This window comes from Mucilaginibacter sp. P19, from assembly GCF_050632265.1.
Taxonomy (GTDB): Bacteria; Bacteroidota; Bacteroidia; order Sphingobacteriales; family Sphingobacteriaceae; genus Mucilaginibacter; species Mucilaginibacter gossypii.
Window position 1 is genome coordinate 5,822,185 of the sequence record NZ_CP192586.1, and the last position, 922,746, is coordinate 6,744,930.

General features: G+C 43.1%; 881 protein-coding genes, 11 tRNA genes, 54 pseudogenes and 2 riboswitches (2 of these 948 cut by a window edge). Of the genes and pseudogenes, 500 read left to right on the forward strand and 446 right to left on the reverse strand.

All coding sequences use genetic code 11. The annotated features are described in order from the left end of the window. On the reverse strand, positions 1-512 hold the 5' portion of the coding sequence (locus ACQ86K_RS28565; RefSeq protein ID WP_091171634.1) for a thiamine phosphate synthase. The gene continues 115 nt to the left of window position 1, outside the view; only the first 512 of its 627 coding nucleotides appear in the window; the start codon lies at positions 510-512; the stop codon falls past the left edge of the window. A 119-nt stretch (positions 513-631) separates the two neighbouring features. After that, positions 632-2,260, reverse strand: a complete 1,629-nt coding sequence (pafA, locus tag ACQ86K_RS28570) for an alkaline phosphatase PafA (RefSeq protein WP_431200955.1) — start codon at positions 2,258-2,260, stop codon at positions 632-634. A gap of 278 nt (positions 2,261-2,538) precedes the next feature. Here pafA and ACQ86K_RS28575 point away from each other — a divergent pair. The 4 genes and pseudogenes from ACQ86K_RS28575 (at position 2,539) to ACQ86K_RS28590 (ending at position 6,795) form a co-directional block, all read left to right on the forward strand. Further along, positions 2,539-4,073: pseudogene (locus ACQ86K_RS28575) on the forward strand (carboxylesterase/lipase family protein). A gap of 170 nt (positions 4,074-4,243) precedes the next feature. Beyond that, positions 4,244-5,518, forward strand: a complete 1,275-nt coding sequence (locus tag ACQ86K_RS28580) for a hypothetical protein (protein WP_091171626.1) — start codon at positions 4,244-4,246, stop codon at positions 5,516-5,518. 281 nt (positions 5,519-5,799) lie between these two features. Further along, complete coding sequence (greA, locus tag ACQ86K_RS28585) at positions 5,800-6,273, forward strand: transcription elongation factor GreA (protein ID WP_090530524.1); 474 nt, start codon at positions 5,800-5,802, stop codon at positions 6,271-6,273. Positions 6,274-6,399: 126 nt separating this feature from the next. Next, entirely contained in the window at positions 6,400-6,795 is a 396-nt protein-coding gene (locus tag ACQ86K_RS28590; RefSeq protein ID WP_091171991.1) for an HIT family protein, read from the forward strand. Between the two features lie 114 nt (positions 6,796-6,909). Here the strand turns inward: ACQ86K_RS28590 and ACQ86K_RS28595 are convergent. From ACQ86K_RS28595 to ACQ86K_RS28615, 5 genes and pseudogenes are all read right to left on the reverse strand, one after another. Beyond that, positions 6,910-8,217 (reverse strand): annotated as a pseudogene (locus ACQ86K_RS28595) (carbohydrate porin). A gap of 36 nt (positions 8,218-8,253) precedes the next feature. Further along, positions 8,254-8,904 (reverse strand): HD domain-containing protein, encoded by a 651-nt coding sequence (locus tag ACQ86K_RS28600; RefSeq protein ID WP_091171622.1) that lies wholly within the window; start codon positions 8,902-8,904, stop codon positions 8,254-8,256. A gap of 53 nt (positions 8,905-8,957) precedes the next feature. Then, the gene (locus tag ACQ86K_RS28605; RefSeq protein WP_091171621.1) at positions 8,958-9,197 is read right to left on the reverse strand and encodes a helix-turn-helix domain-containing protein; all 240 of its coding nucleotides are present in this window, start codon (positions 9,195-9,197) and stop codon (positions 8,958-8,960) included. A 248-nt stretch (positions 9,198-9,445) separates the two neighbouring features. Continuing rightward, a complete protein-coding gene (locus ACQ86K_RS28610) occupies positions 9,446-9,943 on the reverse strand; it encodes a hypothetical protein (RefSeq protein WP_091171619.1) in 498 nt (165 codons plus the stop codon). Beyond that, positions 9,944-11,119, reverse strand: a complete 1,176-nt coding sequence (locus tag ACQ86K_RS28615) for a THUMP domain-containing class I SAM-dependent RNA methyltransferase (RefSeq protein WP_091171618.1) — start codon at positions 11,117-11,119, stop codon at positions 9,944-9,946. A gap of 88 nt (positions 11,120-11,207) precedes the next feature. Between ACQ86K_RS28615 and ACQ86K_RS28620 the strand changes: the two genes are divergently transcribed. From ACQ86K_RS28620 to ACQ86K_RS28635, 4 genes and pseudogenes are all read left to right on the forward strand, one after another. Next, the gene (locus ACQ86K_RS28620) at positions 11,208-11,576 is read left to right on the forward strand and encodes a DUF3127 domain-containing protein (protein ID WP_091171616.1); all 369 of its coding nucleotides are present in this window, start codon (positions 11,208-11,210) and stop codon (positions 11,574-11,576) included. Positions 11,577-11,797: 221 nt separating this feature from the next. Beyond that, complete coding sequence (locus ACQ86K_RS28625; protein WP_431199194.1) at positions 11,798-12,493, forward strand: hypothetical protein; 696 nt, start codon at positions 11,798-11,800, stop codon at positions 12,491-12,493. Further along, the gene (locus ACQ86K_RS28630; RefSeq protein WP_431199195.1) at positions 12,454-13,608 is read left to right on the forward strand and encodes a sensor histidine kinase; all 1,155 of its coding nucleotides are present in this window, start codon (positions 12,454-12,456) and stop codon (positions 13,606-13,608) included. Before ACQ86K_RS28625 ends, ACQ86K_RS28630 begins: the two co-directional genes overlap by 40 nt. Positions 13,609-13,736: 128 nt before the next feature. After that, positions 13,737-14,428, forward strand: a pseudogene (locus ACQ86K_RS28635) (response regulator transcription factor). 136 nt (positions 14,429-14,564) lie between these two features. On the opposite strand, the gene ACQ86K_RS28640 reads toward ACQ86K_RS28635, so the two are convergent. The 4 genes from ACQ86K_RS28640 to ACQ86K_RS28655 form a co-directional block, all read right to left on the reverse strand. After that, entirely contained in the window at positions 14,565-15,032 is a 468-nt protein-coding gene (locus ACQ86K_RS28640; RefSeq protein ID WP_091171610.1) for a phosphatidylglycerophosphatase A family protein, read from the reverse strand. Between the two features lie 167 nt (positions 15,033-15,199). Continuing rightward, positions 15,200-16,021 carry a TerC family protein gene (locus ACQ86K_RS28645; protein WP_091171608.1) on the reverse strand — a complete coding sequence of 274 codons (822 nt, stop codon included), beginning with the start codon at positions 16,019-16,021 and terminating at the stop codon, positions 15,200-15,202. A gap of 3 nt (positions 16,022-16,024) precedes the next feature. Further along, complete coding sequence (locus ACQ86K_RS28650) at positions 16,025-16,486, reverse strand: hypothetical protein (protein WP_431199196.1); 462 nt, start codon at positions 16,484-16,486, stop codon at positions 16,025-16,027. 23 nt (positions 16,487-16,509) lie between these two features. Beyond that, a complete protein-coding gene (locus ACQ86K_RS28655) occupies positions 16,510-16,986 on the reverse strand; it encodes a hypothetical protein (protein ID WP_431199197.1) in 477 nt (158 codons plus the stop codon). Positions 16,987-17,050: 64 nt separating this feature from the next. Here ACQ86K_RS28655 and ACQ86K_RS28660 point away from each other — a divergent pair, with 64 nt between their 5' ends. The 4 genes from ACQ86K_RS28660 to ACQ86K_RS28675 all read left to right on the forward strand — a co-directional run bounded on the left by ACQ86K_RS28660 (position 17,051) and on the right by ACQ86K_RS28675 (position 19,114). Further along, positions 17,051-17,209 (forward strand): hypothetical protein, encoded by a 159-nt coding sequence (locus ACQ86K_RS28660; protein ID WP_176844522.1) that lies wholly within the window; start codon positions 17,051-17,053, stop codon positions 17,207-17,209. 329 nt (positions 17,210-17,538) lie between these two features. Beyond that, the gene (locus ACQ86K_RS28665; protein WP_091171604.1) at positions 17,539-18,120 is read left to right on the forward strand and encodes an RNA polymerase sigma factor; all 582 of its coding nucleotides are present in this window, start codon (positions 17,539-17,541) and stop codon (positions 18,118-18,120) included. Continuing rightward, entirely contained in the window at positions 18,117-18,668 is a 552-nt protein-coding gene (locus tag ACQ86K_RS28670) for a hypothetical protein (RefSeq protein WP_431199198.1), read from the forward strand. The genes ACQ86K_RS28665 and ACQ86K_RS28670 overlap by 4 nt, the downstream gene beginning before the upstream one ends. Positions 18,669-18,931: 263 nt before the next feature. Next, a complete protein-coding gene (locus ACQ86K_RS28675; RefSeq protein WP_091171600.1) occupies positions 18,932-19,114 on the forward strand; it encodes a LytTR family DNA-binding domain-containing protein in 183 nt (60 codons plus the stop codon). 158 nt (positions 19,115-19,272) lie between these two features. Here the strand turns inward: ACQ86K_RS28675 and ACQ86K_RS28680 are convergent, their stop codons facing one another. The 5 genes from ACQ86K_RS28680 to ACQ86K_RS28700 form a co-directional block, all read right to left on the reverse strand. Continuing rightward, positions 19,273-20,169 carry an SDR family oxidoreductase gene (locus tag ACQ86K_RS28680; RefSeq protein WP_091171599.1) on the reverse strand — a complete coding sequence of 299 codons (897 nt, stop codon included), beginning with the start codon at positions 20,167-20,169 and terminating at the stop codon, positions 19,273-19,275. Between the two features lie 75 nt (positions 20,170-20,244). Continuing rightward, on the reverse strand, positions 20,245-20,742 hold the full coding sequence (locus tag ACQ86K_RS28685) for a Crp/Fnr family transcriptional regulator (protein WP_431199199.1): 498 nt from the start codon (positions 20,740-20,742) through the stop codon (positions 20,245-20,247). 213 nt (positions 20,743-20,955) lie between these two features. Next, complete coding sequence (locus ACQ86K_RS28690) at positions 20,956-22,212, reverse strand: IS4 family transposase (protein ID WP_431199200.1); 1,257 nt, start codon at positions 22,210-22,212, stop codon at positions 20,956-20,958. 143 nt (positions 22,213-22,355) lie between these two features. Next, the gene (locus tag ACQ86K_RS28695) at positions 22,356-23,177 is read right to left on the reverse strand and encodes an alpha/beta fold hydrolase (protein WP_091167627.1); all 822 of its coding nucleotides are present in this window, start codon (positions 23,175-23,177) and stop codon (positions 22,356-22,358) included. 330 nt (positions 23,178-23,507) lie between these two features. Next, complete coding sequence (locus ACQ86K_RS28700; RefSeq protein ID WP_256337411.1) at positions 23,508-24,383, reverse strand: winged helix-turn-helix domain-containing protein; 876 nt, start codon at positions 24,381-24,383, stop codon at positions 23,508-23,510. A gap of 124 nt (positions 24,384-24,507) precedes the next feature. Here ACQ86K_RS28700 and ACQ86K_RS28705 point away from each other — a divergent pair, with 124 nt between their 5' ends. Continuing rightward, positions 24,508-25,113: a YceI family protein gene (locus tag ACQ86K_RS28705; protein WP_091167621.1), complete on the forward strand. Its 606-nt coding sequence runs from the start codon at positions 24,508-24,510 to the stop codon at positions 25,111-25,113. Positions 25,114-25,202: 89 nt separating this feature from the next. On the opposite strand, the gene ACQ86K_RS28710 is transcribed toward ACQ86K_RS28705, so the two are convergent. The 5 genes and pseudogenes from ACQ86K_RS28710 to ACQ86K_RS28730 form a co-directional block, all read right to left on the reverse strand. Beyond that, positions 25,203-25,703, reverse strand: coding sequence for an RICIN domain-containing protein (locus ACQ86K_RS28710; protein ID WP_091167619.1), 501 nt, complete (start codon positions 25,701-25,703; stop codon positions 25,203-25,205). 332 nt (positions 25,704-26,035) lie between these two features. Further along, on the reverse strand, positions 26,036-26,230 hold the full coding sequence (locus tag ACQ86K_RS28715; protein ID WP_091167617.1) for a hypothetical protein: 195 nt from the start codon (positions 26,228-26,230) through the stop codon (positions 26,036-26,038). Positions 26,231-26,317: 87 nt separating this feature from the next. Then, the gene (locus ACQ86K_RS28720) at positions 26,318-27,412 is read right to left on the reverse strand and encodes a DUF1501 domain-containing protein (RefSeq protein WP_431199201.1); all 1,095 of its coding nucleotides are present in this window, start codon (positions 27,410-27,412) and stop codon (positions 26,318-26,320) included. After that, on the reverse strand, positions 27,412-27,588 hold the full coding sequence (locus ACQ86K_RS28725; RefSeq protein WP_431199202.1) for a hypothetical protein: 177 nt from the start codon (positions 27,586-27,588) through the stop codon (positions 27,412-27,414). The genes ACQ86K_RS28720 and ACQ86K_RS28725 overlap by 1 nt, the downstream gene beginning before the upstream one ends. An 18-nt stretch (positions 27,589-27,606) precedes the next feature. Further along, positions 27,607-29,549, reverse strand: a pseudogene (locus ACQ86K_RS28730) (DUF1800 domain-containing protein). Between the two features lie 163 nt (positions 29,550-29,712). On the opposite strand from ACQ86K_RS28730, the gene ACQ86K_RS28735 reads away from it, so the two are divergent. The 6 genes from ACQ86K_RS28735 (at position 29,713) to ACQ86K_RS28760 (ending at position 33,801) form a co-directional block, all read left to right on the forward strand. Beyond that, positions 29,713-29,913, forward strand: a complete 201-nt coding sequence (locus tag ACQ86K_RS28735; protein WP_431199203.1) for a hypothetical protein — start codon at positions 29,713-29,715, stop codon at positions 29,911-29,913. 311 nt (positions 29,914-30,224) lie between these two features. Next, positions 30,225-30,692 carry a response regulator transcription factor gene (locus ACQ86K_RS28740; protein WP_091167606.1) on the forward strand — a complete coding sequence of 156 codons (468 nt, stop codon included), beginning with the start codon at positions 30,225-30,227 and terminating at the stop codon, positions 30,690-30,692. A gap of 110 nt (positions 30,693-30,802) precedes the next feature. Further along, complete coding sequence (locus ACQ86K_RS28745; protein ID WP_091167603.1) at positions 30,803-31,342, forward strand: DUF4199 domain-containing protein; 540 nt, start codon at positions 30,803-30,805, stop codon at positions 31,340-31,342. 151 nt (positions 31,343-31,493) lie between these two features. Further along, entirely contained in the window at positions 31,494-32,393 is a 900-nt protein-coding gene (locus tag ACQ86K_RS28750; RefSeq protein ID WP_218117180.1) for a LysR substrate-binding domain-containing protein, read from the forward strand. A gap of 77 nt (positions 32,394-32,470) precedes the next feature. Next, positions 32,471-33,481, forward strand: coding sequence for an NAD(P)/FAD-dependent oxidoreductase (locus ACQ86K_RS28755; protein ID WP_431199204.1), 1,011 nt, complete (start codon positions 32,471-32,473; stop codon positions 33,479-33,481). A 2-nt stretch (positions 33,482-33,483) separates the two neighbouring features. Beyond that, complete coding sequence (locus ACQ86K_RS28760; RefSeq protein WP_431199205.1) at positions 33,484-33,801, forward strand: 2Fe-2S iron-sulfur cluster-binding protein; 318 nt, start codon at positions 33,484-33,486, stop codon at positions 33,799-33,801. A gap of 389 nt (positions 33,802-34,190) precedes the next feature. Here ACQ86K_RS28760 and ACQ86K_RS28765 read toward each other — a convergent pair whose 3' ends face one another. From ACQ86K_RS28765 to pdeM, 4 genes are all read right to left on the reverse strand, one after another. Beyond that, on the reverse strand, positions 34,191-34,976 hold the full coding sequence (locus tag ACQ86K_RS28765; protein WP_091167597.1) for a succinate dehydrogenase/fumarate reductase iron-sulfur subunit: 786 nt from the start codon (positions 34,974-34,976) through the stop codon (positions 34,191-34,193). A 102-nt stretch (positions 34,977-35,078) separates the two neighbouring features. Continuing rightward, on the reverse strand, positions 35,079-37,013 hold the full coding sequence (locus ACQ86K_RS28770) for a fumarate reductase/succinate dehydrogenase flavoprotein subunit (protein WP_091167595.1): 1,935 nt from the start codon (positions 37,011-37,013) through the stop codon (positions 35,079-35,081). A gap of 41 nt (positions 37,014-37,054) precedes the next feature. Further along, a complete protein-coding gene (locus tag ACQ86K_RS28775) occupies positions 37,055-37,846 on the reverse strand; it encodes a succinate dehydrogenase cytochrome b subunit (RefSeq protein WP_091167592.1) in 792 nt (263 codons plus the stop codon). Positions 37,847-38,028: 182 nt separating this feature from the next. After that, positions 38,029-38,688, reverse strand: a complete 660-nt coding sequence (gene pdeM, locus ACQ86K_RS28780) for a ligase-associated DNA damage response endonuclease PdeM (RefSeq protein ID WP_431200956.1) — start codon at positions 38,686-38,688, stop codon at positions 38,029-38,031. 170 nt (positions 38,689-38,858) lie between these two features. Here pdeM and ACQ86K_RS28785 point away from each other — a divergent pair, with 170 nt between their 5' ends. Next, a complete protein-coding gene (locus tag ACQ86K_RS28785; protein WP_091167589.1) occupies positions 38,859-39,233 on the forward strand; it encodes a DUF6249 domain-containing protein in 375 nt (124 codons plus the stop codon). A gap of 117 nt (positions 39,234-39,350) precedes the next feature. Here ACQ86K_RS28785 and ACQ86K_RS28790 read toward each other — a convergent pair whose 3' ends face one another. From ACQ86K_RS28790 to ACQ86K_RS28800, 3 genes are read right to left on the reverse strand one after another with little or no spacing between them, the layout of a single operon-like run. After that, on the reverse strand, positions 39,351-39,866 hold the full coding sequence (locus ACQ86K_RS28790) for a DinB family protein (protein ID WP_431199206.1): 516 nt from the start codon (positions 39,864-39,866) through the stop codon (positions 39,351-39,353). Next, entirely contained in the window at positions 39,841-40,428 is a 588-nt protein-coding gene (locus tag ACQ86K_RS28795; RefSeq protein ID WP_431199207.1) for a sensor histidine kinase, read from the reverse strand. The genes ACQ86K_RS28790 and ACQ86K_RS28795 overlap by 26 nt, the downstream gene beginning before the upstream one ends. 4 nt (positions 40,429-40,432) lie before the next feature. Further along, positions 40,433-41,059, reverse strand: a complete 627-nt coding sequence (locus tag ACQ86K_RS28800; RefSeq protein ID WP_431199208.1) for a hypothetical protein — start codon at positions 41,057-41,059, stop codon at positions 40,433-40,435. Positions 41,060-41,273: 214 nt separating this feature from the next. Here ACQ86K_RS28800 and gltX point away from each other — a divergent pair, with 214 nt between their 5' ends. Continuing rightward, positions 41,274-42,881 carry a glutamate--tRNA ligase gene (gene gltX, locus ACQ86K_RS28805; RefSeq protein WP_431199209.1) on the forward strand — a complete coding sequence of 536 codons (1,608 nt, stop codon included), beginning with the start codon at positions 41,274-41,276 and terminating at the stop codon, positions 42,879-42,881. A gap of 90 nt (positions 42,882-42,971) precedes the next feature. Here gltX and ACQ86K_RS28810 read toward each other — a convergent pair. The 7 genes and pseudogenes from ACQ86K_RS28810 to ACQ86K_RS28840 form a co-directional block, all read right to left on the reverse strand. Further along, positions 42,972-43,636: pseudogene (locus tag ACQ86K_RS28810) on the reverse strand (2-phosphosulfolactate phosphatase). 64 nt (positions 43,637-43,700) lie between these two features. Beyond that, complete coding sequence (gcvT, locus tag ACQ86K_RS28815; protein ID WP_431199210.1) at positions 43,701-44,861, reverse strand: glycine cleavage system aminomethyltransferase GcvT; 1,161 nt, start codon at positions 44,859-44,861, stop codon at positions 43,701-43,703. 541 nt (positions 44,862-45,402) lie between these two features. Then, positions 45,403-45,735: a hypothetical protein gene (locus ACQ86K_RS28820; protein WP_431199211.1), complete on the reverse strand. Its 333-nt coding sequence runs from the start codon at positions 45,733-45,735 to the stop codon at positions 45,403-45,405. Then, on the reverse strand, positions 45,735-45,890 hold the full coding sequence (locus ACQ86K_RS28825; RefSeq protein WP_431199212.1) for a hypothetical protein: 156 nt from the start codon (positions 45,888-45,890) through the stop codon (positions 45,735-45,737). Before ACQ86K_RS28825 ends, ACQ86K_RS28820 begins: the two co-directional genes overlap by 1 nt. A gap of 39 nt (positions 45,891-45,929) precedes the next feature. Continuing rightward, positions 45,930-46,829, reverse strand: a complete 900-nt coding sequence (locus ACQ86K_RS28830) for a Gfo/Idh/MocA family protein (protein ID WP_431199213.1) — start codon at positions 46,827-46,829, stop codon at positions 45,930-45,932. Then, positions 46,786-46,944, reverse strand: coding sequence for a hypothetical protein (locus ACQ86K_RS28835; RefSeq protein ID WP_431199214.1), 159 nt, complete (start codon positions 46,942-46,944; stop codon positions 46,786-46,788). The genes ACQ86K_RS28830 and ACQ86K_RS28835 overlap by 44 nt, the downstream gene beginning before the upstream one ends. 121 nt (positions 46,945-47,065) lie before the next feature. Further along, a complete protein-coding gene (locus tag ACQ86K_RS28840) occupies positions 47,066-47,674 on the reverse strand; it encodes a DUF4142 domain-containing protein (RefSeq protein ID WP_090530637.1) in 609 nt (202 codons plus the stop codon). A 197-nt stretch (positions 47,675-47,871) separates the two neighbouring features. On the opposite strand from ACQ86K_RS28840, the gene ACQ86K_RS28845 reads away from it, so the two are divergent. The 6 genes and pseudogenes from ACQ86K_RS28845 (at position 47,872) to ACQ86K_RS28870 (ending at position 52,894) form a co-directional block, all read left to right on the forward strand. Continuing rightward, a complete protein-coding gene (locus ACQ86K_RS28845) occupies positions 47,872-48,360 on the forward strand; it encodes a hypothetical protein (protein WP_431199215.1) in 489 nt (162 codons plus the stop codon). A gap of 154 nt (positions 48,361-48,514) precedes the next feature. Beyond that, entirely contained in the window at positions 48,515-49,174 is a 660-nt protein-coding gene (locus ACQ86K_RS28850; RefSeq protein WP_091167565.1) for a DUF6624 domain-containing protein, read from the forward strand. 369 nt (positions 49,175-49,543) lie between these two features. Then, positions 49,544-50,940, forward strand: a pseudogene (fumC, locus tag ACQ86K_RS28855) (class II fumarate hydratase). 193 nt (positions 50,941-51,133) lie between these two features. Beyond that, the gene (locus tag ACQ86K_RS28860) at positions 51,134-51,574 is read left to right on the forward strand and encodes a hypothetical protein (RefSeq protein ID WP_091167560.1); all 441 of its coding nucleotides are present in this window, start codon (positions 51,134-51,136) and stop codon (positions 51,572-51,574) included. Next, a complete protein-coding gene (locus ACQ86K_RS28865; RefSeq protein WP_091167557.1) occupies positions 51,574-52,368 on the forward strand; it encodes a S1/P1 nuclease in 795 nt (264 codons plus the stop codon). The genes ACQ86K_RS28860 and ACQ86K_RS28865 overlap by 1 nt, the downstream gene beginning before the upstream one ends. A gap of 85 nt (positions 52,369-52,453) precedes the next feature. Next, complete coding sequence (locus ACQ86K_RS28870) at positions 52,454-52,894, forward strand: low molecular weight protein-tyrosine-phosphatase (RefSeq protein ID WP_091167554.1); 441 nt, start codon at positions 52,454-52,456, stop codon at positions 52,892-52,894. A gap of 37 nt (positions 52,895-52,931) precedes the next feature. Here the strand turns inward: ACQ86K_RS28870 and ACQ86K_RS28875 are convergent, their stop codons facing one another. Then, complete coding sequence (locus ACQ86K_RS28875; RefSeq protein ID WP_091167552.1) at positions 52,932-53,462, reverse strand: GNAT family N-acetyltransferase; 531 nt, start codon at positions 53,460-53,462, stop codon at positions 52,932-52,934. Between the two features lie 163 nt (positions 53,463-53,625). On the opposite strand from ACQ86K_RS28875, the gene ACQ86K_RS28880 reads away from it, so the two are divergent. The 4 genes from ACQ86K_RS28880 to ACQ86K_RS28895 all read left to right on the forward strand — a co-directional run bounded on the left by ACQ86K_RS28880 (position 53,626) and on the right by ACQ86K_RS28895 (position 57,970). Continuing rightward, positions 53,626-54,855, forward strand: coding sequence for a DEAD/DEAH box helicase (locus ACQ86K_RS28880; protein WP_176844447.1), 1,230 nt, complete (start codon positions 53,626-53,628; stop codon positions 54,853-54,855). A 185-nt stretch (positions 54,856-55,040) separates the two neighbouring features. Next, positions 55,041-56,036, forward strand: coding sequence for a glycoside hydrolase family 43 protein (locus tag ACQ86K_RS28885; RefSeq protein ID WP_091167549.1), 996 nt, complete (start codon positions 55,041-55,043; stop codon positions 56,034-56,036). A 318-nt stretch (positions 56,037-56,354) separates the two neighbouring features. Beyond that, complete coding sequence (locus ACQ86K_RS28890) at positions 56,355-56,900, forward strand: aminopeptidase P N-terminal domain-containing protein (RefSeq protein ID WP_431199216.1); 546 nt, start codon at positions 56,355-56,357, stop codon at positions 56,898-56,900. A 50-nt stretch (positions 56,901-56,950) separates the two neighbouring features. Beyond that, on the forward strand, positions 56,951-57,970 hold the full coding sequence (locus ACQ86K_RS28895) for a M24B family metallopeptidase (RefSeq protein ID WP_091167669.1): 1,020 nt from the start codon (positions 56,951-56,953) through the stop codon (positions 57,968-57,970). 308 nt (positions 57,971-58,278) lie between these two features. Here the strand turns inward: ACQ86K_RS28895 and ACQ86K_RS28900 are convergent, their stop codons facing one another. The 7 genes from ACQ86K_RS28900 to ACQ86K_RS28930 form a co-directional block, all read right to left on the reverse strand. Beyond that, positions 58,279-59,568: a beta-N-acetylhexosaminidase gene (locus tag ACQ86K_RS28900; protein ID WP_431199217.1), complete on the reverse strand. Its 1,290-nt coding sequence runs from the start codon at positions 59,566-59,568 to the stop codon at positions 58,279-58,281. Beyond that, a complete protein-coding gene (locus ACQ86K_RS28905; RefSeq protein WP_431199218.1) occupies positions 59,502-60,185 on the reverse strand; it encodes a family 20 glycosylhydrolase in 684 nt (227 codons plus the stop codon). The genes ACQ86K_RS28900 and ACQ86K_RS28905 overlap by 67 nt, the downstream gene beginning before the upstream one ends. A gap of 281 nt (positions 60,186-60,466) precedes the next feature. Beyond that, positions 60,467-61,471 carry an acyltransferase family protein gene (locus tag ACQ86K_RS28910; protein WP_431199219.1) on the reverse strand — a complete coding sequence of 335 codons (1,005 nt, stop codon included), beginning with the start codon at positions 61,469-61,471 and terminating at the stop codon, positions 60,467-60,469. 312 nt (positions 61,472-61,783) lie between these two features. Beyond that, positions 61,784-63,565 (reverse strand): RagB/SusD family nutrient uptake outer membrane protein, encoded by a 1,782-nt coding sequence (locus ACQ86K_RS28915; protein WP_091167540.1) that lies wholly within the window; start codon positions 63,563-63,565, stop codon positions 61,784-61,786. Positions 63,566-63,588: 23 nt separating this feature from the next. Further along, entirely contained in the window at positions 63,589-67,089 is a 3,501-nt protein-coding gene (locus tag ACQ86K_RS28920) for a TonB-dependent receptor (protein ID WP_218134407.1), read from the reverse strand. A 221-nt stretch (positions 67,090-67,310) separates the two neighbouring features. Beyond that, positions 67,311-67,709 (reverse strand): FecR family protein, encoded by a 399-nt coding sequence (locus ACQ86K_RS28925; RefSeq protein WP_431199220.1) that lies wholly within the window; start codon positions 67,707-67,709, stop codon positions 67,311-67,313. A 137-nt stretch (positions 67,710-67,846) separates the two neighbouring features. Beyond that, entirely contained in the window at positions 67,847-68,374 is a 528-nt protein-coding gene (locus ACQ86K_RS28930) for a FecR domain-containing protein (RefSeq protein WP_431199221.1), read from the reverse strand. 241 nt (positions 68,375-68,615) lie between these two features. Between ACQ86K_RS28930 and ACQ86K_RS28935 the strand changes: the two genes are divergently transcribed. Continuing rightward, positions 68,616-69,176, forward strand: coding sequence for an RNA polymerase sigma-70 factor (locus tag ACQ86K_RS28935; protein WP_091167536.1), 561 nt, complete (start codon positions 68,616-68,618; stop codon positions 69,174-69,176). 262 nt (positions 69,177-69,438) lie between these two features. Here the strand turns inward: ACQ86K_RS28935 and ACQ86K_RS28940 are convergent, their stop codons facing one another. Together ACQ86K_RS28940 and ACQ86K_RS28945 are read right to left on the reverse strand one after the other, a co-directional pair. Then, on the reverse strand, positions 69,439-70,776 hold the full coding sequence (locus tag ACQ86K_RS28940) for an efflux RND transporter periplasmic adaptor subunit (RefSeq protein WP_090530676.1): 1,338 nt from the start codon (positions 70,774-70,776) through the stop codon (positions 69,439-69,441). Between the two features lie 36 nt (positions 70,777-70,812). Further along, positions 70,813-72,258: a TolC family protein gene (locus tag ACQ86K_RS28945; RefSeq protein WP_091167531.1), complete on the reverse strand. Its 1,446-nt coding sequence runs from the start codon at positions 72,256-72,258 to the stop codon at positions 70,813-70,815. 101 nt (positions 72,259-72,359) lie between these two features. On the opposite strand from ACQ86K_RS28945, the gene ACQ86K_RS28950 reads away from it, so the two are divergent. Next, positions 72,360-72,983, forward strand: coding sequence for a polysaccharide deacetylase family protein (locus ACQ86K_RS28950; RefSeq protein ID WP_091167529.1), 624 nt, complete (start codon positions 72,360-72,362; stop codon positions 72,981-72,983). Between the two features lie 83 nt (positions 72,984-73,066). Here the strand turns inward: ACQ86K_RS28950 and ACQ86K_RS28955 are convergent, their stop codons facing one another. The 4 genes from ACQ86K_RS28955 to ACQ86K_RS28970 all read right to left on the reverse strand — a co-directional run bounded on the left by ACQ86K_RS28955 (position 73,067) and on the right by ACQ86K_RS28970 (position 76,429). After that, positions 73,067-73,861 carry an alpha/beta hydrolase gene (locus ACQ86K_RS28955; RefSeq protein WP_091167525.1) on the reverse strand — a complete coding sequence of 265 codons (795 nt, stop codon included), beginning with the start codon at positions 73,859-73,861 and terminating at the stop codon, positions 73,067-73,069. 305 nt (positions 73,862-74,166) lie between these two features. Next, a complete protein-coding gene (locus ACQ86K_RS28960) occupies positions 74,167-75,024 on the reverse strand; it encodes a helix-turn-helix domain-containing protein (RefSeq protein ID WP_091167521.1) in 858 nt (285 codons plus the stop codon). Positions 75,025-75,128: 104 nt separating this feature from the next. Further along, complete coding sequence (locus tag ACQ86K_RS28965; RefSeq protein WP_431199222.1) at positions 75,129-75,824, reverse strand: alpha/beta hydrolase; 696 nt, start codon at positions 75,822-75,824, stop codon at positions 75,129-75,131. Positions 75,825-75,919: 95 nt separating this feature from the next. After that, positions 75,920-76,429: a helix-turn-helix domain-containing protein gene (locus tag ACQ86K_RS28970; protein WP_091167514.1), complete on the reverse strand. Its 510-nt coding sequence runs from the start codon at positions 76,427-76,429 to the stop codon at positions 75,920-75,922. Positions 76,430-76,705: 276 nt separating this feature from the next. Here ACQ86K_RS28970 and ACQ86K_RS28975 point away from each other — a divergent pair, with 276 nt between their 5' ends. Continuing rightward, the gene (locus tag ACQ86K_RS28975) at positions 76,706-77,461 is read left to right on the forward strand and encodes an IS110 family transposase (protein ID WP_256337409.1); all 756 of its coding nucleotides are present in this window, start codon (positions 76,706-76,708) and stop codon (positions 77,459-77,461) included. Positions 77,462-77,722: 261 nt separating this feature from the next. On the opposite strand, the gene ACQ86K_RS28980 is transcribed toward ACQ86K_RS28975, so the two are convergent. From ACQ86K_RS28980 to ACQ86K_RS28990, 3 genes are all read right to left on the reverse strand, one after another. Beyond that, positions 77,723-78,694: a S41 family peptidase gene (locus ACQ86K_RS28980; protein WP_091167512.1), complete on the reverse strand. Its 972-nt coding sequence runs from the start codon at positions 78,692-78,694 to the stop codon at positions 77,723-77,725. Position 78,695: 1 nt separating this feature from the next. Next, a complete protein-coding gene (locus ACQ86K_RS28985; protein WP_091167509.1) occupies positions 78,696-79,127 on the reverse strand; it encodes a MarR family winged helix-turn-helix transcriptional regulator in 432 nt (143 codons plus the stop codon). Between the two features lie 62 nt (positions 79,128-79,189). Further along, a complete protein-coding gene (locus tag ACQ86K_RS28990; protein ID WP_091167507.1) occupies positions 79,190-79,564 on the reverse strand; it encodes a hypothetical protein in 375 nt (124 codons plus the stop codon). Between the two features lie 194 nt (positions 79,565-79,758). Between ACQ86K_RS28990 and ACQ86K_RS28995 the strand changes: the two genes are divergently transcribed. Then, positions 79,759-80,505, forward strand: coding sequence for a class I SAM-dependent methyltransferase (locus ACQ86K_RS28995; protein ID WP_091167504.1), 747 nt, complete (start codon positions 79,759-79,761; stop codon positions 80,503-80,505). A 3-nt stretch (positions 80,506-80,508) separates the two neighbouring features. On the opposite strand, the gene ACQ86K_RS29000 is transcribed toward ACQ86K_RS28995, so the two are convergent. From ACQ86K_RS29000 to bshA, 3 genes are all read right to left on the reverse strand, one after another. Beyond that, positions 80,509-81,897, reverse strand: a complete 1,389-nt coding sequence (locus ACQ86K_RS29000; RefSeq protein WP_091167501.1) for a voltage-gated chloride channel family protein — start codon at positions 81,895-81,897, stop codon at positions 80,509-80,511. A 58-nt stretch (positions 81,898-81,955) separates the two neighbouring features. Continuing rightward, positions 81,956-82,020: riboswitch (Fluoride riboswitch) on the reverse strand. 425 nt (positions 82,021-82,445) lie between these two features. Next, positions 82,446-82,637 carry a hypothetical protein gene (locus ACQ86K_RS29005; protein ID WP_090530691.1) on the reverse strand — a complete coding sequence of 64 codons (192 nt, stop codon included), beginning with the start codon at positions 82,635-82,637 and terminating at the stop codon, positions 82,446-82,448. A 94-nt stretch (positions 82,638-82,731) separates the two neighbouring features. Further along, positions 82,732-83,886, reverse strand: coding sequence for an N-acetyl-alpha-D-glucosaminyl L-malate synthase BshA (gene bshA / locus ACQ86K_RS29010; protein ID WP_090530693.1), 1,155 nt, complete (start codon positions 83,884-83,886; stop codon positions 82,732-82,734). A gap of 177 nt (positions 83,887-84,063) precedes the next feature. Between bshA and ACQ86K_RS29015 the strand changes: the two genes are divergently transcribed. The 11 genes from ACQ86K_RS29015 to ACQ86K_RS29065 all read left to right on the forward strand — a co-directional run bounded on the left by ACQ86K_RS29015 (position 84,064) and on the right by ACQ86K_RS29065 (position 95,533). Further along, positions 84,064-84,486, forward strand: coding sequence for a VOC family protein (locus ACQ86K_RS29015; RefSeq protein WP_091167496.1), 423 nt, complete (start codon positions 84,064-84,066; stop codon positions 84,484-84,486). A 198-nt stretch (positions 84,487-84,684) separates the two neighbouring features. After that, entirely contained in the window at positions 84,685-85,359 is a 675-nt protein-coding gene (locus tag ACQ86K_RS29020; RefSeq protein WP_091167493.1) for an energy transducer TonB, read from the forward strand. A gap of 47 nt (positions 85,360-85,406) precedes the next feature. After that, positions 85,407-85,910: a hypothetical protein gene (locus tag ACQ86K_RS29025; RefSeq protein WP_091167490.1), complete on the forward strand. Its 504-nt coding sequence runs from the start codon at positions 85,407-85,409 to the stop codon at positions 85,908-85,910. A gap of 235 nt (positions 85,911-86,145) precedes the next feature. Further along, on the forward strand, positions 86,146-88,464 hold the full coding sequence (locus ACQ86K_RS29030; protein WP_091167488.1) for a PSD1 and planctomycete cytochrome C domain-containing protein: 2,319 nt from the start codon (positions 86,146-86,148) through the stop codon (positions 88,462-88,464). Positions 88,465-88,533: 69 nt separating this feature from the next. Further along, the gene (locus tag ACQ86K_RS29035) at positions 88,534-89,925 is read left to right on the forward strand and encodes a DUF1501 domain-containing protein (RefSeq protein WP_431199223.1); all 1,392 of its coding nucleotides are present in this window, start codon (positions 88,534-88,536) and stop codon (positions 89,923-89,925) included. 204 nt (positions 89,926-90,129) lie between these two features. Further along, positions 90,130-91,155 carry a 6-bladed beta-propeller gene (locus ACQ86K_RS29040; protein ID WP_091167483.1) on the forward strand — a complete coding sequence of 342 codons (1,026 nt, stop codon included), beginning with the start codon at positions 90,130-90,132 and terminating at the stop codon, positions 91,153-91,155. A gap of 25 nt (positions 91,156-91,180) precedes the next feature. Continuing rightward, the gene (locus ACQ86K_RS29045) at positions 91,181-93,193 is read left to right on the forward strand and encodes a DUF2231 domain-containing protein (protein ID WP_431199224.1); all 2,013 of its coding nucleotides are present in this window, start codon (positions 91,181-91,183) and stop codon (positions 93,191-93,193) included. 5 nt (positions 93,194-93,198) lie between these two features. Next, positions 93,199-93,336 carry a hypothetical protein gene (locus tag ACQ86K_RS29050; RefSeq protein WP_431199225.1) on the forward strand — a complete coding sequence of 46 codons (138 nt, stop codon included), beginning with the start codon at positions 93,199-93,201 and terminating at the stop codon, positions 93,334-93,336. 545 nt (positions 93,337-93,881) lie between these two features. After that, entirely contained in the window at positions 93,882-94,823 is a 942-nt protein-coding gene (locus ACQ86K_RS29055) for an NAD(P)H-dependent glycerol-3-phosphate dehydrogenase (RefSeq protein ID WP_431199226.1), read from the forward strand. Positions 94,824-94,853: 30 nt separating this feature from the next. Further along, complete coding sequence (locus ACQ86K_RS29060; RefSeq protein WP_188834325.1) at positions 94,854-95,165, forward strand: hypothetical protein; 312 nt, start codon at positions 94,854-94,856, stop codon at positions 95,163-95,165. Between the two features lie 47 nt (positions 95,166-95,212). Then, positions 95,213-95,533: a hypothetical protein gene (locus tag ACQ86K_RS29065; RefSeq protein WP_090530718.1), complete on the forward strand. Its 321-nt coding sequence runs from the start codon at positions 95,213-95,215 to the stop codon at positions 95,531-95,533. Between the two features lie 236 nt (positions 95,534-95,769). Here ACQ86K_RS29065 and ACQ86K_RS29070 read toward each other — a convergent pair. Next, positions 95,770-97,631 (reverse strand): annotated as a pseudogene (locus tag ACQ86K_RS29070) (DEAD/DEAH box helicase). Positions 97,632-98,003: 372 nt separating this feature from the next. After that, positions 98,004-98,471 carry a DUF4293 domain-containing protein gene (locus ACQ86K_RS29075; protein WP_091167471.1) on the reverse strand — a complete coding sequence of 156 codons (468 nt, stop codon included), beginning with the start codon at positions 98,469-98,471 and terminating at the stop codon, positions 98,004-98,006. 130 nt (positions 98,472-98,601) lie between these two features. Between ACQ86K_RS29075 and ACQ86K_RS29080 the strand changes: the two genes are divergently transcribed. The 3 genes from ACQ86K_RS29080 (at position 98,602) to ACQ86K_RS29090 (ending at position 101,953) form a co-directional block, all read left to right on the forward strand. Further along, positions 98,602-99,123 (forward strand): DUF892 family protein, encoded by a 522-nt coding sequence (locus ACQ86K_RS29080; RefSeq protein WP_176844446.1) that lies wholly within the window; start codon positions 98,602-98,604, stop codon positions 99,121-99,123. A 55-nt stretch (positions 99,124-99,178) separates the two neighbouring features. Further along, positions 99,179-99,997 (forward strand): tRNA pseudouridine(38-40) synthase TruA, encoded by an 819-nt coding sequence (gene truA / locus ACQ86K_RS29085; protein ID WP_431199227.1) that lies wholly within the window; start codon positions 99,179-99,181, stop codon positions 99,995-99,997. Between the two features lie 207 nt (positions 99,998-100,204). Then, positions 100,205-101,953, forward strand: coding sequence for an ABC transporter ATP-binding protein (locus tag ACQ86K_RS29090; RefSeq protein ID WP_091167662.1), 1,749 nt, complete (start codon positions 100,205-100,207; stop codon positions 101,951-101,953). A 78-nt stretch (positions 101,954-102,031) separates the two neighbouring features. On the opposite strand, the gene ACQ86K_RS29095 is transcribed toward ACQ86K_RS29090, so the two are convergent. Next, positions 102,032-102,232, reverse strand: a complete 201-nt coding sequence (locus ACQ86K_RS29095) for a hypothetical protein (protein WP_091167464.1) — start codon at positions 102,230-102,232, stop codon at positions 102,032-102,034. A 343-nt stretch (positions 102,233-102,575) separates the two neighbouring features. On the opposite strand from ACQ86K_RS29095, the gene ACQ86K_RS29100 reads away from it, so the two are divergent. From ACQ86K_RS29100 to ribF, 5 genes and pseudogenes are all read left to right on the forward strand, one after another. Then, the gene (locus tag ACQ86K_RS29100; protein WP_091167461.1) at positions 102,576-103,454 is read left to right on the forward strand and encodes a cell division protein FtsX; all 879 of its coding nucleotides are present in this window, start codon (positions 102,576-102,578) and stop codon (positions 103,452-103,454) included. Between the two features lie 85 nt (positions 103,455-103,539). Next, a complete protein-coding gene (locus ACQ86K_RS29105) occupies positions 103,540-103,824 on the forward strand; it encodes a DUF3098 domain-containing protein (RefSeq protein WP_090530735.1) in 285 nt (94 codons plus the stop codon). 95 nt (positions 103,825-103,919) lie between these two features. Next, a complete protein-coding gene (locus ACQ86K_RS29110) occupies positions 103,920-104,714 on the forward strand; it encodes an undecaprenyl-diphosphate phosphatase (protein WP_091167458.1) in 795 nt (264 codons plus the stop codon). Between the two features lie 147 nt (positions 104,715-104,861). Beyond that, entirely contained in the window at positions 104,862-105,593 is a 732-nt protein-coding gene (truB, locus tag ACQ86K_RS29115; RefSeq protein ID WP_375339189.1) for a tRNA pseudouridine(55) synthase TruB, read from the forward strand. Positions 105,594-105,762: 169 nt separating this feature from the next. Next, positions 105,763-106,594 (forward strand): annotated as a pseudogene (gene ribF / locus ACQ86K_RS29120) (riboflavin biosynthesis protein RibF); the annotation flags it as partial. A gap of 84 nt (positions 106,595-106,678) precedes the next feature. Here the strand turns inward: ribF and ACQ86K_RS29125 are convergent. Further along, positions 106,679-107,302: a LysE family transporter gene (locus ACQ86K_RS29125; protein ID WP_091167448.1), complete on the reverse strand. Its 624-nt coding sequence runs from the start codon at positions 107,300-107,302 to the stop codon at positions 106,679-106,681. A gap of 166 nt (positions 107,303-107,468) precedes the next feature. Between ACQ86K_RS29125 and ACQ86K_RS29130 the strand changes: the two genes are divergently transcribed. The 3 genes from ACQ86K_RS29130 (at position 107,469) to ACQ86K_RS29140 (ending at position 111,082) form a co-directional block, all read left to right on the forward strand. Next, positions 107,469-108,395 (forward strand): cobalamin-binding protein, encoded by a 927-nt coding sequence (locus ACQ86K_RS29130; protein WP_091167446.1) that lies wholly within the window; start codon positions 107,469-107,471, stop codon positions 108,393-108,395. A gap of 132 nt (positions 108,396-108,527) precedes the next feature. Then, positions 108,528-109,301, forward strand: coding sequence for a carbohydate-binding domain-containing protein (locus tag ACQ86K_RS29135; RefSeq protein ID WP_431199228.1), 774 nt, complete (start codon positions 108,528-108,530; stop codon positions 109,299-109,301). After that, a complete protein-coding gene (locus ACQ86K_RS29140) occupies positions 109,277-111,082 on the forward strand; it encodes a family 20 glycosylhydrolase (RefSeq protein ID WP_431199229.1) in 1,806 nt (601 codons plus the stop codon). Before ACQ86K_RS29135 ends, ACQ86K_RS29140 begins: the two co-directional genes overlap by 25 nt. Before the next feature lie 249 nt (positions 111,083-111,331). Here ACQ86K_RS29140 and ACQ86K_RS29145 read toward each other — a convergent pair whose 3' ends face one another. The 5 genes from ACQ86K_RS29145 to ACQ86K_RS29165 all read right to left on the reverse strand — a co-directional run bounded on the left by ACQ86K_RS29145 (position 111,332) and on the right by ACQ86K_RS29165 (position 117,532). Continuing rightward, entirely contained in the window at positions 111,332-113,410 is a 2,079-nt protein-coding gene (locus tag ACQ86K_RS29145) for a TonB-dependent receptor (protein WP_091167440.1), read from the reverse strand. Positions 113,411-113,872: 462 nt separating this feature from the next. Next, complete coding sequence (locus ACQ86K_RS29150) at positions 113,873-114,385, reverse strand: peroxiredoxin family protein (RefSeq protein WP_431199230.1); 513 nt, start codon at positions 114,383-114,385, stop codon at positions 113,873-113,875. Positions 114,386-114,480: 95 nt separating this feature from the next. Further along, on the reverse strand, positions 114,481-115,002 hold the full coding sequence (locus ACQ86K_RS29155; protein WP_431199231.1) for a DUF4369 domain-containing protein: 522 nt from the start codon (positions 115,000-115,002) through the stop codon (positions 114,481-114,483). A gap of 102 nt (positions 115,003-115,104) precedes the next feature. Further along, on the reverse strand, positions 115,105-116,292 hold the full coding sequence (locus ACQ86K_RS29160) for a TlpA disulfide reductase family protein (RefSeq protein WP_176625469.1): 1,188 nt from the start codon (positions 116,290-116,292) through the stop codon (positions 115,105-115,107). Between the two features lie 58 nt (positions 116,293-116,350). Then, positions 116,351-117,532 (reverse strand): formimidoylglutamase, encoded by a 1,182-nt coding sequence (locus ACQ86K_RS29165; protein ID WP_431199232.1) that lies wholly within the window; start codon positions 117,530-117,532, stop codon positions 116,351-116,353. Positions 117,533-117,698: 166 nt separating this feature from the next. Here ACQ86K_RS29165 and ACQ86K_RS29170 point away from each other — a divergent pair, with 166 nt between their 5' ends. Continuing rightward, positions 117,699-118,667, forward strand: coding sequence for an NAD-dependent epimerase/dehydratase family protein (locus ACQ86K_RS29170; protein ID WP_431199233.1), 969 nt, complete (start codon positions 117,699-117,701; stop codon positions 118,665-118,667). Positions 118,668-118,674: 7 nt separating this feature from the next. Here the strand turns inward: ACQ86K_RS29170 and ACQ86K_RS29175 are convergent, their stop codons facing one another. Further along, positions 118,675-118,968, reverse strand: a complete 294-nt coding sequence (locus ACQ86K_RS29175) for a HigA family addiction module antitoxin (RefSeq protein WP_188834316.1) — start codon at positions 118,966-118,968, stop codon at positions 118,675-118,677. Positions 118,969-118,998: 30 nt separating this feature from the next. After that, positions 118,999-119,313 (reverse strand): type II toxin-antitoxin system RelE/ParE family toxin, encoded by a 315-nt coding sequence (locus ACQ86K_RS29180; RefSeq protein WP_431199234.1) that lies wholly within the window; start codon positions 119,311-119,313, stop codon positions 118,999-119,001. 185 nt (positions 119,314-119,498) lie between these two features. Between ACQ86K_RS29180 and ACQ86K_RS29185 the strand changes: the two genes are divergently transcribed. Continuing rightward, positions 119,499-120,788: an HAD-IB family phosphatase gene (locus ACQ86K_RS29185; RefSeq protein WP_431199235.1), complete on the forward strand. Its 1,290-nt coding sequence runs from the start codon at positions 119,499-119,501 to the stop codon at positions 120,786-120,788. Here ACQ86K_RS29185 and ACQ86K_RS29190 read toward each other — a convergent pair. Further along, positions 120,785-121,267 carry a universal stress protein gene (locus ACQ86K_RS29190; protein WP_176844445.1) on the reverse strand — a complete coding sequence of 161 codons (483 nt, stop codon included), beginning with the start codon at positions 121,265-121,267 and terminating at the stop codon, positions 120,785-120,787. The genes ACQ86K_RS29185 and ACQ86K_RS29190 overlap by 4 nt on opposite strands. 84 nt (positions 121,268-121,351) lie before the next feature. Between ACQ86K_RS29190 and ACQ86K_RS29195 the strand changes: the two are divergent. Further along, positions 121,352-122,304 (forward strand): annotated as a pseudogene (locus ACQ86K_RS29195) (tryptophan 2,3-dioxygenase family protein). A gap of 129 nt (positions 122,305-122,433) precedes the next feature. Beyond that, positions 122,434-123,504 (forward strand): branched-chain amino acid aminotransferase, encoded by a 1,071-nt coding sequence (locus tag ACQ86K_RS29200; protein ID WP_431199236.1) that lies wholly within the window; start codon positions 122,434-122,436, stop codon positions 123,502-123,504. 170 nt (positions 123,505-123,674) lie between these two features. Here ACQ86K_RS29200 and ACQ86K_RS29205 read toward each other — a convergent pair whose 3' ends face one another. Then, a complete protein-coding gene (locus ACQ86K_RS29205) occupies positions 123,675-124,034 on the reverse strand; it encodes a hypothetical protein (RefSeq protein ID WP_431199237.1) in 360 nt (119 codons plus the stop codon). A gap of 209 nt (positions 124,035-124,243) precedes the next feature. Beyond that, positions 124,244-124,525 carry an ATP-dependent Clp protease adaptor ClpS gene (locus ACQ86K_RS29210; protein ID WP_090530789.1) on the reverse strand — a complete coding sequence of 94 codons (282 nt, stop codon included), beginning with the start codon at positions 124,523-124,525 and terminating at the stop codon, positions 124,244-124,246. Between the two features lie 99 nt (positions 124,526-124,624). Here ACQ86K_RS29210 and ACQ86K_RS29215 point away from each other — a divergent pair, with 99 nt between their 5' ends. Continuing rightward, on the forward strand, positions 124,625-125,494 hold the full coding sequence (locus tag ACQ86K_RS29215; protein WP_431199238.1) for a hypothetical protein: 870 nt from the start codon (positions 124,625-124,627) through the stop codon (positions 125,492-125,494). 84 nt (positions 125,495-125,578) lie between these two features. On the opposite strand, the gene ACQ86K_RS29220 is transcribed toward ACQ86K_RS29215, so the two are convergent. The 3 genes from ACQ86K_RS29220 to dcd form a co-directional block, all read right to left on the reverse strand. Continuing rightward, on the reverse strand, positions 125,579-128,269 hold the full coding sequence (locus ACQ86K_RS29220; RefSeq protein WP_431199239.1) for a hypothetical protein: 2,691 nt from the start codon (positions 128,267-128,269) through the stop codon (positions 125,579-125,581). Between the two features lie 238 nt (positions 128,270-128,507). Then, on the reverse strand, positions 128,508-131,225 hold the full coding sequence (locus ACQ86K_RS29225; RefSeq protein WP_091167413.1) for a TonB-dependent receptor plug domain-containing protein: 2,718 nt from the start codon (positions 131,223-131,225) through the stop codon (positions 128,508-128,510). Positions 131,226-131,385: 160 nt separating this feature from the next. Further along, positions 131,386-131,922: a dCTP deaminase gene (dcd, locus tag ACQ86K_RS29230; RefSeq protein ID WP_090530796.1), complete on the reverse strand. Its 537-nt coding sequence runs from the start codon at positions 131,920-131,922 to the stop codon at positions 131,386-131,388. A 210-nt stretch (positions 131,923-132,132) separates the two neighbouring features. Here dcd and ACQ86K_RS29235 point away from each other — a divergent pair, with 210 nt between their 5' ends. From ACQ86K_RS29235 to ACQ86K_RS29255, 5 genes and pseudogenes are all read left to right on the forward strand, one after another. After that, entirely contained in the window at positions 132,133-132,678 is a 546-nt protein-coding gene (locus ACQ86K_RS29235; protein WP_431199240.1) for a 4'-phosphopantetheinyl transferase family protein, read from the forward strand. A 94-nt stretch (positions 132,679-132,772) separates the two neighbouring features. Then, positions 132,773-133,606, forward strand: a complete 834-nt coding sequence (gene lipB / locus ACQ86K_RS29240; RefSeq protein WP_431200957.1) for a lipoyl(octanoyl) transferase LipB — start codon at positions 132,773-132,775, stop codon at positions 133,604-133,606. 28 nt (positions 133,607-133,634) lie between these two features. Further along, positions 133,635-134,246, forward strand: coding sequence for an SGNH/GDSL hydrolase family protein (locus ACQ86K_RS29245; RefSeq protein WP_431199241.1), 612 nt, complete (start codon positions 133,635-133,637; stop codon positions 134,244-134,246). A 56-nt stretch (positions 134,247-134,302) separates the two neighbouring features. Further along, entirely contained in the window at positions 134,303-134,710 is a 408-nt protein-coding gene (gene parS, locus ACQ86K_RS29250) for a type II RES/Xre toxin-antitoxin system antitoxin (RefSeq protein ID WP_129567972.1), read from the forward strand. Between the two features lie 106 nt (positions 134,711-134,816). Next, positions 134,817-135,167, forward strand: a pseudogene (locus tag ACQ86K_RS29255) (RES family NAD+ phosphorylase); the annotation flags it as partial. A 4-nt stretch (positions 135,168-135,171) separates the two neighbouring features. Here the strand turns inward: ACQ86K_RS29255 and ACQ86K_RS29260 are convergent. Next, on the reverse strand, positions 135,172-136,599 hold the full coding sequence (locus ACQ86K_RS29260) for an L-serine ammonia-lyase (RefSeq protein WP_431199242.1): 1,428 nt from the start codon (positions 136,597-136,599) through the stop codon (positions 135,172-135,174). Positions 136,600-136,728: 129 nt separating this feature from the next. Between ACQ86K_RS29260 and ACQ86K_RS29265 the strand changes: the two genes are divergently transcribed. Continuing rightward, positions 136,729-137,166, forward strand: a complete 438-nt coding sequence (locus tag ACQ86K_RS29265; RefSeq protein WP_112657120.1) for a DUF5684 domain-containing protein — start codon at positions 136,729-136,731, stop codon at positions 137,164-137,166. Between the two features lie 35 nt (positions 137,167-137,201). Beyond that, positions 137,202-137,444 (forward strand): DUF2752 domain-containing protein, encoded by a 243-nt coding sequence (locus ACQ86K_RS29270; protein ID WP_431199243.1) that lies wholly within the window; start codon positions 137,202-137,204, stop codon positions 137,442-137,444. Between the two features lie 64 nt (positions 137,445-137,508). On the opposite strand, the gene ACQ86K_RS29275 is transcribed toward ACQ86K_RS29270, so the two are convergent. The 3 genes from ACQ86K_RS29275 to ACQ86K_RS29285 all read right to left on the reverse strand — a co-directional run bounded on the left by ACQ86K_RS29275 (position 137,509) and on the right by ACQ86K_RS29285 (position 138,265). Next, a complete protein-coding gene (locus ACQ86K_RS29275) occupies positions 137,509-137,688 on the reverse strand; it encodes a hypothetical protein (RefSeq protein WP_431199244.1) in 180 nt (59 codons plus the stop codon). 128 nt (positions 137,689-137,816) lie between these two features. Continuing rightward, complete coding sequence (locus tag ACQ86K_RS29280) at positions 137,817-138,143, reverse strand: RDD family protein (protein WP_431199245.1); 327 nt, start codon at positions 138,141-138,143, stop codon at positions 137,817-137,819. After that, the gene (locus ACQ86K_RS29285; RefSeq protein ID WP_431199246.1) at positions 138,113-138,265 is read right to left on the reverse strand and encodes a hypothetical protein; all 153 of its coding nucleotides are present in this window, start codon (positions 138,263-138,265) and stop codon (positions 138,113-138,115) included. Before ACQ86K_RS29285 ends, ACQ86K_RS29280 begins: the two co-directional genes overlap by 31 nt. An 87-nt stretch (positions 138,266-138,352) precedes the next feature. Between ACQ86K_RS29285 and ACQ86K_RS29290 the strand changes: the two genes are divergently transcribed. The 9 genes from ACQ86K_RS29290 (at position 138,353) to ACQ86K_RS29330 (ending at position 147,004) form a co-directional block, all read left to right on the forward strand. Beyond that, the gene (locus ACQ86K_RS29290; protein WP_431199247.1) at positions 138,353-138,664 is read left to right on the forward strand and encodes a hypothetical protein; all 312 of its coding nucleotides are present in this window, start codon (positions 138,353-138,355) and stop codon (positions 138,662-138,664) included. Between the two features lie 46 nt (positions 138,665-138,710). Next, positions 138,711-139,325, forward strand: a complete 615-nt coding sequence (locus tag ACQ86K_RS29295) for a stage II sporulation protein M (RefSeq protein WP_431200958.1) — start codon at positions 138,711-138,713, stop codon at positions 139,323-139,325. Further along, entirely contained in the window at positions 139,309-140,154 is an 846-nt protein-coding gene (locus tag ACQ86K_RS29300; RefSeq protein WP_431199248.1) for a hypothetical protein, read from the forward strand. Before ACQ86K_RS29295 ends, ACQ86K_RS29300 begins: the two co-directional genes overlap by 17 nt. A gap of 7 nt (positions 140,155-140,161) precedes the next feature. After that, positions 140,162-140,935, forward strand: a complete 774-nt coding sequence (locus ACQ86K_RS29305; protein WP_431199249.1) for a DUF4129 domain-containing protein — start codon at positions 140,162-140,164, stop codon at positions 140,933-140,935. Next, entirely contained in the window at positions 140,932-141,756 is an 825-nt protein-coding gene (locus tag ACQ86K_RS29310) for a DUF4350 domain-containing protein (RefSeq protein ID WP_431199250.1), read from the forward strand. The genes ACQ86K_RS29305 and ACQ86K_RS29310 overlap by 4 nt, the downstream gene beginning before the upstream one ends. Continuing rightward, positions 141,734-142,108: a hypothetical protein gene (locus tag ACQ86K_RS29315; protein WP_431199251.1), complete on the forward strand. Its 375-nt coding sequence runs from the start codon at positions 141,734-141,736 to the stop codon at positions 142,106-142,108. The genes ACQ86K_RS29310 and ACQ86K_RS29315 overlap by 23 nt, the downstream gene beginning before the upstream one ends. A gap of 3 nt (positions 142,109-142,111) precedes the next feature. Beyond that, entirely contained in the window at positions 142,112-143,089 is a 978-nt protein-coding gene (locus tag ACQ86K_RS29320) for an AAA family ATPase (protein WP_112657134.1), read from the forward strand. A gap of 243 nt (positions 143,090-143,332) precedes the next feature. Further along, positions 143,333-144,445, forward strand: a complete 1,113-nt coding sequence (locus ACQ86K_RS29325) for a DUF58 domain-containing protein (protein ID WP_431199252.1) — start codon at positions 143,333-143,335, stop codon at positions 144,443-144,445. 285 nt (positions 144,446-144,730) lie between these two features. Continuing rightward, a complete protein-coding gene (locus ACQ86K_RS29330; RefSeq protein WP_431199253.1) occupies positions 144,731-147,004 on the forward strand; it encodes a Tex family protein in 2,274 nt (757 codons plus the stop codon). A gap of 231 nt (positions 147,005-147,235) precedes the next feature. On the opposite strand, the gene prfA is transcribed toward ACQ86K_RS29330, so the two are convergent. Both prfA and ACQ86K_RS29340 read right to left on the reverse strand, forming a co-directional pair. Further along, positions 147,236-148,309: a peptide chain release factor 1 gene (gene prfA / locus ACQ86K_RS29335; protein ID WP_091167385.1), complete on the reverse strand. Its 1,074-nt coding sequence runs from the start codon at positions 148,307-148,309 to the stop codon at positions 147,236-147,238. 329 nt (positions 148,310-148,638) lie between these two features. Next, positions 148,639-149,385, reverse strand: coding sequence for a UDP-2,3-diacylglucosamine diphosphatase (locus ACQ86K_RS29340; protein ID WP_091167651.1), 747 nt, complete (start codon positions 149,383-149,385; stop codon positions 148,639-148,641). Between the two features lie 114 nt (positions 149,386-149,499). Here ACQ86K_RS29340 and ACQ86K_RS29345 point away from each other — a divergent pair, with 114 nt between their 5' ends. Both ACQ86K_RS29345 and ACQ86K_RS29350 read left to right on the forward strand, forming a co-directional pair. Then, positions 149,500-149,742 (forward strand): hypothetical protein, encoded by a 243-nt coding sequence (locus ACQ86K_RS29345; protein WP_091167382.1) that lies wholly within the window; start codon positions 149,500-149,502, stop codon positions 149,740-149,742. An 11-nt stretch (positions 149,743-149,753) separates the two neighbouring features. Then, positions 149,754-150,101 carry a hypothetical protein gene (locus tag ACQ86K_RS29350; protein ID WP_091167380.1) on the forward strand — a complete coding sequence of 116 codons (348 nt, stop codon included), beginning with the start codon at positions 149,754-149,756 and terminating at the stop codon, positions 150,099-150,101. 123 nt (positions 150,102-150,224) lie between these two features. Here the strand turns inward: ACQ86K_RS29350 and ACQ86K_RS29355 are convergent, their stop codons facing one another. Next, entirely contained in the window at positions 150,225-150,980 is a 756-nt protein-coding gene (locus ACQ86K_RS29355; RefSeq protein ID WP_112652635.1) for an outer membrane beta-barrel protein, read from the reverse strand. Positions 150,981-151,322: 342 nt separating this feature from the next. On the opposite strand from ACQ86K_RS29355, the pseudogene ACQ86K_RS29360 reads away from it, so the two are divergent. The 4 genes and pseudogenes from ACQ86K_RS29360 to ACQ86K_RS29375 all read left to right on the forward strand — a co-directional run bounded on the left by ACQ86K_RS29360 (position 151,323) and on the right by ACQ86K_RS29375 (position 155,124). Then, positions 151,323-153,439: pseudogene (locus ACQ86K_RS29360) on the forward strand (prolyl oligopeptidase family serine peptidase). Positions 153,440-153,470: 31 nt separating this feature from the next. Beyond that, positions 153,471-154,244: a GDSL-type esterase/lipase family protein gene (locus ACQ86K_RS29365; protein ID WP_431199254.1), complete on the forward strand. Its 774-nt coding sequence runs from the start codon at positions 153,471-153,473 to the stop codon at positions 154,242-154,244. An 11-nt stretch (positions 154,245-154,255) separates the two neighbouring features. Continuing rightward, positions 154,256-154,603 (forward strand): hypothetical protein, encoded by a 348-nt coding sequence (locus ACQ86K_RS29370; protein WP_431199255.1) that lies wholly within the window; start codon positions 154,256-154,258, stop codon positions 154,601-154,603. A 2-nt stretch (positions 154,604-154,605) separates the two neighbouring features. Next, positions 154,606-155,124, forward strand: coding sequence for a hypothetical protein (locus ACQ86K_RS29375; RefSeq protein ID WP_431199256.1), 519 nt, complete (start codon positions 154,606-154,608; stop codon positions 155,122-155,124). 22 nt (positions 155,125-155,146) lie between these two features. Here the strand turns inward: ACQ86K_RS29375 and ACQ86K_RS29380 are convergent, their stop codons facing one another. The 8 genes from ACQ86K_RS29380 to pdhA all read right to left on the reverse strand — a co-directional run bounded on the left by ACQ86K_RS29380 (position 155,147) and on the right by pdhA (position 167,923). Then, positions 155,147-157,786, reverse strand: coding sequence for a PKD-like domain-containing protein (locus ACQ86K_RS29380; protein WP_431199257.1), 2,640 nt, complete (start codon positions 157,784-157,786; stop codon positions 155,147-155,149). A gap of 325 nt (positions 157,787-158,111) precedes the next feature. After that, positions 158,112-160,529, reverse strand: coding sequence for an immunoglobulin domain-containing protein (locus ACQ86K_RS29385; RefSeq protein ID WP_431199258.1), 2,418 nt, complete (start codon positions 160,527-160,529; stop codon positions 158,112-158,114). A 346-nt stretch (positions 160,530-160,875) separates the two neighbouring features. After that, positions 160,876-161,634, reverse strand: a complete 759-nt coding sequence (gene trpC, locus ACQ86K_RS29390) for an indole-3-glycerol phosphate synthase TrpC (RefSeq protein WP_431199259.1) — start codon at positions 161,632-161,634, stop codon at positions 160,876-160,878. 485 nt (positions 161,635-162,119) lie between these two features. Continuing rightward, positions 162,120-162,683: an anthranilate synthase component II gene (locus ACQ86K_RS29395; RefSeq protein ID WP_431200959.1), complete on the reverse strand. Its 564-nt coding sequence runs from the start codon at positions 162,681-162,683 to the stop codon at positions 162,120-162,122. A 122-nt stretch (positions 162,684-162,805) separates the two neighbouring features. After that, a complete protein-coding gene (locus ACQ86K_RS29400) occupies positions 162,806-164,215 on the reverse strand; it encodes an anthranilate synthase component I family protein (RefSeq protein ID WP_091167365.1) in 1,410 nt (469 codons plus the stop codon). Positions 164,216-164,463: 248 nt separating this feature from the next. Further along, positions 164,464-164,889 (reverse strand): cytochrome B, encoded by a 426-nt coding sequence (locus ACQ86K_RS29405; protein ID WP_091167362.1) that lies wholly within the window; start codon positions 164,887-164,889, stop codon positions 164,464-164,466. A gap of 245 nt (positions 164,890-165,134) precedes the next feature. Continuing rightward, on the reverse strand, positions 165,135-166,790 hold the full coding sequence (locus ACQ86K_RS29410) for a 2-oxo acid dehydrogenase subunit E2 (protein WP_431199260.1): 1,656 nt from the start codon (positions 166,788-166,790) through the stop codon (positions 165,135-165,137). A gap of 137 nt (positions 166,791-166,927) precedes the next feature. Beyond that, positions 166,928-167,923 carry a pyruvate dehydrogenase (acetyl-transferring) E1 component subunit alpha gene (pdhA, locus tag ACQ86K_RS29415; RefSeq protein WP_090534807.1) on the reverse strand — a complete coding sequence of 332 codons (996 nt, stop codon included), beginning with the start codon at positions 167,921-167,923 and terminating at the stop codon, positions 166,928-166,930. 467 nt (positions 167,924-168,390) lie between these two features. Here pdhA and ACQ86K_RS29420 point away from each other — a divergent pair, with 467 nt between their 5' ends. Both ACQ86K_RS29420 and ACQ86K_RS29425 read left to right on the forward strand, forming a co-directional pair. Further along, a complete protein-coding gene (locus ACQ86K_RS29420) occupies positions 168,391-168,996 on the forward strand; it encodes a C40 family peptidase (RefSeq protein WP_112658808.1) in 606 nt (201 codons plus the stop codon). A gap of 61 nt (positions 168,997-169,057) precedes the next feature. Beyond that, positions 169,058-170,185: a CapA family protein gene (locus tag ACQ86K_RS29425; protein WP_129567952.1), complete on the forward strand. Its 1,128-nt coding sequence runs from the start codon at positions 169,058-169,060 to the stop codon at positions 170,183-170,185. Between the two features lie 206 nt (positions 170,186-170,391). Here ACQ86K_RS29425 and ACQ86K_RS29430 read toward each other — a convergent pair whose 3' ends face one another. Continuing rightward, a complete protein-coding gene (locus tag ACQ86K_RS29430; protein ID WP_090534854.1) occupies positions 170,392-170,580 on the reverse strand; it encodes a hypothetical protein in 189 nt (62 codons plus the stop codon). A gap of 94 nt (positions 170,581-170,674) precedes the next feature. Between ACQ86K_RS29430 and ACQ86K_RS29435 the strand changes: the two genes are divergently transcribed. The 3 genes and pseudogenes from ACQ86K_RS29435 to dinB all read left to right on the forward strand — a co-directional run bounded on the left by ACQ86K_RS29435 (position 170,675) and on the right by dinB (position 173,847). Beyond that, positions 170,675-171,622: an SPFH domain-containing protein gene (locus ACQ86K_RS29435; RefSeq protein WP_091167351.1), complete on the forward strand. Its 948-nt coding sequence runs from the start codon at positions 170,675-170,677 to the stop codon at positions 171,620-171,622. Between the two features lie 25 nt (positions 171,623-171,647). Next, entirely contained in the window at positions 171,648-172,205 is a 558-nt protein-coding gene (locus ACQ86K_RS29440) for a DUF922 domain-containing protein (protein WP_431199261.1), read from the forward strand. A 524-nt stretch (positions 172,206-172,729) separates the two neighbouring features. Continuing rightward, positions 172,730-173,847: pseudogene (dinB, locus tag ACQ86K_RS29445) on the forward strand (DNA polymerase IV). Between the two features lie 151 nt (positions 173,848-173,998). Here the strand turns inward: dinB and ACQ86K_RS29450 are convergent. Together ACQ86K_RS29450 and ACQ86K_RS29455 are read right to left on the reverse strand one after the other, a co-directional pair. Beyond that, a complete protein-coding gene (locus ACQ86K_RS29450; protein ID WP_431200960.1) occupies positions 173,999-175,471 on the reverse strand; it encodes an FAD-dependent oxidoreductase in 1,473 nt (490 codons plus the stop codon). Beyond that, entirely contained in the window at positions 175,468-175,842 is a 375-nt protein-coding gene (locus ACQ86K_RS29455) for an FAD-dependent oxidoreductase (RefSeq protein ID WP_431200961.1), read from the reverse strand. The genes ACQ86K_RS29450 and ACQ86K_RS29455 overlap by 4 nt, the downstream gene beginning before the upstream one ends. A 73-nt stretch (positions 175,843-175,915) precedes the next feature. Between ACQ86K_RS29455 and ACQ86K_RS29460 the strand changes: the two genes are divergently transcribed. Next, positions 175,916-176,452 carry a YfiT family bacillithiol transferase gene (locus ACQ86K_RS29460; RefSeq protein WP_090532080.1) on the forward strand — a complete coding sequence of 179 codons (537 nt, stop codon included), beginning with the start codon at positions 175,916-175,918 and terminating at the stop codon, positions 176,450-176,452. A 326-nt stretch (positions 176,453-176,778) separates the two neighbouring features. On the opposite strand, the gene ACQ86K_RS29465 is transcribed toward ACQ86K_RS29460, so the two are convergent. The 3 genes from ACQ86K_RS29465 to ACQ86K_RS29475 form a co-directional block, all read right to left on the reverse strand. Continuing rightward, positions 176,779-177,870, reverse strand: a complete 1,092-nt coding sequence (locus ACQ86K_RS29465) for an acyl-CoA dehydrogenase (RefSeq protein ID WP_431199262.1) — start codon at positions 177,868-177,870, stop codon at positions 176,779-176,781. A 323-nt stretch (positions 177,871-178,193) separates the two neighbouring features. Next, positions 178,194-178,826, reverse strand: a complete 633-nt coding sequence (gene pnuC / locus ACQ86K_RS29470; RefSeq protein ID WP_431199263.1) for a nicotinamide riboside transporter PnuC — start codon at positions 178,824-178,826, stop codon at positions 178,194-178,196. 69 nt (positions 178,827-178,895) lie between these two features. Beyond that, positions 178,896-181,349, reverse strand: coding sequence for a TonB-dependent receptor (locus ACQ86K_RS29475; RefSeq protein ID WP_369596626.1), 2,454 nt, complete (start codon positions 181,347-181,349; stop codon positions 178,896-178,898). A gap of 397 nt (positions 181,350-181,746) precedes the next feature. On the opposite strand from ACQ86K_RS29475, the gene ACQ86K_RS29480 reads away from it, so the two are divergent. The 10 genes and pseudogenes from ACQ86K_RS29480 (at position 181,747) to ACQ86K_RS29525 (ending at position 190,162) form a co-directional block, all read left to right on the forward strand. Next, positions 181,747-182,196: a hypothetical protein gene (locus ACQ86K_RS29480; protein ID WP_091167339.1), complete on the forward strand. Its 450-nt coding sequence runs from the start codon at positions 181,747-181,749 to the stop codon at positions 182,194-182,196. A 90-nt stretch (positions 182,197-182,286) separates the two neighbouring features. Next, a pseudogene (gene aspS, locus ACQ86K_RS29485) lies at positions 182,287-184,033 on the forward strand (aspartate--tRNA ligase). A 62-nt stretch (positions 184,034-184,095) separates the two neighbouring features. Continuing rightward, positions 184,096-184,560 (forward strand): FKBP-type peptidyl-prolyl cis-trans isomerase, encoded by a 465-nt coding sequence (locus ACQ86K_RS29490; RefSeq protein ID WP_091167334.1) that lies wholly within the window; start codon positions 184,096-184,098, stop codon positions 184,558-184,560. An 85-nt stretch (positions 184,561-184,645) separates the two neighbouring features. Next, positions 184,646-185,101, forward strand: coding sequence for an FKBP-type peptidyl-prolyl cis-trans isomerase (locus tag ACQ86K_RS29495; protein ID WP_091167332.1), 456 nt, complete (start codon positions 184,646-184,648; stop codon positions 185,099-185,101). Between the two features lie 207 nt (positions 185,102-185,308). Beyond that, complete coding sequence (locus tag ACQ86K_RS29500; RefSeq protein WP_218134403.1) at positions 185,309-185,908, forward strand: tRNA-(ms[2]io[6]A)-hydroxylase; 600 nt, start codon at positions 185,309-185,311, stop codon at positions 185,906-185,908. A 376-nt stretch (positions 185,909-186,284) separates the two neighbouring features. After that, positions 186,285-186,674 (forward strand): LytR/AlgR family response regulator transcription factor, encoded by a 390-nt coding sequence (locus ACQ86K_RS29505; RefSeq protein ID WP_431199264.1) that lies wholly within the window; start codon positions 186,285-186,287, stop codon positions 186,672-186,674. A gap of 31 nt (positions 186,675-186,705) precedes the next feature. Next, on the forward strand, positions 186,706-186,987 hold the full coding sequence (locus ACQ86K_RS29510; protein ID WP_431199265.1) for a LytR/AlgR family response regulator transcription factor: 282 nt from the start codon (positions 186,706-186,708) through the stop codon (positions 186,985-186,987). Positions 186,988-187,068: 81 nt separating this feature from the next. Next, complete coding sequence (locus ACQ86K_RS29515; protein WP_431199266.1) at positions 187,069-187,860, forward strand: acyltransferase family protein; 792 nt, start codon at positions 187,069-187,071, stop codon at positions 187,858-187,860. An 11-nt stretch (positions 187,861-187,871) separates the two neighbouring features. Then, positions 187,872-188,009 carry a hypothetical protein gene (locus tag ACQ86K_RS29520; RefSeq protein WP_431199267.1) on the forward strand — a complete coding sequence of 46 codons (138 nt, stop codon included), beginning with the start codon at positions 187,872-187,874 and terminating at the stop codon, positions 188,007-188,009. 326 nt (positions 188,010-188,335) lie between these two features. Continuing rightward, positions 188,336-190,162 carry a gliding motility-associated C-terminal domain-containing protein gene (locus ACQ86K_RS29525; RefSeq protein WP_431199268.1) on the forward strand — a complete coding sequence of 609 codons (1,827 nt, stop codon included), beginning with the start codon at positions 188,336-188,338 and terminating at the stop codon, positions 190,160-190,162. 69 nt (positions 190,163-190,231) lie between these two features. Here ACQ86K_RS29525 and ACQ86K_RS29530 read toward each other — a convergent pair whose 3' ends face one another. The 3 genes from ACQ86K_RS29530 to ACQ86K_RS29540 all read right to left on the reverse strand — a co-directional run bounded on the left by ACQ86K_RS29530 (position 190,232) and on the right by ACQ86K_RS29540 (position 192,556). Beyond that, positions 190,232-190,462, reverse strand: a complete 231-nt coding sequence (locus ACQ86K_RS29530) for a hypothetical protein (protein WP_431199269.1) — start codon at positions 190,460-190,462, stop codon at positions 190,232-190,234. Positions 190,463-190,637: 175 nt separating this feature from the next. Then, positions 190,638-191,843: an FAD-dependent oxidoreductase gene (locus ACQ86K_RS29535; protein ID WP_431199270.1), complete on the reverse strand. Its 1,206-nt coding sequence runs from the start codon at positions 191,841-191,843 to the stop codon at positions 190,638-190,640. Beyond that, positions 191,840-192,556 carry an SAM-dependent methyltransferase gene (locus ACQ86K_RS29540; protein ID WP_091167319.1) on the reverse strand — a complete coding sequence of 239 codons (717 nt, stop codon included), beginning with the start codon at positions 192,554-192,556 and terminating at the stop codon, positions 191,840-191,842. The genes ACQ86K_RS29535 and ACQ86K_RS29540 overlap by 4 nt, the downstream gene beginning before the upstream one ends. Before the next feature lie 54 nt (positions 192,557-192,610). Between ACQ86K_RS29540 and ACQ86K_RS29545 the strand changes: the two genes are divergently transcribed. From ACQ86K_RS29545 to ACQ86K_RS29575, 7 genes are all read left to right on the forward strand, one after another. Then, on the forward strand, positions 192,611-193,327 hold the full coding sequence (locus ACQ86K_RS29545) for a hypothetical protein (protein WP_091167317.1): 717 nt from the start codon (positions 192,611-192,613) through the stop codon (positions 193,325-193,327). Between the two features lie 437 nt (positions 193,328-193,764). Further along, entirely contained in the window at positions 193,765-195,471 is a 1,707-nt protein-coding gene (locus tag ACQ86K_RS29550; RefSeq protein ID WP_431199271.1) for a glycoside hydrolase family 97 catalytic domain-containing protein, read from the forward strand. Beyond that, entirely contained in the window at positions 195,389-195,670 is a 282-nt protein-coding gene (locus ACQ86K_RS29555) for a glycoside hydrolase family 97 C-terminal domain-containing protein (protein ID WP_431199272.1), read from the forward strand. The genes ACQ86K_RS29550 and ACQ86K_RS29555 overlap by 83 nt, the downstream gene beginning before the upstream one ends. Positions 195,671-195,779: 109 nt before the next feature. Beyond that, a complete protein-coding gene (locus tag ACQ86K_RS29560; protein WP_431199273.1) occupies positions 195,780-196,613 on the forward strand; it encodes an ROK family protein in 834 nt (277 codons plus the stop codon). 13 nt (positions 196,614-196,626) lie between these two features. Continuing rightward, positions 196,627-196,845, forward strand: coding sequence for a hypothetical protein (locus ACQ86K_RS29565; protein WP_431199274.1), 219 nt, complete (start codon positions 196,627-196,629; stop codon positions 196,843-196,845). 35 nt (positions 196,846-196,880) lie between these two features. Continuing rightward, positions 196,881-197,858: an MFS transporter gene (locus ACQ86K_RS29570; protein ID WP_431199275.1), complete on the forward strand. Its 978-nt coding sequence runs from the start codon at positions 196,881-196,883 to the stop codon at positions 197,856-197,858. Between the two features lie 209 nt (positions 197,859-198,067). Further along, a complete protein-coding gene (locus ACQ86K_RS29575; protein ID WP_431199276.1) occupies positions 198,068-199,678 on the forward strand; it encodes a hypothetical protein in 1,611 nt (536 codons plus the stop codon). A gap of 219 nt (positions 199,679-199,897) precedes the next feature. Here the strand turns inward: ACQ86K_RS29575 and ACQ86K_RS29580 are convergent, their stop codons facing one another. Then, positions 199,898-201,877, reverse strand: a complete 1,980-nt coding sequence (locus ACQ86K_RS29580; protein ID WP_091167307.1) for an alpha-ketoacid dehydrogenase subunit alpha/beta — start codon at positions 201,875-201,877, stop codon at positions 199,898-199,900. 59 nt (positions 201,878-201,936) lie between these two features. On the opposite strand from ACQ86K_RS29580, the gene ACQ86K_RS29585 reads away from it, so the two are divergent. Continuing rightward, positions 201,937-202,788 (forward strand): DUF4198 domain-containing protein, encoded by an 852-nt coding sequence (locus tag ACQ86K_RS29585; protein WP_090532114.1) that lies wholly within the window; start codon positions 201,937-201,939, stop codon positions 202,786-202,788. Positions 202,789-202,894: 106 nt separating this feature from the next. On the opposite strand, the pseudogene rsmA reads toward ACQ86K_RS29585, so the two are convergent. Continuing rightward, positions 202,895-203,672: pseudogene (gene rsmA / locus ACQ86K_RS29590) on the reverse strand (16S rRNA (adenine(1518)-N(6)/adenine(1519)-N(6))-dimethyltransferase RsmA). Between the two features lie 271 nt (positions 203,673-203,943). Here rsmA and pdxA point away from each other — a divergent pair. Continuing rightward, the gene (gene pdxA, locus ACQ86K_RS29595) at positions 203,944-204,999 is read left to right on the forward strand and encodes a 4-hydroxythreonine-4-phosphate dehydrogenase PdxA (RefSeq protein ID WP_091167301.1); all 1,056 of its coding nucleotides are present in this window, start codon (positions 203,944-203,946) and stop codon (positions 204,997-204,999) included. An 82-nt stretch (positions 205,000-205,081) separates the two neighbouring features. Continuing rightward, the gene (locus tag ACQ86K_RS29600; protein ID WP_091167298.1) at positions 205,082-206,269 is read left to right on the forward strand and encodes a DUF5009 domain-containing protein; all 1,188 of its coding nucleotides are present in this window, start codon (positions 205,082-205,084) and stop codon (positions 206,267-206,269) included. Positions 206,270-206,275: 6 nt separating this feature from the next. Here ACQ86K_RS29600 and ACQ86K_RS29605 read toward each other — a convergent pair whose 3' ends face one another. Then, on the reverse strand, positions 206,276-206,725 hold the full coding sequence (locus ACQ86K_RS29605) for a hypothetical protein (protein WP_431199277.1): 450 nt from the start codon (positions 206,723-206,725) through the stop codon (positions 206,276-206,278). A 46-nt stretch (positions 206,726-206,771) separates the two neighbouring features. Between ACQ86K_RS29605 and ACQ86K_RS29610 the strand changes: the two are divergent. Beyond that, positions 206,772-207,756: pseudogene (locus ACQ86K_RS29610) on the forward strand (pyruvate dehydrogenase complex E1 component subunit beta). 166 nt (positions 207,757-207,922) lie between these two features. Next, a complete protein-coding gene (locus tag ACQ86K_RS29615; RefSeq protein ID WP_091167292.1) occupies positions 207,923-208,423 on the forward strand; it encodes a hypothetical protein in 501 nt (166 codons plus the stop codon). Positions 208,424-208,536: 113 nt separating this feature from the next. Here the strand turns inward: ACQ86K_RS29615 and ACQ86K_RS29620 are convergent, their stop codons facing one another. After that, positions 208,537-209,193: a metal-dependent transcriptional regulator gene (locus ACQ86K_RS29620; RefSeq protein WP_091167289.1), complete on the reverse strand. Its 657-nt coding sequence runs from the start codon at positions 209,191-209,193 to the stop codon at positions 208,537-208,539. 137 nt (positions 209,194-209,330) lie between these two features. Here ACQ86K_RS29620 and ACQ86K_RS29625 point away from each other — a divergent pair, with 137 nt between their 5' ends. Then, the gene (locus ACQ86K_RS29625; protein WP_091167286.1) at positions 209,331-209,768 is read left to right on the forward strand and encodes a DUF5990 family protein; all 438 of its coding nucleotides are present in this window, start codon (positions 209,331-209,333) and stop codon (positions 209,766-209,768) included. An 87-nt stretch (positions 209,769-209,855) separates the two neighbouring features. On the opposite strand, the gene ACQ86K_RS29630 is transcribed toward ACQ86K_RS29625, so the two are convergent. The 6 genes from ACQ86K_RS29630 to ACQ86K_RS29655 form a co-directional block, all read right to left on the reverse strand. Beyond that, positions 209,856-210,398: a hypothetical protein gene (locus ACQ86K_RS29630; protein ID WP_091167284.1), complete on the reverse strand. Its 543-nt coding sequence runs from the start codon at positions 210,396-210,398 to the stop codon at positions 209,856-209,858. A gap of 376 nt (positions 210,399-210,774) precedes the next feature. Beyond that, entirely contained in the window at positions 210,775-211,650 is an 876-nt protein-coding gene (locus tag ACQ86K_RS29635; protein WP_091167282.1) for an OmpA/MotB family protein, read from the reverse strand. 251 nt (positions 211,651-211,901) lie between these two features. Then, a complete protein-coding gene (locus tag ACQ86K_RS29640; protein ID WP_091167280.1) occupies positions 211,902-212,408 on the reverse strand; it encodes a hypothetical protein in 507 nt (168 codons plus the stop codon). Positions 212,409-212,537: 129 nt separating this feature from the next. Continuing rightward, a complete protein-coding gene (locus tag ACQ86K_RS29645; protein WP_431199278.1) occupies positions 212,538-213,962 on the reverse strand; it encodes a S41 family peptidase in 1,425 nt (474 codons plus the stop codon). Next, positions 213,875-214,288: a hypothetical protein gene (locus tag ACQ86K_RS29650; RefSeq protein ID WP_431199279.1), complete on the reverse strand. Its 414-nt coding sequence runs from the start codon at positions 214,286-214,288 to the stop codon at positions 213,875-213,877. The genes ACQ86K_RS29645 and ACQ86K_RS29650 overlap by 88 nt, the downstream gene beginning before the upstream one ends. A 63-nt stretch (positions 214,289-214,351) precedes the next feature. Then, positions 214,352-214,567: a hypothetical protein gene (locus tag ACQ86K_RS29655; RefSeq protein WP_090532134.1), complete on the reverse strand. Its 216-nt coding sequence runs from the start codon at positions 214,565-214,567 to the stop codon at positions 214,352-214,354. Between the two features lie 192 nt (positions 214,568-214,759). Between ACQ86K_RS29655 and ACQ86K_RS29660 the strand changes: the two genes are divergently transcribed. Continuing rightward, positions 214,760-215,332: a porin family protein gene (locus ACQ86K_RS29660; RefSeq protein WP_091167635.1), complete on the forward strand. Its 573-nt coding sequence runs from the start codon at positions 214,760-214,762 to the stop codon at positions 215,330-215,332. 130 nt (positions 215,333-215,462) lie between these two features. Here the strand turns inward: ACQ86K_RS29660 and ACQ86K_RS29665 are convergent, their stop codons facing one another. Beyond that, positions 215,463-218,885: a ThuA domain-containing protein gene (locus tag ACQ86K_RS29665; protein ID WP_091167274.1), complete on the reverse strand. Its 3,423-nt coding sequence runs from the start codon at positions 218,883-218,885 to the stop codon at positions 215,463-215,465. Between the two features lie 584 nt (positions 218,886-219,469). Continuing rightward, a tRNA-Asp gene (locus ACQ86K_RS29670) sits at positions 219,470-219,581 on the reverse strand. A 151-nt stretch (positions 219,582-219,732) separates the two neighbouring features. Between ACQ86K_RS29670 and ACQ86K_RS29675 the strand changes: the two genes are divergently transcribed. Beyond that, complete coding sequence (locus tag ACQ86K_RS29675; RefSeq protein ID WP_090532141.1) at positions 219,733-220,209, forward strand: Lrp/AsnC ligand binding domain-containing protein; 477 nt, start codon at positions 219,733-219,735, stop codon at positions 220,207-220,209. 132 nt (positions 220,210-220,341) lie between these two features. On the opposite strand, the gene ACQ86K_RS29680 is transcribed toward ACQ86K_RS29675, so the two are convergent. Continuing rightward, positions 220,342-221,787: a glycoside hydrolase gene (locus ACQ86K_RS29680; RefSeq protein ID WP_431199280.1), complete on the reverse strand. Its 1,446-nt coding sequence runs from the start codon at positions 221,785-221,787 to the stop codon at positions 220,342-220,344. Between the two features lie 411 nt (positions 221,788-222,198). Between ACQ86K_RS29680 and ACQ86K_RS29685 the strand changes: the two genes are divergently transcribed. The 10 genes and pseudogenes from ACQ86K_RS29685 (at position 222,199) to ACQ86K_RS29730 (ending at position 229,484) form a co-directional block, all read left to right on the forward strand. Then, positions 222,199-223,137 carry an FAD:protein FMN transferase gene (locus tag ACQ86K_RS29685; RefSeq protein ID WP_091167267.1) on the forward strand — a complete coding sequence of 313 codons (939 nt, stop codon included), beginning with the start codon at positions 222,199-222,201 and terminating at the stop codon, positions 223,135-223,137. 186 nt (positions 223,138-223,323) lie between these two features. Then, positions 223,324-223,530, forward strand: a complete 207-nt coding sequence (locus ACQ86K_RS29690) for a hypothetical protein (RefSeq protein ID WP_431199281.1) — start codon at positions 223,324-223,326, stop codon at positions 223,528-223,530. A 170-nt stretch (positions 223,531-223,700) separates the two neighbouring features. Continuing rightward, positions 223,701-224,561 carry a hypothetical protein gene (locus tag ACQ86K_RS29695; RefSeq protein WP_431199282.1) on the forward strand — a complete coding sequence of 287 codons (861 nt, stop codon included), beginning with the start codon at positions 223,701-223,703 and terminating at the stop codon, positions 224,559-224,561. A gap of 9 nt (positions 224,562-224,570) precedes the next feature. After that, positions 224,571-224,845 (forward strand): annotated as a pseudogene (locus ACQ86K_RS29700) (response regulator transcription factor); the annotation flags it as partial. A 57-nt stretch (positions 224,846-224,902) separates the two neighbouring features. After that, positions 224,903-225,253 (forward strand): winged helix-turn-helix domain-containing protein, encoded by a 351-nt coding sequence (locus ACQ86K_RS29705; protein WP_431200962.1) that lies wholly within the window; start codon positions 224,903-224,905, stop codon positions 225,251-225,253. Between the two features lie 4 nt (positions 225,254-225,257). Beyond that, the gene (locus ACQ86K_RS29710; protein WP_431199283.1) at positions 225,258-226,592 is read left to right on the forward strand and encodes a sensor histidine kinase; all 1,335 of its coding nucleotides are present in this window, start codon (positions 225,258-225,260) and stop codon (positions 226,590-226,592) included. Between the two features lie 256 nt (positions 226,593-226,848). Then, the gene (locus tag ACQ86K_RS29715) at positions 226,849-227,529 is read left to right on the forward strand and encodes an OmpA family protein (RefSeq protein WP_112656120.1); all 681 of its coding nucleotides are present in this window, start codon (positions 226,849-226,851) and stop codon (positions 227,527-227,529) included. A 170-nt stretch (positions 227,530-227,699) separates the two neighbouring features. Further along, the gene (locus ACQ86K_RS29720) at positions 227,700-228,089 is read left to right on the forward strand and encodes an HYC_CC_PP family protein (protein WP_091167255.1); all 390 of its coding nucleotides are present in this window, start codon (positions 227,700-227,702) and stop codon (positions 228,087-228,089) included. A gap of 69 nt (positions 228,090-228,158) precedes the next feature. Further along, positions 228,159-228,659, forward strand: coding sequence for a heavy-metal-associated domain-containing protein (locus tag ACQ86K_RS29725; RefSeq protein WP_112656116.1), 501 nt, complete (start codon positions 228,159-228,161; stop codon positions 228,657-228,659). Between the two features lie 24 nt (positions 228,660-228,683). Then, complete coding sequence (locus ACQ86K_RS29730; RefSeq protein WP_129567916.1) at positions 228,684-229,484, forward strand: hypothetical protein; 801 nt, start codon at positions 228,684-228,686, stop codon at positions 229,482-229,484. Between the two features lie 309 nt (positions 229,485-229,793). On the opposite strand, the gene ACQ86K_RS29735 is transcribed toward ACQ86K_RS29730, so the two are convergent. After that, a complete protein-coding gene (locus tag ACQ86K_RS29735; RefSeq protein WP_129567915.1) occupies positions 229,794-230,711 on the reverse strand; it encodes a hypothetical protein in 918 nt (305 codons plus the stop codon). A 483-nt stretch (positions 230,712-231,194) separates the two neighbouring features. On the opposite strand from ACQ86K_RS29735, the gene ACQ86K_RS29740 reads away from it, so the two are divergent. Then, complete coding sequence (locus ACQ86K_RS29740) at positions 231,195-232,610, forward strand: glycoside hydrolase family 10 protein (protein WP_431199284.1); 1,416 nt, start codon at positions 231,195-231,197, stop codon at positions 232,608-232,610. Between the two features lie 156 nt (positions 232,611-232,766). Here the strand turns inward: ACQ86K_RS29740 and ACQ86K_RS29745 are convergent, their stop codons facing one another. From ACQ86K_RS29745 to ACQ86K_RS29755, 3 genes are all read right to left on the reverse strand, one after another. Further along, a complete protein-coding gene (locus tag ACQ86K_RS29745) occupies positions 232,767-233,555 on the reverse strand; it encodes a DUF1835 domain-containing protein (RefSeq protein WP_143020745.1) in 789 nt (262 codons plus the stop codon). 110 nt (positions 233,556-233,665) lie between these two features. Beyond that, positions 233,666-234,172 (reverse strand): DUF4440 domain-containing protein, encoded by a 507-nt coding sequence (locus tag ACQ86K_RS29750; protein WP_112656106.1) that lies wholly within the window; start codon positions 234,170-234,172, stop codon positions 233,666-233,668. A gap of 123 nt (positions 234,173-234,295) precedes the next feature. Continuing rightward, positions 234,296-235,630 carry an amidohydrolase gene (locus ACQ86K_RS29755; RefSeq protein WP_431199285.1) on the reverse strand — a complete coding sequence of 445 codons (1,335 nt, stop codon included), beginning with the start codon at positions 235,628-235,630 and terminating at the stop codon, positions 234,296-234,298. 427 nt (positions 235,631-236,057) lie between these two features. On the opposite strand from ACQ86K_RS29755, the gene ACQ86K_RS29760 reads away from it, so the two are divergent. Beyond that, the gene (locus ACQ86K_RS29760) at positions 236,058-236,465 is read left to right on the forward strand and encodes a DoxX family protein (protein ID WP_091167236.1); all 408 of its coding nucleotides are present in this window, start codon (positions 236,058-236,060) and stop codon (positions 236,463-236,465) included. A 192-nt stretch (positions 236,466-236,657) separates the two neighbouring features. Here the strand turns inward: ACQ86K_RS29760 and ACQ86K_RS29765 are convergent, their stop codons facing one another. Genes ACQ86K_RS29765 through ACQ86K_RS29780 form a run of 4 tightly spaced genes read right to left on the reverse strand, consistent with a single transcriptional unit; the run spans position 236,658 to position 242,201 of the window. Continuing rightward, the gene (locus ACQ86K_RS29765; RefSeq protein WP_091167233.1) at positions 236,658-237,563 is read right to left on the reverse strand and encodes a DUF1735 domain-containing protein; all 906 of its coding nucleotides are present in this window, start codon (positions 237,561-237,563) and stop codon (positions 236,658-236,660) included. 17 nt (positions 237,564-237,580) lie between these two features. Continuing rightward, on the reverse strand, positions 237,581-239,038 hold the full coding sequence (locus tag ACQ86K_RS29770; protein WP_091167231.1) for a SusD/RagB family nutrient-binding outer membrane lipoprotein: 1,458 nt from the start codon (positions 239,036-239,038) through the stop codon (positions 237,581-237,583). Between the two features lie 20 nt (positions 239,039-239,058). Next, positions 239,059-241,164, reverse strand: coding sequence for a hypothetical protein (locus ACQ86K_RS29775; protein WP_431199286.1), 2,106 nt, complete (start codon positions 241,162-241,164; stop codon positions 239,059-239,061). After that, positions 241,164-242,201 (reverse strand): carboxypeptidase-like regulatory domain-containing protein, encoded by a 1,038-nt coding sequence (locus tag ACQ86K_RS29780; RefSeq protein ID WP_431199287.1) that lies wholly within the window; start codon positions 242,199-242,201, stop codon positions 241,164-241,166. The genes ACQ86K_RS29775 and ACQ86K_RS29780 overlap by 1 nt, the downstream gene beginning before the upstream one ends. A gap of 226 nt (positions 242,202-242,427) precedes the next feature. Between ACQ86K_RS29780 and ACQ86K_RS29785 the strand changes: the two genes are divergently transcribed. The 3 genes from ACQ86K_RS29785 (at position 242,428) to ACQ86K_RS29795 (ending at position 247,447) form a co-directional block, all read left to right on the forward strand. Continuing rightward, the gene (locus ACQ86K_RS29785) at positions 242,428-242,760 is read left to right on the forward strand and encodes a PadR family transcriptional regulator (protein WP_090532189.1); all 333 of its coding nucleotides are present in this window, start codon (positions 242,428-242,430) and stop codon (positions 242,758-242,760) included. Between the two features lie 25 nt (positions 242,761-242,785). Continuing rightward, entirely contained in the window at positions 242,786-244,462 is a 1,677-nt protein-coding gene (locus tag ACQ86K_RS29790) for a PspC domain-containing protein (RefSeq protein ID WP_091167226.1), read from the forward strand. Positions 244,463-244,999: 537 nt separating this feature from the next. After that, positions 245,000-247,447, forward strand: coding sequence for an outer membrane beta-barrel family protein (locus ACQ86K_RS29795; RefSeq protein WP_091167221.1), 2,448 nt, complete (start codon positions 245,000-245,002; stop codon positions 247,445-247,447). 136 nt (positions 247,448-247,583) lie between these two features. Here ACQ86K_RS29795 and ACQ86K_RS29800 read toward each other — a convergent pair whose 3' ends face one another. Continuing rightward, the gene (locus tag ACQ86K_RS29800; RefSeq protein WP_431199288.1) at positions 247,584-250,151 is read right to left on the reverse strand and encodes a M14 metallopeptidase family protein; all 2,568 of its coding nucleotides are present in this window, start codon (positions 250,149-250,151) and stop codon (positions 247,584-247,586) included. 182 nt (positions 250,152-250,333) lie between these two features. Between ACQ86K_RS29800 and recQ the strand changes: the two genes are divergently transcribed. The 3 genes from recQ to ACQ86K_RS29815 all read left to right on the forward strand — a co-directional run bounded on the left by recQ (position 250,334) and on the right by ACQ86K_RS29815 (position 254,033). Further along, positions 250,334-252,511, forward strand: a complete 2,178-nt coding sequence (recQ, locus tag ACQ86K_RS29805) for a DNA helicase RecQ (protein WP_431199289.1) — start codon at positions 250,334-250,336, stop codon at positions 252,509-252,511. Between the two features lie 167 nt (positions 252,512-252,678). Further along, positions 252,679-253,305: a UDP-N-acetylmuramoyl-tripeptide--D-alanyl-D-alanine ligase gene (locus ACQ86K_RS29810; protein ID WP_431199290.1), complete on the forward strand. Its 627-nt coding sequence runs from the start codon at positions 252,679-252,681 to the stop codon at positions 253,303-253,305. A 53-nt stretch (positions 253,306-253,358) separates the two neighbouring features. Beyond that, positions 253,359-254,033, forward strand: a complete 675-nt coding sequence (locus ACQ86K_RS29815; RefSeq protein ID WP_431199291.1) for a glutamate ligase domain-containing protein — start codon at positions 253,359-253,361, stop codon at positions 254,031-254,033. Between the two features lie 116 nt (positions 254,034-254,149). Here ACQ86K_RS29815 and ACQ86K_RS29820 read toward each other — a convergent pair whose 3' ends face one another. The 5 genes from ACQ86K_RS29820 to ACQ86K_RS29840 form a co-directional block, all read right to left on the reverse strand. Next, complete coding sequence (locus ACQ86K_RS29820) at positions 254,150-256,510, reverse strand: ABC transporter permease (RefSeq protein ID WP_091167210.1); 2,361 nt, start codon at positions 256,508-256,510, stop codon at positions 254,150-254,152. Positions 256,511-256,652: 142 nt separating this feature from the next. Beyond that, complete coding sequence (locus ACQ86K_RS29825) at positions 256,653-259,019, reverse strand: ABC transporter permease (protein ID WP_091167207.1); 2,367 nt, start codon at positions 259,017-259,019, stop codon at positions 256,653-256,655. A 334-nt stretch (positions 259,020-259,353) separates the two neighbouring features. Continuing rightward, the gene (locus tag ACQ86K_RS29830) at positions 259,354-259,629 is read right to left on the reverse strand and encodes a hypothetical protein (RefSeq protein WP_091167204.1); all 276 of its coding nucleotides are present in this window, start codon (positions 259,627-259,629) and stop codon (positions 259,354-259,356) included. A gap of 99 nt (positions 259,630-259,728) precedes the next feature. After that, positions 259,729-260,424 carry an SDR family NAD(P)-dependent oxidoreductase gene (locus ACQ86K_RS29835; protein WP_431199292.1) on the reverse strand — a complete coding sequence of 232 codons (696 nt, stop codon included), beginning with the start codon at positions 260,422-260,424 and terminating at the stop codon, positions 259,729-259,731. Between the two features lie 111 nt (positions 260,425-260,535). Next, positions 260,536-261,408, reverse strand: coding sequence for an NAD-dependent epimerase/dehydratase family protein (locus tag ACQ86K_RS29840; protein WP_431199293.1), 873 nt, complete (start codon positions 261,406-261,408; stop codon positions 260,536-260,538). A gap of 137 nt (positions 261,409-261,545) precedes the next feature. Between ACQ86K_RS29840 and ACQ86K_RS29845 the strand changes: the two genes are divergently transcribed. The 4 genes and pseudogenes from ACQ86K_RS29845 to ACQ86K_RS29860 all read left to right on the forward strand — a co-directional run bounded on the left by ACQ86K_RS29845 (position 261,546) and on the right by ACQ86K_RS29860 (position 264,228). After that, on the forward strand, positions 261,546-261,902 hold the full coding sequence (locus ACQ86K_RS29845) for a TM2 domain-containing protein (protein ID WP_223266146.1): 357 nt from the start codon (positions 261,546-261,548) through the stop codon (positions 261,900-261,902). A 32-nt stretch (positions 261,903-261,934) separates the two neighbouring features. Beyond that, positions 261,935-263,031, forward strand: a pseudogene (locus ACQ86K_RS29850) (Nif3-like dinuclear metal center hexameric protein). Beyond that, on the forward strand, positions 263,031-263,774 hold the full coding sequence (locus ACQ86K_RS29855) for a zinc ribbon domain-containing protein (protein WP_090532210.1): 744 nt from the start codon (positions 263,031-263,033) through the stop codon (positions 263,772-263,774). Before ACQ86K_RS29850 ends, ACQ86K_RS29855 begins: the two are co-directional and overlap by 1 nt. A gap of 82 nt (positions 263,775-263,856) precedes the next feature. Next, positions 263,857-264,228, forward strand: a complete 372-nt coding sequence (locus ACQ86K_RS29860; protein WP_091167189.1) for a DUF2809 domain-containing protein — start codon at positions 263,857-263,859, stop codon at positions 264,226-264,228. A gap of 99 nt (positions 264,229-264,327) precedes the next feature. Here ACQ86K_RS29860 and ACQ86K_RS29865 read toward each other — a convergent pair whose 3' ends face one another. The 5 genes from ACQ86K_RS29865 to ACQ86K_RS29885 are packed head-to-tail and all read right to left on the reverse strand — an operon-like array spanning position 264,328 to position 266,701. Further along, positions 264,328-265,011, reverse strand: a complete 684-nt coding sequence (locus ACQ86K_RS29865; protein ID WP_431199294.1) for a radical SAM protein — start codon at positions 265,009-265,011, stop codon at positions 264,328-264,330. Next, positions 264,957-265,397 (reverse strand): hypothetical protein, encoded by a 441-nt coding sequence (locus ACQ86K_RS29870; protein WP_431199295.1) that lies wholly within the window; start codon positions 265,395-265,397, stop codon positions 264,957-264,959. Before ACQ86K_RS29870 ends, ACQ86K_RS29865 begins: the two co-directional genes overlap by 55 nt. Positions 265,398-265,426: 29 nt before the next feature. Beyond that, entirely contained in the window at positions 265,427-266,068 is a 642-nt protein-coding gene (locus ACQ86K_RS29875) for a response regulator transcription factor (protein WP_091167184.1), read from the reverse strand. Further along, positions 266,034-266,513 (reverse strand): sensor histidine kinase, encoded by a 480-nt coding sequence (locus tag ACQ86K_RS29880; protein ID WP_431199296.1) that lies wholly within the window; start codon positions 266,511-266,513, stop codon positions 266,034-266,036. Before ACQ86K_RS29880 ends, ACQ86K_RS29875 begins: the two co-directional genes overlap by 35 nt. 38 nt (positions 266,514-266,551) lie before the next feature. After that, positions 266,552-266,701: a histidine kinase gene (locus tag ACQ86K_RS29885; protein ID WP_431199297.1), complete on the reverse strand. Its 150-nt coding sequence runs from the start codon at positions 266,699-266,701 to the stop codon at positions 266,552-266,554. A 59-nt stretch (positions 266,702-266,760) separates the two neighbouring features. On the opposite strand from ACQ86K_RS29885, the gene ACQ86K_RS29890 reads away from it, so the two are divergent. Continuing rightward, the gene (locus tag ACQ86K_RS29890; RefSeq protein ID WP_431199298.1) at positions 266,761-266,934 is read left to right on the forward strand and encodes a hypothetical protein; all 174 of its coding nucleotides are present in this window, start codon (positions 266,761-266,763) and stop codon (positions 266,932-266,934) included. A gap of 174 nt (positions 266,935-267,108) precedes the next feature. Here ACQ86K_RS29890 and ACQ86K_RS29895 read toward each other — a convergent pair whose 3' ends face one another. Continuing rightward, positions 267,109-267,483: a hypothetical protein gene (locus ACQ86K_RS29895; protein ID WP_431199299.1), complete on the reverse strand. Its 375-nt coding sequence runs from the start codon at positions 267,481-267,483 to the stop codon at positions 267,109-267,111. A gap of 53 nt (positions 267,484-267,536) precedes the next feature. Continuing rightward, positions 267,537-267,908: a hypothetical protein gene (locus tag ACQ86K_RS29900; RefSeq protein WP_091167176.1), complete on the reverse strand. Its 372-nt coding sequence runs from the start codon at positions 267,906-267,908 to the stop codon at positions 267,537-267,539. Between the two features lie 150 nt (positions 267,909-268,058). Here ACQ86K_RS29900 and ACQ86K_RS29905 point away from each other — a divergent pair, with 150 nt between their 5' ends. Then, positions 268,059-269,144 carry a metallophosphoesterase gene (locus tag ACQ86K_RS29905; protein ID WP_091167174.1) on the forward strand — a complete coding sequence of 362 codons (1,086 nt, stop codon included), beginning with the start codon at positions 268,059-268,061 and terminating at the stop codon, positions 269,142-269,144. Between the two features lie 122 nt (positions 269,145-269,266). Here the strand turns inward: ACQ86K_RS29905 and ACQ86K_RS29910 are convergent, their stop codons facing one another. From ACQ86K_RS29910 to rsfS, 3 genes and pseudogenes are all read right to left on the reverse strand, one after another. After that, positions 269,267-269,911, reverse strand: a complete 645-nt coding sequence (locus ACQ86K_RS29910) for a LutC/YkgG family protein (protein ID WP_431199300.1) — start codon at positions 269,909-269,911, stop codon at positions 269,267-269,269. Between the two features lie 56 nt (positions 269,912-269,967). Further along, the gene (gene ftsH, locus ACQ86K_RS29915) at positions 269,968-272,079 is read right to left on the reverse strand and encodes an ATP-dependent zinc metalloprotease FtsH (protein WP_091167169.1); all 2,112 of its coding nucleotides are present in this window, start codon (positions 272,077-272,079) and stop codon (positions 269,968-269,970) included. 90 nt (positions 272,080-272,169) lie between these two features. Then, positions 272,170-272,543: pseudogene (gene rsfS, locus ACQ86K_RS29920) on the reverse strand (ribosome silencing factor). Positions 272,544-272,590: 47 nt separating this feature from the next. Between rsfS and ACQ86K_RS29925 the strand changes: the two are divergent. From ACQ86K_RS29925 to pfkA, 4 genes are all read left to right on the forward strand, one after another. Continuing rightward, on the forward strand, positions 272,591-273,364 hold the full coding sequence (locus ACQ86K_RS29925; protein ID WP_091167164.1) for a biotin--[acetyl-CoA-carboxylase] ligase: 774 nt from the start codon (positions 272,591-272,593) through the stop codon (positions 273,362-273,364). Between the two features lie 16 nt (positions 273,365-273,380). Next, positions 273,381-273,833, forward strand: a complete 453-nt coding sequence (locus ACQ86K_RS29930) for a protein-disulfide reductase DsbD domain-containing protein (protein WP_091167161.1) — start codon at positions 273,381-273,383, stop codon at positions 273,831-273,833. A gap of 148 nt (positions 273,834-273,981) precedes the next feature. Then, a complete protein-coding gene (locus ACQ86K_RS29935) occupies positions 273,982-275,613 on the forward strand; it encodes a protein-disulfide reductase DsbD family protein (RefSeq protein WP_431199301.1) in 1,632 nt (543 codons plus the stop codon). 146 nt (positions 275,614-275,759) lie between these two features. Next, positions 275,760-276,737, forward strand: coding sequence for a 6-phosphofructokinase (pfkA, locus tag ACQ86K_RS29940; RefSeq protein ID WP_090532241.1), 978 nt, complete (start codon positions 275,760-275,762; stop codon positions 276,735-276,737). 55 nt (positions 276,738-276,792) lie between these two features. Here the strand turns inward: pfkA and ACQ86K_RS29945 are convergent, their stop codons facing one another. Both ACQ86K_RS29945 and ACQ86K_RS29950 read right to left on the reverse strand, forming a co-directional pair. Then, a complete protein-coding gene (locus ACQ86K_RS29945) occupies positions 276,793-278,145 on the reverse strand; it encodes a PAS domain S-box protein (RefSeq protein ID WP_143020744.1) in 1,353 nt (450 codons plus the stop codon). 54 nt (positions 278,146-278,199) lie between these two features. Continuing rightward, positions 278,200-278,736: a 5' nucleotidase, NT5C type gene (locus ACQ86K_RS29950; RefSeq protein WP_091167152.1), complete on the reverse strand. Its 537-nt coding sequence runs from the start codon at positions 278,734-278,736 to the stop codon at positions 278,200-278,202. A 231-nt stretch (positions 278,737-278,967) separates the two neighbouring features. Between ACQ86K_RS29950 and ACQ86K_RS29955 the strand changes: the two genes are divergently transcribed. The 8 genes and pseudogenes from ACQ86K_RS29955 to trmD all read left to right on the forward strand — a co-directional run bounded on the left by ACQ86K_RS29955 (position 278,968) and on the right by trmD (position 283,152). Next, a complete protein-coding gene (locus tag ACQ86K_RS29955; protein WP_091167150.1) occupies positions 278,968-279,489 on the forward strand; it encodes a 30S ribosomal protein S16 in 522 nt (173 codons plus the stop codon). A 122-nt stretch (positions 279,490-279,611) separates the two neighbouring features. After that, a complete protein-coding gene (gene rimM, locus ACQ86K_RS29960; RefSeq protein WP_091167147.1) occupies positions 279,612-280,139 on the forward strand; it encodes a ribosome maturation factor RimM in 528 nt (175 codons plus the stop codon). A gap of 158 nt (positions 280,140-280,297) precedes the next feature. Next, positions 280,298-280,732 carry a hypothetical protein gene (locus tag ACQ86K_RS29965; protein ID WP_091167138.1) on the forward strand — a complete coding sequence of 145 codons (435 nt, stop codon included), beginning with the start codon at positions 280,298-280,300 and terminating at the stop codon, positions 280,730-280,732. A gap of 68 nt (positions 280,733-280,800) precedes the next feature. Beyond that, positions 280,801-281,238, forward strand: a complete 438-nt coding sequence (locus ACQ86K_RS29970; RefSeq protein WP_112653360.1) for a hypothetical protein — start codon at positions 280,801-280,803, stop codon at positions 281,236-281,238. Continuing rightward, a complete protein-coding gene (locus ACQ86K_RS29975) occupies positions 281,235-281,435 on the forward strand; it encodes a helix-turn-helix transcriptional regulator (RefSeq protein WP_176625861.1) in 201 nt (66 codons plus the stop codon). Before ACQ86K_RS29970 ends, ACQ86K_RS29975 begins: the two co-directional genes overlap by 4 nt. Positions 281,436-281,451: 16 nt before the next feature. Continuing rightward, positions 281,452-281,841: a VOC family protein gene (locus ACQ86K_RS29980; protein WP_431199302.1), complete on the forward strand. Its 390-nt coding sequence runs from the start codon at positions 281,452-281,454 to the stop codon at positions 281,839-281,841. Positions 281,842-281,994: 153 nt separating this feature from the next. Continuing rightward, a complete protein-coding gene (locus ACQ86K_RS29985; protein ID WP_413323181.1) occupies positions 281,995-282,366 on the forward strand; it encodes a VOC family protein in 372 nt (123 codons plus the stop codon). 106 nt (positions 282,367-282,472) lie between these two features. Beyond that, a pseudogene (gene trmD, locus ACQ86K_RS29990) lies at positions 282,473-283,152 on the forward strand (tRNA (guanosine(37)-N1)-methyltransferase TrmD). Here trmD and ACQ86K_RS29995 read toward each other — a convergent pair. Then, positions 283,149-284,222 (reverse strand): hypothetical protein, encoded by a 1,074-nt coding sequence (locus ACQ86K_RS29995; RefSeq protein ID WP_431199303.1) that lies wholly within the window; start codon positions 284,220-284,222, stop codon positions 283,149-283,151. The pseudogene trmD and the gene ACQ86K_RS29995 overlap by 4 nt on opposite strands. A gap of 1,133 nt (positions 284,223-285,355) precedes the next feature. On the opposite strand from ACQ86K_RS29995, the pseudogene rplS reads away from it, so the two are divergent. Next, positions 285,356-285,702, forward strand: a pseudogene (rplS, locus tag ACQ86K_RS30000) (50S ribosomal protein L19). An 826-nt stretch (positions 285,703-286,528) separates the two neighbouring features. On the opposite strand, the pseudogene ACQ86K_RS30005 reads toward rplS, so the two are convergent. The 4 genes and pseudogenes from ACQ86K_RS30005 to ACQ86K_RS30020 form a co-directional block, all read right to left on the reverse strand. Continuing rightward, positions 286,529-287,182, reverse strand: a pseudogene (locus ACQ86K_RS30005) (phosphatidylserine decarboxylase family protein); the annotation flags it as partial. Positions 287,183-287,208: 26 nt separating this feature from the next. Continuing rightward, the gene (locus ACQ86K_RS30010) at positions 287,209-288,015 is read right to left on the reverse strand and encodes a phosphatidate cytidylyltransferase (RefSeq protein WP_431199304.1); all 807 of its coding nucleotides are present in this window, start codon (positions 288,013-288,015) and stop codon (positions 287,209-287,211) included. After that, positions 288,012-288,224 (reverse strand): DUF2007 domain-containing protein, encoded by a 213-nt coding sequence (locus tag ACQ86K_RS30015; RefSeq protein ID WP_091167115.1) that lies wholly within the window; start codon positions 288,222-288,224, stop codon positions 288,012-288,014. Before ACQ86K_RS30015 ends, ACQ86K_RS30010 begins: the two co-directional genes overlap by 4 nt. Next, the gene (locus ACQ86K_RS30020; protein ID WP_431199305.1) at positions 288,225-289,169 is read right to left on the reverse strand and encodes a lysostaphin resistance A-like protein; all 945 of its coding nucleotides are present in this window, start codon (positions 289,167-289,169) and stop codon (positions 288,225-288,227) included. It abuts the gene before it with no gap. A gap of 39 nt (positions 289,170-289,208) precedes the next feature. Here ACQ86K_RS30020 and dusB point away from each other — a divergent pair. Then, positions 289,209-290,200 (forward strand): annotated as a pseudogene (gene dusB, locus ACQ86K_RS30025) (tRNA dihydrouridine synthase DusB). 45 nt (positions 290,201-290,245) lie between these two features. Next, on the forward strand, positions 290,246-290,632 hold the full coding sequence (apaG, locus tag ACQ86K_RS30030; RefSeq protein ID WP_090532292.1) for a Co2+/Mg2+ efflux protein ApaG: 387 nt from the start codon (positions 290,246-290,248) through the stop codon (positions 290,630-290,632). Between the two features lie 204 nt (positions 290,633-290,836). Here the strand turns inward: apaG and ACQ86K_RS30035 are convergent, their stop codons facing one another. Further along, positions 290,837-291,544: a zinc metallopeptidase gene (locus ACQ86K_RS30035; RefSeq protein WP_256337406.1), complete on the reverse strand. Its 708-nt coding sequence runs from the start codon at positions 291,542-291,544 to the stop codon at positions 290,837-290,839. A 171-nt stretch (positions 291,545-291,715) separates the two neighbouring features. Between ACQ86K_RS30035 and ACQ86K_RS30040 the strand changes: the two genes are divergently transcribed. The 7 genes and pseudogenes from ACQ86K_RS30040 to bshC all read left to right on the forward strand — a co-directional run bounded on the left by ACQ86K_RS30040 (position 291,716) and on the right by bshC (position 298,358). Next, positions 291,716-292,858, forward strand: coding sequence for an NAD(P)/FAD-dependent oxidoreductase (locus ACQ86K_RS30040; RefSeq protein WP_431199306.1), 1,143 nt, complete (start codon positions 291,716-291,718; stop codon positions 292,856-292,858). 416 nt (positions 292,859-293,274) lie between these two features. After that, positions 293,275-293,508, forward strand: a complete 234-nt coding sequence (gene rpmB / locus ACQ86K_RS30045) for a 50S ribosomal protein L28 (protein ID WP_022830076.1) — start codon at positions 293,275-293,277, stop codon at positions 293,506-293,508. A gap of 82 nt (positions 293,509-293,590) precedes the next feature. After that, positions 293,591-293,772, forward strand: a pseudogene (gene rpmG / locus ACQ86K_RS30050) (50S ribosomal protein L33). An 84-nt stretch (positions 293,773-293,856) separates the two neighbouring features. Then, on the forward strand, positions 293,857-294,021 hold the full coding sequence (locus ACQ86K_RS30055) for a DUF4295 domain-containing protein (RefSeq protein ID WP_090532298.1): 165 nt from the start codon (positions 293,857-293,859) through the stop codon (positions 294,019-294,021). Positions 294,022-294,206: 185 nt separating this feature from the next. Beyond that, positions 294,207-295,171: pseudogene (ftsY, locus tag ACQ86K_RS30060) on the forward strand (signal recognition particle-docking protein FtsY). Between the two features lie 101 nt (positions 295,172-295,272). Continuing rightward, positions 295,273-296,610: a 30S ribosomal protein S12 methylthiotransferase RimO gene (rimO, locus tag ACQ86K_RS30065; protein WP_431199307.1), complete on the forward strand. Its 1,338-nt coding sequence runs from the start codon at positions 295,273-295,275 to the stop codon at positions 296,608-296,610. 194 nt (positions 296,611-296,804) lie between these two features. Then, the gene (bshC, locus tag ACQ86K_RS30070; RefSeq protein WP_431200963.1) at positions 296,805-298,358 is read left to right on the forward strand and encodes a bacillithiol biosynthesis cysteine-adding enzyme BshC; all 1,554 of its coding nucleotides are present in this window, start codon (positions 296,805-296,807) and stop codon (positions 298,356-298,358) included. A 157-nt stretch (positions 298,359-298,515) separates the two neighbouring features. On the opposite strand, the gene ACQ86K_RS30075 is transcribed toward bshC, so the two are convergent. The 9 genes from ACQ86K_RS30075 to ACQ86K_RS30115 form a co-directional block, all read right to left on the reverse strand. Further along, positions 298,516-299,223, reverse strand: coding sequence for a peptidoglycan DD-metalloendopeptidase family protein (locus ACQ86K_RS30075; protein WP_091167094.1), 708 nt, complete (start codon positions 299,221-299,223; stop codon positions 298,516-298,518). 6 nt (positions 299,224-299,229) lie between these two features. Then, the gene (gene rbfA / locus ACQ86K_RS30080) at positions 299,230-299,610 is read right to left on the reverse strand and encodes a 30S ribosome-binding factor RbfA (RefSeq protein WP_112653375.1); all 381 of its coding nucleotides are present in this window, start codon (positions 299,608-299,610) and stop codon (positions 299,230-299,232) included. Positions 299,611-299,709: 99 nt separating this feature from the next. Next, on the reverse strand, positions 299,710-300,075 hold the full coding sequence (locus ACQ86K_RS30085) for a hypothetical protein (RefSeq protein ID WP_431199308.1): 366 nt from the start codon (positions 300,073-300,075) through the stop codon (positions 299,710-299,712). 15 nt (positions 300,076-300,090) lie between these two features. Next, positions 300,091-300,339 (reverse strand): hypothetical protein, encoded by a 249-nt coding sequence (locus tag ACQ86K_RS30090; protein ID WP_431199309.1) that lies wholly within the window; start codon positions 300,337-300,339, stop codon positions 300,091-300,093. Then, positions 300,336-301,316 (reverse strand): ABC transporter permease, encoded by a 981-nt coding sequence (locus tag ACQ86K_RS30095; protein WP_431199310.1) that lies wholly within the window; start codon positions 301,314-301,316, stop codon positions 300,336-300,338. The genes ACQ86K_RS30090 and ACQ86K_RS30095 overlap by 4 nt, the downstream gene beginning before the upstream one ends. Positions 301,317-301,377: 61 nt before the next feature. Next, the gene (locus ACQ86K_RS30100) at positions 301,378-302,016 is read right to left on the reverse strand and encodes an MBL fold metallo-hydrolase (RefSeq protein ID WP_431199311.1); all 639 of its coding nucleotides are present in this window, start codon (positions 302,014-302,016) and stop codon (positions 301,378-301,380) included. Between the two features lie 308 nt (positions 302,017-302,324). After that, positions 302,325-302,954 (reverse strand): SprT-like domain-containing protein, encoded by a 630-nt coding sequence (locus ACQ86K_RS30105; RefSeq protein ID WP_090532317.1) that lies wholly within the window; start codon positions 302,952-302,954, stop codon positions 302,325-302,327. 166 nt (positions 302,955-303,120) lie between these two features. Next, positions 303,121-304,215 carry a hypothetical protein gene (locus ACQ86K_RS30110; protein WP_431199312.1) on the reverse strand — a complete coding sequence of 365 codons (1,095 nt, stop codon included), beginning with the start codon at positions 304,213-304,215 and terminating at the stop codon, positions 303,121-303,123. Next, complete coding sequence (locus ACQ86K_RS30115) at positions 304,209-306,746, reverse strand: DUF2339 domain-containing protein (protein WP_431199313.1); 2,538 nt, start codon at positions 306,744-306,746, stop codon at positions 304,209-304,211. Before ACQ86K_RS30115 ends, ACQ86K_RS30110 begins: the two co-directional genes overlap by 7 nt. 123 nt (positions 306,747-306,869) lie before the next feature. Between ACQ86K_RS30115 and ACQ86K_RS30120 the strand changes: the two genes are divergently transcribed. The 18 genes and pseudogenes from ACQ86K_RS30120 (at position 306,870) to ACQ86K_RS30205 (ending at position 325,388) form a co-directional block, all read left to right on the forward strand. Next, positions 306,870-309,284, forward strand: a complete 2,415-nt coding sequence (locus ACQ86K_RS30120) for an alpha-rhamnosidase (RefSeq protein WP_431199314.1) — start codon at positions 306,870-306,872, stop codon at positions 309,282-309,284. 244 nt (positions 309,285-309,528) lie between these two features. Continuing rightward, complete coding sequence (locus ACQ86K_RS30125; protein ID WP_090532325.1) at positions 309,529-310,284, forward strand: ROK family protein; 756 nt, start codon at positions 309,529-309,531, stop codon at positions 310,282-310,284. A 38-nt stretch (positions 310,285-310,322) separates the two neighbouring features. Continuing rightward, a complete protein-coding gene (gene tkt / locus ACQ86K_RS30130; protein ID WP_112653383.1) occupies positions 310,323-312,326 on the forward strand; it encodes a transketolase in 2,004 nt (667 codons plus the stop codon). 81 nt (positions 312,327-312,407) lie between these two features. Continuing rightward, positions 312,408-313,115, forward strand: coding sequence for a ribose 5-phosphate isomerase A (gene rpiA / locus ACQ86K_RS30135; protein WP_091167076.1), 708 nt, complete (start codon positions 312,408-312,410; stop codon positions 313,113-313,115). A gap of 269 nt (positions 313,116-313,384) precedes the next feature. Next, positions 313,385-314,473 (forward strand): transaldolase, encoded by a 1,089-nt coding sequence (tal, locus tag ACQ86K_RS30140; RefSeq protein ID WP_091167073.1) that lies wholly within the window; start codon positions 313,385-313,387, stop codon positions 314,471-314,473. Positions 314,474-314,609: 136 nt separating this feature from the next. Further along, a complete protein-coding gene (locus tag ACQ86K_RS30145; RefSeq protein WP_431199315.1) occupies positions 314,610-315,200 on the forward strand; it encodes an HAD family hydrolase in 591 nt (196 codons plus the stop codon). Beyond that, on the forward strand, positions 315,197-316,621 hold the full coding sequence (gndA, locus tag ACQ86K_RS30150) for an NADP-dependent phosphogluconate dehydrogenase (RefSeq protein ID WP_091167067.1): 1,425 nt from the start codon (positions 315,197-315,199) through the stop codon (positions 316,619-316,621). The genes ACQ86K_RS30145 and gndA overlap by 4 nt, the downstream gene beginning before the upstream one ends. A gap of 26 nt (positions 316,622-316,647) precedes the next feature. Continuing rightward, positions 316,648-318,162 carry a glucose-6-phosphate dehydrogenase gene (gene zwf, locus ACQ86K_RS30155; RefSeq protein ID WP_090532336.1) on the forward strand — a complete coding sequence of 505 codons (1,515 nt, stop codon included), beginning with the start codon at positions 316,648-316,650 and terminating at the stop codon, positions 318,160-318,162. Positions 318,163-318,168: 6 nt separating this feature from the next. After that, positions 318,169-318,900, forward strand: coding sequence for a 6-phosphogluconolactonase (gene pgl / locus ACQ86K_RS30160; protein WP_091167064.1), 732 nt, complete (start codon positions 318,169-318,171; stop codon positions 318,898-318,900). Positions 318,901-319,290: 390 nt separating this feature from the next. Then, positions 319,291-319,893 carry an outer membrane beta-barrel protein gene (locus ACQ86K_RS30165; RefSeq protein ID WP_091167061.1) on the forward strand — a complete coding sequence of 201 codons (603 nt, stop codon included), beginning with the start codon at positions 319,291-319,293 and terminating at the stop codon, positions 319,891-319,893. Positions 319,894-320,065: 172 nt separating this feature from the next. Then, positions 320,066-321,512, forward strand: a pseudogene (locus ACQ86K_RS30170) (sigma-54-dependent transcriptional regulator). 1 nt (position 321,513) lies between these two features. Continuing rightward, entirely contained in the window at positions 321,514-321,717 is a 204-nt protein-coding gene (locus ACQ86K_RS30175) for a hypothetical protein (protein WP_091167056.1), read from the forward strand. Between the two features lie 77 nt (positions 321,718-321,794). Next, positions 321,795-322,828: pseudogene (locus ACQ86K_RS30180) on the forward strand (AI-2E family transporter). A 163-nt stretch (positions 322,829-322,991) separates the two neighbouring features. Beyond that, entirely contained in the window at positions 322,992-323,258 is a 267-nt protein-coding gene (locus tag ACQ86K_RS30185; RefSeq protein ID WP_090532345.1) for a YtxH domain-containing protein, read from the forward strand. Positions 323,259-323,319: 61 nt separating this feature from the next. Beyond that, positions 323,320-323,670, forward strand: a complete 351-nt coding sequence (locus tag ACQ86K_RS30190) for a phage holin family protein (RefSeq protein ID WP_167516304.1) — start codon at positions 323,320-323,322, stop codon at positions 323,668-323,670. A gap of 3 nt (positions 323,671-323,673) precedes the next feature. After that, positions 323,674-324,120, forward strand: a complete 447-nt coding sequence (locus ACQ86K_RS30195; protein WP_091167049.1) for a hypothetical protein — start codon at positions 323,674-323,676, stop codon at positions 324,118-324,120. A 276-nt stretch (positions 324,121-324,396) separates the two neighbouring features. Continuing rightward, entirely contained in the window at positions 324,397-325,056 is a 660-nt protein-coding gene (trmB, locus tag ACQ86K_RS30200; RefSeq protein WP_091167047.1) for a tRNA (guanosine(46)-N7)-methyltransferase TrmB, read from the forward strand. After that, complete coding sequence (locus tag ACQ86K_RS30205; RefSeq protein ID WP_091167044.1) at positions 325,056-325,388, forward strand: MGMT family protein; 333 nt, start codon at positions 325,056-325,058, stop codon at positions 325,386-325,388. Before trmB ends, ACQ86K_RS30205 begins: the two co-directional genes overlap by 1 nt. Before the next feature lie 218 nt (positions 325,389-325,606). On the opposite strand, the gene ACQ86K_RS30210 is transcribed toward ACQ86K_RS30205, so the two are convergent. Together ACQ86K_RS30210 and ACQ86K_RS30215 are read right to left on the reverse strand one after the other, a co-directional pair. Next, entirely contained in the window at positions 325,607-325,966 is a 360-nt protein-coding gene (locus ACQ86K_RS30210) for a VOC family protein (protein WP_091167042.1), read from the reverse strand. 67 nt (positions 325,967-326,033) lie between these two features. Beyond that, positions 326,034-326,411: a VOC family protein gene (locus tag ACQ86K_RS30215; RefSeq protein WP_091167039.1), complete on the reverse strand. Its 378-nt coding sequence runs from the start codon at positions 326,409-326,411 to the stop codon at positions 326,034-326,036. Between the two features lie 112 nt (positions 326,412-326,523). Between ACQ86K_RS30215 and ACQ86K_RS30220 the strand changes: the two genes are divergently transcribed. The 8 genes from ACQ86K_RS30220 (at position 326,524) to ACQ86K_RS30255 (ending at position 336,332) form a co-directional block, all read left to right on the forward strand. Beyond that, the gene (locus tag ACQ86K_RS30220; RefSeq protein ID WP_091167037.1) at positions 326,524-326,868 is read left to right on the forward strand and encodes a carboxymuconolactone decarboxylase family protein; all 345 of its coding nucleotides are present in this window, start codon (positions 326,524-326,526) and stop codon (positions 326,866-326,868) included. Positions 326,869-326,994: 126 nt separating this feature from the next. Next, positions 326,995-327,564 carry a DNA-3-methyladenine glycosylase I gene (locus ACQ86K_RS30225; protein ID WP_091167035.1) on the forward strand — a complete coding sequence of 190 codons (570 nt, stop codon included), beginning with the start codon at positions 326,995-326,997 and terminating at the stop codon, positions 327,562-327,564. A 158-nt stretch (positions 327,565-327,722) separates the two neighbouring features. Then, positions 327,723-330,530, forward strand: a complete 2,808-nt coding sequence (gene polA, locus ACQ86K_RS30230; protein ID WP_091167032.1) for a DNA polymerase I — start codon at positions 327,723-327,725, stop codon at positions 330,528-330,530. Between the two features lie 138 nt (positions 330,531-330,668). After that, entirely contained in the window at positions 330,669-331,232 is a 564-nt protein-coding gene (locus ACQ86K_RS30235) for a carboxypeptidase regulatory-like domain-containing protein (RefSeq protein ID WP_431199316.1), read from the forward strand. A 74-nt stretch (positions 331,233-331,306) separates the two neighbouring features. Beyond that, positions 331,307-333,052 carry a TonB-dependent receptor plug domain-containing protein gene (locus tag ACQ86K_RS30240; RefSeq protein ID WP_431199317.1) on the forward strand — a complete coding sequence of 582 codons (1,746 nt, stop codon included), beginning with the start codon at positions 331,307-331,309 and terminating at the stop codon, positions 333,050-333,052. A 340-nt stretch (positions 333,053-333,392) separates the two neighbouring features. Continuing rightward, on the forward strand, positions 333,393-334,817 hold the full coding sequence (locus ACQ86K_RS30245) for a glycogen synthase (protein ID WP_091167026.1): 1,425 nt from the start codon (positions 333,393-333,395) through the stop codon (positions 334,815-334,817). Further along, the gene (locus ACQ86K_RS30250) at positions 334,814-336,076 is read left to right on the forward strand and encodes a glucose-1-phosphate adenylyltransferase (RefSeq protein ID WP_090532368.1); all 1,263 of its coding nucleotides are present in this window, start codon (positions 334,814-334,816) and stop codon (positions 336,074-336,076) included. Before ACQ86K_RS30245 ends, ACQ86K_RS30250 begins: the two co-directional genes overlap by 4 nt. Positions 336,077-336,146: 70 nt before the next feature. Continuing rightward, positions 336,147-336,332 (forward strand): hypothetical protein, encoded by a 186-nt coding sequence (locus ACQ86K_RS30255; protein WP_091167020.1) that lies wholly within the window; start codon positions 336,147-336,149, stop codon positions 336,330-336,332. A gap of 201 nt (positions 336,333-336,533) precedes the next feature. Here the strand turns inward: ACQ86K_RS30255 and ACQ86K_RS30260 are convergent, their stop codons facing one another. The 3 genes from ACQ86K_RS30260 to ACQ86K_RS30270 all read right to left on the reverse strand — a co-directional run bounded on the left by ACQ86K_RS30260 (position 336,534) and on the right by ACQ86K_RS30270 (position 339,155). Continuing rightward, positions 336,534-337,211: a metal-dependent hydrolase gene (locus ACQ86K_RS30260; RefSeq protein ID WP_091167018.1), complete on the reverse strand. Its 678-nt coding sequence runs from the start codon at positions 337,209-337,211 to the stop codon at positions 336,534-336,536. A 294-nt stretch (positions 337,212-337,505) separates the two neighbouring features. Next, complete coding sequence (locus ACQ86K_RS30265; RefSeq protein ID WP_091167015.1) at positions 337,506-337,820, reverse strand: YbaB/EbfC family nucleoid-associated protein; 315 nt, start codon at positions 337,818-337,820, stop codon at positions 337,506-337,508. Positions 337,821-337,943: 123 nt separating this feature from the next. Continuing rightward, complete coding sequence (locus tag ACQ86K_RS30270) at positions 337,944-339,155, reverse strand: serine hydrolase domain-containing protein (protein ID WP_091167012.1); 1,212 nt, start codon at positions 339,153-339,155, stop codon at positions 337,944-337,946. A gap of 139 nt (positions 339,156-339,294) precedes the next feature. Between ACQ86K_RS30270 and ACQ86K_RS30275 the strand changes: the two genes are divergently transcribed. The 7 genes from ACQ86K_RS30275 to feoB all read left to right on the forward strand — a co-directional run bounded on the left by ACQ86K_RS30275 (position 339,295) and on the right by feoB (position 344,066). After that, positions 339,295-340,134: a tetratricopeptide repeat protein gene (locus tag ACQ86K_RS30275; RefSeq protein ID WP_431199318.1), complete on the forward strand. Its 840-nt coding sequence runs from the start codon at positions 339,295-339,297 to the stop codon at positions 340,132-340,134. A gap of 230 nt (positions 340,135-340,364) precedes the next feature. Beyond that, positions 340,365-340,745, forward strand: coding sequence for a glycine cleavage system protein GcvH (gene gcvH / locus ACQ86K_RS30280; RefSeq protein ID WP_091167007.1), 381 nt, complete (start codon positions 340,365-340,367; stop codon positions 340,743-340,745). 1 nt (position 340,746) lies between these two features. Then, positions 340,747-341,136 (forward strand): VanZ family protein, encoded by a 390-nt coding sequence (locus tag ACQ86K_RS30285; RefSeq protein ID WP_091167004.1) that lies wholly within the window; start codon positions 340,747-340,749, stop codon positions 341,134-341,136. 587 nt (positions 341,137-341,723) lie between these two features. Next, positions 341,724-341,939 (forward strand): FeoA family protein, encoded by a 216-nt coding sequence (locus tag ACQ86K_RS30290; protein ID WP_091167002.1) that lies wholly within the window; start codon positions 341,724-341,726, stop codon positions 341,937-341,939. 10 nt (positions 341,940-341,949) lie between these two features. Further along, entirely contained in the window at positions 341,950-342,195 is a 246-nt protein-coding gene (locus ACQ86K_RS30295; protein ID WP_431199319.1) for a FeoB small GTPase domain-containing protein, read from the forward strand. Next, complete coding sequence (locus tag ACQ86K_RS30300) at positions 342,119-342,775, forward strand: FeoB small GTPase domain-containing protein (RefSeq protein ID WP_431199320.1); 657 nt, start codon at positions 342,119-342,121, stop codon at positions 342,773-342,775. Before ACQ86K_RS30295 ends, ACQ86K_RS30300 begins: the two co-directional genes overlap by 77 nt. After that, on the forward strand, positions 342,732-344,066 hold the full coding sequence (gene feoB / locus ACQ86K_RS30305; protein ID WP_431200964.1) for a ferrous iron transport protein B: 1,335 nt from the start codon (positions 342,732-342,734) through the stop codon (positions 344,064-344,066). Before ACQ86K_RS30300 ends, feoB begins: the two co-directional genes overlap by 44 nt. A gap of 11 nt (positions 344,067-344,077) precedes the next feature. Here feoB and ACQ86K_RS30310 read toward each other — a convergent pair whose 3' ends face one another. The 3 genes from ACQ86K_RS30310 to ACQ86K_RS30320 all read right to left on the reverse strand — a co-directional run bounded on the left by ACQ86K_RS30310 (position 344,078) and on the right by ACQ86K_RS30320 (position 347,242). Continuing rightward, a complete protein-coding gene (locus ACQ86K_RS30310) occupies positions 344,078-344,932 on the reverse strand; it encodes a DUF3800 domain-containing protein (RefSeq protein WP_431199321.1) in 855 nt (284 codons plus the stop codon). 559 nt (positions 344,933-345,491) lie between these two features. After that, positions 345,492-346,421: a TIGR01777 family oxidoreductase gene (locus ACQ86K_RS30315; protein ID WP_091166995.1), complete on the reverse strand. Its 930-nt coding sequence runs from the start codon at positions 346,419-346,421 to the stop codon at positions 345,492-345,494. Positions 346,422-346,423: 2 nt separating this feature from the next. Further along, positions 346,424-347,242, reverse strand: a complete 819-nt coding sequence (locus ACQ86K_RS30320) for a DCC1-like thiol-disulfide oxidoreductase family protein (protein WP_091166992.1) — start codon at positions 347,240-347,242, stop codon at positions 346,424-346,426. A gap of 315 nt (positions 347,243-347,557) precedes the next feature. On the opposite strand from ACQ86K_RS30320, the gene ACQ86K_RS30325 reads away from it, so the two are divergent. The 10 genes from ACQ86K_RS30325 to ACQ86K_RS30370 all read left to right on the forward strand — a co-directional run bounded on the left by ACQ86K_RS30325 (position 347,558) and on the right by ACQ86K_RS30370 (position 355,572). Continuing rightward, a complete protein-coding gene (locus ACQ86K_RS30325) occupies positions 347,558-347,911 on the forward strand; it encodes a hypothetical protein (RefSeq protein ID WP_431199322.1) in 354 nt (117 codons plus the stop codon). Then, the gene (locus tag ACQ86K_RS30330; protein ID WP_431199323.1) at positions 347,893-348,150 is read left to right on the forward strand and encodes a hypothetical protein; all 258 of its coding nucleotides are present in this window, start codon (positions 347,893-347,895) and stop codon (positions 348,148-348,150) included. The genes ACQ86K_RS30325 and ACQ86K_RS30330 overlap by 19 nt, the downstream gene beginning before the upstream one ends. A 19-nt stretch (positions 348,151-348,169) precedes the next feature. Next, positions 348,170-348,472 carry a winged helix-turn-helix domain-containing protein gene (locus tag ACQ86K_RS30335; protein WP_091166986.1) on the forward strand — a complete coding sequence of 101 codons (303 nt, stop codon included), beginning with the start codon at positions 348,170-348,172 and terminating at the stop codon, positions 348,470-348,472. Positions 348,473-348,523: 51 nt separating this feature from the next. Next, positions 348,524-351,031, forward strand: a complete 2,508-nt coding sequence (locus ACQ86K_RS30340) for an XrtN system VIT domain-containing protein (protein WP_091166983.1) — start codon at positions 348,524-348,526, stop codon at positions 351,029-351,031. Continuing rightward, on the forward strand, positions 351,012-351,740 hold the full coding sequence (locus ACQ86K_RS30345; protein ID WP_431199324.1) for an archaeosortase/exosortase family protein: 729 nt from the start codon (positions 351,012-351,014) through the stop codon (positions 351,738-351,740). Before ACQ86K_RS30340 ends, ACQ86K_RS30345 begins: the two co-directional genes overlap by 20 nt. Continuing rightward, positions 351,728-352,366 (forward strand): hypothetical protein, encoded by a 639-nt coding sequence (locus ACQ86K_RS30350; RefSeq protein WP_431199325.1) that lies wholly within the window; start codon positions 351,728-351,730, stop codon positions 352,364-352,366. Before ACQ86K_RS30345 ends, ACQ86K_RS30350 begins: the two co-directional genes overlap by 13 nt. Positions 352,367-353,010: 644 nt before the next feature. Next, complete coding sequence (locus ACQ86K_RS30355) at positions 353,011-353,388, forward strand: cobalamin B12-binding domain-containing protein (protein WP_431199326.1); 378 nt, start codon at positions 353,011-353,013, stop codon at positions 353,386-353,388. Between the two features lie 46 nt (positions 353,389-353,434). Further along, positions 353,435-354,217: an enoyl-CoA hydratase/isomerase family protein gene (locus ACQ86K_RS30360; RefSeq protein ID WP_091166976.1), complete on the forward strand. Its 783-nt coding sequence runs from the start codon at positions 353,435-353,437 to the stop codon at positions 354,215-354,217. A 156-nt stretch (positions 354,218-354,373) separates the two neighbouring features. Then, on the forward strand, positions 354,374-354,682 hold the full coding sequence (locus ACQ86K_RS30365) for a transposase (RefSeq protein ID WP_143020740.1): 309 nt from the start codon (positions 354,374-354,376) through the stop codon (positions 354,680-354,682). Positions 354,683-354,687: 5 nt separating this feature from the next. Continuing rightward, positions 354,688-355,572 (forward strand): IS3 family transposase, encoded by an 885-nt coding sequence (locus tag ACQ86K_RS30370; RefSeq protein WP_431199327.1) that lies wholly within the window; start codon positions 354,688-354,690, stop codon positions 355,570-355,572. A gap of 244 nt (positions 355,573-355,816) precedes the next feature. Here the strand turns inward: ACQ86K_RS30370 and ACQ86K_RS30375 are convergent, their stop codons facing one another. Then, a complete protein-coding gene (locus ACQ86K_RS30375) occupies positions 355,817-357,475 on the reverse strand; it encodes a glutamine--tRNA ligase/YqeY domain fusion protein (protein WP_090532401.1) in 1,659 nt (552 codons plus the stop codon). Between the two features lie 496 nt (positions 357,476-357,971). Here ACQ86K_RS30375 and acs point away from each other — a divergent pair, with 496 nt between their 5' ends. Continuing rightward, positions 357,972-359,873 carry an acetate--CoA ligase gene (gene acs, locus ACQ86K_RS30380; protein ID WP_090532845.1) on the forward strand — a complete coding sequence of 634 codons (1,902 nt, stop codon included), beginning with the start codon at positions 357,972-357,974 and terminating at the stop codon, positions 359,871-359,873. Between the two features lie 13 nt (positions 359,874-359,886). On the opposite strand, the gene ACQ86K_RS30385 is transcribed toward acs, so the two are convergent. Further along, on the reverse strand, positions 359,887-361,203 hold the full coding sequence (locus tag ACQ86K_RS30385; protein ID WP_091169691.1) for an amino acid permease: 1,317 nt from the start codon (positions 361,201-361,203) through the stop codon (positions 359,887-359,889). 194 nt (positions 361,204-361,397) lie between these two features. Here ACQ86K_RS30385 and ACQ86K_RS30390 point away from each other — a divergent pair, with 194 nt between their 5' ends. The 5 genes from ACQ86K_RS30390 (at position 361,398) to ACQ86K_RS30410 (ending at position 368,121) form a co-directional block, all read left to right on the forward strand. Further along, positions 361,398-362,300, forward strand: coding sequence for a PQQ-dependent sugar dehydrogenase (locus tag ACQ86K_RS30390; protein WP_431199328.1), 903 nt, complete (start codon positions 361,398-361,400; stop codon positions 362,298-362,300). Positions 362,301-362,362: 62 nt separating this feature from the next. After that, positions 362,363-363,151 (forward strand): c-type cytochrome, encoded by a 789-nt coding sequence (locus ACQ86K_RS30395; protein ID WP_431199329.1) that lies wholly within the window; start codon positions 362,363-362,365, stop codon positions 363,149-363,151. A gap of 60 nt (positions 363,152-363,211) precedes the next feature. Further along, the gene (locus tag ACQ86K_RS30400; protein WP_091169688.1) at positions 363,212-364,885 is read left to right on the forward strand and encodes a tetratricopeptide repeat protein; all 1,674 of its coding nucleotides are present in this window, start codon (positions 363,212-363,214) and stop codon (positions 364,883-364,885) included. Positions 364,886-365,001: 116 nt separating this feature from the next. Beyond that, positions 365,002-366,546, forward strand: coding sequence for a S8 family peptidase (locus tag ACQ86K_RS30405; protein ID WP_431199330.1), 1,545 nt, complete (start codon positions 365,002-365,004; stop codon positions 366,544-366,546). Positions 366,547-366,612: 66 nt separating this feature from the next. After that, the gene (locus tag ACQ86K_RS30410) at positions 366,613-368,121 is read left to right on the forward strand and encodes a carboxylesterase/lipase family protein (RefSeq protein ID WP_176844489.1); all 1,509 of its coding nucleotides are present in this window, start codon (positions 366,613-366,615) and stop codon (positions 368,119-368,121) included. A 118-nt stretch (positions 368,122-368,239) separates the two neighbouring features. Here the strand turns inward: ACQ86K_RS30410 and ACQ86K_RS30415 are convergent, their stop codons facing one another. The 3 genes from ACQ86K_RS30415 to ACQ86K_RS30425 all read right to left on the reverse strand — a co-directional run bounded on the left by ACQ86K_RS30415 (position 368,240) and on the right by ACQ86K_RS30425 (position 370,864). After that, on the reverse strand, positions 368,240-368,470 hold the full coding sequence (locus tag ACQ86K_RS30415; RefSeq protein WP_218134438.1) for a hypothetical protein: 231 nt from the start codon (positions 368,468-368,470) through the stop codon (positions 368,240-368,242). Between the two features lie 55 nt (positions 368,471-368,525). Continuing rightward, on the reverse strand, positions 368,526-369,461 hold the full coding sequence (locus tag ACQ86K_RS30420; protein ID WP_091169681.1) for a DUF6268 family outer membrane beta-barrel protein: 936 nt from the start codon (positions 369,459-369,461) through the stop codon (positions 368,526-368,528). A gap of 236 nt (positions 369,462-369,697) precedes the next feature. Next, entirely contained in the window at positions 369,698-370,864 is a 1,167-nt protein-coding gene (locus ACQ86K_RS30425) for an aminotransferase class V-fold PLP-dependent enzyme (RefSeq protein WP_091169678.1), read from the reverse strand. Positions 370,865-370,935: 71 nt separating this feature from the next. Between ACQ86K_RS30425 and ACQ86K_RS30430 the strand changes: the two genes are divergently transcribed. The 6 genes from ACQ86K_RS30430 to ACQ86K_RS30455 are packed head-to-tail and all read left to right on the forward strand — an operon-like array spanning position 370,936 to position 376,828. Next, positions 370,936-372,690 carry an FAD-binding protein gene (locus ACQ86K_RS30430; RefSeq protein ID WP_091169674.1) on the forward strand — a complete coding sequence of 585 codons (1,755 nt, stop codon included), beginning with the start codon at positions 370,936-370,938 and terminating at the stop codon, positions 372,688-372,690. Next, positions 372,683-372,970 carry a hypothetical protein gene (locus ACQ86K_RS30435; RefSeq protein WP_431199331.1) on the forward strand — a complete coding sequence of 96 codons (288 nt, stop codon included), beginning with the start codon at positions 372,683-372,685 and terminating at the stop codon, positions 372,968-372,970. The genes ACQ86K_RS30430 and ACQ86K_RS30435 overlap by 8 nt, the downstream gene beginning before the upstream one ends. Continuing rightward, the gene (locus ACQ86K_RS30440) at positions 372,957-373,538 is read left to right on the forward strand and encodes a class I SAM-dependent methyltransferase (RefSeq protein ID WP_431199332.1); all 582 of its coding nucleotides are present in this window, start codon (positions 372,957-372,959) and stop codon (positions 373,536-373,538) included. The genes ACQ86K_RS30435 and ACQ86K_RS30440 overlap by 14 nt, the downstream gene beginning before the upstream one ends. A gap of 2 nt (positions 373,539-373,540) precedes the next feature. After that, the gene (locus tag ACQ86K_RS30445; protein ID WP_091169667.1) at positions 373,541-374,638 is read left to right on the forward strand and encodes a hypothetical protein; all 1,098 of its coding nucleotides are present in this window, start codon (positions 373,541-373,543) and stop codon (positions 374,636-374,638) included. A 19-nt stretch (positions 374,639-374,657) separates the two neighbouring features. After that, the gene (locus ACQ86K_RS30450; protein ID WP_091169664.1) at positions 374,658-375,428 is read left to right on the forward strand and encodes a hypothetical protein; all 771 of its coding nucleotides are present in this window, start codon (positions 374,658-374,660) and stop codon (positions 375,426-375,428) included. Positions 375,429-375,454: 26 nt separating this feature from the next. Then, positions 375,455-376,828 (forward strand): leucine-rich repeat domain-containing protein, encoded by a 1,374-nt coding sequence (locus ACQ86K_RS30455; protein WP_139160028.1) that lies wholly within the window; start codon positions 375,455-375,457, stop codon positions 376,826-376,828. Positions 376,829-377,219: 391 nt separating this feature from the next. Here the strand turns inward: ACQ86K_RS30455 and prfH are convergent, their stop codons facing one another. The 5 genes from prfH to ACQ86K_RS30480 all read right to left on the reverse strand — a co-directional run bounded on the left by prfH (position 377,220) and on the right by ACQ86K_RS30480 (position 384,507). Then, on the reverse strand, positions 377,220-377,825 hold the full coding sequence (gene prfH, locus ACQ86K_RS30460; RefSeq protein WP_256337459.1) for a peptide chain release factor H: 606 nt from the start codon (positions 377,823-377,825) through the stop codon (positions 377,220-377,222). An 11-nt stretch (positions 377,826-377,836) separates the two neighbouring features. After that, positions 377,837-379,237: an RtcB family protein gene (locus ACQ86K_RS30465; protein ID WP_091169656.1), complete on the reverse strand. Its 1,401-nt coding sequence runs from the start codon at positions 379,235-379,237 to the stop codon at positions 377,837-377,839. A 5-nt stretch (positions 379,238-379,242) separates the two neighbouring features. Further along, positions 379,243-379,974: a hypothetical protein gene (locus ACQ86K_RS30470; RefSeq protein WP_091169652.1), complete on the reverse strand. Its 732-nt coding sequence runs from the start codon at positions 379,972-379,974 to the stop codon at positions 379,243-379,245. A gap of 586 nt (positions 379,975-380,560) precedes the next feature. Continuing rightward, the gene (locus ACQ86K_RS30475) at positions 380,561-382,174 is read right to left on the reverse strand and encodes a glycoside hydrolase family 43 protein (RefSeq protein ID WP_091169649.1); all 1,614 of its coding nucleotides are present in this window, start codon (positions 382,172-382,174) and stop codon (positions 380,561-380,563) included. A 326-nt stretch (positions 382,175-382,500) separates the two neighbouring features. Then, positions 382,501-384,507: an alginate lyase family protein gene (locus ACQ86K_RS30480; protein ID WP_091169647.1), complete on the reverse strand. Its 2,007-nt coding sequence runs from the start codon at positions 384,505-384,507 to the stop codon at positions 382,501-382,503. A 720-nt stretch (positions 384,508-385,227) separates the two neighbouring features. Here ACQ86K_RS30480 and ACQ86K_RS30485 point away from each other — a divergent pair. Beyond that, the gene (locus ACQ86K_RS30485; RefSeq protein ID WP_431199333.1) at positions 385,228-387,024 is read left to right on the forward strand and encodes a family 43 glycosylhydrolase; all 1,797 of its coding nucleotides are present in this window, start codon (positions 385,228-385,230) and stop codon (positions 387,022-387,024) included. A gap of 134 nt (positions 387,025-387,158) precedes the next feature. On the opposite strand, the gene ACQ86K_RS30490 is transcribed toward ACQ86K_RS30485, so the two are convergent. The 13 genes and pseudogenes from ACQ86K_RS30490 to ACQ86K_RS30550 form a co-directional block, all read right to left on the reverse strand. Further along, the gene (locus ACQ86K_RS30490) at positions 387,159-388,229 is read right to left on the reverse strand and encodes a glycoside hydrolase family 43 protein (RefSeq protein WP_091169641.1); all 1,071 of its coding nucleotides are present in this window, start codon (positions 388,227-388,229) and stop codon (positions 387,159-387,161) included. A 254-nt stretch (positions 388,230-388,483) separates the two neighbouring features. After that, on the reverse strand, positions 388,484-390,109 hold the full coding sequence (locus ACQ86K_RS30495) for a glycosyl hydrolase family 95 catalytic domain-containing protein (protein ID WP_431200965.1): 1,626 nt from the start codon (positions 390,107-390,109) through the stop codon (positions 388,484-388,486). Next, positions 390,110-390,900: pseudogene (locus tag ACQ86K_RS30500) on the reverse strand (glycoside hydrolase family 95 protein); the annotation flags it as partial. A 357-nt stretch (positions 390,901-391,257) separates the two neighbouring features. Continuing rightward, positions 391,258-391,907 (reverse strand): annotated as a pseudogene (locus ACQ86K_RS30505) (RagB/SusD family nutrient uptake outer membrane protein). Beyond that, positions 391,823-393,175, reverse strand: coding sequence for a RagB/SusD family nutrient uptake outer membrane protein (locus ACQ86K_RS30510; protein ID WP_431199334.1), 1,353 nt, complete (start codon positions 393,173-393,175; stop codon positions 391,823-391,825). The pseudogene ACQ86K_RS30505 and the gene ACQ86K_RS30510 overlap by 85 nt, the downstream one beginning before the upstream one ends. Positions 393,176-393,185: 10 nt before the next feature. Then, positions 393,186-396,248 (reverse strand): SusC/RagA family TonB-linked outer membrane protein, encoded by a 3,063-nt coding sequence (locus ACQ86K_RS30515; protein ID WP_431199335.1) that lies wholly within the window; start codon positions 396,246-396,248, stop codon positions 393,186-393,188. Positions 396,249-396,722: 474 nt separating this feature from the next. Then, positions 396,723-399,044, reverse strand: a complete 2,322-nt coding sequence (locus ACQ86K_RS30520; protein WP_431199336.1) for an ATP-binding protein — start codon at positions 399,042-399,044, stop codon at positions 396,723-396,725. 8 nt (positions 399,045-399,052) lie between these two features. Then, the gene (locus tag ACQ86K_RS30525; protein ID WP_431199337.1) at positions 399,053-399,187 is read right to left on the reverse strand and encodes a hypothetical protein; all 135 of its coding nucleotides are present in this window, start codon (positions 399,185-399,187) and stop codon (positions 399,053-399,055) included. Further along, positions 399,178-400,566: a ligand-binding sensor domain-containing protein gene (locus tag ACQ86K_RS30530; RefSeq protein WP_431199338.1), complete on the reverse strand. Its 1,389-nt coding sequence runs from the start codon at positions 400,564-400,566 to the stop codon at positions 399,178-399,180. The genes ACQ86K_RS30525 and ACQ86K_RS30530 overlap by 10 nt, the downstream gene beginning before the upstream one ends. Before the next feature lie 14 nt (positions 400,567-400,580). Continuing rightward, positions 400,581-400,862: pseudogene (locus ACQ86K_RS30535) on the reverse strand (two-component regulator propeller domain-containing protein); the annotation flags it as partial. A gap of 497 nt (positions 400,863-401,359) precedes the next feature. Further along, positions 401,360-402,046 carry an SDR family NAD(P)-dependent oxidoreductase gene (locus ACQ86K_RS30540; RefSeq protein ID WP_091169630.1) on the reverse strand — a complete coding sequence of 229 codons (687 nt, stop codon included), beginning with the start codon at positions 402,044-402,046 and terminating at the stop codon, positions 401,360-401,362. Between the two features lie 30 nt (positions 402,047-402,076). Next, on the reverse strand, positions 402,077-402,790 hold the full coding sequence (locus ACQ86K_RS30545; RefSeq protein ID WP_091169625.1) for a DsbA family oxidoreductase: 714 nt from the start codon (positions 402,788-402,790) through the stop codon (positions 402,077-402,079). 3 nt (positions 402,791-402,793) lie between these two features. After that, positions 402,794-403,168: a DoxX family protein gene (locus ACQ86K_RS30550; RefSeq protein WP_091169623.1), complete on the reverse strand. Its 375-nt coding sequence runs from the start codon at positions 403,166-403,168 to the stop codon at positions 402,794-402,796. Between the two features lie 131 nt (positions 403,169-403,299). Here ACQ86K_RS30550 and ACQ86K_RS30555 point away from each other — a divergent pair, with 131 nt between their 5' ends. Next, positions 403,300-403,659, forward strand: a complete 360-nt coding sequence (locus ACQ86K_RS30555) for a winged helix-turn-helix transcriptional regulator (protein ID WP_091169620.1) — start codon at positions 403,300-403,302, stop codon at positions 403,657-403,659. Between the two features lie 132 nt (positions 403,660-403,791). Beyond that, the gene (locus tag ACQ86K_RS30560) at positions 403,792-403,965 is read left to right on the forward strand and encodes a hypothetical protein (protein WP_176844487.1); all 174 of its coding nucleotides are present in this window, start codon (positions 403,792-403,794) and stop codon (positions 403,963-403,965) included. Between the two features lie 367 nt (positions 403,966-404,332). Here ACQ86K_RS30560 and ACQ86K_RS30565 read toward each other — a convergent pair whose 3' ends face one another. Next, complete coding sequence (locus ACQ86K_RS30565; RefSeq protein WP_431199339.1) at positions 404,333-405,430, reverse strand: ATP-binding protein; 1,098 nt, start codon at positions 405,428-405,430, stop codon at positions 404,333-404,335. A gap of 247 nt (positions 405,431-405,677) precedes the next feature. Here ACQ86K_RS30565 and ACQ86K_RS30570 point away from each other — a divergent pair. The 3 genes and pseudogenes from ACQ86K_RS30570 to ACQ86K_RS30580 form a co-directional block, all read left to right on the forward strand. Then, positions 405,678-407,133 (forward strand): annotated as a pseudogene (locus ACQ86K_RS30570) (TOTE conflict system archaeo-eukaryotic primase domain-containing protein); the annotation flags it as partial. A gap of 30 nt (positions 407,134-407,163) precedes the next feature. After that, positions 407,164-408,366, forward strand: coding sequence for a DEAD/DEAH box helicase (locus ACQ86K_RS30575; protein WP_431200966.1), 1,203 nt, complete (start codon positions 407,164-407,166; stop codon positions 408,364-408,366). Positions 408,367-408,431: 65 nt separating this feature from the next. After that, on the forward strand, positions 408,432-408,674 hold the full coding sequence (locus tag ACQ86K_RS30580; RefSeq protein WP_431199340.1) for a hypothetical protein: 243 nt from the start codon (positions 408,432-408,434) through the stop codon (positions 408,672-408,674). A 162-nt stretch (positions 408,675-408,836) separates the two neighbouring features. On the opposite strand, the gene ACQ86K_RS30585 is transcribed toward ACQ86K_RS30580, so the two are convergent. Further along, positions 408,837-408,910: transfer RNA gene (locus ACQ86K_RS30585), tRNA-Ala, on the reverse strand. A 772-nt stretch (positions 408,911-409,682) separates the two neighbouring features. On the opposite strand from ACQ86K_RS30585, the gene ACQ86K_RS30590 reads away from it, so the two are divergent. The 5 genes from ACQ86K_RS30590 to ACQ86K_RS30610 all read left to right on the forward strand — a co-directional run bounded on the left by ACQ86K_RS30590 (position 409,683) and on the right by ACQ86K_RS30610 (position 412,161). Continuing rightward, on the forward strand, positions 409,683-410,894 hold the full coding sequence (locus ACQ86K_RS30590) for an MFS transporter (RefSeq protein WP_218134436.1): 1,212 nt from the start codon (positions 409,683-409,685) through the stop codon (positions 410,892-410,894). 199 nt (positions 410,895-411,093) lie between these two features. Continuing rightward, on the forward strand, positions 411,094-411,291 hold the full coding sequence (locus ACQ86K_RS30595) for a hypothetical protein (RefSeq protein WP_431199341.1): 198 nt from the start codon (positions 411,094-411,096) through the stop codon (positions 411,289-411,291). A gap of 32 nt (positions 411,292-411,323) precedes the next feature. After that, a complete protein-coding gene (locus ACQ86K_RS30600; RefSeq protein ID WP_255485329.1) occupies positions 411,324-411,452 on the forward strand; it encodes a hypothetical protein in 129 nt (42 codons plus the stop codon). A 38-nt stretch (positions 411,453-411,490) separates the two neighbouring features. Further along, positions 411,491-411,655: a hypothetical protein gene (locus ACQ86K_RS30605; RefSeq protein WP_158604167.1), complete on the forward strand. Its 165-nt coding sequence runs from the start codon at positions 411,491-411,493 to the stop codon at positions 411,653-411,655. A gap of 377 nt (positions 411,656-412,032) precedes the next feature. Further along, positions 412,033-412,161 carry a hypothetical protein gene (locus ACQ86K_RS30610; protein ID WP_413321523.1) on the forward strand — a complete coding sequence of 43 codons (129 nt, stop codon included), beginning with the start codon at positions 412,033-412,035 and terminating at the stop codon, positions 412,159-412,161. Positions 412,162-412,291: 130 nt separating this feature from the next. On the opposite strand, the gene lpxB is transcribed toward ACQ86K_RS30610, so the two are convergent. Genes lpxB through ACQ86K_RS30630 form a run of 4 tightly spaced genes read right to left on the reverse strand, consistent with a single transcriptional unit; the run spans position 412,292 to position 415,853 of the window. Next, positions 412,292-413,416: a lipid-A-disaccharide synthase gene (lpxB, locus tag ACQ86K_RS30615; protein WP_091169324.1), complete on the reverse strand. Its 1,125-nt coding sequence runs from the start codon at positions 413,414-413,416 to the stop codon at positions 412,292-412,294. Beyond that, positions 413,416-413,682, reverse strand: a complete 267-nt coding sequence (locus ACQ86K_RS30620) for a hypothetical protein (protein WP_091169321.1) — start codon at positions 413,680-413,682, stop codon at positions 413,416-413,418. Before ACQ86K_RS30620 ends, lpxB begins: the two co-directional genes overlap by 1 nt. A gap of 2 nt (positions 413,683-413,684) precedes the next feature. Continuing rightward, entirely contained in the window at positions 413,685-414,458 is a 774-nt protein-coding gene (surE, locus tag ACQ86K_RS30625; protein WP_091169318.1) for a 5'/3'-nucleotidase SurE, read from the reverse strand. 42 nt (positions 414,459-414,500) lie between these two features. Then, positions 414,501-415,853 (reverse strand): hypothetical protein, encoded by a 1,353-nt coding sequence (locus tag ACQ86K_RS30630; protein ID WP_091169314.1) that lies wholly within the window; start codon positions 415,851-415,853, stop codon positions 414,501-414,503. Between the two features lie 131 nt (positions 415,854-415,984). Here ACQ86K_RS30630 and ACQ86K_RS30635 point away from each other — a divergent pair, with 131 nt between their 5' ends. Then, the gene (locus ACQ86K_RS30635) at positions 415,985-416,536 is read left to right on the forward strand and encodes a Uma2 family endonuclease (protein WP_091169312.1); all 552 of its coding nucleotides are present in this window, start codon (positions 415,985-415,987) and stop codon (positions 416,534-416,536) included. Positions 416,537-416,568: 32 nt separating this feature from the next. Here the strand turns inward: ACQ86K_RS30635 and ACQ86K_RS30640 are convergent. Further along, positions 416,569-416,753, reverse strand: a pseudogene (locus ACQ86K_RS30640) (CsbD family protein). A gap of 114 nt (positions 416,754-416,867) precedes the next feature. Next, positions 416,868-417,881 (reverse strand): dipeptide epimerase, encoded by a 1,014-nt coding sequence (locus ACQ86K_RS30645; protein WP_091169719.1) that lies wholly within the window; start codon positions 417,879-417,881, stop codon positions 416,868-416,870. Positions 417,882-417,917: 36 nt separating this feature from the next. On the opposite strand from ACQ86K_RS30645, the gene ACQ86K_RS30650 reads away from it, so the two are divergent. Continuing rightward, positions 417,918-418,925: a hypothetical protein gene (locus tag ACQ86K_RS30650; protein ID WP_431199342.1), complete on the forward strand. Its 1,008-nt coding sequence runs from the start codon at positions 417,918-417,920 to the stop codon at positions 418,923-418,925. Here the strand turns inward: ACQ86K_RS30650 and ACQ86K_RS30655 are convergent. From ACQ86K_RS30655 to ACQ86K_RS30680, 6 genes are all read right to left on the reverse strand, one after another. Further along, entirely contained in the window at positions 418,894-419,523 is a 630-nt protein-coding gene (locus ACQ86K_RS30655) for a rhomboid family intramembrane serine protease (RefSeq protein WP_091169304.1), read from the reverse strand. The genes ACQ86K_RS30650 and ACQ86K_RS30655 overlap by 32 nt on opposite strands. Beyond that, a complete protein-coding gene (locus ACQ86K_RS30660; RefSeq protein WP_431199343.1) occupies positions 419,524-420,480 on the reverse strand; it encodes a hypothetical protein in 957 nt (318 codons plus the stop codon). Then, positions 420,402-421,268, reverse strand: a complete 867-nt coding sequence (locus ACQ86K_RS30665; protein ID WP_431199344.1) for a M14 family zinc carboxypeptidase — start codon at positions 421,266-421,268, stop codon at positions 420,402-420,404. Before ACQ86K_RS30665 ends, ACQ86K_RS30660 begins: the two co-directional genes overlap by 79 nt. Before the next feature lie 63 nt (positions 421,269-421,331). Then, a complete protein-coding gene (locus ACQ86K_RS30670) occupies positions 421,332-421,733 on the reverse strand; it encodes a ribonuclease E inhibitor RraB (RefSeq protein WP_091169299.1) in 402 nt (133 codons plus the stop codon). 16 nt (positions 421,734-421,749) lie between these two features. Next, entirely contained in the window at positions 421,750-422,115 is a 366-nt protein-coding gene (locus ACQ86K_RS30675; RefSeq protein WP_091169296.1) for an MmcQ/YjbR family DNA-binding protein, read from the reverse strand. Continuing rightward, entirely contained in the window at positions 422,115-422,849 is a 735-nt protein-coding gene (locus ACQ86K_RS30680) for a hypothetical protein (protein ID WP_431199345.1), read from the reverse strand. Before ACQ86K_RS30680 ends, ACQ86K_RS30675 begins: the two co-directional genes overlap by 1 nt. 78 nt (positions 422,850-422,927) lie before the next feature. Here ACQ86K_RS30680 and pepT point away from each other — a divergent pair, with 78 nt between their 5' ends. Beyond that, complete coding sequence (pepT, locus tag ACQ86K_RS30685; protein WP_091169289.1) at positions 422,928-424,178, forward strand: peptidase T; 1,251 nt, start codon at positions 422,928-422,930, stop codon at positions 424,176-424,178. 41 nt (positions 424,179-424,219) lie between these two features. Then, on the forward strand, positions 424,220-424,714 hold the full coding sequence (locus ACQ86K_RS30690; RefSeq protein WP_091169285.1) for a GNAT family N-acetyltransferase: 495 nt from the start codon (positions 424,220-424,222) through the stop codon (positions 424,712-424,714). A 7-nt stretch (positions 424,715-424,721) separates the two neighbouring features. Here ACQ86K_RS30690 and ACQ86K_RS30695 read toward each other — a convergent pair whose 3' ends face one another. Genes ACQ86K_RS30695 through ACQ86K_RS30705 form a run of 3 tightly spaced genes read right to left on the reverse strand, consistent with a single transcriptional unit; the run spans position 424,722 to position 426,013 of the window. Further along, on the reverse strand, positions 424,722-424,913 hold the full coding sequence (locus tag ACQ86K_RS30695; protein ID WP_091169281.1) for a hypothetical protein: 192 nt from the start codon (positions 424,911-424,913) through the stop codon (positions 424,722-424,724). Continuing rightward, a complete protein-coding gene (locus ACQ86K_RS30700; protein ID WP_091169278.1) occupies positions 424,903-425,481 on the reverse strand; it encodes a zeta toxin family protein in 579 nt (192 codons plus the stop codon). The genes ACQ86K_RS30695 and ACQ86K_RS30700 overlap by 11 nt, the downstream gene beginning before the upstream one ends. After that, positions 425,474-426,013, reverse strand: a complete 540-nt coding sequence (locus ACQ86K_RS30705; protein ID WP_091169716.1) for a GNAT family N-acetyltransferase — start codon at positions 426,011-426,013, stop codon at positions 425,474-425,476. The genes ACQ86K_RS30700 and ACQ86K_RS30705 overlap by 8 nt, the downstream gene beginning before the upstream one ends. Before the next feature lie 71 nt (positions 426,014-426,084). Here ACQ86K_RS30705 and ACQ86K_RS30710 point away from each other — a divergent pair, with 71 nt between their 5' ends. Both ACQ86K_RS30710 and ACQ86K_RS30715 read left to right on the forward strand, forming a co-directional pair. Then, a complete protein-coding gene (locus ACQ86K_RS30710; RefSeq protein ID WP_431199346.1) occupies positions 426,085-428,445 on the forward strand; it encodes a prolyl oligopeptidase family serine peptidase in 2,361 nt (786 codons plus the stop codon). Positions 428,446-428,645: 200 nt separating this feature from the next. Next, positions 428,646-429,155 (forward strand): hypothetical protein, encoded by a 510-nt coding sequence (locus ACQ86K_RS30715; RefSeq protein WP_431199347.1) that lies wholly within the window; start codon positions 428,646-428,648, stop codon positions 429,153-429,155. A 26-nt stretch (positions 429,156-429,181) separates the two neighbouring features. Here ACQ86K_RS30715 and ACQ86K_RS30720 read toward each other — a convergent pair whose 3' ends face one another. Next, the gene (locus tag ACQ86K_RS30720; RefSeq protein ID WP_091169267.1) at positions 429,182-429,781 is read right to left on the reverse strand and encodes a murein L,D-transpeptidase catalytic domain-containing protein; all 600 of its coding nucleotides are present in this window, start codon (positions 429,779-429,781) and stop codon (positions 429,182-429,184) included. 66 nt (positions 429,782-429,847) lie between these two features. On the opposite strand from ACQ86K_RS30720, the gene ACQ86K_RS30725 reads away from it, so the two are divergent. The 8 genes and pseudogenes from ACQ86K_RS30725 to ACQ86K_RS30760 all read left to right on the forward strand — a co-directional run bounded on the left by ACQ86K_RS30725 (position 429,848) and on the right by ACQ86K_RS30760 (position 440,093). After that, the gene (locus ACQ86K_RS30725) at positions 429,848-430,273 is read left to right on the forward strand and encodes a hypothetical protein (protein WP_091169264.1); all 426 of its coding nucleotides are present in this window, start codon (positions 429,848-429,850) and stop codon (positions 430,271-430,273) included. Between the two features lie 126 nt (positions 430,274-430,399). Then, the gene (rimP, locus tag ACQ86K_RS30730; RefSeq protein ID WP_091169262.1) at positions 430,400-430,864 is read left to right on the forward strand and encodes a ribosome assembly cofactor RimP; all 465 of its coding nucleotides are present in this window, start codon (positions 430,400-430,402) and stop codon (positions 430,862-430,864) included. A 3-nt stretch (positions 430,865-430,867) separates the two neighbouring features. Beyond that, positions 430,868-432,104, forward strand: a pseudogene (gene nusA, locus ACQ86K_RS30735) (transcription termination factor NusA). Positions 432,105-432,164: 60 nt separating this feature from the next. Continuing rightward, entirely contained in the window at positions 432,165-435,281 is a 3,117-nt protein-coding gene (infB, locus tag ACQ86K_RS30740; protein ID WP_091169256.1) for a translation initiation factor IF-2, read from the forward strand. A gap of 340 nt (positions 435,282-435,621) precedes the next feature. Then, positions 435,622-435,981: a hypothetical protein gene (locus ACQ86K_RS30745; protein ID WP_431199348.1), complete on the forward strand. Its 360-nt coding sequence runs from the start codon at positions 435,622-435,624 to the stop codon at positions 435,979-435,981. A gap of 364 nt (positions 435,982-436,345) precedes the next feature. Next, a complete protein-coding gene (locus tag ACQ86K_RS30750; RefSeq protein ID WP_091169251.1) occupies positions 436,346-437,911 on the forward strand; it encodes a M28 family metallopeptidase in 1,566 nt (521 codons plus the stop codon). Between the two features lie 228 nt (positions 437,912-438,139). Next, on the forward strand, positions 438,140-438,709 hold the full coding sequence (locus ACQ86K_RS30755; RefSeq protein WP_091169249.1) for an RNA polymerase sigma factor: 570 nt from the start codon (positions 438,140-438,142) through the stop codon (positions 438,707-438,709). A gap of 16 nt (positions 438,710-438,725) precedes the next feature. Further along, complete coding sequence (locus ACQ86K_RS30760; RefSeq protein ID WP_143020785.1) at positions 438,726-440,093, forward strand: carboxypeptidase-like regulatory domain-containing protein; 1,368 nt, start codon at positions 438,726-438,728, stop codon at positions 440,091-440,093. Between the two features lie 71 nt (positions 440,094-440,164). Here the strand turns inward: ACQ86K_RS30760 and ACQ86K_RS30765 are convergent, their stop codons facing one another. From ACQ86K_RS30765 to ACQ86K_RS30805, 9 genes are read right to left on the reverse strand one after another with little or no spacing between them, the layout of a single operon-like run. Then, complete coding sequence (locus tag ACQ86K_RS30765; protein WP_091169712.1) at positions 440,165-440,902, reverse strand: DUF4197 domain-containing protein; 738 nt, start codon at positions 440,900-440,902, stop codon at positions 440,165-440,167. 34 nt (positions 440,903-440,936) lie between these two features. Continuing rightward, positions 440,937-441,947, reverse strand: a complete 1,011-nt coding sequence (locus tag ACQ86K_RS30770) for an inorganic phosphate transporter (RefSeq protein ID WP_090532528.1) — start codon at positions 441,945-441,947, stop codon at positions 440,937-440,939. Positions 441,948-441,968: 21 nt separating this feature from the next. Further along, positions 441,969-442,619 (reverse strand): DUF47 domain-containing protein, encoded by a 651-nt coding sequence (locus tag ACQ86K_RS30775; RefSeq protein WP_091169240.1) that lies wholly within the window; start codon positions 442,617-442,619, stop codon positions 441,969-441,971. Positions 442,620-442,667: 48 nt separating this feature from the next. Next, the gene (locus tag ACQ86K_RS30780) at positions 442,668-443,732 is read right to left on the reverse strand and encodes a sensor histidine kinase (RefSeq protein ID WP_091169237.1); all 1,065 of its coding nucleotides are present in this window, start codon (positions 443,730-443,732) and stop codon (positions 442,668-442,670) included. 9 nt (positions 443,733-443,741) lie between these two features. Further along, complete coding sequence (locus ACQ86K_RS30785; RefSeq protein WP_091169233.1) at positions 443,742-444,440, reverse strand: methyltransferase domain-containing protein; 699 nt, start codon at positions 444,438-444,440, stop codon at positions 443,742-443,744. An 18-nt stretch (positions 444,441-444,458) separates the two neighbouring features. After that, the gene (locus ACQ86K_RS30790; protein WP_431199349.1) at positions 444,459-445,475 is read right to left on the reverse strand and encodes an NAD(P)/FAD-dependent oxidoreductase; all 1,017 of its coding nucleotides are present in this window, start codon (positions 445,473-445,475) and stop codon (positions 444,459-444,461) included. Further along, positions 445,436-445,582, reverse strand: coding sequence for an FAD-dependent oxidoreductase (locus ACQ86K_RS30795; RefSeq protein WP_431199350.1), 147 nt, complete (start codon positions 445,580-445,582; stop codon positions 445,436-445,438). Before ACQ86K_RS30795 ends, ACQ86K_RS30790 begins: the two co-directional genes overlap by 40 nt. Positions 445,583-445,588: 6 nt before the next feature. Next, the gene (locus tag ACQ86K_RS30800; protein WP_090532538.1) at positions 445,589-446,698 is read right to left on the reverse strand and encodes a type III polyketide synthase; all 1,110 of its coding nucleotides are present in this window, start codon (positions 446,696-446,698) and stop codon (positions 445,589-445,591) included. An 18-nt stretch (positions 446,699-446,716) separates the two neighbouring features. Further along, positions 446,717-447,244 carry a YceI family protein gene (locus ACQ86K_RS30805; protein WP_090532541.1) on the reverse strand — a complete coding sequence of 176 codons (528 nt, stop codon included), beginning with the start codon at positions 447,242-447,244 and terminating at the stop codon, positions 446,717-446,719. 130 nt (positions 447,245-447,374) lie between these two features. Here ACQ86K_RS30805 and ACQ86K_RS30810 point away from each other — a divergent pair, with 130 nt between their 5' ends. Further along, a complete protein-coding gene (locus ACQ86K_RS30810) occupies positions 447,375-448,259 on the forward strand; it encodes a UbiA family prenyltransferase (protein WP_090532542.1) in 885 nt (294 codons plus the stop codon). 209 nt (positions 448,260-448,468) lie between these two features. On the opposite strand, the gene ACQ86K_RS30815 is transcribed toward ACQ86K_RS30810, so the two are convergent. From ACQ86K_RS30815 to ACQ86K_RS30840, 6 genes are all read right to left on the reverse strand, one after another. Continuing rightward, positions 448,469-449,509 (reverse strand): IS110 family transposase, encoded by a 1,041-nt coding sequence (locus tag ACQ86K_RS30815; protein ID WP_091169225.1) that lies wholly within the window; start codon positions 449,507-449,509, stop codon positions 448,469-448,471. A gap of 477 nt (positions 449,510-449,986) precedes the next feature. Next, positions 449,987-451,774, reverse strand: coding sequence for a DUF885 domain-containing protein (locus ACQ86K_RS30820; RefSeq protein WP_091169222.1), 1,788 nt, complete (start codon positions 451,772-451,774; stop codon positions 449,987-449,989). Between the two features lie 45 nt (positions 451,775-451,819). Beyond that, positions 451,820-452,074, reverse strand: a complete 255-nt coding sequence (locus ACQ86K_RS30825; RefSeq protein ID WP_090532546.1) for a Txe/YoeB family addiction module toxin — start codon at positions 452,072-452,074, stop codon at positions 451,820-451,822. Then, on the reverse strand, positions 452,071-452,325 hold the full coding sequence (locus ACQ86K_RS30830) for a type II toxin-antitoxin system Phd/YefM family antitoxin (RefSeq protein ID WP_090532548.1): 255 nt from the start codon (positions 452,323-452,325) through the stop codon (positions 452,071-452,073). The genes ACQ86K_RS30825 and ACQ86K_RS30830 overlap by 4 nt, the downstream gene beginning before the upstream one ends. Before the next feature lie 109 nt (positions 452,326-452,434). Further along, positions 452,435-455,281 (reverse strand): excinuclease ABC subunit UvrA, encoded by a 2,847-nt coding sequence (gene uvrA / locus ACQ86K_RS30835; RefSeq protein ID WP_091169218.1) that lies wholly within the window; start codon positions 455,279-455,281, stop codon positions 452,435-452,437. 215 nt (positions 455,282-455,496) lie between these two features. Continuing rightward, entirely contained in the window at positions 455,497-456,267 is a 771-nt protein-coding gene (locus ACQ86K_RS30840; protein WP_091169708.1) for a lytic transglycosylase domain-containing protein, read from the reverse strand. A 246-nt stretch (positions 456,268-456,513) separates the two neighbouring features. On the opposite strand from ACQ86K_RS30840, the gene ACQ86K_RS30845 reads away from it, so the two are divergent. The 3 genes from ACQ86K_RS30845 (at position 456,514) to ACQ86K_RS30855 (ending at position 459,229) form a co-directional block, all read left to right on the forward strand. Then, positions 456,514-457,224, forward strand: coding sequence for a hypothetical protein (locus ACQ86K_RS30845; protein WP_431199351.1), 711 nt, complete (start codon positions 456,514-456,516; stop codon positions 457,222-457,224). Then, on the forward strand, positions 457,173-457,934 hold the full coding sequence (locus tag ACQ86K_RS30850) for a pseudouridine synthase (RefSeq protein WP_431199352.1): 762 nt from the start codon (positions 457,173-457,175) through the stop codon (positions 457,932-457,934). The genes ACQ86K_RS30845 and ACQ86K_RS30850 overlap by 52 nt, the downstream gene beginning before the upstream one ends. A gap of 161 nt (positions 457,935-458,095) precedes the next feature. Next, complete coding sequence (locus ACQ86K_RS30855) at positions 458,096-459,229, forward strand: lactonase family protein (RefSeq protein ID WP_091169211.1); 1,134 nt, start codon at positions 458,096-458,098, stop codon at positions 459,227-459,229. Between the two features lie 151 nt (positions 459,230-459,380). Here ACQ86K_RS30855 and ACQ86K_RS30860 read toward each other — a convergent pair whose 3' ends face one another. From ACQ86K_RS30860 to ACQ86K_RS30875, 4 genes and pseudogenes are all read right to left on the reverse strand, one after another. Then, positions 459,381-459,863, reverse strand: coding sequence for a hypothetical protein (locus ACQ86K_RS30860; protein WP_091169207.1), 483 nt, complete (start codon positions 459,861-459,863; stop codon positions 459,381-459,383). Positions 459,864-459,913: 50 nt separating this feature from the next. Next, entirely contained in the window at positions 459,914-460,081 is a 168-nt protein-coding gene (locus tag ACQ86K_RS30865) for a hypothetical protein (RefSeq protein WP_167516291.1), read from the reverse strand. 177 nt (positions 460,082-460,258) lie between these two features. After that, positions 460,259-460,842, reverse strand: a pseudogene (locus ACQ86K_RS30870) (non-canonical purine NTP diphosphatase). Between the two features lie 22 nt (positions 460,843-460,864). Then, positions 460,865-461,458 carry a hypothetical protein gene (locus tag ACQ86K_RS30875; RefSeq protein ID WP_143020784.1) on the reverse strand — a complete coding sequence of 198 codons (594 nt, stop codon included), beginning with the start codon at positions 461,456-461,458 and terminating at the stop codon, positions 460,865-460,867. Positions 461,459-461,636: 178 nt separating this feature from the next. Here ACQ86K_RS30875 and ACQ86K_RS30880 point away from each other — a divergent pair, with 178 nt between their 5' ends. The 3 genes from ACQ86K_RS30880 to ACQ86K_RS30890 are packed head-to-tail and all read left to right on the forward strand — an operon-like array spanning position 461,637 to position 464,072. Then, on the forward strand, positions 461,637-462,413 hold the full coding sequence (locus tag ACQ86K_RS30880; protein ID WP_431199353.1) for a hypothetical protein: 777 nt from the start codon (positions 461,637-461,639) through the stop codon (positions 462,411-462,413). Continuing rightward, on the forward strand, positions 462,332-463,105 hold the full coding sequence (locus tag ACQ86K_RS30885; RefSeq protein ID WP_431200967.1) for a peptidylprolyl isomerase: 774 nt from the start codon (positions 462,332-462,334) through the stop codon (positions 463,103-463,105). The genes ACQ86K_RS30880 and ACQ86K_RS30885 overlap by 82 nt, the downstream gene beginning before the upstream one ends. Positions 463,106-463,109: 4 nt before the next feature. Further along, the gene (locus tag ACQ86K_RS30890; protein WP_091169195.1) at positions 463,110-464,072 is read left to right on the forward strand and encodes an AAA family ATPase; all 963 of its coding nucleotides are present in this window, start codon (positions 463,110-463,112) and stop codon (positions 464,070-464,072) included. A gap of 130 nt (positions 464,073-464,202) precedes the next feature. Here the strand turns inward: ACQ86K_RS30890 and ACQ86K_RS30895 are convergent, their stop codons facing one another. After that, positions 464,203-465,066, reverse strand: a complete 864-nt coding sequence (locus ACQ86K_RS30895) for a hypothetical protein (RefSeq protein WP_091169192.1) — start codon at positions 465,064-465,066, stop codon at positions 464,203-464,205. Between the two features lie 277 nt (positions 465,067-465,343). On the opposite strand from ACQ86K_RS30895, the gene ACQ86K_RS30900 reads away from it, so the two are divergent. Continuing rightward, entirely contained in the window at positions 465,344-465,814 is a 471-nt protein-coding gene (locus ACQ86K_RS30900) for a hypothetical protein (RefSeq protein ID WP_431199354.1), read from the forward strand. A 14-nt stretch (positions 465,815-465,828) separates the two neighbouring features. Then, a complete protein-coding gene (locus ACQ86K_RS30905; RefSeq protein WP_431199355.1) occupies positions 465,829-466,017 on the forward strand; it encodes a hypothetical protein in 189 nt (62 codons plus the stop codon). 15 nt (positions 466,018-466,032) lie between these two features. On the opposite strand, the gene cysS is transcribed toward ACQ86K_RS30905, so the two are convergent. From cysS to mutL, 5 genes and pseudogenes are all read right to left on the reverse strand, one after another. Then, the gene (cysS, locus tag ACQ86K_RS30910; RefSeq protein WP_091169185.1) at positions 466,033-467,499 is read right to left on the reverse strand and encodes a cysteine--tRNA ligase; all 1,467 of its coding nucleotides are present in this window, start codon (positions 467,497-467,499) and stop codon (positions 466,033-466,035) included. A 92-nt stretch (positions 467,500-467,591) separates the two neighbouring features. After that, positions 467,592-468,524: an endonuclease/exonuclease/phosphatase family protein gene (locus ACQ86K_RS30915; protein WP_431199356.1), complete on the reverse strand. Its 933-nt coding sequence runs from the start codon at positions 468,522-468,524 to the stop codon at positions 467,592-467,594. A gap of 169 nt (positions 468,525-468,693) precedes the next feature. Next, the gene (locus ACQ86K_RS30920) at positions 468,694-469,566 is read right to left on the reverse strand and encodes a rhomboid family protein (protein WP_091169178.1); all 873 of its coding nucleotides are present in this window, start codon (positions 469,564-469,566) and stop codon (positions 468,694-468,696) included. A 33-nt stretch (positions 469,567-469,599) separates the two neighbouring features. After that, a pseudogene (locus ACQ86K_RS30925) lies at positions 469,600-470,153 on the reverse strand (rhomboid family intramembrane serine protease). A 188-nt stretch (positions 470,154-470,341) separates the two neighbouring features. Further along, positions 470,342-472,200: pseudogene (mutL, locus tag ACQ86K_RS30930) on the reverse strand (DNA mismatch repair endonuclease MutL). Between the two features lie 126 nt (positions 472,201-472,326). Between mutL and ACQ86K_RS30935 the strand changes: the two are divergent. The 10 genes from ACQ86K_RS30935 to ACQ86K_RS30980 all read left to right on the forward strand — a co-directional run bounded on the left by ACQ86K_RS30935 (position 472,327) and on the right by ACQ86K_RS30980 (position 479,347). Beyond that, on the forward strand, positions 472,327-473,958 hold the full coding sequence (locus ACQ86K_RS30935; protein ID WP_091169169.1) for an amidohydrolase: 1,632 nt from the start codon (positions 472,327-472,329) through the stop codon (positions 473,956-473,958). Then, positions 473,945-475,762: a serine hydrolase domain-containing protein gene (locus ACQ86K_RS30940; protein WP_091169167.1), complete on the forward strand. Its 1,818-nt coding sequence runs from the start codon at positions 473,945-473,947 to the stop codon at positions 475,760-475,762. Before ACQ86K_RS30935 ends, ACQ86K_RS30940 begins: the two co-directional genes overlap by 14 nt. A 117-nt stretch (positions 475,763-475,879) precedes the next feature. Further along, positions 475,880-476,101 (forward strand): DUF2683 family protein, encoded by a 222-nt coding sequence (locus ACQ86K_RS30945; protein WP_090532581.1) that lies wholly within the window; start codon positions 475,880-475,882, stop codon positions 476,099-476,101. Further along, a complete protein-coding gene (locus tag ACQ86K_RS30950) occupies positions 476,089-476,355 on the forward strand; it encodes a Txe/YoeB family addiction module toxin (RefSeq protein ID WP_091169163.1) in 267 nt (88 codons plus the stop codon). Before ACQ86K_RS30945 ends, ACQ86K_RS30950 begins: the two co-directional genes overlap by 13 nt. Positions 476,356-476,393: 38 nt before the next feature. Then, positions 476,394-476,696, forward strand: coding sequence for a hypothetical protein (locus ACQ86K_RS30955; RefSeq protein WP_091169160.1), 303 nt, complete (start codon positions 476,394-476,396; stop codon positions 476,694-476,696). Positions 476,697-476,823: 127 nt separating this feature from the next. Then, complete coding sequence (locus ACQ86K_RS30960; protein ID WP_431199357.1) at positions 476,824-477,630, forward strand: helix-turn-helix domain-containing protein; 807 nt, start codon at positions 476,824-476,826, stop codon at positions 477,628-477,630. Positions 477,631-477,690: 60 nt separating this feature from the next. After that, complete coding sequence (locus ACQ86K_RS30965) at positions 477,691-477,966, forward strand: hypothetical protein (RefSeq protein ID WP_431199358.1); 276 nt, start codon at positions 477,691-477,693, stop codon at positions 477,964-477,966. A gap of 19 nt (positions 477,967-477,985) precedes the next feature. After that, positions 477,986-478,072 carry a hypothetical protein gene (locus tag ACQ86K_RS30970; RefSeq protein WP_431200968.1) on the forward strand — a complete coding sequence of 29 codons (87 nt, stop codon included), beginning with the start codon at positions 477,986-477,988 and terminating at the stop codon, positions 478,070-478,072. A gap of 60 nt (positions 478,073-478,132) precedes the next feature. Further along, on the forward strand, positions 478,133-478,831 hold the full coding sequence (locus ACQ86K_RS30975) for a hypothetical protein (protein WP_091169150.1): 699 nt from the start codon (positions 478,133-478,135) through the stop codon (positions 478,829-478,831). 51 nt (positions 478,832-478,882) lie between these two features. After that, the gene (locus ACQ86K_RS30980) at positions 478,883-479,347 is read left to right on the forward strand and encodes a hypothetical protein (RefSeq protein WP_091169149.1); all 465 of its coding nucleotides are present in this window, start codon (positions 478,883-478,885) and stop codon (positions 479,345-479,347) included. Positions 479,348-479,397: 50 nt separating this feature from the next. Here ACQ86K_RS30980 and ACQ86K_RS30985 read toward each other — a convergent pair whose 3' ends face one another. Together ACQ86K_RS30985 and ACQ86K_RS30990 are read right to left on the reverse strand one after the other, a co-directional pair. Further along, positions 479,398-480,201, reverse strand: coding sequence for a zinc-dependent alcohol dehydrogenase family protein (locus ACQ86K_RS30985; protein WP_431199359.1), 804 nt, complete (start codon positions 480,199-480,201; stop codon positions 479,398-479,400). A gap of 2 nt (positions 480,202-480,203) precedes the next feature. After that, positions 480,204-480,404: a hypothetical protein gene (locus ACQ86K_RS30990; RefSeq protein ID WP_431199360.1), complete on the reverse strand. Its 201-nt coding sequence runs from the start codon at positions 480,402-480,404 to the stop codon at positions 480,204-480,206. Positions 480,405-480,493: 89 nt separating this feature from the next. On the opposite strand from ACQ86K_RS30990, the gene ACQ86K_RS30995 reads away from it, so the two are divergent. From ACQ86K_RS30995 to ACQ86K_RS31015, 5 genes are all read left to right on the forward strand, one after another. Further along, on the forward strand, positions 480,494-480,952 hold the full coding sequence (locus tag ACQ86K_RS30995; RefSeq protein ID WP_431199361.1) for an AraC family ligand binding domain-containing protein: 459 nt from the start codon (positions 480,494-480,496) through the stop codon (positions 480,950-480,952). Between the two features lie 23 nt (positions 480,953-480,975). After that, positions 480,976-481,350 (forward strand): helix-turn-helix domain-containing protein, encoded by a 375-nt coding sequence (locus ACQ86K_RS31000; RefSeq protein WP_431199362.1) that lies wholly within the window; start codon positions 480,976-480,978, stop codon positions 481,348-481,350. 241 nt (positions 481,351-481,591) lie between these two features. Beyond that, on the forward strand, positions 481,592-482,998 hold the full coding sequence (locus ACQ86K_RS31005) for a circularly permuted type 2 ATP-grasp protein (protein ID WP_431199363.1): 1,407 nt from the start codon (positions 481,592-481,594) through the stop codon (positions 482,996-482,998). Between the two features lie 95 nt (positions 482,999-483,093). Next, a complete protein-coding gene (locus tag ACQ86K_RS31010) occupies positions 483,094-484,029 on the forward strand; it encodes an alpha-E domain-containing protein (protein WP_090532596.1) in 936 nt (311 codons plus the stop codon). A 96-nt stretch (positions 484,030-484,125) separates the two neighbouring features. Then, positions 484,126-485,097 carry a transglutaminase family protein gene (locus ACQ86K_RS31015; protein WP_091169143.1) on the forward strand — a complete coding sequence of 324 codons (972 nt, stop codon included), beginning with the start codon at positions 484,126-484,128 and terminating at the stop codon, positions 485,095-485,097. Between the two features lie 80 nt (positions 485,098-485,177). Here the strand turns inward: ACQ86K_RS31015 and ACQ86K_RS31020 are convergent, their stop codons facing one another. The 10 genes from ACQ86K_RS31020 to ACQ86K_RS31065 form a co-directional block, all read right to left on the reverse strand. Beyond that, positions 485,178-485,684 (reverse strand): glycosyltransferase family 4 protein, encoded by a 507-nt coding sequence (locus tag ACQ86K_RS31020; RefSeq protein ID WP_431200969.1) that lies wholly within the window; start codon positions 485,682-485,684, stop codon positions 485,178-485,180. Between the two features lie 14 nt (positions 485,685-485,698). Further along, positions 485,699-486,079, reverse strand: coding sequence for a hypothetical protein (locus ACQ86K_RS31025; protein ID WP_431199364.1), 381 nt, complete (start codon positions 486,077-486,079; stop codon positions 485,699-485,701). Then, a complete protein-coding gene (locus ACQ86K_RS31030; RefSeq protein ID WP_431199365.1) occupies positions 486,031-486,390 on the reverse strand; it encodes a hypothetical protein in 360 nt (119 codons plus the stop codon). The genes ACQ86K_RS31025 and ACQ86K_RS31030 overlap by 49 nt, the downstream gene beginning before the upstream one ends. Before the next feature lie 57 nt (positions 486,391-486,447). After that, positions 486,448-487,044, reverse strand: coding sequence for a ribonuclease HII (locus tag ACQ86K_RS31035; RefSeq protein ID WP_090532602.1), 597 nt, complete (start codon positions 487,042-487,044; stop codon positions 486,448-486,450). 86 nt (positions 487,045-487,130) lie between these two features. Further along, positions 487,131-488,234: a PP2C family protein-serine/threonine phosphatase gene (locus tag ACQ86K_RS31040; protein ID WP_431199366.1), complete on the reverse strand. Its 1,104-nt coding sequence runs from the start codon at positions 488,232-488,234 to the stop codon at positions 487,131-487,133. Further along, the gene (locus tag ACQ86K_RS31045) at positions 488,194-488,370 is read right to left on the reverse strand and encodes a hypothetical protein (RefSeq protein WP_431199367.1); all 177 of its coding nucleotides are present in this window, start codon (positions 488,368-488,370) and stop codon (positions 488,194-488,196) included. The genes ACQ86K_RS31040 and ACQ86K_RS31045 overlap by 41 nt, the downstream gene beginning before the upstream one ends. 40 nt (positions 488,371-488,410) lie before the next feature. Beyond that, positions 488,411-489,619: an ABC transporter permease gene (locus tag ACQ86K_RS31050; protein WP_091169135.1), complete on the reverse strand. Its 1,209-nt coding sequence runs from the start codon at positions 489,617-489,619 to the stop codon at positions 488,411-488,413. Positions 489,620-489,840: 221 nt separating this feature from the next. After that, entirely contained in the window at positions 489,841-490,971 is a 1,131-nt protein-coding gene (locus tag ACQ86K_RS31055) for a glycosyltransferase family 2 protein (RefSeq protein WP_091169132.1), read from the reverse strand. Next, entirely contained in the window at positions 490,968-491,930 is a 963-nt protein-coding gene (locus ACQ86K_RS31060; RefSeq protein ID WP_091169130.1) for a lysylphosphatidylglycerol synthase domain-containing protein, read from the reverse strand. Before ACQ86K_RS31060 ends, ACQ86K_RS31055 begins: the two co-directional genes overlap by 4 nt. An 81-nt stretch (positions 491,931-492,011) precedes the next feature. After that, a complete protein-coding gene (locus tag ACQ86K_RS31065) occupies positions 492,012-492,857 on the reverse strand; it encodes a dienelactone hydrolase family protein (RefSeq protein ID WP_091169127.1) in 846 nt (281 codons plus the stop codon). Between the two features lie 244 nt (positions 492,858-493,101). Between ACQ86K_RS31065 and ACQ86K_RS31070 the strand changes: the two genes are divergently transcribed. Further along, entirely contained in the window at positions 493,102-494,280 is a 1,179-nt protein-coding gene (locus tag ACQ86K_RS31070) for a sensor histidine kinase (protein ID WP_208102381.1), read from the forward strand. Positions 494,281-494,433: 153 nt separating this feature from the next. Here ACQ86K_RS31070 and ACQ86K_RS31075 read toward each other — a convergent pair whose 3' ends face one another. After that, positions 494,434-494,811 carry an RNA recognition motif domain-containing protein gene (locus ACQ86K_RS31075; protein WP_091169120.1) on the reverse strand — a complete coding sequence of 126 codons (378 nt, stop codon included), beginning with the start codon at positions 494,809-494,811 and terminating at the stop codon, positions 494,434-494,436. A 310-nt stretch (positions 494,812-495,121) separates the two neighbouring features. Then, a complete protein-coding gene (locus tag ACQ86K_RS31080; RefSeq protein ID WP_091169118.1) occupies positions 495,122-495,574 on the reverse strand; it encodes a 3-oxoacyl-ACP synthase in 453 nt (150 codons plus the stop codon). A 93-nt stretch (positions 495,575-495,667) separates the two neighbouring features. On the opposite strand from ACQ86K_RS31080, the gene ACQ86K_RS31085 reads away from it, so the two are divergent. After that, the gene (locus tag ACQ86K_RS31085; RefSeq protein WP_091169114.1) at positions 495,668-496,564 is read left to right on the forward strand and encodes a hypothetical protein; all 897 of its coding nucleotides are present in this window, start codon (positions 495,668-495,670) and stop codon (positions 496,562-496,564) included. Between the two features lie 193 nt (positions 496,565-496,757). Here ACQ86K_RS31085 and ACQ86K_RS31090 read toward each other — a convergent pair whose 3' ends face one another. The 6 genes from ACQ86K_RS31090 to ACQ86K_RS31115 form a co-directional block, all read right to left on the reverse strand. Beyond that, positions 496,758-497,555 carry an alpha/beta hydrolase gene (locus ACQ86K_RS31090; RefSeq protein ID WP_091169111.1) on the reverse strand — a complete coding sequence of 266 codons (798 nt, stop codon included), beginning with the start codon at positions 497,553-497,555 and terminating at the stop codon, positions 496,758-496,760. A gap of 8 nt (positions 497,556-497,563) precedes the next feature. Continuing rightward, entirely contained in the window at positions 497,564-498,682 is a 1,119-nt protein-coding gene (locus tag ACQ86K_RS31095) for a Zn-dependent alcohol dehydrogenase (protein WP_091169108.1), read from the reverse strand. Positions 498,683-499,287: 605 nt separating this feature from the next. After that, complete coding sequence (locus ACQ86K_RS31100) at positions 499,288-499,935, reverse strand: gluconate 2-dehydrogenase subunit 3 family protein (protein WP_091169104.1); 648 nt, start codon at positions 499,933-499,935, stop codon at positions 499,288-499,290. Positions 499,936-499,963: 28 nt separating this feature from the next. Continuing rightward, positions 499,964-501,691 (reverse strand): GMC oxidoreductase, encoded by a 1,728-nt coding sequence (locus ACQ86K_RS31105; RefSeq protein WP_431199368.1) that lies wholly within the window; start codon positions 501,689-501,691, stop codon positions 499,964-499,966. A gap of 130 nt (positions 501,692-501,821) precedes the next feature. Continuing rightward, entirely contained in the window at positions 501,822-502,334 is a 513-nt protein-coding gene (locus ACQ86K_RS31110) for a 3-keto-disaccharide hydrolase (protein WP_431199369.1), read from the reverse strand. Between the two features lie 23 nt (positions 502,335-502,357). Next, entirely contained in the window at positions 502,358-502,483 is a 126-nt protein-coding gene (locus ACQ86K_RS31115) for a hypothetical protein (protein ID WP_431199370.1), read from the reverse strand. Between the two features lie 959 nt (positions 502,484-503,442). On the opposite strand from ACQ86K_RS31115, the gene ACQ86K_RS31120 reads away from it, so the two are divergent. From ACQ86K_RS31120 to ACQ86K_RS31130, 3 genes are all read left to right on the forward strand, one after another. Then, positions 503,443-504,492, forward strand: a complete 1,050-nt coding sequence (locus ACQ86K_RS31120; protein WP_091169096.1) for a hypothetical protein — start codon at positions 503,443-503,445, stop codon at positions 504,490-504,492. A 268-nt stretch (positions 504,493-504,760) separates the two neighbouring features. After that, on the forward strand, positions 504,761-506,137 hold the full coding sequence (hisS, locus tag ACQ86K_RS31125; protein ID WP_431199371.1) for a histidine--tRNA ligase: 1,377 nt from the start codon (positions 504,761-504,763) through the stop codon (positions 506,135-506,137). A gap of 371 nt (positions 506,138-506,508) precedes the next feature. Further along, on the forward strand, positions 506,509-507,765 hold the full coding sequence (locus ACQ86K_RS31130) for an IS4 family transposase (RefSeq protein ID WP_431199200.1): 1,257 nt from the start codon (positions 506,509-506,511) through the stop codon (positions 507,763-507,765). 104 nt (positions 507,766-507,869) lie between these two features. On the opposite strand, the gene ACQ86K_RS31135 is transcribed toward ACQ86K_RS31130, so the two are convergent. The 7 genes from ACQ86K_RS31135 to ACQ86K_RS31165 form a co-directional block, all read right to left on the reverse strand. Beyond that, positions 507,870-508,868 (reverse strand): YihY/virulence factor BrkB family protein, encoded by a 999-nt coding sequence (locus tag ACQ86K_RS31135; protein ID WP_091176607.1) that lies wholly within the window; start codon positions 508,866-508,868, stop codon positions 507,870-507,872. A 109-nt stretch (positions 508,869-508,977) separates the two neighbouring features. Beyond that, on the reverse strand, positions 508,978-509,661 hold the full coding sequence (locus tag ACQ86K_RS31140) for a M15 family metallopeptidase (protein ID WP_091176609.1): 684 nt from the start codon (positions 509,659-509,661) through the stop codon (positions 508,978-508,980). Positions 509,662-509,670: 9 nt separating this feature from the next. Next, positions 509,671-510,897, reverse strand: a complete 1,227-nt coding sequence (locus ACQ86K_RS31145; protein ID WP_091176613.1) for an alanine dehydrogenase — start codon at positions 510,895-510,897, stop codon at positions 509,671-509,673. Positions 510,898-510,949: 52 nt separating this feature from the next. Next, positions 510,950-511,366 carry a tRNA (adenosine(37)-N6)-threonylcarbamoyltransferase complex ATPase subunit type 1 TsaE gene (gene tsaE, locus ACQ86K_RS31150; RefSeq protein WP_090532637.1) on the reverse strand — a complete coding sequence of 139 codons (417 nt, stop codon included), beginning with the start codon at positions 511,364-511,366 and terminating at the stop codon, positions 510,950-510,952. 471 nt (positions 511,367-511,837) lie between these two features. Further along, the gene (locus ACQ86K_RS31155; RefSeq protein WP_431199372.1) at positions 511,838-512,656 is read right to left on the reverse strand and encodes a TonB-dependent receptor; all 819 of its coding nucleotides are present in this window, start codon (positions 512,654-512,656) and stop codon (positions 511,838-511,840) included. 8 nt (positions 512,657-512,664) lie between these two features. Beyond that, the gene (locus ACQ86K_RS31160; protein WP_431199373.1) at positions 512,665-514,158 is read right to left on the reverse strand and encodes a TonB-dependent receptor; all 1,494 of its coding nucleotides are present in this window, start codon (positions 514,156-514,158) and stop codon (positions 512,665-512,667) included. Between the two features lie 73 nt (positions 514,159-514,231). Further along, positions 514,232-514,486, reverse strand: a complete 255-nt coding sequence (locus ACQ86K_RS31165) for a hypothetical protein (protein ID WP_431199374.1) — start codon at positions 514,484-514,486, stop codon at positions 514,232-514,234. Positions 514,487-514,845: 359 nt separating this feature from the next. On the opposite strand from ACQ86K_RS31165, the gene ACQ86K_RS31170 reads away from it, so the two are divergent. The 5 genes and pseudogenes from ACQ86K_RS31170 to ACQ86K_RS31190 all read left to right on the forward strand — a co-directional run bounded on the left by ACQ86K_RS31170 (position 514,846) and on the right by ACQ86K_RS31190 (position 518,098). Next, positions 514,846-515,196, forward strand: a complete 351-nt coding sequence (locus tag ACQ86K_RS31170) for a hypothetical protein (RefSeq protein WP_091176622.1) — start codon at positions 514,846-514,848, stop codon at positions 515,194-515,196. 184 nt (positions 515,197-515,380) lie between these two features. Beyond that, complete coding sequence (locus ACQ86K_RS31175) at positions 515,381-516,271, forward strand: IS1595 family transposase (protein ID WP_189549506.1); 891 nt, start codon at positions 515,381-515,383, stop codon at positions 516,269-516,271. 161 nt (positions 516,272-516,432) lie between these two features. Further along, positions 516,433-516,744 (forward strand): annotated as a pseudogene (locus tag ACQ86K_RS31180) (peptidylprolyl isomerase); the annotation flags it as partial. A gap of 95 nt (positions 516,745-516,839) precedes the next feature. Continuing rightward, a complete protein-coding gene (locus ACQ86K_RS31185) occupies positions 516,840-517,142 on the forward strand; it encodes a peptidylprolyl isomerase (protein WP_431199375.1) in 303 nt (100 codons plus the stop codon). Between the two features lie 188 nt (positions 517,143-517,330). Then, the gene (locus ACQ86K_RS31190) at positions 517,331-518,098 is read left to right on the forward strand and encodes an exodeoxyribonuclease III (RefSeq protein ID WP_091174730.1); all 768 of its coding nucleotides are present in this window, start codon (positions 517,331-517,333) and stop codon (positions 518,096-518,098) included. Positions 518,099-518,244: 146 nt separating this feature from the next. On the opposite strand, the gene ACQ86K_RS31195 is transcribed toward ACQ86K_RS31190, so the two are convergent. Then, positions 518,245-519,798 carry a bifunctional response regulator/alkaline phosphatase family protein gene (locus tag ACQ86K_RS31195; protein ID WP_091174733.1) on the reverse strand — a complete coding sequence of 518 codons (1,554 nt, stop codon included), beginning with the start codon at positions 519,796-519,798 and terminating at the stop codon, positions 518,245-518,247. 262 nt (positions 519,799-520,060) lie between these two features. Between ACQ86K_RS31195 and ACQ86K_RS31200 the strand changes: the two genes are divergently transcribed. The 6 genes from ACQ86K_RS31200 to efp all read left to right on the forward strand — a co-directional run bounded on the left by ACQ86K_RS31200 (position 520,061) and on the right by efp (position 526,538). Continuing rightward, positions 520,061-521,293, forward strand: a complete 1,233-nt coding sequence (locus tag ACQ86K_RS31200) for an HD domain-containing protein (protein ID WP_091174736.1) — start codon at positions 520,061-520,063, stop codon at positions 521,291-521,293. A 445-nt stretch (positions 521,294-521,738) separates the two neighbouring features. Continuing rightward, entirely contained in the window at positions 521,739-522,752 is a 1,014-nt protein-coding gene (gene lpxD, locus ACQ86K_RS31205) for a UDP-3-O-(3-hydroxymyristoyl)glucosamine N-acyltransferase (protein ID WP_431199376.1), read from the forward strand. A 56-nt stretch (positions 522,753-522,808) separates the two neighbouring features. After that, on the forward strand, positions 522,809-524,215 hold the full coding sequence (locus ACQ86K_RS31210; protein WP_091174740.1) for a bifunctional UDP-3-O-[3-hydroxymyristoyl] N-acetylglucosamine deacetylase/3-hydroxyacyl-ACP dehydratase: 1,407 nt from the start codon (positions 522,809-522,811) through the stop codon (positions 524,213-524,215). Next, a complete protein-coding gene (gene lpxA / locus ACQ86K_RS31215; protein ID WP_090532656.1) occupies positions 524,212-524,997 on the forward strand; it encodes an acyl-ACP--UDP-N-acetylglucosamine O-acyltransferase in 786 nt (261 codons plus the stop codon). The genes ACQ86K_RS31210 and lpxA overlap by 4 nt, the downstream gene beginning before the upstream one ends. Before the next feature lie 136 nt (positions 524,998-525,133). Then, the gene (locus ACQ86K_RS31220; RefSeq protein ID WP_091174743.1) at positions 525,134-525,754 is read left to right on the forward strand and encodes an ABC transporter ATP-binding protein; all 621 of its coding nucleotides are present in this window, start codon (positions 525,134-525,136) and stop codon (positions 525,752-525,754) included. Between the two features lie 220 nt (positions 525,755-525,974). Further along, positions 525,975-526,538, forward strand: a complete 564-nt coding sequence (gene efp, locus ACQ86K_RS31225; RefSeq protein ID WP_090532660.1) for an elongation factor P — start codon at positions 525,975-525,977, stop codon at positions 526,536-526,538. A gap of 122 nt (positions 526,539-526,660) precedes the next feature. On the opposite strand, the gene ACQ86K_RS31230 is transcribed toward efp, so the two are convergent. After that, positions 526,661-527,986: a D-alanyl-D-alanine carboxypeptidase/D-alanyl-D-alanine-endopeptidase gene (locus ACQ86K_RS31230; protein ID WP_091174747.1), complete on the reverse strand. Its 1,326-nt coding sequence runs from the start codon at positions 527,984-527,986 to the stop codon at positions 526,661-526,663. A 184-nt stretch (positions 527,987-528,170) separates the two neighbouring features. Between ACQ86K_RS31230 and ACQ86K_RS31235 the strand changes: the two genes are divergently transcribed. The 4 genes from ACQ86K_RS31235 (at position 528,171) to ACQ86K_RS31250 (ending at position 532,031) form a co-directional block, all read left to right on the forward strand. Further along, positions 528,171-528,527 (forward strand): aspartyl protease family protein, encoded by a 357-nt coding sequence (locus ACQ86K_RS31235; protein WP_431199377.1) that lies wholly within the window; start codon positions 528,171-528,173, stop codon positions 528,525-528,527. Further along, positions 528,476-529,294, forward strand: coding sequence for a PDZ domain-containing protein (locus ACQ86K_RS31240; RefSeq protein WP_431199378.1), 819 nt, complete (start codon positions 528,476-528,478; stop codon positions 529,292-529,294). The genes ACQ86K_RS31235 and ACQ86K_RS31240 overlap by 52 nt, the downstream gene beginning before the upstream one ends. Before the next feature lie 95 nt (positions 529,295-529,389). After that, complete coding sequence (locus tag ACQ86K_RS31245) at positions 529,390-530,280, forward strand: DUF5117 domain-containing protein (RefSeq protein WP_431199379.1); 891 nt, start codon at positions 529,390-529,392, stop codon at positions 530,278-530,280. Between the two features lie 89 nt (positions 530,281-530,369). Next, a complete protein-coding gene (locus ACQ86K_RS31250) occupies positions 530,370-532,031 on the forward strand; it encodes a zinc-dependent metalloprotease (protein ID WP_431199380.1) in 1,662 nt (553 codons plus the stop codon). A gap of 135 nt (positions 532,032-532,166) precedes the next feature. Here the strand turns inward: ACQ86K_RS31250 and ACQ86K_RS31255 are convergent, their stop codons facing one another. After that, positions 532,167-532,439 carry a hypothetical protein gene (locus tag ACQ86K_RS31255; protein WP_091174755.1) on the reverse strand — a complete coding sequence of 91 codons (273 nt, stop codon included), beginning with the start codon at positions 532,437-532,439 and terminating at the stop codon, positions 532,167-532,169. A gap of 437 nt (positions 532,440-532,876) precedes the next feature. Here ACQ86K_RS31255 and ACQ86K_RS31260 point away from each other — a divergent pair, with 437 nt between their 5' ends. From ACQ86K_RS31260 to ACQ86K_RS31270, 3 genes are all read left to right on the forward strand, one after another. Continuing rightward, a complete protein-coding gene (locus ACQ86K_RS31260; protein WP_431199381.1) occupies positions 532,877-533,482 on the forward strand; it encodes a carboxypeptidase-like regulatory domain-containing protein in 606 nt (201 codons plus the stop codon). Beyond that, on the forward strand, positions 533,461-534,000 hold the full coding sequence (locus ACQ86K_RS31265; protein ID WP_431199382.1) for a hypothetical protein: 540 nt from the start codon (positions 533,461-533,463) through the stop codon (positions 533,998-534,000). Before ACQ86K_RS31260 ends, ACQ86K_RS31265 begins: the two co-directional genes overlap by 22 nt. A 233-nt stretch (positions 534,001-534,233) precedes the next feature. Further along, positions 534,234-535,829, forward strand: a complete 1,596-nt coding sequence (locus ACQ86K_RS31270) for an outer membrane beta-barrel protein (protein ID WP_431200970.1) — start codon at positions 534,234-534,236, stop codon at positions 535,827-535,829. Between the two features lie 154 nt (positions 535,830-535,983). Here ACQ86K_RS31270 and ACQ86K_RS31275 read toward each other — a convergent pair whose 3' ends face one another. Together ACQ86K_RS31275 and ACQ86K_RS31280 are read right to left on the reverse strand one after the other, a co-directional pair. Next, positions 535,984-537,498, reverse strand: coding sequence for a PA14 domain-containing protein (locus tag ACQ86K_RS31275; RefSeq protein ID WP_091174761.1), 1,515 nt, complete (start codon positions 537,496-537,498; stop codon positions 535,984-535,986). A gap of 331 nt (positions 537,499-537,829) precedes the next feature. Then, complete coding sequence (locus ACQ86K_RS31280; protein WP_431199383.1) at positions 537,830-540,379, reverse strand: outer membrane beta-barrel protein; 2,550 nt, start codon at positions 540,377-540,379, stop codon at positions 537,830-537,832. Positions 540,380-540,887: 508 nt separating this feature from the next. Here ACQ86K_RS31280 and ACQ86K_RS31285 point away from each other — a divergent pair. The 5 genes from ACQ86K_RS31285 (at position 540,888) to ACQ86K_RS31305 (ending at position 544,771) form a co-directional block, all read left to right on the forward strand. Further along, a complete protein-coding gene (locus tag ACQ86K_RS31285; RefSeq protein ID WP_091174765.1) occupies positions 540,888-541,295 on the forward strand; it encodes a hypothetical protein in 408 nt (135 codons plus the stop codon). 121 nt (positions 541,296-541,416) lie between these two features. Then, entirely contained in the window at positions 541,417-542,955 is a 1,539-nt protein-coding gene (locus tag ACQ86K_RS31290) for a YifB family Mg chelatase-like AAA ATPase (protein WP_090532677.1), read from the forward strand. Positions 542,956-543,078: 123 nt separating this feature from the next. After that, positions 543,079-543,333: a hypothetical protein gene (locus ACQ86K_RS31295; RefSeq protein ID WP_143020881.1), complete on the forward strand. Its 255-nt coding sequence runs from the start codon at positions 543,079-543,081 to the stop codon at positions 543,331-543,333. A 512-nt stretch (positions 543,334-543,845) separates the two neighbouring features. Then, positions 543,846-544,151, forward strand: a complete 306-nt coding sequence (locus ACQ86K_RS31300; RefSeq protein WP_091174770.1) for a transposase — start codon at positions 543,846-543,848, stop codon at positions 544,149-544,151. 179 nt (positions 544,152-544,330) lie between these two features. Then, on the forward strand, positions 544,331-544,771 hold the full coding sequence (locus ACQ86K_RS31305) for a hypothetical protein (RefSeq protein WP_091174772.1): 441 nt from the start codon (positions 544,331-544,333) through the stop codon (positions 544,769-544,771). Positions 544,772-545,396: 625 nt separating this feature from the next. Here ACQ86K_RS31305 and ACQ86K_RS31310 read toward each other — a convergent pair. Both ACQ86K_RS31310 and ACQ86K_RS31315 read right to left on the reverse strand, forming a co-directional pair. Further along, complete coding sequence (locus tag ACQ86K_RS31310; RefSeq protein ID WP_256337541.1) at positions 545,397-547,157, reverse strand: cellulase family glycosylhydrolase; 1,761 nt, start codon at positions 547,155-547,157, stop codon at positions 545,397-545,399. 66 nt (positions 547,158-547,223) lie between these two features. Further along, on the reverse strand, positions 547,224-548,627 hold the full coding sequence (locus ACQ86K_RS31315; RefSeq protein ID WP_091174776.1) for a glycoside hydrolase family 30 protein: 1,404 nt from the start codon (positions 548,625-548,627) through the stop codon (positions 547,224-547,226). A 274-nt stretch (positions 548,628-548,901) separates the two neighbouring features. On the opposite strand from ACQ86K_RS31315, the gene ACQ86K_RS31320 reads away from it, so the two are divergent. Next, positions 548,902-549,273: a response regulator gene (locus ACQ86K_RS31320; protein WP_090532688.1), complete on the forward strand. Its 372-nt coding sequence runs from the start codon at positions 548,902-548,904 to the stop codon at positions 549,271-549,273. Positions 549,274-549,582: 309 nt separating this feature from the next. Here ACQ86K_RS31320 and ACQ86K_RS31325 read toward each other — a convergent pair whose 3' ends face one another. From ACQ86K_RS31325 to ACQ86K_RS31375, 11 genes are all read right to left on the reverse strand, one after another. Further along, positions 549,583-549,888, reverse strand: a complete 306-nt coding sequence (locus ACQ86K_RS31325) for a hypothetical protein (RefSeq protein ID WP_431199384.1) — start codon at positions 549,886-549,888, stop codon at positions 549,583-549,585. 59 nt (positions 549,889-549,947) lie between these two features. Then, positions 549,948-550,772 (reverse strand): M1 family aminopeptidase, encoded by an 825-nt coding sequence (locus ACQ86K_RS31330; protein WP_431200971.1) that lies wholly within the window; start codon positions 550,770-550,772, stop codon positions 549,948-549,950. Next, entirely contained in the window at positions 550,667-551,161 is a 495-nt protein-coding gene (locus ACQ86K_RS31335) for a hypothetical protein (protein WP_431199385.1), read from the reverse strand. Before ACQ86K_RS31335 ends, ACQ86K_RS31330 begins: the two co-directional genes overlap by 106 nt. A 465-nt stretch (positions 551,162-551,626) precedes the next feature. Continuing rightward, positions 551,627-552,181 (reverse strand): hypothetical protein, encoded by a 555-nt coding sequence (locus tag ACQ86K_RS31340; RefSeq protein WP_431199386.1) that lies wholly within the window; start codon positions 552,179-552,181, stop codon positions 551,627-551,629. A gap of 78 nt (positions 552,182-552,259) precedes the next feature. Beyond that, the gene (locus ACQ86K_RS31345) at positions 552,260-553,003 is read right to left on the reverse strand and encodes a hypothetical protein (RefSeq protein WP_091174786.1); all 744 of its coding nucleotides are present in this window, start codon (positions 553,001-553,003) and stop codon (positions 552,260-552,262) included. A gap of 242 nt (positions 553,004-553,245) precedes the next feature. Then, on the reverse strand, positions 553,246-554,574 hold the full coding sequence (ffh, locus tag ACQ86K_RS31350) for a signal recognition particle protein (protein ID WP_090532696.1): 1,329 nt from the start codon (positions 554,572-554,574) through the stop codon (positions 553,246-553,248). Positions 554,575-554,724: 150 nt separating this feature from the next. Further along, entirely contained in the window at positions 554,725-555,747 is a 1,023-nt protein-coding gene (locus tag ACQ86K_RS31355; protein ID WP_091174944.1) for a DUF3078 domain-containing protein, read from the reverse strand. A 146-nt stretch (positions 555,748-555,893) separates the two neighbouring features. After that, entirely contained in the window at positions 555,894-556,664 is a 771-nt protein-coding gene (locus ACQ86K_RS31360) for a hypothetical protein (protein WP_091174788.1), read from the reverse strand. 158 nt (positions 556,665-556,822) lie between these two features. Beyond that, positions 556,823-557,659, reverse strand: a complete 837-nt coding sequence (locus ACQ86K_RS31365) for a glucosaminidase domain-containing protein (RefSeq protein ID WP_091174790.1) — start codon at positions 557,657-557,659, stop codon at positions 556,823-556,825. A 61-nt stretch (positions 557,660-557,720) separates the two neighbouring features. After that, positions 557,721-558,263, reverse strand: a complete 543-nt coding sequence (locus tag ACQ86K_RS31370) for a glycoside hydrolase family 73 protein (protein WP_091174792.1) — start codon at positions 558,261-558,263, stop codon at positions 557,721-557,723. Continuing rightward, entirely contained in the window at positions 558,260-558,904 is a 645-nt protein-coding gene (locus ACQ86K_RS31375) for an O-methyltransferase (RefSeq protein WP_431199387.1), read from the reverse strand. Before ACQ86K_RS31375 ends, ACQ86K_RS31370 begins: the two co-directional genes overlap by 4 nt. Before the next feature lie 210 nt (positions 558,905-559,114). On the opposite strand from ACQ86K_RS31375, the gene ACQ86K_RS31380 reads away from it, so the two are divergent. Next, complete coding sequence (locus ACQ86K_RS31380) at positions 559,115-559,534, forward strand: GxxExxY protein (protein ID WP_091174798.1); 420 nt, start codon at positions 559,115-559,117, stop codon at positions 559,532-559,534. A gap of 139 nt (positions 559,535-559,673) precedes the next feature. Here ACQ86K_RS31380 and ruvX read toward each other — a convergent pair. After that, positions 559,674-560,011 (reverse strand): annotated as a pseudogene (gene ruvX, locus ACQ86K_RS31385) (Holliday junction resolvase RuvX); the annotation flags it as partial. Between the two features lie 172 nt (positions 560,012-560,183). On the opposite strand from ruvX, the gene ACQ86K_RS31390 reads away from it, so the two are divergent. The 4 genes from ACQ86K_RS31390 to ACQ86K_RS31405 are packed head-to-tail and all read left to right on the forward strand — an operon-like array spanning position 560,184 to position 563,306. Beyond that, positions 560,184-561,329 carry an ATP-binding protein gene (locus ACQ86K_RS31390; protein WP_091174803.1) on the forward strand — a complete coding sequence of 382 codons (1,146 nt, stop codon included), beginning with the start codon at positions 560,184-560,186 and terminating at the stop codon, positions 561,327-561,329. A 2-nt stretch (positions 561,330-561,331) separates the two neighbouring features. Further along, positions 561,332-562,225, forward strand: coding sequence for a PSP1 domain-containing protein (locus ACQ86K_RS31395; protein WP_431199388.1), 894 nt, complete (start codon positions 561,332-561,334; stop codon positions 562,223-562,225). Next, on the forward strand, positions 562,225-562,827 hold the full coding sequence (locus ACQ86K_RS31400) for a hypothetical protein (protein WP_431199389.1): 603 nt from the start codon (positions 562,225-562,227) through the stop codon (positions 562,825-562,827). Before ACQ86K_RS31395 ends, ACQ86K_RS31400 begins: the two co-directional genes overlap by 1 nt. Beyond that, positions 562,824-563,306, forward strand: coding sequence for a gliding motility lipoprotein GldH (locus ACQ86K_RS31405; RefSeq protein WP_431199390.1), 483 nt, complete (start codon positions 562,824-562,826; stop codon positions 563,304-563,306). Before ACQ86K_RS31400 ends, ACQ86K_RS31405 begins: the two co-directional genes overlap by 4 nt. 6 nt (positions 563,307-563,312) lie before the next feature. Here ACQ86K_RS31405 and ACQ86K_RS31410 read toward each other — a convergent pair whose 3' ends face one another. Beyond that, the gene (locus ACQ86K_RS31410; RefSeq protein WP_129571772.1) at positions 563,313-563,693 is read right to left on the reverse strand and encodes a hypothetical protein; all 381 of its coding nucleotides are present in this window, start codon (positions 563,691-563,693) and stop codon (positions 563,313-563,315) included. 99 nt (positions 563,694-563,792) lie between these two features. Here ACQ86K_RS31410 and ACQ86K_RS31415 point away from each other — a divergent pair, with 99 nt between their 5' ends. The 3 genes from ACQ86K_RS31415 to rmuC all read left to right on the forward strand — a co-directional run bounded on the left by ACQ86K_RS31415 (position 563,793) and on the right by rmuC (position 567,004). Beyond that, the gene (locus ACQ86K_RS31415) at positions 563,793-564,023 is read left to right on the forward strand and encodes a hypothetical protein (protein ID WP_091174812.1); all 231 of its coding nucleotides are present in this window, start codon (positions 563,793-563,795) and stop codon (positions 564,021-564,023) included. A gap of 104 nt (positions 564,024-564,127) precedes the next feature. Then, positions 564,128-565,555 carry a DUF4932 domain-containing protein gene (locus ACQ86K_RS31420; RefSeq protein ID WP_091174814.1) on the forward strand — a complete coding sequence of 476 codons (1,428 nt, stop codon included), beginning with the start codon at positions 564,128-564,130 and terminating at the stop codon, positions 565,553-565,555. 78 nt (positions 565,556-565,633) lie between these two features. Continuing rightward, on the forward strand, positions 565,634-567,004 hold the full coding sequence (gene rmuC / locus ACQ86K_RS31425) for a DNA recombination protein RmuC (protein WP_091174816.1): 1,371 nt from the start codon (positions 565,634-565,636) through the stop codon (positions 567,002-567,004). On the opposite strand, the gene ACQ86K_RS31430 is transcribed toward rmuC, so the two are convergent. Further along, positions 567,005-567,865: a DUF6263 family protein gene (locus ACQ86K_RS31430; RefSeq protein ID WP_091174818.1), complete on the reverse strand. Its 861-nt coding sequence runs from the start codon at positions 567,863-567,865 to the stop codon at positions 567,005-567,007. A gap of 169 nt (positions 567,866-568,034) precedes the next feature. Here ACQ86K_RS31430 and ACQ86K_RS31435 point away from each other — a divergent pair, with 169 nt between their 5' ends. Next, positions 568,035-568,268, forward strand: coding sequence for a hypothetical protein (locus tag ACQ86K_RS31435; protein ID WP_431199391.1), 234 nt, complete (start codon positions 568,035-568,037; stop codon positions 568,266-568,268). An 80-nt stretch (positions 568,269-568,348) separates the two neighbouring features. Here the strand turns inward: ACQ86K_RS31435 and thiL are convergent. Together thiL and nadA are read right to left on the reverse strand one after the other, a co-directional pair. Then, a pseudogene (gene thiL / locus ACQ86K_RS31440) lies at positions 568,349-569,394 on the reverse strand (thiamine-phosphate kinase). A 450-nt stretch (positions 569,395-569,844) separates the two neighbouring features. Then, positions 569,845-570,837 carry a quinolinate synthase NadA gene (nadA, locus tag ACQ86K_RS31445; protein WP_090532733.1) on the reverse strand — a complete coding sequence of 331 codons (993 nt, stop codon included), beginning with the start codon at positions 570,835-570,837 and terminating at the stop codon, positions 569,845-569,847. A 407-nt stretch (positions 570,838-571,244) separates the two neighbouring features. On the opposite strand from nadA, the pseudogene nadB reads away from it, so the two are divergent. Then, positions 571,245-572,836 (forward strand): annotated as a pseudogene (gene nadB, locus ACQ86K_RS31450) (L-aspartate oxidase). Between the two features lie 124 nt (positions 572,837-572,960). On the opposite strand, the gene ACQ86K_RS31455 reads toward nadB, so the two are convergent. Further along, positions 572,961-573,033, reverse strand: a tRNA-Gly gene (locus ACQ86K_RS31455). Positions 573,034-573,108: 75 nt separating this feature from the next. Between ACQ86K_RS31455 and ACQ86K_RS31460 the strand changes: the two are divergent. After that, positions 573,109-573,620, forward strand: a pseudogene (locus tag ACQ86K_RS31460) (gamma carbonic anhydrase family protein). On the opposite strand, the gene ACQ86K_RS31465 reads toward ACQ86K_RS31460, so the two are convergent. The 7 genes from ACQ86K_RS31465 to ACQ86K_RS31495 form a co-directional block, all read right to left on the reverse strand. Further along, complete coding sequence (locus ACQ86K_RS31465) at positions 573,610-575,250, reverse strand: Ig-like domain-containing protein (protein ID WP_091174828.1); 1,641 nt, start codon at positions 575,248-575,250, stop codon at positions 573,610-573,612. The pseudogene ACQ86K_RS31460 and the gene ACQ86K_RS31465 overlap by 11 nt on opposite strands. A 115-nt stretch (positions 575,251-575,365) precedes the next feature. Then, complete coding sequence (mnmG, locus tag ACQ86K_RS31470; protein ID WP_091174830.1) at positions 575,366-577,228, reverse strand: tRNA uridine-5-carboxymethylaminomethyl(34) synthesis enzyme MnmG; 1,863 nt, start codon at positions 577,226-577,228, stop codon at positions 575,366-575,368. 185 nt (positions 577,229-577,413) lie between these two features. Continuing rightward, complete coding sequence (locus ACQ86K_RS31475) at positions 577,414-577,659, reverse strand: CBU_0592 family membrane protein (RefSeq protein ID WP_208057695.1); 246 nt, start codon at positions 577,657-577,659, stop codon at positions 577,414-577,416. Beyond that, entirely contained in the window at positions 577,659-577,871 is a 213-nt protein-coding gene (locus ACQ86K_RS31480; protein ID WP_431200972.1) for an ABC transporter C-terminal domain-containing protein, read from the reverse strand. The genes ACQ86K_RS31475 and ACQ86K_RS31480 overlap by 1 nt, the downstream gene beginning before the upstream one ends. Further along, a complete protein-coding gene (locus tag ACQ86K_RS31485) occupies positions 577,868-579,523 on the reverse strand; it encodes an ABC-F family ATP-binding cassette domain-containing protein (protein WP_431199392.1) in 1,656 nt (551 codons plus the stop codon). The genes ACQ86K_RS31480 and ACQ86K_RS31485 overlap by 4 nt, the downstream gene beginning before the upstream one ends. Further along, the gene (locus ACQ86K_RS31490; RefSeq protein ID WP_431199393.1) at positions 579,520-579,975 is read right to left on the reverse strand and encodes a hypothetical protein; all 456 of its coding nucleotides are present in this window, start codon (positions 579,973-579,975) and stop codon (positions 579,520-579,522) included. Before ACQ86K_RS31490 ends, ACQ86K_RS31485 begins: the two co-directional genes overlap by 4 nt. A gap of 62 nt (positions 579,976-580,037) precedes the next feature. Beyond that, complete coding sequence (locus ACQ86K_RS31495) at positions 580,038-580,175, reverse strand: hypothetical protein (RefSeq protein WP_431199394.1); 138 nt, start codon at positions 580,173-580,175, stop codon at positions 580,038-580,040. 83 nt (positions 580,176-580,258) lie between these two features. Between ACQ86K_RS31495 and ACQ86K_RS31500 the strand changes: the two genes are divergently transcribed. From ACQ86K_RS31500 to ACQ86K_RS31515, 4 genes are all read left to right on the forward strand, one after another. Beyond that, positions 580,259-580,969 carry a pirin family protein gene (locus ACQ86K_RS31500; protein ID WP_091174836.1) on the forward strand — a complete coding sequence of 237 codons (711 nt, stop codon included), beginning with the start codon at positions 580,259-580,261 and terminating at the stop codon, positions 580,967-580,969. A gap of 98 nt (positions 580,970-581,067) precedes the next feature. Beyond that, on the forward strand, positions 581,068-581,847 hold the full coding sequence (locus ACQ86K_RS31505) for an MlaE family ABC transporter permease (protein WP_091174839.1): 780 nt from the start codon (positions 581,068-581,070) through the stop codon (positions 581,845-581,847). Between the two features lie 63 nt (positions 581,848-581,910). Continuing rightward, positions 581,911-582,639, forward strand: coding sequence for an ABC transporter ATP-binding protein (locus ACQ86K_RS31510; RefSeq protein WP_431199395.1), 729 nt, complete (start codon positions 581,911-581,913; stop codon positions 582,637-582,639). After that, on the forward strand, positions 582,636-583,466 hold the full coding sequence (locus ACQ86K_RS31515; protein ID WP_431199396.1) for an MlaD family protein: 831 nt from the start codon (positions 582,636-582,638) through the stop codon (positions 583,464-583,466). The genes ACQ86K_RS31510 and ACQ86K_RS31515 overlap by 4 nt, the downstream gene beginning before the upstream one ends. A gap of 306 nt (positions 583,467-583,772) precedes the next feature. On the opposite strand, the gene ACQ86K_RS31520 is transcribed toward ACQ86K_RS31515, so the two are convergent. The 4 genes from ACQ86K_RS31520 to ACQ86K_RS31535 all read right to left on the reverse strand — a co-directional run bounded on the left by ACQ86K_RS31520 (position 583,773) and on the right by ACQ86K_RS31535 (position 590,991). Further along, positions 583,773-584,666, reverse strand: coding sequence for a hypothetical protein (locus ACQ86K_RS31520; protein WP_091174847.1), 894 nt, complete (start codon positions 584,664-584,666; stop codon positions 583,773-583,775). A 65-nt stretch (positions 584,667-584,731) separates the two neighbouring features. After that, on the reverse strand, positions 584,732-585,961 hold the full coding sequence (locus ACQ86K_RS31525) for a family 16 glycosylhydrolase (RefSeq protein WP_218134513.1): 1,230 nt from the start codon (positions 585,959-585,961) through the stop codon (positions 584,732-584,734). 41 nt (positions 585,962-586,002) lie between these two features. Further along, on the reverse strand, positions 586,003-587,880 hold the full coding sequence (locus tag ACQ86K_RS31530) for a glycoside hydrolase family 30 beta sandwich domain-containing protein (protein ID WP_091174850.1): 1,878 nt from the start codon (positions 587,878-587,880) through the stop codon (positions 586,003-586,005). An 858-nt stretch (positions 587,881-588,738) separates the two neighbouring features. After that, the gene (locus ACQ86K_RS31535) at positions 588,739-590,991 is read right to left on the reverse strand and encodes a transglycosylase domain-containing protein (RefSeq protein WP_091174852.1); all 2,253 of its coding nucleotides are present in this window, start codon (positions 590,989-590,991) and stop codon (positions 588,739-588,741) included. 115 nt (positions 590,992-591,106) lie between these two features. Between ACQ86K_RS31535 and ACQ86K_RS31540 the strand changes: the two genes are divergently transcribed. The 3 genes from ACQ86K_RS31540 (at position 591,107) to ACQ86K_RS31550 (ending at position 593,255) form a co-directional block, all read left to right on the forward strand. Beyond that, positions 591,107-592,195 carry an Mrp/NBP35 family ATP-binding protein gene (locus ACQ86K_RS31540; RefSeq protein ID WP_090532765.1) on the forward strand — a complete coding sequence of 363 codons (1,089 nt, stop codon included), beginning with the start codon at positions 591,107-591,109 and terminating at the stop codon, positions 592,193-592,195. A gap of 31 nt (positions 592,196-592,226) precedes the next feature. After that, positions 592,227-592,505, forward strand: coding sequence for a NifU family protein (locus ACQ86K_RS31545; protein WP_090532767.1), 279 nt, complete (start codon positions 592,227-592,229; stop codon positions 592,503-592,505). Positions 592,506-592,625: 120 nt separating this feature from the next. Continuing rightward, entirely contained in the window at positions 592,626-593,255 is a 630-nt protein-coding gene (locus ACQ86K_RS31550; RefSeq protein WP_091174856.1) for a hypothetical protein, read from the forward strand. 78 nt (positions 593,256-593,333) lie between these two features. Here ACQ86K_RS31550 and ACQ86K_RS31555 read toward each other — a convergent pair whose 3' ends face one another. From ACQ86K_RS31555 to modA (ACQ86K_RS31580), 6 genes are all read right to left on the reverse strand, one after another. Further along, on the reverse strand, positions 593,334-593,708 hold the full coding sequence (locus ACQ86K_RS31555; RefSeq protein ID WP_431199397.1) for a hypothetical protein: 375 nt from the start codon (positions 593,706-593,708) through the stop codon (positions 593,334-593,336). 256 nt (positions 593,709-593,964) lie between these two features. Then, complete coding sequence (locus ACQ86K_RS31560) at positions 593,965-594,309, reverse strand: ATP-binding cassette domain-containing protein (protein ID WP_431199398.1); 345 nt, start codon at positions 594,307-594,309, stop codon at positions 593,965-593,967. After that, on the reverse strand, positions 594,306-594,590 hold the full coding sequence (locus ACQ86K_RS31565) for an ATP-binding cassette domain-containing protein (protein ID WP_431199399.1): 285 nt from the start codon (positions 594,588-594,590) through the stop codon (positions 594,306-594,308). Before ACQ86K_RS31565 ends, ACQ86K_RS31560 begins: the two co-directional genes overlap by 4 nt. Beyond that, positions 594,587-595,258 (reverse strand): molybdate ABC transporter permease subunit, encoded by a 672-nt coding sequence (modB, locus tag ACQ86K_RS31570; RefSeq protein WP_091174864.1) that lies wholly within the window; start codon positions 595,256-595,258, stop codon positions 594,587-594,589. Before modB ends, ACQ86K_RS31565 begins: the two co-directional genes overlap by 4 nt. 15 nt (positions 595,259-595,273) lie before the next feature. Next, positions 595,274-595,678, reverse strand: a complete 405-nt coding sequence (gene modA / locus ACQ86K_RS31575) for a molybdate ABC transporter substrate-binding protein (protein ID WP_431200973.1) — start codon at positions 595,676-595,678, stop codon at positions 595,274-595,276. Beyond that, complete coding sequence (gene modA / locus ACQ86K_RS31580; RefSeq protein WP_431199400.1) at positions 595,633-595,947, reverse strand: molybdate ABC transporter substrate-binding protein; 315 nt, start codon at positions 595,945-595,947, stop codon at positions 595,633-595,635. Before modA (ACQ86K_RS31580) ends, modA (ACQ86K_RS31575) begins: the two co-directional genes overlap by 46 nt. Before the next feature lie 623 nt (positions 595,948-596,570). On the opposite strand from modA (ACQ86K_RS31580), the gene ACQ86K_RS31585 reads away from it, so the two are divergent. Then, the gene (locus tag ACQ86K_RS31585; RefSeq protein WP_091174867.1) at positions 596,571-598,472 is read left to right on the forward strand and encodes a 7TM diverse intracellular signaling domain-containing protein; all 1,902 of its coding nucleotides are present in this window, start codon (positions 596,571-596,573) and stop codon (positions 598,470-598,472) included. A 63-nt stretch (positions 598,473-598,535) separates the two neighbouring features. Here the strand turns inward: ACQ86K_RS31585 and ACQ86K_RS31590 are convergent, their stop codons facing one another. Genes ACQ86K_RS31590 through ACQ86K_RS31600 form a run of 3 tightly spaced genes read right to left on the reverse strand, consistent with a single transcriptional unit; the run spans position 598,536 to position 599,542 of the window. Further along, on the reverse strand, positions 598,536-598,655 hold the full coding sequence (locus tag ACQ86K_RS31590) for a hypothetical protein (RefSeq protein WP_431199401.1): 120 nt from the start codon (positions 598,653-598,655) through the stop codon (positions 598,536-598,538). Between the two features lie 17 nt (positions 598,656-598,672). Then, positions 598,673-599,188: a substrate-binding domain-containing protein gene (locus ACQ86K_RS31595; RefSeq protein WP_431199402.1), complete on the reverse strand. Its 516-nt coding sequence runs from the start codon at positions 599,186-599,188 to the stop codon at positions 598,673-598,675. Between the two features lie 24 nt (positions 599,189-599,212). Continuing rightward, complete coding sequence (locus ACQ86K_RS31600) at positions 599,213-599,542, reverse strand: LacI family DNA-binding transcriptional regulator (RefSeq protein WP_431199403.1); 330 nt, start codon at positions 599,540-599,542, stop codon at positions 599,213-599,215. A gap of 208 nt (positions 599,543-599,750) precedes the next feature. Between ACQ86K_RS31600 and ACQ86K_RS31605 the strand changes: the two genes are divergently transcribed. Next, entirely contained in the window at positions 599,751-600,116 is a 366-nt protein-coding gene (locus ACQ86K_RS31605) for a response regulator (protein WP_091174872.1), read from the forward strand. Positions 600,117-600,236: 120 nt separating this feature from the next. After that, complete coding sequence (locus ACQ86K_RS31610) at positions 600,237-600,467, forward strand: hypothetical protein (protein ID WP_090532876.1); 231 nt, start codon at positions 600,237-600,239, stop codon at positions 600,465-600,467. A gap of 192 nt (positions 600,468-600,659) precedes the next feature. On the opposite strand, the gene ACQ86K_RS31615 is transcribed toward ACQ86K_RS31610, so the two are convergent. The 9 genes and pseudogenes from ACQ86K_RS31615 to ACQ86K_RS31655 form a co-directional block, all read right to left on the reverse strand. Continuing rightward, a complete protein-coding gene (locus ACQ86K_RS31615; protein WP_091174874.1) occupies positions 600,660-601,394 on the reverse strand; it encodes a heavy metal translocating P-type ATPase in 735 nt (244 codons plus the stop codon). A 725-nt stretch (positions 601,395-602,119) separates the two neighbouring features. Next, the gene (locus ACQ86K_RS31620) at positions 602,120-602,680 is read right to left on the reverse strand and encodes a helix-turn-helix domain-containing protein (protein ID WP_091174877.1); all 561 of its coding nucleotides are present in this window, start codon (positions 602,678-602,680) and stop codon (positions 602,120-602,122) included. Between the two features lie 13 nt (positions 602,681-602,693). After that, positions 602,694-603,763: pseudogene (locus ACQ86K_RS31625) on the reverse strand (serine hydrolase domain-containing protein). 55 nt (positions 603,764-603,818) lie between these two features. After that, positions 603,819-604,205 (reverse strand): hypothetical protein, encoded by a 387-nt coding sequence (locus ACQ86K_RS31630; protein ID WP_143020883.1) that lies wholly within the window; start codon positions 604,203-604,205, stop codon positions 603,819-603,821. A gap of 5 nt (positions 604,206-604,210) precedes the next feature. Beyond that, positions 604,211-604,945, reverse strand: a complete 735-nt coding sequence (locus ACQ86K_RS31635; RefSeq protein WP_091174885.1) for a hypothetical protein — start codon at positions 604,943-604,945, stop codon at positions 604,211-604,213. Positions 604,946-604,989: 44 nt separating this feature from the next. Continuing rightward, positions 604,990-605,190 carry a hypothetical protein gene (locus ACQ86K_RS31640; RefSeq protein ID WP_091174887.1) on the reverse strand — a complete coding sequence of 67 codons (201 nt, stop codon included), beginning with the start codon at positions 605,188-605,190 and terminating at the stop codon, positions 604,990-604,992. A gap of 59 nt (positions 605,191-605,249) precedes the next feature. Beyond that, positions 605,250-606,065 carry a sterol desaturase family protein gene (locus ACQ86K_RS31645; RefSeq protein WP_091174889.1) on the reverse strand — a complete coding sequence of 272 codons (816 nt, stop codon included), beginning with the start codon at positions 606,063-606,065 and terminating at the stop codon, positions 605,250-605,252. Between the two features lie 163 nt (positions 606,066-606,228). Next, the gene (locus ACQ86K_RS31650; protein ID WP_091174892.1) at positions 606,229-607,008 is read right to left on the reverse strand and encodes a LytR/AlgR family response regulator transcription factor; all 780 of its coding nucleotides are present in this window, start codon (positions 607,006-607,008) and stop codon (positions 606,229-606,231) included. After that, positions 607,005-608,027, reverse strand: coding sequence for a sensor histidine kinase (locus ACQ86K_RS31655; RefSeq protein WP_091174895.1), 1,023 nt, complete (start codon positions 608,025-608,027; stop codon positions 607,005-607,007). The genes ACQ86K_RS31650 and ACQ86K_RS31655 overlap by 4 nt, the downstream gene beginning before the upstream one ends. 203 nt (positions 608,028-608,230) lie before the next feature. Between ACQ86K_RS31655 and ACQ86K_RS31660 the strand changes: the two genes are divergently transcribed. Genes ACQ86K_RS31660 through ACQ86K_RS31670 form a run of 3 tightly spaced genes read left to right on the forward strand, consistent with a single transcriptional unit; the run spans position 608,231 to position 609,673 of the window. Then, complete coding sequence (locus ACQ86K_RS31660) at positions 608,231-608,566, forward strand: heme-binding domain-containing protein (protein ID WP_431199404.1); 336 nt, start codon at positions 608,231-608,233, stop codon at positions 608,564-608,566. Further along, positions 608,467-609,192, forward strand: a complete 726-nt coding sequence (locus ACQ86K_RS31665; RefSeq protein WP_431199405.1) for a cytochrome P460 family protein — start codon at positions 608,467-608,469, stop codon at positions 609,190-609,192. Before ACQ86K_RS31660 ends, ACQ86K_RS31665 begins: the two co-directional genes overlap by 100 nt. Positions 609,193-609,196: 4 nt before the next feature. Beyond that, the gene (locus ACQ86K_RS31670) at positions 609,197-609,673 is read left to right on the forward strand and encodes a hypothetical protein (protein WP_091174897.1); all 477 of its coding nucleotides are present in this window, start codon (positions 609,197-609,199) and stop codon (positions 609,671-609,673) included. A 112-nt stretch (positions 609,674-609,785) separates the two neighbouring features. On the opposite strand, the gene ACQ86K_RS31675 is transcribed toward ACQ86K_RS31670, so the two are convergent. Together ACQ86K_RS31675 and ACQ86K_RS31680 are read right to left on the reverse strand one after the other, a co-directional pair. After that, positions 609,786-610,898, reverse strand: coding sequence for a TonB-dependent receptor (locus ACQ86K_RS31675; RefSeq protein ID WP_431199406.1), 1,113 nt, complete (start codon positions 610,896-610,898; stop codon positions 609,786-609,788). After that, positions 610,847-611,278, reverse strand: coding sequence for a hypothetical protein (locus tag ACQ86K_RS31680; RefSeq protein WP_431199407.1), 432 nt, complete (start codon positions 611,276-611,278; stop codon positions 610,847-610,849). Before ACQ86K_RS31680 ends, ACQ86K_RS31675 begins: the two co-directional genes overlap by 52 nt. A gap of 274 nt (positions 611,279-611,552) precedes the next feature. On the opposite strand from ACQ86K_RS31680, the gene ACQ86K_RS31685 reads away from it, so the two are divergent. From ACQ86K_RS31685 to ACQ86K_RS31710, 6 genes are all read left to right on the forward strand, one after another. Then, positions 611,553-611,873 carry an ArsR/SmtB family transcription factor gene (locus ACQ86K_RS31685; protein ID WP_090532792.1) on the forward strand — a complete coding sequence of 107 codons (321 nt, stop codon included), beginning with the start codon at positions 611,553-611,555 and terminating at the stop codon, positions 611,871-611,873. 1 nt (position 611,874) lies between these two features. After that, a complete protein-coding gene (locus ACQ86K_RS31690) occupies positions 611,875-612,201 on the forward strand; it encodes an SRPBCC family protein (protein WP_256337543.1) in 327 nt (108 codons plus the stop codon). After that, complete coding sequence (locus ACQ86K_RS31695) at positions 612,147-612,341, forward strand: hypothetical protein (protein ID WP_256337544.1); 195 nt, start codon at positions 612,147-612,149, stop codon at positions 612,339-612,341. Before ACQ86K_RS31690 ends, ACQ86K_RS31695 begins: the two co-directional genes overlap by 55 nt. An 8-nt stretch (positions 612,342-612,349) precedes the next feature. Next, positions 612,350-612,739, forward strand: coding sequence for a DoxX family protein (locus ACQ86K_RS31700; protein WP_256337545.1), 390 nt, complete (start codon positions 612,350-612,352; stop codon positions 612,737-612,739). A 9-nt stretch (positions 612,740-612,748) separates the two neighbouring features. Continuing rightward, entirely contained in the window at positions 612,749-613,330 is a 582-nt protein-coding gene (locus ACQ86K_RS31705; protein WP_176844573.1) for a YdeI/OmpD-associated family protein, read from the forward strand. Positions 613,331-613,522: 192 nt separating this feature from the next. Next, positions 613,523-614,074 (forward strand): DUF4256 domain-containing protein, encoded by a 552-nt coding sequence (locus tag ACQ86K_RS31710; RefSeq protein ID WP_091174907.1) that lies wholly within the window; start codon positions 613,523-613,525, stop codon positions 614,072-614,074. Positions 614,075-614,130: 56 nt separating this feature from the next. Here the strand turns inward: ACQ86K_RS31710 and ACQ86K_RS31715 are convergent, their stop codons facing one another. The 3 genes from ACQ86K_RS31715 to ACQ86K_RS31725 form a co-directional block, all read right to left on the reverse strand. After that, positions 614,131-614,640: a DUF695 domain-containing protein gene (locus ACQ86K_RS31715; RefSeq protein ID WP_091174909.1), complete on the reverse strand. Its 510-nt coding sequence runs from the start codon at positions 614,638-614,640 to the stop codon at positions 614,131-614,133. A gap of 293 nt (positions 614,641-614,933) precedes the next feature. Beyond that, positions 614,934-615,377 carry a hypothetical protein gene (locus tag ACQ86K_RS31720; protein ID WP_091174911.1) on the reverse strand — a complete coding sequence of 148 codons (444 nt, stop codon included), beginning with the start codon at positions 615,375-615,377 and terminating at the stop codon, positions 614,934-614,936. Positions 615,378-616,193: 816 nt separating this feature from the next. Continuing rightward, on the reverse strand, positions 616,194-618,617 hold the full coding sequence (locus ACQ86K_RS31725; RefSeq protein ID WP_091174913.1) for a TonB-dependent receptor: 2,424 nt from the start codon (positions 618,615-618,617) through the stop codon (positions 616,194-616,196). Between the two features lie 1,201 nt (positions 618,618-619,818). Here ACQ86K_RS31725 and ACQ86K_RS31730 point away from each other — a divergent pair. Both ACQ86K_RS31730 and ACQ86K_RS31735 read left to right on the forward strand, forming a co-directional pair. Continuing rightward, positions 619,819-620,334 (forward strand): polysaccharide deacetylase family protein, encoded by a 516-nt coding sequence (locus tag ACQ86K_RS31730; protein WP_431199408.1) that lies wholly within the window; start codon positions 619,819-619,821, stop codon positions 620,332-620,334. Beyond that, on the forward strand, positions 620,322-620,552 hold the full coding sequence (locus ACQ86K_RS31735; protein WP_431199409.1) for a hypothetical protein: 231 nt from the start codon (positions 620,322-620,324) through the stop codon (positions 620,550-620,552). Before ACQ86K_RS31730 ends, ACQ86K_RS31735 begins: the two co-directional genes overlap by 13 nt. Positions 620,553-620,928: 376 nt before the next feature. Here ACQ86K_RS31735 and ACQ86K_RS31740 read toward each other — a convergent pair. Then, positions 620,929-621,002 (reverse strand) — tRNA-Pro (locus ACQ86K_RS31740). A gap of 374 nt (positions 621,003-621,376) precedes the next feature. On the opposite strand from ACQ86K_RS31740, the gene ACQ86K_RS31745 reads away from it, so the two are divergent. From ACQ86K_RS31745 to ACQ86K_RS31755, 3 genes are all read left to right on the forward strand, one after another. Next, on the forward strand, positions 621,377-622,264 hold the full coding sequence (locus tag ACQ86K_RS31745) for a hypothetical protein (protein WP_431199410.1): 888 nt from the start codon (positions 621,377-621,379) through the stop codon (positions 622,262-622,264). Positions 622,265-622,385: 121 nt separating this feature from the next. Then, complete coding sequence (locus ACQ86K_RS31750; RefSeq protein WP_431199411.1) at positions 622,386-623,108, forward strand: SprT-like domain-containing protein; 723 nt, start codon at positions 622,386-622,388, stop codon at positions 623,106-623,108. A gap of 7 nt (positions 623,109-623,115) precedes the next feature. Then, positions 623,116-623,595 (forward strand): hypothetical protein, encoded by a 480-nt coding sequence (locus tag ACQ86K_RS31755; RefSeq protein ID WP_091174922.1) that lies wholly within the window; start codon positions 623,116-623,118, stop codon positions 623,593-623,595. A 408-nt stretch (positions 623,596-624,003) separates the two neighbouring features. Here ACQ86K_RS31755 and ACQ86K_RS31760 read toward each other — a convergent pair whose 3' ends face one another. Next, positions 624,004-624,717 (reverse strand): hypothetical protein, encoded by a 714-nt coding sequence (locus ACQ86K_RS31760; protein WP_091174927.1) that lies wholly within the window; start codon positions 624,715-624,717, stop codon positions 624,004-624,006. 488 nt (positions 624,718-625,205) lie between these two features. Here ACQ86K_RS31760 and ACQ86K_RS31765 point away from each other — a divergent pair, with 488 nt between their 5' ends. The 6 genes from ACQ86K_RS31765 to ACQ86K_RS31790 all read left to right on the forward strand — a co-directional run bounded on the left by ACQ86K_RS31765 (position 625,206) and on the right by ACQ86K_RS31790 (position 630,579). Continuing rightward, the gene (locus ACQ86K_RS31765) at positions 625,206-625,538 is read left to right on the forward strand and encodes a hypothetical protein (protein WP_431199412.1); all 333 of its coding nucleotides are present in this window, start codon (positions 625,206-625,208) and stop codon (positions 625,536-625,538) included. Between the two features lie 305 nt (positions 625,539-625,843). Then, positions 625,844-626,767, forward strand: a complete 924-nt coding sequence (locus ACQ86K_RS31770; protein WP_431199413.1) for a hypothetical protein — start codon at positions 625,844-625,846, stop codon at positions 626,765-626,767. Between the two features lie 11 nt (positions 626,768-626,778). After that, positions 626,779-629,172, forward strand: a complete 2,394-nt coding sequence (locus tag ACQ86K_RS31775) for a DUF4175 family protein (protein WP_431199414.1) — start codon at positions 626,779-626,781, stop codon at positions 629,170-629,172. Between the two features lies 1 nt (position 629,173). Next, entirely contained in the window at positions 629,174-629,596 is a 423-nt protein-coding gene (locus ACQ86K_RS31780) for an ATP-binding protein (RefSeq protein ID WP_091174936.1), read from the forward strand. Next, a complete protein-coding gene (gene ybeY / locus ACQ86K_RS31785; RefSeq protein ID WP_091174938.1) occupies positions 629,596-630,021 on the forward strand; it encodes an rRNA maturation RNase YbeY in 426 nt (141 codons plus the stop codon). The genes ACQ86K_RS31780 and ybeY overlap by 1 nt, the downstream gene beginning before the upstream one ends. A gap of 42 nt (positions 630,022-630,063) precedes the next feature. Continuing rightward, complete coding sequence (locus tag ACQ86K_RS31790; protein ID WP_091174940.1) at positions 630,064-630,579, forward strand: glutathione peroxidase; 516 nt, start codon at positions 630,064-630,066, stop codon at positions 630,577-630,579. A 394-nt stretch (positions 630,580-630,973) separates the two neighbouring features. Here ACQ86K_RS31790 and ACQ86K_RS31795 read toward each other — a convergent pair whose 3' ends face one another. From ACQ86K_RS31795 to ACQ86K_RS31810, 4 genes are all read right to left on the reverse strand, one after another. After that, the gene (locus tag ACQ86K_RS31795) at positions 630,974-631,771 is read right to left on the reverse strand and encodes a sensor histidine kinase (RefSeq protein ID WP_431199415.1); all 798 of its coding nucleotides are present in this window, start codon (positions 631,769-631,771) and stop codon (positions 630,974-630,976) included. 5 nt (positions 631,772-631,776) lie between these two features. Continuing rightward, positions 631,777-633,087: a two-component regulator propeller domain-containing protein gene (locus tag ACQ86K_RS31800; protein ID WP_431199416.1), complete on the reverse strand. Its 1,311-nt coding sequence runs from the start codon at positions 633,085-633,087 to the stop codon at positions 631,777-631,779. Positions 633,088-633,092: 5 nt separating this feature from the next. Beyond that, on the reverse strand, positions 633,093-633,341 hold the full coding sequence (locus ACQ86K_RS31805) for a hypothetical protein (RefSeq protein WP_431199417.1): 249 nt from the start codon (positions 633,339-633,341) through the stop codon (positions 633,093-633,095). Between the two features lie 187 nt (positions 633,342-633,528). After that, positions 633,529-633,804 (reverse strand): two-component regulator propeller domain-containing protein, encoded by a 276-nt coding sequence (locus tag ACQ86K_RS31810; protein WP_431200974.1) that lies wholly within the window; start codon positions 633,802-633,804, stop codon positions 633,529-633,531. An 850-nt stretch (positions 633,805-634,654) separates the two neighbouring features. Here ACQ86K_RS31810 and ACQ86K_RS31815 point away from each other — a divergent pair. After that, positions 634,655-635,320, forward strand: a complete 666-nt coding sequence (locus ACQ86K_RS31815; protein WP_431199418.1) for a DMT family transporter — start codon at positions 634,655-634,657, stop codon at positions 635,318-635,320. 62 nt (positions 635,321-635,382) lie between these two features. On the opposite strand, the gene ACQ86K_RS31820 is transcribed toward ACQ86K_RS31815, so the two are convergent. Then, on the reverse strand, positions 635,383-635,823 hold the full coding sequence (locus ACQ86K_RS31820; RefSeq protein WP_129569528.1) for a nuclear transport factor 2 family protein: 441 nt from the start codon (positions 635,821-635,823) through the stop codon (positions 635,383-635,385). A gap of 125 nt (positions 635,824-635,948) precedes the next feature. Between ACQ86K_RS31820 and ACQ86K_RS31825 the strand changes: the two genes are divergently transcribed. From ACQ86K_RS31825 to ACQ86K_RS31835, 3 genes are all read left to right on the forward strand, one after another. Further along, positions 635,949-636,740 carry a serine O-acetyltransferase gene (locus ACQ86K_RS31825; protein ID WP_431199419.1) on the forward strand — a complete coding sequence of 264 codons (792 nt, stop codon included), beginning with the start codon at positions 635,949-635,951 and terminating at the stop codon, positions 636,738-636,740. A gap of 62 nt (positions 636,741-636,802) precedes the next feature. Continuing rightward, entirely contained in the window at positions 636,803-637,675 is an 873-nt protein-coding gene (cysM, locus tag ACQ86K_RS31830; protein ID WP_431199420.1) for a cysteine synthase CysM, read from the forward strand. Between the two features lie 6 nt (positions 637,676-637,681). Beyond that, entirely contained in the window at positions 637,682-637,879 is a 198-nt protein-coding gene (locus tag ACQ86K_RS31835) for a DUF5808 domain-containing protein (protein ID WP_091176142.1), read from the forward strand. 149 nt (positions 637,880-638,028) lie between these two features. Here the strand turns inward: ACQ86K_RS31835 and ACQ86K_RS31840 are convergent, their stop codons facing one another. From ACQ86K_RS31840 to thrA, 5 genes are all read right to left on the reverse strand, one after another. Then, positions 638,029-638,634 carry an HAD family hydrolase gene (locus tag ACQ86K_RS31840; protein WP_431199421.1) on the reverse strand — a complete coding sequence of 202 codons (606 nt, stop codon included), beginning with the start codon at positions 638,632-638,634 and terminating at the stop codon, positions 638,029-638,031. Beyond that, positions 638,631-638,987, reverse strand: coding sequence for a hypothetical protein (locus tag ACQ86K_RS31845; RefSeq protein ID WP_431199422.1), 357 nt, complete (start codon positions 638,985-638,987; stop codon positions 638,631-638,633). Before ACQ86K_RS31845 ends, ACQ86K_RS31840 begins: the two co-directional genes overlap by 4 nt. Before the next feature lie 211 nt (positions 638,988-639,198). Continuing rightward, positions 639,199-640,509, reverse strand: coding sequence for a threonine synthase (gene thrC, locus ACQ86K_RS31850; protein WP_431199423.1), 1,311 nt, complete (start codon positions 640,507-640,509; stop codon positions 639,199-639,201). A 177-nt stretch (positions 640,510-640,686) separates the two neighbouring features. After that, on the reverse strand, positions 640,687-641,610 hold the full coding sequence (locus ACQ86K_RS31855) for a homoserine kinase (protein WP_431200975.1): 924 nt from the start codon (positions 641,608-641,610) through the stop codon (positions 640,687-640,689). Positions 641,611-641,749: 139 nt separating this feature from the next. Then, positions 641,750-644,200, reverse strand: a complete 2,451-nt coding sequence (gene thrA / locus ACQ86K_RS31860; RefSeq protein ID WP_112656387.1) for a bifunctional aspartate kinase/homoserine dehydrogenase I — start codon at positions 644,198-644,200, stop codon at positions 641,750-641,752. A gap of 667 nt (positions 644,201-644,867) precedes the next feature. Between thrA and rsgA the strand changes: the two genes are divergently transcribed. Further along, positions 644,868-645,788 (forward strand): ribosome small subunit-dependent GTPase A, encoded by a 921-nt coding sequence (rsgA, locus tag ACQ86K_RS31865; RefSeq protein ID WP_129569524.1) that lies wholly within the window; start codon positions 644,868-644,870, stop codon positions 645,786-645,788. A gap of 193 nt (positions 645,789-645,981) precedes the next feature. Here rsgA and ACQ86K_RS31870 read toward each other — a convergent pair whose 3' ends face one another. Further along, entirely contained in the window at positions 645,982-647,175 is a 1,194-nt protein-coding gene (locus ACQ86K_RS31870) for a serine hydrolase domain-containing protein (protein ID WP_431199424.1), read from the reverse strand. Between the two features lie 133 nt (positions 647,176-647,308). Beyond that, positions 647,309-648,547 carry a cystathionine gamma-synthase family protein gene (locus ACQ86K_RS31875; RefSeq protein WP_091176119.1) on the reverse strand — a complete coding sequence of 413 codons (1,239 nt, stop codon included), beginning with the start codon at positions 648,545-648,547 and terminating at the stop codon, positions 647,309-647,311. 230 nt (positions 648,548-648,777) lie between these two features. Here ACQ86K_RS31875 and dtd point away from each other — a divergent pair, with 230 nt between their 5' ends. Together dtd and ACQ86K_RS31885 are read left to right on the forward strand one after the other, a co-directional pair. Then, positions 648,778-649,233, forward strand: coding sequence for a D-aminoacyl-tRNA deacylase (gene dtd / locus ACQ86K_RS31880; protein ID WP_091176117.1), 456 nt, complete (start codon positions 648,778-648,780; stop codon positions 649,231-649,233). Positions 649,234-649,423: 190 nt separating this feature from the next. Next, positions 649,424-649,798 (forward strand): GxxExxY protein, encoded by a 375-nt coding sequence (locus ACQ86K_RS31885; protein WP_091176114.1) that lies wholly within the window; start codon positions 649,424-649,426, stop codon positions 649,796-649,798. A gap of 147 nt (positions 649,799-649,945) precedes the next feature. Here the strand turns inward: ACQ86K_RS31885 and ACQ86K_RS31890 are convergent, their stop codons facing one another. The 3 genes from ACQ86K_RS31890 to ACQ86K_RS31900 form a co-directional block, all read right to left on the reverse strand. Beyond that, positions 649,946-650,122: a hypothetical protein gene (locus tag ACQ86K_RS31890; RefSeq protein ID WP_431199425.1), complete on the reverse strand. Its 177-nt coding sequence runs from the start codon at positions 650,120-650,122 to the stop codon at positions 649,946-649,948. Between the two features lie 98 nt (positions 650,123-650,220). After that, positions 650,221-650,649 (reverse strand): sigma-70 family RNA polymerase sigma factor, encoded by a 429-nt coding sequence (locus ACQ86K_RS31895; RefSeq protein ID WP_431200976.1) that lies wholly within the window; start codon positions 650,647-650,649, stop codon positions 650,221-650,223. Next, entirely contained in the window at positions 650,544-650,795 is a 252-nt protein-coding gene (locus ACQ86K_RS31900) for a hypothetical protein (protein ID WP_431200988.1), read from the reverse strand. Before ACQ86K_RS31900 ends, ACQ86K_RS31895 begins: the two co-directional genes overlap by 106 nt. Positions 650,796-651,037: 242 nt before the next feature. Between ACQ86K_RS31900 and ACQ86K_RS31905 the strand changes: the two genes are divergently transcribed. Genes ACQ86K_RS31905 through ACQ86K_RS31930 form a run of 6 tightly spaced genes read left to right on the forward strand, consistent with a single transcriptional unit; the run spans position 651,038 to position 654,812 of the window. Further along, positions 651,038-651,871, forward strand: coding sequence for a DUF1223 domain-containing protein (locus ACQ86K_RS31905; protein ID WP_091176165.1), 834 nt, complete (start codon positions 651,038-651,040; stop codon positions 651,869-651,871). A 29-nt stretch (positions 651,872-651,900) separates the two neighbouring features. After that, positions 651,901-652,608, forward strand: coding sequence for a cytochrome b/b6 domain-containing protein (locus ACQ86K_RS31910; RefSeq protein ID WP_176844595.1), 708 nt, complete (start codon positions 651,901-651,903; stop codon positions 652,606-652,608). Next, on the forward strand, positions 652,583-653,392 hold the full coding sequence (locus ACQ86K_RS31915) for a molybdopterin-dependent oxidoreductase (protein ID WP_091176107.1): 810 nt from the start codon (positions 652,583-652,585) through the stop codon (positions 653,390-653,392). Before ACQ86K_RS31910 ends, ACQ86K_RS31915 begins: the two co-directional genes overlap by 26 nt. A 54-nt stretch (positions 653,393-653,446) precedes the next feature. Further along, a complete protein-coding gene (locus ACQ86K_RS31920; RefSeq protein WP_431200989.1) occupies positions 653,447-653,689 on the forward strand; it encodes a hypothetical protein in 243 nt (80 codons plus the stop codon). A gap of 32 nt (positions 653,690-653,721) precedes the next feature. Beyond that, complete coding sequence (locus ACQ86K_RS31925; RefSeq protein ID WP_431200977.1) at positions 653,722-654,267, forward strand: MFS transporter; 546 nt, start codon at positions 653,722-653,724, stop codon at positions 654,265-654,267. 26 nt (positions 654,268-654,293) lie between these two features. Further along, positions 654,294-654,812, forward strand: coding sequence for an MFS transporter (locus tag ACQ86K_RS31930; RefSeq protein ID WP_431199426.1), 519 nt, complete (start codon positions 654,294-654,296; stop codon positions 654,810-654,812). Between the two features lie 258 nt (positions 654,813-655,070). On the opposite strand, the gene ACQ86K_RS31935 is transcribed toward ACQ86K_RS31930, so the two are convergent. From ACQ86K_RS31935 to ACQ86K_RS31950, 4 genes are all read right to left on the reverse strand, one after another. After that, a complete protein-coding gene (locus tag ACQ86K_RS31935) occupies positions 655,071-655,955 on the reverse strand; it encodes a sugar phosphate isomerase/epimerase family protein (RefSeq protein WP_090533817.1) in 885 nt (294 codons plus the stop codon). 194 nt (positions 655,956-656,149) lie between these two features. Then, positions 656,150-656,722, reverse strand: coding sequence for a peptide deformylase (gene def / locus ACQ86K_RS31940; protein WP_091176101.1), 573 nt, complete (start codon positions 656,720-656,722; stop codon positions 656,150-656,152). 17 nt (positions 656,723-656,739) lie between these two features. Continuing rightward, the gene (locus ACQ86K_RS31945) at positions 656,740-657,291 is read right to left on the reverse strand and encodes a M16 family metallopeptidase (RefSeq protein ID WP_431200978.1); all 552 of its coding nucleotides are present in this window, start codon (positions 657,289-657,291) and stop codon (positions 656,740-656,742) included. A 23-nt stretch (positions 657,292-657,314) separates the two neighbouring features. Next, positions 657,315-657,971: a M16 family metallopeptidase gene (locus ACQ86K_RS31950; protein WP_431199427.1), complete on the reverse strand. Its 657-nt coding sequence runs from the start codon at positions 657,969-657,971 to the stop codon at positions 657,315-657,317. A 149-nt stretch (positions 657,972-658,120) separates the two neighbouring features. On the opposite strand from ACQ86K_RS31950, the gene hpt reads away from it, so the two are divergent. Further along, complete coding sequence (gene hpt / locus ACQ86K_RS31955) at positions 658,121-658,660, forward strand: hypoxanthine phosphoribosyltransferase (protein ID WP_091176095.1); 540 nt, start codon at positions 658,121-658,123, stop codon at positions 658,658-658,660. A gap of 115 nt (positions 658,661-658,775) precedes the next feature. Continuing rightward, entirely contained in the window at positions 658,776-659,276 is a 501-nt protein-coding gene (locus ACQ86K_RS31960) for a hypothetical protein (RefSeq protein ID WP_090533461.1), read from the forward strand. A gap of 106 nt (positions 659,277-659,382) precedes the next feature. Here the strand turns inward: ACQ86K_RS31960 and mfd are convergent. Then, positions 659,383-662,726 (reverse strand): annotated as a pseudogene (mfd, locus tag ACQ86K_RS31965) (transcription-repair coupling factor). Between the two features lie 156 nt (positions 662,727-662,882). On the opposite strand from mfd, the gene ACQ86K_RS31970 reads away from it, so the two are divergent. From ACQ86K_RS31970 to ACQ86K_RS31980, 3 genes are all read left to right on the forward strand, one after another. Beyond that, positions 662,883-663,293 carry a DUF4199 domain-containing protein gene (locus ACQ86K_RS31970; protein ID WP_091176089.1) on the forward strand — a complete coding sequence of 137 codons (411 nt, stop codon included), beginning with the start codon at positions 662,883-662,885 and terminating at the stop codon, positions 663,291-663,293. Next, a complete protein-coding gene (locus ACQ86K_RS31975) occupies positions 663,286-663,594 on the forward strand; it encodes a DUF2752 domain-containing protein (protein ID WP_243770653.1) in 309 nt (102 codons plus the stop codon). Before ACQ86K_RS31970 ends, ACQ86K_RS31975 begins: the two co-directional genes overlap by 8 nt. A 510-nt stretch (positions 663,595-664,104) precedes the next feature. Further along, positions 664,105-664,467 carry a TM2 domain-containing protein gene (locus ACQ86K_RS31980; protein ID WP_090533469.1) on the forward strand — a complete coding sequence of 121 codons (363 nt, stop codon included), beginning with the start codon at positions 664,105-664,107 and terminating at the stop codon, positions 664,465-664,467. 112 nt (positions 664,468-664,579) lie between these two features. Here the strand turns inward: ACQ86K_RS31980 and ACQ86K_RS31985 are convergent, their stop codons facing one another. The 3 genes and pseudogenes from ACQ86K_RS31985 to ACQ86K_RS31995 form a co-directional block, all read right to left on the reverse strand. After that, positions 664,580-666,226 (reverse strand): M28 family metallopeptidase, encoded by a 1,647-nt coding sequence (locus ACQ86K_RS31985; protein WP_091176085.1) that lies wholly within the window; start codon positions 666,224-666,226, stop codon positions 664,580-664,582. 184 nt (positions 666,227-666,410) lie between these two features. Next, positions 666,411-667,661, reverse strand: a pseudogene (locus tag ACQ86K_RS31990) (APC family permease); the annotation flags it as partial. A gap of 213 nt (positions 667,662-667,874) precedes the next feature. Next, positions 667,875-669,629: a M61 family metallopeptidase gene (locus tag ACQ86K_RS31995; RefSeq protein WP_091176080.1), complete on the reverse strand. Its 1,755-nt coding sequence runs from the start codon at positions 669,627-669,629 to the stop codon at positions 667,875-667,877. A 183-nt stretch (positions 669,630-669,812) separates the two neighbouring features. On the opposite strand from ACQ86K_RS31995, the gene ACQ86K_RS32000 reads away from it, so the two are divergent. From ACQ86K_RS32000 to ACQ86K_RS32050, 11 genes and pseudogenes are all read left to right on the forward strand, one after another. Continuing rightward, the gene (locus tag ACQ86K_RS32000; protein WP_090533476.1) at positions 669,813-670,280 is read left to right on the forward strand and encodes a MarR family winged helix-turn-helix transcriptional regulator; all 468 of its coding nucleotides are present in this window, start codon (positions 669,813-669,815) and stop codon (positions 670,278-670,280) included. A gap of 7 nt (positions 670,281-670,287) precedes the next feature. Then, positions 670,288-671,370 (forward strand): efflux RND transporter periplasmic adaptor subunit, encoded by a 1,083-nt coding sequence (locus tag ACQ86K_RS32005; protein WP_091176077.1) that lies wholly within the window; start codon positions 670,288-670,290, stop codon positions 671,368-671,370. 6 nt (positions 671,371-671,376) lie between these two features. Continuing rightward, the gene (locus tag ACQ86K_RS32010) at positions 671,377-674,535 is read left to right on the forward strand and encodes an efflux RND transporter permease subunit (protein ID WP_091176074.1); all 3,159 of its coding nucleotides are present in this window, start codon (positions 671,377-671,379) and stop codon (positions 674,533-674,535) included. 60 nt (positions 674,536-674,595) lie between these two features. Beyond that, positions 674,596-675,863: pseudogene (locus ACQ86K_RS32015) on the forward strand (TolC family protein). Positions 675,864-675,904: 41 nt separating this feature from the next. After that, entirely contained in the window at positions 675,905-676,081 is a 177-nt protein-coding gene (locus tag ACQ86K_RS32020; RefSeq protein ID WP_431199428.1) for a hypothetical protein, read from the forward strand. Between the two features lie 8 nt (positions 676,082-676,089). Further along, positions 676,090-676,284 (forward strand): hypothetical protein, encoded by a 195-nt coding sequence (locus ACQ86K_RS32025; RefSeq protein WP_431199429.1) that lies wholly within the window; start codon positions 676,090-676,092, stop codon positions 676,282-676,284. Next, on the forward strand, positions 676,281-676,526 hold the full coding sequence (locus tag ACQ86K_RS32030; protein WP_431199430.1) for a hypothetical protein: 246 nt from the start codon (positions 676,281-676,283) through the stop codon (positions 676,524-676,526). The genes ACQ86K_RS32025 and ACQ86K_RS32030 overlap by 4 nt, the downstream gene beginning before the upstream one ends. A gap of 169 nt (positions 676,527-676,695) precedes the next feature. Beyond that, complete coding sequence (locus ACQ86K_RS32035) at positions 676,696-677,145, forward strand: hypothetical protein (RefSeq protein ID WP_431199431.1); 450 nt, start codon at positions 676,696-676,698, stop codon at positions 677,143-677,145. Between the two features lie 261 nt (positions 677,146-677,406). After that, on the forward strand, positions 677,407-678,705 hold the full coding sequence (locus ACQ86K_RS32040) for an IS110 family transposase (protein WP_431199432.1): 1,299 nt from the start codon (positions 677,407-677,409) through the stop codon (positions 678,703-678,705). Positions 678,706-679,022: 317 nt separating this feature from the next. Continuing rightward, positions 679,023-679,772, forward strand: coding sequence for a glucose 1-dehydrogenase (locus tag ACQ86K_RS32045; RefSeq protein WP_091173618.1), 750 nt, complete (start codon positions 679,023-679,025; stop codon positions 679,770-679,772). 100 nt (positions 679,773-679,872) lie between these two features. Beyond that, positions 679,873-680,454, forward strand: a complete 582-nt coding sequence (locus ACQ86K_RS32050) for a TetR/AcrR family transcriptional regulator (RefSeq protein WP_091173150.1) — start codon at positions 679,873-679,875, stop codon at positions 680,452-680,454. Between the two features lie 19 nt (positions 680,455-680,473). Here ACQ86K_RS32050 and lnt read toward each other — a convergent pair whose 3' ends face one another. Continuing rightward, complete coding sequence (gene lnt / locus ACQ86K_RS32055; RefSeq protein ID WP_431199433.1) at positions 680,474-682,072, reverse strand: apolipoprotein N-acyltransferase; 1,599 nt, start codon at positions 682,070-682,072, stop codon at positions 680,474-680,476. Positions 682,073-682,259: 187 nt separating this feature from the next. Next, positions 682,260-682,988, reverse strand: a complete 729-nt coding sequence (gene rsmI, locus ACQ86K_RS32060) for a 16S rRNA (cytidine(1402)-2'-O)-methyltransferase (RefSeq protein ID WP_112656423.1) — start codon at positions 682,986-682,988, stop codon at positions 682,260-682,262. A gap of 139 nt (positions 682,989-683,127) precedes the next feature. Between rsmI and serS the strand changes: the two genes are divergently transcribed. Further along, positions 683,128-684,399, forward strand: coding sequence for a serine--tRNA ligase (gene serS / locus ACQ86K_RS32065; RefSeq protein WP_091173159.1), 1,272 nt, complete (start codon positions 683,128-683,130; stop codon positions 684,397-684,399). 205 nt (positions 684,400-684,604) lie between these two features. On the opposite strand, the gene ACQ86K_RS32070 is transcribed toward serS, so the two are convergent. The 6 genes from ACQ86K_RS32070 to ACQ86K_RS32095 all read right to left on the reverse strand — a co-directional run bounded on the left by ACQ86K_RS32070 (position 684,605) and on the right by ACQ86K_RS32095 (position 688,677). Next, positions 684,605-685,546, reverse strand: coding sequence for a nitrilase family protein (locus ACQ86K_RS32070; protein ID WP_091173621.1), 942 nt, complete (start codon positions 685,544-685,546; stop codon positions 684,605-684,607). Between the two features lie 71 nt (positions 685,547-685,617). Continuing rightward, positions 685,618-686,490: a helix-turn-helix domain-containing protein gene (locus tag ACQ86K_RS32075; RefSeq protein WP_091173161.1), complete on the reverse strand. Its 873-nt coding sequence runs from the start codon at positions 686,488-686,490 to the stop codon at positions 685,618-685,620. A gap of 70 nt (positions 686,491-686,560) precedes the next feature. Continuing rightward, the gene (locus ACQ86K_RS32080) at positions 686,561-687,034 is read right to left on the reverse strand and encodes an HAD domain-containing protein (protein ID WP_091173164.1); all 474 of its coding nucleotides are present in this window, start codon (positions 687,032-687,034) and stop codon (positions 686,561-686,563) included. 16 nt (positions 687,035-687,050) lie between these two features. Continuing rightward, the gene (locus ACQ86K_RS32085; RefSeq protein ID WP_431199434.1) at positions 687,051-687,242 is read right to left on the reverse strand and encodes a hypothetical protein; all 192 of its coding nucleotides are present in this window, start codon (positions 687,240-687,242) and stop codon (positions 687,051-687,053) included. 271 nt (positions 687,243-687,513) lie between these two features. Next, positions 687,514-688,341, reverse strand: a complete 828-nt coding sequence (locus ACQ86K_RS32090) for an N-acetylmuramoyl-L-alanine amidase (protein ID WP_256337522.1) — start codon at positions 688,339-688,341, stop codon at positions 687,514-687,516. A 180-nt stretch (positions 688,342-688,521) separates the two neighbouring features. Next, a complete protein-coding gene (locus ACQ86K_RS32095) occupies positions 688,522-688,677 on the reverse strand; it encodes a lmo0937 family membrane protein (protein ID WP_112656449.1) in 156 nt (51 codons plus the stop codon). Between the two features lie 165 nt (positions 688,678-688,842). Here ACQ86K_RS32095 and ACQ86K_RS32100 point away from each other — a divergent pair, with 165 nt between their 5' ends. Then, positions 688,843-689,934: a hypothetical protein gene (locus ACQ86K_RS32100; RefSeq protein ID WP_091173172.1), complete on the forward strand. Its 1,092-nt coding sequence runs from the start codon at positions 688,843-688,845 to the stop codon at positions 689,932-689,934. A gap of 83 nt (positions 689,935-690,017) precedes the next feature. On the opposite strand, the gene ACQ86K_RS32105 is transcribed toward ACQ86K_RS32100, so the two are convergent. The 3 genes from ACQ86K_RS32105 to ACQ86K_RS32115 form a co-directional block, all read right to left on the reverse strand. Then, the gene (locus ACQ86K_RS32105) at positions 690,018-691,412 is read right to left on the reverse strand and encodes a hypothetical protein (RefSeq protein WP_143020850.1); all 1,395 of its coding nucleotides are present in this window, start codon (positions 691,410-691,412) and stop codon (positions 690,018-690,020) included. 233 nt (positions 691,413-691,645) lie between these two features. Further along, the gene (locus tag ACQ86K_RS32110) at positions 691,646-692,191 is read right to left on the reverse strand and encodes a ferritin-like domain-containing protein (protein ID WP_091173178.1); all 546 of its coding nucleotides are present in this window, start codon (positions 692,189-692,191) and stop codon (positions 691,646-691,648) included. A gap of 243 nt (positions 692,192-692,434) precedes the next feature. Further along, positions 692,435-693,205: a Ku protein gene (locus tag ACQ86K_RS32115; RefSeq protein ID WP_091173182.1), complete on the reverse strand. Its 771-nt coding sequence runs from the start codon at positions 693,203-693,205 to the stop codon at positions 692,435-692,437. Between the two features lie 421 nt (positions 693,206-693,626). On the opposite strand from ACQ86K_RS32115, the gene ACQ86K_RS32120 reads away from it, so the two are divergent. Further along, on the forward strand, positions 693,627-694,325 hold the full coding sequence (locus tag ACQ86K_RS32120; protein WP_321556125.1) for an SIMPL domain-containing protein: 699 nt from the start codon (positions 693,627-693,629) through the stop codon (positions 694,323-694,325). A 114-nt stretch (positions 694,326-694,439) separates the two neighbouring features. Next, a complete protein-coding gene (gene ypfJ, locus ACQ86K_RS32125; protein WP_091173189.1) occupies positions 694,440-695,291 on the forward strand; it encodes a KPN_02809 family neutral zinc metallopeptidase in 852 nt (283 codons plus the stop codon). 714 nt (positions 695,292-696,005) lie between these two features. Here ypfJ and ACQ86K_RS32130 read toward each other — a convergent pair. Then, positions 696,006-696,950: an NADP-dependent oxidoreductase gene (locus ACQ86K_RS32130; protein WP_431199435.1), complete on the reverse strand. Its 945-nt coding sequence runs from the start codon at positions 696,948-696,950 to the stop codon at positions 696,006-696,008. A 464-nt stretch (positions 696,951-697,414) separates the two neighbouring features. On the opposite strand from ACQ86K_RS32130, the gene ACQ86K_RS32135 reads away from it, so the two are divergent. The 8 genes and pseudogenes from ACQ86K_RS32135 to ACQ86K_RS32170 all read left to right on the forward strand — a co-directional run bounded on the left by ACQ86K_RS32135 (position 697,415) and on the right by ACQ86K_RS32170 (position 705,757). After that, positions 697,415-697,798, forward strand: a complete 384-nt coding sequence (locus tag ACQ86K_RS32135; protein WP_431199436.1) for a (deoxy)nucleoside triphosphate pyrophosphohydrolase — start codon at positions 697,415-697,417, stop codon at positions 697,796-697,798. Continuing rightward, a complete protein-coding gene (locus ACQ86K_RS32140) occupies positions 697,799-698,758 on the forward strand; it encodes a phospholipase D-like domain-containing protein (protein WP_431199437.1) in 960 nt (319 codons plus the stop codon). 23 nt (positions 698,759-698,781) lie between these two features. Continuing rightward, positions 698,782-700,581 (forward strand): DEAD/DEAH box helicase, encoded by a 1,800-nt coding sequence (locus ACQ86K_RS32145; RefSeq protein WP_431200979.1) that lies wholly within the window; start codon positions 698,782-698,784, stop codon positions 700,579-700,581. 44 nt (positions 700,582-700,625) lie between these two features. After that, positions 700,626-700,952, forward strand: a pseudogene (locus ACQ86K_RS32150) (DUF3427 domain-containing protein); the annotation flags it as partial. 535 nt (positions 700,953-701,487) lie between these two features. Beyond that, positions 701,488-702,171 (forward strand): DUF6134 family protein, encoded by a 684-nt coding sequence (locus ACQ86K_RS32155; protein ID WP_431199438.1) that lies wholly within the window; start codon positions 701,488-701,490, stop codon positions 702,169-702,171. A gap of 24 nt (positions 702,172-702,195) precedes the next feature. Continuing rightward, a complete protein-coding gene (locus ACQ86K_RS32160) occupies positions 702,196-702,834 on the forward strand; it encodes an RNA polymerase sigma-70 factor (protein WP_431199439.1) in 639 nt (212 codons plus the stop codon). Continuing rightward, positions 702,831-703,823, forward strand: a complete 993-nt coding sequence (locus tag ACQ86K_RS32165) for a FecR domain-containing protein (RefSeq protein ID WP_091173222.1) — start codon at positions 702,831-702,833, stop codon at positions 703,821-703,823. The genes ACQ86K_RS32160 and ACQ86K_RS32165 overlap by 4 nt, the downstream gene beginning before the upstream one ends. 179 nt (positions 703,824-704,002) lie before the next feature. Then, the gene (locus ACQ86K_RS32170; protein WP_431199440.1) at positions 704,003-705,757 is read left to right on the forward strand and encodes a carboxypeptidase-like regulatory domain-containing protein; all 1,755 of its coding nucleotides are present in this window, start codon (positions 704,003-704,005) and stop codon (positions 705,755-705,757) included. A 112-nt stretch (positions 705,758-705,869) separates the two neighbouring features. Here ACQ86K_RS32170 and ACQ86K_RS32175 read toward each other — a convergent pair whose 3' ends face one another. Then, positions 705,870-707,399 carry a Do family serine endopeptidase gene (locus tag ACQ86K_RS32175; RefSeq protein ID WP_091173229.1) on the reverse strand — a complete coding sequence of 510 codons (1,530 nt, stop codon included), beginning with the start codon at positions 707,397-707,399 and terminating at the stop codon, positions 705,870-705,872. A gap of 191 nt (positions 707,400-707,590) precedes the next feature. On the opposite strand from ACQ86K_RS32175, the gene dapF reads away from it, so the two are divergent. Continuing rightward, positions 707,591-708,376, forward strand: coding sequence for a diaminopimelate epimerase (gene dapF / locus ACQ86K_RS32180; RefSeq protein ID WP_189549216.1), 786 nt, complete (start codon positions 707,591-707,593; stop codon positions 708,374-708,376). Between the two features lie 101 nt (positions 708,377-708,477). Here the strand turns inward: dapF and ACQ86K_RS32185 are convergent, their stop codons facing one another. The 3 genes and pseudogenes from ACQ86K_RS32185 to ACQ86K_RS32195 all read right to left on the reverse strand — a co-directional run bounded on the left by ACQ86K_RS32185 (position 708,478) and on the right by ACQ86K_RS32195 (position 710,389). Further along, positions 708,478-708,891: a hypothetical protein gene (locus tag ACQ86K_RS32185; RefSeq protein WP_112656491.1), complete on the reverse strand. Its 414-nt coding sequence runs from the start codon at positions 708,889-708,891 to the stop codon at positions 708,478-708,480. Positions 708,892-709,060: 169 nt separating this feature from the next. Next, the gene (locus ACQ86K_RS32190) at positions 709,061-709,945 is read right to left on the reverse strand and encodes a DUF4349 domain-containing protein (RefSeq protein WP_091173236.1); all 885 of its coding nucleotides are present in this window, start codon (positions 709,943-709,945) and stop codon (positions 709,061-709,063) included. 116 nt (positions 709,946-710,061) lie between these two features. Next, a pseudogene (locus ACQ86K_RS32195) lies at positions 710,062-710,389 on the reverse strand (nucleotide pyrophosphohydrolase). A 140-nt stretch (positions 710,390-710,529) separates the two neighbouring features. Between ACQ86K_RS32195 and ACQ86K_RS32200 the strand changes: the two are divergent. Then, entirely contained in the window at positions 710,530-710,898 is a 369-nt protein-coding gene (locus tag ACQ86K_RS32200) for a hypothetical protein (RefSeq protein WP_091173243.1), read from the forward strand. A 57-nt stretch (positions 710,899-710,955) separates the two neighbouring features. Here the strand turns inward: ACQ86K_RS32200 and ACQ86K_RS32205 are convergent, their stop codons facing one another. Then, positions 710,956-713,379, reverse strand: coding sequence for an outer membrane beta-barrel protein (locus ACQ86K_RS32205; protein WP_091173245.1), 2,424 nt, complete (start codon positions 713,377-713,379; stop codon positions 710,956-710,958). Between the two features lie 453 nt (positions 713,380-713,832). Between ACQ86K_RS32205 and ACQ86K_RS32210 the strand changes: the two genes are divergently transcribed. The 6 genes from ACQ86K_RS32210 (at position 713,833) to ACQ86K_RS32235 (ending at position 718,950) form a co-directional block, all read left to right on the forward strand. Next, complete coding sequence (locus ACQ86K_RS32210) at positions 713,833-714,276, forward strand: hypothetical protein (protein WP_431199441.1); 444 nt, start codon at positions 713,833-713,835, stop codon at positions 714,274-714,276. Continuing rightward, positions 714,273-714,803 carry a hypothetical protein gene (locus ACQ86K_RS32215; RefSeq protein WP_091173252.1) on the forward strand — a complete coding sequence of 177 codons (531 nt, stop codon included), beginning with the start codon at positions 714,273-714,275 and terminating at the stop codon, positions 714,801-714,803. The genes ACQ86K_RS32210 and ACQ86K_RS32215 overlap by 4 nt, the downstream gene beginning before the upstream one ends. Before the next feature lie 213 nt (positions 714,804-715,016). Next, positions 715,017-715,790: a glycosyltransferase family 2 protein gene (locus tag ACQ86K_RS32220; protein WP_431199442.1), complete on the forward strand. Its 774-nt coding sequence runs from the start codon at positions 715,017-715,019 to the stop codon at positions 715,788-715,790. Positions 715,791-715,794: 4 nt separating this feature from the next. Next, positions 715,795-716,211 carry a DUF2062 domain-containing protein gene (locus ACQ86K_RS32225; protein WP_431199443.1) on the forward strand — a complete coding sequence of 139 codons (417 nt, stop codon included), beginning with the start codon at positions 715,795-715,797 and terminating at the stop codon, positions 716,209-716,211. 64 nt (positions 716,212-716,275) lie between these two features. Continuing rightward, on the forward strand, positions 716,276-717,700 hold the full coding sequence (locus ACQ86K_RS32230) for an MMPL family transporter (protein ID WP_091173258.1): 1,425 nt from the start codon (positions 716,276-716,278) through the stop codon (positions 717,698-717,700). After that, positions 717,670-718,950, forward strand: coding sequence for a cation:proton antiporter (locus tag ACQ86K_RS32235; RefSeq protein ID WP_091173261.1), 1,281 nt, complete (start codon positions 717,670-717,672; stop codon positions 718,948-718,950). Before ACQ86K_RS32230 ends, ACQ86K_RS32235 begins: the two co-directional genes overlap by 31 nt. Here ACQ86K_RS32235 and ACQ86K_RS32240 read toward each other — a convergent pair. The 7 genes from ACQ86K_RS32240 to ACQ86K_RS32270 form a co-directional block, all read right to left on the reverse strand. Then, positions 718,945-719,694, reverse strand: a complete 750-nt coding sequence (locus ACQ86K_RS32240) for an MBL fold metallo-hydrolase (protein WP_091173266.1) — start codon at positions 719,692-719,694, stop codon at positions 718,945-718,947. The two genes, ACQ86K_RS32235 and ACQ86K_RS32240, sit on opposite strands and share 6 nt — an antisense overlap. After that, positions 719,691-720,767 carry an NAD(P)H-dependent flavin oxidoreductase gene (locus ACQ86K_RS32245; protein ID WP_091173269.1) on the reverse strand — a complete coding sequence of 359 codons (1,077 nt, stop codon included), beginning with the start codon at positions 720,765-720,767 and terminating at the stop codon, positions 719,691-719,693. The genes ACQ86K_RS32240 and ACQ86K_RS32245 overlap by 4 nt, the downstream gene beginning before the upstream one ends. Positions 720,768-720,887: 120 nt before the next feature. Further along, positions 720,888-721,265: a nuclear transport factor 2 family protein gene (locus ACQ86K_RS32250; protein ID WP_218134502.1), complete on the reverse strand. Its 378-nt coding sequence runs from the start codon at positions 721,263-721,265 to the stop codon at positions 720,888-720,890. A 72-nt stretch (positions 721,266-721,337) separates the two neighbouring features. Beyond that, positions 721,338-722,072, reverse strand: coding sequence for an SDR family NAD(P)-dependent oxidoreductase (locus tag ACQ86K_RS32255; RefSeq protein WP_091173276.1), 735 nt, complete (start codon positions 722,070-722,072; stop codon positions 721,338-721,340). 4 nt (positions 722,073-722,076) lie between these two features. Beyond that, on the reverse strand, positions 722,077-722,295 hold the full coding sequence (locus tag ACQ86K_RS32260) for a tautomerase family protein (protein WP_091173280.1): 219 nt from the start codon (positions 722,293-722,295) through the stop codon (positions 722,077-722,079). A gap of 26 nt (positions 722,296-722,321) precedes the next feature. Continuing rightward, complete coding sequence (locus tag ACQ86K_RS32265) at positions 722,322-722,855, reverse strand: YceI family protein (RefSeq protein ID WP_091173282.1); 534 nt, start codon at positions 722,853-722,855, stop codon at positions 722,322-722,324. Positions 722,856-722,964: 109 nt separating this feature from the next. Then, positions 722,965-723,537, reverse strand: a complete 573-nt coding sequence (locus ACQ86K_RS32270; protein WP_091173285.1) for a Crp/Fnr family transcriptional regulator — start codon at positions 723,535-723,537, stop codon at positions 722,965-722,967. A 191-nt stretch (positions 723,538-723,728) separates the two neighbouring features. Here ACQ86K_RS32270 and ACQ86K_RS32275 point away from each other — a divergent pair, with 191 nt between their 5' ends. The 3 genes from ACQ86K_RS32275 to ACQ86K_RS32285 all read left to right on the forward strand — a co-directional run bounded on the left by ACQ86K_RS32275 (position 723,729) and on the right by ACQ86K_RS32285 (position 725,777). Further along, entirely contained in the window at positions 723,729-724,181 is a 453-nt protein-coding gene (locus ACQ86K_RS32275; RefSeq protein WP_431199444.1) for a peptide deformylase, read from the forward strand. Positions 724,182-724,500: 319 nt separating this feature from the next. After that, a complete protein-coding gene (locus ACQ86K_RS32280; RefSeq protein WP_431199445.1) occupies positions 724,501-724,608 on the forward strand; it encodes a hypothetical protein in 108 nt (35 codons plus the stop codon). 128 nt (positions 724,609-724,736) lie between these two features. Beyond that, positions 724,737-725,777, forward strand: a complete 1,041-nt coding sequence (locus ACQ86K_RS32285) for a DUF4097 family beta strand repeat-containing protein (protein ID WP_091173293.1) — start codon at positions 724,737-724,739, stop codon at positions 725,775-725,777. Between the two features lie 63 nt (positions 725,778-725,840). On the opposite strand, the gene ACQ86K_RS32290 is transcribed toward ACQ86K_RS32285, so the two are convergent. Next, complete coding sequence (locus tag ACQ86K_RS32290) at positions 725,841-727,013, reverse strand: MFS transporter (protein WP_091173295.1); 1,173 nt, start codon at positions 727,011-727,013, stop codon at positions 725,841-725,843. Between the two features lie 186 nt (positions 727,014-727,199). Here ACQ86K_RS32290 and ACQ86K_RS32295 point away from each other — a divergent pair, with 186 nt between their 5' ends. From ACQ86K_RS32295 to ACQ86K_RS32315, 5 genes are all read left to right on the forward strand, one after another. Further along, complete coding sequence (locus ACQ86K_RS32295) at positions 727,200-727,820, forward strand: hypothetical protein (RefSeq protein WP_091173298.1); 621 nt, start codon at positions 727,200-727,202, stop codon at positions 727,818-727,820. 333 nt (positions 727,821-728,153) lie between these two features. Beyond that, positions 728,154-731,147 (forward strand): SusC/RagA family TonB-linked outer membrane protein, encoded by a 2,994-nt coding sequence (locus ACQ86K_RS32300; RefSeq protein WP_091173302.1) that lies wholly within the window; start codon positions 728,154-728,156, stop codon positions 731,145-731,147. 62 nt (positions 731,148-731,209) lie between these two features. Then, a complete protein-coding gene (locus ACQ86K_RS32305) occupies positions 731,210-731,479 on the forward strand; it encodes a hypothetical protein (RefSeq protein ID WP_431199446.1) in 270 nt (89 codons plus the stop codon). After that, on the forward strand, positions 731,437-732,783 hold the full coding sequence (locus ACQ86K_RS32310) for a RagB/SusD family nutrient uptake outer membrane protein (protein ID WP_431199447.1): 1,347 nt from the start codon (positions 731,437-731,439) through the stop codon (positions 732,781-732,783). Before ACQ86K_RS32305 ends, ACQ86K_RS32310 begins: the two co-directional genes overlap by 43 nt. Positions 732,784-732,861: 78 nt before the next feature. Then, positions 732,862-733,956: a phosphatidylinositol-specific phospholipase C1-like protein gene (locus tag ACQ86K_RS32315; RefSeq protein ID WP_091173307.1), complete on the forward strand. Its 1,095-nt coding sequence runs from the start codon at positions 732,862-732,864 to the stop codon at positions 733,954-733,956. A 74-nt stretch (positions 733,957-734,030) separates the two neighbouring features. Here the strand turns inward: ACQ86K_RS32315 and ACQ86K_RS32320 are convergent, their stop codons facing one another. Beyond that, positions 734,031-734,312, reverse strand: coding sequence for a DUF4242 domain-containing protein (locus ACQ86K_RS32320; RefSeq protein ID WP_091173310.1), 282 nt, complete (start codon positions 734,310-734,312; stop codon positions 734,031-734,033). 255 nt (positions 734,313-734,567) lie between these two features. Next, on the reverse strand, positions 734,568-736,424 hold the full coding sequence (locus ACQ86K_RS32325; protein WP_091173314.1) for a chloride channel protein: 1,857 nt from the start codon (positions 736,422-736,424) through the stop codon (positions 734,568-734,570). Between the two features lie 167 nt (positions 736,425-736,591). On the opposite strand from ACQ86K_RS32325, the gene ACQ86K_RS32330 reads away from it, so the two are divergent. Both ACQ86K_RS32330 and ACQ86K_RS32335 read left to right on the forward strand, forming a co-directional pair. Further along, complete coding sequence (locus tag ACQ86K_RS32330; RefSeq protein WP_090533632.1) at positions 736,592-736,825, forward strand: hypothetical protein; 234 nt, start codon at positions 736,592-736,594, stop codon at positions 736,823-736,825. 49 nt (positions 736,826-736,874) lie between these two features. Then, positions 736,875-737,576: a Crp/Fnr family transcriptional regulator gene (locus ACQ86K_RS32335; protein ID WP_091173321.1), complete on the forward strand. Its 702-nt coding sequence runs from the start codon at positions 736,875-736,877 to the stop codon at positions 737,574-737,576. Between the two features lie 25 nt (positions 737,577-737,601). Here the strand turns inward: ACQ86K_RS32335 and ACQ86K_RS32340 are convergent, their stop codons facing one another. Genes ACQ86K_RS32340 through ACQ86K_RS32350 form a run of 3 tightly spaced genes read right to left on the reverse strand, consistent with a single transcriptional unit; the run spans position 737,602 to position 741,199 of the window. Further along, on the reverse strand, positions 737,602-738,573 hold the full coding sequence (locus ACQ86K_RS32340; protein ID WP_431199448.1) for a hypothetical protein: 972 nt from the start codon (positions 738,571-738,573) through the stop codon (positions 737,602-737,604). After that, positions 738,570-740,276 carry a carboxypeptidase regulatory-like domain-containing protein gene (locus tag ACQ86K_RS32345; protein ID WP_431199449.1) on the reverse strand — a complete coding sequence of 569 codons (1,707 nt, stop codon included), beginning with the start codon at positions 740,274-740,276 and terminating at the stop codon, positions 738,570-738,572. Before ACQ86K_RS32345 ends, ACQ86K_RS32340 begins: the two co-directional genes overlap by 4 nt. Then, the gene (locus ACQ86K_RS32350; protein WP_091173628.1) at positions 740,273-741,199 is read right to left on the reverse strand and encodes a GLPGLI family protein; all 927 of its coding nucleotides are present in this window, start codon (positions 741,197-741,199) and stop codon (positions 740,273-740,275) included. Before ACQ86K_RS32350 ends, ACQ86K_RS32345 begins: the two co-directional genes overlap by 4 nt. 232 nt (positions 741,200-741,431) lie before the next feature. Between ACQ86K_RS32350 and ACQ86K_RS32355 the strand changes: the two genes are divergently transcribed. Continuing rightward, complete coding sequence (locus tag ACQ86K_RS32355) at positions 741,432-742,580, forward strand: sensor histidine kinase (protein ID WP_431199450.1); 1,149 nt, start codon at positions 741,432-741,434, stop codon at positions 742,578-742,580. Continuing rightward, the gene (locus ACQ86K_RS32360) at positions 742,577-743,269 is read left to right on the forward strand and encodes a LytR/AlgR family response regulator transcription factor (protein ID WP_091173333.1); all 693 of its coding nucleotides are present in this window, start codon (positions 742,577-742,579) and stop codon (positions 743,267-743,269) included. Before ACQ86K_RS32355 ends, ACQ86K_RS32360 begins: the two co-directional genes overlap by 4 nt. A 148-nt stretch (positions 743,270-743,417) precedes the next feature. Here ACQ86K_RS32360 and ACQ86K_RS32365 read toward each other — a convergent pair whose 3' ends face one another. The 8 genes from ACQ86K_RS32365 to ACQ86K_RS32400 form a co-directional block, all read right to left on the reverse strand. Further along, complete coding sequence (locus ACQ86K_RS32365) at positions 743,418-744,128, reverse strand: FtsX-like permease family protein (protein WP_431199451.1); 711 nt, start codon at positions 744,126-744,128, stop codon at positions 743,418-743,420. Positions 744,129-744,202: 74 nt separating this feature from the next. Next, a complete protein-coding gene (locus ACQ86K_RS32370) occupies positions 744,203-745,867 on the reverse strand; it encodes an ABC transporter permease (RefSeq protein ID WP_431199452.1) in 1,665 nt (554 codons plus the stop codon). Positions 745,868-746,049: 182 nt separating this feature from the next. Continuing rightward, positions 746,050-748,494 carry an ABC transporter permease gene (locus ACQ86K_RS32375; protein WP_431199453.1) on the reverse strand — a complete coding sequence of 815 codons (2,445 nt, stop codon included), beginning with the start codon at positions 748,492-748,494 and terminating at the stop codon, positions 746,050-746,052. Between the two features lie 83 nt (positions 748,495-748,577). Further along, entirely contained in the window at positions 748,578-749,720 is a 1,143-nt protein-coding gene (locus ACQ86K_RS32380; RefSeq protein ID WP_431199454.1) for a helix-turn-helix domain-containing protein, read from the reverse strand. 232 nt (positions 749,721-749,952) lie between these two features. Continuing rightward, entirely contained in the window at positions 749,953-750,603 is a 651-nt protein-coding gene (gene map / locus ACQ86K_RS32385) for a type I methionyl aminopeptidase (RefSeq protein ID WP_431199455.1), read from the reverse strand. Positions 750,604-750,892: 289 nt separating this feature from the next. Beyond that, complete coding sequence (locus ACQ86K_RS32390; RefSeq protein WP_091173348.1) at positions 750,893-751,462, reverse strand: dihydrofolate reductase family protein; 570 nt, start codon at positions 751,460-751,462, stop codon at positions 750,893-750,895. Positions 751,463-751,566: 104 nt separating this feature from the next. After that, on the reverse strand, positions 751,567-752,442 hold the full coding sequence (locus ACQ86K_RS32395; RefSeq protein ID WP_208102392.1) for an alpha/beta fold hydrolase: 876 nt from the start codon (positions 752,440-752,442) through the stop codon (positions 751,567-751,569). A 204-nt stretch (positions 752,443-752,646) separates the two neighbouring features. Continuing rightward, the gene (locus ACQ86K_RS32400; protein WP_091173352.1) at positions 752,647-753,246 is read right to left on the reverse strand and encodes a hypothetical protein; all 600 of its coding nucleotides are present in this window, start codon (positions 753,244-753,246) and stop codon (positions 752,647-752,649) included. 178 nt (positions 753,247-753,424) lie between these two features. Between ACQ86K_RS32400 and ACQ86K_RS32405 the strand changes: the two genes are divergently transcribed. The 5 genes from ACQ86K_RS32405 (at position 753,425) to ACQ86K_RS32425 (ending at position 757,292) form a co-directional block, all read left to right on the forward strand. Further along, positions 753,425-755,392, forward strand: coding sequence for a hypothetical protein (locus ACQ86K_RS32405; protein ID WP_431199456.1), 1,968 nt, complete (start codon positions 753,425-753,427; stop codon positions 755,390-755,392). Continuing rightward, positions 755,389-755,763: a hypothetical protein gene (locus ACQ86K_RS32410; RefSeq protein ID WP_431199457.1), complete on the forward strand. Its 375-nt coding sequence runs from the start codon at positions 755,389-755,391 to the stop codon at positions 755,761-755,763. The genes ACQ86K_RS32405 and ACQ86K_RS32410 overlap by 4 nt, the downstream gene beginning before the upstream one ends. A gap of 211 nt (positions 755,764-755,974) precedes the next feature. After that, on the forward strand, positions 755,975-756,295 hold the full coding sequence (locus ACQ86K_RS32415) for an ArsR/SmtB family transcription factor (protein WP_091173358.1): 321 nt from the start codon (positions 755,975-755,977) through the stop codon (positions 756,293-756,295). Further along, the gene (locus ACQ86K_RS32420) at positions 756,292-756,792 is read left to right on the forward strand and encodes an SRPBCC family protein (protein ID WP_091173362.1); all 501 of its coding nucleotides are present in this window, start codon (positions 756,292-756,294) and stop codon (positions 756,790-756,792) included. Before ACQ86K_RS32415 ends, ACQ86K_RS32420 begins: the two co-directional genes overlap by 4 nt. Positions 756,793-756,857: 65 nt before the next feature. Continuing rightward, the gene (locus tag ACQ86K_RS32425; protein ID WP_091173365.1) at positions 756,858-757,292 is read left to right on the forward strand and encodes a VOC family protein; all 435 of its coding nucleotides are present in this window, start codon (positions 756,858-756,860) and stop codon (positions 757,290-757,292) included. A gap of 327 nt (positions 757,293-757,619) precedes the next feature. On the opposite strand, the gene ACQ86K_RS32430 is transcribed toward ACQ86K_RS32425, so the two are convergent. The 3 genes from ACQ86K_RS32430 to ACQ86K_RS32440 form a co-directional block, all read right to left on the reverse strand. After that, the gene (locus ACQ86K_RS32430; RefSeq protein ID WP_091173367.1) at positions 757,620-758,108 is read right to left on the reverse strand and encodes a hypothetical protein; all 489 of its coding nucleotides are present in this window, start codon (positions 758,106-758,108) and stop codon (positions 757,620-757,622) included. 69 nt (positions 758,109-758,177) lie between these two features. After that, positions 758,178-758,249, reverse strand: a tRNA-Glu gene (locus ACQ86K_RS32435). A gap of 106 nt (positions 758,250-758,355) precedes the next feature. Then, a tRNA-Glu gene (locus ACQ86K_RS32440) sits at positions 758,356-758,431 on the reverse strand. Between the two features lie 193 nt (positions 758,432-758,624). On the opposite strand from ACQ86K_RS32440, the gene ACQ86K_RS32445 reads away from it, so the two are divergent. The 6 genes from ACQ86K_RS32445 to ACQ86K_RS32470 are packed head-to-tail and all read left to right on the forward strand — an operon-like array spanning position 758,625 to position 765,005. Continuing rightward, the gene (locus tag ACQ86K_RS32445) at positions 758,625-758,906 is read left to right on the forward strand and encodes a DUF427 domain-containing protein (RefSeq protein ID WP_091173371.1); all 282 of its coding nucleotides are present in this window, start codon (positions 758,625-758,627) and stop codon (positions 758,904-758,906) included. A 4-nt stretch (positions 758,907-758,910) separates the two neighbouring features. Then, on the forward strand, positions 758,911-760,296 hold the full coding sequence (locus ACQ86K_RS32450; protein WP_091173375.1) for a mercuric reductase: 1,386 nt from the start codon (positions 758,911-758,913) through the stop codon (positions 760,294-760,296). 10 nt (positions 760,297-760,306) lie between these two features. Beyond that, positions 760,307-761,269 (forward strand): ABC transporter ATP-binding protein, encoded by a 963-nt coding sequence (locus ACQ86K_RS32455; RefSeq protein WP_091173379.1) that lies wholly within the window; start codon positions 760,307-760,309, stop codon positions 761,267-761,269. Continuing rightward, positions 761,262-762,833, forward strand: a complete 1,572-nt coding sequence (locus tag ACQ86K_RS32460) for an ABC transporter permease/substrate-binding protein (RefSeq protein WP_091173383.1) — start codon at positions 761,262-761,264, stop codon at positions 762,831-762,833. The genes ACQ86K_RS32455 and ACQ86K_RS32460 overlap by 8 nt, the downstream gene beginning before the upstream one ends. A 5-nt stretch (positions 762,834-762,838) precedes the next feature. Further along, positions 762,839-763,990, forward strand: coding sequence for an ergothioneine biosynthesis protein EgtB (gene egtB, locus ACQ86K_RS32465; RefSeq protein ID WP_091173387.1), 1,152 nt, complete (start codon positions 762,839-762,841; stop codon positions 763,988-763,990). A gap of 25 nt (positions 763,991-764,015) precedes the next feature. Next, complete coding sequence (locus tag ACQ86K_RS32470; RefSeq protein ID WP_091173391.1) at positions 764,016-765,005, forward strand: L-histidine N(alpha)-methyltransferase; 990 nt, start codon at positions 764,016-764,018, stop codon at positions 765,003-765,005. A 92-nt stretch (positions 765,006-765,097) separates the two neighbouring features. On the opposite strand, the gene ACQ86K_RS32475 is transcribed toward ACQ86K_RS32470, so the two are convergent. Together ACQ86K_RS32475 and ACQ86K_RS32480 are read right to left on the reverse strand one after the other, a co-directional pair. Then, entirely contained in the window at positions 765,098-765,403 is a 306-nt protein-coding gene (locus ACQ86K_RS32475) for a hypothetical protein (protein WP_431199458.1), read from the reverse strand. After that, positions 765,369-765,920 (reverse strand): phytanoyl-CoA dioxygenase family protein, encoded by a 552-nt coding sequence (locus ACQ86K_RS32480; RefSeq protein WP_431199459.1) that lies wholly within the window; start codon positions 765,918-765,920, stop codon positions 765,369-765,371. Before ACQ86K_RS32480 ends, ACQ86K_RS32475 begins: the two co-directional genes overlap by 35 nt. Before the next feature lie 123 nt (positions 765,921-766,043). On the opposite strand from ACQ86K_RS32480, the gene ACQ86K_RS32485 reads away from it, so the two are divergent. Next, on the forward strand, positions 766,044-766,937 hold the full coding sequence (locus ACQ86K_RS32485) for an AraC family transcriptional regulator (RefSeq protein ID WP_090533677.1): 894 nt from the start codon (positions 766,044-766,046) through the stop codon (positions 766,935-766,937). Positions 766,938-766,999: 62 nt separating this feature from the next. Here ACQ86K_RS32485 and ACQ86K_RS32490 read toward each other — a convergent pair whose 3' ends face one another. Genes ACQ86K_RS32490 through ACQ86K_RS32505 form a run of 4 tightly spaced genes read right to left on the reverse strand, consistent with a single transcriptional unit; the run spans position 767,000 to position 769,683 of the window. Next, positions 767,000-767,656 (reverse strand): response regulator transcription factor, encoded by a 657-nt coding sequence (locus tag ACQ86K_RS32490; protein WP_091173398.1) that lies wholly within the window; start codon positions 767,654-767,656, stop codon positions 767,000-767,002. A 51-nt stretch (positions 767,657-767,707) separates the two neighbouring features. After that, positions 767,708-768,553: a sensor histidine kinase gene (locus ACQ86K_RS32495; protein WP_143020853.1), complete on the reverse strand. Its 846-nt coding sequence runs from the start codon at positions 768,551-768,553 to the stop codon at positions 767,708-767,710. Continuing rightward, positions 768,529-769,176 (reverse strand): hypothetical protein, encoded by a 648-nt coding sequence (locus ACQ86K_RS32500; protein ID WP_091173405.1) that lies wholly within the window; start codon positions 769,174-769,176, stop codon positions 768,529-768,531. Before ACQ86K_RS32500 ends, ACQ86K_RS32495 begins: the two co-directional genes overlap by 25 nt. Positions 769,177-769,194: 18 nt before the next feature. Then, positions 769,195-769,683: a hypothetical protein gene (locus ACQ86K_RS32505; protein WP_091173409.1), complete on the reverse strand. Its 489-nt coding sequence runs from the start codon at positions 769,681-769,683 to the stop codon at positions 769,195-769,197. Positions 769,684-770,038: 355 nt separating this feature from the next. On the opposite strand from ACQ86K_RS32505, the gene ACQ86K_RS32510 reads away from it, so the two are divergent. The 3 genes from ACQ86K_RS32510 to ACQ86K_RS32520 all read left to right on the forward strand — a co-directional run bounded on the left by ACQ86K_RS32510 (position 770,039) and on the right by ACQ86K_RS32520 (position 773,094). Beyond that, on the forward strand, positions 770,039-770,974 hold the full coding sequence (locus ACQ86K_RS32510; RefSeq protein WP_091173412.1) for a hypothetical protein: 936 nt from the start codon (positions 770,039-770,041) through the stop codon (positions 770,972-770,974). Positions 770,975-771,256: 282 nt separating this feature from the next. After that, on the forward strand, positions 771,257-772,285 hold the full coding sequence (locus ACQ86K_RS32515) for a hypothetical protein (RefSeq protein ID WP_431199460.1): 1,029 nt from the start codon (positions 771,257-771,259) through the stop codon (positions 772,283-772,285). After that, entirely contained in the window at positions 772,282-773,094 is an 813-nt protein-coding gene (locus tag ACQ86K_RS32520) for a hypothetical protein (protein WP_431199461.1), read from the forward strand. The genes ACQ86K_RS32515 and ACQ86K_RS32520 overlap by 4 nt, the downstream gene beginning before the upstream one ends. A gap of 102 nt (positions 773,095-773,196) precedes the next feature. Here ACQ86K_RS32520 and ACQ86K_RS32525 read toward each other — a convergent pair whose 3' ends face one another. The 5 genes and pseudogenes from ACQ86K_RS32525 to murQ all read right to left on the reverse strand — a co-directional run bounded on the left by ACQ86K_RS32525 (position 773,197) and on the right by murQ (position 780,888). Beyond that, positions 773,197-774,153, reverse strand: a complete 957-nt coding sequence (locus ACQ86K_RS32525) for a methylenetetrahydrofolate reductase (RefSeq protein ID WP_091173421.1) — start codon at positions 774,151-774,153, stop codon at positions 773,197-773,199. A 227-nt stretch (positions 774,154-774,380) separates the two neighbouring features. Beyond that, a pseudogene (gene metH / locus ACQ86K_RS32530) lies at positions 774,381-778,084 on the reverse strand (methionine synthase). A gap of 204 nt (positions 778,085-778,288) precedes the next feature. After that, a riboswitch (SAM riboswitch) is annotated at positions 778,289-778,398 on the reverse strand. A gap of 132 nt (positions 778,399-778,530) precedes the next feature. Then, positions 778,531-779,262 carry a Bax inhibitor-1/YccA family protein gene (locus ACQ86K_RS32535; RefSeq protein ID WP_091173427.1) on the reverse strand — a complete coding sequence of 244 codons (732 nt, stop codon included), beginning with the start codon at positions 779,260-779,262 and terminating at the stop codon, positions 778,531-778,533. Between the two features lie 147 nt (positions 779,263-779,409). Continuing rightward, the gene (locus tag ACQ86K_RS32540; protein ID WP_091173431.1) at positions 779,410-779,976 is read right to left on the reverse strand and encodes a hypothetical protein; all 567 of its coding nucleotides are present in this window, start codon (positions 779,974-779,976) and stop codon (positions 779,410-779,412) included. A 102-nt stretch (positions 779,977-780,078) separates the two neighbouring features. Next, complete coding sequence (gene murQ / locus ACQ86K_RS32545; RefSeq protein WP_091173434.1) at positions 780,079-780,888, reverse strand: N-acetylmuramic acid 6-phosphate etherase; 810 nt, start codon at positions 780,886-780,888, stop codon at positions 780,079-780,081. 108 nt (positions 780,889-780,996) lie between these two features. Between murQ and ACQ86K_RS32550 the strand changes: the two genes are divergently transcribed. Beyond that, positions 780,997-782,283, forward strand: coding sequence for a S41 family peptidase (locus tag ACQ86K_RS32550; protein WP_431199462.1), 1,287 nt, complete (start codon positions 780,997-780,999; stop codon positions 782,281-782,283). Then, positions 782,223-782,582 (forward strand): hypothetical protein, encoded by a 360-nt coding sequence (locus ACQ86K_RS32555; RefSeq protein ID WP_431199463.1) that lies wholly within the window; start codon positions 782,223-782,225, stop codon positions 782,580-782,582. The genes ACQ86K_RS32550 and ACQ86K_RS32555 overlap by 61 nt, the downstream gene beginning before the upstream one ends. Before the next feature lie 184 nt (positions 782,583-782,766). Here the strand turns inward: ACQ86K_RS32555 and ACQ86K_RS32560 are convergent, their stop codons facing one another. The 4 genes and pseudogenes from ACQ86K_RS32560 to era all read right to left on the reverse strand — a co-directional run bounded on the left by ACQ86K_RS32560 (position 782,767) and on the right by era (position 787,053). Then, entirely contained in the window at positions 782,767-783,681 is a 915-nt protein-coding gene (locus ACQ86K_RS32560) for an NAD(P)/FAD-dependent oxidoreductase (protein WP_091173442.1), read from the reverse strand. 132 nt (positions 783,682-783,813) lie between these two features. Beyond that, positions 783,814-784,485 (reverse strand): hypothetical protein, encoded by a 672-nt coding sequence (locus ACQ86K_RS32565; RefSeq protein WP_091173445.1) that lies wholly within the window; start codon positions 784,483-784,485, stop codon positions 783,814-783,816. A gap of 231 nt (positions 784,486-784,716) precedes the next feature. Then, positions 784,717-786,018 (reverse strand): ribosome biogenesis GTPase Der, encoded by a 1,302-nt coding sequence (gene der, locus ACQ86K_RS32570; RefSeq protein WP_091173447.1) that lies wholly within the window; start codon positions 786,016-786,018, stop codon positions 784,717-784,719. A 161-nt stretch (positions 786,019-786,179) separates the two neighbouring features. Continuing rightward, positions 786,180-787,053, reverse strand: a pseudogene (gene era, locus ACQ86K_RS32575) (GTPase Era). 148 nt (positions 787,054-787,201) lie between these two features. Here era and ACQ86K_RS32580 point away from each other — a divergent pair. The 3 genes from ACQ86K_RS32580 (at position 787,202) to darG (ending at position 789,044) form a co-directional block, all read left to right on the forward strand. Then, a tRNA-Met gene (locus ACQ86K_RS32580) sits at positions 787,202-787,274 on the forward strand. A gap of 129 nt (positions 787,275-787,403) precedes the next feature. Continuing rightward, positions 787,404-788,006: a type II toxin-antitoxin system toxin DNA ADP-ribosyl transferase DarT gene (gene darT / locus ACQ86K_RS32585; protein WP_091173454.1), complete on the forward strand. Its 603-nt coding sequence runs from the start codon at positions 787,404-787,406 to the stop codon at positions 788,004-788,006. Positions 788,007-788,009: 3 nt separating this feature from the next. Continuing rightward, complete coding sequence (darG, locus tag ACQ86K_RS32590; RefSeq protein WP_091173456.1) at positions 788,010-789,044, forward strand: type II toxin-antitoxin system antitoxin DNA ADP-ribosyl glycohydrolase DarG; 1,035 nt, start codon at positions 788,010-788,012, stop codon at positions 789,042-789,044. Between the two features lie 15 nt (positions 789,045-789,059). On the opposite strand, the gene ACQ86K_RS32595 is transcribed toward darG, so the two are convergent. After that, the gene (locus ACQ86K_RS32595; RefSeq protein WP_091173460.1) at positions 789,060-789,254 is read right to left on the reverse strand and encodes a DUF4986 domain-containing protein; all 195 of its coding nucleotides are present in this window, start codon (positions 789,252-789,254) and stop codon (positions 789,060-789,062) included. Positions 789,255-789,479: 225 nt separating this feature from the next. Between ACQ86K_RS32595 and ACQ86K_RS32600 the strand changes: the two genes are divergently transcribed. Next, entirely contained in the window at positions 789,480-790,070 is a 591-nt protein-coding gene (locus ACQ86K_RS32600; protein ID WP_176844548.1) for a C40 family peptidase, read from the forward strand. Positions 790,071-790,268: 198 nt separating this feature from the next. Here the strand turns inward: ACQ86K_RS32600 and ACQ86K_RS32605 are convergent, their stop codons facing one another. From ACQ86K_RS32605 to ACQ86K_RS32615, 3 genes are all read right to left on the reverse strand, one after another. Continuing rightward, complete coding sequence (locus ACQ86K_RS32605; protein WP_431199464.1) at positions 790,269-790,670, reverse strand: hypothetical protein; 402 nt, start codon at positions 790,668-790,670, stop codon at positions 790,269-790,271. Positions 790,671-790,679: 9 nt separating this feature from the next. Then, on the reverse strand, positions 790,680-790,868 hold the full coding sequence (locus ACQ86K_RS32610) for an RNA polymerase sigma factor (protein ID WP_431200980.1): 189 nt from the start codon (positions 790,866-790,868) through the stop codon (positions 790,680-790,682). A 76-nt stretch (positions 790,869-790,944) separates the two neighbouring features. Continuing rightward, positions 790,945-791,235, reverse strand: a complete 291-nt coding sequence (locus ACQ86K_RS32615) for an RNA polymerase sigma factor (RefSeq protein WP_431199465.1) — start codon at positions 791,233-791,235, stop codon at positions 790,945-790,947. Between the two features lie 125 nt (positions 791,236-791,360). Between ACQ86K_RS32615 and ACQ86K_RS32620 the strand changes: the two genes are divergently transcribed. Then, positions 791,361-791,693 carry a DUF6249 domain-containing protein gene (locus ACQ86K_RS32620; protein ID WP_091173474.1) on the forward strand — a complete coding sequence of 111 codons (333 nt, stop codon included), beginning with the start codon at positions 791,361-791,363 and terminating at the stop codon, positions 791,691-791,693. A gap of 11 nt (positions 791,694-791,704) precedes the next feature. Further along, the gene (locus ACQ86K_RS32625; protein WP_091173476.1) at positions 791,705-794,083 is read left to right on the forward strand and encodes a TonB-dependent receptor domain-containing protein; all 2,379 of its coding nucleotides are present in this window, start codon (positions 791,705-791,707) and stop codon (positions 794,081-794,083) included. A gap of 168 nt (positions 794,084-794,251) precedes the next feature. Here ACQ86K_RS32625 and ACQ86K_RS32630 read toward each other — a convergent pair whose 3' ends face one another. Further along, entirely contained in the window at positions 794,252-794,665 is a 414-nt protein-coding gene (locus ACQ86K_RS32630; protein WP_091173479.1) for a nuclear transport factor 2 family protein, read from the reverse strand. Between the two features lie 220 nt (positions 794,666-794,885). Here ACQ86K_RS32630 and ACQ86K_RS32635 point away from each other — a divergent pair. The 6 genes from ACQ86K_RS32635 (at position 794,886) to ACQ86K_RS32660 (ending at position 797,970) form a co-directional block, all read left to right on the forward strand. Beyond that, positions 794,886-794,961 (forward strand) — tRNA-Met (locus tag ACQ86K_RS32635). A gap of 160 nt (positions 794,962-795,121) precedes the next feature. Next, complete coding sequence (locus ACQ86K_RS32640; RefSeq protein ID WP_218134504.1) at positions 795,122-795,556, forward strand: EthD family reductase; 435 nt, start codon at positions 795,122-795,124, stop codon at positions 795,554-795,556. Positions 795,557-795,872: 316 nt separating this feature from the next. Next, positions 795,873-796,151: a hypothetical protein gene (locus tag ACQ86K_RS32645; protein WP_091173485.1), complete on the forward strand. Its 279-nt coding sequence runs from the start codon at positions 795,873-795,875 to the stop codon at positions 796,149-796,151. A 166-nt stretch (positions 796,152-796,317) separates the two neighbouring features. Beyond that, positions 796,318-796,587 carry a heparan-alpha-glucosaminide N-acetyltransferase domain-containing protein gene (locus ACQ86K_RS32650; protein WP_431199466.1) on the forward strand — a complete coding sequence of 90 codons (270 nt, stop codon included), beginning with the start codon at positions 796,318-796,320 and terminating at the stop codon, positions 796,585-796,587. Positions 796,588-796,595: 8 nt separating this feature from the next. Beyond that, a complete protein-coding gene (locus tag ACQ86K_RS32655) occupies positions 796,596-797,501 on the forward strand; it encodes a DUF1624 domain-containing protein (protein ID WP_431199467.1) in 906 nt (301 codons plus the stop codon). A gap of 10 nt (positions 797,502-797,511) precedes the next feature. Then, positions 797,512-797,970, forward strand: a complete 459-nt coding sequence (locus ACQ86K_RS32660) for a putative quinol monooxygenase (protein WP_176844549.1) — start codon at positions 797,512-797,514, stop codon at positions 797,968-797,970. A 32-nt stretch (positions 797,971-798,002) separates the two neighbouring features. Here ACQ86K_RS32660 and ACQ86K_RS32665 read toward each other — a convergent pair whose 3' ends face one another. Further along, on the reverse strand, positions 798,003-799,532 hold the full coding sequence (locus tag ACQ86K_RS32665; RefSeq protein WP_091173491.1) for a TlpA disulfide reductase family protein: 1,530 nt from the start codon (positions 799,530-799,532) through the stop codon (positions 798,003-798,005). A gap of 217 nt (positions 799,533-799,749) precedes the next feature. On the opposite strand from ACQ86K_RS32665, the gene ACQ86K_RS32670 reads away from it, so the two are divergent. The 4 genes from ACQ86K_RS32670 to ACQ86K_RS32685 all read left to right on the forward strand — a co-directional run bounded on the left by ACQ86K_RS32670 (position 799,750) and on the right by ACQ86K_RS32685 (position 804,819). Beyond that, positions 799,750-800,880 (forward strand): acyltransferase family protein, encoded by a 1,131-nt coding sequence (locus tag ACQ86K_RS32670; protein WP_091173494.1) that lies wholly within the window; start codon positions 799,750-799,752, stop codon positions 800,878-800,880. Between the two features lie 532 nt (positions 800,881-801,412). Then, on the forward strand, positions 801,413-801,961 hold the full coding sequence (locus ACQ86K_RS32675) for a hypothetical protein (RefSeq protein ID WP_091173497.1): 549 nt from the start codon (positions 801,413-801,415) through the stop codon (positions 801,959-801,961). A gap of 174 nt (positions 801,962-802,135) precedes the next feature. After that, a complete protein-coding gene (locus tag ACQ86K_RS32680) occupies positions 802,136-804,349 on the forward strand; it encodes an FG-GAP-like repeat-containing protein (protein WP_431199468.1) in 2,214 nt (737 codons plus the stop codon). An 89-nt stretch (positions 804,350-804,438) separates the two neighbouring features. Beyond that, positions 804,439-804,819 (forward strand): hypothetical protein, encoded by a 381-nt coding sequence (locus ACQ86K_RS32685; protein WP_129570436.1) that lies wholly within the window; start codon positions 804,439-804,441, stop codon positions 804,817-804,819. 113 nt (positions 804,820-804,932) lie between these two features. Here the strand turns inward: ACQ86K_RS32685 and ACQ86K_RS32690 are convergent, their stop codons facing one another. Then, the gene (locus ACQ86K_RS32690; RefSeq protein ID WP_091173508.1) at positions 804,933-805,739 is read right to left on the reverse strand and encodes a hypothetical protein; all 807 of its coding nucleotides are present in this window, start codon (positions 805,737-805,739) and stop codon (positions 804,933-804,935) included. A gap of 27 nt (positions 805,740-805,766) precedes the next feature. After that, positions 805,767-806,513: a hypothetical protein gene (locus ACQ86K_RS32695; protein ID WP_091173510.1), complete on the reverse strand. Its 747-nt coding sequence runs from the start codon at positions 806,511-806,513 to the stop codon at positions 805,767-805,769. 261 nt (positions 806,514-806,774) lie between these two features. Here ACQ86K_RS32695 and ACQ86K_RS32700 point away from each other — a divergent pair, with 261 nt between their 5' ends. After that, positions 806,775-807,398, forward strand: a complete 624-nt coding sequence (locus tag ACQ86K_RS32700) for a hypothetical protein (RefSeq protein WP_143020854.1) — start codon at positions 806,775-806,777, stop codon at positions 807,396-807,398. Positions 807,399-807,461: 63 nt separating this feature from the next. On the opposite strand, the gene ACQ86K_RS32705 is transcribed toward ACQ86K_RS32700, so the two are convergent. Beyond that, complete coding sequence (locus ACQ86K_RS32705) at positions 807,462-808,808, reverse strand: BamA/TamA family outer membrane protein (RefSeq protein WP_256337523.1); 1,347 nt, start codon at positions 808,806-808,808, stop codon at positions 807,462-807,464. Between the two features lie 239 nt (positions 808,809-809,047). On the opposite strand from ACQ86K_RS32705, the gene ACQ86K_RS32710 reads away from it, so the two are divergent. Then, positions 809,048-809,860, forward strand: coding sequence for an alpha-amylase family glycosyl hydrolase (locus ACQ86K_RS32710; protein ID WP_431199469.1), 813 nt, complete (start codon positions 809,048-809,050; stop codon positions 809,858-809,860). Then, positions 809,857-810,780, forward strand: coding sequence for an alpha-amylase family glycosyl hydrolase (locus ACQ86K_RS32715; protein WP_431199470.1), 924 nt, complete (start codon positions 809,857-809,859; stop codon positions 810,778-810,780). The genes ACQ86K_RS32710 and ACQ86K_RS32715 overlap by 4 nt, the downstream gene beginning before the upstream one ends. A gap of 122 nt (positions 810,781-810,902) precedes the next feature. Here the strand turns inward: ACQ86K_RS32715 and ACQ86K_RS32720 are convergent, their stop codons facing one another. The 3 genes from ACQ86K_RS32720 to ACQ86K_RS32730 form a co-directional block, all read right to left on the reverse strand. Beyond that, positions 810,903-812,519: a DUF5597 domain-containing protein gene (locus ACQ86K_RS32720; protein ID WP_431199471.1), complete on the reverse strand. Its 1,617-nt coding sequence runs from the start codon at positions 812,517-812,519 to the stop codon at positions 810,903-810,905. Between the two features lie 112 nt (positions 812,520-812,631). Next, the gene (locus ACQ86K_RS32725) at positions 812,632-813,651 is read right to left on the reverse strand and encodes a nucleoside hydrolase (RefSeq protein WP_091173517.1); all 1,020 of its coding nucleotides are present in this window, start codon (positions 813,649-813,651) and stop codon (positions 812,632-812,634) included. 63 nt (positions 813,652-813,714) lie between these two features. Then, a complete protein-coding gene (locus ACQ86K_RS32730; protein ID WP_091173520.1) occupies positions 813,715-814,413 on the reverse strand; it encodes an SMUG2 DNA glycosylase family protein in 699 nt (232 codons plus the stop codon). 121 nt (positions 814,414-814,534) lie between these two features. Between ACQ86K_RS32730 and ACQ86K_RS32735 the strand changes: the two genes are divergently transcribed. From ACQ86K_RS32735 to ACQ86K_RS32770, 8 genes and pseudogenes are all read left to right on the forward strand, one after another. Then, a complete protein-coding gene (locus tag ACQ86K_RS32735) occupies positions 814,535-815,881 on the forward strand; it encodes a hypothetical protein (RefSeq protein ID WP_091173524.1) in 1,347 nt (448 codons plus the stop codon). A gap of 149 nt (positions 815,882-816,030) precedes the next feature. Then, positions 816,031-816,786 (forward strand): annotated as a pseudogene (locus ACQ86K_RS32740) (SDR family oxidoreductase); the annotation flags it as partial. Positions 816,787-816,859: 73 nt separating this feature from the next. Then, entirely contained in the window at positions 816,860-817,747 is an 888-nt protein-coding gene (locus tag ACQ86K_RS32745; RefSeq protein WP_176844550.1) for a glutamate--tRNA ligase family protein, read from the forward strand. A gap of 199 nt (positions 817,748-817,946) precedes the next feature. After that, positions 817,947-818,213, forward strand: a complete 267-nt coding sequence (locus tag ACQ86K_RS32750) for a hypothetical protein (protein ID WP_431199472.1) — start codon at positions 817,947-817,949, stop codon at positions 818,211-818,213. 5 nt (positions 818,214-818,218) lie between these two features. After that, positions 818,219-818,794, forward strand: coding sequence for a hypothetical protein (locus ACQ86K_RS32755; RefSeq protein WP_431199473.1), 576 nt, complete (start codon positions 818,219-818,221; stop codon positions 818,792-818,794). A 22-nt stretch (positions 818,795-818,816) separates the two neighbouring features. After that, complete coding sequence (locus ACQ86K_RS32760; RefSeq protein ID WP_431199474.1) at positions 818,817-819,545, forward strand: glycosyltransferase; 729 nt, start codon at positions 818,817-818,819, stop codon at positions 819,543-819,545. Continuing rightward, positions 819,512-819,979 (forward strand): glycosyltransferase, encoded by a 468-nt coding sequence (locus ACQ86K_RS32765; protein ID WP_431199475.1) that lies wholly within the window; start codon positions 819,512-819,514, stop codon positions 819,977-819,979. The genes ACQ86K_RS32760 and ACQ86K_RS32765 overlap by 34 nt, the downstream gene beginning before the upstream one ends. 132 nt (positions 819,980-820,111) lie before the next feature. Continuing rightward, on the forward strand, positions 820,112-820,999 hold the full coding sequence (locus ACQ86K_RS32770) for a PfkB family carbohydrate kinase (RefSeq protein ID WP_091173540.1): 888 nt from the start codon (positions 820,112-820,114) through the stop codon (positions 820,997-820,999). A 249-nt stretch (positions 821,000-821,248) separates the two neighbouring features. On the opposite strand, the gene ACQ86K_RS32775 is transcribed toward ACQ86K_RS32770, so the two are convergent. The 8 genes from ACQ86K_RS32775 to ACQ86K_RS32810 form a co-directional block, all read right to left on the reverse strand. Further along, entirely contained in the window at positions 821,249-822,010 is a 762-nt protein-coding gene (locus tag ACQ86K_RS32775) for a tetratricopeptide repeat protein (protein WP_256337524.1), read from the reverse strand. Position 822,011: 1 nt separating this feature from the next. Beyond that, positions 822,012-823,829, reverse strand: a complete 1,818-nt coding sequence (locus tag ACQ86K_RS32780) for a BatD family protein (RefSeq protein ID WP_091173544.1) — start codon at positions 823,827-823,829, stop codon at positions 822,012-822,014. Positions 823,830-823,852: 23 nt separating this feature from the next. Next, a complete protein-coding gene (locus ACQ86K_RS32785; RefSeq protein ID WP_431199476.1) occupies positions 823,853-824,464 on the reverse strand; it encodes a tetratricopeptide repeat protein in 612 nt (203 codons plus the stop codon). A gap of 138 nt (positions 824,465-824,602) precedes the next feature. Beyond that, on the reverse strand, positions 824,603-825,643 hold the full coding sequence (locus ACQ86K_RS32790; protein WP_091173551.1) for a vWA domain-containing protein: 1,041 nt from the start codon (positions 825,641-825,643) through the stop codon (positions 824,603-824,605). 4 nt (positions 825,644-825,647) lie between these two features. Then, positions 825,648-826,652, reverse strand: a complete 1,005-nt coding sequence (locus tag ACQ86K_RS32795) for a vWA domain-containing protein (protein ID WP_218134506.1) — start codon at positions 826,650-826,652, stop codon at positions 825,648-825,650. Further along, entirely contained in the window at positions 826,649-827,605 is a 957-nt protein-coding gene (locus ACQ86K_RS32800) for a hypothetical protein (protein WP_431199477.1), read from the reverse strand. The genes ACQ86K_RS32795 and ACQ86K_RS32800 overlap by 4 nt, the downstream gene beginning before the upstream one ends. 17 nt (positions 827,606-827,622) lie before the next feature. Then, positions 827,623-828,504, reverse strand: coding sequence for a DUF58 domain-containing protein (locus tag ACQ86K_RS32805; RefSeq protein WP_091173557.1), 882 nt, complete (start codon positions 828,502-828,504; stop codon positions 827,623-827,625). Between the two features lie 101 nt (positions 828,505-828,605). Continuing rightward, positions 828,606-829,661: an AAA family ATPase gene (locus ACQ86K_RS32810; protein WP_091173559.1), complete on the reverse strand. Its 1,056-nt coding sequence runs from the start codon at positions 829,659-829,661 to the stop codon at positions 828,606-828,608. A gap of 293 nt (positions 829,662-829,954) precedes the next feature. On the opposite strand from ACQ86K_RS32810, the gene ACQ86K_RS32815 reads away from it, so the two are divergent. Beyond that, positions 829,955-830,986, forward strand: a complete 1,032-nt coding sequence (locus ACQ86K_RS32815; RefSeq protein WP_431199478.1) for a hypothetical protein — start codon at positions 829,955-829,957, stop codon at positions 830,984-830,986. A 265-nt stretch (positions 830,987-831,251) separates the two neighbouring features. Here the strand turns inward: ACQ86K_RS32815 and ACQ86K_RS32820 are convergent, their stop codons facing one another. The 4 genes and pseudogenes from ACQ86K_RS32820 to ileS all read right to left on the reverse strand — a co-directional run bounded on the left by ACQ86K_RS32820 (position 831,252) and on the right by ileS (position 836,018). Beyond that, complete coding sequence (locus ACQ86K_RS32820; protein ID WP_431199479.1) at positions 831,252-831,383, reverse strand: hypothetical protein; 132 nt, start codon at positions 831,381-831,383, stop codon at positions 831,252-831,254. 262 nt (positions 831,384-831,645) lie between these two features. Beyond that, a complete protein-coding gene (locus ACQ86K_RS32825; RefSeq protein ID WP_090533800.1) occupies positions 831,646-832,251 on the reverse strand; it encodes a lipoprotein signal peptidase in 606 nt (201 codons plus the stop codon). Continuing rightward, positions 832,252-832,634: pseudogene (locus ACQ86K_RS32830) on the reverse strand (TraR/DksA family transcriptional regulator). It abuts the gene before it with no gap. Then, a pseudogene (gene ileS, locus ACQ86K_RS32835) lies at positions 832,634-836,018 on the reverse strand (isoleucine--tRNA ligase). The pseudogenes ACQ86K_RS32830 and ileS overlap by 1 nt, the downstream one beginning before the upstream one ends. Before the next feature lie 72 nt (positions 836,019-836,090). On the opposite strand from ileS, the gene ACQ86K_RS32840 reads away from it, so the two are divergent. Further along, positions 836,091-836,285 carry a hypothetical protein gene (locus tag ACQ86K_RS32840; RefSeq protein ID WP_091173572.1) on the forward strand — a complete coding sequence of 65 codons (195 nt, stop codon included), beginning with the start codon at positions 836,091-836,093 and terminating at the stop codon, positions 836,283-836,285. 606 nt (positions 836,286-836,891) lie between these two features. Here the strand turns inward: ACQ86K_RS32840 and ACQ86K_RS32845 are convergent. Further along, the gene (locus ACQ86K_RS32845; RefSeq protein WP_091173577.1) at positions 836,892-838,193 is read right to left on the reverse strand and encodes a leucine-rich repeat-containing protein kinase family protein; all 1,302 of its coding nucleotides are present in this window, start codon (positions 838,191-838,193) and stop codon (positions 836,892-836,894) included. A 201-nt stretch (positions 838,194-838,394) separates the two neighbouring features. On the opposite strand from ACQ86K_RS32845, the gene ACQ86K_RS32850 reads away from it, so the two are divergent. Further along, positions 838,395-839,168 carry a M17 family peptidase N-terminal domain-containing protein gene (locus tag ACQ86K_RS32850; RefSeq protein WP_256337525.1) on the forward strand — a complete coding sequence of 258 codons (774 nt, stop codon included), beginning with the start codon at positions 838,395-838,397 and terminating at the stop codon, positions 839,166-839,168. A 92-nt stretch (positions 839,169-839,260) separates the two neighbouring features. On the opposite strand, the gene ACQ86K_RS32855 is transcribed toward ACQ86K_RS32850, so the two are convergent. From ACQ86K_RS32855 to ACQ86K_RS32865, 3 genes are all read right to left on the reverse strand, one after another. Next, a tRNA-Val gene (locus ACQ86K_RS32855) sits at positions 839,261-839,335 on the reverse strand. A gap of 141 nt (positions 839,336-839,476) precedes the next feature. Beyond that, a tRNA-Val gene (locus tag ACQ86K_RS32860) sits at positions 839,477-839,551 on the reverse strand. Positions 839,552-839,653: 102 nt separating this feature from the next. After that, the gene (locus tag ACQ86K_RS32865; RefSeq protein WP_090535036.1) at positions 839,654-839,971 is read right to left on the reverse strand and encodes a hypothetical protein; all 318 of its coding nucleotides are present in this window, start codon (positions 839,969-839,971) and stop codon (positions 839,654-839,656) included. A 1,297-nt stretch (positions 839,972-841,268) separates the two neighbouring features. Here ACQ86K_RS32865 and ACQ86K_RS32870 point away from each other — a divergent pair. Further along, the gene (locus ACQ86K_RS32870) at positions 841,269-841,961 is read left to right on the forward strand and encodes a ferritin-like domain-containing protein (protein WP_091173583.1); all 693 of its coding nucleotides are present in this window, start codon (positions 841,269-841,271) and stop codon (positions 841,959-841,961) included. A 12-nt stretch (positions 841,962-841,973) separates the two neighbouring features. Further along, complete coding sequence (locus ACQ86K_RS32875; protein ID WP_091173587.1) at positions 841,974-842,819, forward strand: ferritin-like domain-containing protein; 846 nt, start codon at positions 841,974-841,976, stop codon at positions 842,817-842,819. Between the two features lie 72 nt (positions 842,820-842,891). On the opposite strand, the gene ACQ86K_RS32880 is transcribed toward ACQ86K_RS32875, so the two are convergent. Both ACQ86K_RS32880 and ACQ86K_RS32885 read right to left on the reverse strand, forming a co-directional pair. Beyond that, the gene (locus tag ACQ86K_RS32880) at positions 842,892-843,338 is read right to left on the reverse strand and encodes a thioredoxin family protein (RefSeq protein ID WP_091173590.1); all 447 of its coding nucleotides are present in this window, start codon (positions 843,336-843,338) and stop codon (positions 842,892-842,894) included. A gap of 84 nt (positions 843,339-843,422) precedes the next feature. Next, the gene (locus tag ACQ86K_RS32885) at positions 843,423-845,144 is read right to left on the reverse strand and encodes a DUF6600 domain-containing protein (protein WP_431199480.1); all 1,722 of its coding nucleotides are present in this window, start codon (positions 845,142-845,144) and stop codon (positions 843,423-843,425) included. Positions 845,145-845,348: 204 nt separating this feature from the next. Between ACQ86K_RS32885 and ACQ86K_RS32890 the strand changes: the two genes are divergently transcribed. Then, positions 845,349-846,311 carry an isopenicillin N synthase family dioxygenase gene (locus tag ACQ86K_RS32890; RefSeq protein WP_091173603.1) on the forward strand — a complete coding sequence of 321 codons (963 nt, stop codon included), beginning with the start codon at positions 845,349-845,351 and terminating at the stop codon, positions 846,309-846,311. 104 nt (positions 846,312-846,415) lie between these two features. On the opposite strand, the gene ACQ86K_RS32895 is transcribed toward ACQ86K_RS32890, so the two are convergent. Further along, entirely contained in the window at positions 846,416-847,654 is a 1,239-nt protein-coding gene (locus tag ACQ86K_RS32895) for an MFS transporter (protein WP_176844552.1), read from the reverse strand. Positions 847,655-847,797: 143 nt separating this feature from the next. Between ACQ86K_RS32895 and ACQ86K_RS32900 the strand changes: the two genes are divergently transcribed. The 4 genes from ACQ86K_RS32900 (at position 847,798) to ACQ86K_RS32915 (ending at position 850,061) form a co-directional block, all read left to right on the forward strand. Beyond that, positions 847,798-848,223, forward strand: a complete 426-nt coding sequence (locus tag ACQ86K_RS32900; protein WP_431199481.1) for a LysR family transcriptional regulator — start codon at positions 847,798-847,800, stop codon at positions 848,221-848,223. Next, complete coding sequence (locus tag ACQ86K_RS32905) at positions 848,220-848,678, forward strand: LysR family transcriptional regulator substrate-binding protein (protein WP_431199482.1); 459 nt, start codon at positions 848,220-848,222, stop codon at positions 848,676-848,678. Before ACQ86K_RS32900 ends, ACQ86K_RS32905 begins: the two co-directional genes overlap by 4 nt. A gap of 91 nt (positions 848,679-848,769) precedes the next feature. Further along, positions 848,770-849,354, forward strand: a complete 585-nt coding sequence (locus tag ACQ86K_RS32910; RefSeq protein ID WP_431199483.1) for a hypothetical protein — start codon at positions 848,770-848,772, stop codon at positions 849,352-849,354. Between the two features lie 56 nt (positions 849,355-849,410). Further along, positions 849,411-850,061 (forward strand): TlpA disulfide reductase family protein, encoded by a 651-nt coding sequence (locus ACQ86K_RS32915; RefSeq protein WP_431199484.1) that lies wholly within the window; start codon positions 849,411-849,413, stop codon positions 850,059-850,061. 258 nt (positions 850,062-850,319) lie between these two features. Here ACQ86K_RS32915 and ACQ86K_RS32920 read toward each other — a convergent pair whose 3' ends face one another. Genes ACQ86K_RS32920 through tilS (ACQ86K_RS32930) form a run of 3 tightly spaced genes read right to left on the reverse strand, consistent with a single transcriptional unit; the run spans position 850,320 to position 852,135 of the window. Beyond that, complete coding sequence (locus ACQ86K_RS32920; protein ID WP_091173610.1) at positions 850,320-850,802, reverse strand: hypothetical protein; 483 nt, start codon at positions 850,800-850,802, stop codon at positions 850,320-850,322. After that, positions 850,799-850,993 (reverse strand): tRNA lysidine(34) synthetase TilS, encoded by a 195-nt coding sequence (gene tilS, locus ACQ86K_RS32925; RefSeq protein ID WP_431199485.1) that lies wholly within the window; start codon positions 850,991-850,993, stop codon positions 850,799-850,801. The genes ACQ86K_RS32920 and tilS (ACQ86K_RS32925) overlap by 4 nt, the downstream gene beginning before the upstream one ends. Further along, positions 850,990-852,135, reverse strand: a complete 1,146-nt coding sequence (gene tilS / locus ACQ86K_RS32930) for a tRNA lysidine(34) synthetase TilS (RefSeq protein WP_431199486.1) — start codon at positions 852,133-852,135, stop codon at positions 850,990-850,992. Before tilS (ACQ86K_RS32930) ends, tilS (ACQ86K_RS32925) begins: the two co-directional genes overlap by 4 nt. A gap of 68 nt (positions 852,136-852,203) precedes the next feature. Here tilS (ACQ86K_RS32930) and ACQ86K_RS32935 point away from each other — a divergent pair, with 68 nt between their 5' ends. The 8 genes from ACQ86K_RS32935 to ACQ86K_RS32970 all read left to right on the forward strand — a co-directional run bounded on the left by ACQ86K_RS32935 (position 852,204) and on the right by ACQ86K_RS32970 (position 860,090). Beyond that, positions 852,204-853,328, forward strand: coding sequence for an OstA-like protein (locus tag ACQ86K_RS32935; protein ID WP_431199487.1), 1,125 nt, complete (start codon positions 852,204-852,206; stop codon positions 853,326-853,328). Then, positions 853,271-853,720: a hypothetical protein gene (locus tag ACQ86K_RS32940; RefSeq protein ID WP_431199488.1), complete on the forward strand. Its 450-nt coding sequence runs from the start codon at positions 853,271-853,273 to the stop codon at positions 853,718-853,720. Before ACQ86K_RS32935 ends, ACQ86K_RS32940 begins: the two co-directional genes overlap by 58 nt. A 56-nt stretch (positions 853,721-853,776) precedes the next feature. Continuing rightward, on the forward strand, positions 853,777-854,754 hold the full coding sequence (locus tag ACQ86K_RS32945) for a hypothetical protein (protein ID WP_431199489.1): 978 nt from the start codon (positions 853,777-853,779) through the stop codon (positions 854,752-854,754). Between the two features lie 269 nt (positions 854,755-855,023). Continuing rightward, on the forward strand, positions 855,024-855,269 hold the full coding sequence (locus ACQ86K_RS32950; RefSeq protein WP_091216455.1) for a hypothetical protein: 246 nt from the start codon (positions 855,024-855,026) through the stop codon (positions 855,267-855,269). A gap of 391 nt (positions 855,270-855,660) precedes the next feature. After that, positions 855,661-856,746 carry a Gfo/Idh/MocA family protein gene (locus ACQ86K_RS32955; protein WP_431199490.1) on the forward strand — a complete coding sequence of 362 codons (1,086 nt, stop codon included), beginning with the start codon at positions 855,661-855,663 and terminating at the stop codon, positions 856,744-856,746. A gap of 3 nt (positions 856,747-856,749) precedes the next feature. Next, on the forward strand, positions 856,750-857,478 hold the full coding sequence (locus ACQ86K_RS32960) for a glucosamine-6-phosphate deaminase (protein WP_129569549.1): 729 nt from the start codon (positions 856,750-856,752) through the stop codon (positions 857,476-857,478). A gap of 112 nt (positions 857,479-857,590) precedes the next feature. Continuing rightward, positions 857,591-859,306, forward strand: coding sequence for a GMC oxidoreductase (locus ACQ86K_RS32965; protein WP_431199491.1), 1,716 nt, complete (start codon positions 857,591-857,593; stop codon positions 859,304-859,306). A gap of 25 nt (positions 859,307-859,331) precedes the next feature. Continuing rightward, complete coding sequence (locus ACQ86K_RS32970) at positions 859,332-860,090, forward strand: 3-keto-disaccharide hydrolase (RefSeq protein WP_431199492.1); 759 nt, start codon at positions 859,332-859,334, stop codon at positions 860,088-860,090. A 153-nt stretch (positions 860,091-860,243) separates the two neighbouring features. Here the strand turns inward: ACQ86K_RS32970 and ACQ86K_RS32975 are convergent, their stop codons facing one another. The 5 genes and pseudogenes from ACQ86K_RS32975 to ACQ86K_RS32995 all read right to left on the reverse strand — a co-directional run bounded on the left by ACQ86K_RS32975 (position 860,244) and on the right by ACQ86K_RS32995 (position 864,391). Further along, a complete protein-coding gene (locus ACQ86K_RS32975; RefSeq protein WP_431200981.1) occupies positions 860,244-861,125 on the reverse strand; it encodes a CocE/NonD family hydrolase C-terminal non-catalytic domain-containing protein in 882 nt (293 codons plus the stop codon). Then, a pseudogene (locus ACQ86K_RS32980) lies at positions 861,108-861,946 on the reverse strand (CocE/NonD family hydrolase); the annotation flags it as partial. The gene ACQ86K_RS32975 and the pseudogene ACQ86K_RS32980, both read right to left, overlap by 18 nt. Before the next feature lie 30 nt (positions 861,947-861,976). Beyond that, complete coding sequence (locus tag ACQ86K_RS32985) at positions 861,977-862,675, reverse strand: LytR/AlgR family response regulator transcription factor (RefSeq protein WP_431199493.1); 699 nt, start codon at positions 862,673-862,675, stop codon at positions 861,977-861,979. Beyond that, entirely contained in the window at positions 862,672-863,730 is a 1,059-nt protein-coding gene (locus ACQ86K_RS32990; RefSeq protein ID WP_091175885.1) for a sensor histidine kinase, read from the reverse strand. The genes ACQ86K_RS32985 and ACQ86K_RS32990 overlap by 4 nt, the downstream gene beginning before the upstream one ends. 175 nt (positions 863,731-863,905) lie before the next feature. Next, complete coding sequence (locus ACQ86K_RS32995) at positions 863,906-864,391, reverse strand: hypothetical protein (RefSeq protein ID WP_091175887.1); 486 nt, start codon at positions 864,389-864,391, stop codon at positions 863,906-863,908. Between the two features lie 81 nt (positions 864,392-864,472). On the opposite strand from ACQ86K_RS32995, the gene ACQ86K_RS33000 reads away from it, so the two are divergent. Further along, the gene (locus ACQ86K_RS33000) at positions 864,473-867,391 is read left to right on the forward strand and encodes a hypothetical protein (protein WP_091175889.1); all 2,919 of its coding nucleotides are present in this window, start codon (positions 864,473-864,475) and stop codon (positions 867,389-867,391) included. Positions 867,392-867,401: 10 nt separating this feature from the next. Here the strand turns inward: ACQ86K_RS33000 and ACQ86K_RS33005 are convergent, their stop codons facing one another. Continuing rightward, the gene (locus ACQ86K_RS33005; RefSeq protein ID WP_431199494.1) at positions 867,402-868,043 is read right to left on the reverse strand and encodes an MMPL family transporter; all 642 of its coding nucleotides are present in this window, start codon (positions 868,041-868,043) and stop codon (positions 867,402-867,404) included. Then, positions 868,040-869,740: an efflux RND transporter permease subunit gene (locus ACQ86K_RS33010; protein WP_431199495.1), complete on the reverse strand. Its 1,701-nt coding sequence runs from the start codon at positions 869,738-869,740 to the stop codon at positions 868,040-868,042. The genes ACQ86K_RS33005 and ACQ86K_RS33010 overlap by 4 nt, the downstream gene beginning before the upstream one ends. 415 nt (positions 869,741-870,155) lie before the next feature. Between ACQ86K_RS33010 and ACQ86K_RS33015 the strand changes: the two genes are divergently transcribed. Together ACQ86K_RS33015 and recO are read left to right on the forward strand one after the other, a co-directional pair. Then, the gene (locus tag ACQ86K_RS33015; protein WP_091175957.1) at positions 870,156-870,524 is read left to right on the forward strand and encodes a diacylglycerol kinase family protein; all 369 of its coding nucleotides are present in this window, start codon (positions 870,156-870,158) and stop codon (positions 870,522-870,524) included. Next, positions 870,514-871,239: a DNA repair protein RecO gene (recO, locus tag ACQ86K_RS33020; protein WP_091175895.1), complete on the forward strand. Its 726-nt coding sequence runs from the start codon at positions 870,514-870,516 to the stop codon at positions 871,237-871,239. Before ACQ86K_RS33015 ends, recO begins: the two co-directional genes overlap by 11 nt. A gap of 84 nt (positions 871,240-871,323) precedes the next feature. On the opposite strand, the gene ACQ86K_RS33025 is transcribed toward recO, so the two are convergent. Continuing rightward, positions 871,324-871,881, reverse strand: a complete 558-nt coding sequence (locus ACQ86K_RS33025; protein ID WP_091175897.1) for a DUF2441 domain-containing protein — start codon at positions 871,879-871,881, stop codon at positions 871,324-871,326. Between the two features lie 301 nt (positions 871,882-872,182). Between ACQ86K_RS33025 and ACQ86K_RS33030 the strand changes: the two genes are divergently transcribed. Beyond that, complete coding sequence (locus tag ACQ86K_RS33030; protein ID WP_431199496.1) at positions 872,183-874,567, forward strand: glycoside hydrolase family 3 C-terminal domain-containing protein; 2,385 nt, start codon at positions 872,183-872,185, stop codon at positions 874,565-874,567. 66 nt (positions 874,568-874,633) lie between these two features. Continuing rightward, entirely contained in the window at positions 874,634-876,973 is a 2,340-nt protein-coding gene (locus tag ACQ86K_RS33035) for a glycoside hydrolase family 3 N-terminal domain-containing protein (RefSeq protein WP_431199497.1), read from the forward strand. Between the two features lie 231 nt (positions 876,974-877,204). Here ACQ86K_RS33035 and ruvC read toward each other — a convergent pair whose 3' ends face one another. Genes ruvC through ACQ86K_RS33065 form a run of 6 tightly spaced genes read right to left on the reverse strand, consistent with a single transcriptional unit; the run spans position 877,205 to position 882,384 of the window. Further along, the gene (gene ruvC / locus ACQ86K_RS33040; protein WP_431199498.1) at positions 877,205-877,795 is read right to left on the reverse strand and encodes a crossover junction endodeoxyribonuclease RuvC; all 591 of its coding nucleotides are present in this window, start codon (positions 877,793-877,795) and stop codon (positions 877,205-877,207) included. A gap of 19 nt (positions 877,796-877,814) precedes the next feature. Beyond that, complete coding sequence (aat, locus tag ACQ86K_RS33045) at positions 877,815-878,453, reverse strand: leucyl/phenylalanyl-tRNA--protein transferase (RefSeq protein ID WP_431199499.1); 639 nt, start codon at positions 878,451-878,453, stop codon at positions 877,815-877,817. A gap of 11 nt (positions 878,454-878,464) precedes the next feature. Then, the gene (locus ACQ86K_RS33050) at positions 878,465-879,541 is read right to left on the reverse strand and encodes a transglutaminase domain-containing protein (RefSeq protein WP_431199500.1); all 1,077 of its coding nucleotides are present in this window, start codon (positions 879,539-879,541) and stop codon (positions 878,465-878,467) included. Continuing rightward, a complete protein-coding gene (locus ACQ86K_RS33055; RefSeq protein ID WP_431199501.1) occupies positions 879,538-880,398 on the reverse strand; it encodes a DUF3857 domain-containing protein in 861 nt (286 codons plus the stop codon). Before ACQ86K_RS33055 ends, ACQ86K_RS33050 begins: the two co-directional genes overlap by 4 nt. Positions 880,399-880,406: 8 nt before the next feature. Then, on the reverse strand, positions 880,407-880,910 hold the full coding sequence (locus tag ACQ86K_RS33060; RefSeq protein WP_431199502.1) for a hypothetical protein: 504 nt from the start codon (positions 880,908-880,910) through the stop codon (positions 880,407-880,409). Then, positions 880,867-882,384, reverse strand: coding sequence for a DUF3857 domain-containing protein (locus ACQ86K_RS33065; RefSeq protein ID WP_431199503.1), 1,518 nt, complete (start codon positions 882,382-882,384; stop codon positions 880,867-880,869). Before ACQ86K_RS33065 ends, ACQ86K_RS33060 begins: the two co-directional genes overlap by 44 nt. Positions 882,385-882,589: 205 nt before the next feature. On the opposite strand from ACQ86K_RS33065, the gene hflX reads away from it, so the two are divergent. Next, positions 882,590-883,774 carry a GTPase HflX gene (gene hflX / locus ACQ86K_RS33070; protein ID WP_112657043.1) on the forward strand — a complete coding sequence of 395 codons (1,185 nt, stop codon included), beginning with the start codon at positions 882,590-882,592 and terminating at the stop codon, positions 883,772-883,774. An 84-nt stretch (positions 883,775-883,858) separates the two neighbouring features. On the opposite strand, the gene ACQ86K_RS33075 is transcribed toward hflX, so the two are convergent. Genes ACQ86K_RS33075 through ACQ86K_RS33085 form a run of 3 tightly spaced genes read right to left on the reverse strand, consistent with a single transcriptional unit; the run spans position 883,859 to position 885,334 of the window. Next, positions 883,859-884,761, reverse strand: coding sequence for a menaquinone biosynthesis family protein (locus ACQ86K_RS33075; RefSeq protein ID WP_091175913.1), 903 nt, complete (start codon positions 884,759-884,761; stop codon positions 883,859-883,861). A 10-nt stretch (positions 884,762-884,771) separates the two neighbouring features. Next, the gene (locus ACQ86K_RS33080; protein WP_431199504.1) at positions 884,772-884,912 is read right to left on the reverse strand and encodes a hypothetical protein; all 141 of its coding nucleotides are present in this window, start codon (positions 884,910-884,912) and stop codon (positions 884,772-884,774) included. Then, positions 884,909-885,334, reverse strand: a complete 426-nt coding sequence (locus ACQ86K_RS33085) for a hypothetical protein (protein WP_431199505.1) — start codon at positions 885,332-885,334, stop codon at positions 884,909-884,911. The genes ACQ86K_RS33080 and ACQ86K_RS33085 overlap by 4 nt, the downstream gene beginning before the upstream one ends. Positions 885,335-885,466: 132 nt before the next feature. On the opposite strand from ACQ86K_RS33085, the gene ACQ86K_RS33090 reads away from it, so the two are divergent. From ACQ86K_RS33090 to ACQ86K_RS33120, 7 genes and pseudogenes are all read left to right on the forward strand, one after another. Then, the gene (locus ACQ86K_RS33090; protein ID WP_090534603.1) at positions 885,467-885,883 is read left to right on the forward strand and encodes a 6-pyruvoyl trahydropterin synthase family protein; all 417 of its coding nucleotides are present in this window, start codon (positions 885,467-885,469) and stop codon (positions 885,881-885,883) included. Positions 885,884-885,892: 9 nt separating this feature from the next. Next, positions 885,893-886,533: pseudogene (gene folE / locus ACQ86K_RS33095) on the forward strand (GTP cyclohydrolase I FolE). Between the two features lie 119 nt (positions 886,534-886,652). After that, positions 886,653-887,540, forward strand: coding sequence for an ACP S-malonyltransferase (gene fabD, locus ACQ86K_RS33100; protein WP_091175920.1), 888 nt, complete (start codon positions 886,653-886,655; stop codon positions 887,538-887,540). Between the two features lie 83 nt (positions 887,541-887,623). Further along, the gene (locus ACQ86K_RS33105) at positions 887,624-891,358 is read left to right on the forward strand and encodes an ATP-binding protein (RefSeq protein ID WP_091175922.1); all 3,735 of its coding nucleotides are present in this window, start codon (positions 887,624-887,626) and stop codon (positions 891,356-891,358) included. A 70-nt stretch (positions 891,359-891,428) separates the two neighbouring features. Beyond that, positions 891,429-892,097, forward strand: a complete 669-nt coding sequence (locus tag ACQ86K_RS33110; RefSeq protein WP_431199506.1) for a DUF6597 domain-containing transcriptional factor — start codon at positions 891,429-891,431, stop codon at positions 892,095-892,097. Between the two features lie 116 nt (positions 892,098-892,213). Next, positions 892,214-893,371, forward strand: coding sequence for an FAD-dependent oxidoreductase (locus ACQ86K_RS33115; protein WP_091175926.1), 1,158 nt, complete (start codon positions 892,214-892,216; stop codon positions 893,369-893,371). A gap of 286 nt (positions 893,372-893,657) precedes the next feature. Beyond that, a complete protein-coding gene (locus tag ACQ86K_RS33120; RefSeq protein WP_431199507.1) occupies positions 893,658-894,203 on the forward strand; it encodes a hypothetical protein in 546 nt (181 codons plus the stop codon). A gap of 416 nt (positions 894,204-894,619) precedes the next feature. Here the strand turns inward: ACQ86K_RS33120 and ACQ86K_RS33125 are convergent, their stop codons facing one another. Continuing rightward, positions 894,620-895,108, reverse strand: coding sequence for an NmrA family NAD(P)-binding protein (locus tag ACQ86K_RS33125; protein WP_431199508.1), 489 nt, complete (start codon positions 895,106-895,108; stop codon positions 894,620-894,622). Further along, on the reverse strand, positions 895,035-895,400 hold the full coding sequence (locus ACQ86K_RS33130; protein WP_431199509.1) for an NAD-dependent epimerase/dehydratase family protein: 366 nt from the start codon (positions 895,398-895,400) through the stop codon (positions 895,035-895,037). The genes ACQ86K_RS33125 and ACQ86K_RS33130 overlap by 74 nt, the downstream gene beginning before the upstream one ends. 174 nt (positions 895,401-895,574) lie before the next feature. Between ACQ86K_RS33130 and ACQ86K_RS33135 the strand changes: the two genes are divergently transcribed. The 3 genes from ACQ86K_RS33135 to ACQ86K_RS33145 all read left to right on the forward strand — a co-directional run bounded on the left by ACQ86K_RS33135 (position 895,575) and on the right by ACQ86K_RS33145 (position 899,089). Then, positions 895,575-896,048: an SgcJ/EcaC family oxidoreductase gene (locus ACQ86K_RS33135; RefSeq protein ID WP_176844589.1), complete on the forward strand. Its 474-nt coding sequence runs from the start codon at positions 895,575-895,577 to the stop codon at positions 896,046-896,048. Positions 896,049-896,166: 118 nt separating this feature from the next. Further along, complete coding sequence (locus tag ACQ86K_RS33140) at positions 896,167-898,590, forward strand: ATP-binding protein (protein ID WP_431199510.1); 2,424 nt, start codon at positions 896,167-896,169, stop codon at positions 898,588-898,590. After that, entirely contained in the window at positions 898,571-899,089 is a 519-nt protein-coding gene (locus tag ACQ86K_RS33145) for a helix-turn-helix domain-containing protein (RefSeq protein ID WP_431199511.1), read from the forward strand. The genes ACQ86K_RS33140 and ACQ86K_RS33145 overlap by 20 nt, the downstream gene beginning before the upstream one ends. A gap of 86 nt (positions 899,090-899,175) precedes the next feature. Here the strand turns inward: ACQ86K_RS33145 and ACQ86K_RS33150 are convergent. Further along, positions 899,176-899,249: transfer RNA gene (locus tag ACQ86K_RS33150), tRNA-Met, on the reverse strand. A 163-nt stretch (positions 899,250-899,412) separates the two neighbouring features. On the opposite strand from ACQ86K_RS33150, the gene ACQ86K_RS33155 reads away from it, so the two are divergent. The 5 genes and pseudogenes from ACQ86K_RS33155 (at position 899,413) to ACQ86K_RS33175 (ending at position 902,694) form a co-directional block, all read left to right on the forward strand. Beyond that, on the forward strand, positions 899,413-899,793 hold the full coding sequence (locus ACQ86K_RS33155; RefSeq protein WP_090534561.1) for an START-like domain-containing protein: 381 nt from the start codon (positions 899,413-899,415) through the stop codon (positions 899,791-899,793). A 176-nt stretch (positions 899,794-899,969) separates the two neighbouring features. Beyond that, positions 899,970-900,751 (forward strand): annotated as a pseudogene (locus ACQ86K_RS33160) (LptF/LptG family permease). Positions 900,752-900,758: 7 nt separating this feature from the next. After that, on the forward strand, positions 900,759-901,031 hold the full coding sequence (locus tag ACQ86K_RS33165; RefSeq protein ID WP_431199512.1) for a hypothetical protein: 273 nt from the start codon (positions 900,759-900,761) through the stop codon (positions 901,029-901,031). Positions 901,032-901,036: 5 nt separating this feature from the next. After that, positions 901,037-901,354: an LptF/LptG family permease gene (locus ACQ86K_RS33170; RefSeq protein WP_431199513.1), complete on the forward strand. Its 318-nt coding sequence runs from the start codon at positions 901,037-901,039 to the stop codon at positions 901,352-901,354. Between the two features lie 134 nt (positions 901,355-901,488). After that, positions 901,489-902,694: a bifunctional 3,4-dihydroxy-2-butanone-4-phosphate synthase/GTP cyclohydrolase II gene (locus ACQ86K_RS33175; protein WP_091175949.1), complete on the forward strand. Its 1,206-nt coding sequence runs from the start codon at positions 901,489-901,491 to the stop codon at positions 902,692-902,694. Between the two features lie 101 nt (positions 902,695-902,795). Here ACQ86K_RS33175 and ACQ86K_RS33180 read toward each other — a convergent pair whose 3' ends face one another. Further along, positions 902,796-907,226, reverse strand: coding sequence for a translocation/assembly module TamB domain-containing protein (locus ACQ86K_RS33180; protein ID WP_431199514.1), 4,431 nt, complete (start codon positions 907,224-907,226; stop codon positions 902,796-902,798). 201 nt (positions 907,227-907,427) lie between these two features. On the opposite strand from ACQ86K_RS33180, the gene tsaD reads away from it, so the two are divergent. The 3 genes from tsaD (at position 907,428) to ACQ86K_RS33195 (ending at position 909,677) form a co-directional block, all read left to right on the forward strand. Next, on the forward strand, positions 907,428-908,429 hold the full coding sequence (gene tsaD, locus ACQ86K_RS33185) for a tRNA (adenosine(37)-N6)-threonylcarbamoyltransferase complex transferase subunit TsaD (protein ID WP_091175954.1): 1,002 nt from the start codon (positions 907,428-907,430) through the stop codon (positions 908,427-908,429). A gap of 63 nt (positions 908,430-908,492) precedes the next feature. After that, entirely contained in the window at positions 908,493-909,383 is an 891-nt protein-coding gene (locus ACQ86K_RS33190) for an IS1595 family transposase (protein ID WP_189549506.1), read from the forward strand. A gap of 108 nt (positions 909,384-909,491) precedes the next feature. After that, a complete protein-coding gene (locus ACQ86K_RS33195; protein ID WP_091176516.1) occupies positions 909,492-909,677 on the forward strand; it encodes a hypothetical protein in 186 nt (61 codons plus the stop codon). 17 nt (positions 909,678-909,694) lie between these two features. On the opposite strand, the gene ACQ86K_RS33200 is transcribed toward ACQ86K_RS33195, so the two are convergent. Continuing rightward, the gene (locus ACQ86K_RS33200; protein WP_176844614.1) at positions 909,695-910,021 is read right to left on the reverse strand and encodes an MmcQ/YjbR family DNA-binding protein; all 327 of its coding nucleotides are present in this window, start codon (positions 910,019-910,021) and stop codon (positions 909,695-909,697) included. Between the two features lie 84 nt (positions 910,022-910,105). Between ACQ86K_RS33200 and ACQ86K_RS33205 the strand changes: the two genes are divergently transcribed. From ACQ86K_RS33205 to ACQ86K_RS33290, 18 genes are all read left to right on the forward strand, one after another. Continuing rightward, positions 910,106-910,291 carry a hypothetical protein gene (locus ACQ86K_RS33205; protein ID WP_256337589.1) on the forward strand — a complete coding sequence of 62 codons (186 nt, stop codon included), beginning with the start codon at positions 910,106-910,108 and terminating at the stop codon, positions 910,289-910,291. Further along, positions 910,284-910,736 carry a class I SAM-dependent methyltransferase gene (locus ACQ86K_RS33210; protein ID WP_256337590.1) on the forward strand — a complete coding sequence of 151 codons (453 nt, stop codon included), beginning with the start codon at positions 910,284-910,286 and terminating at the stop codon, positions 910,734-910,736. Before ACQ86K_RS33205 ends, ACQ86K_RS33210 begins: the two co-directional genes overlap by 8 nt. 175 nt (positions 910,737-910,911) lie before the next feature. Then, entirely contained in the window at positions 910,912-911,475 is a 564-nt protein-coding gene (locus ACQ86K_RS33215) for an adenylyl-sulfate kinase (RefSeq protein WP_091176522.1), read from the forward strand. A gap of 7 nt (positions 911,476-911,482) precedes the next feature. After that, the gene (locus ACQ86K_RS33220; RefSeq protein ID WP_431199515.1) at positions 911,483-912,010 is read left to right on the forward strand and encodes a hypothetical protein; all 528 of its coding nucleotides are present in this window, start codon (positions 911,483-911,485) and stop codon (positions 912,008-912,010) included. Beyond that, positions 912,007-912,360 carry a hypothetical protein gene (locus ACQ86K_RS33225; RefSeq protein ID WP_431199516.1) on the forward strand — a complete coding sequence of 118 codons (354 nt, stop codon included), beginning with the start codon at positions 912,007-912,009 and terminating at the stop codon, positions 912,358-912,360. The genes ACQ86K_RS33220 and ACQ86K_RS33225 overlap by 4 nt, the downstream gene beginning before the upstream one ends. Before the next feature lie 62 nt (positions 912,361-912,422). Beyond that, positions 912,423-913,064 (forward strand): DUF4291 domain-containing protein, encoded by a 642-nt coding sequence (locus tag ACQ86K_RS33230; protein WP_091176527.1) that lies wholly within the window; start codon positions 912,423-912,425, stop codon positions 913,062-913,064. Positions 913,065-913,398: 334 nt separating this feature from the next. Then, positions 913,399-915,837 (forward strand): TonB-dependent receptor, encoded by a 2,439-nt coding sequence (locus tag ACQ86K_RS33235; protein WP_091176530.1) that lies wholly within the window; start codon positions 913,399-913,401, stop codon positions 915,835-915,837. Between the two features lie 135 nt (positions 915,838-915,972). Beyond that, positions 915,973-916,218 carry a hypothetical protein gene (locus ACQ86K_RS33240; protein WP_431199517.1) on the forward strand — a complete coding sequence of 82 codons (246 nt, stop codon included), beginning with the start codon at positions 915,973-915,975 and terminating at the stop codon, positions 916,216-916,218. After that, positions 916,188-916,652 carry an outer membrane beta-barrel protein gene (locus tag ACQ86K_RS33245; protein ID WP_431199518.1) on the forward strand — a complete coding sequence of 155 codons (465 nt, stop codon included), beginning with the start codon at positions 916,188-916,190 and terminating at the stop codon, positions 916,650-916,652. The genes ACQ86K_RS33240 and ACQ86K_RS33245 overlap by 31 nt, the downstream gene beginning before the upstream one ends. 121 nt (positions 916,653-916,773) lie before the next feature. Then, on the forward strand, positions 916,774-917,724 hold the full coding sequence (locus ACQ86K_RS33250; RefSeq protein WP_431199519.1) for a zinc-dependent alcohol dehydrogenase family protein: 951 nt from the start codon (positions 916,774-916,776) through the stop codon (positions 917,722-917,724). A gap of 93 nt (positions 917,725-917,817) precedes the next feature. Then, entirely contained in the window at positions 917,818-918,651 is an 834-nt protein-coding gene (locus tag ACQ86K_RS33255) for a universal stress protein (RefSeq protein ID WP_091176536.1), read from the forward strand. 74 nt (positions 918,652-918,725) lie between these two features. Beyond that, positions 918,726-918,872, forward strand: coding sequence for an NADPH-dependent FMN reductase (locus ACQ86K_RS33260; protein ID WP_431199520.1), 147 nt, complete (start codon positions 918,726-918,728; stop codon positions 918,870-918,872). Continuing rightward, positions 918,872-919,303, forward strand: a complete 432-nt coding sequence (locus tag ACQ86K_RS33265; protein WP_431199521.1) for an NADPH-dependent FMN reductase — start codon at positions 918,872-918,874, stop codon at positions 919,301-919,303. Before ACQ86K_RS33260 ends, ACQ86K_RS33265 begins: the two co-directional genes overlap by 1 nt. A gap of 190 nt (positions 919,304-919,493) precedes the next feature. Beyond that, complete coding sequence (locus tag ACQ86K_RS33270) at positions 919,494-919,754, forward strand: hypothetical protein (RefSeq protein WP_431199522.1); 261 nt, start codon at positions 919,494-919,496, stop codon at positions 919,752-919,754. Beyond that, positions 919,673-920,980, forward strand: coding sequence for an alpha-amylase (locus ACQ86K_RS33275; RefSeq protein ID WP_431200982.1), 1,308 nt, complete (start codon positions 919,673-919,675; stop codon positions 920,978-920,980). The genes ACQ86K_RS33270 and ACQ86K_RS33275 overlap by 82 nt, the downstream gene beginning before the upstream one ends. A 185-nt stretch (positions 920,981-921,165) precedes the next feature. Next, entirely contained in the window at positions 921,166-921,336 is a 171-nt protein-coding gene (locus ACQ86K_RS33280; protein ID WP_431199523.1) for a GNAT family N-acetyltransferase, read from the forward strand. Positions 921,337-921,339: 3 nt separating this feature from the next. Next, positions 921,340-922,191 carry an NAD-dependent epimerase/dehydratase family protein gene (locus ACQ86K_RS33285; protein WP_091176548.1) on the forward strand — a complete coding sequence of 284 codons (852 nt, stop codon included), beginning with the start codon at positions 921,340-921,342 and terminating at the stop codon, positions 922,189-922,191. 131 nt (positions 922,192-922,322) lie between these two features. Further along, positions 922,323-922,746, forward strand: partial view of a hypothetical protein gene (locus tag ACQ86K_RS33290; protein WP_091176552.1) — the start only. Its footprint extends 467 nt past the window's final position; 424 of the gene's 891 nt are visible here — the first part of the coding sequence; the start codon lies at positions 922,323-922,325; the stop codon falls past the right edge of the window.

The following is a 922,746-nucleotide window of genomic DNA, read 5'->3' on the forward strand; positions in this document are numbered from 1 at the left end:
TCTGGTTGGATGCCGCCTGCTGCTATCACCGGGATATGGATGCCCAGTTTCTCCAGTTCACGATACCCATTAAAACCAAGCACCTTATGTACGCTGGACACATCATTTAATGCGGATGCAAATGGCCCGTAAACATAATAATCAACCACTCCGGTACTTTGTAATTTCAATAATTCATCAGCACCTGCCGCCGATACGCCAAGAGTTTTATCCGGGCCGATAATCTTGCGGATACTGGCCAGATCGGCATCACTATCATCTATGTGCACACCCTGCGCATCAACCCGGTCAAGCAAGCCGTAATGATTAGCGATAATGAGCGTTGCACCCCAGTCGTCGCAAATTTCGGCTATTTGGTTTATCTCATCAATCAGCTCATCTTCGGGTTTGGTAAGGCAACGGTGTTGTACCCAGTTTGCGCCCGCACCGCAAGCCATCTGCACCTGTTGTACGTGGCTAAAACCGGGCAGATCATTTATAAGATAATGAAATTTAGAAATGTATTTTTTCATTTTATTAAGTCCGAATTTGGTCAAACCCGAAAGTCGGAAAGTTTTTAATTATTAACCGAAAAGTCCGAAAGTTTTGTGTTGTAAACTTTCGGACTTTTCCGGCTTTCCTGACTTCAGACTTAGTTTTTCAGCACTTCGCTGATCGTTTTACCTACACAGCCATCAGGAGCCTGGATATGAAGTAGCGATGCTACAGTAGCCGAAATATCGGTCATATGTGTTTGGCGGGTAAGGCTGCCATGCTTAATGCCCCAGCCCATAAATACCAATGGGATATGCGAATCATAAGGATTCCAGGTGCCGTGTGTAGTACCGGTTGGCCCGCGGTCGTTTGTGCCGTGGCCGGTATACCATGCAGGTTTCAGGATGATCTGGATAGCACCGCTATGCTCGGCATTATAACCGTTAATGATCATACTGCGCAGCTCATCGGGAATATTGGCTTCCTGTATTTTTTGCAGGTCGATTGCATAGGCAATGCCTGGTTGTTTCTTCAGGTATGCGATGCAATCTAACTTTAGCGCATCTTCGCTAACGCCTGCTTTTGCAAGGGCCGCGTTATTAAAATTAACCTGGTAATTATCCATACTGATGATCAGGTTATCCACTTTGTATTTATCGCTGATCATCGTGTTCATTTCTTTTGCAGCTTTTCCCTCGTCCCAAACACCTGCCGGGATGTTATGATCTTTCAAGAAGTTAGGGTTGTGGGCAGCGCCGTGGTCGGCACTCAGGAAAACCGAATAATTGCCTTTACCTACAGTTGCATCTAAATAATTGAAAAACGCGGCCAGGTCCTGGTCAAGCCTTAAATAAGTGTCTTCAACCTCAACAGAGTTAGGGCCAAACTGGTGACCAACATAATCTGTTGATGAAAGGCTAACGGCTAAAAAGTCGGTTACTATGTTTTTGCCCAGTTTTTCGCCCTCAATAGCAGCTTTAGCCAGGTCGAGCGTCATGGTGTTGCCGAACGGAGTAGAACGGATCATGCCAATATGGCCCTTATAAAGTTCGGATGTTTTGACCGGTAAGGTTGGTGTAGCGGCACCGGCAAATTTACCTTCATAACGATCGCTGTTATCGGGTGCGCTTTGTACATACGTCTTAATAGGATATAACGGGTTCCAGTCCTGCTTCAGGTATTTTTCAGCAATTTTTTGATTGTTGAAGGTTTTAACCCAGGCGGGCAGGTCATTCATGTAATAAGTACTGGTGATCCAGTTACCGCTGGCATCATCAAACCAGTAAGCAGCATTGGCCGAGTGACCGGCAGGCAGGATGCCGCCGCGATCTTTTAATGCTATGCCGATAACCTTTGAGCGAAAGTTAGTAGCCAGCCTCAATTCATCGGTAACTGTGCTAACCAGCAAGTTGCGGGGCGACATTTGTCCTGCTTTTGAAGTGCTGCCAACGGCTACAACCGTGCTGTCGTCGGTACAATACATGGATTTACCCGTAGCCTGGATAATGAAATCGTTACCCACTATGCCATGTATGGCGGGGATGGATCCGGTATAGATACAGGTATGGCCGGCAGCTGTTACCGTTGGGATATAGTCGATATTGGTATTTTCGCAGGTGAAGCCCTCATTAAGCATGCGCTTAAAGCCACCGGCTTGGTAACGGTCATAATAGCGATACAGGTAATCCCAACGCATTTGGTCAACCACCAAACCCACAACTAATTTTGGGCGTGGAATTGATGCAGATGCCGGGGCAGCCGTTGTAGTTTTCTTTTTTGGGCCGATACCGAAACGGTAGCGAAGGACAGGGAAATAAGCAGCAGATGTTTAAACTTCATCGCGAAAAAAGATTTTTGATTTCGCCAAATATCAGCAAAGCATTTAAAATGCAATGTGATGCTTTTGTTAAATATAGAGGATTGTTACAGAAACCCCCACCCAAACCCTCCCCGGAAGGGGAGACTTTAAAGCCCTCTCTTCCGGGGAGGGTTTGGGTGGGGCCGTGTTTACAAAATGCCCAAATCTTTGTAAGTTTAGCAAACCAATCATTAAACCTATAATCAATGAAACGCATCCTTTTATTGCCGCTTTTGCTGCTGGCTTGCTCTGTCGTCGCTCAAAATAAAAACCCTGATGTTGTTACTACTGATGCAGGTAAAGTATCAGGCTTAACCAATCAGGCGGGCGATGTGCATATTTATAAAGGTATTCCCTTTGCAGCGCCACCGGTTGGTGATTTACGCTGGAAGGAACCACAGCCGGTAAAGCCCTGGGACGACGTTAAAAAATGCACTGATTTTGCGGCCAGCCCAATGCGGGGTAAACCAGACCCCTTTGGTGTTTACACGCGCGAATTCCTGATCCCCTATGAGCCCATCAGCGAAGACTGCCTGTATCTTAATGTATGGACTGCCGCAAAAACACCGTCAGAAAAACGCCCTGTGCTGGTTTATATTTATGGCGGTGGATTTGTAAGTGGTGGAGCTGGCGTACCTATTTATGATGGCGAGGCGATGGCTAAAAAAGGGATCATATTTGTGGTTATTAATTACCGCGTCGGGATTTTTGGTTTCTTCGCCCATCCCGAATTAACCAGGGAATCGCCGCATAATGCATCAGGGAATTATGGTTTGATGGATCAGCTGGCTGCATTAACATGGGTAAAAAGAATATCGCGGCTTTCGGTGGAGACCCGGATAAGGTTACCATAGCGGGGCAGTCGGCAGGTTCCATGAGTGTAAATTGTTTGGTGGCATCGCCATTAGGTAAAGGGTTGTTCGGTGGTGCAATTGCCGAAAGCGGGGCCAGTTTTATCAGTCAGCAAGGATCAGGCGGGTTGCGGGAAGCAGAGGCAGCCGGTGTAAAAACAGCGACTACCTTGGGTGCAAGCACCATTGCCGAACTAAGGAGTAAACCCGCTGCCGAACTGGTTGGCAAAGGCCAAAGCCGCCCGGTTATTGACGGCTATGTTTTACCCGCAACCATCGCTGATATTTTTAATGAGCATAAACAAAACGATGTGCCTGTACTTACCGGCTGGAACGAAGACGACGCTTTTGTCGGTCCGCCAAAAACTGCTGAAGAGTATAAAAAGATGATAAAAAGCCAATATGGTGCCGATGCTGATGCATTTTTAAAACTATATCCGGCGGGTTCGGACCAGGAAGCCGCGACCTCCCAAACACGGATAAACCGCGATCAGATCTTCGGGATGCAGAATTATACCTGGGCCAATGTGCAAAGTAAAAAGGCGAAGTCGAAAATCTATGTTTACCGTTTTATCCGCCGCCTGCCTGCCACTGCCGATTTTGTAAAATACGGCGCTTTCCATACTGGCGAGGTTGCTTATGCCTATGATAACCTCAAATTCCTGAACCGGCCATGGGGACCTGTCGATCAGCAACTGGCCAATACAATGAGCACTTACTGGGTTAATTTCGTTAAAACCGGTAACCCGAACGGGAAAGGCGTACCTGCATGGCCGGCTTATACAACAAGTGATCATAAAATAATGATATTGGGTGAGAAGCCGGGCGCAAAACCTTTGCCGGATAAAGCCGCTTTGGATTTTATGGTGAAGAAGGCCAACGGAAAGTAATACATAGATAAAGACCCAGATAATAAACGCTGCCAGATACATTTAGGTAGGGAAGTCTTAAACACCCCGCTTAAGAAACTGATGAGACAGCCAGGCTTGAAATGTTAGCGGATACCATAAAACAAAAGGATACGAAACTCCAGATTAATTAAAGTGCTACCTATATTTTAATGAAAGAAACCCACCTTATCAAACAAAAATTTAAAAGCGCCATCCGACGGGGAACCGGCGAAGCGTATTTACTACTGCAACGCTATCCCGGTATTGATTTTTCGGGAGAGATCATCAAAGCCTGTGTCAAAAACTTCTCGTACGATGGACAATGCGAAGGCAGCAGAGGGGAATATCTTTTTGAACTTATTGGCCTTTCGGGGAAAAAAGACAAAATAAAGAAAGCAGTATTAAAAGCCCTGCTAAAACCTCAGAAAGATACCTGGACACTGACACAGCTTTTCAGCCTGGCTAAAATGTTTGCCCGACAAGATGATGCAGAAGCCCGGAAAACCATTTACGATGCCTTTGTTCACAATCCTATTTGGCGATCGGATTGGGCCGGTACCTCAGACATTATACAACTTGATGGTATTGAAGGCTTGAAATTTATTGCTGAAGAATTTGGCAAACGCCTTGAAGCAGATCCGGGAGACTGGCAGGACGAGGACCTCATTAATCAATTTCAAAAAGAAAACCCGGAAACCGACACCTGGGTGCAACTGGATATCAGTGCCAAACAAAATCGCTTTATAAAGATCTACATCGATTCGGTGAGGGAAAACATGGCACAGCGTGCCACAAAGGTAAAACCACCGGAACCCGTTTATAAAAATATAGTTGAGGAAACGCTGTTGAGACAAAGCCAACTTTGGTTTTACAATAGGAAACTAAAAAGCACCGAACTTAAATCAATCGGTCAGCAACTTATAATTGAACGAAAGAAAAGTAACCGGGAAAAATTACTTAAAGTTTTTACAAAGCATCCATTTCCTCTTGACAAAGAATTTCTTTTTGATTGGGCTTGTAAACATCCGGCAAAGAACAGAAGAGTTGTGACATTCGCTATTCAAGCGCTTAGTCTTTTTAAAAATAAAAGCATCAGGGAGTTCGCTTTAAAACAAATTGCTATTGGTAAACAGCCAACACTATTTGTTGAGCTTTTAAAAGAAAATTATAAAAAGGGAGATCATAAACTGTTGACAACCCTCATAGCAAACAGCAATAAAGGCATTGAATTAGAGGGTTTGATAATTGACATTACTAATATCTATTATGCCAATAAAACTCCGGAATGCCGGGAGCCATTGGAGGCACTTTATGATAAACACAACTGCGGTATGTGCCGGAAACATGTTGTTGAAATATTAAAGAACAATAATGTGCTAAGTGAGCGAATAAAAAATGAGATCAGGTTTGATTGCAATGAGGATACGCGGAAACTGTATAATTGACCATATTATTCCGATAATCCTGTTTGTGTATACTTAGCTCCAACTTTACCAATGAATAACAAGGCATTGTGTAATAACGTAACAAAAAAATTCCCTTCTTAAAAATTTGGATAATAAAACTTAAATCACTTATCTTCGTTAATTACCAAAACGCAAGACTATGTAAGCAGAGGGCTTACATAGTCTTGTTTGCTTTTATAAGCATTGCGTCCTTTCTTAAAACAGGGAAGGGCGGTTTTTTTGGTTGATTAACAGTAATAATATTAATTAATTTTTGCGTTATGGCAGAGGTATCATACTATACCAAAGATGGTTTAGAGAAATTAAAAGAAGAACTACAGAGATTAAAAACAACCGGCCGTGCCGATATATCAAAAGCTATTGCTGAGGCACGCGACAAAGGCGATCTGTCGGAAAATGCCGAATACGATGCGGCTAAAGAAGCTCAGGGCTTACATGAGGCCAAAATAGCCCAGATGCAGGAAACATTGGCCAATGCGCGCCTGCTTGATGAATCAAAACTTGACGTTTCGAAGGTACTTGCATTGTCGATAGTAAAGATCAAGAACCTGAAAAACGGAGCTACCATGAGTTATCAGCTGGTATCAGAGAGTGAAGCCGATCTTAAAACCGGTAAAATCTCGGTAGCGTCGCCGATAGCTAAAGGCCTGCTTGGCAAAAAGGTTGGTGAAAAAACCGAGATCACCGTACCTGCAGGTAAAATTGAATTCGAGATCCTGGAAATAAGCAGATAATTTAATTAGGTGAGTGGTTTATTATGTTGATTGGGTTTTATCCAGCTGTCATAATTAACTGCTTACCTGAATAATTTGCGCTATAAAAGAAACACTCATCCAATCAACATAATCAACCACTCACCAATAATGACCATCTTTTCAAAAATAGTTGCAGGCGAGATCCCCGCTTATAAAGTGGCCGAGAACGATGAATTTCTGGCTTTTTTGGATATTTTTCCGCTTACGGAAGGTCACCTGCTGGTGATCCCAAAGAAGGAGGTTGATTATCTTTTTGATTTGGACGATGATACTTATATAGGCTTACAGGTATTTGCCAAAAAAGTAGCCCTCGGTTTAAAAAAGGCTGTTCCCTGCCCACGGGTTGGAGTAGCAGTTATGGGCCTTGATGTGCCCCATGCGCATATCCATCTTATACCGATGAATGATATGAGCAGCATTAACTTTTCGCTCCCTAAACAAAAATTCACCCCCGAACAATTTAACACTACCGCCGAGAAGATCAGACAGGCAATCAGTTAACAATTGGGATAACATTAATCAAGCTATTAGCTATTAGTTTTGCTCATGCTGCTTTTAGCTTATATATAAACAAAAAGGCCTCATCATAATATAAGTGACGAGGCCTTTTTATGTTTAAAACTCCACATGTGCCCTTAGCGAAAAGACATTTACCGGTCCCCTGTCCTTATTATAGGCCGGGTTGAGTAAAAACTGGTAACCGGGTGTAAGCCAGAACTTTTTTGATATGCGTTTATTTTATAATCAAGTTCGGCAATAAATTCGGTGCCGTAATTAAGCTTGCCATCGCCTATAATAAAACCGTAGCCGCCGGCTGCAAGATAATCACGATGGGCGTTTGAGATGCCGTTGGCTACAAAAGCCAGGCCCAGTCTCGTCATCGCCGCGGTTCCATGAACTTCCTTTAAGTACGCCGCCAAAACTCAATGACCGGTCAATCTCGGTAAAATACCATGTTTGGGTTTTACCATCATTATAACTCACTTTGGCAAATACCCCAAAATCTTTGGTCAGATATTGGTCGGCGCTGATGCCGAAACCATATTTGTGCCTGCCATAAGCTTGTGTGGTATCAACATTGGGGGCAACAGGGCTTTGCGCGAGTGCCAGGCGATAATCTCCCATTTTGCCATTATTATGGAAACCTAAGATCCTGAAGGTACCTTTTTGGCCGTTAAGTGTATAGCGTTTTTCATATTCTAAGGTCTGGGTGTTTGCTTTACCAATTTTTTGATCCCAAATGGCGCCGTTGGCGGTAGTGGTTGACATGGTAAAGGCAAAACGCAAAGTCCAGTTAGGTTGCCCTAATTCGGTATGGATCCCCATAACATATCCGCGGGTATTGGCGGGATAATCCCATGCGCCGTTATCCATTAAGCTCCAGTTCATGAACTGCGTACGCGGATCATGGCTAAATTCATTGCCGTCATAAAAATCGGCCATACCAAATTTACCTACGGTAACCGAAAAGTAACGCTTGCTTTTTAAACCGGCTAACTGGTTGGCATCATCGCTAATGGTGTCTTTATCCTTGCCCCATTCAAAGTTTTGGGTAAAATATAAGCGGGCGATGTAGATTTTCGGCTCTGCGCCGCCTACACGAAAAGTTTCGCCATTAGGGAAACCTGCCGCACCCAGCGTTTTGCTCAGGCCCGATCCGCCCGAAAGTTCGGGATTAAAATAAGCTTCGGCGCCTTTCCAGAGCCTTGCACCGCCAAAAAGCGTAGTGGTAATTGAGCTTTGTGTTTCTTCTTTGGTAAGTAAACTATTGTCGCCGTTATAATCGGCATGAAACGATGGTTTGTATTGGGTAATTACTGTTTGCTGGAAATGGAAGTTGAACCGCTGACGTTTAGCTGTATCCTGCCCCAAAGCGACGGCGGTAATTAATACGGGTATTATAGTAAGTATAAGTTTTTTCATGGGCTGTCAATTTTGGCGCAAAAGTAAGCTTTCACGTTAACTTGAACCACATTCGTCAAAAAACTGTTTTAAATAATGCTCCATAAATGTGTGCCTTTGTTCGGCAAGTGCCTTACCGGCAGGCGTATTCATTTTATTTTTAAGTAGTAATAGCTTTTCGTAAAAGTGATTAATAGTTGGTGCGGTAGTGTTTTTATATTCTTCCCTGGTCATGTTAAGGTTTGGCGGGATCTCGGGATTGTACAATTCGCGGCCTTTAAAGCCTCCATAGGTAAAGGCACGGGCAATACCGATGGCGCCAATAGCATCCAGCCTGTCGGCATCCTGTACTACAGCCAGTTCGGGCGAATGAAAGGAGGGTTTATCAAAGCTGGCCTTGAACGACATATGCCTGATGATCTGTTGCACATGTTCGGTAACACCAGTATCAACATTCATGCTTTGCAGGTAATTGCCGGCAGTACGCGGGCCAATCTCTTCATCGCCGTTATGAAACTTACTATCGGCAATGTCATGTAGCAGGGCAGCAAGTTCAACTACCAACTGATCGGTTTTTTCTGTTTGATTGATGAGCTTCGCGTTTGTCCAAACACGGTGAATATGCCACCAGTCGTGACCACCTTCGGCGTCACTGAGCGTATTGCGCACAAAATTTGCAGTGGCTTCAATGATTTTATTATGTTCCATCTTTTGCAAAGATACTAAGCAAAAGACAGAACAATGGGGTTGTGTATAAAACGTTAAGCAGCGGCTATTTTTTCTGTATCGATAAGTTCGGCAACTTCAATCTCCAAAATAGCGGAAATCTGAAAAAGCCTTTCCACTGTTATTTTTGTATAACCTAACTCAATTTTGCTATACGCGTTTTGTGATATACCCAGCTTGGCTGCAAGGTATTCCTGGGTGTAATTTAATCCCTCCCTGGTATGCCTTATGTTAGCAGCTATAGCCTTGATCTTTAAATTTAGCATATCTTTCATCCATTTACTTATTAGTTCGATTATAAATAACGAAAATAATGGGGTTATGGATTTCAAAATTTTCAATTTTTTTAATGGCTAACCAATTGAAAAGCTGATATTTTATACTTTTTTATTAAAAATTAACAGCCCTTTATAAGAGCCGGTATAAATACATAGGTTTTAACAACCATATTAATTAATAATAAAGACAAAAAAAGCGACAGGCCGCAAAGTCTGTCGCTTCCAAATTCCTTTTTATTAAAAAACTACTCGCTTAAATTGTAACTAACAATTACCGTGGGCAATAAAGTAGCCGTTTCAAGCGGTACCTGGTTATAAGATATGATTGGCTTGCGTTTGCTGTAATAATCAAATGCCGCCTTTATAGTAGCATTGCTTGTATTTGTCGGCGCATTAAAGTTAATGGAAAACGGCAAAATAAAATCATGCAGTTTTTCATGATCGGGGATGATCCATTTATGATTTGATTTTTTTAGCGCCTCAATGATGGGTACTACCAGTATGGCATCATCGGCATAGTAAACAATTATTTTTTTAATCAAACCTTTTTCATCAGCGGTAAATTTAAACACCGCTGTTCCGCTTGCTTTCTTTTTAATGATTTCGGGCGATACAACAAGACTGTCTTTAAAAAAGCGGTTCATAATAGGACTACCGCCCTGAAACGGAAATGCCAATTGCGCTTGTGCTTTAACCAGTACTGATGATAAAATAAGTGTTATAAATAACAGGATCTTTTTCATTTAATTTTCTTCTTTCGGTTCGCGTTTGCTGCCCTGGTATAATTCATACTCAAACAAGCGGCAATCAAGCTTACCATTATAAAATTCAATTTTTCGGGCTGCCTTCAGGCCTATCTTTTTGGCCAGGTCGGGATTACCCGTAAAAACGTAACCATTATACCCGAGGCATTTCTTTTTCATAAAATCACCCATACGCTTATAGGTGATCTCCAGCTTAGTGTGTACGCCTAAGCGCTCACCGTATTCGGGGTTAAACATTACTACACCAGTTTCTGCCGGAACCTCAGTATCTTCAAAATCACAAACGGCAAAATCGATCAAATGTTCTACGCCGGCTGTTCTGGCATTTTTACGGGCGATGTCAACTGCGTCTTCAGAGATATCAGTGGCAATGATTTTAAAGCCGGTTTCCTTTTTTGCTTTATCTTTTAAATTGCGGCGTTCGGCAAAAAATACGGTTTCATCGTAACCCAGTATGTGCATAAAACCATAATTCATCCTGAACAAACCCGGAGATTTATCAGTAGCCAGCAATGCTGCTTCAATAGCCAGGGTACCCGAACCGCACATAGGGTTAATGAATGTGCTTTTCATATCCCATTTAGTAGCCATAATGGTTGATGCGGCCAAAGCCTCAAGCATTGGTGCCTTGCCGGGTATCTTACGGTAGCTGTGCTTGGCCAGGGTTTCGCCCGATGTATCCAGGAAAATTTCGGCACGGTCATCCTGCCAGTAAAGATGTACCAGGGTTTTATTAACCTCCGGGCCCGAATCGGGCCTGATACCTTTAATGGATTTGATCCTGTCGGCAATGGCATCCTTTACTTTTACATTGGCAAACAGCGGGGTAAGGATGTGCTCGTTATTTACATTTGATGATACCGAGAAATAGCCGGTAAAATCAATCAGCTTTTCCCACTCAATGGTTACCAGCTCATCGTAAAGCTCTTTCGGGTCGCGGGCGGTAAAAGTTTTTAACGAATACAGGATCTGGCTTGCGCAGCGCAAGTTCAAATTAAGCGGAATAGTATCTGTAACGGTCCCTTTTAGTTCAACCCCGGTAGGGAAAACGCGGACCGGCTCATAGCCTAAAGCTTCAACCTCCCTTTGCAGGTAAGGCGAAAGCCTTTTGTTACATGTAATTATGATTTTACTTTCGGTGTGGAAAACTTGCATATTAATTCGGTAAAATTAAGAATTAAAAAGCCCCTATTTTAATTTCTTACTATTAACTTTACATTTTTAAATTATTTGAAGACTAATTATGGAAGTTAAAGGTAAGGTACATGAAGTATCGGCTACCCAGCAAGTAACCGATTCACTTAAAAAACGCGAACTTATACTTGAATATATTGAGAACCCTCAATACCCTGAATATTTAAAGTTTGAGGCTATACAGGATCGTTGCAATTTACTGGATAACGTAAAAGTTGGGGACGATGTAGAGGTTTCTTTTAACCTTAAAGGCCGCCCGTGGACAGATAAAATGGGTAAAAAAACCTATTTTAACTCATTGCAGTTATGGAGGGTTACCCCGCTGGCTGCTGCTAACAACGCGCCTGCTGCACCGCAATATGCAGCTCCGTCAGCTGATATCAGCTCATCGGCCGATGATGATGATCTGCCATTCTAATAAATAAAGAAAAGCATAAGTAAAATATTTCAAGAGGCCCTGTTAATGGGCCTTTTGTTGTTTATACGCTGCCCGTTATAACCCATAGCCTTAAACAGACATCTTAATAATTGATACAATAAAATATTAAGCAGCAGAGTTTTAAATTGAATGTACATTTGTTAAATTTTGTTAAATGCAATTTTTGTGTGCGGATTTAGGATAATTTTGTTTGTTAATAAATGAAGAAAAGGAGCATAGGTTTAATTATTGGCTTAATGAGCTTTGCGTTGCTGGGCGTAATGGCTATGCAATTTTATTTTCTGAGGCAATCATACCAGATGCAGTCTGATTCGTTCGATCGCCAGGTAAGGGAGGCTATGAACAATGTGGTAGATAAGGTTACCCGCCAGGATGCGAATAACTTTTTGAAAACCAAAACCCAGCAAGCTACCATTAGCACCGATAATGAAGAACAGGACATAAGCACGATAAAAGTAGCGGGAATACCAAAAACAAAAAAACATTCATCTGCCCGCGAAAAACGGATTGCTTTACTGCGCGATAGTTTGCAGCGCATGATCCAGCGCAGAAAAATGGATGATGAGCTTAACGGCTTACTACAAACAGAAGGTACGGTTGATTTTAAAGTACGTGTAGAAGAATATACAGACGAGTTTGGCGTAGTACATGAGCAACTTACACCCGAGATAGTGCATACGCGTATTACCCGCAGGGTAGGTCATCCTAAAAAACTTCATAAGTATGATACCTTGAGGTATGTCTACGTCGACCCCCAGTTTGGCAAACAAATGATCTCGGTACCGCGTATCAATCCGTTATGGGTACAGGAACAAACCCGTAAGCAAAAGGAACGGCAGGTTCAACAAATAAAAAAATGCTGGAGACCGATTCGCTTGAAAAGGCTAACAGTTTGAGCAATAAGCCCACAGTTATTGAAAACCTGGCCGAAGAATACCGTAAATCGGGCGAACCGTTGAATAAACGGATCAACCCTTTCTGGATAGATTCGTTACTGCGTTTTGAGCTGCATAATAAAGGCATTTTTCTGCCTTTCAGCTACGAAGTAACAACCGCCAACAGCGACTCGCTCATATTTTCAAATGCCAGCGACAGCCAGGGCGAAAAGCTGCCTGTGTTTGTAGCGGCAAATACTTACCAAACACCCATTTTTACCAAAGAGGTGATCAACGACCCCGGAAAGATCAGGCTTTCGTTTCCGCAAAAAAACTCATTGATCTTAAGCAATATGACTGCTACCATGGCTACAACCGGCGGCCTTACCATGGTGCTGATCCTTTGCTTCGGTTATACTATATTTTCGATATTGAGGCAGAAAAAGATCTCCGAAATGAAGATCGATTTCATTAACAACATGACCCACGAGTTTAAAACCCCGGTGTCAACCATCATGATTGCCAGTGAAGCTTTAAGGGATAATGAAATTGCCGAAGATAAAAACCGGGTAGCCCGTTTAGCGAACATCATTTTTGAAGAGAACGCCCGCTTGGGCAGCCATATAGAGCGTGTATTAAACATTGCCCGCATTGAGCGTAACGATTTTAAACTGGATAAAAAACCGGTTGATGTAAATGAAATGGTTACCATAGTGCTTGACAGTATGGCGCTCAAACTGCAAAAATGCAATGCTAAAACCACACTGCACCTTGATGCCGAAAAAGCCTATATCATTGCTGATGAGCTGCATTTTTCGAACGTATTATACAACCTGGTTGATAACGCCATTAAATACAGCAACGAAGCGCCTGATATAACTATAAGTACTTTTGTTAAAAACGGGCAAATTGTTATTAAAGTAGCTGATAAAGGTATAGGCATGAGCCGCGACCAGCAATCAAAAATATTTGAACAATTTTATCGCATCCCTACCGGCAACGTGCACAACGTTAAAGGTTTTGGGTTGGGCTTAAGCTATGTTAATACCATAGTAAAACGCCTGAACGGTACCATAAGCGTGAGATCAGAAAAAGAAAAGGGCTCGGAGTTTGAGCTGAAGTTTGCAGTGGCGTAATTGTTAAGTCGGAAAGTCGGGATGTCCGAAAGTCCGTAAGATAAGCTCAGCCACTTAATAAATAAAGACTTACGGACTTTCCGACCTCGGACTTCCGGACTAAAAAATCTTCCTGACTTGGAAAATATATGAAGAAAATACTACTGGTTGAGGATGATGCCAATTTAGGCCTGTTACTGCAAGACTACCTGCAATTGAAAGGTAAGTTTGATGTGGTTTTATGTAAAGATGGCGAAGAAGGCCTACGCGCCTTTACCAAACAAACATATGACTTGCTGATACTGGATGTTATGATGCCTAAAAAGGACGGTTTTACGCTTGGTAAGGATATCCGTAAGATAAATGCCCAGGTGCCTATTATTTTTGCGACTGCCAAAGGCATGATTGAAGATAAAACCCAGGCCTTCAATTTGGGGGAGATGATTATATCACCAAGCCTTTCCGCATTGAGGAATTACTGCTTCGTATAAATGCGCTGTTAAAACGTACAGATAATATCGGCAAAAAGGAAGAGGAGAAACAAACCTCCTTTAAAATTGGGAAATATACGTTTGATTATACAACCCAGATGATCATGACAACAGACAACCAGCAAAAGCTATCTACCAAAGAGGCCGAATTACTGCGCCTGTTGTGTGTGCATAAAAACGAGGTGCTTACCCGCGAAGAAGCCCTGCTGAACATCTGGCATGATGACAATTATTTTAACGGTCGGAGTATGGATGTATTTTTGAGCAAGATCCGTAAGTATCTGAAAGACGACCCTAACGTGGAGATCATCAACGTACACGGACGGGGGTATAAGCTACTGATTAACTGAACTCAGGGTTAATTTTTGTGTTGAAAAAATTATTTGTGTGATATAGGCCTCAAGGGGGCTTAACCAAGTTAGCTATGTAACCACATATTTGATTTTATGGGCTAGGAAGAGGAAATCTCACAAACCCGCTCTTTCACTAATGTGCTCCAAATTTCATCCACACAAAATATCCAATCCAAAGCAGGATATTGGAGTAAACGCCAGCCAGCACATCATCCATCATTACACCCAAACCACCGCCAAGATCTTCCATTTTGCGTACGCCAAGCGGTTTCACAATATCAAAAAAACGGAACAATACCAATCCGGCTAAAAGGAAATATAAGTTAGCAGGGATAAAAAGCATAGCTATCAGCATTCCGGCAACCTCATCAATTACCACACGCGAGCTGTCTTCGCCCCAGTCGGGTTCAACCTTATTGCCTACAAATACGCCAAGTGCGGTAACAAATATGGTAATAGCCAACAGGTACCAGGGATTTTGCAAAGCCGGGTTTTGCCACAATAACCAGATAAAGCCACAGGTAACAATGGCGGCGTAAGTACCCCCGCCTTTTAAAAAACCGATGCCAAAAATGGAAGCTATTGTTTTATTTAGGAACATTTAATTTGTATCGTTAAAGAATTAAAAATTGTCATTTCGAACGATAGTGAGCAATCTTATACACCTTTCCTGCGGTCATGGCGTAAAGTATAAGATTTCTCTTTCGTCCTCACCCGCTAAAGTACACCCTTCGGCTCTATCGAAATGACAAATAAAGGAATGTATGCCTACTGCTTATCCAGCACATCCTCTGCCGCTTCTGCAACTTCTGGTTCAATAGTATGTCTTTTTGGGAAGTTAAACAGCAATGATGTAAGTACCGGGATAATAAATAACGCTACCGTAAACACCGAAGTGAAAATATCAGCGCTTTCTCCTTCCATCAATTTTGAAAATCCCGCTTCAGGATAAAGGTGGATGAATAACGATGAGGCCAGTTTAATGCCCAGTACACCAATCACGATAAAAGCTACGGTTTCCAGGAAAGTGAATTTTTCCATCAGCCTCACAAAAGCCTGGGCAACAAATCGCATAGCCAGGATCCCGATAAACACGCCAATATAAATTAACATCTTATGGTCAGTAAATGCAACAGCTGCAAAAACGTTATCAATAGAGAAGGCAAGGTCCATCAGCTCCACTAAAGCTATAGTTGCCCACAAATTACCTATCAAACCAACGGTTGAGCGGTAAAGCCAGTTCTTGTTTTTATCAACCGTTTCTTCTTCAGCATCGCCGTCGGCCTTTTTCAGTTTGCCTTTAAAATAATTGAAGCTCAGGTATATCAGGTAAAGGCCTCCAAGTGGTTTCAGCCACCAAACAGATACCAGCCATGCCGCTAAAAACAAACAAACACCCCGTAAAACATATGCACCTATAATACCATAACGTAGTGCTTTTTTACGCTGATGCGGAGGCAGGTCAAGTACCATGGTAGCCAGTACGGCAGCATTATCAACGGATAGGAGGCTCTCAATAACAATCAGGTTTAGGACAATCAATAGGCCGGCCTTAAGGTCGGGGCCAAGCAGGTAATGTAAAAACTCCATAAATTATATAATATCGGTATTAAGCATTGCTTTTAAAATATTGGCCTGCACATCCACATCGCTCAGGCTTTGTAAAAAGTTGATGTCGGCTATTTTTTTGTAGTTTTCGGCTAATAGGCTTTTTATTTCGGGAGGCATATAAGCTTTCATGGTAACTACATCGCTTTGCAGCTTATCAATTTTGTCCTGCAGCTCATGCATCAGTTTTTCCCTTTTTGACATATTGTTATTATGCTCGATGCCCGAAAGCTTTGTAACATCGCAAAATAGGAATAAATTATTGGCAGGCGAAAATAAAAAGTGCCTGTCTTCATCCATAAATTTATATACTTCCAGTATCAGGTTACCGGCCTTTAACCCACAGTAAAACTCTGTACGGAACTCGCGTTTTAACAATACCCCCATCAGCTTACGCTGAATAGTAGCGTAGTTATTATGATAGGTATCATTATAGTTATGCTGCACAAGTTCATTATACAGCTCGGGAGTTATGTTATAAAAAAATCGGAACCATAGCGCAGGCTGAAGGCATTGATATTTTTGGAGAAAGGATAATCAGCCGAGTTATCTGAAAGTACCTGGTAAAGCTTCCGCAACGAAAGGTTTACTTTCAGCGCCTGCCGTTGTCTGTCTATCTTGAAATCCTGCTCGGTGAGCACATTATCATCCATCTTATCAATCATTTCCCGGGTAAGCTGGATCTCGTCGAGCACAAGGCTTACATTGTTCTCGTTGTTCTTCTTGATCTTGCGGAGCAGGTCGACCAGACTGGTGGTAAATTGCACATGAAAAAGTTCCAGCTTGTTGATATCGATTTCGGGATTGGTTTCAAAAAGCTTATGGATAACCTGGGTACGCAGGTAGATCTTATAAATGAGTTCATCTTCAAAAAATACCGACAGCAGTTGAAGCTTGCTGAGCATCCTGTTTGAGCTATTTAAAATATTTAGCCTGTTTTCATCCATCAACGTACAATATCCCTTTTATAAATGTAAAAATACAAAATTATGAGATTGAATGTTGGGGCGTATGTTACGAATCGGGTGTGTATTTGGATTATTGACCTTAGAGGGCACCGCTTTAATTGAACCCAAATTTGCGTTAGGGATTGAAGCGGATACCGGCCGGGAGCGTAATGCCTGCAGGCGTATGAGCGTAATGCCCGGCCGCAGGCAACGCTATGATTGATTTCGGAGTTGGGATTTTCGAATTCGGATTTCTTTTAATATCATACCTGAGCTAAATGAACTAAGGATTTTTTATTGGTTTAGCATTCGGTCAATTATCAAATTCTGTAAATTCTGATTCAGACAATGGCGTTGCCTCCGGCCCGGGCTTTTCGTTGCAAGTCCTCGCCTTTCCTACCCGCAACCTCTCTACGCGCTCCGGGCTTTACACTGCAATCTAACGCGCCCCACGCGCAATCCCCTAATACCATATCTATTCCCATCAAAATAAATTATATTTACATAAAGGTGTAACCTGGTCTGTAAAAGTGTGGTCACAGGGGTTATATAATGCAGAGCAAGCTTTCAGATATCGAACTTATTGAGCAAACCCTGGCTGGTAACCAGTTCGCGTACGCTGATTTGGTTAAGCGGCACCAGCGTTTTGTTTTTACGCTGGCCCTGCGTTTTGCAAAGGGCCGGGAAGATGCTGAAGAGATTGCGCAGGATTGTTTTGTGAAAGCGTACCGCTCGCTGGCTTCGTTCCAGGGGCAGTCAAAATTCAGTACCTGGCTGTATAGTATAGTTTATACTACAGCTATGACATTTTTAAGAAAGAAACGGGTGGATACCGATTCGATTGATGATGAAGGTACATTTGTACAGGTTGAGAGCCATGAATCGGCATATGATACCAACAACGCAGAAAACAAATCGCGGTCATATTACCTGAACCAGGCAATTGAGCAATTACTGCCCGATGACGCCACTATTATTACCCTGTTTTATAAGGGGGAGCAATCGTTAGAAGAAATTGCCCAAACAATGGGTATTGAAACAAATACCGTTAAGGTTAAACTATTTAGGGCACGCCAGCGTTTGAAAGAAAAGCTGGAGCGCAATTTAAAACACGAGGTGAAAGAACTGATATGAACACCATCGAAGAAAAACTTTGGAACTATATTGATGGTACCTGCACACCGGCTGAGCAGGAAGCCATTGCCAGGCTTATTGAGGAAGATGAGCTGTACAAACAAAAGTACACAGAGCTGCTTGTGCTAAACCAGGAGTTTGCCGGCCTGGAACTTGATGAACCATCAATGGCCTTTAACTATAATGTAATGGAGGCTATCAGGGCAGATCAGGCACTGGCACCTCTAAAATCAACTATAAATAAAAAGATTATACTGGGTATTGCGGCTTTTTTTGTGCTAAGCATATTGGCCCTGCTGGCAATCACCGTTTCAAATGTCCAAATTTCTGGAAATCCGTTCAGTGTTGTAAACATTAAACTACCTGCAAATTTAAAATTGCCTGCAGCCAACGCCATTTTCAATAGCGCTTTCATGAAAAGTTTTTTCGTGTTTGACGTAATTTTGGCGCTATTTTTAACTGATAGTTATCTGCGTAGAAAAAAGCTGCAAAAGAGGCATAAAGTGTTCAGTTTTCTATATGCCAAATCATCCAAAGTGTCATATTGACACTGGTCACACCTGGCTTTTGTAACAGGAATCTCAGTTTTAACCTATGATTAATGTATCAACAAGAATACATTAAATAAAAATTTAAAAAGTCGCCGCTTTTGGCACAGTGATTGTGACAAGATTTACGAACTGGTAAACTTACCGGTTTAATTGTGATAAGGTTTAGGTTGAAAGTCTCCCGACGCAAGGTTGGGAGGCTTTTATTTTTAAAGGCGATCCTTCTCTCAAACCAATAACAGATTCCATTTAAAATTTCCCCGATGGAAAATTATATCCGGATCCATTTAACCAATGACAAGCCCATACTTACGCTAATGCCATTAAAAGAGGTATTGAAAAAGCTGCCTTCTGCAAAATTTCAGCGCATTCACCACAGGTATATTGTTCCGGTAGGTAAAATAAAATCCTTACAAAATCGTACAGTGCAATTAAGCAGGTATTGAATTGCCGGTGAGCGGTGCTTACTATGAAGTTATCCGTGGTTTGGTTACTTAAGCTTGGTTTTTTTAATACTCATTACCCAATAACCAAAGAACAGAAGCCATCGCAAAAGTATACGACGGCTTTTGTTCTTTGAGTAAACTTAAAGTTTTGGTCAATGTTATTGCTGGAAATAACCGGCAGCTCTCATATCAGCAATTAACCCGACAGCTTTAGGCTGCCAATTTAGGGCCGCGCGTGTTTTTTCGCTGGATGAGGGGCAACCCAATGATGCAAAGTGTAAAAACCATCCAAAATGCGCCGCCGCTTCATCACCTGTTTTGCTCAGTACAGGCAAATGCAGGCCCTGACCAATTGCTTCGGCAATTTCGCGAAATTCGATACCTTCTTCAGCTACGGCGTGAAACACACGAAGCCCAGGTTGCTTTTCTATAATCAGGCGATATAGAACTGCGGCATCTGAACGGTGAACGGCAGGCCAGCGATTGCTCCCTTCAGCTATATAGACCGATTCTCCTTTTTCCCGGGTCATATTAATGATCATCGGTACAAAACCATGGTCGCCCTCACCATGCACACTGGGCGACAGGCGCACCGTATAAACTTTTACACGTTTTGCCGCGGCAGCCGCGGCGGCCTCCTCTGAAGCTACGCGCGGAATAACATCTGATCCTGCAGGCGGCGCGTCATCTTCTGTAACCAGCCGGCCATAATTCAAAAGCCCTACTCCGGAGGTAATAACTAAAGGTTTACTTGTTCCGACAAGTGCATCGCCCAGGGCTTCAATTACCTTCCGGTCGGCTTCACAATTGGCCTTAAACTGTGAAAAATCATGATTAAAAGCCGTATGGATTACAGCATCGCACGCGGCGGCACCTTGCTGAATAAATTTCAGGTCGTTGATGTCGCCAAGGTATACTTCGGCACCGGTTGATGCCAATTGTTCAGCGCCTTTATCTGAACGGACGAGGCCAAGTACCTCATGGCCTGCCTCTAAAAGTTCTTTTACTATTGCTGAGCCTACAAATCCTGAGGCTCCGGTTACAAATACACGCATAGGTCAATGATTTTATTTGATACAAAATTCCCCAATAAAATCATGCTAAAGATGGTCAGCTGACCATAATTTCAATTAGCGCAGGAGCTGCGCGTGACGGATACGGGTAAGGGTTTTTATGGAGATGCCCAAATAAGCGGCAATCATACGCAGGGGCAAACGAGCCAGGTAGTCCGGGAAGGTTTGGATAAAATCTTCATACTTTTCTTCGGGCGTTGCGCTTAATGAAATCAGGATCCGCTTCCGGCTGTAATGGATATTACGGGCAATAAGGCCTTCGGCAAATTTTTTTAGTTGGGGCACCTCTGCCAGCAACATATCGAAATCCTTTTTTTGCCAGCAGAGTATCTCGCTGGGTTCTACTGCTCCTATGCTCACTTGTGAGGGTATCTGCCGGTCATAACTTTCAACATCAAGCGTCCAGCTGTTTTCCGGTGCAAATTGCAAAATATGCTGATTACCTCCCGCCGAGATATTGAACGTGTGCAGTAGCCCGCTTACAACAAATACCTTGTGCCGGCAAATTTCGCCTGCGCTAAAAAGGAGCTCATTACGGCGCAATTTTCTTGCCACTGCCAGATCACTGACCCTGCGGACCGCTTCCTCAGCCAGGCCACTCCTTCGCAGATATGTTTCAAATTCCGGATGCATCATCCAAAAATAATAAACATTTCAATAGCAAGTTTTCAGATGCGTATAAAATGAGATTCCGATAGATCATCACTGTTGTCCGGTAAAGTTTGTTATTGTTATAAAAAGACTGCATTATGATATAAAAAGAAGGATTTAGGTTTTAAAGCGGATGTCCAAGCCCCCCAATTTTAGTTGCCGTGAGTGATTTGTTGACATGACGGACAGTTTCTCCGGATCGTTCAGAAAGTTAAATAGGTGGATATAACTCATCAGATGGAGTCTTATAATAGAACTCAGATTAGAGAAAGACCATTGTCTTTTGAGTTGTACCTGGACAATTTTGATTAGAAGATCGGCAATAAAAGCGCACCATATCTGTATTTTGATTGCATTCTCATTATCCCCCAGGAAGTATTTAAGCGGGAAATTTTGCTTTACCCGCTTAAATAGTATTTCAATAAGCCATCGTTTCTTATAAAGATCGGCAATAGCTTCAGGTGGTAACGAGAAATTATTGGTTAAAAACTCAAATGTCCTTTCGGTTTCTTTGTCAAAGAAAGTAACCAGGCGAATCTCCAACTGGATACCCTCTTTTTGAGTACGTGTGCCCTGGAGGAGTAGTTTATCTTCGATGACACCGTGTGCCTTGCTTTGTTCGCTAAGCTCATTCAGCCACATTGTTGAGTATTTGGCATCTTTTTTCTGCCTGGTGACAAAGAATACGCCTTCATTTGTCATTCTTTGATATTCAGAATAGTCTACGTAACCTTTATCGAAAACGATAAAGGAACCTGGTTCGAGTTTGATCTCTTTAAGGAAGGGCATATCGTTAGCGCTGGCTGCCGTGAAGCTAATTTTCAGCGGTACATCATCTGCTGCCTTAATGAGCGTATGAACTTTGATCCCGCCTTTTCTCTTACCGTTGGCCTTTCCCGGGCTTGGGGCTTTCAATATTTGCTGAAATAAGGTAATTGTTGAAGAATCGGCAATGAATAGCTTAGGGTCGATCTTTAATCGGCTGTCCGGTAAAAGCTGCTTGTGTCGCCTATACAGGTTATCATAAATACGGGCGAATACTTCAAAGCTACGCTGGGCATTAGCATCACATAAGGTGCTTCTGGCCGGACATTTACTTATACCGATATGATGAAGCTTATGCAGGCTTGCTTTCATGCCGCTGATTACTTCTCTGCTGCTGGTGCATCTGTTAAAAACGCAGTAAAGCATCGTTACAAGATGTGTATAGGTATCAAAGTAACGGTAGTAGAGATCGTGATCCCCACGTCTTGCTAATGATCGAACATTATTACGATCTATTAAACCTAATAACTGATTCAGGACCGGCTGTCCGGTAAAAAAGTACTTTTGCTCATGTTGTGTATTTAAGTGTGGTAACTCAAATATCAACACAAAGGGGTAGTCTTTCGGCTATCCCTTCCTTTTTCCCTAAAAAATCTTTACCGGACAACAGTGATAGATCATTAGCATGTCAATACAAACAAAAAGGCCGTCTCAAAAGAGGCGACCTTGTGTAATAGTAATTAATAAAAATATTATTCTTTAATAAAAGCTAAAAGATCTTTATTGATGGTTGCAGCCTCGGTAGTAGGCATACCATGCGGGAAACCTGGATAGGAGATCAATTTACCATTTTTCAGATGCTTTATAGATTTTAGTGCCGAGTTTGCAAACGGAACTATCTGGTCATCTTCCCCGTGTAAAACAAGTACAGGAATATCTACACTTTTAAGGTCTTCTGTAAAATCTGTTTCCGAAAAAGCTTTAACACAGTCGTAATGTGCTTTTATACCGCCCATCATACCCTGGCGCCACCAGTTGTCCCTGATGCCTTGTGAAATTTTAGCACCTTCACGATTATAGCCATAAAACGGAATAGTCAGGTCCTGGTAAAATTGGTTTCTTTGGGTTGCAGTGCTTTCGCGGATCTCGTCAAATACTGCAATCGGAACACCATCAGGATTGCTTTCGCTTTGAACCATAACCGGAGGAACCGCGCTAATCAGCACAGCTTTGGCGATACGTCCTTTTCCATATTTTGCAGCGTAACGAATAACCTCTCCACCACCTGTAGAGTGACCGATGTGGATTGCACCCTTCAGGTCAAGCGCCTCAACAAGCTCGGCAACGTCAGCTGCATAGGTATCCATTTCATTACCTGTTGCGGTTTGGCTTGAACGTCCATGACCGCGGCGATCATGGGCTATCACCCTATAACCTTGTTCAAGGAAAAAGAACATCTGAGCATCCCAGTCATCGGCAGATAAAGGCCAGCCGTGATGGAAAACTAATGGTTGCCCGGTTCCCCAGTCCTTGTAATAAATTTCGGTTCCGTCTTTTACTGTAATTTTACTCATTTTGTTTTTCAATTATGGTGATTAATAAAGCGCTGAAGATTCAGGGCATTTTTCGCAAATGATTATCAAAGTAATGCCTTTAGGTTTTTCTTTAGATATATATTATATCCGCAAATAAAGCTGGCCGGCATTCAAAAATAGTGAATTAAGGAAGAGCCTTTCAAAATCGTATCGAAATTTACCTTGATGCGATAAATCGGCTATTTTTTTGACGGAAAGCTTAACAACGTTTATTATCGCTAAAAATCATTTATAAAAACCACGTTATAGTATGTAGACAGTTGGATTATCTATATAGATATGCAGCGAAGCTTATAGTTACAAAAGTAATTATCCGTTGATTTCCAGCTTATATCCCTTGCCGTGTATATTCACCAGTTTAATGGCCGGATCATGCTCCAGTTTTTTTCGCAGTTTTGATATGAACATGTCAAGGCTCCGGCCAACAATTACGCCCTCGTCTTCCCAAATCTCTTTTTGAAGCCTGCTCCTTTCAATGATCTCATTTGGCGACCGGGCAAAGATGAGCAGCAGTTTATTTTCTTTTAAGGTGAGCTCGGTAATCATTCCGGCGCTGTGCAGCTGCCGCCTGGCCGGGTTAAATATAATATTACCTATTTTAAAACTATTATCCGGGGCAGAGCTGTTTACAACTGTATTTTTCCGGCTTTTACCCGACATTGAAATTACAAACCCGATAAATGCCAATAAAGGTATCCCGCCAATTAGATAGCCTTTTGAGGGCATACTCAATCCCTGGCTTTTAAATTTGAGGTTGATCACATAGCAGCTTTTAGGTTGTTTCCGCCCCGAGCAGGGCATTATGTTGTCCTTTTTATTTTTGAATATAGCATAGCCAAATATCACACTGTTCCCTCCACAATTTAAAACATTCACAATATAGTCGTTAGCCAGGTTGTCCTTTGCCAGGGCACTGCTAATTGCTTTCACAAGCGAATCGGGCTGAAAAGAAAATTCATTCTCAAACCGTAACTGGTACTCATTTTCGGCAATCTTTTGTACCGGCATCACACGCGATGTACTATCACCCGAATATAACAACACCTCATGCCCAATTTTCCGGAGCAGAATTTCCTGCCGGGCCATATCAAAGTCATCCTTACCGGTAAAACTGAAAGCAACACATAAAAGGGTCATGAGCAGCAGGGAACCAAGCCCCAGCAAGCGTTTGGTTGTCTTATTCATTGGTAGTTTGGAACCGGCCATATTCCCGGAGATTTAATTTACAAAGTTTACAATTTTATTTACAATATCGGCAATAACAAACGCACTGAAGCTGAGTAGGTTTACCAAATAAATCACTTATACTATGTTAAGAAAATACGCAATTATCCTGTGGCTGTCCATGGCCTTGATCCCAGCCTCTGCACAGCAAACCTACCATTTAGATATTAAAAAAAGTAAAGTTTTATGGGATGCCCGCAAAACTATGGGTGGCCATTACGGCTATCTGCTTTTTAAATCGGGCAGCCTGGGGTATACGGCTGCCGGCGAACCAACAAACGGCGCCTTTAGCCTGAATATGAATACCATGCACAGTACCGATCATGCCGATGCGGCCGGGAATAAAAAGGTAGATGAAGAGTTGAAAAAAGAGGGCTTTTTTGCAGTAGGCCGGTACCCGGAAGCAACTATGGTTGTTAAAGAAATTACACGCGCTGGCCAGTCAACCAACTTTAACGTGACCGGCATCCTTACCATAAAAGGGATCAGCAATCCCATTGAATTTATGGCAACTATCATTAAAAAGAACGAGATCATCAGCGCTAAGGCAAATACCACAATTGACCGTATCAAGTGGAAAATCGATATGCAGCCTAAGCGGGAAGCATGGGATTTCTTTTCGGCCGTAAAAAACACAGTTGTTACCGACGAGATAGCGGTTTCGCTGAATCTTATATTTACGGCCGATTAACGCCCTTTGCAGCCGGGTACAGTTGCAGAATCCTATTTCAGGGCCTGGTTATAATATTACCGGTTAGCACAGCATCTTCAGATAGTGAATCACATGGTAGGCGATTGTTCGTAAATATCCCAATACTGGTCTTTTGTATTTGTCTTTTTAGCTAAAACTATCTGTGAGTTAACTGCCCCCTTTTTATCAGATGGCGTAATGTATAAGTCTGTCCCTTTCAGTTTAATCATGAAAGTATCATGATCTATCGCCTCAAACTCATATTGCTGATTGGCGCTGTTCGTGTTAAGCGGTTGTTCCTCTAAAGCTACGTTTACATCAGCATCGCCCTTAGGCTGGAATGTTTTATTGGTAAGCAAATTCTGAAGCTGATAGGTATTCCCTGCAACATGTTTAAAATTCCAGGTCATGCATTTCCAGTTTTCGGGATAGTAAGCAACCAGTGGGGTACCATTTTCTGAATGTGCGTCTTTAACCCGTAACAGCATCCCGGTTTGCTCATTTTTAATAGCATAGCTCCCTTTAATTTGTTGGGCCGAAACCACGAGGCCAGGTAACAGGAAGCATAACAGCCAGGCAAATTTTTTCATAGGTATATCGATTTAAACAAATTTAGATACAAACTGCAAACAGCTGTTATCAAAATTGATTCAGTTTTTAGTCGATATGTATCAAAGCGGTAGATGTGTTGCATGCGAATTGATTGTAACAAATGTGGTGTCCCCAAATTTTAATTCCCCATAAAAAATTGGAAAAACACCCAGGCCTTTTTTTCTGAAACAACATCATGTTCCAAATTTTAAGAGTGAAACACGAAACACATTAAAACGTCATCTGTTCTGATAATAAACGCTTTAACGATTTTAGTGAAACATATCCAAATAATTGATAATCAATTATTAAAACTTTAGAGAATATAAAGTTAATGTTTCAACAGTGCTTTTTCGAAGGCTTTTATGCTACTGATTTTTTGATATTTTTTGAGCAAAAATAAACCTGGAAGGTTTTGGAAAAAAAGTACTGACAAAACAGCGCCACCATTTTTAATGACTAAAAATTGTTGCTTTCGCAGGCAAAGTGCTTGCCCGGTTTTAGGCCGATTTACGTTATCGCCCAACTTCAGCCAGTGAATGAGCTGAAGTTAGAAACTTCAGGGATATTCAATCACGGGTTATGCTATCGCAAAAACCGCGGCAGTATGCTTTTATCCCTTCATTACATTCACCCTATCCCCTTTCCAGTCGGGAAACAGTATATGATCATTATTTATCGCAAGATGCTTATCAGCTACTGAGCTGAACACACTTCTAAAGTCGGTAGTTACGGTAAGGTCGCGGCCATCTTCAAGGTTTTCAACGGCGAGCGGCTTTACATCGCCATACACTAAACCGCCGCTTACATCATTACCTAAAATAAAGTTACATGAAGCGCGACCATGATCGGTACCACCAGTCCCGTTTTGATGTACGGTACGGCCAAACTCGGTCATGGTCATTATGGTAACATCGTCCTGGTAGGTGCCCAGGTCGGTCCACAGGGCCATTATGCTGTTGCTTAGGTCGGCCACATTCCGGGCGAAGATGCCGTTTTCGGTTCCCTGGTTAAAGTGGGTATCCCAACCGTTCGATTCGGCAAAGGCAACTTCCAGCCCCACATCCATTTTAATGAGTTGGGCTATTTGTTTCAGCGAATTGCCCAATGCCGAGCTGGGGTAAACAGCGCCATTGGCAGGCGTATAATTTTTAATATCAGTTTTCTGCAGCATCTTCATAGCTTCAAAACTTTCCTTTCCGGTTTGCTTCAGTAAGCCGGATGCGGTTTGATCATACAGATCTTCAAAACTTTTGGCCGCGATATTGGCTCCGGCAGGATTGCCCCGCATTTGAATCGCAAAATCCTGCAAATTGCTGATGGCCACCGAGGGATTGTCGCCATAAAAAGAACGTGGCATGGCCGATGTCATGCTCACGGCCGTAAATGGTGTAAGCGCATCATGCCCAAGCAAACCTACAGCCCGGTTAAGCCAGCCGCTTGAGGTCCCTTTATTGAATGGAGTGCCCGATTCCATATAATCCTGCGCATCAAAATGCGAGCGGGTATTATTAGGCGAGCCTATGCCGTGAACAATGCCCAAACGTTTTTCGCGAAACATGGGTTCAAAGGCCTTCATGGCAGGGTGCAAACCAAAACGCCCGTCCAGGTCTATCAGCGGATTATTTGTACCACTTTTGGCAGCCGACATGAACAGGTTTGGCCTGGCAGCTTTCAAATAATCATCAGTAAACGGAGTAACGGCCATCAGGCCATCCATAGCTCCCCGCTGAAAGATACATACCAGCGTTTTTTCTTTTTATAGGGCGATAAGATTTTTTCGCTCGCGGCTGCCTCGGCTAAAAAACCGGGTATACCGCCCAGTAACCCTACACCTAAAAGGGCCAGTCCGCCCGATTTTAAAAAGCCTCTTCTTGATACCATTTTTAAATCCTCCTGCAATTAACGCCTCTGATATTCGGGTGAACCAATGATAACGCCAACCACCTGCGCCAGCATAGAATTATTGCCGGAGGCACTTTGCATCGCTATAAAATTATTTTTTCGTTTACCTTTTAAACCCGCCTGCTGATCCATCATCTCATCACTAGCAGCCACTGGTACCGCGGTTGTTGCAGGAGTTTTGGCGCTGGCTTCGCCAACCTTTTCCATAAGTTTGGGATCGTTAAGCATAGGTGTAAGCCGTTTGATGGTTTCATCAAGCTTACGGCCCGGCATAATGATTTTACTATAGGTGATAAGTGCGGCCTGTGCGCTTTCGGGTTCGTGATGGTTATTGAGTGCTGCAAGATCAACCTTTACGCCGGGGATCCGGCCCGATGCCAGTGCCAAACCAAAATTCATACGGTTAAGCAGCGCGCCGGTATTGATCCAGTATTGGCCTTTATCGGGGAAGCCGGTCGGGGCCTGGTAATAGTACATCTTTTCGCCCATTTTATTGATCCAGTTAAACAACTGGTAAGGCTGGGTAATATCGGCATGCAATGAACGTACCGAGCCTATGGCCAGCTCAAAAGGTGATTTAGTTTTTCCCTTACGGCTGCCGCGCTCCAAAATTCAGGCGCATTAACCATGGTGATCAGTACCTGTTTAATATCACCATCCTTATTCATAAAGGTACGGGCCATTTTATCAATAAGGCTTTGCGGCGGGTTATCGCTCACAAAGCGCACAGCTATTTTCTTTGATATAAACCTTGCCGTAGCTTGTTGATGTGCCAGCATATTAAGCAGTTGCACACCCTCCTCGTACCCGCCTCCGGCAGCAAAATGATGGCCTAATACCGTCTTTTCGCCGCTATCATGTTTGTTCGGGTTAAACAGAAAATCGCCCTCATGTACAAAACCACGGCTTTGCAGTTTTTCATCCCCAATACGGTTCATGAGTTTTTGGCCTGCTTGTCCGTAAGTGCCCATTGGATAAACCGACCAGCCGGTAAGTACTTTAGCCGCCTGGGTAACATCCTGCTGGGTATAGCCGCCGTCAACGCCAAGGGTATGCAGTTCCATTACCTCGCGGGCGTAATTTTCATTAAGCCCCTGTGCTTTTTTTGTTTTGTTTATTTTGGGCATATTGGCAAAACGACCTGTATCCGTACCCTGCATTTGCTGCATCAGCCGGCGGCGGATCGGCCTGTTACTTTGCTCCATATTGTCCTTATTCCCCGAGCTGCTAAAATTATCCAGGTAATATAGCATGGCCGGCGATTTGGCAGAGGCCAATAACAAATCATTAAATTTGCCAAGGGCATTAGCGCGGATCACATCGCGCTCATAAGCGGGGATATATTGCGAACAGTCGTTTTTTACTATAGATACATTGAAATGATTGAACCAGAAACTGGTCATTACTTCCTGTAATTGATTATTGCTGTAAGCCGCTCTTAATATTTTCTGGTTGATGAACTGGCGTAACAGCTCCTGCTCGGGCTTTAATCCGTTTTGCTGCATGTAGTTTTGCAACTGATCGCGATAAGCTTTGCGATCTGTTTTTACCGAATCTTTGTTAACTACCCCATCCCTTATAGCCATTCGCAAAACCTGCGCGCCTTTGGGGTATTGGGCAACAACTTCTGTATTGCTCAGTTTTAAGGCATCGTATTTATTTAAGAGTTGATTAAGGGAATCATCCGGGAGTTGGGCATCCAACTGTTGGGCGAACCACTTTTCGGGGCCGATTTTGGATACTTCTTCTACTTCGCCCGGGGTTGCCCCATAAGTAAAACGGCTCAGTAAATGAGCCGCGGCCTGTTCGGGTGTTAAACCCGCCTGCTTATATGGAAATTTTAAACTTGCATTAGGATAGCCCGGCAAAAAGGCAGTAAATACGGTAAACAAACACAACAACATAACAAAGCCACACCAGTACTTAACAGCCTTTTTCATAGTATCCGGGTTATTAAATTAAAAATTTAACTTTTGCATTAGTACGACCATAAAAGAACCCTTTGGTTTAATTTAATTGTCAAAGAAACTTATACACATATCCATTTAAACCAAAACTCATCTATATTGTCAATAAATTAATTATCTGCAAAAAATAAAAAATATGAAAAAACTATTGATGCTACTGGCCCTTGCCTGCGGACTAAACTACGCAGCCAACGCACAAAAAAAGATTGAAAAAACGCCTGCTCAAAAAGCGGCCAACAAAACCGAGCACCTGCAAAAAAACTTAAAACTTACTGCCGACCAGGCAAAAAAGTCAATGTTATCCTGCTTGCCCAGGCAACAAGTATCGATAGCCTGAAAAAACTGAAACAGGATAAAAAAACCAGTCACCTGGCCGATCAAAAGATTAAACAACGCACTGCCACCGGCTTAAACAAGATTTTCACCCCCGAACAACAAAAAGCCTATGCAAAATTAAAAGCCGATAAAAAAGCCAGGAAAGACGCGGCTAAAGCTGATGAATAAACGAAGCCAGGGCTTTCAGGGTTAAGGTATTAACTTGACAAATTATAAATTTAAGAGCGGGATGTTTTCCGCTTTTTTTGTTTTGTGTGCCTTTCTGCTTTATCTTAAATAATCCTAATTTTAAGATCAATCGGTGATCATAACATGGCTTCAAATTTATTGGCAAAAAACAAACATACCATACTGTACGCGGTAGCACTTGCACTGCTGTTGTTTTTGCTGAAATGGCTTGAGCTTAAACTGATCATTGTTGATAATGCCTATGAAATTTACATGGGTGCCATAGCAGTATTTTTTACCGTATTAGGAATTTGGCTGGCACTTAAACTTACCAAACCCAAAACGGTTGTTGTAGAAAAACAGGTTTATGTAAATAACGGACCTAAATTTATCATTAACCAGACAGAGGTGGAAAAGCTTGGCCTCAGCAAACGCGAGCTTGATGTTTTGCAATTAATGGCCGAAGGATTAAGTAACCAGGAAATTTCAGAGCGTTTATTTGTATCGTTGAATACCATCAAAACACATTCGGCAAAGGTGTTTGAAAAAATGGAGGTTAAACGCCGCACCCAGGCCGTGGAAATGGGGAAGCGGCTCAGCATTATTCCTTAACCCGCTTCATACTTTAGTACTAATGGCAGCATATTTTCCAAAATCACCCTAAAGTATGAGCCCGAAAAGTTTCTGACAAGCCAAATTTGCTCTATCAAAATATAAACGATATGAAAAAGAATGTATTTGTTTTTGGATCAATCTCCGGCCTGATCATTGCTGCTACCGGGGGAATTTCGGGAGCCCTTTGCTATAACAACCCCAACTTTCAGGGCAACATGTGGGTGGGCTATGGCTCCATGTTGCTGGCGTTTTCGCTGATATTTGTAGCCATCAAAAATTACCGTGACAAATACAACGAAGGCATAATTAGTTTCGGCAAAGCTTTTATGATCGGTCTTTACATTGTATTGATCACCTCAACAGTTTATGTGATTGTGTGGTTAATAGAGTTCTATAACTTTTACCCCGATTTTATGACCAAATACGTCGCCCATATTTTAAGGGAAGCCAAAGCCAATGGTGCTACGGCTACCGAACTTAAGCAACAGGAAGCAAGCATGGCCGGTTATGTTAATATGTACAAAAGCCCCTTCGGCGTAATTGTGCTTACTTATATGGAGATACTGCCCGTTGGCCTGGTGATTGCGCTGATAGCAGCTTTGATCCTGAAACGCAAGGATGCCAGCCCACAATTGGCTACGAATTAAATAGATACATTGACATAAATTTATCGCATTGTTGTAAGCGAAGCATGGCAATCTCGCAGCCAATGCATATTTGCACTGTATGGTATGCGGTTGCCACGCTTCGCTCGTAGTGACATGCTGAATAAAAAGTATTTATTCCTAAATTGGCTCAATGATATTTGATTTCAGGCTGAAGGTTTTTTATACGGTTGCACAACGGTTAAGCTTTACCAAAGCTGCATCCGAGTTATTTATCACCCAGCCGGCGGTCACCAAACATATCAAAGAACTGGAGCAACAACTCAGCGTACAGTTGTTTAAACGAAACGGCAATAATATTTCCCTTACCACTGCCGGCAAGATCCTTGAAAAATACGCCGAGAAGATTTTCCAAACCTATACCGACCTGGAAACTGAACTGGCACAGCTTAACAACCTGGAAGCCGGTACACTGCACATAGGGGCCAGTACCACCGTGGCGCAAACCATTTTGCCCAAGCTGCTGGCTATGTTTAAAAAAACATATCCCAAGGTTACTTTCAATTTTATCCAGGCCAATACCGATCAGATCTCGCAGCTGGTACTGGCCGAAAAAATAGATATTGCCATTGTAGAAGGTGCTGCCCATTCGCCGCAATTATCCTATACCGATTTTATTAAAGATGAAATTGTACTGGTAACCAGTGCTAACAATAAGTTATCCAAAAAGACCGAGATCACTCCCAAACAATTACCCGCTATCCCGTTGGTTTTAAGGGAAGCCGGATCGGGCACCCTGGATGTTATCTTCAATGCCCTGGCCGCCGTGCAAATCAACCCTAAAGACCTGAACATCGAGATTCAACTGGAGAGCAGTATCGCCATAAAACAATATCTTTTATACTCAGAAACAGCAACATTTCTCTCCATCCAATCGGTAGTAAGCGAGTTAAAATACAACGAGCTCACCATTATTGATGTTAAAGGATTAGAGATTTTCCGCACTTTTCAGTTCATACAATTGCATGGCAAACACAGCAAGCTGATAGAGTTATTTAAACGTTTTTGCCTTGCCAATTATAACTTAAAGTAATCTCATATTACTTTATATCATTTGATTGCCAGTTAGTTTAGCGGCAAATTTGATTGCTGAATCAAAGGCGATCATACATGGAAAAAATTACTACCGATATCTGCATTATAGGCGCGGGACCTGTTGGTTTATTTGCTGTTTTTGAAGCCGGGCTGCTAAAAATGCGCTGCCACCTTATTGATGTGCTGCCACAGGTTGGCGGCCAGCTTTCCGAAATCTATCCGCATAAACCTATTTATGATATTCCCGGTTATCCTGATGTTACCGCACAGCAACTGGTGGATAATTTGATGCTGCAGATAGCCCCGTTTCACCCCACCTTTAGTTTGGGCGAGCGGGTAGAAAACCTGCAACGCAATGATGACGGATCTTATAATATCATAACCAACGACGGTACAACCGTTCATTGCCAGGTAGTAGTAATTGCCGGCGGCCTTGGCTGTTTTGAACCCCGCAAACCAGAAATTGACCGACTTACGGATTTTGAGGGAAAAGGTGTAGCCTATATGGTGAAGAATCCCGAACATTTCCGTGATAAAAAAGTAGTGCTTGCAGGTGGCGGCGATTCTGCCCTGGACTGGGCTGTTTTTCTGAGCAACGTAGCCGAACGGGTTACCCTGGTCCATCGGGGGGATACTTTTCGCGGAGCACCTGATAGCGCCGAAAAGGTATTTGAACTGGCCAGGGAAGGCAAGATCGACCTGGTCCTTAAGTCAAACGTAGTTGCCTTAACCGGCGATGACCACCTGCAGGAGATTACCCTGCTTGACCGGGACCAGCAGGTAAGCCATGTTGAAGCCGATCACCTCATTCCGTTATTTGGCCTTAGCCCCAAACTTGGCCCTATTGGAGACTGGGGGTTGAATATCGACAGATCGGCCATCGCGGTAAATACAGTTGATTACAGCACCAATATTGAGCGCATTTATGCCATTGGCGATATCAATACCTACCCGGGTAAGCTTAAACTGATACTCTGCGGTTTTCATGAAAGTGCGTTAATGGCCCAAAGCGCTTTCAAATATGTTTACCCCGAGCAAAAACTGAGTTTTAAATACACCACCGTTTACGGTGTAAGCGCTTTTTAGCCATGATAAATTTAACCATAATTGACCGCGACGGAGGCAGCAGGGCCGTTGAAATTCCGGAAGGCATAAACCTGAGCCTGATGGAAGTACTGAAGGCATCTGAGTACGATATACTGGCCACCTGCGGCGGTATGGCGCTTTGTGCCACCTGTCACGTACAGGTGATAGAAGGTCTCGAGGAATATTTTATCGCGACAGATACCGAGCTCGACGTATTGGATACGCTGCCCTACGCTCCACCTGCAAGCAGACTGGCCTGCCAGATCAGGATCTCTGAAGATATGGATGGGATGGTATTTAAGCTTGTGGGAGAGGAATAAGCCGAAAGTCTTGAGTTCTAAGAAGCTGTTTAAGAATGAAGAATATTAATTGCCGTTGGTTTTAACCAACGGATTAAGAGCCGAAAGCCCCTGGCTTTAGCCTAATTATGCAAGCGGATTTGGGCTGAAGCCCTCTTATTGTGAATGCTTTATTCCGTTGGTTAAAACCAACGGCAATGAAGTTTTATTTACCTGTAAACGATATGCGTCAATATTTAAACAGTTTCTTAGTTTTAAGCCGGATAAAAAAATTTGCGTGCTTATTCTCAAAAAACGCAAAAGCGTTTTTATTGCCTACTTTATTTTAACCCGTTTTAACAGCTACTGAATAAAACATAAAACGGCCCGGACAAGCCGGGCCGTTTACTATATCCTATCAGAAAGATCAATTAATGACCTTGCTCATGTACTTCTTCTTCCCTGAACAGTTTCGCGCTAAAATAGTCGTTGTTCATACGGGCAATGTTAGTCAATTTAATTTCCTTAGGGCACTCGGCTTCGCAGGCACCGGTGTTGGTACAACTGCCAAAACCTTCTTCGTCCATCTGGGCAACCATTGATTGTACACGGCGATAGCGCTCAGGCTGACCTTGAGGTAACAAGCCCAACTGAGTGATCTTAGCCGATACGAACAACATAGCCGAGGCATTTTTACAGGCAGCAACGCAGGCTCCGCAACCAATACAGGTAGCCGAGTTAAAAGCTTCATCAGCAATAACTTTAGGGATTGGGATAGCATTACCATCAGGTACACCACCGGTGTTCACTGAAACATAACCACCAGCTTGCTGGATCCTGTCAAATGCAGAGCGGTCAACCGCTAAATCTTTTACGATAGGGAATGCTTCAGCGCGCCATGGCTCAATGGTGATAGTTTCACCATCGTGGAAGGTACGCATGTGCAGCTGGCAGGTAGTGATACCGCGTTTTGGCCCGTGCGGGTGACCATTGATATATAATGAACACATACCGCAAATACCTTCGCGGCAGTCGTGGTCAAAGTTAATTGGCTCATCGCCTTTGTGGGTCAGGCTTTCGTTAACCACGTCGAGCATTTCAAGGAACGACATGTCGGGCGAAATATTTTCGGCTTTGTAGCTTACGAATTTACCCGCGGTTTGAGCATTTTTTTGACGCCATACTTTAAGCGTCAGGTTCATATTTCCGTTACTCATCTTTGTTTTAGATTTGAGTTATCGTTGTTTTTGTTGATTGAGTGAGTAGTTGATTGGGTGAGTGGTTTTAACTTAAATAACCTATCACTAATCAACCATTCACTATGCGTAATTACGTTGTGATAAATGAACTGCTTCAAATGTCAGCTGTTCTTTATGTAACTCTTCCGGCTGATTTTCCCCTTTAAACTCCCAGGCTGCAACAAATGCAAAGTTTTCGTCATCACGAAGCGCTTCACCATCTGGTGTTTGTGATTCAACCCTGAAGTGGCCACCGCATGATTCTTTACGCATTAAAGCGTCATCGATCATCAGCTCGCCCAGTTCAATGAAATCGGCCACGCGACCAGCTCTCTCTAACGAAGCGTTTACTTCTTCGTTTTCGCCGGTTACGATAGCGTTTTTCCAGAAATCGGCTTTCAATGCCTGGATCAAACCTTTGGCTTTTTTCAGGCCTTCTTCGGTACGGGCCATACCGCAATATTCCCACATAATGTGGCCAAGCTCGCGGTGGTATTCGTTAGTGGTTTTAGTTCCTTTTAATGACAGCAATTTGTTTACGTGGGCAATTACGTCCTGCTTGGTTTTTTCAAACGCCGGGTGGTTGGTATCAACCTTCTTAGGGCCGATCTTAGCCAGGTAATCGCCAAGTGTATAAGGGATTACAAAGTAACCATCAGATAAACCCTGCATCAGTGCAGATGCACCAAGACGGTTAGCACCGTGATCGGAGAAGTTGCACTCGCCCAAAGCATACAAACCAGGCACGGTTGTGCTCAGGTTATAGTCAACCCAAAGGCCGCCCATTGTATAGTGAACCGCAGGGTAAATACGCATTGGTTGCTTATACGGGTTTTCGTTGGTGATCTGGTAGTACATATCAAACAGGTTACCGTATTTGGCTTTAACGGTTTCTTCGCCCAGGCGTTTAATCGCGTCAGCAAAGTCAAGAAATACCGCGAAGCCAGAGCCGCCTACACCTTTGCCCTCTTCAACCATTTCCTTAGCGTTACGTGAGGCCACGTCGCGCGGAACAAGGTTACCGAAAGCCGGATATTTACGCTCAAGGAAGTAATCGCGGTCATCTTCTTTAACCTGGTCTGCTTTTAATGTGCCTTTGCGTAGCTGCTCAGCAATTTCAGCGGTTTTAGGAGCCCATACCCTACCGTCGTTACGCAGTGATTCAGACATCAACGTAAGCTTAGACTGGTGATCACCGGTTACCGGGATACAGGTTGGGTGAATTTGAGTATAACAAGGGTTACCGAAGAAAGCACCACGTTTGTGTGCCCTCCAGGCTGCCGTTACATTTGAGCCGATTGCGTTTGTTGACAGATAGAATACGTTGCTGTAACCACCGGTACATAATAATACCGCATGACCGGCATGTGTATCGATAGCGCCGGTAAGCATGTTACGGGTAACAATGCCTTTGGCATGGCCATCTATAGTTACCACGTCAAGCATTTCGTGACGGGTATACATTTTTACTTTACCGGCATGGATCTGGCGGTTAAGGGCAGAGTAAGCACCCAATAAAAGCTGCTGTCCTGTCTGGCCCCTCGCGTAAAACGTACGCGACACTTGCGAACCTCCGAATGAACGGTTATCCAGCAAGCCGCCGTATTCGCGGGCGAAAGGTACACCTTGAGCAACGCACTGATCAATAATGTTTACCGAAACTTCGGCCAAACGATGAACGTTGGCTTCGCGGGCGCGGTAGTCGCCACCTTTAATAGTATCGTAAAATAAACGGAAAACGCTGTCACCGTCATTCTGATAATTTTTAGCGGCATTGATACCACCCTGTGCAGCAATAGAGTGTGCACGGCGTGGGCTGTCCTGGAAACAAAATGCCTTAACGTTGTAACCCAGCTCGCCTAAAGTGGCAGCTGCCGAAGCGCCTGCCAAACCGGTACCTACAATGATGATATCGTATTTACGCTTGTTGGCGGGGTTAACCAGCTTCAGATCAAATTTATGCTTGCTCCATTTTTCGGCTAATGGGCCTTGAGGAATTTTAGCATCTAATGTCATCTCTTCTTTGTATTTATGTTTGTGGCTTTTGGCCAGCTAACTTAGTGAGCTCCCTGGGTTGATAAATAGTAATAATAAACCGGCATGGCGGCAAAAAGCAGCGGAATAATAACTGCAAACAGCCATGTACCAATAAAGTAAACTACCGGTGTATATTTACGGTGTACCCAGCCCAGCGTACGGAACGCGCTCTGGAAACCATGTAACAGGTGAAATGCTACAGCGCCCATGGCTATTACGTAAAATATAACGTAGATAATGTTGCTGAAACTGTAAGCAACACGCGCGTGCAGGTCTTTTACCCTTACAACTTCCACATTGTTTTCGGTTGATACCGAGTGGCTGAATTCGGCATTGGCCGGGGTGTAATCGCTAACTTTGGTTTCGCCGGTTGCCAGATCGGTACGGTACTCTTTAAAGCCCATGGTTTTGTCATTGTGGTAACGGAACCAGAAATCGCCCATGTGGATAACGATGAAAAGGAACATGATTGAACCTAAAAGGCCCATGTTTTTTGATGACCATGAGGCATCAGATTTTGCCGCTACTGCATAACGTACAGGACGGGCTTTACGGTTTTTGACAGTTAGGATCAAGCCGTATAGTGCATGCACTAAAATGGAAAGGTACAACAGGTATGCTATAACTTCAATAGGCGGAAAATGCGTAAGGAAGTTGGCATACACGTTAAAACTGAAACCGTTATCGTTGTTAAACAACAGCAGGTTGCCGCCTACGTGCACAATTAAAAAGGTACACAGAAACAAGCCTGTTAAAGCCATGATCAGCTTTTTGCCCAGCGACGAGTTTAAGGTTTGTTTGAATTCGCTCATTATGAATTGGATTTGTTAGGCAAAAGTATTTATTAAATAACAAAACATAGAAGAGGTTTTGGCTTATTGAAGATCAAAAATCTATTTAGAATCAATCTAAAGCAATGGGCTGGCTATTAAGGTATAAATACACAGCTATGACAGTTAATATGTTGTAATAAAGGTTGGTGCAGCCACGATAATTAAGCGATAGCTACTACTTTATCCTTTAATACAGCAAAGATCCTGTCGTTTTGAAGACTACGGATAGCCACCCGCCCGGTAAATTTTCCGAAGGATGGTAAAATTCCCTGTTTATTGCCAAAGGCAAAGCAAGGCAATGTAATGCTTTGACGTGCCCGGCCGCTTAAGTTTACCCCCGGATGGATATGCCCGCAAAAAACATAACCTGCTTTTTCGTCCTGGTCGTTGGCAAGCGGATGATGCATCATGAGGAAGGGGCTGATCAACAGTTCGTCGTGCAGTTCGATATTCAGGTTATGATAATGCTTATCTGCAATGATATCATGATTGCCGCGGACCAGGATGATCTGTAACGCGGGGAACTGGCTGCGCCAAAGGATAAACCAATCCCAATCGTTATTCATATCGCTGTGGAACAGATCGCCCAAAAAAATTAACTTTTCCGGCTTGTGTTCATAAATAAGATCGGAAAGTACGGCCAGGTCACTTTGCTCCATATCCCTTGGTATTGCTATGCCGGCTTTACGGAAATGGCCCACTTTGCCCAAATGCACATCGGCAATTATCAAAGCGCTTTGCTGCTGCCAGTAAATAGCTTTTTGTGGTAATAATAAAAGATCCTGCCCCAGCAGGTTAAAAGGAGTAGCCGCACTTATCATCAAGGCAAAGTTAATAAATGCCCTCCGCCCTCCTAAAAGGACGAGCAATAATTTTTTTAATCAAGGTGTAACCTGTTTAAAAAACATGTGGTCATAGCTTACAAATACACCGCAATGGCGTATTTACAGAGAGAAAAAACAATATTAACTTAATTAAAAAAACAAATATTATGGGCGCAGGTGAATTGGGCGTATTAGCAGGAATTATAATACCCCTCAGCTTATTCGCAATGATCTTCGGGATCGTTTACTTAAACAAACGGGAGAAATTGGCTATGATTGAACGAAACATGGATCCGAGGAGTTATAAACCGCAATCGGCTCCTTACCAAAATTTAAAATGGGGCTTACTGCTTATTGGTTCGGGTATCGGGCTATTTTTGGCCTACGTTTTAAACCGTGGCATATTCAATAGTTTTGACGATGATGTTTTCTTTTTATACGTAGCATTGATCGCTATTTTTGGAGGGGCAGGCTTGTTTTTATCATACCGCATCGAAAAAAGAGAAGTACTGGATAAAGAAGAATTGCACAAAGAAAAATAAGAAAACAGCTACGGCTTCTCTTCTACCCTCTCAAATCGCGAAGCTCAGACTTACGAAGTTTTAAAAACTTCGTAAGTCTTTATATTTAACGGCCTTACGATGTGCGATATAAATATCTTATCCTATTCCGTACCGCTCTTTAAATAAATTTAAATGGTGGCGCTCATGCCCGGCCAGCATAAATACAAATGCGGCAACGGTAAACAAATGGTTGCTGGCAATACCGTTACGATTTAGCTGCTCATCGCTGAATGCTTTAATCATATACAGATTGCCCTTGCGCAAAGCTCTAAATTCTTCGGCCAAATCTTTTATGTTTTGGCTGTTGAAATCGGTATTGTTAACGTAAATATCCTGATCAAAACCGGGCAGTTCAACATGGTTGCGCGAAAATACCAGGGCCCTGTAAGCAAAAGTACGTTCAGTATCAATCATATGTCCCAAAGCCTGCTTAACTGTCCATTTACCAGGAGCGTAGGCATACAAAGCTTCTTCATTGGTTAAATTGCTTAACAGTTGGTAGCTGGTATCCATTTGCTGCTCAAGCATGCTAATTACATCATTGTCGCCAACAAGCCCTACATATCCCGCTGCAAACGGCGAATAATCACCTGGTTTTGGTTTTGTTATCATTGCGCGTATTTTTTAATATTATCCTGAATGTTGTCCCCTTACCTACTTCCGAGTCTTTTACAAAGATCTGTCCGTTGTGGTAATTTTCCACTATACGTTTGGTAAGCGAAAGGCCCAGTCCCCATCCCCGCTTGCGGGTGGTATAGCCGGGTTGAAAAACAGTATCAAATTTAGAGCGGGGGATGCCCTTACCGGTATCGGTAATGTCAATAAAGATTTGGTTTTTTACCTTGTTATCTTTGATTTCTACCTTAATACTGCCCTTGCCTTCAATGGCGTTAACTGCATTTTTTAATATGTTTTCTATCACCCAATCAAACAGCGGAACATTCAGACCGGCCTTTAGGTGAGGGTTGCCGATAAGTTCAAAACTGATGTTTTTACTTACCCTTACTTTAAAATAATCAACAAAATCTTTAACTACAGCATATACACCATGCTCTTCTAATACAGATTTGGAGCCTATTTTTGAAAAGCGATCGGCCACTATTTCAAGACGCTTTACATCGTTTTCCATTTCGGCAATCAGTACATCGTCTTCAGCATTAAACTTCTCCTTCATCAGCTCAATCCAGGCAATTAGCGATGATATAGGTGTCCCCAGCTGGTGGGCTGTTTCTTTGGCTAAGCCAACCCAAACCTGGTCCTGCTCCGACTTCCGGGACGAGACTGAAGGCGGTATAGGCCATCAGTAAAAATATAGCAATTACCGTGAGCTGAATATAAGGGAATAGGCGCAGCTGTGTAAGCAGCGGCGAATCTTTATAGTAAACAAAGTTTTCTTCGCCCAAAACCTGGAGCTTAATAGGAGGATGCTGACCCTTCATATAGGCGAGCTCTTCTTTAAAGTAAGCCGGATCGTATTTTTTCCTCTTGTTGTTTTCGGCTTCCAGCTTAATAAAAGTCTTTGTAGTGTCTAAGCCACGCTGTAAAACTATTTCGCCTTTTCCATCAGTTACAATGGCGGGAACGGTAAGACTATCGCGCACGGCTATTACATAGTTTAAAAAGTCATTATCATCTGAGGCAAGAATCTGGCGCATACTTATGGCCCAAACCTGGGCCCTGGTACGTTCCGAACGTTCAATGTTTTTTACCAGGTAACGGGTATAAAGTAATGAGCCAATTGCAATTACCACGGCAAATGCAAGAAGTAAATATTTCCAACGTTTTTTCTGTTGATATGGGTTCATGCTGGGCACAGCTCAAATAACGTAAAATTGCTCTGTAAAATATAATTTTTTGTTGTGGAGAGATTGTCCATAGCCCATAGTCGATAGTCCATGGTATGTTTCAAGTATCACCATGGACTATCAACCATCGACTAATAACCATAGCCACGCTTAAATAATACTATGAACTATCGACTATGGACTATGGACTTTCCCTCTTATCTTTGCCCCCATCATGACCGATAAAAAAGTAAGAGTCCGTTTTGCGCCAAGCCCTACCGGTGGTTTACACCTTGGCGGTGTGCGCACCGTGTTGTTTAACTATTTATACGCCAAAAAACATGGCGGTGATTTTGTTTTGCGAATTGAGGATACCGACCAAACCCGCTACGTGGAAGGTGCCGAAGAATATATTTTAGATTGTCTTAAATGGTGCGGCCTTCACCCAGACGAAAGCCCGGTTGCCGGTGGCCCTTACGCGCCATATCGCCAAAGCGAGCGTAAACCACTTTACCGCGAATATGCCGAACGCCTGGTTATGGAAGGGCATGCTTATTATGCCTTTGATACCGCCGAGGAGCTGGACAAAAACCGGAAGGAGATCCCCAATTTTCAGTACGGCCTGACCTATCGCCATACCCTAAGAAACTCGCTTTCATTGCCTCAGCACGAGGTTGATGCCTTGCTTGATGCAGGTACGCCGCACGTGATCCGCATTAAAATGCCGGAGGGCGAAACCGTGAGTTTCAATGATATGATTCGCGGATATGTGAGCTTTGAAACCGGCCTGGTTGATGATAAAGTGTTATTAAAAGCCGATGGCATGCCTACTTATCACCTGGCCGTTGTGGTTGATGATTACCTGATGAAGATCACGCATGCTTTTCGTGGCGAAGAATGGCTGCCTTCGGCGCCGGTACATTTGCTGCTTTGGGAATACCTGGGCTGGAAGGCCGACATGCCCCAATGGGCACACCTGCCGCTGATTTTGAAACCGGACGGTCACGGTAAACTGAGCAAACGTGATGGAGCCCGACTGGGTTTCCCGGTGTATGCCATGAACTGGTTTGATGCAAAAACAGGCGAGTTGACGCCGGGTTTCCGTGAATTAGGTTTTTTACCGGAAGCTTTCCTGAACCTGTTAGCAACTTTAGGCTGGAACGACGGTACCGAGCAGGAGATTTTTACGCTTAACGAATTGATAGAAAAATTCTCGATAGAGCGCGTTAACAAATCGGGCGCCAAGTTTGATTTTGAGAAAGCAAAATGGTTCAATGCCGAGTGGATTAAGAGGTCTGAAGTCGAAAGTCTGAAGTCAGATGTTATAAAAGTATTTGCTGATAAGGGCGTTACTGTTAACGACAATGAATACCTGACTAAGGTTATCACTTTAATCAAAGATCGCGTTGTATTACTTCCTGATTTTTACCAGCAGGCAGGTTTCTTTTTTGAGCAGCCTAAGGAGTATGACCTTAACGCGGTAAAACCTAAATGGACTGATGCCAAAACAGCGTTTTATCACGCGTTTATTGCTTTGCTAACTAACGAAGCAGCTATTGAAGCGCACGACCTGGAAGCTAAATTCAAAGCACTTGCAGAAGAAAAAGGCTTAAAAGTTGGTGATGTGATGCTGCCATTCCGCATTATGCTGGTTGGCGGCAAGTTTGGTCCACACGTATTTGATATTGTTGCCCTGCTTGGTAAAGAAGAAACCATCAGCAGGATTGAAAAGGCGCTTGTGGAGTTTACCCCCCGCCCCCTAAAGGGGGTGCTTACTTACACAGGCTCCTTCGGGAGCTCAAGAATTTATGTCATTGCGAGCGATAGCGTGGCAATCTCGTAGCTAATGCTTCTTCAATATGCATAGCTACGAGATTGCCGCGTCGCCCCATACGCTTTAGTCCAGGCCGCTCCTCGCAATGGCATATTACATTTATACCACCAACTTCACCAACCTCTCCCCTTCCAAAACAGGAATGGCAGTTGTCAAATCAACCTGTAAACAAAACTCGATATCTTTTTCGATGCCCAATTTTTTAAGGCGTTCGCCGTGCGATGTTTTCTTGAGATACGCATTGATATCGTTTTTCCCAACCTGGAAAAGATCGTTAGCGGCTAAGGCTGCATCGTCCAGTAAAAATCCTTTATCTTTTAACTGCTCAATTACGGCACCGGCAAACAGGGTATCCTCCAAATTGAAATTGTTTTTCCAGCCGGCACACACCAGCAGCACATTTTCGTTTTGGGTATTAAGCCAGTTGCTTAAAGCGGAAAGGTTCAGGAACGAACCAATAACAATTTTTTTGCGCTGCGCGATAAATGCAGTGCATGTGTGCCGTTGGTAGTGGTTAACACTATTGTTTTACCGGCAACCTTTTCTTTAGTATATGAAAATGGCGAGTTGCCAAAATCAAAACCATCAACTACCGATCCGTCGCGCTCGGCGGCAAGAAGGTAATCCAGCCCTTTCTCTCTATACGCGGCACACTCCTCAACTTGTGATACCGGTATAATAGCCTCAGCACCGTTTTCAATACCATAACATATAGATGATGTTGCCCTGAAAATATCAATAACCACTACAATATAATCCTCCACATTAAAAAGTGGCAGTAATGCAGGGGTTAGGCAAACGTGTGCCCCCGGCCCCCTAAAGGGGGAGTTAGAGTAATTGTATTTTCAGACATTTGTGTTTAATTAATTTAGAAAACTTTGAAGGTAGTTCCCCCTTTAGGGGGTTAGGGGCTTTATAAAACGGAGGTTTTACAATCTGCGCTTTAATTTTATTATCCCTGATGCTGATATAAATCTCGGTGCCTTCTTTGGCAAACGCTGTATCCACATAACCCATACCAATAGCTTTTTGCAACGATGGGGATTGCGTGCCTGAAGTTACTTTACCTATAGTATTGCCATCAGCGTCAACTATAAGATAGTCATGGCGGGGAATGCCGCGGTCAATCATTTCAAAACCTACCAGTTTGCGGCTTACACCAGCTTGTTTTTGGGCTTGCAGGGCTTCGGCATTGGTAAATTCTTTATTGAATTTGGTTACCCAGCCTAAACCGGCTTCAAGCGGTGAGGTGTTATCATCAATGTCGTTACCATATAGACAGAAACCCATTTCCAAACGTAAGGTATCACGTGCGCCCAAACCAATTGGCTTAATACCAAAAGGCTCGCCGGCTTTGAAAATTGCATCCCAGATCTGCTCCGCATATTGGTTTTCAAAATAGATCTCGAAGCCGCCTGCACCGGTATAGCCTGTAGCTGATATCAATACATTGTCAACACCTGCAAAAGTTCCTTTTTTAAAGGTGTAGTATTCCATCGATACCAAATCTACCTCGGTAAGGCTTTGTAAAGCTTCGGCAGCTTTGGGACCCTGGATAGCCAGCAATGAAGTCCGGTCGGATATGTTTTTCATATCTACACCCTTGGTATTATATTTGGAGATCCAGTCCCAGTCTTTTTCAATATTTGAAGCGTTAACCACCAGCATATAGGTTTTTTCGTCGATCCGGTAAACCAGCAGATCGTCAACAATACCGCCTTTTTCATTCGGCAGGCATGAGTACTGCACTTTGCCATCGTATAATTTTGAGGCGTCGTTACTGGTAACCCGCTGAATCAGATCAAGCGCGTTCTCTCCTTTTAAAATGAATTCGCCCATGTGGCTTACGTCAAAAACACCAACGGCCTTGCGCACGGTTTCGTGTTCGGCGTTAATGCCTGTGTATTGAACGGGCATGTTGTAACCGGCAAATGGAACCATTTTGGCACCGGCTTTTACGTGGATATCGGTTAATGCGGTATTCTTCATCGTCAACTTAAATATTGGCCGCAAAGGTAACTATTATGAATCGTAATCGGTACCCGTTGATTGGTTTGATTTTTTGGGGATTACACCGATTGATTTTTGATTTCATCGATTACACTGATTTTTTCTGAACCGTGATTTATAGGATTGAAGGATTACCCTGGTAGCAGGTAACAAAAACAGCCTCCTCACGTCCCCTCAGGGTCTCTCGCAGAGGACCCTGAGGCTTACCGCGTTCAAGAGTCAGAACAACGAGCCAGCATGGCGTATACATCAGGGTCCTCTGCGAGAGACCCTGATGGGACGTTAAACAACATTAATTGAGATGTACTAAAAGGCAAGTGCACCAGAGGTGCAAAAGGTTTGTAGCATGAAAAGTTATAAAAATATCCTTTGCCCCGGCGGGTCAAAACAACACACCTTGCTGATTAAACGACAAAACAGTTTTGTGGGGTAACTCAGAGTGCGAGAGATCATGAGGGGACGTTAAACAAAAAAGCCGGTTAACGTTGAGTTAACCGGCTTGAGCTATAAGTTAGCTACTTTATACTTTTTTAAGCGTTTCCATCAGTACCGGAATTTTTGGCACTTTTGGGTACGACTGAAATAATTTACCATACTTATCATAAATAGCGATATATGGAGTTGTTTGTACACTATAAAATTTTTGTACCAGGTAGGTATAACCTTCGGTGCCGATAGTAATGTTATGGTATTTGGCCAGGTCAAAATCGCGCTGGAAAGTTTGGATCCCTTTAAGCATAGGCATAAAAGTGATCATCACTATCTGTACATTTTTTAATTTGGGCAGCTCGGGTTTCAGATCATACATCAGGTGCTGGCAATGGCTGCAATCGGGCGAAAAATAGATCACCATTACCGGTTTGTTTTTTTCAGGTTGGCAGGAGTAACGTAAACACTGTCTGTAGTGAGGATGTGATATGGCGGCAAGCCGGAATTAGCAGGTGGCGTTTGTGCCTGGCTGCACCCGGCGGCAATAATCAGACAAAGCAGTAAATACAGTTTCTTCATTATTTTAATTAGCATTTAATAAGCATAGTTACAACATTTTTAGCTTTCAAGCAATTCAATTTGCCAGGCAACATGCTCTTCGGTTACCGGGAATAACGCATTTTCGCGCACGGTATGATATACAGCATCAAATATGCCATTATAATTACCTTTGGGTGACTTTATCCATTCCACGGTCTTCTGCCCGTCGGCACCCATAAGCACCAGTTTACCGTCGCTGCCTTCGGGCTCGATGCCAAAACCTTCGTCAGTAGGCATCATGTCGGCATCAAGCTGTGCTTCCTGTACATCGGTACGCATTTTAACAAAGCTGCCTAACGTGCCATGTACCACAAAGCCATAAGTATGCTCGGCAATGAGCAACCCTGAGGTTAGGTATACGTTAAGCTGATTAGGATATTTAAGGTGGATATTGAAATAATCATCAACCTGCGAGTTTGGCCTGAATGCAGCGGTAGTTTTTTCATAGCTCAACGGCCTGCCAAAGATACTGATGGCGTTATCAACCAAATGGGCGCCAAGGTCATAGGTAAGGCCACCGCCCGGAACGCCCGCTGTTTCCTTGAATTGTTTTGCACCGATGGCCATGCGGTACCTGTCCAGCCTGAAATGAACCTCGATCAACTCCCCTAACCTGCCGCTTTCAATCACCTCCTTTACCGAAAGGAAACCGCTGTCATAACGGCGGTTTTGATAGATCATCACTTTCAAATCAAGTTTTTTACCCAAATCATACAGCGCTTTCACCTCGCTTGAAGTTACGGCTGCGGGTTTTTCAATCAGTACATGTTTACCTGCATTTAGAGCTTGTACAGCATAATCAAAGTGGGTGTTGTTAGGGGTATTAACAATGATGAGCTCTATTTCCTCGTCATTCAGCAGCTGGTCGATGCTATCATAGCTCATCACATCCGGGTATTTTTTGCCGGCTTTTTTCATGGCGCTCAACCACGGCCTTAAAAGTAAAGCCCGGATTGGTAGTTAAAAACGGGGCATGAAAAATCCGTCCCGACATTCCATAGGCCATGAGGCCGGTTACTATTGGTTTCGACATATTAAAGTAGATTTTGCTGTGTTAAAAGTATCGTTTTAGCTACACCTGTACAAGGGAATTAAACAGAAAAAGGGAGATTGTTACATCTCCCTTTTTCTGTCTTGAATTAATCAATAGCTGATTACTTCATGCCTTTTTGAATAGCTTCAATCTCGGCTAAATGGTGTTGGATAACAGGTAATGTTTTAGCTGCAAAGGCTTTAAGGTCGGCATCTTTGCAGTTTTTTGAAGCATCTTCAAACAATGATTCAACTTTTTTATGGCCTTTAACCATAGCATCAACATAGTCTTTGTCAAAATCAGCGCCTGTTTTGGCTGCCAGGTCGGCTTTCATTTTCTGATGCTCATCATCAGGTGCCGATGGCAGGGTAATGTTTTTGGTTTTGGCTATGGCCATTAGTTCGTCGTTTGCTTTACTGTGGTCAGTAACCATCATTTTAGCAAAATCTTTTACTTTGGCATTGGTTGCCTTTTCGCTGGCCAACTGGCCAACGGCAACTTCGGCTAAGCCGGCATTGGCCGCTTCAGTTGCAAATTTTGCATCATCGGCAGTAACGGCAATGCCTGTAGCACCGGTAGTAGTTGTGTCTTTTACTTTGTTGGCACTGTCGGCAGTGTCAGTTGTTGCAGCTGCTGTGCTATCGCCGCTGCCGCTTTTTGCTCCGCCTTTACAGGCCTGGAATGATAATGCCGCCAGGGCCATCATTGCAATTAAACTTAACTTTTTCATAGTAGTGTTTATGTATTTGTTTTTACAGTTAACATTTTTTAGTTAATTAAGTTTGATTTTCTTATTTGTAAAATAAGAAACAACAGGTAATTGGGGTGCCGTTTGTTAATATTTAGTTTTTAATAAATATTTAACATTTGTTTAAAAGCACTTTTATAAGTTGTGGTTTATAATAACGCGACTAAATTATACCTGATATGTTAATAGGATCATTGTTTTTGGGCAAAGTGCATGAGGTTAACGGGCAGTGGATAGAGACCAAATTTGTGGTTATTGGCATTCCACTGTTCCCAACCAGCTCCATGCTGGTAACCCGGTCGGCCTGGCGAAGCCGCAATGGGTTTAATATTCCACTCAACCATCAAAGCATCATTGCAGGCTACGCCCGCATGTTTTCGGTGATCATAGCCTTTATTGCTTTCATCTTCTTTTTTAGCGAAAGGGATTCAACCGCTTTGTTAATCGGGGCAATTGGCCTGGCCCTGTGGTTGTATTTTTATTTTGTATTTGGCAGCGCCGATACAGCAGAAGCGGAGGAACGAAAAAAATGGGCGACCTCACCGGTCTGTACATCAAACCGGAGTGGCTTGGCTATGATGATGCCTACCGGATCTATGATCGCCTCGAAAAAAATACAGGGCAGAGTTTGGCGGGGCCGACTGGCTCAACGATCTGCAGCAAAATGAAATAGCGCCGGCCAAGCTGCCATTGCTGTATGCGCTTTCGCGATTCAATTATTCTTTAGGTGCCACCGAATGCAATAAAAAATTGTTTGAAAAGGCGGATAGTTTATACTTGTGATACAGGTTTTTGCGTTTATTTGCTTAAACCTTATTGACCATGAAAAACCTGATCATCGCCTTGTTAATGATAACGGCAAGCACAGCATCTGCACAGCAAAAGTTTAACCCTGTTTTGAAGAGACAGCTTGACAGTGTATTAGCACTTGATCAGAAATATCGCGAGATCTTAACTTATCTGATGGATCCGAGCAAAAAGGATTCGGTGTTGAAAACTTTACCGGTTAAACCGGAAGAAGCAACAGGCCATTACTGGAAGCTTCAGAGCCAGGCCGATTCGACCAATTTGATTTTTATCGAGAATGTGTTTAACAAGTACGGTTACCCCGGCAAAACGCTTGTTGGCGAACCAACTAATGAAGCTGCGTGGTCGGTAGTGCAGCATTCCCCTAAAATAGGTAAGTACCTGCCCGCGATAAAAACGGCTGCCGAAAACAAAGAATTACCTTTCAGGTTGTACGCCATGATGCTCGACAGGCAGCTGATGTATGAAGGTAAAGAGCAAATCTACGGTTCGCAGGCTACGTCAAAGCCATTGCGCAACGGCCAAAAAATTGGCTATTATGTGTGGCCTATTAAAGATGCTGCAGGTGTAAATGAACGCCGTAAGCAAGCTGGTTTTGATCAAACTGTTGAACAGAATGCCAAAAGATTGGGCTTTGATTACAAGGTTGTGAAAATTGAGGATGTGAAGTGGTAGCTGTATGAGTAGGATAAAATTCGCGCCGTTGTTGGTGTTGTCACCAACAACTCTTTTTAACTATTTGTTATTGTAATCACTGAAGCTTTTCATTGCGGAAAGAATAAGATGGTTATCGATCTAAGTCATTCATTGTTAACAAGGTAAAACAATTATTGGGCGCAGAGTTGTTGGTAACAACGGCGAGGATGGTATCACCGTACCACTGTCGAGCTCTGGGTGGTGCGATTATAACACCATCCACAAGCTTAATTTATCAATCCGATAGATTCAGAATTCGAAACAAATTGCCCCCTATCAAAAAGTTTACACCCCGCATTCCCCCGCATCATATAAAAACATAACTTTGCCCCTGCAAAATTTAATACCATGAGTTTCAGAACCGAACACGATACCATGGGCGAGGTACAGGTACCTGCCGACAAATACTGGGGAGCGCAAACCGAACGCTCACGCAACAATTTTAAAATTGGTCCGGAGGCATCAATGCCAAAGGAGATTATCGACGCTTTTGCATATCTAAAAAAGCAGCCGCTTATACCAATACCGATTTAGGTGTATTGCCTGCCGAAAAACGCGACCTGATTGCACAGGTGTGCGATGAGATCCTGGCCGGCGAACTGGCTTCGGAGTTTCCGCTGGTGATTTGGCAAACAGGCTCGGGCACGCAATCAAACATGAACGTGAACGAGGTTGTGGCTAACCGTGCACATGTATTACAAGGCAATAAACTGGGCGAAGGCAAAACCTTTATTCACCCTAATGATGACGTGAACAAATCACAATCATCAAACGATACTTACCCAACAGCTATGCACATTGCGGCATACAAGATCCTGATTGATGTAACCATTCCCGGTATCGAAAAACTGCGCGATACCTTGCAGGCTAAGGTTGAGGCTTTCAAATCCGTAGTAAAAATCGGTCGTACCCATTTGATGGATGCTACCCCGCTTACCTTAGGCCAGGAGTTTTCAGGTTATGTTTCACAGTTGAACCACGGCTTAAAAGCATTGCGTAATACGCTTGATCACCTTTCTGAACTGGCCCTTGGTGGTACGGCTGTAGGTACAGGGATCAACACGCCTAAAGGTTATGATGTAAAAGTTGCTGAGTACATTGCCCAGTTTACCGGCTTTCCGTTCATCACAGCCGAAAATAAATTTGAAGCTCTTGCCGCTCACGATGCCATTGTCGAAAGTCATGGCGCGCTGAAACAAATTGCGGTTTCATTAATGAAAATTGCTAACGATATCAGGATGCTGGCTTCTGGTCCGCGTTCGGGTATTGGCGAGATCCATATCCCCGATAACGAGCCGGGCTCATCAATTATGCCGGGTAAAGTTAATCCAACCCAAAACGAAGCGGTTACCATGGTGGCTGCACAGGTTATGGGTAATGATGTGGCTATTTCCATCGGCGGCTCAAACGGCCATTACGAGCTGAATGTATTTAAACCGGTTATGGCGGCAAACTTCCTGCAATCGGCAAGGTTAATTGGTGATGCCTGCGTGTCGTTCAATGATCATTGCGCTGTAGGCATTGAACCTAATTATGATGGCATCAAAAAACACCTCGAAAACTCATTAATGCTGGTAACTGCGCTTAACCCGCATATCGGCTATGAAAACGCGGCAAAAATTGCTAAAACAGCCCTTAAAAACGGCAGCTCACTGCGCGAAGCTGCTATTGGTTTAGGCTTACTAACCAACGAACAGTTTGACGAGTGGGTACGCCCCGAAAATATGATAGGCAGTTTGAAATAAGCCTCACCCCAAACCCCTCTCCGGATGGAGAGGGGCCTTTTTATTTTTCGCTTATGCAAAAACGCTATAGCTTTCACTTTTTATCTTTCTGCTTTAAGCCTTTCGCTTTGGGCTTTCCGCTTTCGGCTTTTAGCTTAAAAAAGCCTTTCGCCTTTTACCTTTCGCCTTTTGCCTCATAATAACCTCCTGTACCATGAACCCGGATAAACAAACGCCCGGCGAGGGTTATTTGCAGGGCGAATGGAAACAAGACTCGGTACCTGCGCAAAAAAGCCTGGTAACATATTCGCTATACAATATTAAGTTCAGCTGCGATTCATTTCTTTTGAAGATCAGTACCGTTAGCAAGGTTAATTACGGGGCTGATACGTGTATGAGCAAAGGCCATTGGGATGAATATATACGGGGAACTTATTCGCAACGGCGGGACACACTCCACATTAAAGGGCAGTTTTGCAATGCTGATGGCTCGTATAAAAATGAGCAGGGTTGTTTCAGATTTGGCGATTATGAAGAATATTTTAAGGTTCATAAGCAAAGCGACTCCCTGATCCGGTTTGTAAGTACATCCAACGTAATACCTATTAACGCGCATTTAATAAAAAGAACAAGCTGCATTCCAAAACCATTGTAATGAAAACACAAACCTTAAAAAAACTTTTACTGCTGGTGGCGATATTTTATATCCCCCTGCAAAGCATGGCCTGGGGTACTAATGGGCACCGCATTTGCGGCCAGGTTGCGGATAGCTACCTAACCGCCAAAGCCCGTAAAGCTATTCAAGCCATTTTAGGTAATGAGTCGATTGCCATTACCAGCAACTGGGCCGATTTTATTAAATCAGACCCTGCCTACAATTACCTGTATAACTGGCATTTTATCAACCTGGAAAAAGCTTACAGCTACCCGGACCTGCAGGCTTATTTAAAGGCCGACACGATTACCGATGCCTATACCAAAATGAATTTCCTGGTGGCCGAACTTAAAAAGAAAACTACTACCAAAACCAACAAGTTGCTTTACCTGCGCATGCTGATCCATATTGTTGAGGATGTGCACCAACCGCTGCACACTGGTCACCTGAGTGATAAGGGCGGTAACGATGTAAAGGTACAATGGTTTGGTAAAGAGAGCAACCTGCATTCGGTTTGGGACAGCGAGCTGATTGACCTTCAGCAGTTAAGCTACACCGAGTACACCGCGATGATAAACCACACCACAGCCGCTCAACGCACAGAGTTACAAAAAGCGCCAATGAGCCAGTGGATATACGAAAGCAACCAGATGGCTGATAAGCTATACGCCGAAACTAAAACCGGTGATAAACTTGGTTACAAATACAACTTTAGCCATATAGCAACCCTTAACCAGCAAATGGTTAAAGCCGGCGTACGTTTGGCCGGTTTGCTGAACCAGATATTTGGATAGTTCTTGAGGTTAAAGCTGAAAGGTAAAAGGTAGATTTTCTGCCTAAACCTTTCGCCTTTATCCTTTCGCCTTTTACCTCAAAAAAATGAAAATACTAATGGTATGCCTGGGCAATATATGCCGTTCGCCGCTGGCGGAGGGGGTTATGCAGCACCTGGCAGATGAAAATGGACTTGGCTGGGATGTTGATTCGGCGGGTACCGGAAGATGGCATATAGGCGAAGCTCCCGACAGACGCTCCATTCGCGCAGCCCGTAACCATGGTATCGACATCAGCAAACAGATTTGCCGTCAGTTTAAGCTTACAGACTTTGACGAGTTTGACCATATTTTTGTGATGGACCACAATAACCTGAGCGATGTGCTTGATATGGCCCGCAACGAAAAACAGACTGCTAAAGTAAAGCTTCTGTTAGGTGATAAAGTTGTCCCCGATCCATATTACGACGATAACCAGTTTGAACCGGTTTTTGAGCTGATTGAAAACGGATGTAGGGATATTATTAAAGAGTTACACCCCCTCTAAATCTCCGCCCGATGGGGGAGACTTTTAATAAATGTCTTTAAGCCCTCCCTTCCGGGGAGGGTTGGGTGGGGTTTTTCACCCTAAAAAACGGCACATCTTCCCCATACCAAAACACAATCCCTTCACGTACAAAACCGGCTTTAATCAGCACCCTTTGTGATGCTGCGTTTTGCGGATGGGTAACGGCGCAAATCTCTTTTAGCCCTATATCATTGAATCCATAACTGATCAGTGCTTCGGCAAGTTCGGTAGCTATACCTTGTCCCCAGTGTTTGAGGTGCAGCCGGTAGCCCAGCTCAATGCGGCTCTTGTCGTAATCGCTTGGTTTAAGGGCGCAAACACCTATAAAATCGTTATCTGTGATATTAAAAATCCCCCATCTGCCCAGGCCCGAACCGTTCTGGTATTCCTTCAGCGTATCTTTAAAAACCTGTTTACTCTCTTGCGGAGTACGTTTTTTCACATATTGTGTAAGCCGGTCATCGGCATCTATTGTGGTAACAAGTTCTTCATCTTCGGCTGTAAATTCACGGATCAGCAAGCGTGGTGTTTGAGTGATAATATTCATAGGTTTTCAAAAATATATTTTTGAATTGATTGTACAGGTAAGTTGAGTGTCATATAAAAGGTGACCAGATTTATTTTGATTCTTTAAAGGAAGCCCAATTAATGCTAAAACCCTCATTTGCCGTTAAATTTTTATACCTTGCATAATTTACTTATAAGATATAGTGACTTTCCAGGATTTTAATTTTAACGAGCAATTATTTGAAGGTGTAGAGAGCATGGGTTTCGTAAACCCCACACCCATACAATCTATGGCCATCCCAGCCATTATGGAGGGGCGCGATCTGATTGCGTGCGCTCAAACCGGTACCGGTAAAACCGGCGCTTATTTGCTTCCTGTTTTAAACAGCATCAGCAAAACAAATAAACACCATACCAGTGCCCTTATACTTGCCCCAACCCGCGAGCTTGCCCAGCAAATAGATCAGCAGGTTGAAGGCCTTGCCTATTTTACCGGTATCAGCTCTATTGCTGTTTTTGGCGGCGGCGACGGCATTGTTTACGAACAACAGCGCCGCGGCATTCAAAACAATGTAAATATTATTGTAGCTACCCCCGGCCGGCTGATCGCCCACCTTACATCAGGCGTGCTGAAGCTTAATCACCTTACACATTTGGTACTTGATGAGGCCGACAGGATGCTGGATATGGGATTTTCTGATGATATCATGAAAATTATCAGCTACCTGCCAAAAGAGAGGCAAACGCTGTTGTTTTCGGCCACCATGCCAGGCCGTATCCGTTCATTGGCCAAAGCTATTTTGAAAGATCCGGAGCAGATCAATATCGCTATTTCGCAGCCGGCCGTTGGTATCGATCAGCAGGTTTACCGGGTTCATGATCAACAAAAAACGCCGTTGGTACAGCATATCCTGAAAGATTCGGCATTTACAAGTATCATCATCTTTGCATCGCGCAAGGAAATTGTTAAAGCGCTATACAAAGAACTTAAGGCGATCAAGATCAACGCAATGTCTTTCCACTCCGACCTGGAGCAGAAAGAGCGTGAAGAGATCCTGCTTAAGTTCAAAAACAAGCAATTACCGGTTATCATCGGTACCGACGCCCTTTCGCGCGGCATTGATGTGGAGGGCATCGACCTGGTGATCAACTACGATGTTCCAGGCGATCCGGAAGATTATATTCACCGTATTGGTCGTACGGCCCGCGCCGCTACCACCGGTACCGCCATAACCTTCGTTAACCACCGCGATGAGCGCAAGCTTAAAAATATTGAGAAACTGATTGAAAAGCCGATAAAGCTGATGGCACTGCCGGATGAACTGGCCACAATACAACCCCTGAAGCCCGAACAGCCTCAAGGAGATGCCAAAAGGAAACCTAACCGTCGCTGGGGTAAAAAGAAGCCGAAACAGCAGAATACGGGTAATTAAAAAGTTTTCACGAATACCATTTTGGGTGTTGATTTAATTTAATCGAATTACACGAATTAATCGTTGGCAGTTAAAGCTCAACAATTTAAAAATTTGTGTAATTCGTCTCAATCCGAATAAATTCGCACCTCATTACTAAAACGTTTTATCTATTTTAATATCTTAGACCAAAAATCTATTTCCCAATGATCATTCCTAAAAAACTGGTTTTACTGGCAACGTTTGGTGCGGCAATTATCATATCTGAAAATAAGGCATTAGCACAGGAGAAGAAAACATCAGGTAATCCTATTGTTCAAGGCTGGTATGCCGACCCGGAAGCCAAAATCTTCAATAAACAATACTGGGTATATCCAACCTATTCGGCTAAATATAACGACCAGGTATTTATGGATGCCTTTTCATCGCCCGATCTGGTTAACTGGACTAAGCATCCCCGCATTATCGATACTGCCGCTGTAAAGTGGGCTAAACGTGCTATGTGGGCTCCGGCAGTAACTGAAAAAGACGGTAAATACTATATCTTTTTTGGCGCTAACGATATTCAGAACAATAACGAAGTTGGCGGTATAGGTGTTGCCGTTGGCGATAAACCTGAAGGCCCATTCAAAGACCTTTTGGGCAAACCACTCATTGGCCAGATCATCAATAAAGCGCAGCCTATAGATCAATTTGTGTTTAAAGATGACGACGGCCAGTACTACATGATTTACGGTGGCTGGGGCCAATGTAATATCGTAAAGCTAAAAAACGACTTTACAGGTATCGAACCGTTTAAAGATGGTGAAACCTACAAACTGATCACCCCTAAAGATTATGTTGAAGGCCCGGTGATGTTTAAACGCAAAGGCAAATATTATTTTATGTGGAGCGAAGGCGGCTGGACTGGTCCGGATTACCGCGTGGCGTATGCAATCGGCGATTCGCCGTTTGGTCCGTTTAACCGGATCGGAACAATATTGAAACAAGACCCGAGCATAGCCACAGGAGCAGGGCACCACTCCGTGATCCAGGTGCCGGGGAAGGATGAATGGTATATTGTTTACCACCGCCGCCCCTTAACCGAAACTGATGGCAACCACCGCGTTACCTGTATCGATAAAATGTACTTTGACAAGGATGGCAAGATCCTGCCGGTGAAAATCACCAATGAAGGTGTAACGGCAAGGAAGATTAAGTAGACCGTTCAAATTTAATATGTCATTGCGAGCGATAGCGTGGCAATCTCATAGCCAATGCTATTCGCCATGCCGGTTTGCTGTCTATGCGACGAGATTGCCACGTCGCCCCTGGAACACAAACCCGGGCCGCTCCTCGCAATGACATAGTTGTTTTTTTGTAGCCATTGGTTTCAGCGTTGATATTGTCCTTGCTAATTTGCACATCTGAAATCTTTTCATTTGCACATCAATCTTTTCACCCTAAAAGGGTGAGCATGATAATCCCTGATATTTAGTATCTTAAACCGTTTTTTTGACTGACATTATTCCTTTATCATTATGACGCGATCATTTTTTCGGGCATTAGTAATTTTACTTGCCCTGGGCGGCGGCAACCGCTGTTTCGGACAAACCGCCGAAAACCTGCCCACCGATTATTTAAGCAAAGAGTTTCATGCCGGAAGACGCCAGGCCCTGCGCAACCTGATGCCCGCCAATTCGGTGATGGTGATCTTCTCGTACCCTGAACAGGTATTTTCGAACGATGTTAACTACGTTTATCATCCTAATCCCGATCTGTATTATTTTTCAGGATATAAAGAACCCAATTCAGTGTTGTTGGTATTTAAAGAAATGCAGGCTGTGGGCGACAGCAGCTATAACGAGGTGCTGTTTGTACGTCACCGGGATGCCGCTCGTGAGCAATGGACAGGCAGGCGTTTAGGCCTTGAGGGCGCTAAATCGCAGCTTGGTTTTAAGCGGGTTTACAACAGCGAGGATTTCGCGAAATTCCCGGTTGATTTTAAAAAGTTTGCCAATGTGTATTATGATGCACTGCCCGAAGATGTTACCGGCGATGGATCGACCGGCGAGCTAAAAAACTGATCGCAGCTTTTAAAATTAAGGCTGGCATAACGGAAACCAACAGGCAGGTTATGAGTGATCTTAATTTGATAGCAAGGATGGTTACTCCTCAAAATTTAGCCCGTTTCATGACTTATTTTAAAGATAAGTTTGCTGATGAGGATCACAAGAATAATCCGCTTATACAACAATTGGCGGCCAAGCCCGATTCTGCAACGCTTGCCGATGTTAAGGCAAAGATTGGCACAACTTACGGCGGTAACACCGGATATGCTGAATTTACTTCAAAACTCCGCGGCGTAAAAACACCGGAGGAAATAGCCGTATTGAAAAAAGCGGTTGAGATCTCAAGCCTTGCCCATCTGGCAGTAATGAAATCGGTAAAACCCAATATGAGCGAGCGCGAGGTTGAAGGCATCATGACCTACGTGCATAAAAGATACGGAGCAGAAGACGAGGGCTATCCACCAATTGTAGGTGCAGGCGCTAATGGTTGTATCCTGCATTATGAAGAAAACTCGGCCACAAAAATTGATAACCAGTTATTACTCATGGATGTTGGTGCCGAATATCATGGCTATTCTGCCGACGTTACCCGCACTGTACCGGCTAACGGCAAATTTACCGAAGAGCAAAAAGCCATTTACCAATTAGTTTACGATGCGCAGGAAGAGATTTTTAAATTGTGTAAAGCGGGAGTTCCCTATGCAAGTCTTGAGCAAAAATCGGTAGAAGTATTATCGGCCGGATTAATTAAGCTTGGTATTATCAAGGATGCTTCAGAAGTACGTAAATATTACCCGCATGGCTGCTCGCACCATTTAGGGCTTGATGTGCATGACAAAGGCGGTCGCGGTAATTTGGAAGAGAACTGGGTGATCACCGTTGAGCCGGGGATCTATATCCCTGCCGGCAGCCCCTGCGATAAAAAATGGTGGAATATTGGCGTACGTATTGAAGATGACGTACAAATTGGTAAAGACAAGGGCACAATCCTGTCGATAGATGCGCCGCGCAAATGGCAGGATGTTGAAAAAGCTGCTACTGAGAAAAGTATTTTTGAGGCTACCAAATTTCCGGAGCTGAAATAAAAATAACGCCAATAGAAAAAGCCCGCCGCGGCCCGGCTTCAGCCGAGTGGCAACTATTAAGCGGCCTCTGGCCGCCGAAGCGAACATACCTTGCGCTCGTTTGTAATGCGATATCCGCGATGCAATCGCCGAACCATATTAAGCGCTCGTTGCAAACGAGCGCAAGAAAATAACAGAACTTCGGCGGCCAGAGGCCGCTTAATAGTAAACACTCGGCTGGAGCCGGGCGTTGGCGATAGTATAAGCGTACTTAAACACGAAAGCCCTCCGAAATTCAATCCGGAGGGCTTTCTATTTATGAATTATTCTTACTTCTTAATCCTGCTCTTCAACTCAGCCAATGGCATGGTAACCATACGGCCTATTGGCTTTTTACCACGATAAGTGATCACCCTTAGCGTGGTTGCATCTTTAGGGGCATCTATCGGCGCTGTATATTTTGGATAAAACCTGTCGGGGAACGAGTTGTCGAAGCTGTAATAAGTGTCCAGCCCGTTTACCTCATTTGTTAGTGTGATTTTTAACGTGCTGTCAGGATTCAACACTGCATCAAATGATGGATCGTAAGCGCTTGGGGCTATCTTGGTTTCGGCTTCATCAAAGCGCGGGAAATGTTTCTCAACCCGGCTAAAAAATCCGTCCCAGTTTTTAGTTCCTTTTGGCGACCATACATCCTCGGCAATAGCCATGCCGCGTGGCCAGGTCATATATTCGGCTTGGCGGATGTTGTATACCTGCTCGGTCCATAAGTTGGCCTGACCGCCTTTAATGAGGCGTGCATCAACACTATCAGGTACAGGCTCCCAAGAGTAAGTTTTGTTTAAGCGAAGTGTGGCATAGATCTTGGTTTCGTTTACACGGTCGCTTTGCATGTAATCAAGGTAAGCGAACGTTGTTGGGCTCATGACCACCTCATGGCCTGCTTTAGCAGCGGTGATACCTCCCTGAATACCCCGCCAGCTCATCACAGCTGCATTAGGGCCCAGACCGCCCTCAATGATCTCGTCCCAACCCATGAATTTTTTGCCTTTCGATTCTACAATCTTTTCAAGTCGCTTTTCGAAATAAGCCTGTACTTCGCTCATTGTTTTCAGGTTTTCTTTGGCCATTAATGCTTTGATGGCATCACTTTGCTCCCAGAAGTTTTTGGCGCACTCATCACCCCCTAAATGGATATAGCCAAAGGGGAACAACTGTGCAATTTCGGTAATAACTTTATCCATAAACGTATAAACGTTTTCGTTGGCAGGGCAAAGGGTATTGTCGACAATAGCGCGGTTATGCGGGCCGCTCCAATCCATGAAAGGCTCGCCGGAGTTCACCACATATTTATCGGCACCCGGAGTGCATGAAAGCTCAGGGTAGGCAACTATCGCAGCGAGGCTATGGCCCGGTACGTCAATTTCGGGCAGGATGTTCACAAACCTGTCTTTGGCGTATTGTACCAACTCTTTGATATCTTCCTGGGTATAAAAACCGCCGTAGGTACGTGGCTCATCAGGTGTAGGTGGAGTAAACGTACCAAACTGGCCTACTTTTTTACGTTGTGCGATCCTACTTCGGTTAATCTTGGCAGGCTTTTGATCTCCACGCGCCAACCTTCATCATCGGTAAGGTGTAAATGCAGCAGGTTAAATTTATACTTAACCATGGCATCGATGTATTGCTTAACCTCGGCTTTGGTAAAAAAGTGGCGTGATACATCAAACATCAACCCTCTCCATCCAAACCTTGGATAGTCGGTAATTTCAACCGCGGGTGCAGTCCATTTTACGCCCTTGGCTACTTCCAGTCCTTCAATTTCTTTAGGCAACAGCTGGAAAAACGTCTGTACGCCATAAAATAGTCCCGCGGCATCATTAGCGTGGATCACTACTTTTTTAGAGGTTACGGATAATTTATACCCCTCGGTTTTGAGAACTGTATCGGCTGTTTTATTTAGAATCAGCCTGATGGGCGCTGTCGGCGCTACACTTTTTACGGTGATGAATACACCCGTAGCAGTAGACAGTTTTCTTTTAAGATAGGCAGTTACATTTGCCACATCGGCAGATGAACCGGCTTCTACAATTACTGTTTTGGGCAGCACAAACTGGCCGGTAGTTTGGGTAACTTTTACCGGTTGCGGAATAAGCGCGAGTGCCGGTTTGGTTGTTTGGGCCGCAGAAAGCAGGTGTGCCATACAGCCGCAAAGCAATAAGGATAATTTCTTCATAAAGAATTGTTATTTAATTGGATGTACGCAAATTAAACTTTTTAAATAATATTAAGAAGTATATTTTCTGAACCATGATTTTTAGGATTTGAGGATGACCAGTATATTGTCTGAACTCAAATTTTAAAAGAATTTTTAGATTCTTTTTTGAATTTGCAGAGCGTTCTGTAATTATTTAATTCCTTAAAATTCCTGTTCAGACAAAATCGGTGAAATCAAAAATCAATCGATGAAACCCCAAAAAAAATCCGAAATCGAACATTCGAAATCCAAAATTCCAATCACACCCTGATATAGATATTCCGCTTGTCGAGGATGTAGGCAACCAGCCAGCAAATCATCATAAAACTGATAGCGAATAGCAATGATCCAATCGGGCCGGGCGCTATAGCCTGGTAAAAAGCGGTGTTGATCCAATCGACAGCGTTTGTGCCGTTTATCATGATCATACTTACCGGGATCAGCAGTATTTCGGATAGCACATATATAGGCAGCGGATTTTTCCCCATGGTGGTGAAAAAACGGGCCCAATTGCCTTTATTCCAATTATTAATTTCCAAAGCATATATCAAGGCTGAGAGGATCACTAAATCCAACCCGGTGGTTACCAGCACAAAGGAGCTTGTCCACAGTTTTTTATTGATCGGGAAAACCATGTTCCAGCATAAGGCCAGGAAGATGAACAGGCAGCCGGTTAACAGCAATTTGGTGGTGGTATCATATCCCTTACCTTTTTGCTGGATAAATTTACCTGCATAGTATCCAACTACAACGTTAACAATTGCCGGTAACGTGCTTAATACGCCTTCCGGATCGAACGGAATACCCTCGCCGTGATATAAATGATCAGGCCCGAACAAAAATTTATCAAGGTAGATGCCTGCATTGCCGGTCATGCTCAAAGGGTCGGCTGGGTTGCCATACACCAGCAGGATGATCCAGTAGATCACCAGAAATAACCCCGATAAAATGAAAACCGTTTGTTTGGACAGGAAATGGATCATGAGCGAGGCAAAGCAATAACACAGGGCAATGCGTTGCAAAACACCCATAATGCGGGTATGGGTAATTGTTTTTAGATGAAAATGCCCGCCGCTTGTTGAAAAGAAAGGGAACCAGTACATGAGGTAACCTATTAAAAATATGAGCAGGGTACGCCTGAAAACTTTGCTTAGCACAGCCGAGTTGCCCATTTCCTGGTAGCGTTTCATTGAAAAGCTCATGGCGTTGCCTACTGCAAATAAAAAAGAAGGAAACACAAGATCGGTGGGGTGAAGCCATGCCATGCGGCATGTTCAAGTGGCGAAAAAGGGGCTGCTCCGCTGCCCGGCGTATTTACAATGATCATGAAGCATAAAGTCATGCCACGAAATACATCCAGCGATAAAAACCGCGATGATGATTTGTCCATAAATGGGTTTAAAAATGTTTATAATCAGCTTTTCAGAAGCAGGGATGTTAAGGCAAGATAATAAACTTACCGGGAAGTATGCTTTCCCGATAAGTTGTCAGGTTATTTATAATTTTGCATTTTCCTGTTACCAACTGAACACCAGTTTATTAGCTTTTAGCTTTGCGCATTTTGCTTTCAGCTTTAATTAATGATAGCCCGGATTTTGTTTCAATTGCGGTGTGCCGCCCTTAGCGCTTAAGTCAATCTCTACCAGCGGTATCGGGAAATATTCGCTTTTACCTTTAATAAATTTACCGCCTTTTACATCACTGGTCAACGTACTTTGATATGCTATGTAAGCATTAAGCTCGGTATCGGCAATGCCCCAGCGTACAAGGTCAAAAAAGCGATGACCTTCCATGGCAAGCTCAATTTTACGCTCAAAATAAATGGCTTTAAGCGCAAAATCTTTGCTGGCAAAGGCACCGCCGGGATAAGGGCTCACTTTATAGTTAGCTGCTGCCTGAGTGGTGAAACCTGCTGTAGGGTCATCATTGTCTTTGTATTTGTGTACAAAACCTTCAGGATTAGCTGCGCGGTTACGCACCATGTTTACATAGCTTTCGGCTTTATCAAGGCTACCAACCTGTGCTTCAACCTCAGCGGCCATTAACAGTACATCGGCGTAACGAATAATGTTATAATTGATGCCTGAGCCTGGCGCCCATGAGGTGTTATCGCCGTTTACATCCTGCTCGGCCTGGCCGTAAACGTTTTTGATAGGCGAATAAGGGCCGCCGTACTGCTGATCTCGGATCCAGTCGGCTCCCGGATGTAAGCCCCAGTCAAGATAAGGGATCCCGCGGCGACCGGCAGTCCAGTCAAGGCGCGGGTCAATAGTACCTGCGTCAGGAGTATAATCGTCGGCCGATGCCAGGCCCATATCTGTTTTTATAGCGTGGCTGTTATAATCGTCAAGATATGGTAAGCCGGTAGTTGAATTGGTGCGGAAATGATTTACAAGGTCAATTGATGGCTGGTAAAAACCACAGCAGCTAAACGGGCTGCTATTGCCATACGGAAAGTTAAGCATATCGCCGTTATTTGCCTGCGACGGGCCGTTAGGATCGGTATTGGCAGCAGCCTGAACGGCAAAAACAGATTCGGCGCTGTTGTTGGTAGCCGTTCTGAAATTGTCGTTGAATTTAGCGTTAAGTGCATACTTTTTACCGTCGGAAGTTACACCCTGCGCAATAACCGCATCAAATACAACCTTTGCTTCAGCATATTTATGCTCGTACAGGTATGTTTTACCTAAGTATGCACCGGCAGCCCATTTATTGGCGCGGCCAACTTCGGTTTGGATATTAGGCAGATTGTCGTAAGCGTATTTGAAATCCGCTTCAATCTTTGGCCAGATATCTGTATTGTTGGGTTGATTAATGTCGGTTGTTGTTTCATCAAGATAGGGCACATTATTAAACATCTTTTTCAGGTCGAAGTAATAATGCGCTCTTAAGAAACGGGCCTGTGCAAGTATATTGGTTTTGTTTGAGGCTGATATCGAAGTAACCTTATTGGTTATTTTGATGGTGTTGTTTGTGCGTGATACCCCCTCGTAATCGGCCCGCCATTTGCTGTCAAAAAAACCATTGCTGGCATCGGCGTTGTATTTCATCATTGGTTCTATCGGTTGCTGATCGCCGGCTATACTGCCTTTTGATGCATCTCCGCCTACTACACCGCCATATACCCAGTTATCCGGCGAGGCTTCCCACGCACCGCCGCCGCCTACCGAGGCGTCGCCGCCCTGCTGGCCATCCAACACTGCATAAGCACCTACAAGCAGTTCATTAGCTCCTGATTCTGTTTCGAGAAATTGAGGCTCGAGGGCGCCGTTAATAGGTTTATCGAGATATGATTTTTTACACGCGCCAAGCGATAGTATACTTAAAAGCGCTATGGAAATAAGTTTTTTAGCTTTCATTGTAATCCGTTTAAATATTGCTGTTATAATGAAAAATTAACTCCGAATATAAAGGTGCGTGGGCTCGCGTAACTACCCTCGTCAATACCAAAATCTTTGGTGTTGCCGCTCAGTTCAGGATCAACACCGCTGTAGCCTGTTAAAGTAAACAGGTTGGTTGCCGATACATAGATCCTTAACTTTTGGATCCCCGCCTTTTTAAGCCCTGCAATGTTAAAGGTGTAGCCAACCTGCGCGTTACGCATGCGCACGTAAGTGCCGTTTTCAACAAAGTATGAGTTTGGTGTAGCGCCGCTGCTGGTTGATGCGTCAAGTTCCTGGATAGGTGCCTTTGCATTTTGATGAGTTGGCGTCCATGAATCATTAAGTGCGGTATAGCTTTTTGCTGTACCAAATGAAGCATAGAAATCCCGCCAGTATTTAACGCTGTTCCATAGTTTATTGCCGAATGAGCCGTAAAGGAATACGCTGGCATCAAAGTTTTTATAGTTTACACCCAGGTTTAAGCCGGCAGTAACTTTCGGGTTTGGATTACCGATAAAAGTACGGTCGGCATCGGTAATGACACCATCACCGTTTACGTCTTTATACCTGAAACGGCCAACCTTTACATCTGATTGGTAGTAAGCATTCGGATCGCCGGTGCGGGTTTGTACACCTTTGTCGGCTGCGTCAATTTCGGCCTGCGAATTCCAGAAGCCTACGATCTGGTAGCCATAAAACTCGCCTAAAGAATGACCTACCTGGCTGCGGGTAATTGGGTTATCAAACCTGCTTGTTGCAGAACCAGGAAAGTAGTCCCTGTCATCAGATACTTTTAATACTTTATTATTATAAGTGGTTAAAGTACCTGTCGCATTAAAGCTCAGATCGCTGCTGGCCCTGAAATTGCCGGTAACAGAAAGGTCAAGACCATCGGTTTTCATTTTACCAACGTTTTGTGCCGGGAAAGCACCGTTGCCCGCTGTACCTAACTGGGTAGCATTAAATAACAAATCCTTAATGTCTTTGCGGTAGTAATCGGCAGTTACGGCTATTTTGCCGCCAAATAAGGTTGCATCAAAGCCAAAGTTGGAGTTAATATCTTTTTCCCAAAGCGCGTGAGGGTTGGCTGTTTGATCCTGGTAAAAGCCCGGAGTTAGGTTAAGAGAGCCATCGATAGGATAATACGACTGGCCAATATCATTACTGAACGTAACGTAAGCGTCTTTACTGCCCATATTGATCTGGTTACCCATAATACCCCAGCCGCCTCTTAGCTTCAGGTCGGTAAGCCAGGTAATATTTTTCATAAAGTTTTCCTGCGAGATACGCCAGCCCGCGCTGAATGCCGGGAAGTAGCCATAACGTTGGTCAACCGGGAATTTTGATGAGCCGTCGCGACGGATAGTGGCGTTAAACAGGTAGCGGTCGTTATAAGTATAATCTAAACGGGCAAACTCCGAAAATAATGAGTTGTTAGATTTGCCGCTGTAAGTGTTTTTATTGGTGGTACCGGTAGACAGGTTTACATAATCAGGATCAAAAGTGTAAAAACCCTGAATGCTGCCGCCAACATAACGGTCGTGATCTTCAACGGCCTCGGTACCTACCACTATGTTAACATTGTGTTTGCCAAATACTTTTTGATAGCTAAGGGTATTGGTCCAGTTATAAGTGTAGCTATTGTCTGATCCTTCGCTGTAAGTATTGGTTGAAGAGTTTTCAACGTTTTCATATGTAGGGAACGAAAACGAATGGTTGTTGCTGTTGATGATATCGCCGCCAAAACTGGTACGTAAGGTAAGGCCGGGAATAATGTCGGCTTCGGCAAATACGTTACCAAGCAAACGATAACTTGTTGACTGGTTGTTTTTTGTACGCTGCTGTATAGCAACCGGGTTATTGGCATCGCCAAGGCCCGTACCGTAACTTCCCGCATAGTTACCTTTAATGTCGTAAACAGGAATAAGGGGCTGTTCGCGCAGGGCATGTGCAATAACGCCATCCGGGTCATTAGTGCTGACCTGCGAATGTGATGTTCCGTCATTTACCTGCGGCTGCCTGGTTATAGAATAAGCCAGGTTTTCGCCCACTCTGATGTGTTTAGTTACATTATAGGTGGTATTTGAGCGCAGCGTGTACCGTTTAAGATAAGTATCAATCAGTGTACCTTGCTGGTTAAAATAATTTAACGAGAATAAATAGCTGGCGTTATCAGTACTGCCGCTCAACGATATATTGTGGCTATTCATCGGGGCCGATTTAAACAACTCATGATACCAGTCGGTACCGGCTTTGTTGGCCCTTGTTATCCTGTAAAAATTACCCAGGTCTGCAGCTGATGTATAAAAAGGGTTTACATAGTATTTTGATGGATCGACAGATGGGTCACCTTCTTTAGCACCTGCCGGGGTAATATAATCAGGCAGTGTAAAAGCCGAGCCTGTACCGGTTGGGTTGTACAAGGCATCTTTAATGCTGTTATCGCCCGAATTTTTCTTAGCGGTAAGTTTCAGATCGGCCATTTGCTGCGGCGTAATGGTATTCCAGACATTGCCGCCTTTGGGCCTTTGCGTGCCGTAGTAGGCATCATATTGAATATTTACTTTGCCCTTGCCCCGTTTGGTAGTGATGATGATAACGCCGTTTGCAGCCCTTGCACCATATATTGATGCCGAACTCGCATCTTTTAATACCTGGAAGGTCTCAACATCATTAGGGTTCAGCGTGCTTACATCGTATGTTTCCACACCGTCAACTACGTACAAGGGAGTATTATTTCCGAAAGTATTAAAACCCCTGATGTGTACCTGCGGCTCTTCGCCGGGTTGTCCTGACCCGGTAACGGTAACGCCCGATGCCTGGCCTTGCAATTGCGAGTTTACTGATGACGATGCCTGTTTATTAAGGTCTTTAACGTTAACTACCGCAACAGCGCCGGTAAGGTCTTTCTTTTTCTGCGTGGTATAACCAACCACAACCACCTCGTTCAGCGCTTTTGACTCTTCAAGCAAAGTTACGTTGATGGTGGTTTGTCCATTTACCGGAATAACCTGCGTGGTAAAGCCTAAAAAGCCAAATTCAAGTGAGCCGTTACCGTCGGGCAGGGTTAGGGTATATTTACCGTTAATGTCGGTAACTGTGCCTAAATTACTGCCTTTGAGCTTTACACTAACGCCCGGTAAGGGCTGACCGCTCACATCTTTAACTACACCTGTTACAGTTACCGTGACAACAGGTTTTGCATCGGCAGGTTTTATAATGATGATATCATCAACCACCTGGAAAGTAAGCGGCTGTTTTTGAAGCACCTGTTTCATTACCGACTCAATAGGCGCGTCCTGCACATCCACGTTTATTTTCCTGTCAACATCAACCTGGTCAAGCCGGTAAAAAACAGTGTATTTACTGCTTTTTTCAATCTGCTTAAACATTTGCTTAACAGAAATATTGTTCACATTAAAGTTGTAAACGTTTTGTGAATAAGCGGCAGCGTGTATTTGCATAATGCCCGTCAATAGCAGAACGGTTACCAGCTTCATAATTTTGATCGTTTTTTGCCACGGGCCGACGGCCAGAGCGGACTTTCTGTAAAAATTAATCATAAATTTGTTTGTTAATCAGTTAATACGATGCTTCCCCAAGCGTAGGGTATTAGCTTTGATTGCTTTAGGCCCGGGCGTGTTGGTAGCACATCCGGGTTTTTTTATGTAAAAGAGAATGTTAGTTTTTGATCATAGTTTCCTTTTTGTTTTTTTAGTCGTTAATCATTATTGTTGTTTCGCGTAATGTTTACTGTATTGCCATTTATCGAATAATTGATAGCGGTATTAGCTTTTATAATTGCCAGCACTTTTTCAATGCTCTGAATGTTTTTGAAACTACCCGAATAACGAATGCCGCTCAGTTCGGCATCGGTCATGTTAATAGTGACGTTATATCTTCGTTCAAGCACTTTAGCTATCTCGCTAAGGGTAGCGCCATCAAATACCAGCAGGTTTTCCTTCCAGCCGTCATAACGATCAAGCTTTGCCGAGTCAATCTCTGATACCTGGATCTCGTTCAGGCTTTTGGGCTCGGGGGTTGCATAGCTGTAATTCTCTTTTTTGGGGTGATAATAGATCCGGAGCACCTGCCGCGGCTTTACATAAATGCGGCTCATTTCATGCGCGTTGTTATCTACATTTCCCTCTACAGATACCTCGCCTTTTACTACTGTGGTTTCAAAGAACGGGTCGGAGGCATAGGCCTTAAGATTAAACTTTGTACCGATATCCCTTATGGTATAGTTTTTCGTATTTACAATAAAAGGGACCTCTTTTTTACCGGGGGCGATATCAAAAAAGCTTCGCCTTCCAGGTAAACGGTACGGGTTGTTTTACCAAAATCGGCCGTATAATTAAGCTTGCTGCCTGCATTAAGCCAAACCTGCGTGCCATCGCTCAAAACAATTTTTTTAATGGCGCCAGGGTTAGCGGCTATTTGCCTTACACTTTCTACATTTTTTGAATACCTGTTATATAAGGTAACGGTAACCGCTGCCAGTAAAGCAATAGTCGCTGCCACTTTGCCCCAGGTGATCAGCCTTGCATAGCGCGACGGCTCCGCTGGTTCCATACCGGTCGAAAGTTTATTATAGGCATTGTCTTTATTTACAACCGCCGGTTGCAGGTAAAGCATGTTATGCCAGGTATCATACAGTTGTACAAAATACTGCTCGTTTTCGGGGTGCGCACTTATCCATTGTTTAACCTGCTCAAGCTCCTGTGGGGTAGCTTCGCCCGTTATATATTTTACCAGTAGCAGTTTTACTTCTTCGTTATTCATTTGTAATATTATCGTTAAGACAATCGAAAAAACAGATACCCTCAAAACGAAAAGAAATATTTTTCAATTTTATTCGGCGAGCAACCTGAACGTCCCCTTCATATTACGCGTAACTGTTTTTTTACAGAATGTTTGTGATTAGCTTTTCATTATTTCCATATTAAATTTGATACAGAATGAAAAACTCTGTAACTTGTTAAAGTTTTTTAAAAAGTATTCGGATTAATTAAAGGCGGGATTAATGATCCAGGAAAACAAACTACCTATAACCTCATTTACACAGGGTGACGCGAAAACGTTTGAAACCCTGTTCAGGCTATACTATACCCGCTTAACTTTGTTCTCCAATCGTTTTGTAAACGATTTAACCGTTGCTGAAGAAATTACCGCCGATGTATTCACCCACCTGTGGGAGCGCGGGCATGAGGTCAATTTCTGCTCATCAGTAAGTTCCTATCTTTTTAAAATGGTGCAAAACCGGAGCCTTAACTACCTTAAGCGCCAGAAAATAGAAAACCTTTACGTTAATTACCTCGAAAAAAACAACTTGTTTGATGAGTTGCGCAATACGCTCGAAAACGGACTGGAGGAAAAAGAACTCGCCCTGCAGATAGAAGCAGCCATAGCTACCCTTCCCGAAAAATGCCGCGAGATTTTTGTACTGAGCCGTTTCAGCGATATGAAATATCGCGAAATTGCCGTACAGCTTAATATCTCCCCTAAAACAGTAGAGCGCCAGATGAGCATCGCCCTCGAAAAATTACGCCAGGTGTTGAAGCATGTGAGTTATATGCTTTTTTAAATTGCCGGTCAAAACCCGGCGAACAGCGAAGGTGAAATGACAAAAGAAGGCCTGTTAGCCTGAGCCTGTCGAAGGGTTGCACGCAGGCATCCCGTCCATGCTTCGAGGACAAGGCTATGACAGCAGTTCATCTTAAACTCGCGCTCTTTTTTAACGAGTGTTTTAATCATCGGAAATTCCGTTCACAAAAAAGCCCGGCTTCGCCGGGCGCTAAAATCTAATTTATCATCTGCACATTTGAAATCTGCACATCTAAAATCAATTATTTAGTATTATCGGCGTTAAATAATTTTGACTTATCTACTTTCTGAACAGCTTGCCCATCGCTAAGCGTTTTTGAAATAGCCGAATATGGAGCTGATACAACTTCTTCGCCACCTTTAAGGCCGGATAAGATCTGGATGTAACTATCGTTTTGGATACCCGTAGTTACCTGTACCTGTTTAAGCTTACCTGCGTTTAGTACAAATACGTATTCTTTGGCTACCGGACTGATTTGTGGTTTACTCTTATCCTCATCAGCTTTAGGCGGGCCGTTATTTTCTTTCTTTTCCTCGCGGGTGGTTACCGATTGGATTGGTACCGACAGCGCTTTGGCCGAATTAGTGCTGATATCAACAGTGGCTGTTAACCCCGGACGGAAAGGTGATGGATTATCGGCTGTTTTCTTTAACAGTGCGGCATATGAATCGGCATTGATCCTCACTTTTACAGTAAAGTTTGTTACCTGGTCGGCAGATGTACCTACCACGTTTGCCGAGCTACCTATTTCAGTTACCACACCGGTAAATTTCTTGCCTAAAAATGCGTCTACTTCAATTTTTGATGAATCGCCAAGGGAAATGCGGTTGATGTCGTTTTCATTCACGTCAACATTCACATCCATTTTGCTCAGATCAGATATAGTCATGATCTCGGTACCGGCAAATTGCTGGGTACCCAAAACACGCTCACCTTTTTCAACAGATAGCTTTGAAACCACCCCGTCAACCGGCGAGTAAATAGTTGTTTTCGCGAGGTTATCCTGTGCTTCCTTAACCGATGCCTGTGATTGTGCCAGGCCATATTGCGAGCCTACCACATTTTGTTTGGCAGCTTCAAGCGATGCTTTAGCGCCTTCATAAGCAGCTTTGGCATTTTCAAATTCCGAAACCGTTAACACTTTTTTATCATAAAGCTCTTTACTGCGCTTGTAAATACCGGCCTGGTTAGCATAGGTAGCTTCGGCTTGTTTAAGCATCTGGCTTGAATTACCTACGCTTGCTTTTTGGGTATTGTATGACGCGATAGCCCGGTCATAACCTGACTTTAAAATGTCGGGCCTGATCTTACAAAGCAATTGGCCTTTTTTAACCACATCACCCTCTTTTATTGGCAGCTCAACCACCTCACCCGATACTTCGGGGCTTATCTTAACCTCAACATGTGGTTTGATCTTTCCGCTGGCCGATACGGTTTCATTTATTTCGCGTGTTTCGGCCTTTTCGGTAGCTACCTGGGTTAGCGCGGGCTTGCCTATCAGGCCCGTAACCTTAGCAATGATCAGCAGGACAATCAGTGCGCCAAGACCTATCAGAATATATTTAGTAGTTTTTCCCATGACGGTGAATTTGGATATTTTACGGTTAAGATTTTATTAAAGTGTTATAGGGTTACCTAAATAATAGTCAATGACTTTGCTTCTGAAAATCACCTGGTATTGCGCCTCAATCATATCAAACTGCGATTTGTTAAGATTGGTTAGCGATGTATTATAATCAAGCGAGTTAACCAAACCTACTGTATAGCGTTGCTGGATAATATTAAACGCATCTTTATTTGCGTTATAAGTTTGCGTTGCCGATGCATAACGCTTATCAGCCGCCTGTAAATCCCATACCGCCTGGTAGATAATCTTGCTCAAATTGTTGCGGGCCAGTTGCGCTGTAACCTCGGCATTTTGATTTTGCAGTTTTGCTTTCCTAACCGCTGTGCGTGACAGAAACCTGTTGAAAATCGGGATCTGTAAACTCACCCCTACAGATTGGTTAAAATTATCGCTCAGTTGCCTGAAGAATGGGTTGCTTTTATAACCAACTTTATAGTTAGGCACTACAACCGCCTGTTGCGAATTTTGCACAAAACCAATAGTGTCAAATCTGCCTGTTGGAGTAACACCAAATGGCGTGTTCTTGGCATCAGAAAAGTATGAACCGGCAGCACCAAATAATACTACCGACGGATAGTAGTTGCCTCTTGCTATTTTAACACCCTGCGCCGCAGCTTTTTGACGTTGCTCAGCCAATAACACATCTGGGTTTACTGCAAGAGCGGTTTTTACAACTTCCTGGGCATCGTATACAGTTTTCACATTGTTTAACTTACTGATGTCGGGCCTTTCAACTCTAATATCAGTGCCGGGATCCATCTCCATATATTGCTTTAGGGTCAATAAGGATTGCTCCAGCTGATTTTCGGCATTGGTATAGTTAAGGTCGTTGGTTGATAGCTGCGCTTTGGCTTGCGACAGATCGGCAAGGGTTTGATTACCCACATCAAAGCTTTTCTGGGCGCGGTCCAAAGCTATTTTTGATACATCAATTTGCTGTTGCGCAGCCTTTACCAAATCCTGGTTGGTTAGCACCAGCAGGTAGGTAGTAACCACGTTCAATATCAGGTCGTTTTTTACTTTGGCAACGTTGGTTTTGTCAGCATCAAGCAAAATCTTGTTCTGAATTACTGTATTACGCAATTGCCCGCCCTGAAACAGTGTTACCTGCGAGGTAAAGTTACCATTAACCGCCAGGATGCGCTGGTTGCTGAACTGGTTGGTTGAAGGGTCGATATTACGGCCAAAGTTGAATGAGCCCTGTGGGCTTACGGCTAAATTTGGCAGTTGATTATATTTCGACTGTTTAAGATCTTCGTTGGTGATGGCAGCTGTAAATTCGGCCTGTTTAATGGTAAGGTTACGTTCAAGGGCCAGGTCTACCGCCTTTTGCAAGCCTATTACTTCCTGCGCGCCGGCATTAATGCCGCAAACCGAAAATATTATTGTGCAAATGAGCGTTGCTTTAACTGATAGTAATAATTTTAGTTTCATAAGGTTTTTCTATACAATGGTAAGCAACTGTTCATTACATTGCAGTGTTTATTTTTGTTAAATGTTGTTAATAGGGATAAAACACAAACTACCTCATCTGTATGTACCTGGTTAAAACCCCGTGGCTGCTGAAAAAGCTTTATCCCCAACTTACCTGGGATATAAAATCAACTGACCGTTGCATTTATCTCACTTTTGACGACGGCCCTATACCAATTGTTACACCGGCTGTATTAAATATTTTAAAACAATACAATGCCAAAGCCACCTTTTTTTGCATTGGCGACAATGTACGCAAGCACCCCGATATTTTTGAACAGGTAAAAGCCGGTGGCCATGCCATTGGCAACCATACTTTCAATCACCTTAAAGGATGGAAAACCGATACCCAAACCTATGTTGATAATTTTTTACAGGCCGATAAATTGCTGGATACATCGTTGTTTCGGCCCCCTTACGGAAGGATAAAAAGGTCACAGGCCCGCGCGCTGAAAGCAGCGAAACCCAATCTGAATATTTTTATGTGGGATGTGCTCAGCGGCGATTTTGATGCGGCCCTTAAACCTGAAGATTGCTTAAAAGGAGTGCTTAAATATACCGAAGCAGGATCGATGGTAGTATTTCATGACAGCATCAAAGCTTTTGATCGATTGGAGTATGTACTGCCCAGGGCATTGGAGGCTTGGAGCAAGGAAGGGTATAGTTTTAGCCCCCTAACCCCCTAAAGGGGAAAATAACAGTTGGCAATAAAAAAACCGGATGCCAATATCGGCACCCGGTTTTTGAGTTTTTAAAAGCTACCGATAGCTTATTTTTTTACAGAAGCATTTTCGGCTGCTTTTATAATTACAGCGGCAACTGCTTTAGGTTGCGATATGAAAACCACATGGCTTCCTTTTATTTCAGTTATTATTGTATTTGAACGTTTGTACATAGCACGTTCTATATCAGGATTGATGCTTTTATCTTCAGTGGCAACTATGCCATAAGCAGGTTTAGTTTTCCAGGCTGCATTAGTGATAGGGGTGCCAAATCCTTTTGCATAAAAGGCACCTTGTGAAGCATACATGAAATCAGCATCTTCTTTGCTTATATCGGCACAAAAACCGGCATGGAATTTAGCTTTGTCATAATAAACAATGCCTTTATCATCAGGTGCCAGAACACCATTTTCAGGAGCAGGAGGAGCAGTTTGCAACCATTGAACAGATGTTTCACCTTTATCTGGCTGCAGTGCCGCGATATAAACAAGGGCTGCTACTTTTGGGTTGTTACCTGCTTCGGTAATTACCGTACCGCCCCATGAATGGCCTACCAATACCGCAGGTCCGTCTTGTTTGTCCAATGCTATTGTTACAGCTTTAACATCGTCTTCCAAAGAAGAGAGTGGGTTTTGCACCACTGTAACATTATATCCTTTTTTGGTAAGTTCATTGTATAATGCCTTATAGCCAGATCCATCAGCAAATGCGCCGTGTACCAGCACTACATTTTTTACGGCCTGGGCCTGTGATGAAATAGTAAAACCTAATACGGCTGCAAAGGTTAATGCCAGGCTAAGTAGACCTATTTTAATTCTGTTTTTCAATGTTGGAGTTTTCATATTGTTTTATCTTAAATGTTGTATTTGATTTAACAATACAAAAGTGCCCCAAATGCGGCAGGTGGGAAATGTCGCCGCTTCCCGAAAGATTGTAATTTCTTCCCGAATGGCTTAAATGAGTTGGGAAAGTTCTTCAATTCCCTCCCTTGGGGAGGGGTGCGGCTGGTTTGCGCGGTGGCAGGGAGGGGTTTGTACGCCATGTAACGGATATATCGGGCTATGAAACCCCTCCCTACACCCTACCAGGAGAGGGAATCGCACCTCCCCCACTTTTTACCTTTTTAGTTCAACACATTTGCTTCCTTTTACGCTGCCACCGGCTGCGCTTTCCCATTTCTGAACTCTGCGGGCGACTGCCTGGTATGTCGTTTGAAAAAATTACAGAAATAGGCAGGATCTTCAAAACCCAGTTCATAAGTAATTTGCTTAACCGACTTTGTGGTGTAGCTCAACAACCGCCTCGCCTCAACAATAATACGCGCCTGGATCACCTGTTGCGGCGTTTTGTCGTTATAAAGGGAGAAAATATTTGAGAGCGTTTTGGGCGATTTATTCATCAGTCCCGCATAAAAGTTAACCGAATGCTCGTTTTTGAAATTCATTTCAACCAGCAGGTTAAATTTCCGGAAGATATCCAGTTTTTGATCCTGGTTATTTTCTGCGGGAATGTATTCTGTACGGGCCATCTGAGTTACCATGATGATCAGCCGCTTTAACAGCATGATCAGCATGTCATTCTGAATTTTATCTTTAATATGCAGTTCCTGCGTAAAAATATCAAGCAGTACTTTAAGCTTCGATTGGCTGGGATCATCCAGAGGAATGAACAGCAGATCGCCCATCCCAAAAAGAAAACCTACGCAGCTTACTTCGGTATCATGGTCTATCAAACAATAAAACTCCCTGTTAAATTGCCAGGCGATGATATTAGCCGACCTTTCGAACGTAAAGGTTTGGTCGAACATGAGCGGTAACAGCGTATTCCCGTTAAATACATGATCTGCACCATCTATATTGATTATTTGACTCGCGCCGGTATTCCAGGCTATGGTAAAGTACTTCTTTGTTTTATCACGGGTATAAAAGAAACGGTCAAAATTTTCTTCCCCGCTGATCAGTAACAGATCGCCGCCGGTTTTATGGTCGGAAACAATTAACTTCATTAATTTTTGGTGCTAAAGATAAGGCAGATTGATGAGGTTTTAAACAAAACATCCGCATACGGTTTAATGCACACGGATGTTCATACAGTATTTAAACTGTTTTTTTACACTTCCGAAGCTTTTCTGGCTGCTTCAATAATCACATCGGCAACAATCTCTGGTTGCGACATAAAAATCACATGGCTGCCTTTTACCTCGGTTACAATAGTGTTTGATCGATTATACATAGCATGTTGAATATCCGGATTGATACTTTTATCCTCGGTAGCAATTAAACCATAAGCCGGTTTATGACGCCAGGTCGCGTCAGTTATCGGCGAAACAAAACCTTTTGCGTAAAATGCACCTTGTGATGCATACATAAAAGCGGCTTCATCGGCATCAATGTCAGCGCAAAATCCAGCGTGAAACTTGTCTTTATCATAGTATACAATGCCTTTTTCATCGGGAGGTAACACGCCGTTTTCCGGTGCAGGTGGTGCGGTTTGCAGCCACTGCAGTGCTGATTCGCCGTTATCCGGCTGAAAAGCCGCGATATACACCAGCGCAGCTACATTTGGATGATTACCGGCTTCGGTAATTACAGCGCCACCCCACGAGTGCCCGGCAAGGATGGCGGGGCCACTAATCTTGTCTAATACAACATGGGTTGCTTTTACATCATCTTCCAATGAGCTTAGCGGGTTTTGCACCACCAATACGTTATAACCTTTTTTAGTAAGGATTTGATAGAGTGCTTTAAAGCCAGATCCGTCTGCAAACGCGCCGTGTACCAGCACTACATTTTTTAAGTTTTCCATGGTTAATTTGTTGTTTTATAATGATTTGATTTATCACAAAGCAACAAACTGTTTCAAGCTTAAACAATGCAGTAATAGCGGAAGTACATGTACAATTAGCGGTATTTTTTACGGAAAGCCCCCGGCGACATCTTTACCATCCCAATGAACATCTTCGAAAAATAGACGTAATCGGCGTAACCCAATTCATAAGCAATGGCCTTAATGGTTTTATCGGTATAAATCAGCAGGCGCTTTGCTTCAAACATGATCATATTCTGAATCCAGTAACTAACCGTTTGTCCGGATATTTCTTTAACCGCTTCGTTAAGATATGGGGTAGATATATTTAAAGCCGAAGCATATGAAGAGGGCTTTTTCAATGTTTTATATTCTGCAAAAATCAGCCTTTTAAAAGCCGTAGTGATCCTGACAGCGCTTGAGTCTTTCCTCCCGTGAGCTATTGTACTATCAACGTATTCTCCGGCAAACATGCCTGCTACAGCATCAATCAATCCCCGTTTTATATGTTCCTTACAGCTATTAACACTTGCATCTTTCACTTCAGCGCCCAGCAGTGAAATCGCCGATTTTAGCCTCCCGCCCCTTTCTGCGTTTATCGCCACAGGCGTTTGTACAAAACCTTTGTTCTTGAAGAAAGCAACGTAGTTGTTTTTTACCGTTGTTGAAGTGGGGGTTGCAAGGGGGTGTTAAGAACTAAGAAGTTTGTTAAGAACGTTAAATTAAGGACAGGGGTGCACTACAGTACAAAATAGTTTTATAGAACTTTCGGTTGTATAAGTCCCCTGCCCATAATTGTCTAAGGCCCAGCTAGAATATTTTCCTTGAATCAACAAAGGTTTTTGGCAAAAGACAATTTCAATTAACTAAAAAATACAAACATGGAAAACTACAGTTTTATCTTGGGTGTTGATGTTTCAAAATTGACATTAGACATCAGTTGCGCAGAGTTACGTCTGCACTTGAAAATCAATAATGATAGCAAAGGCTTTGCTGAATTTAAAAAATGGTGCAAGGTAAACGCCATTAGTCTTTGTAAAACATTCATCGTAATGGAACACACTGGCGGTTATGAATATCGGTTCATTCAATTCTGTGATTCATTATCAATTGCCTATTCTCGGATCTCACCTTTAGAAATTAAAAGATCTATGGGTATGACCAGGGGAAAGAACGATAAAGTCGATTCCTTCCGGATCAGTCAATACGGCGAAGAAAAGATCAAACGTTTAAAGCCTGATCAGCCTATCGATACTAATATCTTATTATTAAAACAATTCTTGTCCTTTCGTAAAAGATTGGTAAGGGAAAGTGCTGGGCTAAAGGCTACTATAAAAGAGCGCAAACACAATTATAAAATAAATAAGTCTGATACCGTTATTCGCATTTCGACAGAAAAGATAAAATCGAATCTTAAGTATATTGAACAGTTAGAGGACGAAATAATTTCCTTAATAAAGTCAAATGAAACACTGTTTCTTAACTATCGAATATTGGGAAGCATTAAAGGAATCGGTCCAATAAACGCATGCATGACACTTGCATATACAGAGAACTTTAACTCTTTCACTGATGCCAGAAAATATGCCGTATATGTTGGGGTTGCTCCTTTGAAAATACTTCGGGAACTAGTATAAAGGGCAAAATGCGAACAAGTATCCTTTCGAACAGAGATCTTAAACAAGAATTAAATCTAGCTGCAAAGGTGGCTGTTACACATGATCCAGAAATAAGAGCCAATGCTGATCGAAAACTAAAAAACAAACGCTGCCGGTTGTTTTAAACAACGTAAAATTCAAATTAATCCTCAGAATGTTCTCGCTAATAAAAAGAGGCGAAATGTACGTTGAGAATTATCAAAGAGACTCTTAAAATCAATTTCATGCCATACAGCGGTTTTATTTATGATTCACCATCCTAAGTGCAAAATCGAGTGCTTGATCCGCTGGAACAGCCTTATCGGGTTTTACGCCCACTGTTTCCCAATCTGATTTTGTGATAGGATTAATAGCGCGGGCAAAAGGCACATTAGCTACAAATCCGTTACCAACGGTAAACGGTTGTACCGGATGGGCGCCCCCGCCGGTAGTCTCACCAATAATAACAGCCCGTTTTTGCGTCTGTAAGTCGTAGGTTAGCTCTTCACCAGCTGAAAAGGTACGTTTACTGGTTAAAATATAAATAGGCATATTGTGAAATCCCTTTAAAATTGTATCTGGGATTGCCCAATATGCTGTTGTGGATTTGTCTTTTCTGAAATACAAATCATTCAAATGCGTCTTTTGGTTAAACAATAAACCACAAATGAAACTCACCATCCGTGGATCACCACCCATATTGTTCCTTAAATCGATAATCAATGATTCGCTATTACTAACAAAACGAAAAGCAGCAAGCGTCATTATTTTAGCGGTAGAATCCGGCTCAAAAAACCCACCAATTTTTAAATAGCCGATATTCCCGGGCAAGATCTCTGCTTTATCAAATCCGAAATTCACCCTTTTTCTGAACTTTAGCATTCTTTCTCTTTCCATAATTGTATCAGTTTTGCCATTAGCAGACGTGAAAAGAGGATCATAACTAATGGATAAATGGCCGTCGCGATACACAGACAAGAGATCACTAGTAAGTCTAGCAGCAAACGCAGCCGGGTTTTGAATGGTATCGTAGCTGCCTGATTTAAGCTGGTCCTGAATAAAACTGCCCATCTTTATAGCTGTATCCAAGTAGATATAATTTGCTTTAAGGCTTGCGGATATTTTTGCAACCGTTTCGGATTTTACTTTTTTCGTCAGATTTACTGTCTGAGCACAGACCATTCCGGTTGAAAAAATCGAGATCAGCAACAATGTTGTTTTAAAGATTTTCATATTAAGATTTACAATTTTCTATAATCTTGGTTAAATATTTATCAAGATGTGCTACTTCCTCTTTACTTATTCCATCAAGTGCTTGTTTTCGGTTTCTTTCAGTTATAGGCTGCATAGCCTGTAAATTTGCTATTGCCTTGTCAGTCGGACTAAGGTTAAACCTTCTTCGGTCATTACTATGGATGGCTCTAGTGAGATATTGTTTCTTTACCAGTATTTCGACAATGCGCGTTACAGATGCAAAATCTTTGAAAGCAGCCTCAGCTATTTCCTGCTGCGTCCAGTCTGGATTGTCACTAACTGCTTTTAAAACGAGCCACTGATCTATTGTTAAATCAAAGCCATTTTTCATCATGTTTCGTTGAGCAAATTGCCTGTAACTCTTAATAGCTTTTTCAAGAGAATAAAAAAGTATGGTATCTAGCTTTTCCATATTATTTAATTGATACAATTATAATTGATATATCAATTAAATCCAAATAGCAATTCGACTTATTAATAAAAATGTTTTTTACATATTATTTGGAAATGTTCCAGCCCTAGAATACAACCTTCATCAAGAATAAACTTATAAGTTTGATTAAGCAAAAAGGCATCCACAGCAATAACGTAAGCATCGGCTTCGGTGTCAAAATGCTGCATTACCTGCCCAGGCAAAATGTAATAAACAGATTGAGCCGGTATCACCATCCCGCGCGAATCAACTACGAGTTTCAGGTTACCGTCCGTTACCAATACAAAAAGATAATGTTCGTTGCGGTGAGGGCTCTTAAGAAAATGAAGATCGCCCGCTTTTCTATAATCAACCACTTGCAAACCAAGCTCAATTACTTCATCAAGTTTGATTGTAGGAATAAGTTCATTGCTCATGAATGCTAAATTTAATACAGTTATTACACTGTTGTTTAATTAATTACACAAAGTTGCTTATTCATCGCATGATATATCTATGTACAATTCCCGGATGATTGTAATTATTTCCTGTTGATGTTACCATCTCAAATCCATGCTTTACAAAATAACAGTGTTTTGAACTATTGCCGAATTATCTTTCCTTTGCACCCATGAGCAACGAACTCACCGACAAGGCATTTTGGGCTGGTTACTGGGAATCAAAAAAAGACCTGGCTTTCAATGTGCCGGCTAGTTATACTTTTCACAAGCTGCTAAAAAAGATTATCGATACCCATAAACCGGCGTCGGCTATTGAGCTTGGAGGTTTTCCGGGTTATTTTGCCATTTTTTTGAAGAAGTATTTCGGGTTAAAAACTACACTGTTCGATTTTTATGTGCACCCAAAAGTTTTAAAGGAAGTACTGGATGTCAATCAGCTTAATGATCAGGACATTGCAGTTATTGAAGGCGACCTGTTCAAATACCAACCCGAAACCGAATATGACCTGGTACTTTCATGCGGATTGATAGAGCATTTTAATGATACCAAAGGCATTATTGAAAAACACCTCTCTTTCCTTAAACCAGGAGGCACATTGTTTATTACCCTGCCTAACTTTACCGGTGTTAACGGATGGGTACAACGCAACTACGACCTTAATAACTACGAAAAACACAACATCAATAGTATGAACCCTCCATTACTGGCCGGCTATTGCAAGGAACTTGGCTTAAAAAATGTTGAGGCATATTATTACGGCAAATTTTCGGTTTGGCTGGAGGATAAGGCTAACAAGCCTGCCATAGCTAAAGCGATCACCAAACTGGTGTGGGTAGCCGGCAAGGTTTTTACCAAAATCATACCGGTTGAATCAAAGCTGCTATCTCCTTATATTGTGGTTACCGCTACTAAATAGTGCTTATTCTCTCGCTTTAAGGAAACTATATTTCGCCAGTTTATGGTATAAATATCCGCGCCTTTTCATTGCTTCCGAAAGCGTTTTGTCATCAGCCGGCCCACCGGTTAACTTAGTAACTCCAATTCTTTGGGAGCCATATATACCCGTATGCCCGCTGAAAAGATAGGCTGTGAAACAGGCCACGGCAAACAACAGGGCGTGTTCGCCACCAAAAAGCTCTATACCCATAAAAGTACAGGCCAGCGGGGTATTAGTCGCGCCTGCAAAAACGGCTATGAAGCCCAAAGCTGCAAACAGGCTAACTGGCGCATCAAGTAAGCCAGATAAAGTGTTACCCAAAGTAGCGCCAATATAAAACAGCGGTGTTACCTCGCCGCCTTTAAAACCGGTACCTAAGGTTACAGTAGTGTAAATGGTTTTCCAGAGCCAGCTCCAGGTACCGGCACCGCCGGCATGAAAAGCCGAAGGGATTGTAACAGCGCCAACATGTTCGGCATCTACCCCTAAACTCAGATAATCGGGTTTGCCATTAACAAAAGTAAGCGCGATAATGATCAGCCCGCCAATAAACGGGATCAACCAGGGTGTTTTAATGTATTGGGTAAAAAAACTTTTGATGCCATGTACCATTTTGGCAAAAAGGTAACTGGCCAGTCCGAAAGCGATTGAAGCTACTATGGTTTTAATGATAAGCAACAGATCGGTTGAAATATAACCCGAAAACCAATGCGGGATAACCGGGACAATATCGATATGATAAGGCGTGTGATGAACTCCCCATGCAGCTACAGTAACATCCCCAACAATGCCCGCAATAAGGCAGGGCAGCAGCGCATTATATTGCACCCGGCCTATCGTCAGCACCTCCATTGCAAAAACAGCACCAGTTAACGGCGTACCAAATACCGCACCGAAACCCGCCGCTATGCCCGCGGTAAGTACTGTTTGGGTATCAGCTTCGTTAAGCTTAAGCCATTTGCCTATCATTTGGGCTAAGCTGCCGCCCATTTGTACAGCCGTTCCCTCGCGCCCGGCCGAGCCGCCAAACAAATGAGTGATAATGGTGGTGATCAGCACCAATGGGGCCATACGCTTAGGGACCCCGCCACCGGGGTTATGAATTTCATCAATAATTAAATTATTCCCCTTTTCGGCCGGACCACCAAAAAATTTATAAATGAAAAATATCGCGATACCTGCCAACGGCAGCAAATACAATAACCAGTTATGTGCAAACCTAAAATGGATAGCCCAACTCAACAACCACAAGAATAAGGCAACCGCGCTGCCAATAACAACAGCTATGGGGATGATAATGACCGTCCACCGGAGGGCGTTTTTAAGAATTGCGAAATGTTGCGAAGAAAAAAGTCGGTTTTGATTTTGCATGTTGCTGATATTTATGTACCCACAAAAAATTAGCACAGGATAAAAGCCTGTGAGTTAATTGTCTGTAGGCGCCATCAGCTTTTTAGGGCGGTTAAGTAGGAAGACACCATTTCCTTTTGTGATGCTAATATAGGTTTCTTTTGTTCTAAAACAAAAGTTTTAAAAGCTCGGGATGTGCGATTCCCCTCTTGAGAGTAATAGCCCATAAAAAGGCATAGTCATGAAAATCATCGCGCATATCGACTCACCCCGACATCGCTGCACTCGTCACCCCTCTCTACGCAAGCGTAAAGAGGAGATTTTCTCTTTTATTTTTCTTTACCCTCTTTGCCCAAAGGGCAGAGAGGGTGGTCCAGCGTAGCGTAGACCGGGTGAGTCAACTATACCGCTTGTAATTTCCAGTCTAATTCATCATCTGCTCTTGATGGGCTATTACTCTCAAGAGAGGGGATCTAAAATCTACAAAATAAAATAGCCTTACTTAGCACGTATGCATGAGTAAGGCTATTTTCCCTTGTCTTTTGAACAGACCGGCTCAAGTTATCTACTTAAGCAACGCTTAGTGTTTCCACATCCTTAAGTGCCAGAAGCATTAATTTACCCTGGTATTCCACCCAGATGTCGGCGAAACTATTCTCATCGTACCCCATAAATTTTAATGGATGACCAATGTGCAGGTTTTTCCATTTCTTTCCGATGTACTTAAGGAGTTGTCCGCTTTTTAGTGTGTGCTTTGCCATAAGTTTTAACTTTTAGGAGTGAAAAACTAAATTAATTAACGAAACCGATAAAATTTAACTTTTAAAGAATATTTTTTGAATTGTATCAGGTTTATTACAACTGTTGGTTAAACAGCTTAGCTTTATTTTGCTCAATTACCTCAAGGTAAAAGTTTTCATATTTGGGCAAAATGGTAGATAATTCAAACTCTTTGGCGTGTGCCAGTGCATTTTCTTTAAATTTAGCTAAACGTTCTTCATCCTCCAAAATAAATATTGCTTTTTCTGCCATACCTTCTACATCTCCTGGCTCTTTCAAAAAGCCTGTTACGCCATCAATATTTAATTCGGGCAAACCACCGGCATTACTGCTGATCACCGGCACTTTACAAGCCATAGCTTCAAGCGCTGCTAAACCAAAACTTTCTGATTGCGATGGCATCAGGAACAAATCGGATACTGAAAGGATCTCTTCAACAGCATCCTGTTTACCTAAAAAACGCACGTTATCGGTAACGCCCAAATCGCGGCAAAGCTGTTCGCACATGGAACGTTCGGGGCCGTCGCCTACCATCAGCAGTTTCGACGGGATCTTTTTAATTACTTTAGCAAAAATCTTCACTACATCTTCGGTACGTTTTACCTTACGGAAGTTGGAGGTATGCACCAGGATCTTTTCGCCCGAAGGTGCAATCGCTTTCTTAAAATGATCTTTAGGTTTTAGGCTAAACCTGCTAAGGTCAATAAAGTTAGGGATCACGAGGATATCCTTCTTAATATCAAAAAACTTATAGGTATCCTCTTTAAGGTTTTGCGATACGGCTGTTACACCATCACTTTGGTTAATGGAAAAAGTAACAACCGGTTTAAAGGTGCGGTCTTTACCAACCAACGTAATATCTGTACCGTGCAGCGTAGTTACCACCGGGATGTAAATGCCATAGGTCATTAATATTTGCTTGGCCATAAACGCGGCCGAAGCATGGGGTATAGCATAATGCACATGCAGTACATCCAATTGTTCATGACGCACCACATCAACCAGCCTGCTTGCCAGGGCCAGCTCGTAGGGCGGAAAATCGAACAGCGGATAGTTGGAAACCGAAACTTCGTGATAAAACAGGTTTTCGGAAAAGAGATCCAACCGCGCCGGCTGGTTATAGGTCACAAAATGAACCTGGTGACCACGGTCTGCAAGGGCTTTACCAAGTTCAGTGGCAACAACCCCGCTTCCGCCAAAGGTTGGGTAACAAACAATTCCGATCTTCATTAATATGTTTTAATTGGTGCAAGTTTAACTGCAATTTACATCAAATGTGTTAAGCTTGTGTAAAATGATGGATGGATGATAATTACTTGCATATTTATTTTGCCGGCGTTGCCAACCATATCTGTTACCGAGTGTTTAAACATATATTAAATCCATAATAAACAACTGATTATCAACATGAGCAACCATATAAATTTAGCAATAAACGGAATACAACATATCGGTGTGCCGGTAACCAATATTGAAGCATCACAACAATTTTACGCCAGACTGGGCTTTAACAATGTAATGCAAGCCCCTTTTACCGATAACGGCGGTACCGGCACCTGCGTTATGATGCAGCGCGGCAATATGATCATGGAGCTTTACCAATTGCCTGAAGCTTCGCTGGCCGAGATCCGTTCAAGATCAAACGGGCACATTGATCACGTAGCCTTTGATGTTGATGATATCAACCTCGCCTTTAAAACTATTAAAGAAGCTGGCTTCAACGTGATCGAACCAGAGCCCGTGTTTTTACAATTCTGGAAAGATGGCTGCAAATATTTCAACATCACCGGGCCGGATGGCGAACGGTTGGAGTTTAACCAGGTACTTTGATTTGAGAATTCGGATTTTCAATTTCAGATTTAGTTATACATATAAAACAGGTGGTCAGCCAATTACAGCAAGTTGATTGGCAAGCCGCTTGCAAATGGGATACTGAAAACAAATATGACTATCCGTTTAGTTATTCAACCATAATTCTTTCTAAGGCTATCTAAACATAATCCACAATTTATTGTCGATATTTATACTATGCTTAAAGCCCTTTGTCTCCATATCGCGTTGATCATTTTTACAGCGGGCTATTTGCTTGGCCAACAGCCTGCGTTTAAAGGTGGACAGCAGGCGTTTAACAATTTTCTGAAGACAAAGATCATTTATCCTGAATATTCGCGGCAAAATTGTATTTCGGGAACCATCAATGTTTCGTTTATGGTTGATAAAGACGGTGTGGTACATGATGCTAAAGTACAGGATGGCCCCGGTATCGACCTTGACGATGAAGCTTTGAGGGTTATTAAACTTACATCGGGCCAGTGGGTGGTTCCGGCGGGGTATAATCTTAAAACTAATATCGTTCAACCCATCCGTTTTGACCCTGATCCCGCACGTTGCGGGCCTGCCAGCATCCGCGATATGCAAAGCGCCATTGCCAGCTATAAAGCTCAGCAGGAACTGGAAAACGCAGTGACCAATTACTACAGCAATAAATATAAAGGCAAGGCCGATACCACCAAAGAGGCTATCATTATTAACCTAAAAAAACAACTTGGCTACGACGATGATTTTATAAACGATGTATTAAGCCAGGCCGGCGAAAAATTTAAACAAGGCGACAAAGAAGGTGCCTGTCATGACTGGAATTTTATCCGCAACATAGGCAGCGATAAGGCCGATAATTTTATAAAGAAGTATTGCGCCCACTAACCCCTAAAGGGAGAATATACCACCAAATTCCCTAACTTGCCCTTGTTATGAAAACCGAACCTGAACTTCGCAAAAAAATAAAAACCTGGGTAACTGTATTTATCATCGGTCTGGTACTAAGTGGTGTAACCGCTTTCCCTATCGAAACTGAACTTGCCTGGCTTGCTAATCATGCCTCCGTATCTCCGGGATTTATGCAGAACTGGCTAACCAATGTTTATCTCGCAGTAAAAACAACCAATCAAAACTATCCTTACCTGGCTTATGGTACCGACTGGCTGGCTTTCGGTCACCTTGTTATTGCTATGGCATTTGTTGGCCCGCTGAAAGACCCGGTTAAAAACATTTGGATAATTGAGTTTGGCATGATTGCCTGTGTAATGGTGTTCCCGCTGGCCTTTATTGCCGGCCCAATCCGCGGTATCCCCGTTTACTGGCGGTTCATTGACTGCTGCTTCGGTATTTTTGGGATCATCCCCTTATATATCGTTTACCGGGATATTAAAAAGTTGGAAAAGATGAGCAATCAGAACATTGCTCCTTTATATTAAAAAAACAAATATTAGCCAGTCAAATTCAATTTATTGGCCATCGGCTATTCCGTTTTTATTCTTTTAAAAATGCCCTCCTTTGCGCGTATGTTAAAACATTTGTACAAAATGTATGAACATATCATTTTTCATGCTATATTGCCCCCGCTAAATCAATTTGAATACATAAATATGTATTTGCAAATTGTGCTATAAATTATATAACTTTAATTTCTGTTTAACCAATTTTAAACCCATGTACCGGAAGTTGTATTATGTGTGGCTTACAATAGCCATCTGCATGCTGTACACGCTTTATTCCTGCCATTCATCGGGCGGGATAGCCGAAGAACAGGTGCCCGATACCATCAGCTACAACTTTAATATCCGCCCAATACTTTCAGACAAGTGCTATAAATGCCACGGCCCTGATGCCTCTCATCGTGAAGCCGACCTTAGGCTTGATCTTCCGGAGAGCGCCTATAAGGCATTAAAAGATAACCCATCATCGCATGCACTCGTCCCCGGAGATCCTATGCAATCGGAGGTTTATCGCCGAATCTCTACCAAAGACACCACCGAGCAGATGCCGCCGGCGTCATCCAATTTAAAGAGGTTATCACCCTATGAAGTTCAACTCATTCACAAGTGGATAAAACAGGGCGCCAAATATGAAAAGCACTGGGCTTTTGTCGCTCCGCGAAATTACCCGGTTCCGCAGGTAAAAAACGCGGCATGGCCTAAAAATGCTATCGATAACTTCGTACTGCAAAAAATGGAGCAGGCCAGCCTGGAGCCTAATCCCGAAGCGGATAAAGAACGCCTGCTGAAACGCATTTCACTCGATTTGACCGGTCTGCCGCCATCTCTTGCTTTAATGGATGAGTTTTTAGCCGATAAAAGCGCCAATGCTTACGAAAAAATGGTGGACAAGCTGATGGCAACTCCGCAATACGGCGAAAAAATGGCGCTGCACTGGCTGGATGTTGCCCGCTATGCCGACTCGCACGGTTATCAGGATGATAATTACCGCACCCAATGGCCATGGCGCGACTGGGTGATCCATGCCTATAACGAAAACCTGCCTTATGATAAGTTTATTACCTGGCAACTGGCGGGCGATCAACTACCCAACGCCACTAAGGAGCAGTTGCTGGCTACAGGCTTTAACCGCAACCATAAAATAACCGAAGAAGGAGGCGTAATTGATGAGGAATACCGGGTTAGTTATGTAACCGACCGAACCAATACCTTCGGCAAAGCACTATTGGGCGTCACATTGGAATGCGCTCATTGTCATGATCATAAATACGACCCTTTTTCGCAAAAAGAGTACTACCAGGTTTATGCCTTTTTTAACAATGTGAAAGAAGTGGGCTTGCAATCAACCGTGGGCGGGCCTGAAACCTACGCTAAAAACCCCATGATGAAGATCAGCAATGAGGATGTTAAAAAGATCCTGACTTTTGTGAATAAGCGCGATACCGATAAGCTCATCGTATCCATAATGACGGATAGTGACAAGGTGCGGCCAACCTACATCCTCAAACGAGGTAACTACGATGCCCATGGCGATGAGGTGCAGGCCGGTACGCCCAAATCCATTTTGCCATTTACCAATAACTACCCAAAAAACCGCCTGGGTTTGGCCGAATGGCTGTTCAACAAAAACAACCCGCTTACCGCCCGTGTATTTGTAAACCAGATGTGGCAGGAGTTTTTTGGCAAGGGCATCGTAAAAAGCTCTGGCGATTTCGGTATGCAGGGCGATCTGCCATCGCACCCGGAATTGCTGGACTGGCTGGCTGTTGATTTCCGCGATCATGGCTGGAATATTAAACGGCTGGTAAAACAGATGGTAATGTCGGCCACTTATCGGCAATCGGCAGCGGCCACACCCGAAAAACTGAAGGAAGATCCGGATAATACTTTATTAGCCCGGGGCCCAAGGGGCCGTTTACCTGCCGAATTTGTTCGTGACCTGGTGCTGGCCAGCAGCGGGCTGCTTAATCCAACCATTGGCGGCCCGAGTGTTAACCCTTACCAGCCGCCCGGCCTTTGGGAAAATGCCACCTCGGGCAGGGGGATTTTGGCGAATTACAAACAGGTGCACGGGCCAAACCTGTACCGCAGGGGAATGTATACCCTAATTAAACGTACCGTTCCGCCAGCATCCTTAGGTATTTTTGATGCCAGCAACCGCGACCAGTGCGAAGTAAAACGCCTGCGTACCAATACCCCATTGCAGGCACTGGTAATGCTGAACGATCCAACAGTGTTGGAAAGCGCGAGGGTTTTAGCGGCAAAACTTTTGCAGGACAAAAGCACATCGACAGCAAAGATCACCAAAGCTTTCCGGTTGATCCTATGCCGCCATCCGGAGCAAAAAGAACTGGCTATTTTAACTTCATACTATACAGATGAACTAAAAACTATGAAAAAGGCGGATGCCGAAAAACTGCTAACCGTGGGCGAATATCCAGTACCGGCCAATTTGGATAAAATAACACTGGCAGCTATGATGAAAGTGGTTGATACCATGTATAATCTGGAAGAAGCCATAACAAAAACCTGAGCACATGGAAAAAGATTTTTAGAAAACAGGCTTAATATCAACCGGCGCAGGTTTCTTTCCAGGCTCAGTTTGGGCATTGGCAGCGTAGCATTGGGTTCTTTACTCATTCCTGATCTGTTTAGCGGCAAGGGAGATGAAGCCGAGGCTGATTTTATCCCCGGCATCCCCAATTTTGCGCCAAAGGCCAAGCGGGTAATCTACCTTTTCCAGGATGGGGCACCCTCACAACTGGAGTCATTTGATTACAAGCCCAAGCTGCGCGAAATGATGGGGCAGGAGCTGCCGGCATCGGTGCGCGGCAACCAGATCCTTACCGGCATGACGGCTAAGCAGGCTTCGTTCCCGCTGGTAGGTTCTTTTTATGATTTTAAGCAATATGGCGAGTCGCGCGCCTGGATCAGCGATATGTTCCCACATATAGGTAAAATTGCCGATGATATCTGCATTATTAAATCGCTTAACACCGATGCCATCAATCATGATCCGGCACTTACCTTTTTCCAAACCGGGGCACAGCAGGGCAACCGACCCAGCATGGGTTCATGGGTAAGTTATGGTCTTGGCAGCGAGAATAAAAATCTGCCTGCCTTTACAGTATTGCTGTCTAAAGGCAAGGGAAACGGGCAGGGAGTTTATTCCAAACTGTGGAGCAATGGCTTTTTAGATTCCATTCACCAGGGCGTACAGTTCAGCAGCGGCGAAGACCCAATCCTGTACCTGAATGATCCGGAAGGACTGAACCGTCACGAGCGCCGTAAAATGCTGGATAAACTGGCCGAGCTCAATGACATGAACTACAAAGAGTTTGGCGACCCGGAGATAAACACCAAAGTACAGCAATATGAAATGGCTTACCGCATGCAAACCGCGGTACCCGAAATTATGGACGTAAGCAAGGAGTCGGACGATATTGTGAAGATGTACGGGCCGGAGTGCCTTATTCCCGGCACTTATGCGGCTAACTGTTTGCTGGCCCGCAAACTTTCTGAAAACGGCGTACGCTTTGTACAGCTTTACCACCAGGGCTGGGACCAGCACAGCAACCTACCGCAGGAAATGGCGGGGCAGGCTAAAGACGTAGACCAGGCATCCGCAGCGCTGGTTACCGATTTGAAACAACGTGGTTTATTGGATGAAACACTGGTAATCTGGGGCGGAGAATTCGGACGAACCAATTATAGCCAGGGTAAACTGGAAAAGGCTAATTATGGCCGCGACCATCACCCGCGCTGTTTCAGTATCTGGATGGCCGGCGGCGGTATCAAGCCCGGCATCGTTTACGGCGAAACAGATGAGTTTGGCTACAACATTGTAAAAGATCCGGTACACGTGCATGACTTCCATGCCACCATCTTAAATCAATTGGGTATCGACCATAAAAAACTAACTTATAAAAGCCAGGGCAGAAGATATAGATTAACGGATGTAGCGGGGAATGTGGTGAAGGGGATCATAGCGTAAACCCCACCTAAACCCTCCCCATTCAACTATGTCATTGCGAGGTACGAAGCAATCGCACGGAGGCCGAGGGGCTATGCAAGTCCGCCCCTGTAAAGTTCGCGATTTCTTCGTTCCTCGCAATGACGGGATGAACAAGGATTCAAAAAATCGGTGTAATCAAAAGAAATAATCAGCGAAATCAACGCAATCATAAAAATCAACGGTATGGAAAGAAGAGAATTTATCAAGCACACTTCAGTTTTATCAGCAGGCTTTTTTATAGCTAAAGACATGTTAGCAAAAGATGACGGGCTAATTTACGGTCACGGAAATATGCGCTACCGCATGGATAAAAACTGGAGCAAGGCCGATTCGCAGAAAAACCCGGTGAATGATTGCCACGAGATGGTGCAGGATTCAAAAGGCCGCATTTTACTGCTCACCAACGAGACTAAGAACAATGTACTCATTTATAATAAATCGGGCAAGCTACTAAGTACCTGGGGGCATGATTTCCCCGGTGCACATGGCCTCACCCTGTTTAATGAAAACGGTACCGAGGTGCTGTTCATAACCGATACCGTAAAACACCAGGTTTATAAAACCACGCTTGATGGCCGTATTTTAATGACCATTAATGTGCCGCTCGAAACCGGCGTTTACAAAAAAGCCGAAGAATTTGTTCCTACCGAAACTACTATCGACAGCAATGGCGATATTTTTATTGCCGATGGCTACGGGGCCCAATACGTTACCCATTATGATAAAGATGGCAAACTAAAAGGTTTCTTCGGTGGTAAAGGCGAGGGCGACGAACACCTGGATAATGCGCACGGTATCGTGATTGACAGGCGATATGATACACCGACATTACTGGTTACCGATCGTACCCGTAATTGCTTTAAACGCTTCAGCATGGATGGCAAACTACAGGAAGTGATCAAACTGCCGGGAGCATGCGTTTGCCGCCCGGTAATTAAGGGAGATCATTTGTACGCTGCCGTACTTCGCTCGCCCGACCTGAGCAAGGAGAATACCGGCTTTACTACCATATTAGATAAGAACAACAAAGTAGTATCCAACCTTGGCGGTACCGAACCAGTGTATACCGACGGTGTGCTGCAACCAATGGCCCAGGCGGAAAAGATTTTCCTGAACCCCCACGATGTTTGTGTGGATAACGACGAGAATTTGTATGTAGCACAATGGGCATCGGGCAAGGTATATCCTTATAAATTCACAAGGGTTTAATTAATACACATACAGCCCGGCGTATATGAAAAGCAGCCACAAAGGTTTTGCGGAAGGGACATTATTTGCCCTTAATATTTTTATTGTAGTGCTGCTTATAGCCGGCGATAGCCTGGTTGTGCCCCGCTGGCTGCAACCCGTTGGCCGCATGCACCCGCTTATCCTGCATTTTCCCATCGTGATACTGATGCTGGCCATGGTGATGGAGTTTTTCCGTTACCGGGCCGAGTTTATTAACGAAAAACTGTATCAAACTTTTACAAGTTACCTGCTGCTGCTGGGTGCATTACTGTCATCAATAACGGTGATCATGGGCTTGTTCCTTTCAAGGGAGCCGGGCTATGAAGGCGATACTTTACAATGGCATAAATGGTTTGGCGTAAGCGTGGCCTTTGCCGGGTATGGAGTGTACCTTATCCGCCATACCTCAAAATATACTGTAAGGTTCGCTAAAGCCGGAGCTATAATAACCGTTTTCTGTTTAATTGTTGCCGGGCACCTTGGCGGCAACCTTACCCATGGCAATGATTTTGTTTTGGGCCCGGTAATGGATAAGAGCAAAAACGTGGTACCGATAGACCAGGCCCTGGTTTATAACGATGTGATCCGCCCCATATTTGAGGTTAAATGCCAAAGCTGCCATAATATCGATAAAAAGAAAGGCGGCCTGATGCTTACTGATTCGGCAGCAATCATGAAAGGCGGCAAAACCGGCAAACTATTCATAGCCGGCGATCCAACCATGAGCCTGCTGCTGCAACGTGTGCACCTGCCCGAAACCGAAAAGAAACACATGCCGCCTACCGGCAAAACGCAGCTTACCGATGATGAAAAAATGCTGCTTTACCTGTGGGTAAAAAGCAAAGCACGCTTCGGCAAAAAAGTGATCGAACTGCCAGCTAACGATTCATTACGGATGATAGCCGCCACCCGTTTAAAGCCCGCCGAAAGCGAAGAAGAGGTTTATGACTTTTCGGCAGCCAATGAAAAAGAAATTCAAAAGCTGAACAACAACTACCGGGTGGTTTATCCGCTGGCCAGCGAGTCGCCGGCGCTGGCGGTTAATATTTACAATAAAAGCACCTATAATGTAAAAGTGCTGGATGAGTTAAGTTCTATAAAAAAACAGGTAGTATCGCTCGATCTGAACAAGATGCCCGTAAAGGATGCCGACCTGAAAACGATTGCCAAATTTGAAAACCTTCGCAGGCTAAACCTTAACTTCAGTGATGTTACGGGCAAAGGCTTAAAGGAATTAGCAGGTTTAAAATATCTCAAGAGTATTTCATTAACGGGTGTTAAACTTAATATAGCCGATGTAAAACAACTCATCGCTATAAAAAGCCTCAATGAACTCGCTGTATGGGATAGCGGCCTAAATCCGGCCGACCTGCAACTGCTTCAAAAACAAAACCCTAAACTGAGCCTGTTAACCGGCTTTAAGGATGATGGTAAGGCGCTTAAGCTCACCAGTCCGCAGTTAAAAAATACGGCAGTTATATTTAAGCAGAATTATGTTTTGCAACTTAGCAACCCTATAAAAGGTGCGGATATCCGGTACACCACTGATGGTTCGGTGCCTGATAGTATCAAGGCTGCATCTTACAAACCCGGCATTGTATTTACCCAAAGTACCGTGATCAGGACAAGGGCATTTAAAGCCGGATGGATTGGCAGCGATACCGTACAATTCAATGTTTATAAATGTGCCTACACGCCCGATAGTATCAGCTTTGTCAAATATCCTGACGACAAATACAAAGGCGATGGCGCTAAAACAATTATCGATAAAGAATTAGGAGGCGACAATTTTGGCAACGGAAAATGGGTTGCATCGCAAAAGGATCTGGCGGTGATCATGTGGTTTAATAAACCGATTGATCTGCATTCGGTTAGTCTCAATGTAATGCGCAATACAGGTTCCCAGATCTTTTTACCCGCCGGGGTTGAGATTTGGGGAGGCGCCGATCAAAACCATTTGAAGTTGTTAAGTACACTTAAAACAGGAGCACCAAAAAATCCGATCCGTTTGCTTTGACCCCATTGGAATGTAAGTTAAAATCCGAACAAAAGATATCCTGCATCAAACTGGTTGCCCAACCGCTTAAAAGTGTACCGGCATGGCATCCGGCCAAAGGCAAACCGGGCTGGGTATTTTTGGATGAGGTGTTTTTGAATTGATGCTTAACAACTAATAGCATCTTGCGCTCCCCTGCTATTCTTTAACCTACCATCCCGACAACAAAATAAACCCGGGAGCGTGCAAACTATCTTAAACTCTTTATCTTAAAAGCTGTTTATTTTTGACAAATATCGTTTACAGGTAGATAAAACTTCATTGCCGTTGGTTTTAACCAACGGAATAAAGCATTCACAACAAGAGGGCTTCAGCCCAAATCCGCTTGCATAATTAGGCTAAAGCCAGGAGTTTTCGGCTCTTAATCCGTTGGTTAAAACCAACGGCAATTAATATTCTTCATTCTTAAACAGCTTCTTAGAAAAGAAAAACGGAAGCATCGGCCCGGAGCCAGGTTATTGTCTTGCAAAAAGACTCAAAAAAGTAGTTAGGCCCACTTTTTCTCTCATTCGCCAATCTGCATAATATTTCATTAATTTGCTTGGCCAATTAAAACCAGGCAGCGATATTTCTATTATTTATTGATGGATAAAAAATTAAACAAGATCACAGTTGTTGGCGGGGGAGCTGGGCTACGGCTAATATCAAAATGCTTATCGACAACACCACCCCAAAAGAAATTTTTTGGTGGATGCGTAATGCCGAAGCTGTGGAACATTTGAAAAAGTTTGCGCGTAACCCGCATTACCTGAGTTCGGTGGAGATCAAACTTCCCGAACAAAATATATCTACCGATCTGAAACCACTCATAGCGGCTGCTGACATTGTGTTGCTTAATGTGCCTGCTGCTTTTTTGAAAGACGCACTAAAAGACATTACTGCTGCCGATCTGAAAGGTAAAAAAATAGTATCGGCTATAAAAGGTATCGTGCCCGATGAAAACCTGATAATTGCCGAATTCCTCCATCAAAAATACGATATATCGTTTGATGATTTTATGGTGATCAGCGGGCCGTGCCATGCCGAGGAAGTGGCGCTCGAAAAATTATCATATTTAACTATAGCTTCCGGAGATACAAAACTTGCCTCGCAGTTTGCGGGAATGATCAATACCCGGTATATCAAAACAAACATTTCTGATGATATCTATGGTACAGAATACGGGGCTGTTTTGAAGAATGTATACGCAATTGCCAGTGGTATTTGCCATGGTGTGGGCTATGGAGATAATTTCCAGGCGGTGCTGATATCAAACGCCATTCGCGAATTGGAGCGTTTTGTAGCCGCTGTACATCCTATCGACAGGGATATTAAAGAGTCGGCTTACCTGGGCGATCTGCTGGTTACGGCCTACTCGCAATTTAGCCGTAACCGCACATTTGGTAACATGATAGGCAAGGGATATACAGTAACATCGGCCCAACTGGAAATGAACATGATTGCCGAGGGGTACTATGCAGTAAATTGCCTACATGAAGTTAATAAGCAATACGGCGTGAGCATCCCTATCTGCGAAGCTGTTTATGCTATTTTATATCAAAAACGCTCACCTGTGATAGAAATGAGAAATTTGGCCGAAAAATTGAGTTGATTTTATTAAAGAAACTTAATTACTGTCAATATGAAAAATCTGTTTAAAATAGCCTTGTTTGCTGCCGGTACATTTATGGTTAGCCCAGGCTTTGCCCAAACGCATAAGGATTCAACCCTCGGTGGTAAGATCAGCAAAACCACAAAAAAAATAGGCCATAAAACATCCGAGATTGCGGCTAAAGGCGCAGCTACGGTAGCTGATAAGAAATATGCCGGCAAGGCTGGCCCTAATGGCGAAACCATTTACATTGATAAATATTCGCATTATTTTTATGTGAATAAAAAAGGCCACCGGGTTTATCTGAAAAAATCTGAACTGATTGATAAACCTACACAATAATTAAATTCAACAAAGGCGTAAGCCGTTCTAAAAAATCCTGATCCGTCATGAAAAAGTTTGCTCCCATATTTGCTGCAGTTGCAGGCATGTTATTGATATACGCTTGTTCTCAGCCGCCGGCCGCCAATAAAAAACTGGAAGGTAACTGGAAATCAAAAGATGGTGCTACCAAGCTTTCGATAACGGATAAAGATTTTATTATGGACGACGGGCAGGCCAGCAAAGAGGATTATTTTGTAAAAAATGATACCATTTATACCTCATACCAGGGGAGCAGGCCTTATACCAAGTTTTTTATTAAGGAACTTACCGACAGTAAGCTAACGCTTTGTTATCCTGATTCGGATATTGTTGAATTTAGCCGTTAATGTAAGCGGAAAGCTAAATGCCTAAAGCCGAAAGCTCATAAGTTTAATGGATGGGTTGAAGTTTGCTTATGACCAGAAAAGGCGGGCTTATATATAAAACAAAAGCCTTTGTTCCCGTATGCAGCGGTAAAAAGGCTTTGTTAACAAAACTAAACTAAAACTAATGCTTCTTACTAAAGGAAGCTCATGAAAACCACCACATGCTTTGCACATGGTGGTTTTTTTATGATGGATAATTAAAATCTCCTTCTGCGCTCAGGGCGATCTTCACGGGGTTTGCCTGAAAAGTCGCGGAAACCACCGCCATTGCTGTGCTCGCGCCTTTCGTTGCCACGGTAACCACCGCCTTCACGACGCTCGCCGCCACGGTAACCACCTTCACGGCGATCTCCGCCACGGTATCCGCCTTCACGACGATCACCACCGCGGTATCCGCCTTCACGGCGTTCGCCGCCGCTACGGTTATCGCTGGTGCCCTCGCCAGAGATCTCGATCCTTACGGGGCGACCTTTATATTCGGCTTCTTTAAAGCTGGCCATCACTTTATCAACATCTTCGTTTTGTACTTCAAAGAAAGAGTACACACCTTTAACATCGATTTTACCTACGGTACGGCCGCTTATTTTGGTAGTGTTACAGATGTAACCTAACAAATCGCCGCGGTTAAATTCATCAACCGAACCTAAATTTATAAATAAACGGGTAAAGTTGCCACGTACACCATTGCCGCGTTCGCCGCGATCTTCAAACCTGTTACGGCCTTCTTCAACGCTGGCATTCAGGTCAGGAGCGTTTTTATAATAATCAAGGAAACGGTTAAACTCAATTGAAGCAAATCGTTTGATGAAATCTTCCTTGGTGAAATCTTTAAACTCGTCATAAATACGCGGCAGGTATTGCTCAATCTGCTCTTCGTTTACAGTTACGTTATGTACCTTGTGAACGATAGAGAATAATTGTTTTTCGCAAACATCAAAACCTGTAGGGATCTCAGCTTTCACGAATTTTTTACCAATAACACGCTCAATCTGGCGAATTTTGCCTAATTCTTTGGCGTTAACGATAGAGATTGATACACCGGTTTTACCTGCACGGGCTGTACGGCCGCTACGGTGAGTATAGTTTTCAATCTCGTCGGGTAATGAATAGTTAATAACGTGAGTTACGTCGTTAACGTCGATACCACGTGCGGCAACGTCGGTTGCAATTAATAATTGCAGGCTGCGCTCACGGTAGCGTTTCATCACTTTATCGCGTTGTTGCTGTGAAAGGTCACCGTGCAATGAATCGGCATTGTAGCCGTCTTTGATCAGCGATTCAGCAATTTCCTGGGTTTCAATTTTGGTACGGCAAAATACGATACCAAAAATATCAGGATTAAAGTCAACAATACGTTTAAACGCGGCATACTTGTCACGTGCACGTACTATATAGTACTCATGCTCGATATTGGCATTGCCGGTGTTTTTTGCGCCCATGGTAAGCTCGAAAGGATCGGTCATGTATTTTTTCGCGATCCGCCTAACTTCGGCAGGCATGGTGGCCGAGAATAGCCAGGTTTTTTCTCTTCGGGTGTGGTAGATAAGATACTATCAATGTCTTCCTGAAAGCCCATATTGAGCATTTCATCAGCCTCATCCAATACTACATACTTCACAGCCGAAAAATCAATAGCCTTACGGTTAATGATATCAAGCATACGCCCTGGTGTAGCAACTACGATCTGTACGCCGCGTTTGATCTGGCGTAGCTGATCCATAATGCTTGCTCCGCCATAAACAGCAACAACGTGTACGTTGCTCATTTTTTTGGAGTAGTTCTTAATGTCGTTCGCGATTTGTAAACAAAGTTCGCGTGTTGGGCATAAAACAAGTGCCTGTGGATGATTTTCTTCGAAATCAAGCAGTTCCAACAATGGTAGGCCAAAGGCAGCAGTTTTTCCGGTCCCGGTTTGGGCTAATCCGACAAAATCGTTGCTGCCTGTTAACAATACCGGGATTGACTGCTCCTGGATTGGTGTAGGATTCTCAAATCCTAACTCAGAGATGGCATTAACAATATCATGACGGATTCCCAGTTCAATAAATGGGTTGTTCATGAATTTAAATAACGAATCTGGCAACATCGCCAAATCGGGCGCAAAGATAGTGTTAATGTTTTATAATTCCAATAGGCTGGTTGAGATAAAATGAAGTTTGGTAGTATTATTGAGAATAAGCAACTAATTAACTGAAAAAAACCAGTTAATTAATAATTTCATAACAAGGATTACCTTTTTCTCCGGTTTTTAAAGCCCGATTTTCAGATAACAAGGGGTCTTAGTAAGCATGAAAATCATAAATCTATTACCTGGTTTTTACAAAGGGATTGCAAACAATGAACTTAGGTTAGTCATAAGTTTTAACTATAGAAAAGGAAACCAGACTTATAACTGCCGACTTAGTACTGTCGACTTAACACTAACACGGGTTTACCTCAACCTGTCGGCCGATTTCACCAGCTTCTCATCTTTTTTTATGCTCTTTTGTGCAAAGATGATCAGTATGATGCTTAGTGAAGTAAGGAACAGGCCAATGCCCATCGTGCGTGTATCAAGGGTAATGCTGCCTGCTGCACCTTTAACAGTTTGTGCCATCCAGAAACTGTAGCCAATAAGTACAAGTATAGCGCTATAGCAGAAGGCTATTTGCTGTTTTCTGTTTTTATATAGAAAAATGATGACCAGCGGAATAAGGGCAACAATAGCTGTTATAGCGGTTAGTGCCACAAATGTTTGGGTATGCTGCTGTACGCCGTTCACATCCTGGTAAATACCGGTAACCATAATGCTTGAGGGTTTATCATTAATATAGACGTTGTGGGCAAGCGGAAAAAAGAAAAGGGCAAACAGCACAAGGCTGGCGAACAAAAGGTAAATGCTTTGGATGCGTTGCAGCATGATATTAAAAAATTATAAAGGCAAATATAAATGTTTTGCTTATTGGAGAAGCACTAATTTAATAAGGATATTGCTTGCTTTGAATGATAATTATTTAATGTATATTTATTTGTATTTAAACAGTTGTCAAATGCCCCCTATTAGTGAACAAACCCCCGAAGATGTTAAATTTGAGAATGTCCATCTAAAAAGGATTTTCCTTGAGCACCTGAACAGCATTTATTTTGGCAAAAAACATCTGATTGATTTTTTTGAGGAGATAAAAGAGCTTGCATCCTTAGCTTATTTAAAGGAGGCCGTACAGGAATGTTATGAAGCTACCCAAAAGCAGCTTGCCCAGCTCGATTCTATTTACAGCGCCATTAATGAAACGCCATCAAAAACGACGGTACTTGGCATAAAAGCCATGACGCTTGAAGCTTATTTATCGGCAATTAAAACCGGGAAAACTGCCATGGAGCGTGATGTGTTCATTGTATTTTATGTGCAGATCATCGAAGGCATTGAAATAACCTATTTTGATGTTTTGCGTAACCTGGCAAAAGCCATTGGATATAGCAACACCTTTATCAATAAGCCTTTTAATCTGGCGGTTAAAAATAAACTGGTGTTTGAGGCAATCTATAAGGCCTATATAACCGAACCTGCATAATACTATGACCAAATTATGAACCCGGCATAGGCGGCAGATTATTAACTTTGCCGTCGTGAGCACAAATCAGCGTTATTTTATTGAACTGGCCTACAATGGCACTGCCTATCATGGCTGGCAGGTACAGCAAAATGCCGTAACTGTACAGGAACTGCTGAACAAGGCACTAAGCACAATTTTACGACACCCGATAGAAACTACCGGCTGCGGCCGTACAGATACAGGCGTGCACGCTAAAGAATTCTTTGCGCATTTCGATATTGAAGGCCATGGTCCATGGTCCATGGTCGATAGTAAATCCTCAAGCTATGGTCTATCGACTATTGACTATGGACATAAAGTGAGGGGCCTCAACGCTCTGCTCCCTCCTGATATCGCCATAAAAAACATTGTCCCGGTACATGCCGATGCGCATGCCCGTTTTGATGCCACATCGCGCTCATATCAATACCATATTCACTTTAATAAAGACCCTTTTTTGCAGGGATATTCATGGCAGCTGCGCGATGTGCCCAATATCGATCTGATGAACCAAGCCGCGGCTATTATGATGGAGTATATTGATTTTAGCTGTTTCAGCAAATCAAACACCCAGGTTAAAACCAATAACTGTAAAATAACCCGCGCCGAGTGGGTGAAAACAGAAAACGGCATTGTCTTCCATATAACTGCCGACAGGTTTTTGCGTAACATGATACGGGCCATTGTGGGTACCTTGATGATGATTGGCCGGGAAGAAATGCAACCGGAAGGTATCCGTGAAATTATTGAAAGTAAAAACCGCTCCAATGCCGGCACCAGCGTACCGGCCTGCGGGTTGTATTTGACGGAAGTTAAATATCCTTACCAACTGGTCGCTCCATTAGCCCCCTAACCCCCTAAAGGGGGAACAATGGTGGATAATGTGGATGAGATTTGACGATAGATAATTATACTTTAACTTTGATATAGTGGCTAAAGAAGAAAAAGATAATAAACAGGAAACTCCCTCCTCAGCAAATGAGGGAGCAACCAAGCAAGCAGCCCCCCTTCTGGGGGCGTAACCGGAAAGGCCCTTGACTGGAAGCTGCTCGGCCGGGTAATGCATTACGTTAAGCCGTATAATAAAACCTTTGTTATAGCTACTTTCCTAACCATTTTTATAGCAGCCAATGCTTTGCTGCAGCCAATCCTGATCCAACGTACATTGGATGTTAATATTTTGAACGATGATTATAATGGGTTGGTTTTTATGGTTGAGCTCATGATAGCACAGCTTCTCATTCAAACTATTGCGCAGTACTACCAAACTTATTTAACCAATGCGTTGGGCCAATATGTGATCCGCGATTTGAGGATCGATATTTTTAACCACATTACCAGTTTAAGATTAAAATACTTCGACCGTACGCCTATCGGTATGCTTATTACCCGTACGGTGTCCGACCTGGAAACTATTGCCGATATTTTTTCGGAAGGGTTGATCTCTATCATGGGCGATATGCTGCTGGTGGTTGCTGTGATAGGCTATATGCTTTGGCAGGACTGGAAACTGGCCCTGATTACGCTCATTCCGATGCCCTTCCTGTTTGCTTCAACCTATGTGTTTAAAGAGGCTATTAAGTCCTCATTCCAGGAGGTGCGTACGCAGGTGGCGCGGCTCAATACTTTCTTGGCCGAGCATATCTCGGGGATTAGTGTGATCCAGATCTTTGCCCGTGAAGACCAGGAGATGCGTAAATTTAAAGCCGTGAACGAGAAGTACCGCGATGCCAATATCCGCTCAAACTGGTATTATTCGATATTCTTTCCTGTAGTGGAAATCCTGTTTGCCATTTGCATGGGCCTGTTGGTTTGGTATGGTTGTAAACGAATGCTGTCAGATAGTCAAATGCTAACTATCTCTGCATCAGGTAAGGGTATTACTCCGGGATTGATCACCAGCTTTATAGTATTGCTGAATATGTTATTCAGGCCTATCCGCCAGCTGGCCGATAAATTTAATACCCTGCAAATGGGTATGGTAGGTGCCGACAGGATTTTTAAAGTATTGGATACCGACGAGGTGGCCGAAAATAAAGGCACACTTACAACAGGCAGGCTGCAGGGCGATATTAGCTTTGATAAAGTATGGTTTGCCTATAATGATGAAAACTGGGTGCTGAAAAACATCAGCTTCCACATTAAACCCGGCGAAACCCTGGCTTTGGTAGGGGCAACCGGCGCAGGCAAATCATCAACCATTAATATCCTGAACCGTTTTTATGAAATTGGTAAAGGTTGTGTAAGGGTTGATGGACATGATATCCATGATTATGATGTAAACTACCTGCGTTCGCAGATAGCAACTGTGATACAGGATGTGTTTTTATTTAGTGATACCATTGCCAATAATGTCAGCCTCAATAATCCTACTATAACCCGCGATCAGATCATAGCTGCAGCCAAAGATGTTGGCGCGCATGATTTTATCGAACGCTTGCCCGGTGGCTACGATTATAATGTGATGGAACGCGGCTCAACACTTTCGGCCGGGCAATCGCAACTAATCTCGTTTATCAGGGCACTGGTTTATAATCCCGCAATCCTGGTTTTGGACGAAGCCACGTCATCTGTTGATACAGAAACCGAGATCCTGATCCAGAATGCCATCAATAAATTAATGGAAGGCCGCACGGCTATAGTGATAGCCCACAGGCTTTCCACCATTCAAAACGCCGACAGGATCATCGTACTTGACCATGGCGAGATTATGGAAATGGGTACCCACCAGGAGTTGCTTAAAATTGAAAACGGCCACTACCGGAAATTGTACGACCTTCAGTTTAACTCGGCGGGGATTGCGAGATAACCCCACCCAACCCTCCCCAGCAGGGAGGGCTTAAAGATCTTAATTAAGTCTCCCCTTCCGGGGGAGATTTAGAGGGGCTTATTTCGGTACACTCTTCACCGAATGAACCGGTTGTTCTTCTTTCTCATGCTTTTTGGCAATATCGCCTCCATGCGGATTATCGGCGTGATATTGTTTATCTTCTTTACGCACCTTGCTTTTATGCCCGTTGTCATTTGGCCTGTGGGTCGGGGTATCTGATGGCGAGGGTTTATCTTTTTCGTTTGCTGGCTTTGTCATGTATTGATAACAATAGCGGTAGCGCTTTGTTTAACTCCAGGTTTAGATCAGAATTGATGTTTAATTTGTCTGAACCGGGATTTGGGGGGATTTTTCTGTTTTTTCGGATGTTTGTTTGATCGGAATTTGTCGAAATCTGCGTAATCCGAAAAATCCCCCAAATACCGGTTCTGCTGTTAATAAATGTTAAATCTGTTAAGCTAAAGCGTTATTAAACATATTTATAAGCAATAAACTTTTACCTTTAGGGAGGGTTTCTTATTTTCGCAGAAATATGATGTTAACTTGAGGGGGATAGTGATCTCAAATCTCACGTCTAATATCTAACATCTAACAAAAGTAAATGGAAGAATTTGAAGCAAGCGCATCCTCTAAAAAGACAAAAACCATCTACATTTCAACTGTATTTGGTATTGCCATGGTGCTGTTAATGGTAGGGCTGCTGGGTTTAATACTGGTATACGCTAAAAATATTTCGAGCTATGTTAAAGAAAACATCGTGCTTAATATTTTTGTTGATGATGCCGCCCACGAAAGCGATGTATTGCAACTTCAAAAACAGTTGGATGGCAACGTAATGGTAAAACAAACCCAATACGTAAGTAAAGAGCTTGCCGCCCGCAACCTGCAAAAAGATCTTGGCGAAGACTTTGTAAAGTTTTTAGGTTATAACCCGCTATCGCAGTCAGTTGATGTTTACCTGAAAGCGGATTATGCCAACAACAAGGATATCGAAAAGTTTAAAGCCGAGTTGCTGAAAAACCCCTTAATAAAAGAGGTTAAATATCAGCAGTCACTGGTTGACCAGATGAACCAGAACGTAACGACCATCAGTTTAATCATCCTTACCTTCGCCGGAATCTTTGTAGTGCTTTCGGTAGCGTTGATTAATAATACCATCAGGCTGGCGATTTATTCGCAGCGTTTCCTGATCAAGTCAATGCAACTGGTTGGGGCTACAAAAGGGTTTATCCGCAAGCCTTTTTTACTGTACGGGATCTGGCATGGCTTATTAGGCGGCCTGATTGCTATTATCCTGCTGATAGGTACTTTATATGTTGCTTATGACAACGTACCCGACCTTGTATTTTTGCAAAACTACACCGAGTTTGGCATCGTGTTTTTAGTTGTAGTTGGGCTGGGTATTTTTATATCAGGCTTCAGTACCTTTTTAGCAGTTAACAAGTTTTTACGTTTAAAAATATACGATCTGTACAGATAGAGGTTAAAGGTTAAAGCTGAAATGCTTGATCTGAACTTTCAATCACTAATTCACTAAATCAATAATTCACTCATTAAAAAGATATATGGCACAAAAATTTAAACCAGCGGCTCCTGTAAAAACAACTGCTGCAACATCGCCGGCAGCTACCGGTGCCGCAAAAGCTACTGCGCCGGTACAATTTATATTTGATAAAAGCAATTACCGTATGCTAATTATCAGCGTGGCGGTTGTTGCCTTCGGTTTTGTGCTGATGTCGGGCACAACTGACATTTACAGCACTACCAAAATAGTTATCGCCCCAATAGTAGTTTTGGGCGGTTTTGCTTTGGGTTTCTTCGCTATCCTTAAAAAGCCTTCGGCTAATTAATACAGTAACCATGCTGAATTTTACAGTAGATATGTTTTAGTGAAAGATATCTACTGTAATAACGTATATCTCTACCTCAACCCCTTAAAACCCCAATGAATTTAATCCATGTTATTATCCTTGCAATTATTGAAGGGATAACTGAATTTTTGCCCGTATCATCAACCGGGCACATGATCATTGCTTCATCAGTAATGGGCATAGCAGCCGATCCTTTTGTAAAGCTTTTTACTATTGCCATACAACTGGGTGCCATCTTATCGGTAGTGTTCCTGTACTGGAGAAGGTTCCTCCAATCGGTTAATTTTTATTTAAAACTGTTTATCGCTTTTATACCTGCAGCGGTATTTGGCGTATTGTTTAGCAAAAAGATAGATGCTTTATTGGAGAGCGCGCTTACCGTTGGTATTACCCTTTTTGTTGGCGGTATTATTTTATTGTTTGTTGATAAATGGTTCAACAAGCCTATGATTAAAGAAGAAAAAGAAATCAGCAATTTAACTGCATTTAAAATAGGTTTTTTTCAGTGTTTAGCCATGATCCCCGGTACATCGCGTTCGGCTGCTACTATTGTTGGTGGCATGGCGCAAAAGCTAAACCGAACTGCAGCTGCCGAGTTTTCATTCTTTTTGGCGGTGCCCACTATGTTTGCCGCGACTGCAAAAAAACTATACGACTTCCATAAAGAAGGGCACGTATTTACCGGCGAAGAAATTAAATTACTGGCCATAGGTAATATCATTGCTTTTATTGTTGCCATGCTGGCTATTAAAACATTCATTACTTTTCTTGAGCGCCGTGGTTTCCAGATTTTCGGCTGGTACCGTATTGTGATTGGAGCTGTTATCATAGGATTAATTTTGAGCGGGCACCAATTACAAACGATTTAAGCATTTAAGTATATCACATTAATTTTGCCGCGCCGGATCATTCTCATATCAAAAGAGATTGATCCGGCGTAGTAATTTATAGCTTGTCCGGCAATAGGGCCGAAAATCGTACCTTTGCGAAAAATCGGATAAATTGATCCGGTGTAAATAAAAGATTTGAAGAACACGTACACCAAAATAGAGGAATTTGCCGAGGGTCAGCTACTGCTGGTTAATAAACCGTACCAATGGACAAGCTTTGATGTGGTTGGCAAACTCCGCAATTCATTTAAGCCGCTTAAACTAAAGGTTGGCCATGCAGGCACGCTTGATCCGCTGGCTACAGGCCTGTTAATCATTTGCACCGGTAAAATGACCAAGCAGATTGATACTTTCCAGGCCGAAGAAAAGGAATATACCGGGACCATGGTATTGGGTGCTACTACCCCCTCGTACGATATGGAAACGGAGCCAGACAAAAGTTTCGACATCAGCCAACTCACCGAAGAAATGCTGCGTAACAACTGCAGACAGTTCATTGGCGATATCCAGCAATATCCGCCGGCGCACTCGGCCATAAAAGTTGATGGCGAGCGTTTATATGAAAAAGCACGCCGGGGCGAGGATGTGGAACTGAAGCTCCGTAACGTCACTATAACTAAGTTTGAACTAACCCGCATTGAGCTGCCCGAGGTTGATTTCAGGGTGGTGTGCAGTAAGGGCACTTACATCCGTTCGCTGGTGAATGATTTTGGCGCGGCTTTAGGCAACGGGGCTTATCTTTCAAAACTACGACGTACACGCAGCGGTAACTTCAGAATTGAGGATGCCTGGGAAGTGATGGAACTGGTAAATACTGTGAGGGAATTAAAAGTATCAGATGTACATACAGCGCGGTAAAGGAAATTTACAAAGCTCAAACACTCCGGTTTTTAATCCCATCAACTAAAAATTAACTTTGTGTTTTACTCATAAATGAGGGTTTACAATAATATCGACGAGATTTACAGCGGTAAACAATGCAGTAGTCACCATCGGTACATTTGATGGGGTACACTTAGGGCACCGTAAAATTATCTCAGGCATTAAGGAGCTGGCTGAAAGCACAGGAGGCGAAACGGTAATCCTTACTTTTTTCCGCACCCGCGTATGATCCTGCACCCGGAAGATGAAAGCCTGAAACTGATAACCACCATTGCCGAAAAGGCCGACCTAATGGAACGTATCGGGGTTGACCATCTCATTATAACCCCTTTTTCAAGAGATTTCTCCAATCAATCCGCCGAAAGCTATATCCGTGATGTGCTGGTTAACAAAATTGGTACAAAAAAATAGTAATAGGCTATGACCATCGCTTCGGGAAAGACAGGCAGGGCGGCTTTGAAGACCTGCAGCGCCTTGGCCCTGTGTATGGTTTTGATGTGGTAGAAATTCCCGAACAGGACATCAACGAGGTGGCCATCAGCTCAACCCGTATCCGCAACGCCCTGTTAAGCGGCGATATTCATTTGGCTAATGCCTTTTTAGGCTATCCTTTCTTTATTACCGGAAAGGTTGTCCGCGGCGATCAGATCGGCCGTCAGCTTGGTTATCCGACAGCCAATATCGTGGTTGAAGAAAAATATAAGCTTATTCCATGCGATGGTATTTTTGCGGTAACAGTAATTATAGCTGATCAGAAATATAAAGGGATGGCCTACATCGGCAGTCGCCCAACGGTCAATGGCCTTAGCCGCAATATCGAAGTAAACATCTTTGACTTTAACGAAGAGATCTATAATCAGACTATCCGTATGGAATTTCACCACTACATCCGGAGCGATGTTAAGTTTTCATCGCTCGACGAGTTGAAAGTTCAGCTGGCCCAGGATAAGGTTGATGTGTTGAAAGTCATGAATTGAACCATGATTTGCTTGATTTAAGGATTACCTTGAATTTGGCATTAATCGTATCAGGCAATCCTTAAGTCAAGAAAATCAAGATTTTTAGTGTTTGAAAAACGACAGATAAATCTGCTTTACAACGTGATACACTGCAAATGCGAAAAATAATATAGCTATGCTGGTATTGATAAGCCTGGTGCTTAACGCAAATCTTTCCTGTATGTATTTAGCGAATTTGGCATAGATAAACAGGCATAAAAAAGCACCTGCTGCCGAACCCAGACTAAAAATAACAAGAGCTACGCGGCCATCAAGGATCCATTCATGCGTAATGAGGTATGTGCCTGTAACCATCCAGAAGGGTACCTGCATGGGGTTTAGAAAGCCTAATAAAATACCGTATTTAATACTGGCGTGTTCAGAGTAATTGGCTTTAGGTGGGGCATTGCGATGAATCCAAGTGATATAACCCATTACACCAAACAAAACCACCATGATCCAGTCGATGATGGTGCCCAGTTTCAATTGTCCCGAAAGCCAGCGGGCAGCATGCATAATAAAATAGGTAAAGAAAAATTCAACTGCCGAAAAAGCTGTAATAAAACGTACAGCCTCTTTTATGCCACGGTTTATAGTGATCTGTACTAAAGTTAGGTTTATATTGCCGGGTGGTATATAGCCTATGAAATTAGCTATAAGCCCGATGAAAAAAGTCAAAAATATCATTGCAGCAAAGATAGGTTGTTAATTGGAGTTGGCAAATTATTGTCTGAGCCACGATTTATAGGATTTGAGTATTGTCCGATGTCGGCATTAGAATCCAATAATCTGACAAATCCGTTTAATCCCGGTTCAGAATCTTCCTTACATTTGCAAACTTTAACTTGTTAACATGCCAACAAAAAAAATAGTTTCGTTACTACCGGCCGCTACCGAAATAATTTGTGCTTTAGGATTAGAGAAAAACCTGGTGGGGCGTTCGCACGAATGCGATTTTCCGGCATCTGTTAAAGAATTACCCATATGTACTGAAGCTAATTTTCCGGATGGTTTGAGCAGCGCCGATATTGATATAAAAGTGAAAGAGATCCTGGCCGATGCGCTCTCGGTTTATACCGTAAAACGGGAACAAATTAAAGCACTTTCACCTGATGTAGTGATAACACAAGCCCAGTGCGAGGTTTGCGCCGTATCGTTAAAAGATGTTGAAGAAGCGCTTGAAAACTACCTGGATAAACAGGCACAAATTATATCCCTGCAGCCTAACAGTCTCGATGATATTTTTGAGGACATTGTTACCGTTGCCAATGCACTGAACGTGCCCGCGGCCGGTGCCGAACTGCTTGAAAGCCTGCAGGAACGGGTTGACATTATTAAGCATAAACTGAAATTTATAGACAGCAAACCCACCGTTGCGTGTATTGAATGGCTGGAGCCAGTAATGATATCCGGCAACTGGGTACCAGGCCTGGTAAACATAGCCGGCGGAACGCCTGTTTTGGCACAGGACGGCAAGCACTCACCTTATATTGAGTGGGATGAGATCCTGCAGCAGGACCCGGAAATTATTGTGGTGATGCCTTGCGGCTTCAGTATTGAACGCACCATGCGTGAGATAAACCTCCTTTTGGACCGCCCGGGTTTTGCATCACTCAAAGCAGTAAAAAGCGACAGGTTTTATATTGTCGATGGCAACCAGTATTTCAATCGTCCCGGCCCAAGGATTGTCGACTCAATAGAGATCCTGGCCGAAATCATCCGCCCTAAGCAGTTCATATTTGGTTATGAAGGGGAAGGGTGGATTAAGTTTTCCCTTTAAGTCTTGAGTCACTACTGCCGCAGGTTTAGCGATAGCGTAACCTGTGGTCTGTCTCTATAAAAAACACTTATTAAAATAATTTAAAAAGTAATATATTTACCTGTCTGTTTTCTCCCAGGCACAGGATCAATTATGAACAAAATTTTTACGCTGGTGGTTATCGCCGCGGTTTTTGTATGCAGCGGTTTTAAAATTAATGATGATAAAAAACCGAACGTAACCAACCTGCACCTCACCTGGCAGGTAATGGATAATAACTATCAAAATAAAAACCAAGCCCTCACCGCACTGGTGATTACCAATAAAAGTCGTGAGGTTTTGCCTGCAGGGGGATGGAAGATCTACTTTAATTCCGGGCGCGGTTTTACCAAAACGGCCGTTAGCAATAACGCCCTGATTGAACAGGTCAACGGCGACTTATACAGCATAACCCCAACATCAGGCTTCAAAGACCTGAAACCCGGCGAAACCTCCCGCATTGAATTTGTGTGCGATGACCCTGTGGTAAACATTACCGATGCACCTGAAGGGCCATACCTTGTTTGGGATAATGCCCCTGAAAAAGGCTATTCTTTCGGCTCATATGATATTACGCCGTACAAACCAACTTACCAGGGCTTAATAACCCCCGAAATTGTTTATGACAGGAATAAAACGGTTGCCGATATTCCTGCCGATCAGTTACTGAAAGTTTTCCCTACACCGGTAAGTTATAGCCTAAGCAGCGGCAGTTTTTCGTTCACTGCAGGTGTTCAGGTTTCATCTGCCGATGCGCGGTTCAGCAAAGAAGCAGCTGTTTTACGTAATTACATTGGCGGCATCTTCGGAAAAAGGAAACAGGAAAACCGGGTAAAGTTATTTCATTTGAATACAAAGCCGGTTTGGGCAATGAAGCTTACGAGCTAAGTGTAAAACCAACCACTGTGGTTATCCGCGCATCTGCAAATACCGGCATCTATTATGGTATTCAATCATTCAAAAGCCTGATCCCGGCGAGCGCTTTAGCTAAAACGCCATCATTGGTACAAATTCCATGCGTTGAAGTTACCGATGCCCCTCGTTTTGCGTATCGTGCCGTAATGCTTGATGTAGCCCGTAACTTTCAGTCAAAACAGCAGGTGTTGAAATTACTGGAAGCGATGAGCCTGTACAAGCTTAATGTGTTGCACCTGCATTTAACGGATGATGAGGGATGGAGAATAGAGATTCCTGCGCTGCCTGAGCTTACTGCTGTCAGCTCGAAACGCGGGCATACCCTTGATAGCAAACGCCACCTGCCACCGTCGCACGGCTCTGGCCCGGAGGTTAATAACCCTTTTGGCACCGGCTATTATACGAAAGCAGATTATATCGAGATCCTGAAATACGCCAATGACCGTCATATCACTGTAGTACCTGAAATTGAAACACCGGGGCACGCCCGCGGAGCTATTAAAGCAATGAACGCTCGCTATGACCGATTAATGGCCGAAGGCAAAAAGGCTGAAGCTGAAAAATATTTACTGTATGATCCCAATGATAAATCTGAGTATCGCTCGGTACAATACTGGAACGATAACGTGATTGATGTATCGCTCCCTTCAACCTATAACTTTGTGGAGACTGTTGTAAATGACCTCATCAGCACTTATAAAGAAGCCGAAGCGCCACTGCCCACCATCCACTTCGGTGGCGATGAGGTCCCTGCCAATGTGTGGGAAAAATCACCTGCTTATGCAGCGCTTAAGTCTACCCATCCCGAAATACAGAGCACTAATGATCTTTGGTATTATTTCTACGGAAGGATTAATGAAATCCTGAAAGCGAAAGGTATCCGCCTGTCGGGTTGGGAAGAAATGGCGCTGCGTAAAACAACCCTCGACGGTCAGCCGGCTTACGTACCAAATCCGGATTTTACAAAAGAACACCTACAGGTTGATGTTTGGAACAACGTATTAGGCGGAGGGCAGGAAGATTTGGCTTACCGTTTGGCTAATGGTGGTTACAAAGTAGTGCTAACCTGCGTTACCAACCTGTATTTTGATATGGCCAATTACAAATCATTTGATGAGCCGGGCTATTACTGGGGCGCGTTTTTAGGCATTGATAAATTCTTCTCATTTATTCCCTACGATTATTTTAAAAATGCCGACGTTGATAAGCAAGGCAACCCGATAAACAGGAATATCTTCATCGGCAAGCAACGCCTTACCGATTATGGTAAAAGCAATATAGTAGGCTTGCAAGGTGCCTTATGGGCCGAAACAGTGAAAGGCCCCGAAAGAATGGATTACATGATTTTCCCGAGGCTGCTTGGCCTGGCTGAACGTGCCTGGGCGCAAGACCCGGCATGGGCCACCGAAAAAGACCCTGTAAAAAGCAAAGAGGCATACCAGGTAGCCTGGTCAAACTTTTTGAATGTGTTGGGCAAACGAGAACTGCCACGTTTATCCTATTACAACGGTGGCTACGATTATCGTGTGCCTAAGCCAGGGATCAGCCTGCAGGATGGTAAATACTTGAGCAATGTGGAGTTCCCGGGTTTAACTATCCGGTATACAACCAATGGTAAAGATCCTGACGCTGGCAGTAAGGTTTACACTGGCCCTGTTAACTACAATGGCGGCGTTATCAAATTCCGCGCTTTTGATCCGAAAGGCAAGGGAAGCAATATAGCTGAAGGAGGTAATAACAATTTGAATCCGTAGTTTCAGTTTGCAGGTCGCAAGCTAAAAAAGTCCGGTGTTTACTTCGTAAAACACCGGACTTTTTTATTTACAAATGCCGCCGCTCGGCTCCTGCCGTGTGGCAACTATTCTACGGCCTCTGGCCGCCGTAAACAAGCATGGCGAACACAGGCCAGAGGCCTGGAAATAATCGACACTCGGCTGGAGCCGAGCGTCGGCGTATTTTGGCCTTTACTTACTATGATCTATGAACCATCAACTATTAACCATCTAATACATAAAATTCATCCCAACCGAGTAATTCCTCAGCGGAGCCGCATTATAATATCGGTTACCTACAGCATTCAAATCATTACCAAGGCTATATTTCTGATTCAGTAAATTATCCGCGGCAGCAAATATTTCAAAACGGATTTTACGGCCAATGGTTGGCTGATAGCTAACGCGGGACTGCAACAGGTTATATTTTGGCGCATATATGGTGCTTGCATCGTTCAGCGGAATTTTTGAAGTAAAGGTATGCTGAACAAATAATGCAATACTTTCAGGGAACCTGATCTGCAGGCTGCTTACAAATACGTTTTTAGGTACGCCGGTTAGCCTGTTACCCGAATAATTGGCATTGGTAACCATATAATCCCTAAACCGGAAATGACTGTACGTAAAAGATTCGTTGAGTTGTAGCCCGCGAATGAAGTTATACCTGTTTGGGCGAATAATCCAATAGTATAATGACGCTTCGGTGCCTAACTGGTTGGTACCACCGGCGTTGATGTAATGCTCGGTTTCATTAGCATTTAGGCGGCGTACTATGGCATTGTTTAAGCGATAGTAGTAAACAGATGCATCAAGCATAAAAGTTTCGTCGCTGTTGCGCAGGCGGAAGCCAGTTTCGTAGTTCCAGCCGTATTGGGCCTGCAGGCTGGTGTTTACAATATTGTCAGTTGGCCGTACCTCGGCAGTTGTAGGACTTGAATAACCGCGACTTACACTTGCCCGCCACGCCAATGCGTTAATGAACTGGTATGATAAAGCCAGCCTCGGCATCAATTGCGCGCTAAAGTTTCGGTTAGTAAAGTTGTTTTGATTAAGCGGATACAGGTTTTTAAAATCATAACCATAATCGTTTAAGCTTACCGCGGCTTCAATATGCAGGCGTTTATACACATCGGCAGCATAACGGGCAAATACAAAATGCTGGTTGGTGTGGATATAATCAACGGTTTGGGTGGTATCTTTTACCCCCTTTTTATTACCATAATTGGCAATGTGCGAGTTGGTTTGCTGCCATTCAAAACCGAGGTCAACTTTCCAGTTTAAATTGGGTTTCTTATCGCCGGTTAGTTCAAAATAGGTGCGGAAGCCATAGGTATTTTCACTGCGTTGTTCATAGTTGGTGATAAACGGATTGGCAAAATCAACGTGATTGCCAAACACAGCCAGCACGTTGCGGATGTGGTCGTTAAAATGATATTCGTTGGTTAAGCCGCCTAAATACATTTTGGTAGTAATACCTATGCGTTGCTGAATAGCCCCTGGCAAAGTTGCCGTAGGCTGGCGGGCTAATCTCGGATTGACGGTATACTGGGCCAGGTTTAAGCCACCCGGTGTTTGATAGGCCAAATCGGAATAAATGCCCAATGCTTTTAAGGTGTTTTTGCCGCTGTAGTTCCAGCTATCGGCCAGTTGCAGGTAGTTGCGGTGGGTATCGCTGTTTTGCCTGTAGCCATGATAGGTTTGAAAGCTTTGGTTAATGTTGAGCAGGTAATTGGTAGTTTTTAATTGTACTGCTGCTTTTTCATGAAACAACCCGTATGAACCGCCATTTATCCCGGCCGAAATATAGGTACTGTCGTTATACCGGTTAAGCGGACTAAGAATGACTACCCCGCCTGAGTTTGCCCCAAATAAGCTGCCATCCGGGCCCTTTAATATTTCAACCTTTTGTATGGCCGCTATATCAATGGCATTTAAATAACTGTTGCCGCCAGCGTCGGTAAGCGGGATATCGTCAAAATAGATCTTTACGTCCCTCACGCCAAAAGGCGAACGTAATAAACTGCCCCTGATGGATAAACGATAACTGCCTGGCGAACGCTCCTCGGTACGTACCCCCGGAACCGTATTTAAGGCGTTTACAAATGAATTATCAGGCTGGATCCTGAGCTGGGCTGCATTAAGCACACTTACCGACGCCGGTACGCTTATCACAGGCTGATCGCTCAGGTAACCTTTGATGATCACCGGTTTAAGCTCGGTGGTATCTCTGTTAGGCTTGATCTTATTTTGTGCGTGGGTTACAGTAAAAGCTGCAAGTATAAGAGTTATAAGAGTAAAGCGTTTTAGCATAGATTGACAATCAGGGATGACCCTCAAAAATAGTTGTTTATACTTGTAAAAGGATATTGCAGATTTGTAAATATCTTGATGTTGTGAGTGGGCGGCGCTGAAACTTACGAAGTTTTGAAAACTTCGTGAGTTTGGGCTTGGGTCAATGCCGCCCTTTTACTTTTGTCCCCTAATCTCAGGGACTGTTTAAAAACGGGAAATATTCATAGCCGTTGGTTTTAACCAACGGAAAAAAAGCTGAAAAGTCTTGGCTTTAGCCCAATTGTGCAAAAGAATTTTGGCTGAAGCCCCCTTATTATTACTCATTATTCCGTTGGTTAAAACCAACGGCTATGATTCCAATATGATACATAAATAATTCGAATCAAATTTAAACAGCTTCTTAGGGGTGAGAAACAAACATAAAAGCCTTAACAAATTGATTTTGCTAAGGCCTTACAGTCAATGACTTCAATAATATAATTAGATCTTTCCAAAAATCTCCGCGAGCTTATTCTCCAGATCTTCACCCCGCAGGTTTTTTCCTATGATCTTTCCGTTAGGATCTAACAAAAAGTTTTGAGGAATTCCGCGTACTGCATACAGATCGGCTGCTTTACTGTCCCAAAACTTAAGGTCGGATACATGGTTCCAGGTGAGGCCATCTTTGTGAATAGCTGCCAGCCATTTATCTTTCGCATTCGGCCTGTCGAGCGACACGCCAAGTATGGTAAAGTTTTTGCCTTTATAAGCGTTGTAAGCCTTTACCACATTAGGGTTTTCGCGACGGCAAGGGCCGCACCATGATGCCCAAAAATCTATCAGTACATATTTACCACGAAATGATGACAGGCTAACCATTTTACCCGCAGTATCAGCTTCGGCAAATTCGGGTGCGGTTGCACCTAATGCCACAGCTTTTAATTTTGGCAGGCGTTCGGCAAATTTCTTACCTGCTTCCGTTGCTTTAATAGCAGGACTGAAGCTGTTGAACAATGGGGCAATATCTACGTAATCGGCACTGTAGGCATATGATTCAAGCGCGTTAAGGCTTACGTATGAATCGGGGTTTTCCTGGATAAACTTTTTATTTACCTGCGCGTCCTGGTCGTCGATCTTTTTTCTTCGGCATTTAGTTCGGCCATTTGCTCCGGCGTGGCGGTTTTACGTTTTGCGGAAAGCGCCTCATAGGCATCATTAATCGGTTTTTCGGCCAGGTTATATTTTTCGTTATCGTTATTGGTTTTGGTACCTTCTATTTTGGCATCAGCAATTTTATCAGGGGCGCTTACGTTGATGGTACCTGGTTCAAGGTAAATGGAACGATAATCTTCTGAGCTATGCAGACCGGTACCTTTGGGGTTAAACAAAATATAACCGCTTACAGGTGTTGTTGTGCTTGTTTTACCGGTAAATTTAAAGGCTCCTCCGTTCAATACTGCCGAATCGACAACCGTTTTTCCATCTTTACGATATTGCACATAGACTTTCGCCGGTGCGTTATAGTCGCCAATTTTACCTTGCACAGTATATTGGGCATCCTGGGCAAAAGCTAAAGCAGGGGCGCTTGCAATTGCTGTTAAAGCTATTTTTTTAATTGAGGTCAAGTTCATATCGCAATATAATAAAATTAGCCGGGTATTAAATATCCGGCTAATTCAACGGTGAATATGACATATTAATTAATATTGCCCTGGCAGGGGCCATATTATCAATTAATTGTATTTTCCAAATAGCTGTTCCAGTTTGGCATCAAGATCTTCGCCGCGCAGATTTTTTGCAATGATTTTTCCCTGCGGATCGATCAGGAAGTTTTGAGGGATAGATGTTACTGAATATAACGCCGCTGCCTGGTTGTTCCAGAATTTAAGATCAGATAATTGCGTCCATTCCAATCCGTCGCTTTTAATGGCAGCAAGCCATGCCGATTTGCCGTCGGGCCTATCCAACGAAACCCCAACTACCGTAAAGTTTTTGTTTTTGAACCTTGCATAGTTACGTACCACGTTCGGGTTTTCCTGGCGGCAGGGACCGCACCATGATGCCCAAAAATCAAGTAACACATACTTGCCCCTGAACGACGATAGCTTTACAGGTGTTCCGTTAACGTCGTTTTGTATAAAATCAGGAGCTTCGGAGCCAATAGCCGTAACTTTTAGGGCGTCGAGCTGCACCTTCATCATTTTACCGGCTTCGGTATCTTTGATTTTTTGAGATAACGAATTGTATAATGGCTCAACTTCGCTAAGGTCGGGAGCAGGACCACTTACCGAGGTTAGTGCAAGTAAGCTCAAATAACTATCGGGGTTAGCTGCAATAAAGCTTTTCAAGGTTGTTTTTTGCTCTGTTTGCAGGGCTTTATACCTTGCCTGCATGGCACTCCTGAAAGCTGCCGATTTTTGCTGCTCCGGCGTTGCTGCCTTAGCCTCAGCCATCAGTTTTTCTCCTTTTTGATTGATGGCTTTTAACTGAGCCTGGAGTTTTACATTATCTGTATTAAGTTGCGAACCTGTGATCTGCGCTTTATCTATCGAATCTTTACTGGTGATGGTAATGGTACCTTTTTCCAGGAAAAAATCTATGTCGTCGGCCGTCTTTGAAATCAGGCTGCCGTTATCGGCATATTTATAGTTACCATCGATAAATTTTTCGAGGGGTAAACCCTTATAGTTAACAGCTAATGTGGCATTAACGGGGTTAAATATCGTGCCGGTAAATGAAAATGCACCGTTAACCACATTGGCCGAATCGGTAACATTATTAGCACCCAGTTGGTACGATAAATATACTTTGGCGGGTGTGGTGACATTGCCTAATTTACCATTAATAACAAAGGTGTCTGTAGCCTGTGCAAGCGCAGTTACCGGCAGCATGGCGGCTATGTAAAAAAATAATTTCTTCATTAAAATATATAAAAACTCTACGCTGCTAACGTCTGAGCAAGGGTTAAAATTGTGAATATCAGTTTAATTTTTGATATGTGCGCCACCAAAGGTCCGGTAATTCGCCGGATGTTGCTGTTTTGTAATCGGCATAGCTGCAGGGTACCAAATGAAAACGTTCGTTTGGAGAACCTGCCGACGGGTAGGGCACCTGCATCCACCAGCGGTCGGATTTTTTACTTTTTACAAATATTACTTCCTGGTCGTCGTGGGTTAAGCTAGTTTTATAAATAAGGTATTGGGATTTAGGGTTAAGCGGAAAATCGCGCTTGCGATTGTAAAAACCGTCAATAAAATACCAGATCATTTGCGCCAGCTGCCAGGCGGTTTGCCCGTTACTGTCAAAAGCCGGGTTAAATTCATAAAAACCTATCGAAGTAAGTTTATCATTAAAACCCGCGTAACGGCAGAGCTGGCAGGCTTCTTCGCCATAAAAACCATTTGGCGTGGCATTGGCATTCCCCATGGCATCGGCAGCCCGGATAGCACCGATATCGAAGCTCACCATGCTGGCATTACGGATGGCAGGTTCAGTAACAGCAATATTGCCGCTCAGTTCGCCTAAACGGTGTACATCAAAATAAAGTTTGTCCATTACCCGCAGGCTGTCCTGGCTTACAAAATAGGTTTGGTAGCCAAGGTTGCTGAAGTTGAACAGGTAATTGGGATCATGCAGGAATATTTTGTTGAGATAGGAAGCAGAAGTAGTTTCAATACTTTCGCCGTGATTATCTTCATCCAAATCAAAATGCGAATCGATTACCACCAGGTCAACTTTCTGTTCAAGCTCCTCATAACCCAGGTACTGGGCGTAAGTAAGATCCTGTCCCCCGCCTAAAATAACGGGGATGATGTCTTTTTTGATCAGTTCGCTCACTACCGTTTTAACAGCGAAGTAGGTGTCTGTTACCTTTTCGCCGGCACGGATATTGCCCAGGTCGGCAATTTTTACAGAATAGCCGCCTTCGTTTAACTGGTATAATTTTTCGCGGATGTAATCAGGGCCAAGTGAACAACCGGGGTTGCCAATTGCATTACGATCATCCATAACACCAATAATAGCGATATCAGTTTTCTCTTCCAAATCAGGAAAATCGACAGAATAATGCACAATTTTATCGCCAAGCTGGCTGGTATAATAGCCTTTTTTAGGAGCTATCTTTTTAAGATCAATCGGCGTAAAAAAATCAGCTAATGACATAATTATTTAATGTGCAGATTTCAGATGTGCAAATGTGCAGATTTTTTAGCCTAAAGCTTAAGGCTAAAAGCAGAAAGCTTTTCTTACCATGTTGCTTAAGTTTAAAAAAGAAAGCTTTAGGCCTTAGGCTTTCTGCTTTGAGCTAAAAAATAATCACATTTGCATCATGATCTTAATAACAGGCGCAACTGGTTTTCTCGGGGCCGAACTGGCAAAACTATTGGTTACCACTACCGGGCAGCGAATCCGCTGCACCAAAAGGGCAAGTTCAGTTATCCCAAGATTACTGTTGCCATACCAGGGAAACATCGACTGGGTTGACGCCGATATAATGGATATTTTTGCATTAGCCGATGCTCTTGATGGCGTTACCCAAGTTTACCATTGTGCCGCCTGGGTATCATTAAAGCAGGCGGATAAAAAGCCGATGATCAGTACCAATGTTACCGGGACTGCCAATTTGGTTAACCTTTGCAACGAGCGCGGTATAAGAATGGTACATGTAAGCTCAATTGCTGCCATTGGTGCCGCAAAACCAGGGGAGTTAATTACAGAGAACCACCACCTTGAACAGTCAACAGAAAATGATGGCTATGCCATATCCAAATTAGAGAGTGAGATGGAGGTTTGGCGTGGAATAGCCGAAGGTTTGGACGCTGTTATTGTTAATCCCTCTTTGATAATTGGCGCGAGTGCCGGCACCCAGGGCAGCGGCGCTTTATTCAACACGGTACGTAAGGGGCTCAAATTTTATACTTCGGGCACTATAGGTTTTGTTGATGTAGAAGATGTTGCCAAATTCATGGTAGGCTTAATGAACAGTGATATCACTGCCGAACGTTATATCATCAGTGCCGAAAACCGCGATTATAAAGGTATGGTTACCGAGATAGCAAAAGGTTTCGGCATCAAGCCACCCGCTATTTTTGCTAAACCCTGGATGATGGAACTGGCCTGGCGCGGGGCCGCTTTTGTTTCGGCTATAACCGGTGGTGTTCCGGCTATAGATAAAACATCGGCACAAGCGGCTTCATTAACCCGCGAGTTTGATAATTCAAAAATTAAAAAGGCTATTGGGTTTGAGTTTAAGCCCATCAGTAAAACGATAGGGGAAATTTGTGAGGCGTTAAAATAATAAGAGGTTAAACCGATAACTCTTCTGCTCTGGCAATAAATAAATCATATTCCATTTGCAATCCTAACCAGTAATGGGAACTGATCCCTAAAAACTTTTCAAGCCTTACGGCGAGCTTTGCAGAAATATTTCTTTTGCCCGCAAAAATTTCACTTAAATGGTGCGGCAAAATATGGAGGGCTTTAGCTACATCCTTTTTAAGGATTGCCCTTTCTTCAATTTCTTCCTGCAAAAATTCGCCCGGATGAAATGCTTCTATTTCAATTTCCTTACCATTATGATCTAATACCTGATTATTCATAGTAAGTATAAAGGGCTCCTGGCCCGAGTTTTATGAGTAGTGGTTGTTGATCTCTTCAATGCAAATAATCTCTAACCTGCTGATCTCGTTGTTTTCAATCCGAAATATTAAACGGTAAGATATATTCAATCGTATTGAATACTTTCCTTCATATTTCTTTCCTTTTAGTTTTTCAAAGTGTAAGCTTTTAATCATCCTCAAATCAGCAGTGCTTTTTGCCTGTTTGATTTGATACAGTCGTTTTCTAAAAGCTTTGATCACTTCGTCCGGAAAAGGTGATTTTCCGGCAACTTTATTGTAATTGGCCACTTCGCCCAGAAAGTGATCTTCAATTATTACTTCCATTGCTATGGTTGTTTAAATATAAATGATTTAGGAGATTTCATTTGAGAGGTTTTGAGTATTAACTGAATTGTTAATAATGTCAAATATATCTTAAAGAAACCATATTACCAAAAAAAGGTTATTTTATTTAAACTACAAACTCTCTATACTTCCTCAGCAAATTTTTTCGCACCTTTGCAGCCAAGATGGAACAGTACTTTATTATTGATTTCGATAGCACCTTTACACAGGTTGAGGCCCTTGATGAACTGGCCCGGATCTCTCTAAAAAATCGCCCCGACCGCGAAGATATCTACAAACAGATAGAAGATTTGACCAATGCATCGATGGAAGGTAAACTATCGTTTACCGAAAGTTTAGAGCGCAGGGTAAAATTGCTCAACGCCAATCGCGATCATTTAAAGCAACTGATCAGCCATCTTAAAAAGAAAGTTTCTACCTCTTTTTCGCGGAATACTATCTTCTTTAAAAATCACCAGGACGAGGTTTTGATCGTATCCGGTGGGTTCAAAGAGTTCATTACCCCGGTAGTTACCGAGTATCATATCAAAAAAGAAAATATCTACGCCAACACTTTCGTGTTTGACGAGGAAGGCAATATTATAGGTTACGACCGCGAAAATCCGCTTTCGCAGGAGGGCGGTAAGGTAAAGCTGCTGAAAGAGCTTCAGTTACCGGGCGATATTTATGGTATCGGTGATGGTTATTCTGATTTCCAGTTAAAGGAATCGGGCATGATCAAAAAGTTTTTCGCTTTTACCGAAAACATCGAACGTAAATCAGTAGCCGAAAAGGCCGACCATATTACCCCAAGCTTTGACGAGTTCCTCTATCTGAATAAACTGCCGCGTGCCATCTCCTACCCTAAAAACCGTATTAAATGTTTGGTTGTGGGCAATGTGGATGAGGATGCCTTAGACCAGCTTAAAAAAGAGGGTTACAACATGCGCCACCGCGACGATGTTGAAGAAAAATATCTTGAAGAAGCCGGTGTGTTATTTTGCGCCGAAGAACATCAGCCAAGTGCCGAACAAGTTCAAAATGCAGGCAGGTTAAAGGTGATTGGTATTTTTGGCAAATGTAACCGCAAGCTGGCCGATGCTGCTGCCGAAAACGGGATCATCATTTTTGACGACCCAAGGCATAACCCGCACAGTACTGACTTTTTACCCAAAAGGGTGATGGCTTTCATGAATGAAGGTAAAACACATACCAGTTGCAATTTCCCCGATCTGCAGCCGCCGCGTGTTAACAATGCCCACCGTTTAATTCATATCCATAAAAACGTACCGGGGATACTGGCTAAAATTAACGATGTATTTGCCCGCCATAATATTAACATTGTGGGTGAATTCCTGGTTACCAACCCGCAAATAGGGTATGTAATTACCGACGTTAATACAGGCTATGATACTGAAGTGTTGAACGAGTTAAAAGCGATTGAGCATACCATTAAGTTCAGGCTTTTATATTAATTTTTCGCTTCAATATAAGGCACAACCAATACAGGGATCAATGATTTGTTGACCACCTGCTCGGCAACGTTGCCTAAAAAGAATTTATCGATACCGGTACGGCGGTGAGTGCCTAAAACTATCAGGTCGGCATTAAATTCTTTACCGCATTCAATAATACCCTCGGCTGTTGAACCGTATTGGGTGAAATGAGCTATTTCCAGTCCTTCACCCCATTCTTTTGCCGTCTGATCCAGCAATGCGGCAGAGCGCTCGGTCTGCAATGTTTCTAATTCTGTGCCTGGCAAATTTATATTAGGATCAAATGGCATCCCTCCTAATAAACCGTCCTGGGTATCGGTGGGAACAATGATGGGTTCAACGATGTGTACCAAACCAACTTCGGCACTATAGGTATGGGCTATATCAAAAGCGTAGGCCGCTGCATAACGTGAAAATTCGCTTTCATCAATACCGATGAGTATCTTCCTGATCTTCATAATAATATTTATAAGGCTTGTATCCATTATAACAACCTAATACAGATATGTTTTAGCAGTATACTATTTTATTACCTTTGAAGTATGCATTTCTCTACCGAAATTGAAGACCGGCTAAATCAACTGCAGGAAAAGTACGAAGCTATGGGCCAGGATATGAACTCATACCTTGATGGCCTGCTTTATGCAGATTTTTTAACCTACTGGGATTATATCCACCTGGATACCCTGTTGAGCTTACAAAACCCTAAAACCCCTTTTCCCGACGAGGAGATCTTTATCATTTATCACCAGATAACTGAATTGTATTTTAAGCTGGCCCTGCATGAGTGCAAACAAATTGCCGAAGCAACGCCGCTGACAGCCGAGTTTTTTACAGCGCGGTTAAAAAGGATCAACAGGTATTTTGGTGCCTTAACCCACTCGTTCGAAATCATGGTTGACGGCATGGAAAAAGAGCAGTTCCTGAAATTCAGGATGTCGTTGCTGCCGGCAAGCGGTTTTCAGTCGGGCCAGTACCGGATGATCGAGATCTACGCTACGGATTTTATAAACCTGGTTGCTAAAGATAAACGTGAGGAACTGCAGCATGCAACTATTGAAGCGCAATTTGAATACCTGTACTGGAAGTTTGGCGCTACCGAACTTTCCACCGGTAAAAAGACTTTGACGCTGAAACAGTTCGAAAAAAATATTCAAAAACATTTATTGAACTGGGCAAAGCTGCCGTTAAGCACAATTTTAATACACTGGCAAAAAAGTTTGAAACATCATCAGAACTGACTCCTGAATTGCGTAACGAATTGCGCCAGCTGGATATCAATGTCAATGTAAACTGGCCGCTTTCACATTATAAATCGGCGGTGCGTTACCTTAATCGTGAGCCGGAGGATATTAAGGCAACAGGCGGCACTAACTGGCAAAAGTACCTGCCGCCGCGTTTTCAAAAGCGAATCTTTTACCCCTGGGTATGGAGCGAAGAGGAAAAAGAGAACTGGGGTAAGGCCTGGGTTGATGATGTGCTGAGTAGTAATTGAACCTGGCAATCATATTGTCAAAATGATATTTTTATGTGTGATAATCACCATTTAACTATGCAAATTTTTGGCGCAGGCCATAAAAATGCCTAACTTGCCATTTTCTATAATTTATTAATTTTTAATGCCATGACCGAGACATTGGACATCAAGATCAGCAGGACAACTGCTTCCCGTTTGCAGCAAACGGACTTTGACAACTTACCTTTTGGAAAAACTTTTTCTGACCACATGTTTGTGGCCGATTACGCGGACGGTGAATGGAAAGATCTCTCGGTCATTCCCTACGGCGAAATTGGTCTAAGCCCTGCAATTTCAGCACTTCATTACGGACAAGCGTTTTTTGAAGGACTGAAAGCCTATAAACATGCTGATGGAAAAATTACCGTTTTCCGCCCGGATAAAAATGCTATCCGTTTCAACAAATCGGCCGAGCGCCTTTGCATGCCAACCCTGCCCGAAGAGATCTTTTTGCAAAGTATAGCTACTCTGGTTGACCTTGACCGCGACTGGGTACCTTCAAAGCCAAACCATGCTTTGTATATCCGTCCGTTCATGTTCGCTACTGATCCGTACCTGGGGGTAACACCGTCTTCAACTTATAAATACATGGTATTGATTGGCCCCGTTGGCCCGTACTTTTCAAAACCATTGCGTGTTAAAATTGAAACACACTATACCCGCGCTGCCGAAGGCGGTATGGGTTATGCCAAAGCTGCCGGTAACTACGGAAGCTCCATGCTGCCGGCCCGCAAAGCAACTGAAGAAGGTTTTGATCAACTGATTTGGACTGATGCCAAAGAGCATAAGTTTATTGAAGAAATGGGCGCTGCTAACGCGATGTTCCTGCTGGATGGTAAACTGATCACAGCCGAAGCAAAAGATACGATATTAGATGGTGTAACCCGCGATACCGTTATAGCTTTAGCCAAAGAGTGGGGTATCACTGTTGAAGAACGCAAAGTTTCTGTAGCCGAGATTGTTGAAGGTGCTAAAAATGGCAAACTTACCGATGCCTTTGGTGCCGGTACTGCCGCAACTATAGCTCCTGTAGCTTCAATCAGCTACGAAGGCCAGGAGTATTTCCTGAGCGATCCGAAAACACGTGAGTTTTCGAACAAAGTATTTGATACACTGGATGCCATTAAATATGGTAATGTTCCGGATACGCATAACTGGAATTACCTGGTTAGCGAATAATTATCAGTTAACATAAAACACAAAACGCCCCGGAAAATCCGGGGCGTTTTACATTTACAAATCTCTATGTCATTGCGAGCGCAGCGTGGCAATCGCACGTAAGCAAGTCCGCTCTGTATAGCATGCGATTGCCACGCTGCGCTCGCAATGACATGATTTTAGTGATATTCTTAAAAACTACACCCCGAAGCCGGCGTAATCCCTTCTCTATCCATTGTTAACGACGGTTTGCCTTTTTTGAAAGTCACTATCCAGATACTGTCGAAATCACTATCGGGCCATTCCAGGTCTTTAACTTTCATGCCTAAAGCTTTCAGTAAAGGTTTAATTTGATTATGTTCCCATACAATAAGGATGGTGCCTTTTTTTGAGGTAAGCTCTTTAGCGACGCCGTTATCATCCTCTTCTTCAAAATTACTGTTGACGGAGAGATTATATTTTGCAGCAAACGGCGAGATGGTTTGGAACATGCGCACCCTCGCGGTTGATTTACCCTGGTGCATTGCCGGCACATAAATATGATCGGGCAAACCGAATTTGGCTTTTAAAACCTCGGGTAGTTTAAGCGAGCGGTTAAACCCGGCGCATGAAAGGTTATCACCAATATCGGGCTTTTCGGCATGACAGAATGAATACCAGTTTCAGGTTTTTGCCCTGGCCGCAGGCGATCAGGCTTGCCCAACCGACTAATAAAAAAATAAAAATGATCTTTTTAGCATGTCGGTTATTTTTTAGCGTGTTATTCTACTGAAACTGTTAAGCCCTCCTGCTGGAGGATCTTCCGGTAGATCTCCATTTCGGTAAAAGAGCCTTCCAGTACGGCGCATTTGCCTTCGTTATGTACTTTCCATGCTATCTTTTCGGCTTGGGGTTCAGAGTAATCCAGGTATTTCATCATGCAGTGGATCACGTGGTCAAAAGTGTTAAAATCATCGTTCCAGAGTATTAAACGATGCATCTCTTTAAGTCCTGCAAGTAACTCTTCGAGGGTAAATGTTTCTTCCTGTACTTCAGTTGGCATACGTAACTACAAATTTACTCAAAAACAATAATAAAAAAGTTAAAATCGTGTTCCATGGTCTTAAAAATCATGTTACACAAAACCCCTAAAAAATTTCACATGAAAAAAGCATCCCCGGCTTTTGTTTTAGCATTAACTGCACAACTTTTGGCATCTCATCATTCATCGGCCCAAAGTACTCAAAACAGCTTACAGGGCCCGCCCGCTAATATTAACATTGATGGCGATCTGAAAGAATGGGGCGACAGCCTGCGTTATTACAACGAAGAGAAGAAGCTGAACTACGCGCTGGCCAATGATAAGGATTACCTGTATGCCGCTATCCGCATTAGCGACAGGCTTGATAAGATGAAAGTGTTAAATGCAGGGATTACACTGAGCATTGATCCTAAAGGGAAAAAGAAAGATAGTTTTATGCTTACTTTTCAGTTGGCAGCCCCGGATGAAAAGCCGGAGTTTGCCAAGCCAAAAGATGATAACGGCGAAATTACCCAAGCCGACCGTGACGAGCTGATGCGCGAGCGGATAACCAAACTGCGATATATTAAAGTTGTTGGATTTAAGGATATTGATGGCGATATGATCACCACATCAAATACCTACGGCATTAAAACAGCGATAAATTACGATGCCAATGGCGATTTGGTTTATGAAGCGGCCATACCCTTAAGTTTTTTCCACGCCGGTAATGATGCTTTTAAAAATGAGTGGGCTTTTAATTTTAAGATCAACGGTTTCCAGCGACCGGCAGGCACAGGTGGGGGCGAGCAAGACGGTGGCAGCTTTGGCGGCGGCGGTGGTCGCGGCGGACGAGGTGGAATGGGCGGAGGCGGCATGGGTGGCAGCCGTGGCGGAAGAGGAGGTCGCGGTGGTATGGGAGGCGCTATGGGCCGCGGTGCGGCGGGCGGTGCAGGCGAAATATCAAAATCTGTTGATTTTTGGGAGAAGTATTATTTGAGCAGTAAATAAGTTTGCTCGCCAAAAATAAAGTCCGAAAGAGATAAACATTAGCATTGCTTAAATCTTTCGGACTTTCTGACTGCGGACTTAATATCATTCCACCTTATACCTATAAACCTGCCTTCCTAAATTACCATCGACATCAATGCCTTCAATAACAATACGGTAAGTGCCCTTTGTATCTGCATTAAAATATTCAAACGTTGCTTTGCCGTCCTTATCTGTAAAAAGACCAGGTTGCCAATATATAGCGTTTCTCAGATCTGTGCCTTCTGTTTCATTAGCTGTGTGCCGGTATTTGGGCGAATAAAATACGCGGGATTTTGAAAATCCTTTAAATGGATAAGTTATGAGGCCGGAGGGAGATTCGCTGGTTACAAAATTGTTATTCCCGCGTTTGGTGGTGATCACCAGGGCACCAGCCCCCACGCTTGAGCCGTAAATCGCTATGCTTGCGCCACTACGCAATACTTCAATACTATAAATATCATTGGCGTTAACGTTATTTAGGGCATAGCCGTTTAAGATATTCCCATCAACAATAACAGACATCTTTCCGCCGCCCCTCGTATTTCGTGGACTACCATCTTTATCATAATAAACACCAAAAACGCGCCCAATGAGGCAGTCAGACAAACGAATGCATCCACTACCAATTTTATCACCCATAATTACCTGGTCAGCATTGCCAGGTCCGTTCAGGTTCTTGGAATAGCTCATGTCCGGTTTTTTGTTAATTCTTTTAGCCGTGATATTTACCTGTTTAAGTACGGTGGTATCTGTGCCTGCTTTGCGTTTGGTAGTTATTACAATGATGGGGGCGGATGCTCTGGGGTCAATGGGTGCGATTATATGAATGCTTTCAATCTCACTGGCTAATAGGCTGCTTAAGATATCAGGTGTGTAACTTATACCATCCACTAATATCCCCTTGGTGGTATCTTGAATAGCTTGAACAGGAGACGCTGCTGGTTTGCGGATATAAGCTGATTTTTGGCCAAAGTAAAGTGGTTCAGTCCAAAACAATGCGTCTCCTAACGAACTGAAGTTTTTATTTCTTAACTTACTCATGTCAAGTTTTCTGTCCTGTATTGTGCCATATCTGTTTAATTCCGCCAAGCTTTTATTTTTTTCACCTTTTATTTTTACCTCCTTAAGCTGCACCCCGTTTTTAAGAGAATCTATCTGTCGTTTTTTCCTGATTTCGGTAGCATTCATTCGCAGAATTACGATTTGCTCCGGTGATAGATCAAGCAAATCGTTATTATCACCCGCGTGCTTAGACTTATTTATTACAGGATAGTCAGGCTGTTTTACATAAATGGATACGTTTTTCCCGTTGTTTTGCTTGCGTGCCCTGAGCACTATTTTTGAAGTGTCGGAAAGATCAAGGTTGCTGAATTTAAAATCACCGTTGGCATCTGTTACGGTATCAATAAATAAATTATCAGCAGTTGATGTGAGGCTTATTTTTCCATTAGATAAAAGCCCTCCTGATGATGATTTCAATGTTCCGGTTAATGTAAGTGCATCTTCGGGCTTGTAAATAACAGCAGGCAGTTTTTCATCTAAAATATTTGCCCAATCAAACCTCCGGTACCCCTGGGTAAGCATTAATATATCAAGATCGGCATTTTTTTTATCGTCGATGTTTGTGAAATAATAATTAGGCTTTTCAATAAAGCCCTTTATATCTGAAGTAAATAACAGATTGTTAATTATTGTAGGCTCTGCGTCTTCTTTAAAGCTAACCCTGCTTTCATTAATTACCGCTACCGAAAATGAGCCTACAACAGCCTTGTTATCGATATCTACAGCTTTAATATCGATAGACATTTTTTGTCGGCCCCGGGCTTTGTCGCCGGCACCACTTATAGCCAGTTTGAGGTTGTCATTACCGCGGATAAAAACTACACGTTCATTTATTGGACTATGATCCGGCCCTAATAAAGCAAGTTGCAATATGCCGGATGGAAACCTATTCTTCTCTACTTTAATTAAAAACGATTGCTCTGATAATTTAAAGGCAGTAGTATAATAAACCTTGCCCGCTACCTGGCCAATCAAATAAAACGTCGAATCACGTTGTTGTGCAAATGTTGGCGCTCCCGGGGTGATCTTTATCCTGAGTGAGTCGGCCATGCTGTTATTGACAGTTAAAACAAGTCCATCATCTTTGGCCAAGGGGAGGTCAGTACTAAATTTGGTGCCGCTTTTATCAGTAATCTGTACTTTATAGTTTTTACCTTTTTGCGGTGTAAGTGCAAACACCCCCATCCCTAAATGCTGTGTGCTAAATTCAGTTACAACGGTTCCCGTATTATCTGTTATGATACCACTTACATCTTCGCCAAGGCCAGCGGCATTTAACACCTTTATGGCTACTTTTGAACGAAGGCCATTAATGAGAAATCCGCCTTCCGGAAAGAATTGAACGTCGGGTTGCGATATTAAATGCTGCTGTGCGGCTTGCCCGGTCAAAATTTCGATCCCTCCAATTTGCAAAGATTGATCATAAAAATAGTCCGTACCTGCGTTTCGCATCCAGTTTGTATACGCCCTAACATGGTAAGTTCCGTCAATGATTGAATTGCCTAATGCGAATTCGCCCCGTGTTGTGCCCGAAGCCAGTTTGAATATTTTACGATTTATTACAGAATCTTTGGGGTTTATAAGTTCCACATACAAAACACTACTTAATGCAGATAGTTGATGTTGCGGGCCGATAACTGTATAGGCTTTAAACCAAATAGTATCACCCGGCAAATAATTAGGTTTATTCAAGTGTAAATAAACTTTTTCAGTTGGATAGGCTGACGACCACTTATTAAGCGAATTAACAGCCTTGTTTAAAAGCAGAGTATTAGTTTGTGCTGTACATGCAAGTCTGTATAATAAAAAAATAGCAAAAAGGGTTATGCGAAAAGGTTTCATAAGGTTTAAGTGTTATTATTCTAATATATTAGTTAATATTAGACTTACACAATATAAATAGATTAATTACACCCTCATTCTATTTTTATTATTCCACCTTATATCTATAAACCTGCCTTCCTAAATTGCCATCGGCATCAATACCTTCAATTATTACACGATATGTACCTTTAGCATCGGCGTTAAAAAAGCTCATAGATGTATTGCCATTCTTATCAGTTAATAAGCCTGGTGCCCAGTAAATGGTGCTGCGAAGGTCCTGCATTTGGGCATTGGTTTTAGGATCATCATATTTAGGCGAATAAAATTCGCGCGCTTTATAATATCCCTTAGGAGCATAGGTGACAATACCCGGCGCGTATTTATTGTAAACACTTTCACCGCCGCGCTTGGTTGTAATAACCAAAAGGCCGCCAGCTCCCCTTGAGCCATAAATTGCAGTGTTGCCAATGCTGCGTAAAACTTCAATAGTGGCAATATCATTTACATTTAAGTTATCCAGGAAATCGCTTCCTACATAGGTTCCATCAAGTACAATTTGCATGGGAGTTCCCGGGCTGCGGGTTGAATAAGGCGTGCCGTTACGAAAAATCACACCGGTTAATCTGCCTTGTAAAATCTGGGATAGCATTCCACCCCCGTACATCAGATTTTTGCTGGTAAGTGTTTGATCTGCATTGCCGGGTCCATTAAGGTTAGAAGAGTTTTTAAATGGGTTTTCCCGCTTTTCGCGGATCACTACTTCCTTTAATACGATAGTGTGGTTCCCAATACCGTATTTTACCTGCTCGTCATAAAGCTTTTTACTGTTCAACAGATAGGCCGATGCGCCATCGTTGATGTTGACCTGGATATCGGGTGCGTTTTTATTTGGCCCAACGGGTTGCGGGGTGACATTGTCAAGCGTGATGTCGAGATTTTTGCGGTCTTTAGCAGTGCGCGCCTGGATCACAAACTTGATACTATCCCTAAAAACAAGGTCTTTAAAAGTAAACTTACCTTCGGCATCAGCCACGGTATCAATAATAAAAGTTCCTCCCGATGTTGAAAAAAGGGTAACCTTGCCATTAGGTACAGGCTTGCCACCAAAAGTTTTGAGGTGCCCGGTTACTTCCAGAGATTTTTCGGGCTTGAAGACTATTGGGGTAAATTTATCAGCAAGCAGTTGTTTCCATTCAAAGCGATGGTAGCCCTGGGTAAGCATCAGTGCATCAAGGTTGTCCTTGGTTTCGTTACTTACATTAGTAAAGTAATAGTTCGGTTTTTCAATATACCCTTTCAGATCGGAGGTGAGCAGCAGTGTTGAAAATATAGAACTTTCATTTGTTTCATCAGTAGTAACTTTTGATTCATCAATAACCGATGCCGAAAAACTACCCACAACGGGTTTATCCTCACTGTTTTTAGCGTTGAGATTAATAGTAACTTTTTCGCGGGGTTTATAGTTCTGTTTTTCGGAACTAACGGCAAGCTTAAGCTGATCTGAGTTTTGAACAAAGATGAGGCGCTCGTTCAAAGGCTCACCGGTTGCCGAAAACAGCGTGAACTGTATAATGCCCGATGGGAATTTATTTTTAGGGATGGCAGCCGAAAAGGATGTTGCCCCATCCTTACTTTTGCCCGCATAACAAAGCTCGCCGCCAGATTGCGCTATCAGCGTTAAACCCGATAATGAAGCTGTGCCGTTACCGGTGCTTTTACCGGGAACGATGGATACAAACACCTTATCGTCGCGCATGCTGTTGACACTTAATACATAGCCATTATCAACTGCTTTGGGCAAATCGAAAACACCTTCAGAGCCATCAGCATAAGTGATGTGCGCTTTATAGTTTTTACCACTTTCAGGCTCAAAGGTAATAGTACCCATGCCAAAATGACTCTCGCCCAATGGCGCAACCTGGTTGTTTTGATCGTCGGCAATAAAGCCTTTAATATCAACCCCTAACCCGTCGGCACCAACAGCTTTAAAAGCTACTTTTTCAAAAACACCATTAATTAAATTTCCGCTCTCCGGAAAAAACTGAACATCGACCTTGTTTGATAGCGTTTTTATAAGTACGGCTTTGGCTATAGTATGCTTTTCATCCAATTTAACCTCGGTATTGATATGGCCGGATGTTATTGAAACTGCCTGACCCGTTGTGAAGCTGACTGTGAGGTTCCCTTTATCATCAGTTACACCTTTCCCCCGGGCGATTGATTTCCCGTTTATTTCAACTTCATAGCTTACTGGTTTATTAACATAGGCTATACCGTTGAGGTCTGTGTATGTAGTAATAGCAGTTACTTTTTGTTTGTCGTTTAAGGTGCTGTAGGCATAGGCGGTTTTGGTGAAAACCTTGTTACTGATTCCGTTTACCACAGTGATGGTTTTATTGAAGAAATAGGCCTCTCCTTCGTTTCGCATCCAGTTGGTATAAGCGCGAATGCGGTAATTTCCTTCAGTCATACTATCGGCCAAAGCAAAATCGCCCGCGGCCAGGCCAGCTGTTAACGGCAGTTTAAGGCTGCGTTTTACCGAATCGTTATCATCAATAAGGTCAACATTCAGGGTTTCGCTATAAGCCGAAAGCTTATGCTCACTGCCTATAGTAACATAGGCTTTAAACCAGATATCCTCGCCAATTGCATAATAGGGCTTATCAAAGTGCAGGTAAACTTTTTCCTGCGGATGATCGGTACGCCATTTATCAAGCTGGGCAATGATTTTTGTTACCAGTTCATCATCGGGTTTTATAAAAGCTAAGGTAGCACCGGCAATTAAGGTGATCAGGATTCCAACTGATAGGCGTTTTAGGTTCATAGAAAGATAAATCTTGAACTACCAAGATACGCAAAAAAAGTACCAAGTCGTATTAAGTCTGAAGTTCGAAGTCTTTAGTCGAAAATCTGACTTTATTTTCTATACTGAATACTTAAGACTACCAACTTGAGACACTCAACTTAATACTTGTTGCTTAAGCCTACCACTTATTCTTCCACATCATGCTTTCAACAGGGCGTGTAGTAGGGTTGTTGTATTTGGCGTTGGCTTTACTGTTGTACAGTGTTTCAATCTCGCCCTCAACTACAAAATAAATAAGCTGACCAATGGGCATGCCGGCGTAAATGCGCACAGGCTGGGCACATGAAATTTCAAGTGTCCAGGTATTGCAGAAACCAACATCACCTTTACCCGCTGTTGCGTGAATATCGATACCTAAACGCCCTGTGCTTGATTTGCCCTCTAAAAACGGAACATGCCGGTGTGTTTCGGTGTACTCCATTGTTACGCCCAGGTAAAGGGTATTGGGCTGAAGCACAAAGCCATCCTTCGGAATTTCAAAGCCATCTATCTCATTATGAACTTTGGCATCAAGCACCCGGCTACGGTAAGTAGCTAAATATTTGCCCAAATGAACGTCGTACGAGTTAGTGCCCAGGTATTCGCGGTTAAATGGTTCAATAATAATATGGCCTTGTTCAATTTCTTCGAGGATGCGCTTATCAGATAGTATCATACAGGCAGGTTATTGCTGGCGCTAAATTATGAAAATTAGCCTAATCGGCGCCGGCTTTTATAAACAATATTGGCCGGCAAAATGCGTTCAGATAGCGCAGAAACAACTCCTAAACCTGATATGGTTCAGCCGATTACGAATATGTAGCTGCGCTGATATTATTTAATTTTTTTGACATATGTTTGCAACCTATTTTGCAATTTTACTTTTATGGCGATAGCATACAGGCAGCGTATTGATGATGACACCGAGTTTGCACTCTGGCGTATCGAGGAGGAGGCTACAGACCTGTACAGCCAGTTACAGCTTGATCAGCAGGAAAAGGATTTTGTAGAAAGCCTGAGCAATGGCAAGCGCCACCTGCACTGGCTGGGTACCCGCGTGCTGCTGCGTAAAATGCTCCGTACCGATGAGTATATTGACTGTAAAGTTGATGAGCATGGCAAGCCTTACCTGGTAAACCTCCCTTACCATATCTCCTTAAGTCATTCGTTTGATTATGCCGCTGTGATGATCAGCAAAACATATAAGGTTGGGATTGATATTGAGCAGATTAAGCAAAAAGTTGAGCGCATTGCCAACAAGTTTATGCGTAAGGAAGAGTTGAAATTTATAAATGGCCCGCAAAAAATTGAACAACTATATGTTTGCTGGTGCGCCAAGGAGGCTGTTTATAAATGTAACGGGCAAAAAGAGGTTTCATTTGCCGATAACATTTTTTGGAGCCTTTCCAGTTTGAGCATCATGGCGTGGTAAATGCGCAATTAAATAAAAAAGATACCACCATTGATTATACAGTAGGCTATCTGCAATATGAAGATTATATGATAGGCTACGTAAAGGGCGAATGATGAAAAACAAGAAAGTATTTTTTCAGGATTGGGGCCTGGTTGATTACCAGCAGGCCTGGGATAAACAGGAAACCCTTTTTAGTGAAACGGTTAAAACTAAAATAGACAACCGTAATCGTGAAACGGCTTACGAAGCAGCTGCTAAAAACGCAGGGACTGCTGTAGCCTACGATACTATCGAAGCCGACGAAACTTTTAATTACCTGGTTTTTTGCGAGCACTCGCACGTGTATACCCTTGGTAAAAGCGGCAAGCCCGAGCATCTATTGTTAGATGAGGCAGGCTTGAAAGAAAAACAGGCTGTTTATTATCCGATAAACAGGGGCGGTGATATTACCTATCATGGGCCGGGGCAAATTGTATCATACCCGATACTCGACCTTGATAATTTTTTTACTGATATACACCTGTACCTGCGTACGCTGGAAGAAGCAGTGATCCTTACCCTCGCCGATTTTGGCTTGCAGGCCGGTCGTTATGAAGGTTATACCGGCGTATGGTTTGATGCCGATAATGACAAAGCCCGTAAAATATGCGCCATGGGCGTACGCTGCAGTCGCTGGGTTACTATGCACGGCCTCGCGCTTAATGTAAATACCGATCTGAGCTATTTTAAAAACATAGTGCCCTGCGGTATTGACGATAAGGCTGTTACCTCCATGCAGCAGGAACTTGGGCATGAGGTTGATATTAATGAAGTAAAAAAATCCTTATACATCATATTTCCGTACTTTTTGGTATGGAGATATTATAATGAAGGGAATAATTTTCAGTTTACTCACAGCAATTACATTATCGGCCTGTGCAGGCAAAAACACGCCGGCGCCGGTTAGTTATAATCCCCCGTCAAAACCAGTTACCGTGATAAAGGATACCCTAACATACCTTGCCCTCGGCGATTCATATACCATAGGCCAGTCTGTGCCCCCTGAACAGGCATTTCCTAATCAACTGGCTAACCAGTTACAAGGCCTCAAAGTAAATACGCCGACTATCATAGCCCGTACCGGCTGGACAACCGATCAACTCATTGAAGCTATTGATCAAAGCAGCATCAAAAGCAATACTTATGATGTAGTCACGCTGCTGATAGGTGTAAATGATCAATACGATGGCTTAAGCCAGGAAAATTACCGCGTTAAGTTTGAGCAGGTTTTAAATACGGCCGTTAAATTTGCTGACGGTATCAGCGAGCATGTGTTTGTGCTGTCTATCCCCGATTATGGCGTTACTCCTTTTGCTCAAGGGCAGGATGCCGTTATCGGCCCTGAGATAGATCAGTTCAATGATATTAACCGTAAAATAAGTGCTAATGCAAAGGTTAATTATGTTGAAATTACCGGCATTTCTAAGTTGGCGGCGAATGATCTTACCTTACTGGCGACCGATGGTTTGCATCCATCCGGTAAAATGTATGGAATGTGGGTTGATAAACTGAAGGCGGCGGTAGGGGCTGTTTTTGCTAAAAAATAAGATTTGCTTTTCGACGACAATTGTCGTAAATTTATTGACAATTTACAGTGAATGTCATGAGTGCTCCAAAACCCTATAAATTTCTTGATGATGACGAGGTTAATTTAACCTTTATGGTAAGGGAAGGAATCTCATTCCCCTATCTTACCAAATTATCAAAACATATTCATTTTAATATTGATGACTGGGCTTCGTACCTTCATCTTTCCGAGCGTACAATTCAACGTTATAAAAAGGAAAACAAAACCTTTGATCCCATATATTCTGAAAAGATAATTATGATTGAATTACTCTATAAAAAGGGTATTGAGGTTTTTGGCGATGAAAATAAGTTTTACGCCTGGATGGATTATAAAAGCATCCCCCTGGGCGGAGTAAAGCCTAAAGAACTTTTGGATACAGCCTTTGGAATCAATATGATCCGCGATGAATTGGGGCGTATTGAACATGGCATACTTGCATGATCGTTTATCGTTTAAGTAAGCAGGCTTACATTCATGACTTGAGCGGCAGGGGGCTGAACTAAACGGCGGTCGTTGGAACAGTAAAGGAACTGCTGTAGTTTATACCTCTTCGTCACGCGCATTGGCTGTACTCGAAGTTGCGGTACATACACCGCTTGGATTTATGCCTTCTGATTATTTTATGGCGACGATTGAGCTGCCTGATAATGCAGATGTTTTTAAGCCCGGCGTTGATCAGTTACCCGAAAAGTGGAATAGCAACCCCTTGATCAAAACAACACAGCAAATTGGTGACGGCTTTGTAAAAGCCAACAAATATTTAGCGCTCCAGGTACCATCGGCCACTATTGCGGGCGATTTTAACTACCTGCTCAACCCTTTACACCCCGATTTTAAAGCCGTAAAAATTATTAATACCGAATTTTTTGAATTTGATTCAAGACTGTTTAATAAGTAAGCAATTAACACTCGGGCAAACTAATCGGGATGTTGATTGCCAATCCGCCATCACTTGTTTCCTTGTATTTCGAGTTCATGTCGAGCGCGGTTTGCCACATGGTTTTTACCACGGCATCAAGGCTTACCTTAGCTTTTTCAGGATTGCTTTGCAGCGCTAATTGTGATGCTGTTATTGCCTTAATGGCCCCCATGGTATTACGTTCAATGCAAGGGACCTGTACCAGCCCGCCGATAGGATCGCAGGTGAGACCGAGGTGATGTTCCATGGCTATTTCGGCAGCCATGAGTACCTGGCGTTGGGTACCGCCCATACATTCGGTCAAAGCAGCCGCGGCCATAGCCGATGATACGCCTATTTCGGCCTGGCAGCCGCCCATAGCTGCCGATATGGTAGCTCCTTTTTTAAAGATACTTCCGATCTCGCTGGCAGTAAATAAAAAGTTGATGATCTTTTGCTCGGTATTGCCATCGCAAAAAGCAATATAATATTGGAGCACTGCCGGGATAACACCCGCAGCGCCGTTTGTTGGCGCGGTTACCACACGGCCAAATGAAGCGTTCTCCTCATTAACGGCTAATGCAAAACAGCTTACCCAATCTAAAGTATTTTTAAAGCTGTCGCCGGTATTCCTGATGGCCGCAACCCATTCATCATAGTTATTGTATTTATTATCGCCGATGAGTTTTGCATTTAATTTTGCGGCACGCCTTGCAACGTTTAATCCGCCGGGCAACTGACCGGTGGTATGACATCCCCGGTAAATACACTCTTTTAATGCCTTGAAGATATTCAACGCTCCGGTACGGGTTTCCTGTTCGCTGCGCCAGGCCAGCTCGTTTTCGGCCACCACTTCCGAAATCCGAAGACCTGTTTTGATACACCAGTGCAGCAGATCGGCTGCGGTATCAATCGGGAAGGGAAGGTCAACCTCTGCTTTTGATTGCCCTGAAGCACCTTCCTTCACCACAAAACCACCTCCTATCGAGTAGTATGTTTCAGAAATTGCCTTTCCGGTACTTAAAAATGCCTGGAAAGTTACCGCGTTTGGATGATAAGGTAAGCTTTCGTTAAAAAGGAACAGCAGGTCATCCTCAGCATAAAAACTTAATGGTAAAATACCACCGATGATCAGTTGATGCGACCTTTTGATCTGCTCAATTTTAGGTGTTACCTGGTCCACCTCGAAAGTAACCGGGTCATCGCCGCTTAAACCTAATAATATAGCTATATCCGTACCGTGCCCATGACCTGTTTTGGCTAATGAGCCATATAATAAGATCTTAACCTGCTGCACCATCGGCAGTACCCCCTGTTGTTCAAGCGACTGCACAAACTGCTGAGCGGCGCGCCAAGGGCCAAGCGTATGCGAGCTCGACGGGCCTATGCCTATCTTAAACATATCAAAAACCGAAATCTGTTCTCTTTGCATCAAGTCAAAATTAAGGATAAATTATAATTACAGGTTCCATAATAAATACGTTCTCTTTAATTTTTATTTAAAAAAATTTATATTTTGCAATAAGTTATATAAACGAAAACCTCAACTTAAACACTTAAAATGGAAAATTACCCTTCGCCCGGATTGGGCAGCATTCCCACTGTAGCCATCGTAATTTATTTGGCTATACTTATTTTAACAGCAGCAGGAGCCTGGAAAGTATTTGTGAAAGCCGGCAAACCCGGTTGGGCCGTCCTGATACCCATTTATAACTACATTGTTCTTTGTGAAATAGTAGGTAAACCTATCTGGTGGTTCCTTTTAATGATTTGCCCTTGTATTAATTTTATATTTGTAATATGGGTGGCTAATTTGGTAAGTAAAAGTTTTGGCAAAAGCGAAGGTTTTACCGTTGGCCTTATATTATTACACCCTATTTTTGTCATGATTTTGGGTTTTGGAGATGCCGTATATTTAGGCCCATCAGCCAAAGAAGCCAATATGAACAATCGTTTTGGCTCCGGCGATTACCAAAAACCTTTTGATCCGCAAGCATAATTATTATGCATTGTTATAATTTATTTTGCAGCCATTTGATATTCATTCAATGGCTGCAAAATCATTTAATACCCTGTCCTTTTAAGAAATTCACCGGCTATGATTGTCCGGGTTGCGGCTTTCAGCGTTCCGTTATTGCCTTATTGAAAGGTCATATGCATGATAGCTTACAGTTATACCCTGCTACCATTCCCCTGATCGTTACTTTTGTTTTTGTATTGCTTGATGGCCGGTTAAAATTTGATAAAAAGCACATCGCAAAAAAACGCTTTACCTGATAACCGGGAACATCATACTGATCGCGTACTTATATAAATTATATAATCTTTAAAAAAGCCCGGTTTAAACGCCCATACGCGCAACCACGTGGCTGTAATCTTTAATTACAGTTAACAAAAAGTCATACTCATTCATTCCCTGCGGAATATCCGCATGAATATATTCCTTAACACGCACAGCCATGTCATATACTATTTGGCTGTTACCTGTACTTTTAAAATTACTTATTACTTCATGTATCAACGTAATGTCTGAATCTCTTAAATCAGCTACGTTACTAAATGTGGGTTCGTATTCATCATCCTGGTAAGCAAAAACCAGGTCGCCTAATTGGGCTTTGGGTGTGGTTTTTATGACCGTTGTGCCGGCAACTATATCGCCAATGCGTTGTTTTTTTCGGATACTGCTACAGATATCAGCGCCCCTATCCCAAACGTAATCCCAAAGTCAACAAGCCTGAACACCCAGCGAAGCAAAAACTGCCCAAATGATGGCCGTGAACCATTGATGCTTACTACCTTGATTTTTACCGCGTATTTGCCAATAGTTTGGCCGTTAAAAAATACTTCGGCAACGAGATCGTAAAAAACAGCTGCAAGCGAATATATTATAGCTATTACTATTAATACTGCAGGAATGCTATCGCCTTTAAAGTTTTGTATTGTTGTTAAAAAAAGAAGATAATTATAAAGTAACAAATATATCCTATTCCCATAAAAACGCCCATATCAACAATACGCGCCAAAACGCGTTCGCCTAAACCTGCTACTTCATAATCAATTTCAATATTTTGTGAAGTGTGTATCTTTACTGTTTGCATGCAATAAATATAATTAACAATTTAATTCTTTATATCTCAACATCAAATATTGTTATTATTTTAACAAAAAATTACTGAGCCTTTCACATGCGTGAGCCATTATTTATAAAACAGAACTCGGCCAAATGGAAAAGTTATGAAACTGAGCCTGCAAAAGACCCTGATGAACTTGCCGAACGTTTCATAATCGTTACCGACGATCTGGCCTATTCAAAAACATTTTACCCAAAGTCAAAAACCACTTTGTATTTGAATGGGTTAGCAGCAGGCTTCCATCAATCTATTTATAAAAACAAGAAGGAAAAAGCTAACCGGTTTGTGTTTTTTGGAAAACGGAATTACCGTTGCTATTTAAACAGTATCAAAGGCAAATATTGTATTCGTTTATTTTTTTCATAACCTTTTTTTAATTGGCATTATATCAGCCAAATATGACCGCACCTTCATAAGGTTTGTTCTGTCGGATGATTATGTGAACATGACTAATGAAAATATCAGTAAGGGCGATCCATTTGGTGTTTTTAAAAGTCAGAATGAATTTGTAATGTTTTGGATGATTGCGAAGAATAACCTCACGGTAACCGCAATCACTTTTGTATTGGGTATCACCTTATCGGCCGGAACGGTGATCAATTTATTCCGTAACGGGCTCATGGTTGGCTGTTTTCAATATTTGTTCATTAGCAAAGGTTTGGGTATACAGTCGGTTTTGGTGATTTGGATTCACGGTACGCTCGAGATATCAACTATTATTCTGGCCGGTGCAGCCGGGCTTATAATTGGCAATAGCCTGTTATTCCCTAAAACGTTTAGCCGTATGGTATCGTTAAAAAAAGGCGCACTTAACGGACTTAAGATTATGCTTGGAATATCGCCAATTGTGGTGACCGCCGCTGTTTTTGAAAGCTTCATCACACGCCATACAGAAATGCCGGTATGGCTCAGTAGCTTGATTTTGGGAGGTTCTTTTTTATTTATAATTTGGTATGTTGTAGTTTATCCTGCGTACCTGTCACACCGTTTAAAAATTGTTGAAATCGCAAATGAAGGAGAATATTGAGTTAAGTAAAACACGTGAGTTTGGAGATATCATCAGCGATACTTTTGTTATTGTACGGCAAAATTTTAAACCGTTATTTAAATCATACCTTGCAATATGTGGTATGTTTTTGTTAACCAGCACTTTGTTAACCATACTATCTAATTTCCAGCATACACAGGAGGGCGAGTATTCGGCGTTTTCATTTTGGGGAATAGCAAAAATCCTTTTTGAGCAGGTTAACTATTCGGCTTTAGTGTTAACGGCGATAAGCTATCTGGCAGTATACCAGCAAAAGGAAAACCAGCCACCTACCACGCTTGAAGTTTGGGCTTATTTTAAATATTATTTTTTCAGGGTGCTGGGTACCCAGATTTTATTGAGTGTTGCCCTGGTTATCGCGTTTTTCTTTTGCTTTTTCCCTTCGGTATACCTTGCTCCCATTTTTGGGTTAGTTACTCCAATAATGATTATAGAGAACGGGAGTGTCGAATTTGCGATAAGAAAATCATTCAAAATCATTAAAGAGAACTGGTGGTTTACATTCGGGGTTATATTACTGATGTCAATTATTGTTTTGGCAACGGTAATGGCATTGTTTATCCCGGCAATGATATTTTATGGTGGCAGCCAATGGCTAACAGGCACCTATTATAACACCACATATGCGATAGTTGAGGCTATTATTGAGCATGTTTGCCAGTTTTTGTGGTTGCTGCCCGTTATATCAATTACATTGGTTTATTTTAGCTTAACTGAACATAAGGAAGCAAACAATCTTGTAAACAGGATCAAATCATTTGGTAAAAATGATCCCGCTGCTGATCAGTTTTCAACAGAGCAATACTAACCGGCTTATGTTTAAACCATCAAACATCCTGCATCAAACAAATCTCGCTATGGGTGGGCATGTTGTACCTGCCGATAAAGCATCTCCGTTACACGCCCCTGCTTTTATTAAAGTTGATACTGTAGACGTTGCTGTGAAGCATTTTAATGAAGCGGCAATGGATAAGTATAAAAATGATAAAGACTTTAACTACCATGTTATAAAAGAAGGCCTAAGCTGGTGGGACCACTTTTGGAGCTGGGTGTGGCATTTGTGGGCAAGCTTTTGGAACTGGGTTGCCGAATTGTTTCAAAAGTTATTCGGGAGTGCCAATATGGGCAAAAGCTCTGCTAATGTTATAAAATATGTGATACTGGGTGCGGGTGCTTTTGCTATCATTTATTGTATAATAAAATTGTTAGGCATCAGTTTCCCCCATCTTTTTAAAAAGCAGGCTAAAAGCGCATCGGTTCCCTACTCAGAAGCTGTTGAAAACATTCATGAAATAAGCTTTGATGAAGCTATAGATGATGCTTTATCAAATAAGAATTACCGCCTTGCGGTAAGGCTGCTTTATTTACGCAGCCTTAAACAATTGAGTGATCTTAACCTGATAAACTGGAAAATTGAAAAAACCAATACTGCCTATATTAACGAATTAACTAATGCAGGCCAGCGCGAACAATTTACAGTTGTTACCAGGCAGTTTGAATATGTTTGGTATGGGGATTTCCCGATAGACGGACAATCATATCAACGGATAAATAACATTTTTCAGGAATTTAAACAGAGCCTGTCATGAAAAGTTTAAGGGTTTACCTTATTGCATTGGGCAGTTTAATGCTTATTTACCTGGTTGCGCAATATAACCGGCCAAAAGCCATTAATTGGAACGAAACGCTGGATATAAATGACAAGATCCCTTTTGGTACTTATATTTTGTACAGCCAAATCAACGATATATTTCCTGCCGCAAATGTTACTACATACCGCGAGCCGCTTTATAATGTTATAAATGATCACGGAATAAAGCACGCAACCTATCTTATAATTTGCAGCTCGATAAACCTCAACGAATACGATTATATAAAGCTGAGAAAGTTTGTGAATGAAGGCAATGATGTTTTTATAGCCGCATCATACTTTGGTGAAGAACTTGGAAAGGACCTTAAAGTACAAACCCAGGTTGTATTTGAAAATAAAGATGCGCTCGGTATTCGCTTCTCAAATCCCAAAATAGATACTACGCAGCTTTACAGTGCAGAAAGGGGTATGAATACCGGGTACTTTAGCAAAATTGACACTGCCAAAGCTCTGGTACTCGGAAAAAACACAAAGCACAAAACCAATTTTTTAAAATATACCATTGGAAAAGGGCATATTTTTTTGAATGCTAATCCGCTTATGTTTACCAATTACAGTTTATTGACCAGCGGGGGCATGGATTATGCGGCAAAGGCACTATCTGTTGTGAAAAATGATGGTAATTTAATATGGGACCAGTATTATACCCTGGGCCGACCAGAAGACAGAAACAACCATGCGTGTATTTTTACGAAACCCTTCTTTGCGGTGGGCATTTTATTTGTCCTTTTTCAGCATGGCACTTTTAATAGTATATGAAGCAAAACGCCGGCAGCGAATCATACCAGTAGTTGAACCGCTAAAAAATACTACTGTTGATTTTGTTACCGTTGTTGGGCAGGTATATTATGAGAAACGTGACAATGCCGATATTGCTCATAAAAAAGCCCTATACCTTTTAAGCTATATCAGGGATAAGTATTCGTTAAGAACCAATAACCTTGATGAGGAGTTTACTGATATGCTCGCCAAAAAAAGTGGCATTCCTCATTCGCTGGCTGCTAACCTGACTACGGCTTTGAATTTTATTACTACTCATGAAGACATTGCAGATCATGAGCTGATTAAACTGAACCAACTTATTGAACAATTTTATATACAATCCAGGTAAAACATGGAAAACGAACTTTTTGAACAACGTACTGATCTGGGTAAGCTGCATACTGCTGTTGAACAAATCAAGGCTACTCTTGCCCAAATTATAGTAGGCCAGCAAGAATCTATTGACCTATTGATAGCGGGGGTGCTGGCAGATGGTCATATCCTTATTGAAGGTGTGCCTGGTGTTGCCAAAACCCTTACCGCTAAACTTATCGCTAAAGCTATTGATGCCCGTTACTCACGGATCCAATTCACACCCGATCTGATGCCTTCGGACATTTTGGGAACTTCGGTCTTTAATCCTAAGACAACAGAATTTGAATTTAAGAAAGGACCTATATTCGGCAATATTATCCTTATTGACGAGATAAACCGGGCGCCCGCAAAAACGCAGTCGGCATTATTTGAGGTGATGGAAGAGCGCCAGCTCACTATTGATGGGCACAGCTATAAAATGGAAGAACCATTTACAGTGCTGGCTACCCAAAATCCTGTTGAGCAGGAAGGCACCTACCGTTTGCCTGAAGCGCAGCTGGATAGGTTTTTATTTAAGGTGGAGATCAAATATCCAACGCTTGAAGAGGAAATAGCCATTGTAACCCAGCAACATCAGCAAAAAACTACCGATCAGCTAAATCAGATCAGCGCGGTATTGTCTTCTGTGGATATTACCGAGGTAAGGCAGCAGGTACGTGCTTTACATGTTGAACCCAAACTGCTTGAGTTTGCAGCCAAAATAATTCATGAAAGCCGCAATAGTAAATCGGTACAGCTTGGCGGATCGCCCCGGGCTTCATTAGCTATTATAAACGCGGCTAAGGCACTTGCTGCAATTAAAGGGCGTGATTTTGTAACCCCCGAAGACATAATATATGTAGCTGCGCCTGTTTTAAGGCACCGCATCATGCTTACGCCCGATAAGGAGATGGAAGGTGTAAGCCCTGATGAAGTAATTGCACAAATAATACAGAAAATAGAAGTTCCCCGCTAATACCCTGCTGTGAAAAAGCTGATCGGATTGTTTTATAAGAACCTTTTTTTAATAATAAGCTATTCGCCTGCCTTGCCGGCAGCGTAGTGCTGTTTATATTCGGTTTCTTTTTCCCCTGGCTTGGCATCATACCGAGGCTGGCGTTTTGGATAGTTGTGCTCCTGGTAATACTTGATCTGTTGATGCTTTACAGAACATCAAACGGCGTATTTGCAAAGCGGATAGCTCCTGAAAGGTTAAGCAATGGCGACAGAAAACGAATTAGGCATTTATATAGAGAGCTTTTACCCTTTTAATATAAATATTGGCATCATTGACGAGATCCCTGAGCAATTTCAGAAGCGTGACGTTTGGTTTAAAACCATGATGAAACCCAGGGAACACAAGCAGATCCTTTACCTCTTAAGGCCTACCCGCCGCGGCGAATATGAGTTTGGTTTTATCAGGGTGTTTGTGAAATCACCGTTGGGGTTAATTTCGCGCAGATACAATTTTGAACAGACCGAAATATTACCGGTTTATCCCTCATTTTTACAAATGCGGAAGTATGAACTTATGGCTATTTCAAACCGCTTAACTGATATCGGCATAAAAAAGATCAGGCGGATTGGGCATAGCCTCGAATTTGAGCAGGTGAAAAACTATGTATCAGGTGATGACTATCGTACCATTAACTGGAAAGCTACCGCCCGGCACAGCAACCTGATGGTGAACTCGTACGTTGATGAAAAATCGCAGCATGTATATTGTGTAATTGACAAGTCGCGCTCAATGAAAATGCCTTTTGAAGGCCTGAGCCTGCTTGATTATGCCATAAATGCCAGTCTTGTTTTATCAAACGTGGCGCTGTTAAAAGAAGATAAAGCAGGGTTGATCACGGTATCGGAAAAAGTTGGGACTGTTATACCTGCGGATAGCAAATACACTCAGCTTAATAAAATCCTGGAGGTTTTATATAAGGAAAAAACCCGTTACCTTGAAACCAACATGGAGGCGCTTTATACTACAGTACGCAGGGTAATAAAACAAAGAAGTCTCGTTGTTTTCTTCGCTAATTATGAAAGCTTACCTGCATTACAAAGGCAGTTGCCTTTTTTACGACGGATAGCCAAGTTTCACCTGCTGTTAGTAGTCTTCTTTGAAAATACGGAATTAAAAACCCTGAGCGAACAGCCTGCCAAAGATGTTGAAGGCATCTACATAAAAACCATTGCCGAAAAGTTTGCTTACGATAAAAAATTGATGGTAAAAGAGCTGACCAGCCACGGCATCCAGTCGATACTGACATCCCCCCAAAACCTTACCATAAACACAGTAAACCGCTACCTGGAAATAAAGGCGAAGCAAAAGATATAAATGACCATACATTTCCCGAACTGTCATTACGTAATTACCCATTGCGCTAATGTTACTTATCGTGATCATGCATTCTTTGCATTTTGAAACTTAAAGAAAAGATCTGCATTTTTAACATCGGGCGGTTTAGCGCGCCGCAGAGACAATTTTAAAACTGCCGGATAACAAAATGTACCCTATATTTACATTGCCAACAACAGCACAATCAAAACTTTCAACTTTTTGTTAGCAATCTTTTTTGAATTGTAAGCCTATTCCCTCAACTTCGCAGTCCGAATTTTGATTATGAGTATTCATTATAAAATAATAGCTGCAGAGCTTTCTGTAGCTGAGAAACAGGTTACCGCTACGGTAGGCTTGCTTGATGAAGGAGCTACCGTTCCGTTTATTTCCCGTTACCGTAAAGAACTTACCGGCAGTTTAGATGAGGTACAGGTTGCCACCATTCGTGATCGTGTACAGCAATTGCGGGAACTGGATAAACGTCGTGAGGCTATCCTGAAATCGCTTACAGATATGGGCAAACTAACGCCCGAGCTTGAAAAACAGATCAACGAAGCAGAAACAATGGTTACTTTGGAGGACCTTTATCTTCCTTATCGCCCAAAACGCAAAACCCGCGCTACTACAGCCCGCGAAAAAGGCCTGCAGCCATTGGCCGATGTTTTATTGGAACAAAAAAATATCGACCCCGAACTGATAGCTGCCGAATACATCAGCGATGAAAAAGGTGTAGCCAGCGTTGAAGAAGCTTTAGCCGGCGCAAGGGATATTATTGCCGAAACCATTGCCGAAAATGCTGAAATACGTACCAAAATCCGTGAGCTTTTTGTAGAGAAAGGCACTTTCGCATCAAGAGTGGTTGAAGGCAAAGAAGAGGCAGGCATTAAGTACAAAGACTATTTTGAATGGACTGAGCCTGTTAAATCAGCGCCATCGCACCGCGTATTAGCCATGCGCCGCGGCGAAAAGGAAGAGATCCTTTGGCTCGACCTGAAACCTGAAGAAGATGATGCACTGGAGATATTGGAAAATTCAGTTATCAAAGCAAACAACCCAGCTGCCGGACAAATCCGCCTGGCTATCACCGATGGCTACAAACGGCTGTTAAAGCCCTCGATGGAAACAGAGGTGCGCCTGCTTACCAAAAAGAAAGCCGATGAGGAAGCGATCCGCGTATTTGCAGAAAATGCCCGCCAGCTATTGCTGAGCGCACCGCTTGGTCAAAAACGCGTAATGGCGCTTGACCCAGGTTTCCGTACCGGTTGTAAACTGGTTTGTTTGGATGAGCAGGGCAAACTGCTTGAAAATACCACCGTTTACCCACACACCGGTGCAGGCCAGGCGCGTGAAGCCGAAAAAACGGTACAGCACCTGTTCCAGAAATACAATATCGAGGCTATTGCTATAGGTAACGGCACCGCTGGCCGCGAAACAGAAGTATTTGTTCGCAACCTGAATTTACCGGGCGTGACTATTGTAATGGTTAATGAAAGCGGTGCTTCTATCTATTCGGCATCTGAAGTGGCGAGGGAAGAATTTCCGGATTATGATGTAACCGTAAGAGGGGCCGTATCTATTGGTCGCCGTTTGATGGACCCATTGGCCGAGCTGGTAAAGATCGACCCAAAATCAATTGGTGTAGGCCAGTATCAGCATGATGTTGACCAGAACAAGCTGCAAACCTCATTAGATGACACAGTGATCAGCGCCGTGAACGCGGTGGGGGTTGAGTTAAACACTGCCTCAAAACAGATCCTGGCTTATGTATCAGGCCTTGGTCCGCAATTGGCACAGAACATTGTAGAATACCGCAACCAGAACGGCGCTTTTAAACGCCGCGAGCAACTGAAAAAAGTTCCGCGTTTGGGCGATAAGGCTTTTGAACAGGCAGCAGGGTTTCTCCGGATCCACAATGCCGAAAACCCGTTGGATACCAGTGCAGTTCACCCGGAGCGTTATGGCTTGCTTGAACAAATGGCTACTGATATGAAGTGTACGGTGAAAGACCTGATGAGCAATCCAACCCTGCGCAAAAGCATTCCGTTGCAAAAATATGTTTCCGAAACAGTTGGCCTGCCAACCCTGAATGATATCATGGCCGAACTTGCCAAACCGGGCCGCGACCCGCGCGAGCAGTTTGAAGCTTTCAGCTTTACAGAAGGTGTAAATGCTATCGGCGATCTGAAAGTTGGCATGAAGCTGCCGGGCATCGTCACCAATATTACAGCCTTTGGTGCTTTTGTTGATATCGGCGTTCACCAGGATGGCCTTGTTCACCTGAGCCAGATCACCAACCGCTACATTAAAGACCCTAACGAAGTATTGAAAGTACATCAAAAGGTTGAGGTAACTGTTACCGAGGTTGATGTGAACCGCAAGCGTATTGCCCTATCCATGAAAGAGAACGACAAAAGCGAACCGAACCAGCGTCGGAGCGATGACCGCCGTCCGCAAGGCAATAACAACAAGCCCAACTTTAATAAAAGGGTTGAAAAAGAACCGGAGACAGATATGGCTTTGAAGCTGGCGGCTTTGAAGGGTAAGTTTAAGTTGTAATATGCGTTCGTGCCAGCAACAACAATTCAAATGGGTGTCATGCTGAGTGTTTAAATCCGTGGACTCTGAAGGTAAAATAACAAAAGAGGGCCTGTCAGTCTGAGCCTGTCGAAGACTCGCGCGCAGACTGACAGGCCCTCTCTTTAAAGTGATTCGCTCTTAAAGATTTCTCCTAAACAAAAAATCCCCAACCTTACGGCTGGGGATTTCTATTTAATATCTGATTATAACTTACGCTACTGTACCTTCTTTCAGCTTCTCAGCATTCTCTGCAAACTGAAGCGATTCAAGGATTTCCTGCAGGTCGCCGTTCAATACGCCAGGCAGGTTGTAAATAGTTAGACCGATCCGGTGTTCAGTTAAACGACCCTGAGGATAGTTATAGGTACGTACCTTGGCCGACCTGTCGCCGGTTGACACCATGGTTTTACGTTTTTTTGATGTTTCTTCCAGGTGCTTTTGCAGCTCCATTTCGTACACCCTTGAACGTAGTACCTGTAAAGCCTTATCGTAGTTTTTTAATTGTGATTTCTGATCCTGGCACTGGGCAACAATACCTGTAGGGATGTGGGTTAACCTCACAGCCGAATAGGTAGTATTTACCGACTGACCACCAGGCCCTGAAGCACAGAACAAATCTTTACGGATATCACTAACCTGCAGGTCGATATCAAACTCATCAACTTCGGGCAATACAACCACCGAAGCTGCTGATGTGTGCACCCTGCCTTGTGTTTCTGTATCAGGCACACGTTGTACACGGTGTACGCCCGATTCATATTTAAGGGTTCCGTAAGCGTCTTCGGCGTTTACGTTAAATACAATCTCTTTATAACCGCCGCTGGTGCCTTCGGTATAATCCACCAGCTCGGTACGCCAGCCGCGTTTTTCGCAATAGCGCATATACATGCGGTAAAGATCGCCGGCAAAAAGGGCTGCCTCATCACCACCGGTACCACCACGGATCTCCACAATAGCATTTTTAGAATCTTCAGGATCTTTAGGAATCAGCATCAGGCGAATTTCTTCCTCCTTTACTTCCTGTTGAGCAAGCAGTTCGTCAAGTTCCATTTTGGCCATCTCACGAAACTCTTCATCTTTTTCGGTAGCCAGGATCTCTTTATTGGTTTCGATATTGCTCATAATGTTGCGGTATATATGATACTCATCAACAATTTTGGCAAGATCTTTATATTCTTTATTCAACTGGGCAAAACGCTTCATATCCTGCATTACCTCAGGATTGCTTAGCTCACCTTCAACATTTTTCCAGCGCTCGTATATCAGCTCTAATTTATCTAACATATTTTATAAATAATAATGCAGCTAAAACTGTTTGATATTGAACCGGCTTATGAAAGATTTAACGTTTCGGGCGGCTTACAGGCTTACTGCAAAAAAGTGCACAAAAGTACGCATTTTACTGCATATTTTAATTCAGCGGATTGTAAGTTGTTTTTCTTAGTTTATAGATGATGGTTCATAGATCATAGAGCACCCCGCCAATGGTTCATAGTTTATGGACCATAGGTAGCTCGGCTTATAGATCATAGTTCATGGATCATAGCAAAGCCACCCTATCAATATCAATTAGTCCAATCAAAAACCATGAACCATGATCTATTAACCATGAACTAAACAAAATACTCCAGCCTCAATTCATTACCATCAAAAACCGCATAAGAAAAATATGAAATCCATTCGCCAAGGTTAATATAACGGCTTTGAGGGGTCATTTGAATATCAAGCGGCATATGGCGATGGCCAAAAACAAGGTAATCGTAAAAATTAGTCTTTAATTCTTCACGGCAAAAATTTACCAGCCATTCCTGTTCGCCTGGTTTTGGATTTTCTTTCTTTGCATTGGTATCCCGGCTGTGGCGGCTCCATTTATTGGCGATTCCCACGCCAAGGTTTGGGTGAATGCGGGCAAACAGCCACTGGCAAAACCGGCTCCTGAAAAAACCTTTCAAAAACTTATAAAAGTTATCCCCCGGACCAAGCCCATCGCCATGATGAATGAAAAATTTCTTTCCGCCGCGCTCAATTTTTAATTCGTTGCTGATGATAGTTGCGCCCAGTTCATTTACAAAATAATCAAACATCCACATATCGTGGTTGCCTTTAAACAGGTAAAGCTTTACACCGGCATCGGCAAGTTCGGCAAGTTTGCCAAGGAAACGGATGTAGCCTTTGGGCACTACGGTTTTGTATTCAAACCAGAAGTCGAAAACATCGCCCACCAGGAATAGTTCGGCGGCATCATGCTTAATACTGTCGAGCCAGCGCGTTATCTTATCTTCGCGTTGGCGGCTTGAGGCATATGTGCCTGTGCCTAAATGAACATCAGAAGCAAAATAGAGTTTGTCGCGAACCGGCATATCGGCAAAAGTACGTTTTAACAGCCAAACAGAAAAGATAAAGATTGTTACACAATAACCAGCAAACAACGCCGTATCTTAGTGGTTATTCAGCATACATTAAACATTAAAATTATGGCAATCCCCGAAAACCCAAATCTTGACGATGCGCAGGAAGATAAAGACCCCGGCAATGAATATGAGCAGAATGAAGGCCAGGATACCGGTAACGAAATAATTGATAAAAGCGAACCGGATGTAGCCGGACTGAACGCGGCCTCCAGGGCATCAGAATCAGCGTTTACTTTAAATTTTGAAGATGGCTATGCCCCTGCTCCGGATAAAAAAGACGAAGACCAGCAAGCGCCAAAGCACTGATATATTAAGCAATGAAAAAAATATTACTGCCGGCATTGATCATGATTGTTTTTGCCAGTAAGGCATCTGCACAGTCAAAAGGCTTTACCATGGCTGATTTCAAGGCTAATATAGGCAAAACAGGCACTTTGTGCGATACTGTTTACTCGTACAAAGCGGTGAGCGACACACTTACCCTATTAAACTTAGGCGCGGCTTACCCAAGGCAAAAATACACCATAGCGATAAAGGGCAATAAAATAAAGCTCGACCTGTCTACGATAAAAGGAAAACACGTATGCGCAACCGGCACATTTGAGTTTTTTAAAGGTCAGCCCGAAATCGTAGCCGACAAACCAGAGCAGATCACGGTTAACTAACAAACTATCAACACCTTATAAACAAGAAAAGCAGATCAATGATCTGCTTTTCTTGTTTATAAGAGAATAATCTTATTAAGGTTTTTTAGCCTTAAGCTTTATGCATTTCGCCTTTAGCTTCAATTAAAAAGCTTTGTACAAGCCAAATACAATTTGTCCTTCGGTAATTGGCTGTTTGGTGACTAAACGGCCTACATTAAGCGTACGCCCGGTTGTTGTTACATCATATCCCTGCGATTTAACATAATTACCTTTAAGCGATAAACCCCAGCCGGCACCCATATCAAACCTGATAGCCGCGCTGCCGCCGTAAGCAAAAGCATAGCCTTTAGCACTTTGCTGGGTAATGCTGCCGGTTTGCGCGTCAACACCGGTAACACTAATGGTTAACTGCGGTGATGTTTGGCTTTTGATAGCACCTGCCGATGCTCTTAAATCAAATGACAGGCTTCGCCATACAAAGGTGTATTGCGGGCCTACTAACAGGTTAAAGCTACGGTAACGTTTATCGGCTGTTACGGTTCCCTGGTCGGCTTTAAAATCGGTTGTATAGCCTTGCGATAATATCAGGTCGTCATCATATGAAAAATTGCTTTGGTCCTGGTATGAAAAAGTATAACCGATACCAAAATTTCTGTAGATATAATATGCTCCGTCAAGCTGGAAGGTAACGCCCTTATTTGCAAAGCCCGATTTATTATTTTTATAATCCACCTTTTGGAAATCGCTTAACGGATAAGAAATACCCATACCTAAGCCCACATAAGGTTTAAGTTTTACTTTGGTTTCGTCATCTTTATCGTTGGTATCCTGAGCTTTTGAAGTAAATGCCAGCAGCATTAAAAGGCCTGCTGTAAAAAAAGTAAGGGTTTGTTTCATGTTTGTTATTATGTAACTGTATTACCGTTAGTTGCCGCTGCATCCTTAACCGCAAAGCAAACGTGTAAAAAAACGCATTATTATTGATACTTCGGTGATAACAAGCTCCGCTTCCGGGTTAAAAATCACACGGGTTATCAACTGCAAAAAGTTAAAGGGGGTAATTTTTAATAATTTGCCCTTATTTTACAACAGTTTTTTCACGCCGCTAATATAGCCTGCCACGGGCAATTAAACAGCAACCGGGTGTAAAATTAACAACTTTTAACCTTTTGAACCGTTATTGCCTTGCGGCAATGTAACCTGAATGGCTATCTTTAGTTGCCTGTAATTTAAACAACCATGACAAAAACGTTCTGTTTATTAGCATTAGCTGTTTTATTTTGCAGCTATACACATGCACAAATGACTATAAAAACACTTCCATACCCTAAAACAAAAAAAGTTGATGTTGTTGATACCTATTTTGGCACACAGGTGCCCGATCCATACCGCTGGCTGGAGAATGACCATGCCGATGATACCAAAGCCTGGGTACAGGAAGAAAATAAGGTAACGTTCAACTATCTCGATCAGATCCCTTACCGCGCCGACATTCATAAGCGCCTGGAGTTTTTATGGAACTACGAAAAGTACAGCGCCCCTGTTAAGGAAGGTAAATACATTTACTTTTATAAAAACGACGGCTTACAAAGTCAGAATGTGCTATATCGCCAATTAGGCGATAACGGCGCCCCCGAAGTTTTTCTCGACCCAAATAAATTCTCTGCCGATGGTACTACCTCTTTACAAGGCATCGAGTTTAGCAAAAACGGTGAGCTGGCAGCCTACCAGATCTCTGAGGGAGGCTCGGACTGGCGCAAGGTTATCATTATTAACACCGAAGATAAAAGCGTTGTGGGTGATACCCTGAAAGATGTAAAATTCAGCGGACTGGCATGGCATGGTACCGATGGCTTTTATTACAGCAGCTATGATAAGCCGACAGAAGGCAGCCAGCTTTCGGGTATGACACAATTTCATAAACTTTATTACCATAAGCTGGGCACACCTCAAAGTACCGATAAGCTGATCTTCGGCGGTGATAAAACCCCTCGCCGTTACATAGGCGCTTACCTTACCGAGGATGAACGCTTTTTGGTGATCACAGCCGCCACTTCAACAACCGGCAACGAGCTTTATATCCGGGACCTGAGTAAACCCGGCAGCCAGATCATTAACGTTGTGAACAATTTTGATAACCAGCACAGCGTTTTGGATAATGTGGGGAGCAAGCTTTATATCCTCACCAATATCTACTCGCCCAATTTTAAAATAGTTACTGTTGATGCCGGCGAACCGGGTATCACCCATTGGAAAAACCTTATCCCCGAAACTAAAAACGTGTTAAGCGCCACTACCGGCGGAGGCAAAATTTTTGCCGAATACCTGCAGGGTGCCACCTCGCTGATCCAGCAATATAATATGGATGGCAAACTTGAACGTACTATCCAGTTGCCATCAATAGGCTCCGCATCGGGTTTCGGCACAAAAAAGAAGACAAGGTTACCTATTACACTTTTACAAATTATATATACCCGCCTACTATTTTTAAGCTGGATATTGAAACCGGTACCTCCGCTGTCTATAAAAAATCGGGGGCAAAGTTTGATCCTGAACAGTATGAATCAAAACAGGTGTTTTATACCTCGAAGGATAAAACAAAGATCCCAATGATCATCACCTATAAAAAAGGGACGGTACTTAACGGGCAAAACCCAACCTTGCTGTATGCTTACGGTGGTTTTGGCGTTAGCTTAACCCCTGCTTTCAGTACATCAAACATCATATTGCTTGAGCATGGAGGTATTTATGCTGTGCCTAACCTGCGGGGCGGCGGCGAGTACGGCGAAACCTGGCACCGCAAAGGCATCAAGCTAAAAAAACAAAATGTGTTTGATGATTTTATTGCCGCGGCCGAATACCTTATCAAAAACAAATATACCTCCAAAGATTATCTTGCCGTTTCGGGCGGCTCAAACGGGGGCCTGCTGATTGGGGCAATGCTAACCCAGCGCCCCGATTTGTTCAAAGTAGCTTTCCCTGCTGTTGGTGTGCTGGATATGCTGAGGTATAATAAATTTACTGCCGGGGCCGGCTGGAGCTATGATTATGGTACCGCCGAAGATTCGGAACAAATGTTTAAATATCTTTATAACTACTCACCATACCATGCCCTTAAACCGGGCGTTTACCCTGCTACCATGGTTACTACCGCCGATCATGACGACCGTGTAGTACCCGCCCATTCCTTTAAATTTGCGGCACGCCTGCAGGAATACCAACAGGGAACAGCACCAACACTCATCCGCATTGAAACCAATGCCGGCCACGGAGCAGGACAAAGTACAGCCCAGCTCATCAATGGCCAGGTTGATAAATGGGCTTTCATGTTCTGGAATATGGGGATAAAGTGGTAACGATTTTTTAATTTCAATACTCAATTTATAAATGAAAAAATACCTGTTAGCTATTGTTCTGTTATTCGTTGCCTCGGCAATAACATTCGCGCAGCATAAAAAACCAAATTTAAACATCGTATTCATAGGCAACAGCATAACCCAGGGTGTGCAGCTGGCCAATCCGGCAACTGAAGCGCCGCCAGCCACGGCAGTGGCTTATCTGCAAAAACAAAAGAACCTGGGCACAGTAAGCTTCAGTAACCAGGGCCATAGTGGCTACACTACGCTCGATTTTTTGCCAGGCACAGGTACTTTTGCGAGAGTTGAAGAAGCTGCTAACGCCTTTACCAATAAGGATGCTTTACTGATATTTTCGATAAAACTGGGTACAAATGACAGTGCCATACAAGGGCCGCATGGCGCGCCTGTATCACCCGGAGATTATCAAAAAAATTTAAAGACCATAGCTGATAAACTTTTAGCCGATTTTCCAAAAGCGGTTATCATTTTCCAGCACCCGTTATGGTATAGCCCTAACACCTATAATGGCTCCAAATATTTACAGGAAGGCCTGAGCAGGTTGCAGAGTTATGTGCCGATGATAGATGAGCTTATAAAAGCATATGCAGTTACAAATCCCAAACAGGTTTTTGTGGGCGATACCAAAGCGTTCGCCTACTTCGAAAAAAATCATTTAACTGACCTCATCCCGGAGAATGGAAAACAAGGTACTTTTTATCTTCACCCCAATAAAAAGGGGGCCGAGGCTTTAGGGCAGTTTTGGGGTATGGCTATCAATAAAATAATAAAGCGTTATTTCTAAATAAACAGGCGATGGGTTACATAGCACATATCAAGATCCGGATTTTTACGGTATCGATATGTTTATTCATTTGCTCGTGCAAACCATCTGTAAAACAGCCTGCCCAAACTGGTAGCAGCCATGCGGCTGTGCCCAAATTTAAAACCATTGCTTATACTGATACCGCTTTTAAAGTAATCCATGTTTTTGTTGCCCTTTGCGATAATAAATATCAGGGAATAGTACCTGTGCCGCCCGCAATTGGAAATGGTCAGGATCCCGAAACCAATTTATATTGGGGCAGCGATAACGGTGTGCGCACCTATTTTAAAAAAGTAAAGACTGGCAATTGCTTAAAAAACAAAAAAGAGGCCCAATAATATTGGAAAGGCTCATCTTTCGGCATCGCACAAAAAAGGTTTATTTAGTAGCCGATGCCTGGGATGGCCAGGCTATTGAAAAAACTACCGAAGATTTTTTATTTAGTTGCGCGGGCCAATTAAAGGATACCATACATTATAACAGACGGGTTATAGGCATTAATGGCAATGCGCAATTGCTGGCTTATATTGGTCATGATGGGCTGATGGACTTCAAACTACCCAACGAATTTAAAAATGCAGATAGCAAAACCCGGGATTGCATCATTTTGGCCTGTATCAGCAAAAAATACTTTGGCGATTTTATTAGTACTGCCAAAGCTAATCCCCTGCTTTTAACAACCGGGCTCATGTGCCCCGAGGCCTACACTCTCCATGATGCAATAACAGGCTATATCAATAACGAATCGCAATCAAGCATTCGGAAGCGGGCAGTTGCGGCTTATGTAAAATATCAAAAATGCAGTATCAGGGCGGCTGAAAACTTATTGGTTAACAATCAAGCGTCGGTAACTCATTAAATTGTTTGTTAATCGCATTCCATCACCTCAAAATCACTACATAGCCCGAAATAACAATGTTATTCATCTTTGTATTTACTATATAGTAGTAAGTACCGGACGGTAGCGGTTTTCCCTGGTAAGTGCCATCCCAGGGTTTAGGATAGCCTACAGAATGAAATAAAAGTTGCCCGTAGCGGTTGTAAACATCAACGGTAGAATTTTCATATGCTACTAAGCCTTTAATTTCCCAAAAGTCATTTACCCCATCACCGTTTGGTGTAAAGGTGTTACTAACGTTTATTACCGGCGAAACCTTAACCGCAACAGTGCTCTTGTTAACGCAGCCGTTTGACTTATCGGTGATTTTCAGTTGATAAATGATATCCTGATCACCTGTTACTACCGGGTTTTTAGCTGTAGGGTTATCCAGACCGGTGGCCGGTGTCCATTCATAGGTTACGTTTTCGCTGCCTACTACCGGGTTTAAAGTAATGGTATGCCCTTTTAATACATATCTTGTATCGCCGGCTGCATCTGCCTGTACTGTTGGCGGTGGAACAAAATTGATGGTGATATCATCAGTAGGCGTATGACAATTATCAGCCTGGGTTGCGGTAAGTATCAATTTAACCGAGCCTTTGGCAATATCAATCGGGTCGGGTTGAAAGGTTGGAGCGTATACATCATCCGAAGGAATAAATTTACCTAAGCCCGATGCTGAAGTCCATTTAACCGTAGTGCCCGAAAGCGGCTGGCCGCTTAACGCTACCATAGGGTTTTGGTTACAAACATTATCAATGCTTGGCGGCCCGGCATCGGCACCAGGATCCGGCGCAAACTTAAATATCACATCTTTGGATACGGCTGAACACCCATCAGGACTTGTTGATGTAAGGGTTAAAGTAACGGAACCGGCATTCTTATCTGCAGTTGATGGAAAATATTGTCCTTTCAGTTCATCCTGTTTAGAGAAAGTACCGCTGCCATTAGTACTCCAAATGCCGGTTTTATATACGCTAATCACATCGCCGGCAAGTTGTATAAATGGATCATTAACACATACATTATGCGAGGGGCCGGCATCAACAATTGGAAGCGGGTTAACTTTAACGTCTATTGGATCACTTGGCTCGCCCGGGCAGTTATTAATTATCAAATACAAATTATAAGGACCCGCGTTAGCAGCTGTGGCGTTTGGAATGGTTGTGCTTGGGCTTTGAGTTTCCAGTCTGAAATTATTGGGACCGGTCCACAAATATTTTGCACCAGCTATAGGCTGGGTTTGCAGTATAATATCATTGCCTTCGCAAACGGGGCTGTTGCTGTGCCCATCTATTTTTAATGTCTGGGGCCTTACAGTTACTGTATATTTAACTGGAGTGCCCGGACAGCCAAATGCTACAGGCGTTATGGTATAAGAAACCTGGATAGGGTTTGTTGTGGTATTAACCAGGGCTTCATTAATAGGGTTAGCAGTTTGATCGGTAACAGCAGCATTGCTGATGCCGGTGACAGCCGGCCTGCTCCATAAAAACGTAGCCGTAGATATATTGGATGTTAAAGTAAGCCCAAGTGGGGTGTTGTTACACATAACAGACGACAGCGGCGGCGGATTGGTAATTAACGCTCCCGGGTTAACCGTTACCTTAAGCGGATACGGAACTCCCGCACAGTCGCCCGTTTTAAAATTAAACATATAGGTAACTTCAACGGGCGCATTGGTAGTATTATAAAGCACCTCTTTTATGGTAGGTGACGCCTGGCCCGCTACAGCGGCATTACTGATACCCGGAACGGCCTCCCTGCCCCATGTAAAGCTTGTTGCCGGGGTGTTAAATTTAACCTCATAATTGGTGCTTGTACCATTACAAACCGGGCCTGGCGAAGCGCTTGTAACAACAGGGGTGGCATTTACCTTTACTGTGTATGTAAACACAGGCCCGGGGCAACCGTTTAAATATGGTGTTATTTTATATACCACGTCAATAGCCGCACCGTTTGCATCGTTATTTAACAGTGTTTCGGTAATTGTGCTTGATGTTTGCCCCGTTACCGCTGGGTTACTGATACCGGCAACAGCAGGGCGGTCCCATGAAAAAGTGGCGTCGGGCTGGTCGGCGGTGATCGCGTAATTTAGCGCGGTACCGCTGCATATCGGATCGCCTGTGGCGCTGCTTATTACCTGCGGGGCGGGCGTAACCGTTACCTCAACTTTAGTGCGCTCACTGATACATTCGTTAACCTTAGTTTCTACGTAATAGGTCCTGTTGATAGTTAACGGAGCTGTAGGAAAAGGGTTTCCCTGGTGTACAGGAGTTCCTCCGACGGGCACATTGTACCAGGTATAAGTACCCGTTGAGCCGCTTGCGGTGAGTATAGCAGATTGGCCTTCACAAACCGTCGCTGTGTTATTGGTGCCAACCGTAGGTGCTGCCGGAGGGGGTATAGCCTTAACCAAAACAGGGGTACGCGCACTGGTAATACCGCCCACCGTTGTCGCAACATAATAAGTAATATCGTTTAGTATTGGCGGGGTAGTAAATATCGGGCCAACCTTAAGAGGTGTTCCACCGGTAACATCGCTATACCAGCGGTATGTTCCGCCCGGCGCTGTGGCTACGAGGGTGGTTGTACTGCCTGTACAAACAGATTTACCAGGGGCCGTTGGCGCGGCAGGCACCGGGTTTATAGTTATGGTAACACTACTTGACTTTAATAGGCAAGGTCCCGCAGGATCATTAGATGTTAAAGTTAGTGTTGCAACTTTTTCTCCTGCGGCAGGGGTGTAAACAGCGTCCTTCTTTGTATCATCGGAGAATGTCCCCGCGCCATCTGTTTTCCATTTTACTGATGTAGCCCCCCTCCAAAACTGCCGGCCAATTGTACAGGATCGCCCTGCTTCACGGTTTGATCCGGACCTGCATCAATGATAACCCTATTGTAAATGGTTATAGTGTTGGTAGCAATACTTTGCGGACAGCCGCTGCTTGCGGCTATGGTATTGGTTATGGTGTACGGCCCCCGGCGCGGCTTCTCACCAGGTCAATCTCGCCGGTGCCGGGATTCTTAAATACGATATTACCGGTTGGTTCGCTGAAAACGCCGGCACTTGCCCCCGGCTGGAAAACCGGCAGCGGGTTTTTTACATCGTTACAGATAGGGGTATTATATGTAAAAGTAGCATCCGGTGTTGTAACTATGGAGATGCTTTGGCTGGCCGTTCCCGCGCATGAACCTCCATAAGTAAAGGTAATGGTATATTTTCCGGGAATACTTGCCGCCACATTGATTTCGCCGGTGGTGTTACTCACAAAAACCAGCCCGGGTGATGACGAAAAAGTACCACCGGCCGGATTAAGAATAGCAGGCTTTACATTACTTCCCGATGTACATATCGTGCCCGAAGGATACCGGAACTGGGGGTCAATAATAGATGTTATTGACACCGTGAAAGCGGTACGCGGACTAACACATGTGCCATTAACGGCCTCGGCATAAAAAGTTGTTTGTGCAAACAAAGGATCGGTAGTATAAGTGTTGCCGGTATGCACCGGTGTACCGCCTGTAGCACCAGTATACCATTGAATGGTTGCGCCCGAAGCCGGAACGCTTAAGCTGGCAGGGTCTCCGGGACATACCGTTGCAGTACCGTTAACCGTTGGGGCGGTAGGCAGTGGGGTAACCTGTACGGTTACCGGGGTACGCTGGCTGCTGCAGCCATTAGCTATACTTTGTACATAATAAGAGGTATTTGCAGTTAGCTCCGGCGTAACATAGGTGTTGCCGGTTACCAACAGGTTACCGCCGGTGGCCTGGTCATACCATTCATAGTCATCGGGCGAGCCTGTTGCTGTAAGTGTGGCCGATGTACCGGCACATATTGCCGGAACCGGTTGCACAGCAGGGGCAGGGATCGGATCAAGAACAGTCACAGTAATTGCCGACCTCTCGCTGATACATGTTCCTACCGTGGTTTGAACATAATAAGTTGTGGTGGCTGTTAAAGCGGGAGTTGTAAACGTATCGCCCGAAAATATAGAGTTACCGCCGGTGGCCGCGGTAAACCATTGAAAACTTCCGCCTTGTGCCGATGTTGCCGTTAAAGAGGCTGTTGCCCCATTACAAATTACCGGCCCGTCGGGCACCACCGGTGCATCCGGGGCAGGGGTAACAGTAATTGTTATCGGGGTACGTTCGCTTGTGCAACCGCCGGTGGTATGCTCAACATAATAAGTTTTATTACTTGTTAAAGCCGGGGTTTGAAAAGTATTGCCGGTACCAACCGAACTGCCACCTGTGGCTGCTGTATACCAGTTATATGTGCCGGTAGGCGATGGATCGGCAGTTAAGGTAATACCGGTGCCATAACAGGCAGACGGTGACTGCGAAGGTGGCGCGGCCGGTATTTGCGTTACAGATACGGGCACCGCAATACGGTCGCTTGTGCAATCGCCTACCCGTGTTTGCACATAATAAGTTACCGCAGAGGTAAGCACCGGCGTTGTATAATCCGGACTTGAAATTAACGGCGTGCCTCCTGAAGGCACATCAAACCACTCAGCTACCCCCGAGGCATCAGCATGCAGCGTAATAGCCGATCCGGAACAAGTGCTGTAGCCACCGGCGGGAAGTACGGGAACTGCAGGTGGCGCATTGATTCGGGCAACTACAGGTATACCGGAGCTGGTACAACCTTTAATTACTGTAAAAAGATAATAAGTGGTATTTGCAAATAATGGGGGCGTTATATAGGTTGCATCGTTGCTCAATGGAGTTCCTGTTCCTGCGGAATTTGAATACCAGGCATAACTGTCGGCACCCGATGCTATTAACGTTGCGGGGCTACCATAACACACCGGATCTGCCTGAATGCCTGGCCGGCCTGTTACATTAACAACAACCGAACTTCGTGTACTGGTACAACTTCCTATAGTGGTTTCCACATAAAAAATGGTGCCCTGAGTAATTGGGCCTGTTACATATGGGTTACCTGTAAACAGGAAATTGCCACCGGCATCATACCACTGGTAAGTTCCTCCGGGAGCCGTTGCTGTTAATGTTGCCGAAGTATTGGGGCAAACAACCTGATTGGCTACCGTAGGCGGATTTGGAGAAGCTACAGCGGTAATCGGAATACTGGCAACTTTTGGCTGGCAGCCCGGGGTTTTATCACTAACCGTTACAGTATACGTTCCGGCTTTGTTTACATCAATAGATGGCGTATTTTCACCGGTGTTCCAGATATAGGTAAATGGGCCTGTACCACCCGATAGGTTAGCAGTTAACGTTACATTCTTTCCCGAACATATCGTATTAGCTGTTGAGGATATGGTTACATTCAATGTACAAACTTGACTATACCCTGCTAATGAACAAATAACCAACAGGAATAGTACAAGCAACGGCTTATTAATGTTCTTCATAAGTCTCTTTATACTCAATAAATGTGGCTGCAAGCGGCTCATTTTAACAACTCCCCTTATTGAGCACAGTTTTAAGATTGGCAAACAATACTGTTATGTTATACCAATCCGGCAATGATGTGCGCCTTTTTACGTAAAATACTAAAAATAGGTTTGATAAAACGTCAACAAAATGAACAATGATACCCAGGTGAAATTATTTATTTTATAGGTTAAAAAAATACCCGGTTAGGAAAACAACCAGGTATAAAAGAGGCACGATAGTGTACCTCATACAATTACGGGATCTGCCGGTAAGCGTTTCCCCCGGCAGCGATGTAATAATACTTTAAAGATCCGGATTGGCTTATAACAAAGCCACAAAATCACGCATAGCCTGTCCCGGATCCTGCTGCTTCATGAAAGTTTCGCCAATAAGAAAACCATTGAAACCTTCCAATTTAAGGTGCCTGATAGTTTCGGGATCGCTGATGGCGCTTTCCGAAATCTTCATAAACTCGGCGGGGATATGTTTAGCCAATTTGTAAGAGGTTTCAACCGACACGGTAAAATCGGCCAGGTTGCGGTTATTTACGCCAATGGCATCCAGGTTAGGGTTAATGCTACGTTCCAGTTCTTCGAGGTTATGTACCTCAAGCAATACGTTAAGGCCTATACTTTTGGCAAGTTTGGCCAGGGTATCAATTTCGGCAGGTGTAAGTATAGCGGCTATGAGCAGGATAATATCGGCGCCTAATGACTTGGCTTCTATCACCTGGTACTCATCTATCATAAAATCCTTGCGCAATACAGGGATGCTGTTTACCGAACGCGCTTTCACCAGATCGGCTTTGCGGCCCATGAAGAAGTTACGGTCAGTTAAAACTGAAAGTGCCGAAGCGCCGGCAGCGGCATAATCTGTTGTAACGGCGCTAACCCGCACCTTATCGTTAATAATACCTTTTGAAGGCGATTTACGCTTAAACTCGGCTATGATACCGGTACGTGAGGGATCGAGCAGAAATTCTTTGAATGAATAGGTTTCACGGTGAAAATGATCCGATTCTTCAAGTACGGTATATGATGTACGTTTTTTTGCCGAAGCAACCTCTTTTTTTGTTGGCAACTATTTTATCAAGTATCGTCATAGGATCGAAGCACTAATATTTATGTCATTGTGAGGCGCGAAGCAATTAGTCTTACCCAACCCCGTCCAGAGGAGAGGATTTTAAATGCTTTTTAAATCTTCCTTTCCGTAGAAGATTTAGAGGGGGCTAATTGCTCTCTTCCTTATAATGACATAGTTGTAAGCTATTGGTTAATAAGTGTATTTTTCAATCAATTTTATAACATGTGCGTTGCCTGCGGCCCGGGCTTTTCGTTGCAAGTCCTCGCTTTTCCTGCCCCCAATCCCAACCCGCGCTGTGGGCTTTTCACTGCAATCCCTAACGCGGCCACCGCGCACCGCTAAGTGTCCTGCACCCCGCGAGGGTCCTCTGCGAGAGACCCTGCGGTCTCGTCACATGCATGGCCGCAGATATCAGGGTCCTCTACGAGAGACCCTGCGGGGACGTTATATCAATTTTTCAAAGTTATCATTATTTCATAAAACTAAGCCTTAAGCCAGTTTTGCATCATTTCCTTACCATAATCGGTCAGGATCGATTCGGGGTGGAATTGTACGCCCCTTACATCGTATTGTTTATGCTTAAGCGCCATGATAGAATTATCGGCTTCATCAATAGCGGTAACCTGCAATGAATCGGGCAGGTCATTGCCGCTTACTACCCATGAGTGGTAACGCCCAACTTTAAAGCTTTCGGGCAAACCGGCAAATAGTTCTTCATCGCCATCGGTCACTTTTATCGGCGTCGCGATACCGTGCATAGGCTGGTTAAGATTGTACAGGCTCCCGCCAAATACTTCGGCAATAGCCTGCTGACCAAGGCATACCCCAAATATGCTTTTGGTGGGTGCATACTTTGCTATTACATCCAGGAGCAAACCAGCCTCTGAAGGAATGCCCGGCCCCGGCGATAGGATGATCTTATCAAAAGCTTCCACATCCTCAATGGCAAACTGATCATTTCTCCAAACCTCACATTCCAGGCCGAGCTCATTAACCAAATGCACCAGGTTATAGGTAAAGGAATCGTAATTATCTATGATCAGAATCCCCCCGCCCCCTAAAGGGGGTGCTTTCCGTGGTATTTGTATTTTCTTTCATTTTGTTTTATATATCTTCAATATTTGTCAAAATTATTATTCACTATTGTTCCCCCTTCAGGGGGTAGGGGTTATAGCTCCTCCGCCAGTTCAAAAGCCCTTCTCAAAGCCGAGATCTTGGTATCAACCTCCCTTAGCTCACTTTCGGGGATCGAACCGGCGACTATGCCGGCGCCTGCCTGGTAATGCAACGTATTGTTCTTGCTCAAAAACGAGCGGATCATGATGGCATGGTTAAAATCTCCGTTAAAACCCAGGAAACCTATAGCACCGCTGTAAAAGCTGCGTTTTATATTTTCGTTTTCATCGATGATCTCCATGGCACGGTATTTTGGAGCGCCGCTCAGCGTGCCCGCCGGGTAAGTATCAGCTACAACTTTAAAGGCCGATACGCCGGGCTTCAGTTTTCCGCTTACGTGTGATACCAAATGGATCAGGTGCGAGTAATACTGAACCTCTTTAAATGCCTTCACGGTTACATTTTCACAATGACGGCTCAGGTCGTTACGGGCCAGGTCAACCAGCATTACGTGTTCTGCCGATTCTTTTGGGTCATTTTCCAGGTTGCGGGCCAGCTCGGCATCGCGCTCATCATCACCGCTGCGTTTAAATGTTCCGGCTATCGGGAATATGTTAGCCACATTATTTTTTATGGTGATCTGCGCCTCGGGCGATGAGCCAAAGATCCTGAAATCGCCAAAATCAAAATAGAAGAGATATGGTGATGGGTTGATAGAACGCAGGGCGCGATAAACATTAAACTCATCGCCCAGGAAAGTACGGGAGAAAGCCCTTGAAGGCACTATCTGGAAAACATCGCCCCGATAAATGTGTTGCTTCATTTTCTCCACTATGGCAATGAACTCATCGCCGGTAAGGTTCGATTTTTCATCCCCATTGCTTTTAAAGCTATACTCGGGGAAGTTTTTGTTTTTGATGAGGTATTCCAGTTTTTCGATACCGCCATTGGTTGGTGCACCTTCGGGCTGATTATGAAATATGTAAAGTTCATTTTTAAAGTGGTCGATAGCGATGATGTACCTGTAAATATGGTACTGCATCACCGGGATCTGGCGTGTAACATCATCGCTTTGCTTTAGTTTAATGGTTTCATAATGTTCAACGGCCTCGTGGGTAAAGTAACCAAACAAGCCATTGGTGATCATTTTTAGCGGCAGCGAGTCGGTTTCAAAGCTACCGGTAAAATTGTTAAGCTGTTCAATCAAATCAAACGTACCAGCCTCGTGTACTTCCTGGCTACCATCGGGGTATTGTTTTTTAAGGATACCGTTATTGAGCACAATGCCGCTGAGCGGTTCGCAGCAAATGTAGCTGGTGCTGTTTTCGCGGCTGTGATAATCGGAGCTTTCCAGCAGCAGCGAGTTAGGAAATACATCGCGCAGGCGAAGGTAAATGCTCACTGGTGTAGTGGTATCGGCCAGCAGCTTTTTATAAGTTGTAGTAATTTTAAATGTGCTCATGTTTATTTTTCAAATATCTTAAAACAAAAAAACCCGGCGAATTGGGGTCGCCGGGTTTCCTATTTAGGTTCACAATTGATTAGGTTGTCTCTGATCAAAAAGCGCAAGCCGGCTGCCAATTTAATTGGTGCCACCAGCTGTTTTTATGTGTGTTTTTAATCATCGCGGTCACAAATTTATAAAGAAATTTGAATTGTCAAATTTTTTGTGAAATTATTTATTTGCTAAATCCTATTAGCTACGTAGAATTACTGTGGAATAAGCATAATACCTACCGAAATAAGTACAATCCCTATTAAATAGAAGATAGCGATGGCTTTATGCTTACCTTCGGGCAGTGCTGCTTTCTTCGATTTGCTGTGCCCGATAGTAATCAAAACAATGGCAATAAGCATAATTACCCAATGCTCAACCGTGAAATAGCGGGTAACAGGGTTTTTCATGGTATCCTTGCTAAACTGCACCATCGGACTGATAAAAAACAGGATGATGCCCAGCAAAAATTGTGTATGTACCGAGATCATGGCAAACAGGTTAAGCTTGCGGTTACCTTCGCCGTAAGGTCTTTTACCCAGCCAGCCCATAAAGGCGCGTACAAGGGCCAGCAATACCAGTACTATAACAATGTACCTGAAACCGGAATGGAATTCCTTAAAAAAGCTATAAAGTGTCATACATCAAAATTTGCCGTGAATATACGATATAAAGGTCATTGAAGTCATTAGGTCATTGTGTCATTTTTTTGCAGACATAAACTGCCGTTAATAAAAAAATGTCATTGCGAAGAGCGGCATGGGTAAAGAGCATCCGGGGCGACGTGGCAATGACATTTTTTATAATTTATCCCATAAACAAAAAAAGCGATGAGCCTAAACCCATCGCTTTTCAAAATCCGAAATCGAAAATCCGATATCCGAAATTATATCAGCAGCCTTACCGGCTCTTCTAATAATTGCTTTAATGTTTGCAGGAAGGCAGCGGCTGTAGCACCGTCAACCACGCGGTGGTCGGCGCTCAGGGTAACCTTCATGATGTTGCCAGGTACTACCGCACCATTTTTAACAACCGGAACAGCCTGAATACCGCTTACAGCAAGTATACATGCGTTTGGTGTGTTAATGATGGCCGTAAACTCGTCAACGCCAAACATACCAAGGTTTGAAATGGTGAAAGTAGAACCTTCCATTTCGTTTGGCTGCAGTTTTTTAGATTTTGCTTTGCCGGCAAACTCTTTCACTTCAACCGAAATGTGGCTTAATGATTTACCATCGGCAAATTTGATAACCGGTACCAATAAACCTTCGTCAACAGCAACGGCAACGCCAACGTGAACGTGCTCATTAGTGCGGATCTTATCACCCAGGAATGATGAGTTGATAGCAGGATGCTGCCTTAAGGCAACAGCGCAGGCTTTAACAACAAAATCATTAAATGAAATTTTAACCGGGGCGATCTCGTTCATACGGGTACGGGCCACAATAGCCTGATCCATATCAATGCTCATGGTTACATAGAAATGCGGAGCAGTAAACAAGCTTTCGCTTAGGCGGCGGCTGATAGCTTTACGCATTTGAGTAACCGGCCTTTCGCTGAATTTCTCTTCGCCTGTAAAGGTTGGCAATACGATAGGTGCCTTTGCAGCAGGAGCGGCAGACGGAGCAGCAGGCGCAGCTTCGGCAGCAGCAGCCGGTTTGGCCGACGGTGTATATTCCTCAACATCCTTTTTGATAATGCGGCCGCCTTCAGCGCTGCCTTTTACATCATTAAGGTTGATACCTTTATCTTTAGCTATTTTACGCGCCAGCGGAGATGCTTTTACGCGGCTATCATCATCAGATGAGCTTTCAGGTGCAGTAGCAGTGGCAGAAGCAGAAGCTTCAGTTTTTGCTTCGGCGCCAGGTGCGGCCTCAGCGGCAGGAGCCGAACCACCATCCTGTAATAACGGAGTGATGTCGGTACCTTCTTTACCTACTATGGCAATGATATCATTTACTTTAGCGGCTTCACCTTCTTTAACACCTATATATAACAAGGTACCGGCTTCGTAACCCACAACTTCCATGGTAGCCTTATCGGTTGCCACATCAGCCAGTGAATCATCTGCTTTTACTTTATCGCCAACTTTAAAGTTCCATTTTTCAATGGTACCTTCGGTCATGGTGTCGCTCAATAATGGCATGCGGATAACCGTAGCCGGAATGCTTGATAAACCAACCTTAGGGGCGGCTGGTGCCGGAGTAGCGGCAGGTGCTTTGTCGGCAGCTGGTGCCGCTTCCTTAGCAGGCTCTGCGGCAGCGCCACTGCCAGCCTGGTCAAGTAAAGACTTATAATCTTCACCTTCTTTACCTAAAATGGCAATTACAGAATCAACCGGGGCGGCAGCACCTTCCTGTATACCTATATACAGCAATGTACCATCCTGGTACGATTCAAAATCCATGGTAGCTTTATCAGTTTCAATCTCGGCCAGTACATCGCCCGATTTAACCTTGTCGCCAACTTTTTTATGCCATTTCGCCAATACCCCTTCGGTCATGGTATCGCTCATTTTAGGCATTTTTACTACTTCGGCCATATATTAATAGTATTATAAATTCAGTATAAATATAGTTAGTTCTTATCGTGAAGTTTAAAGTCTGAAGTTTTTAGCCTGAAGTCTTTTTTTGACCGCAAAGACTATAGGCTTTCGACTTAGTACTTTCGACTTAAAACTTAGTCCCTTATATAAGGGTAATCTTCTTGAACGTAAACATCTGTATATAATTCAGATGCATCCGGCCATGGCGATTCTTCAGCAAACTTCACAGCTTCGTCAACAATAGCTTTGATCTTAGCGTCCATTTCGTCAAACCATGCTTCATCAGCATATTTTTCGGCAAGGATAGTTTGTTTGGTAGCCTCAAGAGGGTCTTTCGCTTTATAGCTTTCCAACTCCTCTTTAGTACGATACTTTTGCGGATCGGACATGGAGTGACCTTTATAGCGGTAAGTACGCATTTCAAGGAAGGTTGGGCCTTCGCCTGCACGTGCGCGCTGAACAGCTTCGTCCATTGCTACGTGTACCGCAGCAGGGTCCATACCATCAACCGGCGATGAAGGGATTCCATAAGGCAGGCCTAATTTATAAATATCAGTCTGCGCGGTTGTACGCTCAACAGAAGTACCCATGGCATAACCATTGTTTTCGCAAACAAAAATTACAGGCAGTTTCCAAAGCGCAGCCATATTAAAGGTTTCGGTAAGCGCGCCCTGGCGTACGGCACCATCACCCATATAGGCAATGTTCACAAACTCGGTACCTTTATATTTTTCGGCAAAAGCAATCCCGGCACCCAGTGGTACCTGGCCGCCCACAATGCCGTGACCACCATAAAAATGTTTTTCTTTATCAAACATGTGCATAGAACCACCTTTGCCTTTTGAGCATCCGGTAGCTTTACCGTACATTTCGGCCATAATGGCGTTTGGAGTTACACCTTTAGCAAGTGCATGAGCATGATCGCGATATGCGGTGATCATACTGTCTTCAGGTTTAATTACAGACATGGCTCCGGCCAAAACAGCCTCCTGCCCAATATATAAGTGGCAAAAGCCCCTGATCTTTTGTTGTCCGTATAACTGTCCTGTTTTTTCTTCGAACCTGCGCATCAATAGCATCTGTTCGTACCACATCAGGTAGGTGTCCTTGTTTATTTCGATTGAACTCATGTATTAAACAACCTTTTTGGAGTAAAGCGCAAATCTAATTATATCCTGCAAAATATCGAAACCTCAAGCAAATTGTTGCAAAATTTTATTTGGTGGCCTTAAAGTGTATTTAAACACAACAAACCGGCTGTTTATTAGTTTGGCATGTCCCATTGGGTTAAAATAGAACTTAAAAAAACACACCAGGAGGCAATAAATTATCGTTTTGCGAAGTTTTAGAAGGGTTGCTTTTCGCGAAAGACTAAAAAAAGCCTTTAAATAATTACAACCAAATTACATTAATACACGTACAAAAGCCTGTTTATTAAAAGGATGTGTAATAAAAAGCACTTTTTTATATTTTTTGAAAAATAAGCTGCATTTATTTGCAATTTTAAAAAATATAAATAGTTTTGTAGAGCACGATAGACATAGTGTCTGATTTAATAAACAATTTGTTGTCCTAACTCAACAAACAAACTGATTAAATGAAGAAATTTGCCCTGGCTATTGCCTTACTTTTCAGCGTCGTAGCTTCACAAGCTCAAACCAAAAGTGCCCAAAGCACCAGTGATGATAACAAAGACGACCAGGAAAGTTTAGGTAAAGCATACTTTTCCCAAATTATGGGAGTTGCTTTATCTGCTACCTCAAACATGAAACTTTTTCACTTTGTTTACGATTGGATTGGTACCCCTTACCATTTTGGCGGAAGCTCAAGAAGAGGCATTGACTGCTCAGCCTTCACCAAAGAATTGTACAGCGAAGTTTTTAACCTTGATATTAAACGTAACTCACGCGATATTTTCAGCATGGTTAACCCTGTTGGTAAGGATGAGTTAAAAGAAGGCGATTTGGTTTTCTTTAAGATCCACAGCCGCAGCATTTCGCATGTAGGTATTTATTTAGGTAATAATAAATTTGCTCATGCCTCGTCAAGGGGTGTAGCCATCAGTAGCCTTGACGATGCTTACTACAGCCGTTTCTTTTATAAAGGCGGCAGGTTGTTAGCTTCATTTAAGGACGAGTTTAAAGGTTCGGCATCGACGGGTAGCAACGACATGGGCGACGACGTAGACGAAAGCAAGAACTAAACGATTTTGAAATAAATAAACTATTTTGGTCCCTTCATCCCGGTGAGGGGATTTTTTTATAATGAAATTTTTATTGCTCACGGCAGCCTGCCTGGCGCTGTTTTTACAGGCGTGTAACCATCCGCCAAATAAAAAACAAATCCTGGCCCCTGCACCTAAACCCGATACTGCCGCTACAACAACTACAGCCGTTGTTCAGCATGATTCATCCATATCCATTGCCGCTGTTGGTGATATGATGCTCGGAACATCGTACCCTAATAATTACACCCTCCCGCCTGACAGTGCTAAAAACAGCTTTAATGTTATTGCCGACGAACTAAGAAACGCCGACGTAACCTTTGGCAACCTTGAAGGCAGTTTGCTTGACGGAGGAAATCCGGCACATTATAAACTGCATCAAAGAAGCAAGGCGTACCTGTTCAGGATGCCAACGGCTTATGCCGGCGTTTTTAAAAACGCCGGTTTTAACTTGCTGAGCCTGGCCAATAATCATATAGGCGATTTTGGCGATACGGGCCGGATAAGTACCACTCACGTACTTGATAGCATAGGGATTAATTATGGCGGATTGCTTAGCCACCCCTCCACAGTGTTCGAACGTAACGGTGTTAAATATGGCTTTTGCGCTTTTGCCCCCAATGCCAATACCCTGCCTATTCTCAACCTAAAGAACGCAACCCGTATCATAAGCCAACTGAAACAGCAATGTGATATTCTCATTGTATCGTTTCATGGTGGTGGCGAGGGCGTAGCTTATGAACATATTCCTTTTGCAATGGAATCATTCATCAGCGAAAAGCGTGGCGATGTAAATGCCTTTGCCCATAATGCTATTGATGCCGGTGCGGATATTATATTGGGCAATGGCCCGCACGTGAGCCGGGCAATGGAGGTTTATAAAAACCGGCTGATCGCTTACAGTCTCGGTAACTTTTGTACTTATAAATCAGTAAGTGTGGCAGGGGTTTGCGGCCTGGCGCCATTATTAAAAGTAAAGCTGAACAAAAAGGGGGAGTTTTTAAACGGACGCATCATATCCCTAAGGCAGGCGCATGATAAAGGGCTCGAACTTGATTCGCTTAACCGTGCTGCTATCCGGATCAGGGAACTTACAGAAGCTGATTTCCCCGATGCGGGATTACTTATATCCGACACCGGGGAGATCAGCCTTAATCCGGCTATTTAAAATATCAGCAGATAAAAAAGACATAGGGTAAATTAAGCCAACGTGTGGACTCACCCGGTCTACGCTTCGCTGGACCACCCTCTCTGCTGCGCAAAGAGGGGATTTTAATTTTTCCAACCCTCTTTGCGGCACAGCCGGAGAGAGGGTGGTCCAGCGAAGCGCAGACCGGGTGAGTAAACTATGCAATTTGCAGCTAACATGCACATTTAAGCCGCTTCATCCTTAGTATTACGCACCAGGCTGATACCCGTTGTAAAAAATATTAATGAGATAATACCTATTACCACCATGGTGGTTATTTGTGCGCTATGGTTTATGATAGCTACACCGGTATAAATAAGGCCAACTATACCAAGCACGCTCAATATAGCTCCAAAAGTTCGTTTTAAGTTCATGACAGGTGTGTTGTTTTTTATAAGCATTTTTTAAAAAACAAATAACACACCAATAATTAATGCTACTTTTATTTTAAACATAATAAACCAAACCATGCCCGAATCATTTGGATCATTGATAACAATCATCATTTTTGCTGTTATCCTTATTACTATTTTCACCTCGTTTGTGTCTGTAAAACAGGGCACTATAGTAGTCATCACCGTATTTGGCAAATACCGCCGCATCCTAACCCCGGGGCTTAATTTCAAGATCCCTTTTATCGAAAACATTTACTCCAAAATCTCTATCCAAAATCGCTCGGTTGAGCTGGAGTTCCAGGCGGTAACTTACGACCAGGCTAATGTGTATTTTAAGGCCATGCTGCTGTACTCGGTATTGGACCAGCAGGAAGAAACCATCAAAAACGTAGCTTTTAAATTTGTTGACGAGCGCAACCTGATGCAGGCCCTGATCCGTACGGTTGAAGGCTCCATCCGTGCTTTTGTAGCCACCAAACGCCAGAGCGAGGTACTGATATTACGCCGCGATATTGTGGAACACGTAAAAGAGCAACTGGATGTGATATTGGAAGGCTGGGGCTACCACCTGCAGGACCTCCAGTTAAACGATATTACTTTTGATGATGTGATCATGAAATCAATGAGCCAGGTGGTGGCATCAAACAACCTGAAGGCCGCTGCCGAAAACGAAGGCCAGGCCCTGCTCATCACCAAAACCAAAGCTGCCGAGGCCGAGGGTAACGCCATCAAAATTTCGGCCCAGGCCGAGCGTGAGGCAGCTCAATTACGAGGCCAGGGTATTGCGCTGTTCCGCGAGGAAGTTGCCCGCGGTATGACTGTAGCCGCTAAAGAAATGGCCGAAGCCAACATGGATACCTCGGTGATTTTGTTCACCATGTGGACAGAATCCATCAAACACTTTTCCGAAAACTCAAAAGGGAATGTTATTTTCCTGGATGGCTCAACCGATCAGATGCAACATACGTTAAAAGAAATGATGGCCTTAAACCTTTTACATACCGACAACGTCAAAAAGTAAAAGTTTGAAACCGCCAGTTTTTTAAATGAAAAGAAATATAGTGAAAGTGATAGGCCCTGCGGCCATGTGCGTTTTAATGATGATTGCGCCTGCTTCGGCACAGTCATTTCATCAGCTTACCGCCAATGATTTTTGGGGAACGCCGCGGGCTAATGCCGGCGGCGTTGTAGCTTATACCAACTGCACCATCGATTACCGGTACCAGGCCCGGCGCGAAGGCAGGGGTTACCGGCTTAATTTTAACATCAGGCTCATCCTTAACAACAATAAATCATGGCTTGATAAAAGCAGGGTTAATACGCCGCAGCAACTCAGCGAAATACTGAAACATGAGCAGGGCCATTACACCATTGCGTTTTTAGAGCAGCAGGAGCTGTTACGCATAGTAAGCAACACCCGTTTCAGCAATAATTACAACTACGAAGCCATGGCCATTTTTAACCGCATCGACGCCAAGTATAAACAGCTCAATGCCGATTATGATGAGGACACGGCTCACATGACAGATCGTAAGCAACAGCACAGCTGGGATGTGTATTTTCAACAGAAACTTCAATTTTTGCCGGGAGATACCGAGAGTTGATTTTTCAGATCCCTCTTTGCATGTTCAAGCGTCCTTCCGTCAAGCTTACTGCAATCGCCCGTGCGTTATAAACGCAAACCCAGCTACGCACTCGTTACAAACCTACCGTGTACCCATATCTTTTTAATTATTAGTATTATGAATTAAAAGAAGATGTCATTTCGACGAACCTGTTAGGGAATTTGCGGATGTGGTGAGGAGAAATCTTATACATCCAGCTCTAAACTATGTAAAGCGGCTCTACAGGGCGTATAAGATTTCTCTTTCGCTCCTATGCTTGGGTCTGCCCAGCTCTATCGAAATGACATTTTTTTAAAGATATGGGTACACGGTAGGTTAAAAACGAGCGCGAGTTAAGATGTGTTTCTGCGGTGGTCGGCTTATCAAAGCAAAAACACACACCGCCACACCTCTCAAGAGGGGAATCGCACATTCCCAGGCTTTTCACTCTAGGTTAACAGGCTTTCAATCTGCCACAACAATTGCAGCAAGCCAGCAACCCGCCTATATTTGCTTTCATCACCATGACGGAGCAATCACCAAATATCCATCGTAAAATTATCCATATTGATATGGATGCATTTTACGCGTCGGTTGAGCAGCGGGATTTTCCGGAGTACCGGGGTAAACCTTTGGTGGTGGGCGGTTTGCCCGAAGGTCGGGGAGGTGTGGTGGCCACCGCCAGTTACGAGGCCAGGAAGTTTGGCATCCGGTCGGCCATGTCATCAAAAAAGCATTACAGCTTTGCCCGCATGCTTTGTTTGTAAGGCCAAGGTTTAATGTATACCGGGAGGTATCACAGCATATCCGGGAGATCTTTAGCCGTTATACCGACCTGATAGAACCACTCTCTTTAGATGAAGCTTTCCTGGATGTAACCAACGACAAACAAGATATCGGCTCGGCCATTGAAATAGCCAAACTCATTAAACAGGCTATTAAAGACGAACTGCAGCTCACCGCATCGGCCGGGGTGTCTATCAATAAATTTGTAGCCAAAATAGCATCTGATATCAATAAGCCCGATGGCCTGAAGTTTATCGGGCCATCAAGCATCGAAAACTTTATGGAGCAGTTACCTGTCGAAAAATTCTTTGGCGTGGGTAAGGTAACAGCTCAAAAAATGAAACAGATGGGCCTGCACACCGGGGCCGACCTGAAACGGCTGGAAGAAAGTGACCTTGTAAAACACTTTGGTAAAGTGGGCAGGTTTTACTACCAGATAGTGCGCGGCATTGATAACAGGGAAGTCCAACCCCACCGCGAAACTAAATCCCTGGGTGCCGAAGATACTTTCGCCTACGACCTGACAACTCTTGAGGAAATGGAGGCTGAGCTTGATAAGATAGCGGTCACCGTTCATAACCGGCTGCTTAAATATGAATTGAAAGGCCGCACCATTACCCTCAAGGTAAAATACCACGATTTTAAACAGATCACACGCAATCAATCCTTCCCAGCCCCGGTAAATGATCTGGAAACAATCAGCCATACGGCCAAACAATTAATGGCCTCAACAGGTGTTGATGATGTAAAAGTACGGCTGTTGGGCATTTCGCTTTCAAACTTTGGCGAATTGCCAGTTAAGCAGCGGGATGATAAAGAGCTTGGGCCGGGAGATCAGTTGGAATTGGAGTTATAGGTATCAAAAAATGTCATTTCGATGGAGCAGGGAAGGCTGAGCGTTGGTGCGAAAGAGAAATCTTATACGCCCGGCAATCGGCTATGCACAGTTTGCTAACTTGATGTATAAGATTTCTCCCGATGGTCGAAATGACATCGTTTTTGACATTCTAATTCACCATCCTTCCCGCAATATCCACCGACCTTGCAAAAGGATTAAAAAACCTGTTGGCCAGTATGGCAAACTCCCGGCGGGTTACCGGCCGTTTCATATCAAAAGCAGAACTGAATTTATATTGATCTTTCCAGGCCTTTTGCATGGCAATTTCCAAAGTATGCGGATCGGTTAGCGTGGTTTCGCTGATAAACGATAATAGGTTTCCTACCGTGAACACCGGGCCGGGCTTCTCTTTATTAAACCATAAAAAGCCCCGGGTATAAATCTCTTCCAGTGTTGGTTTGATTTCGGCTGTGGCAACTAAGGAATCAGGCTGAAATAACAAACGCGCGGTATTGCCATCTGCCTTTTGTACGCCTTTTAATAGTCCGGAAGCACCTATTTGTTGTATCGCCCTGAAATACGGATCGGTTGGTTTAACATCCGCAAAAGGCATGATCCAGGCTTTAAAGTCGAGCAGTTCGCCCTGGATTATCCGCACATTTAAGTTTTGGGTGGTGGTTTTAAAAAAGGCGCAATAGGCTGCGGTTGCACCGGCGCCCTGCCCAATAGCCATTTGTACTGAGGGATACATGGTGCTGGCATTTACCAGGTGCGTTACCGACATGGCTTTTTCCGTTACCAGTAAATTATCCAGGTCTTTAAGCACAATAGCCCCCAGCGGCACACCATAGGCAGGGAAAGGCGGGTAAATAACTTTCGGAGCATTGGCATCTGTATAATGCTGCCCCGGGGAAGCATCGCCAACGGCAATGGCTGTACGGTAAAGTTTTGATTCGCGGTTGTAAGGTTTGTACACATCATCCAGCATCATCCTCACCAAACCTTTTGTCGCGCGACCAGCCTCGCGCAAATATGGGAGATATGGCAAATGATCGGGGGTAGTAAAGCCTTCGCCCAAACCGAGGTTTTTGTAGCCCAGTTCGGTTTGCAGATAGTAGATCAATCCTAAAGTATGCAAGCGTGCTTTGGCATAAAAAGCTTCCCGGTTTTCCGGCTTTAAATTATCAGGGGCAACCAGGAACTGGTTTCCGCATTCGGCCCATTTGATCATGTATTTATCATTGGGCAGCCTGCCATCATCAAGCATTTTTTTAATATTCTTACCCTTAAGGCAAGTGTACGCCGCGGCATCATAGCCATCAGGCCTGGCAATGGTCTTATCTGCCGCAGCACCAAAATCTTTCAAAATAGCAATCCAGCTAAGGTCCTGCAACTGTGTCGATTCATTATCAGGCGCCAGGGCTTCGTTAGTTTGCTTTTTAGCCTCAAAACCATAAACGTAGGTTTCGCCTGCTTTGGCGGCCACATCGCCGGTTTCGGTAGCATCAATAACTACTTTAGCTTTTACGGTAGCGGTTTTCCCGTCGAGGGTGATAGTTACATCCCAACCGGTGCCATCTTTTTTAATGCCTGTAAATGGGGTATTTAGTTTTACGGTGAGGTTTTTTACCGTATCGGTTATTTTTTGAGGATAGCAGCCCCGGTATAGGGTTCAAATCTTAGCGTAGCATTGTAAGCAGTATCATAACCCGGGGTTTTGCTATAAAAATCCCGCACCCTGCGCCTGAACTCGCCCCAGATGCCTGTTGGTAAATTGCGGTTACCTTCAACTATGCTCATCCCGCCAGCTGTCATGCTGCCGCCAAGCCAGGGGCCTTGTTCAACCAGCATGGTTTTCAGTTTGCTTCGTGCACCCTGTATGGCGGCCGCTGTTCCGCTTGCGCTTCCGCCTACAACTAATATATCGGTTTTAATGGTTTGTGCAAAGGATAGCGTACAGTTAAAAACTAAAAGTACGGCCAGTAACTTTTTTTCATTAGTTAAATTAACAATCTACAGAACGCTAAAATAGGCCAAAAGCTTGTGGTAGTATAAAATAATGCCTAATTTAATTTTTTTAACATTTATGATGACAGACGAACAAATGAAATACCCTATAGGGAAGTTTGCGCCCCCGGCTTCATACACTACCGAAGATATGCGCGGCTGGATTGAAGATATTGCTACCCTGCCGGGGAAGCTGCGTCATGCAATTGCCGGCCTTAATTACCAGGAACTGGATACCCCATACCGCACCGGCGGCTGGACACTGCGCCAGGTGATTCACCATTTGGCCGATAGCCACATGAATTCCATTACCCGCTTTAAGCTTGCCCTCACTGAAAATAATCCAACTATAAAGCCATATGAAGAGGCCGACTGGGCGCTACTACCAGATTATCGCCTGCCAGTTGAGCCATCATTAAAAATGCTGGAAGGCATCCATCAGCATTTTGTAGCCCTGTTTGAAAGTTTCACCGAAAACGAATGGGCACGCACTTTTGTTCATCCGGCCTCGGGCGAAACGATATCGCTGAAAAAAGGACTGGCCCTGTACGCATGGCACAGCAACCACCATTTGGCACATGTAACCGAAACGGTGAAGAAATTTGCGAAGGTTTGATTTGAGATGAAAGGATAAAGGTAAAAGGCGAAAGGTGTGTTTTACCGGAATAAAGTTTATGTTCCCTCAGGGCCTCTCTGCGAGAGGCTCTGAAGGGACGTTATGACGTAAATGTAAGTTATTGATTATCGGATGCGTTTTTTAATTGATTTATAAATATGGGCGTTGCCTGCGGCCCGGGCTGTACGCTCATACTGCACAAGGCCTTAGCCACAGGCCGGTATCCGCTCCCATCCCTAACGCAGCCCCATGCACCATCTTTAAATAAATTTCAAATGTCATTCCGATTTTTTTCCGGGGTCACGAACGAGCTAAATGAATATCTTTTAATCAATCGATTCAAAGGTTAACAGCGAATGCTGACCAGCGGTATGAAGGTCCCGCCATACCTGGTTAATTTCCGTATCGGGGTTGGCGGCAGATAAACCACAGTAGGTATAAAGCTTATCCACACTTTCGCGCGAAACTTTGGCCAGCTTCCGGCTCATTAAACTTACTTCCTGCAAGCCGTTATTATCGGCCGAGTCAAAGTTGTTCCATGAGCAATCAACGGCCTGGTAAAATTCGGCGCGGACTTCATTGAGTAAAATGATCTGATCGGCCAATAGTTGTTGAATGTATTCTTTTTGCGGCTCGGTTAAACGCGGGTTTTTCATCCGTTCATCAAAGGCCGGTCCGCACAGGTCAAGAAAATGAATGGCTAATCCCGAAAGGTTAGCAGCCAGCGTTGCTTCGGCTAATTGCAGAAAGGGGTAGCGATATAAAGGTTCGTTTACAACCGTATACTGCGGATCGATCTTAAAACTGCGATTTTTATCAACGTACAGGTCTTTTACTTCATAGGCATCACTTCCGGTAGCCATCATGCCAACATATTTCCAGGCCGGAAAAATACTAACATCTTTTTTGTCGAAAACAAAAGGAAGTATCAGCGGTTCGCCCTCATCATTCAAAACAGTTTCATCGCCTTTTTTAATGATACAATTTGCAGTGATGTGGGTTGCATGATGTGCACCGCTGGCGTACTTCCAGGTACCGTTGACGATATAGCCATCTCCGCTGATGGTAGCTGTACCTGTTGATGCACCGCTACCTGCCAGGCACAATTGCGGATTGGCCATGATCTCTGCAGCTAAAGCCGGATCCAGAAATCCACCAAACCAACCTGCACCTGCACAAAGGGTCACTACCCAACCCAAACTGCCATTGGCCCAGGCCAAACTTTCTTCCAGCCGTACCATTTGCGGCAACGCCAATTGCAGACCGGAATAAACTTTCGGCACTAAAAATTTAAACCAGCCCTGCTCATAAATAAGCGCCAGCTGATCGGGCTGCAGCTTGCCGGCCTGCTCAGCTGCAGGAGCTGCTTTCCGTATGATATCAACCCATTCGGGTTTTAAATTTTGTGATGGATGCATTTTTTATTTAGCTTAAAGCTGAAAGCAAAAGGCTTAAAGCGTAACAGGCAATACTCAATTTACCATCAGGATAACAAAAGATACTGACAGTATTTTGTCAGTGTTCAATTTTTGAAAAACGGGTGTTCAACGTTTCGGCCCCTTAAAAACACAAAGTGCTGATTACCAGAACCAAGGCGTTCAATTTGATTAAAATTGAATTTTAACCAATTCGTAAAGTATTGACTATCAATAATGTTTGTTTTTCAAAAAACGCCGGGTGTTTACACTTTTTAAAATTGAACACTTGGTACAATCTGGCCATTGAACACTTTTTCTAACCTCTAATCTACAACTACCAACCGCTCTGCCTCTACCTGTTTCTTCCACTCAAAATACCCCCATATCGCTATAATAAACAGGAAGATGGTGAGCATGGCGAACAGCGGCAATTTTTTATAAAACTGTAGCGGTACCGCGAAGAAGTTGGAGACATTTAAAAAAATCCAGTTCTCTATTTTACGGCGTGCCAGCAGCCACATGCCTGCCCAGGCAGTTGATGACACTAATGCATCCCAACCGGGAACATTTGATGGCGTGAAATACTTAGAAGGAAGGTTTTTGATGAGGAAGTAAAATACTACCCACCCAACAATACTGATAGCTAAGCTTATTATCCATTCATTTTTGGTAGAATAGGTTATTTTAATTGGCGGCTCGTTCCGTTTCTTTACCCAGTAGATCCAACCATAAACGCTCATGACAATGTAGTAGCCGTTCAGTACCGATTCGGCATACAAATGAACTTCCATCAATAGAAATATCGAGATGGCCGTACCCAATATTCCTGCCGGGTACAACAATATGTTATTTACGCGGGCCAGCAACACCTCGGTAACACCCAGCGCAACGGCAAGCCATTGCAGCCAGGTAGTTTCCTTTATTTGTTCAATGAATAGGTCGAGCCAATGATTCATATCCTAATCCTCAATTCGTGAAATTCGATCAAATTCGTAAAATTTGCGTCGATATAAAATTGCTGCCCATTAAAATCCCAGACTCAACGATGCCATAAAGTTTCGCGGCGCCTGCGGGAAGTAATAGTTATAGTTAATTACATGCCCGCCTTCAATATCCGGGTAGGTAGCGCCATTGTTTTCATACTTCTCGCTGAAGATATTATTAACCTGCAGGCCAACAGTTATGTTTTTAACCGAGCGAACGCTAAAGCTGTACCTCAACCTCACATCGTTCACAAAAAAGCTGTTCAGCAAACGGTTGGCGGCATAAGGATTAGCCGCATTATCGGGCGCTATGCCAAAACCTTCGGGATTACGGTTCATGGTATTATCTAAGTATTGCTTGCCTACATATTTGCTGATGAAAGCAATTTCTCCGCCTTTAACAGGGCTGTAACTGATTACGCTTGAACCGGTAAATGACGGCGAATAGGCGATATCTGTTTTGGCAAATGTTTCCTCAACCAGCGAGCCATCATCATAATTAGAGAAAAACTGGTGATAGTTTTTAATCTTGTTAGTGCTGAGGGTTGCGGTAGCGCTCCAGTTTAACTGATCAGTGATTTTCACTTTTCCGCTGAATTCCAAACCCGCGCGGTAGCTGTCCTTTACGTTGGTACGCACCGGGCTACCTACATCATTCAATGACCCGGTTAATACCAACTGATTTTTATATAGCATGTAGAAACCATTCAACTCCCCACTAAAAACAGGTGAGCTGAAGCGGTAGCCAGCCTCAAAATCTTTCAGGTTTTCTGGTTTCGGCCGGTTTTGCGGAGGCGAGTCGACATAATCATCTCGGTTGGGCTCATGGTTGCCCACCGCAAAGGAGGCATACACATTACTGTGCTCATTAAACTGGTAAGTAACACCTGCTTTAGGGTTAAAGAAGTTTAACTGCGCTGTTTGCTGGGCATTGTTAAGGTTTTTGTCGATACCGTAAAATGAATAATTAATGTGACGGTATTGCATATCGGCATACAACAAAAATTTGTCTACATGCCATTCGGCGCGGCCAAAAATGTTAAAATCTTTCTTTTTTGCATCATCCCGATAGTATTGATAGTTAGGACCAACGCCTATACTTTCTTCGGCAGAAATAATATTACCATAATGCGCACCTTTATATTCATTGTAGGCGCCACCAAGATTGAAGTTCAGTTTGGTAGTAGGCTGATATTTTAAGGCATAAGTAACACCATAAAAATCATTATTAAGCCAAAGCCTGCGAACAAGATTAGTGGTTGAAATGGTATCGGTACCATAAATGACAGGTGATAAACCATAATTACTCACAGCATCACCTTTCCTGTACTCTTCGTAATAACCTTCGCCATGAGTATAATGCAGGGCCCCGCTGAACGACAGTTTATCCGAAAACTTTTTATCGTATAGCAACTGGTAATGGTTTTGCAGGTAATCGTCAACCTGGTCTTTATAAAAGGCTCCGTTACCCATATCTCCCAGTTCGTTATAAGTACGGTTATCCGGGCGGGTATCATCGCCTATTACATAATCGGCAACGCCGTTCCAGGCCTGGTAAGTACGCTCATGGCCCGAGAACACGTTTAATCTTAAAGTACTGTTATCACCATAATAAGCACCGCTTACAAAAAATGATTTTAACCGGGATGATGCACGGGCGATATACCCGTCGGAACGGATGCGAGATAAGCGACCATCTATGCTAAACCTGCCGCCAAGCAGGCCAGTCCCTACGCTTACGGTGTTTTTTAGTGAACCGTATGAACCTGCCGAGTTATCGAGCTGAGCATAGGCGGTATCCCTGCGAGTAGCCGTTTGTACGTTGATACTACCGCCAAAGGCACCTGCTCCATTGGTTGAGGTACCCACACCACGCTGGATTTGCAGGGTGTTGATAGATGATGCGAAGTCGGGCAGATCAACAAAGTATGCGCCCTGGCTTTCCGCGTCATTTAAAGGAATGCCGTTAACCGTTACGTTAATGCGCGATGCGTCTGACCCGCGGATGCGGATCCCCGTATAACCTATACCTGTACCTGCATCAGAGTTGATCACTACCGATGGCGTTTGGTTAAGCAGGTAAGGCAGATCCTGGCCGAAGTTGTTTTTTTCGAGATCTTTTTTGCTGAGATTGGTAAAGGTTGTAGGCGAGTTTTTGCCTGCGCGGGTAGCCGTTACAGTAACCTCATCAGCAGTAAATGTACTGCCGCCCAATAAAAAGTTGATTGATTGATTAGCAGCAAGTGTAACACTTTTGGTTAAAGGTTGATAGCCGATATAGCTGGCTTTAACGGTATAATTGCCTTTTTTCAGATCGTTAAAACTATACTTACCTGCAGCGTCGGCAACGGTGCTTTGCTGCGGGTTTAAAATAGTAATAGTTGCGCCGGGCAATGCTTCGCCGGATTGATTGGTCACTTTCCCCGAAATGGAAAGCTGGGCCGATGCCATAACAGGCAACAACAGGGCCATAACAGCCACAAATAAATTTTTCAAAATGTTGTAAAACAAAAATTGAGTTAAACCATCTGCGCGCCAGGGTAACGCGGCAGTACACTTAACTTATTTACCTTTATCCCTCCGCCGGCATTATCCGGATCAGGTGTGGGGGAAGTCGTGAGCCGGAAGTCGTTAGTCCAAAGTCGCTTTGACTTAAGGCTTAAAACTTAGTACTTATTGACTTACTCCCTGGGTATGATCTCAGCCCGTCTTTCAGTTTGGTGAACAATCTGCAGTTTGTTTTGCAACCAAAGCAAGGCACCCCTTGAGAATTATTGAGGCAAAGATATGTTTTGATTTCGGATTTTGGATGCGGAACTTCGGATTTATAGGATAAGATACTTATTTTCGATAAACCTTAATCACATTATAATAGTAAACAACCCCGGTAGTTATGAAATTTAGCCTGTTAAGTGATACTAATTGGGAAACGAGGGTTGATAAAGTTCTTCATACTCTTTCAGACTTTGGATATACAGAGTTTTTCGAAAAAAGAAATTATGGCACTTCTCTTAATGGGGTTGTAGTAGTTTTCATGTGCAGAGATCCGGAACTTAATTTCAAGCAACGAATCAGGCATTCAAAAAAAGAGAAATTGCTTTATATGGATATAATGCTTGATTACAATGAATTTATCAAGATAGAAAACGACGAAAGAGAAAAAATAATCACGGAACGTCTTGCTTCTGAAACAATTGCAATAATTGCCAAATACAAATTTGATGACTTTGATTTAGAAAGGTTTGCAGCGGATATCAAAAGATGGCTCAAAAGGATAAAGCTATTGAAAAAAAGAATGGGCTATCAAACACCAAAATATCCCGATCCTTTCAATAAAAATTAATGATGGCCTGTTCTTTTCTTACCTTTCTCCTTTTACCTTTCTCCTTTCGCCTCAAAAATGTACTTTTGCAGACTTTTATAAAACATTGTTATGCTTAGAACTCATACCTGCGGCGAATTAAATATCAGCCATTTAGGCCAAACCGTTACTTTATGCGGTTGGGTACAAAAATCGCGCGATTTGGGCGGTACCACTTTCATCGACGTGCGCGACCGTTATGGTTTAACCCAATTGATATTTAACACAGATACAGATGCTACCTTGCGCGAAAAAAGCCGCGGGCTTGGTCGTGAGTTTGTGATCAAAGTTACCGGTGATGTAATTGAACGGGCCAGCAAGAATACCAAAATCCCAACCGGCGAAATTGAAATTGCCGTTACTGATATTGAAGTGCTTAATGCCGCCAAGCTGCCGCCGTTTCTGATTGAGGACAGAAACCGATGGCGGCGAGGAACTGCGTGCCAAATATCGCTACCTCGACCTGCGCCGTAACCCTATCCGCAACAACCTGGTGCTTCGCCACAAAATGGCGCAGGAAGTGCGTAAATATTTAGATGAGCTTGATTTTATCGAGGTTGAAACCCCGGTACTGATCAAATCGACTCCAGAAGGCGCGCGTGACTTTGTGGTGCCAAGCCGCATGAACGCAGGTGAATTTTACGCCCTCCCGCAATCGCCCCAAACTTTTAAGCAATTATTGATGGTAAGCGGCTTTGACCGTTACTTCCAGATAGTAAAATGTTTCAGGGATGAGGATTTGCGTGCCGACCGCCAGCCAGAGTTTACGCAGATCGACTGCGAGCTTTCGTTTGTGAGCCAGGAAGATATCCTGAATATTTTTGAAGGCCTTACCCGTCACCTGTTCAAAACTGTAAAAGGTATTGATTTGGTTGAACTGCCGCGCATGTTGTATTCAGATGCTATGCGTTTATACGGATCTGACAAACCCGACCTGCGTTTTGGGATGGAGTTTGTTGAGCTGAATGACATTGTTAAAGGCAAAGGATTTAGCATTTTTGACAATGCAGAACTGGTTGTTGGCATCAACGCCAAAGGCTGCGCAGGTTATACCCGTAAACAGGTTGATGAGCTTACCGAGTGGTTAAAACGCCCGCAAATCGGTGTAACCGGCATGATATACTGCCGTTACAATGAGGATGGTACTCTGAAGTCATCAGTCGATAAATTCTATAATGAAGATGAGCTGACCAACTGGGCCGCTGCTTTCAATGCCGAAAAAGGCGATTTGATGCTGATCCTGGCCGGTGGTGCCGATAAAGTACGCAAACAACTGAATGAGCTACGTTTGGAAATGGGCAACCGTTTAGGCCTGCGCGATAAAAATACTTTTGCACCACTATGGGTTGTTGACTTCCCGTTGCTGGAATGGGACGAAGAAAGCGGCCGTTATCATGCCATGCACCATCCGTTCACTTCACCCAAACCAGAGGATATTGCCATGCTGGATACCGAACCGGGAGCTGTACGTGCCAATGCTTATGATTTGGTGATCAACGGTACCGAAATTGGTGGCGGCTCTATCCGGATCCACGACCGCGGCTTGCAATCATTGATGTTCAAGCACCTTGGTTTCTCGCCGGAGGAAGCACAAAAACAGTTTGGCTTTTTGATGGATGCTTTTGAATATGGAGCACCTCCGCATGGTGGTATAGCATTTGGTTTCGATCGTTTGGCATCGATATTTGCAGGTTTGGATTCAATTCGCGATGTGATCGCATTTCCTAAAAATAATTCGGGCCGCGATGTGATGATCGATTCACCATCAACCATTGCCGAAGCACAAATGACCGAACTAAAAATAAAAACAACGGTTTAACCAACCCAAAACATACACTGAGCCTCCTTTATTGCAAAGGGGGCTTTTATTTGCCCTCCTTCATGAAAAAATACGTTCTATTGCTAAGCGCGGTTATTATTACACTGATAATGTCATGTGATAACTCAGCGAAATTAAACCGTGCTAAACAAGCCAAAACAGATGATTCGCTGATACGCGTTTACCTGAAGGCCAACCCTCAGATCAAAGTGCAGAAACACCCCTCCGGTATTTATTACCAGGTTTTATCCGAAGGTAAGGGGAGGAATCCTAACGAAAATTCGTTGGTCACTGTAAATTATACCGCCGCATTGTTAAATGATATGGTAGTTGATAAAGCAAGCGGTTTTTCAAGCTCGTTAGACCGTTTGATTAAAGGCTGGCAAATAGGCATCCCGTTGGTAAAAGCGGGCGGCACCATATTGCTCATTGTACCCTCGGGCCTTGCCTATGGTGCCAATGGCGTAGGCCGCATCCCCGAAAATTCGGTATTGGTGTTCACTGTCGATTTAACAGAATTTAACTAATCTTCCCAAAATAATTTCAATTATTGTAGCGTTCTGTAGCTTTTGCGCGTCAAATTAATCCAAACAGAAACAGAACTATTAACTAATGAAGAAATTTCTATTATTCGTATTCGCCCCATTGGTGATCCTAACCTCGTGCTCAAAAGACAAATTCGATGCCTCAAAACAGGCAGCCACGGATGATGCCGCAATTAAAGCTTATGTCGGTACCGACACTGCTTTTCATGCTACAGCTGATGGATCTGGTGTTTATTACAAGATAGTAACCCAGGGAACAGGTGCAAATCCAACCACTAACTCGACCGTTAAAGTAACCTATACCGGCAAACTATTGGATGGAACTACATTTGACTCGGGCACCATAAACCAAAGCCTGCAGGGCCTTATTAAGGGTTGGCAATCGGGCCTGCCGTATGTCAAAACCGGCGGTCGGATTATTTTGGTGATTCCCTCAAGAGAAGGCTACGGCAATAGTGCGGCCGGAAGCATCCCCGCAAATTCGGTTTTGGTATTTACAATTGATCTGCTTAGTTTTAGTTGATTTAACTAATGCTATAGAAAAACCTTGCTGGTATGGTTTTTACTGCCGGCATGATGTGCTAAACACGGCAACCGGTACTCATACCGGATCAAGCGCCAATAACGAAGGCTATCCCATAAAGATGGTCTTCATTTTTTTATTTCCACGGTAAAAATACCTTTTACCTTTCGCCTTTAACCTTTCACCTCCAAAAACTATCTTTGTACTGTGAGTGAGAAAACCATCCTAAAACTGCAGTTGCCTACCGATCCGCTTTGGGTTAAAAACGTGGTAGAGAGCAATATTGAAGAAATTTTGACCGATCATGCTTTTTGTGAACAAAAGGCTGCCAGCAATGCCATTACCCTTATTGTTCAAAACCCAAACCTGAGCGAATTGGTACAGGAAATGGCCCTGCTGGTGCAGGAAGAAATGGATCATTTTAAACGCGTACATGATATTATATTGGAACGCGGTTATATCCTCGGCCGCGAGCGGAAGGATAACTATGTGAACGAGCTCAGAAAATTTATCATCACCGGCGGTGGCCGCGAAGCCCAGCTAATTGACAGGCTGCTGTTTTCGGCCATGATAGAGGCCAGGAGCTGCGAACGCTTCAAAGTGCTGTCCGAAAATATTAATGATGAACAACTGGCCACTTTTTACCACGAACTAATGGTAAGCGAAGCAACCCACTACTCCATGTTTATTCGGCTGGCCAAAAAATACGCTGAAGAAATTGATGTTGAAGCCCGCTGGAAACAATTTCTGGAATATGAAGCCCAGGTAATTCAGAACTACGGTAAGAGTGAAACTATTCATGGGTAAGTTTTGAGTCAGAAGTCGAAAGTCTGAAGTGTTGATCTGTATACTACCTTGCGACTTAGAACCATAGACTTTTAACTTAAGACTGTTCATGGCCTTTCCACTGTTTTTTTAAATACCCCCGGGCCAGTACAAATATGGCGTAAGCAAGCGCGAACCTGCTGCTATTTATAGCAGGATTAATATTAATGAGCGCAATATTTCATTTTACTGCAAAAACCGGGTCTTTGGTGTACGGCAAAGAGATTACCAGGGTACCGGCATCGGCATAAACATCATCAAACAGCGCATGGAATATTTATATTCCGGCAAGCATTTGTTAAATATAAGCAGCCTGAATAATGAGTATATTGTTCAACTTACTTTACAAACTTAAATTATGGTGCTTAAATGTATCGCCATTGATGATGAACCGCTGGCTTTAAGGCTTGTAAGCGAATATGTATCACGCTTCCCGGCATTGCAAATGGTTAATACTTTTGAAGATGCTATAACCGGCGCCGAATTTTTAAAAAACACCCCAATAGATCTTCTTTTTGTTGATATCAACATGCCCGATGTTACCGGCATTGAGCTTGTGCGCTCTTTGCAGGCAAAACCCATGGTAATATTTACTACCGCCTATAAAAAGTTTGCGTATGAGGGTTTTGAACTGGAAGCGATTGATTATATTTTAAAACCGATAGATATTAAACGCTTTACCAAAGCCGTTGAAAAGGCCATTGATTATTACAAGTACAAAAATAAGCCCGCCGACGACAGAAACTGACGAAAGCCTGTATGTATACTCCGAATACCGCATGGTTAAAATAGACCTGGATACTATTGAATATATTGAAAGTATGGAGGATTATATCAAGATCCATATCACTAATGATAAAACCGTCCTTACGCTGATACCCATGAAAAAGGTATTGGAGAAATTGCCCTCCGCCAAATTTCAGCGCATTCACCGCAGCTATATCGTACCTGTTAATAAGATCCGGTCTATCCAAAACCGTAAGGTGCGGCTTACAAATGTTGAGCTCCCGGTAAGCGAAAGCTACAATGATTTTGCACGCAACTGGTCAAAACAGAAGTAAAATGAGCGCAATTCTCTTAATCGGCTTATCAATAATATTAATCAATTGGCTTTAAGCTTTACGCATTTGGCTTTTATATAAATGACTTTAGCAAACAATAAAACAAGGCAACATATTCAGCAGGTTGATTATATCAGGGCAATAGCTTCATTGGCGGTAGCTTTGTTTCATCTTGGCGGCAAATCATTGCCCGGCTTACACTATGGCTGGCTGGGCGTGCAGATGTTTTTCCTGTTATCCGGTTTTATAATTTGCTGGGCTATTCCTGAAAATTATAGCTGGGCCTTATTCCCCAAATACATTTTAAAAAGAATAACACGCATTGAGCCCCCTTACATAGCCTCCATATTATTGACCATTTTGGCCGGGTATTTATTAAACACAAATTACCGGCCCGATATCAGTAACATATTAACCCACTTAGCTTATATCAACAATTTTATTGGTCGCCCTTATTTGAACCCCGTTTACTGGACGCTGGGGATTGAGTTTCAATATTACCTGTTCATCGGTGTTTTCTTTCCAATTATTATAAAAAAGTGGGGCGCCATCTCCCTGCCCCTGATTTGCTTACTGCCTTTATTTATACCCGTGCCCGGATCAACACTGTTAAACGTTTTTCCGTTTTTTGCTCTTGGGATATTATATTACCTGTACCTAACAGGTAAAAGAGGGTTAACTGAAGTTTTGATATATGGCGTAGCTGTAACTGCCATTGGTTTTTATAGTGCAGGGTGGCTTCCTATGGTTGCCGGCCTTCTGGCACTTGTCCTTTTAATACTGCCTTTAAAGCGCCACCCTGCTATTGCCTTTTTTCCAAAATCTCTTTTTCGCTATACCTTACTCATGATGTTGTTGGGAGTAGTCTTGTAGCTTTTATGGGTATGCACCTGCCAAAAACATTTGGATTCAGGGCGTTTGAGTTTTTAACAGGCATTGCTGTGAGTATCAGTTTTGCTTACCTGTTTTATCGCATGGTGGAGCTGCCCTGTTTACAGCTATCCAAACGGATCAGGTACTGATTACCTGGTTATTTACAGGCGGTTTAAACTTTTTCCAATCCTTTTTACATTCACCAATACAAAAGCGCTATTCATCGATACATTATTGATAAAAACCGGCTTTGCCCCCATATTTATATCATAAACCAATTATAACCCCATAAATGGTTTATTAGTACCCCTTTTCATAATAGTTGCGATAGTAGCGTCTGTGTGTTAGTAGTTACATGCAGGCGCTTTTTTAAAAACAGTACTCCGTTGGAAGCAAAAAAGTTACTCCCCTAATCAGCTTTTTTCTCATTTTATTAGTTCGTAAAACAAACGCGCAAAGCCTCGGCGATCCTGTGGTGAGCATCACCTTTGGCTCAGGCAGTTCAACACATTCTGGTGCCTTGCCTGCAGATTCGGGCTCAACCAGTTATACATATAGCAGTGCCAATTTCCCCAGCGACGGCTCTTATACCATTGAAAACACTACCGCGGGTGCAGGCAATGTCTGGTGGTCGGCCACAGACCATACAGGCAATACAGGCGGCTATATGATGGTGGTAAATGCCAGCGTATCCAAAACCGATTATTTTTATAAGCGCGCCATTACCGGTTTATGTTCCAATACCACCTACCAGTTTTCGGCCTGGGTGGTGAATTTGTTAAGAAGCAATGATATCAGCCCGCCTAACATCACTTTCGCCATCGAAAAAACTGATGGAACAATTATTCAAAGCTTTAATACCGGCACCATTGCCCGTACAAGCAACAATTATCAATGGGTGCAGGAGTCGTTCAATTTTACACTACCGGCTGGTGTCGGCGATGTCGTGATCAAAATGATCAATAACAGCGCCGGCGGTGCCCCTGCCAATGACCTTGCCATTGATGATATTGTTTTCAGGCCTTATGGCCCTGTGATAGAGGCCAGCTTCAGCACTTCAAGCTCAGCCAATACAGCATCGGCCTGTTCAGATGTTCCGCAAACCTATACACTCAACACAACCATCCCCAGTGGCTATACCGTTTTATGGCAATACAAAAACGGCAGTGGGGCCTGGACGGATCTTACCGGAGCAAACAGCACCAGTTCAAGTTACCAGATAACATCGCCGTCAGTGGCTGGTACTTATTACTACCGGGCAGTAACGGCGCAGGCGGGTAATATTAATTCGGCACTTTGCCGGTCAGCATCAAATGTGCTTACACTTACGGTTGGCGCACCGCCTCAATCAACAGCAACGGCCAATACACCGGTTTGCGCAGGCACAACGTTAACGCTAAGTGCATCAACCGGGGTGAGTTATCAATGGACAGGGCCAAATGGTTTTACATCGGCCATTCAAAGCCCAACTATCGATAACGTTACTGCTGCAGCAGCGGGTACATACACGGTTACGGTTAAATCATCCTCGGGATGCGAAGTCACAGCAACCGTGCCGGTTGTAGTGAACGCCCAACCTGTTGCTGCTGTTGATGCGGTTGAGCCAATTTGCGAGGGGAGTTCGGTTACATTAAACGCCAGCGGAGGCTCAACCTATTCATGGTTGCCGGCAACGGGCCTTTCAGATGCCAGTATCGCTAACCCGGTAGCCAGCCCAACAGATAATACACTTTATACTGTAACAGTAAGTAACGGCACTTGTACCTCGACAGCCACAGTACAAGTAGATGTTATAAAAAAGCCTATGGCCAATGCCGGGCCCAACAGGTACATTACTCAGGGCCAGTCAACAACACTTAACGGCAGCACCAAAGGAACCAACGTAAGCTATTACTGGACGCCGACCGATAACCTGAGCAGCAGCCTTGAACTTACGCCTACAGCTGCACCAATGGAAGATATCACCTACACCCTGCATGTGGTATCAAACTCAGGCTGCGGTGACGAAGCAACCGACCAGGTATTTGTACGTGTTTATAAAAAAGTAGTTATTCCCAATACTTTTACACCCAATGGTGACGGGGTTAATGATACCTGGGCAATAGAGGCGCTGAATACTTACCCAACCTCGACAACGCAGGTATTTAACCGCTATGGCGGCCTGTTGTTTAAAAGCACAGGCTATCCTGAAGCCTGGGATGGCAGATCTAACGGCCAGGGTATTCCGTCAGGAACTTATTATTATGTGATAGATTTAAAGAATGGGAATGTAATGAGCGGCTGGGTGATGGTGGTTTATTAGTTCATGGTTGATGGTTCATAGTTCATGGCGAAAATACGCAGGCAGGAACAATTCGCAGGCAATCATGATCTATGAACCATGAACGATGATCGGCTTCACCCCCACTACATTCAGTAAATAATTATCCATCATATCAATATCGACCACATCATTTAAAAAACCGATATGCATATCCGGACGGGTGATGAGTGCTTTTTTTGGTTTTCTTTGATGGCGAAAGCATCGAAAATGTGTTGATTTTTTGTCGAAGGCGGCAGGTAAAAAAAGTTGAGACTGGCCCCATAGTTTTGGGTTATCCATTTGGCGATGGTAAACAGGTCGAGCTCTTTGAGCTTGCCTAAACAGATGAGCGTAAAACCCGGTTTATTGCACCATTCATGCAGATCGGTTTCCACCTCCCGTTTTTCGTCGAAAACTTTGAGATAAGGTAGCCTGTCGCCTGCTTTGATGTGGCTGGCATGGCTTAAGTTAAGGTTTATGGCGCTATCGCGATAGGAGACACCGGTTTGCGATACCCGTTTAAAAAGGCTTCGCGAAGGTTGGGTTTACTCCATACCCATTTTAAAACAACAGGCAGCAAATATTTCTTCAGTAAGTTAATGAACCAGTTACGCGACAGGATCATTTTAAAGATCCTGTCGGTAGTATTAAGGAGCTCTTTTGCTACCGGCATCCTTTCCTGCGCATAGCTATCTAACACCGATACCTTAAGCTGGTTATTAACCACACCTGCCAGTTTCCAGGCCAGGTTATTGGCGTCCTGCAAGCCGGTATTCATCCCCTGTCCGCCAACCGGCGAGTGGATATGCGCGGCGTCACCAATTAAAAAGCAGCGCTGCTGCCTGAATTTATCGGCCATGCGGTGATGCAGACGGTAGGTAGTGAACCAGTTGGTATGTTCAACAATGATCTGTTGTTGGGTTACATTCCGCAAATGAGGTAACACCTCTTCAATTTGAAGCTCGTCTTTTTTATCAAACTCATCGGGCAGGTTGCCTACCACACGATAGCTCCGTTCATCAGGCATGGGGAAAAAGCCCGCGAAACCTTTTTTTGAGAGGAACAGGTTAACCTTATCGCCAAAGTCGGCCTCTATTTTTATATCGGCCAAATAAAATTGGTGTTGGTAGGTATCGCCATTAAAAGGAATGCTCAGTTGCTTGCGCACAGTGCTATGGGCACCATCTGCCGCAACCAGCCAATCGCAGGTAATGGTTTGTTTATCCTCGCCGCTTTGCAGCTTCAATGTTACCTTACCGGTATCCTGGCTTAGTGACAGCAGCGATGTGTTCCAGTATACCGGGCAGCAGTTGAGGGTAATAAAATCCAATAATAACCGCTCATTTTTGCTCTGCGGGTACATCTGGATAAATGGAAAAACCGTTTGCATTTCGCCAACATTGGCAAGCGAAAGACTGGCAACCTCTTCACCGTCCTGGTTAAACTGTACACCTCCTCCCCGTTTACCATCATTGAGCACTTTATCGATGATGCCCATCTGCCGGTAAATCTCCATAGACCGTGCCTGAACGGCAAGCGCCTTTGAATGCGTGGTTGGCCCCTGCTTGCTATCAATAATTACCGGCTGAACACCATGGCGTAAAAGCTGGGCGGCCATCATCAAACCTGACGGACCGGCGCCCACTATTACAACCGGGGTATGCTGCTGGCTTATGGTCATTTATTGCCGTGATAAAGTAAAAAGATTGTTGGGCGTTTGTGCAGATCAGGCACTTTCTTTTGCCATTCGGCAATGGTTTTGGTTTGCACAAACTCGGTTGCGGAGGTAAGGTCGCAGGCAATGCAAAGCTTGGTTTTGGGATTACCCGCTTTCAGGATCTCCTCAAGCATGGGGTTATTGCGGAAAGGTGTCTCGATAAACATTTGGGTTTGATCAAGCTTTATGGCTGTGCTTTCCAGCTCTTTGATCTTTTTAGCACGAAGCACCTTATCAATGGGCAAATAGCCGTGAAATGCAAAACTTTGTCCGCTGAAGCCCGAAGCCATCAGCGCCAGCAAAATAGAGCTTGGCCCAACCAGGGGTATAACCTTAATGCCCATGCGGTGGGCTTTATCCACAATTTCAGCACCGGGATCAGCAACACCCGGACAGCCAGCTTCGCTCATCAGCCCAACGTCATTACCTGCTTGCAGGCCTTTAAAAAAGTCAGCCTTGCCCATGTCGCGGTTATGCTTGCCATAATCATGGATTACCAGCTCGCTTTGCGGGGTTTTCAAGCCGGCCTCTTTTAAAAAGCGACGGGCGGTTTTTTCATTCTCCACGATGTACTCTTTGATACTGTTTATGGTATCAGTAAGGTATGGTGTAAATGATTTTGCAGCCGCGTCATCGGCCAGCGGTACAGGAATTAAATAAAGGGTTCCATAGGGCATATTGCAAAGTTGGTGTTTTTTGTTTAATTTAAGCTATCAAAAGGAGGCGAAAAAATGAGGCAATTAGGCGCAAACTGGTTTATTGAAGGTCATATTGATTTTGAATACAAAAAATATATCCTGTTAAGTTACCTTCAGGAGATTAACAGTCACTTTGATAACAGCCGGTTATATCCCAACCTGGCCGACCTGATATTTCATTACAGCAACCTCATCGATTTTAAAAAGAATAAATCGCTGTTACAGCAGGCTTTTCCTCAACGCTTAACACAGGCTGATATCGACGCGGTAAAGCTTACTTATCAAAAGATCATTATGGATGATCAAAGCATGCAGGAGATAGAGCAGATCATTACCTATGCCTTAGGCAAAATGGACCCGGCTATAAAAACCGGCAGGGATATTTATGATTTTGTAGAAAGCCATGTGAATATCGATCCGGTGGGCATTACCCCTCTAATGCCTTATCACGGTTATTTTTCGTTACAGAATGGCAAGGAACGCACCAACCGGATCTACGAGTACCAGATCACTATTTTTGAAGGCAAGGATGATAAATACCGCGGCATTAACGTAGCTTTTATTGATGCCTACGAGCAAAGTATTACCAATACCCCAGAAAGCATTAAACTGCATCTCATAAACCGTAACAAGTTTATGCCCAATCCTGCGGTTTATTATGTACGCAGCGATATCACTTTTCCGCTTGAACAAACGCTGCTGCCGGTGGCCAAAAGAAGCCTGGTGAAGTATATTTCGAATGCTGCGTAAGAGCTTATCAAATTATTTTCATTCCGGGAGCAGCGGTAGTGCCGTTGTCCATTACTTTCCCTATCGGGCAAGGATAAAAGCCGGGCAGTTAACAGCGTTACACCCACTTAAGTCTTTGCAACGTTGAAGAGTTTATGACAAGCCCCGGCATTTTAAGATGAGAGTTTTATGAACCGGCCGGAAGGGGAATCATACCCTGGCCGAAATTCAACCTTGAAGGCCCCAACGGGTGGTTAAAAGTGGCCGGTTCAATCGGCACATGTTCGCACATGTCGGGCTCCCACTTTTTTAGCTCCTATTTATCTACCCTTACTTATCTGTAACATACTATCTCTTAGTAAGATCCGAATCCTCTTTGTAATTATTGCTGCTAATTGCTTTTCATATGATTATAAATCATGAAATTATTTGTCTTATCTGGATAAATACTATCTGACATGAAAAAAAACGCAATAATATTGATTACGGGTTTGTGGTTAAGCTGCTTTATCAGTGTGGTTCGGGGACAGGGAATAAAAGATTCTGTACTTAGCCTTCGGTCGCCGGATAACAATATAATATTCAGGTTCCGTCAAAAAGCTGAAGCCGGGAAGCGTACGATGCACTATAGCTTGGATTATAAAAACAAGCCGGTAATTCTGGTGTCAGTCCTCGATCTGCAACTGGATAATGATCTTTCAGAAAAAGCAATGGCATTGAAGGTCGATCAGCATAAAAACTGGTGCGAAAACCTGTTGATCACGGGCGTTGATTCCTCCCGGCATGATACCACATGGGCACCAGTTACCGGAGAGCGGGCTATGATTAGTGATCATTACAACGCAATGAATATTACGCTGGTAAAGGATGACAATCCCATTTATGTGATGCAGGTTCAGGTAAGGGTTTATAACGAGGGGGTAGCATTCCGTTATTATTTCCCCGAAAACCCTAAAGGAACCTACTACAACATCAGGGCAGAAAATACCGAGTTTCACCTGCCTGAAGGCACCCAAGCCTGGTTTGCCAATTGGGCACAAGCGCCATATTACAAACTGCCGCTAAAAAACTGGCCCGGCGAAAGCGAACGGCCGTTAACCATCGAACTGCCTAATGGCCTTTTTGCAGCGCTGGCAGAAGCCAGGCTAATTGATTATGCGCGCACCAAATTTAAACTGAGTGCCGATAAACCATCTACCCTGGTAACCTCTATGTTTGGCGGGGCGCAGCTCATCTCGCCGGTAGGCACACCATGGCGGGCAATCATGATAGCTGAAAAACCGGGCGACCTGATTGAACATAATTACATGATGTTGAATCTTAATGAGCCATCGGCAATAGCCAACACCAATTGGATTAAACCCGGTAAAATCATGCGGGTAATGGCCATGACGACAAATGATGCAAAAACAAATATTGATTTCGCGGTGAAGCATAACCTGCAATATATTCTGTTTGATTGGAAATGGTACGGACCGGCTTTTAGCTTTAGCTCGGATGCTACCAAGGTTGCTATACCTGATTTTGACCTGCCTGGTATAATCAAATATGGCAAGGATAAGGGTGTTGGTGTTTGGTTATATGTTAATCAGCAGGGTTTATTAGCTCAAAGTGACAGTTTATTTGCTGTTTATCATAAATGGGGTGTAAAAGGCGTAAAATTTGGTTTCGTACAGCAAGGCTCCCACCGCTGGACAACCTGGGTGGAAAAGGCGATTCAGCAGGCGGCAGCTGCTCAGATCATGGTAAACATTCATGACGACTGGCGGCCAACAGGCGAGCAGCGTACCTGGCCAAACCTGATGTCGGCCGAAGGGATCCGTGGTAACGAGGAAATGCCCGATGCCACGCACAATACCGTGCTGCCTTTTACACGGTATATTGCCGGAGCAGCCGATTATACCTTCTGTTATTTTAATAAACGTATTAAAACTACTCATGCCCATCAATTAGCGCTGGCCGCAATTTATTACAGCCCGCTGCAAACGCTGTATTGGTATGATAAGCCTTCGGCGGAGCATAATGAGCCCGAACTGGAATTTTGGGACAAGATCCCAACCACATGGGACGAGAACAAAAATAGTGCAGGGAATACCCGGCGAATACATTTCTACAGCCCGCAGGAGCAGAAAAGATTGGTTTGTAGGTACTATCACCAACAATGATGCTCGTGAAATTAAACTTGATCTGAGTTTTTTAGAACCCGGTAAAAAGTATAAAGCGACTATTTACAGCGATGACCCGTCGGTGAATACTGAGACGCACGTTAGGGTCAGCAGTAAAAGTGTTAATAGTAAAACAGTATTAAAATTTGCCCTGCTGCCATCAGGCGGAGAGGCGGTGTACCTCACTCCGGAAAAATAATCCATATATATATATCATACATGAGCCAACAGCGTAAAAATAATTATGTAATCAGTGCAGATATCGGCGGTACGCATATTACAGCAGCGGTCATCGATCTGGAAAAAAGATGATCATTGAAGATACCCGTACCCGGTTAACTGTGGACTCCCATGGAACGGCAACTGAAATACTTAAAACCTGGGCGGAAGCATTAACACAGGCTTATGAAAAATTCGGATCTCCGGCTCAGCAGGTTGCCCTGGCCATGCCTGGCCCATTTGATTATGAAAATGGGATTTCACTGATCAAAGACCTGCATAAGTATGAGGCCATTTATGGTTTAAATATTAAGTTATACCTGTCGGAAGAGCTCAGGATAGATGCTGCAGATATCCTGTTCCGAAATGATGCCGAAGCATTTTTACAAGGGGAAGTTGTGGCGGGAGCTGGCGCCGGCTCCCGTAAGGTTCTTGGGCTTACGCTGGGCACAGGGTTTGGTTCAGCTTTGTGCGTTGATGGTATTGTGAAAGATTTAAACCTAGGCAGCGAACCTTATAAAGATAGCATTGCAGATGATTACTTCTCTACAAGATGGTTCTTAGGGCGATATCATGAAACAACCGGGCTGTCCGTTACCGGAGTGAGTTCGCTGATATCAATGTCCAAACACAGCGCTGTGGTCAGGAACATCTTTGATGAGTTTGCGGTCAACCTTTCTTTATTCCTCCGGGATATTATCCAAACCGAAGGTTCTGATGTAATTGTTATCGGTGGCAATATTGCAAAAGCATCGGGCATGTTTCTGGATGAACTTACCGCCAGGTTAACAGCATATGCTGAAAGTTTAAAAATAAAATTAGCTTTATTGGGAGAAGACGCGGCGCTGATGGGTGCTGCTGCGGCTTTTGATAGCAGGCGAGGACTTAATATCTTATTTAATGCCAATCATCCGGGTAATTAATTTTAACAACAATATGACCAATAAACCAGCTTTTACCGAGAAAAAATTCATCGTGACCTTTGTATTTGTAACCTCGCTATTTTTAATGTGGGGCTTACTGCATTCCATGAGCGATGTGCTGAACAAGCATTTTCAAAATGTGCTTAATCTCTCCAAATCTCAATCCGGCTTAATCCAGTTCTCCGTGTTTGGGGCTTATTTTATTATGAGTATCCCCGCAGGATATTTTTAAAGAAGTTTGGTTATAAACCGGGCGTAATCCTGGGGTTGATTTTATTTGCCCTGGGTTTATTTCTTTTCGTCCCTGCAGCCAACGCGGCCTCATTTACTTTTTTCAGGATAGCCTTATTTATTATGGGCTGCGGTATGGCTACTTTGGAAACTGTTGCGCATCCCTTTGCGGCCGCCCTGGGCGATCAGCGCCGGAGCGACCAGCGTGTAAACTTCGCGCAAACTTTTAACGCGGTGGGTACCATGATCGGTCCGGCCATTGGTTCATATTTCCTTTTAGGTTCGGACACGGTACATTCAACCGATCTTACTTCCGTAAAAACGCTGTATGTAGCTATCGGCTGTGTGATTATACTTATAGCGGTTGCTTTTATGTTTTTAAAAATTCCGGTTTTAACAGATCCGCATGCAGAAACTTCGGCCATCGATCCTGATGCGGTTAACGTGGACGTGGAACCATCTAAAAAACTATATCAACATTCGCATTTTGTATGGGCAGTTGCGGCACAGTTTTTTAACGTGGCGGCACAGGCCGGCACCTGGGCATATTTTATCAACTACGGTGTGGATATTATGCATTTCAGTAATGAAAAGGCCGGTTACTTTATGATTATTTTTATGGGGATGATGGCGCTGGGGCGTATTGTGGGCACTTCATTAATGACTTATATAGCGCCCAATAAATTATTAGCGGCATTTGCCTGCGGCAGCATCTTAATGTGCCTGATAGTTGCACAGAGCCTGGGCTGGACATCATACATCGCCCTGCTGATGATCAACTTCTTTTTTAGCATTATGTTCCCCACCATTTTTAGCTTGGGGATCAAAAACCTGGGCAGTCATACACAACAGGCTTCATCTTTTATAGCGATGGGAGTAGTAGGAGGCGCGGTATTTCCAATGGTAATGGGGCAGATAGCCAATCATAGTGTGGCTCACGCTTATTACCTTCCGATAATCTGCTACGCGGTGATCTTTTTATTCGGCGCTAAACTTTATAAAGTTAAACATTAATGAAAAGCACCCGGATAGTTATATCAACCCTCATATTATCTGCCCACCATACAATCACACTCAATAATGTAACGATAAAAGGCGAGCCGGTAAATCAGGGTTTCAATAAACAATGGTGTTTTAATATGCCGGCAAGCACCGATACTAAAATTGTATTGAATTAGAATCATGAAAAGGTATTGTCATTATTTTATTTTTTAAGCTCGCTGATGTTGGCGGATCTGCCGGTAGCACAGGCGGCTGTTTGGCAATGGTCGGTGGCGGTTAAGCCTGCTGGTACCAAGCGGGATCCGTCAAGGGCTTTTTTATGGATATCGCCAAACTGTAAGCAAGTGAAGGCCGTCATATTCGCTCAAAACAATATGGAGGAGCAATCCATATTGGAAGATCCTCAATTCAGAGGGGAGATGGGCAACCTGGGTGTTGCGGAGATCTGGGTTAGCCCAGCTTTCAATCTCAAGTTTTTATTTAACGAAAGAGCCGGAGATCAGTTTAACGCGTTGATCAATGACCTCGCTGATATTTCAGGTTATAGCGAATTGAAAACAGCGCCGGTGATCCCTATTGGACATTCGGCAGCGGCAAGTGCGCCTTATTATTTCGGTGTCTGGAACCCTTCGCGTACGCTTGCTTGCATCTCAGTAAGCGGGCAATGGCCATATGTAAGAAACATTTTTGCTCCCGATATCTGGAGTAAAGATCAAAGCCTGGATTATGTCCCTTGTTTAGAAACAATGGGCGAATACGAAGCTGCCAACACCTGGGGCGATGAGGGATTAAAAGAAAGACAGGAACATCCGCTGCTGCCGTTGAGTATGCTATCCAACCCGGCGCAGGGGCATTTCGCTGCCACGCCTGAAAAAACCGGCTGTCTGGCCTTCTACATTAAAAAAGCCATGGAGTACCGCTTGCCAAAAAATGTACCTCCGGGTACTGTTCCGAAATTGATTGATATCGATCCGACAAAAACCGGCTGGCTGGTTGATAAATGGCGTTATAATGAATTACCCGCCGCGGATGCAGCACCTGTAGGCAGGTACAAGGGCGATGCTTCAAAAGCTTTCTGGTATTTTGATGAAGAAACAGCTCGGGCAACAATAACCTACCAGGCAAGACATCACAATCAAAAACCCCAGTTAATAGGTTATGTACAGCATGGCCAAATGGTTGAACAGCGTAATACGCACCAGCAGGTAAACCTGAAATTTGAACCAGAGGCCGATGGCATCACTTTTAAACTCCATGCTGCATTTTATGATACGGTGCCCGGGGGCAGTCCCCGCTTACCTGTTTGGGCTGGCATGCCGGCTGGTTCCGCTATAGGGCATGCTGCCGGGAATACTCCTATTGCCATTAACCGCATTACAGGCCCGGTTATTAAGTTAAATGATTCCACTTTCAGATTGAGCCCGCAGGCCGGTTTTTGGGAGAACCCGCATAGTTATGAGTTGTGGTTTGCTGCTACCCATTCTGGAGATGCCGAGTATAAACCGGCCGTACAGCAATCACAGATGCTTGTGCCGCCACACAATACAGCAGGGAGGGAACAGCATATTACGTTTTTACCGGTCCCCAACCAAAAGGCACATGCAAAGGGAATAAAATTGGATGCCAGCTCAGATGCACAGGTGCCTGTAGGGTTTTATGTATTAGAAGGCCCGGCGGAGCTATCAGGCAATACATTAAATATTACAGCTATTCCGCCGAGAAGCCGTTTCCCGGTAAAAGTTACCGTGGTAGCCTGGCAATATGGCAACAATCGTGAGCCTAAACTGCAAACAGCAATACCCGTTGAACAATCCTTTTTTATTGAAAAATAATTTATACGCTTAAAATATTAACCATAGTTATGCTTGTTATAAAAACTCAATTGTGATTCACTTAAACCCAAAGGCAATTAGATAAGCAGTATAGTCTTTTATTATACCCTAATTGATCGCCAATAATCAGTTAAGATCAAGAGTTAACGAAATATTTAATGGTGCTGCCCAGCGCGACATGAAACCTAAAGGAATAGAAGTATAGCTCGGGGGCCCTGCCTAATAAGCCAGCAGCCTTTCCATGCTTTCTTCCAATCGCGCCTTGGCCAAAAACTGATCTTCCAAGGCTTTATTCATGGGGATAGCCGTATCGAGGCTACCACAACGCATTACAGGAGCATCAAGATATTTAAAGCAATGTTCGGCCAAATGGGCTGCAATTTCGGCGCCGAAACCATTGGTAAGCGTATCTTCATGCAAAATCAGCACCCGGCCTGTTTTCTTAACGCTGGTTTCCACCGCTTCCTGATCCCAGGGCTGCAGACTGCGCAGATCGATGATCTCTACGGATTGATCGGGATGTTTGTCTGCATACTCCAATGCCCAGTGTACACCAAGGCCAAATGTAATTATAGTGGCCTTTTCGCCTTGCTTAATCACATTAGCGTTGCCTATCTCTATCATTACATCATTATCAGGCACATCGGCGCTGATACTGCGGTACAGGTATTTGTGTTCAAAATAAATTACCGGGTTAGGATCGTCAATAGCGGCAAGCAGTAGTCCCTTGGCATCTGCCGGAAAAGCCGGGTAAACCACTTTTAAGCCGGGAGTTTTGGTAAACCAGGCTTCATTGCTTTGCGAGTGGAAGGGGCCTGCCCCGGTACCTGCACCCGCGGGCATCCGTATTACTACATCAACCCCCTGCCCCCAGCGATAATGCGTTTTGGCCAGGTTGTTAATAACCTGGTTAAAGCCGCAGGTAACAAAATCTGCAAATTGCATTTCAACCACAGCTTTGTAGCCGTTAAGCGCAAGTCCCATGCCTGCACCAACAATTGCTGATTCGCAAATGGGGGTGTTACGTACACGGGCCTTACCAAACTCCTCAACAAAGCCCTGGGTAATTTTAAATGCGCCGCCGTATTCGGCAATGTCCTGCCCCATGATCACCAGGTTGGGGTGTTTGCGCATAGCTTGTTTAAGCCCGTCGCTAATGGCATCTATATAGCGCTTACTGGTAACCGGCGATGATTTTGGCTGTACAGCAGGAAAGCTGTAAGGCTTGTACATATCCTGCACTTCGGTGGCCACATCCGGTATAATATCTGTTTCGGCATAAGCCTTTTCAATTTCGGTTTCAATAAGGGCGGCGAACTCCTTACGGACAATAGTGATCATGTCTTTAAACAAAACCCCTTCGGTAATCAGGTACTTTTCAAAGTTTGTAACCGGGTCCTTTCCTGCCCACCACTCAAATAAATTAGTGGGAACATATTTGGTGCCTGATGCTTCCTCATGGCCACGCATCCTGAAGGTCATACATTCCAGCAAAACAGGGCGCGGATTTTCACGAATAGCTTTATTAAGTGAGGTTATGGTGTTATAAACTTCAAGCAGGTTATTGCCGTCAATACGGCGGCCTTCAATACCGTAGCCTACGGCTTTATCAACCAGTTCGCGGCAATTATATTGTTCGTTGGTTGGGGTTGAAAGGGCATAGCCATTATTTTCGATCAGAAATATTACCGGCAGTTTCCAAACAGAGGCTATGTTAAGTGCTTCGTGAAAGTCCCCTTCACTGGTGGCACCCTCGCCTGTAAAAACAAGGGTTGATTTTCTTTTACCCGATAATACATCCGCTAAGGCAATGCCATCGGCCAGGGCAAGCTGCGGACCGAGATGGGATATCATCCCAATGATCTTATACTCCTGGGTACCGAAGTGGAAGGAGCGGTCGCGCCCTTTAGTAAAGCCCGAGGGTTTGCCCTGCCATTGCGCCATTAACCGCGACAAGGGGATATTTCTCGATGTAAAAACACCGAGGTTGCGGTGCATAGGCAAAATATATTCGTCGGCATTCATAGCAAGGGCGCTGCCAACTGCTATGGCTTCCTGGCCAATACCCGAAAACCATTTGCCAATGCGGCCCTGCCTCAGCAGGATCAGCATCTTCTCTTCAACCATGCGCGGAAACAGCATTTTTTTATAAAATTCCAGCAAAGTATCATTATCGAGGTTTTTCCTGTCAAAAATCATAACGTAAAACTACTGAAGTTTTTAAAACTTTGTATGTTTGGTGATACTATCCAAAAACTATGAAGCGCACCTCTATTTTCATCATTATATTACTGCTCATGATAGGCTTTGCGGCCAGTTCGCAGGATTTTTTCTTATTGCCACATAATTTTTACGTTCACAAAGGCGATAAGCTTAACCTGCATTTGTTGAGCGGCAACGAGTTTAAACCCGAAAATGAATTTAAACTTGCCACAGCAAAGGCAACTAAATTTATGCTGTATGAAGGCTCAAAGAAAACGGACCTTTCAAAAGTCAGTAACTCTGCCGATAGCAGTCTGCTTGTCTATGAGCTGCAAAACTCCGGTCTTGCACTTTTTGAACTGGTAAGGGATGATGAAACAGAATCGGAAAGGAATAAATTTATCAGAGCACTTGAAAGTGAAGGCCTCGATAAAATGGCCGAAGAAGCCCGGGCCAGCAGTCAGCAATACTTTGTTGAAAAGTATCACCAGTCAAGCAAAACCCTTATTTCTGTTGATAAAGCTAACGGTAAGGACTTTGATAAACCCCTGGGTGAGGAATATGAAATTGTAATACAACAAAATCCCTATAAATCAAGCTATGGCGATGATGTTACCGCTCAGGTGCTTTTTAGAGGCAAACCCATGAAGGATGCTGTGGTGATGCAATATGTGCGTACTTTGAACGGCACCATCGTTCCGCAAAAATTATTGAGCGACAGCAATGGCCTGGTATTTTTTAAACTGAGCCGGGAGGGGGTATATATGGTCAGTTCAACCCATGTTGAACCATCGCAGGATAAAAAAGCCGACTATGAGAATTGGAGTACTACTTTCACCTTTGCCTTCAGCAATACCGATGACGTACCAAATTCATACAGAGAGTTTGGATTTGGGAATAAGCATTGATTTTTTAGCGGCAGTTGCAGGTTTAGTAGCGGATTAAAAATATGGAGACGTCATTGTAAGTCTTCCCTTTTTGGGGGAGATTTAGAGGGCGCAGAACGTTGATTACCTACCTGCTCGCTGAAACCGCGTTAGTAAGTTTTACAAAATCCTCTACGCTCAATCTTTCCGCACGCAGATCGAGGACAGGTTCATCAGTCAGTTTTTCTTTATTGATGAGTGACGATATGGCGTTGCGCAGGGTTTTGCGGCGCTGATTAAAACCCGCTTTTACTATCTGCCAAAATAGCTTCTCGTCGCAATCAAGTGTTTGTTTATCGTTGCGTGTAAGCCTGATCACTGCCGAAAGCACCTTGGGCGGAGGATTAAATACACCGGCCTTCACCGTAAACAGGTATTCCACTTTATAGTAGGCTTGTAAAAACACGCTGAGTATACCATATTCCTTGCTGCCTGGTTTGGCGGCACAACGTTCAGCAACCTCTTTCTGGAACATGCCCACTACCTCAACCACCTGCTGGCGGTTGTCAAGCACCTTAAAAAGTATTTGCGATGAGATGTTATAGGGAAAATTACCGATAATGGCAAAGTTTTCGGGAAAAATGCTTTTAAAATCAAGCTCCAGAAAATCGGCATTGATAAGGCGGGTACCTAATTGCGGGTATTTTTTTCAGAAAATCGTACGATTCGGTATCAATATCAATGAGTGATGTTTCGTACTCGCTTTTTTGCAGCAGAAAATCAGACAGTACACCCATGCCCGGCCCCACCTCAAGCACATGGCCGAAACGCCCTTCGGGTTTCAGGCTGTCCACTATCTTTGCTGCTATGTTTTTATCAGTAAGAAAATGTTGCCCTAAATGTTTTTTTGCCCTTACCAATGTCATTATTAATCAAATATTTGAGCAAATTAAATCATATTTGTGCTTTTATCAGGAACTATAAGCTTAAAATCTTTTATTTGCAGGTGTAAAGATAGGTTAAAGGCGAAAAGTTAAAGGCAAAAGGTTTGCCTAAGTTGAAGGTTAAAGGCGAAAGGCAAAAGGCAAAAGGTCGTTTAGCTTTATAAACCATTAATAATCATCACTGTTAAAATATTGAAATCACCGCTTAAAAAAATCGGTGAAATCATAAAACTCGGTGAAATCATAAAAAATAATGAGCGATAAATTAAAAATTGGGATCAGCATTGGCGATGTAAACGGCATCGGTTTAGAGATAATTATTAAAACTTTGGCCGATAGTAAGATTTATGATTATTGTACGCCTATTGTTTACGGGCATACCAAGGTGGCTTCGTTCCACCGTCGCGCAACCCAGGTTAATGAGCTCAATTTTTTGGTGATCAATGATCCTTCGCAAACGCATTTCCGCAAACCCAACATGATCAACTGTTGGGAAGAGGACGTGAAGATTGATATAGGGCAGGTTACGGAAGCAGGAGGCAAGTACGCTTTTAAATCATTGGAGCGTGCTGTTTATGACCTGAAGGAAGGTTATATAGATGCCCTTGTAACGGCTCCTATTAACAAGGATAATATACAGAACGATAAATTCCACTTTCCCGGCCATACCGAATATTTACAGCAATACGATGGTGCTGCCGAATCGCTGATGTTTTTAGTAAGCGATACTTTACGTGTTGGCGTGGTTACAGGTCATATCCCGGTATCAAAAATTGCCGAAAGTATTACCGCCGAAAAAATATTGGCCAAGTTGAAGCTAATGAACACAAGCTTGCAAAATGATTTCTGGGTGCGCAAGCCAAAAATTGCGGTATTGGGGCTTAACCCGCATGCCGGCGATAACGGCCTTATCGGCAGCGAAGAAAAAGATATCATCATACCCGCTATTGAAGAAGCCCGTTCAAACAATATCCTGGCATTTGGCCCGTACTCGGCCGATGGCTTTTTTGCCAACGGCACTTACCTGCAGTTTGATGCCGTACTGGCCATGTACCACGACCAGGGCCTGATCCCTTTTAAACAAATTGCCTTTGAAACGGGTGTTAATTTTACAGCCGGGTTAAGCTTTGTACGCACTTCGCCCGATCATGGAACTGCGTATGATATAGCAGGAAAAAACCAGGCTTCTGAGATCTCCTTCCGCGAAGCGCTGTTTACAGCTATCCACATTGTAAAGAACCGCAAGGAAGGGCTGGAACTTAATGAAAATCCACTTTTATTCAGCAAGCTAAGCCGCGACAGAGATTAAAAAAGCCTTGTAATAGTAATGTTTCAATTTAATTACCGTTAAATTAAAACATTTACGCTGCTTGTTGCATTTACATGACTGAATGAATAATTTTCTTAGCCGCATACGTTCAATAGATGCATTCCGCGCTGTAACAATGTTCCTCATGATATTTGTGAATGACCTGGATGGCATTCCGAATACCCCAACATGGCTTAAACACGCGGGCTCAAATGTTGATGCGCTGGGTTTGGCCGATACTATTTTTCCCGCGTTTTTATTTATAGTCGGGCTTTCAATTCCCTTTGCTTTTCAAAACAGGTTAAAGCAGGGCGACAATTTCAAGCTACTATCACGAATAGTGAGCCGCTCGTTCGCGCTCATTTTTATAGGTTTTTTTCATGCCAACATGGAAACCTATAATGAAGCTACCACCCTGTTACCCAAACCCGTTTGGGAAAGCCTGGTTACATTCAGTTTCTTCTTCATTTTTTTAGATTACGGCAAGGACACGTCACCAACTAAACGCTATATGTTGCAGGGCTTCGGTATATTGTTACTTGCAGGCATGGCAGCCCTCTATCGTACCAGCGACCCCGGACATACCTGGCTTCACTTTACCTGGTGGGGTATTTTAGGCCTGATAGGCTGGTCATACATGCTTTGCGCGCTTATCTATTACTATTCCGACGGGCATTTATGGGTACAGCTGGCGGCCTGGATGTTCTTCATTTTCTTTAACCTGGATGTGCACTTCGGCTTTCTTGATTTTATCGACAAGCTGCAGGGCTATATCTGGATAGCCGGCAACGGCGCTATGCAGTCGTTCACCATGGCAGGGGTATTTATTTCCGTATTGTACATGCGCCTCAAGGCCAATAACGAAATGAAGATGCTTTGGGTGGCCATGATCCTGATTGCTATCATCCTGTTTAACCTGGGCTTTATAGTGCGCTATTTCAGTGGCGGCATTTCCAAAGAGCGCGATACCCCTTCATGGGTGCTCATTTGTACCGGCATTAGTTTGGTGGTGTATGCTTTCTTTATTTTCCTGGTTGATGTTAAAAATAAATACAACTGGTTTAAGGTGATAGAGCCCGCCGGCACCAACACTTTTACCTGTTACATAGTGCCCTTCCTGTTTTATCCAATATATGAAATGAGCAGGATAGGCTACCCCGAATACCTGAGCCAGGGCACCGGCGGCTTAATCAAGTGTATTGTATTTGCTTTTGTAATGGTATGGCTTACGGGGCTATTGGATAAAATCAATATCCGGATCAAGATATAAACAAAGCTACTTTGTTTGATATGTTCTGATAACATTACCGGTTTGCGGATCTATGATAACAGCGGTATCGCACCAGTTAAATAATACAAATTCGTTTTGCTTATTGACAAGTGCTCCTATAAAGGGGCAGAAATCGCCGTTGTGATAGAGCGGTACATCTTTTATCTGCCATAAAAAATCGCCGGTTCTGCTAAAGGCAAAAACATTACGACGATCACGAACATTGTTGGGTATTTTCAATGTAACAACTAAAATACCGTCAACTTCAAAAATTTCCTCGATTGGATATTCAAAATCGATGCTATTATCCTCGGAAAACGTTATTTGATTGCCATTTTTAGAATAAGCCATTGTTAATTTTTGAATTAAATGGACACTATCAGTTTTTTTCGATTTTAAATGTAAAATATATGTATTAAAAATCAAACCAATACCACGGTTAATTGCATTTAACACATTAGTGTTTATATTTGCGTTCGCAAAAAAACATCATTTTACTATAATGAGAGAAATACAATTCAGAGAAGCGCTAAGAGAGGCCATGGTCGAAGAAATGCGCAGCGACGAGAATATATACCTGATGGGTGAAGAGGTTGCCGAATATAACGGCGCGTACAAGGTAAGCCAGGGAATGCTGGACGAGATTTGGCGCAAAGCGTGTTATAGATACGCCCATCTCTGAATTGGGTTTCGCCGGTATCGGCATCGGCTCGGCAATGAATGGCTTACGCCCTATCATCGAGTTCATGACTTTCAACTTTTCACTGGTAGCTATCGACCAGATCATCAATGGCGCTGCCAAAATGATGTCAATGAGCGGTGGCCAGTTTTCAGTTCCAATCGTTTTCCGCGGCCCTACCGGTAATGCAGGTATGCTTAGCTCACAGCACAGCCAGTGCTTTGAAAACTGGTATGCCAACTGCCCTGGCTTAAAAGTGGTTGTACCATCAAACCCATACGATGCTAAAGGTTTATTAAAATCAGCTATCCTTGATCCCGATCCGGTTATTTTTATGGAGTCGGAATTAATGTATGGCGATAAAGGTGAAGTGCCTGAAGAAACTTACTATATCCCATTGGGTAAAGCAAAAGTTGTTAAAGAAGGTGCTGACGTTACTTTAGTTGGCTTTGGCAAGATCATGAAAGTGGTTATCGCTGCTGCTGCCGAACTTGAAAAAGAAGGTATCCACGCTGAAGTGATCGACCTGCGTACTGTACGCCCTATCGATTATGCTACAGTTATCGAATCGGTAAAGAAAACAAACCGTTTGGTAATTATTGAAGAAAGCTGGCCGTTAGGTTCAATTGCTACCGAGGTTGCTTTCAAAGTACAAAAAGACGCGTTTGATTACCTTGACGCTCCTATCCTGCGTATCATGGGCGGTGACGTTCCGCTTCCTTACGCTCCAACTTTGATCCAGGAATACCTGCCAAACCCTGAAAGGGTGATCAAAGCGGTTAAAGAAGTAATGTACGTTACCAAGTAATCGTTTTAATATAAAATATGTAAAGAGCCCGATATGAGAATACCGGGCTCTTTATTTTTTGAAACTTTATTTTAGCTGCCCGCTTTGCCACATTTCAATCATCTTAATAGCTATTATTGGGGGATTTGTAAAAAATGCCTACTTTTAAAAATTAACATTTTTGAACATGCGATACACCTACTTTAAAGCATTTAAACCCTTATTTTTTATTGTATCGGCGCTGGTATTCACCGGCAATGTTGCCTTGGCACAAACCCAGGCGACCGCTGCCACCGCAACTTCGGCCGCGGCTTCGGTAACCGGGGTACAAACCTTTATTGATAAGTTTTTTAAAGAATACGACAAGCAAGGCACAGCCCGCGCAGTGATTGATATTTTTAAAAGCAACAAGCAGATGGATTCAACCCGGCTTACCGGGATTATTGTCAAAATAGATTCTATGCGAAGTGTAATAGGCAAATATCTCGGCAAGGACCTGATCATGCAACGCAAGGCTTCAAACAGCCTGGTACTGTACAGCTATCTGCTTAAACACGAAGGCCAACCGGCCCGCATGACGTTTATGTTTTACAAACCCAAAAATGAATGGGAGATCTACCGCCTCTACTTTGATGTAGACGTTGACGGTGAACTTGCCGAATCATCAAGAGTAACGGGGAAACCTTAGTTTGAGCTGAAAGCCGAAGGCAGAAAGCTAAAAGCTTTTTAACTTACAGATTAGCTTTAAGCATTCTGCTATTTTTCTCCAAAGCTTTAAGCCTTCGGCTTTCTGCTTTAAGCTTAATCTACTAATATATTCTCGCCAAACTTTTGCGAAACCGTGGTGTCCCCGCGGTTTTCAATTTTTATCACCAGCGAACTGTCGTATGGGATTTTTTCAATCAACTGAATTTTTGTTCCTATACCTATGTTCAGCCGTTGAAGGTATTGCAAAAATGAACTGCTGGTATCGCGCACAGCGGCAACATGGCTTTGGGAACCAGGTTTAAGCTCAGAAAGGCTTACAGAATAGGATTTGGGCACTTTACCGTTCGCCTTTGGTATAGGGTCGCCATGCGGGTCATATTCGGGAAAGCCCAGGAATTTATCCAGCCTGTCGGCAAGGGTGGCATCGTTAATGTGTTCCAGTTCTTCGGCAATATCATGGATCTCATCCCAGTGATAACCCAATTTCTCCAGTAAAAAAACTTCCCAGAGTCGATGGCGGCGTACAATTAATGTAGCATCCTTTAAGCCCTGCTGGGTTAACCTTACACCATTCTTTTTATCATATTCTATCAATTGTTTTTCGGTAAGCTTACGGATCATATCTACCACCGAGGCTGGGTTATTGCTGAGTGATTCGGCAATGGCGGTGGGCGTTATTTTAAAATCCTTTCCTTGTAATGCAAGGCGATAAATAGCTTTTAAATAGTTTTCTTCCGAAAGCGTATACATCAGTATTCAATTTGATAAAATACAAACATAAGCAAAAGTAAAACGCTTATTACATCCTGAACGTTAGGTAGTGCCTCAGCTTAAAAGAAAATACTCCGGATAAAACTTTTGAAGATTGGTTTGTATTATAATTGTATATGGATATTCAACTTTGTATTCGCCTTCAAAATCCTCCGGAGGGGGTAGATTTCGGAATTCAAAAGGGTAGCGGAACCGGATATGAAACCATTCAGACACAACGATCCGATGGGCTGGATATCCAATTTAATCTGACGATTCAATTAAAAAGCGATCCGCAGAAGATTAATGAACCCCGATTTTCGGGGCCGTTTGTACAGGGAAAGCCCGCAAGTCAATTCCTTTATATCGACGTGGGTGAATATGCAGGCCAGGTGGGAGGCTGGAGCCGCAGGGTTAAAATTCCACTTTCCGGAGTAACCTGGGACATGATAACCCAGCTTAGCCATCATCCAACTGCATTCCTTATAACGAGCTTTCCGGGAACAACAAAAGACGGCAGTCCCATTTGTGCTACGGTTAAACCATTTGAAGGCTGGAAGGTAAATATGCCTTAAACTGAGCCTCAATGAACTTATAGATACGCCCTGGAAACAAAATAGGCCTCCTTTTCGGGAAGCCTATTTGTTAAATAATAATGTTTATTAGTGATGTCCGTGACCACCGCCGTGACCATGTCCGCCGTCACCACCGTGACCGCCACCATGACCATGATCACCGCCACCGTGCCATCCGCCTCTGTTTGGGTTACCTCCATGCCATCCGCGGTCGCCGCCGCGCCAGTGATTGGCATATCTTACATCACGACTGTTACGGATAATCACCTGATCATGACGGCCGCGATAGCCGGAATAATGATCCCTGTAGTATGCATTGCGCATCCATGGGTTACGATCATTTATTACAACCTTGTAGCCATTGTAAACATTGTAGTTACGATACCTTACAGGTAAATACCTGCGGTGTACCCATACATTGTTTTCATAGTAAACATAATTATGGGTTGGCACATCATAGTAAGCATCAATATCAGGCATATAATAATAGTCAACATGATCATAGCCTACAGGCCCCCAATCGGGCTGACTGCCTATGTTGATCCCTAAACCAATACTAACCTGTGCAGAAGCTATTTTTGCAGAGAAGCAGCTTAACAAAATAACTGCCGATAAAATCATCTTTTTCATAACGCGTGTAATAAGTTATATTTATATGACTATAGTTAAAGCCCGTGGTTTAACCTGTCTTAATATCTGTTGCCCCATTTATTCAAAACAAATGCCATTGTAATGGTAACCTTAGTGTAATGAAGCAAGCTCAATTAATTGTAACACAGCAAATGCTGGTTATTTTCCGTCTTAATTAAATGAGCAATATTCCAAATTAAAAAAACTGTGTTTTGTTATCATTCGGTTAATAATTATATGGAAAATAAAAGCTTTCCGGGATTCCCGTAACCCTGTTTTAGCCTTTGCAATACTGTCTGCAAAAACATACGAAAATAGCTGCATAAAAAAAGCCACCCTAACCGGGTGGCTTGAAATATTGATAGCTAAACTACAATTATTGTTTAGGCGGCGCGGGCTGATCGGCCGGTGCTTTGCCTATCAGGTCCATAAACTGATCCAATTTTGGTGTTATGATAATTTGAGTACGCCTGTTTTGTGCTTTACCACTCGGGGTTGAGTTATCCGCGATAGGATTATACTCACCGCGGCCACCGGCAGTTAAACGTTTAGGATCAACCTGGTAAGTGGTTTGCAGGGCCTGCACTACTGATGAGGCACGTAAAGCACTTAAATCCCAGTTGTTACGGATATTTTTCTGCGAAATAGGGACATTATCTGTGTTACCTTCAATCAGCACGTCATAATTGCTATAGTCCATAATGATCTTGGCTATCTTGCTTAAAGTAGCACCTGCCTTATCAGATATTTCATAACTGCCCGATTTATACAACATGTTATCAGATAATGAAATGTACACAACTCCTTTCAAAACCTTTACATCAACATCCTGGGTTTCCTGCGGAGTTAATGAGCGGGTAAGATTGTTGGTCAACACCATGTTAAGCGAATCGCTTTTGTTTTTAGCGTTAACCAGTTGTTGTATGTAGCGGTTTGAAGCATTGATCTCATCAACCAGCTTTGATATGTTCACATTGCCCTGACTGCTTGAGTTTAAACATTTGTTCAAAGCATCCTGCAAAGCGGTTACATTTGTTTTTTGCTGCTCAATTTGCTCTTCAAGGCTTTTGTTACGGCTACGTGCTACGGCAAGGGCCTGTTCGCTGGTTTGGTACTTAATGCTTAGGTCTTTGGTACTGTTTTGTAATTGGGTGTAATTAGCATCCAGTTCTTTGTACTTTTTGCTGCTTACACAGCTTTGGCCTAATACTGCTACTACAAGCAGTGCCAAAATGGATATTCGGTATTTCATGGTGTAATTTGATTTAAATCGGTTAACAATAAATCGGTTAACTAAGTAACGAATATAATGTTTGTTTATAGCTAAACCTAAGTAAACAAACTATAAAAGTTAACCCAAATGTGACATAAACGGGCAACTTTTGTGCCGAAGACCAACTATGCCCCTAAGGGAAGATATAAGGGGAATTGCAAGAAAAAGGGCTGTCCTTTTTGGGGGACAGTCCTTCATAAAAACAATCAAAATTATAACAATACAAAAACTTAATCGCGGTGGTCATTGCCGTGATTGTCATGACCATCATGTCCGCGTTTATTACCATTTGATTTTTGTTTTACGTCAACCCTGCGCACGGTTTTACGTTCAACCCAATGGTTACGGTATTTTTCATCGTGGCTATCACGAATTACAACCTGATCATGACGGCCTTTGTATGAAGCATATTTACGTTTGTAAACATCGTTCCTAATCCAAGGGGTGCGCTCATTAACTACTACCTTGTAGCTGCGATATACATCATAGTTACCAAAACGTGGCGGCAACATAGCCCCATGAACCCAAACATTATTATCAAAATAAACATACTGGTGGGCATTGATATCGTAATAAGAATCAATATCGGGCAGGTAATAATAATCTACATGGTCATAACCTACGGGGCCCCAGGCAGGTTGGCTGCCTATGTTGATATTTAAGCTTATTTGCGCGCTGGCTATTTTTACGGTTAAGCTGCTTAATAATATAGCAGCTGTTAAAATTATCTTTTTCATTTGGTGTTATTGTTTGTTTGTAAGTATATGACAATAACAGGCCATAAAAGTTTAACTCCCTTACCTATTGCAAGGGGTAACTAATTGGATACAATGTGTGTTTTGAATTGAAACAGACTGGTGTTCAACCTATTCGTCGTCGTCATCTTTATCGGCTGCTTTTTTAGCTGCCATGGCCAATACAGGTTTTCCGATAACTTTATAGCTGCCTTCGCCTTTTAATATTGATGCCAGCTGGGCTTTGTCTTGCATGGTTTTTACGCTCTGCGCAAGTTCTTTATCGTATTTAAAGTTGGTTTCGTAACGGCCTTTTTCGTAGTAATAGCGCGACGCTATTTCGTTTTCAAGTACTTGCTTTATTTCGTCTTTATGTTGAACAAGATCGTTCTTTTTGCTGGCAATAAGTTTGGTTTTCAAACCTTCATACTCGGCCTGGATATCGTTGAACTGTTTATCCTTCGTGGCTTCAACTTTTAAAGTGGTTAATAATTTTTCGGATGCGGTGGTGTAGCTATAGTTTTTATCGGCCAGGTATTTTATAAAGTCATTGTATTCACCGTCAGATAGCGTAAACGAACGGGCATCGGCAATTTTAGCGTGCTTATCGTGGTAAACTGTGGCATAATCAAATATCAGCAGTTTGCCCACCAATGCCTGGGTAACATTGGCAAATTTTTCCTGTTTAATAAAGAGGTCTGGGTAAATGCCGCTGCCGTCATAAACAGAACGGCCGTTCTTTGTTTTAAATTCATGGATCAGCGAATCGGCCACTTTTACCACACTGCCATCATCCTTACGGTGGGTATAATCCAGCTCCTGAATACAACGGCCCGAAGGCACGTAGTATTTGGCAATGGTAATTTTTACCAGGCTATTGTATGGTAAATTGAAAGTTTGCTGTACCAGGCCTTTGCCATAACTGCGCTGCCCGATGATCACCGCGCGGTCGAGGTCCTGCAGGGCGCCGGCAACAATTTCACTTGCCGATGCCGAATGGCTGTTTACCAATACCACCAAAGGCAAATCGGGTTCGAGCGGTGCGCTGATGGTGCTGTAAGTAAAGTTCTTTTCCTTTATCTTCCCTTTTTGAGATACAATTTCCACATCTTTCTGCACAAAAAGGTTCACTATTTTTACAGCTTCCTGTAATATACCGCCGCCGTTTGAGCGAAGATCAAGAATGATACCGCTGGGATTTTTCTTTTTTAGCTCCACGAGGGCATTGGTAACTTCGGCAGCCGAATTTTCAAGAAACTTATCCAGTTTAATGTACCCCATGTTGCCATCAACCATGCCAAAGTACGATACATTGGGCTGTTTGATCTCGTCACGAACCAGGTTCTTTTCAAATGGCTGAGGTGTATTATCCCGTTTGATGAACAATTTTATGGCCGCACCCTTTGAGCCTTTCAGCAGTTGGCTCACCTGGTCATTATTCTTGCCGTTAAGGTCAACATCGTTTATCTTCAGGAGCTGATCGCCGGGGTGTACATCTCCTTTTTGGGCTGGGAAGCCCGCAAACACTTCCGATACAAATACTTTACCGTTACGCAAAAAATACTGGCGCCAATGCCGCCATACTGGGTACTTACGTAATGCAGCTTATAATCTTCAATTTCCGATTCGGGCACAAACTCGGTATAAGGGTCAAGGCCATCGAGCATGGCATCAACACCGGTTTTTACCAGCTTGGCCGAATTGATATCATCAACATAATTGATATTAACCTCTTTATAAACAGAGGCAAAAACATCAAGGTTCTTAGAGATCTGGAACAGGTCGTCATTAAAACCCACTATACCCGCGGCCAGCAAGGCAATACCTGCAAATAAGCCTGCTCTTTTGTATTCTTTTTTGAACACTAAACCCTGTTTCATCATTTATCCTCGAAAAAAATAAAAATACAAAAAAGCTATCCAGTTTGTATAACCGCAGTGTCTATTTTACAGTCGGTTGGTATCAATATTCACCAGGGCCTTTTTTAGGGTAAAAACCACATATTTGCGATCGCGGTTTACCAGGTCCATCAGTTTGGTAATCAAGCTTTCTTCCTGTCCTTCACTGTATTTTAACTGCTCGTCTGTAAGGTGGTTGTATTTACGTTGAATCTTAATTTTTACGCGTTCCCAATCCTTGTTGGTAATACTGATTTCAGCCATGTTCAATTTATTTTCAGCAAAAATATAAAAAATACCAAGTTGCTACTGCTAATTGTTTGGCTCGTGTATTGATAATACGTAATACGGCTCAAATATGGGCCGGGTTATAACCAAAGTAAATTAATAGCGTAGGGCCGTATACAATTTAAAGGATAACGTGCGTTTATGGCTTTACATTTAACATCTAAAATCATGAAAAAGTATCTATTAAGTGCAGTATTGCTGATAGCTGTAAGCATCAGTGCAAAAGCACAATTTTCTTTAGGCGTAAAAGGGGGTGTCAATTTTTCAAAAATTGGCTCCGATAATTTTAACGACAAAAACCTGACCGGCTACCAGGCTGGTTTATTTGCCCGCGTAGGCAACGGCGTTTACTTACAGCCAGAGCTTTACCTGAGCGGCACCGGCGGTAAATTTGAATCAAATGATAATAATACCGCATTTAGTGGCAAGGTAAGGTTCACTAACCTGAATGTGCCATTATTGGTAGGTAAGTCATTTGGCCAAAAAGATCTGAACTTCCGCATTATGGCAGGGCCTATTTATACTTACACGCTTGATCAAAGCACCAGCGTAAGTAATAACGTAGGTAATGCATTCAATGATTTTAACAAAAGCAATATTGGTTTCCAGGCCGGGGCCGGTGTTGATATAGGTTCAATCACTGCCGATTTGCGTTACGAAGGCGGCTTAACCAAAGTGAGCGACAGTTTTGCTAAACGCCAAAACCTTTGGGCACTAAGTGTGGGCTTTAAGATTTTTTAAAGATTATAGAGAGTTCGTGGGGACACGAACTTTGGGAATGTAAAACGGCCCGGCAGATTAACCTGCCGGGCCGTTTGTTTTTATCTCCCCCCGCGTAATTGCTATGACGGGTGGTTTAGGGCTCTTGCCCCTACTTCGCACTAAACACAACTGATGTTACCCCTGCTGTCATAGCGGCTTTACTTGCCGGTTTGTATATGAAGAACAGCTTATGCATTTTACCGTCAGTTACCGGCGTAAGTACCAGGTGAACAGCGCCGCCTTTAGCATCCTTAGCAGGCACAGGCATACTTCCTTTACCTGCAAGGGTTCCTGTTTCCGAATCGATCCTTAATTCAAAATTAAGCGGAGCAGTAGGTGGTGCTTGCCAGAAATTGGTTAGGTTAATGGAGCGTACGCCTGTTAAATCGATATTCTCCAATGCAAACCAACCGTCGGTAGCCGGATAGATCATCAGGTTAATGCCATTGTATTTAAAGGCGGTAAACCCGTTGAATTTTTCGGTGCCTTTAAACTGGTAAGTACTGCTGTTTAACGATACAATGCTGCTACCTGTTAATTTCTTAATATCGTTACCGCCATCATCAGTGTATTTGGCCGATAATACTAAGGCTGCCGACTGCTGTTTTTCAGGCGGAGCAGGCATAATAGTGCCAGATGCAGCTAAAGAAGGTTTTTGATTGCTGTTATCGAGCGAAAGTACCCAGTTAATGATCTGATCAAGGTCGCCCTGCTTAATGTTTGGATGGGCAGACATAGCTGTTTCACCCCAAACACCGGCACCACCTTTAATTACCTTTTGGGTGAGTTTGGCCATGGCATTAGGATCTTTTTTGTATCTGGCCGCAACCTGAACAAATGACGGGCCTATTGATTTACCGTCTTCCTTATGGCAGCTTTTGCAATCCATAGTTAACATGAGTGTTTTACCGCGGTTTTCGGGTTCGCCTTGCTCGTGCTGTGCCGCTGATTGCGCCTTGTCGAAACCCTCAATATAATCAAGCCCAACATAAATACGTTTTGGATCTATCGCTTTGGTGTCAGGTCCATCGGTTACGTTAACCGCATATTTGAACGGCACGCCAGGCAGGTAGAACGATTTATTACCACCACTGATATTGATGCTAACAGTTGGTTGCTCGTTACCTGCGTAAACACTAACCGGCGCGCTTTTACTTGCTGCACCTTTATCGTCTTTTGCTTCAACAGTAATTTTGTAATCGCCAACTGTTGTGTAAGTATAGCTAAGCGATGGGGTGGTTGTTTCTTTAGTTACACCATTACCCAGGTTCCAGGTGTAAGAAATATTATCTTTTTCCGGATCAGCGGCTTTGGCAGTCAACTTAACAGTAAAAGGCAGTACGCCAGATGTTTTATCAGCTTTGAAAGATGAAATTTCGGGAGGACGGTTGCCTGAAATATAGTCAATACGGAACAGGCCAGCATCCGGGTTATGTGAAAACCAACCGCTGCCGTACTCCAAACCATAAAGCCTGCCATCTGGGCCAACTTCCATATCAATCATGGAGTTTACCTTCAATTTAGGGAAGAAAGGTTCCATCTTATCAAAATCACCTTCAGGAGTTAGCGTGATGGCCTTTATCCATCCGCGCATCCAATCGTATGCTAAAAACTTGCCGTTGTAATAATCAGGCAGGCGGGTTTCTTCCGGGAACATATCTGTATAATAAACCGGACCAGCCATAGCGTTACGACCGCCGGTACCAACCTGCGGAAAATCTGCCGATGGGCCATAAGGATACCAGATAAATGCAGGTTGCGCCGGCGGCAGATCGGTTAAACCTGTGTTATTACGCGAGTTATTAACCGGGTGCTTAGGATCAAACGCCGGGCCCGATTTGCCTGTGGCATAATCATAAAGGTGGTACGGTTTGTTATCGCCTACAAAATATGGCCAGCCAAAGTTACCCGCTTTTTTAGCCTGGTTAACCTCGTCGTATCCCATGGGGCCACGGTTGTCAAGGCTGTCATTGTGCGCATCCGGACCCACTTCGCCCCAGTACAGGTAGCCGTTTTTCTGATCTACCGAAATCCGGTATGGGTTCCTGTCGCCCATTACATAAATCTCCGGGCGGGTTTTTGGCGTACCTTTCGGGAACAGGTTGCCTTCGGGGATTTCATATGTGCCGTCATCTTTAAGGTTGATACGCATAATTTTACCGCGAAGGTCATTGGTATTACCAGCCGAGCGGCGGGCATCAAACTGCAGGTGACCCGGCCTGTCATCAAGCGGTGCATAACCGCTGCTTACGTACTTTTGTCCTTTTTCGTCAAACGGAGTTGAGTTATCTCCGGCCGAGAAGAACAGGGTTTTATCAGGCCCCGGACCGAATGCTATCGAGCCACCTGTGTGGCAGCAGATATCACGCTGGGCTTTCACCTCCAAAATAACCTTCTCCGTTTTTTTATCCAGGGTATCGTTTTTAAACGTAAACCTCGAAAGGCGGTTTACCGAACTATCGGCAGGACTATAATAAATATAAATCCAGTTGTTTTTTTCAAACTCAGGGTCTTTAGCCAGTCCAAGCATCCCTTCTTCGGCATTTACATTGGGCACATGTGCTTTCCAATACACATCAAAAAAACCAACCTGTTTCACCTTCTGGGTATCGTGTTTGTACAGCATGATCTCGCCGCGGCGCTGGATCACCATAATATCCAGGTTCGGCAATATGGTCATTTCGGTAGGCTCAAAAAATTCGCCGGTTGATAATTGTGTCTTTTTAAAGCGATCCTCATCGGGTGGCAGTTGGGTTTTAGCCTTGCTGTAATCCAATTCCTTATTTTCGCCTATGGCATATTTAATACCGGCAAGCAGCATTTTCAGGTAGCCTGTTTCTTTATAACTTTCGTCGGTATGGCCCATGGCTGTATAAAATGCACGGCCCCCGTCAAAATCATGATACCAGGTGGCAGGGTGGTTACCCATACGCTTCCCTCCTTTGTAACTGTTTTCATCAAGGGTAATGAGTACATGTACATCTGTGGCCAATGGCTTGCGGAAACTATAAAACTCATCGGTGCGTTTCCATACTTTAGGCAGATCTTTAGTTGCATCGTTGTTGGCATCAACTATATTATAAGTGCCGGGCTGTACATTCGGGTTTTTATCATGGATACCCGGGTGGTCATAAAACCAGGCGCCAACCAGGCGACCATACCACCCCCAGTCATATTCTGTATCGGCGGCAGCATGAATGCCTACATAACCGCCTCCCGCCTGAATATAACGTTCAAAGGCTGCTTCCTGCCTGTAATCAAGTACATCGGCAGTAGTGCTTAAGAAAATAACAGTTGAATACTTTTTGAGGGTATCCTCGTTAAACATTGCCGAGTTTTTTGTAGTGTCTACCTCAAAGCCATTTTCGGCGCCAAGCTTTTTGATAGCGGCTATACCTGCATCGATGGATGCATGGTGAAAGCCCATTGTTTTTGAAAAGATAAGCACGCGCGGTTTATTGGGGCGTGTTTTGTTACAGGATAAGTAAATGCAGCTGAATGCCACAAGAACCATCAGGACGATTTTTTTCATATCGACTTAATTGCAGATTGGGTTAATTGGTGTTCGGATCGGTTTCAGGACTCAAGGCAGCAATATACCACAATCGATTGCAATAAATTGGTGCCTACCAAATTTATAACTAAATCTTTACGAAACAATATGCAATGTGTAAAAATGACACATTATTTTTTACTGTGATTTTGACGGTTTTTGCTGCGTCCGGTCATATATAGAAAGGTTATTTCCTTTCCTGCTTTTTTCGGCAGGTGCCCGTGAAGCTATCCGGATGATGTTATGCGAATTGGCTTAGGCTGATTACAATATTTTGGAGAATGCAAAATAAAAAAGCTGTAAAAACAGCAAAGCCCCTGATGGGCAGGGGCCTTTACTAACCAATTATAAACCTAAATTATGAGAAGAGCTGTAGGAGAAGGAGTCGAACCTTCACGGAGTGGTTATTTTTATCGCTAAAAGTTTCCCAATTTCTCCGCCACCGCGACAAGGAGGTGTGTCTGCCAAAAATTTCACCATCCTACAGTGTTGTAAGTCTTAAGTCGTTAGTCTGAAGTTCTAAGTCTTTTGACTTAAGACTTCTGACTTTGTACTTAAACTTGCTGTTGGGGAAGGATTCGAACCTTCACAGAGTGGTTAGCCCGCTTCGGGTTTTCCATGATCTCCGCCACCGGGACAAGGAGGTGTGTCTGCCAAAAATTTCACCACCCAACATTGTTTTTACTTTAAAGAACATTAAGCATTTCCCTTTTGCTTGATACAAATTTAATAGGACTATCTATTTCTTGCAAATATTTCAACAAAAATATTTTATTTTTAATCGAATTTTAATTAAACTTGTATTTCAATATAGATATTCAAATTTATGTCCCACAGAAAAGCTCAAAATTTAGAAATTGATAATCTTGACATCCAGATTTTATCAATATTAATGAAAAATGCTACCACTCCATACACCGAGATAGCTAAAGAGTTGATTGTTTCTGGCGGAACCATACACGTGCGGATGAAAAAGTTAGAGGAGATGGGTGTAATAAAAGGGGCCAGCCTTGAGGTAGATCCGCAAAAGTTAGGATATGACATCACTGCATTCCTGGGTATTTACCTCGAAAAAGGATCACAGTATAATGAAGCTGTAAAGCAATTAAAAACAATTAAAGAAATTGTCGAGTTGCATTACACTACCGGCGAATGGAGCATTTTTGCTAAAATTGTATGTCATGATACCACTCACCTGCGTGAAGTTTTGAACGAGCAGATCCAGGGTGTAAGAGGCATTCAACGTACCGAAACCTTCATTTCGCTTGAAGAAAGTATCAGGAGGCAAATAACGCTGGAATAAATTTTTACTCAAATTATTGAAACGCCTACAGCCTGGTTTTTACCGGGCTATAGGCGTTTGTTTTATGAAAACCTCAAATTGATTACCAAAAAACGGACTATCGAGCGTTAAAAGGGAATATTCATGACCCGATTACCATGTCACCCTAACTGTAGTGAAAGATTTTCCGGCATAATCAACATCATAATAATTTTGATTCACATTATCCTGGCTCCAAATCAACGCGTTATTTTCCGTTGCACTGGTCCTGTAAATCCTTATTGTACTTATATTGCCGCCAAAGTACAGCCTAACCCTGTTTTGGGGATCGGTATTCCAGTTAACTACATGAATATCGGCCTTGTTTGAGGTTGTAAAAGCGCTTACGTTATCCGCTCCAAAGTTCGTTATGCCGGTTAAGGTTGTCGGAATATAATTTTCGTTAAGCAGGTTAGCCGTATATTGTTGAAAAACGTAGTAATTTTTCTTTCGTACCGCCGGTGCTCCCCAGGGAGTATACAGCAGCCCGCCAAAATTAGTTTCAGGATTACCCCATTCAAAATACAGCCAGCCTTTGGCTCCGCCCCTAAAGGCATCATGAAATTTATTAACAAGGTCAAGGGCAGCCGTTAATTCATCCGGTGTAGTCCCCATACCAAAGCCAGCGTGCCACTCCGTCATATACAGGCCCTTTGCACCCGCTGATGAAGAGGCTGATGAAAAGTTAGCAGCCGAACTATTTAAATATTGATGAGTGGTGAAAAGACTTACGTTCCCCGAGGCATTAAGCCCCGAAACATATGATCCGGTATGGGTTACATCAATACAATCCGGAGATGCAAAAACAGGTACAGAGATACTCAATGACTGTAATTTAGTTTTAAGCCATCCGGCAGTGCTTGTATATACACTTTGGGCTTGCGCTGTAGTAAACTCCGCCGATTCGTATGCTATACCCGAAGACGGGTAATCGGGCTCATTCATTAAGCTCAAATAATTAACTGTTATTCCATTGTCTTTTAGATTTTTAATATGAGCATACAAAAATTCGCCGAATTCGCTATAAGCATTTGTTACACCTGCATTAAGCGTTCCTCCATTATTAACGCTATTGTTAGTTTTCAAATATTTAGGCGGAGATAATACAATGGCCCAAACTTTAATAGCCGGATTTATAAGCTGCGCTTTTTTTAACGCTGTTATCTGGTCAACCAGGTTAGAATTGCCGATAAAATTAAATTTAGAAAAATCGGTGTTATTCGGGTCTGTATTATCATTCACATCCTCCACTCCATCAGCTCTAAGTACAATTTTAAAAACATTTACATTAAGGTCATGCCAAAGCCAGTTGCTTGCATCAGTAAAATTAGTTATCCCGTTTACCAGGTGCCCACTATAAAAATAGCAGCCCGCCCCTATAAGGTCAATCTTCTGGAGGGGGCTTCCTATTCCTACAGTTATGCTTCCCCCGCTTTGAACGGAATTTATAACTGGCTGATTCACGCGTTGCTGTGCAGGAGGGACAGCATTTTTACGACAGGACAAAACAGCGCAAGCCAGCGTCACAGCTATCGCTGAAAGGATTTGATTCTTTCTCATAAACTTTTCTTTGATTGATAATTGGTCCGTAATTTTCGATAATAAAACAAGCTGATAAATGGACATAATCAGGTTTTATATGGACTATATTACTTTCAGGATATTCAACACCATATCCTGCTGAAAATTTATAAAAGCAGAGGAAAAAAGATATTTTATTTCGATGTTGCTTCAACACTGCCCTCTTAAGTTAGCGCTTCTGCCCGCTTTAACTCTTTTTATCATTTAAGTGTTAAAAAATGTCAAAACCAGTTAATTATATTAATTAAAAAGCCTTTTTCATCTCAATTTCATAAAGCGCCGCTACTTTAGTTTTTGTAAAGGAGTGATGTAGCGTAATTGATCAAACTCGCGTAAGGTAATTTACGGTGCATTGTGTGTTCATTTTTAGATACTTAAAAGATTATTATTATGCTGGCTATAAAAACTTTAACCGATAATTTAACAGTCTACAAACGCAACATACGTTTAATGGGCGATAAATTTGAGATTAGTGTAGTGGGCAATAACCCCCTGCTGGCCGATGAGCAAATTGACATTGCCATTGATGAAATTAACAGAGTTGAAAAACTGCTTTCGGCTTTTAGCGATGACAGCAGCATCAACCACATAAACCGTAATGCCGGTATTGCCCCGGTTAAAGCCGATGGTGAAACATTCAGGCTCATTAACAGGGCACTGCAAATATCAGAACTTACTTACGGCGCTTTTGATATTACCTACCTGGCTGATAACGCATTTAACGAAACCACAGCCGAAAACGCTTCGGTAAAAACCGCCAAACGTACGCTTCCACTGGCCAGCTACAAAAACATAGTGCTTGATGCTGTAAAACAAACTGTTTTTCTGAAAGAAAAAGGTATGCGCATCGGCTTTGGCGCAAACGGCAAAGGTTACGCTGCCGATCGGGCTAAATATGTATTGCAAATGAACGGTGTGAGCAGCGGCGTGATCAATTTTGGCGGTGACCTTCTTGCATGGGGCTTACAGCCAAACCTGCAGCCCTGGACTGTTGCCGATGCCGACATTAGCCAGCTAAACCAACCCTTTGCTGATTTGGAGATCAGTAATCTTGCTTTTGCTACATCGGTTAACGCCGAAAAATATGCAAGTATCAGCAATAAAAAATTCACCAACGTATTTAACCCTAAAAAAGGTTTTCCGGTTAGCGGTATTACAAGCGTAAGCATCCTTAGCCCTACCGCCGAATTTGCCGACGCTTTGGCCACACCAATACTCACCATAGGTGTTAACGCCGGCTTATACATGATCAATCAGCTTAACCAGGTGGCCTGCGTTATTATTGATGATCAAAACCGGGTTTATCCGTCAAAAGATATTGCTCTCTGACTTTCAAACATTAAAGTACACTCATAAACCTTTCGTCATAATTGTGATCTGGTATAATTCATTTGCATCGGCATTTTTACAAGTGCTCCTGCAAATGAATTGTTATTTGTTGTACCTTTCTCATTTTGGTGTAAACATTTAAATTGTCCTTTATTTGAGCCTTATTTTTACCTTTTCTTCCCCTCAATGATAAAGTGGTTTGCGTATATTGTCCTGTTATTGATATTTGCAACACGTATATCATTTGCCAATGCCCTTACAAAAAACATTGATGCACTTGCTCATGCCGGTAACAAAAAACCGGGTGCGTTGTCGTATACTTTATTAGCGGCTGATACTACGACTAAAACCAAAAAGCAACTGGAGGATGAAAAGAAAAAATCAAAGAAATAGCCAAAGCAAAGCGGCAGGCTAAGCCGGCTACCGTTGACGAAGATGCCGTACCGCCTAAGCCCAAACCAAAAAGGCAGCGCCGCCCCGAAGGCATGGAGCGCCCGCCCGAAATACCGAGGAGAAATGGCAGTTAAACCGGTTAAACAATTTACCATATTGATGAAATACCTTTGCTTACTTTTTTTATGGCTGCAAGCGGTACCGTATTTGGTGCGGATACTGATTTGCGCATTTTTGCCGGTAAGCGCCCTTTAGTAGCCGATTCTGATACTATTATTCGTAAGCGGTCAATTTCGGCCGGGGTAAGTTATGGCAGCGACGTGCTGTTTTTTGGTCGTACCGGCCCGGTAAAATATCCTTTTGTTACTGCCGATCTGATTTATAATACCAAGTCGGGTATCTTTTTATATGGCTCGGCCTTTAAAGTTTTGGGGTATGCCCCTGTTGATGAGGTTGATTTGGGCGGGGGATATTTTTACAAGTTTTCAAAAGCATTTTCCGGCTCAGCAAGTTATACGCGGTTCTTTTTTGCCAGGGATGCAGCACAGGTTATCAAGTCGGCCTCCTCAAATGATATCAATTTTAAAAACTCATACGATTGGCATTACCTGAAAACAAGTGCCGTGCTTGATTATCTTTTCGGCAAATCGAACGACATTTTTTTAACGATAAGCAATTCAAAATACTGGGAAAGCAGCTGGAGCATTTTTGACGACCAGGATTTTCTTTCCTTTAACCCTTCCTTTAATTTCATCCTGGGCACGCAGAATTTTGTTCAGCGCTATTCACTTGATCATCATTTCAGGGATGAGGCCGCCAATATTTCTATACAATATGACCCGCGTTATGCGAGCCGTAACCGCCGGTTCAACATGCTTAATTACAGCTTCAAAATCCCGGTGGCTTATAACCGGCCGCATTATACGTTTGAATTTTCGTACAAATATTCTATCCCGGTTAACGTAGAAGGAGTATTGCTTAACCGGCGCGAATCATTTTATAATTTAACTTTTTACTACGTTTTTTATTAGTCATAATACATGAATGTTTTAATAATAGAAGACGAGACAGCACTTGCCCACGAACTGGAAATTTTTCTTTCAAACTATAACTATATCTGCGAGGTTTGTTTTGACGGCGCTTCGGCATCCGAAAAAATTGCCACAAACCTGTATGATTTTATATTGATAGACCTGGGCCTGCCCGATTATGACGGCCTTGATCTGCTCAGGGAATCAAAAAAACTAATTCGGAGGCGGCATGTATTATACTCACCGCCCGCGCAGAGATCAACGACCGGATCAAAGGCCTCGACCTTGGCGCCGACGATTATCTGCCTAAGCCTTTTTCGTTGCTTGAGCTGCAAAGCCGTATGCAGGCAATCATCAGGCGTAAGTTTGGTGTTAAAAATAACATTGTTGAACTGGGTGGTTTCCTGATCGACCTTACCGCACGTACTATATCCTATTATAACAGCGTTGTTAATACCATTACCAAAAAAGAATTTGACCTCATAGCCTATTTAATTTTACATAAAAACCGTACGCTTACCCGCATGCAGCTGAGCGAGCATATTTGGGGCAGCGTGGTGAATAATGACTATGACAGCAATTATATTGACGCGCATATTAAAAATATCCGTAAAAAATTAAATGCCTATGCCCCGCCCGACTGGCTGGAAACGGTACGTGGTTTGGGTTATAAAATAAAGATCAACGTCTGAGTATTTGAAATTAGGAACAAAACTTACCCTTTTTAACGCCATCTCCAAGCTGGTTATCGTGATACTATTTGTATTGCTTGTTCCTGTATTGATCAAAAATATCAGCCGTAATTATGTCGACAGCAAGCTTATCAAACAAAAAAACAAGCTGCTGCAAATTGTAAAAAGCAAGGGCATTGAAACCTACATCGAAAACGGCGAAGGCTACGGCAGCTACCTCCCGCTTAAGGAAGAATATATCAGCCTGGACGAAGTTGATCCCGATTACTTCCTGGATACTATAAAAAGAGGCAAGCGCCTTTTTAGTGAAGGGGATACATTAGAGTATCGCATACTAAGCCACACCTTTAAGGTTAAGAACAAAAATTACCTGCTGGAAATTGGCAAAAGTGTAGATACTTTGGATGAAACCAGCGTCCCGCTGCAAAACATAGCTTTCCAGGTATTGCTGGGAATGATTTTGTTGACCGTATTAGCCGACCAGGTATATTCAACCTATGTACTTAAGCCTTTACGGCTTATTATTAAAACCAAGCTTGTAGGGCAAAAATTCCCTAATTTTCATACCTACCGGCAGGTACGTACTACCACATCAGATTTTCAGCACCTGGATATCAGTATCCATAACATGATTGAAACCATTGCGGATAAATTTCATAAAGAGCGGGAGTTTATTTCCAACGCATCGCATGAGCTTATGACACCTATCTCTATTCTTCAGTCAAAAATCGAGAATATGTTTGAGGAGGAGGATATCAATGATGAGCTTAAAGGCAAGTTATTGGAAATGCAAAAGATCCTGAACCGGTTGAAGAGCATTACGAAAACGCTGCTGCTCATTTCGCAGATAGAGAACGAACAGTTTTTAAAAGAAGACAAGATATCGGTATCCGAACTATTACAGGAGGTTTATGACGAGATCTCCATTCGCCTGCAGGATAAAAACATCAGCTATGAAATGTTGATGCCTGACAACTGGCATTTTGTCAACGTCAATAAATTTTTACTCTTTAACCTGTTTTTTAATCTTATTAACAATGCCATTAAATACAATCATGAGGGCGGCAGCATTAAGGTAACAGGTATTGCTGTAAATGATAAATTTATGATCAGTATAGCTGATACTGGCGTCGGTATAGATGAAGCCGCCATCCCACTGATCTTTAACCGCTTTAAAAAATTCAGACAGTCATTAAAACAAGACAGCTTTGGATTGGGCCTGCCTATTGTAAAATCAATAGCGGCCTTTCATGATATTGAAATCAATGTAATTTCTGAAAAAGATAAAGGGAGCACCTTCAAACTTATTTTCCCGGCCACGTTGATAGTAATTTCCTAAACTTCAAAAAAGCATGCCAAATTGTACTGTAGCAAAAATTTTACTACTGCTTTGTACTAAAAATCGGGCAGTGTTGTAAAAATCAATAATCCTGCATTCTTTACTCCACTGAAATTAACTTTACTTATCATTAAAAAAATGTTGCTATGATTGATGGAGGGTGTTCTTTTAAAGGAAGCAGTCTATAATACTGCCATCAGGTTTTTTTGGCATCTGCTTTGTAAAAAGTACGGTATAACATAATTATACAAGTACGATGAGAACGCTTAAATTAAAAGTAGCCACCCTTGGTATAGCATTAGCTACAGCAGGCATATTAGGCTCAGGATGTAATTCACTTACAAAAACACAAAAAGGTGCTGCTATTGGCGCGGGTGCCGGTGGTACAGTAGGTGCTTTTATTGGTAAAGCTGCCGGTAATACCGCATTAGGTGCTATTATAGGTGGTGCTGTAGGTGGTACCGCAGGTGCTTTTATCGGCCGTAATATGGACAGACAAGCTGCCGAAATTAAACAAACAGTGCCGGGCGCCACAGTAACCCGCGAAGGTGAAGGCATTTTGGTTAAATTTGATTCAGGTATTTTATTTGACACCAATAAATCAGATTTGAAACCTGCTGCGGAAACTAACCTGCAAAACCTGGCTGCCTCATTACAGAAAAACCCTGAAACTAACATTACCATCATCGGCCATACCGATAATACCGGATCTGACAGTTATAATCAAACACTTTCAGTAAAAAGGGCGGATGCTGTAAAATCATATTTAGTTGCGGGTAACGTAGCCTCATCACGTATGACAGTGACCGGCAAGGGCGAAAGTGAACCAATTGCCGATAATACCACTGCCGATGGCCGCGCACAAAACCGCAGGGTTGAGATCACCATTGTGGCAAACGAAAAAATGAAGGAGCAGGCAAAACAGGCTGCCCAGTAATACAGCGTAATAATAAGATCAGTTAATAGTTTAAAGAGAAAGTCCCCGGCGCAAAGCCGGGGCTTTTTGGTATATGCCAAAATCACTATTTGCACATTTGTTAAACAATGTGTTATCCCAACTGATAAAAACATTTTGTAATCAACAAGTTAATCACCTACTTTTGCAGTATGGTAAAAAGATCAGGAGCGATATTACTCACTATGCTGTACACAGTTACGGTATTGGGCTTTGCTCTTAATTTCCATATTTGCGGCGACTATGTAGCATCTGTAAAAATTGATGCCCCGGCGGTTAACTGCAAAATGGACCAAAAAGGCGGCAAAATGAAATGCTGCAAGGATAAACAGGTTGAAGTAAAAGTAAAAGACGCTCACCAGGGCGAATCAACTTCCTTTTTAGCAAAGATGTTTGGCTTTGAACTGCCAAGCTGGTCGTTCGATAGCTTATTTCCGGCCTTACCATCTTCCTCTTCCGACAAATTTTATGACCGCAGCCCTCCCGATCCATCGGTTCAGGGCATCGCCACATTTATCCGCAACTGTATCTTCCGCATTTGATCTGTTAATTGTTAAACCCGGTAAACCTTATCAATAGTTTATTCTCTAACAATTAATTATACGATCAACATGAAAACTTTAAAAATATTCATCATCATATTTGCGCTTTCTGTAACAGCAGCTAAAGCCCAATTTACCAAAGCCGAACTCCAGGTTAGCGGCCTTACCTGCGCACTATGCGCCAAATCAACCGAAAAAGCATTACGCACACTGCCGTTTATTGGCGAAATCAAAACTGATCTGATCCGTAACACTTACCTCATTACCTTTAAAAATGACGTTCCGGTAAATTTTGAGCAGATCAGCAAAAAGGTTCAGGGTTCTGGATTTTCGGTTAACAGTTTAAAAGCCACTTATAATTTTGCCAATACCAAAGTTGCCGAGAATGCATTTAACTACGGGGGCGATACTTATCGCCTGCTTAACGCTGCCGATAAATCATTCACCGGCGATGTGAGCTTTACCGTGGTTGACAATGGTTTCGCACCCAAATCGGTATCAAAAAAATACCTTGGCCAGGTTACGGATACCGCCCCTGCAAGCGGCCGCGTTTATCATTTAGCTATCTAAGTTCTTCATTTAACATCATTTTTTATGAAGAGGATATTATTGGCTGTTTGCCTTATGGCAATGGCACGCCCTGTATCGGCGCAGGAACTGTATGTAAATACAGAACCTGCCAGCAATATGGCAACCGGCTCATTGGGCATTCGCGTGGAAAACCAGGGATATTTTAAGCCATCGTACAAAAACCGCAGTACTATTGAAGCCATGTATGGCGTTAGCCGGCATTTGATGGTGCATGGCTCGGTTTACATGTCTGATTATTATAATTCAAGCCAGCACTTTGAAGGTGGCAGCGTGTACGCTAAGTATCGGTTCCTATCTATCGATACCGTTCAAAAGCATTTCAGGGGCGCATTTTTTGCCAAGCTATCAAGTATTAACAATCCTATAGTGAACCGGGAGATCACTTTAGAAGGTGATAACAGCGGTGCACAGGGCGGTGTAGTTTTCACCCAGTTGCTGCATAAGCTGGCGCTTTCAGGTTCGGCAAGCTATTTGCGGGCTTTTAATAACAGCGGGAACTATGAAATTTCAACCAATAGAGTACGTAATGCCGCGGCTTATACCTTATCTGGCGGCTATTTGCTTTTGCCACGTAATTATCGCGACTACAAGCAGGTAAATTTAAACTTGTATTGTGAACTGCTGGGCAAAATCAACCCAGGGCATAGCGAAAGTTATCTGGATGTTGCACCCGCTTTGCAACTGATCTTTAACAGTACCTGCCGGCTTGATTTCTCGTACCGTACGCCTGTCTATAATGATATGCAACGGAATACTAAAAATATGTACCTCATCAGGCTGGAGTACAACTTTTTTAATCTTTAACCCTGCTTTCGTTCACCATCGTGTATGTGATATTGGTTGAGGCTTTTGCCCAACATCATTTATGACAGCACACCAATTGGATTTGAGGTGTATTTAAGGATAAGCCCGGCGCTGATGAAAATTTAATGATGACTAACTTTTCGAATTAAATCAAATTACACGAATTGGAGTAATGCATAATTCCATCTTTATTGTAATAATGTCCTTTTGGAATATCAAACACAAGAAGAGGCCCGGTTTGCTACGCAAACCGGGCCTCTTCTTGTAATTCGTGAAATCCGACCTAAATCGAAAAATTAGTGCCGATAATTATTTAAGCGTTACACCTGTTTTACCCATAGTACCACCATCAGCATAAAGCATAATGGTATAAGTGCCTTTCTGGAATGGCAGGGTTGGGTTTATCCAGTCGATGGTGTATTGTGTGCCATCATCCTTAAAATCAATGGATGTTTTGTAGGTGTATTGCAGGTCCTGGCCATCGGCGCTGAAAGTTCCTGAATCAGGTGCCGTGATCAGGTTTCCGGTTGGGTCAATCACGCGTACATAAATATCATGCATAGTTTTTGTAGCCAAAGTATTGCTGGCCACAGTGAAGTTGATCTTCAGTTTTTTGGCTGGGTTTGCACGGGTTACGTCAACCTCTTTTCCGCTGCCTTTTATTTTATAGGCAACCACATCCGAAGTTGCAAGCTTGAGCGCCTGGGCTACTTTCACCTTAGCACCAAGATCCTCATTTTGTTTGGATAGCGTATCCACCTTTTTGGCAACCGTTGCCAAATTGGTTTTTAAAGTATCCCTTTCGGTGGTGAGCGATGTGTTCTGTTTTTTGAGCTCATCAATGTCGGCAGTATACTTGGTTACAAAATAACGGAGTTGTTTTACATCCTCCTGTACTTTGGCAAGTTCCTGTGCGGTAAGTTTACCTTTGGCCAGTTTAGCCCTCAAGACTTTAATGGTAGATTTTAACGAATCGTTTTTGGCGGTTAGTGCCGCTGTCATTTTGGCTTTGCCTGCAGTGACCTGTTCAACCTGCGATTCAAGACTGTCGAGCTCGGTTTGCAGCCTTGTTTGCTCATCATGCTGATAAACTATTTTTTTATCGGAGTTGTTTTTTTGCAGGTACAGATACACATCGGTACCCAATAAAGCAAGTACTACTACAATAAGAAAATAAATGACGTTTGAGTTTTTCTTAGGTTGTTGTTGCCCAGATTGGTTTTCCATAGCAATTAAATGTTAAGTTTTAGCATAGTTAAGCAAGTGGTATAACAAAAGCTTAGCTATAGTGTTTAGTTTTTAACGAAATATCAACTGTTAATTGATGTAAAGCGCTTTCCTGCAAGTATATACAGATGCATTTATCCTTAATGGTTAACATATTGAACGTTAAAACACTAAAAATATGATTTTTTAAAAAATTATTACATCAATTGTTTTAGGCGTTGAGCTAAAATAACTACAAAATGTTTAAAACACAATAAGGCTTCAATTTTTATACTTCATAATAAACCTGCTACGTTATGAGTTTATATCTTTGCAACTTTCAATTTAATTCTATTTGATGCATATATACCAACGGTTCATACTCCTGATTATAATCCTGTTTACAAGTTTAACAGTCAATGCGCAACCTGCCGATCTTGTACCGGCACCGGTTGATGTAAAAATGCAGCCCAAACGCGAATTCAGGGGGTATGGATAGCCACCGTGGTTAACATCGACTGGCCAACAAACTCCAAATCCCCTTCAGAAAAGCAGAAACAAGAGCTTATCGATATACTAAACTCGCACCAGGAAACCGGGATCAATGCGGTTATGCTGCAGGTGCGGCCCGCTGCCGATGCATTTTATGCCAAAAGCCGTGAGCCTTGGTCGAAATATTTAACCGGTAGACAGGGCCAGGCCCCAAGCCCCAACTATGACCCGCTTGAATTTGCCATCACCGAAGCACATAAACGCGGCATGGAACTGCACGCCTGGTTTAACCCTTACCGCGCTACTTTTGACGGCAACTTTGCAGCGCTTAGTCCGCAGCATATTACCAAAATAAAGCCTGAATGGTTCTTTACCTATGGCGGTATTAAAACTTTTAACCCCGGCCTGCCCGAAGTGCGCGATTATATTGTACAGGTAATACTGGATGTTGTAGATAATTACGACATAGACGGCGTACACATGGACGATTATTTTTATCCCTATCCAATTGCCGGTCAAAAAATAAACGACGAGGAAACATTTAGAAAGTACGGCGAAGGTTACGATAATATTAAAGACTGGCGCCGCCACAATGTGGACCTGCTGATACATATGATTGCCGATAGCGTTCATGCGCATGATCCTAACATCAAATTTGGCGTAAGTCCTTTTGGCATCTGGGCTAATAAAGCGCAAAATGAGGAAGGTTCCGAAACCAATGGCGGTTCCTCATATTATGAAAACTATGCCGATACCCGCAAGTGGGTAAAAGAAGGCTGGATAGATTATATCAATCCGCAGCTTTACTGGCAGATAGGCAACCGTGCCGCCGATTTTCAAAAGCTGCTCGACTGGTGGGGCGACAATACTTATGGCAGGCATTTGTATGTAGGCCAGGCGGCTTACCGCATTAACGAGCGCAAGGTTCAGGCTTTCAGAAACCCGGCTCAGCTACCTCAGCAAATAGAACTTATTCGCAACAATCCAAGGGTGCAAGGCAGTGTTTACTTTAGCTCCAATTCGCTCACCAGCAACCCGCTTGGCTTTACCGACTCACTCCGCGACAATTATTACCAATATCCTGCGCTGCCGCCGGTAATGCTATGGCGCGATTCGATACCACCTAACACTCCTCAACAGGTTACGGCCAAAGCCGTAGGTAGAAGTGTAGCAGTAAGGTGGCTTACTCCAACTTTAGCTAAAGACGAAGAGCCGGTTTATGGCTATGTGATCTACCGCTTTAACGATGGTGAAAAGATAGACATCGACAATCCTAAAAACATTCTCAAAATCAAATATGATCCCACGCCGGGGTATGACGATAATACTGTTATTAAGGGTAAAACTTATCTTTATGTAGTCACAGCATTAGATAGGATGAAGAATGAGAGTGAAAGGTCGCCAACGATAGCCGTCACGGTTCCGTAATACTTTAATATCCCGTTGTCATTTCGAAACGAGGCGGGTGAGAGCTCTTATGCACTATAAACAAGCGGATATGCAATGCGTTTAAGCCGGGCGTATAAGATCTCGCTTTCGCCCCAATGTTCAGCCCCTCTCTGCTCAGTCAGGAAATGACACAATTTATAACTCTATCAACTCTTTTTCCTTCAGTTTATTGAGATAGATATCGATCTCGCTATCGCCCATGCCAAAAATACTTTCATTTTTCCAAAAGGCGTGGTAAATGGCCGTCTTGGTTTTAGCGCCGTTATTATAAATATCCAGTAGTTTTTGTTCGATATAGCTCAACCCATCCGCATTGGTTTGCATCCGTTTCAGGTGTGCCTGTAGTGCAGGCTTAAGCAGCGGAATGCCGCCCCAAAAGGTATTTTCATTAAGCCATTTTTCTAACCCGGCGAGGTCATTATTAACATATAGCCTCCAGGCATCGGCGGCCAGGCCAAGCTCCCATTCGTTCAGGCGTTCGCGGGCATCATACAATTCTTCAAATTGTTCGCCGGTTAATTCACCCAAGCCTTTCTTATTATCAAACTGAACACAATCTGCCAGGCAAATGAGGTAAATGGCCGGGGCCGACATATCGGTTTTCAGCGAAAGCATTTCCAATACACCCAGCAGGTTTACCTGGCAATGCAAATCAAATTCAAACCACAGGTTAATCTCGGTATACCGGCTGTTTAGTTTGCCAAGCTCATCTATCACTTTATGCTGATATTCATTTGCCGGGGCATCGAATGTTCTCCCAATCCAATCGCGGCGCTCACTCCAGAAACTTCCTGAAAGGATATTTTCCTGTAAAGGGCCTTCAGAAAACACCTCGCGCCAAACCATAACATCGCCGTCGAGCCCAGTTTGATCAAAACCATCTAACGCGGCATCGCCATTTAATATATGTAGGATAGCGTTCATAAAAGCTAAGTTATAAATAAAACCAAGGCCTTTTGTAAAGGGAAGTTTGTCAATCTTAATTTTAAATTCAGATTGCAAAAGTAGGCCGGCTTATGATACAGACTGGTGTTTTACATGCCGTTGCGCGGTACCCAGGCCTGGCTTTTAATGAGCCATTTACCGCTCACTATCCTTAATACGAACGAAAAGGCCCCCTGTTCTTCAAAATGTTCGCCATTCACAAGGCCGGTATATTCAACAGGAGCTATGAGGTAAACTATTTCGTCGGTTTGCTGAAAAGTTTTGATACGCTGCAAATCGACTTTAAAATCTCTGATCTTAAAATCCTTAACTGCTTTTTGTACCGAATTTATCCACTGTACACCGGCCAGTTGCCCGTTCCACGAAAAAGGGGGCTGTTCATCGGCTACTACGGCATTAGGAGCGTAAAGATCAGATACTGCTTCGATACTGAAAGTGCCGGAAGCTTTTATTACCGTTTCAACAACCTGGCGTACCTCGGGCTTTAATTTAGCTACCGTATCGGCAGGCAGCATCATTTTTGCCGAAGCTGCAATACCAGGCAAACTGCTCATAAACATGCACAGGCATAAAAGGGGTAGTAAATGCTTTTTCATGATCTTAACAATTTCACACTATGCTATTAAAGCCGTTCAATATACGAATAAGCCGCTGTAAAAATACTTTTTGATCGCTATTGTTTCAGCTAAATTAAAAAGAGCTATAGGGTACTGAGTAACTTATTTCTTGTTGTTCATGTAATCAATGGTCATATTACACAAGGCTTTTACACCTAAACTAAAGCCGCTTTCATCAATATAAAAATCGGGTGTATGGTGCGATGGTGCTTTCAGCGGATCGCCTCCCTTTGGCATACCGCCCAAAAATATGAACAAGCCCGGCACCTTTTCCTGGTAAAAGCTAAAATCTTCGGCACCGGTTACCGGCGGGCGTAATAGTACGTTAGCAGCGCCGGCAGTTTGCTGCAGGCTTGGCAGCATTTTTTGAGTGAGCTCAGGATCGTTATAAGTTACGGGATAGTGGTTGCTGTAGGGTATTTTTACGGTAGCTGTTGCTCCCTGGGCTTCGGCTGTTTTGGTGGCAATTTCGGTTACCCTGGTAACCAGCATTTTTTCATCAGCAGGGGTGAAGGAGCGGAGGGTACCCAGCATTTCAACCGATTCGGGGATGATGTTTGAGCGGTTACCTCCCTTTATGGCGCCAATAGTTACCACCGCCGGGTTTTCGGTTACATTGATATTGCGGCTTACTATAGTTTGTAGGTTATTGATGATCTGTGCTGATGTTACAATCGGATCAACGCTCGACCATGGATAAGCTCCGTGGGCCGACCGCCCCTTTACGATGATCTGCATGTCATTAACCCCTGCCATGGTACCACCCGGCCGGTAGGTTATTTTGCCAACCTCCGTTTGCGAATTAATGTGCAGCCCGAAAACCACATCCACTTTGGGGTTTTCCAGCACGCCCTCTTTTACCATTTGCTCGGCCCCGCCTTTTTGACCGGGTTCAACGCCCTCTTCGGCAGGTTGAAAAATGAATTTTACGGTGCCGTGTAAATCTGCTTTCATTGACGATAGCACCTGCGCAACCGCCATCAGTATGGCCATGTGCGAATCGTGCCCGCAGGCATGCATCACGCCAACCTCCTGTGCGTTATAAGTAGTTTTTACTTTAGATGCAAATGGCACAGGTGTACGCTCAATAACCGGCAACCCGTCCATATCCGCCCTCAGAGCCACAACCGGGCCCGGATGCCCGCCTTTCAATACCCCAACCACACCAGTGGTCGCTATGCCGGTTGTTACCTCGATACCTAACAATTGTAGATGTTTGGCGATAATGGCCGACGTGCGTACCTCATGGTTGCCCAGTTCGGGATGTTCATGAAAATCCCGGCGCCAGGTTATTACCTGTTCCTGCAGGGCATCGGCTTTAGCATTTACCTGCTGGCGCACCTCATTTTTTGTGCCAATGCCTGCAATGAAAAAATACATAAGGATAAAATAAGGCTTGCTTTCATACGGGTTGTTTGGAGATAGTAATATAAGCACAATAGTTTGAATATGGTAGATTGGGGAGTACTGGCTATGAGCCCCAATAAAAAAGGTAAGCAAGCGTGGTTCTTTTCTTGAGATGACAGAGCTGTTAACTTGGGGTTGCAGGGGGGTTAACAGGGTTAACACAATTTCGATTATAAGAACACAAATTATTGAAAATCAACTATTTAATAAATATACAGGGTTACATAAATCGTCGGTAAACTGGAGCCGGGTGGCCATCAACTTAAGTAAGAAAAAGCGCATAATCGCGTGCTCTCGCATAGAAGTCAGCGGGAGGGACTATGTTTAGCAGCGCTGTGAACATTGAAGCTCCATCGTTATTCCAAAGTTCCCGCTCAAGAGGGGAATTAATCTCTTATTTTAATGCCTTCCAACATTTTTATTACCTTAAGCCCTCACATCAACAAAATATCTTTAAATGGCACTTTTAGGCAATTTAGGCAATTATAAAAACTTTGGGCTCCTGATTATCCGGATTGGGCTTGGCATCATGTTTATTTATCATGGCTACCCTAAATTGATGGGCGGCACAGAAAGCTGGAAACATCTTGGAGCATCTATGAAATATATGGGCATTCATTTTTGGCCGGTGGTTTGGGGATTACTTGCAGCAGTTACAGAATGTTTTGGAGGCTTTCTGCTGATCATCGGGTTGGCTTTCCGGCCGGTTTGTATCCTATTATTTGTAAACATGATAGTAGCCGCCTTAATGCACCTGGGCACCGGAGGCGGGCTGGGCGATGCCGCTCATGCCATTGAAGATGCTGTTACGTTTGCCGGTTTAATATTTATTGGGCCAGGGAAATATAGCGTTGATAAAAAATAATTACATTAATTTAATATTAAGATACCCCGAAATCTCTATCAACATTTGACATCACTTTCGCCTCAAAAAGCAAGCAAATTTGGATGCATAGTTTTTGCAACCTCATATTGAAAGCAAAAGTAAAAGCCGATAGCTATTAAAGCAAAACAGGTCGCCGATTGGCGACCTGTTTATTAATCCCATTAAATAATTTTATTTATAGTAAGTATCCTGAAGCGACCTATCCGATCCGTTATCATTATTATGAACCTTAAACTTGAAAATAAATTTCTGAGCTATAGGATCAACAGATACTATTTCGGCAGGCGAACTGATCGATATTTTTGCTCCGGCCAAAGTTCCATCAGCCAAAGCAGCTGCGTCATCAGCATTTATCGCTACTGCGAAGTTAGAATAAGTACCCGCATTCTGCGTAAATGTAACTTCATAGCGTAATCCCAGGTATCCGGAAGCAACTTCAAATTGAGTTGGAGTAACCGGAGACAAAGTGGCCGACTGTCCTTTGGAATCAGTTGTTGGAGTTCCTGTGCCTGAACTGTTATTGTAACGTAAATAATCCCATTTATAAACGCCGGCAAAGTGGTTACCAATTACGTGATAATAATGGATACCGAAGTTACCGCTGATAGTAGTTCCTGAAGCATCTTTTATTACAATTGGAAGCATGTAACTTAAAGACGGATCTAACTTATTTTTATAAATAGTAACCGAAACAATTTTTGTGCGGGTACCTTTTGCTATAGTTACAGAGACATCGGTAAACACAAAAGCGTTTGCAGGCATAGCTACATAAGAAACGCTGTTATCAATTTTCGCGTAAGCTGCAATAACCGAGTTATCAACTGCCAAAGTTACTTTCGTATCAGTTGTCGGAATTGACGGCGATGCAATATTAACTGCAAACTGCCTAACAATAGTATCGCCCGCTTCGGTGAACGCATCTTTACTAAAATTTGTCAAACCGCTTATCGGTAATTCGGCAATAGGTTTTGATGCCCCAAAGTCTACGTACCTGTCATCTTTAAGGCACGAGCTAAGTAATGTTACACCCGCCAACAGGATAAGGCCCGTTAGCTTCGAATATATAAAATTTTTCATATCTATCTCGTTTTAAATTATTTAGCCCAGAAAATCTTTGATTTGAATGGGTCAATGGTTCCTTCTTTACCTACGTTATCGGCGTTTTGCTGATACTCAGAAGTTGGATAAAACACCCTGGTTGGTAAACCTGTACCAATTGCTTTTGAATCAATTGATCTTGGTACAGCAGGGTAGCCTGTTCTCCTGATCTCGTTATAAGCTTCAAGGCTTCCGTAACCGGTTAATGAAATCCATTTTTGAGTAATGATAGCCTGAAGTTTATTAGTGCTCGCGGCCCAGCTTACATTAGCAATTGGCTGATTGTAGTAAGTTTTGGCATCATCCGCACTAAGGCCCAAAGCAACAAACGATGCTGTTATACCGCTTTCGTACAGAGTTTGCGCGTTACCTGTAATAGTTCCATTCAATACAGCTTCAGCCTGAAGAAAGTATGACTCGGCCGATGACATCATGATACCATCCTGTGTAGCTGATTTCAACAAGCCCGGGCCGATGGCGCTTGTACCCGCATTCGGAACAGCAGAATCATCGCCAAATATGATACCAACACGTTTGATTTTCTTTGGATCATTGGCTATTGCAGCATAAAACGCCCTGGCCCTTAATGTATCATTAGTGGCTGTTAAGATACCTAATTCGTATGCATTAGCACGGTAGTACGCGTTGTTACCGGTTGGGTTACCGTTTTGATCAAAACCAAAACTTCTCCAGAAAGGGCTTTGCTGACCACCTACCGCGTCGCTATTGGCATAACCAGGTTGAGTAGCGGCTTTCACACTTGCGTTAAGATAGTTAGCATCACCCGAAGCTGGTAATGTAGCAGTTAGTTTACCGCGAACAGCCAAACGTAATTTTAAAGTGTTGGCAAACAATTTCCATTTAGCCATATCGCCCTTAAATACGATATCTGAAATATCAGGGTTGGTAGCTGAAGCGTTACCGTCAATTAATGCGATAGCTGCATCGATTTGTTTAATCAGGTCGGCATAAATATCAGCACCTTTATCATATTTGGGAAACAACGTTTTTGACGAGTTAAATGCCTCTGTGTAAGGAACATTGTTATAATTATCAACCAGCTGTTCAAAATCATACGCTTTCATGATTTTAGCAATCGCCCTGAATTTTGCAAATGAAGCATCAGCAGAAATAGTTTCCAGCGTGTTAAAGTTGGTTAAGTTTGCATATAGCGGGGCAAATACCTGATAGTTATCCGTAGTGAACTGGTATTGCTGCAATTGCGGGCTCGGCACGTAGTTACCGCTTGGTGATAACTGACCTGCCCAAACGCCGTAGTGAGGGTAATTGATGTTAACGATATCCGACGCTACTTTAAGTGCACCGGCCAACGTAAATTGCGGAGTGGTGACCGACGGCGTATTCGGGTTCACCGAAAGTTCTAAGAAGTCTTTCTTACAACCGGATAAACCGATGGTAACCAGACCTACCATTATATAAAAATATTTTTTCATCTCTTTATTTTTTAAACTAATTAAAACGTTACGTGAAGATCAGCACCGTAAACACGGGTTGCAGGCGTTTGCGAAGCACTGTTTGTACCAACATCGTTACCAACAGAGTTACTGAACTCAGGATCGCCCCAAGGGTTGCTTTTCGGAGTCCATAACGCCAGGTTACGACCGGTTAATGCAAAGCTTAAACCTTTGATGAATCCTGTTGTACGGATAAATTTAGTTAAGTCAAAATTAAGTGCGATTTCACGGATTTTCCAGAATGCAGCGCTCGATACCCTTGGGCCGTTTGCGGTGTTATAAGCAGAACTTTGCCAGAAACCATAGTTACCATCGGCAACAGTGACATTGGTATTTGGAGTGTAAACACCCGGCGAAGTTTGGATAACCGAATTAGGATACACAAAACGTGAACGGCCTGCTTCGGTTGAAATTTGTGATGAACCGCCAAAGTTTAAGGTTGAACCAACACCGTTGTAGATGATGTAACCGCCGCGGAACTCACCAACACCCGATAAGGTTACGATATCGTAACTAACCTGGGCATTAACACCAAGGATGTATTTAGGCGTTGTACGGCCAAAGTTTCTTTGAGTAGGATCAACCGATGGCAAACCGGTAGTACCGCTTACAATTACACGGCCCTGAGGATCACGCAACAGATCTGAACCTTTGTAAACCGGGAAAGGCTGCCCCACCACTGCAAAAACGTTGTTATTAATTTGTAACGAGTTGATACCTGGCAATAACGATATAACTTTCGAATCGTTAATTGATAAGTTACCACCTAAACGTAAACCAACTTTGTTTTTAGCTTTGGTTAACACATCGGCGGTTAATTCAAATTCACCACCCTTTGACTCAATTTCACCAGCATTCAATAATACTTGCTGATAACCTGTAGCCGCAGAGGTACTAACTTTAAGGGTTTGATTTTTACTATTTTGTTTGTAATATGTGGCTTTTGCACTAACGCGGCCGTCAAAGAATGAAGCCTCAGCACCAAACTCAATCTCATTGATCGACTCTGGTTTCAAACCGTAGTTATAGTGAATTGAACCTGCAGTTAAAGCACCTAACGAACCATAAGGGAAACCAGAGGTAACGCTGTAGGTATCAGTTAAGTTGTAAGGATCAATTGAGATGTTACCCACGCGGCTAACCTCGCCGTATAATTTTAAGTAGCTTAAAACTTTGTTATTTTTCAGGAAGTCGAGGGCATCAGTGGGGATGAACGACACTTTACCTGATGGATAGTAAAACGACCTGTTTGCAGTACTTAAACGAGAATCACGCTCATTCCTTACTGTACCTTCAAGGAACAGGTAATTTTTGTAGCTTAAGTTTAAAGCCGCATAATATGCAACCTGGCGAATTTTTTGCTCACCCTCTGAAGCAGAGGCAATGCCACCGATTGTGTTAATATTATAAAAGTCTTTGATCAACAGGTTATTGCTACCTGTGCTCATCGCTTTACGGTATTTTTGAGTAATGGTATTACCTAAAAGTAAGTTAACACCAAGGTCGTTATTGAAAAATTTATGATGGATAGTCACTATCGCATCTCCTTGTAACCTCGCATAGCCATCGCCATTGGCGGTACCGTCACCGTATTGGTAGTAATCATTTACCTGGCCCGGGGCTTTACCTGTAGTAAAGGTACTTTGTACACTACCTGCACCCAGCGGATCGCTGATGCTGTAAGGCGTAAAGTTTACCTCGCGGCGGGTGTATTTCTCCTGGTCGATACCAAAGTTATGTGAAACCCTGTAGTTCAGATCAACCCATTTGTTCACGGTGTATGACAAGGTTAAGTTTGACAAGAACACATCCCTTTGTTTGTTGATCCTTGAATTGTCAGTGATCCAGTATGGGTTGATGGCGTAAGCATCATAAAAATCGCTTGGATTTGAGAAGGTACCATTGTTTGAATCCCTGAAATCTTTAATATTCAGGAATGATGGCCACTGGATAAGGTTGGTGAACAACAGCGAGCCATTGTAGCCTGTACCGTAAGTGCTGATATCTGTACGGGTGTATTCAACCGAGAAATCGGCTTTGAAGTTTCCGTAACTTTTAGCGCCACGCACACTCACCGACGTACGGTTGTTTTTATCGCTTGGCACTACACCTTTTTGGTAAGCGTTCTGAGCAGAAAAATAAAATGAGCTTTTGGAATCGCCCTGAGAGAAGCTAATGTTGTTTTGTTCAACAATACCTGTGTTGAAGAAAGCTTTGATAGGATTTTTTTCTGAGCAGAGTATGGAACCATCAATACCGGACCATTAGGACCGCCTGCAGGGTAACCAACCTGCACCATGTGACCGTCATACAGCGGACCATATTGCTGGTTTTCATAAGGAGTGTACAGCGAGAAACCGGTGATAGGATCAACATAAGGAGCGCCTTCACCCCCGTAGATACCGTATTGGTTTTGTAGTTTAGGGAAATAACCAACGTCCTGAAGCTGGAACGAATTGCTGTAAGTAATTACAGGCTTGGCATCCGTACCTCTTTTAGTAGTGATGATCATCGCACCGTTTGCTGCCTCCGAACCATAAAGCGCGGCTGCACCGGCACCTTTAAGGATGTTAATGTCGGCGATGTCGTTCGGGTTGATTGATGATAATGATCCGCCCGGGATTGGCACACCATCAACAACGATAAGCGCGGTGTTGTTACCCAGGGCCGACCTGTTACCACGTAAGGTAATCCTCACCTGAGGGTCGATACTGTTATCAATGGTTGATACCGCCAAACCGGCAACTTTTGCAGTTAAACCGTTAGCAACGTTAATAACGTTTGATTGGGTAAGTTCTTTACCACCAATTTTAGTTGATGAGTAACCGGTTTCTCTTGCCGCCTTTTTAATGCCCAAAGCACCAGTTACAACTACCTCTCCCAGCTGTTTAGCTGAGGGTTCAAGAACTGCATTAACAATTGATGAAGTTCCAACCGTCTTGTCAAGTGACGTGTAACCAACGAATGAAAATGTGAGCGTTGAATTTGCCGGTACGCTGAGAGAGAATTTACCGGCTGCACTGGTTTGGGTACCTATGGTTGTACCCTTAATCTTTACTGTTACTCCCGGAATGGGTAGGCCGTCGTCTTTGGCCGTAACCGTACCAGTAACTGTACGGTTTTGCGCGAATACTTGCGTCATAGACAACACAAGTAAGCACAAACTTACGAGTAGAAGTTTTTTCATTTCGTTAATAATAAGATCAGTTAATAGTTAATTAATCATAAAAGTAATGTTACGTTATCAAAAAGTCAAGTAATTTCTTTTAAAACGTCATTTTTTTCAAAAAACCAAGTTTCAGCTAAAAGAATAATAATTATAGTACTATGTATTGCATAATACAATCTAAAACATATATCTTTGTATTATGATCGTCGAAAACACCCAAACCCAAATGAGGAAAGGCATACTGGAGTATTGCATCCTCTCCATCATAGCTAAGGGCGAAACATATGCATCAGACATAATTGCTGAACTTAAGAAAGCCCAACTGCTTGTAGTTGAGGGTACTCTGTATCCTCTTTTAACCCGTTTAAAAAATAACGGACTGCTCACCTATAACTGGGTAGAGTCAATTTCCGGGCCGCCCCGAAAGTACTATGTGCTCTCGGACGAAGGCCGGGCGGTACTTGAACAATTAGATAAAACCTGGCAGGAGCTGGTATTTGCTGTTCAAACAGCTATCGGCGATAGAAAATAGAAAAGCCTACAAACTCACTACAATCATGAACAAAACAATTATCATAAATATAAACGGCATGGTTTTTCACATTGAAGAAGATGCCTACGAAGTGCTGAAGAATTATATGACGGATGTAAAGCGTCATTTTTCTACTTCGGCCGATAGCCTGGAGATCACAACCGACATCGAAAACCGCATTGCCGAAATGTTTAACGAGATCCTGGCACGAGACGCCAAACAAGTTATTGTTGAGACCGACGTTAAGGAAGTTACCGAGCAAATGGGCAGCGTACAGGATTTTGAAACTGCCGAAACCGACGCCAAAGCTGCAGGTGGCAATCCGTTTGAGTACAATACCGAACGCCGCAGGCTTTTCCGCGACCCGGATGATCACCTCATCAGTGGTGTATGTGCTGGTATTGCCAATTATTTTGACATTAACCCGGCCTGGGTAAGGCTGGCCTTCGCTATCCTGGTACCTTTTGCCGCCATGGGCCTTATTATATATTTTATACTATGGATGGCTGTCCCAAAAGCCATTACCCGCGCCGACCGTATGGCTATGAAAGGCGAAAAGCAGGACTTGAAGGGTTTTAAAAAGAACTTTGAAGAAGAGTTGAGTACCGTACGTGAAAACCTTCAAAACTTTAAGCATGAAGCCAAACCGTTCATTTACCAGGTTCGCGATCTGATCAGCGATATCTTTGAACATCTTGGCGCCTTTTTAAGGGGTACGGGCAGTTTACTTGGCAAACTATTGGCTGCAGCTGTTTTATTGGCCTGCCTTGGCATGACCATAGCGCTAATCGTTTCGCTTGTCGCTTTATTTGCGGCTGGTAATATGGGCATCTACAACCTGTTTCCGTTCAACATAACTAATCACCAGGCCAATGGTATTTTCATGGCGAGCGGCTTTTTAGTACTAACTATACCTTTATTAGCCATTATTTTATCAACGATAGGCTTCCTGTTTAAAAAAGCTTCATTTAACCGTTCAATTGGTACTACCTTGTTATGTATCTGGTTAGCATCCCTGGGTGCGGTTTCATATTATGGCGTAAAAACGGCGGCCGGCTTCCGCGAGGGCGGTAAGTTTACGCAAACAGTTAAACTTAAGCCAACTACAAACAACACGTATTACCTGCAGCTGAACGACACTAAGTATTTAAGTAATGAAGACAGCACACGCCTCAAAATAAACGAGCGCTTTAAAGGCATGATCATTTTAGATGATGATTTTAATGGCGATGATATGCCAAATCGCAACGTTACCATTGATATTGAAAAGAGTGATGTTCCTCAACCTGTGCTCATCGAAACATTCAGCGCCCGCGGCAGCAATCTTGAAGAAGCCTTGATCAACGCCCGCAGTGCAGCTTACCGTTTTGAGCAAAAAGATTCTGTTTTAAATTTCGATCGGCACCTGGAAATGCCTAAAGGCTTTTTATGGCGCGGGCAGGAATTACACCTCACCCTTAAAGTACCTCTTAATGCTAAAGTTGTTATTGATGAAAAACTCGACCGCAACATCAACTTTAATATATATGAGTGCAAAGACCAGGACAAGAATAACGGCATTACAACCGCCACTTATATCATGACCACCAATGGCCTCGAATGTAAAATAGATACCAATACAACAGCGGATAAAATTATGGAGAAGATAAAAGCATCAAAAGATGCAGGTGTTCCGGATACTACCAACGCACCTGGGCGTTAAAAATCGCCTGCCCTATGAAAAGTATTTTTAAATATATAAGCCTGCTAATTTTTAGCGGGCTTATTATTCCTTTTTATTTCCTGTTGCAAACAGGAGGCAAATCGCTTTTAAACAACAGGATAAGCAATCGGGAGGCAACCATCCCCTGCCAAAATGAAATGCCAATTACCTTCCGGATTATTAAGGATATGGCAAAAAATTTAATGCCTGCATTAAAAAGTGAAAATAATCTGTAACCAACACCCCTGTTTTTGCATCTTACTATAAAAAGCAACACAATTACCATTTCCGGGTAATCCGGCAACATAAATTTAATAATCGTTAAAAAATGGCCTAAAAGCCAGGTGGGATTGTTTTGCTAAAATTTAAATCAAAAGCATTAACACAATGAAAACAATCGCCTATATCTCATAATTACTAAACCCTAAAAAACCGGAAAAAGCACCCCGGAAACTAAAAACACTTATTTACAAATTTTTAAAAAGGAGCAATCCTTTAACGGCATTGTATTGCCCTTACTTTTAAACCGAACTAAAAATGAAAGCTATCATACACAACATATTTTATACACTGCTGCTTGTTGCTATCAGCTGTAGTGTATCGTTTGCCCAGCAGGCTCCGCCTGCCGCCAAGGTATCAGGGGCCTTAGTTAACGAGCAGGGCAAACCACTTGATTATGCGACTGTAAGCCTTTTACGCGCCTCCGATTCAACTGTGGTTAAAGGAGCATTAAGTAACGATGCCGGTGTTTATGTTTTTGACAACATAAAAGCGGGCAACTATATTATTAAAGCCACTGTTGTTGGCTATCAAAAAGCTGTAAGCAAAAGCTTCACCGTGCCTGCAAATACACCGCATGTTACAGCTCCTGCTTTAAACCTGCACACAGGCAGCACCGAATTAAAGGCCGTTACCATCACCGCCACAAAACCCCTTATTGAGCGTAAAATAGACCGCACCGTAATGAACGTCGAAAACAGCGTACTTGCAGCCGGCAATACCGCCATGGAAATTTTAGAACGTGCACCGGGCGTTACTGTTGATAAGGACGATAACATCAGCCTGAAAGGTAAACAGGGCGTAACTGTCATGATCAATGACAAGCTAACCTATCTTACGGCAGCGCAGCTGGCTACTTTATTACGTTCAACTGATGGCAATACCATTAAATCTATTGAGATCATTACCAACCCATCTGCAAAATATGATGCGGCCGGCAATTCGGGCATCATTAATATTAAATTGAAAAAGAATACACAATCGGGCACAAACGGCAGTATTACCGTGGGCGGTGCCAAAAGCAAATACTGGCGCGATAACAGCAGCCTAAACCTTAATCACAAACAGGGCAATCTCAATGTGTTTACCTCATTAAGCAGGGGTGATAACAAACGCGGCCACGATATTGGCATTGACCGTATCATTACTGATTCGCTTGGCAATAAAACTTATTTCAACCAGAAATCAAACCTGCCAAGCATCAACCATTACAACAACTATCGTTTAGGTGCCGACTATGACCTAACCCCGAAACATACCATAGGTTTTGTGGTAAGCGGCTATTCAAACAGCGAAAAAGACTTGAATGATAACCGCACAATTATCGGCAAACAATTTGGCGTGCCCGATTCTTCGTTGCACACTACATCAGATATCAGGCAAACCTATAAAAACTTCGCCCTTAACCTTAACGACAGGCTTAAGCTTGATACCAGCGGCCAGGAGCTGAGCATTGATTTGGATTACTCTAAATTCAAAAACAACTCCAATGCCATGTACAATACCGATTATTTTTTACCTGATGGAAGTATACAGCATGAACCACAAATGCTGCGTAACCAAACACCTTCAACCATAAGCATCTACACCGGTAAAGCTGACTACACCAAACCGCTTACCAAAACCATCAAACTGGAAGCCGGGGTAAAATTCAGCAGTGTTAAAACCGATAATGACCTGCAAGCGCAGATCTTCAGCAACGGTGCTTATATTAATGATACTACACGTACCAACCGGTTTATTTACACCGAAAAAATTAATGCCGGGTATTTGAACCTGAATAAGCAATTCAAAAAATTCTCTGTACAATTAGGCTTACGTGCCGAACAAACCCGATCTACAGGTAACCTTATTGGTAGCACACCTGTTAAGAGAAGCTATTTAAATCTTTTCCCAAGCGTATTCATTAATCAAACCATTAATGATAAAAACGAAGTAAGCTTTTCATACAGCCGCCGTATCGACCGTCCGGGCTATGACGACCTGAACCCTTTTGTTTATTACCTTGACCCTTACACTTATTCGCAAGGTAACGCGTTCCTGAACCCGCAATACACTCAAAACTTTGAGCTTAATTATACTTATAATAAAACCATCAACGTAAGCCTCGGTTACAGCCATACTACCGATGCTATTACCGAGCTGATTTTAACAGAAGGCAAGCGTTCATTTGAAACACATCAAAACCTGCAAACCCAAACCGGTTACAATGTCAACGTCAACACACCATTCACCATTACCAAATGGTGGGAGGGCAATGTTAACGCAACCGCGTTTTACCTGGGCTTTAAGTCGGATACCCTTGCCGGTCAAAAGTTCAATGATGGGCAATGGGCTTTCCAAGGCCGTACAACACAAACATTCAAGTTTGCAGGCTACCGCTTTGAAGTAACCGGCGATTACCAATCATCATTAACCTACGGCATTTACAAGATCAGGCCGCGCTACTCGGTAGATATGGGTGTCAGTAAATCATTCATGGAAAAGAAATTCAACATCAAAGCTTCATGCGATGACATCTTCAACATTCGCCGCAATGATTTGAGCAGCCAGGTGGTGAACAATAACTTTGTTATCAAACAAAAAAATGATACCCGGGTAATGCGCCTTACTTTTACTTATAACTTTGGTAACAGTTCTATCAAAATGCGTCAGCACCGCAGCGGCGCCGATGATGAAAAAGGAAGGGTAAAGGGGAATAATTAACCCCCCAGCCCCCTGAAGGGGGAGCCTTTGATTAGCATGGCTATAAGTTAAAATTAAAGGGCTTGTTTCCAAAATGGAAACAAGCCCTTTAATTTTAAAGCGATGTAGCTGCTCCCCCTTCAGGGGGCTGGGGGGCTTACTGCCCCACCATAAATACGGCATTACTGAACAACAGCTTACCGTTTTCCCAGAAGCTGCGGAACAACGGGTCATCAACCATATAAACTACCGAACCGCGGCCCATGGGCTGTACGCCAAGCAGCAAACCGTTTATGATCTTCTTTTTTGATTCGGCACCTACAAAGCCTGATACGTAACTATCCTTTTTTATAGTGCCTACGTTCCAGCCATCATCGCCAGAGAAAAGATCGTAGATATCATCATTCAACTTTAATGAATAGTAGTAATCCGGCAAGCCAAAACCAAGCGGATGGGTATTGTCAAGGTTCAGTTTATAAATAGCGCCTGGAATAGACTCGCTAAGCGCTAACCGGTCGCGATCTCCATATAACTTAACCGTTTTATCCTTGTCCTTTTCTTTGTCCTTATCTTCTTTTTTCTCTTCCCTATGCTTAATCAGGAAGCCTTTTTTATCAACCAGTAACGATACAGCATTATCCACGGCTATCAGCTTACCACCATCACGGATCCAGTTTTGTAATTTCTCCGAAGGGAAATCTTCATAACGGCCATCGGGGCAAATCACCACATCAAATTCGCCCAGTTTTGTGCGACTTAAGTCCTGATACCTTATTAAAGTAACCGGGTATCCAATCTGCGCCTCAAACAAATGCCAAACTTCGCCCATAGCTTCCGAATTAACACCGTCGCCGGCAATCAATGCTATTTTAGGTTGATGGATAAACCTTACCGCATCCGAACCAATATCCGATCCTTTATCAACAAAGCCTGTTGAAATAGGAGTGATCTCCTGATTAAGTGCTGCAGCTGTTTGTGTAACCACCTGGTCAAAAGCAGCCAGGTCGTTGCCCGCGCGGGTAACAATTAATGAACCTGCTGTAAATTGCTTGCCCCCTGCTTCAAAAGGCTTCTCGGCATAACGCACTTTAATCTTCTTTTTTAGCAAAGCAGCCAAAAACTTCACATCATTAACCGATTGCCACGCCGATACATATGCGTAAGCATGTGTATTTACCAGAGGCTTAGGCTCGGCCACGCTCCATTCGGTACTGGCAGGTTTAAATGATTCCTTCAATCCGTAAGCTTTCAATCCATAAGCATACGGAAGCGACCATGCCGTGATATCATATGTATTCGAGTCCGGGATAAAGGTTTTGGGCTCCAAAAGCACATGCAGTAATACTGCTTTAGGCTGATAGGCATTAACTACCAGGTCGTTTGCGCCAACATTATATTGCTCCGTTTTTTGGGTAACATAGTTAAAGCCGGTAACGGTTTTATTAGCTAAGCCAAAACCATACTGGATGCCGTTGCGGCCCAGCATTTTTGCCAACGCGTTAATTTTATTATTGTTATCGTTTTTAATAACATAGGTTTTGTAATCGCCCGGGGGATTGGCCCGACTGTTGTCAAAAAACTTTTTATACTCATCCAAAAGCTTTTGAGTATTTAACGCGGCTATTTCAAGCGTGCTTAAACTTGTTGAGTGGTGATGGGCTACACGTTGCACCAAAGTAAGGGTATCACCGCTGCGGGTAACCACAGCCAAACCGGCACTGATACCACCTTGCTCATACGTCATGCCGATAGAGCCATTGTATAAAGGATAAGTATCGCCATATGACGGGTAAAGCAGATCGAACTCGTATTTTGTAAAATACATCCAACCGTTCTGGTCAAAGTACTTGGCATTGTTTTTACCAATGGTGATCTGGAACTGGCGTTGCCATTGGGTAATATCTTTATGGTAAGGCTCGGCAGCAGGGGCAAAGTAATATGGTGCGTTATAACCCTGCTCATGGTAATCAACATGTACCTGCGGCAACCATTGATTATACAAACCTACACGTGCCTGGGTTTCTTTTTGCTGTTGCCATGCCCAATCGCGGTTAAGGTCAAAATAAAAATGGTTTACCCTGCCACCCGGCCATGGTTCAACGTGCTCGCGCGATGTTGGGCTGGGATCTGGCGCAGCGCCAACTACCGAATTATAAAAATTAACATAGCGGTCGCGCCCATCGGGGTTTAAACAAGGATCGATAACAACAACCATATTTTTAAGCCAGGCTTTAGTAGCAGCATTTGCCGGATCAACCATGTCAAACAAAGTCCACATCGAAGCTTCACTTGATGCAGGCTCGTTACCGTGTACATTATAGCTTAGCCAGGTAACAACAGGCATGGCAGTGCTGCCGCCGCCGCTTTCTATCCCGGCCAGTTTAAGGTTATTATGACGGATCTCTTCCAGCCTGCCAATATTTTCATCAGAAGCGATGAACATCGCCAGTAAAGGCCGGCCCTCGTTGGTAGTACCAAACTGCTGTAGTTTTACATTTTTTGAAACCGACGCAACGTATCTAAAATATTCGGCGATACGATAATGTGGAGTAAAATGCTCACCCAGTTTATAACCCAGGAACTCCTGCGGCGATTGGATCTTTTGCGCAAAGGCCGGGCAAAAAAACTTACAAATACAAAAAGGAGTAAATGTTTTTTTATCATAAATAAATAATAGATATATAGGAGAAAAGAGATAAGCTAATATGCAGAAAAATATTGGCAAATTGTTAGATGTGCAAATTTCAGATGTGCATATGTAAATGATAAAATGTAATTACAGTTAGTTAAGGTAGAAGAGAACCGCACATCTGGAATTTGCACATCTATAATTTAAAATTTGCACATCTGAAATCCGCATATTTATAATCTGAAATCTGCACATTTGCATATCTGCAATCAACAAACATGACACCTATTCAGGCCCTGCAAAAATACTTTGGTTATAGTACCTTCAGGCATGAGCAGGAGGCTATCATTCAAAATATACTTAAGGGGCAGGATGTAATGGCGCTGATGCCTACCGGTGGCGGCAAATCATTGTGCTACCAACTGCCCGCTGTTTTGCTTGATGGCTTGACCATTGTAATATCACCGCTTATTGCGCTGATGAAAGACCAGGTAGATAGCCTGAACGTTAACGGCATCCCTGCGGCTTTCCTCAATCTGTCGTTAAATCCCGAGGAAACGAGGGTGCTGGTAAACCGGCTCCGAAACAATGAGATCAAACTACTTTACCTTGCCCCCGAACGTTTGTTCAGTGCCGAAAGCAAAGAGAATAAAGAAAGTAAGCTTATTCCTTTTTTAAAAACGCTGAAAGTTTCCCAGATAGCAATTGACGAGGCGCATTGTATCTCATCATGGGGACATGATTTCAGGCCTGAGTATTTAATGCTTGCCGGGCTTAAGGAAGAGTTTCCGTCGGTGCCGGTTATAGCACTTACGGCTACTGCGGATAAGCTTACACAAAAAGATATTCTTGAAAAGCTCAACCTTCATAAGCCGGCAATATTTGTATCCTCATTTAACAGGGCAAATATTACTTACCGCGTAGCGCCTAAAAAGAACAGCTTTAAACAGCTCATCGCCTTTTTAAATGAACATAAGGATGAGTCGGGGATTATTTATTGCCTATCCCGTAAATCTACCGAGGCTTTGGCCGAGGATTTAAAAGATGAAGGCTTTGCTGCCGAGGCCTATCACGCCGGTCTTAGTAATGAAGTTAAAGCCCGTAACCAGGAAGCTTTTTTACGTGACGACCTCAAAATCATCGTGGCAACCATCGCCTTTGGTATGGGTATCAATAAATCAAACGTGCGCTATGTAGTACATGTTGATCTGCCAAAAAACATTGAAGGATATTACCAGGAAACCGGCAGGGCTGGGCGCGATGGGCTTCCATCGGAAGCATTGTTGCTTTACTCGCCCGGCGATGCAATGAAATTGCAGGCTTTTGCCAAAGTTGAAGGCAACGAGCAGCAAAGCCGCATCATGCTTAATAAGCTTAATGATATGGTTAAATATTGTCAGCTGCTATCGTGCCGCAGGCAATACCTGATGAAATACTTCGACGAAGAATTTCCGGCCAAATGCGGCTCATGCGATGTTTGCTTAACTGAATATAAACGTTTTGATGGCACGCTGATCGCTCAAAAAGCGCTCTCGGCGGTAGCCCGGTTAAATGAACGTTTCGGGGCTAACTATGTAATAGATTTTTTGCGGGGATCGAAAAGCGATAAGATCCGTGAAGAACATAAGCAGTTAAAAACCTACGGTATCGGTGCAGATATCAGCAAGGCCGACTGGCAGCACCACATCCGCGAGCTGGTTACCATGGGCTATCTGCAAACCGCCGGCGACGAATATCCGGTTTTAAAGCTTACCGCGCAAAGTGCAGCTGTTTTAAAAGGCGGCCAAAAAGTTGAGTTTATTGAAATAGAAAAAGTTGAAGAAGTTCATCATGAAGAAAGCCTTCCTTATGAGATTCCGTTATTCAACCGGTTAAGGGAAGTTAGGCGGGGCATTGCCGAGGGTGAAAATGTACCGGCTTATGTTATTATATCCGATGCTACACTGCAGGAAATGGCTACCTACCTGCCACAAAGTTTGGATGAATTGCGAATGATTTCTGGTTTTGGCGATATTAAACTGGCCCGTTATGGTCGCGAACTGCTTGAACCGGTTAAGATTTATTGTGCTGAAAAAGGCCTCGGTTCAAAAATAAAACAGAAATCGCCTAAACGGGAGCGGAAGGCGAAATCACCGGGGCAAACCAAATCTTCTTCGCGAAGCAATGATACTAAAGCCGAAACGTTTAACCTATATCGCTCCGGAAAAACCGTTGTCGAAATAGCTGCTGAGCGTGGGTTCACTACAGCTACCATAGAAACACACCTGAGTTATTATGTACAAAACGGCGATCTGGATATCACCGAAATAGTTCCGCAGAAAAAGATCGCTGTTATTGCCGACGCCGTTGAAAGTTATGGAACTGAAAGACTATCGCCCTTAAAAGAAGTTTTAGGCGATGATTACAGCTACGGTGAAATCAAAGCTGTAATTGGCTGGATGAACAAGGGGGAATAATTTTTGTTAAGTTTGAAACCTTGGGCTCGTTTGCAACGAGCGCTTAAAATGGGCTTGCGTTTTAAACGCAAGCCCGGCGATACAATCGCCGAGCCACGTTAAGCACTCGTTGCAAACGTACGCAAGCTAATGATGACATATTTTTGAATTGTATTTGTTCAACACACATGACTACCACAACCCAACTGTACGATATATACCTCAAACACCCCGTAATTAGCACCGACACCCGGAAGATAGTGCCTGGCAATCTGTTCTTCGCCCTCAAAGGCGATAAGTTTGACGCCAACACTTTTGCACAAAAAGCAGTTGAGGCCGGTGCAGCTTACGCAGTAATTGATAACGCCGAATATCAACTGGGCGAACAGTATTTATTGGTTGAGGATGTTTTAACTACCTTGCAGGATTTAGCGCGTTATCATCGCCGTCAGCTTGACATCCCGGTTATCGGACTTACAGGTACCAACGGAAAAACCACCACCAAAGAACTGATCAATGCCGTATTATCGCAGCATTTTAAAACCCAGGCTACCCAAGGCAATTTAAATAACCATATTGGTGTACCACTTACAATTTTAACCATTGATGCCAGCCACGAGGTGGCCGTTATTGAAATGGGGGCCAATCACCAAAAAGAGATCGAGATGCTTTGCAGTATTGCTCAACCATCGCTTGGCTTAATTACCAATGTTGGTAAAGCGCATCTGGAAGGTTTTGGCGGAGTTGAAGGAGTGAAGAAGGGTAAAGGGGAGTTGTATGATTATTTTGCCCCCTGCCCCCTAAAGGAGGAGTAAGCAAAACAGATGGTGCTGTCTTTGTCAATAGCGATGATACTGTTTTAATGGAGATGGCTGCTGTCCGTCGTTTACCTCACGTGGAGTATTACGGAACCGATGCTATTGACAATCTCATCAGCGGTGAACTGTTGGAAAATTCTCCGTTGCTCACTTTAAGTTGGACCAATAATAAAACCGGCGACTGCTATCAAGTTAAAACCCAGCTAACGGGTACTTATAACCTGCCCAATATTTTAGTAGCCATATGTATAGGCACCTATCTCGGTTTACCGGCTAATGAAATCAACGCCGGTATCGAGGGTTATCAGCCTAAAAATAACCGCTCGCAAATTGTACAAACAGCTACTAATACGCTCATTTGCGATTATTACAATGCCAACCCAAGCAGCATGTTTGTAGCCATTGAAAACGTGGGCAAAATTGAAGCAAAAAGGAAGGTACTTATTTTGGGCGATATGTTTGAAATGGGGCCGGAAGCGGCTGTTGAACATGCATCTGTTATCCGCAAAGCTATGGATACCGCTGTTGATGAACGCATCTTTATCGGAAAGGATTTTTTGGGTGCTTCGCAGTCCATGGATCATGGACCATGGACCATGGACAAGTTTTATGAAACTGCCGAAGATGCCATTGCTGCTTTGAAAGCACAGCCTATTACCAATTCAACTATCCTGATCAAAGGATCGAGAGGGATGGCTTTGGAGCGGTTGGTGGAATTGTTTTAAGTTTTCAAAGTAAAGACGCATCACATGCGTCTCCCATGAGGACAGATAAGCAATCAACGCAAAACCAGTCATTCGGGAAACGCATGTGACGAGTCTCTACCAATTTGAACCAACTATTACTCCCTCCTTAAACTATCAACCGGGTTAGCCAGCGCGGCTTTAACCGATTGAAAGCTGATGGTAATAAAGGCTATCAATAGGGCGATAGCTGCCGATAAGATGAAAGTTGTCCAGCTAATACCCACTCTGTAAGCGAATGCATCCAACCAGTGGCTCATAGCCAGCCAGGCTATCGGGAAGGCTATTACAATAGCAATCAATACAAGCTTTATAAAATCTTTGGCTAATAAGGCAACAACATTAGTAACGGTAGCGCCTAAAACCTTTCGCACGCCAATTTCTCGGGTACGCACCTGGGCGGTGTAAGCAGCTAAACCAAGCAGGCCAAGACAAGAAATTAAAATCGCGATCCCTGCAAAATAGTTAAATAAGGTACCTTCGCGCTGCTCGCCCTGGTAAAGGTTGTTGAATATGTCATCCAGGAAAGTGTAACCAAATGGAAATTGCCCATTGTATTGTTTAAACTCTTTTTCGGCAGCTGCTATGGCTTTTGGCGCACCATCGCCGGTTGTTTTAATATACAGTGAAGCATACGTATCCGGGGCGTAGAAAAACACCATCGGCCCAATTTTTTCACGCATACTTGCAAAGTGAAAATCCTTTACCACGCCTATGATAGTTCCTTCAGTTTTACGCAACCTGAAACGTTTGCCTATCGGGTCTTTCATACCTAACTCCTTAATTGCAGCCTCATTCAGGATATAATGAGCCGAATCACTCACCGAGCCATCAAAACCGCGACCTGCAGTCATTTTTATCTTGAAAAAAGAAATAAAATCTTTATCAATTCCCTGCGGGTGCACGATAAATGTTTGCCCTGTGGCTTTGCCATCCCAATCATTATCGCCCGAGATGCCGCCGTTGTTAACAATATTTCCGCTTGATCGGGTTACCGCCTCAACACCCGGTTGTTTCAACAGTTCGGCTTTAACAGCATCATAATGATCTTTCATATCGCGCATCCAAAAAGCAAACACATGGCTTTTATCATAGCCTAAATTTTTAGACCGGATGTAATTAAGTTGGCTGGTGATTACGATTGTACCGATAATAAGCACAACCGAAAAGGTAAACTGTACCACTACCAGGATTTTACGGAAAACCACATCGCCAATGCCATTGGATATTTTACCCTTAAGTGCCTTTAAAGGTTCAAAAGATGATAACAGGAGCGCCGGGTAAATACTGGACAATACAAGTGTAGCAGTAATGGTACCCGCAATAACTAACCAGATATGGTAGTTGGAAAGATTAAATACCAGCTGCTTACCCGCAATTTCATTAAATACAGGAATTACGTTATAAATTACCAACACTGCTAAAACCGACGAAAGGATAAACAGCAAAGCTGTTTCTACCACAAACTGCATAAACAATTGTGTTTTTGCCGCGCCGATGATCTTTCGCATGCTTATTTCCTTGGCGCGCAGCATGGCCCGCGCGGTTGAAAGGTTAACATAGTTGATACAGGCAATTACTAATATTACTAAGGCGATAATGATAAAGATATGTACAGTGCTGATCCCCCGGTCGGTACCATCAGCATTATAAAGGTGCATTTTAGTTGCGGGCAGCAAGAGGTAATCGGCATCGGTATCTTCAGGCTTCCGTTTCAGGTGAACTTTATTCAAATCGGCCGATAGCTTTTTTAAAGAAGTACCCGGCTTCAACAACAAATAGGTTTCATAAGCGTAATTGCTGAAATCATGGTTCAGATCAACCTTATTGTTGGTAAACATATATTTGATATGATAGCTCATAGGCATGATCATATCATAATTAATGCTTGAGTTAAGCGGGAAATCATCAATAACGCCCGATACAGTAAAATTCTCTTTATTATCGGCCACAATAACTTTTCCTAAAGCATCTTGATTACCGAAATATTTTTTTGCCGTTCTTTTTGTAATCACTACGGAATTATCGTTCGTAAAAGGCTTTGCCTTGTTACCTTCAATCAGCGGAAAGTCAAAAACAGTAAACAGGGAGGGATCAGCAAAGCCTACCGCCTGCTCGTTAAAAATTTTATCCTGGTATTTAAATAATGAGAAAAACCAGTTATTGGTTATGCGCACCTGATCTTGCACAACGGGCAGTTCCTGTTTGGCCAGCGGCCCCATCGGTGCTACTGTTGTTTGCCAGATCTGCTTGCTGGCCCCTGTACCGCCAAAAAGCTCTACCCGGTAAATATTTGATGCGTTTTTATGAAAGCTATCAAAGCTAAATTCGTCCTGCACCCAAAGCAGGATGAGGATCCCAATGGCGAGGCCTACAGTTAACCCGGCAATATTGATCACCGAATAAAACTTATTGCGGACAAGGTTCCGCCAGGCGGTTTTGATATAGTTTTTCAGCATAAAAATCCGTTTTATTTAATTGTGTGGCATGCAAAACAGTGCCAATATCACAAATAGCTATATATCAAACAATTAAACTCAACCAACAATGAAGTACCGTTCGGATACGGACAGGTGGGTGTTCATTTATGTAACGCAAGCATCACTCAGTTCTTAAGCTCTTAATAGGGTTCACGGTTGCGGCTTTGATAGATTCATAGCCAACCGTAAGCCAGGCTATACCCAAAGCTGACCCCGATGCCAACAAGAATATCAGCCAGCTAACATTAATATGATAAGCAAATCCAGCCAGCCAGGTATTTGCCGCGTACCACGCAACCGGTAATGCTATACAGATAGCTATCAGGATCAACCTGGTAATTCCGGATGATAACAAATAAACCAGGTTAAATACCGATGCGCCCAATACCTTGCGTACGCCTATTTCCCTGGTACGCTGTTCGGCAATAAACGCCGATAAACCGTATAAACCAAGACATGAAATAAAAATGCCTATTGCCGCAAATAGTTTAAAAATATTACCCATCTGCTGCTCTCCATGGTAAAGGCTGGCCATTTGCTGATCAACAAAATTGAAGCTGAAAGGATAAGCAGGACTAATTTCTTTACTCATTTTCTCCAGAGCCTTTATAGTTGCAAAGGTTGCTCCAGGCTTAGTTCGTATAACCACATTACCGCCACCACCTGTTAAAGCAATGATCAGGGGTTCAATGGCCGACTGGGCAGGTTTGAAATTAAAGTCTTTAACCACACCAATAATAACACTGGGTTTATTGTGCAATGTCATCGGTTTGCCAATGGCTGCCGCAGGATCAGTAAAGCCCATCAAGCTCAATAGTTTTTGGTTAATGACACAATTATTTGAATCGGTTTTAATTGATTCGGAAAAGAAACGGCCTGCCAGTAATTTCAATCCGAATAGATGGGCAAAATTTTCGCTCACGTAAATTCCCGGCGTCGGGTTTCCGAGCGTTTTGGGGTCTTTGCCGGGCCATGAAACGTTTGCGCCAGCTCCCACATCTATAGGAAGTTCGTTGGTAATAGCAAAATCACTGGTGAGCGGATTTTGCCGTAGCTCATTTCTCAGCAAAGCTTCTTTATCTACCATGTCACCGTTCATGTCCATATATAAAAGACTGGATTTGTTAAAGCCGGGATTTCTTTCTCGTACAAACTTAAGTTGCTGGTAAATAACTATCGTACCTATCAGTAAAACCACCGAAACAACAAACTGGGTCACCACCAAAGCATGGCGAAAAATTAAATTACCGCCCATTGATTTCACATTCCCCTTAAGCACTTTAACAGGATTAAAACCCGATAAAAACAATGCCGGGTAACTTCCCGATATCACCCCTGTTAATAACGCGATACATAACAGACCAAGCCAAAGATTCGCATCGGCAAAATCAATGGTAAGTTGTTTACCAATCAGCTGATTAAACATCGGCAGGACCAAAACTACTATCCAAAGTGCAAGAAGCAGCGATAAAAAAGCAGTGAACACGGCTTCGCTTAAAAACTGAAATATCAGTTGAAACCTTTGCGCCCCAGCTACTTTGCGCAAGCCAATTTCCTTTGCCCGTCGGGCCGAACGCGCAGTAGCCAGGTTCATGAAATTGATACAGGCAACGGCAAGTATTAAAATAGCTACAACAAAAAACATTTTTAGGTATAGCGCATTACCGTGCCCGGGTAAATCCATCTCTATCGCCGGGGCCATATGGATTTGGGTAATCGGCTGAAGATGGAAAGCGCTCTTCATTTGCGGTTCGTATTTATGGTAGATCTGGAAAATCTGGCTTTCCAGCTTTTTTAAATTGACAGGGCTTGGATCAAAATTTTCATCTAACTGAAGATAAGTATGAAAATACGGCGCTTCCCATTGATATTTTTCAACCTTTGGGTTAGCTCTGTACAATGCTGCTGTTGGCATTACAAAATCAAATTGCATGTGCGAGTTAGCAGGGATGTTGGCTAAAACCCCGGTCACTACCACGTTTTCACTATTGTCTTTTTTCAGAAACTTGCCAACGGGATTTTCATTACCAAAATATTTCACGGCTGTAGCTTCCGTTATTAAAACGCCATCTATTTGCTTTAGAGCTTCTGCACGATCACCTTTTACAAGCGGGAATGAAAATACATCCAGAAAATTGGGATCGGCATAAATTACCCTGTCTTCTATAAACCTTTTGTCGTTGGCTCCAAACAAGTAACTCTTCGTGTTTATACGTACTGCATTTTTCACAGCCGGTAATTGCGCTTTTACCGAGGCAGCCATTGCAGTGGGTGTGCCGGCCATGGTTAAGCCATCAACATCCCAGTTTATACGATATAGTTGTGCCGCATTTTTATGAAACATATCGTAACTCAGTTCGTTTTGTACCCAAAGCAATATCAGGATACTTGCTGCGAGGCCAATTGCCAAACCAGATATATTAATAACGGAATAGGTTTTGTCTTTAATTAAATTGCGGTAAGCGAGTTTAAAGTACGTTCTGATCATGGTTATGTAGGTTTAAGTTTTCCTAACGAAAAGAACAATTTTATTCATCAATATACAGTCCCCAACAGCGTTATGCTATTATACTCACAGATATGTCCCAATAATCTTTTTCAGCACATATTTAAACTAATCAGGCATCGCATTTGTAATATCGGTACAGGTACCATAACATGATATTAAATTTCATGCCACAATATAAATAACTTACAATGAACACATTGAAAGGCAATAAAGGACACTATTGTTCGGAAACGTTACAGCCAGTGTACGGCTTTAAACGGTTAGGTCTGGTTATTAAACTATTACTGAATAAATTACCTGGATAGCAATGCGATCAACCTTCAAAAACCGAAGTTATGATGTTATGGTTCACCAGGATCCGCATCAGCATCTCGACTGAGAAATCGCGGGTTATGTCAATACTGATAAAATCTGTTTCTCCATTTTTCACCTCGCAGGCATCGCGGTCAAAATACAATACCAATCCGCGCATACTGCCCGAGATAATAACAATACGTTCGTTATTAATAAGCTTAAAACTATTGCGCGTGCGCTTGAAAAAGCTGCAAAGGTTTTTAATATGCCGATAGGTAAGTAATGAAATGATCATGCTGTCAGCTTTTAATAATGGTGGCCAGGCGCTGCCTTATAATGATGTCTTTAACAGCGGCAGGCAGCAAACTGTTTAGTAAAACAAGCATCCTGTTTATCATGCCAGGTATAATTTCTTTTTTCCTTTCAGCAAACCATCAATTGCTATACGTGCCACGTGCCCGGGCTCCATAATAGTTGCCTTTGATATGCCTCTAAGCTTATTATTCATTACCAGCAGCTCAGGCTTGGTGTTAATGCCTCCGGGACTAAGCAGGCTGATTTTCACATTTGAGCCCTGAAGTTCCAGCTGCAAACATTTGGTAAAATACCTGATAAATGATTTGGTAGCACCGTAAACCTGCTTTTTAGGCACTACAAACAAGCCGCCCAAGCTCCCTACATTCAATATATAAGAGGTAGTAGAGACATCGGCCTGGGCCAGGAACAGGCGGGTAAGCAGTACAGGTGTAATCACGTTCAGTTCAATTTGCTTTTTATAAAACCCAATGTTCAAATCTTCAAACCACGACCAGTTACCTAAACCCGCATTATTGATGAGTAGGTGGGCCGTAATTTGCTTATCACTAAGGTAATTAAAAATAGCCGGGTAACTTTCGGCAAGGGTTAAATCAATTTCAAGATAACTTACTTTAACCTCAAAATTTTTGCGGATAAACGATGCCAGTTCGGGCAGACCTGAACCCGGCAATGAAACCAGTACCAGGTTTACATGGCGTAATGCCAGTTCAATGGCAAATGATTTGCCCAACCCTTCGCTGGCTCCGGTTATAATTGCAGTTTGATGTACCATGTTCAGGCTTGTTTAAGGTAGTTGATTGTTTTGTGCATCCCTTCGGCAAAGGGGTTATCCGATAACCCAATTGGGTTATAGCCTTATTGCTGCTATACTTTTGATCATACTTTAAACGTTCGGCAAACTCAGGTAAAAAAAGGGGCGTAACCCGGTAAGCTGTGCTTTCAGCTTTTCAAGATGGCTGTAAAATTCGATAGCCTTTAACGGCAGATGAATGAGACGATGTTGTTTACCTGATACCTGATGTACTGTTTTGAAAAAATCATTAAAACTAATATCCTCTCCGCCCAAGATATAGCGTTCGCCGCTGGTTCCATTATTCATAGCCGCAAAATGTCCATCAACCACATCAGTTAAAAAAGCATAATTGGCTACCTGTTCGCCGTTGCCGGGAATAAAATGCCATTTGCCGCGTAAATAGGCCAAAACCATTTTACCCACTGTATTACTTTCGGTAACAGGCCCTTCGCCATATACGCGTGATGGATTTACTGTAACGATGTATATCCCTCCCTGCTTTGCAAAGTTTTGCACCTCCAATTCTGCCAGGTATTTGGTACGCTCGTAAGCAATGGGGAAACCAGCTATTCTTGGATCATTCTCGCTCATGGGATGTTTTACTGTTGGGCCCCAAACACCGCAGGTTGATGTGTAAACTATTTTCTGTACACCGGCACCTGCTGCAACTTCAAGTACGTTACGGGTACCAACAACATTGGTTTCATGGTAATCATCCGGGTTACGGCACCACATTTTGGCCATGGCGGCTGTATGATACACCTGCTGGCAGCCCTGCATTGCCCTGCCCAGGCTTTGCCGGTACATGATATTGCCTGTAACCGGTTCAATATTTTTATGCTTTATTAAATATGGATGATCGGTATTACGGCATAAGGCTTTAACATCATAGCCCTGCATAGCCAGCGATAACGTGAGCTGCCTGCCAATAAACCCTGTTGCCCCGGTTACTAAAACTTTCATACAGGTATTACAACCTCACTATTGTTTACCCCTACGTATGGAAAAGAATTTTTAAATCATTTTTTAACCTATAGTTTTAATGCGGTAAATATTTAAATTTGGCTTATTACTTTTTAATAAGCCTTACCTATATGAACATGTACCAGGACCCACATAGTACGTTTGCCGGTTTTTCGCCAGAAGAGTTGGGATTTTTACAGCACGCCACCCCCGATCTGACAGAAAGCCAGAAAAAATATTTTTACATGGTTTATAGCAATAAGCGCAAAAACTCGCAGGATATATTGTTATTTACCTTGCTTGGTTTTGTAGGCTTTGCCGGCATTCAGCGCTTTGTATTAGGCCAGATTGGGATGGGTATTGTTTATTTACTAACAGTAGGCTTTTGCTGGATTGGCACCATTGTGGATTTGATCAACAATAAGTCGATAACTTTGGAGTATAATAAGAATATGGCTTATGAAAGCTACCAAATGGCTAAAATGAGCAGCTAAACAAAGCCGTTATTTATCTCTAAAAAAACTTAATGAAACTATCTGCCCTAACCGCTTACCTTGAAAGCCTCGCGCCACTTAATTACCAGGAAGATTACGACAATTCTGGCCTGATAGTTGGCAACCCGGAGCAGGAGGTAAGCCAGGCCCTGATCTCGCTTGATTGCACCGAAGCTGTGGTTGATGAAGCCATCGCCACCGGCTGCCAGGTGATCATATCTCACCACCCTATAGTTTTTAAAGGGATCAAGAAATTCAACGGTAAAACTTATGTAGAACGCGTGGTTGAAAAAGCTATCCGTAAAGGTATTGCTATATACGCTATTCACACCAATTTGGATAGCATCATGACCGGTGTTAATGCCCGCATCTGCGAAACTTTGGGTTTAAAAAACAGCCGAATACTGCTGCCCAAACATAACCTGATCAAAAAACTGGTTACGTACGTTCCGCTAAACCATGCCGACACTGTACGTGATGCTTTGTTTGCAGCAGGTGCAGGCAATATTGGTAATTACAGCGAGGTTAGTTTTAATGCAGAGGGAACAGGGACATTTAAAGGCAATGATGCCGCAACCCCTTATGTGGGCGAAATTGGCAAACGCCACAAGGAAGATGAGATCCGCATTGAAACGGTATATCCGGCCAATTTGGAGAGCAAGATCCTGATGGCGCTGATCCTGGCCCATCCGTATGAAGAAGTTGCCTATGATCTTTACAATTTAACCAATCAGCACCAGCAGGTAGGCTCGGGTATGATAGGCGAGCTGGAAATGCCGCTTAATGAAGAAAGTTTCCTGTTTCATGTAAAGGATAAGATGCGCACGCATGTGATACGGCATACTAAATTATTAGGCAAACACGTTAAAAAAGTAGCTGTGTGCGGCGGTTCGGGAGGCTTTTTGCTAAAGCATGCCATAGCCGCAGGAGCCGACGTTTTTATCACGGCCGATTACAAGTATCATGAGTTTTTTGATGCCGAAGGAAAGATAGTTATTGCAGATATCGGACACTTTGAGAGTGAACAATTTACGCAGCAATTATTGTATGAAATAATTAGAAAAAATTCCCTATCTTTGCCGTCCGTTTAACAGAAGTAAATACAAACCCCGTCAAATATTTTATTTAATGGAACAAACCGTAGAACAAAAGCTTAAAGCTTTATACGAACTACAAACTATCCACACCAAGATTGACAGGATCCGCCAGGTAAGGGGCGAATTGCCAATGGAAGTTGCCGACCTTGAGGACGACGTTGCAGGCCTTGAAACCCGCATCCAAAAGATCAAAGGTGAACTTGACGATGTGGAAGATGACATAGTTACCCGTAAAAACCTGATCAAAGAAGCTCAGGCGAACATCAAAAAATACGAAGGCCAGCTTAACGAGGTTAAAAACAACCGCGAATATGATGCAATCTCAAAAGAAATTGAGATCCAGGGCTTAGATATACAGGTAAGTGAAAAGAAGATTCGCGAATACGGCTTCGAAATCACCAACAAAACCCAGGTTTACGAAAAAGCATTGGCCGATCTGGAAGCCCGCCAGGCCGACCTTGACGCCAAGAAAGAAGAATTAGGCACCATTACTGCCGAAACTGAAAAAGAAGAGACCGAATTAAATGCCCAGGCTGCAAAAGCTATGGACAACATCGAAGAACGTTTATTAACTGCTTACACCCGTTTACGTCAAAACGCTAAAAACGGACTTGCAGTTGTAACTATCCAACGTGATTCATGCTCTGGTTGCTTTAACCAGATCCCTCCTCAGCGCCAGTCAGACATCCGTCAGCGTAAAAAGATCATCGTTTGCGAGCATTGCGGACGTATCCTTGTTGACGAGCAAATGGCTTTGGAAGCTGAAGAAGCATAAGCAACCATTTATAAAGTTAAATATATCAAAGGCACCCAATGGGTGCCTTTTTTGTTGCATTTATTTAGCCGATATTTATTGTATGTCTAAAACCCGGATAACCTATTTTATATTATCAATAGCAACCATTATCTTCGGCTTGCTATCCCGCCATTTTAAATTTATCCCTTTATTTATTGGCGATATTTTATGGGCTGCTATGGTTTACTTTATCATGAGATTTCTGTTTATTACCAAAACTATCAGGTTCAATGCTATTGCGGCTTTGCTGTTTTGCTTTGCGATAGAGTTCAGCCAACTTTATAAAGCGCCATGGATAGATGACATCAGGAACACACTGTTTGGCAGGCTCGTTTTAGGTGAGGGTTTTTTGTGGAGCGATTTGTTGTGTTATGTTATTGGGGTGGGGATAGGTGTTGGAGTTGAAAAGCTTTTATTCACACGGAGCCGATAGCCCTGGAAACTTTAAACCTTATTTGACTATTAACTTTAAACCACTTACGTTCTAAACTGTATATACAAGATTGTAAAAGAGCGTCGAAAGAAATTCCACTTAAAACATACTCGTCTGCTTCCCTTTCCTCGGCACAAATAAACTATAGTCATATTCGGGCATTTGCCTATCGCCCATAAAGCGTTTGCAAGCCATTTTAAACATCTGGTGAATGGATTCGGCTACCTTGCCCTCGCCGCTCATCCTGCGGCCGTAATCGCTGTCATTTAGTTTACCATCATGCGTCGCGCGGATCATATTCAGTACCTTTTCGGCACGGTCTGGAAAAGCTTTGTAAATCCAGTCGCTGAAAATCTCGGCTATGCTGCCGTTGAGCCTCACCATGGTAAAACCGGCGGCTAAAGCGCCTCTGTCAGCGGCGGCTTTAATGATATTAGGCACTTCATTACTGTTTAACCCGGGAATGATCGGCGCTGCCATTACCCGTACCGGGATGCCTTTTTCCGAAAGCTTTTGAACTACCGCCAAACGGCCTGTTGCTGTTACAGTGCGCGGCTCAAGTTTCTGCCTCAGTTGCTCATTAAGGGAGGTGATGGATATGTTTACATGTACCAGGTTCAGCCTGGCCATATCTGTAAGCAAATCGATATCCCGCAGTATAACGTTGTTTTTAGTGATGATACTAACCGGATTTTTATACTTCCAGAAAACCTCCAGCAGGGCCTGGGTTATCTTAAGCTTCCGTTCAACGGGCTGATAGCAATCGGTATTACCGGAGAGCATGATACAAACCGGCTTATAATTTTTTTGTTGAAATATTGCTCAAGCAGCTGGGGGGCATTGGGTTTAATAATGATCTTGCGCTCAAAATCGAGCCCGGCGCTAAAGCCGTAATATTCATGGCTGTTACGGGCATAACAGTAAATGCAGCCATGCTCGCAACCCTGGTACGGGTTTATGGAGTACATATGGCTCAGGTCGGGACTGTTGGATTCGCTTACAATTTTTTTGGGCGTTTCTTCAAAAAGCTGCGTGTTGCTATTTTCAAGCAAAGGCTCGTCAATACCCTCGATATGATCAAGTACATACTTGTTTTTCAGAAACTTATTGTGCGTATTTACCTGCGCCCCTCGTCCTTTAAAAAAATCCGGATTTTCCTCATGTGACATTGAACAAATTTGCTAAATTTATTAGCAAATTACAATTCAATCAGTTTATTTTTTATGCTATACAAAACCAGCCCTACGCGGCTTTTAATCTGGAGTTTTTCAAAAAGCTGGTCGCGATAGCTATCAACGGTGCGCACGCTGATGTTCATGGTTTCGGCAATTTCTTTATAAGTAAGCTCTGTGCCGGTAAGACGAAGGAATTCTATTTCGCGCGGGTTAAGCTTGATGTTCTCTAACTTGCTGTTAAAGTTGGTAATGAGATGGCGGGTTACAAATTCCGGATAGTAAAGCTCTCCCTGCGAAACCTTCAAAAGGGCCTCTTCAACTTCATAAGGCTCCGAATCTTTAAGCAGGTAGCCTTTAACGCCCATTTTTACCATGAGCAGTACCTTTTCGGCATCCTCAAACATGGATAATATGATGACCCTAACGCCGGGATATTTTGCCCTGAGCACTTGCGCGGCTTCAACGCCATCCATAACCGGCATACTGATATCCAGCAGTATAATATCAGGAACTATGCCTTTGCTTATCGTGTCTATTAGTTCCTGCCCGTTTGCGGCCTCAAATAGTATGTTGTATCTTTTAAAATTGGAGACAAGAGCAGCCATACCGCTCCTGAAGAGTTTATGATCATCAACTAAGGCTATTTGAATGGGTTCCTTTAGCATAAATTTGTTGTACCAGGGGATTGAACGACAATTTTATCTGGCAACCCTTACCAGGCGAGCTGGCAATAATTACGTCCGCGCCTACTAAAGCTGCCCTGTTTTCAATGTTACGCAATCCCGAACCGCCCTTATTATCAACCTTTTCGGCATTGAAACCAGCACCATCATCTTCGATGAGCAAATTAAACATTTGTGCAGTATAATACAAACCGATTTTAAGGTTAGCTGCCTTAGCGTATTTCAGGGTATTATTGACCGCTTCCTGGAAGATCCGGAATATCACCAGTTCGCGCTGCTCTCCTAAACTATATACATCACCTTCAACCTCAAAAATAACATTGATGATACCACTGCGGGTTAAACGTTCGGTTTCGGTTTCGAGGGTTTTTATAAGTCCCTGCGAACTGATATGCTCAAAGCTCATGCTTTTTGAAAGGTGCCTCAAATCATTAATGGTTTGCGAAACCAGTTCGCGGTTCTCATTTACACGGGCTTTTTTTCGTCATCAAGGCTATTGTTAAGCAGGCCCAGGTTCAATTTTACAAATGACAAAACCTGCGTGATATTATCATGGATCTCACGGCTTATATCGTTAAGCGTTTGCTCCTGAATCTCTATCTGCGTTTTAAGCATCTCCTGCTTAAATGAGGCTTTAAGGTTTTCGCGCTCAAGCAGGTTTTTGTTCTGCTTTTTTGGTACATGAGCATAAAGCCGATAATGAATACACCAAGCAGCAGTATGAAGGCGGAGCCCGCTATTATAACGAGGATAACCTGTTCTTCCTGAAAGAGCATATAAAGGCTATTGAGAATAAAAAATTCAATGCAAAAGTTGTTAGGTTAAGCAGCGTTGCTGCTATCAAATAGAAATGATAATTATTTCGATACACCATATAACCAAAACATGAGTAAAAAAATGTTGTGGATAAGTAATAAAAAAATACGCCCGTTAATGCCAGGAAAGGGGGTGGGTTATCAGCTCAATATACTCGTCACTATCATTGTTCAGCAGGCGATAGTAATAATCGCAAATCATCCATATCAGAAAAAGATCTTGTAAAAGGGTAGCTGCAGTTGCTCTTTTCCATATCCCCCTTGTACAAATAAGATATCCAGTATCGATAACAAGATAACTACGCCGGCACCTATATAAACCTTCTTTCGTCGTCCAATACGCTCATCAAAGCCTTGTATAAACCATGTAAAAAAGGCAAATAGCAGTATGTCTTCAATATTATTGCACCACGCGTTTGAATGATAAATATTTAGCCAGCCAAAAATGTTCACAAAATCGTAAACAAGCAAAAAGCTCAACAAGGGCAGTAGTCTTTTAAAGTTCTTGTCAAGCCCTTTATATGTAAAAAGGCAGCATACAAAAGCCACCACATCCATTACATAGTAAAAATTCTCCAGCATGAATGCTAAAATAACATATATACTTTAGCATTCATGAAACTGATTAATTTATTCTATCCCTGGCACATTGGCGGACATTCCCTTCCGCTGCTTAAAGCTGCAAGGCCGCTCACAGACAGGTTTGCTACCTGATCACTTTGTATCGCATCAATATGCTCATCTTTACCTGCTCCGGCAACAGTGCCAACTATAGCAACCGACGTTTGGTGCGGCGCATTACTATGATCGGCATCATGAACTCCGAAATGTAACCTTACACCTGTGGCTTCAGGTGGTAAATTATTAACAAACTCCTTTAGCTTATCAATCGAAATCCATGTCGATTCCGTATCATTAACCTCATGATGTTTGTCAATAACCGCTTTTCGGGTCTGCTTATAGCGAGCCACCATTTCCCTGGCTGTTTTTAAGTCAATAGGTTCCATATAATTTAGGGTGTCTTTAAATCAGGCCTAATCTAACTAATTATAATAAAACAACCTATCCGTTATTTCACTGTATTACATCCCGTTTAAACACGGTAAAAGTAACTGTCAACTTACAACACAATACACTATATCATACGTTAAAAAGTCATGCGCAAGTTTTTACAAAAACTGTTAACTAAGCCGGTTGCCCGGTTGGCCGACAGGCTCTCATCACGACCGGATAAGAAGCGGGTTAACAGATCACTGAACCGGTTATACAAAAGCCTGCTAACCGGGTCGGGTAAAAAAGGCCTTATAATACCTTTCGACGCAGAAAAAGGTAAATTCATTATCTTTTCTGATCAACACAAGGGCGCCCGTGATGATATGGACATTTTCGCCCTTGCCGAGAAGAACTACCTTACAGCACTTGATTATTACTACAGCCAACCATTTTTCTACATCAATCTTGGCGACAGCGAGGAGCTTTGGGAAAACTTGTTCATCACCATAAAAAAGCACAACAAAGCCACATTTGAAAGCGAAAAACGGTTCATACAACGTAAAGAATTCATGAAAATATTTGGCAATCATGATCTGTTTTGGGACAATGACCCTTTAGCGGCAGTTGGATTAAAGCAAATTTATGATGAAGTAATTAAGATCTATGAAGGAGCTGTACTACAAACAACAGTTAATGGTAAACCACTAAATATATTCATGACGCATGGCCACCAGGGCGATTTGCAAAGCGATGGCAACTGGTTCAGTAAATGGTTTGTATCCAATGTATGGGCACCTTTCCAGGCATATCTGAAGGTAAATATCAATACGCCGGCAAATAATGACCTGCTTAAAACAGATCATAACCGCATTATGTATGAATGGAGCCAGAGGCAAAAAAACACGCTGCTGATAACCGGGCACACACATCAGCCGGTATTCAGGTCATTAACCCACCTCGAAAAACTGTATAACGATATAGCGAAAGCGAGGAAAGCAGGAAACGATAAACTGGCCGATGAGCTAAATAAACAGATCGTTAACCGGCAAGTGAAAGGTGATGTGGCTCCCGATTTTAGCGCATGCCACCCAAGCTATTTCAATAGCGGCTGCTGTTGTTACGATGATGGCGATATAACAGGCATCGAAATCTCAGATGGCCACATCCGCCTCGTTAAATGGGAATACAACAAGCTAAATCAAAGTGAACGAATAGTATTAGAGGGATGTGGTTTGGAAGAGCTGTTTTGAGGAGAGCGGTGAAAGGTTAAAGACGAAAGGAACAGCAATCAGATGGCGCAAAAATCAGATCAATCTCTAATCGAAAAATCGCACTTCAGAAAAAACCAACCAAATCATTGTAATCAAAAAAATCAGCGGTCAGCCTTCCAGCATAAAAACAAAAGCTCTTTAGGGCCGTGGGCGCCTAATACCAGTGTTTTCTCAATGTCAGCGGTACGGCTTGGGCCGGTTACCGTGCTGATCATGGATGGCAGTTGGTTGCCATATTTGGTTTTGATGAGTTTAAAACCATCTTTCAAGTCCATAACCATTTGCGAAGTATAAGCCAGTACAATATGCACCGATGGATAGATGCTTAACCTGCGGCCGGCCATATTACCGTTTGAAAGCAGGATGCTGCCGTTACGGGCAATCAGAGCCTCGCAAAGAGTAAAACCAACTTCGGCTTGTTCAAAGTCTTTATCGGTTTCGTAGTGCGGGTATTCAAACTGGTTCAGGATCTCCTGCAACTTAGGTTCCCAGCAGTAAATTTTGTGCCATTTACGTTCTTCGGCAAGGGTAAGCAGGTTTTCAATAAATTGCAGCTCATCCTCACAAAAAACAAACTGGCCTGCTACGTTGGTAAACTGTTCGGCGAAGACCACCTCGGGCATTTCATCCGTTGCAGGATAAAGGGGTTGGTCTTCCAGTTGAGGGTATGGATTATCCCTTTTCTCCAAAAGTGCTTTCCTGATTTTTTTAAGCAGTTTTTCTTTTGATGTAGTGATATCCCTCATGGCTAAAAAAGAAAAGCCACCAGCTTTGCCGGTGGCTTTGTATTATAATTTAAAAATTAAAGTTTCGGATCTTCGCTGTCTATTCTTGAAAGTTCAGGATTAGTCAGCGAGTCTGGAATAGCATTGTTATCCACATCCGGATTTAACGCGGCTTCACCGTTTACAAACTTATCATAAGTTGTGCGCTCGTCAAACGGACGTTTGCCCAGGATCTCTTCCAGATCACTCTGGAACAATACTTCCTTCTCCAATAGCTTTTGAGCTATCTTTTCAAGTCCGTCGCGTTTAGCATTCAGCAGGTCTTTGGTTTTTTGATAAACCACATCAACCAGTTTGCGCACTTCAGCGTCAATCATTTCGGCTGTAGTATCAGAATATGGTTTGTTAAACTGATACTCGCCCTGCGGATCATAAAATGATACGTTACCCACGCTATCGTTCATACCATAAATTTTGGTCATGGCATAAGCAAGTTTAGTAATACGCTCCAAATCACTCAGTGCACCGGTAGAAATTTTACCGAAAACGATATCCTCGGCAACACGACCGCCCATAGATACACTCATTTCGTCAAGCAATTGCTCGGTAGTGTACAAAAACTGCTCTTTTGGCAGATATTGAGCATAACCTAACGCAGCGACACCACGAGGCACAATTGATACCTTAACCAAAGGATCGGCATGTTCAAGGAACCAGCCTGCAATAGCGTGACCGGCTTCGTGGTAAGCAACAATCCGTTTTTCTTCCGGAGAGATGATTTTGTTTTTCTTCTCTAAACCACCAATAACACGGTCGATAGCATCCTGAAAATCGGTCATATCAACCGACTCTTTATTTTTTCGGGCGGCAATCAGCGCAGCCTCATTACAAACGTTGGCAATTTCGGCACCGGCAAAACCAGGGGTTTGTGCCGATAGTTTTTTAGCATCTACACCATCAGATAGTTTAATTGGTTTCAGGTGAACTTTGAAAATTTGCTCACGACCAATCAAATCCGGTTTATCGATAGATACCTGCCTGTCGAAACGTCCCGGACGCAATAACGCCGAATCCAGTACGTCAGGTCGGTTGGTAGCAGCAAGGATAATGATACCCGAATCAGTACCAAAACCATCCATCTCAACCAGCAATTGGTTCAGGGTGTTTTCACGTTCATCGTTACCACCTACTATATTATTTTTGCCACGGGCACGGCCGATAGCATCAATTTCATCAATAAATATGATACAAGGAGCTTTGTCCTTAGCCTGGCGGAACAAGTCGCGTACGCGTGAAGCACCTACACCTACAAACATCTCCACGAAATCAGAACCTGACAGAGAGAAGAAAGGTACCTGCGCCTCGCCTGCAACAGCTTTGGCCAATAAGGTTTTACCGGTACCGGGCGAACCTACCAATAGCGCGCCTTTAGGGATTTTACCACCCAGGTTAGTATATTTCTTAGGGTTTTTAAGGAAATCGACAATTTCCATTACCTCCTGCTTGGCTTCTTCCAAACCGGCAACATCGTTAAATGTAACGGTTACCTGGGCTTCTTTATCAAACAGGGTAGCTTTTGATTTACCTATGTTAAAGATCTGGCCGCCCGGGCCACCGCCCGAACCACCGCTCATCCTGCGCATGATAAAGATCCACACGCCGGCAAACAATATCACCATGATAACGCCCTGTACCAGCCAGTTTGATAACAGGCTTTCGTGTCCCTGTTCAAATTGTAAAGATACTTTTTGATCATCAGGCACATCCTTTTGAGCATCGGCAATAGACTTTTTCAGGCTCTCATATGAGGCATCCGTAAAAGTAAACTGCGGACCGCTATTGGTACTGGTATTAAAAAAGTTTTTGTCTTTAGATACGTTACTGGCAAAATATGGCTTTGACAAGCTTTGTTGTTTAATGTAAACATCGGCCATTACCAGGTCCCCGCTTTTATAAGCTACAATTTTTTGAACATCATTTGTACGAAGCATGTTTGCTTCAAATTCCTGGAAAGTAACCGGTTTGCCCGATCCGCCGTTTAACAAGGCCGGAATCAGTAAAAAAGCCAAAATAACAATACCATATAACCACATGATATTGAACTTGGGCGGTTTTGGCGAGGGCTTCTTGTTCACAATTTTACGGATAGGTCTTGGATTTTCTGATTTAGAATCTTTAATATCTTTCATTTCTTTTAACGAGCTCAAACTTACAATCTATAATTTAAATTTTACGCGGTAACAGTAAGACTATGCGTTGAGCCTTTTTGTGACGGATGTTTATGCACTTTTATAATATTTAATATCTGCATCGCCCCACAAATCTTCCACTCCATAAAACTCACGTTTATCGGTCCTGAACACGTGGATCACAACATCCACATAATCAAGCAATATCCACTCACCATGCTCAATTCCCTCTTTGCGCCAGGGCTCGGCTTGGGTGGCTTTGAAAATTTCATCCTCAATGCTATTTGCTATAGCTTTTACCTGTGTCGAGGAATCAGCATGACAGATTACGAAATAATCTGCTACTGAACTGAATATATTACGAAGGTCTAACCTGATAATATCGTTGCCTTTTTTTCCTGGATACCATGTATTGCCAGCTCTGAAATATAGGCAGATTCACTTAACACTTTGTTTTTTACCATCAAAAAGAATTAGTTTTGAACGTTTTTGAGTATAAAATTATTACACTTTGCAAAATAACATATTTTCAGGATTATTTGTTGGTCAAAATTTAGTAACAATTAAACAAGTTGACTCAACAAATAGTTTTCTTAAAAATCTACTGTCAAATTCCAAGCCAGTACCCGAAGGTACGGTCATTATGGCAGAAGAGCAGTACGCCGGCCGGGGCCAGCAACAAAATACCTGGCATAGCGAGTCTGGAAAAAACCTTACTTTTAGTATTTTATTAAAACCCCGTTTCTTACCGGTTGAAGCACAATTTGATTTGAACCGCGCGGCCAGTTTAAGCGTATATGACGCCCTGCATCCCCTCTTAGGCGATCGGTTAAAAATAAAATGGCCCAATGATATTTATTACGGCGACCGAAAACTTGGGGGCATGCTCATTGAAAACACCATACAGGGTGCTCAGCTCAAAGACTCGGTTATTGGCATCGGTTTAAATATAAACCAGGAAAATTTTCCGGCCGGCGCCTCAAACGCCACTTCTGTAAAACAAATCTTACAAAAGGATTATGATTTAACACTGTTATTATCGGAAATTTGCAAAAAGCTTGAGGTATACTATCTTAAACTGAAAGCCGGGCAAATTGATTTGGTAAGGAATACATACTTAAGCCGACTATACTGGTTAAACGAGGTTAAAAGTTTTGAGTCAAACGGCAGGGTATTCAATGGCATTGTAAAAAATGTACTGCCAAACGGCTTATTGCTTATTGAAGATACTAACGGGCAACAAATGGAGTTTAACCTCAAAGAATTGAAATTTTTAAATAAATAATAACCGTAACAAACAAATGAAGAAACTATTGGTATTGGTAACCGCGCTTATCATCAGCGTTGGCGCTTACGCTCAGATCGAATCGCCTGTGAGGTGGTCATACGCGGCAAAAAAGGTAAATGACAAAGAAGCTGTAGTATTTTTAAAAGCAACCATACAAAACGGCTGGCACATTTATTCACAAACCGTAAAAGACGGCGGCCCAATAAAAACTTCATTTGATTTTACCCCATCAAAATTATATGCTGCCGTTGGCAAAACAACGGAGCCAACTCCTGTAACAAAATACGAAAAATCATTCAGCATGAATGTAAGCTATTTTGAAAAGGAAGTTGTTTTTAGCCAAAAAATCAGTTTAAAATCGCCCAAAGCAACAGCAGTTACAGGCAAACTAACCTACATGACCTGTAACGATATGAAATGCCTGCCACCGGAAGATGTTGACTTCACTATCCCTTTAGGTAAATAATTCAGCACACCTTAACAGTAGTCATGAAATTATTAAATAAAGGTGCTTACCTGCGCGCCGGGCTTATCACATTAGTCACTATCATCATCTTTAACATAGCCGGGGCAAACCCGGTTTATGCTGTGCAAAAAAAGCAGCCGATACATCTGTGTCAGCTGCCGATGTTACATTTACAGATATCCCCACCGCTGCCGATAGCGTAGCCATCAGGAAAAAGCAAGCCGATTCCGTAAAAAAGGCAGAAGCGGCAAAAACATCAAAGACGCCCGCAGCTGCTTCAAAAACAGCAGAAAAACCAAAATCACTTTGGCAAATCTTTATTGAAGGTTTACTGGGTGGCTTTACCGCGGTAATTTTGCCTTGTATTTATCCTTTACTGCCTTTAACAGTAAGCTTTTTTACCAAAAAAAGCGGCAGCAAAAGCAAAGCTGTTATGCAATCGCTCATATATGGGGTATCAATCATTGTAATTTATGTTACGTTAGGGTTGCTGATCTCCATTATTTTTGGTTCGGATGCACTCAATGAACTGGCAACGAACGGCATATTTAATATTTTCTTCTTTTTGCTGCTCATTGTATTTGGCATTTCCTTTTTGGGGGCGTTTGAAATCACACTACCAAGTTCGCTGGCCAATAAACTGGATGCAAATTCGGATAAAGGCGGTCTTGCAGGTATCTTCTTTATGGCTTCAACATTGGTTGTTGTTTCGTTTTCATGTACAGGCCCTATTATAGGAACATTGCTGGTTGATGCAGCCTCAAAGGGTGATCGCCTTGGCCCGGCAATGGGTATGTTTGGCTTTTCGTTAGCATTAGCTTTACCATTTACCATATTCGCTTTATTCCCTTCAGCACTTAAAACACTTCCGAAATCAGGCGGATGGCTTAACAGCGTTAAAGTTGTATTGGGTTTCCTTGAGCTGGCATTTGCATTGAAGTTTTTATCAAATGTTGACTTGGCCTACCACTGGAACTGGTTTGACCGCGAGATATTTTTATCGTTATGGATAGCCATTGGCTTACTGATCGGGCTTTACCTCATCGGTAAGATCAAGTTTTCGCATGACAGTGATGTAAAGTACCTTACTATTCCGCGTACATTCCTCGCCATAATTGTATTTGCATTTGTTATTTACATGATCCCTGGCCTATGGGGAGCGCCTCTAAAATCCATAAGCGCTTTTTTACCTCCTGAAGCTACGCAGGATTTTAACCTTTCAAATATTCCGGATGGCTCGGGTTCAGCTTTAGCAAGCCCGTCGGCCACAATCCCAGCAAGCATTGGCGAACGTAAATATGCCTCCAACTATACCCGTATCAAAACCAAAGGGCTGGATGCATGGTATGATTATGACCAGGCTTTACAGGTATCAAAGGCCCTGCATAAACCGATACTCATTGACTTTACTGGCTTTAACTGTGTTAACTGCCGTAAAATGGAAGCCAACGTATGGTCAGATCCGCAGGTGTTTAGCCGCATTAAAAATGATTTTGTGCTGCTGCAGCTGGTAGTTGATGACAAAGCAGAATTACCTGCGGCGGAACACTTTGTATCAGATTACAGCGGTAAAAAGATCACTACACTTGGCGGTAAATGGAGCAACCTGGAGGCGCAGCGCTTCAACTCCAATTCGCAACCGTTATATGTCATGCTTGACAGTGACGGCAACCTGCTAAAAGATGCGTCGGGGGCCGAAATCCCTACCTCACCTGCAAATTATGACATAGCCAACTACCTTAAATTTTTGGATAGCGGCGTAGCGGCTTACAAAAAATAGGGATCGGGTTTAAAAAATAAGTGTAAATTCGCGCAAAATTCAAATTTTGTGCTTTATTGGTTAGGCGCGGCGTTTGAATAATGAACAATATTTACAACCCTAATTAGTTATGAATAGGTTAGCCTGTTTATAACCAAAACAAAAAAATGACTCAGATCAAAAATATCGGCGTTTTTACTTCGGGTGGTGATGCCCCCGGAATGAACGCTGCCATAAGGGCGGTTGTACGTGCCGCCATGTATTACGGAATTGAAGTCACTGGGATCCGCCGTGGTTACGACGGCATGGGCAAAGGTGATTTTTTTACCATGAACCGTAAATCCGTTTCAAACATTATCCAGCGTGGCGGTACAATCCTTAAAACTGCAAGGTGTGATGAGTTCAGAACACCCGAAGGTCGTAAGGCAGCATATGAGCACCTGGTAAAAAATAAAGTTGACGCATTGGTAGCCATTGGCGGCGATGGTACTTTTACCGGCGCTAAAGTTTTTGGCAGCGAGTATGATATTCCGGTGGTTGGTTTACCAGGTACAATTGACAATGACCTTGTAGGCACCGATTTTACCATTGGTTACGATACCGCCATTAATACTGTTGTTGACGCCGTTGACAAGATCAGGGATACTGCAGAATCGCACGACCGTTTATTTATTGTTGAAGTAATGGGCCGCGACTCGGGCCTGATTGCTTTACGTACAGGTATTGCTACCGGTGCCGAGGCTATCCTGATCCCCGAAAGCAAAACCGGGCTCGAAGGTTTGTTAAACCGTCTTGAATTTGGCCGTAAAGATAAAACATCGCGTATAGTAATTGTTGCCGAGGGTGAAGATGCGGGCGGCGCGTTTGAAGTGGGCAGGTTAGTGCAGGAAAAGTTCCCTAATTATGATACCCGGATCTCTATTTTAGGTCACATACAACGCGGCGGAGCACCAAGCTGTATGGACAGGGTATTGGCAAGCCGTGTCGGCGCTGCCGCAGTCGAAGCTTTGAGAGACGGGCACCGCAACGAAATGATAGGCCTCATCAATGGTGAAATTGCTTATACCCCATTTGAGCATGCTATTAAACACCATCAGGGCATCGATCCAAACATGATCAAACTGGTTGAAATGCTTTCTATGTAATTTAAGCTAAAACGATAAATAAAAACAGCCCCGCCTTAATCAAGCCGGGGCTGTTTTATTTGGCAATGGTGCTGTCAACAACAAGTCTTATCGCTGTATCAATTTCGGCACTCACGGTAAACAGGTGCGCTATGATCTCCTTATTTTCGGGGTTAAAGAAATCTTCATGATCCATTAAGCTGATAAGCCCCAGCATGCTTGCCACCGGCCGGCGTAACTCATGCGAGCTTAAAGAAGCTATGTTTCTTAAACGATCGTTCTGGCTAACAAGCTCTTTCTGTATTTTGAGCCGTTCGGTAATATTATGGCCAAAACATCCGGCACCTATTACGTCGCCGGTTGCGGTATAAATAGGATTAAAACTCACTTCGTAATACAACCGCTGCCCATTTACCGGATCTATGCTTTCACTGATAATATCATACCGTTCTCCGCTTAAAGCACGGTTATAGTAAGCAGTCCAATCGTTAATTAATTGCTTGCCAAAGCCCTTATGTTTATAGGAGTATTCACCTTTAAAAGGTTTTTGGCCCGTTAAATGAGTCACCTGCTCAACATAGGCCTGGTTCATGTACAAATAACGCAACTCCTTATCAACCGACCAGATATGGTCCCGGGTATTATTGATCAATGCTTCAAGGCTGTCTTTCATATGCAAAGCCTCCTCGCGCATTTGTATTTGCGGAGTAATGTCCCTGCCTATACCCTGTATCTCAACTACCACTCCGTTATCGTCGGCGATGGATACAAACTCCCATTCGGTATCATGCAGGTTCCCATTTTTAGCAGGCTTTTTGTGAGCGAGCCTGACGATCTTGCCGGGATTATTAATACATTCCACAAAAGCGTCCTGGCACAGCTGCGCATCCTGCGGAATGGTTGTTTTTGAAAAATGATGCCCTATTATGTCAGCCTCATCATAACCGAAGGTTTTAAAAAACCGGCGGTTAGCAAAGCTAAATCTGCCATTGGTATCTACCCTCACCAGGAAATTGGTTTGCGAATCAATAAGCGAATTGAGGAACTGCTCGCTCAGGCCGGGTTTAATAAAAGGGATCGGGGTACGAACACCTTCCAGGGCAGAGGTAATGTTACTTAATATAATTTTATGCCCGGTAAGCCCATCAGTAGTAAGTGTCCGTTTTTCGGTTAGCTGCTTTTGGCCGGCCTCCAGTGGATACGTTATTTGGATCGACTCGTTCATAGCAAGCCCTTCAGTAAGTTGCTTTACACCGGCAAACGTTTCAGGTTTTACCAATCCAATCAAAAAATCAACATTTTGACGAAGGTGATCAGCGCCGACCTCAAAAAGGTTGTAAAAGCTTTCACTTACAAACAGGTATTTCTGTTCATCGATATCAAAAACAATTGTACAATTTCCGGTTGCAGCCGGGTTTGGGTTAAACATATAAAAAAGCTGTGAATACTTAAAGATATGGCTATTTACATGATAAACAAACAACTACAATAATTTCGCTGCAACTTCCTTCCAGGTATTTACCCGCTCATAGTCGGTAAGCAGCATGTTATGCGGCGAAGTATACAGGATCTTCCGGCCATTAAACGTGGCGAAGTTTTTGATCCGGTCATCTATCATGATATCCACGTCCAAAATCTTGTGCCCGCAAAAAATTATGTTTGTCCACGAAATAAATGGAAAATGTTCTTCCAGCCATTCCTGCTTATCCTCCAGCGAGTACTTGAACTCCATAGCAGCCGATGCTATGTACACGTCGTACTTTTCGTGCAGGGCCTTTACTACTTCCTGTGCATCCGGCATTACCGGGATATCCCTGAAAAAACCCCGTTCATTAATATAAACCCTTAGGGTTTCGCTTAAGTGCGGCGGCAGGATCTCCCTAAACTCCTTACCCTCCATATTGCCCAGGCTTATTTCTTCACCATGCCTTTCTTTATACATACTGATGAATTTGCCAATGGTATCGGCAATAACTTCATCCATATCAATAGCTACCCGTATTTTTCTGTTGATGCTCATGGCTGGTAAGTTCCGATTTTTTTAAATTATTGCAATGTTAAGTTTAAAAAACAGCTAAATAAACCGAATCAAGTCCTGCAAAAACAGCCATTCACCAGTCAACCCAATCAGCCATTCACTTCAACCATAAATAATTAATTATCAACCATTTTTAATTATGATAAAAATTAATACCTTTGCATCCCCGCAGAAAGAACTCCGGGGATAATGTTGAATACATAAAAATTTACAATGGCAACTAAGATCAGACTACAAAGACACGGTAAAAAAGGCAAACCTTTTTATTACATCGTAGTAGCAGACTCACGCGCTCCACGTGATGGACGCTTCATTGAGCGTTTAGGTTCATACAACCCAAACACTAACCCAGCAACTATTGACATCAATTTCGACAAAACTTTAGATTGGGTTAACAACGGTGCCCAGCCTACCGATACTTGTCGTGCTATCCTTTCATACAAAGGTGTACTGTACAAAAAACACTTACAAGGTGGTGTTAAAAAAGGTGCTTTAACCGAAGAGCAACTTGAAACCAAATTTGCTGAATGGTTGGATCAAAAAGACAGCAAAATCACTGGTAAAAAAACCAGCCTTAACGTTGCTAAAGACGAAGCCCGTAAAGCCGCTTTAGCTGCTGAAGCTAAAAAGAGCGAAGAAAAAGCCGCTGCTATTGCTGCTAAAAACGCTCCTGTTGCTGAAGAAGAAGCTCCTGCAGAAGATGCAGCAACTGAAGAAGCTGAAAGCGCAGAATAATTTTGAAAAAAGCGTACAGAACGCAGGAAAAGTAATTTATCTTGAATCTATACGTTTGATTTCTTAAATCCGAATAATGGCGAGGCAAACAGCTTCGCCATTATTGTTTAATTATATTTTAAATGAAAACTGAAGAGCATTTCAGGATAGGCAGCGTACTAAAAACCAAAGGCTTAAAAGGTGAACTACAGATCTACGTTGATTTTGATGGCATTGAAGCCATTAAATTTAACGCAGTGTTTATTGACATTGCGGGTAAAATGATCCCTTATTTTGTATCATCAATAAAGTATCTGCAAAAAAACAACGCCTACTTAAACCTGGAAGATGTTGATACCATTGAAAAAGCATCAACCCTGGTAAAGCGGGATATCTACCTGCCCGCTAAGCTAAAGCCAAAAAAGAAAAAGAACGAGTTTACCCTGAATGACGTGGAAGGCTTTATCGCTATAGATGAAACCCACGGTGAACTGGGCGAAATATTATCGGTGCAGGAATATCCGCAGCAATTGATAGCCACAGTTAAATACAAAAATAAGGAAGTACTTTTTCCGCTTAACTTAGAGATAATTAAAGGTATTGATGTTGAAGGCGGTGAGATTTACATTGACCTGCCCGAAGGGTTGCTGGACATTTACCTGGAAGGCTAAGTTTGATAGTCAAGACTTTTAGATTAAAGAAATAAGATTCCCCCATGCCCGTGTCCTCACGGGCATTTTTCATTTAACGGGATTTTAAAAAATATTTGTCAAATATATTTGACTTTTGTAAAGTTTACTTTACTTTTGGTAAGCCAAACTTTACAATCATGAAATCACGTTTTTTATTTCCGCACTATTGTCGATTAATCGGTTACTTGTGTTTTGTCATAGATATATTAAAAGCCGTTGCTTTAAAATTTATTTATCCCAAGGGCTTCGCCCAAACAGGAGATACTCCCAATATCTGGATGAATATCACAAACGACTTTAATATTATCATCGTTATCATCGGATTATTGCTTATAGCTTTCTCCAAAGAAAAAGATGAAGATGAGCATATTTCACAGCTGCGGTTGGACTCATTACAATGGGCGATATATGTAAACTATTGCCTTTTTCTGATCTTAGTCGTTTTGATACATGGCTTTAAATTTCTTGAAATCGTAGCCTACAATGTCATTACCCCTTTGATATTCTTTATCATCCGGTTTAGATGGAAGGTTTTTTTATTAAACAGAAGCCTCGCAAAAGAATCAAATTAAACTATAGTTGATTGAATAAGAAAAATTTAGAATACAGCCATCTTGTGTTTCGAGCAAATTTTACAATCATGAAATCACGTTTTTTATTCCCACACTGGTTCAGGTATCTGGGGCTTGCGCTGTTCCTGATCCATATTCCCATCGTAATGTTTAAAAAAGAAATGGGCTTTAGCATGAATGAAGAGACCGTGAGCGACGACCTGTTTAACAGCCATCATATCTTTTTCATGACTACCACACTGCTCATGTCCATAGGTTTATTCTTTATCGCTTTCGCAAAAGAACGCATTGAAGACGAACAGATCTTTAAACTCCGGCTCGACTCATTGCAATGGGCCATTTATGTAAATTATATACTTTTGGTTGTGAGTTTAATATTAAGTAAAGACACCGAACATATTTTGTTTTTAAATTTATTGGTACCGCTTGTGTTTTTCATTGTGCGTTTCAGGTGGAAAATTTTTCAGAACAACCGTCTCATCAATAAGGAAGAGGGGCAGGCATGAAAAATAACATCAGGGTTGAGCGGGCCATCAAAAACATAACCCAGGCCGAACTTGCAGAGCTTATCGGGGTGTCGCGGCAAACCATCAACACTATTGAGAGCAACCGGTATGTGCCATCTACCGTGCTGGCTTTAAAAATAGCCCGTGTATTTGGCAAACCTGTTGAAGATGTTTTTTCCTTAGATGAAGAGGATTAATTAAACCAATATAACCATGGCAACAAAACCAAGCTTCGCACCGCAGTTAGCCATTCCGCATGGTGTAACCGATATCAGCTTTTACATTAGGGCTTTGGGCGCGGTAGAACTCAGGCGTTTTAGTAATGATGATGGCAGCATCCACGTATCGGAGCTTTCGATAGATGGCACCATTTTTCATTTACATGAGGAAACCGAACGAACGGCTGTGCTTTGCCCCGATACCACAAAGGCTACCACTGTAACCATCGGTGTTTTTGTTGATGATGTGCATGCGGTGATGGAAGCTGCGAGGCAGGCAGGCGCAACAATAGCTTCGGAAGTAACAGACTGGGACTATGGTTACCGCCAGGGTGACTTTATCGACCCTTTCGGGCATCGATGGATGATTGAGAAGGTTATTTAAACAAAATACTTTTATAAACCATGTCATTGCGAGCGTAGCGCGGCAACCGCACGGAAGCATATCCGCCCTGTATAGCATGCGATTGCCACGTCGTTCCTCCTCGCAATGACATAATTTTTGCGTAGATTTTAAAACACTTAACCCAATAACCCCATGGCAAAGCAACCCACCTACGGCAATGGCAAAATATGTTATATCGAGATTCCAGCTACTGATATCAGCATATCCTCAAAGTTTTTTGAAACTGTTTTCGGCTGGCACATCCGTACGGATAATCACGGCTCCGCCTCGTTTGATGACGGCGTAGGAGAAGTAAGCGGCATGTGGGTAACCGGTCGCGAACCGATGGGCAAAGCAGGGTTACTGATCTCCATTATGGTTGATAATGCAGAAGCAACACTTAAACTGATAGAGGCTAACGGAGGTATCATTGTTCAACCCATTGGTAAAGATTTTCCTGAGATTACCGCACATTTTACCGATCCGGCGGGTAATTTATGGGGAATTTATCAGCATAGAGGATAGTCATAGAAGCAAGATTGCACGACTCAGGAATCAAGACAATTTCGGAGAGAGGACATTTTTCAGTAATCTTGCATCCTGATTCTTTTATCCTGAGTCTGAAGAAAATATGCGTTTCGATATCATTTCTGTATTACCCGGTTTGCTTGAAAGCCCTTTTGCACATTCTATTTTGCAGCGTGCGCAGAAAAAGGGGATTTCTGAAATTGTTGTTCATAACCTTAGGGATTATGCCACCAATAAGCAAAAAAGCGTGGATGATTATCCTTACGGTGGCGGCAGCGGTATGGTGATGACCATTCCACCTTTTGCGGCATGTATTGAAAAACTAAAATCAGAGCGTGATTATGACGAGATCATCTTCATGTCGCCCGATGGCGAAACCCTCAATCAGGCTATCGCTAACCAGCTTTCCATCAAAAAAATATCATTATCCTTTGCGGTCATTACAAAGGTATCGATCAACGCATCCGCGACATTTATGTAACCCGCGAGATCTCGATAGGCGATTATGTACTTTCGGGAGGCGAACTGCCCGCAGCCGTACTGGTTGATGCCGTAGTGAGGCTTATCCCGGGGGTGTTAAGTGATGAAACATCTGCATTGTCTGATTCGTTCCAGGACGACCTGCTGGATGCCCCTGTTTATACCCGTCCGGCCGACTGGAACGGGCACAAGGTCCCCGAAATACTTTTAGGAGGCAACACACCCGAAATAGAAAAATGGCGCCATGAGCAGGCATTAGAGCGTACAAAAGCACGACGGCCCGATCTTTTGGATAAAGATTAAACAGCCGTTTCTTTAAACTTAAGGCTCATTTTTGGAAGTTTATCAATAGCACAGGCTATCCAAAAAAACAGTATCGGCACTACAACATCCAATTGCCTCACGTAAGCACTTGCAAAGCCGCTAAGCAAAAAGTAAACCGTAAAAAGCAGCATGGTTAGCTTAACCGGATAGATGACCTGCTTTCGGTTAATTACATTTATGACCAAACAAATAACGGAAGCCCACAAAAGCAAGGATCCTGTAATAATGTTGCTTATTGTTTGGGTAACCTGATAGGTATATGAATAAGGAAAATCAAAAAGCATTCGCGAGATGTTGTAGAAGTAATTTTTTACAAATTTTTTAGGGGCGGATTTGATATTTCTGATTGCCGCTTTTTTAAAAAGTTCATCCTGCTCAACACCTTGATGGGCCATAATAAAAGATATCTCTTTGGCATGATTTGCTTGCAGCAGCGAATCGCCTTCGGTTGATTTAAACGGCATCGGGAGTATTGAGTTAGACAGATAGGGAGCCTTCCAATCGCCATATTCCAAATCATAAGGCGAACTCATCCAGTACAAACTCATCCCTCCGGAATTTCCCCAGTAAAAAACCTTTCCGGTAAGGTGTTGGGTATAGGAAAGATAGGGCACTGTGGTAAGCAAGGCTATAGCGAAGATATATACCGCTTTAATACAAGATGTTCTTATCGCTTTTATGATACTTAACAGCAAACAGATGATAAAACAAAGCAATATTACATAACCAAAAATGATTTTGGTTAAGGCCAGGAAACCAATCAGAAAACCTGAAAGTACAAGGTATATTGTTTTATGCTTCACAAAATACAAGGTGACGCTGTATACAATACTTACTATTAAAAATGAAGTAAAAACTTCAGTATAAATAGCGGGCAAAAACTGGTAAAGATTAATATAAAATGCCCATATAATGGCAAATAACATGGCAAGCTTTTCCTTAACCAGATAGCGCAGGGCCTGATACAAAAACACGATCGACAGGTAAAAGAAAAGCACGTTTAATAAGGGATACCAAATAACCGGTAAATGCAAAGCGGCACAAGGCATAAGTACAATAGGATAACCCGGACCGCTCCACAAATTAATATCAGGCGCGGGGGCGAGTAAAAACCATGAATTAAGTTGGATGCAAAACCAACGTACCTGGGCTCATCGCCATATAACACAGGATATTTAAATTTCAATACACGATAAACGTAATAAACAAGGAACGGTAAAAATAGGAAATAGGGGCTTTGCTTTACATTAAAACGCATATGATATGGCATATATCAATGATACCAATTTATGGCCTATCTCCGGATATAATTATTCAAAATTCAACGCTTTGTTAAAAGGCAACCATAAACACTCGCACTCTGCAGCGATACGCGCATCAATTTTGCATTTAACCTGCTTTTAATTGGACTGATCTACACACTTATAGCTTACTTCACCGAGAAGAGACCCGTGCTGGGAATTATTGAAAAATAAAAAGCCGATTTATGGCATTACGAAATATACGATGATTCGAAATGCCTTATCAATCTTAACCCTTTTACGCTGCAAACAAGAAAAGCAGCAGGATAAACGATCATCAATGCGCCGAAGGACGGCGCGCTGAAAAACCTAACCAGATAGCTAACAATAAAAATTGCATTGACAATTATTGAGAAAACCCACCCAACCGGGTTGAGGACATTATCTGTGTTAGTCGTCTGTCGATAGTAAATATATTGCAATGCTATACCAGATAACATTAAGCTTAGGACTATCCAATCGTAAGTATCTCTAAAAGAGTTTTGTTCCAACTTATTAAAGGTGATAAAAATAACGCCTCCCGCAATAACTGTTGGTATAAGGTTGATAAAGAATAACCACCTGGCAATATTGGAGGCTCTTGCAATAATTGAATCAATTGAGTTGCGCATGTCAGGCTTGGTTAGCATTGGCAATTTAATCAAAAACATGAGTTTAATAACATCGCCAAAGCGGCAATAGGTTTAACATTGCTGTCCAATTTTAAAAAGGGGTGGTTAACCCACGCAAACATCCCCTTATCTTTGCTAAAACCACAACCTACTGTTAATAAAAAAACTAAATGTGGAAATTTTTAAATTTGGCTTTCTTTTATTGAAAATAATCCCTATACTTGCAATCCGATTTTTACGGGCTAAAAATCGCATTAAGAGCTTAAAATCATGGATTTAGTAAAATTTGTTGAAGAGCAATCAGTAGAAAAAAGCAGCTTCCATCCTTCAAAGCTGGTGATACTGTAAGTGTTCACTATAAAATCAGAGAAGGAAATAAAGAACGCGTTCAGGTTTACCAAGGTGTTGTTATTCAGCGTAACAGCGTTGGTGTAAGCGAAACTTTTACTGTGCGTAAAGTATCAAATGGCATTGGCGTTGAGCGTATCTTCCCTGTTAACTCTCCAAACATCGACAAAATCGAAGTTAACAGCGTTGGTAAAGTTCGTCGTTCTAAACTGTACTACCTGCGTGCCCTTACTGGTAAAGCAGCTCGTATCAAATCAAAACGCGTTTAATTTACCCAACCGCTTAGCGGTATATAAAAAATTAAAAGGCCTTTCTGAAGTAATTTCGGTAAGGCCTTTTGCTATGTGATGGTTTTTGAAAAACCGTCCTCTTAATCTATTGATTTTCAAATACGAAGGCAAAGGCAAGCTATCAAAGTAAACTACCGCGGGTTTGTAACCCGTGGTGAACCATGGCTTAAGCTTTCAGCTTAAGATGCCACTGAAGCTGAAAGCTTCAATCATGCCGAATCATGGGTTACGCTATCGCTAAACCCGCGACAGCGTTTTTTATTCCAATAAATAAAATTGCCATTTCGAGTGAGCAGGGAAGGATTCGCAACGGGGCGAAAGAGAAACCTTATACGCCTTGCTAAGCCACTGTAAACGTTAAAGCATGGTGTAGAAGATTTCTCCTCACACCATTACTTTACCCTCCGCCTGTTCGTCGAAATGACAACAGGTTTTGCTTATGTAGATTGCATGGCACAAGCAACTATCCGGGCACAAAAAAAGCAGATGAGTTCCCCATCTGCCTTTCTTTATATAAAACGTACGCTAATTATTCGCTATCCGCTTCCTTTGCCGCATCACCACTATCACCTTTTTTTGCTTTTGATGCAGTTTTTTTCTTAACAGGTTTCTCTGCGGCGCTTTCTTCCACTGCCGGATTTTCAGCTGTCTCAGGGTGATCAACTACCAGCGAAGGAGCCGGCGTAATGCTATTCATGGTTGGCGTTTCTTCTACCAAAACGGCTGGTTCAACAGGTGCTGCAGGCGGCTCGGGAACAACAATGACATCAGGTTTCGCAACTTCTTTTAAAGGCTCAGCGTCAACCAGCTCGGCTAAAATGGTACGACCGCCTTTTACTACATCGCCAATATTTACCAGGATTTTAGTACCTAAGGGCAGGAAAACATCCACCCTTGATCCAAACTTGATAAAGCCAAACTGCTGGCCCTGATCAACAACATCGCCTTCTTTAACATACCATACAATACGGCGGGCCAGCGCACCGGCTATTTGCCTGAACAATACGGTTACACCTTTGCTGTTTTCAATGGCTATAGTTGTACGCTCGTTCTCTGTTGATGACTTAGGGTGCCAGGCCACGAGGTATTTACCCTTGTGGTATTTAAAATAACTCACAACACCAGCAATTGGGTTGCGGTTCACGTGTACGTTAACCGGCGACATGAAAACCGATAATTGAATACGTTTATCTTTTAAAAATTCGGTTTCTTCAGTTTCTTCAATCACTACAACCTTGCCATCGGCAGGGCACAGAATAGTATTTTCGGCGGTTTCAATATCAAAGAACGGACTGCGGAAAAACTGCAGGATGATCAAAAATAAAGCACCCGAAAAAATATAAACTATCCATTTCAGCGTATGCGCAGTTGGCATGTAAAACTGGATGAGCGCATTTAAAACAAAAATGAACAGGATAGTAATAGCGAGTGAGGTATAGCCTTCTTTATGTATGGTCATTATTTATTGTGTTTAATACAAAACTACTAATTTGAAATTAAGTACAGGTATGCATATACAATTGGCGCGGCCATCAGCAAGCCGTCAAACCTATCAAGCAGGCCGCCATGGCCTGGTAATATGCCCCCCGAATCTTTTACGTTGAGGCTGCGCTTGAACATGGATTCAACCAAATCGCCCATGGTACCGAAGTTTGAGATAATAAGCGACATAATGATCCAGTCAAAGCAGTTGTACTCTGTATAAAAATGGCTCAAAATATATGCCGCAAAAGCACAGATCAGGATGCCGCCGATAAAGCCTTCCCATGATTTTTTAGGCGAATGCCTTTCGAATAACTTGTTACGGCCAAATTTGCTGCCCACCAGGTAAGCTCCGGTATCATTGCTCCACAGCATAATTAAAAAGCCAAGCGGCACGTGAAAGTTAAAAACACCATCGCCACGGGTAAAAGCCATCGCATGAAAAAACATGAACGGCACAACAGCCATCAGCAAACCCAAATAAGTGAAGCCAATATTAGTGAATGGCGCGGTAGATTTTTTATATAACTCGCCTATCGGAATAAAACTAAGCAGTACGGGTAGCAGTATAATGTATTTATATGCCGGGAAATAGCAGTTAGCCGCAAAAAAGAAGAACATGATTACGCCGGCAAGTGCCCCGGTAAAACGCTCGGGCTGCATACCGCCCTGTTTAACCAATTTGTAAAATTCCAAAAGGCAAAACAGACTCAATAACAGGTAAGAAACACTAAATACATATGGGCCTAATAAATTAGACCCAATCATTACGATAATAAAAAATAAGCCAGTGATGGCGCGTTGTTTCATATATTAATTTGATTGAGGATCATGATCTCAATAGCCTTACTAAAATCCTCCTGGTGAATATAAACCTCTATTTCGCCAAAGTTGCGGTGCGATGAATCCTGTTTATTCAGCAAAACGGTATCAATATGATTCCCGGTAAGCATTTGCTTAACAATTTCTGATTGGTAAAAATTAGTTGAAGTAAAAATTTTGACCCAGTTTTTTTCCATTTAACTCAACAGCGGGCTTTTTCCTTTAGCAGTATTTCTGTACATAAAAAGCAAAATTAAAATAATTATCAGGCTTAAAGCATAGCTCTGGTAATTAAATACGTGCTGATCATTAGGATCAAGGGTAATGCGCTTTTGCGAATACAGGTACAGGATCACCACCTGGGTGGCATTGTTTAAAAAATGCGCCCAAACGCTTGTCCAGATACTGCCGCTCCACATTACAAAATAGCCAAAAAACACGCCCAGCGCCACACGCGGTAAAAAGGTAAAAAACTCCATATGAAAGGCACTGAAAAGGATAGCAGTAATCCAGATTGCTGCATGCGGATTTCCTGTCCACCGGATCATGATGGTTTGTAAGCATCCCCTGAATAAAAACTCTTCGGCGATAGCAGTTAATAGTCCAACTACTAAAACCGCAAAAAGCATATCTGATACCGTTTTCATTTGAAGCATGGCTTCTGTAGCCTTCTGGGCCTGGGCTTCCATGGCCCGCAAGGCATCCTCAAGGCCTTTCAAAGAAGCAGGCAAAGCCAGTTTCTGGTTAACATTTACCAACACTTCCATAACCGGCGATGAGCAGATCATGATGGACAGGATCAGCAGTAACAGCACCGGCGGAAATTTGGGGGTAACCTTCAAATAATCTATAGGCTCCTTTACTATAAAGCGCGCAAAAATTACAGGGGCAAGATATAAGGGCAAGGTAGTACTGATAATTTGCAGCGTCCATAAAGCGGCACCAACATGCGGGTTTCGGGTATTAAAAGTAAACGTATCAGTAAGCGTTTGTGACCCAAATATCACCCCGATAATTCCGGCGGCTATTAAACCGCACACAATCAGCATCCCTATAGTTAGCGCAATCAGTATTATAAATTGTAAAAACGGCGTTATTTGACTTCCCTGTGGCTGAGGGCTTTGATATGAGGCTTTTATCATTCGATGTAAAATTCGTATTTTTGCAGGCTAAAGATAAGGATGTCTGTACAAATAGGAAATATTGATTTAGGTGAGTTCCCGCTGCTGCTGGCGCCGATGGAGGATGTGAGTGATCCGCCCTTCCGCTATGTGTGTAAGCAAAACGGCGCGGATATGATGTATACAGAGTTTATTTCAAGCGAAGGCCTGATCCGCGATGCGGCAAAAAGCAGGCAAAAGCTGGATATTTTTGAATACGAAAGGCCTATCGGCATCCAGATCTTCGGCAGTGATATTGACCACATGCGCGAAGCTACCGAAATAGCTACGCTGGCCAATCCCGATTTAATGGATATTAATTATGGCTGCCCGGTAAAACAGGTGGCCTGCCGCGGTGCCGGCGCAAGCCTTTTGCAGGATATTGATAAAATGGTAGCCATGACCAAAGCGGTTGTTGAGGCCACACATTTACCGGTAACCGTAAAAACCCGCCTGGGCTGGGACGATAACACTAAAAATGTTTACGAAGTTGCCGAACGCTTGCAGGATGTGGGGATCAAGGCACTTACCATACACGGCCGTACCCGCTCGCAGATGTATAAAGGCGAAGCCGATTGGTCGTTGATCAGGGATATCAAAAAAATCCGCGGATAAAAATCCCCATTTTCGGCAATGGCGACATCGATTCGCCCGAAAAGGCTGCCGCATGGCGTATGGAATATGAGGTTGACGGCATGATGATCGGTCGTGCGGCGATTGGTTATCCATGGATTTTCCGCGAAATAAAGCACTTTTTTAAAACCGGCGAATACCTGGATAAGCCAACAATTGCCGAGCGCGTTGCAGCCTGCCGGGCCCATTTATACAAATCAATAGAGTGGAAAGGCCCTAAAACGGGCATTTTTGAGATGCGCAGGCATTACTCTAACTACTTTAAAGGTATAGATCATTTCAAAGAGTTCAGGATGCGTTTTGTTACTGCCCCTGACCTTGAAGCAGTTGACCAGATATTGGCCGAGATCGAAGAAAAATATGCCATCGAAATGGCTTAATATTTGCTCCCTTTCCATATATTTGAAATAAACGATACTTGTCACATGGTTACCACTATAACTGAGGGTGTTAAGGTTTCCATCGAAACCATATATCAGCCGGAGTATTCAAACCCGGCAAACGATCATTTTATGTTTGCCTACAAGGTAAGCATCGAAAATATGACCAACTACGCCATCAGGTTGATGAGCCGTCACTGGTATATATTTGACTCAAACGGTGCAAAGCGCGAAGTGGAAGGCGAAGGTGTAGTAGGTCAGCAGCCTGTTATTGAGCCGGGCCATACCCATGAGTATGTATCAGGCTGTAACCTTAAAACCGACATGGGCAACATGAAAGGCGAATACCACATGATCCGCCTGTTGGATAACGCCAACTTCAATGTACAAATCCCTGAGTTTTATCTGATAGCGCCATATAGATTGAATTGATAAAGAGGCAAGAATTCAAGAAACAAGTAAAGAAGCAAGAAGTCAAGATTCAAGAGAAAAGAGAAAGAATTTAAAAATAGAAAAGCCCTAACTGAATAATCGGTTAGGGCTTTTCATTTGACATCAACGCAAAAGACTTCTTTTTCTTGTCTCTTGAATCTTGATTTCTTGCCTCCTGGCTCTTGACTTCTTGCCTCTTGAAGCTTAATTCCTCCTATTAAACAAAAATGAAGCATAGTAAACCAGCGTAGCCAACGCGCTCAACGCGGCAACTACATAGGTCATGGCAGCCCACCAGAGGGCGTCTTTTGCCATTTCATGTTCTTGTCCGGTTTGTACTACAGCATAATTGTTATCCAGCCACGCTAACGCCCGTCGACTTGCATCAAACTCAACCGGCAGGGTTATAAAGCTAAAAAATGTAACCAATGCAAGCGCGGCAACACCAACCGCCAAAACATAAGGGCTACCCGAAAAGAATAACAGCATAATGCCGATGAACAAAGTCCACTGGGTAATAGTTGATGCCACGTTGATAACGGGCACCATAGCCGATCTGAAACTTAACCAGCCATAAGCCTCGGCGTGTTGTACGGCATGGCCGCATTCGTGTGCGGCGACAGCGGCAGCGGCAATGCTGCGGCTGTAAAAAACATCGGTGCTCAGGTTCACTGTTTTTGTTTCGGGGTTATAATGATCCGTAAGCTGTCCTTCAACACAAATTACCTGTACATCAAAAATACCATGCGCACGCAGCATCTTCACGGCTACTTCCTGTCCCGATAAGCCAGACATTAAGCCAATTTCAGAATACTGCTTAATTTTACTCCTGAACCGCCATTGTACAATAAAGCTTACCAGGGCAACAATAATCATCAGGAACCAGGCCGAGTTCGGCGCGATGTATCCCATAATTAATGACATGTGATTCATATGATTGATAAATATTAAGTTAAAACTAAGTAGGTTGAAACCTTACAAACGTTACAGCGCTTGTTCAAAAACTATTCCGCTTTAAGCAAAAAATTTTAAAAGCATTAGGTTACCTCAAAGTTTTTGCTTCCCGAATAGCTATTTTTGAACATGTTGGAGCCATCATTTTCATACTGGGAGCGTACAGCCTTTACTGATAATGCCGATGTTATCATTATTGGCAGCGGACTTGTTGGCCTTAGCGCCGCCCTTCAGTTAAAAAAACAACAACCAACCTTAAAAGTTTTAGTGTTGGAGCGCGGCTTCTTACCGTCAGGTGCCAGTACTAAAAACGCTGGTTTTGCCTGTTTTGGTACAGTTTCGGAACAAATTGAAGCAATAAATCATTCATCAGAAACAGAGGCCATGCACCTGGTAGCTTACAAGTGGAAAGGGCTGCAACGTTTAAGGGAAAATTTGGGTGACGCTAACATCGATTATTATCAATATGGCGGGCATGAACTGTTTATGGATCATGAGGAAACCCATGCACGTAATTGTATTGATCAAATAGACCACCTTAACAAATTAATACAACAAGCTATAGGCCGGGCTGACATTTATTCAGTAGCCGATGAAAAAATTGCAGATTTTGGCTTCAATAAAGTGAAGCATATCATATACAACTCTTTTGAAGGGCAGATCCACACAGGCAAAATGATGCGTGCTCTTTTATATAAAGCATACCAACTTGGCGTATTGGTACTTAACAATTGTAGTATTTCCGTTATCGGGCAGGAAGATCAGCACATCAGGCTAAGTACCTCGCAAGGTATTTTTAAAGCGGGCAAAGTGATCCTGGCTACCAATGCCTTTGCAAGCCAGCTATATCCTCAGCTCGATGTAGTGCCCGGCCGCGGACAGGTAATGGTTACCAGGCCTGTTCCCGGGTTAAAACTTAAAGGCACTTATCATTTTAATCAGGGTTATTACTACTTCCGCAATATTGACGGGCGGGTATTGTTTGGCGGCGGCCGTAACCTCAATTATAAAGCGGAAGAAACCTGGGATTTTGGCCATACCGATGAAGTTAAACAGCAATTGATAAACTATCTGAACGAGGTGATCCTCCCTGGCCAAAATGTAGAGATTGATTATTGGTGGAGCGGCATCATGGGTTTCGGGCAGGAGATCAGCCCGATAGTAAACCAAGTACGACCTAATATTTTTTGCGCTGTGAGATGCAATGGCATGGGCGTTGCCATGGGGAGCTTGGTAGGTGAGGAAGTGGCAGAGTTGTTACTTAATTCGTAAGTAATTGATTTTAAGAACCCGATAATTGTGATATAAAACTGCCTCTCAGCACGTCATTGAGCCTACATCCAACGGAACTCCTGAGCGGAGATAAGGTAAGAAGCCCGGGCCGAACCAGCGCGCTATAATCACTGATTAAAATTATTTGCCGATTTTGTGTGAACCCGATTTGATGAAACTAAAAGAATTCATCGAATTTATTTAGCATTTTGTTAATTGATCCAATTACAGGATCTGGGTTCAGACAACAGTAAGCACAGGTAAAAATAACCTGTTATTAGCTAAATAGATAAGCGCCTTGCACTGCTGTAAATCTTTTTTGAAAATTTTTCAAATCACTGTTGAATATTTGATTTAAAAGTCTGATATTTGCAAACTCTTTTTGGATAAAGGGTTGATAATTAAAAATATTTGTCATGTCAAGAATTTGTGATCTAACAGGAAAAGGATCTATCGTAGGTAACAACGTTTCAAACTCAAACGTTAAAACAAAACGCAGGTTTCATCCTAACTTGAAACTTAAAAAGTTTTATATTCCTGAAGAAGATAAATGGATTACCTTAAAGGTATCTACTTCTGCTGTAAAAACTATCAGCAAAAACGGTATTACCGCCTGCATCAATAAATTTGTTAAAAAAGGCTACATTTAGTAGTTGGCTTTCAAGTTTAGCAGTATAATAAAATTGAAAAATTACGTAAGCCGTGAGGTGACACGTACAACATAAAAAGAAAATGGCAAAAAAAGGCAATAGGGTTCAGGTGATTTTAGAGTGCACCGAACACAAAACAAGCGGTATGCCAGGCATGTCTCGCTATATCACCACTAAGAACAAAAAAATACAACTGAAAGATTAGAGTTGAAAAAATTCAACCCTGTTTTGAGGAAAGTAACCGTTCACAAAGAGATTAAATAATTAGTTGACCGGATTGATTGGCTCATTAAGTTTTAATTTGATATAGCCAACTCAATTAATTCACTAAATCAATAATTAAACAACATGGCAAAGAAAGTAGTTGCAACGCTGAAAGTAGCAGGTAAAGGCAAAGAATATTCAAAAGTGATCACCATGAATAAATCACCTAAAACTGGTGCTTATTCATTCAAAGAGCAAATTGTCCCTAACGATTTAGTTAAGGATGCAATTGCAGGTAAAACTATATAATCACTCTTTGATTAAAATATTGAAGCCGTCTTGTTTTAACGAGAGGGCTTTTTTTGTTGAATGTTGTCTGAATCAGAATTTACAGAATTAATAAATTGACAGAATGCTGTTTGAATTAATATCTGATATTTCTGAAAACATATTTAAATTCAGAAAATTCTATAATTCTGAGAATTCTGATCACCATGGGATTATTTGATTTTTTTAAGAAAAAGGAAAACACGCAGCAGGAACAGCAGGCGCTTGATACCGGTTTGGAAAAAACCAAGGATAACTTTTTTCAAAGATCACCAAAGCCATCGCCGGTAAATCAACCGTTGATGATGATGTGTTGGATGAGCTGGAAGAGATCCTGGTTACATCCGACGTTGGCGTAAGCACCACGCTCAAGATCATTGACAGGATCCAGGCCCGTGTTGCCCGCGATAAATACGTAAGCACCAACGAGCTGAACGCCCTGTTAAAAGATGAAATTCAGCAACTGCTTGCCGAAAACAACAGTAACGACTTCCGTAATTTTGAATATGGCGATCATAAGCCATACGTAATTATGGTAGTTGGCGTTAACGGCGTAGGTAAAACCACTACTATAGGCAAGCTGGCCCATAAACTAAAGCAGGCCGGCAACCAGGTTGTTTTAGGTGCCGCCGATACCTTTCGCGCAGCCGCGGTTGACCAGATTAAACTTTGGGGCGAACGTGTTGGTGTAAAAGTTGTTGCCCAGGCTATGGGTTCCGATCCGGCTTCGGTTGCTTATGATACCCTTCGTTCGGCTGTGGCCAATGGCGATGATGTGGCTATTATAGATACTGCCGGCCGTTTGCACAACAAAGTTGGCCTGATGAACGAGCTAACCAAAATCAAGAACGTGATGCAAAAGGTGATCCCCGGTGCTCCGCACGAGATACTGCTGGTACTGGACGCCTCAACCGGGCAAAACGCCATTGAGCAATGCAAGCAGTTTACCGAAGCTACCAACGTAAACGCCCTGGCGCTAACCAAATTGGATGGTACAGCTAAAGGAGGTGTGGTTATAGGAATATCAGATCAGTTTAAGATTCCGGTTAAATATATAGGTGTTGGCGAGGGAATGGATCACCTGCAGCTGTTTGACAGGCAGGCGTTTGTAGATAGCTTATTTAAGCAATAACAGCCCCACCCAACCCTCTCCGGTAGGGAGGGCTAAATGAACTTGAAAGTCTCCCCTACCGGGGGAGATTTAGAGGGGCTTCCCTCAATGATTAGTGTGTTATGAAGACAAAAGAAATTTCCCATCCATCAGTTAAACAGGCCAAACCCCGTGTAAACGTGGTTACGTTAGGTTGCTCAAAAAATATTTACGATTCGGAGATATTAATGGGCCAACTGAAGGGCAACCAGTTTGATGTGGTGCATGAGGCCGAGAAGGTAGGCAAAAATGATATTATAGTAATTAATACCTGTGGCTTTATTGATAATGCCAAGCAGGAGTCGATAGATACTATTCTGCAATACAGCGAACTTAAGGAGCAGGGCAAAGTAGGCAAGGTGATTGTTACCGGCTGCCTGAGCGAACGCTATAAACCCGAACTTGAAGCTGAGATCACCAATGTTGATGCCTACTTCGGCACCAATGACCTGCAAAATTTATTAGCTACTGTAGGCGCAAACTATAAACACGAGTTGATAGGCGAGCGTTTATTAACCACACCTTCGCACTTTGCTTATTTTAAAATTGCTGAAGGCTGTAACCGCCCATGTTCTTTTTGTGCTATCCCTTTAATGAGGGGTAAACACCTGAGCTCACCTATTGAACAACTGGTTGAGGATGCTAAGAAATTGGCTAAAAACGGAACAAAAGAACTCATCCTGATTGCACAGGATTTAACCTATTACGGTCTCGACCTTTACGGCAAACGCAATCTGGATGAGCTGCTTCGCCGTTTATCTGATGTGAACGGTATCGAATGGATCAGGTTGCAATATGCTTATCCTTCAGGTTTCCCGATGGAAATATTGGATGTGATGAACGAGCGCGAAAACATCTGTAAATACCTTGACATGCCGTTGCAGCACATCACCGATAACATGCTGAAATCGATGCGCCGCGGTATTACCAAGCAAAAAACCATTGATATTGTGAACGAGATCCGAGATCGTGTACCGGGCATTGCTATGCGTACTACGTTAATCACCGGTTACCCGGGCGAAACCCAGCAGGATTTTGAAGAGATGGCACAATGGGTTGAGGATACCAAGTTCGACCGTTTGGGCTGTTTCACCTATTCGCACGAGGAAAAGACCCATGCTCATACTTTGGTTGATGATGTACCTGAAGAAGTAAAACAGGAGCGTGCCGATGCCATCATGGAAATCCAGCAGGGCATTTCTTTTGATAAAAACCAGGAAAAGATCGGCAATACCTATAAAGTACTGATTGACAAAAAGGATGGTGGCTATTTTGTTGGCCGTACAGAATTTGATTCGCCTGAGGTTGATAACGAAGTTTTGATTGATGCCAGCATTGATTATGCTACCGTTGGCAGCTTTGTTAACGTAAAGATAGACAGCGCCGAAGACTTTGACCTTTATGGACAAATTGTAAAATAATGTTAATTTGCGGTCGGCTGTAAAGCGATTTGCGATTTATAATCTAATTTCGACATCAGCATTTAATTTTATTTGCTGATGTTTTGTTTTAGGCCAAATCCGAAATCGAGCATCCAAAACCCGAAATCAACAATGGACGCATCCTGTATAAGTTATAAAGACACCGTTTTTTTTCAAGCACAGTTGCCGAATATATCGACAATAAACCCGAACTACGCCCTTTTTATGGTTACCGCCCGGATATGGCCGGTTTTGCCGAGTTTTTGAAAAACAAAAAGGTAGTTGCTGACCGCGCAGTGCTGGTACGTGTTTTAACTAAGCAGTACGAGTGTTTAGGCAAAGAGCCGGGTAAATTATGTACTTATTCAACTGCCCTTACAGCCCAAAACCTGGAGCTGTTAAAGCAGGATAATACCTATACCATTACAACCGGCCACCAGTTGAATATCTTCGCCGGACCTTTATATTTCCTTTATAAAATTGCAACGGCCATTAAACTGGTGCAGCAATTGAAAACCGCCCATCCCGATAAAAATTTTGTTCCTGTTTACTGGATGGCCAGCGAAGACCACGACTTTGCCGAGATCAACTATACTAACATTGGCGGTAAAAAAGTACACTGGTGGTATGAGGCTTCGGGAGCCACAGGTCGTATCGACCCGGTGAGCATGCGCCAGGCACTTAACCAATACAAAGGCGTTTTAGGCATGGAAGGTCACGCTACTGACCTTGCCGAAATTGTTGAAACCGCCTATACCAAATTTGATAAACTGGCCGATGCTACCCGTTATCTTGTTAACTCCTTGTTTGGCCAATATGGTTTGGTGATCATCGATGCCGATGACCATGAGTTTAAAAAAGAGTTCGCACCTGTTATTGAGCAGGATATCATTGGTCAGCACAGTTTTAAAAACATTACCGAAACTAACCAAAAGCTGCATGAGCTTGGTGTACACATCCAGGTTAACCCACGCGAGATCAATTTCTTTTACCTGCAAGATCAGCTTCGCGAGCGGATAGTTTTCGAGAATGACAGCTACCAGGTGCTCAATACCGAAATCAGGTTTACTGAAGCTGAGCTAAAAAAGGAGATCGCCGAATATCCCGAACGCTTTAGCCCTAATGTAGTGATGCGCCCGCTTTACCAGGAATGTATTTTACCAAACATTGCCTACATCGGTGGTGGTGCAGAGGTAGTTTACTGGCTCGAGTTGAAATCCAATTTTGATCATTATAAAATTGATTTCCCTATCCTCATCCTTCGCAACTCGGCTTTGGTAATCAAAAAAGAACAGGCCGCCAAGGTTGAACGTATGAACCTTGAAGCTATAGACCTGTTTAAACAAAGCGATGCCCTGCAAACCTATTGGATCAAAAAGCACAGCGACCATAACCTGAGCATTGCTGAAGAATGGCGCGAAATGGAAAACCTTTTTGAGAAAATAAAACTCCGCGCATACAAAATCGATCCTACACTTTCACCATCAGCGGCGGCTGTACAGGCCCGCCTTAAAAAGGCCATGGATAACCTTGAAAAGAAGCTGATCCGTGCCGAAAAAAGAAATTACAGTGTACGGTTGGAGCAGCTAACCGCTGTCAAAGCCGAGCTCTTCCCTAAAGACAGCCTGCAGGAGCGTTCTGAAAACTTCGGCCTCATGTATGTAAAATGGGGGCAAACTTTTATTGATGAGCTTATCCGCCTGTTTGAACCGCTTGATTTTAAGTTTACGGTATTAACGGAAAAATGACTGTATCGTCCTAAAAAAGTTTACAGTTTAAATGCTAAATCCTGTTATACGTTTACATAGAGCAGAAGGCACAAGTTACCCCAGCATTTGCAATCACACAAAACTTGCGCCAGCTAAGAATTGTGAGGGAGACGCAATTATGCATCTCTACGGGGCGCTACCCTACATTCACCGCCTGCGGAAACTTCAATATCAAACCGGGGTCAGGTATATTCTTCTGCCAGATCTCTTTTTCTGAAAACTTAGCTACGCCGGGATAATCGCCCTGTTTACCTTCCATATCAAACATCAGCTGGAAATGCAAATGCGGTGGCCAATGGCCGTTTTCATCAGCATTGCCAATGGTTGCTATTTGGCTGTTTTTAGACACAGGCATATCTTTAAAAAGCCCTTTCAGGCTTTTGCGGCTTAAATGCCCATACAGGCTATAAAGTGTTAAGCCATCAAGGTCGTGTTGTAAAATAATGGTTGGGCCGTAATCGCCAATGGTATTATTATCCTGGTAACTGTGTACAATGCCATCAAGCGGGGCATATACCGGCGTTCCGGCATCGCTCCAGATATCGACGCCCAAATGCAGGCGCCGGGGCTCATCATCTGTGTCAAAATGACTGCTAAAAGCATAAATGGTACGGTGTTCCATATACCCGCCAATACCGTAACGGCAATTGTTGTCATGCAGCTTTTCGTTCACTAACTGGCTAAACATCCACGGCTTGTTAATAACCTCAGCCGTCAATTCCTTATTGGCGGCGGTAAGGTCAAAATGATAAAGGCGGTCATGATCTGCATCAAAATCAACCACTTTGCCAATGGCTTCGGGATGATTGTTAACGTAATTAGCAAACAGCGTGTGCCGGTCCATCAGTGGTTATAAGTTTTCTTCGGTATCGGGCTGGCGTTCCTCTTTACTGATCTTATCAAAGATCTTGTCCATACGCTCAACGTATTCGCTGGTATCATCAACAAAAAACTCAAGCTGCGGAATGATCCTTACCTGGTCTTTGATGCGGGCGCCCAGTTTGTACCTGATCTCCGAAGCGTGCGATTTGATGGTATGCAAAGCGGTTTGCACATTAGGATTGCCCAAAAAGCTTAAAAATATACGGGCTATGGCCAAATCGGGCGTTACACGTACCTTGGTTATGGTTACCAGTGTATTAGGCAAATAATTCATGCCTTCGCGCTGAAAAATAGCTGCAAGGTCTTCCTGTATTACTCCGGCAAATTTTTGCTGACGTTTTGATTCCATGGGTTGTTAGTTACGCCGATAAGGCAGATGAGTGTTTAATGCTTAATGCAAAAGCCTAAGTTATTGTTTTAGGCTTTTATTAACAATGGCAGCAGGGGGTTAATTACATACGTCCTGCGGGATCTCTTTGGTTATTTTTACTACTCTTTTTACAACAAGGGTACTGTCATATTCAGACCCGCGGCCAACATCTCCCGATTTTGATTTGATTCCTTCAACTTCCACGTAAACCGGTTCGTAGGGTTTTTCGAAATTGAGTTGGGAATACTGAAGCTCCAACTGAGCCGAACTGTCAACAGCCCAAAACTCCTGGCCGCTATCGCAATCTTTAAATGATTTAATTTCGGGCCCCGCGCTATACAAGCCTTTATAAAGCGTAACCCCGTCTTTTTTATGGGCATCATTATTACATGCGTAAACAGCAATAACAACAAGCAGCAAAACAAAAATTTTGATATACCTCATACCCATTTAACAAATTTACAAATCCTGTTTGATTTCATCCAATCCTTTAATACTTAAACGGGCGCTGATGCCGGCAGCTATTACCGAAATGCCACCAACGGTTAGCAGTACCAGGCCAAAATCCTTAATTTTAAGGTCGATAGGATACGAGTCTAACACCGACATTTTGGCCCCCATTTTTATCCATCCGTAATGCTGCTGCAGCAGGCAAAAAATGGTACCCAGCGTTATGCCGATAATACAGCCAATAGCGGTGATCATCATTCCCTCAAAAAGAAAATCCCCTGGATCATATTTTTATTGGCGCCCAGCCCGCTTAAAATGGCTATGTCCTTGCGCTTATCAATAACCAGCATGGTTAACGAGCCAATGATATTAAATATTGCGATGATAAGCACAAAGGTAAGGATCATATAAACCGCCCAGCTTTCGTAATTAAGGGTTTTGTAAAGTTCGCTGTTTTGTTCCTTGCGGTTTTTTACCGTAAAATCATTCCCTATTTTATCCTGGATGTCTTTTTGCATGGCATCGATATTGGTGCCGCGCTTAAAATTAAGCTGTAGTGAAGAAACATTTACCGGCTGGTCAAGCAGGTCGCGGGCAAACTCAATGGGGGTTACCGCTATATCATCAAATTCCTGCTGTATGGCAAACACTCCTGATGGGTTAATGCTGCGTACAACAAATTCATTTAAAGGATTAGCCGAATTTTCCGCACCGCGCCGCGGCGAATAGATCTGCATGGGCGAAAGCTCGTCATGAACATTAATACCTAAGCTCCCCTGTATGGTAGCGCCAATAACGGCAAAATTTTGATCGCCGCTTTTAAGCGTGAATGAGCCGCTGGCTATAGTACTATCGAGCTGGCTGTTTTTCAAAAAATCATCGCTCACGCCCATTACCGTGCCTAAAAACGGTTTATCGCCATATTTAATCAGGGCTTTTTCCTGTAATACCTCGGTAAATGAAAATAAGCGGGCATCTTTATGCAGGGAGGCAAAATAAGGAGTGTTGGGATTAAAAGTTTTGCCCAGTTTGGCTTCTATCTTTATTTCGGGTGTAAAGTTGCTGTATAACGAAAGGATAACTTTTTCAAAACCATTGAACACCGAAAGAATGATAAGCAATGCCGCGCTGCCAATGAGCACCCCCAACATGGATATACCCGAAATAATATTGATAGCATGCATTTTTTTGCCCGAGAACAGGTAACGCTTTGCTATGTAAATGGAGGTGTTCAATTGTGTGGGAATTATGCGTTCAGGTTTGCTTATGCTCAGTAAAACGTCACTATGATGTTAACTAAGTTAAAAACGGATTGTTTTGTTTTTCGTAGCCGATGGTTGTTTCGGGGCCGTGGCCAGGATAAACGGTAACATCATCGGGCAGGGTAAACAGCTTGGTTTCGATGTTATCAATCAGTTGGGTGAAGTTACCTCCCGGCAAATCCGTACGACCGATGCTTTGCCTGAACAGGACGTCGCCCCCTATCAGGATTTTAGCCTCTTTATCATAAAAACACAAGTGAGCAGGCGAATGGCCGGGTGCGAATATCAAGTGTAGCGTAGTGTTGCCAAAATGGATGGTCCCGGTTTCGGGCAAAAATTCATCTGGCATAGGCGATACATCGTAACGGAAGCCCATAGATGGCGCATAAGCTACCACAGCAGCCAATACTTCCGACTCGCCAACGTGGAAACGGGGCTTAAGGCCATACTGTTCGAATACAAATTTATTGCCCAGCACATGATCGATATGGCAATGGGTGTTGAGCAGCATAACAGGCTTGAGGTTATTGTTTTTGATAAAGTCAACCACGGTGTTTTGCTCGGGCGCAGTATACATGCCCGGATCGACGATCACGCATTCGCCGGTTTCATCATACAAAATATAAGTATTCTCCTGGTAAGGGTTATTTACAAATGATATAACTTTTGCCATGCGGTAAAAGTACGGAATAAATTGATTGGGTGTTTGGGGTAAGATTGAGCGATCGTTATTGCGCACGAAGCAATCTCCTATTGGCAGATACGCCCTGTAAAGTTCGCGATTGCTTCGTTCCTCGCAATGACGATTGTTATATAATATTACGCCGCCGTTGCCTCTTTCTGTCCCATCAGGGTCTCTCGTTAGAGGACCCTGATGTTCCCACTGTCAGCCTTGATAATCTTATGAAAAAAGGCGTACCTGCTTGGCAAAGGCATCGGGGATTGCTTGGTACCTACAGTAATGACGATTGTTATATAGTACTACGCCGCCGTAGCCCCTTCAATCAACTCCACCTCCGCTACCGGGCTAAACAAATAGATCCGCTTAGTAGCCACTTCGGTACATTTAAAGCGCTTACGCAGCTTTTCGTCTTTGCGGAACACCCTGCCGTCCTTTAGCTTAAATAATGCCTTAAGCGGGATCTTTTCTACCGTTAAAATTGCTTCGGATGTTTTGGGGGGATCATATTTGCGCAGCGAGCGGTACAGGTTCAAATCTGAGCAGCTTGACGCCGCCGGGTTATCCAGGTAGTTTACAATAGCCTTCTTAACATCTGCCGGGAAAATCTCTTTTTCAAAAAATGGCTGCATCATTTTTTTGAAATTGTTTTTCCATTCTGTTCCGTGGGGTTTGGCTTTTTGCTTATGCTCGTTCCAGGTATGCAGGTGTGCAAACTCGTGCACTGTAGTTACCAGGAAAGCGTAGGGGTTAAGGTCGTAATTAACCGAGATACGGTGACCTTTGCCGCCATAAGGTGAACGGTAATCGCCAAATTTACTGTTACGGTTGCGCGAAATTTTAAATTCACACTTGAAGTAGTCAATCCATCGGGCAATGAGCGGGGCCGCTTCTGCCGGTAGATATTTCTCTAAAACTTTTACTTTATCCAATTTTTACCTCAATACAAATGTAAGAATTTGTGGTTGATAGTCCATAAACCATGGTCGATGGTTTGTAAAACTTTGATTTACTCTCTAAGTTTCTGATGACGGTTATTTGCTCTAAAATATAAGTTTGCCGGGATGGGCAAGCCTCTACATCCAATCTCATCCTAAATTAAAGGGTGTAAATTTTATCTTTCCCCCTCTTTTTCTTCACCTCCCTGGTCATCTTCAAAGTCAACAACAACAACAACCCTAATGAAACAATAATAGCTACCCAAATCAGTACGGTGTAATCTTTCCCGGCAGGTTTTACTGCCACTGCATAGTCGGTGTTTTTAACAACAGCCTCATGTTTAATAACCGGGGTGTTCCCTCCAATACTATCAGCAAAAAACTTAAGATCATATTCCGGTGCCTGAGCCAACGAATCACCGACCAGGAACCGGTAGCTTTGCTTAGCTTCAAGGTAGCTGATGAAATATTCGTCAGATTGAAACGCTTTGATCTCGCCGATGCTCAGCGGCTGGTTATCGCCATTGCTTATCTCTATTAACAGGTGGTTGGCTTTTGCAGCAATTAACAGATCAGTTGTTTTATCTGATGACAGTTCGGCTTCGCTAAAGAGCTCCCTGCCATTGTTTACAAACTGGTAAACGGTAACACTCCGTTTATAATACCTCGGCGCGCTGATATTGAGGTGCAATTTGTTTACCTGGTAATTATCGTTCAGCTTAATGTCGATAAAGGTAGTTTTATTACTATCGGTACGGGTGATGTTTAAAGGCGCAACAGGCGTGTAACTTTGAGCTGTTGATGCGTACTCTGTATAAATGCCGGCCTCCAAAAACTTAACCGGGTTTTTGTTTTTATCGTTTACCTGGATTTTTAAATAGCGATAATTACTCGCCGGAAACGATAACGATTGCAGGTAGGTGCCTTCACTGTTTTGTACAGCTTCCTGCAAGGGGATCTCTTCCTGAATGGCAAACCACTGTTTCAGATCATCACTGCCCAGCAGGTTCACTTTACGTTTTACGGCTGTGTTTTGCAGCCTGATCCAAAGGCGGTCGAGTACCAGCCCGGTTTTATTTTCTATGATAAAAACAGTACTGGTATCGGTTTTTGGCGTGTTGCTGATCTCCGGGAAAACAACAAAATTTTTCTGGCTTTTTTGCGGGAGACTACCAGCCTGGATGTAAGGCACAAAGTTGCCTTTCGCGTCTGCAATGCGAATGTCCGACAGATCGGGTTTGGCTTTCGCTACCAAACCGGGTTGTAGGCCAATACGGTAAAAACCGGTGCTGTCAATCTTGTGCAGCGCGGCTTTATATTTAAATTTTTTTGTGCCGATGCGGATAATATGACTCCGCAAAGCAGCAGCGTTGAAAGCGTTAGCTTATTCATTTTTTTAGCCTCATCATCGGCAATAGTTTTTTTAGCTGTTCGCTGGTACATAAATGCCACAATAAGCAATAGTACTCCCAAACAAAAGAAAGCAGCTATTTTACCCCAAACCGGGATGTTTTTAATATCAAACAAAAATAATTTTAATAAAGTAAGCGAGAACAGCGTTAACGAAGCCACCCGCATTACCCGCAATCTATACCTCATGCCCAGCCACATCAGCGCAAAGGAAAGCAATCCCCATAATACGGGTAAGCCGGTTTTTACATACACAGTTTCTATTTGATCGATAGAATTGGCCTTGCTGAAGAACATCAGGTTACTCATCAGGCTTACCTCAAAACTTAAAAACAATACGACACCCGCGCTTAATACCCAGGTAAATACTTTTTTCAAACTTTCATTCAAGCTTTGCTGACACAGGCGGATCACCCTGTAAAACAACAAACCGATAAATACAGCACCTATCCAATGTGCCATAAAATGGCTGGTCGACGGCTTCTTAGTTTCGAGCATCAAATGTTGCAGCGAATAATATTGTGGCGTAAGCAACAGGTAAACAATCAGGCAGGCGAGTAATATCACAAACTTTGCGTCGCTGCTAAAATTGATAACCTGTATTTTGGGCGATAGCGTATAATAGATAAATATAAACACTGGCGTATAAACCATCGCATATAAAATATTAAGGTTGGTATCCGGATAGTGGTTCAGGAACTGGTGATTGATTTCCAGCAGACCGCTTAAAAATAAAAGCACAAGCGCGGCTACCCCGAAAAGCTGCCCGGTAAAAATATCGATATGCTCCAGCTTGGTTGCGTCCTTTTTAACCAATACCGAAAGTAAAAACGAACTCACAGCAGCGAAAAGTGTAGTGATGAAACCCTTATTGGCAATTATGGTCAAACTCAAACTGTAGTTACTATAAGTTTGGTACATGTCCATTAATAAGCTTAGCAGCATGGCTATCCATAAAAACACAGCTGTATATTTCATGAGCTGGATGCCCGAGCGCAGGTATAGCCAATAAAGCAACACCGTTTCTGAAGCCCAGAAAATGGTAATGTTATTGCCATGCAATTGAATAGGAGCAGCCAGCGAAATAAAGGTGAGTGTAATGCCGATAAGCAGGTACAATATATTGGTATCCACCTTACGATTGCGGAACAGGACGTATGAAAGCACCAGGTTTACCACAGCCAGACAAATACAAAACAAGCCGCGGTATTGCTCATCATGCATCATGGTTAACAGGTACAGGCCGGTAGCAAAATATAACCCGGTATTAAGAAGCAAGATGCTGAAATCGGAAGCAATGAATTTTTTGTTTTCGCGTACGTTGTTGGCTATGTTGATAACAAAGTAAAGCGCGTAAAAAATGCTGGCATAAATAAAGCCGAAATGGTAGGTGGGAGGTGTAAGTGTATACAGCACCGTTGAAAAAACAATTACCGTAAACCCAAACGAAACAATGTTAAGCACCCGCCATGCTTTATAGTACGCAATGATGAGCAGCCCGGTATTTAATATCAGCAGATAAATAAACAAGCCGTTATAGTTGGCGCTGCCGTTACTTACCATAAACGGACTGGCAAAACCACCTACCAATGCAATTACGGCCAGTTCCTGCTTATCATATAATAAGGAAAGCAGCACCGCAAAAACGGTGATCACAATTAAAATGATGAACGCCGTGGTTTGGTTAAACAGGTGAAACTGCTGAAATGCCAATGTTATGGTAAAATAAAACACGGCCAATCCGCCGCCTACAAGCACCGAGCTAAAGGCCTTATAACTATTACGCAGCGCATGTGCAACAGCAATTAAAATACCACCGCAAACAATGCCTATACCCACGCGGCCTACTAAGCCTATCCAATCGTTATCAATAGCATATTTTACAAAGAAACCAATGGCCAGCACCAGGATGGCTATGCCTATTTTATTGATGAGGTTTTCGCCGATGAATTTTTCCAGGTCGGGGTGGCGCTCAAAGAAAGACGGCCTGGGCTGCAAAGGCTTCGCGGGTTCAAAATCGCGCGTTTTTATAGGGCGATTGATGATGGATAAGCTGTCTTCAATAACTTCGGGTTGTCTTTCAACTTTAGGAGGCGTGATAGGCTCTGGTTTTATCTCTGCCTCAACAGGAGGTTTTACTTTTTCAACAGGAGGTTGTGGTATAACAGGCGCAGGAGGCGAAACGCTTGCAGGTGCCCGTTCTTCTGCTTTTTTGACATCTTCAGCACCCGGCCGGGTTATCTTAAGCTGTTCAATAATACCTTTTAATTCGAATATTCTAAATTCAAGTTCTTTGATCTTATTGTTTAAACTGCCCTTGTGGTTCAGCATTATTATAATGATCACCACTAATAAAAAGACGGCTAATACATCCATAGTTTTAGGTTTGTAAAAAATAAAGATAACGGAATTATGAAATATTCCACTATGAGGCCTGCCGGCCAATAGCCATATTGCATATAAATTAAAGCTTTAATTGTAATTTAGCTGTACAGGCAAATGCCGATCACCTATAAACCACCCTATTTCATGAAGACATCTTTTAAACGTTACTTTTTTTCGTGTTTTCTTTTTATTACAGCATCCACCTATGCGCAAACCATCAGTCCGGCGCTTTTAAAACACCAGTGGAAAGCATCGTGGATCACTGTTCCACAGGAATCATTAAAAGAATATGGCGTTTATTACTTCAGGAAAAGCATTGAGCTTTCAGCTAAGCCTGCTTCTTTCGTCGTTCATGTATCGGCAGATAATCGTTATAAACTATACGTTAACCAAACTTTGGTTTCGTTAGGCCCCGCCCGCGGAGATACTTATTACTGGAATTATGAAACGGTTGATCTGGCGCCATATCTTCAGCCGGGCAAAAACCTCATTGCCGCTGTAGTTTGGAATGATGGCGATTATCGCCCCGAAGCACAGATCTCCTTACAAACAGGTTTCATTATGCAGGGCGATACGCCAAATGAAGAAATCATCAATACCAATAAAACATGGAAAGGCATCCGTGATAAATCATTTCAGCCTATTACCGGTATCGGCTGGCATCCTTATTACGTTGCGGGGCCGGGCGAGTGGGTAGATTTAAACCAATCTATAAAAGATTGGAACGCGACCGGGCTTGATGACAGTAGCTGGAAAAATGCTATCCGTATTGACAACGGAAATCCAAAAGGCGTAACCAATGCCTTTGGCTGGATGCTGGTGCCATCGTCAATACCCGCCATGGAAATGACCCGTCAAAGGATCCCGGTTTTAAGAAAGGCGGATGGCATAACTATTCCTTCTTCATTCCCGGCAAGCAAAACTGTGGTCACTATCCCGGCTAATACTTCGGCTACCCTGATACTCGACCAAACGTATCTTACTAACGCGTTTTTAACACTCAATTTTAGCAACGGAAAAAATGCAGGTATCGGCATTAGCTATACCGAATCGTTGTTTAAAGCGCTTACCGGCCCGGAGGGTACTGTTAAAGGCAACCGGAATGATGTAGAGGGAAAGATCTTTGTTGGCAGGCGCGACAGCATAATTGCTGACGGCGCCTCCGGCAATTCATTTACTACCTTAACATGGCGCACTTTCAGGTATATCGAAGTAAAAATAACCACCAAAGATGAGCCATTGGTTATTGACGATATTTACGGAACGTTTACCGGGTATCCGTTTAAAATGAATGCCAAACTGGAAACGCCCAACCCCGAAATGCAGCAAATACTGGATATTGGCTGGCGCACCGCCCGCCTTTGCGCCGGTGAAACCTATACCGACTGTCCATACTATGAACAGCTGCAATACGTTGGCGATACCCGCATCCAGGCGCTGGTATCTTTTTATAATAGCGGCGATGACCGCCTGGTGCGCAACGCCATCAACCAGATGGATCATTCCCGCCTGGCCGAAGGGATCACGCTAAGCCGTCACCCCTCGTTCTCGCCCCAAATTATTTCCACCTTTTCGCTTTGGTATATCGGCATGCTGCATGATTACTGGATGTACCGGCCCGATAGTTTATTTATTAAAGACAAGCTGCCCGGCATGCGCGATGTGCTCAATTTTTTCAGCAAGTATCAGCAAGCCGATGGCTCCTTAAAAGATACACCCTACTGGACATTTGTTGACTGGGTTAATGACAAAGGCTGGGATTTTGGCCAGGCCCCCAAAAGCGCCAAAGGCACTTCGGCTATATTAGACCTGCAGTTGATGTGGGCCTATCGGCAGGCCGCCGAAATGGAAGCAAAAATGGGAATGCCCACGTTTGCTGCAATGTATAAGGCAAAAGCCGCACAGTTAAAAATCGCTATCCAAAATAAATATTGGGACGCGGGCAAAAAACTATATGCCGATACCGAGGATAAGCAACTATTCTCTCAGCATACTAACTCCATCGCTATACTGGCTGGTATGGTAAATAGCGCGATTGCGCATGATATCAGCTTAAAACTATTGAATGACAGCACACTTACCCAATGCACTATCTACTTTAAATATTACCTGCACCAGGCCATGGTTAAAGGCGGTTTCGGCGATGATTATTTAAACTGGCTCAACATCTGGCGGGATAATATCAAAATGGGATTGACTACCTGGGCCGAAATCTCCGACCTTGACCATAACCGCTCCGATTGTCACGCCTGGGGTGCAAGTCCGAATATTGAATTTTACCGTACTGTTTTAGGCGTGGATACGTACGCGCCGGGTTTCAGCAAAATAAAAATTGAGCCGCATTTGGGCCAGATCAGAAATATCAGCGGTGAAGTGCCCCACCCTAACGGAAAAGTTTATGCCAAATACGTGTTCGATAATGGTAAATGGAGTATTAACATAGTGCTCCCCAAAAACACATCAGGCATTTTTGTGTGGAAAGGGAAAACTTTTACACTTAAAACAGGTAATAACAGTTTAAGCATTTGAAAAAAATAACCGGGGGTTATTTACATTTTACCTTAATTGCACTGATTTTGCCACGCATAAGTAAAATACTTTTAAATATTGACTCGTTAAATAAAAGCAACGCTAACTTTACCTTTGTTGCTTCAATGGGATAAATTGATTTTATCACATTATTTAACAATTTGATATTATTAAAATGTGATATTTATGCGCTGGGAACTAAGGTTTTCACCAAATTGCCAACCAGCTAAATAAATTACGCTAAATGAAAAAAACACCATCCCAATTAAGGGTTCTCTCAATCGATATCGGTGGATCACACATTAAAGCCACTATCCTGAATAAAAAAGGGGATTTAAAAATGGAGTACGACAAGATACCTACTCCCGCTCCTGCAAATCCCGAAAACGTTATAAAAGCTATCAACACCCTTGTGAAGGATTTTCCGGCATATGATAAAATATCGGTTGGTTTTCCGGGTTATGTAAAAAACGGGGTTGTTAAAACCGCGCCTAACCTTGGTACCGATTACTGGGCCGATGTTGATTTAAGCAAAAAACTGGAAAAAGCATTAGGCAAACCAACACAGGTGGTAAACGATGCCGATATGCAGGGGCTTGGCGTAGTTGCCGGGAAAGGCCTCGAAATGGTGATAACCCTGGGCACAGGTTTTGGTACTGCTTTGTTAATGGACGGTCATTTATTGCCCCACTTTGAGCTGGCACACCTCCCGATAAAAGAAGGCATTACCTATGATAACTATATCGGCGAGAAAGCTTTGGAGAAAGAAGGCAAAGAGAAATGGAACAAACGCATGAAAAAGGTTTTCAAAATATTGAAAACTGTATTCAATTACGATACTTTATACATTGGCGGCGGCAATTCAGATGAGCTTACCTTTAAGCTCGACAAAAACATGAAAATAGTTACCAATGCCGATGGTATCAAAGGCGGCGCAAGGCTTTGGCTCAGTGAGGACGAAAGTAAAACCAAGCGCAAAATAGCAACACCTACCGAGTAAATTAAAAACTAACACTAACTACAATACCTGATAACAAAATGGAAAACCAACAAGACATAGAAAAATTGGCGATTGATACCGTAAGGGTATTGGCAGCCGATGCTGTGCAAAAAGCAAACTCAGGCCACCCGGGTACAGCTATGGCGCTGGCACCAATGGGCCACGTTTTATGGACAAAATTTTTAAACTACAACCCTAAAAACCCTGATTGGGCAAACCGCGACAGGTTTATCCTTTCGGCAGGCCACGCTTGTATTTTACAGTACAACTTTTTGTATTTAATGGGCTATGATCTTTCATTAGATGATATCAAACAGTTTCGCCAGCTAAACAGCAAAACGGCCGGTCACCCTGAATATGGTTTGGCTCCGGGCATTGAAGTAACTACCGGCCCGCTGGGACAGGGCTTTGCCAATGCTGTGGGCTTTGCCATTGCTCAAAAACACCTGGCTGCCCGTTACAACAAACCTGGTTTTGAGCTGTTCAACTACAATATTTACACCATTTGCAGCGATGGCGACTTGATGGAAGGTGTAACTTCCGAAGCAGCATCATTGGCTGGTCACCTGCAATTGGGTAACCTCATCTATTTGTATGATGACAACCACATCTCTATTGAAGGCAGCACTGATATTGCTTTTAATGAAGATGTAAGCGCCCGTTTTCGCGCATATGGCTGGCACGTGCAGGACCTTACTGACGTAAACGATACCCACGCGCTTGAGCTGGCTTTGATCAATGCCAAAGCCGAAACTCAGAAACCATCATTTATCCGCGTTCGCTCGCTGATTGCCTATGGTAGCCCTAATAAATCGGGCACTGCAGGTTCACATGGTTCGCCGCTTGGCGCCGACGAAATTAAACTGGTAAAACAGTTCTTCGGTTTCGATCCTGAAAAATCATTCAACGTACCTGACGAGGTGCTGGATTACTATCACAAAAAAGGTGCACGCGGCGCTGCAGTTGAAGAAAAATGGAACAAATTATTTGCAGATTATAAAGCAAAATTTCCTGAGTTAGCCGCCGAATACGAAGCTGCCGCGAAAGGCGAACTACCTGCAGGCTGGAAAGATAAATTGCCGGTATTTAAAGGTTCCGACCCTAAAATGGCAACCCGCCAGGCCTCAGGCAAAGTATTAAACGCTATTGCGCCGGCATTGCCAAACCTTATTGGCGGTGCGGCCGACCTTGCCCCATCAACCGAAACTAACCTGAAAGAGTACGATTCGTTTACATCAGAAAACCGTGCAGGCCGCAACTTCCACTTCGGGATCCGTGAGCATGCTATGGGTTCTGCATTAAACGGTATGGCTTTAACCAAAGGTGTGTTGCCGTTTGGTGCTACCTTCCTGATGTTCTCTGAATATATGCGCCCGCCAATCCGCCTGGCGGCCATCATGAAAATAAACCCGATTTTTGTTTATACGCATGATAGTATTGGTTTGGGCGAGGATGGTACTACTCACCAGCCTATTGAGCAATTGGCTTCTTTACGTTCGATACCAAACTTAACCGTGATCCGTCCGGCTGATGCCAACGAAAGCGCGCATGCATGGCGTGTTGCCATCGAGAAAAAAGGCGGCCCAACTGTGCTGATCTTCACCCGCCAGGGCTTACCTATCCTTGACCAGGATAAATATGGCAAAGCCGAAAACCTGGAAAAAGGTGCTTATATCCTTTCAGAAGGCAGCAAAGGCCCGGATCTGATCCTGATCGCTACCGGATCTGAAGTAGCTTTAATTATGCAGGCACAGGAAAAACTGGAAGCTGAAGGCATTTCAACCCGCGTGGTAAGTATGCCATCATGGGAATTGTTTGAAAAACAGGATGCGGCTTACAAAGAATCAGTATTCCCTAAAGCAAGTAAAAAACGTTTGGCGGTTGAAATGGCATCACCAATGGGCTGGCACAAATATATCACTGACGAAGGCGATATGCTGGGTATGACCACCTTTGGCGAATCAGCCCCAGCCGAAGATCTGTACAAACACTTCGGCTTTACTGTTGATAACGTTGTTAAAAAAGCAAAAGCTCTTTTATAGAGGCAAGAAATCAAGAGTCAGGAATCAAGATCTTTCTTCCTTCCTGGCTCTTGACTCTTGACTTCTTGATTCTGAACTAACATGAACTGGAACAGCAACCTGATAAATAACCTTGAGTGGGCCGATAAGATCATCAATATCGAAGGCAAACAAAAGGTAGCTGCCGAAATTGCAGCAAAAGTTAAGGATGGCGATATTATAGGTGTTGGCTCGGGTTCAACATCATACCTGGCTTTGGTGGCCATTGCCCAAAGGGTAAAAGATGAAAAGCTGAATGTAAAAGCAATCCCAACTTCGGTAGAGCTTTCTATGTTTTGCAGTAAACTGGGCCTGCCAATAACAACGCTGTATGAACATAAACCCGATTGGCTTTTTGACGGAGCTGATGAGGTTGACCCCGACAAAAGCCTGATCAAAGGGCGCGGCGGGGCTATGTTTAAAGAGAAGTTGCTCATCAGCTCAAGTGAAGTAAGTTATATTATAGTTGATGAGTCGAAAATGGTTGATAAATTAGGCTCGAAATTTCCGGTGCCTATCGAGGTTTTCCCACAGGCATTACCTTATGTGGAAAAGGAGCTGAAAAGTTTAGGAGCCACCGAAATAGCTATCCGTCCGGCAAAAGGTAAGGATGGGCCAATAATTTCAGAAAATGGCAACCTTGTATTGGATTGCAAATTCGATGAAATTGGTAAAAGTTTTGAAAGGGATATTAAATCGATAACAGGGGTAATAGAAAGCGGGCTTTTTATCGGCTTTGATGTGAATATTATCATGGCCTCGAACAGTTAGATTTAGCCTTAAGTTCGACATCTTTAGTCCGAAATCTTAAAGAAAATGAGACTTTTGATTTGCTAATTCTAATTTAAGACTAAAAACCGGCATTTACTGCTAAAAACTGCAGACTTAACCCGGAAATATTAACAAAGTATGATATAAATCTTACAATTACTGACATTCTTATTAAGAACTTTACATAATAGACCGATTTGGTAGCAATTTTTACTACCTTCATCGCGCTTTTAACAAAATAATTAACAAACACAAAAACAAACCCTATTATGGCAACTAATAACGTAGCACAGATACATGGTTTTGGTCAGAGTATCTGGCTTGATTTTATTGACCGTGAGATCATTTCTTCAGGAAAACTTAAACAATTAATTGACGTTGACGGCGTACGCGGCGTTACTTCAAACCCTGCAATTTTTGAAAAGGCTATCAGCAGCAGTTCTGATTACGATGCTGATATCGCTGCTCTTAAATCTGAAAGCGACAACGAAAAGCTGTTTTTTGAAATAGCTGTTAAAGATATCCAGGCTGCTGCCGACCTGTTTAAAGGTGTTTACGAAGAATCAAACAAAGTTGATGGTTACGTAAGCCTTGAAGTTTCTCCGTTCCTGGCTTTAGATACCGAAGGTACTGCTAAACAAGCAGAAGAACTTTGGAAAAAAGTTAACCGCGAAAACGTAATGATCAAAATCCCTGGTACTAAACCAGGTTTGGCTGCTATTCAGCAATCAATTGCAAAAGGTATCAATATCAATGTTACCCTGCTGTTTGGCTTAGAGCGTTATGAAGAAGTGACCGAAGCTTACATTGCAGGCCTGGAAGAGCATTTAGCTGCAGGTCATAAAATTGCCCACATTGCGTCAGTAGCCAGTTTCTTTCTGAGCCGTATTGATGTTGTTGTGGACCCGATCATTGAAGCAAAAGGCGAAAAAGAGCTGTATGGTGAGGTCGCAATCGCATCAGCTAAAAAAGCATACGAAATTTATAAAAGGGTATTCAGCAGTGAAAGGTGGAAAAAACTTGCCGAGCAAGGTGCACAACCACAGCGTTTATTATGGGCAAGTACAGGCAGCAAAAACCCTGCATTTAAAGATACCAAATATGTTGAGGCATTAATTGGCCCGGACACGGTTGATACCGTTCCTCTGGAAACCGTTGACGCTTTCCGTGATCACGGTGTTGCTGCCAACACTTTAGAAACCGGTTTAGATAAAGCTACCGAGATCTTAGCCAAACTACCTTCTTTAGGTATCGACCTTGCTGCTGTAACCCAGCAACTGGAAGACGAAGGTATCGAGAAATTCAACAAGCCATTTGAAAAGTTGTTGAACGCCATCGAAACACAAAAGAATAAGTAATAAGTTCGAAGTCTTAAGTCGAAAGTGATGAGTTCGAAGTCGGGGTAATTATTTTGACTTCGGACTTAATACTAAAGACTTACGACTAAAAAAATACATCTATGGAAGTTGCTGATCTAAAGATCCTTTTTTTGACGTGGGCGGCATTTTGCTGTCGAACGGATGGGGGCATGAGGCGCGCGAAGAAGCGGCCAAACGTTTTAACCTTGATTACGAAGAAGTTAACGCGCTGCATAATTTCATTTTTAACGTATATGAAATTGGCAGTATCACGCTCGACGAATACCTTGATACGGTGATATTTAACCACCCGCGGGATTTTGTACGCGAAGATTTTAAGGATTTCATCTATTCTACATCTGTGGAATTGCCTATGCTGCAATTCCTGAAAGATTGGAAAAAAGATTGCGGCTTCCGCATTATATCAGTGAACAACGAGGGTAAGGAGCTAAACGATTACAGGGTACGTAAGTTTAAGCTGCATGAGTGTTTTGATGCCTTTGTATCATCATGCGAAGTAAAAATGCGTAAACCTGATCCGGGTATCTGGCAGTTAGCTATGGGTATAGCCCAGGTATCGCCTCAGCAATGCGTTTATTTCGACGACAGGAAAATGTTTGTCGATACCGCGCAAAAATTAGGCATCCGTTCTTTTCAGCACACCAGCCTCGAAAACACTAAGAAAATTTTAGAAACTCTTAAAAAAGAAAACCTCAAAACAACATGAGCGCAACAGAAAATAAATACGCCTTTGGTATGATAGGCCTGGGTGTTATGGGTCGCAGCCTGCTGCTGAACATGGCCGATCATGGCTTCGCGGTGGCCGGGCACGATAAAGATACCGGTAAAGTAGATTCATTGAACCAGGAAGCTGGTGACAGGGCCGCAAAGGGCTTTGCCGATGTTAAAGAATTTATACAGAGCCTTACCACACCAAGGGCTATCATGATGTTGGTGCCTGCCGGTAAAATTGTTGACGCTGTAATTGAGGAATTAACCCCGTTATTAGAAAAAGGCGATATTCTGATTGATGGCGGTAACTCGCACTTTACTGATACAAACCGTCGTGTTGAGGAACTGGAGGCTAAAGGACTGCATTTCTTTGGCATGGGTGTATCAGGCGGTGAAGAAGGTGCCCGTCGTGGCCCAAGCATGATGCCGGGTGGCGATAAGGATGCTTATGCTGTCATGAAACCTATTTTTGAAGCCATTGCTGCTAAAGTTAACGGCGAACCGTGTGTTACTTACATTGGCCCTGGCGCATCAGGTCACTTTGTTAAAATGGTTCACAACGGTATCGAGTACGGTATCATGCAGGTAATTGCCGAAACTTATGAGATCCTTAAAAAAGGCTTAAAGTTAGGTAACGACGAAATTGGCGATCTGTTCACTAAATGGAACGAAGGCCGTTTACAGTCATTCCTGTTAGATATCACCAAAGATATTTTCAAATACAAAGCACCTGGAACCGATCATTTATTGTTAGATGATATTAAAGACGAAGCGAAAGCTAAAGGTACAGGTAAATGGACGTCGCAGGTGGCTATGGATTTGGTAACCCCAATCCCAACCATCGATACATCGGTATCTATGCGCGACCTGTCTAAATACAAATCACTGCGCGAAAAAGCTTCTGCCCTTTATAACGACCCTATTGAGCTTAAAGGAGATAAAGAAGAGTTACTGGTTGCTTTAGAGCAGGCTTTCTATTTTACCAGCATCCTTACTTATGCACAGGGTATGCACCTGCTTACCAAAGCATCTGAAGAGTATAAATATGACCTTCATTTGGGCGAAATTGCCAAGATCTGGAGAGGCGGCTGTATCATCCGTTCAGAATTTTTGAATGACATTTACAATGCTTACAATAAAGATCAGGCACTGCCTCACCTTTTGCTTGACAGTGATATACAGGCATTGGTTGCCGGTACCTTACCAGGCATCAGGAAAGTATTATCGGCTACTATTGCTGCCGGTGTTGCTGCTCCCGGTTATGCTTCAGCATTGAGCTATTTTGATGCTTTCCGCAGCGAAAGAATGCCTTCAAACCTTACCCAAGCCCAGCGTGATTATTTTGGCGCGCACACTTATGAGCTGATTGGTAAAGAAGGCACTTTCCATACACAATGGGCTCCGGCAAACGACTAATTGACGCTATTAATTAAAACAAAACAATGAGCACAACAGCTAAATCAGACCCTACCATATTTATCATTTTTGGTGGAACGGGAGATTTGAACTCCCGGAAAATTGCGCCGGCCCTATATAATCTATTTTTAGATGGATGGATGCCCAAACAATTTTCCATTATTGGTACCGGTCGTACCAAGCTAACCGACGAGCAGTTCAGAGAAAACCTATATAAAGATATCAACCAGTTTTCGCGCAGCGGTAAAACGGATGATAAACAATGGGCCGAATTTGTAAAAAACGTTTATTACCAGGTATCTGACGCTACTGATTTTGAAACATACAAAGAATTTGGCAAACGCATTGAGAAACACAACGCCGAGTGGAAAACTAAGGCAAACGTGTTGTTTTACCTTGCGGTAGCGCCTAATTTCTTCCCGATCATTGCCTCAAACATATCAAAAGCTAAATTGGCCGATGATAAAAAACGTGTAAGGATCATCATTGAGAAACCATTTGGACACGACCTGGAAACTGCAAAAGATCTGAACCAGTTATTGAAAAGCATTTTTGATGAATGCCAGATCTATCGTATCGATCATTACCTGGGTAAAGAAACTGTTCAAAATATCATGGCTTTCCGTTTTGCCAACTCCATTATGGAGCCGCTATGGAACCGTAACCACATTGAACACGTACAGATCTCCGTTACCGAGCAATTAGGCGTTGAAGAACGCGGCGACTATTATGATGGTTCGGGCGCTATGCGTGATATGATCCAAAACCACCTGCTGCAGTTGCTTTGCCACGTGGCTATGGAGCCTCCTATCAGTTTTAGCGCCGACGAAGTACGCGACCGCAAAGTTGACGTATTGAAAGCAATGCGCAAATTTACCGCCGAAGATGTTCGTAATTCGACCGTTAGGGGCCAATACGGCAGCGGATGGATGAAAGGTAAAGAAGTACCGGGATACCGCGAAGAACCAAAAGTTAATCCGGAATCAAATACCGAAACTTTTGCAGCAATTAAGTTCTTCATCGACAACTGGCGCTGGCAAGGTGTACCATTCTACTTGCGTACAGGTAAAAGAATGCACCAGTCATCATCAGTTATCACTATCCAGTTTAAAGATGTCCCTCACCAGATTTTCCCGGCCGAAGCTACCGAAAGCTGGCAGCAAAACAGGTTGATCATCAGCATTCAGCCAGAGATGAGCATCCGTTTGCAGGTTCAGGCTAAACGCCCCGGTATCGATATGGTATTAAACGCCGTTGATATGGTGTTTGACTATAAAGGTACTTATACCAACCAGGCACCTGAAGCTTATGAAACACTGATACTGGATACCATGATGGGCGATCAAACCCTGTTTATGCGTGGTGACCAGGTTGAGGCAGCATGGGAACTGGTAATGCCGATACTAAACACATGGCAAAATAAAAAGAGCCTTAACTTCCCTAATTATTCGGCCGATTCATGGGGCCCTGAAGCTGCAGAAGCTTTAATTGCCCGTGATGGCTATAACTGGTTTACTTTACCTGTAAACGGTAAAAAATAAAAGCTGATGAAACTGAATATCTATAACACAGAAGGTGAAGTTTTAACCGGGCTGGCCGATCATTTTGTTATCCTGGCTACCGAAGCCATCAACAAAAACGGGAAGTTCAGTGTGGCGCTTTCGGGCGGCAGCTCACCTAAAAAGCTATACGAGCTATTAGCTTCAACAACATACGCCGACCAGGTGAACTGGGAAAAAGTTTTCTTCTTTTTTGGCGATGAGCGCAACGTGCCACATGACCATAAAGACAGCAACTACCTAATGGCAAAAAAAGCGTTGTTTGAGCCATTGATGATCAGTCCGGCACAGATTTTCCCGGTTGAGACATCGTTTGGCCCTGCCGAAGCTGCAGCCAAATACTGGGAAGTGATCTCGGCGTTTTTTGATGACGGCGAAGCAAGCTTTGACCTGGTGCTGTTAGGCTTAGGCGATAACTCGCACACCGCATCATTATTCCCTTATACGCCGGTGTTGCATGACCGTGTGCCTGGTGTAAAAGAAGTATGGCTTGAAGATCAGCAGGTATGGCGCATTACCCTCAACGCACCGCTTATTAATGATGCTGCTCAAATAGCATTCTTAGTTTACGGCGCAGGCAAGGCCGAAGCTGTAAAACACATCCTGGAAGATGATGAGGATATTGAGCTTTATCCGGCACAGCTTATTGATTCCATATCCGGCGAAGTAGAATGGTTCCTTGACGAACCCGCTGCTGCCGATTTGGAGAATAAAGAATAATATCTGCTATTATTTTAGCAACTAAAGGGCTTGGGCGTTTGCTTAAGCCCTTTTTGTTTTGAGTAGTTCTATAATGATTACGGGATGTATATTGTAAACTAAATTCACAGGATTTTTTCGGCATTTACTCGTTTCGCCCAATTTCACGCAGAATTCATCATTTTTCGGGTCAAAAGCCCATGTTAAGCCAATGTTAATTTTGACAAAAAAACAGCAATTACAAGTCCATTTTACACTCGCCTGACTAAAATACCCATAGGGTCAAAAAATAAATTACTATTAATCAATCGATTAAATATTCATGACTTTTGGATGAAAAATCGCATCTGATTTGTGTTGTTAATTTGCTGTGTGTTTAAAACAACATATATCAAAAACACAACAATAGTTATGAAAAATTTATTCAAAGTTTCAGCATTAGCCCTTGCATTTGCAGGCTTAGCATTTGGTGCAAAAGCACAAACATCTACACCTACCACCACTACTACAACATCAACTACAACTAAAAGCGGCATCCGTTACAGCATCGGTGTTGACGCAGGCATTCCTCTTAGCAATTTCAAAGATAACTACAAGTGGAATTTAGGCGGTTCGGTACAGGCTGATATCCCGGTTCTTTCAAACCAGTTATTTGTTACTGTTAACGCAGGCTATAACAACGTATTCGGTAAAAAAGATATTGGCGGTGTACAAGGCCTTGACGCACCTGATTTTCATTTAATCCCGGTTAAGGCAGGTTTGAAATACTTCCCTATCAGCAATTTTTATGTTCAGGGCGAAGCCGGTGCTGCATTCCTGTTAAACAAATCTGACGTTGGCGCTAATAAATCAACTGCATTTGTTTATGCTCCGCAAGTTGGTGTTCAGTTCCCGGTAAGTGCAAGCAGCTTTATTGATGCTGGTATCCGCTATGAAGCAACTACCAAATATGCAACAGGTGTTGATCAAAGCAAAGTTAACTTTATAGGTTTACGTGTAGCGTACGGCTTTTAATATATGGCCCTACAAATACCTTGATATAAAAAGGGGAGCTCATTCGGCTCCCCTTTTTTATTATGTTTTTTTAGTTGATATGAACCTTTATAATTAAATAAATCGTATAAATTAGCACATTGTTTGTATTTTGACACGTAATATTACATTTACCGCACAATAATTGCTGAATATGAAAAGGATCCTCATCATTGATGATGAAGTTAATGTGGCGTTATTGCTATCGAAGTTTTTGACGCGGAATGGGTTTGACGTTAGTACGGCATCAAGCGGTACCGGGGGATGGAAGCGTTGAAAAATGGTGAATATCAACTTGTACTATGTGATTTCAGGCTCGAAGATACCGACGGCCGTGAAATGCTCCGCAATATTAAAATCCAATATCCAAAAACAGGGGTTATCATCATCACCGGCTATTCAGATATTAAAATGGCGGTTGAGCTTATTAAAATGGGGGCCTATGATTATATCACCAAGCCGCTGTATCCCGATGAAATATTAAATACTATTAATAAGGCCCTTGAAACACACCATGCCCTGGTTGAAATTGACGAGGAGCCACAGGCGACTATTTTACCTGAGAAAACTAAAGTTAGCACCGTAAAAAAACCGTTTTTGCAGCCGAATTTGTAACTGGCACCAGCCGCGCGTCAAAAGAGCTTGCCCGGCAGATAGAACTGGTGGCACCAACAAACTACAGTGTTATTATTTTAGGCGAAAGCGGTACCGGAAAAGAATCCGTAGCGAAAAGTATTCACCTCAACAGTCCGCGGCATAACCAGCCTTTTATAGCCATGGATTGCGGTTCTTTAACCAAGGAGCTCGCGGCAAGTGAATTTTTTGGCCACGAAAAGGGTTCATTTACCGGCGCTTTATATACTAAAATAGGCCACTTTGAAATGGCTAACGGAGGTACTTTATTTTTAGATGAAGTGGGCAACCTTTCGTACGAGATCCAGGCAGCTTTACTTCGTACCGTACAGGAACGTAAAGTTAAAAGAATAGGCAGTACCAAAGAGATAGATCTTGATGTACGCATTATCATAGCCACCAATGAGAACCTACAGGAAGGGATTCAGAAAGGCCGCTTCCGCGAAGATCTTTATCATCGCTTTAACGAGTTTAGCATTTACATGCCGCCATTACGTGAGCGCGGCCATGATATTATATTACTGGCAGAACATTTTTTAAAAATAGCCAACCAGGAGCTCGGGCGCAACGTTGAATCCTTCTCACAGGAGGTTGTAGATTGCTTTATGAACTACCGCTGGCCGGGCAACATCCGCGAGCTTAAAAACGTGATCCGCCGGGCAGCGCTTTTAGCCGAGGGCAATGAGATCACGCTTAAAGCATTGCCGCTTGAAATGTCGACCTATAAATTATCATACGAAACGGCTAATCATTATACGCAACATCATCATACCACATCGCATACAGAAGAAGCGCCCGAGGCTAAAGAACCCCGTCATGACCTTAAAAATGCCGCGCTCGAGGCCGAGTATGAAACAATTATAAGGGTGTTAAGGGAAGTTAATTTCAACAAAACCAAAGCTGCCGAAATCCTGAATATCGACCGCAAAACCCTTTATAATAAAATGAAGGCCATTAACCTTAAGTAAAATGGGGGCTCATGAAGAAAAAGACGATGCCGAGACCCTGCGTAAACTAAGGCACGACATAAAAAATCAATTATCAAACATTCACCTGGCGCTTGAGCAATTACGGTATGAAATACCCAATCCAACATCAGACTGTTTGTTTTACATGGATACCATAGAAATAAGTTCAATCCGGATCAATACCCTGCTTAACGATACCAACTAAAGGCGTTGCAATTAATGATTGAAACGCTAAAACTTTTGGCGTTTTTTTGTTTAAGCAAGTATCAATCAACAGCCTACATGTCAGTCTTCAATTATAAGCAGCGCAACAATATTATCCTGGCGAGTATCATTATACTTGGCTGTTTCTTATTATATGCGCTCAGCAGCTTGTTTAGCTCAATCCTTGGCGCAGTGGTACTGTTCACCATTTTTCGTCCCCTTTACATTAATCTTGCCGAAAACAAAGGATGGAACCGCTCGCTGGTGGCCCTGCTTATTATTTTTATATCGCTTATTGTGATTGTGATCCCCTTCTTAACACTAAGCATAATGGTTGTGGGCAAAATTTCAAGCATCAACCTTAAAGATCTTCCTATTGACCAGTGGATTTCAAAAATCGATGCATTTGCCGGCGCAAACCTTAATCAACCTCATTTTGCCGAAGAGACATTACAAAAATTAGGCACTTTTGCTACCGGTCTCTTCCCGTCTATACTGGGCAGCGCGGCCAACACCATATTGACCCTGCTGGTATTGTATATTATACTATATTTCATGTTTACACAAATACGTGAATTTGAGGCCGGGTTATTGAAATATGCGCCATTCAGGGAGCAGCATGCATTGAAATTTGCCAATGCCCTGCGCGATTCTACCTATTCAAACGTTTTAGGCCAGGGAATTATAGCACTTACACAGGGAATACTACTGGCCAACGGATTTTGGATATTTGGCATTCCCGACCCGATTTTTGGGGGGTTATCGCTATCTTTATTTCGTTTTTACCTGTGGTAGGTGCACCAACGTTATGTATCCCGGCAAGCATTGTATTGTTTGCACAGGGGCACAACTGGCAGGGGGTAGCATTACTGGCTTATGGTTTATTGTTCATTGGCAATATTGATAATTTTTTGCGCATGATCATTAACAAGCGTGTTGCCAACACACACCCTATTATTTCAATAATAGGCGTTTTTATAGGCCTGCCCCTTTTCGGGATCCTGGGCCTGGTGTTTGGCCCGGTACTGCTATCCTATTTCCTGCTGCTGATGGAAATTTATGAAACAAACCGCATGGCGGCCGACAGGCTTGAACGGATAAACAGCTTATAAAATATATCGTACAGCCCTGAATAGTTTTGTGAACACAGGGTAAAATTTATTTGACTGATAAAAGTTAATTTATACTTAAATAAAAATAATTGTGCCAAATGCACATATTTGGCAGGATATTTACACGTAACTAATAAAATGTTCAACTTTTAATTATATTACAATGAATGATAACTCAAAAGTAGTTGTTGCATTGCTTGCCGGTTTAGCAGCAGGGGCAGCGTTAGGTATTTTGTTTGCACCTGATAAAGGCAATGAAACCCGCGACAAGCTTACCGAATCATTAAAAAATCTTGGAGAGTCGATAAAAGATACTGCCGCTGCCGAAATTGACAACCTGGTTGGCTTAAAAGACAAAGTTGTTGAAAACATCAAGTCGAAAATTAAAGGTGCCGAAGAAGAATATCAGGACGACCTGGAGCACGCATAAGCATGTATAACACCAATCCCGGATGCCGATAAAACAACATCCGGGATATATAACCTTACTCATGGAAGATAAAAAAGAGACTCAACCACCAGTACCCCCAATAGTTGATCAATTAAAGGAATATGCCGAAACACGGTTTAAGCTTTTAAAATACGAAGCTATTGAAGGTGGCACCTCCATATTAGCAAGCATTATTGCCGATTTGGTGACTGTAATAAGCATGGTACTGGCTTTTCTTTTTGCAAGTGTTACCTTAGGCTTTTTTCTTGCCGATATTTTACACTCTTACTGGATGGGTTTTGGATGTATTGCCGTGCTATACTTTTTGATAGCCATGTTTATCAAGATATTTAAACGACACCTTGAAAGGCCGCTTATCAACATCTTTATTCAAAAAATATTTAAAAGATAAACCATGGATCTCCATATCACCAACATCAGCGATCTGCAAGCCGAAATATTCAGGTTAAAAACACTTGAAAAACAGCAATCGGTGGCTTTGAAAGCGCGCGTTAACAGCCCTTCTGCTTTATTTTCAACTGTGCTTACGCTGTTCCCGCGTTCAAATGATACCGATGGTGTAAAAAATACCAGTTTTTTTCATCCCGATATCCTCAACCTCATCTCTAGGTTCGTGATTCCGCTTACCTTGAATAAAACGCTTTTTAAACACTCCAACTTTTTGGTAAAAACACTGGTTGGCCTGGTATCACAAAAAGCTTCAAACTATGTTAATGAAGATACCGTGAGCAGCATTTGGGACAAAGCAAAAACGCTTTTCGCCAAATTCACCAAAAAGAAAGATGACGTAGCATATAAACCTACGCCATATGTTAAGCCTGTGGGCGGGGCTGTGGTATAATAATTTTTACACGAATTTTTCGAATTGAGACGAATTTCACGAATTAGAAAGTTTAACCTTTGAACTTCGTGTAATTCGATTAGTTGCTGCTCAATCTGCAAATCAATTCGTGTTAATAATTCCCACACGAATTTTGCTAATTATTCGAATTTCTCAAACCTGCTATACAGATCCATTAAACCAATTCGTTTAATTCGATTTAATTGCTCTGCAACAAGCAAATCATTCGTGTTAAAATAATTTCAATATTTTTGCGCTTTATTTTAAAAACGTAAAGTGGGAAAAGATAAGTTAAGGCGTTTTGCCGAGGTTGAAACCTTTAGTAATGTATTGCAATTAGATGCCGGCAAACCGTTTAAGGGACAATGGGATTCTGAATTTTTCAAAAATGACAATCCTGTAGTGCTTGAGTTGGCCTGCGGCAAAGGCGAATATACCGTGAACCTCGCGCGGATGTTCCCCAATAAAAACTTCATTGGTATCGACTACAAAGGCAACCGCATTTGGCGCGGCGCCAAAACTGCCATCGAAGATGGTGTGCCTAATGTTGCTTTTTTACGCATCCAGATCGAAAACCTGCTCGATTATTTTGCCCCCGGCGAGGTTGATGAAATCTGGATCACCTTTCCCGACCCGCAGCCGCAATTAAGCCGCGAGAAAAAGCGATTAACTTCACCACGGTTCTTAGATAAATATATCATCGTCTTAAAACCTGGTGGCTGTGTTAACCTTAAAACAGATAACGATGGATTGCATGCTTATACCGCCGAAAAAATTGACGAGCTGAAGTTGAATCTGTACGTTAAAACTGAAGATCTATACAATTCGGTATATGCGGACGAGGTACTTTCTATTAAAACCTACTACGAGAAAAAATATTTAAAGGATAACAAAAACATTAACTACCTTAAGTTTTCATTTCCTGAAAACGCCTGATGGAGGACATTAATTTTTTTGAAAAAGTTTACCAGGTAGCCCGACTCATTCCGCCGGGACGGGTGACCTCATATGGTGCTATTGCAGCCTATCTTGGTACCAAAGGCTCATCGCGCATGGTAGGCTGGGCCATGCAGGCAGCGGGCAATGCCAAACCAGCAGTTCCGGCTCACCGGGTGGTAAATCGGCAGGGCTTGCTAACGGCAAAAGCCCATTTCGGCGGCAACCGCATGGCTGCAATGCTGGAAAGTGAAGGCGTAAAAGTAGTTGACGATCAGATCCAGGATTTCAAAACAGTTTTTTGGGACCCTATGGTAGAGCTGGCGTTGTAATCTACCGCTAAACTTATTTAACCATATCATTGCGAGGAGCGAGCCGGATAGTGCGTGAGCGCGACATGGCAATCTCGTAGCCAATGCATAAAAGTCAAGTACAGACCAACCTAAACGGACGAGATGCCGCGCTACGCTCGCAATGGCATTTTTTCTATTTCAAGATATAGATAATTTCATCATCCCAACACTTGTTGGCTCCAGCAGCAATTATTAGTTTACTCTGTAAACTGCAGCAACTCCATCCTGTTTCCAAATGGATCAATAAATGAAAACCGCGTGCGATCCGGAAGAACAGGTTCTTCCCAAAACTCAACGCCATAGCTTTCCAGGTGCCGGCGGGCTTCTGCAATATCGGTAACCTCAAAGGCCGTATGCCGCGATGTTCGCGGTAAAGCATCTTCGGTACTTAAATGAAGCTGGATATCTGATATCTGAAACCAATAGCCTTTTGAATTAAAGGCCGGTCGTTCTATCCGCTGTAACCCCACAACGTCGGTATAAAAAATTCTTGCTTCTTCCAGCCGTTCTAACGGAACACAAATCTGGATATGGTCGGCGCGTTTAAAGTTGATCATAAGCCCCTCTAAATCCCCCTAAAGAAGGCGATTTTAATTAAATTATTAATTTCTATGATAACCTCGGTTATTCATGCTCGGCAAAAGTAAGCACATAACCGTTATTATCTTTTATGGAGAATTCGGTAGCACCATAAAAAGTAGTTTCGAGGCCTTTTAGTACGGTTACCTTATCCTTTATCTCTTCGAAAAAAGTACGGATATTTTTCAGGTTGATGTACAACAGTAATGAGCCGCCATCGGTACGGCTTATCTCGGGCAGATCATCGGCCAGGCTGCTAAAGGTTTGGAACATCATGGTAACGCTTCCGTTAGTCATCATGGCCCAAACAAGATCGGGCCCGGTTTCGGGAACACTCATTGCCACTTTAAAACCAAGCAGTTCATAAAAGCTGATGGTTGCATTAATATCGTTTACAAAAATGTTAGGTGATAAACTTTCCATAATTAGTGTGTAAAGAATTTGGTTAACGCCATAAAAATAACGATCCAATCTTTTAAATGCTAAATATTTTAGCTTAATTAGCTTAAATTTTTATTAACAAACACAACACCCCGTGGGAAAACTTGTAGAAGAATTTGACGCCTATCGCTCTAAAATGAACGACAGGATCATGGAAACCGCCAATACCAATATTAAACGCTTTTTTGCACTCGATACCACCAGCTATGCCGAAGGCGCACTGGATGTTAAAACCAAAGAAATGCTCGGCCTGGTTGCCAGCATGGTTTTACGCTGCGACGATTGCATTAAATACCACCTCGGCAAATGCCACGAAGCGGGCGTTAATCACGATGAAATGAACGAGATTTTTATGATAGCCAATTTGGTTGGAGGCTCAATAGTTATTCCACATTATCGCAGAGCTGTTGAATATTGGGATGAGTTGAATGAACAATAAAATAACCTCACCACGTCATTGCGAGGAACGAAGTAATCGCGAACTATACAGAGCGGCTCCGCTAATCGAGGATTGCTTCGTTCCTCGCAATGACGTGATTTATAATCAACATAAACCTTGTAAAACATGACCGATCAAACAAATCCAAAAGACCTAATCCGCTGCTCCTGGGCAGGCACCGACGAATTATATATCAAATATCACGACGAAGAGTGGGGCAAAGAAGTTCATGATGATCATACCTTATTTGAATTTCTGATATTAGAATCTGCACAGGCCGGGCTTAGCTGGATCACTATATTGCGCCGCCGCGAAGGCTACCGTAAGGCATTTGCCAATTTTGATGTGCAAAAAGTAGCAGCTTTTACCGATGAAGACGTTGAGCGCTTAATGCATGACGAGGGTATCATCCGCAACAGGCTTAAAATATTAGCCGCTATCAACAATGCTAAACTGTTCATCGGTATACAAAAAGAATTTGGTTCGTTTGATAAATACCTGTATAGCTTTATGCCCGATGGAAAACCTATCGTAAATCATTCGCATAAAATACCGGCTACCAGCCCCGAATCTGACGCTATCAGTAAGGATATGAAAAAACGGGGTTTTAAGTTTTTCGGCAGTACTATTTGTTATGCCCACATGCAGGCTACCGGTATGGTAAATGATCATATTCCTGATTGCAGCTTCAAATAAAACAAACACGAATTTTCCCGAATGTGATCGAATTACGCAAATTGATAATGAAATTAAAACCATGCAATTCATTAAAAATCGTGTTCTTTGCATAAACACCGGCATCAAAAATTTCGAGTCAATTAGCTTAAATTCGTGCAATTAGTGTCAATGATATTATGAAAAAACTATTTCTTTTGGATGGCATGGCCCTTATTTACCGGGCGCATTTTGCTTTAAGTAAAACACCACGGTTTACCTCAAACGGGCTAAACACCTCAGCAATGATGGGATTTACCAACACCCTGCTGGATGTTTTGAAAAAGGAGGCTCCCACCCACATGGCCGTGGTTTTTGATACCGAAGCACCAACCGAACGACATACCGATTTTGAAGGCTACAAAGCTCACCGCGAAGCCATGCCCGAAGATTTGGCAAAGGCTTTACCTTATGTTATAAAAATCATATTGGGGTTTAACATCCCGGTTATCACGTCGGATGGATACGAGGCTGACGATATCATCGGTACCCTTGCAAAAAAAGCTGAGCAAAAGGGCTACACTGTTTATTGTATGACTCCCGATAAAGATTTTGGCCAATTGGTATCAGATAATATTTTCATTTACAAACCGGCCCGCATGGGCAACGAGATGGAAATACAAGGAGTGAAAGAGATATTAGCCAAATGGGAGATTGAGCGTGTTGACCAGGTGATAGATATTTTAGGGCTATGGGGCGATGCGGTAGACGGCATTCCGGGTATTCCGGGCATCGGCGAAAAAACGGCAAAAGCCCTCATTAAGCAATATGGCTCAATGGAAAACATCTTTGAGCATAGCCATGAGCTTAAAGGAAAGCAGCGCGAAAACGTTGAACAGTTTAAAGAGCAGGGCCTGATGTCGAAAAAACTGGCTACCATATTGCTAAATGTACCTGTTGAACTGGATGAAGAAGGCCTCGAAGTATGCGCTCCAAGTAAGGAACTATTAGAGCCGCTTTTTGCCGAATTAGAGTTCCGTACTTTAGGCAAGCGTGTATTTGGTGATGATTTCAGTATTACTGAACTGAAACCGGCCGGAACCCAGATCGATCTTTTTGGCAATCCAACAGCAACTGGTCGCACCACCATGACGGTTGATGTGGAAGATATTCGTGAGGACCTGATCATCGCTGCCAAAAATATTAACAATACGCCGCATGAGTATCATTTGGCCGACACCCTTGAAAAACGGGCCGAACTGATCAACATATTAGCGCAGCAGCCAACCATTTGCTTTGATACCGAAACCACCGGTACCGATCCTAATCATTGCGAACTGGTAGGCTTGTCATTTTCTGTTAAACCACGACAGGGCTGGTATGTACCCGTCCCTGCCGACCAGGCGGGAGCACAAAGCATTGTTACCGAATTTAAAGCAGTGCTTGAAAATGAAAATATCGGCAAAATAGGGCAAAACATTAAGTTTGATATCCTGATGCTCAAATGGTACAACATCGAAGTGAAAGGAACTCTGTTTGATACCATGCTGGCCCATTACATCCTTGATCCGGATACCCGCCACAATATGGATATCCTGTCGGAAAATTACCTGGGCTACAAACCGGTTTCTATAACCGAACTTATTGGCCCCAAAGGCAAAAACCAGGGCAATATGCGCGATGTGGATTTTGAAAAAATAAAAGAATACGCCGCCGAGGATGCGGATATCACCCTGCAGCTAAAAGATATTTTTGAGCCTAAACTAAAAGAGGTAGAGGGCGAAAAACTGGTGAATGAAATAGAGCACCCGCTTATTTACGTACTGGCCGATATGGAGTACGAAGGTGTGAAAATAGACCATGATACCCTGCGTGAGTTTAGCAAGCAACTGGAAACAGATATTGCCCAATATGAAAAAACAGTTTATGAAAAAGCAGGCGTAAAATTTAACATTGCATCGCCAAAACAACTGGGTGAAGTATTGTTCGAGAAACTGATGCTTGACCCTAAAGCCAAAAAAACCAAAACCGGCCAGTATCAAACCGGAGAAGACGTATTGCTTTCATTAGCTGCCAAGAGCGATATTGTGCGTGATATTCTTGATTTCCGCCAGCTGCAAAAATTAAAATCGACTTATGTTGACGCGCTGCCGCAGATGGTAAACCCTAAAACAGGCAGGGTACATACATCATACAACCAGGCTGTTGCCGCAACAGGCCGATTAAGCAGCGTTAACCCCAACCTGCAAAATATCCCTATCCGTACCGAGCGCGGCCGCGAGGTAAGGAAAGCTTTTATCCCGAGAGATAGCAACCATACCATCGTCTCTGCGGATTATTCGCAGATAGAACTGCGCATCATTGCCGAGATCAGTAAGGACCCTAACATGATGCAGGCCTTTATCAATAACCACGATATCCACACGGCAACAGCTGCCAACGTTTACGGCATCGGGCTTGACGAGGTAACCAGCGATCAGCGCCGTAATGCCAAAGCTGTTAACTTCGGCATTATTTACGGCCAGTCGGCCTTTGGCTTATCACAAAGCCTGGGGATTCCGCGTAAGGAGGCTGCCGAGATCATCGAGCAATATTTTGTGCAGTTTGCCGGCATTAAACAATACATGAGCGATACCATGAACTTCGCCCGCGAAAATGGCTACGTGTGCACGCTGATGGGCCGCCGCCGCTATTTGCGCGATATCAATTCGGCCAATGCAACCGTTCGCGGTTTTGCCGAGCGAAATGCTATCAATGCCCCAATACAGGGCTCAGCCGCCGATATGATCAAAATTGCCATGATCAATATCCACAAAGAACTTAAGGCACAAAAGCTGGATACCCGCATGACCATGCAGGTACATGACGAGTTGGTGTTTGACGTTCCGAATCATGAAGTAGAGATCGTGAAACCGATCATTATGCATCACATGAAAAACGCTATCAAAACCGAGGTACCCATCATGGTTGAAATCGGCACTGGTTTGAACTGGCTTGAAGCGCACTAAGTCCTCAGACTTTAATGGGGATATCGGCCTTGTTTATCCCCATTTTATTTGCCCGCACATTTTCCTGATAAAACTATGAAAGCAAAAATCGCTTTAATATATTAAGCTCCATGACAAACCATTACAACGGAGGCACCGGTGAATAAAGCGTTACTTAAACTTAGCATAATATATCTTTGTGCTTTGTTTACATCTTCATCATCAAATGCCCAAACAGCTGTTATTAAAGGGACTGTTACCAACGGGCTTTCAAACATACCACTTCCGGGAGTTTCTGTAATGGTTATTAATCAATCATCCATCGGTACAATCACCGATTCACTCGGCAACTATAAGATTGTCTTAAAACCGGGAAATTTTGGCTTATCGTTTTCAAAAATCGGTTTTAAAAGCAAATCCTCGTTAGATATCCAGGTAAATAACGTTAAGGCTACTATTGTGGATATAGCACTTGATGAGGAGGTAGCCAGCCTTAATGAGGTAAAAATTACGGCAAGCAGCCGCCTCAACAAAACGCTTGAAAGCCCGGTATCATTACGTAGCATCGTCGTATCCGAAATTAAGCGAAACCCTGGCGGCAATCGTGATATCTCAAAAGTTATCCAATCGTTACCCGGTGTTTCGGCGCCGGTAAGTTTCCGTAATGATATTATTATAAGAGGGGAGCACCTAACGAAAACCGATTTTATCTCGACGGTGTAGAAATTCCTAACATCAACCACTTTGCCACACAGGGCTCATCCGGCGGACCAGTTGGCCTGATCAACGTAGATTTTGTGAAAGAGGTTAATTTTTATTCGGGGGCTTTTCCCTCAAACCGGGGCAATGCTTTAAGTTCTGTATTTGAGTTCAACCAAAAAAATGGCCGGTCGGATAGAATGGGGGCCACCCTTACCATCGGCTCGAGCGATTTTGGTGCTACTATTGAAGGTCCGCTGGGTTCAAAAACCACCTATCTGGCATCGTACCGTTACTCATACCTGCAAGGTTTATTTAAATTACTTAAACTGCCTTTTTTACCATCATACCAGGATTTTCAGTTTAAGGTTAAAACCAAATTCGACAACAAAAATGAGCTTACACTCATCGGCCTCGGCGCGCTCGATAAGTTTAAGCTCAACTTCGGCACCGATCCAACCGAAGAAAACCAGTACATTTTGGCAACAATCCCAACCAACGATCAGAAAAACTATTCAGTTGGTGCGGTTTATAAACACTTTGGGCAACATGGCTTTTCACAAGTGGTGATTAGTCGCAGTTATTTGGATAATGGAGCCCAAAAATTCAGGGATAATGACGAGAGTTTGGGCCAAACGCTCAATTACCGGTCGGCCGAGGCAGAGAACAAATTCAGGTTTGAGCATACCGAACAGGCGGGCAATTATCGTGTAAACTTCGGTACCGGCGAAGAAACGGCGTCTTACAGTACCAATACGTTTAACCTGCTACCCTTCGGCAACCATATTTACCAATCAAAGATTAATTTTTTTAAGTATAACCTGTTTGGCCAAATCAGCCGAATATTTTTTGACAATAAGCTATCACTCTCATTCGGTGCCAGGGCCGATGCCAACAACTATTCAAGCCGGATGAACAACCTGCTAAAAACCTTTTCGCCGCGCTTCTCTGCCTCCTATAACTTTACCGATCAGTTTAGCATCAATTTTAATACTGGCATTTATTACCAGTTGCCGGCCTATACTGTTATGGGCTATCGGGATAGCACTAATCGTTTGGTAAACCGGGATGTAAATTATATTGAAAACAAACAGCTGGTATTAGGTTTTGAGTATAATACGCTTAAAAACACCCGCTTTACGGTTGAAGGTTTTTATAAACATTACAAACATTATCCTGTTATTCGTCAATTGAATGATTCCATCCCGCTGGCTAATCTTGGTGCCGACTTTGGTGTTATTGGTAACGATGCGGTTGTTGGCGAAAGCAACGGCCGTAGTTATGGCGTGGAGTTTTTCGCACAGCAAAAGCTAAACAAAGGTTTTTATGGCATTTTCGCGCTTACACTTTTTAAAAGCGAGTTTCAGAACAAAAATGGCAACTATGTGCAATCATCCTGGAATAGTCGATATATTTTAAGCATGACCGCCGGCAAAATCCTTAAACGCAACTGGGAAATAGGTGCTAAATTCAGGTTTACAGGTGGCAGTCCGTACACGCCTTATGATCAGCAGCTATCGTCACTTAAAACAAATTACAGTACCTATCCGCAGGGAATTTTCAATTACACGCAATTGAACGGCCGGGTTTTAGATCCTTTTTACCAGCTTGACGCCCGGGTTGATAAAAAGTACTATTTTAAACATTACACGTTCAACGTTTACTTCGACATTCAAAATTTAACAGCTCATACCTATAAGGAACAACCGGTTGTAGTTGCGGTGAAAGATGCTTCAGGAAACCTTCAGGATCAGCCAGGCGACCCGTCGCACATTCAAACCAAATTGCTTAACCGCAAAGGCGGGAATGTGCAGCCGACACTTGGGGGTATTTTTGAGTTTTGATCAATTTAAAAAACTTCGCTCTCAAGGGTAAGCGCGGGGAAGAGCAAAGGCGGGGCTGTGTTTCTGTGTTAAAAAAACAAAGCATAGACACTCCGTTCCTCAGCTCTCAAGAGGGTAATCGCACTTTCCTGCACTTTTATCCTTAGTGTACCGGTTATAGCAATAATTCGTAAGCGCAGGTGCTTTCTCAATCCTTCCTTTTCCCTATCATTTTTACAACTATAACATCTTAACGATAATAAAATTTCAGCGCTTTTTATCTAAATTTTCCAAAACTATATTAATTCTCATAGGTTTCTCTTTTGGTAATCTTTGCTTAAATTGAGCCAATAAAACCTGAATGAAAATATACCATTTGAGTGCCGAGTGCTATCCCGTTGCTAAAGTTGGCGGGCTTGCCGATGTTGTTGGCGCATTGCCTAAGTACCAGAACCTTGCAGGTTTGCAGGCTGCGGTTGTTATGCCTTTTTACGATCGTAAGTTTACCCAGGAAAACGACTTTGAAATTGTGTTTGCTGCTGCAACCTTACTCGGTAATCGCCGACTTTTCTTCGAGATATTGAAAGAGAAAACAAACAAACTCGGTTTTGAACTTTATTTAGTAAAAATTCCTGGCTTGCTCGACAGGGAAAATATCTACAGTTACCCTGATGAGCGTGACCAGTTCATGGCTTTTCAATTGGCATTTTTAGATTGGATCAGTTATTCACAGCAAACGCCCGATTTGATCCATTGTCATGACCACCACGCCGGGTTAGTCCCGTTTTTACTTTATCATTCCAAGCTATATACAAGGCTGGCCAATACCCCAACCATATTTACCATACACAACGGCCAGTACCACGGCGCTTTCGGCTGGGACAGACTATCCTTATTACCTGAAATTGACCTGACCAAAACAGGCTTGCTTGACTGGGCCGGCGGGATCAATCCACTGGCGGCTGCGGTTAAATGCAGCTGGCGTTATACAACGGTGTCTCCAACTTATTTGGAGGAGCTTACTTATAACTCCAATGGTTTGGAGTACCTGTTTTACATTGAACGGGCAAAGGGCTACGGTATCATGAACGGCATCGACACCGAGGTTTGGAACCCGCAAACCGACCCAATGATCCCAACCAAATTTTCAACTAAAACATTGGCTAAAGGCAAAAGGGCTAATAAAGAAGCTATTTGCAAACGCTTTGAGCTCGATCCCGAAAAACCATTGTTTACTTTTATCGGCCGCCTGGTTGTTGAAAAAGGCGCAGATCTGCTGCCTGCCGCTATTGAACGCAGCCTGCTCGAAAACGAAGGCGAAGTAAACTTTGTAATATTAGGAGCCGGCGATAAGGAAAATGAACTGGCGCTGCTTCAGCTTAAAAATAAATATCCTGAGCATTGTAATGTTTTTATTGGTTATGACGAGTCATTGGCACACTTAATTTATGCGGGGGCCGATTTCCTGTTAATGCCGTCACGCGTAGAACCTTGCGGCCTTAACCAGTTGTATGCGCTGCGTTACGGCACCATGCCAATTGTACGTACCACCGGTGGATTGAAAGATTCTGTCATTGATTTTGGCGATGAGGGAGGCTACGGGATCCGCTTTGTACAGGCCAGCGTACAAGATATTTGCCACTCGGTTTTCAGGGCAAAACAACTTTACCAGGATAGCGCAAAAATGCAGCAGCTACGCAAGCAAATGATGGCCCTTGATTTTTCATGGGCACGCTCAACACAACAATACACTGAACTATACGAAAGCTTAAAACTAACTTTATGACATCCAAAGTAATCTCCATTGTGCTCGGTGGCGGCCAGGGCAGCCGTTTATCACCGCTTACCGCAACGCGGTCAAAGCCGGCAGTTCCAATTGCGGGTAAATATCGTTTGGTGGATATTCCCATTTCAAACTGTTTGCACTCGGGTATTACGCGTATTTATGTGTTGACGCAGTTTAACTCGGCATCCTTAAACAAGCACATCAAAAACACTTATCATTTCAGCAGCTTTAGCGATGCTTTTGTTGATATTCTTGCGGCAGAGCAAACGCCGTCAAGCGTGGCCTGGTTCCAGGGTACGGCCGATGCTGTTAGGCAAAGCTTACACCATTTGGCGGTGCATGAGTTTGAGTATGTGCTGATCCTGTCGGGCGATCAATTGTACCAGATGGATTTTGAAGATATGATCAACCATCATATCGAAACCAATGCCGAAATTTCGATAGCTACCATCCCTGTTGATGCAGCTGACGTTCCGGGCTTCGGGATCCTGAAAACTGACGAAAACAACATGATCACCTCATTTATCGAAAAACCCAAAAGCAATTTCGAAAGCTGGGCGTCAGAGGTTAGTCCGGAGATGGAAGCTGAAGGCCGTGTATACCTGGCGTCAATGGGTATCTACATCTTTAATCGCAAATTGTTATATGAATTGCTTGAAGGCAACGAGCGTACCGACTTTGGTAAAGAGATCATCCCACAATCAATTGAAGGCCATCGCGTAGCCAGCTATCAATATGAAGGCTACTGGACAGATATTGGTACTATCCCTTCATTTTTTGAGGCCAACCTGGGTTTAACTGATAACATCCCCAAGTTTAACCTGTTTGATAAAAACCCGATCTATACCCGTGCGCGCATGTTGCCTCCGTCAAAAATATCAGGCACGCTGATGGAAAAATCTATTGTTGCCGACGGTTGTATTATCAATGCCAAACAGATCATCCATTCTATAATAGGGATCCGCACCCGCATTGGTGTTAATACCATTATCGAAAACTGTTACGTAATGGGCAGCGACAATTATCAAACTCTTGAGGAGATTGCCGAATGCAAAGAAAGCGGTTCGCCAATTATGGGCATCGGCGATAATTGCCATATTCAAAACGCCATTATTGATAAAAATACATACATCGGTAACAATGTAACCATTAACTGCGGCGAGAAGCTTGAAGACGGCGATTACGGCACTCATACCGTGCAGGACGGTATTGTGGTAGTTAAGAAGCGCGCTATAATACCAAGCGGTACGGTTATTTAATTAAAAAATAAAAAACAAACCATAGTTAATTTGTTATAGATAGAACTAACCATCTAAAACATAATCAACTATGAAAAAGGCACTATGTATGATCGCTTTAGCAGCGATCTCGTTCAGCAGCGTTTTCGCTCATGGTACAATGGTTCGCCCGTCAAAAGGCATTATGCAAACTGATACAACCAAGAAGAAGAAAACGAGGAAAATGAAAAAAGATACCATCATGAAAAAAGACACTATGAAGATGAAAAGGAAATAAGTCTTTAGTCGGAAGCCGGAACTTTTAAGCCCGGTGGTATCAAACAGCAAAAGGCCCGGTAATACCGGGCCTTTTGCTGTTTGTACATCTCCTACCGTCATTGCGAGGCACGAAGCAATCGCGAACTATACAAAGGGATTTGCCTGCTAATAGGGGATTGCTTCGTGCCTCGCAATGACGATTATTTTATTTCTATCGATTCTACAACTCAATAGTTTCACCAATAGCCGGCAACTTCAAATTCAAACCTGCTTTGATAAACTTCTCTGTTACTTCATCCTTATCAATTTTGATAACCGGGAATGAGTCATAATGAATGCCAATGATGTTTTTACAATTGATAAACGCCGACGCTTTAATGGCATCATCCGCACCCATGGTATAATTATCACCTATAGGCAGAAATGCCCAGTCGAGATTTTCATCGGCCAGGAGTTTCATATCATAGGTAAGCGCAGTATCGCCTGCAAAATAGATCACTTTCCCTTCTGCATAAATTAAAAATCCGGCAGGATTACCGCCCGGCGAGCCATCGGGCAAGGTACTTGAATGTACCGCGTTTACCATTTTAACCCTACCAAAATCAAAGTTAAAACCGCCCCCTATGTTCATGCCATGCACATTTTCAATGCCTTTAGTACCAAGCCATCCGGCAATTTCGGCAATGCAAATTACCTTTGCACCGCTACTTTTAGCAATTTCCAGCAGATCCGCCACATGGTCGCCATGCCCATGCGATACCAGGATATAATCGGGTTGTAAGCTGTGAATGTCAATATCCTTTGCCAGTGGGTTAGGGTTTATAAATGGGTCGAAAAGCAATTTCTTTCCACCAGCTACAATCTCAAGGGCCGACTGGCCATAATAAGTAGTTTTCATAGAATGTTATTTTATGATCTGATCAAAAGTAAACAGTTATGTCAACGATTTGATTTAGTGGCAGAAAAGTTACACATAGGTGTTCAAACAGACAGAGAGAATTGCAAGTTTAAAGAAAATGTCATTTAGAGCGAGCCATGTTGACTTGTGCATTGGGCGAGGGGGAATCTCCTAAGTCTGTGAACCCGCCATGAATATTTTGTTATGAATGGCGTATACGATTTCTCTTCGCGCTGCCGCTGTTGCCCGCCCTCGCTCATCGAAATGACATTGTTAAGATGGGATGGGATAATTTTATTTACCAAACATATTACCCAGGCCTCCTAAGCCGCCAAACATGCTTTGGGTCATGGCAGCCATTTCGCTTTGGCTGATGTTTTCGGCTTGTTCAAGTGCCTTGTTCACCGCAACAACCAACAACTCTTCCAGTTCTTCTTTATCGGCATCGGCTAAAAAATCAGGATCGATCTGTACCGATTGGATCACTTTATTGGCATTTGCGTTCACAACTATTTTGCCGCCTTCGGCTGTGCCTGATACACTGATGGCATCAAGGCGTTTTTTCATTTCGCCAGCCTTTTGCTGGGCTTCCATTAATTTATCAAACATGATTTTTTAGTTTTTAGTAAGTGGTTAATTAGGTGAATGGTTGGAATACGGATAGAGGAAAAATGATCAATCGGTTTATTAAAACCACTCACCCAATAACTTCAATCAACCATTCCAAAAAAATTAATCGTCACTGGTATCGCCATTACCATTGTATGCACTTTTACGTACAATAGGCATGCCAGCAGCTTTAAACAAGTCATCGAGCTTTAATAAACTCCCGTTGGCCAGGTTGGTAAGCAATACTATGGTAATGTCGTGTTTCATATCCCGCAGGTAAATATGCCTGAACCCATGCCACCATCCGGTATGATAAATTACCTCCTCGCCCGGTGCTGTAAATGTACGCCAGCCGTAGCCGTAGTTGAAATGTCCGTGCACCATCGGGTTGCGTGGCACGTAGGCCGAATCAAGCGTAGCTGGTTTTAATAACAACCCCGCGCGCAAAGCACGATCAAAAAGGAACAGGTCACCAACCGTGCTGTAAATGCCTTTATCCCCTACGGGGCCATCCAAAAAGTTCTGCACTACCGAATAACGCCACTGGCCGCGGTCATGCCCCACAACATCAACCGGGATTTTATCATAAACCGCTTTTGAGTAAACATGGGTATGTGCCATACTGGCTGGTTTAAACACATTTTCCTGCATAAATTGGGCATAGCTCATTCCGCTCACTTTTTCAATGATGGAACCAAGCACCATAAAGTTGGAGTTGTTATACAGGAAGCGTTTATTCGGTTCATTGAAACGTGTTGGCTTATAATCGGCAATCATTTTCATAGCCTCGGCATTGGTAAGTCCTTTGCGCTGGTTCAGGTGATTTTTCCGGTAAATATCGTCGATAAAATATACATAATTCATCATACCCGAGCGGTGGGTAAGTAACAAGCGAATGGTTACACCATCGTAGGGAAAATCAGGGAAAAACTTTTTAACGTCATCGTCAAGCTTCAATTTGCCGCGTTCCATCAGCAGGAGGATGGCGGTTGATGTCATAGTTTTAGTTACCGAAGCCAGCTCAAACTGCGAACCGATTTTCAGGCTGTCGCGATGCAGGTAGTCGGCCCAGCCAATGGCTTTTTCATAAACTATTTTTCCTTTTTTTGCCACCAGCACATTACCGTTAAAACCGCGGGTACGGTGCAGCTCCTGCATTACGGCATCTATCTTTTTATCGGCATTTTTAGGATTGTAGGCCAGCAACGCGGTAGTATCAAGCGGCCTGGCGGCAACCTGCGACTGCGATTGGTCGTTATTTTTATTTTTGGATGAACAGGCTAACAGTAACACTGGGGCAGCAAACACTACCAGGCTTTTGTACACTAATCTCATAAATCAATTTATCTCACACTAAACGAATGCGAAAATTAGAAATTATACAGCAGGTATTGATTAAAGTTTTAAAATTTTCTGTTAGTTAGCACAATTAGTATGTTTAAGTATGGTTTTGTTGAAAAAAGGCTTGTTTATTATGGCCCTCGTGCTTAGCACAGGGTTGGCGCATGCTCAAAATACGGATGTCAATAGTATTATTAAGGAGGGTATCAAACTTAACAGCGAAAAAAATTATTCGGCGGCTATTGAAAAATACAAAGAGGCACTTACTGCCGAGCCAGATAATGCGCAGGCCAACTACCAGCTTGCCTTCAGCCTCAATGCATCGGGCAAGGGTGCGGAAGCGGTACCTTATCTCAACAAAGTGATAAAAACAGGTGGCGACCTAACAGGCCCTGCTTATGAATTAATGGGCAGCATTTATGATACTGCACATCAACCCCAACAGGCCATCGACGCTTATAAAGAGGGGATCAAATTGAAGCCGGGGTATCAGCCGCTGTATTTTAACCTGGGGATAGCCTATTTCCGCGCGCAAAAATATGCCGATGCCGAGCTGGCTGCCATTGAAGCCATTAAACTCGATCCTAAACATGCTAATAGCCAACGCTTATACGGGCTGGTAACTTTCCACCAAAACAAAAGGGTACCGGCATTGATGGGCCTGTGCAGCTTCCTGCTGCTCGACCCGGAAGGCCCGCGCGCCGACGAAGCTTATACCAACCTGCAAAGTTTACTAAAGGGAGGCGACCTGAAAGCAGGAAAAGCAGATCCGGAAACCCTGTTACTAAATAAAACCCTAAGCACCGCCGTTTCGGTTTCTGGCGGTCAGCTGGAAACCCAGTTGAAAAACATTTTTACGGCGGTTGGCAAACTTGGTGAAAAACCAGGCAGACAAACCTTCTTTTGGAATTACTATGCAGCTTTTTTTATAAGATGTCACAATCTCAAAGCTTTTCAACGGCGGTTAAATTAATTGGCTTAAGCGCCGATAAAACAACAGGAGCAAAGTGGCTGCAAAACAACGCAGACCAACGGAAGGCCCTGGAAGATTGGATGGCATCTGCCGAAAGAAAGTTTTAATTACAAATTTATCAACGATAAATCATGACTATGCCATATAGAAAATGATGATTTTATAATTTACATATCAATAATTGCGAAAGCCAAAGTTTTACTATTTTTGAGCACACAAAATTTAACGACATGAATTTTCCGGCTGAATTAAAATACACCAAAGACCACGAGTGGATTAAGGTTGAAGGCAATGTAGCTACCGTAGGCATCACCGAATTTGCTCAAAGCGAACTGGGCGACATTGTGTATGTTGATATTACTTCATTAGGTAAAGAGGTTGCTAAAGACGAAGTTTTTGGCACCGTTGAAGCAGTAAAAACAGTATCAGACCTGTTTATGCCTGTTGCCGGCACCGTAACCGAAGTTAACCCGGCATTAAATAACCAACCCGAACTGGTTAACAGCGACCCATATGGTGAAGGCTGGATGGTAAAGATCACTGTAGCTGACGCTGCCGATGCTGACTCACTTTTATCTGCCGGCGATTATAAAACGGTTATCGGCGTATAAGATGAAGCTGTTTTTAAAATATCATGGGCCCGCTATTTTGTGGGCCTTATTTGTTTTAATTATTTGCTCCGTACATCTTGATTCTGTTGATAAATCCCCGATGTTTTTTGAGGGTTTTGATAAGCTAACCCACTGCGGTTTATTTTTCACCCTTATTGTACTGGTTTGTTTTGGCGTTATCAGGCAACAAAAACCACGGCGGATTACGTATACAAGGGCATTCGTGATATGGGCAGCCAGCGTATTTTTCGGGGCGCTTATTGAAGTGCTGCAGGCATCTGTTTTTACCTGGCGCAGCGGCGACTGGAACGATCTTTTTTGCGATGTACTTGGAGCGTGTATGGGGATTTTTAGTGTAATGCTAACCGTTGAGGCAATTGGGAAAAAATGAAAAAAATAAACTGGTCATTTTATTGGGCGCGCTGCTGTTAACAGCCGGTTCATCATGCGGCATTTTCCATAAGGGTTGCGGCTGTCCGCATTTCGGGAAAATTAAATCTGCCGACTCCAGATGTGCAGATGTGCAAATGATGGCTTAGCCAGGTAAATCTATATCAGCAAAGCACATTTACTATTCAATTTGCGGGTGTTCAATTTTTTAAAGTGTAAACACTTGCAATTATTTTCAAAAAAACATCGCTGATAATCAGCCACTTGATTTCAATGACTATTAGCAAAGTATCAAACATGAACACATCATCATTGATAATCAGCGACTTGTATTTTTCAGAGATTGAACGTTGAACACCCGCTTTTTAAAAATTGAACACTGACATAATCGTGTCAGTGAAGCATTGTCAATACTATTTAAACCTGTTTGCATATCCTAAATCTGCCTGTCTGTCCCCCCTGTATACGTACAAACTTCATACTAAAGTCATTTGTACAACTGCCTATTTAAAATCTGCACATCATAGCAAATCTTATTTGGATTTAATATAAATAAGCTTACATTTGCTACGTTATATATTATAAATGATGAAGCTGTCACAACTGGAAGTAGGCGAAACTGGTATTGTAAAGGAATTTACCGATCTTGAAATGTCAGTAAAACTGATGGAGATGGGCTGTTTACCCGGCGAAGAGGTCCGCATTTCGCGTATCGCTCCACTTGGCGATCCTATTGCCATCAACGTATCTGGCTACCAGCTTAGCTTACGTAGGTTTGAAGCATCCACCATCATTTTGCAGTAGTTTGTAAGCGTTGAAAACCAATATAAGAGTTGCACTTGTAGGAAATCCAAATACCGGTAAATCAACTCTCTTTAATATATTAACCGGGTTAAATCAAAAAATCGGAAACTTTCCGGGGGTTACTGTTGATAAAAAAACAGGCTTTTGTACCCTGCCTGACGGCCGCATGGCCGAAATAATTGACCTTCCGGGTACTTACAGCATCTATCCCAAAAGTAAAGACGAGATCCATCGTATTTTCGGTACTGGCCGATAAATCAAAAGGCATGGTGCCCGATTTGGTTGTGGTGATCCTTGATGCATCCAATTTAAAACGCAACCTGCTGCTTTATACCCAGGTTGCGGATCTCAAGATCCCCGTAGTGGTGGCGCTCAACATGGTAGATGTGTCGGACAAGGCGGGCATCAAAATTAATATTGATCTTTTTGCCCAAAAACTGGGCGTTCCGGTAGTCCCTATTTCTGCCAGGAAAAATACAGGCATTGACAAGCTTAAAAGCACCATTGCTTTTGCCAACAGCGTGCCGCTGCAGCAGGATACTATTGATATCGAAAGCATCGCGCCGGGCATCATAGCGCAAATAAAAGGGGAGATGCAGGTTGAAAATCCATATATAGCCTTGCAACTTGCCCACCAGCACGAAACGCTAAGCTACCTTTCAGCAGCCGAGAGCGACCGGATTGAACAACTGGAGCAGGAGCATTCTTTCCACTCGCAAAAGGCACAGGCTACAGAAACCATCGCCCGGTACAACTTCATCAACGACCTGCTTTACGATACGGTTAAAAAAGCTGAAACGGCGCACGACAGAAACCATAAGCAACAAGATAGATAAGATCCTTACCCATAAAGTATTTGGCTTTGTGATCTTCTTCGCCATCTTGCTGTTCATATTCCAGGCTATCTTTTCATGGTCGGCCTACCCGATGTCGCTCATCGAAGACCTGTTTATCTGGCTGCAGGCCGGCGCTGCTAAAATACTACCTGCCGGTCCGCTGAGCAGCCTCATCATAGATGGGGTATTAGCTGGCCTGAGTGGGGTATTGGTATTTATCCCGCAGATCGCCATCCTGTTCGCGCTCATCTCCATTTTGGAAGATACAGGCTACATGTCGCGCGTTACTTTTATGATGGACAAGGTGATGCGCAAGGTAGGGCTTAACGGCAAATCAGTAGTACCCCTTATCGGCGGTTTTGCCTGCGCTGTACCGTCTATCATGAGTACCCGTACTATCGAAAACTGGAAAGACAGGATGATCACCATCATGGTTACACCCCTGGTGGCTTGTTCGGCCCGCCTGCCTGTTTATACCCTGCTTATCGCGTTGGTAGTGCCCAACCGCAACGTTTGGTGGGTCTTTAACCTGCAGGGACTGGCGCTTACAGCCATGTATGTGCTCAGCATCTTTTCGGCTGTTATTGTGGCTTTTGTGATGAAGTTTATCCTCAAAGCCCGCGAACGCGGTTACTTTATAATGGAGCTGCCCGTTTACCGCATGCCAAGGTGGAAAAACGTGATCTTTACCATGTATGACCGTTCAAAAACCTTCGTACTGCAGGCCGGTAAAGTGATCATTGCTGTTTCGGTGATCCTGTGGGTAATGAAATCATACGGCCCCGGCGACAGGTTTGCGCAGATAGATAAACAATACGCCCAGCCCCAATACACCAAAACCATGACGCCGGATAGCCTCACTAAAGTTATCGCATCCGAAAAACTGGAAAACTCATACGCCGGCGTATTTGGGCATGTTATTGAACCCGTTATTAAACCCCTTGGCTTCGATTGGAAGATAGGGATAGCACTCATCAGCTCCTTTGCTGCCCGCGAGGTATTTGTGGGCACCATGGCCACCATTTACAGCGTGGAGGGCGATGCCGATAAGATGCAATCGGTTCAGCAAAAAATGCACGAGGCTAAAAATCCGCAAACCGGAGGGCCGGTGTTTACCTTAGCGGTGGCTTTCTCCCTCATGATGTTTTATGCCTTCGCCATGCAATGTGCCAGTACAGTGGCCGTTGTTTACCGCGAAACCAAAGACTGGCGCTGGCCCGCTGCCCAGTTTGCCTATATGACCGCGCTGGCTTATACGGCGAGCTTTATCGTATACCATTGGCTCAAGTAGCTTTTTAAGATTTATTGACTATTTTCCATCAAATTAAATACTGCTGAATTATCAATTTCAATATTATTTCTATCTATGGAATTAATGTCAAAGTTGATGGTGTTCAATACGAAATCTGCAAACTCATCTTTCGGATGTTCTCCGTTTTGAGTGTTAAGTTTTCGATTAATTGAGCCCGTGAAAAGATCAACTATTTGAATAAAAAAATTTTGTTCTGAAGACACTGCCTGAAAATCCCCAAAATATAATCCATTTACTTTTTGTCCTTCAATTCGTTCTTTGATATTTTCGATTTTCAATTGGTCGCTTCCCGTTTCTTCTTCATCAATCCATACTTGTAATACTCTTGGCAAGGGAGCTCTTCCTGTATCATTTTCATGATTAATTCCTTTGATCAACAAATGATAAGTCAAATCCACAATCGCGGAATTCTTATTTGCTAAGCCTTTGTTATTAATAACAATGATTTTGAAGCCAACTTCTGGATGCAAACCAAGAAATTTTGCAAAAAATTCTTTATAACTTGCTATCTTATGTTTAGATATGTCTACAAAATGAAATTCATAGTTTATGTCATTAGCCTTTTTCCATTCGACAAGTTTACGTTTGGATTCATGTATAAAGTAACCGGACTTTAGTATCCAAAGAGACCCAACAGAAAGATAATCTTGGTTTTTGCCAGTTTCATCTATGTAAACTGAATACGTTCCAAGGCCTAATGGCTTATCATCAATTGCTTCCTGTCGGAATTGCCCCTCCAATACTCCTCTATGCTTTCTTATTTTTTCGTCCGCTTGAAATAACTTGTATTCATTTTGAATCTTCGCACGAACCCTTGAAAGGGAATTCATTTTAGTTAATTTCATAGCACAATCTTTTGTAATCATGCCATCATTAAAATTTTCAGGCTCAAATTCCGCCCAATACGCATAAGCTAAAGCTGTATCTGAATTCCGTGCTTCGGTGGAATTATTTAAAATCGAAGCTACGCGATCCTTAATATTTTCAATATTTCCGCTTACTACGTTGTTTATTAGTTCTTTTTTTCTTGTTCAATTCTTTTAAGCTTCGCAATTGCTTTTTCATCTAATTCTTCAGTTGATTCAATATTGAGATCAGAGTTAACTTGAGACGATGTTATTGTAGATTCCATTGTGACTTAGGTTTATTAATTGATAATCAACAATTAAATATAAATATTAAAAGAAAAAAAGAAATTCAATCTATCTCGAAATGGGATTGCAGCATTTAGTTATGGATAATCTTTTCTTGCATTTGTATTGAGGTAAAATTGGATAAAGCAAAGGTTTTAGAGAAATACCTTTGCTGCTCGAAGTCTTCAGACTACAGGCACAGCCATCTGAAGTCAGAGACGTTGGACAGCGTCAAACGAGTAACATCACGCGTTGACACATGAGCAACCCGCTACCTATTCAAACTCAAAATATCATGCACCGCATGCTCCGCTTTTTCATATTGAAATTTAAACCCACTATCCAGTAAACGCTTAGGCATTACCCAGCGGCTTTTTAATATCAGTTCGGTTTCGGTGCCGATTACCATGGCGCCGACTTCCAGCAGCCACTGAGGGGCAGGTAAACCGAAAGGCGCACCATAAGCCTTGCGGATAATCTGCATCATATCAGTATTCTTTGCGGCTTCAGGGGCAGTGCAATTAAATATGCCATTTAATTCGGGGTGGTCTAACAGCCATTGGGTGCTGCGGGCCACATCATGTTCATGCACCCAGGCTATGTATTGCTGCCCATCGCCTTGTTTACCGCCGAGGCCAAACCTAACCAGGTTAAGCAACCGCGGAAAAACACTGTCGCTTCGGCCTAAAACAATGCCCATGCGCAGGGCAATTTTACGGGTATGGGGCGTATCTGTTTTAAAGAAAGTGCTTTCCCAAATATTACAAACATCAATAGAAAAACCATAACCAATCTCTCCGGTATCCTCATCCTGTGGACGGTCTTCGGCATGGCGGTAAATGGTGGCAGAAGTCACATTGATCCAAACCTTTGGCGGGTTTTCCATCTTATGGATCACCCTGCCTAATAGTTCGGTAGGTACTACCCTTGAACGGATGATCTCCCGCTTGTTCTTTTCGGTGTAGCGGCAGTTTACATTTTTGCCGCACAGGTTGATTAGCATATCGGCACCGGCAAGGTGAACCGTCCATCCCCCTTCGGTTTCACCATCCCAAACAGCGGTATGTACGTTGCCATCAACAGGTTTTTGTTTGCGGGCCAGGATGATCACCTCGTCTGCCAAATCGCGGTAGTATTTGGCCAGCACGGTACCGAGATAACCGTTGCCGCCGGCCAGTACGATTTTTTTATAAGCTTTCATGATCAGTTAAGGTTTAAAATAAGTAATAATAAAACGATACGATAAGTTACCCAGGTAACGGTGAGTACCCAGCCAAGCCCAAGCAATTTGGTACGGCGGATATGTTCAAGGAGCATTAATCCCGCTACCGCCATAAAATACAGGGTGTAAATCAGCGGACCGAATTGAAAAAAATGATTTACAACCAACCCGATCAGCAGTAATAAGCTGCCGGCAAAAGAGATGGTCATCATATTGCCGAGGTAGGTCCACAGGTTACGGCGGTCAAAGCTGCATATAGCTGCTCCCTGGAAAAGGATTTGGCCGCCGCAGATCAGGTACTCACGGTATGGGCTGCCTAAAGGAACAATCCCCGTAAGCAGATGTGCGTAAGCTGTTAAGATAAAACCGGTACAAAACCAGGTGAAAAGCAAATACAATAAACGATAATGCAGCTTAAACGTAGGCTGGTATTCGAAGCCGGTTTCGGCAGCAGGGATAATTACCCTCCTGTTGTATGATATAAAAGCATAAACCTTGCTCATGAGCCAGATGAATGGTTTAAAAGCAAATAAGGGAGTAAATACAGGCCAGGTATTGGCAATTATTTTGAAAAGGCTTTTAACGCCGTAGGTAACCTCGCCGCTTTTTAGGTTAATTAAGGCTATTTCGTTAACAGCCCGTTGCCTGTCATAAACAGGGCAGGTACCCGCATGTGCTTCCTGGTACGCAGCGCGGCCGGTAGGATCAAGCATCCCTGTTTTTACAAAGGCACCGGTATAAGCACGGCACATCGGGCATTCTGCATCAAACAGGATCATGTGGTTTTTGAGCGTTTTCATAACTTTCAGTGTTTTCTGAAACAAATATACAATATATTTTAAACTTTCAATAAATACTGAAAATTAAAGTTAAAACAACTCATTGTATTAACTCACCCCCGACATCGCTGCGCTTGTCACCCCTCTCTACGCAAGCGTAAAGAGGGGTTTTTCTTTTTTCCCTGCCCTCTTTCCGCCGAAGGCGAAGAGAGGGTGGTCCAGCGTAGGGCAGACCGGGTGAGTTAACTATGCGCGATGCAAATAATTTGAGAAAACTCAATCCCCCTCTTGCAAAATCAAATCTTATATTTAACTTTGAACAACAAAGTACTTTTGATGAAAGAACAAGATATTCATGCAGAGTTAAGTTCCATCCGCGACCTGATGGAGCGTTCGGCCAAGTTTATTTCGCTTAGCGGCCTTTCGGGTGTGATGGCGGGCATCTATGCCTTCGCCGGTGCCGGCATAGGATACAGTTTGCTGCAGGGCGAGTATACTACCCTCAGGGAGGGCCATACTTACAATGAAGAATTGCTGATCATAAAATTATTTATCGTGGCAATTGCGGTGCTTGTATTGTCTATTGGCACGGGGATCTGGTTATCGGTACGCAAGGCTAAAAAAATGGTCAGCCATTTTGGAGCGCCGGCAGCAAACGCCTGCTCATTAATATGGCAATCCCACTGGTAAGCGGCGGTTTATTTACTCTTATACTTGTTTATCGCGGTTATTATGGTGTTGTGGCCCCTGCTACATTGATATTTTATGGCATGTCGTTAGTTGCAGGCAGTCATTATACATATTCGGGTATTAGGAGCTTGGGGATATTGGAGATTTTATTAGGTTTGCTGTGTGCCATAATGCCGGGCTACGGCTTAATTTTTGGAGTGTGGGTTTCGGTCTGCTCCACATTATTTATGGTACAGTAATGCATTTTAGATACGATAAGTGAAGATATCATTAGATCAGTTTGATAAAGCCTTTGAAAACCGCATCCGCCTGCAAATCATGAGCGTATTGGTTGCCAATGAAAGTTACGACTTTAACTCGCTTAAAGAATTGCTTAACCTTACCGACGGTAACCTGGCATCGCACCTGAAAGCGCTGGAGAAGGAAGAATACATCCAGGTGGAGAAAACTTTCATCGGCCGCAAACCCAATACACGTTACCTGGCATCCGAAAAAGGCCGGGCCGCCTTCAAATTGCACCTCCTTGCCCTCGAAAATTTGATCAAACAACAAAAACTGTAATTTTTTTTATCTATAAACTTTGAAATACAAAGTACTTTTAATTTATAAAATATGAAAAACCTTAAAGCAATTTTATTTGAAGATAGTGTTGTTAAACTTGGCCTAATCCTAATCACTATATCTGCCGGATTCTTCCTTATGGAGGGGTCCGGCCTTTTTGAACTTACCGAAGGAACTGCTTTTGGTGCTTTTTGCTTCAATTACTCCGCCTCACTTGTGTTTTTCTTTGTGGTGATATATAAAGGATTCAGACGCTTACATTATTGGGTGCTCCTCCTGGCACTTTGGTTCATCAGCGCGTTCGCACTTAACCTGAGCATCCCTGTTTTCAACACTTCGGTTACCTGGCTGTCGGTTGTTATCTGTATCTCCACAATCAGCATTATACTTTCTGTATTTATGAATGAGCTCAGTTCAAAAATGAAACACGTGGTGACATTTTTCCTGGGGATGGCTTTCCTGCTTTTTATTTACTACAGCGTATATCTTACCTCCATGTATCTCATCGGCATTTTTGCAGCTATCGCGCTGGGGCTTTCGCTGCATGTTTTTGTGCCGATGGGTTTGGCTATAGTAACGTTTATCACCGTTAAAAAAACAGTAAGGGGCAGCAAGTCCTTAAAAATGGCGCTTGGGGCCGGCCTCTTAGTACCCGTCATCGCATGCAGCATATTTATATGGCAATGGAAAAGTATCAATAACCAGGTTAACCTTTCTATCAATCACAATACACTGTCTGAAGGCAAGCTGCCAACCTGGGTAGTTATCAGCCAAACTATTCCTAAAAGCACCATAGCACAACGAATCATTAAAGCCGGCATTGTGTACACAACCGCAAACCTTAACGACAGTTGGTTTTGGGGCGGCTGGCGTAAAGCATCATTTGATGAACCCAAGCAGCATGATCCTTTTATAGTGATAGCAAGCCTGTTTGGCGGCGACTTAAACCTTGACGAAGCCGAGCGCATAAAAATATTGGAAGCCATGTATGATTCACGGCACCAGGCACAGGAGCGGCTTTGGAGCGGGGATAAGCTAAAAACGGCTAACGTGATCACCAATGTTAAAATCTTTCCGGAATACCGCTTAGCCTATACCGAAAAAACACTAACCGTACATAACACCGAAAAAGGAGGAGTACGGGCCTGGGCGGGCAAACAAGAAGCCATTTATACATTCCATGTTCCGGAGGGTTCGGTTGTTAGTTCTTTATCATTATGGATAGACGGTAAAGAACAGCAATCAAGATTAACCACTAAAGGTAAAGCCGAATCGGCTTATCGTGAGATTGTGGGTGTTGAACAGCATGACCCATCGGTAATTCACTGGCAGGAGGGCAATACAGTAACGGCACGAATTTTTCCATGTACGCCCGAAGAAAACCGCAAATTCAGGGTGGGGATCACCAGTCCGCTGCGCAAGCAAGGTGATATGCTTACCTATGAAAGCAGTTATTTCGATGGCCCATCGCCCGAAGACGCAACCGAAGCCATCCAGGTATCTTTTTCGAAGAAGCCCGCAGGCCTCAACATGCCAAACTTTGATGAGATCAGCGAGGGCGTTTACACTGCCGACCGGCCTTATCAACCGGATGAACAGATCACGTTTAAAGCCCCGCCGCTTGCCGATATGCCGTTCGCATTTGCAGGTAAAGGCTATCAGCTGAAAGATTATGTGCCTCAAACCACAAACTTTAACCCTGAAGCCGTCTACCTCGACCTTAATGCAAGCTGGTCGGCCAGCGAACTGGACGAGCTTTGGCCGGCCATCAAAACCAAAAAAGTTTACTATTACGATGGCAAGCTGGAAACATTAACTGAAGATAACCTCGGAAGCGTTTACAGCAGGATGGGCAAACTCAACTTCAGTATATTCCCGGTTAATGAGATCAAACACCCCGAAAGTTCATTGCTGATTACCAAATGCGCCGAAACCTCTCCTAACCTGCGCGATCTTGACGAATCGGAGTTTGGCAAAGCGTTAACCAGCTATCTGCCGGGTGCAAAACAATTGCAGTTATACAATATCGGCACCAACCTAACGCCTTATTTAAAGGCATTGAAAGAGATGCGGGTATTTACTTATAATGAGGGTGATATGGCAATGCTGCAAAGCAGGCTTGCGAAAAATGAATTTAGCCATTCGCAGGAAGATTCAACCCATGTTGTGCTCGCTCAATCGGGCTTAGTTATTGAACAAACTGGCGATACTTTAAAAGCAGGCAATGCGCCTGACCATCTGCTGCGCCTGTTTGCTTATAACGATATTATGAAAAAGGTTGGTCCGCATTATTTTGATAAAACCTATGTGCAGCCGGATATTATCGATGAGGCTAACCAGGCTTTTATAGCCTCGCCTGTTTCGAGCCTTATTGTACTCGAAACTCAAAAAGATTATGAACGCTTCGGGATTGATGAAAATAAGAACAGCCTTCAAAACGCTTCTGCAAAATCATCGGGCGCAGTACCCGAACCCAGTGAGTGGTTGTTGATCCTGGTTGTAATAGCGGTGATAAATTTCTTAGTATACAAGAGCAAGCATGTTCAGCCGGAGCTATAATTTGCAGGAGCATATCTCATTTAAATTAACCGGCAGCAGGCTAATCACCAGTAGTTGCTGGTTAATATACATTGGCATTGCAGCGAGGTTAGGTATCATTTATTTTAAGTGGGATGCCAATATGGTGCTTGGCCTGGCGCTGCTGCCTTATATCTGCAAGGTAAAGCGCGGGGGCCTTTCACTAAGGCACCTCGTCCCGGCCATTGTTTTTACGACAGTTGCTGTTTGTTTTCCGGTTAAAACAAATTTGTTCCTGGCCTTGCTGTTTTCTGCACTGCTTTTCTTTGAGAACTTAAAAGGAAAAATAAGCCTGGCATTGTTCCTGTTGTTATTGCTCATTTCGCCGGCATTTGAGTATATCAGCAATACTTTTAGTTTCCCTTTAAGAATTTGGCTCAGTGAAGTAGCAGCCTCTCTGTTTGCAAGTATGGGAATGGAAGCCAACGCTGCAGGCAACATCATCCGGTTTAAAGGTTTCGAATTTTCTGTGGACCAGGCTTGCGCAGGTTTGCATATGCTTGCCACCTCGTTCATGATCTGCCTGTTTATAATAGCTCATTACCAGCGGCAGGCGGCAAAGCAACTGCACCTGGTGTGGATCTTGTTTTTGTTGGTGTTTACTTTTGCGTTAAACATCCTGTGCAACCTTTGCCGTATCCTGCTGCTGGTTTTTTTAAAATACCGGCGGGTACAACGATGCATGACCTGACCGGGATTATCTGCCTGCTCATTTACGTGGTATTGCCTTTATTGTTCCTTTCTTCTTTCGTATTGAAACGAACCGAAAAACCATACATCGACCCGCGGTTTTATAAAACCATCAGGCTGGCGCCGGATGAACTGCGCTTTCCGCTGATACACCTTGTATTGGCCGTTGCGTTAGTTGTAATAACTATAAACATCAAATCGATAGATGACCTGGAGGACAAAAGCGTAAGTAACGTATCCTTACGCGGTTATAAAAAATCGGTATTGGAAAGCGGGGTAATTAAATTTGAAAATACCGGTGCGCTGGTTTATGTGAAACCCTCTCGATTTTATTGCCCCGAACATGACCCCATGATTTGCTGGCAGGGAAGCGGCTATGTTTTCAGTAACATAAAAAAAGAGCTTATAGCCGGTCGGCAGGTTTATTTAGGAGTGCTTACCAAGGCAAAGGATAAGATTTATGCTGCCTGGTGGTTTGATAATGGTAACATGAAATCAATCAATGAGTTTGAATGGCGATGGGCAGCAGCAAAAGGAGCCAAGCCGTTTTACCTGGTAAACGTTAACGCAGCTACAGAGACAGCATTGTTAAAGGCGGTGAAAAATCTGCCGGCTATTAAGCAATGATACTTGTCGCCTTTCCGAATAACAATAGGGGAAATTTTCGGAAAGAACCATGATGACGTATAAGAAGCTGTTTAAGAATGAAGAATATTAATTGCCGTTGGTTTTAACCAACGGATTAAGAGCCGAAAACTCCTGGCTTTAGCCTAATTATGCAAGCGGATTTGGGCTGAAGCCCTCTTGTTGTGAATGCTTTATTCCGTTGGTTAAAACCAACGGCAATGAAGTTTTATCTACCTGTAAACGATATTCGTCAAATTTAAACAGGTTCTAAGATACATAGCGATGGTGTGCGTTGCCGCGTTAGTGATAGGAGCGGATACCGGCCTTGTGGCTAATGCCCGTGTAGTATGAGTGGATAGCACGGGCCGCAGGCAACGCCCATATTTATAAATCGACCAAAAAACCAACTTAAGATCAAGCCATTATAAAGAACTTGCTTAAAAATGAGAAAAATTGTAGGGATGCATAATTGCGTCTCCTGAAGGACAAGCCGATTTCAAAAGCACCTCAGCTGCCGTAAATTGCAAGTGTGAGATGCAATTATGCGTCTCTACATTCAAAAACTATCGTTTTAACAGCCTATAATAAACACAAACAACTTCCATAATTTTCTTATTACTTTTACAAAAACCAATAGGTTATTCATGAGTAATACCTTTAACCGACCAATCCGTGTTTTAGTTGCCAAAGTAGGGCTCGATGGCCATGACCGCGGCGCGCGCATTATTGCCACTTCGCTGCGCGATGCAGGTATGGAAGTTATTTATACCGGGCTACGCCAAACCCCCGAAATGGTGGTAAACACCGCCCTGCAGGAGGATGTTGACGCCATTGGCATTTCTATACTTTCGGGTGCGCACATGACGGTATTTCCGCGCATCATTAATCTCATTAAAGAGAAAAAATGGATGATGTTTTGGTTACTGGCGGTGGTATTATTCCGCATGAAGATATGCTCGAGTTGCAAAAACTGGGCGTTGGCGAGCTTTTTCCGCCCGGCACCAGTACGCAGGATATTGTAAAATATATAACCGGTTGGGTACATGAACACCGCAATTTCTAATACCTATGGAATTTCAAAATTTACTGATAGCAAACAAGGGCCGCGTTCAACAAATCACCATTAACCGCGAAAGCAAACTGAACGCTCTTAATAAAGATACGCTGGCCGAACTGCATAGCGCTTTTACTGAAGCTTTCCAAAATCCGGAGGTAGGTGGTATCATCATTACCGGAGCCGGACCAAAAGCATTTGTTGCCGGGGCTGATATCAGTGAGTTTGCAGCGCTGAATATTGAAGGAGGCGCACAGCTTTCGCGTACTGGCCACAGCGCAGTTTTTGATTTAATAGCTAACGGCAGCAAGCCTGTAATAGCAGCGGTAAATGGGTTTGCTTTGGGCGGAGGGCTCGAACTGGCCATGGCTTGCCACATCCGCATAGCATCTGACAATGCTAAAATGGGCCTGCCTGAAGTTACTTTGGGACTGATTCCTGGTTATGGTGGTACACAGCGCCTTACCCAACTGGTTGGTAAAGGCAAAGCGATGGAAATGATCCTGACCGCAGATATGATCACCGCGGGTGATGCCCTGCAATATGGCCTGGTTACCCACGTAGTTAACCCCGAAGAACTATTAACTAAAGCCGAAGAGATCCTGAATAAAATATTATCCCGTGCCCCTTTAGCCCTCGCGGCAGCCATCCGCAGTATCAATGCCGCTTATACCGATGGTATTAATGGCTATGAAACTGAAATAACCGAGTTTGGCAAATGCTTCGGCACAAAAGATTTTAAAGAAGGCGTAGCAGCCTTTATGGAAAAACGGAAGGCTGAGTTTAAGGGAGAATAGAAGCTAAAAGCGGAATGCAGAAAGCTTAAAGCTATGCCGTTGTTGTCGTCACGGGTGTCCGGAACACAAAAAACATGTCATTGCGAGGAGGAACGACGAAGCAATTGAGATGCATCGGTAAAGCCGGACAGTCGAGATGCTTAACTTAGCAAATCAATGGACAAGAAAAAGTCAAGCCGCCGTGTTTACGATGCGGATTTTAGGTCGGATGTATTGAAGATGGTTTTTAGTGGTCGTTCGGTTGTGGACGTGGCCGCTTCGTTGGGGATCAGGGAGAATTTGATCCACAAATGGAAAAGCCGTTATAAAGAAACAACGGGATCATCGGCGCTGAAATCGCCAGGGTCAGAAACGCCGATTGTATCGGTAGAAGAATATGAACGAATGAAGGTACGTCTGCGAGAAGTGGAGCAGGAAAGGGATATCTTAAAAAAAGCATTGGGCATTTTCAGCCGGACAACTTAAAGCAGGTGTACGCTTTTATTTTATCACAGGAGCTGTTTTTTCCGGTGATAAGGATGTGTGATGTATTATCGGTGAGCAGGAGCTGTTACTATGCCTATCGTAAGCAGGATGAGCAGGCTGAATGCTCAGTTCAAAAGAAGATCGAAGCGCAGGTAGTTGAAGCCTTCCGGTTACATAAACACCGTTATGGTATCCGTAGGTTAGTCCCGGAGTTGTCAGACCAGGGATTAAAGATAGGTCATTACCGGGTACGGCGTATCTTACATCAAAATGGATTGAAAGCGATTCAACCCAGATCATTTGTGCCCCGGACAACAGATAGCCGACATCCATATCCAATCAGCCCCAACCGGTTGAAAGACAGGTTACCGCCATCAGGGATAGACCAGATATGGGTTGGCGATATCACCTATATCCCGCTAAGAGAAGGATCCTGGTGCTATCTGGCGGTATGGATGGATCTGTTTTCCCGCAGAGTGATCGGGTGGCAGTTGTTGCACCACATGAAAGAGGCCCTTGTACTGGAGGCGTTTCAGAAGGCCTATAGCAATCGTAAAGCTGATAAGGGGTTGATCGTTCATTCAGATCGTGGCGGACAATATGCAGGGAATATATTCCGCCGATGGCTTGCCAGGTGTCATGTACTACAAAGCATGAGCGATACGGACAATCCGTATGACAATGCTTTTATGGAATCGTACTTCTCCCGGTTTAAAGCCGAGCTATTGCAGGACGGCTCTTTTGAAAATATAGAAAATGCCCGCAGCGAGATATTTGAATATATTGAAATGTACTATAACCCTATCCGAAGACATTCAGCCTTAGGCTATATCAGCCCGATGGCGTTTGAGCGAAAGGCAAGTTATCCACAAAAAGCGGAGGCCCGATAAAAAGAAAAAAGAAGCAAAAAAAGAAAAACGTGTTGAAATATGGAAAACTCTCCGAGTTTCCCACATTTCAACACCACAAACAAACAACAAGTTATTTATTTTTACTTTTATAAATCATGACAGATCAACTGTCCGGATAAACCATCACACCCCAAATCGCATGCTATACAGGGCGGATATGCTTCCGTGCGATTGCCACGCTACGCTCGCAATGACATGATTTTTTTAAGGGGGCCAGCGGCGATTACTTTTTACCCCAACCGTCCTTCAATGTAACGGTGCGGTTAAACACCAGTTTATCATCAGTCGAGTTTTTATCTAAAGTAAAATAACCTTTACGCATAAACTGAACCGGCTTGCCTAACTCGGCATTAACTAAATCTGGTTCAATGTATACGGTTGATAATACATGCAGGCTGTTAGGGTTGATATAATCTTTAAAGTCGCCATCCTCATTTGAAGGGTCTTCAACCTGGAATAAACGGTCGTATAACCTCACCTCAGCAGTTTTGGCGTGTTCAACACTCACCCAGTGGATGGTGCCTTTTACATTAATGCCGCTGGTATCATGGCCCGATTTTGATTCGGGCAGGTAGCTGCAATGGATCTCGGTGATGTTACCATCGGCGTCTTTAACAATGCTTTCGCCTTTAATGATATAAGCATTTTTTAGGCGAACCATCAGCCCGATACCCAGGCGGAAGAATTTTTTTGGCGCAACTTCCATAAAGTCCTCACGCTCTATCCACAACTCACGGCCAAATGGAATATCCCTGCCGCCATCGCCACCTTCAACTTCGGGGTTGTTTTCGCCATGCATTACTTCGGTTTCGCCTTCAGGATAATTATCCAGGATCAGCTTAACCGGATCAAGCACAGCCATACGGCGCCACGCGGTTTTGTTCAGGTCCTCGCGGATACAGAACTCCAGCAAGCCAACATCTATCATGTTTTCGCGTTTGGCAACGCCAATACGCTCGCAAAACTCACGGATAGAAGCAGGGGTATAACCACGGCGACGTAAACCACTGATGGTAGGCATACGCGGATCGTCCCAGCCATCAACATAGTTTTCGTTAACCAGTTGCAGCAATTTCCGCTTGCTCATTACCGTATAGTTCAGGTTTAAGCGGGCAAACTCGTACTGTTTTGACGGGAAAATATTCAGCTTTTCAATAAACCAATCGTACAATGGACGGTGAGGTACAAACTCCAGCGTACAGATAGAGTGCGTGATCTCTTCAATAGCATCCGATTGCCCGTGAGCAAAATCATACATGGGGTAAATACACCATTTATCGCCTGTACGATGGTGATGAGCGTGTTTAATACGGTACATCAATGGGTCGCGCAGGTGCATGTTGGGCGACGCGAGGTCAACCTTGGCACGCAGTACTTTCGCGCCGTCAGGATATTTGCCATCTTTCATATCGGCAAACAGCTGCAGGTTTTCCTCTACTGAGCGACTGCGGTATTGGTTTGGCGTGCCCGGTTCGGTAGGCGTACCTTTCTGGGCGGCTATTTCTTCGGCTGTGCTGTCATCAACATAGGCCAGGTTATTTTTGATCAGTTCAACGGCAAAGGCATACAGCTGATCGAAATAATCAGAAGCATAAAGCTCATTGGCCCAATCAAAGCCAAGCCATTTTACATCTTCCTTAATACTGTCAACATATTCAACATCCTCCTTAACAGGGTTGGTATCGTCAAAACGGAGGTTGGTAAGGCCATTGTATTTTTTTGCCAAACCAAAGTTAAGGCAAATTGACTTGGCATGACCAATATGCAGGTAACCATTAGGTTCGGGCGGGAAACGGGTAAGTACACGGTTGTCGTTTTTACCGGCAGCCAAATCTTCTTCAACAATTTCCTCTATAAAGTTCAGTGATCTTTCTTCGCTCATAAATTAGTATAGCAATATGAGCAAAAGTAACAAAATTTTAGGCGGCTGTGCGCATTATCATAGCATATTCGGTTGTGTATTATTGGCCAATCAAAACAGGAAGCCATGCCGGATTTATCGGTGCCCCACATGCCGTGTATCCAATGCAAGGAGATGGCCCTCGCAATCGGGTTTATAACATGGGCGTTGCCTGCGGCCCGGGCTTTCCGTTGCAAGTCCTCGCTTGGCCCCTACGCTCCCTCTCGTTCGCTGCGGGCTTTCCACTGCAATCCCTAACGCCGCCCGCGCACCCGGCCGGGAACAACAACAAACGGAGCCCACAATTAATCCAATAAGTACTTTTTAAAATATTTTAAAAAGATAGAATTTTAATATATACATCACACATAAATTATTAAATTACGCCCACCATTTAAACCAGCATGAAACTTGGTACGGAGGACAAAAAACAAACAATTTAAACCCGGAACAGCTTCATCAACCAAACAACCAACCGATGAAAATTACATCATTTGAAGAGTACAAAAAAGTTTACCAGCAAAGTGTTGAGCAGCCCGAGCAGTTTTGGGCCGGCATTGCCGATAATTTTTTATGGCAAAAAAAGTGGGACACCGTACTGGACTGGAACTTTAAGGAGCCTAAGATCAAATGGTTCCAGGGTGCAAAACTCAATATAACCGAAAACTGTCTCGACCGTCACCTCGAAACCCTTGGTGATAAACCGGCCATCATCTGGGAACCTAACGACCCGGAAGAGGATCACCGCATTTTAACATACCGCCAGTTGCATGATAAGGTTTGCCAGTTTGCCAACGTACTTAAAAACAACGGTGCAAAAAAAGGTGATCGTGTTTGTATTTATATGCCCATGATCCCCGAGCTGGCTATTGCTGTTTTGGCTTGTGCGCGTATCGGTGCTATCCACTCGGTAGTGTTTGGTGGTTTTTCTGCACAGTCCATTGCCGATAGGATCAACGATGCCGAGTGTAACATCGTGATCACCTGCGATGGCGGTAAACGCGGCAACAAAGAAGTACCGCTTAAAACTGTGATTGATGATGCGTTGGTACAATGCCGCTCGGTTAAAAAAGTTATTGTGCTTACCCGCAGCCGCACGCCGGTATCCATGATCAAAGGCCGCGATGTTTGGTGGGAAGATGAGATCAAAAAAGTGGAAACACAAGGTAACCCAAGCTGCCCTGCCGAGGTAATGGATGCCGAAGATATGCTCTTCATCCTGTACACATCTGGCTCAACGGGTAAACCCAAAGGGGTGGTACATACCTGCGGCGGCTATATGGTTTATACAGGTTATACTTTTGCCAACGTATTCCAGTACAACCAGGGCGAGGTATATTTCTGTACTGCCGATATTGGCTGGATCACCGGTCACTCTTATATCGTATATGGCCCGCTTTCGCAGGGGGCTACCACGCTGATGTTCGAAGGGATCCCAACTTATCCTGATTGTGGTCGTTTCTGGGAGATTGTAGATAAATTCAAAGTAAACATATTATATACCGCGCCAACAGCTATCCGCTCGTTGATGAGTTTTGGGCTGGACAATGTAAATAATAAAGACCTGAGCTCACTCAAAAAATTAGGCTCTGTAGGTGAGCCAATCAATGAAGAAGCATGGCATTGGTTTGATGACAATATCGGCAAAAACCGCTGCCCGATTGTTGACACCTGGTGGCAAACCGAAAATGGCGGTATCATGATTTCTCCTATCGCCGGTATTACCCCAACCAAACCGGGGTATGCCACCTTACCATTACCAGGCGTGCAACCCGTATTGGTTGACGAGAACGGTAAAGTGATTGAAGGCAACGGTGTAAGCGGCAACCTGTGTATCAAATTTCCGTGGCCGGGCATGCTGCGTACTACTTATGGCGATCATGAGCGCTGCCGCACCACTTACTTCGCCACTTACGAAAACATGTATTTCACCGGGGATGGCTGTCTGCGCGATGAGGATGGTTATTACCGCATTACCGGTCGCGTGGATGACGTATTGAACGTATCCGGTCACCGTATAGGCACTGCCGAAGTGGAGAATGCCATCAACATGCATAGCAGCGTAGTTGAATCGGCGGTGGTTGGCTATCCGCACGATATTAAAGGCCAGGGTGTTTATGCCTATGTGGTGAGCCCCGATAAGCATGGCGATGAGGACATTACCCGCAAGGATATCATCATGACGGTATCACGTATCATTGGCCCGATAGCCAAACCGGATAAGATCCAGTTTGTAACCGGCTTGCCAAAAACACGTTCGGGCAAGATCATGCGCCGCATTTTGCGCAAGATAGCCGAGGGGGATACCTCAAACCTGGGCGATACCAGTACTTTGCTTGATCCGGCAGTAGTTGACGAGATCAAGGCAGGGGCCTTATAATATTTAAGAAAAACTAATTCGCATTTTTTGTGAATGCGGCCCAAACATAAAACGGGATCCCGGCCATCAGCAGTAAAAAGCCGTAATACACAGCTTCCTGCCCGGCTCCCGCAATAGCCCAAAGCGCATAGGCAAAAGCCAGCATAGCCAGTGCTATAGCTCCGGCCCAGCCGCCCGCCTTTGGGCTTTTTCGTACCCGGATAACCAGGTAAGCCGCTGCCGATAACAAATAGGGAATCAAAACGCTCAACAGCGAAAGCAGCAGCAGAAATTTAAATTGTGTTACCAGACCTTTGGTATAATTCATGGCCATAAACAGCGATACCATGATACTGCTGATGATAATACCCATATAAGGTACACCCTTTTTATTAGTGCGGCTGAATATCGGCGGGAAAAGTTGATCTTTTGAAATGGCATAAGGCACTTGTCCTTGTAGCAATGTCCACCCGTTCAGTGAACCGAAAGCGGCGATGGCAATACCGGCGCTAACCCAGTAGCGGGCGCTGCTGCCGTAGATGATCACCGCGGTATCGGCATAAGGCGTAAGTGATTTTTGCAGCTGCGCCGCCGGGATAATACCGATAACGCTTACACTCCCCAGTATATAGATAAAGGTGGTAATAAGCAGTCCCAGCATAGTTGCCCTGGCCACTGTTTTTTCGGGATTGGCCACGCTGCCAGATGGTACGGTGGCGCTTTCAATACCAATAAACGCAAACATGGTCATAGTAGCGGTTGCCTGCAGGGCGGTGACTATGCCTGTCCCGCTGGCGTTAAAAGGTTTAAAGTTTACCGCCTTAATGAAAAACAAACCGCCGATAGCTACCAGCAACAGTGGTAACACCTTTAAAATAGTGGTAACCAATTGCAGCTTGCCGCCGGTAACGACGCCCAATGTATTGATATAAGCTAATAACCAGATAGAACATAAACCGGTAATCACAGCAATAACACTGCTGCTTCCCAATATTGGAAAAAAGGTACTTAAGGCGCTCACAAACGAGATAGTAATGGCAGCGTTGGCACAGGCCACAGCAAGGTAGTATCCCCAGGCCACTAAAAATCCAATGAAATCGCCCAGCCCGTCGCGGGTGTAGGCATATGGGCCGCCGGTAGCATGGGGCAACAGCTTGCTCAGGTTGCTGAAAACCTTCGCTAAAAAGAACGAGCCTATTGCCGAGAACACCCAGCCCAGCAAACCAATACTCCCGAACGAAGCCATAGCCGCTGGCATCAGGAAAATGCCTGCACCAATCATATTGCCAATCACCAGCGAAGTACTGGTCCACAGGCCTAATTTGTTTTTTTCGGGATGTGTTTCGGGCATGGATCTTTTGTTTTGTTGAAAAGATAGGACTTTTTGGGATAATATGATATCCTTACATCCGGCCCATGTTATAATATTTAGTCTCTCAGGCAATAAAAATGAATCTTCCTAAACATTTACCTGCAAAATCGCTTTTATAGCAGGACATTGCCGTTTAATACCAATCCTGCATTTAGATAACCTGTTCGTCTCAAATGAAAAATAAAAAAAACGCGACCGGCGTGATGCTGGTACTGTGTGCCCTGCTTATAGTCAGTTTTAAAAACATCGGGAATAACACCGTCCCGCCAGCTAAGGATACTGCCACCAATGGCGGCTTATTCCTGCCCGGCAAATTTAAAGCGGTTGTGGTGGTGGATAGTTTGGAAGGCCGCGCACGTCACATCGCGGTGAACACCAATGGCGATATTTATGTAAAACTCCGCTTCCCCGATTCTATCGGCGGCAACGTTGCCCTGCGTGATACTAACGGCGATGGACGGGCAGACATCATTAAAAAGTTTGCCAATTATGAAGACAAAGGTCCCTATGGCACAGGCATGAGGGTACATAAAGGATACCTGTACTTCAGCTCGGAGGCAAATGTTTATCGAACCAAATTAAATCCGCAAACATTGGTACCCGATGCCCCGCTCGAATTGATTTTGCATGATGCTACCGCCCCGCATGAGCATGACGCTAAGCCATTGGCCTTTGATAATGCCGGGCACATGTACGTGGCATTTGGCGCGCCCTCAAACGCCTGCCAGGAGCAAAACAGGGTGCCCGGTTCAAAAGGGATCAAGGGCTGCCCCTTGCTGCAGCAATATGGGGGCATCTGGCAGTTTGATGAGGCTAAACCTAATCAAGTACAGACCGATGGTATCCGTTATGCCACAGGTATGCGCAGCGTTGTTGCTATGGACTGGAATACTGCCGACAATTGCCTGTATGTGGTAGCCCACGGTCGCGACGACCTGCGTCTGCAGTTCCCTAAAATATTCAGTGCCTGGCAAAGCGCGGTGCTGCCTGCTGAAGAGTTTATTAAAGTAAAAAAGGGCACTGATGTAGGCTGGCCCTACTACTATTATGATCCCATTAAAAGAAAAAACTTCTGAACCCCGAATATGGCGGCGATGGCATAAAAGCCGGCAACGGTGCTAAATACACCCAGCCCATTATGGCTTTCCCAGCGCACTGGGCCCCCAACGACCTGTTTTTTTATACCGGCGATCAGTTTCCGGCAAGATATAAAAACGGGGCTTTTATTGCCTTTCATGGTTCAACCAACAGATCGCCTTACCCACAGGCCGGCTTTTTTGTATGCTTTGTACCCTTTAAAAACGGCAAACCTTTTGGGCAATGGGAAGTTTTTGCCGATGGCTTTACCAGAAAAAACACGGTAGTAAGCGTAAGTGACGCGGCTTACCGGCCAATGGGGCTGGCCATGGGGCCCGATGGTTCCTTATACATCAGCGAAACAGAGGAAGGAAAGATCTGGAAAATTTCCTACACGGGTAACAAAGCCGGGTTTGGCAAGGCCGAACTTGCCAAAATGGAGCTCCGTAAAAAACTGCCGGGTTTCAGATTGCCCGATGTTTTAAAGAGCGATTTGCAAACCGGCATGCTCAAAGGCGGCGCTAAAATTTACAATACCTATTGTGCCAACTGCCATCAAAAAAATGGCCGCGGCGATGGTAATATGATCCCGCCGCTTAGCGGATCGGAATGGGTAACCGGTGGTAAATTTATGGAAAAAGACCTCGCTATAAGGGTACTGCTTAACGGTCTGGATGGGCCGATCAAAGTCAAAAACAGGCCTTACAACAGCGCCATGCCCAAGCATAACTTTTTAAGTGATGCTGATATCGCGTCGGTACTCACTTACATCCGCAATAACTTTGGTAATAACAGCAGCCTGGTTACTGCGGCTGAGGTAAAAAAGGTAAGGGCCGAGCTGGGTAAATAGGATTAAGCAGGCAACCCATTTCCATTTTTTAATATTAACCGGATATGCTATTTTTATAGCATGACCTTATCATTCAAACCAATAGCTTTTTGGCTGTTTATTTTAGGACCCTTAACCACCTGGGCTTTAGTACCGGCGGATACTTCCAGTAAAAAAATTTCTGTACCAATAACCGCACCTGGTTATCAGATCAGCGACTATGCATCCTATTTAAAAGAGGCTATCACCTGTTTCAGGCAAGACAGCATTGATAAAGGAATGATGTTGCTATCCAAAAGCATTAAAAACATCACTTTACAAAAAGATGTAACGCGGATCATGCCCTATCAGGGCTATGAAGTTTTTAGCCTTGTTAAGGATATTGCTGACAATAGCAATCTTTCGCCTGCGGAAAAACAGCTGGGGAAAGATTTTTTTAAACTGGTATTCACATCACAGCCCAGCGATAAAAATGCCGATAAAATTTTAGACGGCTTTTTAAAAAATGCTCCTAATACCGTTTTTGCTAAACGATTAAAATTACTTACCGCGTCATTTAAAGGAAAATCGGCTTTGGGCACTGAATTGAACCGGTTGCTAAAAGACAGTCCGGAATTGATTTCGGCCAACACAATGAAAGCAGAAATGCTGTTTGATGAACATAAATACCGGGAATGTATAACGTATTGTGATCAAATATTGGCGGTATGGCCACAGTATGCCCATGCATACCAGATGCGGGCTAAGTGCTATTATAATCTTGATGAGGTTGACAAGGCGATAGCTGATTACAACCAGGCCATTAAATTTTTTCCGGGCTATTTTGTACTTTATTATGACCGGGCCGACTGCCTGATCGATCTTGAAAAATATAAGGAAGCAGCAACTGATCTGCGATTGACATTACAGTTAAAGCCCAATTATAGTTGGACTTACTACAACCTCACCAGGTGCTACAAAAATATGGATATGCCTGATAGCGCCCTTTATTTTATCAATCTGCATATTAACCAAAATGCCGACGATGGTGACGGCTATAACCTGAAAGGCGATATTTATTGCGACAGAAACGAATACGAAACAGCAATCAGTCTTTACACACAGGCCATCAACCTGGAACCCGACCGACGGACTTTTTATGTTGATCGCGGCGACGCTTATTATTACGCAGATAAATTGGATGATGCCATAAAAGATCTCCAAAAAGCTATCAGCATTGATAAATCATATCCTTTTCCATACGACAGGATAGGTGATTGCTACTATCAGAAAAAGCAATATGAAACAGCCATAACTTATCATCAGAAAGCAGTAAAGGCCGACCCGACCTATAAATACGCCTATGTAGGGCTCAATTTAAGCTATACGCAATCGGGTAACTACCTGGCAGCTATTGATGCCGCCAAAAAAGCAATAGCTATTGACAGCACTTATGCCAATGCATTGGGGAACCTGGGGTGGTCATATTATTGCGCTGGTAAATTTGATGACTGTATAAAATACTCTTACAAGGCGCTGAAATACCAGGATGACGCCACTTACGCCATGTTTAATATAGCGCTAGCCACACTTGCAAAAGGCGAAACAGGCAAAGCGAAACAATTGTATACAGGTTTTATAAAAACCTGCAAAGAAAAGAAGTATGAGATAAGGGATGGTGCCACCGACGATTTACGGGAACTGATCAGGAAAAAGGTTTATGTAGCAGAATCAAAATTTATAATTGAACATATTTTTGAGCAAAAAGTAGAGTGATCAGAAAAATATTTTTTCCTGAAAACGTGTTAAAATCACCAAACCCGCACATTTTTTAAACAATTAAAAACCTACTTTAGAGTTTTTGTACTTATAAACTATTACTGAAAGTATTAATGATAAACAATTTTCCGCTTAAAAAGCTTGTGCTGGTAGCCGGGCTTTGCTTACCTGTATTCACTTATGCGCAGGAAGCTCCAAAAACTAAACCTAACTGGCAAAACCTTGATCTTAAAACCGATTCTGTATTTGGGATCAGTACCGAAAAAGCATACAACGAACTGTTAAAAGGCAAAAAACACGTTACCGTGCTGGTAGCCGTAATTGATGGGGGTATTGATGTGGACCATGAAGACCTTAAAAAGGTGATCTGGAACAACCCGCAAGAAACCGCCGCGAATAAAAAGGACGATGATAAAAACGGCTATGCCGATGACATGCACGGCTGGGATTTTATAGGATCGGCCAAAGGAGATGTACATTATGATAACCTGGAGCTAACCCGGCTGGTGCGGATCAACAACGCCCGCTTTGCCAACGTTGACAGTACCAAGCTTACCGGAAAAGACCTTGCCGATTTTAAAGCGTACAGCGCTATGAAAGCCGATATGGCTAAGCAGGTTGCCAAAGCACAGCAAACCTATACGGTGATCAATAAATTCAATACCCTGCTTGATGGGGTACTGACCAAGCTGGGCAACCAAAACCCAAGCCTTGATGATATCACCAAATTTGAGCCTAAAGATAATGGCGAGGCCTATGTTAAACGTGTATTGGTAAGCGCCCTGCCTTCGTTTAAAAATGTAGCCGAGTTCAGGGAGAAAGAGGTAAACGGCGGCTTAACTCACTTTAAAGAGCAGTTGGATTATCACCTCAACCTTAATTTCAATTCGAGGGATACCGTGGGCGATAACTATAACAATGCTAATGAGCGTTTTTACGGCAATAATGACGTAACCGGCCCGGATGCTGATCATGGCACCCACGTTGCCGGGATCATTGGCGCGATACGGGATAACAATCTTGGTGTTATGGGTGTGGCCAATGATGTAGCTATCATGTCGGTACGTACAGTACCTACCGGCGATGAACGCGATAAGGATGTAGCAAACGCTATTCGTTATGCTGCGGCTAACGGCGCTAAGGTCATCAACATGAGCTTCGGCAAAAGTTACTCGTACAATAAAAAAGCAGTTGATGATGCAGTAAAATTTGCGTTAAGCAAGGATGTGTTGCTGGTACATGCCGCGGGTAATGACAACAATAACACCGAAGTTGAACTGAACGTCCCTAACCGTATTTATGAAGATAAAAGCGGTGTAGCCGGTGCCTGGATAGAAGTTGGCGCGTCGGGCCCTAAAGACGATGAAACGCTGAAAGCGTCCTTCTCCAATTATGGCAAAACCAGTGTTGATGTGTTTGCACCGGGTGTGGCCATCAATTCAACCACACCAAAATCAGCCTATGCCGAGCATGATGGTACCAGCATGGCGGCACCGGTTGTAACCGGCCTGGCAGCGCTCATCCGTTCATATTATCCAAAATTAACGGCTGTACAGGTTAAGGAGATCATCATGAAATCAGTAGTGAAAATATCACATAATGTAGAGATTAAAGATGGGGAGACAAAAAAGAAGTTCCGTTTACCGATCTTTGTGTAACCGGTGGCGTTGTTAATGCTTATAACGCGCTTCAGCTGGCTGCCACTTATTAAGATCAACCGTTTTATGAAAAACATCATCCGCCTGATTCCGGTTTACACGTTTTTACTGGGCATATTTTTAGGTTTTACTACCTCTGCCCAAACAGTTGTAACAAAAGTATCAGGTGGATGGATAAAAGGTATCGAAGAAGGGCCAACCCTGGTATTTAAAGGCATCCCGTATGCTAAACCGCCGGTTGGCCCTTTGCGTTTTATGCCCCCTCAGCCAATGACGGCATGGAAAGACACGCTTTCATGCGAAAAATTTGGAAGCCCGGCATCGCAGGGCGGCGGCGCAGGCGGACTAAAAGGCAGCGAAGATTGTCTCACATTGAACGTATATACGCCTACAACAGCAAGGGACGCTAAGCTTCCGGTACTGGTATGGGTACATGGCGGCTCGCTTACAGGCGGCTCGGGTATGGGAATGAACGGCCACGCTTTTGCCGACGATGACAGCGTTGTTACTGTTACCATTAATTATCGCCTTGGTGTTTTCGGCTTTATGTATTTGGGCGATGTAAACAAAGCTTACCAATCATCTGGAAATAATGGCCTGCTCGATCTGATCATGGCGCTGAAATGGATCAGGCAAAATATTGCGGCGATGGGCGGTGATGCTTCGAAGGTTACCGTCATGGGCGAATCGGCAGGCGCAAAACTCACCAGTGCCCTGTTGGCAACACCACAATCCAAAGGCTATTTCAACCAGCAGATTTTAGAAAGCGGCGCCGTGCAATGCATCCGGGATTCTGCTACCGCTAAAGGCATCAGGCAGCGGTTAATGACCGAGCTGGGTGTTAGCAAACCCGCCGACCTCCTCAAAATCTCCGCCGAAAAATTTATAGCAGCACAGGCAAAGATCAGCAATGGGGCACAGGGCACCAACTATTTTGGCCCGGTGATAGATGGCGCGGTGATTTCGCAGGATCCATATCAATATATCCTCAAAAACAGAAATGATAAAGTACGCTTCCTCATCGGTACCAATAAGTTTGAAAGTAAAATGTTTATGAATTTTGACAAACGCCTCAACCACCCCGATAGCACGGTGCTATATGGTTGGTTTGGTGATAATTACCGTTATATTTTATCAAACTTTGAAAGCGAGGCTAAAAATGGCAATGCAGATAGCGCTGCCATAAAAGTACTCACCCAATACATGTACCAGATGCACAGCTACCGGCTGGCTAACACATTAGCGCAGGCAGGCAACCACGTTTGGATGTACCGTTTTGATTACAAGCGCGATGGTACCGGTGCAACCCATGCCGATGAATTAGGCTATGTTTGGTTTTTACCTAAACAACACAATTTTAACGATACAGAACTAAAACTGGCTAACCAAATACACCAAACCTGGGTAAACTTTATAAAAGGCAAAGCTCCGGGCCAGGTTAATGATAAGCAATGGCCTCATTTTGTAGCCGGCGAAAATAATATCATGGTTTTTGATACGGTTTCGGGACCAACGCAGCTTAACTACATTTACAACGACAGGGCCCATCCTTCTTCCTGCTTTGTGCTGAAATAGTTGTCTTAGCTATTCATAGTTTGTTAAGTCCACGCAATTGAAAAACGTGCAGGTTACGCTAAACCTACACGTTTAACAAATGAAACGGAGTACAAGCATTATAATCCGGGCTTTGTGTTTATTCGAGCGGCTGGCACTTGTAGCCATAATCTTTAAGGATGCCCACGACCGATTGCGGTGAAACCTCCGGGCCCTCTATCCTCAATACTTTATCACAATCTTCCAGGTCAAAATTTACACTGCTATTGGTAATATGTTTTTGAAGCAGGCCCACCAATTTTGCTGCCTGCGCCGGATCCTCAACATTTGTTTTAAAAACCTCGACCATTAAATTAATAGTTGTTTCCATTGCTGCGGTTGATTGATGTTATACATTCAAAAGGAAGACCTGCACCGGTTTCGGGTTAAAACCGGTAGCTGATCCCTGATTCGACGGTAAAGCCGGTCTTTTTTAACTCGGCCAGGTGAACGCGTTTGTTCAGGTCGTTAAATGGTGCCCAGTTAACTTTTTGATCTTTGTTGTACAAGTCAAGCTGTTGCACAAAATTGTAACCACCGCTTATTTGTACCGAAAAGTTTTTAGCCAGCTGGTAATTATAAAAAAGCGTGTTTTTATACTGCTGTACCTGTAAATAATTTGACCCTGTTTTTTTCGACAACCGGTATGAGCCCCCGCCAATGCCAAAGTCGCTGCTGAAACCAAGGATACTTTTATCGTTGAGCTGGTACTTTAATTTTTCGGAAACGGGCAGGGTGCCGCTAAGGCTCAGTTTTTCGCTGATCTGCCATTCTATCCCGATAACCGGCAGCAGTATCGTACCAAAAAACTGCCTTGAATAACCCACACCAACGGCGTAGGAAAAGCTTTTGGACTTACGGATCTTGAGCATGGCAAAGCCTGAATATAGCATGTCTTCGCCCGAAACATCTTTCAGGTCGGATGATAAGGTAGGGATTGCTGATACCAGCAGCGCGTACTTTGCAGAAAACGATTTTTGAAAAGTGATGGGTACCGAAATAGAATAAAAATCAGTACCACCGAATGATTTTCCTGTTTCGGATAAGGAAAGCCCGCTGTAACTAACGCCGGCAAGTAAAAAATCAAGCTTTCCGTCCCTGAAATTATTTATCAGCGGTACGTTGACCGAAGCATTCACTTGCCTGATGTTCATGTTTTTATTTTTAACGGTAAACGGCGAGTAGGAGTAACCGGCATCGAATGATCCGATTTTGGGCTTAAATACTGAATCGGCATTGGTTGCCGTTTTTTGCTGGGCGCCTGCAGTAAATTTAAACGAAATCAAAAAGATAACAAGATAGATCAGGAATGTTGCTTTCATAGCATTTGTGTTGTTAAGACGATTATTAAAATTTGTCTCTTAAACACGCCTGAAGCGTTTTACCCTCATTGCTGTTGATGATATTTTTTTAAAGTGGATTTGGATGGGTGGGGTGGGATAGTTCGGGCTATTTTTTATTAATAAACGGACGTCTTTCGGCCAGGGATATGGTTAAGCAATTGAAGCCCAGTTATGGAAAACGTTAAAGCACCACAACCTGTCAGCATAAGAAGAGATTAGTGCGAAAAATTGATTATTAGTTGTATTAGTTTATTACGGTCTTTTGCGCTCATAGCGGGATACACTGGTAAATAAACAAGATTGTCTAATGCTAATTCTTCAGGTTTGGGAACGCCGCCCGCCTCGCTCAACTTGATTAAGCTTGATGCTTTTTGCGAAGCATCAAAACCGTTATTACGCAAGTGTTTGATCAGTGCATCCGGATTATGGGTTTCAACAGGCATCACCCAGTAAGAATGCCTCTTGTTCTCAAAACCAATTTTATAATTATCGGGGATCTTTGATAAAATATCTTTGGCTAATTGGATCCTTTTAGTAATACTATTTTGATCAAAGTTAGCAAGTTTTTTTCGGAGCAGCCTTTGATTTGGAGTGGAAGGCTGATGCCGGATCTGTCTAAAAATATCGTTGCCGGGGAAGCCCTTTGTAAAGCCACCTAATACCTGTTCAAAGTCCTTTCCCAAAGCCATTACTAAATTATAAAACCCGGTATAAATAACTTTATTGGTGAGCAGTTTTACAAACAGCACTTTAAAAAGCTTTTTAAAATAGCCTGCAGTACTTTGTTGATGGTAGTGCCCATTTTGCGCAACAACCTCAGCGTACAACGCCGGGTCTTTTATTTTGATCATCGCCCCGCTAATAGCCGTATTGGTTTTAATAAAGCCAAAGCTAAACATCACTACGTCTGATGCGGGATTCCCGCTATATAAATTACCGGCATATGCTTGTGCGCAATCCTCAAATATAATGAGGTTATACTTTTTTGCTATGGCAACTATCGCTTCAATTTCCATGATACCGCCAAAAAGGTGAGTGATCAGTATGGCTTTGGTTGCAGGTGTAATTGCTGCTTCCACCTGGGCCGGGGACATATTTAAGGTATACTTATTAACCGGGATCGGAACAAGCGTTAATTCGTGCCAGTTAATTATGGCGAACATATCCGGGATATTAATATCAGTAACAATCATCTCGAAGCCCGGCGGAAAATTCAAAGCGTTTAATACCAGATCGATTCCAGTTCTCACCGAGAGGCAAACCATTTCGTTAGCGCATTGATCAACATCCGGCCCTGGTAAGCGAAAGCGATCAGTAAGGCAGTAATAAGCACCTTCAACCAAGTTCTTATAGCTGATATATAATTTACCTCTGGGTATCATGTTACATTTATATACGCGGCTATAATTATAATTGAAAGTAATGATATATTAGCGTATTGCCAAGACCATCCATGCGCCTGAAACAAAAACTACCTGTAACCTATCTGCTATTTACTTTTAACGGCCGCTTATCAAAAGGGGCTTTTTGGCTGGCTTCCCTGTTTTACTGGTGCACTTTTTACGTGTTGTACAACTTTTTATTGCTTGCTGGCGAAGGAGCTACGTTTATTCTATATCCTTTATTATTCTGGATCATTATAGCTACTTCTATTAAGCGCCTGCATGATCAGGGCTATTCAGGCTATTGGCTGTTTACTGTTTTAATACCCGTGCTTGGGCCATTATGGTTATTCTGGCGGTTAGGTTTCAAAAAAGGGGATTACACGACAAACCAATATGGTTCGGTACCCGGGTCGGCACCCGATTATTTGAAAAACGATGAAGGTAAAGAGATCCCCCACCTTAAAACCGATGAGCGTATTATTGACGATGTAACCCGGCTGAATCCCGTATTGGTTAGTAAAATTGCGCGTCCAACTTCGGTCGAAGAAATCTGCGAAATTGTTAAAAACGCTACCGGCGCTATCTCCGTAGGCGGTGGCCGTTTCAGCATGGGTGGACAAACAGCAAGCCCGCATAGTCTGCATATTGATATGCGCGGAATGAACAAGGTACTGGAGTTTTCCGCAACAGATAAACTCATCAAAGTACAGACGGGTATCCGCTGGTGCGATATTCAGCAATATATTGATGAGTATGACCTAAGCATCAAGATCATGCAAACCTATGCCAATTTCACGGTAGGCGGCGCATTGAGTGTTAATGCCCATGGGCGATACATGGGCATGGGGCCGGTTGTTTTATCAGTACGGTCAATTGATGTTGTGTTAGCCGATGGCTCGTTAGTACATGCTACTAAAACAGAAAACCCGGAAGTATTCTTTGGCGCAATTGGCGGTTATAATGGCATTGGCGTTATCGTTCAGGCTGAACTCGAGTTAGCCGATAACCTGGCCATTAAACGAATTGATAAAAAAATGAAAGTTGAAGAATATAAAGATTACTTCTTCAAAACCATACGCGATAATTCACAGGTAGTTTTCCATAATGGTGATATTTACCCTCCAAAATACACGCGTTTAAGAGCTGTAAGCTGGATAGAAACCACCGAAAAGCCGACAGTTAAAACCCGGCTGATGCCACTGAAAGAATCCTATCCGCTGGAACGGTATTTCCTGTGGGCGTTTACAGAAAGACCATTAGGCAAGCCTTACCGGGAGTTTATAATTGACCCTTTACTGTTCAGGGGCAAAAAGATCCACTGGCGCAACTACGAAGCCGGTTATGATGTTGCCGAACTGGAACCCAAATCACGAATCAACAGCACTTATGTATTATTGGAATACTTTGTTCCTGTTCAGCGCTTTGAGGAATTTGAACAAGCCATGGCCGAAATATTTATCCGTTTTAATGTTAACGTGCTTAATGTATCCATCAGACATGCCAAAGCCGACCCGGGCACCTACCTGGCATGGGCACGGGAAGAGGTATTTGCTTTTGTGGTTTATTACAAGCAACGCACAGATCCGGCATCTAAACATGCTGTTGCTGTATGGACCCGTGAGCTGGCTGATGCCGTAATTGCTGTAAACGGCGCTTATTATTTACCTTATCAGGTACATCCAACCGCGGCACAGTTTCATAAAGCATATCCTAACGCGCAAAAGTTATTCGACCTGAAAACCAAGCTTGATCCTGACTATAAATTCAGGAACATTTTTTGGGACACCTATTATCAACCATTAAAACCCACAAGCAATGGCTAATACATCCGAATTTAAAGCAGTATTTAACGATACCAAATGGAGCGACGATTTTTACCGCTTTTTGCAGGTGATATTTCATTTGTATCCCGAGGATAAATTCCATCAATTAATAAAAGAAGAAACCGCCATAGGCAAAACCGATGAGGAGATCTATAAATCAGTTCAAAGCAAATTGAAAGGCATTAAGCCATTCTTATCAGAACTGACTTATGCCTTGCCAGCGCTTAAAAAGCAAAAAAGAAATAGTCAGGCAAACACTGGGGTTATTGGGCGATGTTAAACAGATCTCCGGTTATGGCGAGATCGGTTCTACCGGTCGTTATATTAGTCAGCTAAGAAAAGAAATCAAGGTCACCGGCCCGATATATCTTATTAATGATCTCGCGCCAACCAATTCGCCGGGAGACATTATGGAGCGGGGGCAGCTGGGCAAGGAGGGCAATTTTGTGGATATTAATGGCTATAACCCAATTAGTAGTTTAACTATTCCTGATGCAAGCCTGGACGTGGTTACGTGCTATATTGGTTTACACCACTGCCCGGTAGCGAAGCTGGATGGGTTTGTGGAATCGATATACCGAATCCTACGGCCCGGCGGCTCGTTTGTTATCCGCGACCATAATGTTAAAACGCCAGAAATGGCCACCTTTGTTTCTTTGGTGCATACGGTATTTAATGTGGGATTGAACGAAACCTGGGAGTTTGAAGCCAGAGATTTTAAAAACTTCAAGTCCGCAGATGAATGGGCAGCCATTATTGAGCAGGCGGGATTTAAAGATGCCGGTAAACGAATACTACAAGATAAAGATCCATCCGATAATACCTTAATGTTGTTTACCAAAATATAGGCATGAAAAGGCTAAGGATACTGACATTAATTGCGCTGCTACTGGCTATCATAACTTTTGTTGTTAAAAACAGGAAGCCATCCACTGTGCCTGCCGGGAAGGGTTTGTTGGTGGATAAAGCCTGGCTGTCAATTAATAAGCACCCGCTAACACCTCAGGCAGCCGTACGTCCGCCTGATCAAACTTTTCTGACCTACCCCGAATGGTTCCTGGTGTTTAGTCCGGCTGAACAGGCAGATTACTTTAAAACCCATACTTCAACCACCTTTCCATACCTGAAACATGTTGACCAGATGTGGGGTGGTTACGGTGTAATGTACGATCAGATTAAAGGAAATTTCCCTTTCAATACCGGCTACCATGTGATGATATGGGTAATAGCCGGCAGCACAACCGTTGAGTACGGTATCAAATCATTTTACGAGACCGTTATTGGCCGGGTGACCGATATCAGCCCCAACGAAGAAATGACCGCCGAAGATAAGTTTAATGCTGATTATGAATACAGCTATGTAAAATTTATTGAGGCGCTGCCATGGTACGAGTATGATTTTAACCATCAGCTTAAAATGTTGTGGAGCAGCGCCTCTTTCTCCGGTCCGCATTTGCTGCGTAAACTGGAGAGGCGCTATTATCTAACCACCGAACTATTGGTTAAAAGCGGCTATGGCTGGCTGATTGGCCTCGGCACCAAATCGGCTTATGAAACAGCCTCGTTGCAAACAGCAGTAGTGATGGATAGGCTACCCACAGGGTTGGATACAACCGGATTTGTGCATAATATAAAAGTATTGCCAAACGGTATGGTGCTGGCTAATTTACCCCGTTATGCTGAATTTAATACAGCGGTTAGTAAGCTGGCAAAAAATGGTGTTGGTTTTACTGAGATTGCCGGAAATGAAAGTGCTATTATGCTTACCGTTTTAACTGAAAAACCTTTAAATATAACCGCTAATTATAAAATACTATTTACTCAGCCAATCTTTACCAGGCCGGGCTTAAGCAGGGTTGCTTTAGTGACAACGGTGGGAAACCTTAGCTCGCTTGTAAGAACACTTAAACTAAAAGGAGTGACGATAGAGCATATTTATGATTATTAATTAATTCTTTCTACAACTTATGAAAGTTAACCTACTTATTATATTAATAGTATTTAGCCTCGAAAGTTGTTTAGGCCAAACTGATAAAAAGCTAATCAGTAACTGGAATACGCATCCAATTCCTACTAATCCGGACAGCCTCAGAAAATATGGTTTCTCTTTTCACGAATGGGCTGTCTATAAGAAAAACGATTCTGTTTTTGTGGTAGATAAGAAAGAACTTCCATCTCCTCAATTACCTTTTAAAATTAAAGTTAAAAAAGCTGATAGTCGTGACTTTGGAGGAAGGGCTTCAATCTTGAAAGTAGAAGATGGTTATTTAGTAGGCTTTTACAGAGGTGAATGGGGTGGTGCTCTATACTGGGTTTCAAGTGATGGTAAGAATTATTATAAAATATCAAGTCATGAGATAGTGCAGTTTATTAATAGAGGAGGCAAACAATACGCCATTGAAGGGCTTGCACACTTAGGAACCTCGGAAGGAAGCATTATTGAAATCTACAAACCAAATGATAAGTGGGCTGTGAGAGAACACTTAAAACTACCAACAGCACCAGCAGTTATCGCATTAGATCATCAAGATAACTTTATCATTATTACTTCTAAAAGTTTGTTAAAAGTAGGTCGAAATGCACAAATATTTTTTTTAGTAGATAAAGGATTATGGTACGCGGCTCTTTATCCCAATTCAATGGTTATCAGAAATAATATTATTTACGCAGGCATGCGCGCGGGAGTTTATCATTACGATCTGAGTACAGGGAAGGATTCCTGGTTGTTGCCATATTAGTATTAGCGATTCCAAGCTTGACAAAATTGAAAAGATCAAACATAACTCCGCTCAAAGCCCTTGCCATATTGGCCATCTGTTTAGGCCTTGCAATAATTTACTTCACCGGTGGGTTTGGACTGGGAATAGGGATATTGATGATGATAAGTTCAATATTACTTTATCTCATTAATTATTTTGCTTCCAAGACTAAACATTTTAAACTAATACAGATGGGAGTATCGGCAGTATATATTCTTACTGTTTCTTATTGTGCTTTGAAATGGCAGGAACATACAACTTTTATCTTCTCTAAAGCATCCAGGGGCGCAGCAGGGATAGTTTTCGGAATTCAAGGTTACCCTGAGCTACCTCCAGCTTTTCTTTGGACTAAAACTGTTATCATCCCGGATAGCGGTATTGTCATCACGTCTACAAAAGAGGAAGAGATGCCAACCTGGCAACGATACCGGTACTCCGATAGATCTGCAGTTGAAACGAATGACATTGAATGGAACCCAAACTTTCAATATCCCTGCATTAAAAGCAAGGGAATAGTAAAGGCATGGTTATTTAGCAAAAGGGGGCAATCCGATTCATTAGCGCAGAAGCGTATAGTAGAAATTGTGAACAAAATTGATGCAGGCAAATTGAAAACCCTTTATACGTCTTCAGGAGTGTCAATTGTAATGGCTAATGAGGGAGCGTATCTAAATCTTCAAGGTGCCGGACTTGCTTACCTGCCCGATGCTGTCAGCACATTACCAATTAATACAATTTACCTCGCACAGAATAAATTTACAACAATACCCTCACAGCTTTATAAAATTAAATCACTTCATAGTGTTTATTTGGGTGCAAACCCCATAAAGTCACTTCCTGATGATTTGTATAAAATGCGAGGGCTAAAAAGCCTGCTGGTAGGAAAAACGGAAATCAACGAAATTAAAACAGATCTTTCAAACCTTGATAGTTTAGAATACCTTGATATTTCTGGCAATAAATTGTCAATGTTTCCTGAAAAAATCAAGACTGTTCCCCACCTAAAATGGCTCTCAATTGAAGAAAATGAGTTTAAAGATTTGGGCTTCGTAGATAATAAATTAAGTGGGCTTCAAACATTACAGGTCTATAGCAATAAGATTAAAGGCATCTCTGATAATATTCGCTATCTGTCAAATCTTAGAGAATTACTAATTTTTGATAACCAAATAGATAGTATCCCTAACTGTATAGGTTCGTTGGTTAATCTCGAAAAACTTGAAATTTGGAATAACCCACTTCGTTATATTTCTCCTGAAATCAAAAAATTAACAAAATTAAAAGAGATAAGATTGGATGACAATTACTTATCAAAAGAAGACAAGACACAGTTAAAGCAGTGGTTGCCGCATTGTGATATTCACTTTCAAACCAGATAAATAATTAATATGCTGGTGCTGTGTCGACAGTATCAATAGGATCAGCCGATAGTTAATTCATTAACAAAACGGATGACAAGATACTTTCCGCTGGGACAACAACGTTTTGGCCAAAAACCTTACAAGTCTATTTTTTACGCAGTTTGGGATTGGAACATATCAATAAAACTTACGAAAAGTGTTGTACCGGCGTAGTGCCCATAAAAAAACAGGCTTTTAGAAATTAATCTAAAAGCCTGGTAATCGATATATGGAGAATATCAGAGGATTCAAAGCTTCTAAAACAACAGCCAAACGCCGTTTTGAGGCTTTTATTAAACCTCACCATTTATAAAAACATCGATTTTTTACCTTTTCTCACGAAAAAACCCGGTTACTTTTGCCGCCTGTTTTAAATTACTGCCCTGATGGTTTTAACCGGATTACCACGCTCCAGGGCGTTATGCTCCTGCCACTGACTTTGCTGCTGCTCTATCAATTTTTCTGTTTGCCAGATCAGTACTTTGGCTTCCAGCCGGGCTAAACAAAGCTTTTTGTTTTCGAGCTGCGACCGGGTATCCATTGCCATAACTTGCAGTCCCGATGGTAAATGTGTTCCCCGAACCGCGGTTTCCACTTTGTTTACATTTTGGCCACCTGGTCCCGACGAACGACAGGTTTCCAGCTTTACATCTTTAGGGTTCCATTGCATCAGTTCTTTTACGTCAAAAACAGATACGCCCACAAACCAGTTTTTACGTTTATGGTATTTTCGATACGGGCTTTGCGCTATCCATTGTATAGTACCGGTCCATTCTTTTACAAAAGCATCCAGGTTATTACCGGTAGCCATCATCGTAGCGGATAGTAAAGTGCCGTTTAACCCGCCGGCTTTGTTTTCCAGTACTTCAAGCTGAATGCCTTGCTGTTTGGCTTGCTTCAACATCAGGTTTTGTACGCGGGCTACAACCCGGCTGCATTCTGCCGGGCCTTTGCCTGAAGTGATTTGTATCATCATCTTTTTCATCACTACTCCTTATTCATCCGAACGATACGTGGATAAAACTTGCCCTGGACATCAACCAGGTCGCTTTGCACCGCCATCACGGCCTCGATATCCTTATAAGCTAAGGGGTTCTCTTCAACGGTACCGCCAATTAAGGTTACACCTGCATTGGTGAGCAACTTTTTCATGGCCGAAACCGTCATGCTGTCCTTAGCCTTTTGCCTGCTCATGGCCCGGCCGGCACCGTGCGATGCAGAATATAAAGCATCATTTGCACCTTTGCCCGATACCAGGTAAGCCGGCGCGGTCATGCTGCCAGGGATAATGCCCAGCTCGCCTTGATGCGCCGGTGTCGCGCCTTTGCGATGAATAATAACCTCCCGGCCGTCAGCCAATTGTTCTTTCCAGGCAAAGTTGTGGTGGTTTTCCACCACGTGCAAAGCTTTCAAGCCTAAAGCCTTTAACAGGTTGGCGTGTATGCGCTCGTGACAAGCTTTGGCATAATCTCCGGCCAGGGTCATGGTTAACCAATATTCCTGGCCCGCCTCATTGTTCATATCCAACCAGGCCAGTTGCTGTGCGTGGCGCGGAAGTTTGCAGGTATTCATGGCTATCTGCGTGTACTGCCTCGCTATTGCCGAACCTAAACCCCGGCTGCCTGAATGTGTTAACAAGGCCGTATACTTTTTAGCGGGTAAACCTAAAGCGTTATCAGCCAAAAGTTCGATCTCGCCAAACTCCACAAAGTGGTTTCCGTTGCCCGAGGTGCCTAATTGCCGTACCGCCTTACTCCGCAGCGGTTTTAAAAATGGGATCTCATTAAATACCCTGCTATCCAGCACTTCATGCTCCTGCCTTACATCCAGGCCTCCTTCCATACCAAAATGAGTATGATTTTTTAAGGCTTGTTTAATTTGATATTCGAACCGTTTTAGAAAACCATCGCTCTCATCGATAATGGACAGCGCCATGCGACAGCCAATATCCATACCTACAGCATAGGGAATTACCGCGTTGTTTGCAGCGAGTACGCCACCAATAGGCAAACCAAAACCCATGTGCGCGTCAGGCATTAATGCACCTTGAACGCTTACTGGCAGCATATTAGCCAGCTCCATTTGTTTTTTGGCCGATTGCTCAATACCCTTGCCACCGTAAGTTTTGCAGTATACCGGTTCATCACGCAGTGCAAACGCTTTAAAGGATGGAGCATCCGTTTTGCCAATTACCTTTTCGGCTATCTTGCTTGTTAACTCATCATCCAGAAATACTTCCGGATCGTTCTTAATATTCACCAACAGGTCCAGTAGCTGCTGCTTACTATGGTGCTTGAAATTTTTAGAGGTTATACCAATAACCAGGCTTCGCAGCTGATCATTATGATAACCTATTTTACTTAAATCTTTTGTTCTTAAATTGCCCATGTGGGTTATGTTTCTAATTCCAGGTAAGCTTCTTTACAGGCATACCTTGGTGTGTTTTTAAATTTGTTAATGTATTTTGGCCGGTCGTTAAACTCATCTTTCCAGCGATAGCTCCGGCCACGGGTTAACAGGTTGATGCGCGGCCACAAGTGGTTGTTATCAATGTGTTCGTCTATCCACGCTAATTCCCGTTCAATATCCGCATCGATCATTTTAGTATGTGTTACCATATGCGGCGCTACCTTTAGCACATATCGCCAGGGCTCGGCAAACACGTATTTCACCTCGGTACGGTAGGTTTTAACATCAAAAGTTTCAACACGGGTAAAGCAAACCTTTTCCTGCTCGGTTAAATTGATCCTGTTGATATCCCAACTATGTTGCGACAACTCACGCAGTATTTGCGGTTTAGCCTGGTACACATAACGTTGTTTGCGTCGTTTTTTCCGTTTGAAGGATTTGTCCTGATGATATTCAACCGTGTTAATTTTCATTAATAAGGCTTCATAAAAGTCCTTCCTGGGGTTATGCTTATGGTCATCCCGCAACACAAAAAAACGTTTCCAGCCACGTTGATACGGGTGTTCAAGCGCAACCATCGGCAAAAGCCTTCTTTGCTCCCTTAGTTCATCGCGCCGTTTGTCCATCTGTATCAGTTGTTTATCCCGACCGGTTTTAACGAGCCGCCTTTTGCGCCGCGCCGATTTGATACAGCGCGGCCATTCATGTGTGTTCATCACACTTTCATTTAATTTTCTTGAATTTGATTTTTGATCTCAGTTCGTCCTTGAGTAAGGATATACCCTTGTTAGAGCGCTCAAAAAATCCAGTGAATTGGGGGGCAGGCAAAATAATGCACAGGTTACTGATGCAACCGTTTAATTATTTAATAAAATACAGGGTTTGCCTGCCTGATCAGGCAATGAGCGAAAGGGGCGATATGTAGATTTGCTCTGTCATGATTCCTTGATATTTAAAAGATTAACAAATCAGGAATTGGATGCAAAGATAGAATTTAATTCGAAATATCAAGAGGCGGCTATTTAGTTTGCAGGTTTGGGCCGCAACGTAGCTACAATTTCCATCGCCAGCGCTTGTTGCTTATGATTTAAACTGCGCGTATCTATTACCATAGAATTGTAAAGCATACCTGGCGAATTATCAGCTTTCTACTTGCCGTCCAGGATTGCGCGGCGGCCGGGGCCGTGGTCAATATACTGTAACCGAGTAATAATTGCAGTGCAAATCTCAGGCGGATCATCAGGTTGGTGCGGGTTAGGCGTGTTATAGGGTCAGTTTGTCTGCTCTCTGTTTGGATCTGTTTTAATGGGAATATTGATAGTGCAGGTAATCAACATCAATAAAACCGGCATCTTGCAGGTCGTTAAAACTGTAAATGGCCAGCCTGTCGCCCCTGTATGATCCCCATCTTAACTGATAGGTTTCGCCAATGGGTTTAAAATTCCTGCCATCCGTGCTGTACGTAAAATTACTTTTGCCATCCAGGCCCCACACTGTGCGTAACCAAATGTTATTGCCCTTGATGATGGGGCCGTCGGTTACGGCATTTTCAGTAAAGAACTGCAACTGTTTACCCCGGCTGGTTTGCACTACACCGGCCGCCGCATAATGGGGTGCTCCAAAGTGTGATAGCCCGGCGCGCTGGCCGTTAGCCATGCCGCTCAGGTCAATTTTAACGGTGGCCTCGTTGGCGTTGGTGCGGTAGCAGCGCTGGATTATGGTGTTTCCGGCATACAGCAAATCGTTTTTGAGTGGTTTGAAGGCGTGCAGCCTGAGCCAGCCTTTTCGCTGAGTTAAGGACCATTTGGCGGCGCGGGGCTGGTAGTTCCATTCCCACTGGGGGCCAGGCGTGTTGCCGTTAAACTCATCCGAACTTTGCGGAACAACCCGACCGGTGCCGGTTACGGGCATAGGGGCCTGCCACACCATTTCGCCAAGGCCCGCTGCATTAGGCCGGCCAATGATAGGCCAGCCATTAGTCCAGGTTACAGGTAACAGGCTCAATATCCGGCCCGACCAATCGCCCGAGCCATGGTGGGTCAAAAAGTACCACTTATCGTCAGCAGTCTGCACTAATCCGCCCTGGTTGGGTTCGTTAAATTGCGGCTGACCTTCGCTCAATTGCTGCGGGCCTTCGTAAGGGCCCCGAATATCTTTGGCCCGCTCCATCATAAGCACCCTTACGTCGTTGCGCACCTCGCTGAAAAGGTGGTAATAATAGCCATTAATTTTGTACAGCTTGTTTGCCTCGCTGCCCTGCGACTGGTGGATCACCTTGTCGCTTTCCCGGTCAATCACCGAGCCATCGGCCGACATTTTAAACAGGTGGATTTTATAGTTATCGGCAAACCTGGTGCCTATCAGGTAGCCCTGGCCGTCATCATCCCAAAACGGGCAGCAATCGTCCCAGCCTTTTTCGTTCAGTACATGTTTTAAAGGCGCCCAGGGGCCTTCAGGCCGTGTGGCCGAACTCATAAAATAGCCCTCGTCCGGATCACCGAAGTAGATCCAGAAACGGTTGTTATGATAGCGTATGGCCCCCGCCCAGATCCCACGGCCATAATGGTCCATCCTGGTATAATTCATAGCGGGCGAAATCACCGAAATATCGTTGACAGCGTGGCCCAGGATGCGCCAGTTTACCATATCCTTAGAGTGCAGGATCACAAAACCAGGGGAATACTGAAACGTAGAGGACACGGCATAATAGTCAGTACCCACCCGGATGCAATCCACATCGCTGTAATCACCAGGTAAGACAGGGTTACGGTAAGTACCGTCAAGTTGGTCGCCCCAGTGAGTCCAGTTGCCCCATAGCGGAGCTACTTGTTTAGGCTGGCAACAGGCTTTATTAAAACAAAGCAGGGCTGAAACAAGGCCAGCAATAATGGGCGCAAAAGAAATATTACCGAGCATAGTATTAAAAAATCAGGGAAAGCTTAGTTTTCATTTTCCGGTTTAAAATTCTGTAACGTCATAACCCGTTTAAACAAAGTTTATAATTGCACCTCAATTGACCCGGCTTATCAAGCACTGTAAAAATCCGGGCTTTCCGACCGCAGGCATACCAAAATTGATGGTGCAACCAGCAGACATGATCGTCGGTTTGTTTGCTCAGGCTAAATGGTTGATACGAATTTATGGGTATCAAAAAGAATATTGTTGTTCCAAATAGACTTTTTGTTATATAAACCCGACCTGACGATGTCAGCATTTCCGGCTATGCTAATATTTTTAAAAGGTTATTCTAACCTAACCTGATCAAATTTGACCGTTGTAGATACCGCTTCAAGCCCCGAAAAAACGATTATGCCGGCTTCTGTCAGCGATAGGTTTCGCGCAACAGTCCCGATCAGTTGCCAATCTTTGCCATCTGCGGAATAAAATGAGTTTACCTGGTTTTGTTCCTGAACTAACTTTAGCCAGCAACCGCCCGTCATGCGGTTAAAAGATACTACAGGTTCTTTTACATTGAGCGTTGCTCCTGCCTGTGTTAAACTATCGCCCGGGTGAAGCCGAGCCGTACAGGTTACTACCCATTTGGGGGCCTCAAGTTGTTGCAAAACTTCTGGATAGATAAGCAAATTTACCCCGATCCCCTTTTCCTTCGCAGACTGCCTGAACGAAATGCCGAAACCGGTGAACTGCGAAGTCAACTGCGGCTGATAATGAACGGCGAGCGTTTGATAAGGCACTAATTTGTGATGGATGTAGGTAGCCTGCTCTTCGTTTCCGGTAAATCCCATGCCGGTACCTTCAACAGTAAAACCAGAATCCAATGACCGTGCTTGTCCTTTTTTTGATTTGGGGTCGAGATCGGTAACCGACCATCCTGCGGGCAATCCCGCTGTAACAGCAGCAGGATAGGCGTCCCTACTTTTACCTTTATTATTCACCGCCGATACGGTATACACGTACTTGCGCCCCGAGGCTACATTTTTATCCTTAAACTGTGCATTGATAACCCTGGAGGAGATTATCTTAAACTTTCCTTTCCTGTTGACTGCCCTTTTAACCTGATAAAAAATGGCTCCCCGTACCGGTACCCACGTCAATTGAATGGATCTGTTCTCAGGCATAGCCGTCAATCCCGACGGTGTGCACGGCTTAACCTTTGCATAGGGGTCAATAGTTTGCAGGCTGCGTGAGTACAATAAAGTACCAAAGCCAATATGGTCTGCACCCGGCGTGCCTTGCGGTTCCGGCCGTACCTTTTCAGCAGCTTTCTGCGTAAAAGTGGCCGTTTTATTCGCCCGGTGAACATAGTGATTAAATACCTCTTCATAAACCGCACGCAGTTTGCCGCGCCCTTCTGTAGCTATCTGAGCATGCAAATATTTTCCGGTCCGGTCCATTGCGGGCAAATAAGGAACATTCTCCCCCAAATTATATTTCGCGGTGTACTCGAAGCCCCTGAGCAGGCGATCATTGAGTATACCGTAAAGGTTTAGTCCCTGTTGCCACGCTATCTCGGCGCAATCGGCAAGATGCGCAATACCCAATTGCGTATGCGACTGGTCTCTTCCGCTTTCCTGGCACTGTCCTTCTTCATTAATAATATAATTGGGCAGGCTGCCGTTGCCTTCGCCGTATTGATAGTAAACAATCGCGCGTTCAAACATTGGCCGGTCATTGCAGAATACTGCTATGGCCATCATTGTTTTTAGTGCAGCTGAATCCCAGTTGCCGTTAGCAAAAAGTGCAAAATCTTTAATAACCGGATAAATCACTTCTTTAAAGTGCTTCTCAGCCTGCTTAATTTTGACAGGTGCCCAGTTTGAATTGGTATAGCGCAAAATTTCCGCGGCATTAACCATTTTGAACGGTCCAAGACCGGCCATTAATACGGCGTCACGGCCTGTTATGGATTTTAATTTCGATGCCCAGGCATCAACAATTTGTTTTGCTTTTTCCGCATAACGTTGATCGGCTGTTATGGTCCACATGATGGCGTTCTGATAGGCCGCATTGGCGTCAGCATCATAAACACCCTGGCCCACGGTAGGATTTCGGCCAACCATCTCCATTGGCCCTTGCATTTTATAATCGAACTGCGACTGGCGATTATCTTTTAATTGATTATAGCCCGTAAAAATGGGCTCAATGCGCATGGCAACGCCGTTTTTTATTCTGGCCAGGTCTTCGCGGCCTTGAAGCAGCCCCGGATGGACAAACTGTTGTGCTGTTGAAGTTTGAAAGCAAAACAACAGCGCTGAAGCATTAATAAGATACCTGACAACTGTTTTCATAAACGTGTCTTAAATAATTAAAATTGAATATTTTTTTAATTCTGTCGAAAATTTAAACCAACCGGCCCTGCGGATATTACAAAAGGCCCGGTAATACGCCAATTGTGCCTAATGTTTATCATTTGTTATAGTCATTATAAGTGACAAATCGGACGCCTTGCACACGTTCAGCCCGGAAGATACTCACTATATCAGCAGGAAAGCACACAGTACAACTCTTAACAGTTTTTTATAAAAAAGGCACATACAGGAAAGACATTTTTTACCTTTTTTTATACTCATTACTATTGCCGCAATGACTTAAAAATGGAACAATAGTCTTGTTTTGATAATTCGGCGCCTTTGATCATGTCATCTAAAGTCTAATCACAATATGGATAATCAGCTATTCGATATCTGCAATGAGCGTTATCAATATGGCGATTTTGCACATTCGTTGTACGATTAGTTACATACAGGACATCCGGGCGAATGCTGTAATCATATTTTTAGGTCTTATATTCATTTGTACACTGATGACTTTCAAATCCATTATTTCCCGTTGTAGTTTAATAGTTGTTTGTTCTTTCTTCTGGTATCATGGCGCTATAGCTCAGTTCAGTAAGGTAGAAGATATCAAGCCGGCCCCTTACCCCCAGGATGCAGCAACCCTGGTTAGAACTTATGTCAATCCGGTGCTCGCCGGGGATCATCCGGACCCGACACTCTTAAAGGTTGGCGATGACTTTTACATGTGCGGCTCCAGTTTTCATTCTCGTCCCTAACTTACCAATTCTTCATTCCAAAGACCTGTTGCATTGGGAGCTCATTTCAAGGGTTGTGCCCGCGGATTGGGATGAGTTAAAGTCCGGGGCGCCGGGTGCCGGCATTTGGCAAGGCGCAATAACCTATTTTTATGGCGTTTATCGTATTTATTTTTCAAACAGCGCAGGAGGCGGGCAATACATGTCAAGCGCCACGAAACCGTCGGGGCCATGGTCTGCGCCTGAAAAAGTTAAAACAACCCCGGATACAGGTCCTATCGGCTACGATAATTCTATTTTCGTAGATGACGACGGCACACCTTACATGATCATTAAAGCCAGTCAGACAGCTAACCGCATACAGCAGATCGATCGTTCTGGCCACCTGACAGGCAAATTGATTAACCTGGACTGGATCAATCACGACAAGAAATACAGCTGGGCTGAGGGCCCTGTGATGTGTAAGAGAGACGGCTGGTATTATTACTTCATGGCTGGTGATGTTACAGGCGGGCAGTATGTACTTCGTTCAAGATCACTTACTGCGGATTCAGCGAAATGGGAGAACCTTGGAAAAATATTCGCATTTTCAAAAGATCCGGATAACAGGTTCAGATCAGTCAATCACATGTCGTCTCCATTTCGGTTAAGTGACGGTACCTGGTGGTGTATCGCGCAAAGTTACGATGCACCCAAAGGGGATGACTGGAGCGGCCAGGGAAGACAGGACCTGATTTTGCAGGTTCAGTGGACAGCCGACGGCCATCCTTTTGTTCCTTATCCCTCAGATATGCCCCTTACACGTCCAAATCTTACAAATAACGGCCTGGCCTGGCGCTTACCGAGGTCGGATGAATTTTCAAGTTCAAATTTGTCGTTGTATTGGCATTTTTTCAACAAGAACGCTGCTCAACAGTATTCAGTCACTGACAATAAAGGCTGGCTTAGGCTTAAGCCGAAAATTGGCAGGACCCACATTCTGCAAAAAGAGGCGGGACATTATTATTCGCTCGTTACGCGGGTAAGGCTGAATGCCCTGGCATCAGGGCAAGAGGCGGGGATTTACCTTGCTTCCGGCAATGAATCGGTAAACGTGCGTCTTTGTACTGGGTTTGAAGAAGGCAGAAAAACATTCAATTTCGCGATGGGCGGCCAGTCGTTCAGCACAGAAAACAAAATTGGGGAAAGCGTATGGCTGAAGCTGGAGCGAAAAGCGCATGAGCTAACCGGTTACTACAGTTCTGATGGTCTGCAATGGCATCAAATCGGTACGGTCATCAATGCAAGTGAACTGGACAAAGCCCAGCCTAATTTTAATTCGTGGGTAGGTACCAGCCTGGGCCTTTTTGCTGAAGGCAGGGAAGCGGATTTCGATCTTTTCGTTTATAAAGACGGTTATTCGGAGCAGCCTTTAGCAGGCGCCAATAATTATTGGGGCGTTACGTTATCTCAGGTTGATGGCGCTATCTTAAATAATGATGCCGGAGGTTGGGTGATGTTGGGCGGAGTGGATATGGGGAGAGGGGCAAACAAAGCAACCAATATTTCTTTGACCGCCGCGGCGCTTAGTAACGGCAGCGTTGAAATATGGATCGATGACCTAAACAAAGACGGCAGGAGAATCGCGGTTATACCGGTTAAAAGTACAGGCTCATTGAATAAATGGTCGGCCATATCTGCAAAGATACCCGCCATTGCCGGTCAGCATGATCTATATGTCAAGATAAAAGGATCTAAGAATGCTTTGGCAATAAGATCATTATTGTTTAAATAAGCTGCCCCAAACTAATTAATCATAAAGGCAGGCGTTCTCAGTGCTTTCCGATTGCCATCCATGGGCGGAAAAAAGATAATAAATTAATTAGCTACGGTCTTTAGTTTAATTGAAGGCCGTAGCTTATTCTAAATTTATTTTGATTTAAACGGGTCAATCAGGGCAATACTGCCGTCTGAACGATGGTAAAGCGGCGTTACCTTAACATTTCTCAGGTGTGTTTTGCCGGAGATTTCCGTGTCGTGGTAAAACAGGTACCATTTTCCTTTAAACTCTACGATAGAATGGTGCGTGGTCCAGCCCTGCACCGGTTTCAAAAATATTCCTTTATAGCGGAAGGGGCCGAATGGCTTATCACTTGTAGCGTATGCCAGGTAATGCGTGTCACCTGTAGAGTAGGTGAAATAGTATTTGTCTTTAAATTTATGCATCCAGGGCCCTTCAAAAAAACGCCTGTCATGGTCTTTTCCCAGCAGCGGGCGCCCGCTCTCGTCCAGGATAATAACATCCTTCACCGGCCCCTCAAATTGCTTCATATCCGAACTTAGCCTGACCACTTTACAGCTGAGCGCCGGGGCATCATCGTTCTGAAGGTCGGTTTTGGAACCGTTGGGCTGGTATTTACCCGTGGCCCATTGCTGTAACTGACCTCCCCAGATACCGCCAAAATACATATAACTTTGGCCATCCGAATCTGTATAAACCGCCGGATCGATACTAAAACTGCCTTCAATTGGTTGTGGTTCGGCTTTAAAAGGCCCGGCGGGATCTTTGGAAGTAGCAACGCCAATACGGAAAACATCTTGTTTATCCTTCACCGGGAAGTAAAGGTAATATACGCCATTTTTGTAAGCACAATCCGGCGCCCATAGCTGCCTTCCCGCCCAGGGGATATTTTTTATATCGAGGGCTACCCCGTGATCGGTTACCGGCCCGTTGATATGATCGAGCGAAAGGATATGATAATCCCTCATCGCAAAGTGATCGCCGCTACCGTTGTCGGTTACGGCTGTGTCAATGTCATGAGAAGGGTAAATATAAATTTTACCATTGAAAACATGTGCGGAGGGGTCTGCGGTATAAATCGATCTGATGAGGGGAGGAGATAAAAATATTTGTTTTTCTTTTGTTTGGGCGGCGGCCTGACTTACGGTGAAAACCGCCGCCATGAGTGTGCAGATAAGTTTAAATTGGGTTTGTTTCATCTTTGTTAATATTGTTTTCCAAAGGCAGCAGGCAGGGCATTTATACTTCGATGTTTAATTTGACGGGGCTGGATAGCCCCGGTTGTCCAGCATTTTTTTCATCATATCGCCGGCCAATTCCCTGTTATATGCTTATAGCGAAATAGCTACTACAAGCCATCTTATTAATTACTCAAATAATGCGGTATGTTTTACCTGCCAGGGTTGGAAGGTCATATAAATAACTTTTCGGGAGTTTTACGTTTAGATCTTTATCATTTTTTTGATAATGGGTTGCGCGATGTCGGTGATACGATAGAATCCATTGCTGTTAACACCGTTTGCTTTTTTAACATCCGGTTGTTCAGCAGTTCGTTAACACGCAGCCGGCAATTCCCGCCAAGGGCCGAATGTATAACGAGCTTTGTTAGGTGACGGCCTGACCATGCCAGGTCTATCTTGAATCCGCCACGGGCCATCAGCCCGTTTACACTGCCTTTATCCCAGTCGTCGGGCATAGCAGGCAACAGGTAGATTGCAGCATCATGGCTTTGCATCAACATTTCGGTGATCCCCGAAGTGCAGCCAAAATTGCCGTCAATCTGAAATGGGGGATGTGCGTCAAATAAATTGGGATATGTGCCTCCGGATCTGGTCATGACTGGTTTTATCTGGTCTTTGATTAGCTTGTAAGCGTGATTGCCATCCAATAACCGGGCCCACAAATTAATCTTCCAGGCCATTGACCAGCCGGTAGATACGTCACCGCGGTATACCAATGAATTTTTGGCCGCGGCGAATAATTCCGGATGTATAAAAGGAGATATCTGGTTCCCCGGGAAAAGTCCGTAAAGGTGCGATACGTGGCGGTGATTGTCAGTTGGCCGGTCAAGGTCGTCCAGCCACTCCTGCAATTGCCCGTACCGGCCCACCTGCATTGGCGGCAATTTTTCGCGCAGCGCTTTCAGCGAATCGGCAAATGTTTTGTCCGTATTCAGGTCTGCCGCAGCATATATAACATCTGTAAATAAGCCATATACCAATTGGTTATCCATCGTGGTCCCGGCAGCAACCGACACCTCATGGCTCCCGGTTATGTATTCGTGCTCGGGCGAAACGGACGGGCTTACGACGAGCCAGCCATGATCCGGTTCTTTTTGCAGCACATCAACGAAATAGGCAGCGGCACCTCTCATTACCGGGTAATATTGCTTCAGAAATTTTTTATCTCCTGTGAAAAGATAATGTTCCCACAGATGCTGGCATAGCCAGGCATTTGCGGTTGGCCATAAACCCCAGAATGCGCCGTCCACTATACCGGTAATCCGCCAGATGTCTGTATTATGATGAAGCATCCAGCCCCTGGCCCCATACATCTGCCTGGCTGTTGCCTTACCGGTTACGGAAACATCTTTGACGAGGTTAAATAAAGGCGTGCCCAGCTCAGACAGCTGGGTGGCCTCAGCCGGCCAATAGTTCATTTCAGTATTGATGTTGACGGTATACTTACTATCCCACGGGCCTTTCAGTTCCCCGTTCCATATGCCCTGGAGGTTGGCCGGTTGTGATCCCGGTTGTGACGAACAGATCAGCAGGTAACGCCCGAATTGAAAATACAGTTCGGCCAGTTGGGCGTCGTTGTTACCTGCAAAGTTTTGTATCCGCACATCTGTGGGCAGCTTGATCGCATTTGTCATGCCCAGGTCCAGTTTTATTCGGTTAAAGTACGATTGATAAAACCTGATATTAGATTGGCGCAGGGTATTAAACGATTTGGTACAGGCAGCCTGCATATCGTTGCGGGCCCGCCCAGGCGCGTTTCCTGACAGGTCGTGATAGTTGATGAAATTAGTGCCGATGGAGAGATAAATAGTCGCCGTGTCCGCATGGGCGATGGTCATCCCGGAAGTATCTGTTTGTATAGTACCCCCATGATTTTTTGCACGGGCGATCATGTTAAACCTAACCTGGCCTTTTTGATTTTCGTGATCGCTGCTTTTACCTGAAAGAACGATTTCCTGGTTAGCTGCGGTAAGCTCTTGTACAAGCGGGCTCTGGAGCCTTACCTTGCAATTGATCATTCCCGGTTTATCAGCACTCAGCCGTACCAGTAACACATGTTCTTTGAACGACGTAAAGTATTCCCGCTTATACTGAACACCTCCCGAGCTGTACCGTACTGTAGCTGTGGCATGTTCGATATCCAGGTCGCGGTAATAATTGCTAACATCTGTCTGGCCGGGAAAATTGATATACAAATTTCCGGCGAGTTGATAGGGCATGCCGCTGTTGCCCTTCGGGCCGAGATATTTATTGGCAGCCGCCTGCGCCTCCAGGTATTTTTTTGCGCCAAAAGCACGCGTACTTCTTCAATATGAGGCTTAGCGGCCGAATCAATGTTGTTGTTAGGGGCGCCTCCCCAGATGGTAGATTCGTTGAGCTGGATGCGTTCCTGCTGTACGCCGCCAAAGACCATTCCACCTATAAAACCATTCCCTATCGGCAGGGCCTCATTCCAGTTGGTGGCGGGCCTGGTGTACCATAGCCTATAACGCAGATCCCGAAGAGCGGATTGACTGTTTTGGCCCCAGGCAACGGCACAAAAAAGGCCTGCAATTATTGCTAAAAATGTCTTTTTCAATTTTATCAGTTTAGTTATGACAGGGGTATACAAGCCCGTGCCGGTTTGCAAGTCAGTTTATTGGGTTATAGCGGCAAGTCACTTTTTTAAGTATGGCTGCTTTTTTCTTACAATATATTGACTATTAGCCTTATGAACAATATTTTATCCCCGGATTAATTATCCCGATTGATTTTCGAACAAGCTCCGTTTTAAAGAAAACAGGGTTCGCCGAATAGGCCTGCGCAATACAATTGCGCAAATGTTAAACCGGAAAGCTGCATTAAGCCGTATAAATTGCCCCTCAAACACGAGAAAGATCATCGAATAATTTATGCAAATGCTGTGCGCTAAGCATTACCGACCGGAAGAAATTAAGAGGCTGTTCACAATTGAACAGCCTCGTTAAAAAATCATTATTTCTCCAGCTTAGTAGCCCGGATTCTGGTAGGCAGCCTTATCAGCAGCGCTCATAACCAATGCATCTATTTGCCCCTGCGGAATAGGGCGAAGATAGAGATGTGAGTCGATGGAACGTGTAACTTTAACCGGCGTATGGTCACCAAAGGTGGTTCCTGCAATTGTAAAGGAAGCAGCAAGTTCCCCCCACTTTTGTGTCCGTACCAGATCGAACCAGCGGCCGCCTTCTGCATAAAATTCCTGGAACGCTCCGCTAATACATAGTTCATGTCGATAATTGCGGGCGTAGCCGCCATCATAGCCTGGCTATCGTCTTCAATCTTTACTACATTACCATTATTATTGAAACGCCACTTGCCTGCGCGTGCCCGCAGCACGTTAACGAGTTCACGTGCGGATTTTCCTGGTTTAACAGTGGCGCCTTTAACTGCTGCCTCTGCTGCGATCAGGTATAGCTCCGAGAATTTTGCAATTGGATAAGGACGCGTACTACCGGCATTTGGCTGTCCCAAACCTGTGCCGTTATCTGTACGATAAGGCCCCAGTTTCCAGAGTCCCGGATAAATTATCCGGCTTATATCGCCAGGGTTGACCACCCAATCTGATCTACCTGGCAGCAGCCCGGCACCAACATTCCCGTTTCCTTTGGCATATACCACGTTCGGATCGTCATTATCCAGGAACGAGAGTATCGCGCCCCCTGTGCAACGGGCAAGCCGTTGGCGTTAGCTAAGGTCTGGGCCGTATTTCCGCCCTTTTGCCAGTTTCCGCGATATACGGTTGTGAAAGTTCCGTCATATCGTGAATCGTTCACTTTATCAGCGAAAGTGTTTTTCAGTACTTCAACAGTAGGGGCCATACGAACCCAGGGCCGGCCCAAATGTTGATCTGCCTCACGCAGAACAGAGTTCACCCCGCCACTGATTATGTTGGGATAGTTCCAGGTCATCATCCAGCCGGCAAAGTTATCCGGAGCGCCGCCGCTTCCGTAGGTCAAACTCGAACCGTTATATTTTTCACTGCTTTGAGTATGGTCTGCATAAAGCACCATTTCGCTGTTACGGTCGTTTGTGCCAACATTCACATCGTAAAATGTTGGCTGTAATTTGAACGAGCCCGGATTATCAATTGCGGTGGTGGCGATATCGTAGGCGTTTTGAAAATACCACGCAGCATCGTGTCCATTGGGATCTGTCCGGTTACTTGCAGGGTAGGTCGGGATACTATTGGGATTTTGCAACCACCATGCATAAGTTAAATAGGCCTTAGACAGGAAAAGACGAGCTGCCGTTTTGGTCAGTCCGCCGGTTACCCGGCCGGTTTCCGGCAAATCATTGATCGCCTGCAGCAGATCCGGGAAAATCGCCTTTGTATAAACTTCGGGTACGGTATTACGCACTGAAGTCCTTGAAGGCGTGATATTAAATTTCAACGCTCCCGAACCCAGATCAAGCGGTACGCCGCCGTAGGATTGCACCAGCAAAAAATAATCAAATGCCCTGAAGAAGCGGGCTTCAGCAATCAGAGCGCTGGAAATCCCCACGGCACTGGCGTTTTCGATTACACCGCTGGCAGTGTTGATGTCTGTAAAAGACTCGCCCCATATGATACTGGTAGGATAACTGGTTGAAGATATGATACCGACGCCTGAGCAATCCAGGTCTTTGAAGTTTCCGTCGGCGCTCTGGCCCCATGTAGCTTCATCGGTACCGGTAACACCCGAATTATAGTAATAAGCTTGCCCGTAAATATTACGCAGGTGCGCGTACATGGCTGTTAATCCCCCATTTACACCCTGTACCGTTTTAAAATATTCCGGGGTGAAGGAGGAACGCGGTTGTTCATCAAGCACTTTTTTACATCCCGTAGATAAGACCGTTAGCAAAAGCGTGGATTTTATGACGCTTTTTATCTTTAAAGTTTTCATGTTGATAATGTTAAAATGTCAAATTCAATCCAAGTACATAGTTCGTGGTCGAAGGGGCGTTGCTGCCGACTGTCAGGAATCTTCTTAGACTGTTTGACAGGGGCACCGCCGCGTTTTCATTACCATAAGAGTTTGGTTCAGGATCCATCCCGGACTCTTTATGATAAGGCGAGAAAAATACAAAAGGATTTTGCACGGTGAAGTAAGTGCGCAGGCGCATGTTCGCGTGCTTTGAGAGCAGCTTGCTGAAATCATAGCCAAGCGTCATTGTCCGGATTTTGAGATAGGATGCATCAAAGTAACCGAGCGTACTGCCATATTTCGGATTATCGCCACTCAGGATGCCGCCTGGTTTCGGATATTTTGCTCCTGTGTTATCCGGCGTCCAGTAATCTTCCTGAACGTTATTACTGCGGCCTGTCATCAGGTTCAGATAGCCACCTGAGCCGTACAGGCTACTGATGAGCGTGCCCCCTTTCTTAAAGGCACCTACAACACTAAAATCAAAGCCTTTATATGCCACACGCGTATTAAAGCCGCCTTCGAATTTAGGATCAACATCAATGATCTGACGATCGGCAGCCCCGATAGCCCTTGTTGGCTGACCGTTGGCGTCATAAGTACCGGTATACAACACTTTGATCATGCCCACATTTCCGCCCGGTTCAAGGGTGCTCAGGTAAGGGTCGCCAGACTGCCACAATCCTATTTTCTTGTAATCGTATATGGCGTTTATATTATGGCCCACGAACCATGCGTTGCCCTCATCACGTGTCTGACCTGAAGCAAGCGCCACAAGTTTATTCCTGTTTCCATAGATATTAATACCCAAATCCCAGGTAAACCCGTTTTTATTGATGAGCGTACCATTCAAACTTAACTCAAGCCCCTTGTTCTGAGTCCGCCCAACGTTTGCTGTATAACTTCCAACCCCTGCGGTAGGCGGCAGCCCTACGCCCAGTAAGATGTCGTTTGTGTTTGTAACATAATATTCAACAGTACCTGATAAGCGATGTTTAAACAAAGAAAAGTCTATTCCATAGTTCCATGTCTTGGAATATTCCCAACCTAAAGTTGGACTTGGAAGCTGGGTTACATAATAGCCCGTCGCATAGTTTGTGTCGCCGAAATTATACTGACGCGTACCCAAAGTACCTAATGTCTGATAAGCGTTTACTGCCTGGTTTGAGGTTTGCCCAAAGCCAGCGCGCAGTTTCAAATTATCTATGACCGAAATGCCTTTCATGAAAGACTCGTTCATGATATTCCAGCCTGCTGAAACCGCAGGATAAGTGTGCCATTTATGACCTGGAGCTAAACGGGAAGAGGCATCCGAGCGCACGGTGGCAGACAGCAGGAAGCGGTCATCGTATGAATACATCACACGCCCCATGTAGGACATCAGGCCGCTCTGGCTGTAGTTGCCGTTGCCGATTGTGATTTCGCCGGTTGCTGCACCCAAATTATAAAACTGGAAAGCATCAGCTGGAATATCTTTGGCCGACATGCTGGAAGAATTGTACCTGGTTTGCTCGGTAGAATACAGGGCCACGACATTTATGTTATGCTTTTGAGCGAAAGTATGGTCGTAGGTCAGCAAATTTTCAACCGCCCAGTGATATTGGGCTGAGTTGCTTACGCCCGCTGTTGACGGCGTTGTAGGCGTGGCACTGCCAATCCCAACTCCGGTATAATTGCCGTTGTTGCTTTGCACATAATCGAGACCAAGGTTTACCCTGTATTTCAGGCCTTCTACCCACGGAATTTTTACTTCGCCATAAACGGAGTTGTATGTGGCGTAATTTCTTGTTTCGTTGAGCCATTGATCGTGGAGGTTATTGATGATGCCTTTGGTCAATACGAAACTTTCGGACAGTGGCGTTTTAACGGTTCTTTTCAGGCTTCCGTCCGCATTATAGGGATTGGCAAGGGGCGAAAGTCCCAAAACACTACCAACGCCCACCTGGCTGCCTTCAGTAAGGTTATAGTTATTGTTAGTGGTAAAGCCAACTTTAACGTATTTGCCTACATTCTGGTCAACAGATCCTCTCATGGAGTAGCGGGTATATTGCTGCGTGGGAATAAGGCCCTGATTTTTATAATAGCCGCCGCCGAAATTATATGTACCCGTTTGGCTGCCTCCGGAAACACCTACGTCATTACTGAAAACCATACCGCTTCTGTAAAAAAGCTTCTGCCAGTCGGTATTAACATCGTCCGCTTCGTCTACGGCGTTGGTATACAGGCCTGCCGCTTTACGTAGTTTTAAAAATTCGGGACCGGTCATCATCGGGTACCTGGCGAAAAGTTTTTGCTCCCCATAATAGGCGTTATAGGTAATTTTCGCAGCTCCTCCCACCTGGCCCCTATTCGTGGTAATAAGTACAACGCCGTTTGCTCCCCTCGAGCCATAAATAGCTGTGGCGGAAGCATCCTTAAGAATATCGATACTTTTAACGTCGTTAGGGTTAATATCTCCAAGAGAGCCGGTAAAAGGGATACCGTCAAGTACGATCAAAGGATCATTGCTTGCAGTAAGCGACCGTTGGCCCCTGATCAGGATCTGCATCGTTGCACCTGGTTTTGTAGAAGTTTGAGAAACCTCTACGCCGGGTAACCTGCCTTGTATAGCCTGGCTGATATTAGGCGCTGGAATATCACGGATGCGTTCGCCGCTGATCGACGCGACTGAGCCTGTTACAGCTTCCCGCCTTTGGCTACCATAGCCGATAACGATCACATCGTTAAGGCTGTTACTGCTTTGGCTAAGACGAATGGATAAATGGGATTCCCCGTTAATCTGGATTTCCTGGTCGGCATAACCAATAAAAGTCACAATAAGCGCCTTCTCGGTTGGAGGAACAGTTATGGTGAAATTGCCGGCAACATCGGTTACTGACGTTGCTTTAGCTGTTTTTGCCCTTACGGTAGCGCCCGGTAAAGGCAGACCCTTCTCATCGACTACGGTACCGTTTATTTTCCTGCCTTGCCCAAATGCTGTAAGGCTGGAAAGCAAAACCGCCAGCAGCAGCAAGAATGGTTTCTTTTGAATAGTTTGTAATGATTTTTTCATAATTCAGGTTTAAAAAAATTGAAGTTTTTGTGCCATGGAGCAATTCGCCCAGGTTTGAATTTTATATGCTTCCCGTCCGGGCCTCTAATCAGGTTTTTCATTTTATAGTTTGTTAAATCAAAAAGGTAACTTTATTATGACCAGCTTCGCAATCGATTGCGAAATTGATGGTGACATAATGCGGACCTTAATCCGGACGATATCAAATAAATCAGAATGTTTTTTTTAGTTTATAAATTGTATATGGCGGCAGGAATGCCCTCATAGCTATGCCGAAGATCATCGCTTTAAAGGGATTAGGGTAGGACAAATCGCAAAATTCGTGATACATTTGTTCAATGATGCCATTATGGGTGGTTTCTGCAGTGTTGCCGAATTACTTTGCCTTGAGAGTCTGACCACCCGAATATCCGGAATGCTGCTTCCGATACATGACCATTGTATAAAAAGATGGCTGCGGAGCTATAGGACGCCTTAAATTGCAGGAGTGGGCTTGTTTTTAGACATATTCCTTTTGATGATCATGTACTCCGACGGTAACATGCCGAAGCGTGTTTTAAAGATCCGCGAAAAATAACTGGGTGTGCCGAAGCCTGTGATATAGGCGATCTGAGCTACATTATAATCACTGATTTCCAGCAACTGGGCTGCTTTGTCAAGTTTGACGTTGCGGATGTACTCCACCGGGGTTTGCCCCGTAATTTCCAGAAGTTTGTAATAAAGTGATCCCCTGCTCATGCCCACATGCCGGCTCAGTTCTTCAACTGACAGCCCCGGCTCACTTAATTGATCTTCTATATATTTCATGATCGAATTTAAAAGCTTTACGTCGGCCGACTCCATTTCAACCTGTGGGCTAACCATCTGTATCTGCCTGGAATATGTATCCTTTAGATTTTTGTTCAGGTCAAGAAGGTTATCGATCTTGGTTTGCAGGATTTGGAAATTAAAAGGCTTCGTAAGATAGTCATTAGCGCCTGTTTTGAGGCCTTTTAACTGATGCTCTTCCCCTGTTGTTGCCGTTAATAATATTACAGGGGTATGGCAGGTGCGCTTATCGGCTTTAATTTTTTTGCTCAACTCAATCCCATCCATGTGGGGCATGTTGATATCACTGACAACCAGGTTAACATGGGCGCCAAGTGTTTTTTGCCATCCTTCTTTACCGTGGGCCGCCTCAATAATATGATAGTATTTTTTCAGGTGATCCGACAAATAGGAGCGGAATTCGTCATTGTCCTCTACCAATAGTACGGTTGGCTTTAGTTCAGGGTTTTCATTGCCGGTCTGCCTGTCTTTAACGTTTTTTCCATTAGAAACGGGAGGTGTTTCGCAGGTACCGGCCTCCACCGCAGCGGTGAGCGGAAGCCTTACTAAAAAGCTTGTTCCCTGTCCCGCTATACTTTCCGCCTGAATGGTGCCGCCGTGAAGTTCTACAAATTCCTTGGTTATGGAGAGGCCTATGCCGGTACCCTGGTTGACTATTGCACTGCTTTGGCGCGATTGATAAAAGCGTTCAAATATTTTTTCGAGATCATCGGCCTGTATACCAATTCCGGTATCAGTAACCTTAAGCAGCAAGCCTGTGCTCAACAACGAACTCTTTTCAGTCCGTGCGCTTACAGAAACCACCCCGCCGGCAGGGGTGAATTTAAACGCGTTAGACAACAAGTTGAAAATAACCCGCTCCAGTTTATCGGGGTCAAAGTAAGCCCGCACCTCTTCCTGTTGCACATCAACTTCCAGTGTAACCTGTTTTTTTAAAGCAAGATCCTGAAATGCTTCGCACGACTCGGTGATAAAAGACATAATCTCTCCCGCCGAAAGGCTGAGCTTCAACTTTTGCTCTTCCATTTTACGAAAGTCAAGCAACTGGTTGACCAGGTTGAGTAACCTGCGACCATTTCTATTGATCATTTTCAGATCCTCGATGTCATTCCCCGGAACAGATTTTTCGAGCAGTTTTTCGACCGGGGCCAGGATCAGCGACACCGGGGTTCGAAACTCGTGGCTTAGATCCGTTAAAAACTTTATTTTCAGCACGTCCAGCTCATGCAAACGTTCAGCTTCCCGCCTTTCCTGTTCAATAAGCTGACTAACTTGAAGTTTCTCCTGGGCCTGCTCAAATTGCCTCCGGATCTTCTGAATACCACGTCTCCTTATGAAAAACAAAGCCGATCCTAAAATAACCACGTAAGCAATATAGGCATAAACTGTTCGCCAAAACGGCGGCAATATAGTTATCCTGATCGTCGTCACCGGGTTATTCCAGTGGTTTTCATCTTTACTGGCCATCACCTCAAAACTGTATGTCCCGGGATCAATATTGGTATAGCTGGCTGTCCGAATATTTTGAACATAATTCCAGGCTTTATCAAAACCTTTTAGCCGGTAAGCATATAAATTCTGTTTAGGAGATGTATAATCCAGTGCCACATAGCCGATGGAAAAATTTTGGCCATATTTCAAAGTGACTTCTTTTGCGGTACTGATATGCTCATGAATCGGCGACTCATTTCCCGGATTTACTATCGCATTATCAACGGTTAAATTGCTTAGAATTACCCGTCCGGGACGAGAGACAACCGGTAATCTCGATGGATTAAAAAAATTAAAGCCGTCCTGACCTCCAAAATAAAGATTGCCGTCCCGGGTTTTAATTCCTGAGCCTGAAGAAAAAGCTCCTTGCTGTACGCCGTTTTCGTTAGTAAAATTGCGGAAAACCCTTCTTTTGTAATCAAACGAACTGATTCCGCGATCTGTGCTTAACCACAGGAAACCTTTATCGTCTTGCAAAATTAATTTTACGAAGGAATTAGCCAGGCCCTGATCTTCACCGTAAGAAATGAATTTTTTTGATTTTCGTCAAAGTAGCTAATCCCCTGTTTGGTGCCAGACCAAACACTGCCGTCATTGGTTACAAATAAGTTCAGTACCACGTCGTCGGCCAGTGCCGAATTTTTTTATTGTAATGCGTCCACTTTTGATGCTCAGTATCAAGCACTACAATTCCAGTTCCCATCGAAGCAATCCACATGCGCCCGTCCCGGCCCGGAATAACAGAAGAAATAAAACCGTTAACGGGTAAACTCCGGCTCTGGCCGCCGGCCCCGTTTTGACTTGTCAGATGTGAAAATGATTGGCTATTTTCATCATATATATCTATTCCCCGACCCAGTGTACCTATCCAAATTCTGCCACTCGCGTCGGCGTTAATACAAGTAATATCATTGCTACAAATTCCATGACCATTGCCGTCAGCTGTATATTGTACATATCTATGAGTAGCGGTGTCGATTCGGAAAAGCCCGTTATGGTAAGTTCCCGCCCACAAGTTTCCTTTCCTATCGATATAAAGTGATGTTACGGCCAGTGAGCTTCCGCGGCGTTTCAACTTACTTTGTATATCATACGAATGCAAAAGACCTGTCTTTTTGTCGAGCAAAGCAATACCTGCGTCGGTCCCTACAAAAATGTCACCGCTGCTGCATTCCGCGAAAGCGGTTACAAGCGGCGATTTTAAACCGAGAGGATCGAAAGGGTCACTTTTCTTGTGATTGAAGAGTGCAAGATGAGGGTCGTATTTTCCGATCCCTTCGGTAAAAGTTCCAACCCAATATATACCTGCAGGGTCAATAAATATGCTGCGTATGGAATTGCTTTTCAGGCTGCCCGCATTCCTGGGATCTGCGGTCAATTGTTGAAAAACCTCCAGTTGAGGATCGAATAAATTGACCCCACCCTCTGTTCCGATCCAGATCTTTCCGTCTTTAGCCAGGCACATCGTGAAAATTGCGTTATTGTCCAGACCCAGGGGCGATTGATTGCCAGAACGAAAAATTTCAAAATGCCCGTCATCTGTCCACTTGTTCAGCCCGTCGTACGTACCAAACCAAATGCTGCCTTTTCTATCTTCAATGATTGCTTTAACCGTGTTATTACTTAACACGTACCTGTCCTGCTCATTGTGCGAAAACCTTTTGAAGGAATTTGATGACCATTCATACAGGTATAACCCATAATTGGTACCAACCCACATCCGCTGTCGACTATCTTCGAACAAAGAGAGCACGACAAACGCGCCCGCGTCCTTTTTATCAGGTTCCGGAATCTTAACAGGCGTAATTCTGCCGGTTTTCGGATCGATTATCCGGAGGTCTTCATAGGTGCCTACCCATAATTTGCCCTGGTGGTCCTGGCAAATAGCCCTGACTGATATGTCTGAAATTTCTGGCCAGGAACCGTCTCCCCTGAAAGGCTCGAATCGATCAAACTTGCGGTTGTAATAAGAAAGCCCCCTCCGCTGGTACCAACCCATATCCGCCCACTTTTATCTTCAAACATTGACAAAACTTCGTTGGAAGGAATACTATTACCAGATGCGCCATGCCTGTAAATAACGAAATTACTGCCATCGAATTTATTAAGCCCGTTTCCCGTTCCAAACCACATCAATCCAAACCGGTCTTTTATAATGGTATTTACGGTATTCGAAGACAATCCTTCTTTTATTGTAATAGATGTAAAGTTTATAGCAGCCTGTCCATAAATTTGAGATGGGACGCACAAAAAGAGCAGGCATGTCAATATATAACAGCTTTTAAACTTAAGCATGATTAAAATTTGATGAATAGTCACTCGCAGCAACCAATAAAGGCTTCAGTAATTTATTTTAATTGGTGTTGTTTTGACAAATATAACCCGGTTGATGCAAATATCATTGTTAATTTATGACTATATGGTATTTCCAGGCTTATCCTCAAAGATTTCGTCCTTTTATCAGGCGGCTGCGGGTCTTATCGCCATCATTTTTGGGATATCCCAGACTGTTTAAAAACGTATGTAAAAAAGAAAATCCGCCGATTTCTTGCGAAACTCGGCGGATTTTGCGAAAAAGATGCGGAGATCGGATTATTCAGGGCCTCAAAAACAACTCCCAAACACGGTTTTTGGGCTCTGAGAGTAGTTTTGTGCCCTCAAGCGCATGGAATATAATGGCCAAGACCTCCGAAATATCCATATACTTGATCTAATCGAACGCGAAAAACTTTTATTCAATTGCATTTGCGTGGATCTGCTTCAACGCTGATAGTCAAAACTCCGCCGCCAAATTAAGGCAACATGATTTCTGCAACATTGCGTTGGTTATAAAGATTCCAATGCGCTTCTGCCACCTCTGCTGCTGTTATCGTTGGCATTCCATCCGGAAAATCCCCTTTGTGTTTACCCTCACTTACAACCAAAGCACCAATTGACACAATACCAGCAAAAATGCCGTCCTCTTTCAGGTCCATGTTGAGCAACCGCGCATAATTTAATAAAGCGCCTGCGGCAACGCCGAAGCTGGCGGTTCTGTTTACTGGATGCTGGGCGGAGGATGCCGTAGTAAACAAGACGCTACCGTCTTTCCTTTCCAGCATTTGTGGGAGTACAACCTGCACGGCAGTTATTGCAGCGAGTACCTGGTAGTCGAGATGATATTGTTCATTTGCTATATCTATATTCCGGGCAGTCCGCATACTTTCCCAGGTGGGGGTCGGACTGAATTCCAATATATCAATTGCTCCGTAATGGTGGATAACCTCTTGCAGCGCGCTGGTCAACTGCCCCCGGTCTAATATATCGGCCTGGAAAGTTGCAGCCTCAATGCCTTTTTTTAACAGATCGTCTTTCAGCGCATTTAGTTTTTCCACATTTCTCGCAAGCAGCGCAACATTGTAGCCTTCAATTCCGAATTTTTCTGCCACGGCAAATCCTACACCCGGACCCGCACCCACAATGGCTATTGTTTTTTTCATCTTTATTCTTTTTGTTTTTTCATTGATCGGTTAATTTGTACAGTCATTACCGGGCGCACAGGTATTACCCTGTCTAACATGGATCAGGCCGGGGTTGTCCTTCTTCCATTCAGCGTAAGCAGTTTGCAGTACTTTAAGAATTTCAGTACCAGGCTGAGCGCCAGCGATGGCATATTTGCGATCTATTACAAAGAAAGGAACCCCTTTTGCCCCCAGCCTGGATGCTTCTGCACCGTCGGCTTCTACCTGATGTTGAAAAACAGGATTGGTGAGGGCTTCTTTTACCTCTGTAGCCGTCAGGCCTATACTGATTCCAAGTTCTGTTAGAACCGCATCATCAGAAAGATTCTTGCCCTCTGTGAAATAGGCATAAAACAGTCGTTCTTCTGCTTTTTCTCCCAGTCCCTTTGTTTTTGCCATTTGGATAATACGATGCGCTTTCAGCGAGTTAGTGACAAGCATTTTATCGAACTGATAGTCAAGACCTGCATTCTCAGCCATCCTTGCTACCTGTTCATGCATGGCAACTGACTGGTCATAGCTGATCCCTTTACGTGCAGCCACAAACTGGTACATGTTTTCCTGATACCGCGGCACTTCCGGCATGGCAGGGTCAAGCCGGAAACTTTTCCATTCTACCTCTATATCATCCCTGTCAGGAAATTTTGCCAGGGCAGCCTCAAAATTTCTCTTGCCGATATAACAAAACGGGCACATCACATCGCTCCAGATCTCTATTTTCATTTTTCAGCGTTTTGCGGTCACCGGATAGTTTAGTTTTCTGAAATAATAGTAGGATACACATAGTATGGCAAACGGGATCAGCGGTGCTGTACCTTTTGCAGGGCCATCAGCGAGCCAGTGCCCCAGGCTTGCGGAAAGCAGCAATATTCCGAAAGCGACATAAGCCCATTCTTTGAACATAACGGGTACGGCGGGGATGAGGATAATTATGGCGCCAACGATCTTACAGATGTCTAATTCCAGACCAAAGTAAACCGGGAAGCCAAGTCTGTGTATGGACTCTATTAAATACGCTTTCGGGGCAAAATAGGACGGCAGCACAATCAGCGCCATGGCGATAATGATAACTATCCAATAAATTCTTTTTTCTTTCTGCATGGTTCAAATATTTACGGCACAAAATTATTTTGAAGTAACTTTATAAATGTTATCTGTTACCCTTTGGAAACCGGTTTCCTCTATGAAACTAAGCCGCTAACCATAAATCGACCATCGTAATTTTGCAGTATATGAATACAAAAAAGCAAGCCCCGGAAATACCTGATTGTAAAGAGCAATTGATTGCGATAAAGGATACAATGATCTTATTATCTGGGAAATGGAAAATTCAGATTATCGGATGGCTTCTGCTATATGGCAAGGTGCGGTTTATGGATCTGCTGCGTGGAATAGATGGTATTGCTGCCAAAATGCTTTCCAAAGAGTTACAGGAACTGGAGCAAAATCAAATAGTAGTCCGGACCGTGATGCCTACGAAGCCGATAACGGTGGAATATGAGTTAACAGAACATGGTAAGACTTTAAGCGGAGTAATTGAAGCTATTTCGGCCTGGGGAGTTACGCATCGTAAATTCCTGTTTAAAAAATAAGCTAAACAGGAATTCTATTATGCATACTGACGCCAACTAAGTTGAAACCCTTAGGATCCTTTCCGCTTTGTCGAGCATAAGCCCATTTTGCGGCAAATACCTAAAATACACAAGACCTTTTCATCTCTATTAATGGTTACAAAGATCAACGCCGAAAGTGCTTTGTCGGTTTATCATTTAGGCGCGTTGATTGATTACCTTGAACAATTGGCCTTAAGCCTTCTGGAGCAACCTCTTGCATGCTTTTTTCATGAAGAACTTTTCAGAAAGCTTTATCTAAGCGATTTTAGCCTGTTTTGGTGGTGAATATGACGTAATTTTTGAAAAAAAATTTCTTGAATAAGCCCCCAAACAACCTGATAAAGCACAAAAAAAGCATTTACAAATCGTAAATACTTGATTATCAAGTGGATAATATCGGATTATTCAATACCTCCAAAACAACACTCAAACGCTGTTTTTGAGGCTCTGAGAGGTTTTTTTGTTATGCATTTTCGTGTTTTTGGCTGACTTTTGTCAGAGTTTCTTCGAGATAAAAACGATTAAAATCGCAGTTTTTAATACTGTAAAAGCGGTTTTTGAAGATCGTTCAAAAAAAGTCTTTCACCAGATTAAGAATTATTTTCAATTTTTCACCGTTTTTGAGTGTGTTTTTTTATGAAAAAATGACCTATTAACCGGAAATATTTTGCCAACTTATGACGTGATACTTTGTTCTCTTTTCATTTTCAGGTCCACCATAAATCAGCGTCTTATTTACCTTTGCAGGAGCTGCAATTTCTTCAAACCGATCCATTTCCTTAAACAAAGCGGTACTTATAGTTTGTGTTGCCTTTATCTCAAAAATGGAAAATTTTTGACCCTCTTTCATTAGCAGATCAACCTCATGAGCATTACTATCCTGCCAAAAATAATAATCCTGATGCAGGTATAAATGGTGGTTCTGTTTTTGATATTCCGCCAGGATCATGTTTTCAAATATGTGCCCTTTCAATCTATTTTCTTCCAGTTCTTCGGTAGTTCTTGTTCCCAATAAGTGATTTAAAAGGCCAGTATCATAAAAATATAATTTAGGACTTTTAATCAACCGCTTATTAAAGTTTTGATGGTAAGGCTGCAAAAGAAATACAATGTAGCTACTTTCAAGTATAGACAGCCAGGCTTTGGCGGTGTTATGTGAAATATCGCACTCATTAGCCAAGGCACTAAAATTCAGTAATTGCCCCGCACGACCAGCACACAAACCTAAGAAGGTACGAAATAGCTTAAGGTCCCTTATGTTCATTAATTCTGTCACATCTTTTTCAATGTATGTCTGAATATAATTAGCATAAAAAATAGCCGGATCAATATCCCTGTCAAATATGGCCGGATAAAATCCTTTGATGCTTGCCTGCGTGTATGAATTTTCTAATAAACCTGTTCGTTTTAACTCCGTAAAATCTAACGGCAGTAATTTGAATAAAGCAACCCGGCCTGCCAGAGTTTGTGTAATATTATTTAACAGATGGAAATTTTGAGAACCTGATAAGATATATTGCCCCATCATTTTAGATTCGTCAACCCTGCCTTGTATATAAGAAAACAGTTCCGGCACCCGTTGCACCTCGTCAAGGATAACTTTCTGGTCATACTGATTTAGAAAACCAATCGGGTCATCCAAAGCAAACGAGCGGGTATTGGGGTTTTCAAGACTTACATAGCGGTAATCACTGAACAACTCTTTCAACAAAGTAGTCTTACCTGATTGTCTTGGTCCGGTAACAGCCAATACCGGAAATTTGTTTTTTGAGCCTTTATAATAGGCGAAATTTGTCTTTGAATAAATTTGCTCATAGCTATAAATCTAAGTAAAGGTAAGAATTACTTACAATTTACATGGGTTAAAATTACAAAATACATAAGGATTACTTACGATTTGCATGAATAAAGTAACGCATCATACTTTTGTATGTAATCCGATTTACTATCTGAAAATAATGGGTATTAATTAGTTTCATAAATTTGGAGAAAGCTAAATGAAAGATGACCGATTAAATTTATACAAGTCCCTATTCAAAGGCAGGGAAGATGTATTTGCATTAAGATGGGAAAAAGGTGGTAAAAGCAGCTATATGCCAGCTTACAATTTTGATCCCCACCGATATAGGTTGCATCAAATGAAAGGCGGTACTTTTCAAACCTTTACTGATAAAACATATCAATCGTTAACAGATGACCATTTAATAAAACACCTTAAAGGCGAACAGGTTATCGGCTTGTACCCATTGTTACAAGATAACACTTCCTGGTTCATTGCGGCAGATTTTGACGAGGCGAATTGGATTGAAGAATGCAGAACATTTATTAAAATTTGTGAGGAATATGATATACCAGCTTACTTAGAACGCTCACGTTCCGGCAAAGGCGGTCACGTTTGGATGTTTTTTGAAGCGCCTTATGAAGCATTCAGAAGCAGAAAGATAATGATGACGTTGTTGCAGAAAGCAGGTTTAATTTCTGTATTCGATAAAAACTCAAGCTTCGACCGGCTTTTCCCCAACCAGGATTATCATTCAAAAAAGGATTAGGCAACCTTATTGCTTTGCCTTTAAATAAAACGAGTTTGAGTAATGGCAATAGCTGTTTCATTGATCCCGAAACCTTACAGTCATTTGATGACCAATGGGCTTTTTTAAAAACAATCAATAGGATCACTACAAGCCAACTCAATTATATTTATAAAGAGCAAACAAATCAAGATGAAATTTCTACAGGACTATTTCGAAACGAACAACCCATTACAGGAAAGTTGGCAATTGTGTTGCGTAACGAAATTCATATCAGCCGTATAGGTTTACCTGCCTCACTTGTTGCTTTTCTAAAAGAAGAGCTAAACTTTGCCAACAATGAGTATCAGGTAAAAAAGAACATCAACAAAAACACATTCGGTGTAAAGCGTTATTTTAAATTGGTTAACGAAACGTCAGAATCGATTTCAGTTCCAAGAGGTTTTATTGGAAGGTTGTTGCGTTTCTGTAAAGAGCAACAAATTGAGTATGTTCTTCAAGATCAAAGGAAAAAAGCAGAACCTGTTAATTTCAAAGGCTCAATAACACTACGGGAGTATCAATTACCCGCGCAGCAAGCGGTTTCTAAAAAGGATTTTGGAGTTATAGTTGCTCCACCCGGCTCTGGTAAAACGGTTTTAAGTTTAGCTATCATAAAAGATAAACAGCAACCGGCACTCATTTTAGTTCACCGTAAGCAGTTGGCCGATCAGTGGATAGAACGAATAGAATCTTTCCTGGGTATCCCTAAGGAAAATATTGGTCGCATCGGTCAGGGAAAAAAAGGCCTGGTAAGCATATTACTGTTGCCATGGTCCAAAGTATGGAAAAAGCATTGGAATCAACAGAGGCTATGGAACTAATGAATGCTTTTGGTACCATTATCATTGATGAATGCCACCATATACCGGCGGAAACCTATCAGCGGGTTATTGGGAAACTGAATAGTTATTATATGTATGGGCTTACAGCTACACCATTCAGAAAATACAACGATGGCAAATTGATATTTATCCACTTGGGTGAGATAATCCATGAAGTTAAAGCGCCGGAGGTACAAAATCAAACGGGTACGCAGATCATCCTCAAAGATACTGACCTGTTTGTGCCGTTTAATACCAAAACAGATAAGTTCGAAACACTTTTTAAGATTTTGATCCATGATTCAACACGGAATCAACTCATTTTAAATGATGTAGTTTCACAGCTAAATGCTGGTAAGAAAGCTGTTATCATCACAGAGCGGAAAGAGCATATTACCTCCCTACAACAATATTTAAAACAACATTACGACACCATTGCGTTGAGTGGTGAGGATTCCGACTTAAGTAAAAAATCCAAATGGTTAGCTATAAATAAAGGCGATTTCCAGGTATTGATCACAACAGGCCAGTATTTTGGCGAAGGAACTGATATTCAAAACATAGAATGTTTATTCTTAGTTTATCCATTTGCTTTTGAGGGTAAACTCATTCAATATATTGGCAGGGTGCAACGATCAGAAGTATCGCCTGTTATTTACGATTATCGTGACCATAAGATCAGCTACCTGGAAAGGCTATTTCAAAAAAGAAACCTGTATTATAAGAAGCTTGATCAAAATGGTTTAACAACTCCTATAGATGAAAGTGAAATAGTAAGTGATCAAATCAATGAGAAGATTGAGGTGCCAATTGAACAATTAGAGTTCAGATTTGGCAGCATTGCTTTCAAATATCCCATTGCTGAATTTCATGGCAAGGAGGTCGAGTTTGAGATTGAAAACCTGAATGTTAGACCGGAGTTTACCGTACTTAAACCATACTTTATCCGGTTTCTTAAAAGCACAACAGCATTAGTTAATATCCGGGCTACTTTTCAATATAACAGGTTGGTATTTAAATCGGCCTCTTCTAATGATCTTGATAAATTAAACCGCGAGGTTATTGAAAGTGTCAAGTTCCGGTTCTTGAATAAAGAAATCATCAAGAGCATCCCGGCAAGCGAAGAAAATTTATTGGATTCGGGTCAATTACAGGGAGGTCAATTACAGGGGGCGGTGAGCAATTGCTTTACACCAACGAAGATGACCTTTTGGAAAACATACTGGCTCTTAAGCAATATAAACATCACCGACACCTCCGTTACCTTTCTCAAAAACACGAACGAACGATACTGAAGCTCCGTTTTGTATTAGAACCTTTCTCCTTTGTATTTTTACTTTCCGGTAATAATCAATATCATTTGGTTTGGGAAACATTAGACACCGAAGAAGCGACCTATATATGGCATATAGAAAAGTCTGTTTATGAACTTGAACGAAGTATCAAGAAGATAGATGGGCTGCTTGGACAGATACGAACAAAGGGGCGGCAGCAATATCTTGAAACAAATCCCGAACATTTTAGCCGTATCGTACATGACTATTCAAAAGACTCAAAAGGGCTTATTATTTGGAAAGATTTATTGGAAGAAAAACTGTTCTAATTCATTTCCAAAACATTCCTTGTGGAGAATAAATTATTTTAAACAGCAGTAATTAAACTACTTACTTCCAGCGGTTTAAAATATTGTAAAAAAGAAGTCCGCCATCAGGGAGCCATGAAAAAATGCCTAAATAATTGAAAATCAATTATTTAGGCATTCAAGTGGAGAATATCGGAGTCGAACCGATGACCTCTTGCATGCCATGCAAGCGCTCTAGCCAGCTGAGCTAATCCCCCGTGGTGGGCTGCAAATATAGAATTTTGTGAATTAAAATGAAATTCTATTGTTATTTATTTTATCCGATCCTGTCCCAGCGCCTTTACCGTCGGCTTGTTTAATTTAAACTTAAAATATACATGCACCTGGCCTGCCCTAAATTGCTTCACGGGCGGGAACAAAAGCTTATAAAAAAGTAAAGCCCCTGATGGGCAGGGGCCTTTACTAACCAATTATAAACCTAAATTATGAGAAGACTACTTTATGTATTGCGTTATTTTTAACACGGTGTAAAAGTAACACTAAGTTTTGATATTCGGAAAATATATTTTGTAATTGTTTTGTAAGTTTTATTAATTACACTACCATCCGGTATCTTACTGTCAAAAATAAGAATAAAACATTATTAATTTACTAATTTTTTCAAATTATTTGATAATAATTATTACTTCGTTCATTTTTATTCAAAAATGATACGATTTTATTTATAAAGTTTACAAAAATTTAATTTTAAATGATTTTTAAAGTAAAATTAGAATTTAAACCCGGCTTAAAATTAAATTTCAAAGCGTCTTTTGTTTTTAAAGCAAAATAATCGCTAATTTTTCTTTAAAAAACTCCAAAATACCACATTTTTTTTGCCTTAATACTGCTTTTAGCTCTTTAAAGAACGATTGTCTGCTAAAACAATTTATGTTCTAAACGCACTTGCATAATAAAAATTACTTTACAAAGGCTTTTTTTAAAGATGCTTTAACACTTTTGCAGCAAAAACATACTGCCTTTTAAAATATGTCATCAACACATACCGCAAAACAACATCCGCATCTTACGCCATTAACTTTATGGATCATGACCATAGCTACAGGTTTGGTGGTAGCAAACATATATTATAATCAACCATTACTGGCCGATATGGCGAATACTTTTGGCGTAAGCGATAAAAAAGCGCAGCAAATATCGCTTTTTACGCAAATTGGCTACGCTACAGGTTTATTATTTATAGTGCCATTGGCGGATATGCTTAAGCGTAAGCGTCTTATTTTAATTGATTTTGTGCTCATGATCATATCGTTAATAGCCTGCGCCATGGCGCCTTCGGTAACTATACTTATGATAGCGGGTTTTTTGGTGGGCGTATCATCGATTATTCCGCAATTGCTGATCCCAATGGCGGCCCACTTAGCCAAGCCACATGAGCGGGGTAAGAAGATTGGCTTTGTAATGAGCGGCTTATTAATCGGCATTTTGCTGTCACGCACATTAAGCGGTTTTATAGGCGAGCATTTTGGCTGGCGAAGCATGTTTTATATAGCCGCCGGGTTAATGTTGCTCATCTGGATTATGATATTTTTGTTTTTGCCCGAAATTGAACCCGATTATAAAGGCAATTACGGTAAATTGATGAAATCATTGATCCATTTAGTAAAAACCCAGCCTAAGTTAAGGTTGGCAGCATTCAGAGGGGCTTTATGTTTTGCCGGTTTCAGCGCATTTTGGACAACGCTGGTATTCCTGTTAAAACAGCCTCAGTTTAATGAGGGCAGCGCCGCTGCGGGTATGTTTGGCCTTGTTGGCGCTTTCGGTGCGGTAGCCGTTGGCTTTATGGGGCGCCTGAGTGATAAAATGGACGCATACAAATTATCAATTTATACACTTTCGCTTATCCTGATCTCTTTTATTGTATTCTATTTTTCGAGCCATAGTATAATAGGGCTCATCATCGGGGTTATTCTGCTTGATATGGGTGTGCAGGCTACTCATATCTCTAACCAGTCTATTATTTTTGCATTGATCCCGGAAGCCCGCAATCGTATCAATACAGTGTACATGGTGTCTTATTTTATAGGCGGGGCTTTAGGCACGTTCTTCGCCAGCCTGGTTTGGAAAAACTACGAGTGGAACGGGGTATGTGCTATTGGAGCTGTCCTATCGGTAATAGTAATAGCGGTGCATTTGTTATACTACAGGAAATCGTCCGGTAATGCACCTGATGTTCGGTAACGCATACCTGTTTATCTGGTCCGAATGGCTATCCCGGGTAGAGTTGGCCAAAAAAATTAAATTTTTTCTCCTAAAAAAATCACTGTATTACAGCCATTTACACCAAATTGTAAAATAAATCTGAATTTTTAATGACTTTTTTGCTCTCCGATAAAAGTTTGGCATTGATTTAGATTGGTACTTATCAAACGCAGTTGTTATGAAGGCAAAAGACAAAGCGGTTAAACCTGAAGAAGAGAAAGAGTGGGAAAACCCAGTGGAACCGACAAAAACTTCAGACCCACGCGATGAGGAACAAATATTAAGGCAGTATAAAGAAGCAAAACGCCGCCACGATAACCTCACCGAAAACGGGAACGAAAAAAGAAAGACTAAAACGAAGACATTAAAATATTAAAGCATTCAAATAAAACATTCAAAACCTACAACATGAAAACGCAAAAACAAACATCAACCACCAAACTAATAGCAAGCTTTGATAATGCACTTAAAAACATCATCATGAGCGACTTAAAAGCTATTAAAACTAAAACGCCCTATTTAACGCCGGCAGCTTAAACTAAATATAAAAAACATCACCTACACTACATCTACCTATGAAAGCATATAAACCAACCCCCGCAATAACTAAATTACTTGCACGCTTTGATGCCGAATTATTGGAGCTGTTGAGGGAAGATCTGAAAAACTACAGGGCCAAAACCCAATTCATGAGCAACAACAAGCAGGTAGCAGCACAGCAAACGCTGTCTGCCGCTTGATCAACATATATATATCTACCTATCGAGTACTAACATCACCTATGAAAACGTGGAGCCCTGCAAAAACAGGGCTCTATTTTTTTAGTAAAGCCGGGCAAGCTTAATGCTATCTTTGTTTAATATTAAATAACAATATATTAACACTTTGGTCACCTAAAGTAAATGCCTGAAACGGTTATTTGGGTAAAGCGGCGGGCGAATGGCCTATGCGGTTGAACATCATATTGCACCATCTATTTACGAGTGGTACCGTTAACCAGGTGATGAACAAATCGGTTACGGTCAATTGATCCTGCACGAGCAGGAGCTAAAGACTGATTGTCTGTATGGTGTATTGTTATCTGTGAAATTACATACTCTACATAAATACAAACATTATGGACCAGGTTAATTATCCCATAGTAACAATTGTTGTTATTGCTGTTATTATTTTGCTGGTTTGGATCATCAGGCGAAACCAGAAAGATGAAAAAAGCTGGAACAGGATATCATCCAATCCGAACTAAAACCAGAAGAAAATAATGATAAAGAAATAGAATCCTGAGCTTGTTGTTAAAAACAACCTGGCTAAATAGCATTTCCCTGCGTCATTGCGTACAGCAATAATGGTCTTTTACTTTAAAGAAGTCGCTGAATTTACTGTGATTTCCTATCTGCTTCAGTATATTTAACAATTAACCCGGCTGTTTTGGCTGATGCGCCCGGTTGCCCCATGCGCACATCAAGCTCGTCATAATTATTGAGTATATTTTGGCGATAGGTTACATCATTGACAATCAGTTTTAACTCTTCACTTATCTTGTTAGCCGTACACTCTTCCTGGATCAACTCCTTCACTACCGCTTTATCCATGATCAGGTTAACCAACGATATAAATTTAAGCTTAACCAGCATGCGCGCTATGGCGATGGTTAATTTCCCGCCTTTATAAACCACTACCTGCGGCACATCAAACAGCGCGGTTTCAAGTGTTGCGGTGCCGGAAGCTACAATAGCTGCATGGGCATGATTCAGCAGATCATAAGTGCAGTTAAATACAACGGGGATCTCTTCGCGGTTTAAGTAAGGCGCATAATAATCAGCCTGAAAAGCCGGTGCACCGGCAATTACAAACTGGTATTCAGGAAAGTTGGCCGAAGCCCGGATCATATCGGGCAGCAGTCTGCTGATTTCCTGTTTGCGGCTGCCGGGTAACAGTGCTATAATTTTCTTTTCGCCAAGTTTATTTTTTTGCAGAAAATCAGGGTCAGGATTAAATGCTGAAACCGAGTCAAGCAAAGGGTTACCTACATAATCAACATCCATTCCCCACTCTTTGTAAAATGCCACTTCAAAAGGCAATATGCAAAACAGGTGGTCAACAATGCGTTTGATCTTTAACACCCGCTTCTGGTTCCAGGCCCATACCTTGGGCGAAATATAGTAGTTAACCGGTATGCTGTTAGCTTTGGCGTATTCGGCTATTTTGAGGTTAAAGCCGGGAAAATCTATCAAGATCAATACGTCGGGGTGGTAAGCAGAGATATCCCGCTTGCACGATCTCATGTTTTTAAGAATGGTTTGCAGGTTGGCAACCACTTCAACAAAGCCCATAAAAGCCATATCGGCATAATGTTTTACCAGTGTGCCGCCCTCGGCCTGCATCAGGTCGCCGCCAAAAAAACGGAAATCAGCATCAGGGTCAAGCGATTTGAGTGCTTTCATCAAATTAGCCCCGTGCAAATCGCCCGAAGCTTCGCCGGCTACCAGGTAATATTTCATTATAGAGATTGCAATTTAAAAATGAATATGGCCAGCATAAACAAAAGCGAGATCATAGCGATACCGTTTCCCGTTTTATCGGCCCCTTTGCCATAAAAATAACGGATGATAAACAAATTGATGGCAAAAGCGACAAAGTAGGGAATGCCCGGCTTATGCAAGAAAACCAGTTGATTTTTAAGCAGAAATCCAAAAACAAACAGACTAACGCCTGGCAGTATAGCGCCGATGAGCAGGCCTAAGGATACGTCGTTTTTGTTTAGCATAATTACAGGTTGAATTTCCAGTTGTTTAAGTAGGGGATAACGTGGTGTGCGGTCATATCAAACTGCACCGGCACAACCGAAGCATAACCCTGTTCCAAAGCCCAGACATCGGTATCCTCGCCACCATCATTTAATTGAAAAACACCGGTAAGCCAGTAATAAGGCCTTTTATGCGGATCCATGCGTTCATCAAATTCTTCGGCCCATTTGGCCGCCGCCTGCCTGCATATTTTAATGCCTTTAATGTGTTTGGTGCCAGGAAAGTTTACATTTAACAAACTGGCTTGTGGTAAACCATGGGCTAAAACCTGTAAAGCAAGTTCTTTTACAAACTTGATGCAAGGCTCAAAATCGGCCTGTAAAGTATAATCATCTAACGAAAAACCTATCGACGGGATACCCTCAATGGCTCCCTCAACCGCTGCCGACATCGTGCCCGAATACAGCACATTGATAGAGTTATTAAGGCCATGGTTAATGCCCGAAACACAAAGATCAGGCTTTTTACCTTTAAAGATCTTGTTAACAGCCAGCTTCACGCAATCAACCGGAGTACCCGAGCAGCGGTACATTTCAATGCCCTCGTAAATGTCAACCTGGTCAAGCCGTAAAGGTTTGCCGATGGTAATGGCATGCCCCATACCTGATTGCGGACTATCCGGAGCAACAACTACAACACGGCCAATTTCGGCCATGGCATCCATCAGGGCTTTGATGCCCGGCGCGGTGATGCCATCGTCATTTACAACAAGTATGGTGGGTTTGGTAACTTTCATTGGGCAAAGTTAACAATCCTCAACAATGTAACCCGGCCAGGCTTATTCTACTTTTAATTTAACCGAGTTTACCCAAATGGCATCCCTGTCAAAACTGGCTTTGAAATTCCGAAGCATAAAGTTTTTGTCCGCTTGTATTTTGCCTCTGAAAACCTGTTTGCCGTTTATGTTTACAACAACCGGTTGCTCCAGGTTTACCATTAGTGGGCTAATCATTATCTCTGTTTCTTTTACACCCGATGTTTCAAGGTTGAATGTATTATTGAAAAATGTCCCTTTAACGGCGGCGCTTTTGTTCAGGCCCTGATACTGCCGGTACCTGGTATCAATTTCTTTTTTGATCTTATCATAATTAGGAAAAGTAAGTGACTGATGCCAGGCAGCACGATTAAGCCCGGTATCGATACCCGTTAGTTTTATCCACGCGTACGAATTATAAATTTTATCGCTATAGCATTCCCAATAGATTTTGTTTTTGAATAAGTTACGGCTCACACTATTTATAAATACGGGTGTATAAGGAAGGTCGGTGTTTAAATGCTTATCGTAATGTTGGTAGCCGATGTATTCTTTGTAAATTAAATGGTCTGGTTTATCTTTTAACCAATCCATAACAATGCGGGTTTGTTGGATGGGGCGCAGGTCGTCGAGGTCGGAATGTACCACGTATAGCGGACTGTTTATAATGTTTCTGATATAAAAGTCGCGGGCAAAGATATTGTCGAACATTGAATTATACGCCATAAAGCCGGCGAATTGATTAGGGACATAAATACCCAGGCCAATAGCGCCATCGGAGCCATCTGAATGACCTAAAGCAAACACCTCGCTGTCGTTGATGTTAACTTGCTTTTTTACCGAAATTAATATATTGGCCAGTGTTTGATAGGTAAAATTTGGCACATCGCGATCGCGAAAAGCTTTTTTATTTAATACCCAGTTGAAGAACTTTTTAGGGTCACCAATCGGCCTGATAATGACGTTATCCTGCTTTTTAAGGATGGCAAAAATGATATCATCGTCAAATTTTTGAATGCTGTCTGCATCGGCGAAACTACTTTGGCCAACGGCACCATGAAGTAATAGTATACAAGTGGATTTACGTATGTTATTATAAGAAACAGGCACAAACACCCTGAACGGCACTTTACCAAACAGCGAATCAGTATAGTAGAAAAGATAGTCTTTGCCGCCTTTTATATCCGGGTAAGTATGCCAGTTGCTAAGCAGTTTAAAGGTTGAATCGGCGTCGATCTCATTGTTAACCCGGATCTGGCTGATCCTTTTCTCGGCGTTGGATGCGGCTTTTTCTAAAGCGTTTTCCTGTGCAGATAATGTAGATGAGAATGTAAAAAATAAAATAAATAAGATTAGATGGTTGAGGTTTAGTTTCATGTTTTGTAGTTATAAGTACTTATATGACACGCCTGCATCGGAATAGTTGCATATATAATATTTAATAATATTGGGTTTGTTTACATGGCGGCTATATTGGTAACAAAATGAATTTTAGTTATATTTGATTTATGCTGACGGCTGATAAGAAAAAATACACCGTTGATGATTATTTGATGCTTGAGGAAGGTGCGCCGTTTCAGCTGATCAACTATGATTTAATTACGTCGCCTTCTCCTATTCCTGCCCACCAACAGTTATCTGCTAAAATTATACAGCTATTGTCTAACTTTTTAGATAGCATAAATGATAATGGCTTTCTTGTAAGCGCACCAATGGATGTAAAATTTGATGATGGAAATGTGCTTCAGCCAGATATACTTTATATAAAAGAAGGTAGGGTTGCCGAACTTGTAAAAGATAGGATTGAAGGCGCTCCTGATTTGATCATCGAAATTCGTTCTCCTTCTACTGCTTACTATGATTTAAGGCAAAAAAAGGATGTTTATGAAAAATACGGCGTAGCAGAGTATATCATTATAGATCCCGTACAGGAAAATGCCGACATGTATAAGCTAACCCATAAAGGTTATAGTTTACAGCAGAAGGCTCTTAAAACAGAAGCCCTAACGTCAATGGTAATTCCTGGTTTTAAACTGGAACTTTCAAAGTTATTTAAATAAAAAAGCCCCGTTCCCGGAGCTTTTCTGATCTTTTATAAACTGTTTATCCACTTTACCAGTTCATCGCGGGTTTTGCCCGTTTTTTCTGAAGCTTGCCAAGTGTTTCATCATCTTTACCTTCCTGCCAGGCAAGGTCATCGTCGGTAAGGTCGCCGTAAGCTTGCTTTATTTTGCCTTTCAGCTCATTCCATCCGCCTTTTATTTCTAATTTATCCATGATGTTTTTTATTTAGATGCATCAGGATAACAGATGGGATAGGAGGATGGTTTTAAAAGAAGCCAAAAGCAGAATGCCGAAAGTTGAAAGCCCTGGAATGGTTATCAAAGCTACTTAACTTAATCTCAACCCTAAGCCCGGATCGTGGTTTAGTATGTATTTTCCGCCACTAAATTCCGGCATTACATAAGGGTTATTACTTACTAAAAAGGGGCCGTCAAGGTCAACCCAATCTGCTTGCGGAGCAATGGCTAAACCTGCTAAAGCGGCACAGCTTGTTTCGGTCATACATCCAATCATGATCTTCAGGTCAAGCTCGCGGGCTTTGTCAATCATTCTTTTCGCTTCATATAAACCTGCAGATTTCATCAGTTTAATATTGATCCCGGTATAAACACCTTTGGCTTTTTCCACATCTTCAAAACGTTGAACGGCTTCATCGCCAATAATAGGAATAGGACTGCGTTCGGTGAGCCAGGCATTGCTGTCGGGATCAGTTTTGAGCATGGGCTGCTCTATCAATTGTACCCCTTGCTCATGCAGCCAGTGGGTCATATCCAAACTCTGCTGCAGATCTGACCAGCCCTGGTTAGCATCTACATAAAGCGGCACATCGGTAACCGAGCGAATGGTGGTAATCAATTCTTTATCTGTATCCCGACCAAGCTTAACCTTGATCACTTTAAAACCCTCTGCCTCTTTTACCTTTTTGATGATCATTTCGGGCGTATCAATGCCTATCGTGAAACTGGTAACAGGCATCAGGGCTGGGTTGCTTCCTAATAACTGCCAGCATGGCTGTTTTTTTAATTTGCCGTCCAGGTCATGTAATGCAATATCAAAAGCTGCTTTAATGGCCGGATTACCGGGGGCAATGCTATCAAGGTAATTGACGATCGCTCCAAAATCAAAAGGATAGCTAAATTGGCGGATATCAACCTTGCTTAAAAATTCGGCAGCGCTTTGATGGCTTTCGCCCATATAAGGCACCATTGAGGCTTCGCCGTAACCTGTTTTACTTTCGTGGCTGATCTGCACCAGCATAACCGGGGTAGAGGTACGCGAAAATTTGGCTATCGTAAAAGCATGCTTCAGCTGAAGCTCGTAAGGTTGATATGTCAGTTCCATGTTAAAAACCAAAGCTAAAATTTTAGTACGAAAATCGTGCTTATCTTTGCGGCCATGCCGGCACAAATTTATTCACCGTTCACTAATTTCAATTTCAGCAACAATAAATGTTTCCTTACAGGGCAAAACCTTAATTCGCCCGAGGAACAGATCCAGGTATTTCCGCAATGGCTCATGAGCCGTTATGAGCTGGAAGATAAGCCTTTTAAGTTGCTCGACGAAAGCATGGCGACTTACAAAGACCTAAAACTCCCCTGCACAGCCGAAGTTAACGAACGCTATCTTGAACCGCTCGAAAACGAAATTGCTGCTGCTTTTGAGACCGGTTACGAAGCTGTAAAGGCGCTTGATGAGGATAAACTGTTTCTGTGGGCGGGCAAATTGCTGTACGGAATTATTTTTAATGAGATCCAGGCCGGCATCAAACTCCAGCACTCGCAGGGCGAAGAGTTTAATGTTTCGCAATCTATCATCCACAAGTTTAACAACTTGCACATGATGCTGCAAAGCCTCAATCTGCCGGTTGAGTTTGATGGTTTTAAGCCGTATAGCCTGGTATTGTTTAAGGTTGATAATGCTGAAAACGTTTTTGGCTACCGCGATGAAATCAATACGCTTACCTTTTCATTGAGGATAAAAGATTTTGGCCTGATACTTTGCCTGCAGGATAACGGTGCCAACGCCCGCTATCATAAAGAAGCTTTAGATAAAATTGCAGATCATGTCCTACACCCCATTCAGTTTGAAGAGTTAAACGCCCGCTTCTTTTACTCGGCTTATTTGTTTAACCGCCTGCCTGAGTATGATATTTTCAATATAGGCGATACCATTTCCGTAGAAGCCCTGCCCCTGCGTGGCACAAGCAGCAAGCCGCTATTTGATGACTGGATGAACAAAACCTATGGGCAGGTACTGGAAAACTTTTGGAAAAATTGGGGGTTCCTGCTGTTAGAGATCATCAAGAACCCCGAAAAACCTATAAGCTTTCTATTTAATGCCGATGGGGAGTTTATTAATGGCCAAGATTTGAAACTGCCATTGTAATCTGCTGCCAAAAATCAGGTAAAATTTCGTGGTGAAATATAATGGTGATCATTAAACCACTCAGTGCACCATAAAAGTGGGCGTCGTGGTTAATTTGATCACGTGAATATTTCGACGCGAAGTGGCAATACACTAAATATAACACGCCAAATATTACTGCCGGGATAGGAATAGGTATCGGCAATATCATCATTTGAGCAAGAGGGTTGTATAATATGGCGCTAAAAATAACCGCACTTACCGCTCCTGAAGCCCCAAGGCTGTAATAACTGTAATGATCTTTGTGTTTAAGCACAGTAGGCATATCGCTCAAAATCAAGCTTACGGTATACAATATGGCAAACTGAACGTGACCCAATAACGGTTCAAGCCCAAACGCAAAAAAATAAAATGACAGCATGTTAAAAAACAAATGCATCCAGTCGCGGTGAATAAGCCCGCTGGTGATGATGGTATGAATATCCTTTCCCCGCGAAACGGTGTAAGGATGCAGCATCATACGGCCATAAAGGTTATTGTTTGAAAAAGCTAAAAGCGAAGTAATAATTGTTATTACGAAAATAGCACAGGCCACTGGGGCCGTTTGTAAATATTCCATTTATTTAAGGTCGAGTTTGGTATTAGTTAATAGTCTGCCTACCGGGTAGCGCATAAAAGTTTTTTCAAAGTAAGGCGAATTGCGGTAAACAAAGAACAATTGCGCACCAGCATTATTGGCCAGCTGTGGGTCTTTCGCTTTGGCATCGTCCAGTTTTTGTCTAATAGATGGATCCTTTTTTAGCAGATCGGCGGCTATATCTTCAAAAACATAGTCCGAAAAATATTCTTTTTCGCCCAGCACCGAATCAAAAAAGTTCCACGCAAAAAACGAGTCGACACCCTGCGGTTCCAGCGTTTCCACGATATAACGGTTTATTGGTTGATTAGTATATACTACATAATCGCCGGTATAAAATTTAACAGGCATATCCACCGGGTTAAGTTTTACGCCGGTATGCAGATAATGGCCCTCAAATGGCCGGGCCGGTGTTTTCAGATCGGCTATATAATACATTTGCAGGTTAAGCGTGGTGTCATGTGCCAGTTGTTTCATTTGCACCCCATTCAGCTTAAACAGATCAACCACCTTACCCCATGCCTGCGGAATTACGTAAGCTACCGGTTTATCGGCAGTGGCGGTAACTTTATAGGTGTTAAAATATTTGATGGTTTTAGTGTATGGCTTATCACGATCATAATATAGTCTTGGCAATCCGCTCACTCCGCTGGTTTTATAGCCTGCCTCATAACCTTTAAAGGTGATGGTATCAACCTTACTTTTATCAACCGCCCAGCTCAATGCAAAAGTTTTTTGGCTGGTTACCTGTTCATCGGCTTTACGCTTCAGTTCTCCTATCAGTTTCGCATCGCGCTGGTTAATTTCAATAAGGTGCTGCATAAAATCATAAGTTGCGTATACACGCTTGTCAAAAGGCTTCAGCATGTGCGTTTCGGTAATATAGCTGATGATGTTATGCTGGGCAGTAAAACCGGTAGCAAAGCGAGGGGTTTCCAAAAACTAACAATGCCAGAATCGGGTAAGCCCTCTTCTCCAGCGCCATAAGGTATCATTTCATAGCCGCTCTTTTTCATTTTGCTGTACAGGTACGGCGTAAGTGTTTCGGTGGTATAATCGGCCAGGATGGGATTTTGCTTTTCCTTTTGAGTTTCAATGAGCGTCATCACATATTGATAGTCGGCGCCATCGCTGGTGTGATTATCTAAAAAGATTTCGGGCTTCCAGGTAGTGAGGATCTGTGTAAAGGCTAAAGCATTGCGGCTATCGGCCTTAATAAAATCGCGGTTTAAATCAAGATTGCGATAATTACCCCTAAAGCCGTAAGCCGATGGACCGTTCTGACTTACACGGCTCAGGCCACGGTTAAGATTGCCGTCAATATTATAAAGTGCAATCAGGCATATCACCACATCTTTTGGCAGGGTATTATTTTTAAGCAGATCACGCACCAGCATCATACTGGCATCGATACCTTCCGGCTCGCCAGGGTGGATGCCGTTATTGATGAGCAATACCCTTTTATTTTGCTTTTTAATAACCGCGGGATCAAATATTTTATCTTTTGAAAGCACTACAAGTGTTAAGGGTTTACCCACATCGGTTGTGCCATAGTTGATAAGTTTCATTTGCTGCGGATACAGCTTATTTAACTTTTGATAGTAATCAATTACCTGGGCGTAGGTGGCGGTATAATTTTTATCCTTACTTAACTCAAACGGTGTAAGCTGGGCTTGGGCAGATAAGGCAATGGAACAGGCAATAAGGGCAGCGAAAACTATCTTCATAAGCAAATACGTTGCTCAAATATAGTTTAAGAATGCCAATTAGATGTGCGGCACACAATAATATTACTGATCGGGTGTGGTACCCCAGCCGTCGAACTCACAATCAAATTTATAACCAAGGCTACACATCTGGCTAATCCATGAAGCTACAACTGCATCTTGCATTTTTACCTTAGCAGACCAGCCGGTAATAATGAATAGATTTTTATCCCCTTCAGAAACGCCATATTTTACCTGGTAGTTCAAATTGGATAATTCCTGCGCAAATGCCCCAGACTTTTGATAGGTATTGGTGTAAAAGAAAAACTCAAGCATCAGTTCCCTGTCTTCGTCAACATTTAACGCCCTTAGTTTTTCCATAAGTACCGGCAACATGTTAAGCTGTATTGTCGATTTTTCACTGAATGCCTCTGCCGATACAAATTGTCCGTTATCCTTTTTACCGAAAAAACTGAATAATCCCACGGTGATAAAAATGATGTTATGCTTTTGCTTGTAATTCTGCTATCTCAGCCTGCACCTTTTTGGGTAAACTTTTAACCACTTCATTATATGAGTGGTCAATCATTTCGCAGATTTGTTTACGGGTAAGAGCGCCGTTCATTTGCACAGTGTTCCACATTTTTTTGTTCATGTGGTAGCCAGGCTGCACTTCGGGGTAGCGTTCGCGGAGTTCAACAGCCCATTCAGGGTCGCATTTAACATTGAACCTGTCGCCGGTTTGTAAACCGGTTAACAGAAATATCTTTTCGGCAATTTTAAAAACCAGTGTATCCGCACCAAAAGGGAAACCTTCGGTCGCACCCGGTTTTTGCAAACAATAGTCGCGCAGTTCTTCTATGTTCATTACCTGAAATTTCTGACCAATTTGGTGTAGGATACTGTATTGCCAAAGTTATATTTAAAACCTATTGTAAACATGGCAAATTGGTCTGGTGCGTTATTTTTAAATTTTTGTGTATTATCATTATATCCATCTAATCCCTCGCCAAAAGTATAACTATGCTGATAACCGAGCGTTATGGTATAACCTACCTGGTCATAATCATCGTAAATTTTAAATTCATAACCAAAGCGCAAGGGAACCATCAAATTAACGCTTTTACTTTTTCCGGGAAACACATAGGTATCCGGACCATTAAAAAGATATAGGTTGGTGCGCTGAATATCCTTCATGCTGTTGGATATAGCGCCAATTCCGGCACCTCCGTAAAAATTTTTTATAACATTTAAAAAACCGCTGTTATCGTAGTCAATTATTTCACCTAACTGTAAATCGGCGTGAAGTACCAGGGCCTTATAATTATTTTTTGAATAGCGGCCAAACTGATCCTTATCTGGTGTACGGCCACCGCCTTCAAGCGTACCAAACTGAAATTCGAGGCTCATTGGTACATAGGGGCTGTAATTATAAGTCAGGTTAAGCCCCCCCGGGTGCCAAACCTGACGGTTAAGATCGTCAAAGCCACGGCCATAGCTTGCGCCAAAACCAACACCCCATTCATAATAGTTAAACCCGCTTTGGGCTTTAGCCATAAATGAGGCGCAAGCCAAAACAAAAAGCAGAAAATATTTTTTCAATGTATAATTTTAATCAATATTTACAATTGGAGATGGTATTAACCGCCGCCTAAATTTTCACTAATATAAAAGCTTTATATGAATTTCAGCTCATTCATTAAGTTCACAGTAGCCGAACGCTTCTTGCGTTATGTTACCGTTGACACGCAATCAGACCCCTCTTCGGTTTCATTTCCATCAACAGAAAAGCAAAAAGATCTTGGTCGGCTGCTGGTTGATGAACTGCTGGTTATGGGTATAACCGATGCGCATTTGGATGAGTACGGTTATGTTTATGCTACAATTCCGTCAAATACTGATAAAACGGTACCCGTAATTTGCTTTTGCTCGCATATGGATACCGCGCCCGATTGCAGCGGAAAGGATGTAAAACCAATTGTACATAAAAATTACCAGGGCCAGGATTTAATATTGCCTGATGATAACATCCAGGTGATCCGCATGGCCGAGCATACCGATCTGAAGAACCAGTTGGGTAACGATGTTATTACAGCCAGCGGCACCACGCTGCTCGGCGCCGATAATAAAGCCGGCGTGGCCGAAATAATGGATGCCTGCTACCAGCTCATCAACCATCCCGAAATAAAGCATGGCGATATCCGGATCCTGTTTACGCCCGACGAAGAAGTTGGCCATGGTGTAGATCATGTGGATATTGCCAAATTGGGTGCCTTTGCCGCTTATACTATGGATGGCGAAAGCGCGGGTAATATGGAGAATGAAACCTTTTCGGCAGATGGGGCCAGGCTTACTATTAATGGTGTAAGCTCCCATCCGGGATTTGCAAAAGGCAAAATGGAAAGCGCTATAAAAATTGCCGGGCAAATTATTGCCGCCCTGCCTGATGAACTTTCGCCTGAACATACCGAAGGCATGCAGGGATTTGTGCATCCCGTAGGTATAGAAGGCCATGTGGAAACCGCATCTATCGATTTTATTATCCGGGATTTTGATGAAAATAAACTCGCAGAACACGTAGAGGTTATCCGCCAAACTGCTACTAAAGTATTAAAGAAATTTCCCGGTTCTACGTTTGATATTACCGTGAGCCAGCAATACCGTAATATGAAAGGTGTGCTTGACCAGCACCCACAAATTGTTGATTATGCAATGGAGGCCATTAACCGTACCGGCTTAAACGCCAAATTGTGCAGTATCCGGGGTGGTACCGATGGCTCACGACTTTCATTCATGGGCTTGCCTTGTCCTAACATTTTTGCCGGCGAACATGCTTTTCACAGCAGGCACGAGTGGGTGTCAATTCAGGATATGCAGAAAGCAGTTGAAACCATTTTGCACCTGTGCATGATCTGGGAAGAAAGAAGTTAAGACATACGACTTTTCTTAATAACACAAAACTAAATTTGAAGATGTATACAATACGTACTGCCACCTTAAACGATGTGGAAACTATCCGTGATATTGCCGATAAAACATGGTGGGTAACCTACAGCCCCATTCTTGAGCGCGAACAGATATCCTTTATGCTTGGCGAGATTTACTCGACAGAGAAAATAACCAAACAGGTTAAAGAAAATCAGCAAACTTACCTGTTACTGGAGGAAGAAGGCAATCCGGTGGCATTTGCAGCCTATTCGGCCCGCGAGGAAAACCCGGAGGTTTATAAGCTGCACAAGCTATACTGCCTGCCGCAGACCCAGGGCAAAGGCTACGGAAAAGTATTGATTAACGAGGTAGCCCAAAAAACTAAAGATGCCGGTAAGAAAACGCTGGAACTTAACGTCAACAGATACAATAACGCCAAATCATTCTATGAAAAAATGGGGTTTACCATAGCCTATGAAGAGGATATAGCCATTGGTAAATACTGGATGAACGATTATGTAATGAGAAAGGAATTATAAGTGATTGCTATTTGGCGGGAAGGGTTTTTAAAAGCTCTTTTGCTGGCACCGCTTTGAAACTGCCGTCTTTATCTCCAATGATAAGGCTTTCGTTGTTGGCAGCGGCAGTTTCAACCAGCTTACGGTTCGCCCGCTTCATGCCTTCAAGCACCTTCGCCTCTAACTCATCCATGCCCATTTTTTGTGCTTTAGTTGTCATTTGCCTGATCTAAAATTACTTTCCAAACGTCGGATTTTATTATTGTTTCTTCTAACGACCCGAAACCTCTTGCCACCACCAGGGAGCCCGTATTTATATTATTTATTACAACCCATTTATCACAAAGAGGTATATACAAAGATACCAAATTTCTTATTCCCCGGTAATATCTCCGTTCTATTACATCGGCAGGGATATTATGGCCTCCTTTACTCACTCGTTTAGCTACTCGTTCCATTGCCATTTCAGGAGAGCTCAACCAAAAAAACAATAAAGTAACTTCATATCCTTTTTGCTGAGCTCTTTTAACCAAGGATACATAACTCCGGGTTGAAAGCGTTGTTTCAAAGGCAAAGTCAACTCCCCGGTTCAGCAAATCTTCAATCCGCTGCAGCATGATCCGGCCGGCTTCGAATGCAACACTTTCCGGATTGAAGGGAGATAGTCCCGCCGCGATGTTATCTGCATTTACAAACTCATTACAGTTAAGCAATTCGGGCAAAACTGTATAGCTTGCCGTGGTTTTACCGGAACCGTTACAACCTGCTATGATATACAAATTAGGCATCCTGTGAATTTAGTTGTTCATCCTTAAAAATAGCATACATATATTTATCCATCACCTCGCCATTTTTAATAACTGACCTTCGTAGTACGGCCTCCTGAATATAGCCTGCTTTTTCGAGCACCCGCATGGATGCCGTGTTTCTATTATACACACCGGCTTCTAAACGCAATAGCGAAAAATGTTCAAAAGCATAAGTGGTTACCAGTTTTACAGCCTCGGTTGCTAAGCCCTTTCCCCAATGTTCTTCACCAAGCCAATAGCCTATTTCGGCGGTTATGCGGCTTTCGTCGGTAAAAAGTTCAACACCAATGCCGCCGCAGGCTTCACCGTTAACTACTATGGCAAAGTTGGTTAAAGGTTGCTGATTTTGGGCCAGGTTTACCCAAAACAGGGCGTCCTCCATAGTATAAGGGCACGGGAACCTGTCGCGCAAAAAAGCCGATACCTTCGGGTTATCCGCATGCTTTTGAAGTGATGCTTCATCGCCCGGTTGCCACGCCCTCAATAAAAATTCGTTGCCCTGTAGTTCCATTATTGTAACAATAAAATGCTTAAAAATAACAATCATTAGCCAAACTGTTAAATTGCATGCTTTATTGAGATATGAAAAAACTGTTAGGCTTATTGTTCCTGATCCCGGCAACGGGCGCCTTTGCCCAAAAGCTGGATACCCTTAGCATCGAAAAAATTATGCGCGACCCTAAATGGATCGGGGTTTCACCCTCCAATATCAACTGGGCTAACGATAGTAAAAAGATCTATTTTAAATGGGATGATGATGCTTCGGGCGATACCCGGTTATATTCAGTTAGCCCCGGCGACAACAAGGTACAAAAAGTCAGCATTGCCGAACAGCGTGATCTGGCAGCCGGTTACGGCGAATGGAACAAAAAGCACAGCCAAAAGATATTCAGTAAAAACGGCGATTTATTTTTATACGATGTAAAAGCCAACAAAACCACCCGGCTAACAAATACCGTAGCGCAGGAAGACAGCCCTGTTTTCAGCGGTGATGAAACAAAGATCATTTACAAAGAAGATAATAATCTCTTTGCCCTGAACCTGAATGGCGGCACCCTGGTACAGCTCACCAATTTTGTACGGACAGCAAGCGATAAAAAAAGTAAGGATAAACCCGGCGAACAGGAACAATGGCTCAAAAAACAACAGCTTGAGTTGTTTGATATCATCAAAAAGGAAGCAAAGGACGATAAAAAAGATTCAACAGAAACAGCATTGCTTAAACCCGACAAGCTGAAAGAGATTGCCTATGGCGATAAAAGACTGAGCGCTGTACAGATCAGTCCGGATGGCAGGTTTATCACCTATCGCCTTACCAAACGCGCCGATGGCGTTCAAAACGCGATTGTACCTAATTATGTTACCGCATCGGGTTTCACCGAGGACATACCTAACCGTTCAAAGGTCGGCCGGCCATCGTCAACCTCAGAGACGTTTATTTACGATAAGCGCCGTGAAGCAGTTTACCCGGTTATTACATCAGAGATCCCCGGAATTAAAGACCTGCCCGACTATTTAAAAGATTATCCCGATGAATTAAAAGCCCGTCAAAAGGAAAACGCAGATAGGCAGGTAAATATCGATGGTGTTTTATGGAACCAAAGCGGCAGCAATGCCGTGGTCATTATCTCAGCCCAGGATAATAAAGACTGCTGGATCATGCGCTTAGACCCGGTAAGCGGTAAACTAAGCCTGCTTGACCGCCAGCGGGATGAGGCCTGGATTGGCGGCCCCGGCATTGATGATCCCGGGAATGCAGGTTTTATTGATGATAACCATTTTTATTACCAAAGCGAGGCCAGCGGTTACTCGCATATTTATGTGGTTGATGTAACCAGCGGTGCTAAAAAGCAGCTCACCAGCGGCAAATGGGAAGTACAAACTTTGCAGTTAAGCCAGGATAAAAAGACGTTTTATTTTACTGCCAATATCGATCATCCGGGCATTACCCATTTTTACAGCATCCCGGTTAGCGGCGGTACCCCTGTTAAAATTACCGGTATGAAAGGCGGCAACGAGGTAATACTTTCGCCCGACGAAAAATGGCTGGCTATCCGCTATTCCTATTCAAACAGGCCCTGGGAATTATATATCCAGGCCAATAAACCGGGCGCAAAGGCGGTAAAAATAACCAACTCGGTTTCGGCCGAATACTTGTCATACCCATGGCGCGACCCCGAGATTATTTCCTTTAAAAACCGATACGGTACAGATGTTTATGCTCGCCTGTATCAGCCTAAAAAGCAAGATCCTGCAAAACCTGCTGTGGTTTTTGTACATGGCGCGGGATACCTGCAAAATGTCACCTATTCGTGGAGTTATTATTTCCGTGAGTTTATGTTCAACAACATGCTGGCCGATAATGGTTACACTGTGCTGGACATTGACTACACAGCGAGCGCAGGTTATGGCCGGGATTTCCGGACAGGGATCTATCGCCACATGGGAGGCAAAGACCTCACCGACCAGGTTGATGGCGTAAAGCTGTTAGTAGATAAATATGGCGTTAATCCTAAACATGTCGGCTTGTACGGTGGCTCATACGGCGGTTTCATTACGTTGATGGGCATGTTTACCGAGCCCGATGTTTTCGCGGCAGGTGGGGCCATCCGTTCCGTTACCGATTGGGCGCACTACAACCACGAGTATACATCCAACATCCTCAATGAACCTTTTACGGATGAACAGGCTTACCGTAAAAGTTCGCCTATTTATTTTGCCAACGGCTTAAAAGGCAACCTGCTGATGCTCCATGGTATGATAGATCAGAATGTGAATTACCAGGATATCATTCGCCTTACTCAAAAACTGATAGAGTTGCACAAAGAAAACTGGGAGCTGGCCTCGTACCCTGTAGAAGACCACGGCTTTGAACAACCCAGCAGTTGGGCCGATGAATATAAACGCATCTATAAGTTATTTGAGGGGACGTTGAAGAAGTAGAGTAACTAAGAGGAGCAGCAAAAGGGGACAAGCGGGAGACGCGATGCGGCAATCGCATGCTGTACCGGCGGCTATATATTAAAATTCTCGCAGGTTAAGCTGCGTGCTAAGCTAAAACTCAATCATTTATGAAAAAGGTATCCATTTTACTCACACTGTTTCTTTTTTCCTGTTCACAGCCAATACAAAAACAATCAAAATTGGTAAAAACACCAACTTTGTATCCAGCGAAAAACTATTCAAGCAAACTTTATGATGAGCCTTTTTTTAAAGAAGAACATTTCAGCTATGTAATTAACAGGCAAACGAAAGATACATCAAAACGTAATTACACTTCAGAAACGACAGTTATTGAAGGTAAAGTCAGGCAATATTTCAGAAATTGCGAAGTGACGCTCGATAAAAATGCTCTTGTTTTTAAATTGACGGACACTCCTTTTTCTGATGGCCGCGATGAATTGAAATTTGTTAAATCCCCAGGTGTATTTGAAGCCAAATACAATCAAACTTTTTCAATTACTGATAGCTCATACAAAAAACCTGTTTTTAAAGTGATAGATAAAAACGTTGTTCTTGATAAAGACACCTACGTAAAGGGTGAGCTTTTAAGGGGTAAGTTTTCTTTTCAGATCGCTGCGTCGCATTTGTGGGAAAGCAAATATACCGATACAATATCCGTGTACGGATTTGTAAAAACTATTGTAAAGTAGAAAAACAGATTGGGAATGAGCGTACATTAATTGTATATCCACATCAACACATGCTTCTTTTGTTTCTTCAACAAAGCATCCACAATTTTCATGGTATTATTTGATATAGCCGGACAGCCCCAGCCTTCGGGTGTCCCTGTAGGGTAAACTTCAGTTTCGGCTACCTGTTCCCACGAATGAAAAACGATCTGCCTTGTTAAAGCGTTATTATTGGTTGCTTCCAATCCGGTGAGGTAATACTTTACGTGGATTCCCCAGGCGCTGTAGGCCCGTCCATCTATTTGGTACTTACCGGGGGCAGTACAGTGGCTGCCATCCAGGTTACTGAACGCCGGTTTGTCTTTCGACCATTCACCACTCCAGGGGTTACGGCCGCAGCCATGGCTCACCAGTCCGGAAACCAGCACATCGTTTTTCCTGAAATCCCATACCATAAAACGTTTAACACCCGATGGCAGGGCCATATCAATTAAAATACAATAGCGGGTGTTGTAACCACGCTGCCGGCAAAACGCCAGGCTTTGTTTGGCTTTTTCTTTAACACGGTTAAGGTCGATACGGGGCACGTCGGCATTAACTTTAACACAGCAAAAGGATATTAAGAAAAGCAGGAATAAAGGTTTCAATTGTGTCAGGTTTTGTGTTGTAAACAGAAATATCCGCTTTTTATTACAATAAACCTATCTTGCCAAATGAAAAAACTTTTTCCTTTATTACTTCCGCTAATGTTTTTATTTGGTTGTACAGGAACATCAACCAAAGCACCGGTAACCATTAAGACAGTTAATAACGGAAAAGCATTACAAATTACAGGTTTCGATCCGGCCATCATTAACGAGATCAGCCGTGATTCATCTGCCAAAGCCTGGGAAACGCTCATGGCCGTTTACCGCATGCCCGCCGATACCAGCATGCAAAACCTGCAGCCCGCACAGCCGGGTCGTTATACCGTTCATAACAATGTAGTTGTTTTTACACCCGATACGGTCTTTAGCACACAGCAAACGTATTTTTTTCGTTACTATGATTTCAGTGCCGGTAGTACGCTGACCGATTTGATAAAAAGCCGCAGCAAACCCGGAACCTTGCACTATACAGATTTGATTTTTAAGCAATAAACTACCTATATGCTTGAAAATTTAATATTTTTGATTATATTTGCAACCGTTAATAAAAGAGGGGGCAATTAGTCCCCTCTTTTATTTTATCAATCAAAATTATTCTGTCAAAAACACCGGTGGGTAATGAATATTGAAAAAAGGGTAAAAGAACTGGTAGAAGAGAAGATAGCAGATAAACCAAACCTGTTTATAGTGGATATTAAAATGCACTCGAACGGGAAGCTGATCATTCTGCTTGATGGCGATAACGGTATCGGTATTGATGAATGTGCACAGGTAAGCAGGCACGTAGGTTTCCATCTGGAAGAGGAAAACGTGATTGAAACCGCTTATAACCTGGAGGTTTCATCGCCGGGCATTGATTATCCGCTGTCGTCGCCAAGGCAATACGCCAAGAATGTTGGCCGTAACCTGGGCATTAAAATGAAAGATGGGGCTAAACGCGAAGGCACATTAACCGGCCTTACAGAGGATGCCATCACCATTGAAGAAAAAGTAAAAGAAAAAGGGAAAAAAGCGCAGGTTATAGAAAGCGTTATCCCAATGGACCAAATAACAGAAACAAAGGTTTTAATATCATTTAAGTAAAAAATGAGCAATATTAATTTAATTGATTCTTTTCAGGAATTTAAAGATTTCAAGAACATTGACCGCCCTACCATGATGAGCGTTCTGGAAGACGTTTTCAGGAGCATGATCAGGAAAAAGTACGGTACGGACAGAAAATTGCGACGTAATTGTGAACACCGATAACGGTGACTTAGAGATCTGGCGCACACGTAAAGTTATGGAAGATGGCTTTAGCGAAGATGATGACCTGGAGATAGAACTTGCCGAAGCACACCTGTATGATGCCGACCTTGAAGTTGGTGATGATTATATTGAACAGATCACTTTAGAAAGCTTTGGCCGCCGTGCTATTTTAGCCGCCCGCCAAACGCTGGTATCAAAAATCCTGGAATTAGAGAAAGACGAGATCTTCAAAAAATATAAAGACCGCGTAGGTGAAATTGTTACAGGCGAGGTTTACCAGGTTTGGAAAAAAGAAACTTTAGTTCTTGATGATGAAGGCAACGAGCTGTTACTGCCAAAAACAGAGCAGATCCCGGCCGACTACTTTAAGAAAGGCGATAGTGTTAAAGCTGTTGTATCAAAGGTAGATATGCTGAACAGCAACCCTAAGATCATCATTTCGCGTACAGCGCCTGAGTTTTTACAGCGCTTGTTTGAGCTTGAAGTGCCGGAAATTTTTGATGGCTTAATTACCATCAAGAAGATTGTACGCGAACCGGGCGAACGTGCTAAAGTTGCCGTTGAATCATATGACGACCGTATCGATCCGGTTGGTGCCTGCGTGGGTATGAAAGGTTCACGGATCCACGGTATAGTACGTGAGTTAAAAAATGAAAATATCGACGTTATTAACTTTACCAACAACGTTCAGCTATATATTCAGCGTGCATTGTCACCTGCCAAAATCACTTCTATTAAATTAGATGATGAGAAAAAAACAGCGGCTGTGTATTTAAAACCCGACCAGGTATCGTTAGCTATCGGTCGTGGCGGGCACAACATTAAGCTGGCAGGAAAATTGACAGGCTACGAAATTGATGTTTACCGTGAGGCTGATGAGCATGACGAGGATGTGGACATTGAAGAATTTTCTGACGAGATTGAAGGCTGGATCATTGATGAATTTAAACGTATTGGTTTAGATACAGCAAAATCAGTACTGGCCTTAACCGTTGGTGAATTGGTAAAACGTACCGATTTAGAGGAAGAAACAGTAAAAGAAGTGCTATCAATATTGAATGCGGAGTTTGAATAAGCGGAATAAGCAAATTAAAATCGTATTTTTGCACTAAATAAGCAGAGAAAGTAATATTAAATGTCAGAAGACAAATCCATAAAATTAATTAAAGCAGTAAAAGAACTGAACATTGGCATGGGTACCCTTGTCGATTATTTAGCTACCAAAGGATACAAGGTTGACAAGCATCCTATGGCCAAGCTGGATAATGACATGTACAATGCCCTGTTAAAGGAATTTGCTGTTGACAAAAGTATTAAGGAGGAAGCTAAGCAGATCAGTATCGGAAAGATAAGGAAAGAAGAGCCTGCTGCACAGTTTCCTGAAAAGCCGGTTGAGAACCGCCGTTCGCGCGATTTTGAGAACGAAGAGATACTGATCAAGAATACAGGGCACTTTGCACAGCCGCAGGTTGAAAAACCAAAACCGGCCGAGCCTGCTCCGGCAGCGCAAGCTCCTGCACGTTCTGATGAGCGCAATGACGTATTACCTGGTGTTAAGGTGGTTGGAAAAATTGACCTTAACAACCTGAATGCTAAGCCACAGGCGGAGAAGCCTGCGGAAAAACCAGCGGAAGTAGTTGTTAAACAACCCGAGCCAGTTGCACAGGCACCTGCGCCAACACCGGCTCCGGCACCTGTCGAGCCAAAAGTTGAAGCGCCACAGCCGGTAGCCCCGGTTGTACCCGAACCACCAAAGGTTGAAACGCCAAAACCGGCAGCCCCGGTTGCACCGCCGGTAGCCGAAGCACCTAAAGCTGAAGAGCCTAAAGCGCCTGTTGCTGAAAAAGCACCGGTTGCAACACCTCCGGCTGCTCCCGAAACTCCGGTTACACCAGTAGCTGATGAAAGCCAGGAACCGGATGTGATCCGTGCTAAAGCCGAGCGTCTAACCGGGCCAAATATTATTGGTAAGATCCAGTTGCCGGTTAACGCGCCAAAACGCAACCCGGTAGCTTCATCATCAAATTCAAATAATAACTCGGCCGATCACAAACGCAAACGTAAGCGTAAAGATAACCAGGGCAACCCGCAGCAAGGCGGCGGTAACCATCCGCATGGCCAGCAGGGCGGTGGTGGCAATCACCCGCAACAAGGTCAACAGCCCAGCGGTGGTGGTACCATTAATCCTAACCGCCCGGATTTCAGGAACCGTACACATGGAGCACCCGGAAACAGCGGGCCAGGTCAGGGCCAGGGAGGTCATGGCGGTGGTAACCGCCCGGATTTCAGGAACAACCGCAATAATCCGCCTCAACATACAGGACCGAAGGAAGAACCGTCAGAAAAAGACATACAAGACCAGATCAAGGCTACACTTGCGCGCTTAAGTGGCGCAGGTAAGTCGGGCAAGTTTGCACAGCGTGCTAAATTCCGTCGTCAAAAACGTGATGACGTTGCTGCAAGTGCCGAAGAACTGGCAATGGAACAGGAACTGCAATCAAAAGTATTGAAGGTTACCGAGTTCGTAACGGCAAATGAGCTGGCAAGCATGATGGATGTATCTGTAACGCAGATCATATCTACTTGTATGAGCCTGGGTATGTTTGTTTCCATTAACCAAAGGCTTGATGCCGAAACACTTTCAATTGTGGCCGATGAGTTTGGCTACCAGGTTGAATTTGTGAAGCCGCAGGATGAAGAAGCCAACCTTGACCAGCCTGATGATCCGGCCGACCTGGTGACACGTGCACCAATCGTAACCATCATGGGCCACGTTGACCATGGTAAAACCTCATTGCTCGACTTTATACGTAAAACCAACGTAATAGGCGGCGAAGCGGGTGGTATAACCCAGCACATTGGTGCTTACGAAGTAACATTGCCTGATAACAAAGGAAAGATCACCTTCCTGGATACACCGGGTCACGAAGCGTTTACCGCTATGCGTGCAAGGGGTGCGCAGGTTACAGATATTGTAATTATAGTGATAGCTGCCGATGACAGCGTGATGCCGCAAACCCGCGAGGCCATAAACCACGCGCAGGCTGCAGGTGCACCAATCATCTTCGCCTTTAACAAAATTGATAAGCCGGGCGCCAATGCCGATAAGGTAAGGGAACAGTTATCGGCCATGAATATTTTGGTTGAAGAGTGGGGCGGTAAATACCAGTCGCAGGAAATTTCGGCCAAAACCGGCTTAAATGTTGACTTGCTATTGGAAAAGGTATTGCTTGAAGCCGAATTGCTCGAACTGAAAGCTAACCCTAACAAACGTGCCGTAGGTACTGTTATTGAGGCAGCTTTAGATAAAGGCCGTGGTATTGTTACCACCATCCTTGTACAGGCAGGCCGCTTAAAAGTAGGCGACCCGATATTGGCAGGCTGCTACAGCGGTCGTGTTAAAGCGTTAACCAACGAGCGTGGCCAGCGTGTGGACTCGGCAGGGCCTTCAACACCGGTACAGGTGTTGGGTATGCAGGGCGCACCAACCGCGGGCGATAAGTTCAACGCGCTTGAAAGTGAAGTTGAGGCACGTGAAATTGCTAACAAACGCCTGCAGTTACAACGTGAGCAGGGCTTACGTACACAAAAACACATCACCCTTGATGAAATCGGCCGTCGTTTGGCAGTTGGTAACTTCAAGGAGCTTAACATCATTGTTAAAGGTGACGTGGATGGTTCTATCGAGGCCTTGTCAGATTCATTGTTGAAACTGTCTACCGAGCAAATCCAGGTGAACATCATCTCGAAAGCGGTAGGTCAGATCTCCGAATCAGACGTATTGCTGGCATCGGCATCCGACGCGATCATCATTGGTTTCCAGGTACGCCCTTCAGGTAGTGCCCGTAAACTGGCCGAAGCTGAACAGATTGATATCAGGCTATATTCAATCATCTACGACGCGATCAACGAGATCAAAGCGGCGATGGAAGGCATGCTTGCACCAACCTTTGAAGAGAAGATTGTGGCTAACGTCGAAATCCGCGAAACCTTTAAGATCAGCAAAGTTGGTACTATTGCAGGTTGTATGGTATTGGATGGTAAAATTAACCGTAACAGCAAGATCCGCATCATCCGCGATGGTGTGGTGATCTACACCGGCGAACTGGCTTCACTGAAGCGCTTTAAAGATGACGTGAAAGAAGTAAGCGCGGGCTACGAGTGCGGTTTGAACATCAACAACTTTAACAACATTGAAGTAGGCGATATTGTTGAAGCGTACGAAAATGTAGAAGTAAAACGCAAGCTGTAATTGAATAATCAGCTTTATAATATTTAAGGGCTTATCTTTTCAGATAGGCCCTTTTTTGTTGGGGCTTTCTTACAAAGCGGAGACTTACGAAGTTTTTGAAACTTCGTAAGTCTGTATTCTCAGAGGAGGCCTCCGGGACTGGCCGAAGGTTTAGCGATAACGTAACTTCCTCCTAAAATGAGTTAAGCTTTCAGCTTAACTGTACTTGTATACCCGTTCTGTATATGTAGCAATCCTAAGCGTCAGTAATGGGGCTTTTACATTTAACAGCCGTTGAAATCTTATAATAACATTTTTCAATTTAGTTTGTTAGAAATTTTCTCCTAAACAAACAATCACTATGAAATGGACAATCCTTACAATTCTTCTTTTCTCATGCTTTACAGCAATTGGCCAAAAAGCAGATACCATAGCTGTTAAAGATATCAGCACTCACTTAGGTAAAGAAGTGGTTGTAAAGTGCCGGGTTATTGATTTTGATTCCCGTACCAATTTACTGTATCTGTACATCGGTAACCGGTTCCCCAATCACTTGCTAACTATCATTGTAAAAAAACAGGTTAATGGCAAGCGCCTGAAAATTGACAAGGATATCATCTTAGGCCGTCAAATGGTTTACTTTACCGGGAAACTGATCAACTATACTGAAAACCCGGATACCACAGCACTTACAGACCAGGCCATGTTAAAAGAGAAGTAGAACAGCCGCAGGCAGGAATACTTGAATACACCGGACAGGCTGTTACCATTAGGCATACTTACGAGCCAAGAACAGGGCCGATTGATTTACGGGGCAAGCTTGTAATGATCATAGACGACAGAAAGCAAGTTGGAACAAAAAAATACCCGATAATTATGAATGTCAATTAGTCTTTAGCCAGTTACACACAGAATCTTTCAACTGGTTGAACTTGTGAGCAATGGCGTGACTTTAACAAGTTACTGTATCCGCCAGAAACCTTGTATAATCCCCTACCATGTAACAACTTTGTTAACATATAATATTCCCGATTCTAATTTATAATAAATAGGTTTGTTATTAACTGATCTTATAATTATTATATATGAAATTAAAACTACTCTTTTCCTGTTTAATTACGGCCGGTATTGCAGTACCGTCGTTTGCACAGGAGCCTGTTGATGCTGCAATGGTTCAAAAAATAAGGGAAGAAGGCCTTAACCATTCAAAGGCAATGGAAACGGCTTTTTATCTTACAGATGTTTCGGGCCCAAGGCTTGCTAATTCTCCGGGCTTAAAGCGCGCCCAAAACTGGGCTGTTAATCAGCTTAAAACCTGGGGCATGGCCAACTCTAAATTGGAAGCCTGGGGTAAATTTGGCAAAGGCTGGGAGGTTCAAAAAAACTATGCAGCTATCACGATTCCTTACTATCACGCTATCATCGCCATACCTAAAGCATGGACACCGGGTACAAATGGCTTAATCAAAGGCGAAGTGATGATAATCAAAGCCGATTCGGCAGCAGAGCTTGAGCAATATAAAGGTAAGCTGGCCGGCAAGATCGTGATATTTGATACTAAAGCACCAACAGAACGTACCTGGAAAGTGGATGCCGCCCGTTATACCGATGAGGAACTTACCGAAATGGCCAACGCGAAAGCTACGCCGGCCGGCCCGCGCAGGAACGCTGTAGACCCCAACGCAGCCCAAATGGCTGCTTTCCGTAAATTACGTGCTTTCAGGACTGCATTAAGCCAATTTTTGGTTGATGAAAAAGCTGGCTTGGTGTTAAGCCAGGCCCGCGGTACTGATGGTACAGTGTTTACCACCAACGGCGCTTCATACGCCGATACCGCGAGGGCAGTAGCTCCCGAGCTTGAAACCAGCAGCGAAGATTACCAGCGCATTTTGCGCCTTATAAAAGGCGGTCAGCCGGTACAACTGGAAGCTGATATTAAAACCCAATTCATTACCGACGACATGCAGGGCTATGATGTAGTCGCTGAAATTCCCGGGACGGATAAAAAGCTGAAAGACCAGGTAGTAATGCTTGGCGGCCACCTTGATTCATGGCATGCCGCTACCGGTGCTACCGATAATGCAGCGGGCAGCGCGGTAATGCTGGAGGCCATGCGTATTTTAAAAGCGATTAACTTTAAACCCAAACGCACCATTCGCATCGCCCTATGGAGTTCGGAAGAGCAGGGCTTATTTGGTTCGCGCGGATATGTGGCCAATCATTTTGGCGATCCTAAAACGATGGAGCTTAAACCCGAACAAGCAAAGCTTTCGGCCTATTACAACCTTGATAATGGAACCGGCAAGATCCGTGGAGTGTATTTGCAGGGAGATTCGGCCGCGGCACCTATCTTTAAAGCCTGGCTTGAACCTTTTAAAGATCTTGGCGCCACCACGCTTACCATTCGTAATACCGGCGGTACCGATCACCTTTCATTTGATGCCGTTGGCATTCCGGGCTTCCAGTTTATCCAGGATGCTATTGATTACGGTTCACGTACCCATCATAGTAATCAGGACACTTACGATCGCCTTATTGAAGACGACCTGAAACAAGCCGCTACCATTGTTGCTTCATTTGTTTACCATACGGCACAACGCGCCGAAATGATACCGCGCAAAGAGCTGCCAAAGCCTCAACCGGCAAGGTAAAACTGTTACGATATTTATAGAAAAGCGATGCTCCCGGGCATCGCTTTTTTTGTTTGTGCTTTATGCTATTGTTATTCCAGCCTTGACTTAGTGTATTCAGGGATTATAATAGAAATGGGCCAATACATATGAAAAGCACCTCGTTATTAGCTTATTTTCCTTAAATAGAGCCGTCTGCAGGCAGTTAATTTCCATAAACCATTTTAATAAATTAATTTTGTATGTTTAATGAGCCTATTTATAAAACCCCAAAAACCAGGGAAATCAACAGACGAAGAACTACTTAGTGATTATCGCGCAAGCGGTAACCTAACAGTTTTGGGCAGCTTATATGAAAGATATATGCCCCTTGTTTATGGCGTTTGCCTTAAATATCTGAAAGATGAAGAACTGGCCAAAGACGCGGTAATGGGCATTTTTGAGGAGCTGGTTGATAAGGTTAAAAAGCATGAGATTAACCAGTTCAGGAGTTGGGTGTATGTACTTGGGCGCAATTATTGCTTGATGCAGTTACGGAGTGGTAAAAAGATGGAGCTGGTTAATTTAGATGAAGTTGTGGAATTTACCCCCTTTTTGCATCCTGAGGATAATGACAGGGAAGAGGCTTTGAAAGCTTTGGAGCACTGCATAGCAGGGTTAACCGGCGGACAAAAACAAAGTATCCACCTGTTTTATTTAAAAGAGAAGTGTTATAAAGAAATTGCCGGGATAACAGGATATACTTTAAATGAGGTAAAGAGTTATATCCAAAACGGTAAGAGGAATTTGAAAATTTGCCTCGAACGGAACAGTGCATAGTAAAAAGGCAAATATATTGCAAATACAGAAGTATCTCAACGGAGAGCTTGATGCCCGTGCTATGCATAAACTGGAAATGGAGGCACTAAACGACCCTTTTTTGATGGATGCATTGGAAGGATATGAAAACATGGGGACAAGTCAACAGTTAAACCTTGCTGACCTTGCCTCAAGACTGCGGCAGCGTACCGGAGAAAATAAAGGCCGCGTAATACCGTGGACCGTTTGGCCCATAGCGGCTTCGGTTTTAATAACACTAAGTTTGGGAGGCCTTTATCTTAACAGATCTCCTAAATCCGAACTGCAAAGTAATAACATAACAGGAAACAAAAATTCTGTTCCGCCCGTGGTAGCTGCCGCCGATACCGTAAAGACCGGCGATACAGTTAAAAAAGCGAATACCAATACGCTCATACAGGCCCCATCAATTGCAGTAAGCAAAAAATCAAGACGGGCCAAGCAATCGGCTAATGCACTTTATCAGCAGGAAATTTCCGCTGGTGACAATAAAACAGCTTCTAATGATGTTGCTCCTCCTGTGGGCAGCAATATTTTAGCAGAACCGGCAACTCCGCCACCCGCTGCTAAAGATAAAGTTGCTTTGAAAGAAGAAGGCAATTTAAGTGAGCGGATAGTAGCAGGATACACAGCTCCAATTGCAAAAAAAGATACAGTAAGCCCGGATGTGATAGCACTAAGAGCGAATACGACCGTAGCGAAAGCAAAAGCTCCGCTGCAATTTAAATTACCCGGAAAGGTTGACGGTGTTACATCTTCACCAGCAACTATTTTTGGCAGCAGTAAATCAGCAGCACAATCATTATACATTGCCGGTACTATAATTTCGAGAGATGACGGCTCGCCTTTAATTGGTGCGGCAATCAGGATCAAAGGCACCAACCGGAGCACGGTAACTGACCTTAACGGAAAATTCGCACTCAGTTCGCCGGGGGATAAGGCGACACTTGATGTGGTTTATATTGGTTATGAGCCGAGGCAGGTTAACGCCACACGCGGCGATAGTATTAAAGTAGCGCTTAAGCCAGATTCCAGGGCCCTTAGCGAGGTGGTTGTAACTAAAAAAGACGATGACAACGGTGAGGTAAGTGTCACTGCGGCTCATCCGCAACTGGGCTGGGGCAGCCTGAAAAAATATTTACAAACTAATGCTGTACTGCCTGATGGTACTGCCGGCACCGTGACCGTAACATTTACGGTATTCCCGAGCGGCATCACAGATGAGTTTAGCATTAAAAAAGGCCTGAATGAAGCGGCCGATCAAAAAGCCATAGAGCTTATAAAAAATGGCCCCTCATGGGTTGGCAGTACTAACAACAAACCCGAAGTTGTTACTGTAAAGGTTAAATTCCAAAAGCAAAAATAATATGCCCAATAAAAAAGCTGCGTTGAATAACATCGACGCAGCCTTTTTTGGTATCTCTTTCTTTTTTCTATTTATTGTCCGGTAGTTTTTTTCCTATCAGCAAAAGCAAATACTTTTTGTAATAAAGGCGTTGTACGCGCGCCAAGATTTTGACGAATGTTAAGCTCTTCTTTGGCTATCTCCACAAATAAGCCGTCGATAGCCTTTTGGGTCACATAATCGCTGATGTCAGGATTAAGCTTTGATACAAACGGAACTTTATTGTAAGCCTGGGCCGCGTCAGTATAGTATTTGGTAGCGTTCACTTTGTTTAAGCTGCCCTGGATAACAGGTTTGAATTGCAGGCTTAATTTCGCGGTAGTTGTACGTTTAAAATATTGTGTTGCCGCATCCTGGCTGCCCAATAAAATATTGGTAACATCCTGCAGGGTCATTTGCTTAATAGCATCAACAAAGATAGGTTTTGCCTGTTTTGCAGCGTCTTCGGCTGCGCGGTTAAGCGAAAGGATCACATTATCGCAAAGGCTGTTCAGGCCAAGTCCGCGTAAGGTTTTCTCTGCCTTTTGCGCTTCGGGCGGAAAAAGGATCTTGATAGCGGCATTGCCAAAAAAACCGTTAACTGCCGATAGTTGATCCGAGCTTTTACCTGTGCCTATTTCAAGGGCCTGTTTTAAACCGTTGCCTATTTCAAGCGACGTTGGTGTTCCCTGGTTTTGAATAGTGGCGTTAGCTACCTGGTTTAGCGTATCACAGCTGGTGAATGTAATTAAAGCTATTAAGACGGGGATAATGAGTAGTCTTGTTTTCATAGTAGTAAAACTAACAAAATTACTACCGGTTTGTTTAGGCAAAGAAATGTAATAATGCAAATACACCGGCGGCAATCAGGGCCGAAATAGGTATGGTAATGATCCACGCCCAAACCAGGTTAATGGTTACGCCCCAGCGCACGGCCGATACACGTTTGGTTAAACCCACGCCTATAATTGAGCCGGTGATAGTATGTGTTGTTGAAACCGGAATCCCGAAACGCTCGGTAATAAACAGGGTGATAGCACCAGCAGTTTCGGCACTTACACCTTCAAGCGGGGTAACCTTGGTTATTTTTGAGCCCATGGTTTTAACGATCTTCCAACCGCCCGACATGGTGCCCGCAGCAATAGCTGAGTAACAAGCTAAAGGAATCCACTCCGGCATTACTGAGCCTGGCTTTATCACTTTTGAAGCAATAAGGCTTACGTACAAAATCCCCATTACTTTTTGAGCATCATTACCTCCATGAGCAAAACTTAATGCCGCGGATGAAACCAGCTGCATACGCTTAAACCAGCGTTCCGCGGTGGCCGGCCTGGCAGCCTTGCACAGGTGTAGTATTAAAATGGTTACAACATAAGCTATAATTAAACCAATAAACGGGGCAAGTACGATGTAGGCAACAATTTTAAGCACATATTGCATTTCAACAGCATGCAGGGCGTTGGCACCCATATAAAGCGCGTTAGTCATACCGGCACCGGCAAAGCCCCCAATAAGGGTATGCGACGAGCTTGAAGGGATTCCGAACCACCATGTAAACAGGTTCCAGGTGATGGCTGCTACCAAACCAGCCAGGATCACATGCAGGGTAACATAGTGCTCCAATACAATTTTAGATACGGTATTAGCAACCTTATGATCTTTTATAAAAAAGTAAGCTGCAAAGTTGAATACCGCGGCCATTAACACTGCCTGAAACGGTGTTAATACTTTTGTAGATACAATGGTAGCTATAGAGTTTGCGGCATCATGAAAGCCATTGGTGTAATCAAACAACAGGGCGAGTACAACAATAACTACAAGTAGGGAAGTAACCATTTAGCTGGGGATAAGATTTACTTAAGCGTTTTTAACCAAGATTGACTCCATAACATTAGCTGCGTCTTCGCACATATCGGTAGCAGTTTCAAGGGCGGCTAATATTTCTTTGTATTTAATCAGGCGGATAGCATCCTTTTCATACAGGAACAAGTCGGCTACAGCGCGGTCAAAAACATAATCAGCCTGATTTTCAACACTATTTATCCTGATGCATGAATCGGCGATATTACGCACGTTCCTAAGGTCTTTCAGTTCTCTTACAGCTTTTTCCAAATCAACACTGGCCTGCAGTATCAGGTCAGATAGCTTACGGATGTGCTCATTTAAATCATCTATCCTGTACAGGCTCATGCGGTTGGCCGCACCCTGTATATAGTCAGCCACATCATCAATAGCTGTTGCAAGGGCATGGATATCTTCACGGTCAAAAGGCGTAATGAAGTTTTTGCCAAGCTCCAGGTAAATTTGGTGAGTATATTCGTCGCCTTTGTTTTCAAGCTTGTCAATCTGTTTATATAAATCCTCGCGGGTTGCAGGGTTGTTTGAATTAACTGCTTCAACCAGTATGGTAGCCATAGCTACAACATTGGCCGCGGCTTGTTCAAACAGCGGGAAGAATATTTTTTTATCCTTGGGTACAAAATACTGGAATATACTGTTTAGCGACATAGTGATTTGAAATTGGTGTAAAGGTACAGTTAGTATGTTAAATTATTGTTAACTTTTTAACACAGGTAAATTCGGAAAAGGAATGGTTTGTTTAGCTCTTGCTAATGTAAAACCAAACGTTGAGCCAAGCCCTTCTGTACTGCGCACATTGATGGTTTGCTGATGGGCTTCAATAATATGCTTTACAATAGCAAGCCCCAGCCCGGAGCCGCCAATTTGCCTTGAACGGCTGCTGTCTGTACGAAAAAAACGCTCAAATAACCTTGGCAAAAACTTTTCTTCAATACCTATACCATCGTCAGTAACTTCAACCAAAACCTGGTCATGCAGTACAAAAAGGCTTACCGAAGTACTGCCTTCTTCTTTACCGTACTTAAACGAATTATCTATCAGGTTCACGAGCACCTGTCTTATTTTTTCCCTGTCGGCATTCACTACAATAGGCTCATCGTACTTTTGCTTAAATATAAGTTTAATGTGGTACTGCTTGCCTTTGATCTCCAATGATTCAAAAACCTCTTTGATCAGGTCGTTGATCTTGAATTTAGTGTAATTAATAGGCATCTCGCCCGATTCAAGTTTGGAAATTTCATCAAGGTCTTTGATCAGGTAGCTTAGCCGGTCAACATTTTTTGAAGCTTTTTCCAAAAACTGGCGGGCCATTTCCTTATCATCAAAATCATCATCCTGCAGGGCCTCAATGTAACCCTGGATAGCAAATAGCGGGGTTTTAAACTCGTGCGAGATATTGGATAAAAAATCACGGCGAAATTTTTCCTGTTTGCGGAGTTCGTCTATCTCGGTCTTTTTCTGTTTTGCCCATTCCTTAACCTCCTGCTCTACATCGGCAATGGGGTTGGCGCTCACGTGTTCTCCAAGGGCATCTCTAAGGTCGCGTCCTAATTTCAGGTTATGGATCAGTTTGTAAATTAGCTTGATACGGGAGTAGATGTATTTTTCGATGAGGTAGTAAAAAACGAAGTAACTTACACCAAGGGCCACCGAGAAAGTAACCATTACATCGTACCATTTATGCTGAAAATAAAAATTAACGGCCGAGAGCGTAATTGCCACGCCAAGCGAGGTTGTTAAAACCAGTACACGCAAATTCATAGCGTAAAGCTACGATTTATAGATGATTAACTCCCACCTGAAAGGCCAGCGCCATGTTAATTTAAAATTATCAATTTGTGCTTTTTTTAATAAAGCTAACAATTCGTACCTTTTAAAACCGCGCTTAACCGAAAGCGGACCATCATTTTGGGCCATGGCACTACGGGTAAAAACATGGGTTATAAACACTATGGCATGATATAAAAGCCAGTGACGGTGCAGGTCGGTAATGATAATTCCTTTTTGTGCCGAGGCTTGCATGTTTTTGATGAGCTTAATCCAGCGGTCATCATCAAAATGGTGTGTAAACAGGCTGCAAATGATCACATCAGCCGGTTTAATGAGATATGCTTCGTCAATAACATCGGCTTGGATAAAATTAATATTGTTATAATCCATTGCCTGTTTTCGGGCATAATTAATAGCAGCCTGTGCTGCGTCAACGCCGTTTAAGTTAAGATCGATTTGCTTGCTTTCGGCCCATTTAGCAATAGCTATCAGGGTGTCTCCTCCTCCACAGCCCCAATCAATTACCGAATAACCATTGTAGATGGGAAGCTTTTTCAACGAGCCGATGATGCTTTTATGACCACCAAACAAGGCATTCATCTTTCCCAAACCTTCAAGCACTGGGTTTATTTCGGCTGATGGGAGATCAAAATCATCCATGATCTCCAGCATATCGGTACGGTAACTTAAATCGGGCATATAATATATACGCCTGAACTATACAAATGGTTGGCCGTGAGTTTTACTTATCAGGTATTGTGCAACAGAAGGCAGGTGATTGAGCGTATTTAAAGTAAGGGCCGTCATGTTATCGTTGCCAAACAAACGCTGTAACTGCCGGCCAACCCAAAGCCTTTGCGCAAACTGTTTGTTCCAGCTTTGGGCATAATCCTGCTCAAGGCTGGCGCGCTTTTCAGGATTAAAGCTGCCCGGTTTATAGTGTGTAATGATCTTTTCGGAAAGGATTTTGGCCGAATGAATGGCCATGGTCATGCCGTTACCGCAAAGTGGGGCTATCATCCCGGCGGTGTCTCCGCTCATCAGGATATGATTATCAACAGGCGCTTTTTTCTCAAAGGAGATTTCGTTGATCACTTCAGGTTTATCCAGTAAAAACCTGGCGTTACGAAAGATCTCATCGAGGTAAGGGTTTTTGCGGATCACGTTCTCTTCTAAAGCCTGTAAAGTACCATACTTGCGCAGGTCATCACGATGGGCCATATAGCACATGCAATACCTGTCGCCATCGGTTTTGCTTACCCCACAATAGCCGTCTTTATAATTATTAAGCTGGATGAGGTCCTGTGGGAAATCCATCTGCAAATGGAATTTTACGGCCAGGTATGGGCTGCGTTTATAAAAGAACGGTCGTTTAAGTTTTTGATCGAGGTTGGATCGTTTACCAAACGAGCCGATAGCCAACGGGGCTGTTAATGTTTCGCCGGGAGTTACCACTTCAAATTTTTCGCCAGCAAAACGAATATCCTCCACCCGTGTGCCTGTTAAAATATCAACTCCTTCGGCGAGGGCTTTTTGGTACAGAAAATTATCGAAAGTAAACCTGCTTAAACCAAAACCGCCCAGGTCAAGCTTTTGCGAAAGTTTGGTACCAGATGCTGCTGTTACCTCCAGCCTGTTGATCCGGGCAACGTTTAGTTCATCAAGGTCGATGCCCAACGAAGACAAAAAAGGGATCACCTCGTTCGAGATATATTCACCACAAACGCGGTGCATGGGGTAAGTCTTTTTTCAATAACTGTAACCTTCAGACCGGCACCGTTCAACAATATGGCGTTAAACAACCCGGCCAGGCCCCCGCCAATTACAATTACATCGCTCATGATGGCTTAATGCATTTCAAGTATCATCCCTTCAACGGTTAAACCCGGACCGAAGGCAAAACTCAGGATCTTTTGATCGACCAGGTTACCTGCCTTCAGCATTTTATCCAGTACAAACAAAATTGTGGCCGACGACATATTACCGTACTCCTGCAAAACCTGGTAAGCAAAGGCGTTGCTTTCTTCAGGTAATTCCAGGGCGTCTTCCACTGCTTCTAAAATGGTGCGCCCGCCGGGGTGAACAGCATAAGCAGTAATATCATCCATCTTAGTTTTGGCCTTTTGCAAAAAGCGCTGGGTAAGTGATTTGATATGTTTCTTAATTTGCTTGGATACCTTGGAGGTGAGTTTCATTTCAAAACCTGTGTTGCCCACATACCAACCCATCTCATTACGTGCTTCAGTAACAAATTCTGAATAGAAGTTTTTGAGTAAAAAGTAATTGCCGCTGCCTAAACGATTGGCCGTATTTTCGACCAAAACGGCAGCAGCCCCATCTGAAAATAGCGAATTAGCAACCCAGTTATCCAGCGTATTCACTTTTTGAAAATGAAGCGTACAAAGCTCTACACTAACAACAAGCACTTTGGCACCGGCATCGGCGCGGCAGATATAGTCGGCTACTTTGAGCCCGTTTATGGCACCGTAGCAGCCCATAAAGTTGATGCAGGTACGTTCGGTATCGCAGTTTAGCTGCAGCCGGTCCACAAGTTCGATATCAATCCCAGGTGCGTGCATACCCGTACAGCTAATGGTTACCAGGTGTGTAATGCTGCCGGTAATGTCATCTCCAAATTTTTGAAGACAGCTTTTTGCGGCATTTACAGCTATGGCGATAGCTTCCTTTTCGTAAAGCTTTAACCTTTTCTGTGTGTCAGGGAATGGTTCGAGCCCTGCCGACTGTTCAAAAAAGGTGAAATCTGCCGCATCCCGATAGCCAAAATCAGGAATTACCGAATAGCGGTAATCAATTCCGGAATGGTCATAAATCCCCTTTAATCTTGCTGCATTGGTTGCATCCAGCCCAAAGGCGTTAGCCATGAAATGGTAAATATCCTGCTGGGCAATCCGATTGGCGGGATTTGCTATCCCGATAGCACTAATGCAACTCTCCATTAAAAATGATTAAGCGTTTTATTTGCTGATCTCCGCCTCAACCGAAACATTGGCCTCATTTGAAAGGATCAGGTTTTTGCCGCCTATGCCAAAATCTGTCCTCAAAATCATAAAGTTTCCTTTCAGTTGTGCTGTATTACCTGATTCCGTATACGTAAAAGGTACTTCAATCAACTTTGTTTTATCTCTTATAGTTACGTTAAAATTACCGGTATAGTTGCTCCCGCTTTTACGTTTAAAGGAAACTGACTTTAGCGTGATCTTTGGATATTTAATTACGTCAAAATAATCTTCGCTTTTAAGATGCCTATCGCGGCTTTCGTTATCGGTATTAACAGTGCTGGATAACACTGACGCTTCAATAGAGCTGCCCTCCAGGTCATTAGGCTTAAACTTAATATCGGCCTGCAAACCGCCGAAGGTACCCCCGACATTAAAGCCAAGGTTTTTAATCTTAAAGCTGATATCTGATTTAGATACCGTTTGCGCGAAGCCCGCTGTCGTCGCGAAAATTAAAAGTACAACTATATAAATTTTCTTATTCATGTTACATTAACGCTGTTTCAAACATAATAATTTATACTGAAGGAATTTTGTACTTAAGGTTGTATGTTTATAACCATAATCAGGCAACCTGATGTTGCCTCCGGCAGTAATTATAATGTAAAAACACGCCATGAAGTTTAAACAATTTATCCCTACCCGGTCGGCATTTGCGCATTTAAGGTTTGTGTTTTCTGTTTTTTTGCTGCCGGTGTACCTGTTTGCCTTTAGCCAGGCCGATGTGGTGAAAGCTTCAACAGCCGTACTTGTATTTTTTATATGGCATTTCCTTGCTTTCCCGGCCAGCAATGGCTATAACAGTTATTTTGATAAGGATGAAGATAGCATTGCCCTGTTAGCCAAACCGCCCGAAGTGGATCTCAGCCTGTATTATTTTTCCATTCTGCTGGAGGTTATTGCGTTTTTGCTTGGCTTTATCATTAGCTGGGAGTTTGCCTTTGCGGTGCTCATTTATGGCATTATGTCAAAATTATACAGCCATCCTGCTACCCGGTTAAAAAAATATCCGATTATCAGTTTTTTAACGGTGTTTATTTTCCAGGGATGTTTTATTTATTACACCACCTATACCGCTTTGACCGGTACGAGCCTGTTTGGTCATTGGGATTTAGGCCTGATTATTCCGGGGGCTATCAGCTCCTGCCTCATTGGGGCATCATACCCCTTAACCCAGGTTTATCAGCATGAAGAAGACAGCAGGCGGGGCGATAAAACGCTTAGTATCGTTTTAGGCTACAAAGGCTCCTTTATTTTTTCGGGCGTATTGTTTGCCGCGGGGATAGCCCTTTCTTACTGGTATTGGCACCTGGCTGGGATGATGCTTAACTTTTATTTCTTTATAGTATGCGCCGCGCCAATATTTTTCTTTTTTAATTATTGGTTTTATAAAGTAGGGCGATCGACAGCCAACGCTAATTTTAAAAACGCCATGCGTATGAATTTCATCAGCTCGGGTTGTATGCTGGTTTATTTCGGAGTGCTGGCGGTGTTTAGTTGATAGATAGATCTAAAAACTAAACGCGTCATTGCGAGTACCCATCAGGGAAACCCTAAAAAAAGCAATGACATGTAAAATATATTTTAACGGTGTTGCGCGTGGGCCGCGTTAGATTCTGTGTTGATATGCAAAAGTTATTTTTTATTTTTGAGTCTTAGGCAGCTTTATGTTAGCCTGTTTAGGGCAGTCCTTCAATTGAAGCGACTGCTCTAACTATTTTCGGATATGTGTGCATTCTGTTGAAGGTAGTCTTTTTCGAATGGTTTGTTGGTTTTGTATATAGTGTATACCATCTCCAATAATTTTCTTTGTACTGCTACAGTAGCTTTCATTTTCACGCTATTTCGGGATACGATCCGGACAAATATAGCTTTATATCTTTCTGAATGTCTTATGGCCGCTAATGCAGGTAAGTGCATGGCTTTTCGTAAATGCTTGTTCCCCCTTTTAGATATCTTGGGTTTGCCCTTAACGGATGAGCCGGATTCTTTTTCCCTGACATCCAGCCCGGCGTAACTGGTCAGCTGCTTTTTACTCCTGATCAGCTCAAAGCCGTTTGTTTCGGCTATGATCACAGTGGCCGTTAATAAGCCGACTCCAGGAATAGTGGTAATGGTAGCCAGTGTTTGTTTTAAATGTTTGTCCTGTGCTACAGCTGTTCTAATCTCAGTAAGTATTTCTTTAAGTTGTTCACCAATCATCTTTATCCTGTCCATCATTCTGCGGATAGTATCTTCCCCCGGAAAAGCTTCGGACTGTTCAGCATGTAGCTGGTTCTTGATCATGGTTCTTTCTGCAATAAGTTGTTCTCTTTCACGGGTTATCTGCCGCAGGGTCCTGAACACCCTTTTGGGTTGTACCCAGTTATCCAGTTTCTTTTCAAGTCCGAACATGGCTATGGCAAAAGACATTGATTTATCGGTAATTGTTTTGATCTCCAGTGTCTTGAAGAAGTTTGAGATCTTGTTGGGCATGACAATACTTACAGCATACCCTTTGCCGGCCAGATAATAAGCAAGGCGCTCGTGGTATACACCTGTGGCCTCCATTACATATCTTAATGGATATTGGGGGATGCTTTGCTTGTTTATCCATACTTCCAGGTTTGCAAATCCTTTTTCATTGTTTGGAAAAATCTTGTTCGCATAAACTGTTATAACTGCCTGCTCATCCATCTTGCCGATAGAAACCACCAGCTCTTTTTGAGCCACATCAATACCTACTACTTGTTTTAATAATCTGCTTGCCATTGATCAAAGTTTTTAACTGTTATAAGTGAAAACCTTTCTTCGTTTTTCCTCCTGTTGGTTATCCTGGATATACTGCCTGGTCGTATTCCTTACATTCTGTTCAAACTCAAAAAGTAAAGGAGTGAGGCTATATCTAACGCTCAACATGCTCAAGGCTGTTTGGGATTGCTGTGCTCTCACTCTTTTCACTCATAAAATCATTACAATAATATTAGATGTAAACATAGGAGGGATTGCAGTGTAAAGCCCGGAGCGCGCAATGGGGTTGCGGGCGGGAAAGGCGAGGACTTGCAACGGAAAGCCCGGGCCGCAGGCAACGCCCATGTTATAAAATCCATCAAGAAAAATATACTTAATAATCAACAACTTACAATCACGTCATTATAAGGCACGAAGCAATCCCAAACTATGCAGATTCGCTCTGTAGGTCGGGGATTCCTTCGTGCAATGACGCATTGTATTATAGCAATTTTCTTTTTACTTCTTCGCAGCCCAGGCATCCATTTTAGCCTCAAAAACCGCCATTGGCATAGCGCCATCTTTTAACACCTGGTCATGAAATTCGGCGATATTGAACTTGCTGCCTAACTGTTTTTCATATTTGGTACGCAGTTCGCGGATTTTGAGTGCGCCTATTTTGTAGCTCAATGCCTGGCCGGGGATAGCCATATAACGTTCAATTTCGGCAGTTGCACCTTGCTCACTGATAGCTTCGTTATCCATCATATATTTAATAGCCTGCTCACGGGTCATTCCTTTGGTGTGGATGGCTACGTCAACCACCAAACGGATGGCACGGTGAATCTCATCGCCTAACGCGCCCATATACTGGTACGGATCGGTGTATAAGCCAAGCTCTTTACCTAATGATTCGCAATACAGCGCCCAGCCTTCTACATAGGCTGTTTCCCCGCCATCAAAGCGACGGAATTTTGGCAATGAAGCGTTTTCCTGGGTTAACGAAATCTGATAATGGTGACCAGGAATTGCTTCATGCAAAAACAACGATTCCATGCCCGATGTGGTGTTAAACTTAGTGGCATCTAATATCGGCACGTAAAAAATACCGGGACGGGTACCATCTGCCGAACCCTGGTTATATTCGGCACTGGCCGATGCCGCGCGGAAGGCTTCGGTTTGCCTGATCTCGAAAGGGGTTTTAGGCACATGGTTAAACATTTTTTTCAGGTTTGGCTCCATGCGTTTGTGAATGTTTTCAAAAGCATCAAGTACATCCTTCGGGGTTTTGTAAGGAGTAAACTTAGGGTCGGTTTTCATGTATTCAAAAAACGCCTTCAAATCGCCCTTAAAGCCAACACTGGTTTTGATGCTATCCATTAAGCCACGGATCCGGGCAACTTCTTTCAAACCCAATTGGTAAATTTCTTCCGGAGTTTTATCGGTAGTAGTTTGTTGTTTAACTAAATAGGTGTATTTAGCAGTACCATCCGGCAGGGATGAAAAACCCGAGGTTGCACGTGCGTGGGGCAGGTATTGATTTTTCAGGTAATCGGCCAGTTTTTGGTAGGTTGGGTTAACTATGGTAGTTATCGCTTTTTTATAAGCCTCCGTCAGCTGTTTTTTATCAGCGTCCGAAAAATCCTTCGGCATATTCTTAACAGGTCCGTAGAACAGGCTTTTTTCTACATCTTTTGATACCAGGTCTTGCATTTCGGGAATCATTTTAACAACTAACGATTTTGGCAGTACTACGCCTGTTTTGATGCCTTTGTTAAAATTGGAGATGGCGGTATCCGCCCAGATCTGGAAAGCAGATAAACGTTTCAGCCAGTCGTTATAATCAACAACCGTTTTAAAGGGCTGCGCGCCAGAGCCCGAGCCCAGCTGCCCCATGGTAATTGGCAGGGCATAAAACTGGTTAAAAGGCATGTACTCAAAATGATACTTGAAATTATCAAGGGCCAGTTGCTCCTCGTAGGTAAATATATCGTATGATAGCCTATCGTCTTCGTTCAGTTCTGCGCGGTCAAAGTTTTTCACTTTCGACAAGTAAACCGAGTTATAATCATGCGCCTTTTTCAAAAACTCAGCAGAGCCATCGTTAGGTAGCAAGTCATTATAGCGCCTGTCGCCAATGTAGGTTGCATTAAGCGGGTAAAGTTTTAAGCCGTCCTGAAAATAATCTTCAAAAACTTTGGCGAGATCCTTATTGGCTGGAATGCCGCTGGCGGTGTCTGTTGATTTAGGTTGATTACAGGCTGCAAACGAACCTGCTATGAATAGCATGAGTAGTATTTTTTTCATGAGGGTGTTGTTTAAACGATAAAGCTACGGAAAGGGAAAATATAATCAATAATGATATCTGCATTGCAGAATAAATATCGCGTCTGCTTCTACTCTGTAAATTAGCCTGTGTTCGAGATTTATCCGGCGCGACCACCAGCCAGCTAAATTATGTTTTAAAGGTTCGGGCTTTCCACTTCCTTCATATGGAGTTCGTTCTATTTCTTTGATAAGAGAGTTGATCTTCTTTAAAATAGATTTATCTGTCGTTTGCCAATAAAGGTAATCTTCCCATGCAGGGTTTTGGAAAATTATCTTCACTCTTCAAGTAGCTTTCTTTCCTTGCCTAAACCTTTTTCATATTCCTGGATACCATGAAGTAATCTTTCTGCATTTTTAGGGCTTTTTAAAAGATAGAAAGTTTCCTCCATGCTTTCGTAATCAGCTTTCGATATCACAACAATATCTTCGGCATTGGCACTTGTCACTACCAAAGGCTTATGATCATTCCGCACCTTATCTAAAAAAGATTTTAGTTGCTGCCTGAAGGCAGTGTAAGTTGTGATCTCCATTCAAATTAGTTTTTATAAAGGTATAAAACCAAAACAACATGTACAAGTTTCTGTACATGTTGTTTTGGTTTTACGTTAAGAGATAAACTTATGAAGTTTTGATTAATGCTTATAACCCCATTTCTTTTTTCAAAAACTTACCTGTAAAACTGTTCTTTACTTTGCACAAACCTTCAGGCGTGCCCGAGAACAGGATATTACCGCCGCCCGAACCGCCCTCCGGGCCAAGGTCAATTACGTGGTCGGCCACTTTAATAACATCAAGATTATGTTCAATTACCAAAACAGTATTGCCTTTATCAACCAATTGGTTAAGTACACCTAACAATACGTTGATATCTTCAAAGTGTAAACCTGTAGTAGGTTCATCCAATATATAAAAGGTGTTTCCTGTGTCTTTTTTAGATAGCTCGGTAGCCAGTTTAACACGCTGTGCTTCGCCGCCGGATAGCGTGGTTGAGGCCTGGCCTAAGGTGATATACCCCAAACCTACATCGTTCAGCGTTTTTACTTTACGATAGATAGATGGAATGTGTTCAAAGAATGGCGTAGCGTCCTCAATGCTCATATCCAGCACATCGCTGATGGACTTGCCCCGGTAACGCACTTCCAGCGTTTCGCGGTTGTAACGCCTGCCGCCGCACTCTTCGCAAGGTACCTGCACATCGGGCAAAAAGTTCATTTCAATTACCTTCATGCCTGCACCCTGGCAGGTTTCGCAACGGCCGCCCTTTACGTTAAACGAGAAACGACCTGGTTTATATCCCCTGATCCTTGATTCCGGTAGTGCCACGAACAGATTGCGGATGTCCGAAAACACCCCGGTATAAGTGGCAGGGTTTGAGCGCGGTGTACGGCCGATTGGTGTTTGATCTATCTCAATTACTTTATCAATATGCTCTAACCCCTCAATTTTTTCATAAGGCAGCGGTTGTTTCTTCGCCCTAAAAAAATGATGATTTAAAATAGGATATAAAGTTTCAGTAATCAGGCTTGATTTACCGCTGCCCGATACACCGGTTATGCCGATTAGTTTACCCAAAGGGAAATCGACCGATACTTTTTTAAGATTGTGACCGGTAGCTTTTTTCAGGCTCAGGGTTTTTCCATTACCTTCGCGACGTTTTTTGGGCACCGCAATCTCCCGCTCGCCATTGATATATGAAGTGGTAAGCGTATGCTTTTCCATTAGCTGCGCCGGAGTACCTTCGGCAACAACCTGGCCACCATGTACACCGGCTGCCGGGCCCATGTCAATTACGTGGTCGGCTTCCAGGATCATGTCTTTATCGTGCTCAACAACCAGTACTGTGTTTCCTAAATCACGCAGATTTTTAAGGGCGTTGATCAAACGTTCGTTATCGCGTTGGTGCAAACCGATACTTGGCTCATCCAAAATGTACATCACATTCATCAACTGTGAACCAATTTGTGTAGCCAGCCTGATCCGTTGTGCTTCACCGCCCGATAGGGTTTTAGCAGTACGATCAAGCGTTAAATAACTCAAACCCACATCCAGTAAAAACACTATACGTGCGCGGATCTCTTTCAGGATCTCTTTAGCAATCACATTCTGGCGCTCGTTAAGGCGGTCTTCCAGGCCATCAAACCATTCCTGCAGGTGATTGATATCCATACAGGCCAGCTCGAAAATATTTTTACCATCTACCTTAAAATGCAGCGACTCTTTTTTGAGCCTTGCACCTTCGCAAACCGGGCAGGTACGGAGTACACGATAGTTCTCCATATCGTCCATTCCTTCATCGTTGCGGCGTTCCTGCTGTTCCTCCAGCATGCGGATAATACCTTCAAAAGTGATCTGGTAGCTTTGAACGTTCCATTTGTTATATTCAACAGCAACGCTCAATGTTTCGGGTGCGCCGTTCAGGATCATATCCAACTGATCGCGGTTCAGTTTTTCGATAGGGGTTGAGAGCGAGAACTCATACTTTTTAGCCAGCGATTTCAACACCTGGAAGATCCATGTTTCGCGGTATTCACCAATAGGGGCTAAACCGCCGTTCATGATGCTCAGTTTCGGGTTGGGAATTACCGAAGCTTCATCCACCTCAAAAATATAGCCCAAGCCGTTACATTTTTCGCAGGCACCATAAGGTGAGTTAAACGAGAATGTATTAGGCTGAGGTTCATCATACGAGATGCCCGAAACCGGGTCCATGAGGTACTTACTATAATAGGATACATTATTGTCCTTATCTGCAATACGGATAATGCCCTTGGCAATTTTTAAAGCCTGTTGTACAGAAGTATATAAACGTTTGCTGTCCTTCTCGCTTACCACGAGGCGGTCAACCACAATATCAATATCATGGATCTTATAACGATCAACCTGCATTTTGGGTTCAACATCGGCAATGGCGCCATCTACCCAAACTTTTAAAAATCCTTGCTTGCGGATGGATTCAAACAATTCGCGGTAGTGGCCTTTACGTGCCTTTACCACCGGGGCCAGGATATTAACCGGCTGCCCGTCAAATTTTTCGCTGATGGTTTTCAGGATCTGGTCTTCGCTCATGCGTTCCATCTTTTCGCCGGTGGAATACGAGTAAGCATCACCCGCACGGGCGAAGAGCAAACGCATAAAATCATAGATTTCGGTAATAGTACCTACGGTGGAACGCGGGTTTTTGCTGGTGGTTTTTTGCTCTATAGCAATAACAGGGCTCAGGCCCGACACCTTATCAACATCCGGCCGCTCCATCCCACCCATAAACTGGCGTGAGTAGGCCGAAAATGTTTCCATATAACGGCGCTGGCCTTCGGCGTAAATAGTATCAAATGCTAATGATGACTTGCCGCTGCCGCTCAAGCCGGTAATTACCACCAATTGGTTGCGAGGAAAAGAAACATCTATATTTTTCAGGTTATGCACCCGGGCACCATAAACTTCAACTTCACTTTGCTCGCCCAGGTCAACAAGAGGTTTTGTACTCATACTTTATTAATATGGATTTATTGACATTGTTTGAAGCTAATTATTATAGTTACCAGTTTTTTACAAAACGCTGCTTTCCTAAAATTTTTGGCTTAAACCATCAACAGTTTGCTACAAATATAAGCAAAAAAGGCCGATCATCCACTGTGGATGACCGGCCTCAAAGTGCTCCGTAATGTAATCTTTTAATTAATTTACAGTATGATTACCTGTCATTAATTAATCGCTAACAACTGTGATGCAGGCGGGATATAAAAATAATTATCATACCCGTGCTCTTTTGGCTGCTCGATAATAGCTTTCATGGCAATTAGCTTGTAAACATATGAACCGGTTTCGCGGTTCAGCTTCATGCGGAAGTAGTTATCTTCATTTTGCCTGTTAATGGCGCGCGCTAATTTGATCGAGCCATTGTTGTAAGCGGCAGCCGCCAGTGTCCAGCTGTTAAATTCATCGTATAGTTCTTTGATATACTTGCAGGCTGCAATAGTTGATTTGCGAAGGTTTTTCCGCTCATCAACACCATGGCCTACTCTAAGTCCGTAGGTACGTGCAGTACCCGGCATAAATTGCCAAAAACCCGACGCTCCTTTTGGTGATGTGCCCGATTTTAGGCCCGACTCAACCAAAGGGATGTACTTAAAATCTTCCGGGATACCGTAAAACTTTAAAATGGGCTCGATGATCGGAAACCATAGCTCGGCTTTCCTGTGCAATACATTGCTCTGCACACTTTTAAAGTCATGCTGCCTGAGCGATTTGTTGAGTTTACGCGTAACCCTTGCGTCATTAACTGGTAAAGCCTCATTGGCAAAGTTGTAAGCAACTGCCTTTGAGCTTTTGAGAAAAATAAAATCTGAGGTTCGGGTGCTTAAAGTTGCCACTTTTGCAGCCTTTTCGATGATCGTTGTACCGAAAATATTAAGCTCTGAAATGAGAACCAGCACCAGTGTTACGGAGCACGTAAGTAAGTGTTTTTTAATCATTTCTTTTCCTATCATTTAACTATACATTTGGTAGAATGTGCTGCAAAGGTAGGTTATACAGATCACATAATCAAATACTTACCGTTTTGCTAACTTTTTTAGAGTTGGTTTTTGGTTCAAAAACGGTGTTTAAAACCGTTTAAACGGCGATTTTGCAAGAGGATATTTTTTTGATCTTTTTAGATAAAAATTGGCAAAAAAGCGTAACTTTGACCCTCACGCTGCGAAAGCGCTAAACAAAAAATTATGGTATTTAAGAGACCAGCAGGTAGTCGCGACGACAAACCCGGAAAGTCGTCATCAAGGAGTTCAAGATCCGACGACCGACCAAAAAAATCAGCATCAACCCCAAAAGGTAAAGCTACTCCAAACGGAGAGAAAAAATACTTTCCAGACCGGAAAAAACATTCCAAAGCAACAGGTTCAGTGACGATAAGCCCAAAAGCAATTTTAGGGGCGGGGAATCATCTGGCGCTAAAAGATCAGGCGCTAAGCCAAGGCCTTACTCTGGCAGGCCTGCTTCCGACAGCGACGACAGGCCAAAAAGAAATTTTGGCGGCGACAGCGCAGGCGAAAGGAAGTCATTTAGTGGCGGCCCGCGTAAACCTTACAGCGGCAGGCCAACAACCGGCGATAACGACAGGCCGAAAAGAAGCTTTGGCGGCGAATCACAAGGCGAAAAGAAACCTTACTCATCTCCACGTACCCGTTCATCAGCCAGCTTTGAGGGCAAGCCTAAAAGAAGCTTTGGCGGTGATGCAGGGGGCGAACGTAAATTTGCACCAAGAGGAACCGAGGGCGGCTTCAAAAAACGCGAAGGCGGTTTTAAAGAGAAATCACCATTTGGCGAAAGACCGGCACATAGACCGCATGACAGGGAAAACCAACAGGATGCCCCTAAAACCATGCGCGGGCGTAAAAATTCTCCAGCTAAAAAATCAGAAGACGATGGGCTGATCCGCCTGAACCGTTACATATCAAACGCGGGTATTTGTTCACGCCGTAAGGCCGATGAACTGATTACCGCGGGCGTAGTTTCTGTAAACGGCGAAGTGGTAACAGAATTAGGTACCAAAGTTGATCCGTTTAAGGATACTATTAAATATAACGGCGAAACGCTGAAACGCGAGAAAATGGTTTATGTATTGTTAAATAAGCCAAAGGATTATATCACAACTACAGATGATCCGCAGGAGCGCCGTACCGTAATGCACCTGGTTGAAAAGGCAAGCCGCGAGCGTATTTACCCCGTTGGCCGTCTTGACCGTAACACCACCGGTTTATTATTAATGACCAACGATGGTGATTTGGCCGATAAGCTATCGCACCCGCGTAACAGCATTACTAAATTATACCAGGTTGAACTGAGCAAAAGCTTAACCCAGGGCGACCTGAATAAATTAACTTTCGGCCTTGAGCTGGAAGATGGCGTAATTAAGCCCGACGCGGTATCATATGTAGCCGGTGGATCAAAACGTGAAGTTGGGATCCAGATCCACAGCGGCAAAAACCGTATTGTGCGCCGTATGTTTGAGCACCTGGGCTACGAAGTGGTAAAACTGGACAGGGTGGTTTATGCAAACCTTACCAAAAAGGATCTTCCGCGTGGCCGCTGGCGTTACCTTGATGAAAAAGAGGTGATCCAGTTAAAACACCTGATGAAATAATAAAACGCCCCGTTAAACAGCGGGGCATTTTTTTTGTCTATTTTGTTATCTTGCACAGCAATAATTGTAAGGCTAAGCTGAATACATAAAGCTTAAAGCTATATGATTGTCAGTATTTTTGCTATTTGTGAATTAATTAAATAGACCTTATATAATCACCCATGAAGAAATTTCTTTTGATCATAGCTATGCTTTCACCGGCGCTAACATTTGCACAAAATAAAAAAACAGGGCCTAAAACTTTCGACCTGGTGGTTGGTACTTATACCACCGGCAAAAGTAAAGGTATTGTGGTATACCGTTTTTATGCCGAAACCGGCAAACTGGCTTATCTCAGTGAAATTGATGGCGTAAATAATCCGTCGTATTTAACGTTAAGCGCCAATAATAAATTTATTTACGCGGTTAACGAACTGCCTAAAGGCGAGGTGAGCGCATTTTCATTTGAGCCCAAAACAGGCAAAATGACTTTTATCAACAAGCAATCAACACTGGGCGCCGATCCATGTCACATCTCTGTTGATAAAGCACAAAAGAACCTGATCATAGCTAACTACTCAAGCGGCAACGTTGCGGTAATGCCTTTAAATAAAGATGGTTCTATAGCTAACGGAATTCAAACGGTACATGATGATGGCCATAGCATAAACAAGGAAAGGCAGGAATCTGCTCACGCGCATATGGCGGTCCTTACACCCGATGAAAAATATGTATTGTATAATGACCTTGGCACCGATAAAATAAATGTTTACCGCTACCGTCCTTCAAAAGAGCCCCGTATTGTACCCGCTACACCAGCCTTTGTAAGTGTTACCGCAGGAGAAGGCCCAAGGCACCTGGAATTTTCGGCCGATAAAAAGACTGTTTACCTGGTAACCGAAATGGGATCGAACGTAATTGCGTTTGATTACAATAATGGTAAGCTAAAACAAAAACAATCCATTACCATGCTGCCAGATGGCTTTACCGGCCAAACTGCAGGTGCAGCTATCCACCTGTCGCCCGATGGCCGTTTTCTGTATGCTTCAAACCGTTTGGAAACCAACGAGATCAATATTTATGCTGTTAACCAGGAAACAGGTTTGCTTACTTTTGTAGCGCGCCAGTCCACCTATGGCAAAAACCCACGCGATTTTGCTATCGACCCAACAGGTAATTTCCTGATAGTAGCTAACCAGAACAGCGATAACATGTGGGTATTCAAAATAGATCAAAACACCGGCAAACTTGCCCAAACAGGTATCAGAGTTGATATTGGCAACCCGGTATGCTTAAAATTTGCACCAGCCGAGTAAGAAGGTGAAAGGATAAAGGTAAAAGGTGAAAGGTTTGGCCTCGCGCTGAAAATGAAAAAGGCGAAGTTTGAGATATTCCGAACTTCGCCTTTTTCGTTTTATCAGCTGGAAAGGAAACCTTTAACCTTTCGCCTTTTACATTTATCCTCAATTAAGGGTTTTTAGTAAACGAATAAACTATATATCCGGTACTGTTGCCTACAGTAACGGGCGATTTCAGGGTCATGGTTGAGCCATCGTTACTGGCAATATCCAAACGATATCCTTCTGATACGTTTTTGGCTTTATCCCCTTCATAAAGTTTTTTGAACTGGAATTGGGTACCGGTTGTACCACCGTTATAAACCGACCAGAAAATGGTTTGCGATGTTCCGTTGGTTAAAGTGTAGATACCATTACCGCTGTTGGTGAGCTTCCATGTGCTGCCAACAAAGGCTTCGGGTGGAGCCTGATCAAATACGCTCTGTACTGCATTTTGTACAAGGCCGTCATAACTTACATTATTGCAGGTCCAGGTACCAACAAATTTACCGCGCGATACATTAGACGTAGTTGTGCTTTTGGTTGACGAGCAGGCCGAAATGACCAAAACAAGTGAAAAGATTGCGATTGAGGTCTGAATTAACTTTTTCATGACAGTATATTTTTATGCATAAATAGCATAAATCCTGCCAAAGTATGTAATTATAAATTCACCGCTTGCTGGCGGGCGCGTTTTTCTAATTCAATTAGCCTTTTACTGATTGATTCGGCAATCTGGTCGGCTTCCCGCACTTTTTTAAGGCTATTAATAAACTTAGGGTTAGTATCCCTTTCCGATAAAATTTTACCGATTTGCTTAATAATGTTCATAGGTTATTCCTTATAGCTCTATTTTACGGGGGATATGCCGGCAAGGTTTCGTTTATGCCACGAATATCGAATAAGCTTAGTTTAACGTTTTACCAAACAGAAAAAAACCCTCACAACCGGTAAACTTCCGTATGGTAAAGTGCTAAGCTTAAAATTGAGGCTGATGCTTTAAAGCGGTCATTCACCGGCTTTATTTAAAAAAGCGATCAAGCGTTCCATAGCTTTTGCCCGGTGACTGATGGCATTTTTTTCTTCCATGCTCATCTCGGCAAAGGTAATGTCGTATCCTTCGGGCTCAAAAATGGGGTCGTAACCAAAACCGCCGCTCCCGCTTAACTCCTGCCGGATGCTACCTTCAACAGTGCCTTCAAAAAATACTCCTCGCCGTTCCATATCAATGAAATTACCGTGCGAAAGCGAGCTTTACGGTTAGTTTCGCCTTTCAAATTATCGAGCACTTTACTGATGTTTGCTGCATGATTGCCATGGGCGCCAGCATACCTGGCCGAGTATACGCCCGGCTCTCCGTTCAGGGCGTCAATTTCCAGCCCGCTGTCATCGCCAAAGCAGTTAAGCTTATATTCGGCATACACATGGTGACTTTTGATGGAAGCATTAGCTTTAAAAGTTGTACCTGTTTCCTCAATATCATCATGACAACCAATATCGTTCAGGGTTAGTAATTGGATAGCGCCATTGAGCTTGGCCGAAACCTCATCAAGCTTATGGCGGTTATTGGTAGCAAAAACTAATTGCTGCATATATCTTATTGGCGTGTTTTATTTATAATGTTTTAACCAACTCCCAAAAGGTTTTTTTGTAATCCACATTATCCATCATTTCATCAAATGAATAACTGTAAAGCACAGTGATCCCGTTTGAGGTTACCGGTTTATTAGGTTTAAGCACCTTTATGTCCTGTGGCAGAGCATCCCCGCCCAAAACAAGTACCTTGGTTGGTTTAAAAAATGTTTTTAACTGACTGAATTTGGTTTCACTGTAATTTGCCAGATTGAATATCGCCACGTCGTCGGGGTTAAGTTCTTTACGCTTCAAGATGTTTTCAAGGGCGGTTAAATGTTCGGCCATTATAAACCCGGCATTTTTATACCATGTTAGCACCAAAAAGTTCTTTAAGTTTTTACCCAAATACTTAAATTCATCAACCGGCGTTTTTATTACTACCTGAGGTTCAGGAGTTAAAGATGGAACAATGGTTACCGGCGCCGGTTTGGCATTTTCAGTTACAGGAGATAGTGGTACTGCCGCAGGAAGTTCGGATTCAGTAATTTTATCATATAACAGTTTATCTGCATTGAGCAGGTAAAGTTCATCCTCTAACAAAAAACGAAACGCGGCGGGGTTCTCAACTTTCACTTTAACAAATTTTAACCAAAAGTAGTTAAACGGTTTCAAGCTTTATAGGCATATTAGCACAATTATAGCCGGTTGGTTTTGCAGAAAATATTTGTTCGGTTATAATTAATAAATTTTACCGAAATTCGTAGTTTTTAACGGGTTAACTATCCCGTTTTATTTAGTATAACAGCGTTACATGAGAAAGTTAGGAGTATTAGTACTAAGTTTTATTTTAACAATAACATTTGCAAAGGCACAGGTAGCATCAGATACAGCAGCAAAAAAACTGGTTAAAGCCGATTCGGTTATTGCCCCCACATCCGGCAAAACGCTTGATAAAATTGCAGCGGTAGTTGGTAACAGCCCGATACTGCTATCAGACATTGAACTGTCGTACGCTAACTTCCTGGTGCAGGGAAACCAACCTGATCCATCCGTTAAAGCCCGTATTTTACAAACTTTGTTAACCCAAAAACTGCTTGCCCAGCAAGCCGCAATTGATAGTATTGAAGTAAAGGAAGAAGATGTTGATGCCAACGTTGACCGCCGTATGCGTGAAATGACGCAGCGCGCGGGCGGGCAGGAAAAACTGGAAGCATTTTTAGGCCGTTCGGTTATCCAGTACAAAGATGAGATCAGGCCCGACCTGAAAGAGCAGATGGTTGCTCAAAAAATGCAGCAGCACATTACCGAGAAGCTGAATGTTACCCCTCAGGATGTTAAAAAATATTACGATGGAATCCCTAAGGACAGCTTGCCTTCATTTAATAAAGAAGTTGAAGTTGGTGAGATTGTTTTTCAGCCTAAGTTAACAAAAGAAGAAAAAGACCTTTATAAAGCTAAGGCCGAAGAGTTAAGGCAGCGTGTAAAAAAGGCGAAGACTTTGGTACACTGGCCAGGCTTTATTCGCAGGATCCGGGTTCTGCGCCCGAAGGAGGCGACCTTGGTTTTGCCGACCGTACTACTTTTGTGAAGGAATTTACCGCAAACGCCTTCAAGTTAAAAGCCGGTGAAATTTCCCCGGTGTTTGAAACGGATTTTGGGTTCCACTTTTTACAGGTGATTGAGCGCCGCGGCGAACAGGTTCACGTAAGGCATATTCTCATTACACCCATTGTTACGCAGGCCAGTTTGGATAGGGCGAAAGCAAAAGCCGATAGTATTTACAACTTACTTATAAAAGACAAAAATGTAGGTGTCGATTTTTCAAGCGCCGCAGCCTATTACTCAGACAATAAAGACACTAAATACAACGGTGGTATGATGCTCAATGCCGAAGACGTACAAAGCCGTTCAACATTTATCCCTACTGATAAACTTGATCCTAAAGTGGCGCTTATTACCGATACGATGAAAATCGGCAGCATTTCAAAACCCGATCTGTTTACCGGCGCCGATGGTAAAAAGAGCTACAAAATATTGATGCTTAAATCGGCCACAAATGCCCATAAAGCTAATTTAGAGCAGGATTTCCCTAAACTTAAGGAGTATGCCTATAATGATAAGGTTAACAGAACGGTATCTCAATGGTTCGAAAAACGGCGCAAGGAAACTTTCATTAAAATTGATAAAGAATATCAGGCGTATGATGTGTTGAAGAAATGGGTAAATACCAATCCATCGCCCGTAATCCCGGAGACCAAAACCAAATCATCATCTAAATAATTTTATGCAACACAGCTCTGATGTAGAAGCCGCAAACGCTTTAAAACAGGCCTACCAGCAAATACGTGCCGAAATAGGTAAAGTAATAGTAGGCCAAGATGAAGTGATAAAATTTGTGCTGATCTCTATTTTCAGTAACGGGCATTGTTTATTGGTTGGTGTGCCCGGGCTTGCAAAAACCCTGCTGGTGCAAACGGTATCGCAGGTGCTTGACCTTGACTTTAAAAGGATCCAGTTTACGCCCGACCTGATGCCTTCAGACATCATTGGCTCTGAAATATTAGGTGAGGACCGCAATTTTAAATTTATCCACGGCCCGGTTTTTTCAAACATTATCCTGGCCGATGAGATAAACCGTACACCGCCAAAAACGCAGGCAGCCCTGCTTGAGGCCATGCAGGAAAAAGCGGTTACCGCAGCAGGCGTAACACACAAACTTGCACAGCCCTTTTTTGTATTGGCTACCCAAAACCCTATTGAGCAGGAAGGTACTTATCCACTGCCCGAAGCACAGCTGGACAGGTTTATGTTTAACGTAGCGCTCAGCTATCCTTCATTTAAAGAGGAACTGCTGGTTGTTAAAAACACCACCAGTACTAATAAAGCAGAAGTAAATAAAATATTAAATGCCCAGCAGATCATCTATTTTCAGCAACTGGTGCGCAATATTCCGGTTACCGATAATGTGATGGAGTACGCGGTGAAACTGGTGTCCAAAACCCGTCCAAACAGCGAGTTTGCCACACCACAAATTAACCGTTTGCTAAGCTGGGGCGCAGGACCAAGGGCATCGCAATTTTTAGTATTAGGTGCTAAATGCCACGCGGTACTTAACGGTAAATACTCGCCCGATATTGAAGATGTACAGGCAGTGGCCAAACCTATTTTAAGCCACCGTATAGTGCGCAGCTATCATGCAGAAGCCGAAGGCTTATCAGCAGCTGATATTATTGAGCAGTTGTTTTGATTGTCTGAATCAGAATTTGCAGAATTAAAGAATTTTTAGAATGTCAAAAGAAAGGCCCTGTAATTTAGTTTACAAGGCCTTTTTTATTCTGTTAATTTTAAAATTCTGCAAATTCTGATTCAGACAATGGTTATTCATTCTCAATAGGTGAGAAAATCTCAAGAAGGATATTCCATTTTTTTGTTTTGTCAATTTCCCAAACCCTTACATAATTGTAGTTGCCTACAACATTGCCTTTGGTAATGCGGGCGTGACCATAGGTATAAGCAAGGTCATTACTCGCGGCGCGGCCACCATCGGTAGTTTCGGCAGTGATGCTGATGGCTTCGTTATTGATAAATTTCATCACCACATCGGTTCCCGTCATTGGCGGAAAGCCGGGGAAATAATAGCGGCCTTCGGGGCTTAAAAACTCCTTATAGCTGGCCATAGCCGACAATGTTAACCCATGATTAAATGTTTTATCGGTACCAATAATAACATTTTTGGCGCCGAATGGATCCTTACTTGGGCCTGAACGGTGCGCCGGGTCGGGCTCTTTAAAATCGGTAACAACTTCTTCCTCAGCTTCAGGATGCTGGATACCAAGGTCGATGAGTAACTTTAATTTACCATCGGCGTTAGTACGCCAGATAGATACGTAATCGCCAAACACCTTATCATCATCAGTTTTGCCGTTTTGATATACATAGGGGCCCGCGGTGAAAGCCAGGTCGCCATTGGCCGAGATCCGGGCAAATTTGGGCTGCCAGCTAAGCTTGCCGGCCTGTTTATCAATCTTACTATAAAAATCAACAATCTTTACTACATCGGGCTTAAATATGATGCCATCTGGATCGGCAACTGCCAGGAAACCATCTTTTATTCCTTTACGTTCAACTAACTTATCAAAAGCTTGTTCAACACTAACTACCTTGTTTACATTAACAGCGTCCTGCGCCAGGGCAAAAGCACTATAACCAATAAATGTAGCAGCTAATATTATTTTCTTCATATTTATATTCGGGTTTTAGGGAGCAATTTAGTAATAAATTTTAAGTCGGAAACGCAATAGTCAAAATGCATTATACAGCATAGCATAATTTAACAATTGCATTATTTTTGTTTTATCCTGAAACGAAGATATGGGCAAATAATTGCAGAGCGCGGGTTTGATCATATAAAATACGCGTAAATATTTAAATTTACTTAATAATGAAGTTGAATAAAAAAACACTTAACTTCATAACCCAATTAACCTGTTTTTGTTTAAATCAATATAAATTGCTTTAATGAAAAAGTATAAGCTATACTGCGTATTTGTACTTTTATTGCTGTGTGTAAAGGCAAAAGCGCAATATCTTTCTGACTATACCGGCCGTCCATATTATCTTAAAACCAATGATGGCATACAAGGCAGCGCCCTCCTTACTGATAACTGGCTGAATGGCACTGTTTATTTCGTTAACGGCAAAACAGCTAATGCAATATTGAACTATAATATTTACGCGGATGAACTTTTATTTAAGAGCCCCCGGGATTCATCGGTACAGGCCTTTGTTGACCCGGTGAAGGGTTTTTCAGTAAAAGGCATTGCGCTTGAAGAAAGTGACCAAACGGATATGAACTTTAGCAGCGGCTTCCCGGCTGTGGATGATCAAACCCCAAAAACTTTTTACCAGGTAGTGGGAGACGGAAGGGTAAAACTGCTCCGTTATTACAAGAAAAAGTACTTGAGTCAACGGGTTTTGCTTCGCAGGTAACCACCAAAACCTTCATGACGGCCAACAGCTATTACCTTTTTGCCAATAACCAAATGACCCGGGTCCGGCCGTCGCAAAAAACCATCCTCGCAGCAATGAGCGACAAGGGCGATAAAATGCAGGAGTATATCAAAACCAACAAAGTTAATTTCAAAAGCGATGCTGCCTTAGCTAAATTATTCAGCTACTACAACTCACTTTAAAATCATGGCCTGTTATCAGGCTTTGCTCCAGGTGGTACCTTCTTTACTATCTTTTAGCTGGAAACCTATCTGTGATAAACCATCACGGATCTTATCCGACGTGGCATAATCCTTATTGGCTTTAGCACCGCTGCGCAGATCGACAATAAAGTTTAACACCTTTGGCAGATCGTCATTAGCCGCCTGCTCATTTTGTAAACCCAGTACATCAACCACAAATAAATTCATAAGCGCGGTTAACTGTTCAAGGTTAGCGGCATCAATTTTCAATTTACCATCATATACCGAATTGATAATGCGCGATGCTTCAAAAAGCTCGGCTATTAAAACCGGGCTGTTAAAATCATCGTTCATAGCCGCATAGCAACGCTCCATTAATGGTGCTATTTCAACTTCGGTAGTGGCAGAGGCTTTTAATCCATCGGTAAGCAGGGTGAAGGCGTTTATAAGGCGTTTAAACCCTTTTTCGGATGCCTCCATAGCCTCGTTGCCAAAATCAAGCGTACTACGGTAATGGGCCTGCAGCATGAAAAACCTTACCGTCATGGGGCTGTAGCCTTTATTTAGTATCGAATTTTCACCGCTGAACAGTTCATGCGGCAGAAAGCTGTTACCTAATGATTTCGACATTTTTTGGCCGTTTACCGTAAGCATATTGGTATGCACCCAGTAATTAGCCGGGTTGGTACCGCAGCAAGCTACGTTTTGGGCAATTTCATTGGTATGGTGCGTTGGCACAAGATCAATCCCGCCGCCATGAATGTCAAAGTGGCTGCCCAGGTATTTCTGGCTCATGGCCGAGCATTCCAGGTGCCAGCCCGGAAAGCCCACACCCCATGGCGAAGGCCATTTCATCAGGTGTTCGGGTTTGGCTTTTATCCACAGGGCAAAATCAAGCTTACCATGTTTTTCCTGCTGACCGCCAAGTGTGCGGGTATTATTTAAAAGATCTTCGAGATTACGGCCGCTTAATATGCCATAATCCTGGCTTTTGTTATATTTTTCAACATCAAAATAAATGGTACCATCTACCTCGTAAGCATAGCCCCTGGCAAGTATTTCCTTCACCATTTCTATCTGCTCAATAATATGGCCGGTAGCTGTGGGCTCAATGCTTGGCGGCAGGTTGTTTAGGATCCTCATCACATCCCTGAAGCCAACGGTGTATTTTTGCACTATCTCCATTGGCTCAAGCTGTGCAAGCTTGGCCTTTTTTGCAATTTTGTCTTCACCCTCGTCGCCGGCATCACCTTCAAGGTGGCCCGCATCGGTCACATTACGCACGTAGCGCACCTTGTAGCCAATAGCTGTAAGGTACCTGAACATAAGGTCGAAAGATATATAAGTACGGCAGTTGCCTAAGTGAACATCACTATAAACAGTAGGCCCGCAAACATACATGCCAACATGCGGCGTGTTAATGGGCTTAAATAATTCTTTTTTACGGGTTAAAGTGTTGTAAACAAACAAATTTTGTTGCATGAGCGCAAACTTACGATTTTTTCAATTTTAAGTTACTGCCTGCCGGCTTTCAGGTTTATTTTTACAAACGAAGAGCAATGACCTATGTTAATTCAGTACGAGATCGCTGCGTAAAGGATAATGGTCTGAAAGTTTTTCTCGATCACCTTGTAGTTGAAAACTGAGAATTGCGGGCTGCTCATAATGTAATCTATCTGGTAATTGGGAAAGTCGCCGTTATATGTGCGCCCTAAGCCTGATCCCTTTTCGCGGAATGAATTGTTTAAGCCTTTGGCCATTTGGTTAACCGCGAATGACGATGGGGTATCATTAAAATCACCGGCTATAATATAAGGATATGGACATTGGGCAGCATGCGCCTTTACTTTAAAAACCTGCTCGGCCCTTTTCATAAAAGCTATTTTAAGCTTGCTCCCCAGGCGCTTGGTTGATTTAATGTCGGTTTTTCCTTTTTTTGATACGCTGTCGATATATTTATAATCATCGGGGTCAAAATTGATGGATTGCAGGTGGATATTATAATACCTGAAAATTTTATCCCCCTTTTTTATATCAGCATATAAGCACTGGTTGCCAGATGTTCTGTCGGCCGCAAGGCGGATCATCCCTCTTGATAGAATAGGGAATTTCGAAAAGATAGCCATGCCAATGGCTTCGCGGCTGTTAAAACTAAAGGGTTCAAAGTAAAAGTTATTGCTGCCTAATATTTTGTTGATCGAATCGCGTGTTTCATACTGCCCTTTATTTCGGGTATAAAACTCCTGGAACCCTATCACATCCGGCTGCTCATTATTGATGATCTCCAGGATTTCATGCTTGGTTGATATATCGTTATTGAAGCCAAAATGTTTAAAGTTATGCACGTTGTACGTCATGACATGTACAACGTTGAGCCCGGGGGGCAACGAAAAACTTGATTTAAATCTGAACCCGATATTGTTATTAAGTACTCCCCAGCCAATTAAAATACTGACCAGCGAAAATAAAAACTGCCAGCGCTTGCGCAGCAGCCAATACAGCATCATGATTATATTAACCAGCAGTATAGGAGGATAGGCAAGGCCGAAGAAAGCGAATAACCAATACTTGCGCGGATCAACCGAGGGGGCTAAATATCCTATTAGTAAAGCAAAACAGAAAAACAGGTTTATCCATAACAACACCCTGCTAAAAATACTTTGCTTTTTTTATCATTTATTCCTGTTTGCTTGCACGCGATAAAATTTCCCGCTCCTGTTTGCTTAAGCTATTATAGCCCGATTGCGATATTTTGTCTAAAATACGGTCAACTTCTTCCTGGCGCGGGTAGTCGGATGCGTTTTTGCCCATATTATTTGAAACCACTTTTAACCTGGGTTTCCGTTTAAACAGCCCGGCTATTCCGCCCACCCAATCATGGCCTTTTTGTAATTGCTTAATATACACAAACCCCATTAAAGCACCACCCAGGTGTGCAATTTCGCCGCCCGCGTTTGCACCAACTATACCCAAAAAATCAATAACCAGGATTACAAATACCAGCCATTTTAATTTTACCGGCCCAAATAAAATTAATGATATGGTGTAGTTGGGCAACAGTGTGGCTGTTGCCACAACAATAGCCATAACACTGGCCGATGCACCAACAATAGTACTGTTCTGTGCAGCGTTAGCACTGGTAAATGCAGGCAGCAGGTTTAAGGCCAGCAGGTATAACAAAGCACCGGCCAGGCCGCCCATTAAGTATAAACCTATAGTACGTTTATTACCAAGGTACTCTTCAAATATCTGCCCCATCCAATAAAGCCAAAGCATATTGAACAGGATATGAAGTATACCTGCATGCATGAACATATAGGTTAAAGGCGTCCAAAAACGCTTCAGCAAATCGGGCAGGTACGCCGGCATATTCAGATACTTATTGGCGTAAAATAAAATGGAGCTGTTATCAAAATGAGTCAGCAATTGTTCAACTACTGCCGGTATCCTGATAGCTAAAAAAACAATCACATTAATGCCGATAAGCAGGTTCAGCCTATTGCCGGAGCGCAGCATTTTGTAGTGGATATTTTGCCAAAGGGTGCTCATAATAAAGCTGTATTACAAAGATAACTACTGTTATTAATAAAAATTGTTTGGCCGTTGTAATCGCCAAATTTTAACTAATAAAAACCCGATAAGCGCACCGCCAAGGTGTGCAAAATGCGCCACCGAATCTCCGGAAAATTGCTTTACCCCTAAAAATAATTCTATCACTACATATACAGGAATGATATATTTTGCCTTGATAGGCACAGGTATAAACAATATCATCAGTTCAAGATTTGGGAACAGCATGCCAAAAGCAATCAGCAAACCAAATATTGCTCCCGATGCCCCCACAATCGGTGTCGCATAAATATCAATAAGTTTTTCAGCATTTTCGCCATATTCTGCATATGATGACTGAAGTGAGGGATGGGCAATGGTAAAGCTGCCGGTTATACCATGCACCTCTATGGCCTGTACCGCAATTTGAAACAGTATTGCCCCTATTCCGCATAAAAAATAGAGGTTAAAAAACTTTTTGAGCCGATAGCATATTCTACAATAGGGCCAAAAGAAAACAAGGCAAACATGTTGAAGAAAATATGGCCCCACCCCCGTGCAGGAACATGTAAGTAATGATTTGCCATAGCTTGAAATAAGGCGAATTAAAATAAAAGCCGCCTAACAATGGTACTATTTTGGCCTCATAAAATTGCCCAAACAATACAAATGGCAAAAAGCATATTATATTTATAATCAACAGGTTTTTAACAACAGGTGTAAGGTTAGCAAAAGGCGATTGATTGTATCCGTTCATATATAATTTAGCCTGGGGCTATTTTTCAAATCGTTCCATTAATTCGTTCATCGTAAAGGTACTGATTACGGGCTTACCATTCAATGCCTGGTTAGGTGATTCACAGGCAAAAAGCTGGTCGATAAGCTGGTTCATTTCCTCCAGGGATAGCTTGGTTCCTGATTTAATAGCGCCGTTACGGGCCAGTGACCGGGCCAGGTTATCCCGTTTATCTAATTTAAGGATGGCCATATTGTTTTTAAAACCTTCCAGTAAATGTTCTAAAAGCTCATGCTCGCCAACGTTGTTCAGTTCGGCCGGGATCCCCTCCACGACCACGGTGTTTTTTCCAAATTCGCGGATATCAAAACCCAGCGACCGGATATCAGGCAAAAGCTCTTTCAATAACTCAAAATCGGCACCGTTTAGTGTTACCGACTGCGGAAATAAGCTTTGCTGGCTCATCCCCGAATGATTTTGCAGCTGCTGTAAAAAGCGTTCGTACAAAATACGCTCATGCGCGGCCTGCTGGTTAATGAGCATAAAGCCCGATTTTATTTGCGACAGAATAAACCGGTTATGGATCTGGAACAGTTGCCGCTCGCTTGGTTTACTTACATCCTGCTCATCAACCGCTATGGTTTTTTCCTCGTGGATCTCGTGCTGAAAAAGGGTTTCCTTTTTGCTGATCTCATACAAAGTATCCCAGTTTTGTGGAATAGGGTCTTTTTTATAACCCCCGCTCTCTCTTAAAAATGGATGCTCCTGCCTGGGTTTTTCTGCTTTATCGGCAAAGGGGTTAAAGTTTGGATTAAAGGAAATAGTAGGGGCGATGATCTCCTCAAACGGCTTGGGGGTTATCAGGTGCTCGATACTGTTTTCCTGGTCAAAATCCAGGCTGGGCGTAATATTATATCTGCCCAATGACCGCTTCACTGCCGACCGGATTATGGCATAAATAGCCTTTTCATCCTGGTATTTGATCTCGGTTTTGGTTGGGTGTACGTTGATATCAATTTTTGAAGGGTCGATATCGATGAACAACACATAAAACGGAAAACAATCATCGGGCAATAGCTCTTCAAACGCCGTAGTTACAGCATGATTAAGGTACGAATCGCGGATGAAGCGATTGTTTACAAAAAAGAACTGTTCGCCACGGGTTTTGCGCGCAAACTCGGGCTTCCCTACAAATCCACGCAGCTTAATAATGGTTGTATCTTCTTCAACAGGTACCAGCCGCTGGTTATAATTATTGCCAAACAGGTGTACTATTCTTTGTTTAAGTGTGGTGCCCGGCAAATGATAAACTTCCTGGCTATCATGGTGAAGGGTGAAAAAATTTCGGGATGTGCCAAGGCCACCCGTTGAAACTCGTCAATAATATGGCGCATCTCTACCGGGTTGCTCTTTAAAAAATTACGGCGGGCAGGGGTATTATAAAACAGGTTTTTTATGGATATCGATGTGCCCGCGTTGGCAGCACATGGTTCCTGGCTTATTACTTCGGAGCCTTCAATAGTTATACAACTGCCCAGTTCGTCTTCATGGCGGCGGGTTTTCAGCTCTACCTGGGCAATAGCCGCTATAGATGCCATGGCCTCGCCCCTGAAACCCATGGTACGAATAGCGAACAGATCTTCGGCCTTGCGTATTTTTGAAGTTGCATGACGCTCAAAGCACATGCGGGCGTCGGTAAGGCTCATGCCGCAGCCATTATCAATAACCTGGATCAGTGATTTACCGGCATCTTTAATAATAAGCTGTATCTTATCCGCACCTGCGTCAATAGCGTTTTCAACCAATTCCTTTACCGCAGAAGCCGGTCGCTGAACTACTTCGCCCGCGGCAATCTGGTTGGCAACGGCATCCGGTAAAAGCTGAATAATGTCTGACATCTAAAAAAATTCCCTCCAATTTCTATTTCGATGCTAAATTAAATATTTGAAGGCATAACTTTATGATTTGATAGTTGTATATACTTTTGTGGTTTAATACAATTACAATAAACATACAATTACTTTATGAAGAGACTATTGCCCGCGCTGCTATTACTGGCAGCAGCCTGCAAACAAAAGGAATACAATGCCGATATGCTGGTAAAAAACGCGGTTGTTTACACCGTAGATAGCAATTTTACAACAGCAAGCGCATTTGTAGTAAGCGGAGGAAAGATACTTGCAGTAGGCAATGCCGATTCCCTTGAACAAAAATACAACGCCCGCGAAGTAGTTGACGCGCAAGGCGCCGCGGTTTATCCCGGCTTTATTGACGCCCACGCCCATTTTTATGAATATGGTATGGGCCTGCAGGAAGTAAACCTGGTAGGCACCCATAGCTGGCCCGAAATTATTGACTCGGTAAAAGCTTATTCCGAACGTAATACCGATGGCTGGATCATTGGTAATGGCTGGGACCAAAACGACTGGACAAATAAACATTTCCCCGATAAGGCAAAGCTGGATTCGCTGTTCCCGATGAGGCCGGTGATCCTTAGCCGTGTAGACGGGCACGCCGCAATAGCTAACCAGGCCGCACTGAACATTGCCGGTGTTAAACCGGGGCAAACCATTAATGGCGGCGAAATAGAAACCAGTAACGGGAAACTTACCGGTATTTTGGTTGACAACGCGGTAGGTATAGTTACCCGTAAAATCCCTGAACCTACGGCTGCTATTATAGATACAGCCTTGCTATCGGCACAGAAAAATTGTTTTGCCGCTGGCTTAACTACAGTTGATGATTGCGGGCTACCTTATACCATGGTAAACACCATTGCCGAGCTGCAAAATAAAGGCGACCTGAAAATGCGCCTGTATGTGATGCTGGCCGACCGACAGGAGAATTATGACTACCTGTTTAAGAAGGGAATTATTAAAACGCCCCGTTTAAATGTAAGGGCTTTTAAAGTTTATGCCGATGGTGCCCTCGGTTCAAGAGGGGCCTGCCTGCTAAAACCCTATGCCGACTCGGCCAAATGGAGCGGCTTTTTGTTGAGTAACCCAAAGCATTTTGAAGAAATAGCTCCAAAAATAGCGGCCCGCGGTTTCCAGATGTGTACCCATGCCATTGGCGATTCGGCAGTGCGGGTAATGCTTAAGATTTATGCGGCTAATTTAAAAGGCAAAAACGACCTGAGGTGGCGTATCGAGCATGCGCAGATAGTATCGCCGCAAGACCTGGACATGTTTGGCCAATACAGTATTGTCCCATCGGTACAGCCTACGCACGCGACATCGGATATGTACTGGGCCGGTAAAAGACTGGGCCCCGAACGGCTTAAAACGGCTTATGCCTATAAACAATTGTTAAAGCAAAACGGCTGGATCCCTTTGGGTACCGATTTCCCGGTTGAGAACATTAATCCGCTTTATACGTTCTATGCAGCGGTTGAGCGCAAAGATTTGAAAGGTTTCCCGGAAGGTGGTTTTCAACCTGAAAACGCCCTGACCCGGATTGAAGCATTAAAGGGAATGACCATTTGGGCAGCCAAAGCCAATTTTGAAGAAAAAGAAAAAGGCAGCATTGAACCCGGTAAATACGCCGACTTTGTGATACTGGATAAAGATATTATGAAAGTAAAAGGCAGCGAGATCCCGGCAACCAAAGTGACCCAAACCTATATAAACGGAGTTAAAGTATATGATAAAAAATAAATGGGGCCGTGTTCCTTTAGTACTATTAGGGTTTGCATTATTTAATACCGCTTGCGCGCAAAACCCGCCATTAACAGGGCAGGCCTTCATTGCCGAAGAAAGATTGGTTGGGAGCTCAACCGTGCTGCTTAACAATGCCTCTTATTTAGTCCCCCTGCAAAAGCTGGAGGATTTGAAAATTGCCAGTGTGCATTTTAGTAACCAGTATGCTACTGTTTTTGACAGCCTGTTAAATAAATATAACAAGGTTGATCTGTTTGATGGCGCAGCCTATTCAGGTAATAAAACGCTGGCCAACCTTACCTCCGATCTGAAGTTTTACAACACTATCATAGTACAGGTAAATGATGCCGATCTGGGTAACCCGGATTTGATCGACTTTATCAGCTCTAACCAAAAAAATAAGAATGTAATTGTCGCTGCCTTTGGAAACGGCTCAGTACTAAGCAAGCTTGATGTGGTTACCGCCCCGATAGTTTGGACAGAGCGGGTATCTCAAGTATCGGCCATGTACAGTGCCGAGGCCATATTTGGAGGCATAGGCATTTCGCAAAAATTAACAAAAAACTATAGCGCTGTGTATAAAACCGGGATGGGTTTTATTACCGATAAAACCCGTCTTCAGTACACCGTACCGGAAGAGGCCGGCATCAATGCAGCGAACCTGCAGGGTATTGATAAAATAGCGCAGGAAGCCATTCGCGAGCATGCCACTCCCGGCTGTGTGGTATTGGTTGCTAAAGATGGTAAGGTGATATTTAATAAAGCTTACGGTTATCACACCTATGATAATGTGATCCCAGACAAGCTGACCGATATTTTTGACCTTGCTTCTATGACCAAAGTATCGGCAACTACTATGGAAACCATGCAGCTTACCGACCAGGGTAAACTAAGCCTGGAGAAAACTCTTGGCGATTATATCCCTCTTGCCCGTAAAAGCAATAAAAACGACATCCGGATCCGCGAAGTGCTGTTGCACCAGGCGGGCCTGATCCCCGATATCCAGTCATTTGAAAAGGTAAAGCCAACTGATCACAGTACCGATTCGTCTGCTGCTTACCCCACAAAAGTATCTGATCATTATTACCTGCGCAAAGACTATTATAAAGATGTAATGCTGCCCGATATGCTGAATTCGCCGCTGAAAACAAGGGGGCAGTACGTATATAGTGATGTAAGCATGCTATTTATGCAGGAGGTTGTTGAAAACATTACTGCTGTGCCGCTCAACATTTATGTACAGCAGCATTTTTATACTCCGCTGGGAATGCAAACTGCAGGCTTCTTACCCTTATACCGCTTTACGCCCGACAGGATAATCCCTACCGAAAATGATAAGGAGTACCGCATGTCATTACTGGATGGATATGTACATGACCCAACAGCAGCGCTTTTGGGTGGCGTTGCCGGGCATGCCGGTTTATTTGGCAGTGCCAATGATGTGGCCATATTATACCAGATGGTTTTAAACAAGGGGAGTTATGGCGGTGCCCAATATTTTAAGCCGGAGGTTGTTGACCTGTTCACCTCCAAACAATCGCCGGTGAGCCGCCGCGGACTGGGTTTTGACCGCTGGGACCCGATAGCCGAAAGACACTATCCTTCAAAACTGGCGTCAGATCAGGCTTTTGGACATACCGGTTTTACAGGCACCTGTATCTGGGTTGATCCTAAATATAACCTGGTATATGTATTCCTGTCAAACAGGGTGAACCCCTCGGTGGCCAGTAAATTGGGCAGCCTTAATATCAGGCCGAGGATCCAGGATGTGGTTTACGAAGCGATAACGAAAGGGTTGTAAGAGAATTTCGGAATTAGGGATTTTGATTTCGGATTTGCCTCATTATTTGCAGGGGCTGTATCGGGTTGTATTTTAGACAGATTTGACGGTTGAAATAAAAACGGGTATATTTGATATATGACAACATTAACCATACATCCTGCAGATGCAGATCAGGAAACTGCAATCCGGATTTTTTTGGATGCCCTGCATGTTGATTATAAAACGAGTGAAATAACGGATGATACTGCTTACTTGCTTTCTTCAGAAGCAAATGCTCAGCATCTGCAAAAATCAATTGAGCAAGAGCATCAAGGTAAAGTCACCAAACTTAACCTTGATGATATATGGAAACTATAAATTTTACTGACGAAGCGCTGACTGATCTCGAATACTGGAAGAAGAGCGGAAATATCATTATCCTTAAACGGATTCGTCAATTGATCCAGGCAATACAAATTGATCCGTTCAAAGGTATAGGTAAACCTGAAGCACTAAAACACAACCTTTCGGGTGCATGGTCAAGACGCATTAACCAGGAACATCGTATTGTTTACAAAGTAGAAGACCATATTGTAACTGTTTACTCACTTAGGTTTCATTATACGAAATAATATCCCACATCTTGGGAGAAAAGTTATCCTGAAATAAAATGCCTCTGGATTTTTATGATATAAATGATATCCACCTCAGTCAAAAACTATTTGAGTTAGATGAAACGGACATTGAAACTTTAGAGCCGGTATTGTCCAGTTTAAAAAAGACAACAGGGGTAACAATTGATCCTTATGGGACAACGCGGATATATGCAAATCATATCTGGCTTATGATATCACTGATTCAGAGATTTTTGTTAACATTAAACAATAGTATTCTGAGTAAGCGTGCAATATTAAGCCGGGTGCTCGCTCGTTTTAAAGAGGTTCAGGAGGGTTTTATAATTATAGGTGATTGAGGACGGATTGAACATTTTTCAAATAGTGAAGGAATAATAACTAAACTGGCGGATGGTTTTCTTTTAAATAAAAATCCTAAATTTATTTAATCCCGAAATCGAACATCCGAAATCCCAAATCAGAACGATGCGCTATTTCACTATCCAGCCACCGGCCGAGCTTAAACCTTATGTAAGATTTTACTGGGTTTTGGAGCATGAGCTGGCGCCGGATCATTCGTCATATATTTATCGTTCTGTTGCTGATGCCTGTGCCGAATTGGTATTTCACTACCGTTCGTCGTTTAATGAATTGAAGGAGAAGAATGAGCAAAGCCCAAGCTTATCAGGCATTCAATTTCAAACTACACAATACCGCAGGTTTATAACAACCGAAAGCTTTGGCATTTTTGGCGCCTATATTTATCCTTTTGCCGTGCCTTATTTTTTTAATATCCCCAGCAGCCAAACCAGTAACCTCGCATTTGATTTCGACACATTTTTAAGCCGGCCCGGCCGGGAGCTGGAAGAGCAAATCATGTTAGCCGGAAATAACTATAAACGGGCAGAGATCCTGTCTGCATTTTTAATAGCCCGGTTACGTCAAAATGTGTTAAAAGACGATCGCATAGCGGTAGCGATCAGGAATGTGATCCATAATAAACAATACAGAACGGTTGCTCAACTGGCTGATGCCTATAATTTATCGGCACGGCAGTTTGACCGTAGATTTAAGGAGTCCGCGGGCTTTAGCCCCAAAACCTATATGCGGCTCACGCGCCTCCAGGATGCGTTAAGGCAATACAATACGGATAAAACATTAACGCAGATAGCGCTGGAATGCGGGTATTATGACCAATCGCACTTTATTCATGACGTGAAGGAGTTTACTGGCTATCATCCGGGCTTTTATTTTTCAGGCAAGGCTGAGGGAACTGAATACCGGAACACATAATGTCCGGTTTTTACAATTTTGAGAACAGGGGGACAGCTAATTTTGAGAAAAAAACAAATTATGGCAACAATAAACATTCCCGAAAATTACCAGGCTGTTATGCCTTATCTCATTGTTAAAAACGGCGCTCAGTTTATCGGGTTTACCCAAAAGGTTTTTGGTGCGACTGAACAGTTTAAAACCATGCGCGATGAACACACCATTATGCACGCCGAGGTTAACATCAATGGCAGCACCATCATGTTTGCCGATTGTACCGATACATATCAACAGCAAAATGCAGGTATGTTTGTATATGTAGAAAACTGTGACGAGAACTTACCAGAAGGCCATTGATAGCGGAGCCGAAAGCATTATGCCGCCGGCCGATCAACCATACGGCAGGAGTGCAGGGGTAAAAGATCCGTTCGGAAATACATGGTGGATTACTAACCCGTTATAAATAATTTGAATAATTTATGGAAATTACACAGCGCCTGCATCTTATCCGTAAAATCACAACATGAAAAATCTCTTGGCTGTTTTAGTGTGTTTATTTTATGGAATTACCGCTTTTGCCCAGGCAGCCCTACCTCAAACGCCACCGCCGCAAAGCAAATCAGCTCAACCTTTGCAGGCAAAGCCAGATACCGGCAAAGCTTTGTTAAACCCCAATCAAAGCCCCTCGTTTAAAGACACAACTACATATAAAAGCTACCAACCCAAGTCTCCCGGCGATTCCTTATACAGGCATTTACCTGATGCAAAGGAATGGCAGCCATCAATCATTGTTAACTTCAAAATCATTGCCGGTCTCGGCCATATAAATCCAAATGATGTTGCCTGGTTGACAATTTTTAAAGAAAAGGACGCTCCGGCAAACCTTGCCAACCTAAGCAGGTTTGGTATAATAACGATAACCCTTAAAAAAGGAGTGAAAATTGAAACAAATACCTGTGACGATATAAAAAGGAGATTTGGAGTAAGTGGTAAAGTGAGATTTGCTGTTGACGGCTATTTTGTTGACGATGAAAGTATGCTCATTTCGGCGCAGGACATCAACGAAATAAACCTAACCTGGAAAAAGAATAAAGATGGGTCGCCAGATGTAACGATCAATATATGGATGCTGGTGCCTGAAGCCCGCAAAGGCCCTATTGCCGGAAGGCACTCAACTGATAAACCCGGTGAAATTTATATAAGGGGATCGGCATCGAAATAATTTTATTTCGGATAAAATCTTTTCCTTTGCCGATCGTCATACATATAATATATGTACGCTTTTATTTTAGCATTACACTCCCTTACGCGCTGGTTTGTTTTGGCCAGCTTGCTTTTTGCCCTTTATCGCGCCTACAGCGGATGGCTTACTAACAAAAGTTATTCAAAATTTGACGACCGCTTACGGGTTATTACCACCAACATTGCCCATATCCAGCTAACTATTGGGCTCTGGCTGTATTTCATCAGCCCGATAGCCAATTATTTCATCAGCCATTTTAAAGAGGCGGTGCACGAGCGGCAGATCAGGTTTTTTGGCATGGAGCACGTTACCATGATGCTGATCGGCATTACGCTGATTACCATTGCCTCATCAAAAGCCAAACGAAAAACACTTGATAAGGACAAATTTAAAACCACGGCCATTTGGCTAACCATTGCCCTGCTGGTTATTTTAAGTTCCATCCCCTGGTCGTTTTCGCCGCTGATCAGCCGCCCGTTATTCAGGCCGTTTTAAATACCGGGCTTTGAAAACTGAGCGGTCATCTTATTTAAGGGCGAACCACCTCACTCAGCAACATCAATCACCAACTTACCGTTCGCCTTACCATTCTCTAATATCTCGTGGGCTTGATTGGCCGTAGCCAATGTAAATGTACGCTCATCTACCAGCGGAACAATTTTGCCGGCTTCAACAAGCTTTGTAGCCTCCTGCATAATTTCACCATGATGTTTGCGCCCTCTACCGGTGAGCATCGGCATCAAAGTAAACACTCCGGAATATGTAGCTCCCCTGAATGATAAGGGCGCCAGCTTATGCTCACCCCAACCCAGGCAGCTTACCACATGACCGGTATAATAACGTACCGCATTAAATGATGCATCTAAAGTGGCTCCGCCCAGGGTATCATATACAATGTCAAACCCTTCGCCGTTAGTATAATTGTTCACATATTCGTCAACTGTTGTGGCGCGGTAATCGATAAAAGTAGCGCCAATGCTTTCAATATATTGCTGTTGGGCCGCGCTGCCGGTAGCATATACGTCCGCACCAAAGGCTTTCGCTACCTGAACCGCTAAATGGCCAACGCCTCCGGCACCACCATGTACCAGCACTTTTTGTCCCTCATGTACATTTGCCCTGTCTACAAGGCCCTCCCAGGCAGTGATAAAGTTAAGCGGCATCGAAGCCGCCTGTCTGAAACTTAAGTGAGATGTTTTAATAGCAAGCAGGTCTGCATCAAAGGCAGCATATTCCGAGTAAGTACCCTGTAGCCCACCAATACCACCTGCAAGGCCATACACTTCATCGCCAGGTTTAAAAGTATTTACATCAGCACCAACTGCTTCAACTATGCCGGCAAAGTCCATCCCTAAAATTGCAGGTAAGGGCTGCCTGGCATGCCCCCTTTACCGGTACGGATCTTATTGTCCAATACGCTGACGCCGCTGGCTATAATACGCACCAGTACCTGGCCTTTGGAGGCAATTGGGCGGTCAACTGCGGTTATTGTGAAAGGCGCATTTGCTTCAGGAGCGATAAGGGCCTGCATTGTTGTATTTTGAGTTTCCATTGTGTTGTTGTTTAATTACAATACAAAATTATACAAGGAGGCAGCCATATTCCTTGTACAATCCCTCGTAACATTTGTACATTTACACTATGGTAAAAGATAATTTATACCAGCCTTTTGAAGTTGTTTTGCGCGAACCACTCAGCGCCTGTCCCCGCAGCGAACACTCACACAGCTTTTTCGAGTTTATTTATATCATAAGCGGCACCGGAAAGCAGTGCATAAACAAAAGCAAGTTTACCTATAAACCCGGTCACCTGTTTTTACTTACACCTAATGATTCACATTATTTTGAGATACTAACCGAAACACAGTTCCTGTTTATCCGTTTCAACCCACTTTACATTAAAGATCGCGGCCTTAGCAGCGAAACAGCCGAGCATCTCAATTTTCTGCTAAAAAACGCAGGCCAGGCACCGGGATGCATATTAAAAACCGATGAAGACAAAGCCGTTGTAAAACCCATTATGCAGGCCATCATCAGTGAAAAAGAAAAAAAGGGCTTTACAGTAAAGCGCTCCTGCAGCAATATATCAATACGGTTATAGTAATCGCCGCCCGTAATGTGGCTATGAGCATGCCCGATGAAGTTAGTGAGAACACCGAAGAAAAAACGCTTGATATCCTGCAATACATCCAGGCCAACATCTACTTCCCCGAAAAACTAAAAGCTAAAGTCATAGCCGATAAAGCGGGAATCTCTGAAAACTACCTTGGCCAGTATTTTAAAAAACATACCGGCGAAAGTATGCAGCAGTATATCATCAATTACAAACTGAAGCTGATTGAGAACCGTTTACTGCACAGCAACATGCGTATGGTTGAAATTGCCAACGAGCTTGGTTTTAATGATGAAAGCCACCTGAACCGCATTTTTAAAAAATACAGAAGTATGAACCCTTCGGATTTTAGGAAAGCGGGAGGAGAATTGAATGCCCTTGTTTAATACGTTAAAGGCGGTCATTTTTACATTAACGACCCGACAAACACAAGAATTATATTTTAAAAATCACCATGAATTGAAAATTTGATTAAAATATCTTCAAAAATTTCAAAATAATTTGCTTTTTTATCAAAAACACTTCATAAATTACAATTCTGAAAGATAACTGATTGTCAATTTTTAATTTATTGTAATTTTTTCATGGAAGAATCAGCTTATTTTGACAAATACAGCCCAATTGATAATGTTTGGGACGAGAATGTATGGCTTGGATGCTAATGTTCGGGAGCATTACCGTAAAGTTATAGACTACATTTCGAAGGAATCGGCCGACGACCTGAACAAAAAGGAGGAGCTTGCCAAGCGCCTTTTCATGAGCCAGGGCATCACCTTTACCGTTTATAACAGCGGCGAAGGCATTGAAAAGATCTTTCCTTTTGATATTATCCCCCGTATCATCACTGCCGATGAATGGGCTTTTGTTGAGCGAGGCATTAAGCAGCGCCTTAATGCGCTTAATTTGTTTCTGAAGGATATATACCACAATCAGTTTATTGTAAAGGACGGCATAGTACCTATTGATATTATTTATTCGTGTCCGCACTTTCTGCGCGAGATGTACCAGCTCCAGGTGCCTTATGATATTTATGTACATATTTCGGGCATCGACCTTATCCGTGATGAAGACGGCACTTTTTACGTGCTTGAAGATAACCTGCGCACCCCATCGGGCGTAAGTTATATGCTCGAGAACAGGGAGATCACCAAACGCTTGTTTCCCGACCTGCTACCTCAATGCAGTGTGCGCAGCGTTACCGAATATCCGTCAATACTATATAAAAACCTGCTGGCGCTTTCACCCCGGCAGATCCATAACCCAACTATTGTTTTACTTACGCCGGGTATTTATAATTCGGCCTATTTTGAGCATACCACGCTGGCCCGCCTGATGGGGGTTGAATTGGTAGAAGGACGCGACCTGGTAGTGAACAACCATAAAGTGTACATGAAAACCACCACCGGGCTGCAACAGGTTGACGTGATCTACCGCCGGGTGGACGATGAATTTCTCGATCCCCTGGTATTTAACCCGGCAAGTATGCTTGGAGTAGCAGGCCTTATGGGAGCTTACCGTAAAGGCAATGTAGCCATAGTAAATGCTACAGGCACAGGCGTCGCCGACGATAAGGCAGTTTATGCCTATGTGCCCGATATGATCCGCTATTATCTAAACGAAGAACCCATACTCAAAAACGTGCCAACACACCAGTTAGGCAATCCGGATGAACGCGAAATGGTATTTAAAAACCTCAATAAAATGGTGGTTAAAAAAACCAATGGCAGCGGCGGTTACGGGATGCTGATGGGGCATGCAGCAAGCGAGCAGGAAATAGATGAATATAAAAAGGAAATCCTGAAAGATCCACGTAACTTCATAGCACAGCCAACCATCAGCCTTTCGGCGGCGCCATGTTACATGCAGGGCGAACTAAAGCCACGCAGGGTTGATTTAAGGCCATACGCGCTGTACGGCCCCGATGGCATTGAGATAGTCCCCGGCGGCCTAACCCGTGTGGCGTTAAAAGAAGGTTCACTGGTGGTAAACAGTTCGCAGGGTGGCGGCAGTAAGGACACGTGGGTGTTAGCCTGAAAGGTAAAAGGCTTTTAAATCAAAATAAAAAATAAGAAGGATGCGGAGCTAAGTAAATCCGAAATTGAACATCCTAATTCCGAAATTCAGATCATATGTTAAGCAGGGTTGCAGCAAGTTTTTATTGGTTAAGCCGTTACATTGAGCGCAGCGATGGTATGCTGCGGATGCTCAAAATTAATTATGCCTCATCGCAGGATACGGTGCAGGAATTTACCTGGGAGCCCGTAATGAGGATTTTTGCAGGACTAAACGCCGGCGAAGCCGAAAAGCTGGACAACGACAGCCGGTCGGTTTTAAAGTATATGGTTACCGGGAAAAACAATCCTAATTCCATACTCAACATCATTACACTGGCACGAGAAAACGCCCGCGGTGTACAGGAGCACATCACCAAAGACCTTTGGCAATGCCTGAATGAATATTACCACACCGTAAAAGATCCGCGACTGGAACGCGCCCTGCACCGGGAAGACCCGATAGGGGTACTGGACGTGCTGATAAAACAAGTAATGCTTTATTACGGCACGGTGGAGATCACTATGGAGCGCGGCGAAGGCCGTGCCTTTATGAACATTGGCAAATACCTGGAGCGGGCCATCCAGTCGGTTGATATTTTGGATACTAAATTCAGCTCGATAAGTGATAACCCCGATCTGCTTACTGATACCACTTACTGGAAACACCTGCTGCTTTCATTGGGTGGCTACGAGCTGTATTTAAAAACATACCGAGAAGGTTTTGAGGCCGAAAACGTTTTGGAACAGGTTGTACTGAACAACGATTTTCCGCGCTCGGTTATTTATTCGGTAAATAATATTCAGCGTTATTTCGACAGATTGAAGAATGACAGCAATGCCGATGACTACAGGGAAATGTCGTTTCAGATAGGCCGGTTGCAAAGCCGCATAAAGTATAGTTCGGTAAAAAGTATCAAACAGGAGGGCTTGCACTTGTTCCTCACCCAGATCAGGAGTGAGCTATACGGCATAGGCAATTCATTAAACCAACATTACTTTGCTAATTCATGATCACAATTTGAAGATGTTTTGATTTGAAGATTTGAAAATGCCAGTCTATCTTTTCATTTTCAAATTTTCAAATCCTCAAATTAAAAAATTAAAACAATGCCTGAATTTAAGATCCAACATATCACCAAATACACTTATGAAGGCCCTGTTCGTGACAGCGCCAACCAAATCATCCTGTTCCCGATAAAAGATGAATACCAGGAAGTAGTAAAACAGGAGCTAAGTATAACCGGCAACCCGGTAGTTGATACTCATACCGACTACTATGGCAACGAGGTTGGCAGTTTCACCTACAGCAACCAGCACAACATGCTGGTTATAAACTCAAAGCTGGTTGTCATTACCCGACAGCGCCCCCTTCCGGTTAATGATATTTTTCCGGAGCAGCAATGGGAAGATCTTAAGCGCCTTCAATACATGGTGCCCTATATTGATTTTTTAAAGCAGGAATATTTTGAAGGCCTGCCCGAGCTACAGGCAATAGTTGAGCAGGAACGGCGTAAAGATGAAACTCCCTTTCAGATAGCACTTCGTTTTTGCGGCTGGGTTTACAAAAACTTTGAGTACATCAAAGGTGTTACCACGGTTGAAACTACACTGGATGAAGTATGGAAGCTTAAAGCCGGCGTTTGCCAGGATTTTGCCCATATTTTAATGGTGATGCTCCGCCAGCTTAAAATACCATCCCGTTATGTAAGCGGCTATATCTGCACCCATAGCAGCGCTATGCGCGGCGAAGGCGCAACCCATGCCTGGGCCGAAGTGTATGTGCCCGACTATGGCTGGCTTGGCATCGACCCTACAAATAACTGTATTGCCAATGAAACCCACGTACGCCTGGCTGTGGGCCGCAATTTTTCAGATTGTTCGCCGGTTAAAGGTGTTTATAAAGGCGCCTACGGCCACAAGCTGGAAGTGTCAGTAATTGTTGACGATGCAGATACTATTGTTTTTGAGGATAAAACCCACGAATCGCCGGCTATGCACGCGGTAGCCGAATTTCCTAAAAACAGCTATCAGCGATATATGGAGATCATTCAACAGCAGCAGCAACAACAGCAACAGTAGGTTAGTTGGCAGTGGCAGTTTCCAGTTGGCGGCAGCAGCGGAGAAATTATTGTCACACCAACAACGGCATAGGGAATCCCTTATTCAGGTAAATCAACGTTCAGGCTTTGATAAAAAGCAACAAGGCCCGGTGCTATTACATGCACATCGTGCTGTTCTTCAATTAAACGGCGGGCGTTGAGGCCAATATTACGGCAAAATTCTTCGTCGGTAATACAGCGTTCAATGGCATCATAAAACTCCTGCCGGTTATTAGCAATAAGGATATTAGTGCCATTGGTAAAATTGATGCCTTCGGCACCTAATGAGGTTGAGATAATACATTTTTCCATTGCCATACCCTCTACTATTTTAACCCGCATGCCACCGCTTGAAAGCAAGGGCACCACCATAATAGCCTTACTGTTCACAAACTCAGAAGCATCGTCAACCTCACCCTGGATAAAGATCTTTCCCATCGCTTCGTACTCATCAAAGCTATCGGGGATGTTATGCCCGGCAACATAAAATTTTACACGGAGGTCGCCCTCGGTAAGATCTTTATAAAAATTCTCAATAAACCATTCAATCCCCTCCCGGTTGGGCATCCAATCCAACGACCCTAAAAAAACAAACTTGGGAACTCCGTTTTATTATAATCAGGCTTATAATCGGTCAGGGAAATACCTACTGGAAAAATATCAACCGGAATGGTAACACCGTATGATAACAGCGTTTTTTTATCTTCATTGGTAAATACAGCAATGGCATCAAATTTATTAAGCTGCTGCAGTTCATAATCTTTCACCCGGCGGGCCAGCAAATGCAAGTACCACTTCTTAAACAGGTCGCTTTTTCGTTGTGCCAGCCTCATCCATACCTGGTGTTCAATATTATGCGACCGGTAAATTAACCTGGCTTTGGTATGCTTACGCATAGCGGCCAGGTAAGGCGTTACAAACAGGCCTTCAAACTGGATAACATCGTACGACGTCTGGCGCAATTCGCGCAGCAGGAGTTTTTCAAATTCGGCATTGTAATAACGATCAACATCGTTTGATTTTTTCTGAACAGGTTAGTTATGGAATCAAGTACAGATATATTGATGTTAATGTCATATGATGTGTACCTGATCTTCTGCATCAGCTCATCTTCGCCTGTTTGTACACTACCATGATATCTTTTCCCGTTTAAAGCCACCAATGCAACTTCATGCCCAAGTGCAATCAACCCTTTTATAGTATTGCAAACCACAATAGCGTAACCGCCATTCTGCGGAAATGGTACACGATGTGTTAAAATTAGGATCTTCAAACGGTGAATTTGGTTTTTAACAAAAATACCATCCTGAACGTGGTATTCAAAACTTCATTAAAAAATACTTAACTGCGGGTCGGTTACCCTGAAAGTACGGCGGTGATAGGGCGTAAAACCAATCTTCATTACGGTTTCACGATGCCTTATAGTTGGATAGCCTTTGTTGGTATGCCATTCATATTCCGGGTGTTCGGCCGCTATTTGCATCATATAATCGTCGCGGTAGGTTTTAGCCAGGATAGATGCGGCCGCTATGCTGAAATATTTTCCATCGCCTTGTATAATACACTCATGTGGGATGTTCCGGTATTTTTTGAAGCGATTGCCGTCGATGATCAGAAACTGGGGTTCAAGATGTAATTTTTCGATAGCCCGGTGCATCGCCAGGAATGATGCATTAAGAATGTTGATCTCATCTATCTCCAGATTATCAACAGATGCTACGGCATAAGCCACCGCTTTTTCCTCAATTTCGGCCCGAAGCTGGTACCTTATCTCTTCGGTAACTTGTTTAGAATCGTTCAGCAGGTGATGATCAAAATCAGGCGGTAAAATAACTGCGGCGGCAAAAACAGGCCCGGCCAAACATCCTCGTCCCGCTTCATCGCATCCTGCTTCCAAAAATTCGTACTGGTACCTGGCTGATAACATCCGGCAAATATAATAAGAGTTGTAAACGTGTTAGTAAAACAATTAGTATGATGTGTTTTTCAACATGTAGTTAACGCATCCTTTACTTAAAAAATTTTTAGCGTAAGCAGGGTAATATCATCAATGGGCTTGCTTTTATAAACGTTGCTCAAATAATCCAACAGCGCCTGGTTAAAATTATCGGGCGATAGCTCGCCATGCGCAAGCACAAAATCAAGTAATTTATCCTCATTCCATATTTTGGTGCTGGGCGATTCAAAATCCATGAGCCCATCTGTATAGTTAAAGATCAGGCTGCCGGGCTCCACATCAACTTCGCCCTCGTTTAAAAAAGGCAGATCTTCAAAAACCCCAATCATGGTGGTACCCAGTTTAAGTGGAATGGCACCGCCTTCTGAATAAAGTATAGTTGGGTTGTGCCCCGCATTGATATAATTAAGCCGCCGTTTTTTTTGATTATATCGCGCAAGGAACAGGGTGATAAACCGTTCGCCTTTGGTATTGCTGAGTACAATCTTATTTAAACGGTCAATAATATTGGTCAAATCATCCTCAACCGCCGCCCAGGCATGCAGGCTGGCCTGGAAATTGGCCATCAGCAAAGCAGCCGAAATACCCTTACCCGATACATCGGCAATACACCATAAAAACTCATGCTCATTAAGGCGGATAAAATCAAAATAATCACCGCCGATGTTTTGATGCGGAAGATACTTAGCCCCAATCTCCACACTATCATCTTTATGTTCACGCATGGGGATCAGCATATTCTGCACTTCCACCGCAAGCTCCATCTCGCGCAAAAAACGTTCTGATTGCAGCCGTTCGCGGAAAAGTTTTTTATTTTCAAGCGCCACAATGATCACGTTCATCAGCGTTTGGATGAAATTGAGATCATTGTTAAGCATCTCGCCCGAGGTATTAAAATCGCCGATAAGGGCATAGGCAAGAGCTTTGCTTTTGTGATATACAGGGATAAAGTAATTATATTTTTTAAGGAGGGGGTCGCGATGCCCGGCAATAGCTATAGGCGCTTTAACTTTACTCAGCTTTTTACACGCACGGGCCAGCACTACCGATGATTCAACGTCGCCGCCATACTTGGCTATACAGGCAAATTTATCATCCTTTTCAATCAAAAACCTGAGTTTACCTACCTGCAAATAGTTTTGCAGAATAACTTCCAGCATTTGAATGAGAATAGGAGTAGCGGTATTTTTGTTTATGGCCCGCGTTATTTCCAATAAAGAATTTAATTCCGACTGCCGTTTGAGCAAAAGCCTGATCAATCTCGTCTTCGCCGGAACCGTCGTCTACATTCAGCATATTGATATAAGTACGCTGACTAAAATAGAGGAAATAATTTTTAAATACGAGTACTTTGTGATTTTATATCAAAGGCATCGCGCAAGCCAACGGTTACCAGGTTAAAAGCATAAACCAGCAGCATAATGGCCATACCAGGAATGATAGCCAAAAAAGCTGAGTCCATAACAATATATCCATAATGCTCCTTGATCATGCCGCCCCAGGTTGGCATAGGCGGTTGTGCGCCAAAACCCAAAAAGCTAAGCCCCGCCTCTAAAAGTATAGCCGAGGCAAAATTTGAGGAGGCCAAAACCAGTATTGGCCCGGTTATGTTAGGCAAAATATGTTTAGCTATAATACGCTTGTTGCTAAAACCCAATGCACGTGCGGCCTCAATGTACTCCACCTGTTTAAGGCCCATTACCTGGCCGCGCACCAGGCGCGCCACTTCAACCCACATGGAAAGGCCAACGGCTATAAATATTTGCCATAATCCTTTACCCAGCGCAAATGATATGGCGATCACCAATAACAGGGCAGGCAGTGCCCATAAAATATTCATCAGCCAGCTTAATGAGGAATCAACCCATCCTCCAAAATAACCCGCTACAGCCCCTACAGTTACGCCCAGCAGCATACTGATGATAACAGACATCAAACCAACAGCGAGCGAGATCCGTGTACCCAGCAGCAGGCGGCTCAGCATATCCCGGCCATAACCATCAGTACCAAGTAAAAAGGTTTTAGCCCCGATATTCTCCTCCCGTAAGCGGGCTTCAAACGTTTGATAAACAGCCGGGGTTGCAGGCAGGGCAATTGTTTGGCCGTTATAATTAAAAATAACCTTCCCGTTTTTATAAACCGGCTTTTGCCCGGTCATTACCTCAAAAATATTGTAGGCTTTTTTCTCGGGCTTATCTTCATCGCCAATATATCCGTTAACGTAAATAGAATCTTTAACGAAATGATACCCCGTAACAGGAACTTCTTTATAAAACGATGGCTGCCCATACAGCATCCTGCTGAACAAATTTACAGTATCAACAGCCTCCGCTTTCCTGAGCTTTAACATCATATAGGTTGAGCCTGGCTTTTTTATACTAAGCTGTATGATCATATTATTGGCCAGGGGCGTATCATCGGGCATAATGAGGTAGCCCAGTATCGCAACAAGCAGCGTAAGCAGGATAAATGCAAGCCCGCTTAAAGCAATTTTATTATGCTTAAAAACATGCCAGGTGCGTTTTGCTGGTGTAATTTCGGCCAATGTGTTAATAGTTCATGTGTACAGGCTAAATATCGCTTAAATAGGTGCAATTAGCAATAAGGACGGCTTTCTTTACATTTAGATAGCCGAAAGCTCAAAGCAGAAAGCTGAAGGCCGAAAGCATAAAGCTTACGAGCCTCTTATCACTAAATCCAGTACATCTGATCTGCTTTGGTTAAGCCCCAATTTCAGCTTTATGCTTTTAGCCTTGAGCTTTTAGCTCATTTAACGATTCTGCCTTTCCAGGCATACTTCTTATTTTTCCCTAAAAAACCGATAATAACGAAATAAAGGATATTAAGCGGCAAAACGAAGCTTACGTACAGCAGCAGTTCGCGCCGTTTTAAGAAGTTCATGATCGGTGTCATGTATAACAAGTCTATCGCATATTTAATTCCGATAGTAAGCAAAAACAATTTCAGGAAACAGATATCGAAAATACCCAGCACGGCGGTTAGCAATAGCATAAAATTACACAGCCAGATACTAAGCGCAAAGGCAACCATTTTTTTATTTTTGTACTTGGTTGATTTTGATGCCCAGCGGCGCCTTTGCTGTATAAACTCTTTTAAATTAGGCTTTGCGTGGGTATATACAATTGCTTCGCGCCGTTTTAAAAAGCCTATCTTGCCGGGATAACGCTCTCCAACCTTGTGCAATAAAAGTTCATCATCGCCCGAAGCCAGGTCATCAATGCCGGTAAAACCGCCAACTTCATAAAATACATCTTTACGATAAGCAAAATTTGCCCCATTACAGGTGGCAGCAAAACCATGACCTAAAAACGCGCCCCCCATACCAATAAGCGATGAAAAATCAAGCGTTTGCATGCGCTCAAACACCGATTGCTCCTGGAAATAAGTTACCGGCGAAGAAATCATAACCAGGTCATGCTGCTCATAAAAGCCAACTATAGTACGCAGCCATTGATTACCCATGCGGCAATCAGCATCTGTTGCTACCATTAAGTCGCCTGTTGAAAGTTTAATGGCTTCGGCTATCGCTTTCTTTTTATAGGAGTTAAGTGTTTCGCCAAGCTTAAGCTGCAATAGCTTTACGCCCTGTGCCGCATAACTGCTGATGATGGCCGCAGTATTATCTGTTGAATGATCGTCAACAATGATGACCTCTACCAGGTGTTTGGGATAATCCTGGGCCAAAATATCTTCAATGGTAAGGTGGATCTTCTCTTCCTCATTACGGGCCGCAATAAGCACAGTAACTTTGGTGCTAAATGTTTGGGCGATAACCGGAGGGATTGTGACCTTTGCCCAGCCTATCCGGAGATAGATCAGCAACAGCACATAAAGCCCTATGGAAAATAATGAAATAATACTAATCAGCGCGGTCAAAAGAATTTGAGTTTTAAAACAAACAACGATCCTAAAATAGCAGGAATAAATAAATTAATAAGCCATATTGACGATACACCGGCTATTACGGCGATATTTTGATCTGTCACATACACAAACAGGTGCGAAGCAGTAAATCCGCGTACACCAATATCAAAAAGATCAAGCGATGGGATGGCTGACGATACCACAAAAAACAGCATCAGCATCAGCATCATGGATACAACAGCCATATGCGGCATCAACAACTGAAAAACCAGAAAATACTGCATTGAAAAGGTGATATACCGCGCAATACTAAAACCCATGATCTTGATAAGCTCGTGGGTGTGATACCGGCCCATTACTTCAAAAAAGCGATGATATTTTTTAATGAACGGAACCCTGTCAAGCAAAGTAACCGCCCAGTTGATATGAAAATAAAATATCAGCTGCATAGCTACAATTATAACGCCGATAGCAACTACCCCCCAGGCCAGCAATAAATTGGCATGAATGAAATTGACTACAAACCAGATCATGGCTATTACGCCCAAAACATTGGTTACCGAACCCTGGCTAAATGAACCTACGCCCATGGCAAAAATGCCCGGAATACGTTTGCGGGGCGGCAAAAACATAACGCGGCCGCCATATTCGCCCAGCCGGTTCGGTGTGGTTACAGCCCAGGTAAGGCCGCAAAAAACAGCCTCAACGGCTTCCCATAATGAAATATTGATTAATGCTTTGGTTACATAGCGCCATTTAAGCGCCTCCAGAAACCAGTTTAAAAACATCAACATAACCACCAGCCCCATAACAATAACAACATGGGTAGTACTTATTTGCGATGCGAAATGTTCAAACTGCTTTAGGTCGTTATTCTTTTTGTTGAACTGCCGGTAAATAAACCACCCTGCAATTATCAATATACCGGCCTTAAGAAGATATGAAACAACCTTTTTAGCAGAGCGTGTCAAATAGATAAATTTTATGCAATGTTACAAAAAAATGGGGCATGCTAAAGCTTGCCCCATACAACACTGCACGGTTAATTTTGTTTACTTCAATCTTGCCTTTAAAAACTCCAGCGTATTTGCATATGCGTCCTTCGTAGCATCGCTGTTATAAATAGGATTGCTCGGATTTGCAAAACCATGGTCGGCATCATACTGGTGTAGGTAAACCTTTTTTCCGGCGGCTTTCATATCAGCATCAAATTTAGCTACAACCTTAGGGTTAATCCACTGATCTTTATTGGCGAAGTTCCCCAGCACATCGGCGTTTAAGGTTTTTAGTTTATTTACGTCCTGCTCGGGCATGCCATAATACATTACGCAAGCTACCGCCTTTTTACCCGCAAGTAAGCTGGTTTGTAAACTCCACCCGCCGCCAAAGCACCAGCCAATAGTAGCAATATGTGCTTTGGGGCCGGCATATGCTATGGCTCCGTTTACTATAGCACGGGCCCTGTCATCATTTACCGCCTGCATAAATTTCCCCGCGTCTTCGCGTGTGGTAGCTACCTTGCCGTCGTATAGGTCGAGGTCAATGATGTTGACGTTACCCAGGTCATTATATAGCTTTTCCGATTCTTTTTTTACATAGTCATTAAGGCCCCACCATTCGTGTATCACCAATAAATAATTATTAGTAGGCTTTTTGGCTTTCATGAAAAATGCTGATGCCTGTTTACCATCCGGCGTTTTGTAGGTGATGACCTCGCCGATACTGCTTTGAAAGCGGATTGGCAAAGGATTTTTGTGCGACATTTTGAACCGGGTGTCGGAGGCCAGCATAGCAAACTGCTGTGTTGCCGATGGATTGCTACAGCAAACTACTTTGCGCTGCGCAAAAGTTATAGTGGTTAAGCTGATAAATAATGTTAATAAGAGCAGTTTTTTCATATGGTTCAATTTTATGTTAATGAATGCTGTTGTGCATTAAAACAATTACGTTGATAATACAGTTTTAGTTGCGCGAGGGATAATGTGATTAACCGGCATAAATTTATGATAATGTATACACACTTACCTAAAATTTAATGCACACCTGTTTATTATCTACTGAATCTTATTTGGGTAAAAACACGTATATAACAATTACCAATATATATTTAATATGCCTGTCCCGCCAATCCCTGACAATGAGATGGAAAGGCTTTTAAGCCTTTCGGAATTTGATCTTGATTATACCGAACACAAAGACAGTTTTAAGGACCTGGCTAAGCTGGCAGCCAAAGTTACCGGCACGGAGGTTTCGCTGGTTAATCTTATCGACTCCTATACACAATGGAGTATCAGTGGTCATGGTTTAGAAATTGAACAAATGCCCCGTGAGGATTCGGTTTGTCAGTATACTATTATAGACGGAGAATATTTTGAGGTTGAAGACTTGCGGAATGACGAACGTTTCCGGGATAAATTTTATGTAACCGACGGGCCCAAATTAAGATATTATTATGGCATACCGCTAAAGGTAGGCGACGATCATAATATCGGGGCCTTATGTGTGCTTGATAAAAATGTTAAGGAACTCACACCCGAAAAGGTTGAACTTTTAAAGATCATTGCCAATGAAATACTAAGCAGGTTAAAAGACCTGAAAGTAATTAACAAACTAAAAAGTAAGCTTGCTGAAGCCAGCGAAATACAAAAAAAGGTAGCTCACGATATCCGCGGGCCTTTAAGCGGAATCATCGGCCTCGCCCAGTTGATCAGCGAACAGGGGGAGTCAAACCAGATAGAAGAGGTGCTGGAGTTTACCAACCTGATCCATAAAAGCGGGCGATCGATACTGGAGCTTGCAGATGAGATCCTGAGTGCTGATAAAAACGATCATAAACCCATATCCAATGGGGCGGAATTTAACCTGCTTGTATTTAAAGATAAAATTGAACGGCTTTTTATTCCGCAAGCCCGCAATAAAAACATTATGCTTACGGTTACAACCACATCCGAATCGGAGCGGATTCCCTTTGCCCGGAATAAACTGTTACAAATAACAGGGAACCTTATCTCAAACGCCATAAAATTTACTCCGGCTGGCGGTTATGTTAATGCAGATTTGAGCCTTGAACCGAACGACCATACCCATATACTGCAAATCCAGGTGAAGGACAGTGGTGTCGGCATAGATGAAAAAGCTATCGAAAAAATACTGAAAGGCAATGCAGCTTCAACAACAGGAACAACCGGCGAAGCAGGATTTGGCTTTGGGCTGGCATTAGTAAAACATCTGATCGAAACCCTTAAAGGGTCAATCAATATCTACTCAAAACCTGGCCAAGGGACTGTATTTGAGGTAAGGCTCCCACAAAAAATGCAATAATAAAAGAACCTGTCCGGAGCAATAATAGGGCATAGAGGTTTGCGTAGGCAAAAAATCCCTAAATAAGTTGTTTTCCTGAAGGTAGATTATAGATGCAATACTTAAAGTAAAATACCGACCTAAAAGCCCGGTACTTTACTTCAGGTTATATTTTTACCAGCTTTTGCCGCCGCCACGGTTATCTCTTGAATAGCCGCCACCGCCACCGCGGTTGCCGCCACCATAACCACCGCCGCCACGGTTACCACCACCGTAACCGCCGCCGCTGCTTCTGCGGTCGCCGCCTGGTTTTTTCTCTTCTGCCTGGCTTACTGCAATTGATCTTCCTTTAACTTCAGAACCGTTTAGGCCGCTTATAGCTTGTTGTGCTGCCTCATCATCTGCCATTTCAATGAATCCGAACCCTTTGCTTCTTCCTGATTCCCTGTCAATAATAATTTTTACGGAGTTAACTTCACCATAAGCTTCGAAAAGCTGCTTTAAATCGGCTTCCCCTAAAGAAAAAGGAAGACTTCCTACGAATATGTTCATTAATATTTAGTTTTTAATGGGCATGCTTTGTTAATTACCCACGTTTTGTTAACATCAAATATAGTAATAGATATTTGATGATTACTGCATGTTTATGTGAATGAGTGCTTTTATTTTAAAAAAATTATTTTTTTGACCCTTTTGAGGAAATAAATGGTGAAAGCCAACCCATTAATACAAAGGCCAATCCGTTTTGTTTTGAAAATATAGTGTTTTCGTAAAATAAATATAGAAAGAATGGGCCGCCCGTATTTTTTTAATATTAAAGTAACATAAAGTTATTTTCCGAAGATAAATCGGTATTAAAAACCTAAACAACCGACTCAATTTTATAGCGTTTTCCATTTAGCGCAAACTCATCTCCGGCTTTTTTGCCGTTAAGTAAATTGCCTATTGGAGATGCGGGCGAAACCGCGAAAAATGTTTTGCCATTGAGTGTCAAAACACCGGCGCTAATGGCCAGGTAAAAATTGCCGTTATTGGTAATTATCACACTACCTGGTTCCGCATGTACCGGGGCACCGGTGGTACCAATCCGGTTTAAGGCAACCAACAGCTTGTTTGCCTCATTTAGCTGCGCCATATTGCGGTTGGTTTCCTGCTGCGCCATTTCGCGCCCGGTTTCATATTTATCGCCCGCACTGCTTTTAGTATCATCAGTCGACGACTTTTGCGCATCGGCTATGGCAAGCTCTGTGGCTTCCATAATTTTACGCACGTGATTAACACATAACTGGTGTAATTCTTTCTTCAAATCGCTCATCTACTAAATCAAATAAAAAACGAAAATAGGGAAAAGGCTAACATCAGTTAATAATAGTTCTTTATTTAGCAGTTCTTTAACAACATAAATTATATGGCTACCGACGGGGTAAAAATAATTGACGGAGATCTTGCTCATGATACTTATTGGGGCATTATGGACCTATATGACAGTAAGGTTGATTTTGAACTCATCAAAGACAAATTTCCGGTGATGGAATTAAGCCATTTTGACGATTATGACAACGAAATTTATATCACAGCCTGTGCCTTAGCATACTGGGAAATCGGGAAAATCAATGCTGAAATATTATCCCTTGTAAAGAGAATGATTGACAAAGGCATCAGCGTCGCGATTTGGACCGAAAGTTCTGTAAACGAAGGGAAAGCCCGGCACAACCAACTTGAACGATTCTGGAAAAAGATATCCCTGGAAAACGTTAAGATAAGAGCACCTAAAACATACCGAACCATTACAAACTTATACTTTAAGCCAGATACAGCACTAACCTTTAAGCATATCGACGACAGTTATAGGGTGATTATCTGTATCGATATTATCCAACACCGCGGCGCATGTGATTATCGTTTTGCGTTGACAACCTATCGAGCAAAAGAAAAACCTACTTTGGCCAATTTACTAAACAGTGAGATAATTGGCAGAAAGATGGGCACCGGTTACGATCAATCAGAAACCAGGGCACTGCAGCCAGGAATTGAACGTGTCTGGAACTTTGAAAAAGAGGGAGGAAATTGCAATTTCTTTTTTGGCATTGTTCAATTTAGCATAAATCATAAAAATCTAACAAGCTTCAATAGCAAGCTTGAAAGTATCGGCACCTTAAAAATGTTGCCTGGGCTAAAAAAGTCTGGTTCACTAAGCGGACTTAGTACTTTTGAAGATCTCGAAGCAGAATTTCTTGATTTAGAAAAACGCCTCAGAATATTTGGCGATAAAAAATACCCTGTAAAAGTGTTGTGTGACCTTTAGCAAAATAAAAGCCCCCTTGCACTCGCTGCTTGGGGGCTTTAAACCTAAACCTTATCACTATTTGCAGGCGTTAACCTACAAAGTAGATAAACGTTACGAAGTGCAATAATGGTATATATGCCTAATTAAAACTGACAAAATAATGATATTCGCACATTACAAGCCAGTCGTTAGTTTATATTAACTGCCTTATCTACAGCTTACCGGCAAAAAATTTAAGGGTTGAAATAATATGTTTTGCCCAGTATGACCACTCGTGTCCACCCTGGTTTTCTTCATAAATATGAGGGATCTTTTCCTTATCCAGCTTTTTATGCAGGTCACGATTATAGTTAATCAGCAAATCATTTATACCGCAATCAAACCGAACAGGCGGCAGCTGGGCCCTGTATTTTTTAAATGTTGCAAACACATCTTCATCGTCCACAATATCCTGTGCATAGGTTTTTAAGGGCTCGCCGGCAAAAAGTTTGATCTGTGGCAGGCTTGTTATAGACGACAGCCCGGCAATGGCTTTAAACTTATGCCCGTATTTTGCGCCTATCCTTAAGGCACCGAAGCCTCCCATAGATAAGCCAGCTATAAACAGCGGCGAGTTTGGTGTTGCGCCGGGGATATTCTCCATTACAGCAGTAGGCACATCGTCGGCAATCCATTGCTCAAAATTAAAGCCACTGTGCGGTAAATATCCCGATCCGTCGCCCCAAAGCCCGTCTGACGGCATGGCCAATATCATTCTTGGCAATTCGCCTTTTTCAATAAGTGCATTGGTTTTTAAATGAACGCCTGCGCTCATAGCCCAGCTCCAGGCGCTGCCATATACACCGTGCAGTAATATTACAATGGGCAAAACCTCATTCTTGTTAGCACCCGGCGGTACATATAAACAGATATCACCACGGCCTTTTAGATTGGGCGTTTTTACGGTTATAAACCGTAGCTGATTACTTTCATATTGCGGATTGGAAATTTCTGTTGTTTTAAATGGCATGAGCTTTTTTAGTCGAACACGATAACCCCTTTGGCATTCCTGCATTTCAGCATGTCGTCAAAAGCTTTATCAAGTTCGTTTATAGAATATGTATGTGTAATCATTTCTTCAAGTAATAAGTGCCCGCTGGTATAATGTTGTACTATATCCGGAAAATCAATTTGCGGGCGGCACTTACCATAAAGCGGGTTAAGGTAAATCTTATCCCATTCAAAAAGGCGCATATCAATAGTGATATCCTGTTCAATCCCGCTTACCTGTACGGCCGTACCTGCATTGCGCACCATTGCTAAGGGGGCTGCACCTAATTCGGGGATGGCAGTGCATTCAAAAGCGTAATCTGCCCCGCGCCCACCCGTAAGTTTTTTTACTTCTTCGGCGGCTTTAAGCAGGCCTATATCATCTTTCGTGGCTAAAATAGTGTGTGTTGCACCAAACTTAACAGCCATTTCAAGCCGGGTAGGGTTAATATCAATAGCTATGATCATACCCGCGCCGGCAATTTTTGCACCTTGTATTACATTAAGGCCTACACCGCCGGTTCCCAATACAACTGCCGATGAACATGCTTTTAGCCTGGCTGCATTTACAACTGAGCCATAGCCTGTCATCACCCCACAGCTGATGATACTTGCAGCAGGGAATGACATGGTTTCCGATGTGTTTTTTACCACAGCAGATTCTTTTACCAAAGTATATCCGGCTATTGTTCCTATGTTGAAAGACCTTAAAATAGGTTCACCATTGTAAGTTGTTCCGTCGAGACAGGCATGGCCCGGAGTGTAGCCATTGCCGCCGGCTGCAACCGGCGAGGCTACTTCACACAAATGCAGGTTACCCTCCAGGCACTGAAAGCATTTGCCGCAATGCATGGCCCAGTTTAAGATCACCTTATCCCCGGGTAGTACACTGCTAATATTTTTCCCAACAGCAACCACAATACCAGCGCCTTCATGACCTATAATGAGCTGCTTTCCCCAGCTCAATGAGTCATGATCGGTATGGCAAAGTCCCGCCGCTTTTATTTTAACCAGCACTTCATCTTCTTTCGGTTCATTCACCACAATATCCTGTACCGAAAAACCACCCTTTCCATTGGCAATAGCTGCCTTGCATATTATGGCCATAATTGGGGATATGTTAAACGCTTTTCATACACCGTTAAACCGGTGGTGCAAATAATAGCAATTACCATAGATTACCATATCAGCAGTGCTGGATACGCCAAGCCTATGCAACAAAAATAGGTTAAGCCATGATTCTAAAACTTTAGCAAATTGTCCAAAAAGTGGCTTATATTATCCACGAAAAGGCTCTTTATAACATTCAGCAATGTTTTTAAAGGATCATCGGATAAAATACACCAGTTTTCCACGCCTGTAGTTATTGTTAATAATCAAGCCTTTACATCACTTTAAACTTCAATTATAAGGAAGCAAAAGGGGGAAGCTGGCGGTAAATTTATCCGCATTTGGCGTGGAGCCGTAGGAGTTAAATTGAAAAGTAATCTTAAAAAAACTTGCGCCCGTTTGCAACGGGCGCTTAATATGGTTCGGCGATTGTATCGCCAGTTGCGTCATAAACGCAAACCCAAGTTAAGCATTCGTTGCAAACGGGCGCAAGAATAACCTCCATGTCATTTTGAGCGCAGCATGGCAGCCGCACGGAAACAGATCCGCACCGAATAGCTACTAGATTGCTTCGTCGTCCCTCATCTATGACATGTTTTTTCTTACATCGAAGCCGAAGCCTTCACATTTTCCATACCGTAATGCTTCAGGATATCATCAGGTACACCTGTCCACTTGCCGGGTTGGTTACCTGCGTAGCCAATATCTTTCACCCCGATTTCGCTGGTGAAAAAGCCTGATGCTGTAAGATCACGCATGCGGTTGAAGAAAGCCACACCCTGTGCCATTTCTGGCTTAGCTTTAGCGGGGTAAGCGATCATGTCAATCAATTGAATCTGTTGATCTTTTGTGCAATCGGTAAATGGTTTACCGAAACGGTTAAGGCATTGTAAATCCAACCAACGTAAACCACCACGCATCGGGGTTTGATGATCCGGCATATCTTTTACAATAAACTCGATGAAATCAGGCACCTTGGCATCAGAAGCACTGCCCGATTTATCATCCTTAGGGATAATGATGTCGGCAAGCACAGTGATGGTTGCCATCTCTGCTGTGGTGAAAAACTTGTCGGCATGCAGTTTTTTATCCCGCTCAACCTCAAACGGCTGGCGACCTACTTCGTCACCGGCTGCTGCGGTGGTTGATTCTTCTGCGCCTTTTTTAGTATCGGTTTTACAGGCCTCCAGTAATAATCCTGCCGAAAGTGTTCCTAAGCCCAGGGCTTTGAGGGAGTCACGTCTGTTCATAAAATTGTTATGTTAGCTTGTTAAACGTTTAATTTTTTCTTTCCTGAATAATATATTCTGCAGTACGCATTGATAACGCAAGGATTGTCCATGTGGCGTTTTTATCACCCTGCTGCACAAATGGAGCAGCGTCAACCACAAACAGGTTTTTACAATCATGCGCCTGGCACCATTTATTTAAGGCCGATTTTTTAGGATCGTTACCCATGCGGATAGTACCTACTTCATGGATGATCTTACCCGGAGCTTCCAAACCATAGTTGGTTTCAGGGCCTTGAGGTCCACCATAAATTGCACCGCCCATGTTGTGCATAATTTCCTGGAAGGTTTCCTGCATGTGCTTAGCCTGTTTAATTTCGTCAGGTGCCCATTTGTAATGGAAACGCAATACAGGTATCCCGTATTTATCAACTACGTTAGGATCGATTTCGCAATAATTATCATAACGGGCAATTGCAGTACCACGACCGGCCATACCAAACTGGGTACCATAAAAACGACGATAGTCATCTTTTAATGATGCACCATAGCCGCCACCATCTTTCATTTTACCATCGCGGCCCGGAACAACGCCGTTCATGTTTTGGATACCACCGCTAAAACCGTATGATGGCATATGTAAGCCACCACCGTACTCGATGTGATAACCACGAGGGAAATCCAGTTTTTTATTATCTAACCACCATGGCGAGTAGATGTGCACACTGCCAACACCGTCTTCGTTGTAACGCTTACGGTCCATTAATTCAGGAAGGAAACCACCGGCACTTGACCCGGTTGAGTCATGCAGATAATGCCCTACAACACCGCTGCTGTTAGCCAAACCGCCCGGATGCTGGGCCGATTTTGAGTTAAGCAAGATCCTGGCCGATTCGCCTGCGCTTGCACCAAGGATAACTGTTTTGGCGTTAACCTGGTACTCCTGCAAATCTTCTTTATTAACGTACGATACACCGACAGCTAGGCCTTCGGCGTTGGTTATCACCTCGCGCACCATAGCGTTGGTGATCACCTTTAAGTTACCGGTTTTAATAGCCGGGATTACCAAACATGATGATGCCGAGAAATCACCATAAACTTTACAACTGCGACCGCATTGCCCGCAGAAGAAACATGCGCCACGGTCTTTATTGCCCGGTAAAGCTTCTGTTAATACCGAACCACGGCCCGGAATAATTTTAACACCTGCTTTTTGAGCACCTTTTACTATATAAAGCTCATTAAGCCTCGGTTTTGGCGGAGGCAGGAAGATACCATCCGGCTCATTCTCCAAACCTTCTTTAGTACCGTAAACACCTATCATACGGTCAACCTTATCATAGTATGGTTTTACATCGTCATAGGTGATTGGCCAGTCATCGGTAAGGCCGTCTTTGGCCTGGAAATCACGCGGGCCCATCCTTAATGAGATCCTGCCCCAGTGATTGGTACGACCACCCAGCATCCGCGAGCGGAACCAGAAAAACTCTGTTTTATCTTTTGTTGTGTAAGGTTCGCCGTCGATTTCCCAACCGCCATAGGCAGCGTCGAAATCGCCGAAAGGACGGGTAGTACCGGCACCGCGGCGCGGCGACTCCCATGGCCATTTTAACTGTTGTGAATCTTTAGCAGGGTCAAAGTAAGCACCGGCCTCAAGCATTAAAACTTTTATCCCGGCGTTGGCCAATACGTAACCGGCCATACCCCCGCCGGCACCCGAACCAACAATCACCACATCATAGGTGGCTGATGATTTTTTAATTTGCAGATCGCTCATATTATATCAAAGTATCCTTCTTTCTTATACGAAGAGAAATTATACATGCCTGGAGCATGTTAACACAATTTAAGTTATGGTATAAAGATATGAACAGGGCACTATATCCGTACCCTGTTCATAAAAAATATTAAAGCTGTTTCAATTTAATGTTACGGTAGCTAACCAGGTGACCGTGATCCTGCAAAGCAATGTGGCCTTTAGGATATTGGGCAAAACCTTTCCAGTTTTTAAACTTGCTATCAGCTAATACTTTGTTCCATTCGTCGCTGCCCATTTTTACATCAACAATTTGGGTACCATTAAGCCAGAAAGTAAGCTGACCATCTTTTTTGCGCAATTTCACTTTGTTCCATTCGCCGGCCGGTTTGCATACATCTTTTGAAGGGGCAATCATATCATACAATGAACCCGCAAGGTGGTTGGCTTTTTTGTTATCGCTGGCATCTTTATTATCAAGCACCTGCATTTCCATGCCAGTTAAGTAAGTTGCGTCAAATTGAGGGTCTTCATGCACCCCGAAAATAATACCGCTGTTACCCTCTTTGCTAATGTTCCACTCTAAGGTAAGTTCGTAGTTTTCGTACTCGCCATCGGTAACCAGATCTCCATGACCTTCTGCTGCCTGAGGATCGAGTTGCAAAGCACCATCAACAACCTTCCAGCCTACAACGTCTTTTTTAAGTAGGTGTGCCAGCCATTGGTGGTTTTCCCATCGAACAGTTTGGTTTGTGCCGATACCGACAGGCAAAAAGCCGGGATGGCCATCAGGCCAAGCATGATTTTTTTCATAAAATTATAGTTGTTTTTATAGTATCAGAACCGCCATTAAAATAGCGTTGGTTGGTTGCGGCGGCTCCTGTTGGTTTCATTGTTTTGCTTTGTACAAGGTATCTGACTTAAAAAGTATAAAACTGTTTAAGGGCGTATGTTGATAAAACGTTTTAATTGCAAATTAACTGAACATTTTTTTAGGTTGGGCTAAATATATTGGCTTTTTTTAATGCTAAAACGATTATCGCAAAAATAAAGTATAAGCCTGCGAAAACTGAGGTAAAAGCTTGGTTACAATGGACATTTTATAGTAGATGGATAACATCGAGCGGGCGCCTGATTGTAACAAATGAGGTGTCCCAATTTTTTGATTCCCCACAAAAAAGTGAAAAACCGCCGGCCGGTATTTTTAAAAAACAGTAATGTTCCATTTTTTGGGAGAGAAACAGCGGAACGGCTTTTTTATGAAACACATTGGTAATCAGCCACCTAAAAAACAAAGCGAAACAACTTTAAACAATTGATTATCAATTAGTAAAACCTAAAGGAGTATTTCAAAGGTATTTCATGTGCGGGCCTGAAAAACCCTATTTATTTTCGCTGTTTTTAATGGATTTTAAAGTTTTTTGGATTAAGCAGAATGAACAATAAGGAGTGCTGACAAAATCCTGCCACCATAATGCTGGATGGAAAGGTGTTGTTTTGCCCAGGGGGCAAAATAAGCCCGGGCTTTAGCAAACACTATACCGGCGTCGGCGCCGGGCCGATTGACAAACAGCCAACAAACGTTCATAATTTCTGGCCAATGTCATAAGAAAGTGTTTAGGGATACATTTACTTAGTCCTGACATATCCCCCGGTGTACAAAAACTTATAATAAGTAATATTGCGCCATTGTGGTTAACCGTATTTTAACACATAAGATTAATCATAAATAACTATAACCCAAGCATTATCGGTACTTAACACTTACTACATTGATCACTTTTTATTTTATAAAACCAGGTTTCAAGAAATCTGGTTTAACGCGGCGTTTTAGTTTAACATTTGCATTAAAAGCGATTTGCTTACTGCTCCTTTTTATTACTGTTGACAATTTAACAGCGGCTGCGAATACCCGCACAGCTACCCCGGCAGATACACTGGCCGACAGCGCACTGATGAAAAAGCGGCTGATTAACCGGGCATTTGATTACATTTACGAGCAAAACCTGCGTGTATCCGAAGGAGGAAACGATTACTTTAACAAAATAAAAACCCAGCTCACTGCCGACCTGGCGCCGAACTTCGTTTTATTCAGCACGCCAAAGTCGCGTTTCTTTTTTGTGTTTACCCCACGGGTGAAGATCCGCCTGCTGGCCTCACACGGGGCACCGGTAAAATCGCCAAGCTTTATGCCGGGCGGTACGGTGTATTTCAGGGTGAACGAGGACACTTACAATCCAAAGTTCTTTTCGTTCGGTTACTCGCATCATTCCAACGGCGTACGCGGACCATCACTTAATCCCGACGGCAGCTTTAACCGGGATAGCGGCAAGTTCACCACCAACTTTTATACTTTAACTTATTACAGCGGTAAACGCTTCGATAAAAAAGACCTGATCATCAACCGTTATGATAACCTGGGTTTAGAGGTCCACGCCGGTTTATTCAACCTTGGCCTGTCCGAAGGCTTGAAAGATCATTATGGCTTTATCCGCATTAATGGTAGTCGTATGTACAACTTCGCCAAAGCCTATACCGACCCTATTGATAAGAACAAAAAAGTATACCAAAACTGGCAGCGCATCCGGTTCGACTTTACCTATATTGTCGATAAGTACGATAATTACTCAACCTTTGATTTCAAGAAACGCTTAAACGTGAGCCTGAAATACTATTACCAGTTTCCCTTTATGCCTGATGCTGCCCTTATGGTTGGCGGTGGCTACCGTGGACAGGATGATTACAACCAGTTTTTTGAAGATAGCTATGGGTATGTTACCATTGGCTTTGCAACAAGCCTGAGTTTTCATACACATAAGTAAAAAAACTACGCAGGCGCTCGGCTCCAGCCGGGTGGCAACTATTTCCAGGCCTCTGGCCTGTATAACGGGGCTTCGGCGGCCAGAGGCCGTTTGATAGTCAACACCCGGCAAGAGCCGGGCGTTAGCAAAGGGGAAAAGAGAAGCGGTTTCGCAGGCGAAACCGCTTCTCTTTTTAATCGCTGCCGCAAGCCTCCCGGCTTGTGGCCCGCATGCTTAGTAACCGACACGACAATCCATCGCATAGCCCTCTTTTTTGTACATTTGCCGCATGGCATCCATTAAACCATCAGTACCCAAAGGCACCCGCGATTTTTCACCCGCCGAAATGGTGAAACGCAATTATATTTTCGACACCATTAAATCCGTTTTCCGCAAATATGGCTATCAGCAGATAGAAACACCCACCATGGAAAACTCATCAACCTTAATGGGGAAATATGGCGAAGAAGGGGATAAGCTGATATTTAAAGTACTTAACAGCGGTGATTATCTGGCCAAGGTTGACGAACAAAAACTTATTGAACGCAATTCTAATTCTGTTGCGCCTGCTATCTCCGAAAAAGCCCTACGCTACGACCTAACCGTGCCTTTTGCCCGTTACGTAGTTCAACACCAAAACGAGATCACTTTTCCGTTCAAACGTTTCCAGGTGCAGCCGGTTTGGCGTGCCGACAGGCCCCAACGTGGCCGTTACCGTGAGTTTTACCAATGCGATGCGGATGTGGTAGGTTCTGATTCACTACTGAACGAAGCCGAGTTTATTATGATCTATGATGAAGCTTTAACCAAACTTGGCCTTAAAGATTTCAGCATAAAGATCAACAATAGAAAAATACTATCAGGAATTGCACAAGTTATAGACAAAGCTGATAACATCATTGATTTGACTGTAGCTATTGATAAGCTTGACAAAATCGGCCTTGATGGCGTGATTAAAGAACTGCTTGAAAAAGGTTTTACCGATGCCGATATCGACAAACTAAAACCTGTTATCCTGTTGGAAGGCAACAACACCGAAAAGCTGGCAAGCCTTCGTGAAGCATTAGCCCAATCAGAGATCGGCTTAAAAGGCTGCGACGAAATAGAAACCGTTTTCGGCTATATAGAACGTTGCCCGCTTCAAACCGCTAAGCTTGAATTGGATATTACCCTTGCGCGCGGCTTAAACTATTATACCGGCGCCATCTTCGAGGTGAAAACCAACGAAGTAAATATGGGCAGTATCGGCGGCGGCGGACGTTATGACGACCTTACCGGCATGTTTGGCTTAAAAGGCCTTACCGGCGCAGGGATCTCCTTTGGGGCCGACAGGATCTATGACGTACTGGAAGAGCTAAACCTTTTCCCGGCCGGCAGCAATCAAACCACGCAGGTACTTATATGCAATTTCGATAAAGAAGGCGAACTTTATAGCTTACCTCTATTACAGCGGCTCCGTCGCCATAATATCAACACCGAACTCTATCCCGCAGGTGCGAAAATCAAAAAGCAGATGGAGTACGCTAACAACAAAAACATCCCTTATGTGGTAGTTATCGGCGGTGATGAAATGCAAACCGGGTTATTGACATTTAAAGACATGGCAAGCGGGGTTCAGGAAAAATTGACGGCGGATGAGATTGCAGCAAAACTGAACCGGGATTAAACGGTTTTTCTTGGATTGGCGGAATTTGATTTTGTACGCAGCGTATTTTCATTTCCTTTTATAGTTTAGGCAAATGACAAATCCGGGGAAGACTTACGAAGTTTTGAAAACTTCGTAAGTCTGGATTCTACAACATGTCATGCAGCCAATCGAAGGGTCGCGCGCAGAGCCCTACCCGACATGCTTCGATAGGCCGCCCATGACATAATAAAAAACAAGGTCATGCTGAACTTGTTTCAGCACCCCACTCGCTAAGCGGCCATGCTAAGCAAAACGGCCATCTGTCCTATGGGGTGCCGAAATAAATTCACTGTTGTCCGGTAAAGATTTTTTAGGGAAAAAGGAAGGGATAGCCGAAAGACTACCCCTTTGTGTTGATATTTGAGTTACCACACTTAAATACACAACATGAGCAAAAGTACTTTTTTACCGGACAGCCGGTCCTGAATCAGTTATTAGGTTTAATAGATCGTAATAATGTTCGATCATTAGCAAGACGTGGGGATCACGATCTCTACTACCGTTACTTTGATACCTATACACATCTTGTAACGATGCTTTACTGCGTTTTTAACAGATGCACCAGCAGCAGAGAAGTAATCAGCGGCATGAAAGCAAGCCTGCATAAGCTTCATCATATCGGTATAAGTAAATGTCCGGCCAGAAGCACCTTATGTGATGCTAATGCCCAGCGTAGCTTTGAAGTATTCGCCCGTATTTATGATAACCTGTATAGGCGACACAAGCAGCTTTTACCGGACAGCCGATTAAAGATCGACCCTAAGCTATTCATTGCCGATTCTTCAACAATTACCTTATTTCAGCAAATATTGAAAGCCCCAAGCCCGGGAAAGGCCAACGGTAAGAGAAAAGGCGGGATCAAAGTTCATACGCTCATTAAGGCAGCAGATGATGTACCGCTGAAAATTAGCTTCACGGCAGCCAGCGCTAACGATATGCCCTTCCTTAAAGAGATCAAACTCGAACCAGGTTCCTTTATCGTTTTCGATAAAGGTTACGTAGACTATTCTGAATATCAAAGAATGACAAATGAAGGCGTATTCTTTGTCACCAGGCAGAAAAAAGATGCCAAATACTCAACAATGTGGCTGAATGAGCTTAGCGAACAAAGCAAGGCACACGGTGTCATCGAAGATAAACTACTCCTCCAGGGCACACGTACTCAAAAAGAGGGTATCCAGTTGGAGATTCGCCTGGTTACTTTCTTTGACAAAGAAACCGAAAGGACATTTGAGTTTTTAACCAATAATTTCTCGTTACCACCTGAAGCTATTGCCGATCTTTATAAGAAACGATGGCTTATTGAAATACTATTTAAGCGGGTAAAGCAAAATTTCCCGCTTAAATACTTCCTGGGGGATAATGAGAATGCAATCAAAATACAGATATGGTGCGCTTTTATTGCCGATCTTCTAATCAAAATTGTCCAGGTACAACTCAAAAGACAATGGTCTTTCTCTAATCTGAGTTCTATTATAAGACTCCATCTGATGAGTTATATCCACCTATTTAACTTTCTGAACGATCCGGAGAAACTGTCCGTCATGTCAACAAATCACTCACGGCAACTAAAATTGGGGGGCTTGGACATCCGCTTTAAAACCTAAATCCTTCTTTTTATATCATAATGCAGTCTTTTTATAACAATAACAAACTTTACCGGACAACAGTGAAATAAATTCGGCATGACGGCAGGTATATGTAATGTTTACTATCCCTTTTTCTCTCCCTCATTCTTTTTCAAATGCCCTTCAAGCTGCGGGTTTTGAGGTGGAAGGGTTTTTACGCGGTGTTCAACCTCGGTTTGCTGAACATGAACGGCATAATCTGCGGGCTCGATATGGCTACCGCTGGCCTCCGCAAATACCTGGGTAAACTCGGCACCGATGTACAATATGGCCGATGTATAATAGATCCAAACCAATATCACAATAATAGAACCCGCCGCGCCGTATGCCGACCCTTGCGCTGTATATTGGATATAAAGGCTGATCAGATACTGCCCTATCATAAACAGGATAGCTGTAAATACCGCGCCGCTGCGCACATCCCGCCATTTGATTTTAACATCGGGCAAAAACTTGAATATGATGCCAAACAAGGTAGTGATCACCACCAGGGTGATGCCCAGGTTTAACGCCTGGACAAATACTTTCGTAAAAGAATCGATACCGGGAAAAAAATGCTGGATCTGATCCTTCAGGGCACTTATGACCAGGTTGATAATAAGCGATGCCAGCAACAGGAAGCCCAGGCTAATGATGAGCGAAAAGGACACAAACCGGTTTTTCAGCAATTGCATCCAGCCGCTTTTAGGCTTGGCTTTAACCCTCCAGATCATATTAAGCGAATCCTGGATCTCGATAAAAATACTGCTCGCGCCCAATAAAAGCGTAACCACACCAATAACAACTGCTATGCCCGATTTCCCGGATAGCGCAAGGTGTTTTAACGCATCCTGAATTTGTGCTGCAGGTGTTTTACCAACATAACGAACAATTTCGGGATACAACCGCTCGGTTGCGGCATCCTGTCCAAAAACCAGGCCGGCTACAGATATTACTATAATCAATAAAGGGGCAATTGAAAAAACGGTGTAGTAAGCCAGCGAGGCGCTTAATTTTAAGCCATTATCTTTTGAAAAGCCCGTGAACGATGCCAGCAACACCTTCCATAGTTGTTTAAAGTATGCTTTGCTTAAAAACTTCATGCCTGTGTTTTTGTAGATTAATGCTTATTCGTGAATGGTTAAGCAATATTGATGCCTTTTGTAGGGCTAATTAAATAAAAGTTGTGAGTTTTGGACGGGCTTAAAATATTTATAGGGCCTGTACCGGAATATCCAGCAGCTCATATTTTTCCCAGCCCGTAAAGTCATAATGCCACCATTCGGTTGAGATCACCCTGAAGCCGTATTTGGCCATTATCGTTTTTAATAATTCGCGGTTTGTAATTTGCTGCGGCGGTAAATCCATATAGTTTGCCCCGGTCTTACGGCTAAAGCTATCAAAGCCGGTTGGCATATCCAGTTCTTTTCCGGTTTTAATGTTGATAAGGGAAAGGTCAATAGCGCAACCACGGTTATGCTTTGAGCCTTTGCGCGGATCGGCTACAAAATTGGTATCGGGGGCCATTTCATAAAAATTAACGGTAACCGAATATGGCCGATAGGCATCATAAATTTTAAGGCCAAGACCCTGCATTTTTAATTCGGCTTCAACCTGCTGAAGCGCTTTTACAACCGGAAGCCTTGCATAAGCTTTGGCCGTTGTGTACATACGGCGGCGCATAAAATTGTTAGTTGTAGCATACCGCAGGTCTAAGATAATTTCGGGGATATATTTCTTTATTTCAACCAGCTGTTTATCCGGGTTTGCTTTAACCTGTAGTTTATAGCGGGCAATACCATAAATTTTTGCACTGTCGATATATTTATAGTGCTGCGCATTAACACGCAAAGTACACGCTACAAACATCAGCAATATCAAATATCGATGATTCATATTATCAGTTTACCTGTGCGATACGATCAGCAAATCGAGGTCTTTGCAGGGGATCGAGAAACGCTCGCCAATGTGTTTATTGGTAAGCTGGCCCTGGTAAATATAAACCGCGTTACGCACCCCCGATTTTTGCCAGATGAGGTTTTTGATGCCGCCCATATCGCCAATATCAAGCAGTATAGGTGCAAAAATATTGGTGAGCGCATAGGTAGCGGTACGGGCCACACGCGATGCGATGTTAGGCACACAATAATGAATTACATCATATTTGCGAAAAACGGGGTGGGTATGATTGGTAACTTCGGATGTTTCAAAGCAACCTCCCTGGTCAATACTTACATCAATGATCACCGAGTCGCGTTTCATGCGGCTAACGGTTTCCTCGGATATAATACAGGGGCTGCGGCCATCTTCGGCACGGAGCGCCCCTATAGCCACATCGCAGGTGGTGATGGCTTTTTCCAATACAATAGGCTGTACCACCGAAGTGAAAACGCGGTTGCCGATATTGTTTTGCAGGCGCCGGAGCTTGTATATCGACGGATCGAACACCTTAACCTCGGCACCCAATGATATGGCGGTGCGTGCCGCGTATTCGCCCACGGTTCCGGCACCCAGAATCACAATTTCGGTTGGCGGAACGCCGGTTATACCGCCCAGCATCAGGCCTTTGCCTTCAAAAACGTTGCTTAAATATTCGGCTGCTATAAGTATGGAAGTAGCGCCCACAATTTCGCTCATAGCCCTCACCACCGTAAGGGTATTGCCCTCATCGCGCAAATGCTCAAAACTTAGCGCGGTGATCTTTTTGGCCATCAGCGCCTGAATGCTTTCGGCCTTGAGCGTAGCGATTTGAAGGGTAGAGATCAGAAGCTGCCCGGGCTTCATCAGCTCAATTTCATGAGTGGTAGGAGGGGCTATTTTAATAATGATATCGGCCTCGTAAACCTTTTTGGTATCATATACTATCTGCGCGCCCTGTTCACTGTAATCCTTATCCGAAAAATTGGCGGCCTGCCCGGCATTACTCTCCAGCATCACTTCGTGGCCGTTATTAACCAGCAGCGCTACCGACAGCGGGGTCAAGGGCACACGGTTTTCCTGGAAGGAAACCTCCTTGGGAATGCCGATGTATAGCTTGTTCTTTTTGCTTTTTACCTCCAGCAACGACTCCTGGGGCTGCAACATTGCTTGCTTGGCAATATCCGAAAACCCGCTATATATCCCTGAACTCATGATGTGTTTTTTTAAGGCTGTTGAAGATAAGAAAAAACGATGTATGATAAAACTAAATATTTTCCATGCTGATGCTGCGCGAGGTGCTGTCCAAAACCCGGATCCGGATGTTGGTGTAACGGTTCGGCAGCAGGTCGGGAATTTTTTCGGGCCACTCAATAAAGCAGTAGGCATCGCTGTAAAAATATTCCTCATAGCCCATATCCAATGCTTCTGTTTGATTTTTAAGGCGATAGAAATCAAAATGAAAGATCCTGCTGTCGCGGCCGGTGTATTCGTTTACGATTGAAAACGTCGGACTGGTTGCCTGTTCTGTTACGCCAAGTTCTTCGCATAAAGCTTTGATGAGCGTTGTTTTGCCCGCCCCCATTTCGCCATAAAAAAGAAAAATTTTATTCCCTGCCGAGTTGGCCAGGATGGCTTCGGCAGCCTGCGGTAATTGAGATGTTGAATTTACAGATAGTTGCACGTGTTATAATTTTTTTCTATACCATGTCATTTTGCGAGCGCAGCGTGGCAACCGCATACTACAGAGAGCAGCTGTGCTTGCGTGTGATTGTTTTTTATAATGACGTGATCGTAAATTATTGATTATTAAATATATTTTTTTGATCGATAGTAATGTGGGCGTTGCCTGCGGCCCGTGCTATCCGCTCATACTGCACAAGCATTAGCCACAAGGCCGGTATCCGCTAGTATCACTAACGCTGCCCCCGCACATCATCGCTAAAGCCTATCTAATACGCCATCACGGTTTTTCAGGAACTCCCCGGTGATTACTCCCCACGACATCTTTTTATTTGCCCAAAAATACTCAAAATCCCTAAATTATAAATTAGCTGTCAATGCTTTAAAAAAACCCTTGCATCTTATCGCTCTTACAGGAAAATAAAAAGTCCCGCCGGGCAGCAGGACTTTTTATATAAAATATCATTAATGATTAATTGATGGATAATGGCAAATAAATACCGAAGGTAATATTGCGCCCCATGTTATAAATGCCAAATTCCGGATCTTCCGAACTTATACGACCGGGCTTAAGACGGCTAAGCGCGTCGTAGTACTTGATGTTGGCCAGGTTATTACCCGATACATACAGTTTAACTGGTTGTTTGCCAAAGTTAACCGTTGTGCCCAGGCCGGCATTTAATAGCGTGTAGCCTTTGGTGCCGGTTTCAAAAGCGGAATCATAACGGTACTGGTTAAAGAAATTATCAATACCTACCGAAATGTATGATTGTTTCACCCCTTTAATAGTTGGCTCAAAACGCAGCGTATTTTTCAGCGTACCTGCAGGGATGAACGCCAGCGGCCTGTCGAGCGTGTTGTTTCGGGCATAAGTATAACCAAAGGTATTTTCAAAATGAATGAAGCTTACCGGGTGCAGGGTAAAGTTACCTTCGACGCCATACAGGTTAGCATTAACCTGGTTGTAACGGTATACATCAAACTGGCTCGGGCTACCGGCTCCGTTTACGGCCTGTGCTACATCCCCCTGTTTGTGCGACGCATAAATAAAGTTGTGGATATAGTTTTCATAGATCCCTAAACTGGCACTTACAATTTTGTCGTCGTATTGCATGGTAGCGTCAACCTGGTAACTTCTTTCAGGCGCCAGGTTAGGGTTGCCTATTTCATAGCGGAAAGTACCTTCATGTACACCGTTGGAGCCAAGTTCGGCCGGGTTTGGCGCACGGAAAGCCGAGCCGGCGTTGGCCTTGAAATTCAAATTGTCATTAAACTCATGCGTATAACCCAACGCTCCGCTTATGTTCGAAAATTTGTTGGTAAAGGGGTAAATTTGGCTTCGCCATCCTCAACCAGGCCTTTGCCCTTGTTTTTACGATAATCGTACCTGATACCGGCATTAAAGGTGTTTTTATCCCAGGTTTTTTTGATGTATGCGAAAGCGCCCACGCCATAAGTATCATAAGCCGGGATCAAAAACTCCGAGCCTTTGTTTAAACTATGGCCGATGTCCGAACTCGCGCCAAAAACAGGTTGCCATCCGTTTGCTTCGGTAACATAATATTTTACATCGCCCGAGTACGTATTCAAATCAAAGAATAGGGAAGGATCCGGTCCGTCGAGCTCGCGGCGTTGGTTTTTCTGGTAGCCGAGGTTCACTTTCAGGTTGCCCCCTTCGGTAATGAAGTTGTTATCCCAGTTTATTTTATAATGACGGATATCCTGTTTAGGGTATTCAAGCGTGCGGCTTTTATATTCATCCTGCGTAAACGGTGTGCCATCGTCATGCAAAAAGTTGAGACCATTAGCAGGCTCCGGATCGTAAAAACCGATATTGTTTTTAAAATAGCTAAGGTTGATATGCGAGTAACCCCACGATTTATTAAGACCGATCATGCCGCTCAGGTCGGTTTCATTAAAACCGGAGTTAGGGAAATAGTAGTCTGGCGTTTTAAAGGAGTAGGCGTTTTTGTAGCTGCCGCGGGCACGCCATACCAGTCCGTTTTCGTTACCGGTAAGCATCAATGAAGTTCCGGTTAGGCCGTTGTTGGTGGAGTAGTTGGTTAAAAACTCACCTTTGATCTGCCCGTCGGGCGGGGTAAGTGGTTCAAGCAGGTTTATAACACCGCCCAGCGCGTCTGATCCGTATAGCAGTGAAGCTGCCCCGCGAAGCACCTCTACTCTGTCCGAGCTGTATTGATCAATCTCAATACCGTGTTCATCGCCCCATTGCTGCCCTTGTTGTTTAACCCCGTCGCTCAAAGTAACTACACGATTATAGCTTAAGCCGCGGATAACCGGTTTGGAAATAGAGGGGCCGGTAGTGATCTGTGACATGCCCGGCACCTGGTGTGCAAGTGCGTCGATGAGGTTGGTTGACTGTCTTAACAAGCCATCGCGCCCCACAGCTGATACTGACGTGCTGTTTTGTTTATTATTAGCGCTGATAGCTGTGCCGGTAATAACCACTTCGTGGGTTTCGATAATACTCGACTGCAATTCAAAAACCAGCGGAGTGCCGGCCGAAAGATCAACTATTTTGGTAAGGGATTTATAACCCACATATTCTATCGAGAACAGGAACCTGCCCCTGTTGGGTAATGATTTAAAGGAAAACTCGCCATTAGGATCGGTGATGGCAGATATTTTTAATTCGGGGATAGTAATCACAGCACCCGGTAAGGTTTGTTTTGATTGCGCGTCGACCACTCGGCCTTTAACAATAATAACATCTGCAAATGCGGAAGCCTGCACCAACAGCAATATAATGAAGCTTATAAGCTTTAATTTCATGATAAAAGATTAAGAAAATCAATAAATACCGTTATTAACAACGGCTATGTTTTGAGGAAAGAGTAAGGTAACCTTAAGCAATAACCGGAGGGGCGCGGCCGGCGGCAAGGATAAGCGCAAGGCTTACAAAATTGTAATCGCCGGGTTTAAAAAAATGATCAGAAGTTACAAGAGGGATAAAAAATGAACTGTTGCTAACGGCCACAGCATCGGTATGGTGCATGGCATCGCACAGCAAACATTTTTCTTTAACAGTTTGCTGACCAACAGCCATATGGCTGTGTTTGGTAATTCCCTTGATCAACGCGTGCTGGTGCGAATAAACCATATATTGCCCGGCCGCAAAGCAAACAAGCAGCAGCCACGCAAATACAATATGTAAGCGGTTTTTTTCACAGTCAACATCCCTTTAACGGAATACGGCAAAAATAAGTATTAAAACGAGAATATTAATGCAACATTGTAACAATAATGTGGTGTTTATAGTTCATAGATGATGGTTCATGGTTTAGTGTTTGATAGAAAAAGGCCACATTGCACATTTTACTATGAACTATCATCTATGAACCATGAACTAACATAAAATGATAGGTCATGGCTTTGGCGTTTGTTAGGAAAAAGCCATTTGCCAGATTTTTACTATGAACCATCAACTATGAACCATGAACTAATCTATCTTTGCCAAATATGACACCTGCTGAGATTAATAAAAAATGGGATGTGCTGCAGCAGCGGATAGCTGACGATTTTGATAACGAAAAGCCCGATATAAAGGTGATGCTTTTTTTGATCGGGGTACAGGAGCTGGGCCAGGGGCCGCGTAAGTTCAGCAAGCGCCAAAAGGAAGAGCTGATGCATATCGCAACCTGCCGCTTAATGAGCATGATGGGTTTTTACGAGCTTGAAGGCCTTGACCAGGATGGCTGGCCACACTGGAAACGCGTAAAAGTAATCCCGAACTATACCCTGCTTGAACAGGAAATGATGATGAAATCGCTCATTGTAAATTACTTTGAGGAGATGGATGGGGCAGAATAGTGAGTGGTTTATTGGGTTGATAACAGGGCTTTATAATTCCCCTCTTGAGAGGGGGCGCGGAGGGAAGAGCGATAGCAGGGGTGTGTTTCTGCGATTGGCTTATCAAAGCATAAACACACCCCTCCGCCCCCTCTCAAGAGTAATAGCCCATGAAAAGGCAGGAATAATTTGTATATTTATGATAATGAATATCATAGAGACGATTAAGCGTTTTCCAGATCAGTCCAGTTGCATAGACTATCTTGAAGGATTAAGATGGCAAGGATTGCCAGAATGCCCGTATTGCAACAGCAAACGGAGCAGCAAGCGCCAGGAAAGCCAACGGCATATTTGCAATAGCTGTAACCGCAGCTATAGCGTTTTGGTCGGCACTGTTTTCGAGGGCACCAAACTTCCTTTGCCGCAATGGTTTTTGGCTATTTCATTAATGCTGAATGCGAAAAAGGGGTTATCTGCACGTCAGTTAAGCAGGGATCTGGGATGCAATCGTAAGACAGGCTGGTATTTGCAGATGCGGATACGGGAAGCCATGCGGGACGGCGGGGATGGCGGTTTGTTTAAGGGTATTGTTGAGGTAGATGAGACTTATTTAGGTGGTAAAAAAGCCAATCACTCAAAGAAAAAGCGGCAGGAAAGGCGCGATAATAATTTGCAGGTCACCGGCATGCAGGATAAACAGCCCGTGATTGGGTTATTGGAGCGGGATGGCCGTCTAAAGCTTCAGGTCATAGATAAGGCACATGGGAAAACGCTCAAACCCATTGTTGAACAATCAGTGAGCACAGATGCTACTATTGTAACGGACGGCTTTGGTGGATATGCCGGTTTAAATAAAATATTCCGTGAACATCAGGTATTAAACAAGGAAAAAGAAGAGTATGCCCGGGGAGAGTATCACACCAATACGATTGAGGGCTTTTGGACATTGTTAAAACGGGGGATATATGGTCAATACCATAAAGTATCGCTCAGACATTTGCAATCATACCTGAATGAGTTCACATTTAAATATAACAATAGAGGCAATAACCAGGTGTTTAACTTTTTAATTAACAAAATGGCTACTGCCTCTTGATGGGCTATTACTCTCTCAAGAGGGGAATCGCACATTTCCCAGCTTTTTACCCCTTTAATTGATCCCGAGGAGGGAATTAGAAGATTCGGAACAAATAATCTATCTTCATCAATAAAAAAATCAACGCAATCAGCGAAATCGAAAACAATCAACGGCCATACATGAAGAAACTTTTTACCCTAAGCATTCTTTTATTAACCTTTACAGCCGCGTTTGCCGGGCCGCCTAAAAATCAGTATGTGCGTATCCATACGGTTTATGGCGATTGTATCCTTCGCCTGTATAATGAAACGCCTTTGCACCGCGATAACTTTATCAAACTAACCAAAAAGGGATTTTATAATGGTACGCTGTTTCACCGCGTGATCCAGAATTTCATGATCCAGGGCGGCGACCCGGATTCAAAAGACCCGGTAAAAGCAAAACCCGGCGCTGAACTGGGCAATGGCGATGTGGGTTATACCCTCCCGGCCGAATTTCGCGACAGCTTGTTTCATAAACGCGGCGTACTTGCTGCCGCCCGTGATGATAATCCCAAAAAGAGTCGAGCGGCTGCCAGTTTTATATTGTGGAAGGCAAACGCTTTACCGACGGCAAACTGGATACACTGGAAAATACCCGGCTTAAAGGCCGCAAGATCCCGGCATGGCAGCGGGAATGGTATAAATCAGTCGGCGGTTCGCCACACCTTGATCAAAATTATACCGTTTTTGGCGAGGTTGTTTCAGGGATTGATATAGTTGATAGGATTGCTGCCGTAAAAAAGGATGCCAATGATCGTCCCAATGCTGATGTGCCTATGACGGTTGAGTTGCTAAGCAAAAAGGAATGCAGGCAGTTGGATGCTATTCTTTTTCCCGCAAAAAAATAAAAAGTTGTCTTTTCGACCGAAGGGAGAAATCTTATACGCCATGCAAATTAAACTATACTGGGCGTATAAGGTTTCTCTTTCGCCCCGTCGCTAAGACCCCGTCTCTGCTCTATCGAAATGACAATTTTGTTGTAATTTCGTGATTTTAAATCGCAGTTAATTCCGAAATCGAACATCCGAAATCTCAAATGAAAATACTTACATATAACGTTAATGGTATCCGTTCGGCAATAAACAAGGGTTGGCTGGCCTGGCTGCAAGCTACTGACGCCGATGTTGTTTGTTTGCAGGAGATTAAAGCCACGCCAGATGTATTGACTGATCTGGGTTTGGTAGATCAGATGGGCTATCAGCACTACTGGTTCCCGGCCGAAAAGAAAGGCTACAGCGGAACAGCCATTTTTACCAAAATATTGCCCAAGCATATTGAGTACGGCTGTGGTATTCCTGACTTTGATCGTGAAGGGCGCTGCATCCGAGTTGACTTTGATGAGGTTTCGGTGATGAGCGTTTATTTTCCATCGGGTTCAAGCGGTGACGACCGGCAGGTTTTTAAATACCGTTTTTTAGATGAGTTTGGCAAGTACCTTACCCTGCTTAAAGTGGAGCGCCCTAACCTGGTGGTTTGCGGCGACTATAACATTTGTCACCGCCCTATTGATATTCACAATCCAAAATCAAACGCCAACTCATCGGGCTTTTTACCGGAGGAACGTGAATGGATGGAGAACTTTATTGAAGGCGGATTTATAGATACCTTCCGCCACCTGAACAAAGAACCGCATAATTATACCTGGTGGAGCTTCCGCGCCGGATCACGCGGTAAAAACTTAGGCTGGCGTATTGATTACGCCATGGCCAGCACCCCGCTTGAAGATAAGATCCGCCGCGCGGCCATATTGCCGGAGGCCAAGCACTCCGATCATTGCCCGGTATTGCTGGAATTGGAGTTTTAAGCCCCTCTAAATCTCCCCTGAAGGGGAGACTTTAAGAAATATTAAAAAAATGTCATTGCGAGCGTAGCGCGGCAATCGCACGGAAGCATATACGCCCTGTATAGCTACGCGATTGCCGCGCTACGCTCGCAATGACATTAATGGGTTTACTTAGGCCCGTAAGTAACCACCGGTACTATCATTTCCTCTAACGAGATCCCTCCGTGCTGGAAAGTTTCATTATAGAAATTCACAAAGTGGTTGTAGTTGTTCGGGTATACGAAATAGCTGTCTTCCTTGGCAAAAACAAAGCTTGAGCTAATGTGCAGCCTTGGCAGCATGGCATCATGCGGGTTGCGGATATGGAAAACCTCCTTGGCATTATAGTTAAGGTTTTTGCCTTGTTTATAGCGCAGGTTGGTGTTAGTGTTCCTGTCGCCCACAATTTTGCTCGGGTTTTTTACGCGGATGGTACCATGATCGGTAGTAATGATAACACGTACCTGTTTTTGTGCGAGATATTTCAGCAGGTCGAACAACGGGGAGTGCTCAAACCACGACAGGGTTAATGAACGGTAAGCAGCATCATCACTTGCCAGCTCGCGGATCATCTGCATATCTGTACGGGCATGCGAAAGCATATCCACAAAGTTATATACCACCACGTTAAGCTCGTTGTTCATGAGGTTATTCACCGACTCATTCAGCGCGCGGCCTTCGTCAATATTCAGGATCTTATGGTATGAGTGTTTGCAATCCTTTCGCAGCACACGTTTCAGGTGGTCGGCTAAAAACTCGGCTTCGTACAAGTTCTTGCCGCCTTCATCCTCGTCGTTTTGCCACATAGATGGATAGCGGCGCTCCATATCCAAAGGCATCAGCCCCGAAAAAATGGAATTACGGGCGTATTGCGTAGCTGTTGGCAGGATACTATAATAAGTGTCCTCTTCCTCCAGTCTGAAATATTCGGAAATAATTGGGTTAATGATCTTAAACTGATCATACCGCAGGTTATCTATCAATATAAAAAACAAAGGCCCTTTGCCATCCAGCTTAGGGAATACCTTCTTTTTAAATAACTGCGGCGATGAGATTGGCGCCAGGTCCGGGTTTTTGATCCAGTTAAGGTAGTTGCGCTCCACAAACTTGCAAAACTGCATATTTGCTTCTGCCTTTTGCAGCGTCAGGATCTCGTGCATGCCGGCATCTTCCAGCTTTTCCAGCTCAAGCTCCCAGTAGATCAGTTTCTTGTAAACGTCAACCCATTCCTGGTGGCTCAGGTTTTCGTTAAGGGTCATGCCCAGTGTACGGAAATCCATCTGGTAGGCCATGGTGGTTTTTTCGGTAACGAGGCGTTTGTTTTCGGTCAGTTTTTTTATAGTAAGCAGGATTTGCTTAGGGTGTACCGGCTTAATCAGGTAGTCGTCTATTTTTGAACCGATGGCATCTTCCATCAGGTACTCTTCCTCATTTTTGGTGATCAGCACAATGGGCACATCATTGTTGATGTTCTTGATCTGCTGCAGAGTTTCCAGGCCGGTAAGGCCGGGCATGTTCTCATCCAGGAAAACCAGGTCGAAATAATTGTTCTTAAAAGAGTCGACGGCGTCGTAGCCATTGGTAACAGTGGTTACTTTATAGCCCTTTTCGCCCAGGAAAAGTATATGTGGTCTTAGCAGGTCAATTTCGTCATCGGCCCATAAAATGGTGGTGTCTTGCATAATATGTATATTAAATTTCTGAATCAGAATTTTCAGAATTTAAAAACTTTCAGAATGATCCGGTATAAGGTTAAATGCTTTTCAAATATCAATTTTTTACCATTAAATTCTGTGAATCCTAAAATTCTATGAATTCTGATTCAGACAGTAAACCCCAAATAGATGCTTTTGTTGTTATTCAGTAAAGGTATTAACAAAATTTAACAAACCTGTCGCGCTTATTTTACCTTTGTTTTACATTTTTGCACTTACATAAGCAGCATTGAATAAAAAGAAAATAATTAACGACCCGGTTTACGGTTTTATCAGTATCCCAACCGAACTGATCTTTGACCTCATATCCCATCCGTACTTTCAGCGGTTACGCTATATCAAGCAACTGGGCATGACGCACCTGGTTTATCCCGGCGCACTGCACACCCGTTTTCATCATGCTTTGGGCTCCATGTACCTGATGGATACCGCGCTTGAAACATTGCGAAGCAAAGGCCACCAGATCTCTGCCGAAGAGGAAGAAGCGGTTACCATTGCCATATTATTGCATGATATTGGCCACGGCCCATTTTCTCACGCTTTGGAAAATACCATTATTGATGGCATTGCCCATGAAGATATTTCATCAATGCTGATGAATAAGCTTAATGCCCGGTTTGAGGGTAAGCTTACCATGGCCATTGATATTTTTAATGATACCTATCCGCGTAAGTTTTTACATCAACTGGTATCCAGTCAGCTGGATATGGACAGGCTGGATTACCTTAATCGCGACAGTTTCTTCACCGGTGTATCCGAAGGGGTGATCAGTTCCGAGCGCATCATTAAGATGCTCAATGTTAAAGACGATCATGTGGTTGTTGACGAAAAAGGCATTTACTCGATAGAGAAATTTTTGATTGCCCGCCGTCTGATGTACTGGCAGGTTTACCTGCATAAAACAGTGATAGCGGGCGAGGAGGTGTTAACCAAGATCTTCAGGCGCGGCCGCGAACTGATTTCGCAGGGTAAGGAACTATTTGCTACTCCGGCCCTGCTGCATTTTTTAAAGAACCGCATCAGCCGGGATGCTTTCATGAACGAGGACCATCACCTGGAAACTTTTGCATGTTTGGATGATACCGATATTATGGCATCGGTAAAAGTGTGGGCATATCATCCCGACCTGGTACTTTCTCATCTTTGCAAAAACCTGGTGCAGCGTAACCTTTTCAGGGTTGATATTACCAATGAATGCCCCGATGAAGCTTTTGTTGAAAGCCTCCGCCAAAAGGCGATGGAAAAGTATGGCGTTAGTTATGAAGATGCTGCGGCCTACTTTGTGTTTACCACATCTATCCGCAACAACGCTTATAACCAAAACGATGGCAACATTGGTATATTAATGAAGAATGGCGAGGTAAAGGATATTGCCGCCGCCAGCGACAACTCAAACCTGGTAGCTTTGGCCAAAACGGTGAAAAAATATATCCTGTGTTATAATAAGGAGTTGTTGAATTAACAGGCGGTTTTCACTGTAGAGACGCATAATTGCGTCTCCCGCATGCAGGTTACGGCAGTTCGAGATTGGCAAAGCGATCTGTCCTAAAGGAGACGCAATTATGCGTCTCTACATAAAAAGGCATTGTGGATAAATGCCGGAAATGTGCACTGGCCGCGTTAGGAATTGTAGTGTAAAGCCCGCAGTGAGGGTTGGAATTACGGGTTGGGCAAGCGAGGACTTGGAACGGAAAGCCCGGCCGCAGGCAACGCCCCTATTTAAGAGAGCGATAAAACAATGGCGTCGTACTTTGGATTTTAACAAATAGCAAAACGAAACCGATATACATCTGCGACAAATGAAGAAATGGTGAAAAATAAAACGCGTTGACAGTCAAAACTTTTTAACGCGTGTTCATAACTCATTAATAATTTGTTGCTTCAATTTTAACATTTAAATTTGCCCGATGCAATTTACCGCTCATGATATAAGTTTACTGCTCAACGGAACTGTAGAAGGCGATCCTTCGGCAACTGTTAGCCAGCTTGCCAAGATAGAGGAAGCCGGAGCCGGCAGCCTTTCTTTTTTGGCCAACCCTAAGTATGAGCAGTTTCTGTATACTACCAACGCCTCCATTGTTATTGTTAATAATGATCAGCAGTTAACGGAGCCCGTAAAAGCTACACTGATCAGGGTTGAAAACGCTTACAGCGCGTTCACTGTCCTGCTTGACAAGTACAACACTTTCAGGCTTGATAAAAAAGGAATTGAACAGCCAAGCTTTATCCATCCCACAGCACAGGTAGGGGCGGGCGTTTATATCGGCGCGTTTGCCTATATCGGCCAAAATGCAAGCATCGGCGATAATTGTAAGATCTATCCAAACGTTAATGTTGGCGATAATGCAACCCTTGGCAATAATGTAACACTGTTTGCAGGGGCTACAGTTTACTTTGATTGCGTTATTGGCAACAATGTGATAGTGCATTCAGGAGCGGTAATAGGCAGTGATGGCTTTGGCTTTGCCCCTAACCCCGATGGTACTTACACCAAAATTGCACAGATTGGTAACGTAATATTGGAAGACGACGTTGAAGTGGGTTCAAATACTACTATCGACAGGGCAACCATGGGTTCGACCATAGTGCGCAAAGGCGCGAAAATTGACAACCTGATCCAGATAGCCCACAATGTGGAAATTGGTGCGCATACTGTAATTGCAGCACAGTCGGGCATTTCGGGCAGTACCAAAATTGGCGAAAGGGTTGTAATTGGCGGCCAGGTTGGTTTTGCCGGTCACCTCAATATTGCTAACGGATCGCAGTTTTCGGCCCAGACGGGGATAAACGGCTCTATAACAGAAGAAGGTAAGGCATGGGGGGCTCTCCATATATGCCATATAAAGATTACCTTCGTGCCCACGCTAAGCTGCGAAAGCTGCCGGAGCTTGACCGCAAGGTGTACGAGCTTGAAAAATTAATTGAAGAACTACGTAAAGGCAACGTAAGCGAATAGCCTTAGCCTGTAAATTTAAATATGAACGTTAAACAAAGAACTATTAAAGCGCCGGTTTCGGTATCAGGAACAGGCTTACACACCGGACAAAGCGTTACAATGACCTTTAATCCCGCCCCTGAAAACCACGGTTATAAATTCAGGAGGATTGATATTCCCGGTGCGCCAATTATTGATGCCGATGTTGATAACGTGAGTGATACCTCACGCGGAACATCTATAAGCCAGAACGGTGCTACAGTAAATACTGTTGAGCACGTGCTGGCCGCTTTGGTTGGGCTTGAAGTTGATAACCTGCTGATTGATCTTGATGGCCCCGAAACTCCCATTATGGATGGCAGCTCGATACAGTTTGTTGATGTAATAACCGAAGTTGGGCTGGTTGAACAGGATGCCGACCGCGAATACTATCATATTCCCTATAACATTCACTACTCTGAACCTGAGCGTAAGGTTGAAATGGTTGCCATGCCTTTGGATGATTACCGTTTTACCTGTATGGTCGATTATAACTCGCAGGTGCTGGGCAGCCAGCATGCCAGTATCTCAACTATTGGCGAGTTTAAAAAAGAAATTGCTTCATGCCGTACCTTCTGCTTTTTGCACGAGCTGGAAATGTTGCTAAAGCATGACCTGATTAAAGGCGGCGATCTGAACAATGCCATCGTGGTTGTTGATAAAGATGTTGACCAGGAAGAACTTGATCACCTGGCCAAGCTGTTTAACCGCAAGGATATCAATGTTGCCCCGCAGGGCATTTTAAATAATATTGAACTTCGCCACCAAAACGAGCCGGCACGCCACAAACTGTTGGATATGATAGGCGATTTGGCGCTGGTTGGCGTGCCGCTTAAAGGGCACATCATGGCCGCAAGGCCAGGCCATGCGGCTAACGTTGCCTTTGCTAAAAAGATCAAAGCGCTCATCAAAAAGGAAAAAAGCCGTAAGCAGGTAAAAACTTATGACCTGAACGCCAAACCGGTTTTTGATACGGTGGAAATTATGGGCATGCTGCCTCACCGTCAGCCTTTCCTGATGATCGACAAGATCCTGGAGCTTACTAAAAGCCACGTTGTAGGGTGTAAAAACGTAACCATTAACGAGGAGTTTTTTAAAGGCCATTTCCCCGGCGCGCCAATCTTCCCCGGTGTATTACAAATTGAGGGTATGGTGCAAACCGGCGGCATCCTGGTGTTAAACACGGTTCCCGATCCGCAAAACTACCTTACCCTGTTCCTGAAAATCGAGAACGCCCGCTTTAAAAGCAAAGTAGTTCCCGGCGATACCATTATTTATATTTGCGACCTGATTGCCCCCATCCGCCGCGGCATAGCTACCATGAAAGGTATAGGCATGGTGGGCGACCGTGTTGTTGTTGAGGCCGAACTGATGGCTCAAATTGTAAAAGTAAAAGAATCTGAAGCATGATCCAGCCATTAGCATACATCCATCCACAGGCCAAAATTGCCGATAACGTGGTAATTGAACCATTCGTTACCATCCATAAGGATGTTGAAATTGGCGAAGGTACCTGGATCGGCTCCAACTCCGTAATTATGGATGGCGCCCGCATAGGTAAAAATTGCCGGATATTCCCCGGCGCGGTTGTATCCGCCCCGCCGCAGGATTTAAAATATAAAGGCGAGCAAAGCACCGTAACCATTGGCGACAACACCACTATACGTGAGTGTGTTACCCTTAACCGCGGTACCGCCCTTGATAAAAATACCACCACCATTGGCAGCAACTGCCTGCTGATGGCTTATGTACACGTAGCGCATGATTGTGTTATTGGCGATAACGTAATTGTTGCCAACGCCGTGCAATTGGCAGGCCACATTACGGTTTATGATTACGCTTTCATCGGCGGCTCATCTGCCGTGCACCAGTTTGTTGAAATCGGCGCGCATAGCATGATCTCGGGCGGTTCATTGGTACGTAAAGACGTTCCCCCGTTTACCAAGGCTGGTCGCGAACCGCTATCATATGTAGGTATCAACTCTGTAGGCTTGCGCCGCAGGGGATTTTCGGCTGCTACAATAGCCGAAATCCAGGAGATCTACCGGATCATATTCCTCAAAAAATATAATGTAACCAAAGCGCTTGATATCATCGAGGCCGAGTTTACCCCCAGTGTAGAACGCGATGAGATCATCAACTTCCTGCAAAACTCACAACGCGGTATCATGAAAGGGTTTGGGAATACCTAAATGGCTGGAAGTCCATGGTCCATAGTCGATAGTCCATGGATTTCCGAAACAATTGCCGTGGCCCTGCATTCATTAACGCAAAACGGCTATGGACTATCGACTATGGACCATGGACTATTGACTATCGACTAAAAAAATGACCATCACCCTCAAAGACATCGGCCGCCGCTTTAACCGCGACTGGATTTTCAGGGGAGTGGATTATACCTTTACTTCCGGCGAGTCATATGCTATCCTTGGCCCAAACGGTTCCGGGAAATCAACCTTACTGCAGGTTTTAAATGGGAGCCTTTCGCCTTCTACAGGTAAAATTGAATTTGCTAACGAAGGAAAACCGGTTGAAATAGATACCGTTTTTACTCATTTAAGCCTGGCTGCTCCCTATCTTGAGCTGATAGAAGAGTTTACCATGAGCGAGATGGTCGACTTTCATTTTAAATTTAAAAGCTTTAAACCGGGTATAGATAAAGAAACGGTTATCGCGCTGCTTAACCTCCCTAAAAGTGCCAATAAGCTTATCAAATACTTTTCATCGGGCATGAAACAGCGCCTTAAGCTGGCCCTTGCTTTTTGTGCAGATACGCCCATGCTTATGCTCGATGAGCCCACCTCCAACCTCGATACTCAGGGCGTTGATTGGTACCTAAGCCTCGTACAACAATTCGCCGAAGGCCGGCTTACCATAGTATGCTCCAATCAGGAGCATGAGTATGGCTTCTGTAATCACAGGTTAAGCATTGTGGATTATAAAAGTTAGATGTGAGACGTTAGATTTGAGATTTGAGACAATGCAAATCGGATATCTATTCATAGATATTGTGAATGTACAAAGGATTGAAAAAGCTCAAATCTCACGTCTGATATCTCATATCTGTTTTATACATAACCCTTTAAATGTGGCTGCAGAGTAGAAAATCTCAAATCTAACGTCTCAAATCTCAAATCAAATTCCTAAGTTTGCGCCTCAATATTATTTTATGGCTAAGGCATCAGATGTTAAAAATGGAAATGTACTTCGCTTCAACGGCGAATTAGTTCAGGTTGAGGAGTTTTTACACCGTACCCCGGGCAACTTACGCGCGTTTTACCAGGCCCGTATGCGCAACGTTAAATCAGGTAAACTGGTTGAATACCGTTTCCGTACCGATGAAGAGGTTGACATAGCCCGCGTTGAAACCAATGATTATCAATACCTGTATGACGAAGGTGATTCATTAGTAGTAATGGACAACACTACATACGATCAGCATAACGTACCAAAGGCATTATTTGGCCCGGCAGTTAAATTTTTGAAAGAAGGCATGAACGTAATTGTTGCCTTCGAAAGCGACGAGCCCATCATGGGTTCTATACCGGGCTCGGCCGAGCTGGAAATCACTTACACCGAGCCAGCCGTTAAAGGTGATACTTCAAGCGGTGCTTTGAAAAATGCCACCGTTGAAACCGGCGCGGAGATCCGTGTACCGTTATTCATCAACATTGGCGATAAAGTTAAAGTTGATACCGCTACCGGCGCTTACGTTGAGCGTGTAAAAGGTTAATCCACCGGCCCTCAAAGGGTAGGAAACAGATATAAACCAGGAAGAGGTTTCGTTTTCACGAAACCTCTTCCTGGTTTTAGCCCCGCTCATGTCGTACTTGTTTCGGGATCATTATAGAGGGATTAAAACTTATCATGTATATACGTCATTATCCTAACCATCTCATCTCTTACTTCGCGGGTTGGCCGGGTAAAATTATTGTTCATGAATGCAAAAGCCAGGCGTTTGCCTTTGCGGGTAACTATGTAGCCGCTTTGGTTATGATTGTTGCTTAACGATCCGGTTTTTGCCCAAACAAAAGGATGCCCGTTATCGGTTTTATAGGCGCTTTTAATTGTACCCGCTACGCCGCCTATCGGCATCATGCTATGTAACAGGTTTTCATCTTTCACCTCGTCCTGAATTTTGAGCAGCAGGGCTACAAGGTCTCTGGGGGTAAACAAATTATACCGCGACAATCCCGAGCCATCAACCCATTGCGGCACATCGGGCAAGTCATTCAAAAAATGTGTTTTTGAGTAATTGATCACCGAATCAGTACTGAGGGTATTAAACTTTACCGACGAGCACACCAGCAGCAATTGTTCGGCAATAAAATTATCGCTCGGCTGCAGCATCCGCCGGTAAACGGAATCGGCATTGGTATTATAAATAACCCGCGCATCCGCAGCCATTGGTTCCTGCAATAAGGACACCTGCTTTTTGAGTGTATCCTGCAGCAGGGCCATGGTAAGCTGCAGGCTTGTTTTCCATGGGATTTCCTGTTTATAATTTGGGGGGATCACCCCGGCAGGGTACACAAAGTTATTGCTGATAAAATCGCGCTTAACTTTAAACTGTGCCGGGCGATAATTAATATCGGCATTTAAAAACCGTTTTAGATATTGGGGCCTTACCTGCATGTTACCGTCATTATCTGCGTAAAGCCGGGCAACGTTATCTTCAATAGGCAGGGCGGTTATTTCGGCCTGATAATAATCATTGTAATCGTCCCAGCCCCATCCTGCACCAAAAAACTCACCTGTATAGTTACCGGGCGAATAAAAAAGGTGTTTACTGCTACTCTTCAAAAAGTTAAGCCCATTTACTCCTTTCAAATCGCTGTGCAGGAAAGAAGGGTCGCCGGTACCCCAAAATATCAGCGAATCTCCGCGGGTTTGATAACGCAATGCCGGGATAGAATCGCCAAGCATTTTCAAACAGGTGTAAAAAGTAAAAAGCTTGGTATTGGATGCCGGGGTAAAGTATTTATCGGCGTTTAATTCATATATCATTTTATGCTCGTCCAAATCATAAAGGGCGAAACCGGTAAAGTGATCATTAACAATCTGCGAATGCTTAAAAAGCTTTTTAACCTTTCGTTTTTTTATGGAATGGGCATAAACAATATCACGACAAAGGGATAAAACACAAACAATTAACAGAAATGAAATTGTTGACTTTCGCATAATAAAATAATTTTTTAACAAATAAATCTCGTAAATTTAATATACCAACTATAACCACTTTGTTACACAAGTTATATTATAAAATACGCCATCCGGGAGCATTGTGGCTGGCATTTGTGTTAACATTTTGCCTTACAACCACAGCCCGGGCCCAGTACTTTGATCTTGATGTGCATAAAAAAAGGTGAATATCCCGTTTAAACTGGAACGGAACCTGATGATCATTCAACTTAAGATCAACAACAAAGGGCCCTTTAACTTTATATTGGATACCGGCGTAGGTCTCATGATCATAACCGATCCTAAATTAGCCGATTCTATCAGTATTCCTAATAAACGTACATTAAAAATCCCGGGACTTGGCGAAGGGGAGGATTCTGAAGCTTATGTAACCTCAACCTTAGATGTTGCCATACCGGGACTGGTTAGCTATGATGTTGCGGCTGCCATATTAAAAAAGATCTCTTTAACCTTTCGGGTTACGCAGGCATGCCCATTCATGGGTTACTGGGCTACGAGTTTTTTAACAACCTGGCCGTAAAGATCAGTTTCCAGGACAGCGTAGTTACCGTTTGCAGGCCCAAAGACCTCAAACCCTTCAGAAAAGCGAATAAGATCCCCCTGTCTGTCGAAGACAGGAAAGCCTATGTGGATGCGCGGGTTATAATGCCAGGCGTAGCACCCATTAATACAAAGCTGGTTGTTGACCTTGGCGCAGGGCACCCGGTATCAATTGAACGTTATATCAAAACCTATGGCCTTCCGCAAAAATTTATTGCTTCGGCCAACCTCGGCATTGGCTTAAACGGACCAATAAACGGCTTTATAAGCCGGATGGACGAATTCAGTTTAGGTAAATTCAGGATGAAAAGAGTAATAGCTTCATTTCCTGATGATAGCAATAACCAAATCAATCTGTCGGTGAAGCGCGATGGAAACCTTGGCGTTGGGATCTTAAAGCGATTTACCGTTATTCTTGATTATCCGGATAGTGCCATGTATTTAAAACCCGGCCCAACCTATAACGATCCGTTTGAGCATGACATGAGCGGCCTTGAGTATTATGCCGCAGGCGACCACCTCGACAAGATTGTTATCAGCCGCGTAGAGCCCGGTTCGGCAGCCGATGAAATTGGCCTTGAGCGCGACGACGAGATCATATCGGTAAATTTTAAACCCGTTTCAAAAATGAACCTCCAGGATATTGATGAAATACTCAAATCAAAGGATGATAGAAGCCTGCTGCTTGAGGTGTACCATGACAAACGGGTTGATAAAGTTGTACTGACATTAAAACGCAGGATATAATTAGTAATACCTGTAAAATTATTATTGATAAAACACTTTGCAGCTAAAAAAACCTGTTTTTTATATAAGTTTACGGTTTAAACTATTTTTAATAAATGAAAAAACATCCGTTGCCGGGTATTTATTTACGCGGCTCAGTATTGGCACTTGCGGTTTTGGCGGGCTCTTGCGCTGCCAGGAAGCAAGCTGCAAACCCAAGCCTTACCCTAAAAACCATTACCACACCAGGCGGAACCGTTGCGACAGCAACAACCGGAACCCCCAAAAAGGAAGGTATTAAAAAGTTTAGCGACCTTATTCCCGCTAAAACAAAGGCTGATAGCGGCCTTTTTAATACTTATAAAGTTGATGGCAAATATTACTACGAAATACCCGATTCATTAATTAACCGCGAAATGCTGGTGGTTACCCGTTTTGTAAAAACACCGGGCGGCCTCAAAACATTTGGCCAGCAATATGGCGGCGAAGAAATTAACAACCAGGTTTGGAAATGGGAAAAGCACGATAAGCAGGTATTTATCCGGGTGCCCAGCTATTCGTTACGTGCCGATAGCACCAGCGATATGTACCAATCGGTTAAAAACTCAAACCTTGATGCTATACTGGCCTCCTTTGAGGTAAAAGCCTTTAACAAAGACACTACCGGCGTTTTAATTGATGTTACAGATTTTTACAATGGCGATATTGCCGCTATTGGTTTATCTGATGATATCAAAAAGGCTTATAAAACCATGGGGGTTGATAACTCTCGTTCCTATATCGACACCATTAAAAGCTTCCCGATAAATATTGAGGCGCGCACACTAAAAACCTACCGCGCCGGCGAGTCGCCAACTGACAACAGTAATGCAGCCATTACATTTGAGTTGAACACCTCCATGCTTTTACTGCCCAAAGTCCCGATGAAAGCCCGGATTATGGACCCGCGCGTGGGCTTTTTGGCCAGCGCCAAACAGATTATGGCACCAATGCTCAAAAAGCCTTAGTAACAGCCTATATTCACCGCTGGAGGTTAGAGCCTAAAGACCCCATTGCTTATGCCAAAGGCGAGCTGGTTGAACCCAAAAAGCAAATTGTGTTTTATATTGATCCGGCTACACCTAAAAAGTGGGTAACTTATTTAATACAGGGCGTAAACGACTGGCAAAAAGCGTTTGAAGCTGCCGGTTTTAAAAATGCCATAACCGCTAAAGAAGCCCCAACGGCAAAACAGGACCCACAATTTAGCACCGAAGATGCCCGCTACAGCGTGATCAGGTATTTTGCATCGGATGTAGAAAACGCTTATGGCCCCCACGTGGCCGATCCGCGCAGCGGCGAGATCCTGGAAAGCCATGTTGGCTGGTACCACAACGTGATGCAGCTATTGCGCGATTGGTACCTGATCCAAACAGCAGCGGTAAACCCCAAAGCCCGCCACGCACAATTTGCTGACGATCAAATGGGCGAGCTGATCCGTTTCGTATCATCGCATGAAGTTGGTCATACTTTAGGTTTGCCACACAACTTTGGCTCAAGCTACGCTTACCCTGTTGATTCACTACGCTCAAAAACCTTCACCGATACACATGGTACCGCACCTTCCATTATGGATTATGCCCGCTTTAACTACATAGCCCAACCCGGCGATGGCGTTACGCACCTGTATCCGCAAATTGGCGAGTACGATAACTGGGCGATAAAATGGGGTTATACCTGGTTCGCGGGCAATAAAACGCCGGAGCAGGAAAAGGAAACATTAGCCGTGTGGACCAACAAGAATGCCGGCAACCCGGTTTATTATTTCGGCCGCCAGGGCACCACTATCGATCCCCGCCTGCAAAATGAAGATTTGGGTGATAATGCCATGAAGGCCAGCGCCTATGGTATTGCCAACCTGAAACGGATTTTGCCAAACCTCGAAAAATGGTCGTACAAAAAAGATGAGGACTATGCCGATCTTAATGAATTATATAATGAAGTTTTAGGTCAGTATTACCGTTACATGGGGCATGTTACCACCAACATTGGCGGCATGAACGAAAACTTTAAAACATATGATCAAAAAGGTGCGGTTTATGATTTTGTGAACAAAGAACGCCAGCGCGAAGCCGCTTTGTTTTTAAACCAGCAATTATACACAACCCCGTTATGGCTAATTAACAAAGCCGAATTGGCTAAGTTTGATAACGGTGTTATGATAAACCGTATTAAAGCCATGCAGGTTTCATTGCTAGGCAATGAGTTAAACCCTTCAAGGCTGGCGCGGATGTATGACAATGAGGCCAAAAACGGCGCTAATGCCTATACCGTTGCGCAGTTATTAACCGATTTACATACAGGCATATTCGGCACAACCAAACCCGACGGCTATCAGCGCAACCTGCAAAGGGGCTATATCGAAAACCTGAAGAACCTGTTAAATACAGATGCAAGCTTCGCGTTCCCTGGTGTATCAAGTGCGCAGCTGGCAAGCTGGGGCTTTACTCCAATCAACATCGCATTGTCTGACATCAGGCCCATGGTACGTGCCGAATTAAAGAAAATTGATACCGGCCTGCCAAAAGGCGGCGATGCAATAACCGCAGCTCATTATGCCGACCTTCACCTCAGGATAAAGGAAGCCCTTAATCCAACAAGGCCGGTTGTAAATATTGCAGGGGGAATGATTAGGGGTATAAACACCCCCAACCAGGATATACTGAATGAAAAAACAGGAAGTATGAACTGCTGGCCACGCACCAATGTTGAAAACTAATCTGGCACACCCCTTAAAAATCCTTCTTAAAATCCTGCCCTATTTGTAGGGTGGGATTTTTATTTTATGGATTTATTTAAACAAAACGCTGATGACTTAAAACAATTATAAGGCAGGGTGTGAAAAGCCCTTTGCCTATTTAAGCTGGCTTATATTTTCAAAGAAAGCAACCTGCAAATCAAGCAGCGACTTCACGTTTATTTTTTCGCCGTAAGCATCAAAACATAAAAATTTTGTTAACTCGGGCCTGTTTTTCTTCGATTTTTCGAAAAAATTAAAGGTTTCAAAAAAATAATGGTTGGTTGTAACATGGCTTTTACTATTTGTTTGCGATGTATTCAGCCTAAAACCGATCGTATCGATCCATTTGTGCACTTTTGAATGCAGCGAGTTTCCAATATTGTTCATAGGTTAATGTTTGGTTTAAGTATAACGAAATTTCATGCCACAATGTTACTATCATATAAATTCATTTTAAACAATAGTTTATTTCTTGTGTGGATTATTAACGCATCAATAGCATTATTTGGTATTTGCTGCAACAAATATTGAAACTAATTATTCACATATTCGTAATAAACCTAAAAACATCCAAACGTAGCTCATTGAGCACTCCCCGCCGCTTATAATTGACTGACTGATCTTTATAACAACCACAAGGCCGGAGACCCCGGCCTTTTTTGCGTAATAATTTGTAACAATAATATGATTGATAAGCAATTACAGGCCTAATGTGTAACAATAATATATTGATTAGGCTTTTAGCAAATTTTAAGTTGAACATTTGCAGTTCAATTGCGTCTATATACACACAAAAACAATAATTGCACGCCGAAAAAACGTTTATGAAACCCCTATTTCTTATTTTAAGTTTTACCCTGTTATTTGCCTTTGGTTCCAACGCTCAAACGGGGCGGGAGGTAAAGGGAACTGTCGTTGATTCCACTAAGCTTTCCTTACCCGGAAGTAGCGTTAAGCTGGTTTCAAATGCCGGTGATAGCACCATCGCTATTGCCGATGCAGCCGGTAAGTTTTCGTTCCCGGTAGTAAAGGGCAACAAACTAACCCTTACCATTTCGTCAATCGGTTTCACCGCAATAAAAAAACATTACTCGCTTGATGCCGGGAGCCAACCGGTTGACCTTGGCCCGATAGTTTTAAAAACCGAAACCAATATGCTTAACCAGGTTACCATCGTAGGTGTTAACCCGGTGATATTAAAAGAGGATACTACCGAATATAAAGTAAGCGCATATCCTGTACGCGAAAATGCTCCTGTTGAAGACGTGTTAAAGAAACTGCCCGGCGTTGATGTAGATAAAGACGGCAACGTAACCGCACAGGGCAAATCGGTGACCAAAGTAAGGGTTAACGGAAAGGATTTTTTGGGGGTGATGTTAAAACAGCAACCAAGAACCTGCCTGCCGATGTGGTTGAAAGTATCCAGGTAATTGACGACTACGGCGACCAGGCTAACCTTACCGGCATCAAAACCGGCGAACCGGACAAGATCCTGAACATCACCATTCGTAAAGACAAAAACCACGGTTATTTTGGGCAGGCTACTGCCGGCGATGGCGAAGATTTTTTACCCAAAGCCCCGGGCATAACCAATGCCAACCGCTATATAGGCGATCTGAAATTTTTTAACTTCAATAATGAACAGCAGATAGCCGTATTGGGAACTATTAACAATACCAACGTAAATACATTTACCTATGGCAGCGCCACCGGAGGTGGGGAGGTGGTTTCGGGGGAGGCGGTGGCGGCAGGGGCAATGCATTGCGTGGCTCAAGCAGCTCAACAACCAGCGCAAACGGCATCACCAACGCGCACGCCATTGGTGCCAACTTCCGCGATCAGTGGGGTAAAACACTCTCTGTTTACGGAAGTTACAGCTATACTGATAATACTACCAACACCATTAGCTCATCTATCCAAACCAACAACGTTCAGTCACCAAGTATAAGTACGCAAAAAAGCGATCAAACAGATAATCCTATTAACCATCGTTTTAATTTTAACCTCGAGTGGAAACCCGATACCATTAATTACTTAAAAGTTGTACCGAACTTCACCTACTCGAGCACTAATACTAATGCTAATGAATCCGTATCATCAACTATCGGCGGAATAACCAACTCGTCATACACCTCATTGTCGCACAGCGATGGCACAACGCCAGGCTACGGTATTAACGCCTTGTATAATCACCGCTTTAACGGGCATGGCCGCAACCTGAGCATTAACATCAGCGCTAATACGTCAAAAACATCGCAGTTCGATAATCCAACTTATGATTATGCCGATGGCGCACCCCGCCAGGCGCCTGCCAATCAGCAAACTTATACCGATAGCCGCGTAACCAGCTTTGGTACAAACATCTCGTATCTGGAGCCAATAAGTAAAAGGGGGTATTTGGAGCTTAATTATGCATTTAACCGCTCAAACACCACAAGCGACAGGGAAACCGATACGCTCAGTACCGCCAATACATATGACCATTACGACAGGTTGAGCAATAACTATAAATACAATTTTACCACCAACCGCGTTGGCCTGAACTATCGCTTTATCGAAAAGAAATACAACGTTACTTTGGGTATTGGCGTACAACCGGCCGCATTAAACGGCCTCAATCTTAAAAACGATTCGGCTACGCACGTAACCACGTTTAACGTGATCCCAACCGCTCGTTTCAGCTATAATTTTTCGAGGGGAAAAGCTTTAAACTTCCTGTATAACGGATCAAGCAACCAGCCTACATTTAGCCAGTTGCAGCCCGTTATTGATTTCACAAACGCGCTTTACCCGGTACAGGGTAACCCTAACCTGAAGCCGGAACTTGCCAATAACTTTTCATTGAGATATAATAATTTCAGTTTCCAAACCGGCAATATTTTCTTTACCAATTTCAACTTTACCGCAACACAAAATAAAATAGTACAAAACACTATTTCTTATCCCCGCAAATTTAGTAAGGCGGTGTTAGCAGCAGATCCATCGTTAAAAAGCTTTGAGGGCACCAATCTTACCAACTATTTAAATGCGGATGGTTACTATTCGGGCACTGCTAACGTGGTATACGCCAAGCCGTGGGCCCAGCGTAAGTTTACCCTGCAATTTAATAGCGCCTTGACTTACACCAATGGTGTGGCATTCTCAAACAGCATCGATAGTAATAATGTTGCCGCATCAGCTGCTCCATTAAAAAACATAGCCAAAAACCTCAACTTTACCCCCGGTTTAAAATTCAGGGTAAATATTGTTGATGTTATTGATGCAGAGGCAAGCAGCAGCTATGGCATCAATAAAACAACCAACTCTATCCATAGTACGCTTATTGATGGCAGCTCAAACTTCCGCACGTTAAATTTAGGGCTGGCCGGCAAAAATTATTTCTGGAAAGACTGGACGCTGAGCTATGATTTTACCCGTACTGTAAATTATGGATATGACCCAAGTCTTGGTATTAAAAACCCTAACATTCTGAATACTTACGTTGAACGCCGCTTTTTGAAAGATCACCGCGCAACTATTCGCTTGGCAGCATATGATCTTTTCAACCAAAACACAGGTTATACATCGGTTGTAAATGGCAATATAACTACGCAATCTACCGTAAACAGGCTTGGGCGTTACTACTTGCTAACATTCACACTTCGTTTACAAAAATTTGCAGGCAAGGCCCCGGATCAGCAACCCGGCCAGCGCAGGTTTAACCGCGATGGCGGAGGTCCGGGTGGACCCGGCGGCGGGCCAGGAGGAGGTGGCCCGGGCGGTCCTGGTTCTTTCTAAGGGATAGTATTTTTGTAGCGACGCATAATTGCGTCTTCCGCAGGACAAGCGATTTCAATAGCGTCTTAGCTACCGTAAATTGCAGGCTGGAGACGCAATTATGCGTATCTACATTCAAAACTGTCGTTTTTAAACGGCCTCTACTGTAAGCAACCTATCTGGGCCCGTACTGCAATGCGTAGGGAATTGGCGAGATCTTCTTTTTGGCGATATTATCGGGGGTTACGTACACCAAATCAAGCTTACGGCCACCTTCTTTTTGAAAGTATTCTATCCGAAGGGGATAAAATCCCTTTTTTAGAGGAGCAATGTATGACCGTTGTATATCGGCATCGTGCAAACCATCAAGGTCAATGATTAGCTTGTCATTCAGGTATACTTTGCAGCCATCATCTGATCCCAATCCAAAAATATAATAACCGTCTTGTTTAACTTCAAATTGCCCAACCATCACTACGCCGAAATTGTTTTGGCGGGGGAGTTTATTGATATCAAAAGTGCTATCGGCCGTGCCCTCTTTAACCGGTTTTAGCGCCTTAAAGTCGGGCAGTTTATCCCACTGACCTTCATAATAGGCGTAATGAAAACCGCCGGGCTTGTAGTTTTTCCTGAGTGGTTTTGCGGGCAGGTAAGTGCCCTCCCTGAAATCGCCGCTGGTGCTCTTGTCAAATTTAGGACGGCTGGCAATCTGTCTCAAGGTAACTTTTGCAGGGCCGGATAGTTCTATTTCGGGTTTTGCAAACGGCGATGTAACCAATGGCTGCGAGCCATCGAATGTATAATGCACTTTTGTGGTATCATTAAAATACCAGATTTTTATGGGCTTATTCTTTAACACAATCCCGCCGGAGGGGTGAAACTCAAGTGGCTTACCGCCGTAGTCGTTATAGGCAAACCTCAGCCCATCATAAAAGTTTTTTAGCCGTACAGTGCCATGCGATTCGGCGGGGTAAGCTTTTACCACCCATTCAAAACCTGCCGGCGCACCTTTTTTCAGCAGGCTGTCCATGGCATTAATCTTCATTTCCTTCATGCCCCGTCCTTCCCGGCCGCCTATGTAAAGCGCTTTCTCCTTACCTGCAAGCGAAGGCAGCTTCTCTTTAACCTGCTTAAGCATCACTCCATTATCCCACCAATAACTTGGATCACCGGCAATATAATTGCTGAAGAGCTGCGGCTCGTTCAGTAAAGCATAAGTAACAAACACACCGCCGAAAGAGTGGCCGAAAAGGGTATTATCACCATCAGAAGGATAGGTTTTATCAATATAAGGAATCAGCTCCTCTTTAAAAAACTTTAGAAATTTGTCAGCCCCGCCCGATGTTTTATTTCCGTTATTATGGGTGGGCAAAAAATCTCTATCACGGTCAACATTCAGTAGCCCGACAATTATCATTGGCGGCATGGTGTGTTCATCAAAAATAAAATGCTGGATATCGCGCCCTAATTTTATATTCCAGTCGTCAATGATGTACAATACATCATATTTGGTTGCCGAACCGGCTTTATAGCCATCGGGCAATATTACCTGGATAACCCGTTTCTCATTTAATATAACCGAATTGATGGAATCGCGTTTACCGGGCAGGTCCTGCGCCGCAGCGCGTCCTGACAAGCTAAATATTAATGCGATGGTAAAGGATAGAAAAAGGTAGGTCCTGTTCTTCATAATGAGGGAGGTTTGATTACAGGTAAGACTATGCCTTGATAAAGATAGTTACAACACGCCGGCAAAAAACAGCGAATGGCTCTTTTTACATAGCTAAAAGCAGAATGCACAAAGCCTAAATCTTAATTCACTGATTATTAGATGCTATACAGCTTAACACAGTTCCTTTAATTTTTCCGACATTTATTTAGTGCTTAGCTTATTGAACTTAACACTGTAAGTAATCAGGAAATATCGCTTCAATGTATTGTTTTGCACATCGTTAACCGAATTGGTGTTAATGTAACGGTACACGCTCACGTTTTGATTAAAGAGATCATAAACGGAAAGTTTAAGTTCTCCCCGATCTTTTTTTAGCATTTGCAGGGCCAGGGACGAGGCTCACTACGTCAACTCCTTTTTTAAAGCCTGCCGCAACCTGGCTGTTATAATTAAAATCCTGCCTGGTTTCCCAGATGATTTTTTTAGGGAACCTTACCACCAGGCTGTTGCTTATATTGTAGGTAGCTACCCTGATACTCCTGAAATCGTCATAATGATATTTGGAGTTCGATTGGTTAAAACCAACGGCGGTATTCAGGTCAATCACATCTTTCCAGTTAACATTAATATTTTCACGCAATCCATATGCAACAGTATTTTGCCAGCCTTCCACATTATTCAGCAAATTAAGGTTTTGGTAATAGTTGCCGTAAAAATTAGCTGATGTGCCGAGCTGCCAGTCTTTTATCTTTTTAAACCCTTTAGAGACACCAACTGAAAAATTATAGCTCGGCCTGCCATCGCGGTTAACGGTAGTACTATTTTGCACCCCGTCTGAGCGAATGGTTTGCTGTGAAATTGCCATGTTTTTTTGCGAAGAAATGTTGCCGTACGAGTAAATACCCAGCTGACTGTTATTAAAGTATTTGAAAAAATTAAAGTAATAGGTATTGCTTATGCCAGGCCTCAAATTTGGATTACCTGTATAGCTGTACAACGGGCTATAAACAATAGTAATAGGCTGCAGGTTTGATACCCCCGGCTGGTTAACACGGCGCTCGTAACTCAAAAATATTCCATAAGCTTCGATACGAATTGTTGGCAACAGGAAAAAATAATTTTGAACAAGCCTGCTGGTCGCGAAATTGTTATTGATCTGCTGCCATTGGGTGTTAAGCCCGGCGATGATTTGTGTGTTTTTATTGAGCTGATAAGTGATCCCCGGTTTAATATTCTCGGTCCACAGATCACGTTTAAGGTCGGAGCTTTGATTAGTGAGCAGCGAATCAAAGCCGCCTGTTTTACGGTCGAAGGTAAAAACCTGGTCGCTGGTTTTATTATATATGCCCGATGTGATAACATCAACAATAAGCTTTTTGGTTAGCGGGTATCGGTAACTAAAATCGAGATTGCCCGAAGCATTGTTTGATGTGCGGGTAGATAACCTATGCAAGCTATCTGATAATTCCGGGCGTTGATAATTAACCACATCATTATTATTGAAATTGTTATTGTGGTTAGGATTAATGCTCAGGTTATGCGAGATAGTGAACGACTCCTTGCTTTTGTTCTTAGATCGTTTATGAAAATAAAAGCTTTGGTTAAATTGCGTTGAATGCCCGTCGCCCACAGAGCCTGATACCGATTTATTCACTGGCATATCAAAATTATTTGAAGTATTGCCCAACGACGAGGAGCTGCTATTATTAGAATTATAACTTAATGATGGATTATAGCGCAGGTTCCGGATAGTATCAGGCTTCCACTCCACAAGTCCGCTTATAGTGTGCGTATGATTGTTTGCATACCTGCTGCTTGAAGCACGGGTTAACAGCGTTGTATCTTTCAGAAATTGCTGCTGAAAATTGGCTGATTCAATTTTGTTGTTCCGCTGTGTATAAAAATATTGCAGGTTAAGCTTTAGCTTTTCGCCATAGTTTTGGTTAAGGTTAAACCCTCCGGACGTAATTTTTTCAATGCCGCCGCCCCAGTTTCGGCCACCATTAAAGGATGTGTTACCCCCGCTGCGGTCAAAACCACCCTCGGCATTAAGCTCATCGCGAGAGAACGCGGTATGATTTAGGTTATTGCTTAACCCAATAAGGCTTACCTGCAAAGTATCCCGAAACATATTGAACAATCCACCGGCCTCGTACCTGTCGCGCGAACCCAGACCTCCGAATACCTTGCCGAAAACGCTTTTCTTAATGGCCTTTTTAAGTTTGATGTTAATGATCTTCTGTACCTGGGTTTCACTTACCAAATGATCGGGGTCATTCTCCCGGTCGTCATAAACCTGAACCTGCGCAACAATGGCCGCATCCAAATTTTTGGTGGCGATCTTAGGGTCCGAACCAAAAAACTGCTTGCCATCAATCAACAGTTTGCTTACCTGTTTCCCGTTAACGGTAATGGTTCCGTCGCCATCTATTTGTACGCCGGGAAGCTTTTTAAGCAATTCTTCAACGGCGGCATTGGGGCGGGTTTTGAAAGCGGCAGCATCAAATTCAATGGTATCTTTTTTTACTTTTACTGGCACCCGCTCTGCACGTACCACCACTTCCTTAAGCATTTTACTGCTGAGTGTAACGTTGCCCAAATCAATTATATCGCCTTTTTTAAAATTAAAATTATGGATATAGTTTTGATACCCGGCATAGGAAATAACCAGGCGTACCTGTTTATCAACCGGTAGGCGCTGTAATTCAAAATCCCCGTTCTTTTTACTGAGGGTATAAGCTATCAGAGAGGTATCTTTCAGGTCGACAACGGCAACAGTACTCAACTCAAGAGCTTGCGTATTCAGGGAATCGGTGACCTTCCCTTTTATTGTGGCCTTTTGGGCAAAGGCCCCGGAAAACAGGCATAACAGTATCAATGAAAAAAAGATGGTTTTCATCCAGGTTTAGGTGCAGACAGGTAAGGTTAATTAATAAATTGTGTTATAGGTGATGTAGGGCCGTGGTAATTAGGAAACTTAAATCATGAGGTAGTTATAGGGTTTAGATGTCAGCATGTTGGTTAATTAACGTTTAAAGCATAACACTACTCCCCCTTGCTTAACCACTACATCCATAACCCCGTAGGCAGCATTATATGCTATAAATGTGCTCTAATAACATGAAAGCAGCGTTAATATTGCCTGATATGCTACAAAAAGGGGAGATATTTAGGTATTGTAACATTGATTTTACCAAAGTGCCCTTTTTCCCGATGCCATGCAGAATAAAATTATTCCTTTCTCCGCGTTGTTTTTTTGCGATATAAACATCAAACCAAATAAAGAAATATAAACGCGATAAAAATCAAACATGGCCGCAATAAAATTTTGCCAATCCCGTTTTTAAACTAATATTGTGCAAGTAATATTATTTTGTACCGAATTAATTACCTAAAACCATAACATTATGAAAGCAGCAGAAACCTACAAATCCATTTATGTAACGTTTTACAGGTGGAATGTTAAAAACTTTGGTCACGGCGGATTGCCAAAAGCCAACGCCCTTTTTGGAGCAAGCTTTTTGATGATCATTTTGCTGGCCATTTTAGTAAGTGTTGCACAGTTATTTTTAACCGCCGGCTGGTTTCAGTTAAGTCCGGTATCCGGCTTAATGATATTACTGGGTGCCACAGGCGCGTTTGTGCTTAATTATTTTGTATTGCTGAACAGCCGCTACTTTAAAAAGGTGAATGCCGCGTTTGCACGCATCAGCAAACACAATCCCAATACGTGGTCAATAATGCTGATGGTTTGTGTGGTTGTTTCCTGCACCATGCTGCTGGTTGTTTGCCAGGCCGGAACATTTTTAAGATGAGATTAAACAATGTGATTATAAGAAGGCCCGCCGGTACCGGCGGGTTTTTTGTTTTATATAGTCCCGCTTTATCACTTCATCAAAATTCTATATCTTTCGCTTCAATTAAACTTTTATCACTGTGTTGGTTAAAACTTTTGGAAGCGCGGTTTATGGGATACAGGCTATTACCATAACAGTTGAGGTGAATATTGCATCGGGCACAAAATATTTCATTGTGGGCCTGCCCGATGTGGCTGTAAAAGAAAGTTATTTCAGGATAGAATCGGCGTTAAAAAACTGCGGTTTCAGGATGCCCCGCCAGCAGGTAGTGGTTAATATGGCCCCGGCCGATATCAAAAAAGAGGGTTCTTCCTATGATCTTACTATCGCCACTGGCGTATTAGCCGCATCCGGCCAGATAGAACCTGAAACCCTTGATAAATTCATCATCATGGGCGAGCTTTCGCTTGATGGAAGCCTCCAGCCAATAAAAGGCGCTTTGCCCATAGCCATACAAGCCCGTAAAGATGGCTTTAAAGGTTTTATTCTCCCTAAACAAAACGCTCGTGAAGCAGCCATTGTTAACGACCTTGAAGTTTACGGCGTTGAAAGCATTAAAGACGTAGTGGGCTTTTTCAACGGCACATCCGAACTTAAGCCCGAAATAGTAAACACCCGCGAAGAATTTTACGACAGCCTCTGCAATTACGACAGCGATTTCAGCGAAGTAAAAGGCCAGGAAAATATTAAGCGCGCCTTAGAGATTGCCGCAGCCGGCGGCCATAACGTGATCCTGATCGGTCCGCCCGGAGCAGGTAAAACCATGCTGGCCCGGAGGCTGCCCTCTATTTTGCCGCCCCTAAGCTTATATGAATCGTTAGAAACCACCAAGATCCATTCGGTGGCAGGCAAACTTGCCGCTGCCGATGCGCTGGTAACCATTCGTCCGTTCAGGAGCCCTCACCATACCATTAGCGATGTAGCTTTGGTAGGAGGGGGAAGCAACCCTGCCCCCGGCGAAATTTCTTTGGCCCATAACGGCGTTTTATTTTTAGATGAACTGCCCGAATTTAAACGCAGCGCGTTGGAGGTAATGCGCCAGCCGTTGGAAGAGCGCCGGGTAACCATATCACGCGCTAAATTTACGGTAGATTATCCCAGCAGCTTCATGTTGGTGGCAAGTATGAACCCCTGCCCATGCGGATATTATAACCATCCCGAAAAAGAATGTATTTGCCCGCCGGGCATGGTGCAAAAATACCTGAGCAAAATTTCCGGCCCGCTGCTGGACAGGATAGACCTGCACGTAGAGGTAACGCCGGTTAACTTCAGCGAACTATCGTCCGACCGCGCTGCCGAAAAAAGCGAACTCATCCGCGAACGGGTGATCAGGGCAAGGGAAATCCAGGTAGAGCGTTTCGGCAACCGTCCCGATCTGCATGCCAACGCACAAATGAGCCCTCAAATGGTTCGCGACCTGTGCAAGATCAACGCGGCCGGCCAAACCCTGCTCAAAAAAGCCATGGAAAAACTTGGCCTATCGGCAAGGGCTTATGACAGGATCCTCAAAGTATCCCGCACTATTGCTGATCTTTCCGGAAGTGAGGAAATTAAGCTGGAGCATTTGGCTGAGGCTATACATTTCAGGAGTTTGGATAGAGAGGGCTGGGCGGGGTAAAGGAGATTTATTATGGGATTCTTTAATATTTTAAAAACGGAAACTACTTGCAGCAACTGTAGTAAGCCCTTTCCTGTTTACATCCAATTTAAGTTTGGTCACACAAGACAACTTGAATATCAATTGGGGGATAAGTTGTACTGGGACGAAGGTGGAAAATGGCGTACCAATGATGTTGGAAGACCAAATTTACCGGCCGTTAATGTGTACGGAAGTTTTGGCCATGAAATATGCCCCAATTGCTCTTATCTTAATGAGGCGGAGTTTGATATAAGGATGGAATTTGATACTATAATCAGTGTTAAGTCGATGACCGATTATAAAAATTATCTTGACTATGAAGAGGGGGATGGATGTTATTACGAAGTGAATGATTAATTAACGTCCTATCGCAAGTATAGAGAGCGACAAAGAGAGTAAAGCCCTCAACAGATTAATGAATACATTTCTCGATTATATTTTTTACAGAACAGCAGAACTCTTCTTCAAAAGGTATGGAAGAAGGGGGTTCGCGGGAATTTCTATTATTTCCGCATCGCAAACATTTGCAATAAGCTCGTCAATCTTAATAATATTTCCTTTCATTACCACCCAGTCAATCAAATACTACTACGGCGCAATTACATACGCTGAAATAATAATTTATGGATCGTTACTATATATAAATCATCGCAAATATTCAGGGAAATATAACAAAATAAGATTTGTGTGGCGTGATGAAGCAGCTGAAGAAAGATTTCGCAAGGGTATTTTAGTATTCATTTCCTTAGTGTTCCCGCTCATATTATATGCAATATTATGTAAGGTTATCCATTAAACCTCACCCTCTGGCGCAAGTATGAAGGGGTGGCAATGTGTGAAAAGGCTACTTATGCCAAATATTAGAAAATATGAGTACCAAATACAAATTTCACGATCAGGATAAATTATACTTTGTAAGCTTTTCTGTTGTGTATTGGATAGAACTTTTCATAAGAAATGAATACAAACAGGTATTGCTTGACAGTTGGAGGCATTGTCAAAAGCATAAGGGTCTTGAAATATATGGATGGTGTATCATGACCAGCCACGTTCACATGATTATTGGAAGCAACAGTAATAAATTGGAGGATATATTGCGTGATATGAAAAAACACACCGCAGCGATATTACGAAGTACAATTGAAAACAATCCTATTGAAAGCCGAAAGGAATGACTTTTATGGATGATGAAACGCGCCGGAACGAAAAATAGCAATAACGAAAAGTTTCAATTATGGCAACAAGACAATCATCCCATTATGCTGTTTAACCATAAAGTATTGCGCCAGTAACAAACTGCTTAAAACAGCGCTGAAAAACTATGGCCTTAAGAAGTTTTTAACATATAAACTACATGACAACCAAACCTTTACTCCTTATCACTATCGCAGCACTAACAATCTTTGTGAGCTCCTGCAAAACCTATTACATGCCTGTTGGGACTTTCCTGGAGCAGGTGCCAACCCTGGAAACGGTGAATTTAAGACAGGTTACCGCCCAGGACCCTCTTGGGCATAAGCATACCTATAGTGTTTATCCTATTGATTCGATTAAATGTTTCGATAAAGACGGAACTTCTTATAAGTTAAAGAACGGGCCATCTATTGAAATACGTTTTACAGATATCAATGGCAAGCGATCAACCTTTTACTTCGACCGCACCTGGGTTATCCAGGATTCTGTTATCGGTGTTCAGTCAAAGATCCTTTCACTGAAAAAAGCAATACCGGTAAGTACGATCAAGACAATTGAAGTACAGGATGGGCGAAAAAAATACAAATACATTAACCAGTAGGCCAATATAAAGCTGGCCCACACAACAGTCGATTCGGAATTTAATCAAAACAATTCATTTGCCGGCGAGGCCGGGGTTGATACCCGGCACGGGCAAATTGGGTTATGCAGCTTAGCAGTTTACCTGCAAAACTTTAAGCCATACAGCCAACTGTACTATTATATTAAATAGCCGGTTAACTTAAAAGAAGCATGGCCCGCGGTTGCTGCCAATTGGAAATTTGTTAACCCTGCCATATACATGATCGCAATGCGTATGATCGCGATACATTTTTTGATGTGATGGCGGGCAATTTACCTGTAGTGGTTGGGTAGTTTCAGTCTTATCAGGCTGACAAACTATCGTAGCTTGTTTTTTCATAACGAATCCCCCTGTTTAGATTATACTGATAATTGGTATAATAAATTTAACTATAAAAGCACTTATTTACAATAGCTTTTATCAGAAAAATAATATTAAAAAAATTACGGCCAACCTCGAAGGTGCAAGCAGCTACTGCCCGCAGGCAAACCCTGCATATTTGCGCCAGCAAAGGAAAAAATCACTTGTGGCATCTTAGATAAATAAACGGCCGGAGCAAATAATATATACTCCGGCTGTTTAAATAAGTATAGCGTACCTGTATTTATTTCCCTTTCCAAAACTGCAGATAATGCAGGTTGTACCCTCCGTTGTTAGCTAATACCTTTATTTTGTTGCTCCCGGCTTTTAAAACAATGTTTTTTACAGCAATAACCTGCCATTTTTTTAGCCCGCCTGTGTTGGGCACTGCCACTTCTTTTGCCTGGGTTATATTATTAACTAAAACAGATAGCTTGGCATCATCGGTGGCGGATGCTACTTTGAGGCTAAGGGAGTATACGCCCGGTATTTTAACCTGTATGGTGTACTGTGTCCATTCGTTGGTTTCAATATGATCTACATAGTAACTTTCATACTTCGTAGAATCTTTGCTGATATCAACGCCGTCGTTCCGGTAAACATGGCCTTTGTTCCCAACACCCGGTTTACCCGAAGTATGATAGTCGGCTGTATCGGTGTCAAAATAAGCAGAGCCATTGCGGCCCAGGTCATAATCAACAGCATTGATCACGGGGCCGTTGCCAATCCTGTTGGCTTTAAAGGGCTTGGTAACGCTTGTATGCGGCTGCCTGAAAATAGCATCGATGACATCATGATGGATAATGGTATTTTCTAATTTAGCATACGTAGCTAGCTCAAGGGTGCCGCTATAAGTATTGCTCTCGTTAGGTTTATTCCTGCCGGTGTTCAGGTACCTCGCCACATCATCATAGTTCAGATTTGAACGGATCTCCATCGGGTTGTTGATGCCCAATTTTTTCAATGGCCATAATGACCAGCCAATGTTATTTTTTTCTAATAAGCCGATAGCTTCAGTAAGCCAGGTATTTGAGTTTTCGCCGGTTTCGCCTAACCATACGGGAATATTATACTGGTCGCGTGTTTTTACGATATGATCAACAGACTTCTGATCGTTAAAATTCCAGTACTTATGAAAGCTCAGCACCATGTTTTTATCCCACTGGGGTAAAATACCGTTATAGTTATTGCCCCAACCGTTGCCCTCAATAATAATAATGTGTTTTTTATCTACCTCGCGAATGGCAGCAGTAATATCAACCATCAGTTTTCTTAGCGGACCGTTTGTTTTTTCCTTCAGTCCGTTTTTATCATTTTGAGGATCGTCAAAACCCCAGTTTGGCTCGTTGATGATATCATAAGCACCTATATAAGGCTCGTTTTTATACCGTTCGGCCAGTTTACGCCAAAGGGCTATGGTTTTTTGTTTATTAGCCTCGCTGTCCCAAAGCGATGGTTTGTCCGGGTCGCGGTCGGAGATGTTGAGGTCGTTGCCTTGTCCGCCGGGGGCGGCATGCAGGTCAAGGATTAGGTACATGTGGTTTGCTTTACACCAGGACAGCAGACCGTCGGTCATTTTAAACCCTTTATCCAGCCAGGTGTTTTTACCGGCAACGGGCTCCTTATCAACCGGCAAGGTGTAAAGGTTATAATGCATTGGCAGGCGGATAGAATTAAATCCCCAGCGTTTCATCGAATCTACATCAATTTTGCGGGTATTATTGGCCAGCCAGGTATCATAAAACTCCTTAGTTTCGGCCGGGCCCATTAGCTCTTCAAACCTTTCGCGAATGCGGTACTGCCGGCTGTCTTTGTTAATGTGCAGCATATAGCCTTCCTGCAGCATCCATCCCCCTAAACCCATCCCTCGCAGCAATACATTCTGCCCCTTTTCATCAACTATTTTTTTGCCTTCGGCTTTTAAAAAGCCTGTTTGCGCATTTCCTTGTAACGAGACAAATAACGCCGGGACCGCGGCCAGCAAAGCCTTAATTCTTGAGCTCACCTTTATATTTTTTATTAACGATGTTAACATGTTGTTGTGCATTTAAATTTTCTAAACCGGTTTATATTACCAGATATACGTTCCAACCGAACCTTTATCAAGTTTAACAGCTAATACTTTTCCCTGGTACTGGATGTTAAAATCCTGCGCGCCATCGCTGGTGTTCGCTACGATAAGTACTTTTTTGCCATCGGGGGTTTTGAAAGCCACATTAGGTAAAGTATCCATATTGTTTGATGCAATACGTACTGAACCCGGACGTACAAATTTGGAAGCATGAGCAATTGAATAATAAGCGATGTTCTTCTTTACTTGGTTTTTATCAATGGTAACGGCGCCCTGGCACATTGGGCAGCCACCCCTGTCGGTGTAGGGCTTATATTCAGGGTCGGCGGCAAGGTTCCATTCCAGTACATTGCGGCTCCAGTTACGGGTTGCGCCAATAATAAGGCTTTTTACCGGCCAGGCAATGTTGATAGTACTTTGATTTTCGGGCTCAACGGTCATCTGCTCGGTAAAGTAAATATTTTTATCAGGATGGGCGTTGTGCACATCGGTAAGGGCCGAGATATCGCCGCCATACAGATGAAAGCCTGAACCATCCACATATTTACGGGCAGCCGGATCGTTCAATATCGAAATAGGGTAGTCAGGCCTGTCGGCATTATGATCGTAAACAATGATCTTTGTTTTGATACCTGCAGCCTTAAACGCTGGGCCAAGGTTGTTTTTGATAAAGTCGGCTTCGTCGGGCGCAACCATCAGCAAGCTGGGGTTATTGCCTGGGTGTAATGGCTCGTTTTGAATGGTGATGGCATCAATATTAATTCCATTGGCCTTCATTGCCTGGATATATTTAACCAGGTAGTTAGCATACACCGGGTAACAATCGGGTTTTAATCTGCCGCCGCGGGTATCATTATTGGTTTTCATCCAGGCCGGCGGCGACCATGGCGAACCCAACACCTTGATTGCCGGATTAATTGCCAGGATCTGTTTCATTACCGGGATCACATCGGTTTTATCCGGTCCAAGGTTAAAATGTTTTAACGTTGGATCTGTCTGGCCTTTGGGCATATCATCATAGGAGAATACTTTGTCGTTCAGATCGGATGCACCAATACTCAGCCTTAAATAACTGATGCCAATATCATTCCCCGTAACCGCAAAAAGATTTTTAAGCAGCGCGGCCCGACTGTCGGCACCCATACGGATGATGTGCATAGCGCTGCCCCCGGTTAATGCAAATCCAAACCCGTCTATCGGCTGGTAATGTTGCTTATCATTAACAGTAATAGTAGTGCCGCCGGCGTTCCCGGTTTTAAAAATAAGCGGCTCCTTTTGCTGCTCAAAAAGTGCCGATCTGTCGGCCCGGGTAAGCCATAAGCTTGCCTTTGTTTGCGCGTTTATTGCAGCAGCCGGGCCAAGCAGCATGGCGCCCAATAAAATCGATTTGATTTGCGTATTCATGAAACAGGATTTACAGGTTTATTTGTTGATAACAGGAATTAATAAGGCTGTTAAAATTGGATAAGTAAAAATATTACTGTTTTTAATAAAACGTAGTAATTAATCGGTTACAAAGTCAATAATTAGATTTTGCAGTGATTAAGAAGTAGTTTACGCATGGAGTTAATTTAAAGCAGGGCGATATAAAGTCTTATTTAAACGGGCAAATTTAATTTTCAATTTAAAACATTTGTTTTTATGAAAAGATTCCTATAAATTCACATACAACTATCCAATGAATACTCCATCTAAAAAAATTGTCATATTTGATGACGACGAGGACATACTTTCTATTTGCAGTTATATTTTGGAGGAACAAGGGTGGGAAGTGCACACATTTAGCGACTGCAATAACATTGTTGAAAAAGTTTCGGGCATCTTGCCTGATGTGATCATGATGGATAACTGGATCCCCGATTCGGGCGGAATCATTGCCACGCAAACCCTCAAAAAAACCGAAGGACTTAAAGAAATACCGGTAATTTACTTTTCGGCAAACAGCGATATCCAGATCCTGGCCAATCATGCCGGCGCCCAAAGCTATTTAGCCAAACCATTTGACCTTGAAGACCTGGAAAAGGTGATCAACAGAGTGATAGCAGCGTAGGTGAGATAAACCCGAGTTGCGGCTTATCGTATATCTGTATTCTTTAATCTTACTAAAATAAATTCAGTTGTCATTTCGACAAACCAAGCGGGTAATGTACGGGCGTGAGGAGAAATCTTATACGCCAGCCCTAAATCAGATGTAGCGGCCCTGCTTGGTGTATAAGATTTCTCTTTCGCCCCGGCGCTCATGGCCCACGTGCTCCATCGAAATGACAATTTTCTTTTTATTTAAAAGAGGGATATAAACGATAGCATTTTTTTAGTCTATAACAAGACAGAAGACACAAAATCCCCCTTTAAAACGCTTCTATCTTTTTTCCTCAAACGATGCCAGCAGGTTTATATTCGGGTCCACCTTAACATCTGCCGGTTTGGCTTTTACCCGGAAACGGGCTGTTGTCGATTTCTCTTTTACCGGCACGGTTAACAGCTGCCCGTCAACAGACACCTCCAGCGGCAAATTGTAAACATAGGCCTGGTTTTGGGTTACATTTATGGTAATGTAACCATCCTTTTCATTATACTTCCAGCTAACCGCCAAATTTGGGTGCCCGGCGTTGCGTAGCCATTGCGTAAAAAACTGTTTCAGGTCTTTGCCGCTGGTTTGTTCCATTACCCGCCTCAAATCATCAGTATTGGCATTGCTGCCCTGGTATTTTGAATAATAGTTTCTTACCCCTTTCCAAAAACATCATCGCCCAGTTTGCGCCGCAGCATGTGCAGCACCCAACCGCCTTTTTCGTAACTATTGGCATTAAGCAGCTGCATAAATTTTGTTTTAACAGCGGTATCAACCACGGGCGTTAAACGCTCCTTTTCAAAATCCAGCACTTTTTTACGCTGGCCGATAAGGCGTGTTTTTAAGGTATCGGCCCCGTATTTATTTTCGAGATAAAGATTGGTCATATAAGTAGCAAAGCCTTCACTTAACCAAAGGTGGCCAAAGCTTTTCTCGCTGGCGCCATCGCCAAACCACTGGTGGGCAATTTCATGCGCCATTAGTTCTTCTATATCCGGACTTTTAACCGACTCTTCAAAGTAGAATATGGCACTGGCATTTTCCATACCGCCAAAAATGGTTTTCGACTGCACGTTGGCCAATTTTTCGTAGCTGTAAGGGCCAACATTTTTTATAAAGTAGGGGAGAATGTTTTTAGCTACAGCATAGCTTTTAAACCCCACCTCTTTACTTTCCGGAAAAACATAGGTAAAAACCGGGATTCCGTTAACATCACCGGGGCGGTCAACTGCAAACTCAGCTACGCCTATAACCATTACTTTGGTAGGCAGCGCAACGGCTTCAACCCAATGGGTTAGTTTGAGCTTTCCGTCGAGTTGCTTTTCTTCGGTTTGCAGGCCGTTTGATACCACCTGGTAATGATCGGGCGCGGTTACAATAAAATCAACCGTGGCTTTGTCGGCAATATTATCAACGCAGGGCAGCCAGTTATGGGCCCGGTTAGGCCAGTTATCACCAAAAAAGTACGGTGTCCGAATGCGTTGGTCGAGATGATCAACCCATCGGCCGGGATGCCGCTGTAACTTATCGTATAATCGCGGGTGTTCCCTTTATAGGCCCGGGTATTGATCTTTAGCTGTTCGCCATCCTGGGTAAACTTTACCGGCTTCCCGTTTTCGGTTACAGCCGATACCAGCATGCCTTTACCCTCAGCATTCTTTTTCACCAGGTCGAGGCTAAACCCTTCCGCGCCGTTCAAAAACCTTATCGAAACCGTGGCCTTTCCCTCTATATTATTATCGGCGTCATTAAGTTTAATATCAAACGTATAATGTTTAACATCAATCTGCGCCCCTGGAACCTGGGCAAATGCCGGCATGGTAAACAGGGCCGGTAACAATAAAAGAACAAAAAATATCCTGCGCATAGCCGTGGTTCAGTTTGTTTTGTACTGCAACAAAGCTAATAAAAACAAGCTGTTATCCGCCTTTCCCGGCTATTTGGTTTATTACATTTTTACATTGCTAAAACGTTACATTAACCCCTGTGGTGAACAAAAAGTAAAGTCCGTTCATTTTGGTGTTTTTTACATAATCAACCTGGTTAAATGGCTTGATGAGGTACGGCGTAAAGAGGATTTGCCACTTGTTAATAGTATAGGTTAAAGGCAACGATCCGCTGAAAGCAAGCAGCTTATATTGCCTTACCTCGCGCTGGTTTTGCTGCGTTACCGTTTGCGTTATGATAGTTTGCTTTGGCTGACTGGGAAACAGGATATTAATAGGTGTTTGCTGCTGGGGCTGCTCTATCGAGCGGGTAACCTGCGATTCGGTATAATAAGTTTGGTAGAAAGATTGTGTACCGGCATAAAGCGTGGCGGTAGGAGTAACTTTTAGCCCGCTTTTTTATCCACGCCTGTTTTCAGGGCAAAAATTTCTTTTGATAATTCGGCCGTATTAACAACGTCGTTGCTGTTATTTTTATTAAACCTATAGCTGATGCCCGCGGTAAATTTTACAATATCATCCGGATTGGCATACAGCTGCCCGTCAAGCGTGGCATTAAATGAAGAAAGTATAATGGGACTGCTCTTGGTGATGAAATATTTGGTGGCCGATACATTGCCTCCATAATACCGTTTTGCATCAAACGCGAAAACATAGCCCGGTGTAACGCTAAGGCCCTCGGTGCCCGATTTGGAGCCATTAAGATCAAAATAGCCGATAGCACTTACAAAAAAGCCCTGCTTGCTAACTAATGTAACCGAGGGAAGAAGCACCGGGACACTGCTTTCATCGCGCCGGCCGGCATAGGTAAGGTTTGAAAGATATTGCAAACCCGCATTTACAAACAACTCTTTTGTTTTTGCCGCGGTATCAGGTTTTTGCTGGGCATAAACCGCAGGGCTGGTCAAAGCCAGCAGCAGGATAAGTTTAAGTTTTTTCATAGCTAATGTTGAATAAAAAAGTGCGGATAATCAAAAAGGCCGGTACCGGCCTTTTTGATTTAATGTATGTAAATACTATTACTGTTTGGTAGCGCTCAGTTTGGCTGAACTCTTGCCCGAAGTTTTAACAGTAACGCTTTTCTTTCCCGCCTTTACAGCAGTACTGGAAGCGCTGCTATTTGAGAACCCTGTATTTAGCTTTTTAGAGCCCGCTGCCACGTTACCTGTGCTGTTCAGGTTACCGGACGAGGTAACACTCACATTTTTGCTAACAGCATCGGCGCTATTACCCGCGGCCACTGCAGTTTTACCTGTAGTTGTTGTAGCGCCAGCCCTTAAAGCGGTAGCATTGCTGCTTACTTTTTCGGTAGTGTTAGCAGCAACACCTTCGGTTGTGGTTAATGCTTTTTCGCCTGTTGCTGTTACTCCGGTTGCATTCACAGTACCTGCGGCTGAGGTATTGCTGCTAACACCGGCTTGTGCAGCTGTTGTACCTGCCGTAGCATTTACGGTTGAGGTAACGTTGCTGTTAACATTAGCGGCCTCACTGGTGGCAACGCCTGTTACGGCGTGGTTGGTGGTAGCCTGGGTTTGAGCGGCCGTCCGCGCTGCTACGTTTTGAGCCTGTGTGGCAGCCTGGTTGGTTACGGTTGAGGTTGTGTTAACCGCTTTTTGCGCTATAGATGCAGCATTCACTGTTGGCGTAGCTACCCGCGTAGCTATTTTGGTAGCGGTAGTTGCTCCAAGATTAACCTGGGCCGAACCAACTTTAAAAGCAAATAACGCAGCGGTCAATAAAACGGGTTTAATTAACTTTTTCATGATTAGTTTTTTAGTTATTAATATGTGAGGGAGGGGTAAACTTAAGCCCTCATCTGTTCGCTGTAGTAAATCAAAGTAAGTGCCATTGCACAGTAAATGACATTTTAATGACTTCAATTCGCAAAAGGTGTGAAATTGTGTATAATAAATTATACATATGTTCATTTTGTTCGTCAGCAAAGGAGCAAAAAAACGTCCCTTGTTTTTAGCAAGAGACGTTCTTTTTATAAGTTATACCTACCTTACATTTTAGGCATCCTGCGCATCATGTTGGCCATAGCAGCGGGATTGCTCATTTGCTTCATCACTTTCTTCATATCATCAAACTGCTTCATTAGGCGGTTAACTTCCTGTAAATCGGTGCCCGAACCTTTGGCTATGCGGTTACGGCGGCTTTGATTAATGGTTTCAGGGTTAGCTTTTTCAAACGGGGTCATAGATTGAATAATGGCCTCTATCGCTTTAAACGCATTATCATCAACCTCAACATCCTTCATCATTTTGCCCACGCCCGGTATCATGCCCATCAGATCTTTCATGTTACCCATTTTCTTGATCTGCTGGATCTGGCCGTAAAAGTCGTTAAAGTCGAACTTGTTTTTGCGGATCTTCTTCTGTAGCTCGGCTGCCTCTTTCTCGTCAAACTGCTGCTGGGCGCGTTCAACCAACGACACCACGTCGCCCATGCCCAGGATCCTTGATGCCATACGATCGGGGTGGAAAACGTCAAGCGCTTCCATCTTTTCGCCGGTACCAATAAACTTGATAGGCTTATTAACAACCGATTTGATAGAAAGGGCCGCACCACCGCGGGTGTCACCATCCAGCTTGGTTAATACCACACCAGTAAAATCAAGGCGGTCATTGAACACTTTAGCAGTATTCACAGCATCCTGACCGGTCATGGAGTCAACCACAAACAGGATCTCGTGTGGTTTTACGGCATCTTTTACCTGCTCAATCTCCACCATCATGGCCTCGTCAATAGCCAAACGGCCGGCGGTGTCAATAATCACCACGTTATTCCCGTTCTGCTTAGCCTGGGCTATACCTTCGCGGGCAATAGCAACCGGGTCTTTCGAGTCGCGATTGGCATACACCGGGATACCTATTTGCTGGCCTAAAACCTCCAGCTGATCAATAGCCGCCGGACGGTAAATATCATCAGCAACCAGTAATGGTTTTTTATTGCGTTGTGTTTTTAAGTAATTGGCAAGCTTACCTGTGAAGGTTGTTTTACCAGCACCATTCAAGCCGGCAATAAGGATGATGGTAGGAGTAGCTGGAAAATTCAGATCGGCTGTGGTACCGCCCATCAACGCGGTAAGCTCATCGTTCATGAGCTTGGTAAGCAGCTGGCCTGGCGAAATAGATGTTAATACATTATTACCAAGCGCCTTTTGCCTCACATCATCGGTAAATGCTTTGGCGGTTTTATAATTAACGTCGGCATCAAGAAGGGCCTTGCGAATCTCCTTCATGGTTTCGGCCACGTTTATTTCAGTAATAGTTCCCTGACCCTTCAGGACCTTGAACGCCCTATCGAGTTTATCCGAAAGATTTTCAAACATTATATTAAAAAACTTTAATCTTTTTTATAAGAATGCAAAGGTATGATTTTGAACTATATTAACTTGTCTCATCCCATTGTTTATTCCAAAATAAAGCCGGCCCTGTTTTTAATAAGGCCGGTTCAATTGTATTATTTGTTCAAGACTGTACTACGGAAACCGGTACAACATCCCCAACCCAATACCTTCATAACCCTGCGCGCTATCGGATGTATGTTTATCATACAACAGCGTTCCGTTTACCGTTGCACTAATTAACCTGTTCACTTTAGCTGTTAGCGTTAAATCAACACGGTGGGTAATAAATTTTGGCGATTGGGCATAAGGGATAAACAACGCGTAACGGGTATTTAAGTGAATGTTTTTGGCTATATCTTTATCCAGCAACGCAACAACCTGGAACGCAAGATCGTTTTTCACGGTTTTTAACGTATCCACACCGTAGTTATCTTTTTGATATTTGTGGATGGCCTGATCAAGTACAAAAGTTTGTCTTGCAGTACCGGTACCCAAACGCAAATCGAACCAACTTTTTGGCTTATACTCAAAACCGACCGATTCGGTAAGATAACCTGGCGACATAAAGTTTGAAATATATTGCTGATCAAATTTTCCATTCCCCATATCAACATAATTGAAACCTTTATCAAATTGCGACTCAAAGGTTAACGAACCGAAGAAGTACCAGCTTTTTGATAATTGAGACGCTACTTTGTTATCAAAATAAATACGGTCCTGCGTTTTACGTTTGCCCTGTCCCTTATTTTTTGATACGCCGTAAGTAAGGTTAAGCTCGGATACGTAACTGAAAGGCGCTTTGTTATATTCGGTATGATAAATAAAATTTGAACCTAATGCCACCGCGCTTACGCCACCCGCCGCATAATTGCTGCTAAATGCCGACTGGCTAAAGTTCAGCCCGAATGTGATTACCTTTTTCCAGTAGTTTACTTTATAATCGAGCATGGTAACAGGTACCATTTCGCGCTGGATCTGTATGGGGCGAACCCGGGTGGGGATGGCGTTTTTGCGGGAATTTATCCGGTATTTATTAAGTACGGCAGTGTCTATTTTAACACTATCTTTTTTCAGGGTATCTGTTTGTGCTTTTGCTGATAAAACGCACGTGACTGATAATGCGAGTATTAGTAATCCCGGTTTTGTTTTTAACATAGTAAACAAATTAAAGCAAAAATCTCCTTTTTTACCCACAATAAACAAAAATGTTGCTTCAGGGTTTAGTCTGGCAAACGACTTTTGGGCAAAAATATCGGAATTTTCGGATATTAAAATGAACCTTGTATTAAGGTTTATCTGTCTTATTCACGGCCAAGATCCTTCTTGCTGTCATCGGGCGTAACAAGCGGAGTAAGGGAATACGGCCGTTTCTTATACTTTAAAAAACGATTGAGGTTGGTTTTAATGGAGGCTATAAATTCATAGTCGCTTGCCGTTTTCACCAAATAATAGCCGGGACGGTACCGTAACATGAAGTCGGTGAGCTGCTGATCTTTTAAATTGGTTATGGCGCCAACATAAGTTCGGTTAAAACGATAGTCAATAACACTTTGCTGATAGTCTTTTTCAATAGTTTCGCGCAGGCGGGCAGCATTGCGGCCGCTGCGGCTTAATGAATTGTAAAGCGCGTCGATACTTAAGCCAGCACCGCCCGGCCCAAAGCTCAGCAGGTCCTTATTATTAAGCGGGCCGAAGATTTTGGTATAATCGTTTTTGGTTGCAGCCAGCCGTTTTTGCGGGTTAAGCAGGGTATCACGCACGATAACTTCTTTAAGCTGTATGGCTGTGCGCTTCATATAAACCGCCAGTGATTCGCCGCCTTGCACTTTCAATGTATCGGGATGATGATCTGATTTTGTAAAAACAAGCACATCGCCGGGTTGGGCTTCTATCTTGAATTCACCTTTAAAAGTATTGTAAATTGATTTGCCGGTGGTGATGTTCTGTACATTAACTTTGGCAATGCGGTCTTTGCTGTCTTTATCAAACACAACCCCATCCACGGTTTTTTGCTGGGCAAAAACTTTAGTTGCGGTCAGGGCCAAACATATTAAAAGCGTCCACAGTTTCATTGAGGATGCAAAAATACGTGTTGCACAGCGGGTGATCATACAATTTAACAACAATTAACCTTTAGAGGAAAGAGCCAAGATACCAGGAGTCAAGAATCAAGATAAATATTCGGTGATAACTAATCTCAAATTCTCTTGACTCTTGTTGTCTTGATTCTCTATTTTACGACAACAAGCTTCTGGCCAATTTTAATGCCATTGTCGCTCATACTGTTTAATGCTTTCAGGTCATCAACAGTTATTCCAAAACGCTTGGATATGTTGTATAGTGTATCGCCCTGTTTTACGGTGTAGATCTTATCGTCGGGCGGGGTTTTGGAAAGGGTATCCTGAACAGGTTTGCCAATGCTATCGTTGATCTGAGATAACACACGGTCTTCCCGTTTAATTTTAGCAATCTCGCCTTCGGGGCGGTCGTACTGATCGAGGTTATATTTTACAATAATATTGATAAGCAACTGCGGATACTTAGGATTAGTAGCATAACCCGCCTTTTTCAATCCATAAGCCCAGCCTTCGTAATCGTTCTTATCCAGTTCAAAAAGTTTAGCGTAATTTTTACGTTTTAAAAACGCCGAGTGGTCACGGAAGGAATCTTCCGGGTTATCATAAACGCGGAAGCAATCATTCACGTTATCGTCATCCTTATAATAGCTTTTGCCGGTCCAGTCGCTGGTGCATTTTATGCCGAAGTGGTTGTTGGCATATTTGGCCAGGTCACTATTGCCCGCGCCCGATTCAAACAAGCCCTGCGCCAGGGTAATACTGGCCGGGATACCATACTGGTTCATTTCCTGGATGGCGATGGCCTTGAAGCGGTCAATATATTCTAACGAGTTGTATGACCGGTAATTGGCAATAGCGTCCTTGTTGGCTTTTTGGATATTGCTGTTATTGCGTTTGGCATCTCGGTTTGATACTGTAGTGGTTTTTTTGCGGGCAGAGCATGAACTGAGGCAAACTACAGCAATGAACAGGTATATGGTTTTTCGCATGAGGCTTAAATCTTATTATGTGGCATATAACCAGGGCCAAATTAAGATTTTATAAACGTAATTATTGCTGTTTAGTTGTTGCGTCGGCCAATTGCGTTTGGTTTGCCGGATTTTCATCCAGGTCATTGAGGTTATACCTGTTAATGATACCTAAAACCTGCGATGCCCATCTGCGGCTACCGGCATAACCGGCACGCTGAATACCTTTTGCCCATCCTTTATAATCATAATGGGTAAGCGCGTCGGCCAGGTGGCTAAACTGCTTGCGCTCGGTCATGATACGTGCAAAGTCCTGGAACGAGTCAAAAACCGAATCGTATCTTTTATAAGAGGTGCGAACTTTTTTGTTGTGTTTGGTATAAACTACGGTATTGTAACCTTTTACTCCAAACTGATTATTAAGGTTTTGTGCTATGGTGCTGTTGCCGCAGCCCGATTCATGCATGGCTACACCTAAAACGATGCTTGCCGGGATCCCGGTTTCGTGCATGATCTTAATGGCATCATCTTTGAACTTTTCAATGTAAGATTGTGAGGTATTTTTCTGTGCTGAAGCAGCTAATGTTGAAATCAACAGTGTTGTAATCAGTAAGATTTTCTTCATAATTTATTTTTTCTGATAACCAGCAGCCCATCGCGTACCGGCAGGATCAATTTTTCTATCCTGCTATCAACAGCTATCTGGTCATTTAGTTTGCGGATTCCTTCAGTATCGGCATCTTTTTCGGTGCCGTACACCTTTCCTTTCCACAAAACGTTATCAATTATTATTAATCCTCCGGATCTGACTTTGTCAAAAACTAATTGAAAGTAAGTATAATTATTCTTTTTATCGGCATCTATAAACACCAAATCAAAAACATCCTCCTGTAAATCAGCAATAACGGCCTCTGCCTGCCCAAAATGCAGCTTTATTTTGTTTTCAACATTTGTTAGTTTAAGATGTGAAGTGATGATCTCCTCCATTTCGCGATTAACCTCAATGGTGTGGAGGATGCCGTCGTCGGCCAAACCTTCGGCCAGGCAAATAGCCGAGTAGCCTGTATAGGTACCTATCTCCAGGATGCGCTTAGGCTGCACCATTTTGCTTAAAAAACTAAGCAGCCTGCCCTGGTAATGCCCCGATAGCATGTTAGGTTTTAACACCTTGATATGCGTTTCGCGGTTGAGCTTTTTAAGCACCTCCGGCTCCGGGTCGCAATGGTCATCTAAGTAAGCCAGTAAGGCATTAGGGAGAATATCCATGGGGGCAAAGATACACCGTTGATGGGAATGATTACGCTGATTTCGTTGATTTATTTTGTAAGTTATTGATTTTTAGAATGATTTATTACTACCAGAACCGTTGATTCTTATTGATTATGTTGATTTCGCTGATTTGCCTTTCACTTGAAGAATAATTTTTTTGCCTGATTTTTCTCTGATTTTAATAGTTTTATAGCATAACCTTATCAAATGAAAGATCTAATTAATAATACCTATAAACACTCTGAGCTTACCGGTAAAATTATTGGTTGTGCAATGAAAGTTCATTCAATCTTAGGCAACGGTTTTCAGGAAGCTATTTACCAACGAAGTTTGGAGATCGAACTGCACAAACAAGGGTTGCTGTTTTCCCGGGAGCTTGAAATGGTTATCTTTTATGATGAAATAGAGGTAGGCAGAAGGCGAGTTGATTTTTTAGTAGATGAAAAAGTTATGGTAGAACTCAAAGCTGTATCCAAACTTGAAGATATTCATCTCGCTCAAGTATTAAACTATCTCGAAGCTTATAAACTCGAAACCGGACTTCTTATTAATTTCGGATCCAAAAGCTTAGAGTTTAAACGCATTACCAACGAATATAAACTTGCACGACAGCAAAACAAATCATAAAAAGTCACGAGCAATCAAAAAAATCATTAACTAAGAGGTAGACAAATCAGCGAAATCAACGCCATCAAAATAATCTACGGTCCATCCAACTCTGCAACAATATCACCGCCGATATCGTATCCACCAACTCCTTATTCTGCCGGTTCTTTTTATTCATCCCACTCTGAGCGATAGTTGCTGATGCCATTTTTGAGGTAAAACGCTCGTCAACCATTTCAATCGGGGTTTCGGGGAATGTTTTCTTTAACAGGTTCACAAAGCCTTTTACATGAATGGCCGATTGCGAAGGGGTATTATCCATCTGCTTTGGTTCGCCTACGATAAAGCGCTCCACTTGTTCTGTTTGCAGGTATTTTTTAAAAACTCGATGATATTATTGGGGTGGATATTATCAAGCCCGGTAGCGATGATCTGCAGAGGATCAGTAACCGCAATGCCGATGCGCTTGGTTCCATAATCAAAAGCCATTATTCTCATTTAGATGTGAGATATTAGATGTGAGACCTGAGATTCCATTCGGTAAAGATAACGCAACTAAGATGAAACCAAGCCTACAAAAGATCCTTTCATAAATAAAGCAACCTCGTTTCCTGTGTAAATCCGAAATCCCAATTCCGAAATCCAAAATCAAATTACTATTTTGCACCAAATGCAGTTTAAAGAAATAGTAGGACAGGAAGCAACAAAGCAACGATTGCTTAACACGGTGAGCGAGAACCGGGTAAGCCATGCGCAATTATTTTTAGGCCCCGAAGGATCGGGCAGCCTGGCGCTTGCTGTTGCCTATGCCCAGTACCTATCCTGCGAAGACAAGCAGCCCGGCGACTCATGCGGGGCATGCTCTTCCTGCCGGAAATACCAGAAACTGATGCATCCAGACCTGCATTTTTCTTACCCTTTCTTTGCAAAACATAAAGATGATACAGCGCTTACTTTTATTGAGCAATGGCGCGGCGCTTTAACGGCTAACCCATATTTAAGCCTGGACATATGGCGCGGATACCTGGATGCCGAAAATAAACAGGCCAATATCAATATTGCCGAATGTCACCAGATCATTAAAAAACTAAGCTTTAAGCCTTTTGAATCGGAATATAAGATCCTGATCCTCTGGTTGCCCGAATACCTCGATAAAGAGGGGAATGCTTTGCTTAAAATTATTGAAGAACCGCAGCCTAATACACTGTTTTTATTAGTAGCCCAAAACCAGGATCAAATCCTGAACACCATATTATCCCGTACGCAGCTGGTTAAAATACCCGCTTTGGAGTACGATGAAATTAAAGAACATTTAATAAGTGCGCATCACCAAACCGAAGAAGCCGCTGCCGAAATAGCTTATTTGAGCAATGGCAACATGACCGAAGCTTTGGCCATGCTGCAGCAGGACAACAAAAGCTACCACGAGCTGTTTGTGCAATGGCTACGCTATTGCTTTGGCAATAAAGGTATTGAGGTGATGGCTTTTGTGGAGCAGTTTGCCAAAATGGGGCGCGAAAACCAAAAAAACTTTTTGCGTTACGGTACCAGCTTTATCCGCGAGTGCTGTTTACTCATTGCCGGGGCGGGTAGCCTGGTACATTTACCGGCAAAGGAACTGGATACGGCTCAAAAAATGAGCGGTGTATTGAGTATAGGCAAATCGCAAATGATTATTGATGAGCTGGAAAAAGCACATTATCATGTGGAGCGCAACGCTAATCCCAAAATCTTATTTTTAGATGTATCTTTACAAATTATTAAAATACTAATAAATAAAAATGTCCCTGCGGGGAATCAATATATGCCAAGTTAATTATGGGATGTGGAAGTTGCTCAACAGGTGGCGGATGTTCGCCTGCGGGCTGCAAAAGTAACGGCAGTTGCCTTACTAATGGTTGCAGCAAATTAGATGTTTACGATTGGCTGTCGCATATGGACATGCCGACTAACTATAAGCCTTTTCAGGTTATTGAAGTTAAGTTTAAAGGCTCGCGCAAGGAGTTTTATTTAAACAACGATAATATTTACCTCGAAGCCGGCGAACTGGTGGCTGTTGAAGCAACCACTGGTGGCTATGATATTGGCCATGTTTCGCTTACCGGCGAACTGGTGCGCATGCAAATGGTAAAACGCCATGTAAAGGAAGCCGATGTTGTAAAAAAGATCTACCGTAAAGCTACCGTTGCCGATGTTGACAAATGGAAAGCTGCCAAGGATATGGAATGGGAAACCATGCACAAATCGCGCAAGCTGGCGCTTGACCTTAACCTGAGCATGAAGCTGAGCGATGTGGATTACCAGGGCGATAAAACCAAGGCTACATTTTATTATACGGCCGAAGGCCGCGTTGATTTCAGGGAACTGATCAAGAAAATGGCCGAAACTTTCCGCATCCGTATCGAGATGAGGCAGATTGGCATGAGGCAGGAAGCAAGCCGTTTAGGCGGCATAGGTTCATGCGGCCGCGAGCTTTGCTGCTCAACATGGCTTACCGATTTTAAAACCGTATCTACTTCGGCAGCCCGCTATCAAAACCTTTCATTAAATACGCTGAAACTGGCCGGCCAGTGCGGCAAGCTGAAATGCTGCCTTAACTACGAGCTGGATACTTACATGGATGCCTTAAAATACATCCCTGATAATGTAAACACCCTTAAAACCCAAAAGGGGATGCCCGCCTGCAAAAAACCGACATCTTTAAAAAAATAATGTGGTTTAGCTACCCGGGAGAAGAATCATGGGTGCCACTACCCATAAAAAAGGTTAAAGAGATTCAGCAGCAGAATAAAGATGGTGTGATCCCCGAAGACCTTGGTGAAATTGTTGAAGTTGAAACACCAGCGGCAAAAGCGCTCGATTACGAAAACGTGGTTGGCCAGGATAGTCTTACCCGCCTCGACGAACGGCGCAACAACAATAAAAAGAAGAACAAAAACCGCAATAAAAACCAGAAACCCGGAGGCCAGGCGCAAGCCGAGGGCAAACCGGCCCAGCAGCAGCCTCAGCAGGGATCGGGTAATCCGCAGGAAAAACCGGCACAGCAGCCGCGTCCTGAAGGAAACCGCCAGCCGCAAAACAATAACAGACCCCAGGGTAACAGGCCTCCGCAGCAAAACAGACCCCAGGGAGAGGGCCGGCCTCAAGGCGAAGCCAAACCTCTGAGAGAACCGAGACCACAGGGGGAACCGAGGCCACAAGGCGAAGGAAAACCACAGGGTGAAGGGAGCGGGAATAACAACAGGCGCCGCAGGCCAAACCGCCCAAACCGTAATAATAATAACGACAATAATCAACAGGCAAAACCTGAATGAAACGGGCTTTAAATATCATTTACCCGGCAGCATTATTATTAGTAACCATGTTTGCCGGTTCCTGTTCGGATCCGAACAGGATCATTGATACCAACACCGAGATTGCCGATCATAACTGGTCGTACGTTAACCGCGTAAACTTTGATGTTAAAATTGATGATGAAAAAGTTGCCTATAACCAATACCTTAATTTACGGGTTACGGGCAACTATAAGTACTCCAACATTTTTGTATTGGTTAATCAAATCTCGCCCGATAAAAAAACGCATACTACGCGTTTTGAAGTAAAGCTGGCCAATCCCGATGGCGAATGGCTGGGCAAGGGGTCAGGTAACCTTTACAGCTACCAGGTGCTTTTGCGCAAAGATTATCATTTCCCCACAAAAGGCATTTACCGTTTTCAGATAGAACAAAACATGCGTGATAACCCCCTTCATGAAATCAGCGATGTAGGGTTAAGGATAGAGAAAGCCCAATAATTTATACTAAGGGATATTATAGGTAACGGTAACCGAGCCATGCGTCAACACTTCTCTGTCGGTATCCTGTACAACTATTTTATCATTGTCGTAAATTCTGTAAGTTACGGTATTGCTAACGTCTGATGCAACAACCAGGGTTACCTGGTCGTTTTGATTCAATGTAGCAGTATAGTTGTATGATGATCCTTTTGCAACAGCTTTCGCATCAACTATTTTAGGGCTGCTATCCGTTGTTTTATATTCAGATAATGAAACATTAAAGGCATCTGCAGCGCTTACCGTAACTTTTATAGTGTGGGGCTGCGGTGGTTGATCTGTGCTCTTTTTTGAGCAGGACACAAACAACAAGCTTATTAATATCCCATAAATCAATTGCTTCATCATTGTTTTTTATTTGTGAATATCCTTAATTTATACCAGCGAACAAAATCTTAATAATAAAACAGAAACGTATAACTACCCGTTAAGCCTTAAACATCACCCATGAAAAAATTAACCATCCTTACATTTTTAGCTGCTTCAATAGCTTTTGCATCCTGTCATAGCGCCGATAAAAATAACCGCCAAAACGATACCAGCGTGACCCAAAGTAGCGGCGGCCCTGCCGATTCAACAAAAACTTCAACAGCCCGAAACACCGACACTACAACTAATTCAGCAGACACCACTACGCTTGGTGCTGATACCGATTCGGCTGTGCATCCGGTGCATTAATACCGGCTGATCACTATTTCTTTTGTTCATGATTAAACTAAGAATTAGCTGATCAGTCTACCTTCAGGAGTTTGCTTTTTTGTTGCCTTTAACTTTTTTATTAAATGAAATACCTAAACCTATCTTTTCTTATCATCTTTTTTCCCTTAGTGTTATCAGCCCAAACTAATAATACTATAGCAACGCCCCGAATTGATAAACGTGTAGAATTGCTGAGCATTGTTTTCCGTTTAGCGGGTAACGAAGAATACAATACACCTGACAATGTTAAATACGTTGCGGATATTCATAAGCATCTTGATAAATTTATTGACCATCCGCTCATTAAATACGCCCGGGAACTGAGGGACAGCAGCGGCGTTAGCTACGATGCTGTTATGTCAATGGCCGTTCATTTGAATGAACCACCGGCATTAGAACCATTAGTACCTTTTTCAGTCTCTTTACCAGACAAAAGGTGGACCCTGGAAAGCGCTGTAAAATTCACTGCCCTATTAAAGCAATTTTATAAAGACGCCGACTTCGATGGGTTTTTCCATGCCCATTTAGCTGATTATGCTATAGCCGAAAGTCGCTTTAATGCCCTGTTTAAAAAGCTGGATGTATCCTGGTATTATAAATTTTATGGTAAAGCGCCGGCCGAAAATTTCAATATCATCATAGGATTTGGAAATGGCGGAGGAAACTACGGGCCACATGTTTATTTAAACGATCATACCAAAAAAGTATATGCAATTATTGGTTCTGGTACTTTTGATGAGCAAGGCTTACCTACTTATGACGCGGCATCTTATCTGCCTACATTGATCCACGAGTTTAACCACTCTTTTATCAATTATCTTACCGATAATTATGAAAGCCAATTGAGAGATGCGGGTGCGCTTATTTACGAAAAGGAGCGCACAAAAATGCGAAAACAAGCTTATGGCGAGTGGAAAACAATGATGAACGAAGCTTTAGTAAGGGCATCAGTAATCAGTTACCTGAAAACCCATAATACCGATACATTGGTGGCCGAACAAGAGCTTAAGCAGCAGTTGGCCAGAGGTTTTGTTTGGATGCGGCCATTGGTTAATTTACTTGGTAAATATCAATCAAACAGAAAAACTTATCCTACACTTGAAAGCTTTATGCCTGCTATTGTCGTCTTTTACAATAAATTGGCGCCAAATATCAGTTTTTACGATGACGACTATCAGCAACATTGTGCCCGGGTAATAGCAGTAAGGCCTTTCAAAAACGGCGATACTACGATAAGGGCCAACACAACTGAAATTATATTTGATTTTGATAAAAAATTGGATGGCATAAAGTACTTTTTTGGCCCGGGAGCCAGGGGTATAGATCATTATCCTAAGTCGGCAAAATTTACCTTTGCTAATGATAACAAAAGCATTATTATGAAAGTGAGTCTGAAGCCTAATACCGAATACCAGATAAATATTACCGGCGGTATGATGCGGGCAAGCGATGGCTATGCTGTACAAAACTATATCCTGAATTTTAAAACAGAAAATAATCCCATTCCTTAATTCACTTGCCTTTCTTGATTAACTTTATTAGTATTTATAAAATTTTATGTTTTACTTTACTAATATTTTTATCAATAAATGACTGGTATTATATTAGTATTTGTATCCCTGATCATCCTGCTGATTGCAGTTTTTCTATTCCTGAAAAAACCAAAAGCAGTTGAGCTGATCTCGGCCGAAGAGTTGAGCAAACTCCGATATGAGCATGATCAGCTTAAAATTTTATTAGCCAAAGCCGAGGAAAAATCAAACGGTTTAGTTGCTGAAAAAGAAAGCATTACCAACTTTTTAAAGGAGGAAAAGAATCGTCTTATTGACGAGCTTTTATACGAGCGCACCCAGTTGGCACAGGCCAATCAATCCTTAGAAAGTGCCCGGGCCTACTATAAATCGCAGCAGGAGAAACTGCAGGAGCAAAAGGCCGAAATAGAGCAGATCCGCACCCAATTTCAGCGCGAATTTGAAAATGTGGCCGAAAAACTGCTTAAAGAAAAATCGAAGGAATTTACTGATATCAACCGGAGTAATTTGGATGTCATCCTTAACCCGTTAAAGGAAAACCTGAAAGCATTTGAGGATAAAGTTGAGAAAGTTTACAACATGGAAGCCGCTGAACGGAACACCCTGAAAGGGGTGATCACGCAGCTGATGGACCTCAACAAACAGATTAGCGATGAGGCCCAAAATCTTACCAAAGCACTTAAAGGCGATAACAAAAAACAAGGTAACTGGGGCGAGGTAATTTTGGAGCGGGTACTGGAACGCTCAGGCCTCGTCAGAGACCAGGAATACCGCATCCAAGCCGCCATCCAGTCCACCGACGGCACAAGATATCAACCAGATGTGATCATCGACCTACCCGATGAAAAGCACCTGATTATCGACTCCAAAGTATCTCTAATTGCGTACGAAAAGTTGGTTAACGCCGATACCGAGGAAGATCGAAAACTATTTGCCAAAGCCCATGTGGAATCTATCCGCGGGCATGTTGCCGGACTCTCAGCCAAAAAGTATCACGATTTATATAAGATCAATTCGCCCGATTTTGTGCTGCTTTTTGTGCCGATAGAATCCTCCTTCAGTATAGCGGTGCAACTGGATGGCGAGCTCTTTAATTATGCCTGGGACAGGAAAGTGGTAATTGTTAGTCCGTCGACATTGCTAGCTACCCTGCGTACCATTGCCAGTATGTGGAAACAGGAACGCCAAAACCGCAATGTATTGGAAATAGCCCGTTTAAGCGGCGATATGTATGATAAGTTTGTTGGTTTTTTAAGTGATATGGACAGCATTGGCAAAAACATTAACCAAACACAATCGGCTTATAATAACGCCATCAGTAAATTATCGGAGGGTAGGGGCAACCTGACTACTACCGCCGAAAAGATCAAAAAGTTGGGAGCAAAAGCAGATAAGCAGATAGATCAGAAATATATTGGGGATGAGTAATTAAAGCTCGTTAACAACTGCCAGATATGATGCGTTGGCGGATGCATTTGCTTTAAAAGTTATCCCCTCCATTATCATGGACAGATTAAAATTTATATTGCTAACCATGCTACTCATGTAATTTTGTTTGATACTATAAACAAGTTTGCCGCTTCCTTTACCGTTACCACTAATAGTTACCTCTGCTCCGTTTGTAGTAGTCTTCAAATCCATAGCCATCGATTGATCTATATCGAAATTTGCTATATCATTATTAACAGATATGAGTTTATAAACAAGCTTTATATTCATTTGCATATTGGTAAAGCCGGGTACGGGCATTGCCATGGGTATTTCCTGCGTAAAAGTCTCGCCAATTTTCATTGGCTTATCCGGAAATTGTAGTTTGTTACTGATGTTATTGATAATAGCAGTAACAGCTGATTTTATCTTTTCGTCTGTATTTTTTCCGGATACCGAATCGATATGTATTTTGCCCTCCGGCGACCCCGTTCCATAAAAAATTCGGTCTTTCAAAGGATCCGGGGTTTCAATCTGCTTCCCATTAAAATTCATTACCGACGGCATTCCCCAAAATGTCATCGTAAAAGGAAAAGAATTATCGCTATTTAGTTTTCCTGTAACTAAATCTAAATCATGACCATTATGCCCGGTTATGGTCGCTGGCAATTTCGTATTTTTCTTTATTTCGGCTATACTTGCTTCATCACCTACGGCGTCCATCTCCATTTTAAGATCAGTTACCATTTTCACATGATATTTATGAAGCGACTTATATTTTATCTTAAAAATGGCTGAGTTTTGAGCAAAGCTTTTAGCTATAGTGAATAATAAAACACATGAGATTATGTATTTTTTCATTTTAAAAGATTTAGGTTTGATTTAAAAATAAAGTTTTTATCTATTAGTGTTTTTCCTGTTAAACCACCAATCTGCCTGTTTGGTAAACATCAGCGCCCAACCCCATAGTTCAACAATGATCTCGGCGAGGGTTAAAATGATGAGATAAACCGGCATTTCTATAGCTTTTTTGGAAGCCGAACTATCATGTAAAATTCCGAAACTATACAGCAATGACGATCCCAGGAAAAAAACATTCAGCAATATCAAAACCGAAAGGATGATCCGGGCCCATTTCTTTCCTTCGCCGGTAACAAAGATCAAAAAGCCGACAGCGACAGAATACAAACAGGATGGCCGAAAAATTGAAACCGTCCAGGTAATTATTCAACGTTTGGATCAGCAAGCCCAGGTAAAGCAATAAAATTCCCTTCACAAAAGCCCCGGGCGGTCTCCCATCGGGATGATTGTTGAGGTAAAATTTATCGAAAATATCCTGCAGCATTATTCGGATTTTTTAAACGCGTTCCAGCCCTGGGCCTTCAATTCATGTACGGTACCGCTTTTAGTGATCAGGTTACAGCCGGCCGATGGTTCGGTGATGTAGCCGATGATGCTGATATCCATTTTAAATTTGATCTTATCATAATCGGCCTGCTTCACGGTAAACAATAATTCATAATCTTCCCCACCGCTGAGCGCGCAAATAGTAGGATCGAGGTTGAACTCACGGGCTGTTTCAAACGTCATCGGGTCGAGCGGGATCTTCTCTTCGTACAGGTTACACCCCTTGTTGCTTTGCTTACAGATATGTAATAACTCTGAAGCCAAACCATCAGATACGTCGATCATCGCGGTTGGTTTTACTTCGATGCTTTTCAGCAATTCCACCACATCCCGGCGGGCTTCGGGTTTTAACTGACGTTCCACGATGTAATCTTTTCCTTCCAGATCCGGCTGAATATTAGGATTTTCCAGGTAGATCAGCTTTTCCCGCTCCAGCAGTTGCAGGCCGGTATAAGCACCTCCCAAATCTCCGGATACACAAATTAGGTCGCCTTCTTCGGCACCGTTACGGTACACAATGTCAGCTTCATCAGCATATCCGATAGAGGTTACGCTGATCACCAGTCCCTGCTTTGACGATGTTGTATCTCCGCCGATCAAATCCACATTATATTTTTCACAGGCGATATAAATCCCCTGGTAAAGCTCCTCAATGGCTTCGAGCGGAAATTTGCTCGACATGCCGATAGACACAGTAACCTGCGACGCTATTCCATTCATCGCATAAATGTCACTCAGGTTTACCTGTATCGCTTTGTAACCCAAATGCTTAAGCGGCGTGTACGCCAAATCAAAATGGATCCCTTCCAACAGCATATCCGTACTCACCAGCACTTTTTTACCAGCGAAATCAAGTACAGCTGCATCGTCGCCGACTCCTTTTTTGAGCTTTCGTTAGTAAGCTTAATATTTTTTGTAAGGTGACCGATAAGGCCAAATTCGCCAAGCTCCTCTAAATTGGTTCTATCCTGATTTTCAAACATATTAGCCCCTCTAAATCTTCCCTAAAAGGGAGACTTTTAAATTTACATTTTTATACATCTTAGGCCGCAACCCGCTTTACACCTTCCGCCGAAGGCGGGAAATTTTTTACACTTTTTTCTCACATACCAACCAAATCAGTTGACCATCGAAAAACGGACGACAAATATATTGACTCCAGCCTCCCTTCGGCTTTTATACTTTTTAACAACAATGTGGATAACCCAAGTTTTCGGGCCGCTACCTTTATACCTTATATCCGCCTTTGGCGAAAAATTTTTTACGATTTTCAGCCTTTTTACAAGCAAGAAGGCACTTTTACACCAAAAATACCTTCAATTTAATTCCTCCCGGTTTTCCACAATTCCCCAGTTTATAACTTCCTGATCAAGGCCATCCAACCGATCAAAAAATCGGTGAAATCAACCCGTAATCGGTGTAGTCTCAAAGAACTATAATCCCAGCTGCGCCGAAATCTCAAGCATGCGCTCAATCGGTTTTACTGCTTTTTCAATTATATGCTGTGGTACAGTTACCTCAGGTGTTTCATTTTTCAAACACAGGTATAACTTTTCCAGTGTGTTACGCTTCATGTGCGGGCAATCGTTGCATGCGCAGTTGTTATTTGGCGGTGCCGGAATAAATATTTTATCCGGGTTTTCCTTTTGCATCTGGTGTAAAATGCCCGATTCTGTTGCTACTATAAATTCCTTGTCCTGGTGGCTACCGGCATATTTTAAAATTCCGGTTGTTGAACCAACATAATCGGCCATTTCCAATATAACATCCTCACATTCAGGATGTGCTAACAACTTTGCACCCGGATGGCGTTCTTTCAGTTTGGTGATCTTTTCTCTCGAAAATATCTCATGAACCATACAGGCCCCATTCCACAATACCAGGTCTCGACCGGTTTTTTTGGCTACATACGCGCCAAGGTTTTTATCAGGTCCGAAAATGATCTTCTGATCCTTCGGTAAGCTCTCTACAATCTGCACAGCGTTGCTTGATGTACAAACAATGTCAGTTAAAGCTTTCAATTCGGCCGTACAGTTTACATAAGTGATCACCAGGTGATCGGGATAGTTTTCCTTAAACTTTTTAAACAAGTGTGGCGGACAACTATCTGCTAATGAACAACCTGCCTTCATATCCGGCAGTAAAACCTTCTTGGTTGGCGACAGTATCTTGGCAGTTTCGGCCATGAAATGTACGCCTGCAAAAACAATGATATCGGCATCCGTTTTGGCGGCTTGTTGAGATAATCCCAAACTATCGCCAATGTAATCGGCAATATCCTGGATATCGCCATCCTGGTAATAGTGCGCCAGGATCACCGCATTTTTTTGCTTTTTTAATTTTTCAATTTCCGCGAAAAGATCAAGCGTCGGATCAATTTCTTCATCCACGTATCCTTTCAGATTTATTTCTTCGAAGGTATTCATTTCCACAATTCAATTAATAACAACTAATTTTTAAATTAAAAAGAACTATTGTTTATTAGGGTGTTGGTAATGTGCAAAAGTCGGAGTAATTTTTGTTTTAAAAGTTAGTTTTCACAATTTATTAACACTTATAAACATTTATCCACCAAAAAGCATGCTGATTTTTAGATAGGTATGACAATCAATTTTTATTTGAAAAAGTTTTATGTTAATATTTTCAGGGTTGACAAAATGTTAGCTTTATGACTAAAGTGTCGTAAAAGTCGCTCAAAAAATATTGATATTCGACCTGAGAAAGGGAGTTATACACACTGTAAACTATTTTTCACTTTTTGTTTACATAAACTTAACAGGTTATACAGCTGTTATTAACATTAGTACTACTTTTACACACATTCATCTAAAATATGACCCGAAATGTTGATTTCCTTGTAGTGGGTTCAGGGATAGCCGGATTAAGTTTTGCGCTCAAAGCCGCGAAGCATGGTAAGGTACTGATAGTTACAAAATCTAACGAAGACGAATCCAACACCAAATATGCCCAGGGGGGCGTTGCGGTGGTTGTGGATAAAAAAGAAGATTCTTTTGAAAAACACATCCAGGACACCTTAATAAGTGGCGACGGGCTTTGCGACCGCGAAGTTGTTGAAGCCGTTGTTAAGGAGGGTCCCGAGCGGATCAATGAGATTATTGATTACGGAACCAATTTCGACAAGACCAATGAGGGTGTTTATGACCTGGCTAAAGAGGGGGACACTCCGAGTTTCGTGTGTTACATTACAAAGATGTAACCGGCTGGGAGATAGAGCGTTCGCTTTTAGAGGAAATTCATAAAAATCCTAATATTGAGATACTTACGCATTATTTTGCTGTTGATTTAATAACGCAGCACCATTTGGGCGAGTTGGTAGGTAAATCAAGTACTGATATCACCTGTTTCGGGATTTATGCGTTTAATACCGAAACTAAGATTGTAGAGAAGATCTTATCTAAAGTTACGGTAATGGCTGCTGGTGGTGCCGGACATATTTACGCGGTTACCACAAATCCAACAATCGCTACTGGTGATGGTATTGCTATGGTTTATCGTGCTAAAGGTAAAGTACGTAATATGGAGTTCATGCAATTCCATCCAACAGCTTTGTATAATCCCGGCGAATATCCCTCTTTTCTGATATCTGAGGCTGTACGCGGTTTTGGCGGCGTGTTAAAGCGCACTAACGGTGAAGAGTTTATGCAAGAGTATGACGAGCGTAAATCTTTGGCACCCCGTGATATAACGGCAAGGGCTATTGATGCCGAGATCAAAAAATCGGGCGAAGACTTTGTTTATTTAGATGTAAGGCACCGCAGTAAAAAAGATATCCTGAACCATTTTCCTAATATTTATGCAAAATGCCTGGAGATTGGTATCGATATGACCAAGGATATGATTCCCGTTGCGCCGGCTTGTCATTATATGTGCGGCGGTATAATGGTTGATCATGTTGGGCAATCGTCTATATTAAGGTTGTATGCCTGCGGAGAATGTTCGTCAACAGGCCTGCATGGCGCTAATCGTTTGGCTTCAAATTCTTTATTGGAGGCGTTGGTTTTTGCACACAGGATCTACGAAGACGCAATTAAGAATTTCGAAAATAATGTAATCCCCGATAATATCCCGGATTGGGATGAGAAGGGGGTGCAGCTGTCAAACGAAGATATCCTGGTTACCCACAACGTACGCGAAATGCAGAAGCTGATGAATGACTACGTAGGTATCGTTCGTTCGGATTTCAGGCTGGACAGGGCCTTACGCAGGTTGAAATTATTATACGAGGAAACTGAAGATTTCTATAAGAAAACCAAGCTATCGGTTAAACTTTGCGAGCTGCGTAACCTGATCCAGGTATCGTTTATTGTCGTAAAATCGGCTATGTTGCGTAAGGAAAGCAGGGGATTACATTATACTACTGATTATCCAGAGCATGCTGAGCAGGTGCAAGATACGGTGTTTTAGTATAAAATATGTCATTGCGAGCGTAGCGTGGCAATCTCGTAGTAAATGCATATTCAACAAGCATAGCTACGAGATTGCTTCGTCGTTCCTTCTCGCAATGACATAAAAGAAAGCATTTTTGAAGAGCGAAAAACGGGATTCGAACCCGCGGCCTTCAGTTTGGGAAACTGACGCTCTACCGACTGAGCTATTTTCGCTTATTTTGTATTCAAACATAAATAAAATTATTCAAATCAATAATCCACTAAATCAATAATTCACTAATTAAAGATATGCCTGTAATTCTGCCTGTAAAAGATAAAAACCCGGTTTGGGGTAAGGATTGTTTTATTGCCGAAAACTGTACTATAGTAGGGGATGTGGTTATGGGTGATAATTGTTCGGTGTGGTTTAATGCCGTTATCCGTGGGGATGTACATTATATAAAAATTGGTAATAACACCAATATCCAGGATGGTGCAGTGATCCACGCTACCTATTTAAGAGCGCCAACTAACATTGGTAGCAGTGTTTCTATAGGACATAATGCGCTTGTACACGGCTGTACTTTACATGATCATACATTGGTTGGCATGGGTGCAATTGTGATGGATCACGCGGTTGTAAATGAGTTTGTGATCATTGCTGCAGGTGCTGTTGTATTGGAAAATACGATATGCGAATCAGGCTATTTATATGCCGGCATCCCTGCAAAAAAATAAAGCCCCTTACTGATGAGCAAAGGGCTATGTTGAAGCAGTTGCCTCAAAATTATATCATGTATTCGGGCTGGTTTAAGGAGTAACCCTTTCTTTTGGAATAGTCACCGGCTCCTCCGCTTCCCAGTTTGGCCTCAGGGTGATGAGCTTTTCATTTAGCCAGATATTTTCGGGTTGTCGCTTCAACCTCACGTTCCCGCTATCCCATTTACCGTTTTTATTTTCGTCGTAAATAATCCTCACATAGTATTTAGCGGCCAGAATTCCTTTATATACCAATGAAGTGTTTTTGGTTATAGGGTCGCTTTGAATTAACTTTTTGTCTTCGCTTAACAACTCAACTACATATGCTTTGGCCGTGTCGGGTACAGTTAGTTTTACTGTGAGCTGGCTGTAATTATCCAGTTTATTGATCTGGAATTTTTTGGACAGGCGTTTGTTTTTATCGCCATAAATATCCGTCAATGCGCCTTCATTCAATACCAACTCATATTTACTGCTTTCCCGCCATCTGTATTTTAAATTAAGCAATTTGTAATTGCCCGTATCTTTTTGGATGGTGTAATCGCTTGTAGCTACAGAATCTTCGTTTAAGGTAATTTGCGATTGGTCGAAGTTTTCGATAGGGATGCTTGCCGTGATCATCAAATTGCCGCCGGGTTTTAATTTACTGTCATTACCCATGTTATAGCTTGTTGTTACAACACGTGTAAAGCTTTCATTTTTACGTTTAAGCTGATAGATGGTATCTATAGGCTTGCCCTTGTCAAATATGGCTACACGCAGGGAGTCGAAGTTCATATTACGCAGATAAACAGATGCTGTATCTTTTGTACGTGAAAACGATACCTGTTTTCTATCATCCACATTGGCAGGGTAAATCACTTTAATGGCCGGCTGTGTTAGCCCCTTGTTAAATACCAATAATAGCTTACCATCAGTATCAAAACGTTTTTCGGATACCCTGAATTTTTCAGGATCCTGTTTGAATAAGTTTAACTGGACATTAGAAGTATCCGCCCGAAGATGAATGGGTTTTTTCAGGAAAGCGATCAACTCTTCGTCGCGGTTAAAAATTTTATCCGGACTTGCTTCTTTTAGGGCATAGATGCGATAGTCATCTTCCCTTAAATTATTCAAAGCGAAATTTCCTGATGAATCGGTGAGGGCAAAAATAGACGGCTTCTTTTTTCCGAAGAGAGTGTCCTGCTTCACCGGGAAAATAAATACCAGTACATCTTTCTCTTTTTCCTGGGTGAGCGTATTGGTTACCGTACCGCTGATGCTTAATGAATCGATATGGCTGCCGGTAGAAAAAACATAAGTGAAATTTTTCAGGATGTTACTTTCATTCACATCTTGTATTGACTTTCCAAAGTTGATAACGTAGGTAGTATTTTTTTGAAGGCTGTCTTTAAACTCAATTTTTAGTTTTCTTTTGTTTGATGAATACTCGGGGGGCTTCTCCATGGCCGGGCTCATGCTGATCTCCTGGTAAGCGTTAGTAAGTTTGATGAATTCGTCAAATTCCAGGTCGATTTGTTTGGCGACAAAATTCCGGGTTTTATTTCCGGGAATTGCCTTCACCAATTTTGGCGGGGTTTGGTCGCGTGGCCCTCCTTGCGGTGGTTGTTGGGCTGCGCATCCAAAAATGAATAAAACAATAAAAATCAGTATTGAATTTTTGTAAAAAATAGCCGTTTTTGTGTTTAACATAGTTTTTAGGCGATATAAGCGATTTTTATGTTTTTATGAGAAGTACTATTAAAAATTAAAAATAATTGATTTTAAAGGACTTTTTATAATTAATTAATTATCAGATATTTACGTTTTATCTCGATACATGAACCATCAAAACTGAAATATCGGAGGGTGAAACGCCCGAAATTCTTGAAGCCTGGCCCAAAGTGCGTGGTTTTATCCTCATCAATTTTTCGCGTGCTTCTTTGGAGAGCGATACCAACGTGTGATAATCAAAATTTGGATTGATCTCGCGGTCTTCCATTTTTTTCATCCGGTCTACTATCTCCATCTCCTTGATGAAATAACTCTCATATTTGATTTTTATTTCAGCCTGCTCAATAGTTTCTTTATCGTAGGCCGAAAGTAACTCGGCTAAAGGGGCGTCGGCTTTTTTAAGATCATTAAAGGTTACCTGTGGGCGGCTCAGCAAATTGAATAGTTTGGTGCTTTGCGCAAGCGGACTCGTACCCAACTCTTCCATCAGGGTATTAACTGTTGATGGATCGATGGACTTGCTTTTGGTATAAGCCACAATATCATCAGAGTTTTTTATCTTTTGATTTACTTTTTCTAAACGCTCGTCGCTGATCAATCCTAATTCATGACCCATAGGAGAGAGCCTGATATCTGCATTATCCTGGCGCAATAACAGGCGATGTTCTGCCCTTGATGTAAACATGCGGTAAGGTTCTTCGGTACCTTTAGTTACCAGGTCATCTATTAAAACACCGATGTACGATTCTGCTCTTTTCAGGATCAATTCATGTTTATCATTAATTTTTTGGTGAGCGTTGATGCCTGCAATGAAGCCTTGAGACGCCGCTTCTTCGTAACCGGTAGTGCCGTTGATCTGGCCGGCGAAGTAAAGGTTGCTGATCTGTTTAGTTTCTAAGGTTAAACCTAATTGTGTAGGAGGGAAGAAATCGTACTCAATGGCGTAACCCGGCCTGAACATTTTAGCGTTCTCAAAACCCGGAATCTTGGTGAGTGCTTTGTATTGTACATCCTCAGGCAAGGAGGTGGAGAAACCATTTACGTAGATCTCAACAGTATTTAAACCTTCCGGTTCAACAAAAATCTGGTGGCGATCTCGCTCGGCAAACCTGTTAATTTTATCTTCAATTGAAGGGCAATAACGGGGACCTAAACCTTTGATCCGACCGGTAAACATCGGTGATCTTTCAAAGCCTTCTTTCAACGTTTCGTGTACATCGGTATTGGTATAGGTGATCCAGCAGCAGCGCTGTTCTTCTATACAAGGTACATCGGTAAAGGAAAATTTGCCTCTTACTGGGTCGCCCCACTGCTCTTCCATCAAGCTGTAGTTAAGGCTTCGGCCATCCACGCGGGGTGGGGTACCGGTCTTCATTCTACCTGCTTCAAAGCCCAACTCAACCAATTGCTCGGTTAAACCGGTAGCAGCTTTTTCACCTGTACGGCCTCCGCCAAATCTTTTTTCGCCTATATGGATCACGCCATTCAGGAAGGTTCCATTAGTTAATACAACAGCATCCGCTTCAATTTCGATACCGATAGAGGTACGAACACCTGCTACGGTATTGTTTTTTACAAGCAGAGAGGTTACGGTGTCCTGCCAAAAATCAACATTAGGGGTGCGTTCTAATGATAAACGCCACTCTTCGGCAAACCGCATACGGTCGCTTTGAGCACGCGGGCTCCACATTGCGGGGCCTTTTGATTGATTAAGCATCCTGAACTGGATAGATGTTTTATCAGTTATAATGCCCGAATATCCACCCAAAGCATCTATCTCCCGCACTATTTGTCCCTTAGCAACACCACCCATGGCGGGGTTACAACTCATCTGTGCAATGGTACCCATATTCATGGTTATCAGCAAAACTGATGAACCCAAATTAGCAGCGGCAGCGGCAGCTTCACAGCCTGCGTGCCCGGCACCTACTACTATTACATTATATTTCTTAAACATTTTATCCTCCTTGTTCCACTTTTGGTAAGTCTTGAGTCGCAGATTTTAAGTATTATGTTGACTTAATGGTTCTTCAATTCAAGATTTGTTCCACGTGGAACTTTAATTTTATTTTCGCCGATTTTCTCGTTGGCGCTTTTAACTTACTGCTTAGAATTTTAGACTTAGATACAAAATTACCTTAATTAAACAGATGTTCCACGTGGAACTCTGAATAATGATATTAAAGCCACAAACCCCCAAACGCCCTCTAATACCACGAAAGGGTAGAAGTTTACTATGTATGATGCATAGCAACAGGTGCCTGCGCCAATAAGGTTTAAAAGGCTGTAAAGCTTGCTTTCGGTAGGTAGTTTCTTAGTTAAATTTAACAGAAACGCTATTAAAAGTATAATTACACCTATTGATGCTATAATATCCGATGCTTTCATTATCCTTCGTTTAGCTCCGTTAATTCCATCCAACGGGCGCTTTTATCGTCCAGTTGTTTATTTAAAATATCTATTTGCTTTAATAAATCATCAAGCTTTTTAGGATCGATGCCTGAAGCGTTTAATTGTTCGTTTTTGTCTTTGATTGTTGCTTCAATAGTGTTGATTTCGCCTTCAATACTCTCCAGTTCCTTTGTTTCTTTAAAGCTCAGTTTACTTTTTTAGCTACGGGAGTTTGAGTTTGTGCAACAGGAGCGGGTTTTTTTGCTTGTTGTTTTGCTTCTTCCAGTTCAAGCCTGTATGACGAATAATTACCATTAAAGATGCGTACATGGCCCTTTTCTTCCATAATGAAAAGCTGGTCGGTTAGCTTATCTAACAAATACCTGTCGTGCGATACCATCATCAATACACCTCCGTAGTTGGTTAAAAATTCTTCCAATACGTTTAAGGTATCGATATCCAGGTCATTGGTAGGCTCATCCAGTATGAGGAAGTTAGGGTTCTTCATCAGGATGCTCATCAATTGCAGGCGTTTCTTTTCACCGCCGCTTAGTTTGGATATAAAACCATACTGCTTGGCAGGAGGGAAGAGGAACAACGTAAGTAATGCGGAAGCCGAAATAGTTTTACCGTCGGCCATGGTAATAAATTCTGCTACGTTTTTTACAATATCAATTACACGCTCATCTTCCTTAAAAGTAATCCCTGCCTGGTGGAAATAGCCTATTACTGTGGTTTCTCCTTTAACTACAGTTCCTTTATCTGGTTGTAAGGCACCGGTAATGATATTTAACAGGGTAGATTTACCGCTGCCATTTTTCCCGGCCAAACCAATTCTGTCGCCTTTTTTAAATATATAACTGAAATTATTGATATAAGTGTTACCGTTGAATGATTTATACAGGTGATCCATTTCCATGATCTTATTACCCTGGCGCGCTGTTTTAACGCTCAGCTCGACTTTGTCACGGATTCCGCCCTTCTTTGTTTTTTCTTCCAGGTCGTAATAAGCATCAATACGTGCTTTAGACTTAGTACCACGTGCCTGGGGCTGGCGGCGCATCCATTCCAGCTCCTTCCTCAAAAGGTTGGAGTTTCTTTGAAATGCTGCTTCGTCTGCCGCTTCACGCTCGGCTTTCTTTTCAAGATAATAGCCGTAGCTGCCATTGTACGGTTGAATTTTGCCCCTATCAATCTCTAATATCTCATTACATACGTTATCCAGGAAATACCTGTCGTGCGTAACCATCAATATGGTTTTGTTGCCTTCGGTCAGTAATTTCTCCAGCCATTCTATCGTATCAATATCCAGGTGGTTGGTAGGCTCATCCAGTATATAAACCTCTGGGTCTTCAATAAGCAGCTTGGCTAAAGCTAAGCGTTTCTTTTGCCCGCCCGATAGGGTAGTGATATGCTGATTGAGATGATGTATATCTAACCTGCCTAAAATAGTTTTGATCTTGTACTCATACTCCCAGGCATCAACCTCGCTCATCTCTTCCATTACCTTTTCAATGGCTTTGGTATTTTCCGGATCGTTCTCCATCAGTTCCTCATACCTGCGGATGAGCTGCTGCTGTACATCATCAGCATGAAATATATAATCGCTGATAGTAACCGCGTTTTTAAAGTTTGGGTCCTGCTCCAGGTAACCCATATTAAGGTCACGGGCTTGCACTACTTTACCTTCGGTAGGCTTTATAGTGCCTCCTAATATTTTTAGAAGGGTAGATTTGCCGGCACCATTAACGCCTACAAGCGCAACCTTACGGCCACGGTTAATACCTATGGTTACATTTTTAAATAACCAGTTGTCATGAAATTGATGGCCAAGGTTCTCGGCAGAAAGATAAGTACTCACGATAGTTGTTTTATTTTATCCGACTCGTATATAAATACACCAGTCGTTTGTTTTTTTGATTGTAGATACATGGCCATGGCAACGGTTGAGGCATCAATGCTGTGGTATTTTTTCCAGCTTCCAAAAAGCAATGGATTTATAACTTTCATTAAGCCGTTTAAAAACTTTTCCATTGGTCGGCTTTCCTGCCTGTCGCCGGCTAAAAAAGATGGCCTGTAAATATGAATAGCGGGGATACCCGTAGCTGTGATATCAGCTTCAGTTTCTCCTTTAGTTTTCGTATAAAAATTAGCACCATTTATATCGGCTCCAATGGAGGATACCAAATGATATTGTTCAAGCCCGTTTTGCTTAGCCAATTGTGCCAGTAATAACGGATAATCATGATCTATCTTACGATAGACAGCTAAATCAGGAGTTTTCTTTTTAGTTGATCCTAAACAGCAGAACAAAGCATGGCCGTTCAGCTCGTTTTTATAGGTTTCGGGCTGTTCAAAGTCGATAACAAGCTGTTTTAATTTATGATGCTGTAGTGGTAGTTTTTTCTTACCAGGATCAATACTTCATCATAATAGGCTTGTTCCAATAAAATTTGCAGGAGATGACTGCCAATAAGTCCGCTTGAGCCTGCAATAACAGCTTTTTTTGCCATTACTTATTGATTTTTTGCAAAATTACGCATAATTAAATTGTGGAATAAATATTGTGTGTTTAAACATATAATTATATAGTGACATGAAAACAATATTTTATCCAGAATCAGAACGGGGACATAACGATATAGGCTGGTTAAAGGCCAATTTTTCCTTCAGTTTTGCATCTTATTATAATCCCGAAAAAATGAATTTCGGAGCGCTGCGCGTTTTGAATGATGATATTATTGCTGCGGGCCGCGGTTTTGGAAGCCATCCGCATGATAATATGGAAATTATCACTATTCCTTTAAAAGGAGGGTTACAGCATAAAGATAGTATGGGTAATACCGGGGTAGTGAATGCGGGAGAGGTGCAGGTAATGTCAGCCGGTACCGGTGTATATCATTCAGAGTATAATGCATCGCATAAAGAAGCGGCAAATACGCTGCAGATCTGGCTTTTTCCTAAAGAAAGAAATATCCAGCCCCGTTACGATCAGATGAGTTTTAAAGACCGTTTTAAATTGAATGAGCTCACTACGCTGATCTCGCCGCATAAAAGTGAAGACACCCTTTGGATAAACCAGGATGCCACATTTTCGATGGGCGAGTTTGAGGCAGGGCAAACAATAAATTATGATATTAAAACAAAAGGCAATGGCGCTTACGTTTTTGTGTTGGATGGGGCGGCTAAAATAAACAGCCAGGTTTTAAACAAAAAAGATGCGCTGGGCGTTTATGATACAAGTTCACTTACAATTATAACCGAAGAGCCCTCCCGTTTCCTGGTCATTGATGTACCGATGTCATAATCAGTATTTAGCCTGAATCCATGAAGTGAATATTATTGAAAGTTCAAAAACAATTGAGCGTTGCTTTGTTGTTGTTTACTATAATTTAAGATTCACTGATGGAAGCACAGCAGGAACTAAGCGGATGGAGGAAATGGCTGGAAGGCATGGGCGACTATGTATTGTTCTTCACACGCTTTTTCCGCAATATATTTACCGGCGGCTTTGAATGGTCGGAATTTGTAAGGCAATGCTACGAAATAGGCTACCGGTCTATGATGCTGGTGGGTATCACCTCCTTTATTATGGGTCTGGTGCTTATTTTGCAGCTCAGACCGTCGCTGGTAGATCTTGGCGCCGAAAGCATGTTGCCTAAAACATTGTCGGTAGCCCTTGTACGCGAAATTGGGCCTGTTATTACGGCTATTATCTGTGCCGGCAAAATAGCATCGAGTATTGGGGCCGAGCTGGGCAGTATGAAAGTTACCGAACAGATTGATGCCATGGAAGTATCGGGCGCAAACCCCGTCCAATATCTGGTAGTAACGCGCATACTGGCAACCAGCTTTATGATTCCACTATTAACCGTTATAGGCGACGCCATTGGGCTTTTTGGTGGTTTCCTGGCGCTTAACTTCACCGATAGCATTAGTTTTTCCCTCTATTTCAATAAATGTATAGCCTCGCTCGATTTTTCGGATCTGCTGCCTGCAGTTGCCAAAACGGTGCTTTTTGGGTTTGCGGTTGGTTTTGTGGGATGTTATAAAGGTTATCACTCTGATAAAGGCACTGAAAGTGTAGGCATAGCTGCAAACTCGGCCGTGGTAACTGCTTCGTTGTGGATTTTTATTATTGATGCTATAGCCGTTCAGATCACCAGTTTGTTATTTTATAAATGAGATGAAAGAAACAAACCAACATAATGAAGCCGAAAAGGAACTATCCCCTCAAAAAAAGAAGTGGTGATCCGCGCTAAGGGGATCAAAAAATCCTTTGGCAAAAAGCAGGTGCTTAAGGATATCAGTTTTGACTTAAAAAAGGGTGAAAATATCGTTGTACTGGGGAAATCAGGACAGGGAAAATCGGTTACTATTCAGTGCGTTGTGGGTATGTTACAGCCCGATGGCGGCAGCCTGGAAGTATTTGGTGAAGATATTACCACGATGGACGATGATGAGCTTAAACAGCTTAGGATAAAGATAGGCTTCCTTTTTCAGGGCGGTGCCTTGTATGATTCCATGACGGTTAGGGATAACCTGGAGTTTCCGCTTACCAGGGTGTTGAAGCTAAAAGACCAGAAAGAAATTAATAAAAAGGTTGAAGGTGTATTGGACGCTGTTGGTTTGTTAGATGCGATAGATAAAATGCCGTCCGATTTATCAGGAGGGATGCGGAAAAGGGTAGGCCTTGCCCGTACCCTGATTGTTAACCCCGAAATTATGTTGTACGATGAGCCTACTACGGGGCTTGACCCCATTACATCACGCGAGATCAGTGAACTGATTAACCGGCTGCAACGGAAATATGAAATTTCATCTGTCATTATTACCCACGATATGGAATGCGCCCGCATTACGGCCGACCGGATCCTGGTAATGGATGATGGTAAATATATAGCCGAGGGCTCGTACAAAGAGCTCGAAAAATCAGACAACGAAATGGTCAGATCATTTTTTAACGTATCAGCATGAAAACCACATCATCTCAAAAAATAAAAATAGGCCTGTTCACCTTTTTAGGATTGGCAGTGCTGTTGGTAGCTATTTTTTTAATAGGTAACCAAAAAAGCCTGTTCAATTCTACCTTTCATGTTTATGGCCGGTTTAAAAACGTAAGTGGCCTGCAGGTGGGTAATAATGTACGCTTTGCGGGTATTAATGTGGGAGTGGTACAATTTATTAATATAGTAACCGATAGCTCGGTACGGGTTGACCTTACACTGAATAAAAGCGTTAAAAAGTTTATAAAAAAAGATTCGAAGCTGAGCATAGGCAGTGATGGTTTGATGGGGGATAAGCTGGTAGTAATAGCACCCGGTGGTATTGTTAGCCACGAGGAGATTGAAGACGGCGGCCGTTTAAGTTCGATAAATCCGGTTGACGTAGACAAGATCATTAATAAACTTACCCGCGTGGCCGATAATGCCGAATCGTTAACCGAAAATTTAACCGGCATAGTCGCCAAGATTAATAATGGACAGGGTAGTATTGGCCGTTTGTTGAACAGCGATAAAATGGCGCGTGACCTGGAAGGCACTGTTAAACAGGCCCGTACTACTATCAAAACAGTCCATACTACAACCAACACGCTTAATGAGGACCTTACCGCAGCTCAGCATAACTTTTTGTTGAGAGGTTTCTTTAACAAGAAGAAGAAACGCGAACAGCAAAGACAAGACAGTATTAAGAAAGCGCAGGAACAGATTAAAGAAGATAAAGAAAAGGCAGCCAAAGAAGCCCAAAAGCAAAAGGAGAAAGCAGCTAAGGATGCTGCTGATAAGCAGAAGGATAATAATTAAGTTATTGATAATAAGGTAATTAAATTAAAATTGTCATCGAGATAGCGTGATGCGGATGTCATTTGTTTAGTTCATCCGCCGCCACCACCTATGCCATTTAGATGATAAATACCATCCTTACCAAAAGCAAAATAAATATTTAATTTATGCCCGTAATTGCACCAATGTGCCACGTGGAACCTTTTCGGCGGTCTATAGCCGCGCCGGCGATATAAACCGGGGGAGGTAGTTGTATGTAACATTTAATTAACTGTAATATAGATATTTATATTAATTCAGCACCGAACGACGACGATTTTTAAATAATTAAAAAGAAATTTTCAAGCCCCCAAATGCCCTAAAGCCATTTCTGTACGCCCCGTTCATCTGCGTTTTATCCACCTCGCCACTATTGAGATAAAGTTCATCGGTACCATTACCTGTTTGCCAGTGCAGATATCCACCACCGGCCTGAATGGCTATGTGATTTGTGATTGAATAAGCCAATGAGCCGTTCATATTTAACCCATACCCGTTGGCATGGTGCCGGTAGCTAACCGGGTGTTGAAAAGTGGTAATGAGGTTCCAGTTGCCCCAGGCATTATAACCTACCTGGTTGTAGGTGATATCGGCATTAACTTTCAGCTTTTCAGTAAGTTTTAAAGATGCAATGGCTTTAATGAATACGCCTTTCCATTTAGTTTGGTAGCTGCTGTTCAAGTTCGGAAAGCGGTTACCGATACCATATAAATAAAGGGACTGCCGATTATAGCTGTATCCTGCATAAGGACTAAATCTAAATAGCTCATTATCAATTAGCTTGTACCCGACACCAAGCGCCAGGCTCTGTGTATTCCCTTTGCCAGCATCAAATGTTTCATTATAGGTATTACCGGTACGGTTATCAGTGCTATAGTCCGAATCATTTACCGAACCCGAGGTGATAAATTGCCGGGCGTAATCTGAATAAATGTTAAATCGTTGATATACATTATATTGTAATGAAGCTCCAACACTTTGCCCGCTCAGCTTTGTCCATTTCAGTTCTGAAAAAACATTGGGGCTTTGACCATTGCTATTGCCAGCTATCGACCAGTGAAAATTCTCGCGCTGATAGCCATCGGTAAGATTAAACTCCAATTTGCTCCCGGCCGACTGAGCATATAACTTATGCAAGCCTATTATTAACCACAGAAAGCAAAAGCCGGTGAATTTTTTCATGGCAGGTTTATATAGCAAGTAAGCCTGCCCTTTTAAAAAGAGCAGGCTAAATATATCATTTTAAATTATTGATTTACACCGAAAGCCTCCCAGCCCGATGCTGTTGCACGGTTACACGTCATGGGCTGTGTGCCGTTTTCGCTGGAAATAAACTTGCCGTTGTTGCCCCTGAAAGTAATTTTACCATCGGTGGTAGGCACCCAGTCAAATTTTTCCCAATCGCCTATGGTAGTGCGGTTACAGGTAATGGCTTGTGTACCGTTTTCGCTTGATACGTATTTACCCATCGCCTGAAGAGCTACCTTACCGCCCCCGGCATCAACTACAGTAAATTGCTCCCATGCTGATGCAGTGGCGCGGTTACAATTCATGGGTTGTGTGCCATTTTCGCTGCTAACATATTGGTTATTAAAACCTTTTAAAGTGATAGTTTGACCAATAGGAGGGTTTGTGCTGCTGCCCGACAGGTCATAAACCCGTACATAATCAACCACCATGTTGCAAGGCAATGCACTATCATTGATGGTATTACCCGGCAAATCTCCGCCTATGGCGAGGTTAAGGATAATAAAGAACGGATTATGAAATGCGCCGGTATTGTTGATATTATTGGCAATATTACCGGTTACATACAGCGTATTATCCACATACCAGCGGATAGAATTGGTATCCCACTCAACCGCGTAGGTATGGAAACCTGTTGGCGTGGTGGTAGTGCTGCCTCCATATTGTACGTGGCCGCCGTTGTTGTACCAGTGCATAGTGCCTAAAATAGTACTGGAGGTGTTTACCTGCTCCATGATATCTATTTCGCCGCATTGTGGCCAGCCTACGGTTCCGATGTTTGCGCCCAGCATCCAAAATGCCGGCCATGTACCTTGTACCGCCGGCAGCTTAATACTTGCCTCAATACGACCATAGGTAGGCTGGAATTTGCCTGCTGTAGTCAATTTGGCTGATGTATAGGGCTGGCCTCCAACGGATTGCTTGCGGGCAGTAATGGTAAGGAAACCGCCTGATACCGTGGCGTTTGCCGACTGGTAATATTCTTTTTCGTTATTGACATTGGGGTTGCCGTTATCAATGTTCCAGTTGTTGGTGTTAACGCCGGTGCCGTTAAACTCATCGCTCCATACCAGTGTGCCTGCCCTTGGCGTGGTTGTTGATCCTGCCGTTTCATCGGCTGTTTTAATGGTAGGTGAGGTTTTGTTCAGGTCCTTGCTGCAGGACGAAATTAAAAGCATTAATGCCGATGCAGTAGCGGCACTCTTCGCAAAATTTAAAAGTTGTTTCATAATGATAGTATTGGTAAATAATTGATTGGTTTCGTAAGTAATTATTGGTTTACACCAAAAGCTTCCCAACCTGATGCTGTTGCACGGGTACAGGTCATGGGTTGTGTACCGTTCTCGCTGGATATAAATTTGCCGTTATTGCCGCGGAGGGTAACCTTGCCATCGGTTGTGGGGATCCAGTCAAATTTTTCCCAGTCGCCAAAGGTTGTGCGGTTGCAGGTTATGGCCTGTGTACCGTTTTCTGACGATACGTATTTATTCATGGCCATCAAGGCTATTTTGCCCCCACCGGCATCAACCACTGTAAATTGTTCCCATGCTGAGGCGGTAGACCGGTTGCAATTCATGGCCTGCGTGCCGTTTTCGCTGCTTACGTACAGGTTATTAAAGCCTTTAAAAGTGATGATTGAACCTATGGGCGGGCCTGATGCTGAACTTTGGGTGCCGGTCCATTTAAAGGTTGCTACAGCGCCCGCGGCTAAAGTGTAAGTAAAAGATTCCGCACCCCATTTAACTTTAAAGCTTACGCTTGATGAACCATTGTTAAGCGCGATGAGTACCTTGCTGCCATCGGAATTTTTGAAGGCCACGGTTTGGATACTGCCTGATAAATTGGAAGAAATCCGCACAGCTCCGGGCCGTACAAAACGCGATGCGTGACCAATAATGTAATAACCAACATTACGGGTGATAGAAGTACCGCTAATAGTGATACCACCCAAACAGGTACTGCAACCACCCGGTGTATGCGGATTGTTGTTTGGGTCGGAGGCCAGGTTCCACTCTAAAACATTGCGGCTCCAGTTGCGGGTAGCGCCAATAATGAGTGTATTAATATGCCATGACAAATCGCCGCCAAAATTGCTTGGTGCGCCAACCCATTGCTCGGTGAAATAAACGTTTTTGTTGGGATAGGAGTTGTGTACATCAGTCAGGGCGCTGATATTGCCCGCATACAGGTGAAAAGCTGAACCGTCAACATAAGGATTTGCGCCGCCATCAGCTAACACGGTTTCGGGATAATCAATCCTGTCGGTATTGTGGTCATAGGCAATGATTTTGGTTTGAAAGCCTGCCGCCCTGATTTGCGGGCCGAGGTTGTTTTTAATAAAATTGGCCTGCTCATCCGGCTGCATTACCATACTTGGGTTGTTGTATGGGTTAAGCGGTTCATTTTGAGGGGTAATGGCATCAATGGTAATCCCCTGTGCCTGCATGGCCTGCAGGTATTTTACAAAATAGCGGGCATAGGCGTCATAATAACCTGCTGCTGTATTGAGGCTGCCGCCGGTATAGCCGTTATTGCCCGTGGTGTTTACCTTCATCCAGGTAGGGGCTGTCCATGGAGTGGCTATAATTTTAATAGACGGATTTATGGCTATGATCTTTTTCAGGATCGGTAGCAGGTCCTGGTTTTCGGCGCTGATACTGAAGTTGTTCATGTTAAAATCGCCGGCCGTTTGGTTGTAGGTGAAATCGCTTGAGCTAAGATCGGAGGCACCGATGCTGATCCGGATATAGCTGATCCCGATCTGGCCGTTAGCCGTGCCGAAAAGCTCGTTAAGCACATTGGTTTGGTTGGCGCCAAGGCCGTTAAGTAGTCCGGCACTGCCCCCGGTTAAAGTAAAGCCGAAACCGTCTATTCCCTGGTAGGTTTGGTTTTCGTCTACTGTAATGGTTGTTGCATTAGTGCCGGCATCGGCAGCGAAATTGAAACTGGCTTGTGCCTGTAAAAGCTTTGACTGATCGGCTGTGGTAACCCAGGCATTCACTACTTCGTTAGCGGCCCGTGCTACGGTGCCGATTGTTTTTTGATTGGGTGCTTCGTTGTTGTTCACATTCTTTTTACAAGAGTAAAAAGCAGCGGTGGAGAGCAGGGTGAGGACTGCGAACCGCTTTAATTGGTAATTGATTTTCATTGAGTTGTTTATTTAGTTGATTGATATTCAAAAAAATATCACATAAGCCCCCTATGCAACAATTCAATATTTGTAACAATATTTAACTGTTGCTTAAGAATATCAAAGCATTGGTCAGGGTAAATACGCCCGACCGTTACTGTTTCACATGAAGCAGGTTTATGCGTAGCTTAAAATTGGCATTACAAATCTACAGTAATTTAAACGGATCAATCAAGAAAAATGTTCATAATTAATTGATTTATAGTATATTATGTTTAATTTAATACGCTTGCATCACAGTGTTTAAAAGGACAAAAATTAGTTTAAATGGCCTGTGCAACGTTTCTGTTGCGATGAATTTTTTTGGTGATACGCTTATTTCGCAATTAATTTTAAGGAAAAAATAGAGGAGGGTAGCCCCGGGCTATATATGCGCGTATATATTTAGACACGAATAGATTTAAAACGATGATATTATCGTTTTGTGAATGTTATTTATGTGCCTATTAAAATAAAAACTATGGGCCTTAATATAGGCTAAAAGCGAAGGCGCTTTACGGCAGCGAGCACTATATATGCGCGGATATATTTAGATTGAATTAATCTGTAAACTTTTTTAGTACGGTACCAGGTGTGGAGGGATTGGCATTCTGAGTGATTAATCCATGGACTCTGAAGGTGAAATGACAAAAGAGGGGCTGTCAGTCTGAGCTTGTCGAAGACTCGCGCGCAGAGGCCTACCCACCATGCTTCGACGGGCTACCCATTTTTTAATTATGTTATGGGTAGCTCAACGCGGCAATCGCATACGATACAGGACGAGATATGCTTCCGTGCGATTGCCGCGCTGCGCAATGACATCTTGTTTACTGTCTCCTACGGCATCTTATCTTTCAATTCTTTTTCCTTTTCCCGTTCTTCATCCTTCAGCCGCCGTTTTTCCTGCCGTACGTCTTTTCGTGTCCGGCCGCCGGTGGTATCAACAGCGTCAATCTTGAGTTTATATTCAGCTTTAAGTGCTTCTATCTGGGCTTTGATCTGCTCTTTTATCGTTTGTTCTTTTTGTTTCAATTTTTCCTCGGCCTTTTCTTCGGTGGTATCTTTTTTACCAAAAAGGCGCTGGAAAAAGTTAGGCCTTTTTACAGGCTCTTCAACAACTGGCAAAATACCATCGTCATCTGCTCCGCCTTGTTTCATAAGGCTATCAGCAGTAGCAGTATCAACAGGGGCAATCTGCCGGCGCAGACCTTCCCTTAACCGCACTTCGTAAAATCCATAAGCATTGGTATCCCGGGCGGTATATCCCTTCATCGCCATCAGTTTACCAATCAGGTTAAAGTATCCATGCAGTCCCGGTCGTAAGGTACCGTCAGGCTGAAAGGCGTATAAACCGCCTTTAGGGTAGGGGACAATGCTGGCCAGGTAAATACTTTCTCCCAAACTAAGCTCAGACGGCGATTTGCCAAAGTAATAATGCGAAGCCTCGCCAATACCGTAAATATTACGGCCCCATTCAATAATGTTAAAGTAAACTTCCAGCATCCTGTCTTTGGTCATGATGCGGTTATTTTCAATAAGCCATACAATCAGGATCTCCTCTATTTTGCGCGACAGGGTTTTCTCCCGGCTCAGGTAGGCGTTTTTAACCAACTGCTGCGATATGCCGCTGCCGCCGCGTTTGTATTTTTTTGTTTTAAAATCGGTAGCTATTGATTTACGGATGGCCTCCATTACAAAGCCATGATTGGTGTAAAAAGATGGATCTTCGGCCGTCATTACCGCGTTTCTCAAATTAGGTGAGATTTGCTGCAGCGGCGTAAACTCCGGGTTTTCGGGGCCTATCAGGTGTGGGGCCATTGGTTTGCCCTTTTCATACGGTGTATATACAAAGGGGCTGTTAAGCTTGGTTAAATCGGTGCGTCCAAATTTCAGGATCCGGAAGTTATCTTTATCCATGCCCGAATCAAATATCAAATCATCGGGTTTTGATGAATCCATGTAAAAATTCATGTGATAATTCAGCTTGCCCGCAACCTGGATGCCGTCAAGGGCGTCAAACATCCCCGTAGGAAACGAATCGAAAATATCGGCCGCATTAAGCCAGCCGGTATTGAGCTTCAGCTCATAAATTTTTACCGGGTTAAGCGTATACTTAATGTATGGGTGCGCCGTTAATTTTTTAATATGGATAAGCGAAGTACTATCGATGGATATGTAATTAGTGCCTACTTTAACATCGGCATCAATAGCAGCCGCCGGCAACACAATATCAGTAGATGAAATGCCCGGATGGCGAATAAGCAGGTTTTTAACCGACCATGAACCCGAGATCCTGGTTTCACCGCTGCTGTGGTCTTCCTCGGTTAGTTTTGTTTGCAGTGTATCAAAATTAAGCTTCAGGTTAAATTTCTTTTCAATGATAGGCAGCTCTACTTTTTTGCCATCGGCATAAAGCATTACGTCGATATCCTTATCCGAAGGGTGCATTTTGCCGGCGAAATGCCAGGTGGCTTCCCCGTCATTAACCTTTATGGTTGAGCTCAGTTGCCCGTCTTTGATCAGTGCTGTTTGCGCTAAAAGTTTAAGTTGATCGCTGTCGCTCTTAAAACTGATCCTGAAATTATGGAGCGATAAGTTATCCGGGATCTTATAAAGCAGCTGGTTGATCAGGTTATCGGCAAGATGGCTCAAATCGGCTTTGGTATCGGTGGCTGTTGAGTCCTTTTTCTTTTTGAAAAGAAAATCGAAATTCTTGACCCCGTTTTTATTAACAAGGCTAATGAAGCCATCCTGCAATACCACATCTGATAGTTTTACCTCACCAAGCACCAGCGGCATTATCCGTACACTTACCACAAAATTTTTGATGTTCAGTAAGCTATCGCGGCCATCCGGTACGATGCTGATATCCGAGAATGAAACGGTGCTGAGGCCGGTAAACTTAGCCGATCCTATTTTTACATCTAAATTATAATCCCTCTTTGCTTTTAATTTAGCTTTGTCAATGGCTTTTTCGAGCAGGGCTCCACGTTTTGAGTAGGCAACATATCCGCCGATAAGCAGAATAAGAATTAAGGGAACGAGAATGTATGCGGCTATGCGTATATATTTAGGATTAAGGCGCTTCATTTGTTAATTTTATCCAAAACTAAACTAAATCTTATCCCCTGCAAACGGTTGTTTTTGCAAATTGTTTCCTGATAAACTTAATCAACCACCTGTTTTCATAAATTTGCCTCATATTATGACAATTACTAAAGAACAAGTTTTACAGGCACTGGGCAACGTTGAAGAACCGGATCTGAAAAAAGACCTGGTAACGCTTAACATGATCCAGGATATTCATATTGATGGCAACAACGTTAGCTTCTCGGTGATATTGACTACGCCGGCCTGCCCGCTTAAAGCCATGATTGAGAATGCCTGCCGTAATGCTATCCTGCATTTTGTAAGCAAAGAGGCCGTTATCAATATCAACATGACCTCGCGTGTAACTACTCAAAAAAATACCGGGGTTCCGGGTGTAAAAAATATCATTGCCGTAGCTTCGGGCAAGGGTGGTGTTGGTAAATCAACGGTTGCGGCAAACCTTGCTTTGGGTCTGGCGAAATCTGGCGCAAAGGTGGGAATGATCGATGCCGATATTTACGGTCCATCGGTACCCATTATGTTTGGCCTGGAGGGTGCCCGCCCAATGGCCAGCCAGGTTGATGGCAAAACCCGAATTGAGCCGATTGAAAAATACGGCATCAAATTACTGTCTATCGGTTTCTTTACCGATCCTAATCAGCCGGTGCCATGGCGTGGGCCAATGGTATCTACCGCTGTAAAACAACTGTTCAATGATGCCGACTGGGGCGAGCTGGATTACCTGGTGATCGACCTGCCGCCGGGTACAGGCGATATTCACATCACGGTAACGCAAAGCTTCCCGGTAACGGGCGCTGTAATTGTTACCACGCCGCAAAATGTAGCCCTGGCCGATGCTAAAAAAGGTATTGGTATGTTTATGATGCCGGCTATTAATGTGCCTATACTGGGGGTGGTTGAAAACATGTCATACTTTACACCTGCCGAACTGCCCGAAAACAAGTATTACATATTTGGTAAAGGCGGTGGACAAAAACTGGCGGCACAGCTTGATGTTCCGTTCCTGGGCGAAATCCCGCTGATTAAAGGCATCAGTGATTCGGGCGATGCCGGTAAGCCAACGGTGCTTGAAGAAGACGGCCCAATGACCGCTGCTTTTGTGAAAATGGCCGAGCGTGTTGCCCAGCAGGTGGCCATATCAAATGCCAAAGCATTGAGTGCAGAAAATATTGTAAATAATTAATAACTTTACATAACGTTATAAATTAATAAAAATGAGTTTATTAAATCAGGTTGAAGCAGCTTTAGATACTATCCGTCCGTATTTGGAGGCTGATGGGGGGAATGTTTCTGTTGAGGAGATAACTCCTGAAAATGTCGTTAAATTAAAGCTGTTGGGTTCATGCGGATCATGCCCAATGAGTATCATGACCCTTAAAGCAGGTATTGAGCAGGCTATTAAAAAAGCTGTGCCCGAAATTACCGCCATTGAGGCCATAAACCTAACGGACATTGATGACCCCAATGCCGTGCTTCCCGAAAATTTAAGGTAGTTGTTAAGATTTGTTAAATCCCCGGTTCAATTGGGGGATATGACTTATTTTTGATGAAGTTTAAAAACTATTTTGACCCTCGCAGCGTAATATATGTTGAGCTAAGTAGTTAATGGTTTTATGAAATATTTATTTGGTTTACTGCTGTTATTTGTTTCAATGGGCGCTTTTGCACAAAGCAAAGATCGCCCCGTTGTGCAATTTACCGGTATTACACATAATGCCGATAGCGTAAAGATCACTATCCCTTATGTAACCATTACCAATACTTCGGCACATAATATTATTAACGTATCAAACTATAAGGGATACTTTTCATTTGTTGTACATGAGCGCGATACCCTTCGCTTCACCTGCGTTGGCTATGCCCCGGTTACCGTGGTTATCCCGTCCAATCTGCCAAATGAAAGTTATACTACCCAGGTATCCCTGAAAGCTCAGATCATCAACCTGCCTACATTTCACGTGTTTCCATGGGCAACTACAGATGAGTTTAAAAAAGATTTCCTGGCTATAAAACTTGCTGATGACGATTTGGAGATTGCCCGCAAAAACATCAGCAAAGCAACCCTATCGGCCTTGTATAACACTTTGCCCCGCGATGCCCAGGAAATACAATCGGCCAATGCGCAGGCTATGCACACCAGCATCCTGAATTCGCACTCGCTTACACCCAATCCGCTGTTAAACCCGTTGGCATGGGGTAGCCTCATTAAGTCGATATCTGACGGAGATAAGAGTAGTAAGTAATCAAGATTTAAACGTTACCACCCGGCTGGAGCTAAGCGGCGGCGGAATTATTCCATGACATAAAGCTCCTTTTGGTAATTATTGAGCGGGATAAAAATGATTCTTTATTTCATTCACAAAACTTTCGGCCACAGCTTTATTAATCATCGCTATTGCTTGTTTGCTTGAATAATTCCCGGTTAAAGAAACATGCCCCATGGTAGTAAGCTGCACCGGAGCTTTAGATTGTATATCATTCAGATTACCTACGGCGGTATAATCAATTGATTTATAAAAAGGTACCCATAAGGGTCCCGTTTCTAACGAATTGACGTTGATGATAATGGGTGCTGCTTTATTAATTTCTTTATAAAGTGTATCCTTTTTAAATAACACAATTACGGATAAATCGCCTTTGCTCCCTTTTGCTGATATTGCCGAATCTTTTCTAAATCCCTCCGGCCAATTAGCCATAACACTGTAGCTTCCTTCGGTCTTATTATAACTAAACGTCGTATTCTTGAATATGACAATGATCAAAAGGAATCCAATTGCTATAAAAATGTTTTTTTACGAGATTGCATAGTAGATACGGTTTAAGTAAAAAGGGGTATCCCTTATAACTCATAGGATGGTTTGAAATAGAATTTGTTACAGGATCCTGTAGTATAATCTGAATAAAATCAGCACAAGCAATACCTGGATGATCAGAACAATTTAATCTGATATATCAAACCAATCCCTCAAAATCCATCACCTCGCCCTCAAACATTTCCAACTCCTGCAAATTATGACTTACAATAATAGTAGTGATACCCATTTGCTTAATTAAATATCTAAGCTCAGCTATCAGGCTTGTTTTTACTTTATTATCCAGTGCCGAAAATGGCTCATCCATTAAAAGCAATTTAGGTTTAATAGCCAGGGCCCTCAAAATGGCCAGTCGTTGTTGCTGTCCTCCTGAAAGATGATCTGGTTTGTGATTAGTAAACTTATCCAATTGACCTAACGACAATAACTGCTTTATCCAATCTGTATCATTTGTGGCATATTCCAGGTGTTGTTTTGCGGTCATGTTCGGAAACAGGCCATAGTTTTGAAACACAAAACCAACATTTCTTTTTGAGGAGACAGGTTGATTTTTTCCCTCGAATCAAACCAGGTAACACCATTAGCCATGATCACCCCATTTTCAGGTGTCCCCAATCCGGCTATCATTTTTAATAAAGTGGTTTTTCCTGAACCGGACGGCCCTAAAATTTTTATGATACTTCCTGTATTAAATTGCCGGTTTATTTTCAGCAATTGTCCGCCATGATAGGCTTTCAGTTTTATTTCAATATCAATGCTGATCATGCTATGGGGCCTTTCGCCTGGTATTTATTGAATATAAAAACAGCTATCACCAAAATGAACGTAATGGAGAATAAAATCAACGAATAATTATTGGCCGAGGCATAGTCCATCTTCTCTACCGAATCATATACCGCAATAGAAGCTACACGGGTAACACCGGGGATATTGCCGCCAATCATCAGCACAACACCAAACTCGCCCAGCGTATGGGCAAAGGTTAAAACCGCGGCGGTTAATAATGATGGTTTGATGTTGGGCAGCAGTACATACCTGAACGTTTGCCATTCGGTTTTTCCCAATGTGTATGACGCTTCGGCTAATGAAACCGGCAATTGCTGCAGAGCAGATTTTACCGGCCCCACCATAAAAGGCATACTATAAATTACCGAAGCCAGGATCAGCCCCGGAAAGGAAAAAACCAGTTGTACATCAAAAGTATCATGCAGCCATTTCCCTAAACCATGCTGCGGACTAAAAGCCAGCAGCAGATAAAAGCCCAGTACCGATGGCGGCAATACCAAAGGCATAGTAATAATTGCTTCGGCAATGATCTTGATAAAAGATCGCCCCCTTGAAAGCCACCAGGCAAATGGCAGCCCGATAAGCAGTAGCAAAAGCGTGGTGATGCCTGCTAATTTTAATGTGAGCCATATGGGCGATAGGTCCATCGATAAAAATACAAATTATTGTACCCTATAACCATACGCTTTAAAAATACTTTTAGCCGCCGGGCTTAAAATGTACCGGTAAAATTTTCCGGCCGCAGGATTAACCGCTCCGTGTTTCAGGATCACGATGCCCTGCAGTATGGGGTCGTAGGTTTTGGGATCGACGACCATATAAAACAGCGGTGTTTTATTTCTCAGTTCCTTTACCAGCGATTGGGTAGTGAAACCGATATCGGCCACGCCTGTGGTAATGTAAGTATTTACCTGCGATATGCTTTCTCCATAAACGGCCTTCGATTTGGCATCATCCAAAATCCCCTTATCCCTGAGCGATTGCTCGGCGGCTCTACCATAAGGCGCTATAGCCGGGTTTGCTATGGCGATTTTTTTATCCTTGCCGAAAGCAGCAGGCGTTCCCAGTTTTCAAAACCAATGTTTTGCGTACTGCAAATGATCAGGCTGCCCGAGGCATACACTACCGGTTTTTCCTTTGCAAAACCATTTTTAAACAGCATTTCGGGAAAAGTCATATCTGCCGATAAAAACACATCAAACGGCGCGCCGTTGCTGATCTGAGCTACCAGCTTACCCGATGAACCGATAACGACATCAATAGTAATTCCTGTTTTTTGCTTAAAATCTTTTTGTAAAACCGCCATTACCGGCTGCAGGTTAGCAGCGGCCGCCACCCGGATATTTTGGGCGTTTACGGTTAAGCTTGCTGTAAATAGCAGGGCGAATAAAAAAAGAATGCTTTTTTAAGCCCGGCATTGTAATGTTCGCTTTGCATCTGTTTTATAGTTTTTAGCTTGCAGGCAACAGTTTTCGTTTTGGTAATGAAGCACATCGTGATTTTTAAGAAGCGATATTTTAATGCCCTAACACTACAAATATACGCTTGTTATAACCAATAGCGGTTCATATATTAGTCATGTTAAGTTATCTGATAAATCAAATTTTAACAATGATAAAACGGTCAGGCGCCGTGCGCACCGGCTTTAAAGATACGCCTGAAGAGAAATGCCATTGTTGTTTTTTAGGCGTAGCCCTTTAATATGAAATAGATGGAAAAACCGCTTCGAACACTTTAGTAAATGGGCTTATCACTATTTATGCATAGTAAATCCCGGATATTAACAACAAATAGCTAAAAATTAACATTTTAAATAACTGTTTAATGTACTTTTAATAGGAATAGAAAAATAAAAATATTATAATTGTATCCGGCCTGACGCTAACCAAACAACCATTTTTTTCGCGCCTGTAGTGAAACCACCATTACAGGTGCGGAATACATCCATTTCCCAAGCCTATGTTTAAACTTTTACTGAGATCTTTTATCGGTATTATATTGTTTTGCTTATGCTTTTCAACAGGCATAGCTCAAACCACGGTTCAAATAAACGACAAAGTAAACCAGCACATTTTTGAATATAAGCAGATAGTTTATTTTGAGGACACAACCGGAAAACTCGGCCTCGATGATACTCGCGATGCTTACTTAGCAGGCAAATTCGCAGTTAACCATGAACCTACCCCGGTTACCCATCACAACAATTCGGCTTACTGGTACCGCATAAAAATTGGCAAGGCCAATGCCACCAGCAACAACTGGATCCTGGAGTTTTTTGATCAAACTATCGACAGTATTACCGTTTATTCGCCCGTTAAAAATACTTACAGGGCAACGTCGCTTGGCAGTAGCCGTCCTTTTGCCGCGCGCTTTTACAAACACAAAAACTTTAGCTTTAATATCAACAGCAGCCAGGGGCCCGATGATGTTTATTATATCCGCATCCGTTCGGGGCATTCGGTTAATGTGATCATGGTATTGCGTACGGTAAGCCGCTTTATTGGTTACGCGCTCGACGAATATTTTTTCTTTGGTGTTTTTTACGGTATGATCCTGGTTTTTGGCCTGTACAATTTCATGATGTTCATAGCCATGCGCCAGGTACAGTACTTGTATTACATCATTTATAACTTAAGTATTGGCCTTTATGAAATGTGTGCCGATGGCATAGCTTACCAGTACATCTGGCCAAACTATCCGGGCTGGAACAATTACGCGTATGGTATCGCCCTGTTTTCGGCCAGTATTTTTGCAATCCTTTTTGCCCAAAAGCTGCTCAATTTAAAAGTTAATGCCCCGCGATTAAATAAAGTGATCAAGTGGGTGATCATTTTCAGGTGCATTTATTTCCTGGCTTGCATTGCCATTAATATGGCCTGGTTTAACTACAAGATTATCGAGTTTTTGCCGCTGTGCATTTCTTTTTATGCGGGCTGTTATGTATTGATAAAAGGGTACAAACCGGCGCGGTTCTTTGTTATCGGATATACGTTTTTACTTACCGGCTTTGTGATTAAAAGCTGTATAGCACTAAATATTTGGTGGCTGCCCGTTACCGAGTTTGATTACTACAGCCTTAGTATTTGTTTTATTATGGAGATGCTGTTCATCTCTTTTGCTATAGGAGATAAAGTGCGGATCCTTAAAAAGGAAAAGGATGTTGCCCAGCAGGATATTATAGCCCAGATGAAGCAAAACGAAGAGCTGAAAGATATCCTGAACCGCAGCCTTGAAGCCCAGGTGCAGGAACGCACCCGCGAGCTGGTTGAAAAGTCATCAATGATAGCGGAACAAAATGAGGAGCTAAAATCAGTTAATGAGCTGCTGCAACAACAGGCCGAAGAGATCTCGCGCATGAATGTGCTCCTCGAAAAAGACAACATTATCCTGCATAATGATATTGAAAAAGTAACACACGATAGGGTAATGCTCACCGAAGTTGACTTTGAAGAGTTTAGCCGTATTTATCCCGACAGGGAAACCTGCTTCAAATTCCTGTCCGATCTGAAATGGGAGCATGGTTACGCCTGCCGCAAATGCAGCAATACGCATTACGGCAGCGGGCATCTGCCTTACAGCCGCCGGTGTTCAAAATGTGGTTATGAAGAGTCGGTAATAGCTTACACCATATTGCAAAACACCCGGATCCCTATCAATAAAGCTTTTTATATGATCTTCCTGATGTATTCAACCAAGGGTAAGATCTCGTCACATAAACTTTCCGAAATTCTTTCCATCCGCCAAAGCACCTGTTGGGCTTACAGCTCGCGCATTAAAAAAGTAATGGAGCAGCGTAAAAAAGAGATCAAAAACGCGGGGAATAAAGGGTGGAGTAAATTAGTGATCGACATGACTGCTTAGCAATCATGATCTTTGAACCCAATCGGGTCTTCTTTCCATTAATCATGACCTACGAACCATGATCTATGAACCCGACGAAGACTTCCTGATAAACAGTTTTGATTTCAATACATGTTGCTTTTTAGGGGCCAGGCCGTTGTTTTCCAGCACATCGAACAATAAAGTTGCAGCCTTTACGCCCATTTCGTAAGCGGGTTGCGTTATGGTTGAAAGAGGGGGGAAAGGAGCGGGGCTACCCTGAGGCTTGAAAAGCTAATCACTTTCAGATCGTTAGGTATCGAAATGCCAAGGTCATTACAAACGTAGTAGGTGGCAAAGGCCAAACGTTCAACCGAACTGAAAATACCATCAGGCTTGATTACCTGTAAGGCCTTTTTCAAAATCTTATAATTTTCCTTTTCATCGTTGCTGCAATCAATAACAAGGGTATCATCAAACACGATCTTGTGCTTAGCTAATGCATCCATATAGCCCTGCATTCGCACCTTACCTATCGAAATACTTTTGTTAACCACCAGGTAAGCTATCTTTTTGCACCCGGTTTTAATAAGGTGTTCGGTTGCTGCAAAACTGGCGTCATAGTCGTTAGTAGTTACTTTGGCGGCCTCAATATCCTCGTAAACGCGGTCGAAAAAAACAACAGGCACATGTTTTTTCCAGTTGACGCAGATAGTTGTGGTCGCTGGCTTCGCCGGATACCGACATGATAATGCCATCGGCTTTGCCATTGTTAAGGTAATTTACAAACGATACTTCCTTTTCAAAAACGTCGTCGGTGCGGTAAAGTAAAATGTAGAACCCTTTTTTACGGGCAACCTCTTCAATGCCATTGATAGCCTGCGAAAAAAGTCATTAGCTATTTCGGGAACAATAACAGCCAGGGTGTTGGTCTTTTTATCGCGGAGGTTACTGGCATAATGGTTGGGCAAATAGTTATGTTGTTTGGCGTAGGCTAAAATCCGCTCTTTAGTGTCTTTATTAATATCAGTGTTTCCATTAAAGGCCCTCGAGATGGTTGATGTGGAGATATTGAGTTCCTTTGCCAGTTTTTTGATATTGATATTGTCCATTTTCGCTCGCTAAATCTATTTCCTATAGGCCAAATGTAATAAAACAGATCAATTGTGTTTAAACATTAAGGCTATAATTGTCAAAATATCATTACAAAACAGGGCTCTATCAGGAATGGCCCCCGGACTGGACGGCAAGTAGTTAACTGTAAGTTAATCAGTGGCATGCGGTTTGCATAATATTAGTACAGAAAGCAGGGCAGGGTTTATGGCAAAACGAATTTTGATAGTTGATGATAACGAGCTGATGATAGAGGTAATGACCTACATCTTGCTGGGCAAAGGTTACGAAGTGGCCTCATCAACCCATGCCCATGAAATTTTTAGAACGATAAAAGCATGCCACCCCGACCTGGTGATTCTGGATATTGTTAATAAAAGCATGGATGGCCGCGAGCTGTGCCGGCTCATTAAATTGAACCGGGCCACTGAAAATCTCCGTGTAATTGTTTGTTCAGAAAACGAAGAAACCGAAGCACAGGAACCGCAAAAAGGGGCGCCGGATGATGTTTTGCACAAGCCATTTGGCATGAACAGCCTGATCCATAAGGTTCAGTTACTGCTGGCGGCCTGATTAATTGTGTAAAATAATGATCTGTAAATTAGCCTGTTAAATTAGAATTTAGGGTTGTCAGCCACCCTGTTGTTGCTTTTGTAACATGGGATACGTATGTTTACCGTAGAGAAGATAAAGATGGGATTGCCACTAAGAATAACTTTTAACGATACCGACCATGTGTATCAAATTAATACCTCGCCAATTACCCCAACCACCAGCGAACTTGAGATCCTGTTAAATGGCGAGAAAATAATCCTTCAAAAAGACGCCCGCCGTGTATGGGTACAAAAAGGCGAAGGCCCGGTAATTGACCCCGAATTTGCGCAAGCTTTGGGACGCTCGGTTGCCTTGCGGTTTAGGATGTAGGAGCTTAATAATTTCTTATTAAAGTTGTCATTTCGACGAACAGACGGGGAATTGTAATGGGAGAGAGGAGAAATCCTATACACCCTGCTTGCAAACTTTTATAGCGAACTTTCACAGCGTATAAGATTTCTCTTTCGCCCCGGTGCTCATGCCTCTTCCGCTCAATCGAAATGACACCCTGTTGAAGGTCTCTTACATTAACCCCAGCATCACTAAACCCATTACAATCATCAATCCATCTTCAATAATGGTAACTGTGCTCATGGGCAAATTAAATACCGCGCCAAGACATGCACAACGGATCTGCCTTTTGCTGAAAACACTTTGCAGCACACCAATCAGGCTTATGCTCATTAACGCAACCATAATGGCGTTAACCGTTACCGGCGCAATATTAAGCGCAAAGGCAAGACCTAAGCCCAGTTCAACAAAAACATACACGTAACCCCATCCGCGCCAGCGTTTGGCCACCACATCATACATGGCATAGCTATCGGCAAAGCCCGCGAGATCCAGCAGTTTAAAAAAGGAAAATACCAGGAAAAAGCCGCTCATGAAAACGCGCATGACCGTAAAGATGTTAAATCCGCCTGTATGGCTTCCGGCAATTATTGCTGCTGCTAAAATATAACCAAAAATGAGCAGGATCGGCTTGTAGGTTTGCAGCCAGGTGCGGTTTTCAGCAGCATCTGTCGTACTCATATGGTGATGATGTGCCTCTGCTTCGCTAAGCTGGTATTTAGGATAAGCGGCAAGAGCTTGTTGAAGGTCGCCTGTTGATACGTGCTTTTTCATCGTGATGTCGGCAGTACCTTCGGCTAATGAGATCTCAACTTTTTCGATGTTGGGAACCTGCTGTAACAGGCCTTGCACTTTAGCCAGGCAACCGCTGCAGGTCATGCCGGTGATATTATATGTATGTGTCATGATAATTTGTATTTGCTGATACAAAATTACCATGAGCCGGCAGGGAAGGCATTACGGTATTATGGGTATGATTTATAAGATTTACAGGTTAGCACGAGTGCTACCCATTACAACGAAAAAAATGGGTGTCATACTGAGTGATTTAAATCCGGTGGCCTCTGAAGGTAAAATGACATCTGCGTCACGTCATTGCTGTAAGGAATGAAGCAACCCCCGACAGGCTGGTAACGGGCTTCATTGGTATTTGACTTACATCGTCGCGCTCCTGGCCGCGCGGGGCCAATTACTTTTGTCGCCACAAAAGTAACCAAAAAGGCTTGCAGCAGAGAGGCTTCTTTGCGCACAATCTGGCCCCATAGCCATCGGCGCGGCCTTCACCCTGCAAAACGAACAGAACCACGGGCTGCAATTATTTTGCCCCGATTCGCACGCAATGCCTCCGCTTCTGCAAAAACTTGCCATGCCCCTGCAGCCGCACCGCCCAGCATCGTTCTACTCGTTTTCACCCGAAGCTGATCTGCTGTGAAAAACCACATTTTTTATCTTGTCATGGGTAGCCCGTCGAAGTATGGCGGGCAGGCCTCTGCGCACGAGTCTTCGACAGGTTCAGACTGACAGGTGCTCTTTGTCATCTAACCTTCAGAGGCCCCGGATTTAAATCACTCAGCAAAGCCGGGCACAATTTGATCGGGTTATACAAACCATTGCAGAATAAAATTCGTGCTTTATATATCTTCCAGGTTTGTGCGTTTACTACCCTGAAGGGCTTTAAAGGCAGATGGTGTCATCCCGGTTATCTGTTTAAACTGGCTGGATAGGTAGGCAACGCTGCTATAGCTTAATTGAAATGCGATTTCGGAAAGACTAAGTTCATTATAAACCAGGAGCTCCTTCACTTTTTCAATACGCTGGGCTATGTAGTATTTTTCGATGGTTGTACCTTCTACAGCCGAAAAAAGGTTGCTCAGGTACCCATAATCATAATTAAGTTTTGAAGTAAGCAACGCCGAAAGCTTCAAGGGCGATTGTGTTTCGGCGTAGTGCACATGCTCAATGATGAGGGTTTTGATCTGTTCAATAATACGGCTCTTTTGATCATCGATGAGTTCAAACCCAAGTGCATTTAACGATGTCTCCAATTGTTTGAGCTGAGCCGGGTTAGGGCCTTCTTTAATCTCTACCTCACCAAGATCAACAGAAACAGGCTGCAGCCCGGCTTTTTCCAGCTCGGTTTTCACCATTATTTTGCAGCGGCTGCAAACCATGTTTTTTATATACAGCTTCATGGCTGCAAAACTACTATTTTACTGCTTCATCCACCAGTTGTTTCAGTTCGCGATAACGCTGTTGCCTGCCATCGCTTTTAATATAAAAAGTCATCATAAAGGCGGCGTACTTTTTATCCTTGTCTATCCACGGAAAGCTCCCGAACAACCCCGGACTGCTTACGGTATGGGCATCAAACACCCACTCGCCGTAACCGTAACCTAAACCTCCGGCCTCGGCAGGTGAATAGGCGATCTTAACGTCGGCGGTAATCCTGTTTTCCTGCATCCGGGCTATACTATTTTCGCTCAGGACACGCTTTCCGTTAAAAACGCCCCGGTTCATGATCATGGTTAAAAAGCTCAGGTAATCCTCGGTAGTACTGTAGGCCCCGCCCGCGGGCAGGGCTACTTTGGCATTTCCAAAATCAGTATGCTGCATATTAAGCGGCCTGGCAATACGTTCGGCAAATAAGGTTTCAAAATTTTTGCCGCTGATTTTTTCGATGATAGCCCCGGCAATTTGCAAGCCGGCATTGCTGTAGTGAAAAACCTTGCCGGGTGTACCTTCCATCGGTAAGGCTGCTATATCGGCTATTGCATCATCCATCGAGTTGTCCTGGCGCATATCTTCTAAACTTTCTTTTAATGGCGGCGTCTTGATCCCGGTTTGGTGCGACAGGCATTGACCAATGGTGATGCCCCCTTGCCATGTTGCGATAGTACAGGCAAGTATTTGCCGGCTGTATCGGTCAATTTTAGCTTTCCCTCATCAACAAAGGTCATCACTAAAGCGGCACTAAGCCATTTGCTGCAGCTGGCAATAGCCACCTTTGAGGTAGACGTATAATCATCCAGATCAGCCTTTTTGCCTTGTTTGCGGGCTATCATGCGGCCAACAAATTTTTGCCTCATGTTCATATCATTAACTGCGTGATTGTAAACCACCCTGCCATCTTTATAAACAACAAGCACCACCCGGCCACCCATTTCGGATGCGTGGTCATTTAGCCAGTTATCAACTTTGGTAAAATTGTATTGAGCACTGGCCGGGATAGCGCAAAGGCTGATAAGCGTTAGAAGTAGGAAAAGTCTCGTTTTCATTTTTGGATGATTTTTAAGGTGCGTTAGGAAAAAATTGCGTCCTGCCTTTTAAACCTTACTGTTTTGCCTCTTTTTTCTCCTTCATCTTATCCCGCATCTCTGCTTCAAAGTCCTGGTACTGTTTAAACTGGTCAGCGGTGAACACGCCTTTCAGTTCGGTATCCTTTTCCTTTAACAATGCTTTCGCCTGCTTAAATTTAGAGAACCGCCCGGCATCGCTTTTAATGATCGGATCCATTTTTTGTGCGTATTTTAAATTGATGGCCTGCACTTTGGAGGTTTGATCGGGACTAAGCTCGAGCTTAGTCGTCATCATCTCGGTTTGAAATTGTGCACGCTGTTCGGGTGTTTTATTTTTCAGATCGGCACCGGTTTGCGCAAAGACAGATCCAATAAAAAGTGTGAAGGTTAAAACCGTTATTAAACTGAAGAGCTTTTTCATATTGTTTACCATTGAATGTTGTAGGATGCACCGCTGTTTAATAACAGTGTTGCTTTGTTATTGCCATTAAACGTAATAGTACCATTAAAGTTAAAGCTTTTGCCTGATGATGAAGCGCCGCTAATGGTAACCGTTGCTGTTCCGGATAAAATTTTGAGACTGGTTTTATCAACCGTGATATCTGACGATTTAATAATTAATTTGCTGCTGAAAGAATAATTGCGGCCGATCTTCGATACCTGGCTGCCATCACGGGTATAGGTAGTATTAAGCACGTAAGCAGGTGCCGTTGGGGCCAGTCCTGTTAATACAAAACCTCCGGAACAGCTATCCTCTGATGACATACGTGGCCCGTCATATTTGCTGCTGCCGGTAAAGTTGAAGGTAAGATCGTTAGGAACAACGCCCGAACAGTTGAGCAGGTAATTCCAGCTCAACGTATAATTATATGATGGGCTTACTCCTGTTGCACTTGATTTGGTAATAGATGAGTCTTTTGCAATGCCGCAGCTTAGCTTTACGGTTTTATAAACGGTTACTGAGCTGTTTACCTGTACCGCAAAGCCACCGCTTGATGGCACAATGGCATTTGTAGTCAGCTCGGCTGCATCGGCCTCGGTGACCGTTGTATTTTCTGTGGTTGATGCGTTATCCTTTTTACATGATGATATGATCACGGCCAGGCCGGCAGTTACTGCCAGGCTAAATAATATTTTTCTTGCTTTTAAAGAGGTTTTCATAACGTTGTTTTTTTGTATGGTTTATGATTTGATTTTATACTGATTTAATGGTGTACCACCACCACCCGGCGGCGGGTTACAACAACCGGGCGGGCAACAACAACACGCCTTACGGGTCTAACAATAACTGTATGTGCCGGTGTTACCACCACCCGGCGTACCGGGCGCATTACAATTACCGTTTGAGCATTTGCATTGGTGATGCCTGCGACAGCGAGGCAAAGGATTAAAATGATCTTTTTCATGATTTCAATGATTTAAATTTGATTTTTACAGGTATGACTATTGGGTCGGTAACGGGTTTTTACTTTTGGGGTGAAGCTTCCAAAGGCAGCGTTGAACTTTCTTTTACCGCGGATGAACTTGCTGGTTTAAACCAAATGACAAAACCCTGCAAAACCAGTTTAAATGGGTTATAGCTCAAAAAACCGGTCGTTAAGCCGTACTTTACAGGTTCGGTTTCGGGTTGATAAGTGTTAAACAACCTGTCCCAGATGATAAATACTCCCCCAAAGTTTTTATCGATATAGATTGGATTACTCCCATGATGTACCCGGTGCGATGAAGGCGTATCCATTACCCGCTCAATAATGCCGAGCGTGCCTACAGCTTCGGTATGTAAAAAGAACTGATAGGCCAGGTTCAGCACGTAGGAGATCACGATGAAATCGGTAGGTAAGCCCAGCAATGCAGCAGGTATGAAAAACAGCGGACTGATAATTGCCGAAAACCAGTTGAGCCGGTAAGCTGCCGTTAAGTTCATGTGCATAGCCGAGTGGTGTATAAGATGAAATGCCCAAAGCGGTTTCCAAACATGCGAGATGCGGTGGAACCAATAATAAATAAAGTCGACTGTGATGAAGGTTAATGAAAATATCCAAACGTTATGCGGCATTTTTAGAGGTGAAAGGCCGGCGAAAAACCCTAATACAGCTAACTGGTAACCGGCAAAAAGATATTTGGAAAACTGGAAGCCGGCAAATACAGCCAGGTTGGCAAACGTTTCTTTAACCTCGTAAGCGCCCCGGTCTTTTTTCCAGCTCCAGATAATTTCGATTGTAACCAGTATCAACAGAAACAGCAGGATGTAAATTCGGTATGGGCCAATTTGATGTTTCATTTTTTAATGTTTTAAAGTTTGTGTGAGACACGTAAACAGTGACTTGACTATTTTGATATCCGCCGACACATATCTACCCGCGTCGGCATTACAAAAGTGGAAGGAAAAATGGGGGAGGGCAGGGCAAATCCAGGTGAAGCTGCAAAAGCAGGGGGCGAAGTGCTTAGCGGTTCATCCAGCTTTTAAATTCGGGAACGCGGGCCTTGCTGATAAGTATGCTTTCGGCCGGTTCCGGCTTTACTTTGATAGATAATCGGCCGTTGAAATAGAAATCTACCTCGGTTATAGCATCGCGATTAAGAATAAATTGGCGGTTGGCGCGGAAAAACTGCTGCGGATCAAGCTGCAGTTCCAACTGTTCCATGGTGAACTCCATAATGTATTGACGGGCATCTGAAGTATGCGCATAAACAATTTCGTTAGTGGTATAAAACCAGGCTATTTTAATAGCTTCAACCGGGATCAGTTTTTCACGAAAATGGATGAGGAACGATTTTTTGTAGGAACGAGTAAGAAGGCTAATCTGCTGAAGCATTGCTTCAACTGCCAAAGCAGGAGCTTCATCCCGGTTCGATGCAAAGAAATCATTATGTTTTTGCAATGCGCGGGCTATTTCCTGCTCATCAAATGGCTTTAGGATATAATCGATGCCGTTGTTTTTAAAAGCAGGAAGCGCATAGTCATTATAAGCAGTAACAAAAATTACAGGTTTGGTAATAGCCACCTGCTTAAAAATATCGAAAGATATGCCGTCGGCCAGGCGGATATCCATAAATATGAGGTCATAACTATTTGCCTGATCACTGAACCAGGTCACACTTTCTGCTACTGATGGGAGCGTGGCAGCTATAGCTATTTTATCATCTATTGCAGTTAATAAACGGGCGAGGTTGCGGGCTGTTGCCGCTTCATCTTCAACTATAACTACACGTAGGGGTCTCATACTTTCAAGGGCAATTTAACAATAAACCGGCCGGCCGTTTTTATGATCTCTATCTCCCGGCCTGTCATGATCCTGAAACGTTCGTTCAGGTTGGCCAGCCCTATGCCGTTACTGTTTTCGGGCGAGGAGACCTCTTGTAAATTATTACTGATAACGAGCAGATCACCCTCCATATAAATGCTAACTGTTAGTGGTTTTGTAATGGTTGCCGCATTATGTTTTACGGCGTTTTCAAGCAGGGGTTGCAAGGAGAGGTGAGGGAGTTCATTATTGAGCCGGGCGCTATCAACATTGATATCAAGCTTAAAGGCATCTTCCAAACGCAGGGTTATAAGCTGTGCAAATGAGCGGAGCATTGTCAACTCATCCTGCAGCGTTACGAGGTTTGTTTTTCCCTTAATAAGCGCATAACGAAAAACGGCGGATAATTCTTTTACATATTGCTGTGCTAATGCCGGGTTTTCGCCAATTACTCCCGATAAGCTACTTAATGAATTGAACAGGAAATGCGGGTTCATTTGTTCTTTAAGCAGTTCAAGTTCGGCCTGCATCCGCGCGTTTTTTAATAGTTGGTTTTCTGTTTCCCTCATCCTTGCTTCGCGCAGCAATAAAATTATTTTTATAACGATGCTAATCAGTATGATGCTTAGGGCAAAGCGGGTAAAATACCCAAGTGCAAGGCCGCCCGGAACACTTTGATAAACAAATAAAACGCGTTGTAAAATGACCCCGACGACAATGGATGGCACCGCAATAATAATATTGGCCAGCACATACATCACATGCTTTTTTTGATTGCGGAATACAGAAAGCGTACCACCTTCCTTTAAATTCAAATAAAACATCAAAAAACAGAAAACGATGTTATACAGAAGCTGGAAGCTCCATTCGCCCAGGTTGAAATGCCAGTAGCGGGCTATGATGCCGTTTTCGCGCAGGGCCAGCAGTTTGCCCGAATTCATCATGAGTCCGACGAGCAGCGAGCTATACAAACAAATGCGTTTTTCGGTTTTATCCATCAGGTAAAGCTAATTTAATATTTATTGGTGATACTCATATAGCAGGGCGAAGCTGAAATATCAGGAGGTGAAGCATCAAAATGACATGTTTTGTAGTCTCAACTTCCTTTTTTCCTTATTTAACGATTATTTGCACTCGCCCAACTAATTGTTACATTTATTATAAAGGATTGTCGTTTTCTTTGCATTGCAAACGAATGGCTATGAAAACCAACAGAAAACCCTTGTATCGACGAAAAGCGTTCCTTATCATCCTGATTTTATTTGCAGGCTTTTTGTGCATCCAGTTTATGCGCCCGGATGTTCCTAACCCGCCGGTAACGGGCGACCTGGAAGCCCCGGCAGATGTTAAGGCTGTTATTCAACGTGCCTGTTATGATTGCCATTCAAACAATACCAATTTACGCTGGTACGATAAAATAGTTCCTATTTACTGGGGGTGGCATCCCATATCAAACAGGGCAGGGCCGACCTTAATTTTTCCGAATGGAATAGGCTCGCGCCGGCCGATCAGAAAGGCAAACTCTGGGAGTCGGTAAATCAGATAATAGCCGGAGCAATGCCTTTGCCGGGTTATACCGCTGTTCATACCGGCGCAAAAGTATCTGCAGCCGATCTTGCTGTTTTGAAGAACTATCTTGCTTCAATGGTGCACAGCAAGCCTGCCGATACGGCGGTTATCAATGCCGCCGACAGGCAATATCAGCATTGGCAAAAAAACAAAACAGCAATAAGCAAATTGCCAACAGCAGCCAACGGCATCTCTTATATCCCCGATTATAAAAACTGGCAGCCTATCAGTACAACTGAACGATTTGATAATAATACCCTGCGTGTAATCTTCGGTAATGATATTGCCGTGAAAGCAATCAAAGAAAACAAGATCCACCCCTGGCCAAACGGCGCCATATTTGCCAAAGTGGCCTGGGCACAACTACAGGATAAAGACGGGACCACCCATACCGGCGAGTTTAAGCAGGTGGAGTACATGATAAAAGACGATAAAAAATATGCATCTACCTTTGGCTGGGGATGGGCGAGGTTTAAGACCCCGAAAATGGTGCCGTACGGCGGTGCAAATGTCATGTTTACCACAGAATGTACGAATTGCCACAAACCGATGGCTGCCGAAGATTTTGTATTTACCCAACCAATTAAACACTAACCCCATGAAAGCATTATATAGTTTATTTGCTGTATGCAGCTTAATGTTTGCGGCCTGCTCCGATAACAAACCGGTTGAATTATACAATACCAAAGCCGCGCTGCCATCATCCCCGAAATATAACCTCGATGGTTTGAAGGTAATCACTTCATTTGTTAATAAGACCAAAGGAACAGCCTCAACACTTTACGGGAATGACCAGGCTTTGAAATCGGCAATTGATGGAAACAAAACAGTTGGAACTAACGAAGTATTTACATTAGTAACCTGGAAGCAACAGGATGACGATCATTGGTTTGGCGCGAAGATCCCTTCGGATATTGAATCGGTGGAAGTGATTAAAACTACATCGTCTGGTAATAGCGTCGCTGTTAATTATCAACAACTTAATGGCAAGTCTCTCGACTTAAAAGCAGATACTTCGGGCCAGTCTGAAAGGATTAAATATATTCTTGGGCAAAAGCCTTCTGTTTTGCCGTAGTAATTCAGGATACATGAGTAAAGTGAAAAAAGGGGGCTGTGAAATAATTCACCAGCCCCTTTTATATAGAGCAAGCTCCGGGCCCTTGGCTTTTCGCCTTATGCTTTTAGCTTTAAGCTATATCTATTTCTGTACGATCACCATCCACCGGAGGCACATCAAGTGTTTTTACCGGTTCTAACCCGGAGGCATATCCAAACAGGCGGCGTTCTTTGATTATGGTAGCAACTTCGGGCGGCACAAACTCTTCCCAGCCATCGGCGCCCAGTTTTATCAGCTCAAGCACATTGTCGGTTTCAACGTTGAGGTTGTTTTCGTTATAATGCCTGATGTCTTCTATCTTATTGTTGGCTATCAGGTAGCGGTACAGGTCAATCAGGTGTGGCGGAAGGTAAAAACGCAGGCAATTCCAGATCACGCCATCGCGCAGGGTAGGATATATAAACAATTTTACCTTACGACTGAACAACGTAGCGAACGATTCCAAAATGCCGCCCGGCAAATCTTTATAATGTTCTTCCGAGAAAATGTACTCCAGGTTAGGGAAACCAAGTACCACGCCCATTTTAAGTTTGGTGATCTTTGAAAGATAGGCCACCAATTTATAATACTCGTGAAAATTAGAGATCATCACCGTTTGGCCCAGTGAGCCGAGGATGTCTACACGGTCGAGAAAGTCCTTCTCGTCTATATCGGCATTGATATCGGCGTTACGTTCTTTCAGGGCCTGGAGGGTAAGCTCGGTAACAACAACAACGTTTTCCTTATCAACATCCGATTCCTGTAAAAACTGTTTAACACCGGTGTTCAGCATATCCATATGTACGTTGATAACCGGGCGGAAACGGCCGCGCACCATTACGATATGCTTTTTGTATAAAACTTCGGATGGTTGCAGGTTTTTACCATCGGGCCCAAACAGCGCCGCATCCGAAAAGCCGTATTTTACCAGGTGAAGGCTCATGAGCCGGTTATCAACTTTGGTAAAGTTTGGTCCTTCAAAGCGGATCATGTCTATCTGGATCCTGTCGCGCGAGAGGTTATCCATCAGCGAAAGCAGGAATACCGGTGGAATCTCATTATAATAAAAGCAGGCATACATCAGGTTTACACCTAATATCCCCACAGCTTGCTGTTGCAGGTTATTATCGTTATCCAGCAGCTTAACATGGATCACCACATCATTGTACTGCCCGTTCGGCTCAAGCTGAAAGCGTACGCCCATCCAACCGTGGCCTTCATTTGTTTTGTTGTAATTGAGGGCCGATATGGTATCCGCGAAAGCAAAAAAGTTGAAGTGTCACCACGCTGCGTACCAAGGCGTTCAATGATCAGGCCATATTCATGACCAAGCATGGCCATCAGCCGCGGTTCGCTTACATAACGGCGGGTTTGTTGTACCCCATAAATGGCATCTGAAAAAAGCATGTCATAGGCCGACATGGTTTTGGCTATGGTACCGGATGATGCCCCGGCTTTAAAAAAGTTTGCTGCTACGTCCTGTCCGGCACCTATTTCGGCAAATGAGCCATAAATTTCGGGGTTAAGATTAATGGCCAGCGCTTTTTGTTTGGTCCCAATATCTTTATTGTGAATGGCATTCATACCCATTAAATTATTATAGTTTACTGTTACCAGTAGTATAACCTTGCTAAGAAGGTATAAAATTACACTTTTTTAAGCGAAGGCGTGTTAAGAATGTATTACAAAATAAGCAATCGGCTCGTTTTATTACGTTCAGAAAATAAATTAATGTGTTTTTGACAGATATTCAGGCTTGATACTCAGGGCCATCAGATAAAGGTTCAAGTAAAAAAATAAAACAAAAACTTGCGTAGTTAAATGGCTACATTTATATTTGTAGTCAAATAGCTACATGATGAATTTAAGACGAGATGTATTTCAAGCCATAGCCGACCCAACCCGAAGGGCCATCCTTTTACTAGTTGCCACACAAGCGATGACTGCTGGTGTAATTGCGTCAAACTTTGACACCGCCCGGCCCACCGTTTCCAAACACCTGCAAATACTTACCGAGTGCGAGCTGCTTAAACAGGAGCAAAACGGCAGGGAGATTTACTATCATATCAATGCAGAAAAAATGAAAGATGTGGCCGACTTCATCGAACCGTTCCGCGCAATGTGGGAAGACAGGTTCAACAAATTAGAAACTATTATGAAAAATTATAAAGGCAAATAACATGGAACAAAAAACAAAAATAGACGCTGAAAACGGCAAACAGGATTTAACCATTACAAGAGTGTTTGACTTACCGGTGGAACTGCTTTTTAAAGCCTACATGGAGCCCGAAATTGTTGAGCAATGGATGGGAACAAAAGTGCTGAAGCTTGAAAATAAAAAGCACGGCAGCTGGCAATTTGAAACAAAAGATCCGCATGGGAATGTAGTGTTCAAAGCCAACGGAACAATTCATGAGTTTATCCCCGGCAAAAGATCACCCGTACGTTTGAAATGGATAACGCGCCTTTTGATGTACAACTCGAGTTCCTGGAGTTTGAAAAACTAACTGACGATACCAGCAAGCTCAATATGCATGTGGTTTACCGAACGCCCGAACTGAGGGACCAAATGCTTAAGCTGCCTTTTGCCTATGGTATAAATATGGCCCATAACCGCCTGCAGGAAGTAGTAAACAAATTGAAATAACACATATCATGAAACGGAATAAAATTATCTATTGGATAGCTACCATCTGGCTTGCTTTAGGGATGATATCAACAGGAATGGTACAGTTATTAAAAGCGAAGGCCGGGGCAGGAGGGGCCGACAGTTTGACGCATTTAGGCTATCCGGGTTATGTTTTAACTATATTGGGCACCTGGAAAGTTTTGGGTGTTATAGCAGTATTGATTCCTAAATTTCCGGTGGTAAAGGAATGGGCGTACGCGGGTTTTTTCTTTGCTATGTCGGGCGCGATTTTTTCGCATATCGCAGCGGGGAATGCTATAGCTGAGATATTTCCCGCGCTGCTATTACTGGTACTTACTGTAATATCATGGTATTTCAGACCTGCCGAAAGAAAAGTAATTTCGGGAAACCAATAAATGAACGATATGAACCCCAAAGTTGATTTTTATTTTAATAAAGCCGGGAAGTGGCAGGAAGAAGTAGAGCAATTAAGATCGATTGTTCTTGATTGCGGATTGACCGAAGAATTAAAATGGGGCTGTCCCTGTTATACCTTTCGGGAAAGCAACATCGTTTTGATCCATGTATTTAAAGAATATTGCGCGCTTTTATTTTTCAAGGGAGCTTTATTAAGTGATACCCATAACATCCTTATTCAGCAAACCGAAAACGTACAAGCTGCGCGGCAAATCAGGTTTACCAATGCCGGTGAAATAGCCGGGCAAAGGAGTATCCTGAAAGCGTATATTTATGAAGCCATTGAGGTGGAAAAGGCAGGACTAAAAGTAAATTTAAAGCAGACGAAAGATTTTGCGGTCGCTCAGGAGTTTCAACAAAAATTAAATACCATACCCGCCCTTAAAATCGCATTTGAAGCATTAACACCCGGACGGCAAAAAGCGTATCTGCTTCATTTTTCCCAACCCAAACAAGCCTCAACCCGCGAGGCAAGAGTTGAAAAATGGATGCCGCAAATCCTTAACGGTAAAGGATTGAATGATTTGTAATACAGCCCGTTTTTAAGAATAAAAAGCGGAGGCCTGTGCGATTCCCCTCTCGAGAGGGGTGTAGGGGTGTGTTGCTGCTTTGAAAAGGCAATCGCATACACACCCCTGCCACCGCGCTGTCCTACGCGCCCCCTCTCAAGAGGGGAATTGAAAAATTACCTAAAAACCAATAAACCATAACCTGCAATAAATATGAAGCTATCACCAGAACAACAGAAAGAACTTATCGGCATACTAAAAACCCGTTTTGAGAAAAACATGAATCGCCACACCGGCATAGAATGGGCCGGGGTACAGGCAAAGCTGGAAGCCGATACCGAAAAACTATTGCCACTTAATGAAATGGAAATAACCGGCGGAGAACCCGATGTTGTTGCTTACGATAAAAATACGGACGAATATATTTTTTTCGACTGTGCTGCAGAAAGCCCCAAAGGCCGCAGAAGTGTTTGCTACGATCATGAAGCGCTGGAAGCCAGAAAAGAACACAAGCCCGGAAACAGCGCTGTTGAAATGGCGAAGGATATGGGCATTGAACTTTTAAATGAAGAACAATACCGCGAATTGCAAAAGCTTGGAACGTTTGATACCAAAACCTCAAGCTGGATCAAAACACCGGCCGATATTAGGGAGCTCGGCGGAGCCATTTTTGCCGATTTTCGTTATGGCACCATATTTATTTACCATAATGGGGCGGAGTCATATTATGCTGCCCGGGGGTTTAGAGGGGCGTTGAGGGTTTGAGTTTTTCTTTTGCACTGTCGCTTGAGTTGGGAACTCAAATATAAGAGGTCATGTACTTACTCTAAAAACGGTTTAACCTCTACCCATTCTTTATCCTGTTTTATTTCAAATGAAAACTCTCGCTTTACATCGGGCGCTTTTGTTTTTTTCTGAAGATATTCGTTTGCTTTCTCGGGATGATCAATATAAGCATAAACATCTAAGAAGGAATCGTTATAGACATGGCCAATGTAATGCAGGGTTACTACTTTACCCGTTTCATTGATTAATTCGTCCTCAAGCGTATTAGCAACGTCTATTTCTGACTCAAGCGGTAGCCCATTTTTCATAACACTATCATGCTTAAGCGCAACGTGAATTTGCAGGCACCACGGATAGCTTTTCTTTTCGCCGTAATTTTTATAGGCGGTGTTAACAGATCCAACAACAGGCCTCCCGTCTGGTAATTTTGCTTCAATAACTGAAAAACTTTCGGGAGGAAAAATGGTATGCTTGTTCTGGGCCTTACAACCCAATATTAGTAATTGTAGTAAAATAACTATGATAAGGCGAAAGTAACGTAGCATGGATAAGGTTAGTATTATGCGATGCTAAAATAGATATTCAATGTGGCTAAAACAAGTGGTATTGAGTTCCCGACGCATTATATGGTTTAAGTTCACTGGTTGAATTTATGGTATAGTAAGGCTTTATTTTTATCTGGCGGAATCTCCGGGTAATGCTTCAGATTTCAAGCAGGATGCTTACTTTATTGGGGGACGAAGTTACGCTGGCGCTAAACTTCGACCAGTAGGGTGCTTTGAGGGTTTGAGCGCATTAGCCATAATGGATGCCGGCGGGATCTAATGATTGGCCTTATCTATATCTTATATTTTAATCTTCCGGTGTTAAAATCAGAAGGGCGGGTAGGTGTAAATAAAGTAAATTGCCGTGATTTAACATTTGGATTAAAAAGGTTTTCGCCCAGGTTTTTTACGTCTTGTTCTGTAAGCATATTGGGTTTGCCTTCCCATTGCCGGCAGCGCCGGTTTTTAAAATCAATATGAAAGCTACCCAAATAATAGTTTTCAAAATTCTGACCTAAATTAAGTATATAATCATCTGTTTTAAACTGGTGCCTCATCGGCTCAAGAGCCAAAGTTGCTTTATAAGCATCGTCATTTAAATCTTTATAAAAATAAAGTTTCTCAATAGTTCCAGACTTAAGATTGGGCGGCTCTTCCGATTGTAATAAAAAAGGACTTATATAAATTTCTTGTTCCCCTATTTCTGTTTCAATAGTGATAGTTGAAGAATTGAGCATTTAGTTAGATGTTAATAGTTTAATCCTAATATAACAGTTTTGATGAGTACAATCAATACCATGCTGTTTACAAGAGCATTGCCAGCGTACATCCTTCAACATCCAATGAAATCTTTCCTCAGCTTTTTCTTCAAAAAATACGGGTTGTAAATCCCGAACTACAATTTTATACCTTTTTGGTTGCGCTTATTTGTATTTCAATTGCCTGTTATTTTTTCATTGAAATTCCAGCAAAAGATTGGATAAAAGGCTGGAAAGACCGGAAACGTTTAAAATTACAACCAGTAGATGATTCCGTAAATTTCTAATTATCAATTACGGCATATAAGCATTTGTTTAAATAAAAAAAGCATATCCAAACAGTAAAACTACTGTGCAGATATGCTTTTTTGTTGTTTTCAAGTCGGGATGAGGAGACGATTACCCCGGCATTTATATCTATGATATTCAGGACGGGCGCCGTATAGGGCACATATATTGCGCTTCGGTTTGATGGCCTTTGATACTTATTTATGCTATAGTTGATAATCAATGAACTTGTTATAAAACATAATGAATGTCTGTTACAAATAAAAGATCTTGTAGTTATGGCTCCTCTAAAGACGAACAAATCCGCCCGCTTGTATAGCCTTTACTTTTTATCCCGGCGGTGGGCTAAACTCGCGAAATTGGTGAATAGGAAAAGAACAATGGCGCCCTGCCGGTCTAAACTATGTGGTTCGCATTTTAGCAATCTTGCAAGCAGGCATACGAACTATTGGTCGGCGGAGATAGGTTGGACATCGATTGTTCAAAAACAGGATTGATATCCTGCTGTCAGAATTTAGCACCTAATGTAACATAACATGATCTTCCGTCGCCGGGTAATATACCATTGCCAAGGTAAACGAGCGTTTCTGTTCGGCGGGTAAAGTATTTATTATCTGTCAGATTATTGATACCGATCCTGATGTTGTACTTGTCGGAAAACTTATAGCCCAGGGCAAAATCGGCCACGTGATATCGTGGGACATAGCCTATATTGGGACTTGTTTTGGTAGCAGCTGTATTATTCGCATCTGACCATGATCCGCCAACGTATGAATAATAAAAGGTAGCGGAGAGGTTATGTACAGAGCCATTTATGCCCGAGCGGCTAACAAATTGAGGAACGTCTTCCAACGTTTTTCCAGTCAGATTAACCACGCCTGCTTTGCCATTCAAATACCTGGCGTGATTATAAGCGTAAGAAGAAAATATGGAAAGATCACTGTTAGTGTCCTCGGTATTGAAATTAAGCAGGTGAACCTCAACAAAAGCTTCCACTCCCTTGGTGAGCGCATTGCCGGCATTGGTGGTGTAGGTGTAGGGTTTTCCGTTGCCATCAGTCAGCGTTATATTTCCTATCCTGTTGTTATACTTCAGTTCAAATACGCTTAGATCAAAGTTCAATATCTTTTTAACCCCTCCCCGAACGCCAATATCTGCATTATGGCCGCTCGCGTCTTTCAAATTCGGGTCGATCACCGCTGTGCTCGACCCGATGATAAGATTTGCATAAAGGATGGGCCTGTATGCCTGCGAGTAATTGCCATAAATATTAATGCTTTCAGTGATCTTATACTGCGCACCGATTCCACCCAGCACGATGTTCCTGGAGGTTGAAAGCGATACGGGGTTGAAATTTTTGTATACTTTATATTCCGTTCCGTTTAAAGTTGATTTGAGGTTATCATACCTGATGCCGGGGGTAACGGATAGCCTATCGGTGATGCGGAAAAGGTTTTCAAGAAACGCGCCGTAGTTTATTGTTTTAAAGAGCAGGGCAATACCGTAATTGCCGGTTTGGGTAAGGTCAAAATTAGTTCCTGTACTTCCCTCTCCGTTTTGTTTTCTGTTTGTAGCAGCGTTGGAATATTTTAAGCCGCCCGATAGGGCACTCTCATGGCCTAACAGATCGTATTTTTTTATCATTCGTGCATCAACAGTATAGCTGTTGTAAAAGTCCCTGTTTATCTCTCTTGGCGCGTAGGAGCCTGTAGCTTTGCTGATGGTATCTGCATTGGTGGCTAAGCCCGGGCTGGCAATAACCATGTTTCTTTGCCCAAAAAAAGTATAGGCTTTTACATTCAATAGTGTTTTATTATTGATGGCGTAATTAAAAAGTAAAGCGGGGAGGTTGATTATCGGGTTAAAATAATTTCTGCTCCTGGTTGATTGGCGCGGATCGGCAGCAAACATCGCGTCGGTAAGCCCGCCAGCAAATTTCTGCATATAGTTTTCTCTTGAGTATTCAAGGCCAATATCAATTTTAGCTGTTGGCTTATAGTGCAAACTTGCATAAGCATTCAGGAAATTATAGTTGGAGTTAAGGCGCCATCCATCGCTGCTACGGTAATTAAAGAAAGCATAAAAAGTGAGCTTGCCTTTTTTTCCACCTACCGAAGCAAAGGAATTTGAGGTATTGAACGAGCCGTACGTTTGTTCGGTTTCAATGCTTAATGACTTCGTGGTATCGGGTTGTTTAATTACATAATTGAGCATCCCTCCAAACTGAGGGCCATATTGAAGAGCGGCTGATCCCCTGATGAGCTCAATTTGCTGTACGGCTTCCAACGGCGGGTTATACATGGCCTCGGGATAACCATACAGATCGTTATTAACATTGTAGCCATTCTGGTTCACATTGAACTCCCATGATCTGTGCGGACTTAATCCTCTTGCCGCTACACTGGTTTGAGTGCCAGAACCATCCAACTCCCACGACGTGATACCCGGTACTTTTGCAAACACATCGCGGGCTTTATTTTGTGCGATATCTGCATTGACGCTGTCAACCAAAACAACTTCATTTTTTTTGCCCGAATAAATATTTGTTCCGCCGATCTCGGGTAACGCTTTGATGCTTCCTACGCCTCTTTCGCCTTGTACTTCAACAGCAGATATCTTAATAACGCCGGCCTGAAGCGTATAGGAAAATTCAGTAGTGTCATTGTTTTTTACGAGTATATGCTGTTTAACAGATTTATAGCCGATGTGCGAAATAATGACCTGGTAGTTTCCGGCAGGAATATTATTGATGCTGTATTGGCCTTTATTATTTGTGGTGGCGCTGAAATTTGTTTTGTAAAGAATAATATTCACCAGCTCCAACGGGGCTTTTGAATTGTCGGTGATGCTACCTTTAATATTGCCGGTTGATTGGGAAAAAGCCTGGGTAAGCATTAAGAAAAGGAGAAAGGTAAGGAAAGCTTTTTTCATAGAATGATCGCGTTTTTTGACATGTCGGTTTGTTTTCGACCATCGTTGTGTTTTTAAAAATATAACGCTAAGCTATAAAAAAGATCTTTTTTTATTTTTATTTAAATAAAACATGCCTGATTGAATTGCTCATAAAAGAATTGCATTTAGGAAATTTCGCCCCGGTCTGCGGCTTAATCTATAAAATGCACCCGTCCTGAAGATAACACCCAAAGGTTTTGTTTAAACTTAGTTGCAGGAACATTCAGGAGAAAATGTTGTATATCTAATATAAAATCGTTTCTGATTTCGGTAAATTAAAGCTAATCGATAAGTGAATAATAAGTATATGGCAAAGGCAATTTGATCTCAAGTAATAATATCTACAGTGCGTACTGGTCTGAATTTGCTTGAATTGATATAGCAAGTATCAACAATTATTGATGCTAGTTATCAAACTGACTTACGAGCTTTTCTAATATAAAATACGACCCCAATAAGTGTGCATATTACTATAAGTGTTTGCATAATCATTGTAATTAATTAATATTTTTTGAAATATTTCTTTCCTGTTATTACGGTAAAGATTTTTACCTATTTTAAAGGTGATATATGTAATAATCATGTATAAAGGAACTAACAGATAAAAGCCCTTTTTATAGGTAATTACGACTAATAATGTGGAGGCAAGGTGGCCGAGAAATGAAGTATTACCTTTCATTTGGAAATATGACCCAACTTTAATTGGAAAAAGTGTTGACCATATTAGGAAAAAGCTCATTAAAATAGATAGAGATGTTAGGTAAAAGACGATACAGAAGATGATATTGTTCGGGTTGCTTAAAATAACAATCGGCATCGTAACCACCAAATCCAACGCAATTGGGATAGAGATTACCCGAATCATAGTTTTTATTAAGTTAGAATATTCACCAGTTCGAATATCGTAATTTATAAGTACACCTTTCCAAAATTCTTAAGAATTATTGAATATATAGGTGAAAATTATTAATGGTGATACGAATAGCCAGTAGACTACCGGTATTTCAATTAATACTCTTCCTTTGAAGTTAACAAAGTAGAAGTTTATTGAAACGACTATTGTTTTAAGTACGACACCTACAATCAATGGTATAAGAGCTTTTTTGTTGTTTAAAATTAACTTAAGCTCTAACCATAATTAACTTTTGCATCCGTCAAAACGAAGTTTATTTTTACATTCTTGAAAAAATTAAGCGCCCTACTTTCCCTATTAGTATGCTGCCTTTGCGGATTTGCCCAAAGACAAATCCCGATCCTTTGTTATCACCAGATCCGGGATTTTAAAGCTAAAGACAGCCGGACGGATAAGCAGTACATTATCCCGCCTGCCGTTTTTAAAGCGCAAATGAAAATGCTGGCGGACAGTGGTTATCAGACGGTTTTACCGGATGGGCTATTATCTGGTAAGCTGCTGCCTGCCAAACCCATTATGCTGACTTTTGATGATACCAATGCCGACCAGTTCAAAAACGGATTGCCGGTGCTGGAATCTTACGGCTTTAAGGGAGTATTCTTTATCATTACCGGGAAGATCGGCACGCATCCCTGGTTCATGAATGCCGCGCAGATTAAACAGCTTTCAGCTGAAGGGCATGTAATCGGCTGCCATACCCAAAGCCATACGGACTTCAGGCATTTGAAGCCTGTGGAATTTGAGCCGCAGATCGCAGCTTCGAAAAAAATTTGGAAGACATAACCGGAAAAGTTGTGGATTATTTCGCTTTTCCTTTCGGTTACTGGAATAGTAAAGGCTTGCCCGAGCTAAAAAAGATAGGGTTTAAAGCGGCTTTTCAGCTGGATGCGCCACGTGACAAAACTTATCCGAACCTGACTATGCGGCGGATCATTGCCAGTGGATTATGGACATCTCGCGATCTTTTTAGAAATATAAAAAGCGGCTTTACGGGCCGCTAAGTTTTACTATAGGACATAAATCAGATAGTTAGGAAAGTTAATTTTGGCTGTCTTTCGCATCTTTCTTTCCTTTACCCGTCTCTCCAGTTTTTGCAACAGTCGTTTTCTTCACTACATCCCCTACTGGTCGAAGTTTAGCGAAAGCATAACTTCGTCCTAAAATAAAGCAAGCATCATGCTTGTGAAGCATTACAATCCCGGACAGAAACGATCATCGGGATTTTTGTGTAAACGGGCAGGCAAACCTATTTCATAACATAATCTGTTATGGCAGTAATACTAATATCAAGGTCTATAAGAAGGTCAACAATCAAAAAAGAGCATATTCAATCAGTAAAAAACTGCTCAAATATGCTCTTTAAAGCTTGTGTTCAAGTCGGGATGGCGGGATTCGAACCCACGACCTCCAGCACCCCATGCTGGCGCGATACCGGGCTACGCTACATCCCGAAATAAATGTATGGCCGGGCTGCAAATATAATTGTTGGCGGGATATTTCAAAATGTAAATGTGGCTTTTAAAGCTATCTTGGCGGCAACTGCGGATTTAAAGGTTTTCTGTCTTAATAAGATTATGGTTTCAGGAGAAAAAAGTCCAATAAGATCATTTCATTTTAAGTAGTCCCGCTATTACTTAATAAGCGCTATCTGATTCGCTGTTACATTCACGGACTCCACGATAATTGACTTTCTAATATCTCGGGTTCAGTTATTTTCCCTTAGGCTTATAAATGAAATATTTTATAGTAATAGGTAATATTTTCTTTACGTACTATAAACTTTAAATATAATTTCAATATTTGTTCAAAGCCTGAACCGCGTAATATGAAATACCTTAAACTTAAATCTTTTCCTAAAGTCTTGTACCCAATCGCTATTGTTTCTGCGATTATTCTATCCGTAAATAGTTGTAAAAAAGACCGCCATGAAGATTCCACCGTTCAAATAAGCGACCCGGCGATTGTTCGGGCTAAGGCCTGGTATGAAAATGCATTCCCGGCGAATAGCAAAATGGGAGTTCAGTCAATACAAGATAGTGCGGACATTAGTCAGCTAATAAGACCAGTATGGCAGAATGGGAGTACGTACCTGCGTACAGGGCAGCAAGTCCTCGAAATCCCGATTGATCCGAGTGTACAGTACCATGCTGAACTAAAAAACATGAATTCCGGAAAGGCCACCGAGCAGTTCCAAAGCCACAGCTCCTTCTTATTATTAAAAAACGGAGAAAGCTACGATGCTTATGTGATGACTGTGATCGCAGACCCAGCTTATTTAAAGAATGACCTGAGCAAACTTGACAGGAACAGATATAACAAGCGCGACAGTGATTTTTCCGGAACAGTTTTATACAGTACCCCAAAAGGTAAATTTATAAGCGGTTGGTTTTATAAGAATGGCCGAATCCTCAAAGCGATGTCAACCACTTCTGGTCCATTATCTCAAAAGGGTAGCCAGGCTGTTCAAAGCTTACAAACTAATAAATTACAACAGGATTGTACTGATTGGTATCAGATATCGGAGGTAAACGGAGAGGTTGTAGACGTTAAATATTTAGGAGCGACTTGTGATTGGGTAGATGGTGGCGGGGATGGGGGGCACCATCAGGTTCCACAGGAAGTGGTAGCGCTGGTGGCAGCAATCCACCAAGCCAGCCTTGCCCAGGAACGAATGCTACCAAATTACAAGTGCAATCGACAGGTGATCGTTTAATCCTTGATAAAAATGTACAGCAGCCTCCTGGCGATGGCGATGGAACTTTCCCCCGCCAACATATCCCCCGGATCCACCGGCTTCGCCATGTGTAGTACCACCGCCACCGGTGCTTTTTACAGTGAGAACTGACAGCCTTGCGAAGTATTTCCCATGTGCTACTAAATTGATTATTGATCAACTGGCAAGTATCGGCGTATATACCAATCTGGTGTCTCCATTTATAACATCGCAAAGACCTGATCTGGTTTGGCAAAACGCTAACCTTGATTGGGCCGTTTCTAAGCCCAATAGCACTGAGTTAACCTATAAACTTGGGCAAACCCAGCCTCAGTCTTCCGGTATCGGTCAAAGCGCGACCATCACATTAAATACAAAGATGCTTCAAAATAGTTCGAGGTTATTGATTGCTGCAACAATTATACATGAAACTATGCATGCTTATATCAACTACGGACTATCGACTGCCCAAGATAATGCGTCCCAGGGATATACCGATTTCACAAACAACAACTGGCTTTTATCTATAGATCAATGGTGTACGCTGGATGGTTTGCCTGCCAATTACAGCAACCATCTGGTCATGCTGACCAATTATTTTGACCAAGCGGTCGGCGCCTTGAAAACATGGGATAAATCAGCCCATACGGACGCAGAATATGCCAGCGCAATGTTATATGGATTAAATACTTCCGATCCATCAGCAACAGCGACGGAAACAGCTACTTTACAACAGGCGTATAATGCTATTAAAACAAAATACTCGCTAACAGATGCGCAGTTAAATAATTTTTATAACAGTTCTTTGAACTCAAATGATAAATTACCCGGAAATTGCAACTAATTAGTTTATGAAATACTTTTTGATCGTAATACTTTGGCTTAACATTTATAGCGCTTCGGCTCAAAAGGTAGCCAACAATATCGACACGGTTTATTATTTGCTGGATACTGCTAATACAATGCCGAAAGATAGGATGTGGGATGTTGGGATAGAATCACAGTACAAATACTTTACCGTAAAATGCCCATGTCTCAAATACAATAGCGAACCAACTTTTGTATATAATTTAAAGGATTCTGGCCAGAGTGTTAGTAATGCTTCACTATCAAAGATCAAGATGGTCAGTCTTCCCACGCTGATCGATTTTGCGAAAAAAACAACAGATCTCACTGCTCAAACGCTTTATGTATTCTATATAATAGAGATAGGGAAGGACAATGAGTACATTGTGCACAAAACAAGATTGTTAACTCCGCGAAAAAGAGAGGCCAGTGTAGATTTTGAAAATGTAACACCAACGCCGGATAAAAAACGCAGAAATAAATAATGATGTTTTAGTGATAATGACATGAAGCTGCAAATTATAACTACAGCGGTTAAAAGAATTAATAAGGCGCTGAACAACATTCAAAAGACTTAGCGCTTTAAACGGATTGAAGTGTAAGTGCCAGGCTGATTAAGCCGGTTACTTAACGGGCTAATCCCTCCCAATAAACTGACAGGATCTTGTCAGTGTTCAATTTTTGAAAACCGGGTGTTCAATGTTTGGAAATGAAAATTTGTAACTTGTTGATTATCAGCGCTTGTTTGTTCAGGTCGGCTTTTAAAGCATTTTAGCGAAAACGCAAGTGTCTGACAACCAGCAATGTTTTTTTATGGAAAGAAGGCGGGCGTTCACACTTTTAAAAATTGAACACTTGCAGATCCGCCCGGAAACGGAATCTGTAAAGCACAATCACCTCTTCATCAGTGGCTCGGTATGGGTAATTGAAAATTTCCCGGATAGTTTTAGGGGTGTTTCGTGCTCGTTATAATACACCCTGCCCGCTGCCTTTATTTCTTTTGACTGGCTACCATTTAATGGATGAACGAGGCAGGTGATTGAGAAGTCGGCACCGGTTTTAAATGATTTTTCAACAGCATCCATAAGTGCCGTCTGGTACCGGGGATCAACAATATGGATAGCCTCATTTAAAACGGGCTTTGTATTTTCCGGAAAGCCGAAGAGCTTTAAGCCATATTCGGAAAGCGTAATCTCTTTGCTGCTGAAATCCAGCGACCAATCCCAAAGGGTATGATCGTAGGCCATTGTTAATTCAACACTATCCAATATTTCCGATAACTGGCCATTAAGTCTTTCCGATTTCATGTACGAAAGCTCCAATTTTTCGCCCAAAGCCAAAAGCTCGTTTCTTAGTGTAGCTGTTTCATTATTTAAAGCGGCGTTTGTTTTGAGCCCGGTGCTATCTGCCGTCGTCAGCGCAGACTCGTCTTTTTCGTCAGGTAAGTCCCCAACTGGCTGCAGCTTATAACTTTTCTTTCGACGGGTTAACAAAATGTTAATATATAAAAGGCAAAGTATAGTGGCATAAAATAAAATATTTTGCCAAACGCCACCTACACTAAAGTAGTCCAATATGGATTTATTGAGTTGGATCGGAATGGTCATGATAGGGCTGTGGCTAAATTGATGCAAGGTAATAATTAACTATACGCTTAACAATCCGTGAAAACACCCTTTTTTATGGTAATTTATATTGCGGCAATTAACCCGGGGTTAATTTAATGTAGAAATTTAAAATAAATAATCGTACTTGTTATTTGTGGCCCAAATCCTACGTTTGTTCCCCGAAAGTCGAAATTTTTGTTCCGCTATTTTAGGAGAGGGTTTTCTGCTGTTGCAGATATAATTTTTGGATAAAAAAACAGTTCTATATTTTAATGTAAACCTTTTAAATTAAATGGCGTGGCCTTTAAATCAGTGTTGTTTTCAAATCTGCAAGTATGGAAGCGCAACGGCTGTATGTAAAAAAGCATTTTCCGGGTTATCACGATTATAATTGCGGTGTTAAATAATAATCGGATACCGTTTACGAACCCGGGTAGCCTTGTTATTTTATTGACTGCTATGTATCTTGTTAGCGCGCTTAATAAATTATGAACAGGTCATTTATATACAGTTTAAAAGTTTGGTTGCTGATGGTAATCATTGCGCCATTGCTCCACCTTGTGCTGTCATGGTTTATTATCGAAAATCCTGAAATAAGCCTTATTGCAGAGATCCAAAAAGACTACATCATTTTTGCAGATATGGTTCTGCTGCTTACTATTCCTTTCGCCTTTGTATTTTGGGGGGCAGTATACTCTTTATCAAAAAAGAGAGAGCCGTTTTATGTAAAACAGGTTTTAACCATAGCTATATTGATAATTACTATGCTCCCGTTTTTTGAATTACTTTTTGAAAAAAGGTTTCGGCTGTATCTTCTATAGCAGTAATTATATTTCCATATTCAATTACGGGAATAGCCGGTATTTGGCTGCATAAGCTGGAATCCCCGGAGCCTGAGGAAGAAACAGTTGAGGAGCAGGAATAAGATTTTCCCAATTTTGCCCATTATCATTGTTTTAAACCATGTATTTCCCAATAAAGAGCGGGAATCAATTTTAATTGTCATAAACAATTAACATTTTATTATTATTGCTTTAATTTTTAACTTAAACCAACACGTGTTATATATAATACATGGCTTTTGCGTTTAATAAGGCGTGTTTATTTAACGTTTTCCACATGTAGTATGGCCTCGACAGAAAATTATGAACTTTTGCTTGGCAAAATCAATACTTTCACCCGGAAGTATTATTTCAATAATTTTTTGCGTGGATTAATATTTTTAGGTGCCGGTCTTTTCTCAGCTTATGTAGTAATTACCCTAAGCGAATATTTCGGCAATTTCAGTATCCTGCTGCGTACCATTCTTTTTTACTTTTTTATCCTGTTTAATACAGTGCTTGTTTGCTGGCTGGTTTTACCATCATTGCTGGCCTGGCTTAAGCTGGGCAAAACTTTAACGCATGATGAAGCTGCCGAAATTATTGGCAGGCATTTTAACGATGTTCATGATAAGCTGCTCAATACCCTGCAGCTAAAAAAGCTTGCTGCCGAAGATGAAAGTCACCGTGCACTCATCGAGGCCAGTATCGACCAAAAGATAGAGGCGCTTAAACCGGTAAGCTTTCCATCTGCTATCAACCTTAAAGAAAACACCAAATATTTAAAATGGGCGCTTGGTCCGCTGGGGGTAATTATCATCATTGCATTGGCGGCGCCTTCTGTATTAACCGAAAGTACTAAAAGACTGATCAGGCATAACGAATATTTTGTTCCTGCTGCTCCGTTCAGGTTTATTGTATTGAACAAAACACTCTCAGTTGTGCAGGGGAGTGATTTAAAGCTCGACCTTAAACTGGAAGGCGATAAGCTGCCCGCAGATGTTTATGTTGAAACAGGGGAGAATACGTTTAAATTGGATAAAGATAACATCAGCCGTTTTCATTACCAGTTCAGCAACCTGCAGCAAAATACCCGCTTTAAGTTTTCTGGCAATGGCTTTAGTTCGGCTGTTTACGAAATCAAGGTAAATCAAAAGCCTGCACTGTTACACTTTGACGTTGACCTAAATTATCCGGCCTACCTCCATAAAAAAATGAAAGGCTGCTAAATGCCGGCGATTTGACTATTCCTGCCGGTACAACTGTGAACTGGCAATTGCATACCCAGTATGCCAGTACATTGATGTTTGACATAAATGGGCAAAGCCACGTTACGGTACAAAATGGGCCAGACCTGTTTGAACACCGTGAGCGGATATTGAAAACGTCGGTTTACAAACTTTTACCGGTTAATGCACAGGTAAATCAGAGTGATTCGGCTACATATCGCATCAACGTTGTTACTGACGAAGCGCCATCCATCTTTGTTGATGAAAAGCCAGATTCGGTAAGCATGAAAGCGTTTTATTTTAATGGCAAGATCCAGGATGATCATGGTTTTTCATCGCTAACGTTTCATTATACCATCGCGGCTACAGGCAACAGCAAAGAAAGGGAATTTACCAAAAAGGTTAATGCAGACCTGGCCCAAACACAAGCCGATTTCTTTTATTATTGGAACTTAAAGGAAATGGGCATTAATCCCGGCGACCATGTAAGCTACTTTTTTGAGGTTGCCGATAACGACGAAGTGACCGGCCACAAAACAGCGCGTACAGCAAAACATACACTAAATGTGCCTGACAACAAGGAGATTAACCAACAGTTAAATGCGGGCTCAAAAGCTATAAAAGAAAAAATGGCTTCGGCTATAAAGCTGGCGGGACAGGTTGAACGCGACGCGCAAAAGCTTAATCAAAACCTGCTGAACAAAAATACACTCTCGTTTGATGAGAAAAAGCAGATAGAAGACCTGATGCAAAAGCGTAAAGACCTGGAAGATTTGGTAAAAGATATCCAGGCCGATAACAAAAAGAATTTATACAATCGCCAGGAAAACCAGCAGCAAACCGAAGAGATCATGGCTAAGCAAAAGCAGATTGAAGATTTGTTTAACAATGTACTTGATCAAAAAACAAAAGAGCTGCTTCAAAACCTGCAACAACTGTTAAACGAGCAACAAAAAGATGCTACCCGCGATGAATTATCCAAAATGCAGATGGATAATAAATCGTTAAAAAAGGAGCTCGACCGGGTGCTGGAACTTTACAAAAAGCTGGAGTTTGAGCAAAAGCTCAATCAAAACCTCGATCAGCTGAATAAGCTGGCCGATGAGCAGCAAAAACTATCTGATCAAACCAAACAGCCCGGTGCCGACCAGAAGAACCTTCAGCAGCAACAGGATAAGCTGAAGCGGGATTTTCAGGATGTGAAGAAAGGCTTCGATGAGTTGCAGAAGGTCAATGAGCAGTCCGAACGTAAATCAGACTATCAAAATCCTGAAAAGGAAACCAAAGATATTGAGCAGCAGATGGATCAAAGTGCCGGCGATCTGCAAAAAAAGGATAATTCAAAAGCCTCAAAATCGCAGCAGCAGGCAGCAAAGCAAATGAAGGAGCTTGCTGCAAAAATGCAAAAAGATAGCGACGAAGGCGAATCAAAAGAGAATGCTGTTGATGCCCAGCAGTTGAGGGAATTGTTAAAAAGCCTGGTTAACAGTTCGTTTAATCAGGAAAAGCTGATGCAAACGCTTAAAAACACCAATCCTACAGATCCGTCATATGTTACGCTATCGCAAAATCAAAAGGATATAAAAGACAACTTGAAAACGGCCGAAGACAGCTTGTATGCCATCAGCAGGAGGGTGCCGCAGATCCAGTCGACAGTTAATAAGGAGATTACCAGTATCAACGAGCATATTGACCAGGCTCTTGAGTTTCTGGGCGACAGGCGTACGCTTGAGGCAAACCGCAACCAGCAATACGCTATGACATCCATGAACAACCTTGCCTTGATGCTGAGCGAAGCGCTTGAGCAAATGCAAAAAATGATGAATAAGGGCGGCAAAGGAGGCAAGGGAAAGCAGCAATCCATATCGCAATTGGCAAAAATGCAGCAACAGCTTAATCAAAATATGCAAAAGGCCCGCGAGCAGATGCAGCAACAAGGCAACCAGGGTAAAGGCCAGCAGGGCAATAGTGGTAATATGAGCGAGCAGTTTGCTAAAATGGCACGTCAGCAGCAGATGATACGGCAGGCTTTGCAACAAATTGACAGGGACGAAAATAAAGACGGGACAGGCGGATTGGGCAATTTGGATAAAATTTCGAAAGAAATGGAACAAACCGAACGTGATCTCGTAAACAGGAAGATTACAGATGACGCGCTAAAAAGGCAGCAGCAAATTCAAACCCGGTTATTAGAGGCCGAAAAGGCCGAGCAGCAACGAGATCAGGATCAGCAAAGAGAGAGCAATGCAGGTAAGGATTTGCCACCGGGATACATAAAGGCACTGCAGGGGTACCAGCAACAAAAAGCAAAGCAGACGGAGCAGATCAGAACGGTATCTCCGGCACTTAATTTGTATTATAAACAAAAAATAAAATCTTACTTTGATCAACTTAATGCCAAATAATATGGAAGAGGCAAATGTTCAAACCAGCGAGCTATATACGTTGCAGCTGCCGTCAAAACCGGAGAGCATAACGTTGCTTGAGCAGCTGATAGAAGAAATTGCTGATAAATATCATGTTGAGGAGGATACCTTCGCCAATATGATGACCTGCCTTAATGAAGCGGTTATTAATGCCATTATGCATGGTAACAAACAGGATGAAACAAAAAAAGTGATTGTTAATGCCGAAGTGGAACCGAAGCGTATCATCTGGACTGTTACAGATGAAGGCCCGGGCTTTGACTATAATAACCTTGCCGATCCTACAGCTCCCGAAAATCTCGAGAACCTCACCGGCCGCGGTGTGTTTATCATTAAACACCTTGCCGACCAATGTATTTTTAATGCCTCGGGTAATGAAATTGAACTTCACTTTAAGATCTGATGCCCACGATTAATTTTTTTGAAGAAGACACAACCTTTAAGCCGAAACAAAAAGCGCAATTAAGACAATGGATAAAGGAAACGGTAATTGCCGAGGGCTTTAAACTGAAAGAGCTTAACTACATTTTTTGCTCAGACGCATACCTGCTGCAAATAAACCAGCAATATCTTGATCATGATACTTTTACCGACATTGTAACTTTTGATAATTCGGAAGTAGAGGGGGATATTGTTGGCGATATCTTTATTTCGATAGACCGCATCCGTGAAAATGGCGCCAAATTTAAAACCGGCGAAACCAATGAGCTGCACCGTGTTATCATTCACGGCGCCCTGCACCTGTTGGGTTACACGGATAAAAGTGTTGTTACAAAACAAAAAATGACACAAAAAGAAGATGAGTACTTAGCTAAAAGAAATTTTTAGCCTTACTTTTATAGTGGATTATAAAAATCAATTGTAAAAACCATGAAAACACTGGCACTCATCATCGCCTTATTATTTGCCACCGCACCATCTTCAGTATATGATTTTAAACTGAAAACCATTGATGGCAAAGATTTTAGCCTGGCTAAATACAAAGGCAAAAAAGTATTGATCGTAAATACGGCTTCAAAATGCGGCTTCACCAAACAATACGCCGACCTGGAAAAACTATCTGAACAATACAAAGGCAAACTGGTAGTAGTAGGTTTCCCGGCCAATAACTTTGGCGGCCAGGAGCCGGGCACTAATCAGGACATTAAGACCTTTTGCAAAGAAAACTTTAACGTAAAATTCCCGATGAGCGGTAAAGTAAGCGTTTTAGGTTTGGATATCGATCCGTTGTTTCAATACTTAACAACCGCTCCAAACCCTGATTTTACCGGTGACATCAAATGGAATTTCGAAAAATTCCTCATAGACGAAAACGGTAAACTGATCCACCGTTTCAGATCGCAAACTACCCCGCTATCTGAGGATATCACCAAATATCTGAACTAAGAATTTGCCTTTAAGGCACAGGCTGCCGGCGGTCGTTCCGGTTGCGCAGGATAGGTTTGAACAAAGTAAAGGGGCAAATGACCAATTGGTTGTTTGCCCCTTTACTGTTAAAGCGGGATTGATCTTTTAGGCTGGTGATTATAATTGTGCGAAGGTGAATAACAAGTGCCGCGAAGCCGGGCGGCAACGAATTATGGTAATGATAAGGTTAGGCTTTAAAGATCACTAACAGGGGAGTTATTTTAACGAGGCCTTTTAGTTTCTTCTGTTCCAGCCCGCGCGGGTAGTGTAAATTATCCTTTAACAAAATTATCTGGAGCGTGCTTTGCAGTAAATATAAAATGCTAATTCCTAAATTATCCCGGGTTTCTTAATACCTATTATGGGGTATACGCTAAAGGTTTAGTTTAAGACTGATGGATGTGCCTTTACCGTGGGCGGTATCAATTTTGAGTTCGGCGTTCAATCTTTTTGCCCGGGCGTAAATATTCCGGATGCCCATGGTTTCGTGTTTGCGCACATCAGGGTCAAATCCGCGCCCGTCATCACGGATGCTGATCTGCAGCCGGTTTTTGTAAAGGTTGATTTCCAGAAACGCGTTTTGTGCCTCCGAATGTTTGACAACATTGTTTAATACTTCCTTAACAAGGAGGTATACCTGGCGCCTTTTTTCGCCGCTGATGGTAACCGGGGTTTCGCTAATGGAGGTATTTACATGAAGGTCAATATTGCTGTATTCAAATATTTTAATGGCTTGTTTATGAATAAAGCCGGCCAGGTTGCTTACTTCGTCGTTTTCGGCATCAAGGCTCCAGATAATTAACCTTACCTGGGTAGATATATCGGTGATGGCTTCATGAATAGCGTCTATCTCCTTAAAAGCGGGCTGATCGGCCGTTTTGCGGCTGAGCAATTCGGTCCTGAGCTTAATGCCGGAGATGCTTGCCCCTAAATCATCATGCACCTCGCTGCTGATCCGCTGTCGTTCGCGCTGCAGGGCAAGTGCATTTTCATAGTCCTTTTTTTGTAAGCCGATGATGGACTGATAATATTTCCGTACCAGCAGGAAAGCGATGATTATGGCACTTAATACAGCCACCACCTGCAGCCATAACTGTTGATACCATAAAGGCATAACGTCAAATTTAAAAATGAGCGGCTGGCTTAACTGGTTAAAACGGTCGGCAGCCACGGCTTCTAACTCATAGTTTCCGGGGGCAGCAGGTCGAACCGTTTTTCGCCGGAAGGCGCGACGCTCCAATTTTTATCAACCCCCTTAAGCCTGAAGCGGTATTGTATTTTACCCATGCTTTTGTAGGATAGGGCAACGCAGTTAAATATAACAGGCCTGCCGTAAGTAAAGCTGCTTTGAGTTCCGGGTATCCCGTCGTTAATCAACACAGGTTTAGGCAGGCTCGTATTCCCTAAATTTTGAGTGACGGCTATGCCCTGATCGGTGGCTATGTAATAATCATGCCCGTTCTGCACTACATCGGCAACGTTATCAGAGGGGAGCCCGTTACTGGTATTGAGCAAACTTATGCGGTAATTTTGATAATGATTATGGAAGCTGATAATGCTTACACCGTTTGCGGTACAGACCCATAAAGTATTGTCATCTGTCCATACCAGTTTACGGATATCGCCTGAAAAAATAGCAGGAGATCTAAACTGAACAATTTTTTCGCCGGCCAGCAAAAACATCCCCTGAGCTTCGGTACCTATGGCGCATACATCATTATTTGATGCCAGGCTCTTAACAACATTTATTCCTTTATCGGCCAATATTCGAATAGAGGAAAACTTGCCGGCGCTCCCGAAAGGTACAAACTGGTATAACCCGTAAAGTGAGCCTACGAGCGTCTTACTCTTATACCATGTTACAGATGTCATACGTATGGGCTTAAAATTGTACCCCAATTGATGTTTAAACTTATCTGTCAAAACGCCAACTGCATTTTGTGTAAGGAAATACACTGTGTCGGATCGTGCAGCAATTCCTTTTATCGGACCATAAAAAATTTTTACAGAATGCCATGACAACGGGTTCTTATTGGAAATATCTAATCTGAATATACCATTATCGGTACCTATGACGAGAGTGTTGCCCGAGATTGTAAGCAGATTGGTTATCCGGTTAAAGTCAGACCGGTTTTGATTCATAGTTATAGTGCCTATCGACGGCGTTTGATTTGCGCCAAGTTTCATATAACTCAGTGTGCTTAAAACATGCCCGGTAAACAGGTAACCTCCTGCAATGGCCAGTTTTAAAACATCTTCATTGGCCAGCCCGCTTTCTTTGTTAATGATTTTTATTTCGGGATTGGTACATAGAAAAAAGCCTTTGTCATAGCTGCCAAACCATAAATTATTTTCCCGGTCAATAACCGTAGCGGTAGTGATGTTATTATTAAGGTAATTTTTCCGTTCGCCGGTAACATAGTTAATAATGTAGGTGCCCTGTTTTACCGTTGTAACGGCAAACGTGTTTTTGCCGGTAAGATACACTGAAGTTACGTTGCCGGTAAAAAGATTTTACTGAGCGGGACGATCCCGCTTTTTTGATACCGATAAACATGTACCCAGTCTTTAGTTATCAATAGTAAATAATTTTGATGTAAAGCCAACCGGTAAGGTTTGATATTGGTATTGGCAGTTTGAAAACTTAACTGGCCGGCCTTAAGCTCTTCTTCGAGGATGTCAAGGTCGTTTTCAGACAGGATGATCTCTTCTCCGTCAGAACCATAAATGTACCCGTTCAAATGCCTTATGGCATGTCTTTCCGATTTTAACTCTTCAAAATGATAAACTTTGGTACTAAGCCTGTAATTTACACAGAGCTCATTATAACGGTTAAAAAAGAAATTGGCGAAGGGTGAAACGATTACTTTTTGAGATGAGTTAAGCTTATGTATAAGCCCGTTTTCATAATAACAGACCCTGTAGTTATTACAGTAAAAAAATCCGGTGATAATTATCCTCGGCAATCCTGAAACACTCATTGTTTTCCAGCCCATCGGCCGATGTGAAGTTTTTAAAGTGCTGGCCGTCAAACCTGCTCACGCCTTTATCGGTGGCCAGCCAGATAAAACCCCTGCTGTCCTGCATTAAATAGTTAACCCTTGAACTGGGCAGGCCATCAGGCGCGCTATAATTTTTCAGGTAAACTAACTGATATGGAATGTCGGCACATACCCGGCCCGGGAATAGAAACAGCGTTAATATTAAAAGTTTAAAAAAAGGCGTTTTAGCGGCATTCTATGATTTGTATCAATTTAACATTGCTGCTTTTATCAATATGCAATGATACGGTGTATGGCATTGTTTTGTTGTATCACCGATAAATTTAAAAAGAAATGATATGTAATTATATCCATCTAAATAATAAGCAGCTCGCCTGTAAACATTTATTATATAAGTGTCCCGGCTCGTACACACAGGGTATGTGTGTGTCCCGGCCGTTCGGCTTGTGGGACGCACCGATCTCTGCTTAAGCTACCTGCGGTAGAAGTTATCTCTGTGAACCAAAACGGCCTTCAATTTTATGGTAATAGCCAAAGTGACAAGACAATCACAAATCTTTAGTTAAAACAAAACTTTTCCTTATTTTTGACTCATCAACAAATGACAACAGTAAACATTAAAAATGGAACCGCAGGGGCTTCGAAATCCCTTATTCGCAATATCCTTGCGTCGGAGCCATTTTTCAATGATTCACCACCAGCTCTTTTTTGCTAACGGATATCGATAATCTCTATCGGATCTGAATTTTTTCAACATTATTTTCAAAACAATTTATTCAATGCGGGCAATTGCTGGTATTGTTATGCTTTGCCCAACCGATTCTTAATTTAGCAAAAAATGAAAAAAACATTTGTTCTGTTGCATATAGCCGTAATACTGGCGGGCTTTACCGGGGTATTCGGAAAGCTTATCTCGTTAAATGAATACCTGCTTACCTGTTACCGTACGCTGTTCTCTTTTTTATTCCTGGTGATTATTGTATGGCTCAAAAAGCCACAATTTAAATACTCATGGAGCAACATAACGGAAATGGGTAAGGCTGGATTACTAATTGCCTTTCACTGGGTTTTTTTATGCCAGCATCAAATATTCCAACGTTTCGGTAGGCGTAGTTTGCTATTGCCTCACCAGTTTTTTTACTGCATTTCTGTCTCCGCTTATCAACAAAAAACCTTTCAATATTACTGAACTGCTGCTAAGTATGCTTACACTTGCCGGTATCGGTTTGATATTTCATTTTGATACCTCATTCAGAACCGGGATCATCCTTGGCGTAATTTCATCCTTCCTGGCATCCCTTTATACCATATTGAACGAGCGTCTGGTTAAAAAGTATGATTCAACCGTTATGAACTTGTATCAGATGCTGGCCGGATCTGTCGCGCTGATACTGGCCTCGCCGCTATATCTTTATTTCTTCCCTTCAAAAACGATAATACCAGGCACATTGGATATCATTTATTTGCTGCTTTTATCGCTTTTTTGCACGGTTGGCCTTTATGTTATGGTGGCCGAGGTTTTGAGGAAAATGTCTGCCTTTACGGTTAACTTAACCTTTAACCTGGAGCCTGTTTACAGTATTTTACTGGCAATGATTTTATTCAATGAATCCCGGCAGCTCAATTTATCCTTTTATGCAGGCCTGTTGATCATCATCATATCCGTAATCTTACAGGCGGGACTAAGCCGGAGAAAAAGGGCAGGGGCAGATTTGTAATGAGTTACATAATCCCAGAGTTACGAAGTTTTTAAAACTTCGTAACTCTTCAAGGTCTTTTATTAACCCCGTTCAGATACCCGGGCGGCTGCCTGTACCGGCAAGTCCGTATTGCCATCCTGCTTAATTAGGTTAAGCTTATGTTTCGTGATGATCCATTTGCCATCAGTTTCAGTGAGCTCGGTATCATAAGTGCCCTCAACAATCCATAGGTCGTCACCAATAAAATGATCGGCTTTGCCATAATAATGAACAAGCGCTACCGACCCGTTTTGCATGACATAAAAATCGGCCAGCTGATGATTGGTTTTGTCAAAGCCGGGCAAAAAGCCACGCCACGCCGTAATAATACCTTCAGCAGGTACAATACTTGCCGGGTTGCCAGTCATGGAACTATAATCAAGCTCCACATTTTCGGCAAATGTATTTTTAACTTTGCCCCAGTCGCGCTCATCGGCTCCGGTGAACAAGGCCGTTACCGTTTCAATTATTTGATCTTTCATGTTTCTGCATAGGTTAAATTCACTCAAATATCAATTATCCGGTTCATTTTACATATTAACAACAATCTTTTATATAAACTTGTACTGTTATTGGTTGTTTTCCCAAAACAGCCCCACCATAAAACATGAGTCAGGATTTTTATCAACATATTTTTGCTAAACAGCAAAAGCTGGAGGCTGTGCCTTCAAACAGGGAGATTACTGCCTGGGCACTAAAAGTGATCCATTTGCTGTACCCCGAACAAACCGGGCAACAGTATGCTTCGGTTGAGGAGCTGAAGGATGAGTTTTTAAGGCTTGAGAATGAACTTTGTGACATTATGCATGCCACCAAAGCCTGCAGTAACTGTGATACCTCAAAGCTGGCCAAAAAGTTTTTTGAGGGCCTTCCCGAGTTATTCCGCATTCTGAATACCGATATCCAGGCTATTTTTAACGGAGACCCTGCTGCTCGCAGCGAGTTTGAAGTGATCCGTACTTATCCGGGCTTTTATGCCATTTCGCTTTACCGGGTGGCGCACAGCCTTTATATCGATGATATTCCGTTGTTGCCAAGGATCCTTACAGAATATGCGCATTCTAAAACAGGGATAGATATTCATCCTGCTGCCCAGATAGACGAGTATTTCTATATAGATCATGGTACCGGTATTGTTATTGGCGAAAGCTGTAAAATAGGTAAGCATGTAAAGCTGTACCAGGGCGTTACCCTGGGGGCATTAAGTGTGGATAAAAGTATGGCCAATACCAAGCGCCATCCTACAGTTCAGGATAATGTGGTAATTTACTCCGGCGCTACTATTTTGGGCGGAGAAACCATCATCGGCCATAACAGTGTGGTAGGGGGAACGTTTGGCTCACCAAGAGTTTGCCGCCAAATTCAAGGGTATACCACACACCTAACCACAGGGTACTGAAAAGATTGAGCATTAAATTGTTTGGCCACAAGAAATAGAACATTTACCATAAAAAATATATAATGGCTTCATTGATAGACCTGATAGGCAACACGCCTATGGTAGAAATTAAAAAGCTGAACCCAAATCCAAAAGTGCGGATCTTCGCCAAGCTGGAAGGCAATAATCCGGGTGGCAGCGTAAAAGACCGCGCGTCGCTCAACATGATCAGGAGTGCTATTGAGCGCGGCGACATTAAGCCTGGCACAAAGTTGATTGAAGCTACCAGTGGCAATACAGGGATAGCATTGGCTATGATTGCAAGGTTGTTTGATCTGGAGATAGAGCTGGTGATGCCATCCAACTCCACCCGCGAGCGTACGCTTACTATGGAGGCATTTGGAGCTAAAGTTACCCTGTTGGAAGGAATAGAAGTTTGTCGTGATTATGCAGAAGAAAAGGCCGCTACGGGCGAATATTTCCTGCTGAATCAGTTTGCCAACCCGGATAACTACATGGCACACGTAAAAACAACAGGCCCCGAAATTTGGCACGATACCGAAGGCAAAATCACCCACTTTGTAAGTGCTATGGGAACTACAGGTACCATCATGGGCTGTTCAAGATATTTGAAAGAGCAAAACGCCAACGTACAGATAGTAGGTTGCCAACCGGTTGAAGGCTCTTCCATCCCCGGCATCCGCAGGTGGCCCGAAGAATACCTGCCCAAGATTTTTGATGCCAAACGGGTTGACCGGCTAATGGATATTTCGCAGGAAGAAGCGACTCAAATGGCCCGCCAAATGGCTAAGGTTGAAGGCGTATTTGCAGGCATGAGCAGCGGCGGTGCACTATCTGCGGCTGTAAGGCTTGCTCAAGAACTGGAAGAGGGGCTAATCGTTTTTATTTGCTGTGACCGTGGCGACAGGTATTTGAGTAGCGAGTTATTTGGATAAGTACCGATGGAACCTACAGAGGATAGTAATAATTATAAATACGGCGTATTTTATTACAACAAAGATGATAGCCGGATCATTGTGCCCAAAAGAATTAAGTACATGGGATGGACAGTGAATTTTGCCCACCCGTTAAGTTATTTGATTATGGGCGGGATACTGGCTGTGGTAATTGTAGCATGGATAGTTGCCCCGCAGAAATAAATACGTATTGTTCATAAACTAGCGCCCGTTTGTAACGGGTGCTTAATATGTTATGGCGTTTGTAACGCAATTACCGGCGCTTACGTTAGAAATATAGGCCCGTCTTAAGAACTTCATCACAGATGGTCTCGCGGCCGATTTGCAAGATTTTACAACACCTCTAACTCCTTCAGCTTAATCTCTAAAGCTTCCGCCGATGTAAAATGGATACATTCAATTCCCATTTTTTCCGCCGCTAAAATATTACGATAGTTATCGTCAATAAATAAAGCCTCATCTGCATTTACATGGTAACGATCAAGCAGGGTTTGATAAAAGGCAGGGGTGGGTTTACGCATTTTTTCGGCGCCGGATACAACAATGCCATCAAACCATCCTAAAAAATCGAAACGCTCCTGGGCCATCGGAAAAGTTTCGGCCGACCAGTTGGTCAATGCGTAGATTTTGTATTTACCGCTTTCTTTTAATTGTTTGAAGATCTCTACCGTATCGTGAAAAGGATCGCCAAGCATCTCTATCCAGCGGGAATAAAAAGCACGGATATTGGCTTCGTGTTCCGGAAACTGAGCTACAAGTAAATCTGTACCTTCTTGTAAGGACCGGCCGGCATCCTGCTCCTCATTCCATTCGGAGGTACAAATATTAGCCAAAAAGTCTATCATTTCCTGTTCATCAGTAAACAGGGTGCGGTACAAATAATGCGGGTTCCAATCGATTAGAACGGCCCCCAGATCGAATATTATGGTGTTGATCATTTTTTCTTTGCGTGGGTTTCATGAACCTCGGCCTTTGTAACTACCGAATCTTTCAAAAAAACAACAAGCGTTTGGGTATAAATCAATTTGCCTTTGCTGTATTCTCTGTCAAGGTCGTATACCATGCTGTCTTTACTGCTTAATTGAGGGCGGTGGAGCAAATGGATCACCTGTTGATATTTAAGATTATTAAGCTGTTTACTTTCAATCAGGTCATTAACCATACCCGGGCGATAAGCGAACGTAAGGCCATCTCCATCATCCCATTTATCACGGTCGAACTTTTGTTTACGGCTGCAGGCGATTAGGCAAACTGCCAGGAGGCAGATAAATATCAGGGTTTTGCTAAGCATTTTATGTTTCAGTATTGAAGCCGGCCATGTTTCAACTGCCTGTTATTGCGTAGCTTTCCCACGACCAAAAAAGGGTGTCATGCTGAGCCTGTCGAAGCATGGTGGGCAGGCCTCTCCGCGCGAGTCTTCGACAGGCTCAGACTGACAGGCCTACCCAGCTTTCTGCAATAACGGGTAGTTGTTGGTTTTCCAGCAGCTAAAAATACTGAAATTAATTAACCCCTAAAAGATAGCCTTTAAAATCAGTAAAATCTTTACTAATGGCTACTGCGAGCTTGGTTTTTGCTTCCAGTTCTTTTACCTGTTCCGGTACTTCAATTTTAGCAGCAACCTCATCGCTAAATACGTCAGGGAATTTACAAGGATGTGCGGTTGAAAGGAATACACCGGCGGTGTCAACAGCGGCATGGTCCTGTTTATAATCGGTTAAAGCCTGCCATGCGATAGCAGTGTGTGGGCAAACCACATAATTATAGTTATCAAATACCCAGTTGATGGCTTTTACAGTTTCCTCGTCATTGTACTTAAAGCCAATAACCAATTCTTTAAGCGCTTCGGTATCGTTTTTAAACAGATCGGCAATACGTACCCAGTTGCTTGGGTTGCCTACGTCCATTGCGTTAGATAAAGTTGCTACCGATGGTTTGGGTTGATAAACGCCGGTTTTTAGAAACTCAGGCACAGTATCATTGACATTGGTAGCCGCAATAAATTTTTCGACAGGTAAGCCCATTTTCCAGGCTAACAAACCTGCGCCTATATTGCCGAAGTTGCCGCTTGGCACGGAGAAAACTACTTTTTTAATGCCTTGCCTTAATAGCTGTGCATATGCATTGAAGTAATAAAAAGTTTGCGGAACCAAACGTGCAATATTGATGGAATTGGCGGATGTAAGGCGGAATTTTTCGTTTAGCTCATCATCAACAAACGCCTGTTTCACCAGGGCCTGGCAATCATCGAAGGTACCGTCAACCTCAAGGGCACGGATGTTTTGACCATTGGTAGTTAGTTGCTGCTCCTGCACGCCGCTCACTTTACCTTTTGGATAAAGGATGGTAACACGGGTATTGGGGACACCTAAAAAGCCAAGGGCTACAGCACCGCCGGTATCGCCACTAGTGGCAACCAGTACGTCCAGTTGTTTTTCGCCGGGCTCAAGGAAATAGCTCATTACGCGGCTCATAAAGCGGGCACCAAAATCTTTAAATGCCAGTGATGGTCCGTGGAAAAGCTCGAGGACATATACATTGTCTTCCAGCTTTACAATAGGAGCTGGGAAGTTAATGGCATCATCGATCAAGGCTTTCAAATCGGCCTCTGGAATAGAGTCGCCAAGCAGGTTTTGTGCTACTTTGAAAGCAATTTCGGGGAGGGAGTATTTATCAAGGTTGTTGATAAAATCAGCATCCAAACGGGGGATGCTGTAAGGCATATATAAGCCTTTATCCTGCGGCATGCTGTTAAAAACCGCGTCTTTGAACGATACTTCAGATAGGGTATTATTGGTACTGTAGAGTTTCATTTTTGATTTCGGAATTCGGATGTTCGATTTCGGATTTAATTAGGTTTATTAGAGCTCATCCTACCATGTCATTGCGAGGTACGAAGCAATCGCATGCTATACAGGGCGGACCTGCTTCCGTGCGATTGCTTCGTACCTCGCAATGACATAGTGGTTTGTATTGCGAAGGATTTAAGGCTATCCCAAAACCTTCGGCCCCGCGTCATTTATAGTTGATACATAACTGTTTGAACCGATCTTTAAACCGGTTAAATGCTGCTGTAATTTTTGGGTGATGGCACGGGCGGTTGCTTCATCTTTAGTAAAGGCAAACACCGACGGGCCAGAGCCGGAGATACCAAAGCTTACCGCGCCTAGTTCCATCGCCATTTCACGCATTTTGTAAAAGTCAGGAATCAGCATAGAGCGTACAGGTTCAACCAGCACATCTTTCATACTGCGGCCAATGAGGTCGATATCCTGCATAAATAAACCGCTTACTAAGCCCGCAATATTGCCCCATTGGGTTACGGCATCCTTCATCTGGATGTTTTTACGAATGATTTGCCTTGCTTCACGGGTGGGTACATCCACATCAGGGAACACGATGGCACACCACAGGTTTTTAGGATGCGGTAGCCTTACCACATCAAGCGGCTCATAACTGCGGATGAGCACAAAACCACCAAACAGGGCAGGAGCAACGTTGTCCGCATGGCCATGACCGCAAGCCATCTCTTCGCCTTTCATAGCAAAAGGAAGTAGTTTTATCGGGTCGGAATTATCACCTAATAATGTTTTAATAGCAAACAAACCTGCAACAGTACTGGCCGAGCTTGAACCTAAACCACTGCCAATAGGCATTTTTTTGTGCAGCTCGATATCTAAACCAATATCGGTACGGCCAACACTTTGTAAATAATGCTGAACACTAACGCTCACGGTATTCTTAGCCGGATCAAGCGGCAGGCGACCGTCATCGCCAGTGATTTTGCTAAGTGTGATGCCCGGTTTGCCCGTCACACGCATGATCACCTCGTCGCCGGGTTCATCAACTGCAAAGCCCAGCACATCGAAGCCGCAAACAACGTTAGCTACAGTTGCCGGAGCAAAAACGTGGATGCTACCCCCCGCCCCCTAAAGGGGGTGCTACCCGGGGGCGGCTTTTATTTCTTCTAAATTATTTTCCATGTAAATATATATCTATTACTATCCCTTTTTTTAGCTATAAGCTATGGTTCCCCCTTCAGGGGGTAGGGGGTTAATTCGCTCCCACATTTATTAAATCAGCAAATACGCCTGCGGCGGTTACTTCGGCACCAGCGCCAGGGCCTTTTACTACCAGCGGACGCTCACGGTACCTGTCGGTAGTGAAGGATATGATGTTATCGCTGCCCGACAGCATGTAGAACGGATGGTTTTCATCAACCATTTGCAGGGTGATAGTTACTTTACCGTCCTCTAACTTGCCAATGTAACGCAATACTTTGCCGTCTTTTTCGGCTGCATCTTTTAGTTTGGCAAAATGTGCGTCTTCGGTTTTAAGGGTAGCATAAAAATCCTCAACGGTTTTAGCCTCAAGGCTTGCTTTTGGCAATACGCTTTCTATTTCAACGTCGGCCTCTTCCATAGCATATCCGGCATCGCGGGCAAGGATGAGCATTTTGCGCATAAAATCCTTACCGCTCAGGTCATCACGAGGATCTGGTTCGGTATAGCCTTTGTCCTGTGCTTCTTTTACCACGTCGTGGAAATTGGCATCGCCTTTAAAGTTATTAAAGATGAACGATATAGTACCCGAAAGTATTGCTTCAATACGTTGCACCCTGTCGCCGCTGTTCATCAGGTTTTTAAGGGTATTGATGATCGGCAAGCCAGCGCCAACGTTGGTTTCGTAGAAGAAATCAACTCCATGAGCGCGCGCGGTATCTTTAAACGTGCGGTACTGCTTATAACTGCCCGAGTTGCCTATTTTATTACAGGTGATCACCGAGATATTGGCTTTAAAGATCTCCTCGTAAAAACCGATGGGAACGGGACTTGCAGTGTTGTCAATAAATACACAGTTTGGCAGGTTCATTTCTTTCATCCGGTTGATGAACGATTGCAGATCGGCTTCATAAGGCGACGATTGCAGGTCATTTTGCCAGGTATCTAAAGAGATGCCATCACTATTGAACGTCATTTTGCGGGTATTGCTGATACCGGCTATTTTAACCTGGATGCCGTTGTTATCTTTCAGGTATTCGCTATGGGCGTTCAATTGATTAAACAATGTTTTGCCAATGTTGCCGGTACCCAGGCAAAACGCATGCAGGGTTTTGGTCAACTGTACAAAGAAGGCGTCATGCACGGCGTTCAAGGCTTTTGACAGATCGTTCGCCGAAATGATCACCGAGATGTTATATTCAGATGAGCCTTGTGCTATAGCCCTTACGTTAACACCGTTACGGCCCAGCGCATGGAACAACTTGCCCGACATGCCCGGGGTTTGTTTCATATTTTCGCCAACAATGGCTAATATCGCAAGGTTTTTCTCGATAACCAGATGCTCGAGTTTTTTAGCGGCAAGCTCCAGTTCAAACTCTTGTTCGATAACCTGTTTTGCCCTGTCTGTATCTTGTGGCTGAACTGCAAAGGTAATGCTGTGCTCAGATGATGATTGGGTGATCAGGATTACGTTGATCTGCTCGCGGGCAAGCAAGGAGAACAAACGGCCGCTAAAGCCGGATTTGCCCACCATACCGCTGCCCTCTAAATTTAGGATACTGATATTGTTGATAGATGAGATCCCTTTGATTGGCAGGGTAGAGGCCTTGCAATCATGACGGATCACGGTACCTTCAAACTCTGGCTCAAAGGTGTTTTTAATTACGATAGGGATCTTCTTTAAAAATGCCGGGATCATAGTTGGCGGATAGATCACCTTGGCGCCGAAGTAGGAAAGCTCCATAGCTTCGGTATAAGTAAGCTCGGTTAAGGAGAACGCTTTTTTCACCATGCGGGGATCGGCAGTCATCATGCCGTTAACATCCGTCCAGATCTGAACCTCCTGAGCATTTAACGCTGCGCCGAATATAGCTGCAGTATAATCAGATCCACCGCGACCTAATGTTGTAGTTTGCCCTGCATCGTTTGAGGCGATGAAACCGGTAACGATCAATGTTTTGCCTTTGTTTTCGGTATACAGGCCTTGTACCAGTCTTTCGGTAAGTTCGGTGTTTACCTTGGCATTGCCGAAAGCGCTGTCGGTTTTAATTACATCAGCAGCATCAACAAAAAGTACATCGCCAAAATGCTGGGCTGCAACTTTGCTCACCATCAGGGTTGAGCAACGTTCGCCGAAGGCCAGTACCTGGTCGCGGGTTTTCGGGGTAAGTTCGCGAAGGGTAAGCACGCCCTGTAAAAGTTCTTCCAGTTGGTTGAAGTGAATTTTTAAACGGGTAAGCGCCGGGTTTTGGTTTTGTACATCCAAAAGGGCTTTAACCGTATCAAAGTGACGTTTCTCCAATTCGGCTAAGCCTGCGGTAAACTCTTTGCCGTTTGCCGCATCTTCGGCCATGGCCGAAAGCAGGTTGGTTACACCGCCCATGGCAGATAATACCACCACCGGCTTTTCTTCATTTTTTACTTCATCCTTCAGGATGCTTAACAGGGTTTGGATGCTGCTTACAGATCCAACGGAAGTACCTCCGAATTTTAAAACTTTCATTTATGGGTTAGTAATCGTTCTGTAACAAAAAAACCTTCCTCTTTGCGGAGGAAGGTTTTTCTTTTGGCTTTCATTTTATGTTTTACACCATACGATTATCTTCCTCCGAGGTTTATACCGGTGGTAATAATAATTGTAGAAATGGTGTTGTTAATTGTCATATATAATGTCTGTAAAGTAAGTAGATTATTTTCTGATTTGCAAGGATTATTTAACAAATTATGATTTTCGTAATAATTGCAAGGCGATTGAGGGGGTGATTGATGGATTTGATAATGAGGGTGATAGGTAAAAGGTTTTATCTGTCATTGCGGATTATTGTAAGCGTACAGGGAAACGACTGCGGATCCTATATGCAGTTAAATATTTTGATTGTTTAGCAAGAATGCTTGCAGGGCGTCAATAATTTATGCGAATTATTTCAACCTAATGCTGAGCAAGGGGTATGATTCGATCGAATGACCCTAATTACGGCTCGGAAAGGCAGTTTGTGTAATTCGCTAATTCGAATAAATTCGTGGAGAGATTTTTACCACGAATGCTCAGCATGCCATTCACAATTAACCGAATTACACAAATTATGACGTAGAATGGCAATTCGTGTAATTCGCTCAAATTCGAAAAAATTAGTGTCAAAATTAATTTGCTACTTTTGAGGCTCGATAATATGCAGGGACTAATTACAAAATCAACCGGAAGCTGGTACCAGGTACAAACCCCCGATGGGCAAAAGATAGATTGCCGCATCAAAGGTAAGTTCCGTATAAAAGGTATTACCACAACCAACCCTATTGCCGTTGGCGATGTGGTTGATTTTGAAATGGAGCCCGACAGGGAAGATGGCGTGATCACCAACCTGCATCAACGAAAAAACTACATCATCCGCAAGGCTATTAACCTGAGCAAACAGGCGCAGATCATTGCTGCCAATCTCGACCAGGCTATTTTGGTAGTTACACTGGCTTCTCCGCGTACTTCTCTGGGTTTTATCGATCGCTTTTTGGTAACTGCCGAGGCTTACGATATCCCTGCAAGACTGGTGTTCAATAAGCTCGATCTGTTTAGCGATGAAGGCCTGGAGGTTTTGGCCGATTATAAAGCTATTTATGAAGATATTGGCTACCCCTGTTTTGAAGTTTCGGCTATTGAAGGTACTAATATCAGCCAGGTGCAGGATCTGTTGAAGGATAAGGTCACTTTGTTTTCCGGCCACTCGGGCGTGGGTAAATCAAGCCTGATCAACGCGTTGCTACCCGAGTTGGACCTGCGCACACACATGGTATCCGACTGGAGCGATAAGGGGATGCACACCACCACCTTTGCCGAAATGTTTGAGCTGCCGCAGGGTGGTTTTATTATTGATACCCCCGGCATCCGCGAACTGGGTGTTATCGACATAGAAAAACAGGAGCTTAGTCATTTTTTTCCCGAAATGCGTGAACGGATGAACCAATGCCGTTTTAACAATTGCCGCCACATCAATGAACCCGGCTGCGCCGTACTTGAAGCTTTGGAAGAAGGAGAGATAACGCTATCGCGCTATGAGAGTTACCTGAGTATTTATCATGGTAATGACACAAGGGCCTGATTTGAGAATCAAGACTTTTAGAGTCAGGAGTCAGGAAGAAACTCAACTCTTGTCATTTCGATAGAGCAGAGGAGGATGGTGTGTCGGGGCGAAAGAGAAATCTTATTAGCCATGTAAACCGCACCCATAGTTGGCAATGCATGACAGATAAGATTTCTCCCGATGGTCGAAATGACAATTTTTATTAAACACCTTACTTCTTCGCCGCTTCCTTCACCAGCACATCAACAATTACCTGTTTATTCGGCAAGTATTTATTGGTCAAAAACAAGCCTCCTTTGCCGGTAGTGGTATTAAAGAACAAATAAGTGCCTACGCCGGGATCATCGCCGTCATGGCCTACGGTGCCGTTAGTATATAAATTCCAGAAGATGCCTTTGTTACGATAGGTTAAATTGATGTTTTTAGGCGGATGCTCCTTGTTGAACTGCGCGGTGAACATGGTTTGATAAGATGCCTCAGTAAGCAGCTTTTTATCGTGCCGGGCAATTGCCACTAAATATTTGCTCAAATCTTCGGGCGAAGTTTTTAGCCCTCCATCCGGATACGTAACCAGGTCATATAACGGGAACCGGTTCTTTTGATCGAGGTATAAATAGGCGTGGTTTTTTAAATCCACATCTTGAATATGCCAGCCTGAATGATCCATTTTTAGGGGCTTCAGGATATACTTTTGGGTAAACTGTGCATAAGAAAGGCCCGATTTAAGTTCAATGAGATATGCCGCCAGTGCCGAGCCGATGTTAGAATATGAGGAAACGCTTCCTGCCGGACCTTCCCCGAAATTGGCCTTGCTGTAGTATTCTCCCTGTGGGGATAAATAGTTGTAAAAGAACTGGGCTAAAGTTGTATCCTTTAATTTATCACCAAACCCCATTTGGTTAAGGGTTTTAATCGAAACACTGTCATAGGCCCTTAGTTTAGGATAAAAATGATAGCAGTAATGATATACATCAGGGTTATCAACAATCCCTGATGTATGGTTGGTTAACTGCCTGATGGTTATTTTTCCGTTTGGGTCATTAGGATTGGTTACCTTAAAAGGTAGCACATCGTTGATATCTGTTTCCAGCGTAAAATACTTTAATTCGATAGCTTTCATCAACGCTACGGCAATAACAGTTTTACTCACCGAGCCAATGTTTTGAATTGTATTAGCTAAATAGGGTACTTGGTTGGCTTCATTTGCATAGCCAAAACTATGGGAGTAGCTAACTTTATTACCATCGGTCATGATCACATACATGCCGGGCAGACTTTCATGCGTAAAAGCCTGTTGTAATTTGATGGTTAAAGAGTCTGGTTGGGTTTGCGCCTGGATGCCGCTGGTTATAAGTGCAAGGGTTAGCACACGAAGAAGTGTTTTCAAGGTTTTATAGGTTTTCATACGTCTATATTACAACAAACAGCATATAAACCCCTATCGATCAATGAAAATTATTTTATGTTCTGCTATGAAAGTCGCGAACAGGTATGGTATTCAACAAAAAAGGCCTTGTGTTATTCACAAGGCCCAATATTTATTCGCCTAAAGCGGTTTTGAAATCGTCGAGCAAATCGTCGAGGTCTTCAATACCTACCGAGAGGCGGATCATGCTTTCAGGAATGCCCATTTCTGCGCGGCGCTCGGCACCAAGTTCAAAGAAAATGGTTTGTGCAACCGGTATGGCCAGGGTACGTGTATCACCAAGGTTGCTTGATTTTACAACCAGTTTCAGTTTATTTAAAAATGCCAGGCAGTTGATACTTTCATCAAGCTCAATGCTCATCAAGCCGCCATAGCGTGTAAATAACTCACCGGCCAATTCATGCTGCGGGTGCGATTCAACGCCCGGGTAAAATACCTTTTTAACTTTTGGGTGATTATCGAAATATTTAGCCAGTGCCAAAGCGTTGCTGCAGGCACGGTCAAGGCGCAGGGCCAGGGTTTCGGCACCAACAGATATTGTATGTGCAGCTTCGGGTGATAAAGTGCCACCGGCGTCACGTAACCCTTTCTTACGGATCTGGGTCATGCCCAGGTTCTCTGGTTTTACAGCTGCTTTAAATCCGGGGAAAATATTTGGGTAGTTTGCCCAATCAAACAAGCCGGTATTCGTAACCGCGCCACCGAGGGCGTTGCCATGACCGCCAATGTATTTGGTAAGTGAATTAATCACTAAACTTGCTTTAACATTAATTGGGTTAAACAGGTATGGCGAGGTCATGGTGTTATCAACAACGTACATAATGCCTTTTTCCTCGCACAGGTCGCCAATGTTTTTTAGGTCGGCAATTTGCGTGGCCGGGTTGGCAATAGTTTCAACAAACACCATGCGGGTATTTGCTTTTACTGCCGCGCGTACATTATCAACCGAGGTAGCATCAACAAAATCAATACTGATACCCATATCAATAAATGTTTGGAAAATGCTGCGGCTGTTCCCAAACAGGAACGAGCTGGCTACGATATGGTCAGTACCTTTAATAAGGGCCATCACCGTTGCCGAAATTGCCGCCATACCGGTTGAGAAAGCGATACTTGATACCCCATGTTCCATTTGAGTTACCTTTTGCTCCAGAGCGGTAACAGTTGGGTTACCCTGGCGTGAATAAGCGTAACCACTTTTTTTATTTTGGAAAATATCAACCAGGTCCTGCACATCCTCGTGCCCGTAGGTTACAGAGGTGTGGATGGGTTTATGTAATGAACCATGCTCGGGTTTACCAAGCCGGTCGGCATGTAATATGGTGGTAGTGAAGCCTTTTTTTGTACTCATTTTTAATCCTATTAATTAGATATACATAATAGCGGTTGCGAACTTAATTAATTACGCACTAATTACACGAATGGAATTAGCACTAATTGCACTAATGATAACGAATTGACACAAATACTTATAAGGCGTTTGCAATTTGATCGAATTACACGAATTACTTATCTATAGCGAATAAGATTAATGAAATTCGCCTAAATTGTGACCAACATAAATTAATTCGTGTAAAAATTATGAGGGCTGTACTACAACGCGTTACCCAGGCAAGCTGCACAGTAGATGGAAATGTTACAGGCGAAATAGGTGTCGGATTTTTGGTATTATTAGGGATTGAAGATGCCGATACCCCAGAGGATATGCAGTGGCTTGCTAATAAAATTACAGGCATGCGTGTTTTTGGCGACGAGAACGGACTTATGAATAAAGCCCTTGCCGATGTTAACGGGGATATACTATTGATATCACAGTTTACCCTTTTCGCTCAAACTAAAAAAGGAAACCGCCCGTCGTTTCTGCGGGCTGCCAAGCCGGATAAAGCTATCCCGATGTACGAACAAATGGTTCAAACGCTTGAAACATTAACAGGCAAAAAGATAGCAACAGGCATTTTTGGTGCTGATATGAAAATCAACCTGCTTAATGATGGTCCGGTTACTATTATAATGGATACGAAGGATAGAGAGTTTTAACACGAATATTTTGCGTGTCGATTACAATTAGATCGAATTACACGAATCCATGTTTGACACGAATCCTTGCTCTCTGAAGAGAATTATTTTGAATTACACGAATTGTTTTTTATCGACTCCTCGGGAGAGTTAATTAAATAATTGATGAAATTAAAATCATTCTATATTTTGGTCACCAATTCTGTTAACCGTGGTTGAAATCTTATTTAAGGAAGAATCTTACAAAATTATCGGGGCATGTTTTGAGGTTCATAACATATTGGGGCACGGATTTAAAGAAGCAGTTTATAAGGATGCCCTCGAGTTTGAGTTTGCCAGGTTAAATATCCCATTTGTACGAGAAAGACCATTTACCATTACATATAAAGAACAAAAACTCAAGCATTTCTTTGTTGCTGACTTTGTAGTTTATGACGGTATCATTCTCGAAGTAAAAATAGGCAATTACATCGGCGACCCATATATCAAACAAACGCTTAACTACTTAAAAGCCTCTGGCCTCAAATTAGGCCTTGTAATAAATTTCGGAAAACCTTCAATTGAATATCAACGAGTTGTTTTCTAAAAAAGGATCCGGCTATCTAATCACCCACGCCAATTCGTATAATTCGATCCTATTATCTACGCCAAGCAAAGATTCGTGTCAAACATGGATTCGTGTAATTCGCTCAAATTTTATTCATAATGCAAATCCATTCGTGATAAAATCTTATTACGCCAATCCTTCTTCAATCCTTGCCTGCAAATCTGCTTTAAAAGCATCATCAAGTTTCAGCTCATTTTTTAGCGAATCATGAAATAGCTGCTGCACCATATCATTAATAACGCGGCTTTGTTTATTGTATAATACGCACACGCCGCAACCGGCCAGGTGAATGCGCAGTTCCATTTCCTCGCGGAAGCTAAGCCGTTTAAGCTGTTTTTTTCGATGAGGAAAGTAGCTTGTTTACAGTTATATATAATTTTTTTTAAATAGCTCATTTCAGTTTAATTCCAGTTTTTTTGAAGGCAGGCCCTCAGGTTAACTTTTGCCCGGTGAATGATAACCCAGAAGTTGGCCTGGCTAACATGCAGTTCGGTGCAAATATTTTCGGTAGCCGCATCGTCTATGTGTTTCATGGTAAATACTGCGTTCCACAGGGCAGGTAATTTTTGCAGGCATTTTTGCAGAATGCTGTTCAGCTCTTTTTTTAACAAAGGATCCTGGTCGTCCATTGCCGCGATGGGCTGTGGAGCATATTCAGCTTTCCAGTGCCCATTGTCTTCCTCAAAAAAATCATCCTGCTCCTGAGCTGCTTTATTAGCCGAAGCTATAGCCAAACCTGATGATTTTTTGCGGTATACATCAATAATCTTATTTTTAAGGATAGCGGTAAGCCACGTTCGTTCGGTGCTTTTGCCCTCAAACCGGTCCACTTTTTCAAGGGCTGCCAAAAAGTTTCCTGTACCAGGTCTTTGGCCGTATCCTCATCATTGATGCGCACAATGGCATACATATACAGGTAATCGGCATAGGCTGTAACCCATTTATGAGGGTTTAATACATTAGTTTCGGTTAACATGAAATGCGGTAATGCTAATACAATTACAGGCTTAGTCGGGCGCTGGGCTTAATCCTTACAAGATAAATTCAAATCTATTTTAATCCAAGACCTTCCTGATGATTACTAAGTTACGCTACGTGTCTTGATTTGAGCATATTATGCCGATATTTATATCAGCCAAAAAAGTAAAAAATTATTGTAAGGTTATCCCAATAAACCCGACAAAGCAGAAAAAATGTATATCATTTAAACTAAGTGAAATGAAAAAGATCAGAATATTTGCGTTTGTGTCGTTTGTTATAGGTGCAGTAATCATTTCTGTTGCATTCATAAATTGCAAAAGTGGAGCTAAAACCAACCAAAACGATAATTTAAAGTTTAATGGTAAAGGTTTTGCCCTTGTTGAACTGTTTACTTCCGAAGGCTGTTCAAGCTGCCCGCCTGCCGACGAGCTGGTTGCCAAAGTTCAAAAAGAGGTTGGCGATAAGCCCGTTTATATTTTAGCCTACCATGTTGATTACTGGAACCGTCTTGGCTGGAAAGACGTTTTCAGTAGTGCCGATTATTCAAAACGGCAAAATGAATATGCGCACTGGTTAAACTTGTCGCAGGTTTACACGCCGCAAATTGTGGTTAATGGTAAAACGGAGTTTGTAGGTTCGCAGGAGGAGCGTTTACGCAGCACTATTAAAAGCGGCCTGCAGGGGAGCGGCAGTGTTCAATTAAACTTAGGTGTTACTCTTAATGCGAATAATACAGCTTCGGTACAATACAAAGTTGAAGGCAATACCGGGAGCGCATCTAATGTGATATCATTGGCATTGGTTCAAAAACAAGCTGTTGTAAAAGTTGAGCGGGGTGAAAATGGTGGCCGCACATTGGCCCATGCTCAAATTGTACGAAACCTGCAAACCATGCCTTTAAACAAAAACAATGGCAGCGCAACTATTGCTTTGCCTGCCGGGGTTGAGGCCCGGGGATGGGAAGTAATAGGTTTTGTACAAAATACAAATAACGGTGCTGTTTTGGCAGCATCGAAAAGCCTGGTTAAAGTATCGGCGGATGTTGGGCAACAAGATAAAAACATACAATAGTTGTGTTGAATGGCATTAAGAGTATTTAGATGAAGATAATTAAAGAGAAACACCCGCTGTTAATGCGCTGGACGCATTGGGTAAACTTTCCCATCCTTACCATCATGATTTGGAGCGGGCTGCTCATTTACTGGGCCAATGATACTTACACTTTCACGCTCTTCGGTGTCACTTTTATTCGCTTTTTTCCGCAGGGCCTTTATGATGCGCTGCACATTCCCCGGCGACTGGCCGAGGGTATGGCTTTCCATTTTTTGTTTATGTGGTTTTTTGCGCTTAACGGCTTGTTGTATGTGTCATATACCATAATATCGGGCCAGTGGCGTGAGCTTGTGCCTAACCGGCATTCATTTAAAGAAGCCTGGCTGGTGGTTTTGCACGACCTGCACATCCGGAAAATGGCTCCGCCTCAGAATAAATACAACGCAGCTCAGCGAATTGCCTATACGGCTATTATTGTTATGGGGTTTGGCTCGCTGATAACAGGGCTGGCTATTTATAAGCCGGTGCAATTTAATTACCTCGCCTGGATTTGCGGAGGGTACCATTTGGCCCGCATCTGGCATTTTGTGCTCACCATTGGTTATGTATTGTTTTTCCTGGTGCATGTTGTTCAGGTAGTACTTGCCGGCTGGAACAACTTCAGATCGGTTATTTCGGGTTTTGAGGTAATAGATAAAAAGCCACTGCCCGCTATTCAAATTCAAAACGATGAAACTAACGAAAAAACTGAGTAAGGTTTTCAGCAAAAATAAAGGCCCCAAAAAGGAGCTTACAGTTGAGCAAAAGATCAGCCGCCGCAATTTTATTTCCTTCGGCAGCTTCCTGGTATTGGGCGGTGCCGCCTATGGGGGCTGGCGTTGGTTGTATACGTCGCCCAATGAGGTACCCGGTATAACGGGAGAGGCCCATAAGCCACTGCGCGCTGTGCTTAACGCCAATGAAAAGGTGGTGCGCCAATTATACAGTAATAAAAACCTGGTAAAAACCTATCCTAAAGAAATGGCCGCCAAGGTAGTGCGTCATAATAGTGATATAGGCTCGGAGGGTTTGATTGATGTAGGCAACTGGAAACTGTCGGTTAAAAAGCAGAATGGTGAGCTATTGAATATCGGTATCGATGAAATAAAGAAACTTCCTAAAACGGAGATCGTTTATGATTTTAAGTGCGTAGAGGGCTGGGACCAGATTTCGCACTGGGGCGGTGTAAAATTCAGCGATTTTATAGCTCACTTTAAGCTTGATGCCGAAACCCGGTTTGAGTATGTAGGCATGGAAACGCCCGACAAGGAATATTACGTGGGCGTTGACATGCCAAGCGCTATGCACCCGCAAACTTTGCTGGCCTATGAGGTGAACGAAAAACCCTTGCCGCCGAAGCATGGCGCGCCGCTAAGGCTCATTATCCCTGTAAAATATGGCATCAAAAACCTGAAACGGATAGGCAGCATAACCTTCAGCAATAGCCGTCCCCGCGATTACTGGGCCGAACAGGGTTATGATTATTACGCAGGGTTGTAAAAGACCAGTTAAACCGCCATTATATATTGATGTAATATTTGCATATTGCATTAAATGCCGGCCAATAAACTACCACTTTCCAAACAGCTTGCTTATGCCTGCGGAATGATAGGATGGAGCATCATGACCAATATTATCATTGTGATGCTGCCTTACTTTTACCTGCCGCCAAACAATGCCGGGCTTACTACGCTGGTACCCCAATTGTTACTTTTGGGCCTGTTCAATATCATGTCGGTAATCACAGCATCCGGGCGGTTGGTGGATGCTTTTTTGATCCTTTTATTGCCTCGCTAAGCGATAAAAGCGAAAACCGTCGTGGGCGGCGCATTCCTTTTATGCAATGGGCTATTTTACCTGCCGCTTTATTTTGCGGATTAACCTTTTACCCCATGGTAAAGGGCGAAAGTATCCATAACGCTTACTGGCTTACCTTTACGCTTATTTGTTTTTTTATGGGCGCTACGGCCTATATTATCCCGTACAACGCCTTGCTGCCCGAGCTTACCCGCACAGGCAGCGAAAGGGTTAAACTATCATCATTACAACAGGTGGGTTTTGTAATTGGGATTATCTTATCGGCCATGGTCAATAACTTTGCCGACTGGGTACAACGCTTTGCCGGCACCCCCAATCGTGATACCGCCGTGCAGTACACCATTTGGGGGCTGGCCATATTTGCCGGGCTGGTAATGCTCGTACCTGTATTCGCCATTGACGAAAAGCGGTATTCAAATGGTCATCCCTCGCATTTATCACTCTTACCAGCTATTCAAAAAACCTTTCAAAATCGGAATTTCAAATATTACCTGATATCCGATTTTTCGTACTATATGGCATTAAGCATTATATCAAGCGGCTTACTGTTTTTTTAAAATCGTTATTATATCTGCCCGAATCTATGGGCGGAGAACTTATGGCTACTATGGTACTGGTATCACTGCTGTTTTATCCGCTGGTTAATTACCTGTCGCAAAAGATCGGCAAAAAACCTATCGTGCTTTTTTCGTTCGCGTTACTGAGTTTGATTTTTGTGGCGATATTTTTCCTGGGCAAACTTCCATTTACACCGCAGGTGCAAATCTATACGCTGGTTATCAGTGCGTCGTTTCCGCTGGCCTCGCTGGGTATTTTGCCCAATGCTATACTTGCCGAAATAGCACAGAACGAGGCTAAACGTACCGGCGAGAACCGCGAGGGGATGTTCTTTGCGGTTAAATACCTGTTTGTAAAACTGGGCCAAACACTGGGTATTGCATTGTTTGCGTTTTTAACCATTTATGGAAAAGACCCGGGCAACGATTATGGCCTGCGCCTGAATGGTATTTGCGGTTGTGTGCTCTGTTTGCTGGCTTTTGTTTTCTTTAACCGGTTCAGGGAGCGCGGGAACAGGGGTAAAAAGAGAACCGCCCATCATTGAGCTTCATGTTCCGCCAGATCCTTAAAGGCAGGTAACGTGCCGCTGTGTAACCTGAAGCGGCTGTTTATCGGTTTGCGCTTCTGCAACGCAGGCAAAAAGAAGAGAAGCCATCAAAATGACTATGAGGTATTTGATTATGGTTGCACTCATTTTCCTTTGCCGTTAAATGTGTTATAAAACAATTTGCCCTTGTAGAATAAAAAAGGCCTGCCATTTGTTTTAAATGCAGGCCTTCAGGATATCAGTGTAAAAGCAATATTACACCAGGTTCTTTTTAATATAGCTGATACTTTGTGCAATGCTCACAAACGGATCGCCCGGGCAAACATCCTGCTCAACAAAGAAATATTTGAGGCCTGATTTTTTTGCCTGGGTAAAGATCTTTTTAAAGTCGATAACCCCGTTTCCAACTTCAGTAAATTTCTTTTCAGGGGTTTTGTCCATATCCTTAACATGCCACAGCGGGAAACGGCCCGGGTGTTTATCAATAAGGGCGATTGGGTCCTGGTTTGCTTTATTAACCCAATACAAGTCCATTTCCATTTTTACCAGGTCTTTATCAGTGTTCTCCAAAAGGATCTCATATGGGTATTTACCGTTTTCCTGTATAAATTCAAAGTCGTGGTTGTGATAGCAAAGTTGGATACCCGCGCCTTTACAGGTTTCGCCGGCTATATCAAGCATATTGGCCACGTTTTTATAATGGTCAAGATTGCCGCGCTCAGATTGCGAAAGATATGCGCAAACCATGTATTGCACACCGGCTTCGGCAGCGTCATCAACGGCTTTTTTCCAGTCGTTCATGATGGTTCCTTTTTGTTGTTCGCCGTTAACCAGCTCCTCACCTAAACGGTAATGCGCGCTCGGCATAATAAGGCCGTTTTGTTTTAAAACATTTGCAAAATCGCCGGGGCGCATGCCATAAAACAATTCGGTGCCGGTATAAGTTGCACCTTCCACAGATGTGAAACCTGTTTTGGCAACCTTTGCCAATGCAGCAACAGGGTCGGCAGCCATTGCATCACGCACAGTATATAATTGTAAGCCTATATATTTTTTATCATATGCAAACAAATTAGGAGCTGCCAACAGGCCTGCTGAAAGTAGCGCCGAAGTTTTTAGGAAAGATCGTCTGGTAGTCATTGGTTTATGATTTTTATGATTGGTTGTGTAAATATAACGCATTAAAAATGCCAAAACAAAGACCGAAATTACGCGGATTGGTTTAATGCTGGGGTATAGTATTGTAATTTTTACAGGTGTAGTTAATATTTATAAAAATATATAAAAGGAAAAAGCCGCTGTATGGCGGCTTTTTATATGCTTTGGGTAAAGTATTATCTTCCTTTTTTAATGTTGGGAAACTTCATTTTATAATCCACATCAACCATGCCTTTTGAAATATCGTTAAGTTTCTTTTCAATAAGTCGCTTACGCAGCGGGCTTAGCTTATCTGTAAACAGTTTGCCTTCAATATGGTCATATTCATGCTGGATAACGCGAGCGGCCATGCCCTTAAAAGTTTCTTCATGGTGTTTCCAGTCTGCATCATAATATGACATGCGTACAACCGGCTTGCGGTATACATCCTCGCGGATATCCGGAATGCTCAGGCAGCCTTCGTTAAAACCCCATTCCTCACCGGTTTCTTCCAGTATGGTAGCATTGATGAACGCTTTTTTGAAATCTTTCAGTTCCGGTTCGTCATCATCAAAGGGGGTGGCATCCACCACAAATAAACGCATTGACATGCCTACCTGCGGCGCTGCCAGGCCAACACCACGGGCCGCGTACATGGTTTCAAACATATTTTCAACCAGTTCTTTTATATGCGGATACTCGTCGGGCTCAATAGCTGTTGCTTTCTTTCTTAAAACAGGATCACCGTAGGCAATGATAGGATACTTCATCTTGCAAAAATAAAGGATTATTGCTTAGGCTCAAATAGCAAAGTGATCAAGCGGTTATTATCAAAAATTTCATTGCTGATGGTCAGCAATTGCTCGGCGCTTACCTGGTTAATTTTAGCAAAGATCTCTTCGAGGGTGTCAACACGGTTAAAATCAATCATGCTTTTGGCCATAGCTATAATGAGGCTCATGCGGTTTTCTTCCGCTAATGCTATTTGCCCGATGAACTTTTGCCGGGCCTGGTGCAATTGCAATGTGCCCAGCTTTTGTTCACGCAGTTTTTTCAGCTCCTTATGAATCAGTTTTGAAGCTTTGTTCGCTTTTTCGGTATCCGTACCAAAGTAAATAGAAAAGATGCCGGTGTCAGTTAAAGGAGTGTAATTTGATTCGACAGTATAGGCTATACCATGTTTTTCCCTGATTTCGAGGTTGAGCCTGCTGCTCATGCCCACCCCGCCCAGGAGGTTGTTAAGCAATAATAAGCCCCATTTGTGCTCATGCGACGATGAATAAGCCTGTGTGCCTATAATGCAGTGCGTTTGTGAGATAGGTTTGTTAACGATATGGATACTACCCGTACCTTGTACGGGCTTTACCCGATTTTTTTAAGTTCATTTAAAGGCACATGACCGAAATACTTTTCAGACATGGCCACCAGTTTCCTGAACTCATAATTGCCGTGTACAGCAAAGATCATTTCGGTTGTATTATAGTTTGCCGCTATAAACCCCCGGATGTCGTCCCCATTAAGCCTGCCAACGGTTTCGGGCGTACCTAAAATGTTTTGCCCCATGGGGTGCTCCTTAAACAGCAGCTCTTCAAAATCATCCTGTATGGCTTCTTCCGGTTGGTCAAGATAGGAAGCTATTTCATCTAAAATGACACCGCGCTCTTTCTCCTGTTCATCATCCGGGAACGTGGAATGAAATAATATATCCTCAAAAAGATCCATAGTGCGGTCAAGGTGCTGGTTAAGCAACGATGCGTGGATGCAGGTATATTCTTTAGTGGTATAAGCGTTAAGATCGGCGCCAACAAGCTCAAGTCTGTTCAGGATCTGACTGGTGTTACGGCGTTCGGTTTCTTTAAACAGCAGGTGCTCAATAAAATGGGCAAGGCCTTCCTGTCCCGGAGCTTCATCGCGCGATCCTGCGTTTACAATAAAGCAACAATGTGTAATTGCCGATGGCCAGTGCTTATACAGTATGCGGATACCATTAGGCAAAGTATAAAGTTGATAGTCAATCATTCGGCTGCAAAGATAAGCTTATATGTCACAATTATTTTTCACGCTATTGTAAGTGATTAATAGTATTTTAGGCGCTTAAAATCCAATTTCGCCGGGATTAATGTAAACGGCGGAACTATACTGCCTTTAAAAAACACAAACTAAACCCAATGACAAAACAAATAGCCGATCTGGAATTTGAGATACTACTAACTGCCGATAAGATTGAAGAACGTGTTAAAGCCATTGGCATACAATTAAATGAAGATTATAATAATAGCATACCCGTTTTTATAGGGGTACTCAGCGGCAGCTTTCTTTTTATAGCCGACCTGATCAAACAAGTGAGCATTCCCTGCGAAATTAACTTCACCAAATTAGCATCATACTATGGCGGTGTCTCCAGTACGTTAAAAATACGGGAAGATATTGATTTAACAGTCGATATTAAGGGACGCGATGTAGTTATTATTGAAGATATTGTTGATACGGGCAATACAGCTCACTATCTAATCCAGAAACTGAAGGAAAGAGAGCCCGCCTCATTAAGGTTATGCTCATTATTATTAAAGCCGGCCGCTCTTCAAAAAAAGATAGAGGAGCTTAAGTATGTAGGCTTTGAAATAGAAAACGAATTTGTAGTAGGTTATGGCCTTGATTACAAGGAAATGGGGCGTAATTTAAAAGATATTTATAAAAAAGTAGGATAAGAATAAACGGATCTTAACAGAAAATGTGGCAGTTGCTATTGAGACATAGCACATTACGGGTAATTTTTTTAACAGATGATTAAAACAATAGCTCCCTTGTTTCGTTTTAGGGTTTATGAAATATACATCTTTACTTTTATCAGGCTGCATAGCAGCATCGTTTTTGTTTTCTTCATGTGATAAAAAAGGGCCGGCTACTTCAACTGTTGCTATTACCATAACTGATGGCCAGACCGGCGCTGCATCGGCAGGTGCAACAGTAAAACTGTATGATGATGTAAATAAACCCAATACCGGGGAAGCGCCTTCATACACACTTACTACGGATGCGTCAGGAAAAGCGACTGCAGTAGTTGCCTATATAGGAGAGTATTACATTGTTGCTGAAAAAGGAACCCAAAAAAGCTATTACAATGGACTGATTCCGATAGGTATTTTTAAAACTCAGGCCGATATTGACAGCAGCCCTAAACAAACACCCGCAGCAATAATTGGTTCCGTGAAATTTAAGGACACCAATAACGATGGCGTTATCAACGATTCGGATAAAGCAAAAGCGCCGAATTTGTTTTTGCAAGAAGGACAAACGCTTAATTACAGCTTAGCGGTTTATTAATTTACAGAGAGACTCATTTTATAGTAAAGCTACCGGTGAAAATCGGTAGCTTTATTGTTATAGGTTGAACATTATGTTGTCGTGGGGATACGACAACAGGAGATGATTATATTATCCCCGCCACCTCGCTCAGCATCCTCAGCGCCTCGTCAACGCTGTCAATTCCCTCAATTCCCAAACGGAGCGTGTTTTTAACTTCTTTCAAATTAGTGCGCCTTGGGTTATTCTTCACAAAGTCGAGCACATTACGGAAGGCCTCGGTTTCAAAGTAACTTGATTGCTGGTTGGTGATAAAATAGCCACGCAAAACGTTTTTCTTGAGCGAGATTTTTCAAAACCGATGGCCTTGCCCAGCCATTGCAACCGCAGGGTATTGAGTAAACCGTCAACCTGGGCCGGTACCGGGCCAAAACGGTCGTGCAATTTTTGTTGAAATGCCTGCAGTTCCACCTCGTTTTCCAGTTTGGAAAGCTCGGTATACAGGTTATATCGCTCGGAGAGATTGGTTACATACTCATCGGGGATGAGGATCTCCAGGTCGGTATCAATTTGGGTAAAAGAAATATAGGGGCGGGGCTTATCCTCGGGGAATACGCCTTTAAACTCATCGTCTTTAAGTTCCTGTATAGCCTCGTCGAGGATCTTATGATACATTTCAAAGCCTATTTCGGCAATGAAGCCGCTTTGTTCGGCGCCAAGCAGGTTACCGCTGCCACGGATATCCAAATCCCTCATAGCCACATTAAAGCCGCTGCCCAGGTCGCTGAACTCTTCAATGGCACTCAGGCGTTTGCGGGCCTCGCTGGTTAACGTTGACAAAGGCGGACTTAGCAAATAACAATACGCCTTTTTATTACTCCTGCCCACACGGCCACGCATCTGGTGCAGGTCGCTCAAGCCAAACATATGGGCGTAGTTGATGATAATGGTATTGGCATTGGGAATGTCCAGGCCGGCCTCAATAATGGTTGTAGCCACCAGCACATCATACTCGTGGTTCACAAATTTAAGCATTACATCTTCCAGGTCGTCACCTTCCAATTGGCCGTGAGCAATGCCGATACGTGCTTTAGGAACAAGCTTACGGATCATGCCGCCCAATTGCGGCAGATCGGCCACGCGGTTGTGGATAAAGAACACTTGTCCGCCGCGGTCAATCTCAAATTCAACCGCTTCTTTAATGAGTTTATCATTAAACACATGCAGCTCGGTAACAACCGGCTGACGGTTTGGCGGCGGAGTTGATATGATAGAAAGATCACGTGCACCCATTAACGAAAAATGAAGCGTTCGCGGAATGGGCGTTGCCGTTAAGGTAAGCGTATCCACATTAGCGCGCATCTGTTTCAGCTTCTCTTTGGTCGATACGCCAAACTTCTGCTCTTCGTCAATGATCATCAGGCCAAGGTCTTTGAATTTCACATCCTTGCTTACCAAACGATGTGTGCCTATGATGATATCTACCTTGCCTTCTTTCAGTTTTTCCAAGGTATCCTTGATCTGCCTGGTTGATTTAAAGCGGTTAACATAATCAATATTGGCAGGGAACCCCTTGAGCCTGTCGGTAAAGGTTTTGTAATGTTGTGCTGCCAGGATAGTTGTTGGTACCAATATGGCCACCTGCTTGCTATCGGCAACAGCTTTAAATGCTGCGCGAACAGCTACTTCAGTTTTACCAAAACCCACGTCGCCGCAAATGAGGCGGTCCATAGGGTGGGGCGACTCCATATCTTTTTGAAATCGGCCGTGGCTTTTTCCTGGTCGGGAGTGTCCTCGTACAGGAATGATGCCTCCAGTTCGGTTTGCAGGTAGCTATCGGGCGAAAAGGCATTGCCATGCTGGGCTTTACGAAGGGCGTAAAGCTTGATCAGGTCGCGGGCTATGTCCTTAACTTTTTTTTGTTGTTTTCTTCAAACGTTCCCAGGTGTCGGTACCCAGCTTGTTCATTTTGGGAACGGAACCTTCTTTGCCGCTGAATTTGGAAATGCGGTTAAGTGAGTTGATGTTCACATACAGCAGGTCGTTATCAGCATAAATCAGGCGGATCATTTCCTGTTGTTTGCCGTTCACGTCAACCTTTTCCAAACCCGCATATTTGCCGATACCGTGGTCGATATGCGTAACATAATCGCCAGGTTTAAGGTCGCGGAGCTCTTTTAGTGTAATAGCTTGGGAACGCTGGTAGCCCTTGCGGGTTTTGTATTTATAGTAACGGTCAAAGATCTGGTGATCGGTATAGCAGGCTATTTTCTGCTCATGATCAATAAAACCTTCGCGTACGGAGATGCTTATAGGAGTAAATTTTACCTTTTTATCCAGGTCGTCCAAAATGGCGTATAAACGCTCAACCTGTTTGGCCGAATCGGTGAAGATGAAATTCTCGATCTTATCGGCCTCGTTGTTTTTAAAGTTGTGGATGAGCAGCGTAAAATCTTTATTGAACGATGGCTGCGGCCGCATATCAAAATTGATAGCGGTGGCGTCATGGTAAAAGAACTGCTTTCCAAACTCTACCACAGGAAAATCATGCAATTGATCGCCTATTAGCTTTTCGTCGGTAAAACCAAATTTGGGATCTATCCAATCAGGGTTTTGCGCTTTTTCATCTGCAGAGAGAGCTTTCCAAAGGTTTACAGCCTTTTTATAACCGGTTTGGATAATGTCCAGCGTAAACTGAACATCTTTGATCCACACCTGTGTACCTGCTTCAACATATTCAAGCAGGGAGATATTATTCTCCGTTAGAAATTTAGATTGTACGTTGGGAACAATGGTAATGCTTTTAACATGCTCAACCGACAGCTGGCTCTCGATTTCAAACGTACGGATCGACTCAATGAAATCACCAAAAAACTCAACCCGGTAGGGGAGCATATGCGAAAAAGAGAAGATATCAACAATGCCGCCACGGATAGAAAATTGCCCCGGCTCATATACAAAATCAACCCGCTCAAAATCATACTCTATCAAAAACTCGTTGATGAAATCAATACTGAGCTTGTTGCTAACGGCTATTTCGAGGGTGTTTTTTTCAAGCGATGAACGATCGATCACCTTTTCGGCCAAAGCCTCGGGATAAGTTACAATGAGCTGGCCATATTCTGAACTGTGGTTAAGCTCGTTCAAAACCTCGGCACGGGCCAGTACATTACTGCTATCGGGCTGGGTAAATTCAAAAGGCTTGCGGTATGATGAAGGGAACAGCAGGGCTTCTTTACCGGTAAGGTTTTCCAGGTCGGCCTGGAAATAACCTGCTTCTTCGCGGTCGGGCAGTACAAATACCATGTGTTTGTGCTGCAAAAAATACAATGCTACCGCCATGGCCGAATCACTTGATCCCACCAAACCACGCAGCTGTACCCTTGGATTTTTTGATGCGTTAAGCGCAGTGGCCAACGTTTTTATCCGGTCATCAGCCTTATATCTGTCTAATATATCACGGATGTTCAAACCGCGGCAAAGATAAACAAAAAAGGAAAGCCAAAATAAAAAAGCGTTGGGCTAAAAATTAATGCAAACAATATGACGGCTTATTTACTTTTTAATGATAAATTTATGTATGTAAACGCGCATACCGATTTATAAATCAATCTTAATTATATAATTATGAAGAATGCAGTGTTATCAGGGGGTATCATCGGCGTATTAAGTGTCATCTGGATTTTTGCTATGCCACGGCTTGGCGTTATGCCGCAAAAAGACGTTGTGGCCCCAGTCGAATACTTTTCATTTATTATACCGGCTATCGGTCTTTTTTTCGGCATCATGAGTTATCGAAAAAACGAGTGTAATGGCCAGATGGGCTTTTTAGAAGCTCTTTTTCAAAGCTTTAAAATATTAATTGTAGGCGGCATCATAGCCGTTTTTGGCTCAATACTTTATATTAGCTACGTTTCATCATCGGGCGATAACATAAAGGATTTTTCTGAACGGATTTTTGGTGCATTGATAGTTGGGGTGCTGCTCGCCTTTGCGGTATCGTTGTTATTCACCAACAAAGCAAACAAACTTGATTAAGCGTTATTTTTCAAAATATTTTGAACTCTTGTTCTGGACAGCCGCGATGCTTTCATTGGCGATGACCTCGCCAACGGAAGCATCACACTTCACCTTGTGTCCTCTTAAGCTGATGGGCATAGGCTGGTGCCCGGGCTGCGGCTTAGGGCATAGTATTATTTATCTTTTTCATGGCGATATCAGCAATTCTTTCCGTGCCCACTGGCTTGGCATTCCTGCCGTAGCCGTGATCTTTAACCGGATTTATGTACTTACCAAAGCGAGGCTGCTGGAAAGGAATCAGTTTAAGAGCCTTACCTAAATTTTATAAATCATGTCATTGCGAGGAGCGGGAGGGGCATGATCAGGGCGCGACGTGGCAAGCGCATGCTATACAGGTTGGCCATCCTTCCCTGCGATTGCTTCGTTCTGTATAATGATGTGATTGTAAGTTTTTGATTATTAGGTGCGTTTTTGATCGATATTATAAATTGGGGCGTTGCCTGCGGCCCGTGCTATCCCCTCATACTGCGCAGGCCTTAGCCACAGGCAGGTATCCGCTCCTATCACTAACGCGGCCCCAGCGCACTATCACCAAAATATACTTTATACGCCATCACGGTTTTTTCGGGGCTTTCTCAGGTGGTTTCTTACAGCAATGACATTTTATCGCTACTCCTATCATCGGTAAAATTTCCACGCTACTTTTCACCGTTAAAACCTATCATTTCACCGACTACTTATCTCCGCTAACCTATCTCCTGTAGGCGTTTCATGGCTGCTGCGGTACCTTTATATCATAAAACAATCGCAAACTTTAAAACTTACTGAAATGAACGCTTATCAAAATCCATATATGTCTTTCGACGGTATCACTCCCGAAGAATATACATTTCTGCAACAGGCCACTGCCTCATTAACAGAAAACCAGGCTCGCACTTTTATGTCATTTTATGCCAGCAAAAGGCGCAATCCGCAGGATATCATGTTCGCAACGCTTGCAGGTTTCCTTGGTGTATCAGGTGTACAGCGTTTCATGACTGATCAGATCGGTATGGGTATACTTTATTTTTTCACAGCTGGTTTTTGTTTCATCGGTACCATTGTCGACCTGATCAACTACAAAACCATTGCCAACGATTACAACAGGCAAATGGCTTACGAAAGCTTCAACATAGCTAAAATGAGCAACTAAATCCCTTTAAGGGTATAGTTTCACTATATATCAAAAAAATCCACCTTCTGTTACGGGGTGGATTTTTTCGTCTTTTTTAAAGTCTCCCTTTCAGGGGAGATTTAGAGGGGCTTTACTTCATCGATTTCCCCCTTATCGCCTTAAACTCCGAACCGTTTTTCCAGCCGGGGAAGGTTGTTTCGTTACCCAACTTAGTACCAACTTCATAAAGGATATTAGCTATCTGTGCCATGCCTGTGGCATCCATAGTATCGGTGTAATTATCGGTCTGTTGGTGATAGCGGTTGTCGCCATAATCTTTTTGTTTGGCTTCGCCGTAGCTGCCATCATGTACTGCGCTGATGCTGCCATTGTTAATGTCAAGGGCCGGTACACCAACCTTGGCAAAGTTAAAATGGTCCGACCGGTAGTAGCTGCCAGAGCCGGGGTGCCTGTCGCCAACAGTGCTAAGCCCTTGTGCTTTTACTATTTCGTCAACATAATCTTCCAAATCATTTTGGCCTTTGCCGGTTACAGCTATGTCTTTGGTTTCGCCGTAATCGCCAAGGGCATCCATGTTGAGGTCGGCAACTGTTTTGTTAACCGGGTAAATGGGGTGGGTAGCATAATATTCCGAACCCAGTAAACCCTGCTCTTCGGCTGTAACAGCTAAAAATACAATGGAGCGTTTGGGTTTTTCTTTGGCCTTGTTAAATGCTTTGGCCACACTGATAATAGCAGCCACACCATCGGCATTATCAACCGCGCCATTGTAAATGCTATCGCCTTTGGCGTTAGGCTTACCTACGCCCAGGTGGTCCCAATGGGCGGTGTACAGTACATATTCGCCCGGCTGTGAACTGCCTTTAAGTGTACCGATCACGTTGTGCGATGTGGAATATTTTAATTGGTTATTGATAGTTAAAGTAACTGATTGCTTAAGTGGAATGGCTTTAAAATCTTTTTTACGGGCCAGGGCGCGGAAATCGCCGGTTATGCCCACTTCAGCTAAAAGTTTTTTACCCATATCTTCGGTGATCCAGCCTTCAACTTTGCAGCGGTTCATATGCTTGTCTTTTTGCTGCAGGTAAAGTTTGGCGCCTGTGTTACTGTTGGATACCACTTCCCAGCCATAGCTTGCAGGTTCTTTTTGGTGGATGATAAGCACGCCTGCAGCACCCTGGCGCGCGGCTTCTTCATACTTGTAAGTCCACCTGCCGTAGTAGGTCATGGTATCGCCTTTGAAAAATGTAGGATCGCCGTTTTTAAATCCCGGATCGTTCACCAGTACCACAACTGTTTTGCCTTTAACATCAAGTCCGGCATAATCATTCCAGTGATATTCGGGAGCAACAACACCATACCCGGCAAAAACCAGCGGTGAGTTTTTAAGTGTTACTGAATCAACCTCGCGGCGGCTGAAGGTTACAAAATCAGTTGTAGCGTGAAGGCTGAGCGGCGTTTTACCGCCCGTTATTTCCATGACAGGAGAAGGCGTACTGGTGATCTGTACCATGGGCACATCCTGGAAATAAATGCCATTGTTGCCCGGCTCGAGCCCGGCCAGTTTAAACTGCTCCGAAATGTATTTAATCGCCTTGTCTTCGCCGGCGGTGAAAGGTTTGCGGCCCATCATGGAATCATTGGCTAAAGCCGAGATATATTTTTTTATTTCGGCGGCGGTAATAGCTTTTTCGGCCGGCACGCTTTTATTATTCTGGCAGCCTGCAAAAATAGCAAGGCCACCAATAAGCATCAGGTATCGGTGTTTGATTTTCATATGATATGAGTTTTCGGGAAAGGATCGAATTTACGCAAATCCCCGTAAATTATCCAATCATTGAAACGTTGAAGAAATTATCGCCACGAATTTTTTCGAATTAATTGAATTACACGAATTTTTTTCTGTGCCACGATTTGTGAAATTCGAACTAATGTAACAGATAGCCAATATAATTCGTGTATTATTGGTTTAGTTCCGGCCTGCTTAGTTTGATGATTTGCCATGCAACTTCCGCGCTTGATAACGCTACCAAAGCAAATATAGCCGCCGAAAGTGCTTTTGGTGTCGAGCTTAATGCCCCGCCCAGCGCTACGCTGTAAACAATAAATGGCAGCAGCAAAACCAGGCACAGGCCGGTAACACCAAGCGGGATCCGGAAAGGCCGCTCTTTCATCGGCTCCTTGACGCGGAGCTTTACGAGGGCGATATACTCTAAAGAAAGCCCTGCACCGTAAACGGTTACATCAATAATGAGCAGATCGGCAAAGGTCCACAATACCATAAAACTTACAACTATGGAGCAAATGATGATGGAAACAAAAGGTGTTTTAAAACGAGAGTGCAGTTTGTTAACACCTTTTGGAAGTAAATTGTCTTCAGACATTACCTGTGGCACTCGTGATACCGATAACAATACAGCGGTATAGATCCCGAGGGTACTGGCCATACCGCCCGCTGCCACTACTATACCCAGCCAGTGCCCGCCAATCAATTCGCCCAGCGCAGGGAACCCGTTTTCGGTTAAGGTATCATGGTTAATGCCCGATTGCTGGGCAACCCAAATGGCAAAAAAGTATACCACCATTACCAGCACGAAAGCCGTAAAAATTGAAATAAGATATGAGCGTACGGGTTTTTCAACTTCTTCGGCATAGGTGGTTACATTATCCCAGCCCAGGCAGTTCCACATGACGGTGTACAGTGCCATGCCAAATGACGGAAAGCTGAGCCCTTTTAACGAAGTGGCAGGGATGTGCATCGGTCCGCTGTGGTGATAAATACCTAATGCTATCATTAATATAATAGGCGCAAGTACAGCAGCACTTAAAAACAGCGATACCCTACCCACCGGCATAATGCCTAAAATATTTAACCCGGCGGATGCCCAGATGATTACCAAACAAACCGGAATCTGAAAATTTAGCAATTCGGGGAAAAAGAAACCGGCGTATTGCACAAAAAGCACCGGGTAAATGGCAAGGTCGACAAAAGTATAGAGCCAGGTCCACCAGCCCTCAACAAACCCCCAGTGGGTGCCGAGGGCATATTTTACCCATTTGTAATAGCCGCCGGTAATAGGCATCATGCTGTTAAGCTCAAGCACGGTAAATATGGCTGGCACATCCCACATTAACGGGGTTATGAGCAGGATGATCAATGCCCCATGATCGCCTGCATAACTTAATAGTGGCTCAAGGCCATAAGGGCCACCGGATACAGTAAAAAAATAACAGCGACAAGCTGTATCGGGCGTATTTTTTTAATGAGGTTGCAGAGGGCATAAGCTATAAAAATATAACTTATGCTTTAATATTTTAATTTTTTTGTTTGAGCCCTTATGTTGTGCTGAAGCAAGTTCGGAATGATGATACGAGGTAAAAAAAAGGCCAGCTTCTCAGCCGGCCTTTTTCCTAAAAAAGCAATGTTATATGCTTAACCACTTTTTCCTAACAACCATTTGCTGTTCGGTTGGGCTATCAACAGTAACAATATTGTATTTAACGCGGTTGCTTTTCAGCAGGGTAACCGGTAAGGTCATAGCTTGCCCGTCGCGGGTTACAGTAACTTCAATTTTATCGCCGGGATTTTTACCATTGATCAGGGTTGCAGCATCAGTAACCAGGGTGCCGTCGATGGCGGTGATCTCGTCGTTTACGTTAATGCCATCAATATAAGCGGCAGTACCACGCTGCACGCTCGTAACAATAATTTTTTTAGCTGCGGTTGTTGTAGTAGTGATACCTAAAGCAGCATCGTTTTTATCGGCCAGTTCATCCTCTACTTTATAACCGGCATAACCTAAGTATTTATTATAATCGATAGGGGTTAGGCCATTGATGTATCTGGCATAAAAATCATCGAGTTTTTTACCTGCAAATTTTTCAAAGGCTGCTTTAAACTCAGCATCGGTATAACCGCGCTTTTTGATTTTATAATACTGGGTGTACATGTACTTCATGGCATCATCTAACGAGTATTTGCCTTTGCTGTCGTTGATGATCTCCAGATCGAGCATCATACCAATGATTGCCCCTTTGTTGTAGTATGAAATAGTAGTATTGTTAGAGTTTTCGTTAGGGCGGTAAGCTTTAATCCAGGCATCAAAGCTTGATTCGGCAACGGTTTGTACATTTTTTCCGGGTAGGTTTTCCAGAACATTGAACTCGCCCTCCAAAACATCAAAATAATTCTGAACCGGGAACAGTTGCGTACGGCGTACAATGATACCCTGGTAGTACTCGGTAAAACCTTCGGCTATCCACAAATTGGTAGTATAGTTTTCATTGTCATAATCAAAAGGGCCTAACACAATCGGGCGCAGGCGTTTCACGTTCCATAAGTGAAAATGCTCGTGGGCAACAAGGCCTAAAAAGCTTTGATATCCTTTGTCGTTGGTGTAGTTATCGCGAGATGCTCCTAAAACTGTCGAGCTCAGGTGCTCCAAACCACCACCATTACGTTGGCGGTTATGTACAATAAATACATAGTGTTTGTTAGGGTTTTCGCCAAAAACAGCTGCTTCCTGATCAACAATTTTGCGGATATCGGCTTTTAATTTTTCCTTATCATAATTGCCGCCTCCGTACATGCAAATTTCATAATGAACGCCTGATGCATCAAAGCCAAAAACATCCTGGTTGCCTACTTCAATTGGCGAATCGAACAGGATATCGAAGCTTGGTGATAAACGGGTAAACGGATCATTATTCACCATATCGAGGCTTGTTGAAACTTTATCCCAGTTTTTATATGGTTTGATATGTATAACAGCCGGCGAGTGCAGCATATTGGCCGGATAGATGAAAATACCGGTGGTTGAAAGGAAACCGTGTGATGCATCGATAAAACTGGTGCGAACTGAAAGCTCAAAAGCGTAAACCCTGTATTTTACCGTTACCGACGAAATTCCTTTTGTAACAATTTGCCAGGTATTCTTATTGATTTTAGGTGCTGCAATGGGTTTGCCGTTAGCTTCCGCAGTTAATGATTCGATGTTTTTTGCGAACTCGCGTACCAGGTATGAACCAGGTGTCCATACCGGCATTTTAAGCTCAAGGGTATTTTGCTGAAGGCTGGTAATATGCATTTCAATATCAGCATAATGGGCCTGGGCTTCAGGAAACGAAACATTGTAGGTAATCTGAGCGTTGGCGGCGGCTTTGCTGATAGTAGTACTCATAATAAAAATCGTTAGAAAAAATAACGTGCGTAGGTTGGTCAGTTTCATGGCCGCAATTTATAAAATATTATATAATCAGTTATGTATGTGGCGTTACAGCGCCCTAAACACCGTTGTAAAATGGTTGATACATGCAACTATTGTTGATATTATGCTATTAGTTTTACATCGATTTTTAAGTAAATGGAACTGATTGAACCTATTTCGCGCAAGCTGATACGCTTAGGTAAACTGTACCTTAATGTACTGGTAAAGCATACCGTTCACCTGGATGTTACCCGGTATCATTATATACTTTCGCTCATTTACTTCCATGACGGGCAACTTACCCAAAACGCGCTGGCACATCTGCTGGGCAAGGATAAATCGGCCATGGTAAGCATCATTAACCTGCTTACAGCAAAAGGCTTTGTTTACCGCGAAAACAACCCGAACGACAGGCGGCAGCAATTGCTCCGCGTTACCGATAAGGCAAAACTGGCCGTTCCGCAGATCATCGAAACATTTGAAGCCATCAATGCGGATATTACCGAAGGCATATCCGAAGCCGATATGCAGGTATTTGAAAGCGTACTTACCCGCATGCATAAAAATTTAAAACCATTGGTATCACCCGAAACAACCCTACAAGCTAAATCACACACGGATTAAACAAAGTATGAAAACGAAATATATTATTTACACGGCGCTGGCCCTGCTGGTTGCCTATTTAATTTACAATAAATTTTTTAGCGAAGGGGCAAAGAAATCGGCCGCGGCTATCGCTTCGGGTAAAGGTGATAAGAAAAAAGGCGGCGGCGCGGTAGGGGTTAAAGTAATGATAGTTAAAGATACCGCCGTAAACAACATTATTGATATTACTGGCACCATTGATGCCAATGAAAAGGTAAGCCTGATAAGCCAAACAGCAGGGAATATTACCGGGATCTATTTTAATGAAGGCACTAAAGTAACAAAGGGCCAGTTGCTGGTTAAAGTGTACAACCAGGACCTGGAAGCATCATTGCAGCAAAACCAGTACCAGGTGGCATTGGCAAAACAACAGGAAAGCCGCAACCGCCAACTGCTTCAAAAAGAAGCCATAAGCCAGGAGGAGTATGATACTTCATTAACATCATTAAATTCGTTAAAAGCTGCCGCAAATGTAATTAAGGCGCAGATTGCCCGTACCGAGATCCGGGCGCCCTTTTCAGGGACTATCGGTTTAAGGAATGTGAGCCCGGGCAGTTACCTCTCGCCATCATCGCCTATTGCCGATCTGGTTAATATCGATCCGGCAAAAGTAACTTTTGCTGTGCCTGAAAGGTACCTTTCTATACTCGGCCCCGGCAGTAAGATCAGGTTCAAAACAGAAAGCTCGATGGAGAGTTTTGTGGGTACAGTGTATGCCATTGACCCTTCAATTGATGCAAGCTCGCGCACTATTACTGTGCGCGCTAAGGCACCCAATCCTAAAGGGATCCTCACTGCGGGTAGCTTTGCCAAGATCAATTTAACGCTTGATCAAATTCCTAAAACCATTTTGCTGCCAACAGAAGCGGTTATTCCAGATTTAAAAAGCAGCCTGGTTTGGATCTACCACAATGGTAAAGCCATGTCAAAACCGGTAAAAACAGACCTGCGAACCGATACAAAGATCCAGGTTATTGAAGGCTTAAAGCCTGGCGACAGTGTGGTAGTATCGGGCCTGATCCAAATGCGGCCAAAAGTGCCTTTGAAAATTTTAAAAGTTATTAAATAAACCAATATGAGTTTATCCTCAGTAAGTATTAAGCGGCCGGTATTGGCAACAGTAATGTCTGTGGTTATTGTTGTATTTGGTATTATCGGCTATAAGTTTTTGGGCGTGAGGGATTTTCCTTCGGTCGACCCACCCATTATTTCGGTGTCAACCAGTTACTCCGGTGCCAACGCCGATGTAATTGAATCGCAGATCACAGAGCCGCTTGAAAAATCTATCAACGGTGTGCCGGGCATCCGTAACATATCGTCAACAAGTTCGGTAGGCCAAAGTAACATCACAGTTGAGTTTGACCTTGATGCCGACCTGGAAACTGCCGCCAACGACGTGCGCGATAAAGTGGGGCAGGCCCAGCGCCAGCTACCGCAGGATATTAACGCCCCGCCAGTAGTAACCAAAGCCGATGCCAGCGCCGACCAAATCATTACCCTTACCGTGAGCAGTGACACCCGTAACATCAACCAGTTGGATGATTACGCGGAAAATGTGCTGCTGGAAGGACTGCAAACCATCCCCGGTGTAAGTACCATTAACGTACAGGGACAGCGCCAGTATGCTATGCGCCTGTGGATAGACCCTACCAAGCTTTCGGCACTTGGCGTTACTGCTACCGACATTGGTGCGGCTTTAGCTAAAGAAAACGTAGAGTTGCCTGCAGGTAAAATCGAGGGTAATAATACCGAAGTTACCATCAGGGCTTTGGGCAAACTGGCAACTGAAAAAGATTTTAACAACCTCATTATCCGTGCCGACAGCAACAGGGTGATAAGGCTGAGCGATATTGGTTATGCTGTGTTGGGCTCTGCAAACGAGGAAACCATATTTAAAGAGTCGGGGGTGCCGATGGTTGCTTTGGCCCTGGTGCCGCAGCCCGGAGCTAATTATGTACAGATAGCCAAGGATTTTTATACCCGTTTAGAACAGATTAAAAAAGATCTTCCGCCCGATATTTCGGTGAAAGTGGCTTTGGATAATACGAGGTTCATTAACCAGTCGATATCTGAGGTGCAGGAAACACTGATCGTGGCCTTTGTACTGGTGGTAATTATCATCTACCTTTTCTTCCGCGATTGGCTGATAGCTTTCCGCCCACTGATAGATATCCCGGTATCATTGATCGGTGCTTTCTTTATTATGTACATCTTCGGGTTTTCTATTAATATCTTAACCCTTTTGGGGATAGTACTGGCGACGGGCCTGGTGGTGGATGACGGTATTGTGGTAACAGAAAATATCTATAAGAAGGTAGAGGCGGGCATGGCGATCCGTAAAGCGGCATTTGAAGGTTCGGCCGAGATCTTTTTTGCGGTAGTATCTACATCAGTTACGCTGGCAGCTGTGTTTTTGCCTATCGTGTTTTTACAGGGTTTCACCGGCCGTTTGTTCCGCGAGTTTGCGGTAGTGGTGGCCGGGGCTGTGTTGATATCGGCATTCGTGTCCCTGTCATTAACACCGATGCTTAACGTAAAGCTGATTCGCAAAAACCAAAAGAAATCAAGGTTTTATGAAAGAACGGAGCCGTTCTTCATTAATATGACCACTTCATATACCGAATCGCTCATTAAGTTCATGAAGCGTAAATGGGTATCATTTGCTATTCTTGCTGCATCTTTGGTTATCATCGGGATCCTGGTAAAAGTTATCCCATCCGAGCTTGCCCCGCTTGATGATCGCAGCTTGCTGCGTTATAGCGTTACCGGCTCGGAAGGTGCAACTTATGAGTACATGACCAAGTACATGGATAAGGTATCTAACCTGGTTGCAGATTCAATTCCGGAGGCCAATGTTAACCTTGAAATTGTTTCGCCATCATTTGGTGGTGGCGGTGCTTCAAATACCGGCTTTGGCAGGGTTGGGCTTGTTGCTCCTGATAAACGTGTGCGCACCCAGCAGGAACTTGCCGACTGGCTGAATGGTAAACTACGCAAAATGCCCGATGCACGTGCCATTGTGGTGCAGGAGCAAACTATCAGCGGCGGTGGTTCGGGCTCAAAAACCTCGTTGCCTGTGCAATATGTTATCCAAAACCAGGATTTTGAAAAGATCCGTAAAGTGCTGCCAACGTTTTTTGCCGAGGTATCCAAAAGCCCGGTTTTCCAGGGAACGGACGTTAATCTGAAATTTACCAAACCCGAGTTACGCGTGGTTACCGACCGTGAACGTGCCCGTGACTTAGGTGTTTCGGTTGATGATATTGCCCAAACGCTGCAACTATATTATAGCGCCGGCCGGCTCGACTACTTCCTGATAAACGGTAAGCAATACCAGGTAATAGCACAGGTTGACCGCGCTAACCGCGATCAGCCGCTTGATCTGAAATCAATTTATGTACGCAGCTCAAAAGGAACTTTGGTTCAACTGGATAACGTAGTTAAAACATCCGAGGGCGCTACGCCTCCGGCCATTTACCATTTTAACCGTTATAAATCGGCGACACTTTCGGCCGGTCTTGCTCCGGGTTATACCGTAGGTGATGGTATTAAGGAGATGGACAGGATCTCCAAAAGCTTACTTGACGATACTTTTAGTACCGCGCTAAGCGGCCCCTCACGTGACTATGCCGAAGGTTCGTCAAACATTCTTTTTGCTTTTGGCTTTGCCTTGCTGCTCATCTACCTGGTACTTGCGGCTCAGTTTGAAAGCTTTATGGACCCGCTTATCGTGATGCTTACCGTGCCGCTGGCTATTTCGGGGGCGTTTTTGTCGCTATGGCTGTTTAATCAAACCCTTAATATTTTCAGCGAGATCGGGATCATCACCCTTGTGGGGCTGGTAACTAAAAACGGTATTCTTATCGTGGAGTTTGCAAACCAACGGATGGAACAGGGCGTAGCCAAATACGAGGCAGTTATTGAAGCGGCAACGGCGCGTTTACGCCCAATATTAATGACCAGCCTGGCCGTGGTGCTTGGTGCCGTGCCTATTGCGTTTGCGCTGGGCGCCGGTGCAAAAAGCCGTGTTTCATTAGGTATTGTGATTATGGGGGGAATGCTGTTTTCGTTGGTGTTAACGCTTTATATTATCCCGATGATGTACCTGTTGCTGGCCGCTAAAACCCGTAAAGACCATGACCATAACCCTGAGGACCTGGCTGCTGAAGCTGAAATAGCCGAAGCTGCCCGTCACCCGCACCATCAAGAACCTAAACTGATCGAAAACTTGTAACGTAATATGATGATCAAGAAAATAGCCTGCCTGGTTTGTTGTTTCGCTGTGATATCAACCATGGCTTTAGCCCAGCAGGATGCGCCCTTACTTACTTTAAAAGATGCGGTAGAAATAGCACTGAAAAACAACTACAATATCAAGTTGTCGCAAAACAATTCAACCATAGCATCAAATAATGTTACACTTGGTAATGCAGGGATTTTGCCGGTGGTTACCGGTGACTTTAATGACAATAACAGTCGCCAAACAACCAAGCAAACCCGTAATGATGGTACGGTTAACAATATCCGCAATGCCAAAAACTCCAATAATAATTATGGTGTAAACCTTAACTGGACAATTTTTGATGGCTTTGCCATGTTTGCAAATTATGATCAGCTAAAGCAAGTAGATAAACTGGGTGTACTGCGATTACAGGATACCGTACAAAGGACGGTGGCCAGTGTTATCGATACTTATTATAATTTGATCAGCCAAAATGAACAGATCAAGGCATTAAAAGGAGCTATTGATATTTCCCGCACGCAGTTACGCATTGCCAATGATAAGTTTGCTGTAGGCAGGGCTTCGCGATTGGAAGTGTTGAATGCCCAGGTAAACCTGAATACGGATACCGGTAACCTGGTGATCCAGTACCAGCAATTCAAGACAGCAAAAATACGGCTTAATCAGTTACTGATCCGCGATCTGCAAACCGATTTTTCTGTTGCCGATACCATTATAGTTGATGAAAAGCTGGCACTGGCCGATGTGCTTAACAACGCGCAGCTTCAAAACCCGGCAATACTATCGGCACAAATAAACCAGCGCCTGGCCGAAATCAATCTTAAACAGGTGCGCGCTACACGGTATCCGCAGGTGGGGGTAACATCGGGCTATACTTTTACCAACAGCAAAACACCGGCAGGGTTTACATTGTCGCAAAATGTACATGGCTTTAATTATGGCCTCACGGCAAGCATCAATATTTTTAATGGCTTTAACCAAAACAGGCGCGAAAAAAATGCGAAGATCCAGATTGATAATGCGGGTATTGCCGCCAAGCAAACCAAACTGGATATTGAAAGCCAGATCAACAGCTTGTTTGTAGCATACCTTTCCGGCCTTGACCTGGTAAAACTGGAAGAAGCCAATGTAAACCTTAACAAAAAAACCTGGATATTACGCTTGATAAATATAAGTTAGGTAACATTACCCCGCTTGAGGTAAGGGAAGCACAGCGTAACTATCTTGACGCGCAATCAAAATTCTTTGCCGCGCAATACCAAAGCAAACAGGCCGAGATCATGTTAAAACAGATAACAAACAGTATTAACATCAAATAAAAAATATTTTAATAGTAAGTTTAAAAACTTATTTTTGAATCATGACCGCGCCTTTCAAAACCTGTATGCTTATTGATGATAACTACATTGATAGCTTTATAACGCGCCGGGTTTTGGAAAGCAGCAACTTTGCCGAAAATATTATTGTGCGTCAATCGCCAATGGAGGCCATTGAGTCGTTAAAAAGCGGATCGGTAAACCCCGACGTTATTTTTTAGATATCAGGATGCCAATAATGACGGGGTTTGAGTTTCTGCACGAATTTGCCGGTTTGGATATCGCTAAAAAAGGAATAAAAATATATATGTTATCGTCATCGCTTGATCCTACCGATATCAGGGACTCGGAAGATAATAAGCATATTACACAGTTTATTCATAAGCCACTTACTGTTAAAGCGCTCGAAGAAATTTGTCAATGATCTTAGTAGCAGATAGCGGATCATCAAAAACTGATTGGCTGCTGACCGTTTCAGACCAGGAAACCCGTTCGTTCCTTACCGCCGGGCTAAACCCGTATTTTTTAACCGAAAAAGAGATAGCCCGTATCATCCTTGAACAGGCCCCGGATATGGTTGCGCTTGCCGCAGAGATCTCTGAGATATATTTTTTGGTGCCGGGTGCAGCAGCCCCGACCGGCACGAAATTGTATCAAATGCCCTGAGCACGCATTTTAATAAAGCCTATATCAGTGTTGACAGCGATTTGCTTGGATGCGCTTATGCAACCTGTGGTCATGAAAAAGGCATTTGTTGTGTGCTGGGAACCGGCAGTAACATCTCTTTTTTGATGGTGAAGACATTTACGACGGACAGCATGGCCTTGGTTTTGTTTTGGGCGATGAAGGCTCAGGCACCTGGTTTGGCAAAAAGCTGATCACTGATTTTTTATATGGTAATATGCCGTATGATATCAGCCAGAAGTTTGATAAGGCCTACCACCTGAACAAGGAGATCGTGATCAAAAATGTGTATCAAAAGCCGAATGCCAATACTTACCTGGCATCATTCAGTAAGTTTGTAAGCGAAATAAAAACTACCGAATACGGGCATTCCATGCTGGTTGATGGGTTGGTGGAGTTTATTGAAACCAATATTAAATCGTACCCCGAATACCACAAGTATAAATGCCACTTTGTGGGCTCCATAGCTTATTCGTTCTCCGAAGAACTTATCTCATTATGTCACCTGCACGGCGTAAAAACCGGCAAGATCATCAAACACCCCATCAATGACCTGATGGCCTTTATCCTGAAAAGGAATGAAATGGCAACGGAAGAGTAGGCAGAATTATACCCGCGACAAAATTAGAACCGGGTCATGCTGAGTGTTTAAATCCGTGGCCTCTGAAGGTGAAATGACATAGATTTGCTGAACCGTGCAGTGTGGCCGACCGAGTTATAGTGCTTATTGCCTGTTGCTGAGTATGGTTCCGAAGCAAGAGTCTGAAGGTATGGTACGATCCCTTGTGTGGGTGATTTGTCCGATGGGTAGCCTGTCTTTTCTTTAAACTCCTTCGGGCACGGTTTAAAAAGCGTTATAAGTATGGAAAAGATGCATTTTCATGCGGCAGGTATAGATATTGGAGCCCGCAAGGTATTTGTGGGTCTTGAAGGCCAGCCGGTTCGTTCGTTTGAGACTTTCACCAGTGATCTGGTATCACTTAAGAACTATTTATTGGAGCATAAGGTAAGTACAGTGGCAATGGAAGCCACAGGAGTATACTGGTATGTACTTTACGATATTCTTTTAGATGGGGGATTGGATGTGTGGCTTGTTGACGGAAGACAGACCCGCCAGTTACCAGGCAGGAAAACAGATGTAAAAGATTGTCAGTGGATACAGCAATTGCATAGTTATGGCTTGCTGAACCGCTGTTATGTATCCGAAGGTCATATCAAAGAATTGCGTAGTTATCAGCGCCTTCGTGAAGATCATCTTCGGAGTGCGGCCATGCATGTGCAACACATGCAGAAGGCCCTGATAGAAATGAATATCCGTTTGCCGGAGGTATTAAGCCAGGTCCATGGAGTAAGCGGGATGGCGTTAATCGATGCGATACTGCAAGGCGAGCGAGATCCTGATAAGTTGTTTTCACTTTGCCATAAAAAGATCAGGGAGAATAAAGGGGAAGAGCTATTGAAAGCCCTGCAAGGTCATTATACAGCGCAAGGGCTTTTTTCATTAGGTCAGGCCTATAAGGCTTATGGTTTTTATCAAGGCCAGATAATGGAATGCGACAGCCAGATTGATAGTGTTTTACAACGGATCAACAGGGATAAGAACCTGCCGCCGGGAATAAGCGAAGGAAAACGCAAGGCGATCCGTCACAACAAACCTCATATCAACAACCTGGGAGATCATCTGTTAAAAATATTTGATGGTAAGGATGCAACTAAACTTCCGGGTATTACAGATTACAACTGGTTACAGTTATACACAGAGGTGGGTTCGGATCTTAGCCGATGGCCAAGTGAAAAACATTTCACAAGCTGGCTTGGTTTATCTCCCGGCCAGGACCGTTCAGGGAAAAAGAACAAAAGTAAAAGTAAGGGTAAACCGGCCGTTGGGCAAATATTCAAACAAATGGCCCATGGATTATTGAACAGCAAGTATATCGGCTGGGGTTCATTTGCAAGAAGATTAAGAGGCAGAAAAGGTCCGGCAATAGCTATTAAAGCAACGGCCAGAAAACTGGCCGCTCAATACTGGCGTTTAATTGTAAAAGGAGCCGACTTTGTGGAAAAAGGGCTGCAAGCCTATGAAAATATCATTAAGGAACAGAAACAAAGGCGATTAGAAAAACTCGCCTTTGAATTAAATAGGGAACTTGTACCTGCTTAAATTATTATGTCATGGGTAGCTTGTCGAAGCATAGTGGGCAGGCCTCTGCGCGCGAGTCTTCGACAAGCTCAGCATGACCCGGCCCTATTTTGTCATTTCGTCTTCTACAGCCCAGGATTTAAATAATTCAATATTTCACCATTCCTAACTCTTCGTGGAACGCAGTTTTGTAGGTTATCTGTCTTTAGCGCCGCCACCATATTTAGCCAACCCCATTTGTCATCCCAGCCTAATAAAAATTAATTCAGGAATGATTGTTCCAAAATGAGTTTATATTTGCGGAACGATTGATCCAAATTAAATTAATCTTCCAGAAAATGAAAAAATTAGAAAACAAGGTTGCAGTAGTAACAGGAGCTTCAAAAGGTATTGGCGCAGGTATAGCTAAAAGCCTGGCTTCGGCAGGTGCTGCGGTAGTTGTAAATTATGCATCAGATAAAAACGGTGCTGATAAAGTAGTGGCCGAAATTACCGCCGAAGGTGGCAAAGCTATCGCCGTGCAAGGCAGCGTAGCAAAAAAGGCCGACGTTGACCGTCTTTTTGCCGAAACCAAAGAGGCGTTCGGTGGTGTTGATGTTTTGGTGAACAATGCAGGTGTATACCAGTTTACACCGATAGAAGTTGTAACCGAAGAAGAATTTCACCGCCAGTTTGATATCAATGTACTGGGCTTACTGCTTGCAACCCAGGGAGCGGTAAATAGCTTTGGCGATAAAGGTGGCAGCATAATTAACATAAGCTCAACGGTAACCCGTATTACTCCGCCGCAAAGTGCTATTTATACAGGTACTAAAGGTGCGGTTGATTCTATTACACAAGTTTTGTCAAAAGAGCTTGGCCCTAAGAAGATCCGTGTAAATGCTATTAACCCGGGCATGGTTGAAACCGAAGGCACACACACAGCAGGTTTTATAGGCAGCGATTTCCAAGCTGAGCTTGAAAAAACTACACCGCTTGGCCGTATCGGTCAGCCGGATGATATTGCACCTGTTGCCGTATTCCTGGCATCTGATGATTCACGCTGGTTAACCGGCGAAATTATCCTTGCAAGTGGTGGGGTAAGATAATTATGCCGGTAAGGCCCGTTAAGCACAAACGGGGTATAAGATTAAACAATTAATTAAAAATGAATAGCTTTGCCTGCAAAACGGGTAAAGCTTTTCTGTTATGGCACGAAGTAAAGATTTTGATGAAGCCGAGGTATTGAGCAAGGCCGTTTGCATTTTTTGGCATAAGGGCTACAATGGCACGTCTATGCAGGATTTGGTTGATGGCCTTGGCATAAGCCGCTCAAGCTTGTATGATACTTTTGGTGATAAACACGCTTTATATATTAAAGCTTTGGATAGCTATCAAAAGGCAGGTGGAAACCAGATGTGTGATATTATCAATAATACGGCATCGGCCAAAGAGGCTATACAAAAGCTTTTGGAGCTTACCATGCGCGATTTGCTGAACGATGAGCAACGTAAAGGTTGTTTTATGGTAAATGCCGAGATTGAACTGGCGTCGCTGGATGCTGAGGTTAAGGACCTGATTTGCCGGAATGAGCAGCAGTTTGAAGATGCCATTCTTAGTGCCATAAAAAAAGGGCAGGCAAGCGGTGAGGTTCGTAACTCCCAGGATTCCCTGGCATTGGCCCGGTTCATCATGAATGCGGTAAGGGGCATGCAGGTGTCAGCCAAAGCCACCGCCGATAAGGCTTTTTTTGATGATATTATAAAAACCACCCTGTCTGTACTTGATTAGCCATTTATGGGTTGAGTTTTCAAACCGTTAAGGTTTGCTTCTTCCTCAATCTCATCCCCAGTAAAAATAATATGCCAATGCCTGCAAATATACTGCCGGCTTGCGGGATATAATCGCCGTGTTTAACATAAAATGTGAGCTCACTATTAAGGTTGATATCTTGCTTGATCGAGGTTTTAGTCCACCATTCTGTATGTTTAACCACATCGCCGCGCTGGTTGATAAACCCGGAAATACCGGTATTGGCCGACTGACAAACCCAGCGGCGGGTTTCGATAGCCCGAAGTTTGGCATAATCTAAATGCTGGTCCTTGCCCGATGTGTTTTCCCACCAGCCATCGTTAGTAATAATAGCGATGAACTGGGCCCCTTTTTTAACTGAGCGGGCAATGTACCCTCCCCATATGGATTCATAACAAATAACCGGATCGACCCCGATACCGCTTTGCGAATAAAGCACTTTTGCATCCTTTTCGGGAGCATAGTTGCCGGTAGCACCGCCTAAATGTTCAAATACGGGTTTCAGGAATGAAAGTGCATCGCCAAAAGGCAGTGATTCGGCCCCGGGGACTAACCGTGATTTATGGTAAGTTTGAATCCTGTCGCCATTTTCAATATTGAGGGCTGTGCTGTAAAAGTCTGCGAACTGGTCGCCTCCCCATGGTGAGGGAACCGCCGTTGGGGTTGCCCTGTTGTTATATAGCCTGTATGTTTCGGCGCCGGTAACCAGGTTGCCATTAGGATATTTCCGTAAAAAAAGCTGGGCCTGCCTAATAAAATCATTTTGGCCTATCTGTTCCTCGTTGATATAAACAGGCGCGGGGATGGCTGTTTCGGGCCATATAAAAAATTCGGTATTGGGTTGGGCCACCTGTCTTGAAAGCTGGATCAGGATATCAAGTTGTGAAGCAGGGGGAATGGTACCATCTTTCTCGTACGGATCTATATTGGGCTGGGCAATAACGATGTTTGATGGGTTTACTTCTTCAACATAGTTATGATAAACCGATAATGAATAGCCAAGAGGCACTGTTACAACAATTACAATCGCCATGATCAATGCCATTCTGTGGCGTTTGGTTTGAGCTCCGCGAAGACTTGTATAAATTAAAAAAGCCAGGATATTTACAACCCAGATCCATAAAGTTCCGCCGTAAACGCCGGTATATTCATACCATTGAATCCATTGGTGCGATACGGCAAAGCCGTTACCAAGCGTCATCCACGGAAAGTAAAGGTCCCAGCTTTGGTGCAGGTATTCATACCCGATCCAGAAACAGATTAAACCTATCAGTGCTATCCAGCGTGGGACGACCAGTCTCAACCTGTAGTATAGCCAGAAAGCAGTTGCCATTAACAGCGGCCCCAGCGAATAGGGGACAAGGGTAATGGGTATGGCCACAATCTCCCCCACTATTTTAAGTGCATTATAAACCCAGTAAACAGATAATGAGTTCCAGATAAAAAAGCCGATAAAAGTTACATTAAATGCCCGTTTGCCTTTTTTGGGCTTTTCATCATTAATGATATTTTCAACAGCCAGCAGCATAGGCACAAAGCCAATGAAAAGTAAAAACGTAGTATAAGGAGTAGGTGGCCAGGCTATCCATAAAAGCAAGCCAGATAGTATGGCTAATGGTAGATTTTTTTCATGTAGAGTGACAAGAATTATGCTGTTGTCGCTTATATTTAAAATTGTAAAATGTCATTGCGAGCGTAGCTTGGCAATCGCACGGAAGCAAAGCAATTCTGTATAGCATGCGATTGCTTCGTGCCTCGCAATGACATGCGGGAGAGTTGAAGTTTTAATCTTCTTCCTCATCCCTTTCATATTTCCCTTTTGCCGGTTTAGCCGCTGCGCCGGCCACGCACATCACAAACTCGCCTTTCATGGGGTGCGTTTCAAAGTATTGTTTTACTTCAACTACAGTGCCACGCACGGTTTCTTCAAACATTTTGGTAAGCTCGCGGGATACCGAGATCTGCCTGTCGGCCCCAAAATAGGTGGCCATTTCATCCAGTGTTTTTAACAAACGGTGGGGCGACTCATATAGTATGATGGTCCGCTCCTCTTCGGCCAAAAACTTGTACCGGGTTTGACGGCCTTTTTTTAATGGCAAAAATCCCTCGAAACAAAACTTGTCGGTAGGAAAGCCCGAATTTACCAGGGCCGGCACAAATGCGGTAGCGCCTGGCAGACATTCCACAGCGATATTAAATTTTAAAGCTTCGCGTACCAGGAAAAAGCCCGGATCGGATATAGCCGGTGTACCGGCATCCGAAATGAGCGCGATATTTTTCCCCTGCAGCAAAAACTTAATGATCTCGTTGCTTGATTGATGCTCATTATGCTGATGATGCGCGAATACTTTTTGATGGATCTCGAAGTGTTTCAACATCGGGGCGGAGGTACGGGTATCCTCTGCCAGTATCAGATCAACCTCTTTCAACACGCGGATAGCCCTGAAGGTCATATCCTCCAAATTACCTATCGGGGTGGGGACTAAATATAGTTTGCCTATGGGATTGTTCATGTTGTTTGAGTCGATGGTCGATAGTCGATGGTCCATGGCTCTTCATCATTTCCGGTGCTTACACCGCTAACGTAAATTACTATGGACTATGGACTATGGACTATGGACTTATTTATATCTTTGCCTAAAAAATAAAATAATGCTGCAAGTTAGTTATATCCGTGATAACCGGGAACAGGTTTTGGAACGTTTGGCTGTAAAAAATTTTAAACAGCCCCAACTGGTTGATGAAATAATTGAACTGGACGACAAACGTCGCTCCACTCAAACCAGCATGGATAATGTTTCGGCCGAGGCCAATGCAGCTGCAAAACAAATAGGCGAGCTGATGCGTGCCGGTAAAAAAGAAGAAGCTGAAGGCCTTAAGGGCAAAACCGGCGCATGGAAAGAAGAGATCAAAAAGCTCGGCGACCTGCTTACCATTACCGAAGAGGAACTTTACCAGAAGCTGGTATTGCTGCCCAACCTGCCTCATAGTTCTGTACCCAAAGGCTTAACTCCTGAAGATAACGAGGTAGTATTGGAGAACGGCACCAAGCCGGAGTTGCCTGCCGATGCGCTACCGCATTGGGAGCTCGCGGCAAAATACAACCTGATTGATTTTGAACTGGGTGTTAAAATAACCGGCGCCGGTTTCCCCGTATATAAAAACAAAGGGGCTAAGCTGCAACGCGCTTTGATCAATTATTTTATTGATGAAGCCGAAAAAGCAGGCTACAGCGAAGTAAGTGTGCCGCTTATGGTAAACGAAGCATCTGGCTTCGGTACGTCACAGCTGCCGGATAAAGAAGGACAGATGTACCATGTTGGTATCGATAACCTGTACCTGATCCCTACCGCCGAGGTGCCTATTACTAACCTGTACCGTGAAGTGATATTGAAAGAAGATCAATTGCCTGTACGTAACTGTGGCCATACACCTTGTTTCCGCCGCGAGGCTGGTTCATATGGTGCGCATGTACGCGGCTTGAACCGCCTGCACCAGTTTGATAAAGTAGAGGTAGTAACCATTGCCCATCCTGATAAATCATACGAAATATTGGAGCTAATGAGCAGCCATGTACAGGGCCTGTTACAAAAGTTAGGTTTACCATACCGAGTATTACGCCTTTGCGGTGGCGATATGGGCTTTGGCTCTGCCTTAACTTATGATATGGAAACCTGGAGCGCGGCACAACAACGCTGGCTGGAAGTTTCATCAGTATCAAACTTTGAAACCTTCCAAAGCAACAGGCTTAAACTGCGGTTCCGCAATGCCGATGGTAAAACACAGTTAGCACATACGCTAAACGGCAGCGCGCTGGCCCTGCCGCGTATTGTTGCTACTTTGTTAGAGAATAACCAAACCGAGAAGGGGATTAAAGTACCGGAAGTACTTGTGCCTTATACTAAGTTTGAGTGGATTGATTAGCCCCCTGCCCCCTAAAGGGGGAGGTCAAAAATATAGCGCCCCGGTAATTCCTATGCCGGGGCGTTCTTTATGCATTTCTTATTTCTTGCGCTCGTTTTCAACGAGTGCTTAACATGGGTTAGCGTTTATAACGCGACTGGCGATGCAATCACCAAACCACATTAAGCACTCATTACAAATGAGCACAAGTTGTTGAGGCCTAATATCAAAGCCAAACTACTTTTTGAAAGCTTTCATGTTCACGGCCGATGATATCCCGGTATAGATCGGGCTTGCGTGCCTGGATATAACGATATCCGCCTGCTTTTGTCAGCTTATCAGGAGTTATTTCGGCCAAAACTAATTCATTGTTTAATGATCTGCATTCGGCTATAATATCACCATAAGGGTCGATGATCATGGAGCAGCCATTTTTTAGCTGATCATCGTCCATACCTATCGGATTGGCGAATACTGCATAAATTGCGTTATCATATGCCCGGGCGGGCAGCCATTTCATTAGCCATTGCCTGCCTTTAAGGCCGTCAAATTCCTGGCGAAGTAACAGTGCATTTGCTTCTTTGTCTTTCCATAATTCCGGGTCAACAAAACCGGCGCCCGGTCGGGTTGATGGTGTGCACATGGTAACGTGCGGCATAAAAATAACCTGTGCACCGAGGAGAGTAGTTGCACGTACATTTTCAATTATATTATTATCATAACAAATTAATATGCCGCATTTCCATCCATACAAATCAAATACAGTATATGCTGTGCCGGGTAAAAGATGCGGGTTGATAAAAGGGTGCAGCTTACGATGTTTGGCAACGATCCCGGTTTTGTCAACGCATACATATGCCTTGAACAAGTTATCATCTTTGTCCTTTTCAAACAAACCGGCCAGTATGGCAATGTCGTATCGTCGGGCGTATTCTGTTAACGCAGCGATGCTCGGTCCGTCCGGAATTTCTTCGGCCAGCTCAAGCATTTGTGCTTTATCAAGTTTCCGGGCAAAGGTATAGCCTGTTATCGAGCATTCATGAAAAGCTATCGCTTGGGCGCCTTGTGCGGTGGCATCCGCTGTCATTTTTTCAATAACTGATAAATTATAAGCTTTATCACCGCTTCTGTTTTCAAATTGAGCAGTGGCGATTGTTAGGTTTTCCATACGCTGATCATCTTTTTTCAAAACTACCAGAGCTATACCGAAAAGCATTGTAAAAAACCGACAAACGCAATTTAAACGAGCGGCATAAAGTTTATAGCCAACAGATGATGATTGGCTTTGTATTGAAGAGGAGTAAGACCTGTATGTTTCCGGAAAAAATTATTAAGATGCGCCTGGTCATAATATCCGCAGGCATAACTCAATGAGCTTAGCTCTTTTGTTGAAGATAGTTTTTGAAGTTGTTTAAGATAGGTTTGAAACTTAACGGCGTCAATATACTTTTTAGGGGAAATACCTACTTCCTCATTGAATTTGCGCTCAAGTTGCCGTTCGGTTACTGGCATCACATCAAGTAAATTTTTAACGTTAATAATACCCTTGTTTGCGTGAATGATGTTTATGGCCCGATCTGTAATGTCTGCATGTTTTCTTTTCGAAGCCATTTTGTTCAATAAAAATTGCTCGGTAATTACCGTGGCCGCCGGGAGGTTGGCCGCGTTTGCGATTTGGTCTTCAAAATCAAAGGCTTCCTGCCCGAAAAGATCTTTTAATGTTACCGTATTGTTATTTAACTCATAGGCCGCCACACCAAGTAAAGACAACAAAGCATTAGGTTGCAAAACCACAATCAGCATAGCCAGTTCACCGGCCGAAATAATATCATTATAGCGGGTTATTTGCCCGTAAACAAAACTGCCGGGTTGCTTGCTGGCAACCGTGTGTTGCTGGTTGTATTGGAATAAAGGATCTTTTAAATGAAACACCATCCCCGGGTTACCGTCCGAAAACAGGCGGTAATTCATAGCAACCCGCTGATTATGCGCTATAATTAAATAGTGCTTAACGATACCCGAAAGCAAAGGATGTGGTGCTATTTGCATGGTAATGTTGAGCCAGACCCTAAAAATAAATAAAAATGTGGAACCGTAGGCGATAGCTTTCACCCATGATAGGTTAAAAAAGGTTCATAATAAAGCCCCGGTGCATTGCGCCGAGGCTTATGTTATTGTTTACTTAAGAAAAAGTAAAATTCCTGTTCCTTAAAATAGAAATGGCATCTTCTGCAAGATCCTCTGTTAGTCCTACCGATGGGCTGGTTAAAACAAGGTTATGCTTTATATATTCAGGCAGTCCATTTAACATTTTATCATCGTCGATAATCACAAATTCTTGACTCGGTTGATGTTTTTTCTTATACCATTCCAATATTTCTTCAGTACGTGTCTTCTTTAAACTATTTGTCGTCAATCGATGAACCTTTTTAGGGCTAATTCCCCTGGTCTTTAACAGATCTTTCCATTCGGCGACCTTATACTTCGATTTATGTGAGGTAGTTAATATTACAGAGGCATTAGTTTCCGCTATAATATGTTGAAGCGCCTTTACGGCCCTTGAATTAAATACGGGAAAGCCATCGGGCATAAACTCGGGTTTCTTCCACGAGTTTGCTGGGACTAATACTCCATCAATATCTAATAAAATCCACATAATACAAAATTACTACTTATTCGTCATTAGATGTTATTCGTCTTAAAAATTCCAATTCTAATTTATTGTATTCCGCATCTAATCTGTTTAGGTGTTCAATTCCAGCCGCGGAATCCCAATCATTTTCATCAAATTCAATTTGGCTCCATGGGGTTTCTTTGGTTGCAGATGTTAAGTTAGTTTCTACTTGTCCCAACTCGAAATTCATGATCAAAGAACTTAAATATCTGTGATGTCCATCTATAATCAAGTTACCGCATATTTTTATTCTCGTCAAATTTTACGAGATGTTCCATCTTGCTGCACATTCTTGAAATTATGGGGATAGATAACCTGGGTTGCGTCGGAATAAAGGGAATATCATTAGCTGCAATAAATTCCAAAATAAATTGTTGTGTAATTTTCTTCATTTATGTGATATTAAATGTCGGCTTAGGCTATTCTTAATGTAATTCCCACTTCCTCAGGATCCGGAGATCTCAATATTTCCTGTAAACGTTATAAAGAATATTCAAATCTAGCTGGGTCATTACCGGTGTTTCATCCGTTTGTACAAAGTGACGCTTAAAGGCAACAATGGCTACCGGGAGATTGCTGATATCATAGCCAATCAGCTTAAGTGCTGTAGCATAATCAAAATTATCGGGCGGAAGTTCAAGCAGTTCTTCTCTCCAAAACCCAAAACCTTTTTGAGCTAATAGTTTCCATGGAAATAATGGCCCCGGATCGGGTTTGCGCAATGGCGCTATATCCTGGTGCCCTATAAAATTAGCCTGCGGAATGTTGTAGGCTTTTTTGAGCTGAGCCAATAAAGCAAGCAGGCTTTTTACCTGTACATCATTAAAAGGCTCGTGCCCATTATTGTCAATCTCAATGCCGATGGAACAGCTGTTCATATCGGTAATACTGCCCCATTTGCTGATGCCGGCATGCCAGGCCCGCAGGTAATCATTAAGCATGTGGTAAACCTTGCCGTCTTTACTTACTACATAGTGCGCGCTTACCTGTGGCTTTACCAGGGTAAAAGTATTGAGGGTTTGCTTAACCGAGTCCTGAGCTGTATAGTGAATGATAACATAGTTGGGCTTGCGCAGGTTGAAATTCACGGTGCCAACCCACTCCGAAGGGATGGCGCCTCCCGCGCTGTCAACCAGCATGGCAGGCTGCTCGCGGCTAATTACCTCTACTAATGAATCGGTTTGATTGTTGTATACTTTACTAGTGGCCGCGAACGGTTGTACTTTAGGCGAGCACGCGCTGATGGTGGCTACAACGGCCATAAATAAAAAAACGTATATATTTTTCAAACCTTGATTCTCCTGATTAAAGATTCCTCCCTAATGATTTAAACAAGTATACAAAAAACCTTGATCCATTTGATTTAAAGACTTTCTGATTTTATCAGGTAGTCCACAAATCAATTAAATCAAGGCTCAGATAGCTTACCTCGTTGGAGATAGCCTGTCAGTTTTATATTTTCAACAGCGTTATATAGCTGTCGACCGCCTTATTACACCTAACAAAATCGCGATAATAGCTATTACCAGCAAAATGTGGATAAGGCTGCCTACTGTTGTGAAAAATACGCCGATTGCCCATCCTATTATAAGGATGACTGCAATTATATACAGGAGTGAGTTCATAATAATTTGTTTTAATTAATGATTTTCATAGATATTAGTATAATAACTATGATGACTGAAAAGTTTTAAATTTTGTTTTTTTTAGGGGAGATACAGCTCATTTAACGTTGTGTTTTGTAAAGATTTATTCCCTGCGTACCTTTAGGCACCTTACCTATAAAAACGATGAAATATTTTCTGCTGCTTATCTGCCTGCTGCCCGCCGGGCTTGTGTTTGGTCAGTCGAAACTGCCGGTAATCAAAGCCACTTCTAAAAAAGTAGCCATCAATGACGGTGGATTTTTAGATAAAAATGCATGGTCGCTTTCGCCAAAAACACGACCGGACGTTTATACTGCCGATAGGACCCGGGCGACAAAGTGGGTAACTTTTTATACCGACATCGATTCGATAAGGGTAAAGGTTAAGCCCGGTACAAGGTATAACTTCGTTATCCTGCTTAACGGTAAGGATTCATGTTATACACAAATTGCAAGCGCTATACCGCCGGCGGCCAAACATGAAGCCCGAATCAGCAAAAACGATACTATTCCGTTTAAACTTACAGCCTACGGCGCCATAGCGGTAAAGGCCGTGATGAATGATACCGACACGTTAAACCTGCATTTTGACCTGAGCTCATTTGACTTTCATTTAACAAGGGATGCCATATTAAATAAAACGAAACTGCTGCCTAACCAGGCTGATGTTTTGGCCGGTAAAGCAAAGCCAAATTTTAATGAAATGAGCAAAGCTTTGAAGCTGCAAATCGGCACATCAGTTTGGCACAACCTGGAAATGTTGCCCACAAACATAACCTCGACTGGAATGGACGGCCGTTTTGGCTGGAACCTGTTTGAGGGTAAACAGGTAGAGGTTGATTATGATAACAACCGTATCATCATCCGCGATAAAATGCCTAAAAACTTAAAAGGTTATGAACGCTCGAAGATTGGGTTTATCCATTCGTTCCCATATGTTACCGGTACGTTTGAAATAGACGGCAAAAAATACACCGGCAATTTTTCTATGGATACCGGATCCGAACAGTCATTGATACTGGATAGTGAATGGGCTGTTAAAAATAATTTCCCCAGGGATCTTAAACTCATCAAGTCATCCACAATCAGCGATCCGCGCGGGGTAAAATATGAAATGAAGATTGTAGAAACACCATTGTTCAGGCTCAATAGCTTTCCTGTTAGTAATGTACCGGCCATTATGCTGAACAATAAAAACCCGATGGGTTTTGAAATTAATTATTTAGGTAACGGGTAGCTAAAACGGTTCAATATGATCCTCGATTTTAAAAGTGATTACCTGTACCTGAAGCCCAATAAATTATCTACCTGAAATAGAATTTAGTTTCCGGCAGGTACCGCCCAGCTTTGCCCGTCTAAAACCGGGTTCACATCCATGCTCTCGTATTGAATATTGAGCTTTTGCTGGCCGCTTGTTGTGGCTTCACGATATGGAATAGTAATACCCTGTACCGGCCGAAGATCTGATAGCATAGCGAACAGGGTTTTGTCGCCTACCTTATAGCCGTAAGCCATTAGTTGGTTTTGATTATTTATGGCAAACACGTATTCGTTGCCATTTAACCTGCATTGAACCGTATACATATCATTATCGGGGATTTTTTGTGTATTGATGACCTGCATTTGATCAAGTGATGATCTGCGTAACCCAATAACCCCGGTGTATAAGGCGGTTTTTATCTCGGCAACGTTATTGGCCGGAAGATCGGACTTGTTGCCGCTGCTCCACTGCCATCCGTTACTGCCTTCGGTTTGTTGCACCGAAACCGGTTTGCCGTTTTTCCATATTTCAACGCGTACCTTGCTGTTGGGGATATCAATCAGCTCAACAACTTTTAACCCCGAAACGGAACCCGTTAACCGGGCGGTTTTCAGGGCATTCAGTTTATCGCCTCCATGGGCGGCATTGGCTTTTAAAAGCAGGGTTTTTCCATTTGGCACGGCGGCATTGCTTGTATTTGCGGCGGAGTTTTCGGAAGTTTTTTTAGCCGCGGTTGATGATTTGGTATTGTTAGCGGTGGTATTGTCATCGTTGTCTACAAAAAATACCCGCCCGTCAACTACAGCCATACGGGTTTTACCGCCCATATCACAAAAAAAGCTGTGTAGTTCGGTATGGCCATCGGTATAGGTAAGTGTAAGCACCCCCTTGTTTATTTTATAGGTGCCGGCGCCGTCCCGGCTGCTTGAGCTGCCACCGCCAACATTTTCGCCGGCTACAACCGAGCCCGAATAGCGCGAATTGCTAAAATGCCCCTTGCCATCGAAATTTAATCCCTGTGTGCTTAAAGCGCCTACATAAGTTGTACCATAGGCAGCGCCGCCACCGCCCATAGCGCTGATGAACGAGTAATAGCCCGGAGGTATAATGTTCCCCTGAAGTTTAAACAGTTCATGTGCATAGTTGGAAAGGCTTCCATATTTGGTTATGCCATAAACAGACGAGCTTTTAGTATATTTAAGTGTTACCTCTCCTTTGCTTATGGTGTAATGCCCGCTTACGCTGGTTTGCCAGTCGGCACTGTTAAGCGAAGAATTGAAAGTACCATCAGGTCTGAATAATATAGCTACGTCAGTTCTGTTCATGCCGCCGCCAAATATCGGACTTGGCGAAAACTCGCATCCGGCATAAACGCCATCTAATTTATCCTGGGCAAAAACATTATCGTAAAGGCAAAATAAAAAGGCGAATAGTACCAGGAGGAATTGTTTCATAGGGCGTCGGTTTTTTGTTGGTAAACCGTGTTTGCCGCTTATTGTTTGTGGAAATGCTTTAATTAATATGTAATTAATGTTGGTGCTGCTTAATATAAGGTGACATGTCATTTCGACGATGAACGAGGAAAAATCTTATGCGCTAAGTTCATCGATTAGCAACAACACGCTCAAATAAAAAACGGCCGCGAGGAATAATTCCCCCACGACCGCTCTTAAAAAACTAATAAACGTTAAGCTTTTTCGGCTTTTGATGCCTGGTTGATACCGGCTTCGGCAATTTGTGTGAGCAGGCTGTCGCAGGTTTTTTCTTCCTGAAGGGTTGAATCAAGCAGTTCGGCCGCGTGGTCATAGCCCAGCACGCCGGCCAGTGTGCGGAGGGTGCCGTATGACGCTATTTCGTAATGCTCAATTTTTTGAGCTGCAGAAATAATACCGGCATCACGGGTAATACTGCCTTTTTCGGTTTCTGATATAATTTCTTCACCTTCTTTGATGAGGCCAGCCATCGCCTCACATTTTACAGCCACGGCTTTTTGGCCAATGGAAGCAAATGCATCTTCCAAACGAATCACCTGCCGCTCGGTTTCGGCCAGGTGGCTTTCGATAGCCGAGCGTAATTCATCGGATGTTGCCGCTTTAGCCATTTTAGGCAGTGCTTTTGTAAGATGTTTTTCGGCCCAGTAAATGTCTTTTAATTCATCAATAAATAATTCATTCAGTGCCGATTCCTGCACATCATTAGTTTGTTCGGGTGTTTTTACTTTAGTAGTTGCCATGATAGATGTTTTAATGTTTTTGTGAGATAAACACTACAAACACAAAGCCAAAACTTATTCTTTTAAAAATAAAATTAATTATTAGGATAATTTATTCGTAATATCTGAAGGATTTTATCTTCTTAAAAAAACAGCTTTCCAAACATTTCCAACCATGAGTTCTGAAAACAACACATGTTGACTCTTTTTGAGGAATATTTCAATTACAGACTTAAAACTTTCAACTCCGTACTTCCGGCTTCATTAAGCCCCTTTCTTGCTTTTTAAACTGGCCATCAGCTGGTCGTACAAATCGTCACTACCTGTTTTGCGGGGTTTAAGCTTTTTAACTTTGGCGCGTTTACCTTTTGATTTGGCCTCGATGATCCTGAGCAGCTCATCATTATACTCGTCTTTAAATTTAGACACATCAAAATCTTCGGCGTATTGATTTATAAGGGTGAGGCCCATATCCAGTTCCTTTTTACTTACCTCAATCTTATCGGGCAGGTTAAGATCATCGGTATCACGAATCTCCTGCCCAAAGCGGATGCGGGTTACTACCAGTACATTTTTAAGCGGGTGAACGATACAAAGGCTTTCGGTGCTGCGCAGCACAAAACGGGCCAGCCCTGCTTTTTTTGATTGCGTAAGTGCCTGGATAAGCAGGGCATAGGCTTTGTTGTTTTTGGTATCGGGCTCGGTATAGTATGATGTTTCGTAAAACATGGGGTTTACATCGGCAATATCTACAAAGCTTTCAATTTCAATTACCTTGCTTTTTTCGGGCGCTGCATCCTCAAAGTCCTGTTCGTCCATGATCACGTAATCTTCATCAAGCTTATAGCCTTTTACAATTTTATCGTAGGGGACTTCCTTGTGGGTATTTTCGTTTACCCGCTGAAAACGGATGCGTGCATGATCACGGCTATCCAGCATATCAAAATCAAGCGAACTGGTTTGTACTGCCGAATATAATTTAACGGGGATGCTCACCAATCCAAAACCTATCGAACCTTTCCATATCGATCTCATAGCTAAACGTTATTAAATGTGCTGTAATATAACCATTAAGGATGGAAAGGGTTTGGAAAAGGGAAGTAAGTTGTTGTGTGCTAAAAGGTAAAAGTATGGCATCGTGAGAACTCCCTCTTGAGAGTAATAACCCATTAAAAGACATAAGTAAGGAATTAAACACCCTATCGACTCACCCCGACATCGCTACGCTTGTCACCCCTCTCTACGCAAGCGTAAAGAGGGGACTTTTCTTTGCCCTCTTTACGCCAAAGGCGAAGAGAGGGGTGACAAGCGTAGCGCAGACCGGGTGAGTCAACTATGCGTCAGGCCGCCGGTTTATTTACAAGCATACCAATGGCTTAGCAATTAATTGTAGCCTTACTGTTACACATTAAACTAAATACACGTTACCTTAGTCATAACATCAAATAATATACACATGAAAAAGCTATTTATCCTTGCCGCACTATTAGCAACTACCATTGGCGCATTTGCCCAAAACGTTGACCTTAGGCGTAAAATTGAAGTTACCGGCATCGCCGAGCAGGAGGTTACTCCTGATATTATAAACGTGACCATATCACTACAGGAATACATGGACGGCAAAAAGCACATTGCCATTAACGACCTGGAAGATCAGCTGGAAAAAGCCGTTAAAGACGCCGGCATTCCATCGTCAGATTTTACGGTGAACAATGTATCTGCCTGGAACAATACCTATCAAAAGAAAAAAGCACCCGACTTTTTGGCCAGCAAACAATACGGCCTGCGTGTGCGCGACCTGAACAAGTTTAACCAGATCATGTCGAAAATTGATCCTAAAGGGATTCAGGCTACCAATATTGAAAGCTACGACTATTCAAAAATGGCCGATTTAAAGCGCGACCTTAAAATAAAAGCGCTGTTGGCCGCACGTGATAAAGCAACCTACCTGTTGGCTGCCCTTGGCGAAAAGCTGGGTGGTGCTATCAATATTACCGAAAGCGATAACAGCAGCTTTCCGCAACCAAGGATGTATGCTGCCAATGTGATGACATTCAAAGCATCGGCAGACAGCAATGTTGGCGATTCGGATATCAGTTTCAAAAACATCAAACTAAGTTTCCAGATCCAGGCGGTGTTTGAGATTGTGAAATAATCTCGTCCCCCTAAAGGGGAGTTAAAAAATCTGAAGCCTCTGTTAAAACAAACAGGGGCTTTTTTCATTATCTTGTATAAAAAACTCCCCCTTTAGGGGGCCGGGGGGCAACATATGCAATGGTTTGGCAGACGCGAAAGCGATAACGTAGATGATGAACGCGGTGGTGGCGGCGGCAGGTTAGCCATTGGCGGTGGCGTACTTGGTATTATAGCAGCCGCTATTTATTTTTTTACCGGGGTCGATCCTTCGGCGCTGTTTAACCAGGTAGCAACCAACCAGCCGGCCCGGCAGGAGCAAACCGTTAATAACGGCCCCGAAGATGAAGGCAAGAAATTTGTGCGCGTGGTTTTGGCCGATACCGAAGATATCTGGACAAAACTGTTTAACGACATGGGCCGTACTTATGAAAAGCCGCGTTTAACCCTATTTAGCGATTATGTACAGTCAGCTTGCGGTAATGCCAGCTCGGCAAGCGGTCCGTTTTATTGCCCCGGCGATTCGCGGGTATATATTGATCTTTCTTTTTACGATGAGTTGAAGAACCGTTTCGGTGCCGCCGGCGATTTTGCGCAGGCTTATGTGATAGCGCACGAAGTTGGCCATCATGTACAAAATCTTTTGGGAATCTCACAGAAAATGGATCAGGCACGGTCAAGATTGAGCGAACGCGCATACAATAAGCTTTCAGTAAAACTGGAGCTCCAGGCCGACTTTTATGCCGGCGTTTGGGCGCATTACGAAAAAACCATGAAAAACGTGCTCGACAAAGGCGACATAGAAGAAGCCCTGAACGCGGCCAACGCCATAGGTGACGATCGGCTGCAGAAACAAGCACAGGGCCATGTAGAGCCCGATAGTTTTACGCATGGCACCAGCGCCCAGCGGATGTACTGGTTTAAAAAAGGTTTCGACACCGGGGATATTAACCAGGGAGATACTTTTGGAAACGGGGATTTGGATTGATTAGTTTATTGGCTCAATAGTTCAGTTGTTCATTGGTGGGAGGGCGTTGAGGTTAGGAAAGGGCTTTTGTGGTTTTATAACAAACATCGTCGCCCTCTTGGCCGGGCGGGGGCCAGTCACTTTTTCCTTGATGAAAAAGTAACCAAAAACCGAGCGGAGCGAGCTCATGAGCACCTACAAAGCAAAACAACCTTGCGAATAAATCAAGACAAAAAAATGCTTCTCCCCGCAGGCCATACTCCCAGGCCCGCTTTTTTGTCGGCCCAACGCACTTTTGTTTTGGGTTTGATAACAATATTTCACGGTTCTTATCTTAATTCTTGACTCTTACCGTCTTGCTTCTTCCTCACCCCGTCGGCAGGTAAGCTTCGGGTGAAAGCGGGCAGAACAATTGTGGCCTTGTGTGGCTGCAGGGGCATAGCAAGTTTTTGCAGAAGCCGGGGCAATGAGCGGGTGAAGCAGGGCAAAATAATTGCAGCCCGTGGTTCTGCCCGGTTTGCAGGGCAAAGGCCCTGTGCGGCAAAGAAGCCTATCTGCTGACTTGACTTTTTGGTTACTTTTGTGTCAAGACAAAAGTAACAGCCAACCCGCGGCGATTGAGCGGGGCCGATGTTAGTTAAATACAACTAAGGTCTTTTAAAAGAGCAATAGCGGACTTGGCGCCCGGCTCGGTACAGCATGCGATTGCCACGCTATCGCTCGCAATGACATATTTTATTGAAATACCAACACCACTTTCCCAACCGTTCTCCCACTTTCTAACTGCAAATGCGCATCGGCCATTTGCTCAAACGGAAATACTTTGGATACGTGCGATTTAATGATCCCTTTTTGCAGTAATCCCGCAATGGTGGCCATATTTTCAGCATTGGGTTTTACCCTGGTGTTGTGGCCATTGATGCCCAGCGCGTTGGCTTTGGGGGTAACGGTTTCGTTCATGCCGGAAACGATGCTTATAATGGTGCCGCCTTTTTTCATCACCTGCAGCGAGCGGTCAATGTATTCGCCGCCAATGGTGTCAAGCACAAAATCGATATTGCCGGTAGCGGTTTCAAAGGGCTGCGCTTTATAGTCGATATGCTCATCGGCACCAAGGCCCAACACAAAATCGCGGTTGGCAGCCGAGGAAGTGGCGATAACATAGGCGCCCAAATGTTTAGCTATCTGCACAGCATAATGACCAACCCCGCCGGATGCGGCATGGATCAGTACCCGGTCGCCGGGTTTAACAGGTGCATTGGTGTGGAAAGCCTGCCAGGCGGTAAGCGCGGCAAGTGTAGCCGCCGCAGCTTCCTCATGATTGATGCCGGCAGGTTTCAGCGCAAGTTCATTAGCTTTGGCCTTAACATATTCGGCATAGGCTTTACCGGTTTTGGGGAAATCTATCATGGCAAAAACCTCGTCGCCGGGTTTAAAGCCGGTAACATCCGCGCCCACTTCGGTGATCTCGCCCGAAATGTCCCAGCCCAAAATAATCGGCGACTCGTCCTTAATAAGCCCTGCAACGCCTTTCCCCGAGCGGGTTTTAACATCCACAGGGTTTATGCTGATGGCTTTCAGTTTTACCAGCACTTCATCGGCAGCTATGGTTGGTACAGGTATTTCGGCAGGTACCAGGTTTTCAACCCCGCCAAAGTCTTTTAAAATTATTGCTTTCATGGGTGATGCGTTTTAAGGGCTAAAGTTATATCACTATCAATGAAAAACGGGCATAAATGGGATATAATTTGGCGTTGCGCTTATATCCGACCCCAACTCCATGTTTTAGTAGGATGGTGATAGGCGTTGGGTAAATGGGTATACATCATCAGGTTTAAACATTGTTGTACTGACCTACATCGTCGCCCTCTTGGCCGGGCGGAGGACTTTACTTTACCTTAGATGCAAAGTAACCAAACATCAAGACAAAAAAATGCTTCCTCCCACGGGCCATACTCCCAGGCCCGCTTTTTTGTCGGGCCGACGCGCTTTTATTTGGAGTATTGTGATAGCCCTTGTTCCCTATTAAGCATTCCGCTTTTATCTTATTTCCCGGCTTTTGTTGTCTCGCATCCTTGATCTTATTGTCTTACTTCTTGATTCTAACAGTCTTGTTTCTTCTTGCAAAGCCTTATCTTAGAAACGTGATCAAAGTAACATGCGCTATTATTGTTAATGCCAACGGACTTGTATTTGCCGCCCAGCGGAGCGCAACCATGAGCCTGCCTTTAAAATGGGAGTTCCCCGGCGGTAAAATTGAACCCGGCGAAACCGCCGAAGCCAGCCTCATCCGCGAGATTAAGGAGGAGCTTCATGTGGATGTTGAAATTTTGAAGGCCCTGCCCGTCAATACGCACCAGTATCCCAATGTTAGCATACAACTGATTCCCTTTGTTTGTAGAATTACTTCTGGGCAGATTGTGTTAAAAGAGCATTTTGATTTTAAGTGGCTGCATAAAGATGAATTATTAGCTTTGGATTGGGCGGAGGCGGATGTGCCGATTGTTAAATATTATATAGAAACCTAAATGTCGACACTTGAATTAGGCTTGTATGAGCAGCTTATTACAAAACTCATTTCCAATAAATTACAAACCGTTAGCAGCGATACCTTTTTTGTTAAAAGCACATTACTTGATAAAGAAGAAGCGTCCAGATATCTCAGCATCTATTTATCTGAAACTATAAAGTTTGCCCTTAATGAAATCAAGGGTGATGATAAAGTGTTTAAGCAGATTGAGTTATCAAATAAAATAATTCAGCTATTAATAAGTGCTTTACCTGATATTAGCTTAACAGGCAATTTAATTGAAGACGAGGGTAAAATTCTTAATGCGGTCTTTTCCACATTAGACAACCCCCATAGTAAATTAGAAGAGCGCGTAAAGTTAATTACTCCCTATACTCGACTAAGCCAGAGTGAGCTTTTCACAGGGAACAATGTGGGTATTTCATTAGAAAGCGAAATAAGAAAAGAAATTCTTTCATCGGACGAAATCTGTTGGTTAGTTTCCTTTATTAAATATCCCGGCATCAGGATCCTTAAGGATGAATTAGAAGAATTTACCAATAGCGGCAAAAAACTAAAAATTATAACCACATCTTATATGGGTGCCACAGATGTGAAAGCAATTGAGTTTTTATCCAAACTGCCAAACACTGAAATAAAGGTCTCCTATAATTCAGATCATGAACGTTTGCATGCCAAAGCATATTTATTTTTAAGAAAAACAGGATTCGATACCGGATATATCGGTTCCTCAAATATTTCACGATCAGCACTTACAAACGGATTAGAGTGGAACTTAAAAGTAACATCTAAAGAAATTAGCCATATCATTGATAAGTTCAAAAAAACGTTTGAAACCTACTGGGTTGATAAAGACTTTGAACTTTATATTCCTGGTAAGGACACACTAAAACTTGAAACGGCGCTTAAACAACAGAAGTATTACGATAAGAAATCTATAACAACTTTTTTGATTTAAAGCCATTCTCCTATCAGGAGGAGATATTAGAAAAACTTCATTCTGAACGAGTTGTACATAATAGATTTAAAAATCTTTTGGTGGCGGCAACGGGCACAGGCAAGACAGTGATTTCTGCTTTTGATTATAAGCGGTTTAAAAACTCAAATCCAAGGGCGCGCTTGCTTTTTGTAGCTCACAGAAAAGAAATTCTTGAACAGGCTCAAAACACTTTTCAGCATGTTTTAAAAGACTCCAATTTTGGTGATTTGTGGGTAGATGGCATCACCCCAACTAACTATGAATATGTATTTGCGTCTGTGCAAAGTCTTAATAATAAAATTCAAGACTTAACTCTGTTGCCCGATTTTTATGATTTTATAATCATAGATGAGGTACATCATGCTCCTGCGTCAAGCTATCGTTCCATATTTGAAAAATTCACCCCGCAAATCTTATTGGGCTTAACCGCAACCCCCGAACGAGGAGATGGCGAAGATGTGCTAAAAGACTTTTGTGATGAAATAGCTGCAGAAATAAGGCTACCTGAAGCGTTGAATAGAAAACTACTATCTCCGTTTCAATATTTTGCGCTTTCAGATAGCGTAGATCTGTCAAGAATATCGTGGAAAAATGGGAAATATGAGATAAATGAACTTACAAAGCTATATACTGAAGATGATAGGCGAGTAAGCGAAATTTTAGCCAATTGCGAAAAATATTTAACCGATATTAACGATGTAATGGCGGTTGGGTTTTGTGTTAGTCAGGATCATGCTCGCTATATGGCTGAAAAGTTTACTTTGGCTGGGTTAAAGGCCGATTATTTAACATCTGAAACATCTAATAATAGGGATGAGCTGCGAGCTCGGCTTAGGCGTAAAGAAATTAATTATCTTTTTGTTAGAGATATCTTTAATGAGGGTGTTGATATTCCAGAAATTGATACCGTTTTATTTTTACGCCCAACAGAAAGTCTAACTATTTTCCTACAGCAATTAGGACGGGGCTTACGCCTTGCTCCTAATAAAGATTGTTTAACAGTTCTTGATTTTGTTGGCAATTCAAGACCAGAATACGATTTTGAGCACAAATTCAGAGCGCTTGTTGGTAAAACGCATACGTCAATTATTACTGAGATAGAAGATGAATTTCCTCATTTACCTTTAGGCTGTTCAATAGTACTCGAAAAGAAAGCAAAGGAAATTATTCTAAAAAACATAACAGCTGCAATAGGATTTAATAGAACACAACTAATAAATAAAATCAGAAGCTTTCATTTGCAAATAGCCTTGCCATTAACGTTAAAAAACTTTATTAGAATTCAGAATATTGACCTCCCTTTAATTTATAAAAATAAAAAGTTTGGATGGAAAAGGCTATGCGCAGAGGCTGGAGCTATTAGTAACTTTGACGAGCCTAATGAATCGGTTTTAACTGGATCTATCGCCAGAAAACTATTGCAATGTAATTCTGTAAGTTACTTGCATTTTATTAAGTCGTTAATTGATAATAGATTTATTGTCAATAGCTTGGATTCGGTGCAGCAGCAAATGCTTTTAATGTTCCATTACGATGTTTGGCAAAAAGCAGGGCCAGACGCTGGCTTTGATTCTATCGAAAAAAGTATACTACAAATTAGCAATAATCCAATCATGGTTGCTGAACTTCAAGAGGTGATAGATATTCTAATAAGTAGGGTCGATTTTGTAGAAAAACCTATAGCTTTAGATTTCCCATTCCCTTTACAAGTACATAGTCGTTATAATCGCGACCAAATTTTAGTAGCCATGCAACTAAATAGCTTTGATAAAGCATCATCTAACAGGGAGGGGTTGCATTAAATAAAGAATTAAATACGGAAGCGTTTTTTGTAACATTAAAAAAATCTGATAAAGAATATTCACCAACAACGCTTTATGATGATTATGCCATAAACGAATATCTTTTCCATTGGCAATCACAAAATGCAACATCTCCAGAATCGCCTAAAGGATTATCTTATATAAGCCATCAAGATGATGATAAGAAAATCTTGCTTTTTGTGAGAGAGCAAAACGACGATGAGTTTGGATTTACTATGTCGTACGTGTTTTTAGGAGAAGCTAACTTTATAAAATCAAGCGGATCAAAACCGATGAACATTGAGTGGCAATTGAACGAGCCTATGCCGGCTTATATTTGGAAAGAGAGCGGTAAGCTTGCTGTTGGATAACCCTAAATTTCCTTAAAACTTACTACCCCTGTAGCCCCAATAGCGATTAAACCTCACCCAAATGGTGGCGCTATATTGTCAGCATCCCAATCACCCCGAATCGCCTAACCTCATTTTCGTTAAAAAACATCAAAAAAACCCCTCTGCCGGCGCTGCCTCAATTAAGGCTGTATTTTACTCCTGAAAGTTTTAGTAATTGACTGTCAATATTTTACCATTGTTTCAGTCTAAATATTAATTATTTGATTATCAGTATGTTTCATAAAAAAGATGTTCCGCATTTTCACACTCAAAAAATGGAACATGCTTATTTCGCAAAAAAGGGCGGTGTGCTTTTTTCATTTTTTCGTGGGGAATCAAAAAATTGGGACACCCGATTTTTTTACTATATTTGAAAATATATAATTCAGATGGATATAGTAGTAATTAATTAATCGAAACAAAATAATGCAAAGGCATAGGGGTAAAAGTTTAGAGTGTTGTAATAAAGTAAACGCGTTAAAAGCTTTATTCAATAACTTTAAAATGACAACCCATGATACCCGCTTTAATAATTTGGTTATTTAAAAAATATATCCGGCCTGCCCTTCAAAATAAAACTTTCCCAACGTTCAATATCTTCGGTCCGCTAAAATGGGCGGCTATGGTGGTGGCATTGCTCTGCCTCGCTGTGGGTGCCCTGGCGCAGGAACAAACGGTTAAATACAATGTGCTGCACAGCGGCAAGGTAGTTGGCCACATGAACCTGTATCAAAAACGCCAGGGTGATGAGCTGTACCTCAAAATGATTTCGGAGGTTAAAATGCGCTTCATTTTCAGCGTTAAGGTGGAGATCCAGGAGGAGAGCACTTTTAACAATGGCAAGCTCATCAGTTCGCAGGTATGCAGAAATGTCAATGGTTCAGAAAAATGCAACCGCCAAACCAAAGCCGTGGCCTCGGGCTACCAAACCACCGCCGAAGGCAAGTGCGGAAAAACGGTTGATCAAAAGCAAATAGCCGCCAACCTCATGCTGCTGTACTGCCGTGAACCGGCCGACCGGGCGCAGGTCTACTCCGATAACTTTCAGCAGTTTCTGCAGGTTAAGCAGGTGAGCCCGCATGTGTACCGAATTGATCTGCCCGATGGCAATTACAATTTTTACAGCTATACCAATGGTGTGTGCAGCAAGGTGGATATTCATCATTCGTTATATACCATCCAAATTCAGCTGGCCTGATTTGATTTTTAACATTTGGGAGCTATGAATTTAACGGCCAAACAAGCTATCTTTAGCGCTAACATCTGCACCTTAAAAGTGGAATACAGCGATAGCACGGCCATTGGTTTAATTAAACAGGGAAGCCAGAAAGCTTTTGAGCGGCTTTTTAAAGATCACTTTAAAAGTCTGCACGCCTATGCCTACACTTTTTTAAAGGATGATGAAATGGCCGAAGAGGTAGTACAAAACGTATTTTGCCGCATTTGGGAAAAACGCGATCAGCTTAAAACCGACGGCAGTATCAAGGCCTACCTGTATCGCTCGGTACATAACGAAAGCCTGAACTACTTAAAACACCAAAAGGTACGCGCCGGCTTTGGCGTTTATTATGCCGATGAGATGGAACAGGTTGGTAATGATGATTCGGCCTCAAAAAAACTGCTCACCGCCGAACTGCAAAAGCATATTGAAAAAGCCCTGAGCGAACTGCCCGAGCAATGCCGCATCATTTTTCAGCTGAGCAGGTTTGAGCAGCTTAAATATCAGCAAATTGCCGATCATATGGGTCTTTCGATCAAAACCGTCGAAAACCAGATGGGCAAAGCGCTGCGGGTAATGCGCCAAAAATTGGCTGAGTTTTTACCCATTATTTTATTGTTATTTATTAATTGGTTTGTATGAGCTATACCGGTATGCCCATAGATGATGATTTGCTGGTGAAATACCTGGTTGGCGAAGCCACGCCCGCCGAGGTTGAAGCTATACAGAACTGGATTGCCGCTTCGCCTGCTAACAGACAGGAATATGATAATTTTAAACTGATCTGGGATGAGAGCCAATATATAGCCTCAACCAAAAATTTGGATGAGGATGCCTCCTACTTCCGCCTGCAAAAAAGGCTGAATAATACCGGCCCGGCTACAGCTAAACCGGCACCAGTGCGTAAAATGAAAGCCAGCTGGTGGGTAGGCATTGCGGCATCATTGCTGTTAGTTTGCACCGTGACCTGGTTAACTATAAGCCATTATTACGATAACCGGAACATTGCTTTTATCAAAGTAGAAAGCGAAGCTAAAACCCGCGAGCAAACCCTGCCCGATGGTTCGATAGTTACCATGAACAGCCATAGTACGCTTATTTACCCTGAAAAGTTTACAGGCAAAATCCGTCCGGTTACTATGCTGGGCGAGGCTTTCTTTAAAGTAACACCCGATAAAACAAAACCTTTTATAATTAGGGTGAACGGTGTAACGGTTAGGGTGGTTGGCACGTCATTCAATGTAAAAAGCCGCGATGGCAAAACGCAGGTGATTGTTGAAACGGGCATTGTTAACGTAAGCGAGAAAAACAAAAATGTAAACCTCAATCCCGGCGAAAAGGTACTGGTTACCGGCAAAGATGGCCTGCAGGCTAAGGAAAGCATAAAAGGGCGTTTATATAATTACTATGCAACCCATGAACTGCTTTGCGATGAAACCCCGCTAAATGAGCTGGTTGGCTCATTAAATGAAGTGTACGGGGCTCACATAGTTATCGGTAATAAAGCCATTGCTAACCTGCCTATCACTACGGTGTTTAAAGATCAGTCGTTAGATCAGGTGTTGGTTGTGATCTCCGAAACGTTCAAGATCAAAGTGGAGCGCGGGAAAAAGGGGATTGTGTTGAAGTAAGGGACAAATAATCTCTAAACCATGTCATTGCGAGGAGCGCGCCAGGGACAGTGTATGGCGCGACGTGGCAATCTCGTAGCTATGCATAAACGATTTGCTTGTTCGATAGGCATGGCTACGGGATTGCCACGCTTCGCTCGCAATGACATAGTTTTTAATATCGATTGAAGAATATTTTTATGTTGTATAAACTACATCGTTACCTAAACTACACCATTGCCCTGCTGCTTCTCTCGGCCTTAACCGCTCATGCCGATTCCATCCTTTCCAAAAACATATCTGTCCATGTAACCGAAATGCGACTGGGCACGGTGCTTAAAACCATCGAACAAAAAGGCAACTTCTACTTTTCGTACAACAGCAACATTGTAAAAACCGACAGCTTGGTTACCATCAATGCTGATAACTGGACGATTAAAGAAGTGCTTGACCACATGCTTCGCTATCGCTTTGAGTACCGTGAAACAAAGAATTTTATTATCCTGAGATATGCGCCCTTACAACTCACCATAGTAACAGACAAGGCTGCTACAGATGGCGACAACTACAACATCAGCGGTACCGTAACCGACGAGCGAACCGGTGATAACCTGCCTAATGCCAGTGTATACTCGCACGAACAATTGCAATCGGTATTGACCGACAAGGAAGGCCATTTTGATATGACCGTCCGCAACGAAGGCCAGCCGATCACCTTAACAATAAGCAAAGAGTTTTATAAGGATACTACGGTTACTTTTTTAGCAGATGTTAACGTAAGAAGCACCGACACCACCCTGAAGAAAAAACGCAGCCTGCTGGGGTATATCCTTAGTGACGATTATTCGGGTGTCGAAAATACTTCGCTGGGCAGGTTGTTCATTTCCACCAAACAACAGATCCAGGCGGCCAATCTCGGCGGGCTGATTGCACAGGCCCCCTTCCAGGCTTCGGCCATACCAGGCGTAAGCACTCACGGCAACTTCAGCGGACAGGTAGTAAATGTGGTTTCCCTCAATGCTGTAGGCGGCTATAATGCCGGGGTTGATGGCTTTGAAATGGGCATTATTTTCAATTTAGATAAAGGCGACGTTGGTGCGGTACAAATAGCCGGGATCTTTAATGTGGTGGGCGGCTCAGTAAATGGCATTCAGCTTGGCGGCTTGTACAATAACGTTCTGGGTAACGTGCGGGGCATTCAGCTGGCCCTGCTCCATAACAGCGTAAAACAAAACATGAATGGTTTGCAGTTGTCAGCCCTTTACAACCATACCCGCGGATCAGTCAGGGGCATTCAATTAGGTGCGATAGGCAATATTGCCGGCAAAAATTCTGATGCGCTGCAACTTGGCGGGATCGGCAATATCGCACAACAAAAATTTGGTGGTCTGCAAGTGGCAGGCTTGTTCAATTATGCCAAACATCTTACCGGGGTGCAATTGGCGTTGGTGAACATTGCCGATACTTCATCAGGATTTAGTATCGGGCTGTTGAATATTATCAACAGCGGTTACCATAAGCTCGCTATCTCCACTAACGAAACTCAAAATATCAACCTCGCCTTTAAAAACGGCAACAGCAAGCTGTACACCATTTGGCAGGGCGGTATGCGGGTTGATGGTAACAGCAAATTATATTCGTTTGGCTTAGGTTTTGGGCGCGAGTTTGGACTGGGGCAGCACCTGGCTATCAACACCGAAATAGGTTCAAGCTACCTGTACCAGGGTACATGGTTAAAAACCAATCAGCTTAATAAGTTTAACCTTGATTTTACTTGTAAGGTAAGCCGGAAGTTTTCCATTTTCGCAGGGCCATCGTTAAATTTTCTTTATTCAGATCAACGCGCGCCTGTTGATGGTTACGCTTATACGCGGGATCTGCACCATTCTTTTATCCGTGATAACAGGAACTGGAGCGGGTGGGTTGGATGGAGTTTTGGGGTTAATTTGTTTTAAATAGTTTTAGGGCGAACAAAAGCCCTTTCAAGTCCCGAAAATTCTCCATAAAAAGAAAGCCCCAATCTCAAAATAGACTGGAGCTTCCGTATGCAAAATCACTTAAAAAAGCTTATTGAGCCGGGAACGCGCTGCTGAAGTGCGAACCGTCAGGGTAGATTCCGGCAATGATGATATTGCCCTGGATAGGTTTTACAATTGCCTTGTCAATATCTTCGATACTGCTGATCGGCAGTTTGTTAATACTGGTGATTACAACGCCTTCAGGTATTTCGGCAGCGTCAAATAAGCCACCTTCACGCACCTGGGTAACCAGTACACCGGCGTTAACATGCAGCCTGTTCTTTTCGGCTGGAGTTAAAGCGTGGAAGCTTGCACCCAGTTTGTTAAACAGCTCCTCGGCCGATTTAGATGCCGCTATACGGTTTGATGGTGCTACGGCATCGCCTTTAAGCGTTACCGCGAAATCTTTGTTCTTACCATCGCGCAGTACAGTAACATTGATCTTATCGCCGGGTTGTAAACGGCCTACACGTTCCTGCAGATCAGATGATTCATATACCGGCTGACCCTCAACCTTAACAATGATATCGCCTTTGCGTAAGCCTGCCTGTTCGGCACCGCCGCCCGGTACAAGGTCGTTCACGTATAAACCGTTGGTGGTTGTTACGTCGAGCTTTTGGGCTACGTCCGGGTTAAGTTCGGTGAAAGTTACACCCACAAAACCGCGTTTTACTGTACCGAATTTCTTGATATCGTTCAGTACTTTTTTAGCCAGGTTAACCGGGATGGCAAAGCCATAGCCTTCGTATGAACCGGTGTGTGAAGCGATAGCGGCGTTAATACCGATCAGTTCGCCACGGGTGTTTACCAGGGCGCCACCGCTGTTGCCAGGGTTAATGGCCGCATCAGTTTGAATGAACGACTCGATAGCTTTGTTCAGCTTAGGAGTCGACTGGTTGCGGGTACGGCCGAACGGGTTGTCGTCATCACTGTTTTCGCTGCCGATGATACCAATATTACGGCCTTTGGCGCTGATGATACCGGCTGTAACGGTTGATGTTAAGTTAAAAGGGTTACCTACGGCTAAAACCCATTCGCCAACTTTAGCGTCATCGCTGTTGCCTAATTTTACAATTGGCAGGTTGTTAGCGCTAACTTTAATGAGGGCAAGATCTGTACTTGGGTCGGTGCCGATAACTTTGGCGCTGAAAGTACGGTGATCATTAGTAGCAACGGTAATTTTATCGGCCTTTTCAACCACGTGGTTGTTGGTTACAATGTAGCCATCGGGCGAAATGATAACACCAGAGCCTGATGCCATCTGTGGGCCTTGCGGACGCACCCGCTGACCAAACATATCGCCAAACATCTGCTCCAGTTGATCCTGTCCGCCGCTGCCTTTGTTAGTATAGGTTGTGCGGATGTAAACCACCGCCGGGGTTGCTGCAGCCGCTGCCTGGGTAAAATCAAGGTCGCCGGTTGATGAAACCGGAGCTGAGGGGTTGCTTGTAAAATATACCTTTTGCTTGTCTTCGAAGCTCAGGTTGTCAGAGTACTTGTTTTCGATAACCTTGTATACTCCTAAGGCCATCGCACCTCCAACAAAAGCGGTTAATAGTGTTAAACCAATCTTTTTCATTTATTATTTGCCTTTCTTATTATTAAGTTTACTTATTTTACAGATCAAATTTAATACCATATAGACGAGATAATCAATGATTAGTTATCCCGTTTTTTGTTAAAATTTGTTAAATAGATAAACATCGGCTATTTTAATTGTTAGCACGGGTTTTGTTGAAGACCAAAGAGGCTGATATTAACAGGATAATTGTGAAGATACATTTTTATAAATACCAGGGCGCTGGCAACGATTTTATTTTGATTGATAACCGCGATAACAGCGTTGATCATCATAACCCTAAGCTGATTTCGGGCCTGTGCGATCGTCGTTTCGGTATCGGTGGTGACGGTTTGATGCTATTGCAAAACAAAGACGGATACGATTTTGAGATGATTTATTACAACGCCGACGGCCAGCCGAGTAGTATGTGCGGCAACGGCGGGCGCTGTATTGTGGCCTTTGCCAAATTTTTAGGCGTTATTGAATCGGAAACTGAATTTTTGGCGGTAGATGGTCCGCATTATGCCAAAATTTCAGACGAAGGCGATTGGGTGAGCCTGCAAATGATCGATGTAAACGAAGTTAATACCGATGCCGACGCTTACGTACTCAACACCGGCTCTCCACACTATGTAAAGCTGGTTGAGGGGCTTGAACAGCGCAATGTTTACCAGGAAGGCCATGCTATCCGCAATAATGCCACTTATCGCAAAAACGGCATTAATGTAAATTTTGTTGAACCAATGGAGGAGGGCTACTTTGTACGTACATTTGAGCGTGGGGTAGAGGATGAAACCTTTGCCTGCGGAACAGGAGTAACTGCCGTTGCCCTGGCCATGGCGCAGCACAAACAGCAAACCGGGCATATCACTACTCCGATAAAAGTATTAGGGGGCAACCTCAACATTCGTTTTGATTATGATGGCAAAACTTTTACAGACATCTTTTTAGAAGGCCCTGCTGAAAGGGTTTTTGAAGGAGATGTTGTTATTTAGCACGAAAGCCAGGAAGCAAGAACCAAGATAAAAGAATATAAAACTATGACATCGCCGCGCTGCGTTCGCAATGAAGTGAGAAATTATCCGCTCCCGGGCGCTTAATGTACCGGTTTCAATAAGCTAAAAAATGTGCCGTCCATAATAACATTGCCGATAGAGTCAAACACGGTTTTTCTGCTGGCCTCGGCTTTCATATCTTCTGCATAAAAAATATGGTCAACCCCCAGTGTTTTCAGGAATGGATCAACTTTGGAGTGCCATTTGTTTTTATAGCAGCAAATTTTAATGCCTTTGTATGACGGGTTTGTGCTTAAACGGCGAAGAATTTTTTCGATATCCTGAACAAGATAATCGTAATCAAGTATAAGCAGGTTGGGTTTGATCTCGTGTATTACCGGAAAGATGGCCGCGGTGATTGAAATATGCTTAAAAACCTTGTTATTAGGTAATACCTCAAGGCCAACTACATGGGGGGCAACCAACAGTACAACTTTAGACCGTACACGGATCATGATCAATCAATTAGGTGCTTAAAAGTAGTTCTTAAATTTCTACTTGTCAAGCATTTATTAATTAATTTAATAAAAACTATGCTCTTAAAATTAAATCTTCATAAGGTGATACCTTTTATTACTTTCGGTTTTTATAATTTTAACACTAAATTAATTTTTGCGATAATTTTTATGCCTCACTTATAATATTGGCTTTTCTACGCCTTTTCCAACGCCTGATTAATAGCAGAAAGATGATAGCGCCTATCATTAAAGGCCATAACGCTATAAGTGCGAAAAAGAGGTTTTGTAAAACTTCCCAGCCTTCGCCAATTGCGGTTTTAAATTTATAGGCGAAACCGTTACCTGTGTTTACTTCGCCCGGGTGCCGGGTATAAAAGCTGATATCAAGCGAACTGTAACTAACCTGGCTGCTCAGATAATTAAGTTGCCCCTGGGCCGAATCGATCGTTGTACGGATGCTGGCCAGCTTATCTTCTATTGCCAGCAGATCGGTCATTTTGGTGGCTTTAGCAGCGAGTTGCAGGTAACGTTGTTCTAACTGTTTGTTATTGCTGATTTCGGCGCGAACATCGATAAACTGTGTGGTTACGTCCCTGATATGAATGTTTTTTGATTCGATATGATCGGTGCTGGAAGTTAAGGTGCTTAAAAAAGCATCAAAATTTTTGGAGGGTATCCTGATTTTGAGGCTGTACTCTTTCTGATTGGTTTCGCCGCTGTTGGTTTCATTTTCTTCTGCGAGGTAACCGCCTAACTTTTTTAGAGACGAAACAATGTTTTGTCTTGCCGCCTTAGGATTGTCGGTTTCAAAGCGGATATCGCCTTCCTTGATGATCTTTTTGGCAGTGTCGGTAATGGATAGGTTTGAAGCGGTCGGTTTATTGGCAGTACCGGCATCTTCCAGTTGATCGGCTGCTGCCATGCTTTTTTCCCCGGCGGGTGGAGGAGGTACTAACTCAACGTTGGCTACATTTACTTTTTGTTCCGTTTCATGCTTGCATGACATAAGTAAAAGCAAAAAACTTATCGACAGGAAAAAATAGGTTTTCATAATAAGGTTGTTTAATTGTTTTAGATTAAACGCTTTTTGCCTTATTAAATTATATTAAACTTTAATTTTGAAGAATTTAATTTTGTTTAATTGAAATATAGAAAATTAAATTTTATCTATTTCAATTTTTCGTTATTTTTATGCCGCTCGGCATCCCGGATACTTTTCTTTTCCATATTCTTTTCCAGGGCTTCGGTTAGGTCGATGCCGGTTTGATTGGCAAGGCAAATAAGTACAAAAAGAACGTCGGCCATTCTCGTCGGCCAGGTTAACTTCTGTATCTGATTTTTTGAATGATTGCTCGCCGTATTTTCTGGCCATAATGCGGGCCACTTCGCCAACTTCTTCCATTAAAATGGCGGTGTTGGTAAGCTCGTTAAAATACCGGATGCCCGTTGTTTTAATCCAGTTATCTACCAGTTGTTGTGCTTCGCTTATCTCCATAAAATAGTTTTAGTGCGGCCGAATTTCATTAAATTTTTTGGAATAAGGCGAATAGGTATATGCCGAAAACAAAATGAAAATACCTTGTAAGGTTTCGTTGCCCCGTGCGACTAAGAGGCAAACAACTTAAAAAATCAAACATGAAAACCAGATCAATCATTTCAGGCGCCCTTATCGCCATTTTTGCTGTTGCCGGCCTTTCTGTTAATGTACAGGCAAAAACATCGGCTCCTTTACATAATACCGTTGCCCTTAGTGATACCGGCAAAATGAAAAAGGATAAGATGAGTAAAGACAAAATGAGCCATGATAAAATGGCTTCGGATAAAATGGGTAAGGACAAGATGGGTTCAGACAAGATGAGCCATGATAAAATGGCATCAGACAAAATGGGCTCTGATAAAATGTCAAAAGACAAGATGGGTTCGGACAAAATGAGCCACGATAAAATGTCAAAAAGTAAAATGAGTAAAGGTAAAATGGGCAAAGACAGCTCAGGCAAAATGTAACCTTGCTTTTGTTTCGTGATTGTTTAAAGGGAGCCCGCATGAGCTCCCTTTTTGCTTTTAATGGATCCTGCCTTTCTCGTCCTGGTTGCCGGTATCCTGCTTCTCTGCTTTAGCCTGACTATTCCCAAAACGATAGCTGATACCCACCAGGGCATACCTGTTGATCTGGAAGTTGGTATACTTTTGCCTTACCCCGTTTACGATTGTGGTAACTGCCGATGCACTGCTCCTGAAAACATCATTCATTACCAATGAAACATCTATTTTCTTTTTAAAAGCGGAGGCCTTAATGCCGAGGTCGAGTTTATAATAAGCATCGCTTCTGCCGATGTGATCAATCTCCGGGAACTGGTACCAGAAATTTACCGCTCCTGAAAAGCTTTTATCCGCATTAAAATAAATGTTATTGTTGGTAGCGATATAAGCTCCAAACCCGCTAATGCCTTTTACTGCAGCAAACGCCGATTTTGCATCGGTATGATAAAAAGTGAACTGGTTATTATTATCAAGCCAGCTAAGCAATTGCATCGAATAATTTTCGGAAATACCTACCCGGTAAGTTTTAATAAAATTGAGCGGCGTGGTATAAACCAGGTTGGTATCTGCCCGGGCAATGGTCACATTGTTGAAACCATTGTTGGTAACGTTTAAAAATATGGCCGATGTAAGCCTGTTTTTGTAGGTATGCGAAAGCTCAAAATTGGTATTATATTCTGGTTGAAGATAGGGGTTGCCTTCGCCATAGCTATAAGCTGTAAACAGGCTCTTGAATGGGTTAAGATTCCAGAAAGTTGGCCGGTTAACCCGCCTGCCAAAATTTAGCGATAAGCTGTGATTAACAGCTGCCTGGTAACTCACCGTTGCCGATGGAAACAACCTTGTGTAATTATTAATGGTAGTTTGGTTAAGCGTGTGCGAGTAGCCTTTGGTTTCGGTGCGCTCTGCCCGCAAGCCGGCCTGGTACTTCCATTTACCATCCTCGCGGTTTATGCTGCCATAAACAGATTGGGTATTTTCGGTATAGGTAAATTCATTGCTTAAGTTCGGGTCATACTTTAGCGAATCGTTGGTTGCGTTTTTATAATAAAAAGCGTTGCTGTAATTGTTGATAAAGCTGAGCTTACCGCCAAACGCAAAGCGGGCATATTTGGTTGGCAAAAGCGCATCGGCCTTGAATGTATAAATGTTGATGTCCTGCTTATTGGTATCATGGTAGCGATTACGACTGGCTGCATTCAATGATCTGTCAGCGAGATAAGTGTTGCTCTCAAAGTCCGATCTGTCGGTGCGGTAATAGTTAAAATAGTCGGCATTAAGTACCAGTTTAGCACCTGATGTATCCAGGCTGATGGTGCTATGCAGGTTACCTGCATTGCTGATAGCCACCGGGTGATAGGTGGCATAGGTTCTTAATGTTGAATCGATAGTACCGGTAGTGTTGTTAATGATGGGGTTATTCACATGGTCAGATCCATCATAAGTGTTTTTACCGCCCTGGTAATTTACGCCTATAGTAACCCTCGGACTAAACCGGTAATCGGCACCGGCAATGACGTTTAAATTATGATAGCGATAGTTGCCGGTATCGGTTTGCAGCCAGGTTTGTTTGGGGTAATAAATATCGGTTTCAAAGCCTTCCAATTCGTGGTCGTGATCAACGTTTACGCTGGCATATGCGGAGAGTTTGGCCGAATTGTAATTAATATCGCCGCTGGCATTTAACCACCAGTAATTGCTGGTACCATAAACCGAGGCGGGGCTATGCAACCATTGCTTATCATTGATCTGTACACTGCCCGCATAGCCATGTTTTTTGCTATGTTTGAGCGTGATGTTGATCAATCCGGCGTTGCCCTCAGCATCATAAGCAGCCCCCGGGTTTTTAATTACCTCAATACTGCCCACCTGGCTTGCAGATAATGAGCGCAGGTAACGGAGCAGATCGGTTCCAGCCAGTTGAACCAATCTTTCGTTCACCATAACTTTAACGCTGCCTTTACCAACAATGCTCAGGTCATTATCGCCAACTTTTATACCCGGCACTCGACCAATAACCGTAAGTGCATCAGCCCCGGCCGATGTGGCACTGGTGGATACGTTGTAAACCAGCTTGTCGTTTTTGTTCTCAACAGATGCTTTGCTCGCGGTTACGGTTACTTCGTTCAACTGTGTGGTATTATCAGGGAGGGTAATAGATACCGAGGTATCTTGTTGCAAGTTTAATTTAAGTTTGGTTTTTTGATAGCCGGTGAAGGTGATAGTTAAATGATAGGTCCCTTTATCAACGTCAGTAAAACTAAATAGCCCGACGGAATCGGTTTGCACTACCCTTGTTTGCTCTGAATTTTGCTGTTGCAGGTTAACCACAGCAAAAGCCACAGGAACTTTAGAATTGTCGACAATTTTACCGCTGACTTTTACCTGGGCAAACAGGCTGCTATAAATTAAACAAAAAAATAAAAAGCTGTAGATATGTTTCAAGCCGGGACGGGGATGAGGTTTATAATTCCGTAAATTAAATAAAAAACCGCCGCAAATTGTTTAGCGGCGGTTCTGTTTTATTTAAAGTGGTATCCCGTGAAGAGGGTTGATGTTATGTATCACTTCTTACATGTTCCAATTTCCCGTTTTCGGTAATGTGGTATTCGGAACGCAGAAGGGCATCCGTGTTGATGTTATTGTCTTTCTTTTTTCTTTTCCGGGGACCTGAAACGGCCAATATAATAACCGCCAGGAACAGGGTGATCTTTATCAAACTCACTAACATGGGGAGATGTATTTATATGCTTCATTGTGTTGATTGATTTAATGATTGTTTTTTATTCAATTTAGTTTGATTGTAAAATAAGAAAATAAAATAAGTTGTTTTTAACCCAGGTGAAAATTAGTATGATTTTTTGTGCCGATATTTAACCTTATTGCACTTTGTTAATTATGGCCGATAAGCAACAGGTATTAAACGAACTTCTTGGCAATTTTGCCGGTATGTCTGAAAACGACGTGGCGGTTAGCTTGCCGTATTGGCGCACCCGTAAAATTGAGAAAGGCGATTTTTTTAACATGCAGAACATTGTATGTACCGATCTTGCGCTTATTAACAAAGGTCTGTTCCAGATCTACTACGTATACCCCGAAACTCAGGAAGAAAAGAACATCTACTTTTTTCGGAAAGGCAGTTCCTGGTATCATTCCGCAGTTTTATCAATCAATACCCTTGCGCATATTATATCCAGGCGATGGAGGATGCCGAGATCATCTCCATCAACTATAATGATCTTCAATATCTTTACTCCACGCCAACCGGCTGGCAACCTTTTGATAAATTCTCCATTCATCAAAAAAATGATAGTTTTGATAGTTGACCTTGTCGCGAAATGAAGAACGCTAAAATTCAGAAACTCTTTATTCACTACGAAGAGCTTAAATATTGGGAAAGAGTTGTTTTCGTGGTCTATGCTATTGTAACTCTCTGCCTCGCATCCTCCCGGCTGTTTTTTAGCGAAGGAGTTAGGCAAACAGTAATCTTTATGTATGCCACATTAACGCAGGCTTTTTTATACATTTTTCTATATGTATCATTAAAAAATTTCAGATCATATTTGATCTGGTTATGTTTTGGTACAGTACATGTTTTTCTCTACCTATATTTTAAGGGAGATAATGATTTGGAATTGCCTAATGGAACAGCTTCCGGGCCACTGCTCAATACGATCCCTCTACTATTGCTTTTTCAACTTTTAAGATTTCTTAGCAGAGAGTTTCAGAAACGAGATTTTGTTGTTCCTACTAAAGGTGGAGGGCCCGATTTAATCGAGAACAAGCAACTTACGGCAGCTGATTATATACTTTTTACAGTTTATATGGCTTCATTTTGTGGACTTAGCTTCCTTTCAGTGCATTATTAAACCTACTTACATGTTTTGTGAAATCATAGTAGTTAGTTGAGGCGGGGGCGGTTTTTCCTTAACGTTCACCATAACAGTTTATAAAATACTTCACACTAAAAATTAACGTTTAATTTAAGCCGAAACAATAACTTTGTAAAGTATTAAACGTAAACCCACAAAACCCATTGATAAAAACCTGGACTGAAGCCGGTACGTGCGATTGAATGATATATGACGGATAATTTAGAACTTATACAGGCAAAGTTTAAACAATTACAGGTATGCGTTATTATACCCACCTATAATAACCAGGGTACGCTGCCCGCTGTTATTACCGATGTGTTAGCTTATACCGATCAGGTTATTGTGGTAAATGATGGCTCGACCGATAGTACTCCTGCCATTATTCAATCATTCCCGCAAATAAAATCAGTTAGCTATACCCAGAATGTAGGCAAGGGCTGGGCCTTACACAAAGCATTTGAATTTGCAACCGAACAGGGTTATCAACATGCTATCACTATCGATTCAGACGGGCAACATTTTGCTACCGACCTGCCTGCTTTTATTGAAAAACTGGAACAGGAACCGGATTCGCTGATTATTGGTTCGTGTAATATGGAGCAATCGTCGGTGCCGGGTAAAAGCAGTTTCGGGCATAAGTTTTCTAACTTTTGGTTTTGGGTGGAGACAGGCATTAAATGTCCGGATACGCAATCGGGTTATCGCTTGTACCCGATTCACCTCCTAAAAAACAGCAAATTCATCACCCGTAAATACGAGTTTGAAATAGAGGTAATAGTTCGTGCCGCCTGGAAAGGTATCAAGATAGATTGGGTTCCGGTAAAGGTTTATTATGCCCCGAAAGAAATACGGGTATCGCATTTTCGCCCTTTTCAGGATTTTTCGCGCATTAGTGTACTCAACACTGTACTGGTTATCATAACTTTCGCATACATCAAACCCCGCGATTTTTTCAGGACGCTTTTTGATAAAAAAAGCTAAGCTAATGTTCAAAAACCTGTTTTTTAACCCTGAACACTCGCATCAGTTAAAAGCTAAATCTGTAGCTTTTGGCGTTTTTATGGGGATTGTGCCTATCTGGGGTTTCCAGTTGTTGGTGGCTATTTCGCTGGCCTTCCTGTTCAGGCTCAACAAGGCCATCGTGGTTACGGCTGCCCACATCAGCGTTGCGCCCATGATCCCGGTTATTATTTTTCTGAGTTATAAAACCGGTAGCCTGTGGATGGGCGGCAAGGATGTGGATATCCCATTGGATAAAATTTCGCTTAAATCCATTGGCGAACATTTGGAACAATATCTTTACGGCAGCATTTCGCTGGCAATTTTTGCGGGTATTATAGCGGGATTCCTCACTTTTGCGTTATTGAAGCTGTTTAAGCGGAGGCCAGTCCCCGCCCTGTAATTCATGGAAAAATCCTGGTAGGTATCTATAATTATTTCAATGCCCGCAAGCCGTTGTTTATACAGTGTTTGCGTTAAGTTTTGTGCTTATCGGTTTTTTTGCTTCGCGGATAAGGTTTGAGGAGGATATTTCCAAAATACTGCCGAAGGATAAAAAGATAGAGAAGCTCAACTATATTTTTCAAAACTCCAAGTTTGTTGATAAGCTGGTGATAATGGTATCGCTTAAAGATTCCACGCAGCAGCAACCCGATAGCCTCATCGCTTTTGCTGATAGCTTTACGGAAATCGTTCAGCAGAAACTTCCCCGTTATGTAAGTAAGATCAATGCAAAGGTTGATGACGGGTTGGTGCTGGCGCTTTTTGGCACTATTAATAAAAAACTGCCCATTTACCTTACCGAGTGCTATTATTTAAATATTGACACACTTATCCGCCCCGATCAGGTAAAAGAAACCCTTGCCCGCGATTTGCGCACACTAACCTCGCCTGCTGGATTGGCGCTGAAAAGCATGATCAGTGCCGACCCGGTTGGCATCTCATACCTCGGTCTAAAAAAATTACAACAGCTGCAATACGACGAAAAATTTGAACTGTATGATAGCTATGTGATGACCAAAGATCACAAAAACCTGTTGCTGTTTATTACGCCAAAATATTCGCCCAATAACACCGGCGAGAACGCGATAATGCTTAAAGGCATCGACCAGGTTATCGATAGTTTACAAACTAAAAGCTTTAAATCAGTTGATTGCAGCTATTTCGGTACCACAGCCGTATCGGTAGGTAACGCCCTGCAATTGCGTAAGGATTCCATGTTTACGCAGGGCATTACGGTGGTTTTCCTGATCGTGTTCCTGGGTTTTTATTTTAGGAAAAAGCGGGCTCCTGTGGTGATACTGGTGCCGGTTTTGTTTGGTGCATTGTTTTCGCTGGCTGTGGTTTACTTTGTAAAAGGCAGTATTTCGGTAATAGCTTTAGGTACGGGTTCGGTGGTGTTGGGGGGCGCGGTTAATTACTCGCTGCATGTGTTTAACCATTACCGGCATACCCGCAGTATTGAGCAGGTAATTCGTGATTTGGCTATGCCGCTTACCGTGGGCAGTTTTACTACTATCGGCGGTTTTTTCTCCCTGGAATTTGTAGAGTCGAAAATGCTGAAAGATCTTGGTCTGTTTGCGGCCTTTAGTTTGATCGGCGCTTCATTTTGCTCGCTGGTGTTCCTGCCGCATTTTATCGCGTCAAAAAAAGAACAAAATCAGCATACAGCGCAGCTTTCGTGGATAGACAGATTATCGGCCTATAACCCCGAGTACAATAAGTTTATTATTTCAACTATTGTCATTCTTACCGTAGTAAGCACGATGAGATGCAGAAATTACAATTCCCTGAAGCGGTACGCAAGCCGGTTAAATTTATCGACCGAAGAAAATAAGCTATTATGTGTTAAATTTGCGGCATGCATAATGCCGATATCCTGGGCCGGTTAACACAACAGCTTGAGCTGCCGTTTAGTAACCCGGTACTTGTTTTTTCGCTGATATTGTTGATCATATTACTTGCTCCAATCATCATGGGCAAGTTCAAAATTCCGGGTATTGTGGGTTTTATTATGGCTGGCATAGCGGTTGGTCCGCATGGGTTAAACCTGCTTACCAAAAATTCGGCGGTTGAGCTGTTCTCTACCATCGGGCTGCTCTATATTATGTTCATTGCCGGCATCGAGCTTGATCTGAACGAGTTTAAGCAGAAGAAACATAAAAGCTTTGTGTTTGGCTTCTTTACTTTCTGCATCCCAATACTCATCGGTTTTCCTGTTTGTTATTATGCGCTCGGTTATTCGTTAATAACATCGGCATTAACGGCCAGTATGTTTGCCACGCATACACTGGTAGCCTATCCCATAGTGAGCAAATATGGCGTCGCAAAAAATGAGGCCGTCGCCATAAGTGTAGGGGGCACCATATTGACCGATACCGCCGTACTGATTTTGCTGCCCGTAATTATGGGCGCTAAGGATGGGGGGCTGGGTTTCGGCTTCTGGCTGCAGCTGATGATTTCGCTTTCGATATTCGCGTTCATCATGTTTGTGCTGATCCCGCCGTTGGCAAACTGGTTTTTTAACCGCTATCGCGATAGTAAAACACTGCCATATGTGTTTGTGCTTTTTATTGTGTTCGTGTCGGCCTTTTTATCCCAGCTGGCAGGAGTTGAACCCATTATAGGGGCCTTTGTGGCGGGGCTTGCTTTAAATAAAGCAGTACAGCAGTCATCAACCCTAATGAGCAGGATCGATTTTGTGGGTAATGCCATATTTATTCCATTCTTCCTGATCAGTGTAGGCATGCTGGTTGATTTGCGTGTGCTGGGCCGCGGACCGCAGGCTACCATTGTGGCAGTAAGCTTAACGCTTGGAGCCTTGCTGGGTAAATGGCTGGCGGCATTATCTACCCAAAAAATATTCAAATATTCGGGCATACAGCGCAACCTCATTTTCGGTTTAAGCAGTGCACATGCCGCGGCTACCCTTGCCATTATTTTAGTGGGATACAAGGCGCAGATTATTGACGACAATATCCTGAACGGCACCATTATATTGATACTGGTTACCTGCGTGGTAGCATCATTTGCTACAGAGCGCGCCGCTAAAAAGGTGGTTGCACCAATTGAAGATCCCGAAATTTATCAGAACCCCAAATTACCAGCCACGAGCGGGAATGATACCAGTAATTGCTTATAAACTTGTTTGTATGCCCGGCTGTAAAATCCTGAGCTGACCGCTAATGCCCAGCGCGTTAAATGATTGCTGCAGCATCTCGCCCGTTTCGGTATAATGCGACCAGCCCTCAAAATGCACTGGAATAATTGTAGCATCAGGAAAGGCAAAAGCGGTATCAATAGCATCATTGGTGCCCATAGTTACATTGAACGGGCCGCGGGGTTTGGCTGCCCCGGCAAATATGAATACATATTGAGGTTTAAATTTTTCTGCAACCTCCTTTACGCCATCATAAAATACGGTATCTCCGGTGATATAGATCTGGAGCCCGGCGATAGTTATAATAAAACCCGTTACATCGCCGGTAAGTTTTTCACTGCCAGCGGGGCCATGCCTTGCAGGTGTACCTGTTATAACCACTTCATCGTTAAGCGCTATGCTTTCCCATGGTGCCAGGCCAAGGGCATTGCCGCCTAATCTTTCGGCTCCTATTTTGGTGGTTAATGTTTTATCAACCTGTTTAAGCAGCTCCCGGCCGGCGTGGTCAAGATTATCGCCGTGCTGGTCATGACTTAGTAAAACCACATCTATTTTACCGATGTCGGTAGTAGCCGGGCCTTCGGTTTTATGGTAGGCAGGCTTATCGTTGATCATGAATTGCTCACCCGCGGGGTCAAGCGTAGGGTCGGTCATGAGCCTTAAGCCGCCGATCTCCAAAATGATGGTTGGTCCACCCAGGTAGGTTACATTAACTTCGTTTTTCATGGGTTCATAATTTTAGTAGTGTCTTCAATTAATGATTGCATCAGCGCGGTGGCATTGGTGTGTTTCAATATTGGTGCTATCTGTCCGCCCCAAAACAAAATCATATCCCATTTTTGTTGGTCAAGCGCCGCTTTTCTCAACGGCGACATAAAAGTTGTTTGCAGGGGAAAGGGTAAAAATCCCGCTTCCTTTCCGGCCAGGTCTTTAGCAACCCTGCTGGTAATACCCCGGCCAAGCCTGCCGGTAAACGCGCGGGATAAGGTAGTATATTTTGCCGCATCCGAAAAAAGCATTTGCCTGTGGATAGGAAGCGCGCCCGATTCCTCACATGCCAAAAACGCTGTACCTATCTGCACGGCATCGGCACCCAGTGTTAAGGCTCCGGCTACCCCCCGGCCATTAGCAATGCCCCCGGCGGCAATAACGGGCACTTTTACTTTCTCCTTAATTAATTGAAGTAACACAAAAGTACCGGTGGTTGATGATTCGGCGGGGGCAAGGAATGATGGCCTGTGGCCGCCGGCTTCAAAGCCTGAAGCTATGATCAGGTCTACCCCGCTTGCCTCCAGCGTTATAGCCTCATCCAGCGTGGTAGCTGCGCCTACGGTAACGATGCCTAACTTACGGCACTGCTCAATCACATAAGCAGGCAACGTGCCAAACATAAAGCTGAATACTTTTGGGCGTAGGTCAAGGATCGCCTGTAACTGGTTTTCGAACCGTAATTTAAAGGGATCGGGCTTGGGCGGCAATGGGATCCCGGCTTCATCAAAATAGGGTTTAAACAATTGTGTTGCATGTTCATACTGCGCATCGGTAGCTGCACCGTCAGGTGCATCGGTTTCCGAAACCCATATGTTAATATTGTACGGTTTATTGGTTGCTGCTTTGATCTGTTTATCTACCGCTGCAATTTCGGGCGCGCTCAGGGTGTAAGCCCCGTAGCCGCCCAGCCCGCCGGCATTTGATACCGCGGCAACCAATTCAACCGACGATAAATTACCGCCAAAAGGCCCCTGCAAAATAGGGTAATCAATACCTAATAGTTCCGTTGCTTTTGTGTTATACCACATGGTTTTAGTATTAAGTGGATAGTACTAATTCTGAAGTCACAAGTCTGATTTTCTTTTTCTGCACTTAGAGCTTACGACTTCTGACTGAAGACCATAGGTCAATTTATCACCGGAACGAAATTAATTCGTATCGCTGATCATTTTATTTACAATGAGCCACTTGCCGTCGAGTTTATGGAACGATAAAAACTCATGATAATTAAAATCGTACATTTTTACCTGTACTTCGGCAACTGCAATTGAATTTACTGCTTTAACAGAAATGATTTTCCCGTCAAATGGTTTGCCCGAATCCTTAGGGCTTACCCTGTTTTTTACCCCATCCAAATAAACATCCAATGTTTTGGCATAAGGCTGTCCTTTTACATCGCCAAAAAGCAGTGTGCCGGTATTCATTACCTGGTTTAACAAATCTAAATTACCTTCATAAATCCCTTTGAAGTAGTAATTTTCAAGCGCCTGTTCAATGGCAGCTTTACTTTGATCGTTAGTTTCCATTTTTATTGATAAATTAAACATTATGCCTGCTGCTAAGCAAGGCATAATGCAATTGATGAAAGAATTTTACACTTAATTTAAATTATGGCCTGCTGCCATGCCACCATCAACATTGATAATGGCCCCGCTGATGAAATTGTTTTTGGCAACGGCGTACACCATTTGGGCTACGTCCTCAACTTCGCCCACCCGGTTCAGCAGGTGTAATCCTGCGCTTTGGTCGGCATCATCACCGTGCATTGGGGTACGGATAGTACCGGGCGCAATAGTGTTTACCCGGATATTATCTTTACCAAACTCGCCAGCCAGTTGTATGGTAAGTGCGTGTATTGCACCTTTTGATGCCATTTGTGCTGTAATGGGAACTCCGCCAAGAGCATGGTTAACCAATGGTGTACCTATATTGATCACCACACCATCGTGCTGTTTAAGCATTTGCGGAATCGCAGCCTGGGTGGTAAAGTAAGTACCTTTAAGGTTGGTGTTTAAAAAACGGTCGAGGTAGGCTTCATCAACTTCAAGAAACGGCCTGGTTTCAAAAATACCGGCGTTGTTGATCAGCACATCTACGCTTCCAAATTTATCAAGGGCTGTTTGGGCCAGGTTTTCTCCTGTGGCTTTATCGCTTACATTTCCGGCAACCATGGCCAGGTTATCACCTGCGCCCAGCTCCTGGTAAACAGCTTCCAGTTTATCGGCAGTTGTTGAGTTGATGACTACGTTATCGCCCTTTTCTAAAAAATAACGGGCTATTTCTTTACCGATACCGGATGATGCTCCGGTAACGATTATTGTTTGCTTTTTCATTTTCTTATTTCTTGTTGGCAGTGATGCCTCTTTCTCTTAATACTGATGTCTGTTCGCCGGCATATCCCCAATCATCCAGCTCAATTTCGCTGATCACTACATGGGTTAAATGCGGGTCTTTGTTCAGGGTATCGGTAATCAAATCGGTTACACCCTTTATCAGGATTTGTTTCTGCTCGCGGGTAACACCTTCGCGGGTCAGTTCAATTTTTACGTATGGCATGGCTTTAGTTTTTAAGCAAAGCTGTTTTAAACAGCTTTTGCGGTTATGTTTACATTCAGGTCAAAATCGTTGTAGATAAGTGTATCGCCCAGGTCTTTAAAAAAGTTTCCGGAACGAAACCTCATACCATATTTGGTACGGTCCACCACAACTTTACCGGTTGCGCTTACCGTATCGGCAGCGCGGTTAACTTGCGCATCAAAACCTACAGCACGGGTAATGCCTTTTATGGTCAGGTCGCCGGTGATCCGATAAGTGTCGTTGCTGCCTTTGTCGATCGCAGTAAACACAAATTGAGCTTCGGGATAATTTTCTGAATTAAAGAAGTCGTCGGAAGCAAGGTGGCCTGCAAACTGGGCGTTGGTAGCCGGGTCAGTTATGTCAAGGATTTTAATAGAGGTGGTGTCGATATCGAATTTACCGCTGGTTAATTGTCCATCTGCAAAAGTTAAAGAGCCTTCTTTTATAGCGATGGTACCATTGTGTGCGCCTGTAACTTTACGACCAATCCAGTCGATGTTACTTTTTGCGCTGATGATTTCAAATTTTTGAGTTTCCATTTTGTTATGTCTTTAATGACAATACAAAGTTGGGGACTAATGGCCTGGAAACTGTGTGACCTACATCACAATTGAAATACCACTTTATTTATGTGATGTACATCACATTTTAAGAATGGTATAAACGGCTCAATGTTTCCCTTGAAACGCCTAAGTATGAGGCTATTAATTGTTTAGGAACCACATTGTACAAAGTAGGGTACTGCGCCAGTAACTCTTCATAACGACGTTTTGCGTTATTATTCATAAATGATAGCAGCCTTTTTTGAGCAGCTACATAGCCCTTGTTGGTACGCCAGCGAAAAAAGTGCTCGCTTGCGTGAATTTCATTGCAAAGCTTTTCGCGGTCCTGGCCGGTGAGGCAAAGTACTTCGGCATCGGTAATACAATCCAGGCTAATTGTAGCACGTTCACCGCTGTAAAGCGCGTTATAATCTGAAGCCCACCAGGTAGGCATGGCAAACTGCAGGATGAACATTTTCATGTCGTCGTTAATAAAAAACGACTTCAGATAGCCCGAAAGTACAAAATACTCACAGTCTACTTTATCACCTTCCCCGATTATAGTTTGCCCTTTTTTAAATGTTTTGTAGGTAAAATGCGAAAAGAAATAATCGAACTGCTCGTCGGTCAGCGAGGCGGTTTTGCTTACGTGCTCTTTTAAAATTTCTTTTGGCTGCATGTGATATAAAATAACTACAAAAAAACTTTATTTGTATAAGAAAGTCAATGTTTAACTTTCCCGCATTTCCGCTTATTTGGGTCTTGAGATAAAGTTAAAGCAATTCATGAGGGATTAATGTGATTCCGGAAGTGATAAATTTACGTTTTACTATGGAATGAAAAAATTGAACGATATTTTGCTGCTTGGCGATGAGCGTCTTTACCAGGTTTGCCCGCCAGTATTACCAGACGAGACTGCCACTTGTACGCGGTTGGGTTGAAGATATGCATAATGTAATGCATGAAATAAGGCTGAAATACAACTTCGGCCGGGCTATCGCTGCCCCCCAATTGGGCATTATGAAACGCCTCGTTTACATGAATATTGACAAGCCTGTAGTTTTCATTAACCCCGAAATACAGGACGCCAGCGATGAACTTTTTGAACTTTGGGACGATTGCATGAGCTTTCCTAACCTGCTGGTAAACGTTAAAAGGCATAAAACCATCACGGTAAATTACCTCGACGAAAACTGGCAGCAACAGCAGTGGGTAATGATGGATGCCCTGTCTGAACTGATGCAGCACGAGCATGATCATTTAAATGGTATTTTATGTACTATGCGGGCTATCGACAGCATGTCATTTAAATGGCGGCTGTAGTAAGTTTTTTTAACTGTTGATGTATTCATCTTATTTTTCTGCTTATGAAGCAATTTATAACACACATTACATTGGTGGTTAATGACTATGACGAGAGCAATTCAATTCTATGTAGAAAAATTGAATTTCGACCTGGTCGAAGACACACCGATCAATGAAAATAAAAGATGGGTTTTGGTAAGGCCCAGGGGGCATTTGAGTGTAGCTTGCTGTTAGCAAAGGCCGTAGGTGATGAACAAAAAAGTCGGATAGGACAGCAAACGGGTGGCCGCGTATTTCTTTTTTAAGGACCGATGATTTTTGGCGCGATTACCGTGCGATGCAGGATAAAAACATCATCTTCGTTCGTGAACCCCGGGCGGAACCATACGGCACGGTTGCCGTTTTTAAAGATCCCTTTGGTAATTTATGGGATTTGCTTGGTTGAGCCCAAAGCTGCCAAAATCCGGTCACCAAAGCTTCTTATAATACGGCTGTTAAATAAAAAATTAAAAACGCCTGTAACGTATAGGGGTAAAGTGTGGTCATAGCTGTATTACCAATAAAACCCCATTTATGAAAAACTATATTTTACTTCTTCTGCTTGCCGGGCAAACCGCGGTGGCAGCAGCGCAAGATGGCGACAGCCGTTCGTTATATCTTACCAAATCATTGGCTAACGATGCCATTACCAGCGCCGTGGTACGTACATCGGCCGGAGGTATTGTAGTTAGCGGGCAGGCCGGCCAAGCTCCGCGGGTGGAAGTTTATATTAAAGGCAACAACGGTAATGATCTTTCAAAGGAAGAGATCAAAAAACGCCTTGACAAGGATTATACACTTGATATATCTGTTAGCGGGCATGAAGTTAGGGCCATTGCCAAAAGCAAGCGTCAAAACTTTTTTAACTGGAGAAGCTCATTGAGCATCTCGTTTCGCATTTATGTACCGCAGCAATGCGCAACCGACCTGGAAACCAGCGGCGGCGGTATTGGTCTTGATAATTTAAAAGGCAACGAAAAATTTAGCACCAGCGGCGGCGGTTTAACTATCGACAGGCTTTACGGTACCATCCGCGGTAACACCTCGGGCGGCGGCATTCATGTTTCCAATTCGGGCGATGATATTTCGCTTGAAACCAGCGGAGGCGGTATTGAGGCTAAAAACTGTAACGGCAGGATCAGGCTTGAAACCAGTGGCGGTGGTATAACTTTAGAAAATTTAAAGGGTAATATTAACGCCGAAACCAGTGGTGGCGGTGTTAATGGAAATAATATCAGCGGCGAGCTCATCACCAGTACTTCCGGCGGGAGCATTGATCTTAAACGCATGGCAGGGAGTATTAGCGCGCAAACCAGCGGCGGCGGTCTGTACGCCCAAATGCTAAAAGTTGGCAAATATCTTAAACTGGAATCAAGCGCCGGCAATGTTGATATCGAACTTCCGCAAAACCAGGGCTATGACCTCGATCTGCGAGGTGAAGGTGTTTCTCCATCATCGGTTGCCAAATTTAACGGGCAATGGGAAAAAGAACGGGTTAGCGGCAAATACAATGGCGGCGGCATTCCGGTTAACGCAGAGGCATCTGGAGGGAGTGTTAATATAAAATTCAGGTAAGCATTTAATAATTAAGCAATAAAAAGAAAAGCTCCGGGTTTGTGATCCGGAGCTTTTCTTTTTCTATCCCTTGTTGGTGTTCCGCCCGTTTATCAATGCCATTAATCCCCAAACCGGCCCTATGGCCAGTAGCATATAAATATATCGCGCGTTTTCGGCCGTTCGTAAAGCCGCGATCAGTTGAATACTTATAATAGTAATGGCAAAGCCTATGCAATTAACAATAGTTAACGCGGTACCTTTTAATTGCTGATCGGCATTTTGCGCAACCAGAGTCGAAAATAACGGCGAATCGGCGATTGCAGTCGTACTCCAAACCAATAAAAACCCGATCATTGCCCATGCCGAACCTGCAAACAAAAATAGCGGCGATACCAAACAGCAGGTACACGAAATTGTTAATGCCAGTACCGCCACATTTTTTACACCCTTGTATTTAGATATAATGCCGCTGCCCGCACAGGCCAGCGCCCCAGCCCCAATAATCAGAAACGATAACAACGGAACATTTAAATCGGCAGCTATGAACCTGGCGTTGTAAGTTGTTAACATTACCGGCACAAAAGCCCAAAAAGCATAAAGCTCCCACATATGACCAAAGTAGCCGAAGGCAGCAGCCCTGAACTGTCGGTTGCCAAAACTTTGTATAAACGCGGCCGGGTTCAGCGCCCGTGTGGGTTTTCTTTCCGCACCATCCGGTACAAGCAATACCATAGCACATCCACCCAAAGCGGCTAATGCCGAAGTTGACAAAATAACATAGCGCCATGGCAATGCCCCCATTAAACTTTTTAGCAGGTGCGGAAATGATGTGCCTAATACCAAAGCCCCAACCAAAAATCCCAACGCTTTGCCTAATCCCTGCGGATAATGATCTGAGGCTATTTTCATGCCTACCGGATAAATCCCGGCCAGGAAAAAACCTGTGGAATATCTTAGTATCAGTATTGTAGCAGCACCTGTACCCGACAGGCACGCCAATGCGTTGATAAAAGCGGCAATAAGAGCGCAGATAAAAAACACCCGCACCGGCGAAAATCTGTCGGCAATACTAAGAATAGCAAAAACGAGAGTGCCGGTAATAAATCCAAGCTGAACCGCGCTTGTTAAGTAAGCCAGATAAGACGGTTCAAGCTGCAATTGTTTGGCCATATCGCTCATAACAGCATTGCCTGCAAACCACAATGAAGTGCAAAAAAACTGGGAGAGTACGATTACCGGGAGGATACGTTTCATTTGGTTTTGAAGAACTAAAGCGGTGCAATAATAATTATAAACTGTACGCTAAAAAAATAGTACCGCTTTTACCTTGCGTATCCCGTTCAGGAAACGCCACCTGCATTTTTAATTCCCGTTATGTTGCCTTTATAAAAATATGTATCTTGAGTTTCAAAACTAAACCTAACCCTGTCATCATTACCAATGGATAAGCAACAAATTATTGAGCAGATAAAATGGATGATTGCCGATGGTAATTCGGATCATGAGATTGAGGCCCTGCTGGTTGGAGAAGGCCTTGCCCGGGCCGAAGCAAAGCGTACTCTTGCTATAATCAAACATGAATTGTTTCCAGACGAATACCCTGAATTTATTGAGCCCGATAAACGTCGGAATTATTGGTGGCCTGTTTTATTAACCCTTGCTGCTATCTTTACGCTGGGTATTTTGTACTACCATCATCAGCATGAATTAAACACAGCCGAAAGAGAAATAACCCCCGCCGATATGATCCTGCTTATGAAAGCAGGGCCGGGCGTTTATACTACCGAACTCAATAAAATCAACAGCGGATGGGTTTTTGACCAGGATAAAGACAGATGGGAAAATAAGAAACGAAAAACAGCCCTCGCCATCAGGATGGAACAACTCCTGTACATGTGTCCTGTGTTGCACGATCATTCATTCCAGGACTATCTTGAAAGTCATGACTTCAGAGACATAATTTATGGAAAACCCGGAAGCAAGATTTACCAAAACAACGAGTTTATGTTTACTATTCAAACCAATGGAGCCTACACAATGATCTCGCTGGCCAACCGGTAAATTGCGCCATTGCTTCTAAACGTATCTTTTTTGATCGATTTTAAAAAAGTCAAATTTTTTAGCAGGCGCTTCATAACACCCTTTTTACAAAACGCCAAAATTTAAACCTTGTTAACCCCCGGTTAACAAAGTCTGCTTGTTTGTCAATAGCAAAAAGCTGAAAACCAGCTAAAAGCAGCGTAAATAAGAAAAACAATATTGATTTTAATTAATAGATAAGTTAACCCTATATTTATTTCCTGATAATAAAACAACCGTTGCTTTGCACCAATTATCGCCCTACTATCTCAACTTGGGCATCTATTAAAACAGGGTTTGTCATTAATTAAAACTATGAAAAAAAACTACAGATTTATTTTAAGGCTCTTTTTTGAAAAAAGTAAAACGATTTGTCTTTTCCTGCTGATGTTTATAGCCTCGTCAGCGGTTTTTGCACAGGACGGCACCATAAAAGGTACCGTTACCGATGAAAGTAATCTTCCTTTACCCGGTGTAGTGGTAACCGTAAAAAGTTCGGGAAGATCAACTTCAACCAACGCTAACGGTGGCTATACCGTAAAAACAAGCGGCGCCGGCGATGTCCTTAAATTTACCTTTTTAGGCTCGGTACCAAAGGAGGTTACTATTGGCGAAAAGAACACGGTGAATGTTACTATGGTTACCGATACCAAACAACTTAAAGATGTTGTAGTTATCGGTTATGGTACCGCAAGCCGCAAGGATGTAACAGGCGCTATTACTTCGGTTAAAGCCGAAGATTTTAATGCCGGTGTATTAACCACTCCTGCCGAACTATTGCAGGGTAAGGTAGCCGGTTTAAATATTACCAAAAGTGGTGACCCTAACAAACAGCCTGCTACCATTTTAAGGGGGCCCTCAACTTTACGTGAAGGTGCAGCTCAGCAACCTTTTTATGTAATTGATGGGGTGCCGGGTGCTTCTATCGATCTTTTGGCCCCCGCCGATATCGAAAGCATCGACGTGCTGAAAGACGCATCGTCGACAGCTATTTACGGTTCACGTGCTGCCAACGGTGTAATCATTGTTACTACCCGCAGGGCCAAAGCCGGTCAAACAAGGTTAACTTACAGTGCTTATGGCGCCGTTGAGAACGTGTCAAAAAACATTGATGTACTTACCGGCGACGAGCTGCGTAAATATTTAACAGACAACGGTGTGCCTAAATTAAGCGCTGCTGATGACGATGGTTCAAATACCAATTGGCAAAAACTGGCCGAGCGTACGGGTTATTCACAAAACCATAATCTTTCATATGGCGGCGCCGGCACCAATTCGGAGTATGGTGCAAGCGTAAACTACATGAAAAACAATGGTATATTGAGAAATACCAGCCTGGAACGTACTATTTATAAAGGTTATATCAACCAGCGGTTTTTTAATGATCGTTTAAAATTGGGTATCACACTTACCAACAGTGCTACCAAAAACAACGATATCTTCCAAAGCCAGGTGTTATCGGGTATTTTATTCTACCTGCCAACGGTTAGTCCTTTTAACCCGGATGGTACCTATAAAGAAAACTATACCCGTACAGGTAGCGGTCCTTTGAACCCGTTATCATTAATAAATAACAACTTTACCAAAACAGAGAACAACAAAACATTGATCAATGGTTTTGCCTCTGTTGACATCCTGAAAGGTTTAAAATTTACCATATCGGGATCAACCCAAAAAGAACAGAATAACGTTAATACCTATTCTACCAGCCAATCTGGTATCTATGTTAATCAAAATGGAGTGGCCGTACGCAGTGCTTACACCAATACCAGCAACGTAGTTGAGGCTTATTTTAACTACGATCGCGTATTCGGTAAGCATTCATTGAAATTGTTAGGTGGTTACTCTTATCAGCAAGACCGTAATAACGATGGTTTTGGTGTGCAAACACAAAACTTTTCAAATGATGCTTTAACATACAACTACCTGGCGCTGTCAAACCCAACGCAGCTTTCGCAAATTGTGTTCAACCCTAACTATATTTCTACGTTGAGGTTCGTATCGTTCTATGCCCGTGGCCAGTATGAGTTTTCGGATAAATACTTGTTACAGGCTTCGTTAAGGGAAGACGGTTCATCGGCATTTGGTATTAACCAGCGCCATGGTTACTTCCCGGCGGCTTCTGCGGGTTGGAAAATCATTAACGAAGATTTCATGAAATCGGTTCCGGTTATCAGCGACCTGAAATTAAGGGCTGGTTACGGTGTATCTGGTAACAGCTTAGGTTTTGATGCCTTTACTGCAAGGTTAATTTACGGTGTGCCGCCGGGCGGCGGTAAATTCCTGAGCAATGGTAACATTATTAATCCCATTGGCCCAGTACGTAATGATAACCCTGATTTGAAATGGGAAAGTACTGCTACCACCAACATCGGTTTGGACTTTGGTTTGTTCAACAACCGCTTAACCGGCTCGGTAGATTATTATATCAAAAAAACATCCGACCTGATCTATACCTACCCGGTATCAACCACGCTTTACTTCTATCCGTTTTACACTGCTAACGTAGGTAAAATCAAAAACAGCGGTATCGAGGTTGTTTTAAATGCGGTACCTGTAAAATCACAAGCTTTTACATGGCGTACTTCATTCAACGTTTCGCATAATAAAAACGTTGTACAAAGCTTATCGAACAGCCAGTTCGGTCTTAACTTTATACAAACCGCGCAGTTAGGCGGTAAAGGCCAGTCGGGCAATTATAGTCAGATCATACAACCTGGTTATGCTATCGGCACATTTGACCTGTGGCACTATATGGGTAAAAACGCCAATGGTGTAAGTACCTATCAAAAAGCCGACGGATCGGTAATAGCAACCCAGCCTTTAACTTCTGATCAGTTTATTAAATATGATGCGCAGCCTAAATTGGTTTACGGTTGGAGCAACAGTTTCTTTTATAAAGGCTTCGACTTAAACTTCCTGGTGCGTGGTGTTTATGGTAACAAGATCCTTAACGCCACCCTTGCTTCATTGAATAACCCTGCGGATTCAAAACTGCAGAACATCCCAAGGTTTACCTTGGGCGAATCATTTAAGGATGTCAATGCCTACCTGATCTCTGACCGTTTCCTTGAAAGCGGCTCATACCTGCGTTTGGATAACGCTACTTTGGGTTATACCGTCAAGCCACACATCCAGGCCATAAAAAGCCTGCGTTTTTATGCATCGGGCAATAATATTTTTATCATCACCAAATACCGTGGTGTTGATCCCGAAGTTAATATCGGCGGCTTAACCCCGGGTATCGATAACCGCGATTTCTATCCTAAAACACGCACGTTCAGCTTAGGTATAACCGCATCATTCTAAAAAACCTCAGAAAGACAAAAGATGAAAAAGATTTTTTTATATGTGCCGCTATTGCTGTGATCATGAGCACATATTCATGTACAAAATTAGATGTACCTGTTGAATCACAATATGTAAAGTCAAATTTCCCTGTTACTGATGCCGATTATACGGCATTACTGGGTACTATTTATTCAAACCTGTCGTCAAGTTACGCAGTACCATACTGGCGCATGCAGGATATGTCAACCGATGAGGCTATCCTGCCTGCCCGAGATGGCAACTTTGACGATGGGGGCAGTACCGTCAGTTGCACTACCACACCTGGACCTTTGATCACCCTAACGTCATAGGCGTATGGCAATGGGGCTTTGGCGGTATCAATACCTGTAATCGTATTATCAGCGTTATAAATAACTCACCATCGTCAGCAACAAAAAAAGCGTCGTCAACTGCCGAGGTTAAAGCAATGCGTGCCTTGTACCTGTATTTTATGATGGATTTGTATGGAAACGTTCCTATCATCACCGACTTCCCTGTGACTACGCAACCTACCAATCAGCCACGCGCTAAAGTGTATGAGTTTATTGAAAGCGAATTAAAATCCGTTTTACCGTTATTACCCGCAAAAAGCAGCAACGGCCCAACAAACGTAGCACAATACGGCCGTCCAACAAAGGGTATGGTGTTTGCCTTGCTCGCAAAAATGTACCTAAACTCGGGTGTATACACGGGTACCACCCGTTACCAGGAAACCGTTGCCATGTGCGATAGCGTGCAGGCCAACACCAATTATTTCCTGGATGCAAAATACCGCGATATATTTTTGCCAACCAACGGCGCTCAAGTCAATGAAACTATTTTCGCCGTTCCTTATGATCAGCAAATTCCGGGCAACCAGTTTACCCGTTTTGGTTTCTTTTATTACCTGGCGCAAGCATACGGCTTTAACGTAGGCTTAAGTATTGCCATGAGCACCACACCTGAGTTCTATAACCGCTTTAACATTCCCGGCGATGACCGTACCAAAACATGGCTTGCGGGACCGCAATATTATCCTGATGGCAATGGCGGCTTCACCAATCAACCTGTCTATTACCCGGCTCCGAATGCAATCAAACAAATTAACATTATCCCAACACTAACCCTTACCGGCTTAAAACCAATGGATTTGGGTAATGATGTGACAACCTCGCAATCGGAAGGTGTACGTTCAATTAAATACTATCCTGATGTTAACATCATCCAGGCTACCCGTTTAAACAGTAACGATGTACCGGTATTCCGTTTGGCCGATATTTACCTGATGAAAGCTGAAGCTATTTTACGCGGTGCGGCTCCAACAACCATCAATGGCGATGCCCAAACTCCGCTTACTTTGGTAAACAAACTACGCAGCCGTGCCCACGCGGAGCTTGCTACATCAATTGATTTGGATGGTTTGCTGGATGAGCGCGCGCGTGAGCTTTCATGGGAAGCATGGCGCCGTAATGACCTGATCCGTTATGGCTTATTCGAGAAAGAGTATCCACTACCGGTTATGGGCGGCAAAACGGACGACCTGAAAATGAACACCGATCCAACCCGTAGGTTATATCCGATTCCATCAACCGAATTAAAAACCAACCCTAACCTGAAACAGAACCCGGGCTATTAATTAGTAACATTTTTTATACAAGCGCAAAAGGCCTGCCTTTTGCGCTTGTTTTGTTAAACCAATAATATATTTACCAAAATGAAACTTACAGGCGGATTAATTGGGGGCATTATTCTTTCAGCATCTGCGCTATTGAGCAATCCAGGCGACCAGAAAATGAACCATTTCCAGGTAATAGGCTCGCACAATAGCTATAAACAAGCCATCAACCCTAAGCTGTTCCGTTTTTTGCAACAGCGCGATTCGGTTGGTATGAGCAAGATCGATTATGAGCACATCAGTCTTACCGACCAGCTTAATTTAGGTTTAAACGCTTTGGAAATAGACGTTTACGCCGATACCAAAGGTGGCAAGTATGCCCACCCTAAAGGGCTGGATTGGGTACCGGGCCAGCCTGCTTTTGATACCCGGGGCGTAATGAAGGAGCCGGGTTTTAAAGTATTCCACATTGAGGATATTGACTTCCGCAGCAATTGCGCAACTTTTAAGCTTTGCCTGCAGGAGTTGAAGAAATGGAGTGATGAACATCCTGATCATAATCCCATTTACATTACCATGAATGCTAAAGACGAGCCGTCAAAAAAACCAGGGTTCACTGTTCCGGAAAAATTTACAGCTAAAACCTTTGACAATCTGGATAAAGAAATTTTAGACTATCTGGGCAAACAATATTTAATTACCCCCGATGATGTGCGCGGCACATACAAAACCCTTGAAGCCGCTGTATTGCACAACAACTGGCCAACGCTTAAAGCGGCCAAAGGGAAGTTCATTTTTATTCTTGATGAAAAAGGCGAAAAAAGAGCTGCCTATATCGCAGGTCACCCATCGTTAAAAGGCCGTGTATTGTTTGCCGATGCATTGCCGGGCACACCTGAAGCCGCCATTCACATTATGAATGATGCTAAAAAGGACCTGGCAGCCATTCAAAAACTGGTTAAGAAAGGTTACATTATCCGTACCCGTGCCGACTCGGATACAGAAGAAGCCCGCGCAAATGATATGAGCTCGTTTATAGCAGCCCAAAAATCAGGTGCACAGATCATCAGTACCGATTATTATAAAAAAAGTACCCATTTTAAATCTGATTATGTGATCAGTTTTGCAGGCGGCAATTATTTTAAACCCGATCCGCTGTTTAAAACCAACGCTTCTGTTTCGGTGGGTAACTAAAACACATCACTATAAAATAATAGAGGCCGGTATTAAAACTACGGGCCTCTTTTTGTTACCAGCCGGCATTGATATTAAACTGTGGCGGTGCTTGTTGTTGGATCAATGATGGCTTTAACTTCGGCAATACTGGTTACCGGGAAGCCGCCTTTCATGGCATGTTCGCGAATAACATCTTCACTTTCGGCAATGTGGATGCAATAGATCTTATCAGCCGTAACAAACGACTGAATCCAATGGTATGGCTTTCCCAATTCATTTACAACCGAACACGATGCCTGTGAAATAGCCTGTAATTCCTCGGCCGATAGGTTACCAGCGCCGGGCAGCTCCCTTTCAATTACAAATTTTTTCATAAAATATGATTTAATAAAGGTTAAATATTACTTTCAACAGCAACGCTAAATCAACAGGTGTAATTGGCAGAAATGGAAAATAAAATGCTGATAAATAAGTAGCAACATTTTATAAATCAAAGCTATAGAATAAATAAGCAATAACCCAGCTTCGGCGTATTTAATTTTTACGAGGTAGGAGTGTTCAGAAAAAAGAAACCCCGCGTGATCTTACATCACGCGGGGTTCCTTTTTTAATTCAAACGCCTTTTATTTTTAAGATTTAGCCTTGCTGCGGCCACGGGCAGCGATTTTAAGCCTACGCCGTTTAAGGGAGATCTGTGTGTTTTGCTTCCTGTTTTCGGCAACGTACTGATAGTAGGTGTTCAAGATCTCTTTATAGGAGATTTGCCCGGCTATGGTATTTCCGGTGGCAATAACGGGAAGCACCTCTACCGATTCTTCGGCCATAATCTCCACAACGCGTTTCAGCGGATCATTGCTTTTCACGGCCTGTTTACTTGCCCTGGTTATATTACTTATGGCGAGTTCGGCAGAAATACTATGGTTATAAATGTCGGTCAGGCTAACCATGCCTGCATAGCTTCCATCATTATTAATCACTATAAAAAAACTTTGGGTAATATTATTTCCGGTAAGCCAGGCCCTGGTTTCGGCTATGGTACTATTGCTTTTTAAGGTTTCACCAACTTCATTATTAACGTCGGCAACAGTTAATACCTGTAACAAATCAGGTTCGTATGAATCAGGGGTGTATACCCCACGGCGGGCAATTTTTTCGGTCATGATGGTATTTTCCATCAGGAAGAATGAAACCAGGTATGATGCTGTACAGGCACCAAGCAAAGGCAGTAATGCGTGCGATTGCATGGTAGCCTCCAGCGCGAAGGTGATACTGGTTAAATAAGCCCTTGAAGCGCCTGCAAACATAGCGGCCATACCAATAAGCGCAGCTATTGGAACACTTATGCCCGCATCAGGAAATACCAGGTGTACCAGTGTGCCAAAAGCCGCACCAGCCGCACCGCCAATGGTTAACAAGGGAGCAAGCGTACCGCCCGAAGTGCCGCTGCCCAGGGCTATAGCCCATGAAAGAAATTTGAATAAACACAAACGCACAATTAGCATCAATGATAATGTGCCCGAAAGAATAGTAATAATATTATCATATCCTACGCCGAGGGTGTGCGGCGCAAAATAACCTATCAGGCCTACCGCCAGGCCACCAATTGCAGGCCACCACATCCAGTGGATAGGCAGTTTTTCAAAGCTATCTTCAATAAAATAAACTATTTTGGTAAGCCCCAATGATATAAAGCCAATGACCAGGCCAATGATGCTGTAAATAGCCAGGGCGGTATTTGAAGGTGTATCTACATCAGGCATCGGGAATACAGGCCCAGCTTCAAATAACAGATGGTGCCCGGCCGCTCCGGTGATACAAGCTAATGCCACCGGTAATATGGCCCTGGGCGAAAACTCGAACAGCAACAGCTCAATAGCTAAAAACACCGCTGCTATGGGTGTGCCAAATATGGCCGACATACCCGCTGTTGCTCCTGCTGCCAAAATAATTTTACGCTCGTTGGGCGATATTTTGAATAACTGACCAAAGGTTGAACCAAGTGCCCCGCCTGTTGCAATAATAGGTCCCTCGGCGCCAAATGGCCCGCCGGTACCTATGGCTATGGCCGATGATACGGGTTTCAGAAAAGTTATAATCGGTTTTATTTTGCTTTTATTTACCAGGATCTGCTCCATTGCCTCAGGTATGCCATGCCCCCTGATCGCCTTGGAGCCATACAGGGCCATAATGCCTACTATAATGCCGCCTATAGCCGGTATAACAATTACCCATAAACCCAAATGGTTATTGGCCGGGCTGTGAAAGCCGGCATCCAGCGTTCCGTAAAATGAGATATTGGTAACGATATTAATAAGATAGATAAGGCCTTTGGCTATTACGCTGATAAGGCCGGCAATAAGTATACAAAGTGCCGATATAAAGATCAGCCTTGTTTTCATTTGCCTGGTGCCTTTTAAGCCGGATTTAAAATTATAAAGATCATTTAGTGAAGGTGAAACCGGGATGGCGTTCTGTTTTGTTTCCATGTTTTGATTAGTCCCGTTCCGTTTTAGGGGACTGTGCTATTTTTCTTGCAAAGGTAATACTTAAAGCAGCATAAATAAATTTTATTTTCAATTTTATATTGCATATGCAATGTTTTTATTTAACATTTGCTAAGTTTTTAATAAAAATCATTGCACAAACAATAGTTATGAAAATTACCAGTATTATTCTTTCTGTTTTAGGTGCCGCAAGCATCATTGCCGGATTGTTGCTATTCAGGAACCTGAATACCGTTAACCCTTTCGATTCCCATCCATGGAGCATTAACATCAATGGCATCCGCTCATTTCCATGGCCTGTTTTTGGCGGTGCGGTATTGTTAAGTTTGGGAGTTATTTTTAACATGGCTACCTGGGAACAGCCAAAAGGCCGCCGCTTTTAATAAATTAGCATGTTTTTATAACAGCACCGGCTTAAATACACATCAATAAATGGCGAAAAACAAAGATAAATGCGATTTGGGGACTTGCTTTTTATGTACACACTGCCTGCCCGACTGGATCCCGGCAATCAGCGCCGCCAGGAAAAATATCATTGTAAAAAAGGGGCAGCAGATCTTTAAAGAAGGTGATCCCGTTACCGGCATTTACTTTGTTTATTCAGGCACGGTAAAGGTTCATAAAAAGTGGGATAAGGAAAAAGAGCTTATTCTCCGGTTTGCCCGCGAAGGCGATATTGTTGGGCATCTTGGTTTAGGCAGTACTGAGTTTTACCCGGTTTCGGCCACAGCCATTAAGGCAGGTATAATTTGCTATATCGAAATGCCCTTTTTTGAAAGTACACTGCAGGTTAACAATAACTTTGTTATTAAGCTGATGCGCTTCTTTGCCAACGAATTGCAGGAATCGGAAAAACGGATGCGCAACCTGGCACACATGCCGGTTAAAGGCCGCGTAGCCCAGGCTTTTATTTCGCTTAAAAACAAATTCGGCCTAAATGAACAGGGCTTTATCAATATTGAACTTACCCGGCAGGATCTGGCCTCATTTACAGGCGCAGCTTATGAATCACTCTTTCGCACCATTAATGATTTTATCGATGAGGAGATCATCGAAATATCGGGCAAAAGCATCCGCATAAAAAATGAAGCCACATTGCTGAAACTGACGGAAGAGGAGCAGCAGGCCGGATAGGTTGCCTGAAAAAACCTGACACCACTCAAATATGAAACATTATTTTGAGCAATATAATCCTTCCCGGCAAGGTGTACGAACTGGCGGTTAATGTATTGGCCGATAAATAAAGCGTGTTATAAGTTTTTACGTTCAGAAAATTAGCGGCACTCAGCTCCAGGTCGGTTTTCCATTTTTCGACCCTGAATTTTGCCGAGGCATCTGCAAAAAAGTATTTGAGTTCAGGATTGCCTTGCTGACGGGTAAAGTAATGCTCGCCTGATAATTTGAACTGCAAATTGGTTACAGGGTTATAATTGATCGAGGCTTGCTGAAGCAACTGGTTAATATGATAAGCCGATGCCTCCACAGCCGAATGACTTTGGATTTGGGTAAATATAACTTTATAGCTAAAATTTACCTGCTCATTCACTTTGGTATCTGCACCGGCATTGATGGTTCTGGAAATGGTATTGAAAGGCAGCAGCACGTTATTCTGGATCTGCACCGACTTATTACTTTGCCATTGTATCCCTCCGCTGAAAGTGGTTTTTAAAGCAAAGGAATATTTGCTGACGGTGCCGTTCACCGTCCATGAATCGGTACTGTTGCGGTATGGCAGCACTACACGCTGCCGCAGGGTGTTGGTAATTACTTCTGAAGCGATATTATTGGAAACGATATGGTTATAAACAATGTTCAGGCTGGCGAACAAAAGGGTGAGCGCCTTGCGGTAGTTAAACCCAAGGGCCACAAGTTGGTTCTGCCGTTCGGTAAGGCCGGCATTATTGGCATAAAGTGTCCGGTAGTCCTTCAGGATATAGCCCTGGTACATATCTTCTATGGTACCCGCCTCACTGCGGTAGCTGTAAAGCAAATTCAGGTAGTTCTCCATCCCGGTTTGATATTTTACTTTTAGCTGCGGATTGAAATATAACCTGGTTAAACCCTTACGCAGGGCATACAGGCCATCCGAATAATTGATCTGCTGCAGACTTAACGGCAAGGTGAGGTTCACTTTGAGGATACTGCCTGGCAGATCGTAGGCTGCTTCCGTGTATAGTTTTTTCTTGTCCAGTTTAAATGGTTGATGGAACTGTCTGATTGCAGGTTGATGGTATTATTAGTCTGTACAACGTTTAGATCTGAGTTTAACTTTTGTGATTGAACACTGAACCCTGTTCTGAAACTTTGCGTGATAAGGTTCGACGGTATTTTGAAAGAAATATAGTTATTGGTATACCACGCAGGTACATTCACATTTTGCACCAACTGCGCATAAGGGACATCATTGTTAAAAATTGGATTGTTATAGTCCGGCCCAATTGTCCTGCTCTCGGGCTCAGTCGAATGACTGATATAGGAGTAAGCCTGGATAATGTTGTTTGATCTTAAGGATTTGATCAGGTTAAATTCATTAGAAAAATTCAGCGCGTTATCTTTAAATACCTGGTTTACCATGCCGCCGTTTGTATTCAGGTCTGAGTAATTGGTGGACCGGTTGTTATCCATCAGCAACACATCGTTCAGGTAATATTTATCCTGGTTAATGTTCAGCGTAAACTGGGTATGCAATATGTGGGGGCGGAAGCGGTTACGTTGAGTTTCATTATAGCGTACCGTATCGCCGGGTAAAAAGATGGTGGTGTGCTGGCTGTAGTCCTGCCGCCGGGTATCGCGCAAATAGTAAGCATTGATCTTCATCTGCACATTCTTTTTAAAATTGACCAGGTTATTGAGATTGAGGATCCCCGGGCGATTGAACAGATACCGGTTACGTGATAAAGCCGGGTCATTCACCGAACCAAGCGATAACATGGTGGCCGGCACATCGTTATCGATCCGCTGCATATTATCGGCAAAATTGTGCGATACCAGGTCCTGCTGCAGGTCGTTACCTGTGTTATTGCCTTTAAGGTAATTAATGGCTTTGTACTTATCCTTAAACATCATGGCGTTCAAATCTACATCATAATTGCCCGGCAAGCCCGCGCCGATGCTCTCTTGCCCCACCATCTGCAATTTAGCGCCTTTTTTGAAGCTGAGGTTGAGCGCCACATCATCGCTCATTACTTTATTTTGGAGCACTTTAACGGGCTGGTGGTTCTGGATCACCTGCACCTGGTCTACCACCCCTTGGGGAATGGTAGTGGTAGCGATATTATATTTATCGTCCAGCAGGTTATCACCACCGATGTACAGGTTGGAGATCGGCTTATTGTTATAGCTGATCCTGCCATCAGCGGCAACCGTTATACCCGGCAGTTTTTTGATCACATCGCCAATAACCCTGTCCTGCACACTGCTGAAATCAGATACTTTATAGCTTAGGGTATCACCGTTTGTCCGCAACACCGGCCGGCTGCTTTTAATCACTACGGCCTGTAATTGGTTGATGGAAACAGATAAAGTGAAATCAACGGGAGCTTGCAAATCCGTAATGACCCTGCTCTCATTTTTATAGCCTATACAACGCACCTCGACCAGCAGGCCGCTCACGGGTGTATCTGCCGGGGCCGGCAAAATGTAGGCGCCTCTGGTATCGGTAATGGTATAGTTTATAATGTTATTAGTGGCCGCGTTTTTGAGGTTAATGGTGGCATAAGGCACCGGTTTCCCGGTGCTGTCTTTCACTGTGCCCTTAATACTTTGACCAAAGCCGTGAGCCGAAAACAGTAACCCTATAACCAGCAACCATACTGACTTTATAATCCGGCTCATTTCTTTTCAGGCAATTCTATCGGGTTATTGATCACCGGCTGCGGCCCGATCCTGATATCGATTTTTGGGGCTGGCCTGCCCTGACTTGCCGCCTGTGCAGCCACCATTGACTGGGCAAAGGCATTAGGGTCTTTACGCATGGCCTCCTGCAATTTGGAAAACTCCTTTTCGGTAGTTTTAATGGCATTGGTGGGGAGCTGGATGATATTTGGATCGCCAACCTGGTCGTCCATGCCTATCATCACGGCCATCCGTCCCTGGTTATCCGGGGCCGGGCCGGTTGGCTGATCACCCTTTTGGGGAGATATGACCGCTTTTTCAATCCCGTCAAACTTAAAATAAACTTCTTTTTTGGTATCATAAGCCTCTACAATCACCCCTGGTAGTCCATTGAGTTTCCAGGGGCCTATATGCAGCGGCAGATCAGGACTGAACCAGGCCGTATAATCCCTTCCCTTGAAATGGCCTGTTGCTTTTTGGCAATGCAAGCCTCCAAACGTTGCTGTATCTCCGCTTATTTTCCACTCGATGGCGGGCAGGGCATCTGTTATGAGATAGCTATTGAACAGCAGCGGTTCTTTCCTTGCCAGTTTTTTAACGTTTGGGAACTGGTAATAGTCTGTACCCGAGCCCGATGATCTCCGCTGGATGTTTACATGTCCGTCGGGTGAGTTGGCTACCTGTTCCTGTACCTGCTTTTTAAATAGCGCATCCTGCAGCTGCTTGTCATAACTTTTATAAACCCCGGCATTTTTTCCTACAATCAAAACCATGTTCTCGGTGTAGGGGTGTTCCCGGTTGGTAGTATCCCTGATGTGGGAAAACTTGTAGTGTACCAGCACTTGTGCGGTATCCGGTTTTTGTGCCCGGGCCATAATGGTGCATGATAAAAGGGCTGTGCACAATAAAAATCGCTTTTTCATAATTTGGATATTTTTAAGCAATAGTACTTTGCCCTTTAAATCCACCAAAAACTTTGGTATGAACAGCGTCATCATTTCTGCATAGAATGGATATTTGTTATTTGAGCTTCTGCCGAAAACAAATTTCCGGTGGCGTTAAGCCCGGATTTCAAAAATTGCCCGTTTAGCCGGCAAATCGCTATATTAACATCAATAATTTATGAATAAGCCGGGCTTAATATACTTTTGAAGAATGCACCGTATCAAGGTTAAACATATCATCGAGATACTGATCCATCTGGCGTTCTGGATAGGGGTGTACTATACCCTGAATTCGCTAACCAGCTCAACGGTCAAGATCCGGGTAAACCACAACGGAAAGATCATGGAAAGAAGTGAGGTAGACACCATTTTTCCGTATTCCCGCTTTACACTCGCGTTTCTGGCCCTGCTGTTTTACGGCAATATATTTTGGATCTTTAAAAAGGCGCTTCGGTATAAAAGCTTATTTGCAGGCATCGCTACCGCCGCGGGCTGGTTTATATTGGTCTTTCTTGCTAATTATATTTTAGTTGGTTCTAAATTGAACAATAGCCTACCCATGGGGCCTCCGCCCCCTGGTTTTGCAGCAGGCAAGGATGGCCTTAATCACCTGATACCAAATCATAACGCATTTTTTGCAATAGGGAACTGGGTGCACATGCAGCTCACCATGCTGCTTATTTTTTTAACTGCGGCTGGGCTTTCAATAGCCTATTTCTTTTTGAAAGAATGGGCCCGAACTGAACTGGTACGCAATCAGCTGGAGGCTTATCAACTGAGTACTGAGATCAAATTCCTTAAATCGCAGATCAATCCGCATTTCCTGTTTAATACCCTCAATAACCTGTTTTCGATGGCACAGGAAAAGGGGAATGATGAGCTTGCCGACGGGATTTCCAAACTTTCGGGCGTGATGCGCTACATGATCTATGACAGCAATGCCGGTGGCGTGCCGCTAAATAAAGAAATAGCATACCTGGAAGACTGTATTACCCTGAATAAGCTGCGTTATGCAGATGATGAGGTAAAAGTGATATTTGATCACCCTGCGCAGACGGGAACTGTTGTCGTCGCTCTGATGCTATTTATCCCTTTTGTTGAAAATGCCTTTAAGCACGGCGTTTCTATTGGGCAAACATCCGGGATAGATATTGCCATTGTGCTTGCAGACCATAAGCTGATCTTTACCTGTGTCAATACCAAATATAGCGCCATCAAAAAAATGGAGGATGAAAAAAGCGGCATCGGGCTCGAAAATGTAAAGCGACGGCTCGATCTTTTGTACCCCGGCAAACATAACCTGCAGATCAATGAAGACCAGGGGAAATATATTGTTAAACTCGAAATTGACCTGGAATGATAACCTGCATTGCCATTGATGATGAGCCTAAGGCGCTTGAAGTGATAGAGCGCTATTGCCTTAAAACCAGCCTGGTTGATTTGAAAGCCACCTTTCGCGAACCGGTGAAGGCCATCGAATTCCTGAACCGCGAAAAGGTAGACCTTATTTTTCTGGATATTAATATGCCTGATATCAGCGGAATGCAGTTGGTGCAAACCTTGTCGCCCAGGCCAATGATCATTTTTACTACCGCTTATAGTCACTATGCGGTAGAAAGCTACGACCTGAACGCCCTCGATTACCTGTTGAAACCTATCACTTTTGAGCGCTTTCTTGCAGCCATAAATAAAGCGGTGGCAGCGCTATCTTCAAAAAATGGAGTAAGCAAAGAGGATGAGCCCACCGTTTTTATCAAAAGCGGTCCGCAAACTTACCAGGTTAAAGTAGATGAGATCTTGTATCTGGAAAAAGATGGTAATTATATCACCATTCACCTTAAAGACAGAAATATCCTGGTGCGTGAAAATATGGGGGATATTTTTGACCTTGTACCCGCAGCGGATTTTTTACGGGTGCATAAATCGTATGTGGTAGCTATCAAACATATTACCATGATCGAAGTACATCAGCTTATTATTAACGGCGAAAAAATCCCGATAGGCAGCACATACCGGGATCTTCTGCGCAGCAGGCTGGGGTTAAAATAATGTCCCCCATGTAAAATACGACGGCATTTACTTCAGGGGATATAAGGTTTAATGTTTAGAAATTTCTGACTTTAGTGGTGGCTTGACACCACTAAATAAAAACTGGTTTTTTGAAAGAATAATAAAGAATGTTTTTACAAAAGGCATTTTAATCGTTTCTTAAACTTTTTACCGGATTTGAGGAGGCCGTCCTTATTGTTTGAAAAGCTGATGTTAAAAATGCGGCAAACAACATTCCAATTCCACTAAGAACAAATATCCACCAGCTTATTGGCGTACGGTCCGCATAGCTTTGTAACCATTTATTCATTGCGAACCAGGCAAATGGCATAACCAATATAAAAGATAAAATAATTAATCTGGCTATCTCTGACGACAATAACTTTACTATTTGTGTTACCGACGCGCCAAGTACTTTTCTGATACCAATTTCCCGTGTGCGCCTGTTGGTATTAAAAATGGTTAGGCCGAGTAAGCCCAAACAACTGATTAATATAGACAGTCCGGTTGCCCAGCCAAGTAATTTCGATGTGCGCTGTTCGCCATCATAAAAACGGGCTACCTCTTCATCAAAAAAATGATAATCAAATTCAATATCTGGATAAACCTCCGTCCAGGCTTTTCTCATTCTGCCGATGGCATTGCTCCAATCGTTATTTCCGGTAGTTTGAGGCTTTAGCAAGATATGGAAAAACCGATCATTAAACCGGTAATGCGGGGTTTGTATAGACATGGGCATGATTGGGGCCCGGAGTGATTTCTGATAAAAATCAGCAACTACGCCAACTATCATCCTCTTATTGCCCTCATAATCAAAAGATGCCCCAACAGCATCCGCGGGGTTCTGAAAACCTATCATATGAGTATATTTTTCATTTACCAGTACGGCGGTCAGTGAATCTGCCGGTTGCAGGTTACGGCCGGCTAATAATTTTATGCGGTAAACTTTAAGGTAGTTCTCGTCGCCGTTTCGTTGTTGAAGCGTTGCTTTAACTTCTTTTTTCCGTCGTTATAAGTTACTTCCCATACTCCGATCTTTTCATCAGCAGGCGGCTCGCTTCCGATACTCATTACGTCGATCTGGGGGATCTGACTTATTTTGTCTTTAAATAACTGTTGTTTGTTAGTATTTATCGTATTGAGAGGAGTACTTATGTTGATGATCCCATCTTTACTGAAGCCCATATCTTTATGCAGCGCATAAAAAACCTGTTTATTAACCAACAGCGTTGTCATGATGAAAAATTGGGCGATTATAAACTGCGTAACTGATAGCGATTTTCTAAGCAACGTTCCGCCGCTGTTGCCTGTATCTTTGTTCGGCAGGTTATGCAATACAGATACCGGCCGGTACCCGGAAAGGATAATTGCGGGGTACAACCCGGCCAGTAGGGTTACTGTTATCAGGAGTGTGAATAAAAACAGCAACAGGTTACTATCAAAATAATTAACAGATACGCCCGGTGGGATAAAATCTGCAAAGAATTTCAGTATCACCGGTGTCAGTACCATGGCTATGCAGATGGCAACAAGTGTGATAACCAAAGTTTCGCTCAAAAACTGTACAATTAGCTGCCATCTGCTGCTACCCATAGTTTTACGGATCCCAATTTCTTTGGCCCGCTGTGCAGCCTGCGCTGTTGAAAGATTAATAAAATTGATGGATCCGAGCAATAACAGAAATCCGGCAGCAATGAGTAAACTATATAGCGTAGTCTTGTTTGCCCGCCTCCCTTTTTCAAAATTGGCATATACCGGGTCGAAATGCAGGTCGCGGAATGATTGTAAATGTTCAGTCTGGCCGTCTCCAGGCCTTAGTTCCTTATTGTATTTTTTCAGCAACCCGTTGATCCGCTCTTCTATGTCAGCGGCATTCGCATGTTTATCAATCTTAATGAATAATTGCCACACCACACCCGGCCACTCGGTTAAACGGGTCATGTTTTTCAGATTAGCATTATGCAAACAGGTTGGATAGGATATAAAATCCTTAAAATAAAAATCGGTATTTTGAGCGGGAGTTTGAACTATGCCCGAAACGGTTGTTTTGATGCTGTCATATATAACCGTTTTGCCCAATAATTGGTTGTAAGGGGCATTGGGGAAATATTTCCTGGCCTGATCAGAGGTAAGTACCACCTGGTATGGCTCTCGAAGTGCTGTAGCTGGCGAACCTGCCAGCCATTTGTAATTAAACAGATTAAAATATTCATCATCAGCCAGTACAATACTACTTTCACCTCTGAATTTAACCGGACTTGATGTTTCATCGGGGACCTGTACATCAGTGTTTTTCATTTCTAAAAAGCGGGTGGCAGTTTTTATACCAGGTGCTTCTGTTTTTACTATTGCGGGAAGCGGGCCATTTACCATGCCCAATTTGGCTACTACCTTATCCATGTATGAAAAGTCCGTTACGACCCTGTAAATCCTGTCACTATCGTTGTGAAACCTATCGAAACTGAGATCAAAACTTACGATAACATAAATAGCCAGGGCCGCACTGACACCAATAGCCAATCCCACTATATTTACGAAAGTAAAAAAACGGTGCGCCCGGAAATTGCGAAGCGCTGCTTTAAAATAGTTTTTGATCATGGCTGTATTGATATGTGAGGTTGATGTTAAGGTTTAGCGGCTGCGTTCCGCATAGGGTTTAATTAGATTCTTTATGCGATCAATTTAAAGAATTTAATTTGTTAAAAGTAAATAATTCAACATATTATATTGAACCAAATCCATTTAATATCTTTGTTTGCCTGCCAAACTGAACCACTTAATCATTCACTCCTCAAACTCTTCACCGGATTAGCTTTCGCGGCTTTTATTGCCTGGAAACTTATGGTTGCAAGTGCAATAACAATTGCTGCCATTCCACCCGCCGCAAATAGCCACCAACTGATATTGATGCGGTAAACATAAGCTTGCAGCCACTGGTGCATGTAATACCATGCAATGGGGGTAGCGATGGCAAAGGCGATAGCAATGAGTATAATAAACTCTTTCGAAAACAAATAAACGATGCTGCCTGACGTAGCGCCAAGTACTTTGCGGATGCCGACTTCTTTTATCCGTTGTACAGCCATGAACGAGGCTAAGCCATACAAACCCAGGCAGCTTAGAAGTATCGCGATAGCTGCAAAAATTTTATACAACTGGGCTAACTGATTTTCCTGTTTGTAAAAACTTGCAATTTTATCATCCAAAAACCGGTATTCATAAACAAAATTGGGAAATGTTTTTTCGAACACTTGTTTAACAGATTGCATAGTCGAAAAAACATTCGTGGTTTTAAGCTTTATGCCGGCCTGATTATACATGGTGATGTTTGTGGCGATAAGTAATGGTGCAAGGCCGTGTCGGAAAGACCTGTCATTAAAATCTTTTAATACGCCAACAACCGGGCATTTTATTACACCATCCCATATGCTGATTTCCTTGTTCAATATATCCCCGGGGTTTTTAATCCCTAAGCTTTTTACAAACGATTCGTTTACCAAAAACTCCCGGGTTAAAGGAGAGGGCTGAAGGTTTCTTCCTGCTATCAACTTTAGTTTGTAGGTGGGTACGTAGCCTTCGTCGGCAAATTTGGTAATCGCCTTGAAACCTGTTTCTTTTGTTGCGTGGTCAAACCTGACTGCGCTCCACGTATCATTACCGTTTTCAATCGGGGTGTTCGAACTGTAGCATACCGCTTGTACGCCATTTATGGATAATAACTGGTCCCTCAAATAACTCAGCCTGCTCATTCGAAGACTATCTACCCGGAACGGAATATTAACAATTGTTTCTTTATCGAAGCCTAAAGGCTGATCCATAAAATAGTTCATTTGCTTTACAATAACGAGCGTTCCGATGATCAGTGCCTGCGCAATGATGAATTGAAACACCACCAGGCCCCTTCTTAATGAAATTCCCTTTGCGGGATCTGTTGTAAGTTTACTTTTTAAAGCATTAACAGGATTGAAACGCGATAAAACAATAGAAGGATAAAAACCCGCTAATGCAGTTACAACAACTGCTACAGCCAGGAGGAATAAAATAATTGAAGGATTGCTGAATATGTTGAATGAAAGCGACAACTCTAAAAGCCGGCTTATATAAGGTAATGCAAGCATGGTAATAGCAACTGCAAGTAATACAGCGCTTGCTACGATCAAAAATGTTTCGACAATGAACTGGAGTTGCAATTGCGATTTATTGCTCCCCAAAACCTTCCTGACACCAACCTCTTTTGCCCGGTTAACAGCCTGCGCGGTAGAGAGGTTGATAAAGTTTACACAGGCAATGAGCAGGATGAACGCGGCAATTAACCACAATACATTGAGCAACTGATGGCTGGCTGTTTGATTGCTGTAGTTGCCTGTTTGTGAATCATAATGAACAACATTTAATGATTGTATAATATGGCTGTCCTTGTTATCAGAAGATTGTACTTTTTGTGAATAAGCTCTCAGCTGTTGATTAAAATTGTCGGCAGAAAGGCTCTGAGGTAACAAAATATAGCAGCCAAAATCAGTTACCGTTCTGTTCCAATCTGTAGATTTTGCTAAATAGTCTCCTGTAAACCCAGTGCCAAAGCTAACAACAAGTTTGAGCTGAAAGTCGGAATTTGGGGGAATGGTCGCCAGGATCCCCGACACTTTTAATACGTCTGTGCCATGCTCAAACATAAAGCCGCCCATTTGCAATTTAATGGTTTTACCCATTGCCGATTTCCAGTCGCCAAAATACTTTTCAGCAACCTCTTTGGTAAGCAGTACGTTGTCAGGATCTTTTAATGAAGCGTATGAGCCGGCAAGCAGCGGGAAGTTGAAAATTTTAAAGAACGACGGATTGGTGTAAAACAGGCCCCTTTGTTCCTTAAACATTTTTACTGTGACGCCGTTTTCGTCAGGTATAATTAACTGGTCATTCTGGCTTGCAAAAATTGGGGCAACTTGTTCTATTTGGGGGAAAGCCGTTTTTAATCCTAAAGGCAACGGAAAGGGGATATCTTTGCCATAGGTAATATCGCCAGTTTCTGCGTGATGGTATTCGGTTAGCACACGATAGGCACGGTCTTTCTTTGGGTGAAAACTATCAAAGCTTGTTTGAAACTGTATAATGATAAAGATCACCATACAAACAGCAATACCTACGGCCAGGCCGGTAATGTTAATAGCGGCATAGCTTTTATTGCGTGTTAAATTACGCCAGGCGATTTTGAAATAATTTTTAAACATAAAGTTGCGGTTTGTTTTATCATGAGACCATTTAGGAGCGGTTTCATGATTCAAAACTACCGGCGCAAATTGGGTATCGCTTCTCAACTTATAAGTTGGGTATTCTTTTTTAAGTTGTTTTTATATTCCTGCGGGCTTTTCCCGGTCACCTGCTTGAAAATGCGGCTAAAGGTACTTTGGGAGTTAAATCCCGATTCAAACGCTATCCCTAAAAGGGTGATATGATCATTAGCGGGGTCCTGCATTTTCCGCGCAGCAGCCTGTACCCGGTATTCATTAATAAAATCATTGAAGCTTTTTTTGAGCACAGTATTGATGATCCGTGATAACTCATGGGTATGCATACCGAGCTTTTCGGCGAGGGAGCTTAAACTCAACTCAGGATCCTGGTAGTAATTATTTTCTTTAACAACCCGCTTTAACCAAGCGCCTTTTCGCTTCAGCTCCGCTGGTAGTAATGGTTTAAAAACCGGTAAGCTATCTGCCTGTGCGGTAATTTCCGGCCTTGAAAATGCTCTTGCCGCCATCCAGATAAGCATGGACATTAGCAGGAAATACAAAGGGTAGTAGGCCTGTATGCCCAATTGGTAATCATAATAAAAATAGTCGGCAGCTATAAAAGGGATCCACAACAGCCATAACAACCCGAAGCCTGTCAGTAGGTTATGTATCCATTTCAACTCATGCCGGTACCGGTCGCCTCCGTTAAATTTTAGCTCCTGGTAAAAGTTTTCGATCAGCTTGCGGCACCGGTATAGATAAATAATGACCGAGATAAATGCTAATAGTAGTAATACAGGGTTTATTCGTTGAAATATCAGCGTATCATAAGTTGCTCGGCCTGTTTTTATACTTTCCAGTACTTCTAAAGCCCAGGCGCTTAGTTCGACTAACAAGGGGCTGAAATGCAGCAGGTCCCTGCGGGTGAATTTATACTCCGGCCGGGTTATTTTAAGTACATAAAAGAAAATGAGCGGGCCAAATGCCAGCGAAAACTGCAGCGGCAGCCGGCCCCAGTTGGTAATATAGGTTGACAGCCCGATATCGGTGCCGAGGATCCGAAATATCCAAAAAGCAGCAATAGCCAGTATCGTCGCCAACAACCGGTTTGCCGACTGGTTTGTTTTCCTGGTGAACCATAAAAGCAGGATAAAAGTGAGGCCGATAAACAGCATCCCAAAAAACGCAGCGTCATAAAGGGTGATATGGAATGTATACGGCTTCAAGCAAATGAATGAGGTTAATAACTACTCCAAATTAATAAAATACTAATGGATAATAGGTTAACGGGTAAATTAAATCTAAAATACACGGTTCTGCTTTGCAGCGTTTTTTAAATGACTGTATACCCTCGGCTTGTCATAGCATGCGCACAAAAAAGCCGCTCGGTTTGGTAAAGCGGCTTAGTAGTTATCTAATACATACTTCAGGGTATTGCCTGATCTGTTCCAAAAAGAATTAATCCCAAATACCGTTCTGTGCGGTAAATATTACCGGCTCACCGCCGGTTACCATAATGGTGTGCTCGTGCTGTGCAACAAAACCACCTTTATTGCCAATTAATGTCCAGCCATCGGCTTGAGTATCGGCAATTGTCGACCGTGTTGAAATGAATGTCTCTATCGCCACCACCGAATTCTTTTTAAAGCGCGCAGTGTTATACCTGTCGCAGAAGTTGGCAACTTCATGCGGCTCTTCGTGCAAACTGCGGCCAACACCATGTCCGGTCAGGTTTTTTATTACCGTGTAGCCGGCTTTTTTGGCTTCAGTTTCAATTAACCTGCCGATCTCCGAAATCCGGACACCGCCTTTAATGTTTTTGATCGCTTTTTTTAAGATCTCTTTCGAGGCCTCCACCAGTTTGCCATAGCCGTGGATATCCTGCCCTAAAACGAAGGACCCGCCGTTATCGGCCCAGTAACCATTTAGCTCTGCCGATACATCTATATTTACCAGGTCGCCTTCTTTAAGGATCTTATCGGCCGAAGGTATACCGTGCGCTGCTTCCTCATTCACGCTTATACAAGTATGTCCCGGGAAATTGTAGGTTAACAAAGGTGCAGATCTTGCACCCAGTTGTGCCAGTAATTCGCCGCCGTATCTCGTCAAGCTCTTTTGTAGAGATACCCGGTTTTGCGTACTCCCGCATCCTCCTGAGCGTAATGGCTACAGCATCACTTGCCTGCTGCATCCCAATTTTTTCGTCTTCGGTAGTTATCGACATTCTTAAATTTTTATCTGTTGCAAAATTAACAATTAAATGCAGTTGGCACGGTTTATCAAATGTCAGTTTGTAAGGGTAGGTGCTGTGTTCCCGGACGTAATTAAAAAAGCCGCTCTATTTTTGTAAAGTGGCTTTGTAGTGTGTTTGGGAAATTCTTCCCTCCGGGGCGAAAAGTTATTTTTTCAACGTGCCGACGTGCCGGTACGTGTTGATGAGCAAACCTGTGGGCGTACTCTTCGAGTTAACAAAAGCAAGTTCCCGGGCGTCAATAGTGTCCGACAATAAGCGTTTACCCCGGCCAAGCAATACCGGGTAGGTGATGAGCACAACCTCGTCAGCCAGTCCCTGGTCAAGCAACACAGAAGTTAGCGTTGAACTTCCTACAACGATCAGGTCGGGGCCATCGGTTGATTTGAGATCGCGAATAGACGCTATAACGTCCTCGCCCAAACCCTTTACCGGCCCCCATTCCAGGCTGTCGGGCCTGTGGGTTACTATGTATTTTGTTGCGGCATTTATAGCATTTGCCATTGGGAAATCTCCGGCAGTAGGCCAAAATCCGCTAAATATATCGTAAGTGTGGCGGGCAAGCAGCAGGTCGAAGTTTGGCCCGTATGCCTCCAGGAGGGTTGCCGCCCCGGCAGGACTGCGATAGGGTGTTGTCCATGCGCCATAGGTATAGTCTCCGTCATGTTCTATCACACCATCCAGCGAGATATGTTCAAAAATTCTGATTTTTCTCATTTATGTATAATTGGTTTATAGATAAATCTGTCATTTATATTCTCCGTTTGAAAATGGAATTTGCTCAAAATTTCAAACTCCTTATTTTCAAAACTGAAGATTTGTTATTGTAAAAAGCCATTCAGAAGATCCAAGATAGTTTTGGTCTGCTGCATTAAGCCCACATGGCTCTGCGCCGGTACAATGGCTAAATGCGATTTTGGCATGGGGGCTAAATCTGCAGCTACACCACCGCCCAATAATTGGTATGTTTTTGCCAACTCCACTTTGTCCAGCCCGTCATTATCGCCAGAAATAAGCAACACCGGCGAGGCGATTTTTGCAATATTGGCATCACCCACGTCAAAGGGTACCCCGGCAAAAACAATCATTTGTTCTATAAACTTTCTCCATTTCGTTTTGTCGGGTGCTACTGCATCATATGCAGTTTTTAAAGGGGTATTATCAAAAAATTCAGGCTTAAAGCCTTTAAAACCACCATTTACCACAGGTAGCCAGCCATTAGTTTTGTAGGTGGATGAAATGATCACCAATTTTTTCACCCTTTTAGGGCTTTTTACGGCGAACTGGTAAGCTATAGAGCCTCCCATGCTGTATCCTGCAACATCGGCACTATCAATTTTTAAAAAATCCATTACTCCTTCCACATCACTTGCCAGGGTAGCAATGTCTAATTTTCTGTCCGAATATGGCGTATGTCCGTGCCCCTGCATTTCAAGGGCAATTACCTTTCTTGTTTTTGAGAGTTCAGGGATTAACTGCGCCCAGTTCAGCTCAATGGTATAAAATGCACCGTGCAGCAAAACGATAGGCTTACCCTCGCCATAAACTTCGTAATAAACTTTGATGCCATTAACCGGTGCATAGCCACTGGCGGCAGGCTTAAGCTGTTGCCCTTTACATTGAAATATTGTAAAAAGAAACATAGCAATTATCAATACCGGTTGGATGACATTAGATCCTTTAAATACTCTTTTCATGGAATGTTAGTTTAATTGTTTCGATTTGATTGACAATACAAAGATGGTGGGTATTTTAGGCTTGTGTACTGTGTGAAAACGACAAGTTGCGGGGTGGATCGCGACACAGATGTTGCCGGTATTGTTTTATTTAAGCCCTAGTTATGTACCGAAAGTAAGAATGCGACCTGTTTTAACAGTATGATTGTACCTTGCAGGAACTGATTAATAACCATGTTTCCTGTAATACAGGTCCCAGATATACTTGTAATTACCAATAGGCCCGGCCGATGGATCGGTGGCATTAAATACATATTCGTGATGCACAGTGAGGGTGGAATCCGTAAACTGTCTCAACACCATTTTATCCGAAACGGGCGTCAAGGTAGGCGGCGAATTTGGAGGGCCACCATAATATATCGTATTTAAACCAGCCAGGTAGGAGGATACGGATAAACTGCTGTCAGCAAGCCGATAAGTCCCGGCAACTTCGTCCTTCACCACTCCATATGTTGAAAGTGCCGGGTACCAGTCCATCGCTAAACACGTATAAGTGCTGTCGTTATTAAAAATTACGTAAGCTAAATTATAAGGAGCAGCTGCGCCGGTGGTATTCGATATTTCTGCACCATCCCGATATTTTACGAATTTTTCTGCGCTTACATCCCACCGGCCAACCAATGTTACTGGGGGCGGTGTGATAATAACCGGTTTTTTCAGCGAATCGGGACTCGGCTTTGAAAGGGTAGCATTATCACTTTTACGACATGAGGCGGCGCAAATAATTGCAAGAAGGCAGGAAAATAGGAGTAGCAGTCTTCTCATCGTTATTGGAATGATAATCAGTTGATTTAAAAGTAGTAATAAAATAGAAGATTTAGTAATGGTTGTAAATCAATATATTAGAAAAACAATAAAACCTATAGCTGATGACCTTATCCAAGTACGGAATATTTAAAAAAGTCAAAAACATGCGCTGTGCGGCAGGCTCGGATTTATTATAATGATCAATTTTTTATGCCACCCAAGTTTTGCACAAGATGGCGATTTGAAAACGCAGGATTTCCAGGATCGGCAGAAATTCAGTAAAATATACGTTCATCTTGATCGTGATAATTACGTACCCGGCGATACTGTCTGGTTTAAAGCTTATTTGGTTCGGGCAGGGAATATCAAAGAAGCATCCAGGAACTTTTATTTTGAAATTTATACTACAGACGGTCATCTGGAAAGACGGGTTACAGCGCCGATCTACGAATCGACCGCTTCGGGTAGTATTATTTTGCCAGACACTAAGGATTTGCAAGATGTGTATTGCCGTGCATATACTTTGAATTTTTTAAAAGAAACCAAGGGTAAGGGTTACATTAAAAGGATTACGGTATCTCAAATTAATGTATCAAAAACAAGCCAGGATTCCACTACTGTATTACCTCGCTTTTTGCCCGAAGGGGGCTATTGGATTGATGGGCTTCCTTCTCTTGTTGCCTTTAGTTTCACTGATAATAGTGATATGCCAGTAAATGTTACGGGTGTTGTGAAATGTAATGGTAAAGTGCTTGCTGACTTTAAAACGCAACATGACGGGATGGGAAGCATGACAATGATTCCGGAAGCCGGGAAAGAATACATTGCGGAATGGAAAACCGCTGACGGATTAGACCATCATATGGAACTTCCGCAAAGAAAGCACCACGGTGTGGGCATACACGTTAATGATGTTAGGGATGGGAAAAAGTTTTTCGTATACCGCACAAAACTTGTGGATGAAAATGATAAAAACCTCACCCTCATTGCAACGATTGACGGATACCAGATTTACGAAGCAAAAATTAACCTCTCGCAAAGTGAAGCAATAAATGGTGTTGTTCCATTGAAGGATTTGCCAACGGGTATAATGGAAATTAAATTGCTGAATGCGGCTGGCGTTCCTATAGCCGGGCGTTTAACTTTCGTGAACAATTTAAACTACTTCTTTGAAGTAGATACACAGTTTACAACGGTAGATAAGCGAAAGCGCGGGCTTAATCAAATTCTGCTATCGGTGAAAGATACGCTTAGGTCGAATATTTCAGTTTCTATATCTGATTATAATTGGTCAAATCACGCTAACTGGGACGATAATATCATTTCAAACCTGCTTTTAACCGGGGAACTCAGAGGTAAAATCGTCAATCCTTACTATTATTTTTCAAACAAAATTGATAGTGTATCGGGAGCCCTGGATTTGGTAATGCTGACTCACGGCTGGAGAAAATATGAATGGACTGATACAACCTGGAAGCAAACAGTTAATTCGTTTGTTGATCACAATTATTTAGCGATAGACGGAAAGAAGAATGCGGGGTTAAAATTATCTAAAGGCCCCTCAGATACTGACATTAGCGTTATTATCCAGGCAGCTGATTCGAGCTCCGTTTTGGTACCTCTTGAAACTGGTAAGTCTGGGACTTTTTTCAAAGATGGCCTGATATTTTATGGCGATGCGAAGTTATATTTCAGAACCAGGGATAAAACGATACAGGAAGGTTTGTATAAAATCCCTATCAGCAATGGGCTGATCGACAGTATTCAAACATTAAATTATAGCTTAAAAGAGGAGTTGCCCGAGCTGCCCGGTTACAATAAAAAATTATTTAGCATTCCTGTTGAGTATATTTTAAACGGGAATGTTAAAACTTTGAAAGAAGTCAGGATACAGGCAAAAGCCCTTCCGGAAAATGAAAAAGTTGATAAAATCTATACATCAGGCGTTTTCAGCGGAGGTATCTCCAAAAACTTTAATATTGGGAACGATAAGAAAGCTGAAACCTTTGTTTCACTTTTTCAATACCTTTTAGGAAAAATTCCGGGTTTAGAAATCTCAAATGCTATATCACTCAATCCTACCGCGACATGGAGGAGGGACTCTGTTACCTTCTTTCTTAACAATCAAAAAGTTCAGCATATGATATCCGTAGCATTGGGATGACCGAGTTTGACTACGTTAAGGTATATGATCCATCAATGGGAGGGATTTTCGGTGCATCCGGAGGAGTTATTGCTGTGTATACAAAAAAAGGAAGGGGGTATGATTTCGATAGTCAGGGAAACAAATATGCCACAATTCGGGGTTACTCTCCGGTAATAAAATTTTATTCGCCCCGGTATGCAACAGGGGTAAACCTGGCAAATCCGGATTATCGGAAAACCTTATATTGGAATCCCAATATAATATTCAACAAGAAAATGAAAGAGTATGTGATACGATTCTATAATAACGACCTGGCCAACAGATTTAAATTGGTGATTGAAGGTCTAAATTCAAATGGCAGGCTAACACATATTGAAAAGATATTTTGAAATGCAGATAACTTCAGAAAAAGTACCTTCAATCTCATTGCCGACACATTTATGCTGATATTAACTCCATGCCTGAATTATGAAAATCTCGTGTCCTAACTCATAAGCTCTCTACAATCTCGTCAACCATCTAAAAAATAATCGCAAATAAATTTGCGCAACTCAAAAGTTGCATATATATTTACGCAACTTAAAAGTTGCGCGTTTTAAAATGAAACAAGATCTATTCCAGGCCATAGCCGATCCGACACGCAGGGCGATTTTAACTTTAATTGCTATTAAGGCGTTAACGCCTAATGCAATGGCCGAAAAATTTGATATGACCCGGCAGGCAGTATCTAAACATATTAAAGTACTGCATGAATGTGAACTGATTAAACCTGAGCACTCGGGCAGGGAAATTTATTATCACTTTAATGCAAAGAAAATGCAGGAGTTTGATAATTGGTTGGCCCAATTCAGGCAAAGCTGGGAAACACAGTTTAATCAGCTCGACAAAGTATTATCAACAATTAAACAACAAAAAATATGAACAACGATTTGCTATTTGATTTTACCGTTGATAAAGTAGCGCAAAAGGTATTTATAACCCGGGAGTTTGATGCCGGGCTTGACCTGGTATGGGATGCTTTTACCAAACAGGAAATACTTGACCAGTGGGCTGCACCCGCACCAATGCGCTCTAAAACCAAATACATGAATTTTGAAGTTGGGGGACGAAGATTTTACGCCATGATAAGCCCCGACGGGCAAGAACGCTGGCTGTTGCAGAAATACACCTCTATTACGCCCAAAACCAATTTTCAATTATACAATTCTTTTGCCGACAAAGATGAAAATCCCGAATTACCGGGCTCCGAATGGGATTATAATTTCAGCGAACAAGAAGGCATAACCACAGTGAATATTTCCATTTATAATGAATCGCTCGAACGAATGGAGCGCTTAACCGATGGTTTCACCAAAGGAATGATGCTGATGTTGAAAAACCTGGACGATCTGTTTTCAACCTTATCGCAAAAATCATAAGGTGAAATGAATATTAATAACCGAAGAGTTAAACAAAAAACATAACAATTTAAAAACTAAAAATTATGAGAGCAATTAATCCCTGGATCAACTTCAATGGCAACGCTCAGGAAGCATTCAGTTTTTACAAATCAGTTTTTGGCGGAGAGTTCACCAGGATCATTCGCTTCAAAGACTTAGCTGGCCCTGAATTCCAGGTGGCGGAAAGCGAAGAAAACAAAATAATGTACATTGGACTACCTATCGGTAAACACAATGTGTTGATAGCTAACGATGTTCCTGGATTTATGGGGAAGGTAAGCGAAAACGAAAACAGGTCTAAAATATATGCGAGCGCCGAAAGTCGTGAAGAAGCCGACAAAATATTTAACGGACTATCAGCCGGAGGAGAGGTCGAAGGGCCGATTGGCGACAGTCCGTGGGGTACATACGCCGGTATGTTCAGGGATAAATATGGTATTGAATGGATTGTGGAGTTTGATCCGGGGTATAAGGGGTAAAATCAAGGGGAAGGAAATGCAGCTCGGTTGGTTCAGACCTGCTGCATGTTTCAGAATCCAACGAAAAGGCTGATTAACGACAGGTTTAATCGGCTTTTTCGTTGGATGTAGTTGACTTGTTTTAAAGTTTATGTGTGCTAAACCTCGCATTGTCATTCCTTGTTGTTATTTCTGCCCTTCTTTATCTTTAAATCCGGTAATGGAATTTCCATCATAGCGATATATAGCATCATCAGCACCAAAGCAAATACACCCGTTGTTGCCCTAATAACGCCCGTTATTCGAAATGGAAGGAATGAATTCAGTTCGATGTTTTCAGTGAACCTGTTAAAGATACTTTCGCCCTATGAGCTCACATTTTTTTGTGACATTCCAAAAAGCAAACCCGGCTTTTCCGGATGGGATCAACCAATATACAATTTCACGTCTTTGGGTTTCCAAACCGAACTCGGCAAAATATCCATCCGACTTAATTCCTATTGGCGCCCCTTCTATCCTTATTGATTTATAACCACTGTGCCACGTAAACTCTGTATAAAAAATAGAATCAAGATCAGATTCGCCTATCCTTATGAATCTATGAGTGGTATTCAATACAAATCCGGCATTGCCGCAATTGAGCAAGAATACGGGCTTTTCGTGCTCATCTAAATTTGCTCGCTGAAGAAGTGCCTGTTGGAGACCTTCAGGTATAAGATCAAAAAAGGTGAAAGCTTCAGACCCTGAAAAAGAATCTCTGTCCTTACGATGATAAGAAAGGAACCAATGCTGCATTAAAGCAGATATTTGATCAGGCGTTTTAAGAAACTTCTCCATGTGGATTTCTGAAATGAGACAAAGGTTCTAAAAATAAAAAAGCCGCTTTACTTTCGCAAAGCGGCTTCGTAGCCCGTAGGGGAATCGAACCCCTGTTTGAAGAATGAAAATCTCCTGTCCTAACCCCTAGACGAACGGGCCTTTTTTATTTTGTTTCCTGTAACTTGCATTACACAATCCCGGAAAACGCTGGATTGATAACGTATTAAAAAACCCCAGATCTTTCGATTTGAGGTTTCGCGTCTTGTGGTAGCCCGTAGGGGAATCGAACCCCTGTTTGAAGAATGAAAATCTCCTGTCCTAACCCCTAGACAGAACGGGCCTTTTTTATTGTTTCCCTTGATTTGGGATTGCAAAGATAGAGTTTAAATAATAAAATTAAAATAAAGAATAAAAAAATCCAAATTGTTGATGAAAGTTGTTGTATATCAATTAAATAAAATAAAAAATTAAGATGGGGCTTGCAAACCTTGCAGGGTTAAAGCTATCTTTATTCCATAAATCAATCATCTTTTTATGAAAGCTATCTGGAATAACCAGGTCATTGCCGAAAGCAATGACACTATTGTTGTTGAAAATAATCATTATTTCCCTAAAGAAAGTGTTAAGGCCGAGTATCTTAAACCGTCCGATGTGCATACAACCTGCCCGTGGAAGGGACTGGCATCATATTATTCCCTCGAAGTTGACGGCAAAGAAAACCAGGATGCTGCCTGGTATTATCCCGAACCAAAGGATGCCGCAAAAAACATTACTAACTATGTGGCGTTTTGGAAGGGCGTGAAAATTACCGAATAAAGCTATGAAAACATACGATGCCATTGTTATAGGCGCCGGTCAGGCCGGCGCCCCATTAGCCAAAAAATTGGCTAATGCCGGGAAAAAGACCGTTATAATTGAGAAACGATTTTATGGCGGTACTTGCGTTAACGATGGCTGTACGCCTACTAAAACCATGGTTGCTTCGGCAAAGGCGGCTTACATGGCCGGTAAAAGTCATGAATTGGGCGTGCCGGTAAAAAAGTTTTCGGTTGATCTTGCCGCCATAAAAAAACGTAAGGATGATATCGTATTACGCTCGCGTAATGGCGGACTAAAATCTGCCGAAAAAACACAGAACCTCGATGTGGTGTTAGGCGAGGCGACTTTTACCGGCGAAAAAACGGTTGAGGTTAAGCTTAATAGCGGGAAAAAGCAAACGATTACTGCCGATCTTATCTTTTTAAACCCCGGCGCGCTGCCTTTGATTCCCCAAATTGAAGGATTGAATGAGATACAATATCTCAACTCAACCACCATACTTGATTTGGAAGAAGTACCGGGGCATCTGCTTGTGCTTGGCGGAAATTACATTGGACTGGAGTTTGGGCAGATGTTTCGGCGGTTTGGCAGCAAGGTTACTATTTTAGAAAAATCAGAGCGGATAGTTTCGCATGAGGATGAGGATATTTCGGCAGAGATGCAAAAGATCCTCGAACTGGAGAAAATCGAGGTACTCAATAATGCTCAGGCTGTTAAGTTTAAACAAAAAGCCGGCGGCAAAATAACAGCAACAATAGCTCAAAAAGGGGAGGAGCGCAAAATTAAATGCACCCATGTATTGGTGGCCATCGGCCGTAAACCGCAAACGGAGGCTTTGAATTTGCCCATCGCCGGGATTGAAACGGATGAGCATGGTAATATCAAAGTGAACGATAAGCTGGAAACCTCCGCCGCCGGTGTCTATGCATTGGGAGATGCAAAAGGAGGACCGGCGTTTACACACATTTCCTATAACGATTATACCATTGTTTACCGTAACCTTTTTGAAAAAACGGATTATAACATCCAGGACCGTCCGGTGCCTTATTGCATGTTTACCGATCCGCAACTGGGCAGGATCGGTTTGGATGAAACCGGGGCAAAAAAGCTGGGGATTAAATATAAAGTAGCAAAACTGCCCATGGCCCATGTGGCGCGTGCTATTGAAACCGGCGATACACGTGGTTTTATGAAAGCCATTGTTGATCCCGATACGAAAAAGATCTTAGGTGCTACGGTACTTGGCCCCGAAGGCGGAGAAATCATGACTGTGCTGCAAATGGCCATGGAAGGCGGTATCACTTACGATAGGATCCGCTATTGTGTTTTTGCCCATCCACTGTATTCCGAATCGCTGAATAACCTTTTCATGACCCTTGGGGATTAAACCAGCGCGCATGATCAAGGTTGATAAGGTAAGCAAATATTTTGGTGGGGTTAAAGCAGTTGATGGGGTATCTTTCGAGGTAGGGGAGCAGGAGAACCTCATTTTGTTGGGCACCAGCGGCTGCGGTAAAACCACCACGCTAAAAATGATCAACCGGCTTATTGAGCCAACCAAAGGCAGTATTTACATTCATGGTAAAAACATCATGGAGCAGCAGCCTGAAATCCTGCGCCGCGGAATTGGCTACGTATTGCAAAATAATGGCTTGTTTCCGCATTATACGGTTGCTCAAAATATAGCGGTTGTTCCTAACTTATTAAAATGGGATAAGCAGAAAACTGAAAAGCGCACGGCCGAGCTAATGGAAAAACTCCACCTCGATGCTTCGTATCTGAATATTTACCCTAACGAACTGAGCGGTGGCCAGCAGCAGCGCATTGGCCTGGCCAGAGCATTGGTTTCGGACCCGCCGGTGCTGTTGATGGATGAGCCCTTCGGGGCGTTGGACAATGTTACCCGATCAAAAATCCACGCCGAATTTAAGGCACTTGATGAGCTTAAGCGTAAAACCATCATCATGGTAACGCACGATGTACAGGAAGCTTTTGAATTGGGCGACAGGATCTGCCTGATGGATAAAGGAAAAATTGTACAGTCGGGCACACCTGCTCAATTGCTTTTTAATCCTGTCAATGATTTTGTAAAGGATTTTCTGAAACATCAGCGGTTGCAGCTGGAATTTAAGGCGATTAAACTGATTGACCTTTGGGAGTTGTTACCAGAGTTGAACAAAGAAGCAAAAGCTTCGTCATTTGAAGCTGGTATTAACCTGTGGGAAGCCCTGGAGAGTTTTAAATTTAATAACGGCGAAACCATTAATATCAGCAAAGATCAAAACCAGATTAAAACTGTAAGCTTTGAACAACTGATGACGGCCTTTTATCAATATAAAAACCATCAGGCCCATGAATGAGCAACAGCAAACTTTATGGCAGTTTATACAGCAGCAGGCCGGCAAGTTGCAGGAACAAACACTGCAGCATATCGGGCTTACTTTTATTTCGTTGTGTATAGCTGTATTGGTTGGCTTGCCGCTGGGCATTCTTATTGTTCGTAAAAAACAATTCGCCGGTGTAGTTTTAGGTATTGCAGGTGTATTGCAAACAATTCCCAGTATAGCGTTGCTTGGTTTCATGATCCCGCTTTTAGGGATTGGTCCTAAGCCAGCCATTGTTGCATTATTGCTATACGCACTTCTACCCATTATCCGCAACACCTACACGGGCATTTTAGGGGTTGATGCGGCCGTTAAAGAAGCTGCTGTTGCTATGGGGATGAGCAAATGGCAAATACTGTTTAAGGTAGAATTGCCCCTGGCTATGCCGGTAATATTTGCGGGCATCCGTACCGCTACGGTGATCAACGTTGGCGTGGCAACACTGGCCTCGCTCATTGCAGCCGGTGGTTTGGGCGAGTTTATTTTCGGTGGGATCTCACTTAATAATACCAACATGATCCTGGCAGGAGCAATCCCATCGGCCTTGCTTGCTGTTATTTTTGATTTATTACTGTCGATGGTGCAGAAGGTCAGCTTTAAAAAGCTTAAACGGGTGGTATATGCTTTTCCGGTATTGCTGATTGTTTTATGCCTGTTCTATATCATCCCGGCAAAATCAGAAGGAAGGCTTACCGCGGGTTTTACGCCCGAGTTTATGGGCAGGCAGGACGGCGACCTCGGCCTTAGGAGCAAATATGGCTTAAAGATCCATACTATCGTAATCAGTGATGCTGTAATGTATAAAGCTGCGTTTGAGAAGCATCTCGACGTGATCAGCGGATACTCAACCGATGGCAGGCTAAAAGCTTACGATTTGGTTGTGCTGGATGATGATAAGCACATTTTTCCGCCATACTATGCGGCGCCAATTGTTCGCGATGATGCCCTGAAAAAATTTCCTGACCTTGAGCCGACATTAAATCTGCTTTCGGGCAAAATAAATGATTCAGTCATGACGGTTTTAAATTACCGTACCGACTATCTTCACCAAAGCCCCGAGCGCGTTGCAAAGGATTTTTTGGTTGCCAATAAATTATGGCGACCGGAACGGGGCGGGAACGATGGTATAGTGCGGATAGGTTCAAAGATATTTGGTGAACAATACATCCTGGCTAATATGTACAGCATGCTGATAAAGGGTTATACAGATCATGAGGTATCAACCAAAACAGGCCTTGGCGGCACCAAAATTTGCTTTGACGCGCTAACCAATAACCAGATAGATTTTTACCCAGAATACACGGGGACGGGTTTGCTGGCTATTTTACAGGCATCGCCAAAAACGGTTAATGAGGTAACAGTAAACAGGGATAGCACATACAATTATGTACAACGCCAGTTTGAAAGCAGGTATCAAATTAAATGGCTTAAACCCATTGGTTTTAACAATGCTTACGCTTTAATGATGAGGCAGCAGCAGGCCAGGAAATTGGGGATTAAAACAATTTCAAACTTAAAACAGTTTTTGGATAAGAAATAACATCGATGGATTTAATAGCCCGGTACAAAGAGGTACGCCAACGTACAGAAAAAATTTGTTCGTATTTGCAAACGGAAGACTATGTGGTGCAGCCCGTAGTGGACGTTAGTCCGCCTAAATGGCACATTGGTCACGTTACCTGGTTTTTTGAAACGTTCATCCTTAAGCCCTACTTCATGGGTTACAAGGAATATAATCCTGATTATAATTACGTTTTTAACAGTTACTACGAAACTGTTGGCACGCGCGTGATCCGTACAGATCGTGGTAACTTAAGCCGCCCAACGGTTATTGAAATTTACAGTTACCGTAAATATGTTGACGAGGCCATGGAGGGCTTTTTATGCGGCGAAGTAGGTGACGATGTTAAAGAACTCCTTATTCTCGGTTTTAACCACGAAGAGCAGCACCAGGAACTTTTAATGACGGATATTAAATACATCCTGGGCCATAATCCGCTGTTTCCTGCCTATAATAAAAATTACGCTGCCCCCCGTATTGATGAAGGGGAGGGTGATGCTTTTATCAGCATGGATGAAGGCATTTATGAAATAGGTTTTACCGGCGATGGATTTTGTTTCGATAATGAGCTTAACCGGCATAAAGTATACCTCAATGCTTATGAAATAAGCCCCAAACTGGTAACCAATGCCGAATACCTGGAATTTATTAACAGCGGCGGTTATCATGATTTCCGGCACTGGCATGCCGAAGGCTGGGATTGGGTGAAAACCAATAAAGTAGAAGCGCCTTTGTATTGGCATTTGATAGATAATGAATGGCATAACTATACCTATCACGGTTTAGAGCCACTTCATTTGAAAGATCCGGTTACCCATATCAGCTATTTTGAAGCCTATGCTTACGCTTCGTGGAAGGGCTTGCGTTTGCCGACCGAGTTTGAGTGGGAAGCTGCCTCTTCAAAATTTAACTGGGGGCGCCGCTGGGAGTGGACAGAAAGTTCCTACCTGCCTTACCCGGGTTTTGCCAAGGCGCCGGGTGCCATAGGCGAATACAATGGCAAGTTTATGGTTAACCAGAAAGTTTTGCGCGGCGCGTCAGAAGTTACACCTCCGGGTCATAGTCGTGCAACTTATCGCAATTTTTTTCAGACAAATTTACGATGGCAATTTACTGGCATAAGACTTGCGAGGTAAATTGACACAAAACACCACCACATCTATGAACCAAGCCTTTACACCCACAGCCGTAAATTGTGACATAAGCGCCGAAAACAGGCAGTTTTATGCCGACGTTGTAGCAGGGCTGCAGGCGGAGCCAAAGCATCTCAATTCAAAGTATTTTTATGATGCCAATGGCGATAAGCTGTTCCAGGAGCTCATGAACTGCCCTGAATACTATCCGACTAACTGCGAACTGGAGATCTTTTCAGAAAAAACCGCTGAAATCTGCGATGCGCTGATTGCTGATGGCGATGCTTTTGACCTGATAGAACTTGGTGCTGGTGATGCCACAAAATCCTCTTACCTGCTTAAATATCTGCTGGATAAAAAGGCTGATTTTACTTATTTGCCTATTGATATCTCAGATAATGTAATATCATACCTCAACATAACGCTGCCCGTAACCTTGCCAGGTTTAAAGATCACCGGACTTAACGGTGAATATTTTGAAATGCTGAATAAGGCTGCAGCTATTTCACCAAGGCGTAAAGTGGTGCTGTTTTTAGGTTCAAACATCGGCAATATGCCACTTGATGGGGCTATAGAGTTTTGTCGTGAGCTAAGGAATAACCTATCAGAAGGGGATATGGTGTTAATTGGCATGGACCTGAAAAAAGACCCGCGCGTTATTCTTGCTGCTTATAATGACAAAGATGGTATTACCCGCGAGTTTAATCTCAACCTGTTACGCCGCATTAACCGCGAGCTGCATGCTAATTTTGATATAAGCAAGTTTGAACATTATCCAACCTACGATCCTGAAACCGGGGCGTGCAAAAGCTACCTCATCAGTTTGCAAGATCAGCAGGTAAGCATCGGCAACGAAAAAATAGATTTCAAGAAGGATGAATACATCTATATGGAGATATCCCAAAAGTTTACCCTTATGCAAACCGATCAGATAGCCATAAACACAGGCTTTCAACCGGTAGGCCAGTTTTTTGATACCAAAAAATGGTTTATTGATGCGGTTTGGGTGGCAGCGTGACCGTTGATTGATAATGATTACGTTGATTTCGCTGATGCTTTAACATGTTCATACGATCAACGTAATCAGTGCAATCAAAAATCATCAGCGGTTCAGAGCACCTTCGGGTTCAACTCCGAATCAATCAGCCCGCCGATAGGCTTACCCATAAGCCATTTTTGATGATCATTTTTTTGCCATTCGTTTTTGTAAGGGGTGACGCGGGCGCCATCGGCTACATAAATGATGGTCATGATCTCGCGCATTTTGTCTGAGTTGTTGCCGGGAGCATTGTGGATGGTGAAGCCCCGGTGCCAGGTTGCGTCGCCAGCCTTCATGGTTTTGGCGCGGGTTATTTCAAACCCTTTCTCTTTCACATATTCGTCAAACGCCGATTCCGATTCTGTCAGAAATTTCATGGTTAAATACAGCGCCATTAACGTATGAACCCGAGGCAAAGGTCAGCATACCCATGTTTACATCAATATCAACCAGGGGCATCCAGAGGGTTACCGTATTGTTGGTATCGATGGGCCAGTAATATTGGTCCTGGTGCCATGGGGTAGGGCCGCCGCCGGGTTCTTTAAAGAGTGCCTGGTCGTGATAGATACGCACATTTTCAACTCCCATGAGGTCGGCGGCAATTTTGGCCAGGCGTTTGGCCATTACAAAGGTTTTAACATCTTCATCAACCTGCCAAAGGTTCATGATCTGCAAAAAGGCTTTACCATAAGTATCGCGCTCTTCCAGTTTGCGCTTTTCGGTGTTGTACCTGTCGGCCGCGCCAACAATTACGGGGCGATAGGCAGCAATTTCATCTTTTGTAAGCACTTCGTGTACAAGGGTATGGCCTTTTTCACGAAATTCATTAATATTGTGGTTGGATAGTTTTATAAAATTATCAAGTGACGGTAAATGAGCGATCTGTGTATCCATAGTTTTTAGGTTTATATTTCAAAGTAAGGTTAACTTTAGTTGAAAAAAATGAAATGAATGGTACATTTATGGATGATTTTATCCGTAATTTGAATTAGAATTTTATTTACGTTAAAATATGCAATGATAAAAGCGTCGTACGAAGTTCTTCAACCTACAAATACGCAGTCATTTCTGGTACGGAAATTTGATAAGCTGGCATTTGATGCCCCTTATCATTTTCATGAAGAATATGAATTAACGTGTATCATCAGCGGCACCGGCAAACGCTATGTTGGCAGCCACATGGAAGATTTTGCGTCCGGCGATCTGGTGTTGCTTGGTTCTAACCTGCCGCATTGCTGGAAACTTGAACCCAATGAAACAGTGCTTCGCGAGGCAAGCGCGGTGGTGATCCAGTTTAATGATGCTTTTTTGGGCGAGGAGTTTTTTAACAAATTTGAGCTTCAGCTTATCAAAAAACTTTTTCAGCAAAGCGGTTGCGGAGTGTCATTTTATGGCGAAACGCGTGCCGAAGTTAACAAACTACTGCTTAGCCTGGTTGAAGAGAAAAGTAATTTCAGGATGCTGATAGGTTTGCTCGAGATCCTGCACCGTATGGCTTCATCAGAAGAGTACGTGCTGCTCGATCAGAACCGCATTATTGGCGAGCGCTCAAATACCGAGCGTGAGCGTATTAACCCGGTATTTGCTTACCTGGTTGAAAATTTCAGAAAACATGTATCATTAGATAAAGCGGCCGGTATTGCCAATATGACCCCGAATGCTTTTTGCAAATACTTTAAAAAAGTTACCCGCAAAACATTCATGGAAACTATAATTGAGTATCGCCTTAATTATGCCATACAGCAACTGGTGCAAACAGATAAGCCTATTTCAGAGATCTCCTATGAGAGTGGCTTTGGCGATGTATCGCACTTTTATAAAATGTTTAAAGCCAAAATGAACCTCAGCCCACTTAACTACCGCAAAAGGTTTATGCGCAACCTGGCCGGCGATAAAAAGTTGTCGGCGTAGTTGTTACTAAGTCCAACGTCAGAAGTCCGAAAGTTCCCTTTTCTATAGCTTAGTACCAATGGTTACGTGACGTTAATAATACCACGCTTAATAGCGTAAATAACCAACCCTACTAAATTTTTCGATCCGGTTTTTTCAAACAGCCTTGCGCGGTAACCTTCAACCGTGCGCACACTCAGGAAAATTTTATCTGCTATCTCCTGGTTGGAGCACTCCTGGCAAACCAGTTTAAGCACTTCAATTTCGCGCTCGTTAAGGTCGGTTTTGTTATTGGGGATATTATCGGCGTGGTCGTTACCTACCAGCTGTTTGATGAGCGTTATAGAAAGATGCTCATTAAAATAAAAACCTTTGTTATAAACGGTTGATACAGCCTCGATGATCTCTTCCGGTTCGGCGTTTTTAAGCAGGTAGCCCGACGCGCCGGCTTTCATCATATCCACAATGTATTTGTCTTCATTAAACATGGATAACGCCAGGATCTTAATGTCCTTAAAATGCTGATGGACATAGGTGGCGGTTTGGATGCCGTCCATTTCGGGCATTTTAATATCCATCAATATAACATCGGGGGTTTTGTCGGTCAATAAGCCTATCAGCTCTTTGCCGTTCGAAGCTTCGAGTACCAGCTCAAAACCTCCGCAATCTTCAAGGGTAGCTTTTAAACCATTTCTGAAAATTTTATGGTCGTCTACTATACCTAATTTAATTGGGCCCATAGGTTGTTAACAAGATTCAAATTATCAATAAATATAAACTATTGATTTTAACTATGCTACTTTTAATTTAATGATACTGATTGCCCCGCTAAGCGGTTTGCTGTACGTATTTATTTCGCCATTAATGAGTTGCACGCGGCTTTGTAAATTTTTAAGACCAAAGCCCTGCTTAACATCGCCCATATTAAAGCCTTTGCCGTTATCCTTAAACTCCATAATGAGGTAACCGGCTTGTAAGGCCATATTAAGGTTTATGACCGTAGCTTCCGAGTGTTTGATAGCATTACCAAACAACTCCTGGGCTATGCGGTACAGTGCCAGTTCAATTTCATTAGAGAAGCGCTTGTCGGCAAAATTTTTAGTGAAATTAACTTTGATATGGGTGTTGTTTTCCACCTTGGTACACAGCGCCTCAACAGCAATCAGCAATCCATAGTCGGTAAGTATAGGAGGCAGGACGTTTTGTATAATGTTCCTGATCTCCTGGATGCACTCATCGGCCAGTTTGCGGGTATCTATCAGCAGGGGTTGGCTTACCTCGCTCACGCAATTTTTGTCCAGCCGGTGCAGGTTAAGCTTGATTGCCGAAAGCACCTGCCCAACGCTGTCGTGCAGGTCTTCGGCCAGGCGTCTGCGCTCACTTTCCTGGGTTTCAAAAACAGCGTTCATTAAATCTGTTTGCCGTGCATCATGCATGGCGCGTAACTCTGCCTGGTTTTTTAGCATCCTTCGCTGGTAAATAATCACGAAGAAAAATAAAAAGCCGATCAATATAACAACTACGAGTGTCCCGATGATGAGTACCGGGATTAAGCCATTTTGGGTTATCTCTAAAATAAGGCTGTTATACATGATCATAATATGCAAACCTGCTATGCCTTTTTTTGTGGCTTGCAAAGTAATGCAACAGAGTATATTAGATTCGTAATAATATTAGTTATGCTAAAGATAACATAATAATCTGCTTTATCCTTATCAGGTATCTTGCTAAAAAGCATAAATAAAAAGATATTGACTGCTGAGTAAAATAGCACGCCTGAATTAAACCAAAATAAACCTTGTTTTTCAATATGAATAAAGGTTTGTGGATTTAAAAGCTGATAGAAGTATATAAGCGACAATACTATTAGTAAAAGACTTGATGCTGTATTCGAAACCGATGGATAATCGAAAGGATGCCTCGCATAATACAATACAATACTCATTGTCGAAGCTGCTAATATTAATGTTGTTATTTTCAGTATCGAATTTCTAAACAAATTATAGTAGATAATACCAAAGAAAATAATGCTAATTGTAACATAAACATGAAGTAATGGATTGGTGTTTAATGGATGTCCTGTATATGGTTTGAAAGCGAAAGCCAACCATTGACCAAAATCAAAAAGACTTGATATTAGCAAAAATAGTGACAATGTTTTCATTAGTCTATCCAACCCCTTGTAATTATAGGCAGCGGCCAATAGCGGGACAACGCCAGAAATTACTGATATTTTAGATAATAATAGGGCGACATCCATGGTGTTTAGGATAGATATCTAATCGTTTGTAAGTATATTTTGTGGGCATCCAGATGTTCCAGGGCATGGCATAGCCTGTTCACCAACAATATTGTCATTTTGGGCTGTCATGAGTGCGAAGGTTTGAACACCTTTGGCAGACTCTTTAGCCACTGCTGATTTATTGCCTGGAAGTTGATCTTCTCCATCAGCCGTTACCCCAGTGATTATAAAATGCTGCTGCCCGCTAACATTGGCGATAACAGATAAAAGGAAATTGCTTACAGAAACCCAAAACTTTTGCCAGCTATTAAGTTTTTGATCGTTGGCATAATAGATACGGATGCCCATGCAGCCATCTTGCTTTAATATGGTGTTTAATATTTCCTGTCCGAAAAATTGTGATATGATATCTTTTGGATTACGATGCCTGTGATTCTTTGTCCATTCGGCGGCCAGGTTGATATCAATCGGTGCGCCTTCTTTTCCGGTGATAGGTGATGAAGGTCTTCTTTCTTGTGTTTCCATAAAAAATAATAGCGTGTAGGGATTTTTTTGTATAAAACTAATACTAATAAGTATCTCTCTCAATGAGATGCCCCGGCCATATAGGTTATGATAGGTTTTTGGTTTGGTTTTATGTTGTTGGTTATTAATGAATTACAAATTATATGCGTTTTATTACCCGCGTATTATACGTATTTTTACGTATCAGAAACTGTAATCTTACGTGGCATGAAATTGCTGGTTATATAGGTCTTTTGCGCTTAAATAATCCTGTTTTTCAGGATGCAAAAAAGTTTTTAATATAATATCTGAATATGGATATTGTTTATTAAATTGCTTTTGATAATAATATCACAAAAACCTTAACCTCAATTTTATGAAACAAGAAATGCTAATTACACAGATCAGCCCTGATCAGGTAGGCGAGTTCATCAGCGAAAGCTTTTATCAAGAGTTAACCGAAAATTTTCAGCAAAAATTCCCTACAGAAGTTAAATCGGTAATGCTTAGCCGCACAGCTGTTGAAACTGTTTTAAGCGGCGAAAACGTATCCGGTATCAAGTTTATGAACGGCCTTGAAGATGCCAATGATCCTTCATCAAGAATGTTGATACTGATCCCCTGTAATTACACAGTAACTGCCAGTTTACCTAATTCCATTATCAACCAGCATGGTTTTATGACTAACACTGGTGAAGTTATTTCATTAGAAAGAACATGGCAGGTATTATTTAATCATGTATTGAATTTTAAAAAGCTTGATCCGACTATGGCTTATACACAAATTAACCGCGGATCGTTCATGGGAAGAGAAATATTAACCGAACTCGTATGTAGCACAAAAGTAAATAACTTGGTCTATCACTTCGGGCACAGTATTGATGCTGACTACTCTTATAAAGCAATTATACACCCTGAAAGCAATATGTTTTTAATAGGAGATCAATCATATCCGTGTCCAGGTTCAACAGGTTGCCCAACTACAGGCAAAGACCCATGCGCCCTTACCCGTATTACAACTACTATGTTAGGCACCGAAGCCGAAGGCCAGTTAAATACACTGCGCGCGTTCCGCGATAAAATACTAACCGATAAGTTTAGTGGTGTGGAAGTTGAGAAATATTACACCATTTCTGCATCGCTGCTGGAAGCTCTTGACAAAACACCAAACCAAGAGGCGATATTTAAAGGCCTGTACGATAAATATATTGCTACTTCGCTTAACGCGATAAACCAAAATGATGAGGAAACTGCTTTTGCCTTGTTCCAAGAAGCTATGCAGCACCTCACCGAAACGTATCTGTATCAATAACAACCTAAAATGTGATTGCAAAGCGTCTTTCCTATTTGGGAGGGCGCTTTTTTGTTATATACTTTCCCTTTAAACGTAATTCTACGTTTGGTTCATGTTGATGATACGCTTTTATATCACGTACAAGCACAGGCTATAATAGCGTACTGGCAACGTTGATTGCGCAGCCGTTTTACCCAAACTTTGACACAGCAAATGAGCTGGACATCAGCCTGCTTGCGGTGGAGTATGCTGAAAATCCAGTTTAAAGAGTAAGCCGGTACAAATACTAATCAAAAACTTATGAACTACATTATTAAAGGGAACCTTCGCGGTTTATTATGTTCAGATTGCGAACTGCCCGTTGCGGGTACATCGGTAAAAGTTTATCGCCCGTCCGATCAGCAAAATGAAACCCGGCTTGCTGTAGCCGATCCCAAACAAACCTTTCATCAGGTAAATGATGATGAACTGAAAGCCAAGGAACGGCTGTTCATCACCCAGGCCGATGTGCAGGAAAACGGCGATTTTACTATAGAAATCGATGGCGGCAAATCAGGCTATGAAGGCGGCAGTATTGATGTAGACTGGTATTGCGGCAACGTGCCTTTCAAAATTCCTTTGCCTAAAAAGGATCCGGCATTACAGTTCCACATTACTACGCTGCAACCCCTGTATAAAAGCAGCCAGGAAAGTGCTCAATATGCGAGATTTGATTATAAAATAGATGCCAAATGGTTTTGCCGTATCCTTACCCTGTTGGATATTTGGGTAGTTTGCGGTTATGTAAACGATTGTGAAACCCAAAAGCCAATCCCCGGTGTTAAAGTTTTTGCTTATGATGTAGACCTGCTGCAAGACGACTATTTGGGCAACGCCTATACCGATAACAACGGCAAGTTCACTATCGTATATCCTGGCGACAATTTTAGGAAAACCTTATTGCCATGGCTTAATGTAGAATGGCCTGCCGGACCTGATTATTATTTCAGGGTTGAAAGCTCATCTGGCACTGTATTGTTAGCGGAAGACCGCACCCGCGGCCGCCAAAACGACAGGCACAACGCCAATAACTGTTTCTGCGTAAAGCTGTGTATTAAAGGCGGCGGCATTATTACCAGCGATACACCATGGTTTACTTCGGTAGGGAATTTCAGCATTACATCTGATATCGACGGCAGCGGTAAAACCCTCATCAGCAAATTTGGAGCGGGTGGCACAGGTTACGGTTTCTTTGGTTCGGTTAAGCTGGGGGCTACGCCACCAAGAAAGTGCCCACCGCGCCGGCCAGCCCGCTTTATTACCGCTTTTTGTTTTCTACCGATAACGTGAACTTCAGCCCGGTAACCACCGCCCAGATGGAAACTACAGCCTTAAAAGTCGCCAGCCGGCAAATCACCTGGAATGGTACCACCGCATTTCAGGATGTAGTGATCGATATCAATCAACCGGCTTCTGTGCCCGATAGCGTACCGGTAGATAATTACCCTAACCCAATCCCGGATCATGTGCTGCACCCGGATGTTAACGGCTGGGTACGGGTTGACCAACCCGCGCTTGATAATGGCTTTTATGGCTCGTTGTTTTACTTAAACACAACTACCATCATCGGCGGCGGCGATGCCAGCGCCGGTTTAACGCCTGGTTTAGCTGTACCTGTGGCGGATCAGAAAAACGGCAGAATGTTATACATCCAATTTCAAACTACTGACGATCCGGCTAATCCAGGCTCGCCAAACCTGAATACCCAATCGCTTATCGGCAAAATCTATGTGAATAACTGGAACGAAGTGAACCTGCTGAAGCTGGAAGAGCTTTTTGCCGGCGGAGGCAGCGGCTGCACTCCGGTAAGCGGAACCGCCCATGCCGATTACACAGTTGATCATGAACTGATTGCCAGCTGGTCGCTGGGTGTATGGTCAAACGCTACGGGTACGGTCAGCGGTTTGCCCAGTGGCACAACTCCGCGCGGAGATGCTAAGAAATTTGACATGGCCTCGCCGTCACCATTTGTTTTAACTCCACCTTTTAGCGCATGGCCCTCATGCGCCTATAGCCTAACCCTGACAACCTATCGCAAATTAACCACCGGCGAAATTAACGACTGGGGAAAAACGAACCAGGTTATCTTTTGCAAGTAACCTGCATGTGAACGGGGGAAGAGGGTGCCGTTGCATGTCGGCGCCCTCTCATTTTATTAAATCTGGGCATGGTTAGCCTACAATCGACATTGTGAAAAGTTCTTAAAATATCGCCTCCGCAATCCTTTTAGTAGGCCCGGCGTTACTCATGGTATAAAAATGCAGTACCGGTGCGCCAAAAGCAATCAGTTCTTTACACTGGTTAATCATCCATTCAATACCTACCTCTTTTACATCCTTTTCGGTGGCACAGGCGTGGATAGCATCGCTCAGATCTTCCGGAATATCAATATGGAATGTCTTTGACAGCGTAACCAATTGTTTTGATGATGTGATCGGTTTCAGCCCCGGAATAATAGGCACATTGATACCGTTGGCCCGGCAACCATTTACAAACTCCTTGTATTTACCAATATCAAAAAACATCTGGGTTACAATGAACTGTGCACCCATTTCTACCTTTTGCTTCAGGTATTTAAAGTCGGTTTTAAGGTTCGGGGCTTCAAAATGCTTTTCGGGATAACCGGCTACGCCAATACAAAAGTTTGTTTTGGCTGTATTGCCATGGTCCTCATGCAAATAAATACCGTTGTTAAGGTTTACTACCTGCTGCAGCAAATCGGTAGCATAACAATGGCCATTAGGCGTAGGTACAAATGATGAATCGCCAAGGCGCGCATCGCCACGCAATACCAGTACGTTTTCGATACCTAAAAACTCTAATTCTATAAGGGCGTTCTCGGTTTCGTCTTTGGTAAAGCCGCCACAAAGCAGGTGGGGCACGGTATCAACCTTATACCTGTTCATGATAGCCGCGCAGATGGCAATAGTGCCCGGGCGTTTGCGGTACGATAGTTTCTCGAGCAAACCGCTTGGATGCTGCTTGTAAATAAAATCCTCGCGCAGGGTAGTAACATCAATAAACGGAGGTTTAAACTCCATCAGCGGATCAATAGCATTATAGATGCCCTGGATACTTTGCCCCTTTAAAGGCGGGATCAGTTCAAAAGAAAAGAGTGTTTTGCCATTGGCGTTTGCTATATGTTCAGGTATTTTCATTTGACCCCTAACCCCCAAGGGGGAATTTTTTTATTTAAGTTTTATAATTACAATTTAAGTTCCCCTCTTGAGAGGGGGCGCGGTGGAATTGTGTGTTGGCGGGGTGTATTATGTGGCGTTTATTTTTCGCTCCGTTAACACACCCCTCCACCCCTCTCAAGAGGGGAATCGCACAAGCCCTCGCTTTGTCGTTTCTTCCCTTACTCCCCCTTTAGGGGGCCGGGGGGCTAATAATTAATATTCGGCCCTAACCATCTTTCCACATCCTCCAATGGCATTTGTTTACGGATAGCATAATCCTCAACCTGATCCTTACTGATTTTACCCAAGCCAAAATATCTTGCCTGCGGATGTGCGAAGTAGAAACCGCTTACCGATGCGGCCGGCAGCATGGCCAGGCTTTCGGTTAGGTGCATGTTTGCGTTGTCTTCTGCTTTTAGTAATTCAAACAAGGTGGTTTTTTCGGTATGGTCCGGACAGGCCGGATAACCCGGTGCCGGACGGATGCCCTGGTACTCTTCCTTGATCAGGTCGGCATTGCTTAGCTGTTCGCCTTTGGCATAGCCCCAGTATTCCTTACGTACCAGTTCGTGCATTTTTTCGGCAAAAGCTTCGGCAAGGCGGTCGGCAAGGGCTTTGGCCATAATGCTGTTATAGTCGTCATGGTCGGCCTCAAACTCAGCAACCAATTCATCACAACCTAAACCGGTTGTTACCGCAAAGCCGCCGAAATAATCAGGCACACCGCTTTCTTTTGGTGCGATAAAATCTGACAAGGCATAATACGGATCATTCTTCACCTTTTCGGCCTGCTGGCGTAAGGTATGGATGCGATTTAAAACTGTTGTGCGATTTTCATCGGTATATAATTCAATATCATCACCTACGGCATTGGCCGGCCAGAAGCCAATTACACCTTTTGCGGTGAACAGTTTCTGGTCAACAATACGTTTCATCAATACCTGCGCATCATCAAATAGTTTTTTGGCTTCAACGCCTACAAACTTATCGTCAAAGATCTTCGGATAGCTGCCGCGAAGTTCCCAGGTATGGAAAAACGGCGTCCAGTCGATATAAGGCAGCAACTCTTCCAGCGGGAAATTCTCAAATACTTTGGTGCCTGTAAACGCGGGTTTCGGCGCCACATCGCCATCCAGGCTAATCTGGAATTTACCGGCACGGGCTTCTTCGATAGTTACAAAACGCTTGTCCGATTTTTTGTTGGCATGTGCCTCGCGGGCTTTGGCATATTCATCCTTAATGCCCTGGATATAGGCATCCCGGTTGTCCTTGCTCATTAGATTGCTGCAAACGGTAACGCTGCGCGAAGCATCCAAAACGTGAATGGCAGCCCCGGAGTATTGCGGCGCTACTTTTACGGCAGCGTGAATGCGCGACGTTGTAGCACCACCAATGATTAGCGGAATGGTAAAACCTTCGCGTTCCATTTCCTTGGCAAAGTGCACCATTTCATCAAGCGATGGGGTGATTAAACCACTTAACCCAATGATATCAACGTTTTGCTTTTTAGCCTCTTCAATAATGCGTTGCGCGGGCACCATCACCCCAAGGTCAATCACCTCAAAGTTGTTACAAGCCAGCACTACGCCAACTATATTTTTGCCGATATCATGTACATCGCCTTTTACGGTGGCCATTAACACCTTGCCGGCGTTGGCGCGCTGATCGGCATTTACGTTGTTCTTTTTTCTTCCTCAATAAAAGGCAGTAGGTAAGCCACAGCCTTTTTCATTACACGGGCTGATTTTACCACTTGTGGTAAAAACATTTTACCGGCACCGAACAAGTCGCCTACGATATTCATACCGTCCATCAACGGACCTTCAATAACCTCAAGGGGTTTGCTGTAGGCCTGGCGGGCTTCCTCCACATCGTCGTCAAGGTATTCAACAATGCCTTTTACCAGCGAGTGGGAGAGGCGCTCCTGAACGGTGCCTTTGCGCCATTCTTCGTCGCGTACTACTTCTTTGCCTTTACTTTTGATGGTGTCGGCAAACTCAACCAGGCGCTCGGTAGCATCCGGGCGGCGGTTAAGGAGTACATCTTCTACAAGCTCCAAAAGGTTTTTCGGAATTTCCTCGTAAACCTCCAGCATCCCGGCATTTACAATACCCATATCCATACCCGCTTTAATAGCATGGTACAGGAAAGCCGAGTGCATAGCCTCGCGCACGGTATTATTACCCCTGAACGAGAATGAAATATTACTCACACCGCCGCTCACTTTAGCGTGCGGCAGGTTTTGCTTGATCCAGCGGGTAGCTTCAATAAAATCAACCGCGTAATTATTATGTTCTTCCAGGCCGGTAGCAACTGTTAAGATGTTTGGGTCGAAAATAATATCCTGCGGGGGAATCCTACTTCGTTCACCAGTATATCGTATGACCGTTTACAGATCTCGATCCGGCGCTCCAGTGAATCGGCCTGACCGGTTTCGTCAAAGGCCATTACAACGGTAGCAGCGCCATAGCTTAAGATTTTCCGGGCCTGTTCCTTAAATTTTTCTTCGCCCTCTTTAAGGGAGATAGAGTTCACGATACCTTTTCCCTGTACGCATTTTAAACCAGCCTCAATCACCGTCCATTTGGATGAGTCGATCATAATAGGCAGTTTGGCAATATCCGGTTCAGAAGCAACCAGGTTCAGGAATTTTACCATCACAGCCTCCGAATCAATCATGCCCTCATCCATGTTAATATCGATGACCTGCGCGCCGCCTTCTACCTGTTGCAGAGCAACACTTAGAGCTGCCTCATAATCTTCGGCGAGGATCAATTTGGAAAACTTTGGTGAACCGGTGATATTGGTACGCTCACCCACATTAACAAAAATGCTTTCGGGTTTTATGGTAACGGATTCCAAACCGCTCAGGCGCATGTCCGGCTCAATTTCCGGAATGGGGCGGGGCGGATATTTGGCAGCCTTATCGGCAATACATTTAATATGCTCGGGCGTGGTACCGCAGCACCCACCAACTATATTAACCAGGCCGGCTTTGATAAAATCGTCAACCTGATGAGCGGTTTCATGCGGAGTTTCATCGTATTGACCAAACTCGTTGGGTAAGCCGGCGTTTGGATAGGCCGAAATAAATACACCTGCCTTTTCAGAAAGCTCGGCAAGGTGCGGACGCATTTCCCGCGCACCCAAAGCGCAGTTTAGGCCTACTGATAGCAGGTTGGCATGGCTTATCGAGTTCCAGAAAGCTTCGACAGTTTGCCCTGAAAGGGTACGGCCTGAAGCATCGGTAATGGTTCCTGAGATCATGATCCCGCCCGAATTCCTGAAAGCAGGAAAATCCTTGCCTGCAGCTTTACACTCCTGCTCATAACGTTTTATGGCAAACAGGGCTGCTTTTGCATTCAGGGTATCAAATATGGTTTCAACCAATAACAGGTGCGAACCACCGTCAACCAAACCGCGTACCTGGTCATAGTAGGCCTCGGCCAGATCATCAAAGGTAACGGCGCGATATCCGGGGTCGTTAACGTCTGGCGATAAGGAAGCAGTACGGTTGGTTGGCCCGATGGCACCGGCAACAAAGCGCGGCTTTTCGGGGGTGCGCCGGGTATATCTCGTCGGCTACTTCGCGGGCAATGCGTGCACCCTCGTAGCTTAGTTCATAAGCCAGTTCTTCCAGGTGATAATCGGCAAGGGAAATTACCTGTGTGCTGAAAGTGTTAGTTTCAATGATATCCGCACCGGCATCCAGGTATTCGGCATGGATGGCTTTGATAATATCAGGGCGCGTGATATTGAGCAGGTCGTTATTGCCCTGCAGGTCGCTATGATGATCGCGAAAACGCTCGCCACGAAAATCCTTCTCCGTGAGCTGGTACCTTTGAATCATGGTACCCATTGCTCCGTCAATCACCAGGATGCGTTTCTGTAATTCTTTTCTAATGTCCATTTTTTGAGATGTGAGATATGAGATATAAGATGTGAGACCTTGGCAAAAAGTCTTTGCCAGATCCTTAAATCTTTAATCCCATATATCTGATAAAAAGACACTAAACAGGCAATTGGAAAAAGCAGATGCTATCTCAAATCTCACGTCTAATATCTCAAATCTAAATACAGCTTATCTCGAAAAGTCGGGTGTTGTTATGACTTTCGCTTATCTGTCCGGGCGCGTAATTGCCGCCTGGTAGAATGTAGCACCTTGTGAAGCACAGGTTGCTAAGACATCGCAGGGTCTAATCCCTCCGTCTTTCTCCATAAGCACTGCAAAGTTGCGCAATAAAGTTATCATTTGCAAGTGTATAACGTACGCTAAATATCATAGCTAAGCCACATTGTTAAACAAAAAAGCCGCCTTTTGCGGAGGCAGCTTTATGATTGAATTTCTTAATGAGATTATCTTCTTCTGCCGAATAAACGGAGGATCATCAGGAAAAGGTTGATAAAATCAAGATACAAAGTTAAACCGCCTAAAAGGGCCATTTTGCTTGTTGATGACGTGCCATATTCAAGACCGGCTCCTATGCGTTTTAGTTTTTGAACGTCGTAAGCTGTTAGTCCAACAAATACGGCGATGCCAACATAGCTAATGATGTATTCTAACTGGGAGCTATGCATAAACATATTAAATAATGATGCCACAATAATACCAATGAGCCCCATCATCATAATCGATCCAAATTTGGTCAGATCTGTGTTGGTGGTATACCCGGCTACAGCCATTATACCGAAAACAACTGAGGTTGTAATAAATACGCCAAGTACCGAACTTTCTGTAAATACTCTTAGTATATAGCTTAAGCTAATGCCCATAACTGCAGAAAATGCAATGAATAGCAATGCTGCAACACCGTATGATAAACGGTTAAAGCCAAATGATATAATTAGTACGAAAGCGAGCGGTGCAAACATTACAATAGTACCTAAGCCAGTATTGCCACCTGTTGCCGGGTCCCTAAGCATTTCATATAATGCCTGGTTGCCTGAAAATATGAACGCGCATAAAGCCGAAAGGCCCAGTGCGACAAACATCCACATAAATACATTAGCTATGAATTTGCGGGATGCATCCTGTTCATTTAATTGTATTACGTTTTTATAAACGTATTCGGGATCTTTAAATTCCATTTTGTGTTAAAAATTATAGTACGAATATATAAATAAAAGGTGAATGCAGCATGAAGAAAGGTGCAAGACTATTAGAGTCAAGAGGCAAGAAGAAGTCTGGCTACCTGTTGGCGCTTTCCTGGCTCTTGACTTCTTGAATCTTGATTCTCAATTCAATCTCCTCATCAACTGCTCCTCCACTTTTTTGAAAACCTGTATGGGTTTCAGGGTACGCCAGCCAATGCTATCGAGTTCGCCGCCAAAATTGATGTAATAGTCGATATTGCTGTGTTTAAATTCGTCTATCACGTGTTCGCGGAAGTTGATGCCTGCTATCCAGCCGTCCTCTACATCCTGGAACCACTCTTCGTAATAGCAATCATCGCTTGAATGAAAGTTGAGTACGTTTTCGCCGATCAGGATAAAATGAGTGATGCCATTATCTATCATCAGGTCGAGCAGCTCACGCTTCAGCATCATAATGTCGTTATTGATGGCATCATTCCATTCACCTATCAGCTCAATAATTGTGTAGCCTTTATCATAATCGGCAAAAAGCACTTTTAAATAAAGGGTATTGGAGCCGAATGAGTCCCATTGCGGGTGCAGCAGGTAATTGTATACCTGCTTGTCAAATTCAAATTCGCTGTATTCTGTCGCATAAAAAGGCGAAAACTCATCTTCCGATGCCACGTAATCGTCTCTCCAGCGGTAATATGGTTCAATATCGTGCATGTTTTTGATTTCAAATTGTCTGAACCCGAATTTTTTGAATTTGAGAATTTATCGAATACAAGCATCTTCAAATTTCCAAATCAACACATCTTCAAATTCAGTTTATTTTTTTAAATAATGATCAACAGCGCTTCGTACGCTGCCGTATTGTTTCAGTAACCCGGCTGCTTCCTCTTCGTTCAGCCCGGTTTCGTCCATTACCATGCGGGTGCCCCTGTTCACCAATTTGTGGTTGCTTAACTGCATGTCAACCATTCTGTTCCCTTTTACACGGCCAAGCTGGATCATGACACTTGTGCTCAGCATATTTAAAACTAATTTTTGTGCGGTACCGGCCTTCATGCGGGTCGACCCGGTTAAAAACTCAGGGCCTGTTACTACTTCAACCGGGTACTGCGCCACAGCCGCTACCGGGCTGCCGCTGTTACAAACAATACAGCCGGTAACTAAATTATGCTCATTAGCCGTTTTTAAGCCGCCGATCACATACGGTGTAGTGCCCGAAGCGGCTATGCCAACAACTACGTCTTTATCATTAATGTCGAAAGCTTCCAGATCTTTCCAGGCCTGTATAGCATCGTCTTCAGCAAATTCAACAGCTTTGCGGATCGCGCCATCGCCGCCTGCTATCAAGCCCACCACCATATCAAACGGAACGCCGAATGTCGGCGGGCATTCTGATGCATCAACCACGCCTAAACGGCCACTGGTGCCGGCGCCTATGTAAAATAAACGTCCGCCGTTTTTCATCCTTTCTGCGGTGATAGTTGCCAGGGCTTCTATCTGTGGCAATGCCTTTTCCACTGCCAGCGGAACCGTTTTATCCTCGTTATTAATGTTTTCTAAAATTTCCCTTACGGTCTGTTTTTCGAGGTTTTTGTAGTGCGATTCCCTTTCGGTAGTGGTTTCCATTGCTTATTTTCAAATAATTTATAACAAAATTCGGTAAAAATCATCAAATGCAAGGGTGCGGGTAAAAATTATTGACCCTGCAATTGTTAACTTTGTGTGTAATAAGTTATGAAGAGGACCGCGGGTGTAATTTTCCGGACAATAATCCTGCTGCTGGTAGGGGTGATGATAGGCCAGGTGCTTAACAAGGATTTTGCCGCGCGTAACCTTGGCTTCTCCTTTGTGAGTAATAGTAAAATAGCAAAGGTGCTGCAACTGGTTGACCGCAACTATGTTGACAGCGTTAATATCGATAGTATTGAAGGTGTATCGGTAAATAACCTGCTTCAAAACCTTGATCCGCATTCGCTTTATTTACCGCAGCAGCAGGCGCAATCCATTAATGAACGGTTAGACGGTGGTTTTAACGGTATTGGTATCGAATACCAGTTACTGCGTGATACGCTGATCATTACGCAGGTTTATGCCGGCGGTCCGGCCGAAAAAGCAGGCTTACTGGTGGGCAGTAAGGTGATCAATGTTGACGATAAAAAATTTTCGGGGAGCAAGCTAACAGCCTCCCGGATAAATGGTGTTTTCAGGGGTGAAAAGGATGCAGAAATAAAACTGAGTGTTGTGCCTCCGCTGAGCAAAGATTTAAAAATACTTATGGTTAAACGGGGACATGTTGACCTAAGCAGCGTTGATGCCGTCTATATGGCCGATGCTAACACCGGCTATATCAAGATCAGTAAGTTTTCGGCCACTACCGACCTCGATTTCAGAAAGGCGTTAACGGCGCTAAAAGTTGACGGTATGAATAAATTGCTACTCGACCTGAGAGGCAATGGCGGTGGCTACCTTAACGCTGCTACATCATTAGCCGATGAGTTTTTAGCCGATGGAAAGCTGATAGTTTATACTAAAGGTATCCACGAGCCCCGCACTGATTACTTTGCCACCGATTCGGGCATGTTTCAGAAAGGGAAACTTACCGTGCTTATTGATGAATATTCGGCCTCGGCCAGTGAGATTTTAGCAGGGGCCCTGCAGGACCTTGACAGGGCTACTATTGTTGGTCGACGATCATTTGGTAAAGGTTTGGTACAGCAGCAGTTTGCTTTTGACGATGGTTCAGCAGTGAATTTAACAGTGGCCAGGTACTATACCCCTTCGGGCCGCTCTATCCAGAAATCATACAAAAACGGGGTTGACAGTTATCGCAATGAACTTGCCCAGCGTATGCAAAAAGGCGAACTTTTTCAGAACAAAGCAACCTTAATGATAGTGTTTTTAAAGGTACCCCATCATTCCATACTTCAAGCGGGCGTAAAGTTTTTAGCGGCGGAGGCATTATGCCCGATGTTTTTGTACCGGCGGATACCAGCAAATTCACCCCTCTTATCCAGGACCTGAGCCAGCAGCAATTATTTACCGCTTACGTTGTTGACCGCCAGCAGCAATTACTTAAAAAATATCCGACTGAAGCTGAGTTTTTAACTCAATATGCTGTTAGTAATGACGAGGTAGATAAATTTATACTGTATGCCTCGCAAACCATTAAAGAAATGGATTCGCACGAAGTACAGATCTCAAGGGAGCCTATTAAAACGATCCTCAAAGCCCAGGCGGCCCGCTTTAAATGGGGTGATAACGCCTACTTTAAAGTGATCAACACCGATGATGTGACCTTTAAAAAAGGCTTGGAGCAGTAAGGAGGCTAAACAAAAGATGTCATTTCGAGTGAGTCCGTGAGGGGCATGAGCGCCGGGGCGAAAGAGAAATCTTATACATTATGCTTGTATGGCTGTGCCTGCGTATAAGATTTCTCCTCACTGGCGTAGCGCGATCCCCGCGCTTGTTCGTCGAAATGACAGTAGTTTTTACGCTCTACGTATCCTAATTCTTTTCCGCCAGGAAAATCTCATTAATCAATTCCAAATTTGCCATAACACCTGCCATTGTGCCGCTATTAACCGCATTGGCTATGGAGCGAATGCCCGAAGCGCTGTCGCCGGCGGCGTAAACGCCGGGTACCGTTGTTTTTTGCTGTGCATCAACCTGGATGTGGCCCTGATCGGTAAATGAGCAGCCTAATTGTAATGCAATATCACTGTGTTGCACAAATGGGAGCCTCGCATATAATGCTTTAAGTTTTATTTCGGAGCCGTTTTGCAAATGGATGGTAGTTATCTGGCCGTCATGATGATCAAACGCTGCTATTTCCCCCTCAATAATTTGTATATTATTATGACTGATAATGGATTGCTGACCTTCGTTTAAAGTTGATTTTCCGTTAGTGAACAGGATGAGATCTTTGGTCCAGTTTGAAATAAGTTTAGCCAGCTCAAAAGCCATTTCGCCATTAGCAAATATGCCTGTAGGCTGATAGCCGTATTCATAACCATGGCAATAGGGGCAATGAATAATCGATATTCCCCAGCATTCGGCAAAGCCGGGAATGTCAGGCATTTGATCTTTAATACCGGCAGCAAGGATAATTTTCTTTGCGCTGAATGTTTCACCGGATATTGTACTAACCTCAAAGCCCTTAGTTATTGGTGTACATTGAGTGGCCTCGCTATGGAGCAGCGTGATAGTTGGGTATTTTAAAGTTTGTTCACGGGCAATAGTCAAAATCTCGTGCGGGGTTTGACCATCGCGGGTAAAAAAGTTGTGTGAGTGTGGCGTTTGGCGGTTGCAGGGCATGCCACTATCAATAATTAATACTTTACGCATGGCACGGCCCAAAGCCATGCCTGCAGATAAACCGGCGCTGCTGCCGCCGATAATGATCACATCAAAATCCTTCATATGATATTGCGGTTAATTATGGATAAAGGTAAATGACAAAAACACAAAATGCAACCATGTTGCATTTTGTGTTTTTAAACTGACAAAGTAGAATGGCCGGCTGGCTAAAGAAATGCCAATTGCGCCGGTATTTTATTTTTTATTGGTTTTGTTCAGTGTTAATAATCCGTTGAAATAGGATAATAGTTTTCGGTTATCATCCTGAATGTAGGCCACCGGATAATCGTAATTCATAAAAGTAACCTTCCATACTTTGGCAAAATGAGGCTGATCAGGCGTATCCGGCGTTAGGTTGTAATACCCGAACTCCGCATTAAGGCATGATGATTCATTAACGCGGTTATCAATGGTATAGCCATCTTTTTTAAAAGCATCAATAAAAATTTTACGTATTTGGAGCAGCGGAGCCGTTGCTGTAGTATTTAGGCTAAGTGTGCCATAGCGCCGGCCAATGGTAGTTGAAAAAACCTCGTTCCTAAAATGATAGCCTATTCCCGAATTAAAGATGGGTAAACCTTTGCTTTCTTCATAGGCTATAACATGCTGGTAGATATTAAGCGGACCATTATTGCTTATGCTATCGTTTAAAATAACTCTATATATTACCAGGCCGTTAACCGGGATATTATTTTTTTGCAGGAGCGTAATAGCTGTTGCCAGTTCAACTCTATTGCTGTCGCTATAATCACGTTTAACGCGACTGATGCAGCCATTATCTTCTCCGCCGGTAGATGATAGCTCGCCTTTTTTGCATGCAGTAAAAGCGGCCAGTACTATTAGTACTAAACAGTAAAACTTTTTCATGAAGTGTAAAGTATTGAGGTTTAGCAGTATTACGGAGAGGGGGATGGAAACGTAACAACCAGGGGGTAAAAAACGTCATTGCGAGGGACGAAGCAATCGCGGACTATGCAGGGCGTACCTTCGAATAGGGGATTGCTTCGTTCCTCGCAATGACGCGGTGGTGAACCTTTGAAAGTCTGGATTTGATAGATCAAATTCAAGGTAATCCTCAAATCCTAAAAATCAAGGTTCTTATTTCTGCCTGAACCATACCTGCACCGGCGCGCCCGAAAAATCAAAGTTTTCCCTTAGTTTATTTTCGATAAACCGATAGTAAGGCTCCTTTACATATTGCGGCAAATTGCAGAAAAACGCAAACATTGGCGAAGTGCCGGCAATTTGGGTAATGTATTTTATTTTAACGTATTTACCTTTAATTGATGGTGGCGGGTAGTTTTCGATAATTGGCAGCATTACCTCGTTTAGTTTTGAAGTAGGGATCTTACGGGCGCGGTTCTGGTAAACCTGGTTGGCTACATCGATCACCTTTAATACCCTTTGCTTTTCGGTAACTGAGGTAAATACAATAGGCACATCGGTAAAGGGGGCTATCTTATCGCGGATCTGCTCTTCAAAAACCTTGATGGTTTTGCTGTTCTTCTCAATCAAATCCCATTTATTCACCACAATTACTACGCCTTTTTTGTTCTTTTCGGCCAGGTGAAAGATATTGATGTCCTGCGATTCAAAGCCTTCAACCGCATCAATCATCAGGATAATTACATCGGCTTCTTCCAGTGCTTTGATGGTACGCATTACCGAGTAAAACTCAATGTTTTCCTTAACCTTGGTTTTTTTACGCATCCCGGCTGTATCTATCAGCATAAAATCATGACCATACTGGTTATAATGGATATGGATAGAGTCGCGGGTGGTACCGGCAATAGGGGTAACTATGTTACGGTCTTTACCGATAAGTGCGTTAATGATAGATGATTTACCCACGTTGGGGCGACCGACAATAGCATATTTAGGGCGGGTGTTTTCTTCCAGTACTTCGTCTTCAAAGTGTTTTACCACTTCGTCGAGCAATTCGCCGGTACCTGAGCCGGTCATTGATGAAATGCTGTAGATTTCGCCAAGGCCGAAGCTGTAAAACACCATAGCATCGGCAACCTGGTTGTTATTGTCCAGCTTGTTTACTACCACAAAAACAGGTTTATTGCTTTTGCGCAGGCGGTTGGCAATCTCATCATCCAAATCTGTGATGCCGGTTGTAACATCAACAACAAAAAGGATTACCGAAGCTTCTTCAATGGCAATGTCAACCTGCTCACGGATGGCGGTTTCAAAAACATCGTCTGAATTGGCTACATAGCCGCCTGTATCAATAACGGTAAAATTGTGGTTAAGCCACTCGGCAACGCCGTAATGCCTGTCGCGCGTGACACCGCTAAAGTCATCAACAATGGCCTTGCGACTTTCGGTTAAACGGTTATATAATGTTGATTTGCCTACGTTGGGCCTGCCCACAATGGCTACTATGTTACTCATGCTTTTTTATTAAGAGTCAGGATGCAAGAAATCAAGATTCAGGAATACAAATCTATCTAACTTAACAAATGCTTCTACGAAATTTTTAATTTTTATTAATGATAGATCAAGATGTTGGATTATCCTGCATCTTGATTCTAAAAGTCTTGGTTCTGTTCTTTCTATTCGTACCCGAATTGTTTGAGGTAATTCTTTTTGGTACGCCAGTCGGGGATCACTTTTACAAACATCTCCAGGAAAACTTTTTGCTGAAAAAGTCTTCCATGGCGCGGCGGGCATAGGTGCCGGTAATTTTTAACATTTCGCCGCCTTTGCCTATGATGATGTTCTTTTGCGATTCGCGCTCAACAATAATTTCTGCGCTGATACGGTAAAGCTTTTCGCCCTCAATAAAGGCGGTTACAATAACCTCGGTGCTGTACGGAATTTCTTTTTGTATTGTTTAAACACCTGTTCGCGGATCATTTCTGAAGCGAAAAAGCGGTCGTTACGGTCGGTTAGCGCATCTTTTTCGTAATAAGCGGCATGCTCCGGCAGGTTTTCGATCACGAAATCCATAATGGCCTTAATGTTGTGCCCATGCAATGCCGATATCGCGAAGATGGCTTTAGGGTTTAATTTCTCCTGCCAAAATTCGACCTTCTTTTTTACGGTTTCTTCATCGCTTTGGTCAATTTTGTTGATGAGTACGGCAAGAGGCGCTGATGAACGTTCCAGTTTTTTAAGAACGTCTGCTTCGTCATATTCTTCATAAATGTCTGTAACCAGCAAAATAAGGTCGGCATCAACAATAGAACCGTCAACCTGGTGCATCATGCTTTCGTGCAGGGCGTAGTGCGGTTTGATAACACCAGGGGTGTCCGAAAACACGATCTGGTAGTTTTCGTCATTCACAATACCCAAAATGCGGTGGCGTGTAGTCTGCGCTTTAGGGGTGATGATGGACATTTTTTCGCCCACCAGCGCGTTCATAAGGGTTGATTTCCCTGCGTTGGGTTTACCTATTATACTTACAAAACCTGCCTGATGAGCCATAAAAAAATAATTAAAAATATATTTGGACTGCAAAGAAACGAATTATATCTTTGCAGTCCAATTAAAACGGAGTGCAAATTTGCATTTTGATAATTGGAAGCACCTTTCCGGGGTTATGGCCGGATCTCAAATATATAGCACAATACAGTGCGGGATGGAGCAGTTGGTAGCTCGTCGGGCTCATAACCCGAAGGTCGTAGGTTCGAGTCCTGCTCCCGCTACGAAGAAAATGAAAAGCCTCAAGTTGAAAAATTTGAGGCTTTTTGTTTGATGTTCTCTTAATAGAGATGTATTGATTATATTTAACGTTATTTATCTATTGATAACTGAAAAAGATATATTTATACAGGATGACACATGTTGAGAATATACCACATATTCTTAAAAACGGCATTACTCATCAATGGTCGGCCAATAGCAATAAAGATTACGTCCCTATTGGATCCGGAAGTTTAATATCAAAGAGGGAAAGTTTTATATTACCAAATGGCGAAGCACTTGGGCGTTACATCCCTTTTTACTTCGGTGCGCGGATGCCAATGCTATATGTAATTAAGCAAGGGGCCAATAGCATATATTATAACATGCGACCGGTATCTACAGAAGATATTGTTTATTGTATTACAAGTGTTGAGCAGATAAGGGTTCATAATTTGAGGTTTGTTTTTTCAAACGGGCATGCAGTAAGCGATCTGACTGATTTTTTTTACGAAGCAGATATAGATGATATTCTTAATATAATTGATCTTTCAGCAATAAACGCACAATATTGGGTTGATTACAATGATCTTGATTTGAAAAGAAGAAAAGAGGCCGAGTTTTTGGTCATAGACGATATACCTGCAAGTGCAATATTAGGGTTTGCAGTTTATAATAAAAATGCCAAACAAAAACTTTTGGCATTTGATATTAGTGAAAGTAAAATTGTTATCAAACCTGATTACTATTTTTAACAGATGATTACATACATTGAAGGGAATATATTAGAAAGTAGGGTTGACGCTTTGGTGAATACCGTAAACACTGTTGGAGTTATGGGGAAAGGATTGGCTCTTCAATTCAAAAAGGAATTTCCTCACAATTTTAAAATCTATCAACAGGCCTGCAAAAATAAAAGTTTTGATATTGGCAATCTAATAGTTACCGAAGAAGAATCGTTGTTGTATGGTAAGAAGATAATAATTGATTTGCCAACTAAAACAGACTGGCGTAAACCATCTGAATATAACTATATAGACACAGGCTTGAAACAGCTGGCATCTGTAATAAACGAAAGGCAGATTAAGTCGATAGCAATACCATCTTTAGGAACAGGGCACGGGGGCTTAGAATGGAATAAAGTTAAGGAATTGATAGAGTCAAACTTAAATGGAATAGAGAGTGATATTCAGGTCTACTTACCTAATGCTGTGATAAAAGAGGCTATGAAAGAGGAGCGCGCTAAATTGACACCTGCCCGGGCTATGTTATTAGCGGTCTTGTTCGACCTTGCTAAAAGCGGGGAATTTGTATCGGAGTTTGCTGCTGAAAAGGTTGCTTATTTTTTGCAGCGCTTTGGGGCAAAAAGCGAGTTTAAACTAACTTTTGAGCCAAATTTCTATGGCCCCTATTCGGGTAAAGTGAGACGTGTGCTTTACTATCTAAACGGAAATTATATCACAGGGTATAGCGCTATGGATAAAAAGCCATTTGAAGAGTTGGGTATTATGATGGACACGGAAGAGGATGTTCTGGCATATCTTAGCCAGGAATCAAACCTCGCTTTTCTTGATATTGTAAACAAAACCAAAAATTTTTTATCCGGGTTTTACTCTGCTTTTGGGTTGGAGCTATTGTCTACTATAGATTTTCTTTCTGTCAAGTTCAAGACCAAAAATTTGGATGAAATATTAAACCGTCTTCACGGTTGGAGCGATAGAAAACGGACACTTTTCTCCAATGAAAAATTTGTTGAACAGGCAATAGCGAAGCTTGAGGGGCATAATTTATAAGGCTTTAACATTTATTTAATTCCCTGCCTCTTTCAAATCTCCCTGGTGCCAGTAGATCATATACCGGGCATCATGTAATTTGTAAAAAGGGATCAGTTCCAAGCCTTTGAACTTAGCCGGACTGATCAGTTCGGGCGCAATGAAAGTTTGTGGTTTTCCGGCTACTGGTTTCAGGTATTTTTCAGGATCAGACTGGTTACTTACCAGTATAGGTGCCTTATTTAACGGATATGTTTTACCTCGGGGCTGCGGTAATTTTCAATGGCTGTTATTTTAACATCCATTTTACGTTTTGATGAAGCAAATGAAATAATAGTATCAGATTCAATCATCTTTTTTACATTTTGATTGCTATCCGTGGAAATTTTTACCTATCATTACAAAATGCATGTTGTAATTGGTTCCAAACTCCTCCTTGTAGCTTGTTTATCACTTATGAAGCCGGCAAAGCCTGCCGTACTTCACGCATCAAAAAAACATAAAGCAAATAAAACGGTAAAATTGCATAGCCATGCGAGGTTGAGGCATCATTATGCCGAAGTTGAGGCCAATTATGAAACCGGCGAAACCACACCCGACGAGCTGGTTGAATTTGCCCAAACCCTGAAAGGCGTTAGGTATCGGTATGGTTCAAGCAACCCGGAAAAAGGTTTTGATTGCTCAGGCTATGTTAATTATGTTTTTACTCATTTCGGCATCTCTATCCCCCGCAGTTCATCGGATTTTGCGCCGGTTAAGGGGATTGATATTAAAGACGCCAAATTTGGCGATCTGATTTTGTTTACCGGAACCCGCAGTCACAATTACCACAGTGCAGGGCATATTGGTATTGTGATATCACAACCTGGTGAACCATTGGTGTTTATCCATTCTACATCGGGTGATGAAAATGGCGTTACTGAAACCGCCATGAATGATCGTTACCAGCGCAGGTATATTAAAACCATCCGTGTGTTTAAGGAAGAGTCTCAACCACAGGAAGAGGACGAAGATGCCGTTCCTGATACGTTAGAAGAAGCCCGTTAATCTTAATGTAGAGACGCATCACATGCGTCTCCCGTTTGCAGGTTACAAAACATTTAAGCCCGCTCTGCGCATTGTGAGATGTGTAACCGCTATTGTGTTTTATTCGATTGATTATCAGTTACTTGATGGTTTGTTTCTGAATTCGTGTTAACCCTGTTAACCCCCATTCCCAATGATGATCTCTACGTTTCCCTGTTCTTAATAACTCCTGTTTACCAATCTCTGATCAATAAAAAGATAGCCCACAAACCCTGCAACCAGTGTTAATAATACCCATTTAAAGCTGATAATTGCATTTAAAAACATATCACCGCTTTCTGGGCTCATTACCGATAGCAACCCATAGGCCAAGGCCAAGCCCGATGCAAATATCCCAAGTGCCAACAAGTTAAAGCGCAGATCGTTTTTACGGTTGATTTGTTCCTGCAGTTTTCTCCTAACGTTAGCGGCAAAACTCATAGGCAGGCCTTCTTTTGGCTCGGTACCCAGTGCGGTAAATAAGTTTTGATAAGCAAGCAGGTCGTTCTTATCTTCTTCCGAAAGTGTTTTGTTATCGGGAACTAAACCGTTGTTCAATAGTTCCTGTAATTCTGTCGTCATCCAGCTCTTTCATATATTTTCTTTCTTAAGGTCTTTTTCAATTTTCTCTTTCAATAATTTCCGCGCCCTGAAAAGATGGCTTTTCACTGTTCCTTCCGGGATGCCCGTGATCTCTTCGATCTCAGCACATGAAAACTCATTTAGGTGGTACAGCGTTAACACTGTTTTATATTGATGCGGCATTTGCTCAATAAGCAGGTTAACATAAGCTGCGGTATTTTTTTATCAGTTCCTGTTCGGGGTTTTTATCTGTAAAATGATGATTATCAATATTTTATGGATATTCGGCAGGGGGATTGTTCTTGTTCTTTTTAAAATAGTTTACAGCGGTTAAGTAGGCTATACGTGCTATCCAGGTTGATAGTTTCGACTGAAACTCAAACCGGTGCAGGTTTTGGTGAATCTTAATGAAAACTTCCTGGCATATATCCTCCTTGTTTTGCTGGTCTTGCACCAGCCGGTTTATCACAAAGAAAACCAGCTTTTCGTACTGCTTTACCAGCAGTTCAAAAGCCCGGAGATCTTTATTTAATATTCTGGATACAACCTCGTGTTCATTAAACATATTACAGTAGTCAATATATAAGGTTTAGCGGTTGCAAAAAAAGAATAAAAAAATATTTTAAAATAATTGCAACCGCGGTACAGCATGTGTTGACTACTGTAGCAAATGCTTAAACAAACAAGATCATGAAACAGTTAATGCCATTCATCGTAATCATTGTATTCTTTATACTGATAGCCATATTCATACTTGCCCTTTATAATTACATGCTGAAAAAACGCATTATTAAATCGGGGCCGCTGGATGAGAACAGCGTGAAATTTCTGGCCCAGTTAAACTCAGGCAACGAGGCCTTAAAATGGGGGCTCATCCTCCTTTGCGCCGGTATAGGTTTTATAGTAATGCAATTCATCCCCTACAGTGCCGAAGATTCGCCCGTTCCTTACGGAGTTGAAATGATCTTTATCTCAGCCGGCTTTCTAATCTATTACCTGCTGCTTCGCCGCCGTAAGGATTAAATAATTAGCCTGTGTTAATCACTTATAACCTCAATAGTTATAGCCAAACCGCGGTGCAGGTAAAAGGAGATATTGCTGATTCGGTAACTAAAGCGCCTTTGCCATTGATAACCGTACGACTAAAGAATGCTGCCAATGAAACCATTATGGTTGCTGTTACTAAAGACGATGGCTCCTTCAGTTTTGCTTCGGTACAACCGTCAAACTATTCGCTGTCTATTAACGCTATTGGCTACAGTTCAAAAACAATACCCCTCGATCTTACACATCAGCAGCAAACACTGGTGCTAAAACCGGTTTATCTAAGTGATGTAATGACCAATCTGAAAGAGGTTGCCATAACCGCCGAAAGACCGATTATCAGGCAAAAGGCCGACAGAATAATTTACGACCTGAAGGCGGATCCTGAAAGTAAGGGAAATAATGTACTAAGCATGATGAGGAAAATTCCTTACCTGTCATTAGATGGGGATGATAATTTACTGCTCAAAGGAAATTCAAGCTTTAAAGTGCTTATTAACGGTAAGCCCTCCGGCAGCTTGGAAAGCAACCTTAAAGCCGTTTTAAAAAGCATCCCGGCATCAACCATTGAGCGGATTGAGGTGATCACCACACCGCCATCAAAATATGATGCCGAAGGTTTGGCGGGCATCATTAACATCATCACCAGCAAAAAAGTCAACGATGGTATCAATGGTTCTGTAAATATCAATGAAAGCTTGCCTACAGGTGGCCCCGGCATTGGAGGTTCTGTTACGGCTAAAAAAGGCAAGTTCGGTGTTTCTGCTTTTGGCGGTGGCAGCATCAACAATTCGCCGCAAACCTATAATATCAACAAGCGTGTTGATACTGCCGGTACAACACTGGCGCAAACAGGTTATCAACGTTCAAATAATAAAACCGCTTATTTCGGCACCGAATTAAGCCTGCAGATAGATACACTGAATTTATTAACCGCCCAGTTCAATTATAACGGCAGCCGTGCAACCGATCATAACGGGCAGTCGTCCCTGCTAACCGGCGATAGTAAGCCTGAGCAATACCGTTTTCAAAACAATAATAAGGCCACCAGCTATGGCATTGATGCAGGTATCAATTATGAATTGGGCTTTAAAGGAGTTAAAAACAGGCTACTTACATTCTCATACGTGTACAGCAGCAACACAAATAACAAAAATGGCGACGTTCAATTTTTTGACAGGGTAAATTTCCCGGGCCCCAATTTTCAACAAAGCGATAAACAAAAATTTAAAGAACACACTGTACAAGTTGATTTTGTTACCCCAGTAAATAAAATGACCATTGATGCCGGCATTAAAGCTATATTCAGGAATAACAGCAGCGATTTTAGCTATAGCTCATTAAATGAAACAACTGGTTTATATGAGCATGATGCAGCGCAGTCAAACGCGTTTACCAATACCCAAAATGTATTTAGCGCTTATAACTCCTATCAATTGGCTTTAAACAGTTGGAACATCAATGCCGGTGTGCGGGTTGAGGAAACCGTGATCCGGGCTGATTTCATGAGTACGGCATCTGTGGCCGATCAAAACTATTTTAACATTGTTCCTTCTGTTTCGGTAAGTAAAAGATTTAAAGACGAAAGCAGTATCAACTTCGGTTTTTCGCAAAGGATCAGGAGGCCGGGAATCAACAGGCTTAACCCTTATGTTGACCGCTCAAACCCTAATTATGAAGTTACCGGTAACCCAAACCTGAGACCTGTTTTATTGAACGATATCCAGCTTGGGTATGGCAGCAATAAAAAATTATCAGTAAACATCGGGCTCGACTATTCGTTCATGAACAATCTCGATTTGCAGGTAGTTAATTTTGACCGGGCTACCCAGGTTACACAAGTTACCTATGCTAATACAGGCAAGGCCAGCAGTGCGGGCGTTAATTTTAACCTTAGTTACCCTGTGACTAAAATTTACAACGTAAGCCTCAATGGTAATATGATGTACTTGTGGCTGCAAGGCCAGGCCGACGGAAAAGTAGTGAATAATAACCTGCTGATGTATGGGGCCACGCTATCAAACGTAGTACGCCTGAACCATGGCTGGGCCCTGAATGCCGATTTGGGTATAAATAGCCGCAACCCTACGGGTTTACAGGGGTACACCAACGGCTTTTTTTACAGCGCGTTCAATTTCAACAAGGATATTGTAAAAAATAAGTTCAGTATCTCTGGGGGGATCAAAAATCCATTTACCAAATACCGTAACAGTGTAAGCAAAAAATTTGGTCCTCAGTTTAATCAAACCTACCAAAGCATGAACTATTACAGGTCATTCAGCATCAGCCTGAACTACAATTTTGGAGGCTTAAAAGACAGGATCAATAAAAACAAAACAGGGATTGAAAATAATGATGTGGCTAATTGATGATAGCGTATCTGATTATTGCAAAGGCCTCAACAATTTTAGTTAAGGCCTTTGTACGTTGATCGAAGCATTTTTGAGGCAATGAATCTAAGAAAAACAGGTTTGGACAACCAAGGAAGATATGGTTAATTGTAATTTTTAAAAAAGGGCCCAGGCTCGTAAGTAGCTTTAAGCTAAGTGTGCCAGCCCGTCAGGAAACATTCCTTTGGCCACTACAACCATATCAAGCGCTTCGCGGATCAGTTTGATCTTGCCATTTTCGGCAACCACGCGCCCCATATAGGTTTGCGGATAAACCCGACCGGTTGAATTGACTATAGCGTCCACATCATATTCGCCAAAGGCCTGATCAGGTGTATCAATATGGATCCTGATGTTTTGAAATTTGAAGTTGCCGAATGTTTTAGGTAGGTTTTTAAGGAAATTATATATTACGTCCCGGCCTTTCCATTGCCAGGGTAAACCTAAACTTGCAAGGTAGGGAAGCTCGAACACTGCGTCGTCGGCAAAAAGTTCAATAGCTGTATCGGGGTTATTGACATGCTCAAGATAGCTGAGCAATAATTCTTTAGCGGTTTTCATTTCTTTGAAATTTTATGATCCTGTCCGTTCATCGGTCAGGGTATCACAAAGGTGCAAAGTACCCAACCGCCACACATTGATTTATAGTAAGAAAGAAATTGACTTATATCAACCAAATTAAAAGGTTAGATTATAGTGTGTTAAGAAATTGTTGACCACATGAGCCAATTTGTGACAAACAGATGTGATAACTTATTGTACATTTGCACTATCAAAACAGTGCGGGATGGAGCAGTTGGTAGCTCGTCGGGCTCATAACCCGAAGGTCATAGGTTCGAGTCCTGTTCCCGCTACCAGAAAAAGTCAAAAGCCTCAAGTCGAAAGATTTGAGGCTTTTGTTTTTGTCCTATACGCAATCTCGTGGCATGTCCGTTCGTGCGACTTTAAACATTAGTCAGCATAATGTTTTGTGAATAATGGCAATATTTTAATATTTGTGTAATCTGTTAAAATAGAATGCTTTATCATTTAAATAAACCAGTTATGAAATTAAGACTAATTTTATCATTTATCCTTTTAGCCACTTGCTTTACTGCGTTTAGTCAGGAAAAGAAGAACGAAGCTATTGTTGAAAAGGGCTTAGTTAAAATATCAGTCATGTATCCTTATGCTGAAGGTAAAACCTTTAATATGGAATATTATGAAACGAAGCACATGCCGATGGTGGCGCAGCTTTTAGGATCAAATTTGGTTAAATACAGCATTGAAAAAGGGATTGCAAGTGGTATCCCTAACCAACCGCTGCCTTTTATGGCAGTCGGCACTTTTTATGTAAAAAGCCTAAGCGACTATCAAGCCGCTATAGCGCCCAAAAGAGACGCCATCCGTGCGGATTTTGCAAATTATACTAATGTCAGTCCTGTTATTTTGGTAAGTGAGGTGGTGAAGTAAAACGTAATATTTTCATAAAGTGGCGACCAATTCAACGCCTCAACAAATTTTTAAATGTTAGCAGGTAACGTTTGTATGAGAGTTAATACTGCCAAACTAAATAACTATAGTTATGGGATATATCCGGATATGCTGCTTAGCCATGTTTATTATAGGGGTGTTTTTAATAACAATGTATACAGGGGACCGCCGAATACATCCGGTTACAACTAATAAAATACCTCCCGCTGCCGCTATGGTCATTGTTGCAGTAGTTATAGGGCGGAGAAGATAGTTTTTTATTAGTTACTAAACCGGCGTTTACTACCTGCAAATAATGGAAAGCAATAAAATACCGCTAACACTTAATTATCTGGGCGAAAGTCACCGGTTACAAATTGTTCATGGGCAGTATCATAGTTTGATGTCGCTCATAGCAGATTATTTGGCAATCCCGGGATTTGGATTATGTTGCGGAATGGGTAGTTGCGGCACTTGCGTGGTACAAATAGCCTCGCCATATTCACAGGTTAAAAGGAATGTTATGGCATGTGGTATACTGGTGAATGATGAATTGGCTAATATGGTAATTTTAATACCTGATAAAATTTATTAGTATTGTCTATAGTCAGACTTGAATTGGTGTCATGCTGAGTGTTTAATCCGGGCCTCTGCGTGCGACCTTTTTACAGCCCCTCTTTGTCGGCTATGGAATTTGACAAATCTTTGTAAAAAACGGATTACAAAAAAGAGCTATCTTTAATTTTACCCCAAAAACCTGAATGAGCACAATTTTAAAAAACCGGATAACCTCTATTGACTTTCTCCGGGGTACTATCATGATTATTATGGCCCTTGATCATGTGAGGGATTATTTATACTCCGGGTCATTTTTTTATGATCCGCTTGACCTTACAAAAACAAGCGGCATATTATTTTTCACCCGGTGGATCACTCATTTTTGCGCTCCTATATTTATGCTGCTTGCCGGAACATCGGCATACCTCATCGGGCAAAAGAAAACTAAAAAGAGTTATCCATATTCCTGGTAAAACGGGGATTGTGGCTCATATTTCTCGAAATGTTCGTAGTTAACTTCGGCTGGAACTTCAATATCACATTTCCCATGTTTTTCTTTATTACTATATGGGCGCTGGGCTTAAGCATGATCATACTGGCGGCATTGATCCATCTGCCTATAAAATTGGTCCTGGGCATTAGCGTTATAATCATATTGGGGCATAATCTTTTAGACGGCGTTCATGTGCCGGGCAGCACTTTGCCGGCTTTTGGCTGGTCGCTGCTTCATGACCAGCAGTTTTTTACCTGGCATAAGGAAATTTTATTGGTAGGGTATCCCATTGTACCCTTAATGGCGGTTATGTCTTTAGGTTATTGTTTAGGCGCATGGTACGCGGCGGGCTATGAAGTTAGCAAAAGGCAAAGAAACTTATGGATAGCCGGCGCCACCTGTATTGTTTTGTTTATTGTATTACGTTATACTAACCTCTATGGAGATCCGGTGAAATGGAACGTACAGAAAAATACATTATTTACCATCCTGTCATTTATTAAGGTAAATAAATATCCGCCATCGTTGTTGTACCTGCTGTTGACGCTGGGTGCGGCCTTTCTGTTCCTGTCATTTACCGAAAAATCAAAAGGAGCTGTTGTAAAAGTAGTTTCGGTATACGGCAGGGTGCCCATGTTTTATTACCTTATTCATATTTATATAATACACCTGATAGCAATTATCGCATCAGCGCTTACGCCCGGGCAGGACTGGACGATCTGGTTCCTGAAACAACCTATCTGGTTTACAACAAACCTGAAGGGCTACGGGTTTTCATTGCCTGTTGCGTATCTTGTTTGGATTGGAATAGTAATGGCCTTATATCCTTTATGCAAGCGCTATGATGATTACAAACAGGCCAACAAAGGAAAATGGTGGTTGAGTTATTTATAAAAAGTAAAAAATGGAAGCTATAAATGAAATTTCAGAACCAACAGGAAAACATACCCGCACAGCATGGATACCGGCTTTTGGCAGCGGGTTGTTATCAGTTTTAATAGTTTTTATGTTATCGATATTTTCGCCACATAGTGCCGCCGCCCAGGATAAAAACAATGTGGTACGCATAGCCAAACTTGTAATTGATTCTGCTCAATTGCAGAATTATATGGCTGCATTGAAAGAGCATGCCGAAACCGCCGTACGCGTTGAGCCGGGAGTTTTAACCCTATACGCAGTAGCCGAAAAGAATAACCCTACCCACATAACAGTTTTTGAAATTTATGCCGATGCCGCCGCATACCAGGCCCATTTGCAAACGGCTCATTTTAAAAAATACAAAAGCACCACAAAAGATATGGTTAAATCGCTTGAGCTTGTGGAAACCACGCCAATAGTGCTGGCCGCTAAGCCGCGATTGTAGCTGCGGGCATGCCAACATTCTTACCTTAAGCCTTATGGCCTTTTTTCCAATAAAGATGAGATCATCATTTCTAACGAATGGACGTTATTTTCGTCAATGCTGAAGTTGCGGAACATGATTTTTCCGTTTTGGTCAATCAAAAAATTTTCGGGTTCGCCGGTAACGCCGTAAGCTTTTGAAGCAAAATCCTGCGTGCCGCGTAAAGGGATAAATGAGAATTTAGTATTTGCCATAAATGGCAATACATAGGCATCCTGCTCGGGCAATACATTGATCCCTATGTATTCTACGTTTTTGCCTTTAAATTTGTCTATAGCTTTTTGAAAATGCGGAAATTCTCGTCGGCATGGCCCGCAGCCAGGGAACCAAAAGGTCAGCAAAACCACCTTCCCCTTAAGGTCTTTTAAACCAAGCTTTCCTTTACCGCTATAAAGACCAAGTTCAAATGGATATGCGTTAACAGCGGCCCCGGCCCGGATATTTTGGATATCCTGTTGTACTTCATCGTTGGTTTTGCCCAATTTTTCCCCATATCTTTTTGTTATAGCCATAGTGCTTTCAATTGGCATTTTTGCAAGTTTTTTAACCAACGTATCGTAGGCTCCTTTAACATCTCCTGTTTTTTCCTGCAAAGAAGCCTGTTCCTGCGAATAAAAATCACTGATATCAGGATACCTTGGCGGTTTTACCTGTGCAAGCAACGTTGCCGCACCTCTATAATCCTGGTTTGCAGCCAACTTTCGCTCGGCAATAACATTTTCCGTAAAAAGTCTTAAAGGTTTCCAGTTTTGATAGTTTCCAATTTCGGTAGCTAATGAAAGGGCTTTTTCCGGATCGGTGATTATATAGACACCCCATAAACTTTGCATGCCTGCATTTGACCATTCGGATTTTTTCGGTGGATATAGTGAATGCAGCTGCTCAAAGTACCCGATCTTATCCGCAGTGTCAACCGCCCTTTCAGCAAGCCAGTACAAACCCTGGGCGCCACGCTCATTACCAGGAAAGCGCTTCACAATATCAAGTACTTTCTGTTTGTATAGATTTGGGTCGTGTTTTTTAAGTGTTTCGGCATAATAATAGGCATAACTGGCATCGGTAGTATCGGCGATACTTGCCTTTTTCATATATTCTGACGCCTGGGTGTCGTGCCCCCATCTATCAGCATCAAAAGCGAGCATATACCATACCTTGGCTATGTTAGGAGCTATTTCTGTAACTTTCAGTAAGTACTTTTTTGCTTGCGGCATTTCTCGGTTATAGAAAGCCTCGCCTATGGCAAGGGGAATATTTGCTTTTTGCGGATATTGTTTCATCCACTTGTCGTATTGGATAATAAGCGCAGGATTATATATACCCGCTTTCCCGATGTATGCATCATGTGCTTTAAGGCTATCCGGAGTTGCTTCTACAGCCTCCTGAAACTTTTTTATTTCCAAAGCTTTTACGCGGGCTGCGGAGTCGGCACTTTTGGAAATCTTTTTTTGCGCGCAAGCGGGATCAATTGCGCTTAAGATAAATAAGAGGATGACGCTTAGCGGATATTTTAGCATATTTTTCATGATAAAGGTTGGTTTATATTAAGGGATATAATATTTCCTGACTTATAACGGGAGTACAAGCAATTTATTTTTATGTATTTGTCGCAAATTTAAGCTATTCAGCAGCAGCGGTTTTGACTTGCCAACAAATTAAAGCATCTTTATACCCATGGTGCTATGCCCCTGTTTGCAGTGCGTGCTATCAACCCCAAAACAACCAATTTTATTTTTCCTGCTGATGAGTAAAAACCCTACGTACCTTGAATCAAAAGGCCATTATCAAATTCTTGACGGATTGCGCGGTGTGGCATCCCTTTTTGTAGTGGCTTTTCATGTTTTTGAAACCTATGCTGATGGTAACCGCTTTAAGCAAATCATAAATCACGGATACCTGGCAGTCGATTTCTTTTTTGTGCTCTCGGGTTTCGTAGTTGCCTACGCCTATGACGACCGCTGGGGCAAAATGACCCAATGGGATTTTTACAAACGCCGCCTTATTCGCCTGCAACCAATGGTTATTGTCGGATCAATTATTGGTGCGCTGTTCTTCTATTCGCAAAGCGGCACAGCCTTTCCGCTTATTCATGATACGCCGGTTTGGAAAATGCTATTGGTAATGTTGGTTGGTTGTACGCTGATACCCATACTGCCGTCTATGGATATCCGCGGCTGGCAGGAAATGCACCCCTTAAATGGGCCGGCCTGGTCACTGTTTTTTGAATATATCGCTAATATCCTGTACGCGCTGGTGATCCGCAAGTTCTCCAAAACCTTGCTGGCCATATTGGTTTTTGCATCGGCCTGCCTTCTGATTCATTATACCGTGATGGGGCCGCAGGGCGATGTCATCGGCGGCTGGTCGGTTGATAAAACACAGCTCTATATTGGGTTCACGCGGTTGCTGTATCCGTTTTTTGCTGGCATGTTGTTGTGTCGCATGGGTAAACTCATTCATGTTAAAGGCGCGTTTACGGTTTGTAGTATTTTGATCATTGCTGTTTTATGCGTGCCAAGAATAGGAGGGGCTGAACATTTATGGATGAATGGTTTGTATGAGTCCTTTTGTATTATTATCGTTTTTCCGTTAATTGTTGCTATCGGCGCCGGCGGGAGTTTAAAAAGTAAAAACTCGATCAGGATTTGCAAATTTATGGGGGATATTTCGTACCCGCTTTACATTACGCATTATCCTTTAATATATTTTCACGTAGCCTGGGTAACAAATAATAAGGTACCCATGGCACAGGGCCTGCTTGGCGGGCTGGGGATTTTTATAGTCAGTATAGCTATTGCCTACGGTTGCCTAAAATTGTATGATGAGCCTGTCAGAGATTGGTTAAAGAAACGTTTCCTGCTGAAAAAGGCATAATACTGATTGTATACATTAAACGCATCGACCCATCCGAACATCGCTGTGCTGGTAGGGGTTGTATCATAAATCAAATTGATCGCCCCTGGTGTGGTGTTACTTATGAATTAAAATTAGCCGATAATATTTATACAAAAAGGGGTTGACGTTTTTTCGAAAAAAAACATTCAATTCTCTGATTGTTAGTTATATGTATGAATGTTAATCCTGAATTGTGTTAACCCTGTTAACCCCTCTTTTTGTTAACAGGGCAATCCAACCCAAAACTATATATCGCTTAAGTATCTGAATAAATTAAAGAAAAGCTGATCATGATTTATGATACAGCCTCTGTCTGTTTTTTTATTTTCCCTACTCGCTATGCTGCGAAGTTATAGAGAGGGTGGTCCGGCCGAGCGCCGACAAGGTGAGTCAATTATGCGCCTGGTATTATATATTTTAAATCCCGTTAAATAATATTAATTGCATAATAATATAGATAAAGCTTGAAAATATCGTTTATAAACCTCATCTTTAGGTTACTATAAACCATTTGAAAAAGATTGTTGCCTTAATATTGCTCAATATTTACCTGCTTAACATTGGCGGGCAGCTGGCTTTGCACCAATACCTGGTTTATAAATCGGACCGGTTTTTTAATGAACAGGTTGGGAAAGGCTTGTATAATGTAAATGACCTTACCGAAGTCACTATCCCGGTTAACTTACCTGCTATTCATGATTGGCGAACTTTTGAAAATATATCGGGGCATATTACATTTGGAAACGCCACCTACAATTACGTAAAAATGCGATTGACGAGGAATGCCCTTCACCTGATGTGCATTCCTAATTATAAAACTACCCGCTTTGCCGATAGCAATGTGCTTGATGCAAAAGGAATAAAGGGTACTCCTGTTTCTCCAAAAGAGCATGTGCCCTTTGGCAAAATGGTTTTAAAGGATAATGTAAGCCTTTCATTTGTGCAATTTGAATTTTACTGCCCTGTAACACCATTGCCTGAAAACGTTGTACAACCTGTGCAATCGTTAGTAAGTTTTCATCAGGATATTCCCGAACAACCACCCAAAGCAACCTGCTGATTTTCTCCATTTAGTCTATTTACCGACCTGCATTTGTTTTAATGCCCATGGTCGTGTTGTCCGAAATTTCTATTGACAATTTAATACCACATCTATCGCGGGTAAAAGCCATGGCATTTTATCCGCGAGGGTATATAAACATCCTATGATAAAGAAAAAGTTACCGCCGCGCTTGTGCTGCTGTGCGGCTTCACCATAATAGCATCATGCCAAAACTCATCTAATGAGGAGATGGCCCAGGTGCTGAAGCAGATAAATAAAAAGAATAACACCATTTCAAACCCGTTTAACCCCGAAATGAAGCTGGCTTATTGCGATTCGCTGCTTAACATTAAACGGCTTGCCAAAAGCCAGGAAATTTTATTTTCAAAGGCCTCGCTGTTGTTAAAGGCCGGGCAGGAGCAGCAATCTGTAAACGTTTATAAGTACTTGATGGATAATATCGACTTTATGTCGACCGATGAGATGCTGTCCGAACAGGCCATAGCTTATATGCGTTTGGGTGAACGGAGCAATTGTATGCTTAACCATACCGGCTCATCATGTATCTTCCCAATTAAAGATGATGGGGTGCACAAGATCCAAACAGGTTCAAGAAAAGCAATTGAAGTGTATAAAGCATTGTTAAAGCTTCGCCCGGATGATTATGAGTCGCGCTGGTTGATTAATATAGCCTATATGACGCTTGGCGAGTATCCTCAAAAAGTGCCTAAGAATGCCCTGATCCCGGGCCTTAATGCCGACCCGGATACTGCATCACAGGTTAAATCCTTTGTTGATGTGGCCGGTAGCCTTGGCCTTAACATCAACGGCCGGGCAGGCGGGGTCATTGTTGATGATTTTAATAACGATGGTTATCTTGATATCATGACATCGGGCTGGGACCTGAGCGATCCGATGCATTACTTTCAAAATAACCAGGACGGCACGTTTAGTGACCGAACCGAAGCCGCCGGTTTAAAAGGGATTACCGGGGGGCTGAATATCCAGCAAACAGATTATAACAATGATGGTAAACTGGATGTTTTTGTTTTACGTGGTGCATGGCTCACCAAGGGCTTCGGCAACCAACCAAGTTCCTTATTGCGCAACAATGGCGATGGGACTTTTACTGATGTAACCGCCATAAGTGGTTTATTTATGCTTCACCCTACTCAAACCGCAACCTGGGCCGATTTTAATAACGATGGCTGGCTGGACGTGTTTGTGGGTAACGAAAATTCGGAGTCGATGTACTACGCCGATGAATCAACCTGCCAGTTATACATGAATAACCGTAATGGCACATTCAGCAACGTAACCACGGCTGCCCATTGCGGCATCAAAGCTTTTGTAAAAGGGGTAACGTCTGCCGATTATGATAACGACGGCTTTGCCGACATATTTATCTCAACCATGGACGGGCGCAAATACCTGCTTAGAAATAAAGGCAAAACCGAAGCCGGGGTTGATTTTGAAGATGTGACCGTGCAATCGGGCCTTGACCAGATCAAGCAACGGACTTTTACTACCTGGTTTTATGATTATAATAATGATGGCTGGCCCGATTTAATGGTTGCCAACTATCACTTTGATCGTACTTTGGGGTATTACAGTGCCGCTGCTGCCCTGGGCAAAGCCATGCCGGAAGCCGGCAACATCTATCTATACAAAAACAATCATAACGGCACTTTTACTAACGTAACCAAAGAAGCAGGCTTGGATAAGGTAGTTTACAGCATGGGCGCTAACTTTGGCGATATTGATAATGATGGCTATCCTGATATGTATTTTGGTACAGGGAACCCCGATTTCAAATCGCTGGTGCCTAACAAATTTTTCAGGAACATCGGCGGGAAAAGATTTGCCGATATTACTTCGTCATCACGTATGGGTAATTTGCAAAAAGGCCATGGTGTTGCATTTGCCGATTTGCGGAACAACGGCCACCAGGATATTTTTGCTCAAATGGGCGGGGCTTATATTGGTGACTCATATACCAGTTCACTATACATGAACCCCGGTGTAAGTAATAATAACTGGATTAGCCTGAAATTGAACGGCATAAAAGCCAATAATGCAGCCATTGGGAGCCATATTAAACTCACTTTTACCGAAAATGGGGTTAAACGTTCTGTTTATAAAGATGTTAACTCGGGCGGGAGCTTTGGGTCATCGCCATTGCAGCAGGAGATAGGCGTTGGCCAGGCCAGGATAATTGATGAAATTGAGATCAAGTGGGCAGGAAGCGGCGCTGTGCAGCACTTTAAAAATGTTGCCCCTAACCAGTTTTTAAACATTACCGAGGGTAATGCACAATACAAAACCCTCCAATTAACAAAATTGATTTTCCGCAGTAAAAACATGCCGGGTTGTATGCCGATGCAAATGGCAGCCAAAACAAATTAAATTATGTTTCTGTAATAGAAAATATTAGCTCTGGTTTTATACCAAAATAGTTACATTTATATCAACAACAATTAAAATAAATCTTAACCATGAGAAAACTCTTATTACTATGCTGCATGTTCATTGGATTGGCTGTAGCAGGCAACGCGCAAACCAAGCCCGGTGCCAAACCTGTTGAAAAATCAAAAGACCTGCAAAAGCAATTAAAGCTCACTGATAAACAAACCGAAAAAATTGCGGTGATATACCAGGAATCATCCGATAAGTTTGAAAAGATCAAAGCCGCTGATAAAGGTGATAATACGAAAATGATGGTTGATATTAAGCCATTACGGGAAGCTACCATCTCAAAGATCAAAGCTGTTTTAACTAAAGAACAGACAGTAAAATATGATAAACTTTTAAAAGGTACCAAAGCAGCAGCCGGCAGTGGCTGGGGTGATGGCTGGAGCGCTACAAGCGGTCAATAACCAGTTTCAGTAGTAACAAAATAACAGGCCGCTTTTCTTGTGATTAGAGCGGCCTGTTTATTTATAAAATTTGTTTAACCGGCAGATAGTTCATATCGTACCTTAACTGATTCCTAATCCAGGATCTCTATAGGCCGGTTAAGTACTTCTTGCAGCGGGATCTTTTGAATACGCTTATCTTTTTTGATATAATTTAAACTAACCGGGAGAAGTATTGGCCCGGCGGTAACCGACCATCCCGGCGGATCGCCGCCTTCTGTTAGTCTTAAAAAACCGTTGCTGATGTAAAGGGGCATGAGTAAGGCCTCTCCGGTATCCATCGGGCCAAGATCTATTTGCAGTGAATTAGAATGGAAAGATTTAGCTGCACGTTCCGGATCTGTAAATTTATTAATATCGGTAGGGTCAAACATTTCACTTACTTCATCAAGCTTTAAACGGTTGATGTCGAGCTTTACAGATTCTGCTTTGCCTTTTCCAACTTGTTTAATAATTAAGCAGGCTACTGCCGTACCCATTGGCTTCAGCTTTTTTTGCCTGTATAAAGTTGTAAACTGCTCCAGGTAGGTAGAAGAAATTCCATAGTCGGGGTGATAGCTTCCTGCAGTAATGAGATCATCTATTTCGTTCTTCATTACCGGGTAAACCAAAGGGCTATGATCTTTTTGGCCGGCAGCTATTTTCATCTTGTTGTATGAGGCTATGCTCATTTCGCCATAACCAATTTCAAATTTCGCGTTAGCGGTGTCCAGCTGTTTGGCAAGGCTGTCCAATTGTTGCCTTTTTATAGTATAGCGTTTTTGCCGGGCAATATAAAAATACAGGTTGCCAATGATCAAAATACAGCCAGCCACTATCAGGATAAGGGCGAGGCTGTTTTTAGGTTGTTTGACCGGTATTGGGTTTTCGTTATTTTCCATTCTTATGAATATCTGATCATTGTCGAACTATCCGCGCCCCTGTACACCTTCGGCCAGCCTCACCGGGCTCAGCATTTTTCGTATTGTTAATGATTTCCGGGCGGTATCTGCCGGTTCTGTATAGCGGATATTATCCGGCAGAAAAATTGTTTTCGATTCAATTTTCCATTGTCTGTTTTTATTAACAGGGTTTGGTTTATCATAGGTCACGAATAAGGGGATTAAAATTCCTTGCCCGGTTGAAAGCCTTGAAGGTAGTTTTATAATTTGTTTCATAGCGTTGCCTTTGGCCCTGATCTGGCTGTCATAATCATTTTTGCTTTGAGGGTCTTCAGTTACGGTAAGCGGCTGGTTAATATTGAGCTTGCTCATGTCAAGCTCAATGTCTGATGCATCGCCTTTGCCTTTGTTCTGGATCATCAGGCAGGTGATAAACAGGTCATAATTGTTAGCTGTGGTGTCGTTAAAAAGCTGATCGGTTTTCTGCAGGTTTTTATCCGAAATTTCATTGGTGAGTATGGGGTAATCAAGATAAAAGGCATCCTTTTTCCGCACAGCACTATCACCCCCCGCCAGGGCATAAATATCATTGACCATGCTGATATAGGAAATTTCCAGGCTGGCCTTCAGATCAAGGTTAACCGGCGGTGGCGGGTCTCTCTTAATCAAATTATACCCGGTAGTTAGTAAACCTAAAATAACAGTGATAACGCCCAGTTTCAATTGCAGGCTTTTCCATATGCTGTCTTTATCGGCTGTTTTCTTTTTGGCCATGCTTCCCGGTTATTGATAGGGTTAGGAATGTCATGTATTTTTATTTACATGGTTGTTTCACAGGTGCTTGTAATATAAAATTAAGAATAATAATTAACAGCACAGATATTTTATGTCGTATTTCTTTTTCTTTAGTTAAACTCCTATCTTCACCTAAACTTAAATACTGTCATGAATAAAATTTTAATAACAAAGTTGTCTTTTGTTGCGATACTTCTGTTTTTCACCCCGGCCGTGCTATTGGCCAGCAAACATAACAAAATGACAAGAAATATAGACATCGCTGGTCTCATTGTTGATTCAAAAACCTTATTACCAATTGAAGCAGCTGGTATTTACGGGGCCGATGAAAAACTGCTTGGCAAAACGGATGTAAGGGGCTATTTTAAGATCTCACTTGGTTTTATGGCCGATGGGGAAATGAGGTTTAAGTTAAAGATTATTAAAAAAGGCTATAATAACATTATGCAAAGTGAGCATTGGGGCAATTTGCCGGGAGATACAAAAGCGCTGATGTATTTTGGGTTAGATAAAGGATCAGGATCAAACTCTTTTTCAAAAATGGTAAACAAGGCGATTGGCGATCTGGATTATCACAGTACGCTGGAACATTTTGATCAGATAAAAATCGCCCGAACATTTGATAATAAACTATCTGCAGCAAAAGCTGGCAATCAGGATGTGTTGGTTAAGGTTGATAATAAGTTTTATATGGTGGATGAAACAGGATGGATCGCGATATCTTCCGATAAGGACTCGATATCGATAAATAAAAAACAATTGGTAATTGCAGATCAATTAAACGGCACGATCAAAAGAAAAGATATTAAATGGATGACACCGCTCAATGCTAAAAATACTAAGTTCGCTGTTTATACTAGGTAAGCTATACAGAACTATCGTAGTCGATTTAACGAAACGGCCTTCGTGATTAACATAGAGGCCGTTTTAAAATGCTTCATTCAAGCCCAAAAAGAACCCCTTTGAACCATACCGACCAAAGGCATAGTCAAGACAAAGATTGGTACGGGTTGCTTTATTAAATAGTACCCGCAAACCGCCGCCATAACCCGGTTGCCATACCTGGAATATTTTGGTGCCCGATTCATCATTGGTTGTTTGCAGGTTGGCGAATGCCACGCCGCTTACAAATTTATTCCGCAGTATTGGGAAACGGTATTCTACTTCCGAGTAGTTGTATTGCGTACCCTTAAAATATTGTACTACATAACCCCTGCCGCTCCGGAAGCCCGGATCTTTGCCGGTGCCTGGCAGCTCGAGATAGGGGATGTTACCGCTGATAAGGTATGAGCCCCAGTTCCAGAAAGCAACAACATGTTCGGGGTTAGTTTCTGACAGGCTGAAATACTTTCTGAAATCGGTAGTGAACTGTACCGCATTTTTGGAGCTCCCCATCCAGCTTTGATTAATGCGGAAGCCGGCATCGACGTAAATCCCTCTGTAGGCCCGGTTTTGATTGTCGCGGGTGGTGTATTGCAGGTTAAAAAGCAAGCCGTTAGCAGCATAATGGTCGCGGGCAAATCCATGACGGTCGCTATAGATATTGTATGGGGTAAGATCAGTTGTTGATTTGGTATCCTCAATTTTTCGCCTGATATCAAAGGAAGCGCCCGCACCTAAAAATAACCCCTTATCAATTTCTTTGTATACCTTCTCGCGGATATTATAAAATTGCGAATGCAGCGCCCTGCCTTTACGCCCGGGGTTGGCCAGCACCTGGTCGGCTTCGCTGCCGCTTGATGCCTGGCCAATTCCCAAACCATAATCGGGCGATACCGTTTTGGCTGCAACCAAACTGCCCTGAAAATTCCATTTATTACCCGGTGCATATATGTTATGGTTGATATAAAAATAGATGATCCCCTTGGTGGTAATAGATGCCGATGTGGCAGCAACCGATAACAGGGTATTAGGATCGTTTCCTAATTTTTTACCTGCTACAGCCTTGATGCCAATTTGCGACCCGATGGTTGGATTAGATGCCACGTTGGGTATGATGGTAATTCCCGATGACTTTTTATTGGCGGCTGCAGCCGGTCGGCCGGGATGAAGTATGTTACGCACCAGGTCGCCAAAGTCATATTGTTTATATAAAGTATCAGTCGGTTTGGCCGCTTGTACTACTTTTTCTTTAATGCGCAATGAATCGGCTTTTACCGAATCGGCAGGTACAGGTACCTGGCCGAAAGCATGTACCGATATGCCTGTAAATAGTATGAATAAAACTGTTTTTAAAAGCAGGGCAGAGATTTTATGTGGTGGTTTGTGATGCACGCTAACGGATATAAATATTAAAAATTCAATTTACTGACTGTTTAATTGTGATAGGTGTTAGCTCATTTCTAAACCCCGAAATGTGCATAATGTTTGAACTTCAAATTTGTACGGGTGCTAAGGCGACGGATTTAGTTGCATTATTTTTTGTTTCGCTTAAATATTGCTACCTTAATATTCTCTTGTTATAAACCACAGAAAGTCGGCTTCGTCCTGCTAAAACTTAACCAATTATAATCATGAACGTACCTTACATTCGTTTTGTGGCCCTCATTGTTTTTATGTTTGTCGCCTTTTCAGGGGCTGCGCAAATCAATCAAGGCAGAGCAGACACTATTGATCGCAAATGGTGGAAGGAAGCCGTAGTTTACCAGGTTTATCCCCGAAGCTTTAAGGACAACGATGGAGACGGTATTGGTGACCTGAAAGGCATTATCTCCAAACTTGATTATATCAAAAGCCTCGGTGTTGATGTTGTTTGGCTTAACCCAATTTACAGCTCGCCTAATGACGATAATGGCTATGATGTAAGCGATTACCGCAACATCATGAAGGATTTTGGAACCATGGATGATTTTGATGCTTTGCTGAAAGGCATGCATTCCCGCGGTATAAAACTGGTGATGGATCTGGTAGTAAATCATAGCAGCGATGAACACGAATGGTTTAAGCAAAGCAGGAGCTCGCGCAACAATCCGTACCGGGAATATTATCACTGGTGGAACGCCGAAAAGGGCAAACCCGCTTATCGCTACAGTTTATTTGACGTAAATCATGATGCCTGGCGTTATGATTCGCTTACCAATGCCTATTACCTGCATTATTTTTCGCGCAAGCAGCCCGACCTTAACTGGGAAAATCCAAAACTCAGGAATGAAGTATACGGCATAATGAAGTTTTGGGCTGATAAGGGGATTGACGGCTTCAGGCTGGATGCTTTCCAGTTTGCCGCGAAGGATACCACATTCCCGGCCTTTCCGAAAGGGTTTGAAAAAACTTTACCCAATATTACGGCGTACAGGGCAATTTGCACGGATACCTGCAGGAAATGAACAGAGAAGTGCTCAGTAAATATAACGTAATGAGTGTGGCCGAAGGTGCCGGTAACACATTTGAAGATGGGCACAATTTAGTTGATGCCGACAGGAATGAATTGAACATGGCTTACGCTTTTGAAGCAGTGGATATTGCCAAACCGGAAGGCTATAGTTTAACTCATTTAAAGCAGGTATTCACCAAATGGGACAGTGCATTTGCAGCAAAGGGCTGGCTATCTATATTTCTGGCTAATCATGACCAGGCCCGGCTGGTAAGCAGGTTCGGTAATGATAGCCCTGAGTTCAGGGCTGTATCATCAAAGATGCTCACTACATTTTTGATGACCATGCGCGGTACGCCATACTATTATAATGGCGACGAACTGGGCATGACCAATGCCGGTTTCAGCACAATTGATGACTATCGTGACGTGCAAACCTTGAATGAATATCAGCGGCAAAAAAATATTGGTGCCGATTTGCCTACATATTTAAAACGAATAGCCTTTGAAAGCCGTGATAACGGGCGCACTCCATTTCAATGGAACAGCACGGCCAATGCCGGTTTTACAACGGGTATACCCTGGATAAAGGTAAATCCCAATTATAAAAGCATCAACGCTGCTGCGCAGGAAAAAGATGCCAATAGCCCGTTGAATTATTTCAGGCGGATAGTAAAGCTGCGGAAGGATAACCCGGTACTGGTATACGGAAAATATACATTGCTCGATGCACAAAACCCCGGTACTTATGCTTACACCCGGGAGTTGAACGGCAGGAGGCTGCTGGTACTCCTGAATTTTACAAGTAAAACAGCTCCGGCTCAAACAGGTATGGATTTGGGCAATGCAACGGTTTTAATCGGCAATTATCAAAAGCCGTCAAAAAGTGGTACACTTATGCCGTATGAGGCGGTGGTTTATGAGGTGAAGTAGGAGGGGTTTAATGTAGAGACGCATAATTGCGTCTCCTAATGTACAGAGTCTCATTTAATTGAAAATTGCATGCGTGACCTGCCTGCGAGAGACGCAATTATGCGTCTCTACATTTATTAATCTTACCTCACCACCAGCGAAATCTGCAAGACCCTCGGCTTATCGCCAATGGCCGGGCCACCCCAATCTGTTTCATCACCATTAAGGATGCGAAGCGATTTAAATACGCCGTTTTCATAGCAGCCTTCCTCAACCTTAAGGTATTGCCATGCCTTGCCGGTATTGCTGTCGGCCGGTTGGAAAGTGATGCGACAATTGGTTCCGGTCACGATGAATTTATTTTCGTCGAGGCTAACAATCATGGCTTTACCGCTATGGTCTTTATTGGGTTTAAGTTCACCACCCCGGCCGCTACCAAATTTTATAATGGCATCCCAGACACCAAGTTTAATGCTTTGCTCCGCACCGTCTTCATGTTCAACAACTGCTTTTATCTTGTCGTCAAATGCCCATTGCGCCATCTCCCTCATCATAGGAGCTGTCATGGCATATTCATCCGCAAAATGGGCAAGGAGTTCGGCGAGGTGTTCATCGTTTGAGCTTTCGCCATTATTATCTATTCCAAAAGGCGAAAAACCAATACCACCGTGGGCCAGCACATCATAAAAATATTTGGCGTTATCAGCAACTAACCCGGCTTCGGGTACAAACAAGGGATTATCTGCCCGGGTGTACAGGTCAATCACTTTCAGCACTCTTTCGCTGCCCGACAGGTAAATATCGGGAGCAAGCAGGTCAATAGATGGTGCGGCTGCTTTCCAGATCGGGATTACATTATCTGTTGCGCCCCCACTTTCATAATGGGTTGCCGACGGATTGGTAAGTGGATCGCGAAGTGCCACGTTTACATATAGCGGCAGCGGATACTCAGCCTTACCCGCTGCTGCCACCTGTTCAATGAACCGGGCTATTGACCAGGCCTGGAAGTATTCATCAGCCCTTTCACCAAAAACTTTGGCCCATGAGCCTTTTGAATTTTCCGGCACGTTCAGGGCTTTTAGTATGGCCGGTTTTAATAGTTGGGCGGGTACATCGGCTTCAAACAGTTTTTGCGCCTTGGCTGAATAGTCGCGAACGGTGTCCCATGAGCCGGGTTCGTTTTCAACCTGTACCATGATAACTGTATGCTGCGTATCTGCCTGCTTTAAGTAGCGCATAACTGCCGAAAACGCTTTGATATCAGCATCTAAAGTGGCTTTTGAATGAGGTGAAGGCGAGTCAATGGGCTTGCCTGTTTTACCTGTTATGTTTGGATATTTCTCCGCGTCGCGTTTCATCCATTCGGGCATGTAATGGTTACTGCCGTTTTTCCAGGTACCAAACCATAATAGTACCAAATGAACGTTATGCTGCCGGGCTTGGGTAAGCAAAGTATCAACCAGCGAAAAATCAAACTTTCCGGGCTGGGGTTCTATTTGCTCCCAGTAAATGGGTACTTCAAGCGTGTTAAGGTGCATTGCCCCGGCCGATTTCCATACGCCTGGCATTAAAGCGGGCCATGCACTTGAGTTGTGCGCCTGGCCTCCCAGCATTAAAAATGGTTTGCCATCAACTAAAAACGCGTGCCTGCCATTTTTTTCGATAAGCCGGGGTAGCGATGCATCATTAGTTTGGGCAAGGGTTTTACCCCCGCAAATAATAGTGATGTAAGCAGGAGCGTATTCTGAGTTTTTTGCCAATTATTTTAAGCATGATAACAAAGGTTTATGACCATGCAAAATAATTACAAAACAGCGCTTTTGGTAATACTAAATAAACGGTTTATGGTTAAAAATATACCAAATGCAGCGTTTATTTTGCCAACTCCAGCTTGGCAAAAAAATCATTAAACATGAGGTTGATATCTAACCTGCGATAAACACGGATATTACGGCCCTTGGCATTATAATCATATCCCCCTTGCGCGTTAATAAGCGGGCAGGGCTTTAACACATATTCACTTGATGATGGATCGGCTTCAAAGGATGATTGCAGCGCGGTAAGCAACACCAGCGGACTATCACCTATGATATAGGTTTCACCCAAATTAAGATGATATTGCTGGATGAGCTTCATGACGTTTTCAAGTGCACCAGCCAGGTATTTCCCTGTTTCGCCTTGCGGCTTTACTTTAAGCAGTAATTCTGAGTAGGAAAGTATCGCCTGGCGATACCCATCCCTCGGAATCTGCCATAATTTTAGCTGAGAATGGTTAAACACAGCTCTCGCCGCATTGATATCGATATTGAGGTTATACTCGGGGCTGCTGTAATTGGGTGGGGGTAGTGCAAGATCGCTGTACTCCGGGCCACCAATCCACACCAGTGTGAGTTTGTCGGCAATTTTAGGTTCGGTTAGCACTGCCGACGCAATTTCGGTAAGCCCGGCACCGCAGAGGATATAAAGGGGCAGTGAGGTATCTGTACGGGATGCTTCTTTAATGATCAGATCGACAGCTTTACTTTTTACCGGGGTACTGTCGTTTACCATCGCGGTGTTAGAGCCTGCTATTACCGGGAATTGATCTTTGATTTTTAAAACAGCCAATAGCTCGGCAGCTTTTTTTGCAGCCTTGTCGGCCTGGGTTTTAGATTTGTCGAACCCATCATTGGCATTCAGGTGCGAACCAATAATCCCTCTAACGTCAACCGATGGTGATAATACCAAATGTGTTAACGCAAATAAGCCATCCGGGTCGCCGCTAAAATCATTATCCATAATCACCCTGATGCGGGGCGAGATAAGTTTATTGTTTGCAGCTGATTGCCCTTTTGAAACAAAAGGAAAAACAAAAAGCATCAGCAGGAATGTTAAAAACTTGCTTTGGGTCATAGCTTAAAGGTTAATTGGTTGGTGCACATAATATAAGTGTTTTACCATGAAATAAGTGTCTGTTTACCCCGCAATACTTTCAAAAGCTGAAAGGTATTTATCAATATAAAATTGCTTGCTTGCCGTTTTATACTGCATAATAAAACGCGGATGTTCAAGTGCTATGATCTCGCCAAAAAAGTGGTACTCATCATTTAACTTGCGCAGGAATGTTTCATTCTTTCCCGTACCAAAACAAAAGCATTTTTCGGTATTAATGCCCAGATCAATCTGCTTGCGGATGTTTTCGATCATGAAATGGTAAACGGCGCGGGTTAATTCCTTGCTGTCGTAGTAATTGTAGTTCTTTTCCTTGCCGTTGGTATCGATACTGGTAAAGCCAAGCGGGCAGGGAGAATTGATATAGATCTGCTTATAAAAAGCTTCCGGGCCGCCAAAGGCGTTGATCACCTCATAAACAAACACAGAAGAAGGCTCGTGCGACATTTTGCCTTCGTAGTTGATGTGGCATTCAGCTATCAACCGCTTAGGATCGGTAAAAGGAATGCCTGTTAAACCGCCGCCAAACCTGCCGGGGTTGATACCCAAAATGATGTGGCGCTGCTGATTATCGTTGTAATATTTATGATAAAACTCATCAACAATACGCATAGTTTGCGGATGCTCCTTAAACGGGTTCATGATACGGATGCCTTTGGGTAAAGGATCGCCGGTATAGGTTAGCTGCTCATTGAATTGGATAACCCTGTCTGCAAATGTCATAACTCAAATGTAGTATTAGTTGAGCAATTGTTTTTGATGTGTTGTGGCTTTCTGCTTTAGTGCTTGTAACATTTGACTTATTTTGCGAGCAATAACAAAACCGTTTACAATAAGGGGACTTATGTCAAAAAAGAAAAAAGGGAAAGTAGTTGCAATGAAGCCAATTCAGCTAAGTCCGGAAAAGTATATTAAAACACAGGCACGTACGCTGCCTATTTTTGAATGTCTGATAAATGATGATTGGGAGACATCCGGCTTATGTAATATCATAGTGGCCCGCCAGCACAAAAACGGAAATGTAACAGCAGGTATTTACCTGGTTGATATGTTTTGCCTGGGTGTTAAGGGTGCTCAATACGAATTCAATTTGTACCAGGACGACTATGAAGATTTAAAAGACAAGTTCAATTGGGAGAGGTGCGATTATGTACTTGCTCATAATATCATTTTTGGCGCGATAGCATACGCCGAAGATTACGGATTTAAGCCGCACAAAGAATTTGAAACAGCACTGTATATTTTAGAGGAAGATGATGAAGCGATAGAGCTGATGGAGCTTGATTTTGGATTAAATGGAAAACCTCATTATGTATCGGGTCCTTATGATGACGCTGTGAAAGTCAATAATATCATAGCTACACTTGAACGAACAGCGGGCGAAGGCAATTTTACTCATACATATCTTGGAGATGGATTTGACGATATGGATGACTGGGACGAAGATGACTATGATGACGATGATATTGATTATCCCAACGATGGAAACGAATTGGGAGCAATGCTGAAACTTCTGAAAAATGTAAGTGAGACCTACGATGCTAAAATAAGGACGGAACAAGAACGGCAGATATTATCAGAGCGTTATATTGGCGCTAAGTATGAGTTGAGTGAAACAGAAGGCGCATTGGAACACAATCGTTTTGATAATGACGAAGCGGCGGGCAAGTATTATAGACTAAGAACGATTATTGCCAACAAAGATACTATTCGGGTAAAAGAGTTTGAGGAAGCGCGTTTAAAATACCCGGCAACACCGCCATTTTACAACCTGCTCCAAACGGCTTACATCAACAACCAGCAATATGATGAAGCTGAAGAAATCATAACTTTAATGTACAATGTATTTCCTGATTATTTTCCATCACTTATTAATTACGCGGGAATGCTTTTTGTGCATGAAGAGCCTGAAGCAGTTTTAGCCGTTTTTAATGGCAAGTCCGATCTTAATTATTTATATCCTGATCGCAATGTTTTTCATGTAGGTGAAGCATTAGTTTATTATGCCTGCATGTGCCGTTATTTTTCTGCAATTGACCAAATAGATTCAGCCGATATGTATATGAATGCTATGCTCAAATATGCGGAAACCGACTTCTTTAAGCAGACGGAAATGGTAAAGTTTGCAATAATGGATCTTTTTAAAGCAAAATTTGCCGCTTTAACAGCGGGGGGCTTTTTAGGTAAGTAATATGCCTAAATAAGTATATTAATTGAGTTGGATATTGTGTTTGCTTATGGCTACCTGGTATCTCTATAATAAAGCTATTAGATATTCGCTTTTTACCAAATGGTAAGTGAAATCGGTTTTTTGCGGGGGAACTTTGTGGTGTCCAAAAAAGAATAAACATCATGAACAATCAAATTGAAAGTAAATCGTCATTAAATGGCAAAAGGGTAATTATATTGGGAGGTAGTACTGGTATAGGCTTCGCAACAGCAAAAGCTGCGGCTGCCGAAGGTGCTAAAGTTGTAATAGTTTCAGGTAATCAAAGTAAGATCAATAATGCTTTAAGTCAATTGCCTGAAGATGCTGAAGGCTACGCCGTGGATCTGTCGCACGAAGAAAATATTAAATCATTTTTTGAACAGGCCGGGAAGTTCGACCACCTGGTTTATACTGCTGCGGAAAACATTAATCTTTATAATATCGATCAAACAGATATCGAGGCTGCGCGTAAGTTTTTTAATCTGCGTTACTGGGGAGCTTATGCTGCTGTTAAATATGGCATCCCGTTCATTAATGAGGGCGGCTCGGTAAACCTAACTGGTGGCACGGCGGGAACAAGACCGGCAGCCGGCTGGTCGATGGCCAGCAGTATTTGCGGTGCTATTGAAGGTTTGGTAAGGGCGCTTGCTGTTGAGCTTGCTCCAATACGCGTAAACGCAGTGGTGCCCGGTGTAATTGATACTAACCTTTGGGACAGCCTGCCTGCCGAAAATAAAGAGGGCCTTTATAATTGGGCAAAAGATACATTACTGCTCGGCCGTGTTGGTCATGCCGATGACGTTGCCCTTGCATTTGTTTATCTTATGAAGCAAAGTTTTGGCACCGGGTTGAATTTAGTTGTTGATGGTGGTACATTGCTGGTTTAATCCCTGATATAACACTATTGGTTGATGCCGGCCGCTTTTGTATCTTGTGGCGTTCATCAAGCATAAAAAGCAATTGACAAGCATACCAACACATTTTAATAAAACCCGCATAGCACCAACGCCAAGCGGGTTTTTGCATGTGGGTAATATCTTGTCGTTTGCTGTTACTGCGGGACTGGCCCGCAAACACGGGGCAAAAATATTATTGCGGATTGATGATCTTGACCGGGCGAGGGTTAATCGCGAATATTTAACCGATATTTTTGATACGCTCCGCTTTTTAGAAATCCCCTGGGATGAAGGCCCGCAGGATGCTGATGATTTTGAATCCCGGTTCTCCCAAATTCATCGGATGCAGCTGTACAACGAAGCTCTTGATCAATTGGTTGCGGGTGATTTTGTTTTTGCCTGCACCTGTTCGCGGAAGCAGATGAGTGAAACGGGAAGCTGTACCTGCTCAGATAAGCAGATCCCTTTAAATACCCCTGAAGCGAGCTGGCGCTTACGTACAGATAACGCTGCTACATTGCAGGTGAAAAGTTATAACGATAAAATTATCCTAACTCAACTACCTGCCGAAATGGAAAATTTTGTGGTCAGGAAAAAAGACGGTTTCCCGGCTTATCAGCTTACCTCAGTTATTGACGATCTGTTTTATGGCGTTGACCTGATTGTAAGGGGCGAAGATCTATGGGCGTCAACACTGGCGCAGATTCAGGTGGCGACTGTATTGGAGAAGCAGACTTTTAATGATATCGTATTTTATCATCATCCGCTGTTGCTTGAAGCAGATGGTAAAAAGCTATCCAAATCGGCCGGTTCAACGTCGATTAGATATCTAAGTCAGGAAGGCAAAAGTGCGGAAGATGTATTTATGCTTATCTCAGATCTTTGTTCACTTCCCGAAAAAGCAAATAACTGGCAGGAGCTTGCGGCATCAATTCTTCGCAAGCTTTCATAGGTTTATCAACACTTCTTTATAAAATATCTGTTTAATGTGACTCCAGCTTAATCGAACGATGTCAATTTGTATGTTTTAATGTGATGAAAATGTTAAGTCATTTACAATAAATTAAAGCAGTTCGTGCTTTTACTTTACCATGACATAACTGCCTGTACATATCTGAAGGATAAATTTGTGGCAACAAATACAAATTACGATGCAAGCAGCATTTTGCCACAAGCACCTGAAATTTCTGTTTTTTGTTATCCTTACCTTCAGAGCCATTACCTGCCAGGCTCAAAATAACCCGCTCTCTAAAGGTTTCGCACATAATGACTACTGGCACAACCGACCGCTGTACGATGCTTTGGATAACGGTTTTCAAAACATAGAAGCTGACATTTACCTGCGTGATGACGAATTGCTGGTTGCACATATGTTGCCCGCTTTTCAAAAAAACGCACCCTGGAGCAGCTTTATTTAAAGCCATTGTTTAACTGTTACGAGGGTAAAAACAGGGAGGTGGTATACCCACTTTCTCCGGTTACGCTGATGATCGATATAAAATCAGACGCTGAAAAGACTTATGCAAAGCTGTCGGAAGTTTTAAAACGCTATGCGCCTATGCTGTCGAGTTATAATGATGGCGAAATAATAGAGGGAAAAGTAACAATTGTCATCACCGGCAATAAACCTTATAAAATGCTTCAGGCGCAAAAGCAGCGCTACGCTTTTATTGATGAAGACCTGATGCAGGTGCATACCGATACGCTTTCAAATACCGTTTATAAAACTGCCAGTTGCAAATATTCACGCCTGATTAGCTGGACAGGTAAAGGCCCGATGCCCGAAGATCAGAGACAATTGCTTCGCGATTATGTAGCCGCAGCACATCACTATAAAAAGAGGGTACGCTTGTGGGCATCCCCCGAAAATAAAGAAGTATGGAAAGCTTTGCTTGAATGTGAGGTAGACCTGATCAACACCGATAAATTAGCCGAATTAAGAGAGTTCCTGATGACGGGGCCGGAGCCTGTAAGATACGCGAAGGTGAACACCAGGTAATACCCACTAATCACTCAATAAGATGAAAAAGATTAGAGTAGCATTTTTCGCCGAGATACTTATTGAAGATTTTGACGGTGCAATACGCACCATGTATCAGCTCATTAAACGTATAGACCGGAATATTTTTGAATTTCTGTTTGTTTATGGTGCCGGTCCCGACAGTATAGCCGGATTTGAATCATTAAAAGTTCCGGCTTTAACATTACCAATTAACACCGGTTACACCATGGCAATACCTGGCTTGGTGATGAGCGAGCTAAAAGAAGAGATAGATAACTTTTCGCCAGATGTTGTACACATTGCTACGCCATCGCTTTTAGGTAGTTTCGCGTTAAAATATGCTACTCAGCAGGGGCTGCCTGTTATCAGTATCTATCACACACATTTTATTTCATATATCGATTACTACCTGAAACATACCCCATTCCTGATTAATAAGGTTAAACAGATGATGTCGGAAAGCCACAAAGCTTTTTATAATCAATGCGATCAGGTGTATGTTCCTTCAGTTACTATGAAGGACGAACTGATTGATATGGGGGTTGATACCTATCGCATGAAACTATGGCAGAGAGGAATAGACACCAGCCTGTTTTCGCCTCGGCATAAAAAGAGTCTGCGCCCGTTGATGGGAAATGATAATCCCGCCATTTTGTTTGCCAGTCGCTTGGTTTGGGAAAAAACCTGGAAACACTGTTTGAGATCTATACCACCATGCAGGACCGCCACCCCGAAGTTAACTTCATAATTGCCGGTGACGGTGTTGCGCGTAAGGCCTGTGAATTAAAGATGCCCAACGCGGTGTTTACCGGTAAGGTAGATCATAAAACGCTTTCGGTGTTATATGCATCGTCAACCCTGTTCCTGTTCCCATCGGTATCTGAGGCTTATGGTAATGTGGTGATTGAGGCTATGGCATCCGGGTTACCGTGCGTTATCGCCGATGGCGGCGGTTCAAAAGATTTTATTGAGCAAGGCATTAACGGTTTTAAATGCGAACCCTATAATGCCGCCTGTTATGTTGAAAGGATTGAACTACTGCTTAAAAGTAATAGCCTGAGAGAACAATTTATTGAAGAGGGACTTCAATACAGCAGCCGGTTAAGCTGGGAGCACCTGGCATCAGTATATTTTGATGATCTGGCCGAAATGGCGGGTGCGGATGTGTTGAGCATCGTATAAATTCTAAGTAACTCATAAAGTGATTTCCCTGTCACAAAACAGATAACTTGTTGTACACAAAATCCTATTTCTTACATTTGCCGTTTGTTTTTATAATAGGAGCTGAGTATCAAATCATAATAGGGAATTTTCATGTACGATATTTGTTGTGTAGGGCATATTACGTTAGATAAAGTGGTGACACCGCAAGCGGTGAAGCATATGGCTGGCGGTACTTCTTTTTACTTTTCAAACGCCATCCGTAATATGGACGTGAACTATACACTGGTTACTTCGCTTGCTTTGAGCGAAATGCCGGTTGTTGAAAAACTCCGTAACAAGGGTATCGAAGTACATGCTACTACAGGTGGCGAAACAGTTTACTTTGAAAATATTTACTCTGTTAACCAGGATCACCGTACCCAGCGTGTGCTGCAAAAAGCTGATCCTTTCACTATCGAACAACTTGACGAAATTCAGTCTAACGTTTATCATTTAGGTCCTTTACTGGCCGATGATATTTCTGTAGAATTTATAAAAGCTCTCGCTCAGCGCGGCAAGCTTTCTCTTGATGCGCAGGGGTACCTGCGTAAAGTGGAAGATAAAAACGTAGTGGCTATCGACTGGCCCGAAAAACGCGAAGCCCTGCAACACATCCACATTCTGAAAGTGAATGAGCACGAAATGGAAGTACTTACCGGTATCACTGATATCCATGAAGGTGCCAAAGTGTTAAACGAATGGGGCGTTAAAGAAGTGGTTGTAACCCTGGGCAGCATGGGGTCGGTTATTTACAACGACGGTGTTTATTACCAGATCCCGGCATATAAACCGGTTGAAGTAGTTGATGCTACAGGTTGCGGCGATACCTACATGGCAGGATATTTATATCAGCGTGCCAAAGGCAAAGGTTTCCAGGAAGCAGGTGAGTTTGCCGCCGCCATGGCCAGTTTTAAAATAGAATCATCAGGCCCTTTTACCGGAACGGAAGAGGATGTATTGGAGTTGTTAGCGAAACACAGCTTAAAACCTAAAGCTTAAGGCAAAAAGCATTTTTATTTTTTTGTCATTTCGATAGAGCGGTGGAGGGTAAGAGCTATAGGGCGAAAGAGAAATCTTATACGCTCTGTACTAACGCTTTCATGGTCGCTAAGTAGGGCGTATAAGATTTCTCCTCACAGCCTTCCGCACAAGCCGCCCTTTGTTCGTCGAAATGACATCGTGGTGAATTAAACTCTATCAGGACTGCAACCTTTCGCCTTTTACCTTTATCCTTTCACCTCCTCAAAACTATATCTCCTTAGCGTCCGAGGCATTGATCCAGCCCTCGTTGCCGCTGGCCAGCCTGATCTTCATCCAGTCGTTATTGTTTTCCAGTATCTCAACCTTGGTGCCATCATGGATCAGGAACAGGTTTTTGGCATTGGGTGTGGGAGCACTTTTTACGTTTACTGATGTGCTGAAAATGATTGCGCCATGGTGTGCGTCAAAATATTGATCCTGGCGACTTGCAACAAACATGCTTGCAAATCCGAAAATCAATATCACTAAAGCCAAATAAAACGACCATTTTTTTATGCTTACCGAATTAGTGAACCTATACACTATCAGCAATGCACATCCTGCAACAAAGAACAGGATTGTCATCACTGCCAAAGTTGTTAACGAAAAGCGGAGAATAAACGAGTGCCACCATTTGGTTATGAAAAACTCGGTACCGGCTTCTACCTTATCTGTTGTTTTTTGATTGGCAAACTGGATATTGAAATTGATATCCTCATCGCCCGGCGAAAGCTTGTGCGCTTTTTCATAATACAACAAGGCAGATGGCACATCCTCATTTTTAAAGTAGGCGTTGCCCAAATTATAATAAACCACTGCCGACTGGTGCCCCTCATCTACAATTTTTTGGTATGTGGCTATGGCTTCTTTGTACTGGCCTTTGGCATATTGGTCGTTCCCTTTTTTTAACAGGATGTTAGCTTCATCGTTAGCTAATGCATATATCGGCATAACGATGATGAGCAGTAAGTATACAATGCGCTTCATCATGTTATATTTTATTTTCAATGTTATTGATCATGTTCTGGGCCTTATCAAACACCTGTTGCTCGGTAATGCCTGATACAGGGGCATAGCGGGCCATTTCGCAAAGATCGAGTGTGTCCAACATCTCGTTAATGAGGCTTTCATCAAGCGAGCGTGCTTTTAGCTCTGATGCTATCTTTTCACGGTTCAGATCTGCGTAAGGAATATTAAGCTTGTCACTCAAATAACCATACAGACCACGGAACAGGTTTTCATAAAAGGCCTTTTTATCGTTTAGTTGCTGTTTGGCACTGGCCAGGTGTTTAGCTGCCACTTTACCTGCTTTACGACTTTTTAAACCAACCACATCTGCGTTGTTTTTATCGCGCCATTTACCGTAAACCAAAGCGCCAACAAAACCTACCGGACCCAGGATCAGCAGGAAATAATACAATCCCGATCCATAAAAATCGCTGCCTACTTCATTTAGCTCGCTGCCGGTTTTTATGTAACGGATATCATTGCTCAGCACCTTAACATCCTGTTTGCCCGCGTTTGAAAAGGCGGTAACGTTACTGCCATCACCGGAGCCTTTAGCTACTTTGATATGGAATGCCTGGGTAGTTAAAGTAACATATCTGCCGGTAGCTGGGTTAAAGTATGCGAATTTAACCGGATCGATGGTAAAGTCACCCTGGTGCCTTGGGATCAGCAGATAGGTGTATTTTCTGCTGCCCGAAGCCCCGCTGGCATTTATGGTAATAGTATCGGTGATCTTGGGCTCATACTTCTCAAAGTCAGCCGGGAAAGTTGGGCTTATCGGTTTTAATAATTTCAGGTTTCCAGCACCGCTTACCTTTATGGTGTAATTAATGGCATCATTAGCCTTTACATCTTTTTTATCGAGCGAAGCTTCAATATTAAATTTACCCACAGCGCCGGTAAACTCGGCAGGTTTGCCTGCCAGCGGCAATGATTTTACGTGGATAACAACAGGAGTGCTTTTAACCTTGTACTTCACATCCTCGTATCCGCCAAAAAATGCATCGAATGGGTCGCCTGATGATGAAGCTGCTTGCTGCCTTACTATGAAGTTCATGACCGAAGGCTCAATGGTGATATCGCCCTCATGCTCTGGGAACAGTACGGTTTGCTTAATGTCGGTTACGTTGTACCGTACGCCATTTAAAATTTCGGTGCGCCATTGGGCGTTAGGATTATTGTTTTTGATCTCCTGGCTGTAAAATCCGTTCAGATCAGGGATTTTTTCCGGTTCGCCGTTGGCGATGTTAACCCGGGTATAAAGGCGCAGGTTCATCATGATCTGTTGACCCATGTAGGCCGTTGTTTTATCTACCTCAGCACGTAAAAACAATGATTTGGAGATATCGCTTACACGTCCTTTTTGAATGTTGCGGCTATCGGGGCCGTTACTTTGTTGTTGCTGAGCCTGCTGGTTAGCCTGCCCGCCCTGGCCTTTTACTACCTTAATTTTTATCGGGAATGTACTGTAAGACCGTCCACCCGATATAATTGTAGCCGGGCCAATAGTAAATTCGCCTTCGCGGGTAGGCACCAGGTCATATCCGTAAGCAATGCTTGATGAAGTAACCCCATTGATCATGGACATACTGTTGGATACATTGGGTCCGCCCACTACCTGGAAGCCGCCAAAAGCCGGTGGCGCGAAACGATCGCCATTGGCATTGATGGAAAAGGTTACTTCAAGTACTTCGCCTGTGCCTATGGTGGTTTTATTTACCGATGCCGTGAACTTTACCTGCGCAAAAATCAGGCTTGAGCAACACAGCAGCAACGTTAATATGGAAAGTTTAATTTTCATTAGTATCTACAAAACAACAGGATTTACCAATCTTTTGAAATAGGCACCTTAGCACCTTTTAATTTTTTATTCTTAAGCTTATCCTGGGTTTGCTTTTCATCATTGTTAAGGGCATCAAGCATACGCTGGGCGTCATCTTTTGACAACTGGTTAGGCTGTTGTCCCTGCTGATCTTTCTGATCCTGGTTTTGTTTATCCTGATCTTTCTTGTCCTGGTCCTGCTTATTTTTATCCTGGTCTTTTTTGTCTTTATCCTTGTCCTTATTGTCTTTGTTATCTTTATTCTCATCCTTGTTTTTGTCCTTGTCCTTATTATTCTTGTTGCCCCCGCCGCCTTTATTCTTATCCTGCTGGTTTTTCAGCATTTTTTGAGCATAGGCAAGGTTATACCGGGTTTCCTCATCTTTAGGGTTATTAATGAGGGCCTTTTTATAAGCGTCGATACTTTCCTGGTATTTCTTTTCGGTCAAAAATGAATTGCCGATGTTGTGATAGGCACCTGCTTTTACATTTTTATCAATGGATGCCGTTGCCAGTTTATTGAACTGCGCCGCTGCATCATCATATTTCTTTTGCTTAAACATGGCGTCGCCAAGGTTAAAATTACCCTCCAGGGTTTTTTCCTTTTTGCTCATGGCCTGGCGGTAAGCCGCTTCAGCTTCTTTAAACTTTTTTGCTGATAAAGCTCGTTACCCTGCTTCAGGTATTTTTTTCCTGCTGGGCAAAAAGAAATGAAGCCTGCAGCACTAATAAAATGGCTATGATATATTGCTTCATGTGTTTTTTACTTCAAATAATTTGATCTTGCTTAGGCGCATGTTTTTACGGATGGAAATAAAGAACTCGGCCAATAACAATACAAAGGCAATGGCCAGGAAAAACTGGAACCTGTCTTCAAAGTCCTTAAACTGTTTGGTATCCGTCATTTTGCGCTGCACCTTAGCTATTTGGTCCATTACAATGTTGAGGCCACTGTTGGCATTGTTGGCACGTACATAAACACCGTTTCCTGCTTCGGCAATTTCCTTGCCCATTTGCTCATTAAGCTTGCTTACTACGGGGTGGCCGGTGCTGTCATTATGGAAACCAGTTTGTTTGCCGTTTTGATAAATGGGGATTGGTGCACCTTCTTCCGAACCTACTCCAACCACATTTACCGTAACATTTCTTGCTAAAGCGGCTTTGGCTGCCGATACGGCATCGTCCTCATGGTTCTCACCGTCGGTAATAATAATAATGGACTTGCCGGTTCCGTTCTTAAAATCAAACGACTGCATGCCTAAATTAATTGCAGCGCCAATAGCTGTGCCCTGTGTTGGTACCATTTCGGTATTAATGGTATTGAGGAACAGTTTAGCTGCCGCATAATCCGTAGTTACCGGAAGCTGTACATAAGCCTGGCCTGCAAATACAACGATGCCGATACGGTCGTCATGCAGTTTATCAATCAATTGGGATAACGCACGTTTGGCGTTTTCCAAACGGTTAGGAGCAAGGTCTTGCGCCAGCATACTGTTAGATACGTCAAGTAGTATCATCAAATCGGCGCCTTTGCGCTTTACCTCTTCGGTTTTGGAACCCAGTTGCGGATCGGCTATGCCGATAACAACAAGCGCATAGGCTAAAATAAAAAAGATGAACTTGATCCAGGGGCGGGAAAAGGATACCTGCGGCATCAGCTGCATCACCACCTCCTTGTTTCCCAACGAGGCAATTGCTTTACGTTTCCACCAGTTTACCCTCAAAAAAATAAAGAGCAGCAGCGGAATAGCAAGCAATCCCCATAAAAATTCTGTATTTGCAAAACGTAGCATGCTGTTATGTTATAGCTCCCTTAAGCAGGGTGTGTCTTGTTAAAAATTCCAACGATAAAAGCGCCAGCGCGATAATTGCGAACGGCAAAAAGCGCTCAGTTTTTTTGCGGTACTGGGTAACGTCAATCTTGGCTTTTTCCAGTTTGTCAATCTGTTCGTAAATATCCTTCAATGCGCTGTTGTTGGTAGCCCTGAAGTATTTGCCGCCGGTAATGGTAGCAATTTTGTTCAGTGTACCTTCGTCAATATCAACCTTCATGCGCTGGTATTGTACACCCATTGGGGTTTGAACAGGATAGGGGGCATAGCCGTTGGTACCTATACCAACTGTATAAACCCTTACACCAAACTGTTTGGCAATTTCGGCAGCGGTAACCGGAGGGATAGAGCCCGAGTTGTTTGAACCATCGGTAAGCAGGATCACTACTTTACTTTTGGCTTCGCTATCTTTTAAACGGTTTACAGCCGTAGCCAAGCCCATCCCGATGGCGGTACCATCTTCAATCATCCCGTTTTTGATATCGGCATAAAGGTTTACCAGTACCGAGTGATCGATGGTGAGCGGACATTGCGTGAAACTCTCACCACTAAAAACTACCAGGCCTATCCTGTCGTTAGGGCGGTTCTGGATAAAATCAATAGCGATGTTTTTGCCGGCCTCAAGCCTGTTGGGCTTAAAATCTTCGGCGAGCATACTGCCCGAGATATCTGATGCAATAACGATATCGATGCCCTCAGTAGTAGTATCCTGCCAGCTTAATGACGACTGAGGCCTTGCCAGTGCTATGATAAGCGCAGCCATTGCAAATGAGCGTAATATGATGCCCAAATGCCTGAAACGCGGCAGCATGCTTTTGGTGATCATGGCAAAACCCCTGATGGTAGGCATGGCCAGGTTACCCTGCAGTTGCTTTTGTTTCCAGATGTACCAGCCCACCATAAGCGGAATGCTGATGAACAGCCAGAAAAAGCCCGGATGAGCAAATTCTATTCCTTTAAACCAAATCATTTTGCCTCATCTCCCTTCACATTTACATCGGTTGGCCTGGCACGGGGTTGCGTATCTTTAATAAAAGTAACGGCGTTTTCCATGCTCTTTTCATTTTCATTGGCCGCGGGTTTCTCTTTGGCAAACTTTACCATATCGGCAAGTATGAGTAATTGCCTTAACAGGTTTCTGTCTTCGCTGGCTATGTCCATGTGCCTTAAGCTGGCAAAGATCTCTTCGGATGTTTGCTCCAGGGCTTGGATGTTGTACCGTTTTTCAAGGTACTCGCGCACCACGTCGCTCAGTTCAATATAATATTGTTTAACCTGGTCATGCTGCCAAAGCTGCTTGTTTTTGATTTCTTCGAGTTTTTGAAGGGCCTGGATATGCAACGGGATATCGGGCTTAACTTCTTCAACGATCACTTCTTTTTTAGGCCGTTTTAACAGATAATAAACCACGGCGCCAATAACGATCAAGCCAAGCAATATACCTGTAACCAGCTTCCAGTTATCACGCAGCCAGTCCCAAAAAGTGTATTTAACAGCCAGCGGCTGTTTAATGTCATAGAAAGCTTTAGTTGTATCAACGGCAACTGTTCTGACATCAAGATTCAATGTGTCCGTGTTTAAATCGCCTACCGGCGATTTAAACACGGATGACGGGATGATATAAGTACCGCTGTCGAATGCGGTAATGGTATAATGCCTGTTGATGGTTTCGATGGATTGATCGCCCTTGTCAAAAGCAGTATCTGCCTTAAAGTTTACAATCCGGATCTTGCCGATGCTGTCGGCCAGTTTAGGAAATCCTATACTGTCCTTAGCGTGAAAACGAATACTTAAGTTGAGCTGTGTTTGTTCGCCTATCAGGATCGATTTTTTATCCAGTGTAGCTTTAGCCCCAAAGTTTTGCGCCCTGCCTGTTTGGTAAAAGCCTGCAAGCAATACCAACATAGCCAGGGTGTATTTCATGTACCTGTTCATATATTTTACCGCCGGCCTTCCCGCTTTTTAAATAATGTCATTAATGGTTTAACGTATGATTCATGTGTGCCAATGGTAGTATAATCAACCCCCGAGCGACGAAAAGCATCCTGCAGGGCGGCGTTGCGTTTCACTGCATCCCATTTAAAAGCGTCGCGAACAGCTTTGTCGCCGGTGTTTACCCACATGATATGGCCGCTTTCTTCGTCCTTAACCGGGATCAGTCCCAGGTTCGGGAACTCTTCCTCGTGTTTGTCGTAGAGTTTTAAAGCGATGATATCGTGCTTTTTATTAGCGATCTTAAGCTCGTTTTCAAATTCGGGCGTAATAAAGTCAGAGATCACAAAGGCCGTGCATTTCTTTTTGATAACGCTTGTGAAGTATTTCAACGCTTCGGCCACGTTAGTGCCTTTGTTTTCGGGCTGAAAAGCAATCAGCTCGCGGATGATCATCAGGATATGGCTGCGGCCTTTTTTGGGCGGAATAAACTTCTCGATCTTATCGCTGAAAAAGATTACGCCCACCTTGTCATTATTCTGTATGGCCGAAAATGCCAGTACCGCGCAAAGCTCGGTTGCCAGATCCTGCTTTTGCTGATTTTGCGTGCCGAAGTTTTCAGAACCACTCACATCCATCAGCACCATAACGGTAAGCTCGCGCTCCTCATCAAACACTTTTACATACGGATGGTTAAAACGGGCGGTAACGTTCCAGTCGATGGTACGGATTTCGTCGCCGATCTGGTATTCGCGCACCTCGCTAAAGGCCATACCACGCCCCTTGAAAGCCGAGTGATACTCGCCCGAAAATAAGTGGTTACTTAAGCCACGGGTTTTGATCTCTATCTTCCTTACCTTTTTTAGCAGATCCTTGGTGTCTTTAGCCATATACCCTCCTAAATCCCCCCGAGGGGAGGACTTTAAAAGCCTTTTAATTAACAATTTTATCTTTTTATCTCCCTCTCCTTTGGAGAGGGCAGGGGTAAGGTTTACGGTACCTCAACCACGTTTAGGATGCCGGTAATGATATCCTCACTGGTGATGTTTTCGGCCTCGGCCTCATAGCTTAAGCCAACACGATGCCTTAATACATCATGACAAACTGCACGTACATCTTCAGGGATCACATAACCGCGGCGTTTAATAAAGGCGTATGCTTTTGCTGCCAGTGCCAAACTGATGCTTGCCCTTGGCGATGCACCAAAGGTGATCAGCGTTTTGTATTTGGCAAGCTTAAACTGATCGGGGAAACGGGTTGCAAAAACAATGTCGATGATGTATTGCTCTATCTTTTCGTCCATATAAACCTCGCGCACAATTTTGCGGGCTTTGATGATCTCATCTGGCTTGATGATAGCGTTTGGCTTATTCATGCCTGACGGCGAGATATTGGCGCGCATGATCTTTTTCTCATCCTCTTTGTTAGGATATTTGATCACCACTTTTAACATAAAACGGTCAACCTGAGCTTCGGGCAGGGGATAGGTTCCTTCCTGCTCAATAGGGTTTTGGGTTGCCAGTACCAGGAACGGATCGGGCAGTTTATAGGTGGTATCGCCAATAGTTACCTGGCGTTCCTGCATGGCCTCAAGCAGCGCGCTTTGCACTTTGGCAGGCGCACGGTTAATCTCATCGGCCAAAACAAAGTTGGAGAAGATAGGGCCTTTACGCACAATGAACTCTTCTTTCTTTTGGTTGTAAATCATGGTACCCAATACGTCGGCAGGGAGCAAATCCGGGGTAAACTGGATCCGGCTAAAATCGGCATGAATGGCTCTTGACAGGGTATTGATGGCCAGCGTTTTAGCCAGTCCCGGTACACCTTCCAATAAAATGTGCCCATTAGCCAGTAAACCGATCAGCAAACGCTCAACCATATAACGCTGACCAACGATCACTTTATCCATCTCCATAAGCAGCAGGTCGATAAACGCGCTTTCCCTTTGTATCATTTCATTCAGTGCCCTGATATCGGTTGAATACGATGTTGGAGCTGCCGGAGCTGCTGATGAAACATTTCCTGTGTAACTATTTTGTTCTTCCATTAATTTTTTTGTTTCGGTAGGCAAACTTAAACACCCGCTCAATTTTTCGCCAACTAAAATCCATGCTTAAATGTTAAAAAGTGTTAAATCGTTATATATCGCGGCGGATATATCTGTTTAACACTCACAATGTTTGGTGATAATTGTTAAATCCGGCTATGTTAAGTCCCAATATACACTATTTAGCCGCTTGCGGTAATATATAACGTGTTAAAACGGGTTTTATTGAATTGGCATAGGTTAAAGTTTTCCGGACTTTATTATCTATTTTTAATCAACATTATCCGGGCGATATGAAAAAGAGAAGATTGTTTTTTATGCTGGTGATAACCGTCGTTTCGGCAATGGCTGCGAGGGCGCAAAATATGTATAAAAACATCCCTCTGCCAAAAGCCATCAACGGTGTAAACGAAGAATTTTCGGGTATGACTATTTATGGCGGTCGCCTTTACCTCGAACCGCAATATGGCGATCATAAAGAAACAAAATTGGATGGTACATTTAACCTGTATAGCATCCTTGCAGATAGCATCAACAGGGTTATAGATGGACAGGACACAGCATTATCAGCCTTTAAAACCATCAGCGTAAAAAATTTGAACTTGCTCCCCGATTCTGTAAAAGCAAACTATGAAGGCTTTGAAGCTATCAGCATCGCTAATAATACGGTTTTCCTTTCTATCGAAACGGACGATAAATACCCATACTGTTTTGTGCTGAAGGGCAAATTAGATACCTTTAAAGGAGAAGTGATAATTGACCCGGAGCATTTTATTTCCCTGCGAAGATATCCACCCATCAGCAATGCCGGGTTTGAAAGTGTTACCTATCTCCCTAAAGAAAACAAGTTGCTGGCTTATTATGAGTTTAATGCAATGTCTAAAGGTGGCTGCGGCTACTTGATAGATACTTCGTTTAGTAAGATGCCTCAGCAAATTACAACACCATTCCTGTATTTCAGGATTACGGACATAGCAGCAGCCGGTGACGGGAAGATCTACGGTGTAAATTATTTCTGGAACGGTGATTACGATGCTTATCTAAATAACGATTGGGTGAAAAAGTCAGAGGCTAATATTAGCAAAGCAGTCCCGGAGATTGGCAGTAAATTAAGAACCGATCCTAACTACCTCCATAACAACCCTTACGCTGCAATAGTAATGTTGAATACCCGTAAAAGTAAGCAGTGGAAATATATACGTTCATTTGATGGTGTTAAAAATAACTGGGAAGGTATAGCCCTGTTTAAGAAGGGGGCATTGATTGTTACCGATGCCAACAGGAGTAGTAAGCAGGTTTGCAGGTTGGTTTACGTGGATTTTTGAGGAAACTAAAAAGAGGATGTCATGCTGAGTGATTTAAATCCGGTGGCCTCTGAAGGTAAAATGACATCTGCGTCAAGTCATTGCTGTAAGGAATGAAGCAATCCCCGACAGGCTGGTAACGGGCTTCATTAGTATTTGACTTACATCGTCGCGCTCCTGGCCGCGCGGGGCCAGTTACTTTTGTCGCCACAAAAGTAACCAAAAAGGCTTACAGCAGAGAGGCTTCTTTGCGCACAAACTGGCCCCATAGCCATCGGCACGGCCTTCACCCTGCAAAACGAACAGAACCACGGCTGTAATTATTTTGCCCCGATTCGCACACATATACCCACCACTTCTGCAAAAACTTGCTATGCCCTGCAGCCGCACCGCCCAGCATCGTTCTGCTCGTTTTCACCCGAAGCTGATCTGCTGCGAAAAACCATATTTTTTATCTTGTCATGGGTAGGTTCTCGAAGCATGGTGGGCAGGCCTCTGCGCGCGACCCTTCGACAAGCCCAGGGTGACAGGCCGGCACGTAAAGAAAAAGGATGTTATGCTTAGGTTCTCGAAGCATAGTGGACGGGCCTTCGTAACCCTTCGACTAACCCTGGGCGACAGGCGATGAGCCGAAAAAAGCCGCTCATCGCGGCTTTTGATATATTAAGTATTTAATAATTCTATTCTTCAACCATTTCGCTGTTGGGGCTGGCTACTTCTGGTTTTTCGTGTTTAAAATAGCGTTTCTGGTATAAGAGGATCATAATTACGCCTACACAGATAGAGGCATCGGCCAGGTTAAAAACCGGCCTGAAAAACTCGAATGACTCGCCTGCCCAAAATGGGAACCAAGACGGATAGGTGCCACGCAATAGCGGGAAGTAAAACATATCAACCACGCGGCCATGAAATAAGGGCGCATATTTATACATTATACCATAAAAGGTTGAATCGATAATATTGCCCATGGCGCCGGCTAAAATGAGCGCTACGTTCATGATGAGCCCGCGGTGGTATTTGTGTTTAATTAAATAAATAAGGGTGTAAATTATACCGCAAACCGCAACTATGCGAAACAACGTTAACGCCAGTTTGCCCGCATCGCCGCCCCATTCCATACCAAATGCCATACCGTTATTTTCGGTGTAGTGCAGCATTCCCCTGCTTCCCAGGAAGCGAATTTCGTCCTGGAGCTGCATGTGTGCACGTACCCAGGTCTTGATGATCTGGTCGGCAAGGATGATGAAGGCAGCAGTTAAAAAAGGTTTGGTATAAGCAGCCTTCATTTATTGCTTTAATTTAGCTTCCATAGAGAGGGTTGTGTGCGGAACAGCACGTAAACGCTCTTTCGGGATCAGCTTGCCTGTTTCGCGGCAAACACCATAAGTTTTATTTTCAATACGTACAAGGGCAGCTTCAAGCTGCTCAATAAACTTTTTTGACGGGCGGCCAATTGGTTTATCTGCTCTTTTTCAAGCGTGGCCGAACCATCTTCTAATGTTTTGTAAGTACCGGCAGTATCATCGGTGCCGTTGGCATTAGGCGAACTCAATGAGGTAGCCAATGAGTTTAATTCCTCGCGGGCTATGCGCATTTTATCCAGGATAATCCCTTTAAATTCCTGCAGGTCAGCTTCAGAATATCTGGTTTTTTCTTGTTCTTGTTTCATTATACTTTACTAATAGCAATCAATATTTCTTGTTCGTCAATTGTAACAGGCTCGCCCCCGGTAAGGTTATCCACAAACGTAATGCTGTCGGCCAAAATTTCGGCGCAAATGTAGGATAGATTGTTTTCCACGGCCTCTCTGATCGCCGGGGTGCTGCTTACCTGCACGTTTATCCTGTCAGTTACTTCAAATCCTTTGGTCTTACGTATATTCTGCACACGGTTGATAAACTCGCGCGAGATACCTTCCTGTTTTAATTCATTGGTTATGGTAACATCTAAAGCCACGGTTAGTTTTCCCAGATTTGCTACCTGCCATCCGGGTACATCTTCGGCTATAATCTCTACATCGGTAGCCAATACTTCGTATTTGCCATCAAGAACCGGGATGTTGCCATTGGCTTCTAAAGCGGCTATATCATCCTGGGAGAAATTTGTGATGGCTTCGGCTACAACTTTCATATCCTTACCAACTTTTTGGCCTAAGGCCTTGAAGTTTGGCTTTATTTTCTTTTTAATGAAACCTGCGGTATCGGTAATATACTCGATATCCTTAATGTTGGTTTCAGACAAAATCAGGTCTTTAACCTCCTCAACGTGTAATTTAAAGCTTTTATCCAGTATTGGCAATAAAATTTTGCTCAATGGCTGGCGCACGTTGATATTCACCTTTTTACGTAACGAAAGCGCTAACGACGAAACATCCTGTGCAAGTTGCATACGCTCTTCCAGTTCGGCATCAACCAGTGCGCTGTTGTACTCGGGGAAGTAAGCAAGGTGTACCGATTCAAACTCTTCCTTGCGGGTAACAGCGTTCAGGTCACAATATAACCTATCGGCAAAGAATGGTGCAATTGGAGACATCAGTTTGCTGATAGAAATTAAACAGGTATATAAAGTTTGATAAGCCGAAAGTTTATCTTCTGTGTTATCAGATTTCCAGAAACGGCGGCGGCTTAAACGGATAAACCAGTTACTGAAATGCACGTCAACAAATTCCTGGATAGCACGGGCCGCCTTGGTTGGCTCAAAATCGGCATAATAACCGTCAACTTCTTTGCTTAAAGTGTTTAACAGGGATATGATCCAACGGTCTATCTCCGGGCGTTTGCGGTTCTCTATCTCTGGTTCACTGTATGTGAACTTATCAATATTGGCATATAATGTAAAGAACGAGTAGGTATTGTACAGCGTGCCAAAAAACTTACGCCTAACTTCATCTATCCCCTCTTCATTAAATTTAAGGTTATCCCAAGGCGATGCATTGCTGATCATATACCAGCGGGCGGCATCAGCGCCATATTTTTCGATGGTTTCGAACGGATCAGCGGCATTGCCTAATCGTTTAGACATTTTGTTGCCGTTTTTATCCAGCACCAAACCATTGGATACCACGTTTTTAAAGGCGATGCCTTTATTACCTACCTGCTCATTGATGGCTTTCACCTCATCACTTGCTTCGCTTAGCATTACCGCTATGGCATGCAAGGTGAAGAACCAGCCGCGGGTTTGGTCAACGCCCTCGGCAATGAAATCTGCCGGGTAAGCATTCTTAAATTCCTCCTGGCCTTCAAATGGGAAATGCCATTGTGCGTAAGGCATAGCGCCCGAATCAAACCAAACGTCAATCAGGTCGGGCTCGCGCAGCATTTTATTGCCGGTTGATGATACTAAAACAACATCATCAACATAAGGGCGGTGCATGTCTTCCAGCACAAAACCTTCGGGCATGAAACCTGCTTTGATCGATTTCGCGATCTCTGCATTTAACTCGGCAATTGAACCAATGCAGATCTCTTCTGTACCGTTTTCTTCGCGCCAGATAGGCAGCGGGGTGCCCCAGTAGCGTGAACGCGATAGGTTCCAGTCCACTAAATTTTCCAGCCAGTTACCAAAACGGCCTGTACCGGTTGATTCCGGTTTCCAGTTGATGGTTTTGTTCAGCTCCACCATTTTATCCTTCACCGCTGTGGTGCGGATAAACCAGCTATCGAGCGGATAATATAGTATCGGCCTCGTCGCTGCGCCATGAGTGCGGGTAGCTGTGTTCGTATTTCTTAACGTCGAACGCGCGGTTCTCGGTTTTTAATTTGATAGAGATGAGTACGTCGGTCGGTTTAAAACCTTCTTCGGCACGCTCGGCGTCGGTATAATATTCTTCCTTAACGTAACGGCCGGCGTAATCGGTAACTTCATCAACAAAACGGCCTTGTTTGTTCACCAACGGAACATCTTTGCCGGTTTCGTCTTTCACCATTACTGATGGAACATTGTTTTCCTTACATGCCCTGAAGTCATCCGCACCAAAAACAGATGCGGTATGTACTATACCAGTACCATCTTCGGTAGTAACAAAGTCGGCAGGAATAACGCGGAACGCATTTTTCTCCAGATCCTCGTTGGTTACATAAGGCATCAACTGCTCGTAGTGGATGCCCACCAGTTGACTGCCTTTTACTTCTGCCTCAATTTTCCATGGGATGATCTTATTACCACCTTTGTAATCAGCGAACGAAGCGTTCTCGCCTTCAGCTTTAAAGTATTTCTTAATCAGGTCTTTAGCCAAAACTACACAAACCGGCAGGTAAGTGTAAGGGTTAAAGGTACTGATCTTAACGTAGGTAATGGCTTCGCCAACTGCGAGGGCGCAGTTTGATGGTAAAGTCCATGGGGTGGTTGTCCAGGCCAGAATAAATACCTCGGTATCTATGCCGTTAAACAAAAACTCCGAATCATTATCGCGTTTAACTTTAAACTGGGCGGTGATGGTGGTATCCTTCACCATTTTGTAGGTGCCCGGCTGGTTAAGCTCGTGTGAGCTAAGGCCGGTACCTGATTTTGGAGAGTATGGCTGTACGGTGTAACCTTTATACAGCAGATCTTTATTGTGCAGCTGTTTAAGAATCCACCAAAGGCTTTCAATGTATTCGTTTTTGTAAGTGATGTACGGATCGTTTAGGTCGACCCAGTAACCCATTTTCTCGGTCAGGTCGTTCCAAACGTCGGTATAGCGCATTACCTCCTTACGGCAGGCATCGTTATAATCTTTTACGCTTATTTTTTTGCCGATATCATCTTTAGTGATGCCCAGGGCCTTTTCAACGGCAAGCTCAATAGGCAAACCGTGGGTATCCCAGCCGCCTTTACGTTTTACCTGGTAGCCTTTAAGGGTTTTGTAGCGGCAAAAAATATCTTTAATTGAGCGCGACATTACGTGGTGAATCCCGGGCATACCATTAGCGCTCGGTGGCCCTTCATAAAAAGTATAAGGGCTACCCGCCGGACGGCTGGTAATGCTTTTTTCGAAAATGTTTTTCTGTTTCCAGAAGTCCAGTATCTCTTTGCCGGTTTGCGATAAGTTTAACTGCTTATATTCCTTGTACATCTATAATTTCACCTCGTTTTTAAGAGGTTGCAAAAATACAGAATTTAAAAATGATTTTTTTAATTTACGCCGATGAAAAATAAAGCAAAACGCTCTGTTTATCTTTTATTAATCGGGATAATCCTGTTTTCGGCAGGGATGGCCATTCCCAGCGGCCCCAACGAAAAATGGGATGATTATGCGCGCGGTGCGGGAGCTGGTTTATTTATTGCCGGCTTTATCGGCCTGGTGACCTGGCTTATTGACGTGGTGAAGGAAAATAAGTAAGCCTTAGGTACTGAGTTGTTGGTCGTAAGTCTTAAGTTCAAAGTTGGATAGGCAGTGCAGCATTGCTCAACCGGAACCGCCGCGGTATTTTAATCATAAATCGCTGATCTCACGGTTGGTTGGCTCTTGCCGATGTTGGTATTGTTACCAACGTCTTTACGCTATGCTTGTGGCGTAGTTCTCCATTAAAAAGACAAATGGACAAAGATGTTTTTGACAACACCAACATCGGTGCTAAATACTTTCGACTCAGGACTTTTTTATATACTAAAATTTTAGTTGATGCGTTATGGATAAGGGTAAAAAATAAAAGCCTCCTTGCACTCGCTGCTTGGAGGCTTTAAACCTAAACCTTATCACAAATCAAGGTGGTAACCTTGTATTGAAATAGTTACAAATCTACTATAAGAATTATTAAAATCAAAAAAAACCGACGAATAGATTAAATGAATCGACGGATTATCAAAAACTATCGTTTTTTGTTTAAATTTTTCTAAAAAATTAAAAATATTGCGGGCAGGTAACTCGTTTTCCCAAAATAAAACAGGTTGTCAGGGAAATGAAATTCGCTGTAGCGTTTCGGATGAATACAGCAGGTTTGACCGGCTATTTTAATCCGGAAAATTTTGCGTTTAAATATTGAAATGTGGGTCTGTTTGTTAATTGTTCGCTAAGGCAGCTTTCTTTCAAAACTAATAACTTTTTAAGATCAGGATGTTCTGTATCATTGCATAGCCTTGCCAGGTCGTCTAATAAATAGCCAAAAGCCCTTACTTCAAGCCGTTCAAGTTTGTTGGCTATTGTTGTATTGGCTTTATCATAAAAGCAGGCTGCCCCGAAATCGCTGAACAGTGTGTTGGCTTCATCATCAATCAAAATATTGTGTGCATACAGGTCGCTGTGCATAATCCCCTTGTAGTGCAGATGCTCCGCTACGGATGCAATGGTGCCTGCAATTTTTAGTACCTGTTCGGGTGTCAGAGTCTGGTCAGGCTTAAAAACATCACGCGTGCAGCTAACAAGGCTGGGAGGCTGGCCGAGATTGTAAAAACTCCCTGGTATGAGTTTCATCACCAGGCCTTTTTTATTTCCAGGATGATTGGCGATTTGGCCTATTAATTCTACCAATCCGTCATGGTTGCCTGCGGTAATACAGGCGTTCATCTCATCTTCGGGCAGGCCATCGCTGGTAATTGCTCCTTTGAATATTTTAACCGCAACTTCAGTGGTTTCACCGGCATGCCTCCAGGTAGCTTTGGAGATAACACCGGATGCGCCTTCGCCGAGCAATTGGTTAATTTCCAATTCGCTGCTATCAATTGCTGTAAGTGAATGTACAGTTGGTTTATAGCTGAAAGGATTACCCGAAAAAGCCAGCCATGATAGTTTGGGCATAGATAAGAGCCATCCGGGAAATTCACTTAGTTGATTGGCGGAAATCCGGAGTAACTCCAGGTTACGGCAGCCAGCAAGTGTAGCCGGCAGTTTTGTTAGTCTGTTACCTGCAAGCATTAGTTTCTGCATCCTGCTGCAATTGCCTGTTTCGGCAGGTAATTCGGTAACCTTGTTGTTGGTGAGGATGAGCCAGCGAAGATTAGGATTAAGCGATGCCGGCGGTACGGTTTTTATCTGGTTTGATTTAAAGCCAACAATATCCAACAACGGACAATCGGACAATACTTCCGGCAAAATAGTGAATTGGTTTTCTGAGCAGAAAAAGATCTTCAGTTTTTTGAGCCGGCCAAAATCTGACGGTAATGCGTTCAGTTTATTGAATGAAAGATCAAGATATTCCAGTGTATCTGCCAGTTCAAAAATTTCAACAGGAAAGTGGGAAAGATTTTCTGATAGTTTAAGCGATACTGCTCCTTTTAATTCTCCGTTTTTTAACTGTTTTAACGTTTGCATAGGCTAAAGCAAAAGAACAAAAAATGCTTAACATTTTGGTTGTGCCTCATATGTGATATGGTGGAATCGCGTTTAGATTTATTTAGCTTTTAAGATGATTTTTTATTTCTTAATCTACGTCATCTTTTTGTTTTTCAATTTCCTCCATTTTTGATGTATTAGTAAGAGAGATAAATAATATCAATTTAAACATCGCCATCCATGGAACACAATATTACAATAATCAAGAAAGTAGCTATAAAATCGCATACAGGCTCGTTAAAGCTGATGTTTGCAATGGCAATCATCAGCTTAGTAAGTTTTACAAAAGGTTGGGCACAAACACAAGCGTCAACTTTACCCGCTCCCGGTACATCGGTAACAATTGGCCAAATAGACGGTATAACAATATCAACTGCCGTTCAATCACCCTCCAATCAGCAAACACCACTTCAGGTAATTTGTGTTTTTGAATACACAGAAGGCGATATTTTTAATTCGCCGCCCGCATTGCCACGTAATCTTAACGGCCTTGTACATGTAGATGAGGCCTTAAAAGGGATACTCACCGAATTGCGTAAAAGCGGCCGGTTTGAAGGCAGGGCCCTGGAAACAATGCTCATTACACCGTCGGTTGGCAGCTTGCCTGCCGGAAAGTTGCTGATCATAGGGCTTGGCGACCGAAAGTCCTTTAATCCCGAACTAATGATCAGCGTTGGCCGTGTGGAAATGCGCGAAGCTTTAAGGTTGGGGGTAAGCAGTTACTCGCATGCCAGTGATTTAAAGGATGCTGGTATTGATTCGCCTACAGGCGTTGTTGCTGTAAACGTTATTAAAGGCGCTATAAGCGCCTATGAAACGGAGGCTTTTTTGAAAAATCATTCGCTTAGTTCCGCTAAGCCTGTTACTCAAATAACGCTGCTTGCAGGGCCGACGTTCTTTCAAACCACTGCTGATGCGGTTAAAGCTTTTGTGGGTAGTTTCAAGGGGGATTAACTCAAAGCGTATTGCGATAATAATGAGTTTGAAAGACTTTAAAGGCTGATTTTAAATAAAAAAGCCCTGCGATTTGCAGGGCTTTTTTATTGTGGGAACTACTGGGTTCGAACCAGTGACCCTCTGCTTGTAAGGCAGATGCTCTGAACCAGCTGAGCTAAGCTCCCTTTGTTTTTAATTTTACCATCGTTTTGGTAAAACCGAGCGGCGAAGTTAAATCACTTTGCCATATAATGCAAATACTTTTGTGAAGTATTTAGCGAAGATTGCAAGTATAAAAAAGCCCAACATTGCTGTCAGGCTTTTAGTGGGAGCTACTGGGTTCGAACCAGTGACCCTCTGCTTGTAAGGCAGATGCTCTGAACCAGCTGAGCTAAGCTCCCTTGCTTTTGGGACTGCAAATATAGGGCTTGATGTTTATTCTTCAAAAAATATTTTGCATTTTTTGTAATGTGTTGATTTTTAATGAGATGTGTTTTAATAATTTACTTCACATCCCTGTACTGGGCACGCGGGCGGGGGTCTTCCGGAAGAATTTCCATTTCCGGAAATTCGATGTAGTGGGCATACCATTGTATGGCGCCTACCAAATCCAGCGCGTCTTCGGCAGCTACGCTAACCGTTTCAAAAGCGTAAAGCTTCTGGTCGGCGTAGCCGTAAAGCTGAATTTCGTTGTCATCCGGACTAAATTGTTCTTCATCAAGGCAGTAAACTTTTACCTTGAGGCGTGTATCCCTGGAGTGGATCACATCCCTGCAGGGGTTTTGAGGATCGGTTGCCAGTAAATATACATTATAGTCCATAATCGGTTTAACAAAGTTTATATGGGATGGTTTCCTGATTAAGCATTTATGTTAAAAATTGTTTGACTTTTTAATCGTTTCCCCTGGGTGTGGAAATAGCACCCTCGTTTGGGGAAAAAATCTACAGTTTAATATTTAAGTAATATTAAAAACCTGTTTTTAAGGCATATAGATGCATGTTTATTAATTGGCATTTCGTTTGAATAAATGTTATTACCCTTCTCAAAGGGTTGTTTTTCATAGGTAGATGTAGGGTCGAAATACTGCGAGAGTATTTCGACCTTTTTTATTATCAAATGTTTAATGCCGGTTTCCTCTCCAAAGCAGGTTTATATAACTGGATATGTCATCTAGGCATGTGATGACTGGCAAGGTAGTTTAGCCGGTCAAGTTTTAACTTTTGGGAAAATTATACCACTATTCCCGGAAAGTATCTACACACTTTATATTCATTAGGCCTTTGAAAATGCGTTTAGAATACTGGAAAGGCGTTTTGGTATTTGGCACCCGGTTTGAATTAAAGTTAATACCCTTACTAAAAAGGGTTGTTTTTCATAGGTAGATGTAGGGCCGGATCAACTGCGAGAGTTGTCCGGCCTTTTTTATTACGGCGTTATGTTGCCTGATGATTAAAATGTAGCCTGCCGAAATTAACCAATGGGAAATTAATTCCCGGTTTTGGGTGTCATTTCTACACATTGAGAAGTGTTTGTGTTTTAAAAAGCTGCCAATTAGGCATTTAAAGCCATTTTTAAACATTGGCATCAGGTTTGAATATAGTTTAATACCCTTCTCAAAGGGTTGTTTTTCATAGGTAGATGTAGGGCCGGAATAACTGCGAGAGTTGTCCGGCCTTTTTTATTTAGCGGAAATTTCAATCTCTCTCTCTGATCTGATTGCTTTTTAATTAAGAATGGTTAATGATAGTAGCTTATAATTCCCGATTTTGGGATTGCTTTCCACACGGGGATATCTGTTAGCTTCAAAAGCTTATTTATAGAAGTTTAAAAGCGGTTTTAGGATTTGGCACCAGGTTTGGATAAGTATTAATACCCTTTTCAAAGGGTTGTTTTCATAGGTAGATGTAGGGCCGAAAAACTGCGAGAGCGTTTCGGCCTTTTTTATTATTCCGAATTTTGGGGAGGTCTTTTTAGCTGTAATAGAGCCATAGGTTTTACCCGCAGTTAAACACTCCAATTAAGAGTAGCTTAATTATCGCAAATTGAAATCCGGCGGGTTATTACGGGCGTATATCCATCTACAAGATAACTAATTATAGCATTAAAAATCGAACTCTATGAAAACATCTGAACAGGAAAGCATAGGCGGAGCAAATATGGCCAGGAGGTCATTTTTACGCTATGCGGGGTTAGGCGTGGCATCAGCCGGACTCTTAGCTACAGCAGCTTGTCACAAAGACCACAAGGTAATTGTTGGCGGGGGCATTGATATCGGTGCCAAAGGCGATCTTGCGATCCTTAACTACGCTTACGCGCTTGAGCAACTGGAAGCCGCATTTTATATCCAGGTAATTACCACGCCATATTCGGGCATGACCGCCGATGAAAAAGCGCTTTTCACAAGTATCCGTGATCATGAGGTGCTACACCGTGAATTTTTCAAAGCTGCTTTAGGCGGTAATGCAATCCCTGCACTTACTGTCGATTTCAGCACTATCGATTTTACCAAAAAAGCTGCCGTACTTGGTGCTGCCAAAGCATTTGAAGATACCGGTGTTAAAGCTTATGATGGTGCCGGTTACCTGATTCAGGATGCCGGTTATTTAACCATTGCGGGTAAAATTGTATCGGTTGAGGCAAGGCACGCTGCATTGATTAGCAATATGCTTGTTGCAGGGTCATTTGCTGCCGATGACCAGGTAGACAGCAACGGGTTGAATAAATCAGCTACCATTGCCGAGGTATTGCCTATCGCAAACACCTACCTCAAAACTAAAGTGAGTGCATCCAATTATAGTTACACAGCTTAATCCCACATCGCCATGAATTTATTTAATATAATAGACGAGATAGAAAAATTTGATCCCGAACTGAACGACAGGCTTAATCCGCGTCGTGCAGCTATCAAAAATATAACCAGCTTCGGTTCAAAAGTGGCTATGGCCGCTGTGCCGTTTGCCATGGGTACCATGCTCAAAAAGGCGTACGGGGCTGCTGCTGCTCCAACAGTGATTGAGGTTTTAAATTATGCTTTAACACTTGAATATCTTGAGTCGTCATTTTATAATACAGGTGCTGCCTCAGCAGGTTTGATCCCTGCTGCAGGCGCCTCTTATATTAACGCAGTAAAAGAAGACGAAAACCAACACGTGGCCTTCCTGAAATCAGCTATTACAGCTTCGGGCGGTACGCCGGTTACTTCGCCCAAGTTTGACTTTACAGCAGGCGGCGGCACAGGTGAGGGGCCCTTTAAAGGTTTGTTCGGCAATTACAACTTGTTTTTGAAGGTGGCGCTGGCTTTTGAAGATACAGGTGTACGTGCTTATAAAGGCCAGGCGCCTAACTTGCTGGGCAATAAAGATATTTTGACGGCGGCTTTATCAATTCATGCCGTTGAAGCCCGTCACGCATCGGCTATCCGTCAGTTGCTGGGCGTTTCCCCGTGGATCACCAGTACCGCTACTTTAGGCAACGATACCGGTGTGCCGCAGGTTAACGGAAATTACGATGGCGAACAAAACGTTACCCAGGGCGGGGTCAATCTCACCACATTGCCGGGTGTATCAGGCACATCTACTTCAGTAGCTGTTGCTACCGCTGCTTTTGACGAGCCATTATCTATGGACCAGGTGTTGGCTTTATTAGTAGGTACTTTTATCTACACCTAAATAAAGTTGTTAATTGAGTTAAAAAAAGACCGGTTGCTTATAGCGCCGGTCTTTTTTATAGTTAAAATTCAATTATTTGTTCAATGCCTGCCTGCCAAATTTAATGAGGTCATTTGCCCTGATATAGCCTACGGTTCCTGATACGGGTTTGCCTTTGCTGGTAAATATAATCATGGTAGGGTAGGCCTGCAGTCCCCATTCAGCAGCCAGGGCAGGGCCTTGTCCTTTTTCCATGTCGATAGCTACATTTACAAAATTATCGTTGTAAAAATCGGCTACTTTGTTGTTTTTAAATGTGGTAGCCTTGAGCATTTTGCAGGGGCCACACCAAGTGGCATAAGCATCAACAAAAATATATTTGTTTTGACGGGCAGCCTGTTTTAGAGCTTCGGTCCAGGAGTTTTCAATAAAGTTGATTTGGGTTGATGACTTGCTTACGTTTTCCTGTGCCCTGACGGTGGAACTGAGTACGATAACAAGTGCGATGATAAAATAATTAATATGCAGGAATTTCTTCATTGTTAATAATAGCGATTATAAATAAAAACAGCACGTATATAATGCTTTATACGTGCTGTTTATTGCAGCGGTTATAAATTTATTTTACCGGTTTGCAGGTCGCCTTTCCTGCTGCTGGCGTTGTTGCTGTTGCTGACGCTGTTGTTGTTGCTGGCGTTGCTGCTCCTGCTGCTGACGTTGAGCCTGCATTTGTTGCTGGCGTTGCTGTTCCTGTTGTTGACGTTGAGCCTGCATTTGTTGCTGGCGCTGTTGTTCCTGTTGCTGACGTTGGGCCTGCATTTGTTGCTGGCGCTGTTGTTCCTGCTGCTGACGTTGGGCCTGCATTTGTTGCTGGCGCTGTTGTTCCTGCTGCTGACGTTGGGCCTGCATTTGTTGCTGACGTTGCTGTTCCTGCTGCTGACGTTGAGCCTGCATTTGTTGCTGGCGCTGTTGTTCCTGTTGCTGGCGTTGGGCCTGCATTTGTTGCTGACGTTGTTGTTGCTGCTGCTGTTGACGTTGAGCCTGCTGCTGTTCCTGCTGCTGGCGCTGTTGTAGCTGCTGCTCTCTTTGAGCTTGCTGTTGCTGCTGTCTTTGCTGTACTTGTTGTTGCCTTTGGGCTTGCTGTTCCTGCTGGGACTGCGGACGGTTCTGCTGCTCGCTTTTTACCCGTTGATCTTGCTGCCTTTGCTGTAATTGTTGTTGACGCTGGGCTTGTTGTTGCTGCTGGCGTTGGGTTTGATTATTTTGTCTTTGATCAAGCTGTTGTTGCCTTTGTGCTTGTTGCTGTTGCAGGCGTTGTTGAGCCTGTTGCTGACGCTGAGCTTGATTGTCTCCTGGCCTTGCATTTGGCTGATTTGGGCGAGCTCCATTTTCCGGGTTAGGCCGGGCTGCCGGGCCTGGATGGTTAACCTGTACTATTTTGTTATCAGGTCTTTCGTTACGGGCAATTTGACGCAGACGGGCCGCATTATTGGGGTTGATAGTAGCGTTACCGCCGCGTCTGTTGGCGATGCCATCATTAGGGTTTTGCTGCCTGTAAGCCGCAGCGTTTACCACCCTTGCAGGTCGTGCATCGGGTGCTTTTCTTACTTCCGGACGGTAAATGTTTACTGTATTATTAACTATCCTGCCGCCGCCGTTTGGCCGGTTAACGTTGTTAATGTTGTAAACACGCACGTTACGGTTGTTAGTAACCTGCCTGATCTCATTTACTCTTGGGCCGGTTATATAAGTACGGTTGTTATTAACATAAGTGTTGTTAATAATTGTTGTTTGATGAATAATGTTAACTACTCGTGTTTGCGGCACATAATAATTATAGATATTCGGCCTGGTAATATATGCCTGTGGTGCGCAAACCCAGTAATTGTCGGGCACATTGTAACTATTGCCAAAAGAGATATTGATACTTATACCTGGCTGTAAAGGCGCCCAGCCGTAATAACCGCCGCCGTGCCTCCAGCTTACCCATGCCGGGGCCCATTCATGGCCTGGAATCCATTCCCATCCATAATAATCATCATAGCGCCAACGGCCATAATGAAACGGAGCCCAGCCCCATTCATAATCGGATACCCAGGTATTGCCATAGTCGGTTACTACCCAGTGGCCCCGGGTAGCATATGGCCTGAAATTGTCACCGGCGTCCGGGATCCAAACGTTACCGTATTGCGGGTCGTTAACCCAGGTACCGTATGGATCAAGTTCGTCGTAAAACTCCTGGTCGGATACATAGCCTCCTTCCTGGGCTTTACTCATGTTTGGTGCGGCAAGCATTATTAAAAATGCTATTAAGCTAATACCGCATATTTTATTAATAAATTTCATAATAATGTATGTTTAAGATGGCCTGTCACATTGGTGTTGCTGAATGTATGACAAGCAGAAGTATAAAACGTTTAAAGCAAAAATTGTTTTAAAGAGTTAATGAGAACAGGGTCAGCGTAATTATGGGGATAAAATTTTATCACTATCTTGTATTCCTCGCTTAAAAATTAAATAATTTTGCTACCTGTTTTATAAACGATAACTATGAGCACAGTAAACATTCCACGCCTGGACCTGAATACCTATATAAACGGCAGTGCCGATGAACGCAAGCAATTTTCGAACGATATTGGCAAGGCTTTTAACGAAACAGGATTTGTTACCATTACTAATCACGGTCTTAGTAAAGAATTGATAGATAGGCTTTACAACCAGGTTAAAACGCTGTTTGCCCTGCCCGATGCAGTAAAACAGCAATATGAAATCCCAGGCTTAGCAGGCCAGCGCGGGTACACCGGTAAAGGCAAGGAAACGGCAAAAGGTTTTAAAACCCCCGACCTGAAAGAATTTTGGCAAATTGGCCAAACCGTAACTGATGACGAGGTACTGAAAGCACAGTACCCGGATAATGTAACCGTTAATGAACTGCCCGAATTTAACCCAACCACCATCGAAGTTTACAAAAAACTGGAAGCAGCTGGTAAACATTTACTCCGCGCAATTGCCGTTTACCTCGAATTGCCCGAAAACTATTTTGATGATAAAGTTCATAACGGTAATTCAATACTTCGCACCCTGCATTATTTCCCTATAACCGATCCTGATTCGGTGCCCGATGATGCTGTACGTGCCGGAGCCCACGAAGATATTAACCTGATCACCCTGTTAATAGGAGCCAGCGCCGATGGCCTTGAACTGTTAACCCGCGATAATACCTGGTTCCCGGTTAAAGCTTATGGTGAAGACCTGGTAGTTAACGTTGGCGACATGCTGCAGCGTTTAACCAATAACAAGTTAAAATCAACCACCCATCGCGTAGTAAACCCACCGCGTGAGCTGATGAAGTTCTCCCGTTTTTCCGTGCCGTTTTTCCTGCACCCAAAATCGAACATGGATCTGACCAGTCTTGATTCGTGCATTGATGAACAGCATCCTAAATTATATACTGATATCACTGCCGGTGAGTATCTGGATGAACGCTTGAGGGAGATTGGTTTGAAGATGTAGGTCTCAAAGACAAATAAAATCGTCATTGACGTTCTATAGAGAATAACAAAGCCCTTCCAAAACTTGAAAGGGCTTCTTTATTTAAACAGGTAGATGAAATAGATTTACTTAACGAACACTGCTTTGCCTTCAACGGCTTCACCTGCTGCCTGTCTTCTTTTATATAATACAAACAATGCAGTGGCCAATACCCCAATAATTCCCTCGATACAAACAGCCCTGCGCGGCCCAAGCTCATTGGCTGACCAACCGGCCATCAAACTTCCCACCGGAATCATGCCCTGGTAAGCCATCACATAATAGCTGATAGCCCTTGCCCGCATAGCCGGGATAGCATGGGTTTGGATATAGGTGTTGATGGCCGATGTTTGCGCCATCATACCAACGCCGGTAAATACCATAAATATTAAAGCAAAAGGGAGTTTGCCTGCATAGGCCACCATCAGCACGCTTGTACCAAAAATGAGACTTGCTATCGACATGATCTTTACCAGGTTTTTATTACTCTTCAGGTTAGCCAGATATACCGCACTAATTACCGAGCCTAAACCAGCTGCGCTCTCAAACCAGCTGAAGGTTTTTGCATCGCCGTTAAAAAGATCTTTGGCGAAGATTGGCATTAGTGTATTAAATGGTATCACAAACAGGCTGCTTGCAGTAAGCATCAGGATCATACTGCTCAGGTCGCTGTCGCCGGATACGTATCTGAAACCTTCCTGTAATTCTGTCCAGATGCTTTTTTCCGAACGGACAGGCACTATGGTGTTTAGCTTCATCATAAATAAACAGGTGAGCACAGGGATATAGCTCAAAAAGTTGCCGAAGAAACAAACATCCTCACCAAAAGCACTTAATACGATACCTGCAATTGCCGGGCCTGCAATACGCGCCAGGTTGGTCATGGTTGAGTTTAAAGCGATGGCATTAGGCAAATCAGCCTTGTCATCAACCATATCCACCATTAATGATTGGCGGCAGGTTACATCGAAGGCATTTACAATACCTTGCAACAGGCTGAGGCCAATAATAGCTGGGATATTATAGATTTTAAAGAAGATCATGAAAGCAAAAGCACCGGCTTGAAGCATGGATACTACCTGGGTAATAACTAAAATGCGGTAACGGTTATGCCTGTCAACAATACTACCTGCATAGGGTGCTAGGATTAGCGATGGAATAAGGCTCACAAAACTCACAATTCCTAATAAAAGTGCCGAACCTGTAAGGCGGTAAACAAGCCAGCTCACTGCTGTTTTTTGCATCCATGTGCCAATGAGGGATATTGACTGACCGTAAAAAAACAGCTTAAAATTACGGTACTTTAAAGAGCGAAACACATTCATTTGTTCAATTCATAACAAAAGCAAATTCAGGGGAGTACTTAATGCAAGACTATTGAATTGTTTTATGCTGCAAATATCGCCCATATCAATACATTTGTAAAATAGATTGTTTTAATAGGATTGATAGATAAAAACGATTGATTGTGGAATTACGTCAACTGCAATACTTTGTTAAGGCTGCCGAAACCATGAACTTTACCGAGGCTGCTGCTGCGGTATTCATTACACAAAGCACGCTATCACAACAAATAAAGCAGCTTGAAGAGGAGCTGGGCATGCTTTTGTTCGACAGGATAGGCAAGCACGTACGGATCACTGAGGCTGGTCATATATTTTTAACTCATGCCCGCAAGATCCTTAACGATGTGCAGCGGAGCAAGCAGGCCATAAGTGAATTGCAAAATGCTACCATCGGCGAGCTTAACATCGGCGTTTCATATGCATTTACTTCTTTATTGTTGCCCGCATTGGCTCCGTTCAGTACCAAATACCCCGGCATCAAAATCTTTATTACCTATGGTAGCCCGGAAGAATTGGAAAAAAACTACGACTGGCCGAGCTGGATATGATCCTCGCTTTCCACAATGAAAGTGATGACGAAGACCTGGAAATGCAGGAATTGTTTAGTTCGAGCGTGGTAATGGTGGTATCTAAAAATAATCCGCTGACCCAACTCAAGAAAGTAAGCCCGGAAGAGCTGGCCAAACTTGATCTCATCCTACCGGGAAAAGGCTTCAGCTCGCGCGATTTTATTAATGATTTGTTTAACCGCAAAAAGATAGTGCCCAATATAAAAATTGAGCTCAATGATGTGCATTCATTGCTGGCTTTGGTTGAGAGCGGCCATTGGGCAACTATCCTGAATGAAAAAGCCATCATCGGCTGGAATAAAGTGGCCGCCATTCCCATCGAATCAAAAGATATCAAACGGCAATCATATATCCTGTGGCAAAAAGGAGTTTACCGTAAACGTGCGGCTATTTTATTTATTGAGGAATTGATGAAGGTGATGGAGAGTGAGTAGTAAAATATTCATGTATTATATATCCTAAGAGGCTGTGAGCGTTATAATAATCTCTTTATATTTGATTTATAACCCGATATAAGCCTTATCTATGAACCTTAAACCAATTTTTTACCAGATATTACTATCTGTAATATGTATTCAGCTCTTTGCCGCGTTTCGGCCTGATCAGCACAAATCAATTCATAGTCAAGCAACGGAAAACGGCTCTAAAGCAACGATTCTATTCCGGCTTAAAGCCCATGAGCAGTTCAGGCTCGAATATATGAACGCATTTTTGGAGGCAAAACAACTTAAATTTATCAATCCCGGGGAAAAGGATACTGTAATTATACGTAATGTAACAACCAATATTCCTGTTGCCTTAACAATGACTTTTTTTGAGTTTGGAAAAGATAAAAGCACGAAAGAAAGAAAGTTTTCAGTACTTGCATCGCCTGGAGATACATTGAATTTATCATTAACAAGCCAGGGATTTCTGAATACAGAAAGATTAAAAAAAGAATTGTATTATCCAACGATTCTATTTCATATTATACCAACTATACTACTGCGCCCGGCGGCAAAGCAGTATCCTCCAAGAATGAACTTTGGGAATCTTTTTATACAGAATTTAATAGAAAATTTCGAGAAGAAACGGATAGGATCAATGGCCTTTTGGCTAATTTTCAAATAGATTCATCAGCATTTGAGCAACTGACAATCAACTGTAAACTTCATTATTACAAACGGTTGTTTAATTGGCTTTATGAGGGTAATGGCCAATACTTTGAGCCTGCTTTACCTGTACTTTCAAAGTTGAGTGAGGATATCGAGCATGTTTTAAATAGCCCACACCTATTTTTGGCCGAAGATTTATTGAGTGTGATTGACGGCTACGTCAGGCTCAAAATCATTAACAAAGGTGGGGACTATGTTAATGGCATTACCATATATAAAGAAGCATCGGCAGCTAATTTGGGCAGGTTTAAATCCAGCTATCTTCTTATTTGTTTAACTCATTCTCCGGTAAAAAAAGGTAATGGATTTAACGAAATAATGAAGGACTACAGGAGAAAGATGGCTAATACAAGCTATTCGATACATCTCGACAACATTATGAGAAACATGTTGGATGGCAAACAGCTTATAGCAAACGATATGTTAATTGGTTTAAACGGAAAAAAAGTATCATTAAATAATCTGCTTAAATCAAAGAAACAGTTTTACATATTGGATTTTTGGGCAAGTTGGTGCTCGCCGTGCAGGGCCCAGTTGCCGGTGATGGATAGTTTAAGATCTGCGTTGAGAAAAAACGCTGTTGAGGTAATTTCAATTAATCTCGATCAAAAAGAAGTATCCTGGAAAACAGCATCCCTGGCCGAAAAAAACACCTTGGAATAAACAATTATCACCTTAATGCGGCCACTAAATCAGCTATTGTGCGCCAGTTAAATATATCATCTATTCCGCGATATGTGATTTTGGATAACTTAAAAATAATATCATCAAACTTTTATCAGCCCACAGAGCCCGGTTTTGTTGATGAGTTGAAGGATTTGATACGCACCAGGTAAAAGTTTGTTATTTGACTAAATATCGCGCTGATCTACTCTAATAAAAAATTGATTGTATTATATAACAATGGGAGATGTAATAAATTTACTTCTTCATCTCTTCTTTTATCGCCCTCAAAAATTCATTAGGATGTTTGGAGCCGATAATATAAAGCAGACCGTCACGATCTGTAAGGTGGATGGCTTCATTGCCTGATGTGAAAAAGCGGATGGTGCCTTTGGTATGCAGGTTATAAACCGGATTGTTGAACATGTAGCGGCTGTAGGTGCCTTTTTCGGCTTTAACAATACTGTTCAAATCTATTTTTACCAGTTTGGTTGTCCACAAGCCGTCAAGCATAACGCTTTTGTTTTCAACACGGGTGCGGAAATGCAGCAGGAACCCCAGGATAATGGAAATAATGATGATGGAAAAGCCCACAACAACCAGCAAATCGCCGTTACGCTCACGTTCGTCGGTGAAGAAATAGGCTGCAAAACAAAACATGGCTAAAACCAGGCGTATGGTTAGCGGTATAAATTCCCGGCCAAGGTATTGCTTTTCAGTAAAAACGGATTTATCGCTCATGTTAGTTTAAACAGTTCGAAGATAGTAACTTTTTTAGTGTTATCACTCACTTTATACCTTTCGTCGGGGCGATAGCCGCCAATCCACATAATTTCACCGTTGCCGTTTACCAGGATTGGGATTTCTTCCTTTTGGTACAGCGGCACTTTCTGGTTAATGAAAAAATCGCTCAATTTCTTTTTGCCTTTCATCCCAAGAGGAAAAAATGATCTCCCTCGTACCATGCACGTATTTTTAACGGGTAAACCAGCTTATCAGCATCAATAGATACTGCCAGCGGATTGTTCTTTATAATCAACGGGCTATCGTCATGTAACAAGTTAAGCTTATAAACGCCAAAATTTGCTTCATGGTCTGTAGCGTTGATAATAACTTCGGCAGGTAGCACAGTAGTTTTTGGCTTAAGGATAATATTATCGCGATCGAGCAATAAAGTGTGTGTTCCTGATTCAAATATCCGGCCCGAGTGTTTATCGAGCGAGGCAATGAGGTCATCAATGGTAGCTTCATTAAAACCGTATTCATTTAGCAATTTAAAAAGAAGCAACCTTTTTGGCTTAAGTTTTTTTACTTCGGCTATGCGCAGGTAAATGATGCCATCATGTATTTGCAACAAGGTTTGCCTTAACTCATCAAGCCTGATCTCAAGCAACAATTCCAGGTCTCGGAAATGGAGCAGGTTGCTTTCAAACGTTTTTTCGAGCGATGGGTTCAATTCTTTAAGCTTTGGCACAACCTCCAGCCTGATCTTATTTCGGGCATATTTTGCCGAAGCATTGGAACTGTCTTCAACAAAAGTTAAACCTTCGGCACTAACCATGGTCTGTATTTCCAAACGGCTGAGGAACATCAGCGGGCGCACCAGTTTACCGTTTTTGGGTAAAATGCCATGCAAACCGGCAATTCCGGTGCCACGTGTAAGGTTTAACAATATTGTTTCGATAGTATCGTTTTGGTGGTGAGCAAGCGCAACAACCTCATAACCTGATTGCTGATTGATGGTTTCAAACCACTGATAACGTAAATCGCGGGCAGCCATTTGTATGGATACCTTGTTGTCTGCAGCGTATTGCTCCGTATCAAAATTAACAGTATGAAATGGTACACCAAGAGTTGTAGCGAGGTTGCGGCAAAAAGTCTGGTCGCGCAGGGCTTCGTCGCCACGCAGCTGGAAATTACAATGGGCGATGCCAAAATCATAACCGGCAGCTTTGAGCAGGTGCACCATTAAAACCGAATCGATGCCGCCGCTTACAGCCGCCAGTATTTTGGCAGCGGGCGTAAATAAGCTGTTTTGCTCAATAAAATTAACAAACTGATTAACTGGCAGCATTCATCAAAATTATTAATTTAATAACCCCAACAAAAAACTAATTTTGCCACTGTGAGGAAATATGTTTTATGCTTTTTGTTTTTGGCGATGGCAACTGCAGCTATGGCTCAAAAAAATCAATTGTAAACCTGATACAATCTGAACGAAGCACCGGCGGAAAAATCAATGGCAAGCAGATGTTCAAGGTTTATAAAGGCGTGTTTAAGCAGGATTACTCCATCCTACGGTCGGATAGTGCATACTTTTATCCCAACGAAAACGCGTTTGACGCTTTTGGCAACGTAAATATAAACCAGGGCGATACACTGAATATATTTTCGGATAAGCTGAATTATAACGGAAATACAAAAATTGCAATCTTAACAGATAATGTTAAAATGGTCGACCGCGATGCTACGCTAACTACCAACTATCTTACCTACAATACCGCCAGTCGCATAGGTACTTACACAGGTGGCGGAAAGCTGGTGAATAAAGACAATGTGCTTACCAGTAAAAACGGCTATTACTTTGCCTTCACCCGCGACTCCTATTTCAGGTACGATGTGGTACTTACCACACCCGATGCTTTGATAAAAACCGATACCCTTAAGTACAATACAGGTACACGGATAGCCTATTTTTTCGGACCAACCAATATTTACGGCACCAAGGATAAGGATACCTTGTATACCGAAAATGGTTTATATAATACCGTTACGGAACAGGCTTACTTTGGAAAGAAAAACTCATACAGGCAAGGCACCAAATCACTAAAAGGCGACAGCCTTTTTTATGATAAGCTAAAAGGTTATGGCCGCGCGGTAAAAAACATCACCTTTGAAGACAGGGAACAAAAGGTAACTATTAAAGGAGACCTTGGTACTTATTACAGAGCCGAGGAAAAAACCGTTGTTACTGAAAATGCTTACGTTGTATTGATATCCGAGCAAAAGGATACCAGTAAAACCGATACCGCGGTTAAGCAATTACCCGCCGTAAATAATAAGAATGCAAAAGTATCAGCCAAAAACATAACCGATCTTACTAAGATTGCCGGTGCCATAAAGCCCGACAGCAGCCATAAGGCCCCGGCCAATACCATGCCCATTAAGCAGCCATTTGCCATAGGAAAAAAGACAGTGCCAATGTTGATATGGCAACTAAACTGGTGCAGGGCGCTTTACAAAACAATAAAGATGCCGATGCTTTGATAAAAGCAGCAACGCAATCAAAAAAAGGGAACGAAAAGCTGATTGATTCGGCGCTGAAGGCGGCTGCTCCGGCATTAAAAAATAATAAGGACAAAGTCGGCATAAAAAACATAGGTAGCCTGGCGGGTGTGGCCGATGCTATTAAGCCAGGTGTTGCTAAAGTAACAGGAAAGCTTATACCTGTAAAAGCGGCGGTAGCGCCAAAAGATACCAGCCACATCAAACGCGATTCGATATACATGACTGCAGACACCATTGAAACGCAGATCATGACTTATAAAAACCAGAAAATTTACCAGGAGCGCCAGCGTACTTTGCGTGATACTACACTAAAGCAGCGCAAGGTGGCGGCTGATAAAAAAACTCAAAGTTTCTTACTGCCTATTATATAAAGGTACCTAAAGATACCAGCTACTTTCACCGCGACTTTTTTGGAAAGCCTAAGCCGGTGAATGATTCATTGCAGCGTAAAAAGGATGCACTTGCCGCTATTAGAAAAGCAAAACAGGATAGCATAGCCCGTGAACAGATGCAGCGTGACCCGGTTTTTAAACAATACCCGGTTAATTTGAAAGATACGGCACGCGTGCGGATGCTTATCGGCCATCATCATGTCAAGATCTTTAAATCTGATCTGCAGGCTAAATCCGATTCGGTATTTTATAGTAACAGCGACTCTACCATGCGCATGTATGTGAACCCTATTATCTGGTCACAGGGTTCGCAGCTAAGCGGCGATACCGTTTACATGCAAATGCGACATAAAAAGCTGGATAACATCGAGTTGTTCCCGTCGGCATTTATTGTGAATATTGAAAAGGATGATTCAACGCATTTTAACCAGGTATCGGGTAAAAAAATGCGGGGATATTTTAAAGATGATAAGCTTGATCAGATGTATACGTTTGGCAATGCCGAAACCATATATTTTCAGCGCGACAGCGGTAAGGTGTCGGGTATGCAACGATCGTTGAGCAGCAGGATCCGTACCGTTTTTAAAAAGAACCAGGCTACAGATATCTACTTTTTAACCAAACCCGAAAACAGGTACATCCCTATTGAAAAGGTTAAAGAAGATGATAAGATCCTGAAAGGCTTTTTGTGGAAACCTAAAGAGCGGCCGGCATCCAAAGAAGACATCATTAAAAAGCGCAGTAAAAAGGCAGCGACCACCAAATCGCCGGCAAAAAATGCTCCTGCTAAACCCGGAACTGCTAAGCCGGGTGCCAATCTCAAAACTGATAGCCTGAAGGGGCCTGGACTAAAAAACATGCAGGATAGTACCCTAAAAGTTGATACTGGGAAGAATAATGCGATAAAATTTAAAAAGGATACGATAATCAGAAATTTTGCACCAAAACTACCCGGAAATGGGCAGAAAAAGGACAGTATTGTTAACAAAACGCCATCTGTTAAGAAAAACTGACCCTAAATGAAAAAAAGTTATATTTTTTATCAAAAAAATTAGTCTACTAATTCTATAGTGCTTATATTTGACTAATTGTTATTATCGATCTAACCAATTAGTTCTTTATGATAAATAATGAGGTCAGTCAACTTAAATTTAAAAAAGAGACAGCCGGCGGGCTATCTCTTTTTTCTGCCTCTTTTTAAAGCATGTTTAAACAGCTGTTTTATTTATCGATAAAGTAAACATCATCTATAGTGGCGTGTTATTTCAATAAACAAACCGCTATGATCGATCAAAAAGATACCACCCCGGCCGCAAAAGATGGAAAGTACGAATTCCTGATCAACTACTCAGAACGTGAGCTTACCTGCCGTGTTGAGAAAGAGCAAAATAAGCTGCATGTTTTTATTGATAACAACATCAATGCCGAGCTGGAACTGCAGCCCGACGGTAGCCTTACACAGGCCAGCGGCAATGCCCTGCCCGAATCAACCATCGAGTTTATTAAAAAACACATTATGGAGGGGTAGGAGAATTTGTTACCCTGAGTGATGGCGAAGGATCTTCTCACTGCCCAGAGCAGTCTATACAGGTCGAGGAATGCACTTGATCATAATATGATTAAAATGTGTGTCATGAGTAGCCCGTCGAAGCATGGTGGGCAGGGCCTCTGCGCGCGACCCTTCGACAGGCTCAGGGTGACAGGCTCTTTTTTTAATGTTATTTCATCTTCAACTTCACACGGATTTGAACGCTCAATAATCGAATCGATTTAGGTGTTCTTACCTAAGCGGTTATTAACAGACATCTTCCAAAAATTTTCAATTTCTAAATATTATTCATTAATCTTGAGCGGTATTCTAAACCAGGTAAATCCTGCGCGCTGTTCCAATTATCGGCGCTTTATTATATATATATTTTATGAACAAAACTAAAGTAGCCATACTGGGTGCCGGTTTTATTACCGATATCCACATGGAATCATACCATCGTTTTATCCCCGAAGCCGATGTTGTGGCCTGCTATGCCCGCAAGCCCGAAAAAGCCAAAGCTTTTGCCGAAAAATATCACATAGCCCAATGGTTTGATGATATTGATAAACTGCTTGCCGAATCGGGCTGCGAAGTGGTAGATATCTGCTTACCAAACTACCTTCATGCCGAAGCTACCATCAAAGCCGCGAAAGCAGGCAAGCATGTTATTATTGAAAAACCGCTTGCCGTTACGCTTGAGGAGGCCGACGAAATGATTGCCGTATGCAAGGCCAACAACGTAAAACTGATGTATGCCGAAGAACTTTGCTTTGCGCCAAAATATGAACGGGCAAGGCATTTGGTAAAGGAAGGAGCTGTTGGCGAGATCTATATGCTGAAGCAGGGCGAAAAACATTCCGGTCCGCATTCGGATTGGTTTTATGATATCAATTTTTCGGGTGGCGGCGTGATCATGGATATGGGTTGCCATGCATTAGGTTGGTTTAGGTGGATGCTGGACAATGCCAAGCCTAAAAGCGTTTATGCCAGTATGAGCACGGTACTGCATAAAGGCCGTACCAAGGGCGAGGATAATTCGGTAATTATTGTGGAGTTTGAGAACGGTGTAACAGCCGTTGCCGAAAATAGCTGGGCCAAACATGGTGGCATGGATGACAGGTGTGAGATTCACGGTCTTGGCGGTGTTATATACGCCGATTTATTTATGGGTAACGCGGCAGTAACTTACAGCAGGGACGGATACGGTTATGCCATGGAAAAATCAGATACCACACAGGGCTGGAGTTTCACCATTTTTGAAGAGGCTTTTAACCAGGGTTATCCGCATGAGCTAAAACATTTTATTGATTGTGTACAGAACAACAAAACCCCGCTTGTAACCGGGGAAGACGGCAGAGCTGTGCTCGAACTTATCTATGCAGCTTATGCTTCGGCAGGTGCCGGCAAAAAAATTGAACTGCCATTTTCGGCAAAGATTGATAAACCTGTAAATCTTTGGCTCGATAATAAATAACAAATGAAACTACATACATATCCTGATTATAATACCATGTCGAAAGCAGTGGCCGACCTGGTAGTTACCCTGGTTAACCAAAAGCCGGACGCGTTGATCTGCTTCCCTTCCGGTGATTCGCCAACCGGTATGTTCAGTTACCTGGTTCAGTATGCAAATAACGGACGGGTCGATTTTAGCCAAACCAACTTTGTGGGACTGGATGAATGGGTTGGCCTCGACCGTACTAATGATGGCAGCTGCACTTATTTCCTCGAAAAGCACTTTTTTACGCCGCTTAATATTTCGCCCGGAAAAGTAAAGTTCTTTAACGCTGTTGCTGATGACCTGGATGCCGAATGCCAGGCCATGAATAAACATATTGATAAACTTGGCGGATTGGATATGATGGTGGTTGGAGTAGGGCTTAATGGTCACATCGGCCTTAATGAACCCGGCTCCGATTTTCATTCTTACTCGCATCATTCGCCTTTAGCACCTATTACTATAGAGGTTGCACAAAAATACTTTACTACCGATACTGTTTTAACCGAAGGTATTACCCTTGGCTTAAGGCACCTGGCCGAAGCCTCCGTACCGGTGCTGATAGCCAGCGGAAGTAAAAAAGCACCAATTATTGCTGAGGCATTGCAAGGATGTGTTACCAACGATGTACCGGCATCGATATTTAAAACGCTGCAAAATGCGCAGATATTTATGGATGATGCCGCGGCCGCACAACTGGAGGCTTAAAGCTAAAGACTGAAGGCAAAAATTTAAAGCTTTCAGCTTTCGGCCTTCTGCTTTCAGCTTTATAAAACCTATTGACAATTAAACAGTTTATTAATCATAAGCAATTGTAACTATGCCTCAAGAACCCCAAAATGCTAAAGATCAGTTTACCTATGATGCTATAGTGATAGGCTCGGGTATTAGCGGAGGATGGGCAGCGAAGGAGCTTTGCGAACAGGGCTTAAAAACCTTGGTACTTGAACGGGGCCGGGATGTGCAGCATATCAAGGATTATCCAACAGCAACTATGGATCCCTGGGAGTTCAAGCACCGCGGCGAAATGACGAAGGATTTTTTGAAAGAAAACCCACTGATCAGCAGGGCTGCTGGTTATGGTGAGGACGATGCCCACTTCTTCGTAAAAGATAAAGATCATCCCTACATACAGGAAAAACCGTTCGACTGGATCCGAGGTTACCAGGTTGGTGGTAAGTCGCTTACGTGGGGGCGGGCTTGCCAGCGATGGAGCAAGTTTGAGTTTGAAAACCCAGCCCGTTTTGGTTACGGCATTGAATGGCCTATTAGTTACGATGATGTAGCGCCATGGTACTCACATGTAGAAAAATTCATAGGCGTTTGCGGTAATAAAGACGGCATTGAAGCCATGCCCGATGGCGAGTTTTTGCCTCCTTTTGATATGAACGCAGTGCAGGAACATATCAGCAAAAAGATAAAAGAAAACTATCCCGACAGGCACCTGGTACATGCCCGCTGGGCGCATATTACTGAGCCGAAGCAGATCCACATAGATCAGGGGCGCGTTAAATGTATGGCACGGAACCTGTGTATGCGCGGCTGCCCCTTCGGTGGTTATTTTAGTTCGGTAAGTTCAACGCTGCCCTGGGCCAAAAAAACGGGTAACCTCACTATACGTCCCTTTTCGGTAGTGCATTCAATTATTTATGACGAAAAGTTTGGCAAAGCTACTGGGGTAGAAGTTATTGATACCAACACTAAACAGGAGTTTGTGTATAAAGCCCGCATCATTTTTATGAATGCATCGGCACTGAATACTAACCTTATCCTGCTCAACTCAAAATCAGAAAGGTTCCCGAACGGGCTGGGTAATGACAACGGCCTGCTGGGTAAATACATCGCTTTTCAAAATTACCGGGCATCGGTAACAGCAGATATGGATGGCTTTTTAAACCGCTATTACTTCGGCCGAAACCCAACCGAGCTAATCCTCGCCAACTATCGTAACCTCCATAAACAGGAAACCGATTACAAAGGTGGCTTCACCACGTTTATGGGGGCGTACCGTAACCGGGGACCAAAAGAAACTGCCGAAGGCGAGGTTGGCGGCGCTTACAAAGATTCGCTTACGGAACCGGGTGGTTGGAGCGCTTACATGTACCTGCAGGGCGAAACCATACCCAAGGCCAGTAATCATGTGCGCTTAAGTCCGGATAAAAAAGACCAATGGGGCATTCCGCTGCTGATCACTTCGGTTGAATATGATGACAATGATGAGCGCATGATCCAGGACTTTTTAACCCAGACTGCTGCCATGTTTGAAAAAGCCGGCTGTACCAATATTCAAAAGCACGAAAACAAACAGGCGCCGGGCCTCGATATCCATGAAATGGGAGGGGTGCGCATGGGGAAAGATCCAAAGACATCGCTGCTTAACCAATGGAACCAACTCCACTTGTGCAAAAACGTGTTTGTGACCGATGGCGCTTGTATGGCGACTACCGGAAACCAAAGTCCTTCAATTTTGTATATGGCTTTAACGGCCCGTGCTGCTACTTATGCGGTGGGCGAATTTAAAAAGGGAAATCTTTAAAACTTACTAATTAAACATAACACCAATGAACAAGGTATTTTTAATATCATTAACAGCCATCGCCATAAGCGGCTGCCATTCATCCACCCCAAAAAACTATAATAATGACAGCACCGTTGTTGCCGATACCAACAAAAAAACGGCGGTCACAACTACTGGATTTGAGCCACTATTTGATGGTAAAACTACCGACGGCTGGCATGCATACGGTAAACCGGCACCGGGTTTGGCCTGGAAAGCAGAAGATGGCGTACTGCATCTTGACGCATCGCAAAAAGGCGACTGGCAAAGCAAAAACGGCGGCGACATGGTTAGCAATGGTGAATATGAAAATTTTGACCTGAAGCTTGAATGGAAAATTTCCAAAGGCGGCAACAGCGGGATCCTGTTTCATGTTAAGGAAGATACTACCAAATATAAGTACAGCTATTTTACCGGCCCCGAATGCCAGGTTGTTGATAACAAGGAGAACGAAGACGGTAAACTCGTCAAACACCGTGCAGGAGATCTGTATGACCTGATCTCGATATCAAAAGAGGTTGTTAAGCCTGCCGGCGAATGGAATAAGGTGGAGATTGTTTGCAACAACAGCAAGCTTGATTTCACCATTAACGGCGAACATGTACTGTCAACCACCCTGTGGGACGATAACTGGAAAAAACTGGTAGCAGGCAGCAAATTCAAGGAATGGCCGGACTTCGGTACGTTTAAAACCGGCCACATCGTGCTGCAGGATCATGGTGCGGATGTGTGGTACAGGAATATTGAGATTAAGAAGTTATAAGGCTTGTTCATAACGAATCGTCATTGTTGTGAGGTAGAAAATTTGACGTGTGAAGACTTACGAAGTTTCAAAAACTTCGTAAGTCTGGATTCTACACCGTGACGATATATTTTATCTTCCTGTCCCTTGTTTCCTGGCGTCTTGCGTCTTTCCTCACCTGAGCACCGGAATATTAATATAACTATCATTAAACCATTTTATTTGCAGCGGCACTTTAGCATCACTGATAGTTTCATCGCTTACATTTTTGCCCGTTCCATAGTTGATCTGCTCAAAAGGGCTTTTGTTGATATTGAGCAGGATCACAATACGGCTGCTTCTGCTAAATTGCTTGCTGGTGATATAGCTGTTAGTAAAGGGAATGTTTTCCATTTGTCCCGGTTTTAATAAATGTCTTTCCTCCGGGTTGCCGGCATAACTCGCCCTCCCCATAAAGTAGGTGAGGTAAAAGTATTTCCCGTCGGGCATTTCTTCAAACATCACCACGTGGTAGTCCATATCTTTTTTATTGATGATGGTTTTTAAAACGCCCGAAAAAGCTCCGCTTATAGTTAAAGGCTTTTCGAGCGGATCACTTTTAAAAACAAGGCTGCTGCCGGTATTCAGCGTGTCGTAAATAAGCTGATTTAAAAAATAATAACTGCTGATACTATCCCGGTTGGCAAAATCTACACGTTGTGAGGTGAAGTGCTTCTTCAATGGCTTAACAGGGTTTAACCGGGAGTTATCCAGGTGAAATTTCAGGGTATCGTTACTCATTTGCTTTAATGAAGGCACATGTTTCCACTCGTTGCTGCCCATAACTTCAAAGTTGAATTTATCCTTCAGAAAAGCAGGTTTGGGTTTGTATTTGAAGATATAATCAAACCATTGATAAATAATTTCGTGGATATTGATCCGCGCTGCATCATCAATGCGGTAACCGTTAAAAACCGAATCAGGATGCCCCTGTGAGCCGAAATGTCCGTATGGCCCGATAATTACATAATGATTAGGATTGGCATTATATTTCAGATGTTCGCGATAGTAATACATGCCGCCAATTTGCCCGCCATCGTAATAGCCGGTGGTTGTTAACACGGGTATATTGATATCTGCAAAGTCTTTTTTATAAGGGATCATGTTCTGCCAGTATTGATCATAGGTTGGGTGTGCTACCCAATGCCTGAACATGTTGTTGGCCCCTCTGCCGGTTAGGCTGTCGAGCGTGTGATATGCTAACCCTGCGTTATACCACTTCCAGTACAACTGGTTCCATTGCGGACTGTTGTAATCTTTTTCATCCAGGAATTTATTGTTGCTGGTGTAATAAGTCCACGGAAAAACGAAGCTCATTTGCACGTTATTGGTCATGGGTACATCAAGCCCTGGTGCTACCGCGGCCGATGGTGCAATGGTTTTAAGCGCCGGGTGAAGCTTTTGGCAGCTGCCCATTGGGTAAAGCCGTTATAACTTCCACCGTACATGCCAACCCGGCCATCGCTCCAGGGTTGTTTGCTGATCCAGTCAATCACATCGTATGCATCGCGGCCATCGGTTTCATAAGCCAGCGGCTCACCGGGACTGCTCCATTTGCCGCGGGTATAGGCAAATACACCAACATAACCTCTGTCTGCAGCTTCCTGAATTTTTAACGAATCTGTTCGTCGGGCATAAATGGTAAACTGGAAAATAGCTGGCAGCTTTTTGGTTACGCCTTTTTTGCGGGCCACCATCACGGTAACAAATGCGCCGTCACGTGTTTTTAGCAATACGCTATCCTGAAGGTAAGATCCCGTAGCTTTTTTGCTTTGTGCCGATGCCATGCTGCCAAAAACAAAGCATAGCAATAGCAGGGAGAATAATTTTCTCATCATTTTTTATTGTTTATATATGTGTTGGTTGATTTACTTACTTGCTATCCATTGCCTGAATTTGCCAGACTGTCGTTCGGAAACCTCCAGTTGAGCAACTGTACTAAGCGTTATTTTTAAACGGCCATCCACCGTTGTTATAGTTTGTATGTATTGCCTGTTAACAATTTGCGCACGATTGATCCTGAAAAAGATATTGCTGGTCAATTTATCCTCCAACTGGTTAAGAGAGCTTTTCAGGAACACCGTTTTATCGCCCAAAAAGATCCTTGCATAATTATCCATCGATTCAATAAGGTGTACAGAGCTCCACTGAATGAAATGATATTGCTGACGGTCTTTCACAAAGATCTGTCCGGCAGGGTCTGTTTTACCCAGGCGCTGCCTTGACTGCGCTATGGCTTTCTCAAATCTTTCTTCGCGGATAGGTTTTACAAGGTAATCAAGCGCACTTACTTCGAAAGCTTTAACCGCATATTGGTCATAAGCCGTTGTAAATATCACCGGTGGTACCTGATCTAACGATTCAAGCAAATCAAAGCCTGATTTTTCGGGCATCTGAATGTCTAAGAAAAGGAGGTCGGGGGTTTCCTCGCCTATCATTTTCAGGGCATCGTCGGCATTGGTGGCTTCTCCCATGATTTCAAAATCAGGGTAACCGGCAAGCAGACGCGTTATTTCATTTCTGGCAGCACGTTCATCATCAACAATCAAGGCCCTTATCTTTGTCATAAAACAGGAATTTTAATGGTTGCTGTTACTATATCATTTGTTTCGCTGAGGGTAAAATGGGCAAAGTCTTTGTATTGTAATTCTAAGCGTTCGGTTAGGTTTTTAAGGCCAAGCCCGCTGCTATCGTCCGTCGGATTTAACCGGCCGGGATTACTTACGGATATTATCAAATTGTCATGATCATTAATAAGTTGTACCCGAATGAGCCCACCTTGTTTTTGCTGACTGATGCCATGCTTTATAGCATTTTCAACAAGCGTTTGAATACACAAGCGGGGAATAAGTATACTATGATACTCATCGCCCGCTTCAATGTGATACTGCAACCGCTCTTCAAGCCGGAGTTCTTCCAGTTCGAGATAATCTTTAACAAGTTCCAGCTCTTCTTTTATGGAGATCATTTGTTTGTCGCCGCTGTAAAGGGAGTTCCGCAGTAGGTCGGCCAGCAGGTCGATTGCCCGCCTTGCCGATTTGGGATCATCAATAACTAAAGCTTTGATATTATTTAAAGAGTTGAACAAAAAATGAGGGTTAAGTTGTGCCGAAAGATTGCTAAGCTGTGCATCGCGGGTAGTAACCGCCAGCCGGGCATTTTCTTGGGCTATATTGATTTCGCGTTTTGCGTAGTGGTATAGATGATAAGCCAGTAGCCAGATCGACATCAATCGTACCCCGGCCACAAAAATGCTATCGCGATAGAAATCAAAAAAATCGCCGAACGGTTCCGAAAACCCCGGTTTAAACCAAACCCTGAAAAGGTAAACCTTCGAAGCAGTTACAAACAGGTAAACCAACCCCAATATAAAAACAGCGAGTACCAATCGTGGTAATAATTTGTTTAATCCCAGGTTTTGCCAGCCCAATTTTAAGGCAAGGCAACGATATAAGTGAGTAATGAGGATATAAAGAGCAACATCGGTAGTAAATTGAAGAATGCTTAACCACCAGTTAAAGCCTGGCTGATTGTAGCCCGTATACCCCCAGTAAAGCGCCGCAACCGACCAGCCAATGAGCTGACATTTCCAATAAAGCGATATAGTTACCTGTTGTTTCAATTACTTGTTGCCGAATTGTTTTACCAAAGCAACAAAAACTATTATACAGTTAAAAGATAAAGTACATGAGTGCAGGTATTTAGGGGATGAATGAAGAAAAGATGCAAGGCTTTTAGATGCAAGAGCCAAGAGTGTTATAGCTTATACTCATAGTGATTTATAGACTTTAACGGCGTTACTTCTTAGATGCTTTAAGTTTCTTCTCTCTCTTATTATCGGATACCATTTTTACAATGGTTTTGCCATGGATTAGCTGTTTGGCATCTTTAACTTTTGCCAGTGAATTTTGCCAGGCTTCGTCAACCAGTTTTTTTACTTCCTGTTGTGGAAATGCTTCAATATCATTCACCAGCAAATAGCGGTACTGCTTGCCTTCGCCGATAAGTATTTTTTGCGGATCGGAAAGTTCGGAGCCCCAGTAAAAGCCGAAATGAGTATTGTAATTAACGCCACGGTATATGGCAAACGAGCAAAAGATATGGCTCATTTTTTCGGTAGGAGACCAGCCCACGGCCAAAGCATTATAATTATCATAAATAAGCTCATTGGCCTGCGGGTACAAATCCCATACAAAATCGCGCAGCCATAAGGCTCGTTCCCGCACTTCGGAAGGAAAAGTCCTCATAAAGAAAAGCAGATCGGTAACCTCATCTTTCGGCATATTATAAATGTACAATCTTTTATTTATTGGTAATAATAATTAACTTTATATCACCCAATTATAAACCTAAATATATCCAAATTGAAAATTCTCGGCTCCGCCAAACCGGTATTTATTTATTTGATAAAAGTAATGCGGAGTTTTATCGCCTGCCTCATATTTTTAGCCTGCTTTTTGTTTTTAGGAGTTGAGGGCTATGCCCAAGAAAAAGACCCTGCTTCGCAGTTGCGTGAAATGAAATCGGCACAGGATAGCCTTACCCTCCAAAACCCTGCCGAAAAGATCTATGTTCAACTGGATAAAAGCATTTATACCCCTGGCGATACCCTGTGGTTTAAGGCTTATCTGTTTAACGCGCCTACACTTAACCTGTCGGCCAAAAGCGGTATCATGTATGTGAGCATTGTTACCGATAGCAATGTAATGGTAAAAAAGCAGCGATTGCCTGTTGAGAAAGGGCTTAGCTGGGGCAACATCAGCCTGAAAGATATACCTGCCGGCACTTACACGCTCATTGCCTATACCCAATGGCTTCAAAACTTTAGCCAGGATTGTTTTTTTCGTAAACAATTTACCGTTGCCGATGACACAGGCTGCAATTGGCTGGCTAATTATACCTGCTCAAGTGTGATGGCTGATAACAAGGAGCAGGCACATGTTAAGCTACTGCTGAGTGATATCTATAAAGCCAACGTAGCGGGTAAGCCTGTTCAATTATCGGTATTGAAAGGCCGGAGACAACTATATCGGCAAGCAATTCAAACAGATGAAAAAGGGCTTATAGATATTACTTTTAAGCTACCGGCCAAACCGGGAGATATTCGCATTGTTGCCGGAGATGGTGCAGGTAACCATGTAAATATCCCACTAAACTTTAATCGCCCCCAAGATGCCGATGTTCAGTTTATGCCAGAAGGGGGCGAGCTGATAGCAGGTTTACCGGCACATGTTGGTTTTAAAGCGATAGGTTTGGACGGTAAGGGCATCAATGTTTCAGGCGCAGTTCTGGATCATGAAAAACAGGTTGTTGCTAATTTTGAATCGGAGCATTTAGGCATGGGGAGTTTTAACCTGCCCGTTGTTAATACCGGCGAAAATTATACTGCTAAAGTAACCCTACCGGGTGGCGCAATACGTGAGTTTACCTTGCCCGATGTTAAAAAGGAAGGGATCGGTCTGAATGTGATCAATCCCCCCAATGAAGATTCTGTAAAAGTCCTGCTTTCCGCAACTGATAAAATTGCCCGGTCGGGTGAAAGCTATTTCCTGATTGGTAAAGCCCGCGAAATTATTTGTTATGGTGCAATGGTTGATTTTAAAAACGGGACATCCATTAGCCAAAAAATCAACAAAAAGCTTTTCCCTTCCGGCATCACTCATTTTTTGCTGCTTGATAAAAACAACAAGCCGTTAAATGAGCGGTTGATTTTCATTAACCGGCATGACAACCTGCATTTAAACATTAACGCAGATAAAATGGCTTATAACCTGCGCGATAGTATAGCATTACACATTAGCGCACAGGATGCCCTGGGTAATCCACTCAGGGGCAATTTTTCGATGGCGGTTACCGATGACGCGCAAGTACATCAGGATAGCCTGAGCAACGAGAATATTGTTACCCGCATGCTGCTTACATCCGAATTGAAAGGCTTTGTGGAGCAACCCAACTATTATCTCATCGCCAACAATTCGCAAGCCAAAGAGGCACTTGATAACCTGTTGCTTACACAGGGCTGGGTAAGTTACAACTGGCCCGATGGTAAGGATAACCCTGGTTACGCTGCCGAAACTGAGACAGCAGTTAAGGGCCGTGTAATTAACGTTTTTAACAAACCTGTTAAACAAACTAAAGTGCAGCTGTTTTCAAAATCGCCCGTAGTTGTAACTGATACGCTTACTGATAAGGATGGCAGGTTCGCGTTTCGTAATCTCCCACTTGCAGATACCCCAGCTTATTTTATTAAAACCGCTAAAAATTTTAATGTTGGCATTGTAATGGATGATGCGCCGCCACCAGTGCTGCTGGCATCTGCCGGCCCCACACCAATGCCCTGGTATGTAAGCAATGACACTACTTTGTTCAACAGTTTAAAAAATAACCGGATACGGCAAAACCTGGCCGACAACCTGCCTGCTGACACGAAAGCGTTAAAAGAGGTAAAAATTACAGCAAAGAAAATAGTTAAAGGCTCACAAAATTTGAATGGTGCGGGCAATGCTGATTTGGCCTTTGACGAGGGCGACATGGTGAAAGCGGGTAAAAAGAGCCTGCTGAATTTTTTAGAGCAACATGTTCCAAACCTGAAATGGGGGACTTTAACCAAACAATATAATTTAAGGTTTGCTTTGCAGGATAAGTCAAAGGATGAAATTAGCGCGATATTTCAATTTGTTCCTATACCTCCTACACCTACCATTCCGTGGTATTTGATAGATAACAAACCCATGATGTTGATAGTTGACGGGATTTCCTTTGGAAGCGTAATCAAGGTAATGTCACTTAACGAGCCAAATGGAAATGATATTAAGAGCTATCTTGAATCAAATACTGCTGAAGATGTTAAGGGGATTGAGGTTAATAGTTCGAGCAAGTATAGCTGGGAGTATTTCTGGAGATATATTCTTGAGGATTGGAAGCATTCTTTAAATCCAGCTCAGATAGCTTTTGTTGAGATTACCACACGCAGCGGTAAAGGGCCCGCGATAGGGCATACCCCCGGGGCTTATTTATATAAACCATTAGCATTAAGTGTTCCCTCCCGCTTTTATCGCCCGCGTTATCTACCTGATAATACCAATAAACATACTCCGGATTTGCGTTCAACCATACATTGGGAGCCCAATGTAACAACAGGCGCCGATGGCAAAGCAACCATATCATTTTATACCGCTGATAAGCCATCAACTTACACCTATATTTTAGAAGGTACTAATATGGATGGCAGTGTTGGCTATACTTATGGTAAAATTAAGGTAACAGGCAATACCAATCCATGAAAGCTCTGGCTTAAGCTTCATCAATATCCGGCCCCTTGATCTTGTTACGATCAACGCCACCTTCAAGTGATAACAAAAACGCAGGAAGCAACGTAAGGTTGCTGATCATAGCCACCAGCAGGGTTATAGATAATAATACGCCAAGGGCAACGGTGCCACCAAAATTTGATATCGCGAAAATACCGAACCCAAAAAACAGCACCGTAGCAATGAAGATCATGCTGACCCCGGTTTCGCGAATGGTATCTGAGACTATTTGCGAGATGCTCTTTTTGCTGTGGCGTAATTCATGACGGTAACGGGTAATGAAGTAAATGGTCTGGTCGGACGAGATACCCATGGCAATACTGAAAATCAATATAGTTGACGGTTTAAGCGGGATGCCAAAAAAGCCCATAATACCTGCCGTAATAATAAGAGGAATAAGGTTTGGCACCAGTGATATGGCAATCATTCTTATACCCCGGAAAAGGATCCACATTACGCCCGCGATAAGTACAATAGCCCAGGCCAGGCTTTCATATAGGTTTTTCAACAGGTAGTTGGTGCCCTTTATAAATATGATACTCGACCCAGTCAGCTCAACATGAAACTTCTTCGGGTTAAAGATCGAATCGATGCGTGGTTGCAATTCGGCCAGTACGGTATTCATTTTTTTGAACCGGCATCAACCATTTCAAAGGTAACACGGGTAACGCGGTGAGTACTGTCCAGATAGGTTTTTAGCAAACCGCTTGTACCTTTGCCTGAGTTGCCGGCATAGTTAAGGATAAAATTTTGTTCCAATCCATCGGGCAGGCGGTAATATTCAGGACTGCCGCCGTAAAATGCCTGTGTGCTGAATTTCAACACCTGGATCAATGATACCGAGCGACTAAATTCAGGGTAGGAGGAAATCAGTTTTTCCAGTTTCTCTACCTTGCGGATAGTAGCTAAATTCATTACCCCGTTTTTGCGTTTAGTATCGATACTAACCTCTAAAGGAAGCACCCCGTTAAAATTCGATTCGAAAAATTTAAGATCGTGCAAGGTATTATTGCTTTGGGGCAGGTCGTCAACCACATATCCATTGATATTAATCCTGACCATACCAACAATGGCGATGATAACCAATAGGGCGGTGGTTAAATAAATAGTTTTACGTTTGGTATGCACCAGCTTATCTAAAGTGGCCAACAGGCCGTCCATCAGCTTGCTGTCTTTAATCCCCGTTTGGCTTGCCCTGGGTGCAGGCAGAAAGCTGAAGATAATAGGCACTAAAATAAGGCTTAAGGCAAAAGTTCCCATGATACCAATTGAGGCTATTAAACCAAATTGGGTAAGCAATTCGCTATTGGTAAAGCATAACACACCAAAGCCAATAGCCGTAGTTACGTTGGCTATAAAGGTGGTGATACCTGCTCGCTCAACGGCAACCTCCAAAGCAGCCATTTTATTGCCGCTGATGCCGTATTCGTGAAAATACTTATTGAGGATAAATACACAGTTGGGGATCCCGATAACCACAATAAGCGGCGGGATGATACCGGTTAAAAGTGTCATCTCATAATGCATCATTTGCAATACGCCGAGGCTGAATATTACACCCAATATCACGATCAGCACCGGGAAAATAACCGGGAATACCGAACGGAAAAACAGTAACAGGATCAGCGCGGTAATAACTACCGAAAGGCTCAGGAACAACGAAAACTCATGGGCTACCAAATCGCCTACTACGGTGCGGATAAGCGGTAAACCCGAATAGTGTACTTTGATATTATGCTTGTTTTCAAATGCCTGCCCAAGCTGATTTATCTTTTTAATAATGGGCACGCGGAATGGCGTATTAATGATCTTATCATCAAAAGTGATGGCCATCAGGGTGCTCTGGCCATCGTTACTTACAATCAGCCCCTTATAAAATGGCATGGAAGCAAGTTGTTGTTTTACACTATCAACAGCCGCGGCGGTTTGCAGCAGACCGGAAACCAAAGGCTTCAATACAAATTTATGCTGCAGGGTGTCCTTTTGCAGGTTGTAGATATTAGCCGCCGAGATCACAGCTTTGATCCCTTTTATTTTCTTTAACTGTTCGCCAATCTGGTACCAGTCGTTAAAAACATCTTTATCAAAAATATTGGGCGATTTAATGCCAATAACCATTGATGAAGCGTCCTGCCCGAAGGTTTTCTTAAACTCGGCGTAGCGGATAAACGCCGAATCAGTAACCGGAAGCACTTTGCCGCCATTGAAGGTGATTTTTACCTTCGACGCTTCATAGCCCATAAAGGCACTCAGCGCTAAAACGCAAATAAAAATTATCAGCCTGTTTTTAAGAATTGCAGAAGCTATATGTTTCCAGAACATTATTAACAATATATAAGAGAGAGGCGCAAAACTACAAAAAATGCGTTATCTGCCTATTAATGATAGTGATAATGTGACAATGAGTTAACGGGTAACGGGTTATATGCCATTAGTTGATTTATTTGCTGCGTTTAGTGTTCAACTTTTTTAGGGCTGAACACTTGTTGTTGTTTTATAAAATATTGACCTTGATAATCAGCGAGTTATGTTTTGTTGGATTGGCTGTTTTTAGATATTTGAACAACTTTGTGTTGATAATCAGGGGTTTGTGTTTTGGTAAAAGAAAAAGTTGAACACCGGTTTTTTTAAAAGTTGAACACTTGTATTATGCCCTTTGCTATTGGTGCTATTACCTATGGCAGGAGCGCTGTAAATGCGCTATCGGCTTTTGCACCTAAACTTTGTATTTTTGAGCATGAAAAGGTTGATACGCAGTTTTGGTTTTGCGTTTAAGGGTTTGGGGTATGCTGCTAAAACCCAGCCTAATTTCAGGTTTCATTTGGTGGCCGGAACGATTGCAGTAATCCTGGGCTTACTTTTTCAGATCTCAACTGCCGAGTGGCTTTGGCTTACGGCCTGCATTGCAGTAGTGCTTATTACCGAATTACTCAATACTTCGCTCGAAACACTGACCGACCTGGTTTCGCCTACTTATAACGAAAAAGCGGGGCATGTAAAAGATATAGCTGCCGGCGCTGTTGTTGTGGCTGCATTGTTCGCGCTGATAACCGGGATAGTTATTTTTTTACCGAAGATCATTTTATTGATAAGGCATGCTGCATAAAACCCGGGGTATCATATTCAGGGCTACCGATTACGGTGAAAGCAGTGTGATCGTACAGATCTTTACCGAGAAATTTGGGCTGCAATCGTATATCATCAACGGAGCTAAAAAGCCCAAGGCAAAAATAAGTCGAAACATGCTGCAACCCCTGCATTTGCTCGACCTGGTGGTTTATCACAAAAATACAGGCAGCGTGCAGCGCATTTCCGAATTAAAGAATGCGCCGGTACTGCTCAGTATCCCTTACGATGTGATTAAGAGCTGTATAGCCATATTTTTGAACGAAGTGTTGTACAAAGCGATAAAACAGCAATCGCCGGATGAGAACCTGTTCGACTTTATTTTCAGCGCTATTGAATGGCTCGATCATCAAACAGAAAGTGTTGCCAACTTTCACCTGGTATTTTTAACCCGCCTAACCCGTTACCTCGGTTTTTACCCCGACCGCTATATGGCCGGTAATGCCGATTACTTCGATATCAAAAACGGGCAATTCACCCGTTTTAAACCCGATAGTGTTTCATACCTGTCGCCCCCGTATACCGATAATTTTCGATTAGTGCTGCAAACCGGTTTTGAAGACATGCACCTGCTTAAACTAAACAATGATGAACGCCGCTACCTGGTAAATAAACTGCTTGAATATTACGCCATGCATATTGAAGGCTTCGGCAATATCAAATCGGCCGATGTGCTGGAAGAGGTGTTGGCGTAGGATTATTGTTCTATTTATTGAATGGTATCGATGTTCTTTTACTTTGACAAATCGCATTTACTGAATTTCTTGCCTGAATGAGAATCAAGCTACTCTTTGCCCAATGGTTACGGGCAACTCTACACAATATTCCCAAAAAGGATTTAGACTTTCTTTACCTTCCCAATACTGATGGGCTAAATAGGGGCTTGTTATGTTTTGAGTTCCAAAGAAAAGCCAGTTCATATCCAGTTTTCTAAAAAAGTTGGTTTCGAGTTCAAATATTGGGCTGTCTTCACTCTTAAATTGCGTTCTCAACTTCAGCGCGTCTTGTATGGAGCCGCAAGCAAACAATGATTGAAACCTTGACGTAAACGAGCTGAAATAGGCCTGTCGAACGTGTTCAACATTAGCTTCTGTGATAATATGAATATGGTGTGTGAAATTTGGATAGGTTCCAAAGGTATGACGTTGATTAAGATAATACCATCCATGATTAGACATTCCTTCAGGGTAAAGTCTTTGAATATGTTTTTTCAATGATTCTTCATCTAAAAGATTTTCTACTCCCCATAATTTGATATTATGCGGGTCTTCTTTTGTTAGTGAGATTGTTAAACCCTCGTTTAGCGTTTGCGCTCGATCAACAGTAAAAAGTTTCATAAACAAATCAATTCGGTCAATTTCAAAGGTAAATAATGGTGTTATGAATTAAAAGCCATATTCATTATCTATCATGATTTGATTGTATACGCTTAATGCAATAATGTCATATTTCTTTGCTTTTATTTTCAACTTCATCGTCTCAACTCCTCCTTTCCATCCGTATTCTTCATCTATTCATCGATAAAACTTGCTATTGTAAAACTTAATTTTTACTATTGTGTAATAATGACACAAAGAGTATATTTTCATTGCTGTCGTTATCGCCAATTAGCCCCTTTAACCTATTTAATTTTAAAAAATGAGAACGAGCTACAAACTACACGTTGCTTTAGCATGCGTTTTATTTGCCGGTGGCATCCACCAGGCAGTACAAGCCCAAAGCAAAAGCCCTGCCCCACAATTAAGCGCAACAAACGTAAAGCAGATTGTTGCTGCCATGACACTCGAAGAAAAATCGAAGCTTGTTGTGGGAATGGGTTTTAAGATGCCGGGCGTACCGCCGCCGGTAAAGGGCAAAAAACCTGAGGCAATTGATATAGGCGGTTTTAAATTGCCACCCTCTGATCCAGATGCTTACAATATCCCCGAAAAAGTACCCGGAGCTGCGGGACGTACCCATGCTATCCCGCGTTTAGGTATCCCGTCTATCACGGTATCTGATGGCCCGGCAGGGTTGAGGATCGAGCCTATCCGCAATGGCGATAAATCAAAAACCTATTATGCTACGGCGTTCCCGGTTGCCACCTTGCTGGCCTCAACCTGGGATACACAACTGGTAAACAAAGTCGGTGTTGCCTTTGGTAACGAAGTGCGCGAATATGGTGTGGATATTTTACTTGCACCGGGTTTGAACATTCATCGTAACCCGCTCGGCGGCCGGAATTTTGAATATTATTCTGAAGACCCTTTAGTGGCCGGCAGTATGACCGCTGCTATTGTTAACGGTATCGAATCAAACGGGGTAGGTACTTCTATTAAACATTACGCTGCCAATAACCAGGAAACCAACCGTAACTCCATCAACACTATAGTAAGCGAGCGTGCCATGCGTGAGTTGTACCTGCGCGGTTTTGAGAGTGCGGTAAAAAAAGCACAACCCTGGACAGTGATGTCGTCATATAACAAACTGAACGGCACTTTTACATCCGAAAGGCGCGACCTGCTCACTACCATTCTTAAAAAGGAGTGGGGTTTTAAAGGTTTTGTCATGACTGATTGGTTTGGCGGTAAAGATGCCGTAGCGCAGATGAAAGCCGGAAACGACCTGCTGATGCCGGGTAACCCGACCCAATCTGATGACATAGTGGCTGCTGTAAAAAGCGGGAAACTTAGCGCTCAGCAACTTGATGCCAATGTCGAGCGTATCCTGAATGTAATTATACAATCACCTACATTCAAAAAATATAAATACTCTGATGCGCCAAATTTGGCCGGTCACGCTGCTGTTGCCCGTGAAGCTGCGGCACAAGGTATGGTACTTTTAAAAAATGATGATCACGCGCTGCCATTTGGTGCAGGGAAAAGGATTGCTGTTTTCGGCAACACTTCGTATGATATTATTGCAGGCGGTACCGGCAGTGGGGATGTAAACAAAGCTTACACCATTTCATTAATGCAGGGCCTTGCCAACGCTAACTTTAAGCTACAGGAAACGCTTTCGAATAATTACAAAGCATATCTTACCGATATGAAGGCCAAACAGCCAAAGCCTAAAAACTTCTTCGATCATCCTGCACCTATCCCCGAAATGGATGTAAACGCTATCGTAGGCGAAGAAGCTAACGGTGCTGATGAAGCGCTGATTACGATAGGCCGTAACGCAGGTGAAGGTGCTGACCGAAAATTGGAAAGCGATTATTATTTAAACGATGCCGAAAAAGGGTTGATCAATGGTGTTGCCAGCGCTTTCCATGCTAAAGGTAAAAAGGTAATTGTTGTACTTAACGTAGGTGGTGTTGTTGATGTTACCGCCTGGCGCGATAAGGTTGACGGGATTTTATTAGCCTGGCAGCCAGGCCTGGAAGCCGGTAACGCCATTGCCGATGTGTTAAGCGGTAAAGTAAACCCATCGGGCAAACTGGCAACTACTTTCCCTGCCGACTATAAAGATGTACCATCGGCCAATAATTTCCCCGGTACGCCCGAAGGTAAACCAACCCAGGTTATCTATGAGGAAGGTATTTACGTGGGCTACCGTTATTACGATGCCGCTAAAGTTACCCCGGCCTATGAGTTTGGCTACGGCTTGTCATACACCAACTTTAAATTCAGCCATCTGAAATTGAGCTCAAAGGTTTTCAAAAACATGATCACTGCCTCGGTTACTGTTAAAAATACCGGTGATGTTGCCGGTAAAGAGGTGGTGCAACTATATCTCGCTGCTCCTAAAAAGGACCTGGATAAACCGGAAGATGAACTGAAGGCTTTTGGTAAAACCAAATTGCTGGCACCGGGCCAATCTCAAACCTTAACGTTTACTATCAAAGCGGCCGACCTGGCTTCGTTTTATACCGACAGGCAGGCCTGGATAGCTGATGAAGGAGACTATAAAGTGAAAATAGGTTCATCATCGCGCAAAATTGAGGAAACGTCATCTTTCAGCCTGGCTAAAGATATTACTGTTGAAAAGGTAAACAAAGCGCTGCTGCCCGAACAAACCATAAAAGAACTAAAACTAAAGTAAAACCAACCCCGGCCTCTGCATATTTTTTGCAGGGGCCTTTTTCTTTAACCCGAATCATGAATGATTATGGCCAAACCAATTAAACTGATAACCTTGCTGGCTCTGTTGCCGGCAACTGCTGTTATAGCGCAAAACAAATGGACAGAAAGAAAAGCAGGCGATATTGCTTTTGTTACCAATACAGGTGGGCAAAACCTGGGTTATGCCACCACATCGGGCATAAAAATATTAACTGTTGATGGTCTCGCTTTTAAAGACCTGAACAAAAATGGCAAACTGGATAAATACGAAGACTGGCGCCTGCCGGTTGATGAGCGTGCTAAAGACCTCGCCTCAAAAATGAGCGTTGAGCAAATAGCTGGTTTAATGTTGTACAGTCGTCACCAGCCTATCCCGGCGGCGGCAGGTGGTCCGTTTGCAGGTACTTATAACAACAAGGTTTTTACTGAAAGTGGCGCTAAAGCATCCGACCTATCTGATCAGCAAAAGCAGTTTTTAGCAAAGGATAATGTAAGACATGTACTGGTAACCTCGGTGCAAAGTCCCGAAATAGCCGCGCAATGGAATAATAACGCGCAGGCTTTTGTAGAAGGTCTGGGTTTGGGTATTCCCAACAATAACAGTTCCGATCCCCGGCATGGCACCGTGGCAACAGCCGAATACAATGCCGGGGCAGGAGGGGCTATTTCCATGTGGCCGGGCTCGCTTGGATTGGCTGCTACCTTTGATCCTGAAGTGATAAAAAACTTCGGTCAGATAGCTGCTCAGGAATACCGGGCTTTAGGTATTTCAACAGCACTTTCGCCGCAGGTAGATATCGCTACCGATCCGCGCTGGGCGCGCGTGAGCGGTACTTTTGGCGAAGACCCGCAATTAGCGGCAGATATGGCCCGTGCTTATATTGATGGCTTCCAAACCTCGGCTGCCGAAAAGGAAATTAAAAATGGCTGGGGTTATAACAGCGTAAACGCTATGGTTAAACACTGGCCAGGCGGCGGTGCAGGAGAGGGTGGCAGGGATGCGCATTATGCTTATGGCAAGTATGCGGTTTATCCTGGCAATAATTTTAAGCAACATTTGATCCCTTTTACCGAGGGCGCTTTTAAGCTGCAGGGTAAAACCGGTATGGCTGCGGCCGTGATGCCCTATTATACCATCTCATACAACCAGGATATCAAAAACCACGAAAACGTGGCCAACAATTATAACTCCTATATTATTAACGACCTGCTGCGTAAAAAATACAAATACGACGGCGTAGTTTGTACCGACTGGCTGGTTACCGGCGATGAAACTACGGTTGATTCCTTCCTTTCGGGCAAATCATGGGGCGTAGAAGGCCTTTCTATAGCGCAGCGCCATTACAAGGTGCTGATGGCGGGTGTTGATCAGTTTGGCGGCAATAACGAGGTTGCCCCGGTTGTTGAAGCATACCAGATAGGCGTAAAAGAACATGGCGAAGCGTTTATGCGGGCAAGGTTTGAGCAATCGGCAGTGAGGTTATTGCGCAATATTTTCAGGACTGGCTTGTTTGAAAATCCTTACCTGGAGCCTGAGGTTTCGAAACAAACTGTTGGCAAACCCGAGTTTATGGATGCAGGTTACCAGGCACAGCTTAAATCAATAGTGATGCTTAAAAATAAGGCTAATATTCTGCCTTTGCAAAGCGGCAAAACGGTATATGTTCCTAAAAAATTCACCCCGGCCGGCAGGAATTTTTTGGGAATGGAGACACCTGAAAAATTGGAATATCCTGTAAATATGGAAATTGTTAAAAAGTATTTTAAAGTGACTGATAACCCTGATGAAGCCGATTATGCCCTGGTATTCATAGCCAGCCCCAACAGTGGCGGCGGTTACAACAGCGCTGATGCCAAAAACGGCGGAACTGGTTATGTACCGGTTAACCTGCAATACGGTGCCTATACTGCTACCGATGCCCGCGCAATCAGTATAGCAGGCGGCGACCCGCTGGAAAAATTTACCAATCGTACTTACAAGGGCAAATCAAGCACTGCTATTAATGTTACCGATTTGGCTATGGTTACCGATACTTATGCCAAAATGAAAGGGAAGCCGGTTATTGTATCTGTTAATATGAGCAATCCGATGGTATTTGCTGAATTTGAAAAGGATGCCAATGCTATCATTGTTGATTTCGGTGTGCAAGGCCAGGCTTCACTTGATATCATGACCGGTAAAGCAGAGCCATCAGCATTGCTGCCGTTGCAAATGCCGGCAGATATGAAAACCGTTGAAGCCCAGTTTGAGGATGTGCCGCACGATATGAAATGCTATGTTGACGAGCAGGGCAATAAATATGATTTCGGTTTCGGCTTAAACTGGAAAGGTGTTATTAAAGACGGGCGTGTGGATAAGTATGTGAAAAGTGTGGTGAAGCCGTAAGAAGCAATTGTTTAAAATATAACACAGACCACAAGCGGAAAAAAGGAGGGAACGTGCGATTCCCCTCTTGAAAGGGGCGGAGGGGTGTGTTTCTGCTTTGATAAGTCTATCGCAGACACACACCCCTGCTAACACTCGTTCCTCCGCTCCCCCTCTCAAGAGGGGATTTTTAAATCTTTTGTTCGATTAGTTGCTTAAGCTAACGCAGAAATACCAATCATCGGCTGAATCTCACTTCACAACCCGCTTAGCATTATCCTTCACAAAAGTATCCCAGCCTGAATATGATTTTTTAGAGCCCGATTTTCCAGAACCCGAACCTGTAGGGATCCGTTGAAATGAATGACAAACAGCTACAGCCAAACCATCGGTAGCATCCAGAAAATCGGGGGTTTCTTTAAATTTTAGCAGGCTTTGTAGCATGGCGGCTACCTGTTCTTTGGTAGCGTTTCCGTTACCGGTTATGGATTGTTTTATTTTACGGGGAGCGTATTCGGTGATGTCTACATTGCGCGATAATGCAGCAGCTATGGCCATTCCCTGTGCGCGACCGAGTTTCAGCATCACCTGTATGTTTTTGCCATAAAACGGAGCTTCAATAGCCAGGCAATCGGGGTGGTAGTTATCTATAAGGGCAACGGTTTTTTCAAAGATGCGCTGCAGCTTAAGCATATGATCGTCGGTAACGGGCATTTTTACTACGCCCATAGCAAGCAGCTCAATTTTAGGGCCGGTTTCCTTTAGCAGTCCGTAACCCATAACGGCTGTGCCGGGGTCGATACCTAAAATGATCCTTTCCTTTAAATTTATCACCTGCTGCATATGGCTCAAAGGTAACTAATCAAACTAAATTATTTAGCAATACATCCGTATATTGCTCCCGGCTTATCATCCTTGCTCCAAGCGATTCGAGATGACCGGTGTGTACCTGGCAATCGATAAGCTTGTACAGCCCTGTATTGCACAGATAGATGAGCGCTGTTTTTGAAGCGTTGCTGACGCGGCTAAACATACTCTCACCACAAAAAACATCACCTACGTGTACACCGTAAAGGCCGCCGACCAGCTTGTCATCCTGCCATACCTCAACCGAATGGGCATAGCCTGCCAAATGCAGGCGATTATAAGCGGATATCATATCGGGCACAATCCAGGTGCCATCCTGCCCTTCACGCGGAGCGGTTGAGCAGGCTGTTATAACATCGTTAAAGCAGGTGTCAACAGTAACGTTCAGTTTGCCGGAGCGTAACACCTGCCGCATGGATTTGGATACTTTCAACTCATCAGGAAATAAAACAAACCGCTCGTGCGGCGAATACCACAGGATGGGTGTATCATCGCTATACCACGGAAAAATGCCGTTTTGATAGGCCAGCAATAACCGTTCAGTACTCAAATCACCTCCGACAGCCAAAAGCCCGTCTGGTTCGGCCAGATCGGGCTTCGGGAATATTAAACGTCTGTCGAGCCTGAATATCATCAGGCGCAAATTTATGCTTTACGGCGGATCACCAGCTTTTTATTTTGGGCTTTGGCTATCGCATCCAGATAAACCTGCAATTCGGTGTATTTGGCGGCAGGGATCACATGGTTTTTTAAATTGAATTTGGTAGTGCTTACCACCTGGTTTTTAGTTGCGTCATAAACATACTTAACATCATAAGTGCCGTAAGTAAATTTAAGGCTTTGATCGGCAGGCAAAGCATCAATTTCAAAGCCGGCAGGCAAATCAATGGTGGTAACGCATGTTTTTAACATGGGAATTTCAAAGAAGAAATCGCTTTTTCGTTTTTCAAGTATGGGTACGGTTGTTTTCCACAGATCAAAAACACGGGGTTTGTAAAACTGCTTGTTGCCCGCCGATACATCGCAAAATTTATCGTACTCCAGCTCAATGTCCAGTTCTTTTATGCCGTCTTTATCTGTTGATGGCTTGAACTCAAAAACTGATGGCTGCTTCATGTTCAGCATCTTAATCAGTACCTGTTTTTGCTCGTCGGTTTTTAAAGCTGCTATACCCAGGTAATCATCGCGGTATTCGCCTGTGCTTAAAATTTTAAGTGTTGCCTTTGCGCCGCCATCCGCGTCAAGTACCACATGCGCTTCGCTATTAAACTGGTTGTCAATATCTGTACTGCGTGGCGTTTTAACCAGTTTGCCCCCATCTTCGGTAACCAGCAATGCATACCTGTTTTCGGTAAATGGGCCAAACTTACCAAATGGCTTTTGCATATTGGTACACTCAAGCCAGGTAGTATCGCCTTTAAAAGGTACACATAAAATAATGTGATTAAAGGGATCACTTGGAAATGCAGGATCAGCGGGCTCTTCGTTTGAGCCTGCGTTTATTATGGCATAATACGATGGAATATCAGCTGCCTTTAATAAGGCATACATGTAGTTTGATAAGGCCTTGCAATCGCCATACTTTTTCTGGTCGACAAATGTAGCCGGGAATGGCTTTAAACCTCCAATGCCGAGCTGGATACTTACATAACGCATGTTTTGCTGCATGTATTGGTATAAAAACCGGGCTTTCTCTTTGTCTGTTTTAAAGTCGGCCGTCATTTTTTTACCTCGGCTATCCGCTCCGGACTAAGCGAGCATACGTCTGCGTTGAGGGCCTGCAGCCATTTGCCAAAATTTTGCCAGGTGCTGATATCGCCGGGAATACCGCCAAACTGGAATGAGTTTGCTGCAAACATGATCCGCGGCATAACCTGCCATGATTCAGCATCGTCTTCGGGCTTTATAGCTTTTAAATTTTTTACATGCCAGGTGTACTTTTCAAACTCTCCGGCAGGTGTTTTTTCGGGCTTGATGGTGGTATTCTTATTCATGTACCTGAAGCCTACCGAAGGATTGACCAAGACAGTATACTCCGCGTTTTGGACTGCCCGCTCGGACCGTTGAATTTCCCATTCGCCCAAATCGAGATAGCTGTTCATGTCCTCCTCAAAAATTACCTCAATAGTAGTTGGATATGCAGATATCGGATGTTTTATGGCCAGCATCCGGTCGTCCGTTACAATCGAGATCCCATCGGTAGCGGCATAATCATAAAAATCGCTCTTGTGATATTTTTTTATCATCGTTCCATCAGCGTTGTAAACCAGCATTTGCACGTTATCAACACTGCTGAATTTTTTATCGTAACCCAGGCCAAGTTGAGCAGCGGCATCACCTTTTTCATTTAAAACAGTAATGATGGCGTGATGCTTTAGCGTCATTTTACCAGCTGCTTTTACGGTAACCTCGTCTGAAGAATACCGCACAACCGAATTTGCTTCTCCCTTTAATGAATCGGGGATGGTTGATGCTATATAAAATTCTTTCGGGAGATTTTTATCCTGTCCATAGCTTTTGATTGATAAAATGACAATGCCTGCAATAGTTAGCAGCCTGTAAAAATATGTAGTGCTCATGTTTTCGATCAGGCTTTTTTAAGTACTATCTGCTCAGTAAGCATATCCTGCATTTGTTTGTAGAACTCTCTCAGCTCAGGATAACTTTCTTTTTCGTAAAAAGCCTTTTCGTATGATATAACATATCGCACTACAATCATTCCATCCTGTTCGGCAATAAAACGTTTAAGGCTTATGCTTTGATCGGGCATAACCATGCGTATGCTTTTTGGCAGCGCATCAACTTTATAACCTGCCGGAATTTTGTAGGTGCCGTTTATCTCATACCTGTTACGATGCCCAAAATCAATATCAGTAGCGCGCTTTTCGCTCAGGAAAGGGTTGGTACGTATAGGGGTAAAAAGGTTGGGGTTAAAATATATATATGTTCCGTCGGAACCGGTGAGCTCCAGGTCAAAAGCTATATTTTGTACCAGTGGCAGGGTATCTGACTCCATATCCTTCATTTTTAATGACGATATTTTAAGGTTATTGTCGTTGGCCTTTATGTAGTCGATATATTTTTTCACCATCGGTTTTATAGCGTTCAACACTGCTTATTTTGTGGTAGCTGAAGCTGCTGATATCTGCAGTTCCGGTCATTTTGCTATCCGCCTTAATGTCGGCATTGATCATAACCACCTGCCTGGCCGGAGCTGCTTTTGTAATATAAAGCATATCGTAAGCGTTGGCCTGCTTATCGATATACAAACCCGATGAATTCAATAGCATATCGGGTGTTTCATTATATAAATTGTATTTGTTTGTAGCATCAAGTATGTACTCTTTTGTGCTATCAACAGGAATATAAACCACTGCACGGTTAAACTGCGAAAGCGAGGTGTTGAAGCGGTTCACTTTTCCGTGTTCGCGGGTGCTCACAATCATTGGGTAGATTTCCTTAATGCCCGATTGTTTAAGCAGGTGGTATAAAATAATATTAACCTCGGCCGAATTGCCCGTTTTCTTTTCCCATGCCCGGTAAGTACCATCGTTGGTATACCAGCGGTCAACTCCATCCCATTTCATGAGGGTTTTTACCTGGTTAAAAACGTAAGCTATTTTTTCATCATCAGTTTTAAAGGTTTTGGCTTTGGTGATAATGGGCTCTTCGTCTTTTAATTTACGTTTTAACTGGCCGCCAAAATCTTCATCATCAGCAATAATGCCGCCCACCTTAGCCCAGGTATCTGAATATGATTTATAAAAACCATAACTTGATTTTACAGAAGTGAGGTTAAATTGTAACGACATGATATTGTCTGTATACGAGCGCATGTAAGGCTCATCATGCAGCGAAGGGAGATTTTCCATAACCCTAAAATCTTTTTCATCATTATATGATAAAGGATTTGTGCCGGGCATGGTGCGGGCTTCTGATTTATGGGTTTCTTTTGAATAAGGTGTCCAAACGTGGTTCACCGTGCGGAAATACAGCAGATCGGGAATAGACGTATCCAACTCGCTGTACCGAACCGGTATTTTCTGCTGAAAATCCCACGACGGGAAATTGCTTATCGAAACAGTATGATATTTATACTTGTATTCAATTACTGACCCTGCCTTAACGTTTGGCATTGAAAATACAATAGCGCTGCGCACCTTATCAATGGCTTGGGTATAGATAAGTTTTTTATCCAGTTTGGTTATTTCGGGCTTTCCGTTAACCAGGTTAATGGTTTCGGCTTGCACATCGTTAATATATTCCAGCCGGTTACCGCCGTAATATTCAATACGGATGTTGGCTTCATCTTTACCATTATCGTTAAAAATCTTGATCCTTTTGTGATACTCGCCGCTAATGTCAAACGAACTATCGTAATAAACATCGCCTTTGTTAAAAAGGACTTCGGCATTGGCATCGGGCTCAAAATCGCATTTGGTCATCTCAAGGTCCGCGATTTCAATTTTGCCAAAGGGTAAAACTTTAGAAGGGGTTTCGGTTTTTTGAGCGTTTACCGGTAACGCAAATAGGGCTGCTCCAAGCAGCAGTAAGAGCCTGTTCATCGTGATGAGGTTTAATCAAATCAAAAATAACAATTGTCGGAATATTTAAAAGCAAATTTTTTTAGTCATTTTAATTTAATTTTTTAATGAAAGCTCGTGTCATGAATTTATTCCCGCTTATGTTATTTTGACATTAAAATTTTATTTCATAGCCCCGTTTACGTACATTTATTTAATTGGCACTTTGATTGATATACTGTAATTAATGAAGCAAAAATTTTATGATACTGCTGTGAAGCAGGAAAAAGCGGTACTTGTGGGTGTAATAACCCCCAATGAAACCGACGAGATTGAGAAAGAGCACCTGGAAGAGCTCGAGTTTTTGGCCAGCACCGCGGGAGCGTTAACGGTGAGCCATTTCACTCAAAAACTACAGCGCCCGGACAGGGCAACTTTTGTTGGTTCAGGTAAACTGGAAGATATTAAAGCCTACGTTAAAGAAGAAGAAATTGATATAGTTATTTTTGATGATGGCCTTTCGCCATCGCAACTGCGTAATATTGAGAACGAACTGCAGGTAAAGATCCTGGACAGGAATAACCTGATCCTGGATATTTTTGCAAGCCGTGCCCAAACAGCGCAGGCCAAAACCCAGGTTGAACTGGCGCAATTGCAATACCTGCTGCCCCGCCTTACCCGCCTCTGGACCCACTTAGAGCGCCAGAAGGGTGGTATTGGTATGCGCGGCCCGGGTGAGTCGCAAATTGAAACCGACCGTCGTTTGATCCTGAATAAAATCTCCTTACTAAAGGATAAGCTAAGGCAGATAGATAAACAGAACGAAACACAACGCAAAAACCGCCATCAGCTGGTGCGTACCGCACTGGTGGGATACACCAACGTAGGTAAATCAACTATCATGAATATGATAGCCAAATCGGAAGTGTTTGCGGAGAATAAGCTGTTTGCCACACTGGATACTACGGTGAGGAAAGTTGTGATAGAGAACCTGCCCTTCCTGATGTCGGACACGGTAGGGTTTATCCGTAAGTTACCGCACCATCTGGTTGAATGTTTTAAATCGACGCTTGATGAAACCCGCGAGGCAGATATCCTGATCCATGTAGTGGATATTTCGCACCCCAATTTTGAAGATCAGATCCGTACGGTTAATGAAACCCTCAAAGATATCGGCGCTATTGATAAACGCATTATTACTGTATTTAACAAAATAGATGCCTTTAAACCCGAAGATCACCAGGTGCCGCAACAGGAAGAACCATTGACACTGGAAGACTTTAAACAAAGCTGGATGGCCAAAAACAATGCTCCTGCCATATTTATCTCCGCAACTAAAAAGGAAAATGTGGAGGAGTTTAGGGCCTTACTTTATAAAGAAGTGAAGGCTATACATACTGAAAGGTATCCGTATGACGCTTTGTTGTATTGATAATTGGTTGAAAATAATATAAACAAAAGAGGGACGCACTTTTTGGTGAGTCCCTCTTTTGTTTTTGGAAGCAATGCAGTTAGACTAATCAGTCAAAAATATACCCTGCTTCACCTCCGGTATAATGCCCTTCTCCAATGCGGTATCAAACATCAGGTTAATAGCTTTACGCCCTTCTTCCCCCAGCTCAACTGAGTATTGATTTACATAAAGTTCAATATGCTTGTACATCACTTCTTCACTCATTTCCTGGGCGTGTTGTTTAATGAACTCCAGGCCTGATTTTGGATTGGCAAAAGCAAACTCAACCGATTTACGCAGTACCCGGTTAATTTTATGCTGAACATCCAGCGGTAAATTACGGTTAGCTACAATGCCCCCAAGCGGTATAGCGCAACCCGTACGTTTTTCCCAGTAATCGCCAAGGTCGATTAATTTAGCCAGTCCCCTGTCCTGATAAGTAAACCTGTTTTCGTGGATGATCAATCCAAAATCAATGGTTCCGTTTAGTACAGAATTTTCTATTTCAGAAAAAACAATTTCTGTTTTGTTATTTGCTTCCGGAAACGCGAGGCTTAGTAAGAAATTGGCGGTTGTATATTTTCCAGGGATCCCAATTTTGGATTTAGAAACAATAGGCGCTAAATCAACTTTTTCACTTGTGCCCGATTCTCCCTTAAATATTTCTTTATCCTCATCATTTACAAAGCGCGTTACCGGTGGGTTGAAAATAAGCATAGGCCCAACCCCAAAACCCAGCGCGCTGCCCGAGTCAAGCAGTACATACTTGTCAGTTACATAAGCAAAAGCGTGATAGCTCAGTTTGGTAATGTCCAATTCGCCGCGAAAGGCTTTTTGGTTAAGCGTTTCCACATCATCATAAAATACTTCAAACTCCAGGCCTTCGGTGTCAATTTTATGATGGATGAGGGCATCAAAAATAAATGTATCGTTAGGGCAGGGCGAAAATCCGAGCGTTAGTTTCATGCGGGTAGTATTAACTGTTAATGATCTGGTTCACCAGGTCGATGGCAAATGTATTCAGATTTTTAATGGCCAGCCCAATGTTCCAGGCCTCACGATTACGTTTCTCAACATAATTTGACACTGCCCTGATTTGCATGCCAGGTACGTTCATCTGCCGGCAGGCGTAAAAAAAGCCGCACCTTCCATACTTTCCAATTGCGGGTGTAACCGTTGCTGTACTTTTTGGATGGATGGCTCGTGGCCGTGCACCGTATTAACGGTTATAGCCTTTGCCTTTTTCAGAAAAAAGTTTGGATAAACCTGCTCAAGCGATGTTGTGGGCAAAAAAACACTCTCGCCAAAGCCAAGCGTATCAATGGGGATAAAAGCTTCGTCATCCTGTGCGCCAAGCTCAGCAAAGGTATCTTCGGTTACTTCCAGCACATCGCCTAAATTGAAATTACGGTCGAAACTGCCTGCTATGCCAAGATTGAGTACAAGATCATAGGTATGGTTGCTTAATTGCCGGGCCATGCCAAAGGCTGTTGGTACCATGCCTGCACCGGTTATCAGTACATCAACCTTATTGCCCAATTGATTTACGAGGGGGCAACCTCAAATTTGGTAGCTGCAACAATGAGTATAAGCATATTGCATTATTTTGACGGCTAATATAAAACAACTACCCTGTTTTTGTTTTGTATATTTGCACCCACTTTTGTTATGATGATACATATAACGCGCAAGGAACATTTTAATGCCGCTCACCGGATGTACCGTGAGGAATGGAGCGCTGAAAAAAACTTTGAGGTGTTTGGCAAATGCGCCAACCCCAACTGGCATGGTCACAATTACAACCTGTTTGTAACTGTAAAGGGCGAAGTCACGCACGCTACCGGTTATCTTATCGATTTAAAAGAGCTTAAAATTATAATCAACGAGTATGTTATTGAAAAACTTGACCATAAAAACATCAACAAGGATGTTGATTTTATGGCGGGCAAAATGGCATCGACCGAGTTGCTCTGCATTGAGATCTTTAACCAGTTAAAAGGACCTATAGAAGCTTATGAGGGTGTGTTTTTACATTCGGTTAAGCTTTACGAAACTGAAAATAATTCTGCCGAGTATTTTGGCGGTTAATTTTATAAAATGAGCGACTCACAATTTAGCCAGGATACCGACGATGACGATTTCGGCGGATACATTAAAATAGATCGTTATAACCAGGACCGGATTGATAGTTTGAAAGATAACTACCGAGACGTACTAAAGCAATTAGGCGAAGATGCCGCACGCGAGGGTTTGTTAAAAACCCCCGAACGCGTTGCAAAAGCCATGCTTTATTTAACCCACGGTTACGAGCTTAATGCCGAAGAAATCCTGAACTCGGCCAAATTCAAGGAAGATTACAGCCAGATGGTGGTAGTAAAAGACATTGAAGTTTATTCGATGTGCGAGCACCATATGCTACCCTTTTTGGCAAGGCGCACGTAGCCTACATTCCTAACGGACATGTGGTTGGTTTAAGCAAGATCCCACGCGTGGTTGATGTTTTCGCCCGCCGTTTGCAGGTGCAGGAACGTTTAACAAACGAGATCCGCGATTGTATTCAGCAAACACTGAACCCTGTAGGCGTTGGTGTGGTAATTGAATGCCGCCACCTGTGCATGAGCATGCGCGGCGTACAAAAACAAAACTCGGTAACCACCACGTCGGCCTTTACCGGCGAGTTCCTGAAAGAAAAAACCAGGACTGAGTTTTTGAATTTGATAAGTTCGAAGTTAAGTTAAGCCCCGTTGGGGAGAGATTAGAGGTTGGAGATCAGAGATTAGTTTTTAAAAACCTAATCAGATTCCCGCCTTTAATCGTATACAACCAATCTCTAATTAACTAACCTCTAATCTCTAAAATGAAAGCATATATTTTCCCGGGCCAGGGCGCCCAGTTTCCGGGTATGGGCAAGGACCTGTACAATCAATCAGAAAAAGCACGTGAGCTGTTTGAAAAAGCCAACGAAATCCTGGGTTTCCGCATTACTGATGTAATGTTTGAAGGCACAGCCGATGACCTGGTGCAAACCAACGTTACCCAGCCTGCTATTTACTTACATTCAACCATTTTGGCCACAGTTTTGGGTGATGATTTTAAGCCCGAAATGGTTGCGGGCCACTCACTGGGTGAATTTTCGGCCCTGGTAGCCGCAGGCGCTTTATCATTTGAAGATGGCTTGCGTTTGGTAGCAGCACGTGCCAACGCTATGCAAAAAGCTTGTGAAATACAACCATCAACCATGGCCGCTATTTTAGGCCTGGATGATTTTACTGTAGAAGATATTTGCCAGCGCATAAGCGAGGTTGTTGTGCCTGCAAATTACAACTGCCCTGGCCAGCTGGTGATATCGGGCTCCATTGCCGGTATTGACGAGGCTTGTATTAAGATGACCGAAGCCGGTGCAAAACGTGCCCTGAAGCTCAAAGTAGGCGGAGCGTTCCATTCGCCGTTAATGGAGGCCGCGAGGGTTGAACTGGAGGCCGCGATTGTGGCTACCGAGATCAAAGCCCCCATTTGCCCCATCTATCAAAACATAGATGCCAAGCCATATACCGATCCTGAACGGATTAAACACAACCTGATAGCTCAGCTTACCGGTGCCGTTAGGTGGACACAAACCGTAATGCATATGCTTGAAGATGGTGCCACTTCATTTACCGAAGTAGGGCCGGGTAACGTACTGCAGGGCCTTGTTAAAAAGGTTGATAAAACCGTTGAAACTGCAAGCGCCGCGTTACCGCAATAATTTTTAAAAGCCACATACAACATGTGGCTTTTATTTTTGTTATAGGCTTGTATTAAACAAAAAATCCATAGTATAGCAACATCTTGACTACTTCCGGAAAAATACGCCTATTGCTTGCCCTTTTAGGGCTTAGTTTGCTGCTTACGGCCGTTATTGTTCAAAAAACATATACGCCCGTAAATAGCCTTGTGCAGTCTGCCCGGATACTTGAAGACAATCTCCATAACAAAGAAGCGTTTATAAATAAGCAGCTTAACGGCACCGAACGTTTTAAAAAGATGATGAACCTGCGCAATAATGAGCAGGACGCTATTAATGCTATTGAAAATTTCACCACCCAAAACAGCATTTGGTTTATAACCTTAACCAATAATAAATTAAGCTTTTGGAGCGGCATAAAGGTATTGCCGGATAGTACCAATACCATTAAAGATGGTTATTCCTTTATTAAGCAGCCCAATGGGTATTATGAAACGTTCCGGAAAACGGAAGGGAATTTTTCGGTTATCTTCTTTATTCCGGTTAAGATCAATTATGCGTTCCAGAATAAATACCTTCAAAACAAATTTGCCAGGGATCTGCTCGACGATGATAATATTGACATAGCCGATTTTACAGATGTCAACGTTTATGAAGTTCATAGCAGCGATAATGATTACCTGTTTTCGGTAAAGCTTAAAAATAATGACGCCAATAATGATTTTGTTTACTATGAACTTTCATTTTGGATACTCACCGCCATTACGCTTTGTGTACTGATGCATAATATTTGCAATTACGTGGCATCAAAAGGGTATGTGGTATTATCTATCATATTCCTTGCTTTATATATTGTGCTGTTCAGGTTTGTTAACCTGCATTATAACCTGCCCGATTTTACTTATAAGCTTAGCATTTTCAATCCGGCATTTTATGGCTCAAGCCTGGTTTATCCTTCGCTGGGCGATTTTTGTATCAATATTCTGGTCATTTTTTGGTTCGTAGCCTTTGTGTACAGGCAGCGCCGCAGGTTTTTAACCAATGTGCAAAGCAAAACTGCCGGCTATGTTATTGTGGTTATTGCTATTTTAACACTTGTAGGGGTGTCAACATCATTATTGCGTTTGTTTCATGGCCTGGTTATCAACTCAAAAATCAATTTTGATGTAAACAATGTACTCAGCTTAACGGGGTTCAGCATATTGGGGGTATTAATGCTCTGTTTTAGCTTTTTGATATTTTACCTGCTCAATGAAATCATTTTAACTATATGTCTGAAGCTTAACGTACCCCGAACGCACCAGTTATTCCTGTTTTTGACTGGAATTATCATAGCTACCGCCGTGTTTACCTATTATAATGAATTTACTTTGTTTTACATATTGTGGGCACTGTTGGTACTGATAAGGGCTTATAATTTTATTTACTATAAAGAGCAGCTTTTTGCCACATCGTTTTTAGGTATCGTGTTTGTTTGTGCCCTGATAGCAGCAATTAAGCTTAATCATTTTGAAGATCAGAAAGAGCACGAAACCCGGAGGGCCCTGGTACAAAAACTGGAGATCCCGGATGATGCTACGGCCGATTATATTTTTAAAAGGATAGAAAACCAAATTATAACGGATACGGCCATAGTACGCTATTTTACCAACGGCCTGCACAACGGCGATTATCTTAAAACCCGTTTCCAAAAACTGTATTTTGATGGCTACCTGTCAAAGTACGAGTTTAAAGTTCATGAATTTGATGCCAATGAAGAACCTACCTCGGCAGATAAAAACTACTCGCTGAGTGTGTTTAAAGACCTCGTACTATATAGCTCATTTAAGGTATCCGACTATTTTTACCGCGAAAACGAATCATTCGGATATCAGAATTACTTTGCCATACTGCCTGTAAATACCAGTAATAAGCAATTGGGCACTATTGTAATTGAACTTAAATCAAAACCGCTGCAATTATCAGGTGCTTTCCCTGAGTTATTGATTGACGGCAACATAAGCCCGGAAAATGACTTTAAAGATTATTCATACGCCTTTTATAGCGATAACAAATTGCTGAGCCAGCGCGGCACCTATGTTTACTCGCTTGATAACAGGGAGTTTAAAGGCGACCTGAAAAAATACACCGAAAAAACCACGAAAAACCGCAGCACTGCCTGGTACGAAAGCTTTACAACATACAATCACCTGATATACAGGCCCAGCGAAAGAAACCTGATTGTTGTTAGCAGGGAGGAAAACTCACTTTACTATGCGGTTACTTCGCTCACCTTCTTTTTGGTGGTTATACTGATATTCAGCGCGGTTATCATCACTTTAAAATGGTCGTGGGCCCGCATCAAAATCTTTAACATAGCAGAAGACGGACTGAAGATAAACTTCAGGATAAATTTTGATAAGGTATTGTATAAAACCCGCATCCAGATCTCGATGATATTGGCCGTAGTGGTTACCTTGGTGCTTGTTGGTTTTATTACTTTTTTATCCATCAGTAACCAGTACTATACCCAGCAGGAAAAAATGATCAGGGATAAAATAACCCGTATAGCATCGGCATTTGAAAACGGCCTTTTTACCCAGTATGTTGAGCATCTCAATGAGGAGAGCCAGGTTCATTTCAATGAATTGGCCAATACTTACGCAACCGATCTCACTTTGTTTGATACCAATGGTGTTCCCTTATTAACCACTCAGCCTAAAATTTATGAAAACGGCCTCGTGGCAAAACGGATGAACGCCCGTGCATTCATCTTTTTGAGCAAATTGCAAAAAACCGAGTTTGTAAACGATGAAAAAATTGGCGAACTGAGCTATAAAGCGGCCTATGCCCCGGTAACCCTTACTGCATCAAACAAAACGGTTGCCTATATTCAGCTGCCTTATTTTAGTAATGAAGCCGATTACCGAGAGCGAATAAGCTCATTGCTTAATGTGATGATAAACGTTTACGCCATAGTTTTTATAGCAATTGGCTTATTTGCCATTATTATAGCAAGGCAAATAACCGCGCCCTTAAACTTTATACAACAAAGCCTCAGCAAAACCATCTACGGTAAAAAGAACGAACATATCAAATGGTCGCGCGATGACGAGATCGGCGCATTGGTTAAGGAGTATAACAAAATGATATCGGCCCTTGAAAACAGTGCCCAGCGGCTGGCACAATCCGAACGCGAAAGTGCCTGGCGCGAAATGGCCAAGCAGGTTGCGCATGAAATCAAAAACCCGCTAACGCCGCTAAAACTGGGCTTACAACTGCTTGATAAATCATGGAAGGACAAAGATCCCAGGTTTGATCAAAAATTTGAACGTTTCAGCAAGTCATTTGTAGAGCAGATTGAAAGCCTGTCGTCGATAGCGTCGGAGTTTTCGGCATTTGCCAAGATGCCGGATACCCGTATTGAGCAGATCAATATTTTTGATATGTTAAACCAGGCAGTTACCATTTTTAAACAGATGGATAACGTGCAGATCACCTATCTGCAACCAGAAAGTGCATTCATTATTAATGCCGATCGCGACCAGCTATTGCGCTGTTTTAATAACCTGTTGAAAAATGCTATTGAAGCCACCCCTCAAGACAGGAAGTGCATCATAGATATCAATTACCTGGTAACCAGCAAAAACATCCTGCTTACCATCAAAGATAACGGTAACGGGATTCCGGAAGAGATGCGTGAAAAGATCTTTGAGCCAAACTTTACCACCAAAAGCTCCGGAACGGGTTTAGGCCTTGCATTCATCAAAAACTCTATTGAAAATGCCAACGGCAAAATTTGGTTTGAAACAACTATGGGTACAGGAACCACATTTTATTTAAGTTTACCTGCTGCTTAATAGTTAAACCGCCGGTAAATCACTGATCAACTGCGGATTTACAATACAACAAAGCAAATTAACAAAAGCTATGAGCAATAACCTGGAATACAGAATTGTTAGGCCCGGTAAACCACTTTCGGATTTTGTTGATAGCTTTTGGTTTTTACGTAACCTATCTGACGCCGATAAAGATACAACAGGGTTACCCGACGGACTTATTGATATATTGCTTTTTAAATCCGCTACACAGCCTTTTAGTATTGCACAGCTTGGAGGGTTAACCCAGTTTGAACAGGCCAAAGTTTCGGCCAATAGCGTAATATTCTGCATTAGCTTCAAATTGCTTGCCGTTGAGTATATTTTTGGAGAGGCCATTGCCAATATAGTAAACGGTGGCAGGTTCTTACCAGATGGCTATTGGGGGTTTACCGAAAACGACCTGCTGGATTTTGACTGCTTTGTAGAAAAAGCAACGCAAAAAATCAAATCGCTCATGCCGGAAGATATAGATGAACGTAAACGGAAATTGTTTGAACTGATTTATGTAACGAAAGGGACGATCACGGTTAAAGAGCTTTCCGGAAAAGTGTTTTGGAGCAGCAGGCAGATAAATCGCTACTTTAATCAGCAATTCGGGATCTCACTTAAAGCCTATTGCAATATTCTTCGTTTCCGCGCCTCGTTGGAGCATATTGCAGACGGCCGGCTGTTTCCGGAGGAGAACTTTTTGACCAGAACCACTTTATCAAAGAAGTGAAGAAGTTTTCGGGCGTTGTGCCCAAAGAATTATCTAAAAACAAAAACGACCGATTTATACTATTATCAGCCATAAGGCAGAAATAATTTTGCATCGTAATTAAACGATGAAAAATTATGTTATTAGATAATAAACAGGTTGCCATAGTAGGTGGCGGACCGGCGGGGTTGGCCTTAGCAAGGCTTTTACAACTTAAAGGTGCAGATGTAAAAGTATATGAACGGGATATAGACAGAAATGTACGGGTGCAGGGTGCCACGCTCGACCTGCACGAAGGCACAGGACTGGAAGCGCTGAAACGGAGCGGTTTGCTGGATAAATTTTATAAATACCACCGTCCTGTAGCAAGTAAGATGCTGCTTGTAGACAGAATGCTCGATATTGCTTTTGATGACCACAACTTTGCGACTATTACCGCAGAAACCCGCCCCGAAATAGACCGTGCGCCTTTGCGGGATATTTTATTGAACTCATTGCGGCAGGATACCGTGGTATGGGACAGCCATTTCATTTCAATGGAAAGAGAAAGAAAAGGCTGGCGTTTGTTTTTTAAAAACGGATCGAATGCCTATGCCGATCTGGTAATTGCGGCTGACGGGGCCAATTCAAAAGTGCGGCCTTATTTAAGTGATGTTGAACCGGTTTACTCAGGTATCACGCTGATTGAAGGCAATATTTACAATGCTGAAAAATACACCCCAAAACTTTTTTCCTTTGCAAGGGGAGGTAAAGTAATGGCGTTTGATGACGGACAATTTGTAGGTTATGGCACAAAAGCTGATGGCTCAATTATGTTTGTGGTGAATTTTAAAACGCCCGAAAACTGGCTGGAACAAAGCGGCATTAATTTCAATAACAGAGAGGAAGTTTTTGAATGGTTTAAGAAAGATTTTGCCAGCTGGAGCGATGAATGGCATGAGTTTTTTACAAATGATGCAGTTTGTTTCATTCCCCGCCCGCAATATTATTTTCCATTAAATCAAAGCTGGGAAACGGATGAGAGCCTTACAATGATTGGGGATGCCGCGCACCGGATGCCACCATATGCAGGCGAAGGTGCTAATGTGGCATTGCAGGATTCGTTTGAACTGGCCGAATGTTTAACCGGGAATCAATTTACTGATATCAAAGAAGCGATTGCCCATTTTGAAAAAGAAATGGTTGAAAGAGGAGCTAAAGCCACAAAAGACACGCTGGAAAATTCGGAGAGAATGTTTTCAAAAACTGGTTTGGCGCAAATGGCTGAATTTTTTAATCACGTGGAGAAACAATAAGGAAACAACTACGAATTGGAGTAAAGGCCTGTGCGATCTAAAGTTCTGCCCAGACCCTTCAAAGAAAATCAGTAAAAAGCCGCCATTGGTATACAAATGGCGGCTTTAGTAGCTTTTACCGGGCAATTTTTGAACTGGTTCCTTGAGATTCTTAAAAGTTTAGTCTATTGTGACAAATGAACTCCCGTAGTAATTAATAATATTGAGGTTTTTTTGCTCATATCTGTCATGCCCCGATCTTTTAGATTAAATTGCATTAATGAACTTTCTCTGTAAATTTTTGCTATTGTCTTTACCTCTAAATTATTCTTATCAACAACTCTGTGCAAAAACTGAGGAAAGCCTTAATTCAGCTGTTTTAAAGAAAGATTCAGTTTTACAACGTGGAACGGAAATTATAGATGGCAATAAATATACTGCCGTTAATATTATTGACAATTGGGGAGTTAAATTCTATATAAAAGATGAGAGCGGTAAAATTGTTTACACCTATAAAGATGGCGGAGTTGTAAGCTTTAAATTCCTGGATTTTAATAGTGATGGATATAAGGATATAGTATTAGAATTAATAGCTGTGGATTCTGGCCAGCAAGACCTGATTATTTATGACCCAAAATCAAAACGGTTTAAGTTAGCTGGCAATTGTTCGAATGCTCGAGAAATACCCAGGACAAAATATTATTATTCATATGAAGATTGTTGCATGGGAAGAAATTGGAGTAGTAACCTCTTTTATATTGCTGACTCGAAAATTATTAATATTGGGCACATTAAATATCGGGATGGTTACGGACTATCTTTTTTAAACTTAATGGTAAAAAGATATTGCTAAAAAAATGGAACGTGCGCATAAATGGTGATACGCCGGTTACAACAGGGCCGCATATCGATTTTGATTTAGGCCGTTATTGGACTAAGCATTGGAGTTCTTTCACTAAATAATTCATCGATCAGTCCCTGTCAATAAGTGGTTCGAGAAACGCACAATCAGCGAACCCTTTCTGTAAATATGCCTCAATTGCGCATTTAGTAGCGGGAGCAGAATCGAACCGCCGACCTTAGGCTTTTTATTTTTATAGCTCTTTTTGTGGTTAGTAAAAAGATTGACCTTGCGGTAAAACAAGAAGCCGCGATGAAACACGAAAAAGAGATACAGTATTTTAAGCATCATTAACCTGCAATTGCTTTTCCAGGTAGTGAAACAAGGTAGTAGGCCCGTGTTGGGCGGTTGGTATTTCCGATTGCTGGCTAATGGTAAGTTCTCGTCATATTAGCGAAAGATGCCGCCGCTTTTTCGGAAAAGCCGCCCTTTATCATAAAGTCTTTCCATCCAGCTTCCGGCACAGTCACCACGTTTACCGTTTTGTGCAATAGCTTACCGAATGTTTCGGCCACATCCTGATTAGAATAGGTTTCAGGCCCTTCCAGGAAGAACAGCCCGGTCCGGTCGTCCAGCATTAATTTGGCTGCGAACGCACCGATATCTGCCGGCGCAACCATGGGCAACTTAAAGTCCGCCGGAAACAAAGTGGTCAATTCTCCCTTTTCCCGGACGGCTGGTATTGCCTGGTCAAAATTGCTCATGTAATAAGCGCTGCGGATCACTGCCAGCGGGATGTTCAATTTGGCTAAGCCCTGCTCTAATTCATACAGTGCACCGAGGTCAAAAATATGATCTCCGGGCTGTGCGCCATAGGTAGAAGCGGCGACGATCTTTTTCAGTTCTCGTCCCTTCAAGCGCGTTTAGGATACTGCCGATCTGTTCCCTTTCCACCGCATCGATATCTTTATCGGGAGCCGCATTCGGGTTCAGCACAAACAGGCGTTCCGCCTGTCCGAACAGTTCTTTTAAACGGGCTGTGTCCCGGATGTCTGCAACCTCATAGGCTGCCCCCTTAACAGTCCATTCGGCAGCTTTAGCCGGATCGTGGCCAATGATCATGACCTTTTGCTGGCTTTGCAGCAAAGAGGTCGAAAGCGCGGCACCGATATGGCCGGTTCCTCCTAAAATAACGTGTGTGTATTTCATAACGCTGTTAATTTCAATATTCATGCCGTAAAAAATCGTTTCATGAATAGTGCAGGTTTAGCTTTATGTAACAAAAGATAAAGGATTTGTAACATAAACATAAGTAACATCATGAAGTATCACCTTTATTTGTAGTATCCGCTATGGATGTTTGTCCACCTGTATAAAATACCCATGAAAAAGATAACAAGCCTGATACTTCTGATATGGCTATGCAGTGCCAGCGTACTGGCCCAGCAGCCTGACACAGCATCGAATAACGCTGCTATACGGCAGATGATCAAAAATTATGAAGATGCATGGAATAGCCATAGCCCCGAAAAACTGGCGGCCAACTACACCTCTGATGCTACCTGGGTAAACTGGTTTGGCGCCTACTATAAAGGTCGGGATGATATTTTTAGGCATTATAAGCAGGTTCATAATACTTATTTTAAAAACACCCGGTACTATACCCGGGCTGTTGAAGATATTACCTATCTGAATCAGGACCTTGCGGTTGTACATGTACGAACAGGCCTTGCCGGCGACGAACGATATCCGGGTCAAACGTTTGAGTTTCGCCGGATGATCGTCGTGGTAAAACGGGACGGTGAATGGAAGATATTTGCGGGTCAAAACGCCAGGCTGGAAAAAGGCATTAACTAATATTAAAGCCGCTCTGGTGATGAATAAAGCCCTGTAGTATCTGTATATTATAATAAATAAAATATTATTTTTGATTATAAAAGGCCCTGCGATTTTACGCAAACATAATCTACATATTATGCATCTGGCTAAATGCTCCATTGTTTTACTGCTTTTGCTATTGGGTTTGTATGGTGCGGCCGATGCACAGGACACGGTAACCCTGCATCACAAAGATTTCGGCGCCTACAATGAAATATCGCTGCGTGATAAACACTGGTTCTTTCATCCTGAAATAAATAACGCAAATACACCGCCTGATGCCCGTTCCGGCGGCTGGGAGGCTGTACAGTACACGGCATTTGGCACAGATAAGCTACCCGCCGGGTGGAAAGGTATTGGCTGGTTTAATATTTGGGTAAAAGCAGGTAAGGATGTGGCGGGCCAAAAATTTGGCCTGCGCATTAATCATGACGGCGCGTCAGAAATATTTATTGATGGTGAGCCAATAGGCGGCTATGGCAAAATAGGCCATCCGGTTGAAGCAACGGAAGCCAACCGGGCACCATTAGAGATGATACCTTTTTGGTTAAAGGACAATGCGCCGCATCTGGTAACTATTCACTACGCCAACCCTTTTGGTGTATACCGTAATTTTGTAGGCTTTGAAGTGTTACTTACCAATTACGATTTGTATAGCAAGCGGATAATGCGCGCCCGGACGCTATATAATTTTGTGCCAATGTGTGCCGCCGCTGCGTTCATTCTTGGCTTGCTGCACTTTTTGCTTTTTCTGTTTTATCCGAAGCAGAAGCTGAATTTTTATTACGCATTGTTTGTTATGCTAACAGGCATCACCAGCGGGGGTATATACCTTTTTTATTTAACCGCCCATCCGCAGCTACAATATATTGCTCATTACATGACCTATAACCTGAAGGTGTTGCTGTTGTGGTGGGGCCTCATTTTGCTGTATAAGTTAGATTATGGCCAGGTACATCGATGGCGCCAGGTTACCCTGGCGTGCGTATGCTCAGCCTATTTACTTTTTTACTTTTATAAATTTTATATTTTAAAAGAAACTGATTTTCCTGATTTTTTTTCGTTAGTGTTCCTTGTTTGCAATGTGGATGGCTTTATCTGTGTATATCACCTTATACGTAAAGGCAGGCGCAAGGCGTGGTTAGTTACAACGGGTGTAATGGCAGTTTTCCTGGTTTATATTTTTTGCTGGGATGATACGTTCGGCGTATGGCCTTACGGTTATAATTCAATGCGGGTATTTGTGATGAGCGCGGGCGAACTTGTTTTACCCGTGTGCCTGTCCCTTTATCTCGCGCTCGATTATGCCGGCACAAACCAGCAATTGGCCGCGCAACTGGCCGAGGTTGAAGCATTGTCGGCTTCTGCACTGTTAAAAGAAGCTGAAAGAACCGAACAGGTTGCGGCCGAAGCTCGAAAATTAGAAGCTATTGTACAGCAACGCACAGCCGAACTAGAAGAAAAGGCGGATAAGCTGCGTGAACTGGACGCTGTTAAATCAAGGTTTTTCGGCAATATTGCGCACGAATTCCGGACGCCGTTAACGCTCATCCTCAATCCGGTTAAGGAACTTGCCGGCCAGACCACCGATCCATCATTGCTGCGGGATTACAGGATGATCCTGAATAATGCTGAGCGCTTGCTGAGGCTCATCAACCAGTTGCTTGATCTGAGTAAACTGGAGCAGGGATTAATGGAATTGTTGTACGAACCGCTCGATTTAAACGCATTATTATTAGGCCATGTCCAAAGTTTTGAGCCGCTTGCATTGCAAAAGGGCATCACACTGCATTTTCGGTCAAGCTATCGCGAACTTTGGGTAATGGCAGACCGGGATAAATTGGACAAGGTCATGCTGAACGTTATCGGGAATGCGGTAAAATTCACGGCGATAGGCAGGGTGGAGATTTTTCTTTATCACGATGATGGGATGCCCGGGAATCAATATGTAGTTCGCGTTCGCGATACAGGTAAAGGGATACCCAGATCAAAGCTTCCCTATATTTTCAGTCGTTTTTACCAGGCCAATTCGCCGGGCAGCCAGGCTGCAGAAGGAAGCGGTATCGGTTTGGCACTTTGTAAAGAACTGATTGAGCTAATGGGCGGCAGTATCGCTGCAAATAGCTGGGAGGGGGCATTTACCGAGGTGGTGATCCAGTTGCCTTTAGACGAAGCGGCGGGCGCTCATGAGGGTGTAGTGGAGTTTAAGGCTATGAAAGCAGCCGCTGAAAGCGAAGAAGCAAAACCTGATAAAACAGAGGCCGATATGGACTTGATTTTGCTGGTAGAGGATCACCGGGAGCTCCGTGACTTTATTGAACGCCAGCTTGCGGAGCAATACCGGGTAATTACCGCTTCGGACGGCAAGGCAGGAATCACAATGGGTATAGAACAAATTCCGGCACTCATTATTACCGATGTGATGATGCCCGATACAGATGGTTATGAGTTGTGCGGGACATTGAAAAAAGACAGAACGGACAAGCCATATCCCGGTCATCATGCTGACAGCAAAGGCTGACGTAGATAGCCGTGTAAAAGGTATTCAAACAGGAGCTGATGCTTATCTTGCCAAACCTTTTGAGAAGCGCGAACTGCTGGCCCTGATCGGAAACCTGATCGGGACGCGCAATATTTTGAAACAACATGTTGCAATGCACAAGAGATGGCTGATAGAGTTGCCCAATATGCCGACGATAGAGCAGGCTTTTTTAAATAAGATAAAAGCCGCGGTTGAAAATAACCTGGATGACAACAGCTATGGGACTGATCAGATGGCTGGAGATATTGGTATGAGCAGAATTCAACTGCATCGAAAATTAAAGGCAATAACTGGCCGGGCCCCTGGCGAACTGGTACGCGAAATACGGTTACAACATGCACACGATCTCCTGGCGCGCCGCACAGCCACCATTGCCGAAGTAGCTTACCAGGTAGGTTTCAGCAGCCCGGCAAGTTTTTCAGCAAGTTTTTCACGGCATTTCGGGTTTTCGCCCAAGCAGGTAAATTCATTGCGTTAACTCCATTATTAAGGGGTGGCATGAACATTGTATGACCAGAAAAAACGAAAGCAGCTACGTTTTACTGTAACTGCTTCATCTTCAAGTAGCGGGGAGCAGGATCGAACTGCCGACCTTAGGGTTATGAATCCTACGCTCTAACCATCTGAGCTACCCCGCCGTTTTTATTTTTATGGCTCTTTTTCTGGTTAATAAAAAGAGTGGCCTTGCGTTAAAACAAGTGGCCGTTCCTAAAAAGGTTTGCAAATATAGTAGAAATTCGTTTTCTTTAGAAAAAATGTTTCACATTTACTTTTGTTTCTGTTTTTTTAAGTGTAAACCGAATGTCCGAAAAGAAAAAATTTACCATTGAGTACGAGATTAAGTCATCTCCGCGTATCCTGTTCAGCTTCTTAAGCGAGCCTAATGGCTTGTCTCAATGGTTTGCCGATGAGGTTAATATTCGTGACCATGTTTATACTTTTACATGGGATGACGAATCGCAAAAAGCCAAACTTTGTTCAGTTAAGGAAAACAGGTCTGTACGTTTTAAATGGCTCGATGATGATGCCCAGTATTATTTTGAAATGGAAATAATGCAGGATGAGCTTACCAATGATGTAGCCCTGGCCATTACTGATTTTGCAACGGAAGATGCCATTACAGAACGAAAGCAGATCTGGGATAACTCTATCGATTACCTCATAAGTGTATTGGGCGCCTGATAAAACTTTATTTTAGCTAATTTTGTACGCTGAACTGGTTTTGCACGTTAAAGGGTTTTAACTGTGCGGCTAACTGGTTTTGCCCCTGTTAATTGCAAATAGCACTGATGAAGAAGATCCACCTTTTACTCCTTAAATCATTTATAAGGCCTTTTTTGGTTACGCTTTTCATCGTGATGTTTGTGTTGCTAATGTTGTTTTTGTTTAAATACATTGACGACCTTATTGGCAAGGGCTTTGCCTGGTACACCATCCTGGAGCTCATGATGTATAATTCGGCCACCAATGTTCAAATGGCCCTCCCGTTATCCATCCTGCTCTCTACCATCATGACCTATGGCTCCCTTGGCGAAAATTACGAGCTCGTTGCCATCAAAGCGGCAGGCATTTCGTTGCGCCGGGCCATGTACCCAATGATCGTGATCATTTCCATACTTAGTATCGCAGCGTTCTTTTTTCTGATTATATGCTGCCGGTGGCCAACCTTAAATATTATTCACTGTTGTATGATGCCCGGAAACAAAAATCGGCCGATTTGCTGCCCGAGGGGGTGTTCAGTACCAGTTTTCCTGGCTACACAATCCGAGTAAAACGTAAGGATCCGGACGGACAGCGGTTGTACGATATCATGATCTATAAAAAAAGTGAGAAAGGTGATAACAACAATTCGGTGATCCTGGCCCGCGAGGGCACCATGTTTCGTACCATGGGCGATAAATACCTGGTATTACGTTTAAAGGATGGGGTGACATATGAAGAAACCGCTTCCGAAAATGCCACATATAATACGAGGCAGCGCCTGCTGCGGGAGCGTTTTAAGGAAACCGAAACCAAGTTTGATCTGTCGGCATTTAAGCTCACCCGCACCAGTGAAAGCGAATTTAAATCGGCATCTCAAATGATGAACATTAAACAGCTGAGGCATTATCTCGATCTCGTCGCAGCGTTCAGTAGATAGCAATGTGATGGTGAATTATAAACTGGTTACACCATACATTAAATACTATTCAATACCTGCGCAATCAAAGGTTATTAAAAAATATAAAGAGTTTGATCCTAAAAAAGATGTTTTTCAGGGCCTTACCTTATCCGAACAGCAAATGAGCCTCAACAGTGCGGCTTCCGAAATAAGGTCGATCAAGGATGTGATCAAAAACCGGAGCGACAGGTATAAAGGTGACTCGGAAGGTATCCGCAGGTATTTTGTAGAATATCAAAAAAATATAACCTTTCGGTAGCTTGTTTGGTATTGTTTTTAATCGGTGCGCCGCTGGGCTCCATCATCCGCAAAGGTGGTTTGGGCCTGCCGGTTGTAGTTTCGGTGGTATTTTTTCTCATCTACTATATCATTACCACTATTGGCGAAAAATCGGTTAAGGGCGGCGATATTAACAAGTATTTGGGCATGTGGATTTCTATTATCACGCTGCTGCCTATCGGTTTGTTCCTTTCTTATAAAGCGGCTACAGACTCCGCCTTGTTTGATATGGAGATTTATAAACGCTTTGTAAACCGCGTGGCAGCAAAGTTTAAGCCCAAGGCAACCCGCCACGGTCATTAACGGTATATTTAATAAACGCCATATTATAAAAGCATTATCATTTTACACAAGGCCGACCCAAGTCATGGTAATATGCGTTAAATTTGATTTAGATTAAACAAGCGTTTAGGCGCTACCCAACAAGTAAGTATAGAATGTTAAACACCATACAGGAAGCGATTGAAGAAATCAAAGCAGGTAAAACAATTATCGTAGTTGATGACGAAGATCGTGAAAACGAGGGCGACTTTTTAACGGCCGCCCGCAATGCCACCCCCGAAACAATTAATTTTATGGTACGCCATGGCCGCGGCCTGGTTTGCGCCCCAATTACGGCGCAAAGGGCGCGCGAACTTGACTTGATGCCTATGGTAAGCCATAACACCACATCGCACGAAACTAATTTTACGGTTTCTGTCGATTTACTTGGGCATGGCTGCACTACAGGCATTTCTGCGAGCGACAGGTCAAAAACCACACTTGCGCTGATCGATCCGGCTACTAAACCCGAAGATCTTGGTCGCCCGGGGCATATTTTCCCGCTGATAGCCAAGGATGGCGGTGTACTGCGCCGCACCGGGCATACAGAGGCTGCTATTGACCTGGCAGTTTTAGCCGGTTTTGAGCCTGCCGGCGTTATCTGCGAAATTATGAAGGAAGACGGCGATATGGCCCGCCTGCCCGATTTGCTGGAGATAGCCAAAGAATTTAACCTTAAAATAGTATCTATCAGAGATTTGATCGCTTATCGCCTGGAGCATGAGTCGATGGTAAAGCGTGAAGTTGCTGTTAAAATGCCTACCGAATGGGGCGATTTTGATATGATAGCTTATACCCAGGTTGATACCGGCGAAAATCATCTTGCCCTGGTAAAAGGAACCTGGGAGCCCGGTGAGCCTATTTTAGTCCGCGTGCATAGCTCATGTATGACCGGAGATATTTTTGGTTCATGCCGTTGCGATTGCGGTCCGCAGTTGCATAAAGCGATGGAGATGATCAGCAGGGAAGGTAAGGGCGCTATTGTTTACATGAACCAGGAAGGCCGCGGCATTGGCCTGATCAATAAATTAAGGGCCTATCATTTGCAGGAAAACGGTTATGATACTGTTGATGCCAACCTTAAACTGGGTTTTAAAATGGATCAGCGCGATTATGGTATCGGTGCGCAGATCCTGCGCAGCCTGGGTATTACCAAAATGCGTTTAATGAGCAACAACCCCAAAAAACGTGCAGGCCTTATCGGCTACGGTTTGGAAGTTGTTGAAAACGTACCTATCGAAATAGCGTCAAACCCTCATAACGAAGCTTACCTGCGCACCAAACGCGACAAGATGGACCATGCCATTATGCGGGATCATTGATCGTTATAAGCTAAAAGCGAAAGGCTGAAAGCGATCTGCTTTAAGCCTTTTACTATTCAATGTATTTGTGCAGAAAAGCTTTTGGCTTTAAGCCTTCAGCTCTACTGGTCCTCATCTTCATCGGGCCTGGTTGCCGGTGTAGTAATTGATGATGGGATAGGAGCGGGGTTAACCGGTGCGTTTTTGCGGCGGCCCTGTCTGAATATGTTCCGGATAAACTCGCCGAAGGTATCAAAGTCACGCTGGTAAACCAAACCTAATCCGTTTACATACTGTGGTGCCAACACATCTGTAAGGCTGCTTAGTGTTACGTTGTTTAACGCCCTGTAAGAGTATCGCGCCGTTAGGTTGCCATCTCGGCGTATTTTGTATAAGGCCTCAAAGTCTTTGGTAAGGCTGTTAAACCGTTGGTTAAACAGGTTACTGTTGTTATTATTAAAAATATCATTTGAGCCATTATTACTAAATAAGCTTCCGTTAAATGTAAGTCTGTCGCCATAAAACCTAAACGATGCACTTGCTTCATTTAATGAGCGAATGTTCAAATCAAAATATTTAATGTTCGATTGCGAAATCAGGCTGTTAAGCTTGTTAAATGCAAATTCGCTCACCGCCTCGCCGGCTGTACCCAGCACCTGGTTGGTTAAGTTATTACTGTTTGAGGTAAAGTTACGGCGAACAATAATACTGATAGCCTGCTGGCTCCGGTTATTGGCATCAGCGAGGTAAGTCGCCAAGTCGTCCTTAACAGATGGATCGGTAGGAAAGTTAAAGTCGAAATCAATATTAGGTTGTAACAGTGATTTGGTCAGGATCAGTTCGGCCTGTACCAAAGTTTGCTGCCCCGAGGTAGGAGTTTGCAGGCCTGCGGCAGTATACAGCGGCGCTTTACTGGTACGGACTTCATACAAGGCTTTAAGGTTTATTTCCGCGTTTGAAGGGTTGCCCGTCCACCTTATGGTACCACCCTGGCTTACAGTAAAGTTTTTACTGATAAAGTTTTTGGCAGTAAATTCAAACTTACCTGATGATATTAAAAAGTCACCGTACATCTCAAAATCGCCCAGGCTGTTAATATTCAATTTTAAATTACGGGCAACGCCGCTGCCTTCCAGCTGGCCATAATCAGTAGCTATTTTTACAATAGTTTTTTCATCGGCGCTTAAATCAAAGTTTAGGGTAACACCGTTAAAAGCACGCTCTTTGGCAACAACTTTAGCGGTGTCACTATGGCTTACAAATTTAATGAAATCGTAATCATTGGCGGTTGACGAGGTATTAAGGGGGATATTGAAAACGGTACCTGCATTGGTGCTGGCGGTAATATCAATCTTCATGTTATCAACCGGGCCGTTGAAGTTAAATGTGCCTGTACCATAAGCCGTACCATAATAAAGGTGGTTATCTTTAAATGTGGTATTCAGGGCCATCAGGTTATCGGCTTTAAGGCTTACATTAATATCCGGGTTGGATAGGTTATTGAGGTTTACGGTTCCATTGGCGGTTCCGGTACCTTTGTGAATGTCTTTCAAAACCATATCCTTAATGCTGATAATGCTGTTGTTGACATCCAGCTTGTTATTAACCGTATAAGCTGTTTTTAAATAATTAACGGTAAGGCCGGTGTTAACAAGTGTAACTGTGCCGTTAAGTTGCGGGTTTGAGGGCTTGCCGGTAAGTTTGAGGTCGGTTGAAACATGGCCTTTTATATCCGAAACAAGGTCTTTAACAAAAGGCTCAAATATAATAGCTTCGGTTTGGTTCATCTTGATATCAAAATCAAGGTTATCATCAGTCTCTTTGCCAAACGAGTAGGTGCCGCCAATGTTCATGGTTTCCAGGCCGCGGTTAATGATATTCATATTAACATCGGCTTGCTTGCGGTCGTTACCAAGTGTGGTAACCAGTTTTACATTGCCCACCAATGTCTTGTTCATGACAAGCGAATCAACAGTTAAATGCGAATCAATCCCCGGGGATTTGAGCACCGAGGTCAGTTTAACGTCGCCATCCAGGTAGCCTTTTAAGTTTACCCCCGAAGTGCGCGTGAGCTGGTTAAACGTACGCATGTTAAATTTCTGGAACGAGAGCTTTAACTGATCGGCGGGGTTATCGGATATAAAACCATCGATAAATACTTTTTGCGGCCCGTTTGAAAGTTCAAAGCCCGATACCTGTGTTTTGCCGTCCAGTAAACGGATGCGCACCTGCTCCTGGATCTTCCATTTCTCTTTTTCCAGTATGATGTCTGATGGCAGCAGTTTAAGTTTGGCCGTAGTATCGCGGCCAAATTCAACCAGGCCATAAAGATCCAGCTGGTTAACAGCGTTTTTATCCGAGAGCTTAACGTTAAAGTTAAGGCTGTCGTTTTTCAGGAAGTTGGTAATGTTGATATCCTTGATAAAAAGACTGTCCGTTAAGTCAACCCGCCTCAGCGATACGTTAAGGCCCAGCAAGCTATCGGTAGTGTTTTCGTCAATAATAAAATCATGGAAAACGGTTTTGCCGTATTTAAGCGTTTTGATATAGCCCGATAGCGTAGCTGTTTTCTTTTCCGAGTTAAACTGCCCAACAAAAGTTCCTTGCTCAGGGATTTTCAGATCGGGCAGGAAAATCGCTGTAAGCGGATCGAGGTTTTTAAGGTTCAGCGAAAAATCAAACTCCTCAGGCTTAGGCGGCACTATAGTTGTTTTTATGGAAGGGATATACTTTTTAACGATGGTTTTAAAATACGAAGGCAGGGTTGCAAGATCATATTTGCCCTTGATGCTGCCATCGGCAAAGTCAGATTTTAAAGCGATGGTGCGGTTATTACCTATGCCGTCGGCTGATAGATACAAAGAGTCAACGGCATAATTATTTCGCGGATTGACCACCCTTGCCGGCGAAAACAGGATGTTCCCCTGCAAATTGGCCAGGTCATCGCCTTTAAACTGGGTTTTAAGCAGCGTGCTTACAGTTAAAGTATCTTTGGTAAAACCAAGCTTGTTCAGGTTAGCGTCCCTGATATCGGCAGTCAAATCATAAGTTGGCAAAGCGGGGTTAAGGTTAACCTTGCCTTTAAGATCAAGCTTTACGTTCCTGTCGTTTATGGTAATATGAGCGTTGGCCAGCCTGTTTATAAAACTGCCGTTAAGCGTAAGCCTGTTATAGGTGTAGTTATTATAAGTGATGGATGCGATTTTTGCATCCACTTTTTCAGTAAGGCTTTTCAGCGCGTCGCCGCTGCCCTGTATGTTTGAAGTAAAGGTGGCCCTGCCCAAATCGCTTTGATCAAGCAGGGTGCCCAGGTCAAAAGCATAGGCGTTAACCCTGCCGCTGTAGCTTGGACGGCCATTTTTATCAATTTTAAGGTTGATGTCTGAATCAAAACGACCGAGCGCAGTTTTAAAAACACCATAGGCAACAAAATCATTCTGCGAGCCGGTAAACCTGCCGGTAAAATTAAAGTTGCCGAATTTGGAAAGTATGGCTGGGGCCTTTTCTGTAGGCGTTCCCGAAAAATGGCTGATCAGGTAATCAAGGTCTTTTTTGTTGGAGGCAACCTGGTCAAATTTTAGCTCCAGGAATGCATTATCCCAATCAGTAAGGTTGTGCAGGTTAAAATCGCCTTTAACAAAAGTGGCCTGCCCGCCGGTAATGGTCACTTTTTTTGCTTTGAGGTTGTTCACATAGCCCTTGGCCTGCCCGTCAATACCCAAATCAAAACTCACTTTTTCTAATGAACTGGTAAAGTAGGAAATATCTGATGACGAAATGCGTGACGATTTAAAGCTGGCATCCATGTGCACCTTGTTTTCAAAATCATCAAAATCATCAAACGATTTAAACTTCATCCTGAAATAATCCTTCAGGTCTGATCGGGGTGTTTGAATGGCCAGGTGCCTTAGTAAAATTTGATTGGTATCTATTGTAGCATCCGATGCGAAGTGTTTTACGGTGAACCCGCTTTTTTCATGCAGGCTTAGGCTTTTTATATTGGCTTTAAACAGGTGGTTCTTTAAATCCATACCCTGTATCAACGTGCTGAAATGCTGAACATCCAGGTCGTTAAAGTTAACCCCGGCTATTACCGTATCGCGCAGGCTGTTCTTGTACCTGAAATGAAAGTTATTGATAGCAATGGTTCCAAAATTTAGCGTCCAGGGTTGGTTTTGGGTTTTTTTGGTGGTATCCGCCGAATTAAAATAATCTATAACAAATTGCAGGTTGGTAGTACTGTCTTTTTGTTTTTTGAGATAGAAGGAGCCATTATCCAGTTCGATATTGGAAAAGTTGATGGTGCGGCGTTTAATACTGCTGAAAAGATAAAAATCCTCAATATCAACAGCTAATCGGGGTGTGCTTAGTAAGGTATCCCGCTTTTTATCCAAAATATAAAGCCCCTCAATTACCACCGAGCGAAATGGCCTGAGGTAAAGGCTTTTAATCCCAACCTTGGTTTTCAATTCGCCGGCAAGGTAAGCTGCTGCTTTTTTGGCAGCCCAGGTTTGTACCGGCTTAAACTGAAATGTGAGCAAAAGTATGCTCAATGTCAATAAAATGAACAATACCAGGCCCAGGAATATTTTGAGTACTTTTTTAATAACTTTGCACCTTTAATTAGTGAGTTAGCGAAATAATGAGTTGGTGAATTTTCCTCTATCCCTATACAATTAGTAAGAGGGATTGGTTTGCTTCTCATTAATAAATCACTAATTCACTAAATCAGTAAATCAATAATTAATAAACACGTGCCCGTAATTTTAGGAATCGAATCATCATGTGATGAAACCTCAGCTTCGGTTTGTGTTGATGGTGTGATCATGAGCAATGTTATTGCCAATCAAACCATACATGAGGCCTATGGAGGCGTAGTCCCGGAGTTAGCCTCAAGGGTTCATCAGCAAAATATTGTTCCGGCTGTTCAGCAGGCATTATTAAACGCAAAAGTAAGCAAAAATGATATTGATGCGGTAGCTTTTACACGCGGTCCCGGACTTTTAGGTTCTCTTTTAGTGGGCGTATCATTTGCCAAAGCTTTCGCACTGGCAAAAGGCATCCCGCTTATTGATATTAACCACATGCAGGCCCATATTCTGGCCCATTTTATCGGCGATAAAAACCCGTCGTTCCCTTTCCTTTGCCTCACCGTATCCGGCGGCCATACGCAAATTGTGCTGGTGAAAGATTATTTTGATATGGAGATCATAGGGCAAACCCTTGACGATGCCGCCGGCGAAGCCATGGATAAGACCAGTAAAATTTTAGGCCTGCCTTATCCCGGCGGACCGCTCATTGATAAATATGCACGCCAGGGGAACCCTGATGCTTATAAGTTCCCAGAGCCGCAGATCCCGGGGTATGATTTTAGCTTTAGTGGCCTGAAAACTTCCATTCTGTATTTTATCCGCGATAACGTAGCTCAAAACCCTGATTTTGTTAGCCAGAACATGGCCGATATTTGCGCATCTGTAGAAAAACGGATCGCTACCATCTTGCTTAACAAACTGCAAAAAGCGGCGCAGGCATATGGCATTAAAGATATAGCTTTGGCGGGTGGCGTATCGGCCAATACAGGCTTAAGGTTAGGACTGCAGGCCATGGCCGAACAAAATGGGTGGAACAGCTTTATCCCTAAAATGGAATACTGTACTGATAACGCCGCCATGATTGCCATAGCAGGCTATCATAAATACCTTAAAGGCGAGTTTATAGGGCAGGACGTTGCCCCGATGGCAAGGATGGCTTTTTAGCCCCCGGCCCCCTAAAGAGTAATAGCCCATGAAAAGGCAGGAATAATTTGTATATTTATGATAATGAATATCATAGAGACGATTAAGCGTTTTCCAGATCAGTCCAGTTGCATAGACTATCTTGAAGGATTAAGATGGCAAGGATTGCCAGAATGCCCGTATTGCAACAGCAAACGGAGCAGCAAGCGCCAGGAAAGCCAACGGCATATTTGCAATAGCTGTAACCGCAGCTATAGCGTTTTGGTCGGCACTGTTTTCGAGGGCACCAAACTTCCTTTGCCGCAATGGTTTTTGGCTATTTCATTAATGCTGAATGCGAAAAAGGGGTTATCTGCACGTCAGTTAAGCAGGGATCTGGGATGCAATCGTAAGACAGGCTGGTATTTGCAGATGCGGATACGGGAAGCCATGCGGGACGGCGGGGATGGCGGTTTGTTTAAGGGTATTGTTGAGGTAGATGAGACTTATTTAGGTGGTAAAAAAGCCAATCACTCAAAGAAAAAGCGGCAGGAAAGGCGCGATAATAATTTGCAGGTCACCGGCATGCAGGATAAACAGCCCGTGATTGGGTTATTGGAGCGGGATGGCCGTCTAAAGCTTCAGGTCATAGATAAGGCACATGGGAAAACGCTCAAACCCATTGTTGAACAATCAGTGAGCACAGATGCTACTATTGTAACGGACGGCTTTGGTGGATATGCCGGTTTAAATAAAATATTCCGTGAACATCAGGTATTAAACAAGGAAAAAGAAGAGTATGCCCGGGGAGAGTATCACACCAATACGATTGAGGGCTTTTGGACATTGTTAAAACGGGGGATATATGGTCAATACCATAAAGTATCGCTCAGACATTTGCAATCATACCTGAATGAGTTCACATTTAAATATAACAATAGAGGCAATAACCAGGTGTTTAACTTTTTAATTAACAAAATGGCTACTGCCTCTTGATGGGCTATTACTCCCTAAAGGGGAGGTATGGCTGAAGCTTAGTATAAAGATGATATTATAAAAATAAATAACACATTAACATTCCCCCTTTAGGGGGTTAGGGGGCATATGAACGCATCAGGATATATTTTTTACATTGTTTTTGTTATTCCGCTAATAGCAGCGATGGTTTGGCTTATGCGCCAGGATAAGAAAAAAGGGAAGATCGGGCTTGTAGTGCTGGCGGTTTTAGTAGTAGGAGTTTTGATTTACGTTTATCTTAACCGCGACGCTTTGAATGGCGTACGGCCATAAGCTTAAAGCGCAGCGGGCTAACCATTTGCTATCATCTTTTCATATTCCCTAATCAACTTTTTGGTGGCCCTTGCAAGGTACGCTGTTATTAACAGGTGCTTCAGATCGCCGGGTGAAACGGTTTCGAGGCTCACCAGCATGTATTTATAATTTTGGTAATGCGGGGTAATGAAAAAGGTATGTGTGTCAAGCGCCATCCATTTTTCGCGCTCGGTGGTGTAAATAGCCAGTTGCTCATCCTTTTCATGTATGTTGGCGAAGATCTTATCGTTAACGTAAAATGCAGGATGCTCAAAGTGCATTTTATGGGTAACACCCGGCAGCGGCAACAAGGTGCTTTTCATAAATTGAAAAAAATATACATATCGGTAGCCATACTTAAAGTTAATAAGTTTTCTCCATGGCATCCAATAAAACAGTAATTTCGGGTGAAAACAGGATTGGCCATGAACAGCAATAACCTCCGGAAATTATACGGCGATATCGATATCTATTTATTCGACCAGCTATTAAAAGGGCGTTTTGACGATTGCCGCACTATACTTGACGCAGGTTGCGGCGAAGGGCGAAACATAGCTTATTTTTTGCAAAACGGCTTCAAGGTTTATGGTTGATCAAAGCGAGCATGCTGTTGAACTGGCCAAAAGGCTATCCGCCGATCTGTGCCCTGATCATTCGCCTGATAATTTTAAACGGTGTACTGTTGAAGACTTACCTTTTGATGACCGACAGTTTGACCTGGTAATTTGCAGCGCCGTGTTGCATTTTGCTAATGATGCCGAGCATTTTGACAATATGGTGCGCTCACTTTGGCGCGTACTGAAACCAGGCGGTTATTTCTTTGCAAGGCTTGCATCTGATATCGGCATTGAAACATTGGTACAACCTTTAGGCAATTATCGCTACCTGCTGCCCGACGGCTCCGAACGATTTTTGGTAAATGAAGGCATCCTGCTTGAATATACCCGTGAACTGGGCGCTCAACTTTATGAACCTATAAAAACCACCAACGTGCAAAACCTGCGCTGTATGACAACCTGGTGCATGCAGAAGCAGTAATCATAATTAACTGCTGAAGTTTTCTCTCCGTCTACGTCATTTTGCTGTTCATCGATACAATGTTGCCATGTATCGATACAGTAAGTGTTAACAACAATTTCGTCCGAAATATTTGCGTTAAGCTTTCAATAACGGTTTACACAACAATTATTATTAACGCTTAACACACCACCTTATGATTATTCTGCTTTGCGGGTTATCTGGATCAGGTAAAACCACCCTTGCTCAACATGTTAAAATGAGGTTATCTGATACTGATATCCCTGTTGAAATTATTGATGCTGATGTATACCGTCAAAAGCTGTTCCCTAACCTGGGTTACACCAGGGAAGACCGTTTTGAAAATATCCGCAGGCTTGGTTTTATTGCCGGTAAATTATCCGGGCATGGTGTGGTGACTATTGTCAGCGCTATAAACCCATATGATGTGATCCGCCGTGAACTGATAGCGACTTACCCTGATGTGAAACTGATCCATATTGATTGCCCGGTTAAAACGCTGTTGCAAAGGGATACCAAAGGCCTTTACAAGCGCGCGTTATTGCCCGAGGGTCATCCGGACAAGGTAACTAACCTAAGCGGTGTTAATGACCCTTTCCAAATCCCGTCATCGCCTGATTTGTATATCAACACCCATATTACCAGGCAGACCGAGGCAACCGAAATGTTGGCAGGTTTTATTCTTGACAACTATCAGCAGGAGCAAATTAAGCAACTACAGCCAGCCGGCCGTTATTAACCAAGCTATGATCAATACAACAGTTAAATTCACGCCCCGGCAAACGTTAATTATTGCGGGGATGCACCGTTCGGGTACATCGCTTATAACCAACTGGTTAAACCGCTGCGGCCTGCAAATTGGCGAGCGCTTATGCGGCAGCGGTACAGGCAATGTTGATGGCCACTTTGAAGATCTGGAGTTTTTGAAGCTGCATGAAGAGATCCTTGATCGTAACAGTTTGGAAGTATCGGGGCTAACCGATACCCGGAATATTGAGGTGCCGCTTTACCAACTTGAAAAGATGAAGGCAGTAATTGGCATTAAACAGCAGCTTTATGAGCAATGGGCCTGGAAAGACCCGCGTACCTGCCTTTTTTGGATACTTATGCAAAGCTGCTGCCAGGCGCCAGGTACCTGGTGGTTTTGCGTAATTACCAATCGGTGGTTAGCTCATTGCTCAGGCGCGATTTTGTATCCGTTGATCAAAAGTACATGGCCCGTAAATATATTCAGCGCCAGGTATGGACTCATTTCAGACGGCCACGCAGGTTGAAAGCATTTTATCATGACCATGCCGAAAGCTATTTAAAAGTATGGATCAATTACAATGAAGCAATATTGAAAATGCTTAAAAAGCTGAAGCCCGATGATTACCTGGTAATTAACTATTCGCAGTTGCTTGAAAACGACAGCGAAGTTTTTTCGTTTTTAACCGGCAAATGGAAGTTTGCACTCAATTATTTCGATTTTAAGGACGTGTATAAGCAGGAGCTGATGAACAAAGCAGACGATATTAGCGAGTTTGTTACCGATAAAACATTGCTGATAAAAGCAACCTACCTGCTGAAACGTTTGGGCAGCTATATGCGGGGCAGTGAAAGTTTTCCGGGGAGGGAGGAGTAGTTTTCTAAACACGGTAAGGCCGTAGTGCTTGATATTGCCGTGAAAATTTGTTATATTATAATATGAATATTATAACAGAATTTTACCAACAGGCCCTTGAACACTGGCCAAAAACCGGGCAACATATTCTTGCTCATCAAACAAATGAGGAAATTGTAGTTTACCAGGCTTACAAGAAAAGTATTGCCCGCTTCGCTGCCGAAAACCAGTTTTTAGGCGGGAATGAATACAGCTACAATCGCATGTCGTGGATTAAGCCTAATTTTTTGTGGATGATGTACCGCTGCGGCTGGGCCGAAAAGGAAAACCAGGAAAGTGTGCTGGCTTTATGGATAAGCAAAAAAGATTTTGAGTCTATTTTAAATGAAGCTGTGATCTCGTCCTTTAATCCCAGTTACCATGATAACCATGAACAATGGCGGGCTGATCTCGACCAAAGGGAAGTACGCCTGCAATGGGATCCCGATCATGACCCATATGGCCATAAGCAGGAACGCCGCGCTATACAGTTAGGCTTAAAAGGAGGGTTACTTGAAAACTTCGGAAAAAAACAAATTATCCGCATTGAGGATATCACCGGTTTTGTTAAACAACAGAAATCCCTGTTGGATAGTGGCAGGCTTGATGAATTGCGGGTACCGGTTGAAAGCGTTTACAGAACTATTGATAACGCCTTGAATGAAAGGGTAGGGATCACTCCATAAGCGACAATATCAAATCTATATCTTGATTAGGCAAATACCTAAACTTCTTTGCATCAGGTCCCACGTAAATAGCAACACTTCTTTGTAATGCCCAGGCCCGGACCCTAAACCGGGGAAAATACTGATCTCTTTGCTGGCGCATTTAGCTCGTCAAATAAACTTCCCGATGATTTTGTGAAACATGTTCATGGTTAGCTTAGAAGTCTATATTTTAAAACCTTATTTGTAATTAATCTAAATAAATATAACTTTGCGCCGGTTCCGGGCCCTGGTGCACTCTGTAGCCCGGATCAGTTAATACTGATCCTTTAATCAATTCATTATTAAGTAAAATATGCATTTTACATTTACCCCTATTCTTGCTTCCGGCAAGCCGGCCATAACAAATGTTTCTTCAAATTTTAAAGTAGTAATCAAAATAGCTTTTGGCTTCATGCTGACGATGCTGTTTTTAAACTATAATGCAACTGCGCAAACCGGCACAGGAACTGTAAAGGGTACCGTGAAAACTGCTGATGGTAAGTCTGCGGAGTTTGTCAATATTGTTTTAACCAATACTAAGTTTGGTGCAACTGCCGGGCAAAGCGGTCATTTTACTATTAAAAATGTTCCCGCAGGTACATATACCGTTGTTGCAAGCTTTATCGGCCTGCAAAGTCAAACCAAAAAGATTACTGTTAGTGCAGGTGAAACCACCACAGTAGGTTTTGTTTTAACCGAAGGGGCAAAAGACCTGCAGGAGGTTTATGTTAAAAGCGCCAGGCACAACAAATTCCTGAAGAAAGAAACTGAAGATGTAGCCCGCCTGCCGCTGAAAAACCTTGAAAACCCGCAGGTATACAGTGTAGTTACCAGCGAACTGATGAAAGAACAGATTGTAACCAGTTATGCAGATGGTTTTAAAAATATCCCGGGTACAGGTGTGCCATTAGTATATAATAACGGGCGTACCACCTTGCTATCAAGAGGTTTTGTTACCGGCAACTTTATCCGTAACAGCGTGGCGGGGTATAATTTTAATAGTATCGACCCTGCCGATATTGAAAAGATAGAAGCTATAAAAGGCCCTACCGGTACACTGTTCAATAGCAGCCTGGCTTCATTCGGGGGCTTGTTTAATCGTGTTACCAAACAACCCAATGAAACACCACGTACCGAAATCGCTTACCAAACGGGCAGCTTCGATCTCAACCGCCTTACGGCCGATGTTAACATGCCTTTAAATAAGGATAAAACCGTATTGTTCCGCGTTAACGCGGCGCTGCACAACGAGCACAGTTTCCAGGACGCGGGCTTTAACCGCGGTTTTTTTGTAGCCCCCAGCATAACCTACATCATTAATGATCGTTTATCGGTTGATGTTGACGCCGAAATAGGTAACTCGAACGCTACTTCGGCCTACAGGCTTGCCCCGGATATCAAAGGAAAGACCTATAATGTTAAAGATCTCGGCATCGACTATAAACGTTCTTTCGGTAACAATAGCGTTGATTACCTGAGCAGGCAAATTGATCTTTATTCATTGATCAATTACAAAATTTCGGATCACTGGAAATCGCAAACCATGTTCAATAAAACTTTTTCGACCACCAAAGGCATGGTTACCGCGTTTACCCTTGTCGATAGTAGCAAGCAGATAAAACGGCAGGCTACCCAGGAAGATTATCCTTACTATATCACCAACGTACAGCAAAACTTTATAGGCGATTTTAAAATCGGTCAGTTCCGTAACCGCATTGTTGCAGGTTTAGAGTATTATAATCAAAAAAGCAATAATACCAACGTTACCGTAAGCACCCCGGCAATCAGTTACCTTGATCCGGGAGCAGCTTATAATAGTTTTACGGCAGATAAAGTTTCGGCACTTGTGGCCGCTGCCGCTCCCAAGCCCGGCGATTATGTTCAAAATAACCAAAGCTCTTACGCTGCCTATGTATCAGATGTGTTTAATATTACCGAACGGCTGAATGCCATGGCCAGCATCCGTATCGACAGGTTTGTTAACAAAGGCGCTTACACACCCGCCGATGGCAAAACCACCGGCAATTTCAGTCAAACGGCATGGTCGCCCAAATTTGGTTTGGTTTACCAGGTAGTTAAAGACCAGCTATCGTTATTTGGCAACTACATGAATGGCTTTAACAATGTAAGCGCAACGAGTTTCGACAATACGCCCTTTAAACCGCAATATGCCAACCAGTGGGAGGCAGGTGTAAAGGTAGATGCCTGGGATCACAAGATCAGCTCGACTATCAGTTACTACGATATCTCGGTAACCAACACTACTATGGATGATCCTGCCCATCCCGGCTTTTCAACCCAGGCTGGTACTCAACTCAGCAAAGGTATCGAGGCTGAATTGATTGCTAATCCTTTTAACGGTTTCAACATTGTAGCTGGCTTTGCGTATAACAACAGCAAAATTACCGCCGCCGCTCCTGGCACAGGTCTGCAGGGTTTACGTCCTGCCAACTCAGGTCCGGCAAGGTTGGCCAACCTATGGATGAGTTATCGCATTACCCACGGTAAAGTTCAGGGTTTAGGTTTTGGAGTGGGCGGCAACTACGGAAGTGATTCATACCAAACCAATACCGCGGCGTTTAAATTCACCATACCGTCATATACTACGGTTGATGCCACTGTATTTTATGATCAGCCCAAATTCCGCATCGGCTTTAAGCTGGACAACCTGACCAATGAAAAATACTGGTCGTTCCGTTTGGCGCCACAAAACCCAACTCGTGGTACATTAAGCATGAGTATTAAGTTTTAAAAATAATCGCATACAATTATATATAAAAGGCTTACCTCATTAAGGGTAAGCTTTTTTTATCGCTAAAATTTATTGTTGAATGTCGCATCCCGGTGCATTTTTTCGTATCCCTTCTAAACCATACTTTACACAAACATGAAATTACATTTAACCTTGTCGTCCCTGCTATTATTGGCATGTTTTAAATTGTCCGCACAAACAAACGCTATTCAATTTGGCATCAGGGCGGGCGTAAGCGGCACCTGGTTATCCCGGACGCCCGGCACGGATGTGCAGATCCGCGATGCCGAAAAAGCGGGTCCGGCTATTTCGCCGGGGCCTTTGCCAGCTTTAATGTCAACAGGTTTTCGTTGCAGCCGGCTATTATTTTCAATTCATTAAGCAGTAAAACTACCGAAGAAGTTTTAAGCGGAGATATTGTTTACCGGATGTATGGCAAATGGCGTTTATATTATATCCAGGTGCCGGTTAACCTGGTTTATAATATTCCGGTTCATGGCGGCAAATTTTATCTGGGCGCCGGGCCATATATTGGTTGGGCTTTGTCAGGCAGGTTTACACCGGCAAGCAACGAATCGCCGGGGCAATCATCTCCCGCCAACTTTAGCTTCAAAGCCAAATTCGGCAGTGATGACAGGAGCAATTTTAAATCTTTCGACTATGGAGCCAATGTAGTCGCCGGCTTTGAGTTTGATAACGGTTTAATGATTAATGCGGTTCATGATTTAGGGCTTGCCAATATCGAGGTTGGTAATTACCCGTACGAGAAAACCAGGACCCGGAGCCTGGGCATTGCTTTAGGGTATAAATTTTAGTGAAGCTTTTTAGCTCAATTTTGCAAACCAGACCTGTCAACATGCTTGCTTTACCTTATACTTCTTGTGGCAGATGTTAACCTCATTCAAAACTTTCATAGCCGAAATTTGTATTTCAACTATGAAAGCATTGGTTTTTGAGCAGGCAGGCAATGCCGCTGATGTGATACAACTGAAACATTTAGCCTACCCCAAACCGGCTTCCGGCCAGTTGCTCATCAGGGTGAAGGCCTGCCCTGTACACCCGGCCGACCTGCTTTTTATTGCCGGAAAATACCGCTATCAGCCGGTGCTGCCCCAAATAGCAGGACTGGAAGGTGCCGGTTATGTTGAAGAAGCCGGACATGACAGTATTATCCCCAAAGGCAGCCTGGTAGCTTTTAGCAAAATAGGGGCTTGGGCGCAATATGTGGTAGTTGACGAGCAGGACGTGGTATTATTGCCCGATACCTTCCCATTAGCAAAAGCCGCGCAATTATTACTCAATTCGTACACCGCATATGGTTTAATACAAGAAGCACAAGTAAAAAGCGGCGACTGGCTGCTGCTTACCGCGGGCCATTCCACAGTATCGCGCATAGTGATACAGCTTGCCGCCGAAAAAGGTATTTGTGTTATAGCCACCGTACGCGATGAGGCGCAAAAGCAAGAGTTATTAGCTTTAAAAGCCGAAGAAGTAATAGTTCCCGAACCCGGTACGCTTAAGCAGGTTATTGATGAAATTACCAAAGGCAAGGGCATCAAAGCGGCACTTGACGCGGTAGGCGGGGAGCTGGCTACTGAAATAATATCCTCGTTGTCGCCCGGAGGGCACCTTATTGTTTATGGTTTGCTTGATCCACAGCCGGCTGCCTACCTCAACGCCGAAGTCGTTTTTAAAAACCTGGTCATTAAAGGTTTTGGTGTGAGGGGATATGTGGCAGGACTTTCGCTCGAAGAAAAAACTCAGATGATCAGTCATTTAGTACATTCCATTGGCAGGGCCGAGTTTCAGCTTTCCCCATCGGCAACTTATACAGTTGATGAGTTTGCGCAGGCTTTTGCTTATGATAAAGGGGGAAGGTTTTATTAGCGTTTTAGCTGCAAATAGTTGTATTAAATAGTTAAACAAATCGTAAATTTAGCATTAAGCGCACGGGTCTCGTACGTACCTAAATTGTTTGTTATGAAAACTATATTAATACCGGTAGATTTTTCCGACACCAATACCAATGCTATAAAATATGCAGCCGACATGGGTTGTGATATGCCGGTAAAGAAAATTATACTGCTCAAAAGTTATTATACATCGGTATATGAACAAATCCTTCCTTCTCCCGATTTTTTATTGATAAGCGCTGATGATATTGAAAATGAGCGACAAAAAATAGAAGTTCAGCTTAAGGAGCTCATGAAAAAGCTGAAAAACCGCTGCCACGAAAATATTGAGATAGAAACGGTAGTTAGCACTGAGCCTATCGTTAGGGCTATACACAATGTAGTTGAAGATCAGCACCCCGACCTGATGATAGTTGGCGGCGATATGGGGCATGAGTTAAGTATGATTGGCGAACAGATTATCGAAATTGCAAAAAGCAGTCCGGTAAAAGTATTGGTTATTCCGCCCGATTGTAACTATCATAAAATAGAACAGGCACTGGTACCCTGTGATTTGGAAGCCTTAGCCCGGCTCGGCGTTTTAAAAGGCCTTAACACGTCGCACAGCTGGCTTAACCCAAAGCTGATGCTCCTGTATGTCGACCCGAAGAAAAAACATATTGGCCGGGAGGCCGAATTTGAAGCATCGGTAAAACAACTGGTTAATTGTTATGAATGTAAGCTTCATTATTCGGATGATAAAAATATTGTACGGGGCATACTCAATTTTGCTACAGAACAGCAAGTACAATTGATCATTGCCCTGCCGGGCAAACACAGCTTTTTTTATAATTTAACCCACAGCAGCATAACCGAAGCTTTGTCTTTAAATGCCAGGCACCCGGTATTGATACTTAAATAAATATTTGTATCGACTTTATCATCTTGTCTTTTAAGTTTGCGTCTTAATGAATTGTTAATTTTTACCGCAAACAGATGAGCATGTATAAACTCAAAGTAATAACATCAACCGTACGTCCGGGTCGTAAAGGGCCTGCAATAGCAAAATGGATAACTGAGGCAGCCAACAGCCATGGTTTCGAGGCTGAAATGATTGACCTTGGTGAACTTAACCTCCCCTAATGAATGAGCCTGTTCATCCTGCCCTTAAGCAATACGAACACGACTATACCAAACAATGGAGCGCTAAAATTGAAGAGGCGGATGCCTTTATTTTCGTAACTGCCGAATATGATTATAGTTATCCTGCCCCGCTTAAAAATGCAATTGAGTACTTAGTACACGAGTGGGCTTATAAGCCAAGTGGCATTGTAAGTTATTCTATAGGCCCTTTTGCCGGAGTAAGAGCAGTTATGAGTTTAAAAACCGATTTGCTCTCACTAAAAAATGTAACCCTTGCCGAAATGGTAAATATCCCTCAGCTAAATCAGTTTGTTGACGAGGACAATAACTTTATGGCGGATGAAAGACTGGATAAAAATGCCAAAATTATGTTCGACCAATTGGTAAGGTGGACAAAGGGTATGAAAGCGATTAGAGAAGATAAGTTTTAAATAACAACCCTGCTTTAAACAGCCTGGGTTTTGTATTTCCTGATGGTGTAAACAGAAAAGCTTTGACAGATTCATGTCCTGTAAATCTTGGGGTTCACAATGATTTAACGCTGTCGTTAAGTATTGCTAAAACCTTTCTGTTTATATTTAGTTAAGTAGTCATTTATAATTAGCTTACTTAATTAAAGGCATGGAAAATTTTACAATGCTGCAGTTTTTTGAATGGTATTACCCAGCCGGAGGCAGATTGTGGAATCAGTTAAAAAATGATGCAGAAAACCTGAAGAAAAAAGGGATCGATTCGGTATGGCTTCCGCCGGCTTATAAAGCGGCAAGCGGGGGCTCTCGGCCGGGTACGATGTTTACGATATTTATGATCTTGGCGAGTTTGATCAGAAAGGTACGATCGCAACAAAATACGGCACAAAACAGGAGTATCTCGATGCTATAGCTGCGGCACAAAAAGCTAAATTAAAGGTGTATGTGGATGTGGTACTTAACCACATGGGCGGTGCCGACGAAATTGAAAAGGTAAATGCCCGCAAAGTTGACCCCGCTAACCGTAACGAGTTTATTAGCGAGGTTTACGAAATAGGTGCATATACCAAATTCACTTTCCCGGGCCGCAAGGGTAAATACTCCAAATTTATATGGGATTGGCAGTGTTTTTCGGGTATTGATTATGATGCCTATAAAAAGGAAACGGCCATATTCAGCATCCAGAACCAATATGGCGAGGGCTGGAAAGATGTACTTGACGACGAAAACGGCAATTTTGATTACCTTATGCTTTCAGACATTGACACCCGTAACCCAAGCGTACGGGACGAACTGAAAAAATGGGGCAAATGGTATTTTGAAACCGCAAAATTTAATGGCTTCAGGCTTGATGCCATTAAACATATGGATCATGGCTTTTACAACGAATGGCTTGATTATATGCGCAATGAGTTTAAGCAGGAGTTTTTTACTGTTGGCGAGTATTGGGCTTTCGATTTGCCTAAATTATTAAAATACATTGAGGTGACCGAAGGGCGCATGTCGCTTTTTGATACCTTACTGCATGATAACTTTCATCATGCTTCGAGGGCCGGGAAGGATTATGACCTCACCACTATTTTTGATAATACACTTGTGAGCGTAAAGCCCGAACTGGCAGTTACACTTATCGAAAATCACGACACCCAGCCGCTGCAGTCGTTGGAGCAACCAATCGATCAATGGTTTAAGCCTTTGGCCTATGCGCTGATCCTGCTGCGTGAAGCCGGTTACCCATGCGTTTTTTATGCCGATATGTACGGCGCAAAATATACAGACAAGGGGGGCGACGGTGAAGATCATGAAATAGAGCTGCCTGTAGTAACCGAACTGGAAACCATGCTTTATGTAAGGAAAAACATGGCCTACGGAACTCAGCGCGATTATTTTGACCACCCTAACTGCATAGGCTGGACGCGTGAAGGCGATACCGATCACGAAGATTCAGGTTGTGCCGTAGTGATTTCAAACAGTGAGGATGGTTTTAAGGAAATGGAAATTGGGGCAGGGCATGCAGGCAAAGTGTTTGTTGATTACCTCGATAAACACGAGGGAGAAGAGGTAGTGATCACCGCTGATGGTTGGGCCGAGTTTAAAGTGAAGGCTGGATCGGTATCGGTTTGGGGAATTAAGAAGTAATTTCTGTTAAACGGGGTGAACATTTTATACATTTGTTCACCCCGTAATATATACGCTATGAAATACGAAGAAATCCCCCTGGTAAATAATGAGGCCATCCACAATTTTGAATTGACTGTTGAAGGCTACCGTGCTTTTATCGACTACAAAAAAAGGACGATAAAATTTACCTCATCCATACCGAAGTGCCGGTTGAACTGGAAGGCAAAGGCGTGGCATCGGCTATTGTTGAAAAAACATTCAACTATATCGAACAGAATAACCTCAAACTGGTGCCCCTTTGTGTTTATGTGGTATCATACCTGAAACGCCACCCGGAGTGGTCCCGAATTTTGGCTATAGCACCAGGTCACTAATTTATGCGTGTTTTAGTTACGGGTTCATCTGGAAGGTTAGGAGCAGTTACGGCTCAACATTTGCGCACTAATGGGCATGATGTTACCGGCATAGATCTGATCCCGGCTGAGACTACTGATGCGTTGATCGATATTTTAAATAAAGATGCTGTTTTAGCTATCACCCAAAATATCGATGCAATTATTCATACTGCCGCTATCCACGGAAAGCATTATGAATTGAACTATCCGCGCGAAGCTTTCATCGACGTAAATATTTATGGTACGCTCAATTTGCTCAATGCCTGCGTTACAAATGGCATATCTAAATTATTATATACCAGCACCACATCTATTTATGGCGATGCAATGGTAGATAAAGAAAAGGCCGTTTGGGTTGATGAAGAACTGCCTATTAAACCACGGGATATTTACGACATCACCAAGCAAACCGCCGAGCAGCTTTGTAAGGATTTCTTTTACCGCGAAGGCTTGCAAACATCGGTTTACCGCGTTGGTCGTTTCCTGCCCGAAACGGATAACCTCAAACTAAATCACCGACTATACCGCGGCCTCGATGAACGCGATGGTGCCGAAGGCCTCCAATTAGCTTTGGAACAAACTTTTCCTGAGTTCGAGATCTTTAATATCACCAGTAGTTCTCCTTTTAAAAAAGATGAGCTTGTACAATTAAAGCATAACCCGGCAGAAGTGATCATAAAGCACTATCCGCAGGCTAAAACTATTTACGAATTAAATGGCTGGACATTTCCGAAAAGCATTGACCGGGTTTATATAAGTAACAAGGCTAAACGGTATTTTGGTTATGAGCCAAAGTTTACGTTTGATTATCTGTTGAATAACCTCGAACTGTGATAAGACTTGCGAAGTTTTCAAAACTTCGCAAGTCTGGGTTTTAATTGGGGTTTAAATGAAATAAATATTGGACAAATTGAAATAATGAAATCCAAGAAAGTTATAACTTTGTTTCACCACAAGGCTAAATTATGAGCTTTTTTAAACCAAAGTCACAAAAGGAATCTTCTGGTTATTTCATACCCAGCATTAATGGTTTTTCAGAATTAACCAATCCTCCACTTAATGCGTCATTCAATGATATATCTAATAGTTTAGGCTATCACATTGATCAGATTCAAATGTATTTGGGAGACTATGATCCCAATAATGAAATTCAGGCTGTTGGGCTTGAGATTTTATCTGATAACATAGTTTTTATTTGTACTAAAAAGTCTGTCGTTAAATTATCAGAGGATAAAGTGAGAAACTTCCTGAAAAAATTCAACATCAAGGATGAATTTGATGATGTGTCGGTTTCTGCTATTTTAAATGAAGGGATAAAAAACGAATCTTTGACTGTGGAGTTTCTATCTAAAGTCCTTAACCTCAAAGACACCCAGCCAAACGGCATTT

Excerpts from the sequence above, each read along its gene's own strand:
- ACQ86K_RS29930 (WP_091167161.1), top strand. The coding sequence starts at position 273,381 with ATGAAGAAACTATTGGTATTGGTAACCGCGCTTATCATCAGCGTTGGC.
- ACQ86K_RS30620 (WP_091169321.1), bottom strand. The coding sequence starts at position 413,682 with ATGCTAAACAAAAACGACGTATCCTTAGGCCTGCTCATCGGCGCTATA.
- ACQ86K_RS29325 (WP_431199252.1), top strand. The coding sequence starts at position 143,333 with ATGGCGACAGAAAACGAATTAGGCATTTATATAGAGAGCTTTTACCCT.
- ACQ86K_RS30655 (WP_091169304.1), bottom strand. The coding sequence starts at position 419,523 with ATGGAATATTTACAAACGGCCCCAGTGGCCTGTGCTATTTTCGTAATA.
- ACQ86K_RS33135 (WP_176844589.1), top strand. The coding sequence starts at position 895,575 with ATGAAAAAGATAACAAGCCTGATACTTCTGATATGGCTATGCAGTGCC.
- ACQ86K_RS32515 (WP_431199460.1), top strand. The coding sequence starts at position 771,257 with ATGAACTACATTATTAAAGGGAACCTTCGCGGTTTATTATGTTCAGAT.
- ACQ86K_RS29210 (WP_090530789.1), bottom strand. The coding sequence starts at position 124,525 with ATGCCAACTGAAGTACAGGAAGAAACATTTACCCTCGAAGAGTTACTT.
- ACQ86K_RS30245 (WP_091167026.1), top strand. The coding sequence starts at position 333,393 with ATGAAAATATACCATTTGAGTGCCGAGTGCTATCCCGTTGCTAAAGTT.
- ACQ86K_RS29875 (WP_091167184.1), bottom strand. The coding sequence starts at position 266,068 with ATGCTAAAGGAACCCATTCAAATAGCCTTAGTTGATGATCATAAACTC.
- tilS (WP_431199485.1), bottom strand. The coding sequence starts at position 850,993 with ATGAAAGGCAAAAAGAAATTGAGCGATTTTTTCATTAACCAGAAAGTG.
- ACQ86K_RS32750 (WP_431199472.1), top strand. The coding sequence starts at position 817,947 with ATGCAAGCAGCATTTTGCCACAAGCACCTGAAATTTCTGTTTTTTGTT.
- ACQ86K_RS32810 (WP_091173559.1), bottom strand. The coding sequence starts at position 829,661 with ATGGAAGAACAAAATAGTTACACAGGAAATGTTTCATCAGCAGCTCCG.
- ACQ86K_RS31090 (WP_091169111.1), bottom strand. The coding sequence starts at position 497,555 with ATGCCATTTAAAACAACAGAAATTTCCAATCCGCAATATGAAAGTAAT.
- ACQ86K_RS30830 (WP_090532548.1), bottom strand. The coding sequence starts at position 452,325 with ATGGAGATCACAACTTACACTGCCTTCAGGCAGCAACTAAAATCTTTT.
- ACQ86K_RS30675 (WP_091169296.1), bottom strand. The coding sequence starts at position 422,115 with ATGAACATAGAAGAACTGCGCGACTATTGTTTGCAAAAACCGGGTGCG.
- ACQ86K_RS29980 (WP_431199302.1), top strand. The coding sequence starts at position 281,452 with ATGGCAACAAAACCAAGCTTCGCACCGCAGTTAGCCATTCCGCATGGT.
- ACQ86K_RS31085 (WP_091169114.1), top strand. The coding sequence starts at position 495,668 with ATGGCTACCGACGGGGTAAAAATAATTGACGGAGATCTTGCTCATGAT.
- ACQ86K_RS29345 (WP_091167382.1), top strand. The coding sequence starts at position 149,500 with ATGGCAATCCCCGAAAACCCAAATCTTGACGATGCGCAGGAAGATAAA.
- ACQ86K_RS32895 (WP_176844552.1), bottom strand. The coding sequence starts at position 847,654 with ATGAATGTGTTTCGCTCTTTAAAGTACCGTAATTTTAAGCTGTTTTTT.
- ACQ86K_RS30550 (WP_091169623.1), bottom strand. The coding sequence starts at position 403,168 with ATGCAGAAAGAAAAAAGAATTTATTGGATAGTTATCATTATCGCCATG.
- ACQ86K_RS32330 (WP_090533632.1), top strand. The coding sequence starts at position 736,592 with ATGAAAATTACCAGTATTATTCTTTCTGTTTTAGGTGCCGCAAGCATC.
- fabD (WP_091175920.1), top strand. The coding sequence starts at position 886,653 with ATGAAAGCATATATTTTCCCGGGCCAGGGCGCCCAGTTTCCGGGTATG.
- ACQ86K_RS31745 (WP_431199410.1), top strand. The coding sequence starts at position 621,377 with ATGAAATACCTTAAACTTAAATCTTTTCCTAAAGTCTTGTACCCAATC.
- ACQ86K_RS29825 (WP_091167207.1), bottom strand. The coding sequence starts at position 259,019 with ATGATCAGAACGTACTTTAAACTCGCTTACCGCAATTTAATTAAAGAC.
- ACQ86K_RS29820 (WP_091167210.1), bottom strand. The coding sequence starts at position 256,510 with ATGCTGAAAAACTATATCAAAACCGCCTGGCGGAACCTTGTCCGCAAT.
- ACQ86K_RS29365 (WP_431199254.1), top strand. The coding sequence starts at position 153,471 with ATGAAAAAATACCTGTTAGCTATTGTTCTGTTATTCGTTGCCTCGGCA.
- ACQ86K_RS32105 (WP_143020850.1), bottom strand. The coding sequence starts at position 691,412 with ATGAAACAATTCCTCCTGGTACTATTCGCCTTTTTATTTTGCCTTTAC.
- ACQ86K_RS30415 (WP_218134438.1), bottom strand. The coding sequence starts at position 368,470 with ATGGAAACAACTATTAATTTAATGGTCGAGGTTTTTAAAACAAATGTT.
- ACQ86K_RS28955 (WP_091167525.1), bottom strand. The coding sequence starts at position 73,861 with ATGAAAACTCCAACATTGAAAAACAGAATTAAAATAGGTCTACTTAGC.
- ACQ86K_RS31540 (WP_090532765.1), top strand. The coding sequence starts at position 591,107 with ATGACAATTACTAAAGAACAAGTTTTACAGGCACTGGGCAACGTTGAA.
- ACQ86K_RS29765 (WP_091167233.1), bottom strand. The coding sequence starts at position 237,563 with ATGAAAAATTTTATATATTCGAAGCTAACGGGCCTTATCCTGTTGGCG.
- ACQ86K_RS30010 (WP_431199304.1), bottom strand. The coding sequence starts at position 288,015 with ATGAAACAACGCGCCATCACTGGCTTATTTTTTATTATCGTAATGATT.
- ACQ86K_RS31145 (WP_091176613.1), bottom strand. The coding sequence starts at position 510,897 with ATGAGTTCAGGGATATATAGCGGGTTTTCGGATATTGCCAAGCAAGCA.
- ACQ86K_RS29585 (WP_090532114.1), top strand. The coding sequence starts at position 201,937 with ATGAAGCGCACCTCTATTTTCATCATTATATTACTGCTCATGATAGGC.
- ACQ86K_RS32665 (WP_091173491.1), bottom strand. The coding sequence starts at position 799,532 with ATGAAAAATATGCTAAAATATCCGCTAAGCGTCATCCTCTTATTTATC.
- ACQ86K_RS28795 (WP_431199207.1), bottom strand. The coding sequence starts at position 40,428 with ATGAAGGAGAAGTTTAATGCTGAAGACGATGTACTGATTGCCGAAATG.
- ACQ86K_RS28745 (WP_091167603.1), top strand. The coding sequence starts at position 30,803 with ATGAAAAAGAATGTATTTGTTTTTGGATCAATCTCCGGCCTGATCATT.
- ACQ86K_RS32245 (WP_091173269.1), bottom strand. The coding sequence starts at position 720,767 with ATGTGGTATAACACAAAAGCAACGGAACTATTAGGTATTGATTACCCT.
- ACQ86K_RS32505 (WP_091173409.1), bottom strand. The coding sequence starts at position 769,683 with ATGGAAACACAAGAAAGAAGACCTTCATCACCTATCACCGGAAAAGAA.
- ACQ86K_RS31610 (WP_090532876.1), top strand. The coding sequence starts at position 600,237 with ATGGGATTGCCACTAAGAATAACTTTTAACGATACCGACCATGTGTAT.
- uvrA (WP_091169218.1), bottom strand. The coding sequence starts at position 455,281 with ATGAGTACAAAACCTCTTGTTGACCTGGGCGAGCAAAGTGAAGTTGAA.
- rimP (WP_091169262.1), top strand. The coding sequence starts at position 430,400 with ATGAATATTGAAAAAAGGGTAAAAGAACTGGTAGAAGAGAAGATAGCA.
- ACQ86K_RS29545 (WP_091167317.1), top strand. The coding sequence starts at position 192,611 with ATGAGGCAATTAGGCGCAAACTGGTTTATTGAAGGTCATATTGATTTT.
- ACQ86K_RS31550 (WP_091174856.1), top strand. The coding sequence starts at position 592,626 with ATGAAATATTTATTTGGTTTACTGCTGTTATTTGTTTCAATGGGCGCT.
- ACQ86K_RS28950 (WP_091167529.1), top strand. The coding sequence starts at position 72,360 with ATGTACCTGGTTAAAACCCCGTGGCTGCTGAAAAAGCTTTATCCCCAA.
- ACQ86K_RS29180 (WP_431199234.1), bottom strand. The coding sequence starts at position 119,313 with ATGGAAGTAATAATTGAAGATCACTTTCTGGGCGAAGTGGCCAATTAC.
- ACQ86K_RS30820 (WP_091169222.1), bottom strand. The coding sequence starts at position 451,774 with ATGAAAAAAATACTACTCATGCTATTCATAGCAGGTTCGTTTGCAGCC.
- ACQ86K_RS32395 (WP_208102392.1), bottom strand. The coding sequence starts at position 752,442 with ATGAAAAGAGTATTTAAAGGATCTAATGTCATCCAACCGGTATTGATA.
- ACQ86K_RS32565 (WP_091173445.1), bottom strand. The coding sequence starts at position 784,485 with ATGAAAAAGTTTTACTGTTTAGTACTAATAGTACTGGCCGCTTTTACT.
- pnuC (WP_431199263.1), bottom strand. The coding sequence starts at position 178,826 with ATGAATCATTGGCTCGACCTATTCATTGAACAAATAAAGGAAACTACC.
- ACQ86K_RS28695 (WP_091167627.1), bottom strand. The coding sequence starts at position 23,177 with ATGAGTAAAATTACAGTAAAAGACGGAACCGAAATTTATTACAAGGAC.
- ACQ86K_RS29650 (WP_431199279.1), bottom strand. The coding sequence starts at position 214,288 with ATGATGAAACAGGGTTTAGTGTTCAAAAAAGAATACAAAAGAGCAGGC.
- ACQ86K_RS29315 (WP_431199251.1), top strand. The coding sequence starts at position 141,734 with ATGGCACTTTTAATAGTATATGAAGCAAAACGCCGGCAGCGAATCATA.
- ACQ86K_RS31505 (WP_091174839.1), top strand. The coding sequence starts at position 581,068 with ATGGAAGCACAGCAGGAACTAAGCGGATGGAGGAAATGGCTGGAAGGC.
- ACQ86K_RS29845 (WP_223266146.1), top strand. The coding sequence starts at position 261,546 with ATGTACCAGGACCCACATAGTACGTTTGCCGGTTTTTCGCCAGAAGAG.
- ACQ86K_RS32005 (WP_091176077.1), top strand. The coding sequence starts at position 670,288 with ATGAAAACGAAATATATTATTTACACGGCGCTGGCCCTGCTGGTTGCC.
- recO (WP_091175895.1), top strand. The coding sequence starts at position 870,514 with ATGCTGCATAAAACCCGGGGTATCATATTCAGGGCTACCGATTACGGT.
- dcd (WP_090530796.1), bottom strand. The coding sequence starts at position 131,922 with ATGATACTATCTGATAAGCGCATCCTCGAAGAAATTGAACAAGGCCAT.
- ACQ86K_RS32415 (WP_091173358.1), top strand. The coding sequence starts at position 755,975 with ATGAAACAAGATCTATTCCAGGCCATAGCCGATCCGACACGCAGGGCG.
- gcvT (WP_431199210.1), bottom strand. The coding sequence starts at position 44,861 with ATGAAGAATACCGCATTAACCGATATCCACGTAAAAGCCGGTGCCAAA.
- ACQ86K_RS28985 (WP_091167509.1), bottom strand. The coding sequence starts at position 79,127 with ATGGAAAAGCTAGATACCATACTTTTTTATTCTCTTGAAAAAGCTATT.
- ACQ86K_RS29225 (WP_091167413.1), bottom strand. The coding sequence starts at position 131,225 with ATGAACCTAAAACGCCTATCAGTTGGAATCCTGATCACCTTAATTGCC.
- ACQ86K_RS31605 (WP_091174872.1), top strand. The coding sequence starts at position 599,751 with ATGGCAAAACGAATTTTGATAGTTGATGATAACGAGCTGATGATAGAG.
- ACQ86K_RS30845 (WP_431199351.1), top strand. The coding sequence starts at position 456,514 with ATGGTATTTAAGAGACCAGCAGGTAGTCGCGACGACAAACCCGGAAAG.
- ACQ86K_RS31780 (WP_091174936.1), top strand. The coding sequence starts at position 629,174 with ATGGAAGAGGCAAATGTTCAAACCAGCGAGCTATATACGTTGCAGCTG.
- ACQ86K_RS32600 (WP_176844548.1), top strand. The coding sequence starts at position 789,480 with ATGAAGCCGGCAAAGCCTGCCGTACTTCACGCATCAAAAAAACATAAA.
- ACQ86K_RS31760 (WP_091174927.1), bottom strand. The coding sequence starts at position 624,717 with ATGACCATTCCGATCCAACTCAATAAATCCATATTGGACTACTTTAGT.
- ACQ86K_RS28675 (WP_091171600.1), top strand. The coding sequence starts at position 18,932 with ATGGAAAATTATATCCGGATCCATTTAACCAATGACAAGCCCATACTT.
- ACQ86K_RS32775 (WP_256337524.1), bottom strand. The coding sequence starts at position 822,010 with ATGATGAAGCGCATTGTATACTTACTGCTCATCATCGTTATGCCGATA.
- ACQ86K_RS28895 (WP_091167669.1), top strand. The coding sequence starts at position 56,951 with ATGAGTGATCTTAATTTGATAGCAAGGATGGTTACTCCTCAAAATTTA.
- ACQ86K_RS32955 (WP_431199490.1), top strand. The coding sequence starts at position 855,661 with ATGAACAAAACTAAAGTAGCCATACTGGGTGCCGGTTTTATTACCGAT.
- ACQ86K_RS30195 (WP_091167049.1), top strand. The coding sequence starts at position 323,674 with ATGGATCTCCATATCACCAACATCAGCGATCTGCAAGCCGAAATATTC.
- ACQ86K_RS31950 (WP_431199427.1), bottom strand. The coding sequence starts at position 657,971 with ATGATTGACTATCAACTTTATACTTTGCCTAATGGTATCCGCATACTG.
- modB (WP_091174864.1), bottom strand. The coding sequence starts at position 595,258 with ATGGACCTATCGCCCATATGGCTCACATTAAAATTAGCAGGCATCACC.
- ACQ86K_RS31820 (WP_129569528.1), bottom strand. The coding sequence starts at position 635,823 with ATGAAAGATCAAATAATTGAAACGGTAACGGCCTTGTTCACCGGAGCC.
- rimO (WP_431199307.1), top strand. The coding sequence starts at position 295,273 with ATGAAGACAAAAGAAATTTCCCATCCATCAGTTAAACAGGCCAAACCC.
- ACQ86K_RS31870 (WP_431199424.1), bottom strand. The coding sequence starts at position 647,175 with ATGAAAACCTATAAAACCTTGAAAACACTTCTTCGTGTGCTAACCCTT.
- ACQ86K_RS32525 (WP_091173421.1), bottom strand. The coding sequence starts at position 774,153 with ATGAAAATACCTGAACATATAGCAAACGCCAATGGCAAAACACTCTTT.
- ACQ86K_RS32255 (WP_091173276.1), bottom strand. The coding sequence starts at position 722,072 with ATGAAAAAGCAAACAATAATCGTTACCGGAGCATCATCCGGTATCGGT.
- ACQ86K_RS31325 (WP_431199384.1), bottom strand. The coding sequence starts at position 549,888 with ATGGAACAAACCAGCGGCAAAGACCTGAAACAGTTTTTTACGCAATGG.
- ACQ86K_RS29905 (WP_091167174.1), top strand. The coding sequence starts at position 268,059 with ATGCGCAAGTTTTTACAAAAACTGTTAACTAAGCCGGTTGCCCGGTTG.
- murQ (WP_091173434.1), bottom strand. The coding sequence starts at position 780,888 with ATGGAAACCACTACCGAAAGGGAATCGCACTACAAAAACCTCGAAAAA.
- ftsH (WP_091167169.1), bottom strand. The coding sequence starts at position 272,079 with ATGAAAGATATTAAAGATTCTAAATCAGAAAATCCAAGACCTATCCGT.
- lipB (WP_431200957.1), top strand. The coding sequence starts at position 132,773 with ATGAAAAACAAGAAAGTATTTTTTCAGGATTGGGGCCTGGTTGATTAC.
- ACQ86K_RS29410 (WP_431199260.1), bottom strand. The coding sequence starts at position 166,790 with ATGGCCGAAGTAGTAAAAATGCCTAAAATGAGCGATACCATGACCGAA.
- ACQ86K_RS32850 (WP_256337525.1), top strand. The coding sequence starts at position 838,395 with ATGGAACACAATATTACAATAATCAAGAAAGTAGCTATAAAATCGCAT.
- ACQ86K_RS29420 (WP_112658808.1), top strand. The coding sequence starts at position 168,391 with ATGAAGAAATTTGCCCTGGCTATTGCCTTACTTTTCAGCGTCGTAGCT.
- ACQ86K_RS32485 (WP_090533677.1), top strand. The coding sequence starts at position 766,044 with ATGATAAAAGCGTCGTACGAAGTTCTTCAACCTACAAATACGCAGTCA.
- ACQ86K_RS32095 (WP_112656449.1), bottom strand. The coding sequence starts at position 688,677 with ATGAACTCACTCCTGTATATAATTGCAGTCATCCTTATAATAGGATGG.
- ACQ86K_RS30450 (WP_091169664.1), top strand. The coding sequence starts at position 374,658 with ATGAAAGTTAACCTACTTATTATATTAATAGTATTTAGCCTCGAAAGT.
- ACQ86K_RS29090 (WP_091167662.1), top strand. The coding sequence starts at position 100,205 with ATGCATTACGTTAAGCCGTATAATAAAACCTTTGTTATAGCTACTTTC.
- ACQ86K_RS31365 (WP_091174790.1), bottom strand. The coding sequence starts at position 557,659 with ATGCGAAAAACCATATACCTGTTCATTGCTGTAGTTTGCCTCAGTTCA.
- ACQ86K_RS31755 (WP_091174922.1), top strand. The coding sequence starts at position 623,116 with ATGAAATACTTTTTGATCGTAATACTTTGGCTTAACATTTATAGCGCT.
- ACQ86K_RS29675 (WP_090532141.1), top strand. The coding sequence starts at position 219,733 with ATGTCCCACAGAAAAGCTCAAAATTTAGAAATTGATAATCTTGACATC.
- ACQ86K_RS30100 (WP_431199311.1), bottom strand. The coding sequence starts at position 302,016 with ATGGCAAAAGTTATATCATTTGTAAATAACCCTTACCAGGAGAATACT.
- ACQ86K_RS32250 (WP_218134502.1), bottom strand. The coding sequence starts at position 721,265 with ATGGAAACTAACGATCAAAGTAAAGCTGCCATTGAACAGGCGCTTGAA.
- ACQ86K_RS32350 (WP_091173628.1), bottom strand. The coding sequence starts at position 741,199 with ATGAAAAAGCGATTTTTATTGTGCACAGCCCTTTTATCATGCACCATT.
- ACQ86K_RS29750 (WP_112656106.1), bottom strand. The coding sequence starts at position 234,172 with ATGAAAAAGCATTTACTACCCCTTTTATGCCTGTGCATGTTTATGAGC.
- ACQ86K_RS30250 (WP_090532368.1), top strand. The coding sequence starts at position 334,814 with ATGACATCCAAAGTAATCTCCATTGTGCTCGGTGGCGGCCAGGGCAGC.
- ACQ86K_RS33025 (WP_091175897.1), bottom strand. The coding sequence starts at position 871,881 with ATGAAACTTTTTACTGTTGATCGAGCGCAAACGCTAAACGAGGGTTTA.
- ACQ86K_RS29110 (WP_091167458.1), top strand. The coding sequence starts at position 103,920 with ATGAATTTAATCCATGTTATTATCCTTGCAATTATTGAAGGGATAACT.
- ACQ86K_RS29105 (WP_090530735.1), top strand. The coding sequence starts at position 103,540 with ATGGCACAAAAATTTAAACCAGCGGCTCCTGTAAAAACAACTGCTGCA.
- ACQ86K_RS28660 (WP_176844522.1), top strand. The coding sequence starts at position 17,051 with ATGTTACGAATCGGGTGTGTATTTGGATTATTGACCTTAGAGGGCACC.
- ACQ86K_RS31375 (WP_431199387.1), bottom strand. The coding sequence starts at position 558,904 with ATGGATATTCTCCCTAATGCCTTACTGGCTTACTTAGATGACCATTGC.
- ACQ86K_RS29705 (WP_431200962.1), top strand. The coding sequence starts at position 224,903 with ATGCAGGCAATCATCAGGCGTAAGTTTGGTGTTAAAAATAACATTGTT.
- ACQ86K_RS29435 (WP_091167351.1), top strand. The coding sequence starts at position 170,675 with ATGCCCGAATCATTTGGATCATTGATAACAATCATCATTTTTGCTGTT.
- ACQ86K_RS30445 (WP_091169667.1), top strand. The coding sequence starts at position 373,541 with ATGAAAAGGCTAAGGATACTGACATTAATTGCGCTGCTACTGGCTATC.
- ACQ86K_RS32845 (WP_091173577.1), bottom strand. The coding sequence starts at position 838,193 with ATGCAAACGTTAAAACAGTTAAAAAACGGAGAATTAAAAGGAGCAGTA.
- ACQ86K_RS29885 (WP_431199297.1), bottom strand. The coding sequence starts at position 266,701 with ATGCTTAAAACGCAGATAGAGATTCAGGAGCAAACGCTTAACGATATA.
- ACQ86K_RS32950 (WP_091216455.1), top strand. The coding sequence starts at position 855,024 with ATGATCGATCAAAAAGATACCACCCCGGCCGCAAAAGATGGAAAGTAC.
- ACQ86K_RS30090 (WP_431199309.1), bottom strand. The coding sequence starts at position 300,339 with ATGATGATCACCGCTATTGGCTGTATTATCGGCATAACGCTGGGTACC.
- ACQ86K_RS30430 (WP_091169674.1), top strand. The coding sequence starts at position 370,936 with ATGCGCCTGAAACAAAAACTACCTGTAACCTATCTGCTATTTACTTTT.
- pdhA (WP_090534807.1), bottom strand. The coding sequence starts at position 167,923 with ATGAGTTCAATCGAAATAAACAAGGACACCTACCTGATGTGGTACGAA.
- ACQ86K_RS30345 (WP_431199324.1), top strand. The coding sequence starts at position 351,012 with ATGTTCAGCCGGAGCTATAATTTGCAGGAGCATATCTCATTTAAATTA.
- ACQ86K_RS29340 (WP_091167651.1), bottom strand. The coding sequence starts at position 149,385 with ATGCCGGTTCGCGACAAACTCTATTTTGCTTCTGATGTTCATTTAGGC.
- ACQ86K_RS32130 (WP_431199435.1), bottom strand. The coding sequence starts at position 696,950 with ATGAAAGCAATAATTTTAAAAGACTTTGGCGGGGTTGAAAACCTGGTA.
- ACQ86K_RS30750 (WP_091169251.1), top strand. The coding sequence starts at position 436,346 with ATGAAATTAAAACTACTCTTTTCCTGTTTAATTACGGCCGGTATTGCA.
- nadA (WP_090532733.1), bottom strand. The coding sequence starts at position 570,837 with ATGAATACCTTCGAAGAAATAAATCTGAAAGGATACGTGGATGAAGAA.
- ACQ86K_RS28770 (WP_091167595.1), bottom strand. The coding sequence starts at position 37,013 with ATGACATTAGATGCTAAAATTCCTCAAGGCCCATTAGCCGAAAAATGG.
- ACQ86K_RS32400 (WP_091173352.1), bottom strand. The coding sequence starts at position 753,246 with ATGAGAAGACTGCTACTCCTATTTTCCTGCCTTCTTGCAATTATTTGC.
- ACQ86K_RS31840 (WP_431199421.1), bottom strand. The coding sequence starts at position 638,634 with ATGATCAACACCATAATATTCGATCTGGGGGCCGTTCTAATCGATTGG.
- ACQ86K_RS29320 (WP_112657134.1), top strand. The coding sequence starts at position 142,112 with ATGGAAAACGAACTTTTTGAACAACGTACTGATCTGGGTAAGCTGCAT.
- ACQ86K_RS29045 (WP_431199224.1), top strand. The coding sequence starts at position 91,181 with ATGAAAAGCAGCCACAAAGGTTTTGCGGAAGGGACATTATTTGCCCTT.
- ACQ86K_RS33030 (WP_431199496.1), top strand. The coding sequence starts at position 872,183 with ATGAGAACGAGCTACAAACTACACGTTGCTTTAGCATGCGTTTTATTT.
- ACQ86K_RS30920 (WP_091169178.1), bottom strand. The coding sequence starts at position 469,566 with ATGAGCACCCTTTGGCAAAATATCCACTACAAAATGCTGCGCTCCGGC.
- ACQ86K_RS32120 (WP_321556125.1), top strand. The coding sequence starts at position 693,627 with ATGAAAAAGCTATTTATCCTTGCCGCACTATTAGCAACTACCATTGGC.
- ACQ86K_RS33235 (WP_091176530.1), top strand. The coding sequence starts at position 913,399 with ATGCATTTTACATTTACCCCTATTCTTGCTTCCGGCAAGCCGGCCATA.
- ACQ86K_RS31845 (WP_431199422.1), bottom strand. The coding sequence starts at position 638,987 with ATGCTTAGCAAAACCCTGATATTTATCTGCCTCCTGGCAGTTTGCCTA.
- ACQ86K_RS32725 (WP_091173517.1), bottom strand. The coding sequence starts at position 813,651 with ATGACCCAAAGCAAGTTTTTAACATTCCTGCTGATGCTTTTTGTTTTT.
- ACQ86K_RS31415 (WP_091174812.1), top strand. The coding sequence starts at position 563,793 with ATGAAAAAATTAACCATCCTTACATTTTTAGCTGCTTCAATAGCTTTT.
- ACQ86K_RS29185 (WP_431199235.1), top strand. The coding sequence starts at position 119,499 with ATGGAACAGTACTTTATTATTGATTTCGATAGCACCTTTACACAGGTT.
- ACQ86K_RS32300 (WP_091173302.1), top strand. The coding sequence starts at position 728,154 with ATGAAAAAAAACTACAGATTTATTTTAAGGCTCTTTTTTGAAAAAAGT.
- ACQ86K_RS32890 (WP_091173603.1), top strand. The coding sequence starts at position 845,349 with ATGAGCACAGTAAACATTCCACGCCTGGACCTGAATACCTATATAAAC.
- ACQ86K_RS32235 (WP_091173261.1), top strand. The coding sequence starts at position 717,670 with ATGCATAATGCCGATATCCTGGGCCGGTTAACACAACAGCTTGAGCTG.
- ACQ86K_RS31280 (WP_431199383.1), bottom strand. The coding sequence starts at position 540,379 with ATGAAAACCATCTTTTTTTCATTGATACTGTTATGCCTGTTTTCCGGG.
- gcvH (WP_091167007.1), top strand. The coding sequence starts at position 340,365 with ATGAATTTTCCGGCTGAATTAAAATACACCAAAGACCACGAGTGGATT.
- thrC (WP_431199423.1), bottom strand. The coding sequence starts at position 640,509 with ATGAAACTCTACAGTACCAATAATACCCTATCTGAAGTATCGTTCAAA.
- ACQ86K_RS29835 (WP_431199292.1), bottom strand. The coding sequence starts at position 260,424 with ATGGTACATCAAACTGCAATTATAACCGGAGCCAGCGAAGGGTTGGGC.
- ACQ86K_RS32305 (WP_431199446.1), top strand. The coding sequence starts at position 731,210 with ATGAGCACATATTCATGTACAAAATTAGATGTACCTGTTGAATCACAA.
- ACQ86K_RS31705 (WP_176844573.1), top strand. The coding sequence starts at position 612,749 with ATGAACCCCAAAGTTGATTTTTATTTTAATAAAGCCGGGAAGTGGCAG.
- ACQ86K_RS32455 (WP_091173379.1), top strand. The coding sequence starts at position 760,307 with ATGATCAAGGTTGATAAGGTAAGCAAATATTTTGGTGGGGTTAAAGCA.
- ACQ86K_RS31430 (WP_091174818.1), bottom strand. The coding sequence starts at position 567,865 with ATGAAAAAATACATAATCTCATGTGTTTTATTATTCACTATAGCTAAA.
- ACQ86K_RS30125 (WP_090532325.1), top strand. The coding sequence starts at position 309,529 with ATGAAAAAAACACCATCCCAATTAAGGGTTCTCTCAATCGATATCGGT.
- ACQ86K_RS30665 (WP_431199344.1), bottom strand. The coding sequence starts at position 421,268 with ATGAAGATAGTTTTCGCTGCCCTTATTGCCTGTTCCATTGCCTTATCT.
- ACQ86K_RS32875 (WP_091173587.1), top strand. The coding sequence starts at position 841,974 with ATGAATTTATTTAATATAATAGACGAGATAGAAAAATTTGATCCCGAA.
- ACQ86K_RS31105 (WP_431199368.1), bottom strand. The coding sequence starts at position 501,691 with ATGAGCGATCTGCAAATTAAAAAATCATCAGCCACCTATGATGTGGTG.
- ACQ86K_RS31915 (WP_091176107.1), top strand. The coding sequence starts at position 652,583 with ATGAAACTAACGAAAAAACTGAGTAAGGTTTTCAGCAAAAATAAAGGC.
- ACQ86K_RS32540 (WP_091173431.1), bottom strand. The coding sequence starts at position 779,976 with ATGCACGATATTGAACCATATTACCGCTGGAGAGACGATTACGTGGCA.
- ACQ86K_RS31630 (WP_143020883.1), bottom strand. The coding sequence starts at position 604,205 with ATGAAAAAGCTCTTCAGTTTAATAACGGTTTTAACCTTCACACTTTTT.
- ACQ86K_RS31765 (WP_431199412.1), top strand. The coding sequence starts at position 625,206 with ATGAACAGGTCATTTATATACAGTTTAAAAGTTTGGTTGCTGATGGTA.
- ACQ86K_RS32700 (WP_143020854.1), top strand. The coding sequence starts at position 806,775 with ATGACAAGAAATATAGACATCGCTGGTCTCATTGTTGATTCAAAAACC.
- ACQ86K_RS28915 (WP_091167540.1), bottom strand. The coding sequence starts at position 63,565 with ATGAAAGCTAAAAAACTTATTTCCATAGCGCTTTTAAGTATACTATCG.
- ACQ86K_RS31495 (WP_431199394.1), bottom strand. The coding sequence starts at position 580,175 with ATGGCAAAAAAAGCTGTTATTGCAGGCTCAAGCGGACTTATTGGCAGT.
- ACQ86K_RS29135 (WP_431199228.1), top strand. The coding sequence starts at position 108,528 with ATGAACAAAATTTTTACGCTGGTGGTTATCGCCGCGGTTTTTGTATGC.
- ACQ86K_RS30175 (WP_091167056.1), top strand. The coding sequence starts at position 321,514 with ATGGGGGCTCATGAAGAAAAAGACGATGCCGAGACCCTGCGTAAACTA.
- ACQ86K_RS33190 (WP_189549506.1), top strand. The coding sequence starts at position 908,493 with ATGAATATCATAGAGACGATTAAGCGTTTTCCAGATCAGTCCAGTTGC.
- ACQ86K_RS29640 (WP_091167280.1), bottom strand. The coding sequence starts at position 212,408 with ATGAAAAAGATAATTTTAACAGCTGCTATATTATTAAGCAGCTTAACC.
- ACQ86K_RS32210 (WP_431199441.1), top strand. The coding sequence starts at position 713,833 with ATGGCCGATAAGCAACAGGTATTAAACGAACTTCTTGGCAATTTTGCC.
- ACQ86K_RS31555 (WP_431199397.1), bottom strand. The coding sequence starts at position 593,708 with ATGGCTAATTGGCCGGAGGGATTTAGAAAAGATTCGGCAATATCAGCA.
- ACQ86K_RS28765 (WP_091167597.1), bottom strand. The coding sequence starts at position 34,976 with ATGAGTAACGGAAATATGAACCTGACGCTTAAAGTATGGCGTCAAAAA.
- ACQ86K_RS31655 (WP_091174895.1), bottom strand. The coding sequence starts at position 608,027 with ATGGATAAAACCGAAAAACGCATTTGTTTGTATAGCTCGCTGCTCGTC.
- ACQ86K_RS30435 (WP_431199331.1), top strand. The coding sequence starts at position 372,683 with ATGGCTAATACATCCGAATTTAAAGCAGTATTTAACGATACCAAATGG.
- bshA (WP_090530693.1), bottom strand. The coding sequence starts at position 83,886 with ATGAAGATCGGAATTGTTTGTTACCCAACCTTTGGCGGAAGCGGGGTT.
- ACQ86K_RS29460 (WP_090532080.1), top strand. The coding sequence starts at position 175,916 with ATGATGACAGACGAACAAATGAAATACCCTATAGGGAAGTTTGCGCCC.
- ACQ86K_RS28670 (WP_431199198.1), top strand. The coding sequence starts at position 18,117 with ATGAACACCATCGAAGAAAAACTTTGGAACTATATTGATGGTACCTGC.
- ACQ86K_RS28885 (WP_091167549.1), top strand. The coding sequence starts at position 55,041 with ATGATCATTCCTAAAAAACTGGTTTTACTGGCAACGTTTGGTGCGGCA.
- ACQ86K_RS31305 (WP_091174772.1), top strand. The coding sequence starts at position 544,331 with ATGACAACCAAACCTTTACTCCTTATCACTATCGCAGCACTAACAATC.
- ACQ86K_RS33090 (WP_090534603.1), top strand. The coding sequence starts at position 885,467 with ATGATACATATAACGCGCAAGGAACATTTTAATGCCGCTCACCGGATG.
- lpxB (WP_091169324.1), bottom strand. The coding sequence starts at position 413,416 with ATGAAATATTACCTGGTAGCCGGCGAAGCTTCGGGCGATTTGCACGGG.
- ACQ86K_RS31985 (WP_091176085.1), bottom strand. The coding sequence starts at position 666,226 with ATGAAAATCAAACACCGATACCTGATGCTTATTGGTGGCCTTGCTATT.
- ACQ86K_RS30990 (WP_431199360.1), bottom strand. The coding sequence starts at position 480,404 with ATGGAAACTCAAAATACAACAATGCAGGCCCTTATCGCTCCTGAAGCA.
- ACQ86K_RS29720 (WP_091167255.1), top strand. The coding sequence starts at position 227,700 with ATGGTAAAAAGATCAGGAGCGATATTACTCACTATGCTGTACACAGTT.
- ACQ86K_RS30810 (WP_090532542.1), top strand. The coding sequence starts at position 447,375 with ATGAAGTTTAAACAATTTATCCCTACCCGGTCGGCATTTGCGCATTTA.
- ACQ86K_RS32670 (WP_091173494.1), top strand. The coding sequence starts at position 799,750 with ATGAGTAAAAACCCTACGTACCTTGAATCAAAAGGCCATTATCAAATT.
- ACQ86K_RS31710 (WP_091174907.1), top strand. The coding sequence starts at position 613,523 with ATGAAGCTATCACCAGAACAACAGAAAGAACTTATCGGCATACTAAAA.
- ACQ86K_RS31560 (WP_431199398.1), bottom strand. The coding sequence starts at position 594,309 with ATGACCGCAAAACAACACCTGGAATATGCCACAAATGATACAGATTGG.
- ACQ86K_RS30275 (WP_431199318.1), top strand. The coding sequence starts at position 339,295 with ATGGCCCTCGTGCTTAGCACAGGGTTGGCGCATGCTCAAAATACGGAT.
- ACQ86K_RS31075 (WP_091169120.1), bottom strand. The coding sequence starts at position 494,811 with ATGAACATATTCGTAGGAAGTCTTCCTTTTTCTTTAGGGGAAGCCGAT.
- ACQ86K_RS30790 (WP_431199349.1), bottom strand. The coding sequence starts at position 445,475 with ATGCACCGCGTTTGTGGTGAATATATCTCGAACGAGGTGATCCCTTTT.
- ACQ86K_RS28925 (WP_431199220.1), bottom strand. The coding sequence starts at position 67,709 with ATGAGCCGCATTTATGTAAAGCCGCGGCAGGTGCTCCGGATCTATTAT.
- ACQ86K_RS31395 (WP_431199388.1), top strand. The coding sequence starts at position 561,332 with ATGGGATGTGGAAGTTGCTCAACAGGTGGCGGATGTTCGCCTGCGGGC.
- ACQ86K_RS28865 (WP_091167557.1), top strand. The coding sequence starts at position 51,574 with ATGAAAACACAAACCTTAAAAAAACTTTTACTGCTGGTGGCGATATTT.
- ACQ86K_RS32695 (WP_091173510.1), bottom strand. The coding sequence starts at position 806,513 with ATGGCCAAAAAGAAAACAGCCGATAAAGACAGCATATGGAAAAGCCTG.
- ACQ86K_RS29015 (WP_091167496.1), top strand. The coding sequence starts at position 84,064 with ATGAGCAACCATATAAATTTAGCAATAAACGGAATACAACATATCGGT.
- ACQ86K_RS32645 (WP_091173485.1), top strand. The coding sequence starts at position 795,873 with ATGGAAAGCAATAAAATACCGCTAACACTTAATTATCTGGGCGAAAGT.
- ACQ86K_RS29655 (WP_090532134.1), bottom strand. The coding sequence starts at position 214,567 with ATGGCTGAAATCAGTATTACCAACAAGGATTGGGAACGCGTAAAAATT.
- ACQ86K_RS32510 (WP_091173412.1), top strand. The coding sequence starts at position 770,039 with ATGAAACAAGAAATGCTAATTACACAGATCAGCCCTGATCAGGTAGGC.
- ACQ86K_RS28990 (WP_091167507.1), bottom strand. The coding sequence starts at position 79,564 with ATGAGCAATGAACTTATTCCTACAATCAAACTTGATGAAGTAATTGAG.
- ACQ86K_RS30385 (WP_091169691.1), bottom strand. The coding sequence starts at position 361,203 with ATGCCCGAAACACATCCCGAAAAAAACAAATTAGGCCTGTGGACCAGT.
- ACQ86K_RS28825 (WP_431199212.1), bottom strand. The coding sequence starts at position 45,890 with ATGAAGAAACTGTATTTACTGCTTTGTCTGATTATTGCCGCCGGGTGC.
- ACQ86K_RS29095 (WP_091167464.1), bottom strand. The coding sequence starts at position 102,232 with ATGACAAAGCCAGCAAACGAAAAAGATAAACCCTCGCCATCAGATACC.
- ACQ86K_RS28860 (WP_091167560.1), top strand. The coding sequence starts at position 51,134 with ATGAACCCGGATAAACAAACGCCCGGCGAGGGTTATTTGCAGGGCGAA.
- ACQ86K_RS33200 (WP_176844614.1), bottom strand. The coding sequence starts at position 910,021 with ATGAAAAGCACCTTGTTGCCGCTGCCGGGTGTTACCCATAAAATGCAC.
- ACQ86K_RS30745 (WP_431199348.1), top strand. The coding sequence starts at position 435,622 with ATGAAATGGACAATCCTTACAATTCTTCTTTTCTCATGCTTTACAGCA.
- ACQ86K_RS32200 (WP_091173243.1), top strand. The coding sequence starts at position 710,530 with ATGAAAACCAGATCAATCATTTCAGGCGCCCTTATCGCCATTTTTGCT.
- ACQ86K_RS32185 (WP_112656491.1), bottom strand. The coding sequence starts at position 708,891 with ATGATCCGTGTACGGTCTAAAGTTGTACTGTTGGTTGCCCCCCATGTA.
- ACQ86K_RS30355 (WP_431199326.1), top strand. The coding sequence starts at position 353,011 with ATGAGTAATACCTTTAACCGACCAATCCGTGTTTTAGTTGCCAAAGTA.
- ACQ86K_RS30210 (WP_091167042.1), bottom strand. The coding sequence starts at position 325,966 with ATGATCAACTTTAAACGCGCCGACCATATCCAGATTTGTGTTCCGTTA.
- rpmB (WP_022830076.1), top strand. The coding sequence starts at position 293,275 with ATGTCAAGAATTTGTGATCTAACAGGAAAAGGATCTATCGTAGGTAAC.
- ACQ86K_RS29400 (WP_091167365.1), bottom strand. The coding sequence starts at position 164,215 with ATGAGCACATTTAAAATTACTACAACTTATAAAAAGCTGCTGGCCGAT.
- ACQ86K_RS30965 (WP_431199358.1), top strand. The coding sequence starts at position 477,691 with ATGGCAACAATAAACATTCCCGAAAATTACCAGGCTGTTATGCCTTAT.
- ACQ86K_RS30700 (WP_091169278.1), bottom strand. The coding sequence starts at position 425,481 with ATGCCTAATTTGTATATCATAGCAGGTTGTAACGGTTCCGGTAAAACC.
- ACQ86K_RS29970 (WP_112653360.1), top strand. The coding sequence starts at position 280,801 with ATGAAATCACGTTTTTTATTCCCACACTGGTTCAGGTATCTGGGGCTT.
- def (WP_091176101.1), bottom strand. The coding sequence starts at position 656,722 with ATGAAGTATCCTATCATTGCCTACGGTGATCCTGTTTTAAGAAAGAAA.
- ACQ86K_RS32620 (WP_091173474.1), top strand. The coding sequence starts at position 791,361 with ATGAAACAGTTAATGCCATTCATCGTAATCATTGTATTCTTTATACTG.
- ACQ86K_RS31040 (WP_431199366.1), bottom strand. The coding sequence starts at position 488,234 with ATGCTGGAAGTTATTCTGCAAAACTATTTGCAGGTAGGTAAACTCAGG.
- ACQ86K_RS29975 (WP_176625861.1), top strand. The coding sequence starts at position 281,235 with ATGAAAAATAACATCAGGGTTGAGCGGGCCATCAAAAACATAACCCAG.
- ACQ86K_RS32795 (WP_218134506.1), bottom strand. The coding sequence starts at position 826,652 with ATGATTTGGTTTAAAGGAATAGAATTTGCTCATCCGGGCTTTTTCTGG.
- ACQ86K_RS30040 (WP_431199306.1), top strand. The coding sequence starts at position 291,716 with ATGTTGGAGCCATCATTTTCATACTGGGAGCGTACAGCCTTTACTGAT.
- ACQ86K_RS33060 (WP_431199502.1), bottom strand. The coding sequence starts at position 880,910 with ATGGTGAAAAAATATATCGACTACATAAAGGCCAACGACAATAACCTT.
- ACQ86K_RS32155 (WP_431199438.1), top strand. The coding sequence starts at position 701,488 with ATGATACCCGCTTTAATAATTTGGTTATTTAAAAAATATATCCGGCCT.
- ACQ86K_RS33080 (WP_431199504.1), bottom strand. The coding sequence starts at position 884,912 with ATGAACGTACCTGGCATGCAAATCAGGGCAGTGTCAAATTATGTTGAG.
- ACQ86K_RS32910 (WP_431199483.1), top strand. The coding sequence starts at position 848,770 with ATGAACCTTAAACCAATTTTTTACCAGATATTACTATCTGTAATATGT.
- ACQ86K_RS30795 (WP_431199350.1), bottom strand. The coding sequence starts at position 445,582 with ATGAGCGATGTAATTGTAATTGGCGGGGGCCTGGCCGGGTTGTTTAAC.
- gltX (WP_431199209.1), top strand. The coding sequence starts at position 41,274 with ATGACCGATAAAAAAGTAAGAGTCCGTTTTGCGCCAAGCCCTACCGGT.
- ACQ86K_RS28870 (WP_091167554.1), top strand. The coding sequence starts at position 52,454 with ATGAAAATACTAATGGTATGCCTGGGCAATATATGCCGTTCGCCGCTG.
- ACQ86K_RS31725 (WP_091174913.1), bottom strand. The coding sequence starts at position 618,617 with ATGAAAAAAGCTTTCCTTACCTTTCTCCTTTTCTTAATGCTTACCCAG.
- ACQ86K_RS30320 (WP_091166992.1), bottom strand. The coding sequence starts at position 347,242 with ATGAAAACGCTCAAAAACCACATGATCCTGTTTGATGCAGAATGCCCG.
- ACQ86K_RS30185 (WP_090532345.1), top strand. The coding sequence starts at position 322,992 with ATGAATGATAACTCAAAAGTAGTTGTTGCATTGCTTGCCGGTTTAGCA.
- cysM (WP_431199420.1), top strand. The coding sequence starts at position 636,803 with ATGGCTTCATTGATAGACCTGATAGGCAACACGCCTATGGTAGAAATT.
- ACQ86K_RS32225 (WP_431199443.1), top strand. The coding sequence starts at position 715,795 with ATGTTCAAAAACCTGTTTTTTAACCCTGAACACTCGCATCAGTTAAAA.
- ACQ86K_RS29510 (WP_431199265.1), top strand. The coding sequence starts at position 186,706 with ATGGTTAAAATAGACCTGGATACTATTGAATATATTGAAAGTATGGAG.
- ACQ86K_RS30015 (WP_091167115.1), bottom strand. The coding sequence starts at position 288,224 with ATGGAAAAAAACTGGGTCAAAATTTTTACTTCAACTAATTTTTACCAA.
- ACQ86K_RS31535 (WP_091174852.1), bottom strand. The coding sequence starts at position 590,991 with ATGAAGCGCCTTAATCCTAAATATATACGCATAGCCGCATACATTCTC.
- ACQ86K_RS28890 (WP_431199216.1), top strand. The coding sequence starts at position 56,355 with ATGACGCGATCATTTTTTCGGGCATTAGTAATTTTACTTGCCCTGGGC.
- darT (WP_091173454.1), top strand. The coding sequence starts at position 787,404 with ATGACACATGTTGAGAATATACCACATATTCTTAAAAACGGCATTACT.
- ACQ86K_RS33140 (WP_431199510.1), top strand. The coding sequence starts at position 896,167 with ATGCATCTGGCTAAATGCTCCATTGTTTTACTGCTTTTGCTATTGGGT.
- ACQ86K_RS30470 (WP_091169652.1), bottom strand. The coding sequence starts at position 379,974 with ATGAACACACATGAATGGCCGCGCTGTATCAAATCGGCGCGGCGCAAA.
- ACQ86K_RS32780 (WP_091173544.1), bottom strand. The coding sequence starts at position 823,829 with ATGAAAATTAAACTTTCCATATTAACGTTGCTGCTGTGTTGCTCAAGC.
- ACQ86K_RS32535 (WP_091173427.1), bottom strand. The coding sequence starts at position 779,262 with ATGGAATTTAAAGATCCCGAATACGTTTATAAAAACGTAATACAATTA.
- ACQ86K_RS31650 (WP_091174892.1), bottom strand. The coding sequence starts at position 607,008 with ATGAGACCCCTACGTGTAGTTATAGTTGAAGATGAAGCGGCAACAGCC.
- cysS (WP_091169185.1), bottom strand. The coding sequence starts at position 467,499 with ATGCAACAAAATTTGTTTGTTTACAACACTTTAACCCGTAAAAAAGAA.
- ACQ86K_RS30085 (WP_431199308.1), bottom strand. The coding sequence starts at position 300,075 with ATGAGGTATATCAAAATTTTTGTTTTGCTGCTTGTTGTTATTGCTGTT.
- ACQ86K_RS30410 (WP_176844489.1), top strand. The coding sequence starts at position 366,613 with ATGAAAAACATCATCCGCCTGATTCCGGTTTACACGTTTTTACTGGGC.
- ACQ86K_RS30855 (WP_091169211.1), top strand. The coding sequence starts at position 458,096 with ATGAAGAAATTTCTTTTGATCATAGCTATGCTTTCACCGGCGCTAACA.
- ACQ86K_RS29370 (WP_431199255.1), top strand. The coding sequence starts at position 154,256 with ATGGGTTACATAGCACATATCAAGATCCGGATTTTTACGGTATCGATA.
- ACQ86K_RS32735 (WP_091173524.1), top strand. The coding sequence starts at position 814,535 with ATGTCAAAAAAGAAAAAAGGGAAAGTAGTTGCAATGAAGCCAATTCAG.
- ACQ86K_RS32240 (WP_091173266.1), bottom strand. The coding sequence starts at position 719,694 with ATGAAAAACGAAGTTAATGTAACCTACCTGGGTGGACCAACCATCATT.
- ACQ86K_RS30465 (WP_091169656.1), bottom strand. The coding sequence starts at position 379,237 with ATGGGCAATTTAAGAACAAAAGATTTAAGTAAAATAGGTTATCATAAT.
- ACQ86K_RS29620 (WP_091167289.1), bottom strand. The coding sequence starts at position 209,193 with ATGTATACGCTTTCGGAAGAAAACTATTTAAAAGCTATTTATCGCCTT.
- rmuC (WP_091174816.1), top strand. The coding sequence starts at position 565,634 with ATGACTGGTATTATATTAGTATTTGTATCCCTGATCATCCTGCTGATT.
- ACQ86K_RS32425 (WP_091173365.1), top strand. The coding sequence starts at position 756,858 with ATGAGAGCAATTAATCCCTGGATCAACTTCAATGGCAACGCTCAGGAA.
- pgl (WP_091167064.1), top strand. The coding sequence starts at position 318,169 with ATGAAACTGAATATCTATAACACAGAAGGTGAAGTTTTAACCGGGCTG.
- ACQ86K_RS32960 (WP_129569549.1), top strand. The coding sequence starts at position 856,750 with ATGAAACTACATACATATCCTGATTATAATACCATGTCGAAAGCAGTG.
- ACQ86K_RS30880 (WP_431199353.1), top strand. The coding sequence starts at position 461,637 with ATGAGAAAGTTAGGAGTATTAGTACTAAGTTTTATTTTAACAATAACA.
- ACQ86K_RS32285 (WP_091173293.1), top strand. The coding sequence starts at position 724,737 with ATGAAAAACTATATTTTACTTCTTCTGCTTGCCGGGCAAACCGCGGTG.
- ACQ86K_RS31345 (WP_091174786.1), bottom strand. The coding sequence starts at position 553,003 with ATGAAAAAGTTAATTAAACCCGTTTTATTGACCGCTGCGTTATTTGCT.
- mnmG (WP_091174830.1), bottom strand. The coding sequence starts at position 577,228 with ATGTTTAAGAAATATAATGTAATAGTAGTAGGTGCCGGGCACGCAGGC.
- ACQ86K_RS28615 (WP_091171618.1), bottom strand. The coding sequence starts at position 11,119 with ATGCAAGTTTTCCACACCGAAAGTAAAATCATAATTACATGTAACAAA.
- ACQ86K_RS31545 (WP_090532767.1), top strand. The coding sequence starts at position 592,227 with ATGAGTTTATTAAATCAGGTTGAAGCAGCTTTAGATACTATCCGTCCG.
- ACQ86K_RS31400 (WP_431199389.1), top strand. The coding sequence starts at position 562,225 with ATGTGGTTTAGCTACCCGGGAGAAGAATCATGGGTGCCACTACCCATA.
- ACQ86K_RS31220 (WP_091174743.1), top strand. The coding sequence starts at position 525,134 with ATGACCATCACCCTCAAAGACATCGGCCGCCGCTTTAACCGCGACTGG.
- ACQ86K_RS31500 (WP_091174836.1), top strand. The coding sequence starts at position 580,259 with ATGAAAACAATATTTTATCCAGAATCAGAACGGGGACATAACGATATA.
- ACQ86K_RS32355 (WP_431199450.1), top strand. The coding sequence starts at position 741,432 with ATGCACCGTATCAAGGTTAAACATATCATCGAGATACTGATCCATCTG.
- ACQ86K_RS29760 (WP_091167236.1), top strand. The coding sequence starts at position 236,058 with ATGGCACTTTTAGGCAATTTAGGCAATTATAAAAACTTTGGGCTCCTG.
- ACQ86K_RS33250 (WP_431199519.1), top strand. The coding sequence starts at position 916,774 with ATGAAAGCATTGGTTTTTGAGCAGGCAGGCAATGCCGCTGATGTGATA.
- ACQ86K_RS32020 (WP_431199428.1), top strand. The coding sequence starts at position 675,905 with ATGACCGCGCCTTTCAAAACCTGTATGCTTATTGATGATAACTACATT.
- ACQ86K_RS32290 (WP_091173295.1), bottom strand. The coding sequence starts at position 727,013 with ATGAAACGTATCCTCCCGGTAATCGTACTCTCCCAGTTTTTTTGCACT.
- ACQ86K_RS31465 (WP_091174828.1), bottom strand. The coding sequence starts at position 575,250 with ATGTTAAACACAAAAACGGCTATTTTTTACAAAAATTCAATACTGATT.
- ACQ86K_RS29030 (WP_091167488.1), top strand. The coding sequence starts at position 86,146 with ATGTACCGGAAGTTGTATTATGTGTGGCTTACAATAGCCATCTGCATG.
- ACQ86K_RS31905 (WP_091176165.1), top strand. The coding sequence starts at position 651,038 with ATGAAAAAGATCAGAATATTTGCGTTTGTGTCGTTTGTTATAGGTGCA.
- ACQ86K_RS30475 (WP_091169649.1), bottom strand. The coding sequence starts at position 382,174 with ATGCTCGGTAATATTTCTTTTGCGCCCATTATTGCTGGCCTTGTTTCA.
- tal (WP_091167073.1), top strand. The coding sequence starts at position 313,385 with ATGGCAACTAATAACGTAGCACAGATACATGGTTTTGGTCAGAGTATC.
- ACQ86K_RS33220 (WP_431199515.1), top strand. The coding sequence starts at position 911,483 with ATGATCAATACAACAGTTAAATTCACGCCCCGGCAAACGTTAATTATT.
- ACQ86K_RS28980 (WP_091167512.1), bottom strand. The coding sequence starts at position 78,694 with ATGAAAATCTTTAAAACAACATTGTTGCTGATCTCGATTTTTTCAACC.
- egtB (WP_091173387.1), top strand. The coding sequence starts at position 762,839 with ATGGATTTAATAGCCCGGTACAAAGAGGTACGCCAACGTACAGAAAAA.
- ACQ86K_RS30510 (WP_431199334.1), bottom strand. The coding sequence starts at position 393,175 with ATGAAAACTTTAAAGATAAAAAGCGTCATAAAATCCACGCTTTTGCTA.
- ACQ86K_RS33010 (WP_431199495.1), bottom strand. The coding sequence starts at position 869,740 with ATGTTCTGGAAACATATAGCTTCTGCAATTCTTAAAAACAGGCTGATA.
- ACQ86K_RS28600 (WP_091171622.1), bottom strand. The coding sequence starts at position 8,904 with ATGGAACATAATAAAATCATTGAAGCCACTGCAAATTTTGTGCGCAAT.
- ACQ86K_RS31080 (WP_091169118.1), bottom strand. The coding sequence starts at position 495,574 with ATGAGCGATTTGAAGAAAGAATTACACCAGTTATGTGTTAATCACGTG.
- ACQ86K_RS32715 (WP_431199470.1), top strand. The coding sequence starts at position 809,857 with ATGAACAGAGAAGTGCTCAGTAAATATAACGTAATGAGTGTGGCCGAA.
- ACQ86K_RS30915 (WP_431199356.1), bottom strand. The coding sequence starts at position 468,524 with ATGATGCTGTATTGGCTGCTGCGCAAGCGCTGGCAGTTTTTATTTTCG.
- ACQ86K_RS30840 (WP_091169708.1), bottom strand. The coding sequence starts at position 456,267 with ATGATTAAAAAACACTTACTTACGTGCTCCGTAACACTGGTGCTGGTT.
- apaG (WP_090532292.1), top strand. The coding sequence starts at position 290,246 with ATGGTTACCACTATAACTGAGGGTGTTAAGGTTTCCATCGAAACCATA.
- ACQ86K_RS30955 (WP_091169160.1), top strand. The coding sequence starts at position 476,394 with ATGCCTCTGGATTTTTATGATATAAATGATATCCACCTCAGTCAAAAA.
- ACQ86K_RS29685 (WP_091167267.1), top strand. The coding sequence starts at position 222,199 with ATGCTGGCTATAAAAACTTTAACCGATAATTTAACAGTCTACAAACGC.
- ACQ86K_RS32690 (WP_091173508.1), bottom strand. The coding sequence starts at position 805,739 with ATGGAAAATAACGAAAACCCAATACCGGTCAAACAACCTAAAAACAGC.
- ACQ86K_RS28625 (WP_431199194.1), top strand. The coding sequence starts at position 11,798 with ATGAAGAAAAGGAGCATAGGTTTAATTATTGGCTTAATGAGCTTTGCG.
- ACQ86K_RS30865 (WP_167516291.1), bottom strand. The coding sequence starts at position 460,081 with ATGAACATTATTAAGCAAATCGGTAAAATTTTATCGGAAAGGGATACT.
- ACQ86K_RS32030 (WP_431199430.1), top strand. The coding sequence starts at position 676,281 with ATGATCTTAGTAGCAGATAGCGGATCATCAAAAACTGATTGGCTGCTG.
- hpt (WP_091176095.1), top strand. The coding sequence starts at position 658,121 with ATGACAAAACAAATAGCCGATCTGGAATTTGAGATACTACTAACTGCC.
- ACQ86K_RS30480 (WP_091169647.1), bottom strand. The coding sequence starts at position 384,507 with ATGAAAACAGTTGTCAGGTATCTTATTAATGCTTCAGCGCTGTTGTTT.
- ACQ86K_RS29665 (WP_091167274.1), bottom strand. The coding sequence starts at position 218,885 with ATGAAAAAAATCGTCCTGATGGTTCTTGTGGCATTCAGCTGCATTTAC.
- ACQ86K_RS32615 (WP_431199465.1), bottom strand. The coding sequence starts at position 791,235 with ATGTTTAATGAACACGAGGTTGTATCCAGAATATTAAATAAAGATCTC.
- ACQ86K_RS29160 (WP_176625469.1), bottom strand. The coding sequence starts at position 116,292 with ATGAAGAAATTATTTTTTTACATAGCCGCCATGCTGCCGGTAACTGCG.
- ACQ86K_RS29625 (WP_091167286.1), top strand. The coding sequence starts at position 209,331 with ATGGATATTCAACTTTGTATTCGCCTTCAAAATCCTCCGGAGGGGGTA.
- ACQ86K_RS29965 (WP_091167138.1), top strand. The coding sequence starts at position 280,298 with ATGAAATCACGTTTTTTATTTCCGCACTATTGTCGATTAATCGGTTAC.
- ACQ86K_RS32335 (WP_091173321.1), top strand. The coding sequence starts at position 736,875 with ATGGCGAAAAACAAAGATAAATGCGATTTGGGGACTTGCTTTTTATGT.
- ACQ86K_RS29895 (WP_431199299.1), bottom strand. The coding sequence starts at position 267,483 with ATGCTGGAGAATTTTTACTATGTAATGGATGTGGTGGCTTTTGTATGC.
- ACQ86K_RS28775 (WP_091167592.1), bottom strand. The coding sequence starts at position 37,846 with ATGAGCGAATTCAAACAAACCTTAAACTCGTCGCTGGGCAAAAAGCTG.
- ACQ86K_RS30860 (WP_091169207.1), bottom strand. The coding sequence starts at position 459,863 with ATGAAAAAGTTAATTCAGACCTCAATCGCAATCTTTTCACTTGTTTTG.
- ACQ86K_RS32420 (WP_091173362.1), top strand. The coding sequence starts at position 756,292 with ATGAACAACGATTTGCTATTTGATTTTACCGTTGATAAAGTAGCGCAA.
- ACQ86K_RS29725 (WP_112656116.1), top strand. The coding sequence starts at position 228,159 with ATGAAAACTTTAAAAATATTCATCATCATATTTGCGCTTTCTGTAACA.
- ACQ86K_RS31640 (WP_091174887.1), bottom strand. The coding sequence starts at position 605,190 with ATGAAAAAGATCATTTTAATCCTTTGCCTCGCTGTCGCAGGCATCACC.
- ACQ86K_RS30215 (WP_091167039.1), bottom strand. The coding sequence starts at position 326,411 with ATGGAAAGTTTATCACCTAACATTTTTGTAAACGATATTAATGCAACC.
- ACQ86K_RS33115 (WP_091175926.1), top strand. The coding sequence starts at position 892,214 with ATGTTATTAGATAATAAACAGGTTGCCATAGTAGGTGGCGGACCGGCG.
- ACQ86K_RS31825 (WP_431199419.1), top strand. The coding sequence starts at position 635,949 with ATGAGTCAGGATTTTTATCAACATATTTTTGCTAAACAGCAAAAGCTG.
- ACQ86K_RS31515 (WP_431199396.1), top strand. The coding sequence starts at position 582,636 with ATGAAAACCACATCATCTCAAAAAATAAAAATAGGCCTGTTCACCTTT.
- ACQ86K_RS33260 (WP_431199520.1), top strand. The coding sequence starts at position 918,726 with ATGAGCATGTATAAACTCAAAGTAATAACATCAACCGTACGTCCGGGT.
- ACQ86K_RS29130 (WP_091167446.1), top strand. The coding sequence starts at position 107,469 with ATGCCAACAAAAAAAATAGTTTCGTTACTACCGGCCGCTACCGAAATA.
- ACQ86K_RS32275 (WP_431199444.1), top strand. The coding sequence starts at position 723,729 with ATGAGCGTCTTTACCAGGTTTGCCCGCCAGTATTACCAGACGAGACTG.
- ACQ86K_RS31245 (WP_431199379.1), top strand. The coding sequence starts at position 529,390 with ATGAAAAAACATCCGTTGCCGGGTATTTATTTACGCGGCTCAGTATTG.
- ACQ86K_RS32660 (WP_176844549.1), top strand. The coding sequence starts at position 797,512 with ATGGAAGCTATAAATGAAATTTCAGAACCAACAGGAAAACATACCCGC.
- ACQ86K_RS30330 (WP_431199323.1), top strand. The coding sequence starts at position 347,893 with ATGGCAATCCCACTGGTAAGCGGCGGTTTATTTACTCTTATACTTGTT.
- ACQ86K_RS30800 (WP_090532538.1), bottom strand. The coding sequence starts at position 446,698 with ATGGAGAGTTGCATTAGTGCTATCGGGATAGCAAATCCCGCCAATCGG.
- ACQ86K_RS31590 (WP_431199401.1), bottom strand. The coding sequence starts at position 598,655 with ATGGGCGTAAAGGCTGCAACTTTATTGTTCGATGTGCTGGAAAACAAC.
- ACQ86K_RS32905 (WP_431199482.1), top strand. The coding sequence starts at position 848,220 with ATGATCCTCGCTTTCCACAATGAAAGTGATGACGAAGACCTGGAAATG.
- ACQ86K_RS29155 (WP_431199231.1), bottom strand. The coding sequence starts at position 115,002 with ATGAACTTGACCTCAATTAAAAAAATAGCTTTAACAGCAATTGCAAGC.
- ACQ86K_RS29635 (WP_091167282.1), bottom strand. The coding sequence starts at position 211,650 with ATGAAATACCGAATATCCATTTTGGCACTGCTTGTAGTAGCAGTATTA.
- ACQ86K_RS30725 (WP_091169264.1), top strand. The coding sequence starts at position 429,848 with ATGAAAAAACTTTTTCCTTTATTACTTCCGCTAATGTTTTTATTTGGT.
- ACQ86K_RS29870 (WP_431199295.1), bottom strand. The coding sequence starts at position 265,397 with ATGTCACATGAGGAAAATCCGGATTTTTTTAAAGGACGAGGGGCGCAG.
- ACQ86K_RS29190 (WP_176844445.1), bottom strand. The coding sequence starts at position 121,267 with ATGAAGATCAGGAAGATACTCATCGGTATTGATGAAAGCGAATTTTCA.
- ACQ86K_RS32360 (WP_091173333.1), top strand. The coding sequence starts at position 742,577 with ATGATAACCTGCATTGCCATTGATGATGAGCCTAAGGCGCTTGAAGTG.
- ACQ86K_RS28710 (WP_091167619.1), bottom strand. The coding sequence starts at position 25,703 with ATGAAAAAATTTGCCTGGCTGTTATGCTTCCTGTTACCTGGCCTCGTG.
- ffh (WP_090532696.1), bottom strand. The coding sequence starts at position 554,574 with ATGTTTGAAAATCTTTCGGATAAACTCGATAGGGCGTTCAAGGTCCTG.
- ACQ86K_RS32050 (WP_091173150.1), top strand. The coding sequence starts at position 679,873 with ATGGCACGAAGTAAAGATTTTGATGAAGCCGAGGTATTGAGCAAGGCC.
- ACQ86K_RS32920 (WP_091173610.1), bottom strand. The coding sequence starts at position 850,802 with ATGAGCGATAAATCCGTTTTTACTGAAAAGCAATACCTTGGCCGGGAA.
- ACQ86K_RS30555 (WP_091169620.1), top strand. The coding sequence starts at position 403,300 with ATGAATACAAAAAAGCAAGCCCCGGAAATACCTGATTGTAAAGAGCAA.
- pdxA (WP_091167301.1), top strand. The coding sequence starts at position 203,944 with ATGAGCGATAAATTAAAAATTGGGATCAGCATTGGCGATGTAAACGGC.
- ACQ86K_RS30255 (WP_091167020.1), top strand. The coding sequence starts at position 336,147 with ATGAAAAAGGCACTATGTATGATCGCTTTAGCAGCGATCTCGTTCAGC.
- ACQ86K_RS33015 (WP_091175957.1), top strand. The coding sequence starts at position 870,156 with ATGAAAAGGTTGATACGCAGTTTTGGTTTTGCGTTTAAGGGTTTGGGG.
- ACQ86K_RS30375 (WP_090532401.1), bottom strand. The coding sequence starts at position 357,475 with ATGAGCGAAGAAAGATCACTGAACTTTATAGAGGAAATTGTTGAAGAA.
- ACQ86K_RS30190 (WP_167516304.1), top strand. The coding sequence starts at position 323,320 with ATGGAAGATAAAAAAGAGACTCAACCACCAGTACCCCCAATAGTTGAT.
- ACQ86K_RS30365 (WP_143020740.1), top strand. The coding sequence starts at position 354,374 with ATGGACAAGAAAAAGTCAAGCCGCCGTGTTTACGATGCGGATTTTAGG.
- ACQ86K_RS30905 (WP_431199355.1), top strand. The coding sequence starts at position 465,829 with ATGACGGCCAACAGCTATTACCTTTTTGCCAATAACCAAATGACCCGG.
- aat (WP_431199499.1), bottom strand. The coding sequence starts at position 878,453 with ATGATATTCAGGCTCGACAGACGTTTAATATTCCCGAAGCCCGATCTG.
- ACQ86K_RS30340 (WP_091166983.1), top strand. The coding sequence starts at position 348,524 with ATGAAAAACCTTAAAGCAATTTTATTTGAAGATAGTGTTGTTAAACTT.
- ACQ86K_RS29480 (WP_091167339.1), top strand. The coding sequence starts at position 181,747 with ATGAAATTTAGCCTGTTAAGTGATACTAATTGGGAAACGAGGGTTGAT.
- ACQ86K_RS29910 (WP_431199300.1), bottom strand. The coding sequence starts at position 269,911 with ATGAGGGATATCACTACATCAAAAGAAAAACTGCTTAAAAAAATCAGG.
- ACQ86K_RS33285 (WP_091176548.1), top strand. The coding sequence starts at position 921,340 with ATGCGTGTTTTAGTTACGGGTTCATCTGGAAGGTTAGGAGCAGTTACG.
- parS (WP_129567972.1), top strand. The coding sequence starts at position 134,303 with ATGAGTGCTCCAAAACCCTATAAATTTCTTGATGATGACGAGGTTAAT.
- ACQ86K_RS31340 (WP_431199386.1), bottom strand. The coding sequence starts at position 552,181 with ATGAAAAAACTTAAACTTATCCTGCTGCTGGCTTTGACCAGCCCTGCG.
- prfH (WP_256337459.1), bottom strand. The coding sequence starts at position 377,825 with ATGATGATACAAATCACTTCAGGCAAAGGCCCGGCAGAATGCAGCCGG.
- ACQ86K_RS30290 (WP_091167002.1), top strand. The coding sequence starts at position 341,724 with ATGAAGCTGTCACAACTGGAAGTAGGCGAAACTGGTATTGTAAAGGAA.
- ACQ86K_RS32160 (WP_431199439.1), top strand. The coding sequence starts at position 702,196 with ATGAATTTAACGGCCAAACAAGCTATCTTTAGCGCTAACATCTGCACC.
- ACQ86K_RS33035 (WP_431199497.1), top strand. The coding sequence starts at position 874,634 with ATGGCCAAACCAATTAAACTGATAACCTTGCTGGCTCTGTTGCCGGCA.
- ACQ86K_RS28800 (WP_431199208.1), bottom strand. The coding sequence starts at position 41,059 with ATGAACCCATATCAACAGAAAAAACGTTGGAAATATTTACTTCTTGCA.
- ACQ86K_RS32100 (WP_091173172.1), top strand. The coding sequence starts at position 688,843 with ATGAAATATTTTCTGCTGCTTATCTGCCTGCTGCCCGCCGGGCTTGTG.
- ACQ86K_RS32790 (WP_091173551.1), bottom strand. The coding sequence starts at position 825,643 with ATGCTACGTTTTGCAAATACAGAATTTTTATGGGGATTGCTTGCTATT.
- ACQ86K_RS31685 (WP_090532792.1), top strand. The coding sequence starts at position 611,553 with ATGAATTTAAGACGAGATGTATTTCAAGCCATAGCCGACCCAACCCGA.
- ACQ86K_RS28920 (WP_218134407.1), bottom strand. The coding sequence starts at position 67,089 with ATGAAGCTGGTAACCGTTCTGCTATTGACGGGCATTATGCAAATACAC.
- ACQ86K_RS32365 (WP_431199451.1), bottom strand. The coding sequence starts at position 744,128 with ATGATAGGTTTTCAGAACCCCGCGGATGCTGTTGGGGCATCTTTTGAT.
- ACQ86K_RS30205 (WP_091167044.1), top strand. The coding sequence starts at position 325,056 with ATGGAGGACATTAATTTTTTTGAAAAAGTTTACCAGGTAGCCCGACTC.
- ACQ86K_RS32045 (WP_091173618.1), top strand. The coding sequence starts at position 679,023 with ATGAAAAAATTAGAAAACAAGGTTGCAGTAGTAACAGGAGCTTCAAAA.
- darG (WP_091173456.1), top strand. The coding sequence starts at position 788,010 with ATGATTACATACATTGAAGGGAATATATTAGAAAGTAGGGTTGACGCT.
- ACQ86K_RS30755 (WP_091169249.1), top strand. The coding sequence starts at position 438,140 with ATGAGCCTATTTATAAAACCCCAAAAACCAGGGAAATCAACAGACGAA.
- ACQ86K_RS29540 (WP_091167319.1), bottom strand. The coding sequence starts at position 192,556 with ATGCCCTATGGAACCCTTTATTTAATTCCTGTACCGCTGGCCGATGAC.
- ACQ86K_RS32640 (WP_218134504.1), top strand. The coding sequence starts at position 795,122 with ATGCTTTATCATTTAAATAAACCAGTTATGAAATTAAGACTAATTTTA.
- ACQ86K_RS31770 (WP_431199413.1), top strand. The coding sequence starts at position 625,844 with ATGGCCTCGACAGAAAATTATGAACTTTTGCTTGGCAAAATCAATACT.
- ACQ86K_RS31635 (WP_091174885.1), bottom strand. The coding sequence starts at position 604,945 with ATGAAAACCTCTTTAAAAGCAAGAAAAATATTATTTAGCCTGGCAGTA.
- ACQ86K_RS28680 (WP_091171599.1), bottom strand. The coding sequence starts at position 20,169 with ATGCGTGTATTTGTAACCGGAGCCTCAGGATTTGTAGGCTCAGCAATA.
- ACQ86K_RS32815 (WP_431199478.1), top strand. The coding sequence starts at position 829,955 with ATGAAAAAGAGAAGATTGTTTTTTATGCTGGTGATAACCGTCGTTTCG.
- ACQ86K_RS31320 (WP_090532688.1), top strand. The coding sequence starts at position 548,902 with ATGAATACTCCATCTAAAAAAATTGTCATATTTGATGACGACGAGGAC.
- ACQ86K_RS29680 (WP_431199280.1), bottom strand. The coding sequence starts at position 221,787 with ATGAGAAAGAATCAAATCCTTTCAGCGATAGCTGTGACGCTGGCTTGC.
- ACQ86K_RS28960 (WP_091167521.1), bottom strand. The coding sequence starts at position 75,024 with ATGAAGTTAATTGTTTCCGACCATAAAACCGGCGGCGATCTGTTACTG.
- ACQ86K_RS30895 (WP_091169192.1), bottom strand. The coding sequence starts at position 465,066 with ATGAAGAAAATAATATTAGCTGCTACATTTATTGGTTATAGTGCTTTT.
- ACQ86K_RS31920 (WP_431200989.1), top strand. The coding sequence starts at position 653,447 with ATGCCGGCCAATAAACTACCACTTTCCAAACAGCTTGCTTATGCCTGC.
- ACQ86K_RS33050 (WP_431199500.1), bottom strand. The coding sequence starts at position 879,541 with ATGACGGCCGACTTTAAAACAGACAAAGAGAAAGCCCGGTTTTTATAC.
- ACQ86K_RS28845 (WP_431199215.1), top strand. The coding sequence starts at position 47,872 with ATGTTAATAGGATCATTGTTTTTGGGCAAAGTGCATGAGGTTAACGGG.
- ACQ86K_RS31930 (WP_431199426.1), top strand. The coding sequence starts at position 654,294 with ATGGGCGGAGAACTTATGGCTACTATGGTACTGGTATCACTGCTGTTT.
- ACQ86K_RS32825 (WP_090533800.1), bottom strand. The coding sequence starts at position 832,251 with ATGAAGGCTGCTTATACCAAACCTTTTTTAACTGCTGCCTTCATCATC.
- ACQ86K_RS30785 (WP_091169233.1), bottom strand. The coding sequence starts at position 444,440 with ATGCCCGATTTAAGTTACCGTACCGATATGCTGGAGATCATGGATGAT.
- ACQ86K_RS29235 (WP_431199240.1), top strand. The coding sequence starts at position 132,133 with ATGGCGATAGCATACAGGCAGCGTATTGATGATGACACCGAGTTTGCA.
- ACQ86K_RS28720 (WP_431199201.1), bottom strand. The coding sequence starts at position 27,412 with ATGGCCGTTACTCCGTTTACTGATGATTATTTGAAAGCTGCCAGGCCA.
- ACQ86K_RS28850 (WP_091167565.1), top strand. The coding sequence starts at position 48,515 with ATGAAAAACCTGATCATCGCCTTGTTAATGATAACGGCAAGCACAGCA.
- ACQ86K_RS29795 (WP_091167221.1), top strand. The coding sequence starts at position 245,000 with ATGAAAGCTATCATACACAACATATTTTATACACTGCTGCTTGTTGCT.
- ACQ86K_RS32405 (WP_431199456.1), top strand. The coding sequence starts at position 753,425 with ATGATCAATTTTTTATGCCACCCAAGTTTTGCACAAGATGGCGATTTG.
- ACQ86K_RS31240 (WP_431199378.1), top strand. The coding sequence starts at position 528,476 with ATGCCCATTCATGGGTTACTGGGCTACGAGTTTTTTAACAACCTGGCC.
- ACQ86K_RS31355 (WP_091174944.1), bottom strand. The coding sequence starts at position 555,747 with ATGTTAAAAACAAAACCGGGATTACTAATACTCGCATTATCAGTCACG.
- ACQ86K_RS32500 (WP_091173405.1), bottom strand. The coding sequence starts at position 769,176 with ATGGATGTCGCCCTATTATTATCTAAAATATCAGTAATTTCTGGCGTT.
- ACQ86K_RS31935 (WP_090533817.1), bottom strand. The coding sequence starts at position 655,955 with ATGACTACCAGACGATCTTTCCTAAAAACTTCGGCGCTACTTTCAGCA.
- ACQ86K_RS30265 (WP_091167015.1), bottom strand. The coding sequence starts at position 337,820 with ATGTTTGATAAATTAATGGAAGCCCAGCAAAAGGCTGGCGAAATGAAA.
- ACQ86K_RS31700 (WP_256337545.1), top strand. The coding sequence starts at position 612,350 with ATGAAACGGAATAAAATTATCTATTGGATAGCTACCATCTGGCTTGCT.
- ACQ86K_RS30405 (WP_431199330.1), top strand. The coding sequence starts at position 365,002 with ATGATAAACAATTTTCCGCTTAAAAAGCTTGTGCTGGTAGCCGGGCTT.
- ACQ86K_RS29305 (WP_431199249.1), top strand. The coding sequence starts at position 140,162 with ATGTTTAAACCATCAAACATCCTGCATCAAACAAATCTCGCTATGGGT.
- ACQ86K_RS29175 (WP_188834316.1), bottom strand. The coding sequence starts at position 118,968 with ATGAATAATCAGGTATTAGATCATAATGGTAAGGAAATTGAAATAGAA.
- ACQ86K_RS31660 (WP_431199404.1), top strand. The coding sequence starts at position 608,231 with ATGAAAACCAACAGAAAACCCTTGTATCGACGAAAAGCGTTCCTTATC.
- ACQ86K_RS29465 (WP_431199262.1), bottom strand. The coding sequence starts at position 177,870 with ATGCATCCATCACAAAATTTAAAACCCGAATGGGTTGATATCATACGG.
- ACQ86K_RS29125 (WP_091167448.1), bottom strand. The coding sequence starts at position 107,302 with ATGATATTTTTGACTTTTTTCATCGGGCTTATAGCTAATTTCATAGGC.
- ACQ86K_RS31065 (WP_091169127.1), bottom strand. The coding sequence starts at position 492,857 with ATGAAAAAACTGCTCTTATTAACATTATTTATCAGCTTAACCACTATA.
- ACQ86K_RS33155 (WP_090534561.1), top strand. The coding sequence starts at position 899,413 with ATGTCCGAAAAGAAAAAATTTACCATTGAGTACGAGATTAAGTCATCT.
- ACQ86K_RS31420 (WP_091174814.1), top strand. The coding sequence starts at position 564,128 with ATGAAATACCTAAACCTATCTTTTCTTATCATCTTTTTTCCCTTAGTG.
- ACQ86K_RS28820 (WP_431199211.1), bottom strand. The coding sequence starts at position 45,735 with ATGGTGATCTATTTTTCGCCCGATTGCAGCCATTGCCAGCACCTGATG.
- dtd (WP_091176117.1), top strand. The coding sequence starts at position 648,778 with ATGAGGGCTGTACTACAACGCGTTACCCAGGCAAGCTGCACAGTAGAT.
- ACQ86K_RS31900 (WP_431200988.1), bottom strand. The coding sequence starts at position 650,795 with ATGTTAACCGAAACTAATGTATTAAACCCTCATAAATGGGTTACAGCC.
- ACQ86K_RS31970 (WP_091176089.1), top strand. The coding sequence starts at position 662,883 with ATGAAGAATGCAGTGTTATCAGGGGGTATCATCGGCGTATTAAGTGTC.
- ACQ86K_RS28945 (WP_091167531.1), bottom strand. The coding sequence starts at position 72,258 with ATGAAACTAAAATTATTACTATCAGTTAAAGCAACGCTCATTTGCACA.
- ACQ86K_RS29080 (WP_176844446.1), top strand. The coding sequence starts at position 98,602 with ATGCCCCCTATTAGTGAACAAACCCCCGAAGATGTTAAATTTGAGAAT.
- ACQ86K_RS30850 (WP_431199352.1), top strand. The coding sequence starts at position 457,173 with ATGCGCGGGCGTAAAAATTCTCCAGCTAAAAAATCAGAAGACGATGGG.
- ACQ86K_RS31260 (WP_431199381.1), top strand. The coding sequence starts at position 532,877 with ATGAAACCCCTATTTCTTATTTTAAGTTTTACCCTGTTATTTGCCTTT.
- ACQ86K_RS29145 (WP_091167440.1), bottom strand. The coding sequence starts at position 113,410 with ATGCTAAAACGCTTTACTCTTATAACTCTTATACTTGCAGCTTTTACT.
- ACQ86K_RS28835 (WP_431199214.1), bottom strand. The coding sequence starts at position 46,944 with ATGTCGAAACCAATAGTAACCGGCCTCATGGCCTATGGAATGTCGGGA.
- ACQ86K_RS28725 (WP_431199202.1), bottom strand. The coding sequence starts at position 27,588 with ATGGTATCAAGAAGAGGCTTTTTAAAATCGGGCGGACTGGCCCTTTTA.
- ACQ86K_RS32935 (WP_431199487.1), top strand. The coding sequence starts at position 852,204 with ATGCTTTTTGTTTTTGGCGATGGCAACTGCAGCTATGGCTCAAAAAAA.
- ACQ86K_RS30695 (WP_091169281.1), bottom strand. The coding sequence starts at position 424,913 with ATGACAACTAAAGCACAAAAAATGGGCATGGATGAGTTAGAGGCGAAG.
- ACQ86K_RS30075 (WP_091167094.1), bottom strand. The coding sequence starts at position 299,223 with ATGGACCGGCACACGCTGTTTGCTAATTACGTTAACAATCATCCCGAA.
- ACQ86K_RS32295 (WP_091173298.1), top strand. The coding sequence starts at position 727,200 with ATGGATAAGCAACAAATTATTGAGCAGATAAAATGGATGATTGCCGAT.
- ACQ86K_RS29440 (WP_431199261.1), top strand. The coding sequence starts at position 171,648 with ATGAAAAGAAATATAGTGAAAGTGATAGGCCCTGCGGCCATGTGCGTT.
- ACQ86K_RS32475 (WP_431199458.1), bottom strand. The coding sequence starts at position 765,403 with ATGAAATTTCTGACAGAATCGGAATCGGCGTTTGACGAATATGTGAAA.
- ACQ86K_RS32390 (WP_091173348.1), bottom strand. The coding sequence starts at position 751,462 with ATGAGAAAAATCAGAATTTTTGAACATATCTCGCTGGATGGTGTGATA.
- ACQ86K_RS32785 (WP_431199476.1), bottom strand. The coding sequence starts at position 824,464 with ATGAGCAAAAAGGAAAAAACCCTGGAGGGTAATTTTAACCTTGGCGAC.
- ACQ86K_RS32770 (WP_091173540.1), top strand. The coding sequence starts at position 820,112 with ATGTACGATATTTGTTGTGTAGGGCATATTACGTTAGATAAAGTGGTG.
- ACQ86K_RS32975 (WP_431200981.1), bottom strand. The coding sequence starts at position 861,125 with ATGTATTACTATCGCGAACATCTGAAATATAATGCCAATCCTAATCAT.
- ACQ86K_RS29405 (WP_091167362.1), bottom strand. The coding sequence starts at position 164,889 with ATGACACTTTATAGCTTTTTTAAGGAATTCCATTCCGGTTTCAGGTAC.
- ACQ86K_RS31045 (WP_431199367.1), bottom strand. The coding sequence starts at position 488,370 with ATGCTGAATGTAGACGACGGTTCCGGCGAAGACGAGATTGATCAGGCT.
- ACQ86K_RS33075 (WP_091175913.1), bottom strand. The coding sequence starts at position 884,761 with ATGAAACTAACGCTCGGATTTTCGCCCTGCCCTAACGATACATTTATT.
- greA (WP_090530524.1), top strand. The coding sequence starts at position 5,800 with ATGGCAGAGGTATCATACTATACCAAAGATGGTTTAGAGAAATTAAAA.
- ACQ86K_RS29810 (WP_431199290.1), top strand. The coding sequence starts at position 252,679 with ATGACTACCACAACCCAACTGTACGATATATACCTCAAACACCCCGTA.
- ACQ86K_RS29385 (WP_431199258.1), bottom strand. The coding sequence starts at position 160,529 with ATGAAGAACATTAATAAGCCGTTGCTTGTACTATTCCTGTTGGTTATT.
- ACQ86K_RS31210 (WP_091174740.1), top strand. The coding sequence starts at position 522,809 with ATGAACGTTAAACAAAGAACTATTAAAGCGCCGGTTTCGGTATCAGGA.
- ACQ86K_RS32215 (WP_091173252.1), top strand. The coding sequence starts at position 714,273 with ATGAAGAACGCTAAAATTCAGAAACTCTTTATTCACTACGAAGAGCTT.
- ACQ86K_RS30980 (WP_091169149.1), top strand. The coding sequence starts at position 478,883 with ATGTACGCTTTTATTTTAGCATTACACTCCCTTACGCGCTGGTTTGTT.
- ACQ86K_RS30120 (WP_431199314.1), top strand. The coding sequence starts at position 306,870 with ATGCCGATCACCTATAAACCACCCTATTTCATGAAGACATCTTTTAAA.
- ACQ86K_RS29075 (WP_091167471.1), bottom strand. The coding sequence starts at position 98,471 with ATGCTGCAACGCATCCAAAGCATTTACCTTTTGTTCGCCAGCCTTGTG.
- ACQ86K_RS31525 (WP_218134513.1), bottom strand. The coding sequence starts at position 585,961 with ATGAAACAACTTTTAAATTTTGCGAAGAGTGCCGCTACTGCATCGGCA.
- ACQ86K_RS31715 (WP_091174909.1), bottom strand. The coding sequence starts at position 614,640 with ATGCTACGTTACTTTCGCCTTATCATAGTTATTTTACTACAATTACTA.
- ACQ86K_RS32710 (WP_431199469.1), top strand. The coding sequence starts at position 809,048 with ATGAACGTACCTTACATTCGTTTTGTGGCCCTCATTGTTTTTATGTTT.
- ACQ86K_RS29065 (WP_090530718.1), top strand. The coding sequence starts at position 95,213 with ATGAAAAAGTTTGCTCCCATATTTGCTGCAGTTGCAGGCATGTTATTG.
- ACQ86K_RS31070 (WP_208102381.1), top strand. The coding sequence starts at position 493,102 with ATGGAAAGGCTTTTAAGCCTTTCGGAATTTGATCTTGATTATACCGAA.
- ACQ86K_RS29950 (WP_091167152.1), bottom strand. The coding sequence starts at position 278,736 with ATGAGCATCAACAGAAAAATACGGGTAGCTATTGATATGGATGAAGTT.
- ACQ86K_RS30035 (WP_256337406.1), bottom strand. The coding sequence starts at position 291,544 with ATGGGATACATCGCGCCGAACTCGGCCTGGTTCCTGATGATTATTGTT.
- ACQ86K_RS30390 (WP_431199328.1), top strand. The coding sequence starts at position 361,398 with ATGAAAAATAAAAAAAACGCGACCGGCGTGATGCTGGTACTGTGTGCC.
- ACQ86K_RS32760 (WP_431199474.1), top strand. The coding sequence starts at position 818,817 with ATGAAAAAGATTAGAGTAGCATTTTTCGCCGAGATACTTATTGAAGAT.
- ACQ86K_RS31390 (WP_091174803.1), top strand. The coding sequence starts at position 560,184 with ATGCAGTTTAAAGAAATAGTAGGACAGGAAGCAACAAAGCAACGATTG.
- ACQ86K_RS30815 (WP_091169225.1), bottom strand. The coding sequence starts at position 449,509 with ATGGCAAGCAGATTATTAAAACAAGTAGTAGGTATTGATGTGGCTCAA.
- ACQ86K_RS30645 (WP_091169719.1), bottom strand. The coding sequence starts at position 417,881 with ATGGAACTGACATATCAACCTTACGAGCTTCAGCTGAAGCATGCTTTT.
- ACQ86K_RS33110 (WP_431199506.1), top strand. The coding sequence starts at position 891,429 with ATGAGCAATAACCTGGAATACAGAATTGTTAGGCCCGGTAAACCACTT.
- ACQ86K_RS30055 (WP_090532298.1), top strand. The coding sequence starts at position 293,857 with ATGGCAAAGAAAGTAGTTGCAACGCTGAAAGTAGCAGGTAAAGGCAAA.
- ACQ86K_RS32040 (WP_431199432.1), top strand. The coding sequence starts at position 677,407 with ATGGAAAAGATGCATTTTCATGCGGCAGGTATAGATATTGGAGCCCGC.
- ACQ86K_RS31890 (WP_431199425.1), bottom strand. The coding sequence starts at position 650,122 with ATGGAACTGCGCATTCACCTGGCCGGTTGCGGCGTGTGCGTATTATAC.
- ACQ86K_RS31165 (WP_431199374.1), bottom strand. The coding sequence starts at position 514,486 with ATGGTTTATTCGCACCAGCACGCGTTGATCAAGGGAATTACCAAACAC.
- ACQ86K_RS31135 (WP_091176607.1), bottom strand. The coding sequence starts at position 508,868 with ATGAAGTTTTTAAGCAAAGCATACTTTAAACAACTATGGAAGGTGTTG.
- ACQ86K_RS29580 (WP_091167307.1), bottom strand. The coding sequence starts at position 201,877 with ATGATTTTTGACAGGAAAAACCTCGATAATGATACTTTGCTGGAATTT.
- ACQ86K_RS30900 (WP_431199354.1), top strand. The coding sequence starts at position 465,344 with ATGAAAAAGTATAAGCTATACTGCGTATTTGTACTTTTATTGCTGTGT.
- ACQ86K_RS29495 (WP_091167332.1), top strand. The coding sequence starts at position 184,646 with ATGAAGAAATTTCTATTATTCGTATTCGCCCCATTGGTGATCCTAACC.
- ACQ86K_RS32025 (WP_431199429.1), top strand. The coding sequence starts at position 676,090 with ATGCCAATAATGACGGGGTTTGAGTTTCTGCACGAATTTGCCGGTTTG.
- ACQ86K_RS29530 (WP_431199269.1), bottom strand. The coding sequence starts at position 190,462 with ATGGATAACCCAAAACTATGGGGCCAGTCTCAACTTTTTTTACCTGCC.
- ACQ86K_RS31405 (WP_431199390.1), top strand. The coding sequence starts at position 562,824 with ATGAAACGGGCTTTAAATATCATTTACCCGGCAGCATTATTATTAGTA.
- lpxD (WP_431199376.1), top strand. The coding sequence starts at position 521,739 with ATGCAATTTACCGCTCATGATATAAGTTTACTGCTCAACGGAACTGTA.
- ACQ86K_RS28910 (WP_431199219.1), bottom strand. The coding sequence starts at position 61,471 with ATGGCATGGCTTCACCCCACCGATCTTGTGTTTCCTTCTTTTTTATTT.
- ACQ86K_RS32865 (WP_090535036.1), bottom strand. The coding sequence starts at position 839,971 with ATGGACTATAATGTATATTTACTGGCAACCGATCCTCAAAACCCCTGC.
- ACQ86K_RS32430 (WP_091173367.1), bottom strand. The coding sequence starts at position 758,108 with ATGGAGAAGTTTCTTAAAACGCCTGATCAAATATCTGCTTTAATGCAG.
- ACQ86K_RS29955 (WP_091167150.1), top strand. The coding sequence starts at position 278,968 with ATGGCAACTAAGATCAGACTACAAAGACACGGTAAAAAAGGCAAACCT.
- ACQ86K_RS31000 (WP_431199362.1), top strand. The coding sequence starts at position 480,976 with ATGAGCATGCCCGATGAAGTTAGTGAGAACACCGAAGAAAAAACGCTT.
- ACQ86K_RS32730 (WP_091173520.1), bottom strand. The coding sequence starts at position 814,413 with ATGACATTTGCAGACAGGGTTATCCAATTCAATGAGCAGCTAACCTAT.
- ACQ86K_RS30960 (WP_431199357.1), top strand. The coding sequence starts at position 476,824 with ATGCGCTATTTCACTATCCAGCCACCGGCCGAGCTTAAACCTTATGTA.
- ACQ86K_RS31595 (WP_431199402.1), bottom strand. The coding sequence starts at position 599,188 with ATGGCATTATCATGTCGGTATCCGGCGAAGCCAGCGACCACAACTATC.
- ACQ86K_RS31670 (WP_091174897.1), top strand. The coding sequence starts at position 609,197 with ATGAAAGCATTATATAGTTTATTTGCTGTATGCAGCTTAATGTTTGCG.
- ACQ86K_RS30485 (WP_431199333.1), top strand. The coding sequence starts at position 385,228 with ATGACTTTTACATGTGCGGCTCCAGTTTTCATTCTCGTCCCTAACTTA.
- ACQ86K_RS30630 (WP_091169314.1), bottom strand. The coding sequence starts at position 415,853 with ATGAAACTAAACCTCAACCATCTAATCTTATTTATTTTATTTTTTACA.
- ACQ86K_RS32470 (WP_091173391.1), top strand. The coding sequence starts at position 764,016 with ATGAACCAAGCCTTTACACCCACAGCCGTAAATTGTGACATAAGCGCC.
- der (WP_091173447.1), bottom strand. The coding sequence starts at position 786,018 with ATGAGTAACATAGTAGCCATTGTGGGCAGGCCCAACGTAGGCAAATCA.
- ACQ86K_RS29025 (WP_091167490.1), top strand. The coding sequence starts at position 85,407 with ATGAAAACCGAACCTGAACTTCGCAAAAAAATAAAAACCTGGGTAACT.
- ACQ86K_RS29310 (WP_431199250.1), top strand. The coding sequence starts at position 140,932 with ATGAAAAGTTTAAGGGTTTACCTTATTGCATTGGGCAGTTTAATGCTT.
- ACQ86K_RS29985 (WP_413323181.1), top strand. The coding sequence starts at position 281,995 with ATGGCAAAGCAACCCACCTACGGCAATGGCAAAATATGTTATATCGAG.
- ACQ86K_RS32320 (WP_091173310.1), bottom strand. The coding sequence starts at position 734,312 with ATGAAAAAATTTGTAATTGAAAGGGAGCTGCCCGGCGCTGGTAACCTA.
- ACQ86K_RS28995 (WP_091167504.1), top strand. The coding sequence starts at position 79,759 with ATGAGCAACGAACTCACCGACAAGGCATTTTGGGCTGGTTACTGGGAA.
- ACQ86K_RS29785 (WP_090532189.1), top strand. The coding sequence starts at position 242,428 with ATGATCGTCGAAAACACCCAAACCCAAATGAGGAAAGGCATACTGGAG.
- ACQ86K_RS31160 (WP_431199373.1), bottom strand. The coding sequence starts at position 514,158 with ATGAAATTAAAGCTTATAAGCTTCATTATATTGCTGTTGGTGCAGGCT.
- ACQ86K_RS30165 (WP_091167061.1), top strand. The coding sequence starts at position 319,291 with ATGAAAAATTTATTCAAAGTTTCAGCATTAGCCCTTGCATTTGCAGGC.
- ACQ86K_RS29840 (WP_431199293.1), bottom strand. The coding sequence starts at position 261,408 with ATGAAAGTTTTAGTAACCGGGGCAACAGGGTTTATTGGCAGGCAGCTC.
- ACQ86K_RS30115 (WP_431199313.1), bottom strand. The coding sequence starts at position 306,746 with ATGGATGTATTAGCCGTCTTTTTATTAGTGGTGATCATTATAATAATG.
- ACQ86K_RS29330 (WP_431199253.1), top strand. The coding sequence starts at position 144,731 with ATGAGTATTCATTATAAAATAATAGCTGCAGAGCTTTCTGTAGCTGAG.
- ACQ86K_RS30950 (WP_091169163.1), top strand. The coding sequence starts at position 476,089 with ATGGAAACTATAAATTTTACTGACGAAGCGCTGACTGATCTCGAATAC.
- ACQ86K_RS28975 (WP_256337409.1), top strand. The coding sequence starts at position 76,706 with ATGGAAAACTACAGTTTTATCTTGGGTGTTGATGTTTCAAAATTGACA.
- ACQ86K_RS29730 (WP_129567916.1), top strand. The coding sequence starts at position 228,684 with ATGAAGAGGATATTATTGGCTGTTTGCCTTATGGCAATGGCACGCCCT.
- lpxA (WP_090532656.1), top strand. The coding sequence starts at position 524,212 with ATGATCCAGCCATTAGCATACATCCATCCACAGGCCAAAATTGCCGAT.
- ACQ86K_RS30710 (WP_431199346.1), top strand. The coding sequence starts at position 426,085 with ATGAAAAAACTGTTAGGCTTATTGTTCCTGATCCCGGCAACGGGCGCC.
- ACQ86K_RS28620 (WP_091171616.1), top strand. The coding sequence starts at position 11,208 with ATGGAAGTTAAAGGTAAGGTACATGAAGTATCGGCTACCCAGCAAGTA.
- ACQ86K_RS29560 (WP_431199273.1), top strand. The coding sequence starts at position 195,780 with ATGATCATTGAAGATACCCGTACCCGGTTAACTGTGGACTCCCATGGA.
- polA (WP_091167032.1), top strand. The coding sequence starts at position 327,723 with ATGAAAAAACTATTTCTTTTGGATGGCATGGCCCTTATTTACCGGGCG.
- ACQ86K_RS32970 (WP_431199492.1), top strand. The coding sequence starts at position 859,332 with ATGAACAAGGTATTTTTAATATCATTAACAGCCATCGCCATAAGCGGC.
- ACQ86K_RS30970 (WP_431200968.1), top strand. The coding sequence starts at position 477,986 with ATGCCGCCGGCCGATCAACCATACGGCAGGAGTGCAGGGGTAAAAGAT.
- ACQ86K_RS32480 (WP_431199459.1), bottom strand. The coding sequence starts at position 765,920 with ATGGATACACAGATCGCTCATTTACCGTCACTTGATAATTTTATAAAA.
- ACQ86K_RS31410 (WP_129571772.1), bottom strand. The coding sequence starts at position 563,693 with ATGATGAAGCAATTGATTTATGGGATATTAATAAGCTTGTTGTTTGTG.
- ACQ86K_RS30590 (WP_218134436.1), top strand. The coding sequence starts at position 409,683 with ATGTCATCAACACATACCGCAAAACAACATCCGCATCTTACGCCATTA.
- ACQ86K_RS29505 (WP_431199264.1), top strand. The coding sequence starts at position 186,285 with ATGGTGCTTAAATGTATCGCCATTGATGATGAACCGCTGGCTTTAAGG.
- ACQ86K_RS30780 (WP_091169237.1), bottom strand. The coding sequence starts at position 443,732 with ATGAATTTGCGTGTACTGGTTTTAACAACCTCGCTTGGCGTGGCAATT.
- ACQ86K_RS28655 (WP_431199197.1), bottom strand. The coding sequence starts at position 16,986 with ATGGATGAAAACAGGCTAAATATTTTAAATAGCTCAAACAGGATGCTC.
- ACQ86K_RS29515 (WP_431199266.1), top strand. The coding sequence starts at position 187,069 with ATGACTTTAGCAAACAATAAAACAAGGCAACATATTCAGCAGGTTGAT.
- ACQ86K_RS29040 (WP_091167483.1), top strand. The coding sequence starts at position 90,130 with ATGGAAAGAAGAGAATTTATCAAGCACACTTCAGTTTTATCAGCAGGC.
- ACQ86K_RS28940 (WP_090530676.1), bottom strand. The coding sequence starts at position 70,776 with ATGGGAAAAACTACTAAATATATTCTGATAGGTCTTGGCGCACTGATT.
- ACQ86K_RS28935 (WP_091167536.1), top strand. The coding sequence starts at position 68,616 with ATGATCCAGGAAAACAAACTACCTATAACCTCATTTACACAGGGTGAC.
- ACQ86K_RS30515 (WP_431199335.1), bottom strand. The coding sequence starts at position 396,248 with ATGAAAAAATCATTACAAACTATTCAAAAGAAACCATTCTTGCTGCTG.
- ACQ86K_RS29265 (WP_112657120.1), top strand. The coding sequence starts at position 136,729 with ATGGAAAATTACCCTTCGCCCGGATTGGGCAGCATTCCCACTGTAGCC.
- ACQ86K_RS33130 (WP_431199509.1), bottom strand. The coding sequence starts at position 895,400 with ATGAAATACACACACGTTATTTTAGGAGGAACCGGCCATATCGGTGCC.
- ACQ86K_RS29430 (WP_090534854.1), bottom strand. The coding sequence starts at position 170,580 with ATGAACTTAAAACGAACTTTTGGAGCTATATTGAGCGTGCTTGGTATA.
- ACQ86K_RS29715 (WP_112656120.1), top strand. The coding sequence starts at position 226,849 with ATGAGAACGCTTAAATTAAAAGTAGCCACCCTTGGTATAGCATTAGCT.
- ACQ86K_RS32460 (WP_091173383.1), top strand. The coding sequence starts at position 761,262 with ATGAATGAGCAACAGCAAACTTTATGGCAGTTTATACAGCAGCAGGCC.
- efp (WP_090532660.1), top strand. The coding sequence starts at position 525,975 with ATGGCTAAGGCATCAGATGTTAAAAATGGAAATGTACTTCGCTTCAAC.
- ACQ86K_RS31645 (WP_091174889.1), bottom strand. The coding sequence starts at position 606,065 with ATGAAACATCAAATTGGCCCATACCGAATTTACATCCTGCTGTTTCTG.
- ACQ86K_RS33005 (WP_431199494.1), bottom strand. The coding sequence starts at position 868,043 with ATGAATACCGTACTGGCCGAATTGCAACCACGCATCGATTCGATCTTT.
- ACQ86K_RS30595 (WP_431199341.1), top strand. The coding sequence starts at position 411,094 with ATGAAGGCAAAAGACAAAGCGGTTAAACCTGAAGAAGAGAAAGAGTGG.
- hisS (WP_431199371.1), top strand. The coding sequence starts at position 504,761 with ATGGCATCCATTAAACCATCAGTACCCAAAGGCACCCGCGATTTTTCA.
- ACQ86K_RS32170 (WP_431199440.1), top strand. The coding sequence starts at position 704,003 with ATGTTGTATAAACTACATCGTTACCTAAACTACACCATTGCCCTGCTG.
- ACQ86K_RS32085 (WP_431199434.1), bottom strand. The coding sequence starts at position 687,242 with ATGAATTTCGAGTTGGGACAAGTAGAAACTAACTTAACATCTGCAACC.
- ACQ86K_RS31875 (WP_091176119.1), bottom strand. The coding sequence starts at position 648,547 with ATGAGTACAAAAAAAGGCTTCACTACCACCATATTACATGCCGACCGG.
- ACQ86K_RS29055 (WP_431199226.1), top strand. The coding sequence starts at position 93,882 with ATGCTTATCGACAACACCACCCCAAAAGAAATTTTTTGGTGGATGCGT.
- ACQ86K_RS30310 (WP_431199321.1), bottom strand. The coding sequence starts at position 344,932 with ATGAAATTAACTAAAATGAATTCCCTTTCAAGGGTTCGTGCGAAGATT.
- tkt (WP_112653383.1), top strand. The coding sequence starts at position 310,323 with ATGGAAAACCAACAAGACATAGAAAAATTGGCGATTGATACCGTAAGG.
- ACQ86K_RS32985 (WP_431199493.1), bottom strand. The coding sequence starts at position 862,675 with ATGACAAAGATAAGGGCCTTGATTGTTGATGATGAACGTGCTGCCAGA.
- ACQ86K_RS32490 (WP_091173398.1), bottom strand. The coding sequence starts at position 767,656 with ATGGGCCCAATTAAATTAGGTATAGTAGACGACCATAAAATTTTCAGA.
- ACQ86K_RS29735 (WP_129567915.1), bottom strand. The coding sequence starts at position 230,711 with ATGGAAAACCAATCTGGGCAACAACAACCTAAGAAAAACTCAAACGTC.
- ACQ86K_RS28875 (WP_091167552.1), bottom strand. The coding sequence starts at position 53,462 with ATGAATATTATCACTCAAACACCACGCTTGCTGATCCGTGAATTTACA.
- ypfJ (WP_091173189.1), top strand. The coding sequence starts at position 694,440 with ATGCAATGGTTTGGCAGACGCGAAAGCGATAACGTAGATGATGAACGC.
- ACQ86K_RS31230 (WP_091174747.1), bottom strand. The coding sequence starts at position 527,986 with ATGCGAAAGTCAACAATTTCATTTCTGTTAATTGTTTGTGTTTTATCC.
- ACQ86K_RS32450 (WP_091173375.1), top strand. The coding sequence starts at position 758,911 with ATGAAAACATACGATGCCATTGTTATAGGCGCCGGTCAGGCCGGCGCC.
- ACQ86K_RS31565 (WP_431199399.1), bottom strand. The coding sequence starts at position 594,590 with ATGATCAGCATTGATATTGAAATAAAACTGAAAGCCTATCATGGCGGA.
- gndA (WP_091167067.1), top strand. The coding sequence starts at position 315,197 with ATGAGCGCAACAGAAAATAAATACGCCTTTGGTATGATAGGCCTGGGT.
- ACQ86K_RS29900 (WP_091167176.1), bottom strand. The coding sequence starts at position 267,908 with ATGGAACCTATTGACTTAAAAACAGCCAGGGAAATGGTGGCTCGCTAT.
- ACQ86K_RS32630 (WP_091173479.1), bottom strand. The coding sequence starts at position 794,665 with ATGAAAACCGCTAAAGAATTATTGCTCAGCTATCTTGAGCATGTCAAT.
- ACQ86K_RS29285 (WP_431199246.1), bottom strand. The coding sequence starts at position 138,265 with ATGCAAACAGTAAAGATACACACTTCACAAAATATTGAAATTGATTAT.
- ACQ86K_RS32190 (WP_091173236.1), bottom strand. The coding sequence starts at position 709,945 with ATGAAAACCTATTTTTTCCTGTCGATAAGTTTTTTGCTTTTACTTATG.
- ACQ86K_RS32555 (WP_431199463.1), top strand. The coding sequence starts at position 782,223 with ATGCCCGATGTTTTTGTACCGGCGGATACCAGCAAATTCACCCCTCTT.
- ACQ86K_RS30610 (WP_413321523.1), top strand. The coding sequence starts at position 412,033 with ATGGACCAGGTTAATTATCCCATAGTAACAATTGTTGTTATTGCTGTT.
- ACQ86K_RS28580 (WP_091171626.1), top strand. The coding sequence starts at position 4,244 with ATGAAAGAAACCCACCTTATCAAACAAAAATTTAAAAGCGCCATCCGA.
- ACQ86K_RS32165 (WP_091173222.1), top strand. The coding sequence starts at position 702,831 with ATGAGCTATACCGGTATGCCCATAGATGATGATTTGCTGGTGAAATAC.
- ACQ86K_RS29615 (WP_091167292.1), top strand. The coding sequence starts at position 207,923 with ATGCGATACACCTACTTTAAAGCATTTAAACCCTTATTTTTTATTGTA.
- ACQ86K_RS31790 (WP_091174940.1), top strand. The coding sequence starts at position 630,064 with ATGAAAACACTGGCACTCATCATCGCCTTATTATTTGCCACCGCACCA.
- ACQ86K_RS29355 (WP_112652635.1), bottom strand. The coding sequence starts at position 150,980 with ATGAAACAAACCCTTACTTTTTTTACAGCAGGCCTTTTAATGCTGCTG.
- ACQ86K_RS30540 (WP_091169630.1), bottom strand. The coding sequence starts at position 402,046 with ATGAAAAAAACAATAGCCATTGTGGGTGCGGGTCCGGGTGTAGGATTT.
- ACQ86K_RS32805 (WP_091173557.1), bottom strand. The coding sequence starts at position 828,504 with ATGGCTAAAGACACCAAGGATCTGCTAAAAAAGGTAAGGAAGATAGAG.
- ACQ86K_RS31300 (WP_091174770.1), top strand. The coding sequence starts at position 543,846 with ATGAGTACCAAATACAAATTTCACGATCAGGATAAATTATACTTTGTA.
- ACQ86K_RS30400 (WP_091169688.1), top strand. The coding sequence starts at position 363,212 with ATGACCTTATCATTCAAACCAATAGCTTTTTGGCTGTTTATTTTAGGA.
- ACQ86K_RS30270 (WP_091167012.1), bottom strand. The coding sequence starts at position 339,155 with ATGAGATTAGTGTACAAAAGCCTGGTAGTGTTTGCTGCCCCAGTGTTA.
- ACQ86K_RS29745 (WP_143020745.1), bottom strand. The coding sequence starts at position 233,555 with ATGAACGCTATCCTACATATATTAAATGGCGATGCCGCGTTAGATGGT.
- ACQ86K_RS30545 (WP_091169625.1), bottom strand. The coding sequence starts at position 402,790 with ATGAAAATAGAGATCTGGAGCGATGTGATGTGCCCGTTTTGTTATATC.
- ACQ86K_RS30225 (WP_091167035.1), top strand. The coding sequence starts at position 326,995 with ATGACCGATCAAACAAATCCAAAAGACCTAATCCGCTGCTCCTGGGCA.
- ACQ86K_RS29815 (WP_431199291.1), top strand. The coding sequence starts at position 253,359 with ATGGCTGCTGTCCGTCGTTTACCTCACGTGGAGTATTACGGAACCGAT.
- ACQ86K_RS29865 (WP_431199294.1), bottom strand. The coding sequence starts at position 265,011 with ATGCTCTCCGGTAATACCGATTGCTATCAGCCCGTTGAACGGAAGCTT.
- ACQ86K_RS29170 (WP_431199233.1), top strand. The coding sequence starts at position 117,699 with ATGATCTTAATAACAGGCGCAACTGGTTTTCTCGGGGCCGAACTGGCA.
- ACQ86K_RS31680 (WP_431199407.1), bottom strand. The coding sequence starts at position 611,278 with ATGAATGCCATTCACAATAAAGATATTGGGACCAAACAAAAAGCGCTG.
- ACQ86K_RS29535 (WP_431199270.1), bottom strand. The coding sequence starts at position 191,843 with ATGACCATAAGCCAGCAGCATACCCCGGTTGTAATAGTGGGCGCCGGT.
- ACQ86K_RS29000 (WP_091167501.1), bottom strand. The coding sequence starts at position 81,897 with ATGCAAAATCAAAACCGACTTTTTTCTTCGCAACATTTCGCAATTCTT.
- ACQ86K_RS32325 (WP_091173314.1), bottom strand. The coding sequence starts at position 736,424 with ATGGAAACAAAACAGAACGCCATCCCGGTTTCACCTTCACTAAATGAT.
- ACQ86K_RS28640 (WP_091171610.1), bottom strand. The coding sequence starts at position 15,032 with ATGTTCCTAAATAAAACAATAGCTTCCATTTTTGGCATCGGTTTTTTA.
- ACQ86K_RS31675 (WP_431199406.1), bottom strand. The coding sequence starts at position 610,898 with ATGGGCGTACGCTTTCAGCTTGAGCCGAACGGGCAGTACAATGATGTG.
- ACQ86K_RS31285 (WP_091174765.1), top strand. The coding sequence starts at position 540,888 with ATGAAAGCAGCAGAAACCTACAAATCCATTTATGTAACGTTTTACAGG.
- ACQ86K_RS30770 (WP_090532528.1), bottom strand. The coding sequence starts at position 441,947 with ATGGTTACTTCCCTACTTGTAGTTATTGTTGTACTCGCCCTGTTGTTT.
- ACQ86K_RS30315 (WP_091166995.1), bottom strand. The coding sequence starts at position 346,421 with ATGAAAGCTTATAAAAAAATCGTACTGGCCGGCGGCAACGGTTATCTC.
- ACQ86K_RS30575 (WP_431200966.1), top strand. The coding sequence starts at position 407,164 with ATGTATGGGCTTACAGCTACACCATTCAGAAAATACAACGATGGCAAA.
- ACQ86K_RS28700 (WP_256337411.1), bottom strand. The coding sequence starts at position 24,383 with ATGAATAAGACAACCAAACGCTTGCTGGGGCTTGGTTCCCTGCTGCTC.
- ACQ86K_RS30705 (WP_091169716.1), bottom strand. The coding sequence starts at position 426,013 with ATGGAACTACAGGGCAACGAATTTTTATTGAGGGCGTGGCAACCGGGC.
- ACQ86K_RS31010 (WP_090532596.1), top strand. The coding sequence starts at position 483,094 with ATGTTAAGCAGGGTTGCAGCAAGTTTTTATTGGTTAAGCCGTTACATT.
- ACQ86K_RS31380 (WP_091174798.1), top strand. The coding sequence starts at position 559,115 with ATGAAAGATCTAATTAATAATACCTATAAACACTCTGAGCTTACCGGT.
- ACQ86K_RS30350 (WP_431199325.1), top strand. The coding sequence starts at position 351,728 with ATGCATGACCTGACCGGGATTATCTGCCTGCTCATTTACGTGGTATTG.
- ACQ86K_RS29215 (WP_431199238.1), top strand. The coding sequence starts at position 124,625 with ATGAAAAAAGCATCCCCGGCTTTTGTTTTAGCATTAACTGCACAACTT.
- ACQ86K_RS28760 (WP_431199205.1), top strand. The coding sequence starts at position 33,484 with ATGATAAATTTAACCATAATTGACCGCGACGGAGGCAGCAGGGCCGTT.
- ACQ86K_RS31615 (WP_091174874.1), bottom strand. The coding sequence starts at position 601,394 with ATGACACATACATATAATATCACCGGCATGACCTGCAGCGGTTGCCTG.
- ACQ86K_RS32070 (WP_091173621.1), bottom strand. The coding sequence starts at position 685,546 with ATGGAAAACCTAACAATCGCCACTGCTCAATTTGAAAACAGAAGCGGT.
- ACQ86K_RS33265 (WP_431199521.1), top strand. The coding sequence starts at position 918,872 with ATGAATGAGCCTGTTCATCCTGCCCTTAAGCAATACGAACACGACTAT.
- ACQ86K_RS30635 (WP_091169312.1), top strand. The coding sequence starts at position 415,985 with ATGCTGACGGCTGATAAGAAAAAATACACCGTTGATGATTATTTGATG.
- ACQ86K_RS28665 (WP_091171604.1), top strand. The coding sequence starts at position 17,539 with ATGCAGAGCAAGCTTTCAGATATCGAACTTATTGAGCAAACCCTGGCT.
- ACQ86K_RS32315 (WP_091173307.1), top strand. The coding sequence starts at position 732,862 with ATGAAACTTACAGGCGGATTAATTGGGGGCATTATTCTTTCAGCATCT.
- ACQ86K_RS32880 (WP_091173590.1), bottom strand. The coding sequence starts at position 843,338 with ATGAAGAAATTCCTGCATATTAATTATTTTATCATCGCACTTGTTATC.
- ACQ86K_RS28630 (WP_431199195.1), top strand. The coding sequence starts at position 12,454 with ATGCTGGAGACCGATTCGCTTGAAAAGGCTAACAGTTTGAGCAATAAG.
- ACQ86K_RS28755 (WP_431199204.1), top strand. The coding sequence starts at position 32,471 with ATGGAAAAAATTACTACCGATATCTGCATTATAGGCGCGGGACCTGTT.
- ACQ86K_RS31960 (WP_090533461.1), top strand. The coding sequence starts at position 658,776 with ATGAAATATACATCTTTACTTTTATCAGGCTGCATAGCAGCATCGTTT.
- ACQ86K_RS30995 (WP_431199361.1), top strand. The coding sequence starts at position 480,494 with ATGGTAAAAGATAATTTATACCAGCCTTTTGAAGTTGTTTTGCGCGAA.
- ACQ86K_RS29005 (WP_090530691.1), bottom strand. The coding sequence starts at position 82,637 with ATGGCAAAGCACACACTAAAAAGCGGACAACTCCTTAAGTACATCGGA.
- ACQ86K_RS31690 (WP_256337543.1), top strand. The coding sequence starts at position 611,875 with ATGGAACAAAAAACAAAAATAGACGCTGAAAACGGCAAACAGGATTTA.
- ACQ86K_RS30420 (WP_091169681.1), bottom strand. The coding sequence starts at position 369,461 with ATGAAAGCAACATTCCTGATCTATCTTGTTATCTTTTTGATTTCGTTT.
- ACQ86K_RS28705 (WP_091167621.1), top strand. The coding sequence starts at position 24,508 with ATGTTAAGAAAATACGCAATTATCCTGTGGCTGTCCATGGCCTTGATC.
- ACQ86K_RS32840 (WP_091173572.1), top strand. The coding sequence starts at position 836,091 with ATGAAAAATAAAGCAAAACGCTCTGTTTATCTTTTATTAATCGGGATA.
- hflX (WP_112657043.1), top strand. The coding sequence starts at position 882,590 with ATGAAGCAAAAATTTTATGATACTGCTGTGAAGCAGGAAAAAGCGGTA.
- ACQ86K_RS31190 (WP_091174730.1), top strand. The coding sequence starts at position 517,331 with ATGAAAATACTTACATATAACGTTAATGGTATCCGTTCGGCAATAAAC.
- ACQ86K_RS33255 (WP_091176536.1), top strand. The coding sequence starts at position 917,818 with ATGAAAACTATATTAATACCGGTAGATTTTTCCGACACCAATACCAAT.
- ACQ86K_RS29550 (WP_431199271.1), top strand. The coding sequence starts at position 193,765 with ATGAAAAAAAACGCAATAATATTGATTACGGGTTTGTGGTTAAGCTGC.
- ACQ86K_RS30605 (WP_158604167.1), top strand. The coding sequence starts at position 411,491 with ATGAAAGCATATAAACCAACCCCCGCAATAACTAAATTACTTGCACGC.
- ACQ86K_RS29290 (WP_431199247.1), top strand. The coding sequence starts at position 138,353 with ATGCGTGAGCCATTATTTATAAAACAGAACTCGGCCAAATGGAAAAGT.
- ACQ86K_RS32965 (WP_431199491.1), top strand. The coding sequence starts at position 857,591 with ATGCCTCAAGAACCCCAAAATGCTAAAGATCAGTTTACCTATGATGCT.
- ACQ86K_RS31995 (WP_091176080.1), bottom strand. The coding sequence starts at position 669,629 with ATGAGTACTACTATCAGCAAAGCCGCCGCCAACGCTCAGATTACCTAC.
- ACQ86K_RS29780 (WP_431199287.1), bottom strand. The coding sequence starts at position 242,201 with ATGACGCAAGTATTCGCGCAAAACCGTACAGTTACTGGTACGGTTACG.
- ACQ86K_RS32550 (WP_431199462.1), top strand. The coding sequence starts at position 780,997 with ATGAAGAGGACCGCGGGTGTAATTTTCCGGACAATAATCCTGCTGCTG.
- ACQ86K_RS31530 (WP_091174850.1), bottom strand. The coding sequence starts at position 587,880 with ATGAAAATCAATTACCAATTAAAGCGGTTCGCAGTCCTCACCCTGCTC.
- ACQ86K_RS32080 (WP_091173164.1), bottom strand. The coding sequence starts at position 687,034 with ATGTGGATTTTATTAGATATTGATGGAGTATTAGTCCCAGCAAACTCG.
- rimM (WP_091167147.1), top strand. The coding sequence starts at position 279,612 with ATGAAAACTGAAGAGCATTTCAGGATAGGCAGCGTACTAAAAACCAAA.
- ACQ86K_RS31585 (WP_091174867.1), top strand. The coding sequence starts at position 596,571 with ATGTTTAAACTTTTACTGAGATCTTTTATCGGTATTATATTGTTTTGC.
- ACQ86K_RS31315 (WP_091174776.1), bottom strand. The coding sequence starts at position 548,627 with ATGAATACGCAAATCAAATCGATTTTATTGGGCGCCATGCTGCTTGGC.
- ACQ86K_RS31015 (WP_091169143.1), top strand. The coding sequence starts at position 484,126 with ATGCCTGAATTTAAGATCCAACATATCACCAAATACACTTATGAAGGC.
- ACQ86K_RS32605 (WP_431199464.1), bottom strand. The coding sequence starts at position 790,670 with ATGACGACAGAATTACAGGAACTATTGAACAACGGTTTAGTTCCCGAT.
- ACQ86K_RS28840 (WP_090530637.1), bottom strand. The coding sequence starts at position 47,674 with ATGAAAAAGTTAAGTTTAATTGCAATGATGGCCCTGGCGGCATTATCA.
- ACQ86K_RS28930 (WP_431199221.1), bottom strand. The coding sequence starts at position 68,374 with ATGAATAACGAAGAAGTAAAACTGCTACTGGTAAAATATATAACGGGC.
- ACQ86K_RS28790 (WP_431199206.1), bottom strand. The coding sequence starts at position 39,866 with ATGATAACAAAACCAAAACCAGGTGATTATTCGCCGTTTGCAGCGGGA.
- ACQ86K_RS32370 (WP_431199452.1), bottom strand. The coding sequence starts at position 745,867 with ATGATCAAAAACTATTTTAAAGCAGCGCTTCGCAATTTCCGGGCGCAC.
- ACQ86K_RS31910 (WP_176844595.1), top strand. The coding sequence starts at position 651,901 with ATGAAGATAATTAAAGAGAAACACCCGCTGTTAATGCGCTGGACGCAT.
- ACQ86K_RS30490 (WP_091169641.1), bottom strand. The coding sequence starts at position 388,229 with ATGAAACAAACCCAATTTAAACTTATCTGCACACTCATGGCGGCGGTT.
- ACQ86K_RS29260 (WP_431199242.1), bottom strand. The coding sequence starts at position 136,599 with ATGCAAAGAGAACAGATTTCGGTTTTTGATATGTTTAAGATAGGCATA.
- ACQ86K_RS28645 (WP_091171608.1), bottom strand. The coding sequence starts at position 16,021 with ATGGAGTTTTTACATTACCTGCTTGGCCCCGACCTTAAGGCCGGCCTA.
- ACQ86K_RS32265 (WP_091173282.1), bottom strand. The coding sequence starts at position 722,855 with ATGGAAACTCAAAAATTTGAAATCATCAGCGCAAAAAGTAACATCGAC.
- ACQ86K_RS32345 (WP_431199449.1), bottom strand. The coding sequence starts at position 740,276 with ATGAGCCGGATTATAAAGTCAGTATGGTTGCTGGTTATAGGGTTACTG.
- ACQ86K_RS32410 (WP_431199457.1), top strand. The coding sequence starts at position 755,389 with ATGACCGAGTTTGACTACGTTAAGGTATATGATCCATCAATGGGAGGG.
- ACQ86K_RS30690 (WP_091169285.1), top strand. The coding sequence starts at position 424,220 with ATGTATACAATACGTACTGCCACCTTAAACGATGTGGAAACTATCCGT.
- ACQ86K_RS33065 (WP_431199503.1), bottom strand. The coding sequence starts at position 882,384 with ATGAACAGGCTCTTACTGCTGCTTGGAGCAGCCCTATTTGCGTTACCG.
- ACQ86K_RS31370 (WP_091174792.1), bottom strand. The coding sequence starts at position 558,263 with ATGAAGAAAATCTTACTGATTACAACACTGTTGATTTCAACATTAGCT.
- zwf (WP_090532336.1), top strand. The coding sequence starts at position 316,648 with ATGAGCACAACAGCTAAATCAGACCCTACCATATTTATCATTTTTGGT.
- ACQ86K_RS33230 (WP_091176527.1), top strand. The coding sequence starts at position 912,423 with ATGAATATTATAACAGAATTTTACCAACAGGCCCTTGAACACTGGCCA.
- ACQ86K_RS30975 (WP_091169150.1), top strand. The coding sequence starts at position 478,133 with ATGAAAAATCTCTTGGCTGTTTTAGTGTGTTTATTTTATGGAATTACC.
- ACQ86K_RS33240 (WP_431199517.1), top strand. The coding sequence starts at position 915,973 with ATGAAATTACATTTAACCTTGTCGTCCCTGCTATTATTGGCATGTTTT.
- ACQ86K_RS31600 (WP_431199403.1), bottom strand. The coding sequence starts at position 599,542 with ATGGACAATATCAATATCAAAAAACTGGCAAAGGAACTCAATATCTCC.
- rsgA (WP_129569524.1), top strand. The coding sequence starts at position 644,868 with ATGCAGGGACTAATTACAAAATCAACCGGAAGCTGGTACCAGGTACAA.
- ACQ86K_RS32110 (WP_091173178.1), bottom strand. The coding sequence starts at position 692,191 with ATGGCAACTACTAAAGTAAAAACACCCGAACAAACTAATGATGTGCAG.
- pepT (WP_091169289.1), top strand. The coding sequence starts at position 422,928 with ATGAATTTCAGCTCATTCATTAAGTTCACAGTAGCCGAACGCTTCTTG.
- ACQ86K_RS33195 (WP_091176516.1), top strand. The coding sequence starts at position 909,492 with ATGAACGCATCAGGATATATTTTTTACATTGTTTTTGTTATTCCGCTA.
- ACQ86K_RS30805 (WP_090532541.1), bottom strand. The coding sequence starts at position 447,244 with ATGAATAAGAAAATTTATATAGTTGTACTTTTAATTTTCGCGACGACA.
- ACQ86K_RS28750 (WP_218117180.1), top strand. The coding sequence starts at position 31,494 with ATGATATTTGATTTCAGGCTGAAGGTTTTTTATACGGTTGCACAACGG.
- ACQ86K_RS29660 (WP_091167635.1), top strand. The coding sequence starts at position 214,760 with ATGAAAAAGTATCTATTAAGTGCAGTATTGCTGATAGCTGTAAGCATC.
- ACQ86K_RS29200 (WP_431199236.1), top strand. The coding sequence starts at position 122,434 with ATGACCGAGACATTGGACATCAAGATCAGCAGGACAACTGCTTCCCGT.
- ACQ86K_RS29020 (WP_091167493.1), top strand. The coding sequence starts at position 84,685 with ATGCTTAAAGCCCTTTGTCTCCATATCGCGTTGATCATTTTTACAGCG.
- ACQ86K_RS32375 (WP_431199453.1), bottom strand. The coding sequence starts at position 748,494 with ATGTTTAAAAATTATTTCAAAATCGCCTGGCGTAATTTAACACGCAAT.
- ACQ86K_RS29600 (WP_091167298.1), top strand. The coding sequence starts at position 205,082 with ATGAATAATTTTCTTAGCCGCATACGTTCAATAGATGCATTCCGCGCT.
- ACQ86K_RS28785 (WP_091167589.1), top strand. The coding sequence starts at position 38,859 with ATGGGCGCAGGTGAATTGGGCGTATTAGCAGGAATTATAATACCCCTC.
- ACQ86K_RS30325 (WP_431199322.1), top strand. The coding sequence starts at position 347,558 with ATGAAAGAACAAGATATTCATGCAGAGTTAAGTTCCATCCGCGACCTG.
- ACQ86K_RS31835 (WP_091176142.1), top strand. The coding sequence starts at position 637,682 with ATGGAACCTACAGAGGATAGTAATAATTATAAATACGGCGTATTTTAT.
- ACQ86K_RS32685 (WP_129570436.1), top strand. The coding sequence starts at position 804,439 with ATGAGAAAACTCTTATTACTATGCTGCATGTTCATTGGATTGGCTGTA.
- serS (WP_091173159.1), top strand. The coding sequence starts at position 683,128 with ATGCTGCAAGTTAGTTATATCCGTGATAACCGGGAACAGGTTTTGGAA.
- ACQ86K_RS32220 (WP_431199442.1), top strand. The coding sequence starts at position 715,017 with ATGACGGATAATTTAGAACTTATACAGGCAAAGTTTAAACAATTACAG.
- ACQ86K_RS29350 (WP_091167380.1), top strand. The coding sequence starts at position 149,754 with ATGAAAAAAATATTACTGCCGGCATTGATCATGATTGTTTTTGCCAGT.
- ACQ86K_RS32870 (WP_091173583.1), top strand. The coding sequence starts at position 841,269 with ATGAAAACATCTGAACAGGAAAGCATAGGCGGAGCAAATATGGCCAGG.
- ACQ86K_RS32995 (WP_091175887.1), bottom strand. The coding sequence starts at position 864,391 with ATGCCGAAAGATGAGGTTACCGATCTGCTTTTCTTTATGAGGACTTTT.
- ACQ86K_RS30945 (WP_090532581.1), top strand. The coding sequence starts at position 475,880 with ATGACAACATTAACCATACATCCTGCAGATGCAGATCAGGAAACTGCA.
- ACQ86K_RS31020 (WP_431200969.1), bottom strand. The coding sequence starts at position 485,684 with ATGCCCAACCGGGAGGGGATTGAATGGTTTATTGAGAATTTTTATAAA.
- ACQ86K_RS31255 (WP_091174755.1), bottom strand. The coding sequence starts at position 532,439 with ATGAACAATATTGGAAACTCGCTGCATTCAAAAGTGCACAAATGGATC.
- ACQ86K_RS29860 (WP_091167189.1), top strand. The coding sequence starts at position 263,857 with ATGTCTAAAACCCGGATAACCTATTTTATATTATCAATAGCAACCATT.
- ACQ86K_RS29490 (WP_091167334.1), top strand. The coding sequence starts at position 184,096 with ATGAAAAAATACGTTCTATTGCTAAGCGCGGTTATTATTACACTGATA.
- ACQ86K_RS32010 (WP_091176074.1), top strand. The coding sequence starts at position 671,377 with ATGAGTTTATCCTCAGTAAGTATTAAGCGGCCGGTATTGGCAACAGTA.
- prfA (WP_091167385.1), bottom strand. The coding sequence starts at position 148,309 with ATGTTAGATAAATTAGAGCTGATATACGAGCGCTGGAAAAATGTTGAA.
- ACQ86K_RS28965 (WP_431199222.1), bottom strand. The coding sequence starts at position 75,824 with ATGGAAAACTTAAAAAATGTAGTGCTGGTACACGGCGCGTTTGCAGAC.
- ACQ86K_RS32260 (WP_091173280.1), bottom strand. The coding sequence starts at position 722,295 with ATGCCATACGTAAAAATTGAACTGACCCGCGAAGGTGTTACCCGCGAG.
- surE (WP_091169318.1), bottom strand. The coding sequence starts at position 414,458 with ATGAAAGTTACCAAACCCACCATACTTGTTGTAAATGACGATGGCATC.
- ACQ86K_RS32560 (WP_091173442.1), bottom strand. The coding sequence starts at position 783,681 with ATGAAGGATTTTGATGTGATCATTATCGGCGGCAGCAGCGCCGGTTTA.
- acs (WP_090532845.1), top strand. The coding sequence starts at position 357,972 with ATGAAAATTACATCATTTGAAGAGTACAAAAAAGTTTACCAGCAAAGT.
- ACQ86K_RS30600 (WP_255485329.1), top strand. The coding sequence starts at position 411,324 with ATGAAAACGCAAAAACAAACATCAACCACCAAACTAATAGCAAGCTTT.
- ACQ86K_RS29995 (WP_431199303.1), bottom strand. The coding sequence starts at position 284,222 with ATGCCTTGTGCCGCTTTGCATTTACCGGTTATTTGGTATCCCTTATTA.
- ACQ86K_RS32140 (WP_431199437.1), top strand. The coding sequence starts at position 697,799 with ATGTCGACACTTGAATTAGGCTTGTATGAGCAGCTTATTACAAAACTC.
- ACQ86K_RS29425 (WP_129567952.1), top strand. The coding sequence starts at position 169,058 with ATGAAATTTTTATTGCTCACGGCAGCCTGCCTGGCGCTGTTTTTACAG.
- ACQ86K_RS29630 (WP_091167284.1), bottom strand. The coding sequence starts at position 210,398 with ATGAAAAAGATGATTTTATCGGCAGTTATTTTGTTAAGCTGCTTCTCT.
- ACQ86K_RS31140 (WP_091176609.1), bottom strand. The coding sequence starts at position 509,661 with ATGAATCATCGATATTTGATATTGCTGATGTTTGTAGCGTGTACTTTG.
- rsmI (WP_112656423.1), bottom strand. The coding sequence starts at position 682,988 with ATGAACAATCCCATAGGCAAACTATATTTAGTCCCCACCCCGATAGGT.
- ACQ86K_RS30985 (WP_431199359.1), bottom strand. The coding sequence starts at position 480,201 with ATGGACTTTGCCGGCATAGTTGAAGCAGTTGGTGCTGATGTAAATACT.
- ACQ86K_RS30560 (WP_176844487.1), top strand. The coding sequence starts at position 403,792 with ATGGTTACAAAGATCAACGCCGAAAGTGCTTTGTCGGTTTATCATTTA.
- ACQ86K_RS29060 (WP_188834325.1), top strand. The coding sequence starts at position 94,854 with ATGAAAAATCTGTTTAAAATAGCCTTGTTTGCTGCCGGTACATTTATG.
- ACQ86K_RS33215 (WP_091176522.1), top strand. The coding sequence starts at position 910,912 with ATGATTATTCTGCTTTGCGGGTTATCTGGATCAGGTAAAACCACCCTT.
- ACQ86K_RS29790 (WP_091167226.1), top strand. The coding sequence starts at position 242,786 with ATGAACAAAACAATTATCATAAATATAAACGGCATGGTTTTTCACATT.
- ACQ86K_RS31520 (WP_091174847.1), bottom strand. The coding sequence starts at position 584,666 with ATGAAAAAATTCACCGGCTTTTGCTTTCTGTGGTTAATAATAGGCTTG.
- ACQ86K_RS31115 (WP_431199370.1), bottom strand. The coding sequence starts at position 502,483 with ATGAAAAAAATCATGCTTGGCCTGATGGCCATCCCGGCTTTTTGCCTG.
- ybeY (WP_091174938.1), top strand. The coding sequence starts at position 629,596 with ATGCCCACGATTAATTTTTTTGAAGAAGACACAACCTTTAAGCCGAAA.
- ACQ86K_RS30495 (WP_431200965.1), bottom strand. The coding sequence starts at position 390,109 with ATGACCATCGCCCATGCGGACACGGCGACTATTTATCTCTCCATCGGC.
- rpiA (WP_091167076.1), top strand. The coding sequence starts at position 312,408 with ATGAACTGGAACAGCAACCTGATAAATAACCTTGAGTGGGCCGATAAG.
- ACQ86K_RS31695 (WP_256337544.1), top strand. The coding sequence starts at position 612,147 with ATGGATAACGCGCCTTTTGATGTACAACTCGAGTTCCTGGAGTTTGAA.
- ACQ86K_RS29100 (WP_091167461.1), top strand. The coding sequence starts at position 102,576 with ATGGAAGAATTTGAAGCAAGCGCATCCTCTAAAAAGACAAAAACCATC.
- recQ (WP_431199289.1), top strand. The coding sequence starts at position 250,334 with ATGACACCTATTCAGGCCCTGCAAAAATACTTTGGTTATAGTACCTTC.
- ACQ86K_RS30425 (WP_091169678.1), bottom strand. The coding sequence starts at position 370,864 with ATGATACCCAGAGGTAAATTATATATCAGCTATAAGAACTTGGTTGAA.
- ACQ86K_RS30940 (WP_091169167.1), top strand. The coding sequence starts at position 473,945 with ATGATAAAAAATAAATGGGGCCGTGTTCCTTTAGTACTATTAGGGTTT.
- ACQ86K_RS29690 (WP_431199281.1), top strand. The coding sequence starts at position 223,324 with ATGATAAAGTGGTTTGCGTATATTGTCCTGTTATTGATATTTGCAACA.
- ACQ86K_RS28830 (WP_431199213.1), bottom strand. The coding sequence starts at position 46,829 with ATGAAAAAAGCCGGCAAAAAATACCCGGATGTGATGAGCTATGATAGC.
- ACQ86K_RS32175 (WP_091173229.1), bottom strand. The coding sequence starts at position 707,399 with ATGAAAAAGATTGGTTTAACACTATTAACCGCTTTTGTTGGAGGTGCG.
- ACQ86K_RS31980 (WP_090533469.1), top strand. The coding sequence starts at position 664,105 with ATGAACGCTTATCAAAATCCATATATGTCTTTCGACGGTATCACTCCC.
- pfkA (WP_090532241.1), top strand. The coding sequence starts at position 275,760 with ATGACTCAGATCAAAAATATCGGCGTTTTTACTTCGGGTGGTGATGCC.
- ACQ86K_RS28610 (WP_091171619.1), bottom strand. The coding sequence starts at position 9,943 with ATGAAAAAGATCCTGTTATTTATAACACTTATTTTATCATCAGTACTG.
- ACQ86K_RS30890 (WP_091169195.1), top strand. The coding sequence starts at position 463,110 with ATGCAACACAGCTCTGATGTAGAAGCCGCAAACGCTTTAAAACAGGCC.
- ACQ86K_RS32650 (WP_431199466.1), top strand. The coding sequence starts at position 796,318 with ATGAGCACAATTTTAAAAAACCGGATAACCTCTATTGACTTTCTCCGG.
- ACQ86K_RS33145 (WP_431199511.1), top strand. The coding sequence starts at position 898,571 with ATGCTGACAGCAAAGGCTGACGTAGATAGCCGTGTAAAAGGTATTCAA.
- ACQ86K_RS31620 (WP_091174877.1), bottom strand. The coding sequence starts at position 602,680 with ATGAAGCTGTATATAAAAAACATGGTTTGCAGCCGCTGCAAAATAATG.
- ACQ86K_RS29830 (WP_091167204.1), bottom strand. The coding sequence starts at position 259,629 with ATGATCATTTCATTACTTACCTATCGGCATATTAAAAACCTTTGCAGC.
- ACQ86K_RS31360 (WP_091174788.1), bottom strand. The coding sequence starts at position 556,664 with ATGAAACTGTGGACGCTTTTAATATGTTTGGCCCTGACCGCAACTAAA.
- ACQ86K_RS29575 (WP_431199276.1), top strand. The coding sequence starts at position 198,068 with ATGTTGGCGGATCTGCCGGTAGCACAGGCGGCTGTTTGGCAATGGTCG.
- ACQ86K_RS32800 (WP_431199477.1), bottom strand. The coding sequence starts at position 827,605 with ATGAAATACACCCTGGCTATGTTGGTATTGCTTGCAGGCTTTTACCAA.
- ACQ86K_RS32280 (WP_431199445.1), top strand. The coding sequence starts at position 724,501 with ATGCAGGATAAAAACATCATCTTCGTTCGTGAACCCCGGGCGGAACCA.
- ACQ86K_RS28905 (WP_431199218.1), bottom strand. The coding sequence starts at position 60,185 with ATGAAGAAATTATCCTTATTGCTTTGCGGCTGTATGGCACACCTGCTT.
- ACQ86K_RS32885 (WP_431199480.1), bottom strand. The coding sequence starts at position 845,144 with ATGAAATTTATTAATAAAATATGCGGTATTAGCTTAATAGCATTTTTA.
- ACQ86K_RS31720 (WP_091174911.1), bottom strand. The coding sequence starts at position 615,377 with ATGCTCAATTCTTCAACTATCACTATTGAAACAGAAATAGGGGAACAA.
- ACQ86K_RS30285 (WP_091167004.1), top strand. The coding sequence starts at position 340,747 with ATGAAGCTGTTTTTAAAATATCATGGGCCCGCTATTTTGTGGGCCTTA.
- thrA (WP_112656387.1), bottom strand. The coding sequence starts at position 644,200 with ATGAAAGTTTTAAAATTCGGAGGTACTTCCGTTGGATCTGTAAGCAGC.
- ACQ86K_RS28735 (WP_431199203.1), top strand. The coding sequence starts at position 29,713 with ATGAAAAAACTATTGATGCTACTGGCCCTTGCCTGCGGACTAAACTAC.
- ACQ86K_RS33165 (WP_431199512.1), top strand. The coding sequence starts at position 900,759 with ATGGTGAATTATAAACTGGTTACACCATACATTAAATACTATTCAATA.
- ACQ86K_RS29520 (WP_431199267.1), top strand. The coding sequence starts at position 187,872 with ATGCACCTGCCAAAAACATTTGGATTCAGGGCGTTTGAGTTTTTAACA.
- ACQ86K_RS30360 (WP_091166976.1), top strand. The coding sequence starts at position 353,435 with ATGGAATTTCAAAATTTACTGATAGCAAACAAGGGCCGCGTTCAACAA.
- ACQ86K_RS32000 (WP_090533476.1), top strand. The coding sequence starts at position 669,813 with ATGGAACTGATTGAACCTATTTCGCGCAAGCTGATACGCTTAGGTAAA.
- ACQ86K_RS33055 (WP_431199501.1), bottom strand. The coding sequence starts at position 880,398 with ATGAGCACTACATATTTTTACAGGCTGCTAACTATTGCAGGCATTGTC.
- ACQ86K_RS32765 (WP_431199475.1), top strand. The coding sequence starts at position 819,512 with ATGCAGGACCGCCACCCCGAAGTTAACTTCATAATTGCCGGTGACGGT.
- ACQ86K_RS32940 (WP_431199488.1), top strand. The coding sequence starts at position 853,271 with ATGGCAACTAAACTGGTGCAGGGCGCTTTACAAAACAATAAAGATGCC.
- ACQ86K_RS29855 (WP_090532210.1), top strand. The coding sequence starts at position 263,031 with ATGGAACAAACCGTAGAACAAAAGCTTAAAGCTTTATACGAACTACAA.
- rbfA (WP_112653375.1), bottom strand. The coding sequence starts at position 299,610 with ATGGAATCAAAACGTCAGCAAAAATTTGCCGGAGTAATACAGGAAGAC.
- ACQ86K_RS28605 (WP_091171621.1), bottom strand. The coding sequence starts at position 9,197 with ATGAAAGATATGCTAAATTTAAAGATCAAGGCTATAGCTGCTAACATA.
- ACQ86K_RS32115 (WP_091173182.1), bottom strand. The coding sequence starts at position 693,205 with ATGAGATCGATATGGAAAGGTTCGATAGGTTTTGGATTGGTGAGCATC.
- ACQ86K_RS32445 (WP_091173371.1), top strand. The coding sequence starts at position 758,625 with ATGAAAGCTATCTGGAATAACCAGGTCATTGCCGAAAGCAATGACACT.
- infB (WP_091169256.1), top strand. The coding sequence starts at position 432,165 with ATGTCAGAAGACAAATCCATAAAATTAATTAAAGCAGTAAAAGAACTG.
- ACQ86K_RS28740 (WP_091167606.1), top strand. The coding sequence starts at position 30,225 with ATGGCTTCAAATTTATTGGCAAAAAACAAACATACCATACTGTACGCG.
- ACQ86K_RS31095 (WP_091169108.1), bottom strand. The coding sequence starts at position 498,682 with ATGGCCATAATATGCAAGGCAGCTATTGCCAATGGAAAGGGTGGTTTT.
- ACQ86K_RS31335 (WP_431199385.1), bottom strand. The coding sequence starts at position 551,161 with ATGCGCAGGATATTTTTTGTTCTTTTATTGTTACCGGCCCTGTTTACC.
- ACQ86K_RS31475 (WP_208057695.1), bottom strand. The coding sequence starts at position 577,659 with ATGAAAGCATCGGATATTATAGCATCAATAGGTGTAATTATACTTTTA.
- ACQ86K_RS30765 (WP_091169712.1), bottom strand. The coding sequence starts at position 440,902 with ATGAAAACAAGACTACTCATTATCCCCGTCTTAATAGCTTTAATTACA.
- ACQ86K_RS33210 (WP_256337590.1), top strand. The coding sequence starts at position 910,284 with ATGGTTGATCAAAGCGAGCATGCTGTTGAACTGGCCAAAAGGCTATCC.
- ACQ86K_RS29565 (WP_431199274.1), top strand. The coding sequence starts at position 196,627 with ATGACCAATAAACCAGCTTTTACCGAGAAAAAATTCATCGTGACCTTT.
- tilS (WP_431199486.1), bottom strand. The coding sequence starts at position 852,135 with ATGCTGCCAGTTAATCAGTTTGTTAATTTTATTGAGCAAAACAGCTTA.
- pdeM (WP_431200956.1), bottom strand. The coding sequence starts at position 38,688 with ATGATAAGTGCGGCTACTCCTTTTAACCTGCTGGGGCAGGATCTTTTA.
- ACQ86K_RS30260 (WP_091167018.1), bottom strand. The coding sequence starts at position 337,211 with ATGAAAACTACTTATTATGGCCAGTCGGCCCTTGAGATTGTAGCTGGT.
- ACQ86K_RS31195 (WP_091174733.1), bottom strand. The coding sequence starts at position 519,798 with ATGCAAGACACCACCATTTTATGGGCCGATGACGAAATTGACCTGCTA.
- ACQ86K_RS30530 (WP_431199338.1), bottom strand. The coding sequence starts at position 400,566 with ATGGGTTGGTACCAGCGGAGGGGGCTTTCTTATTACAACCGCAAGTTT.
- ACQ86K_RS33270 (WP_431199522.1), top strand. The coding sequence starts at position 919,494 with ATGGAAAATTTTACAATGCTGCAGTTTTTTGAATGGTATTACCCAGCC.
- ACQ86K_RS29770 (WP_091167231.1), bottom strand. The coding sequence starts at position 239,038 with ATGAAAAAATATTTTTATATAATGGTAGGTCTGGTTACCATCGGTTTA.
- ACQ86K_RS31275 (WP_091174761.1), bottom strand. The coding sequence starts at position 537,498 with ATGAAGAACAGGACCTACCTTTTTCTATCCTTTACCATCGCATTAATA.
- ACQ86K_RS31035 (WP_090532602.1), bottom strand. The coding sequence starts at position 487,044 with ATGTTATCAGCCAGGTACCAGTACGAATTTTTGGAAGCAGGATGCGAT.
- ACQ86K_RS31170 (WP_091176622.1), top strand. The coding sequence starts at position 514,846 with ATGACACCTGCTGAGATTAATAAAAAATGGGATGTGCTGCAGCAGCGG.
- ACQ86K_RS32270 (WP_091173285.1), bottom strand. The coding sequence starts at position 723,537 with ATGCAGCCAAAAGAAATTTTAAAAGAGCACGTAAGCAAAACCGCCTCG.
- ACQ86K_RS30935 (WP_091169169.1), top strand. The coding sequence starts at position 472,327 with ATGAAGAGACTATTGCCCGCGCTGCTATTACTGGCAGCAGCCTGCAAA.
- ACQ86K_RS30775 (WP_091169240.1), bottom strand. The coding sequence starts at position 442,619 with ATGTCGCTAAACAGTATATTCCAGTATTTTGTACCCAAGGATAAAAAA.
- ACQ86K_RS29165 (WP_431199232.1), bottom strand. The coding sequence starts at position 117,532 with ATGTCATTAGCTGATTTTTTTACGCCGATTGATCTTAAAAAGATAGCT.
- ACQ86K_RS29945 (WP_143020744.1), bottom strand. The coding sequence starts at position 278,145 with ATGTTTAACCCAAACCCGGCTGCAACCGGAAATTGTACAATTGTTTTT.
- ACQ86K_RS31100 (WP_091169104.1), bottom strand. The coding sequence starts at position 499,935 with ATGAACAGACGTGACTCCCTCAAAGCCCTGGGCTTAGGAACACTTTCG.
- ACQ86K_RS31175 (WP_189549506.1), top strand. The coding sequence starts at position 515,381 with ATGAATATCATAGAGACGATTAAGCGTTTTCCAGATCAGTCCAGTTGC.
- ruvC (WP_431199498.1), bottom strand. The coding sequence starts at position 877,795 with ATGCAGCAGGTGATAAATTTAAAGGAAAGGATCATTTTAGGTATCGAC.
- ACQ86K_RS31005 (WP_431199363.1), top strand. The coding sequence starts at position 481,592 with ATGTTTGGGACGAGAATGTATGGCTTGGATGCTAATGTTCGGGAGCAT.
- ACQ86K_RS30395 (WP_431199329.1), top strand. The coding sequence starts at position 362,363 with ATGGCTTTCCCAGCGCACTGGGCCCCCAACGACCTGTTTTTTTATACC.
- ACQ86K_RS33175 (WP_091175949.1), top strand. The coding sequence starts at position 901,489 with ATGTTAAACACCATACAGGAAGCGATTGAAGAAATCAAAGCAGGTAAA.
- ACQ86K_RS29300 (WP_431199248.1), top strand. The coding sequence starts at position 139,309 with ATGAAGGAGAATATTGAGTTAAGTAAAACACGTGAGTTTGGAGATATC.
- ACQ86K_RS30020 (WP_431199305.1), bottom strand. The coding sequence starts at position 289,169 with ATGATAAAAGCCTCATATCAAAGCCCTCAGCCACAGGGAAGTCAAATA.